763 protein-coding genes, 8 tRNA genes, 1 other RNA gene, 35 pseudogenes, 2 riboswitches and 2 other annotated features (2 of these 811 cut by a window edge) are annotated in these 922746 nt (G+C 51.3%); of the genes and pseudogenes, 366 read left to right on the forward strand and 441 right to left on the reverse strand.

Annotation, left to right across the window (positions count from 1 at the left end; all coding sequences use genetic code 11):
• Nucleotides 1-971, forward strand: partial view of a calcium-binding protein gene (locus tag LOZ86_RS11265; protein ID WP_039513620.1) — the 3' portion only. It extends 1150 nt beyond the left edge of the window; the window shows 971 of its 2121 coding nt (coding positions 1151-2121); its start codon lies off the left edge, out of view; its stop codon occupies nt 969-971.
• A 55-nt stretch (nt 972-1026) separates the two neighbouring features.
• Here the strand turns inward: LOZ86_RS11265 and tyrR are convergent, their stop codons facing one another.
• From tyrR to LOZ86_RS11290, 5 genes and pseudogenes are all read right to left on the reverse strand, one after another.
• Nucleotides 1027-2595: a transcriptional regulator TyrR gene (gene tyrR, locus LOZ86_RS11270; protein ID WP_039480758.1), complete on the reverse strand. Its 1569-nt coding sequence runs from the start codon at nt 2593-2595 to the stop codon at nt 1027-1029.
• 136 nt (nt 2596-2731) lie between these two features.
• Nucleotides 2732-2959, reverse strand: coding sequence for a hypothetical protein (locus LOZ86_RS11275; protein ID WP_225969821.1), 228 nt, complete (start codon nt 2957-2959; stop codon nt 2732-2734).
• A 565-nt stretch (nt 2960-3524) separates the two neighbouring features.
• The gene (locus LOZ86_RS11280) at nt 3525-4559 is read right to left on the reverse strand and encodes a protein NO VEIN domain-containing protein (RefSeq protein WP_052012011.1); all 1035 of its coding nucleotides are present in this window, start codon (nt 4557-4559) and stop codon (nt 3525-3527) included.
• A gap of 224 nt (nt 4560-4783) precedes the next feature.
• A pseudogene (locus LOZ86_RS11285) lies at nt 4784-5030 on the reverse strand (DDE-type integrase/transposase/recombinase); the annotation flags it as partial.
• Between the two features lie 93 nt (nt 5031-5123).
• The gene (locus LOZ86_RS11290; protein WP_039480764.1) at nt 5124-5669 is read right to left on the reverse strand and encodes a MarR family winged helix-turn-helix transcriptional regulator; all 546 of its coding nucleotides are present in this window, start codon (nt 5667-5669) and stop codon (nt 5124-5126) included.
• Between the two features lie 62 nt (nt 5670-5731).
• Here LOZ86_RS11290 and LOZ86_RS11295 point away from each other — a divergent pair, with 62 nt between their 5' ends.
• Nucleotides 5732-6604 (forward strand): EamA family transporter, encoded by an 873-nt coding sequence (locus LOZ86_RS11295; RefSeq protein ID WP_039480766.1) that lies wholly within the window; start codon nt 5732-5734, stop codon nt 6602-6604.
• Between the two features lie 215 nt (nt 6605-6819).
• Here LOZ86_RS11295 and LOZ86_RS11300 read toward each other — a convergent pair whose 3' ends face one another.
• The 6 genes from LOZ86_RS11300 to LOZ86_RS11325 all read right to left on the reverse strand — a co-directional run bounded on the left by LOZ86_RS11300 (nt 6820) and on the right by LOZ86_RS11325 (nt 16493).
• Nucleotides 6820-7617, reverse strand: a complete 798-nt coding sequence (locus LOZ86_RS11300; protein ID WP_131522953.1) for a hypothetical protein — start codon at nt 7615-7617, stop codon at nt 6820-6822.
• Nucleotides 7618-7896: 279 nt separating this feature from the next.
• Nucleotides 7897-8586, reverse strand: a complete 690-nt coding sequence (gene narI, locus LOZ86_RS11305; protein WP_010276906.1) for a respiratory nitrate reductase subunit gamma — start codon at nt 8584-8586, stop codon at nt 7897-7899.
• On the reverse strand, nt 8586-9305 hold the full coding sequence (narJ, locus tag LOZ86_RS11310; protein WP_039480771.1) for a nitrate reductase molybdenum cofactor assembly chaperone: 720 nt from the start codon (nt 9303-9305) through the stop codon (nt 8586-8588). Before narJ ends, narI begins: the two co-directional genes overlap by 1 nt.
• The gene (gene narH, locus LOZ86_RS11315; protein WP_039480773.1) at nt 9298-10878 is read right to left on the reverse strand and encodes a nitrate reductase subunit beta; all 1581 of its coding nucleotides are present in this window, start codon (nt 10876-10878) and stop codon (nt 9298-9300) included. Before narH ends, narJ begins: the two co-directional genes overlap by 8 nt.
• Nucleotides 10878-14639: a nitrate reductase subunit alpha gene (locus LOZ86_RS11320; RefSeq protein WP_039480776.1), complete on the reverse strand. Its 3762-nt coding sequence runs from the start codon at nt 14637-14639 to the stop codon at nt 10878-10880. The genes narH and LOZ86_RS11320 overlap by 1 nt, the downstream gene beginning before the upstream one ends.
• Nucleotides 14640-15104: 465 nt before the next feature.
• Nucleotides 15105-16493, reverse strand: coding sequence for a NarK family nitrate/nitrite MFS transporter (locus tag LOZ86_RS11325; protein ID WP_039480779.1), 1389 nt, complete (start codon nt 16491-16493; stop codon nt 15105-15107).
• Nucleotides 16494-16830: 337 nt separating this feature from the next.
• On the opposite strand from LOZ86_RS11325, the gene narX reads away from it, so the two are divergent.
• The 4 genes from narX to LOZ86_RS11345 all read left to right on the forward strand — a co-directional run bounded on the left by narX (nt 16831) and on the right by LOZ86_RS11345 (nt 22193).
• The gene (gene narX / locus LOZ86_RS11330; RefSeq protein WP_187354149.1) at nt 16831-18639 is read left to right on the forward strand and encodes a nitrate/nitrite two-component system sensor histidine kinase NarX; all 1809 of its coding nucleotides are present in this window, start codon (nt 16831-16833) and stop codon (nt 18637-18639) included.
• Nucleotides 18632-19282 carry a two-component system response regulator NarL gene (narL, locus tag LOZ86_RS11335; protein WP_011093590.1) on the forward strand — a complete coding sequence of 217 codons (651 nt, stop codon included), beginning with the start codon at nt 18632-18634 and terminating at the stop codon, nt 19280-19282. Before narX ends, narL begins: the two co-directional genes overlap by 8 nt.
• A 290-nt stretch (nt 19283-19572) precedes the next feature.
• Nucleotides 19573-20850 (forward strand): acyltransferase family protein, encoded by a 1278-nt coding sequence (locus LOZ86_RS11340; protein ID WP_230242017.1) that lies wholly within the window; start codon nt 19573-19575, stop codon nt 20848-20850.
• A gap of 302 nt (nt 20851-21152) precedes the next feature.
• On the forward strand, nt 21153-22193 hold the full coding sequence (locus tag LOZ86_RS11345) for a DUF481 domain-containing protein (protein WP_039480786.1): 1041 nt from the start codon (nt 21153-21155) through the stop codon (nt 22191-22193).
• An 80-nt stretch (nt 22194-22273) separates the two neighbouring features.
• On the opposite strand, the gene LOZ86_RS11350 is transcribed toward LOZ86_RS11345, so the two are convergent.
• On the reverse strand, nt 22274-22957 hold the full coding sequence (locus LOZ86_RS11350) for a gamma-glutamylcyclotransferase (RefSeq protein WP_039480790.1): 684 nt from the start codon (nt 22955-22957) through the stop codon (nt 22274-22276).
• 556 nt (nt 22958-23513) lie between these two features.
• Here LOZ86_RS11350 and LOZ86_RS11355 point away from each other — a divergent pair.
• From LOZ86_RS11355 to dauA, 3 genes are all read left to right on the forward strand, one after another.
• Nucleotides 23514-24317: a siderophore-interacting protein gene (locus LOZ86_RS11355; RefSeq protein ID WP_230242018.1), complete on the forward strand. Its 804-nt coding sequence runs from the start codon at nt 23514-23516 to the stop codon at nt 24315-24317.
• A 348-nt stretch (nt 24318-24665) separates the two neighbouring features.
• Nucleotides 24666-25766, forward strand: coding sequence for a sodium-potassium/proton antiporter ChaA (gene chaA, locus LOZ86_RS11360; protein ID WP_039480796.1), 1101 nt, complete (start codon nt 24666-24668; stop codon nt 25764-25766).
• A 163-nt stretch (nt 25767-25929) separates the two neighbouring features.
• Nucleotides 25930-27639, forward strand: a complete 1710-nt coding sequence (gene dauA / locus LOZ86_RS11365; RefSeq protein WP_039480798.1) for a C4-dicarboxylic acid transporter DauA — start codon at nt 25930-25932, stop codon at nt 27637-27639.
• Between the two features lie 72 nt (nt 27640-27711).
• On the opposite strand, the gene LOZ86_RS11370 is transcribed toward dauA, so the two are convergent.
• The 6 genes from LOZ86_RS11370 to LOZ86_RS11395 all read right to left on the reverse strand — a co-directional run bounded on the left by LOZ86_RS11370 (nt 27712) and on the right by LOZ86_RS11395 (nt 35147).
• Nucleotides 27712-28422, reverse strand: a complete 711-nt coding sequence (locus LOZ86_RS11370; protein WP_052012012.1) for a hypothetical protein — start codon at nt 28420-28422, stop codon at nt 27712-27714.
• Between the two features lie 4 nt (nt 28423-28426).
• A complete protein-coding gene (locus LOZ86_RS11375) occupies nt 28427-30613 on the reverse strand; it encodes an SAM-dependent methyltransferase (protein ID WP_052012013.1) in 2187 nt (728 codons plus the stop codon).
• 11 nt (nt 30614-30624) lie between these two features.
• Nucleotides 30625-32460: a hypothetical protein gene (locus tag LOZ86_RS11380; protein ID WP_052012014.1), complete on the reverse strand. Its 1836-nt coding sequence runs from the start codon at nt 32458-32460 to the stop codon at nt 30625-30627.
• 131 nt (nt 32461-32591) lie between these two features.
• On the reverse strand, nt 32592-34226 hold the full coding sequence (locus tag LOZ86_RS11385) for a hypothetical protein (protein WP_039513632.1): 1635 nt from the start codon (nt 34224-34226) through the stop codon (nt 32592-32594).
• A 123-nt stretch (nt 34227-34349) separates the two neighbouring features.
• The gene (locus tag LOZ86_RS11390; protein WP_039480804.1) at nt 34350-34610 is read right to left on the reverse strand and encodes a hypothetical protein; all 261 of its coding nucleotides are present in this window, start codon (nt 34608-34610) and stop codon (nt 34350-34352) included.
• 138 nt (nt 34611-34748) lie between these two features.
• Complete coding sequence (locus LOZ86_RS11395) at nt 34749-35147, reverse strand: glycoside hydrolase family 18 protein (RefSeq protein WP_039480808.1); 399 nt, start codon at nt 35145-35147, stop codon at nt 34749-34751.
• A 335-nt stretch (nt 35148-35482) separates the two neighbouring features.
• On the opposite strand from LOZ86_RS11395, the gene folM reads away from it, so the two are divergent.
• Nucleotides 35483-36193, forward strand: coding sequence for a dihydromonapterin reductase (gene folM, locus LOZ86_RS11400; protein WP_039480811.1), 711 nt, complete (start codon nt 35483-35485; stop codon nt 36191-36193).
• Between the two features lie 77 nt (nt 36194-36270).
• Here folM and LOZ86_RS11405 read toward each other — a convergent pair whose 3' ends face one another.
• Nucleotides 36271-37473 carry an immunity 26/phosphotriesterase HocA family protein gene (locus tag LOZ86_RS11405; RefSeq protein ID WP_080728029.1) on the reverse strand — a complete coding sequence of 401 codons (1203 nt, stop codon included), beginning with the start codon at nt 37471-37473 and terminating at the stop codon, nt 36271-36273.
• A gap of 220 nt (nt 37474-37693) precedes the next feature.
• Between LOZ86_RS11405 and rstA the strand changes: the two genes are divergently transcribed.
• From rstA to LOZ86_RS11440, 8 genes are all read left to right on the forward strand, one after another.
• On the forward strand, nt 37694-38431 hold the full coding sequence (rstA, locus tag LOZ86_RS11410) for a two-component system response regulator RstA (protein ID WP_039480814.1): 738 nt from the start codon (nt 37694-37696) through the stop codon (nt 38429-38431).
• Nucleotides 38428-39741, forward strand: a complete 1314-nt coding sequence (rstB, locus tag LOZ86_RS11415; protein WP_039480816.1) for a two-component system sensor histidine kinase RstB — start codon at nt 38428-38430, stop codon at nt 39739-39741. Before rstA ends, rstB begins: the two co-directional genes overlap by 4 nt.
• 178 nt (nt 39742-39919) lie before the next feature.
• Nucleotides 39920-40276: an acid resistance repetitive basic protein Asr gene (asr, locus tag LOZ86_RS11420; RefSeq protein ID WP_039275212.1), complete on the forward strand. Its 357-nt coding sequence runs from the start codon at nt 39920-39922 to the stop codon at nt 40274-40276.
• Between the two features lie 166 nt (nt 40277-40442).
• Complete coding sequence (locus LOZ86_RS21620; RefSeq protein ID WP_488656301.1) at nt 40443-40496, forward strand: hypothetical protein; 54 nt, start codon at nt 40443-40445, stop codon at nt 40494-40496.
• Nucleotides 40497-40701: 205 nt separating this feature from the next.
• Nucleotides 40702-41004 (forward strand): hypothetical protein, encoded by a 303-nt coding sequence (locus LOZ86_RS11425; protein ID WP_039480819.1) that lies wholly within the window; start codon nt 40702-40704, stop codon nt 41002-41004.
• 237 nt (nt 41005-41241) lie between these two features.
• Nucleotides 41242-42072: a trypsin-like serine peptidase gene (locus LOZ86_RS11430; RefSeq protein WP_039513633.1), complete on the forward strand. Its 831-nt coding sequence runs from the start codon at nt 41242-41244 to the stop codon at nt 42070-42072.
• Nucleotides 42073-42533: 461 nt separating this feature from the next.
• A complete protein-coding gene (locus tag LOZ86_RS11435) occupies nt 42534-44312 on the forward strand; it encodes a sensor domain-containing phosphodiesterase (protein ID WP_039480824.1) in 1779 nt (592 codons plus the stop codon).
• Between the two features lie 47 nt (nt 44313-44359).
• Nucleotides 44360-45199 carry an EcsC family protein gene (locus tag LOZ86_RS11440; RefSeq protein WP_230242020.1) on the forward strand — a complete coding sequence of 280 codons (840 nt, stop codon included), beginning with the start codon at nt 44360-44362 and terminating at the stop codon, nt 45197-45199.
• 16 nt (nt 45200-45215) lie between these two features.
• Here LOZ86_RS11440 and hrpA read toward each other — a convergent pair whose 3' ends face one another.
• Nucleotides 45216-49103, reverse strand: a complete 3888-nt coding sequence (gene hrpA, locus LOZ86_RS11445; protein ID WP_039480829.1) for an ATP-dependent RNA helicase HrpA — start codon at nt 49101-49103, stop codon at nt 45216-45218.
• A gap of 288 nt (nt 49104-49391) precedes the next feature.
• Between hrpA and LOZ86_RS11450 the strand changes: the two genes are divergently transcribed.
• On the forward strand, nt 49392-49997 hold the full coding sequence (locus LOZ86_RS11450) for an FMN-dependent NADH-azoreductase (RefSeq protein WP_039480832.1): 606 nt from the start codon (nt 49392-49394) through the stop codon (nt 49995-49997).
• Between the two features lie 59 nt (nt 49998-50056).
• Here the strand turns inward: LOZ86_RS11450 and LOZ86_RS11455 are convergent, their stop codons facing one another.
• Both LOZ86_RS11455 and LOZ86_RS11460 read right to left on the reverse strand, forming a co-directional pair.
• Nucleotides 50057-50290 carry a YnbE family lipoprotein gene (locus LOZ86_RS11455; protein ID WP_039480833.1) on the reverse strand — a complete coding sequence of 78 codons (234 nt, stop codon included), beginning with the start codon at nt 50288-50290 and terminating at the stop codon, nt 50057-50059.
• A 15-nt stretch (nt 50291-50305) separates the two neighbouring features.
• Nucleotides 50306-52897 (reverse strand): YdbH family protein, encoded by a 2592-nt coding sequence (locus LOZ86_RS11460; RefSeq protein ID WP_230242022.1) that lies wholly within the window; start codon nt 52895-52897, stop codon nt 50306-50308.
• Nucleotides 52898-53269: 372 nt separating this feature from the next.
• Between LOZ86_RS11460 and LOZ86_RS11465 the strand changes: the two genes are divergently transcribed.
• The 3 genes from LOZ86_RS11465 (at nt 53270) to LOZ86_RS11475 (ending at nt 57857) form a co-directional block, all read left to right on the forward strand.
• Entirely contained in the window at nt 53270-54823 is a 1554-nt protein-coding gene (locus LOZ86_RS11465) for a methyl-accepting chemotaxis protein (RefSeq protein ID WP_039480839.1), read from the forward strand.
• A gap of 368 nt (nt 54824-55191) precedes the next feature.
• Entirely contained in the window at nt 55192-56745 is a 1554-nt protein-coding gene (locus LOZ86_RS11470) for a methyl-accepting chemotaxis protein (protein WP_039480841.1), read from the forward strand.
• A 119-nt stretch (nt 56746-56864) separates the two neighbouring features.
• Nucleotides 56865-57857 carry a 2-hydroxyacid dehydrogenase gene (locus LOZ86_RS11475; protein WP_039480844.1) on the forward strand — a complete coding sequence of 331 codons (993 nt, stop codon included), beginning with the start codon at nt 56865-56867 and terminating at the stop codon, nt 57855-57857.
• Nucleotides 57858-58090: 233 nt separating this feature from the next.
• On the opposite strand, the gene LOZ86_RS11480 is transcribed toward LOZ86_RS11475, so the two are convergent.
• Nucleotides 58091-58381: a putative hemolysin gene (locus LOZ86_RS11480; RefSeq protein WP_039480846.1), complete on the reverse strand. Its 291-nt coding sequence runs from the start codon at nt 58379-58381 to the stop codon at nt 58091-58093.
• A 517-nt stretch (nt 58382-58898) separates the two neighbouring features.
• On the opposite strand from LOZ86_RS11480, the gene LOZ86_RS11485 reads away from it, so the two are divergent.
• Entirely contained in the window at nt 58899-62807 is a 3909-nt protein-coding gene (locus LOZ86_RS11485; RefSeq protein WP_230242024.1) for a hypothetical protein, read from the forward strand.
• 123 nt (nt 62808-62930) lie between these two features.
• Here LOZ86_RS11485 and cysB read toward each other — a convergent pair whose 3' ends face one another.
• Nucleotides 62931-63905 carry an HTH-type transcriptional regulator CysB gene (gene cysB / locus LOZ86_RS11490; protein WP_039480849.1) on the reverse strand — a complete coding sequence of 325 codons (975 nt, stop codon included), beginning with the start codon at nt 63903-63905 and terminating at the stop codon, nt 62931-62933.
• Between the two features lie 380 nt (nt 63906-64285).
• A complete protein-coding gene (topA, locus tag LOZ86_RS11495; RefSeq protein WP_039480851.1) occupies nt 64286-66886 on the reverse strand; it encodes a type I DNA topoisomerase in 2601 nt (866 codons plus the stop codon).
• A gap of 367 nt (nt 66887-67253) precedes the next feature.
• Here topA and LOZ86_RS11500 point away from each other — a divergent pair, with 367 nt between their 5' ends.
• Nucleotides 67254-67523: a YciN family protein gene (locus LOZ86_RS11500; protein WP_039276201.1), complete on the forward strand. Its 270-nt coding sequence runs from the start codon at nt 67254-67256 to the stop codon at nt 67521-67523.
• Nucleotides 67524-67581: 58 nt separating this feature from the next.
• Here the strand turns inward: LOZ86_RS11500 and sohB are convergent, their stop codons facing one another.
• The gene (sohB, locus tag LOZ86_RS11505; RefSeq protein ID WP_039480853.1) at nt 67582-68628 is read right to left on the reverse strand and encodes a protease SohB; all 1047 of its coding nucleotides are present in this window, start codon (nt 68626-68628) and stop codon (nt 67582-67584) included.
• A 356-nt stretch (nt 68629-68984) separates the two neighbouring features.
• Here sohB and LOZ86_RS11510 point away from each other — a divergent pair, with 356 nt between their 5' ends.
• The gene (locus tag LOZ86_RS11510) at nt 68985-69746 is read left to right on the forward strand and encodes a YciK family oxidoreductase (RefSeq protein ID WP_039480856.1); all 762 of its coding nucleotides are present in this window, start codon (nt 68985-68987) and stop codon (nt 69744-69746) included.
• Nucleotides 69747-69763: 17 nt separating this feature from the next.
• The gene (gene cobO, locus LOZ86_RS11515; RefSeq protein WP_039480859.1) at nt 69764-70354 is read left to right on the forward strand and encodes a cob(I)yrinic acid a,c-diamide adenosyltransferase; all 591 of its coding nucleotides are present in this window, start codon (nt 69764-69766) and stop codon (nt 70352-70354) included.
• Nucleotides 70355-70560: 206 nt separating this feature from the next.
• Here cobO and rluB read toward each other — a convergent pair whose 3' ends face one another.
• From rluB to rnm, 3 genes are all read right to left on the reverse strand, one after another.
• Nucleotides 70561-71445, reverse strand: coding sequence for a 23S rRNA pseudouridine(2605) synthase RluB (gene rluB, locus LOZ86_RS11520; RefSeq protein WP_039480862.1), 885 nt, complete (start codon nt 71443-71445; stop codon nt 70561-70563).
• 178 nt (nt 71446-71623) lie between these two features.
• Nucleotides 71624-72244: an L-threonylcarbamoyladenylate synthase gene (locus tag LOZ86_RS11525; protein WP_039480865.1), complete on the reverse strand. Its 621-nt coding sequence runs from the start codon at nt 72242-72244 to the stop codon at nt 71624-71626.
• 169 nt (nt 72245-72413) lie between these two features.
• Nucleotides 72414-73286, reverse strand: coding sequence for an RNase RNM (gene rnm, locus LOZ86_RS11530; RefSeq protein ID WP_039480868.1), 873 nt, complete (start codon nt 73284-73286; stop codon nt 72414-72416).
• Between the two features lie 213 nt (nt 73287-73499).
• Nucleotides 73500-73604 (forward strand) — a sequence feature (Trp leader region).
• 31 nt (nt 73605-73635) lie between these two features.
• On the opposite strand from rnm, the gene LOZ86_RS11535 reads away from it, so the two are divergent.
• From LOZ86_RS11535 to LOZ86_RS11560, 6 genes and pseudogenes are all read left to right on the forward strand, one after another.
• Nucleotides 73636-75198, forward strand: a complete 1563-nt coding sequence (locus LOZ86_RS11535; protein WP_039480870.1) for an anthranilate synthase component 1 — start codon at nt 73636-73638, stop codon at nt 75196-75198.
• Nucleotides 75198-76858 (forward strand): annotated as a pseudogene (gene trpD, locus LOZ86_RS11540) (bifunctional anthranilate synthase glutamate amidotransferase component TrpG/anthranilate phosphoribosyltransferase TrpD). Before LOZ86_RS11535 ends, trpD begins: the two are co-directional and overlap by 1 nt.
• 7 nt (nt 76859-76865) lie before the next feature.
• Nucleotides 76866-78233, forward strand: coding sequence for a bifunctional indole-3-glycerol-phosphate synthase TrpC/phosphoribosylanthranilate isomerase TrpF (trpCF, locus tag LOZ86_RS11545; protein WP_039513639.1), 1368 nt, complete (start codon nt 76866-76868; stop codon nt 78231-78233).
• Nucleotides 78234-78246: 13 nt separating this feature from the next.
• Nucleotides 78247-79440 (forward strand): tryptophan synthase subunit beta, encoded by a 1194-nt coding sequence (gene trpB, locus LOZ86_RS11550; protein ID WP_230243161.1) that lies wholly within the window; start codon nt 78247-78249, stop codon nt 79438-79440.
• Nucleotides 79440-80246 (forward strand): tryptophan synthase subunit alpha, encoded by an 807-nt coding sequence (gene trpA / locus LOZ86_RS11555; RefSeq protein ID WP_039514933.1) that lies wholly within the window; start codon nt 79440-79442, stop codon nt 80244-80246. The genes trpB and trpA overlap by 1 nt, the downstream gene beginning before the upstream one ends.
• 385 nt (nt 80247-80631) lie before the next feature.
• Complete coding sequence (locus LOZ86_RS11560) at nt 80632-81363, forward strand: oligogalacturonate-specific porin KdgM family protein (protein WP_230242031.1); 732 nt, start codon at nt 80632-80634, stop codon at nt 81361-81363.
• Nucleotides 81364-81574: 211 nt separating this feature from the next.
• On the opposite strand, the gene ompW is transcribed toward LOZ86_RS11560, so the two are convergent.
• Nucleotides 81575-82207, reverse strand: coding sequence for an outer membrane protein OmpW (ompW, locus tag LOZ86_RS11565; protein ID WP_230242033.1), 633 nt, complete (start codon nt 82205-82207; stop codon nt 81575-81577).
• Nucleotides 82208-82556: 349 nt separating this feature from the next.
• On the opposite strand from ompW, the gene LOZ86_RS11570 reads away from it, so the two are divergent.
• From LOZ86_RS11570 to yciA, 3 genes are all read left to right on the forward strand, one after another.
• The gene (locus LOZ86_RS11570; RefSeq protein WP_010275282.1) at nt 82557-83309 is read left to right on the forward strand and encodes a YciC family protein; all 753 of its coding nucleotides are present in this window, start codon (nt 82557-82559) and stop codon (nt 83307-83309) included.
• A gap of 199 nt (nt 83310-83508) precedes the next feature.
• A complete protein-coding gene (locus LOZ86_RS11575) occupies nt 83509-84078 on the forward strand; it encodes a septation protein A (RefSeq protein WP_010275285.1) in 570 nt (189 codons plus the stop codon).
• A 19-nt stretch (nt 84079-84097) separates the two neighbouring features.
• Nucleotides 84098-84520, forward strand: a complete 423-nt coding sequence (gene yciA / locus LOZ86_RS11580) for an acyl-CoA thioester hydrolase YciA (RefSeq protein WP_010275288.1) — start codon at nt 84098-84100, stop codon at nt 84518-84520.
• A gap of 102 nt (nt 84521-84622) precedes the next feature.
• Here the strand turns inward: yciA and tonB are convergent, their stop codons facing one another.
• A complete protein-coding gene (tonB, locus tag LOZ86_RS11585) occupies nt 84623-85381 on the reverse strand; it encodes a TonB system transport protein TonB (protein WP_174865638.1) in 759 nt (252 codons plus the stop codon).
• Between the two features lie 266 nt (nt 85382-85647).
• Between tonB and LOZ86_RS11590 the strand changes: the two genes are divergently transcribed.
• From LOZ86_RS11590 to LOZ86_RS11600, 3 genes are all read left to right on the forward strand, one after another.
• Nucleotides 85648-85944, forward strand: a complete 297-nt coding sequence (locus LOZ86_RS11590; RefSeq protein WP_014915341.1) for a YciI family protein — start codon at nt 85648-85650, stop codon at nt 85942-85944.
• Nucleotides 85945-86075: 131 nt separating this feature from the next.
• A complete protein-coding gene (locus LOZ86_RS11595) occupies nt 86076-87749 on the forward strand; it encodes a Tar ligand binding domain-containing protein (RefSeq protein ID WP_039480906.1) in 1674 nt (557 codons plus the stop codon).
• Nucleotides 87750-88123: 374 nt separating this feature from the next.
• Nucleotides 88124-89233: a 4Fe-4S binding protein gene (locus LOZ86_RS11600; RefSeq protein WP_039480909.1), complete on the forward strand. Its 1110-nt coding sequence runs from the start codon at nt 88124-88126 to the stop codon at nt 89231-89233.
• Nucleotides 89234-89498: 265 nt separating this feature from the next.
• Here the strand turns inward: LOZ86_RS11600 and LOZ86_RS21415 are convergent.
• Nucleotides 89499-89615 (reverse strand): annotated as a pseudogene (locus LOZ86_RS21415) (type II toxin-antitoxin system ParD family antitoxin); the annotation flags it as partial.
• A gap of 87 nt (nt 89616-89702) precedes the next feature.
• Nucleotides 89703-89834: pseudogene (locus LOZ86_RS21420) on the reverse strand (hypothetical protein); the annotation flags it as partial.
• A gap of 8 nt (nt 89835-89842) precedes the next feature.
• Here LOZ86_RS21420 and LOZ86_RS11610 point away from each other — a divergent pair.
• A pseudogene (locus LOZ86_RS11610) lies at nt 89843-90103 on the forward strand (helix-turn-helix domain-containing protein); the annotation flags it as partial.
• Here the strand turns inward: LOZ86_RS11610 and LOZ86_RS21545 are convergent.
• Both LOZ86_RS21545 and LOZ86_RS21550 read right to left on the reverse strand, forming a co-directional pair.
• Nucleotides 90032-90868 carry a hemagglutinin repeat-containing protein gene (locus LOZ86_RS21545; RefSeq protein ID WP_039480912.1) on the reverse strand — a complete coding sequence of 279 codons (837 nt, stop codon included), beginning with the start codon at nt 90866-90868 and terminating at the stop codon, nt 90032-90034. The pseudogene LOZ86_RS11610 and the gene LOZ86_RS21545 sit on opposite strands and share 72 nt — an antisense overlap.
• A gap of 68 nt (nt 90869-90936) precedes the next feature.
• A pseudogene (locus LOZ86_RS21550) lies at nt 90937-91873 on the reverse strand (hemagglutinin repeat-containing protein); the annotation flags it as partial.
• 526 nt (nt 91874-92399) lie between these two features.
• Between LOZ86_RS21550 and LOZ86_RS11625 the strand changes: the two are divergent.
• Nucleotides 92400-93980 carry an EAL domain-containing protein gene (locus tag LOZ86_RS11625; protein ID WP_039481586.1) on the forward strand — a complete coding sequence of 527 codons (1581 nt, stop codon included), beginning with the start codon at nt 92400-92402 and terminating at the stop codon, nt 93978-93980.
• Between the two features lie 206 nt (nt 93981-94186).
• Here the strand turns inward: LOZ86_RS11625 and LOZ86_RS11630 are convergent, their stop codons facing one another.
• Complete coding sequence (locus LOZ86_RS11630) at nt 94187-95230, reverse strand: YcjF family protein (RefSeq protein WP_039513644.1); 1044 nt, start codon at nt 95228-95230, stop codon at nt 94187-94189.
• Complete coding sequence (locus LOZ86_RS11635) at nt 95227-96624, reverse strand: YcjX family GTP-binding protein (protein ID WP_039480923.1); 1398 nt, start codon at nt 96622-96624, stop codon at nt 95227-95229. Before LOZ86_RS11635 ends, LOZ86_RS11630 begins: the two co-directional genes overlap by 4 nt.
• Nucleotides 96625-96978: 354 nt before the next feature.
• Here LOZ86_RS11635 and LOZ86_RS11640 point away from each other — a divergent pair, with 354 nt between their 5' ends.
• The 8 genes from LOZ86_RS11640 (at nt 96979) to LOZ86_RS11675 (ending at nt 109080) form a co-directional block, all read left to right on the forward strand.
• A complete protein-coding gene (locus LOZ86_RS11640) occupies nt 96979-98721 on the forward strand; it encodes a ShlB/FhaC/HecB family hemolysin secretion/activation protein (RefSeq protein ID WP_165708239.1) in 1743 nt (580 codons plus the stop codon).
• A gap of 11 nt (nt 98722-98732) precedes the next feature.
• Nucleotides 98733-99248, forward strand: coding sequence for a toxin-activating lysine-acyltransferase (locus tag LOZ86_RS11645; RefSeq protein WP_165708241.1), 516 nt, complete (start codon nt 98733-98735; stop codon nt 99246-99248).
• 27 nt (nt 99249-99275) lie between these two features.
• Complete coding sequence (locus tag LOZ86_RS11650) at nt 99276-106685, forward strand: hemagglutinin repeat-containing protein (RefSeq protein WP_230242042.1); 7410 nt, start codon at nt 99276-99278, stop codon at nt 106683-106685.
• 3 nt (nt 106686-106688) lie between these two features.
• Entirely contained in the window at nt 106689-106946 is a 258-nt protein-coding gene (locus LOZ86_RS11655; protein WP_039480929.1) for a hypothetical protein, read from the forward strand.
• Complete coding sequence (locus tag LOZ86_RS11660) at nt 106943-107491, forward strand: hypothetical protein (RefSeq protein WP_225969825.1); 549 nt, start codon at nt 106943-106945, stop codon at nt 107489-107491. The genes LOZ86_RS11655 and LOZ86_RS11660 overlap by 4 nt, the downstream gene beginning before the upstream one ends.
• A gap of 66 nt (nt 107492-107557) precedes the next feature.
• Nucleotides 107558-107851, forward strand: coding sequence for a hypothetical protein (locus LOZ86_RS11665; RefSeq protein ID WP_052012016.1), 294 nt, complete (start codon nt 107558-107560; stop codon nt 107849-107851).
• Nucleotides 107852-107899: 48 nt separating this feature from the next.
• The gene (locus LOZ86_RS11670; RefSeq protein WP_039480931.1) at nt 107900-108382 is read left to right on the forward strand and encodes a hypothetical protein; all 483 of its coding nucleotides are present in this window, start codon (nt 107900-107902) and stop codon (nt 108380-108382) included.
• Nucleotides 108383-108450: 68 nt separating this feature from the next.
• A complete protein-coding gene (locus tag LOZ86_RS11675; protein WP_230242049.1) occupies nt 108451-109080 on the forward strand; it encodes a hypothetical protein in 630 nt (209 codons plus the stop codon).
• 92 nt (nt 109081-109172) lie between these two features.
• Here LOZ86_RS11675 and pspC read toward each other — a convergent pair whose 3' ends face one another.
• The 3 genes from pspC to pspA form a co-directional block, all read right to left on the reverse strand.
• Entirely contained in the window at nt 109173-109538 is a 366-nt protein-coding gene (gene pspC / locus LOZ86_RS11680; RefSeq protein WP_039480935.1) for an envelope stress response membrane protein PspC, read from the reverse strand.
• On the reverse strand, nt 109538-109762 hold the full coding sequence (pspB, locus tag LOZ86_RS11685; protein ID WP_039471726.1) for an envelope stress response membrane protein PspB: 225 nt from the start codon (nt 109760-109762) through the stop codon (nt 109538-109540). The genes pspC and pspB overlap by 1 nt, the downstream gene beginning before the upstream one ends.
• A gap of 83 nt (nt 109763-109845) precedes the next feature.
• Nucleotides 109846-110511: a phage shock protein PspA gene (gene pspA, locus LOZ86_RS11690; protein ID WP_230242056.1), complete on the reverse strand. Its 666-nt coding sequence runs from the start codon at nt 110509-110511 to the stop codon at nt 109846-109848.
• A gap of 225 nt (nt 110512-110736) precedes the next feature.
• Here pspA and pspF point away from each other — a divergent pair, with 225 nt between their 5' ends.
• The gene (gene pspF, locus LOZ86_RS11695; RefSeq protein ID WP_039480937.1) at nt 110737-111726 is read left to right on the forward strand and encodes a phage shock protein operon transcriptional activator; all 990 of its coding nucleotides are present in this window, start codon (nt 110737-110739) and stop codon (nt 111724-111726) included.
• A 71-nt stretch (nt 111727-111797) separates the two neighbouring features.
• Here pspF and LOZ86_RS11700 read toward each other — a convergent pair whose 3' ends face one another.
• The 3 genes from LOZ86_RS11700 to parS all read right to left on the reverse strand — a co-directional run bounded on the left by LOZ86_RS11700 (nt 111798) and on the right by parS (nt 114635).
• Nucleotides 111798-113327 (reverse strand): cellulase family glycosylhydrolase, encoded by a 1530-nt coding sequence (locus tag LOZ86_RS11700; RefSeq protein ID WP_039480939.1) that lies wholly within the window; start codon nt 113325-113327, stop codon nt 111798-111800.
• Nucleotides 113328-113709: 382 nt separating this feature from the next.
• Complete coding sequence (locus tag LOZ86_RS11705; protein ID WP_039480942.1) at nt 113710-114198, reverse strand: RES family NAD+ phosphorylase; 489 nt, start codon at nt 114196-114198, stop codon at nt 113710-113712.
• Nucleotides 114195-114635 carry an Xre family toxin-antitoxin system antitoxin gene (parS, locus tag LOZ86_RS11710; protein ID WP_010276743.1) on the reverse strand — a complete coding sequence of 147 codons (441 nt, stop codon included), beginning with the start codon at nt 114633-114635 and terminating at the stop codon, nt 114195-114197. Before parS ends, LOZ86_RS11705 begins: the two co-directional genes overlap by 4 nt.
• Before the next feature lie 171 nt (nt 114636-114806).
• Here parS and sapA point away from each other — a divergent pair, with 171 nt between their 5' ends.
• The 8 genes from sapA to LOZ86_RS11750 all read left to right on the forward strand — a co-directional run bounded on the left by sapA (nt 114807) and on the right by LOZ86_RS11750 (nt 123918).
• A complete protein-coding gene (gene sapA / locus LOZ86_RS11715) occupies nt 114807-116495 on the forward strand; it encodes an ABC transporter substrate-binding protein SapA (protein ID WP_111778662.1) in 1689 nt (562 codons plus the stop codon).
• Complete coding sequence (gene sapB, locus LOZ86_RS11720; protein ID WP_014915699.1) at nt 116492-117457, forward strand: putrescine export ABC transporter permease SapB; 966 nt, start codon at nt 116492-116494, stop codon at nt 117455-117457. Before sapA ends, sapB begins: the two co-directional genes overlap by 4 nt.
• The gene (sapC, locus tag LOZ86_RS11725; RefSeq protein ID WP_039480947.1) at nt 117444-118334 is read left to right on the forward strand and encodes a putrescine export ABC transporter permease SapC; all 891 of its coding nucleotides are present in this window, start codon (nt 117444-117446) and stop codon (nt 118332-118334) included. Before sapB ends, sapC begins: the two co-directional genes overlap by 14 nt.
• Before the next feature lie 16 nt (nt 118335-118350).
• Entirely contained in the window at nt 118351-119343 is a 993-nt protein-coding gene (gene sapD / locus LOZ86_RS11730; protein ID WP_039480949.1) for a putrescine export ABC transporter ATP-binding protein SapD, read from the forward strand.
• A complete protein-coding gene (gene sapF / locus LOZ86_RS11735; protein ID WP_039480952.1) occupies nt 119343-120158 on the forward strand; it encodes a putrescine export ABC transporter ATP-binding protein SapF in 816 nt (271 codons plus the stop codon). Before sapD ends, sapF begins: the two co-directional genes overlap by 1 nt.
• Nucleotides 120159-120330: 172 nt before the next feature.
• On the forward strand, nt 120331-121119 hold the full coding sequence (gene fabI / locus LOZ86_RS11740; protein WP_230242058.1) for an enoyl-ACP reductase FabI: 789 nt from the start codon (nt 120331-120333) through the stop codon (nt 121117-121119).
• 301 nt (nt 121120-121420) lie between these two features.
• A complete protein-coding gene (locus LOZ86_RS11745) occupies nt 121421-121981 on the forward strand; it encodes an inclusion body family protein (RefSeq protein WP_207783188.1) in 561 nt (186 codons plus the stop codon).
• Between the two features lie 395 nt (nt 121982-122376).
• A complete protein-coding gene (locus tag LOZ86_RS11750; protein WP_039481601.1) occupies nt 122377-123918 on the forward strand; it encodes a SpoVR family protein in 1542 nt (513 codons plus the stop codon).
• A gap of 105 nt (nt 123919-124023) precedes the next feature.
• Here the strand turns inward: LOZ86_RS11750 and fadR are convergent, their stop codons facing one another.
• Nucleotides 124024-124743: a fatty acid metabolism transcriptional regulator FadR gene (gene fadR, locus LOZ86_RS11755; RefSeq protein WP_095699389.1), complete on the reverse strand. Its 720-nt coding sequence runs from the start codon at nt 124741-124743 to the stop codon at nt 124024-124026.
• Nucleotides 124744-124973: 230 nt separating this feature from the next.
• On the opposite strand from fadR, the gene nhaB reads away from it, so the two are divergent.
• Nucleotides 124974-126554 (forward strand): sodium/proton antiporter NhaB, encoded by a 1581-nt coding sequence (nhaB, locus tag LOZ86_RS11760; protein ID WP_039480960.1) that lies wholly within the window; start codon nt 124974-124976, stop codon nt 126552-126554.
• Between the two features lie 194 nt (nt 126555-126748).
• Nucleotides 126749-127279: a disulfide bond formation protein DsbB gene (gene dsbB / locus LOZ86_RS11765; protein ID WP_039480963.1), complete on the forward strand. Its 531-nt coding sequence runs from the start codon at nt 126749-126751 to the stop codon at nt 127277-127279.
• A gap of 130 nt (nt 127280-127409) precedes the next feature.
• Here dsbB and LOZ86_RS11770 read toward each other — a convergent pair whose 3' ends face one another.
• Nucleotides 127410-127571, reverse strand: coding sequence for a DNA polymerase III subunit theta (locus tag LOZ86_RS11770; protein WP_230242060.1), 162 nt, complete (start codon nt 127569-127571; stop codon nt 127410-127412).
• Between the two features lie 485 nt (nt 127572-128056).
• On the opposite strand from LOZ86_RS11770, the gene LOZ86_RS11775 reads away from it, so the two are divergent.
• Complete coding sequence (locus LOZ86_RS11775) at nt 128057-128713, forward strand: omptin family outer membrane protease (protein WP_230242062.1); 657 nt, start codon at nt 128057-128059, stop codon at nt 128711-128713.
• Between the two features lie 257 nt (nt 128714-128970).
• Here LOZ86_RS11775 and ycgN read toward each other — a convergent pair whose 3' ends face one another.
• Nucleotides 128971-129417 carry a cysteine cluster protein YcgN gene (gene ycgN, locus LOZ86_RS11780; protein WP_039480966.1) on the reverse strand — a complete coding sequence of 149 codons (447 nt, stop codon included), beginning with the start codon at nt 129415-129417 and terminating at the stop codon, nt 128971-128973.
• Between the two features lie 134 nt (nt 129418-129551).
• The gene (locus tag LOZ86_RS11785; protein ID WP_039480967.1) at nt 129552-130208 is read right to left on the reverse strand and encodes a fumarylacetoacetate hydrolase family protein; all 657 of its coding nucleotides are present in this window, start codon (nt 130206-130208) and stop codon (nt 129552-129554) included.
• A 573-nt stretch (nt 130209-130781) separates the two neighbouring features.
• Here LOZ86_RS11785 and LOZ86_RS11790 point away from each other — a divergent pair.
• Nucleotides 130782-131321 carry an AidA/PixA family protein gene (locus LOZ86_RS11790; protein WP_039480970.1) on the forward strand — a complete coding sequence of 180 codons (540 nt, stop codon included), beginning with the start codon at nt 130782-130784 and terminating at the stop codon, nt 131319-131321.
• Nucleotides 131322-131775: 454 nt separating this feature from the next.
• The gene (locus LOZ86_RS11795) at nt 131776-132333 is read left to right on the forward strand and encodes an inclusion body family protein (RefSeq protein ID WP_039480973.1); all 558 of its coding nucleotides are present in this window, start codon (nt 131776-131778) and stop codon (nt 132331-132333) included.
• Between the two features lie 162 nt (nt 132334-132495).
• Here LOZ86_RS11795 and LOZ86_RS11800 read toward each other — a convergent pair whose 3' ends face one another.
• The 4 genes from LOZ86_RS11800 to LOZ86_RS11815 form a co-directional block, all read right to left on the reverse strand.
• Nucleotides 132496-133467 carry an FAD:protein FMN transferase gene (locus LOZ86_RS11800; RefSeq protein ID WP_230242064.1) on the reverse strand — a complete coding sequence of 324 codons (972 nt, stop codon included), beginning with the start codon at nt 133465-133467 and terminating at the stop codon, nt 132496-132498.
• Between the two features lie 116 nt (nt 133468-133583).
• Nucleotides 133584-136460, reverse strand: coding sequence for a flavocytochrome c (locus LOZ86_RS11805; RefSeq protein ID WP_230242066.1), 2877 nt, complete (start codon nt 136458-136460; stop codon nt 133584-133586).
• 469 nt (nt 136461-136929) lie between these two features.
• The gene (locus tag LOZ86_RS11810) at nt 136930-139296 is read right to left on the reverse strand and encodes a glycoside hydrolase family 31 protein (protein WP_111778660.1); all 2367 of its coding nucleotides are present in this window, start codon (nt 139294-139296) and stop codon (nt 136930-136932) included.
• 34 nt (nt 139297-139330) lie between these two features.
• Nucleotides 139331-140641 (reverse strand): MFS transporter, encoded by a 1311-nt coding sequence (locus LOZ86_RS11815; protein WP_039480984.1) that lies wholly within the window; start codon nt 140639-140641, stop codon nt 139331-139333.
• Between the two features lie 320 nt (nt 140642-140961).
• On the opposite strand from LOZ86_RS11815, the gene LOZ86_RS11820 reads away from it, so the two are divergent.
• Nucleotides 140962-142032, forward strand: a complete 1071-nt coding sequence (locus tag LOZ86_RS11820) for a LacI family DNA-binding transcriptional regulator (RefSeq protein WP_039480987.1) — start codon at nt 140962-140964, stop codon at nt 142030-142032.
• On the opposite strand, the gene LOZ86_RS11825 is transcribed toward LOZ86_RS11820, so the two are convergent.
• Nucleotides 142023-142925 (reverse strand): LysR family transcriptional regulator, encoded by a 903-nt coding sequence (locus tag LOZ86_RS11825; protein ID WP_039480990.1) that lies wholly within the window; start codon nt 142923-142925, stop codon nt 142023-142025. The two genes, LOZ86_RS11820 and LOZ86_RS11825, sit on opposite strands and share 10 nt — an antisense overlap.
• A gap of 185 nt (nt 142926-143110) precedes the next feature.
• Here LOZ86_RS11825 and LOZ86_RS11830 point away from each other — a divergent pair, with 185 nt between their 5' ends.
• The 4 genes from LOZ86_RS11830 (at nt 143111) to LOZ86_RS11845 (ending at nt 151168) form a co-directional block, all read left to right on the forward strand.
• Nucleotides 143111-145423, forward strand: a complete 2313-nt coding sequence (locus tag LOZ86_RS11830; RefSeq protein WP_039480993.1) for an FdhF/YdeP family oxidoreductase — start codon at nt 143111-143113, stop codon at nt 145421-145423.
• 347 nt (nt 145424-145770) lie between these two features.
• Nucleotides 145771-147705, forward strand: coding sequence for an exoribonuclease II (locus LOZ86_RS11835; RefSeq protein WP_039480995.1), 1935 nt, complete (start codon nt 145771-145773; stop codon nt 147703-147705).
• Between the two features lie 59 nt (nt 147706-147764).
• Nucleotides 147765-148682 carry an aldo/keto reductase gene (locus tag LOZ86_RS11840; protein ID WP_039480999.1) on the forward strand — a complete coding sequence of 306 codons (918 nt, stop codon included), beginning with the start codon at nt 147765-147767 and terminating at the stop codon, nt 148680-148682.
• Nucleotides 148683-149104: 422 nt separating this feature from the next.
• Entirely contained in the window at nt 149105-151168 is a 2064-nt protein-coding gene (locus LOZ86_RS11845) for a carbon starvation CstA family protein (protein ID WP_039481002.1), read from the forward strand.
• 152 nt (nt 151169-151320) lie between these two features.
• Here LOZ86_RS11845 and araD read toward each other — a convergent pair whose 3' ends face one another.
• A complete protein-coding gene (gene araD, locus LOZ86_RS11850) occupies nt 151321-152016 on the reverse strand; it encodes an L-ribulose-5-phosphate 4-epimerase (RefSeq protein ID WP_165707562.1) in 696 nt (231 codons plus the stop codon).
• Between the two features lie 334 nt (nt 152017-152350).
• On the opposite strand from araD, the gene osmB reads away from it, so the two are divergent.
• The gene (gene osmB, locus LOZ86_RS11855) at nt 152351-152566 is read left to right on the forward strand and encodes an osmotically-inducible lipoprotein OsmB (protein ID WP_010276685.1); all 216 of its coding nucleotides are present in this window, start codon (nt 152351-152353) and stop codon (nt 152564-152566) included.
• Between the two features lie 78 nt (nt 152567-152644).
• Here osmB and yciH read toward each other — a convergent pair whose 3' ends face one another.
• From yciH to LOZ86_RS11875, 4 genes are all read right to left on the reverse strand, one after another.
• On the reverse strand, nt 152645-152980 hold the full coding sequence (yciH, locus tag LOZ86_RS11860; RefSeq protein ID WP_039481008.1) for a stress response translation initiation inhibitor YciH: 336 nt from the start codon (nt 152978-152980) through the stop codon (nt 152645-152647).
• Nucleotides 152977-153720, reverse strand: coding sequence for an orotidine-5'-phosphate decarboxylase (gene pyrF / locus LOZ86_RS11865; protein ID WP_111778483.1), 744 nt, complete (start codon nt 153718-153720; stop codon nt 152977-152979). The genes yciH and pyrF overlap by 4 nt, the downstream gene beginning before the upstream one ends.
• 182 nt (nt 153721-153902) lie before the next feature.
• Nucleotides 153903-155072, reverse strand: a complete 1170-nt coding sequence (gene lapB, locus LOZ86_RS11870) for a lipopolysaccharide assembly protein LapB (RefSeq protein ID WP_039481013.1) — start codon at nt 155070-155072, stop codon at nt 153903-153905.
• Nucleotides 155073-155084: 12 nt separating this feature from the next.
• The gene (locus LOZ86_RS11875) at nt 155085-155390 is read right to left on the reverse strand and encodes a LapA family protein (protein ID WP_010276674.1); all 306 of its coding nucleotides are present in this window, start codon (nt 155388-155390) and stop codon (nt 155085-155087) included.
• 184 nt (nt 155391-155574) lie between these two features.
• Here LOZ86_RS11875 and LOZ86_RS11880 point away from each other — a divergent pair, with 184 nt between their 5' ends.
• Nucleotides 155575-156519, forward strand: a complete 945-nt coding sequence (locus tag LOZ86_RS11880) for a sugar-binding transcriptional regulator (RefSeq protein ID WP_161546952.1) — start codon at nt 155575-155577, stop codon at nt 156517-156519.
• 87 nt (nt 156520-156606) lie between these two features.
• Here LOZ86_RS11880 and LOZ86_RS11885 read toward each other — a convergent pair whose 3' ends face one another.
• The 9 genes from LOZ86_RS11885 to pgpB form a co-directional block, all read right to left on the reverse strand.
• The gene (locus LOZ86_RS11885; protein WP_039481017.1) at nt 156607-157605 is read right to left on the reverse strand and encodes a sugar phosphate isomerase/epimerase family protein; all 999 of its coding nucleotides are present in this window, start codon (nt 157603-157605) and stop codon (nt 156607-156609) included.
• Nucleotides 157606-157688: 83 nt separating this feature from the next.
• The gene (locus tag LOZ86_RS11890; protein ID WP_161547168.1) at nt 157689-159179 is read right to left on the reverse strand and encodes an FGGY-family carbohydrate kinase; all 1491 of its coding nucleotides are present in this window, start codon (nt 159177-159179) and stop codon (nt 157689-157691) included.
• 2 nt (nt 159180-159181) lie between these two features.
• On the reverse strand, nt 159182-160126 hold the full coding sequence (locus LOZ86_RS11895) for a transketolase family protein (RefSeq protein WP_039481020.1): 945 nt from the start codon (nt 160124-160126) through the stop codon (nt 159182-159184).
• On the reverse strand, nt 160119-160949 hold the full coding sequence (locus LOZ86_RS11900; protein ID WP_039481023.1) for a transketolase: 831 nt from the start codon (nt 160947-160949) through the stop codon (nt 160119-160121). The genes LOZ86_RS11895 and LOZ86_RS11900 overlap by 8 nt, the downstream gene beginning before the upstream one ends.
• 198 nt (nt 160950-161147) lie before the next feature.
• Nucleotides 161148-162245, reverse strand: a complete 1098-nt coding sequence (locus LOZ86_RS11905) for an ABC transporter permease (protein WP_039481026.1) — start codon at nt 162243-162245, stop codon at nt 161148-161150.
• Between the two features lies 1 nt (nt 162246).
• Nucleotides 162247-163800 carry a sugar ABC transporter ATP-binding protein gene (locus LOZ86_RS11910; RefSeq protein ID WP_039481029.1) on the reverse strand — a complete coding sequence of 518 codons (1554 nt, stop codon included), beginning with the start codon at nt 163798-163800 and terminating at the stop codon, nt 162247-162249.
• A complete protein-coding gene (locus LOZ86_RS11915; RefSeq protein ID WP_230242068.1) occupies nt 163800-164432 on the reverse strand; it encodes a DUF2291 family protein in 633 nt (210 codons plus the stop codon). The genes LOZ86_RS11910 and LOZ86_RS11915 overlap by 1 nt, the downstream gene beginning before the upstream one ends.
• Before the next feature lie 44 nt (nt 164433-164476).
• The gene (locus LOZ86_RS11920) at nt 164477-165418 is read right to left on the reverse strand and encodes a D-ribose ABC transporter substrate-binding protein (protein WP_039481035.1); all 942 of its coding nucleotides are present in this window, start codon (nt 165416-165418) and stop codon (nt 164477-164479) included.
• Nucleotides 165419-165741: 323 nt separating this feature from the next.
• Nucleotides 165742-166518, reverse strand: a complete 777-nt coding sequence (gene pgpB, locus LOZ86_RS11925; RefSeq protein ID WP_010302322.1) for a phosphatidylglycerophosphatase B — start codon at nt 166516-166518, stop codon at nt 165742-165744.
• Between the two features lie 298 nt (nt 166519-166816).
• Here pgpB and ribA point away from each other — a divergent pair, with 298 nt between their 5' ends.
• Nucleotides 166817-167410, forward strand: coding sequence for a GTP cyclohydrolase II (ribA, locus tag LOZ86_RS11930; protein WP_039481038.1), 594 nt, complete (start codon nt 166817-166819; stop codon nt 167408-167410).
• Nucleotides 167411-167482: 72 nt separating this feature from the next.
• Here the strand turns inward: ribA and LOZ86_RS11935 are convergent.
• The 5 genes and pseudogenes from LOZ86_RS11935 to LOZ86_RS11955 form a co-directional block, all read right to left on the reverse strand.
• Nucleotides 167483-168256 (reverse strand): annotated as a pseudogene (locus LOZ86_RS11935) (ABC transporter substrate-binding protein); the annotation flags it as partial.
• A gap of 13 nt (nt 168257-168269) precedes the next feature.
• Nucleotides 168270-169598 (reverse strand): IS4 family transposase, encoded by a 1329-nt coding sequence (locus LOZ86_RS11940; protein ID WP_230242070.1) that lies wholly within the window; start codon nt 169596-169598, stop codon nt 168270-168272.
• Nucleotides 169599-169681: 83 nt separating this feature from the next.
• Nucleotides 169682-170328 (reverse strand): annotated as a pseudogene (locus LOZ86_RS11945) (ABC transporter substrate-binding protein); the annotation flags it as partial.
• A gap of 212 nt (nt 170329-170540) precedes the next feature.
• Nucleotides 170541-173213, reverse strand: coding sequence for an aconitate hydratase AcnA (acnA, locus tag LOZ86_RS11950; protein WP_039481041.1), 2673 nt, complete (start codon nt 173211-173213; stop codon nt 170541-170543).
• Between the two features lie 296 nt (nt 173214-173509).
• Complete coding sequence (locus LOZ86_RS11955; protein ID WP_039481043.1) at nt 173510-174808, reverse strand: dicarboxylate/amino acid:cation symporter; 1299 nt, start codon at nt 174806-174808, stop codon at nt 173510-173512.
• A gap of 928 nt (nt 174809-175736) precedes the next feature.
• Between LOZ86_RS11955 and gstA the strand changes: the two genes are divergently transcribed.
• Nucleotides 175737-176345 (forward strand): glutathione transferase GstA, encoded by a 609-nt coding sequence (gene gstA, locus LOZ86_RS11960; RefSeq protein ID WP_039481045.1) that lies wholly within the window; start codon nt 175737-175739, stop codon nt 176343-176345.
• Nucleotides 176346-176383: 38 nt separating this feature from the next.
• Here gstA and pdxY read toward each other — a convergent pair whose 3' ends face one another.
• The 5 genes from pdxY to anmK form a co-directional block, all read right to left on the reverse strand.
• Complete coding sequence (pdxY, locus tag LOZ86_RS11965; RefSeq protein WP_230242071.1) at nt 176384-177244, reverse strand: pyridoxal kinase PdxY; 861 nt, start codon at nt 177242-177244, stop codon at nt 176384-176386.
• Between the two features lie 84 nt (nt 177245-177328).
• The gene (tyrS, locus tag LOZ86_RS11970) at nt 177329-178606 is read right to left on the reverse strand and encodes a tyrosine--tRNA ligase (protein WP_039481051.1); all 1278 of its coding nucleotides are present in this window, start codon (nt 178604-178606) and stop codon (nt 177329-177331) included.
• Between the two features lie 234 nt (nt 178607-178840).
• A complete protein-coding gene (pdxH, locus tag LOZ86_RS11975; protein WP_039481611.1) occupies nt 178841-179524 on the reverse strand; it encodes a pyridoxamine 5'-phosphate oxidase in 684 nt (227 codons plus the stop codon).
• A 107-nt stretch (nt 179525-179631) separates the two neighbouring features.
• On the reverse strand, nt 179632-179949 hold the full coding sequence (locus LOZ86_RS11980) for an MliC family protein (RefSeq protein ID WP_039481058.1): 318 nt from the start codon (nt 179947-179949) through the stop codon (nt 179632-179634).
• A 97-nt stretch (nt 179950-180046) separates the two neighbouring features.
• Nucleotides 180047-181159 carry an anhydro-N-acetylmuramic acid kinase gene (gene anmK, locus LOZ86_RS11985; protein ID WP_039481060.1) on the reverse strand — a complete coding sequence of 371 codons (1113 nt, stop codon included), beginning with the start codon at nt 181157-181159 and terminating at the stop codon, nt 180047-180049.
• A 347-nt stretch (nt 181160-181506) separates the two neighbouring features.
• Between anmK and LOZ86_RS11990 the strand changes: the two genes are divergently transcribed.
• Entirely contained in the window at nt 181507-181974 is a 468-nt protein-coding gene (locus LOZ86_RS11990; protein WP_039481062.1) for an outer membrane lipoprotein, read from the forward strand.
• 155 nt (nt 181975-182129) lie between these two features.
• Here the strand turns inward: LOZ86_RS11990 and slyA are convergent, their stop codons facing one another.
• On the reverse strand, nt 182130-182567 hold the full coding sequence (gene slyA, locus LOZ86_RS11995) for a transcriptional regulator SlyA (RefSeq protein ID WP_039481064.1): 438 nt from the start codon (nt 182565-182567) through the stop codon (nt 182130-182132).
• 229 nt (nt 182568-182796) lie between these two features.
• Entirely contained in the window at nt 182797-183027 is a 231-nt protein-coding gene (locus LOZ86_RS12000; protein WP_072012338.1) for a DUF1289 domain-containing protein, read from the reverse strand.
• A 279-nt stretch (nt 183028-183306) separates the two neighbouring features.
• On the opposite strand from LOZ86_RS12000, the gene gloA reads away from it, so the two are divergent.
• A complete protein-coding gene (gloA, locus tag LOZ86_RS12005; RefSeq protein WP_039481066.1) occupies nt 183307-183714 on the forward strand; it encodes a lactoylglutathione lyase in 408 nt (135 codons plus the stop codon).
• A 150-nt stretch (nt 183715-183864) separates the two neighbouring features.
• Complete coding sequence (gene rnt / locus LOZ86_RS12010; RefSeq protein WP_039481068.1) at nt 183865-184536, forward strand: ribonuclease T; 672 nt, start codon at nt 183865-183867, stop codon at nt 184534-184536.
• A gap of 103 nt (nt 184537-184639) precedes the next feature.
• Here the strand turns inward: rnt and LOZ86_RS12015 are convergent, their stop codons facing one another.
• The gene (locus tag LOZ86_RS12015; protein ID WP_039481070.1) at nt 184640-184990 is read right to left on the reverse strand and encodes a Grx4 family monothiol glutaredoxin; all 351 of its coding nucleotides are present in this window, start codon (nt 184988-184990) and stop codon (nt 184640-184642) included.
• Between the two features lie 343 nt (nt 184991-185333).
• Here LOZ86_RS12015 and LOZ86_RS12020 point away from each other — a divergent pair, with 343 nt between their 5' ends.
• Nucleotides 185334-186185, forward strand: coding sequence for a C40 family peptidase (locus LOZ86_RS12020; protein WP_039481072.1), 852 nt, complete (start codon nt 185334-185336; stop codon nt 186183-186185).
• A gap of 109 nt (nt 186186-186294) precedes the next feature.
• Here the strand turns inward: LOZ86_RS12020 and cydH are convergent, their stop codons facing one another.
• Nucleotides 186295-186384: a cytochrome bd-I oxidase subunit CydH gene (gene cydH, locus LOZ86_RS12025; RefSeq protein WP_095699710.1), complete on the reverse strand. Its 90-nt coding sequence runs from the start codon at nt 186382-186384 to the stop codon at nt 186295-186297.
• A 389-nt stretch (nt 186385-186773) separates the two neighbouring features.
• On the opposite strand from cydH, the gene purR reads away from it, so the two are divergent.
• Together purR and cfa are read left to right on the forward strand one after the other, a co-directional pair.
• Entirely contained in the window at nt 186774-187799 is a 1026-nt protein-coding gene (gene purR, locus LOZ86_RS12030) for an HTH-type transcriptional repressor PurR (protein ID WP_039481075.1), read from the forward strand.
• A 205-nt stretch (nt 187800-188004) separates the two neighbouring features.
• Nucleotides 188005-189156, forward strand: a complete 1152-nt coding sequence (gene cfa / locus LOZ86_RS12035) for a cyclopropane fatty acyl phospholipid synthase (RefSeq protein WP_039481078.1) — start codon at nt 188005-188007, stop codon at nt 189154-189156.
• A 96-nt stretch (nt 189157-189252) separates the two neighbouring features.
• On the opposite strand, the gene LOZ86_RS12040 is transcribed toward cfa, so the two are convergent.
• Nucleotides 189253-189888 (reverse strand): riboflavin synthase, encoded by a 636-nt coding sequence (locus tag LOZ86_RS12040; protein ID WP_039481080.1) that lies wholly within the window; start codon nt 189886-189888, stop codon nt 189253-189255.
• A gap of 246 nt (nt 189889-190134) precedes the next feature.
• On the opposite strand from LOZ86_RS12040, the gene LOZ86_RS12045 reads away from it, so the two are divergent.
• Together LOZ86_RS12045 and LOZ86_RS12050 are read left to right on the forward strand one after the other, a co-directional pair.
• Entirely contained in the window at nt 190135-191508 is a 1374-nt protein-coding gene (locus LOZ86_RS12045; RefSeq protein WP_039481083.1) for an MATE family efflux transporter, read from the forward strand.
• A 357-nt stretch (nt 191509-191865) separates the two neighbouring features.
• A tRNA-Val gene (locus LOZ86_RS12050) sits at nt 191866-191942 on the forward strand.
• A 275-nt stretch (nt 191943-192217) separates the two neighbouring features.
• On the opposite strand, the pseudogene LOZ86_RS12055 reads toward LOZ86_RS12050, so the two are convergent.
• The 3 genes and pseudogenes from LOZ86_RS12055 to LOZ86_RS12065 form a co-directional block, all read right to left on the reverse strand.
• Nucleotides 192218-193548 (reverse strand): annotated as a pseudogene (locus LOZ86_RS12055) (IS4 family transposase).
• A 124-nt stretch (nt 193549-193672) separates the two neighbouring features.
• Nucleotides 193673-195847 carry a catalase/peroxidase HPI gene (katG, locus tag LOZ86_RS12060; protein ID WP_039481084.1) on the reverse strand — a complete coding sequence of 725 codons (2175 nt, stop codon included), beginning with the start codon at nt 195845-195847 and terminating at the stop codon, nt 193673-193675.
• A 439-nt stretch (nt 195848-196286) separates the two neighbouring features.
• Complete coding sequence (locus LOZ86_RS12065; RefSeq protein ID WP_039481087.1) at nt 196287-197552, reverse strand: metallophosphoesterase; 1266 nt, start codon at nt 197550-197552, stop codon at nt 196287-196289.
• Nucleotides 197553-197631: 79 nt separating this feature from the next.
• On the opposite strand from LOZ86_RS12065, the gene LOZ86_RS12070 reads away from it, so the two are divergent.
• Complete coding sequence (locus LOZ86_RS12070) at nt 197632-198405, forward strand: DeoR/GlpR family DNA-binding transcription regulator (RefSeq protein ID WP_039481090.1); 774 nt, start codon at nt 197632-197634, stop codon at nt 198403-198405.
• 47 nt (nt 198406-198452) lie between these two features.
• Here LOZ86_RS12070 and LOZ86_RS12075 read toward each other — a convergent pair whose 3' ends face one another.
• The gene (locus tag LOZ86_RS12075; RefSeq protein WP_039481092.1) at nt 198453-199244 is read right to left on the reverse strand and encodes an HAD-IIB family hydrolase; all 792 of its coding nucleotides are present in this window, start codon (nt 199242-199244) and stop codon (nt 198453-198455) included.
• Nucleotides 199245-199765: 521 nt separating this feature from the next.
• Entirely contained in the window at nt 199766-200080 is a 315-nt protein-coding gene (locus LOZ86_RS12080; RefSeq protein ID WP_039481093.1) for a DMT family transporter, read from the reverse strand.
• 366 nt (nt 200081-200446) lie between these two features.
• Between LOZ86_RS12080 and LOZ86_RS12085 the strand changes: the two genes are divergently transcribed.
• Nucleotides 200447-200523, forward strand: a tRNA-Val gene (locus LOZ86_RS12085).
• A 250-nt stretch (nt 200524-200773) separates the two neighbouring features.
• Complete coding sequence (locus tag LOZ86_RS12090) at nt 200774-201160, forward strand: hypothetical protein (RefSeq protein ID WP_039481096.1); 387 nt, start codon at nt 200774-200776, stop codon at nt 201158-201160.
• 77 nt (nt 201161-201237) lie between these two features.
• Here LOZ86_RS12090 and LOZ86_RS12095 read toward each other — a convergent pair whose 3' ends face one another.
• Nucleotides 201238-201918 carry a LysR substrate-binding domain-containing protein gene (locus LOZ86_RS12095; RefSeq protein WP_230242073.1) on the reverse strand — a complete coding sequence of 227 codons (681 nt, stop codon included), beginning with the start codon at nt 201916-201918 and terminating at the stop codon, nt 201238-201240.
• A gap of 42 nt (nt 201919-201960) precedes the next feature.
• Nucleotides 201961-202143, reverse strand: a pseudogene (locus LOZ86_RS21425) (helix-turn-helix domain-containing protein); the annotation flags it as partial.
• A gap of 107 nt (nt 202144-202250) precedes the next feature.
• Here LOZ86_RS21425 and LOZ86_RS12105 point away from each other — a divergent pair.
• Nucleotides 202251-203213 carry an AEC family transporter gene (locus tag LOZ86_RS12105; protein ID WP_111778489.1) on the forward strand — a complete coding sequence of 321 codons (963 nt, stop codon included), beginning with the start codon at nt 202251-202253 and terminating at the stop codon, nt 203211-203213.
• Between the two features lie 63 nt (nt 203214-203276).
• Here LOZ86_RS12105 and narP read toward each other — a convergent pair whose 3' ends face one another.
• Both narP and narQ read right to left on the reverse strand, forming a co-directional pair.
• The gene (gene narP, locus LOZ86_RS12110; RefSeq protein ID WP_039481103.1) at nt 203277-203909 is read right to left on the reverse strand and encodes a nitrate/nitrite response regulator protein NarP; all 633 of its coding nucleotides are present in this window, start codon (nt 203907-203909) and stop codon (nt 203277-203279) included.
• 98 nt (nt 203910-204007) lie between these two features.
• Complete coding sequence (gene narQ, locus LOZ86_RS12115) at nt 204008-205726, reverse strand: nitrate/nitrite two-component system sensor histidine kinase NarQ (protein ID WP_039481106.1); 1719 nt, start codon at nt 205724-205726, stop codon at nt 204008-204010.
• 250 nt (nt 205727-205976) lie between these two features.
• Here narQ and napF point away from each other — a divergent pair, with 250 nt between their 5' ends.
• Genes napF through napC form a run of 7 tightly spaced genes read left to right on the forward strand, consistent with a single transcriptional unit; the run spans nt 205977 to nt 211936 of the window.
• Nucleotides 205977-206513, forward strand: coding sequence for a ferredoxin-type protein NapF (gene napF / locus LOZ86_RS12120; RefSeq protein ID WP_039481109.1), 537 nt, complete (start codon nt 205977-205979; stop codon nt 206511-206513).
• Nucleotides 206510-206830 carry a chaperone NapD gene (gene napD / locus LOZ86_RS12125; RefSeq protein WP_039481112.1) on the forward strand — a complete coding sequence of 107 codons (321 nt, stop codon included), beginning with the start codon at nt 206510-206512 and terminating at the stop codon, nt 206828-206830. The genes napF and napD overlap by 4 nt, the downstream gene beginning before the upstream one ends.
• Nucleotides 206827-209313: a nitrate reductase catalytic subunit NapA gene (gene napA / locus LOZ86_RS12130; protein WP_039481114.1), complete on the forward strand. Its 2487-nt coding sequence runs from the start codon at nt 206827-206829 to the stop codon at nt 209311-209313. Before napD ends, napA begins: the two co-directional genes overlap by 4 nt.
• A gap of 5 nt (nt 209314-209318) precedes the next feature.
• The gene (gene napG, locus LOZ86_RS12135; protein WP_039481118.1) at nt 209319-210011 is read left to right on the forward strand and encodes a ferredoxin-type protein NapG; all 693 of its coding nucleotides are present in this window, start codon (nt 209319-209321) and stop codon (nt 210009-210011) included.
• Nucleotides 209998-210861 (forward strand): quinol dehydrogenase ferredoxin subunit NapH, encoded by an 864-nt coding sequence (napH, locus tag LOZ86_RS12140; protein WP_039481121.1) that lies wholly within the window; start codon nt 209998-210000, stop codon nt 210859-210861. The genes napG and napH overlap by 14 nt, the downstream gene beginning before the upstream one ends.
• Nucleotides 210858-211325: a nitrate reductase cytochrome c-type subunit gene (gene napB, locus LOZ86_RS12145; RefSeq protein WP_039481122.1), complete on the forward strand. Its 468-nt coding sequence runs from the start codon at nt 210858-210860 to the stop codon at nt 211323-211325. The genes napH and napB overlap by 4 nt, the downstream gene beginning before the upstream one ends.
• Before the next feature lie 8 nt (nt 211326-211333).
• Nucleotides 211334-211936, forward strand: coding sequence for a cytochrome c-type protein NapC (gene napC, locus LOZ86_RS12150; RefSeq protein WP_039481125.1), 603 nt, complete (start codon nt 211334-211336; stop codon nt 211934-211936).
• Between the two features lie 554 nt (nt 211937-212490).
• Here the strand turns inward: napC and ccmI are convergent.
• The 22 genes from ccmI to licT all read right to left on the reverse strand — a co-directional run bounded on the left by ccmI (nt 212491) and on the right by licT (nt 235377).
• Nucleotides 212491-213360: a c-type cytochrome biogenesis protein CcmI gene (ccmI, locus tag LOZ86_RS12155; protein WP_230242075.1), complete on the reverse strand. Its 870-nt coding sequence runs from the start codon at nt 213358-213360 to the stop codon at nt 212491-212493.
• Entirely contained in the window at nt 213357-213815 is a 459-nt protein-coding gene (locus LOZ86_RS12160; protein WP_039481132.1) for a cytochrome c-type biogenesis protein, read from the reverse strand. Before LOZ86_RS12160 ends, ccmI begins: the two co-directional genes overlap by 4 nt.
• Complete coding sequence (locus LOZ86_RS12165) at nt 213812-214369, reverse strand: DsbE family thiol:disulfide interchange protein (protein ID WP_039481135.1); 558 nt, start codon at nt 214367-214369, stop codon at nt 213812-213814. Before LOZ86_RS12165 ends, LOZ86_RS12160 begins: the two co-directional genes overlap by 4 nt.
• The gene (locus tag LOZ86_RS12170; RefSeq protein ID WP_039481138.1) at nt 214366-216321 is read right to left on the reverse strand and encodes a heme lyase CcmF/NrfE family subunit; all 1956 of its coding nucleotides are present in this window, start codon (nt 216319-216321) and stop codon (nt 214366-214368) included. Before LOZ86_RS12170 ends, LOZ86_RS12165 begins: the two co-directional genes overlap by 4 nt.
• A complete protein-coding gene (gene ccmE / locus LOZ86_RS12175) occupies nt 216318-216800 on the reverse strand; it encodes a cytochrome c maturation protein CcmE (RefSeq protein ID WP_039481140.1) in 483 nt (160 codons plus the stop codon). Before ccmE ends, LOZ86_RS12170 begins: the two co-directional genes overlap by 4 nt.
• A complete protein-coding gene (gene ccmD, locus LOZ86_RS12180; protein WP_039481143.1) occupies nt 216797-217018 on the reverse strand; it encodes a heme exporter protein CcmD in 222 nt (73 codons plus the stop codon). Before ccmD ends, ccmE begins: the two co-directional genes overlap by 4 nt.
• Nucleotides 217015-217755 carry a heme ABC transporter permease gene (locus LOZ86_RS12185; RefSeq protein WP_039481613.1) on the reverse strand — a complete coding sequence of 247 codons (741 nt, stop codon included), beginning with the start codon at nt 217753-217755 and terminating at the stop codon, nt 217015-217017. Before LOZ86_RS12185 ends, ccmD begins: the two co-directional genes overlap by 4 nt.
• 68 nt (nt 217756-217823) lie before the next feature.
• Nucleotides 217824-218480 carry a heme exporter protein CcmB gene (ccmB, locus tag LOZ86_RS12190; protein WP_010305762.1) on the reverse strand — a complete coding sequence of 219 codons (657 nt, stop codon included), beginning with the start codon at nt 218478-218480 and terminating at the stop codon, nt 217824-217826.
• On the reverse strand, nt 218468-219100 hold the full coding sequence (ccmA, locus tag LOZ86_RS12195) for a cytochrome c biogenesis heme-transporting ATPase CcmA (RefSeq protein WP_039481145.1): 633 nt from the start codon (nt 219098-219100) through the stop codon (nt 218468-218470). The genes ccmB and ccmA overlap by 13 nt, the downstream gene beginning before the upstream one ends.
• A gap of 189 nt (nt 219101-219289) precedes the next feature.
• Nucleotides 219290-220150 (reverse strand): heme lyase NrfEFG subunit NrfG, encoded by an 861-nt coding sequence (nrfG, locus tag LOZ86_RS12200; protein WP_039481148.1) that lies wholly within the window; start codon nt 220148-220150, stop codon nt 219290-219292.
• Nucleotides 220147-220548 (reverse strand): heme lyase NrfEFG subunit NrfF, encoded by a 402-nt coding sequence (nrfF, locus tag LOZ86_RS12205; RefSeq protein ID WP_039481152.1) that lies wholly within the window; start codon nt 220546-220548, stop codon nt 220147-220149. The genes nrfG and nrfF overlap by 4 nt, the downstream gene beginning before the upstream one ends.
• Entirely contained in the window at nt 220541-222415 is a 1875-nt protein-coding gene (locus LOZ86_RS12210; RefSeq protein ID WP_039481155.1) for a heme lyase CcmF/NrfE family subunit, read from the reverse strand. The genes nrfF and LOZ86_RS12210 overlap by 8 nt, the downstream gene beginning before the upstream one ends.
• 21 nt (nt 222416-222436) lie before the next feature.
• Nucleotides 222437-223399 carry a cytochrome c nitrite reductase subunit NrfD gene (nrfD, locus tag LOZ86_RS12215; protein ID WP_161546941.1) on the reverse strand — a complete coding sequence of 321 codons (963 nt, stop codon included), beginning with the start codon at nt 223397-223399 and terminating at the stop codon, nt 222437-222439.
• Entirely contained in the window at nt 223396-224067 is a 672-nt protein-coding gene (gene nrfC, locus LOZ86_RS12220; RefSeq protein WP_039481162.1) for a cytochrome c nitrite reductase Fe-S protein, read from the reverse strand. The genes nrfD and nrfC overlap by 4 nt, the downstream gene beginning before the upstream one ends.
• On the reverse strand, nt 224064-224633 hold the full coding sequence (nrfB, locus tag LOZ86_RS12225; RefSeq protein ID WP_039481165.1) for a cytochrome c nitrite reductase pentaheme subunit: 570 nt from the start codon (nt 224631-224633) through the stop codon (nt 224064-224066). Before nrfB ends, nrfC begins: the two co-directional genes overlap by 4 nt.
• A gap of 48 nt (nt 224634-224681) precedes the next feature.
• Nucleotides 224682-226055, reverse strand: a complete 1374-nt coding sequence (nrfA, locus tag LOZ86_RS12230; protein ID WP_230243163.1) for an ammonia-forming nitrite reductase cytochrome c552 subunit — start codon at nt 226053-226055, stop codon at nt 224682-224684.
• 501 nt (nt 226056-226556) lie between these two features.
• Nucleotides 226557-227570, reverse strand: coding sequence for a nucleoside hydrolase (locus LOZ86_RS12235; RefSeq protein WP_052012019.1), 1014 nt, complete (start codon nt 227568-227570; stop codon nt 226557-226559).
• 110 nt (nt 227571-227680) lie between these two features.
• A complete protein-coding gene (locus LOZ86_RS12240) occupies nt 227681-228871 on the reverse strand; it encodes an alpha/beta hydrolase (RefSeq protein ID WP_284145703.1) in 1191 nt (396 codons plus the stop codon).
• A 64-nt stretch (nt 228872-228935) separates the two neighbouring features.
• Nucleotides 228936-230594 carry a carbohydrate porin gene (locus LOZ86_RS12245; protein ID WP_039481170.1) on the reverse strand — a complete coding sequence of 553 codons (1659 nt, stop codon included), beginning with the start codon at nt 230592-230594 and terminating at the stop codon, nt 228936-228938.
• A 275-nt stretch (nt 230595-230869) separates the two neighbouring features.
• On the reverse strand, nt 230870-232264 hold the full coding sequence (locus LOZ86_RS12250) for a glycoside hydrolase family 1 protein (protein ID WP_039481172.1): 1395 nt from the start codon (nt 232262-232264) through the stop codon (nt 230870-230872).
• A gap of 35 nt (nt 232265-232299) precedes the next feature.
• Nucleotides 232300-234201: a PTS beta-glucoside transporter subunit IIABC gene (gene bglF / locus LOZ86_RS12255; RefSeq protein ID WP_039481174.1), complete on the reverse strand. Its 1902-nt coding sequence runs from the start codon at nt 234199-234201 to the stop codon at nt 232300-232302.
• A 312-nt stretch (nt 234202-234513) separates the two neighbouring features.
• On the reverse strand, nt 234514-235377 hold the full coding sequence (licT, locus tag LOZ86_RS12260) for a BglG family transcription antiterminator LicT (RefSeq protein WP_039481176.1): 864 nt from the start codon (nt 235375-235377) through the stop codon (nt 234514-234516).
• Between the two features lie 641 nt (nt 235378-236018).
• On the opposite strand from licT, the gene pykF reads away from it, so the two are divergent.
• Together pykF and LOZ86_RS12270 are read left to right on the forward strand one after the other, a co-directional pair.
• Nucleotides 236019-237431: a pyruvate kinase PykF gene (gene pykF, locus LOZ86_RS12265; RefSeq protein WP_039481178.1), complete on the forward strand. Its 1413-nt coding sequence runs from the start codon at nt 236019-236021 to the stop codon at nt 237429-237431.
• Nucleotides 237432-237744: 313 nt separating this feature from the next.
• On the forward strand, nt 237745-237981 hold the full coding sequence (locus LOZ86_RS12270; RefSeq protein ID WP_005970385.1) for a major outer membrane lipoprotein: 237 nt from the start codon (nt 237745-237747) through the stop codon (nt 237979-237981).
• A 179-nt stretch (nt 237982-238160) separates the two neighbouring features.
• Here LOZ86_RS12270 and LOZ86_RS12275 read toward each other — a convergent pair whose 3' ends face one another.
• The 7 genes from LOZ86_RS12275 to sufA all read right to left on the reverse strand — a co-directional run bounded on the left by LOZ86_RS12275 (nt 238161) and on the right by sufA (nt 245378).
• Nucleotides 238161-239183, reverse strand: a complete 1023-nt coding sequence (locus LOZ86_RS12275; RefSeq protein WP_039481180.1) for a L,D-transpeptidase family protein — start codon at nt 239181-239183, stop codon at nt 238161-238163.
• Between the two features lie 476 nt (nt 239184-239659).
• A complete protein-coding gene (sufE, locus tag LOZ86_RS12280) occupies nt 239660-240076 on the reverse strand; it encodes a cysteine desulfuration protein SufE (RefSeq protein WP_230242077.1) in 417 nt (138 codons plus the stop codon).
• Nucleotides 240077-240109: 33 nt separating this feature from the next.
• Nucleotides 240110-241333: a cysteine desulfurase SufS gene (gene sufS, locus LOZ86_RS12285; protein WP_039481186.1), complete on the reverse strand. Its 1224-nt coding sequence runs from the start codon at nt 241331-241333 to the stop codon at nt 240110-240112.
• Nucleotides 241333-242676: a Fe-S cluster assembly protein SufD gene (sufD, locus tag LOZ86_RS12290; RefSeq protein ID WP_230242085.1), complete on the reverse strand. Its 1344-nt coding sequence runs from the start codon at nt 242674-242676 to the stop codon at nt 241333-241335. Before sufD ends, sufS begins: the two co-directional genes overlap by 1 nt.
• The gene (sufC, locus tag LOZ86_RS12295; RefSeq protein WP_039481193.1) at nt 242651-243397 is read right to left on the reverse strand and encodes a Fe-S cluster assembly ATPase SufC; all 747 of its coding nucleotides are present in this window, start codon (nt 243395-243397) and stop codon (nt 242651-242653) included. Before sufC ends, sufD begins: the two co-directional genes overlap by 26 nt.
• A 96-nt stretch (nt 243398-243493) precedes the next feature.
• A complete protein-coding gene (gene sufB, locus LOZ86_RS12300) occupies nt 243494-244993 on the reverse strand; it encodes a Fe-S cluster assembly protein SufB (RefSeq protein WP_039481195.1) in 1500 nt (499 codons plus the stop codon).
• 13 nt (nt 244994-245006) lie between these two features.
• Nucleotides 245007-245378 carry a Fe-S cluster assembly scaffold SufA gene (gene sufA, locus LOZ86_RS12305; protein ID WP_039481198.1) on the reverse strand — a complete coding sequence of 124 codons (372 nt, stop codon included), beginning with the start codon at nt 245376-245378 and terminating at the stop codon, nt 245007-245009.
• 426 nt (nt 245379-245804) lie between these two features.
• Here sufA and LOZ86_RS12310 point away from each other — a divergent pair, with 426 nt between their 5' ends.
• Nucleotides 245805-246206 carry a hypothetical protein gene (locus tag LOZ86_RS12310; RefSeq protein WP_039481200.1) on the forward strand — a complete coding sequence of 134 codons (402 nt, stop codon included), beginning with the start codon at nt 245805-245807 and terminating at the stop codon, nt 246204-246206.
• An 81-nt stretch (nt 246207-246287) separates the two neighbouring features.
• Here the strand turns inward: LOZ86_RS12310 and LOZ86_RS12315 are convergent, their stop codons facing one another.
• On the reverse strand, nt 246288-246704 hold the full coding sequence (locus LOZ86_RS12315; protein WP_039481202.1) for a hotdog fold thioesterase: 417 nt from the start codon (nt 246702-246704) through the stop codon (nt 246288-246290).
• Nucleotides 246704-249757 carry a D-2-hydroxyglutarate dehydrogenase YdiJ gene (gene ydiJ / locus LOZ86_RS12320; protein WP_039481206.1) on the reverse strand — a complete coding sequence of 1018 codons (3054 nt, stop codon included), beginning with the start codon at nt 249755-249757 and terminating at the stop codon, nt 246704-246706. The genes LOZ86_RS12315 and ydiJ overlap by 1 nt, the downstream gene beginning before the upstream one ends.
• A 295-nt stretch (nt 249758-250052) precedes the next feature.
• Here ydiJ and ydiK point away from each other — a divergent pair, with 295 nt between their 5' ends.
• The 3 genes from ydiK to apbE all read left to right on the forward strand — a co-directional run bounded on the left by ydiK (nt 250053) and on the right by apbE (nt 252737).
• Nucleotides 250053-251162: an AI-2E family transporter YdiK gene (ydiK, locus tag LOZ86_RS12325; protein WP_111778493.1), complete on the forward strand. Its 1110-nt coding sequence runs from the start codon at nt 250053-250055 to the stop codon at nt 251160-251162.
• Nucleotides 251163-251487: 325 nt separating this feature from the next.
• Nucleotides 251488-251599, forward strand: an RNA gene (gene rprA / locus LOZ86_RS12330) — antisense sRNA RprA.
• 91 nt (nt 251600-251690) lie between these two features.
• Entirely contained in the window at nt 251691-252737 is a 1047-nt protein-coding gene (apbE, locus tag LOZ86_RS12335; protein WP_039481212.1) for an FAD:protein FMN transferase ApbE, read from the forward strand.
• Between the two features lie 172 nt (nt 252738-252909).
• On the opposite strand, the gene ppsA is transcribed toward apbE, so the two are convergent.
• Entirely contained in the window at nt 252910-255288 is a 2379-nt protein-coding gene (gene ppsA, locus LOZ86_RS12340) for a phosphoenolpyruvate synthase (RefSeq protein ID WP_039481215.1), read from the reverse strand.
• A gap of 300 nt (nt 255289-255588) precedes the next feature.
• Between ppsA and ppsR the strand changes: the two genes are divergently transcribed.
• From ppsR to LOZ86_RS12370, 6 genes are all read left to right on the forward strand, one after another.
• Nucleotides 255589-256410, forward strand: a complete 822-nt coding sequence (gene ppsR / locus LOZ86_RS12345; protein WP_010276338.1) for a posphoenolpyruvate synthetase regulatory kinase/phosphorylase PpsR — start codon at nt 255589-255591, stop codon at nt 256408-256410.
• Nucleotides 256411-256613: 203 nt separating this feature from the next.
• The gene (locus tag LOZ86_RS12350) at nt 256614-257660 is read left to right on the forward strand and encodes a 3-deoxy-7-phosphoheptulonate synthase (RefSeq protein ID WP_039481217.1); all 1047 of its coding nucleotides are present in this window, start codon (nt 256614-256616) and stop codon (nt 257658-257660) included.
• Nucleotides 257661-257895: 235 nt separating this feature from the next.
• Nucleotides 257896-258945 carry a hemin-degrading factor gene (locus LOZ86_RS12355; RefSeq protein WP_111778494.1) on the forward strand — a complete coding sequence of 350 codons (1050 nt, stop codon included), beginning with the start codon at nt 257896-257898 and terminating at the stop codon, nt 258943-258945.
• Complete coding sequence (locus tag LOZ86_RS12360; protein ID WP_040031678.1) at nt 258942-259760, forward strand: heme/hemin ABC transporter substrate-binding protein; 819 nt, start codon at nt 258942-258944, stop codon at nt 259758-259760. The genes LOZ86_RS12355 and LOZ86_RS12360 overlap by 4 nt, the downstream gene beginning before the upstream one ends.
• A complete protein-coding gene (locus LOZ86_RS12365) occupies nt 259757-260761 on the forward strand; it encodes a FecCD family ABC transporter permease (protein WP_095699838.1) in 1005 nt (334 codons plus the stop codon). Before LOZ86_RS12360 ends, LOZ86_RS12365 begins: the two co-directional genes overlap by 4 nt.
• Nucleotides 260754-261551 (forward strand): heme ABC transporter ATP-binding protein, encoded by a 798-nt coding sequence (locus LOZ86_RS12370; protein WP_111778495.1) that lies wholly within the window; start codon nt 260754-260756, stop codon nt 261549-261551. Before LOZ86_RS12365 ends, LOZ86_RS12370 begins: the two co-directional genes overlap by 8 nt.
• Before the next feature lie 19 nt (nt 261552-261570).
• On the opposite strand, the gene LOZ86_RS12375 is transcribed toward LOZ86_RS12370, so the two are convergent.
• A complete protein-coding gene (locus LOZ86_RS12375; protein ID WP_039481230.1) occupies nt 261571-263022 on the reverse strand; it encodes a protein adenylyltransferase SelO in 1452 nt (483 codons plus the stop codon).
• Nucleotides 263023-264712: 1690 nt separating this feature from the next.
• Between LOZ86_RS12375 and LOZ86_RS12380 the strand changes: the two genes are divergently transcribed.
• Nucleotides 264713-265372: a hypothetical protein gene (locus tag LOZ86_RS12380; protein WP_039481233.1), complete on the forward strand. Its 660-nt coding sequence runs from the start codon at nt 264713-264715 to the stop codon at nt 265370-265372.
• A 75-nt stretch (nt 265373-265447) separates the two neighbouring features.
• On the opposite strand, the gene LOZ86_RS12385 is transcribed toward LOZ86_RS12380, so the two are convergent.
• From LOZ86_RS12385 to rlmKL, 7 genes are all read right to left on the reverse strand, one after another.
• Complete coding sequence (locus LOZ86_RS12385; RefSeq protein ID WP_111778496.1) at nt 265448-267007, reverse strand: methyl-accepting chemotaxis protein; 1560 nt, start codon at nt 267005-267007, stop codon at nt 265448-265450.
• A 391-nt stretch (nt 267008-267398) separates the two neighbouring features.
• Nucleotides 267399-267566, reverse strand: coding sequence for a ribosome modulation factor (rmf, locus tag LOZ86_RS12390; RefSeq protein ID WP_010276992.1), 168 nt, complete (start codon nt 267564-267566; stop codon nt 267399-267401).
• Nucleotides 267567-267839: 273 nt separating this feature from the next.
• Nucleotides 267840-268406, reverse strand: a complete 567-nt coding sequence (gene pqiC / locus LOZ86_RS12395; RefSeq protein WP_039481239.1) for a membrane integrity-associated transporter subunit PqiC — start codon at nt 268404-268406, stop codon at nt 267840-267842.
• On the reverse strand, nt 268406-270073 hold the full coding sequence (gene pqiB / locus LOZ86_RS12400) for an intermembrane transport protein PqiB (protein ID WP_370828578.1): 1668 nt from the start codon (nt 270071-270073) through the stop codon (nt 268406-268408). Before pqiB ends, pqiC begins: the two co-directional genes overlap by 1 nt.
• Nucleotides 270033-271340 carry a membrane integrity-associated transporter subunit PqiA gene (pqiA, locus tag LOZ86_RS12405; protein ID WP_072012339.1) on the reverse strand — a complete coding sequence of 436 codons (1308 nt, stop codon included), beginning with the start codon at nt 271338-271340 and terminating at the stop codon, nt 270033-270035. The genes pqiB and pqiA overlap by 41 nt, the downstream gene beginning before the upstream one ends.
• 95 nt (nt 271341-271435) lie before the next feature.
• Nucleotides 271436-273346, reverse strand: coding sequence for an ABC transporter ATP-binding protein (locus tag LOZ86_RS12410; RefSeq protein WP_039481248.1), 1911 nt, complete (start codon nt 273344-273346; stop codon nt 271436-271438).
• Between the two features lie 3 nt (nt 273347-273349).
• Complete coding sequence (gene rlmKL / locus LOZ86_RS12415) at nt 273350-275467, reverse strand: bifunctional 23S rRNA (guanine(2069)-N(7))-methyltransferase RlmK/23S rRNA (guanine(2445)-N(2))-methyltransferase RlmL (protein ID WP_039481622.1); 2118 nt, start codon at nt 275465-275467, stop codon at nt 273350-273352.
• A gap of 110 nt (nt 275468-275577) precedes the next feature.
• Between rlmKL and LOZ86_RS12420 the strand changes: the two genes are divergently transcribed.
• Entirely contained in the window at nt 275578-276681 is a 1104-nt protein-coding gene (locus tag LOZ86_RS12420; RefSeq protein ID WP_039481251.1) for a YcbX family protein, read from the forward strand.
• A gap of 61 nt (nt 276682-276742) precedes the next feature.
• Here the strand turns inward: LOZ86_RS12420 and LOZ86_RS12425 are convergent, their stop codons facing one another.
• The 3 genes from LOZ86_RS12425 to pepN all read right to left on the reverse strand — a co-directional run bounded on the left by LOZ86_RS12425 (nt 276743) and on the right by pepN (nt 281361).
• Nucleotides 276743-277330, reverse strand: coding sequence for a cell division protein ZapC (locus tag LOZ86_RS12425; protein ID WP_010308830.1), 588 nt, complete (start codon nt 277328-277330; stop codon nt 276743-276745).
• Nucleotides 277331-277531: 201 nt separating this feature from the next.
• Nucleotides 277532-278542, reverse strand: coding sequence for a quinone-dependent dihydroorotate dehydrogenase (gene pyrD, locus LOZ86_RS12430; protein ID WP_039481254.1), 1011 nt, complete (start codon nt 278540-278542; stop codon nt 277532-277534).
• Between the two features lie 203 nt (nt 278543-278745).
• On the reverse strand, nt 278746-281361 hold the full coding sequence (gene pepN / locus LOZ86_RS12435; RefSeq protein WP_039481257.1) for an aminopeptidase N: 2616 nt from the start codon (nt 281359-281361) through the stop codon (nt 278746-278748).
• Between the two features lie 223 nt (nt 281362-281584).
• On the opposite strand from pepN, the gene pncB reads away from it, so the two are divergent.
• The 4 genes from pncB to LOZ86_RS12455 all read left to right on the forward strand — a co-directional run bounded on the left by pncB (nt 281585) and on the right by LOZ86_RS12455 (nt 287278).
• On the forward strand, nt 281585-282790 hold the full coding sequence (gene pncB / locus LOZ86_RS12440) for a nicotinate phosphoribosyltransferase (protein ID WP_039481260.1): 1206 nt from the start codon (nt 281585-281587) through the stop codon (nt 282788-282790).
• A gap of 195 nt (nt 282791-282985) precedes the next feature.
• On the forward strand, nt 282986-284386 hold the full coding sequence (asnS, locus tag LOZ86_RS12445) for an asparagine--tRNA ligase (protein WP_039481263.1): 1401 nt from the start codon (nt 282986-282988) through the stop codon (nt 284384-284386).
• Between the two features lie 294 nt (nt 284387-284680).
• Entirely contained in the window at nt 284681-285754 is a 1074-nt protein-coding gene (locus LOZ86_RS12450; RefSeq protein WP_111778498.1) for a porin, read from the forward strand.
• Nucleotides 285755-286087: 333 nt separating this feature from the next.
• Nucleotides 286088-287278 carry an amino acid aminotransferase gene (locus tag LOZ86_RS12455; protein WP_039481269.1) on the forward strand — a complete coding sequence of 397 codons (1191 nt, stop codon included), beginning with the start codon at nt 286088-286090 and terminating at the stop codon, nt 287276-287278.
• Between the two features lie 98 nt (nt 287279-287376).
• Here the strand turns inward: LOZ86_RS12455 and LOZ86_RS12460 are convergent, their stop codons facing one another.
• From LOZ86_RS12460 to cmoM, 7 genes are all read right to left on the reverse strand, one after another.
• A complete protein-coding gene (locus LOZ86_RS12460) occupies nt 287377-288024 on the reverse strand; it encodes an MBL fold metallo-hydrolase (protein ID WP_039481271.1) in 648 nt (215 codons plus the stop codon).
• A 204-nt stretch (nt 288025-288228) separates the two neighbouring features.
• Nucleotides 288229-288777: a peptidoglycan L,D-endopeptidase MepK gene (mepK, locus tag LOZ86_RS12465; protein ID WP_039481274.1), complete on the reverse strand. Its 549-nt coding sequence runs from the start codon at nt 288775-288777 to the stop codon at nt 288229-288231.
• A 179-nt stretch (nt 288778-288956) separates the two neighbouring features.
• Nucleotides 288957-290693, reverse strand: coding sequence for a L,D-transpeptidase (gene ldtD / locus LOZ86_RS12470; protein ID WP_039481278.1), 1737 nt, complete (start codon nt 290691-290693; stop codon nt 288957-288959).
• Nucleotides 290694-291129: 436 nt separating this feature from the next.
• Nucleotides 291130-295569 (reverse strand): chromosome partition protein MukB, encoded by a 4440-nt coding sequence (gene mukB / locus LOZ86_RS12475; protein WP_039481281.1) that lies wholly within the window; start codon nt 295567-295569, stop codon nt 291130-291132.
• Nucleotides 295570-295736: 167 nt separating this feature from the next.
• Nucleotides 295737-296459: a chromosome partition protein MukE gene (gene mukE, locus LOZ86_RS12480; protein ID WP_039481284.1), complete on the reverse strand. Its 723-nt coding sequence runs from the start codon at nt 296457-296459 to the stop codon at nt 295737-295739.
• Nucleotides 296440-297765: a chromosome partition protein MukF gene (gene mukF, locus LOZ86_RS12485; protein ID WP_039481286.1), complete on the reverse strand. Its 1326-nt coding sequence runs from the start codon at nt 297763-297765 to the stop codon at nt 296440-296442. Before mukF ends, mukE begins: the two co-directional genes overlap by 20 nt.
• Nucleotides 297762-298547 (reverse strand): tRNA uridine 5-oxyacetic acid(34) methyltransferase CmoM, encoded by a 786-nt coding sequence (cmoM, locus tag LOZ86_RS12490; protein ID WP_039481288.1) that lies wholly within the window; start codon nt 298545-298547, stop codon nt 297762-297764. The genes mukF and cmoM overlap by 4 nt, the downstream gene beginning before the upstream one ends.
• Nucleotides 298548-298714: 167 nt before the next feature.
• On the opposite strand from cmoM, the gene elyC reads away from it, so the two are divergent.
• Nucleotides 298715-299563, forward strand: coding sequence for an envelope biogenesis factor ElyC (gene elyC / locus LOZ86_RS12495; protein ID WP_039481291.1), 849 nt, complete (start codon nt 298715-298717; stop codon nt 299561-299563).
• Here elyC and LOZ86_RS12500 read toward each other — a convergent pair.
• The 12 genes from LOZ86_RS12500 to LOZ86_RS12555 all read right to left on the reverse strand — a co-directional run bounded on the left by LOZ86_RS12500 (nt 299515) and on the right by LOZ86_RS12555 (nt 313321).
• Nucleotides 299515-300408, reverse strand: coding sequence for a YcbJ family phosphotransferase (locus LOZ86_RS12500; RefSeq protein WP_039481293.1), 894 nt, complete (start codon nt 300406-300408; stop codon nt 299515-299517). The genes elyC and LOZ86_RS12500 overlap by 49 nt on opposite strands.
• Before the next feature lie 396 nt (nt 300409-300804).
• Nucleotides 300805-302118, reverse strand: coding sequence for a pectate lyase PelN (gene pelN / locus LOZ86_RS12505; RefSeq protein ID WP_039481296.1), 1314 nt, complete (start codon nt 302116-302118; stop codon nt 300805-300807).
• Between the two features lie 502 nt (nt 302119-302620).
• Entirely contained in the window at nt 302621-303373 is a 753-nt protein-coding gene (kdsB, locus tag LOZ86_RS12510; RefSeq protein WP_039481297.1) for a 3-deoxy-manno-octulosonate cytidylyltransferase, read from the reverse strand.
• Nucleotides 303370-303552 (reverse strand): Trm112 family protein, encoded by a 183-nt coding sequence (locus tag LOZ86_RS12515; protein ID WP_039481300.1) that lies wholly within the window; start codon nt 303550-303552, stop codon nt 303370-303372. The genes kdsB and LOZ86_RS12515 overlap by 4 nt, the downstream gene beginning before the upstream one ends.
• A 112-nt stretch (nt 303553-303664) precedes the next feature.
• Nucleotides 303665-304666: a tetraacyldisaccharide 4'-kinase gene (gene lpxK / locus LOZ86_RS12520; RefSeq protein ID WP_039481304.1), complete on the reverse strand. Its 1002-nt coding sequence runs from the start codon at nt 304664-304666 to the stop codon at nt 303665-303667.
• On the reverse strand, nt 304663-306411 hold the full coding sequence (msbA, locus tag LOZ86_RS12525) for a lipid A ABC transporter ATP-binding protein/permease MsbA (protein ID WP_230243164.1): 1749 nt from the start codon (nt 306409-306411) through the stop codon (nt 304663-304665). Before msbA ends, lpxK begins: the two co-directional genes overlap by 4 nt.
• A gap of 37 nt (nt 306412-306448) precedes the next feature.
• Nucleotides 306449-308722, reverse strand: a complete 2274-nt coding sequence (locus LOZ86_RS12530; protein ID WP_039481627.1) for a ComEC family protein — start codon at nt 308720-308722, stop codon at nt 306449-306451.
• A 346-nt stretch (nt 308723-309068) separates the two neighbouring features.
• Nucleotides 309069-309386 (reverse strand): PTS system regulator TmaR, encoded by a 318-nt coding sequence (gene tmaR, locus LOZ86_RS12535; protein ID WP_005967626.1) that lies wholly within the window; start codon nt 309384-309386, stop codon nt 309069-309071.
• A gap of 257 nt (nt 309387-309643) precedes the next feature.
• Nucleotides 309644-310402 (reverse strand): iron ABC transporter ATP-binding protein, encoded by a 759-nt coding sequence (locus LOZ86_RS12540; RefSeq protein WP_039481307.1) that lies wholly within the window; start codon nt 310400-310402, stop codon nt 309644-309646.
• A complete protein-coding gene (locus tag LOZ86_RS12545; protein WP_039481310.1) occupies nt 310399-311406 on the reverse strand; it encodes an iron chelate uptake ABC transporter family permease subunit in 1008 nt (335 codons plus the stop codon). The genes LOZ86_RS12540 and LOZ86_RS12545 overlap by 4 nt, the downstream gene beginning before the upstream one ends.
• Nucleotides 311393-312355 (reverse strand): ABC transporter permease, encoded by a 963-nt coding sequence (locus LOZ86_RS12550; protein ID WP_010277087.1) that lies wholly within the window; start codon nt 312353-312355, stop codon nt 311393-311395. Before LOZ86_RS12550 ends, LOZ86_RS12545 begins: the two co-directional genes overlap by 14 nt.
• 21 nt (nt 312356-312376) lie before the next feature.
• Nucleotides 312377-313321, reverse strand: a complete 945-nt coding sequence (locus LOZ86_RS12555) for a siderophore ABC transporter substrate-binding protein (protein ID WP_370762085.1) — start codon at nt 313319-313321, stop codon at nt 312377-312379.
• A 303-nt stretch (nt 313322-313624) separates the two neighbouring features.
• Here LOZ86_RS12555 and sbcB point away from each other — a divergent pair, with 303 nt between their 5' ends.
• Complete coding sequence (gene sbcB, locus LOZ86_RS12560) at nt 313625-315052, forward strand: exodeoxyribonuclease I (protein WP_111778499.1); 1428 nt, start codon at nt 313625-313627, stop codon at nt 315050-315052.
• Between the two features lie 76 nt (nt 315053-315128).
• Here the strand turns inward: sbcB and LOZ86_RS12565 are convergent, their stop codons facing one another.
• The 8 genes and pseudogenes from LOZ86_RS12565 to citD form a co-directional block, all read right to left on the reverse strand.
• Nucleotides 315129-316499, reverse strand: a complete 1371-nt coding sequence (locus LOZ86_RS12565; RefSeq protein WP_039481319.1) for an APC family permease — start codon at nt 316497-316499, stop codon at nt 315129-315131.
• Nucleotides 316489-316695, reverse strand: a complete 207-nt coding sequence (locus LOZ86_RS12570) for a hypothetical protein (RefSeq protein WP_039481322.1) — start codon at nt 316693-316695, stop codon at nt 316489-316491. Before LOZ86_RS12570 ends, LOZ86_RS12565 begins: the two co-directional genes overlap by 11 nt.
• Before the next feature lie 408 nt (nt 316696-317103).
• On the reverse strand, nt 317104-317859 hold the full coding sequence (locus tag LOZ86_RS12575) for a flagellar brake protein (RefSeq protein WP_039481324.1): 756 nt from the start codon (nt 317857-317859) through the stop codon (nt 317104-317106).
• Between the two features lie 469 nt (nt 317860-318328).
• Nucleotides 318329-319234, reverse strand: coding sequence for a triphosphoribosyl-dephospho-CoA synthase CitG (citG, locus tag LOZ86_RS12580; protein ID WP_230242092.1), 906 nt, complete (start codon nt 319232-319234; stop codon nt 318329-318331).
• Nucleotides 319212-319741, reverse strand: a pseudogene (citX, locus tag LOZ86_RS12585) (citrate lyase holo-[acyl-carrier protein] synthase). The gene citG and the pseudogene citX overlap by 23 nt, the downstream one beginning before the upstream one ends.
• A 26-nt stretch (nt 319742-319767) precedes the next feature.
• Nucleotides 319768-321297 (reverse strand): citrate lyase subunit alpha, encoded by a 1530-nt coding sequence (gene citF / locus LOZ86_RS12590; RefSeq protein ID WP_039481329.1) that lies wholly within the window; start codon nt 321295-321297, stop codon nt 319768-319770.
• A 53-nt stretch (nt 321298-321350) separates the two neighbouring features.
• Nucleotides 321351-322226: a citrate (pro-3S)-lyase subunit beta gene (citE, locus tag LOZ86_RS12595; protein WP_039481332.1), complete on the reverse strand. Its 876-nt coding sequence runs from the start codon at nt 322224-322226 to the stop codon at nt 321351-321353.
• On the reverse strand, nt 322223-322468 hold the full coding sequence (citD, locus tag LOZ86_RS12600) for a citrate lyase acyl carrier protein (protein ID WP_052012020.1): 246 nt from the start codon (nt 322466-322468) through the stop codon (nt 322223-322225). Before citD ends, citE begins: the two co-directional genes overlap by 4 nt.
• Here citD and LOZ86_RS12605 point away from each other — a divergent pair.
• From LOZ86_RS12605 to LOZ86_RS12620, 4 genes and pseudogenes are all read left to right on the forward strand, one after another.
• Nucleotides 322458-322604, forward strand: a pseudogene (locus tag LOZ86_RS12605) (hypothetical protein); the annotation flags it as partial. The gene citD and the pseudogene LOZ86_RS12605 sit on opposite strands and share 11 nt — an antisense overlap.
• 92 nt (nt 322605-322696) lie before the next feature.
• Nucleotides 322697-323398, forward strand: coding sequence for a response regulator (locus tag LOZ86_RS12610; protein ID WP_039481337.1), 702 nt, complete (start codon nt 322697-322699; stop codon nt 323396-323398).
• Nucleotides 323399-323869: 471 nt separating this feature from the next.
• Nucleotides 323870-325804, forward strand: coding sequence for a methyl-accepting chemotaxis protein (locus tag LOZ86_RS12615; RefSeq protein WP_039481340.1), 1935 nt, complete (start codon nt 323870-323872; stop codon nt 325802-325804).
• 340 nt (nt 325805-326144) lie between these two features.
• Nucleotides 326145-328097, forward strand: coding sequence for a methyl-accepting chemotaxis protein (locus tag LOZ86_RS12620; RefSeq protein WP_039481343.1), 1953 nt, complete (start codon nt 326145-326147; stop codon nt 328095-328097).
• Between the two features lie 113 nt (nt 328098-328210).
• On the opposite strand, the gene LOZ86_RS12625 is transcribed toward LOZ86_RS12620, so the two are convergent.
• A complete protein-coding gene (locus LOZ86_RS12625) occupies nt 328211-329047 on the reverse strand; it encodes an SDR family oxidoreductase (protein ID WP_039481345.1) in 837 nt (278 codons plus the stop codon).
• Between the two features lie 406 nt (nt 329048-329453).
• Here LOZ86_RS12625 and hisL point away from each other — a divergent pair, with 406 nt between their 5' ends.
• From hisL to hisIE, 9 genes are all read left to right on the forward strand, one after another.
• Nucleotides 329454-329501 carry a his operon leader peptide gene (gene hisL, locus LOZ86_RS12630; RefSeq protein WP_106389040.1) on the forward strand — a complete coding sequence of 16 codons (48 nt, stop codon included), beginning with the start codon at nt 329454-329456 and terminating at the stop codon, nt 329499-329501.
• Nucleotides 329477-329598: a sequence feature (His leader region), on the forward strand. It overlaps the preceding gene by 25 nt.
• A gap of 122 nt (nt 329599-329720) precedes the next feature.
• Nucleotides 329721-330620, forward strand: coding sequence for an ATP phosphoribosyltransferase (hisG, locus tag LOZ86_RS12635; protein WP_039481347.1), 900 nt, complete (start codon nt 329721-329723; stop codon nt 330618-330620).
• A 5-nt stretch (nt 330621-330625) separates the two neighbouring features.
• Nucleotides 330626-331954, forward strand: a complete 1329-nt coding sequence (gene hisD / locus LOZ86_RS12640; protein WP_039481630.1) for a histidinol dehydrogenase — start codon at nt 330626-330628, stop codon at nt 331952-331954.
• Nucleotides 331951-333024, forward strand: a complete 1074-nt coding sequence (gene hisC / locus LOZ86_RS12645; protein ID WP_039481350.1) for a histidinol-phosphate transaminase — start codon at nt 331951-331953, stop codon at nt 333022-333024. The genes hisD and hisC overlap by 4 nt, the downstream gene beginning before the upstream one ends.
• A gap of 15 nt (nt 333025-333039) precedes the next feature.
• Entirely contained in the window at nt 333040-334107 is a 1068-nt protein-coding gene (hisB, locus tag LOZ86_RS12650; protein ID WP_039481352.1) for a bifunctional histidinol-phosphatase/imidazoleglycerol-phosphate dehydratase HisB, read from the forward strand.
• Nucleotides 334107-334697 (forward strand): imidazole glycerol phosphate synthase subunit HisH, encoded by a 591-nt coding sequence (gene hisH / locus LOZ86_RS12655; RefSeq protein ID WP_039481355.1) that lies wholly within the window; start codon nt 334107-334109, stop codon nt 334695-334697. Before hisB ends, hisH begins: the two co-directional genes overlap by 1 nt.
• A 6-nt stretch (nt 334698-334703) precedes the next feature.
• Complete coding sequence (gene hisA / locus LOZ86_RS12660) at nt 334704-335441, forward strand: 1-(5-phosphoribosyl)-5-[(5-phosphoribosylamino)methylideneamino]imidazole-4-carboxamide isomerase (RefSeq protein WP_039481358.1); 738 nt, start codon at nt 334704-334706, stop codon at nt 335439-335441.
• Nucleotides 335423-336199 (forward strand): imidazole glycerol phosphate synthase subunit HisF, encoded by a 777-nt coding sequence (gene hisF / locus LOZ86_RS12665; protein ID WP_039481360.1) that lies wholly within the window; start codon nt 335423-335425, stop codon nt 336197-336199. The genes hisA and hisF overlap by 19 nt, the downstream gene beginning before the upstream one ends.
• A gap of 62 nt (nt 336200-336261) precedes the next feature.
• Nucleotides 336262-336825, forward strand: coding sequence for a bifunctional phosphoribosyl-AMP cyclohydrolase/phosphoribosyl-ATP diphosphatase HisIE (hisIE, locus tag LOZ86_RS12670; protein WP_052012022.1), 564 nt, complete (start codon nt 336262-336264; stop codon nt 336823-336825).
• 159 nt (nt 336826-336984) lie between these two features.
• On the opposite strand, the gene ihfB is transcribed toward hisIE, so the two are convergent.
• The 5 genes from ihfB to serC all read right to left on the reverse strand — a co-directional run bounded on the left by ihfB (nt 336985) and on the right by serC (nt 342504).
• Nucleotides 336985-337269 (reverse strand): integration host factor subunit beta, encoded by a 285-nt coding sequence (gene ihfB, locus LOZ86_RS12675; protein ID WP_005967571.1) that lies wholly within the window; start codon nt 337267-337269, stop codon nt 336985-336987.
• An 89-nt stretch (nt 337270-337358) separates the two neighbouring features.
• On the reverse strand, nt 337359-339032 hold the full coding sequence (rpsA, locus tag LOZ86_RS12680) for a 30S ribosomal protein S1 (RefSeq protein WP_039481631.1): 1674 nt from the start codon (nt 339030-339032) through the stop codon (nt 337359-337361).
• Between the two features lie 116 nt (nt 339033-339148).
• Complete coding sequence (gene cmk, locus LOZ86_RS12685; RefSeq protein ID WP_039481367.1) at nt 339149-339826, reverse strand: (d)CMP kinase; 678 nt, start codon at nt 339824-339826, stop codon at nt 339149-339151.
• Between the two features lie 221 nt (nt 339827-340047).
• On the reverse strand, nt 340048-341337 hold the full coding sequence (gene aroA, locus LOZ86_RS12690; RefSeq protein WP_039481369.1) for a 3-phosphoshikimate 1-carboxyvinyltransferase: 1290 nt from the start codon (nt 341335-341337) through the stop codon (nt 340048-340050).
• 81 nt (nt 341338-341418) lie between these two features.
• Nucleotides 341419-342504, reverse strand: a complete 1086-nt coding sequence (gene serC / locus LOZ86_RS12695) for a 3-phosphoserine/phosphohydroxythreonine transaminase (protein WP_039472681.1) — start codon at nt 342502-342504, stop codon at nt 341419-341421.
• A 329-nt stretch (nt 342505-342833) separates the two neighbouring features.
• Here serC and ycaO point away from each other — a divergent pair, with 329 nt between their 5' ends.
• From ycaO to pflA, 4 genes are all read left to right on the forward strand, one after another.
• Nucleotides 342834-344597, forward strand: a complete 1764-nt coding sequence (gene ycaO / locus LOZ86_RS12700) for a 30S ribosomal protein S12 methylthiotransferase accessory factor YcaO (protein ID WP_039481372.1) — start codon at nt 342834-342836, stop codon at nt 344595-344597.
• Between the two features lie 439 nt (nt 344598-345036).
• Nucleotides 345037-345897, forward strand: a complete 861-nt coding sequence (gene focA / locus LOZ86_RS12705; protein WP_039481374.1) for a formate transporter FocA — start codon at nt 345037-345039, stop codon at nt 345895-345897.
• A gap of 57 nt (nt 345898-345954) precedes the next feature.
• Nucleotides 345955-348237, forward strand: a complete 2283-nt coding sequence (pflB, locus tag LOZ86_RS12710; protein ID WP_039481377.1) for a formate C-acetyltransferase — start codon at nt 345955-345957, stop codon at nt 348235-348237.
• Nucleotides 348238-348506: 269 nt separating this feature from the next.
• Entirely contained in the window at nt 348507-349247 is a 741-nt protein-coding gene (pflA, locus tag LOZ86_RS12715) for a pyruvate formate lyase 1-activating protein (protein WP_039481380.1), read from the forward strand.
• Between the two features lie 89 nt (nt 349248-349336).
• On the opposite strand, the gene LOZ86_RS12720 is transcribed toward pflA, so the two are convergent.
• The 3 genes from LOZ86_RS12720 to LOZ86_RS12730 are packed head-to-tail and all read right to left on the reverse strand — an operon-like array spanning nt 349337 to nt 353383.
• Nucleotides 349337-350905 (reverse strand): hydantoinase/oxoprolinase N-terminal domain-containing protein, encoded by a 1569-nt coding sequence (locus tag LOZ86_RS12720; protein ID WP_039513920.1) that lies wholly within the window; start codon nt 350903-350905, stop codon nt 349337-349339.
• A 10-nt stretch (nt 350906-350915) separates the two neighbouring features.
• Nucleotides 350916-352025: an S-methyl thiohydantoin desulfurase family protein gene (locus tag LOZ86_RS12725; protein WP_039481388.1), complete on the reverse strand. Its 1110-nt coding sequence runs from the start codon at nt 352023-352025 to the stop codon at nt 350916-350918.
• A gap of 26 nt (nt 352026-352051) precedes the next feature.
• Nucleotides 352052-353383 (reverse strand): cytosine permease, encoded by a 1332-nt coding sequence (locus tag LOZ86_RS12730; protein WP_039481391.1) that lies wholly within the window; start codon nt 353381-353383, stop codon nt 352052-352054.
• 273 nt (nt 353384-353656) lie between these two features.
• Here LOZ86_RS12730 and LOZ86_RS12735 point away from each other — a divergent pair, with 273 nt between their 5' ends.
• Nucleotides 353657-354598: a LysR family transcriptional regulator gene (locus LOZ86_RS12735; protein WP_039513918.1), complete on the forward strand. Its 942-nt coding sequence runs from the start codon at nt 353657-353659 to the stop codon at nt 354596-354598.
• On the opposite strand, the gene LOZ86_RS12740 is transcribed toward LOZ86_RS12735, so the two are convergent.
• From LOZ86_RS12740 to lrp, 6 genes are all read right to left on the reverse strand, one after another.
• A complete protein-coding gene (locus LOZ86_RS12740) occupies nt 354584-355738 on the reverse strand; it encodes an MFS transporter (protein ID WP_039481395.1) in 1155 nt (384 codons plus the stop codon). The genes LOZ86_RS12735 and LOZ86_RS12740 overlap by 15 nt on opposite strands.
• 304 nt (nt 355739-356042) lie before the next feature.
• Nucleotides 356043-357338, reverse strand: coding sequence for a serine--tRNA ligase (gene serS, locus LOZ86_RS12745; protein WP_039481396.1), 1296 nt, complete (start codon nt 357336-357338; stop codon nt 356043-356045).
• Between the two features lie 103 nt (nt 357339-357441).
• Nucleotides 357442-358785, reverse strand: coding sequence for a replication-associated recombination protein A (locus tag LOZ86_RS12750; RefSeq protein WP_039513934.1), 1344 nt, complete (start codon nt 358783-358785; stop codon nt 357442-357444).
• 7 nt (nt 358786-358792) lie between these two features.
• Nucleotides 358793-359404, reverse strand: a complete 612-nt coding sequence (lolA, locus tag LOZ86_RS12755) for an outer membrane lipoprotein periplasmic chaperone LolA (RefSeq protein WP_039481399.1) — start codon at nt 359402-359404, stop codon at nt 358793-358795.
• Between the two features lie 247 nt (nt 359405-359651).
• Nucleotides 359652-363146 carry a DNA translocase FtsK 4TM domain-containing protein gene (locus LOZ86_RS12760; RefSeq protein ID WP_039481402.1) on the reverse strand — a complete coding sequence of 1165 codons (3495 nt, stop codon included), beginning with the start codon at nt 363144-363146 and terminating at the stop codon, nt 359652-359654.
• Between the two features lie 114 nt (nt 363147-363260).
• Complete coding sequence (gene lrp / locus LOZ86_RS12765; RefSeq protein ID WP_005967536.1) at nt 363261-363755, reverse strand: leucine-responsive transcriptional regulator Lrp; 495 nt, start codon at nt 363753-363755, stop codon at nt 363261-363263.
• 583 nt (nt 363756-364338) lie between these two features.
• Here lrp and trxB point away from each other — a divergent pair.
• The 5 genes from trxB to infA all read left to right on the forward strand — a co-directional run bounded on the left by trxB (nt 364339) and on the right by infA (nt 370113).
• A complete protein-coding gene (trxB, locus tag LOZ86_RS12770) occupies nt 364339-365301 on the forward strand; it encodes a thioredoxin-disulfide reductase (RefSeq protein ID WP_010277214.1) in 963 nt (320 codons plus the stop codon).
• 237 nt (nt 365302-365538) lie between these two features.
• Complete coding sequence (cydD, locus tag LOZ86_RS12775) at nt 365539-367305, forward strand: heme ABC transporter permease/ATP-binding protein CydD (RefSeq protein WP_039481405.1); 1767 nt, start codon at nt 365539-365541, stop codon at nt 367303-367305.
• Between the two features lie 17 nt (nt 367306-367322).
• Complete coding sequence (gene cydC, locus LOZ86_RS12780) at nt 367323-369044, forward strand: heme ABC transporter ATP-binding protein/permease CydC (protein WP_052012023.1); 1722 nt, start codon at nt 367323-367325, stop codon at nt 369042-369044.
• A 33-nt stretch (nt 369045-369077) separates the two neighbouring features.
• The gene (gene aat, locus LOZ86_RS12785) at nt 369078-369782 is read left to right on the forward strand and encodes a leucyl/phenylalanyl-tRNA--protein transferase (protein ID WP_039481412.1); all 705 of its coding nucleotides are present in this window, start codon (nt 369078-369080) and stop codon (nt 369780-369782) included.
• Nucleotides 369783-369894: 112 nt separating this feature from the next.
• On the forward strand, nt 369895-370113 hold the full coding sequence (infA, locus tag LOZ86_RS12790) for a translation initiation factor IF-1 (protein ID WP_002211347.1): 219 nt from the start codon (nt 369895-369897) through the stop codon (nt 370111-370113).
• Nucleotides 370114-370293: 180 nt separating this feature from the next.
• On the opposite strand, the gene clpA is transcribed toward infA, so the two are convergent.
• Nucleotides 370294-372567: an ATP-dependent Clp protease ATP-binding subunit ClpA gene (gene clpA / locus LOZ86_RS12795; protein WP_165708080.1), complete on the reverse strand. Its 2274-nt coding sequence runs from the start codon at nt 372565-372567 to the stop codon at nt 370294-370296.
• A gap of 29 nt (nt 372568-372596) precedes the next feature.
• Nucleotides 372597-372917 carry an ATP-dependent Clp protease adapter ClpS gene (gene clpS, locus LOZ86_RS12800; RefSeq protein WP_010306375.1) on the reverse strand — a complete coding sequence of 107 codons (321 nt, stop codon included), beginning with the start codon at nt 372915-372917 and terminating at the stop codon, nt 372597-372599.
• A gap of 422 nt (nt 372918-373339) precedes the next feature.
• On the opposite strand from clpS, the gene cspD reads away from it, so the two are divergent.
• Nucleotides 373340-373561 carry a cold shock-like protein CspD gene (gene cspD, locus LOZ86_RS12805; protein ID WP_039481420.1) on the forward strand — a complete coding sequence of 74 codons (222 nt, stop codon included), beginning with the start codon at nt 373340-373342 and terminating at the stop codon, nt 373559-373561.
• A gap of 116 nt (nt 373562-373677) precedes the next feature.
• On the opposite strand, the gene LOZ86_RS12810 is transcribed toward cspD, so the two are convergent.
• Complete coding sequence (locus LOZ86_RS12810; protein WP_039481423.1) at nt 373678-375342, reverse strand: ATP-dependent endonuclease; 1665 nt, start codon at nt 375340-375342, stop codon at nt 373678-373680.
• 338 nt (nt 375343-375680) lie between these two features.
• Here LOZ86_RS12810 and LOZ86_RS12815 point away from each other — a divergent pair, with 338 nt between their 5' ends.
• The 4 genes from LOZ86_RS12815 to LOZ86_RS12830 all read left to right on the forward strand — a co-directional run bounded on the left by LOZ86_RS12815 (nt 375681) and on the right by LOZ86_RS12830 (nt 381238).
• A complete protein-coding gene (locus tag LOZ86_RS12815; RefSeq protein WP_230243165.1) occupies nt 375681-376580 on the forward strand; it encodes a LysO family transporter in 900 nt (299 codons plus the stop codon).
• Nucleotides 376581-376768: 188 nt separating this feature from the next.
• Entirely contained in the window at nt 376769-378421 is a 1653-nt protein-coding gene (hcp, locus tag LOZ86_RS12820; protein ID WP_095699216.1) for a hydroxylamine reductase, read from the forward strand.
• Between the two features lie 138 nt (nt 378422-378559).
• Complete coding sequence (hcr, locus tag LOZ86_RS12825; protein ID WP_039481432.1) at nt 378560-379585, forward strand: NADH oxidoreductase; 1026 nt, start codon at nt 378560-378562, stop codon at nt 379583-379585.
• Nucleotides 379586-379801: 216 nt separating this feature from the next.
• The gene (locus LOZ86_RS12830; RefSeq protein WP_230242094.1) at nt 379802-381238 is read left to right on the forward strand and encodes a DUF2867 domain-containing protein; all 1437 of its coding nucleotides are present in this window, start codon (nt 379802-379804) and stop codon (nt 381236-381238) included.
• Here LOZ86_RS12830 and LOZ86_RS12835 read toward each other — a convergent pair.
• Entirely contained in the window at nt 381235-382062 is an 828-nt protein-coding gene (locus tag LOZ86_RS12835; RefSeq protein WP_039481437.1) for an N-acetylmuramoyl-L-alanine amidase, read from the reverse strand. The genes LOZ86_RS12830 and LOZ86_RS12835 overlap by 4 nt on opposite strands.
• 185 nt (nt 382063-382247) lie before the next feature.
• Complete coding sequence (locus LOZ86_RS12840) at nt 382248-382571, reverse strand: heavy metal-binding domain-containing protein (protein WP_039481440.1); 324 nt, start codon at nt 382569-382571, stop codon at nt 382248-382250.
• Between the two features lie 197 nt (nt 382572-382768).
• Here LOZ86_RS12840 and artP point away from each other — a divergent pair, with 197 nt between their 5' ends.
• From artP to artJ (LOZ86_RS12865), 5 genes are all read left to right on the forward strand, one after another.
• A complete protein-coding gene (gene artP, locus LOZ86_RS12845; protein WP_280927623.1) occupies nt 382769-383497 on the forward strand; it encodes an arginine ABC transporter ATP-binding protein ArtP in 729 nt (242 codons plus the stop codon).
• 20 nt (nt 383498-383517) lie between these two features.
• Nucleotides 383518-384249: an arginine ABC transporter substrate-binding protein gene (artJ, locus tag LOZ86_RS12850; RefSeq protein WP_039472655.1), complete on the forward strand. Its 732-nt coding sequence runs from the start codon at nt 383518-383520 to the stop codon at nt 384247-384249.
• A gap of 11 nt (nt 384250-384260) precedes the next feature.
• A complete protein-coding gene (gene artQ / locus LOZ86_RS12855; RefSeq protein WP_039481445.1) occupies nt 384261-384977 on the forward strand; it encodes an arginine ABC transporter permease ArtQ in 717 nt (238 codons plus the stop codon).
• On the forward strand, nt 384977-385645 hold the full coding sequence (gene artM / locus LOZ86_RS12860) for an arginine ABC transporter permease ArtM (protein ID WP_039481447.1): 669 nt from the start codon (nt 384977-384979) through the stop codon (nt 385643-385645). The genes artQ and artM overlap by 1 nt, the downstream gene beginning before the upstream one ends.
• Nucleotides 385646-386050: 405 nt before the next feature.
• The gene (gene artJ, locus LOZ86_RS12865; RefSeq protein ID WP_010306608.1) at nt 386051-386782 is read left to right on the forward strand and encodes an arginine ABC transporter substrate-binding protein; all 732 of its coding nucleotides are present in this window, start codon (nt 386051-386053) and stop codon (nt 386780-386782) included.
• Between the two features lie 388 nt (nt 386783-387170).
• Here artJ (LOZ86_RS12865) and rlmC read toward each other — a convergent pair whose 3' ends face one another.
• From rlmC to nfsA, 9 genes are all read right to left on the reverse strand, one after another.
• A complete protein-coding gene (gene rlmC, locus LOZ86_RS12870; protein ID WP_039481451.1) occupies nt 387171-388298 on the reverse strand; it encodes a 23S rRNA (uracil(747)-C(5))-methyltransferase RlmC in 1128 nt (375 codons plus the stop codon).
• 125 nt (nt 388299-388423) lie between these two features.
• Complete coding sequence (locus LOZ86_RS12875) at nt 388424-388876, reverse strand: YbjO family protein (protein WP_039481454.1); 453 nt, start codon at nt 388874-388876, stop codon at nt 388424-388426.
• 207 nt (nt 388877-389083) lie between these two features.
• Nucleotides 389084-389929, reverse strand: coding sequence for a putrescine ABC transporter permease PotI (potI, locus tag LOZ86_RS12880; RefSeq protein ID WP_039481457.1), 846 nt, complete (start codon nt 389927-389929; stop codon nt 389084-389086).
• Nucleotides 389926-390891 (reverse strand): putrescine ABC transporter permease PotH, encoded by a 966-nt coding sequence (gene potH, locus LOZ86_RS12885; RefSeq protein ID WP_039481460.1) that lies wholly within the window; start codon nt 390889-390891, stop codon nt 389926-389928. The genes potI and potH overlap by 4 nt, the downstream gene beginning before the upstream one ends.
• A gap of 14 nt (nt 390892-390905) precedes the next feature.
• Nucleotides 390906-392039 carry a putrescine ABC transporter ATP-binding subunit PotG gene (potG, locus tag LOZ86_RS12890; RefSeq protein WP_039481463.1) on the reverse strand — a complete coding sequence of 378 codons (1134 nt, stop codon included), beginning with the start codon at nt 392037-392039 and terminating at the stop codon, nt 390906-390908.
• Between the two features lie 202 nt (nt 392040-392241).
• A complete protein-coding gene (gene potF, locus LOZ86_RS12895; protein ID WP_039481466.1) occupies nt 392242-393351 on the reverse strand; it encodes a spermidine/putrescine ABC transporter substrate-binding protein PotF in 1110 nt (369 codons plus the stop codon).
• Between the two features lie 371 nt (nt 393352-393722).
• Nucleotides 393723-394202, reverse strand: a complete 480-nt coding sequence (locus tag LOZ86_RS12900; RefSeq protein ID WP_039481469.1) for a type III secretion system chaperone family protein — start codon at nt 394200-394202, stop codon at nt 393723-393725.
• 289 nt (nt 394203-394491) lie between these two features.
• A complete protein-coding gene (gene rimK, locus LOZ86_RS12905; protein ID WP_039481473.1) occupies nt 394492-395403 on the reverse strand; it encodes a 30S ribosomal protein S6--L-glutamate ligase in 912 nt (303 codons plus the stop codon).
• 16 nt (nt 395404-395419) lie between these two features.
• Nucleotides 395420-396139, reverse strand: a complete 720-nt coding sequence (gene nfsA / locus LOZ86_RS12910; protein WP_039481476.1) for an oxygen-insensitive NADPH nitroreductase — start codon at nt 396137-396139, stop codon at nt 395420-395422.
• Between the two features lie 308 nt (nt 396140-396447).
• Between nfsA and LOZ86_RS12915 the strand changes: the two genes are divergently transcribed.
• Nucleotides 396448-396714 carry a GrxA family glutaredoxin gene (locus LOZ86_RS12915; RefSeq protein WP_010277298.1) on the forward strand — a complete coding sequence of 89 codons (267 nt, stop codon included), beginning with the start codon at nt 396448-396450 and terminating at the stop codon, nt 396712-396714.
• A gap of 94 nt (nt 396715-396808) precedes the next feature.
• Here LOZ86_RS12915 and LOZ86_RS12920 read toward each other — a convergent pair whose 3' ends face one another.
• On the reverse strand, nt 396809-397180 hold the full coding sequence (locus tag LOZ86_RS12920) for an inner membrane protein YbjM (protein ID WP_039481478.1): 372 nt from the start codon (nt 397178-397180) through the stop codon (nt 396809-396811).
• 376 nt (nt 397181-397556) lie between these two features.
• Between LOZ86_RS12920 and LOZ86_RS12925 the strand changes: the two genes are divergently transcribed.
• From LOZ86_RS12925 to deoR, 3 genes are all read left to right on the forward strand, one after another.
• On the forward strand, nt 397557-399245 hold the full coding sequence (locus tag LOZ86_RS12925; protein WP_039288083.1) for an aspartate:alanine antiporter: 1689 nt from the start codon (nt 397557-397559) through the stop codon (nt 399243-399245).
• 463 nt (nt 399246-399708) lie between these two features.
• A complete protein-coding gene (gene deoC / locus LOZ86_RS12930) occupies nt 399709-400377 on the forward strand; it encodes a deoxyribose-phosphate aldolase (protein ID WP_039481480.1) in 669 nt (222 codons plus the stop codon).
• Nucleotides 400378-400410: 33 nt separating this feature from the next.
• Nucleotides 400411-401184, forward strand: a complete 774-nt coding sequence (gene deoR, locus LOZ86_RS12935) for a DNA-binding transcriptional repressor DeoR (RefSeq protein WP_039481481.1) — start codon at nt 400411-400413, stop codon at nt 401182-401184.
• Here deoR and LOZ86_RS12940 read toward each other — a convergent pair.
• The 4 genes from LOZ86_RS12940 to LOZ86_RS12955 form a co-directional block, all read right to left on the reverse strand.
• Nucleotides 401181-402386 carry a serine hydrolase gene (locus LOZ86_RS12940; protein ID WP_161546924.1) on the reverse strand — a complete coding sequence of 402 codons (1206 nt, stop codon included), beginning with the start codon at nt 402384-402386 and terminating at the stop codon, nt 401181-401183. The two genes, deoR and LOZ86_RS12940, sit on opposite strands and share 4 nt — an antisense overlap.
• A 288-nt stretch (nt 402387-402674) precedes the next feature.
• Entirely contained in the window at nt 402675-403334 is a 660-nt protein-coding gene (locus tag LOZ86_RS12945; protein WP_039481484.1) for a methionine ABC transporter permease, read from the reverse strand.
• Nucleotides 403327-404343, reverse strand: coding sequence for a methionine ABC transporter ATP-binding protein (locus LOZ86_RS12950; protein ID WP_039481487.1), 1017 nt, complete (start codon nt 404341-404343; stop codon nt 403327-403329). The genes LOZ86_RS12945 and LOZ86_RS12950 overlap by 8 nt, the downstream gene beginning before the upstream one ends.
• Nucleotides 404344-404424: 81 nt before the next feature.
• A complete protein-coding gene (locus tag LOZ86_RS12955; protein WP_161546923.1) occupies nt 404425-405270 on the reverse strand; it encodes a MetQ/NlpA family ABC transporter substrate-binding protein in 846 nt (281 codons plus the stop codon).
• A gap of 143 nt (nt 405271-405413) precedes the next feature.
• Here LOZ86_RS12955 and LOZ86_RS12960 point away from each other — a divergent pair, with 143 nt between their 5' ends.
• Nucleotides 405414-406031, forward strand: a complete 618-nt coding sequence (locus tag LOZ86_RS12960) for a glutathione S-transferase family protein (RefSeq protein WP_039275487.1) — start codon at nt 405414-405416, stop codon at nt 406029-406031.
• A gap of 195 nt (nt 406032-406226) precedes the next feature.
• On the opposite strand, the gene LOZ86_RS12965 is transcribed toward LOZ86_RS12960, so the two are convergent.
• Complete coding sequence (locus LOZ86_RS12965; RefSeq protein ID WP_039481637.1) at nt 406227-407393, reverse strand: PQQ-dependent sugar dehydrogenase; 1167 nt, start codon at nt 407391-407393, stop codon at nt 406227-406229.
• Nucleotides 407394-407615: 222 nt separating this feature from the next.
• On the opposite strand from LOZ86_RS12965, the gene rimO reads away from it, so the two are divergent.
• Together rimO and sanA are read left to right on the forward strand one after the other, a co-directional pair.
• Nucleotides 407616-408929, forward strand: a complete 1314-nt coding sequence (rimO, locus tag LOZ86_RS12970; protein ID WP_111778508.1) for a 30S ribosomal protein S12 methylthiotransferase RimO — start codon at nt 407616-407618, stop codon at nt 408927-408929.
• 305 nt (nt 408930-409234) lie between these two features.
• Nucleotides 409235-410014, forward strand: coding sequence for an outer membrane permeability protein SanA (gene sanA, locus LOZ86_RS12975; RefSeq protein ID WP_039485541.1), 780 nt, complete (start codon nt 409235-409237; stop codon nt 410012-410014).
• A gap of 9 nt (nt 410015-410023) precedes the next feature.
• Here the strand turns inward: sanA and yeiB are convergent, their stop codons facing one another.
• From yeiB to LOZ86_RS12990, 3 genes are all read right to left on the reverse strand, one after another.
• Entirely contained in the window at nt 410024-411199 is a 1176-nt protein-coding gene (yeiB, locus tag LOZ86_RS12980; RefSeq protein WP_039485545.1) for a DUF418 domain-containing protein YeiB, read from the reverse strand.
• A gap of 138 nt (nt 411200-411337) precedes the next feature.
• Nucleotides 411338-412000 (reverse strand): GTP cyclohydrolase I FolE, encoded by a 663-nt coding sequence (folE, locus tag LOZ86_RS12985; protein WP_039485549.1) that lies wholly within the window; start codon nt 411998-412000, stop codon nt 411338-411340.
• 324 nt (nt 412001-412324) lie between these two features.
• Nucleotides 412325-414007, reverse strand: a complete 1683-nt coding sequence (locus LOZ86_RS12990; RefSeq protein ID WP_039485551.1) for a methyl-accepting chemotaxis protein — start codon at nt 414005-414007, stop codon at nt 412325-412327.
• 703 nt (nt 414008-414710) lie between these two features.
• Here LOZ86_RS12990 and ptrR point away from each other — a divergent pair.
• The 5 genes from ptrR to LOZ86_RS13015 all read left to right on the forward strand — a co-directional run bounded on the left by ptrR (nt 414711) and on the right by LOZ86_RS13015 (nt 418993).
• Nucleotides 414711-415601 (forward strand): putrescine utilization regulator PtrR, encoded by an 891-nt coding sequence (gene ptrR, locus LOZ86_RS12995; RefSeq protein WP_039485556.1) that lies wholly within the window; start codon nt 414711-414713, stop codon nt 415599-415601.
• A gap of 112 nt (nt 415602-415713) precedes the next feature.
• Entirely contained in the window at nt 415714-416835 is a 1122-nt protein-coding gene (locus LOZ86_RS13000; protein WP_039485559.1) for an S-(hydroxymethyl)glutathione dehydrogenase/class III alcohol dehydrogenase, read from the forward strand.
• Nucleotides 416836-416877: 42 nt separating this feature from the next.
• On the forward strand, nt 416878-417723 hold the full coding sequence (gene fghA / locus LOZ86_RS13005) for an S-formylglutathione hydrolase (RefSeq protein ID WP_039485562.1): 846 nt from the start codon (nt 416878-416880) through the stop codon (nt 417721-417723).
• Nucleotides 417724-417922: 199 nt separating this feature from the next.
• On the forward strand, nt 417923-418567 hold the full coding sequence (locus LOZ86_RS13010; RefSeq protein WP_039485565.1) for a glutathione S-transferase: 645 nt from the start codon (nt 417923-417925) through the stop codon (nt 418565-418567).
• Nucleotides 418568-418780: 213 nt separating this feature from the next.
• Entirely contained in the window at nt 418781-418993 is a 213-nt protein-coding gene (locus LOZ86_RS13015; RefSeq protein ID WP_039275478.1) for a KTSC domain-containing protein, read from the forward strand.
• 67 nt (nt 418994-419060) lie between these two features.
• Here the strand turns inward: LOZ86_RS13015 and LOZ86_RS13020 are convergent, their stop codons facing one another.
• The gene (locus tag LOZ86_RS13020; protein ID WP_039485567.1) at nt 419061-420149 is read right to left on the reverse strand and encodes an oxidoreductase; all 1089 of its coding nucleotides are present in this window, start codon (nt 420147-420149) and stop codon (nt 419061-419063) included.
• Nucleotides 420150-420415: 266 nt separating this feature from the next.
• On the opposite strand from LOZ86_RS13020, the gene LOZ86_RS13025 reads away from it, so the two are divergent.
• Nucleotides 420416-421927: a sugar ABC transporter ATP-binding protein gene (locus tag LOZ86_RS13025; protein ID WP_039485570.1), complete on the forward strand. Its 1512-nt coding sequence runs from the start codon at nt 420416-420418 to the stop codon at nt 421925-421927.
• A gap of 71 nt (nt 421928-421998) precedes the next feature.
• On the forward strand, nt 421999-422919 hold the full coding sequence (locus LOZ86_RS13030) for an ABC transporter permease (protein ID WP_207193806.1): 921 nt from the start codon (nt 421999-422001) through the stop codon (nt 422917-422919).
• Nucleotides 422920-423325: 406 nt separating this feature from the next.
• Here LOZ86_RS13030 and LOZ86_RS13035 read toward each other — a convergent pair whose 3' ends face one another.
• The 4 genes from LOZ86_RS13035 to yieE form a co-directional block, all read right to left on the reverse strand.
• Nucleotides 423326-424315 carry a 2-hydroxyacid dehydrogenase gene (locus LOZ86_RS13035; RefSeq protein ID WP_039485573.1) on the reverse strand — a complete coding sequence of 330 codons (990 nt, stop codon included), beginning with the start codon at nt 424313-424315 and terminating at the stop codon, nt 423326-423328.
• A 463-nt stretch (nt 424316-424778) separates the two neighbouring features.
• The gene (locus LOZ86_RS13040) at nt 424779-426908 is read right to left on the reverse strand and encodes a TonB-dependent receptor (RefSeq protein ID WP_111778509.1); all 2130 of its coding nucleotides are present in this window, start codon (nt 426906-426908) and stop codon (nt 424779-424781) included.
• A gap of 313 nt (nt 426909-427221) precedes the next feature.
• Nucleotides 427222-428697: an amino acid permease gene (locus LOZ86_RS13045; RefSeq protein ID WP_039485579.1), complete on the reverse strand. Its 1476-nt coding sequence runs from the start codon at nt 428695-428697 to the stop codon at nt 427222-427224.
• A 135-nt stretch (nt 428698-428832) separates the two neighbouring features.
• Nucleotides 428833-429705: a DNA-binding transcriptional regulator YeiE gene (gene yieE, locus LOZ86_RS13050; RefSeq protein WP_039485583.1), complete on the reverse strand. Its 873-nt coding sequence runs from the start codon at nt 429703-429705 to the stop codon at nt 428833-428835.
• Nucleotides 429706-429825: 120 nt separating this feature from the next.
• Between yieE and LOZ86_RS13055 the strand changes: the two genes are divergently transcribed.
• Together LOZ86_RS13055 and nfo are read left to right on the forward strand one after the other, a co-directional pair.
• A complete protein-coding gene (locus LOZ86_RS13055) occupies nt 429826-430899 on the forward strand; it encodes a YeiH family protein (protein WP_039485585.1) in 1074 nt (357 codons plus the stop codon).
• 90 nt (nt 430900-430989) lie between these two features.
• Nucleotides 430990-431835 carry a deoxyribonuclease IV gene (nfo, locus tag LOZ86_RS13060; protein WP_039485587.1) on the forward strand — a complete coding sequence of 282 codons (846 nt, stop codon included), beginning with the start codon at nt 430990-430992 and terminating at the stop codon, nt 431833-431835.
• A gap of 225 nt (nt 431836-432060) precedes the next feature.
• Here the strand turns inward: nfo and fruA are convergent, their stop codons facing one another.
• Genes fruA through fruB form a run of 3 tightly spaced genes read right to left on the reverse strand, consistent with a single transcriptional unit; the run spans nt 432061 to nt 435839 of the window.
• Entirely contained in the window at nt 432061-433752 is a 1692-nt protein-coding gene (gene fruA / locus LOZ86_RS13065) for a PTS fructose transporter subunit IIBC (protein ID WP_039485590.1), read from the reverse strand.
• Between the two features lie 18 nt (nt 433753-433770).
• Complete coding sequence (gene fruK, locus LOZ86_RS13070) at nt 433771-434709, reverse strand: 1-phosphofructokinase (RefSeq protein ID WP_111778510.1); 939 nt, start codon at nt 434707-434709, stop codon at nt 433771-433773.
• Nucleotides 434706-435839, reverse strand: coding sequence for a fused PTS fructose transporter subunit IIA/HPr protein (fruB, locus tag LOZ86_RS13075; protein ID WP_039485596.1), 1134 nt, complete (start codon nt 435837-435839; stop codon nt 434706-434708). Before fruB ends, fruK begins: the two co-directional genes overlap by 4 nt.
• A 333-nt stretch (nt 435840-436172) precedes the next feature.
• On the opposite strand from fruB, the gene setB reads away from it, so the two are divergent.
• Nucleotides 436173-437351 carry a sugar efflux transporter SetB gene (gene setB, locus LOZ86_RS13080; protein ID WP_039485787.1) on the forward strand — a complete coding sequence of 393 codons (1179 nt, stop codon included), beginning with the start codon at nt 436173-436175 and terminating at the stop codon, nt 437349-437351.
• 10 nt (nt 437352-437361) lie between these two features.
• Here setB and LOZ86_RS13085 read toward each other — a convergent pair whose 3' ends face one another.
• The gene (locus LOZ86_RS13085; protein ID WP_039485599.1) at nt 437362-437616 is read right to left on the reverse strand and encodes a hypothetical protein; all 255 of its coding nucleotides are present in this window, start codon (nt 437614-437616) and stop codon (nt 437362-437364) included.
• Nucleotides 437617-437777: 161 nt separating this feature from the next.
• Between LOZ86_RS13085 and yeiP the strand changes: the two genes are divergently transcribed.
• The 8 genes from yeiP (at nt 437778) to yejF (ending at nt 447030) form a co-directional block, all read left to right on the forward strand.
• Entirely contained in the window at nt 437778-438350 is a 573-nt protein-coding gene (yeiP, locus tag LOZ86_RS13090) for an elongation factor P-like protein YeiP (protein ID WP_039485600.1), read from the forward strand.
• Nucleotides 438351-438437: 87 nt separating this feature from the next.
• The gene (locus LOZ86_RS13095) at nt 438438-439439 is read left to right on the forward strand and encodes a CobW family GTP-binding protein (protein ID WP_039485603.1); all 1002 of its coding nucleotides are present in this window, start codon (nt 438438-438440) and stop codon (nt 439437-439439) included.
• A gap of 37 nt (nt 439440-439476) precedes the next feature.
• Complete coding sequence (locus tag LOZ86_RS13100) at nt 439477-440178, forward strand: phosphatase PAP2 family protein (protein ID WP_039485606.1); 702 nt, start codon at nt 439477-439479, stop codon at nt 440176-440178.
• Between the two features lie 321 nt (nt 440179-440499).
• Complete coding sequence (gene mepS / locus LOZ86_RS13105) at nt 440500-441081, forward strand: bifunctional murein DD-endopeptidase/murein LD-carboxypeptidase (RefSeq protein ID WP_039485609.1); 582 nt, start codon at nt 440500-440502, stop codon at nt 441079-441081.
• A 393-nt stretch (nt 441082-441474) separates the two neighbouring features.
• Nucleotides 441475-443283: an extracellular solute-binding protein gene (locus LOZ86_RS13110; protein ID WP_230242096.1), complete on the forward strand. Its 1809-nt coding sequence runs from the start codon at nt 441475-441477 to the stop codon at nt 443281-443283.
• 9 nt (nt 443284-443292) lie between these two features.
• Nucleotides 443293-444390: a microcin C ABC transporter permease YejB gene (locus tag LOZ86_RS13115; RefSeq protein ID WP_039485616.1), complete on the forward strand. Its 1098-nt coding sequence runs from the start codon at nt 443293-443295 to the stop codon at nt 444388-444390.
• Nucleotides 444387-445412: an ABC transporter permease gene (locus LOZ86_RS13120; protein ID WP_230242098.1), complete on the forward strand. Its 1026-nt coding sequence runs from the start codon at nt 444387-444389 to the stop codon at nt 445410-445412. The genes LOZ86_RS13115 and LOZ86_RS13120 overlap by 4 nt, the downstream gene beginning before the upstream one ends.
• A gap of 1 nt (nt 445413) precedes the next feature.
• Nucleotides 445414-447030: a microcin C ABC transporter ATP-binding protein YejF gene (yejF, locus tag LOZ86_RS13125; protein WP_230242100.1), complete on the forward strand. Its 1617-nt coding sequence runs from the start codon at nt 445414-445416 to the stop codon at nt 447028-447030.
• 40 nt (nt 447031-447070) lie between these two features.
• Here the strand turns inward: yejF and LOZ86_RS13130 are convergent, their stop codons facing one another.
• From LOZ86_RS13130 to rsuA, 3 genes are all read right to left on the reverse strand, one after another.
• Nucleotides 447071-447415, reverse strand: coding sequence for a YejG family protein (locus LOZ86_RS13130; protein WP_039485625.1), 345 nt, complete (start codon nt 447413-447415; stop codon nt 447071-447073).
• 381 nt (nt 447416-447796) lie between these two features.
• Nucleotides 447797-448987, reverse strand: coding sequence for a Bcr/CflA family multidrug efflux MFS transporter (locus LOZ86_RS13135; protein WP_039485628.1), 1191 nt, complete (start codon nt 448985-448987; stop codon nt 447797-447799).
• 40 nt (nt 448988-449027) lie between these two features.
• The gene (gene rsuA, locus LOZ86_RS13140; protein WP_039485631.1) at nt 449028-449723 is read right to left on the reverse strand and encodes a 16S rRNA pseudouridine(516) synthase RsuA; all 696 of its coding nucleotides are present in this window, start codon (nt 449721-449723) and stop codon (nt 449028-449030) included.
• A gap of 224 nt (nt 449724-449947) precedes the next feature.
• On the opposite strand from rsuA, the gene LOZ86_RS13145 reads away from it, so the two are divergent.
• The 4 genes from LOZ86_RS13145 to LOZ86_RS13160 all read left to right on the forward strand — a co-directional run bounded on the left by LOZ86_RS13145 (nt 449948) and on the right by LOZ86_RS13160 (nt 453742).
• Entirely contained in the window at nt 449948-450187 is a 240-nt protein-coding gene (locus tag LOZ86_RS13145) for a YecH family metal-binding protein (RefSeq protein WP_039485634.1), read from the forward strand.
• A gap of 2 nt (nt 450188-450189) precedes the next feature.
• Nucleotides 450190-451950 carry a DNA repair helicase RadD gene (gene radD / locus LOZ86_RS13150; RefSeq protein WP_039485637.1) on the forward strand — a complete coding sequence of 587 codons (1761 nt, stop codon included), beginning with the start codon at nt 450190-450192 and terminating at the stop codon, nt 451948-451950.
• Between the two features lie 259 nt (nt 451951-452209).
• Complete coding sequence (rplY, locus tag LOZ86_RS13155; RefSeq protein WP_039485640.1) at nt 452210-452494, forward strand: 50S ribosomal protein L25; 285 nt, start codon at nt 452210-452212, stop codon at nt 452492-452494.
• A 99-nt stretch (nt 452495-452593) separates the two neighbouring features.
• Nucleotides 452594-453742 (forward strand): acetyltransferase domain-containing protein, encoded by a 1149-nt coding sequence (locus LOZ86_RS13160; protein ID WP_039485643.1) that lies wholly within the window; start codon nt 452594-452596, stop codon nt 453740-453742.
• 82 nt (nt 453743-453824) lie between these two features.
• Here the strand turns inward: LOZ86_RS13160 and yejK are convergent, their stop codons facing one another.
• A complete protein-coding gene (yejK, locus tag LOZ86_RS13165) occupies nt 453825-454835 on the reverse strand; it encodes a nucleoid-associated protein YejK (protein WP_039485645.1) in 1011 nt (336 codons plus the stop codon).
• Nucleotides 454836-455073: 238 nt separating this feature from the next.
• On the opposite strand from yejK, the gene LOZ86_RS13170 reads away from it, so the two are divergent.
• The 11 genes from LOZ86_RS13170 (at nt 455074) to LOZ86_RS13225 (ending at nt 468426) form a co-directional block, all read left to right on the forward strand.
• The gene (locus LOZ86_RS13170) at nt 455074-455304 is read left to right on the forward strand and encodes a YejL family protein (RefSeq protein WP_005967239.1); all 231 of its coding nucleotides are present in this window, start codon (nt 455074-455076) and stop codon (nt 455302-455304) included.
• Between the two features lie 14 nt (nt 455305-455318).
• Nucleotides 455319-457067 carry an LPS biosynthesis-modulating metalloenzyme YejM gene (gene yejM / locus LOZ86_RS13175; protein ID WP_039485647.1) on the forward strand — a complete coding sequence of 583 codons (1749 nt, stop codon included), beginning with the start codon at nt 455319-455321 and terminating at the stop codon, nt 457065-457067.
• Nucleotides 457068-457145: 78 nt separating this feature from the next.
• Nucleotides 457146-457222 (forward strand) — tRNA-Pro (locus LOZ86_RS13180).
• Between the two features lie 187 nt (nt 457223-457409).
• Nucleotides 457410-458660: an integrase domain-containing protein gene (locus LOZ86_RS13185; RefSeq protein ID WP_230242101.1), complete on the forward strand. Its 1251-nt coding sequence runs from the start codon at nt 457410-457412 to the stop codon at nt 458658-458660.
• Nucleotides 458661-458959: 299 nt separating this feature from the next.
• Entirely contained in the window at nt 458960-459175 is a 216-nt protein-coding gene (locus tag LOZ86_RS13190; protein ID WP_103162093.1) for a helix-turn-helix transcriptional regulator, read from the forward strand.
• Between the two features lie 53 nt (nt 459176-459228).
• Entirely contained in the window at nt 459229-459990 is a 762-nt protein-coding gene (locus LOZ86_RS21555) for a hypothetical protein (protein ID WP_422662171.1), read from the forward strand.
• 14 nt (nt 459991-460004) lie between these two features.
• Nucleotides 460005-462611 carry a TOPRIM and DUF927 domain-containing protein gene (locus LOZ86_RS13205; protein ID WP_230242103.1) on the forward strand — a complete coding sequence of 869 codons (2607 nt, stop codon included), beginning with the start codon at nt 460005-460007 and terminating at the stop codon, nt 462609-462611.
• A 956-nt stretch (nt 462612-463567) separates the two neighbouring features.
• Entirely contained in the window at nt 463568-467197 is a 3630-nt protein-coding gene (locus LOZ86_RS13210) for a YobI family P-loop NTPase (protein ID WP_230242105.1), read from the forward strand.
• 291 nt (nt 467198-467488) lie between these two features.
• On the forward strand, nt 467489-467734 hold the full coding sequence (gene relB, locus LOZ86_RS13215; protein ID WP_111778801.1) for a type II toxin-antitoxin system RelB family antitoxin: 246 nt from the start codon (nt 467489-467491) through the stop codon (nt 467732-467734).
• On the forward strand, nt 467724-468008 hold the full coding sequence (locus LOZ86_RS13220; RefSeq protein ID WP_111778800.1) for a type II toxin-antitoxin system RelE/ParE family toxin: 285 nt from the start codon (nt 467724-467726) through the stop codon (nt 468006-468008). The genes relB and LOZ86_RS13220 overlap by 11 nt, the downstream gene beginning before the upstream one ends.
• Nucleotides 468009-468066: 58 nt before the next feature.
• Nucleotides 468067-468426, forward strand: a complete 360-nt coding sequence (locus LOZ86_RS13225; protein WP_116362340.1) for a hypothetical protein — start codon at nt 468067-468069, stop codon at nt 468424-468426.
• A gap of 541 nt (nt 468427-468967) precedes the next feature.
• Here the strand turns inward: LOZ86_RS13225 and phoH are convergent.
• The 3 genes from phoH to LOZ86_RS13240 all read right to left on the reverse strand — a co-directional run bounded on the left by phoH (nt 468968) and on the right by LOZ86_RS13240 (nt 471726).
• Entirely contained in the window at nt 468968-469756 is a 789-nt protein-coding gene (phoH, locus tag LOZ86_RS13230; protein WP_039485652.1) for a phosphate starvation-inducible protein PhoH, read from the reverse strand.
• A gap of 530 nt (nt 469757-470286) precedes the next feature.
• Nucleotides 470287-470802, reverse strand: a complete 516-nt coding sequence (gene fliZ, locus LOZ86_RS13235) for a flagella biosynthesis regulatory protein FliZ (RefSeq protein ID WP_039485654.1) — start codon at nt 470800-470802, stop codon at nt 470287-470289.
• A gap of 201 nt (nt 470803-471003) precedes the next feature.
• Complete coding sequence (locus LOZ86_RS13240) at nt 471004-471726, reverse strand: RNA polymerase sigma factor FliA (RefSeq protein ID WP_039485657.1); 723 nt, start codon at nt 471724-471726, stop codon at nt 471004-471006.
• A 449-nt stretch (nt 471727-472175) separates the two neighbouring features.
• On the opposite strand from LOZ86_RS13240, the gene LOZ86_RS13245 reads away from it, so the two are divergent.
• Nucleotides 472176-473228 (forward strand): tetratricopeptide repeat-containing glycosyltransferase family 2 protein, encoded by a 1053-nt coding sequence (locus LOZ86_RS13245; protein ID WP_039485660.1) that lies wholly within the window; start codon nt 472176-472178, stop codon nt 473226-473228.
• 42 nt (nt 473229-473270) lie between these two features.
• On the opposite strand, the gene LOZ86_RS13250 is transcribed toward LOZ86_RS13245, so the two are convergent.
• From LOZ86_RS13250 to LOZ86_RS13270, 5 genes are all read right to left on the reverse strand, one after another.
• A complete protein-coding gene (locus LOZ86_RS13250) occupies nt 473271-474686 on the reverse strand; it encodes a hypothetical protein (RefSeq protein WP_039485663.1) in 1416 nt (471 codons plus the stop codon).
• A 41-nt stretch (nt 474687-474727) separates the two neighbouring features.
• Nucleotides 474728-475375, reverse strand: a complete 648-nt coding sequence (locus tag LOZ86_RS13255; protein ID WP_039485666.1) for an acetyltransferase — start codon at nt 475373-475375, stop codon at nt 474728-474730.
• Nucleotides 475376-475416: 41 nt separating this feature from the next.
• A complete protein-coding gene (locus tag LOZ86_RS13260) occupies nt 475417-476526 on the reverse strand; it encodes a DegT/DnrJ/EryC1/StrS family aminotransferase (protein WP_039485668.1) in 1110 nt (369 codons plus the stop codon).
• 100 nt (nt 476527-476626) lie between these two features.
• Nucleotides 476627-480064, reverse strand: coding sequence for an O-linked N-acetylglucosamine transferase family protein (locus tag LOZ86_RS13265; protein WP_165707516.1), 3438 nt, complete (start codon nt 480062-480064; stop codon nt 476627-476629).
• A gap of 183 nt (nt 480065-480247) precedes the next feature.
• Nucleotides 480248-481075 carry a flagellin N-terminal helical domain-containing protein gene (locus LOZ86_RS13270; RefSeq protein WP_039485673.1) on the reverse strand — a complete coding sequence of 276 codons (828 nt, stop codon included), beginning with the start codon at nt 481073-481075 and terminating at the stop codon, nt 480248-480250.
• Between the two features lie 325 nt (nt 481076-481400).
• Between LOZ86_RS13270 and fliD the strand changes: the two genes are divergently transcribed.
• The 3 genes from fliD to fliT are packed head-to-tail and all read left to right on the forward strand — an operon-like array spanning nt 481401 to nt 483609.
• On the forward strand, nt 481401-482789 hold the full coding sequence (gene fliD, locus LOZ86_RS13275) for a flagellar filament capping protein FliD (RefSeq protein ID WP_230242119.1): 1389 nt from the start codon (nt 481401-481403) through the stop codon (nt 482787-482789).
• 30 nt (nt 482790-482819) lie between these two features.
• Nucleotides 482820-483230, forward strand: a complete 411-nt coding sequence (gene fliS, locus LOZ86_RS13280) for a flagellar export chaperone FliS (RefSeq protein WP_039485679.1) — start codon at nt 482820-482822, stop codon at nt 483228-483230.
• Nucleotides 483178-483609 carry a flagella biosynthesis regulatory protein FliT gene (gene fliT / locus LOZ86_RS13285; protein ID WP_230242129.1) on the forward strand — a complete coding sequence of 144 codons (432 nt, stop codon included), beginning with the start codon at nt 483178-483180 and terminating at the stop codon, nt 483607-483609. Before fliS ends, fliT begins: the two co-directional genes overlap by 53 nt.
• A 276-nt stretch (nt 483610-483885) precedes the next feature.
• Here the strand turns inward: fliT and fliE are convergent, their stop codons facing one another.
• On the reverse strand, nt 483886-484200 hold the full coding sequence (fliE, locus tag LOZ86_RS13290) for a flagellar hook-basal body complex protein FliE (protein ID WP_010279635.1): 315 nt from the start codon (nt 484198-484200) through the stop codon (nt 483886-483888).
• Nucleotides 484201-484460: 260 nt separating this feature from the next.
• On the opposite strand from fliE, the gene fliF reads away from it, so the two are divergent.
• The 13 genes from fliF to fliR all read left to right on the forward strand — a co-directional run bounded on the left by fliF (nt 484461) and on the right by fliR (nt 495351).
• Complete coding sequence (gene fliF, locus LOZ86_RS13295; protein WP_165708096.1) at nt 484461-486179, forward strand: flagellar basal-body MS-ring/collar protein FliF; 1719 nt, start codon at nt 484461-484463, stop codon at nt 486177-486179.
• Nucleotides 486176-487168 (forward strand): flagellar motor switch protein FliG, encoded by a 993-nt coding sequence (fliG, locus tag LOZ86_RS13300; RefSeq protein ID WP_039485692.1) that lies wholly within the window; start codon nt 486176-486178, stop codon nt 487166-487168. The genes fliF and fliG overlap by 4 nt, the downstream gene beginning before the upstream one ends.
• Nucleotides 487161-487883: a flagellar assembly protein FliH gene (fliH, locus tag LOZ86_RS13305; RefSeq protein ID WP_111778790.1), complete on the forward strand. Its 723-nt coding sequence runs from the start codon at nt 487161-487163 to the stop codon at nt 487881-487883. Before fliG ends, fliH begins: the two co-directional genes overlap by 8 nt.
• Nucleotides 487883-489253 (forward strand): flagellar protein export ATPase FliI, encoded by a 1371-nt coding sequence (gene fliI, locus LOZ86_RS13310; protein WP_039485698.1) that lies wholly within the window; start codon nt 487883-487885, stop codon nt 489251-489253. Before fliH ends, fliI begins: the two co-directional genes overlap by 1 nt.
• Before the next feature lie 8 nt (nt 489254-489261).
• Nucleotides 489262-489708, forward strand: coding sequence for a flagellar export protein FliJ (gene fliJ, locus LOZ86_RS13315; RefSeq protein ID WP_039485700.1), 447 nt, complete (start codon nt 489262-489264; stop codon nt 489706-489708).
• Nucleotides 489705-491009, forward strand: a complete 1305-nt coding sequence (locus tag LOZ86_RS13320) for a flagellar hook-length control protein FliK (protein WP_039485702.1) — start codon at nt 489705-489707, stop codon at nt 491007-491009. The genes fliJ and LOZ86_RS13320 overlap by 4 nt, the downstream gene beginning before the upstream one ends.
• 155 nt (nt 491010-491164) lie before the next feature.
• The gene (gene fliL / locus LOZ86_RS13325) at nt 491165-491644 is read left to right on the forward strand and encodes a flagellar basal body-associated protein FliL (protein WP_039485704.1); all 480 of its coding nucleotides are present in this window, start codon (nt 491165-491167) and stop codon (nt 491642-491644) included.
• 5 nt (nt 491645-491649) lie between these two features.
• Nucleotides 491650-492663 (forward strand): flagellar motor switch protein FliM, encoded by a 1014-nt coding sequence (fliM, locus tag LOZ86_RS13330; RefSeq protein WP_039485706.1) that lies wholly within the window; start codon nt 491650-491652, stop codon nt 492661-492663.
• Complete coding sequence (fliN, locus tag LOZ86_RS13335; RefSeq protein WP_010279616.1) at nt 492656-493069, forward strand: flagellar motor switch protein FliN; 414 nt, start codon at nt 492656-492658, stop codon at nt 493067-493069. Before fliM ends, fliN begins: the two co-directional genes overlap by 8 nt.
• Entirely contained in the window at nt 493069-493491 is a 423-nt protein-coding gene (gene fliO / locus LOZ86_RS13340) for a flagellar biosynthetic protein FliO (RefSeq protein ID WP_039485708.1), read from the forward strand. Before fliN ends, fliO begins: the two co-directional genes overlap by 1 nt.
• Nucleotides 493488-494264, forward strand: a complete 777-nt coding sequence (gene fliP, locus LOZ86_RS13345) for a flagellar type III secretion system pore protein FliP (protein WP_039485711.1) — start codon at nt 493488-493490, stop codon at nt 494262-494264. Before fliO ends, fliP begins: the two co-directional genes overlap by 4 nt.
• 20 nt (nt 494265-494284) lie before the next feature.
• Nucleotides 494285-494554 (forward strand): flagellar biosynthesis protein FliQ, encoded by a 270-nt coding sequence (gene fliQ, locus LOZ86_RS13350; RefSeq protein WP_039485713.1) that lies wholly within the window; start codon nt 494285-494287, stop codon nt 494552-494554.
• 2 nt (nt 494555-494556) lie between these two features.
• On the forward strand, nt 494557-495351 hold the full coding sequence (gene fliR / locus LOZ86_RS13355) for a flagellar biosynthetic protein FliR (RefSeq protein WP_039485716.1): 795 nt from the start codon (nt 494557-494559) through the stop codon (nt 495349-495351).
• Nucleotides 495352-495724: 373 nt separating this feature from the next.
• Here the strand turns inward: fliR and flgL are convergent, their stop codons facing one another.
• The 11 genes from flgL to flgB all read right to left on the reverse strand — a co-directional run bounded on the left by flgL (nt 495725) and on the right by flgB (nt 505925).
• On the reverse strand, nt 495725-496678 hold the full coding sequence (gene flgL, locus LOZ86_RS13360) for a flagellar hook-associated protein FlgL (RefSeq protein ID WP_111778789.1): 954 nt from the start codon (nt 496676-496678) through the stop codon (nt 495725-495727).
• Nucleotides 496679-496709: 31 nt separating this feature from the next.
• The gene (flgK, locus tag LOZ86_RS13365) at nt 496710-498404 is read right to left on the reverse strand and encodes a flagellar hook-associated protein FlgK (protein WP_039485722.1); all 1695 of its coding nucleotides are present in this window, start codon (nt 498402-498404) and stop codon (nt 496710-496712) included.
• Between the two features lie 125 nt (nt 498405-498529).
• A complete protein-coding gene (gene flgJ, locus LOZ86_RS13370; protein WP_039538138.1) occupies nt 498530-499492 on the reverse strand; it encodes a flagellar assembly peptidoglycan hydrolase FlgJ in 963 nt (320 codons plus the stop codon).
• Nucleotides 499492-500601 carry a flagellar basal body P-ring protein FlgI gene (locus LOZ86_RS13375; protein ID WP_039485727.1) on the reverse strand — a complete coding sequence of 370 codons (1110 nt, stop codon included), beginning with the start codon at nt 500599-500601 and terminating at the stop codon, nt 499492-499494. The genes flgJ and LOZ86_RS13375 overlap by 1 nt, the downstream gene beginning before the upstream one ends.
• A gap of 16 nt (nt 500602-500617) precedes the next feature.
• Nucleotides 500618-501331, reverse strand: coding sequence for a flagellar basal body L-ring protein FlgH (flgH, locus tag LOZ86_RS13380; protein WP_014915904.1), 714 nt, complete (start codon nt 501329-501331; stop codon nt 500618-500620).
• Between the two features lie 181 nt (nt 501332-501512).
• Entirely contained in the window at nt 501513-502295 is a 783-nt protein-coding gene (flgG, locus tag LOZ86_RS13385) for a flagellar basal-body rod protein FlgG (protein ID WP_230242131.1), read from the reverse strand.
• Between the two features lie 27 nt (nt 502296-502322).
• A complete protein-coding gene (locus LOZ86_RS13390; RefSeq protein ID WP_039485730.1) occupies nt 502323-503078 on the reverse strand; it encodes a flagellar basal body rod protein FlgF in 756 nt (251 codons plus the stop codon).
• Nucleotides 503079-503099: 21 nt separating this feature from the next.
• Nucleotides 503100-504302 (reverse strand): flagellar hook protein FlgE, encoded by a 1203-nt coding sequence (gene flgE, locus LOZ86_RS13395; RefSeq protein ID WP_039485733.1) that lies wholly within the window; start codon nt 504300-504302, stop codon nt 503100-503102.
• Nucleotides 504303-504376: 74 nt separating this feature from the next.
• A complete protein-coding gene (gene flgD, locus LOZ86_RS13400; protein WP_039485736.1) occupies nt 504377-505060 on the reverse strand; it encodes a flagellar hook assembly protein FlgD in 684 nt (227 codons plus the stop codon).
• A 15-nt stretch (nt 505061-505075) separates the two neighbouring features.
• A complete protein-coding gene (gene flgC, locus LOZ86_RS13405) occupies nt 505076-505480 on the reverse strand; it encodes a flagellar basal body rod protein FlgC (RefSeq protein ID WP_010279553.1) in 405 nt (134 codons plus the stop codon).
• Nucleotides 505481-505508: 28 nt separating this feature from the next.
• Nucleotides 505509-505925, reverse strand: a complete 417-nt coding sequence (gene flgB / locus LOZ86_RS13410) for a flagellar basal body rod protein FlgB (RefSeq protein ID WP_010279550.1) — start codon at nt 505923-505925, stop codon at nt 505509-505511.
• Between the two features lie 165 nt (nt 505926-506090).
• On the opposite strand from flgB, the gene flgA reads away from it, so the two are divergent.
• The 3 genes from flgA to LOZ86_RS13425 all read left to right on the forward strand — a co-directional run bounded on the left by flgA (nt 506091) and on the right by LOZ86_RS13425 (nt 507640).
• The gene (flgA, locus tag LOZ86_RS13415) at nt 506091-506759 is read left to right on the forward strand and encodes a flagellar basal body P-ring formation chaperone FlgA (protein WP_103941490.1); all 669 of its coding nucleotides are present in this window, start codon (nt 506091-506093) and stop codon (nt 506757-506759) included.
• A 141-nt stretch (nt 506760-506900) separates the two neighbouring features.
• Complete coding sequence (flgM, locus tag LOZ86_RS13420; protein ID WP_010279542.1) at nt 506901-507197, forward strand: flagellar biosynthesis anti-sigma factor FlgM; 297 nt, start codon at nt 506901-506903, stop codon at nt 507195-507197.
• Between the two features lie 5 nt (nt 507198-507202).
• Nucleotides 507203-507640 (forward strand): flagella synthesis protein FlgN, encoded by a 438-nt coding sequence (locus tag LOZ86_RS13425; protein ID WP_039485743.1) that lies wholly within the window; start codon nt 507203-507205, stop codon nt 507638-507640.
• A gap of 72 nt (nt 507641-507712) precedes the next feature.
• Here LOZ86_RS13425 and LOZ86_RS13430 read toward each other — a convergent pair whose 3' ends face one another.
• The 15 genes and pseudogenes from LOZ86_RS13430 to LOZ86_RS13500 form a co-directional block, all read right to left on the reverse strand.
• Nucleotides 507713-508129 carry a flagellar protein FlhE gene (locus LOZ86_RS13430; protein WP_230242132.1) on the reverse strand — a complete coding sequence of 139 codons (417 nt, stop codon included), beginning with the start codon at nt 508127-508129 and terminating at the stop codon, nt 507713-507715.
• A gap of 5 nt (nt 508130-508134) precedes the next feature.
• Nucleotides 508135-510219 carry a flagellar biosynthesis protein FlhA gene (gene flhA, locus LOZ86_RS13435; RefSeq protein ID WP_111778785.1) on the reverse strand — a complete coding sequence of 695 codons (2085 nt, stop codon included), beginning with the start codon at nt 510217-510219 and terminating at the stop codon, nt 508135-508137.
• Nucleotides 510212-511361, reverse strand: a pseudogene (gene flhB / locus LOZ86_RS13440) (flagellar biosynthesis protein FlhB). The gene flhA and the pseudogene flhB overlap by 8 nt, the downstream one beginning before the upstream one ends.
• 242 nt (nt 511362-511603) lie before the next feature.
• Nucleotides 511604-512248, reverse strand: a complete 645-nt coding sequence (gene cheZ / locus LOZ86_RS13445) for a protein phosphatase CheZ (RefSeq protein ID WP_039485750.1) — start codon at nt 512246-512248, stop codon at nt 511604-511606.
• 9 nt (nt 512249-512257) lie between these two features.
• Nucleotides 512258-512647, reverse strand: a complete 390-nt coding sequence (gene cheY / locus LOZ86_RS13450; RefSeq protein ID WP_039485752.1) for a chemotaxis response regulator CheY — start codon at nt 512645-512647, stop codon at nt 512258-512260.
• A 38-nt stretch (nt 512648-512685) separates the two neighbouring features.
• A complete protein-coding gene (locus LOZ86_RS13455) occupies nt 512686-513738 on the reverse strand; it encodes a protein-glutamate methylesterase/protein-glutamine glutaminase (RefSeq protein ID WP_230242134.1) in 1053 nt (350 codons plus the stop codon).
• Nucleotides 513738-514610, reverse strand: a complete 873-nt coding sequence (gene cheR / locus LOZ86_RS13460) for a protein-glutamate O-methyltransferase CheR (RefSeq protein ID WP_039485757.1) — start codon at nt 514608-514610, stop codon at nt 513738-513740. Before cheR ends, LOZ86_RS13455 begins: the two co-directional genes overlap by 1 nt.
• Nucleotides 514611-515127: 517 nt before the next feature.
• Entirely contained in the window at nt 515128-516813 is a 1686-nt protein-coding gene (locus tag LOZ86_RS13465) for a methyl-accepting chemotaxis protein (protein WP_039485760.1), read from the reverse strand.
• A 135-nt stretch (nt 516814-516948) separates the two neighbouring features.
• A complete protein-coding gene (gene cheW / locus LOZ86_RS13470) occupies nt 516949-517446 on the reverse strand; it encodes a chemotaxis protein CheW (RefSeq protein WP_039359892.1) in 498 nt (165 codons plus the stop codon).
• 31 nt (nt 517447-517477) lie between these two features.
• Nucleotides 517478-519478, reverse strand: a complete 2001-nt coding sequence (cheA, locus tag LOZ86_RS13475; protein WP_181892554.1) for a chemotaxis protein CheA — start codon at nt 519476-519478, stop codon at nt 517478-517480.
• 39 nt (nt 519479-519517) lie between these two features.
• A complete protein-coding gene (gene motB, locus LOZ86_RS13480) occupies nt 519518-520573 on the reverse strand; it encodes a flagellar motor protein MotB (RefSeq protein ID WP_039485767.1) in 1056 nt (351 codons plus the stop codon).
• Nucleotides 520570-521457, reverse strand: a complete 888-nt coding sequence (motA, locus tag LOZ86_RS13485) for a flagellar motor stator protein MotA (RefSeq protein ID WP_039485770.1) — start codon at nt 521455-521457, stop codon at nt 520570-520572. The genes motB and motA overlap by 4 nt, the downstream gene beginning before the upstream one ends.
• A gap of 134 nt (nt 521458-521591) precedes the next feature.
• A complete protein-coding gene (gene flhC / locus LOZ86_RS13490; protein ID WP_005970730.1) occupies nt 521592-522170 on the reverse strand; it encodes a flagellar transcriptional regulator FlhC in 579 nt (192 codons plus the stop codon).
• 3 nt (nt 522171-522173) lie between these two features.
• Nucleotides 522174-522524: a flagellar transcriptional regulator FlhD gene (gene flhD, locus LOZ86_RS13495; RefSeq protein WP_010279486.1), complete on the reverse strand. Its 351-nt coding sequence runs from the start codon at nt 522522-522524 to the stop codon at nt 522174-522176.
• Between the two features lie 805 nt (nt 522525-523329).
• Entirely contained in the window at nt 523330-524304 is a 975-nt protein-coding gene (locus LOZ86_RS13500; protein ID WP_370828657.1) for a DMT family transporter, read from the reverse strand.
• 279 nt (nt 524305-524583) lie between these two features.
• On the opposite strand from LOZ86_RS13500, the gene LOZ86_RS13505 reads away from it, so the two are divergent.
• The gene (locus tag LOZ86_RS13505) at nt 524584-526299 is read left to right on the forward strand and encodes a methyl-accepting chemotaxis protein (protein ID WP_039485776.1); all 1716 of its coding nucleotides are present in this window, start codon (nt 524584-524586) and stop codon (nt 526297-526299) included.
• A gap of 67 nt (nt 526300-526366) precedes the next feature.
• Here LOZ86_RS13505 and dsrB read toward each other — a convergent pair whose 3' ends face one another.
• A complete protein-coding gene (gene dsrB / locus LOZ86_RS13510) occupies nt 526367-526570 on the reverse strand; it encodes a protein DsrB (protein ID WP_039485779.1) in 204 nt (67 codons plus the stop codon).
• 210 nt (nt 526571-526780) lie between these two features.
• Here dsrB and LOZ86_RS13515 point away from each other — a divergent pair, with 210 nt between their 5' ends.
• The 4 genes and pseudogenes from LOZ86_RS13515 to LOZ86_RS13530 form a co-directional block, all read left to right on the forward strand.
• Complete coding sequence (locus LOZ86_RS13515; RefSeq protein WP_039485782.1) at nt 526781-528196, forward strand: diguanylate cyclase; 1416 nt, start codon at nt 526781-526783, stop codon at nt 528194-528196.
• A 276-nt stretch (nt 528197-528472) separates the two neighbouring features.
• Entirely contained in the window at nt 528473-528691 is a 219-nt protein-coding gene (locus LOZ86_RS13520) for a KTSC domain-containing protein (protein ID WP_072012404.1), read from the forward strand.
• Nucleotides 528692-528884: 193 nt separating this feature from the next.
• Nucleotides 528885-529187, forward strand: a complete 303-nt coding sequence (locus LOZ86_RS13525; RefSeq protein ID WP_039485784.1) for a hypothetical protein — start codon at nt 528885-528887, stop codon at nt 529185-529187.
• 256 nt (nt 529188-529443) lie between these two features.
• Nucleotides 529444-529614, forward strand: a pseudogene (locus LOZ86_RS13530) (IS630 family transposase); the annotation flags it as partial.
• Nucleotides 529615-529648: 34 nt separating this feature from the next.
• Here LOZ86_RS13530 and LOZ86_RS13535 read toward each other — a convergent pair.
• A protein-coding gene (locus tag LOZ86_RS13535) for an IS3 family transposase (RefSeq protein WP_181892755.1) occupies nt 529649-530736 on the reverse strand; the annotation gives its coding sequence in 2 pieces (ribosomal slippage) (nt 529649-530484 and nt 530484-530736; 1089 coding nt in all).
• Nucleotides 530737-530809: 73 nt separating this feature from the next.
• Between LOZ86_RS13535 and LOZ86_RS13540 the strand changes: the two are divergent.
• The 11 genes and pseudogenes from LOZ86_RS13540 to LOZ86_RS13590 all read left to right on the forward strand — a co-directional run.
• Nucleotides 530810-531685, forward strand: a pseudogene (locus tag LOZ86_RS13540) (IS630 family transposase); the annotation flags it as partial.
• A 431-nt stretch (nt 531686-532116) separates the two neighbouring features.
• Entirely contained in the window at nt 532117-532746 is a 630-nt protein-coding gene (locus LOZ86_RS13545) for a response regulator transcription factor (protein WP_010285873.1), read from the forward strand.
• A gap of 3 nt (nt 532747-532749) precedes the next feature.
• Nucleotides 532750-534327 (forward strand): MASE1 domain-containing sensor histidine kinase, encoded by a 1578-nt coding sequence (locus LOZ86_RS13550; protein ID WP_039487754.1) that lies wholly within the window; start codon nt 532750-532752, stop codon nt 534325-534327.
• Between the two features lie 89 nt (nt 534328-534416).
• On the forward strand, nt 534417-535742 hold the full coding sequence (gene uhpC, locus LOZ86_RS13555) for an MFS transporter family glucose-6-phosphate receptor UhpC (RefSeq protein ID WP_039487753.1): 1326 nt from the start codon (nt 534417-534419) through the stop codon (nt 535740-535742).
• Nucleotides 535743-535778: 36 nt separating this feature from the next.
• Nucleotides 535779-536813, forward strand: a complete 1035-nt coding sequence (locus LOZ86_RS13560; protein ID WP_014914786.1) for an ABC transporter substrate-binding protein — start codon at nt 535779-535781, stop codon at nt 536811-536813.
• 398 nt (nt 536814-537211) lie between these two features.
• On the forward strand, nt 537212-539290 hold the full coding sequence (locus tag LOZ86_RS13565; RefSeq protein ID WP_230242141.1) for an ABC transporter permease: 2079 nt from the start codon (nt 537212-537214) through the stop codon (nt 539288-539290).
• 5 nt (nt 539291-539295) lie between these two features.
• Entirely contained in the window at nt 539296-540354 is a 1059-nt protein-coding gene (gene fbpC, locus LOZ86_RS13570; RefSeq protein WP_039487749.1) for a ferric ABC transporter ATP-binding protein, read from the forward strand.
• A 200-nt stretch (nt 540355-540554) separates the two neighbouring features.
• Entirely contained in the window at nt 540555-541631 is a 1077-nt protein-coding gene (locus LOZ86_RS13575) for a LacI family DNA-binding transcriptional regulator (RefSeq protein WP_039487748.1), read from the forward strand.
• Between the two features lie 329 nt (nt 541632-541960).
• Nucleotides 541961-545092, forward strand: a complete 3132-nt coding sequence (locus LOZ86_RS13580) for a beta-galactosidase (RefSeq protein ID WP_039487745.1) — start codon at nt 541961-541963, stop codon at nt 545090-545092.
• Between the two features lie 260 nt (nt 545093-545352).
• Nucleotides 545353-546615: an MFS transporter gene (locus LOZ86_RS13585; RefSeq protein ID WP_039473900.1), complete on the forward strand. Its 1263-nt coding sequence runs from the start codon at nt 545353-545355 to the stop codon at nt 546613-546615.
• Between the two features lie 142 nt (nt 546616-546757).
• Nucleotides 546758-546833, forward strand: a tRNA-Asn gene (locus tag LOZ86_RS13590).
• 201 nt (nt 546834-547034) lie between these two features.
• Here LOZ86_RS13590 and LOZ86_RS13595 read toward each other — a convergent pair.
• The 6 genes and pseudogenes from LOZ86_RS13595 to LOZ86_RS13615 all read right to left on the reverse strand — a co-directional run bounded on the left by LOZ86_RS13595 (nt 547035) and on the right by LOZ86_RS13615 (nt 551659).
• On the reverse strand, nt 547035-548159 hold the full coding sequence (locus LOZ86_RS13595) for an MBL fold metallo-hydrolase (protein WP_225969946.1): 1125 nt from the start codon (nt 548157-548159) through the stop codon (nt 547035-547037).
• Nucleotides 548156-548542: pseudogene (locus tag LOZ86_RS13600) on the reverse strand (SMP-30/gluconolactonase/LRE family protein); the annotation flags it as partial. The gene LOZ86_RS13595 and the pseudogene LOZ86_RS13600, both read right to left, overlap by 4 nt.
• A 39-nt stretch (nt 548543-548581) precedes the next feature.
• Nucleotides 548582-549163 carry an SDR family oxidoreductase gene (locus tag LOZ86_RS13605; protein ID WP_308706228.1) on the reverse strand — a complete coding sequence of 194 codons (582 nt, stop codon included), beginning with the start codon at nt 549161-549163 and terminating at the stop codon, nt 548582-548584.
• Entirely contained in the window at nt 549160-549348 is a 189-nt protein-coding gene (locus tag LOZ86_RS21360) for an SDR family NAD(P)-dependent oxidoreductase (RefSeq protein ID WP_306440224.1), read from the reverse strand. Before LOZ86_RS21360 ends, LOZ86_RS13605 begins: the two co-directional genes overlap by 4 nt.
• 24 nt (nt 549349-549372) lie before the next feature.
• A complete protein-coding gene (locus LOZ86_RS13610) occupies nt 549373-550449 on the reverse strand; it encodes an alpha/beta hydrolase (protein ID WP_039487972.1) in 1077 nt (358 codons plus the stop codon).
• A gap of 67 nt (nt 550450-550516) precedes the next feature.
• Nucleotides 550517-551659, reverse strand: a pseudogene (locus LOZ86_RS13615) (MFS transporter).
• Between the two features lie 448 nt (nt 551660-552107).
• Here LOZ86_RS13615 and LOZ86_RS13620 point away from each other — a divergent pair.
• Nucleotides 552108-553091 carry an AraC family transcriptional regulator gene (locus LOZ86_RS13620; RefSeq protein WP_052012124.1) on the forward strand — a complete coding sequence of 328 codons (984 nt, stop codon included), beginning with the start codon at nt 552108-552110 and terminating at the stop codon, nt 553089-553091.
• A 149-nt stretch (nt 553092-553240) separates the two neighbouring features.
• Here the strand turns inward: LOZ86_RS13620 and LOZ86_RS13625 are convergent.
• Nucleotides 553241-554328, reverse strand: a protein-coding gene (locus LOZ86_RS13625; RefSeq protein ID WP_161546915.1) for an IS3 family transposase whose coding sequence is annotated in 2 segments (ribosomal slippage) — nt 553241-554076 and nt 554076-554328 — 1089 coding nt in all. Because the reading frame shifts where the segments join, the coding sequence is not laid out codon by codon here.
• 80 nt (nt 554329-554408) lie between these two features.
• Here LOZ86_RS13625 and LOZ86_RS13630 point away from each other — a divergent pair.
• A pseudogene (locus LOZ86_RS13630) lies at nt 554409-554537 on the forward strand (IS3 family transposase); the annotation flags it as partial.
• Nucleotides 554538-554762: 225 nt separating this feature from the next.
• Here the strand turns inward: LOZ86_RS13630 and LOZ86_RS13635 are convergent.
• From LOZ86_RS13635 to LOZ86_RS13705, 15 genes are all read right to left on the reverse strand, one after another.
• Complete coding sequence (locus LOZ86_RS13635; RefSeq protein WP_039488023.1) at nt 554763-555254, reverse strand: DUF2165 family protein; 492 nt, start codon at nt 555252-555254, stop codon at nt 554763-554765.
• Complete coding sequence (locus LOZ86_RS13640) at nt 555248-556324, reverse strand: 3-oxoacyl-[acyl-carrier-protein] synthase III C-terminal domain-containing protein (RefSeq protein ID WP_052012127.1); 1077 nt, start codon at nt 556322-556324, stop codon at nt 555248-555250. Before LOZ86_RS13640 ends, LOZ86_RS13635 begins: the two co-directional genes overlap by 7 nt.
• The gene (locus LOZ86_RS13645) at nt 556325-556552 is read right to left on the reverse strand and encodes an acyl carrier protein (RefSeq protein ID WP_039488024.1); all 228 of its coding nucleotides are present in this window, start codon (nt 556550-556552) and stop codon (nt 556325-556327) included.
• The gene (locus LOZ86_RS13650; protein WP_052012128.1) at nt 556542-558023 is read right to left on the reverse strand and encodes an AMP-binding protein; all 1482 of its coding nucleotides are present in this window, start codon (nt 558021-558023) and stop codon (nt 556542-556544) included. Before LOZ86_RS13650 ends, LOZ86_RS13645 begins: the two co-directional genes overlap by 11 nt.
• Nucleotides 558024-558095: 72 nt before the next feature.
• Nucleotides 558096-559250: an acyl-CoA dehydrogenase family protein gene (locus LOZ86_RS13655; protein WP_039488025.1), complete on the reverse strand. Its 1155-nt coding sequence runs from the start codon at nt 559248-559250 to the stop codon at nt 558096-558098.
• A complete protein-coding gene (locus tag LOZ86_RS13660) occupies nt 559243-560034 on the reverse strand; it encodes an SDR family oxidoreductase (protein ID WP_039488027.1) in 792 nt (263 codons plus the stop codon). The genes LOZ86_RS13655 and LOZ86_RS13660 overlap by 8 nt, the downstream gene beginning before the upstream one ends.
• Nucleotides 560034-561467 carry an MFS transporter gene (locus tag LOZ86_RS13665; protein ID WP_230242150.1) on the reverse strand — a complete coding sequence of 478 codons (1434 nt, stop codon included), beginning with the start codon at nt 561465-561467 and terminating at the stop codon, nt 560034-560036. Before LOZ86_RS13665 ends, LOZ86_RS13660 begins: the two co-directional genes overlap by 1 nt.
• A 27-nt stretch (nt 561468-561494) precedes the next feature.
• Nucleotides 561495-562178 (reverse strand): SAM-dependent methyltransferase, encoded by a 684-nt coding sequence (locus LOZ86_RS13670; RefSeq protein WP_230242151.1) that lies wholly within the window; start codon nt 562176-562178, stop codon nt 561495-561497.
• Nucleotides 562179-562222: 44 nt separating this feature from the next.
• Nucleotides 562223-563644, reverse strand: coding sequence for an aldehyde dehydrogenase family protein (locus LOZ86_RS13675; protein WP_039488030.1), 1422 nt, complete (start codon nt 563642-563644; stop codon nt 562223-562225).
• Nucleotides 563644-564744, reverse strand: coding sequence for an acyl-CoA synthetase family protein (locus LOZ86_RS13680; RefSeq protein WP_052012130.1), 1101 nt, complete (start codon nt 564742-564744; stop codon nt 563644-563646). Before LOZ86_RS13680 ends, LOZ86_RS13675 begins: the two co-directional genes overlap by 1 nt.
• The gene (locus LOZ86_RS13685) at nt 564725-565351 is read right to left on the reverse strand and encodes a pyridoxine 5'-phosphate oxidase C-terminal domain-containing protein (RefSeq protein ID WP_131522969.1); all 627 of its coding nucleotides are present in this window, start codon (nt 565349-565351) and stop codon (nt 564725-564727) included. The genes LOZ86_RS13680 and LOZ86_RS13685 overlap by 20 nt, the downstream gene beginning before the upstream one ends.
• 37 nt (nt 565352-565388) lie before the next feature.
• Nucleotides 565389-566252, reverse strand: a complete 864-nt coding sequence (locus LOZ86_RS13690; RefSeq protein WP_039488033.1) for a PhzF family phenazine biosynthesis protein — start codon at nt 566250-566252, stop codon at nt 565389-565391.
• A complete protein-coding gene (locus tag LOZ86_RS13695) occupies nt 566252-568156 on the reverse strand; it encodes an anthranilate synthase family protein (protein WP_039488035.1) in 1905 nt (634 codons plus the stop codon). The genes LOZ86_RS13690 and LOZ86_RS13695 overlap by 1 nt, the downstream gene beginning before the upstream one ends.
• The gene (locus LOZ86_RS13700) at nt 568149-568778 is read right to left on the reverse strand and encodes an isochorismatase family protein (protein ID WP_052012131.1); all 630 of its coding nucleotides are present in this window, start codon (nt 568776-568778) and stop codon (nt 568149-568151) included. The genes LOZ86_RS13695 and LOZ86_RS13700 overlap by 8 nt, the downstream gene beginning before the upstream one ends.
• A gap of 66 nt (nt 568779-568844) precedes the next feature.
• Nucleotides 568845-569321: a PhzA/PhzB family protein gene (locus tag LOZ86_RS13705; protein ID WP_039488037.1), complete on the reverse strand. Its 477-nt coding sequence runs from the start codon at nt 569319-569321 to the stop codon at nt 568845-568847.
• Between the two features lie 429 nt (nt 569322-569750).
• Between LOZ86_RS13705 and LOZ86_RS13710 the strand changes: the two genes are divergently transcribed.
• Entirely contained in the window at nt 569751-570140 is a 390-nt protein-coding gene (locus tag LOZ86_RS13710) for a VOC family protein (RefSeq protein WP_039488039.1), read from the forward strand.
• 389 nt (nt 570141-570529) lie between these two features.
• Nucleotides 570530-570733, forward strand: a pseudogene (locus tag LOZ86_RS13715) (transposase); the annotation flags it as partial.
• Between the two features lie 69 nt (nt 570734-570802).
• Here the strand turns inward: LOZ86_RS13715 and LOZ86_RS13720 are convergent.
• The 4 genes and pseudogenes from LOZ86_RS13720 to LOZ86_RS13735 all read right to left on the reverse strand — a co-directional run bounded on the left by LOZ86_RS13720 (nt 570803) and on the right by LOZ86_RS13735 (nt 575636).
• Nucleotides 570803-572133, reverse strand: a pseudogene (locus LOZ86_RS13720) (IS4 family transposase).
• A gap of 215 nt (nt 572134-572348) precedes the next feature.
• Nucleotides 572349-573389, reverse strand: a complete 1041-nt coding sequence (locus tag LOZ86_RS13725) for an IS630 family transposase (RefSeq protein WP_230242160.1) — start codon at nt 573387-573389, stop codon at nt 572349-572351.
• A gap of 456 nt (nt 573390-573845) precedes the next feature.
• Nucleotides 573846-574895 carry an NAD(P)-dependent alcohol dehydrogenase gene (locus LOZ86_RS13730; protein ID WP_039512556.1) on the reverse strand — a complete coding sequence of 350 codons (1050 nt, stop codon included), beginning with the start codon at nt 574893-574895 and terminating at the stop codon, nt 573846-573848.
• Nucleotides 574896-575018: 123 nt separating this feature from the next.
• Complete coding sequence (locus LOZ86_RS13735) at nt 575019-575636, reverse strand: LysE family translocator (RefSeq protein WP_039484486.1); 618 nt, start codon at nt 575634-575636, stop codon at nt 575019-575021.
• 249 nt (nt 575637-575885) lie between these two features.
• Here LOZ86_RS13735 and LOZ86_RS13740 point away from each other — a divergent pair, with 249 nt between their 5' ends.
• Nucleotides 575886-576770: a LysR substrate-binding domain-containing protein gene (locus tag LOZ86_RS13740; RefSeq protein ID WP_039484483.1), complete on the forward strand. Its 885-nt coding sequence runs from the start codon at nt 575886-575888 to the stop codon at nt 576768-576770.
• An 18-nt stretch (nt 576771-576788) separates the two neighbouring features.
• Nucleotides 576789-577955: an MFS transporter gene (locus tag LOZ86_RS13745; protein WP_039484480.1), complete on the forward strand. Its 1167-nt coding sequence runs from the start codon at nt 576789-576791 to the stop codon at nt 577953-577955.
• Between the two features lie 280 nt (nt 577956-578235).
• Here LOZ86_RS13745 and bioD read toward each other — a convergent pair whose 3' ends face one another.
• The 4 genes from bioD to bioB are packed head-to-tail and all read right to left on the reverse strand — an operon-like array spanning nt 578236 to nt 581885.
• Entirely contained in the window at nt 578236-578916 is a 681-nt protein-coding gene (gene bioD / locus LOZ86_RS13750) for a dethiobiotin synthase (protein ID WP_039484477.1), read from the reverse strand.
• Nucleotides 578909-579670, reverse strand: a complete 762-nt coding sequence (gene bioC, locus LOZ86_RS13755) for a malonyl-ACP O-methyltransferase BioC (RefSeq protein WP_039484519.1) — start codon at nt 579668-579670, stop codon at nt 578909-578911. Before bioC ends, bioD begins: the two co-directional genes overlap by 8 nt.
• Complete coding sequence (gene bioF, locus LOZ86_RS13760; RefSeq protein ID WP_039484475.1) at nt 579651-580808, reverse strand: 8-amino-7-oxononanoate synthase; 1158 nt, start codon at nt 580806-580808, stop codon at nt 579651-579653. The genes bioC and bioF overlap by 20 nt, the downstream gene beginning before the upstream one ends.
• Nucleotides 580809-580847: 39 nt before the next feature.
• Nucleotides 580848-581885: a biotin synthase BioB gene (gene bioB / locus LOZ86_RS13765; protein WP_230242161.1), complete on the reverse strand. Its 1038-nt coding sequence runs from the start codon at nt 581883-581885 to the stop codon at nt 580848-580850.
• Between the two features lie 95 nt (nt 581886-581980).
• Here bioB and bioA point away from each other — a divergent pair, with 95 nt between their 5' ends.
• From bioA to LOZ86_RS13790, 5 genes are all read left to right on the forward strand, one after another.
• The gene (bioA, locus tag LOZ86_RS13770) at nt 581981-583285 is read left to right on the forward strand and encodes an adenosylmethionine--8-amino-7-oxononanoate transaminase (protein ID WP_039484470.1); all 1305 of its coding nucleotides are present in this window, start codon (nt 581981-581983) and stop codon (nt 583283-583285) included.
• Nucleotides 583286-583471: 186 nt separating this feature from the next.
• Nucleotides 583472-583879: a CidA/LrgA family protein gene (locus LOZ86_RS13775; RefSeq protein ID WP_039512549.1), complete on the forward strand. Its 408-nt coding sequence runs from the start codon at nt 583472-583474 to the stop codon at nt 583877-583879.
• Nucleotides 583879-584574, forward strand: a complete 696-nt coding sequence (locus tag LOZ86_RS13780; RefSeq protein WP_039484467.1) for a CidB/LrgB family autolysis modulator — start codon at nt 583879-583881, stop codon at nt 584572-584574. Before LOZ86_RS13775 ends, LOZ86_RS13780 begins: the two co-directional genes overlap by 1 nt.
• 173 nt (nt 584575-584747) lie before the next feature.
• The gene (cdd, locus tag LOZ86_RS13785; RefSeq protein ID WP_039512547.1) at nt 584748-585638 is read left to right on the forward strand and encodes a cytidine deaminase; all 891 of its coding nucleotides are present in this window, start codon (nt 584748-584750) and stop codon (nt 585636-585638) included.
• Nucleotides 585639-585843: 205 nt separating this feature from the next.
• Entirely contained in the window at nt 585844-587541 is a 1698-nt protein-coding gene (locus tag LOZ86_RS13790) for an NAD-dependent malic enzyme (RefSeq protein ID WP_039484460.1), read from the forward strand.
• A 205-nt stretch (nt 587542-587746) separates the two neighbouring features.
• Here LOZ86_RS13790 and LOZ86_RS13795 read toward each other — a convergent pair.
• The 9 genes and pseudogenes from LOZ86_RS13795 to LOZ86_RS13835 all read right to left on the reverse strand — a co-directional run bounded on the left by LOZ86_RS13795 (nt 587747) and on the right by LOZ86_RS13835 (nt 597983).
• Nucleotides 587747-589108, reverse strand: a pseudogene (locus LOZ86_RS13795) (IS3 family transposase).
• A gap of 113 nt (nt 589109-589221) precedes the next feature.
• Complete coding sequence (rhlE, locus tag LOZ86_RS13800; protein WP_039512545.1) at nt 589222-590655, reverse strand: ATP-dependent RNA helicase RhlE; 1434 nt, start codon at nt 590653-590655, stop codon at nt 589222-589224.
• A gap of 287 nt (nt 590656-590942) precedes the next feature.
• Entirely contained in the window at nt 590943-591752 is an 810-nt protein-coding gene (locus LOZ86_RS13805) for an IucA/IucC family C-terminal-domain containing protein (RefSeq protein WP_039512543.1), read from the reverse strand.
• On the reverse strand, nt 591742-592593 hold the full coding sequence (locus LOZ86_RS13810) for an ABC transporter ATP-binding protein (RefSeq protein ID WP_039512578.1): 852 nt from the start codon (nt 592591-592593) through the stop codon (nt 591742-591744). Before LOZ86_RS13810 ends, LOZ86_RS13805 begins: the two co-directional genes overlap by 11 nt.
• A 12-nt stretch (nt 592594-592605) precedes the next feature.
• A complete protein-coding gene (locus LOZ86_RS13815; protein WP_039512541.1) occupies nt 592606-593637 on the reverse strand; it encodes a FecCD family ABC transporter permease in 1032 nt (343 codons plus the stop codon).
• Entirely contained in the window at nt 593630-594619 is a 990-nt protein-coding gene (locus LOZ86_RS13820) for a FecCD family ABC transporter permease (RefSeq protein ID WP_039512539.1), read from the reverse strand. The genes LOZ86_RS13815 and LOZ86_RS13820 overlap by 8 nt, the downstream gene beginning before the upstream one ends.
• Entirely contained in the window at nt 594616-595635 is a 1020-nt protein-coding gene (locus LOZ86_RS13825) for an ABC transporter substrate-binding protein (RefSeq protein WP_039512537.1), read from the reverse strand. The genes LOZ86_RS13820 and LOZ86_RS13825 overlap by 4 nt, the downstream gene beginning before the upstream one ends.
• Nucleotides 595625-597748, reverse strand: a complete 2124-nt coding sequence (locus LOZ86_RS13830) for a TonB-dependent receptor (protein ID WP_230242162.1) — start codon at nt 597746-597748, stop codon at nt 595625-595627. The genes LOZ86_RS13825 and LOZ86_RS13830 overlap by 11 nt, the downstream gene beginning before the upstream one ends.
• A 25-nt stretch (nt 597749-597773) precedes the next feature.
• Entirely contained in the window at nt 597774-597983 is a 210-nt protein-coding gene (locus LOZ86_RS13835; protein ID WP_156890153.1) for a hypothetical protein, read from the reverse strand.
• Between the two features lie 299 nt (nt 597984-598282).
• On the opposite strand from LOZ86_RS13835, the gene hlyD reads away from it, so the two are divergent.
• From hlyD to LOZ86_RS13855, 4 genes are read left to right on the forward strand one after another with little or no spacing between them, the layout of a single operon-like run.
• On the forward strand, nt 598283-599311 hold the full coding sequence (hlyD, locus tag LOZ86_RS13840; RefSeq protein ID WP_039512536.1) for a secretion protein HlyD: 1029 nt from the start codon (nt 598283-598285) through the stop codon (nt 599309-599311).
• Nucleotides 599304-601046 carry an ATP-binding cassette domain-containing protein gene (locus LOZ86_RS13845; protein WP_039484445.1) on the forward strand — a complete coding sequence of 581 codons (1743 nt, stop codon included), beginning with the start codon at nt 599304-599306 and terminating at the stop codon, nt 601044-601046. Before hlyD ends, LOZ86_RS13845 begins: the two co-directional genes overlap by 8 nt.
• The gene (locus tag LOZ86_RS13850) at nt 601039-602214 is read left to right on the forward strand and encodes an ABC transporter permease (protein WP_039484444.1); all 1176 of its coding nucleotides are present in this window, start codon (nt 601039-601041) and stop codon (nt 602212-602214) included. The genes LOZ86_RS13845 and LOZ86_RS13850 overlap by 8 nt, the downstream gene beginning before the upstream one ends.
• Before the next feature lie 9 nt (nt 602215-602223).
• Nucleotides 602224-603345 (forward strand): ABC transporter permease, encoded by a 1122-nt coding sequence (locus LOZ86_RS13855; RefSeq protein WP_039484441.1) that lies wholly within the window; start codon nt 602224-602226, stop codon nt 603343-603345.
• A 71-nt stretch (nt 603346-603416) separates the two neighbouring features.
• Here LOZ86_RS13855 and LOZ86_RS13860 read toward each other — a convergent pair whose 3' ends face one another.
• From LOZ86_RS13860 to moaA, 6 genes are all read right to left on the reverse strand, one after another.
• Entirely contained in the window at nt 603417-604124 is a 708-nt protein-coding gene (locus LOZ86_RS13860; RefSeq protein ID WP_039484438.1) for a Bax inhibitor-1/YccA family protein, read from the reverse strand.
• A gap of 111 nt (nt 604125-604235) precedes the next feature.
• Nucleotides 604236-604688, reverse strand: coding sequence for a molybdopterin synthase catalytic subunit MoaE (moaE, locus tag LOZ86_RS13865; RefSeq protein ID WP_039287286.1), 453 nt, complete (start codon nt 604686-604688; stop codon nt 604236-604238).
• 2 nt (nt 604689-604690) lie between these two features.
• Entirely contained in the window at nt 604691-604936 is a 246-nt protein-coding gene (gene moaD, locus LOZ86_RS13870; RefSeq protein WP_039484434.1) for a molybdopterin synthase sulfur carrier subunit, read from the reverse strand.
• A complete protein-coding gene (moaC, locus tag LOZ86_RS13875; RefSeq protein WP_039512529.1) occupies nt 604933-605427 on the reverse strand; it encodes a cyclic pyranopterin monophosphate synthase MoaC in 495 nt (164 codons plus the stop codon). The genes moaD and moaC overlap by 4 nt, the downstream gene beginning before the upstream one ends.
• Nucleotides 605428-605445: 18 nt before the next feature.
• The gene (gene moaB / locus LOZ86_RS13880) at nt 605446-605964 is read right to left on the reverse strand and encodes a molybdenum cofactor biosynthesis protein B (protein ID WP_039512527.1); all 519 of its coding nucleotides are present in this window, start codon (nt 605962-605964) and stop codon (nt 605446-605448) included.
• Between the two features lie 34 nt (nt 605965-605998).
• Nucleotides 605999-606988, reverse strand: a complete 990-nt coding sequence (gene moaA / locus LOZ86_RS13885; RefSeq protein WP_039512526.1) for a GTP 3',8-cyclase MoaA — start codon at nt 606986-606988, stop codon at nt 605999-606001.
• Nucleotides 606976-607124: riboswitch (molybdenum cofactor riboswitch) on the reverse strand. (Overlaps the previous gene by 13 nt.)
• Nucleotides 607125-607613: 489 nt before the next feature.
• Here moaA and yvcK point away from each other — a divergent pair.
• Entirely contained in the window at nt 607614-608546 is a 933-nt protein-coding gene (gene yvcK, locus LOZ86_RS13890) for a uridine diphosphate-N-acetylglucosamine-binding protein YvcK (protein ID WP_039484424.1), read from the forward strand.
• Here yvcK and LOZ86_RS13895 read toward each other — a convergent pair.
• The 3 genes and pseudogenes from LOZ86_RS13895 to LOZ86_RS21430 all read right to left on the reverse strand — a co-directional run.
• Nucleotides 608522-608953: a VOC family protein gene (locus LOZ86_RS13895; protein ID WP_039484421.1), complete on the reverse strand. Its 432-nt coding sequence runs from the start codon at nt 608951-608953 to the stop codon at nt 608522-608524. The two genes, yvcK and LOZ86_RS13895, sit on opposite strands and share 25 nt — an antisense overlap.
• 28 nt (nt 608954-608981) lie before the next feature.
• Nucleotides 608982-610994, reverse strand: a complete 2013-nt coding sequence (uvrB, locus tag LOZ86_RS13900) for an excinuclease ABC subunit UvrB (RefSeq protein WP_039484419.1) — start codon at nt 610992-610994, stop codon at nt 608982-608984.
• A gap of 731 nt (nt 610995-611725) precedes the next feature.
• Nucleotides 611726-611867, reverse strand: a pseudogene (locus LOZ86_RS21430) (DUF262 domain-containing protein); the annotation flags it as partial.
• Between the two features lie 244 nt (nt 611868-612111).
• Between LOZ86_RS21430 and LOZ86_RS13910 the strand changes: the two are divergent.
• From LOZ86_RS13910 to LOZ86_RS13925, 4 genes are read left to right on the forward strand one after another with little or no spacing between them, the layout of a single operon-like run.
• Nucleotides 612112-612375, forward strand: a complete 264-nt coding sequence (locus tag LOZ86_RS13910; protein ID WP_230242164.1) for a type I restriction-modification system subunit M N-terminal domain-containing protein — start codon at nt 612112-612114, stop codon at nt 612373-612375.
• Between the two features lie 33 nt (nt 612376-612408).
• Entirely contained in the window at nt 612409-614697 is a 2289-nt protein-coding gene (locus LOZ86_RS13915) for a type I restriction-modification system subunit M (protein ID WP_230242166.1), read from the forward strand.
• A 1-nt stretch (nt 614698) separates the two neighbouring features.
• Nucleotides 614699-615898: a restriction endonuclease subunit S gene (locus LOZ86_RS13920; protein ID WP_161547101.1), complete on the forward strand. Its 1200-nt coding sequence runs from the start codon at nt 614699-614701 to the stop codon at nt 615896-615898.
• Between the two features lie 36 nt (nt 615899-615934).
• Nucleotides 615935-619084, forward strand: a complete 3150-nt coding sequence (locus LOZ86_RS13925; RefSeq protein WP_039484410.1) for a type I restriction endonuclease subunit R — start codon at nt 615935-615937, stop codon at nt 619082-619084.
• Between the two features lie 221 nt (nt 619085-619305).
• On the opposite strand, the gene LOZ86_RS13930 is transcribed toward LOZ86_RS13925, so the two are convergent.
• From LOZ86_RS13930 to uvrY, 6 genes are all read right to left on the reverse strand, one after another.
• Nucleotides 619306-619392, reverse strand: a tRNA-Leu gene (locus tag LOZ86_RS13930).
• 8 nt (nt 619393-619400) lie between these two features.
• Nucleotides 619401-619474, reverse strand: a tRNA-Cys gene (locus tag LOZ86_RS13935).
• A gap of 51 nt (nt 619475-619525) precedes the next feature.
• Nucleotides 619526-619601: transfer RNA gene (locus tag LOZ86_RS13940), tRNA-Gly, on the reverse strand.
• Between the two features lie 139 nt (nt 619602-619740).
• Nucleotides 619741-620289, reverse strand: coding sequence for a CDP-diacylglycerol--glycerol-3-phosphate 3-phosphatidyltransferase (gene pgsA / locus LOZ86_RS13945; RefSeq protein WP_039484408.1), 549 nt, complete (start codon nt 620287-620289; stop codon nt 619741-619743).
• Nucleotides 620290-620347: 58 nt separating this feature from the next.
• The gene (gene uvrC, locus LOZ86_RS13950; protein ID WP_039484406.1) at nt 620348-622180 is read right to left on the reverse strand and encodes an excinuclease ABC subunit UvrC; all 1833 of its coding nucleotides are present in this window, start codon (nt 622178-622180) and stop codon (nt 620348-620350) included.
• A complete protein-coding gene (gene uvrY, locus LOZ86_RS13955) occupies nt 622173-622829 on the reverse strand; it encodes a UvrY/SirA/GacA family response regulator transcription factor (RefSeq protein WP_111779164.1) in 657 nt (218 codons plus the stop codon). Before uvrY ends, uvrC begins: the two co-directional genes overlap by 8 nt.
• Nucleotides 622830-623473: 644 nt before the next feature.
• Here uvrY and LOZ86_RS13960 point away from each other — a divergent pair.
• Entirely contained in the window at nt 623474-623698 is a 225-nt protein-coding gene (locus tag LOZ86_RS13960) for a DUF2594 family protein (RefSeq protein WP_010279363.1), read from the forward strand.
• A 93-nt stretch (nt 623699-623791) separates the two neighbouring features.
• On the opposite strand, the gene LOZ86_RS13965 is transcribed toward LOZ86_RS13960, so the two are convergent.
• Together LOZ86_RS13965 and LOZ86_RS13970 are read right to left on the reverse strand one after the other, a co-directional pair.
• Entirely contained in the window at nt 623792-624079 is a 288-nt protein-coding gene (locus tag LOZ86_RS13965; protein WP_014915937.1) for a basic helix-loop-helix domain-containing protein, read from the reverse strand.
• A gap of 519 nt (nt 624080-624598) precedes the next feature.
• Nucleotides 624599-624844, reverse strand: a complete 246-nt coding sequence (locus tag LOZ86_RS13970) for a YmjA family protein (protein ID WP_039484399.1) — start codon at nt 624842-624844, stop codon at nt 624599-624601.
• Between the two features lie 452 nt (nt 624845-625296).
• Here LOZ86_RS13970 and LOZ86_RS13975 point away from each other — a divergent pair, with 452 nt between their 5' ends.
• Both LOZ86_RS13975 and LOZ86_RS13980 read left to right on the forward strand, forming a co-directional pair.
• Nucleotides 625297-626274 carry a DUF1852 domain-containing protein gene (locus LOZ86_RS13975; RefSeq protein ID WP_039484397.1) on the forward strand — a complete coding sequence of 326 codons (978 nt, stop codon included), beginning with the start codon at nt 625297-625299 and terminating at the stop codon, nt 626272-626274.
• A gap of 30 nt (nt 626275-626304) precedes the next feature.
• The gene (locus LOZ86_RS13980) at nt 626305-627336 is read left to right on the forward strand and encodes a methionine synthase (RefSeq protein WP_039484394.1); all 1032 of its coding nucleotides are present in this window, start codon (nt 626305-626307) and stop codon (nt 627334-627336) included.
• A gap of 114 nt (nt 627337-627450) precedes the next feature.
• On the opposite strand, the gene LOZ86_RS13985 is transcribed toward LOZ86_RS13980, so the two are convergent.
• The 4 genes from LOZ86_RS13985 to LOZ86_RS14000 form a co-directional block, all read right to left on the reverse strand.
• On the reverse strand, nt 627451-627990 hold the full coding sequence (locus tag LOZ86_RS13985; protein ID WP_039484391.1) for a DUF2058 domain-containing protein: 540 nt from the start codon (nt 627988-627990) through the stop codon (nt 627451-627453).
• Between the two features lie 447 nt (nt 627991-628437).
• The gene (locus LOZ86_RS13990) at nt 628438-628920 is read right to left on the reverse strand and encodes a cold-shock protein (protein ID WP_039484390.1); all 483 of its coding nucleotides are present in this window, start codon (nt 628918-628920) and stop codon (nt 628438-628440) included.
• A 161-nt stretch (nt 628921-629081) separates the two neighbouring features.
• A complete protein-coding gene (locus LOZ86_RS13995; RefSeq protein WP_039512463.1) occupies nt 629082-630518 on the reverse strand; it encodes a glycoside hydrolase family 1 protein in 1437 nt (478 codons plus the stop codon).
• Nucleotides 630519-630713: 195 nt separating this feature from the next.
• Nucleotides 630714-631169: a helix-turn-helix domain-containing protein gene (locus tag LOZ86_RS14000; RefSeq protein ID WP_230242168.1), complete on the reverse strand. Its 456-nt coding sequence runs from the start codon at nt 631167-631169 to the stop codon at nt 630714-630716.
• A gap of 66 nt (nt 631170-631235) precedes the next feature.
• Here LOZ86_RS14000 and LOZ86_RS14005 point away from each other — a divergent pair, with 66 nt between their 5' ends.
• Entirely contained in the window at nt 631236-632471 is a 1236-nt protein-coding gene (locus tag LOZ86_RS14005) for an MFS transporter (RefSeq protein WP_039512461.1), read from the forward strand.
• Nucleotides 632472-632535: 64 nt separating this feature from the next.
• Here the strand turns inward: LOZ86_RS14005 and LOZ86_RS14010 are convergent, their stop codons facing one another.
• Complete coding sequence (locus LOZ86_RS14010) at nt 632536-632874, reverse strand: ArsR/SmtB family transcription factor (RefSeq protein WP_039484386.1); 339 nt, start codon at nt 632872-632874, stop codon at nt 632536-632538.
• A gap of 52 nt (nt 632875-632926) precedes the next feature.
• Between LOZ86_RS14010 and LOZ86_RS14015 the strand changes: the two genes are divergently transcribed.
• Both LOZ86_RS14015 and yghU read left to right on the forward strand, forming a co-directional pair.
• A complete protein-coding gene (locus LOZ86_RS14015) occupies nt 632927-633925 on the forward strand; it encodes a threonine ammonia-lyase (protein ID WP_072012384.1) in 999 nt (332 codons plus the stop codon).
• 172 nt (nt 633926-634097) lie between these two features.
• Nucleotides 634098-634937, forward strand: a complete 840-nt coding sequence (gene yghU / locus LOZ86_RS14020) for a glutathione-dependent disulfide-bond oxidoreductase (protein WP_039484385.1) — start codon at nt 634098-634100, stop codon at nt 634935-634937.
• A 115-nt stretch (nt 634938-635052) separates the two neighbouring features.
• Here yghU and LOZ86_RS14025 read toward each other — a convergent pair whose 3' ends face one another.
• From LOZ86_RS14025 to LOZ86_RS14035, 3 genes are all read right to left on the reverse strand, one after another.
• Nucleotides 635053-636021: a chemotaxis protein gene (locus LOZ86_RS14025; RefSeq protein ID WP_039512460.1), complete on the reverse strand. Its 969-nt coding sequence runs from the start codon at nt 636019-636021 to the stop codon at nt 635053-635055.
• Nucleotides 636022-636853: 832 nt separating this feature from the next.
• Nucleotides 636854-637642 carry a DUF3472 domain-containing protein gene (locus LOZ86_RS14030; protein WP_207783009.1) on the reverse strand — a complete coding sequence of 263 codons (789 nt, stop codon included), beginning with the start codon at nt 637640-637642 and terminating at the stop codon, nt 636854-636856.
• Between the two features lie 337 nt (nt 637643-637979).
• Nucleotides 637980-638882 carry a chitinase gene (locus LOZ86_RS14035; RefSeq protein WP_039484380.1) on the reverse strand — a complete coding sequence of 301 codons (903 nt, stop codon included), beginning with the start codon at nt 638880-638882 and terminating at the stop codon, nt 637980-637982.
• A gap of 669 nt (nt 638883-639551) precedes the next feature.
• Here LOZ86_RS14035 and LOZ86_RS14040 point away from each other — a divergent pair.
• Together LOZ86_RS14040 and LOZ86_RS14045 are read left to right on the forward strand one after the other, a co-directional pair.
• A pseudogene (locus LOZ86_RS14040) lies at nt 639552-640734 on the forward strand (IS4 family transposase).
• A gap of 252 nt (nt 640735-640986) precedes the next feature.
• Nucleotides 640987-641724, forward strand: a complete 738-nt coding sequence (locus LOZ86_RS14045) for a LuxR family transcriptional regulator (protein ID WP_111779143.1) — start codon at nt 640987-640989, stop codon at nt 641722-641724.
• A 14-nt stretch (nt 641725-641738) separates the two neighbouring features.
• Here the strand turns inward: LOZ86_RS14045 and LOZ86_RS14050 are convergent.
• Nucleotides 641739-642287: pseudogene (locus LOZ86_RS14050) on the reverse strand (ATP-binding cassette domain-containing protein); the annotation flags it as partial.
• On the opposite strand from LOZ86_RS14050, the pseudogene LOZ86_RS21560 reads away from it, so the two are divergent.
• The 3 genes and pseudogenes from LOZ86_RS21560 to LOZ86_RS14060 all read left to right on the forward strand — a co-directional run.
• Nucleotides 642284-642385, forward strand: a pseudogene (locus LOZ86_RS21560) (hypothetical protein); the annotation flags it as partial. The pseudogenes LOZ86_RS14050 and LOZ86_RS21560 sit on opposite strands and share 4 nt — an antisense overlap.
• Nucleotides 642386-642677: 292 nt before the next feature.
• Nucleotides 642678-643430 (forward strand): CDP-diacylglycerol diphosphatase, encoded by a 753-nt coding sequence (locus LOZ86_RS14055; RefSeq protein WP_039484369.1) that lies wholly within the window; start codon nt 642678-642680, stop codon nt 643428-643430.
• A 327-nt stretch (nt 643431-643757) separates the two neighbouring features.
• On the forward strand, nt 643758-644696 hold the full coding sequence (locus tag LOZ86_RS14060; RefSeq protein ID WP_039484367.1) for a LysR family transcriptional regulator: 939 nt from the start codon (nt 643758-643760) through the stop codon (nt 644694-644696).
• A gap of 12 nt (nt 644697-644708) precedes the next feature.
• Here LOZ86_RS14060 and LOZ86_RS14065 read toward each other — a convergent pair whose 3' ends face one another.
• Entirely contained in the window at nt 644709-645845 is a 1137-nt protein-coding gene (locus LOZ86_RS14065; RefSeq protein WP_039484365.1) for an ABC transporter substrate-binding protein, read from the reverse strand.
• A 237-nt stretch (nt 645846-646082) separates the two neighbouring features.
• Between LOZ86_RS14065 and LOZ86_RS14070 the strand changes: the two genes are divergently transcribed.
• The 12 genes and pseudogenes from LOZ86_RS14070 (at nt 646083) to LOZ86_RS14125 (ending at nt 659522) form a co-directional block, all read left to right on the forward strand.
• Entirely contained in the window at nt 646083-647672 is a 1590-nt protein-coding gene (locus LOZ86_RS14070; protein WP_230242170.1) for an ABC transporter permease, read from the forward strand.
• Complete coding sequence (locus LOZ86_RS14075; RefSeq protein WP_039484364.1) at nt 647669-648469, forward strand: ABC transporter ATP-binding protein; 801 nt, start codon at nt 647669-647671, stop codon at nt 648467-648469. The genes LOZ86_RS14070 and LOZ86_RS14075 overlap by 4 nt, the downstream gene beginning before the upstream one ends.
• Nucleotides 648470-648493: 24 nt before the next feature.
• A complete protein-coding gene (locus LOZ86_RS14080) occupies nt 648494-650287 on the forward strand; it encodes an aryl-sulfate sulfotransferase (RefSeq protein ID WP_039484362.1) in 1794 nt (597 codons plus the stop codon).
• A gap of 109 nt (nt 650288-650396) precedes the next feature.
• Entirely contained in the window at nt 650397-650564 is a 168-nt protein-coding gene (locus LOZ86_RS14085) for a hypothetical protein (RefSeq protein ID WP_156890150.1), read from the forward strand.
• A gap of 110 nt (nt 650565-650674) precedes the next feature.
• A pseudogene (locus tag LOZ86_RS14090) lies at nt 650675-651034 on the forward strand (RpnC/YadD family protein); the annotation flags it as partial.
• 174 nt (nt 651035-651208) lie between these two features.
• Nucleotides 651209-652051, forward strand: coding sequence for an ATP-binding cassette domain-containing protein (locus LOZ86_RS14095; RefSeq protein ID WP_181892569.1), 843 nt, complete (start codon nt 651209-651211; stop codon nt 652049-652051).
• Nucleotides 652048-652884, forward strand: a complete 837-nt coding sequence (locus LOZ86_RS14100) for an ABC transporter ATP-binding protein (protein WP_039484359.1) — start codon at nt 652048-652050, stop codon at nt 652882-652884. Before LOZ86_RS14095 ends, LOZ86_RS14100 begins: the two co-directional genes overlap by 4 nt.
• Before the next feature lie 83 nt (nt 652885-652967).
• Nucleotides 652968-654215 (forward strand): MDR family MFS transporter, encoded by a 1248-nt coding sequence (locus LOZ86_RS14105; protein ID WP_039484355.1) that lies wholly within the window; start codon nt 652968-652970, stop codon nt 654213-654215.
• 10 nt (nt 654216-654225) lie between these two features.
• Nucleotides 654226-655737 (forward strand): ABC transporter substrate-binding protein, encoded by a 1512-nt coding sequence (locus LOZ86_RS14110; protein WP_039484352.1) that lies wholly within the window; start codon nt 654226-654228, stop codon nt 655735-655737.
• 37 nt (nt 655738-655774) lie between these two features.
• Nucleotides 655775-657553, forward strand: a complete 1779-nt coding sequence (locus tag LOZ86_RS14115) for an ABC transporter permease subunit (RefSeq protein ID WP_230242172.1) — start codon at nt 655775-655777, stop codon at nt 657551-657553.
• 172 nt (nt 657554-657725) lie between these two features.
• On the forward strand, nt 657726-659186 hold the full coding sequence (locus LOZ86_RS14120; RefSeq protein ID WP_230242173.1) for an AMP nucleosidase: 1461 nt from the start codon (nt 657726-657728) through the stop codon (nt 659184-659186).
• Nucleotides 659187-659294: 108 nt separating this feature from the next.
• The gene (locus LOZ86_RS14125) at nt 659295-659522 is read left to right on the forward strand and encodes a hypothetical protein (protein WP_039484344.1); all 228 of its coding nucleotides are present in this window, start codon (nt 659295-659297) and stop codon (nt 659520-659522) included.
• A gap of 62 nt (nt 659523-659584) precedes the next feature.
• Here LOZ86_RS14125 and proP read toward each other — a convergent pair whose 3' ends face one another.
• Both proP and LOZ86_RS14135 read right to left on the reverse strand, forming a co-directional pair.
• Nucleotides 659585-661087: a glycine betaine/L-proline transporter ProP gene (gene proP / locus LOZ86_RS14130; protein WP_230242175.1), complete on the reverse strand. Its 1503-nt coding sequence runs from the start codon at nt 661085-661087 to the stop codon at nt 659585-659587.
• Between the two features lie 274 nt (nt 661088-661361).
• Nucleotides 661362-662354, reverse strand: coding sequence for an AraC family transcriptional regulator (locus LOZ86_RS14135; RefSeq protein ID WP_306440215.1), 993 nt, complete (start codon nt 662352-662354; stop codon nt 661362-661364).
• Nucleotides 662355-662420: 66 nt separating this feature from the next.
• On the opposite strand from LOZ86_RS14135, the gene LOZ86_RS14140 reads away from it, so the two are divergent.
• Entirely contained in the window at nt 662421-663407 is a 987-nt protein-coding gene (locus LOZ86_RS14140) for a class I SAM-dependent methyltransferase (RefSeq protein WP_039484338.1), read from the forward strand.
• Between the two features lie 109 nt (nt 663408-663516).
• Here the strand turns inward: LOZ86_RS14140 and ygjG are convergent, their stop codons facing one another.
• The 3 genes and pseudogenes from ygjG to LOZ86_RS14155 all read right to left on the reverse strand — a co-directional run bounded on the left by ygjG (nt 663517) and on the right by LOZ86_RS14155 (nt 665802).
• Nucleotides 663517-664872, reverse strand: a complete 1356-nt coding sequence (gene ygjG / locus LOZ86_RS14145) for a putrescine aminotransferase (protein ID WP_392391707.1) — start codon at nt 664870-664872, stop codon at nt 663517-663519.
• A 378-nt stretch (nt 664873-665250) separates the two neighbouring features.
• Nucleotides 665251-665586, reverse strand: a pseudogene (locus LOZ86_RS14150) (aldehyde dehydrogenase family protein); the annotation flags it as partial.
• A 45-nt stretch (nt 665587-665631) separates the two neighbouring features.
• The gene (locus LOZ86_RS14155; RefSeq protein WP_165707367.1) at nt 665632-665802 is read right to left on the reverse strand and encodes a hypothetical protein; all 171 of its coding nucleotides are present in this window, start codon (nt 665800-665802) and stop codon (nt 665632-665634) included.
• A 451-nt stretch (nt 665803-666253) separates the two neighbouring features.
• On the opposite strand from LOZ86_RS14155, the gene LOZ86_RS14160 reads away from it, so the two are divergent.
• The 4 genes from LOZ86_RS14160 (at nt 666254) to LOZ86_RS14175 (ending at nt 671488) form a co-directional block, all read left to right on the forward strand.
• Entirely contained in the window at nt 666254-666763 is a 510-nt protein-coding gene (locus tag LOZ86_RS14160) for an RNA polymerase sigma factor (RefSeq protein WP_039484331.1), read from the forward strand.
• A 99-nt stretch (nt 666764-666862) separates the two neighbouring features.
• Entirely contained in the window at nt 666863-667816 is a 954-nt protein-coding gene (locus LOZ86_RS14165) for a FecR family protein (protein ID WP_039512446.1), read from the forward strand.
• Between the two features lie 258 nt (nt 667817-668074).
• Nucleotides 668075-670753 (forward strand): TonB-dependent receptor, encoded by a 2679-nt coding sequence (locus LOZ86_RS14170; RefSeq protein ID WP_111778650.1) that lies wholly within the window; start codon nt 668075-668077, stop codon nt 670751-670753.
• Between the two features lie 117 nt (nt 670754-670870).
• Nucleotides 670871-671488, forward strand: coding sequence for a heme acquisition protein HasA (locus LOZ86_RS14175; protein WP_039484324.1), 618 nt, complete (start codon nt 670871-670873; stop codon nt 671486-671488).
• Nucleotides 671489-671496: 8 nt separating this feature from the next.
• Here LOZ86_RS14175 and LOZ86_RS14180 read toward each other — a convergent pair whose 3' ends face one another.
• On the reverse strand, nt 671497-671748 hold the full coding sequence (locus tag LOZ86_RS14180; RefSeq protein WP_039484321.1) for a hypothetical protein: 252 nt from the start codon (nt 671746-671748) through the stop codon (nt 671497-671499).
• Between LOZ86_RS14180 and LOZ86_RS14185 the strand changes: the two genes are divergently transcribed.
• From LOZ86_RS14185 to LOZ86_RS14205, 5 genes are all read left to right on the forward strand, one after another.
• Nucleotides 671747-673606: a type I secretion system permease/ATPase gene (locus LOZ86_RS14185; RefSeq protein WP_039484318.1), complete on the forward strand. Its 1860-nt coding sequence runs from the start codon at nt 671747-671749 to the stop codon at nt 673604-673606. The two genes, LOZ86_RS14180 and LOZ86_RS14185, sit on opposite strands and share 2 nt — an antisense overlap.
• 64 nt (nt 673607-673670) lie before the next feature.
• Complete coding sequence (locus LOZ86_RS14190; protein WP_039484315.1) at nt 673671-675029, forward strand: HlyD family type I secretion periplasmic adaptor subunit; 1359 nt, start codon at nt 673671-673673, stop codon at nt 675027-675029.
• Between the two features lie 2 nt (nt 675030-675031).
• Nucleotides 675032-676387, forward strand: coding sequence for a TolC family outer membrane protein (locus LOZ86_RS14195; protein ID WP_039512443.1), 1356 nt, complete (start codon nt 675032-675034; stop codon nt 676385-676387).
• 989 nt (nt 676388-677376) lie between these two features.
• Complete coding sequence (locus LOZ86_RS14200; protein WP_039484309.1) at nt 677377-678717, forward strand: anaerobic C4-dicarboxylate transporter; 1341 nt, start codon at nt 677377-677379, stop codon at nt 678715-678717.
• A gap of 231 nt (nt 678718-678948) precedes the next feature.
• Nucleotides 678949-680052, forward strand: a complete 1104-nt coding sequence (locus LOZ86_RS14205) for an iron-containing alcohol dehydrogenase family protein (RefSeq protein ID WP_165708258.1) — start codon at nt 678949-678951, stop codon at nt 680050-680052.
• Nucleotides 680053-680132: 80 nt separating this feature from the next.
• Here LOZ86_RS14205 and gltP read toward each other — a convergent pair whose 3' ends face one another.
• On the reverse strand, nt 680133-681449 hold the full coding sequence (gltP, locus tag LOZ86_RS14210) for a glutamate/aspartate:proton symporter GltP (RefSeq protein WP_039484304.1): 1317 nt from the start codon (nt 681447-681449) through the stop codon (nt 680133-680135).
• Nucleotides 681450-681816: 367 nt separating this feature from the next.
• Here gltP and LOZ86_RS14215 point away from each other — a divergent pair, with 367 nt between their 5' ends.
• Nucleotides 681817-681957: a hypothetical protein gene (locus tag LOZ86_RS14215; RefSeq protein WP_156890149.1), complete on the forward strand. Its 141-nt coding sequence runs from the start codon at nt 681817-681819 to the stop codon at nt 681955-681957.
• Here the strand turns inward: LOZ86_RS14215 and cbl are convergent.
• Nucleotides 681945-682898, reverse strand: coding sequence for an HTH-type transcriptional regulator Cbl (gene cbl, locus LOZ86_RS14220; protein ID WP_039512441.1), 954 nt, complete (start codon nt 682896-682898; stop codon nt 681945-681947). The genes LOZ86_RS14215 and cbl overlap by 13 nt on opposite strands.
• A 704-nt stretch (nt 682899-683602) precedes the next feature.
• Here cbl and LOZ86_RS14225 point away from each other — a divergent pair.
• Complete coding sequence (locus LOZ86_RS14225) at nt 683603-684436, forward strand: AraC family transcriptional regulator (RefSeq protein ID WP_039484497.1); 834 nt, start codon at nt 683603-683605, stop codon at nt 684434-684436.
• Nucleotides 684437-684826: 390 nt separating this feature from the next.
• Entirely contained in the window at nt 684827-685822 is a 996-nt protein-coding gene (locus LOZ86_RS14230; protein WP_039484300.1) for a DMT family transporter, read from the forward strand.
• A gap of 38 nt (nt 685823-685860) precedes the next feature.
• On the opposite strand, the gene LOZ86_RS14235 is transcribed toward LOZ86_RS14230, so the two are convergent.
• The 9 genes from LOZ86_RS14235 to LOZ86_RS14275 form a co-directional block, all read right to left on the reverse strand.
• Nucleotides 685861-686358 carry a TlpA family protein disulfide reductase gene (locus LOZ86_RS14235; RefSeq protein WP_230242177.1) on the reverse strand — a complete coding sequence of 166 codons (498 nt, stop codon included), beginning with the start codon at nt 686356-686358 and terminating at the stop codon, nt 685861-685863.
• Nucleotides 686345-687061: an ABC transporter ATP-binding protein gene (locus tag LOZ86_RS14240; RefSeq protein ID WP_039484295.1), complete on the reverse strand. Its 717-nt coding sequence runs from the start codon at nt 687059-687061 to the stop codon at nt 686345-686347. The genes LOZ86_RS14235 and LOZ86_RS14240 overlap by 14 nt, the downstream gene beginning before the upstream one ends.
• Nucleotides 687062-687065: 4 nt before the next feature.
• Nucleotides 687066-688205, reverse strand: a complete 1140-nt coding sequence (locus LOZ86_RS14245; protein WP_039484292.1) for an ABC transporter permease — start codon at nt 688203-688205, stop codon at nt 687066-687068.
• Nucleotides 688195-689484 carry an ABC transporter permease gene (locus LOZ86_RS14250; RefSeq protein WP_230242178.1) on the reverse strand — a complete coding sequence of 430 codons (1290 nt, stop codon included), beginning with the start codon at nt 689482-689484 and terminating at the stop codon, nt 688195-688197. Before LOZ86_RS14250 ends, LOZ86_RS14245 begins: the two co-directional genes overlap by 11 nt.
• 2 nt (nt 689485-689486) lie before the next feature.
• On the reverse strand, nt 689487-690884 hold the full coding sequence (locus LOZ86_RS14255) for a Fe-S-containing protein (RefSeq protein WP_039484495.1): 1398 nt from the start codon (nt 690882-690884) through the stop codon (nt 689487-689489).
• A 154-nt stretch (nt 690885-691038) separates the two neighbouring features.
• Nucleotides 691039-691566: an iron transporter gene (locus LOZ86_RS14260; RefSeq protein WP_010285198.1), complete on the reverse strand. Its 528-nt coding sequence runs from the start codon at nt 691564-691566 to the stop codon at nt 691039-691041.
• 120 nt (nt 691567-691686) lie between these two features.
• Entirely contained in the window at nt 691687-693591 is a 1905-nt protein-coding gene (locus LOZ86_RS14265; protein WP_039484287.1) for an FTR1 family iron permease, read from the reverse strand.
• A gap of 540 nt (nt 693592-694131) precedes the next feature.
• Nucleotides 694132-695811, reverse strand: coding sequence for a methyl-accepting chemotaxis protein (locus LOZ86_RS14270; protein ID WP_039484284.1), 1680 nt, complete (start codon nt 695809-695811; stop codon nt 694132-694134).
• 57 nt (nt 695812-695868) lie between these two features.
• Nucleotides 695869-696132 carry a hypothetical protein gene (locus LOZ86_RS14275; RefSeq protein WP_131522960.1) on the reverse strand — a complete coding sequence of 88 codons (264 nt, stop codon included), beginning with the start codon at nt 696130-696132 and terminating at the stop codon, nt 695869-695871.
• Between the two features lie 196 nt (nt 696133-696328).
• Between LOZ86_RS14275 and fdhF the strand changes: the two genes are divergently transcribed.
• The 4 genes from fdhF (at nt 696329) to LOZ86_RS14295 (ending at nt 703727) form a co-directional block, all read left to right on the forward strand.
• Nucleotides 696329-698479 (forward strand): formate dehydrogenase subunit alpha, encoded by a 2151-nt coding sequence (gene fdhF / locus LOZ86_RS14280; protein WP_039484283.1) that lies wholly within the window; start codon nt 696329-696331, stop codon nt 698477-698479.
• Between the two features lie 962 nt (nt 698480-699441).
• Nucleotides 699442-700755, forward strand: a complete 1314-nt coding sequence (locus tag LOZ86_RS14285) for a CitMHS family transporter (RefSeq protein WP_039484281.1) — start codon at nt 699442-699444, stop codon at nt 700753-700755.
• 108 nt (nt 700756-700863) lie between these two features.
• The gene (locus LOZ86_RS14290; protein WP_039512438.1) at nt 700864-701757 is read left to right on the forward strand and encodes a GntR family transcriptional regulator; all 894 of its coding nucleotides are present in this window, start codon (nt 700864-700866) and stop codon (nt 701755-701757) included.
• Nucleotides 701758-702422: 665 nt separating this feature from the next.
• Nucleotides 702423-703727 carry a dicarboxylate/amino acid:cation symporter gene (locus LOZ86_RS14295; protein ID WP_039484279.1) on the forward strand — a complete coding sequence of 435 codons (1305 nt, stop codon included), beginning with the start codon at nt 702423-702425 and terminating at the stop codon, nt 703725-703727.
• 107 nt (nt 703728-703834) lie between these two features.
• Here LOZ86_RS14295 and hypT read toward each other — a convergent pair whose 3' ends face one another.
• Complete coding sequence (hypT, locus tag LOZ86_RS14300; protein WP_010285882.1) at nt 703835-704734, reverse strand: hypochlorite stress DNA-binding transcriptional regulator HypT; 900 nt, start codon at nt 704732-704734, stop codon at nt 703835-703837.
• A gap of 239 nt (nt 704735-704973) precedes the next feature.
• On the opposite strand from hypT, the gene cuyB reads away from it, so the two are divergent.
• Entirely contained in the window at nt 704974-705690 is a 717-nt protein-coding gene (cuyB, locus tag LOZ86_RS14305) for a cysteate racemase (protein WP_039484276.1), read from the forward strand.
• Between the two features lie 491 nt (nt 705691-706181).
• On the opposite strand, the gene LOZ86_RS14310 is transcribed toward cuyB, so the two are convergent.
• The 4 genes and pseudogenes from LOZ86_RS14310 to LOZ86_RS14325 form a co-directional block, all read right to left on the reverse strand.
• Nucleotides 706182-706973 (reverse strand): NPP1 family protein, encoded by a 792-nt coding sequence (locus LOZ86_RS14310; protein ID WP_039484274.1) that lies wholly within the window; start codon nt 706971-706973, stop codon nt 706182-706184.
• Nucleotides 706974-707203: 230 nt separating this feature from the next.
• Nucleotides 707204-707659: a hypothetical protein gene (locus tag LOZ86_RS14315; RefSeq protein ID WP_230242180.1), complete on the reverse strand. Its 456-nt coding sequence runs from the start codon at nt 707657-707659 to the stop codon at nt 707204-707206.
• 160 nt (nt 707660-707819) lie between these two features.
• Nucleotides 707820-709148 (reverse strand): annotated as a pseudogene (locus LOZ86_RS14320) (IS4 family transposase).
• Between the two features lie 377 nt (nt 709149-709525).
• On the reverse strand, nt 709526-709792 hold the full coding sequence (locus tag LOZ86_RS14325) for a hypothetical protein (protein ID WP_039484270.1): 267 nt from the start codon (nt 709790-709792) through the stop codon (nt 709526-709528).
• A 526-nt stretch (nt 709793-710318) separates the two neighbouring features.
• Between LOZ86_RS14325 and LOZ86_RS14330 the strand changes: the two genes are divergently transcribed.
• The gene (locus LOZ86_RS14330) at nt 710319-710858 is read left to right on the forward strand and encodes a hypothetical protein (RefSeq protein WP_039484267.1); all 540 of its coding nucleotides are present in this window, start codon (nt 710319-710321) and stop codon (nt 710856-710858) included.
• A gap of 104 nt (nt 710859-710962) precedes the next feature.
• Here LOZ86_RS14330 and LOZ86_RS14335 read toward each other — a convergent pair.
• The 6 genes and pseudogenes from LOZ86_RS14335 to LOZ86_RS14360 all read right to left on the reverse strand — a co-directional run bounded on the left by LOZ86_RS14335 (nt 710963) and on the right by LOZ86_RS14360 (nt 716680).
• A pseudogene (locus tag LOZ86_RS14335) lies at nt 710963-711533 on the reverse strand (alpha/beta hydrolase).
• A gap of 60 nt (nt 711534-711593) precedes the next feature.
• Nucleotides 711594-712976 carry an ATP-dependent RNA helicase DbpA gene (gene dbpA, locus LOZ86_RS14340; RefSeq protein ID WP_039484264.1) on the reverse strand — a complete coding sequence of 461 codons (1383 nt, stop codon included), beginning with the start codon at nt 712974-712976 and terminating at the stop codon, nt 711594-711596.
• A 120-nt stretch (nt 712977-713096) separates the two neighbouring features.
• Nucleotides 713097-713831, reverse strand: coding sequence for a molybdate ABC transporter substrate-binding protein (locus LOZ86_RS14345; RefSeq protein WP_039512437.1), 735 nt, complete (start codon nt 713829-713831; stop codon nt 713097-713099).
• Nucleotides 713828-714598, reverse strand: a complete 771-nt coding sequence (locus LOZ86_RS14350; protein WP_039484258.1) for an ABC transporter ATP-binding protein — start codon at nt 714596-714598, stop codon at nt 713828-713830. The genes LOZ86_RS14345 and LOZ86_RS14350 overlap by 4 nt, the downstream gene beginning before the upstream one ends.
• A 1-nt stretch (nt 714599) precedes the next feature.
• Nucleotides 714600-715619, reverse strand: a complete 1020-nt coding sequence (locus tag LOZ86_RS14355) for a FecCD family ABC transporter permease (RefSeq protein WP_080728062.1) — start codon at nt 715617-715619, stop codon at nt 714600-714602.
• Nucleotides 715616-716680: an ABC transporter substrate-binding protein gene (locus tag LOZ86_RS14360; protein WP_039512435.1), complete on the reverse strand. Its 1065-nt coding sequence runs from the start codon at nt 716678-716680 to the stop codon at nt 715616-715618. Before LOZ86_RS14360 ends, LOZ86_RS14355 begins: the two co-directional genes overlap by 4 nt.
• Nucleotides 716681-717156: 476 nt before the next feature.
• On the opposite strand from LOZ86_RS14360, the gene LOZ86_RS14365 reads away from it, so the two are divergent.
• The gene (locus LOZ86_RS14365; RefSeq protein WP_039512434.1) at nt 717157-718182 is read left to right on the forward strand and encodes an LLM class flavin-dependent oxidoreductase; all 1026 of its coding nucleotides are present in this window, start codon (nt 717157-717159) and stop codon (nt 718180-718182) included.
• Between the two features lie 357 nt (nt 718183-718539).
• Nucleotides 718540-718614, forward strand: a complete 75-nt coding sequence (gene ypdK / locus LOZ86_RS14370; RefSeq protein ID WP_099606229.1) for a membrane protein YpdK — start codon at nt 718540-718542, stop codon at nt 718612-718614.
• Between the two features lie 145 nt (nt 718615-718759).
• Here ypdK and LOZ86_RS14375 read toward each other — a convergent pair whose 3' ends face one another.
• The 15 genes from LOZ86_RS14375 to LOZ86_RS14445 all read right to left on the reverse strand — a co-directional run bounded on the left by LOZ86_RS14375 (nt 718760) and on the right by LOZ86_RS14445 (nt 734892).
• Nucleotides 718760-719605, reverse strand: coding sequence for a prepilin peptidase (locus tag LOZ86_RS14375; RefSeq protein ID WP_230242182.1), 846 nt, complete (start codon nt 719603-719605; stop codon nt 718760-718762).
• Between the two features lie 93 nt (nt 719606-719698).
• The gene (locus LOZ86_RS14380) at nt 719699-720445 is read right to left on the reverse strand and encodes a type II secretion system protein N (RefSeq protein WP_165708253.1); all 747 of its coding nucleotides are present in this window, start codon (nt 720443-720445) and stop codon (nt 719699-719701) included.
• Nucleotides 720435-720929, reverse strand: coding sequence for a type II secretion system protein M (locus LOZ86_RS14385; protein ID WP_165708251.1), 495 nt, complete (start codon nt 720927-720929; stop codon nt 720435-720437). The genes LOZ86_RS14380 and LOZ86_RS14385 overlap by 11 nt, the downstream gene beginning before the upstream one ends.
• Nucleotides 720926-722203, reverse strand: a complete 1278-nt coding sequence (gspL, locus tag LOZ86_RS14390) for a type II secretion system protein GspL (protein WP_230242183.1) — start codon at nt 722201-722203, stop codon at nt 720926-720928. The genes LOZ86_RS14385 and gspL overlap by 4 nt, the downstream gene beginning before the upstream one ends.
• A complete protein-coding gene (gspK, locus tag LOZ86_RS14395; RefSeq protein ID WP_039484239.1) occupies nt 722200-723186 on the reverse strand; it encodes a type II secretion system minor pseudopilin GspK in 987 nt (328 codons plus the stop codon). The genes gspL and gspK overlap by 4 nt, the downstream gene beginning before the upstream one ends.
• Nucleotides 723183-723833: a type II secretion system minor pseudopilin GspJ gene (gene gspJ / locus LOZ86_RS14400; RefSeq protein ID WP_072012381.1), complete on the reverse strand. Its 651-nt coding sequence runs from the start codon at nt 723831-723833 to the stop codon at nt 723183-723185. Before gspJ ends, gspK begins: the two co-directional genes overlap by 4 nt.
• Nucleotides 723834-723835: 2 nt before the next feature.
• Nucleotides 723836-724198, reverse strand: coding sequence for a type II secretion system minor pseudopilin GspI (gspI, locus tag LOZ86_RS14405; protein ID WP_039484234.1), 363 nt, complete (start codon nt 724196-724198; stop codon nt 723836-723838).
• Nucleotides 724195-724761, reverse strand: a complete 567-nt coding sequence (gene gspH, locus LOZ86_RS14410; protein WP_039484233.1) for a type II secretion system minor pseudopilin GspH — start codon at nt 724759-724761, stop codon at nt 724195-724197. Before gspH ends, gspI begins: the two co-directional genes overlap by 4 nt.
• Nucleotides 724762-725028: 267 nt before the next feature.
• Nucleotides 725029-725499, reverse strand: a complete 471-nt coding sequence (gspG, locus tag LOZ86_RS14415; protein ID WP_048329249.1) for a type II secretion system major pseudopilin GspG — start codon at nt 725497-725499, stop codon at nt 725029-725031.
• Between the two features lie 32 nt (nt 725500-725531).
• Nucleotides 725532-726758, reverse strand: coding sequence for a type II secretion system inner membrane protein GspF (gspF, locus tag LOZ86_RS14420; protein ID WP_039512429.1), 1227 nt, complete (start codon nt 726756-726758; stop codon nt 725532-725534).
• A gap of 1 nt (nt 726759) precedes the next feature.
• On the reverse strand, nt 726760-728256 hold the full coding sequence (gene gspE / locus LOZ86_RS14425; protein ID WP_039484230.1) for a type II secretion system ATPase GspE: 1497 nt from the start codon (nt 728254-728256) through the stop codon (nt 726760-726762).
• Entirely contained in the window at nt 728253-730175 is a 1923-nt protein-coding gene (gene gspD / locus LOZ86_RS14430; protein ID WP_052012069.1) for a type II secretion system secretin GspD, read from the reverse strand. Before gspD ends, gspE begins: the two co-directional genes overlap by 4 nt.
• A 118-nt stretch (nt 730176-730293) precedes the next feature.
• Nucleotides 730294-731154, reverse strand: a complete 861-nt coding sequence (gene gspC / locus LOZ86_RS14435) for a type II secretion system protein GspC (protein WP_039484226.1) — start codon at nt 731152-731154, stop codon at nt 730294-730296.
• 50 nt (nt 731155-731204) lie between these two features.
• Nucleotides 731205-733184 (reverse strand): glycosyl hydrolase family 28 protein, encoded by a 1980-nt coding sequence (locus tag LOZ86_RS14440; RefSeq protein ID WP_230242185.1) that lies wholly within the window; start codon nt 733182-733184, stop codon nt 731205-731207.
• A gap of 139 nt (nt 733185-733323) precedes the next feature.
• Nucleotides 733324-734892 (reverse strand): pectate lyase family protein, encoded by a 1569-nt coding sequence (locus LOZ86_RS14445; protein ID WP_111778645.1) that lies wholly within the window; start codon nt 734890-734892, stop codon nt 733324-733326.
• 528 nt (nt 734893-735420) lie between these two features.
• Here LOZ86_RS14445 and gspB point away from each other — a divergent pair.
• Entirely contained in the window at nt 735421-735990 is a 570-nt protein-coding gene (gspB, locus tag LOZ86_RS14450; RefSeq protein WP_111778644.1) for a type II secretion system assembly factor GspB, read from the forward strand.
• Here gspB and gspS read toward each other — a convergent pair.
• Both gspS and alaC read right to left on the reverse strand, forming a co-directional pair.
• Entirely contained in the window at nt 735987-736400 is a 414-nt protein-coding gene (gene gspS, locus LOZ86_RS14455; RefSeq protein WP_103862244.1) for a type II secretion system pilot lipoprotein GspS, read from the reverse strand. The two genes, gspB and gspS, sit on opposite strands and share 4 nt — an antisense overlap.
• A 107-nt stretch (nt 736401-736507) precedes the next feature.
• On the reverse strand, nt 736508-737749 hold the full coding sequence (gene alaC / locus LOZ86_RS14460; RefSeq protein WP_230242187.1) for an alanine transaminase: 1242 nt from the start codon (nt 737747-737749) through the stop codon (nt 736508-736510).
• A 383-nt stretch (nt 737750-738132) separates the two neighbouring features.
• Between alaC and dgcA the strand changes: the two genes are divergently transcribed.
• Together dgcA and LOZ86_RS14470 are read left to right on the forward strand one after the other, a co-directional pair.
• Complete coding sequence (gene dgcA, locus LOZ86_RS14465) at nt 738133-739113, forward strand: N-acetyl-D-Glu racemase DgcA (protein ID WP_039484208.1); 981 nt, start codon at nt 738133-738135, stop codon at nt 739111-739113.
• Between the two features lie 42 nt (nt 739114-739155).
• Nucleotides 739156-740016: a D-amino-acid transaminase gene (locus LOZ86_RS14470; RefSeq protein WP_039484207.1), complete on the forward strand. Its 861-nt coding sequence runs from the start codon at nt 739156-739158 to the stop codon at nt 740014-740016.
• Between the two features lie 79 nt (nt 740017-740095).
• Here LOZ86_RS14470 and LOZ86_RS14475 read toward each other — a convergent pair whose 3' ends face one another.
• Complete coding sequence (locus tag LOZ86_RS14475) at nt 740096-742549, reverse strand: DUF3772 domain-containing protein (protein ID WP_230242194.1); 2454 nt, start codon at nt 742547-742549, stop codon at nt 740096-740098.
• Between the two features lie 398 nt (nt 742550-742947).
• Between LOZ86_RS14475 and LOZ86_RS14480 the strand changes: the two genes are divergently transcribed.
• From LOZ86_RS14480 to LOZ86_RS14490, 3 genes and pseudogenes are all read left to right on the forward strand, one after another.
• Nucleotides 742948-743024: transfer RNA gene (locus tag LOZ86_RS14480), tRNA-Arg, on the forward strand.
• Nucleotides 743025-743190: 166 nt separating this feature from the next.
• A pseudogene (locus LOZ86_RS14485) lies at nt 743191-743877 on the forward strand (tyrosine-type recombinase/integrase); the annotation flags it as partial.
• Nucleotides 743878-743898: 21 nt separating this feature from the next.
• Nucleotides 743899-744282: pseudogene (locus LOZ86_RS14490) on the forward strand (DUF4942 domain-containing protein); the annotation flags it as partial.
• 60 nt (nt 744283-744342) lie between these two features.
• On the opposite strand, the gene LOZ86_RS14495 reads toward LOZ86_RS14490, so the two are convergent.
• From LOZ86_RS14495 to LOZ86_RS14505, 3 genes are read right to left on the reverse strand one after another with little or no spacing between them, the layout of a single operon-like run.
• Nucleotides 744343-747060 (reverse strand): DEAD/DEAH box helicase, encoded by a 2718-nt coding sequence (locus tag LOZ86_RS14495; RefSeq protein WP_165708245.1) that lies wholly within the window; start codon nt 747058-747060, stop codon nt 744343-744345.
• The gene (locus LOZ86_RS14500; protein ID WP_165707585.1) at nt 747050-748942 is read right to left on the reverse strand and encodes a phospholipase D-like domain-containing protein; all 1893 of its coding nucleotides are present in this window, start codon (nt 748940-748942) and stop codon (nt 747050-747052) included. The genes LOZ86_RS14495 and LOZ86_RS14500 overlap by 11 nt, the downstream gene beginning before the upstream one ends.
• On the reverse strand, nt 748939-750342 hold the full coding sequence (locus LOZ86_RS14505) for a hypothetical protein (RefSeq protein WP_230242202.1): 1404 nt from the start codon (nt 750340-750342) through the stop codon (nt 748939-748941). The genes LOZ86_RS14500 and LOZ86_RS14505 overlap by 4 nt, the downstream gene beginning before the upstream one ends.
• Nucleotides 750343-750566: 224 nt before the next feature.
• On the opposite strand from LOZ86_RS14505, the gene vapB reads away from it, so the two are divergent.
• The 5 genes and pseudogenes from vapB to LOZ86_RS14530 all read left to right on the forward strand — a co-directional run bounded on the left by vapB (nt 750567) and on the right by LOZ86_RS14530 (nt 753721).
• On the forward strand, nt 750567-750797 hold the full coding sequence (gene vapB / locus LOZ86_RS14510) for a type II toxin-antitoxin system VapB family antitoxin (RefSeq protein ID WP_165708243.1): 231 nt from the start codon (nt 750567-750569) through the stop codon (nt 750795-750797).
• Nucleotides 750797-751201: a type II toxin-antitoxin system tRNA(fMet)-specific endonuclease VapC gene (gene vapC, locus LOZ86_RS14515; protein WP_111778566.1), complete on the forward strand. Its 405-nt coding sequence runs from the start codon at nt 750797-750799 to the stop codon at nt 751199-751201. Before vapB ends, vapC begins: the two co-directional genes overlap by 1 nt.
• A 608-nt stretch (nt 751202-751809) precedes the next feature.
• On the forward strand, nt 751810-752031 hold the full coding sequence (locus tag LOZ86_RS14520; protein ID WP_181892626.1) for a hypothetical protein: 222 nt from the start codon (nt 751810-751812) through the stop codon (nt 752029-752031).
• 65 nt (nt 752032-752096) lie between these two features.
• Nucleotides 752097-753426: pseudogene (locus LOZ86_RS14525) on the forward strand (IS4 family transposase).
• 25 nt (nt 753427-753451) lie between these two features.
• Nucleotides 753452-753721, forward strand: coding sequence for a hypothetical protein (locus LOZ86_RS14530; protein ID WP_222850894.1), 270 nt, complete (start codon nt 753452-753454; stop codon nt 753719-753721).
• Nucleotides 753722-753905: 184 nt separating this feature from the next.
• Here the strand turns inward: LOZ86_RS14530 and cml are convergent.
• A pseudogene (gene cml, locus LOZ86_RS14535) lies at nt 753906-755076 on the reverse strand (CmlA/FloR family chloramphenicol efflux MFS transporter); the annotation flags it as partial.
• Between the two features lie 441 nt (nt 755077-755517).
• On the opposite strand from cml, the pseudogene LOZ86_RS14545 reads away from it, so the two are divergent.
• The 7 genes and pseudogenes from LOZ86_RS14545 to LOZ86_RS14575 form a co-directional block, all read left to right on the forward strand.
• Nucleotides 755518-755682: pseudogene (locus LOZ86_RS14545) on the forward strand (PIN domain-containing protein); the annotation flags it as partial.
• 404 nt (nt 755683-756086) lie between these two features.
• The gene (locus LOZ86_RS14550) at nt 756087-756446 is read left to right on the forward strand and encodes a hypothetical protein (RefSeq protein WP_039486331.1); all 360 of its coding nucleotides are present in this window, start codon (nt 756087-756089) and stop codon (nt 756444-756446) included.
• Nucleotides 756447-756470: 24 nt separating this feature from the next.
• Complete coding sequence (locus tag LOZ86_RS14555) at nt 756471-756866, forward strand: 2OG-Fe dioxygenase family protein (protein WP_039486334.1); 396 nt, start codon at nt 756471-756473, stop codon at nt 756864-756866.
• A gap of 71 nt (nt 756867-756937) precedes the next feature.
• Nucleotides 756938-758077 (forward strand): trans-sulfuration enzyme family protein, encoded by a 1140-nt coding sequence (locus LOZ86_RS14560; RefSeq protein ID WP_230242203.1) that lies wholly within the window; start codon nt 756938-756940, stop codon nt 758075-758077.
• Nucleotides 758074-759060, forward strand: coding sequence for a phosphotransferase (locus LOZ86_RS14565; protein ID WP_039486339.1), 987 nt, complete (start codon nt 758074-758076; stop codon nt 759058-759060). Before LOZ86_RS14560 ends, LOZ86_RS14565 begins: the two co-directional genes overlap by 4 nt.
• Before the next feature lie 54 nt (nt 759061-759114).
• Entirely contained in the window at nt 759115-760377 is a 1263-nt protein-coding gene (locus tag LOZ86_RS14570) for an ATP-grasp domain-containing protein (protein ID WP_039512880.1), read from the forward strand.
• Entirely contained in the window at nt 760367-761314 is a 948-nt protein-coding gene (locus tag LOZ86_RS14575; protein WP_039512882.1) for a hypothetical protein, read from the forward strand. Before LOZ86_RS14570 ends, LOZ86_RS14575 begins: the two co-directional genes overlap by 11 nt.
• Nucleotides 761315-761449: 135 nt before the next feature.
• On the opposite strand, the gene LOZ86_RS14580 is transcribed toward LOZ86_RS14575, so the two are convergent.
• The 8 genes from LOZ86_RS14580 to LOZ86_RS14615 all read right to left on the reverse strand — a co-directional run bounded on the left by LOZ86_RS14580 (nt 761450) and on the right by LOZ86_RS14615 (nt 769866).
• Nucleotides 761450-762883, reverse strand: a complete 1434-nt coding sequence (locus LOZ86_RS14580) for an FAD-binding protein (protein WP_039486347.1) — start codon at nt 762881-762883, stop codon at nt 761450-761452.
• The gene (locus LOZ86_RS14585; protein ID WP_039512884.1) at nt 762880-763758 is read right to left on the reverse strand and encodes a TauD/TfdA family dioxygenase; all 879 of its coding nucleotides are present in this window, start codon (nt 763756-763758) and stop codon (nt 762880-762882) included. Before LOZ86_RS14585 ends, LOZ86_RS14580 begins: the two co-directional genes overlap by 4 nt.
• A 238-nt stretch (nt 763759-763996) precedes the next feature.
• Nucleotides 763997-764218 (reverse strand): acyl carrier protein, encoded by a 222-nt coding sequence (locus LOZ86_RS14590; protein WP_010300175.1) that lies wholly within the window; start codon nt 764216-764218, stop codon nt 763997-763999.
• Nucleotides 764219-764235: 17 nt separating this feature from the next.
• Nucleotides 764236-765669 carry an AMP-binding protein gene (locus tag LOZ86_RS14595; RefSeq protein WP_039486351.1) on the reverse strand — a complete coding sequence of 478 codons (1434 nt, stop codon included), beginning with the start codon at nt 765667-765669 and terminating at the stop codon, nt 764236-764238.
• Complete coding sequence (locus LOZ86_RS14600; RefSeq protein WP_039486353.1) at nt 765666-766784, reverse strand: membrane-bound O-acyltransferase family protein; 1119 nt, start codon at nt 766782-766784, stop codon at nt 765666-765668. Before LOZ86_RS14600 ends, LOZ86_RS14595 begins: the two co-directional genes overlap by 4 nt.
• Before the next feature lie 129 nt (nt 766785-766913).
• Nucleotides 766914-768050 (reverse strand): D-alanyl-lipoteichoic acid biosynthesis protein DltD, encoded by a 1137-nt coding sequence (locus LOZ86_RS14605; protein WP_230242205.1) that lies wholly within the window; start codon nt 768048-768050, stop codon nt 766914-766916.
• A 453-nt stretch (nt 768051-768503) separates the two neighbouring features.
• On the reverse strand, nt 768504-768890 hold the full coding sequence (locus LOZ86_RS14610) for a hypothetical protein (protein WP_039486357.1): 387 nt from the start codon (nt 768888-768890) through the stop codon (nt 768504-768506).
• 82 nt (nt 768891-768972) lie between these two features.
• Entirely contained in the window at nt 768973-769866 is an 894-nt protein-coding gene (locus LOZ86_RS14615; RefSeq protein ID WP_039486359.1) for a LysR family transcriptional regulator, read from the reverse strand.
• A gap of 322 nt (nt 769867-770188) precedes the next feature.
• Between LOZ86_RS14615 and LOZ86_RS14620 the strand changes: the two genes are divergently transcribed.
• From LOZ86_RS14620 to LOZ86_RS14635, 4 genes are all read left to right on the forward strand, one after another.
• The gene (locus LOZ86_RS14620) at nt 770189-770629 is read left to right on the forward strand and encodes a (R)-mandelonitrile lyase (protein ID WP_039486361.1); all 441 of its coding nucleotides are present in this window, start codon (nt 770189-770191) and stop codon (nt 770627-770629) included.
• A gap of 541 nt (nt 770630-771170) precedes the next feature.
• Complete coding sequence (locus LOZ86_RS14625) at nt 771171-772187, forward strand: iron ABC transporter substrate-binding protein (RefSeq protein WP_039486363.1); 1017 nt, start codon at nt 771171-771173, stop codon at nt 772185-772187.
• Between the two features lie 166 nt (nt 772188-772353).
• Complete coding sequence (locus LOZ86_RS14630; RefSeq protein ID WP_039486493.1) at nt 772354-773931, forward strand: ABC transporter permease; 1578 nt, start codon at nt 772354-772356, stop codon at nt 773929-773931.
• Between the two features lie 2 nt (nt 773932-773933).
• On the forward strand, nt 773934-774989 hold the full coding sequence (locus LOZ86_RS14635; RefSeq protein ID WP_039486365.1) for an ABC transporter ATP-binding protein: 1056 nt from the start codon (nt 773934-773936) through the stop codon (nt 774987-774989).
• A 30-nt stretch (nt 774990-775019) separates the two neighbouring features.
• On the opposite strand, the gene arnF is transcribed toward LOZ86_RS14635, so the two are convergent.
• The 8 genes from arnF to LOZ86_RS14675 all read right to left on the reverse strand — a co-directional run bounded on the left by arnF (nt 775020) and on the right by LOZ86_RS14675 (nt 783870).
• The gene (gene arnF, locus LOZ86_RS14640) at nt 775020-775412 is read right to left on the reverse strand and encodes a 4-amino-4-deoxy-L-arabinose-phosphoundecaprenol flippase subunit ArnF (RefSeq protein WP_039486368.1); all 393 of its coding nucleotides are present in this window, start codon (nt 775410-775412) and stop codon (nt 775020-775022) included.
• Nucleotides 775412-775753: a 4-amino-4-deoxy-L-arabinose-phosphoundecaprenol flippase subunit ArnE gene (gene arnE / locus LOZ86_RS14645; RefSeq protein ID WP_039486371.1), complete on the reverse strand. Its 342-nt coding sequence runs from the start codon at nt 775751-775753 to the stop codon at nt 775412-775414. Before arnE ends, arnF begins: the two co-directional genes overlap by 1 nt.
• Nucleotides 775750-777420 (reverse strand): lipid IV(A) 4-amino-4-deoxy-L-arabinosyltransferase, encoded by a 1671-nt coding sequence (gene arnT, locus LOZ86_RS14650; RefSeq protein WP_039486373.1) that lies wholly within the window; start codon nt 777418-777420, stop codon nt 775750-775752. Before arnT ends, arnE begins: the two co-directional genes overlap by 4 nt.
• A gap of 17 nt (nt 777421-777437) precedes the next feature.
• The gene (gene arnD, locus LOZ86_RS14655) at nt 777438-778331 is read right to left on the reverse strand and encodes a 4-deoxy-4-formamido-L-arabinose-phosphoundecaprenol deformylase (RefSeq protein ID WP_039486376.1); all 894 of its coding nucleotides are present in this window, start codon (nt 778329-778331) and stop codon (nt 777438-777440) included.
• Entirely contained in the window at nt 778328-780361 is a 2034-nt protein-coding gene (gene arnA, locus LOZ86_RS14660; protein WP_039512888.1) for a bifunctional UDP-4-amino-4-deoxy-L-arabinose formyltransferase/UDP-glucuronic acid oxidase ArnA, read from the reverse strand. Before arnA ends, arnD begins: the two co-directional genes overlap by 4 nt.
• A complete protein-coding gene (arnC, locus tag LOZ86_RS14665; protein WP_230242207.1) occupies nt 780358-781341 on the reverse strand; it encodes an undecaprenyl-phosphate 4-deoxy-4-formamido-L-arabinose transferase in 984 nt (327 codons plus the stop codon). Before arnC ends, arnA begins: the two co-directional genes overlap by 4 nt.
• On the reverse strand, nt 781334-782482 hold the full coding sequence (gene arnB, locus LOZ86_RS14670) for a UDP-4-amino-4-deoxy-L-arabinose aminotransferase (RefSeq protein ID WP_161546875.1): 1149 nt from the start codon (nt 782480-782482) through the stop codon (nt 781334-781336). The genes arnC and arnB overlap by 8 nt, the downstream gene beginning before the upstream one ends.
• 221 nt (nt 782483-782703) lie before the next feature.
• Nucleotides 782704-783870, reverse strand: coding sequence for a nucleotide sugar dehydrogenase (locus LOZ86_RS14675; protein WP_039486386.1), 1167 nt, complete (start codon nt 783868-783870; stop codon nt 782704-782706).
• 557 nt (nt 783871-784427) lie between these two features.
• Between LOZ86_RS14675 and LOZ86_RS14680 the strand changes: the two genes are divergently transcribed.
• The 3 genes from LOZ86_RS14680 (at nt 784428) to ybcJ (ending at nt 787472) form a co-directional block, all read left to right on the forward strand.
• On the forward strand, nt 784428-785975 hold the full coding sequence (locus LOZ86_RS14680) for a sensor domain-containing diguanylate cyclase (RefSeq protein ID WP_039486387.1): 1548 nt from the start codon (nt 784428-784430) through the stop codon (nt 785973-785975).
• Nucleotides 785976-786363: 388 nt separating this feature from the next.
• Nucleotides 786364-787227 (forward strand): bifunctional methylenetetrahydrofolate dehydrogenase/methenyltetrahydrofolate cyclohydrolase FolD, encoded by an 864-nt coding sequence (gene folD, locus LOZ86_RS14685; RefSeq protein ID WP_230242209.1) that lies wholly within the window; start codon nt 786364-786366, stop codon nt 787225-787227.
• A gap of 32 nt (nt 787228-787259) precedes the next feature.
• Entirely contained in the window at nt 787260-787472 is a 213-nt protein-coding gene (gene ybcJ, locus LOZ86_RS14690) for a ribosome-associated protein YbcJ (protein WP_039486392.1), read from the forward strand.
• A 92-nt stretch (nt 787473-787564) separates the two neighbouring features.
• Here the strand turns inward: ybcJ and cysS are convergent, their stop codons facing one another.
• Both cysS and LOZ86_RS14700 read right to left on the reverse strand, forming a co-directional pair.
• Entirely contained in the window at nt 787565-788950 is a 1386-nt protein-coding gene (gene cysS / locus LOZ86_RS14695; protein WP_039486394.1) for a cysteine--tRNA ligase, read from the reverse strand.
• Nucleotides 788951-789235: 285 nt separating this feature from the next.
• Nucleotides 789236-789667: a DoxX family protein gene (locus LOZ86_RS14700; protein ID WP_039486396.1), complete on the reverse strand. Its 432-nt coding sequence runs from the start codon at nt 789665-789667 to the stop codon at nt 789236-789238.
• A gap of 388 nt (nt 789668-790055) precedes the next feature.
• On the opposite strand from LOZ86_RS14700, the gene ppiB reads away from it, so the two are divergent.
• The 6 genes from ppiB to LOZ86_RS14730 all read left to right on the forward strand — a co-directional run bounded on the left by ppiB (nt 790056) and on the right by LOZ86_RS14730 (nt 796592).
• Complete coding sequence (gene ppiB / locus LOZ86_RS14705; RefSeq protein WP_039486398.1) at nt 790056-790550, forward strand: peptidylprolyl isomerase B; 495 nt, start codon at nt 790056-790058, stop codon at nt 790548-790550.
• A 10-nt stretch (nt 790551-790560) separates the two neighbouring features.
• A complete protein-coding gene (lpxH, locus tag LOZ86_RS14710) occupies nt 790561-791283 on the forward strand; it encodes a UDP-2,3-diacylglucosamine diphosphatase (protein ID WP_039486400.1) in 723 nt (240 codons plus the stop codon).
• A gap of 190 nt (nt 791284-791473) precedes the next feature.
• A complete protein-coding gene (gene purE, locus LOZ86_RS14715) occupies nt 791474-791983 on the forward strand; it encodes a 5-(carboxyamino)imidazole ribonucleotide mutase (protein WP_014916138.1) in 510 nt (169 codons plus the stop codon).
• On the forward strand, nt 791980-793050 hold the full coding sequence (gene purK / locus LOZ86_RS14720; RefSeq protein ID WP_039486402.1) for a 5-(carboxyamino)imidazole ribonucleotide synthase: 1071 nt from the start codon (nt 791980-791982) through the stop codon (nt 793048-793050). Before purE ends, purK begins: the two co-directional genes overlap by 4 nt.
• Before the next feature lie 548 nt (nt 793051-793598).
• Complete coding sequence (locus LOZ86_RS14725; protein WP_039486405.1) at nt 793599-794888, forward strand: HAAAP family serine/threonine permease; 1290 nt, start codon at nt 793599-793601, stop codon at nt 794886-794888.
• A gap of 336 nt (nt 794889-795224) precedes the next feature.
• Complete coding sequence (locus LOZ86_RS14730) at nt 795225-796592, forward strand: L-serine ammonia-lyase (RefSeq protein ID WP_039486407.1); 1368 nt, start codon at nt 795225-795227, stop codon at nt 796590-796592.
• Between the two features lie 321 nt (nt 796593-796913).
• On the opposite strand, the gene LOZ86_RS14735 is transcribed toward LOZ86_RS14730, so the two are convergent.
• Nucleotides 796914-797351, reverse strand: a complete 438-nt coding sequence (locus LOZ86_RS14735) for a helix-turn-helix domain-containing protein (protein WP_039486409.1) — start codon at nt 797349-797351, stop codon at nt 796914-796916.
• 388 nt (nt 797352-797739) lie between these two features.
• Between LOZ86_RS14735 and LOZ86_RS14740 the strand changes: the two genes are divergently transcribed.
• Nucleotides 797740-798204, forward strand: a complete 465-nt coding sequence (locus LOZ86_RS14740) for a hypothetical protein (protein WP_039486411.1) — start codon at nt 797740-797742, stop codon at nt 798202-798204.
• Nucleotides 798205-798249: 45 nt separating this feature from the next.
• Here LOZ86_RS14740 and LOZ86_RS14745 read toward each other — a convergent pair whose 3' ends face one another.
• From LOZ86_RS14745 to LOZ86_RS14760, 4 genes are all read right to left on the reverse strand, one after another.
• Nucleotides 798250-798813, reverse strand: coding sequence for a YolA family protein (locus LOZ86_RS14745; protein ID WP_039486414.1), 564 nt, complete (start codon nt 798811-798813; stop codon nt 798250-798252).
• Between the two features lie 219 nt (nt 798814-799032).
• On the reverse strand, nt 799033-799848 hold the full coding sequence (gene pstB, locus LOZ86_RS14750; protein ID WP_039486418.1) for a phosphate ABC transporter ATP-binding protein PstB: 816 nt from the start codon (nt 799846-799848) through the stop codon (nt 799033-799035).
• Between the two features lie 15 nt (nt 799849-799863).
• Nucleotides 799864-801510 carry a phosphate ABC transporter permease PstA gene (pstA, locus tag LOZ86_RS14755; protein ID WP_039512892.1) on the reverse strand — a complete coding sequence of 549 codons (1647 nt, stop codon included), beginning with the start codon at nt 801508-801510 and terminating at the stop codon, nt 799864-799866.
• Complete coding sequence (locus tag LOZ86_RS14760) at nt 801507-803675, reverse strand: ABC transporter permease subunit (RefSeq protein ID WP_039486423.1); 2169 nt, start codon at nt 803673-803675, stop codon at nt 801507-801509. Before LOZ86_RS14760 ends, pstA begins: the two co-directional genes overlap by 4 nt.
• Before the next feature lie 340 nt (nt 803676-804015).
• Between LOZ86_RS14760 and ppk1 the strand changes: the two genes are divergently transcribed.
• From ppk1 to LOZ86_RS14780, 4 genes are all read left to right on the forward strand, one after another.
• Nucleotides 804016-806088 carry a polyphosphate kinase 1 gene (gene ppk1, locus LOZ86_RS14765; RefSeq protein WP_039486426.1) on the forward strand — a complete coding sequence of 691 codons (2073 nt, stop codon included), beginning with the start codon at nt 804016-804018 and terminating at the stop codon, nt 806086-806088.
• A complete protein-coding gene (gene ppx, locus LOZ86_RS14770; protein WP_039486428.1) occupies nt 806088-807623 on the forward strand; it encodes an exopolyphosphatase in 1536 nt (511 codons plus the stop codon). Before ppk1 ends, ppx begins: the two co-directional genes overlap by 1 nt.
• A gap of 231 nt (nt 807624-807854) precedes the next feature.
• Nucleotides 807855-808043 (forward strand): YjfB family protein, encoded by a 189-nt coding sequence (locus tag LOZ86_RS14775; protein WP_039486430.1) that lies wholly within the window; start codon nt 807855-807857, stop codon nt 808041-808043.
• 223 nt (nt 808044-808266) lie between these two features.
• Nucleotides 808267-808482, forward strand: coding sequence for a YfgG family protein (locus LOZ86_RS14780; protein ID WP_039486431.1), 216 nt, complete (start codon nt 808267-808269; stop codon nt 808480-808482).
• Nucleotides 808483-808676: 194 nt separating this feature from the next.
• On the opposite strand, the gene LOZ86_RS14785 is transcribed toward LOZ86_RS14780, so the two are convergent.
• Together LOZ86_RS14785 and LOZ86_RS14790 are read right to left on the reverse strand one after the other, a co-directional pair.
• On the reverse strand, nt 808677-809102 hold the full coding sequence (locus LOZ86_RS14785) for an organic hydroperoxide resistance protein (RefSeq protein WP_039486432.1): 426 nt from the start codon (nt 809100-809102) through the stop codon (nt 808677-808679).
• A gap of 187 nt (nt 809103-809289) precedes the next feature.
• Nucleotides 809290-809739, reverse strand: coding sequence for a MarR family winged helix-turn-helix transcriptional regulator (locus LOZ86_RS14790; protein WP_039486433.1), 450 nt, complete (start codon nt 809737-809739; stop codon nt 809290-809292).
• 234 nt (nt 809740-809973) lie between these two features.
• Between LOZ86_RS14790 and mgtE the strand changes: the two genes are divergently transcribed.
• Nucleotides 809974-811452: a magnesium transporter gene (gene mgtE, locus LOZ86_RS14795; protein WP_230242211.1), complete on the forward strand. Its 1479-nt coding sequence runs from the start codon at nt 809974-809976 to the stop codon at nt 811450-811452.
• 63 nt (nt 811453-811515) lie between these two features.
• On the opposite strand, the gene galK is transcribed toward mgtE, so the two are convergent.
• Both galK and galT read right to left on the reverse strand, forming a co-directional pair.
• Nucleotides 811516-812679 (reverse strand): galactokinase, encoded by a 1164-nt coding sequence (galK, locus tag LOZ86_RS14800; RefSeq protein ID WP_039486435.1) that lies wholly within the window; start codon nt 812677-812679, stop codon nt 811516-811518.
• A 9-nt stretch (nt 812680-812688) separates the two neighbouring features.
• The gene (gene galT, locus LOZ86_RS14805) at nt 812689-813729 is read right to left on the reverse strand and encodes a galactose-1-phosphate uridylyltransferase (RefSeq protein WP_230242213.1); all 1041 of its coding nucleotides are present in this window, start codon (nt 813727-813729) and stop codon (nt 812689-812691) included.
• 464 nt (nt 813730-814193) lie between these two features.
• Between galT and galR the strand changes: the two genes are divergently transcribed.
• Both galR and LOZ86_RS14815 read left to right on the forward strand, forming a co-directional pair.
• Nucleotides 814194-815204, forward strand: a complete 1011-nt coding sequence (galR, locus tag LOZ86_RS14810) for an HTH-type transcriptional regulator GalR (RefSeq protein WP_230242214.1) — start codon at nt 814194-814196, stop codon at nt 815202-815204.
• A gap of 484 nt (nt 815205-815688) precedes the next feature.
• Nucleotides 815689-816996 (forward strand): maltoporin, encoded by a 1308-nt coding sequence (locus tag LOZ86_RS14815; protein WP_165708569.1) that lies wholly within the window; start codon nt 815689-815691, stop codon nt 816994-816996.
• Between the two features lie 510 nt (nt 816997-817506).
• Here LOZ86_RS14815 and LOZ86_RS14820 read toward each other — a convergent pair.
• Entirely contained in the window at nt 817507-818589 is a 1083-nt protein-coding gene (locus tag LOZ86_RS14820) for an ABC transporter ATP-binding protein (RefSeq protein ID WP_039486442.1), read from the reverse strand.
• A gap of 483 nt (nt 818590-819072) precedes the next feature.
• Here LOZ86_RS14820 and LOZ86_RS14825 point away from each other — a divergent pair, with 483 nt between their 5' ends.
• From LOZ86_RS14825 to LOZ86_RS14850, 6 genes are all read left to right on the forward strand, one after another.
• A complete protein-coding gene (locus tag LOZ86_RS14825; protein WP_039486443.1) occupies nt 819073-820305 on the forward strand; it encodes an extracellular solute-binding protein in 1233 nt (410 codons plus the stop codon).
• Nucleotides 820306-820392: 87 nt separating this feature from the next.
• The gene (locus LOZ86_RS14830) at nt 820393-821709 is read left to right on the forward strand and encodes a carbohydrate ABC transporter permease (RefSeq protein ID WP_052237766.1); all 1317 of its coding nucleotides are present in this window, start codon (nt 820393-820395) and stop codon (nt 821707-821709) included.
• Nucleotides 821710-821721: 12 nt separating this feature from the next.
• The gene (locus LOZ86_RS14835; protein ID WP_039474975.1) at nt 821722-822570 is read left to right on the forward strand and encodes a sugar ABC transporter permease; all 849 of its coding nucleotides are present in this window, start codon (nt 821722-821724) and stop codon (nt 822568-822570) included.
• Nucleotides 822571-822605: 35 nt separating this feature from the next.
• The gene (locus LOZ86_RS14840; RefSeq protein WP_039486446.1) at nt 822606-823820 is read left to right on the forward strand and encodes a glycoside hydrolase family 53 protein; all 1215 of its coding nucleotides are present in this window, start codon (nt 822606-822608) and stop codon (nt 823818-823820) included.
• Nucleotides 823821-823867: 47 nt separating this feature from the next.
• The gene (locus LOZ86_RS14845; RefSeq protein WP_230242216.1) at nt 823868-825928 is read left to right on the forward strand and encodes a beta-galactosidase; all 2061 of its coding nucleotides are present in this window, start codon (nt 823868-823870) and stop codon (nt 825926-825928) included.
• A gap of 151 nt (nt 825929-826079) precedes the next feature.
• A complete protein-coding gene (locus LOZ86_RS14850) occupies nt 826080-826421 on the forward strand; it encodes a glucose PTS transporter subunit EIIB (protein WP_010301002.1) in 342 nt (113 codons plus the stop codon).
• Nucleotides 826422-826826: 405 nt separating this feature from the next.
• On the opposite strand, the gene LOZ86_RS14855 is transcribed toward LOZ86_RS14850, so the two are convergent.
• Nucleotides 826827-827792 (reverse strand): aldo/keto reductase, encoded by a 966-nt coding sequence (locus LOZ86_RS14855; RefSeq protein ID WP_161546871.1) that lies wholly within the window; start codon nt 827790-827792, stop codon nt 826827-826829.
• Nucleotides 827793-828181: 389 nt separating this feature from the next.
• Between LOZ86_RS14855 and LOZ86_RS14860 the strand changes: the two genes are divergently transcribed.
• The 12 genes from LOZ86_RS14860 (at nt 828182) to yegS (ending at nt 846601) form a co-directional block, all read left to right on the forward strand.
• Nucleotides 828182-829372: a NupC/NupG family nucleoside CNT transporter gene (locus LOZ86_RS14860; protein WP_039486498.1), complete on the forward strand. Its 1191-nt coding sequence runs from the start codon at nt 828182-828184 to the stop codon at nt 829370-829372.
• A gap of 245 nt (nt 829373-829617) precedes the next feature.
• Complete coding sequence (locus LOZ86_RS14865; protein ID WP_039486455.1) at nt 829618-830853, forward strand: MdtA/MuxA family multidrug efflux RND transporter periplasmic adaptor subunit; 1236 nt, start codon at nt 829618-829620, stop codon at nt 830851-830853.
• A complete protein-coding gene (locus LOZ86_RS14870) occupies nt 830853-833975 on the forward strand; it encodes an MdtB/MuxB family multidrug efflux RND transporter permease subunit (RefSeq protein ID WP_161546870.1) in 3123 nt (1040 codons plus the stop codon). The genes LOZ86_RS14865 and LOZ86_RS14870 overlap by 1 nt, the downstream gene beginning before the upstream one ends.
• On the forward strand, nt 833972-837052 hold the full coding sequence (gene mdtC / locus LOZ86_RS14875; RefSeq protein WP_039486461.1) for a multidrug efflux RND transporter permease subunit MdtC: 3081 nt from the start codon (nt 833972-833974) through the stop codon (nt 837050-837052). The genes LOZ86_RS14870 and mdtC overlap by 4 nt, the downstream gene beginning before the upstream one ends.
• A 713-nt stretch (nt 837053-837765) precedes the next feature.
• Entirely contained in the window at nt 837766-839166 is a 1401-nt protein-coding gene (gene mdtD, locus LOZ86_RS14880) for an MFS transporter (protein WP_039512897.1), read from the forward strand.
• A 7-nt stretch (nt 839167-839173) separates the two neighbouring features.
• Nucleotides 839174-840541 carry an envelope stress sensor histidine kinase BaeS gene (baeS, locus tag LOZ86_RS14885; protein WP_039486466.1) on the forward strand — a complete coding sequence of 456 codons (1368 nt, stop codon included), beginning with the start codon at nt 839174-839176 and terminating at the stop codon, nt 840539-840541.
• A 33-nt stretch (nt 840542-840574) separates the two neighbouring features.
• Nucleotides 840575-841303, forward strand: a complete 729-nt coding sequence (gene baeR, locus LOZ86_RS14890) for an envelope stress response regulator BaeR (protein ID WP_039486468.1) — start codon at nt 840575-840577, stop codon at nt 841301-841303.
• A 30-nt stretch (nt 841304-841333) separates the two neighbouring features.
• Nucleotides 841334-841978 (forward strand): Vat family streptogramin A O-acetyltransferase, encoded by a 645-nt coding sequence (locus LOZ86_RS14895; protein WP_072012418.1) that lies wholly within the window; start codon nt 841334-841336, stop codon nt 841976-841978.
• Nucleotides 841979-842032: 54 nt separating this feature from the next.
• A complete protein-coding gene (locus tag LOZ86_RS14900) occupies nt 842033-842584 on the forward strand; it encodes a GNAT family N-acetyltransferase (RefSeq protein ID WP_039486470.1) in 552 nt (183 codons plus the stop codon).
• Between the two features lie 170 nt (nt 842585-842754).
• Nucleotides 842755-843714: a glutathione S-transferase family protein gene (locus LOZ86_RS14905; protein WP_039486471.1), complete on the forward strand. Its 960-nt coding sequence runs from the start codon at nt 842755-842757 to the stop codon at nt 843712-843714.
• A 212-nt stretch (nt 843715-843926) separates the two neighbouring features.
• On the forward strand, nt 843927-845288 hold the full coding sequence (gene trhP / locus LOZ86_RS14910) for a prephenate-dependent tRNA uridine(34) hydroxylase TrhP (RefSeq protein WP_039486474.1): 1362 nt from the start codon (nt 843927-843929) through the stop codon (nt 845286-845288).
• 413 nt (nt 845289-845701) lie between these two features.
• Nucleotides 845702-846601 (forward strand): lipid kinase YegS, encoded by a 900-nt coding sequence (gene yegS, locus LOZ86_RS14915; RefSeq protein ID WP_039512901.1) that lies wholly within the window; start codon nt 845702-845704, stop codon nt 846599-846601.
• Nucleotides 846602-846629: 28 nt separating this feature from the next.
• Here the strand turns inward: yegS and psiE are convergent, their stop codons facing one another.
• The 3 genes from psiE to thiM all read right to left on the reverse strand — a co-directional run bounded on the left by psiE (nt 846630) and on the right by thiM (nt 848785).
• Entirely contained in the window at nt 846630-847037 is a 408-nt protein-coding gene (gene psiE, locus LOZ86_RS14920; RefSeq protein ID WP_039512906.1) for a phosphate-starvation-inducible protein PsiE, read from the reverse strand.
• A gap of 153 nt (nt 847038-847190) precedes the next feature.
• Nucleotides 847191-847994 carry a bifunctional hydroxymethylpyrimidine kinase/phosphomethylpyrimidine kinase gene (gene thiD, locus LOZ86_RS14925; protein ID WP_161546868.1) on the reverse strand — a complete coding sequence of 268 codons (804 nt, stop codon included), beginning with the start codon at nt 847992-847994 and terminating at the stop codon, nt 847191-847193.
• Nucleotides 847991-848785, reverse strand: a complete 795-nt coding sequence (gene thiM / locus LOZ86_RS14930; protein WP_161546867.1) for a hydroxyethylthiazole kinase — start codon at nt 848783-848785, stop codon at nt 847991-847993. Before thiM ends, thiD begins: the two co-directional genes overlap by 4 nt.
• A 37-nt stretch (nt 848786-848822) precedes the next feature.
• Nucleotides 848823-848919: riboswitch (TPP riboswitch) on the reverse strand.
• Nucleotides 848920-849515: 596 nt separating this feature from the next.
• On the opposite strand from thiM, the gene LOZ86_RS14935 reads away from it, so the two are divergent.
• The gene (locus tag LOZ86_RS14935) at nt 849516-849782 is read left to right on the forward strand and encodes a hypothetical protein (RefSeq protein WP_039486486.1); all 267 of its coding nucleotides are present in this window, start codon (nt 849516-849518) and stop codon (nt 849780-849782) included.
• 47 nt (nt 849783-849829) lie between these two features.
• Entirely contained in the window at nt 849830-850672 is an 843-nt protein-coding gene (locus tag LOZ86_RS14940) for a DUF4062 domain-containing protein (protein WP_111778480.1), read from the forward strand.
• Here LOZ86_RS14940 and LOZ86_RS14945 read toward each other — a convergent pair.
• Nucleotides 850669-852000, reverse strand: a pseudogene (locus LOZ86_RS14945) (IS4 family transposase). The gene LOZ86_RS14940 and the pseudogene LOZ86_RS14945 overlap by 4 nt on opposite strands.
• Nucleotides 852001-852601: 601 nt before the next feature.
• Here LOZ86_RS14945 and ahr point away from each other — a divergent pair.
• Together ahr and LOZ86_RS14955 are read left to right on the forward strand one after the other, a co-directional pair.
• Entirely contained in the window at nt 852602-853621 is a 1020-nt protein-coding gene (gene ahr, locus LOZ86_RS14950) for an NADPH-dependent aldehyde reductase Ahr (RefSeq protein ID WP_230242218.1), read from the forward strand.
• Between the two features lie 153 nt (nt 853622-853774).
• Nucleotides 853775-854698 (forward strand): GGDEF domain-containing protein, encoded by a 924-nt coding sequence (locus LOZ86_RS14955; RefSeq protein ID WP_039486162.1) that lies wholly within the window; start codon nt 853775-853777, stop codon nt 854696-854698.
• 184 nt (nt 854699-854882) lie between these two features.
• Here the strand turns inward: LOZ86_RS14955 and LOZ86_RS14960 are convergent, their stop codons facing one another.
• The 3 genes from LOZ86_RS14960 to LOZ86_RS14970 all read right to left on the reverse strand — a co-directional run bounded on the left by LOZ86_RS14960 (nt 854883) and on the right by LOZ86_RS14970 (nt 857124).
• Nucleotides 854883-855701: a hypothetical protein gene (locus tag LOZ86_RS14960; RefSeq protein WP_039512926.1), complete on the reverse strand. Its 819-nt coding sequence runs from the start codon at nt 855699-855701 to the stop codon at nt 854883-854885.
• A 195-nt stretch (nt 855702-855896) separates the two neighbouring features.
• The gene (locus tag LOZ86_RS14965; protein ID WP_039512928.1) at nt 855897-856664 is read right to left on the reverse strand and encodes a sulfite exporter TauE/SafE family protein; all 768 of its coding nucleotides are present in this window, start codon (nt 856662-856664) and stop codon (nt 855897-855899) included.
• A gap of 73 nt (nt 856665-856737) precedes the next feature.
• The gene (locus LOZ86_RS14970) at nt 856738-857124 is read right to left on the reverse strand and encodes a VOC family protein (RefSeq protein ID WP_039486156.1); all 387 of its coding nucleotides are present in this window, start codon (nt 857122-857124) and stop codon (nt 856738-856740) included.
• 212 nt (nt 857125-857336) lie between these two features.
• Here LOZ86_RS14970 and LOZ86_RS14975 point away from each other — a divergent pair, with 212 nt between their 5' ends.
• Nucleotides 857337-858239, forward strand: a complete 903-nt coding sequence (locus tag LOZ86_RS14975) for a LysR family transcriptional regulator (RefSeq protein WP_039486154.1) — start codon at nt 857337-857339, stop codon at nt 858237-858239.
• Between the two features lie 10 nt (nt 858240-858249).
• On the opposite strand, the gene LOZ86_RS14980 is transcribed toward LOZ86_RS14975, so the two are convergent.
• Nucleotides 858250-859029 carry a DUF3750 domain-containing protein gene (locus tag LOZ86_RS14980; RefSeq protein ID WP_039486152.1) on the reverse strand — a complete coding sequence of 260 codons (780 nt, stop codon included), beginning with the start codon at nt 859027-859029 and terminating at the stop codon, nt 858250-858252.
• Nucleotides 859030-859436: 407 nt separating this feature from the next.
• On the opposite strand from LOZ86_RS14980, the gene LOZ86_RS14985 reads away from it, so the two are divergent.
• A complete protein-coding gene (locus LOZ86_RS14985) occupies nt 859437-860567 on the forward strand; it encodes a linear amide C-N hydrolase (RefSeq protein WP_039486150.1) in 1131 nt (376 codons plus the stop codon).
• 109 nt (nt 860568-860676) lie between these two features.
• Here LOZ86_RS14985 and LOZ86_RS14990 read toward each other — a convergent pair whose 3' ends face one another.
• From LOZ86_RS14990 to LOZ86_RS15000, 3 genes are all read right to left on the reverse strand, one after another.
• The gene (locus tag LOZ86_RS14990) at nt 860677-860985 is read right to left on the reverse strand and encodes a YciI family protein (RefSeq protein ID WP_111778989.1); all 309 of its coding nucleotides are present in this window, start codon (nt 860983-860985) and stop codon (nt 860677-860679) included.
• Nucleotides 860986-861148: 163 nt separating this feature from the next.
• Nucleotides 861149-861769 (reverse strand): FMN-dependent NADH-azoreductase, encoded by a 621-nt coding sequence (locus LOZ86_RS14995; RefSeq protein WP_039486147.1) that lies wholly within the window; start codon nt 861767-861769, stop codon nt 861149-861151.
• 34 nt (nt 861770-861803) lie between these two features.
• Nucleotides 861804-862577, reverse strand: a complete 774-nt coding sequence (locus LOZ86_RS15000; protein WP_039486145.1) for an alpha/beta hydrolase — start codon at nt 862575-862577, stop codon at nt 861804-861806.
• 164 nt (nt 862578-862741) lie between these two features.
• Here LOZ86_RS15000 and LOZ86_RS15005 point away from each other — a divergent pair, with 164 nt between their 5' ends.
• Nucleotides 862742-863770: a GlxA family transcriptional regulator gene (locus LOZ86_RS15005; protein WP_039486143.1), complete on the forward strand. Its 1029-nt coding sequence runs from the start codon at nt 862742-862744 to the stop codon at nt 863768-863770.
• 104 nt (nt 863771-863874) lie between these two features.
• Nucleotides 863875-865344, forward strand: a complete 1470-nt coding sequence (locus tag LOZ86_RS15010) for an SEL1-like repeat protein (protein WP_230242220.1) — start codon at nt 863875-863877, stop codon at nt 865342-865344.
• A 198-nt stretch (nt 865345-865542) separates the two neighbouring features.
• On the opposite strand, the gene LOZ86_RS15015 is transcribed toward LOZ86_RS15010, so the two are convergent.
• The 4 genes from LOZ86_RS15015 to guaB all read right to left on the reverse strand — a co-directional run bounded on the left by LOZ86_RS15015 (nt 865543) and on the right by guaB (nt 870413).
• On the reverse strand, nt 865543-865758 hold the full coding sequence (locus LOZ86_RS15015) for a helix-turn-helix domain-containing protein (protein ID WP_165708397.1): 216 nt from the start codon (nt 865756-865758) through the stop codon (nt 865543-865545).
• A 402-nt stretch (nt 865759-866160) separates the two neighbouring features.
• Entirely contained in the window at nt 866161-867096 is a 936-nt protein-coding gene (locus LOZ86_RS15020; RefSeq protein ID WP_165708395.1) for a 5'-nucleotidase, read from the reverse strand.
• Between the two features lie 154 nt (nt 867097-867250).
• Entirely contained in the window at nt 867251-868828 is a 1578-nt protein-coding gene (gene guaA / locus LOZ86_RS15025; protein ID WP_039486129.1) for a glutamine-hydrolyzing GMP synthase, read from the reverse strand.
• Between the two features lie 118 nt (nt 868829-868946).
• Nucleotides 868947-870413, reverse strand: coding sequence for an IMP dehydrogenase (guaB, locus tag LOZ86_RS15030; RefSeq protein ID WP_005970134.1), 1467 nt, complete (start codon nt 870411-870413; stop codon nt 868947-868949).
• Nucleotides 870414-870584: 171 nt separating this feature from the next.
• Between guaB and xseA the strand changes: the two genes are divergently transcribed.
• The 3 genes from xseA (at nt 870585) to LOZ86_RS15045 (ending at nt 873594) form a co-directional block, all read left to right on the forward strand.
• Nucleotides 870585-871979 (forward strand): exodeoxyribonuclease VII large subunit, encoded by a 1395-nt coding sequence (gene xseA / locus LOZ86_RS15035; protein WP_039486127.1) that lies wholly within the window; start codon nt 870585-870587, stop codon nt 871977-871979.
• Nucleotides 871980-872209: 230 nt separating this feature from the next.
• On the forward strand, nt 872210-873253 hold the full coding sequence (locus LOZ86_RS15040) for a M4 family metallopeptidase (protein WP_039486125.1): 1044 nt from the start codon (nt 872210-872212) through the stop codon (nt 873251-873253).
• A complete protein-coding gene (locus tag LOZ86_RS15045; protein ID WP_039486123.1) occupies nt 873250-873594 on the forward strand; it encodes a protealysin inhibitor emfourin in 345 nt (114 codons plus the stop codon). Before LOZ86_RS15040 ends, LOZ86_RS15045 begins: the two co-directional genes overlap by 4 nt.
• Before the next feature lie 23 nt (nt 873595-873617).
• Here LOZ86_RS15045 and LOZ86_RS15050 read toward each other — a convergent pair whose 3' ends face one another.
• The 12 genes from LOZ86_RS15050 to ndk all read right to left on the reverse strand — a co-directional run bounded on the left by LOZ86_RS15050 (nt 873618) and on the right by ndk (nt 885394).
• A complete protein-coding gene (locus LOZ86_RS15050; protein ID WP_039486120.1) occupies nt 873618-873842 on the reverse strand; it encodes a zinc ribbon domain-containing protein in 225 nt (74 codons plus the stop codon).
• Between the two features lie 2 nt (nt 873843-873844).
• Nucleotides 873845-874288 carry a cupin domain-containing protein gene (locus tag LOZ86_RS15055; RefSeq protein WP_039486119.1) on the reverse strand — a complete coding sequence of 148 codons (444 nt, stop codon included), beginning with the start codon at nt 874286-874288 and terminating at the stop codon, nt 873845-873847.
• A 112-nt stretch (nt 874289-874400) separates the two neighbouring features.
• Nucleotides 874401-875360 carry an AEC family transporter gene (locus LOZ86_RS15060; RefSeq protein ID WP_039512935.1) on the reverse strand — a complete coding sequence of 320 codons (960 nt, stop codon included), beginning with the start codon at nt 875358-875360 and terminating at the stop codon, nt 874401-874403.
• 74 nt (nt 875361-875434) lie between these two features.
• The gene (der, locus tag LOZ86_RS15065; protein ID WP_039486115.1) at nt 875435-876922 is read right to left on the reverse strand and encodes a ribosome biogenesis GTPase Der; all 1488 of its coding nucleotides are present in this window, start codon (nt 876920-876922) and stop codon (nt 875435-875437) included.
• 143 nt (nt 876923-877065) lie between these two features.
• Entirely contained in the window at nt 877066-878247 is a 1182-nt protein-coding gene (bamB, locus tag LOZ86_RS15070) for an outer membrane protein assembly factor BamB (RefSeq protein WP_039486113.1), read from the reverse strand.
• A 10-nt stretch (nt 878248-878257) separates the two neighbouring features.
• Entirely contained in the window at nt 878258-878878 is a 621-nt protein-coding gene (locus LOZ86_RS15075) for a YfgM family protein (RefSeq protein ID WP_039486112.1), read from the reverse strand.
• Nucleotides 878879-878891: 13 nt separating this feature from the next.
• A complete protein-coding gene (gene hisS / locus LOZ86_RS15080) occupies nt 878892-880166 on the reverse strand; it encodes a histidine--tRNA ligase (protein WP_039512938.1) in 1275 nt (424 codons plus the stop codon).
• Between the two features lie 137 nt (nt 880167-880303).
• The gene (ispG, locus tag LOZ86_RS15085) at nt 880304-881425 is read right to left on the reverse strand and encodes a flavodoxin-dependent (E)-4-hydroxy-3-methylbut-2-enyl-diphosphate synthase (protein ID WP_039486108.1); all 1122 of its coding nucleotides are present in this window, start codon (nt 881423-881425) and stop codon (nt 880304-880306) included.
• Between the two features lie 40 nt (nt 881426-881465).
• Nucleotides 881466-882467, reverse strand: coding sequence for a cytoskeleton protein RodZ (gene rodZ / locus LOZ86_RS15090; RefSeq protein WP_039486106.1), 1002 nt, complete (start codon nt 882465-882467; stop codon nt 881466-881468).
• The gene (gene pilW, locus LOZ86_RS15095) at nt 882457-883254 is read right to left on the reverse strand and encodes a type IV pilus biogenesis/stability protein PilW (protein WP_181892632.1); all 798 of its coding nucleotides are present in this window, start codon (nt 883252-883254) and stop codon (nt 882457-882459) included. The genes rodZ and pilW overlap by 11 nt, the downstream gene beginning before the upstream one ends.
• Nucleotides 883255-883443: 189 nt before the next feature.
• Nucleotides 883444-884670: a dual-specificity RNA methyltransferase RlmN gene (gene rlmN / locus LOZ86_RS15100; protein ID WP_230243166.1), complete on the reverse strand. Its 1227-nt coding sequence runs from the start codon at nt 884668-884670 to the stop codon at nt 883444-883446.
• Between the two features lie 295 nt (nt 884671-884965).
• Nucleotides 884966-885394, reverse strand: a complete 429-nt coding sequence (gene ndk / locus LOZ86_RS15105) for a nucleoside-diphosphate kinase (protein WP_039486102.1) — start codon at nt 885392-885394, stop codon at nt 884966-884968.
• Between the two features lie 484 nt (nt 885395-885878).
• Between ndk and LOZ86_RS15110 the strand changes: the two genes are divergently transcribed.
• The 4 genes from LOZ86_RS15110 (at nt 885879) to LOZ86_RS15125 (ending at nt 890637) form a co-directional block, all read left to right on the forward strand.
• Nucleotides 885879-887459 (forward strand): PTS transporter subunit EIIC, encoded by a 1581-nt coding sequence (locus LOZ86_RS15110; RefSeq protein WP_039512941.1) that lies wholly within the window; start codon nt 885879-885881, stop codon nt 887457-887459.
• 13 nt (nt 887460-887472) lie between these two features.
• Nucleotides 887473-888834 carry a 6-phospho-alpha-glucosidase gene (locus LOZ86_RS15115; RefSeq protein WP_039486096.1) on the forward strand — a complete coding sequence of 454 codons (1362 nt, stop codon included), beginning with the start codon at nt 887473-887475 and terminating at the stop codon, nt 888832-888834.
• 103 nt (nt 888835-888937) lie between these two features.
• Nucleotides 888938-889807 carry a 3-mercaptopyruvate sulfurtransferase gene (sseA, locus tag LOZ86_RS15120; RefSeq protein ID WP_039486094.1) on the forward strand — a complete coding sequence of 290 codons (870 nt, stop codon included), beginning with the start codon at nt 888938-888940 and terminating at the stop codon, nt 889805-889807.
• 41 nt (nt 889808-889848) lie between these two features.
• Complete coding sequence (locus LOZ86_RS15125) at nt 889849-890637, forward strand: MurR/RpiR family transcriptional regulator (protein ID WP_230242222.1); 789 nt, start codon at nt 889849-889851, stop codon at nt 890635-890637.
• A gap of 34 nt (nt 890638-890671) precedes the next feature.
• On the opposite strand, the gene sseB is transcribed toward LOZ86_RS15125, so the two are convergent.
• The 11 genes from sseB to trmJ form a co-directional block, all read right to left on the reverse strand.
• Complete coding sequence (sseB, locus tag LOZ86_RS15130; RefSeq protein ID WP_039486090.1) at nt 890672-891466, reverse strand: enhanced serine sensitivity protein SseB; 795 nt, start codon at nt 891464-891466, stop codon at nt 890672-890674.
• Between the two features lie 52 nt (nt 891467-891518).
• Nucleotides 891519-892826 carry an aminopeptidase PepB gene (gene pepB / locus LOZ86_RS15135; protein ID WP_010307847.1) on the reverse strand — a complete coding sequence of 436 codons (1308 nt, stop codon included), beginning with the start codon at nt 892824-892826 and terminating at the stop codon, nt 891519-891521.
• Nucleotides 892827-893040: 214 nt separating this feature from the next.
• On the reverse strand, nt 893041-893241 hold the full coding sequence (gene iscX / locus LOZ86_RS15140; protein WP_010280073.1) for a Fe-S cluster assembly protein IscX: 201 nt from the start codon (nt 893239-893241) through the stop codon (nt 893041-893043).
• 21 nt (nt 893242-893262) lie between these two features.
• Nucleotides 893263-893598: an ISC system 2Fe-2S type ferredoxin gene (gene fdx / locus LOZ86_RS15145; protein ID WP_039486088.1), complete on the reverse strand. Its 336-nt coding sequence runs from the start codon at nt 893596-893598 to the stop codon at nt 893263-893265.
• 1 nt (nt 893599) lies between these two features.
• Complete coding sequence (gene hscA, locus LOZ86_RS15150; protein WP_230242224.1) at nt 893600-895447, reverse strand: Fe-S protein assembly chaperone HscA; 1848 nt, start codon at nt 895445-895447, stop codon at nt 893600-893602.
• Between the two features lie 75 nt (nt 895448-895522).
• Complete coding sequence (gene hscB, locus LOZ86_RS15155; protein WP_039486085.1) at nt 895523-896041, reverse strand: co-chaperone HscB; 519 nt, start codon at nt 896039-896041, stop codon at nt 895523-895525.
• A gap of 70 nt (nt 896042-896111) precedes the next feature.
• On the reverse strand, nt 896112-896435 hold the full coding sequence (gene iscA, locus LOZ86_RS15160) for an iron-sulfur cluster assembly protein IscA (RefSeq protein WP_014916217.1): 324 nt from the start codon (nt 896433-896435) through the stop codon (nt 896112-896114).
• An 80-nt stretch (nt 896436-896515) separates the two neighbouring features.
• Nucleotides 896516-896902 carry a Fe-S cluster assembly scaffold IscU gene (gene iscU, locus LOZ86_RS15165; protein ID WP_005970177.1) on the reverse strand — a complete coding sequence of 129 codons (387 nt, stop codon included), beginning with the start codon at nt 896900-896902 and terminating at the stop codon, nt 896516-896518.
• Between the two features lie 24 nt (nt 896903-896926).
• Nucleotides 896927-898141 carry an IscS subfamily cysteine desulfurase gene (locus tag LOZ86_RS15170; protein WP_039486081.1) on the reverse strand — a complete coding sequence of 405 codons (1215 nt, stop codon included), beginning with the start codon at nt 898139-898141 and terminating at the stop codon, nt 896927-896929.
• 253 nt (nt 898142-898394) lie between these two features.
• Entirely contained in the window at nt 898395-898889 is a 495-nt protein-coding gene (gene iscR / locus LOZ86_RS15175) for a Fe-S cluster assembly transcriptional regulator IscR (RefSeq protein WP_039306127.1), read from the reverse strand.
• A gap of 104 nt (nt 898890-898993) precedes the next feature.
• The gene (gene trmJ, locus LOZ86_RS15180; protein ID WP_039486079.1) at nt 898994-899719 is read right to left on the reverse strand and encodes a tRNA (cytosine(32)/uridine(32)-2'-O)-methyltransferase TrmJ; all 726 of its coding nucleotides are present in this window, start codon (nt 899717-899719) and stop codon (nt 898994-898996) included.
• A 260-nt stretch (nt 899720-899979) separates the two neighbouring features.
• On the opposite strand from trmJ, the gene suhB reads away from it, so the two are divergent.
• The 4 genes from suhB to LOZ86_RS15200 all read left to right on the forward strand — a co-directional run bounded on the left by suhB (nt 899980) and on the right by LOZ86_RS15200 (nt 903944).
• Nucleotides 899980-900783: an inositol-1-monophosphatase gene (gene suhB / locus LOZ86_RS15185; RefSeq protein WP_230242226.1), complete on the forward strand. Its 804-nt coding sequence runs from the start codon at nt 899980-899982 to the stop codon at nt 900781-900783.
• Nucleotides 900784-900939: 156 nt separating this feature from the next.
• Nucleotides 900940-902058: an ABC transporter substrate-binding protein gene (locus tag LOZ86_RS15190; RefSeq protein ID WP_230242227.1), complete on the forward strand. Its 1119-nt coding sequence runs from the start codon at nt 900940-900942 to the stop codon at nt 902056-902058.
• 6 nt (nt 902059-902064) lie between these two features.
• On the forward strand, nt 902065-903147 hold the full coding sequence (locus LOZ86_RS15195) for a FecCD family ABC transporter permease (RefSeq protein ID WP_230242229.1): 1083 nt from the start codon (nt 902065-902067) through the stop codon (nt 903145-903147).
• Nucleotides 903144-903944, forward strand: a complete 801-nt coding sequence (locus LOZ86_RS15200; protein ID WP_230242231.1) for an ABC transporter ATP-binding protein — start codon at nt 903144-903146, stop codon at nt 903942-903944. The genes LOZ86_RS15195 and LOZ86_RS15200 overlap by 4 nt, the downstream gene beginning before the upstream one ends.
• Nucleotides 903945-904086: 142 nt before the next feature.
• Here LOZ86_RS15200 and ybbP read toward each other — a convergent pair whose 3' ends face one another.
• Together ybbP and ybbA are read right to left on the reverse strand one after the other, a co-directional pair.
• Entirely contained in the window at nt 904087-906516 is a 2430-nt protein-coding gene (gene ybbP, locus LOZ86_RS15205; protein WP_230242232.1) for a putative ABC transporter permease subunit YbbP, read from the reverse strand.
• A complete protein-coding gene (gene ybbA / locus LOZ86_RS15210; protein WP_010307452.1) occupies nt 906513-907244 on the reverse strand; it encodes a putative ABC transporter ATP-binding protein YbbA in 732 nt (243 codons plus the stop codon). Before ybbA ends, ybbP begins: the two co-directional genes overlap by 4 nt.
• Here ybbA and tesA point away from each other — a divergent pair.
• The 3 genes from tesA to LOZ86_RS15225 all read left to right on the forward strand — a co-directional run bounded on the left by tesA (nt 907167) and on the right by LOZ86_RS15225 (nt 909620).
• The gene (gene tesA, locus LOZ86_RS15215) at nt 907167-907850 is read left to right on the forward strand and encodes a multifunctional acyl-CoA thioesterase I/protease I/lysophospholipase L1 (protein ID WP_431191634.1); all 684 of its coding nucleotides are present in this window, start codon (nt 907167-907169) and stop codon (nt 907848-907850) included. The two genes, ybbA and tesA, sit on opposite strands and share 78 nt — an antisense overlap.
• Before the next feature lie 28 nt (nt 907851-907878).
• Nucleotides 907879-908649 carry an SDR family oxidoreductase gene (locus tag LOZ86_RS15220; protein ID WP_230242234.1) on the forward strand — a complete coding sequence of 257 codons (771 nt, stop codon included), beginning with the start codon at nt 907879-907881 and terminating at the stop codon, nt 908647-908649.
• Between the two features lie 110 nt (nt 908650-908759).
• Nucleotides 908760-909620 (forward strand): co-chaperone YbbN, encoded by an 861-nt coding sequence (locus LOZ86_RS15225; RefSeq protein WP_230242236.1) that lies wholly within the window; start codon nt 908760-908762, stop codon nt 909618-909620.
• Between the two features lie 418 nt (nt 909621-910038).
• Here the strand turns inward: LOZ86_RS15225 and LOZ86_RS15230 are convergent, their stop codons facing one another.
• The gene (locus tag LOZ86_RS15230; RefSeq protein WP_230242237.1) at nt 910039-911232 is read right to left on the reverse strand and encodes a nicotinamide mononucleotide deamidase-related protein YfaY; all 1194 of its coding nucleotides are present in this window, start codon (nt 911230-911232) and stop codon (nt 910039-910041) included.
• 221 nt (nt 911233-911453) lie between these two features.
• Here LOZ86_RS15230 and tyrP point away from each other — a divergent pair, with 221 nt between their 5' ends.
• On the forward strand, nt 911454-912662 hold the full coding sequence (tyrP, locus tag LOZ86_RS15235) for a tyrosine transporter TyrP (RefSeq protein ID WP_230242245.1): 1209 nt from the start codon (nt 911454-911456) through the stop codon (nt 912660-912662).
• A 179-nt stretch (nt 912663-912841) separates the two neighbouring features.
• Here the strand turns inward: tyrP and LOZ86_RS15240 are convergent, their stop codons facing one another.
• Entirely contained in the window at nt 912842-913381 is a 540-nt protein-coding gene (locus LOZ86_RS15240; RefSeq protein WP_010301323.1) for a YfaZ family outer membrane protein, read from the reverse strand.
• Between the two features lie 248 nt (nt 913382-913629).
• On the opposite strand from LOZ86_RS15240, the gene LOZ86_RS15245 reads away from it, so the two are divergent.
• Entirely contained in the window at nt 913630-913842 is a 213-nt protein-coding gene (locus LOZ86_RS15245) for a catalase (protein ID WP_225969795.1), read from the forward strand.
• 1 nt (nt 913843) lies between these two features.
• Here LOZ86_RS15245 and menE read toward each other — a convergent pair whose 3' ends face one another.
• The 6 genes from menE to menF all read right to left on the reverse strand — a co-directional run bounded on the left by menE (nt 913844) and on the right by menF (nt 921157).
• Nucleotides 913844-915310 carry an o-succinylbenzoate--CoA ligase gene (gene menE, locus LOZ86_RS15250; RefSeq protein WP_039486048.1) on the reverse strand — a complete coding sequence of 489 codons (1467 nt, stop codon included), beginning with the start codon at nt 915308-915310 and terminating at the stop codon, nt 913844-913846.
• Nucleotides 915298-916269 carry an o-succinylbenzoate synthase gene (menC, locus tag LOZ86_RS15255; protein WP_230242247.1) on the reverse strand — a complete coding sequence of 324 codons (972 nt, stop codon included), beginning with the start codon at nt 916267-916269 and terminating at the stop codon, nt 915298-915300. Before menC ends, menE begins: the two co-directional genes overlap by 13 nt.
• On the reverse strand, nt 916269-917126 hold the full coding sequence (gene menB, locus LOZ86_RS15260; RefSeq protein WP_039486044.1) for a 1,4-dihydroxy-2-naphthoyl-CoA synthase: 858 nt from the start codon (nt 917124-917126) through the stop codon (nt 916269-916271). The genes menC and menB overlap by 1 nt, the downstream gene beginning before the upstream one ends.
• 5 nt (nt 917127-917131) lie before the next feature.
• Nucleotides 917132-917893, reverse strand: coding sequence for a 2-succinyl-6-hydroxy-2,4-cyclohexadiene-1-carboxylate synthase (gene menH / locus LOZ86_RS15265; protein WP_039486042.1), 762 nt, complete (start codon nt 917891-917893; stop codon nt 917132-917134).
• 41 nt (nt 917894-917934) lie between these two features.
• Nucleotides 917935-919617, reverse strand: a complete 1683-nt coding sequence (menD, locus tag LOZ86_RS15270; RefSeq protein ID WP_039486040.1) for a 2-succinyl-5-enolpyruvyl-6-hydroxy-3-cyclohexene-1-carboxylic-acid synthase — start codon at nt 919615-919617, stop codon at nt 917935-917937.
• Between the two features lie 217 nt (nt 919618-919834).
• Nucleotides 919835-921157 (reverse strand): isochorismate synthase MenF, encoded by a 1323-nt coding sequence (gene menF, locus LOZ86_RS15275; protein WP_039486037.1) that lies wholly within the window; start codon nt 921155-921157, stop codon nt 919835-919837.
• A 343-nt stretch (nt 921158-921500) separates the two neighbouring features.
• Here menF and LOZ86_RS15280 point away from each other — a divergent pair, with 343 nt between their 5' ends.
• Together LOZ86_RS15280 and rcsD are read left to right on the forward strand one after the other, a co-directional pair.
• Nucleotides 921501-922670, forward strand: coding sequence for an MFS transporter (locus LOZ86_RS15280; RefSeq protein ID WP_039486034.1), 1170 nt, complete (start codon nt 921501-921503; stop codon nt 922668-922670).
• 16 nt (nt 922671-922686) lie between these two features.
• A protein-coding gene (gene rcsD / locus LOZ86_RS15285) for a phosphotransferase RcsD (protein ID WP_039486031.1) crosses the window boundary here: on the forward strand, nt 922687-922746 show its 5' portion. Its footprint extends 2628 nt past the window's final position; only the first 60 of its 2688 coding nucleotides appear in the window; its start codon is at nt 922687-922689; the stop codon falls past the right edge of the window.

The raw sequence follows: 922746 nt of genomic DNA on the forward strand, positions 1-922746 counted from the left end.
TATACAACTGGAGATTCTCTATCGATAAATCACCCTCTGAAGGGTATAGTATTTATAAAGGGCATGATTATGCTTATAGTATAGAGAAATTCGAAGGGACAAATAACTCTGACACTATCATTATAAAAGAACTCCCTATATTTAATGAAAACATCATCGTGGACTTATTAGGTTCTAAGACTGGATATGGCGATACGATTGACCTTTCCCATATTAACCATGGCGTGGAAGTTTCATTAGTCGGTAATGAAGTGGTCTTTCCCTTTGAAGGTGAAGATAATAGCTCACTGATAATAAGAAATATGGAAAATATCATTGGCACATCATTTGATGATATATTATACGGCAATGACGACAGTAATATTATTGTTGGTGGAAGAGGTGATAATATTATTTACGGAAATGGGGGTGCAGATAAATTTGTTATCACTCAAGGCGTAAATACCATAAAAGATGCCGATAGTAATGATAAATTGTACATTAATCTCTCTTCTGTAAATCAGTTAACTAACCAAAGAGACCTCGGTATAGAATTAAAAGGTGGATTTATTATTCGTAGTAGTTCATCCAATCCAGGAGGAGACGTCGTGCTTCAAGATGGTGATACCGCCGTATTTTATCCTACGATCCCTAATCCGATGAATTTTTCGCCTGCGCTTGGAGGAAGCAGAAATATGATTGATGACACGCTGGGCGATCAATTCATTGTCCGTTACACCTTGTCAGGGTCGACACTATTCGTATCGGCTTCTTTTGCTAATCTGGATCCCGCAGAAGCCATTATTGAAAACTACAATGCTGGCGATCTCGGACTGAAATTTAAATCGCTTGTTGTTCCTAACTATTCCAATGCCGCAGCTTCACATGCCAGTAATATGGATCAGTTAGTTGACCAATACGTTCAATTACACTCAGAGATGATTACAGATCGTTTCACTCTCCCTACCTCTTCTGATTTATGGTACGCCTGAGACTGATATCCTTCTAATCATAACAAAACGGCTGCGCAAGCAGCCGTTTTGTTATTTACTCCTCGTCATCCCCCGCGGGTTTGCGTTGGCTGAGTCCATATTCCCGGAGCTTGTTGGCTATCGCCGTGTGCGATACGCCTAACCGCTTCGCCAGTTTGCGAGTGCTTGGATAAGATTGATAAAGGCGGGTCAGCACAGAACGCTCGAAGCGTTTGTTGATGTCATCCAGCGAGCCATCAAGCAGGGTTTCATCTTGCGGTGCATCAATCGAAAACGCTGGGAGATCGATGTCCTGCATATGCAGTTCGTTACCGTCCAACTGCGTCAGTGCCCGATAAATGGTGTTTCTCAACTGCCGAACGTTACCCGGCCAGCCGTACTGCGGCAGGAAATGTTCCACATCTGCGGCCAATTTGGGACGCGGAATCCCCTGTTCGTCGGCAAAGCGCGCCACGAAAAGCTCGGCCAGCGGCATAATATCCGCCGGCCGCTCGCGCAGAGGCGGTAACATCAGCGAGAGCACATTGAGACGATAGTAAAGATCCTCTCGGAACTCGCCGCGCTGCACCAGCTCCAACAGGTTTTTCTTGGTCGCGCAAATCACCCGCACGTCCACATGGACTTCGTGATCTTCACCGACGCGACGGAATGTCCCGTCATTCAGGAAACGCAGCAGTTTAGTCTGCATCTGTGCCGACATTTCACCGACTTCATCCAGCAGAACCGAACCGCCGTTCGCCTGTTCGAAGAAACCTTTCTTGCCTTCCTGCGCATTGAGATACGCGCCGGGCGCATGGCCGAATAGCTCGCTTTCCATCACGTCATCGGGTAACGCCGCGCAGTTCAGTGCCAGGAAAGGATTCTTGCCGCGCGGCCCGCGCAGGTGGCAGGCTCGCGCCAGCATATCCTTGCCCGTCCCCGTGTCGCCAACGATCAGCAGCGGCGCGTCCAGCATCGCTAATTTGCGCGCCTGCTCAACCACCTGACGCATTTTCGGGCTAACGGCCACGATGTGATCGAACTCATTTTCATCATTCACGGCGAGATTCTGCAACTGGCGGCCCATGCGAGCGGCCGATTTCAGCATCACCAATGCGCCCGCCGTTGCCACTTTACCGGCATCATCTTCCAGACGGACGGGCGTCATTTCCAGCAAGAAATCCTGACCGCGAATCACCACACGCTCCGCGACGACAGCGCTGTTCTTTTCCAGCCAATTGGCGAAATTGAAACCGGGGATCATGCTGCCAATCGTCAATTCGCTGATGGTCTCTGACGATTGTTCAAACAACGCCAGCGCGGCGGGGTTAAACAGCTCCAGCTTGCCTTTCATATCCAGCGAGAATACGGGTTCAGGCATCGATTCCAGCAGCGCATTCAATGCCCGATGCTCGCGCTCAGACGGCATGAACGCCACGGTACGCACATCGCTGACGCTTTCAATACGGCGGATTTCCGTCATCAGCAGACGGAAATCATCAAAATCGAGGGTGGCAAAGTTGAGGTAGATACGACCAATAGACGCAATTTCAATGCCGCGTAAATCAATATTGCGTGACGCAAGTAGATCTAACAGTTCACGGACCATACCAATGCGGTCTTCACAAATCACTTCCAGATGCATCAACGGCTACCTTCTTCAAGAGACACGACATGGCTATTGCTACTGATAATACCCTTTCGTTTGCACCGGATGAAGTAAGGTGGCAGCAAAAGTTGACACATCTGTACGTTTTTTCCACGTCAATGACGAAACGGGGTTAAGACAGTGGCGTCGTTGCCATCGCCACAATGGTTCGAATGCCTTCCAGATAGTTACCGAGGCGTAAATTCTCATCAAAACTATGCTGATTATTATCGGAATTCACCAAAGGGATGATGACGTAAGGCACTTTCAATACGCTGACCGCACCGCTCATCGGCAGCGTCCCACCCATCATACGATTCTTCTCCGGTGCGATGCCGCGTGGTGCGGTTGTAGTCGCCACTGCCCAGTGACCCAGCGGGGAATCGATCTCGGTTCTGGCCGCATAGGCGCTGCTCGGATAGGCCGTCAGGCTAAGGGATATCAGATGCGGATACTGCTCACGTTCGGCCTGCGTAGGCGCTTCTCCGGCAATGATATGAAAGCCTTTGCTGGCGATATACTGACGTAACAGCGTTCCGCATCGGTGGGTACCAGTATCAGCTGTACGCTAGTAGGTAAGCAGAGAATGGCTGCCGACAGCGCCGCAAGCGTCAATTTTTTACCGAGGATCATAAAAATGTCCTGTTATACAGAAATGAGGTGTTTTTATCCTACACACGATTCTATAACAACGGTACTGTCTGCAATAATGACGATGCTTAGCTAGCTTAATCAAGCCCTACTAATTTTTCATTATTAACTCATCCTTCTTCTTCCTATATATATATTATAAATACTGTTATACTAATGAAAAAAATGAGTACCCTATACATAGAAACCATATCTATAATTTAAAATGTTGTAAGAACCACCTCCCCTATATTTAGTCTATTAAACACTTTGCATACAAAGGAGGTTCTTCATACTTAACTTAAATTAACTATTGCAGATTTCAGTTCCTTCCAACTAACTCTCATATCGCTCTTGCTTTCAACCAACCACTTTTCTTCATCTTTATCATAATAACAAATAGATAAATCAGGGCATTCATCAGATAAAGCATCATTAACTATGCATAAACGATAGTTAGCTTCTTTTTTCAAGAAATGATTATATTCATTTGGTGATAATTGAACCTGTTTACCTAAACCATGTAATCCTTTAACTTCTATTCTTATCAACTCATCGTTTTTTACTGCCTCTAAATCCCAACCTAAATTATCCTTTTCAACACTTTTTAATGAATATCCTAAATTAGAGTAATACCCCCAAACAAACTCAATAGCGGCCTTTTCAGTTTTTAAACGTTGTTCAACGTTACTATTGCGAAATGAACCACTATTTTTTAAAATTTCCTTTAGATTATTGACAGAAGGATGATTTGAATTTATATATTTTATCACCTTTTTAATATAGTCTTTAGACTCTTCTGAATTACCATACCAGAAAGGCGTTTGCCCCATAAACCCTTTACCGCTTGGGTATTCAAAATGGCGTTTTTCAACTGGCAATAAAACGCAGTCTTCCTGTTTAGCAACAAATCGATAATATCCTTGTTCATCATGTTCATCTGAAGAAGAAGGTGTCTGTTCTTTCTTTAAAATCTCTCCAACCACAGGTAATTTTAAATTTTCTTTTATTATCTGTCGTTGCTTATAAACTCTTGCATTTTTATACCAGCCTACGATTACTCGACCTTTTTCACCTTTTGCGACCCATACAATATCTACACCATCAACATGCCCTTTTTTTATAACGTCTCTATCTGATGTGAGTTTTTTAAGATTAAAATCACCTTTATTTCTAACATAACCATAATACATTTCATTGCTTGGATAAAAGTTAATTATTTCCCCACCAATCTTATTTTTATTAACATATTCTCCTCCGTTTTTTATCTCATCACCTATGATGCCCGCATACTTCTCCATCCATCCAATATTACAAAATAAAATAGCCATATTCCCTCATTATTTCCTTAAAGCCCATGCTTCATAAAAAAAACATATCTAGACAGATAACAATAAATGTAAAAAATTATAACCCCAATTGAATTAGGCTATTTTCCTCTAGCAATAATATCATCGTTCTTTTCAGTTTTTTACGAAAAAAATTCAATGTCGTTACACTTTCATTTGCCGTTATACGTCATCTCAACTTCCTTTTTCAACAACAATTGTTCTGGGCTAAGCCCGCCGCAAGCGCTATGTCGCCCCAGCAACGCCTGATAATCCCCTGAACAGTACTGGCTACCACGGTCAGTATGCACAATTACCTATTTTGGCCGTTTTCTCCTCTACAGGGGCATTATAGCTCAGCTCTGCCGTCATCCGCGATGACATCGACCAGCCGATAACCGCCCGCGACCATAAGTCGATGACTACCGCCAGATACAGCCAGCCTTCTCCGGTTCGTAACGACTTTAGACCCCCGAAACCTAGAACAGGCACGTGCGGTGACCGATTTTGCACTTGCCAATAACGTGACGTTTTTGGTCTTTATGTCGCGTTCAACCGTCCGGCGAATTAACGCTTCTCTTTAGGCACAGTACGCCCAGCGTGACTCTCCAGCCCACACAGTAGCGCTGCAAGGTTAACATCAAGAGAAGCCAATACATCGGCAGGCAGTACAGAGAGCACCTGACGTTCATTCTCGATGTGTGCCTCAACGGCACGATTAATCAGTTCAAGCCCTGTGCCAGTGAGTTGCACAAGCGTACTGCGCGCATCCTGTTCGTTCTGCACGCGTTCGATAAAGCCGCGGGTTTCAAGGCGTTTGAGTCGGTGAGTCATGGTGCCTGACGTCACCATCAGCGCGGAGAACAGCTCCGTCGGGCTAAGGCAATGCGGCGCACCTGCACGCCGCAGCGTAGCCAGCATATCAAACTCCCAACTGCTCAGTTCAAATCTGGAGAAACAGGCTTCCAGCCGCAGTTCGATGAACGCGGCACATCGTCTGAGGCGTCCAATCGGCCCCATGGGGCTGGCATCCAGATCGGGTCGCTCGCGCTGCCACTGTTCAAGGATGGCATCTACCGCATCATATTCGCGTTCGCTGGTTTGATTTTTCATTTATCTTGACTTCAAGGTAATTAATCAACACTATCATGATATCTTGAATTGAAGGTAAAGTCATGAACACTACATCCTCACCACACTATTGGCGTGACGTTATACTCACGGCGCTGGCTCCCGCAATTTGGGGATCGACCTACATCGTGACATCAGAAATCCTGCCACCGGATCGCCCCTTCACGGCAGCGTTGATTCGTGTGCTGCCTGCCGGCCTGCTGTTACTTTTATTCACCCGCCGCTTTCCCGCCCGGCAAGACTGGTGGCGAGTGGTCGTACTCAGCGCCCTGAATATCGGCGTTTTTCAGGCTCTGCTGTTCGTCGCCGCTTACCGTTTACCTGGCGGGCTGGCTGCGGTACTTGGCGCGATCCAGCCGCTGTTGGTCATGGTGTTAGTCTGGGTAGTGGATCATCGTGCGCCCAGACTGGCTACGCTGTGGTCAGCGATCATCGGTGTGGGCGGCATGGCTATTTTACTGCTGTCGCCGCAGACGACATTTGAACCCGTGGGCGTCGCGGCCGCTCTGCTGGGTGCGGTCTGTATGGCGACGGGAGTCTGGTTAACGCGTCGCTGGCAACTTGATTTGCCCGTACTGCCGCTGACCGGCTGGCAACTCTTTATCGGTGGGTTGATGCTGGCCCCCGTCGCGTGGGTAGTCGATGCGCCTCTACCTGCGTTAACGCTGTCGCAATACGTCGCCTATACCTATCTCTGCTTGGCTGGTGCCGTAATCTCTTATGGGCTGTGGTTTCGTGGTATAGCCCGCCTTCCGACGGTTGCCGTTGCCTCATTGGGATTACTGAGTCCGTTAACTGCCGTCGTGCTGGGTTGGGTGTTACTTTCACAGTCGATGACCGGTACGGCGTGTCTGGGTTTGGCGATCGTATTAGCTAGCGTCTTCGCCGTGCAATGGACGACGGCACGAGGTAAATAATCAGTAAAATAACCGACGATAATTGCTATCGTCGGCTACCTTAAACATCCGGTGCTAATATCTTACTGCAACCGATTTTCTTATACCGGAAATTTATGCTCATGATAGCTGACCGAGCAATATTCAGTATTTTCGGACGCTGCGCGTTAAGTTCATTTTTTGAGCGATTGTAATGTGCAGGGCCGAAAAACATCTGAGTCTACCGATTGATGTTGTTAGTCTATTCCCAAATTTTCTTTTATTTCCTCTGGGAGAAAAACTAACATGCCATTAGCCAGAATCATTCCATCAAGTTTGATTTGATCGTCTGATGCAGGATTTTCACATGCTATATAATCATCATAAAATTTATTAAGGGTTTTTATAGTGATGAATAATGGATCGTTTTTTGCCTCCTCCTCAATTCCAAAAGAAGACTTACATAATTTTTGGGCTATTTTTGTGTTTGCGGCAGCAACAGCAACATTTTCAGGAATATTATCTTTATTAAACTCATCAAAATATCTGGAAAATTCCTCCTGCCTTTGATAATCAGGGGCTGACATTCCATCATAAATAATGTTGTATGCAAAATTGTATCGGCAACAGTTCCAATGGAATTCTCTTTCTTCTGTTGTTATTTTTTGTATTCTCTGCTCGTCAACCGTCAATAAAAAGGCGTTTGATTTTGAAAAATTTTCATTATTTTCAAAAACTTCCCCAGACAACCCAAAACTCTCCCAGTCAGCATCTCCCGTTTTCATTGCTGCCATACCAAATTTAATTTGCAATATCTGAAGCTCTTTTTTGGATGTACTATCCAAATTTTTATCTTTATTTAATATTTTTTCCACTTTATTGAGATATTCAAACACTTCATTATTTAGCTCATCCTTTCTTTTTTTATCTATTTCACGGTCACTAAATATTTCTTTTTCTATTTTTAATAATGTATTATTAATTCCTTTTATAACATCTGAAGTATTATAATTGCTTGTATAACTAGACATTGAACTGGTTGCGTTAATTTTCAAAATACGCTCCTTAATAAATACCCACTAATGAAGTGGAACGGGTATAGAGTCGCACTGTCAGGGCGCCCGCATGAACGCACTCTAAACAACTTGCTCAGCTGAACAAAAAGAATACAAACTAAGCCATCCAGCCGACAAAAAATTGAACGTCAACAGTACATTGGTGTTGGCCAGAGGTCGTCTGAGGTTCACGAGTATTGAAACGACCCTTGGATAGCGAATGCACAGGTATGATGAGTATACGGCGGCATTATGATAACGCCGCCGTTTTTATCATATCTAGCGACGGTTACGCACAAGCTGGTAGCGACGCGTCAGATACTCGACCGGTGCGCTCCAGATGTGAACCAGACGGCAGAACGGGAATAGAACGAACAGCGTCAGACCCAACACGATGTGCAGCTTAAAGATCAGCGCAACACCCGCCAGATGCTCAGATGCTCCCCCCTGGAAGAACGCCACGCTCTGCGCCCAGCCGACCAGTTTCAGCATTTCACTGCCGTCCATATGCTGTGCAGAGAACGGGATGGTCAGTAGACCCAAACCAGCCTGAATCACCAGCAGAGACAGAATGAGAATGTCGCCAACGCTGGACGTGGCACGAATGCGTGGGTTGGTCAGACGGCGTTTTAACAGCAGCACGCCACCGACAAACGTTAGCAGACCTGCAGCACCACCGCCGAACATCGCCATTTTCTGTTTTACATCCATTGGCAGGAAGGCTTCGTACATCCAGTGCGGCGTCAGCATACCGAGGAAGTGCCCGGCAAAGACGCCCAGAATCCCCAGATGGAACAGGTTAGACGCGAGACGCATCCCTTTCTTATCCAGCATTTGGCTCGAACCGGCACGCCAGCTGTACTGGCCGTAGTCATAGCGCAACCAGCTGCCAATCAGGAAAATAGCCATCGCCAGATAGGGATAGATGTCAAAAAAGAACACATTGAAATAATTCGTGATTGCACTCATTAGCGTTGCCCTCCCGCCGATGTCGCGTCAAGATTCAGATATTGCGGCACCACCGCGCCAGCGAAGCGGCGTTGGTGTTGCGTTTGTTGGGCTGATGCGCAGCCTTCTTCGCCGAGGAACTTAACCTGTTCCTCTTCCCACACGGCATCCAGCGCCTGCGGCGTATCGTCGCGCGCTTCGTCAGCGACCTGATGTGTGACATCGTCACTTTTCAGATCGCTGCCGGACAGCGCCAACAGCAGATCAAACAGCGCGGCATAGCTGCTGTCACGCTGCTGCAAACGCGCACCAATCAACGCCAGAATCGGCGCGATGTCGAGCAAACCCGCGCGACTCTGCGCGGGCTCCAGACGAGAAAGGTACTCAAGATACAGCGGCAGGTAGTCCGGCAACTCACGGCAATCCAGTGCCAGACCGGCATCCTGATATTGCTGCATGAGATCGACCATCGCCTGACCACGGTCACGAGACTCACCGTGAACGTGTTCGAATAGCAGCAGCGAGGTCGCCCGACCGCGGTCAAACAGGCCGCTATACTCCGCCTGTTTGTCCAACAGATCCTGCGCGCACAACGTGTTGATGAACTGCATGAGCTGATTGCTCTCACGCAGCGGTAAAGCATCAGTTTGCTCTACCGCTTCGATCAACTCAGCCCGGTTTTCCCACAGCTCGCTATCGGGATAGTCCAGCAGGCGGGCAATAATCCGCAGGCTAATCATGATTCGTCTCCCGCATGATTTTGCTGTTCATGTCGCGCGTTTTGTTGCTGACATCAATGGCATCAATACGCTTGCTGTTGAACAGGTTGAATTTGGTATCGCTACCGTGGCAACCATCGCCAAAGCTGAAACCACAGCCCTTGCTTTCTGGGAAGGCTTCACGCGCCAGTTCACGATGACTTGATGGAATCACGAAACGGTCTTCGTAGTTCGCAATCGCCAAGTAGCGGTACATTTCCTGCGCCTGCGCTTCCGTCAGCCCAACCTGCTCCAGCGCGCTGGTATCGATTTTGCCTTCTACGGTTTCTGCACGTTTGTAGTGACGCATCGCCAGCATACGTTTCAGCGCCAGCAATACAGGCTCGGTATCCCCTGCAGTCAGCAGGTTCGCCAGATATTGCACTGGAATACGCAGGCTTTCGACGTCCGGCAGTACGCCGGTGTGCGCCAATTGACCTGCATCCGCGGCAGACTGAATCGGTGACAACGGCGGCACGTACCACACCATCGGCAGTGTGCGGTATTCTGGGTGCAACGGCAGCGCCAGCTTCCAGTCCATTGCCATTTTGTACACCGGTGACTGCTGTGCCGCTTCAATGACGCTGTTTGGAATGCCATCTTTCAGTGCTTGTTCAATGACCTTCGGATCGTGCGGGTCAAGGAACACATCCAATTGGCTCTGGTACAGATCTTTCTCGTTTTCCACAGAGGCTGCTTGCTCGATGCGGTCGGCATCATAGAGCAGCACGCCCAGATAGCGGATACGTCCGACGCAGGTTTCTGAGCAGAGCGTCGGTTGACCACTTTCGATGCGCGGGTAGCAGAAAATACATTTTTCTGATTTGCCGCTCTTCCAGTTGAAGTAGATTTTCTTGTACGGGCAACCAGTCAAGCACATACGCCAGCCGCGGCATTTATCCTGATCGATCAGGACAATACCGTCTTCGCCGCGTTTGTAGATCGCGCCGCTCGGACAGGTCGCCACACACGCCGGGTTCAGGCAGTGTTCGCACAGACGCGGCAGATACATCATGAACGTGTTTTCGAACTGGCCGTACATCTCTTTCTGCATATCATTGAAATGGACAGGATCGAAGTTCTTATCCTTGGAGCGTTTGCTGAATTCGCCGCCCAGATCGTCTTCCCAGTTCGGGCCGTTCTCGATTTTCTTCATTCGCTGACCGGTAATCAGCGAGCGTGGACGGGCGACAGGCTGATGCTTGCCTTCCGGCGCTTTACGCAGGTTCTGGTAGTCGTAGTCGAACGGCTCATAGTAGTCGTCGATTTCCGGCACATCCGGGTTAGCAAAGATTTTGGACAACACGCTGATGCGGTTACCCATACGCGGTTCGAGCTTGCCGCTGATTTTACGGATCCAGCCGCCCTTCCACTTTTCCTGATCTTCCCAGGCATGGGGATAGCCCACGCCCGGTTTGGTTTCGACGTTGTTGAACCAGGCGTATTCCATCCCTTCACGGCTGGTCCAGACGTTTTTACAGCTGACGGAGCAGGTGTGACAGCCGATGCATTTGTCCAGATTCAGCACCATGCCCACTTGTGAACGAATTTTCATCAGGCTTTCTCCTGCTGTACCGCTTTTTGTACATAGTCCTGACCTTCATCATCCAGCCAGTCGATGCGTTTCATTTTACGAACTACGACGAACTCATCGCGGTTTGACCCAACGGTGCCGTAGTAGTTAAAGCCATAAGCCAGTTGGGCATAGCCGCCGATCATATGGGTCGGTTTCGGCGTGATACGGGTGACCGAGTTATGAATACCGCCGCGCTGCTGGGTAATTTCCGATCCCGGCAGGTTAATAATGCGTTCCTGCGCGTGGTACATCATGGTCATTCCCGCCGGCACACGCTGGCTGACAACCGCACGCGCCGTCAGCGCACCGTTGGCGTTGAACGCTTCTATCCAGTCGTTATCCTCAATACCCAAATCGCGTGCATCGTCTTCGCTCAGCCAGATAATTGGGCCACCGCGACCCAGCGTCAGCATCAACAGGTTGTCGCTGTACGTGGAGTGAATGCCCCATTTCTGGTGCGGCGTCAGGAAGTTCAACGCTTTTTCCGGGTTGCCGTTAGGTTTCTGATTCATCACCGGTGCAGCAGCACGGGTATCGACTGGCGGACGGTATACCAGCAGGCTTTCACCGAAGGCGCGCATCCACTCATGGTCTTGATACAGCTGTTGGCGACCGGACAGTGTGCGCCACGGAATCAGCTCATGAACGTTGGTATAACAGGCGTTATAGGAAACGTGTTCGTCTTCCAAACCAGACCAGGTCGGGCTGGAGATAATCTTGCGCGGCTGCGCCTGAATATCGCGGAAGCGAATTTTCTCGTCTTCTTTATTCAGTGCCAGATGCGCGTGGTCACGACCGGTGAATTTGCTCAGTGCTTCCCACGCCTTCACCGCTACCTGACCATTGGTTTCCGGGGCCAGAGACAGAATCACTTCTGCCGCATCGATCGCCGTTTCAATCTTCGGACGACCTGCCGCCGCACCTTCAGTCTTGGTGTAGTTCAGCTTTTTCAGGAAATCGACTTCGGTTTGCGTGTTCCAGCCGATGCCTTTACCACCGTTGCCCAGCTTGTCCATCAACGGACCGAGCGAGGTGAAACGTTCGTACAGGTTCGGGTAGTCGCGCTCCACCATCATCAGGTGCGGTGCAGTTTTGCCCGGAATCAGATCACATTCGCCTTTTTTCCAGTCATCCACGCCGAACGGCTGCGCCATTTCTGCCGGAGAGTCGTGTTGAATTGGCAAGGTAACCAGATCGGTTTCCTGACCAAGGTGTCCCTGACAGACGCGGGAGAAGGCTTTCGCGATGCCTTTGTAGATTTCCCAGTCGCTTTTGGAATCCCATGCCGGATCGACGGCCGCAGACAGCGGGTGAATAAACGGATGCATATCCGAGGTATTCATGTCGTCTTTTTCGTACCAGGTTGCCGTTGGCAGGACGATGTCGGAGTACAGGCAGGTGCTGGACATACGGAAATCAAGCGTCACCACCAGATCCAGTTTGCCTTCAACGCCTTGATCGTGCCATTCCACTTCTTCCGGCTTCACGCTGCCCGCCGTGCCCAGATCTTGTCCTTGAATACCGTGCTCCGTACCCAGCAGGTACTTCAGCATGTATTCGTGGCCTTTACCGGAGGAACCCAGCAGGTTAGAACGCCAGATGAACAGGTTGCGCGGGTAGTTTTGCGGACTATCCGGCTGTTCAGCGGCAAATTTGATGTCGCCTGATTTCAACGCGGCAACGGTATATTCCTGCGGCGTCACGCCAGCGGCACGCGCTTTCTCTGCAATATCCAGCGGGTTAACGTTCAGCTGTGGTGCAGATGGCAGCCAGCCCATACGCTCGGCGCGCACGTTGAAGTCAATCATGCTGCCGGTAAAGCGGGATTTATCTGCCAGTGGTGACAGCAGTTCCTGCGGCGCGACGGTTTCATAACGCCACTGGCTAGAGTGGTTATAGAAGAACGACGTACTGTTCATGTGACGAGGCGGACGCTGCCAGTCCAGACCAAACGCCAGCGGCGTCCAACCGGTTTGCGGACGCAGTTTTTCTTGTCCGACGTAGTGCGCCCAACCGCCACCGCTCTGACCGACACAGCCGCAGAAAATCAGCATGTTGATGATGCCGCGGTAGTTCATGTCCATGTGATACCAGTGGTTGATACCAGCGCCGACGATGATCATAGAACGACCGTGCGTTTTATCAGCGTTATCCGCGAATTCACGCGCAATACGGATGATGTTCTGGCGAGAAACGCCAGTAATCTCTTCGGCCCAGGCTGGGCTGTACGCTTTCACATCGTCGTAATCACGTGCACAGTTGTCGTCGCCCAGGCCACGATCCAAGCCGTAGTTCGCCATTGTCAGGTCATACACGCAGGCAACCAGCGCTTCGCTACCGTCAGCCAGCATCAGGCGCTTAACTGGCAGTTTGTGCAGCAGGATTTCTTCTAGCGCAACGTTGTTGAAATGTTCGCTGACCGCGCCGCCAAAATACGGGAAGCCGACATCAACTACATCGTCGTGCGACCCCAGCAGGCTCAAGCGCAGCTTCACTTCTTCGCCGCTCACGCCGTCGCGCTGTTCCAGGTTCCATTTGCCCTGATCGCCCCAACGGTAGCCGATCGACCCTTGTGGAGCCGTCAGGTTGCCGCTTTCATCGTCAATCGCGATGGTTTTCCACTGCGGATTATTGTCTTGGCCGAGGTTATCCACCAGATCGGAGGCACGCAGCATACGACCCGCTGCGTAGTAACCGTCTTCACGTGGTTCCAGCAGCACCAGCATCGGTAAGTCCGTGTATTGACGAACGTACTCGCTGAAATACTGGCTCGGTTTGTCGAGGTGGAACTCTTTCAGAATAACGTGGCCCATTGCCAGCGCCATCGCGCTGTCGGTACCTTGTTTCGGGTTCAGCCAGTGGTCGCACAGTTTGGCGATTTCAGCGTAGTCCGGTGTGACCGCAACGGTTTTAGTGCCTTTGTAGCGAACTTCCGTAAAGAAGTGGGCATCCGGCGTACGGGTTTGCGGAACGTTAGAGCCCCAGGCAATGATGTAAGAGGAGTTATACCAGTCAGCAGACTCCGGTACGTCAGTCTGCTCACCCCAGGTCATCGGTGACGCCGGTGGCAAGTCACAGTACCAGTCGTAGAAGCTCAGGCACACGCCGCCGAGCAGAGAAAGGTAACGTGCACCCGCGGCGTAGGACACCATCGACATCGCAGGAATCGGTGAGAAACCGATCACGCGGTCTGGGCCGAAGGTCTTGGTGGTGTAAACGTTAGAGGCAGCGATCAGCTCGTTAACTTCATTCCAGTCAGAACGAACGAAACCACCGCGGCCACGAATTTGCTTGTAGTATTTGGTTTTTTCGGGGTCATTAACGATGGACGCCCAGGCATCAACTGGATCGCTGTGCGTCAGTTTCGCTTCACGCCACAGTTTCAGCAGGCGCTTACGCATCATCGGGTATTTCAGGCGGTTAGCGCTGTAGAGATACCAGGAATAGCTGGCACCGCGCGGGCAGCCGCGAGGTTCATGGTTAGGCAGGTCCGGGCGGGTACGCGGATAGTCAGTCTGCTGCGTTTCCCACGTCACCAGACCGTTTTTCACATAAATCTTCCAGCTACATGAACCGGTACAGTTTACCCCGTGGGTAGAACGTACGATTTTGTCATGCTGCCAGCGACTGCGATAGCCGTCTTCCCAGTCACGATTGGTATTGAGGGTCTGGCCATGACCATCAGAAAACGGTTCGGCCAGTTGTTTGAAGTAACGTAACCGGTCAAGGAATTTGCTCATCCGGACTCTCCTGCTGCGAAGCCTGCTGGCCCCTGTCGTTATGAAATGCTCGTAGCAGACATCTGTTTTTGCTTACGACACATCGCTCAAGTTGGCGCTAGGGTATCCAGCAACCGCGTTGTCAAACTTGATAACGATCAAGAGTGTCACCCTGTGAAAAACGGAGTATATCGCTAACTACCACCAAAGAATTATTACAATATAAACACATAATTAATTGATTTTAAAAGATAAAAATAAAACCATTCGTTTTGTGCTTATACTGAATTCATACACACGACTATTTAGAGGTAGTAGTCGGAAGACGACGAAAAATCGTACAGATTCAGGAAAGGGGGGTAGCTGAATGCGGCGCAAAAAAAACGCCTCCCCGAAAAGGAGGAGGCGCTGAGAAAGGGACACCGATCTTTCTGACCGTGAGTCCCCGATCGTTATCGAGAGGAACCAGCTTTTCTTTCTGGCGAATCAGTTTTTCTTTCTGGCATAGAACAGCCAGGTCACCAATACGCAGACGACGTAGCACACCACAAACACCTTCATCGCTCCAGTGGGTGAACCAGTTAACTCAAGCGACATACCGAAGGCCTGAGGAATGAAGAAGCCGCCGATAGCGCCAATGGCCGAAATAAAACCCAGCGCCGCTGCAGTATCCGTGGCTGCCGCGCGCTGTGCGTCGGAATCATTTCCGCCTTCCAATTTAACGCGATCTGCCGTTAATTTACGGAAAATCACGGCGATCATCTGGAAGGTTGACCCACTACCCAGACCGGCCGTCAGGAACAGCATCATGAAGATGCCAAAGAACATCCCGAATGAACCCGCAGAGTTCGCACTCGGCAGGGACAGGAACAGTAATACCGAGAGAATCACCATCAAGATGAAGTTAATCAACGTGACTTTCACACCACCAAAGCGGTCAGACAGCATGCCACCAACCGGACGCGCCAACGCGCCCAGCAGCGGTCCGAAGAACGCGTAGTACAGAATCACGATGTCTGGGAACTGCGTTCTGGACAGCATACCGAAGCCTGCAGAGAAACCGATAAATGAGCCAAACGTGGACAGATACAGGAAGCTGAGTATCCACAGGTGCATTTGCTTCAAAACCGGCAGTTGCTTACGTATCGACGCATTAACCATAGGCAGATCGTTCATGCCAAACCAGGCAGCGGTTGCAGCAATCACCAGCAACGGCACCCACATCCAGGCAGCATGATGCAGCCAGATCTGTGTGCCGTCAGGTTGCACCACGCCGTTGTCAGAAAATCCCAGCATCGGCAGGAAAATCACCACCGGCACCAGCAGTTGCATTACACTCACGCCGAGGTTGCCCAATCCACCGTTAATGCCGAGCGCACTACCCTGACGTGATTTGGGGAAGAAGAAACTGATGTTCGCCATGCTGGACGCAAAGTTAGCACCGGCGAAGCCGCACAGCAGAGAAATCGTAACGAAGACGCTGTAAGGCGTTTGCGGATTCTGTACGACAAACCCAAGCCAGATGCATGGGATGACCAGAATAATGGTACTCAGCGTCGTCCAGCGGCGACCGCCAACCAGCGGGATGACGAAGGAGTAAGGAACGCGCAACAGCGCGCCGGAGACGGAAGGCAGCGCGGCAAGTAAAAATAACTGGTCTGTGCTAAAACTAAATCCGACCTTGTTTAGGTTAACGGCTACGGTGCTGAAAATCATCCAGACACAAAACGACAACAGCAGACAAGGTACAGAGATCCAAAGATTACGCTGTGCTATCCGTTGTCCGCCAGATTGCCAGAATTTTGTATCTTCAGGATTCCATTCCCTTATCAGCGTGCTTTGCGATACTTTTTCGGGTGATGAAGGCTGCGTCATAAAAAACCTCGATAAATAAAAACGCGGTAGAATTAAGGCGCAACATTAGGGATTACACCGCAGGTAAAGTTGATGCAAATCAACGCGCTGTCAGGTAAAAAAATCGTGTAAAAATAACCACACTCCTTAATGAGTAATAAAAATAGAAAAATAAGCAACGATAATTCAAGCTGTTATATCTCTATTTTTTCTTACTGTCATATCCCCTTTCAAGGCATGGATATTCGGTGGTACTCACTAGTGGGTATAGGGTTATCATGTAGGATCGGGAAAAATGCCAAAAGGGTTATCCTTCTCGGTACTGGTTTTCTACTCCTCCAGCAGAGGCTGCTTTATTATGTTGAAACGTTTCCTGCTGCCGCTGTCGCTCGTCAATCAGGTTGCCTTATTGATGCTGCTACTCGGTTTGCTGGGTATTGCAGGTATGTCGGTTTCCAGTTGGATGTCTCAAAGCATCCAAGGGAACGCGCACGCCATTAATAAAGCGGGCTCGTTGCGTATGCAAAGTTACCGTCTGCTCTCGATGGTGCCGCTCTCTGCCAAAAATGAAATTTATCTGCGAGAACTCGAAGAAGACGAAATCAGCAGTGACCTACAGCAGGCAGTACGTCGGGAAGGGCTTAGTAAGCAATTCACTGCACTGCGCGTTTTCTGGTTGGAGAACCTGCAACCGCATCTGCGGCAGGCAACGAATTCTGCTGATGCCTCGGCGGATGTCGCCCGCTTCGTGAAACAGCTGGACGATCTGGTTTCCGCTATCGATCATAAAACCGAACAGCGGTTGAGAATGGTCACGCTGGTACAGCGCATCTTCATCGGCATCATGTTTATTCTGCTGGTTACCACGTTCTTTTACCTGCGTCGCCGCCTGTTGAGACCGTGGCGACGTCTGGTCTCGATGGGGCAAGCTATCGGGCAAGGTGATTTCACCCAACGCGTCGCCATCAGCGGCCATGACGAAATGAGCACGCTGGGACAGGTACTGAACAGCATGTCGGATGAACTTTCCGCCATGTACCACAGTCTGGAACTGCGTGTCGCCGAGAAAACGGCCGACCTGCAACAGAAAAATGATCTACTTTCTTTCCTCTATCGCGCCAGTCGACGCCTGCATACCGGTGCACCGCTGTGTAGCCGACTGATGCCGATCCTGAACGAACTACCGTCGTTGACACCGCTGCGCAATGTTCAACTGCGGCTGTATGAAGATAATAATCAGGAACAGTTTCACCAGTTTAGCGATTGCAGCCAGTCGCAGCCGGATCACTGCCCGGATAACAGCTGTCAGAGCTGCGGTATGCAGGTAAAGCGAGAAGAACTGCCGGGTGAACCTAACTGTTGGGATCTGCATGATAAACACGGGCAATATGGCGTCGTGTTAGCTACGCTGCCGGGCAATACCGTGCTGACCCGCGATCAAAATCAGTTACTGAATACCTTATTGGAACAGTTAACCAGCACGCTGGCGCTGGAACGTCAATCCAACCATCAACAGCAGTTGATGCTGATGGAAGAGCGCGCCACCATTGCCCGCGAGCTGCACGACTCTATCGCCCAGTCCCTTTCCTGCCTGAAAATTCAGGTGAGCTGTCTGCAAATGCAGGGCGGCGATTTACCCCCTGCTTCACAGCAGTTGCTGACGGAAATGCGGGAAGAGTTGAACACCGCCTATCGTCAACTGCGTGAGCTGCTGACGACGTTCCGGTTGAAGCTGTCGGAATCCGGCTTACTTGCCGCGCTGCGGGCGTCGGTCGATGAATTTGGCAAGCGACTGGGTTATCCCATCGAATTACATTACCGCCTGCCGCCGCAGTCGGTTTCCGCACATCAAGGCATTCACGTCCTGCAAATTGTGCGTGAAGCGCTGAGCAATATTTATAAACACGCGCAGGCCACACAGGTCGATATTACGCTGCAACTACGTCAGGGTTACATCGAACTCAGCGTAGCCGACAACGGTATCGGTATTCCTGATGATGCCAGCCGCGCCAACCACTATGGACTTATTATCATGCGCGACCGTGCACGGGGTTTGCACGGCGAATGCATTGTTCGACGCCGGCCGTCGGGGGGCACTGAAGTCAATGTCAACTTCCTCTCCGAATACCGTCACCGGCTGCCATTAACAGGAGAAACTCATGATTAACGAAGATGCCGCCACCCTACTGCTGATTGACGACCATCCCATGTTGCGGAATGGTGTTAAGCAACTCATCAGCATGGATCCAGAATTACAGGTGGCAGGTGAAGCCAGTCACGGCGAACAGGGTGTCGAGCTAGCGGAACAGCTGGACCCGGATTTGATTCTGCTCGATTTGAACATGCCCGGCATGAATGGCCTAGAAACGTTGAATCGTCTGCGGGAAAAATCGCTGTCTGGCCGCATTGTCGTCTTTAGCGTATCCAACCATGAAGACGATGTTGTCAATGCCCTGAAAAATGGTGCCGATGGTTACCTGCTGAAAGATATGGAGCCGGAAGATTTACTGGCTGCGCTGCATCAGGCGGCGTCAGGGAAAATGGTGCTAAGTGAAACGTTGACGCCGATTCTGGCCGCCAGCCTGCGCGAAAGCCGTCATAGCAGCGATCGAGACATTCAACTGCTCACGCCACGCGAACGCGATATTCTGAAGCTGCTAGCCCAAGGATTGTCCAATAAAGTGATCGCCCGCAAGCTCACGATTACCGAAAGTACCGTTAAGGTTCACGTCAAACACCTGTTGAAAAAAATGAAGCTAAAATCACGGGTTGAAGCGGCTGTCTGGGTATTACAAGAAAAAGTGATTTAATCACATCGTCACAAGATACCGCGATTGTCAGCGGTACGGATAAGGCGCTCCGGCGCCCTTCCGCCCGAGATTATCCTCGCGTGAGCGAGGATGCCGCCGTGGTTCATGAAAACAAAGTTGATGAAAATAATTGTTGGAAATACTACCAACGCCCCGCCAAACCTAAACGATTACTAAACGGCATCGGCATTTATAGCCGTTATCCTAATTAATGTGACGTCGCTCTCGTCTAAACTAGTTCGTAATCGCATTTTTCGGCTTTTACACCGAGTTTAACGTTGAGGAACAACATGAAAAAGGTTAGTAAGGAGCGGTTTATCGGCCTGGAATGGTTACGATTTCTGCTCGGCTGCTATGTGATGATTTATCACACGGTACACGTTTATCCCCAGCGTGAGCGCATTCCCTTCCTGAGCGAGCTCACCAGCATGGGATTCTTCGCGACCAGCACGTTCTTTGTCCTGTCTGGCTTCTTGCTAGCCCATGTCTACATTAAGGACGGACGTCTGCGTGAACCGGTTCGCCAGTTCTGGGCCAAACGCTTCTTTAATCTTTATCCCATCCATATCATTGCCCTGCTATCTTCGATTGCCGTTGTCACGCTGATGCAGTGGCTGGCCGTGCCGCCGGAAGGACAAGTCGCCAGCGCACGCTTCGTTATTTATGACACCAACGACCCCGCGGCCGACCCCGAAACGCTGCGCCATTACATGACGAATGCACAGTTGGCGTTCAACGGGTTATTGCAGGTACTGATGTTGCAGGCATGGAATCCTTACTTCCTGACCTTCAATGCCCCGTTATGGTCGCTTTCCACGCTGTTCTTTTTCTATCTGGCGTTCCCGCTATTGGCACCGCGTCTGTTGAACAGCCGCCATCCGTGGCTGTGGCTGGGGATCGTCTGCCTGCTGTATCTGCTGCCGCCGATTTGGGTAATTTGGCAACAGCAGTTCGGTATGCCGTACACCGGGCTGTTGCAGCGTGGGCCGATCTTCCGTCTGCCGGAATTCCTGGCCGGGATATTGGGCTATGCGCTGTTCCGCCATTATCGCCAGAAAGATCGCTTACCGTCGACCAAAGGCCAGTGCTACGCACTCGCCTTCTTCATCGGTGTGAATTTCCTTGTCGCTACCTGGCTGTTCACAAAAGGCGAAGCCTATTGGTACTTCTTGCTGCACAACGGATTGCTTCTGCCGGCTCAGGTCGGTCTGGTTTGTCTCAGTGCGCTGGCGCGTGAACCTAACAGTGAATGGCTGCGGCATTGGTCGCCCCGACTGGGAGCAGCCTCGCTGTCTATCTTTGCGCTACACGTTCCGCTCTTCAATCTGTTCCGTACGCTGGAACAGCTGGTGCGCGGTAACCCGATGGCTTGCTTCAACGATTGGGACCAGTGCATTACCGCGGCAGGTCAGGTGCAGCTGTCCATGACGGGCTATGTCATTTTCCTGCTCAGCACCGTGACGCTCTGTGTTCTCTTCCAGGAACGGATCGTGTTCCGCGTAAGGACGTTCCTGACCTCGCGTTTCCTGAACAACAACAGTGCATCCCGCACGCAGCGCACCGCATAGCGTCATCTATCGCACACGCTCTCTGGCCTGAAACAGGCTGGGCCAGAGAGCATCATCTCCGCACGACTCATCCCCTTTCCGCCAGTCAAAAATGTGACAACCGTCGCGTTATAGCGGTTAATCATCAATAGCCACTTTTATAACTATTTACATTCTAATCAATTTTCGTTTTCGGGTAGAGCATCACTACGATTCCTGTTAATGTTTGCCGTTCCGGACTAAACCGGTTCGTTATCATCGGCTGTACGTCTTTGTCTTTGACGGACATCTCACTACCTGTCACCACTGTTTACTTGGCAATAATGACACTATCCAAACACGCACTCTCTTCCCTCAGCCTGGTTATCGCCCTCTCTGCTGGCATTACACAGAGCCGCGCTGACACCATTTGGCTGACCAATGGCGACCAGCTCACAGGGAAAATCACGCTGCTTGACGGCGGAAAACTCTTTATCAACACCGACTATGCAGGCTCTATTTCTGTTGCCTGGGACAAGGTGAAAACCTTCGAATCCGATCATGGTCTGGTGATTCAAGGCGAACGCTACGAAAAAGGCGTACTGTATCCGACGATCAAAGCAGGCGAAAACCGCGCCATCGTCGCGAACCCGTCGCTGGCTAACGAAGCCGCTGGCCCGCAAACATTGCCGCTTTCCGAAATCACGTCCATCGTCGCACAGAAGCCGCTGGTGACCGATTTAGCCTGGAAAGGCAACATTGACGCCGGTATGTCGCACAAGAAAAGCTCGACAGAAACCGACAACTACGATGTGACGCTGAACACCAAAGCGCGTCACGATACGTGGCGACACAACCTTGATGCCAGCTACCATTTGGCAAAAGAGGATAAAGTCGAGAGCACCAAGAATGCGGCTGGCGAATATGCACTGGATAAGTTCGTGGATGAGAACTGGTTCTGGCAGGGTCGTTATCAGTACAAACGCGACTGGATTGAAAGCATTAAAATCAACCGCTCTTTCGGTCTCGGTCCCGGTTATCAGTTCTGGGATAACGATTTAGGCGCGTTCTCACTGACGTCGCTGGTCAACTCCCAAACCTTCGTCTACCGCGATCAGGGCGATGATGACTTCTACTCCGGTGCGATTAAGTGGGCGTACAACCGCTACCTGTTCAGCAAATCGGTTGAAGCCTTCACCAACGGTGAATTGGGTCGTTCATTTGATGGCACTGCGCCAATCTATCTGAAAGCAGATGCAGGCCTGCGCTTCAAGCTGACCGACTGGTCTTCTATGAGCATGAAAGTGTCACGTACCCGTATCGAAAGTAATCAGGGGAATGTTGACGACACGCTTTACACCATGGGTGTTGGCGTCGGCTGGTAAGTCAGTTGCTTCACATTGTCTCAAGGTGAACGGCGATCTCGTCGTTCACCTCAATGCTTCCACTCATCGCGATTTCGTTATTAACCGTTCCCTGCTGCCGCAGAACACGACTGTTGCAGGATTCTCACCCGCTGCGCCAGTTCACTCACGCTTTCGTCTTCCGTTCCGTGATTCTTCAGCTCTTGCTCGAGTGCAAACAGATATTGCGCATTGGTGCCGAGCGGACCACTCGCGCGCGCAATCAGCGGGGCAACGCTCTGAATGCAGGTATCATTTTCGTTGAGGGGATGCTCAGGCTCGGAGACAAACACCAGCGCCGTCAGCGGTGCGCCGTTCTTGCGATGCAGTTCGCACCAGAGTGGACGATAGCAGCCCGTCAGCATTTCACGCTTCCACAGCAGCTCCAGATCTTCACGCAATGAGGTTTCCGGCAGTCGGAAAGCCAACCCCGTCGTTTGCCCGCCGGGTTTCAGCGCCAGCATCCGCCCTGGCTGCGTTAGCGTGCCGCGACCGATGGTGAGGCGCAGGCAAAAGGCACGCTGCCACCCTGCCAACGTGGCGAGACAGGTTTCTTCGGCGTCAAAAACCGGATTCCACATGAGTGAACCGTAGCCAAATACCCAGATAGGACAACTATTCGGCCGTAACGCCAACGTTCTGTCCAATGAATCAGCCCGCTGTTGCGGGGTGAGCAGTAAGGTTTCTTCAATACACCCAAAAGACGTTCTACAATCTGCTTTCTGCAAAAAATCGCGTGTTAACACTACTTACTACCCCCCAACCTTACTCTTTTGCTGCTCGTCAGATCGGCTCTCGCCCTGCGTGTAAAAACCTAACTGCTTCATCTGCTTAATTTTACAACACTATCTATATTGAGGTTATTCATTTATGGCTTTGCGATCAAGTTTGATACTGGTCACAAAGACTGAAAAAGTTCGTGATAATGTTTCACTCACGCAAGATTCCGATTTTGTACCCTAAATAATTCGAGTTTCAGGAAGGCGGCAAGAGAAGGCATCCCGATGAGCTTACTTAGGTAAGTGATTCGGGTGACTGAATGCAGCCAACGCACATGCAACTTGAAGTATGACGGGTATATCAACTAATCGGCAACTCACCGCCAGACTTGACGCATTCTTGATACAAACCTCATTTTTGTGAGGCCAGGAGCCTGCCGTACGCTTGGCATGAAAGCCATCGACTTCAATAAAAAGTATCGGCGGCGACAAGAATAATAACGGCAGGCATCAAATGATAATAATTATCATCTCGTGTTATTATCATCCTTAATTTGGAATCGACTATCCACGGAGACACTGAATGGCAACGCCGCGTCAGCCTGTTTTAGTTCAGGTTAAACACATCCACGATATTTCCCCTCATTTACGCTGCATTACTTTCCATCACGACGCGCTGCGCGATTATCCGGTCGAGCGATACGGTGCACACATCAAGCTCTTTTTGCCTCAGGCTGGGCAGCAAAAACCGGCTCTGCCAGCGATTAGCGAACGCGGCCCGCTCTGGCCAGAAGGCGAAGCCCGCCCTATCGTCCGCACCTATAGCGTCCGTGCGGTGCGCCCGGAGGATGCGGAGCTGGATATGGTTTTCGCGCTGCATGAGCACGCCGGCCCTGCCGTCACCTTTGCCCGTCAGGCCAAGCCCGGCGACTGGGTCGGCATTTCACAACCCGGTGGCCCGCTCCCGATGCTGCCGCCAGCAGCCGCTTATTATCTGGCTGCTGACCCAACATCGTTCCCCGCGCTCATGGCGCTGTTGGAGAACCTGCCTGATGACGCAACGGGGCATGCGGTAATCCGTGTCGACAGCGAGGCTGATAAACTTGATATCGCTAAACCAGCACAGCTTCAGCTGCACTGGATTATCGGTGGAACGGACGTGACCGACGCATTGTTGCAGCAGTTTCAGGCACTTCCGTCGACTGAAAATGCGTTTTACTGGTTAGCCGGTGAGGATCGCATCGTGGTTCAGCTTCGCCGCCACGTGCGTCGCGAACGCAGGTGTGAGCGAAATCAGATGTATGCCGTGCCTTATTGGCGAGAAGGGTTAAATGAAGAGGATTATCATCATAAACGTCACGATATTATGGACAATCCTGACGCATAACCACAAAAAATACATTTGATATTATCATGATAGGGAGAAGACACGCAGATTCTCCCTTTTCATTTAAATTTCATCTCAAAGCGTAAAAATCCGTAAAAAAAACCGCATCAACATGACAATCTGTTATCATATTGTTCGTTTTATTACGTTATAACTACTTTTTAGTAACCTTTTGCTGTTTATTGTTGTTCTACCCCCTTAATAAAGGGCTTACGACCTGAATAAAGGATTTTACGACCACAATAAATGGCTTTATGCCCTAAATAGTTTGAGTTGCCAGTAGGCTGACTTGAAATATGACGGGGATATTTTGCCGTATCATTCCTCTGGATAAGGAGAACTCCCGCAATGAAGTCTCATGCTGAGGTGGTCAAAACTCGCCATCATGAATACTCACTCATTTTTCCTGTTATCGCGCTGGCTGTGCTCTACATGTGGGGCACGTCACAAGATTTTATCGCCATTCTCGGCATCAACGCCATCGCGCTAGCCGGGATACTGTTTAGCGCCTTCAGCGTAGTGCGTCACGCCGACGTGCTCGCACACCGTCTGGGTGAACCCTACGGTTCATTGATCCTCAGTCTATCCGTCGTCATTCTTGAAGTCAGCCTGATTTCAGCACTGATGGCAACCGGTGACGCTGGCCCGGATCTGATGCGTGACACCCTCTATTCCATTATCGTGATTGTCACCGGTGGTCTGGTCGGTTTCGCTCTCTTACTCGGCGGCCGTAAATTCGCCACACAGTACGTCAACCTGAGCGGCATCAAGCAGTACCTGATGGCGATCTTCCCATTGGCTGTGATCGTGTTGGTTTTCCCCAGCGCCTTGCCCGGTGGTAATTTCAGCGTAGCGCAATCGTTGATTGTTGCCGCTATTTCTGCGGCGATGTACGGCGTTTTCCTGCTGATTCAAACGCGTACGCACCAAAGCCTGTTTGTGTATGAGCACGAAGACGAAGGCGACGGTGACGATCCGCACCATGGTAAACCGTCCGCGCACAGTTCCCTGTGGCACACCGCCTGGCTGCTGGTTCATCTGGTTGCTGTTATCGCGGTCACCAAGACGAACTCCATGCCGCTGGAAACGCTGCTGACCGAAATGAACGCACCGACGCAGTTTACGGGCTTCCTGGTCGCACTGTTAATCCTCTCTCCTGAAGGGCTGGGAGCGATCCGCGCCGTCCTGAAAAATCAGGTGCAGCGTGCCATGAACCTGTTTTTCGGTTCCGTGCTGGCAACCATTTCACTGACGGTCCCTACCGTCACGATCATCGCCATGCTGACCGGCCGCACGCTGAACTTCGGTCTGGATATGCCGCACATTGTCGTGATGCTGTCGGTACTGGTGCTGTGCCACATTACGTTCTCCACCGGTAGAACCAACGTGTTGAGCGGCAGCGCGCATCTGGCGCTCTTTGCCGCCTATCTGATCACCATCACGCTGTAATTCCCCTGCCGACGCGGTTTTCGCCGCGTCGGCCTCGCCAAAAACCATTTCTCTTGATGTATATCTGGATCTTCTGAGCGCGTCCGGCGTATCGTAAGGCTGTCGTCGACGGACCGGCAGGCCCGCCATATTGATTTACTTCCTTACTTTGGTTTCTGCTTAGATGAAAACGCACGGAATTAACGGCGTCAGGCCGTTCAGCGCACTGATCGATGCGTGCTGGCGCGAAAAATATACGCTACAACGTTTTACCCACGACATTATCGCTGGCGTGACCGTCGGCATCATCGCCATACCGCTAGCGATGGCACTGGCGATTGCCAGCGGCGTTCCTCCACAGTACGGACTGTATACGTCAGCCATTGCCGGGATTGTCATCGCCATCAGCGGCGGCTCACGCTACAGCGTCTCAGGCCCGACGGCCGCCTTCGTCGTCATTTTGTATCCGGTGTCGCAACAGTTCGGGCTATCCGGCCTGCTGGTTGCCACCTTGCTGTCCGGTGTCTTTCTGCTGCTGATGGGGCTCTGCCGCTTTGGCCGCCTGATTGAATACATTCCGCTTTCCGTAACGCTGGGATTCACCTCCGGGATAGCTATCACCATCGGCACCATGCAAATCAAGGATTTCTTCGGCTTGCAGATGGCGGTAGTCCCCGAGCATTACGTCGAAAAAGTGGCGGCGCTGGCGCAATCGCTGCCGACCCTGCATCTTGCTGATACGCTGATTGGCGCAACGACGCTTTTGGTGCTCATCGTCTGGCCCAGACTCGGTATTCGCCTGCCCGGCCATTTGCCTGCGCTGCTGGCAGGCGTCGCGGTGATGGGAATCATGTCGCTGCTCGGTGAAAATGTGGCCACCATCGGTTCCCGATTCAGCTATATGTTGGCGGACGGTTCGCAGGGGCAAGGGATTCCGCCTATCCTGCCGCAGCTCATTCTGCCGTGGGATATTCCGTCGCCGGATGGGAAGACGATGACGCTGGATTGGCAAAGTATTTCCGCACTGCTGCCTGCGGCGTTCTCTATGGCGATGCTGGGGGCGATTGAGTCGCTGCTGTGCGCCGTCGTGCTGGACGGGATGACGGGCAAAAAACACAATTCTAATGCGGAGCTGATGGGGCAGGGCTTCGGTAACATCATCGCGCCTTTCTTTGGCGGCATTACCGCGACCGCCGCGATTGCCCGCTCCGCCGCCAACGTGCGCGCGGGCGCAAACTCGCCGATCTCCGCCGTGATCCATGCGCTGCTGGTGTTACTGGCGTTGCTGATCCTTGCGCCGTGGCTGTCTTATCTGCCGCTAGCGGCAATGGCATCGCTGCTGCTGATCGTCGCTTGGAACATGAGCGAAGCACATAAAGTGGTGGATTTGCTACGCCACGGGCCGAAAGACGACATTATCGTGATGCTGCTCTGTATGTCGCTGACTGTGCTGTTCGATATGGTGATCGCGATTACCGTCGGTATCGTACTGGCATCCCTGCTCTTCATGCGTCGCATCGCGCAGATGACCCGCCTGAGCGAACTGCCGGAGACCAAAATCCCAGATCATCTGGTGCTGCGCGTTAACGGCCCGCTGTTCTTCGCGGCGGCCGAACGCATCTTCAACGATCTGACTGTGCGCAGCGAAGGCTATCAAAATATCATCTTGCAGTGGGATGCGGTGCCGGTGCTGGATGCTGGCGGACTCAATGCGTTCCTGCGCTTTAGTGAAACGCTATCCGAAGGTAAACAGCTCATCATCACCGATCTTCCCTTCCAGCCGTTAAAAACGCTGGCGCGGGCAAAGGTTCATCCGATTGAAGGACGGCTCAGCTTCTACGGTTCACTCGCACAGGCGATTGAGGCAACAATGGCACAACGCGGTATAAAATGAACCAAGGTGATGTTATGGGCAGAACGACATTTGCCCATGACATGTACCAATAAACAATGACCGAACTTAAAGCTAACCCGTGGCGGAGTAGAATGAAGGAGTCCATGCGGATAGTTCTAAGGGACGGTCGGCAACCAATTGTTTAAAAAGCGCAGGGAGTGGGCGGGTTTTAACGGTAAACCGGAAATCCAGACTCACTCGTGTAACATTACTATCATTTTTTACCGTACCATGGTTTAGACAGCTTCCATCAAAAATTAACGCTTCACCATAACGAACAGGAATCGGCCGAAAATCTTTGCGGCCATAATCGGTTTCAATCCACAGGCAGCAGCTTTCATTAGTATCGACAAACGGCATCCAAACATTGACCTGATCATAGCGACCAGTTACCTGTGCATCCGTATGCCATGCGCTACAGGCAGGTAATCCAGCCAGATGAACACGCATTTCTGGATGTTCGGTATAGACTATTTTTTCACCGAAATGAGAAGAAATAAGGTTTTTTATAAAACGATGATATAACGAGTAGAATAGTCCATTCTCAGGAACAGCACGCATCCGATTGCGTAAATAGGTCATATCCTCCGTAGAAAGGCGCGTAGCACGCCCCTTTTTTTCATGAGCTCTAATGCAGTGCTCATGCAGTCGCGAAAGCGATAAACCAAAAAATGCTTCTTTCTTAAAGGCCCAAGCAAACGGAAACTCTCGCGTGTCGTAACGAAGAATCATCAGCTTTTTATCACCCTGATAGCCTTGCGAGTCAAGCACACCATTTATCATAGCCTCACTCCTGTTCTAACAGCACGGTCAACTTTGCAGTTGCCAAATTACTCTGTACAATTTTCTGCCAGTTTGCCCAGAACAGAATGCCACCGCTATCCGCCCCAAGACGAGCAAACTGAGTAATGTATCGAGCCTCCGCCTCAGGCACACCCAACTCAAACCAAGGAACAGGTCGTAATACAACACCATCTTCCAACTTTTTCATTCCGGTGAGTCCACTGCCGCTTTCATCAACGCCAAAGCAATGATGCGTACCCGATAAGGGATCAAAAACAAATGATAACCGTCCAGTCTCGTTCTTACCCTGCCATACAATACTATTCCCCTCACGACGGCAAAGTGGTACAGGTTTACCATTCAAAAACAGCGTGCACCCCTCTACATAGGCTTCAAGTATTTGAGAGATACCATACTGTTTTCTTCTTAACAAATATGAGCCACTGAATAGATCAGCTATTTGCTCAGCCATGATAGCCTCTCGCTCGGCTAGCTTTGCTGTCGATGCCGTGAATGGCATAAGAGCGACGGCGTCAATCCGCCCTTCTGCGTACCCTGCTCTTCCGTTTGCTGAAATGCTCCCGACAGCGACAGTGCGATACCGATTGGTCCGCGCAAAACGAAACATGCCTTCCGTCTGATTGCCTCCTTCTGTTTTCCAGCTCAAACAGCCATTATGAAAATCGGCACGATGTATCGCTTCCCCATTAATATATAAAGCAATTTTGTTATGACCAGAAAACGGCGCCAGCATACATATCACCGTTCGGGTATTCGCATCGTAATAGATCCCACTCCAAACATATGCCGTTCGCTGCCCAGCACGTGCCGCATCATGAGGTAATTCGTTATAAGACACGCCATAGTGTTCAAATAAATCATGGAGTTGAGAAATTTTTTTTGTTTTTATAATACGACGCGCAATGCGTGGGTGACGGACAATATCGTCCAGTAGCGCTCTGTTCCCTGCCGAACGTTTATGGAGACCTTTTGCTGCAATCTGCACCATGCCAGGGTCTTTGCTCGCCATCAACTTCATTTCTCGCTCCCCCATTCCTTGAAAAGGGGGGGTGCTGAGCGCATCAAATGAGTTTGCCTCATAACGCTTGAGCAAATCGGGGTTTTGCAACAATTCAACAATAAAGCGCGCCGCTAAGGTATCTTCCTGCCATTTGTAACCTGCAGGGACTTTGAAATCGACAAGTGCGTCAAGTGCACGTTTCTCTTTTTTAGAATATTCGGCAATTTTGCGCAGCGGGCTGGAAGGATTGAGCGGCTTATGACCTGGTTTCAGAAGGCCCAGCTGGATAGCACGTTCAGGATTAATCGGACGAATATCTTTTGGCGGCAGGTAAAAGGTCGAAATGCCAGTGACTTTCTGCTGAATACTTGGGTCGTACAAATCACGAATACAGTATTGTTCAATCGTGGGTGGAATTCCCGGATAGCGCGATGCCACATAATTAATGACGGTATGATCTTCGCTATAAAATGCTTTCAGGTAGTCAACGAGTAAAATGAAGTTATTATTGAGATAGCCGAGCCGCCGATAGCCGAGTTCACCGATCAAACCAACCTGCCACAGCACAACATGCGCTGCGGTATCAGGCTGCTTATCCCGGATCATCATATCACTCGCTTCATAGGTCTGGAGACCCGGAGAACTGGGGTCGACACCCAGATCGGCACACAAGCAGTCAAGCGCACTAATACCTGGGCGCATTAACGCGGTATGCCCCTCTTTGCGCGCAATTTCTATAGCACGGTGCGTAGACAAAACAAAAATGCCAGGGTGTCCATAATAAACACCAACAACATGCTTACCACGGCGAACATGATGCAGCATGGCCTCGGTCATTTGCATGTAAGTTGCATAGCGGGGCTTGCTGTCATCGTAGAAGACATAAAGGTCAAACGCATCAGGCCGCTGCTCTTTAATCCAAACCACAGTGGCAGGATCGGCGACGCAATAAAAAACATAGTCCGCCGTGTTAATAAAGTTCTCATCCTGACGACTAAAACTCACTGCCTCGATCCCAGAGCCAATGATAGTCAGCTTTCCAGGGGCGCCTCCCGCCACTACGCCACCATTATGCACATTTGCTTTCGCGATATCCCGAGCTAGATCTTCCCATGCCTGTGTCCGTTCTTTTTTTTGGGGATAACATTTTGAGTGATGAATATCGAGCATAGACATGTTCCTCAGGAAATTTTATTCAAATAACGAATGGCGACACCACATGCGACCTTGATAGGCAGGCATTGATCGTCATATGTCGCTTTAGATAATATGATGTAACCTTGATATTGTTCGCTTCCCGAACCCGCATTGACCATTTGGTTGACTACATCATCGATGCCGGATTCCGGCCATGTCCAATTTTTGAGAGCTGAATCTTCCGCAGCGTTCTTCGTCATTAGAATGTTGGCGACGAGCATATTTTGCTCATCTACCGTTGGATTTCCTTGCTGAACCCAATCTGCAAATGTTTTCCAGCGTGTTTCTACTGAGTTGTTGCCATTGAACATATAGTTAACCAACATGCCCGTTGATGAGGCTTGTTGGGGCGCCTGGTTATAGAGGTTTTCTTCACCTGCTTTACGCCAAACACCAAGTAACTTACTTGCACTCTGAAAAGCGAACATAATGGCCAGATTTTTTGCCAGCGCTTGGAAACCTTTATTGATTATCCAATTGCCAATTTTGGTAAGCGAAGAATCGACAGTACCGGAAGGCACATCAACATCGGTATCAACGCTGGTATCCGTATCAACATCAATATTCGTATCCTGATCGGTATCCACATCCACATCCACGTCAACATCCACATCAATATCCACATCTATATCGACATCGACAAATACCACATCAACATCAATATCCACATCGATATCCACGTCAATATCCGTGTCCTGCACCACATCAATATCCGTGTCCACGTCAATGTCCGTGTCAACATCGATATCGATATCGACATCGACATTAATCGGGTCGATATCTTCTACGTCATCCGGCTCAAAACTGGCGGATTCATTACTATTTTGAAACCGATCGGCAATTTTGTTGTAGAGAGACTGAGACTGATTCGCCAGAGATTTCATACCGCCGGGTATCGCTTTCATAATAGTAGCAGCCATATCAGCCATCATATAAACCTGGAGGCCAAGATAAGCGGTATAGGTTAGGTCATAGGAGATAACCCACCAAGGAACCGTTGGCCCGGTATAAGTTTGAGCGATAGTTTTATTCCCGTTATTCGTGCCTAACCAGCACATGCCAAACGTATCCGGCTTCCCTTCCCACGCCATCTCACGATAGATACCTCGAAGATCAATGCCAGAGGTTTTCGTTGCACCGCTCGTTGTTAAGTTACCATTTGCATAGGATAATACTTGTGCGGATGAGCCATCGGTCGGTTGATATGTCGCCTGACCATCAGCCACAATAATCGTCGCACTAAGCTCATCAGGGAACACAAATCCATAATCATTATTGCTTTGATAAAGGTAATATTTACCTGGCCAGGCATAAAGAGAATTTAATGCCCAGTAAGTCACCATTGAAAAGGCATTGTAGGTACAACCTTTATAGGATGTACTATCGAAAAAATTTTCTATTTGTGTATTAAGCGTTAGTACATTATCCGGATTAAGCAGAATTTCATTAAATTGTAACGCAGTTGGAGAGTACGGTTGTGCGGTATATTGCTTATAAAAAGCAAAAGCCTGGTTAGAAGCATTCTGCATATCCGTTGTGACGGTAAATGTCTGCGTTCCACTAGGTGCAAAGATACCAGGCACCCACAGAGCAACGGGAAACTGGTCTTCTGCTCTGACAATGACCAAGCGAGCAACTAAAGCCTCGATATTAATATTGGCAGAGCCATTCCCTGGAACCGTGCCAACTTGAGTATAAACCTGGTCTAAATCCTCAGGAGAAAGATTATCCGAATTAGACGCCGAACCATCCACTGTTGAATAGATAACAACATTTGACGAAAGCGTGTTTTTTATATTAACAAAATTATCATATGCCATTCAAATACCTCATGCTTTATGAAAATTAAATATAAAAATAAAAAATACAATATAAAACCCAACATTAATAAAACCCAAAAATATCAGGGTAATAAAAAAAGAGAAATCCATTTCTCTCCAATAAGGTTAAATTAAAAGTCCCCAGCATCCATATCTGGGTCATCAGGGGACTCTCCATTTTCTTCCGTAGCCTGCCTCTCATCCATGCCATCTTGTTGTACTTTCAAATCATCTATATTACTATTAGATTGATTAATTTCAGCTTTTACATCTGCACTCATTTGATCGCCTAACGCATTAATATGGGAATTAATACTTGAATTGACTTCATTTAAAACAGGTTCAGCATTTGAACTTACTTTTTTTATGTCAGCAAGCGTTGATGCGTTATTTACGTCATTTGATATATTTTTCAACTGTACAATGGTTGATTCTAATTGTTTATCTACATCAAACTGAGCTATTTTTTCAATCTGACTACCATACTCATCAATTTCACCATTCAGAACAGTTTTTTGCTGCTGAAGTGACAAATTATCAGAAGCGGCCTTCACACTATCACTAGCCGTATTAATATCGCCATCAGTATTAACATCCAATTTTAATCGATCAGCGACAGCTTGTTCATCTTTAGCCACTTGTTCAGAAAGTTTATCTAATTTATCATTAATATCTTGATTCTGCTTATCCGTTAACTCCTTTTCTGCATTCTTTTGTTTTTCTGCATTCCTTTCTTTCCATTTTACCCAGGTGTGTTTATAAATAAGATCAGCCCCTCCCATCAAACCAAAAACAGATGTTACATATCCTAGAACGGTTTTAAAACTAACTGAACTTTTCGTACTAAGGTCTTTCTTGTTTTTTGTACCACAAGATTGATTTCCATTTACCGTCCCTGCAATGATAGGAATAACACTATCCGTTGAATTATTTTCATTATTTATCCGATTGTTTGATATCCAACTAACGGCTAAACAAACAGATGGAAAAGCTGCATTTATATCGGAAACAAACTGGCCGTTATTGTAAGTCAGATTCGTATTAGCACCACTTCCATCAGTATAAACTATGCTGTAGCCACCATTGCTATCAGTCAAATCAAACGGCGGATTTTTATTATTTAAAGTAAATTTAACCTGACCATTGGCAACTACTTTATCAGATGCTGACTGATACAGATAGAATGTATAAGAAGGATTAAACCCAACTGAAGCGCCAGCAAAAGTTTTTATATAACTCATAACACTTGCATACGTCACTGAAGTACAATTGTTGAATTGATTTATCCCCTTGAAGAAGGTATCAATAGCATTCTCTGTAGGAGGCTGGGTCTGCATGCCATTATTTTTCTGGGCTTGCACCGCACTAATGAACTTGGTTGCAGTATTGGAAGTAGGATATGCTTGAATATATTGGTAGAATTTATAAGTATTTTGCATTGCATCTAACGCACCACTCGCTATGCTGTAAGGAGGGTAGATATCCGAATTCGGATCGAATGGTAGACTCGCGCTTGTATCCGCTACCGGAAAGCCATTCGATGGCAAAGAAAACACCACATCATAAATGGAATTATCGGTATCAAGTATAACATCGGACGTACTATTCGCTGCTATTTGATTATCACTCCCAGACGTATCCAAATAGTTTAATGATGCTTGATAAATAATTTCCATCGACGTAGAATCGCTTTTATCAAAAGAGCTAATCGCCTTAACCGATTTATTACCTTTATTGCTTACCGACCAGTTGCTATTGGTACCCATATCTATTTCCTCACGTCAATTTATGTTAGAAAAAATCTACAAAAATATTTTTGGTTTAGCTGTCAAGAATAAAAAACCAATTACATTGAATATCACCCATCTCATAACAGAGAATAAAAACATTCAATTAAAAACAACACTATCATTATCTACTGCTGACGCTATAGCGCTGTAATACTGGCAAGCCTGATCGATATTAAGCGAGCTGTTAGGCGCCCAGATAGCCATACCCCCATAACCATTATCTGCACATTTTAAGGCAGTTTCTGAAGCTAACGACTGACTATCATCATAATGCGGAGAAAGACAAAGATAGAGACTATCTGGACTCATTCCGATATTTATAAACGTTTGTAAATCTTCGATGTCATCTCCGTAATCCATCCAATAGCCTTCTGTCAGCAAATGAACAACACTAGTCGAACCAGATAAGTACAGCGTGTTATATAATGCCTTTGACAATATCTTACCCCGAAATAATTCATTTCCTTTTATTGCACTTAGCACATCAAAAAAAGGCTGCTAATTTCCTGATTGAGCTGAATATCCATCATCAATAAAAATCCCATCTAAATTGTACTTTGTAACATCAGCAACCATCATCGTGGCAAGATTAACGCAGGTATCAAAATCCATATTTGCTGACCAACCTGCAGTTTGATGATTACCTAAATAGGCAATTTGAACCTTAATGCTACTGCTCTGAAGCGCTCTGACAATAGAAATATTGTCATTAAGAATTGCAGAAAGTTGTTCGTTATAAAACAACTGTGGTTGTTGAGCATTATCACCATTAATATTAGCAGCAAACAACACCACTTCGGAGAAAAAGGGTTGGCCATTTGAACGAAAAACATATTGGCCAATATTACTCACATCATCTACAGACGGATTGTTAAGAATGGCAATATATTTTTGCATTATAGCATTTACCCTTATTTATATTTGGCAAGCATAAAAAGCATCATCTATATAGAAGAGTGTCGTAACTGTATGAATAAAGATCAACGTGACAAATGGCCGACGGCTAAATATCAATAGTGTGTTAGACGCCATTAACCGGCAGATATGTGTCGATGAAACGCCAATATTTCTTGCTCAGAATCGCTAAATAATCCGTGTCGTTCAAACAGCGTGGCTCACATGAAACATGTAGAGCCAGCGGATTTTTCCATATACCCTTTTATCCTTAGTGGTTAATTCAGGTATATTGTCATGGTTCCCACTTTTGACTAACGTGTTGAGGAGATCTAATTGTGGCAACTTTTTCTTCTGCTCCCGTGTTAATTACAGGCGGCGCGCGGCGTATTGGGCTGGCACTGGCGCGTTCGTTTATGGCTCAGTCGATCCCTGTTATCATCAGCTATCGCACACCTTATCCCGAACTAGAGACGCTACAGCAAAACGGTGCTATTTGCCTGATAGCCGATTTTTACACCACGGAAAACCTCTATGCGTTTGCGGAGCAAATCCAGTCGCTTACGCCGCAGTTACGCGCCATCATTCACAATGCTAGCCGCTGGGAGCCAGAAAGCCCCGCGACACCACCAGAACAAACGCTGGCCGATATGCTACAAATTCACGTCTATACGCCCTATTTACTCAATCAACTGTTGGAATCTTGCCTGCGTGGGCAAGGCATCGCAGGTGCCGACATTATTCATCTGACGGATTACGTAGTAGAAAAAGGCAGCGAGAAACACATCGCCTATGCTGCCAATAAGGCGGCACTGGATAACATGACGCGTTCCTTTGCCCGCAAACTGGCACCGGAAGTAAAGGTAAACGCCATTGCCCCCAGTTTAAAGCAGGATGACGAAGGATATCGTCAACAGGCGCGGGACAAATCCTTGATGAAAATTGCCCCCGGTGAAGAGGAAATCGTCCGACTGGTGGATTATCTATTCAGCAGTAACTACGTCACTGGAAAAACGTTGGGAGTTGATGGCGGTCGGGCTTTGCGCTAAAGCCCCACACCACAGAAATGGCGGGGTACTTACACCATTTCTTTTTCCCCATATATTTAATGAGTAGATGGTGGGAATTATTTCGTCTCTTTTTTCTTCACTCGCGCCTTACGCTGGTACGCTTTATTGTCGGCGACATACGCCAGATAAGCCGCACGCGTCAGGCCGCCAGTACGCTGGGCAAAGGCATCGTAGGTCGTATCCGATGGAAAACCAAACTCGGCCAGTGCCTGTTCCCATACTTCACGATGCTCCGGGTTGTGCAGCGTTTTATCGTAGCCAGGGAAGCCTTTATCAGCGAAGCATTCGGCTGATACGCTGCTATAAGCCCCATTGTTCATATAGCTGCGCCCGGCTTTAAAAGCGGTATCCTGACTAGCTTTATTGATCGAGCAAGGTCCCCACGACAGACGATAGTCGCTTTTCTGTGCGCTAATGCTTGGGCCATAGCCAACGGGAAACAGAATGTCATCTTCCGACAACGTTTTCGATCCCACATACTCATAGTTACCGCGCAGAAACGAGTTATCCATAACAATCCAGCACTTCTCAGACAAGGACGATGCCACAATCTCCGACAGAGGGAGATTACGCTCGGTTGTGCGAAGAAGATAAGGTCGGACAAACAGCGGCATCGTCATCACATCATTCCAGATGCTGTGTTCCGCAAATAGCTCGTCCTTTTGCATCTGACGCAGGTTACCAATAACCAAAACATACCCATCGGTATGTAAGTCTATTTCGACCCGGAAGATGTCGCCCGGAACCGTTTTATGCTGCTGGTTTTTCATACTCATCAGCCGTTCCAGCTTGTGCGCATAATCAGCCGGTAATTGTTCGCGATAAGATCGCAGCCACTCGACAATCTCTGCTTTGCTGGTCAAATGACGGCATTCCGGCAACGGTAGTCCGATGGAGTTGCGGTAATTGCTGGCGCTGATATAACCGTAGCTTCCCGAATTCAGCGTTCTGACGCCCGCAGAAAACACAATGCCATCGGCCATCACGCTGGAAACGCTAGTGTACGTCAGCTTTTTTTCTTTACCGCGCGCGGTTCTCGGCAGAATAACGTCACGTCCGCGCGTGTGAATAATGACATCTTCTTCCTGATAATCTAGCTCGGTGGCGGTAATCCGTTTGCGGATCGTGTCGCCATCAAAGCAGATAAAATAGCCGTCACGTACGGTTAAAATATCCCATTCAGACGAGAGCAGTTCTAGCCCAAAATAAGGACGTAAGGCTTCCTGCATCCAGCTATTTATCTGGTCAATCGGTTTCATCTTCAGCGCGGTTCCCAGTGGAATAATCGGTCATTATGTCGTGACTGCTCTCGTTAAATGCCGAGAGTCAGGTGCGATATCGCCTAAAAAAGCACGCTCCGGAGCTTATCTAATTTGGGCAAGCAAACAAACACTTAACACCCATTTACGCTTCATTTCTCGTTTATCGCCTATCATCAGGCTATGCTATCAACAGTGAGTTGGGGATAACGTAGATACCATGCATAAGATTGTTTTTATAGAAGATGATACCGAGGTGGGAAAATTGATCGCCGCTTACCTCGGCAAGCATGACATTGATGTTCAGGTTGAAGCGCGGGGCGATCAGGCATTGGCCTTTATTGAACAGCAGCAGCCCGACCTTGTGCTGTTGGACATCATGCTGCCCGGCAAAGACGGCATGACAATCTGTCGGGAACTGCGGCCACAGTACAGCGGCCCGATTGTGCTGCTGACCTCGCTGGACAGCGATATGAATCATATTCTGGCGCTGGAAATGGGTGCCGATGATTACATTCTGAAAACTACACCGCCCGCCGTGTTGCTCGCCCGCCTGCGTCTGCATTTGCGGCAATACGCTGCGACGACACAGGCCGTGACGGAAAATGCTGCGCCCGCCGCGTTACAGGTGCACAAATCCCTGCACTTCGGCCTGCTCTGTATCGATCCGGTCAATCGGGAAGTGACATTAGGGCAAGAACACATTGTGTTATCCACCGCGGATTTCGATCTGCTCTGGCAGTTGGCGACCCATGCGGGTCACATCATGGATCGGGATGCGCTGCTGAAAAATCTGCGCGGCGTGACCTACGACGGCATGGATCGCAGCATTGACGTTGCGATCTCCCGCCTGCGTAAGAAACTGTACGACAACCCGCTGGAGCCGTTCCGCATTAAAACGGTGCGCAACAAAGGTTATCTGTTTGCCCCCAACACCTGGGAGAGCGTCACGCTATGAGAAAGCTGTTCGTCCAGTTTTTTCTATTGCTGTTCGCCTGCTTTGTCGTCATGACACTTTTAGTCGGGCTGGTCTATAAAGTCACGGCCGAACGCGCCGGACGTCAGTCGATGGATGACCTGATGAAAAGCTCGCTGTATCTCATTCGTAATGAGCTGCGCGCGATTCCGCCTCGCGACTGGCATAAAACCATCAGCCAGCTTGATTTAAACCTGTCATTCAAATTGCACATCGAACCGGTGAGCAAATATGCGCTGAGCCCCAAGAATCGGCAGCGTCTGAATCAGGGAGAGATTATCGCGCTGGATGACGAATACACATTTATCCAACGCATTCCCCGCAGCCACTATGTTCTTGCCGTCGGCCCTATTCCTTATTTGTTCTTCCTGCATGAAATGCGGCTGCTGGATTTACTGCTGGTGATGCTCATCGGACTATCGCTGGCGCTGCCAGTTTTCCTCTGGATGCGGCCACATTGGCAGGCCATGCTAAAACTGGAGAATGCCGCGCAGCGCCTCGGGGATGGTCATCTGGAGGAGCGCATTCATTTCGATAGCACCTCAAGCCTGTACCGGCTTGGTGTCGCCTTCAACCGCATGGCGGATAACCTGAACCAGCTCATCAACAGCAAAAAGCAGCTGATTGACAATATTGCGCACGAACTGCGTACGCCGCTAGTCAGGCTGCGCTATCGGCTGGCCATGAGCGACAACCTGACAGAAGACGAGCAGCAGGCGTTAAACCGGGATATTGGTCAACTCGAAGCGCTGATTGACGAGCTGCTGACGTATGCCAGACTCGACCGACCGCAGGTGACGTTGCATCTTGCCGATATTGATATTCCTTCGTGGCTACAGGCAAAAGTTGACGATTTCCGCCTGATCCACCCTGACAAACACATCTCGTTGGACATGCCCCATTCGGCACGGATTGGGGCGCTCGATTTACGCCTGATGGAACGAGTGCTGAATAACCTGATCGGCAATGGGTTGCGCTTCTGCCACAGCCGATTGCATATCAGCCTGACATCCGACGCCGGGCACATCGCGTGTCTGCAAGTCGAAGATGACGGCCCCGGTATTCCGCCCGACAGACGGGAAAGCGTGTTTGAACCGTTTGTCCGTCTGGAAGCGGGTATCGAGAACAGCAGCGGCGGATGTGGGCTGGGGCTGGCGATTGTTCATGCTATCGCCCGGGCTTACGACGGCAGCATTACCGTGGATGACAGCCCGCTCGGCGGCGCCCGTTTCCGTTTTTGCTGGCCGGTAAAAACCGCAACAACGCAGGCCGCAATCGCCGTTCAGCACTAGCACTGAGACGGCGGTAATCCCGCCGTTTTTCCCTGTCTTTCCCACTTTTTCTGGCTTGTACATTAGGTTACACGCCGAAACCAATCACTCACTGAAGCCGTCCGCTGTTTCTCCTATTCTCTCTCTACCAGCCCAACTGAGGGCTACGAAACGTGAATGAGACAACGAGGAAATGAAGATGAATAAAGTATTAGTTATGATCGCAGGTGCGGCACTGGGTCTGTCCTCTGTAGCGTTTGCCGCGGATACCGTAACCAGCGCACCAGCTCAGCCTACGGCGACCACGTCTGCTCCGGCTAAAGCCGCTCACCATAAAAAACAGGTGAAGAAAGCTCAACCAGCTCCTGCCCAGAAAGCGCAGGCCGCTAAAAAACACGTGAAGAAAGCCAAGCCAGCCCCTGCTCAGAAAGCACAGGCTGCCAAGAAACACGTGAAGAAAGCCAAACCTGCTCCTGCCCAGAAAGCGCAGGCTGCCAAGAAACACGTGAAGAAAGCCAAAACGGCAAAACCAGCGACCACTACGCCAGCAGCGTAATCGGTAAGCACCACGCCTTCCCTACAGGGAAGGAGTCACTTTCGGTTAGCCCTATTTGAAATCTATCGCTAAGAGCTTGCCGTAGAACAATCATTAAACACCCGGTTTACCGGGTGTTTATTTCATGGGGGACGAGAGAATGATGCGGCGTTACTCATTTGAAATTATGTTATCCCTCGTTCTGCTCTGTGGCATTGTCACCCTGAGTTTTTTCCTCTAGTTGCAGGGACTGCATCACGCCGTGATTAATCGCACCGCTATTAATCATGAGGTTATTGAACGTCCAAAACATTACACGTCAAAAATAAAAACATTAAACGTCAAAAATGTAGACAACTCGCTAAATAAAGAGTGTGGAGCAGTAAAGTTTTATCACTCATCGCCGTTTATATCATTACACTCCGGGCAATACCGAGAACTGTATAATGAAAAGAACCCTGCAAATATCTGCCCTATTGCTGAGCACGCTGGCTGCAACATCGTATACCTTCGCCTCTTCCTCTTCATCGTCCGGTATCATCCGCTTTTCGGGTGCCGTCGTCGAACCGGTCTGTGATGTGACAACACGCTCAAATAATGTGACCGTCAGCTGTGAACGACAAGGTGAAATACAAACGCTACACATGAAAAACAGCTCGCAACACGCTGTTTTGCCGCAAGGCATCGGCTCGGTGAGTTCGAAAACGTTAAGTTCAGATGCGCGTGTCGTGATCGTCAGCTACGAATAAAACAGGTGTCATTCGCTGTACTGTTGATGTAAAAACGCGACGCCACTTCAGATCGTGGCGTCGCGTTTTGAGCATTGGGGTATTATGATGAAATAAGCGCAATGATGTTATCCGACGCCTTTTACACTCGATAACATTTTAATTTTCAGTCCCTCACCAACAAATACATCTATAGTTAATTCAACGCGCTATATTTAGCGCCTCAAGATGGCTTCTCTCATAAGGTTTATTCACTGCATGCGCATATCAGCCTGGTTGTTATGTTCGTTATCATTTATCGCCCCGCTCAGTTGGGCAGAATCCTCACCAACGGATACCGCCGCGCAGAAGCAGCAACAAATCTTATTCTTTAACCATGACGATCGAGATATCGTTCCCGACACGGCGATTTGGCCGTGGCAAGCGATTGGGCAATTGGAAACCGCCAGCGGCAACCTCTGTACCGCAACGCTGATTTCCCCGCATCTGGCGCTGACTGCCGGGCACTGCGTAGTCACGCCACCGAAAGGTGAGATAGATAAACCCGTCGCGCTGCGCTTTCTGGCGACAGAAAATGGCTGGCGGTATGAAACAACGGAAATTGAAGCGCTGGCGAATAAAACGCTCGCCAAAAGACTGAAAGCCGACGGCGAGGGATGGATTGTTCCCCCGTCAGCTGCCCCGCTGGATTACGCTCTGATTCGGTTAAAACAAACTCCACCTGACATTCGCCCACTCCCGCTCTGGCAAGGCAGCCGCCAGGAATTGATGCAGGCCTTGAAGGATAACGGTCAGCGCGTTACGCAGGCGGGCTACCCCGAGGATCATCAGGAAACGCTTTATCGCCATCAAAACTGTTTGATCACTGGTTGGGTTCACGCCGCCGTTATGGCGCACCAGTGCGACACGCTACCTGGCGATAGCGGCTCTCCGCTGATGCTGAATTCAGCCACAGGTTGGGTACTCATGGGCATCCAAAGCTCAGCCCCCGACGCCAGCGAACGCGACCAGGCCGATAATCATGCGGTTTCCGTTACCGCCATTCGCCAGCAGTTAGAAACATTGACAAAACTACGATCGCCAAAATAACGCTGATGTCCCCACAGAAACCCACCATCAGGCGGAAACCGTTATTCAGGATACCGCCTGACGCCATCGTTTCATGGTATAAATAAATATCTGTTCTATTCTTATCAGAGATATAGGTTATATCATCCATATTGTCACCCCATAGCAACGTGACAATTATCAGAATGTTATTTCTATCTTATGAGAGAGGCCGGTTTTTATAATTAGACCCCCATTTATTTTCAGAGCACTTTCTCAAAAAAACTGTCTATCTCTGCTCGCAAGCGATGTGAAAATAACATAAATTCATACAATACACTGAAAAGCGAAAACACGATTTAAGACAAGAAAGTCTCAGATCCGTCACGGAAAGATAAAGGTGATATAATAAGTTACCTCAATTTTTAGCCTCTATGTTATTGTGTCGCCGTTAAATTAAATTGATGTTGTCGCGATTATTATTGCGGAAAGGAAGAGTCTACATGTTAAAACATTTGAGCCATGACGAAAAAAAACGCATGCAGACTCTCGACGAATTACAGAAAACCGATACATCTCAAGACGATATTCTTCACAAACTCACGAATATGGCCTGCCAACTGCTCGAAACCCCCACGGCACTCGTCACATTAACCGGCTCTAAATCTCTGCATGTTAAAGCGAAAACCCATTTTCCTTTGGATGATATGGATAAAATCGGTTCCTTCGACCATTTTACCGTACAAACGGGTCAATCCTTTATCTGCCCCGATGCCACTCAGGACGACCGTTTTAAAGACAGCCCTTACGTAACCGGCGAACCTTTTATCCGTTTTTACGCGGGTGTACCGCTGAAAACCAAAGGCGGCTATTCCATCGGTACGTTCAGCGTCATCGATTGTATTCCACGCACCTTCAGCAAGATCCAACTGCGGCTACTGCATGATTTAGCAACGATTGCGATGGTGCTAATGGAATACCGCAACGCGATTGGGCTGATTGATGCCGTCACACTGTTGCCCAATCGCCAGCGTCTGATTGACGACATTAGTCACATTACCGACATTCACGAGCCCTACCTGCTTATTCTGATTGATACCATCGACATTTCTTACGCCTATGAAATGGGATGTGCGCTGGGTATGCCAACCGTAGAAGGCTTGCTGAAAGATATCGGAGTCTTTTTACGTCTTAGCTTAAATTCATCAGACAATCTGTACTCTGCCGCCGTAGGCCGTTTCGCCCTGCTGGTGAAGGCAGATAGGAAGGAGCAAGTTCTGGCGGAACTCGACGCCTGTGCTGAGCGGATTCATGAAAGTATCACCAGCCATATTCCGCTCAAGCTGGAGTTCTTCGTTGGTTACACCGAATTCCAGATTCCGGCCAAAGAGCCGCAGCAAATCTTGCGTGAATCAATGAGTGCACTGCACACTGCCATCACCAAGAATATTCGCCAGTTTGCCTACGACCCAGAGGCCGATAAAGCGCAACAAATCGCCTTTACCTTGCTCAATGAGCTGGCCGATGTGCTACAGAACAAGAAGCAAGGCCTCTATTTGGTTTATCAGCCGAAATTAAACATCAAGACCAACACTGTGATTGGTGCCGAAGCGCTGATTCGCTGGCGCCACCCCGAGTTAGGTGAAATTTATCCTGACCAGTTTATTCCGCTCGCGGAAGGTACGACGCTGATGCGTCCGTTAACGGACTGGGTCACCCGAGAAGCGGCATGTCAGGTGAAGCAGTGGCGTCAGGAGGGGCTAACGTTCCCCGTGTCGATTAACGTTTCTGCCAAAAATTTTTCCGAGAATGACTTTATCCCACGCCTCATCACCATTCTGGAGAACCACGGCCTCACACCTCAGGACATTGACATTGAGTGTGTCGAGACGCAGAAAATCATCGAAAGCACTGAGACGCTCGCGACAATCCAAACGCTGCAACAGCTCGGATTTACTATCGCGCTTGATGATTTCGGTACGGGATATAGCAACTTGAGCTATCTGCGCAATATTCCCTCTACGGTGATAAAGCTGGATAAATCGCTGATTAAAGATATAAAAACTGACCGCAAAAGCCGCGTCATTGTGCAATCCGTTATCAGCATGCTGCACAAATTGAATTACATTGTGCTAGCGGAAGGCGTAGAAAATAAGGAAACACTCGAATACCTGGCTCATTTTGGGTGTGATGAAGTCCAGGGCTACTATTTCTCCCGGCCTATCCCTCCTGATGCGTTCACCACTTGGTTAACGACGCGCTCGTCACAAACGTCTGCATAACATCCCCCGTCAGGCGGGCTATTCAACCAACGGTACGGAGAACGCCTATGACTCTTCTTACTCAGCAGGATGCGCTCGCCATCAGACAGGCCATGGCGCTGCTGGAAGCCCCCTCTTTTACCATACAGGCAGCAAATCTGGTTGGAAAACCGATTGAATGGAGTCTGTCGAAGCTACCCGCCATGGTGAGAAATAAAATACAGGATGTGGTTCATTCCGCACTCTACAAAGCGGTAGACGCCGCACTCTATACGCTGGACGATGCGCCTGACCGCGTGGCATCACCAAAGACACACAAGCTGGTCGTTGCCGCTTCCGGTGCAGTCAGCGGTTTTTTTGGCGCGGCGGGCCTGCTGGTTGAACTGCCTATCAGCACCACAATCATGATGCGTTCCGTGGCGGATATTGCCCGCAGCGAAGGTTTCTCCCTCACTAATCTTTCCGTCAAAGCCGCCTGTGTGGAGGTTTTCGCGCTCGGTGGGACACAAGACAGCGACGACGCTGCCGATTCTGCTTATTACACGTCACGCGCCGTTCTGGCCGATATCACCCGACATGCCAGCCGCGAATTAATCGGCATTGCTGGCAAGAAAAGCGCAGGGAAAGCGTCTACTCGAATGAGCACCTCACAGGCAGGAAAAACGCTGGCAAAATTGATTGATGCAGTCGCCACCAGACTGGGCGTAACCATGACGGAAAAAATGGCCGCGCAGATTGCTCCGGTGATTGGGGCTGCCAGTGGTGCAGCCATTAATACGCTGTTTATTCACCACTACCAAAACATGGCGAAAGGTCATTTCATCATAAAACGTCTGGAACAGCAGTATGGTGAAGAAGCCATCAGGTCGGCTTACCTTGAGATCAAAAAGCAGCCCTTGCCGACCTGATGTGATACCGAGAAAATTACCCTTCTACCTGCTCCATCGCCTGCAAAACGCGCTTATCCGAGATCGGGAACGGCGTTCCTAGCTGCTGAGCAAAGTAGCTGACGCGCAGCTCCTCAAGCATCCAGCGCACCGCTTTCACATCGTCGTCGTCACGTAGCTCCGCAGGCAGTTTATTCCACCACTGCTGCCACGCCTGTTGAACGTGCTCCACTTTCAGCATCTGCGCTCGATCACGGTGGACATCCTGCGCCAGTTTCTCCAGACGGCGCTCTATCGCTTGCAGATAACGCAGCACGTCCGGCAGGCGCTGCCAGCCGTTTGCGGTCACAAAGCCACGGAACACCAGACCGGTCATCTGGCTCTTGATATCGCTTAACGCCAGCGCCATCGCCATGTCTACACGCCCTTTCAGACGCTTGTTAATGGTGAAGACCGCCGTCAGGATTTGCTCAACCTGTTTGGCGATATCCACCACCGTATCGTTCAGCTCCGCCCGCACTTTTTCATGCAACTGCTGGAAGGCCTCTTCCTGCCAGACCGGGCCACCGGATGATTCAATCAGCTTATCCACCGCGCAAGCGATGCAGTCGTCGATGAGATCCAACACTTTGCCGTACGGGTTGAAATAGAGGCCGAGTTTCGCCTTGTTTGGCAGCTTTTCATGTAGATATTTGATCGGCGACGGAATGTTTAGCAGTAACAGGCGGCGCAGCCCTTGCCGCATGACCTGCTGCTGCTGATGCGGCGTGTCAAACAGACGAATAGCCACGCTATCCTTTTCATCCACCAATGCCGGATAGGCTTTAACCGAGTAGCCGCCACGCTTCTGCTCATAGCAATCCGGCAGCGAACCGAAGCTCCAGACGTGCAGACCGCGCTGCTCCAGCCCGTCATCCACGACAGATGACAGCGTTTGCTGCACTTTATCCTTGAGTTGATCTTTCAGCGCATTCAGATCTTTGCCTTCTCGCTGCGTCCGATTCTTCTCATCGATAACGCGGAACGTAATTTTCAGATGATCGGGCACCTGATCCCACTGCCATGCCTCGCGTGGCACCGTGACGCCCGTCATCAGCCGCAGTTCACGCTCCAGCGCATCCAAGAGTCCTTTCTCTAATGGCGTGGTACGGGCCAGAAACGCTTCGGCATAGTTCGGCGCGGGCACGAAGTTACGACGTAACGGCTTAGGCAATGATTTAATCAGCGCGATCGTCAGTTCGCGGCGCACGCCGGGAATCTGCCACTCAAAGCCCTCTTCACGCACCTGATTGAGAATAGGCAAAGGAATGTGTACCGTGACGCCATCGGCGTCCGCGCCCGGTTCAAACTGATAGGACAAGCGCAATTTCAGGCTGCCCTGATGCCAGAAGTTCGGATAATCCAGCGCGCTCACCTTCTCCGCGCCATCTTTAATCAACATGCTCTTTTCAAAATTAAGCAGGTCAGCGTTGTCCCGGCTGGCGGCTTTCCACCATGTATCAAAATGGCGTGACGACACCACATCGTGTGGCAACCGCTGGTCATAGAAAGCAAACAGGGTTTCGTCATCCACCAGAATGTCGCGGCGGCGCGATTTATGCTCGAGATCTTCCACTTCCGCAAGCAACTTGAGGTTGGCGCGGAAAAAAGCGTGATGCGTTTGCCAGTCACCTTCCACCAGCGCGTGGCGGATGAACATTTCACGCGACAGCGTCGGATCAATTTGGCTGTAGTTCACCTTGCGCGCCGCGACAATCGGCAGCCCGAAGAGTGTCACCTTCTCCTGCGCCATCACCGTGCCCTGCGCTTTCTCCCAGTGAGGATCGCTGTAGCTCCGTTTAATCAGATGCTGAGCCAGCGGCTCGATCCACTCGGGTTCAATACGCGCGGCAATGCGTCCCCACAGACGACTGGTTTCCACCAGTTCCGCCACCATCGTCCACTTAGGCGGCTTTTTGAATAACCCCGAGCCTGGGAAAATCGCAAACCGCGCGTTACGCGCACCGCTGAACTCCTGTTTCTCAATATCTTTCTGCCCGACATGCGACAACAAGCCGGTGAGCAGCGCACAGTGAATACTCAGATAATCGGCCGGTTCGCTATTGACTGGCAGCCCCAGTTCTTTCACGACCTGACGCAGTTGCGTGTAGATATCCTGCCATTCGCGCACGCGCAGGTAGTTAAGGAAATCTGTGCGGCACTGGCGGCGGAACTGGCCGGATGAGAGCGCTTTTTGCTGATCGCGCAGGTAATCCCACAGATTGACGAAAGCCAGAAAATCGGAGTCTTTATCGGCAAAACGGCGGTGTTTCTCATCCGATGCCTGCTTCTTATCCATCGGTCTTTCGCGCGGGTCCTGAATCGACAGTGCAGCGGTGATGATCATCACTTCACGCACACAGCCGGTTTTACGCGCTTCCAGCACCATTCGCGCCAAACGCGGATCGATCGGCAATTGCGCCAGCTGTTGCCCCTGCGGCGTCAGGCGGTAATGCCCGTTCTCTGCCAGATTAATCGCGCCTAATTCCTCCAGCAGCCGCACACCGTCCTGAATATTGCGTTTATCCGGCGCTTCAACAAACGGGAACGCGGCGATATCACCTAGTCCCAGCGACGTCATTTGCAGAATAACGGAAGCCAGATTGGTACGCAGAATTTCAGGATCGGTAAATTCAGGCCGCGACAGGAAATCCTGCTCGGAATAGAGACGGATACACACCCCAGCGGCGACACGGCCACAGCGTCCTTTACGCTGATTCGCCGACGCCTGCGAGACAGGTTCAATCGGCAGGCGCTGGACCTTGGTACGGAAACTGTAGCGGCTGATGCGCGCGGTGCCCGGATCGATGACATAGCGAATCCCCGGCACGGTAAGCGAGGTTTCCGCCACGTTGGTTGCCAGTACGATGCGGCGGCCGTGATGTGACTGAAAGACGCGGTTCTGTTCCTGATTCGACAGGCGCGCGTACAGCGGGAGGATCTCGGTATGCGGCAAGTCCAGACGGGTCAGCGCCTCTGCCGTATCACGAATTTCTCGTTCACCGCTCATGAAGACCAGAATATCCCCCGGCCCTTCGCGCGTCAGTTCATCGACCGCATCAAAAATCGCCTGTAGCTGATCGCGCTCGCTGTCATCAGCGTCTTCCACCACGGGACGATAGCGCACGTCCACCGGATAGGTCCGGCCGGATACTTCAATGATCGGTGCGTTATTAAAGTGGCGAGAGAAGCGCTGCGGATCGATGGTCGCCGACGTAATAATCACTTTTAAATCAGGGCGCTTTGGCAACAGCTGGCGCAAATAGCCCATGATAAAATCGATATTCAGGCTGCGTTCGTGCGCTTCATCGATAATCAGCGTGTCGTACTGCATCAGCAGGCGATCCTGCTGAATTTCCGCCAGCAGAATACCGTCGGTCATCAGTTTGACCAGCGTATTGTCACCCACCTGATCGTTAAAACGAACTTTATAACCGACGCTGCCACCCAGCGGCGTTTCCAGCTCGGCAGCAATGCGGTCAGCAACGGTTCTGGCTGCCAGACGACGCGGCTGCGTGTGGCCGATCAGACCGTGTACCCCTCGCCCCAGTTCGAGACAGATTTTCGGCAGCTGCGTGGTTTTACCCGATCCCGTTTCACCCGCGACGATAATCACCTGATGATGACGCAGCGCATCCAGTATCTCGTCTTTTTTCTGGCTAACGGGCAACTGTTCAGGATAGTGAATCGTCGGACAGCTTGCCCGACGGTTCTCGACTTTCTGGCGCGCGGCAGCGATTTCCCCCTCAATTTCCTGAGCGATCGCCGCCTGAGCCTGCGGGCTGCTGACCTTCGCCGCGCCCTGTAAACGGCGGCGCAGACGTTGCCGATCGCGAAGCATTAGCTCACTTAACTGCGTAGATAATGCACTGAGAGGTGATTTCACGTTGCTCTTCCTTAATCGTTTTCTCTAATTCTTGTCTCTGCCGGGGCGATGCTCGCCGCCGAATCTGGCTCGATGGAGCCTAATCTACTTTCAAGGCACGAAATTTTTAAGCCGTGGATAGTAGCACATTGTCATAAATCGCTCTAATAGCACCATTTTGTCTTATTCAAGAAAATCGAATAAAGACCTCGAATATTTGCACTTTTCTCTTTGCAGATCACCGCATAAGATGTGACGCATCAAGGGGCGTTATGTTGTCGCCCACTTCAATCACTAAAGGAATTGGCAATGAGCAAAGTATTGGTTCTGAAATCAAGCATTCTGGCAGGTTATTCTCAGTCAAACCAACTGGCCGACCACTTCACCGCCGAGTGGCAGTCTGCACATCCAAGCGACAGTATCACCGTCCGCGACCTGGCAGCTCAACCGATTCCGGTTCTTGATGGCGAATTAGTCGGCGCTCTGCGTCCTTCCGATGCTGCCCTGACCCCACGTCAACAAGAAGCACTGACACTGTCCGACGAACTGATCGCCGAACTGCAGGCGCATGACATTATTGTGATCGCTGCACCAATGTATAACTTCAACATTCCGACTCAGTTGAAGAACTACTTCGACCTGGTTGCCCGTGCTGGTGTGACGTTCCGCTACACCGAGCAAGGCCCAGAAGGTCTGGTGAAAGGTAAACGCGCTATCGTCTTAACCAGCCGTGGTGGCATCCATAAAGGCACACCAACCGATCTGCTGGAACCGTACCTGCGCGTCTTCCTGGGCTTCCTCGGCCTGACCGACCTTGAGTTTGTGTTCGCTGAAGGCTACGGCTACGGCCCGGATGTGGCACAGAAAGCCACCGACGCGGCAAAAACTCAGCTGTCTCAGCTGGTCACCGCATAAAGAATCCTTGTTCATACGAATAAGTGTTACCGACCTTGCCATTGATTGACTTGGTTTAATTATTGCGCGCCTTCCGGCGCGCTTTTCTTTATCTCATCGCCAGCCGCATTGTCCGACCTTTGCAACAATTGCGTCGCCTCTTTATCCGCTTTGATGTGAATCTCATGCTCGATCTTCACGTTCATATTGATGGTGATCGGCTCTTTGGGCGCAGCCACTTCGATGCGCGGCACACATCCCGTCAGGAACGCGACCATGCAACCTACCGCCAGCAATGTCTCGCACTTGTTCATTGTTCTACCTTGAATTTATTCATTGGCCTGCTGCTCCAGCGTATCCCGCAAGTTATCGCCAAAACGCAAGCTGCGCCATAGCTGGAAGATATTCTCCTGATGGCGATAGTTAAGAATCACCTGGCGTTTCGCACTGAGCTGCGGGTTTTTCCCCTGCACCTGCGACGTTAATGTCAACTCGCCCTGATTAGTCAGGTCAAGCGTGGCATAGGAACGCCCAATTTCCAGATAGCGCAGCCAGCCAATCGCCGCCCCGCCGGCCAGATTTTTACTCGCTAACTCATCGGCCAGTTGGTTATCCAGCCGCAGCGTCAGAAAACCATCATTGGTAATCCGTCCGCCTTCAATCAGCGTGGTCGGGTGATTAAAATTCAGCGGAAGCGTGCCGCTCACGCGCCCGGACAGGGCAAGCTGCTTTTGCTTCAGCACCGTCATGAGTTCGCTAAGATCCACACTCTTAACGGTGAATAGCGCGGGTTCCCGCTGTGGCCAGCGTAGCGTAGACAGACCAATATGCCCATCTAATACGTCCATATCGGCTTGAGACATAACCAGCGGCTGTCGTTCACTGTACGGGTAAAAACCCTGGAGATCGACGCGGATATTGCTCATCCGAAACAGGTTGTCCAGCACGTCAATTCGCAGCGCAACAGGCTGCTTGACGCCCAGTTGCCAGCGCTGATCTTTCAGACGATAAGGCAAGACAAAGTTGACGCCGCTCACCTCACCATCCTGTAGCCACAGTCCGCCATTTTTCACCACCCAGTGTCCGCCTGCGATGAATCCTTCTTTACGTGCGGCAGAGAATGCCGCCTGCGCGTAAAATTGTCCGGCGCGGATGTTCATTTTCAACAGCGGAGAAAGCAGAGGTTGAAACACCTTAAGCGGCTGTGTCGGCCACCACGCCCCCCCGCGCAGTCGCTCCCCCTCCCAGCGGCCACGCAGCCTGACCGGCCCGATATCTTCAGCCTGTAGCTGCCCCTGTAGCTGGAAATCATCCGGGCTACGCCCCTGCATCGCCAGCGTTAGCAACGAAGGCGGCAAGTAGCCCCCGTAGCTGAAGTGTGCCCGTTCGGAAGCCAGTTGCAGCGCGCCTTGAAAGTGTTCGCCGGAACGAGCACGCTGCCACCGGATCGGCTCAGTGATCGTCAGGCGGGGCTGGTGTACCGTCACAATGCCATAGCCCAACTGATCCAAGCCGCTCAACAGCTGGGTGACTTCTATCAGGGTATCCTGCCACTGGCCTCGACCGGCTACGTCCCACTGACCTTTCAGCGGCGGTAGCTGACCATTGCCCCAATAACGCCATTGCCACTGCCCTTGATCCGGCCAGAAATCCTGTGCCTGACCGTCAAGGTGCAAGCTAAAACGCCCCCAATACGCTTCCCGCGCCTTCACAATCGCCTGTAATCGTCCATTCACGCCCGTTGCACTGACTCGGACGCCCGCCAGCGGCCAGCGCGCTTCTTCAAGATAAATTTGCGGCGCAGGCGTTCCCCAGGCACGCAGCAGCGCTCCGGGTAAAAGAGAAAGTTCGGGATTGAGAATCGAGCCCTGCAACACCCCCGGCAGCGTCGCCGTCAGGGAGAGTGCGGGTAAGTTTGCTTGCCCAGTAAGCTGAAAGCGCAATTCGCTGTTGAGCAGACCGATATTGCCCGGCCCCAGCACTAACACGGCGTTCGCCTTGCCATTATGCCCTTGCGTCAGCATGTTCAACCGCGCGTTAATCGTGGTGGCATCCAGCCCTTGTCGCCAGTGCTGTAATGTCATGGCTATCTGTCCGGAGAGGGGCTGATCGGCATAAGGCCAGCGCCAGACACCGTTAGTCACCTGAATCACTTCATCCGTCAGTTGCCACGGCAGCGATATCAGCGGCGTCTCATCATTCGCCGCATTCAGTACCAATTCACCCGCTTGATGATGCCAATCCAGCAGAAGCGAAAGCGGATCCGGCGTTTGCCCTGAATCCAGTTTTCCGGTGAGCCGCCCCTTCACCGGTGCGGCATCCAGCGTATCGGCCAGTTCCATATCACCACTGACTAGCAGGCGCGCGAACCCCGCTGGCGTTGCGATCATGCTCTCATGCAGGGTCAGACGTTTATCGTTCAGTTCTGCCTTAAACGCCAGTTGATCGCCCTGATAATCCAGCGTTTGTTGCCGCTTGCCGTCGCTGCTGAGTCGCACCTGTCCGGCGTAATCCTGCCAAGGCTGTAACGTAAACGTCTTCACCTGAATATCGGCCGCAGGCAATCGCTGCTGCCATTGCGCCAACTGCGCCGCTGGCTCAGTGCTGCTGCTTGCTGGCACATACTGTAGGCAGTCGCTGTTTAACGTCACGGCATCAATGTCGACATGCCATCTCCAGCTATCCCAACGCAGCGTCATATTCCGTACGTCAACAAGCATGCACTCCCCAGCCATAAGACTGACCCCTGCGCTATCCAGCCCACCGCCCTGCCAGCCAGGCGTCCCATTCACGACCAAAGACATCTCCGTCGGGAGCCAGAGGTTAGCAAGGCGCGGTAGCCACTGTGGCAGTGCTCGCCAGGAAATAAACAGCAGTGCGGCGAGCAGGAAAGTAACTGAAAGTGCACGTTTTTTAATCATTGGCGCGAGTTAAGCATCCTGTTCAATAGCGGTAAAATTCGTCCTGTATAACCCTGCCGGTTATTCATTCACAAATCGCTCCATTTGTTAACAAATAAACCTATCTAACGCACATTTATCATTATTGTGCGTACATACTCATTACCCTTTCGTGGTAAAATGTTTAATTGAGGTTATATTTTGTAATGAATCACGTTATCTCATCATGAACAAAGCGTTTACGGGTGGATATCAGGATTATCTCCTTTTGCCCGCATCGCCTTAAAAAAAGCAATGAGCAACCTGAATCATTACCGCTATCCGCTGATTCATTTTCGTGGGTATGCCTCATGTTAAATCAGTATTCGGACACAGCATATCAAGGACTGCTTTATGCGTAATAACACCCCTGTAACTGACCGCCAACTCCCTCTTTCTGAAAAAACCAGACTCATGTCGGTCACCACGCCAGAAAGTTATATTACCTACGCGAACAAAGATTTTATTGATGTCAGTGGCTATACCACTGATGAGCTGATGGGGCAGCCCCATAATCTTATCCGACACCCGGATATGCCACCAGCCGCCTTCGCGGATATGTGGAAAACGCTGCGCGCGGGCAATATCTGGACGGGAATTGTGAAAAATCGGTGCAAAAATGGCGACCATTACTGGGTAAAATCCAGCACCACGCCGCTGAGAAAAGGCGGTGAAATTGCGGGTTATATGTCTGTGCGGACCGTTGCCTCACCCGAAGAAATTCGTCAAGCCGAGGCGCTCTATGCCAGTGCAAACGAAGGTAAACTGAAGTATCGTACCTTCCATCATGGCCTACTGATTTATACTGGGCCATTGCGCATCCTGAGTCTTTTTAAAACCATGCCGTTACGCTGGCGCATCCGCAGCTATTTTCTGCTCTTTAGCCTGCTTCCGCTCATCGCCGCCTATTCCCTGCTGCCGGGAACCGCATTGGCTTCCATCCTCTTCCCGCTACTTATCGCCTGCTGTTTTGTCAGTGGTGAGCTTCTGGTACACCATGTTGCCCGTCCTATCGAGCAAATTCTGGCTCAGGCCATGCGTTCCGCCGCCGGACAGGCAGACAACCTGACGCAGCTTAATCGCGTGGATGAAATTGGCATGTTAATGCGCGCGGTAAACCAGTCCGGTATGAATTTCCGTACCTTCGTGGACGATGTGAACACCAATCTGAGCGAGCTGAAAAACGCCTGTAATGAAATCGCGCAAGGCAACCATACATTGGCACAGTGCTGCGAGGAAACGGAAGAAAGCCTGCAACAAACCGCCGCCTCCGTGGAACAGCTCACTGCAACAATAAAAAGTAATGCGGAAGCCTCACTTCAGGCCTCACTCTATACGCAGGATGTGAATCAGGCGGTGAACTCTGGTGAGCAGGCTGTCAGCCAGGTCTCCGATACGATGGAGACGATCACCCGTTCCAGCGAACGGATTACGGATATCGTCAGCGTGATGGATAATCTCGCGTTCCAGACCAATATTCTGGCCGTGAACGCTGCTGTTGAAGCTGCCCATGCCGGAGAACAGGGCAAGAGCTTTGCGGTGGTCGCCAGTGAAGTGCGTTCGTTGGCACAGCGTAGCGCCTCTTCTTCCAGCGATATCTCGACCATTATTGACGAAACACTGAATAGTATTCGTACCGGCGAACAGCAGGTCTCACACACGCATAAATCCATGAGCAATATTCTGCTGCAGGTTCAACACGTCACCAATTTGATGAATGAGATCAGCCTCGCAACGCAGGAACAATCTCAGGGGCTAGATCAAATTAATGAAGCGGTAAACCGCATCGATGAACTCACGCATCAGAATACCGCGTTAGCCAGTCAGTCGCATTCGGCCACCGATCACCTGCAACAGCAGATATCAAGCATGGTGCAGGCCGCCTCTGTCTTCAGCCTTTCCCGCTAGCTAATCTTATTCTCACGGGCGCTCCTATCAGGGCGTCCGTCGCCCTGTTTCCTCATCATTTTTCCCTTTCTTTAACATGCGTTGGCCACAGTGCAAATTCGCAGAGTCATAATATACTTAACAAATGAATGCTTTTGGTCATCGGCGCGTGCTCTGGTAGCGAGTTGGGTTAGGCAACGACTTTTCTAAACAAAAATAACGATTTCCTAAAGAAAAAATAACGGGCGAAACTAGTAAGAATATATAAGTCTCCTCGCTAAGTATTTCGTGAAGATTGCCGTTAATTAAATAGCATTAACCGCTTTTCCGTTCGCTAATGGATCTAAAAACATTACGTTTATGCTTGCTTATACTAAAAGGATCAATAAATGCGTAAGAATTTTCCGGTCAGTGATATTCAGTATTTATTAGATGAAAAAGCCAAGCTGATGTCGGTTACCACCACCGATAGCCATATTACTTATGCCAATGACGATTTTATTGATGCCAGTGGTTACGACTTTGAGGAAATCCTCCACCAACCTCACAATATCGTGCGCCACCCGGACATGCCCCCGCAGGCGTTTGCCGACATGTGGGCAACGCTGAAGGCAGGTAAAATCTGGACGGCCGTCGTCAAGAACCGCCGCAAGAGTGGCGACTATTATTGGGTAAAAGCCAGTACGACGCCGCTGATGAAGGAAGGGAAAATCACAGGATATATGTCGGTGAGAACCCGCGTTTCACAGGAAGAGATTCGGCAAGCAGAAGCGCTTTACCACCAAATGAACGAGAATAAATTAAAAAACCGCCAGCTCTTTCAGGGACTATTGATTTATAAAGGGCCGCTAAAACTTCTTAGCTTATTTACCGTCATCCCCATACGGTGGCGGATAAGAAGCTACGTTTTCCTTTTCATGCTATTTGCGCTTCTTTTCTTATTGGCGACCCTTCCACTCACCACACCGCTATTAACTTTTGTTCTGGCACTACTCGCTGGCGCGACAATAACCAGTGAATTATTAGTTCAACATCTGGCAAAACCACTGGAAAAGATTCTACGCCAGGCTATTAATTCCGCATCCGGGCAGGCGGACAACTCGTTTCAACTTAATCGCGTGGATGAAGTTGGCATGTTATTACGCGCCGTCAACCAATCCGGCATGAATTTCCGCACGTTTGTCGATGATGTCAACGGCAAGCTGGCCGAACTGCGCCACGCCTGCGGCGAGATTGCTTCCGGGAATTACACGCTAAGCCAGCGCTGTGAGGATACCGCGCAAAGCTTGCAATCCACCGCATCATCAATGGAAGAACTGACGGCGACGATTCAAAGTAATGCTTCTGCCTCTCAACTGGCGACACGCTGTGCGAACGATGCCAATCAGGCCGTTGATGCAGGAGAGAAGGCAGTCAATCAGGTCACGGACACCATGGCGGTCATGACCCGTTCCAGTAAAGAGATCACCGACATCATCAGCGTGTTGGATAATCTGGCGTTCCAGACCAATATTCTGGCACTTAATGCAGCAGTAGAAGCCGCTCACGCCGGAGAACAGGGCAAGAGTTTCGCCGTGGTTGCGGGGGAAGTCCGTATTCTGGCACAGCGTAGCGCCGCCGCCGCCAAAGACATCGCGGCGATTATCGACACCACGATCGCCAACATCCACACCAGCGATAAACTGGTCAGCCACACAAGTCAGTCGATGAACCATATATTGACTCAGGTGCAGCAGGTCACGCAGCTTGTGAATCAAATCAGCCTGGCCACACAAGAGCAATCACAAGGGCTGGGGCAGATTAATTCTGCGGTGAACAACATTGATGAATTGACGCGCCAGAACACCATTTTGGCCACGCACTCCAGTTCTGCCATTAACAGTCTGGAACAGCAGATCTCCACAATGTCCGAAGCCGTGTCGGTTTTCAGTACGTCTCGCTAAAATCGGTCTTACGCTATTATTGCCTCTCAATTTCAAACCGTTACTGTCAGTCAGGTAACGGTTTGTCACCGCCCAATTTTCTGATAGCTTAACCTAAGGATTTTTCGGAGAAACTATCAATGAAACTGGCAATTTACAGCACTAAGCAGTATGACCGTAAATATCTGGAGCAGGTCAATCAGCAGTTTGGCTATGAGCTGGAGTTTTTTGATTTCATGCTGACATCGCGCACCGCGAAAACCGCCGCGGGCTGTCAGGCCGTCTGCATCTTTGTGAACGATGACGGTAGCCGCGAGGTGTTGACTGAACTGGCTGCGTTGGGCATTAAAACGCTGGCGCTGCGCTGTGCGGGCTTTAACAATGTCGATTTGGAAGCCGCTAAGGAACTGGGTATTAGCGTGGTGCGCGTTCCCGCGTATTCCCCTGAAGCTGTCGCCGAACATGCGGTCGGCCTGATGCTGACGCTTAACCGCCGCATTCACCGCGCCTATCAGCGTACTCGCGACGCGAACTTCTCTCTGGAGGGGCTGATTGGCTTCAATATGCACAACCGGACGGCGGGCATTATCGGCACAGGAAAAATCGGTATCGCCACGATGCGCATCCTGAAAGGCTTTGGCATGCGGTTGCTGGCTTTCGATCCCTATCCGAACCCGCAGGCCTTGGAATTAGGGGCGGAGTACGTCGATCTCAAAACGCTGTACGCCAACGCGGACGTCATCTCCCTGCACTGTCCGCTGACGCCGGAGAATCATCATCTGCTGAATCAGGCGGCCTTTGCGCAAATGAAAAACGGCGTCATGATCGTCAATACCAGCCGTGGTGGACTGATCGACTCACAGGCTGCTATCGACGCGTTGAAGCAGCAGAAAATTGGCGCGCTGGGTATGGACGTTTATGAAAACGAGCGCGATCTCTTCTTTGCCGATAAATCCAACGATGTGATTCAGGACGATATTTTCCGCCGCTTATCCGCGTGCCACAACGTACTGTTTACCGGACATCAGGCGTTCCTGACAGAAGAGGCACTAATCAGCATTTCCCAAACCACGCTACAGAATTTGAAAGACATCAGCCAGAACGTGCCTTGCGAAAATCTGGTTACATCTTGACCTTCTATACCCTAAATAATTAGGGTTTCAGGAAGGCGGCAAGAAAAGGAATCCCGATGAGCTTACTCAGGTAAGTGATTCGGGTGACGAATCTGCCGGGAGCAGATTTGAACGCTGCTAGCAGCGGCCCTTCAGGCCGAGGCCCACGACGGGCCGAGTATTTGAGCGCAGCCAACGCACATGAGACTTGAAGTATGACGGGTATATTGCGGCAGTGCTGACTGCCGCAATCCTCACCCTGCCGGGCAACTTCCATTCATCAGCGATTGTTCGCTACAGCGTTTACCGTTGGCTAACTGACAGGCCCCCACGCTCGCACCATCAAGCTGCCGGGAAATCGCCATCGTTCCACCAATCAACGTACAGTTAACGTCAACCGGCGAACTGCTTTTCAGCAACACCACGGTGCTTGTGTCATCATTTTGCGTGGCGTTTTGCTGGGTAGCGACAGTGTTATCAGTATGATTACTGCATCCTGCCAGCAGGAGCGCAGCGGCAGTACATAGCCATGGCAATAATTTCATGTTTTGGCCTCGGATCGGGTGGAGCAAAAGTTCTGATACCACGTTTGGCATCAACACCTATCGAACAGACTTTTAAGACAAGGACTATATCCACCATAACACTCTTCGGCAACACATTGATAAATGCTATAAGGGGTTCTACGTCGGAACTGACGAAAATCGTTCGTCAAAAAGAACCAAATTCACCAGCTATTGGGGTCGCACTGTAGTCATGGCAAATGATTTTATGCCCGTTGAGCCAGATAATCAGCTAAATGGCAACAAAACCAAGGGCCACGTCACGGAGAATAAAAAAATAAAACTGGCATCTGAGCGGACGAATATTTTAATACATTTTTTAGATAAAACCATAACATAACACCATTAGATATTAACGTCGAAATATAGAAAAACATTTAATTTTTTCTGACAGAAGCTATTTCTGTACAAAAAAACAATCAAAATAGTTGTTAGTCTATACCAATGTAGGTGTAAAAATTGTATTAAATCTTTTTATTAAAAAGTGAATTAGTTAATCATGCCAGTATCTCCATCACAACACAGATCTTCAATCGGTTCTCACCAAAATAAAATTCACAAAACTTTCAGGGAAAATAGGGAGAAAAAATCAAACCCCTCAGCTATCCCAGATACCATACTCTATTTTTGGGAATATATTTACCAGAGTATACATTCCCATGAAGAGCTTAATAGGTCATCAAGCTCAAGGAATTTCCATCAGCCGAGCATAATTGCTCCTTTGATCATGCTGCTCAGTCAAATTAGGCTTACCGATTTCCCACTTTCATCACGGCCTTACAGCCCTGTCTCCATACTCAGAGATACTGTGATACCTTCAAGCTCTGAATACTCCATCCTTACTGACAGAAATAATGCTGATCTCAGCACACCCCTAACCCCAATAATAAATGCAATATATAAGGTTGGTGATTTTATATCTCAACATGATCCATTGAAATTTCCTGGGGCAGATGCTCATCCTGTTAGCGAAAATAAAAACAGCGGCACTCATAGAAATATTGAAAAGATCAGACATAGTCAGAGATATATACCATCTCCCTCAATGAAGAGGGAAAACAATAAAATCACAAAACTACTTCGTAAAGAAAATATTATCGAAAAAGGTAAATTAACCAAAGAAGAGCTAATTTCCGCCGTCGCGGATTATTTATTTAGTGGTGACAATGGCATTACAGGTAATAAAAAAGAAGTAAAAAAACTAGCCAGAAATATTTTAGCTGCTAATGGACTGTGGGGTGGTGAAAAACATGAGAAAATATCCATTTCTCAGGCAGAATCAGCAATTCGTCAATGGACATTCAATAATATACTAGGCATGTTTCCTGTAGACTACATTCTTAATAAAATAGCAGAGAATGACTACCCGGGATATTATACTGTCAGCGGCGTTTATTATTTATTATCTATAAACAAATTACTTGAAGATAAGTATTTACATCTTAACAGAATCCCTTCATCAAAATTGGGGGTATTGAATACCATGTGGTATCATTTCTTGACAGAAGAAATGCCCTTCCTAAAATTCAGTGATAGATCTTTAGAAGGTATGCCATTAAATGATTATAATTTTGCTCACCTCTATTCAGGATCACGTTTTTTTCAAGAAACCTCAATTAAGGAATATACATCTGAAGAAGCAATGAATGCTGGTGAAAAAATGTGGGATTTAGCTGCTCGAGAAGGGGTTAAGGAAGATGACCTTCCTTATTACAGCGTACCAGCTTTATTTTTCAAAAATTCAATTTCATTAAAGAAAGAAAAAAACATTAACCACCTTAATGCTGTCAACGATTATATTCAGTACAGAGAAAAAACAAGTGAAATAAAAAAAGATATAGAAAAGAAATATGATGAGTATATATCATCAACTAAAAAATGGGTTAGAAAAGGAAAATTAGCAGATAATATTATAGAAAAATGCCCCACCCACTCTCTTAAGTCAGGCATCACTAATATAGCCGATGCTATCCTCACTCCGGAAAAAAGAAGAGAAAAAGCTGTAAATTTTTCAAAACAAAGCTATTTAAATGGTATGAGTCTTTCCTGTAAAAGTGCGCCAAAGAATTTAGATACTGAATACCAAAAAATCACGTCAGACGTTGCTAACCGTTTTGGGGAGATTGATAAATATCTTATTTTATCAGCGTTCAGTACACTACCAGAAGAAGAATGTGAATTTATTTCCTCACCAAATTCTAGCATACAGCCAGCAAATGCCTATGTTCAACTGTTGCAGCCCGGTCATATTTCCCCATCCCAAAAACACTATGTAGAAAATACAGATTTATTTGTAGTTTCACAAGGAGAAGAAGAAAGGACATATGCCTTAAAGGGAGATAAGACTTTTGATAATGGATATCGAATTATAAGAGTAGACTCTGACATCAGAAAGTATATAAAGAATGGGATTTTTGGCGAAATTTTTAGTGAGTATAAATTCACATGGGATAATATCGAAGATAGTCGGGATATTAACTGTTTTAACGTAGCGAAAACTGACTCCGTCATTACTGGTGATGTTAATCATATAGTATTAATCACAGACTACCTAAGGAATAAACATCGAGATATTTTATATAATACGCTTTATGAAGCAGGCAATGATAAATCTGACATCCAAAAAATATGGAGTGTCGTTAAGCATATCATTCCTTTTTATGACTGTGTTGAAGGAATTATAAACAAAGACATTGAGCATGCTGTTCCTGCATGTCTTATCGATGCGATTTCATTTATCTCTGTTTTTGGATCAGTCGCAAGCCTGAATGGAAAATTTGGGATGGGACTTGTCAGGGGGGGGGTTAGTGGCGCATTTACAGTAGGCAAGAACGGTATGAACGTTGCGGGTAAAAATCTGTTGCGGGAAATTAACTTGCCAGCAACTGAAGAACTAGCCCAGCTAGGGAAAAACTCACTCAACGCTATTGATCCCGGTATTGGGCTGGTCACAGGTATCAGTAAAAAATTAGGTAACAGCGTGATAGACCTACTCTCCAGCGATAAAAAAACGGCTGAATTTGCAAAAAATATTATCTCGGCGGGTGTTTTAGATAAGCTGCCGCATAATCCACCAAGTAACGTTATCATGGCTTCATTACCACAAACACAATTACAGCATCCCGTAACTATTGTTGGAAAGCAGGGAGAGAAAAATATTTATGCACGCGTAAATATTGAAACAGGGGAAAATTTTGGGGGGAAATATTTTCTTGATAGTATGGGAAACCTCGAACCTGTTCCTATTCCTATTCCAGTAAGTACACAGATTAAAAATATACAAAGAGAAGTCCTTGTGGGAAGAGGCTCGATACTTTCATCTCAAAATTCTAGGATTTCTCCGGTTAACATTGAGATGACTGAGAGTAAAAGATATCTGGAACAGAAAATTACACCTGATATGTTTGCTAAAAATGTGGATGCGAACACTTTATCGGCTCCAGACCACATGGGAGTGAGAACAGGTACTAACGGAAATAAATATATTAATTATAACCTTGAACTTATCAAGATTGAACAACGTAAAGGTCATCCCTTCATCAAATTAGATAATGGCGATAAAGTGTATGTAAAATATCAAAATTATGAATTTAATGTGGTTAATGTTGTAAGTAAAAATGGTTTATTATCATCACATATCTCCGAAGTGAATGCAGATAGTCTATTGATGACTCAATCTGGTCTTGAGTTATCAGGCATAAAGCAATTAAACGCAGCATGGTCTATTGAAAAAGTAAATATTAAAAACCCTGGTTTTTCTAAAAACGATAGTATAGGTTCTCGTATTGATGTCACACTAACAATGAAATATAAAAAACAACATGATAATAAATATATAGAAATTCCTGCAATTGAGTGGAATGAAAAAATAAATTCCAAAGAAGAAAAATCAATTTGGCAATTCCATGTGGATATGTACAAACACAACCCTACCAGTGTAACATTTTTCCCCTGGCGTAACAGATATGTGGCGGCATATGATTTCGCGAAGGAAAAGAATAAATCATCTTTTAATGGTTCGGTTAAGATTTATAAAGAAAACATGGAACCATTAGGAATAAAAGATATAAAAAAATCAGACTCTCCAATTGAAAAAACAGAAAGCATTCAGAAATACCTTTCTAAGAATGGAGGTGTTATAGAAATAACTATAACCGACTATCCTCAATTATTAAAAAGGAGAGGGAATGTGAATAGGGAAAGGAAAATTGCATTCAATATAGGTTTTAACAATGAAGTCGTAGCACATTTTTCTCAAGGGATCATTCTGCGCCCTAATGGTTATACCGATGCCTTTGTTACCACGAGCGATAAAGTTAAAATAGCTCACGGAAAAATTAATTCTCAGCCTCCTGAAATAGTAACAAAACCTCGAGAACATCATTTTTTACAGGGAGAGGTACATTGATACGAAATGAATCAGTATCTGCAATTCATATTGTATTAATTAAGCCCTACCAACAAAGGTAAAAATAGGGCTGCCCTCATGGGTGACCCTATTCCATACATATGGCAAGTATTTCACGTCCTACTATTTCACTGGCAGCGTGACGTCCTTGAACATCGCTTCTATTTCATCATTTGAACGCAGCGCAACAGCAGTATCGACGACATCACGCGTTAAATGCGGCGCAAAACGCTGGATGAAATCGTACATGTAACTACGCAGGAATGTGCTGCGGCGGAAACCAATTTTCGTCGTGCTGTAGCTGAAGATACTGTTCGCGTTGATGGTCACCAGATCGGTTTCCGTTTGTAGATCGACCGCCATATTCGCAATCACCCCTACACCCAACCCTAAACGCACGTAGGTCTTAATGACATCGGCATCCGTTGCGGTAAAGACGATACGCGGCGTAAGGCCGGCGCGGTTAAACGCGGTATCCAGCTCGGAGCGCCCCGTAAAACCAAAGGTATAGGTGACGATAGGATAAGCTGCTAGATCTTCGATGGTGATATCTGTCTTAGACGCCAACGGGTGATCTGGTTTGACTACCACCGCGCGATTCCAGTGGTAGCACGGCAGCATGATCAGGTCGTCGTACAAATGCAGCGCTTCGGTCGCAATAGCAAAATCCGCAGAGCCTTTCGCAACGGCCTCAGCAATCTGCGTCGGCGAGCCCTGATGCATGTGTAGCGACACGCGAGGATAGCGATCGATGAAGCCTTTAATGACACTTGGCAACGCGTAGCGCGCCTGCGTATGCGTGGTCGCTACATACAGCGACCCTTTATCAGGATAAGTATGTTCTCCAGCAACCGCTTTGATGGCATCGACTTTCGACAACACTTCACGTGCAATGCGGATGACTTCCTGTCCGGCGGGTGTCACCTGTGTCAGGTGCTTTCCACTACGGGCAAAAATCTGAATGCCCAACTCATCCTCCAGCATGCGGACCTGTTTACTGATCCCCGGCTGGGAGGTGTACAACCCTTCTGCGGTAGAAGATACATTCAGGTTGTGATTAACAACTTCAACAATATAACGAAGCTGTTGTAGTTTCATAATTTATCCCATTCCCAATTGAAGTGTGCACGTGGCATCTCACGACGTTCTGACGACGTTCCGTTTTATTGATTTTGATTGCGCCTTAACCACCTGGCGCATATTTCCATCAATTAATGTCATTAAATCATAAAAACTATTTTTATATAACCATTTTTGCATGGCGGCAGCGATAAAGAACGCGGTGCAGGCGATTATCACCGAGGTAAACCGCATTATTCTCTATCACGGATCAACAATCCTTATGCTACCGCAGCACAATCTTCATATATCTGTTTTATCTGGATATTTTCTGCGATCAAAAAAGCCAGCCTTGCGGCTGGCTTGATGTAGCGATGTCTTACACATAACCCAGTTATGCGCAGGGTAACTGAAAGAAGTTACTTCTTCCCTTCAACCCATTTGCCATCAATGTAAAACGCTGACCAGCCCGTTGCCTTGCCGTCTTTCTCTGACGAGACATATTGCTGTTTGGTCTTACGGCTGAAACGCACCTGCGTTTTGTTGCCGTCTTTATCAGCCACAGGAGCATCGGCCAGATAGCGCAGTTTTTCCGATAAACGATCCTTGAAGCGCACCAGTTCTTCTACCAGCGGTGCCCGCGTTTCGCGAGATTTCGGGAACGTATTAGCGGCAAGGAAGACCCCTGCTGCGCCATCACGTAATACGAAATAGGCATCTGACTTCTCGCAAGGCAGCTCAGGTAACGGCACCGGATCTTCTTTCGGTGGCGCAACATCGCCATTACGCAGGATTTTACGCGTGTTACTACACGTCTCGCCAGTGCACGCCATGTATTTACCGAAGCGACCCATTTTGAGGTGCATCTCGGAGCCACATTTCTCGCACTCAACAATCGGACCATCGTAGCCTTTGATGCGGAATTCACCGGCTTCGATCTCATATCCGTCACAAGCTGGGTTATTTCCGCAAACGTGTAGCTTGCGCTGATTATCAATCAGGTAGCTGTCCATCGCCGTACCGCATTTTTCGCAGCGACGACGAGCACGCAGCGCGTTGGTTTCGGCATCATCACCTTCCAACACGTTCAGCACTTCCGTTTCCGGTATCAGGTTGATCGTGGTCTTACAGCGCTCTTTCGGCGGCAGTGCATAGCCGGAACAGCCCAGGAACACCCCGGTACTGGCAGTACGGATACCCATTTGACGAGAGCAAGTTGGGCAGTCAATGCTGGTTAATACCATCGCATTGGGACGCATGCCGCCTTCTTCAGGATCCTGCTCTGCTTTTTCCAACTGCTGGCTAAATTCGTTGAAGAACTCATCCAGTACCGCTTTCCATTCCGCCTGATTATTGGCGACCTGATCGAGACGGCTTTCCATCCGGGCGGTGAAATCGTAATTCATCAGTTCGCGGAAGTTTTCTTCCAGTCGATCGGTAACGATTTCACCCATTTTCTCGGCGTAGAAACGGCGATTCTCCGCTCGGACATAGCCGCGATCCTGGATGGTTGAAATAATAGACGCGTAGGTAGACGGACGACCAATCCCGCGTTTTTCCAGCTCTTTAACCAGAGAGGCATCGCTGTAACGTGCAGGTGGTTTAGTGAAGTGTTGCCCTGGCAGCAGTTTCTGCAGCGACAGCGCTTCGCCCACCGCCACGGTCGGCAACGTGCGGTCTTCATCATTTTTACGCAGCGCAGGCATGACTTTCGTCCAGCCATCGAAGCGTAGCGTACGGCCTTTGGCACGCAGCTGATAATCGGCAGCTTTCACGATTAACGTGGTGGAATCGTATTGCGCTGGTGTCATTTGGCAGGCGACGAACTGACGCCAAATCAGCTGATACAGTTTCTGCGCATCGGCTTCCATATCTTTCAGGTTGTCAGCTAACACGCCAACATCGGAAGGACGAATCGCTTCGTGCGCTTCCTGCGAGTTTTCTTTGCTGCTGTAAAGGTTCGCAGACTCGGGCAGATAACGCTTGCCGAACTCTTCGCCAATATAGCCACGTACCATCGTCAAGGCATCCTGACTGAGGTTCGTTGAGTCGGTACGCATGTAGGTAATGTAGCCCGCTTCGTACAGACGCTGCGCCATCATCATGGTCTTTTTCACGCCGAAGCCAAGGCGTGTACTGGCAGCCTGTTGCAGCGTGGAGGTGATGAACGGTGCGCCTGGCTTGCTGCTGGTCGGCTTATCTTCACGATCGGCAACCACATAGCGCGCGTTCTCAAGCAGGCTGACCGCTGCATGTGTTTGTTCTTTATTAATCGGTTTAAACAGCTTGCCGTTGTGATGCGTCACCTGCATTTGCAGTTGAATATCGCTGCCTGCCAGTAAATCAGCGTGCAGTTCCCAATATTCTTCCGGCACGAACGCTTTGATTTCACGCTCGCGATCGACAATCAGGCGTACCGCAACCGACTGTACGCGCCCAGCGGACAGGCCACGGGCGATTTTTTTCCACAGCAGCGGAGAAACCATGTAACCCACCACGCGATCCATAAATCGACGTGCCTGCTGGGCATTCACGCGGTCAATATTCAACGTGTCTGGTTTTTCAAACGCCTGTTTAATGGCATTTTTCGTGATTTCGTTAAACACCACGCGGCTGAAACGCTGATCGTCACCACCAATGATTTCCCGCAGGTGCCAGGCAATGGCTTCCCCTTCGCGGTCAAGGTCGGTTGCGAGATAGATGTGGTCAGCATTTTCCGCCAGTGTTTTTAATTCGGAGACAACCTTCTCCTTACCCGGCAGTATCTCGTAGTTGGCTTTCCAGCCATGATAAGGGTCGACGCCCATACGATTAACTAGCGCGGATTTCTCATCCTTTTTGACTTTCTTTTTCGTTTTATCTTTAGTCGTTGAGTCCGCGCTCTTTTTACTGACTGAGCCACTCGTCGGCAAATCGCGCACATGACCGACGCTGGATTTAACCACGTAGTCATTGCCTAAATACTTATTGATCGTTTTGGCTTTTGCCGGGGACTCGACGATAACGAGAGCTTTACCCATATGTACTATTACCTGCTGAATTCTTCTGAAAATCAGATATTTTTCGGAGCATCAGAGCGGATTCTACTGAATGCGCAAAATCCCACACTCTACCTGATAAATACTGCCACGCAACCTAATTAGCATGGAAATCCTATTTTACCCGCTTCCTGCCATACTGAATATCGGCAGGTAAGCCCCTAAAATGTAGTCCCTTTGCATCATAATCTACCTTTACGCTGAAACCGTATCGCAGTACCCTTTCTCTTGGTGCGACTTTTGAAATAACCGCATTGCGTTTTGAAATCGCGGTGTTGATTTTAGAAATAGCCTTGTTGATATAGTACAATCCCCCCCTTTTTCAAGGGTGAGTACAGGAGTAACAATCATGTCACCTGAACATCAGGTTAACGAAGAAAAGCGTCCTATTGACCGCCAGAGCTTATTAATTGAAGCCAATGACATCATTAAACATCACGATGATTATTTGCATGGCATGGTCGCTGATAGCGTAGAACAAAAAAACGGCGTGCTGGTTTTTCGCGGTGAGTTTTTTCTCGATGAGAACGGAATACCGACCTTAAAAAGCACCGCGGTATTTAACATGTTCAAGCATCTTGCGCATGTTTTATCCGAAAAATACGACTTGATCGATTAAAAACGAATACCCGCAAATTCGCGGGCATTTGATTGTGTACGGTTTAATGTTTTAGCAATTACAGCAGCGGTTTTGAACCACGTTGCCACCAGCGTAGCATCAGACGTTCTGCGGTCTCGCCTGCGCTGCCCGTCAGACGATCCAGCAGGCGTTTACGCCGCGTATAGCGAACGCTTAAGACTTCATGGCTGGCCATTTCAGCAATCAGTAGATCGTCACTGGTACCGATAGAATCGACCAACCCCAACTCTTTCGCCTGTGAACCAAACCAGTGCTCTCCTGTCGCGACCGAATCAATATCCAGCGAAGGACGCATCTGCTGCACAAAGTCCTTAAACAGCGTGTGCGTGACATTCAGATCTTCGCGGAACTTCTCACGGCCTTGTTCAGTATTCTCACCAAACAGCGTCAGCGTACGCTTGAATTCACCCGCAGTGTGCAGCTCAACATCAATGTCTTTGTTTTTCAGCAAACGGTGGAAGTTGGGGATTTGTGCCACAACACCAATAGACCCGACAATCGCAAACGGTGCCGCTACGATACGGTCAGCCACACAGGCCATCATATAGCCGCCACTGGCAGCCACTTTATCCACAGAGACCGTCAAGCGTACGCCGCCCTGACGTAAACGTTGCAATTGCGAGGCCGCCAACCCATAACCGTGCACGACACCGCCAGGGCTTTCCAGACGCAGCAATACCTCATCTTTTGGTTTCGCCACAGCGAGCACGGCGGAGATCTCTTCACGCAGCGAACTGACTTCGCCCGCATCCATACTGCCGTTGAAATCGAGCACGTACAGGCACGGCTTAACACTCTTTTCTTCGCCACGTTTGGCGCGCTGTTTATCTTGCTTCGCGGTTTCTTTTTCTTTCTTCTTTTCTTGTTTCGATAACAGCTTACGCTCGGTGTCGCTCATACAGGCAGTCTGCATTTCGCGCTGCATTTCCTGATATTGTTCACCCAGATTCGTGACCTGCAACTCACCTTTATGTGGGCGTTTACGCTGCGTCATCCCGAATGCCAGAACGACTAACGCACCAATAGCCACCACGATGGTGAGTACCTTAGCCAGGAATAAACCGTACAGAGAAAGTAATTCCACAAACACCGTCCTCATTGACTGCGTATTAATTAATGTTGGTTTACTCACCAACCATGGCGTTGACGTCGTGCGCCATTCCCTTCCTATAACCTAACTGATGGCACGCAATATGGCGATGTTATTCCTGCGGTTTTTACGCCTGTTGCTGCTTTTTACAACAGCACGGGGATAAATAGAGGCAGTCTCATTGAAAACAGTCGATATTTGAGGCATAACACCCCCATTCACCCTGCCCGGATGCGCCGTTATCTGACGTTCCGAGCGGCACGACTGACGCATATCGTCGTGCCGACACGCGATGGCAGGTCTATTATCTGAAGCGTGGCTGTTTTGCGCCACGGCAAGAGGAATTCATTGTGCATTACCAACCTAAAATCGATTTACTGCAAAACCGCATCATTCTGGTCACCGGTGCGGGCGACGGCATTGGTCGGGAAGCTGCGCTGACCTACGCCCGCTACGGCGCGCACGTCATCTTATTAGGGCGGACAGAAAGTAAACTTCAGTCGGTTAAACAGCAGATCGAGCAGGATCACGGTACGCCAGCGCATGTTGTTGTTTGCGATATGCTGGCTTTATCCTCCGCGCAGTGCTTTCAACTGGCTGACGAACTGGCGCAGGTTGTGCCGCATCTGGATGGGGTTCTCCACAACGCCGGATTACTCGGGGAAATTGCCCCTATCACACAGCAAACGCCGGAGATCTGGCATCAGGTTATGCAGGTCAACGTCAACGCAACCTTTATGCTGACGCAGGCGCTGCTACCTCTGTTATTGAAATCACTGTGCTCTTCTCTGGTTTTCACCAGTTCCAGCGTGGGCCGCGAAGGTCGCGCCGGCTGGGGAGCCTATTCCGTATCCAAGTTCGCGACAGAAGGCTTGATGCAAGTGCTGGCCGAAGAATACCATTCACAAAATCTACGCGTGAACTGTATTAATCCCGGTGGAACACGTACGGGAATGCGTGCATCGGCCTTCCCCAATGAAGATCCGATGAGACTGAAAACGCCAGCAGATATTATGCCGCTGTATCTCTACCTGATGGGCGATGACAGCCGCCGCAAGACGGGGATGAGTTTTGACGCACAGCCGGGCAGAAAAGCCGGTCCAGCCGAATAATAGAGAAGAGCCGCACGATGAGCGATGAACGCCACCAGCAACGCCAACAACGCCTGAAAGAAAAGGTCGACGCCCGCATTGCCGCCGCGAATGAAACGCGCGGTATCTTGATCGTTTTCACCGGGAACGGGAAAGGAAAAACCACCGCGGCGTTTGGTACCGTCACGCGAGCGATAGGCCACGGATTACGGGCAGGCGTGATCCAGTTTATTAAAGGCGAATGGCCTAACGGTGAGAAGAATCTGCTGCAACAACACGGCGTGGAATTTCAGGTCATGGCGACGGGCTTTACCTGGGATACACAGAATCGCCAGACGGATACCGAAGCGGCACAGCACGTCTGGCAACATGGCAAACGCATGTTGGCCGATCCACAGCTCGACCTCGTCGTGTTGGATGAACTGACGTATATGATTAGCTATGATTATCTGGATTTAAGTGACGTTGTCACTGCATTAAAACAGCGCCCTGCCGGTCAGACGGTCATTATTACCGGACGAGGTTGCCATCGAGACTTGCTAGAAATGGCCGATACCGTGACGGAAATGCGTCCGGTAAAACATGCGTTTGATAACGGGATTCAGGCACAGCAAGGCATTGACTGGTAGTCGTTAGCCTTATTGCTGACAAAGGCCGGTGCGCGGGAGTAACGGATAGATCGTAAAGACGCTGCAAGTACGTCCATGTAAGCTCGGATTGCGCCATCCCTGGCGCAAACGCTTTACTCTTCTATTCCGTTACGCCCGTTTTCATTCGGTAAATAACAACCTATTCGGGCAGCGAAGGCTGCCCGTAAAGCGTAGGAATAACGATATTAACCGTTGCGCTTCGACTTTGGCGAGGTACGGCGCGCCGGAGCACTGTTGAGCTGGCTGTGACGTTTTACCGCACGACGGATCTGGTTCGCTTTCACCCGACGGCGCTCACGCTCAACCGGTAGTTTCGATACCGTTTCTGCCGGAAGCTGCACTAATTCACGCAGATAGTTCAATTGTTCCAACGGCATTTCTGTCCAGCCACCGCGAGGAATACCTTTCGGCAACGAAATGTCGCCGTAGCGCACGCGAATCAGGCGGCTAACCTGCACGCCAACCGCTTCCCACAGACGGCGAACTTCACGGTTGCGCCCTTCGGTCAGCGTCACGTTATACCACTGGTTCAGACCTTCACCGCCCTGATAGCGGATAGTGCGGAATGATGCAGGGCCGTCTTCCAGCTGTACACCTTTACTCAGCTGTTTGATTTTTTCGTCGTCAACAACACCGAAGACACGCACAGCATATTCACGCTCAACTTCACGGCTTGGGTGCATCAGGCGATTGGCTAACTCACCGTCGGTCGTGAACAGCAGCAGACCGGAAGTGTTCACATCCAGACGCCCTACTGCAACCCAGCGAGAGCCCTGAATTTTTGGCAAACGGTCAAATACCGTCGGGCGGCCATCAGGATCGTTACGGGTGCACAACTCACCTTCCGGTTTATAGTACATCAGTACGCGGCACACGGACTCTTCGGTTTCCTTAACGGTAACCACATGACCATCGATACGGATTTTGGTGGCTTTCGTCACTTCAACGCGATCGCCCAGAGTGGCAATCTTACCGTCAACGCTGACGCGTCCAGCCTGAATGATAACTTCAACTTCGCGGCGTGAGCCATGTCCGGCACGCGCCAGAACTTTTTGTAACTTTTCGCTCATTGAGCAACCTCTAGTGTCGCCTTCCCAGGCGTCGGGGGGAGTCATAACTGCTGATAAAATTCAGCACGTTACGTAAAAATAGTGTGTACGTAAAAATCGTTCGTCGTATTAAAAACTTGCGTGATTATACCGATCTTCGCGCCATTTGTATTCCCATTGTTACCGCTCGTCGTTGCGCTTATAGGAACGGCGTGACATCACCGGTACCTTCACGGGCGACGCGCGGCACGGATTCGGTCAAGTCGATAACCGTCGTCGGCTGTTGACCCAATGAGCCACCGTGAATAATCAAATCCACCAGTTTTCCCAATCTGTCCTGAATTTCTTCTGGATCGGATTCAGCAAAATCATTTCCTGGTAGCATCAGCGTGGTCGACATCAACGGCTCATTCAGCGCGGCAAGCAGCTCCAGTGCGATAGGATTGGACGGAACGCGCAGGCCGATGGTTTTACGCTTTTCATTCATTAAGCGGCGAGGCACCTCTTTCGTCGCTTTCAGAATAAACGTGTAATTACCCGGCGTATTATTTTTAATCAACCGGAAAGCAGAGTTATCAACATGGGCATATGTCGACAGTTCAGACAGATCGCGACACATCAACGTGAAGTTATGATCGCTACCCAGATCGCGAATCCGGCAGATGCGTTCCAGCGCGTTCTTTTCGCCCAACATACAGCCCAACGCGTAACCGGAATCCGTTGGATAAACAATCACCCCACCTTTATGCAAAAATTCCACCGACTGATTGATCAATCGCGGCTGCGGATTCTGCGGGTGAATATAGAAAAACTGGCTCATGACCCTACCTCGTACGTCTGACATTTCGCGGCGTTGTGCATTCCAACCCGCTTCATCGTGCAAATAGTGTAATAGGATTATTATAGAACGTGTTGATAGTAAAAGATTGTTATTCCATGAATTTGTTATTTCAAAAAGAACGACATGGCATCAACACGGCTATGCACCGCTAGTCTACCAACACGGGATGATGCCAAACGGGTTCGACATCGGCAGGCAGCCACAGCTTGCGGCCCAGCTCAATCCAGGCGCATGGCAGGTGGAAATCCGATCCTTGCGACGCCATTAGGTTGAAGTCGCGCGCATAGCGCCCCAGTTGCGTACGCTCATCCGGTGCCTGTTGGCATTGCGCCACTTCCATCGCGATCCCGCCGCTTTCTGCGAAGGTAGCTAACAGACGCTTTAACCATTTGGCAGTCAAATCGTAGCGCCCCGGATGCGCCAACACCGACACACCGCCGGATTGATGAATCGCCTCAATCGCTTGCGGAATGGTGCACCACTGCGGTGGCACGTAACCGATTTTGCCTTTCGCCAGATATTTTTTGAACACCTGATTCATATTCGCCGCGATACCCAGTTCGATCAGATAACGGGCAAAATGCGCACGTGTAATCTGCCCTCCGGTCGCCAGACGCTGTGCGCCCGCCAGCGCATCGGGAATACGATTTTTTTCCAATCGAGCCGCAATCTGTTCCGCCCGACTCTGCCGACACGCTGCCTGCTGTTGCAGCAACCCCGTTAACGCTGGATGTGCAATATCCATCCCCAACCCGACAATATGGATCTCATGATTTTCCCACAGCGTGGAGATCTCCACGCCAGGAATCAACCTCAGCGGCAACCCCTGCTGTGCAATCGCATTCTGCGCTTCGTCAAGTCCAGCCGTCGTGTCGTGATCGGTAATGGCCAGCACGCTCACCCGCATGTCTACCGCCCGACTGACCAGCGCCGTCGGCGTTAAAAGGCCATCAGATGCCGTGGTATGGCTATGCAAATCATAAAGTGGAAATGACGATATCGGTTGAGAATCTTCTGGCACAAGCCTATCCATTAACAAGAATAATGCGAAGGCCGCATGATGCCATTAATAGGAAGCAAATGGTAATGCCCGCCGTTTCCCTGAGTAATAAAATAATCATATTGAAGGTGTTGACATTTTATCGCCGAACCAGTTAACTAGTACGCAAGTTCGGTACGCAGACAGTATACAAACAGTGAGATGATGATAATGGCAACGCAGAAAATGATGAAACATGGTTGGTGGCGCGCTTCCCTATCGCGGGTGGACTAATCACGCATCGCTGTTATCACACATGCAGATATTCCCAGGCCCGCTTAACTAAGCGGGCTTTTTATTTGATGGGCACAACATTAAACGGGTAGCAAGAATGCAAACAACACAACCTAAACTGGAACTGCTGCGTATCGAGGCCGTTTATCGTAACGACCCCAGCGCCATCTTCCATCAGCTCTGCGGTGCCAGACCGGCAACGTTGCTGTTAGAGTCGGCTGAAATCGACAGCAAGCAAAACCTGAAAAGCCTGTTGATCGTCGATAGCGCACTGCGCATCACTGCACTGGGTCAGCAGGTTTCCATTCAAGCATTAACCGCAAACGGCGCCAGCCTCCTGCCGCTTCTGGATGCCGCGCTGCCAGCGGAGATTATCAATCAACCGCGTCCAAACGGTCGTGAACTCACGTTCCCACTGGCAGACGCCATGCAGGACGAAGATGCTCGCCTGCGTTCGCTGTCCGTGTTTGATGCCTTACGCCAGATTCTGACGCTGGTCGCCTGCCCGACAGACGAGCGTGAAGCCATGTTTCTCGGCGGCCTGTTCGCCTACGATCTGGTCGCAGGATTTGAAGAATTACCTGCGCTGAGCCAGCAGCAGCGTTGCCCGGACTTTTGCTTCTATCTGGCAGAAACGCTGCTGGTGCTTGACCACCAAAAACGTGTGACCGCACTGCAAGCCAGCCTGTTTACACCGGACCATAGCGAAAAGCAGCGTCTGCAACAGCGTCTGGAACAGCTGCAACTTCAGCTCACCCAGCCAGCACCTGCGCTGCCACGTCAGTCCATCGAAGACATGACGCTGAGCTGCAACCAGAGCGATGAAGCCTTCGGTGAAGTCGTCAGTCAGATGCAAGCAGCCATCCGCATCGGTGAAATTTTCCAGGTCGTGCCATCACGTCGTTTCTCTCTGCCGTGTCCTTCACCGCTGGCCGCCTACCAAACGCTGAAGGATAGCAATCCCAGCCCTTACATGTTTTACATGCAGGATCAGGATTTCACGCTGTTCGGTGCCTCGCCGGAAAGCTCGCTGAAATACGATGCCGACAGCCGTCAAATCGAAATCTATCCCATTGCCGGTACCCGCCCACGCGGTCGCCGTGCCGATGGCTCGCTAGATCGCGATCTCGATAGCCGTATTGAGTTGGAAATGCGTACCGACCATAAAGAGCTGGCTGAACATTTGATGCTGGTCGATTTAGCCCGTAACGATCTGGCGCGCATCTGTCAGCCGGGCAGCCGTTACGTTGCTGATTTGACCAAAGTTGACCGCTATTCCTTTGTGATGCATCTGGTCTCCCGCGTAGTGGGCACATTGCGTGAAGATTTAGATGTGCTGCACGCCTACCGCGCCTGCATGAACATGGGCACGCTGAGCGGCGCACCGAAAGTCCGGGCCATGCAGCTGATTGCCGAAAGTGAGAAAACCCGACGCGGCAGCTACGGCGGCGCGGTGGGCTACTTCACGGCTCACGGCGACCTGGACACCTGCATCGTCATTCGCTCCGCCTATGTCGAAGACGGTATTGCCACCGTTCAGGCTGGTGCGGGCGTGGTGCTGGATTCTAACCCTCAGGCCGAAGCCGACGAAACGCGTAATAAAGCCCGGGCCGTACTGCGAGCCATTGCCAGTGCGCACCATGCAAAGGAGATTTTCTGATGGCCGACATCCTGCTGCTCGATAATATCGATTCATTCACCTACAACCTGGTGGATCAACTGCGTTCCAGCGGTCATCAGGTCGTGATTTACCGTAACCATCTGCCTGCCGATGTCATCATCACACGGTTACAGCAAATGGAAAGACCGATTCTGATGCTCTCCCCCGGCCCTGGCACGCCAGCCGAAGCGGGTTGTATGCCAGAACTCCTACAACGTTTGCGCGGTCAGTTGCCGATCATCGGCATTTGCCTCGGCCATCAGGCCATCGTGGAAGCCTACGGCGGCCATGTCGGTCAGGCGGGTGAAATTCTGCATGGCAAAGCGTCTGCCATCGATCACGATGCCAGTGGCATGTTTAGCGGTTTGCCGCATCCGTTGCCCGTCGCTCGCTACCACTCGCTGGTCGGTAGCAACATTCCTTCGACGCTGACCGTCAATGCACACTTCAACACGATGGTCATGGCCGTGCGAAACGATGCGGATCGCGTCTGCGGTTTTCAATTCCACCCTGAGTCGATCCTGACCACGCACGGCGCTCGACTGCTGGAACAAACGCTGGACTGGGCGCTGGCTTAACGAGGGATACGATTATGCAACTGTCTTCTACACAACAGTCTTCTAAGACCCAGGAACCGTCTACTGCTCAGGATGTCATGACCATGCAACACATATTGGAAAAATTATACGGCGCGAACCCTATCAGCCGTCAGGAAAGTCAGGCGCTGTTTGGCGCCATTATTCGCGGTGAACTGGAAGCCAGCCAGCTGGCAGCGGCATTGATTAGCATGAAAGTGCGCGGCGAGCATCCCGATGAGATCGCCGGTGCCGCCACGGCCTTGCTAGCCGATGCGCAGCCGTTCCCGCGCCCTGACTATTTATTTGCCGATATCGTCGGCACAGGCGGTGACGGCACCAACAGCATCAACATTTCGACGGCCAGTGCCTTCGTTGCTGCCAGCTGTGGCCTGAAAATCACCAAGCACGGCAACCGCAGCGTCTCCAGCCGTTCCGGCTCCTCAGACTTGCTCTCCGCTTTCGGTATTAAGCTGGATATGAGCGCGCAGGACTCCCGTCAGGCGCTGGACGATCTGGGTGTATGTTTCCTGTTTGCTCCGCAATACCATCTGGGCTTCCGTCATGCCATGCCGGTTCGTCAGCAGCTCAAAACGCGCACCGTCTTCAACGTGCTGGGGCCGTTGGTTAACCCCGCTCGCCCACCGCTGGCGCTGATTGGCGTGTATAGCCCCGAATTAGTTCGCCCTATCGCCGAAACGCTGAAGGTGCTGGGCTACCAGCGTGCCGCGGTTGTACACGGTGGAGGAATGGATGAAGTCGCAATTCATGCACCGACGCAGGTTGCCGAGTTGAACAATGGCGAGATCGAAACCTACGAACTGACGCACCGCGATTTCGGTCTCGATGCGTATCCGCTGTCGGCATTACAAGGCGGTACGCCAGAAGAAAATCGTGACATTCTCGCGTCACTGCTACAAGGTAAAGGTGAACGCGCGCACGCCGCGGCGGTTGCCGCCAACGTTGCGCTGCTCCTGAGATTATTCGGACAAGAAGATCTGCGCCAAAATGCGCAACAGGCGCTTGAAGTCATTCATAGTGGACAGGCTTATCAGCGCGTTATCGCCCTGTCCGCCAGAGGATAATGGAACCATGCAGGAAACCGTATTACATAAAATTGTGCGTGATAAAGCGCTCTGGGTTGCGGAACGAGAAAAAGCACAGCCGCTGACCTCTTTTCAGCATGAGATCGTTCCCAGCCAGCGCGACTTTTATCAGGCGCTGAAACAAGATAAACCCGCCTTTATTCTTGAATGCAAAAAGGCTTCACCATCGAAGGGATTGATTCGCGATGATTTCGACCCAGTAGCAATAGCTCGGGTCTATAAAGATTACGCGTCCGCCATTTCCGTTTTAACCGACGAGAAGTATTTTCAGGGCGATTTTGCTTTCCTGCCGCAGGTTAGCGCGGCAGTACATCAGCCGGTGTTGTGCAAAGACTTTATTATTTCGCCCTACCAGATCTATCTGGCTCGCTACTATCAGGCCGATGCCATTCTGCTGATGCTGTCCGTGCTGGACGACGAGCAGTATCAGCAACTGGCTGAAGTGGCGCACAGCCTGAAGCTGGGCGTGTTGACAGAAGTCAGTAATGAAGAAGAGCTGCTGCGTGCCATTCAGCTCGAAGCACGCGTCGTCGGGATCAACAACCGCGACCTGCGCGATCTCTCGATTGACCTCAACCGCACCCAGACGCTTGCACCGCGTCTGCCCGCAGGCGTCACCGTGATCAGTGAATCCGGTATCAATTGTCAGGCACAGATTCGTGAACTCAGCGCGTTTGCCCAGGGCTTCCTGATCGGCAGTTCACTGATGTCTGAACCGGATCAGAACGGCGCGGTACGTCGCGTTATTTTGGGTGAAAACAAGGTCTGTGGCCTAATGCGTGCAGCAGATGCACAGGCCGCCTATCACGCGGGTGCGCTCTATGGTGGTTTAATCTTTGTCGCCAGTTCCCCACGCTACGTTGACGCCAAACAAGCCGCCGACGTTATGACGGGTGCCCCACTGCGCTATGTCGGTGTTTTCCGCAATGCGCCTGTCGAACACATCGTTGCTATCACGACGCAGTTGGGATTAGCGGCCGTTCAACTCCACGGCGATGAAGATCAACAGATCATCAGCCAGCTACGTCAGCAATTACCGGCGGCTTGCCAAATTTGGAAAGCGCTGAGCATCGCGGATGTCCTGCCTGAGCGCAATCTCGCCCACGTCGATCGCTACGTGTTTGACAACGGTCAGGGCGGTAGCGGTAAAACCTTCAACTGGTCGCTGCTGGCGAATCAGTCATTGGATAACGTGCTGTTGGCCGGTGGCCTGAATAGCGATAACTGCGCACTGGCAGCACAGCAAGGTTGCGCAGGACTGGATTTCAATTCCGGGGTAGAAAGCGAACCGGGAAAAAAAGACTCACATAAAATTGCTGCGGTTTTTGCGACATTACGTCAACCGCAGCACTAAAACAGACGGGAAAATTATGACATTACTCAACCCTTACTTCGGTGAATTCGGCGGACAGTTTGTTCCGCAGATCCTCATCCCGGCGTTACGCCAGCTGGAAGAGGCTTTCGTCAGTGCACAAAAAGATCCTGAATTTCAGGCCGAATTTATCGATCTGCTAAAAAACTACGCGGGTCGCCCGACAGCGTTAACCCTGTGTAAAAACCTGACCGCTGGGACGAAAACCAAGCTGTACCTGAAACGTGAAGATCTGCTGCACGGCGGTGCACACAAAACCAATCAGGTACTCGGACAGGCTCTGCTGGCTAAGCGCATGGGTAAAAGCGAAATCATCGCCGAAACCGGTGCGGGCCAACATGGTGTCGCTACGGCACTGGCTTGCGCCCTGCTCGGCCTGAAATGCCGCGTCTATAGGGGTGCCAAAGACGTTGAGCGCCAGTCGCCGAACGTCTTCCACATGCGTCTGATGGGGGCAGAAGTGATTCCGGTTCATAGCGGCTCCTCCACGCTGAAAGATGCCTGTAACGAAGCGCTACGTGACTGGTCCGGCAGCTATGAAACGGCACACTATCTGCTGGGAACGGCCGCTGGCCCGCATCCTTATCCGACTATCGTGCGCGAGTTTCAACGCATGATTGGCGAAGAGACCAAAGCACAGATCCTGGAAAAAGAAGGTCGCTTGCCGGATGCGGTACTAGCCTGTGTCGGCGGTGGATCTAACGCGATTGGGATGTTCGCTGATTTCATCGACGATACCGATGTCCGTCTGATCGGCATTGAGCCAGGCGGCTTGGGCATTGAATCTGGGCAGCACGGTGCACCGTTAAAACACGGCCGCGTAGGCATCTATTTCGGCATGAAGTCTCCGATGATGCAAACGTCTGACGGGCAAATTGAAGAGTCCTATTCTATTTCTGCCGGGCTGGATTTCCCCTCCGTAGGGCCGCAGCACGCCTATCTGAACAGCATTGGCCGTGCCGACTATGTCTCGATTACCGATGATGAAGCGTTGGATGCTTTCAAAGCGCTCTGCCGCGGCGAAGGGATTATTCCCGCGCTGGAATCCTCCCACGCGCTGGCGCACGCCTTGAAGATGATCAAAGCGGAACCGGAAAAAGAGCAACTGCTGGTGGTCAACCTGTCCGGCCGTGGTGATAAAGACATCTTTACCGTGCACGATATTTTGAAAGATCGGGGAGAAATCTAATGGAGCGCTATCAACAGTTATTTAACCGCCTGTCAGAGAAAAAGGAAGGCGCGTTCGTTCCGTTTGTGACGCTGGGCGATCCCTCTCCCGAGCAGTCCCTGAAAATTATCGACACGCTGATTGCCGCCGGTGCCGATGCGTTGGAGCTGGGCGTGCCCTTCTCTGACCCGTTGGCAGATGGCCCAACCATTCAGGATGCCAACCTGCGCGCCTTTGCGGCAGGTGTCACTCCAGACCAATGCTTCGAAATGCTGGCGGCTATACGTCAGAAATACCCAGAAATTCCGATTGGCCTGCTGATGTATGCCAATCTGGTCTTCAGCAACGGTATTGATGAATTTTATCAGCGCTGCGCGCAGGTTGGCGTCGATTCGGTGTTAGTGGCGGATGTCCCGGTAGTAGAATCTGCGCCTTTCCGTGCGGCTGCGCTGCGACACGGCATCGCCCCCATTTTTATCTGTCCGCCTAATGCTGATGATGAACTGCTGCGCGAGATCGCCTCTTATGGTCGCGGCTATACCTATTTAGTGTCACGTGCGGGCGTGACCGGGGCAGAAAAGCGCGCACAACTGCCGCTGCATCATCTGGTTGCCAAACTGAACGCGTATCATGCTGCCCCGCCGTTACAAGGATTTGGCATTTCCGATCCCGCTCAAGTACGGGAAACGTTAGCCTCAGGCGCAGCGGGTGCCATTTCTGGCTCCGCGATCGTACGGATTATCGAAAAAAATCTGAACCAGCCTGACGTTATGCTGTCCGAGTTACACGCCTTTGTGAGTGAAATGAAAGCCGCTACGCGTTCATAACACTTTTCAGGCGCGCGATTTGTGTTTCACACAAGCCCTATCGCGCGCCGAGTAATGTTTCAAATTATTTCTTATTCAATTAATGCGAAACACATCCAATTAGTATTTAGTTTCCACTTTATTATAATTGTAAGAAATGTTTTCAAATTGAAATAATTACTTAATTCCACACCAACAAAATAAGTTAATTACCTCTTAATTTTGAAACCGCATAAATTCCACGAATAAAATACGAAGAAAATCACAGAATTGAGATCATTTAAAATTATCTCTTTTTAACGATCTTGTTCACATTACTGTAAGAAATAATAAATAGAATGGAACTGCTGAACAAAAGTGGCAGCGCGTTTTTAAATAATAATTCTCTTTGACTTGGGATAATAAAATGAAAGTTAAAATATTGACGATGGTGGTAACCTCCTTAATCAGCTTAAGCTCCATGGCAGTGACGATTGACTACCGTCATGAAATGAATGATTCGGCAAAGAACGATCATAAAGATCGCCTGCTGATGTCCCACCGTTTTGACAACGGTTTTGGCCTGTCACTGGAAGGCAAATGGGGCCAATCAAAAAATGATACCACCCCAAATAAACCGTATAACGAAACGGTCAGCAACGGTACTGAAGTGACCGCCAGCTACCTGTACAAATTCGATAAAACTTTTGGACTGGAAACCGGCCTAAACATGGTTACCACTTCAGACGATAACAACTACCGTCCTTACATCAAAGGTACGGCCAACATTACCGATTCCTTATACTATGGTCTGCGCTACCGTGCATCTTACCTGCGTAAAAGTAACAACATCGGTAATACCAGCACAGCTGCGAACCCTACCGATATTAAAGGCTACACCATCACCAGTACGCTGGGTTATAAACTGCCTGCGAACTTTGTGGTTGAATACGAATTTGAATACGATAAGAAAACTAAAGCAGGTGCTCCTGGTTACATCGCCGACAACGACAACTATGGCCTGACTCACAACGTTAAATTAGCGTATAAATATGACAAAAACTGGACGCCTTACGCTGAAGTCGGCAACGTTGTTGGCAGCAAAAACACTGACGAGCGTCAAACTCGCTACCGTGTTGGCGTACAATACAATTTCTAATGGCTAACGCCATCTAGATAATTGCTGTAATAAAAATAGCGTTCTCTTTATTGGTTTGTTATTTCCTGTCTATAAAAACGGCGACGTTATTTACGTCGCCGTTTTTTATGGCGAGCCATCCCTGGTCGCCACCCTTACGGGCCATTGCTGACGCAACGTTAAAAATTTTTCCCGGAAATTTTTTATTCTTCAAGAAAAATTACGTTAACAATCAGAAGCGATAGCCTACACCAAACATAAAGGCCCACGGGTCAATCTTCGTATGGATACTTTGCTGATCGTTACCGGCTTTAAACTTCACATCGGTATCAATATCCATCCACCACACGGACATATTTACCAACCAGTTTTTATCCAGGTTGTAATCCAACCCTGCCTGCGCAGCAAGGCCCCAGGAATTCTTCAGGCTCAGATCGCTCAACCCAGCCCCTTTCCCCGTATCATTAAATTTCTCATCGAAGAACAAGGTATAGTTCAGGCCAACGCCTAAGTAAGGACGTAATTTATCTTGAGCATCACCAAAATAGTACTGTGCGACCAGTGAAGGCGGCAGATGTTTCACTTCCGCAATGGTCCCTGTTCCCGGTGTTCCGACTTTATGTTTGAACGGCGTGGCGGCGAGTAATTCAACCCCAATATTGTCCGTCACCATGTAGCTAAAAGTCAGACCCAGTTGCGTATTGTTACTAACCTGAAACTCGCCTAAACCCAGTACGTTGTCCGAACTTTCAGCAGGCCGCACGGTTGCTGAACCGGCCCGAACAATGAAATCACCCGCTTGATGAGCCTGTGCCAATGCAGGCATGAGCGCCGCTGCCAACAATAAGAAAGATGTCTTTTTCATTACCCACTCCATTTATAGGGTTTAAATTTCGAGCGAATATACCCCTAAGTAGGTATTCTTGTTTTAAGCCAGATCACATCTTTTAAAGATTTTACGCCCAAATTGAACTGAATCATTTATCGCTAACTCATTAAAATTCATGAAATTGATCCAGATCAATAATGATGCAAGGATATCAAATGCACCGCAGGTGACGATAAGCGCCACGATGAGTAGCCATACCACACTAACCTCATAGTGAGGCGAAAAGCAGCATTGCGTCGTTGACGGGGTGCCACAGCGCGAATTAACAGGTTACAATTGGGAGTTAAGTTCTCTCTGTCGATTTATCTTTTTTCAAGGAGCCTGCATGCCTATCACGGCTAACACGTTGTACCGTGACACGATGAATTTCACCCGCAACCAGTTCATCAGCATCTTAATGATGTCACTGTTGACGGCATTCATTACTGTCATACTGAATCATGCGCTATCGCCTTCTGGAGACGAGTTACAGATTCTGAGCAGTTCCAGCAGCGATCTGTCATCTTCTGTCGAAGCTGGCTTGATGGATATGATTCAGCAGATGACGCCGGAACAACAAACCGTGTTACTGAAAATGTCGGCAGCAGGCACCTTTGCTGCGTTAGTGGGCAATGCGCTGCTGACGGGCGGAGTTCTGATGCTGATCCAGCTGGTTTCTGACGGACAGCGCACCAGCGCACTGCGCGCGATTGGCGCTTCTGCACCTTTTTTACTGCGTCTGCTTATCCTGATCCTGCTGTGCACTCTGCTCATCCAGCTTGGCATGATGCTTCTGGTCATTCCTGGCGTACTGCTCGCTATTGCGCTGAGTTTGTCACCCGTGATTGTCGTCACGGAAAAAAGCGGGATTTTCAACGCCATTAAAGTGAGCACCAAACTGGCTTACGGCAACCTGCGTGCAACCGCGCCTGCCATCGTGATGTGGCTACTGGCTAAAATCGCTATTTTGCTGATCGTGTCAAAGTTACCGATTTCCTCACCGACCGTGCTCGGTGTGGTTCTGAATGGCTTGGGCAACCTGATCTCCGCGATCCTGCTCATTTATCTGTTCCGCCTTTATATGCTGCTGCGCGCTTAACTGCCGCTCTCTGCCTATGCCATCGCTCTGGTGGCATAGGTTCTGCTAAATCTCCGTTCGCTATCTACCCAATCGTAATTTTCTGCAAATTATTACAATATCTCGGGAATGGTGTTCCACAATAAAGGATAATGGCATGAGCTATCGGATAACTCTCGCGGGTTATGATTACGACACTGTTGAGTGATGGATTGACATAATGAAGCAACTTCTTGATTTTATACCGTTGGTCGTTTTTTTTGCGGCCTATAAACTTTATGACATCTATATCGCATCGGGTGCACTGATTGCCGCAACGGCGCTGTCACTCGTGGTCACCTGGGTGATGTATCGTAAAATAGAGAAAATGACGCTGGTCACTTTTGCGATGGTCGTCGTTTTCGGTTCGCTTACTCTGGTGTTCCATAACGATCTGTTTATCAAGTGGAAAGTCACCATCATCTATGCGTTATTTGCCGCCGCTCTGCTGGTTAGCCAGTTCGTGATGAAACAGACCCTGATTCAAAAAATGCTGGGTAAAGAGTTAACCCTTCCGCAGCCCGTCTGGGGGAAACTGAATTTCGCCTGGGCCATGTTCTTTCTGGTGTGTGGGCTGGTTAACATCTATATTGCTTTCTGGTTACCGCAAAACGTTTGGGTTAATTTCAAAGTCTTTGGTCTGACCGGTGTGACGCTGCTGTTTACGCTGATTTGTGGCGTTTATATCTATCGTCACTTGCCTAACGATCAGGAAAAGTCAGAAGAAGAAAAAAGCGAGCAACAGCAATAGCCAAAGCGAGATAGACACAATGAGCACACAAAACGTGTTACCACAGGGCGAACTGGTTCTCCGCACGCTGGCAATGCCAGCCGATACCAATGCGAACGGCGATATTTTTGGCGGTTGGTTGATGTCGCAAATGGACATCGGCGGCGCGATTCTGGCGAAAGAAATTGCCGAAGGACGTGTCGTTACCGTACGGGTTGATGGGATGTCATTCTTAAAACCTGTCGCCGTCGGCGATGTGGTTTGCTGCTATGCACGTTGTTTACGTACTGGCCGTAGCTCTATCAACGTCAACGTTGAAGTGTGGGTGAAGAAAGTCTCCTCTGAGCCGATTGGTCAGCGCTATCGGGCGACCGAAGCGTTATTCACCTACGTTGCAGTAGATGAAGAAGGCCATCCGCGCGAACTGCCTGCGGGTAAAAGCAACTTCACGCCAAGCGAGTAACGTTTAGCGCTCATCGGCGTAAGCTGCTTTGAATAGCGATCGATACGAAAACGGGGCGTCATCTGCTAAAGATGACGTCCCGTTTCTTTGTACTGGCGTGAATTATTCGACTGCCGCCCCGCCGTCAATTTTAAAGACGATGGTCACAACCAAATCTTTGCCCGGTTTACCCGCTTCATAACGCCATTTACGCATGGCCTGTTTGATATCACGTTCGAACATATTACGTGGCTCAGCAGAAAGCACGCGCACGTTGTCAACACGTCCGGACTCGTCCACATCAAACTGCATCTTCACCCGCCCTTCAACGCGCAGAGAAAACGCGCGAGCCGGATACTGAGGCTGTGCGCGGCTCAACGGACGTGGCCCGCTTGACTGCGTGCTTGCTGCAGGTGCCGGTGCCTGCTTCACTGGCGCATTAGTTACATTGCGCGTTGGCTCTGTGCTGGTAAACGGTGAAGGCGGCTGTTTTTCAACCGTCGGTTCACGTTTAACCGGCTTCGGTTGCTCAACCTTCTTCACCGGCTTAGGCTCCGGTTTAGGTTTCGGCGGCTTGGGCTTTGGCTCAGGTAATGGCATAGGAACCGGCTGCGGCACTGGCTCCGGTTCAGGAATGGGTTCCGGCTCTGGTTCAGGCTGCTTAACCGGCTCTGGCTCCGGGGCAGATTTCGCAGCAGGTGCCGCTTCATAGGCCGCAGGGTTCACCATCACCACGCTGATGGGCTTAGATTCCTGCGGTAATTCGATTGAATTATTAAATGATGCGTACAGCAAACCTGCAATCAGTGAACCGTGAAAACCGACTGAAAGTATGAATGGCCATGAGTAACGGCGGGTCAAAAAAAACTTTTTTTGCGGCATAGTCTGTCTTTATCCTCTTATGCCGCCCAAGTTTAAATGCAAATAGCAATCATATTCAATAACAACCCGTGGAATTGTTAAAAAAACCGAAATCGCGGGGGGATTACTCTGGCAAATCAACCTATTGTCCTCGCACTATTGTCTTCAAACAACATCACGTATGATGATAGAAACTCGTTTCTCTTACCCAATAGCGTTTGACCGCTGGGGGTCTCAAACCCGGCACCCCAAACGATGAAGGGTACCTTCCCACCTGTGAGGTCGCTATGCTCTACGTCATTTATGCTGAAGATAATGTTGATTCATTAGCAAAACGCCTGTCGGTCAGACCGGACCATCTTGCCCGTTTACAGGCATTGCGCGATCAAGGGCGACTGATTACCGCTGGCCCTTTGCCTGCAATCGACAGCGAGGATCCCGGCCAGGCTGGCTTTAGCGGCTCCGTGATTATCGCCGAATTCACATCGCTGGATGAGGCAACAGCATGGGCCAACGCCGACCCTTACCTCGCAGCAGGCGTCTATAAACACGTCAGCGTGAAGCCATTCAAAAAAGTGTTTTAAACATCCAATTGATACAGGTCATGGTTGCATGAAAAAGCCATGGCCCTTTTCGCTCCCGTCAAAAGCTGAAATATTTTAGTCATTTAACAGTGATAGTTTGACCGCTATTCATCTATAGAGGGTCAGCAATCATGTTAATGCCTGCGATTTTGCGAAACGGAGTTGCTACTATCCACCGCCGTCATCGCCTCAGTATTCTCTCCGGATTGTTATTGATCATTGGGTTATTTTCTTTACTGCAATTGGTTTCCGTCGGCGTCATTTCGCAAACGATGACGCAGGTTCGGCAGGATATTTCCGCTAACGAGAGCCTTCGCCAGCAACAAGCCTTAATGGATAAAGCGCGGATGGAAGTGATGAGTGCCAGCGATAAACTCAACCGCGCGGGCATTTATCTGTTAGTAGACAAAGAAACGGGGTCTGAAGGCAGTTGGCACAGCCTGATGGATGAGGCGGAAGTGTCTCTAAAACAGGCACAGGAGCACTACCAATTACTGGGAACGGTCACAACAGCTGAAGCGGACACCGCGGCTTTTATCGATTTGAAAAAGAGCTACAGCCAGCTCTATTCCGGGCTCGTCGAGCTGGCCGAGGGAATAAAGACCACGAATCAGATCGATATTTTCTTTGCCGTTCCGGTACAGGCTTACCAAAGCGACTTTACCCAGAAGTATTCACACTATCTGCAAGATACCGATGCGCTGCAAAAGCAGCATGGCCAACAATTTTTATCCTCTCTCGATAACGCAAAAACGATTTTCATTATGGTTCTTGGCCTCTTGCTGGCGATCGCCATCGCCGTGTGGATTGGCGTAAGTCGGATCATTATTCGTCCGCTGACGCACATTATTGCCCATTTAAAATTGATCGCTGCGGGCGACCTTTCGCATGCGGTCAATACAAAAACGCGCGGTACACGCGAAGTTGAACAGCTTAATGCTAGCGTCATTCAAATGCAGGAAGGTCTGGTGACCTTGGTCAATCAGGTTCGCCAGGGCGTTGACCATATGGTGACGCAGGTCGATCGGGTCGCGGCAGATAACCATCGGCTTTCCGAACAGGCAAACCGCCAATCTCACGAGCTCAAAGTCACCACAGAACATATTATTCAGCTTAGCCAACATCTGGAACAAAATACCCAGCATACCCAACAGGCCAATTTGCATGCGGAAGACACCAGCAAGATCGCCGCGCAGGGTGAGACAATGATGAATGACGTCAAGGTGGCGATGTCAGACATTGCAGGCAGAACGCGTGAGATGACGGAAGCGATTGGGATGATTGAGAACGTGGCGTTCCAGACGCACATTCTGTCGTTGAACGCCGCCATTGAAGCCGCACGAGCTGGGACGATGGGACGCGGCTTTGCCGTTGTCGCGCGGGAAGTTGGCACGCTGGCGTCGCAAAGCAGCCATTCTGCACAAAATATTAATGTGCTGATTCGTGATTCTGATAACAGCGTCACCGCCGGAACGCGACTGGTGAACAAACTGAATGACAGCCTGCAACACATCATTCAGACCGCGAAAGGCACGGGCACGTTTCTGAGCGAGATTTCGGAGATATCACACCAGCAGAACGTGAGCATTCATGAAGTCACCGCTCGGCTCAGTACGCTGAACGACACCGTCAGAGAAAATGCGGGACAGGTTGAAGCCTCCGCACACACCTTCGCTTCACTGCTGGAGCAAACAGAACGCTTAAATACGTCGGTATCGCTGTTCATCCTGCCCTCAACGAAGGGTGACATTAACCCGACTCTCGATCAGAGAGAAATAACCCAGCGCATTCCGATGATGGGATGAGAAATACCCACACCGGCAGGCCAGAATATATTAATACGTTCTTTGGCTACCTGATGGGCTTCGCAGGACTGAGTAGTCGAAATATTCAAAGATAGTGCTGTCTAGCAATTAATAGAATGGGTACACTTTTGTACCCATTCTTTTTCACATCACTAACGAAAGCATTCCTTCTCGTACACTATCCCCTCATGCAATGAATACCACGTTATTTCCTCCTTATCTTATTTAAATCAACCAGCTAAAAAATCATAAACTTGCATTTATAATACACAAATCAATTTTTAACCGTTAAGAACGTGATAACGTTGCCCCACGATCTCTTCGGTGTATTGAAAGCGCCGAGTGAAAGAAATAAATGGGGGCAATTGAGAGCCATGAGTGAGAAAGCAAGAAAGCGGTGGCAACGCCGTCTTGGCACGACCGGAGGTAAACTTCCCTGGAACAACTGGCGCAATGCTCTAAGCTGGCGCAGAGCAACACAAATTCTTCTACTGGCACTCAACGTTTATATCGGCATCACCTTCTATTTTTGGGTTCGCTACTTTGAAACTGGTGGCGTAAGTCTTTATATGTCAAGACCGGGCGGTATTGAGGGCTGGCTGCCGATTGCCGGATTGATGAACGTGAAGTTCACGTGGGAAACGGGTAATTTCCCCCCTATCCACCTTGCGTCAATGTTATTACTTCTCGCATTTATTCTTATTAGCCTGTTGCTGAAGAAATCGTTCTGTTCCTGGCTGTGCCCTATCGGCACGATTTCCGAGTGGGTAGGTGCATTGGGGAAAAAAATATTTGGCCGCCATTTCATTCTTCCGAAGTGGCTGGATATTCCGCTGCGCAGTCTGAAATATCTGTTATTAGGCTTTTTTCTCTACATCGCCTTATCAATGCCGGCACAAGGTATTTATATGTTCCTAATGTCGCCCTACGGCCTAATCGCCGACGTTAAAATGCTCGGCTTCTTTCGCAATATCGGCACCATCACGCTGGTCTGCGTTTTTCTCTTCACGTTTGCCAGTCTGTTTATCCGTCATTTCTGGTGTCGTTACTTCTGCCCTTACGGTGCACTCATGGGGTTATTTTCACTACTGTCCCCCTTCAAAGTCCGTCGTAACGCCAGCAGCTGTATCGACTGCGGCAAGTGCGCTAGAGCCTGTCCGTCTAACATCCCAGTAGATAAACTGATTCAGGTGAGAACGGCGGAGTGCACGGCCTGCATGACCTGCGTCGAATCTTGCCCAGTGGACTCAACGCTCCATTTTTCGCTTACCGCCCCTTCAGGTTTGCAGACAAAAGACAGTAAAACACTCAAACCATTATGCCGACAAACTGCGCTGTCCGGCATTGTGATGGCGGGGCTGGTACTCGGTATTCTTTTCGGCATGATCGGCTTTGCAATGTACATCGGCGGCTGGGACAGCCCGATTCCCGAACACATGTATTTCCGGCTCATCCCCGGCTCACAAAGTATTGGCCATCCATAAAGCAAAGGGTCGGCTAACGCCGATCGTTTAAGGAGCACTTGAACGATCCAGCTATTCGTGTAAACAAGTACCCTTTCCAGTATTATTTCCAGACTTGCCTGCTCCACCAATAATACCAGCCGCACTTGTCGCCCCTGCTTGAGCAATCTTATTAATTACAAGCTGTGATGCCTCATCCGAACCGCCCACTGCCTGCGCGTTATGTATCGCCTGTAAACGTCCAGCTTCCAGTGTCGCCGATTACACAACACTGCCGGTACAAGTCTTCGGTAGAGCTCAGCGCCCGCAACCCTGCACGGATGACCTCGCTGACATTGTTGTAACGACCACTTTCGATTTGTTCACGGATAAATTGCTCGAAGTAAGGACTTAACGCAATAATGTCCTGACTGACCAGCAGTTGCGGCCTCACTTGATGTTGGTAGTGACTCAGCCAGCGCAGCGCCCGTCCGCCGATGGGAACGAGTCGATCTTTCCTTCCCTTGCCCTGTCTCACCGTTACCGTTTTACGGTTCCCGTCCACGCTGTAGATATCCAGCTTCGCCACCTCGCCCCAGCGCAGACCTTGCAGAGTTATTACGTAAAAAGCTCGGCCTGTCACAGCAGGCAATGGCTGATGCTGTCGGCCTGCATGTTAACAGTTGGAAGAAGTATGAGAGCGGGCAGGCCATGCCGTCGCTGGATGCATTCAAGAAGATTGTAACCACGCTGCATGTCAGTACCGATCACTTGCTGTTTGAAGAACATGAACGTGGCCCAAGTGACACGCTGACGCTTCAGTTTGAGGCCGTCAGTCAGCTACTCGAGAACGAGCAGACGATTGTCAGGGAAGTGCTGGAGAGCCTGATTATCAAGTACCAGTCCCGCCGCTGTGGTACCCCAGTAATCATAAGTTTTATTTTCATTACCCTTCTGGCTCAGGTCATACCATTGATAGGCGGCATTCGCACCACCACTCAATGCCGAACCAACCGCCACTTTACCTATTGACGCCGCCGGCCCCAGATACCACGCGCCAGCAATCAGTACCCCATTCGTATAACCATCCACTATCGCTTCGGAGATATCCTGCCCTTCCGGCATCGTCCCCGTGACTAGCTTATGCATCGCGTATTGCCGCTGTTCTTCCGTTATGGGGTTCAGCACATTACCGTTTTCATCCACCATGTTGGTATTAGTGTACAACGATGTCATCAATGCCCCTACATCCTGCAATCCCTTCGGCGCAATATTACTCAGATTGAAGTTGTTATTCTCAACCGCATTGTGCTCTTCATAGTTCTGGTAGTTCTCTACGCTGGCAGCGGTGTTGACGTCATGATTCGCCAGCAGCGTGACCTGTTTGTCGCCGACCACCGAGGAGCCCTGCAGGTTGATATCCTGATTGGCCGCCATCGTGACACTGTCACTCGACAATGAACTGCTTTTCTCATCGGTCTGCAACGTTTCCCGCAGGGTATGCGTCACCGTCTTCGAGAAGGCCTTTTTCTTGACCGTGGTTTCTTCAAAGAAGGTGTGCTGCGTTTCGGTGGCCGACAGTAGGTTGATGTTGTTGCCCGCCTGTGCCGTCACCGCGCCACTCGCCACGCCTTGAGCCGCCTGCAGGTTGAGATCGCGTCCGGCCGCCAGTGCCACATTACCTTTGGCGTTCAGGCTGGCCGCTTCGAACAGGACAGCACATCCCGCCCAGCCACCAGACTCAGATCGCCCCCACTCAGGAGCTGGCTGTTTGCCACGTCCTGCGTACGGCGCTGTGCGGTACTGCCGCCCGCGTTCAGCTCGACTTTATTCGCGACAATTGCGCTGCCCTGCAGGTTGCTTTATCCGCCTACGCCAGATATAGCTTCGGTGCCAGCACGGTCTGGCCGTTGACCTCGATATTTTCCCACCAGACCAGGCTCTGGCTAAGATTCGCGACCTGATCCGGCGTCAGGCTGATGTCCAGTTGCAGGTTCATGCCTTTCTGTGCCGCCGCGGCGTTATCCAGCAGCATTTGCATCTGTGCCAGATCGGAGCCGGTGCCATTCAGGTGACGCTGCCCCTTCTGTTTCAGCACCGCCTGACTGATGTAGCGGGTATCAAACTCCGCATCCCCGAGGAAGCGGTAATCATGGTCTGCATCCAGATTCAGCTTATCCAGCAGATAGGATGAGCCCAGTACCCTGTCGGCCTGCGTCCACTGAGAGCGCGTTTCAACCGGCACCACCGTTGACGGCTGTTGCCCCAGCAGTAGTTGCAGGTCGCTGAACTGCGCGTTACCCAGCTGTTCCAGTTTCGGGTTGGTGTGGATCAGGTAACGGCTGTCAGCATTCGGATCGACAACCAGCAGCCCGTTATTGCCCGTCGGCAGCGGGTACTCGGCAAGCGGGTTGGTGCTCAGGTTTTGCAGCCCGATGGCGCTCAGCAGCAGAGAGAGGTGGTGGCGCAGCAGGCGTCGGGTGTCTGCACTGACCGCCTGCTTTGGTGCCTCAACCGCGGCCATATCCGGTGTGGTCAGTGTGGCGGGGTGCCCACCGTACCCGCTATCGTGACGCCCGTTGCGGTATTGTCCACGTTAACCGCCGTCAGGCTTGTACCAGTATCAGGTCGTTGACCCGTCGACGTCAGCGCGACCGCATCGGGATTGCTGATGTGACCAGAAGTAGGGTAGGCAGCAACGCGGTAAAGCGTTTTGTCCACCTGTTTCTCCGCGCCGATCTGATAGCGGCCGAGCATCGAAATCGCTTTGTTGGCATCGTCCTCCGACAGCCAGCGATTCAGAAGACCGGCCATCGCGGTACCCAGAGTCTGAGAAGCCACCTGGTAAAACCCTAAATACATGATATATATACAAATATTATAACTGTTTACGGTGGTGAACTGTCATGCTGTACATACAGTCATCTTGTTCATTCATTAAGTGGGAGAGCGGGTCAGTGAGTTTCAACGGAAAGGAAATTCTTTCGGCAATAACGATGTGAGGGGAAGAACTAGCCTAGTTTTATTCGTGTTTCCGGCCGTTAGGCATCATGGATTTTCTTTTAGAATAATAGAAAACGTTATTACCTTACCGAAAGGCCGTACGTTGTTTCTGATTTGCAGGAACGTTTTTATGCTGTGCAACTGGCAAGGATGCGATATTTGAACCCATGCCGTACTATTCCCGTCACGCTACCAAATGGTCGCTATGCTCACCTTAACTACCAATACCGGATTGTGGTTCAGACTTATTTTGATTTCATTTGCCAGCGCATTGCTGGCGCTGTTTATTGGTCAGGGAATTTTAGCCAGACTGGAACAAACGCAGTTGCAGCACTATAGCCAAGACGTACTCGAACAAGGCACCGCCGTCGCCCGTGAAAGCCGGGAAACCATTGACCGCGTGCTGACACTAAATAACACGCCTTGCTCCAGCGCCGATCTGAAAGAATTACGCCTGCTCTCCTTTTACTCCGTCTATCTGCGTGATATTGGGCGAATCAAGAACAACTATCTCATCTGTTCCGCGGGCTGGGGCATCCTCAACCCACCGATTTATCTGCTGCCGCCGAACCTGACGACCGATGAGGGCGTGCAACTGTGGACCGCGATGAAAGATGTGGTGGATCCGCGTATTACCGCAGATATGGCGAGCCTCAACGGTGTCGTCACTGTCACCGCAGCCGCCGCATTTCGTCATTTCACTCAACCACCCGCCGAATACAGCGCGATGCTGCTCACGCGCAATCTGGGGCATATCTACCAGACCTTTGGCAACATCGACCTCTCAATGTTCAAAGAGACGCGACATGAGAGTAACGGGTGGCTGACCATGGGTAAACGCCAGACGTTTTTCTGCGCGGCGACCCTGAATGTCTGCGTGCTGGCTCAGTTGGATTCTGCCGGCATCCTGTATCGCCCGTGGTATATCATCGCTGCGCTGTTTTTTGTCGGGGCGCTCCTCGGGACCAGTTTTACCCTGTCCTACCAGCTCTATGACGATCGGCACCATACTTTACCCTCACAGCTAAAACGCGCGATCAAACACCAGCGGTTTCAGGTACATTACCAGCCGCTGATTAGCCTGCCGCAGCGCACCATTATTGGTGTAGAGGCGCTGGCGCGTTGGAAAAACGAGCGTGGCGACAACGTTTCTCCAGAGTTTTTTATCAGCGCGGCTGAAAAAATGGGCTACTCAGATGAGCTAACCCGCATCATTACGCGTCAGGCGCTGCGTGACATGCAGCCGTACCTCACGCATGACACGCCCTTTCTTCTGAGTATTAATCTGTCCGTCTCCGACATTATTTCGCCGGATTATCATCACTTCCTACAGCAAATGTGTGATGAATTGGCGATCGATAAAACCCGCGTCATGCTGGAACTCACCGAGCGGTCGAGCACGTCCCACAAGACGCTGGCTGATGGCCTTGAGGCGCTACGGCGCTCGGGCTATAAGATCGCGCTTGATGATTTCGGCACGGGTTATTCCAACCTCGATTATCTGAGCCATTTACCGTTCGATATGATCAAGATCGACAAGATTTTTGTCGACGCCATCGGCACGGATACGGTTAATGCCGCCATGGCCGATCTGTTATTTACTCTTATCAAAAAACTCGACGTCCCGGTGATCATCGAAGGGGTAGAAACGCGCGAGCAAGCCGCCTACATCCTGCAACAGTGCCCGTCGGCGATTATGCAAGGATGGTATTTCAGTAAGGCCGTGCCATTGCACGATCTACCGGATATCCATCACTATCCATGCCCGCCGATAGAAACGGTGTAACCTGACAGCAGGTCGGCTGGCAAGAGTCGGCCTACTGTCATTGGCTACCGTGTCCCGTTCCACTAGATATTAGCTTTATGGATAAGGGACGGGCGTATCAAAGTCTTTCCTTTCTGAAATTGATCTGACACCAATTGAAAAAGAAATAACATACGCGATAGTATTACACGCCTCATCGGTACTGGTGGCTACAAAACCCATATAATTTACCTCCCTTTTTGCAGCGTTTCTTTTACCTGACTAATCAGTTCGCGGCGGAAATCGCCGAGGCGCGGTTTGTCATCCAGCCACGGCAACGGACGGCACAGCTCCATCGCTTTGATACCCAAGCGCGCGGTCAGCAGCCCTGCGCCAATGCCCTGTGCAGCGCGAGTTGATAGCCGCGCGGCAAGATCCTGCGACATCCAGTCCATGCCAATTTCCCGCACCAGCTCCGATGCGCCGGCAAACGCGATATTGACCAGCACCAGCCGGAACAGGCGAATGCGGCTGAAATAGCCAAGCTCGATGCCGTACAGCGCGGCAATACGGTTAATCAGGCGCAGATTGCGCCATGCGATAAATGCCATATCCACCAGCGCCAGTGGGCTGACGGCGATCATCAAGGTGGATTCCGCCGCCGAGCGGCTGATTTCACGCCGCGCCTGCGTGTCCAGTACAGGCTGAACCAGACGCGCATACAGCTCCAGCACTTCACGGTCGTTGTGGGTTTCATGCAGCGAAGCCTGCCAACGTTGTATCGCCGGATGGCCGCTATCCAGTTCCGCCTGTCGCGCCAGCTTTTCACAGAATTCGCGCCCGCGCCCCACGCCGTGGCTATGTAACAGATCGCGGGCCACGTCGCGCTCTTCCGCACGTTCCCGCAGGCGATAGAGCCGCCGCCACTCGACGGCCAGCGAGCCGACGCCCGCCGCCACAATCAGGCTGCCTGCGGTAATGCCGCCCAGTGCGATCCAGTCCTGCTGTACCCAGGCGGTATGCAGCGACTGCACGCCCTGCGCCAGCGCGCTAACGCCAAACAGCCCGATTCCCGCCATCACCATACGCCGCCACAGACTGCGCTTTGGTCGCAGCGCCGCGCTGATCGCCTCTTCTGCCGCGCCTTCTTCCGGCACTTCTTCTTCGCGGCTGATAGGGGAAAACGGCGTGCCGCTCTGCTCGTCAAACGCCAACCCGGCACGCAGCTGCGGTTGTGGCTCTTGCGGTGAAACGTCATCGAACGTGACGCGAGGTTTCAGTGGTTCGCTCATCGCAATTTATCCTTTAACAGAAAGTCCATGACCGTATCCAACCGTATATGCGGCAACGGCGTGTCTACCGTCATTTCTCGCGGACGAAATTGATCGAAATGGAAGCCCTGCGTTTGCCAGAATGCCGCACCTGGTAAACGCGCAGGTACTTCACCGGGGTAGACCGTCAGCGGCTGGCCGTCGCTGAGCCGATGCCCTTTCAGCGCCGGAATTTTCTGTCCCTGATGATCGACGACACCGCTCTGCGTTGACTGGATCGACGCAATGCCTTCACAGCGCATATCAATGCCTTCAAACGCCGCGTTCTGCCACGCTTCCTGCACCAGTTGCTGAAGCAACGACACCAGATTGGCGTGCTGGTCGGCGGTAATGTGATCCGCTTTACTCGCCGCAAACATCAGTTTGTCGATGCAGGGCGAGAACAAACGCCGGAACAGCGTGCGCTTCCCGTAATGAAAACTTTGCATCAGTTGGGTCAACGCCAGTCGCATATCGTTAAACGCATGAATGCCGCTATTGAGCGGTTGTAGGCAATCGACCAGAACAATTTGCCGGTCGAAGCGTACAAAGTGATCCTTATAAAATCCTTTGACGACCGACTGACAGTAATAGTCAAAACGCTTGCGCAGCATGCCGATGTTGGTTTTCTCATCTGCCTGCGCCAGCTTAGCTTCACCGATCTGATTCACCTGCGGCCAAGGGAAGAATTGCAGCACTGGCGCACCCGCCAGATCGCCCGGCAGCACAAATCGACCCGGTTGGATAAAGTGCAGCCCTTCCTGTTTGCATCGGTGCAGATAGTCGGTGTAAGCCTGCGCCACCTCGGCAAGCTGGTTTTCATCCGCTGGGGCCAGCGGATCGATTTTCTCACACAGTGCCAACCAGGGTTTCGCCCACTCGGTGCGTCCGCCTTGCAGCAAGCCGCTCATCTGCTGTGACCAGCTCAAATAGGTCTGCTCCAGCAGCGGCAGATCCAGCAGCCATTCGCCGGGGTAATCGACAATTTCCAGATAGAGCGTCGAGGTGTCTTTGAAATGACGCAGCAGCGAATCCTTGGAACGATAGCGCAGCGCCAGACGAATCTCACTCACGCCGCGCGTCGGTGTCGGCCAAGCCGGCGGCGAGCCATACAGCGCGGCCATGCCTTCATCATAAGCGAAGCGCGGCACGCCCAAATCGCGCTGCGGCACACGTTTCACCCCCAGCAAACGCTCTTCGCGCACGGGGGAAAACATCGGCAGATGGGCACCGCTGTGGGTATTCAATAATTGATTAACGAACGCGGTGATAAACGCGGTTTTGCCACTGCGGCTCAACCCGGTGACGGCAATCCGCAGGTGGCGATCTACGCCGCGATTGACCAGAGAGTTAATTTCGTTCTGTAGTCGACTCATCGAATGAACTATCACTCCTTTGGTTGGGAGATATACTGTTGAGAGCTATATGTAGTTGAGAACTGTATGTCGTTGAGAACCATATATCGCTGAGAGAGATATCGTATCAATATAATAAAATCAGACAAACGCCTCACGCCGACATAAATTCAACCACGATCACCTATCTCATACCGTATTTTTGCCGCCAAAATGTAAAGAAACGATAATTTTAAGACAACTCTTAGCAAGCAATAAGACAACTCTTAGCAAACAAATTGCTAACGTATATAACCTGAAATTGTACCAAGTAACCAATTGTTTCTGGAAACGAATGGTGTCCCAATAACAATTAATAATTCAGGTTAATTCATTATGCTACGGAATGCGTCATTCACTGACGGGTATCAACCTGCGCGTCTCAGCCAACTTGCGCTCTTTATTTTATTGACCACCTCAGCAAGCAGCTGGGCGGCAGATAATAATCTGACGCCTCTTGCCGCACCGGACCGGGTGGATGAACAGCTGAATATCAACCAGCAGGATCGCCAGCGTGCGATTCAGCAACAATTAGCGCCACAAACGCCCGATGTACGTTTGCAGCCCCCCTCGTCATTCTTTACTAAACTGCAATTTCCTCAGGAACAACAGTGTTTTACGCTGTATCACATTATCCTGACCGGCAAAGAAGATTTTCCCTCCTGGCTGCGTATCCCGCTGCAACAGCTGGCCGATCAAGGTAAAGGTCAATGCCTGGGCGCTCAGGGTGTCAACCTGCTGATGAGCGCACTGCAAAACCGTCTGATCGACCATGGCTACGTCACCGCGCGCGTGATGGCGCCGCCGCAAAACCTGAAAACCGGCACCCTGCATATCACTCTGATTCCAGGCAAAACGCGCCAGATCGAATTGGCCAAAGAGAGCGATCGCTACGTGAGCCTCTGGAGCGCCATGCCAGCGCGTGAAGGCGAACTGCTAGATCTGCGTGATATCGAGCAGGGACTGGAAAACCTGCAGCGCGTGCCAACCGTACAGGCAGAAATGGCGATTGTTCCAGGCGAACAGCCAGGCGAAAGCGACATTGACGTGACCTGGAAACAGGAAAAAATGTGGCGTCTCGGTGCGACGCTCGATGACTCTGGCACCGAAACCACCGGTCGTTATCAAGGCGGCTTGACGCTGTATATCGATAATCCCTTCGCGCTCAGCGATCTGTTCTATATTTCCGGCAACCATGATCTGGAATCCGGCAGCGAAAAAGGCAGCAAGAACTACATGCTGCACTACTCTGTGCCGTTCGGTTACTGGATGGCGGGCGTCACCGCCAGCGGCTACGACTACAACCAGAATGTAGCGGGCGCGTATGAAGACTACAACTACAGCGGCAACAGCAAAAACCTTAACTTCCAGCTGAGCCGGGTGCTGTACCGCAGCGGCAGTCAGAAAACCTCGATGAGCTATGAAATTCTGACGCGCGAATCACAGAACTTCGTCAACGATACCGAAGTGGATGTGCAGCGGCGTAAAACCAGCGCCTGGCGTCTGGGCCTGCAGCACCGCCACTATTTCGGCGCCACCACGCTTGATGCCGCAGTGAGCTACCAGCGCGGCACTCGCTGGTTCGGCGCTATTCCGGCGCAGGAAGAGTATTTCGATGAAGGCACCGCACTGGCGAAAATTATCCAACTGAATGCACAACTCGATGTGCCGTTTACGCTGGGCAATCAGACCTTCCGCTACAACGTGCAGTATCTGCGCCAGATCAACCACACCAAACTAACGCCTCAAGATCAACTGTCGATTGGTAACCGCTGGACCGTGCGCGGCTTTGACGGTGAACGTACCCTGACGGCCGACAACGGCTGGTTCGTGCGCAACGATCTGGCCTGGCGCACGCCGCTGCCCAATCAGGAACTGTATCTCGGCGCTGACTACGGCGAAGTTGACGGCACGCGTGATTACCTCGTTGGAAAACATCTGGCGGGCGGCGTCCTTGGCCTGCGCGGCAACGCCTTTAACACGGGCTACGACCTGTTTGTCGGTGTGCCGTTCTCCAAACCGGAAGGTTTCCACACCAGCCCGGTCACCCTCGGTTTCAACCTCAGCTGGCAGTACTAAGGAGGCGCGTGATGAAGATTCCTGTTAATGGCTATCAGTTAACCGCCCCGCTGCTCGGCGGTCAGTTCAGCGAAGCGGAAGCACTTGGCGCGGCAGTCTGGCTGTGGATGCATTCGGCACAGCACCGCGATATTCCGCTCAGTGTGCTGCCAACGTTGCTGTTGCCCGCCATCAAACATCAGCAGTTTGTTATCGCCAGCCGCGATGATAAGCCCATGTTTTTCCTTAGCTGGGCGTGGATGGATGAAGAATCGGAACAACGCTACCTCACCGGCCCCGGCATTCTGGTGCAGCCGCAGGACTGGACCAGCGGCAACCGCCTGTGGTTCCGCGACTGGGTCGCGCCATTCGGCGACCAGCAGACGTTTCGCCGCATCGTCGGCGGCACGCTGTTTCCCCACTTATGTGGCCGGGCGCTGTACCACAAAGGGGCGGAACGCGGACAACGGGTACTGCAGTTCCGTGGCGATGACGTCACACAACAACAATTCAGACTCTGGCAGCAGAACACGCCGCTGGTTGCTTAACATCACTTTTAGCAGGGATAACTTTTCGTGAATAAGAACCTCTATCGCATCATTTTCAACAAAGCTCGCGGCCTGTTAATGGTGGTTTCCGAAATCAACCGCGGCCAGGGTAAAAGCGGTGCAAACGGCGTCGGCCATACGCTGAGCCAGCTGATTGGCCGCATGAAGCCCACCGCCTTCCTGACCATGACCGCACTCGGTCTGGTCACGCTCGCACCACAGGCGCTGGCGGCAGGGATTGTTGCCGACAAGAGCGCCCCGGGCGGCCAGCAGCCGAATATCATGCAGAGCGCCAACGGCACGCCGCAGGTCAATATCCAGACGCCGAGCGCGGGTGGTGTTTCGCATAACAAATACACCCAGTTTGACGTCGATAACAAAGGTGCCATCCTCAATAACTCGCATAAGCAAGTACAAACCCAGATGGGTGGATGGGTGGCGGGCAACCCATGGCTGGCGAAAGGCGAAGCCAAAATCATTCTTAACGAGGTCAACTCGCGCGACCCAAGCAAGCTGAATGGCTACGTCGAAGTCGCAGGCCGTAAGGCGCAGGTGGTCATTGCCAACCCGGCGGGCATCAGTTGCGACGGCTGTGGCTTCATTAACGCCAACCGCGCCACCCTGACCACCGGCACGCCGCAGATGACCAACGGCGAACTGCGCGGTTACCGCGTGGGCAATGGTGAGATCGTGGTTGAAGGCGCTGGCATGGACAGTAGCCGGCAAGACTACACCGACCTGATTGCCCGCACCGTGAAAGTGAATGCCGGTATCTGGGCGAAAGATGTGACCGTCACCACCGGTAAAAACGAAGTGGCCGCCGATAACAATAGGATTGTCGATAACAATAAGGTTGTCGATAACAACAGCGCCACCGCCAGCACTACAGCGGAGAGCGACAGCAGCGACGTCAAGCCGACGCTGGCGATCGACGTCGCCCAACTGGGCGGCATGTATGCCGGTAAAATCCGTCTGGTGGCGACCGAGCAAGGGGTCGGCGTCAGCAACAAAGGCACACTCGGCACGCAGGCGGGCGATATCACCATTAACGCTAATGGCGATATCGTTAACAGCGGCACCGTCAATGCCGGACAGGATCTGCTGCTGGGCGGTAAAAAAGTCGATAACAGCGGCACCCTGTTTGCCCAGCGCGACCATAGCACCACCGCCAGTGACGAGGTGACCAACAGCGGCCTGATCGCCGCCAAAGGCAACACCCGTGTGCGCGGCGCCACCATCCGCAACAGCAAAGGCGCGGCCATTGCCGCCGGGATGAAAACCGATGGCACGCTGGCCGACAGCGGCAATCTGACACTCGCCAGCGACGGCAAACTGACCAGTCAGGGTCAGGCGCTGGCCGGTGGCGATCTGAACGCCAGCGCCAGCCAGATTGATCTCAGCGGCAGCGATACCGCCGCGCATCACGCCACGCTGACCAGCAGCAGCGATATCATCACCGACGACGCGCAGTTGCTGGCAAGTGGCGACTTGAAACTCTCCGCTGCCGGTAAACTCAGCAACGATCGTGGCGTCATTAACGCCAATGCGCTACAGGTCAGTACGCCAGTTATCAGCAACCGTGGCGGACAGTTACTGCAAAGCGGCGACCGCGATCTGCAACTCAGCAGCAACAGCATTAATAACCAGAATGGCCGCATCGCGGCCAATGCCAAAAAATTCAGCGTACAGAGCGCCAGCCTGAATAACCAGAGCGGCACCATCATGGCGGCCGGTTCTGGCTCGCTGGATGTTGCGGCCAGCAATGAACTGAATAATCAGAACGGTACGCTGGCCGCCGCCAGCGATCTGGCCATCGCCACGCCGGTGTTGCACAACAATCTGGGGCAGATCTCCGCCAATAAACAGCTGACACTCGATGAGCAAAACACCAGCGCCCTCTCCCGCGCCGCAGCCACCAGCAGCGATCTGCGTATCAGCAATGAAGGGGGTCGTCTGGTGGCGGGTCAGCAGTTGATCTTCCGCGGTCGCGAGATTAATGGCAGCGGTGAAATTCTGTCGCTTGGTGATATGGATCTCAGCTTCGCGGACGGCTTCAGTAACAACAATAAAACGCTGGTGAACGGCGATCTGACGCTGAATGTAAACAATAGTCTGATCAATACAGCGCTGCTTGGCGCAGGCGGTAAGCTGAATGTGCAGGCCAGTAACATCGACAACCAGCTCACTGGCGAACTGAGCGCGCAGCAGACCACGCTGAACGCCAGCGATACGCTGAGCAACCGTGGCCTGATCGACGGCGTGTTGACCCGCATCAATGCCAGCACCGTGAACAATATCGGCACCGGCCGCATTTATGGCGACGGCCTGGCGATCGGCGCAGCGACGCTGAATAACCTGGCGGAAAATAACAGCACGGCCACCATTGCGGCGCGTCAGCGTCTCGATCTGGGCGTCGGCACGCTGAATAACCATACTCATTCACTGATCTACAGCGGTGGCGATCTGGCTATTGGTGGCAATCTCGATGAAAACGGTGTGGCCAGCGGCAAAGCGGGCGTCCTTAACAACCACAGTGCCACAATAGAGTCTGTCGGCAATATGGCGCTCAGCTTCACCGCGCTGAACAATATCAACGACAATTTTGTAACCCGCTTCGTACAACTGTCACAGAAGCAGAAAAATGAGTATATGGTGGTCGACCTGAATAATGGCGTTCACTATAGCCCTGACGACTACAACATCAGTTTCTACAAAAATGAAGTGCGTCATATCTGTATTGAAGGTGTGGTGTGTGGTCGTGACCACTATTATCAGTACAGCTACACCGAAACGGTGCGCGAAGAACAGATCGCCCAGAGCGATCCAGCGAAAATTATCGCGGGCGGCCAGATCTCACTCTCCGGCGATAAGCTCCTGAACGACAAGAGCCAGATTATTGCTGGCGGCAGCCTGCTGACCGCCGTCAAAGAACTGCTGAACACCGAAGTCACTGGTCAGAAACTGACGGAAAAAGTCGGACAGGTGATTGAGTGGGATCGTATTCATAAGAAAGGCACCGACAGCCAGAAAGCCAGAGCGTCCGCCTATACCCCGCCAACGGAAATTCAGTCTATCAGCCTCAGCCCGAGCGTGATGAAGGAAAATACCCAGGCGACCAACAACGTGCCATCGTTGGCGGATTATGCCGCGCAGCGTGTGGAAGTGGCCGGACAGAACACCGATGTCATTCGTTCCATGACACCGGACGCTTCTCTGCCAACCGGCAGCCTGTTCACCACCCTGCCGGATGCCACCAGCAGCTATCTGATTGAAACCGATCCGCGTTTCACCAATCAGAGAACCTGGCTGAGTTCCGACTATATGCTGAGCCAGTTGCGGACCGATCCGTCGATCACGCAAAAACGCCTCGGCGATGGTTTCTATGAACAGCGCCTGGTGCGCGAGCAGATCGTTGAGCTGGTCGGCCAGCGTTACCTGGCGGATTACACCAGCGATGAAGAACAGTACAAAGGTCTGATGGAAGCGGGCGTCAGCTTCGCGAAGAAATTCAACCTGGTACCGGGCGTGGCGCTGACCGCCGAGCAAATGAAGCAGATCACCCAGGATATGGTGTGGCTGGTGGCGCAGGATATGAAGATGCCAGATGGCACCACCCAGCGCGTGCTGGTCCCGCAGGTTTATGCTCAGGTGCAGCAAGGCGATATGGACGGCAGCGGCGCACTGCTAGCGGGTAAGAACGTCAGCATCGGTGTCAGCGGCGGCATGCTGAACAGCGGTCGCATCAACGCGACCCAACTGGTCAGCATTTCCGGTGACGAGATCGTGAATGTGGGCGGCATCATCGCCGGTAAATCCGTGTCCCTGCAGGCAACCAACGACATCACCAATACCGGTGGCACGGTACGTGCGACCGATACCCTGCTGGCACAGGCCGGACGTGATATCACCGTCGCCAGCGAGACCAATCACGCCGAGAGCCAGAACGGCAGCAACCGTTTCAGCCGTGACAATATCGACCGCGTGGCGGGCATGTATGTGCAGGGTGACGACGGCAAACTGCTGCTGCAGGCAGGCCGTGATGTCAATCTGCAGGCCGCGCAGGTGGTCAGTTCCGGTGAAAACAGCCAGACGCAGATCGCCGCTAACCGCGATATCAATATGACCACCATTACCACCGGCAGCAGCGACAAGGTGGTATGGGATAAAGATAACCACGTCACGCAGACGCTGACTCAGGTACAGGGCAGTGACGTCACCAGTGACGGTAATATCACGCTGAATGCTGGCAATAATATTAACGCTCAGGCGGCGAAACTGAATGCCGATCGGCAGCTTGCGCTGACGGCCACCAATGATATCAACCTCGGCAGCGCCAGCAGCCAGGAATATCTCGATATGAACTCGAAGGTGAAAGGTTCCGGCTTCCTGTCGAAACGCACCACGACCACCCGCGCCGGCTACGATGCCACGCTGGCGAACGGCAGCAGCCTCGGCGGGGAAAATATCGCCGTCAGCGCGGGTAACAACCTGAATATCACCGGCAGCGCTGTGGCGGCGGATCGGGATCTGGCGCTGCGTGCCGGTAACGACCTCAACGTCACGGCGGCAGAAGAGAGCCGCGACAGCTGGTCGATGAAGAAAACCACCAAGTCGGGCCTGATGAGCAGCGGCGGCATTGGCTTCTTTGTCGGTTCAATCAAAGAGGCCTCAACTTCTGATACTGACACACTGACCCATCACAACCGCACGCTGGGCAGCGTCGATGGCGATACCCGTCTGGTCGCAGGCAATAATATCGCCGTGCAGGGTTCTGATGTGATCGCTGGTAACGACATCAATATGGTGGCGAACAACATCACCATTGATGCCGCGAATAACCAAAGCACTACCGACACTACGTACGAACGCAAACAGACAGGGCTGACGTTGGCGCTGTCCGGCGCGATTGGCAGCGCGATCAACACCGCCTACACCAGCGCGAAAGCCGCCGATGAGCAGCAGGATGGCCGTATGGCATCGCTGCAGAAGCTGAAATCCGGTCTGGCAGGCGTACAGGCCGCTCAGGCGGCAGTACTGGCGTCGCAGAACACCACCGACCAGAACGCCATTGGTGTCAGCCTGTCGCTGAGTACCTCGAAGTCGAAGAGCGAGAGCCACAGCGAAGCGGTCAACGCCTCCGGCAGCACCGTGCAGGCGGGCAACAATATCAACCTAATGGCGACCGGTTCAGAGAATGGCGACGATGGCGATCTGACCATCGGCGGCAGTCAGCTGAAAGCGGGCAATGATGTGCTGCTGTCGGCAAACCGCGATATCAACCTGCTGTCAGCGCAGAATACTCAGTTGCAGACCGGCAAAAACAGCAACAGCGGTGGCGGCATCGGCATCAGCATCGGTGCGGGCCAGGGCGGTGCAGGAATCAGTGTGTTTGCCAATGCCAGTAAAGGTTCCGGTAACGAGAATGGCGATGGCCTGACACATACAGAAACCACCGTCGACGCCGGTAATAAGCTGACGGTCAACAGCGGGCGTGACACTACCCTGCGCGGCGCACAGCTGAGTGCCGATCAGGTTGTCGCCAATGTCGGCCGTAACCTGACGCTGCAGAGTGAGCAGGACGTTAATAACTACGACTCGAAGCAAAAAAACAGCTCAGCAGGCGCCAGTTTTACCTTTGGCAGCATGACTGGCAGCGTCAGCGCCAACGTGGCGAAGGACAAAATCCACAGCACCTATAACAGTGTGCAGGAACAAACCGGCATCTTCGCGGGTGACGGCGGCTTCGATATCACTGTCGGTAACCACACGCAGTTGGATGGCGCCGTGATTGGCAGCACCGCCAGCGAAGATAAAAACCGTCTCAGTACTGGCACGCTGGGCTTCAGCAATATCAACAACAGTGCAGAGTTTGAGGTGTCACACAGCAGCGTCGGTATCAGCACTGGCGGGCTGGGCGCGCAGGATCTGCTGAAAAACGCCGTGCAAAATCTGGCGGCCAATGGCCTGGGAGCGGGTGGCAGCGATGGGAATGCTTCCGGTACGACTTATGCTGCCGTTTCTCCGGGTTCGCTGATTATCCGTGACCAGGCGAACCAGCAGCAGGATGTCAGCGAGCTGAGCCGCGATGTCGAGCACGCTAACCAAAGTATCAGCCCAATCTTCGATAAAGCGAAGGAACAGCAGCGTCTAAGCCGATTGCGATTGATTGGTGATATCGCGAATCAGGCTGTCGATATTACCCTGACTCAAGGCCAGATTCAGGCGAACAATGCGGGAATTAAAGAAGCTGGGGAGTGGGATGGTAAAGAAAAGCGTGATGTTTACTGGAATCGAGTCAAAAACACAGAAGCTTATAAAAGCGTGAGTGACCAGTATAAGGCAGGGGGTGATCTTGACCGTGGAGTTCGAGCTGCTGCGGCTGCAATTACTGCTCTGGCTGGTGGAGACCCTGCGAAAGCGCTGGCCGCAGGAGCTGCGCCTTATATGGCTGGAGTAGTAAAAGGCATGACAGTAGGTTTTGATGAAGACCCTACTGCCGGTCAAATTGCGGCAAATGCCATTGGACATGCTGTATTAGGCGGTGTGGTTGCGGAATTGTCAGGAACAAATGCTGCTGCAGGCGCCATAGGCGCGGCGAGTGGAGAACTCGCTGCACGTGCTATTCGTGAATATTTATACCCTGGTATTAAAACGGAAGATCTCAAACCAGAAGAGCGCACTAAGATTAGCAATCTGGCATCACTGGCAGGAGCCCTTGCTGGCGGGCTCAGCACGGATACTTCTTCTGGTGTTATCACTGCACATGATTCCAGTAAAAATGCCGTGGACAACAATGATTTGTTAAGCCCTGGTATGATGTCCTGGGGTTCTGGTGCGGTGTCACTCGCCAAATATGAGATTGAGCAGGGTAAAACACCTGAGCAGGTCAGTGAATCACTACGCATCTACAACAGAGGCACCCTTTCCGAGAATCAGGATCCGGTAAGAGGATTATTGCAAGCCTGGGGCTTCTTTATGGTTAATGCCCTGACACTCGGTGGAGGTAGTACAGTGACGGGTGGAGCAATCACAGTCAATGGACTCATCGGTGGTGCAGCCAATATTAATAATCAGGTAATAACGATGAAACCGGGTGAAAAAATAAGTTACACCGATGCTTTAATTGCTACAGGCGTCAGCGCCGTCACCACTGGGAAGAGCTTTCTGGCAACCCAGGTTTGGGGGATGAGCGGAGCCTATGTTGGCAGTAAAATTAAGGGTGATCAAGATTCTACTGGGGCTGTTACTGGCGCTGGTGTCGGTAACGTTGCCGGTGCCACTACGTCGACCATTATCAGTGGCGCAGCGGGTACGAAATTGCCGAAACCTGCAGCGGATATGCTGGGAAGTACTTTTGGATCCGCTGTTTCTGAGGGGACCGGGACAGTAATCCAGAAAGCAATTGATAAGAAACCACAGGATCAACAAGGAAAATAAACCGTGAGTACAAAAAAACCTCGCTTTAGTACACTTTTCTTTCTGATGGGAGGCTGCTTCCTGGCGCTCTCCTGCACGGTGGCACTTGTCTATTTTGGGGTATGGCTCTACTACCAGTTTATCCTGCAAATGCCATCAGGTATGCAGTGGCAACCGTTACTGACTAAGGCTCTGCGAATTGGCATCGCTTCAGGGCCAGTCATTGGCCTGGGTGTCTGGATACATATGCGCATGGAATACAGTAAAGGAGATAAACGGTGAAACGGTTGCTGCGTTCTGCGAACGCAGCGGTCATTCTGACCGCTGCAGGCTGTGCCTTTATTCCAGACCATACTTTTTTCGTCCCCCCACCTCAAAGTGCTCATGCCCCATGGCTGAGGATTGTCGATAACACTGAGCAAACCAGCCTTTATCAAATGCTCAATGGTGAAAGCAAAGGTGGACTAATACGCTCCAGTGAGTGGGTATTACAGAATACAGTGGATCGGGGGATGCCAAAAGTTGCCGGAGAGAAATACAATATTGACTACTACGAAACGCAACTCATTGCAGGTGCAGAAACCGAAGTCGTCAATGTTTACGTTGAAGGTAAGCATACCTGCCTTGTGGATACTTATTTCACGCCGGAAGAAGGGAAGCTTTATCAGTTCCAACTGGAAACCGATACATTGCAGTTCCGCTGTCGCGTTCATGCCAGTGAAATCGTGAAAGACAGTAATGGTATGTGGCAGTTGAAGCCATTAAATACGGTACGCTACACAGCCAAAGCAGGCAGTGGCTGGCATCCGATGCACAGTGGCATTTAACAAAGCATAGTTGTACTAGATAAAAACTGAGTGCCTGAATTTGGCACCCTTTTAACTGGGTTTGCGATGGACAAACACGGCAGAATCGCCGTTATGGTAAATAACTGCTTTGGCAATTTACCTGATGCCCTTCTTGCAATCGCTGATGCTGAATCATTACTCGATCAACTACATGATTACTTATGGGAAGAATCACAGATGTTTTGTTTTTACCCGAAAAATAAGGAAGAAAACACAACACATTATCTCTATTCTGCATCAAAATTCAGCCATATTCAGAACAGACAACAGGTTGAACAGTGGATTGATAATTACAAAATCAACGACCTATTTCCCAGAATACATCGCGAACAACCATAGATTACAGTTCACTTCCCATTGCGCATAAAATCATAAAAAGGTTTCATCATGATATTACAACTGCGTGACCGCCCTGTTCTGATGAAGTCTGTTTATCTTCTTTCAACCGAGCTTAAATCTGACTCTGAGTATGTCATGCAGGTGCAACGATTAACGCTGGATCAATCGAAACCGTTTATGGGACTCAAAGGGACACAGGGTCTTTTTGGTTCCAAAGAGTGGTGGGAAAATATCACTCAGGGAAAAATGCGTTTACTGCACAGATCTGGCACGATCACAAGAACCTATGTGGCAGGACAAGATCCCTCTCCGGTAGATAACTGTTTCAGTTTGCGGCTGGATGATGGATCTGTCATTGAAGAAAGCATTTATAGCCATATCGATGATGAAGATAAGAAGCTGTTCCGCCCGGGAGCCAGGGTGGATATCGTTTATGCACTTGATGAACTTAAGAGAACATCAGCCAATGGCGATAAATGCTATTCTGATATCGTGCTGGAAATAGCGATTTCTTTACAACCAATTAAATGATAACGAAATACGCTAATTAAAATAATGACGCCTTTACAATATCGCACTCCCCCACCTCTGGTGGGGAGTTGTTAGTCTTAAAAACTGAGCGCAGCATTACTGTAAAATACTCATTGCTTTTCAAACCCCTTAGGAATGAAACAAGTGAAAAGTTACTGCGAAATAATCTGGCAATGATAACACTTCTCTCTTCAGGCTGTTCTATTATGCCAAACAACTCTTTTTTCATTCCGCCTCATGAAACCAATAATTCCCCGTGGGTACGTATCGTAGATAATACAGAACAGACAAGTATCTACCAGACGTTAAACGGCAAACGCACTGGCGGTCTTATTCGTTCCAGTGAATGGGTATTACAAAACAGCCAGGATCGTGGAATGCCAAAAGTATCCGGAGAGAAATACGATATTGACTACTACGAAACACCATTAGTGTCTGGTGTTGAAACAGCGATTATCAACGTTTATGTTGAAAGCAAATACTTATGCCTGATCACCACCCGCTTTATTCCGGAAAAAGGCAAAAAATATGAATTCCAGTTGGAGACCGATACGCTGCATTATCAATGTCGTGCGATTGCCAGCGAAATCGTGCAGAACAGCAATGGCCAGTGGCAGCGCATACCACTGCAAAACGTGCGCTACAGCGCGAAAGAAGGAAATGGCTGGCATCCGATGCACAGTGGGATCGGATCATAGAGATTGCAGCGAAAAAGCTGCGCGACATTATCCACTTTCGACCCCAGTCGTACGGTGGATAACGTCAGCGAAAGCGTATAACCGATGACAAATTACAGGTGACGAAAGCGGTTCTGAACGCCAAACGTCTCCGAGGTGACATAACGTTCAATGTTGCGCAAGCGCTGTTCGCTGGCCTGCAACGTCGCATCAGCTTCATTCAGCAATTGGCTAGGGGTACGAGCCGTCTTTTCATCCTCAAATTCCATTCCCGCTGGAGCCGGATCGAGCATAAAAGTCAGGATGATGTAAGCCACCACGGTGAAAAAGAACAGGCCGAAAAATATCGACAGCACCGTAATCAGCCGTACGAGCTTCACTGGCACGTCAAAATAACGTGCTAAACCAGCGCAAACCCCCTTCAGCATACCTTCTTCCGGTAAACGGTATAATTTTTTACCTGACCACGTATTTTTCATTACGATTTTCTCCAGTCCGGGTGTTCTGCATCCAGAATGTCTTCCAGTGCTCTGATACGCTCGCGCATACGGGTAGACTCTTCCGTTAAACGCGTCAGACGTTGTATATCGTTTTGTCCCAGTTGAGCACTGTTTTTACGCTGACTGTAATGTAGCCAAAGCCATATCGGTGCCACAAACAACATGAAAATGGTCAGCGGAATGGCAAGAAACAACGCACTCATTGTGTCTCCTTAGTTATTATTTACACGCCCTATGGCGGCTGCCGTTTTCTAACGACAGCCATCCGATGGCGTTTACGCTCTAATTACTCTGCTGGCTTAACTTTAGCTTTAAGTGCCGCCAGCTGCGCGCTGATTTCATCGTCCGCTTTCAGCTCGGCAAACTGCTGATCCAGCGATTTTTGTTTCCCCAGCCCGTGGCTTTCCGCTTCCGCCTCCATCGTGTCGATACGACGTTCGAACTGATCGAAACGCGCCATGGCTTCGTCCAGCTTACCGCTATCCAACTGGCGGCGCACATCACGTGACGATGCCGCAGCCTGATGGCGTAACGTCAGCGCCTGCTGGCGAGCGCGGGTTTCGCTCAATTTGTTTTCCAGCTCGCCGATTTCACGCTTCATACGCTCCAGCGTTTCATCCACACTTTCGGCTTCATGCTGCAACACCGCGATCAGGTCAGTCAGCTTCTGCTTTTCAATCAGCGCCGCACGAGCCAGATCGTCTTTATCTTTACGCAGCGCCAGCTCGGCTTTTTCCTGCCATTGATCTTGCTGACCGTGCGCTTGTTCAATACGGCGGGCAATCTGTTTCTTTTCTGCCAACGCCCGCGCCGAGGTTGAACGCACTTCAACCAGCGTATCTTCCATTTCCTGAATCATCAGCCGCACCAATTTCTGCGGATCTTCAGCTTTATCCAGCAATGAATTGATGTTGGCGTTCACGATGTCGGCAAAACGAGAAAAAATACACATAATTACATCCTCTTCATGATTTCCAGCGTCTGATTACGCCTGATTTATCACCGTGACCAGCCGATCCAGTCGCGATCTCCCTATAGGTATATCAATAAGCATGCCAATTTTTAATTTAATCTAACTAATTGAAAATAAAAGAATAGATAATTTTGACTATTTTTCCTTTTCCGTTAGATTAGTCAAATACGCTAATAGTTGGTAAAAATAACACGGTGAAACATCATGCTTCAGGAAAAAGAGAACCTGCTCGGCGAAGCCAACAGCTTTCTGGAGGTACTGGAACAGGTGTCGCAGTTGGCACAACTGAATAAGCCCGTGCTGGTGATTGGCGAACGCGGTACTGGTAAAGAGCTGATCGCCAGCCGTCTGCATTACCTTTCCCCGCGTTGGCAAGGGCCGTTCGTTTCCCTCAACTGCGCGGCGCTCAACGAGAATCTGCTCGACTCCGAGCTATTTGGTCATGAAGCCGGTGCCTTTACCGGGGCACAGAAACGCCATCTGGGGCGCTTCGAACGCGCCGACGGCGGAACGCTGTTTTTGGATGAGCTGGCTACCGCGCCGATGCTGGTGCAGGAAAAATTATTGCGGGTGATCGAATACGGCATGCTGGAACGTGTCGGCGGCCGAGATCAGCTACAGGTTGATGTGCGTCTGGTATGCGCGACCAATGACGATCTGCCTGCGCTTGCCGCCAGCGGTAAATTCCGCGCGGACCTGCTCGACCGTTTGGCCTTTGACGTTGTCCAGCTCCCGCCGCTGCGTGAACGCCAACAGGACATCATGTTGCTGGCAGATAACTTTGCGATTCAGATGTGCCGCGAATTGCATCTGCCGCTCTTTCCCGGTTTTACGCCAGCCGCACGCGAGACGCTGCTGAATTACGGCTGGCCGGGCAATATTCGTGAGCTGAAAAACGTGGTTGAACGTTCGGTGTACCGCCACGGCGACAGCGAGCAACCTCTCGATGCCATCATTCTGAACCCCTTCCGCCGAACTCCCGCTGTTCAGGAAACGCCATCGCGTACGGTAATCGGCCAGCCGGATTTACCGCTGGAGATGAAACCGTGGCTGTTGGAACAAGAGAAAGGCTTGATCGAACGGGCATTGAATCAGGCAAAGTTTAACCAGCGTAAGGCTGCTGAACTGCTGGGATTAACCTATCACCAACTGCGTGGATTGCTAAAGAAACACGATATTGTGGTGAATGAGTAAGAGGCGGGAAAGAAAATGCGGGCGAATTAACGCCCGCAGAGGAAATGGATTAATAGGTTAACAGCACGCGATTACGGCTCCGTTCCCCATACCAGCGTGCCTTTATCGTGCACGGTGATCTTATCCCAGTTAGCGTAGCTCGTGACGTTAGCGCCGTATGAATAGTCGTTGGTTTCATTCACATTGCTCCAGTCACCGGCGTGGATACGCACCTGCACTTCACCGGTTTCCGCGCCCGGCTGAAGGGAGCCAGCTCCGCTGCTGAAGGTCACCAGAACATAGCGATTAGCCTTATCGGTGCTGGCGGCTGGCGTCCCCGTGCTGGTCACAATGTTGTGAGGACCAACGTTCGCCCAGTCAACAAAGAGGTTCGCGCCAGGTTTGCCATCATCATGGAAGTAGTAACGCACTTGCAGATCGCTCAGTTTGATCGGCGTACTTCCGGTATTTTTGATGTTGACGGCCATACGAATCGCATCATCGGAAGGGTTGTTATCGACATTACGATATTGCAGCACGACGTCACCCGTTGTTCCGTTACCCGGGTTAGTCGGTTCCGTTGGCGGAGTCGGTGTATCGCCACCATTATCGCCATTGCTCAGATCCGCACCTGCACGAATCTGCTCTCTGACAAATTTGCCTGACGTCGACAGATTCTGCTCCGTCCAGCCACCTGATTTGCTCGCACCCGGAGCCAGCGCCGCAGACGCTTCTGACTTATCGGTAAGCGACCAGTTCACCCAGCTTACGCCACGGTTATTCAGGAAATCGATCCAAGTCTGTGATTCAGGCAGGAACGGTCCACCGTTGCCGGACGCATCGCTGGTGCCCCACTCGCTGACGAAAATCGCCGCGCCACGGCTTTGCGCATAGTCAATACGGTCGCGCAGGAACTGCCCGTGCGTACCTGCATAGAAATGCAACGCGTAAAGGATATTCGGATCGGGCAGCTGATTATCCGCTGCATCGTGGATATCCTGACTCCAGGTACCCGTACCGACGATAATCAGGTTATCGGGATCTTTGCTACGGATAGTGTCAGTCACTTCCAGCGCATAAGGCCGAATTTGCCCGTTCCATGTCACGCCGCCGTTTGGCTCATTAGCGATTTCATAAATCACGTTCGGCGAGTTGCCATACAGCCCCGCCATTTCGGCAAAGAAGGTTTTTGCCTGTGCTTTATAAATATTCGGATCGTTATCCGACAAGATATGCCAGTCGATGATGATGTAAACGCCGAGGCTTTGCGCCGCCGCAACGGCCTCTTTTACCTTATTGGCGAGGGAGGGATTGGAAATATAGCCATCCGCCGCCGTGTACATGGCGACGCGGAATACGTTAATCCCCCAGTCATCACGCAGCCACTTCATCGAATCTTTGTTGACATAGTCACCAAACCACTGCAAACCGTGCGAACTGACCCCTCTCAGTTGCACCCTTTTCCCCTGTTCATCCACCAGTCGTCCGTTTTCGATGGACAGCTGACCATGCGTTTCTACCGGCGTAGCGGATAATGCTGAAAAGCTGAGTGACATCCCCAGCACCGTTGTTACCACCCCTAACGTCAATTTCCTGACGATTTGATTCCTTCTCATCCACATATTCCTTATCTCCATTGTGTACACCCATGATCTTGGGTGTAGGCATGATAAGGGAGATTTTTGTTCCCGCAAACAATTTAGGAAATTTCCAAACCATATTGATTTTATTAATTATTTACAGGAAAATAGAAAGCAGGGTAAGCATCTGACGAAGTCATTTTTTAGGCAAAAAAAAGCCAGCACGTAGGCTGGCTAAAATAATACTGGAAGCAATGTGAGCAATGTCGTGCTCTCCTTCAGTGCCTGCGAGAAGCCACCGTCGAAGTGCGAAAATGATGATAATAGTTATCAGTATCATCTGTAAAGTACTTTGTTGAGAATTTTTCTCATTACCATACTGATTATGGGGTTCCTGCCAGCCTCATCGCTGTCGATTACAGGCTTAGTATCCGATCGGGTTAAACAGCCTATGGCTGTAAAAATCCGGGATCGCCTCAATCAGGCGTAGCTGGCTTAACGCAGGATGTAGCGGATTAATCAGTGCATTACGCATGCTGCCAAACGGCTTAACCGCGCTGGTCGGTACCCAAACCACCAGCGATTGCCCGGCGTTCAGGCAGCGCGACCCCAGTGCCTGCACGTCCGGCATAAAGGGATAGCGATGCCAGTCTTCAGGCAGCATGTCCAACGTGATGGATTCTTGCGGGACATCGTCCGGCAGTTCATACACGCCCAAACGATAGCTGGCGGGCAGCAACTGCGGTGAAGGGAGATAATTCCCCATTTCCAACATCGCGACGGCAGGCGTTTCACTGAAATATAGCACCGGCGTGTTGGGCTGATTGAAACGCGCACCGTGCTGGAAACTTACGCCCGTTTGTCCTGAAAACGCCTCCAACCAGACCGCTTTAGTAATGCGGTAAAGCCTCATATAAATTCGCCGTATTCAATACGATTCAGCGCATTATCAACCAACTGACGCCCTTTGTGCGTATCCAGCATTTCCGCCGGCGTTTTCCCGCCAAAGGCCGGAATGCCGCTCTCCATCCACAGCTGCGCCTTCGCTTCATCTTCAAACGTCGTCATGGCTTTCAGCCACAGGCGAAACGTCTCCAACGCAGCTTCCCCCTGCTCCAGCGTTAAATGCTTACGACGGAATAAACGGGAGATATTAGACGGATCGACGGACAGTGCCGAGCCAATCAACTTACGGCTTAGCCCGCTGGCATCCGCACCGCGCTTCAACATCGCGCCGGAGATCCCGCCGCGCACGACATTAACGAACATTAACGGGTCATGGAAAACGCCATCAGGCAACTCGGCTTCACGAGCAAAGTTTTCAACTTTAAGACTAATTTCTGCATTCATGGTTATTTCCTCGTCATTATGACTTAACTATAGCATTCACTATGACGTTTTCAATCATTCGTCTGGTGACTCAAACGGTTGGAAAGTCGCCAGACGCGCATAACAAGAGTGGGGAGGATGCCAAGAGTACGATACACTCTGTCTATAACCGTCTTGACTGAAAAATCCCGTATGTTCGGAAAAACCTGTTTCGCACTGGCACTCACCTGGCTAGCGTTGCCTGCACTGGCCGCACCACCGTCCGTGCTAACGCCGCCTGCTCCGCTGGAAAATATTCGCCAGAGCGGTTTTGTCTATTGCGTCAATGATGTCCTGAACACGTTTAACCCGCAGATGGCGCGCAGCGGCGTCACGATTGATACGCTGGCGGCGCAGCTTTACGACCGCCTGCTGGATGTCGATCCTTATACCTATCGTCTGATGCCAGAACTGGCTCAACGCTGGGAAGTCTTGGATAACGGTTCGACATACCGTTTCTACCTGCGCCGCGATGTGCCGTTTCAGCACACCGCCTGGTTCAGCCCAACCCGTAATATGAACGCTGACGACGTGATATTCAGCTTCCAGCGCATGCTGGACAAAAAGCACCCGTATCATGATGTCAACGGCGGCGAATACCCCTATTTCGACAGCCTGCAATTCGCCGATTCGGTGCAAAGTATCCGCAAGCTGGGCGAGTACAGTATTGAGATCCGGCTCAACAGCCCGGACGCCTCTTTCCTCTGGCATCTGGCCACACACTACGCTCCGGTTCTGTCCGCGGAATACGCGCAGCGTCTGGCAAACGAGGACAAAAAAGAGCTGTTGGATCGCGAACCGGTCGGCACCGGCCCTTATCTGCTCGATGAATACCGCAACGGGCAATATATCCGACTGACGCGCAACGGCGATTATTGGCGCGGCCTGCCACGTATGCGGCAGGTGGTTGTCGATCTCGGCGCCGGCGGGACAGGCCGCTTATCCAAGCTGCTGACCGGTGAATGTGATGTCCTTGCCTATCCGGCGGCCAGCCAGTTGACGATCCTGCGTAATGACCCGCGTCTGCGTCTCTCACTGCGTCCCGGCATGAACGTCGCCTATCTGGCCTTCAACGTGCGTAAAACGCCGTTGGACGACCGCCGCGTACGGGAAGCCATCGCGCTGGCGATCAATAACGACAGGCTGATGCAGTCGATCTATTACGGTACGGCGGAAACGGCGGCGTCGATTCTGCCCCGCGCCTCGTGGGCGTACGACAATGAATCGCAGATTACGGAATATAACCCGCAAAAAGCGCGACAAATCTTGCAGGAACTGGGGCTGACGAACCTCAACCTGCGCCTGTGGGTACCCAGCGCGTCGCAGTCCTACAACCCCAGTCCGCTGAAAACGGCAGAGCTGATACAGGCCGATCTGGCGCAAATTGGCGTCACCGTGACCATCGTTCCGGTGGAAGGTCGTTTTCAGGAAGCGCGACTGATGGAGCTTAGCCACGATTTAACGCTGGCAGGCTGGGCAACGGACAGTAACGATCCGGACAGTTTTTTCCGACCATTGCTAAGCTGCGCGGCGATTCGCTCCCAGAGCAACTACGCGCACTGGTGCGATCCCACTTTTGATGAAGTGCTGCAAAACGCGCTCTCGTCACAGCAGCTTTCTAAGCGGATTGACTATTATCAGCAGGCACAGCGCATTCTGGCGGAGCAGTTACCCGTTCTGCCGCTGGCGTCGTCATTACGACTGCTGGCCTACCGCTATGATATGAAAGGGCTGGTATTGAGTCCCTTCGGCAATGCCTCGTTCGCGGGCGTCTTCCGCGAGGATCAACAGGCGCAGCAGAAGCCTTCTGCACCGGAAACCGTGGAGGAAGCACAGCCGTGATTATCTTTACCTTGCGACGTCTGGTGCTACTGATAGTGACCTTGTCACTGCTGACGCTGGTTGGCTTTAGCCTCAGCTACTACACTCCCAACGCCCCGCTCAACGGCGCCGCGCTGTTTGATGCCTATCACTTTTACCTCACCAGCCTGCTTCAGGGGGATTTCGGTCGCTCCAGCATTAACGGACAGGCCATCAGCGAGCTGCTGAAAGAAGTGTTCCCGGCCACGATTGAGCTTTGTCTGCTGGCGTTTGCGCTCTCGCTGCTGGTCGGTATTCCGCTGGGCATTACCGCTGGCGTGATGCAGAACCGCGGCGCGGACATTGTAATCAGTACGCTGGCGCTCATTGGTTTTTCCCTGCCCGTGTTCTGGCTGGCGCTGCTGCTGACGCTCTTCTTCTCGCTGCACCTCGGCTGGCTACCGGTTTCAGGCCGTTTCGACCTGCTCTATCAGGTGAAAACCGTCACCGGATTTGCACTGATTGATGCGTGGCTGTCAGATTCACCCCATCGCGGTGAAATGATCGTCAGCGCCATCCGCCACCTGATTTTACCGATTACCGTGCTGGCCGTCGGGCCGACCACCGAAGTGATTCGCCTGATGCGCGTTAGCACTACGGAAATTATCAGCAAAAACTACATTAAAGCGGCAGCCACCCGCGGACTGTCGCGCTTTACGATCATTCGTCGTCACCTGATTCATAACGCGCTGCCGCCGATTATTCCCAAACTGGGATTACAATTTTCCACGATGCTGACGCTGACGATGATTACCGAAGTGGTCTTTAACTGGCCGGGTATCGGTCGCTGGCTGGTGAACGCCATTCGCCAGCAGGACTTCGCGGCCATTTCTGCGGGCGTGATGGTGGTTGGTGCAATGGTCATCACGGTCAACATCCTGTCCGATATTTGGGGCGCCATGGCAAATCCGTTGAAACACAAGGAATGGTATGCCCTACGATAACGTTTATAGCGAAAAGCGGCTGCCTAGCCGACTAGGCGATACCTGGCGGGCATTCCATCAGGACATGCTGGCGATGGTCGGGCTATACGGCTTTCTGATCCTGATCGGCCTGTGTTTGTTCGGCAAATTTCTCGTACCTTATGAAGTTGATCAGCAATTTTTGGGCTATCAGTTGCTGCCTCCTTCCTGGTCGCACTATGGTGAAGTGTCGTTCTTTCTTGGCACCGACGATTTAGGCCGCGATCAGCTAAGCCGTCTGTTGAGTGGTGCAGCGCCGACGGTCGGCGCGTCGCTCATCGTCACCTACGCGGCAGCGCTGTGCGGCATCGTGCTGGGCGTCTTTGCGGGCGTCACGCGCGGGCTACGCTCTGCGATGCTCAACCATATTCTGGATACGCTGCTGTCCATTCCGTCGCTGCTGCTGGCGATTGTCGTCATCGCCTTTATCGGCCCTAAGCTCGAGCACGCGATGCTCGCCGTCTGGCTAGCGCTGTTACCACGCATGGTGCGCACCATCTACAACGCTGTACACGATGAAATGGACAAAGAGTACGTGATCGCCGCCCGCCTCGACGGCGCTTCCACGCTTTATCTGGTCTGGTACGTTGTGCTGCCAAACATTGCCGCACTGCTGGTCTCCGAATTTACCCGCGCGCTGTCGATTGCCATTCTGGATATCGCTGCACTGGGCTTTCTCGATTTGGGCGCGCAGCTGCCGACGACCGAATGGGGTGCCCTGCTTGGCAACTCGCTGGAGCTGGTTTATGCCGCACCGTGGACCGTGATGCTGCCCGGTGCGGCTATTGCACTGAGCGTGTTAATCGTCAACCTGCTGGGCGACGGCATCCGCCGTGCGCTCGTCGCGGAAACGGAATAAGAGGCGACGACTCCCTATGCCATTACTTGATATCCGTAATCTGACGATTGAATTTCTGACCGCCGACGGCGCGGTAAAAGCTGTCGACCGCGTCAGTATGACGCTGAGTGAGGGTGAGATTCGCGGGCTGGTGGGCGAATCGGGCTCAGGTAAAAGCCTGATCGCCAAAGCCATCTGCGGGATCACCAAAGAAAACTGGCGCGTGACCGCCGATCGTTTCCGCTTCGATGATATCGACCTGCTACAACTGTCGTCGCGCGAGCGGCGTAAGCTGGTCGGCCATAACGTCTCCATGATTTTCCAGGAGCCGCAATCCTGTCTCGATCCGTCCGAAAGTGTGGGCCGTCAGCTGGTACAGGCGATTCCGAGCTGGACGTACAAAGGCCGCTGGTGGCAGCGGTTTAACTGGCGCAAGCGCCGCGCGATCGAACTGCTGCACCGCGTCGGGATTAAAGATCACAAAGATATTATGGGCAGCTACCCTTATGAGCTGAGCGACGGCGAGTGTCAGAAAGTGATGATTGCCATCGCGCTGGCAAACCAGCCGCGCCTGCTGATTGCCGATGAACCGACCAACGCGATGGAATCCACCACGCAGGCGCAGATTTTCCGCCTGCTGTCGCGCCTGAACCAGAACAATAACACCACGATTCTGCTCATCAGCCATGACCTGCAAACCATGAGCAAATGGGCTGACCGGATCAACGTGCTCTATTGTGGGCAAACGGTGGAGAGCGCCACCTGTGAAGATTTGATCACCGCGCCGCACCACCCCTATACGCAGGCGCTGATTCGCGCAATGCCCGATTTCGGTCGTTCTCTGCCGCACAAAAGCCGGCTAAACACTCTGAACGGGGCGATCCCCTCGTTAGAGCACCTGCCGATTGGCTGCCGGCTTGGTCCGCGCTGCCCGTATTCACAAAAACAGTGTATGCAAACGCCGCCGCTGCTTTCCGTTAAGAACCACTTATATGCGTGCCACTTTCCGCTCAACATGGAGGAACCGTGATGGTTGAGATGCTGTTTGAAGCCCGCAACCTGACCAAGACGTTCCGCTACCGGACCGGGCTGTTCCGTCGTCAACATGTTGAGGCGGTGAAATCCGTCAGCTTTACACTGCGTGAACGGCAAACGCTCGCCATCATCGGCGAGAACGGATCGGGGAAATCAACGCTGGCTAAAATGCTGTCGGGCATGATCGCGCCGACGTCCGGCGAGCTGGTTATCGATGACCATCCGCTGCACTACGGCGATTACCGCTACCGCAGCCAGCGCATCCGCATGATCTTTCAGGATGCGAGCAACGCGCTTAATCCGCGCCAGCGCATCGGGCAACTGCTGGATGTTCCGCTGCGACTGAATACCGATCTCAGCGCCGAAGCGCGTGAAAGAGCGATTAATCAGGCGCTGCATCAGGTCGGGCTACGTCCCGATCACGCCTATTACTATCCGCATGCGCTCGCGCCAGGGCAAAAACAGCGTGTCGGTCTGGCACGTGCGCTGATCCTGCAACCGAAAGTGATTGTCGCCGATGAGGCACTGGCGTCACTGGATATGTCTATGCGGTCACAGATTATCAATCTGATGCTGGAGTTACAGGAAAAGCACGGTATCTCTTATATTTACGTGACGCAGCATCTGGGCATGATGAAGCACATCAGCGACCAGATTCTGGTGATGCAGGCAGGCGAAGTGGTCGAACGCGGCAGTACCGCCGATGTGTTGTCCGCCCCGCTTCATGACCTGACGAAACGTTTGATTGCCAGCCACTTCGGCGAAGCGCTCAGCGCCGACGCCTGGCGACGCGACGGCGCACAACGTTAATCCCCGCGACAGCCACAGGGCTGTGGAAAAAGGCGGATACTGCTCGGAGTACCCCTGCCGTCCCCAACATGGTAGAATCGCGCGGTTTATTCATCTCGGTCGTCACTCGCCACGTATGTTTACAGGCGCAGAGGTGGCGATCGCAGCAACAATGATCACAAGGATTACTGCTATGGGTTTTCTTACCGGTAAGCGCATTCTGGTAACAGGTGTTGCCAGTACCCGTTCTATTGCCTACGGTATTGCACAAGCAATGCAGCGTGAGGGTGCCGAACTGGCCTTCACGTATCAGAACGAAAAATTGAAATCACGCGTTGAAGGCTTTGCCAGCGAACTGGGTTCCAGCATCGTTCTGCCGTGTGATGTCGCTGAAGATGCCAGCATCGAAGCACTGTTTACCGAACTGGCTAATGTATGGCCGAACTTTGATGGCTTCGTGCACTCCATTGCTTACGCACCGGGCGATCAACTGGACGGTGACTACGTTGATGCCGTTACCCGTGAAGGTTTCAGCATTTCTCACGATATCAGCTCTTACAGCTTCGTCGCGATGGCGAAAGCCTGCCGTAAGATGCTGAACCCGGACTCTGCGCTGGTTACCCTATCCTACCTGGGTGCTGAGCGTGCCATCCCTAACTACAACGTAATGGGTCTGGCAAAAGCGTCTCTGGAAGCAAACGTACGTTACATGGCGAACGCCATGGGTGCTCAGGGCGTGCGCGTCAACGCCATCTCTGCGGGCCCGATTCGTACACTGGCTGCATCCGGCATCAAAGACTTCAAGAAAATGCTGTCGCATTGCGAAGCCGTTACGCCAATCCGCCGTGTCGTTACCATTGAAGACGTGGGCAACTCTGCTGCGTTCCTGTGTTCCGATCTGGCTGCCGGTATCTCCGGTGAAGTTCTGCACGTTGACGGCGGCTTCAGCATCGCTGCAATGAACGAGTTGGAACTGAAGTAAGTCATCAAAAGTAGCCTATCAGGGATAGGCTACTTTTTTATTTAAAAGATATAATTGCTTAAATTAACATATAAAATAATAATCATTAATATTTAAATACACTAGATATAATAATTTAAGAAAGTAACCTCAATTAAATAATAACCAAAATAAGAAAAATAAAAAAATTTATTTTTGTAAAAACAAAATAACAAACTATGATAAAAATCGAGCGATTCATATATGCTCTCAAAAAAAAAACCATAGCATGCAATTATTATTGCATAAAATATTATTTAGCGTGAACAAGTGAGGTTATCCCATGAGTGAAATTAATCCTAATGATACTAGATCAAGCCATAATGTTATTAATGTTACTGTTGTTATAGATACTGACTTGATTATTAGTAAATTTATCGGAAGAAACGCCAGTCAGGATCAAAAGAAACCAACCCAAATTGGTCATGAATATTCTTACATGGTAGCAACCAATAAATCTGTCATTAAAGGTTCTGGTACGGCAGATCTTAATATAAAAGCCAATGTAGGGGATGTCATTCGTTGGACCGGAGTCTCAGAATCCAATAACTTTGATTCCAGTGTTTTAATTTATGATTTACCAAAATTTGGCGGCACACATGTGTTTACAGATGCAGCATTCAAAATGTATACGAAAAAATCCATGTTACCGAAACCAGGCTCAACTGGCCCTTTCCCTGTAAAATTCGAGGAACAATCTAATTGGTTTATTCAAGCTGATATTACTAAAGCAGGGACTGAAAAGTACCAAGTACAATTTGGGGTATATTACCGTCCTGAAGGTGGAGAACAGAAACTTTTTGGTTACTTCCAATGGGACCCGACTATTACTGTATCTAATTAAAAAATCACATCTAGTGGAATAAATGGCTAATGAATTTTAACCATTTATTCCTATACTTTAAATAGTCTCTTTTACCGAAAAATCATTATCAAGAAATTCAAGTGTATAATATTGCCAAGAAGAAAATAAATACGAATTAGTTTTGCATCTTAGTGATGCCAAGCAGGCTATCGTGATTAGCAGAAAGATGTCTGCAACCTAACGCCGCAAACTAACTATCATGAGAGGGCATAACCTCAGTGTTCTTTCTCCAGCAACACGCTCAATTCGTCAATTGCCGCGTTTCCAAAGCTCAGCTATAACTAAATGAACCACGATGATTTTTTGACAGGAGCCAGCGGGAAGGCAGTAAACGAGATCTCACGTACAGACTTGTTATGTTAGGGGGCGCGCTGATGGCTATATCGACGGATAATCAGGTAAAAAAAACACTTCGCCTGAGTGATGGACCGGACTGGACGTTTGAGTTATTGCAGGTTTACCTTGATGAGATTGATCGGGTGGCGAAGCTGTATCGTCTGGCAACCTACCCTCATCAGATTGAAGTCATCACTTCAGAACAAATGATGGACGCCTATTCTAGTATAGGCATGCCGATCAACTATGCCCACTGGTCGTTCGGGAAGAAATTTATCGAAACCGAACAGCGTTACAAACACGGGCAGCAGGGGCTGGCCTACGAAATCGTCATTAACTCCGATCCCTGTATCGCGTATTTGATGGAAGAGAACACGCTGCCGATGCAGGCGCTGGTGATGGCGCATGCCTGCTACGGGCATAACTCGTTTTTCAAAGGTAATTACCTATTCCGCAGTTGGACCGACGCCAGCTCCATTGTCGATTACCTGCTGTTTGCCCGGCAGTATATCGCGCAATGCGAAGAGCGTTATGGCGTGGACGAGGTAGAACGCCTGTTAGATTCCTGCCATGCGCTCATGAATTATGGCGTTGACCGCTATAAGCGCCCGCAGAAGATTTCGCTCGAAGAAGAAAAGTCCCGCCAAAAAAGCCGTGAGGCCTACCTGCAAAGCCAGGTTAACGATCTCTGGAAGACCTTACCGCGCCGCGAACAGGGTGCCGCACCAGAACAAGCCAGACGTTTTCCGCAAGAACCGCAGGAAAATCTGCTCTATTTTATGGAGAAAAACGCGCCGCTGCTGGAGCCTTGGCAGCGTGAGGTTCTGCGTATCGTGCGGAAAGTCAGCCAGTACTTCTATCCACAGAAGCAGACTCAGGTGATGAATGAAGGCTGGGCCACATTCTGGCACTACACCATTCTGAACCATCTCTACGATGAAGGCCGAGTTACCGAGCGTTTCATGCTGGAGTTCCTGCACAGCCATACCAACGTGATCTATCAGCCGCCGTACAATAGTCCGTACTACAACGGGATAAACCCTTATGCGTTGGGCTTCGCGATGTTTCAGGACATCAAGCGTATTTGTCAGTCGCCGACGGACGAAGACCGCTACTGGTTCCCGGATATCGCGGGTAAAGACTGGCTCGATACGCTGCATTTTGCGATGAAAAACTTCAAGGACGAGAGTTTCATCAGCCAGTTCCTGTCGCCTAAATTGATGCGTGATTTCCGGCTGTTTACGGTTCTGGACGACGATCGCAATAATTATCTGGAAATTGCCGCGATTCACGATGAAGAAGGCTATCGTTTGATCCGACAGGAACTCTCCGCGCAGTACAACCTGAGCCATCTGGAACCGAACATTCAGGTCTGGAACGTGGATTTACGCGGTAATCGCGCACTGACGCTGCGCTATGTTCCGCATAATCGTGCACCGCTGGATAAAAGTAGTCAGGAAGTGTTGAAGCACGTCCATCGCCTGTGGGGATTTGACGTTTATCTGGAACAGGCTAACACGGATGGCAGCATCGAGTTGATTGAGCGCTGCCCGCCACGTAACGGGACGGCAGCCACATAACGGAACTCGGTTCACAGATCAGCGACAAGACCAAAGAGAAAGGGGATTCAGGCAATAACCTGAATCCCCTTTTCATATTTTCACAATGACGCTGCGGTATGAGCCTTAGCGGCGTACTTCCGCAATATCCCGCGGGATCGCACTCTGCATACTGTGCCAGATCGCCCCACTTTCTTTACCGTAATGCCTGACGACATCCATCACCTGATCGTAGAGCTCTTCGCTGCGCAACGCGTCCAACCGACCGTAAAAATTCACCGCCAGTTTGCGGGCTTCCGGATTGGAAAAGTAGTAGCGCCCTACCCGAATATACAGCCCTTTCAGACCGTTCAGGATCAGACCATAAATCGGATTGCCAGAGGCAAAGGCCAAACCACGAAACACGTTGTAGTCAAGTTGTGCAAAGGCTTCTGCGCTATCGTCTACCGCGCTTGTCTGAGTTAATACATCACGCACTTTTTCCGGGTTATGGCGTAGCGCCGTCCGAATAAAAATGGCAGCGATGTTGGTTCGCACGGCCAGCAGGTTATCGATCAGTTGCGGCACGCTATCGTGATCGAGTCGCGCCAGCGTTTCCAGAATATTGAGCCCTGAGGTTTCCCAAAAGTTGTTAATTTTTGTGGGCTTCCCGTGCTGTATCGTCAGCCAACCATCGCGGGCTAGGCGCTGAAGCACTTCACGCAGCGTAGTACGGGTCACGCCGATCAGTTCGGAAAGCTCTCTTTCCGCGGGCAAAATAGAGCCAGGAGGAAAGCGGTTATTCCATATACTCTCGATAATGTATTCTTCCGCGAATCCAGCCGGACTTTGCGCCTTTATAACCATGTGTTTGATAATCCGTAGCGGTGATTGCCGAAAAAAGCTAAGTCATAATACCAGACGAAAGAATCATGATATAGCGCCGCACTCGGGCACCAGGCAATTTCAATGAAAAATTGTGACTGCAAACCGCTCTCTCAGGCCTTAGAACGGTAGACTTCTGCCCGTTTGTAAAGTTTTTACGATATGATAAAAACCATCAAACTATTCTAACGAATAAGGATTTCCCTTCCATTATGATCGCCATGCCCCTCCACCGCGCGCTGCTAAAAAATTTCCTGGGATATGCGCCAGACTGGTACAAACTGACTATTTTTTGCTTCTTGCTGATTAATCCGCTGCTGTTCTATTTTGTCAGCCCGTTTTGGGCCGGTTGGTTACTCGTCGTGGAGTTTATTTTTACGCTAGGCATGGCGCTGAAATGCTACCCATTACAGCCTGGCGGCCTGCTGGCACTACAGGCAATCTTCATCGGTATGACCAGCCCGCAGCAGGTGTGGCATGAAATAACGGGGAATATTGAAGTCCTCATGCTGCTGGTGTTTATGGTGGCAGGCATCTACTTCATGAAGCAACTGCTGCTCTTTGTGTTTACCAAACTACTGCTGCGCATTCATTCCAAGACGCTGCTTTCGCTTGCTTTTTGTATCGCCGCCGCCTTTCTTTCCGCATTCCTTGATGCGTTAACCGTGATTGCCGTTATTATCAGCGTCGCGATCGGGTTTTATGGTATTTACCACCGTTTCGTTTCCCAGCAAGGTGAGGACGAGGCCGATATCAGCGATGACAGCGCGTTAAACGGCGAGGAACATCATCGTACGCTGGAGCAATTCCGTGCATTTCTGCGTAGTCTGATGGTGCACGCAGGCGTCGGTACCGCGCTGGGCGGGGTGATGACGATGGTTGGCGAACCTCAGAACCTGATTATCGCGAAAAGCGCCGGTTGGGATTTCGTCAGCTTTTTCCTGCGCATGTCACCCGTGACTGTACCCGTCTTTATCTGCGGTGTTCTGACCTGCGTGCTGGTCGAACGCTTCAAGCTGTTCGGCTATGGGGTAAACCTGCCAGATAACGTGCGCCGCGTGCTTGAGGATTACGATCGGGACATGACAGAAAAGCGCACACCGCAGGATAACGTGCGTTTACTCGTGCAGGCAGTGATTGGCGTCTGGCTCATTATTGCACTAGCGTTTCATCTGGCCGAGGTTGGGTTAATTGGCCTCTCTGTGATTATTATGGCCACCACATTCTGCGGCGTGACCGAAGAACACGCTATTGGTAAAGCATTTCAGGATGCCATGCCGTTTACCGCACTGTTGACGGTCTTCTTTGCCATCGTCGCCGTCATTATCGACCAGCAGTTGTTTTCACCGATGATCCACTATGTCCTACAATCTTCTGCTAGTGCGCAACTGACGCAGTTTTATCTGTTCAATGGCCTGCTATCATCAATATCGGATAACGTCTTCGTTGGCTCGGTTTATATCAATGAAGCGCGTAACGCGTTTGAAAATGGCCAACTCTCGCGCTCCCAGTTCGAGTTACTCGCAGTGGCAATCAATACCGGAACCAACCTGCCTTCCGTTGCGACGCCGAATGGGCAAGCCGCATTTCTGTTCCTGCTAACGTCCTCGCTGGCACCGCTTATCCGTCTGTCTTACGGCCGCATGGTGATCATGGCACTGCCATACACTATTGTAATGACGCTGGTCGGGCTGTTTTGCGTTGAATTCACGCTCGTGCCGTTTACTGAGTTTTTGATGAATAATCATTGGATTTCTTTGCCAAATTTGACCCTATCGGGCAATCACTCATAATCACGATCGTGTATAGTAATCACGGTGGCGACAATTTCTGTCTTGATGACGTTATCAATACCGGTTTCGCCGCCATGAAATGATAGGAAAACATCAAATAAACATATCGTTACGTTTTGCACAGTGAAATGATGGCAGTGAAGCCAGAACGGTTTACACTGCTGCTTTAATCATGTTTAGCATGGAATATTTTTATGTTGCGATTTCTTAATAGTTGTTCACGCGGGCGTGGTGCGTGGCTGCTGCTGGCGTTTACTGCTTTAGCGTTGGAATTGGTCGCGCTCTATTTTCAGCACGTTATGTTATTAAAACCGTGCGTGCTGTGTATCTATCAGCGTTGTGCGCTGTGGGGCGTGTTCGCCGCAGGCATTGTTGGTGCCATCGCGCCATCAACGGCGTTGCGTTACCCGGCCATCGCGCTATGGATATACAGTTCTTATGAAGGGTTCCGACTGGCATGGAAACACACGGATATTTTGTTAAATCCGTCGCCGTTTACCACCTGTGATTTCTTTGTCAGCTTCCCGTCATGGCTACCTTTAGATAAATGGCTTCCAGCCATTTTCAATGCAACAGGTGATTGCTCAGTGCGTCAGTGGGAATTCCTTTCGATGGAAATGCCGCAGTGGCTGCTTGGCATCTTTGCCGCTTATCTGTTGATTGCCGTGCTGGTATTGATCGCTCAGCCTTTCCGCCCTAAGCGCCGCGACCTCTTCAGCCGTTAATCCATAATCGGATTAATACAGAAGGCGATTCACACAGAAACAGAAAAGCCCGACATCTTGTCGGGCTTTTCTGTTTCCACGCTGTATACCCACTCTCACTGCTGTGGTTGGTAAATATCGCGATAATGGCCTAAGCGTTCGTTAAAAAAAGCCTCTTTTCCTGCGGGATTCTTCGCGATATTTCATCAGCGTCGATCTTTTTTTCCTGATTTTCCATAAAAGCAATGGTGGAGGCAGCAAAGTCGGTGTACTGCTCGCTGTACTCAAGAATAATTTTCTCAAAGTTAATCACATGCTCTCCCTCCTTCTGATTTAACTGCTTTAAAATCATACAACACGTCACGATTTGTGCTGGAGGCAACATCATGATTCGCACAAGGAAAATGTGACGTAGTTGGCAAAAAAGATGAGCATTTCAGTTCCATCTCAACGATATGTAAACCACCTATCCCTTTCTGAGCATTTTTTCTTCATTAGGACGCCACTTATCCCTAGAGTTCATACCGCAGATCAACAACGGCTTTTCACCCAATAAGGTATCGCTATCGCAATAGATTTATTCAGGAGAAACAAAGATGTTAGGCAATATCAACCTTTTCATCGCCGTATTGGGCGGCATCCAAAAGCCCCCCTTCTGAGACATTCAGATTGAGGGGCTTCTTGTTTCAATTTGATGTTTTATAGACAAATAGGTTGCCTTTGTCGGCAACCTATTTGCTTTCAGGTCTGACTGACCTGAAAGCAAATCTTCATCTAGTGTCAAAGGAATAGTTAATAATGAATAACTACATGATAGCGTTGGGCATTCTAGGTTTGATGGCGACTAATGTCACCCTAGCTCAAAATGAAAAAGAACCTTCTGCCGATAGCATAACCGTCAGTACCTCGTTGGGTTGGCTTGCCGGTGAGTCCAAAGAGTATGTGTATGACACCAATACCAGCAGAAAGCTCAGCGAGCTCGACTGGAAGATCAACAATACGGCCATCATTAAAGGTGATATATCCTGGGATCCGCATTTTTGGTTGACGCTGAACGCAAGGGGCTGGACTACATTCGCCTCAAGTGGAGCGGGAATGGATGATTACGACTGGCTCGATGCCAGCCAGTCACATTGGACTCACTGGTCAAACAGCCCGAATACCCTCCTTAATTATGCTAATGAATTTGATGTCAATGCCAAAGCATGGCTGGTAAAACGCCCTAATTATAAAGTAGGCGCGGTAGTTGGTTACCAGCAGACACGCTTTAGCTGGACTGCTTTTGGCGGCCACTTCCAATACGATAATGGTAGTTATATCAGCGATTTTCCTCGCGGAAAGCCTTCCATTGGCTACCAGCAAAAATTCAGTATGCCGTACGTAGTAAGAAAGGCGCACAGTGCGGACGGTCAATGTTTACCTAACCTGCTCTTCTGGAATGTTGGATTGTGCTGAGAAAAGCGGTTACATCCAAAAACCCTCATTCTTAGGAATCACGCCGCTGAAAAGTCAAAGAACGAACCCGATCCTCTATCACGTGGCGAGTACCATCGCCTACTAAATGGGCATGCAGCTGCACAAATGGTTTATAGCGTTTATGGCAAATGGATGAGTGACAACGATGCTGATCAACCAAGTATTTTGACAGATATTGTCCCACCTATGCCCTAAGCATCAAATCAGTAGATACAATATCCATATTCATCATATAGTTACCTAGCCCAATCCGGTTTATTCAGTATATGATCCTGCCAGTCCACCACCTCACTCTCACGTACAGCGATATGCCGCACGGAGATACGTTCTCGGTGCATCGCCGTCTTAGTGCCGCTGACCAACGGATGCCACTGCGGTAAATCTTCACGTTCATGGATCAGGCGATATGCACAGGTCGCCGGCAGCCAGTTAAACGTCAGCAGGTTTTCGCGCGTTAGCTTGATACAGTCCGGTTCGTATTCGAAGCGTTTCTCATAGTTACGACACTGGCAGCTTTTAATATTCAGTTGATTACAGGCGACGTTGGTAAAATAGATTTCCTCCGTATCCTCATCAATCAGTTTATGCAAACAGCACTGACCGCAGCCATCGCACAGCGACTCCCATTCATCGTCAGACATCTCAGACAACGTTTTTTGCTGCCAAAAAGGGCGTTCAGTCATGTCTCTTCCAGTTAACTTAAGTTGATAAATCGATAACGTTGTAAATAAGAATACGTGATTCTGGCAGGCGCAGCGGTGTCGTTGCAAAAGCGGGAAGTGTTGCTGCCCGTCGTTCAACACGGGCAGCCAGAGCGTTAAATAACACGTGTACTCAACGTCCGGTCATTCACCGTAATCGTCAGCATATCGCCAGATAGAATCGGACCGACCCCTTTTGGGGTACCCGTCAAAATAATGTCGCCCGCGCGCAGCGTAAAGAAACGGCTCATGTAGGCAATCAGCGGCAGAATCGGCGTAATCATATCACGTGTGTTACCCTGCTGGCGCACTTCATCATTCACTTTTACACCCAGTTCGGTTAGCTGCGGATCGCCAAACTCGGCAACCGGAATAAAACCGGAGATCGGGCAGGAACCGTCAAACGCTTTAGCTTTTTCCCACGGCTGACCCGCTTTTTTGAAGTCGAACTGCAAATCACGCAGCGTCAGATCCAGCGCCACACCATAACCCGCAATCGCCCGGGCAACGCGCTCTTCATTAGCCTGCTTTAACGGCATACCGATGAGTACAGCTAGCTCGACCTCATGGTGAACCGATCCCAGATTTTTGGGGATGACAACGGGCTGGCATAAGTCACATAGTGCGGTTTCAGGCTTGATGAATAACACGGGCTCACTCGGGGCCGCACTACCCATTTCTTTAATGTGTTCTGAGTAGTTACTTCCGACGCAAACGACTTTATTTACTGGAAAATCAAGCAGCGCGCCCTGCCAGTCTCTGTGTTGATACATGGGTATTCTCCTGCCCTGTCTGTTGGATTCTCGCTGCCTTCGTGGCACAGAACACGTCCAAAAGGAAAACAGCTACAAAAACACGATGGTGTAAAACTATCGTTATATCATCGCAACAGAGGTTACCCCAACAGATTTCAGGAGAGCAAGACTAACGGACTTTACTGCCGACAACATAACATGTTTCATCGATAGGCCCCACTTCAGCATGAGCAACAGGCCAGAATATTAGGGGACTGATAACGTAGACAATTAACATTAATGCAGAACATGAGAGAACCTTAAGAAAGAAATTATATATAAGGATAAATCAACTGGAAACACCACACTATTTTTACCCACACTCGGAAATAATTATTGTTAGATGAAAAATAACTCTATACTTTAACTTATTGATATAACCCCCACACCTACCAAAGTCAAGACTCATATAATTTAAAAATACAATGCATTTGTTATGCAAAAATATAAAAACCATCTAATATTTAATTGCAGGTGTAGCAAAATCCATAAAAATGAAACAACCCACATCAAAAATAATTAGGTCTTTAATTAAAATAAAATGAGGTAAATATGATTACCACCCTAGACTCAAGCCATAAAATTATTAATATAATCACCATTTTCGATACAGACGCCATCTGTAGCGATAGCACAATAAAGCCCAGTACTGACATAGAAAAACCGACATTAATTAGCAATAATTTTGCTTATATGGTAACAACAAGCTCTTTAGTTATTGCTGGTTCTGGAACCGGAAATCTTAGTGTAAAAGCAAATATCGATGATATTATTCGCTGGTCTGCCATGTCCGAGTCATCTAACTCAGACTCGAGTGTTTTAATCCATCAGATAAGTAAAAAATCAGGCGTTGACGCATTCAAAGTTCCGGATTTTAACAAAAGAAAACGTTCTGCAATGGAGCCAGGCGCAACAAAACCGATCCCCCCCTCTTTTGTTGAACAACAACACTGGTATATGCAGTCAACAGTGCAGATGAAAGGAAAAGAAGAGTATTACATTCAATTCGCATTATACAATAGACCGACAAGTGGCGACCAAGTACTTTACTCTTATTTCCAAATGGCGACGTCAGTCAATGTCATCAGTTAAATAATAATTTTTTCTTTTCACTTTACTGTAAAAAAAACCTCCCAGACGTGAAGCCAGTTGGTTTTTAACCAACTGGTTTTTAACAATATTTTATATATTTTTAGTCTTCCCTTTACTTCTCTTGAGAGGCGAGACATCTCTCACCGAAAGCCAGCCGTTGGATGTTCAAACTCGTTCCCGACAAATCTGACCATCTTCTTTCATCTGTCTGAAATTCGAATTATTTAGAGTAAAAATAAATTACATTAAAAAAAACAACAAAGATAAAATAACCCAACTAATAATAAATACCTTAGCCGATAAATTAAAAAAATAATTCCACGTTGTTATTGCAAAAATAAAACAACGCAACTAGTATCAATAGCAGGGCAGATTGACCAGCCCTTAAATAAACTCACCTCCTATTGCGTAATATTCCCTTTCGCAATTATTAAAAATTAAAAAAGGATACTTCATGAGTAACATCACTCCAAGTAACTCAACTAATAATGTTATCAACATTATAGTCATTATTGATACAGATAGTGTTATTAATGATTTCCCACTTAATGCTGTTAGTCGAGATGAAAAACATCCAAAATCGATCGCTCACAAATACGCATACATGGTTGCACCTAGCCAGTCCACCCTATCAGGAAATGGAACCAGCGACCTCAATGTGCAAGCAAATCGCGATGATGTTATTCGCTGGACAGGTATATCAGAATCTGACAACTCAGACTCAGGCGTTTTGATTTATGGGTTGCCTAAATATGCAGGAAAAACTGTTTTTGCAGGCCTTGAATTCATTAATAGCGCTCGTGTAGAATCAGAACCAAGCCCAACAAATAGTAATTCATCTCTCCCTGTTACATTCGCTGAACGAAAACACTGGTATGCTCAGGCAATTGTAAATGACGTAGGAACAGAGCATTACCAAATACAATTTGCATTGTACTATAGACCACACGGCGGAGACCAAGAACTTTATGGTTACTTCCAGTGGGATCCAACAATTACAGTTAAAGAATAATAAGTAATCTCTTAGAAAGAAGATAATGGCTCAATAATTATATTAAGCCATTATCTATTAGTGCATTAGCCAAGTATATCAAAAAAACCTATGACTACAACAAACCCAATTGCCACTAATGATAAGCGAGTTATCGTCAAAACCGATACTGCTTGATATTTATTACCTGATATGGACGAAGTAACTGTCATCTCGCAAATTAAACACACAATGTTGTTGAGAAGAAAAGATGATCTCTTTATTTTTCGTCACAAAGATGGCTTCGATATCCGGCCGATTTTGTAGAAAGTGAATGCCTGCGCTGACGCCCAAACCATAAAGCAACGTGGTGTAGATATCGCCGTCGAGAGAGTCGTTCGAGATAACCGTTACGCTGTGCAACTCATTATCCAGCGGATACCCCGTCCGGGGATCGATAATATGATGATAAATACGGTCGTCCACGGTAAAAAAACGTTCATAGATGCCGGATGTCACCACAGATTTGTTCTTCACTTTAATAATGCCCAACAGGCTATCGCGATCCGCGAAAGGCTTCTGTAACCCGACGCTCCATAGCCCTTGTTCATCCGTCAACGCGCTGCCGATAGCGAGCACGTTTCCCCCCAGATTGATCAACGCATCCTGAATCGCATGTTGATGCAGGACGTCTCGGACGATATCGGCGATATAGCCTTTCGCAATCGCGCCCAGGTCGATCTCCATTCCCGCGCTTTCTAGCATCACGGCGCAGTCCTGCTCTCTGAGAATAATGCGCTCGGGATGCGTTAATGCCAGCGCCCGTTGTATCGATTCGCTGTCAGGCACCGTGCTGCCGCTAAAACCGATTTTCCATAGTTTCACGACGGGGCCAATCGCGACGTTAAAGCCGCTGTTTTCAATCAGACTCACCGCTTTGGCGCGCTTAATCAACTCAAAGACAACTGGACTGACCGAAACGTATCCTCTCCCCGCCGCATGGTTGATGCTCATCACTTCTGACTGCGCTCGATTAACGGTTAGCAAGTCTTCAAGCTGCTTGATGCGTTGGAAAACCTGCCTGACCGGGGTTTCATCATGGACAAACAGTTTGAGCAGAATGGGGCTGCCCATCAGGTGAACGGAATAGGCGTAAGCGTTATCGACAGAAGGCATACGGTGACTCCCATGATCGAATGGCGGTACAGAGAGGAAACGGTCGGAAAAATCGCGAGCGCCCTTTCAGACGCCCGCCATTAGCACTACTCTTTTATCACGTTCTTTTCTATCACTTACTCGGCTACCAGCATCGGCTGATTTTCAGCCGTTTTCGCCACAGCTTTCGCAAACTTTGCCTTGCGCGCCTTCGTCGGAAAAGCATCGGAACGACGCGGTGCCCGCGCATAGGCCGCTGCCTGAATCCCCGCCTGAATACCGAAGATAATGATATCCGCTACGGCGTTGCCGCCAATGCGGTTCGCCCCGTGGATCCCGCCAACCACTTCCCCTGCGGCATAAGCCCCAGAGATCGTCTCTTTATGGCGATTCAGCACTTCCGCTTTTTCGTTAATGGTCACGCCGCCCATCGTATGATGCACGCCCGGTGCCACTTTAATCGCGTAGTAAGGTGCCTGATTCAGCAGATCACGCATCCCCGTGGTACGACCAAAATCTTCATCGTGTTTACCGGCAATAAAGGCATTGTAACGTTCGAACGTGGCGTGCAGCGCCGCTGGCGGCATATTGAGCTTGTCAGCCAGTTCAGCAACGCTACCCGCACTGACGGTCAGCCCCTGTGCGACATACTCTTCGACCGCCCGATTGCGGTTTCTGACCTGCTCGTCGAACAGGATGTACGCGCATTCTTCCGGCAGGTTGACGATGGCGGACGAAACGTTATCCCGCGTCTCCATTTCGTTAAAGAAACGCTCCCCGCGCTGCGACACCAGAATAGCCCCGCCGCCGCGAATGGATTCGGAGATCAGATAAGAGGTTGTCTGTTCAACCGTCGGATGGGTTTGAATTTCCCCCATGTCCACCGTATCCGCGCCGATCTGTTCCAGCAGACGAATGCCGCCGCCCGTGGCGCCTTTGTGGTTGGTGGTGACGAAGCCTTTCAGGTCTGGGCGGTATGACTCCACCATCGCCTGATTGGCACTAAAACCGCCCGTGGCGACAATCACCGTTTTTGTCGCAATCAGGCTCGCTTCCTGCTCCTCATTGACGACTCTGACGGCACTAACCTTGCCTTTCTCCTGCACAATTTCAGTTACCGACGTTTCCAGCAGCACCTCAATATTGTATTTATTGAGGTTCTTAATCAGCCCGCTGACCAGATAGCCGCCCACCGCTGCGCCGTTAGCAGGGCGATGCGTTCTGTCAACGCTCATACCACCCGTCGTGGTGATGTCGCTCAGTTCAATCTCGTGCTGCACCAGCCAGTTGATCGCGTCAGGCGCATGATCGACGAAGTATTGCACCAGTGCGGGATTGTTCTTCTGTTTGCCGCTTTTCAGCGTTTCGTCATAGAACAGCGCCTGGCTATCTTCGATACCTTTATTTTGTTGGAAGACGGTTCCCGCCGCGTTCATACCGGCAGAGGCCTTGATGGTATTGCCGCCGATGACTGGCATCTTTTCAATGACGATAACGCGCGCGCCCTCTTCGCTGGCTTGAATCGCTGCCGCCAGCCCCGCGCCACCGCTGCCAATCACCACCACATCCGCTTCGCGACGCGCGTCTGGGTTACCGCCGTCGGCAATAATGGCGTCTTTGCTCGATTTCACCATCGCCTTGGTAACGGCTTTTTTAATGGCTTCACTCTGCGCCGTTGCGCCCGTTACGGCATCAACGTGGGGGCTATTGGTATCCAGAATGCGTTCGCGGATAATTTCAAAACTGATTTTCAGTGAATCATCAATCTCGCTATTCTCCAGCGCAATATCGGCGACCCGATTCTGCTCAAAATGGATAGCAATTCGCAGCTCGCCACATTCATCCTGAACATTTTCCTGATAAATCCCGGATTTAAATTTTTTACCGGTTAAATTCACGTCCCGAATCATGGCTTCAACCAATGAAAAGCGCCACAGCGGTTCAGGGATCGTTAATGCTTCACGTTTATCGCTGGCAATATAAAGATCGAGTTTTTCCTGCTCGGCAATGCGATCTGTCCAGTCTGGATAAGCAATACAGGCTCTGCCGACGGCAATCAGGTCATAACCATTTTCCAGCGCCGCATCCGCGTCTGCCTGATTGACAATATCCCCTACGCCAATCACCGGAACTGCCGCTAATGTCACGGAACGGCGGGCAACATATTTCTTAATCAGCGGGGTCGGGTCGTTTGTTTCGATAATGGACGAGCGCAGAATATTTACCATAGAGAAATGAACATAATCCAGCCCACGCGCCGCCAATTTTTCCAGCAGATAGAGAGAATCATCAAAATGAATACCCGGTTCTTCGATCTCTTCCGGCGAGAAACGATAACCGATGATGAACGAAGGATCGGCGTATTTACCCGCGACCTCGTGGGTGATATCCAACACTGCCAGCGGGAAGGCCGCGCGTTTGTCACGACTGCCGCCCCATTTATCTGAACGCTGATTAGAGTGAGGAGAATAGAATTGTTGGATCAGGTAGGTATTCGCGCCGTGAATTTCCACGCCATCGAAACCCGCCTGAATGGCACGATGAACGGCATCGCCAAACTTGCCGATCATGGCCTCAACCTCGTCGCCCGACAGTGCAACCGGAACGATAGCACCCGCGCGCGGCGCGGCAATGGCGCTCGGAGCAACCGGCGTCGCGCCACCGATGAAACGCGGTTCGACCATCCGCCCGCCGTGATAAATTTGCAGGATCGCCGTCGAACCTTTTTCTTTAATCGCCGTCGCAATTTTGGTCAGTCCGGCAATTTTTTCGTCGTTGTCGATTCCTATCGCACCGGGAAAAGCCAACCCTTTGTCATCAATAAAACAGCATTCCACAATCACGGTGCCGATGCTGCCTGCCCTAGCCTGATAATATTCCACCAGCTCTTTGGTCACACTCCCATCGTAAAACCCACTACAGGTGGTCATGGGAGCCATCAGTACCCGATTTTTCAGCGTTGCGCCGTTGGGGAGTGTAAAAGCGGCAAATAGATCATGGTGATTATTCTTCATAGCGAATACTCCACTTAAAATAAAAACTCTGTTCGCGAATGAATCAGAAGCCGCCATGTTTGTTTTTATTAATTTTTCTGGCTGATAATTTGCGAACTTATTACTTACCAAGTATCTATTTTTTTAACTGTTATAAAATCTTTTCTTACTATTTAAACTATTTTGTAGATCCACTTTTATTAAGGGTATTCGCACAACTCTTTTTTATATTTAATATCTCACTCACTTCATTAACATCTCATTATCCTGAAGATGACCAATCGGTTATTGTTTGTATTCTGCATAACAAAAAACGCCTCAGTAATAAAACCGAGGCGTTACAGGAAAAAATTAGGTATATACCCTAAATAATTCGAATTGCAGGAAGGCGGCGACACAGTGAATCCCCAGGAGCTTACATCAGTAAGTGACTGGGGTGAGCGAGGAAAGCCAACGCACATGCAGCTTGAAGTATGACGGGTAGAGCTGATTATTGGTGTTGATAGGTCTCCGTGCGGACGCCGTTAATGTACAGCTGACGTTGCTCGCCCACCGGCAGGCGCAGCGTCGCGTGCCGCCAGGCAAGCTGATACCGCCCTTCCGACGTGAACGTCACGTCAATCCGCTGGCTATCCGTGCGGATTTCCCAGCGCAGCCACAGCGCGTTACCTTCACGCCATTGCCACGTTTCACCATCGTCCTCAAACAGCAGCCCGCTATCTGTGCCGCCAGCAACAGGCGGGAAGAGCAGGAATTCACGCTGGTCATCTTCATGCGGGCTGACGTGCGCTGTTCGCGCCGACAGCGGGATCATCGCACCCGCTCTGACCAGTAGCGGGAGCCGTTCCAACGGCGCATCCAGCACGATCGTCTGTCCGCCGCTGAACCACTGGCCAGAATGGAAATCGTACCAGCCTGACGTATTCGCCGGCAGGTACACCGTGCGCTGGCGCTGCCCCTGCTCAACTACACTAGCGACCAGAATGTCTCGTCCCAGCATGAAATCATCGGTTTCTTCCAGCGTTCTGCTGTCCTGCTCGTGGTCGAGGAACATCGGGCGCAGCATCGGTTCGTCGTCCGCGCTGGCCTGCCATAGCAAGGTATAAAAATACGGCAGCAGACGGTAGCGCAGTTCGATAGCGCTGCGTATTGCGGGCGTTATCGCAGGATACATCCACGGTTCGTTTACCGTATGGTCGTCATTCCAGGAATGAATGGTGAAACGCGGGTGCATCACACCGTTTTGTACCCAGCGCACAAAAAGCTCGGCGTCCGGCTTGTCGCCTGAAAACCCGCCGACGTCATGCCCGACATTAAACAGGCCGGACAGGCTCATCCCGATTCCCATCCGCGTGTTGTAACGCAGCGTCTGCCAGTTGGTGCGGTTATCGCCGCTCCAGGTCTGCACGTAGCGCTGCATGCCCGCACAGCCAGAACGCGAGATCAGATAAGGGCGCAGCGTCGGAGCAAAGCGCTGCTGTGCCTCCAGCGAGGCGCGCATCATCAACAACGGCATCAGCGGGCGAATGTGTTTGATCGCCATCGTTTCACCGAATCCGTGACAGCGAGCTTCACCATCCCAGACTTCATATTCGTTATTGTCATTCCATGTCGAATCAATCCCTTTCTCCAACAGCTGTCGGGTGACGTTCTCCTGCCACCACGCCACCGTTGCCGGATTGGTGAAATCAAGGTGCGAGCCTTCATCGTCCCAAAAGCTGGAGCGCTCTGGCACATCGGATTCGGAATCGCGGATAAACAGCCCCTGCGCCGACACCTCGTCGTATTTCGGGTGATCTTGCAGTAAACAGGGTTTGATATTGGCAGCCAGCTTGAGGCCCGCATCGTGGAAGGCCTGCGACATCACCTCCGGCTGGGGGACTTTGTCGTCGTTCCAATTAAACACATAGCGCTTATTGTTGATCGACGTGTAGCCCGATGAGAGTTGGAACGAATCACACGGAATATGATGTTCCCGGCACAGCGCGATAAATTTCATCAGTTGCTGCTGCGCATCCGGTGCGTCGGTGTAATGCATGGTGGAACCGCTGTAGCCGAGGCTCCATTTTGGCCCAAAGAGCGTTTTCCCCGTCAGGCGCACAAATGCTTTCGTGACATCTAACACGCGCGGCCCGATGAACAGGTAATAGTCGAGATCGCCCGCCTCCGCCTGATAGCGCCGATAAGCCAGATGATAATTATCGATCTCATTGCCGAGATCGAGCCAGGTCGTGCTCAGGTTATCGTAAAACAGGCCGAAGCTGACATCGTCACGTCGGGTAATGGTAAACGGCACATGCTTATACAGCGGATCGGTGCTCGCCGCGTTGTAGCCCATCGCATCCAGATTGCGGAACTCAAACCGACGTCCGGTGCGTTCAAGGTCGCCAGCCTTCTCACCCAAGCCGTAATAGCGTTCTGTCGGGAAACGGCGCTGATAGTGCGCCACGCCTTCACCGTGTGGGTTGAGCAGATAGGCGCTGGTGGGTCGATCGGCGGCAAACGGCTGCCATTCGCCCTGTTCATCGTGGTACTCCCATGCCAGCCACAGCGGCTGATGAATCGTAATGCGCATCCGCGCGGTGCTGATACGCAGCGCATCGTCCAGCTGTTCCAGCGAGAATCCCGGCAGGCTGAAACCGTCGCTGCTTTCACGGCTGCGTCCCTGCCAGGGAACATCCTGCTGCGGCGCGATGCTCCAGGTGCGGTTCAGCTTCAGCTCGCCATGCTGTTTAACCAGCACGCGAGCCAACATCGGCTCCAGCACGTACAGGCGAAACACATGTTTGTCGTCCACCAACAGTTCAACATGGTCGGCGCTCTGATGACGGAACACCCAATTTTTCAACGTTTTCATACAGCGTCCTTTTCAGGAAAAAATAAATGAGCCGTTATGCCTGCGACCGCGTTTTCCCGCAACGTTCAGCAATAAATGCGATCAGGAAGATGGCACCGATCAAATCGAAGAATCCCATCGCGACAAACAGCGGGTTAAACCCAATTTTGTCGGCGGTGACGCCAATCAACAGCGAGAACAGGAAGCTGGCAATCCAGGCAAACGAACCGCGCATCCCGTTCACCGTGGCCATCTGTCCTTTATCAAACGACTCCACCACCAGTGCGCTCAACATGCAGGAAATCACCTGATGGCCGAATCCGCCGATGGAAATCAGCAGAATCGCCACCCACGGATCTTTACTGATGGCAACCAGCGCCAGCGACAGCATCAGAAACGCGCCCGTGACCGAACTCGCCACAATCGAGTTAACGCGCGAGCAGCCGAACCAGCGGGTATAAAGTCGGGTGAGATAGCCACTGGCGATACTGCCAAGATCGGCGGCAAGAAACGGCAGCCACGCGAACATCGCGATTTGTTTCAGATCCATACCGCGTTCATTCGCCAGATAGAGCGGTACCCAAAAACTGAGCACGGCCCACGCGGGCTCCGCCATAAATGCGGGAATGGCGATACCGTAAAAGCGTTTGTTTTTTGAGACGGTTTTCAATGCGGTGAAGAAAGGCAGTTTGACCGGCGGTGCCTCATTGTCCTGACGGATGAAATCCAGTTCCTCACGGCTTAAATTGGGGTGATTTTCGGGGTTGTGGTAGAACAGCCACCACAGAATCACCCACAGCAGCGCCAGCCCGCCGCTGAACATAAACGCGCCCTGCCAGCCCAGATAGGCATGCGCCACAACGATAATCGGCGGTGCCAGCATCGCACCGATAGAGAAACCGACACCGGCCCAACCTGCCGCAATCGGGCGTTCCTTTTTAGGGAACCACTCGCCCAGCGTTTTGGCATTCGCCGGCGTCGCCGCCGCTTCAGATGCCCCCATAAAGAAGCGCAAGATCGCCAGGTGCAGCCAGCTTCCCGCGCCCGCGTGGAAAATGCACATCATCGCCCAGATCACCGCGCAGACCATAAAGCCAATTTTCAGGCCGATGACATCGATCAGCCAGCCGCAAATCGGTTGGAAAATGGTATACGCCAGCTGGAATGCACCGACAATCCAGGAGTATTGCTCGGTGGTGATGCCCATACTGGTTTTCAGTTCTGGTGCCAGGATGCCCAGCGAATTACGGGTGATGTAATTCACGGTAACGCCGAGCAGGAACAGGCTCAGTACCCACCAGCGCAGGTTTCTGACTGTCCGTTTACCTTTGGTAGCGATGGAGGACGAATTGATGTCGAGACTCATGGTGACTCCTTTACAGGAAAATAGGGTGACATTGGTCTGATATCTCGACGGCATTTTTGTATTTATAGCCTGCCGAGTAATCAAACCATTTTCATATCGTTGTATTTATTGAGTTAAATCCCTTTTTATTGCATCTAATCACTGAAATTGGTTTACCAAAATGAGAGTAGAACAATTGAAAATCGTGAAACACTCACTTTTTTGAAAACATTTTCATGCTATGGTCAAAATGCAGACAAAATCCTGTCTATAGCGCCTAAAAACAGGTAACAGATAGCAATGAAAACTTTGTCATTTTCGAAGGTGAACGGGATCACAAAATGAAAGGAAACCTGAAAATACGCGAAATCGCGCAGCGGACGGGCTACTCGATCAGTACGGTCTCACGCGTGCTGTCTGGTCAGTCCAATACCAGCGAGCAGGCAAAAGCGGACATTCTCAACTGCGCCCGCCAGTGCGGCGTACTGGCCGATCTCGCCAACGGTCGCCTGCTGTTGAACGGACTCACGATTTTTGCCCCACCGCGCGCGTTTGATATTCGGTCCGACATCTTCTATCACAAGGTGGTACAGAGCATCATTGATGCCCTGAAGCCACACGATGTGCGAGTGCGCTACTGCGGGTTGGAGGAAAATGACAGCGATGCGGCGCTCTTTTTAGACAAAATGCGCGATCCGGCTACGGAGGCGGCGCTGCTGATCGGCATCGACGATCCCTATATTCACGCGCTGGCAGCGGACAGCGGTAAGCCCTGCATATTGATTAACTGCATCGACCGTAAGATGCGATTGCCGGGTGTGGCACCCGCACATCGCTTGATAGGCGAGTTCTCCGCCCACTATCTCTTTGAGCAAGGACACCATACCGTGTTGACGCTGCTGTGCCTGCGTCGCTACACGATGGAGCTGCGTCTGGACGGGATTCGGGATGCCTATCAGCACCATAATCTGCCGTTTTCCTCTGAGGATAATTTGCTGGCGTTAGATAATTTCAGCACGACGGATGCCGAACAGGCGATGACGGCCTTTTTAGCCCGCTGCCCGCCGGATAAGCGACCTACAGCGATCTTGGCAGGCGGTGATTTCATCGCGGTTGGGGTGGTCAATGCATTGACCAAAGCAGGATTGCGCGTGCCGCAAGATGTCTCGGTGATGAGCATGGATGGATTCAATCTCTCGGCCATTCACGACGTGCCGCTCACATCGGTGCATGTACCGCGTGAGGCGCTGGGCGAAGAGGCCGTCAGGCTATTGCAATATCGCCTGATTCGCCCCGAAGCCCCCGTCGGCAACCTGCTACTCAATGGCACGCTGGTGGTTCGCCAGTCCGTCAGGCGGCTGCGCGCCAGTAAATCCGTTGCGCCGATACAGGATGAAAGCCTCTACGACTGAGCCTGCAACCACGCCTGCGCCGCGTCAAAGAAGTTCTGCGCCAGCGGCGTCGCTCTACCTGCCTGGGCGACGACGACAGCCGCACGGCGGCGCATTGGCGGAAACAGCAGCGGTCGCAGCGTTAATGCGGGCGTCATGTCCGGGATCAGGCTGCCGTGGGGCACAATGCCGCACCCAAGCCCGACATAGGCGCTTTGGATCAGTTGCAGGACGGAAGCGCTTTCCACCTTAACCCACGGCGAAACGCCCATTTCGCGGAAATGGCTATCCAGATAGCGACGGAAGTAGCGGCTGGCCTCCGCCAAACAGAGCGGAACCTCAGAAAGCGCAGCGAGAGGCAGCGGCGTCTCCCCTACCAGCTGTGGGAAATGGTGCGGATGGAACAAGAGATCAACACCCTGCTCCGTCAACGGCGACGCCTGAAAGTGCAGCTCCTCTAGCGTCGAAAACTCAAAAAAGCCGATGCCGACATCCACCGAATGCGCATTCAGCGCTTCCAGCAGTTGATCCGCACTGAACAGCGAGATCTGAAAATCCAGCTGCGGGTAAACCTTGTTCACCGCTGCCAGCAGGCTCGACAGCGCGATACTGCTTTGCGGCACTGCGCCGATGCGCAATACGCCGCTCACACCGCGTTTCAGCGACGCGACTTCCAGCTTTAGCCCCTGATAAACCGAGACGATTTCCCGCGCCCAGGCCAGCACGCGTTCACCTTCGGCGGTAAAGCCTTCAAAATTGTTACCCCGATTGATTAACGCCAGATCCAGCTCTCGCTCCAGATTTTTCAACCGCATGGAGAGCGTGGGCTGACTGACAAAACTGGCTTCCGCTGCCCGGCCAAAATGGCGCTCTTTCTCCAGATTGCACAGGTATTGCAGTTGCTTAATATCCATCGTCAGGCTCGATCGTCAGACACAGTAGTGGGTAAGCCCGGAGTATATACCGATAAACCGCCTCTATCCCACCATAGCCGCATTTGATTAGACGCGATCGCCGACGACACCTAAACTTCATTTCAAGAGCAAACATTTAAAATTTTGCTCACATAAAAACAACATTATCACCTGCGGATTCGAACATGAAATTCAAACCATCCATCAAGCCATACCGCAATGCGGCTGGCGGCTGGGGCTCGTTGGAAGCCACCACGCGTTTTGTTCTCGACAGCAAGCAAGCGCTGAAAAATATCCGAAACTTGTTGCGGGTCAATAAATCGAAAGGATTTGACTGCCCCGGCTGTGCCTGGGGTGATGACAACAGCAGCACATTCAGCTTCTGTGAAAACGGCGCGAAAGCGGTCAGTTGGGAAGCGACACGCAAAGCGGTCGATCTGGATTTTTTCGCCGCCCACAGCGTCACGACGCTACGTCAGCAAAGTAACTATTTCCTGGAGTATCAGGGGCGCTTAACCCACCCGATGCGCTACGATCGTGCCAGCGATCGCTATGTCCCTATCAGTTGGGACGCGGCGTTTGCGCTGATCGCTCGCCACATCAGTAACATGGCACACCCTAATCAGGTGGAGCTTTATACGTCTGGCCGCGCCAGCAATGAAGCGTCTTATCTGTATCAGCTTTTTGGCCGCATGCTGGGTACCAACAATTTCCCTGACTGCTCGAATATGTGCCATGAGGCCAGCGGCATCGGTCTGAAACAGAGTATCGGCGTCGGTAAAGGCACGATTCGACTGGATGATTTCGAACACGCTGACGCAATTTTCGTCTTCGGGCAAAACCCTGGTACCAATCACCCACGCATGCTGCACAGCCTGCGCCACGCCGCCGACCGAGGCGCGCACGTCGTCTCGTTTAATACGCTACGCGAGCGCGGTCTGGAACGTTTTGCCAATCCGCAGAACCCGCTGGAGCTGCTCACGCCAATGTCTGGCACCATTAGCGAAACCTACCTGCAACCCAATCTGGGCGGCGATATGGCCGCCGTGCGCGGCATGGTAAAAGCGCTGCTGGAAACGCATCGCCAGCGTCTGTCCGCTGGGGAAGCCGGTTTATTCGATCAGGATTTCTTGTCCACGCATACTCAACAGATGAACGACTATCTGGCGGCTGTCGATGCCACAAGCTGGCAGAAAATCGAACAGCAGTCCGGCCTGAGCGAAGTGCAGCTGCGCTATGTGGCAGCGATTTATCAGCAGTCGCCGCGCGTGATTTGCACCTGGGCGATGGGGATTACCCAGCACAAGCATTCCGTCGCCACCGTGCGGGAAATCGTGAACCTGCAACTGCTGTTCGGGCAGCTAGGGAAGCCGGGCGCGGGACTGTGTCCGGTACGCGGCCATAGTAATGTGCAGGGCAACCGCACCATGGGGATCGACGAGAAACCGACGGCCGCGTTTCTCGATCGTCTGGCGGCACATTATAACTTCACACCGCCTTACGCCGCAGGCCACAATACGGTAGAAGCGCTGGAAGCGATGCTGCGCGACGAGATAAAAGTGCTGATCGCGCTGGGCGGTAACCTCGCTGCCGCCGCACCGGATTCGGCACGCACCGAAGAAGCGCTCAACCGCTGCGATCTCACCGTACATATCAGCACCAAGCTCAACCGCAGCCATCTGGTGACGGGCAAGGTCGATGCGTTGATTCTGCCGACGCTCGGCCGTACCGATCTCGATATGCAGGCCAGCGGCGCGCAGTTTATTACCGTCGAAGACTCTTTCAGCATGGTGCACGCGTCGCAGGGCGTCGGGCAGCCGCTTTCGCCGTTGCAGCGTTCGGAAACGGCGATTATTGCCGGGATTGCCAATGCGGTGTTCGGTCATGAAAAGCTCGACTGGCTGGCGCTGGCGGGCGATTACTCACGTATCCGTGACCATATCGCCGCGACTATTCCCAACTTTACCGATTTCAATGCCAATTGCGACCTGCCGGGTGGGTTCTATCTCGGTAACGCCGCCGCTGAACTGCACTTCAATACCCTCAACGGGAAAGCGCAATTCAGCCATGCCGCGCTGCCCGACACGCTGTTTCCGCAACTACAAGGCAGCGACGTGCCCTTTACGCTGCAAACCCTGCGCTCACACGATCAGTACAACACCACCATCTATGGACTGGATGACCGCTATCGCGGCGTGTACGGGCAGCGGGAAGTGCTATTCATGCACCCAGATGACATCAGTGCGTTAGGGCTGGAAGACGGCGATCTCGTCGATATCGAAACGCTGTGGAATGACGGCATTACCCGTATCGTCAACGGCTTTAAGCTGGTGAGCTACGCGATTCCGCGCGGCAATCTGGCGGCCTATTACCCAGAAACCAACCCGCTGGTGCCGCTGTCCAGCTTTGGGGATGAAACGCACACGCCGACCTCTAAGTCTGTGCCGGTTGTCGTTCGTCGTAGTACGCAAGAAGAGTCTCTGCTGCGTATCGCCTAAGCATCTGTCCACTAGGCTATTTTATTTGCCATTTTGAACCTAGGCAGTGCTCAAAATCCTCACGTACTACGTGTACGCTCCGGTTTTTCCGCGCTGTCCGTGTCCAAACTGGCTGCATCAATAACGCCTAGTGGAATAGATTCCATTTCATAACTCGTGCTTTGAAATCAGTCGCGTGCACGGCAGGTGGACACGTTCAAATCAGCGTTGACTTTACTCGGGTTTATCCGCGCTTCTGCTACCGATCTGCGACCACACTTTCCCCGATTATTCTTGCCGCCAGCACCCGATTCGAGTAAAACTGTGAATCGCTAATTGAGCTACTCACAACCGTATTTCTGGACGCTATGTTTCAAGATAATCCGCTGCTTGCACAGCTAAAACAGCAACTTCACTCTCAGACACCGCGTGTTGAAGGTGTCGTCAAAGGCACCGATAAAGGATTTGGCTTTCTTGAAGCTGACGGACAAAAAAGCTATTTCATTCCCCCTCCGCACATGAAAAAAGTGATGCACGGTGACCGGATTACCGCCACCCTGCATACGGAAAAAGAGCGGGAAATTGTCGAGCCAGAAACGCTGATCGAACCCTTCCTGACCCGATTTGTTGGGCGCATCCATAAAAAAGACGATCGCTTATCCATTACGCCTGACCACCCGCTGCTGAAAGATGCCATCCCTTGCCGCGCCGCGCGCGATGTCACGCACGATTTTCAGGAAGGTGATTGGGCCGTAGCCGAAATGCGCCGTCACCCGTTGAAGGGCGACCGTGGATTTCATGCTGAACTGACGCAGTACATCACCACGGGCAATGACCCGCTGGTGCCGTGGTGGGTGACATTGTCACGTCATAATCTGGAGCGCACAGCCCCAAAGGTTGAAACGACTGAGCGCCATGACGGCGAACTCGTCCGTGAAGATCTCACCGCGCTGAGCTTTGTCACTATCGACAGCGCCAGCACGGAAGATATGGACGATGCGCTGTACGTGCAGGACAACGGTGATGGTTCGCTGCAATTAACCATCGCTATCGCCGACCCGACTGCGTATGTCGCGGCGGGTAGCGAGCTGGACAACATTGCACGCCAGCGCGCCTTCACCAACTATCTGCCTGGCTTCAACATCCCGATGCTGCCGCGCCCGCTGTCGGACGATATCTGTTCCCTGCGCCCGGACGAACGTCGTCCTGTCCTCGCCTGCCGCGTGACGATTGCCACCGACGGTGCACTGGGTGACGACATTCACTTCTTTGCCGCCTGGATCGAATCCAAAGCCAAGTTAGCGTATGACAACGTCTCTGACTGGCTGGAAGATCAAGGTGAATGGCAGCCGCAAAATGACGCGATTGCCGAACAAATTCGTTTGCTGCAACGTCTCTGTCTGGCTCGTAGCGAATGGCGCACCACTCACGCGCTGGTGTTTAAAGATCGCCCGGATTACCGCTTCCTGCTGGGTGAGAAAGGCGACGTGTTGGATATCGTGGTTGAACATCGCCGCATCGCTAACCGTATCGTTGAAGAATCCATGATTACGGCCAACGTCTGTGCGGCCATTGTGCTGCGCGATAAGCTGGGCTTCGGCATCTATAACGTGCATAACGGCTTCGATCCTGCCTCGATCGAACAAGCGGTTGCCGTATTGGATACCCACGGTGTTCAAGCCGACGCGCAAGCATTGTTGACGCTGGGTGGCTTCTGTACGCTGCGCCGCGAGCTGGATGCCCAACCGACGCAGTTCCTGGACAGCCGCATTCGCCGCTTCCAGTCGTTCGCGGAAGTGAGCACCACGCCGGGGCCGCACTTTGGTCTGGGGCTCGAAGCCTACGCCACCTGGACATCGCCGATCCGTAAATACGGCGATATGGTGAACCACCGTTTGTTGAAAGCGGTTATCACCGGACAGGCCGCGGAAAAACCGCAGGACGACGTCACCGTACAACTGGCCGAACGCCGCCGCCTTAATCGTATGGCTGAGCGTGATGTCGGCGACTGGCTGTACGCCCGCTACCTCAAAGATAAAGCCGGTACGGATAGTCGCTTCAATGCGGAAATCATTGACGTCACGCGCGGTGGCCTGCGCGTTCGCCTGCTGGATAACGGCGCTGTCGCATTTATCCCGTCCTCCTTTATCCACGCTGTGCGCGATGAGCTGGTGTGCAGTCAGGAAATGGGCACCCTCTCAGTGAAAGGCGACGTGGTTTATCGTCAGGGGGATACGCTGGACGTGGTCATCGCTGAAGTTCGTCTGGAAACCCGCAGCATCGTGGCAAAACCTGCCGCCTAAGTGCCATGCCGCCGAGTCATCTCGGCGGACGTGCAACCCTCATCACAGGAGTGTTCCCGATGAAGAAAATGACAATCGGTACATCCGCGATACAGGCTTCCAACATTGCGTTGGGCTGTATGCGAATGGCAAAGAAAAGCACGAGTGAAGCGGCTGATATCCTCAATGCTTCCGTCGAGGCGGGCATCGATTTCTTCGATCACGCCGATATCTATGGCTCAGGTTTGTCGGAAGAGATTTTCGCCGCCGGCTTACAGAAGACCGCCATCCGCCGTGAATCAATTTTTCTGCAATCCAAATGCGGTATTCGTCAGGGCTTCTTTGACTTCTCTAAGGCGCACATCATCGCCTCCGTCGAAGGTAGCCTACAGCGTTTAAAAACGGACTATCTTGATACGCTGCTGCTGCACCGCCCGGACACGCTGTTTGAACCCGATGAAGTCGCAGCCGCTTTCGATGAGCTGGAGAGCAGCGGAAAAGTGCGCCATTTCGGCGTCAGCAATCAGAATCCGTTGCAGATTGAACTGCTGAAAAAATCCGTACGCCAGTCGCTGATCGCCAACCAGTTGCAGTTCAGCATCATGCATACAGGCATGATTGATGCCGGCCTTAACGTGAATATGACGAACCCGGCATCGGTGAATCACGATGGCGCGATTCTGGAATACAGCCGTCTGAATAACATGACGATTCAGGCTTGGTCACCCTTCCAGTACGGCTTTTTTGACGGCGTTTTCCTCGATAACGAGAAATTCCCCAAACTGAACACCACCCTTGATCGCATCGCCGAGCAACATCGCGTCACCAATACCGCGATCGCCACCGCGTGGATCTTGCGTCACCCTGCCGCGATGCAGGTGGTTATCGGCACCATGAGCCCGGAACGTATCCGTGACATCGCGGCGGCGTCTACCCTGTCGCTCAGCCGCGAAGAATGGTACGAAATTTACCGCGCCGCCGGGAATGTTCTGCCTTAAGACGCGTGTTGCACAGCCCCTGCGTCTCTGGCAACAGGGACGCGTTACAAACTGGGGGGCCGTTCTCGCACGTTAGCCATTGTTTACCCTTTAAGTTTCTTTACAAAAATTCACCTTCGCTCACATTTTCTCATCCATTCCCTTCTCTTCGCCATTAAACCCACTATGGTTAAATTGCATTAACACCCGCGCCATATACCTCAAATAATTCGAGTTGCAGGAAGGCGGCAACCGCATGAATCCCCGGGAGCTTACACAAGTAAGTGACTGGGGTGAGTAAGGACAAATCGGCTAAGCCGATTTGAACGCCGCTTGCGGCGGCCCTTCAGGGCGAGGCTCAGAAATGAGCCGAGTATTGCCAACGCACATGCAGCTTGAAGTATTACGGTATACCTTTTCTGAATAACGAAGGAGCCGTTGTTATGAGTAACGTAAAGAGCATTGTGATCTGGCTGCTAGTCGGCCTGGCGGGCGCCTTTTCGTTCGCCACGCTGGCGCTAAGCCGCGGTGAACACGTCAATGCCGTGTGGTTGGTTATCGCGGCAGTATCGTGTTACAGCATCGCCTATCGGTTTTACAGCCTGTTTATCGCCAAAAAAGTGTTTGAGCTCGACGATCGCCGACTGACACCGGCGGAGCGTCATAACGACGGTCTGGATTACGTTCCCACCAATAAATGGGTCCTATTCGGCCACCACTTCGCCGCCATCGCTGGGGCCGGTCCGCTGGTCGGGCCGATTCTCGCCGCACAGATGGGCTTCCTCCCCGGTACGATCTGGATCTTGGTCGGCGTCATGCTGGCGGGTGCGGTGCAGGATTTTCTGGTGCTGTTTATCTCAACCCGCCGGGACGGTCGTTCTCTGGGTGAGATGGCAAAACAGGAGCTGGGCACGTTCGCGGGTATTATCACCATGCTCGGTGCGCTGGGCGTGATGATCATCATTCTCTCGGCGCTGGCGCTGGTTGTCGTTAAAGCGCTGGCAGAAAGTCCGTGGGGATTGTTCACCATTGCCGCCACCATCCCTATCGCGCTCTTCATGGGCGTTTACATGCGCTTTTTACGTCCGGGCAAAATCGCTGAAGTCTCTATCATCGGCTTTGTGCTGATGATGCTGGCGATTGTCTACGGCGGTAACATCGCCGTACACCCTTACTGGGGACCGTTCTTCACATTGAAAGGGACGTCACTCACCTGGGTTCTGGTGATTTATGGCTTCGTGGCCTCAGTCCTGCCCGTCTGGCTGCTGCTGGCACCGCGTGATTATCTCTCTACGTTCCTGAAAATCGGGGTCATTGTCGGGCTGGCCTTCGGTATTGTGTTCGCCATGCCGGAAATGAAAATGCCTGCCGTTTCTCGTTTTATTGACGGCACCGGCCCAGTCTTCTCCGGTACGCTGTTCCCCTTCCTGTTTATCACCATCGCCTGCGGCGCGATTTCCGGCTTCCATGCGCTGGTTTCCAGCGGCACCACGCCGAAGCTGGTTGAACGTGAAAGCCATATCCGCTTCATCGGCTATGGTGCAATGTTGATGGAATCCTTCGTGGCGATCATGGCGCTGATTTGTGCCTCGGTTATTGAACCGGGTATCTACTTCGCCATGAACTCACCCGCCGCCTTGATCGGCACCACGGTTGAGAGTGCCTCGCTAGCCATCAATAACTGGGGATTTGTGATTACCCCGCAGGAATTGAGCGCCATTGCCAATGACGTTGGCGAAGCCTCTATTCTTTCCCGTGCGGGTGGCGCACCGACCTTCGCGGTCGGTATGGCTTACATCATCACCGAAATCTTTAACAGCCGGGCAATGATGGCATTCTGGTATCACTTCGCGATTCTGTTTGAAGCGCTGTTCATTCTGACCGCGGTTGACGCCGGAACGCGCGCCTGTCGCTTCATGGTGCAGGATCTGGTCGGTATTGCGATTCCCAGATTAGCGAACAGCCGTTCCTGGCTGGGGAATCTGGCCGGTACCACCGTCGCCGTTTCCGGCTGGGGATTCTTCGTCTATCAAGGCGTGATCGATCCGCTGGGCGGCATCAACACGCTCTGGCCGCTGTTCGGTATCGGTAACCAGATGCTGGCCTCGATGGCGTTGATTCTCGGCACCGTGGTGTTGTTTAAGATGAAGAAACAGCGCTATGCGTGGGTGACTATCGTGCCTACTGTCTGGCTGTTTATTACGTCGATGACGGCGGGTTGGCAGAAAATTTTCCATGAAAAACCGAGCATCGGCTTTCTGGCTCAGGCAAAACGCTTCGCGGCAGGTATTGAACAGAATACGCTGATTGCACCAGCCAAATCGATTAAAGACATGGAAACTATCGTCTTCAGTAATCAGATCAACGCCGCGCTGTGCGGGTTCTTCATGCTGGTGGCGGTGACAATGCTGGTTTCCGCCTTCTTCGTCATTCGTCGTGCGATGAATAGCGATGCCCCAACGGCAAAAGAGAGCCCGATTGTCTTACGAGACGGCGCTCAGCCTTAAGCATCATCGATACATCTTCTCCAATCCCTCCCTCGCGGAGGGATTTTTTATGGCGTGCCATCACTGGCCGACACCCAAGCCCCAAAAATAACAATAGCGCCGCATTTGCGGCGCTATGTGGCTTAAAGGGCATGAGGAAGGAACACTGCGGTTTATTGTCCGTAATACGCGTTCTTGCCGTGCTTGCGTAAGTAGTGTTTATACAACAGCGTTTGCTGCATCTCGCCCAACTGAGGCGTTAACTGGCGTGAGAAAATCCCCATGTAGGCAAGCTCTTCCAGAACAACGGCGTTGTGCACCGCGTTATCTGCATCTTTCCCCCACGCAAAGGGGCCATGTGAGTTAACCAAGACGGCAGGGACATCCACCGGAGAAATGCCACGCTGGCGGAAAGTTTCGACGATCACCCTTCCCGTTTCCCACTCATAGCGCCCGTTGATTTCCGCATCCGACATCAGACGCGTGCAGGGAATAGGCCCATAAAAGTAGTCCGCGTGCGTCGTTCCCCAGGCGGGGATATCTTTACCGGCTTGCGCCCAGATCGTGGCATGACGGGAATGGGTATGCACAATACCGCCGATATCGGCAAATTCCAGATACAGCACACGATGGGTATCGGTATCTGACGAGGGTTTCTTCGTCCCCTCCACCACCTTGCCACTTTCCAGCTCAACCACAACCATGTCCTCCAGCGTCATGGCCGAATACTCCACGCCGGAAGGTTTGATCACCATCAGGCCGCGCTGTCGATCGACCGCGCTGACATTTCCCCAGGTAAACGTCACCAGATTGTGCTGCGGCAAGGCCAGATTGGCTTCCAATACCTGTTTTTTTAGCGTTTCTAACATAGTCAGCCTCCATCGGCGCGATAACACCATTCTCGCGGCCTGACGAGTTCGTCGCTATGGGCTAAATCGCTAAAGACCTAGCGGTGTTCTGCTATGGGAAAAAGAAAGAGACACTCCACAGGATTGATTAAAAAACAGCCAAATTTATCAATTATTGCTATCGTTAACATAACGCAGGGGAATTAAGAGTTTTTACCTGTTGCCGTTTTTCCCGATGATTATACTTGTCATAAAGCGGTAAAAGGCTCGGTTTTTTTATTTAATACCGTAAAAAGCACATTGTTCGATATTTCCTCACAAGAAACGTGAGACCAAGAGCAGAAAGGGGAAAAAGATGAAATTAAACAAACGTTTTGCAACAGCCGCTCTGGCAATTACGCTTGCTGTAACGCTTGCAGGCTGTTCAAACATGTCCAAACGTGACCGTAATACCGCGATTGGTGCCGGTGCGGGTGCAGTAGGTGGGGCTATCTTAACGGATGGCGGAACATTAGGAACACTGGGCGGTGCAGCTATCGGCGGGCTGATTGGCCGTCAGGTCGATAAATAACGAATTTGTGGGCAGCAGGTTCACGGGAGTAAACCTGCTGCTTTTTTTATACTCGTCATACTTCAAGCTGCATGTGCTTTAGCCGCCAGCCAGCTTAACTTTCATTCCTTTCGCTTCCAGCAGCTGTTTTAGCAGGTCGCGCTTATCTCCCTGGATTTCGATCACGCCGTCTTTCACTGAACCGCCACAGCCACATTTTTTCTTTAATTCAGCCGCCAGCTTATCCAGCGCAGCATCATCAAGATCGAGACCGCTAATCAGGCATACGCCTTTTCCTTTGCGCCCGCTGGTCTGACGCTGGATGCGCACAATGCCGTCGCCTTTTGGCCGAGCTACTTGTTCTTCTTCCGGCTTAATACGCCCGGTTTCCGTGGAGTAAACCAACTGGCTATTTTCGTCACGACGCATGCTCATGATGACGCACCATTTAGCAGTGAGGCGCGAATCTCACGCAGCGTCTGCGCTGGGTCCGCTGATTGGGTGATCGGACGCCCAATCACCATATAATCGACGCCAGCCTGCTGTGCCTGAATCGGCGTCATAATACGGCGCTGATCGCCAACGTCACTGCCCGCCGGACGAATTCCTGGCGTGACTAATTTAAATGCCTGACCGCATACCTGCTTCAACCGCTGCGCTTCATGCGCGGAACACACCACGCCATCCAGCCCGCTGTTATGCGTTAGCACAGCCAGTCGTTCCGCCTGCTCTGCTGGGCTGACGGTAATACCAAGCCCGCGCAGGTCATCTTCGTCCATGCTGGTTAACACGGTTACGGCAATTAGCCGCGGCGCATCGTTACCAAACGGCACCAGCGCTTCTTTCGCCGCGGTCATCATGCGCGAACCACCGCTGGCGTGGACATTCACCATCCACACGCCAAGATCGGCCGCGGCCGCAACGGCGTGAGCGACAGTGTTTGGAATATCGTGGAATTTCAGATCGAGAAACACATCAAAGCCGCGCTGTTGCAATGTCTGCACGAACTGTGGGCCGAATAAGGTAAACATCTCTTTACCTACCTTCAAACGGCAATCCTGGGGATCGATACGATCAACAAACGACAGCGCCGCCTGCTGACTGGCATAGTCCAGCGCGACTACAATCGGGGATGATACCGTTTGATTCTTTTGCTGTAGATTTTCGTTTTTCATTCGTCACCCTGTTTCTTTCGAAGCCAAAATTCCCGCCGCATTCTACATGCCCCGCTCCTGAAATCCCAGCCGCCTGAAGACCAATGCGTTTAAAGACGCTGGCTGGCACCGAAATCGCGCGCAGTTATTAGTATGTTGTAACTAAATTGCGTTAAATAACACTAGATCGATATCGTGAAACGCTACTGGCCGTCGAGCCCACGGATCGGCTTGATGCTAGCCCAGGTGCGGCAGGAAGGACATTGCCAATAGAGCGATTGCGACGCGAAGCCACACTTGCGGCAGTTATAGCGCGGTTTGGTGCGAATCTGTTCGCCTACCATGTCGCGCAATCCCTGAAGATTCTCTTTTGTTCGTCCATCTTCCGCTTCATGCAGGTGAAAATCCATCAGGCGATGGAACACGCGCATCGTGGGGTGGCGTTGAAGCTGACGGTTAATATAAGCCTGTGCAACCTCGGCGCCCTCTTCTCTTTCGAGAATATCGGCCAGCATCAATTCCGCCGTCGCGCCGGTATTTTCTTCTACGCAGCGTTTGATGAAATTCGCCCAATCCAAGGGCTTATCTAAATGCTGATAGCACTCTTGCAGCATCGGCAGCGTTTCGCTAACCAGTTCTTTATCCTGATCGAGAACCTGTCGTAAGGCTTCCACGGCACGCGCATAATCCTGCTGCGCCATGTAGATGCGTCCCATCATGATAGACGCACGGGCACATTGACTATCCGCCGCCGCCCCTTTTTTCAGGAGTGTTAGCGCCTTATCCAGATCGTCGCTACCCATCGCCAACAGCGCCAATTCACAGTAAAAATGCGCGATGTCCACACGAAGCTGGTCTTTTCCCATTTTGACCAATTTTTCCGCCACATCGATTGCCGTCGGCCAATCGCTGGTCGCCTGATGGATCTGCAAAAGCTGCTGTAAGGCGCTGCGGCGAAAATCGTCTTCATCCACCAACTGGTTGAAACTTTCTTCGGCGCGGTCATACAGCCCTGCGGCCATGTAGTCACGACCCAGCTGTTGCACCGCCAGCAGGCGTTGTTCAAAGGTTAGCGATGCGCTTTCAGTTAAAGCCTGATGGATGCGAATCGCACGGTCAACTTCGCCGCGCGAACGGAACAGGTTACCGAGCGTGAGGTGGGCTTCAAAGGTGTTGCTGTCATCCTTGAGCATGTCGAGGAACAGCTCAACCGCCTTATCCTGCTGATTGGACAACAGGAAGTTAACCCCGGTGACATACTCACGGGACAGGCGGTTAGATTCCTGCTCTTTGTCCTGCTGCGCACTTCTGCGACCCATGTACCAACCGTACGCGGCGGCCACGGGCAGCAACAGAAACAGCAGTTCTAACATAGAGAGAATTCCTTAGTGGGTGACCGTCTGCACTGGCGCCACGTTCTCCTCGGTGGAGGTAGAAAGCTGTTGTTCCAGGCGCTTGATTTTACGTTGTGCACGGCCAAGCGCAATGCGCTGACGCAGATAAAACAGACCACAGATAACCCAGCCAAGAGCAAAACCCAAGGCAAACAGCGTGGCGAGCAGTGTGGAGATACGATACTCCCCCTGTGCCAGCAGGTAGTTAAATGTCACAACCTGATCGTTGTGCGCACCCAGTGTGACAGAAATGATGAATATCGCCAGCACGAGTAAAAAAATCAGCAAATATTTCACATTGTCCTTCCTGTGATATCCATTAACCGGATGAATTATGCCAAATTTTGGCGACAAACCCCATTAAATTACCATGTCCGATGCAGACAGGGAAATCAAGAACCGCACTCCACTGCCGTCTGCGCTTGTTATTTATTCTGTGCTGAATAAAAATGACAGCAGCAAGCTAGCAAGGGGAAAAGTCATGTCAAAGCAAGACGAACAGCGATTATTGGTCAAGATCGCTACGCTCTATTATAGCGAAGGGATGAAACAAGCAGAAATTGCCGCCTCACTCCATTTGTCACAGTCTTTTGTCTCCCGCGCGATCACGCGCAGTGTTAAAGAAGGTGTGGTCAAAATCAGCGTAATTCAACCCCCAAACATGTTCATGGGGCTGGAAGCAGCGATTCAGAAGCGCTACGGCATCGATCAGGCTATCGTGGTGGATGTCGCCGATAACGCCACGCTGGCGCAAATCAAGCAGGCGATTGGTTCTGCTGCCGCACACTATGTCCAAACCAGTATCCGCCCTGACGATCTGGTCGGTATTTCGTCTTGGAGCAGCACGCTGCGGGCGATGGTGGGCAGCCTGCATCCGCAAAGCGTCAAGGCACAGGGCGTCATCCAATTGTTAGGTGGCGTTGGGCCGAACGGCAACGTGCAGGCAACGATCCTGACGCAAACCTTAGCCAATCAGCTCAGTTGCCCCGCTTACCTCTTGCCCGCGCAGAGTATCGAACGGTCGGTGGAAGATCGCGCCCGTTTGGTGACCAGCGATGAGGTTTCCAGCGTGGTTGATAAATTCAGCGAGGTGAGTCTGGCACTAGTCGGTATTGGCGTGCTGGAGCCGTCGCAACTGCTGAAAAACTCCGGTAACTACTATCACGAAGCGATGCTGCAACAGTTAGCCGAGTGTGGTGCTGTGGGCGATTTATGCCTGCATTACTACAACGCGGAAGGCGAACCGGTGTTGCAGGACGATGAAGATCCCGTGATTGGTATGGCGCTGCCGCAGTTGCGTCAGTGTCCACGCGTGGTGGCGTTAGCGGGTGGTGTCGAGAAAAGTGCCGCGATTCGCGGAGCATTAACTGGGCACTACGTTGATGTGTTGATTACCGATCGATTAACCGCTGAGACGTTGATCTAAACACTCATCACCCAGCGGTTAGCAAATAATAGTCACGTCAGGCGCAGAATGATTCCCCTGCTCCGTGCCTAACGTAGCGTGACGTGATTACTCGTCAACGTTAATGGATGTCAGCAGCGCATCCTGCACAATTCGCTGCGCCTGTAACGGATTTTGTGCTTCCTGCGCCGCTTGAAGCGCCGGGATATCCAGCTTATCCAGCGCGCGATAGATGTGCTTCAGGAAACGGATAGACAGCTGCGCCGCCTCAACGTGGTTCTCACGGAACGGGAACTGATCGAGCTGCCAGACGCCCTGCCAGTTGTTGATTTTCAGCACGTAGAAGAATTCGAAGATCTCGGTCATATGCACCGTGCCGACCACCAGATCGTCATCCCAGCCGCGCAGGTTGTCGTTCACATCCATGCCGAACAGACGACCGCGATCGATAATCAACTGGGCAGAATCGGCTGGTGATTCGCCGCCATACAGCGCATGCCCAAAGTCCAGCAGCACGCCCACGTTATCCAGCCCGATATCTTCGATGCCCAGCAGCGTTCGCGCGGCAGAATCCCAGGTCATTTTCACGCGCGGCTCACGCGGTTTGTATTCGATAGCAAATTTCACATCGGGGTTAGCTCCGGCCAGATCGCGCATGCCGTCAACCGCCAGCTTCCACAGGTTTTTATGGCTGACCTGGAACGGATAATCCCAGCCATCCTGACCCGGCCAGACTTTGACGTAATTCGCGCCGAGTTCACGCACAATGCCCGCAGATTCGTGCATTAATTCAAACGCCGCCGCTCGGGCCGCGGGATCGGGGTTGGTAAAAGCACCACGCGACCACTTTTGCAGATAAATTTCCGGCGTGATGCCAATCGCTTTCAGCCCTGCATCTTTCAGCGCGTCTTTCACTTCGCTGAGCGTCACGCCCGGCGTGAAGGGATAAGGCAAGTCGACATAGGAAAGTTCGCCGACCTCTTTCGCCGCTTTGATCTGATCGATCGTGCTCAATGCCGGGCCGTAGCCATCTACGGCATAGCGGTCGATATAGTTCGCAAAATGCCACAAACCGGCACCAAATTCAGGGTAGTTATACGTTGCCATAAAAGTCACCTCATTGATTTCTGATGGTATTGAGCTGCTTGTCTTTTCTTTCGTATCGGATAGGTTTTTACTGTTAAAAATGGTTATGACTCGGGCCGCAGACGCGCACGCGCTACCGCCGTGCGCCACTGTTGATAGCTCTCCAAAATCCCGTAATTAGTCGTCGACGGTTCAATAACCTCGACTTCTCTTGGTAGTGCGGCAATCTGTTCGTGGTGTTCCCACCACCCCAGCATTTTTCCGCCCAGATAAGCCGCTCCCAGCGCCGACACTTCCGCGTTATGGTTGCGAATCAATGGGCGCTGCAAGAGGTCGGCCTGAAACTGCATCAGCCAGCGATTTTGTGTCGCGCCGCCGTCCACGCGCAGCGCGGGTAAGGCAGCCTGCGATGCCTGTTCCATCGCGAAAAAGACGTCGGCAATTTGGTACGCGATGGCTTCAAGCCCAGCGCGGGCGATGATGGCGGGCGTGGTGGCATCGCATAAGCCGCACAACAGGCCACGTGCTTGCACATCCCAATAGGGTGCGCCCAGCCCGGATAACGCAGGAACAAAGAAAACGCCCTCATTAGCGTCGGCGCTGAGCGCCAGCTCGGTAAGTTGTGTAACGGAAGGAATGCCCAGCATCTGACCAATCCAGGCAAATCCCGAACCGGTGTGGGTAATATTGCCTTCCAGCGCATAGCGCAGTTCGCCATCGTGCCAGGCAATGGTGGTGCTAAGCCCTACGGCCTGTTGATGCGGCGTGTTGATGGTGGTCATCAGCGACGAACCGGTGCCGTATGTCGCCTTGATTTCACCGCTTTGGGTAATGCCCTGACCGTACAAGGCTGCATGAGAATCACCAATCAGCGCCACAATCGGTACGCCAGCGGCAAGCCCCTTGATGCCCGTCACGCCAGTGTGACCATGTAACGCCGAGGACGGCGTAACGGCAGGCAGGCACACGCTGGGAATACCGAACAGCGCCAGCAGATCCTCATCCCAGCAGCCGCGGTGGATATTAAACAGCTGCGTTCTCGCCGCGTTGGAATAGTCGGTGGAATACGCTCGTCCGCCGCTAAACTGCCAGTTAAGCCAGCAGTCCACCGTTCCGATGCACAGTTCCCCCTGCATCGCCCGGACGACACCATCCGGCAGTTCTGCCAGCATGGCGTGCAGTTTGGCGGCGGGAAAAAGTGGATCGACCTGTAGACCGGTACGGGATTCGATCAGACGTGCTTCCGCACTGCCCTGCAATGCCTGACAAAATTTCTCGGCGCGGCGATCCTGCCAACTGACCAGCGGCGTCAGTGGCTTTCCGGTTCGCCTGTCCCAAATCAGCACCGACTCACGCTGATTGCTGATCGCAACGCCCACCACCTGAGCCCGATGTAATGACGACAGGCAGGCTTCTGCCGCCTGACAAACCGCATGCCAGATCGCCATCGCGTCCTGCTCGGCTCTGCCCGGTTGCGGGTGCGTCACCTGCAAAGCGACTGCCGCCTTAGCCAGAATGCGCCCCCGCTCATCGACGGCAATCGCCTTGGCGTTCGTCGTTCCTTCATCGATTGCCAAAATAACCGGCGTAAACATCATCAGCCTCCCGGGCAAAGACGCAGTGCTGCGTTGACAATGCCCGTCGCGTCCAGCCCGTGATGCGCTCGCATCGCGCTCCGATCGGCGGCAATCGCGTATTGACCATCAGGAATTCCCAACCGCACAAGAGGAATTCCGCTGCCCGCTTCCGCCAGCACTTCCGCTACCAGACTGCCTGCACCGCCGTTGACGTTATGTTCCTCGACTGTGATGACTCGAGGTGTTTCACTCAGAATTTCAAGCAATTGCTGAGTATTGCACGGGCGGATAGAGGAAAGATTAACCACCGTAGCGGAAAGTCCTTTTTCTGCTAATAATTCAGCGGCCGTCACAATTTCATGCACGGTCGACCCCAGCCCGACCAGCGTGATATCGCGACCTTTGCGCAGCACATCGATCTGCCCTGGCACAAAGCGATACTGCTTATCATGCAAGGCAGGCAGCGGTTTCCCATCGAGGCGGATATAGACCGGCCCCTGATGTTCAAACGCATAATCGATAATCTGACGGCACTCTTCCGGGCTGGATGGCGCGTAGATCTCAATATTACCAAACCCTCGCAGCACCGCGATGTCGTCAATACTGTGGTGCGTGCTGGCGAGCGGGCCGTAGCTACAGCCCGCATTCAGCCCAAACAGCTTAACGTTGCTGTTGTTGTAACAGACGTCGACTTTGAGCTGTTCATTCGCACGGGAGATCAAAAACGGGGCCGCGTTACAGGTCACCGCAATCTTTCCGCCGATGGACAGCCCTACCGCCGTCCCCACCATGGTTTGTTCTGCGATCCCCACGTTGACGATGCGGTCGGGGAAACGCTGTATAAACGGTGAAATCTTCGCCGTAGAGGTCGAATCCGCCAACACTGGAACGATATCAATCCCCTGTTCGACGGCCTTGATGAACTGCTCGATCATGACGGTTGCCAGATGCTCTGCGTTACTCATCTTTTAATTCCTCCAGCGCCAGTGCAATTTCCTCGCCTTTCGGCACGCGGTGATGCCACTCAGCCCGCCCCTGAATAAACGACACGCCTGCACCTTTCTCCGTATTCGCAATCACCACATTCGGTTTGCCGTTGCGCGGCAGATTCTCCAGCGTTTCCACCACCGAGCGCATATCATTACCCGCGCATTCCGTGACCTGGAGGCCAAAAGCCTGCCACTTTTCCGCCAGCGGATCGGTGTTCATAATGGAACAGGTCGTTCCCGCCAGTTGCAGCTTGTTCTTGTCGTTGATGATGATCAGGTTATCCAGTTGGTAATGTGCCGCTGCCAGCGCCGCTTCCCAGTTACTGCCTTCCGCCAGCTCACCATCCCCCGTCAGGACAAACACCCGACGCGGGCTGTTATCGCGCTTCGCTGCCAGCGCAATGCCGACAGCAACCGGCAGCCCGTGCCCGAGCGCGCCGGTGTTCAGTTCAATCCCCGGCGTTTTATGCTTGACCGGATGCCCCGGCAAATGCGAATCCGGGTGCTGATAGGTCGCCAGCCACGCTTCCGGGAAATAGCCCGCTTCCGCCAGACAGCAGTAATAGCCGCCGACCGCATGACCTTTTGACTGGATGTAAATATCCCGCTGCGGATCCTGAAGGCGATCCGGAGCACAGTTCAGAATGCGAAAGTACATCGCCGTCAGAATCTCGACCTGTGACAGGTCGGCACCCGTGTGCCCGCCAGCCGGGCTATTGGCATTCAGATGAATAATGCGGCGACGAATGGCGCGGGCTTTGTGCGTCAGCGCCTCCACCGACAATGCGTACGGATTCATACTTCACCTCACTTGAATTTTTACTCAAAAACGAATATTTATTCATATCAAATCAAAAAAAATTGCGCTCAAATCGGGCCTCGGTATGCCTACCGACATCGTTATCGCCACAACTCAACGCCCCGTGCTAGTTACGCTTAACGTACGATTTATGCTTAATGTGCGATCTATGCTTAATTAACTACGTCCCTTCATTAACTATGTTCCTTCCGCCGCGGCCTTCTGGGACACGATTGCGGCCTTGTGCTGCATACGGTTTTGCATCTGGTCGATAATCACCGCCACAATGATGACAATGCCTTTAATCACCATCTGCCAGAATTCACTCACGCCCATCATCACCAGCCCGTCAGCAAGAATCCCGATGACAAATGCGCCAATCAGCGTGCCCAGAATCGTGCCGCGTCCGCCTGCCAGCGACGTTCCGCCAAGCACCACAGCAGCAATCGCGTTCATTTCAAAAGCAGTACCAGTTGCCGGATGGCTGGCGACCAACTGAGAAGACACCACAATGCCCGCGATAGCCGCGCAGAAACCGGAAATGGTATAGACCCAGACTTTGACTTGACGCACTTTGACGCCGGAAAGTTCAGCAGCACGCTCGTTGTCACCAATCGCATAGACATGGCGGCCAAACGGCAGGCGGCGCGCCACGTAAGCAATCACCACGGCCAGCACCAGCATCAGCCAGATAGCCAGCGGTAATCCCAAGATCGTGGCGGAGCCAATCAGCTCAAAACCGGTGTTGCCCAACTGCGGATTACCGCCCAAACCGGGGAACGTCTCCCCGCCGGAAATCAGCATCGATGCTCCACGTACGATGTACATCGTTCCGAGCGTGCAGATAAAGGGCGCAACGTTATACCGCGTGATGATCCAGCCGTTGATGGCACCAATGAGCGCGCCAATCAGCAGCACGACAGGCACGATGACCCACACGCTGGGGAAAATTGCGACGCCGAACATCGGCAGCACAATTCCCTGAGTAATCATGTAGCCCGCTACCATGCCGCACAGCCCTAACGTGGCGCCGATGGACAGGTCAATCCCGGCGGTGATGATGACAAACGTGATCCCCAGCGCCAGAAACGCATTGATGGCAATGTGCTTCACCATGATGATCAGGCTGCCGGTTGCCAAAAATCCGGGTACCGTGAAGGCAAAGAACCCCAGAATCAGGAACAGCGCGATAAACGTGCGCAGCCTGAGAATCAACAGCAGGATGCTCTCTCGTGAGCGTACAAACTTACCCGGAGATAGCGCGCCTGACGCCGCCGGAAGGTGAGTCGTTTTCATGTCAGAACCCTTGTGCACTTGCCGAAACTAATGCCGACTCGCTGGCCGACTGACACACGATATTCGCCGTCAGCTTGCCATTCGACATCACCAAAATACGGTCCGATACCGCCATAATTTCTTTCAGATCCGAAGTGGAAAACAGCACGCCGATACCCTGTTCGGACAGCCCGACCATCATTTCAAAGACATCGGCCTTGGCACCCACATCGATACCCCGCGTTGGTTCATCCAGCAGCAGTACCTTCGGGCTGGTCAGCAACGAGCGGCCAATTACCACTTTTTGCTGATTGCCGCCGCTGAGCGCCTGAATTTCCACCTCGGGCGAAGAGACTTTGATCGCCAGTTGCCCAATCGTGCTGGCCACCACCTCCTGCTCCTGCCGCTGGAAAATCGCCATACCGTATTTCAGCCGTCGCCACAGGCTGGCAATCGTGAGATTGGAAGCCACCGACGAAAGCGGAAAGATACCGGTTTTTTTACGATCTTCCGGCACCAGACTCATGCCCATACGAATGCGCTGCGCGGTAGCAAGCCGCGGATTAACCGGTTTGCTATCGAGATAAATCTTGCCCAGATAGTCATTCTGAATACCCAGCAGACATTCGAAGAGTTCGGTACGTCCCGCGCCCATCAGCCCGTAAATGCCGACAATTTCCCCTTCACGCACCATCAGCGAGACATCATTGACCACCTGATGTCCGGCATCATTGAGGCAGGTAAGGTGCTCCGCTTCCAATAACGGCGCGCCAAACGTCCTGCCCGGATGCAGGAAACTGGTGACAGGGTCACCGCCGAGCATTTCCCGCACGATCCACGGCACGTCGATATCGCTAACGGCCGCTTCCGCCTGAAAACATCCGTCGCGCAGGATGGTGATGTAGTCGCCGATCGCCATCAGCTCTTCCAGCCGGTGTGAAATGTAGATAATCGACACATTCTGGCGGGTCAGCTCGCGGATCACGCGAAACAGAATCTCCACCTCAGTTTTGCTCAGCGCGGAGGTGGGTTCGTCCAGAATCAGAATGTCGGCCTGATCCGCTAGCGCCTTGGCAATTTCCACCAGCTGCTGTTGGCCTACTTTCAGGCTGGCAACCTCGGTACGCGGGGAAATATCCTGATCAAGACGCGCCATCAGCTCCGCCGCAATCCGCTCCTGCGCCAGATAATCGATAGGCGCAACGCCCTTTTGCAATTCTCGGCCCAGGAAGATGTTCTCCGCCACGCTCAGGTTCTCGGACAGGTTGAGTTCCTGATGCACCATGCCGATGCCTTTTGCCGCCGCATCTCGCGTATCCGCGATGCGCACCACTTCGCCATTCAGCAGAATCTGGCCGGATGTCGGCTGCTGCACGCCGGCCAGAATCTTCATCAGCGTCGATTTGCCCGCGCCGTTTTCACCGATAATCACGTTAACCTTGCCGCGATAAACGTTGTAATCGACGTTATCCAGCGCTTTGGTGCCGGGAAACAACATGGTGATGCCGCGGGTCGCCATCACGATATCGGGTCGGCTCACCGCATTTGATTGCAGAGAAGCGTCTGGTTTTTCCATCATTGCGCCCCTCCGCTGCTCGCTTCAGTCAGGTTTAACGTCATCGGCACCGCCTCGCTGATACCCTGTTTAGTCACCACCAATGCCGCCAGTACGTTAACAGACTTGCCCTGCACACCCGGATCCAGCGCCGGCAATGACGCGAGCGCGTTGTTATTCAACGCACGGGCCAGTTGGGCAAACTGCACCTGATTTTTGAAATCATCAAAGCGAATAAACCCAGCTGCATCGCGAATGGCATTGCCTTTGACGATGTGCCCTAATTGAAGCGTGACGGCGTCACCTTGCACATCAAGCGTCAATTTTCCTTCGCGACTTTCCCGGTCAATTCCGCTGACCGTGCCCTGAAGCCGTGCGTAGACGGCTTTACGCCCTGAATCCTCCAGTGCGGCCTGCGTTTTCTTCACCTCATCCCAGGACAGCGCCTGCTGCTGCGCAGCTGGGAGCAGCGTTGGCTGCCACAGCGCTGTCGCGATGTTCTCTGGCGTCATGGTGCTATAGCCCGGCGTAGCCGTGGGGTCGACCGGAATGATCGGCTTACCGTTTTCATCCAGATCGACCACCGTACAGGCCGACAGCAGCAAGGCACAGATCCCAATCCAACTGGCGCGGTATCGTTCATCGAACAGCATAACGACTCCTTTATCGGCAGGAGCTGACGCTCCTGCCGCCTCGATTACGGTTTCAACGCAAAGGTGTTGAGTTTGGTCGCGTTAGATTCGTCGATCAGAATGCAGTCCATCAGCTGTTTTTCTTCGTGCTGTGCCTTGCCGTTCTTCAGGTAGTAATCCGCCTGTTCGACCGCCATCTGCGCCTGTTGCCAGCCGGGTTGCAGCACCGTGGCCTTGATGTTGCTTTTATTGATGATGGAATCACGCACGTAGTCACTGCCGTCAAAACCCACCACAATCACGTCGTGACGCCCCGCCGCTTTCAACGCGGCTTCCGCTCCTAGTGCCATGGTGTCATTACCGGAAATCACACCGGTGATATCTGGGTTTGCCTGCAAGATGGCTTCCATGCGGGTAAAGGCTTCCGTCTGGCTCCAGTTCGCCGTTTGTCTGGCGACTCGCTTCATGTCGCTATATTGGTCGATCACATCGTGGTAGCCCTGCGAACGGACGTGCGCATTGGTGTCTGACTCACGGCCAATCAACTCGACGTATTTGCCTTTCTGCCCCATCAGTTCGACGAATTTCTCCGCACCGAGCTGCGCGCCCTGATAGTTATTGGAAACGATCTGCGCCACGGCCACGCCGGTTTCATTGATTTCACGGTCAATCAGGAAAGCGGGAATACCGGCGGCTTTCGCTTTTTTCAACGGGCCAATGGTGGCATCAGCCCCGGCATTATCCAGAATGATGGCTTTCGCCTTGCGGGCAATGGCGGTTTCAATCAGTTGGTTTTGTTTGCTGACGTCATCGTCATGCGATGCCACCAGCGTGGTGTAGCCCAGTTCAATGGCTTTGGTTCTGGCGCCTTCGGCTTCAGCTTTAAAGAACGGGTTGTCGTGCGAAGGGGTAATTATGGCGATCAACCCGTTATCTGCGGCAAACGCACCAGCAGAAAAGGAAAACATGATGGCCAGCAGGGAGGATTTCAGACGGTAAGGTTTCATTGTTATTCTCCTGTTTGAATATATATTCAATATTGAATTAACATTCAAATGGAGTTTTGCAACCAACCGAAAAATTGTCCAACAGCAAAAACAGGAATAGCGAAGCAGCTCACAAATTGTTTACATTTTGCGCGAGGCGATAACGCTGAGAGTCGGGCAGAAACAGCGACGAGAAATTTTTAACGTTACGTCAGCAACGGCCCGCAGGGTGACGGACAAAACGGCGTCATAAAAAATGCGGATGACGAATACCATCCGCAGATTACGTGCTACTGGTGATTAACTCTGGAGTACAACGTACAACAGGAACAACAACTCAAGCGCTACGAGGATTTATTCTCGGCGGCATCCTCCTCCGCCTGTTCTTTGATTTCTTCATACTGGAGCGAGAGCGGGCCACACCAGCGCTGCGCCAGCCAACTGGCGACCACCACCAGCAGCCAGCTAATTAACGTCGCCACCACCAAATCCTGCGGCCAATGCATGCCGAGTACCAAACGGCTGCCCATCACGCCGCTAGCCCACAGCATCAGGATCACCACCGTTTTATAATGCCGACGTGCCCACAGCAGCCCGACGCCCAGCAGCGCCCAGGTTGCAGCAAACATGGTGTGCCCAGAAGGGAAAGCAAAGCCGGTTTCAAACTGCCAATGACTGCGTAGCCATTGTGGAATCTGCGTTTGATCCTGCAACTGCGTTTTCACCAGTTCCGAACGCTCCTTGCGCGGCAGCGAGTAGAAATAGCTGTCGTCCACCTGATGATTTTTCTCCAGCCAGACCACATAGGGCCGTGATTCCTGCACCCACTCTTTAATTGCCGATTTGATTCCCTGCCCAATCAGCACCGTAATTGCCATGATGACCAACAGGCCAAGTGCAGGCTTCAGGCGAAAACGCAGGCACCAGAGAAACCAGAGGCTTAGCACGATGCTGGTCAGAATGCCCCACGGCGATGTCACCGTTTCGGTAATCCAGAAGAGTACGCGTAACCAAAGTCCGTCATACTCCGGTTGCCACTGCCAACCGCTCATCCAGATAATCATTGGCATAATCAGTAATAGCGCGGCGCCGATGGTGGTTCGTTTGGCAATTTCGTACATAGTCTCTTCCCATAATGCAGATAGTTTCTTCCCATAATTCAGTATGATGCTTTGCAACAAAACTTTCACAATTCTATCAGAAAATCCGACACGGACTGTCAGTATGGCGTAAAATAGCGCTCAGTTCTGTCAACGAACCTGAAACCAGACGGCAGTCAGGCCACGTTGTAATTCAATTTTTATGACGTTCTTAAACAGGCTTTTTTGCTGGTCAAGCACGATGGGCAGCAGTAGGATTCGCCTCAGCATTCTTGTTTTTGAACATGGTTTTTTAGACACAGCTTTTTTGGAGAAAAGTATGCAGCTAAAACGGGTGGCGGAAGCCAAGTTACCCACTCCGTGGGGCGATTTTCTGATGGTGGGTTTTGAAGAGATCGCCACGGGTCACGATCACCTTGCACTGGTTTATGGTGATATTTCCGGTCCAGTTCCCGTACTTGCCCGCGTGCACTCCGAGTGCCTGACAGGGGATGCTCTGTTTAGCCTGCGCTGCGACTGCGGTTTCCAGCTTGAAGCGGCACTGAACCACATCGCCGAAGAAGGTCGCGGCGTGCTGCTATACCACCGTCAGGAAGGCCGTAATATTGGGCTGCTCAATAAAATCCGCGCGTATGCGTTGCAGGATCTGGGAGCGGATACGGTGGAAGCGAATCACCAGCTTGGGTTCGCCGCCGACGAGCGCGATTTCACACTGTGCGCCGACATCTTCAAGCTGCTCGACGTTGATGAAGTTCGCCTGCTGACCAATAACCCTCAGAAAGTGAAAATACTCAACGAAGCAGGCATCAATATCGTTGAACGTGTGCCATTAATCGTCGGGCGCAACCCAAAAAACGAGAACTATCTGGCGACCAAAGCGGCCAAAATGGGTCACTTGCTGGATATGAAGTAACGATCCCGCTTCACATCAGGATCGTTTTTTTCAATGCTGACAGCCGGTTTTTAACCGGCTGTTTTATTGGGATCAATGCTTGAGGATATACATGTCTTGCGTGTAATAATCACCACGCACGTTGGGAGAAAAACCACCGATGTAGGTTTTAACCATCTGTGGCTGGACATAGTAGTAGATGGGCAACAAAGGAATATTGCTATCTAAAATATCCGAAGCTTGTTGATAAATCGCCTCCTTCTCCTGCTTATCCTTCGCCGTCAGCGCCTTTTTCAACAACGCATCATAGTGTGCATTACTGAATTTACCGTTGTTGTTGCTGTCATTCGTTTCCAGCGTATTCAGGAACGTACTGGCTTCGTTGTAATCCCCAGTCCAGGACTGTCTGACCACCTCAAAGTTACCGGTACGTACAGTATCCAGCATCGTTTTCCATTCCTGATTTTGCAACGTCACTTCCGACCCAAGATTCTTCTTCCACATTGAACTGGCGGCAATTGCCACGCGTAAATGCGACTCAGAGGTGTTGTAAAGCAGGTTGAATTTCAGCGGATGCTTGTCATCAAACCCGGCCTCTTTCAACAATTTCTTCGCTTCATCATTACGCTGCTGCTGCGTCCAGCTTGCCCACTCGGGATCCTTGCGCTGGAAACCGCCTACGTTTTTGGGAATCAAACTGTAAGCCGGCGTCTGCCCCATACCTAGCACATTGTTTGCGATAATATCTTTATCCAAACTGAGATCCAGTGCACGACGGACGCGTGGATCGTCAAAAGGCGCTTTTTGCGTATTGAAGCGATAAAAATAGGTTCCGATCTGTGGTGATACTTTCACCTCCTGCGGATATAATGCCAGTCAGTTAAGCAACTGACTGGCTGTTTTTCTTCGCTTTTCGATATTTATAAGGCCTTTCTTTCACCACTCTCGGGAAGGTTCTTTCTCTTCTTATCGGCAGCTTCACCATCTGTCCCATACTCTCCAGATCTCGCAGTAGTTCAGGGATACGACCCGGCGATGCACCCTGAAGCGTCATCAACATCCTCATGACCAGCCCGCAGGATTCTGAGAAGCTCAGCTGATTTGGCCAGTAACCTTTCAGTTGACTGGCCATTTTAATCATCTGATATCTCACGAGATTATACGCCAGCAGCACACCCCATAACTCCTGCTCCACAAGTTCCGGTTTTTTGCTTCTCAGTGTCAGTCTGCTCAGTTGCATTGTCTGTTTGATTTCACGGTAACCCAACTCGATTTCCCAACGGTGACTGTAAAGCTCAACCATTTCACCTCCGGGATAACGCATACCATCGGTCATCGAGGTCAGTAACTGATAGGTTTTGCCTTTACGGCTATAGGTCAGTAATCGGGCTGTCACTTCTGTACCCAGTCCCGGCCATTTTTTGCGGGATTGTGGCGTAGTTTTCAACTGTACCAGATGATCGCCTTTTCCCAGTTTCCGGACCTCCTCGTAACGGGTACCTTTCTTAAGCGGTATCATCCAGTGTCGGTGTTCTCCCGCACGCTTCCAGGCATTCAGCAACCCTAATGAGTAATACCCTTTATCGAGCAGCGTCAGCGTATTATCTGCGGTCTGGTCTATCAGTTGCTCAGCCAGGGTATATTCGCTGTCTTTCATCGTACCGAAGGCTGCTGCGGTTATCAGATGGCTGGTCAGCTCCATCTGACAGACCATTTTGACCTGCGGGTAGGGGCCAGGTTGGCCGCAGTAAGTCTGGCGCGGGAAGGCGGTATCATTTTCAGGTGTTTCCTGTGTGCGCCAGACGACGCCATCCATCGCCAGTAACGTCAATCCACACCAGTGGGGATGCGCCACAGCGTTGTGCCACAAGTGAGCAGTGTGTGCGAACACCCGTCGAACGGCGTCACTTCCGAGCCGCTGTCGGGCCTGGATAACCGCGCTGGGAGCAACAAAGGGACGGTTACCGGGCAGCATAATATCCAGCCGATTGACAATCTGATGAAGCGGCTCCTTACGTTCAAGCGCCATGCCGACAACGCACCAGACCATCATTTCGAGAGGAAGACGGCGTTTACGCAGGGTGACCACGCCGGACTCAGCAAGGCAACGGGCAATAAGTTCTGGGTCAAGAAAGTCGCCAAGAGAAGTCAAAGGGTTACGGGTCGAATCGTAACGTGAAACGAGGTCGATGGCCTGAGAAATACGCATAAAAAAATCCGGAAATGAAGAACATTTCCGGATTCTTACACAGCTATTGGATCGTTCAACTGATCCTTAACTGATCAGCATTACTCCTGCGGATACTCTTTTTTCAGCGATGCAAATTGAACGGGCGACAAAATGCCCGTGACATCAATTTCGCCGGATTTATAGCGGTTCAGCTCCGCCGCCTGAGAGCTGATCGGCAGGTACGTCACTTTGTTAATGACGGTGTGCGCGTTATCCCAATACTGACTATTGCGCTTGCCGACGATACGTTCGTTAACCACCCATTCGCTCAGCGTATAGGGGCCGCTGCTGACGAAATTCCCGACCTGCGTCCAGTTATCAGGATGTTTTTCGAGAACCGCTTTCGGCAGCGGGGCCAAAACATGGTACGCCGACATTTCCAGGAAATACGACAGCGGGTGTTCTAACGTGACTTCAACCGTGTGACTATCCAGCGCTCGGCCAGCCGCGGCTGGATAGTGCCGTCATCGCCCACGCGAACCAAATTATCGAAGAAGTCGTTAATAATGTGGCCTTCCACATCGCTTTCCACCTTATGCGGATCCAACGACGCAGGTTCTGAGCCATTACCTCGCACCAGCTCTTGTTTATCCGCCAGCACCGTCCCGGCAGGAACCTGAGCAGCAAAAGCCGATGTCATCGCGCCTGTTGCACACAGCGTGAGAAACAGCAGCGAATGTTTAAAGCGTTTTTTGATCAACTCATTCATATAACCTCCTGTTATATCCCCGTCATTCTCAAGCGGCATTGGCGTTGTATTCGGGGCGTGGCTGGGCAATAGTTTTTACTTATTCCCCATATAGTTAGCATCACGACAACATAACCACAATTCATCTAAGGATTCGAGTATTTAATGTGAAGAAACGTGTGCTGGTGCAGAGGAAGAAATGCACCAGCACGGTAGGAGTATGTGGGGTAGCGTTACAGCATATTGCGGATAACGTAGTGCAGGATGCCGTCGTTCTGGTAGTAGGTTAGTTCGTTGCGGGTGTCGATGCGGCAGCGGGTGCTGATGGTCTGCGTGTTACCGCGGGTATCCGTGATGTTGACCTCAACCGTCGCCCCCGGCGTCAGCTGATTTAGCCCCGTAATCGAAATTTGCTCGTCGCCGGTGAATTGCAGCGTTTTACGCGTCACACCGTCAGGAAACTCCAGCGGCAGAATCCCCATCCCGATCAGGTTAGAACGGTGAATACGTTCAAACGATTCAGCAATCACCACGCGGACGCCCAACAGACGTGGGCCTTTCGCGGCCCAGTCACGGCTGGAGCCGGAGCCGTACTCTTTACCCGCAAACAGTGCCAACGGGACATTTTCGTCCTTGTAGCGCATCGCCGCGTCATAGATCGTCATCTCATTCTGCGACGGGATATGGCGGGTATAACCGCCCTCTTTACCAGGCACCATTTCATTACGGATACGAATGTTGGCAAACGTCCCGCGCATCATCACTTCGTGGTTACCACGCCGTGAACCGTAAGAGTTGAACTCCGCAGTTTCGACGCCGCGCTCCAGCAAATATTTCCCTGCTGGGCTATCGCGCTTGATGTTGCCTGCCGGCGAGATATGGTCGGTGGTGACCGAATCACCCAACATCGCCAGAATGCGCGCGTTGTGGATATCCTGAACCGGCTCAGGCTCTTTTCCCATATCCAGGAAGAAAGGCGTCTGACGGATATAGGTCGATTCTTCCGGCCATTGATAGGTAGGATTGTTGTCGACTTCGATGTCTTGCCACTCCTGCGTACCTTCAAACACCGCAGCATACTGTTTGTGGAACATGCCTGCGCTGACGTTCAACACCGCATCCGCCACCGCTTTCGTCGACGGCCAGATATCTTTCAGGTAGACGGCTTTCCCGTCACGATCTTCACCCAGCGGTTCTTGCGTCAGATCGACGTTCATATTCCCCGCCAACGCATACGCGACCACCAACGGCGGCGATGCCAGCCAGTTCGTCTTCACCAGCGGATGGATGCGGCCTTCAAAGTTGCGGTTGCCTGACAGCACCGCGCCAACTGTCAGATCCCCTGCTTTTATCGCCGCTTCAATCGCATCCGGCAGCGGGCCGGAGTTACCGATACAGGTGGTACAGCCGTAGCCCACCAGATTGAATCCCAGCTCGTCGAGGAACGGCGTCAATCCCGCTTTAGCATAGTAATCCGTTACAACCCGCGAACCGGGTGCCAGCGAAGTCTTAACCCACGGCTTGGTTTTCAGACCGCGCTCTACGGCATTTTTTGCCAGCAGCCCGGCAGTCATTAGCACGCTCGGGTTAGAGGTGTTGGTACAGGAAGTAATCGCGGCGATCACGACGGCCCCCTGCTGTAAACGGTGCGTTTCGCCTTCCAGCGTGAATTCTTCATAGTCAGAATGGTTCTTCACCGTGCTGACTTCCAGCTCACGGCTGGCTTTAAAGGCTTCCGGCACGCCCGCTAACGGCACGCGATCCTGCGGGCGTTTCGGCCCTGCCAGACTGGTTTCTACCGTCGACAAATTCAGTGCAAGCTGGCTGGTAAAGACCGGTTCATCACCCGCATTACGCCACAGCCCCTGCTGCTTACTGTAGGCTTCCACCAGCGCGATCTGCTCTTCCGCACGGTTGGTCAACCGCATGTAATCGAGCGTAATTTGGTCGATGGGGAAAAAGCCACAGGTCGCACCATACTCCGGTGCCATGTTGGCGATGGTCGCGCGATCCGCCAATGGCAGCGAATCCAGTCCATCACCGTAAAATTCCACAAACTTACCGACTACGCCGTGTTTACGCAGCATCTGCGTGACCGTCAGGACCAGATCGGTTGCCGTGATCCCTTCGCGCATCTTGCCGCTTAGCTTGACGCCGACTACATCGGGGATCAGCATCGAAACAGGTTGTCCGAGCATCGCCGCTTCGGCTTCTATCCCGCCGACTCCCCAGCCGAGCACGCCCAAACCGTTAATCATCGTGGTATGCGAATCGGTTCCCACCAGCGTATCGGGATAGGCAAACTGTTTGTCGCCCTGCTTTTCGTACCAGATGGCCTTAGCGAGATACTCCAGATTCACCTGATGGCAAATCCCGGTTCCCGGCGGCACGACGCTGAAGTAACTAAAGGCATTCTGCCCCCAGCGCAAAAACTCATAACGCTCACGATTACGCGCCATTTCCAACTGCGTATTATCCGTGAGCGCCTGACGATCGCCGAAGTGGTCAACCGTCACCGAGTGGTCAATAACCAGATCGACCGGCGATAGCGGGTTAACCTTATTCACATCACCGCCCAGCCGTTTCACCGCCGCTCGCATCGCCGCCAGATCGACCACGGCGGGCACGCCGGTAAAATCCTGCATCAATACACGCGCGGGACGATAGGCGATTTCCCGGTCGACATGGCCCGTTTTCAGCCAGTCTACGACCGCCTGAAGATCGTCCTGCTCTACCGTGTCGCCATCCTGATGGCGCAATAAATTCTCCAACAGCACTTTGAGCGACTTCGGTAATTTATCGATGTTACCGAGCGTTTTCGCCGCCGCCGGCAGGCTGTAGTAATGGTAAATCTGCTTCTGTACCGTCAGTGTGTCCAGACAAGTGTCGCGAAGGTGTGATGACATGCTTCCTCCCAAATTAACTTGCTATTCGTTATTCTGCATCGGGCGATTAATCAATAACCAGCCTGAGCTTGCGGTCTTATTTAAAGATAACACAAACAAAAAATAACGTTTTTGCAACAATACGATATGAACGCAGCGATAGCCGTTAGCTATTGAAAAGAAGCAAATCAGAATAAACGCCAATGGGAACGTGAAGGGGATGAAAAACAGTCACGGCAGCGTACGGAGGCGAGTGACGAGAAAAGAGAAAAACGGCCCGAAGGCCGTCTGTCTCAATGCATTAACCTGACGTTAATTTAAGCATTCCCCGTTGCCATCACGGGTGCTTCTTCGTCGGCATGGTCTTGCTCTTCCAGGTCATGGTTTCGTTCCAGTTTGGCAACAACCGCGGTCGCCATGCCGTTACCAATCACATTGGTCGCCGTGCGGCCCATATCCAGGAACTGATCGATACCAATAATCAGCAAAATGCCCGCTTCCGGTAAGCTGAACATCGGCAAGGTGGCAGCGACTACCACGACCGCGGCACGTGCCACGCCAGCCATACCTTTACTAGTGATCATCAGCGTCAGCAGAATCAGGGTCTGCTCCGTCAAACTTAAGTGGATATTGTAAGCCTGTGCGATAAACAGAATGGCAAAAGCCTGATAGATCATGGAACCGACAAGGTTAAAGGAATACCCCAACGGGAGTACAAAGCTGGTGATTTTTTTGGGAACGCCAAATTCGCTAAGCGCTTCCATCGTTTTTGGATAGGCCGCTTCGCTACTGGCGGTGGCAAATGCCAGCATACTGGGTTCGCGCAGCAGTTTGATCAGGCCCCAGGTTGCTTTCTTACCGAGGAACATCGCCCCAGCACCAAACATGAGCCCCCATAACAGCGCCAGACCAAGGTAGAACTCACCAATAACTTTGCCAAAGTCGAGGAGAAGCCCCAGCCCTTCGGTCGTAATAGACGACGCCAACGAGGAAAATACGGCCAGAGGCGCTAACCGCATAACATAGTCTGTCACCCGGAACATCACTTTCGCCAGTTCCTCTATCATCGATTCCATCGTGACAGCATGTTTATTCTGGCCTTTCACAAAAGCCAGCGCGGAACCGAAGAACATGGAGAACACCAGAATCTGCAATATTTCGTTATTCGCCATCGCTTCGACGATGCTGCGTGGGAATATATGGGCAATGAAGCTTTTCAGTGTAAACCCACCGGTACTTACGCCCGTCTCTACCGCTATTGGCGTACTTGGAATAGCGAGATTCATTCCAACACCTGGCTCGAAGATGTTTGCTAACATCATGCCAATAAAAAGGGAAACCACGGAAGAACAAATAAACCACACCATCGCCTTCAGCCCTATTCGGCCGACGGAAGAAGAGTTTCCCATGCTAGCAAGGCCAGAGACCAACGTTGCGAATACCAATGGCGCAATAATCATTTTTATCAGGCGAAGAAAAACATCGGTCACTAAATTAAAATAGGATACGACCTCTTTGGCTTCCTGCTGCGTTAATAAAGAATGACAGGCACCGCCGACAATAATCCCGAGAAGAATAGCCAAGGCTATAAAAAATAATAACCTGTTCTTTTTCATAGTAACCTCATGATAATGAATAGAATCAGACAATACGCACTATTAGCCAACATGAGCCACCTAACGCCTAGGCGTAAGCAACCTACGGCTTATCCGATTTTTATCGGCGTATTCTCTGTGTCTTGATATAGTGATAATAGTTACTCGGGAAGCGTATTGACTTTTCCATCACTGATAGAAAAATCTTCGACGGTACGTAACGTATAATTGAAAACGTCGCTATTAATTAATATGGTGCGAGCGCGATGGAAATCGTTGGACATGACTACCCCTCATTTATTACATGCGATAAATAAAGGGGTAGCTTGATCAATTTCACTTTGAAATAATCCCCCTTCATACTTTTTCCTATTTTTATTTTCTAATATCCATTAGATACTAATCATGGGGAAATAACTTAAATCGACGGTATCATGAAAAATACGAAACCTGTCACTAATGAAATTTTTCTTATCAACAGATTTAGTAATGATTAATTAACCGCTATAAATCATGCGTCGAAAAACGTCCCCAACGTAGCTGATTTCACCGTATTAGCGTCAAAAACCAACAATACCATTTTATTTAACGCTTCCCCCTGACCTATCCTCCTTACCATCACCCTATCGCGATCTTGCCAGCCCATAAGTCGTCTTCAGCCCGTAACGCGGCTGTTTTCGCCCCAGTCAAAAGCGGCATGTGTCACACGCGATACAGCTTCACTTATCGCCGCCGTTAAAACCAACAAGCTCGCCCCAAAAGGCGGATGAAAATTTGGCTTTGCACCGCAAAAATCGCCCAAATTTCACGCAAAAATCATACATAAGGAGTATTTTGCAAGAGGCCTCACACTCTCACGTTACGTTTTGTTGTAAAAAAACGACATGTCGTTATTCAACAGTCATCAGCGCATGTGTTGATGGAAAAATAATAATAGGAAGGGGTTCCCATGAAACTGTTTTACAAAGCTGAAAGCAGTTCTCTTTTTACACACATTGTTTTGATCGAATCCAAACTGGAATTCAAGCTGGAGAAGGTCAATTTGCGCACGAAAAAGACAGAGCGTGGAACCGACTATACGTTCATCAACCCGAAAGGGATGGTGCCAGCGTTAGAGCTGGATGATGGGTCTGTCCTGACTGAAGGCGTCGCTATCGCCGAGTACATTGCCGATCTGGTTCCGCACTGTAACCTTATCGCCCCGACTGGCAGCATGGCGCGCTACCATACGCTCGAATGGCTGAATTACATTTCTGCTGAGCTGCACAAAACGTTTACGCCGCTCTTCCGTCCTGGTACGCCGGAAACGTATAAAGAGCTGCTGATGGAATATTTGCAGGCCAAATTCCGCTATATCAATCTGGTGTTGAGTGAACAGAACTATCTGGTCGCCAACCGCTTTAGTATCGCCGATGCGTACCTGTTTACCGTGATGCGCTGGGCGCAGTCGCTAAAACTGGATATGTTCCGCTACCCTGCGCTGGCGGCTTACCTCGACCATATTGCCGAGCGCCCTTCCGTCGTTACCGCGCTTAAGGTTGAAAGGTTGAAAGGCTAACATGCAATAACGCCCCAGCATTCGGGGCGTTATATGTATTACGACAGGCGAACCGCCTGGAAGTGATGACGCGGATTGGCAATTCCATCCTGAGCCGCCACCAACTGTAGCTCATACTCATTCATCTCTTTCGTCACCAGCATGACTTCATACACTGCTGCCGTCGTGTGCTCCAACGCTTTATCCAACGCCACGCCCTTCAGCAAGTTCACCAGCAGTAATCCACTGGTCAAATCGCCCACGCCGACAGGTTGACGTTCAAACTCTACCAACGGGCGGCTGATGTGCCAAGCATCCGTCTGCGTCACCAGCAGCATTTCAAAGCTGTCTTCACGTGTGGCGGCGCGACTCAGGTGTTTTACCAGAACGATTTTTGGCCCTTTTTCACACAGCATACGCGCCGTCTCTACGGCTTCCGCCACGTTATGTACGGTACGGCCACCCAGCAGCTCCAGTTCAGGCAGATTCGGCGCGATAATGTCGGCTGCGAGCAGCGACTGCTGGCAGTGGAAATCAGACACACCGGGCGCGACGATACAGCCTTTCTCCGGCGTACCCATCACCGGATCGCAGAAGTACAGCGCATCAGGATTAGCCGCTTTCACCTGACGAACAATATCCAGAATATGTTCCCCTTGCTCGGCGGAGCCGATATAGCCGCTCAACACCGCATTACAGGTCTTCAGTTTATCGATGTTCGCAATTCCCTGCACTACCTCGGTCAGGTGGCTGGCGGGCATCACACATCCCGTCCAGTGACCGTATTGGGTATGGTTCGAGAACTGCACCGTATTCAGCGGCCAAACGTTTGCGCCCATCCGACGCATCGTAAACTCTGCCGCGCTGTTACCGGCATGACCAAAAACGACATGTGATTGGATGGAAAGTATATTTTTCATTAGCTATGACTCAAATCCTTGCCAGCGCCTGTGCGCCTCAACTTACAAGAAGAAAGGGAGCTAACGCTCCCTTATCGGTAATGCTTATGCTTTCCAGCAGATCAGGCAGTAATGCTTTTTGCCGCGACGCAGCAAGGTGTAGCGATCAAACAGACGGTCGGCATCGCTGAAGGTGTATTCAGGATCGGCCTGTTTCTCGCCGTTAATGGTGACCGCATTTGAAGAGATCATCGTACGAGCCTGGCCACGTGACGGCACTAGTTCAGCGCTGACCAACGCCTGTTGCAAATCCGCACCGTTTTCCAGTTCGATAATCGGCATACCATCCTGCGCCAGCTGCGCAAAGTCGTCCTGCGTCATATCCTGCAATGCGCCAGAGAACAGGCTTTGTGTAATGCGACGAGCCGCTTCCAGACCTGCTTCGCCGTGAACCATACGGGTCACGTCTTCCGCCAGCACGTACTGCGCGCGTGGAGCCTTACCGCTGTTTTTGTCTTCTTCTTCCAGTGCATCGATATCTTCGAGGCTCATGAACGTGAAGAATTTCAGGAAGCGGTACACATCGGCATCCGCCGTGTTGATCCAGAACTGGTAGAATTTGTAAGGGCTGGTCTTGCTGGCATCCAGCCAGATTGCGCCGCCTTCCGTTTTGCCAAATTTCGTCCCATCAGATTTGGTGATCAGCGGCACAGTCAAACCGTAAACCTGTTTCTGGTTCATGCGGCGAGTCAAATCGATACCGGACGTGATGTTGCCCCACTGGTCGGAACCACCGATTTGCAGCTCGACATCATGCTGCTTGTTCAGCGAGGCAAAGTCGTATCCCTGCAACAGGTTGTAAGAAAACTCGGTGAACGAAATGCCGACGTCATCGCGGTTTAAACGCTGCTTCACGGCTTCTTTGCTAATCATCTGATTAACAGAGAAGTGTTTGCCGATATCACGCAGGAAATCCAGCACGTTCATATTGCCGAACCAATCATAGTTATTGGCGGCGATCGCGCTGTTGTTACCACAGTCAAAATCCAGGAATGGGGAAACCTGACGACGAATTTTCTCTACCCACTCACCCACAGTTTCAGCCGTGTTCAGCTTACGTTCTGTAGCTTTAAAGCTTGGGTCACCGATCAGCCCCGTGGCACCGCCAACCAGCGCAACCGGCTTGTGGCCAGATAGCTGGAAGCGTTTCAGGCAGAGCAGCGGCACCAGATGCCCCAAATGCAAGCTGTCGGCGGTGGGATCAAAACCGCAATACAGTGCAATTGGCCCTTGCGCCAGCCGCTCTGCTAACGCTTCCTCATCCGTCACCTGGGCAATCAAGCCCCGCTCTTGCAATTGTTTAATCAGGTTACTACTCGCCATCGATAACTCCATTTTTATAAAAATAGGCCGTTACGTTCCCGTTGGGTTTACGCACAACGCCGTGAGAGATGCACAGCATACCTGTCTGCTGTCGCATGATGATTTCGCTGCTGCATGACTTTATGCAACAGGCTATGAACGCCATATCGCCGCGCAATGCCCAGTCAACGCGAAACTTCATAGGATAAAGTGCTGATGATAGGAGCGCCAGCGTTTAACACGGATATTTCGCGATTAAGGCGCTAAACGATCAATCTGCCAGCCTTCGTCCTGCCGCTGGTAGAAAAAGCGGTCATGCAGGCGGTGTTCGCCGCCCTGCCAAAACTCGACAGAATCGATAACGACGCGGAAGCCCCCCCAAAAACTCGGCAAAGGCACCTCGCCATTCTGGAATTTTTGCTTCAATTCCAAAAATTTGCTTTCCAGCACGCCGCGCGCTGAAATCCGGCTGGACTGCTTTGATACCCACGCGCCAATCTGGCTGTCTTTCGGACGGCTGTGGAAATACTTCAGCACCTCAAGCGCTGGCAGCTTCTCTACGCGACCCAGCACCATGACCTGCCGCTCTAACATATGCCAAGGGAACAGCAGGCTGATGCGCGGATTGTTTTCCAGATGATGGGTTTTGCGGCTGCCCATGTTGGTATAAAACACCATGCCTTTCTCATCATAGTGTTTCAACAAAACGATACGCTGGTAAGGCTGCCCGTGCTCATCCACGGTCGCGACGGACATCGCGGTAGGATCGGCCAGTTTTGCATCGCAGGCCTGCTTCAGCCAGCGTTCAAATAAATCCAGCGGGTTCGCGGGAAGATCGCTACGGCGAAGCCCACCACGCGTGTATTCACGGCGGATGTCGGCAATATCGGCGGGTTGAATAAGAGGAGAACCGTCAGAAGGGGAGCGTTCCTGAGTCATAATATCCTGCTGTCGCAATGTCGGGCCAGAAGCGGGCGAAAATCCCATTTTGCTCCCGTACCCGAAAAATCGCAATCAGCAGCGACACCACTAGCATGCGGCGTCAGTTACATCGGAGCCAACACGCAGTCGTCTATGATAACTCGTTCACCCCGCTGGATAAATGCACGATCGCCTTTGCTCCAGAATGTGTAGGTGTCATTGCTGTATCTGACACCAGAAGCGGACACCACTTGGGGGAGCGTGAGACGTTCACCGTCCAGCAGGAAACTCACCTGTGGAGTCGCTTCACCGCCCTGCTGTAGCGTCACGGTTAGCGGCATTGTGCCGCATTGATAGTGCAGCGTTTCCACCGTCTGTTTATGACTAAAATAGCTGCATCCGCTCAGCAGAATCAACGCTGTCCCTGTCAGTAATCGTTTCATTTTTTTCCCCTGTCATTCTTGTCGATGGCGGCAACTGGCGCTGCCGCTCATTTAAGTTTAACAAGAGGATAACCATGAACCTCTCGGCAAAATCTGATTAATCCGCGTTAACCGGATAAATCGCGCCTAACACCGTTTCCTGACTCGCCCCCGTGACGGACGGCAGATTGCCCGGCAGCCCTGATAGCGTGCGAGAAGCCAGCCAAGCAAACGCCAGCGCTTCCATATCATCGCCACTCACGCCGCACTCATCCGTCGGGCTGACTTCGATACCCGGCAGCAGCGCCGAGAGACGCGCCATGATGAGCGGATTACGCGCGCCACCGCCACAAACCAGTAAGCGTTCGCATCCACCAACCAATAGCGCCTGTTCAGCAATGCTCACAACCGTTAACTCAGCCAGCGTCGCCTGAACATCCTGCGGCGCGATCGGCGGCAGGCCAGCCAGCATTCTTTCCAGCCAGCCCAGATTGAAATACTCACGCCCAGTGCTTTTCGGTGCCCGTAACGCAAAATAAGGATCGCTCAGCATTCGACGTAGCAATAGCGGATTCACCTGACCGCTCATCGCCCACACGGCATCTTTATCATACGGCTGCGCGCAGTGCCGCCAGATCCAAGCATCCAGCAGCATATTTCCGGGACCCGTGTCGTAACCACGCACGGGCGCACCCGGCACCAACAGCGACAGATTGGCGATGCCACCGATGTTGAGTACGATACGTCGTTCGACAGGATGCAATAGCAACGCATGGTGGAACGATGGCACCAGCGGCGCGCCCTGCCCGCCATAAGCCAAATCGCGGCGGCGAAAATCCCCTACGGTCGTGATGCCAGTCAAGGCAGCAACGCGGTTATTATCGCCGATCTGCAACGTACAAGGCGCATCGCCCGTGGGCTCATGCCAGACCGTCTGCCCGTGGCAACCAATCGCGGTAATATCCTGAGCCCTCAATTCCGTCTCTTTAAGCAGCGTCAGCACCGCTTCGGCAAACAAGATGCCCAGACGCGTATCCAACTGCCCCAGCGCCGACAGCGTCACCGCCTGCCCCTGACACATCCCCAGGATGGCCATCTTGATATCCTGCGGTATCGGGTGACAGTAGCTGGCCTGCTGAGCAACCGTATGTTCGTCAATCGCGGCTAGCACAACATCCACACCATCCAGGCTGGTGCCGGACATTACGCCAATATATCTGCCTGATCTCATTATGTAGCCTTTGCCCCTGTGGGATAAAAAGAGAACACCGATAACAACCGTTACGTCGAGAATAAAAATAGCACGTTAACACGCTGAATTATTAAATTTTTTGTATTTTTGCCACACGAGCTAGGTTTTAACCGGATGAGGTTTTTTGATAAAACTTGCTACAAAAAAAGCCCTTTCTCGTACTATTTACTCTTCTGTTTATGCGCAATTTAAGCACACTATTAATTCTGAAAAAAAGAGTAAAAAGAGTGGCATGCTACACTGAGCCAGACCATAATTTATGGGTATAACACTGCGTCGGCTCTGGCTGAGCCAGCCCGACATATTCGCTATTAAGGAGTTTATATATGATGAAGCGTTTACTTGTGGTTACCCTTGCAGGTATCACGCTGGCTGGTTGTGCTAATACCAGTACACTTTCAGGTGATGTTTACAGTGCGTCTGAAGCTAAACAAGTGCAGACCGTGACCTACGGTACGATTGTTTCTATGCGCCCAGTTCAAATTCAAGCGGGAGAAGATTCTAACGTGATCGGTGCGCTAGGCGGCGCCGTACTGGGAGGTTTCTTGGGCAATACGGTTGGCGGTGGTACTGGTCGTAGTCTGGCGACAGCAGCCGGTGCAGTAGCGGGTGGGGTAGCGGGTCAAAGCGCAACGAGCGCACTGAACCGCACACAGGGTGTAGAACTGGAAATCCGTCGCGATGACGGCAGTACCATTATGGTAGTACAAAAACAAGGCGACACTAAATTCAGCACGGGTCAACGCGTTGCTATAGCCAGCAATGGTCGCAGCATCACCGTTTCCCCACGCTGATGCTGTGTGACGATCGCCACTCTCTGCGGCGATCGTCACAACGAATAATCAACTCCCAGAATGAATGACCAATAATAGATATCGATATATTCGCCATAATTCAAATTACTGGAATCTAATTCTCTCTATGCGTCAAATAGCCCCATCCAATCCAGCTACGCTTGGCTTTCATGCAATGCCAATATATTTTTCTCAAGACGTGCAACCAACAGCGCTAATTCATCAACCTGCTCAGACGTAATTCCAAATAATACTTCATTACGTGTATGACTAATTACATCAGTGACAGCCTGTATGATCGGCTCGGCTGATTCAGTCAACATAATACGTTTTGCTCGGCGATCGTGCTCACAAACGTGGCGAGTAATTAACCCTTTTTCTTCAAGCTGATCCAGCGTTCGAACCAATGAAGGTTGTTCAATACCTATCGCTTTAGCCAGTTGAATTTGCGACTGTCCTGGTGGCAAATGGTATATATTATGCAACGTAACCCAATGCGTTTGGGTGAGTTCGAGCGGTTTTAAACGATGATCGACCAGTGCACGCCATACACGCACAAGACGAGCTAAATCAGATCCTAATGGCAGTTCCATCATCTTTCCTTATTGTTAGCACGCTAAATTATATCCCTGGATGGCAATCAACTCTGATTTATAAAAAATACAAAATGGTTTTATTATTGTATGAAATATATCCTTCGCGGAAGGCAGCTATTATCAAATAGATAACTTTTAAAAATGCTCTCCCGTTTATTTCATTTAAGCGAACATATCAGCATTTCTTAAGAGAATTCCCGCGTAAATAAAAAGCTTAAAAAAACATCTAAAAAAACGGTAGCTGACTAAATTCTGCAGGTATATCAGCTCTATCCGAATGCTGTAACCGTTTCATTCTCTGCTGGCACAGGCGCAGTATATTCTGTTTCTGCATATCACTCATTTTATCCCAGCTGAAACGTTCATTACGGTTACGAAAGCAACCTCCGCGTTCATCGGTCTGACAAATACCACGACATGGGTTAAGGATAGCAAAGAGTTCAAGTTGCTCTGGCACCCTTATCCCCCCGCTAAAATTCTCTTTATTGAAACCTCATTCTTTAGTGCTGGCAAGCCTAAATAGACAACCACGTAAATAATAATTGTAACCACTGGCTATTTTTTACACATAAGGCGCGTCTATATCAACCCAGTACACCATTAATCCTTTCTTACAATACGTTTTAACACAAACCTTATCGCAGTGCCGCATTTTTAGCATCATCCGAATGGCTTAGACTCGATAGCGCCACAACGCTATACTTTCTTATACGTTGCGCTTTTTAACGAGGATACTATGCGTTTACTTCATACCATGCTGCGTGTTGCCGATTTACAACGCTCTATTGATTTCTATACCCAAATTTTGGGAATGCGCGTGCTGCGTACCAGCGAGAATACCGAATACAAATACACGTTAGCTTTCGTCGGTTATACTGAAGAGAGCGAAGGTGCAGTTATCGAACTGACCTACAACTGGGGCGTCGACAGCTATGATTTGGGCAACGCCTACGGTCATATCGCGCTGGGCGTTGACGATGTTGCCGCAACTTGTGAGCGTATCCGCAAAGCGGGTGGCAATGTAACGCGCGAAGCGGGCCCGGTCAAAGGCGGTACTACCGTGATCGCGTTCATCGAAGATCCAGACGGTTATAAAATCGAATTGATCGAGAACGCCCACGCCGGTAACGGCATCGGTCACTAATCCCCCCGCATTCTACAGGTGCTGCATCGGCACCTGTTCTCCCTCCCTTTTTCTGCTATCTCCGCCTTTTGAAACAGCAACGGGCATGCTGCATCTCCGGCCAAAATTTGCAATAATGCGCGCTGCGTTTTGCTAACAATTAAGAGAAAAATGGCTGATAAAAGTGATCTGAACGCCCTGAGCGGCCGTTTTCGTGGGTTTTACCCGGTAGTGATCGATGTTGAAACCGCCGGATTTAATGCGAAAACCGATGCCTTGCTGGAAGTTGCGGCGGTAACATTAAAAATGGATCAAGACGGTTGGTTACAGCCAGATGAAACACTACATTTTCATGTCGAGCCATTTGAGGGTGCGATTCTGGAACCCGCTGCACTAGCGTTTAATGGCATTGACCCCACCAACCCACTGCGTGGCGCGGTGAGCGAATATGATGCGCTGCATGAAATTTTCAAAGTCGTGCGTAAAGGGATCAAAGATCAAGGCTGTAACCGCGCGATTATCGTGGCGCATAATGCCACATTCGATCATAGCTTTATGGCCGCAGCAGCCGAGCGCTGTAGCCTGAAACGTAATCCGTTCCATCCTTTCGCCACTTTCGATACCGCAGCACTTAGCGGGCTGGTGTTAGGCCAAACGGTTCTTGCTAAAGCTTGTATTACCGCCGGTATCGCGTTTGATTCCAGCCAGGCACACTCTGCGCTGTATGACACCAACCAGACCGCATTGCTGTTCTGTGAGTTGGTTAACCGCTGGAAACGTCTGGGCGGATGGCCGATTGCACTGGAAGAAAATTCGCTGGAAGACGCGTCAGCCAAAGACTGAAAAGGCTGAGATCAAAAAACGGGTGCCATAAAGGCACCCGTTGGAAGAATTTACGCTCGCCTCGTAACAACATTTGACATCGTCATTACGCCAGACGAAAGCATTACTCTTGATCGGCCTGCTGCGCTTTATATTTATCTGCCGTTTCTTTGATCAGCGGTTGCAGTTCACCGCGCTGAAACATTTCTACCACGATATCACAACCGCCAACCAGCTCACCGTCAACCCACAGCTGTGGGAATGTCGGCCAGTTTGCGTATTTCGGCAGTTCAGCACGAATGTCTGGGTTCTGCAAAATATCAACATACGCAAAACGTTCGCCACAGGCAGATAACGCCTGAACCGTCTGTGCAGAAAAGCCGCAGCTTGGCAATTTCGGGGAGCCTTTCATGTACAGCAGAATCGGGTTTTCAGCAATTTGGCGCTGAATTTTTTCAATTGTCGGTGTCGTCATCTTCTTGCTTCCTTAATTCTATAGGATGGCTAACGTCCAAAACGCTAGCCATGAGCCGCCGTCAGAGGTGCTACGACAGCGACATTGACTCAGTGATATTGTACCGATGCCACTAGCTACAAAAAAACGCCATTTTTTGTAGGGTTATTTTTTTTCCTGAAGGCCTTCGTCATTGATGAAATCAGCGCCAGAAAACGCTGATAAATCAATCGAAAAAATAACTATTAACGTTTTTTCACTATTCTGTATGAATAAAGCGACCGTGCCCACTTTTTTATGACGCCGTTTTCAGGAATACTGTGAGGATTGAGCGAGTTAAGGATTATGTTCGGTCACTGTTAATATGCGCTTATTTATTACTCTTTTTATATTATTTTTCAATAATCTATCCCTGAACATCGTTCAGGCTGCGCCGCATACCCCGCATTCTGCGCCGAAGAAAAGCGCCGTGGCAGAAACGAATAAGAAAAGCCGCCAAACAAAGGGTAATGCTAAATCCCCGACGCCGATCAAAAGCAAAAAACCAGAATCTACCGCCGTCAGCAATAAAACCAAATCCCGCACCGCGAGCAAAGTGACAGAGAAAAAGCCGTCACGAACGCAAAGCAGCACGCCCGCGCTAGTGAAAAAAAATCTTAAAAAGCTGAAGCCTGAAGAAGAGAAGCAAACAACCGCCCAAGCCAGAGTCAAAACCGGACTGAAGAAGACCGCACTCAAGGGGAAAGCGGATAAAAATCCAGCGCCGACAGAAAAAGGAATGGCGCTAAGCGCTGCGCATAAAAAACGCTATCAGCATGCCAAAACGACCGCAATGAATAAGTTGATGAGTCAGATAGGCAAACCTTACCACTGGGGCGGCTCCTCTCCTTTTACCGGATTCGACTGTAGCGGACTGGTTTATTACGCCTACAAAGATGTCGTTAAGATCCAAATTCCACGCACCGCAAACGAAATGTATCACCTGCGTGATGCTGCTCCGATTAAAAAGAGTGAGCTGGAAAGTGGCGATCTGGTCTTCTTCCGCATCAATAATCGTGGCGCAGCCGATCACGTCGGGGTTTATCTGGGTGAAGGGAAATTTATTCAGTCGCCGCGTACAGGCTCAGATATTCGTATCAGCAAGCTGAGTGAAGATTATTGGCAGGAGCACTACGTTGGCGCACGTCGCGTGGTGACGCCGCAGACGATTCGTTAAGAGACAGGTTGTACGTAGTAAAGAAAAGCAATGTGAAGAAAACGATCCAGACACGTTATGGCATCATCAACGTGTCTGAATATCTAACCCGCCCAGAGGCACCCTTCGGTTAGTTCATCACCGCAATAAAACTAAACGCGATGATCACAGCCAACGAGCCAACGGTTGTTAGCAAAGACATCTTCAGATCTGTATCCATAAATTACTCCTTATTAACGAACAAATTTTATCTGAAAGCTTCATCTGAAAAGACACCACCATTCACAGCCGAACCCGCTTAGGTAGTTAAAGCTACAAATAATAGGGTTATTACGATTCTTTCATAATTGTAGCGAAAAATCTCGGACGAATGCATCACTAATAGTATAAATTAGCCCTTTCACTTTCATGATAAATCGGACACAATCCGCTGTTTATGAAAGCGCTGCGTATCAGTCGAAAAACGTCAACCCAGATCCCTTCGGTATAACATTCGGCATTCTCCTTCTGAAATCCTGTTTTTTAGCTTAGAAGAAGAACATTAAACGTAGGCAAACGATTAACAATATACTTACGTCTGTAACAGGTAAGTTCAGGAGTCATTTTTAGATGGCAACGATTAAAGATGTGGCAAAACGTGCTGGCGTTTCCACCACAACCGTATCGCACGTGATCAATAAAACACGTTTCGTCGCCGAAGAGACTAAGGCAGCCGTCAGGGCAGCAATCAAAGAATTGCACTATTCACCCAGCGCCGTCGCCCGCAGCCTCAAAGTTAATCACACTAAATCTATCGGCTTGCTGGCCACTTCCAGCGAAGCCCCCTATTTCGCCGAGATCATTGAAGCCGTTGAAAACAGCTGCTACGCCAAAGGCTACACGCTGGTGCTGTGTAATTCGCATAACGACATCGGCAAGCAGCGCGCCTATCTTTCCATGTTGGCGCAAAAACGCGTCGACGGCCTGTTGGTGATGTGTGCCGAATATCCGCCCGAGTTATTAGGTATGCTGGAAGACTATCGCAGCATTCCGATGGTCGTGATGGACTGGGGACAGATGCACAGCGATTTTACCGATACGATTATCGATAACGCCTTTGAAGGCGGTTATATGGCAGGTCGTTACCTGATTGAACGTGGCCACCGAGATATCGGCGCCATCCCCGGTACTCAAGAACGCAACACCGGCAGCGGACGCTACCTCGGCTTTTTGAAAGCATTGAAGGAAGCCGACATCACCGTGCGTGACGAATGGGTGGTTCGGGGTGATTTTGAACCGGAATCCGGCTACAAAGCCATGCATCAGATCCTCGCACAGAAACAGCGACCTACAGCCGTATTCTGCGGTGGCGATATCATGGCGATGGGGGCTATCTGTGCGGCAGATGAACTGGGTCTGCGCGTACCGCAGGATATTTCGGTGATCGGTTATGACAACGTGCGCCACGCGCGTTTCTTTACGCCTGCGCTGACCACCATCCATCAGCCAAAGGAGCGTCTGGGTCAATCTGCGTTCGCTATGCTACTGGATCGCATTACTAGTAAGCGGGAAGATGCGCACGTCATTGAAGTGCATCCGACGCTGATTGAGCGCCGCTCGGTTGCAGACGGCCCCTACCTCGACTATCGCCGCTAGCCGTAGCCATTCTGTACAGACGATTTTCTTATTCCTGCTGCTTCCCCTCTCTGCTTCAGCCAATTCTCTTGTATGCTGGCTGAAGCAGTTCTAAATTTAATACCGTGTTTCATTTTCTCTGGTGACAGCCGATACCTCGGCTGCGATAAGTGTTGTCCTGGTGTGTTTTACGATACTTTTGCATGTGAAAAGTTAAGGAGACATGATGGGTTTACCTTATACAGAAGAATGGGATCCTGATACCGCGCCTTGGTTCCACATCGTGCAGGGCATGCTGGCCGCCGCGAATATCACCATCAACGGCACTCGCCCTTTTGACATCCGCGTGACCAACCCCAATTTCTTTAAGCGTATCCTGCGTGAGGGATCGCTGGGGCTGGGAGAAAGCTACATGGACGAATGGTGGGAGTGTGAACGGCTGGATATGTTTTCCCATCGCGTTCTGCGCGCAGGGCTGGATACTCAACTGCCCCGCCGCCTCCACAACCTGACGCGCGTTGCCCTCTCCCGCATCACGAATTTGCAATCCCGCCGACGCGCTCAGGTTGTCGGTAAAGCGCATTACGATTTAGGTAATGATCTCTTTACCCTGATGCTAGATCCTTACATGCAATACTCCTGCGCTTATTGGAAACAGGCGCAAACGCTGGAACAGGCGCAGGAAGATAAACTCACCATGATCTGCGAAAAGCTCCAGCTAAAATCAGGAATGACGCTGTTGGATATCGGCTGTGGTTGGGGCGGGCTTGCCGAGTTCGCGGCACGCCACTACGGCGTGTCAGTTTACGGCGTCACTATTTCCAGAGAACAGCAGATGTTGGCACAGCGACGTTGTCAGGATCTGAACGTCATCATTGAATTGCAGGATTATCGCGATCTCGAGCGGCAATTCGATCGCGTGGTGTCAGTTGGCATGTTTGAACACGTCGGGCCGCGCAACTATGACAACTACTTCCGCGTCGTTCTGCGTAATCTAAAACCCGACGGGCTGTTTCTGCTACATACCATCGGGGCCAATAAGACTAACCCGCACATCGATCCCTGGATTCATAAATACATATTCCCCAACGGCTGTATTCCCTCCATACAGCATATTGCACAGGCGAGTGAGCCTTATTTGGTAATGGAAGACTGGCACAATTTCGGTGCTGATTACGATCGTACATTAATGGCCTGGCACGCTCGCTTTCAGCAGAACTGGCCACCGCTTTCCACACGCTATACGGCCCGCTTCCGCCGGATGTTCAGCTACTATCTTAACTTTTGTGCAGGGGCTTTCAGAGCAAGAAACCTTCAGCTCTGGCAGGTCGTGTTCAGCACGGATGGGGTCGAAGGTGGATTGCGCGTTGCGCGCTAACAGCATTGTGTGTTGACAGAAAATCGTGTGCTGACAGAAAAGAGAAAACCGGACGGTAGAAACGCCGTCCGGTTTACCAGAATGTGCAACGTAGAATTACTCTTCCTTGCCGAGATCGCTCGCCTGCTTGCTAGCCAACACGCGCTCGACCGTATCGACCACGGCCTGTGTCTGCGGATCGATTTCGATATTAATGCGGTTTCCCAGACGCTTCTGTCCCAGCGTGGTGCGGTTCAGCGTTTCTGGAATTAAATGCACGCAGAAACGTCCACGGGTCACTTCTCCCACCGTCAGGCTGATACCGTCAATTCCAACGAAGCCTTTATGTAGCACGTATTTCATCAGCGCTTCATCTGCAAGGCGGAACCAAATCTGATGGTTATTCTCTGAAACCTGAATCTTAACCACTTCCGCGGTACACATGATGTGGCCCGACATGACGTGCCCACCGATCTCGTCACCGAATTTCGCGGCTCGCTCAATATTCACGACATCGCCTTCATGAATATCGCCCAGATTCGTTAACCGCAGCGTTTCCTTCATGAGATCAAAACTGACACGATCGCCGTCAACAGCGGTGACCGTCAGGCAGCAGCCATTATGCGCCACCGATGCGCCGGGCACGAGCCCTGGCAACAACTCAGGCGGGAGCTGGACAATGTGCGTGCGAAAGTTGGATTTTTCTTCAATCGACACCACCGGCGCGGTGCCCTGAACAATACCGGTAAACATGCGGTTTGCCTCTTAAAAACAAAGAAATGACTCTGTGCAGTGTGCCCGATATTTCGCGGAAAACCAAACCGGAATGCCGTATACCGCATAGCTATCGAAACCGTAGCGTAACAAATAGAATATATTCTCTTCCATGCTGGTTTACTTTCGTTAAGTCGTTACAATAATGCTCGCTTTACCCCGATCTGTTTTTCATATCTGAGTCATTTACCCTGCTATTACGTTAGTCATTCAAGGAAGGTATCCGTGCAACAGTATCTGACAGAAGCGCGTAAATTATCGGCGCTTGCTGTTCCTGTCATTATTGCGCAAGTGTCCCAAACGTCGATGGGTGTAGTTGACACCATCATGGCCGGTGCTTATAGCGCCACCGATATGGCCGCCGTCGCCGTGGGAACCTCTATCTGGCTACCCGCCATTCTTTTTGGTCATGGTCTGCTACTGGCGTTAACGCCCGTTGTCGCACAGCTCAACGGCTCAGGCCGACGCGATCGTATTTCTCATCAGGTGCGACAGTCTTTCTTTCTCGCCGCCATCATTTCTGTGCTTACGATGCTGGTGCTGTATCAGGGGGAATACGCCATCAACCTGATGAGCGACGATTCGCCTGAGCTGGCTGCGAAAGCCATCGGCTATCTGCATGCGCTGCTGTGGGGCGTTCCCGGCTATCTGTTCTATCAGGTTTTACGCTGCCAGTGTGAAGGGCTGTCCAAAACCTATCCCGGCATGATGATTGGGTTCATCGGGTTGTTAATCAACATCCCGATCAACTACATCTTTATCCTCGGTAAATTTGGCATGCCCGAACTAGGTGGCGTCGGCTGCGGCGTGGCTACCGCCTCGGTTTACTGGATCATGATGCTGTTGATGATGCTTTATACCCGACGCGCCTCCTGGCTACGCGATATCCGCTCGCACCGTCCCGCATTCCGTCCAGACGTTGCTGTGCTGAAGCGCCTCTTTGGCCTCGGTTTACCTATCGCGCTGGCACTGCTTTTTGAAGTGACACTATTTGCCGTGGTGGCGCTGTTGGTGTTGCCGCTGGGCGTCGTCGATGTGGCCGGTCACCAGATTGCCCTGAACTTCAGCTCGCTGATGTTCGTTCTTCCGCTCTCGGTTGGCGTCGCCACGACCATTCGCGTCGGGCATCGCTTAGGAGAAGGCTCGGTTGAGAACGCCCGCATTGCCGCGCACACGGGTATCATGGCGGGTGTGGCATTAGCCTGCTGCACAGCCATTTTCACCACGCTGCTGCGTGAGCCTATCGCCCTGCTCTACAATCAGGATCCGCTGGTTGTGGCGATGGCTTCTCAGCTCATGCTGCTGGCCGCCGTTTATCAAATTTCCGATGCCGTTCAAGTGATCGGCACTGGCGTTTTGCGTGGCTATAAAGATACCCGTTCAATTTTCTATATTACCTTTGTCGCCTATTGGGTATTGGGATTACCGAGCGGTTACCTGCTGGCCTTGACGGATACCATCGTACCGCGCATGGGGCCTGCGGGCTTCTGGTGTGGTTTCATCATTGGCCTGACGGCAGCGGCAGTGATGATGGTGACGCGGATTCGTTTTCTCCAGCGCCAACCCGCCGCACGGATTTTAGCGCGCGCCGCCCGCTAGATAACGTTTCACCCTGCTTTATACCCTAAATAATTCGAGTTGCGTGAAGGCGGCAACCGAGCGACAAATCGGTCTTACCGATTTGAACAGCGCTAGCGCTGGCCCGAAGGGTGAGCTTCATTTATGAGGCTCATTAATCCCCAGGAGCTTACTCAGGTAAGTAACTGGGGTGAGTAAGGACAACCAACGCACAAGCGGCTTGAAGTATGACGGGTATCGTCGAAAAAAACGACACAATGGATACAACCCCAGCAATCGCACTGGCAAGAGCACAAAATTGCATTTTTCCTCTTGCCAGCTTTCCCCTTGCTCGCTACTATGCGCCTCGCTGTCGGACAGGCAGCACGGTATCTCAATGCGTTCATAGCTCAGTTGGTTAGAGCACCACCTTGACATGGTGGGGGTCGTTGGTTCGAGTCCAATTGAACGCACCATTCCTTCTTCGCAGTACCTCACTCAGTTCGTTAATCCACTAAAATCTCTGTTGAATCTGCACTCATGCTTTTCAGCAACATCGCTCTCATTCCACCTGTGTTCGCACAATCTACGTCCATTTGACCTGAGTCAAAAGCAATACAATGAAGCGCCACAGGTTTGGTAAACATTGGCGGTTATGATAAAGGAAGCGGCACAGCGCCCCCGAAAATACCTCACAGTGGAAATACACCACAGCGGAAAATGATGCTCCCTGCGCAGTAATGCCAGTCAGTTAAGCAACTGACTGGCTGTTTTTCTTCGCTTTTCGATATTTATAAGGCCTTTCTTTCACCACTCTCGGGAAGGTTCTTTCTCTTCTTATCGGCAGCTTCACCATCTGTCCCATACTCTCCAGATCTCGCAGTAGTTCAGGGATACGACCCGGCGATGCACCCTGAAGCGTCATCAACATCCTCATGACCAGCCCGCAGGATTCTGAGAAGCTCAGCTGATTTGGCCAGTAACCTTTCAGTTGACTGGCCATTTTAATCATCTGATATCTCACGAGATTATACGCCAGCAGCACACCCCATAACTCCTGCTCCACAAGTTCCGGTTTTTTGCTTCTCAGTGTCAGTCTGCTCAGTTGCATTGTCTGTTTGATTTCACGGTAACCCAACTCGATTTCCCAACGGTGACTGTAAAGCTCAACCATTTCACCTCCCGGATAACGCATGCCATCAGTCATCGAAGTCAGTAACTGATAGATTTTTCCTTTACGGCTATAGGTCAGTAATCGGGCTGTCACTTCTGTACTCAGTCCCGGCCATTTTTTGCGGGATTGTGGCGTAGTTTTCAACTGTACCAGATGATCGCCTTTTCCCAGTTTCCGGGTACCTCCTCGTAACGGGTACCTTTCTTAAGCGGTATCATCCAGTGTCGGTGTTCTCCCGCACGCTTCCAGGCATTCAGCAACCCTAATGAGTAATACCCTTTATCGAGCAGCGTCAGCGTATTATCTGCGGTCTGGTCTATCAGTTGCTCAGCCAGGGTATATTCGCTGTCTTTCATCGTACCGAAGGCTGCTGCGGTTATCAGATGGCTGGTCAGCTCCATCTGACAGACCATTTTGACCTGCGGGTAGGGGCCAGGTTGGCCGCAGTAAGTCTGGCGCGGGAAGGCGGTATCATTTTCAGGTGTTTCCTGTGTGCGCCAGACGACGCCATCCATCGCCAGTAACGTCAATCCACACCAGTGGGGATGCGCCACAGCGTTGTGCCACAAGTGAGCGGTGTGCGTGAACACCCGTCGAACGGCGTCACTTCCGAGCCGCTGTCGAGCCTGGATAACCGCGCTGGGAGCAACAAAGGGACGGTTACCGGGCAGCATAATATCCAGCCGATTGACAATCTGATGAAGCGGCTCCTTACGTTCAAGCGCCATGCCGACAACGCACCAGACCATCATTTCGAGAGGAAGACGGCGTTTACGCAGGGTGACCACGCCGGACTCAGCAAGGCAACGGGCAATAAGTTCTGGGTCAAGAAAGTCGCCAAGAGAAGTCAAAGGATTACGGGTCGAATCGTAACGTGAAACGAGGTCGATGGCCTGAGAGATACGCATAAAAAATCCGGAAATGAAGAACACTTCCGGATTCTTACACAGCTATTGGATCGTTCAACTGATCCTTAACTGATCAGCATTACTCCCTGCGCAGCATGATCGCCAACGCGAGGAGCATAATCTCTTACTCCGCCAGATCGAAGCGATCCGCATTCATCACTTTCACCCAGGCAGCAACAAAGTCATTCACAAACTTCTCTTTGCTGTCGTCCTGTGCGTAAACCTCAGCGTAAGCGCGCAGAATGGAATTGGAGCCAAAGACCAGATCCAGACGCGTCGCAGTCCATTTGACTTCACCCGTTTTACGATCGCGGATTTCATACAGGTCTTTACGGTACGGTTTCCACGTGTATTTCATATCGGTCAGGTTGACGAAGAAATCATTCGTCAGCGCCCCTTCACGATTCGTAAACACGCCGTGTTTTGTGCCGCCGTAGTTGGTCCCCAGCACACGCAGGCCGCCAACCAGCACTGTCATCTCTTTCGCCGTCAGCCCCATCAGTTGGGTACGATCGAGCATCAGCTCTTCCACGCTCACGGCATAGTCTTTCTTCAGCCAGTTACGGTAGCCATCGTGGATAGGTTCAAGGACGTCAAAAGACTCTGCGTCGGTCAGGGCATCGGTGGTGTCGCCACGTCCCGGAGCAAAAGGCACGGTGATATTCACGCCAGCCGCTTTCGCCGCTTTCTCAATCCCCACATTACCCGCCAGCACAATGGTATCGGCCACGCTGGCCCCCGTTGCGGCGGCAATACTTTCCAGAACGACTAACACACGCGCCAGACGATCAGGTTCGTTCCCTACCCAGTCTTTCTGCGGAGCGAGGCGAATACGCGCGCCGTTGGCACCGCCGCGCATATCGGAACCACGGAATGTACGGGCGCTGTCCCAAGCGGTTGCGACCAGTTCACTGATGGAAAGGCTACTTTCTGCAATGCGTGCTTTGACCACATCAACATCATAGTCGGTACGGCCAGCCGGAACCGGATCCTGCCACAGCAACTCTTCCTGCGGCACATCTGGACCTACGTAGCGCGCTTTCGGCCCCATATCGCGGTGCGTCAGTTTGAACCATGCTCGGGCAAACACTTCGGAGAAGTACGCCTGATCCTGATAGAAACGCTCGGAAATTTTGCGATATTCCGAGTCAACTTTCAGCGCCATGTCGGCATCGGTCATCATCGGATTGTAGCGGATAGACGGATCTTCAACGTCAACCGGTTTGTCTTCTTCTTTAATACTGACGGGCTCCCACTGCGATGCACCTGCCGGGCTTTTTCTCAGTTCCCATTCGTGGTTCAACAGCATGTGGAAGAAGCCGTTATCCCATTGCGTCGGATGCGTCGTCCAGGCTCCTTCCAGCCCGCTGGTGACGGTGTAGCGCCCTTTGCCCGATCCCGTCGGGTTATGCCAGCCGAGACCTTGTTCCTCAACATCCGCACTTTCTGGTGCCGCACCCAGCAGACTGGCATCGCCATTACCGTGGGTTTTACCTACCGTGTGCCCACCCGCCGTCAGCGCAACGGTTTCTTCATCATTCATCGCCATACGGGAAAACGTCACGCGCATATCCTGTGCGGTACGCAGCGGGTCGGGATTGCCATCAACGCCTTCTGGGTTAACGTAAATCAGCCCCATTTGTACGGCCGCCAGCGGGTTTTCCAGCGTGGTACGATCGTCGCTGCCATAGCGCCCGGTGCTCTTCGCCAGCCACTCTTTTTCCGAGCCCCAGTAGGTGTCTTTTTCCGGGTGCCAGATGTCTTCACGACCAAAGGCGAAGCCAAATGTTTTCAGCCCCATGGATTCATACGCGATATTGCCCGCCAGAATAATCAAGTCCGCCCAGCTGAGTTTATTGCCGTATTTTCTTTTGATGGGCCACAGTAAGCGGCGCGCTTTATCAAGACTGACGTTATCTGGCCAGGAGTTAAGTGGTGCAAAGCGCTGGTTACCAGTTCCGCCGCCGCCGCGACCGTCGATCGTACGGTAGGAACCCGCCGAGTGCCAGGCCATACGAATCATCAGGCCGCCGTAGTGACCCCAGTCCGCTGGCCACCACTCCTGGCTGTCGGTCATCAGTGCATGCAAATCTTTTTTGAGGGCATCGACATCGAGGGTTTTGAGGGCATCGCGGTAGCTGAAATCGCTGCCGAGCGGGTTGGTCTTGGTATCATGCTGATGAAGAATGTCGAGATTGAGGGCATTTGGCCACCAGTCGGTGTTTGATGAGCCAGTAGAAGTGTTTCCGCCGTGCATAACCGGACACTTGCCGGCTGGTTTCGTTTTATTCTCGTCCATCGTTATCTCCCAGTATGTTGCATTGCCTTAATCGCTGTGCAAGAAGGTGGGTGTGTTCTCCGATAGCCTTGCCTTATGGCAACAGAGCGCTTCACCGATTCCTTCCTCTTGATGCAAGACAGTGCCAGAGTCTCCCTATAATTTATAATTGTATATGCTAACTTCTGCGATAGCTTAACCTGATGAAAAGTAGCTCAATCGCACATTTTTCCTATCTATACCCGTCATACTTCAAGTTGCATGTGCGTTGGCTGCGTTCAGTCACCCGAATCACTTACTTGAGTAAGCTCATCGGGACTCCCTCACTTTCCGCCTGCCTGAAACTCGAATTATTTAGGGTATGCATAATAATCTCGCTTATAGAACCATGCGTGACAATAAGCCTGCTTGTCATCGCGGCCTCTTTTAAGAGGCCGCAGATTCTTCTGCTATCCCAAAACTACAGCGACGGTGAACGGAGTATGAACTGGGTAATTTCGGCACGTTTCCCTAAGCGGATCGGAAAACCGTTCCACAGGCCCGCGCCATTGCTCACGTACAGATGCATGCCATCCACGTCATAGCTGCCGGACACATAGCCTTCATTCGCCAACTGCGTCACCCAATGCATGCCCAGCACCTGACCGCCGTGCGTATGGCCGGATAGCTGTAAATCCGCTCCGGCACGCGCATTCTCTTTCGCTCCCGTTGGCCGATGGCTGAGCAGAACGACGGCACTATCCGGCGCTATTCCGTTGAGCGCCGCGCCCGTATCTGGCAGCAATTGTTGAAAATCAGCGGCAGTGCGATCGGTGATCCCTGCCAGCACAAACGTGGCATTATCGCGGCCGATCGATACATTCTCATTGAGTAACATGCGTAAACCCAGTGCATTCAGTCGCTGCACCCATTGCGTATATTCCACGTAATACTCATGGTTGCCCACAATGGCAAACACGCCGTGTGGCGCGGTCAGATTACGCAGCGGTTCCATATCATCGTGACGGGCATTCACGGTACCGTCAGCCAGATCGCCGGTAATCACCGTCAGATCGGGGTTAAGCGCGTTGGTTTTTGCCACCACCGCTTCCATCCAGGGGCGCTGTAACAGGCGACTGGCATGTAAATCGGTTAGCTGTACCAGCCGGAAACCATCCAGCGCAGGCGGTAGCTGTTTCAACTCGACTTCTACCGTGCGCACTTCAGGAACGCGCACCGCCTCCCAAACGCCAATCGCCGCTAGCCCCATCGCCACCACGGCAATTCCGCCACGCAGCGCCATATTGTTCAGCAAAACCTGCCCAACTGAGCGGGATAACAGACGCCCCACGACGCCGAACAGATCGACGGCCAACAGCAGAAATGCGGATATCAGCAGCGCGCCAAACGCCCATCCCAGAAACATCAGGACAAACGCGGGCACTTCCGGCGACGCCATCGTGCCAAAAAAGGTGCGCGTAATCAGATGATGCTGCGAAGCCAGCAGCACTAACACCGCCAGTATGCGCTTTACAGGCACACCAACACGCAAGCGCCAGACCAGACGCCAGATAACATAGAGGGCGATAAGCCCAGTAATGACATGAAACACGGCTGTTTTTCTCTCTTTATCGGTGATGTCGGTATATTGACGCGTAAATTTTACACTATGACTCACGCATTGCAGATCAACGCGGTAGAGGTGTTGTGTTGCCAGAAGGTGCAGATTAACATGGCGCAATTCCATGCTGTACACATCATTGACCCGAATGAAGCCTGCTCGCTGGCGGCAGGTTGTGCATCATTTTGATTAACCAAGGACATGTATGTTCGATTACACCGACTTTCCCGAGCAACGGCAATCCAAAATCAGGCAGATCCTCAGCGAGGAAGGCAAAGTCGTCTGCGCCCAGCTCTCACGTGAATTGAACGTCTCCGAGCACACCATACGGCGTGACCTGAAAGAACTGGCGCAATCCGGTGCCTGCAAGCGCGTCTACGGCGGTGCGGTTAGCATGCCGCCAGAGGTGATTGATTTTGCCAGCCGAGCCACCATCGATGCCGCCCAGAAAGATCGCATCGCTCAGGCCGTCATCCCACTGATAAAACCCAACAGCTGCGTCTTCTTTGACACCGGCACCACCAATCTGGCCGTGGCGAAGCAGATCCCGGCGGGGTTAAAGTTTACCGCTGTGTGTAATTCGCCCATTATCGCGGCAGAACTGATGCAGAATCCTGATGTAGAAGTGATTTTTCTTGGCGGAAGGATCCAGAAAGAGGTCGGCGGCGCGATTGGTATCGATACGCTCAGGCAGCTAGAGAAAATGTTTTTCGATCAATGCCTGCTGGGAGGCTGTGCCTTTGATGCTAATGAAGGCCTGACCGTTTTTGAATATGACGATGCCGAATTCAAAAAATGTTTGGTGACCCGCAGCAGCGAAGTGATCGTTGCCCTGACCGCCAATAAAATCTCCGCCCTCACTCGCTATCGTGTGGCTGCATGTGATGAAATCACCACGCTGGTGACCGATGATGAAATCTCTCCTGCCTGCCAGAGCGTCTTAAGCGAAAAAAATCTGGATGTGATTATTGCCCGATAATGCAACGGTAGCCCCAGCGGTTGCCGGTTTGCTTCATGCAGTTCACTTTATGAAAGCAGCAGCTTTATCGTTTTCAGTACCCCATCGTCATCATTGCTACGGGCAATAAAATTCGCCGCAGCTTTGGTTTCCTCAAACGCATTGCGCATCGCAAAACTGTAAGCCCCGCGGCTCATTAGCTCAATATCATTGTAACCGTCGCCAAACACCATCGTTTCCTCTGGCGTAACCGCCAATTTCTCCTGAAGGATGTCTACGGTGTGCCCTTTGTGTACGCCGACATCCGCAATGTCGATCCAGGCCGCTTCAGAGACGACGATATAGACATGATCGTGAAACGCATCAAGATACTTCGCCGTCTCGTGGCAGTGCCCTTCTGGGTCATAAACCGTGATTTTTACAAAGTCATCGGTCACGGTAGCAAAGCTGGAGATCAACGTCACATTGGTGTACGACTTTTTCACCTTTTCCAGTAGAGCAGGATCGATCGTTTCCTTCACCATCGCACCGTGTGGGGTACAACCGATGACGACGTGCCGATCGTCTACGCTTTCCAGCACGCCAATCAGGCTCAAGGCAAGGCGGTTTTTGATGAGTGACTGGTAAACGTATTCTCCCTGATACTTGATGCGCGTCGCGCTGTCTCCCAGAATCCAGATGTCTTTCGCATCATCGCCAAAAAGCGCTTCGACCCGCTCGCACTGCTTGCCTGTGCAGACAGCAAACCGCACGTCCTTCTCTTTCATTAATGCATAAACATCGGCAAACAAGGCCCTGTTGTAATCGCCATCGCTGTGAAGAAACGTGCCGTCGAGATCGGTAATTACCAACTTGATCATTCCACTCCCCTTGCAGATTGTACGTACACAGATAGCCGCGAGTCAGGCCGTAACCTGCCTGGACCAAGAGATATCGTTTTTGTGCGGTTGTTAGATGACTGACGTGATAATTAATCGCCAGCGCTCGATTTAGCTCGATAAAGCAGTAAATACACTTGAAAGAGCATAAAGCACACTAATGAAAATCATTTTCGCCAGATTTATTGAGATATTACGCGAAAACCAGCATAGCACTTATTGATAATACGCAACAAGAAGCAAAAACAATCAACAGTGAGCAATAAGTGAGTGAGAGAAAGTGGCAGAGTCAGATGACAATGGCTCTGCCACACGCCAGATGCTCCCATGAAGACGAACCTGGCGTTCAGACGCAATACGTTATTCAAAAACTATACCCTAAATAATTCGAGTTGCGTGAAGGCGGCAACCGCGCGAGTCCCCAGGAGCTTACTCAGGTAAGTGACTGGGGTGAGTAAGGGCAGACAACGCACAAGCAGCTTGAAGTATGACGGGTATATACGTTATGAGGACAGCTTCATCATGACCAAACCGCTGACGATCAACAGCGCAGCGATAATCCTCATCGCATTTGCGGGTTCATTCAGGAAGACCAATCCCACCACAAACGCCCCGACCGCGCCAATTCCCGTCCAGATGGTGTAGGCCGTGCCCAGAGGAAGAGATTTCATCGCCATGGATAACAGCGCAAAGCTGACGATCATGGCGACAATCGTGACAACCGATGCGCCTACTTTCGTGAAGCCATCAGACAGCTTCATGCTGTAAGACCAGACAATTTCAAACAAACCGGCAAGCGCTAATAGAAACCAGGCCATACCCTGTTCTCCTTAAACATTGAATAGGGGTCGTCCCGTGAATCCTTTCCGTGTCAGAGGTCGTCCCCTGTCAGGATGCTATGCCGCGATACGATAACGTTGCGCTATCAGGGAGTAAAGCCTTTGCGCAACAGGCCGTCGTCAGCCGTCTGAATTGCATAAAAATTTCTGGGAGCAATTTTTAACGTTACGTCAGCAACGGCTTTATCCGACGAATTCGGCTAAACATTCAACACTTGAAAGAGGATGATAAACAAAGCGCTTGCCACCAACGTCAGAGCCGTCCATAATAGCGCCCATTCCAAACGCTGGAATGAAGAAAAGCATTCTAATCAAAACGTTACTGATTAAGATGTTATCTACTGTACGACCGTAGCTCAGTTGGTTAGAGCACCACCTTGACATGGTGGGGGTCGGTGGTTCGAGTCCACTCGGTCGTACCAATTCATGTTCTATAAATATTACCCTACGCCCGTAGGCTAATGAATGTGAATTGAAATTCTCTCTACTCGTATCTTGTTAATTTCATCAAACTCAATCCAATTTTTTCATCTGTTTTATCTGCTAATTGTTTTGGATTCAGGCTACTGCTATGAATCGCTCTTGATAAGAATCTGCCTTCCTTTAGGCTTGATTCGTGAAAAACCATTCGTCATTTATGATCCGTGTTAGTACTCGAAAGGAAACGAGAATATGGAACGTAGTGAAGCTAAAGATATCGTAACGGCATTGATAAACGGTATTGATCCTATAACAGGAGAAGTCTTGCCAGAGGAAAGTCCATACAACAACCCACAGGTCATTCGAGCCCTATTCACCGTGTTGGACACACTCAACGTCAAGAAACAACCTAAGAAGACACTCGAAGAAAAGCAGCAGGACAATATTAAAGCAGGCCGCCCGAAAAATGCAGGTATTTCATGGGATGATGAATTAAAGGCGTTGTTGGCCTCGACATTCCAAAATGGCGCGTCTATTGACGAACTGGCTACAAACTTTGAGAGAACAAAGGGCGCCATTGTGTCAGAGTTGACGAAGCAAGGGCTAATTGAGCCAAAGGTTGATAATAAAATTAGCTAACAAAGCGAAGCACGCGACACCGCGGCCCAACTAGCCGCGATAATCGATCTTACCGCGAACTAAAACCCAGCCTCAACCTATTGCGCCAATGCCCGATCGATATAGCGGGTAAACTGTTGATAGAGTTTCCCTGGTCGCGTCACGCTGAGCACAAGCTGAATCGCCGGAACGCTGGGAGCGCCATCTTCCGGGCCCAGAACATACAGCGCATCGGACAGTGCGCTTTTCGGCAGTAAACCAATCCCCAGCCCCTTTGCCGCCGCGCTGCGGATATTATCGAAAGACCCGCTCACATAAGAAAAGTAATACGGGCGTCCGACATGCTCCAGCGCAGAAACCGCGCATTTCCGAATCACACAGCCGTCAGGGAACGTGACGAGAGGGACTTCATCCATCTCACGGAAATTCACCGCGCCAGAGCTAACCCAGTGAAGGGATTCAACACGCAAAATTCTTTCTGTTTCAGAAATCAGCGGCTGCCCCGCCAGCCCCTTGAGGATCACGACATCCAGGCGTTGCTGGGCAACCATCGAAGACAGCACGGCCGATGACGCCGCCGTGATTTCCACCCTTAATTCAGGATTCTCTTCAAGACATAGCGAAATGATTTCATGCAGATTCTTAACCTCGAAGTCATCCGGGACGCCGAGCGCTACGCGTCCTGTCATCGGGGATTTCTGCAATGCGCCGATGGCCCGATGCGTACGTAGCAGGATGTCACGCGCGGCAGGCAGCAGCTGTCGCCCTTCTTCGGTCAACCCAAGAATGTGTCCCTGACGCCGTTCGATGAGGCGACAACCGACATCCTCTTCTAAGCGTTTCAGGCCAGCACTCAGCGTTGATTGCGTCCGTCCCAGCTCTTCACCTGCACGTCCGAAGCCACCGCACTCCGCGATGGAGACAAAGCCAGCGTGATACCACGCCCTTCTATCCGCTCGACCTGTGCTCGCACCGTTATCCTGACCTCTTGAGATTATCGTTATTGATTAAATCAATTATGAACACATCATAATTCATTTAGCGGTTTATGAAACACCCCGCAAAATCCACGGGTCGATATCTTCAAAAATATAAAGCAAGAGGCCCATTCATGTTCTTGATTGTCATTCCCTTATTTCTGGTGATTCTCGTTGGCTACGGTTATGGAAGAGCAAAACCCGACAGCGGCCAAGCAGATAAGTTAATCAACGACTATGTCCTGTATATCGCGCTGCCAGCCTTACTGTTTATTGCCGTGGCGCGTGCCGACACCAGCGATCTGAAACAGTGGGGCTTTATGCTGTCAACGCTGATCGGAATCGCAGCATCTTACATACTTGCCGCGTTGCTGGCGAAGCGCATGAGGATCGGATTACCCCACTCCTCCCTTCTTAGCATGGGCGCGTGTTATGGCACCACGGGATATATGGGCGTGCCGATGTTGATTTCAGTCTATGGCGAACAGGCGGCACTACCCGCAGCGATGGCAACCATTCTGCACAATATCCCCGCCATCATGGCCGTGATCGTCAGTTGGGATGTGTTCTCTACACGAGCGACAGACGCGAATACGCGACTGATTCACAGTGTGGGAAACTCGGCGCTGACGACCGTGAAGAATCCATTAACGCTCGCGGTGCTCGCTGGACTGATGTTCGTCCTGCTCGACATTCAGGTCCCCGTTGTCATCGAATCCTTTGCGCGCTTTCTGGGCAATGCTGCGGGCCCTACCGCGCTATTTGCTCTCGGACTGGGCCTTGCCAGACTGAAGGTAAAAGAGCACCTGAACGTCACGGTCAGCAAAACGGTGCTACCGATGGTTGTGCTAAAACTCGTGATACAGCCTGCCGTCACGTTCGCGATAGCCGTCTATGTATTCGGGATGGGTCAATCTCAGGGGGTCTGGCAGGCAACCGCCGTGGTGATGGCCGCGCAGCCAATTGGCGCTGGCGTGTATGTGTTTGCCAAGAAGTATAATTATCAACCGGATGTGATCGCGTTATCGATCATCGTCTCGTTACTGCTCGCACTCGTCACGATTCCCGCAGTATTGAGCCTTTTTCCGCCTTCGTGAATAACCGTTTGGGCTTCTGGTAATGATTCGGAAGCCCTATTCACACTGTCTATTTCAACGGCCCTACTGGCCGCGAGTTTCCAGATACAGCACCGTGGCGGCGACGCGGGAGCGCACGTTTAATTTGCGCAGCATGTTGCGGATATGCACTTTTACCGTCTCTTCCGAGATATACAGCACACTCGCAATTTGCTTGTTGGATAGTCCTGATGCGACTTCCTGAAGCACATCCAGTTCGCGCTCTGTCAACACGGTAAAGGGCGACGGCGTGTCCTGTATGGCGATACGGTGGCGCAGCACGTCCCGCACCTGTTCGCTGAAGGCATCACCGTTACGAATGGCCTCCAACAAGTGTTCCGGGGCGCTGTCTTTAAGCAGATAGCCATCGGCACCTGCATCCATCAGCGCATAAATATCGCTGGGCGCATCGGAGACCGTCAACACAATTACACGGGCGCAGATCCCATCGCGCCGCAGCGCGTGAAGCGTATCCAACCCGCTCAATCCTTTCATGTTGAGATCGAGCAAGATGATATCGGGTGAATCCCGATTCGCGAGGCTCAGCGCCTCCATGCCATTACTGGCTTCCCCGATCACATCAAAAATGGCATCGGTTGCCAGTAACTGACGGATTCCCCGGCGCATAAGCGGATGATCGTCGACGATCAAAACACGATAAGATGGTTTTTCTGACATGCCCAGCCCCAATGTAATATGGATCTTATTATTTTATTTATGATTATGGTCTATGATTTATCGCCGTCATACTTCAAGCGGCCTGCTTCCCACTCGACTTATTCAGGGTAGAGATTGTTCGTATTGTCGCGTTCACGCGCGGTCGTTGGCGTAGAAAAACAGACGCTCACCTGCGTTCCCCCTTCAGGGTGGAGGCCAATAGAGAGCTTTCCTCCTAACCGTTCGGCGCGCTCCTGCATAATATTTAAGCCGTAATGTCCCGCAGGTTCCTCCTGATTGATAATGCCGCAGCCGTCATCACGAATATCAACACAATGACGGCCATCAGGCTGCGTACGGCAGTTGACGGTAATCGTCGTCGCCTGCGCGTGTTTAATGGCGTTCAGCACCGCTTCACGGATGATTTGCAGCAAATGAACCTGCTGTGAGGCATCCAACGCCTGCGTAGGAATCCGGCAATCAATCGCGATGGTCGCTGGGGTCTGCGTGCGCAGCGGCTCAATCATTTCCTGCATTGCCGCCGGCAAATCGGCCTGTTGCAGCGTCAGTCGGAATGTGCCCAATAGTTCGCGCAGCTGGCGATAAGCATCGCTTAACGCCTGTTCGAAATCTGTGATGATCTGCCGGGCCTGCGCATTTTCTTCTGCTACCGAACGCTTTAATAACGCCATCTGGATATTCAGATAAGAAAGCACCTGAGCCAGTGAGTCATGCAATTCACGCGCAATCGTGGCACGCTCTTCCATCAGTAACAGCTGCTGATAGTGCTTCTGCGCCTGATTAAAATAGAGTCCGCGACCCAGCATAGTGGCGACGCTTTCCATCAGCTGCGCCGACGGCTGTTGCGTTGATGCCTGCCACCGTAGCTGTCCAAACTCGACGTCTTGCAAACGGATGGGCAAGGCCTGCCACGCCGTCTGCTCGTCCGGCTGACCTTCACATAACCGCCAGTTCTCCCCGACCCGCATTTCCAGACAGTCGACCGTTTCATAGCGACGAACAATTTGCAGAATCTGCTGAAAACAATGCCGGTCTATCGTGCTGACGTTCATCGCCTGAGAGCAGTTGTACAGCACCTTCAGCATGCGGTTCACTTCCTGCAAGCGCAGCGTTTTCTGCCGTACCTTATCTTCCAGAGAGCGGTAAAGTTTTTGCAGCTCGTCAGTCATATTACTGAAGGTTTGCGCCAGTAATCCCAGTTCGTTAGGCAGATTGACGTCCAGCCGCGAATGGGTAAAACGCCCCTTCTCAATGGACGTACAGGCCGCCATGAGCTTATTCAACGGCACGACGACCTGACGACGGATGCGGCGCAGCGTAAAGAAGATCAGTATATAGATAGTGATCGAGCCAATTATTGATGTCACAACGACTATCATCATCTTGCGTTCGGAATAGTGCTGCAACGCCAGCACAAAGAGATCGATCTGCGTGACATAGCCAACAATATTGTCCTGATACCACACCCGCTCCCCCGCGTTCAGGCGCTCATCCATCGTTTTCCAGCTCTGCAACAGCGCGGCATAGCGATCGCGCACATCACGCGGCACATACCAGCGATCCAGCAGGTGAAAAACCGGGGAGTCCAGCGTTTGCGCATAGAGGCGGCGATGCGGTTCTAACGCTGCGCGATCGCCCTGTAGGTCATACCCCATGCGATAGCTTTGCATGCGCATGGAACCGGCTACGTTGATCGCTTCCGCATCACGTAAACCGCTGGCTAACGTCAGCAGCGCAATGCCCGTCGTCAGGAATGAAAGCAACGCGATATAAAAAAACGCGCGAGCCAGGCTGGTAGAAACAGGACGTTTGACCATCACAGCGAGTAATCCTCTTTTACGTCATACCTACTCTAAATAAGTAGATCAACATTTCAGCGTACTATCACGATCCCCACACGCTCCCGCAAGCCAATGAGACGCGAATCCCACATAAGCTTGATCCGGCACCCCCATTTACCTCTAAAGGGTGATTATCGCATACACCCCAAGAGGAATAGTGTACCCCCTACAAAAACAGCGTGTTTTTTATTGGATATTTCATTGAGTACCAGAGCGACAAACTGCCATGACTAACCTCTCCCGGCGTTCCCTACTGACTGGTGGCCTACAGCGGGCAGACAACGCGTTGCGTCCGCCGTGGAGCGGCACAGAAAGCCAGTTCCTGAGCCAGTGCACGCGCTGCAACGTCTGCATTGATGCCTGCGGTTCCGGGATTATCCAGCGCGGTTCAGGCGGTTTCCCCACCATCGACTTTCAGCGCGGCGAATGCACGTTCTGCTACGACTGCGCTCGCGCGTGTCCACAAGCGCTGTTCGCGGAGAGCCACACTCCGCCGTGGGAATACCACCTGACGATTCAGGATGCCTGTTTATCGCTGCATCAGGTGGAATGCCGCAGCTGTCAGGATGCGTGTGAAACAGGCGCGATACGGTTTCGTCCCGCCCTAGGGCGCGTTGCCGCACTGTCCATCGATGACGACGCCTGTACCACCTGTGGCGCATGTATTTCTGGGTGCCCTGTCAGCGCCATCTCGATGAAAAAAATCACCGCGGGATATCACACCGCGCCAGCGCGTCTCCCGACGCAACAGGAAAACCGATGAGCACAGTCTGGCATGTTTGCAGTGTAGTGGTTCACGTCAACCCAGCGCAGTTGGCGGCCGTTGACGAGGCGTTAGCGACGCAACCCAATTTAGAAGTGGGTGCCAGCGATAGCGATACCGGAAAAATGGTCGTGGTGCTGGAGTCAGATTCAGAAGACACGCTGTTAAAACAAATAGCGTCAATACGCGAGCTTACAGGCGTACTGGCGGTTTCGCTGGTTTATCACCAGCTTGATGAACCATCTTTTGATGAACAATCTTTTGCTTTCGATGAACAACCTCTTGATCAACAAGCTCAGGGTGAGGAAATACTATGAAACTCAGTCGACGACACTTTATGAAGGCGAACGCGGTTGCAGCGGCAGCCGCGGTCGCAGGCATCACCATACCCACCGCGGTTCGTGCCGTGACCGAACAGTCGGATGCTATCCACTGGGATAAAGCCCCCTGCCGCTTCTGTGGCGTTGGGTGCGGTGTACTGGTCGGAACGCAAAACGGCCGCATCGTCGCTAGTCAGGGCGATCCCGAAGCGCCAGTTAACCGTGGATTAAACTGCATCAAAGGCTATTTCCTGCCAAAAATCATGTACGGACAGGATCGCGTGACCCAGCCTTTGCTGCGTATGCGTGACGGAAAATTCGATAAAGAAGGCGAATTTACGCCGATCTCCTGGGATCAGGCGTTTGACATCATGGCGGAGAAATTCAAAACCGCCCTGAAGGAGAAAGGCCCGAACGCGATAGGAATGTTTGGCTCTGGGCAATCAACCATTTGGGAAGGCTATGCGGCCGCCAAACTGTTCAAAGCGGGCTTCCGTTCCAACAACATTGACCCCAACGCGCGCCACTGTATGGCATCGGCGGTCGTCGGCTTTATGCGTACCTTCGGTATGGATGAACCGATGGGCTGCTACGACGACATCGAGCAGACCGATGCGTTTGTACTGTGGGGCTCTAATATGGCGGAGATGCACCCGATTCTCTGGTCGCGCATCACCGACCGTCGCCTGTCGAACAGCAATGTTACGGTCGCCGTGCTGTCCACCTATCAGCACCGCAGTTTTGAGCTGGCGGATAACGGCATGGTGTTTACGCCGCAAACCGATCTGGCCATTCTCAACTACATCGCCAATTACATTATCCAAAACAATGCGGTGAACGAGGCCTTCTTTACCCGCCACGTGAACCTGCGCCGAGGCGTGACCGATATCGGCTACGGGCTGCGTCCGACGCATCCGTTGGAAAAAGCGGCGAAAAATCCAGGTTCCGATGCGTCTGAGCCGATGAGTTTTGAAGAATACAAAGCCTTTGTCGCCGACTACACGCTGGAAAAAACGGTCGCGCTCAGCGGCGTTCCAGCCGATCAGTTAGAAGCGCTGGCAAAACTCTATGCCGATCCGAAGAAGAAAGTGATCTCCTACTGGACGATGGGCTTTAACCAGCACACGCGCGGCGTCTGGGCGAACAATCTGGTTTATAACATCCACCTGCTGACGGGAAAGATCTCTCAGCCGGGCTGCGGGCCGTTCTCGTTAACCGGTCAACCATCTGCCTGCGGCACCGCACGTGAAGTTGGCACCTTCGCCCACCGCCTGCCTGCGGACATGGTGGTGACCAACGAGAAACACCGCGCGATAGCGGAAAAGCTGTGGCAGTTACCGACAGGCACGATTCCTGAAAAGATCGGCTTGCACGCCGTCGCACAGGATCGAGCGCTGAAAGACGGCACGCTGAATGCCTATTGGGTGATGTGTAACAACAACATGCAGGCCGGCCCGAACATCAATCAGGAGCGTATGCCGGGCTGGCGCGATCCGCGTAACTTCATCGTCGTGTCCGACCCCTATCCGACGATCAGCGCATTGTCTGCTGACCTGATTTTACCGACTGCAATGTGGGTAGAAAAAGAAGGTGCCTATGGCAACGCCGAGCGTCGGACGCAGTTCTGGCGTCAGCAGGTTAAAGCACCGGGCGAGTCAAAATCGGACCTGTGGCAGGTCGTGAGCTTTGCCAAGCGCTTCGCCATCGAGGACGTGTGGCCGGAAGAACTCTTGGCGCAGAAACCAGCCTATCGCGGCAAGACGCTCTACGACGTGCTGTTTGCGAACGATGCCACCACGCGCTTCCCACTCAGCGAATTAGCGGAAAACCAGCTGAACGATGAATCTCGCGAGTTCGGTTTTTACCTGCAAAAAGGCCTGTTTGAAGAATACGCCGCGTTTGGTCGTGGGCACGGTCACGACCTGGCACCGTTCGATACCTACCACAAAGTGCGCGGACTGCGCTGGCCAGTAGTTGATGGCAAAGAAACGCAATGGCGTTACAGCGAAGGAAACGATCCTTACGTCAAAGCGGGAGAAGCCTACCGTTTCTACGGCAAACCGGATGGCAAGGCGGTGATTTTCGCGCTGCCGTACGAGCCTGCCGCCGAAGCGCCGGACGAAGAATACGATCTCTGGCTCTCCACCGGTCGCGTGCTGGAACACTGGCATACCGGCAGCATGACGCGCCGCGTACCGGAACTGCACCGCGCCTTCCCCGAAGCCGTGCTGTTTATGCACCCGCAGGATGCCAAAGCGCGCGATCTGCGTCGCGGTGAGAAAGTCCGCATTATCTCGCGCCGTGGTGAAGTCGTCTCGATTGTTGAGACGCGCGGCCGCAATAAACCGCCGCGCGGCCTGGTGTATATGCCGTTCTTCGATGCCGCACAGATGACCAACGTCCTGACGCTGGATGCGACCGATCCGCTGTCAAAAGAAGCGGACTTTAAGAAATGCGCCGTCAAGCTGGCTAAGGTATAGCGCACATGGCACGCCCGGAGAATTCATCACCCGCTCGCCGTCGCTTTCTGCGTGACGCCGTCCGCGCCGTTGCTGGCTTATCAGCAGCGGTGACGGTTCTCGGCATTCAGCAGCGACGCGCTCAGGCAGACGTACTCCGGTTGCGGCCGCCAGGTGCGCTGTCTGAGGCGGCATTTTCCGGTGCCTGCATACGCTGTGGCCAATGTGTTCAGGCCTGTCCGTACGACACGCTGAAGCTGGCAACGTTGGTTTCCGGTTCCGCCGCGGGTAGCCCTTACTTTGTCGCACGCGATATCCCGTGCGAGATGTGTGAGAACATTCCCTGTGTGGTCGCCTGCCCCAGCGGTGCGTTACAGCCGTTGGACACGATTGATGATGCCCGCATGGGATTAGCGGTGCTGTTAGATCAGGAAAACTGCCTGAACTATCAGGGGTTACGTTGCGATGTCTGCTATCGCGTCTGCCCCCTCATCGATAGCGCCATCACATTGGAGCCAGAGCGCAATCCCCGCACCGGAAAACATGCCCGTTTTCTGCCTACGGTGCATAGCGATGTCTGTACTGGCTGTGGCAAATGTGAAAAAGCCTGCGTGCTGGAACAGCCGGCGATCAAGGTCTTACCGCGCGCGCTGGCAAAAGGCGAACTCGGACATCACTACCGTTTCAGTTGGCTGGAGGCACGCGATGGCAAATCGTAAGCAGGACGCCGGACGAGAAGCTCGGGCGAAAAAAGGCTGGTGGCGCAGCCACCGCTGGCTGGTCTTACGCCGTCTAACCCAGTCTCTGGTGCTGCTCATGTTTCTCAGCGGCCCGCTGTTAGAGTTCTGGATCCTGCACGGTAACTACAGCGCCAGCCGCTTGCTCGACACCGTGCCGCTCAGCGATCCGCTGATGGTGCTGCAAAGTATGGCTAGCGGCCATCTGCCCGCCACCCTCGCGCTGGTCGGCGCGCTGATTATCGCGTTGAGCTATGCGCTGGCAGGCAAACGCCTGTTCTGTAGCTGGGTCTGCCCGGTTAATCCGCTCACCGATTTAGCCGCTTGGCTGCGTCGTCGTTTCGGCATCACTGCCTCGGCGACGATCCCCCGCAATCTACGCTATCTGCTGCTAATGCTTATTCTGGCAGGGAGTGCGCTGACGGGCGGGCTGCTGTGGGAGTGGGTCAACCCGGTTTCACTGATGGGTCGCGGGCTGATTTTCGGGTTTGGGGCAGGTATCTGGCTGCTGCCGGCGCTATTTCTGTTTGATTTGTGGGTCGTGGAACACGGCTGGTGCGGACACCTTTGTCCCACTGGCGCGCTGTATGGTGCGCTTGGCGGTAAAGGCGCGCTGGTTGTGGATGCCCCTGAACGTGAACGCTGTACGCGCTGTATGGACTGCTTTCATGTCTGTCCAGAGCCACAGGTGCTGCGCGCCCCCTTGCTTGATAAACACAGTCCGGCACAGGTTACTGACCGAGACTGCATAACATGCGGACGCTGTATTGATGTCTGCGCTGAAGACGTTTTTAAAATAACCCTTAGATGGAAATCGGGAGCAAAGTCATGAAAAGCCTGAGAATGGGATGGTTTCGCTGGATCACCGCCCTGGCGATAATGGGCAGTACCATAATAGGTAGTGCAATAATAGGCAGTGCAATCGCCACTGCACAGGTCGATTTAAGCCAATCGCCAGAAGTTGCCGCGACACAGCCGGGAAATAGCCGGATGCCGAAGCAGCAGGAGCGTATGGCGCTCAACTATGTCAACCAACCACCGATGATCCCGCATAGCGTGGATGGCTATCAGGTCACCCCGACCTTTAACCGTTGCCTACAGTGTCACGGCGTGGAGAGCTATCGTTCCACCAGCGCCCCCCGCGTCAGCCCGACCCATTTTGTCGACAGAGACGGCAAAGTGCTGAGCAATGTCGCCCCTGCGCGCCATTTCTGCCTGCAATGCCACGTGCCGCAAGCGGACAGTTCGCCGATTACCGGTAACACGTTCACCCCTTCTAAAGGCTTTGGTCAGTGAGGTTTGCTATGAAACAACCAGGAAAAGTGGGACGGTTGTTGCGCCAGCTGTGGCAATGGTGGCGCCGCCCGAGTCGGCTGGCGCTGGGAACATTGCTCATTATCGGCTTCGCGGGCGGTATTTTCTTTCTGGCAACATCCCAGAAAGGCATGGAAATGAGCAACAGCGAAGCGTTCTGCATCAGCTGTCATGAAATGCGCAATACGGTTTATCAGGAATATATGGAAACCGCACACTACAGTAACCGCAGTGGCGTGCGCGCCACCTGCCCGGATTGCCACGTTCCGCATGAATTTGTGCCGAAAATGGTGCGTAAGATTCAGGCCAGTAAAGAGCTGTACGGCAAAATAATGGGCACGATTGATACGCCACAAAAATTTGAAGCCCACCGGCTGACGATGGCGCAGAGCGAATGGCGGCGCATGAAAAATAACAATTCTCAGGAATGCCGCAACTGTCACAACGTTGACTACATGGACTTCTCAGGGCAAAAAACCGTCGCGGCGGAGAAACACAGCGAAGCGATAAAACTCGGTCAAACCTGTATCGATTGCCACAAAGGCATCGCCCACAAACTGCCGGACATGCACGGCGTCAAAAGCGGGTTATAACCTGCGCCTCGAAGTAACGGGACGGCGTCTGCCGTCCTCAACACATCTGGTTATCTTACTTTTGTGAATCCGTGAGGGTTTCGTGCGCAGTAAGTAGTGTGATCTTCTGCAACTCGCGTCGCATGCGCCCGACGCGGGTGTGGCTAAGGCCGCTCTCAGCACAGCCAGAAAAAGCCGTCCCAAAATAACAATGTACTCAGTCCAGCCTTGTGATTTTATGGGGTTGGCTCGCGTAAAAAAATCGCGCAGAGGTGTACATGACCGCCGGATGAGCGGCATGGACGCCGCGAAAGCCTGCGCCGCGTAAGGAACGCGTCGCAGACGGTCCGAACAGCGGGCATGAACACTGACGGCACCGCGAAGCGGCGCGATTTACCGCGAAAAGCCAGGGGTCACGGGGCGACGGCAACTGAGCCGCCCCGTGTCGGGCGCGTGCTGCAACGGTTGCAGAAATTCACGCAGCTTGTTGCGCACGAAACCTGCACCGTAACAACAGAAACAACAAAAGGGCGATATATCGCCCTTCTGCTATTGATGATGAAGATAAAAAAGGATTATTTCCCCGTGGTAGCCTGCACCGACATTGACGCTTTCGCCTGTGCCACGCTGCGTTCAATGACCGCTCGGCGCGTGTCGTTTTGCGGTAACAGCTTCAACATGGCTTCCCAGGCGTTAATCGCGTCCTGATAGCGCTGGGCTTCATAGGCATTGAAAGCCAATAGGCTCAGTACACGCACATTGGTCGAGCCGGAATTCATCAGTTCACGCAGCATGTCACCACCACGCTGGCTATCACGCGGGTTGGTGGATCGTGATAGCAGATCGGCATAGTCCAGCGCCAGATCCGTATTCTTCGGATCGAGTTGGAACGCCTTGGCAAACGCCTGCACGGACATGTCGTAGTTATTCAGCAAGCCCGCAATGCGCCCCAGCATCCACCAGTCTTGTGCATTGTCTGGCTGCGTTTCTAGCTGACTACGCAATCCTAGGCCGAGACGTGCGACCTCTTCGATGGTCAGCGGTTCAGCGTCAGGACCCAGCGCTCGCTTCATCAGATCCGGCGTTAACGCCATAACCTGCTGCAATTCCTGCACGCGATTAACCGCCGAGGTTTTCCAGAACACGCCGAGGCTGACAATGACCAGCAGCAGCACTCCCGGCAGTAAAACCCAGCGGTTTAACGGACGCTGTTGTGCCTTCGCACCGCCAGGAATATCCTGCAACAGCGTATGCTGAAGCTCTTCAACCAGTTGAGCACGTTCCTGTTCATTGGCAACATCCCCATTAAGCTCACGCAGACGATCGCGATACAGCGCCTGATTGATCGCATCGCGATCGTATTCGCCTCGTGACGACCACGGTGCAAGCAGCAGCGCGGAAAGCGCAATCAGCGATAGCACAATGACGGTTGTCAGTAACATCATTCCGATTTCTCCTCACGTCCCAACAACATCTGCAAGCGCTTTTTATCCTGTTCGCTCATGGGTTCTTTGGCACTTCTGATGCGGCGTGCACGCCGGATAATCATCCCTGCGCCCAACGCCAGAAACAGCGCTGGCAGCAGCCACAGCAGGATGGTAAACGGTGTGATCGGCGGTTCATACGTCACAAAGTAGCCGTAACGATCCACCATATAATCGACAACCTGCTCTTTCGTTTGCCCCTGCTGCATCAGCTCGTACACTTTCTGCCGCATATCCGAAGCAATCATCGAGTTGGAATCGGCGATGCTGTTGTTCTGACATTTTGGGCAGCGCAACTGCATCGTCAACTCACGAAACTGTTGCTCCTGCGTGTCGTTGTCAAAACGCAATACTTCGGATGACGCCAGCACGCTGAACGACAGCAGCAATGCACCAAGGAAGCTCAGCACTCTCATGCGCCGCCCTCCTTGCTGTATTTCTCCCACAGCGGTTGCAGCGTTTCTTGCCACACCTGCATGTTGAGATCGCCCGCATGGCGATAGCGAATGATGCCTTTCCCGTCGATCAGGAACGTTTCCGGCGCGCCGTACACGCCCAGATCTAGCCCCAGCATGCCGTCGCCATCAAACAGGCTCATCGCATAGGGGTTGCCTAGCGTCTTCAGCCACTCAATCGCTTTGGGGCGTTCATCTTTATAATTCATGCCAACGACGCGAATTCCCTGCGCCGCCAGCGTGTTGAGAAACTGGTGCTCCGCGCGGCACGTCGGGCACCAGGTCGCCCAGACGTTCAGCAGCAGCGGCTTGCCATCACTCAGCTCAGATTGGTTATAAACTTTCCCCGGCTGATCCAACGATTCAAGACGAAACGCGGGAGTCGGTTTACCAATCAGGGCGGACTCCAGCCGCATGGGATCGTCGCCATCGCTGTTGCGCACCAACTGCCACAGCAAGGCAACGGCCAGCAGTAAAAACAGGGCGAGCGGGATTAACAAAATCTTACGGCTCATGATGCTGTCTCCCGAACCGCGCGACGCAGGCGATAGCGCGGGTCAAACATGCACAGGATGCCCCCTAACGCCATCAGCCCTCCACCGTACCAAATCCAGCGAATAAACGGTTTGTAATACAGCCGCACCGCCCAGCTACCGTCATCCAGCTTTTCACCCAAGGCGGCATAGAGATCGCGCGTCACACCCGCATCAATGGCGGCTTCCGTCATGATCGCGCCGCTGGTGTTGTAGAAGCGTTTTTCCGCTTTCAGCGTCGCTTCCGGTTTACCGTTGCGCGTCACCTCAATCGTTCCTTTCGCACTTTGCCAGTTCGGCCCCACGACATCACGCACGCCTTGAAACGTAAAACGGTAATCGTGGATCGCGATGCTGTCGCCAGCCCGCATCCGTACATCCCGCTCAACGCTATAATTCTGGCTGAAGGCGATGCCTACCACCGTCACCGCCAGCCCAATATGACCGCACACCATGCCCCACTGGCTCAGTGAGAGCGTGGTCAAACCGCGCAGAAAACCATGACGACGGGTGGAACTGGTATGTAGCTCGTACACCGTTAAGAAGAACACCCACAGCGCCATCGATAGGCCGACCACCGTCATGGCAACAACGGAATCCTGGAACAGCCACGGCAGCAGCAGCGACAGCGCGGCGGTCACGGCCAGCGCAATCAGCAGCAGCTTACGCAGCTTTTGCGGCTCGTCGCGCCGCCAGCGCACCAGCGGCCCCACGCCCAGCAGTAAGGCAAACGGTGCCATTAACAGGGTGAACATGGTGTTGAAGAACGGTGCGCCAATCGAGATGCTGCCTAAGCCAAGCTGTTTATGCACCAGCGGCAGCAGCGTTCCCAGCAGCACCACAAGCGTGGCCGCCATCAGGATCAGGTTATTGCCGAGCAGGAACGTTTCGCGCGACCAGAGCGAGTTCGTGACCCGCGCCCGAACTCGATTGCCTTTGATGGCGAACAGCAGCAAAGAGCCGCCGATAACAATGACCAGAAACGCGAGAATAAACATGCCGCGTGCCGGATCGGAGGCAAACGCGTGCACCGATACCAGAACGCCGGAACGCACCAGAAACGTCCCCAACAGACAGAGTGAGAACGCGCCGATGGCCAGCAACACTGTCCAGGCCTTGAAGCTGCCGCGTTTTTCGGTGACCGACAGCGAGTGCAGCAGCGCCGTGCCCACCAGCCACGGCATCAATGACGCATTCTCCACCGGATCCCAGAACCACCAGCCGCCCCAGCCGAGCTCGTAATACGCCCAGCCCGAACCGAGCACGATACCTAGCGTCAGGAACGACCACGCCGCCTGCGTCCACGGCCGCGACCAGCGAGCCCACGCGCTGTCCAATCGCTCAGCCAGCAGCGAGGCGACCGCAAACGCAAACGCCACGGAAAACCCGACATAGCCCATGTAAAGCAGCGGAGGGTGAAAGATTAACCCGACATCCTGCAACAGCGGATTGAGATCGCGTCCGTCAATCGGATAGTCCGGCAACGTGCGCGTAAAGGGATTCGACGTCAGGATGATGAACAGCAAGAAGCCGACATTAATCATCCCCATGACGGCCAGCACGCGGGCGACCGCATCCAGCGACATCCCGCGACTGAATACCGCCACGGCGAAAGTCCAGCCGCTCATCAGCAGTACCCAGAGCAGCAGCGACCCTTCATGTGCGCCCCACGCTGCCGCCACGCGATACCATACCGGCAGCGCACGGTTCGAGTTGTTGGCTACGTAGAGAACGGTGAAATCATTGATCACCAGCGCATGCACCAATACGAGGAAAGACGCCAAAATGCATGCAAACAGCGCCCAGGCAAGCGGACGCGCCAACGCCATCAGACGAGTATCCTGACGCGATGCGCCCCACAGCGGGTACACGCTGAGCAACAGCGCAACCCCCAGCGCCAGACAGAGCAGATAATTGCCCACTTCAGGCATCATAACCGTTTACCCTCTGTGGCCGCGGCTGGTGCATGACCGTTTTGTTCTTCCATCGCCGCTTTGATTTCCGGTGGCGTGTAGTTTTCATCATGTCGGGCAAGCACTTCTTTCGCCATAATATGATCGTCGGTATCCAGAATGCCTTGTGCCACCACCCCTTGCCCCTCGCGGAACAGATCCGGCAGCATCCCGTTATAGGTCACATCGACTGAACCCTGCGCATCATAAACGGTGAAGCGGACTTCCAGACTTTGGCTGTCGCGACGTACGCTGCCCGGCATCACCATGCCGCCGACGCGCAAACGCTGTCCAATCGCCGGTTTTTCCTGCGTTTCATTCTTGCCGTAAAGAATTTCACTGGGCGTATAAAAGAGATCGATATTTGAGCTCAACGCATAGAGCGTCAGCGCTATCGTCAACACCGCGCCGCAGACGACGGCCAGAATGGCATAGAGGCGGGTTTTACGCGGTGCACTCATTGCGTCACCTCCATCGTTTTCGACTGACGAGCCGTATTCTTGCGCTGCTCACGCGCCTGCTGGCGACGGATATCACTCAGCAATGCGCGACGGTTCAAGAGGGTATGACTGACCAATGCACTCAGCGGTAACAGCGTGAGCACCACGGCCAGCCAGACATAAAAGGCATAGCCGCCCATCGCAAAGAAATCCTGCCAACTTGTGAAAGCGATGTTCATCGTGCTATCCCTCCTTTATTAAGCAGCGCAACCACCCAAGGCGCACGGCGCTGCTGCACCAGTATCAAGTTACGCAATCGCATCAGTGACAACGTCACGAATAAGCTCATAAACCCTAACATCATGATTCGCAGCGGGAGACGCATAGCGGGATCGATGGTTTTCTGCATTTTTGTCGACCCCTGATGCAGGGTATTCCACCACTCGACCGAGAAATGGATGATGGGTAAATTCACCACACCCACCAGCACCAGAATGGCCGCCGCGCGACCAGCAAGGCGGCGATCGTCAAACGCGTTGTAGAGCGCGATGATGCCCACATACAGAAACAGCAGAACGAGTTCCGACGTCAGACGCGCATCCCAGACCCACCAGGTTCCCCACATCGGTTTGCCCCAGGTGGCACCCGTCGTTAGCGCAATAAAGGTAAACACCGCGCCAACGGGTGCCATCGCCGCCACGGCAAGCTCCGCCGTTTTTGACTGCCGAATCATCCCGACAAGCGCACATATCGCCATCACGGCATAGACGCCCATCGACCACACGGCCGCCGGCACATGCACGTACATGATGCGATATCCTTGCCCTTGCTGATAATCCGCGGGCGCAAAGCCAAATCCCAGCAGGCAACCGCCGATCAACAGCGCCGCGCTAAGCAGGGAAAACCAGGGGATAAGCCTGCCGCAAAGGCCATAAAGGCGATCCGGCTGCGTAAGCTGATAGTTCTTTTTCAACATAATCGTGTGCTCACTCTGCGTAAAACTCATCCCAGCGGGACGATGAAGGCGATCCTGAGATCGGAAAATTACTGAATGCTCACCCGCAACGCCGCTGCCGTGGCAAACGGGCTCAGGGTAGCGCTGCCCGCCAGAAAGGCACCGAGGATCGCCAGATACCCGCCCACCGGCAGTTGCATCATGGCGGCCTCGACCGCCGCCGTTGCAAAAATCAACAGCGGTATGGTGAGCGGCAAGACCAGCAGACTTAACAGCACACCGCTGCGACGCAGCCCGACCGTTAATCCCGCGCCAATAGCCCCCAGAAAACTGAGCGTTGGCGTGCAGAGCAACAGCGTGAGCGCCATCACCCACCAGCCGTGGCTGTCCAGCCCAAACAGAAGCGCCGCCAGCGGAGAAAGCAGTAACAGCGGCAGCCCGCTGACCATCCAATGCACCACCACTTTCGCCAGCACCACTAACGGCAGCGGCAAAGGCAACAGCGTCAGCTGTTCCAGTGAACCGTCCTGATAGTCATCGCGGAAAAGCCGATCCATCCCCAGCAGCGAAGCGAGCAACGCCGCCACCCACACCACACCGGGAGCCACGCGCATCAACAGCTGCGGCTCTGGTCCAATAGCCAGAGGAAACAAAATGATGACGATCAGGAAGAACCACAGAGGGTTGAGAATTTCCGCGTTATTGCGCAACGCGACGCGCAGTTCTCGGGCAATCAGACGCCGCATGATGGGGTTCCTTCACTCGGTGTCAGTTGGATACAGCGAATGCCCTGAGCGAACGGACGCAGCGGCTGATGGGTGGTTAAAATGATGATGCCGCCGCGCGCAATATGGTGTTCCATACGCTGAGTCAGCATTTCGACGCCCGCCACATCAAGCGCGGTCAACGGTTCATCCAGAATCCACAGCGGAACATCGGTGAGCCACAAACGCGCCAGCGCGACGCGACGCTGTTGTCCCGCAGAAAGACGCGCCACTGGCACGTCTTCATAGCCGGCCAGCCCGACGGCGGCCAGCGCCTGCCAAAGTGCATCCTGCTGCTGTTGCGGATAGAAAAAGCGCAGGTTCTCTTCACCGGTCAGGGCGCTCTTGATGCCCGGCTGATGGCCTAGCCATAGAAGCTGCTGATTAAACTGCTCGCGCATACGGTTGATACGTTGCCCTTGCCAGCAGATTTCCCCCGATTCAGGCGTCGCCAGGCCACTTAAAATACGCAACAGCGACGTTTTTCCCACCCCGTTGGCGCCAGCAATCTGCACCATTTCTCCCGCGCTGGCCGTAAACGACAACGCGCTGAACAGCACATGCTCATCGCGTATGCAAACCACATCGCGCGCTTCTAACATCGGGGTGTACTCCTACTTTCTTAGTGGCTATAGAATAACATGGTGCCCGTACTCCCCCTCTCGGGGGCCGTAACCATAAAGAGTTAATCTTTTTTATTGAGATCAATAAAATCAGCGATTCTGGTTATCCCCCGCCATCATGGCGGTGCAAAAAGCCTCGCTTGTCCCTCTGATTCAAGGTATCTCACGTTATTTCTGACTGTTCTTCAGCAGCGTTGCCGTGTTGATCGCCTCGATTAACTGGACGCGGTTAACTCGCGGGCTGTACGTATCCAGCAAGCGCTGCCAAATCGTAATCGCACGCGCATAGTCCGCTTTCAGGAACGCGTCAGATGCCAGCAGCATCAGCGCCGTCACTTCATTGGCATCCAGTGCCAGCGCTTTATCGACCATCTCTTGCATCGGGGGCGTGACGGCCTGACCCGCCTGGTAATACAGCACCGTCGCCAGCGCCGAATACAGTTCCGCGCTGTCGCCCTTTAGCGCAATCGCCTGCCGATAAGCGCGCAGCGCGTTGTCGTACGCGTTACGGTAAAGATAATATTCACCCAACTCAGCCCAGAGGACGCTGTTGCCCGGCGTCTTACGAATGTTGTCCTGCAAGGTCGCGAGCTGTTTTTCCTGCTGTTGCGCGTCGCTAAAATCGTGTAGCGGATCGGCAAGCCGCTGGCGTTCCACCTGAACCAGCGCAACACGCGGACTTAGCATGTAGAACGTCGCACTACTCAACAGGATAGCGATGACCGCGGCCACAACCGCGATGGCGGGCAGAGGGCGCTGCGCGGACGAAGACGATGGGGCTAACGGCAGATCGTGGGACAGTTCTCGACCCAGCATCTTTGCCTCATGCTCGGACAGATGCTTTCCTGCCTGTTCACACTGGAAATGCCAGATGCGCTCCGCCAAACGCGGTAGCTTGCCATCCCCCTCCGACTGACGCAGGGGCAAGAGCGGCCATAACAGCCCGGCAGCCAGAACGACAACCGCGATGGCGACAAACACCATGCTTAATAAGTTCAGGTCTAGCAGGCTCACGCTTAACAGGCTCATAGACGCGCCCCTCGGTTCTGTCGCCGTATCACCCGCCACGCGATAACCGCAATCGCTAACAGCAAAAGCAGCGGCGTGAGCCAGAGGATGCCGGTTTGCATTTTCATCGGCGGGTTGTACTGAACAAAGTCACCATAGCGCTGGTTCATAAACGCCATAATTTCTGGCTTATCTTTGCCCTGCTCCACCATGGAGAAGACCTCATGGCGCATGCTGACCGCCACGGGCGAATTCGATTCCAGCAGGCTCTGGTTCTGACATTGTGGGCAGCGCAACTCGCCAGCAATCGCCATCGCAGTCTGACGCTGCACCTGACTGGAAAACGCCCAGGTATCGACCACCTGAGCCTGCGCAGAAAAAGTCAGCAGCATGAAAAAGAGCGCAATGTATTTAGTCATAGGCCCTTCTCCCTCTGAACCACCCCAGCAGTGCGCCTGCGACCATCAGCAGGCCGCCGCCCCACACCCAGCGAACGCCGGTTTGCACGTAGAAACGCATCGCATAGCGGTTTTCGCCGGTTTTCTCTCCCATCACGGCATACCATTCTCTGATCGGCCCCCAGGCAATGCCCGGCTCAACCATCTGCTGTTTACGTGCGTTGTAATAACGGCGTTCCGGCATGACCTGAGCAATTGGTGAATCACCACGATAAATCGCAATCACAGCCTGCTCCGCGGTGTAGTTCTGTGCCGCGACTAACTCCAGCTGTAAAAATCGGAAATGGTAGTCGCCCAGCGTGACCTGTTCTCCCTGACCCACATTGGCGCTGATTTCCTGCTTGCTGCCCGCAGAGAACGCAATCCCCAAGGCAAATAGCGCCACGCCCGTATGCGCCAGCAGTGCAGGAAGTTGATGACGTATCGCCGACAGCGGCTGTAACCACTGCGCAGCCATAGCCCAGCCGATCAAACCCGCAGCCAGTGCGACAGCGTACCCATACGGCCATAAGATCAGAGCGGTAATAATGCCGACGGCCAGCGTCATGCCTACACGCCGGACAGGCCATCGCGTGCTACGTTTCCAGTAGCCTCCCGCGGCGACCCCGATGAGCAACAGCATCAGGCCACCGAAGGGCAAGAGCACGCGGTTAAAATAGGGTGCGCCGACGGAGATTTTCCCCCAGCCCGCCAGCCCGTAGATCATTGGGTAAAGCGTGCCGAGCAGTACCACCAGTGCGACAGCGCTGAATAACAACAGCACCAGCAGTATCGCCATTTCCCGCGACCAACCGGAGAAACGGGCAGCAGAGCGGACAAGCTGAGCACGCCAGCCATAAACCGCCAGCGCCGCCATGCTCAAGCAGGCAAACAGGATAAATAGAGGTACCGCGCGATCGTGTTCGAGCGCGAAGGCATGGACAGATACCAGTATCCCGGAGCGCACAATCAGCGTGCCCAGCAGGCATAAAATGAACGTCAGCAGCGCCAACATCAGCGACCAATGGCGGAAGATGCCGCGCATGCGGGTGACAGACAAACTGTGCAGTAATGCGCTAGCCGTGAGCCACGGGAGCAGCGAGGCGTTCTCTACCGGATCCCAGAACCACCATCCTCCCCAGCCCAGTTCGTTATAGGCCCACCACGATCCGAGGATGATGCCCAGCGTTAACAGGCTCCAGGCGGGCAGCGTCCAACGCCAGCAAATCCAGGCGGCTGGCGCAGTAAACTCACCGTGAATCAGGGCGGCTAGCGCTAGCGCCGCACTCACGGTTAATCCGCCATAACCCAGATAGAGCAACGGTGGATGAAGGATAAGGCCAATGTGTTGCAGCATGGGATTGAGATCCCTACCCGCCACCGCGGGCGGGAAGAGACGCACAAAAGGATCGGAAAAGAACAGAATGAACACCAGCAGCGCGGTCGCGATCGCGGCCAGCATCGCCAGCGTCAGTGGGAATAGATCGCTCGTCTCCTTACGATAGCGGCAGGCAAACGCGGCGCTCCAGCCGGTTAAACATAACAGCCACAGCAGCAGCGATCCTTCATGCCCGCCCCAGACTGCCGCAATTTTTAGCCCTAGCGGTAAATCACGATGGCTATGCTGGGCGACGTAGTTAACAGAGAAATCATCCTGTACCACGCTCAGCGTCAGCGCGATAAACGCAAACAGCACAAGACCAAACAGTACTAACGTCCAGCACCGCGCCAGTCGGTAAGTGCCCGACCAGCGCAGGGAGTAGCCTGAAAATGTCAGCAACGCCGTTGCCACACCGACGCAAACCGCCAGCGACAGCGCGACATACCCAAATTCTGGCAATAACAACATCAACAGGCCTCTTGCTGGGAATTAGACAACGGTTAACTGCCCCGCATAGAGGATAAAAAAGCGCAGTAACAAGACGCCCACCAGACTCAGGCCGCACACCGCCAGCACGCCATAAGGTGAATGCTGTCGGCTGGCCCATGACTTGAGCAGCAAGGGAATGACTAATCCAATCCCTACCACGCCCAGCCAGAACCACACGGCCCAGAATCCTCCGCCCACAGCCGCCACCAGCGCCCGCTGCTTCCCATCGTCCCCTAAAGCAAGGCCGATAAAGAACGCGAACAGCAAGAAGATCTCTAACCACACGACGGGCGTTTCGACACGGTGTACAAAATGCGCTTCTTCGCTATGCGGATTGCGGCGATAGCGGCAGGCCATGGCGATCAGCGCCACGGCTGCACCGGAGGACACTCCCGAAAACAGGAATAAAGCCGGTAAGATCGGGTTATTCAGTAGCGGATAGGTCTTCAGCGCGGAGAGTAAAAATCCGGTGTAAGCGCCTAACATCACCGCCAGCAGCAACATCACGATATCCAGTGATTTCTGCATTGGTGCCAGCCAGCCGAGCACCTTGGGAAGTATGACCAGCTTCGGCAACCAGCGCTGTTGCAGCACGATAACCTGCTCGCTGAAAATGTTGACCAACCAGATCGCCAGCGCCGCCATATAGACCTGAAACAGCATGACCCCAACCGACATCACCGAGGTAAAGCTGTAATGGAACATCAACTTCCAGAACGTCCAGGGACGCGTCAGGTGGAAGATCAGAATCAGCAATCCCAAAATGATGGTGCACGGCGCAAGAATCAGCGTGGTGCGCATGAGCGTACTGTCTGCGGTTGCCTGTTCGGGGTGGTAGCGCCGCAGTAAGGCCGACAGCGTCACCAGCCCCGCAGAAATGCCCACCAAAAACAGGTAAATCGCAATCGGCCAGTCCCAGACTAACGAAGCAAAATGGAATGCGCTTGAAGACACGGGCGTCATTGATGAACCTCCCCGTATTTAAACGGTACGCGATAAACCTTAGGACGAGTGCCGAGCGCGATTTTGTAGCGATACGTCGGCTGTTGACGAAGCAATCGGGAAATCTCGCTGTCAGGATCGTCAAGGTTACCGAACGTCAGCGCGTTAGTCGGACAAGACAACACACAGGCGGGCAGTTTTCCGGCTTTCAGGTTGGTCTTGCGGCAAAAATCGCACTTATCCGCCGTTTTCGTCTTCGGATGAATAAAGCGCACCTGATAAGGACAGGCAGCAAGACAGTATTGGCACCCTACGCACAGATCGGGGTTCACATCCACAATGCCGCTTGCCGCATCGCGATACGACGCCCCTGTAGGACACACGTCAACACAAGGTGCATGGTCGCAGTGCTGGCAGGAGTGACGGAAAAAACGGTATTTCACGTCAGGGAAAGTCCCAATCGGCTCGCTGCGAACGATCGTCAAGCGCGATACGCCTTCCGGCACCTGATTAACCTCCCGGCAGGCATCCATGCACGCCGTACAGCCGATACAGAGCGATTCATCGTGGATCATGCCGTAGCGGACGCCGTTGATATTCAGCGTCTGTGCGACGACTTGCCCCGCCGTACTGGTGATGGCAATCAGCCCCCCCATCCGGGCAAGAAATTGACGACGAGAGCAACTCATGGCTGCCTCTTATTACCCAGATGAACTGAGGCTGGGTTGAAGTCTGGGTTATTACGCTGATCGCTATGGCAATCCACACACAGTTTGATGCGACCCTTGTCGTTCAGCGTCTGCATACTATCCTGCGTGGGGTGCAGTTGATGGCAGCTGGCACAGGCCACTTTAGCGACGTGCACATCGTGTGGCCAAAACGACTTCTGCAACTGCTCCGGCGTATGGCATGACATACAGACGCTGTTTTGCTCTTCCACCTTATACATCGGGAAGTTAAAGCGCATGACATCTTTAACGCCTTCGCGGTGCAGCAGAGACGGCTTACCGTGACAGTTTGTGCAGGTCAGCTGTTGCTGATTATGCGGGTTGACGGCGGAGGCATGCTTGCCCTGCATGCCATCCTCTTCCGGTTTATGGCACTGTAGACAAGCCTCATCGGGATTACGCTGCGGCATGACCTCCCAGCGCTCTCCTTTTTCCGCCTGAGGTGCGGGCTGCGTCAGCCCTGGCAATGCCCAAAGCAGGCCTGATACCAGCACCCCGGCAGTCAATAACGAACGTAATACGCTCATATCCACTCCATTTTATGATCGCCCGCGTCCACGGGCGATGAGGGGTTATTAGTTCAGTCGTCCCGCTTTACGCGCTTGCTCATCCCACTGCGGCACTACCGTGTTCAGGAAATCCTGTTTTTCGGCTTTGATTTGCTGCATGTTGAGCCCAATCGCCTGCTGCGCTTTTTCTTTCGTCGAGATATCCGGCAGCTTGATTTCTCCTGTTATCCCTTTCTGGGCCAACAGGCGCACTAGCTTGGTTCTCGCCTCGGCGGATTTACTCAGCGAGGTGCCAAGCATGCGTAAGCCTTCATCCGGCGCATGCATGTGAATACCGTGAGAGGCAACCGCCAGATCCCAGCGCCATTGCGCATGGCGAATATCCATCAGAATCGGCTGCATTTCTGCTTCGGTTGCACCGGCATCCCAGGCTGCTTTCGCCTCAAAGTGCGCGTGAACCAGTTGCTCTTCTGCTTTCAGTTTTAAGTCCTGAATGGCCGTTTTGCGTTCAGCAACCACCGCCTGCATCGCCGCTTTATCCTGCGTGTGGCAATTGGTACAGGTTTCGCCGTAATTATCGAAAGGGTTACCAATCTTGTGATCGGTATACAGTTTGCCGTCCGCGTTTTTCACTTTCGGCATATGGCAGTCGATGCAGGTCACGTTGTTTTTACCGTGAATACCAATGCTCCAGGTTTCATATTCTGGATGTTGGGCTTTCAGCATCGGTGCGCGGGAAAGGGTGTTGGTCCAGTCGGAGAAGGAAATGGCGTCATAGTATTTTTCCATGTCTTCGACTTTCGTGCCGTTATCCCATGGAAATTTCACCGCTTTGTCTTTACCGGAAAAATAATACTCAACGTGGCATTGCCCACAGACCATAGACTGCTGGCCGAATCGACTGGTTTGATCAAACGGTTTGCCAATCGCTTCCATTGCACGCTCGGCATAAGGGCGGGACAGCGTCAGCGCCGGTTTGCCCTGAGCAAAATCCGGGGACGCGGTATCATGACAGTCCGCACAGCCGAGATCGTTAGTAATCTCCGGCCCGCCTCGTGCCCATTTGCCTTTGAAGTAGCCGTCCTCGCCTTCCTGTTGAATCAAGCGGGCGACATCCGGGCTTTTACAACTCCAGCACGCCATCGGCAGAGGGCCATCTTCTGCCGTCTTGGGTGCACCGGTACGCAGCGTTTCACGCACATCCGTGATGGCGTAGGCGTGGCCGCGCGGCTTGTTATAGTCTCTGGAGAAGGGATAGCCCGCCCAGAGGACCACCATCATGGGGTCTTCTGCCAGCGCATCGTGACGCTCAGACTGTTCACTGGTCGCTTTCCACGAGTTGAACTGATCGGGGTGTTGATTGGTGAAGACGGAGTTTCTTGCTTCTATCGGGGCGGGAGGGGGTGACGCCGGAGCATCAGCGGAATAGGCTGGCATCATTAGAAAGAGACTGGCTACCATGCCCCACAGATAGGAGACTGACATGCTTATCCTGACCATGCGTTTGTGTCCAAATTAAGCCGCCTACTGGCGGTCGTTTTAGTTATCCATTTGACAGAAACCACAACAACTGTCGTGACATTACTCGCACTATGAATAACAAAAAGATGCATTCAAAATATTGTTTTTGATCAAAGGTAAAGAAAAGTAATGAATCGTATCGAAAGTTATATGAGGATTGTCTCAGTCACAGAGGGTGGACATAGCAGGATATGGCGAGGGAATTAAACGCTGAGGGCTTAAAAACTAAGCACTTAAAAAGCGGGGCTTAAGCATCAAGGTAGGTGGCACAAGTACTGGGATGACGTGTCCATGTCGGCCGTTCATCCCCGAGTATTTGCTGACAAAGCGCGGCGTTTTGCCTGATAGAGAAAGTTCAGACGCTCAATAAGTGGGGCTTAAGTGAAAAATGTTGCCCCAGAGTATGCCCTTCCGGGATGTTTATTTCCCTTGGCCATAGGCCAACGTCAGCTTGGCGTAGAAATCTTCCAACGTGAAGCGGGCATCAACGGCGTTATATACCCGAATCTGGCGCAAATTTTTCTGAGGCGCATAGGTCAGATCGTCATTTAACTTCGGTGCATTAACCAATGTGTAGTGATATTCGTGGTCATCCAACAGCAGAGAAACCGCGGGGTTATCGCCCAAGGCCCAGACTTCACTTTTCGGCCACGGAACATCCTTGATGGTTTCGGAAATCGCACGATTAAACTCGATCAGCTGTTGCCACAGGTACTCCCCGACCTTCCCCTGCGGCTTAACGCGCACGGCAAGCTCAGACAGCGAGACGCGCACGGACATATAGACATTATGCGGCACCTGCCACAAAGGCACCTGAGACTTGAATACGCTGTTCGCCGCGACCGGATCGTTAAACATATTGTATTCCCAGCCACCTTTCGGATAAGGCATGCCACCAATCCACACTACCGTCATTTTGCTGGCGATCTTTGGTTCAGCCTGCAATGCGGCAGCGATATCCGTAATCGGCCCCATGACTAACACAAACAGCGGGGGCGAATCCTCTTTTAACGCTTCCTTGATCAGCATTTGCGCCCCTTCACTCAACGCAGGCGCGCCACCGTCGGCTTTCAGCGCGTGCGTCGCACCGCGATACACGGGAATGTCCGTTTTTCCCATCACGTTCATCAGGCGCTGGAGCTCATGGTAGCTTTCCATCATGCTGTTTTCGCCATCACGTTTCATCAACGGCGCAGCACGGGAGTAATGGGCAGCAATCAGCCCTTTCACCTGCATCGTCGGCGTCAGCACCGCATGGGCAACGGCAAAATCATCGTCAGCCTCGTTTTTCGCATCAGCGCTGATAATGACGCGAATCTGCTTATGATCGGCCACGTCAAAAGGGGAATTTTGAGCCTGTGCGCTGAACGCACTGAGGAAAGGCAATGCCATGATCAACATGGCAAAACGGGAAAAGTAGCTGCGAATAGACATGATTATCCTTAACGCTAACGGTGCTTGGCCGTCGTTGATATGGCAGCCCAGCGATCCAACTGCCATCAGAGAAGCGGGCATGCGACGACGCTGCCCGCAGCATGAAGACGCTATTTAAAAAGCTTCTGAACAAACTCGCTGTAGGCCGGTCGCCAGACATCCATTTCATGACCAAGATCGGGATAATGGCGGTAATCAAACCGGATATTCTTCTGTTCTAGGATGGTTTTCAGGCCCGCAATATCCTTACCCGTAATGTTGTCGGTCTCGCCAATCACTACAGTAAAGTTCTTCAGTTGCTGGTTAATCTGCTCCGGTCGTTCAAGCTGTGCCGCAACGGCCGTGTTCGGCACCGTTTCTGTGGTCACGCCGCTAAACGTTGCCAGCCAGCCGAAATGATCCAAGTGGCTCATGCCGGATACCAACGCCTGATAGCCGCCCTGAGACAGCCCGGCCAGTGCCCTGCCGTTTGCATCCTGACGGACGTTAAAGCGTTTGCCGATCTCGGGGATAATGTCATGAATGAGTTCCCTGTCCGCCGCTAACGCATTGCGCGGATAGAACACCTTGCGGCGCTCCTGCGGGGGATAGTCTTCCGGAATGATGCCGGGAACGTCCGTTTCCGTATCAGGAATGACGACCAGCATTGGCTCAATCTTTTTCTCTGCCAGCAGGTTATCCATCATCTGCGGTATCCGTCCTTGCACCACGGCCGATGCGCCCGTGTCGCCAAAGCCATGATAGAAATAGAGTACCGGCAGCGGTTTTGACGATTCGCTATAGCCCGGCGGCGTCCAGACATGCACCTGACGCTCTGATTTCAAGGCTTTCGAATGGTAGGTCAGCGTTCTCAGCTCACCGTGTGGCACCTGACGCACGTCCAGAATGCTCCCCGGCACCAGAATCAGGCTGGTATTCACCTGACGCTGTGGCTTGGTCAACGCCGTGCCGGTATCAATGGTGCGAAAACCGTCCACGCTGAAGAAATATTCATACAGGTTCGGCGCCAGCGCTGACGTCTTGAACGACCATACGCCAGATTCATCTTTCGTCATCGCGTGGGAAGCGATTTTATCGGGCGTCGAACCGGTAAAAACACTGACCTGCTTCGCTGTTGGCGCAAACAGGCGGAAAGTAATACTGCTATCGGCATTCACCGCCGTGACGTATTGGCTCACAGGGACGGTTGCCGCAGGCATAACCGGGAAATCGGCAGGTAGTGCGAATGCATGCATGGAGGCACAGGCAAACAGACTGGTTGCCAGTATCGATACCGTTCGATGCTTTAAATTTATCAGCATATTGTTGCTCCATCTTGTAAGGATGGCAGGCGTTTCAGCCTGCCCTATTTGCGGCAATCCGTCGTTACCACCACACCTCAGCCTGAACACCGACAATAAACTGAGATTTATTCTTATCATCCGAGAATTTGTAACCCGAAATCTCATTATCCAGAATATTTAAGTACGTACCGTAGAGGCGAATTTCTGGTCTGGAATTCAGGATGCTGGTATCCACTTTCAGCGCATGATAAAGCGTGGTTTTATAACCAGACTCGCGGAAGTTTGCACCGGCTTGATTGGTATTTTTCTGCGTAAACCAACCTAGCTCCACACCAGTTTGGTTATAGGTATCCCAAATATAGGCGGGACGAATAACGGTACGGATACTTTCGAAATCGCTGTGCGCCCCCGTTTCATAGCTATAAATATCTTTACCCCAAGAGTACACCAACGCATTAGCCATGATGATGTTGTCATGCAAATACATTTCACCCTGTGATATTACGCGAAACGCATTACCGCCCGTGTGATCGCCATAATAATTTTCACCCTGTCCAATTGACGGATTACCGTCATTGTATCGGGCAAACCCACTGGCGATAGAATTATTCGCTGACTGCAACGTAAATTCGTTAAATCCACCACGCGCATCCAGTTTCTGCTTGACGATTGCCGTCGCCAGATAGCTGTCCTTCATTTTGAAGTATTCATTATTGCTTTCGTTATGTTTCTGGCTATCGTTCTTATTTGCCATCACATACTTACCAATCAGCGTTAGCGCACCGTCGTCCCACAATGGCAGATTTTTATACCGAATCTCCATCGTGTTGGTATTCATTTTGGTTTTATCCGCGTTTCTACCAATATTCGGGTTTTCGTATTCTCGAGCATAAACGTTAACGTCTTCACGCGTCAAAGCAAGATCTAATTTACCCGGCCCCGCGTTCATATTCTCTATACCGACCCCAGCACCGGCATAAACACGATCGCTTTTCCAGTCCAGCATTTGAATTTCATACACGGGGAGGACATGTTTACCGACCCAAAAATCTGCTTCTGGCACAAAAGGCAGGAATCCGTTGGTTGTCAGGTACAAATCGGAGAACTGAAGGACGTTCTCATTACCCGTATTATCACCAAACCAGCCCGCGCTGTATTGCTGTCCAACGTTTCCGTCGAGTTTAACCACGGCGTGTGCCGTCTTGCCATCTTTGTTATAAACGCGCTGGGTGAGAAGAAGATCGAACCAACCAGAATGTTCATTACCAAAACGACCTAAAGAACCAATGGCATAGGATTCCGGTGAACCATTTGTCCCAGTTGCCCAACCGGAACGTAAATAACCGGTATAGGAGAAACCAATGTCATCTTTAACGTATTTGCTAATTTCATCCAACGTGAGCGGTTTTTGCTGTGTATTTGCAGCCGTAGCAACATCAACCGAGCTTGTCGCAGAGGCCGCTACCGTATGGTTAGCCGGAGAACTGTCAATAGATACAACAGCTCGTGTTTTATCTTTCGCCGTTGAATTTGCGGCAACTTGGGTTTTGTTCTCTGCGATCGTCTTATATTCGCGCAGCTCTTTTTTCGTTGACTGCAATTCGGCTTTATTTGCCGCCAGTTCTTTCTCCAATAGTTCCAGCCTTTCTTCTACGGTCAATTTCGCGGCCATAGCACCATTAGACAAAAACACTGACGACATCAGTAATACCATCATCTTTACAGGGAATTTTTTACGCATATTTATTATCCGAGTAGGGTATATTTTAAAATATTAAACATCGATTTTAAATTGAAACAGTCCCCTCACGACGCTAGCCGTAAGTCCGCCTGTTTGTACACGTTGTGTAAATCCTAAATAACCGTTTATATGATTTAATGGCTAGCCCATTCCCTCCCGCTTCATCTTATTTCCTCGCCATCTTTCCCATGGGTAGTAAAAAAATAGAGTTCGCATTCATCCCAGAACTTATTTTTCTGAGAATGAATGCGCAAATGACTCATCGATGCGATGGTTTATTTCAACGTTTCACCATTAGAGGAAATGACCTCTTTATACCAGTAGAAACTTTTCTTACGCCGACGTTCTAACGTGCCGTTCCCTTCATCATCACGATCGACATAAATGAAGCCGTAGCGTTTCGACATTTCGGCTTTTGACGCGCTGACCAGATCGATAGGCCCCCAGCAGGTGTAACCCATCACCTCAACGCCATCTTCCAGCGCTTCACCCACTTGATACAGGTGATCGTTCAGGTATTGGATGCGATAGTCATCGTTAATGCTGCCATCGCTTTCAAGTTTGTCTTTGGCACCTAAACCGTTTTCCACAATGAACAGCGGCTTTTGGTAGCGGTCATACAGATAGTTCAGTAAATAACGCAGCCCTTCCGGGTCGATCTGCCAGCCCCATTCGGAGCTTTCCAGATGCGGATTCGGCACCATATTCAAAATATTGCCACGGGCTTTCAGGTTCACTTCTTCATCGGTGGTCACGCAGCCCGTCATGTAATAGCTGAAAGAAATGAAATCGATAGTTTCTTTCAGCGACTGACGATCGTCTTCCGTTACCGTTAGCGTAATACCGTGCTGTGCAAAGAAACGCTTCATGTACGCCGGGTAGTATCCTCGGGCTTGGACATCACCGAAGAACAGCCAATCGCGGTTTTGCTGCATGGTTTCCATGACATCCGCAGGCTTGCAGGTTAATGGATAGAACATGGAACCCAACATCATATTGCCGATTTTGGCATCAGGGATGATGTCATGACACGCCTTCACCGCTTTAGCACTCGCCACGAGCTGGTGATGAATCGCCTGATAAATATCCTGCTTACTACTCTCGGTAGGTAAACCAATTCCAGTAAATGGTGCATGTAATGCGCAGTTAATTTCGTTGAACGTCAGCCAGTATTTCACTTTGTCTTTATAGCGCTGGAATACCGTGCGGGCGTAACGCTCAAAGAACGTAATCGTTTCACGGCTGCCCCAGCCACCGTAATTCTTCACCAGACCGTACGGCATTTCATAGTGGGACAGCGTCACCAGCGGCTGAATGCCATACTTTGCCATTTCATCAAACAGGCGATCGTAAAATGCCAGCCCCGCCTCATTCGGCTGGGTTTCATCGCCCTGCGGGAAAATGCGCGTCCAGGCAATGGAGATTCTCAGGCATTTGAAGCCCATTTCAGCAAAGAGCGCGATATCTTCGGGATAGCGGTGATAAAAATCGATCGCAATGTCTTTGATTCCGCTGTCGCCCGGCGTACGCGTGACGATCTCGCCAAAAATACCCTGTGGCTGTAAATCGGACGTTGATAATCCTTTGCCGTCCGTTAAGTACGCGCCTTCAACCTGATTGGCTGCGATCGCGCCGCCCCACAAGAATTCTTTCGGAAACTGATGGCTCATCTTTTCTCCTCCCAATTGGGTCGTAAATGTCAATGTCAGCGGATTAACGTCAGCAAAGCGCCCTGTTCCTGCACGGCGTTTCCGGCGGTAGGCAGAACATCAACGTAATCTTCGCTATTGGTGATAATGACGGGCGTTGTCGTGTCATAGCCGGCTTTCTCAATCGCCTGATAATCAAACTCCACCAGAAGATCGCCCTGCTTCACGACATCGCCGGTCTTAATGTGTGCAGTGAAATACTGACCATCCAATTTCACCGTATCGATACCGACGTGAATGAGCACCTCGGCTCCCTCTTCCGATTCAAGTCCAATGGCATGGTTGGTCTTAAACAGCGAGGCAACCGTACCGTTCACCGGGGAAACCACGCGCCCGGCCAGCGGTTTAATCGCAATCCCTTTTCCCATTAAGCCACTGGCAAACGTTTCATCGCCGACCTGTTCAAGTGGCAGAACCGTACCTTCGATCGGGCTGTTTATCTCTTGTTTACGCGTTGCATCACTCTGATGCTGTGTGGCTTGTGGTGCCGCCTCAGTCGCATTTGCTTCTGTTGCTTTTTCTTGCGCGGGAATCCCGAACGCCCAGGTCGTCACAGCCGCGAAGGTAAAGGCAATGACCGTACCAATAATGGCAGCCCAGACCGTGTTATCGACACCGGTCGGCGGAATAACCTGAGTAAAGGTGAAGATGCTCGGGAAGCCGAAGGAGTAAATCGTGGTGTTGAAATATCCCAAAACACCCGCGCCGATGGCACCGCCTAAACAGCCAAAGATGAAAGGACGTTTCAGCGGCAGCGTGACGCCATACACCGCAGGTTCGGTAATACCAAAGATTGCTGCCGAGAACGCCGAACCAGAAATCCCTTTCAGCTTCATATCACGGGTACGCAGCAACACGCCGAGCACCGCGCCTGCCTGCCCTAATACCGCAGGCGTCAGCAACGGCAGCAGTGTGTCGTGTCCCAACACGCTGAGGTTGTTGATCATCAGCGGCGTTAAACCCCAGTGCAGACCAAAAATCACGAACACCTGCCACAGCGCGCCCATCAGTGCGCCCGCAATCGTGGAGTTCAGCCCGTAGATCAGCTGGTAGCCGCCGGCCAGCATATGCCCAAGCCAGGTTGCCGCCGGCCCAATCAGCAGGAACGTAACGGGGACCGTAATACAGAGGCACAGTAACGGCGTGAAGAAATTGCGGATGTTGATGTGCAATATCGCATTCAGTGGCTTTTCCAGACGTGAGGAGAGCCAGGCTGAGAAAATAATGGGAATAACGGAAGAGGCATAATTAATAAATGTGATCGGAATGCCGAGGAAATAAAGTTGCTGATAATTCGCATTTTGCATAGCGCCAAATTCAGCAATCATGGAAGGATGCACCAGCGTGGCACCAATCACCATGGTAACGAATGGATTACCACCAAATTTTTTCCCAGCGGTATAACCTAGCACCACGGGGAAGAAAAAGAATAATGCGTCGCTTGCTGCAAACAGAACTTTATAGGTTCCGCTGGTTTCAACCATCCAGCCGCACACTAAACTCAGTGCTAAGAATCCCTTTAAAATACCGGAAGCAACCATGACACCAATTAATGGCGTAAATATACCAGAAATAATATCGATGAAGCGGGAAAGAAGATTGCCTTTCTTCTCATCGCCTTCCTCATTATTTGAGGAATCAGCCTGATCGGTCAATCCAGCAATATTCTGTAAACTGCGATAGACGTCACTGACATGATTGCCGACGACGACCTGAAACTGTCCGCCACTTTCAACCACCATGATCACGCCTGAATTACTTTTCAGCGCAGCGGCATCCGCTTTTTTGTTGTCTCTTAATTTAAAGCGTAATCGGGTTGCGCAGTGCATCACGCTAATGATGTTGCCACGTCCGCCGACACCATCAAGTATCTCTGTTGCTAATGCTTTGTATTCCATCGTCTATCCTTAATACTAAACAGACTTAAATATCAATAATTTAAGATTGCCAGCTCTGTTTGAGACAAAAAAAAACCTAAATCGTTTTTCCCAATAAGCATTGAGAAAACGATTTAGGTTTTGCCTGCCCGCCTAGACTAGCCTGACAGTAACAATCCTGCTTGTTTATCAGTGTGATTACTGCACCGACAATAAAACCAACTTCATCTGATAATTTTCTTTCCACCTACTCTATGCTTTCACTTTCACCGTATGCAAGAGCATTTATCTTGTCATACTGTTATTTTGTGACGAAAAGCAAATTAGCAGAAATTATTCTCCATCACCGGGCTCTATTTTATCCTGACCTTCTGTCCGTACGCGTTCAATATGAATCGTTAAGAACATCAACTCTTCTTTCGTTAACGTATACTGATACTTTTGAATAATATGAACCTGTATTTTTTCCGCACAGCGATAAGACAATTGATACCTTTCCTTCACGACATCATGTAATGATTCGTCATCACTAAATACCGTACTCTTTCCTATTAACCGCTGCGCAAAAAATTTCAGATGCGTAACAAAACGATGATAGCTTAACGCCTGTTCGTTATAATCCAGACTCAGCTGATATTTTACAATATTCAGTATTTCCTGCATGATTTTAGTAATCTGCAAGACTTCCGGCATTTCGCTGTCAAGCTGCGCATTCACCAAATGCAGCGCAATAAATCCCGCCTCATCTTCCGGTAACCGCACGGCAAGACGCAGCTCAATAATATCCAGCGCCTCCAGGCCAACCGCGAATTCCTTTGGATACAGCCGTTTTATTTCCCATAATAGCACATTGCGGATGTCCACCCCTTGTTTGTGGCGCTCTATCGCAAAATGACAGTGATCCGTTAAGGAGATATAGACGCTGTTTTGCAGTTTCCCGGGCAAACGGTCTTTTGCCAGCAGAATGATTTTGTCTGCCGTCGTGATGACATCCATCGGAATCTCTGACAGCAGCTCCTGTAGACGCGATGTCAGCTCGCCGGATTTCATCACAAACACACGTTCAATCAGCGTTTCGTCCAGCAGATCGCCAGAGTGCTTTTTGAAGCCCAGCCCGCGTCCCATCACAACCGACTCATTATTGTTTTCGTCGATCACGGTGACGACATTATTGTTGAGTATTTTGGCAATCTTCATTTTTCAAACCCTGGAAACAAAAAAAACCAGACACCCGTAGCAAGAACGAGCATCTGGTTTTGCCTGCTTACGCAGTAACAATCCGAAATGGCAGGTAAACTACCATTTGCATTCATCTTCTCAAGAAGCATGACACAAAAACGTGATACGGATCGACAGAAAAACATGCCGCTTACACGTGTTTTCTTTATTTATTGTCGACTGTTACAAGAATCAACCACTTGCTGGTCGTTCGCCGTAATACCGTCTTTATACCGTGGGTTTCTTAGGCAGTTGCGCAACAAAGTTAGGTAAAAACACCAAATCGCTCAGTTTTTTGCGTAAACACGACAAAATATTCAATTTCATCCCTTTTACCACCTTGTTTCTCGTCGCTTAATAACTATAATACGAAACGTCGTTTCAATTGAATGGTTTCAGCTAAACAACGTGCCACTATCAATAACATTATTATCAACGGCATCACCAACGCGAATCCCACTCTCATGCGACGAGCGGCTGCGCACTTCATCACCCATTCACGACGACCATCTATACTTACCTCCTATACTGTTCCTTCACACATTCTTTCCAGCGGCCTGTCTCGCCTCGCCACTGGTTCACTCGTTTTTTTATCCATCACAACTTGTAGAAACTATCTTATGAAAAAGACAAAAATTGTTTGTACCATCGGGCCGAAAACTGAGTCGGAAGAAATGCTTGGCAACCTGCTGTCTGCCGGCATGAATGTTATGCGCCTGAATTTCTCTCACGGGGATTACGCAGAACACGGTCAACGCATCAAGAACCTGCGTGCCGTCATGGAAAAAACCGGTAAACAAGCCGCTATCCTCCTTGACACCAAAGGCCCAGAAATTCGTACCATGAAGCTGGAAAACGGCGCTGACGTCACGCTGACCGCAGGTCAAACGTTCACGTTCACCACCGATCAAAGCATCGTGGGTAACAAAGATCGCGTTGCAGTAACCTACGCTGGATTTACTGAAGACCTGAGCGTCGGTAACACCGTTCTGGTTGATGACGGCTTGATCGGTATGCAGGTTACCGCAGTCAACGGTAACGACGTCGTTTGTAAAGTGCTGAATAATGGCGATCTGGGCGAGAATAAAGGCGTTAACCTGCCTGGCGTTTCCATCCAACTGCCTGCGCTGGCCGAAAAAGACAAACGCGACCTGATTTTCGGTTGCGAACAAGGCGTCGATTTCGTTGCGGCATCCTTTATCCGTAAACGTTCTGACGTTGAAGAGATCCGCGCTCACCTGAAAGCACACGGTGGCGAGCACATCCAGATCATCTCCAAGATTGAAAACCAGGAAGGCCTGAACAATTTTGACGAAATCCTGGAAGCCTCTGACGGCATCATGGTTGCTCGTGGCGATCTGGGCGTTGAAATTCCAGTTGAAGAAGTCATCTTCGCGCAGAAGATGATGATTGAAAAATGTAACCTGGCACGCAAAGTGGTGATCACCGCAACGCAAATGCTGGATTCCATGATCAAAAACCCACGCCCTACCCGTGCTGAAGCTGGCGACGTGGCGAACGCCATCATCGACGGCACCGATGCCGTTATGCTGTCTGGCGAAAGTGCGAAAGGTAAATACCCGCTGGAATCCGTTACCATCATGGCGACAATCTGTCAGCGTACCGATTCCGTGATGAAAAGCCGTCTGGATACCATCAAGACTCCTCCGGTTCTGCGTATCACCGAGGCTGTCTGCCGTGGTGCGGTAGAAACTGCAGAGAAACTGGATGCGCCACTGATTGTGGTTGCGACCAGCGGCGGTAAGTCTGCCAAGTCTATCCGTAAATACTTCCCGAATGCCCGCATTCTGGCGCTGACGACTAACGAAGTCACTGCGCGTCAGCTTCTGCTGAGCAAAGGCATTGATACGCTGCTGGTGAAGGAAATTGCCTCTACTGATGATTTCTACCGCATCGGTAAAGAAGCTGCGCTGAACACCGGCCATGCGCAAGCTGGCGATGTTGTCGTTATGGTGTCCGGTGCACTGGTTTCCAGCGGCACAACCAACACCGCTTCCGTACACCGTCTCTGATCCCAACAATCAGATCGATAAAAAGCGCCTTAATGGCGCTTTTTTTATATTCTGAAATGACTTTCTACAGTGCGATAACCTAATTAATGCGTCTGTGTAACACGTCATTTAATAGCCGAAAACCTCAGAGTTATCCGATAAAAATAGCACTGTTTTCCTTACTTTTTTAATGAATATGTAAAACTCGCTGTTTCTTTGAGCGAACGATCAAAATTAAGCATGTTCTCATCAAAAATTTATTCTCATTAGAAAAAAGTTTGTGTAATACTTGTAACGCTACATGGAGATTAACTCAATCTAGAGGGTATTAATAATGAATCGTACTAAACTGGTACTGGGCGCGGTAATCCTGGGTTCTACTCTGCTTGCTGGTTGTTCAAGCAACGCTAAAATTGATCAGCTGTCTTCCGACGTTCAGACTCTGAACGCTAAAGTTGACCAACTGAGCAACGACGTGAACGCAATCCGCTCTGACGTACAAGCTGCTAAAGATGACGCAGCTCGTGCTAACCAGCGTCTGGACAACCAAGTTCGTACTTACAAAAAGTAATCGAACTGGTTAAGTAGTGAAAATGGCGCACACTGTGTGCCATTTTTTTTGCCTGCGTTTTACCTTTTTAGCGTTCTCTTTCAATCCTTTTTTCGCTTTGTCAGGCATCTTCATCCTTCTGCCCCATCCTTGGGTCAGCACAGATGCGCCTAAACGCATCTGGCCGATTTATTTCATTATTACCGAGCGGTGGTACTGATCGCCGAGATCGGCGCAACCTGATGCGTTTCAGGCGCTTCTGGAGCCGATTCTACTGGTGGCTGGTAGGTATTGATGTCTTGTCCTACGCTAACCACGATTGGCATGCCTGAACGACGCACAATGGCATCAGCAACGGCTTTACTGTCCGTCTCCGCATCTTTAACAAACTTCTGCGTCTTCGCCGTCAGCGCAATCGGCATGGTTTGTGGATCGTCCTTATCGGTTTTCGACAGAGGCTGATGCACTTCAACGTAGCGTTTGCCGTCGGGTTCAACGGACGTTTTAATCGCATCGTTAACAATCTGCACTCGCGTACCAACTGGTACGTTGTCGAACAACGCCTTGATGTCATCCGGGCGCAGACGGATACAGCCGGAACTTACGCGCATACCGATACCGAAGTCCGCGTTCGTACCGTGCAGCAGATAAACGCCACCGTGTGCTGACAGGCGCAGCGCATGTAACCCCATCGGGTTATCTGGGCCAGCTGGAACGACGGCAGGCAGTTTAATACCCTGCTCTTCAAGGTAATGCTTACGGATGTTCGCCGTTGGCGTCCAGGTCGGATTTTCACGCTTCTCGCTTACGCTGGTCGTCATCAGTGGCGTATTGCGCCCCAGTTGACCAATGCCGATCGGGTAAACGATGACGGTATTCTTCCCTTTCGGGTAGTAGTAAAGGCGCAGTTCCGCCAGATTGACCACAATGCCTTCGCGCGGGGTATCCGGCAGCAGCATTTGCGTCGGGATCGTGAGCGTGGAACCGGCTGTCGGCAAGTAAGGATCGACGCCTGAATTCGCTTCCATCATGCCCAACAGGCCAATTTTGAAATCCGCTGCGATAGCTTCCAGCGGACGACCATCATTGGGGACCGTATAAGCGATATTCTCACCGATAAGGCGGCTATTGGGTGGTGGTAGCGGGTATTCCGTCGCTGTAGCGGCGGTGCTGGTCAGGTATGCCGCGAAGGCCATACCAAGTAAAGTTAACGCGCGTTTCATATTAGGTTCCCTACATCACAACTAACATAAGTAATTTATCAACGACATCCGGTTCTGTACCCAGAATGCGGTATCCGGTTGGCTATATCCTGTTTACCCCGTCATACCTCAAGCTGCCTGTGCATTAGCGTTTTTGCAACCTGAATGGTTCGGGGATATCTGGTGTCAATGCGGCTATTGTTGCCCCTTTCCACCGAGCGTGGGTATATATTAGCATTGTTGTAACAAAAGAATATTTTATTTAAAAATCAAAGCATTGATATTCAATTCTTTACAAAGCAGAGCCAGCATAAAATTTAATGGGAAATAAATATACGGGACGAATTCTGAAATATCAGCGAGTTAATAAATCTGCCAAAAAACAATAACGTGCCGTTGGTAAATATCAGTAAATGAAAAAACAAAAAAAGCGCTGGACGTTTTTTCCGTCACAGCGCTTTTTTATACTTCAGGAAAGCAGAAAACAGGGAAGAAAATTAAAGCAGTGCCGCAGCATGCGCACGAATCGCGCGCAGCATCGCCTCAAGCCCCTGAGAACGGGATGGCGTCAGGTGTTGATTCAACGCCAGCGATTCAAAGAATGGCCGCACGTCCAGTTCAACAATCTCCTGCGCTGTCAGCCCCTGATACAGGCTGAACACCACCGCAATCAGCCCCTTCACAATCGCGGCATCACTGTCGCCGTGCAGAGTGATAACGCCCTGTTCATCAGGCTGTGTCACAATCCAAACCTGACTTTGGCACCCTGAAATCAGGTTATCTGGATTACGCCACTCGTCGGGCAGAGGGTCAAGACGCTCCCCTAACTCGATGACATAAAGATATTTTTCTTCCCAGTCATTACAGCGCGCAAAGTTGCGCGCCAGTTTCTTCGGTTCTGGCAGACTCGCCATGTTTTTCTCCCCGAACAGGTCCGCGCGCGGCGCTTAACTGCCCAGTAATCGATGGATACGTTGCAATCCGGCAACCAGCCGGTCAATTTCTTCGCGTGTAGTATAAACGGCCAGCGAGGCGCGGCACATACTAGGAACACCGTAGTGTTCCATCAGCGGCATCGCGCAATGGTGGCCGGTGCGAATCGCAATACCGTACCGATCGAGGAAACTTCCGACATCATAGGCGTGGTGCTGCCCAAGGTTAAATGCAATAACGCCGTGGCGTTCAGCAGGCCCGTACAATGTCAGATCGGGCACCTGCGTGAGCGCTTCCAGCGCATACTGCATCAGAGAGGATTCATAACGTTGAATCTCTTCACGCCCCAGCGCCGTCACATAATCCAGTGCGGCACCTAAGCCCATGATGCCGCCAGTATTAGGCGAACCAGCTTCAAAGCGCCACGGGGAATCGGCATAGGTGGTACCCGTACGTAGGCTCACCTGACGAATCATCGCCCCGCCGCCTTCCCACGGCGGCATGGCCTGAAGCAGGTCACGTTTGCCGTATAGCACGCCAATGCCCGAAGGGCCGTAGATTTTATGTCCTGAAAAGACAAAGAAATCGCAGTTCAGATCCTGTACATCGACAGGCTGATGCATAATCGACTGCGCGCCATCGACCAGCACGACCGCACCAACCGCTTTTGCCTGCGCGATCATGGCCTTCACCGGATTCAGCGCGCCGAGTACGTTAGAGATCTGCGTCACCGCCAGCAGGCGAGTACGTTCGTCCAGCAATACAGGAAGCTGTGCGATATCCAGCGAACCATCTTCAGCCAGCGGCAATACGCGAACCTCAACGCCACACGCTTCCGCCAGTATCTGCCAGGGAACGATATTCGCGTGGTGTTCCATCTCGGTGATGATCAGGTTGTCGCCCGGCTGAATGAAAGCGCGACCATAGCTGTTAGCCACCAGATTGATGGCCTCCGTCGTCCCGCGGACAAAAACAATCTCTTCCGCTGAGGCCGCATTGATAAAGGAGGCGACCTTCTCGCGCACCGCTTCCATCGCGCTGGTCGCCTGTGCGCTCAGCGTGTGAATACCGCGATGCACTGCGGCATATTCATGACGATAGAATTCGGCTTCGCGATCGATAACCGCGTGCGGTTTTTGCGCACTCGCGGCGCTATCAAGATAGGCTAACGGCTGGCCGTTAACCTCGCTTGCCAGCAACGGGAAATCGGCACGAACCCGTTCAATAGGATAACTCATCATACCGCCTTGCCGGCATTCGCCAGCGCGTTTGGCAAACGCTGCGCGATACGTTCCAGAACCACATCTCGCAGAGACTCGTTTTCAATCGCTTCTGTGACTTCCGCCGCAAAGGCGAAGATGATCATCTGTTGCGCATCCTGCTGCGTAATACCACGAGAACGCAGATAGAACAGTTGTTCTTCGTCCATACGGCCAATAGTGGCACCGTGACTGCATTTCACGTCGTCTGCGTAGATTTCTAACTGCGGCTTGGTATCAACCTCAGCCAGTCGCCCCAGCAGCAGGTTGTTGTTAGTCATCTGTCCGTCAGTTTTCAGCGCATGCGGCGCAACTTTGATCATGCCGTTAAACACCGCTCTGGCGCGATCGTTGACGATGACTTTATGCAACTGGCGGCTTTCGCCATAGCCCTGATTGTGCTCCAGATACGTGCGCGTATCGCACACTTCGCTGCCAACCGGCAGGATCAGGCTGTTCATGGACAGATTGGTGCCTTCGCCGTTCAACTGGGCGCTGGTGTGGTGACGCGTCAGCCCCGCCCCCAGCAGGAAGCTGTGGCTACGAACCCGAGCATCACGCGCCAGCACCAGATCGTTATGCGCGAAGTGGTAGCCCGCTGCCGCTTCAAACGCCAGCTTATAGTGGCTAACCTGGCTATTTTCCGCCGCATTCACCGTCAGGCGTGCGCCGGTAAAGTGCGCATGCTCATCCAGACTGACGTAGTGCTCGATAATTTCCGCACTCGCGCCACGTTCCACGTTCAGATGATGACGATGGTGAACCGTGTTCAACGCGGCTTCCTGGCTGCTACTAATGTGCAACAGGTAAAGCGGTTTTTCCGCCTGCTGTCCGGCAGCCAGACGAATCAGCGTACTGGTGCTAGCCAGACTTTCGGTCAGGTGCAGGAACACTTCAGGCTGGATGGCCGCAGGCAGCACGCCATGCGCATGCGCCGCCTGTACGTCCACCTGATAAGGGACCCAGGCGCTGTCGCTGAGTTCGGCGTTGAATACGCCATCGACAAACACCAAACGCCAGCTATCCACCGCTAATGCCAAGGCGTCTACCGCTGCACGATCGAGAGACGGTGCCTGTGGTGCGACAAATTCGTTGCTCAGCAAACCATCCAGCGGCGTGTATTTCCAGTGCTCATGCTTACGGTGCGGTAAGCCGAGGTGCACCACGTCCTGCCAGTGTTGGTTCGCTTCTTCAGAGCGGCGCGATGCATCACGTTCAAACAGGCCATGCCATTGCTGCAGCGCCTGCTCTTGTTTCTGTGCGATGCTGGTTTTACCCGTCGCGTTATCGCTCGTCTTATTGCTCGTCGGTAAGCCAGCCATAGCCTTGCTCCTCCAACTGTTTCACCAGCGAGAAATCACCGGACTTCACAATACGTCCCTGATACAGAACGTGGACATGATCCGGTTTAATGTAATCAAGAATACGCTGGTAGTGCGTGACGATGATAAACGAACGTTTGCCATCGCGCAGGGAGTTCACGCCGTTAGAGACGATTTTCAGTGCATCGATGTCCAGACCGGAGTCGGTTTCATCCAGAATGCACAGATCCGGCTCCAACGCCGCCATTTGCAGAATGTCGTTACGCTTCTTCTCACCGCCGGAGAAGCCTACGTTGACCGAACGGGTCAGCAAATCTTCTGGCATATTCAACAGCGCGATTTTTTCTTCGATAAAGTCGGCGAAATCAAAGCGATCCAGCGGTTCCTGCTCGCGGTATTTGCGTACCGCGTTAACGGAGGTTTGCAGGAAGAACTGGTTGCTGACGCCGGGGATCTCGACAGGGTACTGAAACGCCATGAAGACGCCTTCGCCCGCACGATCTTCTGGAGACAATTCCAGCAAATCTTTCCCTTTGAAGCTGACCGAACCGTCAGTCACTTCATATTCTTCGCGTCCAGCCAGCGTCGCGGAGAGCGTACTTTTTCCTGAGCCATTCGGGCCCATAATTGCGTGAACTTCACCTGGCTTAATAGTGAGATTAAGCCCTTTGATGATCTCTTTGCCTTCTACGCTGACTTTTAAATTTTCGATGCTTAACATGCTTATTCCTTCCAACGCCCAATGTGGCGGGCGCTTAATGAATTCTGGGACCGATGATTCTCATTATTCTCTGTGAAAATCCCGGTAACCGCCGAATTAACCCACGCTGTGTTCCAGGCTAATCGCCAGTAACTTTTGTGCTTCTACCGCGAATTCCAGCGGCAATTCAGAGAAGACGTCCTTACAGAATCCGTTCACGATCATCGAGATGGCGTCATCTTCGCTGATACCGCGTTGCAGACAGTAGAACAGCTGGTCTTCACCAATTTTCGAGGTCGTCGCTTCGTGCTCCAACTGCGCGGTATTGTTGCGCACTTCCACGTATGGGAAGGTGTGCGCGCCGCACTCGCTACCAATCAGCATGGAATCACACTGGGTGAAGTTACGGGCGTTGGTCGCGCTCGGCATGATCTTCACCAGACCACGGTAAGTGTTCTCACTGCGCCCAGCGGAAATCCCTTTAGAGATGATGGTCGAACGGGTGTTTTTACCGATGTGAATCATCTTGGTGCCGGTATCGGCCTGCTGACGACCGTTGGTCAACGCGACAGAGAAGAACTCGCCGACAGAGTAGTCACCGCGCAGAATAACGCTCGGGTATTTCCAGGTGATCGCGGAGCCAGTTTCTGACTGCGTCCATGACATTTTTGAATGCTCGCCTGCACACAGCGCGCGCTTGGTCACGAAGTTCAGAATCCCGCCTTCTGCGTCATCTTTACCGGAGAACCAGTTCTGCACCGTGGAGTATTTCACTTCGGCATTCTTGTTGATGATGACTTCCACCACGGCGGCGTGCAGCTGGTAGGTGTCACGAACAGGCGCGGAACAGCCTTCGATGTAGCTGACGTAGCTGTCGTCATCGGCGATCAGGATCGTACGCTCGAACTGACCGGTTTTCGCGGCGTTGATGCGGAAATACGTCGACAGTTCCATCGGGCAGCGTACGCCTTTCGGGATGTACACAAACGTGCCGTCGGAGGCAACCGCCGAGTTCAGCGCCGCAAAGAAGTTGTCGTTCGCCGGGACGACCGTACCGAGATACTGACGCACCAGATCGGGATGTTCCTGAATCGCTTCGCTGAATGAGCAGAAAATAATGCCTTTTTCAGCCAGCTCATGCCGATACGTGGTCGCAACAGAAACGGAGTCGAAAATCGCGTCGACCGCGACTTTTTTGCCTTCACGGACAGGAACACCCAGCTGATTAAACGCATTCTCTACTTCGCTGGTCAGGTAATTATTCACGTCCGTAATCCCGGATTGCTGCTTGGCACCGGGCTCAGAGCCGCAGCTGTCATCGCAGTTACCGCAGGAAGGCGCGGAATAATAGCTATAGTCCTGGTAGTCCAGTTTCTCGTAATGGGCTTTCAGCCAATGTGGTTCTTCCATCTCCAGCCACGCTTTGAAGGCATTGAGACGGAATTCCAGCATCCACTCAGGTTCGTTACGCTTCGCCGAGATCGCCCGTACGACATCTTCGTTGATGCCGTGCGCCAGCTCATCGGTTTCCAGCTGCGTGAAGAAACCTTCTTTATAGCGTCCATCACCCATCCAGATCTGGACATCATCAGGTACATCTACCGTGCTACGTGCCATAATTTTTCATCACTTAAATGCCAAAGCTTTCGCCACATCCACAAGCATGCTGCGCTCTGGGATTATTAAACTTGAATATCTGATTCAGCCCTTCACGGACGAAATCAAGTTCTGTGCCGTCAATGAAAGGCATCGCCTTCAAGGGGACATACAGTTTTGCGCCATCACGTTCGAACACCAAATCGTCGGTCTCGAACTCTTGTACCAGATCCAGCACATAGCCAAACCCTGCACAGCCTGACTGTTTAACGCCGAGCCGTAGTCCTTGCACGGCGTCATCCTGCTTCATCAGATTCTTAATCTGCTTCACGGCGCTGTCGGTCAGCGTCAATCCTTGCCAGACATTTTCATCCAGTGAAAACGTCCCTACATTTTCCGCTTGCATATGGAATACCTCATTGCGTGTGGTACCAGTTTTAGGCTGGTTTCCCCTAATGTTAGTGATAATGAAACTAGCTTCAACCTCTTGTTTCGCAGGGCTATTCGTAACATTTCGGTTTTTAACGAGCCAATAGCGCTATTTTACACGTCTCTGACGCGTCAAACAATGCGGCAAAAAATCAACTAACCAATTGATAATAAATGAATTAAATTCATCACCCCTGTCCCTTTCGGGAAGGTGAAAATTATCATCTCGTTATCATTATTATAACATTTATCGACGATACCTATTTGTAAAAGAGGGAAGGTATATGAAGATTTATGTGATTTCCGATCGGACTTTTAACGCTAAAGCACATTTTACCCATTGATCATGGCCTTTTTTATTAATATGATAATGATTATCATTTAATATTCAGGGTCGATAACCATGCTTTCCATGAATGCCTGGCTGCACCACCAAATTGACGAATATAAATTTCAGATTCGCGATGCTACCGTTGATTTCTATATGGCGGAAGCTCGCCTGAACCGTCCGGGAAGCAATATTGACCATTTACGTCGCTATCATAACGCCTGCATGGACATGGTTGAACTCTGTTTGAGAAATGGCGATGACGACAGCTATCTGCATGCGCTGGTCAAGCTGCACAATCGGTTGATTAAAGAGATTAATAATGAAGGGCGTTGCCAACTCTTTCGAGTGCAAAGCTACTACTTTGCCCGTAACACGCTGAAGTCGATTTGCCATCAGTTAAGCATGCAAGGCTCGTGGGATAAAGCAACCGCGTTTCAGACGGATTTCGTTAAGCGTGTGCTGTTTCTCCCCTGAAGAGCAATGTTTTCTTGAGAACAGTGTTTTCCCAGAACCACGAAACCAGACCGGCCAGCAATCTGGTTTCGTGCTTGATGTTTACGGCGTAATGACCGACGTCGTCAGACGTGAAATGCAGCACAGGCGATTCTGGTTATCAAAAATCTCAATCTGCCACACCTGACTACGGCGGCCAACGTGAAGCGCACGACACACGCCCCGCACTTCCCCTTCGCGCACGGCTCGCAGATGGTTGGCATTGATTTCAAGCCCCACCACCTGCTGATCGCCCTCAGAACACAGATAGCCCGCGACAGAGCCCAGCGATTCCGCCAGCACAACAGATGCACCGCCGTGCAATAAGCCAAATGGCTGACGCGTGCGAGAATCCACCGGCATCACCGCTTCCAGATAATCCTCCGCGATATAGGTATAACGAATACCGACATGACCCACCATACATGTTTGGCTCGGTTCGTTAAGTTGCTCAAGCGTAACCTGTCGTTTCCATAGCATTAAATAATCTCCAGCAAGGCCTGTAGCGGATGGCGCAATGCGCTACCTTCCATGCGTTTCACCTGACTACGGCATGAATAGCCCGTAGTCAGGCAGCGTTTCTGCGGTAACTTCTGCAACACCTGCTGCCAGGAAAGCGCATAGATTCCCTGCGAGTTAGCGAGGTTCTTGGTTTCATGCCCGTAGGTTCCCGCCATGCCGCAGCAGCCAACGCTGACATTCTCCAATTTGGCACCAAAGCGCGAGAAAATGTCGGACCACTGTTTCGTGCTGATCGGCAGCGCCGTGGTTTCCGTACAGTGCCCCAGCAGATACCAGGATTCGCCAGTGGCAGGCTGCGGCGTGCTGTCTGCCAATGCCGTCACTAGCCATTCATGCACCAGTTGCACCTGAAAATCGCCACGCTTCTCGCCCAAAATTTCACGGTATTCGTCGCGATAACACAACACCAGCGCCGGATCGACGCCCACCATCGGCATCCCTAATTTAGCGACGCGGTTCAGGAAATCTGCCGTCTTCGACGCCGTTTTGGCAAAGCGCTGCAGGAAACCTTTAATATGTTGTGCCTTCCCGTTCGGCGAGAACGGCAACAGGACTGGCTTCAGCTTCAGTTTTTCGATCAGATGGACGAAATCTGCCACCACTTGCGCATCGTAATAGCTGGTAAACGGATCCTGCACGATTAACACGTACTGCTGGCGTTCCGCTTCCGGCAACTGTTCCAACTGCTCAAGCGTGGTGTTGACGCCGCTGTGTCCTGCAAATTGCTGGCGCAGCGATGGCGATGACAGCAGGGGTAAATCGACCATGCCGATCTGGCTGCGGCTCAGGTTATTCAGCAGCGGCATTTTCAGGAAGAAGTTAAACGTCTTCGGGCTGCGTGCCATCAGCGGCGCATAGCTTTCGACACCGGCAACCAGATAGTCACGCACTGGTCGCAGATAGCGCGTGTGGTAAAGCTGCAGAAAGCGAGAACGGAAACCGGGCACGTCAATTTTGATTGGGCACTGCGTTGAGCAGGCTTTACACGCCAGACAGCCCGACATCGCGTCTTTAACTTCGTGCGAGAAATCGTAATCCCCTTGCTTCGCCTGCCAGGTATTGCGGGTCTTCTGGATAAAGGCGCGCAGGCTCAGTTTCTGCTGCGGCAACGCTTTCTCCAGCGCTACTGGATCGACGCCCTGCTCCGCCAGCAGGCGTAACCATTCACGCACCAGCGTCGCACGACCTTTCGGGGAATGAATCCGGTTACCGCTAATTTTCATCGACGGGCACATTGGGCTACGGGCATCAAAGTTAAAACACAACCCGTTACCATTACATTCCATCGCGCCACGGAACGCCGTGCGCACCGTCAGCGGGATCGTGCGATCGAACGTGCCACGCTTGACCGCATCGACTTTCATCATCGGCGCATCCACGTCTAGCGGCGCACAAATCTTACCGGGATTAAGTCGGTTATCAGGGTCGAACGCAGCCTTGATACGGCGCAGTTCGGCATACAGTTCCGGCCCAAAGAATTCAGGGCTGTACTCGGCGCGGAAGCCTTTACCGTGCTCACCCCACAGCAGACCGCCGTATTTGGCCGTCAGCGCAACAATCTGGTCAGAAAGCTGTTTCATCAGTATTTCCTGTTGTGGGTCGCACATATCCAGCGCCGGACGAACGTGCAGCACCCCAGCATCCACATGACCGAACATGCCGTACGTCAGGTTATGGCTGTCCAACAGCGCGCGGAACTCTTCGATGTAATCCGCCAGATGCTGTGGTGGCACGCAGGTATCTTCCGCAAACGGAATCGGCTTCGCCAATCCTTTGCTGTTGCCCAGCAGCCCGACGGCTTTTTTCCGCATGGCATAAATACGCTCGATTCCGGCCAGATCGTTACAGGTTTGGTAACCAATCACCCCGCCTTCTCCGCTTGCCAGCAGCGTATCCAGCCGTTGACAGAGCGAATCGACCTGCCCATTAATCAGTGCTTCATCATCACCTGCGAATTCAACGATATTCAGGCCAAGCATTTCCTGATTAGGCACATCGGTAATCAGTTCGCTAACGGAATGCCAGACAATATCTTCGCGAGCAAGGTTTAAGACTTTGGAATCCACGGTTTCAACGGATAACGCCTTCGCTTCCACCATGAACGGCGCATTGCGCAACGCGGAGTTGAAGGAGTCGTATTTGATATTGACCAGACGACGGCTCTTCGGCAGCGGCGTGATATCGAGCTTCGCTTCGGTGATAAACGCCAGCGTCCCTTCCGCCCCGGTCAGAATACGCGTCAGGTCAAAGGTGCGGAGATCGTCTCTGAACACATGACGCAGGTCATAACCCGTCAGAAAACGATTCAGCTTAGGGAATTTGTCGATAATCAACGCTCGCTGTTCGCGACAGCGGTGCAGCACCGTATGGTAAATACGGCCGATGGCGGAATCTTCTAACGCCAGCTTCTCTGCCAGTTCTATCGGCATCGCCTGCGTATCCAGCATTTCGCCGCCCAGTAGCACCGCACGCAGCCCCAGCACATGGTCTGAGGTTTTCCCGTACACCAGCGAACCCTGCCCTGAGGCATCGGTATTGATCATGCCGCCCAGCGTCGCCCGGTTACTGGTCGACAGCTCGGGTGCGAAGAAATAGCCATAAGGCTTCAGATACTGGTTAAGCTGATCTTTAATGACGCCAGCTTCGACGCGCACCCAGCCTTTCTCAGGATTGATCTCCAGAATGCGGTTCATATAACGCGACATATCGACCACGATGCCGCGATTCAGCGCCTGCCCGTTCGTTCCTGTCCCGCCACCGCGTGGAGTAAAGGTCAGCCCTGAAAAACGCGTATCGCCCGCCAGCCGTGAGAGGATCGCGACATCGGCGGTTGAACGGGGGAAAACCACCGCATCCGGCAAAAGTTGATAGATGCTGTTATCCGTTGCCATCGTCAGACGATCGGCATAATTGGTCGCCGTATCGCCTGTGAATCCATTTTTCTTTAATGCTTCCAGAAAATTAAGCACCGGCTGGACCAGCCCGGGAGATTGCGTGATCTGTGGGATCATTATTTTTTGACCCTGTCCGTACATGATGTGTTTGCCAATATGTCGTGATATGCCTGTGAAGAGCCCGATATAGCCGCTCTGTCATCGGGGACATCACGTTTTATCACATTTCGCAATCGTGTGCGCTCCCGGATCGGCAAAAACATACAGCGTATTGGCTAATGGCCGTTTCACCAACAAAATGTTCAACACGCTGTCAAAACCCTCGGAAATATCTCATGATGGCTCGTGACTACATGGCTTCACCCAAGCAACCTCGCCTAAGCCCTTTCTTTTGCTATTGAGGAACGATTCATTGAGCAAATATTCCCAGCCACCACGATTTGATCTGGCCAGAATCCTGTTCAGTCTGGTGTTTATTACCATCATGATTATTGCCTGTTTTTGGGTGGTACAGCCTTTTATTCTGGGATTCGCCTGGGCGTGTATGGTGGTTATTGCCACCTGGCCGATGCTGATTAAATTTCAGGCGCTATTATGGGGGAGACGTTCTCTCGCCGTGCTCGTTATGACGCTACTGCTCATCCTGCTATTTATTGTCCCGATTGCCGTGCTTGTGAGTAGCGTGGTGGAGAACAGTTCGGCGCTAATGAGCTGGGGAGCCAGACAGGAAAACTTTTCGCCGCCAACGTTGGAGTGGCTGACGTCCATTCCTTTAGTCGGTGAGAAATTATTCAACAGCTGGCAGACGCTGTTGCAAAGCGGCGGCAGCGGTTTGTTCGCCAAGGTGCAGCCCTATTTTGGTAAAACCGCGACCTGGCTGGTTGCACAGGCGGCGCATGTCGGGCGCTTTCTGATGCACTGTTCCCTGATGCTGATCTTCAGCGCCCTGCTGTATTACAAAGGTGAAGCCGTTGCGAAGGCCGTGCGACACTTCGCTATCCGGCTGGGACAGGAGCGCGGCGATGCCGCTGTGATTCTGGCAGCGCAATCAATTCGCGCCGTCGCACTGGGCGTCGTGGTAACAGCCATCGTGCAGTCGGTATTAGGCGGGATTGGTCTGGGGCTGTCTGGGATTCCTTACACCACGCTATTAACCGTGCTGATGTTTCTGTGTTGTCTGGCGCAGTTAGGGCCGCTTCCGGTATTGATTCCTGCCATTATCTGGCTGTATTGGACGGGCGATAACACCTGGGGCACCATCCTGCTGGTCTGGAGCTGCGTCGTTGGCACCATCGATAACGTTATCCGCCCGGTATTAATCAGAATGGGTGCCGATCTTCCTATGTTGTTGATTCTTTCCGGCGTGATTGGCGGCTTGCTGGCGTTTGGCATGATAGGGATATTTATTGGCCCGGTCGTCCTCGCCGTTTCCTACCGTCTGCTGTTTGCCTGGATGCGTGAAATCCCCGAACCGCAAAGCATCCTCTCCGTTAATACGTCTAACACCACAGATAAAGAGTAAGACCGACAGTCACCGTTTTCTCTTCCCGTGGGCGGTACGCCGCCCACACATTCCCTCTATCTGCATCGCTTCTTCGGCACTCTTTGCGTACACGGCTTTGGCACTATTTTTCGGCGCTATCATTCCCTTACTTTTCCAATAGGTAAAAATAGCTAATGATTAACCCTCTATTCCTGGGGATTAGTCCTAAAAATTTTGATATCATTTCTCTAATGCATCAATTTTATTGACAATAAAAAAACCCTGAGGTGCCAATCCTTAAAAGATAATTAACTATTAGGATGATTCTTAATGACTGAATCGGGCATAATCCATAGGATAAGTACCGGAGCTAGTATTAACCTACTGTTTGTCAATGAGGTTTCCTCCTCGTCAGAGTTAGTAACGAATTGCTGTGTGTAGTCTTTGCCCATCCCCTGAGATGGGCCTTTTTTTTCCTTTCATTTGTCTTCCATTCAATTACGCTTCATCCCTTTTTTGTTACTCTCCTGTCTGCCTACCCTTAGTTCAGTTTTTCAGGAGTTTTTCATGATGCCTCTTGCCGCGAAGAGAGTGCTACTCTGTGGCTTATTCAGCCTTCTGACAGCCTGCGATAATTCAACGCCTACGACACAGCGGCCTTTGTTGACCATTGAAGGCAAAACCATGGGGACGTTTTACAGCGTAAAAATTAGCGGCGACATCCCCGAAGACAAAACGCAGCTGCAACGGGAAATCGATGTCCTGCTGGAGCAGGCCAATGACGATATTTCCACCTACCGTGACGATTCAGTCCTGTCGCGTTTTAACCAGTACCGAGGAACGGATCCTCAGCCCATCAGCAATGGCATGGCGGATATCATTCTGGCCGCACTGCGTATCGGTAAAGCCACGCACGGTGCGATGGATATCACCGTCGGCCCGTTGGTTAATCTTTGGGGATTCGGCCCACAGAAGCAGCAGACACGGATCCCCAGCCAGCAGCAGATCGATGTAGCGCGACAAAATGTCGGGCTGCGTCACCTGAAGCTGATCGGTGACGAAAAAGGAGAATGGATTCAGAAAGATCTCCCGGATTTGTATGTGGACCTCTCCACGCTGGGCGAAGGATACGGTGCCGACGTTCTCGCGCAGTTAATGACGCGTAAAGGAATCACCAATTATCTGGTTTCCGTCGGTGGCGCGGTTTCCAGCCGTGGAGTGAACGCCGAGGGTACGCCGTGGCGCGTGGCGATACAGAAACCCACTGACCAGGAAAATGCAGCACAGGCGGCGGTGAATTTGCAGGGGTATGCGATCAGTACTTCCGGCAGCTATCGGAATTATTTTGAAGAGGACAGCAAGCGCTATTCTCACGTTATCGATCCCGAGACGGGCAGACCGATTACTCATCAGTTGGTTTCTGCAACCGTGATTGCACCAACCGCGCTGGAAGCCGATGGTTGGGATACCGGTTTGATGGTGTTAGGAACGGAGAAGGCGTTGAAACTGGCAGAACAACAGGGGCTAGCGGTTTATCTGATTACCAAAACGGATAAGGGCTTTAGCGCGGTGATGACGCCACAGTTTAAATCCTTCTTGATTGCGGCACCGTAAGAAATGCCAAGGCCAACGGCAACCCCATCGCGATAAGATCGAGATACACGGGGCGACCACGAAGTGAGGCATCCCTGCGGGAACCTCATCTCCGTGTTTCCCCTAAAATCTGACATCGTCGGTTACTATGACGCCCGGCAGTCACCGAGCGTCATAGCATTCACCGTACTGATTACTTGTGCTCAGCCAGATTCAGCCAGGTTTGCACCACGGTGTCCGGGTTAAGCGACAGGCTATCGATGCCCTGCTCCATCAGCCAGATCGCGAAATCTTCGTGATCTGACGGACCTTGACCGCAGATACCGACGTATTTGCCCTGTTTCTTGGCGGCCTTGATCGCCATCGACAGCAGCGCCTTCACCGCATCGTTACGTTCATCAAACAGTGACGATACCACGCCAGAATCGCGATCCAGACCCAGCGCAAGCTGTGTCATGTCGTTTGAGCCGATAGAGAAACCATCAAAGTGTTGCAGGAATTCATCGGCCAACAGCGCGTTGGACGGAATTTCGCACATCATGATGATTTTCAGACCGTCTTCGCCACGGCGCAAACCTTGATTCGCCAGTTCAGCCACCACCGCTTCCGCTTGTGCCACGGTACGTACGAACGGGATCATGATCTCGACGTTTTTCAAGCCCATCACGTTACGCACGCGTTTGACGGCTTCGCATTCCAGCGCAAAACAGGCTTTGAAGTCCGGCGACACGTAGCGACCCGCACCGCGGAAGCCCAGCATCGGGTTTTCTTCTTCCGGCTCATAGCGCTCACCACCGACCAGATTGGCGTATTCGTTCGATTTAAAATCGGACAGGCGGACGATAACGCGCTTCGGCGAGAATGCCGCTGCCAGCGTCGCGATTCCTTCCGTCAGGCGACCGACATAGAACTCCACCGGGTCGTCGAAGCCCTGCATCAGCGTTTTGATTTCACGTTGCACTTCAGGGGCTTGCTGATCGAATTCCAGCAGCGCACGCGGGTGCACGCCAATCATGCGGTTGATGATGAATTCCAGACGCGCCAGACCGACGCCATCGTTTGGCAGGCAGGCAAAATCAAATGCACGGTCAGGGTTACCCACGTTCATCATGATTTTCAGCGGCAGTGCTGGCATTTCATCAATCTGTGAACTCTTCACGGAGAAATCCAGCAGGTCCTGATACACGTAGCCCGTGTCGCCTTCCGCACAGGAAACCGTCACTTTCTGGCCTTTGCGCAAACGCTCGGTTGCATCGCCGCAGCCCACAACGGCCGGGATACCCAACTCGCGTGCGATAATCGCCGCATGACAGGTACGTCCACCGCGATTGGTGACAATCGCCGCCGCTTTCTTCATGATCGGTTCCCAATCTGGGTCGGTCATGTCGGTCACCAGCACATCGCCTGCGTTGATCAGGTGCATCTCGCTGATGTCCTGAATCACTTTCACTTCACCCGCACCAATGCGGTGGCCGATCGCACGGCCTTCCACCAGCACCGTACCGCTAGCTGGCAGGTGGTAACGTTCCATCACCTGACCATTGGAACGAACCGTTTCTGGGCGCGCCTGCACAATATAAAGCTTGCCGGTATGACCATCTTTCGCCCACTCGATGTCCATCGGACGGCCGTAGTGTTTTTCAATCAGCAGTGCCTGACGCGCCAGCGCCTGCACTTCATCATCCGTCAGGCTGAAACGCGTCGTTTGTTCTGTCGGCACATCTTCAATCCGCACCTGCTTGCCATGTTCCTGGCTCGCGGCATACACCATACGGATTTTTTTCGATCCCATGTTACGGCGCACAATCGCAGGTTTGTTGTTCTGCAACGTCGGCTTGTGAACATAGAACTCGTCTGGGTTCACTGCACCCTGCACCACCATTTCACCCAAACCGTAAGCCGACGTAATGAACACTACCTGATCAAAACCGGATTCGGTATCAATGGTAAACATCACGCCCGCAGAGGCCAGATCGGATCTCACCATGCGCTGCACACCCGCCGACAGCGCCACGCCACGGTGGTCATACCCCTGATGTACACGATAGGAGATCGCACGATCGTTAAACAGCGATGCAAATACGTGCTTCACAGCCACCATCACCGCATCAATGCCCTGCACGTTCAGGAAGGTTTCCTGTTGACCGGCAAAGGATGCATCCGGCATATCTTCTGCCGTGGCGGAAGAACGCACAGCAAACGAGGCGTCTTTCTCACCGTCGGCCAGTTGCTGATAGGCGTCACTGATTGCCTTTTCCAGCTCCGGCTGGAATGGCGTATCAATAATCCACTGGCGAATCTGCGTACCGGCGCTCGACAGCTGGCTCAGATCGTCAATGTCGGTGCGATCGAGCAGCGCATAAATGCGCTGGTTAATCCCGCTTTGATTAAGAAAATCATTAAACGCCTGCGCCGTTGTCGCAAAGCCGTTGGGAACGGCTACGCCCAATCCTGAAAGGTTGGTGATCATTTCACCCAGAGAGGCATTTTTGCCTCCCACCCTTTCAACGTCGTGCATACCGAGCTGGTTATACCAAAGGACATTACGCAAATCAGGGCCGTTATTGGACATCGAAAATAATCCTTTCTGCATACAATTAAGGTATGAAAGAGTTCGGTTGAGAATCGCCTCAACGCAATCAGGTTAGCATAGCGTTTTGATGAACATGGACAGGTGAATCGATCAACCTATGAAAAAAAACTGATTTCACGGCGAATGATTGCTTAACACGGTAAAAATCCAATATCGTAGAAGATTAGTATTCTTTATCATGAAGATAATGAAATAGCGTTTTAATAAAAGTATTCTTGAAACGCAATTTTTGACGAGGTTGACGTGTTCGAGTTGTCTGAAATATCAACAGGGGGTTATGTGGAAAGAAGCGTATTTTATGTCTCGGACGGTACGGCCATTACGGCAGAAGTACTGGGCCATGCGGTGCTGTCCCAGTTCCCTGTGAACACGGTTAGCTATACCTTACCTTTCGTGGAAAGTGAAGCGCGCGCCAAAGCCGTGTGTGAGCAAATCAATACGCTGTATCAGCAAACTGGTGTGCGCCCGCTGGTATTTTACTCCATCGTCACGCCGACCGTGCGTAACATTATTACCAGCAGCGAAGGGTTTTGCCAGGACATCGTACAGGCGCTGGTTGCCCCCTTGCAGGAAGAATTGAACACGCCACCTACGCCGATTGCCAACCGCACTCACGGTTTGACGGCCAATAACCTAAGCAAATACGACGCCCGTATTGCCGCCATCGATTATACGCTGGCGCACGATGACGGCATTTCGCTGCGCAACCTCGATCAGGCACAGGTTATTTTGCTGGGCGTGTCACGCTGCGGTAAAACGCCGACCAGCCTGTATCTGGCGATGCAGTTCGGCATTCGCGCTGCCAACTATCCTTTTATTGCCGATGATATGGATAACCTGCGCCTGCCCGACGCGTTAAAACCTTTCCAGCACAAGCTATTCGGGCTCACTATTGATGCCGAACGGCTGGCGGCCATTCGGGAAGAGCGCCGGGGCAACAGTCGCTATGCTTCGTTGCGCCAGTGCCGCATGGAACTCAGTGAAGTTGAAGCGCTATTTCGCAAACACCAGATTAAATATCTCAATACCACCAATTATTCCGTTGAGGAAATTTCCGCCAAAATCATCGACATTCTCGGCATGAGTCGAAGAATGTACTAGTACATGATAGATTTTTTATCCTGATGCGGTTGTAATGTGCGCCAGTTCGTTTATTGTGTGCACCATCACTTCCCGGCATTTCGCCGCTGCGAAGCAACCTTTTAGTCGGAAACATAGCCTGAAAACGCTGTCTGAAAACACCGCCATGTTTATTCATTTCGGTGACGGCAGGTTTTCGGCTTGACCGCATTCAGAGATAAAACATGCTGCAAACAGATGAACTGCGGAGCGCGCGCATCGAGAGTCTGGTTACGCCTCAAACGCTACTCGCCAGACTCCCGATTACCCCTGCCGTTGCCGAAAATGTCACCTCGTCACGCAAGAAAATCGAAGCCATTCTAACCGGTCAAGATTCCCACCTACTCGTCGTGATTGGCCCCTGTTCGATCCATGACACCGACAGCGCGTTAGATTATGCACGCCGTCTGGCCGCGCTGCGCACGCAATATCAGGATCGACTGGAAATCGTCATGCGCACCTATTTTGAAAAACCACGCACGGTGGTGGGCTGGAAAGGACTCATTTCCGATCCCGCGCTTAATGGAACGTTTCAGGTGAATGAAGGGCTGGAGATTGCGCGCCGCCTGCTGCTGGACGTCAACCAGCTTGGATTGCCGACCGCGACGGAATTCCTCGATATGGTCACCGGCCAATATATCGTTGACCTGATTAGCTGGGGCGCGATTGGTGCGAGAACCACCGAAAGCCAGATCCACCGCGAAATGGCTTCTGCGCTGTCCTGCCCTGTCGGCTTCAAGAACGGGACGGACGGTAATACACGTATCGCCGTTGATGCCATTCGTGCCGCTCGCGCCCAGCATATGTTTCTCTCGCCGGATAAGCAGGGATTCATGTCGGTCTACAAAACGCAGGGCAACCCGTTCGGCCACATTATTATGCGTGGCGGGAAAAAACCGAACTACCACGCGGAAGATATCGCTGCAGCCTGCACTCATCTGCGTGAATTCTCGCTGCCCGAGCATCTGGTGATCGATTTCAGTCATGCCAACTGTCAGAAACAGCATCGCCGCCAGCTCGACGTAGCCGATGATATCTGCCAGCAAATTCGTGCCGGTTCACACGCTATCGCGGGCATCATGGCGGAAAGTTTCTTAGTCGAAGGTAACCAGCCAGCGATCAATCCTCTGGCATTGACGTATGGGCAATCCATTACCGATCCGTGCCTGAGCTGGCAGGACACCGAAACGCTGCTGGCACGTCTGGCGGACGCCGTCGACAGTCGTTTTTAATCCGATATACTCTGGCACACTCACCTTCCCCCGGTAGTGTGCCAGCCGTTTTCCAGCTTTCCCGTCGCTTATCCCGCTATCTCGTCGTATGTAACCGCAGTACGTAAATACCTCTTACGATTCCTCTTATTCCACTTATTAAGAAAACTTCACTTGAGGTTGCGTTTTTGTTACATGAAAATGATTCTCATTCATTGCTATGATTAATACGACAACGATTAAGGGAACGAACGAGATGCAGACGTCCATTTACCAACAATACCTCCAGGCAAAAGTTGAACATCCACGTAAATACGCCCGCGATTTGGCTGCGCAACTCGGCATCAGCGAAGCGGAACTGACCCACGCCCGTGTCGGACACGATGCGCAGCGCTTACAGGGTGACGCCAAAGTTTGGTTAAGCGCGCTGGAGCAGGTTGGTAATACCAAGTCGATCACACGTAACGAATACGCCGTGCATGAGCATACTGGTTACTATCAGAACCAGACGCTTGATGGGCATGCCGGCCTTATCCTCAACCCGCGCGAGCTGGATCTGCGTTTGTTCCTTTCTCAATGGGCTTCCGCTTTTGCGATGCGTGAAAACACCGCACGCGGTGAGCGTCAGAGCATTCAATTTTTCGATCATCAGGGTGATGCCATCCTGAAGGTCTACACAACTGACACCACGGACATGGCCGCCTGGCAGCTATTTGTTGAGAAGTTTACCAGCAGCGAAAATCCCGCGTTGGCACTTCGTCCAGCAAACAGCGCAGCAGCCGAGCAGGTCGTTGCCCATAATCCTCAGCTTGAAGCGGAATGGCGTGCGATGACGGACGTGCATGATTTCTTCATTCTGCTCAAGCGCCATAACCTGACGCGCCAGCAGGCGTTTAACTCAGTCGCTGATGATTTGGCCTACCGTGTAGACAACGACGCGCTGTCACAGATTCTGTTTGCCGCGCGTGAAGATCAGAACGAGATCATGGTATTTGTCGGTAACCGTGGCTGTGTGCAAATCTTCACCGGTACGCTTGAGCGTGTAGAGCGTATGGAACAACATGCAGAGTGGATTAACATCTTTAATAAAGATTTCACCCTGCACCTGATCGAAGGCGCGATCGCTGAAAGCTGGATCACGCGTAAACCGACGGCCGACGGCATTGTGACCAGCCTCGAACTCTATGCCGCAGACGGTTCTCAAATTGCACAACTCTTTGGGCAACGTACCGAAGGCACGCCGGAACAACAGCAGTGGCGCGACCAGGTTGATGCTCTGAAACCATACAAGGATCTCGCCGCATGAAAAACTGGCTATTCCCCCTGCTATTGACACTCCCGCTGGGGGTGTCTGCTGCCGAGCGTATCGTTTCTATCGGCGGCGACGTCACAGAAATCATCTATGCGCTGGGCGCGGAGAAAGATCTGGTGGCGCGCGACAGCACCAGCCTACACCCGGAAGCCGTGAAGAAACTGCCTGACGTGGGCTACATGCGTCAGCTCAACACCGAAGGCATTCTGGCAATGAAACCGTCTCTGGTGGTCGCCAGCGATCTGTCTCAACCTTCGCTCATCTTGCAGCAGGTAGCGGACAGCGGTACCAAAGTGATTCACGTTCCTGCTCAGCCTTCGCTGGATGTGGTGCCGCAGAAAATCGGCGTCATCGCACAGGCGCTGGGCAAAGACACAGAAGGTAAAAAGCTGACGGAAACCTATCAGCAGCAGTTGGCGGCAGTCAAAACGTCACCGCTGCCGGTTAACGTGCTGTTCGTTCTCAGCCACGGCGGCATGACCGCAATGGCAGCAGGCAAAAACACCCCAGCGGACACGATTATCCGCCACGCCGGGTTGAAGAATGCCATGCAGAACGTTGAACGCTACCAGCCGTTGTCGCAGGAAGGCGTGATTGCCAGCGCACCGGATCTGATTCTGATCTCCAGTCAGGGACTGAAAACGCTGGGCGGTGAAGCGCAAGTCTGGAAATTACCCGGCCTGGAACTGACGCCTGCGGGCAAAAACAAGCGTCTGTTAGTGGTCGATGATATGGCGATGCTGGGCTTTACACTCGACACCCCAACGCTTATGGCGACGCTGCGTCAGACAGCTGAAGCGATAAAATGACATCACGGTTTCACCCACGCACGTGGTTGATCGCGCTGTTGTTATTGATGGTGGCACTGATGGTGGGTGCCGCCAACATGGGCGCACTAACCCTATCGCTCAAGATGTTATGGCAAACGCCGCTTGACGATCCGATCTGGCATATCTGGTTGAATATCCGCGTGCCCCGTGTGCTGCTGGCGATCCTCGTCGGCGGCGCGCTGGCCTGTTCGGGCGCGATTATGCAGGGGTTATTTCGCAATCCTCTCGCCGATCCCGGCCTGCTTGGGATCAGCAGCGGTGCCGCACTCTGCGTCGCGATAACTATCGTGCTGCCGCTCGGCCTTCCCCCTCTGCTAGCGCTTTATGGTCCGATGTTCGCCGCTTTCGCGGGCAGTCTGGCGATTACCGCGATCATTTTCATCCTCAGCCGCTCCGAACAAGGTGGGTTAACCCGGCTGCTGTTGGCAGGCATCGCGCTCAATGCACTGTGTATCGCACTGATCGGCGTGTTGACCTACATCAGCACTGACCAACAGCTGCGCCAGTTTTCGCTCTGGGGCATGGGCAGTCTCGGGCAGGCACAGTGGCCGATGCTGCTGGTTGCCAGTACGCTGACCATCCCTGCGATGATCGCGACGCTGTACTATGCACGTCGTCTGAACCTGTTGCAGTTAGGAGATGAGGAAGCGCATTACCTTGGCGTCAACGTGAAGCGCACCAAGCACATTCTGCTGCTGCTCAGCTCGCTGCTGGTAGGTGTCGCGGTAGCGGTGAGCGGCGTGATCGGTTTCGTCGGGCTTATTATCCCGCATCTGATACGTTTGCATCTGGGTGCCGATCATCGCTGGCTTATTCCCGGTTCTATCCTCGGCGGTGCCTGTCTGCTGCTGTTTGCCGACACGCTGGCACGCACGCTGCTTGCTCCGGCAGAAATGCCCGTTGGGTTGTTAAGTAGCCTGATCGGCGGGCCGTATTTCTTATGGCTGATCGTTCAGCATAAAGGACGGGGCAATGACTAACTCAGCACTTGATCGGACGTTAGTCGCACGCCATCTACGCTTTCAGGCCAACGGCCGTTATCTGACGGACGACGTTTCTCTGGAACTTCACAGCGGGGAAATCGTCGCGATTATCGGCCCTAACGGCGCGGGGAAATCGACCCTGCTCCGTTTACTGACAGGTTATTTGACGCCAGATGAAGGCGAGTGCCTGTTGGCCGGACAGCCTTTCTCACACTGGCAGCCCGGCGCACTGGCAAAAACGCGAGCGGTGATGCGCCAGCATAGCGGTATGGCGTTTGCGTTTAGCGTGCGGGATGTCGTTGCGATGGGTCGCTCCCCTCATGGTCGCTACCCGAAAAATGATGATGTGATTCAGCAGGTCATGGCGCAAACGGGCTGTCTGGAACTGGCTACGCGCGACTATCGCCAGCTTTCTGGCGGGGAACAGCAACGTGTACAGCTCGCTCGCGTGCTGGCACAGCTGTGGCATCCAGAACCGACGCCGGGTTGGTTGTTCCTCGATGAACCGACTTCGGCGCTGGATCTATACCATCAGCAGCACCTCTTGCGGCTGCTCAAGCAGCTTACGCGCGAACAGCCGTTATCCGTATGTTGCGTCCTGCACGACCTGAATCTGGCCGCGCTGTATGCCGACCGTATTCTGCTGTTGCATGAAGGGAAGCTGGTCGCACAAGGCACGCCCGCGCAGGTATTACAGGCGGACACGCTGACTCACTGGTATCGCGCCGATCTCAGCGTCGGTTCACACCCTGACTACACCATTCCGCAGGTTTATCTGCGGCAATAGCCAAGTCCCCTGCTCCGGCTCAGCTGGAGCAGGAAATCTCCAGATGCTTGCCCCACTCTGGCGGTAAGGCCGCTAAATCGTTATTCTCCGGCTGTTCATCAAACGGTTGGCACAGCGCCTGATGCAGACGCGCCAGCACGCTAATGTCATCACTTTCCGCCCGTTCAATCGCCATTTGCGCCAGATAATTACGCAGAATATATTTTGGGTTCGTTGCATTCATCAGCCGACGACGTTCTTCATCGCTCTGATCTTCCTGCATCAGCCTCTGGCGATAGGTCGCAAACCAGCTATCGAACGCGGCCCTGTCGATGAATTCATCACGGAGCGGCGAGTGCGATGCTTGCTTTTCGCTGTCTGCCAGCAGGCGGAACGTGCGGGTGTAATCGCTGCCTTCCTGCTGCATCAGACGCAACAGCCCGACCAGCACGTCATTATCCTCCGCGCTCGCGGTAAAGAGGCCCAGCTTGGCGCGCATCAGCGTGCCGTAGTGCTGCATCAGCGCCGGTTCATAACGGGCAAGCGCGCGCTCCAGCGTTTCAGTGTCCATCAGTCCCGACAGCGCCTGCGCCAGACGATGCAGATTCCACAGTCCCACGGCGGGCTGATTGTCAAACGCGTAGCGCCCGCGGTGGTCGGAGTGATTGCAAATGAAATCGGGTTGGTACGCATCTAAAAAGCCATAAGGGCCGTAGTCGATGGTCAGTCCCAGTATCGACATGTTGTCCGTATTCATTACGCCGTGCACAAATCCGACAGCCTGCCAATGCGTAATCAGCCGGGCGGTACGTTCTACCACATCGCCGAACCACAGTTCATAGCGACGCTCGTCGTTTTCCCACTGTGGCCAGTGACGGGCAATCACATACTCCGCCAATTGACGCACTTTTTCCGGTTCACGGCGATAGTAGAAGTGCTCAAAATGACCAAAACGCACATGACTTTCCGCCACACGCAACAGCATCGCACCCTTCTCTTCCTGCTCACGCTGCACCGGATTTGTGCTGGTGACAATCGTCAGCGCCCGCGTGGTGGGAATGCCCAAATGGTGCATCGCTTCCGAGGCCAGAAATTCGCGTATCGCCGAGCGCAGCACTGCACGACCGTCTCCCATACGCGAATACGGCGTTAGCCCGGCACCTTTGAGATGCCAGTCCATGCTGCGGCCATCCGCCAGCTGTTGTTCTCCCAGCAGGATGCCGCGTCCGTCACCCAGTTGGCCGGCCCACGCGCCAAACTGATGCCCGCTATAAACCTGCGCCAGCGGCTCCATTCCCGGCAGCAAACGCTCACCGCTCCAGACGGCATCCTGTTCTGGCGTAAACCAGTCGGAAGACAGCCCAAGCTCTGCGGCCAATCCCTCACTGTGATAAAGCAGGCGAGCGCCATGCAACGGCGTAGGCTGTAGCGCGGTGTAGAACCCCGGCAACTGGTGAAAATAGTGATTATTGAATAACGGTGTTTGTTGCATCCTGTCTCCCTAATACCACTCTGTTCAAGTGAAGAGAGCCACGCGCTCACCACACAACGACTTATGGGTAAACAGAAAGTGTAGAGGGATGGCAATCGAATTAACACGGAGGAAACGCAGGGATATTATTTTACAGCGGGTTCAAGAAACTCCTTATGCGAAAACTTTTTAAGCTATGCAACTTACATCACACTAAATAGGTAAGTATAGCGGCAGAAAAATACGGTAATAATGAATCCATCAATAGCTTCTAATGTCAGAGTAACACCGCATGCTTCCTACGATGAGGCTCACTATACTTCACAATCCAAACCATAACCCGCCCTCATATAATAAAAAAACCAATATCAATCATTCCAACAATCGCAATACGTGTTGCGATTCTCGTCATATGGGGGATCTTTCACGGATAGAAGATGAACGGGGCGTATCTCTTAATGGTAGGATTGATTTCATCAATCAGGTTGTTTCTAATGTTGTGAACGAGATGCCATCAAGAGACACACCAATAACATTTATATCATTAGAGTCAGGTGGGTTATTAACGGAGTTTTTTATACACGATCAACTCAAAAAATCTGGCTATGATAGTCTGAACTGGCGTGTTATAGATACAGGCTATCAAAATGATGGCTATCGCAAATAATTTAGAGAGCGAGTTAATAACTATTTTAGAGCTTTCACGACCGAACAAGCATATCTAAATAAAAATATTGGAAATAATTACTTAGCCAAAGATGATAGAAATCGATGGGCAATAGTTGTTTTATCCATTAATTCCCCAACTCTATTAGGAATCTCCGCTGATTATTTTTAAACAATAAGCCAAGCAGATATAATGGACATCACAGGCACTCCTATTGATGATACACACATTGAAAAAGCAAATGCTATTTATCTTCTCTCAATAGAAAATAGTGAATATGATTTTATTAAATCCCAACTGTATGATAGTTGGGTATGTTTATAAATAGTTCTAAAATGCACAGTTGGCAATGATGGAAATATACTATTAAACCCACCTCAGACACAGAGGAAAATATGCTACATGATGAAATAAAACTCTATATGGATACTCTCAAAAACATCCGAAAAAATGCAAAAAAATAATTTGATTAGCATAAATGAAACGTTTAGTAAGTATATAGCGAGCATGAAAGATAAGGGTGTTAGTATTTCTAAATTATGTATTACCAATTATGATGCTGACTTAGCTAATTTACAAAAAATATTTCCTTGAAATAATAACAGTTCGACACTTACCTCATTTTATAAAATATTATTTCTTTTGAGAAAAATAAAATATCTTGGGAATATTTAAAAGTTTATAAAATACAAGGATCTTTTAAGAAAAGGTCTTTTCCTAATTATTTTTACCTCTCTAATAAAAACTGACACCGTATGTTTCTACACATTGACATTTAATCACGTGGTACTTAAAAGCACATCAATTCTAAAATACGCCAAAGAAAATCTATTTTTCAATAAATATCAATATCTTACAAGATCTCCCACTAACAATTCAAAGTTGACAAAACAGCAGGGCTGATATGCTGGTTACCAAAACTAACCTTTGGGCAAGATGGTTCAAGTCCCACAGCATAAATAGTCTATTTTTAATCGGTAAGATAAGATATATAATTGCTGGTATGTTTTAAATAATAGCACACTAACTACTATCGAGATCATCATGGAAAACTCTCAAAAAATATATTCGAAAAATTTATTTTTTATTTTATTTATCTTCATTATCTCCTTATGCATTCCTTATGCTAAAAACAACTTATTTAAAATCACATTATTGTTAGGGACATTATCTTTATATGTGTATATGTTTATCATTCTACTCAGTGTAGCAAAGAGAGTCAGTGACCCAAAGATATCAATAAAAGAACTTAAATTTCTTTTTATCACCATCGCAGCCTTTTATTCTGGCTGCTATTTTTTTCTTGCCACAGTAGACCAAAATGAAATAATGATATCAGGAATAAGGGAGGTAAACTCTTCATTAGATTATGATTTTTATTCATTTACTGGTTTTTATGACTATGTAAAAGATATATTTAGCACTTATCTGAATTGCGTTTATTATTCAGTGATGATAATGGCTACATTAGGTGACTCAAATATAGAGGCGAGCGGCGGAATTGCTAAACTTTTAGTTGCATCGGAAGTCGGACTCACGTTGACGATAACAATATTTAAAGTTGGTGAATATTACAGTTTACGCTCATCTCAAGAAGCACTGGAAATGGAAAAAAACATCATCTGCCGAATCGATAGTATCAACCGCCCCTCACTGACCTTAAAAGAAAAGATATTCAGAGTGATTTTTAAACAATCACGATAAAAGTATATCAATGACATGAACAACGTGGTTTATAAAAACGTTAAACCACGTTGCTACAGCACGATTAAGCGTAGATTATCTTTCCCCTAGCGCCAGATAACTGCCCGCAGACTCATCGACGCGGAACTGTTCAACGGTGCGTGACAAATCCTGTGCCTGCTCATTCAGCGATCTCGCCGCAGCCAGTGCTTCTTCAACCAGTGCAGCATTCTGTTCGGTACTCTGATCCATCTGCGATATCGCGAGATTGACCTGTTCAATACCCGAACGCTGTTCTGCACTCGCCACGCTGATCTCGCCCATCATGGACGTGACGCGGTGCACGCTTTCAACCACTTCACTCATGGTATCGCCAGCCTGCTTCACGAAATCCGTGCCCTCACCCACCTTGGCAACAGAGTCATCAATCAAGCCTTTAATTTCCCGAGCGGCGGATGCAGAGCGCTGCGCTAGCGTGCGGACTTCACTCGCGACTACTGCGAAGCCGCGGCCTTGTTCTCCGGCACGTGCCGCTTCTACCGCCGCATTCAGCGCCAGAATATTCGTCTGGAAAGCGATGCTGTCAATAACGCCGATAATATCCACAATCTTACGCGATGATGTACTGATGGAGTCCATCGTCATCACGACCCGGCTGACAACATCCCCACCGCGCACCGCGACATCCGATGCCGACACCGCGAGTTCATTCGCATAGCGCGCGTTATCCGCATTCTGTGTCACTGTCGCGGTCAGCTGCTCCATCGCCGCAGCCGTCTGCTCTAATGCGCTGGCCTGCGATTCAGTACGAGCAGACAAATCGCCGTTACCCGATGCTATCTGCGTCGAGGCTGTGGCAATGGAGTTTGTGCTGCTGCGAACCTGATTAACCAGATGCGACAGGTTATCGCGCATCGCGCGGATAGCGTAAAGAATACTGGTTTGATCGCCCAGCTTCGTTTCAACATCGACGCGCAAATTGCCTTCCGCAATTTCGCGCACAACCTCCACCGCATATTGCGGCTCGCCGCCAAGCTGGCGCATCAACGTTCGCAACATATTCCATGCAAACGCGGAAATAATTAACAGTAGAACCAGCCCTAAAGACAGCAAGATCAGCGCATTGCGCCAGAACGTTTGTTGGATATCGTCAATATAGTCACCGTAGCCAATCGTCCAGTCCCAAGGTTCGAATTTAATGACGGCATAAAGCTTCTCAACTTTATTCTGCTGCCCCGGACGTGTCCCTTCCGCGATCACCGTGCCAATCGTATTGCCTTGAAGCGACGCGCGGTAGCGCTCCCCCGCTTCTTTACCACCATTGGCGTCGATGATGCCAATGCGTTTAGGGTTAGGGTGAACGTAGTTCACATCATTCGTATAACCGCGCACGAAGAAATAGCGATCGTCCTGATGGAAACTGCCAATCGCCCGTTTGGCCTCTTTCTCTGCTTCCTCGCGTGACAGCTGACCGCTTTTCTCAAGGTCATATGCCTTTTGAGCTGCCGCGTGAGCCAGTTGAACCAGCGTAGAAAGCTGACCGGTGCGTTCGCTCATCATCGTGTTATAGAGCGTATTCAGCGCCACCGCAGATAAAATTAACATCCCTAACAAGGTCGTACTGCACAGCAGTGCAATTCTGGTTCGTAATTTCACGATATTCTTCTCTCTAACCGCTTTTCAGAAAATTCCGAGCAAAAAACTACACTACATTGCCGCCTTGAGCCATACCATCCAGGTAGTAATGATAGATTTTTTAACAAAAAATAATGAATAATTACCTAAATCGCTCAATTTAAAATCAATATCGAGCAATAACGAATAAAGAAATGATCAAAATGATCGAAATCGAAATTAATAGGTAAATAACGTTACAGAAGTAACAACGCTCTGGATCGTTGTGAGAGGCCATATAGTTGTTGAGGACGTGTATCGATCGTATTGAACGCTGTATCGATTGAACAGAGAGAAGCAGAATCGGGCATTTAGCCCCTAAAAACAAAAGCCTCCGCAAAAGCGGAGGCGTTCCCTTTAATGACAAGGCGCGCTAAGCGGTAACAGCCCTGTCCTCCATGGCTTTTCGCCAACCTCCCAACCAGTAAGACCGAGCATTAATTGATTGATAAGGACAAAATTCCTTTGGTCTACCGACAATACCTGCTTGATAACCACGTGAATGAGCCCGTTCCAGGCGATCGCGTTTCTGTCTCTTCATGCCTTGTTTCCCTCATTACTTATCTGGTGGAAAGAAAACAATGATTACTTTATAAGCAACCACAGACTATCAATACCGATTCTGTCGCCAAAGATCAAGGCGCAAAATTCACGCCAGTGTCATATTTGTGATCCAAAATAGGAATTTTCCCCGCTAAAAAACAGAAAACCCTAACTAATTGAAAACAATAAAAAACCCATAAAAACGTAATGCAATCACAGCATTACATCTTTAGAGGCCTGATTTTTAGGGATTTGGTTTTTAGAACCATTGTTATTTCAGTGTCCCCGCCTGCTGAGCAATCGACTGGGAAACCTGCTGCCAGCCTTGCGCCAGCGTTGTTACCAGCGCGTCATAACCATCTTCTGTTTGTGGCAGCATCACGCTAAAAGGGCGTTTAACCACTTTCTCCTGATAGGTCAGCATCCATTCGCCACGGACGATAACCTTGCCATCATAACGGCCGTGAAAACCCGTAACCGCCACGTTCAGCACCGCCTGTTCGCTTCCCTGCGGCTGCGTGGTCACAACCCAGCCGGGCAATTTATTCCCCAGATTAGTCACCAGCGCCTGCTGTAATTGCTGATCCAACGGGCTGGCCCACAGGTTGTTACTGGCAATGACATACTGCACATCGTTAGTCTGATAAACCAAGCCTGCATTGACGAGATAATCCGCCACGCTGACATGTTCAACCCATAGCGGATAGCCCTGAGTCACCGCTGTCTGCGTCGTATTGGTCTCTGCGATTGTCGGCAACTGATAGTACGTTTTTTGCGTATTGCTACTGCTGCACGCGCTCAATACCAAAGCCAGAACCAGTGTCCATGTTTTCATCATTATTTTGCCCTCTTCGGCTGAGGATCCTGACTACCCGAGGCCTCAAAGACCAACGCATTACTTTTCTCGTTCAAGGTACGCAGCACAGGCTGTAGCTCCCTCAGCACCTGATCCAAGCGCTGCATGTCCGCCACCATCTTGTTATACGCCGGTGAACCGGGCTGGAAGCCTTTCATGCTGCGATTCAACTCAAGCAACGTTTTTTGCATATCTTCCGGCAGATCCTGCATCGCTTTGCTAGACGTCAGCTTGTTCAGCGTCGCCAGCGTTTTTTGCATTTCACGCAGCGTTGCCTGACTTTCCGTCAGCGTCTTCGTTGCTTCATTGACCATCGGGTTCAGCGGCAGGTTATTCACCTTATCCAGCACCGCCATCAGCTTCTGCTGAATCTGTGACAGGCCACCGTCAATGGTGGGCAGAACCGGGTAGCCATCCAGAACGAACAGCCGTTTATCCACTTTCTCTTTTGGATAAAAATCGAGATCGATATAGAGCGCGCCCGTCAGGAGGTTAGCCGACTTCATCGACGCGCGCAGCCCCAGAGACTGGGCTTGCTGCAGATGTTGTTCAAAGTCGAACGAGCCGCCAATCTTTTTCTCGAACCGATCGGGTTCAATACGAATCAGCACCGGAATGCGATAATCATCATCCAGTTCCTGCTTCATATTGCGTGGGAAAAACGGTGCTTCAGCAACCGTTCCCAGCCGAATACCCCGGAATTCAACCGGTGCCCCCGCCTGCAAACCACGGATCGATTCGCTAAAGAACAGCAGATACTCTTTATATTCGGTGTATAGCGAGTCCTGAATACTGCGTTGGTTATCAAACAGTCGGTACTGCGCCATTGTCTTGGCCGCATCGCCCAGCTCCCATCCAGCGGGAACATCAAAGCTGACGCCGCCGCTGAATAGCGTAGTCAGCGAGCCCATTTCGACACGCATGCCCTGCGCCGACATATCGAACGCAACACCGCTGTCTTTCCAGAAACGAACATTGCTGGTGACCAGACCGTCATACGGCGCAGAGATAAACAGCTGATAACGCATTTTGCGCGCTTTCGGATCGAATTCGCTGGTTTCCACCGATCCTACCCGATAACCGCGGAACAGGACCGGATCGCCCGCATTCAGCTGCCCGGATTGCTCACTGTCTAATATCACCCTGATGCCTTTCGCATCCGGTGAGGCCAGCGGCGGCGCATCCAGCAGAGTAAACTCACGTTTATCATCTTTACTGGCACCGGGCTGTAGCTCAATGTAAGCGCCGGATAAGAGCGTCCCCAAACCGGACACCCCTTCGCGGCCAATTTGCGGCTTCACCACCCAGAAAGCGGAGTCCTGCTTGAGCAATTTATCCATACCGTCATGCAGGCGTGCTTTGATCTCCACCCGATGGAGATCGTCACTCAGCACAACACTCTCTACGATCCCAACGTCTACGCTACGACTCTTGATGGCAGTTTTTCCCGCTTCAATGCCTTCTGCGTTGCTGGTAATCAGCGTAATTTGCGGCCCCTGATGGCTGAAATGGTAAAACAGTATCCAGGCACCGATCAGCACTGTGACAATCGGCACAATCCAGACCGGCGACCAGCGTTTAATCGTTTCTACATCCGCAATGGCATGGTTATCTTTCGCCAACGGCAGGCTCCTTATGAAGAACATCATCGCGACGATCCCACAACAAGCGGGGATCAAACATCATCGCGGCAAACATGGTCAGAATCACCACGGCCGCGAACAACACCGCCCCAACGGCGGGATAAATACTCATCAGGCGACCGATACGCACCATCGCAGACAGGACGGCAATAACGAACACATCAATCATCGACCAGCGTCCAACAAACTCAACCATCTCATAAATGACATGCATCCGCTCGCTGTCTTCCGTTTTCTTGGTTTTGCGATTGGCTTGCCAACAAAGCCAGCCTAACGCCAGCATTTTTAGCGATGGCACCATGACGCTGGCGATAAAAATCACCAGCGCGACGGGATAAGACCCCATTCCCCACAGCAGGATAACGCCCGACATAATCGTCGATCCCATGCGATCGCCGAGGGCTTCTGTCACCATGATCGGCATCAGATTCGAGGGGATATACAGCATGATGGAGGTAATCAGCAGGGCCAGCGTCCATTGCAGGCTGTGCTTCTTACGGGCATGTCCGCGTGAGTGGCAGCGCGGGCAGATTAACTGGTTGGCTGGCAGAATAGCGGTGCAACATGTGCATGAACGCAGGCCTTGCGATAGCCCGCTTTGTCCCAGAACCGGTGGCGCAGGCAGCGCGGGGGGCGGCACAATATCATTCCACAACCAGCGGCGGTCGAGGCTTTGGAAGGCCAGCAGCTGTAGCAGACAGAACAGAACAAAAGGCATAAAACTGGTGCCGATGCCGATATCACCATAGGCCATCAGTTTGACAAAGCTGACCAGCACGCCAGCCAGAAAAATCTCTGCCATACCCCAGCTTTTGAGGTGGAACAGCATTTTGCCCATGTTTTTTTTCAATGCCAGCGGCAGCGAAGCGTGTAGGCAAAGCAGAATGAGGGTCGCCATACTGAAAGCTGGAATCAGTTGAACAAACAGCATAAACAGCGTCGCGACGCTGGCGTAGTTTTCCGCCACCATCACTTTAGGAATTTGTATCAGGGTAATTTCGCTGGTGATTCCCGCTACACGCATAGAAACGAAGGGGAAGAGGTTTGCCAGCAATAGCATGACCAGCGCGCTCACCGCGTAGCCAACTGGCCGTTTACGCGGTTCCGTCTGGTGGTTGGTTAGCGTGGTTTTACAGCGTGGGCAGGCCGCTTTCTGGCCGCGTGACAGCTCAGGTAACTCCACCAGCAGGTCGCACTGCGGGCAAAGCATATAGTCATCATGGTGATGCTCGTGTTGAAGATTACAGTCATGCCGATCGTGATGGGAACACACACGTTCTCTCCTTCAAAATTCGTCAGCTTCTGACTGAAAACCCCATCAATACGGGATATTACACCCATATTGATGGCGTCATACAACCAAGTGGATTAGCCGTTTTTCTGGGCTTCCAGCTCTTCCCAACGTTCGAAACAAGTTTCCAGCGCACTTTCCGCTTCCGCCAGCGCGCTTAAGACCTGTTGCGTCTCTTCGCGTGGGCGGTTAAAGAAATTGGCGTCATTCATTTGCGCTTGCAGCGACGCAATTTCCTGCTCCAGTTGCTCAAGACGCTGCGGCAATTGGTCTAATTCGCGCTGCTGGTTATAACTTAATTTCCCCGTGCTTCGTTTAGCGGACGGTGCGGTGTTCGCCGCCGTCGTTGGCGCAGTTACCGCCGATGCAGCCGTCGTCCGTAGTGGTGTCGCCGTTGCACGCTGCTGTTGCGCATCAAAATACCCGCCGACAAAGCGAGAAATCTTGCCCTCGCCTTCAAAGATCCAGCATTCGGTAACCGAATTATCAACGAACTGACGATCGTGGCTAACCAGCAGAACCGTTCCCTGATAGCTTTCGATTAACTCTTCCAGCAATTCCAGCGTTTCCACATCCAGATCGTTGGTCGGTTCATCGAGAATCAACAGGTTACTGGGTTTGAGGAACAAACGCGCCAACAGCAGGCGGTTACGCTCCCCGCCCGACAACGCTTTTACTGGCGTCATGGCGCGTTTCGGATGGAACAGGAAGTCCTGCAAATAGCCCAGCACATGACGTGAACGGCCGTTGACCATCACTTCCTGTTTACCTTCTGCCAAGTTGTCCATCACCGTACGTTCTGGATCGAGTTCAGCACGGTGTTGATCGAAATAGGCAACTTCCAGCTTCGTGCCACAGTGTACGCGTCCGCTGATCGGCTCTAACCCACCCAGCATTAATTTTAGCAGCGTGGTTTTACCGCAGCCATTCGGCCCGACTAACGCAATCTTATCGCCACGTTGTACCTGAGCGGAGAAATTACTCGTCAGCACTTTATTGTCAACCTGATAGCTTACCTCTTCCAGCTCAAACACAATCTTGCCGGAGCGGGCAGCTTCTTCAACCTGCATTTTCGCCGAGCCCATCACTTCACGGCGCTGCGCGCGATCCTGACGCATGGCTTTCAGCGCTCGTACGCGGCCTTCATTACGGGTACGACGCGCTTTGATGCCCTGACGGATCCACACTTCTTCCTGCGCCAGCTTGCGATCGAACTCTGCATTTTGCAGATCTTCCACCCGCAGCGCTTCTTCTTTCCCTTCCAGATATTTTTCGTAGTTACCCGGCCAGGAAACCAGTTTTCCGCGATCGAGGTCGACAATGCGGGTCGCCATATTGCGAATAAACGAGCGGTCATGGGAGATAAACACAATGCTGCCTTGGAACGTTTTCAGGAAGGTTTCCAGCCAGTCAATCGTCTCAATATCCAGATGGTTAGTTGGTTCATCCAGCAGCAGCACGCGCGGCGAACTCACCAGCGCTCTGCCGAGTGCAGCTTTACGCAGCCAGCCACCGGAAAGCGAAGCCAGCGGTGCATCGGCGGACAGACCAAGCTGTTCCAGCACCTCGTGAATACGGCTTTCCAGTTGCCACAGGCCCTGATGCTCCAAAACGTCCTGCAACTTAGCCAGTTGATTCAGGTTCTTTTCACTCGGATCGCTTTCTACCAAACGCAGCATGGCATGATAGTTTTTCAGGTGATCCGCCTGTGCGGCGACCCCTTCAGCAACAAAATCAAAGACGCTACCAGCAACATCACGCGGGGGATCCTGTTGCAGGCGCGCGACAATCAAATCCTGTTCATAGGTGATACGGCCATCATCCAGCGGGATCTCTTTGGCCAGAATTTTCAGCAGGGTCGATTTGCCCGCGCCATTACGGCCAACCAGACAAACGCGCTCATTCTCTTCGATATGGAGTTCGGTGTTATCCAACAGCGGCGCATCGCTGAACGACAGCCACGCACCTGAAACACTGATTAAAGACATCGGTTACTTTTCCTCACCGGCATGCGTTAGCAGCCAGCAGTTATGAATTTGACGATTACGGGCAAAATCCTGCGATTGAGTCTGTGCGGTAATTTCTTTGGCGTTCAGCCCCAGCGCAGTCAGACCAGCGGTATCCATCTGGAAGCCGCGTTTATTGTTCGAGAACATGATGGTGCCGCCACGACGCAGCAGGCGTTTGAGATCTTTCATCAGCGCCAAATGATCGCGCTGAACATCAAACGACTCTTCCATCCGTTTTGAGTTAGAGAAGGTCGGCGGGTCAATGAAGATCACATCAAATTGCTCATGGCCGTTATGTAACCATGACAGGCAATCGGCTTGGATCAGACGGTGCTGACGCCCGGTCAGGCCATTTACCCGCAGGTTTTTCTCTGCCCATTCCAGATAGGTGCGTGACATATCAACGGTGGTCGTTGAACGTGCGCCGCCCAGTCCAGCATGCACACTCGCCGTGCCAGTGTAGGCAAACAGGTTAAGAAAATCTTTGCCACGGCTCATCTCACCCAGCATTTTGCGGGCGATACGGTGGTCGAGGAATAGACCGGTATCGAGGTAGTCAGTCAGGTTGACCCACAGTTTGGCACCAAACTCTTCCATCAGCAGGAAATCGCCTTTCTGCGCCAGCTTCTCGTACTGGTTTTTCCCTTTCTGACGTTCACGCGTTTTCAGCACCAAACGGTTCGACGGTAATTCCAGCACGCTCAGCGTCGCGTTGATCACATCAAACAGGCGCTGACGGGCTTTTTGCGCATCAATGGTTTTCGGCGGCGCATACTCTTGTACGACGACCCAACTGCCGTAGCGGTCAACCGCCACATTATATTCAGGCAAGTCAGCATCATAAATGCGATAGCACTCAATCCCCTGCTGCTTCGCCCACTTCTCCAGCTTGCGCAGGTTCTTGCGCAGACGGTTGGCAAAGTCTTCCGCGATTTGCCCCGCAGATTCACCCTGCGTTTCCGCCAGTTGATAGTTCTTCTGTACGCAGTCCAGTGGGCCATTTTTCGCTTTGAACTGGCGCTCAGCACGCAGTTGCAGACAGCTCAGCAGCTCCGGCGATGCGCTAAACAGCGAGAGCTGCCAGCCACCAAAGTCGCTTTTCATCTTACGACCCAGCATATTATGCAGGGCGATCAGCGCGGGTTCACTTTCCAAACGCTCACCGTAAGGCGGGTTGCTGACAACCGTGCCTTTCGGGCCTTCCGGCAGTGGATTTTTTAGCTGTGCGGCATCCCTCACGTCGAAAGAAATCAGTTCGGCCACGCCTGCGCGACGCGCATTCGCTTTGGCGATCTCGATCACTCGACGGTCGTTATCCGACCCGAAGAAACGCGACGTCGTCGTCTGCAAACCTTGGCTAGCCCGCTGCTGTGCTTCCGACGTCACTTCACGCCACAGTTCGGCATCGTGTTTTAACCAGGCGTTAAATCCCCAGTGCGTACGATGCAAACCCGGCGCGCGATCGGACGCGATCATTGCGGCTTCGATCAGCAAGGTACCGGAACCACACATTGGATCGACCAGCGGCGTGCCGCTCTGCCAGCCGGAGCGCAATACAATCGCCGCCGCCAAGTTCTCTTTTAGCGGCGCCAGTCCGGCCAGATCGCGGTAACCACGCTGATGTAAGCCATCACCGCTTAAATCCAACGACACGCTGGCCATATCACGCTGTAAAAAGACGTTAACACGAATATCCGGCTGCTGTTTCGCCACATCAGGCCGCTGCCCAGTTTTGCGCGTGAAGCTATCCACAATCGCATCTTTGACTTTTAACGCGCCGTACTGGCTGTTGCGGATATCTTCATTGGTACCGGTAAAATGCACGGCAAAGGTTTTATCGATACTGAAGATCGTTGACCAGTCAATCGCCTGCACGCCCAGATACAAATCCAGATCGCTGTGTACCTTGAATTCATTCAGCGGCAGCAGAATGCGCGATGCCAGACGGCTCCACAGCAGGCTCTGGTACAGCAGGCGATTGTCACCCTCAAAATGGACACCGCCCTGCACAACCGCACAGGACTGCGCACCCAATGATTCGAGTTCGCTTTTTAATAATTCTTCCAATCCCCGCGCCGTACTGGCAAACAAAGCATTCATGTCGTCACTATCACCAAAAAATAGATTCATAAAAGAAATTGAGGCGCATTATAGCTAATCCGAGACGCTTGTCATAAAGTTGCCGTTTTACTTTGGCAAGGAACAGGTCAGTGATTGGCGTAACGCGGCTTTATATTCATCCGGTAAAATCGATGCGGGGGCTACAGCTGTCCCACGCAATGGCGTCTGTCAGCGGTTTGGCGAACGATCGTGCCTTCATGATTACCGAATCGGATGGCACATTTATTACTGCCCGCCAGTATCCGCAGATGGTGCTATTTACCCCCGCCTTGTTACCCGATGGACTGTTTATTGCTGCGCCGGATGGTCAAACGGCCACGATACGTTTTGCCGACTTCACCGAAACACCTCAGCCGACAGAAGTCTGGGGGACACACTTTACGGCACTCGTCGCCCCTGAAGCCATCAATGTCTGGTTAAGCCACTATTTTCAGCGTGCCGTACAGCTTCGCTGGGTGGGCAATGAGCCATCGCGGCGAGTGAAGCATTATCCAGACGTTCCTTTAGCATTTGCCGACGGCTATCCGTTCCTGTTAATTAATGATGCCTCATTTCAGGCGCTACGCCAGCGCTGTTCCGCCGGCATTAAAATCGAACAATTCCGTCCCAATTTGGTCGTAACAGGCGCGGAAGCCTTTGCCGAAGACAGTTGGAAGACCATTCGGATTGGCGAGGTTATTTTTGACGTCGTCAAACCCTGTAGCCGCTGCATTTTCACCACCGTCAGCATCGAACGTGGCCGTAAGCATCCGTCAGGAGAACCACTGGCAACGCTGCAATCTTTCCGTACAGCCGAGAACGGCGACGTTGATTTTGGGCAAAATCTGGTCGCCAGAAATACGGGCATCATTCGCGTGGGCGACACATTGGAAGTGTTAGCAACCAAACCGCCGCGTCCTTATGGTTCCGGTCAGGTAGTCGAAAGCCTTGTCGTTCCCGAAAAAAGCGAACAGGCCGTCACCATCCACTATCAGGGAAAATCGTTACAAGGGAATAATCAGCAGATTTTACTGGAACAGTTGGAGCAACAGGGTATTCGAATCCCCTATTCTTGTCGGGCAGGACTGTGCGGTTGCTGTAAATTGACGTTAGTCAGCGGAGAGGTCTCCGCACTGAAGCAAAGTGCCATCAGGGAAAACGGCGAGATTCTTAGCTGTAGCTGTATTCCGCAGAGTGACCTGCATTTGCAATAGAAAAGCATCTGCAATAGTCGAAGAAAAGCCAGCACGTATGCAGCTTAAAGTATGACGGGGTTTAGACGACCTTGGCGTACTCAAATGCCGACGTGCCTTCACCCAACGCGGTTTCCCACTCAGCTCTATTCTGAACGACGGCAGGCATTAGCCTGTCGTGCATGATTTTTATGGCGTCGCCCAGCCCCATGGTCTTTCCACTTAATGACAGTTGTTCTTGCGCCAGCAGACAGAGACAGGCTTTATCCCCTGCTTCCGCCACCAGAAAACAGGCCGTTTCATGGGTTTCAGTGAGCTGTACCTGTACAACATCACCCGCCTGCGGCGAATACGTTACGGCATCCGGCTGTTGGATGAAGTGCCAGCTTTTTGGCATAAGCGGTTTTAAGAATCGGCTTGCGACCAACGCATTCAGAACTAATTCGCCTTGAAGGTCACGATGCAGCGCCGCTTTCTGACATTTGTCGTTATAGGTAAAAAATAGCGCAGCATCGTCAACACAGAATGCACATTCATTAAATGCATCCGGCGTTAGCATTTTAGATGGAAAACGAGAACGGAATAACATGCCGTTAGCCAAATCCAACATCAGGCGATCGTGTTCGGTATCAAAATACCAGCGCCAGTTATCGTCAGGTTTTAACTTCATATTATTTACCCTTCGCCTTCACAGTAGAAATATCAGAAATGGCTGATTGTGTTTTCTCACATTGCAATAATCGTTCATCGTCATAAACGTTGCGGTAAGACGATCAGACATCGGTTGATAGATTATTTACGCAAACGGATAAAATATAGACTAGCTGGGGGGATAAATAAACCCCCAGCTAAAAATGAAAGGCATTTCGGATTAAATATGTGTAACGATATCTTTAATCAAGCGAGGACCGTGGAAAATAAAGCCTGAATATATCTGTACCAGCGACGCACCAGCCGCCATTTTTTCGCGTGCGGCAACCAAAGAATCAATTCCGCCAACGCCAATAATTGGTAAACGCCCTGCTAATTCCTGTGACAAACGGCGGATAATTTCCGTGCTGCTTGTCTGCAAAGGACGCCCACTTAATCCTCCGGTTTGCCCGCAGTGGTTTAATCCCTGAATCAGTTTTCTGTCGAGCGTCGTATTGGTGGCAATCACCCCGTCGATGTTATGGCGAACCAAACTGTCGGCAATTTGGATCAATTCTTCTTCAGAAAGATCCGGCGCGATCTTCACCGCCACGGGAACATATTTCTGATGCTTATCTTTTAATTCCGTCTGCTTGTTCTTTATCGCCAGCAAAAGATCGTCCAGCGCTTCACCATATTGCAGGTTGCGTAATCCAGGCGTATTCGGTGACGAAATATTGATCGCAATATAGCCTGCGTGAGGATAGACCTTATTCATGCAGATCAAATAATCGTCTTTACCTTGCTCAACCGGCGTATCTTTATTCTTGCCGATGTTGATCCCTAATACGCCGCCAAAGCGTGTTTTCTTTACATTCTCGACCAGATAATCCACGCCTTTATTATTGAAACCCATCCGGTTGATCAATCCTTCCGCTTCCACTACACGGAATAATCTCGGTTTATCATTACCGGATTGTGGACGCGGCGTTACCGTCCCCACTTCAATAAAACCAAATCCCATTGCGCCTAACGCATCGATACATTCGCCGTCTTTATCTAATCCCGCCGCTAGACCAAGTGGGTTTTTAAAAGATAACCCCATGCAGGTAACCGGTTTAGTAGGAACAGATTGGCGGACGAGAAATTCAAAAGGCGTGTTGGTAATACGGCGTAATTGTTGGAAGGTCAGCTCATGTGCACGCTCTGGATCGAGCTGAAACAGGGCTTTTTTGATAACGGGATAGAACATATTGTCTCCTGAGATCCCTATCGCAAAGGTATCTTGCTTACGCTGGAAGTAAGCAATAGTGGATTACGGTTTAACTCACGGTCGGTGATGGTAGTGCCATCTCTGCGGAAAGTAAAACGTTTGCGGAAGTAAGAAATTAGCGCGAGGGAGAATGTCACACGCGGCAAGCTACCGCGTGTGACAGAAGAATTACTGTGGCAGGATTAGTCTTGCAGTGCCTTGCTGATTTTCTCGAACAGATCGCCAGACAGATTTTCCAACGTCTTCAGTTGCTCCAGCGCCTGACGCATTTGCGCCTGACGTTTAGCATCATAGCGTTTCAAACGGATCAATGGTTCGATCACCCGCGCCGCAACCTGCGGGTTACGGGTGTTCAAGTCGCTCAGGATCTCTGTCAGGAAGCGATAGCCGCTGCCGTCTTCGGCATGGAACGCCGACGGATTAGCGGCCGCAAACGCTCCCACCAGCGAACGCAAGCGGTTAGGGTTGTTCAGGCTGAATGAACGGTGTTGTAGCAGCTCGCGCACGCGGGTCAACACATCGGCTGCTGGGCTGGTGGCTTGCAGTACAAACCACTTATCCATGACCAAGCCATCCTGATGCCAGCGGTTATCAAACTGCGTCAGTAGTTCATCACGCACCGGCAACTGAGCCTCAACCGCCGCCGACAGCGCCGCCAGCAAATCTGTCATGTTATCCGCCTGACGGAACTGCGCTTGCACCAGTTTATCCGCCTGATCGGCATCGTTGAATGCCAGATAATGCAGGCAGACGTTGCGCAGCGCACGTTTGCCCATATCCGCGTGTTCGATACGATATTGCGGCGCGTGATTCGCGTGGTATACCGCCAGCCACTCATCCGCCATCTCTTTCGCCATCGTACGCGTCATGCTCTCACGCACGGCAGCGATCGCCGTCGGATCGATGATGTCAAACAGCTCGGCAATCTCATTTTCGCTCGGCAATGTCAGAATCTGAGAAGCCAGCATCGGATCCAGCTTTTCATCCAGCAACACGCCACGGAAAGCATCAACAACGTGCATCGGCACGGAAAGCGGCTGTTTCTGCTGATAGCGGGAAACGTTCAGACGGATATAGTTAGCCAGCAGGCTCTGTGCAGCATCCCAACGCGAGAACGCATTGCTGGCGTGGCGCATCAGGAATGTCAGTTGCTCATCGCTCCACGCATAGTTCAGTTTTACCGGTGCAGAGAACTCACGTAATAAAGAAGGAATCGGACGGCAAGGCACCTGATCGAAAATGAACGTCTGTTCAGATTCGGTCACATTAAGCACCGACGCCAACAGTTGGCCGTCTTTCTGTAGCGGAATAACCTGCCCTTGCGGATCGTACAGTTCGATATCCAACGGAATGTGCAGCGGCAGCTTCTGCTGTTTGTCGGCACCGACTGGGGTCATCTGGCTCACGCTCAGCAGATATTGTTGCGTCTGCGGATCGTAATCATCACGCACGGTCAGCACCGGCGTGCCCGACTGGCTATACCAGCGGCGGAACTGCGTGAGATCGACACCGGAAGCATCTTCCATCGCCAGCACAAAATCATCACAGGTCGCTGCGCTGCCATCGTGACGCTCAAAATACAGGCGAATACCGGCCTGGAAGCCTTCTTCACCTAATAAGGTGTGCATCATGCGGATCACTTCCGATCCCTTTTCATAGACCGTCAACGTGTAGAAGTTATTCATCTCGATCACCTGATCAGGACGAATCGGATGCGACATCGGGCTGGCATCTTCAGCAAACTGCGCACCGCGCATCACGCGCACGTTATCAATACGGTTCACCGGGCGCGAACCCAAATCGGAGCTGAACTCCTGATCGCGGAATACCGTCAGCCCTTCTTTCAGGCTAAGCTGGAACCAGTCGCGGCAGGTGACGCGGTTACCCGTCCAGTTGTGGAAATATTCATGGCCGATCACCGCTTCAATATTCAGATAGTCTTTATCCGTCGCGGTTTCTGCCTTGGCCAGCACGTATTTAGAGTTGAATACGTTTAGCCCTTTGTTTTCCATCGCCCCCATGTTGAAGAAATCAACGGCGACGATCATATAGATGTCGAGATCGTATTCCAGACCGAAACGCTCTTCATCCCACTTCATCGAATTCTTCAGCGAGGTCATCGCCCAGCCAGCACGATCGAGGTTGCCACGGTCAACGTACAGCTCCAGCGCCACATCGCGACCAGAACGTGTCGTGAAGCGATCCTGAAGCACATCAAAATCGCCAGCAACCAGCGCGAACAGATAAGCCGGTTTCGGGAACGGATCCTGCCATTCAATCCAGTGGCGACCGCCCTCCAGCTCTCCTTGTGCAATACGATTGCCGTTAGAGAGTAAATAAGGATAGCGAGCTTTATCCGCTGTGATGCGCGTCGTGAATTTCGCCAGCACATCTGGTCGGTCGAGATAATAGGTAATGTGGCGGAATCCTTCGGCCTCACACTGTGTACAGAGCGCGTCGCCAGAGAGGTATAGCCCTTCCAACGCGCTATTGGCGGCAGGATTGATTTCGGTTTCGATGCTGAGCGTGAAACGTGCGGGTAATTGTGTCAGAATCAGGCCATCGTCCTGCTGCTGGTAATGTGTCCACGGCTGGCCATCAACACTCAGGCTAATCAGTTTCAGCCCTTCGCCATTCAGCTTCAACGGCGCGCCAGCGTCCCCCTGCAACACCACCTGACTAACGGCTTTTACGTGCGTTTTTTCAGCATGGAGATCGAAATCCAGTGCAATGTCGGTAATGGTGTAATCCGGTGCACGGTAGTCATGGCGATATTTTATTTGCGGCTGTTGATTCATATAAATTTTCCACCTCGTCATAAGCATCAAAGATCAAGTCTAAGCCTGTTATCTTAATGTTACCACGACAAAATAATGAGGATAATCATCGTACCGCGGTTCATTCCCGCACGTCTCGCTATGTTGTCGTAATGTAATAAACGGATAATCAAGGTATACTGACCGAACATTGCTGATTGTCCCAATGGTGGATAGGCATCTTACAAGGATGCTGTAACGCATTATGACTTTGCACACTTCCCCGATTCTGCACTCATTGCTGGATACCGATGCCTACAAGCTGCACATGCAACAGGCGGTGTATCATCACTATTATGATGTCGACGTTGCGGCTGAATTTCGCTGTCGCGGTGATGAGTTATTAGGCGTTTACGCTGATGAGATAGCCCATCAGGTCGATCTGATGCGTTTCTTGTCATTGAGTGACGATGAGTTCACCTATCTTTCTTCTCTGCCGTTCTTTCAGCCCGATTATCTCCACTGGCTGCGGGACTTCCGTTTTAATCCACAGCAGGTTTCGATCAAGAATCATGCTGGCAAGCTGGATATCCGCATCACCGGGCCGTGGCGTGAAGTGATTTTGTGGGAAGTTCCCTTGCTGGCTGTGATCAGTGAAGTCGTGCATCGGGATCGCTCGCCCGACGTCACGGCCGAGCAGGCGTTCACCCAGCTGTCTGCCTCGCTGGAAAGCTTCCGCCAGAACAGCGCGAATGTGGATCTCAGCCAATTCAAGCTAATGGATTTCGGCACACGGCGGCGTTTCTCTCGTGATGTCCAGCAGACGATTGTTACGACGCTACGAGCCGATTTCCCTTATTTCATTGGCACCAGCAATTACGATCTGGCACGCCGTTTGGATATCACACCTGTCGGCACGCAGGCACATGAGTGGTTTCAGGCGCATCAGCAGATTAGTCCGACACTGGCAAACAGCCAGCGCGCCGCGCTACAAATGTGGCTACATGAATATCCCACGCATTTGGGCATTGCGTTGACCGATTGCATCACTATGGATGCCTTCCTGCGCGATTTCGATTTGTCGTTCGCCGAAGCCTATCAGGGGCTGCGTCACGACTCTGGCGATCCGGTCGATTGGGGCGAAAAAGCCATTGCGCATTATCAGCGCCTCATCATCGATCCGATGAGCAAAACATTGGTCTTCTCCGACAACCTGAATCTGGATAAAGCGCTGACGCTGTACCGTCATTTCGGGCAGCGCGTGAATCTGGTATTTGGTATCGGCACGCGCCTGACGTGTGATATCCCCGGCGTGAAACCGCTGAATATCGTCATCAAACTGGTGGAATGCAACGGCAAACCGGTGGCAAAGCTCTCCGATAGCCCCGGAAAAACCATCTGTCAGGATCAGAACTTCGTGTGTGAGTTACGCAAAGCGTTTGACTTACCCTGCGTGAAAAAGGCCAGTTAAGGCTTTCCCCTATAGATGTTGACCAACTTTGCAGCAGATTCACCCACATGAGCGAAAACTTCGCGCCATTCCGGTGATTTCTGCTTGTGTCCTGTTGCATCGCAAGTAACATAGCAAATGGCTCGGATTGGGCCATTTGACGTTTTAACCACGATATTATTTTTCTTAAACACGATTAATTAAAGAGAGAATTTTATGAGCGTAGTGCCTGTAGTCGATGTACTGCAAGGCCGTGTTGCCGTTGACAGCGAAGTCACCGTGCGCGGCTGGGTACGTACCCGGAGAGATTCTAAAGCCGGTATCTCCTTTATCGCCGTTTATGACGGCTCCTGCTTTAATCCATTACAGGCTGTCGTTAATAATAATCTCTCCAATTATCAGGATGACGTACTGCGCCTGACTACCGGCTGCTCCGTTGAAATAACCGGTAACGTCGTCGCGTCTCCGGGTGAAGGCCAGAGCTTCGAGCTGCAAGCCACCAACGTCAACGTCGTTGGCTGGGTTGACGATCCCGATACCTACCCGATGGCGGCAAAGCGTCACAGCATCGAATATCTGCGTGAAGTGGCGCACCTGCGTCCGCGTACCAATCTGATCGGTGCCGTTGCGCGCGTTCGTCATACGCTGGCGCAGGCGATTCACCGCTTCTTCCACGAGAACGGTTACTTCTGGGTATCAACCCCGCTGATTACCGCATCCGATACCGAAGGCGCGGGCGAAATGTTCCGTGTTTCTACTCTCGATCTGGAAAACCTGCCGCGTACCGAACAAGGTAAAGTGGATTTCAGCGAAGATTTCTTCGGTAAAGAAGCGTTCCTGACCGTATCCGGCCAGTTGAATGGCGAAACCTACGCCTGTGCGCTGTCTAATGTGTATACCTTTGGCCCAACGTTCCGTGCGGAAAACTCTAACACCAGCCGCCATCTGGCTGAGTTTTGGATGATCGAACCGGAAGTCGCTTTCGCCTCTTTGGATGACGTCGCGGCGTTGGCAGAAAATCTGCTGAAATATGTTTTTCAGGCCGTACTGAATGAGCGTGCCGATGATATGGCGTTCTTTGCTGAGCGCGTTGATAAAGAAGCCATCACTCGACTGGAAAAATTCGTTAGCTCTGATTTCGCACAGGTGGACTACACCGATGCTGTCGAGATCCTGCTGAACTGCGGGCAGCAGTTCGAGAACCCGGTTTACTGGGGCGTTGACCTCTCCTCCGAACATGAGCGTTATCTGGCGGAGCAGCACTTCAAAGCACCGGTTGTCGTTAAAAACTACCCGAAAGACATCAAAGCTTTCTATATGCGGATGAATGAAGACGGTAAGACCGTTGCTGCAATGGATGTTCTGGCACCAGGAATCGGTGAAATCATCGGTGGCTCTCAGCGTGAAGAGCGTCTGGCGCAGTTGGATAGCCGTCTGGAAGAGATGGGACTGAATAAAGAAGACTACTGGTGGTATCGTGATTTACGTCGTTACGGCACCATTCCCCATTCCGGTTTCGGTTTAGGTTTTGAACGATTGATTGCCTATGTTACCGGTGTACAAAATGTGCGCGATGTTATTCCTTTCCCACGCACACCACGGAACGCCAGTTTCTAAATAAAAATTTAATATAAGTAAAACAAATATGTAGAAAAGAAGAGTCGGGCTTCCCGGCTCTTTTTTTTATTTTTTATTCTGTCTCATAAAGTTCCCTATTTTTTACATTTTGAAACACATTATTTCCATTTGTTACCCGATTGCGAACTTTGTAGCACCTTTAGAGTGGATAAACGGGCGCATGAATGGAAAACTGCGTTCAGACACAGGAAGACACCAAACTTTCAGGAATAGTTCCGCAAAGAATTATTTATGGCAGTGGCAGGTGTCCAAATAACACCAATGAGGGTAATAATGATGAAACGCAACATTCTTGCAGTAGTAATCCCAGCTCTGTTAGTCGCAGGCGCAGCCAACGCTGCTGAAGTTTATAACAAAGACGGCAACAAGCTGAATCTGACTGGTCGCGTACATGCAGGTTATGCGTTCCAAAACCAAAGCGCTGAAAACGAAGACAACACCAATGCTCGTATTGGTTTTAAAGGTGAAACTCAGATCAACAACGATCTGACTGGTTATGGCCGTTTTGAATATCAATTTGATGGTAACAGTACTGAGGACTCTTTAAGTACTAGCGATAACAAAACCCGTTACGCTTTTGCTGGACTGAAATTTGCTGATTTCGGTTCTTTCGATTACGGTCGTAACATGGGTGTTGCTTACGACGTTCTGGCTTATACCGACGTTCTGCCAGAAAATGGCGGCGATAGCAGCATCACGGATACCCTGACTGGTCGTATCGGTAACGCAGCAACCTTCCGTACTACTAACCTGTTTGGTTTAGTTGAAAACTTGGGCTTCGGTCTGCAATACGTTGCTAAAGATGAAACATCTTCTCCAAACATCAGCCGTAGCCACGGTGATGCATGGGCAACCTCACTATCCTATGACACTGATTTTGGCGTAGGTGTGATTGCATCTTACGGTGCGTATGATCGTACTCAATTTCAGCAGCAGGCTGCTACTGGCGCTCGAGGTGATCGTGCTGACGTATGGTCAACGGGTCTGAAATATGACGCAAACAACATCTATGTTGCAGCAGTTTACGGCGAAGGTCGTAATTTCTTCCGCGCTAGCAGCACAGCTGGAATTGCTGATGAGAGCAAAATCTTTGAAGTTGTTGCACAGTACAACTTTGATTTTGGCCTAACACCTACCATTGCTTACGTATCTCGTAAAGACAAAATTAATAACGTTGCCAACGATTACGCTGTTAAATATGCAAGCGTTGGTGCAACTTACGCATTCAACAAAAACTTCTCTACCTATGTTGAATACGACATCAGCCTGCTTGACAAAGATCAGACTAAAACATTCAATCAAGAAAACAGCGACCGTGTAGACGTCGGTGTAATCTACCAGTTCTAAGTTGGCATCGCATAACGTAACGAGTTAATCGTTCGTATTGCATGAAAAGACAGAGCCTCGGCTCTGTCTTTTTTATTGCGTGCTGGGTCGCGTCGCGATAGCTCTCCACTTTTACGAGCAATCGCCTGCAACGTTGAAAAACGCTCTCCCGCATTTTCTGTTTCTGCTTTACGCCACGCTGCGCCAATTATTCTCGCCTAACCAGTCTTTTATTTCGTCTCTCTCCTTCTCCCTGTTATTTCCCTTTCTTTTTGACATCAACGGTTGGCAAAGCCTTTTACTGACGGTACTCTGAGAATTCTTATTTCATCTCAGTTATGGAACATTCTGGCAATGTTTGAAAATATCTCTGCCGCACCGGCCGATCCTATTCTCGGGCTGACCGATCTTTTCCGCGCCGATGACCGCGCGAATAAAATCAATCTGGGTATTGGTGTCTACAAAGATGAAACCGGTAAAACTCCGGTTCTGACCAGCGTAAAAAAAGCAGAACACTATCTGCTGGAAAATGAAACCACCAAAAATTATCTGGGCATTGACGGTTTGCCAGCATTCGGTCAGTGCACGCAGGAGCTGTTGTTTGGCAAGCAGAATGCCATCATTGCCGACAAACGTGCCCGCACGGCGCAAACGCCGGGCGGAACAGGTGCGTTGCGCGTAGCCGCTGATTTCATTGCAAATCAAACGTCTGCAAAACGCATTTGGATCAGCAATCCAACCTGGCCAAATCACAACAACGTCTTCTCTGCTGTCGGTTTGGAAATTTGCCAGTATGACTACTACGATGCCGCTAACCATGCGCTGGATTTTGATGGCCTGCTGAACAGCCTGAACGCCGCACAAGCCGGTGACGTGGTACTGTTCCACGGCTGTTGCCACAACCCAACCGGTATCGATCCTACCGCTGAGCAGTGGGCTACGTTGGCCGAACTGTCCGTAGCAAAAGGCTGGCTGCCGCTGTTTGACTTCGCCTATCAGGGCTTTGCTCGTGGGCTCGAAGAAGATGCGGAAGGCCTGCGTCTCTTCGCCGCGAAGCACGATGAACTGATCGTATGCAGCTCGTACTCTAAAAACTTCGGTTTGTACAATGAGCGCGTCGGTGCCTGCACACTGGTTGCCGCCGATGCCGCTACGGCAGACACAGCATTCAGCCAGGTGAAAGCGGCTATTCGCGCAAACTACTCCAACCCACCGTCACACGGCGCAACCGTTGTTGCGACCATTCTGGGCAACGATGCACTGAAAGCCGTCTGGGAACAGGAATTGACGGCGATGCGTGAGCGTATTCAACGCATGCGTCAGCTGTTCGTGAATACCTTGCAGGAAAAAGGGGCAAATCAGGATTTCTCCTTCATCATCAACCAGAATGGGATGTTCTCATTCAGTGGTTTGACCAAAGAGCAGGTCCTGCGTCTGCGTGATGAATTCGGCGTTTACGCGGTGAATTCTGGCCGTATCAACGTTGCAGGAATGACGCCGGAAAACATGGCTCCACTCTGCGAAGCGATTGTTGCCGTACTCTGATCGTTCTGCGATTAAAAAAGCCGACACACTGTGTCGGCTTTTTCATTTCTGTCCTTTATTGATAAATTTCTGCCCTTTACTGATAACAAGAACAGAAACTACCAAATCGCGGCATCTTCACGCAGGAAAGGGTTGGTCTTGCGTTCATGTCCTAAGGTCGACATCGGGCCATGTCCTGGAATAAACGTCACATCGTCACCCAGCGGCAGCAGCTTATTTTTGATAGACGCAATCAACGCTTGATGATCCCCCTGTGGGAAATCGGTACGCCCTACGCCACCGTTGAAAATAACATCGCCCACCTGTGCCAGCCGCGATTCTGCATCAAAGAAAACAATGTGTCCCGGTGTATGGCCTGGGCAATGGAAAACCGCCAGCGTTGTCTCGCCCACGCTAATCTCATCACCTTCCTGCAACCAGCGCGATGGCGTCAGCGGCGCGCATTCTTCCAGACCAAACATCCGGCTCTGTGCCGGCAGCCCTTCCAGCCAGAATGCATCTTCAATCTGCGGGCCAATAATTGCGACCTGATAGTGCTCGGCCAATTCCGCCGCTGCACCTACATGATCCAGATGGCCGTGCGTTAACAGAATCTGTTTAACTGAAACCCCTGCATCCGCGACGGCACGTTTGATTTTTTCCGCATCGCCACCGGGATCGACAATCGCCGCTTCATTCGTTTTTTCACACCATAACAACGTGCAGTTCTGGCTAAATGCCGTCACCGGGACAATTTGATATTTCATATCACTCCATGTTGAATAAACTGAGCGGTTCGCTCTGCATAACGAACCGTATCAGGAAAAAATATACCCGTCATACTTCAAGTTGCATGTGTGTTGGCTGCGTTCACTCACCCGAATCACTTACCTCAGTAAGCTCATCGGGATTCCTTCCCTTGCCGCCTGCCTGAAACTCGAATTATTTAGGGTATGCGCTGCGGTAGCGAATTACCAGGTGCGGACGGGGCCGGTATCGATGTGAACGAAATCACTGCGTGGGTAGTAGCCAACGCCGCCGGCACGCATCTTCATCGCCGCTTTACGAATGTTAGCGAGTTGAACACCTTCAATATGGAAATCCATCGCCTGCCCTTTCGTGTGGTAGCTCTGCTTTGCTACACCTCTGCTATGCGCACGTAATTCGTTATTCGTATCTATCGCGCGATAACCAGAAATCAGCTGTACGGGCTTGTTGGTGCCCAACATGACCTGTAAGCGATAGAGCTGATCGAAAAGTTGGGGATCAATCGTTTTGACTTTATTGGCGCGATAGTCGCGGAAAAAGTGATTCAGGCGGGAAAGTTCTGACTTGTTATACCGTTTGCCATCAAAGAATTCCGTTTTCAGCAGCTCTCCGGTATTCAGATTGTTCAGCGTCAAAATTCGTGGTCGGGGTGTAGATAACGTCGCAAATGCCTGACCGGGAAGCAGTGCGATACCCAACGCGGCACCACCCAGTGCAAGCCACTTACGGCGATGATTGTCAATGTGATCCATAGAACAAGTACCCTGGCTAAAGAACGGTATAAAAGGAAGCACAAAACGTGCCGCCTTGAACCTTAACTGCCAGAGAAAAGTGAGTCAACCCGCTTTGCTTACGGGTTTGCGGGAGATCGCATCGATCCCCCGCAAAAACGATAAAATACCGATACCGCTAATGCCCGTGTTTTCAATACTTACTGAAGCAACAGCCCTGCTCTGGACAGCACTTTCGTCCCAGCACGAGCGGTGTCATCATAATTGTAAATATCTGTTCGGAACTGTGCTCTACCATCTTCGGCCACCCACGCGGTCAGGTAATAGAGGTTGACCGGAATCCGATGTTTCATTGACACAAAGGTGGTATTTCCCTGATCCAGCGTGGAAGAAATACGGTTATTATTCCATCCCGCATCCTGCAATAGCATGCTAGCCAGTTCCGATGCCTTATTAACCCGCACACAGCCGGAGCTCAGCGCCCGGATATCACGCTGGAATAGATTGTGATTAGGCGTGTCGTGCAGATAAATCGCTTCTGAATTCGGCATATTAAATTTATAGCGTCCCAGCGAGTTATTCGCACCTGGGGCCTGACGCAGGCGATAGGGGAAGCGCTCTGCTGAGACCATCGGCCAATCGATCATGGAAGGATCGATCGCTTCAGCATCCTGACTCCAGCCGGACAACACCGTGTAGCCATGACGCTGTAGATAACCGGGATCGCGCACCACTTTAGGAATGATGTCCTGCCGAGTCAGCGTCGTAGGGACATTCCACGGCGGATTGACCACCACGTTATACAGCGAGCTGCTCATCAATGGCGTTTTGCGTTTAGGCTGCCCAACAATCACGCGCGATGATAAGCGTTCAGCGCCATCTTGATAATAGATCAGTGAATAATTGGGGATGTTCACCATGATGCCGGTGTGAACATTGTCCGGTAACAGACGCAGACGCTGGATATTCAGCGCCAGCAGCGTTGCGCGCATTTGCGGGGACACATTGAGCCAATCGCGCGTACGCTTACCAATAACGCCATCACCCTCCAGCCCTTGCCAATGCTGGAAGCGTTTAACCGCGTCAACCAGTTCGCCAGTATAACGATCGTCGATAGCAACGCCCTCGACCTGCGGAACCTGTCCTGTCGATACTGCCGTCGCTGCGGTATTTTCGTTAAATAGCGTAATGCTCTCCGTTGAAGACAGCATGCCAGTACGTTGCAGAATTTCACGCAGTACCGCCAGTTCTCGACTCTGCTGTTCCGGGCGCAAAGACTCCGCCAGATTCAGGCTCGGCCACGGGCGATTGTCCGTCAGCATGGTCTTCAGCGCTTCATGCATTTTGGCGTATTGCGAATGCTGGGGTACCAGCGAAACGACATAAGCCGCGCTGGTGCCGGATTTCACGGCCTGTTGCCATTGCGAAACGATATTGAGCGCCGGTGATTGCAGACGGTAAGGCACGCTGCTGTACAGCCAGTCGTTACCGCTGCGTTCTACACCCGAGACGAACTGCAAATAGCCCAGCATCGCATCCGAGAGCACGACATCACGCGCAAATCCGGTTAATTGCGGATCGGTCAGCCAGGTTACCCATGTGGTGAACTGCGGCTGTACGCCGGCTATCGCCAATTCGGCCAGCTGTTGTTGAAACTGTTGAACCGCACGGTTATCTGCCCACATAGGCTGCATCTGATGTTGGGCATAAAGCGATGATAAATCAGAGAGATAATGTAACGACATACCGTGCGGCAGCGCGGCCAGAAGCCCTGCACGGCTATTTTCTACAGACACCACGCCCGAGCTTTGCGATAAGCCGGATACCACCGTCGGAGATGCTGCCAGCACCGAAAACGAAGGAGACAGGCTTCCGACCCAAATACAACCCACGCGTAACAGCAGCCTGACCATTTTTCGTTTATGTAACAACAACATCCATTTATCCCCTGTACTCATTAATCACTATGCTTTCACGACAATCCACGTTGGATATGGAAATAACAAACCGAATTCGCTCGTATACGGTCATACTGGCGTAAGCACATTCTTTAGGTTTTCTTGTGTAGAAAATGAAAAAGAATGAAATATGATCATTTTTATATCGCGTCCGTTATTACGGTACGCCACCTTGCAACATAAAACCGCAAATCCTTCTACGGTCTGTAATCGTTTCATCGTCAGTATATAAAGAGAAAAATATTTTTGCTTCTTCTTCTGGTTATTATCTTACGCGTTTGATGAAGCTATTCGTATTCAACATTCCCTTTACGCAACGCTTTACGAAAAAAATAAAGCCGCTTAAAAAAGCGGCTTTATCATTATAGAGGAAAATAGCGGCAAGGTTTGCAACGATAAAATTTACCGCTCCCCACTACGAGGCTTGCTCTTGCGTCTCTGGCGCTTCCGTTCCGAAACCACGCAGCCCGACCACATGGACGTGCTCGTTGTTCTGGTAGACTTTACGCACCAGCTTATAGGTGGTTCCCTTCTCGGGGCTGATATTTTCCGGTGCCGCGATGACCAGCTGCATTTCCAGACGATCGCAGAGCTCGAACAGCGTCGCAATCGACTTGGCATCCAGACGCGCCGCCTCATCGAGGAAGAGCAGACGGCACGGAATAATATCTTTACCACGCAGGCGCTTCGACTCTTCTTCCCAGCTCTGTACCACCATAACCAGAATCGACATCCCGGTCCCGATGGCTTCCCCGGTCGACAGCGCCCCACTTTCCGCTCGCAGCCAGCCATCCGCGCCACGGTTAACCTCAACTTCCATTTCAAGGTAGTTCCGGTAATCCAGTAGCTCTTCACCGATCGTTTGCGGCGTGCGCTGTCCCATATCAATTTCAGGATTCAGACGCTGATACAGTTTTGCCAACGCTTCCGAGAAGGTCAGACGGTTGCTGTTAAACAGATCCTGATGCATTTCCTGCTGTTCGGACAACACGTTGAGCAGCGTGGTATGCGTTTCGCGCACGTTAACGTTGAGACGAACACTCTTCACCTGACCAAACGCGACCGCTTGCAGCCCCTGATTTAGCATCCGAATGCGGTTCTGCTCACGTTGGATCGTTTTACGAATGATGTTTGCCACGCTGCGAGAGCTGATGGCCAGCATCTGTTCACGCGCCGTTAGTTCTTCAGTCAGACGGTTAAGCTCGATTTCCATCTGCTCAATGGCTTCTACCGGATCATCGGTGCGAATAATATCCTGACGGATACGTTCGCGCAGATGCTGGTAAACGGCGATATAGAACTGAATTTTGCGTTCTGGCCGCTTCGGATCTTCGGAAAGCCGCAGCACATCGCGCAGATGTTCGTTATCCGCAACCGCCAGACGCAGCGCACCCAACGCCTTATCCGACATGGAACGCAGTTCATCGCCTTCCATATATGCCAATTCACGACGGTGCAGACGACGCTCGACGCCATTGTCTTTCACCAAACGCATCACTGCACACCAGCCTGCTTTCGCCGTAACAACCTGCTCACGCATCTGGTGATAATCACGTTCCAGTTTGCGCAGTTTCTTCTGCAAACTGTCCATTTCCGCTTCACAGAATGTAATCTGTTTTTCCAACTGATTCCGGCGCGAGCGGTTAGTGCTTAATGCCGCATGCAGCTCATCACGGCGCTGACGGGCGCGCGCTTCGGCATCAGCGTCCGCGCGTACACCGATATCCTGAAGCTCTTGCGTCAGTTCCTTAAGCATGTCCTGCTTGGCATCGTAAGAACTTTTCAGCGATGCCTGAACCTGACTGTACTGCGTCAGCTGTGCCTGATGCTGGCGTAGCTGCTCACGTGCTTTTGTCCGTTCTGCCTCAGCCAGTTCCAAACGATGGCGCAGTTTGTCATTCAAGCCAGCATTCTCACCCAGCATTCCAGCCGAATCGGCATAGCTGAAGTGCGCGCGACGCTGCACAACCTCAGTCAGTGCAAACGCCTGCTGTTTTGCCTGCCGTTGTGCGTTCTGCGCCTGCGTATAATCCTCCTGCAACTGCTCATGCTGCTGCGGATCGCTTTGCAGGACAGAAACCAGCGGTTCCAGCTTAGCCAGCGTTGTACCGTGCTGCTGAATGAAGCGAGCAGACTCTTCGGTTTCATCCAATTCCGCACGAATCTCTTCCACGCGATCCTGCAATGTCTCATCGCAAAGCAGGCTAATGCGCGGAATCAGTTTATTCAGCTGTGCGCTGGCTTCTTTCGCTTGTTCGTACTGCTGACGCTGCTGCTGATTTTCGCCATCAAAGCTGGCCATCGCACGATCCAGCTCGCCACGACGGGAACTGAGCGTACGAATCTCCACTTCGGGATCGTCATCAAAAACGACTGCCAGATGGGTACCGATAAAGCGACCAAAAGACTGGTGCAGGCGCTGCGTTTTCTGCACGTCAAACGACAGCGTTGCGTACTGTTCCGCCAGCGCTTCGCGCTCATCACGCAAGCTTTCCAGACGCATTTCCCGCGCAGCACGGCCAAACAGCGGCACCTCAGGGAAACGGGAATAACGCCACTGGCGCTCCGCGACTTTCACCACGACGGCACGTTCCAGCTCGTCAACGGCAAATACGCTGTCATCAAACGACTGCGGATCCCCCTCGATCAGATACAGATCTTCCGGGCAGTCTTCGAGACCCGCAAGCTGATCGCGCACCAGCGAGAGATCGGACACCACAATCGCATGGCGGGAGGGACCATAAAGCGCCGAGAAGTACGGCGCATCATCCAGTGTCACGTCATCATAAATTTCAGACAGCAGCACGCCGCCAAAACGTTCCGCCAGCGCGTTCAGACGCGGGTCTTCCGAACCTCCGGGCTGGCTGAGTCGCTCAACCTGCGCTTCAATCTGGCGTTTGCGGGCGGCGATGTCATCACGTTCAACCGTAGTTTCACGTTCGCGCTCCAGCAGTTGCTGCATGAATTCCGTCACCTGACGGCTATCTTCAAACGTTTCGCCGCTCTGCTCGCTCAACTGCGTCAGCATTTCCTGTGCGGCCAGCCAGACTGGCGCGCGCGCCGTCAGCTTCTGAATGCGCTGCTGGGTTTGCTCCAGCTCTTGGCGTAGTGCCATACGGCGCTCGCCCGCTTCTGCCACCAGCGATGACAGCGTTTCGATGCGGGCATCAAGTTCTTGCTGGAGGGATTCCAGCTCTTCCGGTTGATAATCTTGGCCGTTGCGTTTGCTGAAATCCTGCAATAACCGCTCGGCATCCTGCTGTTCGCGTAGGCGCTGTTCCAACTCAGACAGACGCATCCGCAGCGGCTGTACCCGCTCCGCCTGGTAGCGTTGTGAAGAGCTGTCACGCAGCAAATCGCGCGCAACCTGCCAGGCTTCGTTGCGATTCACCGCACCGGCAATCTTAGTCACCAGCTGATAGGCTTGTTCAAACTGCCCGTGCGCCGCATCGGCCACGCTCAGTTTCTGCTCCAGCATCAGCAGAATTTCTGTCGCTTCCTGCTCTTTCGCCTGATAGCTGTCCAGCCACTCATCCGCATTGTCTGCCGTTAAATCTGGCAACTGACACAGCGTGCGGGCGCGTTCCAACGCCTGTTGAGCTTGCTGGTACTGAATGGCACGTGTTTGCTGCACGTCCAGCGCCTGCTGATAATCGGCAAGCTGGCTTTTCAGCTCATCCACTTCCAGCTCGGTCGCATCGGCGCGTTCTTCATTTTCCGCCTGCTGCTCCCGCGCTTCTTCCACCACCTCGTTCTGTTCTTCGAGGCGATAGCTCAATTCTTCCAGGTCGGCGTTATAGCGCTCGATTTTTTCCTGCTGGCGCATGGCGGTCTGCACCAGATTCAGGTGATCGCTGGCCGCCTGATAATCCGTTTCCAGATCGCCTTCGGCACCGCTCTGTTCTGCCAGTTCTCGCGCCATTTCTACATGACGATATTGCTCACTGGACAGTTGCTTACGGCTGGAGAACAGGTCACGGCGCAGTTCCAACGCCCCATCCAAATGAATACGGCGCTCATTGGCGTGCCGCATATAGTCGGCGGCCACATAGGACGTTGCTTCAGAGATCAGGTGCTTAAACAGGTCGCGATCGGACTGGGTAACGCGAATCGCCTCCAGCGTCATGCGGTTTTCACGCAGCGCGGCTTCCATATCCTGAAACGCTTTACGCACGCCGCTATTTTCCGGCAGCAGGTAGTCACGCAGCGAGCGAGTAATCGCACTGGAAATACCGCCGTACAGCGAAGCTTCGATCAGACGATAGAACTTACTGCGATCGGAAGCAGAACGCAGGCGACGCGGCACCACGCCCAAATCAAACATCAGCGAGTGATAGTCGGTGATGGAGTTAAACTGCTTGAACTGAACGCCTTCCATCTCCTCGACGCGATCTTTCAGCTCCTGCAATGAGAGCACGCGCGCCTGACGATCGCCGACCACCTGCGTCAGAATTTGCGTCGGCTGTATCGCCGTCGGTAATCCCTGAATGGTGAAAGGTTTGATATCGACTTTACGGTCGCGCCCTGCAACCTGCTGGAGACGAACCCCAACCAGCACGCGCTGATGACGCGAGTTAACGACATCCAGCGTGGAGTAGCAGACGCCGGCGCGCAATTTACCGTGCAGGCCTTTATCGCGTGAACCGCTGGTGGCACCGGCTTCGGTGGTGTTCCTGAAGTGCAACAGCGTCAAGTCAGGGATCAGCGCCGTAATAAAGGCGGCCATCGTGGTGGATTTCCCAGCACCGTTACCGCCGGATAGCGTGGTAACCAGTTCATCCAGATCGAAGGTGCGGGCGAAAAAGCCGTTCCAGTTGACCAGCGTTAGTGAGCGAAATTTACCGCGTTCAATCATTCCTGTTCATCCTCAACACTGAGAGCCCATCCCAGTAGGCGTTATTGGTGCAGTCAGTTTGGACACGGACAGCGCGCAGAAACCGGAGCGTACACGTAGTACGTGAGGATTTCGAGCACTGCCCAGGTTCAAACTGGCAAATGAAATAGCTCTAATGGGATAAGCTCTTATTCATCCTCGCCCGTTTCTGGCGCGGTATCATCGGTGCGATCATTGTCGTCGCTGTCATCTTTCAGCGACAAACTACCTTCAACAGGCATCGCTTCACCATCGCGAATCATGCGTAGCTGTGCTTCGCGGGCATCATCGCCGCTGCGCACATCAGCTCCGAAGCGGAACACCGATTCAGTAATTCTGAATTTGCTGCTGTCATTGCCCATAAAGTAGATCATACCTAACCGACGTAAGCGGTTAAGCGACGTTCTGACTTTTTCCTGCAATTTTTGGCGATCCAGATCGGAACCGGTAGAACGCTGGTTAACCAGCTTCAGCAGTTTGCTTTCATCCGCCAGACTCAGCAGCTCTTCATACAGTTCCTGCTGGCTGAAAATGCCTTCGTGCGCCAAACGCTCCGGGCTCAGATAGAGATAGCAGAGAATTTTCCCTACCATCATATCCAGCTCAGACAGCACCGAGCGCGGGATCAGCGTGGTAGAACGCGGACGCAGATAGAAGAACCCTTCCGGCGCGCGAATCAGCTCTACGTTGTAACGGCTGTAGAACTCTTCCAGCACGTCCTGGAAATCCATCAAAAACACATGGTTTTCCAGCTCTTCAATGCCAACATGACGCCCGGCGCGCAATTGGCTGTCCAGCGCAGGAAAGAGGTTATTCGACAGCGCGGTTGCCAGCTTCACTGGCATAAATTGTTCAATATTTGTCGATGACATGGGCCTGTACCTTGGCTCCGTAATCATTGATCGCCTGCCACAATGCAGGCAATCCGGTGAAATCTGTTTCGGCTACGCCCAGACGTACTGCCTGGTCGACCACGATTCGGGCAACATCAAAATGCTGCGAGCGAGGATGCTGTGCGAGGTACTCACGCATTACTTCACTCAAATCCAGCGGAATCTGTTGCGCTTTATATTTATGCAACGCCTGCTCGACTAGCGCGATCAGCTGCTCTCGCATTTCACTAAACTCTTCGTATTCCAGCTCCGGCGGCAGTTCACCAGTGACTTCTTCACTACGCAGCGCCAGTTCTTCGTCGCGCATATCCAGCAGGCGATTCGCGTTGGCAAACGTCAGCGCCCAGGGGCTATCGAAATAGCTCTGCACCGACTGACGCAACCGCTGGGCAAAGACGCGGTTTTTATCCATATCAATCGCGGTACGGATAAACTTATGTACGTGGCGGTCGTAACCAATCCACAGATCTATCGTCTGCTGTCCCCAACTCACAATGCGATCGAGTTTGTTTTGCAGGTCAAACACCAGCTTGTCGACAAACTCCAGATTATGCGGATTATTCATAATCGCATCCTGAATGCTCAACAGGCTCGTCTGCAATTTGTCGCCTGCGGCTTCCAGCGTATCCTGTAGCTCACGCAGCGTCGATGACGTTTCCGTCAGCAGTTGTTCACAGCTACTGATCGCGGCTCGCCAGTCCTGATTTAACAGCGCGGCGATATCGTCTTTAACGCCCTGCTGCTGCTCATCCATCACCCGCTGTGACAGATCGATACTGTCAAAAATTTCTGCAACGGAATATTTCAGCGGCGCAAATACGTTGCGGTGCCAATGAAACTCATCACCGTCTTCCTCCGCCGCATCGGCTGCGCGACTGAGTTCTTGCGCCACGATAGAGAGCTGCATGGAAAGGCGCAGCGTCGAGAACTCACGCTGCCGAATGTAATAATCGGTAATGCCAATCCCCAGCGGCGTCAGACGATAAATCGCATTACCTTCGGCCTGCTCGCTGGTAAAGCGGTTAAGCAAGCGCTGGCGCACCAGATCGTTAATCGCGTTGTTGGCGCGAAGGGTAATGGTTTCGTTCGTCTGATCAAATCCCTGACTCACATGACGGAAGGCATCAATCAACTCACCTTCACTCATTTCACCATCCATGCGTTCGCCGTTAAGCGTGGCAATCGCCATCAAAAACGCCAAGCGTTCGGTGGGGAGGGAAATGGAGAAATCGTTTTTTCGTGCCCAGGCGACCAGTTCGGGTACAGTCTGGGAAAAATCACTCATAATGCATCCTTCAAATGGGGTTTATGCGCCATGACATGGATATAACGGCCCAAACTCACAAAAGGCTCTTGCCGACAATACCGCTGTTCAATCTCCAGAATGTCGTCAAATTTCTCAACTTGCTGCTGTTTGTTTTTCAAGTAGTCATGAAACACGCGCACGCCCGTTTTTCCGCTAATGGTCAGCCCCATCTCATCAAGCCAGCCGTACACGTCTTGCGGGTTCAGCGGGTGATCTGGCGAGAGCGAGCGCCGTTTGCCCTTAGGCATTCCGGCCTGAACATAATCAAAGTTGCCCACCACCATGTTACGCATCAACAGCCCATGATGGTTATAGAACATCAGGGACAATGCGCCACCCGGCGACAGGCTATCGCACAGTGTTTTCAGTACCTGCTGCGGTTGCGCGACCCATTCCAGCACCGCATGGAACAATATCAGATCGGCGGGGCTATCCATATATTGCGCGATATCCTGTGCGGCACACTGCACAAAACGCATATTATGGGTAACGCCCTGCTCCGCTGCCGCATTTTTGGCGCGCTGAATCATCTCACCGGAAACATCGCACAACAATACCTGATGTCCTAAAGCCGCCAAACGACAGGCCATCTGCCCTTCACCGCCTCCCGCATCAAGGATGCGTAAAGGCCGTGCCGGAAGTCGGGTCAAAAGATCGCTAAGATCCTGCCACAATACCGCCAGCCGAAGTCTCCCCTTCGTCGTGCCATAGATATTCTGAGCAAATTTTTCGGCGATATCGTTAAAATTGCGATCCTGCATCAGTCATTGTTCCGCATCATATAAACGGGGATCTCGTGCAGGACATGTCTGCGCGATGCGATTTTTTTCCAGCCTGCCATTTTGGCACAGGCTGGCTTAGAATAAATGGCCTTACCGCATGATATCTTCCCGGATGCGGTTTTTTCACTCAAAAGGAATGCAATTTTATGCTTTTCACACTCAAAAAGTTCGTCGGTGGCCTTCTTCAGCCCCTGCCATTGCTATTGCTTCTGATGGGTGTTGGTCTGTTGCTGCTTTGGTTTACCCAACGGCAACGCACGGGGAAAGCGATAATATTAGCCAGTTGGCTGATGCTTACTCTGCTCAGCCTACAGCCTGTTGCCGATCGACTGTTGTTACCACTGGAATCACACTACCCAACCTGGCGGCAAACGCCGGAGGCGAGCAAAGCAGAGCATATTGTCGTGCTAGGCGGGGGATATACCTATAACGCGGAATGGGCACCCAGTTCTAATCTCATCAGCAACAGTCTCCCGCGCGTCACGGAAGGTGTTCGCCTTTATCATGCCAACCCCGGCGCAAAGTTGATTTTTACCGGTGGAGCCGCACAGGGTAACCCTGTCAGCAGCGCGAAAACCGCGGCGCTGGTCGCCGAAAGTTTGGGTATTCCCCAGCAGGATATCATCATTCTGGATACGCCACGGGATACGGAAGAGGAAGCGGCTGCAACCGCTAAGATTGTTGGCGATCGCCCTTTCTTGCTGGTGACCTCAGCCAACCATTTGCCTCGCGCCATTCGATTCTTCCAGGCTCAGGGGTTAGCGCCGATTCCCGCGCCCGCAAATCAGATGGCGATCACCTCCGCGCTCAACCCGTGGGAAAAAGTGTTCCCTTCCGCTTACTATTTATCGCACAGCGAGCGAGCCTGGTACGAAACGCTCGGTCGCCTCTGGCAGGCACTGAAGGGAACCACAGCAGAACCGCACGACGCGGAACCACCGCAGGCTCACTCCAGCCAGGGAGATAACTCGCGGGAAGCGACATCAAATAGCTGACGGTCTAGCTGTCCCGTATGGATATAGCGGGAGACGGCTTCCCAAATGACGTATAGCCAGCGCCGGTAGACAAAGGATTCAGATACCGGCGCCTGTTTCAGATAGTGATAAAGCAACTGCTCCGGCATACCGGATTCACAAAGCCGGAAGAGTTCATACTCTCTGGGTGCCCACAGCATCATTCCCGGATTGATCATTGCCAATAGCTGATCGCTCCGCGCGTCCTTCAACATACTGCGCAGCGACAGATTACCGTGTACCAACACACAGCCATCCTCGAAATCGTCAAACAACATCTCTAAGCACTGGCGAGAACGATAAAGTACGCTCCGATCCTGCTGCGTAAGCTGTGGCGCATTGACATTGAGCAACGTGGACCACAGCACTTCCAGACGCTGTTGATACCAGCTGAACCAATCATTGTCCTGCGTGCTGTCCACGGAACCGACGCAACCATGGCTATCAATTCGATGCCAGGCCAATACGTTTTCAACAATTTGGTCCATCAGCAGCGTCCAGCGCTGCCCGTTTCTTGGCGGCGCTTCCACCGACACACCGCGCAAGCGCTCAATCAGCAGCAGTTCCCGATAAGGCTGCTGTTGCGTCAACACCAGCCCATAAACGGTTGGCAAACGCACGTCACCTTCACGCGCCAGCATCGAAAGTTTGTAGGCTTCCTGCTGCGCCACGCCCTGACAAACATAACTTTTAGCCAACAAAGGCATCGCGTTGCCTTCTTTATCATACAAGGCATACAGATCCGCATAGGGCTGTTCGCTTATGCGCTCAAGTCGGCTGAGGCTTTCCCCCAACACCGTACTGAGTTCCGATTTCAATTGTTCCATAAACGGCTATACCTGAGTTGAGCCAAATAGCTCCGCTCACAATGATGCGGCGAGCGGATGACAAATACTTCAACGCAGATCAAATATACTCGTCATACTTCAAGTTGCATGTGCGTTGGCATCGTTCAGTCACCCGAATCACTTACCTATGTAAGCTCATCGGGATGAAATGAGAGACATCCTGTCTCTCACCGAAGGCCAACCGCTGGCTGGACAAATTCGTTCCCGACGAATTTGTCCTTCGCTTGCCGTCTGCCTGAAACTCGAATTATTTAGAGTATAAGCGGGGATCAACTCCAGCAGGGAGAACTCCCTGCTGGAGTTGTTGCAGCGATATTCCCTACTCGTCAGCAGGGGATATCATGAGTGACAGGCTAGCGTGTTAACACGCTGCCATTATTCGCGTTCGAAAGCACCCAGGTCTGGGGCTGAACCTTTGTAAGGCAGTTTGACATCCCCACCCTTGTTGATCAGCGCACTGCCTGAAGCAAGACGCAGGCTTTTCAGTACGGGCAGGCTACCATCCGCCTGACGCGGTGCGTCCCATCCGGTCACGGAAACGCTCTCGAAATCAGAATCTGATACCGCAATTTTCAGATCCCACGAGTTGTAGCGCATGTTCGCGCCATCCGAGAACGACAGGTCTTTACCACCGTGAGAAACGTTATTGCGTAGCGTACCCAGCCCAATCGCTTTTCCGTTTGCATCGATGCCGCGGATATTAAAGTTCGGGTTATTTTTATAGCCCGTGTTGTTGAAGAAATCATTCGCTACCGGATGGTGATTGGCATAAAAACCAGCTGCTTTATTTAAAAATGCAACCGAGTTACGCACGGTATGTTTCACCGCATTCGCCACATAAACGCCGCCATAGCCACCGATTTTAAAACCATTGCCGTTACCCGCAGCCAGTGATTGTGTCGTCCCCGGTAAATAACCGTGTGACCAGGCCCAGGAATTTTCAATCAACACTGGAGAATAGGCATTAATTAAATCAAAGCCATCATCCGAGTTTGACCACGCCCGGCAACCGCGGAAAATATTACCCGGTTGGTTAGCAGGGATATGCGCACCAAAGCCATCTCCGCTTTGGCCAGCACCATTAGAGGTCAGTGGATCGTAATTATGGTGAGAGTCACTATTCAATACCAGGTTATTCCCCCCACGCTGGATGAACAGCCCCGTTCCCATAATATGGTGAATATTCAACTGCTCGAATATATTATTGCTGCCCCTTATCCACACGCCCCAGGACTCATGGTTAAGGTTATTGCGCTGTGGGACACCGGTTATTTCCAGTCCTTTTACGGAAACCCAATCTGCAACGACGTTGAACCCTTTAACCCGGCAATCATCCTGCATCTGGCTGAAATCAAAAATCGGCACTTCGCCGCTAGAGGCCCAATACTCAATGCGCTTACCTTCAGTGCCGCTCTTACTCAGCGTGATCGCATTCACCACATCGGTACGCGTCGTACAGACATTTAGCCCTTTGGTAAACACGTATTTACCGCCACGGATCCACAGGCGGTCGCCAGGGTTTAATGTTTTCTGTGCGCGGTCGATTGTTTTCCAGGGGGAATTTTTACTGCCGTTATTCGCGTCGTTGCCGTTGGGAGCCATGTAATAGACCGCCGCGCTGCTGCCCGCGGCAGCCCCCATTAACATACCGCCGAGAAGAATTTTTGCGATGTAACGTTTAGCATTCATATCATTACCGTCCTTAGTTGAAATAACAAAAACACCATGCAAAAACATGGCGAATTGATAGTAGCATTTAACTATGAAAATAAAAGTTCCACTCGCGACGATTTAATTCATCATGGGAATAAGCCATCTGCATAAATAAAGCGACGTAGCGTAATTTGAGAATTTTTAAGAATAGTTATCTAAATAAGTGCTACATAATTTAAAAGATAAAATATCGTATTAAGAGAGACGTTATACCCTAAATAATTCGAGTTGCGTGAAGGCGGCAACTGCGCGAATCCCCAGGAGCTTACACCAGTAAGTGACTGGAGTGAGTAAGGACAAATTGGCTTAGCCGATTTGAACGCCGCTTGCGGCGGCCCGCTAGGGCGAGGCTCAAAAATGAGCCGAGTATTGCCAACGCACAAGCAGCTTGAAGTATGACGGGTATATAGGGAAAATCTATTCCGGCAAGAATAGATTCCCCCCATGACGTATTCATCGCTGCATAGCGTGATAGATCTTACTGACCTGCTATGACCTGCCGCACACGGGCTAAATCTTCTGGGGTATCCACGCCGACGCTAGGAATAGCTTTGGCGACCGCAACGTGAATTTTCTCGCCGTACCACAGCACACGCAGTTGCTCCAGTAGCTCGATTTGCTCCAGCTGGCTCGGTGCCCAACTGACGTAACGACGCACAAAACCCGCACGGTAAGCATAGATACCGATATGACGCAGGAAGTGATCGCCAATGGTTTCCTTAGACTGAGCAAAACGCTCTCTGTCCCAGGGAATCGTCGCTCGGGAAAAATACAGCGCGTATCCCTCAGCGTCAGTAACGACTTTTACCGCATTCGGGTTAAATGCTTCTTCGCTGGTTTCAATCGGCACCGCCAGCGTTGCCATTCCTGCTTTACTGGCGGCAAGATTTTCTGCCACCTGACGAATGATAACGGAAGGAATAAGCGGCTCATCGCCCTGAACGTTCACGATAATGTCATCATCGGTAAAACCGTAACGCTCGATGACTTCAGCCAAACGCTCTGTACCAGAATTATGATCGGCGCGGGTCAGGCACACTTCGCCACCAGCTTGCTGCACGGCAGACTCGACGTCGGGATGATCGGTGGCCACAATAACGCGCTGCGCCCCCGATTCCAGCGCCCGCTCCATCACATGGACGACCATCGGTTTACCATTGATGTCCGCCAGCGGTTTACCTGGCAGTCGGCTTGACGCAAAACGCGCAGGAATGATCACAGTAAAGGTCATTGTGTTATCTCATCAGCCCCGAGTTTACGCGCTTCATTTTCCAGCAGCACAGGGATACCATCACGAACCGGATAGGCCAAACCATCGACCTTGCATATCAGTTCCAGTTTCTCTTTATTAAAGTACAGCCGACCACTACAAACAGGACAGGCAACAATCTCAAGTAAACGGTGATCCATGCTTCCTCCATCTTTGACCGATCGATGACCGATATTTTCTTTCTCGCTACAGCAGCGATCTAATAAGGTTGATATCCACAAGGGATATCTGAAACCGTGGTAGCAGACCAATTTATGCTCTGCTGCCCGCATTCCGATTAAGCACATTTTCCAGTTTGTCGAGCAATTGCGTGCCGTAGGGCTCAGCTAACACGGCATCGACGGGCAGATACCACCAGTTATCCTGAGCAAATGCCTTACATTTTACGGCATCTTTCTCCGTCATCAGCAGCGGCTGTGTCGCATCCTGAGTCAGCGAATCGAGCTGTTCTGACTGATACGATTGATGGTCAGCGAAGGTGACTTCACGTGCAATGCTAACACCTGCATCACGCAGCGTCGCAAAAAAACGCGGGGGATGTCCGATGCCCGCCATCGCAACGACATCATGCAGTTGGTTCAGCGGTCGTGACTCACCAGAAAGCAAGTTAACCGCCATACCCGCCGTCAATGTCATGCCTATCTCATTTGCACGCGGCGTGCCGCCGTTAACAATGACGGCATCCACCGACGCCAGACGGCTTTCTCTTTCCCGCATTGGGCCAGCAGGCAGCCACCATCCGTTGCCAAAACGCCGCATCCCGTCAATAACAACCAGTTCGATATCTCTTTCCAGCGCATAGTGCTGTAATCCATCGTCGGTGATCACCACATCTAGCGTGTGCTGTGCCAATAATGAGCTCACCGCATCCCGCCGACGCGGGGCAACCGCAACGGGTGCCCCGGTACGCTGGAAAATCAGCATCGGCTCATCACCGGCCTGCGCCGTCGTTACCGAGTCATCCAGCAGCAGCGGATAACGTTCAGCGTTCCCACCGTAACCGCGTGACACCACACCGACACGATAGCCTCTGCGTTGCAACTGTTCGACGAGCCAAATGACGACCGGTGTTTTCCCATTGCCACCTGCCGTCAGATTCCCCACAACCACGACGGGAACAGGAGATCGCCAGCTTTTCCGCCACCCCAGTCGATAGCTCTGGCGAATCAGAAACGTGATGAGTCCGTATAGCCACGCAAGCGGTAGCAGCAGCCAATAGAGCCGCGACCGCCCAGACCAGATGCGCTCAATCATTCGCCAAACTGCATTCTATGCAGTTGAGCATAGGCACCGTTCGCCGCCAGTAACGCAGTATGATCACCACGCTCAATGATTCTGCCATCTTCAACTACCAGAATCTCATCTGCTTTTTCAATCGTGGAAAGACGGTGTGCAATTACCAGCGCGGTACGATCTTTTTGCAGTTCGTCTAATGCAGCCTGAATGGCACGTTCAGATTCCGTGTCCAGCGCCGACGTAGCCTCGTCTAATATCAGGATCGGGCTATTACGTAGTAGGGCACGGGCAATTGCGATACGCTGCCGCTGTCCGCCGGAAAGCATTACGCCATTTTCACCAATAATCGTATCCAGGCCGTGCTCCATCTTATTGATGAAGTCCATCGCATACGCCATTGTCGCCGCACGCTCAATTTCCTCACGGCTATAGTGTTCATTACGGGCATAGGCGATGTTATTCGCTATCGTATCGTTAAACAGATGCACGTTTTGAGAAACCAGCGCCACCTGATTACGTAAGGAAGACAAACGATACTCACGTAGATCGTGACCATCGAGCAGAATCTCACCGGATTGAATATCGTAAAAACGCGTGATCAAACTGGCAATGGTTGATTTACCTGAACCAGAACGGCCTACCAACGCCACCGTTTTACCCACGGGAATATGCAGATTGATATTCTTCAGCGCCAGATTTTCTCTTCCCGGATAAGCGAAATTTACCTGACGGAATTCGAGTTCACCTTTCGCACGCTCGAGCTCGAGTTTGCCCGTGTCACGCTCCTGCTCCATGTCCAGAATGGCAAACAGCGTCTGGCACGCGGCCATTCCGCGCTGGAACTGCGCATTGACGTTAGTCAGTGATTTTAACGGGCGCATCAGTGCGATCATGGAAGAGAATACCACCGTGATCGTCCCAGCAGTCAACGTTTCCATCACGCTGGGGAAACTGGCAGCATACAGGACAAATGCCAACGCCAGCGACGCGATTAGCTGGATAATAGGATCGGAAATCGACGAAGCAGACACCATTTTCATGCCCTGTTGACGCATCCGGTTGCTGACCTGATCAAAACGCTTGGTTTCCGCTTCCTGACCGCCAAACATCAGCACTTCTTTGTGGCCTTTAAGCATTTGCTCCGTGCTGGTCGTGACATGCCCCATCGTATCCTGCATGTTTTTACTGATATTGCGGAAGCGTTTGGATACCACACGCATGGCAATCGATACGATCGGTGCAATCACAATCAGAATGATGGACAGTTGCCAGCTGTAGTAGAACATCAGAATAAACAGACCAATAATTGAGGCCCCTTCTCTGATAACCGTAATCAACGCGCCAGATGACGACGCCGCAACCTGCTCCGAATCGTAGGTGATACGGGATAACAATGTCCCCGTTGACTGCTGATCGAAGAACGACACGGGCATGTCCATAATGTGGGAGAACAGGCGGCGACGCATATTCATTACCACTTTGCCGGAAACCCAGGAAACGCAGTAGCTGGAGACAAAGCCTGACGCCCCCCGCACTAGCATTAATCCAATGACGACCAGCGGCATCCACAGCAATACAGAACGCTCTGCTTTGCCAAATCCCTCATCCAATAAGGGCTTGAGCAGAGAAAGCATTAACGTATCGCCAGCTGCGTTAATAATGAGTGCGATTGCAGCAGCAGCAAGCCCTGCCTTAAAAGGAGAGATCATCGGCCATAGGCGGCGAAAAGTCTGCCAAGTGGAGAGATCTTTATCATTCAGCATGTAGTGAACCTGAATCGGGAAGAAATAGCCGACCATTTTACTCATTATACCGCTCTACGCCAAACCACTGATGATACCAACGAGGCGATATGTGATCCCTGAACCGCAGAATGTGCCATGAATCGCTGAAAAAACGCGCACTTAACTGCCCGAATGACGCAGTATCAAGCCATGAATAGCCGTATTGACGATATCGCTCAACAATTTTTACAGAAGGCAGTCGCCACGGGTTATAGCGCGCCGCCGAAGCCATAACGAACTCGGCATTAACCGCACGAATAAAAGGAGGAGACGAGGAAGTCTTACTGCCATGATGAGGGATTTGTAACAAATTCGCACGTAGCGCACTGCGTTCTAGCCTCATCAGCGCTTTTTCCGCATTAGACTCCAGATCGCCCGTCAGTAAGACACTGTATTTTCCATCATCAACACGAATAACGCAGGAATCATTATTTTCTGCTCGTTCTACGAGCGCTAACGGCCACAGCACCGTAAACGTAAGATTCTGCCAGCGCCAAATCTCGCCGCGTTGACAAGGAAGATGATTCATAGATTTGATCGCGCTGTATATCATTGCTTCAGGGTAAGCATTCTGTAACGTTTCCAGCCCACCGATGTGATCCATATGGCTATGGCTCAGGATAATTTTTTCTACGTCGACGCCCTGCCATCGCAGGTAAGGTAAAATTTCTCGTGTCGCCATGTCGCCCCCTTCCCAGCGGTTTCCCGTATCGTATAATACCGCTTTCCCACGCTGTTCGATTACGATGGCCAGACCGTGGCCGACATCCAGCATGTCCACGCGCCAATCCGGCTCATCACTCTTTATGCGGAAAACCAGTAAAACCACAATCAGCGCGCCGACACTTGCGGGATAAATTCGCCACCAGCTAAAGCGCCATATCACAACCGCGCCCCATCCCGCGACGCTCCCTAGCAGCAGCGACGCATCCAGATACACCCATCCCGTCTGTAGATACGTCAGCGGCGCGAATACCACACGCAGCGAAATATCTGCCAGCCACCAGAGCATTTCACTCAGCGGCGCGAATGCCATCGTGCTCAATGCCAGCAAAATAAGTGGTGTAGTAACGAAGGAGACCAAAGGCACGGCCCAAAGGTTTGCGGGCAGCGAGGTGATACTGAAACCGTGAAAAATATGAAGCTGCAAGGGCATCAATAGCAAAGTGATTCCCGTTTGCAGGTGGATCCAGCGCAGCCAGAACCAACGCCGTCGGGTCTGTAGCCGATGAGGAAGCGGTGCCCATTGAAACCAAAAAATTAGCGACGCGACGGCAAGGCAAGATAGCCAAAAACTGTCTGACAGTACGCTCAATGGATCGCTGACCAAAATCAACGCGACACACCATAGCCAAACCTGCCAGGCTGAGCCGTTGGCACTCCACACTTTTAAGCAAACCCATACGCTAAGCGCCAGTGCAGATCGCACCGCAGGCGGATTTCCTCCTGCCAACCAGACATATCCCCAGGCAACCACGGCGCTCGTCAGTAATGGGAAGCGATAGCCAATCCACTGCACGGGGAAGCCATACTGTAACGCCCGCGCTATTCCCCAACCCACTAGCCCTGCAAGCACGATATGGAGACCGGAGATCGCCATCAAATGCATCGTTCCGGTATTCTGAAGTAGCGCCTTGAGTTCCGGGCTAACCGTTTTCATCTCGCCAAACGTCAGCGCCAGTAAAATAGAACGCCACGCTAATCCCTGCACCTGCTGCTCCGCCTGTACAATCGTGCGCTGGCGGAAATCACAGTGGCTATCAACCGCCTTTGCCGTTAGCACTCGACCCGACAACGATTGCCGTTTGGCTATCGCCCAGCGTTGACTATCAAAGCCACCTTCATTGAGTCGACTGTGAATAGGTCGCAAACTGGCGGTTATTGCCCAACGTTGACCACCACACCAGTTTTCCATAGCCGATGATAAGGTGAGTTGGGCATATAATGGAGGGAAGATCCGGCGTTGATTGATTTCTTCCAGTCGAACGGTGATCGAGGTGTCATCATGTTCACTAAATCGTATGCTGCTTATCGTTACGACAGCGTTAACCGAATCCTGCGTGAAGCGTTCAATTTGTAGCAGCAGGGTTTGGGCATTCAACGAAGCCCAGCAAAAACTCACGGCAACAAGCGCTACACATCGTATCCCTGCGTGACGATATCCGACTAGCATCATGCAGGTGGATAGCCCAATCCCCCACAACAGCAGCGTTTGCGCTGGGATCTGCGGTAAAAAAAGCAGCGGCAGAATACCCAGCACGCTCGCCCAAGCCAGACTATTTACTGACATCATCCCTTTTACGAACATCGTCCCTTGCAATGACACATCTTTCCCTCTTTCCCTGTGGTTCGTTCTGGCATGTTGCAGCAACTCAACCTGATGTAACAGAACGAAAAACTCAGGTAGGAAAACGCTTCGCAAGAAACTGATTAACTTGCAGATAATGACATTCAGCCTGCGAGCTGAATTCCAATTCAGCTGAGCGTTCGGCATTATTATCGGCGTCAGCGCCGTCGGTGCACCAACGCAGGTTAAGTAGCGAAAGGAAAGGTTATGGGATAAACACTAAAAGAAAAAGGACCGCAGAAGCGATCCTTTTACGGTAGCTATTTACAGTAAAACATGGCGCGTCAGGTTACTTAACTTCGCCCATCGCTTTCAGCTTTTTAGACAGCTCACGGCGTTCTTTCGACAGATCGGCATTTTTGATGATGTAGTCATCGACGCGGTCTTCATAATCACCGCGCATGTTGGCGATGATATTCTGTACGTCCTCAATGGACATGCCAGGTTTAAGATATTCGCTCAGGTTGTCCAGCAGCAGAACGCGCTTCTGGTTATCACGAATTTTCTTCTCGTTGTCGACGATTTCACGCTGAAGTTTGTTTTTACGACGAAACATGCGCACGAATTCCAGCACATCCTGGAAACACGGCTTAGTGTCCTTATCCATCTTTTACCCTTACCTTAAGTCATACATAAATTCTTTATGTATTCACCATACAGGTTATACCCAGCGTCTTTCAAGCAGTGCTTACTCCCTTTGCGCTAACACCACGCTGAGCGGATAATCTGTCATCAACCAATACCCTAAATAATTCGAGTTGCATGCAGGCGGCGACCGCACGAGTCCCCAAGAGTTTACTCAAGTAAGTGACTGGAGTGAGCAAGGGAAGCCAACGTACATGCGGCTTGAAGTATGACGGGTATTCAGCGGTAATATACCGCAATACGCTGGTTATGCACCTGCTCGATGGCCACTTCCGTATCAAAAATATCTTCCAACACCTCGGATACCATAATGTCTTCCGGTTTTCCCGTGTAGATGATCTGCCCTTTGCGCATCGCAATGATGTAATCCGAATAGGCGGAAGCAAAGTTGATATCGTGGATAACCAGCACGATGGTTTTACCTAGCTCATCGGCCGCACGGCGAATTTGCTTCATCATCGCCACTGCGTGCTTCATATCCAGATTATTCAGCGGTTCATCCAGTAGTACATATTCCGTGTCCTGACACAGTACCATCGCGACATAGGCTCGCTGGCGTTGGCCGCCGGAAAGCTCATCTAAAAATCGCTCTTTCAATTCGGTCAGGTTGAGGAATGCCAGCGCAGCGCTGATGCGTTCACGATCGTCAGCATTCAGCCGCCCTTTGGTATAAGGGTAGCGGCCGAAACCCACCAGCTCCGCTACCGTTAAGCGGCTGGTAAACTGGTTTTCCTGACGCAGCACGGACAAACACGTCGCCAGCTTATCGCTTGGCGTGGTCACCACGTCCATGCCGTTGACCTTTACCTGTCCGCGATCCGCGTCCAGCAGGCGGCTGATGATGGACAACAATGTCGACTTCCCTGCACCATTCGGGCCGATAATCGACGTGACGCCACCGCGGGGCACCGTCGCGGTGACATTATCTAATACCTTAACGTTATTATACGCTTTGGTTACATTGCCGATCTCAATCACACGGAAACCTTTTTCAGTAGCAACACAATAAACAGCGATCCACCCACAAATTCGATCACGACCGACAGCGCCCCAGACATATCCAGCAGATGTTCAAGCACCAACTGTCCACCAACCAGTGCAATGACGCCCAGCAGGAAAGCCGCGGGCAGCAACAGGCGATGCTGGCTGGAACCAATCACTAAATAGGCAAGGTTTGCGACCATAAAGCCCAAAAAGGTAAGCGGACCGACCAACGCCGTTGAAATGGCAACCAGCACGGAAACCAGCAGCAGAATGATCGTGACGCTGCGTTTGTAGTCGATACCCAGGTTAATCGCGTTATTACGCCCCAGTGCCAGTACATCAAACCGAAAGCGCATACGCCAGATCACCACGGCGACCACCAGCGTAATCACAACCGACAAAGCTACCAGTTCAGGCACGGTACGGGTGAAGGTGGCAAACATCCGCCCCTGTAAGATGGCAAACTCGCCGGGCGTCAGCAGACGCTGCATTAAGCCCGCCATGCTGCGAAACAGCGTGCCGCAGATAATCCCGACCAGTAAAACCAGATGCAGGTTATTGCGGCTGCCGGTAAACAACCAGCGGTACAGCAGCGCGGAGAAGAGAATGAGTAGCAGCGTCTCAAGAACGAATTTACCTTCAACGCCCAGACCCGGAATGCCGCTAACCCCGAAAACAAAGACCAGCGAGGTCTGAATCAGGATAAACAGGGCTTCAAATCCCATAATCGACGGCGTCAGCACCCGATTATTCGTCACCGTTTGGAACAGCACGGTCGACGCACTGGCGGCAAACGCCACCAGCAGCATCGTCGTTAGCATCAACCCGCGGTGCGTCAAAATGTAGCGCAGGTTGCTGCCTAGATTGATGGTCATAAACAGCACGATCACCACAGCAGCCGCAACAGCCAGCCACATCAACCGCTGCGTTGGCGATAACCCCGCACGTTTTTCGCTGACGGATTCGGTCAGCACCGTATTACGTTCATTGACTGACATGGCGTTTCTGGCTTAGCAATAAGAGAAGGAAAACGGCAGCGCCAATGACGCCAAGAATCACGCTCACCGGAATCTCGAAAGGATAGCGAATCACGCGGCTGATGATATCGCAGCACAGCACCAGACCGCCGCCGAGCAGGCACACCCACGGGATCGTTTTGCGCACATTGTCGCCCATCATCATGCTGATCAGGTTCGGCACGATCAGCCCGATAAACGGCAAGCTGCCGACCACCACGACGACCACACCGCTGACGATGGCGATAATGCTCAGCCCCATCATCATCACCTGCCGATAGTTAAGGCCGACATTAACGGAGAACTCGCGACCCATGCCCGCAACCGTGAAGCGGTCAGCGATCCAGCAAGCTACCAGCGTTAACGCGCCAACCAACCAGAGCAGCTCGTAACGTCCCTGCAAGACACCGGAGAAATCGCCGGATTCCCAACTGCCGAGCGCCTGTAGCAGATCAAAATACATCGCGCCAAACGTGGTGATTGAACTGATCACCGCGCCCAGCATAATGCCGACCAGCGGCACTACTAGTGCGGATTTCAGCACAATCCGCTGGAGCAGCATCATGAACAGGAAGGTACCCGCTAAAGCGAACAGGCTCGCCACCACCATCTTGGTGAAGATCGTCGCACCGGGCACAGCGATCATCACCACCAGCAAACCTAAGCTAGCCGACTGTGTGGTCCCCGCCAGAGACGGTTCAACAAAACGGTTTTGCGTCAGCAACTGCATGATGAGGCCAGCCACACTCATGGCGCTACCTGCCAGCAGCAAAGCTAGCGTACGGGGAACGCGGCTGATAAAGAAGATATCGCGCATTTCTGGGTCGTTCCACACAGCCTGCATATTCAGTTGCCCTGCCCCGACAAACAGGCTGACAACGATCATGCAGGCCAGAAAAACAAGACCCAGCGAATAGTAAAAAGACTTCATTGATTCTGCCGTAACCTGCCGTTATTGCTTATCTAACGCGTCACTGACGGTAGTCACGAGGTTTTTATAGCTTTGCAGCCCCCCAGCGATATACAGCGATGCAGAATCCAGATAGATCACGCGATTATTTTTCCAAGCGTTGGTTTTATGAATCAGCGGGTTATCCAGCACCTGCTGGGCCGATTCCCCACCTGGGCGACCAATCGCACTGTCACGATCGAGGATGAACAGCCATTCTGGGTTCACGCTCAACAAGAATTCAGAGGTCACTACGTTGCCATGACGCCCAGAATCAGGGAACTCGGTCGCCGGTTTAAAGCCCAGCTCATCAAACACGAAGCCAAAGCGCGATTTAGGACCGTAGGCAGACATTTTGCCGCCGCTGACCATCAGAACCAGCGCATTGCCTGCATTTTCCGTTTTAGCGCGCGTTTGGGCGATCTGCTGTTTGAAATCATCAATCTGTTTCTTCGCTTCATCTTCTTTACCGAAGATGGTGCCCAGTTGCTCGATGCGTTGGATAAAGCTCGTCATAAACTGGTGCTCATCCACGTCCATTGAGATCGTCGGTGCAATACCGCTCAACTTGTCGTAGGCATCACGCGTACGTCCACCGGCAATAATCAGATCGGGTTTCGCGCTGCTGAGCGCTTCATAGGCAGGTTCAAACAGCGTCCCGGCGTTCAGGTAAGTATCGCTGTTGTATTTTGATAAAAACGCAGGCAGCGGCGTGCTGCTTTTCGGTACACCGGCAATCCCTTCGACCTTCAACGCGTCCAGCGTATCCAATGAGGCAGGATCAAACACAATCACTTTCTTCGGCGGCTGTGGAACCTGAGTGGTGCCCTGCGCATGCTCAATGCTGACCGTGTGACTTCCTTCTGAAGACGATGCCTGCTGATCGCAGCCAGCCAGAACAAACATAGATGCCAATAACGTCGCCTTCACTGCAAACGTTGCATTCAATCGCACCGCATTTAACCGCATAAGTGTGTTCTCCATTTCGCTGTTTGTTGCCGAATGCTACCCCGCAGAGTGATCTACGAGGCAGTAAAGAATTTAATTATCATTCGCATTAGAACGAAAATTGTAACCGAATGGACACAGTCATGCCTAGCGATTATGTCTACCCTCCTATTGATGTAAGTCAGGGAAGTGATGCAAATCAGGAAAGCGCCACAGAAAAGTGGATTCAATGGTATCCTTGCCGTTTTCCAGATTGTTTTGCCTGACTTCAGGCTCAGCGCGCACACGTAGCTAACTGCATATATGGCCGAGAAAACACAACCCACTTTTTTCATTCATGACTACGAGACGTTCGGTAAACATCCAGCGCGCGATCGCCCCGCGCAGTTTGCGGGTGTCCGTACCGATATGGATTTCAATATTATCGGTGAGCCGCTCGTCATTTATTGTCGTCCGACGGATGATTACCTGCCGGAACCAGAAGCGGTGATGATCACCGGAATTACGCCACAGGTCGCGCTGGCAAAAGGCGTCAATGAAGCGGAGTTCGCTCGTCAAATCCATGACGCGTTCAGCGTGCCCGGCACCTGCATTATGGGCTACAACAACATTCGCTTTGATGATGAAGTCAGCCGCAATATTTTCTATCGTAACTTCTACGATCCTTACGCCTACAGCTGGCAAAACGGTAATTCCCGCTGGGATTTGCTGGATGCACTACGCGCCTGCTATGCCCTGCGACCGGAAGGCATCGTCTGGCCCGAAAACGATGACGGCTTACCTAGTTTCCGTCTTGAACATCTGACGAAAGCCAATGGTATTTCGCACGAGCAGGCGCATGATGCGATGTCCGACGTTTATGCCACTATCGCTATGGCGAAGCTGTTTAAGCAGGCGCAGCCTAAATTGTTTGAATATCTGTTCCCGCTGCGTAACAAAAACAAAATTTCCGCGCTGATTGATATCCCACAAATGAAGCCGCTCGTTCACGTGTCTGGTATGTTTGGCGCGGCGAGGAGTAACACCAGTTGGATTGTACCGCTCGCCTGGCACCCAGATAACCGTAATGCGGTCATCATGTGCGATCTGGCTGGCGATATGACGCCGCTGCTGGAGCTGGACAGCGCAGCATTACGCGAACGGTTATACACCCGCCGTGATGCGTTAGAAGCGGATCAGAGCGCAGTTCCACTCAAGCTGGTGCACATCAATAAATGTCCGGTCTTAGCACCGGCCAATACTTTACGGCCGGAAGATGCAGAAAGGCTGGGTATCGATCGTCAACGCTGTCTGGACAATTTATCGCTGCTGCGTAACAACGCGAGCGTCAGGGAAAAAGTGGTGGAGCTGTTTGCCGAAGCCCCCGCGTTCGCCGCCTCTGATGATGTCGATTTGCGGCTTTATGATGGCTTCTTTGGCGATGCTGACCGCATGGCGATGAAGATTATTCAGGAGACCGCGCCGCAGAATCTTCCCGCACTGGATCTCACATTTGCCGATAATCGTCTGGAACCGCTGCTCTTCCGCTATCGCGCCCGCAATTTCCCCGGCACGCTGGACGACCGCGAACAACAGCGTTGGTTACAGCATCGGCGTGCAGTATTTACGCCGGAGCGCTTGCAGTCCTATCTGTCAGAACTCAGCAACCTTTATCAACTGCATGAAGACGATAAAGAGAAAATGGCACAGCTAAAAGCGCTGTACGCCTATGCGCAGGAGCTGGTGGGCTAAGATAGCCGCCTAAAACCATAAAAAAAGCGGAGCTCATGGGCTCCGCTTTTCTCTTTTATGCGTGTCGTCGGTTTATTTAAACCGGCTCTTCACTACATTGCGGTACTGGCTGACGGAAACTGCGCGTCACAAAGGCCAGATAGAGCAATCCAATCGTTGCCCACACCAGACCCAGCGTCATCGAGCTCGCTTCCAGATTCACCCACAGCGCACCCACCGTCAACGCGCCCAGCACAGGCATCACGAGGAAGTTAATGGTGTCTTTCGCGGTGCGGTTACGGCGCTCACGAATATAGAACTGTGAAATGACCGACAGGTTCACGAACGTAAACGCCACCAGCGCACCGAAGTTGATCAGCGCAGTGGCCGTCACCAGATCGAACGACACCGCAGACAGTGCAATCACGCCAACCAGCAAGACGTTCAAAGACGGTGTACGCCATTTCGGGTGGATATAGCCGAAGAAGCGCTCTGGGAATACGCCATCACGCCCCATGACATACATCAGGCGAGACACGCCTGCATGTGCCGCCATACCGGATGCCAGTACCGTGACGCAGGAGAACACCAGAATAACGGACTGGAAGAATTTACCCGCGACGTACAGCATGATTTCCGGTTGAGACGCATCCGGCTCTTTAAAGCGCGAGATATCAGGGAAATACAGTTGCAGGAAGTACGCCACGGCAACAAAGATCACGCCGCCGATCAGCGCCGTCAGAAAGATGGCTTTTGGAATCACTCGACCGGCATCCTGCGTTTCTTCCGACAGCGAACTGATGCCGTCAAAACCCAGGAACGAGAAACAGAGAATGGTTGCTCCGGTAATCATCGGCACCACCTGAGCGCCCTCTGACCAGAACGGACGCGTACTGGTCAGTGTACCCGCACCTTCGCCCAGATAAACACCGTGAATCACCAGACCGAGGAATACCGCCATGATCGCAACCTGCACCACCACGATAATGGAGTTCAGATTAGCAACCAGACTGATGCCACGCAGGTTAAACAGCGTCATCAAGCCGACCAGCGCCGCGACAAAAATCCATGACGGTACGCCGGGGAAGATCGCTTCCAGATAGATTTTCGCCAGCAGAATGTTGATCATCGGCATGAACAGATAGTCCAGCAGTGACGACCAACCGACCATAAACCCGACGTGCGGGCTGATCGCTTTTTGCGCATAGGTATAAGCAGAACCGGCGGACGGAAAACGTTTTACCAATTTGCCATAGCTCAGCGCCGTAAACAGAATAGCGACCAGCGCAAACGCATAAGCGGTAGCCACATGGCCGTCGGTCAGGCCAGACACGATACCGAAGGTATCAAAAATGGTCATCGGCTGCATGTACGCCAGCCCCATCATAACGACAGGCCACAGCGTGAGCGTTCTTTTTAACTGAGCACGTTTTGCGCCAGCACTAGGCAGCTGAGAATCAAGCGACATGGCGCACACCTCCGTTCATCACGGCAGGCGCATACGCACCGAAAACAAATGAATGGATACAGGGCTCGCCTGAATCACGATGAGAAGAGGTGGCTGTAACAGCACCAGAGATAACTTGCGACTGCGTCGCGCCATAACCAATACCTTTGCAGCACAAACCGGCGGGCACCGGTGCGAAACGTGTTAATTGCCCCATCTTTCCTTTCCTCACTGTGCTCACAGGCACACACAAATTATCTATCCGGATCGTTGTCCGGCCTCTTTGGTTGAAGACCCTATACCCAGCAAACCTGAGTCACAGAGAAAGGCAAAAAACCACACCAATACCCCTGTAACCTGAAGGTTGACGAGCATAAATGTAAAAAAATAACCGACGCTATTAGACGTCGGTTATTTGCACGGCGCGTATTTTGCACCACTCGATCTCATCTGACAAGGCTCAGAGAACATTGGAAACCATTTATTTATCCCCACCCTTCTTCGAACAGCCTATACGTTGGCTTTTCGCATGAGTTATGGGTAATAAGTAGGATAAATAAGATAATACTCGTTATAAAAACGTTGCTGTTATGTGTGAAGCCCAAATAAAAGTTGTGCTTAAAAATTACAACTCCTGGAACCGCTTTTTCTTTTCGTTTTGTAATCTTTCCAACTCAAAAATCACCTGCTGAAGATCGCGTTCCTGCGCCGCGTTCAGTGAAGGGAATTTGAAGCTCAAACGCTGCGTCAACTTAAATTCACCTTTGTTGTCAACGATCTTCACCACTGCCTGACCGACGAACTGCAAATCAACGCAGAAGAAACCGTGGTCAGCCAGGTCCATCTCGACGCTCTTAATGATGTCACCGTCAGTCAACAGCCCTGTGGTATCACGGTCGGTATATAGGCTCAATCCACCCAGAGAGAGATCTTTGATGGTGAACAGGAAAACGCTCTCATCCGGCAGCTCGCCACGGCACGTCAACGGCGGCCACAGCGGCGTGTTGATGCGGAAATAGGTTCTACGTTGGATGAGATAAAGCAGTTCAGGAATCTGCGCGCTAAAGGCTGGCAGCCCGTCGTAAGTGACCGTCTTCGCAATTTCTGCATTAAATTCAACTTTTGCGCCGGCAGGCTCAGCAACAAAAGACAGCGCTCCCGCATACAGTGCGCGGTTGTTTTCACGCTCAATGCCTCCTAAATCGAAGACAAACAGGTTGTTATCGGGTACAACGTCAAGAATTTTACTCATGAACTGTCCGTGAGGATGATGAACCATCAGAGACGTATCATTCTTCTTTAACTCGCGCAGTGTTGCACAGATGGCCAGTTTGTTGCGCTTAACAAACTGCTCTTTCAAATTTTCATTCACCGCTTTCATCCCCACCATTGTTTACACCGAATATGTGTCAATGGCTTATATTGATGCACGCCTCTTCGTTATCTTTCAAGTCCCATATGTGCCAACACGATGTACTGCACTGGCTACATATTGAAAACGATTACTCGGAGTACCTGAAACAGCATGAAACCTACCTTAAATACCTCGAGTGACAGGACAAAACGCTATCGTTTTGAACAACGTAAACGTTGGCCCTTAGGGCGAGGCACACTTATACGCCTCGTCACGTGACAAGCGAAGAACAAACTCGTGGAAAGGAATTTGAGCAGCCAGCACGTACGTAACTTGAAGTATGACGGGTAGAAGTTGGTGAAAACGATATCGGCAATTTTCTCAATAACTTTAGTGGAACAAGAGGAAAAGTGTTAAGGCGCGGTCAAATAATGAAACGTACCGCCGCCAGCCATCGCAAGATCCGCTCGCTCCTTTTATCGCCCCCGTTCATTTGCTATTCGGCAGGATAGTGATACAGCAGCCAGGTTAAGGCCAGTAGATCGGCGCTACCGCCTGGGCTAAGGTTTCTGGCAATCAGCACGTCGCCCATCTCTCTCAGTGCCTGACGATCCAGCGGACCAATCAGCAATCTCCGCGCGTAATCTTGCACAAACTCCAGCCCGTCCATGCCGCCGCGTGAAACGACATTGGTATCAGGATTGTGAGCCATCAGCACCAACAGCGTCCGTAACAACGCGGTGTCGTCATCCGCTCCGGCAGCAATCGCCTGCTGCAAGGCAGGCAACGCGTACTGGCATACAGTACTGAAACCGCTGGCGGCTTCTCCCCTCGCCTCCGTCAGGCCATGGCGCTGATAGAGATGTTCACCCGCCGTCGCCGCACCAGAACACGTCTCCAGTTCATTTCGTACCAAATCGTGGCACATTGCGGCAACGCTTTCACACAGACTGCGCTGCGTCACACGCTCTCCCCGCCCTGCCAGCCAACCAGCGGCCGTACACAGCAGGCCAAACGCGAAAATCCCACCTTTATGGGTATTCACACCTTTCGTCGCTGACAGCATCGCCTGTTCACAGGCAATGCCGATAGGTCGAACCTGAAACAGCAGCTGCGCGAGTGGTGTGTTAGCGTGCTGATAACCGGCATCGGTAAAATGCCGGAACCAGGGTGAAATCGCCTGAATGCTGGTCTGAAACAGCGCAACATCCATATCACGGTGAGATCCGTTGTTGGCGCGATCCACCAGTCCGAGCTTCGGCGTCAACATCACTTCCATCGTCAACGCACTCGCCACCCGCTGGTCGATATCCGGTAACGCGTCGCGCTCCCGATAATCGCCGACTGCGGAATGGGATACCGCAGCCGACAGAACACCGTCAGGCTGCTGTAAAGTAGGCATTAACCTTTTCCTCAATGTGCTCAAGCAACTCAGGCAGCGAATGGCGGCGCGAACGGTTACAGGCGTGTGCCATCTGGTCGCACAATAGGCAAGTGCGCCCGCTGTGCGCCAGCATCGACCGGCCAATCGATCCGTCTTCCGGGCTAAAGATATCGAAATCCCAGAGCCGTCCCAGCTCATGGCTATCTTCCAGCGCAATAGTCACTGCCTTCACGGACAGCGCATCTTTGGTGATCGCCTACAGCCCTTCTGCCCCCCTTGCCAGCCAGCATGTCTGCTGCTCCAGCACCGTCCCCCCCCCCGCGCCTGACACAGCAAGGCAAAAGATTTGATAGCTTCGCCCATCACCTGCCGCTAGCCTTCGCTATCTTTTACCGGCCTCGGCATGACCAGAGTCAGCGACACCAGCGTCACACCGTGGCGGGCAAGCCATTCTTGTTGGCGAACTGCGCGGCGTTCCTTCGCCGCGAGTAAGGTTTCCAGCGAGATGGAAACAGTCTTTGTCATCGTCGATTCCCTCATGCGTTTACCGCTTATTCGTCGGTTTCTTTCACCTGACGAACGACGTCAATCACGCTGCCATCGCGATAGCGAATAACGCCGACGATGCGATCGTGAAACTCGATAGCACGTGGTTCACCCACCAGCGCAATCGCACGCTGATACAGCGCTTCAATCGTCGTCACCGTCAGCCCCGCCTGTTTCAGGCGTTCAGCAACCTCAGGTCGCGCTGGGTTGACCGCAATACCGTGATCGGTCACCAGTACATCAATACTTTCTCCCGGCGTAACGCGCGTCGTCACCTGACGTACCACGGTCGGGATGCGGCTACGAATCAGCGGCGCAACAACGATGGTCAGGTTCGCTGCCGTCGCGACGTCACAGTGTCCGCCGGACGCACCGCGCATCACACCATCTGAACCGATGATGACGTTGACATTAAAGTCGGTGTCAATTTCCAGCACGCTGAGAATTACCATATCCAGCTGATCGCAGCAGGCCGCTTTAGAGCTTGGGTTGGCGTAAACGTTAGTGGAAATCTCGACATGATTCGGGTTCTTCGCCAGCGATGCGGCCGCATTGGCATCGAAACATTGGGTATCGATCAGTTTTTCGATCAGCCCTTTTTCGTGCAGATCGACGATACCGCCCGTGATGCCGCCGAGGGCAAAGCGCGCCACGATGTTCTGCTGACGCATTTTATCTTCGAGGAAACGCGTACAGGCCGTCGAGGCCGCGCCTGAACCGGTCTGGATCGAGAAACCATTTTTAAAATAACCGGCATGTTCAATCACGTCTGCCGCAGAACGGGCAATCAACAGCTCGCGCGGGTTGCTGGTGACGCGCGCCGCGCCCACGCTGATTTTGGCCGGATCGCCCACTTCATCGACCTGAACGATGTAGTCCACCTGATCCTGCACAATGCTGGCTGGCATGTTCGGGAACGGCACCAGCGCTTCGGTTAGCAACACCACTTTACGGGCAAACTGCGCATCAACCATCGCATAGCCCAACGAGCCGCAGCTGGATTTCCCCGCGGTGCCGTTGGCATTACCAAATTCATCGCTGCACGGCACCCCCAAGAAAGCGACATCGATATTCAGTTCACCGCTTTGCAGCAGATGAACGCGACCACCGTGGGAATGAATCTGTACCGGTTCTTTCATTAATCCGTGAGAAATCGCATCGGCCAATTTTCCGCGCATCCCCGAGGTGTAAATCCGGCTGACCACGCCCGCTTTAATATGGTCGATCAGCGATGCGTTACAGCTCATCAGCGAGCTGGATGCCAGCGTCAGATCGCGAAAACCCATCCGTGCCAGCGTATCAATCACCCGATTAATGACTTTATCGCCTTCGCGGAAATGGTGGTGGAAAGAGATCGTCATCCCGTCTTTCAGCCCGCTGTGACGAATCGCCTCCTCCAGATCGGCGCACAGTTTGCGTTCATGCTTTTGTGCGACATCATTCAGCCACGGCGTATGTTGATTAGCGTTGACGAAGGGTTGCAGATGGCGTTTTTCCGGGTACTGCTTTTGCAGTGCTTCAATAAAATGACTCATTGTCTAATCCTGTGATTCCTGAGAGCGGCAATTGCGGTGCAATCACGCAATGGCTATTTGCGAACGCCGGAGGCCTGAGCACGTCCCAGCACGCTTCTGGCGTGGTCGATAATCGGCCCGTCGATCATTTTCCCGTTCAGGGAAATCACGCCCAGACCGGCACGTTCACCCTCCTCGGCGGCTTTGATCACCAGATGGGAATAGTCCACTTCATCCTGTGTAGGGGCATAGGCGTTGTGTAACAGCTCAATCTGGCGCGGGTTGATCAGGGATTTACCATTGAAGCCCAGTCTGCGGATCAGATCGACCTCTTTCAGGAAGCCCGCGTCATCATTAACGTTGGAATAGACCACGTCGAAGGCGTCGATACCGGCAGCGCGAGCCGCGTGCAGCACCGCGCAACGGGCATAAAACAGCTCCGTGCCATCACCGCGTTCTGTTTGCATATCCATCACATAGTCAAACGCCGCCAGCGCAATCCCAATCATGCGCTCGGAAGAGCGTGCAATCGCGACGGCGTTAATCACGCCCACCGCAGACTCAATCGCGGCCATAATGCGCGTGGAGCCGACTTCACGACCGCAGGCTTTTTCGATACGAACCAGATGGTGTTCCAGCTCATCGACATCATCGGTGGAGTCAGTTTTCGGCAGACGGATCACATCGGCACCACCGCGCACGGCCGCTTCCAGATCCAGCAGGCCAAACGGCGTACTGAGCTGGTTGATGCGTACCACGGTTTCAATATCACGGTACATCGGGTGCTGGAGCGCATGGAAAACCAGCAGGCGCGCGGTATCTTTCTCACGCAGGGAAACGGCATCTTCCAGATCGAACATGATGGAATCAGGCTTGTAGATAAACGCATTGGACAGCATGGCGGCGTTCGCGCCGGGGAGGAATAACATGCTGCGGCGAAGTTTATTCATGACAATTTCTCCCATTCAATCTGCTGTCCGTCTGCGGCGCGCAGCACCGCACTTTGCACGCGAGCACGGATGACACAATCCAGCGCGCCTTTGTCATCCACAATGATCGTCCCTTCCTGTACGCCCAGCGCTTTCAGCGTGTCATTCACGACCTGTTTGATTTGATGGCCGAACTGTTTCATCACTTCACTGTTGATGACCACGGTGAGTTTCCCGTCAGCCGGTGCCACTTTGACCAGCAAAACACAGGGCGATCACGGGCTGGGGCTGCATCTGGTCGCCAGCTACGTCAATCAGGCTCAGGGAATGATCGAAGTCTCGGCCAACCAGCCGAATGGCAGCATATTTTCCCTATTTATTCCGATGTCCCCCCAATAATTTGAGCGGCAGCGTATTGAATAACGCACAGACCGCTTGAGGTATAGCGGACACACTATTTTATAATTCAGAGACTAACAGGGATTTACACCATGCAGCACACTGAACATTTCGATGTTTTAATCGTTGAAGATGAAAGTAAGCTGGCAAATATTCATGCTGAATTTATTGAGAAACATTTCAATCTGCGTGTCGTAGGGATTGCCGCTACGCTTTTTGAAGCCAAAAAGCTCCTTCAGCAACACAGGCCGCGCCTGATCCTGCTGGATAACTATTTGCCTGACGGCGAAGGGGTTTCGCTGATTGAAAGCCAACTACTCAAAGGGATGGATTGTTCCGTCATCTTTATTACCGCCGCCAGCGATATGAATACCTGCGCTCAGGCGATTCGCTGCGGGGCTTTTGACTACATTATCAAACCGCTTTCCTACCCACGGCTGCGCTCTTCGCTGGAGCGATTTATTCAATTCGTGAAAACTCAGCACTCTTACAAAATTGTCGATCAGCAGAACGTCGATATTCTCTATCAGCTGCAATCGTCCGGCACAGCCACCTCCTCGTCAGCAAAAGGCATTGAAGAGAACACGCTGGGGCTGATCAAGCAGATTTTTGCCAACGATGGCGGCGATACACTCTTTTCTGTCGATGATATCGTCGAAAAAACCGGACTCAGTAAAACGACGGCGCGCCGCTATCTGGAGTTCTGCGTTGAAAATCAGTTCCTCGACATCGAAATGCGTTACGGCAAGATTGGTCATCCACGCCGGCTGTATCGCACAAAAAGCACCGGCTAGAGCTTGTAGTCCCTAGCCTATGGCGGCGAAGTTAGCCGTCATAGGGCATGCGGTACAGTCAGACGACGGTGTGCGATAAAAGTTGAGATAAAAGTCAGATAAAGTAATAACGTCATTCACTACTTGGGTACGCGTCAGCAATATTACGTCCAAACTTAACCATTCGTTATTTTCATCCTATTTATATTTTAATATATGTCTAAATTAACTCATTCCCTCTAAAATTTTTAAAAGTTAAAAAAACAATCATAATTTTCTGTGCTTATTCTTATAACGGTTAGCATAACGCAGATTGGTAATTCAACCGGCGCCTGCTGTGCAGTTGTCCAAAAATAAGAGAGAAGCCTCACAAATTATTATTAGCTTCTTCACTCACACTAAAAAAAACCACTATAAATCCGATAAGCATTATGGGTCATGCCTTGATTAATTTGTTACCTGACACCAGTAATTCATCCCCGGAGAGACGTCATGTTCTTAGCCAAAAAAATCAGAAATCTTAAAATATCCCAAAAGCTGTATCTTGGGTTTGGGGTGATCCTGCTACTGGTCATCATTGCATCGCTACTGAGCGCAGGTCGCTTCAGAGAAATTCGTGATATTTATGAGAAAACCAATCTTATTTACAACATCAACATCGAAGTCTTTCAGGCCAAAATAAACCGCCTGAAGTATTTTTATTCGTATGAAGAAAAGTCGCGTGAAACCATGGCAGGCTTTGTTAAACATGCTTCAGAGTTAACCACGGAAGCGAAAACGCTCTCATGGAGTCCAGAAGGCGCTCCCCTCGTCAACGATCTCGGCCAGAATCTGACCGAATTCCAGAACGCGATCACCGAGATGGGGAAAGCCACGCAGCGCGTGGTAGAAAATCGCGACAAAATCAGCGCCGCCAACGGGCAAAACATTACCACGGATTTTTACGCCAAACTGCGTCAGCAGCCTTCTGATAGCGCAACGCAATATCAGGCTGAAGATTTGGCAGCGCAGGTTTCAGATCTCAAGCAGTTATCTTATGAGTTACAGCTTAAGCAAAATGCCGATGCTGCGAAGAAGCTCGATGAGGCTTTTAGCCGCTTTGACAGCAGCTACCAGGCCGCCACTGCGGCACTGACACCTGAACAACAGGTCGCCGCAGAGGGTCTACGAAGCTATGTCACCAGCTATAAAAAGCTCAACGCTGATTACTTCCAGAGCATCAGCGGCCTGAAAAAAGCCGAAGACGGCGTGAAGGTCGGCGGGGATAAAAGCAGCGCCTCCATTAAAGCGCTTATCACTATCGTCAAAGAGAAGAATGACGCACTGGCATACGGTTCCGCAACTATCACGATGATCATTGGCCTCATCGCCGTCGTGATCGGCATTATCATCTCGCTGCTGATTACCCGCCAAATCACCCGCCCTGTGATTCACAACCTTTCTCTGGCGGAAAAAATCGCCGCAGGCGATCTAACCTCAACCATTGTGGCCGATCGCGATGATGAGCTGGGTCAGTTAACGGCCGCCATGGGGAGAATGAACGAAAAGCTGCGCCATATGATCAGCGATGTGCGTGACAGCGTGGACAGCGTGTCAACCTCTGCGGCCAAGATTGCTGCCGGTAATAGCGATCTCTCCTCGCGCACCGAGCAGCAGTCTGCCGCCGTAGTAGAAACCGCCGCCAGTATGGAAGAACTGACGTCGACCGTGAAAAACAACGCCGAAAACGCCAAACAGGCGAGCCAAATCAGTACCGAAGCCTCGCAAAATGCGCACAAAGGCGGCGAAGTGGTTCGGAATGTGGTGGATACCATGTCAGGCATTTCAGACAGCTCACGGAAGATTGCCGACATCACTGCCGTTATCAACAGCATTGCGTTCCAGACCAATATTCTGGCGCTGAACGCCGCGGTAGAGGCCGCGCGAGCCGGTGAGCAAGGCCGTGGATTTGCCGTGGTTGCCAGCGAGGTGCGGACACTTTCTCAACGCACATCGCAAGCCGCAAAAGAAATCGCCAGCCTGATATCTGAATCGGTGTCGCGTATCAATGTGGGCACACAACTGGTCGCCAATGCGGGAACGGCGATGGATCAGATCGTCTCCTCTGTCTCGCGGGTTAACGACATCATGGGGGAAATTGCCTCCGCCTCCGATGAGCAAAGCCGCGGCATTGAGCAAATCTCCCGTGCCATCAGCGAACTGGATACCACCACACAGCAGAATGCGGCGCTGGTGATGGAATCCTCGATCTCCGCTAACTCGCTGGAAGAACAGTCTGCGATACTGGAAAGCATGGTAGCGAACTTCCGCCTATCCGATCACGAGGGGCGTAAACCCAAAGCAAATCTCTCCGGCTTGCCGCCACAGCAGAAACGCCTGCCGCCTGCATCAAAACAGTCGCAGGACTCAGGCTGGACAACGTTCTAACTCCTAACGTCTAACGTTCGAGATCTCAGCCCTGATATAACGTCAGGGCTGAATTTATCAATAAAATATTATTTCAATGATAAATAAATCGTTAAATAATCAGTAAGCTACGTTATTTTGGCCGTATTCCCATAAAAGACTATGCATTTGCACAGCCCGCCTTGATATCCATCACAAAATGTTATTATCCCCTACTTTTGCTCTAACATCGTGATAAGAAAACCCGATAACTCATAGTAGTTACAGTAGTTAGAAACGACATTGTCGTTAACCGTGAAATAATCGTTAGCAATAAAACCGTAGTCATTATTACTAAAATCGTTATACATGGAGAGTTATAATGCAGAATCTTGCTAGTCGAATCCGTAACACAAAAATCGCACATAAACTGTATGCGGGATTTGGCATTATTTTATTACTCGTTATTGTTGCCTCATCGCTTAGTACAAAAAGATTTAAAGACATCAAAGATATCTATGAAAAAACCAATCTTATTTACAGCATCAACATTGAGGTATTTCAGGCAAAAATAAACCGCGTGAAATATTTCTACGCCCCCGATGAGAAGACAAAAGATATTCTGGCGAAATTTGTTAAAAGCGCGACAGACTTAACAGACAGCGCAAAAACTCTGGCCTGGAGCGCCGATGAGTTAGGCCACATCAATAGCTTAAAAGAAAACTTAGAGGGCTTTCAGACATCGGTATCCGGTATGTCTGTTGCAACACAAAAAGCGGTTGATATTCAGGGAAAAATGAATCAACTGCATGCACAAGCCACGCTGGAACCTGTTGCACAGACTATTCATAGCACCAGCTCATTCCCCGATAATGATGCTTATTACGCGATGAGCAGATTGGCTTTCTTGTTAAGTGAAGTGCAAAAGCTGAGTTATGAGCTGCAAATAACAAAAGATGAGAAAACAGTCACTGCGCTGAATAACCGTTATGCGGAAACGGAATCAGCCTATCAGGCCTTACCGATTTTACCTGCCGACCTGAAAGATCAGGCTGACGCGCTGCGAAATTACATCAAGCAATATCAACAGATTAACGCAGACTATTACACCGCTTTTGATGACGTGAAAAAAGCAGAATATCTGGTAATGAGGGCAGGAACAAAAAGCAGCGCGGACATCAATGCGCTGACGGCCATTATCAAAGCGAAAAACGATGAGCTGGCCTATAACTCCGCCACCATTACCATGATTATCGGTCTCATCGCCGTCATCATCGGTATCATTATTTCGATCTACATCACCCGGATTATCACCAGACCTATCATCCATAACCTGTCGCTGGCGGAACGTATTGCCAGTGGCGATCTAACCACCTCGATTCAGACCGATCGCCACGATGAACTGGGACGGCTTACCCACGCGATGGGGACGATGAACGAACAGCTGCGTCACGTTATCTCCGAAGTGCGGGACAGCGTCGGTAGCGTCAGTCAGTCGGCAAGCAAAATTGCCACAGGCAATAGCGATCTGTCTTCACGTACCGAGCAGCAGTCGGCAGCCGTCGTTGAAACCGCAGCTAGCATGGAAGAACTGACGTCAACGGTGAAAAACAACGCCGACAACGCCAAACATGCCAGCCAAATTGCCGCCGATGCTTCCAAAAATGCCCTTAAAGGTGGTGAGGTCGTGAAACAGGTTGTGACGACCATGGACAATATCGCCGCCAGTTCCAAAAAAATCGCTGACATCACCACCGTCATTAATAGCATTGCTTTCCAGACCAACATTCTGGCGCTGAACGCGGCGGTAGAAGCCGCGCGGGCGGGTGAACAAGGCCGTGGTTTTGCCGTGGTCGCAGGCGAAGTACGCAGTTTATCGCAGCGCAGTTCTCAGGCCGCCAAAGACATCGAATTCCTGATCGCAGAGTCCGTCGAACGTACCAATGCAGGGAGTCATCTTGTGGCGGTTGCGGGCGAAACCATGGAGCAAATCGTCGATTCCGTTTCCCGCGTGAACGACATCATGGGGGAAATTTCCTCCGCCTCTGAAGAACAGAGCCGGGGAATTGGGCAAATTGCACAGGCGATCAGTGAACTGGACACCACGACACAGCAGAACGCCTCGCTGGTAATGGAATCTTCCATTTCTGCCAACTCGCTGGAAGAACAGGCCGTGCTGTTAGAGAAGTTGCTTGAGCACTTCCGCGTGTCCCAATCTGACAACCGCGCGGGCTCACGCGCCTCATCCTCTACGTCACGACACGCGCTGCCAAAACGTGTGTCAACGACAGACAAAAAAGCCGCATCGTCAGAAGGCGACTGGACGTCGTTTTAACACCTCACGCCCGGATGCTTCACACACATCCGGGCCTATCAGAACCCCTGTTGCGGTATCAAAAATCGTGGCAAACATCGTGGCAAACAAAGCAGCACGCATTGCGGTTAGCGCTACAAACCCTCGTTCAGCGGCATCGTTGAGGGATTAGGGTACTGATACTCAAACCCGAGTTCATGGCAGATACGCTGCCCATCAACAATCTTCCCCTGATCGCTGTCGGTTACGGGTGCAAACTGCGGCGGAGACAGGTGCAATCTGCGCGCCTGCTCAGGGTAAAAATCCTGTTTGGCCGGATGTTCTGGCGCACACAGGTTATAGATATGCCCACCGTTCGGAAGCTTAAGCAACAACAGGATCGCCGCCAGCACATCTTCCTGATGCACCAGATTCACCCCCTGGTTACCGCGCGGCAGATTGGTTTTGCCCGCAAGGAAACGTCCAGGATGGCGTTCACCACCGACCAGCCCCGCAAGACGCAAGATATCCACGGAGGTGTCAGGTAGATGCTGCAACCATTGTTCGAGGGACACCAGCGTTTTCCCTGCGACCGTCGTCGGCTGTAGCGGCGAGTTTTCTTTTGCCGTGCCGCTGCTATCGCCATAAACCGAGGTTGAACTGGTGAAAATGATACGCGGGACATGAAACACACGCGCCATATTCACCAGTTGCTGTACCGCTTGCGCATACCCTTCGCCCCCTTCCGCCGTTCGGCTGGCGGGCAAGGTCACGATCAACACGTCAACCTGTAATAGCGCGCTAAGCTCGTCTGCGTCGCATTCCAGTTCCGGCGTCAGCGCCAGTTGATAGCACTCAATGCCGCTCATTCGTGCTGCTTCCACGCCATCCAGAGTGGTTTTCGTCCCTGTCACGTGGTAGCCGTGCCCATTCAACGCCAGAGCCAGTGGCATACCCAACCAGCCCAATCCAACAATCGATACTTTTTTCATCAGCCGTTCTCCCCTGCAAGGAGTCTGTTATTAACACTTAGTACTCTAAATAATTCGAGTTTCAGGCAGGCGGCAAAAGAAGGAATCCCGATGAGCTTACTCAAGTAAGTGATTCGGGTGACTGAATGCAGCCAACGCACATGCAACTTGAAGTATGACGAGTACATACACGCCTACAGAGTAAACGGCTTTTACGCCCATCGCTACAGAGCCTGTCCGATTTCAGCAGCGCGTTCTCTCTATCAAAGGCCGATATCCAGCGTGATTATGCTGGCGTATCACCCAAGCAAAATGAACTTCCCATATCTGCTAAAAAAATGTTGCACAACAACCCGAACATGGTTTAGGTTATTCGACAGAAATCATTATTGATTTAATACACATTGACACAACAAAGAGACATCTTATGACACGCGTTCTGTTTAACCACCATCATCACCATCATCCTGATTAGTCTTTCGGGCAGTTGGTGCTGGAAGACGTTAAGATCTTCCAGTGGCGCAGAACACAAAGAGAGCCCTCGGAAGATCAACTTCCGAGGGTTTTTTTATGCGCGCTATCCTTGCGAGCACCTTACAGGCCGTTGCTATGCAACGTTAAAAAACGTTCCCGACGTTTTTTTATGACCCAATGTTTCTAAAAATTTTAAATTTGACAGGTTAATGAGGTTTCCATGCTGGATAAAACACGTTTACGGATAGCAATGCAGAAGTCAGGCCGCCTGAGCGATGATTCACGCGAACTGCTGGCGCGCTGCGGGATCAAAATCAACTTACAGCAACAGCGTCTGATCGCGTTTGCAGAGAATATGCCGATTGATATCCTGCGCGTACGCGATGACGATATTCCCGGTCTGGTCATGGATGGCGTGGTCGATCTGGGCATCATCGGCGAAAACGTGCTGGAAGAAGAGCTGTTAAACCGTCGTGCTCAGGGTGAAGATCCGCGTTACTTCACGCTGCGTCGTCTGGATTTCGGCGGTTGCCGCCTGTCGCTGGCGATGCCGCTGGACGAAGCCTATACCGGTCCTGAATGTCTGCAAAACAAACGTATCGCCACCTCTTATCCTCACCTGCTCAAACAATATCTCGACAGACAATCTGTCAATTTCAAATCCTGTCTGCTCAACGGTTCCGTCGAAGTGGCTCCACGCGCTGGTCTGGCCGATGCCATCTGCGATCTGGTATCAACTGGTGCCACGCTGGAAGCCAACGGCCTGCGCGAAGTCGAAGTTATTTACCGTTCCAAGGCCAGCCTGATTCAGCGCGACGGCGACATGCCAGCAGAGAAACAGCAGTTGATCGATAAGCTACTGACCCGTATGCAAGGCGTAATTCAGGCACGTGAATCAAAATACATCATGCTGCACGCGCCTAGCGAACGTCTGGACGAAATCATTGCCCTGTTGCCTGGTGCCGAGCGCCCGACCATTCTGCCGCTGGCCGGCGATCAGCGTCGTGTTGCCATGCACATGGTCAGTAGCGAAACGCTGTTCTGGGAAACCATGGAGAAGCTGAAGTCATTAGGTGCCAGCTCCATTCTGGTCCTGCCTATTGAAAAAATGATGGAGTGATGACGATGGCTGACAACACCAAAAGCACTGGCAGCTTCAGCACGCTCGTTGACTGGCAGCGCTGTTCAGTAGAAGAGCAGCGTCAGCTACTGACTCGTCCGGCGATTTCCGCGTCAGATCGCATTACCGCTGTCGTGAGCGATATTCTGGCAAACGTGAAAAGTCGTGGTGATAACGCCTTACGCGACTACAGCGCGCAGTTCGATAAGGTTCAGGTGAATGCGATTCGCGTCACCGAGGCTGAGATCGCTGCCGCCTCCGCCCGTCTGGGCGATGAAGTAAAACAGGCGATGGCGATCGCCGTGCGTAATATCGAGACATTCCACAACGCGCAAAAGCTGCCAGTTGTCAATATCGAAACGCAGCCAGGCGTACGTTGCCAGCAGCTCACTCGCCCCATCGCAACCGTCGGACTGTATATTCCTGGGGGCTCTGCCCCGCTGCCATCAACCGTGCTGATGCTGGGAACGCCTTCACGCATCGCAGGCTGTGGTCGCGTGGTGCTGTGCTCACCGCCGCCGATTGCCGATGAAATTCTGTATGCCGCACAGCTGTGCGGCATTAAAGAAGTCTTTCAGCTCGGTGGCGCGCAAGCGATTGCCGCGATGGCTTTTGGCACCGAGAGCGTGCCAAAAGTGGATAAGATTTTTGGCCCCGGCAACGCATATGTGACGGAAGCCAAGCGTCAGGTTAGCCAGCAGCTTGATGGCGCAGCCATTGATATGCCCGCTGGGCCATCCGAAGTTCTGGTGATCGCTGACAGTGGTGCAACGCCTGCGTTTGTCGCTTCCGACCTGTTATCACAGGCAGAGCATGGCCCAGACTCACAGGTCATTCTGCTCACGCCTGACGCAGCAATAGCTAAGGCCGTGGCGGACGCTGTTGAAGAACAGCTCATGCAGCTGTCCCGTGCGGACATCGCGCGTCAGGCGCTTGCCAGCAGCCGCGTCATCGTCGCACGTGATTTGGCACAGTGCATTGAAATCAGCAATCAATATGGCCCAGAGCACCTGATCATACAGACGCGTGACGCCGAGTCACTGGTTGATAGCATCACCAGCGCGGGTTCCGTGTTCCTTGGCGACTGGTCACCGGAATCCGCTGGCGACTACGCCTCCGGCACCAACCATGTTCTGCCGACCTATGGCTACACCTCGACCTATTCAAGCCTGGGCCTGGCCGACTTCCAGAAGCGAATGACCGTACAGCAGCTCACGCCGCAGGGGTTACTGCAACTGGCGCCGACCATAGAAATATTGGCACAGGCCGAACAGCTGACCGCCCACAAAAACGCCGTTACCCTGCGTGTTGCAGCACTGAAGGAGCAAGCATGAGCAGCATTGAAGAACTGGCACGTGCCAACGTCCGTGCGTTGACCCCCTACCAATCTGCCCGTCGTCTGGGTGGGAACGGCGATGTCTGGCTAAATGCCAATGAATATCCTCAAGCACCGGAATTTCAGTTAACGCTGCAAACGCTGAACCGCTACCCGGAATGTCAGCCGGTCATGGTGATCAAACGTTACGCTGAATATGCTGGCGTAGCGCCGGAGCAGGTTCTGGTCAGCCGCGGTGCCGACGAAGGTATCGAGCTACTGATCCGCGCGTTCTGCGAACCGGGAAAAGATGCCATCCTGTTCTGTCCGCCAACCTACGGCATGTACGCCGTCAGCGCCGAGACATTTGGCGTGGAACGCCGCACCGTAGCCAGCAAATCAGACTGGCAGTTGGATCTCGACGCGATTGAAGCGCAGTTGGACGGCACCAAAGTCATTTACGTATGCAGCCCAAATAACCCAACCGGCAACCTGATTGCACGGGAGGATTTACGCCAGTTGCTCACGCTAGCACAGGGCAAAGCGCTGGTCGTTATCGATGAAGCCTATATTGAATTCTGTCCGCAGGCGACCACCTCAGTCTGGCTGGCCGAGTTTCCTCATTTGGTGATTCTGCGTACCTTGTCAAAAGCCTTTTCACTCGCCGGACTGCGCTGTGGCTTCACGCTGGCGAACCCTGACGTGATTCAGCTTCTGCTGAAGGTGATTGCCCCTTATCCGCTGTCCACCCCGGTGGCAGATATCGCCGCGCAGGCGCTGAGCCACGAAGGGATCGCTAAAATGAAGGCGAATGTTGAGGAAATTACCTCCGCTCGCCGCTGGCTAAGCTATGCCTTAAAAGACATTCCCTGCATTGAAGAAATCTTCCCCAGCGAGAGTAATTATCTGCTGGTGCGCTTTACCGCCTCCCCTTCTGTATTTAAAACGCTGTGGGATCAAGGCATTATTCTGCGTGACCAAAATAAGCAACCGAGCCTCGCAGGCTGTTTGCGCATTACTATCGGCAACCGCTACGAATGTGAACGCGTTGTTGCTGCATTACAATCATTGCCGGGCATCAACGCTTAATTTTAAGGAGCTCACGTGGGCCAGAAATACCTCTTTATCGACCGTGACGGAACACTGATTGCTGAACCGCCTGAGGATTTTCAGGTTGACCGTCTGGATAAACTGGCGCTGGAACCAGATGTCATCCCCTCGCTGCTGGCGCTGCAAAAAGCGGGCTATACGCTGGTGATGATCACCAATCAGGATGGTCTGGGAACCGATAGTTTTCCGCAGGAAACCTTCGATCCACCGCACAACCTGATGATGCAGATTCTGACATCGCAGGGTATCCATTTTGAGCACGTGCTGATTTGCCCGCATTTGCCAGCGGATAACTGCACCTGCCGCAAACCCAAAACCGAACTGGTGACCGCCTATTTGAATAATGGCCTAATGGATGTGGCGAATAGCTACGTCATCGGCGACCGCCAGACCGATATTCAACTGGCGCAGAATATGGGCATAACCGGCCTGCTCTACCAACGCGGTGGACTGAACTGGCAAGCCATTACCAACCAATTGACCAAGCGTGACCGTCATGCACACGTCAACCGTGTCACGCGTGAAACCGCGATTGATGTGAACGTCTGGCTGGATCAGGAAGGCGGCAGCAAAATCAACACCGGCGTCGGCTTCTTCGATCACATGCTGGATCAAATCGCCACCCACGGCGGGTTCCGCATGAACATTGAAGTGAAAGGCGACCTGTACATTGACGATCACCACACGGTGGAAGATACCGGTCTGGCACTGGGCGAAGCCCTGAATAAAGCGCTGGGCGACAAACGCGGCATTGGCCGTTTTGGCTTCGTTCTGCCGATGGATGAGTGTCTGGCACGCTGCGCACTGGATATTTCAGGGCGTCCGCATCTGGAATACAAAGCGGAATTCAGCTACCAGCGCGTCGGCGATCTGAGTACGGAAATGGTCGAACACTTCTTCCGCTCGCTGTCTTATTCCATGGCCTGTACGCTGCACCTGAAAACCAAGGGGCGTAACGATCATCACCGTGTGGAAAGCCTGTTTAAAGTCTTCGGACGCACGCTGCGTCAGGCCATTCGCGTCGAGGGTGATACGCTGCCGAGTTCGAAAGGAGTGCTCTGATGAAGGTCGTCATTCTTGATACCGGCTGCGCTAACCTCTCTTCGGTGACCTATGCCGTGCAGCGGTTGGGGTATACGCCCGTTGTGAGCCGTGAGGCCGAGATTGTCCTGCAAGCGGACAAGCTGTTTCTGCCGGGGGTTGGCACCGCGCAAGCCGCGATGAATCAACTGGAAGAACGCGACCTGATTGCGTTGATCAAGGCCTGTACCCAGCCCGTTCTCGGTATTTGCCTCGGCATGCAGTTGCTGGGCACAAACAGCGACGAAAACGGTGGCATCCCAACGTTGGGGATTGTCGATACGCCAGTGAAAAAGATGGTTGACCGCGGCTTACCGCTGCCACATATGGGCTGGAATCAGGTCATTCCGAAGGCCGGACATCGTTTGTTCCGCGATATCGATGACGGTGCCTATTTCTATTTCGTTCACAGCTATGCCATGCCGGTCTGCGAAAACACGATTGCACAAGCCAACTATGGCGAAGCCTTCACCGCCGCGCTGGAAAAAGATAACTTCTTTGGCGTGCAGTTCCACCCTGAGCGTTCGGGTGCTGCGGGCGCGCAGCTGCTGAAAAACTTTCTGGAGATGTAGAGCGTCATGATTATTCCCGCATTAGATCTGATTGATGGACAGGTTGTCCGTCTGCATCAGGGCGATTATGGCCAACAGCGCCAGTACGGCAGCGATCCGCTTCCTCGTTTACAGGATTACCAGCAGCAAGGCGCAGGCGTGCTGCATTTGGTGGATTTGACTGGTGCAAAAGATCCCTCTGCTCGCCAGATCCCCTTGTTAACCACGCTGTTGGCAGGCGTTAGCGTACCGGTTCAAATCGGCGGCGGTATCCGCACCGAACAGGACGTGGAAGCGTTATTAAAAGCCGGTGCCAGCCGTGTCGTTATCGGCTCCACCGCGGTTAAGCAGCCGGAACTCGTTCAGCAATGGTTCACCCGCTACGGCGCAGAAGCACTGGTGCTGGCACTGGACGTGCGTATCGACGCCAACGGCACAAAGTTCGTCGCCATCAGCGGCTGGCAGGAAAATTCAGACGCCACGCTTGAGCAGGTCGTCGAACAATATCTGCCGTTCGGCCTGAAACATGTACTGTGTACCGACATTTCTCGCGACGGTACGCTGAGCGGTTCCAACGTCGAGCTCTATCGTGAAATCAGCCAGCACTACCCGCAGATTGCCTTTCAGGCATCTGGCGGCATCGGTAATCTGACGGATATTGCCAATTTACGCGGCAGCGGTGTGCAGGGCGTGATCGTGGGTCGTGCGCTGCTAGAAGGTAAATTCAACGTCGCGGAGGCTATTTCATGCTGGCAAAACGGATAATCCCCTGTCTGGACGTGCGTAACGGTCAGGTCGTCAAAGGCGTACAGTTCCGCAATCACGAAATCATCGGTGACATCGTACCGCTGGCGCAGCGCTACGCGCAGGAAGGGGCCGATGAGTTAGTCTTTTATGATATCACCGCCTCTTCCGACGGCCGTGTGGTCGATAAAAGCTGGGTATCCCGTGTCGCGGAAGTGATTGATATTCCTTTCTGCGTAGCTGGCGGCATTAAAAGCGTGGAAGAAGCAGGTCAAATCCTCTCTTTCGGCGCGGATAAAATCTCCATTAACTCACCGGCGCTGGCCGATCCTGAGCTGATCACCCGCCTTGCCGATCGTTATGGCGTGCAGTGCATCGTCGTCGGGATTGATACCTGGCACGATGCTGCGACAGGTCGCTACCATGTCAATCAATACACGGGTGATGAAGCGCGAACCAAGGTCACCACCTGGGAAACGCTGGATTGGGTAGAAGAAGTGCAGAAGCGCGGTGCGGGTGAGATTGTCCTGAACATGATGAATCAGGACGGCGTGCGCAACGGCTACGATTTACACCAGTTAAATCTGGTGCGTGATGTCTGCAATGTTCCGCTTATTGCTTCCGGCGGCGCAGGCACCATGGAGCATTTTCTGGATGCGTTCCAAACCGCCCATGTTGATGGCGCGCTGGCCGCATCGGTGTTTCACAAGCAAATTATTAATATTGGCGAACTGAAACAATATCTTAAGCAACAAGGTGTGGAGATTCGAGTGTGTTAAGCGAAGCAGTTTTTCTAAACGACGAACAACGAAACCAACTCGATTGGGAAAAAACGGACGGTATGCTGCCAGCTGTCGTGCAACATGCGGTGTCCGGTGAAGTGTTGATGCTGGGCTACATGAATCAGGATGCCTTACAGGCCACGGAAGAGAGCGGAAAAGTTACGTTCTTTTCACGCACCAAGCAGCGTCTGTGGACGAAAGGCGAATCTTCCGGCCATTTTCTGAATGTCATCTCTATCACGCCAGACTGCGATAACGACACGCTGCTGATTCTGGTCAATCCTATCGGACCAACCTGTCACCTTGGCACAAGCAGCTGCTTCTCGCCTGCTGCCAGCGACTGGACGTTCCTCTATCAGTTAGAGCAACTGCTGGCCGAGCGTAAGCATGCTGACCCGGATAGTTCTTACACTGCACGTCTGTATGCCAGCGGCACCAAGCGCATTGCGCAGAAAGTCGGTGAGGAAGGATTGGAAGCTGCATTAGCAGCGACGGTGCATGACCGCGAAGAACTGACCAACGAAGCCGCGGATTTAATGTACCACCTGCTGGTGCTGTTGCAGGATCAGGATTTAGATCTGGCGACCATCATCAATCGCCTAAAAGAGCGTCACAATAAGTAAACCTGTCCCCGCGTTGTCAGTCGTTGATAACGCGGGATGATATATCCGATGTCAGATAACCACGTCATGACGATGGAAGTGTGGAGAAGATGATGGTTATAAATGTAAAAAAGCACCCGAGATGGGTGCTTTTATAAGGCTGGTATTTAAGACTAACGATTAGCCGTAAATATTAGCGCGGTCGCGGAGTTCCTTGCCCGGTTTAAAGTGAGGGACGTACTTACCTTCCAACTCAACTTTGTCACCCGTTTTCGGATTACGACCTACACGCGGTGCACGGTAGTGAAGTGAAAAACTGCCAAACCCACGGATTTCAATACGGTCGCCTTCGGCTAGCGTAGAAGCCATTTGTTCGAGCATTTCTTTCACTGCATCCTCAACCACTTTGGCTGGGATATGAGATTGCTGTCCAGCAAGCCTTTCAATAAGTTCAGACTTGGTCATAGCTCCTCCAAGTGCGGTTATCAATAACCAGGATAACTGACTACCGTTACAAGAATGAGCAACTTACGTTGCTCATTCCACCGTAGTGATTACTCGCCTTTAGCTGCTTTGAACGCTTCTGCCATCGCGCTGGAGAAATTGTTTTCTTCCGGCTTGTTGTTAACAGTTGCGATTGCATCTTTCTCGTCAGCTTCGTCTTTCGCACGAACAGACAGGCTAACAACGCGGTTTTTACGATCAACACCGGTGTATTTCGCTTCAACGCTGTCGCCAACGCTCAGTACCAGAGTTGCATCTTCAACACGGTCACGTGAAGCGTCAGAAGCACGCAGATAGCCTTCAACACCGTCTGCTAATTCAACTGTAGCACCTTTGGCGTCAACTGCTGTAACTTTACCAGTAACAATAGCACCTTTCTTGTTAACAGACAGGTAGTTATTGAACGGGTCTTCAGACAGTTGTTTCACACCCAGGGAGATACGCTCGCGCTCTGCGTCAACCTGCAGAACAACAGCGGCGATTTCATCACCTTTCTTGAAGTCGCGAACGGCTTCTTCGCCAGCCACGTTCCAGGAGATGTCGGACAGGTGAACCAGACCGTCGATGCCGCCGTCCAGACCGATGAAGATACCAAAGTCAGTGATAGACTTGATTTTACCTTCAACGCGGTCGCCCTTGTTGTGGGTTTCTGCGAACAGCTGCCATGGGTTAGATTTGCACTGTTTCAGGCCCAGAGAGATACGACGACGTTCTTCGTCGATGTCCAGAACCATGACTTCCACTACATCACCAACGTTAACAACTTTGGATGGGTGGATGTTTTTGTTGGTCCAATCCATTTCGGAAACGTGCACCAGACCTTCAACGCCTTCTTCGATTTCAACGAAGCAGCCGTAGTCAGTCAGGTTGGTTACGCGGCCAGTCAGACGCGTGCTTTCTGGGTAACGCTTAGCGATAGCGACCCATGGATCTTCGCCCAGCTGTTTCAGACCCAGAGACACACGGGTACGTTCGCGGTCGAATTTCAGCACTTTAACAGTGATTTCGTCGCCCACATTGACGATTTCGCTTGGATGTTTAACACGTTTCCAAGCCATATCAGTGATATGCAGCAGGCCATCAACGCCGCCCAGATCAACGAATGCACCGTAGTCAGTAAGGTTCTTAACGATACCTTTAACTTCCATGCCTTCCTGCAGGTTTTCCAGCAGTTGATCGCGCTCAGCACTGTTTTCAGATTCGATAACTGCACGGCGGGAAACAACAACGTTGTTGCGTTTCTGATCCAGCTTGATAACTTTGAACTCAAGCTCTTTGCCTTCCAGATGCAGCGTGTCGCGAACCGGACGAACGTCTACCAGAGAACCTGGCAGGAACGCGCGAATGCCGTTCAGCTCAACAGTGAAACCGCCTTTAACTTTACCGTTGATAATACCGGTAACAGTTGCAGCTTCTTCGTAAGCTTTTTCCAGCGTCAGCCATGCTTCATGACGTTTAGCTTTTTCGCGAGAAAGCAGCGTTTCACCGAAGCCATCTTCGATAGCGTCCAGAGCAACGTCAACTTCATCACCAACCTGAATTTCCAGTTCGCCTTGTGCGTTCTTGAATTGCTCGATCGGAATGGCAGATTCAGATTTCAGACCAGCGTCAACCAGTACGACATCTTTATCAATAGAAACAACAACGCCACGTACGATGGAACCAGGACGGGTTTCGATTTCTTTCAGGGATTCTTCAAAGAGTTGAGCAAAAGATTCAGTCATGTTTGATAATCTTAAGGGTTTCATTTTAACGTCCATCTGGCATCCTGCTCGATGGGGTTGTTTAACATGCCCCGCTGTGCATCCTTACAGCGAGGTAAAAATTCAGTTTTCTGTGATTACGCTAAAATTTCGCGGGCATAAACCAACGCGCGCGCTATCACTTCATCGATCGTCATTTCCGTTGAATCTAGCACCAACGCATCGGCAGCAGGCACTAACGGCGCAACGGGGCGGCTGCGATCGCGCTCATCCCGTTCTTTTATCTCAGACAAAAGACGTTCAAAGTTAACATTAAAGCCCTTCCCCTGCAACTGTAGCATGCGACGTTGTGCACGTTCTTCCGCACTGGCATCCAAAAAAATCTTCACTGGGGCATCAGGAAAGACTACCGTTCCCATGTCTCTGCCGTCAGCAATCAACCCTGGGGCCTCGCGAAATGCACGCTGCCGACGTAATAATGCTTCACGAACGCGAGGGAAAGCCGCAGCCTGAGACGCCGTGTTGCCGACCGCTTCGGTACGAATTTCATGGCTAACGTCTTCACCTTCCAGGATAACTTTCAGCTGCCCGTCTTCTGCAACAAAACGCACATCAAGATGAGAGGCCAGCGGAACCAGCGCGTCTTCCGAACTGATATCCACATGGTGGTGCAATGCCGCCAGAGCCAAAACACGATAGATAGCCCCCGAGTCCAGCAGGTTCCATTGTAAAGCCTCAGCCAATGCCTTACACAAGGTACCTTTGCCTACGCCGCTCGGTCCGTCAACCGTAATTACCGGTGCCATCACCGTCATCTCTCTCTCCTTTAATACTGGGAAGTTCCGCTTATGCCGTTTTATGGCATCACGGAGCATCATTATACGCATCAATACACAGAAAGGTTACCCCAATGCCGGAATGGCGGGAAAAATAAGGCATTCTCTGAACGCGGTACGCAATTTCAGAAGAAAAGCTGAGCGTAGCTCGGAGAAATCGATAGAGAAAAAAGGCACGGAAACCGTGCCTTAGAGAGAGATCAGGCAAACTCGCTGAGGCGTGCCAGCTGTTCGAAGTAGTCAGGGAAGGTTTTAGCCGTACATTTCGGATCCAGAATCGTAACTGGCGTATCCGATAGCGCCACCAGCGAGAAACACATCGCCATACGATGATCGTTGTACGTGCCGATTTCTGCCGCTTTCAGCTTGGTCGGCGGAGTAATGCGAATATAGTCATTACCCTCTTCCACTTCCGCGCCAACTTTACGCAGTTCAATCGCCATTGCCGCCAGACGATCGGTTTCTTTCACGCGCCAGTTGTAGATATTACGCAGCGTAGTGGTGCCACCTTGAGCGAAAAGCGCCGCCGTCGCGATGGTCATCGCAGCATCAGGAATGTGGTTCATATCCATGTCGATCGCGTGCAGCTCACCGCGTTCGCATTCGATATAATCCTCCCCCCAGCGCACGGTCGCGCCCATCTTTTCCAACACGTCAGCAAAGCGAATGTCGCCCTGTACGCTATTACGGCCTACGCCGGTCACACGTACAACACCGCCTTTAATCGCCGCGGCGGCTAGGAAGTAAGAAGCCGATGACGCATCACCTTCCACCAGATAGTCACCCGGTGAGCAATACTGCTGGCGACCCGCCACGAAGAATCGCTGATAGTTTTCATGACGCACTTCAATGCCAAACGCTTTCATCATATGCAGCGTGATATCGATATACGGTTTGGAAACCAAATCGCCCTGAATGCTGATTTGCGTATCCTGCACGGCCAGAGGCGCAGTCATCAGCAATGCGGTCAAGAACTGGCTTGATACGCTGCCATCTACGCTGATTTCGCCGCCCTGAAAACCACCGTGCAGACGAAGCGGTGGGTAGTTTTCCTGCTCCAGATAGTCAATTTTCGCCCCGCCCTGACGCAGTGCATCGACCAGATGCCCGATCGGGCGCTCTTTCATCCGCGGTTCGCCGGTCAGCACAATATCGCCATCTGTCAGACACAGCGCGGCAGCCAGTGGGCGCATCGCTGTACCTGCATTCCCTAAAAACAGTTCCAGCGGTTGCGATGCCGTAAACGCGCCACCCAGCCCCGTAATCTCACACACGGTCCGGTCAGACGACAGATGATATTCCACTCCCAACGCCGTTAGAGCGGTAAGCATATGGCGGACATCGTCACTGTCTAACAGGTTAGTCAGCCGGGTCTTTCCTTCAGCCAAGGCCGCCAGCAAAAGCGCACGGTTAGAGACGCTTTTTGAGCCAGGAAGGTTAAGGGTACCGTTAATCAGTTTGATGGGTTGTAGCGTCAGGGATTCCTGCATGTAAAGCCTATTCTTTCAACGTGGACATAAAAACCCCGGAAAGTCCGGGGCTGATCAAAATGTATCGAGGGGCGGTCTTAATCAACCGTGGCGACGAGCGAAGTCAGCCATAAATTCCGTCAGCGCTTTCACGCCTTCCAACGGCATCGCATTGTAGATAGAAGCACGCATGCCGCCCACTACGCGATGGCCTTTCAGCGCGTGCAGACCCGCAGCAACTGATTCTTCCAGGAAGACTTTATCCAGCGCAGAGTCCGCCAGCAGGAACGGCACATTCATGCGAGAACGGTTCGCTACCGCGACGTCATTACGATAGAAATCGTTACCGTCAATCGCGCTATACAGCAGGTCGGCTTTCTCTTGGTTACGTTTTTCCATTTCAGCCAGACCGCCGTACTCTTTCAGCCATTTGAAGACCATGCCGGACAGGTACCAGGCAAACGTTGGCGGCGTGTTAAACATCGAGTCATTGTCCGCCAGAACCTGATAATCCAGAATCGATGGCAGCTCACGGCGCGCTTTGCCCAGCAAATCTTCACGTACGATGACCAGCGTCAGACCGGCCGGGCCGATATTTTTCTGTGCGCCAGCATAGATCACGCCGTAACGGCTAACGTCAATACGGCGAGACAGGATGCTGGAAGAATAGTCGGCAACCACAATTTTATCGCCAAAATCTGGCTCTTCTTCGATCGCAATACCGTCAATGGTTTCATTTGGACAGTAATGTACAAACGCGGCGTCATCAGACAATTTCCATTCGCGCATCGGCTTAATGCCGCGCAGATCGCCTACGCGTGTTTTCACGTCAATCACGTTAGGTGTGCAGTACTTTTCTGCTTCATTGATTGCGCTGTGTGCCCAATATCCACCGTCGATGTAGTCGGCTGTTGAGCGTTCGCCCAGGAGATTTAACGGCACTGCGGCGAATTGCGCACGCGCACCACCGTGGCAAAAGAGCACTTTGTAGTTGGAGGGGATTTTCAGCAAATCACGCAGATCTTGTTCGGATTCAGCGGCAACCTGCATAAACTCTTTACTGCGGTGGCTGATTTCCATAACCGATGTGCCCAGGCCATTCCAATTACACAATTCCTGTTCAGCACGACGCAGTACTTCAACCGGCAGCATTGCTGGACCGGCGCTAAAATTAAAAATCTGAGTCATTTCCCCTCACCACACCTGAAAAATAGCGGCTCTTTTTATCACCGTTGTTACAAATACCATTTTTATAAACCTGACGGTTATAAAAATACCGCTGTTACAAGATAGTAGTTATAACGGAACGACCGCCATAACCACACTACTTTTACCCTGCTATCGGTTTTATCACTCGTCAATCGCGGCTGCAACGCTTATTGCGCTTTCATTATGCAAAACGGCACGTTACGCAGTCTGTTCTTTTTCACTGTTGCCGATCGGTTATGAATAAATAGAGTCTGAACAGAAAAATCCGTATCATGCCGCTTCCGCTAATCTCGATAAGAGTGAACACCATGACTCAAACGTTTATCCCAGGCAAAGACGCCGCCCTGGAAGATTCCATCGCCCGTTTTCAACAACAGCTCCAGGACCTGGGGTTTAACATCGAAGAAGCGTCATGGCTGAACCCAGTACCAAACGTCTGGTCTGTCCATATTCGAGACCGCGATTGCCCGCTTTGCTTCACTAACGGTAAAGGTGCCAGTAAGAAAGCGGCGCTGGCCTCTGCGTTAGGCGAGTATTTCGAGCGTCTGTCTACCAACTATTTCTTTGCTGACTTCTATCTCGGCAAAAACATCGCTAATGGCGATTTCGTTCACTACCCGAATGAAAAATGGTTCCCAATTCCAGAGGATGATGCGTTGCCGGAAGGCATTCTGGATGCCCGTCTGCACCAGTTTTACGATCCTGAGCAGGAATTGAGCGCCAGCGATCTGATCGATCTGCAATCTGGCAATGCCGACAGAGGCATTTGCGCGCTGCCATTTACACGTCAGTCCGATCAGCAAACCGTCTATATCCCGATGAACATCATCGGTAACCTATACGTTTCTAACGGGATGTCTGCAGGTAACACCGCCAACGAAGCTCGCGTTCAGGGGCTGTCTGAAGTGTTTGAGCGCAGCATCAAGAACCGCATAATTGCCGAGTCCATCAGCCTGCCAGAAATTCCGCAAGAGGTGCTGAACCGCTACCCTGGCGTGGTCGAAGCGATTGCAACGTTGGAAAAAGAAGGTTTCCCGATTTTCTCTTACGATGCCTCACTGGGCGGGAAATATCCGGTTATCTGCGTGGTGCTGTTTAACCCCGCTAACGGCACCTGTTTTGCCTCCTTCGGCGCACACCCTGACTTCGGCGTAGCGCTGGAGCGTACCGTTACCGAACTGCTGCAAGGTCGCGGCCTGAAAGATCTGGACGTGTTCACCCCGCCGACGTTCGATGATGAAGAAGTGGCCGAGCACGCCAATCTGGAAACCCACTTTATCGATTCCAGCGGTCTGATCTCCTGGGATACGTTCAAGAAAACAGCGGATTATGAATTTGCTGACTGGAGCTTTAAAGGATCAACGGAAGAAGAATTCGCTACATTGATGGCGATCTTCAAGCAGGAAGATAAAGAAGTCTACATTGCTGACTATGAGCATCTGGCCGTTTATGCCTGCCGCATCATCGTGCCGGGAATGTCGGACATCTACCCTGCCGACGATCTGTTGTTAGCCAATAACAGCATGGGTGCTCACCTGCGTGACACGCTGCTAGCGCTGCCTGACAGCAAGTGGGAACAAGAAGATTATCTTGCCCTGTTGCAGCAGTTGGACGACGAAGGGCTGGATGACTTCACCCGCATACGCGAGCTGCTTGGTATTGCCACTGGCAAAGATAATGGTTGGCTCACACTGCGCGTTGGCGAATTGAAAGCCATGCTGGCTCTGGCTGGCGGCGATCTGGATCAGGCGCTGACCTGGACAGAGTGGACGCAGGATTTCAACGACTCCGTCTTTACGGCACAGCGCAGCAACTACTACCGTTGCCTGCAAACGCTGTTGTTACTGGCGCAAGAGCCTGAACGCGATCCGGCAGAATACTACGATGCCTTTACCAAAATGTACGGCAGTGAGACGGTCGATGCCGCCAGTGCCGCCGTCGCTGGCGAAACGTGCTTCTATGGTCTGTTTGCCGTGGATGACACTTTTGCTTCTTTACCTGCGCACCAATCGCTGCTGGCCGCCTATGAAAAACTGCAACAGGCGAAACGTCGTTATTGGCAAGCAAAATAATGCCAGAGTGATGCCGTCAGCACGCGTCTTATATTGATGAGTGCGATCGAGTACAAATAGCAACCGACAAATAGCCCTTTATCTTAAAGGGCTATTTTATTGTCCAAAGGGCAATATTTATTATTCGTAATGCATAATCAGAACATTGTTATTGAATGGTGAATTTTTAATTAAATTACATCGACAAGGTGGTACTGAAATTCTACAAAACATGATTTTTATTAACGCTAAATCGGTAGGTTTAACGTATGCCATTCAACTCTTTTTGTAAAATTTAAAATATTTTTTTATTATAAAATTCAATAGATTAACTATAAAACCCCAGTATCCCACCCTCCCCACCAACCTGTTAATTTCTTGCAATATGATCCACGTCAAATTTTACCGTATACTGCTTTGTTAGTATCTCAACGCTGATAATTTTTAAGAGAGAGTTAGTGTGAAAGCTGACAACCCCTTTACTCTATTACTCCCGGCCGCGATGGCAAAAGTTGCTGAAGACGCCGGAGTCTATAAAGCTACCAAACAACCGTGTACGACGTTTTATTTAGCGATCACAGCGGGTGTGTTTATTTCGATCGCCTTCGTCTTTTATATTACGGCCACCACGGGAACCGCGACGATGCCTTTCGGTATCGCGAAATTGATCGGTGGTATCTGTTTCTCCCTTGGCCTCATGTTGGTGGTCGTTTGCGGTGCGGACTTGTTTACCTCAACCGTTCTCATCGTGATTGCCAAAGCCAGTGGACGTATTACCTGGAAGCAACTAGCCTGTAACTGGGCAAATGTCTATGTCGGCAACCTGATTGGCGCACTTTTCTTCGTTGGGCTTATCTGGTTCTCGGGAGAGCACATGGTCGCAAACGGTGCGTGGGGGCTTAACGTCCTGCAAACAGCTGAACACAAACTTGAACACACGTTTGTTGAAGCGCTGTGTCTGGGGATTCTAGCCAACCTGCTAGTTTGTCTGGCCGTGTGGATGAGCTATTCCGGCCGTACGCTTACCGACAAAATGTTTGCCATGATTCTGCCTGTCGCCATGTTCGTTTCCAGCGGCTTTGAGCACAGTATCGCCAACATGTTCATGATTCCTATGGGCATCGTTATCAAAAATTTTGCGGCCCCAGAATTCTGGAATGCCATTGGCATGGTGCCGTCTCAGTTTGAACATTTAACCGTTAGCCACTTCATTACCGATAACCTGATTCCCGTCACCCTAGGGAACATCATCGGCGGCGGCGTAATGGTCGGTTTGACATATTGGGTAATTTATTTGCGCGGTGGAGACAAGCACCACTAAGGTGCAATCGGCCGCAACGTCGGGTTTTAAGAAATCCATATCAAAGGTAGGTGTAAAATGACCGAGCTGAATGAAAAATTGGCCAATGCATGGCAAGGCTTTAGCAAAGGTGAATGGCAGGATAACGTCAATGTTCGTGACTTTATCCAGAAAAACTACACGCCGTATGAAGGTGATGAGTCTTTCCTGGCTGGCGCAACCAAAGCGACCTCAGCGCTGTGGGACAGCGTCATGGAAGGCATCAAACAGGAAAACCGTACTCACGCCCCTGTTGATTTTGATACCAATGTTGCTGCAACGATCACGTCTCACGACGCGGGATACATCAACAAAGGTCTGGAAAAAATCGTCGGTCTTCAGACCGACGCTCCGCTGAAACGTGCATTAATTCCGTTCGGCGGCATCAAAATGGTTGAAGGTTCATGCAAAGTTTACGGTCGTGAACTGGATCCTCAATTGAAAAAAATCTTCACTGAATACCGCAAAACGCACAACCAGGGCGTGTTCGATGTTTACACCCCAGACATCCTGCGTTGTCGTAAATCTGGTATTCTGACAGGTCTGCCAGATGCGTATGGCCGTGGCCGTATCATCGGTGACTACCGTCGCGTTGCGCTGTACGGTATCGACTACCTGATGAAAGACAAGTTTGCTCAATTCACGTCGCTGCAAAACAAACTGGAAAACGGCGAAGATCTGGAAGCAACGATCCGTCTGCGTGAAGAAATTGCCGATCAGCATCATGCGTTGAGCCAAATTAAAGAAATGGCAGCGAAGTACGGCTGTGATATCTCTGGCCCGGCGGTGACTTCTCAGGAAGCCGTTCAGTGGACTTACTTCGGCTATCTGGCTGCGGTGAAATCACAGAATGGGGCGGCAATGTCCTTCGGACGTGTCTCTACCTTCCTGGATATCTACCTTGAGCGCGACCTGAAAGCAGGCAAAATCACTGAAGAAGAAGCTCAGGAAATGATTGACCACCTGGTCATGAAACTGCGTATGGTGCGTTTCCTGCGTACACCTGAGTATGATGAGCTGTTCTCTGGTGACCCGATCTGGGCAACAGAATCTCTGGCTGGTATGGGTCTAGATGGTCGTACACTGGTGAGCAAAACCAGCTTCCGCTTCCTGAACACCCTGTACACCATGGGGCCGTCTCCAGAGCCGAACATGACCATTCTGTGGTCTGAAAAACTGCCACAAAGCTTTAAAAACTATGCGGCTAAAGTCTCCATCGATACCTCTTCTCTGCAATACGAGAATGACGATCTGATGCGTCCTGACTTTAACAACGATGACTACGCGATTGCTTGTTGCGTAAGCCCGATGATCGTTGGCAAACAAATGCAATTTTTCGGTGCTCGCGCAAACCTGGCGAAAACCATGCTGTATGCGATCAATGGCGGCGTGGACGAAAAACTGAAAATGCAGGTTGGTCCGAAATCAGAACCAATCAAAGGCGACGTTCTGAACTTCGACGAAGTGATGGAACGTATGGACCACTTCATGGATTGGCTGGCTAAGCAGTATGTCACCTCTCTGAACATCATCCACTACATGCATGACAAATACAGCTACGAAGCGGCGCTGATGGCACTGCACGATCGTGACGTGTTCCGTACCATGGCGTGTGGTATCGCGGGTCTGTCTGTTGCGGCTGACTCCCTGTCTGCCATCAAATATGCCAAAGTTAAACCAATTCGTGATGAAGATGGCCTAGCTATCGACTTTGATATCGAAGGCGAATATCCGCAATTCGGTAACAACGATGCTCGCGTAGATGAACTGGCTTGTGACTTGGTTGAACGTTTCATGAAGAAAATTCAGAAACTGAATACCTACCGTGGTGCAACACCAACACAGTCTGTTCTGACCATCACCTCTAACGTGGTATATGGTAAGAAAACGGGTAACACGCCAGATGGTCGCCGCGCAGGTGCTCCGTTCGGACCAGGTGCTAACCCAATGCACGGTCGTGACCAGAAAGGCGCGGTTGCTTCTCTGACTTCTGTTGCCAAACTACCGTTTGCTTACGCGAAAGATGGTATTTCTTATACCTTCTCCATCGTACCTAATGCGTTAGGTAAAGACGACAACGTACGTAAAGCTAACCTTGCCGGCCTGATGGATGGTTATTTCCACCACGAAGCCAGCATCGAAGGCGGTCAGCACCTGAACGTTAACGTCATGAACCGTGAAATGCTGCTTGATGCGATGGAAAATCCGGAGAAATATCCGCAGTTGACTATCCGTGTATCTGGCTACGCAGTGCGTTTCAACTCACTGACGAAAGAACAGCAACAAGACGTCATCACCCGTACGTTCACACAGTCAATCTAATTTCCATGACTGTCTGAAAAGGCGTAAAATAAAGGCTCCACATCAGTGGGGCCTTTTTCTCACCCTCGCTTGTCGTTCAGATTGTTAGCCTGTTTTGCCAGCCCGCTATATTGCCCTCATTATGTGGATGGCTCGCAAAACAGATTCGACGCAGCATCTGTCACACGGTGTTCTTCTGTCAGAAACTCTTGTCAGAGCAGCATCTGCCTTCTTATGACTGCGCTCATAAAGACCGCTATTGTTCGGTCAAATTTGGAGAAAACCTCGCAATGTCACTTATCGGTCGCATCCACTCCTTTGAATCCTGTGGCACCGTCGATGGCCCAGGCATCCGTTTCATCATCTTCTTTCAAGGCTGCCTGATGCGCTGCCTGTATTGCCATAACCGTGATACCTGGGATACGCACAGCGGTAAGGAAGTAACGGTTGAAGAACTCATGAAAGAAGTCGTGACCTATCGCCACTTTATGAATGCATCCGGCGGCGGCGTAACGGCATCCGGCGGCGAGGCTATTCTCCAGGCCGAATTTGTGCGCGACTGGTTCCGTGCCTGTAAGGCAGAAGGCATCAACACCTGTCTGGACACCAATGGGTTCGTGCGTCGTTACGACCCTGTCATTGACGAGCTATTGGACGTCAGCGATTTAGTGATGCTCGACCTGAAGCAAATGAATGACGACATACACCAGAATTTAGTGGGCGTATCCAACCACCGTACTCTCGATTTTGCTCGCTATTTGGCAAAGCGCAACCAGCGCACCTGGATACGTTACGTGGTCGTTCCCGGTTGGTCTGACGATGATGCGTCCGCACACAAGCTGGGCGAATTCACCAAAGATATGACGAACATCGAGAAAATTGAGCTTCTCCCCTACCATGAGCTTGGCAAACACAAATGGATTGCGATGGGTGAAGAGTACAAATTAGACGGCGTTAAACCGCCGAAGGCCGATACGATGGATCGCGTTAAATCGATTCTTGAAAGCTACGGTCACAAGGTCATGTACTAACTTCTGACATTTTCTAGAAAATAGCGCGCTCACGGCGCGCTATTTTCATTTTGGCGGGTAAACCATCCCTGCAATGTTAATACGCTGCGCTAAGCCAGATTTCCTGCTGCCTTAATTTTCACCTGTACCGCATTCCCCGGCAGATACGCCAACGGAATTTCCTGATAGTCGATGATTTCAACGCTGCCCGGCCTCGCTCCCATCTCTTCTGCAAGACAAATGGTTTGCTGCTGCAATTCGTTTTTTATCTTTTCACGATCGTTATCCGGCATTTTAACCACGCGTTCGATCTGTGCGCCCACCGCCCCTAACGCCACACCAACCGCATTAGCCGCATCAAAGTTCTGCGGACGCATGACCTGACTGACACCGGATAAAACGTCAGGCAGTAAAATGCTGCCACCGCCCACAAGCACGGCGGGGATTGCTGCGCTTGACGATTTAATTCGATCGATAGCGCTTTCTACTTTCTCAATCATCTGACGATAAGCCTGCTGGCAAAGTGCGTTATCCAGTTCTGGCAGTGGATGAGGAAGATCCGCAATCCATCGTTCACGATGAAGTTGCAGCATGATATCGCTGAGCGTTAACGTCTCCCCGCCGAAGCTGACACCCTGTTCAAGCAGGCGATAGCCGACACTATCCGGCCCAAGGGTAAGTTTTCCATCCTGAGACTGCCGAACGCAGGTTCCACCGCCAATGCCGATAGAAATAATGTCCGGCATTCTGAAATTCGTCCGTACATCACCGACTTCAACGGCAATGGCCGATTCACGCGGGAAGCCATTCACCAACACGCCAATATCGGTTGTCGTGCCGCCAACATCGATAATCAACGCATTATCCAGCCCGGAAAGGTGGCACGCTCCGCGAATCGAGTTCGTTGGTCCACAGGCCATCGTCAAAATGGGATACTGCTTCACCATGCTCTCGGACATCAATGTGCCATCGTTTTGCCCGAAGAATGGCGTAGCCTTGACACCGTGCCGAACTAGCGCTTGCGTAAAGCCGTTAACAAAACGGTTCGCGGTGCTTTGCAACGACGCATTCAGTATGGTCGCGTTTTCCCTTTCCAGTAATCCTGTGCTGCCTATCCAGTGGGATAACGACAGAGAGACATCCGGTAATGCCGCATTCACCCACTGGGCAACCAGCAGTTCCTGCTCATTATTTACGGGAGAAAACACGCCACAGATAGCCACGCTATCGACATGTCCGCGCATCTTGTCACAAACCGCGAGCACTTCATCCCGCAGTACAGCGTGAATTTCTCGGCCATCGAATTCATAGCCGCCATGAATCTGGTAGAAATGCTCGCCTAATGTCCTTTGCCACTCGTCATCCCAGCCACACAGCGGCGGGACGCTATCGCTACTTGGCAGGCTCAGGCGCAATAACCCAACGCGATCCAGCCCTTTCCGCTCAACAATCGCATTGGTACATTGGGTTGTACCCAGCATCGCATAGCGAATATGCTGCGGTGCGATGCCAGACTGCGCCAATACCTCAGCAATCACCCGGTCGATGCCGCTGTAGATATCCATACTGGTAGGAAATTTGGCCGTCGCAATGCAGCGCAGGTTAGCATCTAAAATTGCCGCATCCGTGTTGGTGCCACCGACATCAATCCCGAGTCGGTAATCATTTTTATGTAACATCGGGAAAGCCTCAGCGATTCGCAAGCAGTTCTATCGGTACATACTGCACCGGATAACCGAAATACTCCGGTCCCGCAACGTCAATCCCTTTTGGCGTACGCCACTTGTCATTGCACGGATAGGCAATCACATCAACTCGCTGCCCATAACGTAAATGTTCCGTGATGATCGGACGTCCGGTTTCACTATCTACTATGGAGATTAAATCAGGCACAACGGCCAGCAGATTATCCTGCGTAGGTTCAGCCGTCTGTGACGAACGATAAGCCAGCAGGAGCTCATTCTGGAAAAGCACCGTAAACGATTCGCCTTTGTCGTTTCCCATACCATCCAGCACTACTTTGCCCCGAGCAAAACCGCCCGTTGTGCGCCGAGCTACATCAACAATCTTGCCAGATGCCACGATATGACCATTCAGCACAGTAAGCAGGGACTGCACTGGATGACTGCCTGACTGGTGAGCCTGACGCAGCATTCTTCCGATATCCTGCGCCAGCGTCAGCGTGCCTTTGATAGCGCTACGCTTAAGTTGACTACCGCGTAAGGGGTAATCGCACATCGCGCAAGCTGCGCCCATTTGTTCAACAATCGCGCGGGCCAACCGTTCCGACCACATACCATCTATGGGATTCAGAATGACGGCATTGCCCTTCTCATCTGCCAATGTATTCGGTGCGGAGGTTAAATCATCGAGGAAAAAAGTCACCATTTGCGCTTCGGGGAAGGCTCTCCCCATCGCGTCACAGTCGATAACAGGTAGCCCTTTTGCAGCCGCAACAACTAAAGGTATTAGCGAATTGATGCCGCCGACTTCGATAGAAAAAGTCCCAGATGCTGATTCAGCGAGATAGTTCTCCATTGTTTCAAATGCCAAGAGAATTTGCCGCGGTGAAATGATTTTTTCTACGGAAACCGTCGGTGCACCCATCGTACTGCACGGGATAAAGAGCTCGTTATCCTTTACGTCGTCCAGATTGCACAACGTTACAGACTTTCCATGGCGCAAAGCATTTTTCGCAATTAGCGATCCTAAATAAGGATCCCCACCACCGCCGGTGCCAAGGATTGACGCTCCCAGAGCGATATCATCTATCATTTCAAAATCAATATAGCGGACCATTACCTATCCAATAACCACTGAGCAACCTAGGATTTAGAGAACGAATGGGCAGACTCTGCCAACTGCGGGAACATTTTCCGCATAGCGATATACATCACTAGGCTGATTATTATGCCATCCAATGTAGAAACGGATGTGATCGTAAACAAATCAAAGAAATCTGTAGCGGTTAATAAGCTTACAAAACTGCCGCATAACCATGCGATAGAGGCACAAATATTCAGTAAAGGTGGTTGTGATGCATCCTGCTTTAGGCGCGAGGAATCAAAAAAGTAATATTCAGCAAGGTAAACCCCTGCAATAGGGGAAATCAGAACACCGAGTAACGACAGAAACTGGGTGAAGTTATTAATCATCCCGTTATAGGCCAGAAAAAGACCCGCAAATGCCATCAACACAACGAGTATTGGCCGAGATATTACTCTGATAACAACAGATAAACCTAATGAGGCGGAAATTAGATTAGAGCTATTCGTCGTCCATTGCGCAAAAATTAAAATCACAATCGCTGAAACACCAAGCCCTATGGTGAAAAATATTTCAACCAAATCGTCACTACCAACCATATGAGTCAATATGAGTGCAACAAGAATCGTTGCGCTGTTTCCCAGTAAGAACCCTAAGCCTGAGCCTAATATGGCATCTTTACGCGTTCTGGAGTAACGAGCGATATCAGGTGATACGATACTGGCCGCCACTATCCAGATAGAAACAACGTAAGAAATAGCACTTCCTAAACTTATCGGATTTTTAATGACAACTTCAGCAGGAGAAGAATGGCCGTTAGCGGCGAGAGATATTCCTGAAACGATGAGTATAAGCATTAGCGGGACACTTAATACGCTTAATTTCCCTAACGCCCTAACGCCCCAAATGGCCGTCAGTGCCATTAATATCATGCCGAAAAGCAGGATAAAAAAACGTCCAGGTTCAAATTGATAATGTAACAGTGCTTTTTGCAGCATCACGCCAAAGAAATCGAGTTGAAAGGCAAACCATCCAACCAGTGAAACAGCGGAGAATACGCCGATCACTTTCCCACCTAGTCGCCCAAAAACAGAGATACTCAGTAGCGTTGTTGATAGCCCACAGCCATAACCAACATTCGCACATAATGCAGCAAGAATACCCAGTAAGGCGGAGCCAATAAGTGTGGCACTGACAGCCTGAGAAAACGGCAATCCACTACTTAGAAAAGATCCGAGAAACAAACCAGAAATGTCGATCCCTACGGCCAGCCATATTAAGGCAATGACATACCAACTTTTCCTTGCTTCGACAGGAACTTTTTCGTATTCGTAATCATAGATTTGCCGCTCCTGTAGTTCTTTTTCAGGCACAGCTTTCCCGTGAGACATATTTCCTCCATTAAATAAGCAGCAAATAATTATTGTATCGTTGTGATATTTTATAGAGGTTGCCTGGCGGCGTATAGAACAATGGTGCCGTCAGCAAGCTAACAACACCATTGTGCTTATGAGAGACCCTGATGTGACGCATAAAACCACACTTTTTGTGGTAACCACATCAGTGATGTGGCGTGACAACACGATAAATGGGTTTCATATCGATTAATACAGATATATTTTGATGTTAACATTCAGATATGTGATGTATGCGAAGGACATGCTATGCGCTTAGATAAACTGGAGATTCGCTGGTTAAAACTTTTCTGTAAAATTGTTGAAAAACAAGGGATTACTAATGCACAAGCCGCAACAGGCTTAAGCCAGCCCGTACTCAGTCACTACCTGTCTCGCCTTGAGGATACACTCGGGCTTGTCTTGTGTGAACGTGGACGTGGTGGTTTTGCCTTAACGACCGAAGGTGAGGTTGTCTATCAGGAAGCAAAATCTGTCATTTCCACACTTGATGACTTTGCTAACAGACTAGCCCGTATCAAGCATCAGTTGATAGGTAAAGTCAAATTAGGCTGTCTGGATAACATTGCAACCCACCCCAATAATGTTGTATCTCAGGCGATAACCCAGCTTTATGCCCAAAGCCCAGAAGTTAATGTCGAACTTGAAATTATGGAATACCTTCCACTCATGGAGCGGTTAAAAAACGGACATCTCGACATTGTTCTCAGTGCCCTGCCCGATGATATTCCCTCAGACATTTTTTATGAGCCTGTATTCGTTGAACACAGTTACTTTTATTCACTAGCAGAAAATGCTGAAATTATAGAGCGCGAATGGATCAATGGTGAATTAAATCCTCGTCGATTGCTAATCGGTGGACACGCCTTCAACGAAATATCTAAACAGTTAGGTCCTGTATCAAAGCAAGGTTTCCACCAAACGGCCTGGCATCTTGAGGGAAGCCTACTGCTTCTGCTGGCAGGAACCCATATTGGCTTTCTTCCCGATCATTATGCTAACGCCTGGGTTGAAAAAGGAAAGCTTGCTGCGGTCGCCCCAGATCGTTTAAAGCTAACCAGCATATTTTATCTGGTGCGAAACGCAAAACAGCGCCTTAGCCCAGTAGCGGAAGCGCTGTGGAATAACATGGTAGAAGCTGGACAAAGTTCGTTGGCCAGCCTTGATGCCGCTGGCTCAAGCAGCAGCTAATGGCGTTGGGTGGTGATCGGCCTTTCTGAGCAACAGCATCAGGTAGATCATGGCAACAACAGCGATCAGAACAAACAGCAATCGATCGGAGTAGCTCTGCATCAACACCGCAGCAACGCTTGGTCCGCAAAGACTGCCAAGCGTGTAGCTGAGGAGCAGCGCCTGATTCATCGCGACCAGTTCGTCAGGGCGCACTTTTTCACATGCCCACGACATAGCAACGGGATACAGCGTAAACCCTGCACATCCCAGCAGGAACAGCGATGGTGCCATCGCATAGTGGCTAATGCTTAACATTGCAATACAGCCAATAATCACCACAAAGACTAATACCCGCAGAACCAACAGCCGGCCATATCGATCGGCCATACGTCCAACAGGCCATTGACCGATAATCCCAGAACTGATCAACAGCGCCATCCAGTATCCAACCTGCGCATCATTCATTCCCTGATGAGAGAGGTACAGCGGCATCAGGCCATACAGCGATCCTAAAATTGCGCCGGAAATAATACAGCCGTGAACGCCTAAACGGGCACTGCGATACGTCAGCATTTTCCACATATTGATATGCTTTTCTTGCTGCTCTGGTGGCGTAGGGAGACGAGTAAACAGCAGTGGTAATACGGCCAAAGTCACTAGCGCAACCATCCACGGCAGCACGCCCAGCAACGCAGCTGGCAATACGCCAAGCAGAAGCTGTCCAATCACGCTACCGAGATAATAAGCGATCATATAAGCAGCCAGCAGTTGCCCTCTCTGCGTCGGCGTTCCGCTACATAACAAGGCGCTTTCAACCACGACCCAGATTAATGCACAGCCGATACCGGCAAGGAAGCGCCAGAACAGCCAGCTAGCGATATCCCCAGAAATACCGAGGCCAACGATCGCAATACCAAATAATAAAGCCGCGAAATAATAGCTACGGTTAAATCCATAAAGTTTGATTAACTTACCGGCTAATAACGTGCCAACCAAATTGCCGCCGAAGTAGGATGACCCAACAAGGCCAACCTGCCAGACAGGAAGAGATTGATAACTCAGCCACAGTGGTACCAGGGTATTTAATACCGCAATACAAACCGTCAGCAGCAAAAGTCCGCAGAGCAATAACAGCACTGGGCGGGAATAAGCAGACATAGCGAAGTGGATAACCAAGCAACCGGAGAAGAGTGAGCGCATCATGCCACTGCGTATATAAAAGTCAATCCGGGCAAAAAGTGCTAAAAGTCCTTTCTCAAATGATGGATTGAAAGTATTCATCAACGTCCATAGGAAGGCCGTCACGCTAAAAAAAGGATGCTGCTATTTTACTGATTTTAAATCAGTTTTAACTTAAAAATTAAGTGATGCAGGTTGATACGCTACTTTTACGATGAAAAAATATTACCGACGCTATGGCATAAAAAAAGCGCCCTTAGGCGCTTGATTCAGGTAACTGCGATTAGCCAATAAATTCCAAGCCGCCCATATACGGACGCAGCACTTCAGGAACTTCAATACGGCCATCAGCCTGCTGGTAGTTTTCCAGAACGGCCACTAGTGTACGTCCGACTGCCAGACCAGAACCGTTCAGCGTGTGAACCAGTCGAGTCTTTTTATCGGACTTACTACGGCAGCGAGCCTGCATACGGCGCGCCTGGAAATCCCACATGTTTGAGCAGGAAGAGATTTCACGGTACGTATCCTGCGCCGGCAACCAGACTTCCAGATCGTAAGTTTTAGTGGAGCCAAAGCCCATATCACCCGTACACAGCAAGACCTTACGATAAGGTAATTGCAGCAGTTGCAGTACAGTTTCAGCGTGAGTCGTCAATTCTTCCAACGCCTGCATGGAATCTTCAGGACGGACGATTTGTACCAGTTCAACCTTGTCAAACTGGTGCATACGAATCAACCCACGCGTATCACGACCATACGAGCCAGCTTCTGAACGGAAGCACGGCGTGTGTGCAGTCATTTTCAACGGTAAGGATTCTTCATCAAGAATCTCGTCACGCACCAGATTGGTCAACGGAACTTCAGCCGTCGGAATCAACGCATAGCTGCTGCTTTCTGCTTCTTCGCTCAGCGGAGTGGTATGAAACAGGTCTTCACCAAACTTAGGCAGCTGGCCTGTACCGTATAGCGTGGCGTGGTTGACCAGATAAGGGACATACGCTTCCTGATAGCCATGCTGCTGTGTGTGCAAATCTAGCATGAACTGGGCAAGCGCACGATGCAGACGGGCAATCTGTCCTTTCATCACGACAAAACGCGCACCGGTTAATTTCACCGCAGCGGCAAAATCCAGCCCGGCAGCCATCTCACCGAGTTCCACATGATCGCGTACCGGGAAATCGTACTTACGTGGCTCACCCCAGCGAGTCACTTCCTGGTTCTGCGTGTCATCCTTTCCAAGCGGCACAGAGTCGTCCGGCAGGTTCGGGATCGTTAACGCCAGATCGCGAATGTCATTCTGCAACTGATCCAGCTCGGCTTTCGCGGCATCCAGTTTTTCGCCTAATGTGTTAACTTCACGACGCAAAGGCTCGATATCTTCACCGCGTGCTTTCGCTGCACCAATCTCTTTCGATCGGGAGTTACGCTCTGCCTGCAGGTTTTCGGTTTCTACCTGCAATACTTTACGACGTTCTTCCTGCTTACGCAGGGTCTCAACATCCAGCTTAAAGCCTCTGCGAGCCAGTAACTTTTCGGCGACTGCGTCTAGCTCATTACGCAGTAAATTGGGATCGAGCATGCTAATCCTGTGCTTATGATTATCAGATGAAATAATGGCGTACACGGCGCGCTACGCGGCCGGTTTCAGAAAATACCGTAATAACCTTACCGCAACGCTTAGTTCAACGGTAGCGTTTTGTCGGGCTATTTTGATCCTGAGTGGCAAGCCAGGCGAGCTTTTCACCAATTTTGCCCTCAAGGCCGCGTGAGGTCGGCGCGTAATAGTGCGTATCGGCCATTTCCGGCGGAAAATAGCTCTCGCCAGCGGCATAGGCATTAGGTTCATTGTGTGCGTACCGATACTCTGCGCCGAGCCCCATTTCTTTCATTAACTTGGTAGGCGCATTACGCAAATGCTCGGGAACATCATAGTCTGGCTTCTCGCGCGCATCCTGCATCGCGGCTTTAAACGCGCTATAGACAGCGTTACTTTTAGGGGCACAGGCCAGATAAACAATCGCCTGAGCAATAGCACGCTCCCCTTCTGCCGGGCCGACGCGAGTGAAGCAATCCCAGGCGGAGATAGCCACCTGCATCGCACGCGGGTCAGCATTGCCGACATCTTCCGATGCAATCGCCAACAGTCGTCGGGCAACATACAGCGGATCGCCACCGGCGGTGATGATTCTGGCGTACCAATAAAGCGCCGCATCCGGCGAAGAACCTCTTACCGATTTATGCAACGCCGAAATCAGGTCGTAATATCGGTCACCTTTTTTATCAAAGCGGGCACTACGCTCGCCAGCGATTTCGTTGAGGAGTGCTGGCGTCAGAACACGTATGCCCTGCGCGTCGATTTCCGCCATATCCACCATCATTTCCAGACTATTCAGCGCACGTCTGGCATCGCCGTTGACCAATTCGGCCAGCATTCGCGCGGTGTCGGCAGGCAGGACAATATTCTGTCCGCCATATCCTCGCTCGCTGTCGCTCATGGCCTGCTGCAAGACCTGTTCGATATCTTCCGCCGTCAGCGCTTTTAGCAAATAGACGCGGGCACGAGATAACAATGCGGAATTGAGTTCGAAAGAGGGGTTTTCGGTTGTCGCACCAATGAAGGTGATCGTTCCATCTTCGATATGTGGCAGAAACGCATCCTGCTGACTTTTGTTGAAACGATGGACTTCATCGACAAACAAAATAGTGCGGCGCCCTGCATTGCGATTTTGACGGGCACGCTCAATCGCTTCACGAATCTCCTTGATACCGGACGTCACGGCAGAAATACGTTCAACATCAGCCTGCCCGTAATGACCAATCAGTTCTGCCAGCGTGGTTTTTCCCGTTCCTGGCGGCCCCCAGAGAATCATTGAGTGCAACTGCCCTGCCTCAATGGCTCGTGGCAGAGGCTTACCGGCCCCTAACAGGTGCTGTTGGCCGATATACTGTGCCAACGTCGCAGGCCGCATACGCGCGGCCAGCGGTTGGAATTCATTATGGGAAAAATCAAGTGACAGGTTGCTCACTCTGGCCTCACTGACGCTGGTCATCCAGCGTGACGCCTTTCGGCGGTGTGAACGTGAATTGCGCGGCATCAACAGCGCCGTTTTGCTGGTTTTTCAGCACATAAGTGCTTCGCTGCCCATCTTGTTCCGTTGCGGTAAACTGCTTGATTGTGCCGCTTGTCGTCACGTTAATCACGAACTGCTTCAGATTACCGCTCGCTGATTTCGGCGTAAGCTCAAAGTCATCACCTTTCTGGCGCACATCGTATTTATTCCAGTCGCTGGTGTCGTTACGCGTAATCAGAATAAACGGCGTATTGCCTGTTGCATCTTTCAGCCAGGTTGCCGTGACTTGTTCAACAAACGGATTGTAGAACCAAAGCGTTTTACCGTCAGAAATCAATGCACTTTCGTCAGGTGATGTGGTTTTCCAGTTAAATAGGTTAGGACGTTTCAACCACAGTTCGCCTTCCCCTTCCTGCACCGCTGCACCATCGGCGCTGGTGACTTTCTGGCTAAAATTGGCGTGGAAACTGTTTACTTTATTGAGGCGACCCTGCAAATCTTTTGCCGCGTCCGCATAGACAGCGGTTGAGGTAACACCTGCAATCAGGCAACTGATAGCTAACCACTTTTTCATACGCATAATCCTTTGAATTTCTTAATATAACAAATCTTCATCTATCGAAGCCAGACGCTTTTCATAGCGCCTATGTTCTTTACAGATCGGTGTTATTCGTCGAACTACGTTATCTATAGATCTATGTTATCTGAACCCACTCGGACGGTGATAGGTGAATTATCTGCTTATTGCCGCTTTTACGCTTCTTTGCATAAGGGCTGCTCGCGCAGCCCTTAGTGGGGTGACGTCAATAAGTACTGTATTCTCATTCCATCGATGGCGGTGCCAATACCTCGCGGTTACCGTTGTGTCCTGGAGAGCTGACAATACCCTGCGCCTCCATTTGCTCAACAATTCGCGCGGCGCGGTTATATCCGATTCGGAACTGACGCTGCACGCCAGAGATTGATGCACGACGCTTATCGACGACAAACGCTACCGCCTGATCGAACAGCGGATCGAGTTCTTCATCGCCATCAAGACCGAGACTTCCGCCTTCAGCATCGTCGCCACCGCTGACAATATTATCGACATATTGAGGGCGACCGCGCGCTTTCCAATCCTGAACAACAGCGTGAACTTCCTCATCGCGCACAAAAGCACCATGAACACGAACAGGTATTGAGGAGTTAGGTGCCATATACAGCATATCCCCCATTCCCAATAGCGACTCTGCCCCTGCTTGATCGAGGATAGTCCGTGAGTCGATTTTGCTGGAAACGGTAAACGCGATACGCGTCGGAATGTTTGCTTTGATCAATCCGGTGATGACATCAACCGAAGGACGCTGCGTCGCCAGCACCAAGTGAATCCCCGCAGCACGCGCTTTTTGCGCCAGTCGGGCAATCAGTTCTTCAACTTTCTTACCCACCGCCATCATCAGGTCAGCAAATTCATCGACCATCACGACAATATACGGTAGTTTTTCCAGCACCGGCGGCGTCATATCCATACTGTCACCTGGCTTCCAGAACGGATCGGGGATCGGACGCCCCATTGCATTTGCCGTCATCACCCGTTCGTTGTATCCCGCCAGATTACGTACGCCAAGCGCTGACATCAGCTTATAGCGACGTTCCATTTCACCGACACACCAGCGCAGCGCATTGGCCGCATCCTTCATGTCGGTCACGACTTCCGTCAACAAATGCGGAATACCTTCGTACACCGAGAGTTCCAGCATTTTCGGGTCGATCATGATAAAGCGTACATCTTCCGGCGTGGCTTTATACAACATACTGATGATCATGGCGTTGACGCCGACCGATTTACCCGACCCCGTTGTACCCGCAACCAACAGGTGTGGCATTTTCGCTAAATCGGCAACGACAGGTTCGCCCGCAATATCTTTACCCAGCACAATCGACAGCGGCGATGGATTATCCCGGAACTGATCGCAGTCCAGCACTTCTCGCAGGTAAACCGTCTGGCGATGCGCATTCGGCAACTCCAGTCCGACGTATGGTCGGCCGGGGATAACCTCAACAATACGCACCGCGACAACCGACAGTGAACGTGCCAAATCGCGCGATAAATTCGAGATACGAGCCGCTTTAACGCCCGGAGCCAGATCCAATTCAAACCGTGTGATCACCGGTCCAGGAGAGTGATCAACCACATCAGCTTTTACCCGGAAATCAGCCAGACGCGCTTCAATCAGCCGCGCCGTCTGTTCCAGTGCAAAATTATCAACAGGCGCTTCGCTAGCCGGCGGTGGCGTCAACAAATCTAACGTTGGCAGCGGCGTAGTTGGCTTCTGTAGCGGTTGTTCATTACGCATCAGGAACGGGTGAATCAAGCCATCCATTGCCGGATGATGCGTTGGTGTTGCCACAGTTTCCTGTTTCGCAGCCTCAACAGGCGCTGACGCCGGCTGCATTGGATGACTAAACGCCAACGGGTTGCGATCATCGTCGTCGTCCTCATCTTCACCAGCATGCATCGGCGGAAGCTCTGGCTCGGCGTTATAGGACGGCTGTGAATAGGTAGAGGTGGGTTCACTGAACGTATGCGGTTCAGGTTCGCGTTCATTCTCCGCACTAAACGGCGAGAATGAAAAAGCGTTGTGCGATGTGGCAGAGTTTGGCTGAACAGGCTCACTGATCGCAGGCGGTGCTATCGGAGCAGGGATTTCCTCATCGCGCTGCAACGCACTGTCGTCATAACGTGACTGCTGCTGTGCTGCGAAATCTCTGGCTAGCTGCGCTTGCAGAAGCGCGTCTTCATCGTCTTCTTGCAGTGGGTATTCATCACCATAACGCTGACGTTGCTGATCCAGATACGCTTGCTGCAATGCCGCTTCCTGCTGGGCGATGTCATCCGGTGTCTCTTCCTGATACACGTCATTCGCCAATTCCGTTTCTGCGCTACCGTTCTGCGCCTGCAGCCTTGCTTGTTCTTCAGCCAGCCGCTGCGACGGCAGTTTGATTCCGTATGACGCCAGCTCGCGGCGAGTAGGAATGCGTACCGGGTTAGGACGTGGCAGTTCAGGCCCTACGCCGCGTTTAATCTGCGGATTATCAGCGCCATCGGCACTGAACGCAGGCATAAACGTGCTGTTCGTATTGAAATCCGTATCGCGTGCAGGTTGTGGCGGCTCAGCAAAAGGTTGAACCACAGGTGCCGTGACAATCGGTGGTACGGCACTCTCTCCGTAACTATTTCCGTAAGGTGCATACACACTGCTATGGAGTTCAGGCGAGGTTGCGATCTCTGGCATTGTCGCTGGCGTTTCAGGGACTTCAAACGAATACAACGGCGGATTTAGCGACGGCGTCGAATCAATCGCAGATGGAGTAACGGGCGGCACCATGCCAGACGATGAAGCAGAGAAGACTGATTCTGATAATGCTGAATCAGGCACTGCCGCATCAGACAATGTTGACCCTGCCACTAGCGTTTCTGCGGAGAGTACTGGTTGTGTCGCTGTCGGTGCGTTCTCAGCTAACGGTGATGACACGTCTATCTTATTTTCTGCCGCCGTGTCGTTTACCGCATCAGCAACGGAAGACGCAGAAAACAGAACGTCATCGTCATCACGCTGTTGTGTTATTTCCTCGCCCGACGCTTCATCGTGGCGCAGATTAAGCACGTCGCTTTCATCCTCTTCACGATCGTTTTCTTCACGATAGTCCTCGTCGCGGCGCGAACGATTTGACATAAACGTCAGACAGCCCAACACACCTGCGCCAATTTTTTCAGCGATCGTTAACCATGACCAGCCGGTAAACAGCGTTAATCCTGCGCCCCACACACAGAGCAGAATCAGCGTTGCACCCATGCTGTTGAAACGCGGGATCATTGAGCTGCTCAACAAGCTTCCCAAAACACCACCGGAAGCAAAATAGTAGAGATCGTCAATATTCAACGCAGCCAAACCACAAGAGGTCAGGATCAGCGCCAATGTCCCAATCAGGCGAAGTGAAAAGGTAAAATATTCAATAGATTGTTGGTTATCACGCTGACGGAAAGCCGCCCAACACAGGGATAACATGATCGGTGGAATAGCATAGGCCAGAACGCCAAAAATGAAGAACAGCGTATCCGCCAGCCAGGCACCCGCCACACCACCAAAGTTGTGGATAGGTTCATGCCACGCAGTTTGTGACCAACTAGGATCGGAGGGGCTGAAACTGAGTAGTGCGACACCGAGATAAACAGCAAAAAGTGCCACAACGATTAAAATCGCTTCGAGCAAGCGACGCGTTCCGCTGAGTTTCTTCAGGGTAACGTCTTTGTCTTCTGTATATTCCTGGCTCAAGAGTCTCTCCAGGGGCCTGTAAGGTTTATGACAAAGCGCCGAGAAAACCCGGCGCTGGGACTGTATAAATTCACAGGAGTGTAGCTGAATTTATCGGGTTTTGCACCCACACGTTTACCGGGTCTTAATGACCAGACGGTTGCTTTGCTTCACTTCTTCCATCACCACGTAAGTACGTGTGTCGTTTACGCCCGGCAAACGCAGCAGCGTTTCGCCCAGGAGCTTACGATAAGCAGACATGTCCGGCACGCGTGTTTTCAACAGGTAGTCAAAATCACCGGAAACCAGATGACACTCCTGAATTTCTTCCAGCTTCTGCACCGCAGAGTTAAACTGTTCAAACACATCAGGCGCACCGCGGTTTAGCGTTATTTCAACAAAAACCAGCAGTGACGCATCCAGATAATGCGGGTTTAGCAGCGCTGTGTAGCCATTAATAAAACCCTGTCTCTCCAGACGACGCACACGTTCCAGACAAGGCGTTGGCGACAGCCCAACACGTTTGGAAAGCTCGACATTGGAAATACGCCCATCTTTTTGCAATTCGTTCAGGATGTTACGATCAATACGATCGAGATCTTTTCCTGGCCGTTTTTTAGTGTCTACCATTATTATTGTCTCTCTTCACTTTTCCCTGCACCCGCTTTACCCCGATAGACCTCATGTATCAGAGCTACCCTTAAAGAAGACACGCTGCCTATTTTGTATATCAACAGTCATTAACTTCTCGTTCTCGCCCCACGTATTGCTTACCCGCGAAGAAGACCATCACGTCATATCCGTGGCCCAAAGGCCTACCTGCGCAAAAACGAATAAAAAGCCGAGCTTTTAACTGTTCACATACAAAAAATTTCCTCTTACCCAGATGTTTTCGCAAATGCACAGCCGATTGTCAAAGCAAAACAACGAAAATCAGAAGAAACTGCCAGATTGGATAAGCCAGAGCCCTTCGCCGAGGTAACTTCAATCATTTTACTTATGAATGTGGCTGATTTTTCAGCGATTTGTCGTCACCATCGTCATTAACGATTAAACAAATAGCCAGCAACTTTTCTGCATACTTTTTTTACTCTTGTAATTTCCTTACAATCATTCGCATTGTCCGTGGTAGAGACGGTTCGTAGTAAAGAAACGTGTTTGTCGTAGAGACCGTTCATATGAACCTTATCCGCCGTCATGAAATGAGGAAAGCATGGGTACTGTTAAACATCACAAGTTATTGATTCTGGGTTCAGGCCCGGCTGGCTACACTGCCGCTGTTTATGCTGCACGGGCGAATTTACAGCCAGTATTAATCACGGGTATGGAAAAAGGCGGTCAGCTGACGACCACGACCGAAGTAGAAAATTGGCCGGGTGATGCCGATGATTTAACTGGCCCGCTGTTAATGGAGCGTATGCATGCACACGCGACCAAATTCAATACTGAAGTGATCTTCGATCATATTGAACGTGTTGATTTGCAGAACCGTCCCTTCCGTTTATTCGGTGATAGCGCCGAATACACCTGTGACGCACTAATCATCGCTACCGGGGCATCAGCGCGTTATCTTGGTCTGCCATCTGAAGACGCGTTTAAAGGCAAAGGGGTTTCTGCCTGCGCAACCTGTGACGGGTTCTTCTACCGTAACCAGAAAGTCGCCGTGGTTGGCGGCGGGAATACCGCAGTAGAAGAAGCCTTGTATTTGTCTAACATCGCGGCGGAAGTGCATTTAATTCACCGTCGCGAGACGTTCCGTTCAGAGAAGATTCTGATCGATCGCCTGATGGACAAAGTTAAAAACGGCAACATCATCCTGCATACCAATCGTACGCTGGACGAAGTACTGGGCGATGACATGGGCGTAACCGGTGTGCGTATCCGCGATACGCAGAGCGACGCCGCAGAAGAACTGGAGCTGGCTGGCGTGTTTATCGCTATCGGCCACAGTCCGAACACGGCCGTATTTGGCGGTCAGTTGGAACTGGAAAACGGTTATATCAAAGTGCAGTCCGGTATTCATGGCAACGCAACACAAACCAGCATTCCTGGCGTCTTTGCCGCAGGCGACGTCATGGATCACATCTACCGTCAGGCCATTACCTCCGCAGGTACCGGCTGTATGGCGGCACTGGATGCTGAACGTTATCTTGACGGGCTGACCGTCAACAAGTAATACGCTGCTGATAACGGAGCGGCGACGGCCGTTCCGTTTTCTTCACTTCTGGCTTACCTTCCGCAACACAAAATTGATCGCCTCACCCATTTCCCTTCTCCTTTTCGTTTGCAGCGCGCCCCTGTCGCGGTAACATGGCGTCATTCTGCGTGATAGAAGATAATTTTGTTAACTAACAGTTGCATGAGAGTTATTTTCTGTTAAGTCCATTTCTGCAATATAACGAACTGGTGCCTGATGAAAAAAACCAGACAGCAAGAACTGACCGCCTGGCTGAAACAGCAGAGTAAGCTGGCGCAACGTTGGCTACGGATTTCACTCCTGCTTGGATTCCTGAGCGGTGCGTTAATCGTGGCGCAAGCCTGGCTGTTAGCTACGCTGCTTCATGCCTTGATTATCGAGCATGCTACTCGCGAATCCCTGCTCTCCCCCTTCCTTCTGCTGATCGGCACATTTATTCTGCGCGCACTCAACAGTGTGTTACGCGAGCGTGTTGGCTTTCTTTGCGGACAAGCCGTTCGACAGCAAATTCGTAAGCTGGTACTGGACCGATTACAACAGCTTGGTCCTGCCTGGGTACAGGGCAAACCCGCTGGCAGTTGGGCAACGATGATTCTTGAGCAGGTTGATGACATGCAGGATTATTACGCCCGCTACCTGCCGCAGATGTATCTTGCTGCGCTGATTCCGCTGCTTATCTTAATCACGATTTTCCCGCTCAACTGGGCCGCAGGCCTGATTCTGTTTCTCACTGCCCCGCTTATCCCGCTTTTTATGGCACTGGTTGGCATGGGCGCGGCGGATGCCAACCGACGTAACTTTCTGGCGCTGGCACGCCTGAGCGGACACTTCCTCGATCGCCTGCGCGGGATGGAGACGTTACGCCTGTTCCATCGTGGCAAGGCTGAAATCGAACAAATCCGTCATGCTTCCGAAGATTTCCGTAGTCGCACGATGGAAGTGCTGCGCATGGCGTTTCTCTCCTCGGGCGTGCTGGAGTTTTTCGCCTCCATTTCAATCGCCGTAGTCGCCGTTTATTTCGGTTTCTCTTATCTCGGGGAACTGGATTTTGGTCATTACGGCATGGGTGTGACGCTCTTCGCTGGTTTTCTTGTATTGATTCTGGCACCGGAATTCTTTCAGCCTTTACGCGATTTGGGCACCTTCTATCATGCCAAGGCTCAGGCTATCGGTGCAGCGGAATCGCTGGTGACCTTTTTGTCAGAGGAAGGCGAGACGGTCGGCTTTGGCACACACGAATTCAGCAGTGATACCGCCATTGCTATCCGAGCGGAAGATCTGGTTGTCCTCGCGCCGAATGGCACACCGCTGACCCAACCGTTGACGTTCGATATTCGCGCAGGTGAACGTATCGCGCTGGTCGGCCTCAGCGGAGCAGGAAAAAGCTCACTGCTTAATGTGCTGCTGGGATTCCTGCCCTACCGCGGTTCACTCACCGTCAACGGTCAGGCATTGAACACGCTAACGCCTGAATCATGGCGTAAGCAGTTAAGCTGGGTCGGACAAAATCCCCACCTGCCGGAGCAGACGCTACGCAGCAATATTCTGCTGGGTAATCCGCAGGCCAGCCCTTTGGAATTGCAGTATGCGATTGAGCACGCGTATGTACAGGAATTTTTACCGCAGCTCCCGCAAGGTCTGGAAACGACAATCGGTGACGGTGCGGCACGCCTTTCTGTCGGACAAGCACAGCGTGTCGCCGTTGCCCGTGCGCTCATTCATCCTTGCAACTTACTGCTGCTGGATGAGCCGTCAGCGAGCCTGGATGCCCATAGCGAGGATCTGGTTATGACAGCGCTGAACGACGCGGCGCGTTCGCAGACCACGCTGCTGGTCACGCATCAACTCACCGAGATTGCCGAGTATGACACGATCTGGGTCATGGACGGCGGTCGGTTAGTTCAACAAGGTGATTATCAAACACTCCGAGCTGAAGCGGGTCCCTTCGCGACGCTGCTGGCACAAAGACAGGAGGCGCTGTAATGGCTCAGATGAAAACGATGCAGGTATTAAAACCGTTTCTGGCGCTTTATCGTCAGCACTTCTGGTATTTGAGTCTGGGCGTGGTATTGGCTATTGCTACGCTGCTCGCCAGTATTGGTCTACTCGCCCTATCTGGCTGGTTTCTGGCAGGTGCCGCGCTGGCAGGGATCGTCGGGTTGCTCACCTTTAACTATATGCTGCCCGCCGCTGGCGTACGGGGTGCAGCGATTGCACGTACGGCCGGACGCTACGGGGAAAGAGTCGTCAGCCACGATGCCACCTTCCGCGTTTTGCTACGCTTGCGTGTTTTCACCTTTTCTCGCATTCTGCCGCTCTCTCCGGGGGGATTAGCGCAATTTCGTCAGGCTGAACTGCTAAACCGGCTCGTGGCGGACGTAGATACGCTCGACCACCTTTATCTCCGCGTAATTTCACCCATCGTCAGCGCATTCGCCGTCATTCTTATCGTTTGCTACGGTCTGAGTTTCATTGATGCCTCACTCGCTCTGACGCTGGGTGCCATTATGCTGGCACTGCTGCTGTGCCTGCCGATTGTCTTTTATCGGGCAGGAAACGGCATCGGACAAGATTTGACCGCGCTGCGTGCGCAATACCGCCTTCAGTTAACGACCTGGCTGCAAGGTCAGGCGGAGCTCACCGTCTTCGGCGCACTCAGTCGCGTCCGTCAGCAGTTGGCTCTGGTGGAAATTAACTGGCTGCGCCGCCAGCGCCAGCAGGCCAACCTTACCGGCCTATCTCAGGCGGTGATGATTTTATGCAGCGGACTGACCGTTACGCTGATTCTGTGGCTGGCAGCAGATGGCGTTGGCGGTAATCCACAGCCCGGTGCGTTGATTGCCCTGTTCGTGTTCGCCTCACTTGCGGCTTTCGAAGCGCTGGCACCCGTCACGGTGGCCTTCCAGCATATGGGACAAGTGATTGCCTCCGCTGCTCGGGTCGATCAAATCATTCGCCAGCCCGTTGACGTCACGTTCCCAGAGAGTGGGCCAGAAACCTCACGCGAGGCGTCTCTCGATGTCTCACATGTCGGTTTCACCTATCCCGGTCAACCACTGCCCGTGCTGCAGAATATTACCCTTTCCATTCAACCGGGCGAGCATCTGGCGCTGCTGGGGCGTACCGGATGCGGGAAATCGACGCTATTGCAATTGCTGACCCGTGCATGGAATTGTGAATACGGCGAGATTACGCTGAATGGACATCCCCTTGCCGATTGGCGGGAAGACGATCTCCGCGCCATGATGAGCGTGGTGCCACAACGCGTGCACATTTTCAGCGCAACGCTGCGTGATAACCTGCTGCTGGCAGCACCGACCGCACGAGATGAAAAACTGGCCGAGGTATTACAGCAGGTTGGGTTAGAAAAACTGCTGGAAAACGAAGGGCTGAATGCCTGGTTGGGAGAAGGCGGTCGACAGCTGTCCGGTGGCGAACAGCGCCGTATCGCGTTGGCACGTGCCTTATTGCACGACGCACCGCTCGTTCTATTGGATGAACCGACTGAAGGGTTGGATGCAGAAACCGAAAAGCGTATTCTGCAACTGCTCCGCCAGCACTGTGCCAATAAGACGCTGATCGTCATCACTCATCGGCTATACGGCTTAGAATCGATGGATCGCATCTGCATTCTGGACGATGGTAAAGTGATCGAACAGGGCAGCCATCAGGCTTTAATGGCACAACAAGGTCGTTATTGGCAATTCCGCCAGCACGTTTAAGGCAATTTCCGTGAAACACAACGTTTGAAAAACATGCGCTTATACCAGCTTTCGTCTCAATCGCTTCAGTTCCCTGATCCGAACCATGCGCTAGATGACCCCAACGGCCTACTGGCCGTTGGCGGCGATCTCTCCGTCGCCCGGTTAAACGCAGCTTACCGACAGGGCATTTTCCCTTGGTTCTCTCCCAGTGAGCCGATCTTATGGTGGTCACCAAACCCACGCGCGGTCCTGTTTCCTGGTGAACTCCATCTCAGCCGCAGCATGAAAAAATTTCTGAAGCGCCATACGTTTCACGCGACGCTGAATCAGGCATTTGATGATGTCATTCACGCCTGCGCGCATGAGCACCATGACGGCACCTGGATTACGCCGGACATTATCTCGGCTTATCGCCAGCTTCATCAGGTCGGAAAAGCACATTCTGTCGAAGTGTGGCAGAATGGCGCACTGGTGGGTGGGCTCTATGGTATTGAGCAAGGACGATTATTTTGCGGCGAGTCGATGTTCAGCCGCACGGATAATGCGTCAAAATACGCGCTGCTGGCGTTTCAACAACATTTTATTCGCCATAGTGGTCATCTGATCGACTGTCAGGTGCTAAACTCCCATACCGCTTCTCTCGGCGTGAGTGAAATACCCCGAGATCGCTTTCTGCAACAGCTTTCTCAGTGGCAGGATATTGCGGTCGATGATGGCTGCTGGCAACCACAACAGCTCGCAGAACCCGCATTCTGACAGAGAAATCGGGCAAATAACGCCCCAAACGCGAACGCTTCTTTACATAGTGTCAGTTTTTCGGCATTATCTTGCGGTTAAAAAATAAAGGTAGTTAGACCTAGAGGATTCGATGGCCAAAGAAGACAATATTGAAATGCAAGGCACCGTGCTTGATACGCTGCCCAACACCATGTTCCGCGTTGAATTGGAAAACGGGCATGTGGTTACCGCTCATATCTCCGGTAAAATGCGTAAAAACTATATCCGCATCCTGACGGGTGACAAAGTCACTGTAGAGTTAACCCCGTACGACCTGAGTAAAGGCCGCATTGTCTTCCGCAGCCGCTAACCGGTTCGCCCATCGCTGATCACAGCGATATATGAGGATGTGACTCCCTCCCCAGCCCTTCCCTTCATGGCAAGGGCTTTTGTTTTTTAAAACAGTTTTTGGGGAGCCACACTATTCAGCACGGGCTAAGAACGTAAAAAGGGATGCCTCAGCATCCCTTTTAGATAACACACTATGTGATTAATTAACGCTTTCTGCTTTCCGCTTCTGCGCACTCTGGAAGCCGTACGTCAGCTGTTGCGTCTCTTTATCCAATTCCACCGTAACCGAACCACCGTCCACCAGCGAACCAAATAACAGCTCGTTGGCCAGCGGTTTCTTAAGGCTTTCCTGCATCACGCGCGCCATTGGTCGGGCACCCATTGCTTTGTCGTAGCCTTTCTCTGCCAGCCAGTCGCGCGCTTCATCGCTCACTTCCAGCGATACGCCTTTCGCATCCAGCTGCGCCTGAAGTTCTACGATAAACTTATCGACAACCTGCTGAATGACATCGGTCGACAGATGGTTGAACCAGATAATGCCGTCCAGACGGTTACGGAACTCTGGCGTAAACACCTTCTTAATTTCTTCCATCGCATCAGTACTGTTGTCCTGATGAATGATGCCGATGGATTTACGCTGTGTTTCCCGCACGCCCGCGTTGGTGGTCATGACGACAATGACATTGCGGAAATCCGCTTTACGGCCATTGTTGTCCGTCAGCGTACCGTTATCCATCACCTGCAACAGCAGGTTAAAGACGTCAGGATGCGCTTTTTCGATCTCATCCAACAGCAGCACCGCATGAGGATGCTTAATCACCGCATCCGTCAGCAGACCGCCCTGATCGTAACCCACATAGCCGGGAGGCGCGCCAATCAAGCGGCTAACCGTATGACGCTCCATGTATTCGGACATATCAAAGCGCAGCAGTTCAATATCCAGCGCTTTGGCCAGTTGTAACGTCACTTCCGTCTTACCGACACCGGTAGGACCCGCGAACAGGAAGGAACCGACCGGTTTACGCTCCTGACCCAGCCCTGCACGGCTCATCTTGATAGACTCAGACAGGGCTTCGATTGCTTTGTCCTGCCCAAACACCAGCATTTTCAGGCGGTCACTGAGGTTTTTCAGCACATCGCGATCGCTGGCGGAGACGGTTTTCTCTGGAATACGGGCGATACGAGCGACAACCGATTCGATGTCACTCACGTTGACCGTTTTCTTACGTTTGCTGACCGGCATCAGACGGCTGCGCGCACCAGCCTCATCGATCACATCAATCGCTTTATCCGGCAGATGACGATCGTTGATATATTTCACAGCCAGCTCTACTGCGGCACGAACCGCTTTCGACGTATAGCGAACATCATGGTGAGCCTCATATTTCGGCTTCAGACCATTAATGATTTGTACGGTTTCTTCCACGCTCGGTTCAGTGATATCGATTTTCTGGAAACGACGCGCCAACGCCCGATCCTTTTCAAAGATATTGCTGAATTCCTGATAGGTGGTAGAGCCAATAACGCGAATCTTGCCGCTGGAAAGCAGGGGCTTAATCAGATTAGCGGCATCGACCTGACCACCGGACGCCGCGCCAGCGCCGATAATCGTGTGGATTTCATCAATGAACAGAATACTGTTTTTATCCTGCTCCAACTGCTTCAACAGCGCCTTGAAGCGTTTTTCAAAATCACCACGGTATTTGGTGCCTGCCAGCAGCGCGCCGATGTCCAGCGAGTACAGGGTGCACTCCGCCATCACTTCCGGTACATCGCCCTGCACAATACGCCAGGCCAGCCCTTCAGCAATCGCGGTTTTACCGACGCCGGATTCGCCGACCAGCAGGGGGTTATTTTTACGGCGACGGCACAATACCTGAACCGTGCGCTCCAGTTCCTTATCCCGGCCAATGAGCGGATCGATACCGCCAACGCGAGCCAGTTGATTCAGATTGGTGGTGAAGTTTTCCATACGGTCTTCCCCTCCTGCCTGTTCTTCATTGACGGGACTTTCAGGGTTTGGCGCCTGATCGGATTCTTCTTTACGTGTGCCGTGAGAAATAAAGTTCACGACATCCAGGCGGCTGACGTCATGCTTGCGCAGCAGGTAGGCGGCCTGAGATTCCTGCTCGCTAAAAATTGCAACCAGAACGTTGGCGCCAGACACTTCGCTGCGGCCGGAGGACTGCACGTGGAAGACGGCGCGTTGGAGTACGCGCTGGAAGCTGAGCGTGGGTTGCGTTTCACGCTCGTCGTCACTCTGCGGTAATGTTGGTGTGGTTTGCTCAATGAACGCTTCCAGTTCCTGACGCAGCGCGGCTAAATCTACCGTGCAGGCTTCCAATGCTTCACGGGCGGCTGGGTTACTGAGCAGAGCCAACAGCAGGTGCTCCACGGTCATAAACTCGTGTCGGTGCTCACGCGCTCTGGCGAAAGCCATGTTGAGACTGAGTTCCAGTTCTTGATTGAGCATAGGCACCTCTCCCAATAAATCGCCTGATTTCAGGCTTTTTCCAGCGTACAGAGCAGCGGGTGCTCGTTTTCTCTGGCATAACGATTGACTTGTACAACCTTGGTCTCAGCCACTTCAGCGCTGAATACGCCACAAATCGCTTTACCCTGATAATGCACAGTTAACATAAGCTGTGTGGCACGTTCAATATCATAAGAAAAGAACTTTTGCAGAACGTCAATAACAAATTCCATCGGGGTATAATCATCGTTATTCAACACCACGTTATACATGGAAGGCGGCTGCAATTTTTCTTTCTGTTTATCGGTGGTCAGGTTCTCAGATTGTGACCACGTACTGTTGTTTCCCATTCTCTATCCACATCATGCAACGAATATCGCGACTCACGACATTGGTCTGTTTATTCCTAATAGATCCGAGAAGCAGGAAATGAGCGCCTGCGACTTGAAAGATGACGGGTATCGCTACATTTACAGTAGCACGTCTGCTTTTTATTTTACCACCTGAGGGATTAAATGGTTCCCGGAAAGCAAAATTCAAGGCCTGTAACCGATATCTTGATGACGCAACGCGATCGTGGATTCATCAATAGCGTTATCTGCATCAAATTTTGGCAAACTGCCCTCCTCACCGCGTGGTGGATCGCTTGACGCCGAGATCGATTTCACTAAAGTGTACGGATGAATTGATGGAGTTTTAATCAATTCGTATTCGTAGTAACCAAATAACCACACCTTACTGAAAAGAATACTCTTGCGAAGGATGTCAATGCATGGAGACAGGTACTGTTAAATGGTTCAATAATGCCAAAGGGTTTGGTTTTATCTGTCCAGAAGGGGGCGGTGACGATATCTTCGCGCACTACTCAACCATTCAAATGGATGGCTACCGGACTCTGAAAGCCGGGCAGGTTGTCAGGTTTGATGTTCATCAAGGGCTAAAAGGCAATCATGCCTGCCTGATCGTGCCGCAAATCGCCGAGGCCGTATCCTGACCGTTTCTACACCCTACACATCGACTCAGAACACACTACGCTAAACCGTAAAATGACTATAATGCGACAAATGCCGTTCGTTATATCGAGCGGCATTTTTTTATTTGTAGATACTGTTAATCTGCGCGCCCGCGGGCCAACCACAGCACGCGGGAGAACATGCTGCGAATAAGCGGTGGGATTGCCTCGCTGCCCATTGCCGCGGCCTCCATCGCCACTTCAATCGCCAAGTCGGGCTTGGATGAACGATGGATCGCCTTGATGATGATTTTATGCATCGAGAGCGGCACTTTCTCCGGCAACTGCGCGATGCGGTGATAAACGTGGCTGAATCCCTCACGATACATGTAGTGTTCCATGTCCGATGCAGGCAAGACGGTCAAGTGATCGCGCTCGCTTTCGCCCTGTGCGGTTAACATGCTTTTTGCCGTTGCGGCATATTTTTTCCCCGCGTCGTCACCATCAACCAGCACATGCCATTCAATCCCCATATGACGTGCGAACCTCAACAATGGCCGGAGCCCAGACTGGGCAAATTCAATCACTTTCACCCCTTCCGCCTCAAAATGATGTCCGCATTGGCGCGCCAGTTCATTCAGCATCCAGACTTCGGTTTCCCCTTCCACCAGCAGCCAGCAACGGGCAAAGAGTGATGCGGGTCGATTCATACGAATGTGAAACGCAATGCGTCGGCTGTCTTCCGCATTCATCCCCTGACGGCCAATGCGGTATGTCGCTACCCGTGAGGATTCACGCACCAGACGGCACACCTGCTCCATCGGCACCAGCGACAGCAGCTCGCCTGAATTCGTTGTGGTGAGCTTTTGGAGCGGCAACTGCACCAGAAGCCCCCAGGCGACGGATAGCATAATCGGGTGCAGCCGGGTTTCCGGGTCTTCAATCAGCAAAAGCGGACGCGCATGGGGATCCAACGCAACCGATCCTTTTGCCTGTAACAACGTAGAAAACAATTCCAGCAGGATAATCCGGCGACTGCGGCTATTGGGGTCGGCAATCAGGCGGTTGATATTATCCAGCGATCGCCATGATTTACCGTTATGCGTTCGCGCATGCCGATGATGGCGCCGGTCGTTACCCGTGGCGTTCTGCTCGGAAAAATAGTGCTCCAGCAGTTGCCGCATCGCCACCAGCCCCTGACGTAGTTCTTTATCCGTCAGCTTCTGCGGATTTTGCACCAGCTCACGCATCAGTTGCTCAAACTGCTGAGCCAGTTTTTCATTGCTGTTATCTAACGTCGCGGCCAACGTCCCGGAACGCAGGCGCCGCATAAAACGCGCATCACGCAGCCGTAGCACCGGATGCAGGCGGATAATCTCTCTAGCCAATTCATCAATATCATCCAACGGTATCGGGTGCCCGTCGGCGTCCAGAAAGCTGCGCCAGGTGAAGACCGACTGGCTTTCGTCCACCTCACCTTCCAACCGATAAAAAACGCGGTATAGCGACGCATCGCCTTCCACCCAAACGGGACTAAGCGAACGGTAGCGAGGAGATAAATGATGGCCGGGTGCCGTCTCGCAAAACGTGAAAATAACCTGAAGATGCTTTTCCCGGCTATTTTCATCTCCCGGCGTGAAGTGAAAATCCTGCATATCAAAATGATAAAGTGGTAGCGTCGGTGCCAGCAGCAGCGAGAGCGCATCCAGCAGGCTTGATTTCCCCCACGCGTTCTCACCAATCAGTACGTTGTTCTCGTCCAGCGTCAGCGACAGACGATTGATTCCCCGAAATCCCAGGATTTCAATACTTTCCAGATGCATCTTTCCCTCCTTTAGCAGCGGCCTGCGCGTTTCTGCTGCAAAAATGCTCACTGTATAGAATATCCTGCCAGACAGCGCTTTACTCATCCCGATAATTTGTTTAATTTTAATAGATTATCGTTTTTCTTCCCGCCAAGTGTAGCCGATGAATCCCACGATGCTGTTAATGACAATATTGTTAATGACGATGTTGCCAACGCACGGTTTGTGTTTCTGCCGTGTCGATACCTATCGGGGTAGAACTGAAGAAGAAAAGCCTCATGGTTTAACTACGGCCCCTGCCAATCCTAAAATACGGATTAGCGCCGTTTTTATCGCGCAAGGACATCAATTCTGTGATGTATTCAGGATTATTAATTATTTTATTACCGCTTATCATTGGCTATCTGGTACCGCTGCGCGGCAAAAAAGGATTACAGCTGATTAACCGACTGCTGAGTTGGATGGTGTACGTTATTCTGTTTTTGATGGGCATAAGCTTGGCTTTTCTGGAAAATCTCAGCAGCAATTTGTTACTGATCTTCCGTTATACCGCCGTCTTCGCCTTCTGTATTGTCGCGGCAAACGGCATTGCCCTGTGGCTGTGGGAAAAACGCAGCGCGTGGCGTAGCAAGTACAAAGACGCCGCTCCGCCGTCCAGACTGCGGATGATCCTTGAATCGTTCAAACTCTGTGGCGTGGTATTCGGTGGTTTTTTGCTGGGCTTAACGCAATGGCCAGGATTCACCTACGCCAGCAAAGGCAGCGAATATGCCCTGATCTTCCTGCTCTTTCTGGTCGGCGTTCAACTGCGTAACAGCGGGATGACGCTGCGCCAAATCGTATTAAACCGTCGCGGCCTGGTCATCGCGCTTATCGTCGGTATCAGTGCGCTCGGTGGTGGCCTGCTGGCCGCGTGGATTCTGGGCCTGCCGCTGAAAACCGGTCTGGCGATGGCGTCCGGCTCTGGGTGGTATTCGCTGTCAGGCATTTTGCTAACCGATGCCCTCGGGCCCGTCATCGGCAGCACCGCGTTTTTCAACGATCTGACTCGCGAGCTACTGGCGATTATGCTGGTTCCCGTGTTGGCACAGCGTAATCGCTCGGGTGCATTAGGCCTTTGTGGTGCAACCTCGATGGATTTCACGCTGCCCGTTTTGCAGCGCAGCGCGGGTATCGATGTCGTGCCTGCTGCCATCGTACACGGTTTCTTATTAAGCCTCGCGGCTCCCATATTGATGGCGTTATTTTCTTCATAAGCGCACACTGAACACCGTTTCTCCCCTCGTTTATGGGCTGTGATTGAGAGTGATTTTCATTGACCATCACCAAACTTGCGCTAAATCAAATTTACCTAAAGTTGCAGTAAAAAAGCCTTTTTACCTGCCTCGGCTAACACTATGCTTTAAACAAGCATTTAAAATGCAACTTAAAAAAGGAAGTCATTATGTTTTGTGTGCAATGTGAACAAACGATTCGTACCCCTGTTGGAAACGGCTGCTCTTACGCGCAGGGCATGTGCGGCAAAACCGCAGAAACCTCCGATCTGCAAGACCTGCTGGTCGCTGTGCTGCAAGGGCTTTCTGCCTGGGCGTTGAAAGCGCGCGAGTTGGATATCATCGATCACGATGTCGACAACTTTGCGCCACGCGCCTTCTTCTCTACGTTGACCAACGTTAACTTCGATTCCCAACGTATTATTGGCTACGCACAGGAAGCCATTACACTGCGTGAGTCATTGGCTGTTCGCTGCCGTCTGCATGACGCCACCGCGACCGTCGACCACCCAATGGCAGCCCTGCAACTGGCGGGCAACGATATTCCGACCTTACTGCAACAGGCAGCAGATTTTGCGCTGGACAGCGATAAAGCCAGCGTCGGTGACGACGTTCATGGCTTGCGCATGCTCAACCTTTACGGCCTGAAAGGTGCGGCAGCTTATATGGAGCACGCCCACGTTCTCGGTCAGTATGACAACGCGATCTATGCCGAATATCATGCTTTCATGGCATGGCTGGGCACCCAGCCATCCGATGTTGACACCCTGCTGAACAACGCAATGGGCATCGGTAAAATGAACTTCAACGTGATGGCGATCCTTGACCATGGCGAGACTAATGCTTACGGCCATCCACAGCCGACCTCCGTTAACGTCCGCCCAATTGCGGGTAAAGCGATTCTGATTTCGGGTCATGACCTGAAAGATCTGCGCATGCTGCTGGAGCAAACCGAAGGCACCGGCGTGAATATTTATACCCACGGTGAAATGCTGCCTGCACACGGTTATCCAGAGCTGAAAAAATTCACGCATCTGGCAGGCAACTACGGCAGCGGCTGGCAGAACCAGCAGACTGAGTTTGCCAAATTCCCTGGCGCAATCGTCATGACCTCCAACTGTATTATCGATCCAAACGTGGGCAACTACGGCGACCGCATCTGGACGCGCAGCATCGTTGGCTGGCCGGGCGTGAACCATCTGGAAGGCGACGATTTTAGCCAAGTGATCGAACAGGCACAGGGTCTGGCCGGTTTCCCATACAGCGAAATCGAGCACATGATCACCGTCGGTTTTGGTCGTGAAACACTGTTGAGCGCCGCGGATACCGTTATCGATCTGGTTGCACAGAAAAAACTGCGCCATGTCTTCCTGGTTGGTGGATGTGACGGTAGCCGTGAAGAACGTAGCTACTTCACGGACTTTACGCTGAACGTTCCGCAAGATTGCCTGATCATGACGCTAGCCTGTGGTAAATACCGTTTCAACAAACTGGACTTCGGTACGCTGGAAGGCCTGCCACGTCTGCTGGATGTCGGCCAATGTAATGACGCCTACGCGGCAATTATTCTGGCCGTTAAGCTGGCGGAGAAACTGGGCTGTGGCGTGAACGACCTGCCGCTGAGTCTGGTGCTGTCTTGGTTTGAACAGAAAGCCATTGTCATCCTGCTCACCCTGCTGTCCCTCGGCGTGAAGAATATCTACACCGGGCCAACGGCACCGGGCTTCCTGACGGACAACCTGCTTGCCATTCTGAACGACAAATTCGGTATGCGAGCAATTACCACCGTTGAACAGGACATGAACACCATTCTGGCCGCTTGATGAATCAATGCGGACGGAGGAGCGCGTTCCTCGTCACGCAGCGTGAGGTATCGGCATTGATGCCTCACGCTCAGCCCACTGCTTATGGGCCGCCATTTTTACACGCTTCACCGTACCCGTTTGTTATGGAGATTGATTATGACCATGCCCGCACTACAGATTGGGCCGACACCGCTTTGCTCTAACCGCATGCAGGTACACTCGATTACCCAGGAAACGCCTGATGTCTGGACGATTTCACTGGTTAATCATGATTTTTATCCGTATCAGCCGGGTCAGTATGCGTTAGTCAGCATTGCCAACAGCGCGGAGACGCTACGGGCTTATACGATTTCTTCTTCACCGGGCCTCAGCCGTTTTATTACCTTGACGGTAAGAAGACTGGACGACGGTGTCGGTTCCCGCTGGCTGACCCAAGCGCTAAAAGTCGGTGATTATCTGTGGCTGTCCGATGCACAGGGCGAGTTTACCTGCGCCAACGCGGTCAGCGATCGCTACCTGATGGCGGCGGCAGGCTGTGGCGTCACGCCGATTATGTCGATGTGCCGCTGGCTGCTGGCAAACAAACCGCAAACCGATATTCACGTTATTTTCAACGTGCGCAATCCGTTGCAGGTGATCTTCGCCAAAGAATGGCAGGATCTGGTGCAGCGTTATCCGCAGCAACTGCATCTGACGCTAATGGCAGAGTTTGACGCTGCGCCCGGTTTTCTCTCTGGACGCATCAGCGGCGACCTGCTGATCGAACACGTGCCGGATATCGCCAGCCGCACCGTGATGACCTGCGGCCCAGCCCCGTACATGAACCAGATTGAAACCCTGAGTCAGCAGCTTGGCGTTGCTTCAAACCGCATCTTCAAAGAACAGTTCCGCCCGGCAGATGAAATACTGGATGAAGATGCCGATCAGCTCACGCTGACCATCAGCCGTCCGCTGAAAAACCTGCGCGTTCCGGTAGGCATCAGTCTGCTGGCCGCACTTGAAGCCAATAAGGTGCCGGTTGTCGCCGCCTGCCGCGCCGGTGTTTGCGGGAGCTGTAAAACCCGCGTGCTATCCGGTAATTACACCACCAGCAGTACCATGACGCTAACACCAGCCGAGATCGAACAGGGCTATGTTTTGGCCTGTAGTTGCCAGCTGCAAGGCGACACCGTTCTGGCCTGATACGCCCGCGTTTTACCCCCTTCTGCCCGGTAGCCTCGGCTATCGGGCAGGTAGGCCATGTTAAATTACGCGTGGTTTCAGGCGAGTATTAATCCCCTATTTTTCATCGCTTTTTACCCTTTCCCTATTCATCTTTTACCGATTTGTCTTTTCCAGATTTGCCTTTTCCCGATTATAGTAAGCCATGGTTATATTTTGCTGTGGAGCCACTGGCACATGACATCCCCCTCAGCCCCGATCTTGATTCTGGGCGCAACTGGCTACATTGGCCGCCATTTAACCGAGCGGTTGAGCAAACAAGGCAATCGAGTCATCGCTGCCGGTCGGAATATCGAATCCCTCGCGTCACGAAATTGGCCGGGCGTCGACTGCCAACAGGTTGATCTCGCTAAGCCAGAAAGCCTGCCTGATGGTCTATGGGGCGCGGAGACGATCTATTATCTGGTGCACAGCATGGGCGACGGTGCGGACTTCGTCGCGAGAGAGCGGATGACGGCCATGAACCTGCTGCTGGCACTGGCCTCCAGCCGCGTAAAACAGATTATCTATCTGGGATCGCTTCAGGCGAAAGACGATACCTCACCGCACATGCAAGCACGCCAGATCACGGGAGATGTTTTACGCAGCAGCGGTATTCCCGTCACAGAGCTGCGTGCGGGCATTATTATCGGTACTGGTTCGGCGGCGTTCGAGATCATGCGCGATATGGTCTATAACCTGCCGATACTGACGCCACCGCGCTGGGTGCGTTCTAAATCGTCCCCCATTGCGCTGGAAAACCTGCTGGTATATCTGATCGGCATCGCGCAGCACCCCGCGACAGAAAACCGCATCATGGATGCCGCAGGCCCCGAATACATCAGTTACCAGACCATGTTCGAGCGTTTCATTCAGATCAGCGGCAAGCGCAGATTGCTAATTCCCGTTCCCATGCCGACGCATCTGGTGTCTGTCTGGTTCTTGCATCTGGTGACCTCGGTTCCTCCCTCGATTGCCCGCGCCCTCATTCAGGGGCTAAAACACGATTTACAGGCCGATGGCAGCGAATTGCAGGCATTAATCCCACAAACGCTGATGAGCTTTGATGACGCCGTGCGCCTCACGCTGCAAAGCGAAATGGAGAGCGTACAGCAGGCGGACTGGGGCGATGACACCGAGGTTCGCGCGCGCTGGAAACCAAATTACGGTTTTTACCCCAAACAGGCGGGCCATACGATGGAGACGACAGCCTCCAGTCAGGCGCTCTGGCAGGTCATCCAGCAGGTCGGCGGCAAGGAAGGCTATTTTTACGCCAATGCGCTGTGGAACATCCGCGCCCGGCTGGACGATCTGTGCGGCAACGGCGTCACTTACGGACGCCCCGAGCGCCCAACGCTAGAAGTGGGCGACAAGATTGACGGCTGGAAGGTTATCTCGATCAAGCCACAGCGTCAGCTAGTGCTGCTATTCGGCATGAAAGCACCGGGGCTGGGGAAACTCAACTTTACTATCACGGACAAAGGCACTCACCGAACCGTGGATGTGCGCGCCCGCTGGCACCCTTCTGGGTTCAACGGACTGGTCTACTGGTTTCTGATGATGCCTGCTCACCTGTTTATCTTCCGTGGTATGGCGGCGCGTATTGCGAAACTGGCAGAGAAGGAAACGGTTTAGCGGCTGCCGTATTTCTCCAGCAGCGCATCAACGATCGCTTCACTCTGCGCATCTGGCTTGCCTTGATAGTTCTCAGGTCGGAAATGCATCTGGAAGGCGGCAATCACCTGCCGCTTTTCACGCGACGTCATCGTGTCCTGCATCGAGTAGCCATAGCGCCCCAGCTTTTCCAGCAGAACCGCTTCATCCACTGGCTGCAACGGTAGCCGTCTGTTCAAATAGAACGCGACCCGCTGCGCGTCCGGCCAGGCACCTACGCCCGCTTGTGCCAGAGTCTGCCAGGGGAACAGCGGCCCAGGGTCTTGTTTGCGCAATGGGGCAATATCGCTGTGTGCCACCACATTCCGCGGCGCAATCCGATAGCGATCGACAATATCGCGGGCGATCGCAGTCACGAGCTGAATCTGCGAAGCGGTAAACGGCTCCCACGTATAGCCCGTTAGCGTGCGTTGATAGCCTGCGTTTTCAATCTCAATACCAATTGAGGAATTATTCAGGCGACTAAATCCACGCCAGCTACTGGCTCCCGCATGCCAGGCAGCCTGAGACTCCGGCACCAGTTGCCAGGCAAGCGGCTTGCCGCGCCGCAAAGGTGGGTGTGCTGGAATCAGATAATGGGCGCTGACGTGATCATCCGTCAGAATATTCAGTGAGGTGGCAAAATTTTCCGCCGTGTAGTGAATCACCAGAAAGCGGATACGGGACTCCTGCGCCCGCGACTGCAATGCGGTCTCCAGCACATAATTATTCTGTTCTTTCAGCGAGGAAGCTGATTGGCAACCCGCCAACAGCCCCAACGCTATGCAGACCATCCATTTCAACATCGTTATTCCACTCTATATGCTCTTCCACACCATCTCTTCGCCAACTCACTATATATACTCTAAATAATTCGAGTTTCAGGAAGGCGGCAAGAGAACGAATCCCGATGAGCTTACTTGAGTAAGTGATTCGGGTGAGTGAGCGCAGCCAACGCACATGCAACTTGAAGTATGACGAGTATAAGCTGCTAGCGGCGAACTTTTACTGCGGTACCGCTAACTGTCACCATCAGCATGCTGCCATCCTTCCCGACGGTTTCATAGTCAAGATCAATGCCCACAATGGCGTTCGCCCCTAAATCTGTGGCTTGCTCCTGTAACTCTTTGAACGCAATTTGCCGCGCCTTACGCAGCTCCTTCTCATAGGCACCAGACCGGCCGCCGACGACATCGCGAATACTGGCAAAAAAGTCACGGAAGATGTTCGCGCCCAGAATGGCTTCGCCAGTCACGACGCCACAATATTCAGTAATGGTGAAGCCTTCCAGATTCGGCGTAGTGGATAATTGCATGTCGTCTCCTTTTACTGCTTTTTAATGTCAATGCTCAGCGCTGCTGATGAGAAAGCGCGAGCTCAGCGGTAAGTCACTATTTTGTGCTATTATTTAACCAACAAATCGCTTATTGGCAAATTTTAACCCACGGTGATTGCATAACTATTCTGCCGACGTTAACATTCGCCGCATCAATGTCTATTCAATTCTTACGCATGAGTATTCAACTAAACGGCATTAACTGTTTCTACGGTACATACCAGGCGCTATTTGATATCACCCTCGATTGTCCTGCGGGTGAAACGCTGGTTCTTCTTGGTCCCAGCGGTGCGGGAAAGAGCTCGCTAATACGCGTTCTTAATCTGTTGGAAATGCCACGTTCTGGCAAGCTTTCCATCGCCGGTAATCAGTTTGATTTTCAGCGCACGCCATCTGACAGCGCGATCCGTGAATTGCGTCAGAACGTCGGGATGGTGTTCCAGCAATATAATTTGTGGCCGCATCTGACCGTGGTGCAGAACCTGATCGAAGCGCCCTGCCGCGTGCTGGGGCTGAGCAAGGAAGAAGCAAAAGCACGGGCAGACAAGCTGCTCACGCGCCTGCGCCTCAATGACTTTGCCGATCGCTTCCCTCTTCATCTTTCTGGCGGACAGCAACAGCGTGTCGCGATTGCCCGTGCGCTGATGATGGAACCTCAGGTTCTGTTATTTGATGAACCGACTGCCGCGCTGGATCCAGAAATTACCGCTCAGGTTGTCAACATCATCCGTGAATTGGCAGAAACCGGGATTACGCAGGTGATTGTGACCCACGAAGTTGAATTTGCCCGTAAAACGGCCAGCCGTGTGGTGTATATGGAAAACGGCCGCATCGTTGAACAAGGGGATGCGACGCACTTTACCCAGCCGCAGACGCCTGAATTCGCTGGCTATTTGTCACATTGATTACTATCAGGAAAATGATAATGAAAAAATTGATTGTTGCAGCCTTATTCGCCGTTGGTGCCGCCTCTGCTAATGCCGCAGATACCATCCGTTTCGCGACTGAAGCCTCCTACCCTCCGTTCGAATTTGTCGATGCCAATAACCAGATCCAGGGTTTTGATATCGATCTGGCGAATGCACTGTGCAAAGAAATGCAGGCGACCTGTACGTTCAGCAATCAGGCTTTCGACAGCCTGATCCCCGGCCTGAAATTCCGTCGCTTCGAAGCTGTCATCGCGGGAATGGATATTACCCCTGAGCGTCAACAGCAGGTGTCGTTCACTCAGCCTTACTATGACAACTCCGCGCAGTTTATTGCCCAGAAAGGGAAAGTGGCCGATATCGCCGCGCTGACAGGCAAACGCGTTGGCGTACAGAATGGCACCACCCACCAGAAATACCTGATGGAAAAGCATAGCGATATTAAAACTGTGCCTTACGACAGCTACCAGAATGCCGTGCTGGACCTGAAAAATGGTCGTCTGGATGCCGTGTTCGGTGACACCGCTGTGGTTAACGAATGGCTGAAACAGAACGATGCGCTGGCAACCGTGGGTCAGAAAGTGACGGATAAAGGTTACTTCGGTATCGGTCTGGGCATCGCCGTGCGCCAGAACAACGATGAGCTGCTGAAGAAATTCGACACTGCGCTCAACAAAATCAAGCAGGATGGCACTTACGAGACCATCTACAAAAAATGGTTCCAGCAGTAATCTGACGCTCAATGATTGAATTTCAACCTCTTGCAAGCGCCGCCGGGATGACCGTCGGCCTTGCCGTTTGTGCACTGGTGCTCGGCCTCGCGCTGGCGATGCTGTTTGCCATTTGGGAAACTGTCCGCTGGAAAGCCGTTAGCTGGACGGGAACCGCCGTAGTGACGCTGCTGCGCGGCTTGCCAGAAATTCTGGTCGTGCTGTTCATCTATTTCGGCTCTTCGCAGTTGCTGATGATGCTGGCAGACGGGTTTACCCTGAATCTCTTCATCGTACAGATTCCGGTAAAACTGGATATCGGCATGTTTGAAATCAGCCCCTTCCTGTGCGGTGTGATTGCGCTGGCGCTGCTGTATGCTGCCTACGCCTCCCAAACGCTGCGCGGTGCGCTGAAAGCTGTTCCGCAAGGGCAGTGGGAATCGGGTCAGGCGCTGGGGCTCAGTAAATCCGCGATCTTTTTCCGTCTGATTATGCCGCAGATGTGGCGTCACGCCCTGCCGGGATTAGGCAATCAGTGGCTGGTATTGCTGAAAGATACCGCGCTGGTGTCGCTGATCAGCGTGAACGATTTGATGCTGCAAACCAAAAGCATTGCGACACGGACGCAGGAGCCCTTCACTTGGTACGTTGTCGCGGCGGCGATCTATTTGATTATTACGCTGTTAAGTCAGTATGTGCTGAAACGCATTGAACTGCGCACCACGCGTTTTGAGCGGAGGCCTTCCTGATGCTCGCTTATTTGCCTGAGCTCGTAAAAGGCCTGCATACCAGCCTGACCTTAACCGCTGTCTCCATCGTCGTGGCGCTGGTGTTATCACTGCTGCTGACTGTGGTGCTGACGCTCAAAACGCCAGTCATATCGCTGTTGGCGAAAGGCTACATTACGCTGTTTACCGGTACGCCGCTGCTGGTGCAAATCTTTCTGATTTACTACGGCCCTGGGCAATTTACCTCTATCCAGCAAATCCCCTGGCTATGGAGCCTGCTTTCGCAGCCGTGGCTGTGTGCAATGGTGGCACTGGCGCTCAATAGCGCAGCTTATACTACGCAGCTGTTCTACGGTGCGGTAAAAGCGATTCCTGCCGGACAGTGGCAATCCTGTGCCGCGTTAGGCATGGATCAGAAGCAGACATTACGTATTTTGCTGCCGTTTGCATTTAAACGCGCGCTGTCTTCTTATTCAAATGAAGTAGTGCTGGTGTTTAAGAGTACCTCACTGGCTTACACCATCACGCTGATGGAAGTCATGGGCTACAGCCAACTGATGTACGGTCGGACGTATGATGTGACGGTGTTTGGTGCCGCTGGGATTATCTACCTGTGCGTCAACGGGTTACTGACACTACTGATGCGCTGGGTTGAGCGTCGTTCGCTGGCATTCGAACGTCGTAATTAACCCTTATCGCATTTATCCACTTAGAAAGCAGGCTTTGATAGCCTGCTTTTTTTATGGCGTGCCATCCCTAGCCGCCCCCCTTACGGGCCGTTGCTGACGCAACGTTAAAAATTTCTCCCGAAAGTCTTCTATTGCCTGCTGATGTAAAAACATGCAATAAACCGACTTATTAATCATTTTAATTGCATATAAATTCAATAAATGGCATGGTAATCGCTATGACGTCGGAACCCTTCCGCACATATATTCATACCCTAAATAATTCGAGTTTCAGGAAGGCGGCAAGAGAAGGCATCCCGATGAGCTTACTCAGGTAAGTGATTCGGGTGCGTGAACGCAGCCAACGCACATGCAACTTGAAGTATGACGGGTATGCACTATAAGAAAAACAGACAGGAGTAGGTAATGAAAAAATTAGTGCTCGCCACGTTACTGGCAGGAATCGCCTTCAGCGCCACCGCCGCAGACACCATCCGTTTTGCATCATCAGCTACCTACCCGCCATTCGAGTCACTGGATGCCAGCAACGAAATCGTCGGTTTCGATATGGATCTGGCGAAAGCGCTGTGTAAGCAAATGCAAGCGACCTGTACGTTCACCAATCAGGCGTTTGACAGCCTGATCCCTGCGCTGAAATTCCGTCGCTATGACGCCGTGATTTCCGGTATGGACATCACGCCAGAGCGCAGCAAGCAGGTCGCGTTCACGCAGCCTTACTATGCCAACTCAGCCGTGGTTATCGCACAAAAAGGGAAATTCAGTGATTTTGCTGCGATGAAAGGCAAACGTATCGGTATGGAAAACGGCACTACGCACCAGAAGTACATGCACGATAAGCACCCGGAAGTGCAAACCGTCTCTTATGACAGCTACCAGAACGCGGTACTGGATCTGAAGAATGGCCGTATCGACGGCGTATTCGGTGATACCGCCGTCGTCAACGAGTGGATTAAGACGAACCCTGAACTGGCAACGGTTGGCGAGCATGTGACTGACGCAGAATACTTCGGCACCGGATTAGGCATCGCCGTTCGCCCTGATGACAAAGCGCTGCTGGAGAAACTGAATAAAGCGCTGGACGCCATCAAAGCGGACGGCACTTACAAAACCATTAACGACAAATGGTTCCCGCAATAAGGTTCGATCTGCGCGGTGTGATATCGTATGAAATCATGCATATAACGCCGCTTTTTTGTCGTCAAGGCGTAAGAAATTGCGCTGAGGTGATCGTTACCGTCGAGTGAGCGGCAGGACGCCGCGAAAGACAGTGCCGCGTCGGGAACGCGTCACTGGCGGCTCGAAAAACGGGAACGCTCACCGAAGGCACCGCGCAGCGGCGCAATTCACGCCGAAAAGCCAGTGGTCAAGGAGCTGCGGCAACTGAGCGCTCCTTGTCGGGCGTGTGATGAAATCATAGAAAAGCACCAGAATTGGCACGCCCGAAACTTTCATACTGTCGAACATGGATACAACAACGTAGTAAGTTGCCATCAATATATTTTTTATTACATATAGTTATCGCTTATCAAGCACGTTTCAATAACGTCAGCACTTCGTAGTGTGCCGTGTGCGGGAACATGTCGAATAGCTGTACGCGCAGCGCGCGGTAGTTCGTCAGCTCTGTCATGTCTTTCGCCATGCTTTCGGCGTTACAGCTGGAATAGAGAATATAGTCCGGTGCCATGCGGCTCAGGTAGGCGCACAGTTCACTGCCGATACCACGACGTGGCGGGTTGACTAGCACCAGATCCGGGATTTCCGCTTTAGCGGTCGCAAACTGCGTTGAATCCAGCGCCTGAAACTCCACCTGCTTCAATCCTAACTGTTCCGCAGAGCGACGCGCACAGGCTATCGCCTCGGCGCTGATTTCAATGCCCGTCAGACGCATCTCCGATGATGCACAGTGCAGACCAAAACCCCCTACCCCGCAAAACAGATCCCACATGCTGGTAATATTCAGCTCTGCCACCCAGTCGTGAGCCGTCGCATACAGCGCGGCTGCCACCTGCGGGTTCGTCTGGAAAAAGCTTTGTGGACGGATATACAACGGCACCTGATTGAACTGTTCAGCCAGCGCGGCAGCATCACTCAGGATAATTTCCGTTTTCCCTTCCATAATTGCCTGATGTACTGGCTGGATATTGGCGGATATCACCTCAAGCTGAGGCAACTGCTGCTGTAGCCAGGGCAATGCGGTACGCAGCTGTGCCAGCTTGGTTTCCGAACGTAAGACAAAGCGCAGCATGAACGTACCGTGCTGCGTACTTTCCGTCAGCAGTAGGTATTTCAGCTCCCCACGGCGTCGGGCCACGTTATAAGGCGTCAGTCCCGCCCGAGCGATGAAGACTTTAAGCACGTCGAAAATCGGTGCGAAGCTGGACGGATAAAGCGGGCAATCGCAGAGATCCACCGCCGTTCCATCGCGATGCAGCATCCCCAGCAGCGGGCGTTCCACGCTACCGCTCACCACCATTTTGGCTTTATTACGAAATGCAGACTGCGCAGAAGGTTGCACGGGCAACCAGCACTGCACGGCGTGCGGTTGCAGCAAACCTTCAAGATGCTGCTGCTTATCAGACAATTGCTGCGGGTAGGCTTTTTCCAGCCATTGGCAGGAACGACAGGTTCCCGTGCTGTAGCGGGCACAATGCATAAAAATCTAACTATTAAAATAATACGGAATGCGAGGATTATATCACTCTGACGGCGTCACCCTGCGACCTTTTACCGATTTATGGGCGACGCCAGCAGCCAGAGTGGCTCATAAGAGAGAAATGTCTATTTCTGACGCATAAAGAAGCGCTTACTGCGTCGTGGCAGAAACAGTAAAACAATCACCAGAAGATCTGGGATCTTTTGCAGCAAGAGCTGATGCAGCACGGCAGCGTTGTTCTCTCCTGAGATATGGAATATCGCTGGCATAAATTCACTCAGTGATGCCAGTAGCAGGTAACACACCACGACGGCCTGACAGACCACATAGCCCCATCGTCCCCCGTTCACACCGGCCAAAACGGCAAAGCCACAGCGAATTTCAACACCGACGATAACCAGCGACAGCAGTAACACCAGCGTTGAATCCCAGGATTCTGCGTTGCTGCCGATCCAGCCGCTCAAATCGCTGAACCCTAGCTCCCAGACAAGCAGCAAAATCCCCAAAATGCGGGTAGCAATAATCGCAATCCCCGCCACCATCACAGGTACCGGGGCATAAACTTTGCGTTGCGTCATTTCCTTCTTCATATACAGAATTTCAACGCTCTCCCTTCATGCGGTATTTACCCGCCAAAAATACAGCATCAATATAAAGTCTGATGCCAATATAAAACTTGCTCGTCATACAAAACTTGATTGTCATACAAAACAGCAACGCCCCCATACTCTGGCGGCGTTGCTGGAAATCTTCGCTAGGCTAACAAATTACGATGAGAGATCGAATCAGCCGCGTCTCGCTTTTTGCATATCGCGATAGCGCTGCTTCTCTGCTCTCGCCATAAACCACCAGGCGATAAATCCAATAATACCAACGACTAACAATATCAGGGAAGCCAACGCGTTAATTTGTGGATTAACGCCCATTCTGACGCTGGAGAACACCAGCATTGGCAGCGTTGTCGAGCCGGGCCCTGCTACGAAGCTGGCGATAACCAGATCGTCTAGCGACAGCGTAAACGCCAGCAGCCAGCCGGAAAACAGCGCGGGAGCAATCATCGGCACCGTGATAATGAAGAACACCTTGAGCGGATTTGCGCCCAGATCCATCGCCGCTTCTTCAATCGAACGATCCAGTTCACGCAGTCGAGCACTGATCACCACGGTGACATACGCGGTACAAAACGTGACATGCGCCAGCCAGATGGTGAACATCCCTCGCTCTGCTGGCCACCCGATGGCATGCCCTAATGCCACAAAGAGCAACAGCAGCGACAGACCGGTAATCACATCTGGCATGACCAGCGGTGCCGTCAGCATAAAAGCAAACCCATTGGAGCCACGGAAACGGCCAAAACGCACCATGACCACGGCGGCGATCGTCCCAAGAATCACGGCCATCGTGGCCGAGGCGGCAGCAATCGTCAGGCTCAGGAGCACCGCGCTGATCATCGCCGTATTGTGGAACAGTTCGACGTACCAACGTGCCGACCAGCCAGCCCATACGGTCACCAGCTTGGAGCTGTTGAACGAGTAGATCACCAGCATCAGCATCGGCGCATAGAGGAACGTAAAGCACAGCACCAAAATCACAATACGCCACGGTGAGCGAACGACAGGTAAATTATTCACGCTTCACCCTCCGCCGTTTTACTCTGATGTTTGTGGAACCAGATAATCGGCATAATCAACAGCAGCAGCATGACGACGGCAACGGCAGAAGCTACCGGCCAATCGCGGTTATTGAAGAATTCCTGCCACAGAATACGGCCAATCATAATACTGTCCGGCCCGCCGAGCAGTTCTGGAATCACGTACTCCCCCACCGCAGGGATGAAGACCAGCATCGAGCCCGCAATGATTCCGCCTTTCGTTAAGGGGACGATCACGCTGAAGAAGGTTCTCAGCGGCCGCGCACCCAGATCCAACGACGCTTCCACTAACGAATAGTCCAGCCGCATCAGCGCGGTATAGATAGGCAACACCATAAACGGCAGATAGGAATACACAACGCCGATATACACCGCCAAATTGGTATGCAGAATAACCAACGGTTCATCGATCACGCCCAGCCACAGCAGGAAGTTATTCAGGATACCGTTATTTTTCAGAATCCCCATCCAGGCGTAGACGCGAATCAGGAATGACGTCCACGACGGAAGAATCACCAGCAACAACAGGATATTACGCGTTGACGGTTTACTGTGCGCCACCGCCCAGGCTAGCGGGTAGCCGATAAACAGACAGCACAGCGTCGACACAGCAGCAACCTGAAGCGATTGCATATAAGCATCGAAATACAGCGGATCGTCCAACAAATGCAGGTAGTTCCCAAGGTTCAGGGAAATATCCAGCTTGCCGTCCAGCCACGAGACCAAATCGGTATAAGGCGGGATCGCCCGCGCCATCTCTGCAAGACTGATTTTGAACACGATCAGGAATGGCAGCATGAACAGCAGCAGCAGCCATAGATATGGCAGTGCGATGACCAGCTTGCGCCCGTGTTTTTGACGCCAACGCGCCATCAGTACACGAAGCCAGAGTCTGGCCTTGCCTGGTGGTTCCGCCGTGTTATGTTCGGGAAATAAAGTCATGACATTCTTCCTCGCTACACCGTCAGAACCACACAGCTATCCGCATCCCAACATAACCGAACCTCATCTCCCCAGGTCGGCATGCCTTTGCGATAGCGGTAGGCATTTTGTAACTGCGCGCTGATGATTTGCCCGCTGTTGAGCCTGACGTGGTAAATCGACAGGTCGCCCAGGTAGGCGATATGGACCACTTCCCCTACCGCGAAGTTACAGCCATCAGCCGGCACCTCTTCGCACAGCATGATTTTCTCAGGACGCAACGCGATGTAGACAGGAACGCCATCGACCACCGAAACATCCGAATCCACCTTCAGCGGATGCACCAATCCGGGGCTTTTGATGATCAGCGCATCATCCTGACGTTCCTGTAAGATCCCTTCAAACATATTGACCGAGCCGATGAACTCCGCACTGAAACGCGTATTTGGGTGCTCATAAATCTCTTCCGGCTCGCCAATTTGTACGAACTTACCGCGATTCATAATGGCAATTCGACCCGCCATCGTCATCGCTTCTTCTTGATCGTGCGTCACCATTACGCAGGTCACGCCGACACGTTCCAGAATATCGACAACTTCAAGCTGCATGCGGTCGCGCAATTTTTTGTCCAGCGCACCCATCGGTTCGTCCAGCAGCAGCAATTTGGGACGCTTCGCCAGACTACGAGCCAGCGCAACACGCTGACGTTGACCGCCGGAAAGCTGATGCGGTTTACGATTGGCGAACTCTTGCATGTGCACCAGCGACAACATCTCTTCCACACGATCTTTGATTTCCGCACGCGGCAGTTTGTCCTGCTTCAGACCAAACGCAATATTCTTTTCCACCGTCATGTGTGGGAACAGCGCATAAGACTGGAACATCATATTGATGGGACGCTGGTAAGGCGGCACCAATGACAAATCCTGACCATCCAGAACAATCTGCCCCTGCGTGGGGAGCTCAAAACCTGCCAGCATACGCAGCAGCGTGGATTTCCCACAGCCGGATGCCCCCAGCAGCGCAAAAATTTCGCCTTTATAAATAGTCAGACTGACATCATCGACAGCGGCCTGGCCATCGAACGACTTTGTCAGGTTACGCACTTCCAGCAGCGGCGTGACCGCTTTGGGAGGTTTTGATTGAGGGCGGGGGATTGCGTCATTCACTTCGCATTGCTCTCCGGCAAAAGCAGAACAAGCCACACCGCAGATGCCGCCATTTGGCGCTTTTGCATTCAGCAGTGTGACACAATATAGAGCGCAAACAGGCGGGTTATCCGCCTGTTCGCCACATTTTATACCCCTCCATTCTCAGGTTGCCGAAATCAGCAACCGTCAAGCGAGTGGGTAACGATTCAGATCAAAGAGGCTATTTGCCGCTTTTAACCTTAGTCCATGCACGCGTACGCGTACGGTCAATCTGAGGAGATTGAACTTTGAGCGTAAACAGTTTGGCGCGGACATCCGCTGGCGGATAAACGCCCGGATTGTTACGAATCTCTGCGTTCACCAACGGCAAGGAGGCTAGGTTACCGCTCGCGTAATATACGTGGTTACTGATTCCCGCCATCACTTCCGGCTTCATCAGGTAATCCAGAAACGCATAGGCTTCATCCAGATTTTTAGCATCTTTTGGAATAGCGAGGACATCAAAGAATGCCAGCGCGCCCTCTTTTGGAATGCTGTATTGGATATTCACCCCGTTCTTCGCTTCTTTCGCACGGTTTCCTGCCTGCAGGATATCGCCCGCCCAGCCGACTGCGACGCAGATATCGCCGTTTGCCAGGTCGTTGATGTACTGAGACGAATGGAAGTAGCGAATGCTCGGACGCAGTTTCAGCAGCAGGTCGGTTGCAGACGTAGTGTAATCACCCGGTTTAGTGCTGTTCGGATCTTTACCCTGATAATTCAGCACGGTTGCAAAGATCTCTTCCGGTGCATCCAGGAAGGAGACGCCGCAGCTTTTCAGTTTTTCCAGGTTCTCTGGCTTCAGAACCAGATCCCAGCTGTCAACCGGTGCATCGGCACCTAGCGCAGCTTTCACTTTCTCAACGTTATAGCCGATGCCCGTGGTCGCCCACAGGTAAGGCAGGGCATATTTATTGTCTGGATCGTGCTGCGCAATCAGCTTCATCAGATCAGGATCCAGATTTTTGTAATTCGGTAACTTGCTCTTGTCTAATGGCTGAAACACTCCCGCAGAGAGCTGGCGCTCCAGGAAGCTGGCAGAAGGCACCACCAGATCAAAACCCGTGCTGCCCGCCATGAGCTTGCCTTCCAACACTTCGTTGGAGTCAAACACGTCATAGACGACTTTAATACCGGTTTCTTTCTGGAAATTGGCTAACGTGTCCGGCGCGATATAGTCGGACCAGTTATAAACATGCAGCGTTTTCTCTTCCGCAGATGCGGTGACGGACGCGGCCATCAGCAAGCCGGTAACAACACCCGATAGCCATTTTTTACGTTGGGTGAACATCCGTTCCTTCCTCCATTCAAGGGGGTGATTCATGGGGGTTAATCTGTATCGTTCCGATACAAAATAGAGCCTGTCGCGCTATCCAATCGATGAATGAGTATGCACCGATTTTTATTTGCTCAGACACAGACATAGCGCTGATTCCGCCGTCTGTGTCTTACAGGAATAAAGCATAACCCCACAACATCGTACGCACCATACTCGAACGTAAAAATGGGTTTTAACGATTATTTATTCACATTTTATCGATGTGATGAAGGCATTTAGCGGCAAACAAAGAGAAATATCTGGTAATAATGCGAAATAACCAGAATAAATGGCGGCGAAAGGAAAATAAGTAAAACCAATTGCTGCCGTTGGCAGCAACCGTATCAATGCAGATGAGTGGTGGTAACTCTGGCAGCAGAGCCCTCTTCTTCCTCGCCGATAAACAGCAGATTATTAGCGCCGGCCTCAAGGATCACCATTGAAATTTGTTCTTCGGACTGCTGCATGAAATGTCTGAATTGTTCCAGCGTCATGCCAGCGGCCACGCTGAATGACTGGCAAACAATCAACTTCGGCAGATTATCGTCCTGAACGTCGATAAATGCCTTGACGGTCAACGAGCTGGCATTGATTTGGCTCAGGTCACCGAACAGAGGAATCAACGCGCTGGGCTTCACTTCGGCAAGGGCAGAAAACAGAATCACGTTATCTACCAGATCAACTTTCGCATCGAACACGCCATCAAAATTTTGCATATGAGGAAGATGGAGCGCCTGACAGGAATCACATTCGAAATACAGAATGTTCAGTTGATCCAGCCATCGCCGTAGCATTGCCAAATCAGGGACGATGAGTGAATCCATCATGTTTGCCTCATACCTGTCGCTGTAAAAACAGCGTTGTTGAAAAGAAAGCACCACCCACGCCGGAGCGATGTTAAAACGTAAAACAGAAGCTACCGTAAAACAGAGGCAGCGTTAAAAATGACCCCACAGCTTACGGAATATTGCACGACGATGCCATGATAAAAGCGCGCTATCACCCGCTTTTATCATTCCACTGCGCGGCAGTATGCTGAATAGCGCAGCTGCACGATGCCCACATGCCAATCGGGAACGTCGTATTTTACGGCGCGATCCCTGTTTCAGAAAGCTAACTTTTGCTTATTGTTGCCGATATTGCGAGGCGCCTCTGGGTATTTTGCTCAATAAATTCAATCATCATGTCAGCAATATCGAGCCCGGTCGTCGTTTCAATCCCTTCCAACCCCGGCGAGGCGTTGACTTCCATCACCAGTGGCCCCCGATCGGCACGCAAAATATCGACGCCCGCGATATTCAGCCCCAGCGTTTTTGTCGCCTTGATGGCAATCGCACGCTCCTTCGCCGTAATTTTCACTTTATTCGCCGAGCCGCCGCGATGCAGGTTTGAACGAAACTCCCCCGCTTTCGCCTGCCGCTCAATCGCCGCAACAACGCGGTTGCCGATCACAAAACAGCGGATATCTTTGCCTTGCGCTTCATGCACGTATTCCTGCACCAGAATATGCGCATTCAGCCCACGAAAGGCATCAATCACGCTTTCCGCCGCCTGTCGCGTTTCTGCCAATACCACACCGATTCCCTGCGTGCCCTCCACCAGTTTTACAACCAGTGGCGCCCCACCCACCATCGCAATCAAATCACCAGTATCATCCGGCGAATGAGCAAATCCGGTGATCGGCAGGTCAATTCCCTCACGAGCAAGCAGTTGCAGAGAATGCAGTTTGTCGCGGGCGCGAATGATGGCGACAGAATTATTCAGCGGGTAGCTGCCCAGCATTTCAAACTGGCGCAATACCGCCGTACCATAGAACGTGATCTGTGAACCGATACGCGGAATAACCGCATCAAATTTATCCAGCCGACGCCCGCGATAATGCACCGACGGCGCTGCCGAATTGATATTCATGTAGCAGGAAAGCGGGTCAATAATCTCAATGCTGTGCTGGCCCGCCTCCGCCGCTTCACGCAGACGTTTGCAGGAATATAACGACCCATCACGAGACAGAATGGCTATCTTCATAAATATCCTACGGATACTAGCGTATCGCCCATCCTTGTTGATGTAAGTAGTCCAGCATAAATGGACGTAACTCTTTTTTCAGCGTCCGTTCAACGTGCTCACTCCAGCTTTCACGGCGGCTACCAGTACGTTCCAGATAATACTCCACCATTTGCTGGTCATATTGTGCCAGCACATCGCGGTCAAGCGGCTGATAGACATTCTCATGCAGCATCATCGCGGTTGGCATGCGCGGTTTCAGCATAGGTTCCGCGTCTGGGTGCCCCAGACACAGGCCAAACAACGGCAGAACTCGCGTTGGCAGTTGCAACAGCTGCGTCACGTCAGCGATGCGATTGCGGATCCCGCCGATAAATACCCCACCTAACCCCAGCGACTCGGCGGCAATTAGCGCATTCTGTGCCATGAGCGCGGTATCGACGCAGCCAATCAGCAATTGCTCAGCCAGCCCGGTTTCTGCCTGTGGGAAGATCTCTACATGCCGATGAAAGTCGGCGCAAAAGACCCAAAATTCTGCTGACTGCGCCACATAGCCTTGCTCACCGGTATAGTGAACAAGCGTTTCACGCACAGCAGGATCGGTAATACAGATAATTGAGCTGCATTGTAAAAAGCTAGAGCTGGACGCACTTTGTGCAGCGCTAATGATAGCGTGGCGTTGCTCATCCGTTATGGCCTGAGACGTAAACGCGCGAATAGAACGGTGGCGCTGTAGCAAATCAATCGTTGGTGTCACACTGGCATCCTTCAGTCGGTAAAGTACATCTCATAGGCAGCTTGAAGTATGACGGAATTATATCGTAGCTCAGGCGAAATCTGCATTACTCCACCACCTAATCGCTTCGGCAAATCGTTATAACAGGTAATGACTACTTTTTTTCATCAATGAATGCGGGCATAGTATTGATAAATTTCGGTATAGTAGCGCGATTCGCAGTAACCTCATTAAGCGTAACATTTTTAGCCGTGACCTTGTCTGTAACAGACATCACGCTATACGTTTCAAGAATGAGAACATTTTTCTAATTTTACAAAGGAGTTTACATGTTCGCTGTAATTTTCGGGCGCCCAGCTTGCCCTTATTGTGTACGTGCGAAAGAACTGGCAGAGAAACTGGCCGAGCAACGTGATGACTTCAGCTTCCGCTATGTAGATATTCACGCAGAAGGCATCTCGAAAGAAGATTTGTCCAAGACGGTAGGAAAGCCGGTTGAAACCGTACCGCAGATTTTTCTGGATGAAAAACACATCGGCGGTTGCACCGATTTTGAAGCCTATGCCAAAGAGCACTTGGCGCTGTTCCAGTCATAATCACCCGATTGGCAGAACACCTAGATCATCGAACTGACAAAACAATAGCGCGGCGACAGTCCGCGCTTTTTTATGAGTTCGGAATAGAACCCATTCAACGAAGATAACGTCGATAAAGGCTGCGTAAACACAGCACGCCCATTGCACCCAAAACACACCAAAAGACTGCACTCATCACGTAGGCCAGCTCTTGCCAGAAAGAGCGCATTGGGGTATTCCACAGGTGGAGCACCAACAAACACACGGGCATTGCCGCCAGCGCGCCAAACAGCGGGTAAAGCAGGCGACCGCGCGCAGAAAGAAAACAGGCCACCATACCGGGCAGCAAAAAAAGCAACATTCCCGGACTACCACGCAGCTCATCACTCACCGCAACTTCTGATGCCTCAATCTTTTGACTCAGAAACACGACGGTGAACAATAAAAAACAGCAGGTCGCACCGACCCAACCTTTATTTCTTGCCATAAATCGCCCCCACTCAATATGCCTCCCAACCTGCATCAACCAGATACCGAAAATATGCGGCATGGTAAAAATGATTGGTGTATCTATTCCCCGATATGAAAAACATGAGGCTTCGCTACGATTTATTCGACATGCAGGTTGTCCACAGAAAAAGACGATAACCCGACGCATTTCGTCAACAGCGACACCACAATCATTAAATTAAACAATAATTACACTGAACAATTTTTATCGGATAAATTATACTGAACGAGGCTGATTCCTTTCAGCTGACGCGTATTGATACCGTCACGGGAATTCATGCATTTCATGGCTAAATCTAGCCGCTATAATGAATAACATCAAGAACTTACTGGTAAACAACAAGTTACATTCCATGAATATAAACGTCGCTGATTTGTTAAATGGGAATTACATTCTACTTTTATTCGTGGTTCTTTCATTAGGACTCTGCCTGGGGAAATTACGCCTTGGGCCAGTACAACTCGGTAATTCTATTGGAGTTTTAGTTGTTTCTTTATTACTCGGCCAGCAGCATTTTTCGATTAATACCGAAGCACTGAGCCTCGGTTTTATGTTATTTATTTTTTGCGTGGGCGTGGAAGCAGGGCCGAATTTCTTTTCTATTTTTTTCCGCGACGGAAAGAATTATTTCATGCTAGCGCTGGTGATGGTCGGCAGTGCCATGTTACTCGCGTTAGGCTTAGGCAAATTCTTTGGTTGGGGTATTGGCCTGACGGCGGGGATGCTGGCCGGATCCATGACCTCAACGCCGGTGCTGGTCGGTGCGGGCGACACGCTGCGCAACACCGCCAGCTTGGGTAACCAGCTCGGTATTGAGCAAGATCATCTGAGTTTGGGCTATGCGCTGACGTATCTGGTCGGGCTGGTCAGCCTCATTTTTGGCGCACGCTACCTGCCCAAACTCCAGCATCAGGATTTGCCTACCAGCGCTCAACAGATTGCACGCGAGCGCGGATTAGACCCAGACAGCCAGAGAAAAGTGTATCTGCCAGTGATTCGCGCCTATCGCGTCGGGCCGGAATTGGTTGACTGGGCGGACGGCAAGAATCTGCGCGAGCTGGGGATCTATCGCCAGACCGGCTGCTACATCGAGCGCATCCGACGAAACGGGATTCTGGCCAGCCCCGATGGTGACGCCGTCTTGCAAATCGGCGATGAGATCGCGCTGGTCGGCTATCCCGACGCCCATTCTCGCCTGAACTCCAATTTCCGCGATGGCAAAGAGGTTTTCGACCGCGATTTGCTGGATATGCGCATCGTAACGGAAGAGATTGTCGTCAAGAACCACAATGCCGTCGGTAAACGCCTGAGCCAATTGAAGCTGACCGATCACGGCTGTTTCCTCAACCGTATTGTCCGTAGCCAGATTGAAATGCCGATTGACGATAACGTCGTGCTGAATAAAGGCGATGTCTTGCAGGTCAGCGGGGACGCCCGCCGGGTCAAAAGCATTGCTGACAGAATCGGGTTCATTTCTATTCATAGCCAGGTCACCGACCTGCTCGCCTTCTGCGCCTTTTTCGTCATCGGCGTGATGGTCGGGCTGATCACCATCCAATTCAGCAACTTCACCTTTGGCATCGGTAACGCGGCTGGGTTGCTGTTCGCCGGTATCATGCTGGGGTTCCTGCGCGCCAACCACCCGACCTTCGGTTATATTCCGCAAGGCGCGCTTAACATGGTCAAAGAATTCGGCCTGATGGTTTTTATGGCTGGCGTTGGCCTGAGCGCAGGTAGCACCATCAACAGTAGCCTGGGAGAAGTCGGTATTCAGATGCTGGCTTCAGGGCTAATTGTTAGCCTTCTGCCGGTGGTGATTTGCTTTCTGTTTGGTGCGTATGTGCTGAAAATGAACCGTGCGCTGCTGTTTGGCGCCATGATGGGTGCACGAACCTGCGCCCCTGCGATGGAAATTATCAGCGATACGGCGCGCAGTAACATCCCTGCGCTCGGCTATGCGGGTACCTATGCCATCGCTAACGTGCTACTCACCTTAGCAGGTTCACTTATCGTGGTTATCTGGCCTGAACTGCCCGGCTGAGAAAGTGTAAAAAATCGTCAATATTATTTTCTAAAAGCCAGAACTTTTTCTTTGCCCTACAGTCTGAATAAGTGCCACTGCTTTTCTTTGATTCCCCTTATTGAGGAGCCCATCGTTCCCGCCTTTCAGGTTCAAGAACGATGGGCGTTTTCTTTTCTGCCCTACGTTAGCCAAAACACCTCCTCTTCTCACTCATCATACACCCACTATCACATCCGCTTCATTTTTTGTTATTAAAATAACAAAAACTAATTTTATTGTTATCTTTATGACATTAAGGTTATTGAGTGTCATAATCACGCTATATGATTTCTTATCGCTACCCTAAATAATTCGAGTTGCGTGAAGGCAGCAACCGCGCGAATCCTTAGGAGCTTACACTAGTAAGTGACTGGGGTAAGTAAGGGCAGCCAACGCACAAGCAGCTTGAAGTATGACGGGTATACACCTCTAAGGATTTGCCATGACTGACTACGCACGCTATATCGACCACACACTGCTGGCAGCCAATGCCACCGAACAGCAAATCGCCACCCTGTGCGATGAAGCGATTGCTCACCGTTTTTATGCCGTCTGTGTTAACTCAGGTTACGTTCCCTTAGTGGCCGAAAAGCTGAAAGGCACTGGAGTACAGGTATGTTCTGTTATCGGTTTCCCTCTTGGTGCAGGCCTGACATCCAGCAAAGCTTTTGAAGCGAAAGCAGCGATTGATGCTGGTGCGCAAGAAATCGATATGGTGATTAACGTCGGCTGGCTGAAAAGTGGGAATATTGCCGCCGTCAAAGCGGATATTCAGGCCGTGCGTGAGGTTTGCGCCGCTATACCGTTGAAGGTAATATTGGAAACCTGTCTGCTTGATGACGAACAGATTGTCCTGGTGTGTGAAATGTGTCGTCAGTTGGATGTCGCGTTCGTCAAAACGTCTACCGGTTTCAGCACGGGCGGCGCGCGTGAAGAACACGTTCGACTGATGCGTAGCACCGTCGGCATCGAGATGGGTGTCAAAGCATCCGGCGCGGTTCGCGATCGCCAAACGGCACAGCGTATGATCGAAGCCGGCGCCACACGTATCGGCACCAGTTCAGGCGTCGCTATCGTTTCAGGTGAAACGGCCGCAGCAGGAAACTACTAACAACAAAAATATAGCTTACTAGCAGGGAATTTTATGGAAACGCGGCGCGACGAACGAATCGGCAGACTGGCTCAGGCATTAAAGAAAACCGATAAACTCCATCTTAAAGACGCCGCACAGCTACTCGGCGTGTCCGAGATGACCGTGCGCCGCGATCTGAATGCAGATTCCACCAGCGTCATGCTGCTCGGCGGCTACGTCGTAAGCGACCTGAAGAATAACGGCGTCACAAATTATTTTGTCTCCGACCAGCAGACCAAACACGTAAGAGAGAAGCAGGCTATCGGTACCGCTGCTGCCTATCTGGTGGAAGCAAACGATACCGTTTTTTTCGACTGTGGCACCACGATTCCCTTCATCATTGATGCCATTCCTGATGAGTTACCCTTTACTGCGATTTGCTATTCCCTGAACACCTTTTTAGCGCTACAGGAAAAAAAGGCGTGCAGAGTAATTTTGTGCGGCGGGGAATACCATCCTGATAACGCGATCTTTACCCCGCTCAACCAGCGAAGCGAGCTGGACAACATCTGTCCGAATAAAGCCTTTATCTCTGCGGCGGGTATCGAACTGACTGCGGGCGCCACCTGCTTTAACTTTGCCGAGCTGGGCATGAAGCAACGCGCGATGGCGACCGCACAGCGAATCATCATTGTGGCGGACAGCAGCAAGTTCGGTCAGATTAAACGCGCCTGCATTGGCCCGATGACGCTGTTTGATACGGTCATTTCCGACAGCGCCCCGAGCGAGTCCTACTTACGTTACTTTTCCAACAACGGCATTCAGTTAATCCACCCCGGAAATTAGCCGAATATCCCGCCGAACCACTGCTGCACCTTCATCACCACCGTATCCCAGAGGCGGCTAAAGAAACCAGCCTCAGGGATATCATCCATCGCGACCAGTTCGCGCTGTCCGATGCTTTTACCGTCCAGTTGGAAGTCGACAGTGCCGACAACCTGATTCTTGGTCAATGGTGCGGAAAGCTGCGGCTGGTTTAGCGTAAAGCTGGCTTTCAGGTTCTTCATTTGCCCTTTCGGGATGGTCAGCGCAGCATCCTGTGCGACGCCGAGTCGAGCCTCTTTCTCAGTACCAAACCAGACCCGCTGCGTGGTAAAAGGCGCATCCGTCTTGATAGGCGTTACCGTTTCGAAAAAGCGGAAGCCCCAGGTGAGCAGTTTTTCACTTTCGCGGAAGCGAATGGCATCCGTTTTCCCCCCCAGCACCACGGAAATCAGGCGCATATTGCCTTCGGTTGCTGAGGCCACCAGATTGTGCCCCGCGCCGTTGGTATGGCCCGTTTTCACACCGTCCACATTCAGATTGGTACTCCACAGCAGACGGTTACGGTTAGGCTGGCGAATGTTATTGAAGGTGAACTCTTTTTCCTTGTGCAACGCGTACTCTTCCGGCACATCGCGAATCAGCGCCTGCCCTAACAGCGCCATATCGCGCGCGGTGCTGTACTGCCCCAGCGCATCAAGCCCGTGCACGGTCAGAAAATGCGTATTCGTCAGATTAAGCGCCTTCGCATAATTGTTCATCAGGCTGACGAACGCGTCCTGACTGCCCGCGACGTAATCCGCCAGTGCGATACTGGCATCATTGCCTGACTGAATGACAATGCCTTTATTTAACTCAGAAACGGGGATGCGGTCGCCCGGTTTAAGGAACATCAGCGACGAGCCACGCAGCGCCGGATTACCCGTTGCCCAGGCATCTTTTCCGACGGTCACATCATCCGTCGGACGAATTTTACCGGATTTGATCGCCTGTCCAATCACATAGCTCGCCATAATTTTTGTCAGGCTGGCAGGGTCAAGGCGCTCATCGGCATTACTTTCTGCCAGCACTTTACCGCTGTGGTGATCGATCAGGATATAGGCTTTAGCATCAATCTGCGGCACCGCTGGCAACTGTTCCGCATAGGTGAATGGCACTAAACCAACAAGCAATACCGTACCTATAGAGAAAGACGTGAGTTTGGTCAGGAAAGGAGTTGTTTTCATGAGTTCGCCGCGATATCCATCAGTCGTTAAAAATTCTTAATTTTCAATATGTTTTGAAAACTTTAGTAACATACAAAGGTAACGCGTCATCTCTGGGATGAAAACCATTCATTCTGTAAAGATAGTCAAAGAAATGAAAGTTTCTAAAAAAACGCAGATAAAAAAATGACTTAGGGAAAAATGAGGAACATCTGAAAATACAGGCGGCAAGACCATCAGGAAAATAGCGGACAGCACGAGGGACATCGCAGCGCAGCCTCCCCCCGTGCTCAGTGGGTGGACACAACCTTAACGACGTTCGCGCTTATCGGCGCGTTTTGACAGCCAGTCACCCAGCGTCTGTACCACCTGCACCAGAATAACGAGCGCAATAACGGTAATCACCATCACCTCAGTTTCATAGCGGTAATAGCCGAAGCGGATCGCTAAATCACCGACCCCCCCGCCGCCAACAATGCCTGCCATCGCAGAATAGCCGATGAGGCTCACTAGCGTGATCGTCAGGCCGCGCAATAACCCCGCTTTGGCCTCCGGCAGCAGCACCGTGCCGATAATACGCATCGGGCTGGCTCCAAACGCTTCAGCAGTTTCCACGATACCGGGATCGATTTCACGAAGCGCGCTATCTACCAAACGCGCATAAAACGCAATCGCGGCGACCGACATTGGCACCGCCGCCGCTACAGGCCCAATCGTATTCCCCAACAGGATCTGCGTCAGCGGTAACAGCAAGACCAGCAGGATAACGAAGGGAATAGAACGGATGATATTCACCAGCACCGTGCCAAACAGATAAACAGCGCGGTTTTGCCAGAACAGGTTCCTGTCGGTGACGTAAATCAGCAGCCCCAGCGGTAAACCGCCGATCACGGCAAATAGCGTGGAAATCCCCACCATCTGGAATGTTTCGCCGAATGCTGCGACCAGATCGATCCATAAATCAGCCATGCAGTACCTCCACATTTGCCGTTCTTACCTGAATATGTTCTACCGCTTCCGTCACTTTTCCGGGATCGGAAGGATGAGTCAGTAGTGCGACAAGTATGCCTAGCGCACGGTTACCGATGTATTCGATCTTGCCGTGCAGGATATTGACGGACACGCCAAAGCGCGTCGCAACGTCCGACAGCACGGGTTGCTCCGCCGATTCACCAACGAACAGAATCTTCAGTAGTGTGCCCTGTAAATCCACCAGCAAGCGAGGCGGCAATGCAAGATCGAGCGTGTGGGAGACCAGTTGACGCGTAAAGGCGTGCTGCGGCGTCGCAAAAATATCGAAAACATCGCCCTCTTCCACAACCCGACCGCCCGTCATCACCGCCACCCGATCGCAGACCGCCTTAATCACGCTCATTTCATGAGAAATCAGTACGATGGTAATGCCCAGTTTCTCGTTAATCTCTTTCAGCAGCGCCAGAATAGCGGCAGAGGTTTCCAGATCGAGTGCCGAGGTCGGCTCATCACACAACAACACTTCGGGATCGTTGGCAATGGCTCTGGCGATACCTACACGCTGTTTCTGCCCGCCGCTGAGCTGCGCTGGATAAGCCGACGCTTTATCCGTCAGCCCCACCAGCGTCAGAATTTCCGGCACCCGGGCAGCAATGACCGCACTGGATTTCCCAGCGGCTTTCAGGCTGAACGCCACGTTTTCCGCCACGGTACGCGTCTGCATCAGGTTGAAATGCTGAAAGATCATACCGATTTTTTGCCGCTGTTCCCGCAGCGGTTGCCCGGCTAATTCGCTGATGAGCACGCCATTGACGAGCACACGGCCGGCAGTCGGTCGCTGCAAGAGATTGATGGTCCGCAACAGCGTGCTTTTCCCTGCGCCGCTGGTGCCGACAATCCCGTAAACCTCGCCACGTTGGATGTGCAACGACACGTTGTCTACCGCAAGATTTTTTGGTTGCTTCCCTTGTGAGAAGTCAACGCTTACCCCTTCTAGCTGAATCATTATCCGCAAACTCCTGGCCTGAGCGGAAAAGAAGAAAGCCGGTCATAGACCGGCCAAAAGATATTCTGTGTCGCCTGAAACTTACTGTGCGGGCGCTGGCGTTTTCGCCTGCATCCACTCTGGTTTCTGGAATTGGCTATACATCAACGCAGGATCGTTGATCACCGCGGCATACGCAGGTGATTCCACAATCGCTTTGGTATCTTTAACAAATGGCTTATCGAGATCGTCGGTACGCACGGCAATAATATTTTTCAGGTTTTCATCCAGCGTTTCCAGCTTGATAGCCGATGACAGTTTCATACCGGACGCCAGCGCAAAATTACCGTTCACCAGCGATGCCGTCACGCTATCCAGCGTACGGGGTAACTGCGCCGCTTCCATCGGTTTGAAGACCAAGCCGTGCGGGTTTTCAAGAATATCTTTCTCCGATGCTTTGGTCGGATCGATATCAGCTTTGATCGTAACCAACCCTATCGATTGCAGGAAACGCAGACCGCGCGCCAGATTGGTAGCGTCGTTAGAGAGCGTGACCACGTCTCCTTTTTTCAGCTCATCCAGCGATTTGATTTTCTTCGAGTAGAAGCCCATGCTGGCTGTCGGTACGGTAATCAGCGGGGAGATTTTTAACCCTTTATCGGCAGCGAATTTTTCCAGATACAGCGTATGCTGGAAGAGGTTGGCATCGATGCTGCCGTTGGCCAGCGCCAGATTAGGCTGAACGTAATCGCTGAATTCACGCACGACGACCTTGTAGCCTTTTTTCACCAACTCAGGTTTGATGGCCAGATTCACCATGTCGCCATACGGCCCGGGTGCTACGCCAAACGTGATCGTCTGTGGATCGCTGCTGGCCAGCGCCAGTTGCATACCGGCGGCAAGCAGTGTGATGCCCAGCGCGGCACGAACAGAATGCGTCAATGTCATTGTGTAACTTTCCTGTCTGAATGTAACTTGCTGTCATTATTAAGAATGACGAGTTAAATCATAAAGACTAAAAAGGCATATCATTATTTCTCATCAACTGTCGCGGATAACCGGGGCAGGCTTCACGAAGAAAGGGGACAGCTATGATAACGATTTGGGGTCGTGATAACTCGACCAACGTAAAGAAAGTCCTGTGGTGTGCGGAAGAACTTGCGCTGCCTTATCAGCATATTGTGGCAGGCGGACAATTCGGTCTTAACCATGAAGCCGACTATCTGGCGATGAATCCTAATGGCCTCATCCCCTGTTTACGTGACGACGATCTGGTGCTGTGGGAATCCAATACCATCGTACGTTATCTGGCGGCACAGTATGGTCAGGACTCGCTGTATCTTGCCGATCCGGGCAAGCGCGCCAGTGCCGAAAAATGGATGGACTGGGCAACCTCTCTCGCCTTCTCCTTCGGGCCAGTGTTCGTTAATATCGTGCGTACGCCACCGGAAAAACGCGATACTGCATTGGTACAGAAAGGCATCGCTGAATGTGAACGTTTGTTTGATATTGTGGATACCGTTCTGGCTAATCAGCCGTGGCTATCCGGCGATCAATTCGGCGTTGGCGATATTCCGCTAGGCTGTATTGCTTACGGCTGGCTAAATATGCCGATTGAACAACAGTCGCATCCTCATCTGGAACGCTGGTATCAGCAACTCACCGAGCGTCCGGCGTATCAGAAACACGTCATGATTCCACTGTCTTAAGGTTGAGAGGTTGCTGACAAAGACTGTCGAGCGGTAGTAACGGATAGATCGTAAAGACGCTGTGAACACCTCCCTGTGCGCTCGGCTTGCGCCATCCCTGGCGCAAACGCTTTACTCTTCTATTCCGTTACTACCGTCTTCGTTCCGCAAATAGATTTTTCACAGTCTGACAGGCACCGTAAGGTGCCTGATTTCTTACTCCAGCCCGACTTTCAGCAATTTGCCATTGTCGTGATCGGTCAACAAATAGAGGTAGCCGTCTGGCCCCAGCCTTACGTCGCGGATGCGTTCACCGCGATCGCTTAGCAAGCGCTCTTGGGACGCGACTTTGTCGCCATCAAGCGTCAACCGAATCAGGTTCTTCTCTGCCAGCGCGCCGATAAAGACTGAGTTTTTCCACTGCGGGAAACGGTCGCTGTTATAGAAAGCCATGCCGCTAATGCCCGGTGATTTCTCCCAGTAAAAATCAGGATTAGCCATATTCGCGATTTCTTTTCCTTTCGCTTCTGGAATCTTCAGTCCGGAATAGTTAATGCCATGCGTTGCAATCGGCCAGCCGTAATTTTCGCCCGCTTTGGGAATGTTGATTTCATCGCCGCCTTTCGGGCCATGCTCATTTTCCCACAGCACGCCAGACCACGGATTAATCGCCAATCCCTGCGGATTACGATGTCCGTAAGACCAGATTTCCGGTCGGGCGTTAGGCGTATTCACAAACGGGTTATCGGACGGCACTTTACCCTCCGCAGTCAGGCGAACAATTTTGCCCTGTAATTTATCCAGATCTTGTGCGGTCGGGCGTTCGTTGTTTTCGCCCAGTGCGATAAACAGATGCCCTTGTCGATCAAAGGCCAGCTTGCCGCCGAAATGGTTACCCGTCGACAGCTTCGGTTCCTGACGGAAGAAGACCGTGAAATTCTCTAACCGCTTATTATCCTCGGAGAGTTTACCGTAACCGACAGCGGTTCCCGCTTTACCCTCACTCCCCTCTTCGGCAAAGCTCAGGTAGATGCGTCGATTCTGCGCAAAATCCGGCGATAGCGCGACTTCCAGCAATCCGCCCTGAGATTTAGCGAAGACCTTCGGTACACCAGTTATCGGTGCAGATAGCGCACTGCCCGCTTTCCATAAGCGTAAATTCCCAGCGCGTTCTGTAATCAAAATCCCCTGATCTTCCGGCAAAAACGCTAATGACCACGGGTGATCCAGCTTATCCTGCAATTCCGTCACCTTCGGTTCCGCCGCCAATAACTGGCTGGAAAACAGCAGCGTCGCGCTAAGCAGCAGCCAATGCGGCGCAGCAGAAAATCGTCGTAACAGGGTGTGTGAAGCAGAATTGCGAGGCATCAGGCGATAGGGCATAGCGTTGTCTCCATCCAACAAAAGTCCTGTAAATTTAGGCGGCAGGCCGTGTTTGTGCAAAAAAACGATGCAAGGTTTACATTTATTGAAGAAATCAGCCACAAAAATCATCATCTCCACGGCGATAAAATGCTGAGTTTTACACCACTGACTATAAGGATAATCAACTATGGTGTAGAATCCTCCGGTTTTTATTTTCTGTTTATTTTGTGAGCGAATAATATGCAACAACCACGTATCGGCTTTGTTTCCCTCGGTTGCCCGAAAAACCTCGTCGACTCCGAGAGGATTCTGACCGAACTGCGTACTGAAGGTTATCAAGTCGTCCCACGTTATGACGACGCTGAACTGGTGATCGTCAATACCTGTGGTTTTATTGACAGCGCCGTACAAGAGTCGCTGGAAGCCATCGGCGAAGCGCTGAATGAGAACGGTAAAGTCATCGTAACAGGCTGTCTGGGTGCCAAAGAAAACCAAATACGCGAAGTGCACCCCAAGGTTCTGGAAATTACCGGTCCGCATAGCTACGAGCAGGTGCTGTCGCACGTACATCAATACGTCCCTAAACCGACACACAACCCGTTTACCAGTCTGGTTCCCGAGCAGGGAGTGAAGCTCACACCGCGCCATTACGCGTATCTGAAAATTTCAGAAGGCTGTAACCACCGCTGCACGTTCTGCATCATCCCTTCTATGCGTGGCGATTTGGACAGCCGTCCAATCGGTTCGGTGTTGGATGAAGCAAAACGCCTAGTGGATGCCGGGGTAAAAGAGCTGTTGGTGATTTCTCAGGATACCTCAGCGTACGGTGCAGATGTGAAGCAGCGTACTGGCTTTTGGAACGGGCAACCGGTCAAAACCAGCATGGTCAGCCTATGTGAACAACTGGCATCGCTGGGCGTGTGGGTGCGTCTGCACTATGTCTACCCTTACCCGCACGTAGACGATGTGATCCCCTTAATGGCCGAAGGCAAAATCCTGCCTTATCTGGATATTCCGCTCCAGCACGCCAGCCCGAAAATTCTCAAGCTGATGAAACGTCCGGGTGCAGTAGAAAGAACGTTAGAGCGCATTAAGCGCTGGCGCGAAATCTGCCCAGATTTAACGCTGCGTTCTACCTTTATTGTCGGCTTCCCCGGCGAGACGGAAGAAGATTTCCAGATGCTGCTCGACTTCCTGACAGAAGCCAAGCTCGACCGCGTGGGCTGCTTTAAATTCAGCCCAGTCGAAGGCGCGTCGGCAAATGAATTGCCAGATCAGGTGCCAGAAGAGATTAAAGAAGCGCGTTTCCACCGCTTCATGCAGCTTCAGCAGGCGATTTCCACCCAGCGTTTGCAGGATAAAATTGGCCGTGAAGTGCTGGTGCTGATCGATGAAATCGACGAAGAAGGTGCAATTGGTCGCAGCATGGCCGATGCCCCTGAAATTGACGGCGCAGTTTACCTGAACGGCGAAACCAACGTAAAAGTCGGTGATATCGTCAAAGTGAAAGTCGAACACGCGGACGAGTACGATCTGTGGGGTAGCCGGGTTTAACGCGCCCATTACGCCTAATACCGATCGTTTAAGGATCGAGATACACGGGGCGACCACAGGGGTGAGGCATCCCTGCGGGAACCTCCCCCTGTGTTTCCCCTAACAACGGGCTAAGTAACCAGTATTACCCATAATGCCAGCTTTTCCGCCCGAAAGGCTGGCGTTTTATTTTCACGCCATCTCACTCCGAACGCTGAAAATTCAACCAATAAACCACTTGTTTCTCGCCTTCATCTTGCGTCGCCCTGTCAGGTAAAGTAGCCTTGAGGCATGATTAATTTACTCGCCTTACCTGAGGCATAAGCATGTGGAAACGCCTGACATTCGGTTTGTTAGCTCTTATTGGCGTGCTGCTGCTCTCTGCTTTTGCCCTCGATCGTTGGATCAGTTGGAAAACCGCGCCATTTATTTACGATGAGCTTCAGACCTTGCCGAAGCGCCAGGTCGGCGTTGTATTGGGGACGGCGAAATACTACCGTACCGGCGTGATCAATCAGTATTACCTGTTCCGCATGCAAGGGACGATTAATGCTTACAACAGCGGCAAAGTCAGCTATCTGCTATTAAGCGGTGATAACGCGCTGCAAAGTTACAATGAACCGATGACGATGCGTCGTGATTTGATTACCGCAGGGGTTCCGCCTTCGGATATCGTGCTGGACTATGCGGGGTTCCGCACGCTGGATTCCATCATCAGGACGCGCAAGGTGTTTGATACCAACGATTTCACCATCATCACCCAGCGTTTCCACTGTGAACGAGCGCTATTTATCGCGCTGCACCTTGGCATTCAGGCACAGTGTTACGCCGTGCCCTCCCCCAAAAATATGATGACCGTGCGAATTCGTGAATTTGGCGCTCGTCTGGGTGCGCTGTTCGATCTGTATATTCTCAAACGCGAGCCGCGCTTTTTAGGGCCACAGGTGCCGATTCCCGCAGAACATACCATTCCAGAGGATGCCCCAGATTATCCTGCCGTCCTGCCGGAACAGATGCTTTCAGCGCCAGCGCATCAGGCTAAAACGGAGCAACCGGCAAAAGCCGAGCCCGAATCCGAACCGCACCACGAGCACGCTGCGCCGTAGCGTCTTTCTCTACGCCGTCTTCCCTATCGCATTGGTGAGTTTGCGCCATAGCCATTCGAGCGGTCCCTGACGGAAATAGCGCAGCCAGTAGTGAGAAAAGACCAGATTGGCGATCCAGATAGCGGGCACCAGTGCCAGCAGTTGCAGGCGGCTGAACGCCATAAACAGGCCAAGCTGATTAAACAACACCACACAAATCAGCGTTTGCAGCAAATAGTTGGTTAACGCCATGCGCCCGACATCCGTAATCCAATACGTGATGCGCCATTGGCACAGCGTGGCCCAAAAGCCATAACACAGCGCGAGATACCCTATCGCCTGCAAAGGTGAACTCAATTCACGCGGGATCTGCAATAACAGCCCGCTCCAGCGATACTCCCAGTCCACCAGCCACTGCCCCACCACGCCAACGCTGTTAATCGCCACACCCAGCGGAATCAGCCACAGCGCAACCTTACGGTAGTGTGCCGTACTGAACTCACCTTTCAGCCAGCCGCTGCGCATTAATCCTGCACCCAGCAGCATCGACCCTGCCAGCAGCCAGCCGTACTGCACGCCCAGCGATAACAGACTTTCCGTCAGCAGATCGACACGGTTCCCCCACGCTAGCGGTCCACCTAACGCCCGCCAGTAGGCCTCATAGGCGATATCTGCCATGCCCGGTAACCAAAATCGTCCCGGTTGCAGGCTCAAAATCTGGCTCAGCACAAACAGTACACCGATGCCCACCAGATACAGAACCGCTCCGGTTCGCATTAACAACCGGCTGCTTTCCGCATGACGAATCATGCCGTAACACACCAGTCCAATCAGCGCATAGTCGAGCAAAATATCGCCATCCCACAGGAAAATGGCATGAATCAGACCAATGATCATCAACCAGAACAGACGTGCATGTACCCAACGTTTCCCCCGCGACAGCAGCAGCTGTAACCCTGCACCAAACAGAAGCGAAAACAGCGTCAGAAATTTTGCCTGCGCCAGCAGATCCATCGCCGCCCAGGTTAAGACATCAGACAGCGTGGGTTCCCCTTGCCAGGCCGGATTCAGGTAGGCCGCATGTGGTAAACCAAACGCCGTAATATTCAGCAGTAAAATGCCCAAGATGGCGACGCCGCGCGCAAAATCCAGCGCAACGATCCGTGAGGGTGGCGAATGAGGTGACGGTATAGTGTGAGAAGGCATACAAATTACATTTTCAAATCATCGAAGTAGCGATTGTATGCACATACAGAGAAAAAGCGAAGATGCTTGCTAATTTGACCATGACCGATTTGACGATGACGAAGCGTATTTTCTTCATCATCGCCAATAAGAGAGGGCTTAATTGTGGTGACGCACCGCGCGCAAGAATTCCTGACGCGTATTTTGGCTGGATTTAAACAGCCCACCGAGCGATGTCGTGGTCGTGGCGCTGGTTGCATCACGAATGCCGCGTGCCTTCACGCAGTAGTGCACCGCATCAATCGAGACCGCAACGTTGTTGGTTCCCAACAGCGTTTGCAGCGCAACCAGTATCTGCTGTGTTAAGCGCTCCTGCACCTGAGGGCGCTGAGAGAAAAACTGGACAATTCGGTTGAGCTTCGACAAGCCGATGACACCATCTTTCGGAATATACGCCACCGTCGCTTTCCCATCGATCGTCACGAAATGGTGTTCACAGGTACTGGTCAGCGTGATGTCCCGTACGGTGACCATTTCATCGACCTTCATTTTGTTTTCAATGATGGTGATTTTGGGAAAATTGGCGTAGTCCAAGCCGGAGAATATTTCATCAACGTACATTTTAGCGATACGAGTCGGTGTTTCAACCAGGCTGTCATCGCTCAGATCGAGACTCAGCAAATTCATAATTTCCGTCATATGCTCGGCAATACGTTGCTTACGCGTATCCCGATCTAACAACGCCCCGCGCAGCGGCGTTTCCAGACCGCGTGCCAGCAGCGCTTCGTGCACCATAACGGCTTCTTTACTTAGTGATGACATTATTATTCTCCTGCAGGTGTAACTATGCCTATCGCACTATCACGGCCTTGGTCAGACCCTAGCGCCGTCAACACTCTAGTTGAGAGAGTCACGATTATCCAGCGATTGTATGTCATGATTGTTGAAATAGATTCAAGTTATCAAGCGTAGCGGATATGCCTGAACGCAGTAACAAGGTCGAATCATATGCACAAAAAAACGCCTGTTCAGACTTAACTATTCAGTGATAAACAAAAAGCACCGGGAGGCTATCCCAGTGCTTTTAACGATCAATCACCTGACTTTTGCGGCTGTCAGCGCCCTACGCCGCGTGTTGTCGGGTTATCAGAAGGTTTCCCAGTTATCGTTCGCGTTGCCTTTTTTACCGCCAGCGGCGGCTAATAACATCGGCTTCTGTACTGCTGATGCGCTCTCCGCCAGACGCTGCTGAGGACGACGAGGGGCATCTGCAGCCGACAGCTGGAATACCGATACGGCTTCAGTTAACTGACGGGCCTGATCTTCGAGCGATGCAGCAGCGGCAGCAGATTCCTGTACCAGTGCGGAGTTCTGCTGTGTGACGCCATCCATCTCGGTAACAGCCTGACCAATCTGGGTAATACCACGACTCTGTTCATCCGATGCAGAGGCGATTTCGCCCATCAGATCGTTCACTCGAGTAATGGCGGAAATGATGGAATCCATCGCTTCGCCGGTTTGTGTAACCTGATTCGAACCCACGTTGATACGTGCAACCGATTCGGTGATCAGGCTTTCAATTTCTTTCGCTGCCTGCGCGCTGCGCTGCGCCAGATTACGAACTTCACCCGCAACCACCGCAAAACCACGCCCTTGTTCACCGGCTCTGGCGGCTTCTACGGCTGCGTTCAACGCCAGAATATTGGTCTGGAAGGCAATACCGTTAATTACACTGGTGATATCGGCAATTTTCTTCGAGCTGGTCGTAATACTTGCCATCGTCGCCATCACATCTGCCGTGACGTCGCCGCCTTTCTTCGCCGCAACAGAAGCGTCCTGCGCCAGCTTGGTAGCCTGATGGACGTTATCGGCATTCTGTTTCACCGTCGCGCTTAACTCTTCCATACTGGCAGCAGTCTGCTCCAGTGCGGCGGCCTGCTGTTCGGTACGTGCGGACAGATCGTTGTTGCCGCTTTTAATTTCGCTTGAGCCCTGATGAATCGATGCCGAACTGTCGCGGATGATGGAAACGGTATTAACCAGACTGCCTTGCATCTCTTTCAGGTAAGGAATCAACTGTCCGGCACAGTTGCGGCCAAACTCTTCAAGCGGGCGACCAAGCTGCCCGGCAGACAGAACCTGGAAATAGCCTTTGATCATATTTAACGGCTTGACCAGATAGTGAACCAGATAGCGATCCGTCAACAGCAGGATAAGCAACCCAATAACCGCCGCACCCAGCAGAATACGATTACTCCAGTCAACCAGGCCGTAGACCTCGCTCATCGACGCCTCTGACGATGACATAATCGCGATCTGGTATTTATCCATGTTCGCGCCGAATGCCACGCTCAGCGGTGGGTAGGTTTTACGGAAAAGCTGACGAAAATCCTCTTGACGATTCTCACGCGCAGCGTTCAGCATCGGCGTCAACCCGTTATCCAATATCTGGGTCCACGCGGCGATCATATTGTCTGCCGTTTCTTTATCGACGCCGACATGCCCAACAGCTTTAAACGCAGCCAGTTGATCTGACGTGTTTTTAAATGCGGTGGTTGCTGCCGTAAATACTTTTTCTGCTTCCGCAGTTTCGCCTGTTTGCTGGAAATCCATAGAACGCAGCAAGCGAGTAACCGTACGAAAATACTGGTCATTGCCTTTTACCAACATCTCTACGTTTTTACGCTGAGTTTCGCCGGATTCCAATAGTTTGGTCATGCTGTTTAATGAGGTGGTGGTAAAGAAAGACGCTCCCCCCCATACAACCAGAAACAGACCCAATATTGTTAAAAGCATTGCCCTGATGGTGATATTTTTTAAAAAATTCACAGAAGACTCCTATAAATTATCTGGCGATTTTCCTCTGCGCTTTCTGCAAGACAGCCGCACATTTTTAATTGGAAATACGCCGGGTGTTACGTCATTTAATGAAGAGCAGAGGCTCTCATTAGTTAGAGTTATTTTCCTTTAATGACAAAAAGACACACTTCCTTACAATAAGGATAAAGCATTCCTACCATACATTAACATTATCGGCACTTTAGGCGGGCACTTTACGCCTTCCCATCAACAAATGCGATAAAAATGAAGAATTGCGATAGTTTCTGGCTATTGCTCCGATACAACAATTTATCTTCACATTTAACTGTTTATTTTAATTATCTATTTATTTCCACGCTTCCGCTATGCGTCAGGATAAAATACGGTTTTATTTTTCTGTGATTATTCTTATTTTTTCATTCTGCCCTATTCATTAGAAAATATGCCCCTATTCGAGGTAATAGTTGATTGTGGTGCTATTAATTCCGGCCGCGATCATTTTATCGCTTTCTTCTCTTTCTAATCTCCCCACTATTAATCCTGATGATAATTACGTCCGTCATTTTTATCATTCAGAGCACATCTCATCACGCTGGGTTTACGTTACGTTCACATCAGTGTGGCGTAAGCCAGTTGCGAAATGTGCTGCTTGCCGCTACACTTCACAAAAAGTGAATAATCAAACGCCAGTTCATTACGAAAAGAGAAAGATATGGATTTGACCCAGTTGCGCATGTTCTGCCTCGTTGCCGAAACGGGTTCCGTCGCGCGCGCCGCAGAGCAGCTTCATCGGGTACCCTCCAATCTGACCACGCGGTTGCGCCAGTTGGAACTGGAACTGGGCACCGATCTGTTTATCCGTGAGAAACAGCGCCTGCGCCTGTCCCCTATTGGGCACAATTTCTTATGTTATGCACAGCGTATTCTGGCTCTCAGTGAGGAAGCGATCAGCATGACGCGCACGGGGGAACCCGCTGGTAACTTCGCGCTCGGCTCGATGGAAAGCACCGCAGCAACCCGTTTGCCTACGCTATTAGCGGCTTACCATCAGCGTTACCCCAACGTTTCGCTGTCCCTGAATACCGGTACATCAGGGGAAATCATCGAACGCGTCCGGGCGGGAACGCTGGCTGCCGCGTTAGTTGATGGGCCCGTCGTCTACGATGAACTGAATGGGTGTTCGTGTTTTGCGGAACGGTTAGTGCTGATATCTGACCCTGCACACGCGCCGATTACCCATGCGCGGGATGCCAGTAACGATACCCTGTTTGCATTCCGCCCCAGCTGTTCTTATAGAAAACGCCTTGAGAACTGGTTCCGGCAGGATGGCGTGGTGCCGGGCACCATCATGGAAATCCACTCATACCATGCCATGCTTGCCTGTGTCGCCAGCGGCGCTGGGCTCGCCATGCTCCCGTATGCCGTCCTCGAATCACTGCCCGCAGGCACGCGCGTTCAGGTGCATGAATTACCGCCCGACATCGCCGCCGCGTCCACCTGGCTCGTCTGGCGACGCGACGCCTTCGGCCCGAATGTCGAGGCGCTTAAAAAACTCATTATTGAACAGGGCCGCACTATTGAACCACCCTCTCAGTCGGAATGAACCCTTACTGCCGATGAACGACCCTTTTCACGAGAGGACGACACAGCGATCAATACCACGTCCTATCATTTAATTTACAACCCATAACGGAATGCCATTAGGAGTCACCACCATGCAAATGATTAAAACCCGCGCCGCCATCGCCTGGGGTCCAAACCAGCCACTGTCGGTTGAAGAAGTGGACCTGATGCCACCGCAGAAAGGTGAAGTGTTGGTGCGCATCGTCGCAACTGGCGTATGCCACACTGACGCCTACACGCTGTCCGGTAAAGATCCTGAAGGCGTGTTCCCAGCGATTCTTGGCCATGAAGGCGGCGGGATTGTCGAAGCCATCGGGGAAGGCGTGACCAGCGTTGCCGTTGGCGATCATGTTATTCCGCTATACACCCCAGAATGTGGCGAATGTAAATTCTGCCGCTCCGGCAAAACCAACCTGTGTCAGGCTATTCGCTCCACGCAGGGTAAAGGTTTGATGCCAGACGGCACCACCCGTTTCTCCAAAAACGGCCAGCCGATTTTCCATTACATGGGCACATCCACCTTCGCAGAGCACACCGTTGTGCCTGAAATTTCACTGGCGAAAGTCAATAAAGCAGCGCCGCTGGAAGAAGTCTGCCTGCTGGGCTGTGGCGTCACCACCGGGATGGGTGCTGTGCTGAATACTGCAAAAGTGAAAGCGGGCGATACCGTTGCGATTTTCGGCCTCGGCGGCATTGGTCTATCGGCGATTATCGGTGCACAAATGGCAGGTGCCGGACGCATCATCGGTATCGATCTCAACACCAGCAAATTCGATCTGGCGCGTAAACTGGGTGCGACCGATCTGATCAATCCGAAAGATTACGATAAGCCGATTCAGGACGTCATCGTTGAACTGACCGATGGTGGCGTGGACTTCTCCTTCGAGTGTATCGGTAACGTCAATGTCATGCGTTCCGCGCTAGAGTGCTGTCATAAAGGCTGGGGTGAATCCATCATCATCGGCGTGGCAGGTGCTGGCGAAGAAATCGCAACCCGTCCGTTCCAACTGGTCACCGGTCGCGTCTGGCGCGGTTCTGCCTTCGGCGGCGTGAAAGGCCGTAGCGAGCTGCCAGGCATTGTCGATCGTTACCTGAAAGGTGAATTCCCGCTGAATGACTTCATCACCCACACCATGGGGCTGGACGACATCAACACCGCATTCGATTTAATGCACGAAGGCAAATCGATTCGCTCTGTGATTCATTTCGGTTAATTGCGCTACTGTCAGGAACAGAATAAAGGAGGCTGTACAGCGATGACTTCATCACTGGAACTGCTGGAAGAACACCGTATGTTTGGCGGCTGGCAACAGCGCTACCGCCATGTGTCAGAAACGCTGAACACATCGATGACGTTCAGCATTTATCTGCCACCAACACAGGATGACACGCCGCCGCCCGTGCTTTACTGGCTGTCTGGGCTAACCTGCAACGACGAAAACTTTACGACGAAAGCTGGTGCGCAGCGCGTTGCCTCCGAGCTGGGTCTGGTGCTGGTCATGCCGGACACCAGCCCGCGCGGCGATGGCGTCGCAGACGACGCAGGGTACGATCTGGGCCAGGGTGCAGGATTCTACGTGAATGCCACGCAGGCACCTTGGGCAGCACACTACCGGATGTATGACTACATCAGCAGCGAATTACCGGCACTGATCCAGCAGCATTTTAACGTGAACGGCCGTCAGTCCATCAGTGGACATTCGATGGGCGGGCACGGTGCGCTGATGCTGGCGCTACGCAACCCGGATCAATTTCTGTCTGCGTCAGCGTTCGCACCGATCGTTAACCCAAGTCAGGTTCCCTGGGGTCGCAAGGCGCTTACCGCCTACCTCGGCGAGGATGAAACGCAGTGGTTGCAGTATGATAGCTGCCATTTGCTGGCAAATAGCCAGAAGAAGCTGCCCATGTTGGTCGATCAGGGCGATTGCGATCAGTTCCTCCCCGATCAGCTGCAACCGGCGAAACTGGAAGCCCTGGCAAGCCAGTATGACTGGCCGTTGACGCTGCGGACACAGTCTGGCTATGACCATAGCTATTTCTTCATCGCCAGTTTCATCGAAGATCACCTGCGCTTCCACGCTCAGTATTTATTGGAAGAATAGGTGTTTACCGAATAGCGGTTGGCTTAAACAGCGCAACGAATAATGAGCTATGCTCATCTCGCTGATAACAGTACTCGGGGATGGATACCTACGGTTCCCGAGTGCTATTTCCCTTCTCTATTACAGCAAATCACAGTAAAAACGATCACACCTGCCCGTGCTGAATAACGGAACCAAGACAAACAAAAAGGAAACCTTGATGATACACGTTCATCACCTCGAGAAATCCCGTTCAACCCGCGCGACCTGGCTACTGGAAGAGCTGGGCGTTGACTATGAAATCATTCGCTACGCACGTGATCCAAAAACGTTTAGCGCCCCGGCATCACTTAAACAAATCCATCCGTTAGGGAAATCGCCAGTGATTACCGATGGCGAACTAACGATTGCCGAATCCGGGGCCATTGTGGAATACCTGATTGAGACTTACGGCAACGCCAGACTCCGCCCACAGAGCGGGCAAGCGCTGTTGGATTATCGCTTCTGGCTGCATTTCGCGGAAGGTTCCCTCATGCCGCTGCTGGTGATGCGTTTAGTCTTGGCGAAAACAGAATCCGCGCCGATGCCATTTTTCGTCCGCCCCATCGCACGCAAAATTGTGCAAAGCATCGAGCAGGCCTTTATTGTGCCGCGATTGACGACGCAACTTCAGTTCATCGAACAGCATTTGAGTAAACAAGACTGGTTTGCGGGAGAGTCGCTCAGCGGTGCCGATATCCAAATGGCCGTCCCGCTAGTTTTGGCGAAAACGCGTTTGGATTTCAGCCACTACCCGCACATCAAGCAATACATTGAGCGGATAGAAAGCCAGCCAGCGTTTCAGCGTGCTCTCGCTCAGGATTAACAATCCGATCGGGATATCACCTCATCATCAACAACAAACAAAGCGGGTCGATGGGCGACAGAGCAAGAATTCTGTGAGCGTTTACTGATTATTCATGAACTGATAACGATATGCTGCTGTTTACCCCCGATATATTTCGAGCTATAACACAATATAGCTAAAAAGGTGGTATACCGTCAGGATGCGGCATTGATACGTTGGGAGTGATTAATTTTGCAGAGAAAGCGAGTTTCATCAACAGAGTTGTTTTCAGTCGGATACGATGCAGAAAAAAGCCAGTTGGAAGTCGAACTGCTGAACGGGAGCATCTATCTCTACAGCGGCGTAGCACGCATGATTTATGAAGAGCTGATGGCAAGCAAAACGAAGTACCGTTACTACGCCAGCTTTATCAAAAATTCATTCCCCTACGAGAAAACGCAGTAGTTTTTGAAGATAAAGAATAGCCCTTAGGGCGGAGAATACTCTCCGCCCTTCTCTTTTTCCTACCCGCTTATTTTCCAGCAGATTCAACGGTGTTAAATGCCGCCAGCAAGACCTCTTCATTGAGCGTCAACGGCAGATAATGAATAGATTCTCCTGCCTGCAACGTGCGAGCAATAACTGCCTGAAGCGCGGCGCGATCGTGAATATCCACATCCAGCGCCGCCAGCGAGGTCGGCAAACCAAACGCCTTAAACGCTTCCTTCAACTGGAGCAACGTGTCGTTATCGCCCAGTAAAGCGCTTTGCACCAGAATGCCATAAGCCACCTTGGTGCCGTGCAGGAAGCGTTCAGTTTGTGGCAACACCGTTAAACCGTTATGCACCGCATGCGCTGCTGCCACGCGGGTATAGCGCTCACCCAACCCGCCAACCATGCCGCCACCGGCAATGATCGCATCGACGACATCCAGAAAATCCTGCGTCAATTCGCCACGCTCGACGGCTTCCAGCGCTGCCGCACTTTGTTGCAGCAACACATTGCGGATATCCAGCGCGGCCTGTAAGCCCAACCGAACAGAAAGCGGCAGCGTTTCCGGCTGAGGACTGAGAACGACGGCTTCATACCACTTCGCCAGCGTATCACCGACCCCAGCCAGCAGGTATTCCACCGGTGCCGCCAACATAATCCGCGGTTCAACCAGCAACAGATGGTTAGCATCAGTGAAAATCTCGAAGCGCAGCGCCTGCCCGGCATCGTTATACCACACGGACAGCGGCGTCCAGGCCGCACAGGTCGCTGCAATAGTCGGGATTGCCACCAGCGGCACGCCGATATGACGCGCGGCAACCTTCGCAGTATCCAGCACCGCCCCGCCACCGACACCGATGACGACCTGACATTCATCGCCCGCCTGCGCCACCAGTTTTGCGACTTCCCCTTCGCTACAATGCGCACCAAACTGCACGCGGCGGGCTGAAGGCGCATCGAATTCGGCCGGTAAATACGGTCGAGCCGCAGCAATCGCCCGCTCACCGTAGATCCACAGCGCGTTTTTCAGTACATCCGGTGGATAAAACTCCAGCAGCTTATCGATAGCGCTGGGGAAAGAGAAATAGTTAGCAGGGCCAACCTGTACGCGGACTGTCGTTGTGTGCATGTTTGAATCTTCCTCGCCGCGCCCTCTCTTGAGTACGGCTCTTATCTTATATTTGTCTGATAGATGAATCTGCTGCGCTACCCTATTGATAAACCCATCTTATTCACTTGCCTGCGCCAGCTTAAGAACTTTTTTATTTAATTTATGCCTTTTCGTTCATAGCCAATAACTCTCAAACACTTGAAGCTGTATTAAATTCTCTGGGATATGTGCTACCTTTCTTTTCCGTTATTTCATGACCCTGACCGCCAAGAGCGTTACCGACCATGATTCCTACCTCCCAAAGCCGACTGGAAATGCACAACATTTCCATCTCCTTTTCTGGTTTCCACGCCCTCAAGCAGGTTAATTTCACACTGGAAGGTGGTTCGATTCATGCCCTGACTGGCGCAAACGGCGCGGGTAAATCCACGCTAATGACGATCTTATCGGGCGCTTACGATCACTATCAGGGTGACATTCTGATTAATGGTAAGCAGGTCGATGTCCATTCACCGCGTGATGCCAAGCGATACGGCATTCATCTGGTGCAGCAGGAAGTCGATGTCGCGCTGGTCCCCACGTTGTCCGTGGCGGAAAACATTATGCTGGATACGCTGGCGCAGGACGGACATCTGCTGAGTTGGCCGCAGATTTATCGTCAGGCGCAGGCACTGCTTGACCAGCTTGGCGTCCATCTCAATGTTCGTCAACGGCTGGATACCTGCTCGCTCGCTGAGAAACAGCAAATTCTGCTCGCCCGCGCATTATCTCACGAATGTCGCTTCCTGATTCTGGATGAACCCACCGCCCCGCTGGATCAGGCCGAAAGCGCGCGCCTCTTCGAGGTGGTACGCCGTTTACAGGCCGATGGCATCGGGATTGTGTTTATTTCCCACCGTATTCATGAGCTGAGCGAAATCTGCGATACGTTGACTGTTCTGCGTGACGGCGAATTTGTCAGCAGCGGTGCGATGCAGGGGCTCAGTGGCGAAGAGATCGTAGAGAGAATGCTGGGGCACCGGCTTGACGATATCTTCCCACCGCGCCGAACGACGCCTGCCGCAGAGACGCTGCTTCAGGTCACCGGTTTGCACGACGAAACGCTGCTGCACAATATTTCGCTTACGCTGCGCAAAGGGGAAATTCTGGGTATTGCCGGGCTGGCTGGCGCGGGGAAAACCGAGCTGTGTAAAGCGCTGTTCGGCGCTGAACCCTGCCAGATCGCGCAGGGAGAATATCGCGGTAAACCCTGGCGACCGCATTCACCGCACCAGTCGGTTGAACAGGGGCTGGCGCTGGTTCCTGAAGAGCGGCGCAAAGAAGGCATTTTTATTGATGAGTCCGTCACCATGAATCTCAGTATCACTGCCACCGACAGCTTTTCCCGCTGGGGACTGTTCAGCCGTCGCAAGGCGTTGAACTGGGCAAAACAGATCGTTGAACGGCTGGCAGTTCGTACCACGGGTCCGGCGCAAAAGCTGGCGCGCCTGTCGGGCGGGAATCAGCAGAAAGTGGCTATCGGCAAGTGGCTACGCAGTGAAGCACAGGTTTTGATTTTTGACGAACCCACCAAAGGCGTTGATATCAAGGCCAAACAGGACTTGTTCACCCTGATTGATGGCCTCGCACGTCAGGGTAAAGGCATTATTTATGCGTCGGGCGAGTTCTCCGAACTTGTCGGGCTCTGCGATCGCATCTGCGTGCTATGGGACGGGCGCATTGTCGCAGAGTTAAATGCCGCTGAGATTGACGAAGAAACCCTACTTTTATATTCAACTGGAGGAACTCCCGCGTGAGTCACCCACTTTCATCTAACGGGGCGCTCCCCTTCCGTCACCACGTTTTCGAGTTTCTCTATAAGTGGGGCATGCTGATCACCGTCGTCGCGCTGATTGCCCTCTTCGGGCTGGCGTCGGAAAATTTTCTCGATCCATATAATATCATCAATATCCTGCGTTCTATCGCCATCGTTACGGTGATTGCCATTGGCGTCTCCATTTCGCTGTCTGTGGGCGGATTCGATCTTTCCGTAGGATCGACGGCCTCGCTGGCTAATGCGCTGGTTATCTCGCTTTTCGTCTGGCATGGATTCGGCACCACCGGAGCGATTGTCCTGACGCTGCTGCTGTGTACGCTGGTCGGGCTATTCAACGCCTTCCTCATCGTCGTGCTGAAGATTCCCGATATGCTGGCGACGCTCGCCAGCCTGTTCGTCATTCAGGGCGTAGCGATGACCTACAGCTATGGCGGTTCCATCACGCAGAACATGGTGCTGCCTAGCGGCGAAATGGCGGAAGGCGTCATTCCTGAATTCTTTGCCACGCTGGGTCAGGTGCCGGTCATTGTTGTCATCATGCTGGCGGTAACGGTACTGGTGCAGCTGTACCTATCCCTCACCAAGCACGGTCGACGGATGTATGCCATCGGCGGCAACCCAGAAGCCGCGCGGTTGGCGGGTATTCGCACGGCGCGTTATCGGGTGCAGGCATATGTGTTTTCTTCACTACTCGCAGCGCTGGGTGGGATCTTACTGGCATCGCGCATCGGCTCTTCGCAGGTCAATGCCGGGGGCGGCTATTTGATGGATGCCGTTGCCGCAGCCTACATCGGTTTCTCGCTGGCGGGATCCGGCAAGCCGAACGCGCTGGGTACGCTGCTCGGTGCCGTTATTCTTGGTGTCTTGCAGAATGGGCTGGTGATGCTCTCCGTGCCTTATTACGCGATGGATATCATCAAAGGTCTGGTTCTGGCACTCGCGCTGGCCATGACGTATATCCAGAAACGCTGATTTGCACTGACTTCCGCCCCGTTCACTCGAACTCGGGGCGGATTCACCATACAGCCCATCCCCCTTCCCTCATTGAATTGGTTTTTGCATCAACAAGTCGCACGGCATTCGTTCTATTATTTACTAACGTTATTATTAATAAATATTCCCTTATACAACAAAGAGGCGAATCAGCATAATCACAACGAATAACGTTTTCGCTTTAGGCCTGATGTGCGGCACTTTCATTCCCTCGTGGATATCTTTATTCCCTTGTGGATATAACGTACTTGACGCAGATAATCGATGACAAAAGGTTCAATCTGATAAAACGTTCAATTTTGATAATCAATTAAAATTGATGAATATCATCATTCCTCTGCCGGGCTATATTCCTTCATACTCGGCGAAATCAAATTACCTCTTATTATCGATGTCCGTTCTGCTGAGCATACTCATCAATATTTTCAATCGTCTTTTCCATCAACAGTTGCAGCGATGAGGCAGACGTCCAAGAGATATGCGGGGTAATCAGAAGATTAGGCAGGGTTTTCGCCGCAACCATTAATAGGTTGTCTTTTGCTGGCGGTTCCTGTGTCAGGCAGTCTAGCGCGGCACCGGCAATGGCGCGCTGCTGCAAGGCTTCTGCCAGTGCGTGCTCATCAATCAGCCCGCCTCTGGCGGTGTTAATAATAAACGCGGTGGGCTTACACAGGGCGAGCGTTTCCGCATTAATCAGATGCTGCGTGCTCTCATTCAGCGGGCAGTTGAGTGAAATCACATTCGCTAACCGCAGGACGTCTTCAAACGGCAGATACCCCGCGCGACACTGTGAGACACCTCTGCGCTCGGCAAAAATCACCTTCATTCCCAGCGCCTGCGCCAGCCGCGCGACTTCCCGCCCAATCGTACCCGCGCCGATGATACCCAGCGTCGCGCCTGCGATGTCCTTAACCGGATGATCAAAATAAGCAAATTGCGACTGGCTGGCCCAGCGGTCACTCAGTTGATCGCGATACCACGCCATCAGGCTGTGCTTTAGCGCAAAGATCATGGCGATCACGTGCTCGGATACGGCTTGCGTCGAGTAGCCCGGTACATTTTTGACCGTGATACCCCGTTCTTTAGCAGCAACAAGATCGATATTGTCGGTGCCTGTTGCCGTTACAGCAATCAGCTTCAACGCAGGCAACGCAGCCAAGGTGTCTCGCGTTAATAGGGCTTTATTCGTGATGATAACGTGGGTGTCTTTTGCTCGGGCGATAACGTGATCGGGCGAGGTATAGTTATATTCAACCCATTCATGGCGGCACTGTGGACGCCTAAAACTCGTCTTTTTCAGGAAAATGGTTTCAGGCAGTGAGCCTTTATCCAAAAAGGTAATTTTTAACATCATCGTGCCCTGGTTGCTATTCATACACTGATTTCCGCTTGCAGATATCAAAGGCTCCACAGTCGGCAATCACGACAGGTATTCTCATACAAAAATAATGAATTAAATTCTCTGTATGACACAAGACAACGAACGTATTAATAACGTTACACTTCCTGCCTCATTGGAAATCCATCACTCCGTAACGTGAAGCGTAGTCAGCATTAAAGCAATTAACAATACCTAATATAATGAATTTCATTCATCGACATTGTTAGCCACGATATTCAGAAATATCACAAAAACAATAAAATCTGCTGCTCACTGTTATCATGACACCGGCAAAGAGATAACCGTAATAGCAGGTCACAACGAAGCGTCGTTGTTAATCAGAAAGAATACATTCGTGAGAAAAACCGCAGAAGTGGTGCCATGTCGTTGGAGTGAGGAAGTAAGCGAGGGTCATAATGCCCCGGAACGAGCTGACCCATTCCGGGGAGGTGCTACATCAGAAGTTGACGTTTACCGATAGCCAGTAGTTACGACCTGGCATGACATAGCCCGTCGTAAAAGCACTGTTTCCAAAGTAATCACCAGCATAGTAAGTAGTGGAGCGACCATTTACGGTAGCGGTATAAGGATGCACATCTGAGAAGTCCTTATCCAGTAAATTGTTTACCGTACCATTCAATGTCACGTTTTTCGTGACTTTGTAAGACGCACCGAGATTCACAACAGTCCATGCTTTAAGATCGGTGCCACGATCGTTATATACCAGCTTTTGTGCATCATTCAGATTCGCATAATTGTCGGTAAAGCGAGGTGTTTTAGCGCGATATTCAGCGGCTAACCACGTATTCCACTGCTCATCGAGCTGCCAGTTCAAGCGGGCATTAGCCATATGCTTGGCCGTTGTCGTCAATGCCGCCCCCGGATTATTACCGCCAATCTGTTCGCTGTGCGTATAGGTGTAATTCAGGCCTAGAGTCAGTTCTGGTACAAATACCGGAAAGGATGTTGCAAGCTCAACGCCCTGTGTTCTGGCTTTACCAATGTTACGGAAACTTCCTACTGAAGGCGTAACCTCTACTGAGGAAATAGCATTCTTATAGTGGTTCACAAACCCCGTGATGTTGGCTTTTACGCTCGCATCATTCTCATAATACACACCGGTCTCAATGTTGGTACTTTCTTCCGGTTTCAGATTCGGATTACCAATGGTACTCGCTGCCCCATTCCTTCCCACACCACTGACGCCGTTATGCAACTGTGCAAGCGAAGGTACTTTGTATCCCGTGCTGACACCTCCTTTTACCGTCCAGTCATCCGCCACATTCCATACCAGATAAGCGCGTGGGCTGAGGTGTCCGCCAAAGCTATCGTGTTTTTCATAACGAGCACCCAGCGTCAGCGTTAGCGGATCGAGTAATTGCCAGTCATCTTCCGCATAGAGTGACCAGCTCTTCTGCTCAAATGTTTCACCCGTGTTAGCCAGCACAATGCCGTCTTTAACACGCGCATCCCAATATTGACCGCCAACAGTCAGCAGGTGGCTATCGCCAAGAGGGGAAACTAGGCTGGTATCGAATATCGTGTTGGTATTTTTCAGCTCGCGATCTTGGCCGGATAAACCCACGTTAGCGGGACTCAATACGCTAGGTGTTAGCACTCGACCTGTATTTTCAGTGACGGCATAAGACAGGTTGGAGCTCCACCGGCCAAACGACAAATCGGTATCATGCCCTATCGCCAGTTTATTACGCTCATAGCGAAGCTCATCACGATATCCGCCACCACCAACACCAACGGGCCCAAGCTGGCTGTTATAGTTATCGTAAGTCTGACGTGATACATCGCCGTCAACCCACAGGGTATTCGCATCACTGGTCTTCGCACTCAATTTAGCACCGACATTGTAGTTATCGGTTTTCGTCGGGAACGGTACTCGCGTATCACCACTATCGCTTAGTGACGTCACACTCGAGCCTTGACGGTGTTCAAGATTACCGCGCACCGCCAGACTTAATTTATCATTAGCCAATGGTCCGGAAGCATAGATCCCCAGCGTGGAGCCATCGCCCCATTTACGGTGTTCCTGCACAGAATGTGACAGGTTAACGTTGCCACGCCACTGTTTACTGTCTTTCTTGGTAATGATGTTAACCACACCACCGATCGCATCAGAACCATATAACGTCGACATTGGCCCGCGGATAACTTCAATACGCTCAATAGAGGCCAACGGCGGTATTACTGCTGTATTCATCGTCCCAAAGCCATTAGGCGTGATATCACCGCTGGCATTCTGACGCACACCATCAATCAGGATCAGGGTGTAACTGCTTGGCATACCACGAATGCTGATGTCCAATCCGCCAGTTTTTCCCGTGCCACTGCGCACATCTACGCCTTCTACCCCGCTCAGTGCTTCACCCAGATCGTGGTAACTTTTCTGAGAGAGCTCCTCCTCGCTGATGACAGAAATAGAGGCTGGCGCATTGGTCAGTTTCTTCTCATAACCACTGGCGGTGACCACCAGTACATCATTCTTATCTGCTGCTATCGCTGTGTTTGTTGCTGTTGCCACTAGAGCCAACGCCACTGCATTCTTGAGATTAATCAGAGAATTTCCTTTCATAATTCCTCGTTATTTTATTGATTTTTTTTGCAAGAAATAGTGTAAAGGAATGCATTTAAACGTAAATGATAAGTATTAGCATTTTGGTTTTCGTTTAACTACGGTTTATAAATGCCAGTTTTTCTCGGTATAAACAGACTCAACAGGAAGAGGAAGAAACAATCAGAAAGGTATGTACGGCAACAATAAAATTCAAAATATTTGATATAAAAATTAAGTTACTACGAATAAAAACGCCGCTGATAAAAATTTCATCAGCGGCGTGGAAATAAATGGCAAGGTAAAAAGCGGCTCTTAACCGCGTTCTTACGATTTAGTCTTTATGATCGGGGTACGTCATCTCTTGATACTTGATGAAGTGCGTTCCACGATACAGCTTGTAACCGAACCAAATCAGCAGGAACAGCGGAATACCGATGTACGTTGCCGTCACGCCATACCAGTCGATGTTATCTTCCAGAAACGCCTGATAGTTCTGCCCCAGCGTGATGATCAGACAGAGCACAAACGCGAAAATCGGCCCGAGCGGGAAGAAACGAGATTGATAAGGCAGACGATTCAGATCATGCCCTTGCATGACATAGCCACGACGGAAACGGTAATGGCTAATCGCGATCCCCAGCCAGGCAATAAAGCCAGTCATGCCGGAGGTATTCAACAGCCACAGATAAACCGTTTGGTTGCCATATAAAGAAGACAGGAAACACAGCGCCGCCACCACGGTGGTGGCGTACAGCGCATTACGCGGCACGCCGCCTTTTGACAGTCTGGCGAAAATGCGCGGCGCTTTACCTTCCGATGCCAGCGTAAACAGCATACGCGTAGAAGCATACATCCCGGAGTTACCCGCCGACAGCACCGCCGTCAGAATCACCGCATTCATGACCGCCGCAGCTGACAGCAGGCCCGCGTTCTCAAACACCAGCGTGAACGGGCTCACCGTAATGTCTTTGACATCATTACGCAGCAGGTTCGGATCGGTATACGGAATGATTAAGCTGATAATCAGAATCGCGAAGATGTAGAACAACAGAATGCGCCAGAAAACCTGACGGATGGCACGTGGAATGTTTTTGCTTGGCTCCTGCGATTCCCCAGCAGCGATACCGATCAGTTCCGTTCCCTGAAAAGAGAAGCCGACGATCATCGCCACACCAATCATGGCAGAGAAACCACCAGCAAAGGGCGCATCGCCAATTTCCCAATTGTGGAATCCCGCATTTTCCGCACCGCTCATGATGCCCGTAATCATCATCACGCCAACGGCAATGAAAACAACGACCGTGACCACTTTAATCAGTGAGAACCAGTACTCTGCTTCACCAAATCCTTTCACGGAAATGTAGTTAAGCAGGAACATCAGCGCCAGAAACAGCGCGCTCCAGATCCAGCCGGAGACGTCAGGGAACCAATATCCCATCACCAGTTGCGCCGCCACCAGATCAACCGCGATGGTCACCGCCCAGTTGTACCAGTAGTTCCAGCCCAGCGCGAAGCCGAACCCTTCTTCTACATAGCGGGAACCGTAGCTGGAGAACGAACCCGAAACCGGCATAAACGCCGCCAGCTCACCCAGACTGGTCATCAGGAAGTAAACCATCAGCCCAATCAGGGCATAAGACAGAAGTGCGCCACCCGGGCCTGCTTGTGAAACCGTCGCACCAGACGCGACAAATAACCCGGTGCCAATCGATCCGCCAATGGCGATCATCGTTAAATGCCGTGCTTTCAGTTCACGGCGCAGGGTCGGTGCGCCCTGTGTAGTTTGTTGAATATCGTGCTGAGCCATTGTTATCCTGCATGCTCGTGCTAAAAATCGAGGCGGGATTGTAGCAAATAGCGTTGTGCTGAATAGTTAAGATCGTCGAGTTATAAGAGAGGTTAATAACTCGAGCCCGATCATTAGCAGCAGAAAATATTTTCGCTATGCCGTTTCGCAGCAATAACTCAAGAAACGCTGTAGCACATTTGAAAGATGTTTCTGTCGGTGATGAACCAGATACAGCGTCCGCGTGAGTTTAGGCAACGGCACTTTCAACTCCACCAGCGAACCTGACGCTAACTGCTCGGCAATGACATGCCGCGACAGGCAGCTGATGCCAATCCCGTGGCGAACCGCATGCTTGATCGCCTCTGAATTACCTAACTCCATCACCAGATGGAAATGTGACAGGTGCGTCAGCAGCAGATGATCCAGCACTTCGCGCGTACCCGAGCCACGTTCACGCAGGATCCAGTGCGCATCCGCCAGCGCCGTTAATGAGGCAGAACCGCGGCTGAGCGGATGTTCGGGAGAACAAAACACCACCAGCTCATCTTCCAGCCAGGGCTGCGTAATCAAATCAGGGTGATGGCAAGGCCCTTCGATCAAGCCCAAATCGACACTGAATTCAGACACACGGGTGATCACATCTTTCGTATTACCAACATGCAGCTCCAGCGGAATGTCAGGGTAGTCATGACGATAGCGGGCAATCATCGCAGGCAATAAATAGTTGCCGATGGTGCTGCTGGCATACACACGTAGCGCCCCATTATCACGCCGGAACAGTTGCTCAATTTCCATCGACTGTTCAAGCAATGCTAACGCCTTGGGGTACAGCAGACGGCCGTGTTCATTAACCACCAGGCGTTTACCCACGCGGTCGAAAAGTTGAACCCCCAACTGCCCTTCTAAATCCGCCAGAGCCGCGCTGACAGCCGATTGAGACAAGGCAAGCACCACCGAGGCCTGTGTCGTTGAACCACTTTTCAGGACTTCGGCAAAGACTTCCAGTTGACGTAACGTGATATGCATAGTGCGCTCTTTATCTGAAATACTTATAGGTTATAAATATATAATCAATTTCTCTTTTAATCTCGTGGATTATAAGCTGGCTTCTCAATTTTCGGTACGGTCAGAATAGGCACCAAACCCATGGCTCTTCCTGCGACATTACACACGATAGACCCGCCCGATGGAGCAAAAGCGCGATTACCCGGTCTGCTGTTAATAAGTTTAATGACTTTTTCGCTCCTCTGGCTGGCAAATATTCCGAAAATCGCCCATTGGGGACCGGGCTCGCTGACATTGGCGATCCTAAGTGGGATCGTGCTGGGAAATAGCGTTTATCCGCGCCTTCATCCTCTGTGTGACCCGGGCGTGCAGTGGGCCAAACAGCATTTACTTCGCTGGGGCATCATACTTTATGGTTTTCGCCTCAGCTTTCAGCAGGTTGCATCCGTTGGCTTTACCGGTGTTGCGGTCGATCTTACCGTCGTCACGCTGACGTTTTTACTCGCCTGCTGGGTCGGCAAGCACTGGTTGAAACTCGACAATCAGACCGTGATTCTCATCGGTGCTGGCAGCAGCATCTGCGGTGCGGCGGCGATCATGGCAACCGCGCCCGTTGTCAAAGCGTCCAGCAATGCGATTGCCGTCTCCGTTTCCACCGTGGTGATTTTCGGTACGACGGCGATGTTTTTGTATCCGTGGCTCTATCAGCTCAATCTCGAACATCACTGGATTGACGTCACACCGCAGATCGTCGGTCTGTACTTCGGCTCGACGATACATGAAGTTGCTCAGGTCGTTGCCGCTGGGCATGCCGTAGATGGTGCGACGGAAAACATTGCCGTCATCAGCAAGATGCTGCGCGTGATGATGCTGGCCCCTTTCCTTCTCATTCTTGGGTTTTACCTGAAAAAAACGGCGCAAAAAAATGACGTTCAAGACGCGATTCTACTGATGTTCCCGTGGTTTGCGCTGGGGTTTATCGCCGTAGCCGCCTTCAATTCCTTCCAGCTACTTCCTCCTACGTTCGTCACGCAGTTGGTACAGCTCGATAATATGCTGTTGACCATGGCGATGGTGGCGCTGGGGCTCACAACCCGATTCAGTGCCATCCGTCAGGCCGGAGCAAAACCGCTGCTGCTGGCTCTCGTTCTGTTTCTCTGGCTGGTCGTTGGCGGTGCGGGCATCAATCTGTTCTTCGAGCATTTATTCGGCTAACGATAAATTATTTACCTGTTAACGTCTCATTAACGTGCCCGACGGCGCCATGTCGATGCCATAATGTCTCCGTTACCAAAGGAGACCAACATGAAATACATCGGGGCGCACGTTAGCGCATCTGGCGGGGTCGATCAGGCCGTGATTCGCGCACATGAGATAAAGGCGACGGCTTTCGCTTTATTTACCAAGAATCAGCGCCAATGGCAGGCCGCACCGCTCAGCGCCGAGGTCATCGACCGTTTTAAAGCCGCCTGTGAGCAGTACGCGTATACGTCAGCACAGATTCTGCCCCACGATAGCTATCTGATTAATCTGGGTCACCCCGACTCCGAGGCGCTGGAGAAGTCACGCATCGCGTTTATTGATGAAATGTCCCGCTGCCAGCAGCTTGGGCTAAGCCTGCTGAATTTTCACCCCGGCAGCCATCTAAAGCAGATAGAGGAAGCTGACTGTTTGGCACGTATCGCCGAGTCCATCAACATCGCGCTGGCGGAAACGGATGGCGTCACTGCCGTGATTGAAAACACCGCCGGCCAAGGCAGCAATTTGGGTTTCCGCTTTGAGCATCTGGCGGCCATCATCAATGGTGTTGAAGATAAAAGCCGCGTCGGCGTCTGTATCGATACCTGCCACGCCTTCGCTGGCGGCTACGATCTGCGGACAGAAGCCGATTGCGAAGCTACTTTCGCTGAATTCGATCGCATTGTTGGGTTTCGCTATCTGCGCGGAATGCATTTGAATGATGCCAAAAGCGCGTTCGCCAGTCGCGTTGACCGACACCATAGCTTGGGGGAAGGCAATATCGGCAAAACCGCTTTCAGCTATATCATGAAAGATGCTCGCTTTGATGGTATCCCGATGATTCTGGAAACGATCAACCCCGATATCTGGGCCGACGAAATCGCCTGGCTCAAGTCCGAAGCCCAGTGCTGATTATACTCTAAATAATTCAAGTTTCAGGAAGGCGGCAAGAGAGTGAATCCCGATGAGCTTACTCAAGTAAGTGATTCGGGTGAATGAACGTAGCCAACGCACATGCAACTTGAAGTATGACGAGTATATACATAAAAAAGCGCCAGATGGTGAATACCAACTGGCGCTATCTCATCCACATCCTTGTGTTATGGCATTACTTTTTATTCACGACGATGATCAAACTTACGCAACTTTCGCCAATTGTTCATCAGAGCGTTTCAGCAGCGCGTACAGCACGCCAGCAACCGCGGTTCCCGCAATGATCGCTAACAGATAGCCAATAACTGGGGTAATCGCACCAGGAATTAACAGCACGAACAGACCACCGTGTGGTGCCATCAGCTTAGCGCCCACTGCCATTGACAGCGCACCAGTCAGTGCCCCACCAATGATGCAGCAAGGCAGAACGCGCATCGGATCACGCGCCGCGTAAGGAATCGCCCCTTCGGAGATAAAGCACAGGCCCAGTACAAACGCCGCTTTACCGCCTTCACGCTCGGTCGGGTTGAATTTCTTACTTGCCAGCACGGTCGCCAGGCCCATTGCCAACGGTGGCACCATACCGGCTGCCATAACGGCGGCCATCGGAGCGTAAATCTGGCTACTGAGCAAGGTCGTACCGAAGACGTAAGCCACTTTGTTAACCGGCCCGCCCATATCCGTACACATCATCGCGCCCAGGATTGCACCCAGAATCACCGCATTCGCCGTGCCCATGGATTGCAACCAGCCTGTCAGGCCAGTCAGGATTTTCGCCACTGGCGTACCAACGACGTAAATCATGATAAGACCCGTCGCCAACGTGGCGAACAGCGGGATGATCAGAATCGGTTTTAGCGCAGTCAAACTTTGCGGCAGAATCAGTTTATTGTTGATCGCTCTGGCAATATAACCCGCTAGGAAACCAGCAATGATCCCACCAAGGAAGCCTGCACCCGTACTCACCGCCAACATCCCGCCAACCAGACCCGGCGTTAAGCCCGGACGATCCGCAATGGAGAACGCGATATAGCCCGCCAGCACCGGCACCATCAGTGCAAAGGCAGAACCGCCGCCGATCTTCATCAGCGCCGCTGCCAGCGTACCTTCTTGTTTAAAGGCTTCGATACCAAAGACAAACGACAGTGCGATACACAAACCACCCGCGACAACCATCGGCAGCATGTAAGACACGCCGGTCAACAGGTGACGATACGGGCCTGCTCCGCCTTTCTGACCAGACTCGCTAGCGCTTGACGCACTGGCTTGCCCAGATGGCTGATACACTTTAGCTTCAGCCTGCGCTTTATCTAACTCCTGCGCCGTCTTCTTCAGCGCCAACCCGGTCGACGTGCGATACATTTTCTTACCGGCAAACTTAGCCAGATCGACTTCAATATCCGCAGCGACGATCACCAGATCGGCCTGTTCAACTTCTTCAGGAGTAATCGCGTTGCCCGCGCCAACAGAGCCACGCGTTTCCACTTTGACCCACCAGCCGCGTTTTTTCGCTTCGCTTTCAATCGCTTCTGCCGCCATAAACGTGTGCGCGACGCCCGTCGGGCACGCCGTTATCGCCACAATACGCTTGGCAGCTGCGGGTTGCTGAACAGGTGCTGACGCAGCGGCCTGATAGACCGAGGCTTCAGCCTGTGCTTTCGCCAAGAAGGCTTCCGGCTGCGAAACGGCCAGTTCGATGTCACCGACATAAACCCGCTTGCCATTCAGTGCGCTGTCCGCCGCAGCGGATGCACCCAGAACGATCGCCAGTTCAGCGTCGTTAGCCTGTTCTGTAAACGTCACCCCTGCTTTCGCAGCGGCAGCGCCGAGTAGGTTCTTCACCAGTTGGCTTCTCGCCAGGCCCAGTGATTTATCCAAAATCAGCAGCGTTTTCATTGTTTATCTCCTGCTGTATCAGTTAAAGGGTTTGAGGTCGACACGCGCCATCATTGCGGCCAACTGAGGACGATCGGTAATACCAACATTGCTTTGGCTGACGGCCAGTGCTGAAACCGCCGTAGCTAAACGCAGAGTGTGCTCACTGGACTCACGCATTAATAAGCCATAAATCAACCCCCCAACCATGGAGTCGCCCGCACCTACCGTACTTACCACATCACAGGCCGGTGGTTTTGCCAGCCACGCGCCGGATGCATTCACCCACAGCGCGCCTTCCGCACCCAGTGAGATCACAACATGCGCGATACCCTGCTCACGCAGTGCGTGGGCGGCATCCACCACATCAGCCAGCGTAGGTAATTTACGCCCAGCCCATATCTCCAGCTCCCGGCGGTTTGGTTTCACCAACCAAGGAGAGGCTTTCAGTCCCGCCACCAGCGCTTCACGGCTGCTGTCGAAAATAATGCAAGGACACTGCGTGCGCAGACGCGACATCCAGCCGGTAAACGCATCCGGATCGACGCCAGCAGGCAGACTGCCGCTCACCGCGACCATGTCGAACTGCCCCAGCCAGCTCAGCGAGTCATTGACGAAACGCTGCCAATCCTGCTGTGTCACTTCAAAACCGGAAAAGTTGAAGTCGGTTACGTCACCATCTTTTTCGGTTAACTTGACATTAATACGCGTACGTCCTGGCACAACCTGGAAACGGTTGGCAATGCCCAGCTCGCTGAACAATTGCTGAAAACCATCCTGATTGTCTTTACCCAGAAAGCCACCTACCGTGACATCAATCCCGAGATCTTTCAGCACCTTGGCAACGTTGATACCTTTGCCTGCGGCGTGCAGACCCGCTGTCTGAACCAGATTGACTTCGCCTTTCTCAACTTCTGGGCAATAGCCAACCAGGTCATAAGCTGGATTCAGGGTGATTGTGGCTACTCTCCTGCTCATGCTGCCCCCTCGCCCAAACCGGACGTAATCGCTTCGCCAATAGCGGCCAGTGCTTGTTCTGCATCGCTACCGCTCGCGGTGAAACGCAATTTGTGACCTTTCTTCACGCCCAGCGCGACGACTTTCATCAGGCTGCGGCCATTTGCCGGTTTGCCTGTGCCGTCCAGATTGGTGACGGTGATGTCACTGCTGAACTGCTTGATCACGTTCACCAGCATGGTGCCCGGACGCGCGTGCAGGCCGTGTTCGTTGCGAATGCTAAATTCTGCCGTCAGCACTTCACTTTCTTCCGGTACGTCGCTGGTCAAAAGGGCCAGCAGCGTCGGTGCGTCAGCCGTCAGCAGGCGTTCCGCTTTTTGCGCAACCAGCAGGTTGCTCAGGTAATCGATCGGCGCAAAAGCCTGATCGTCAGCCGCAGCTACCGTCACCAGTAAGGCGACGTTTTCGCCGTCAACGCTGAAAGGCGTAGCCGGACGTGCCACCGCAGCCGCGCTGCTGAGGTTACCGACAGCGCTATCGCTGAACCACACGCCTTGCCCCAAATTCAGCGGTTTATTGCTGACTGCGGTGCTGACGAAGCTGGCGTCTGCTGCACCAACCTGCTGAAGACGACCGGCGTTCAGTGCCTGAAGCGTCAACAGATTATCGGTCGCCACATCCAGCGCAATCAGTGAGGTATCAAAGCGGAACTCCGCCAGTTGCTGCTCGCCCATCAGCAGGCTACGCAATTCTTCTGCTGACGTTGTGCTTGCCAAACGTGCCGCTACGCGATCGTCGCTCAGGACGTGGGTAAGTTGACGCAGCAACGCAAGGTGTTCATCAGAACGGGCTGCAATCCCCAACACCACGTAGGCGGTTTGATCTTCACCCCAGGAAATACCCTGAGGAAACTGAAATACTTGAACCCCGGTCTTCAATACCAGATCGCGGGTATCGGTTGTGCCGTGAGGGATAGCAATGCCGCTTCCCAAATAGGTGGATGTTTGCTGTTCGCGCTGTAGCATGCCGTCGACATACCCTGCGTTAACGCACCCGGCCTCGGTCAGTGCTGAAGCAACAAGCTGGATAGCTTCCTGCTTAGTACTGGCCGCTGCGCCCAAATGAATATCTTGCTGTGACAACTGGAACATGGCACTCCTCTCTTGCTGAAAGTTGAATCGTTTCAGCTTTTATGAGAAAAAAATGTGTCGATTGTTAGGGCGTTTCAAAAAAATTCCGCTGAAACGTTTCAAAAGTCTCATTCTATTACGTCATTTATGCAAGCTTTCTACGCTGCTGACGTAACAGAATTTTGACATCACGCACATTTTAACGTGGATAACGCGCTGCCCGCCAACAAAAATCACCGAATAGCTGAAACAGTGCTGACGAAAAATAATGAAACAAGATTTCTGTTTCATTATAAACCCGAGTACTATGTCGCGCTCGACAGACTCTGCCTATTTTCCAAGCGCTATCAATTTATGTTCACTCCTGCAAACACAACGCGACGTCCGCTCGACCTGACATCGTCAGCATTTTTAGTTATTGCCTTCCTGACCGGAACGGCCGGTGCCCTGCAACTTCCTACGCTCAGTCTCTTTCTTTCCAGCGAAGTACAGGTTCGTCCTTTCTTAGTTGGGATGTTTTATACCGGCAGCGCGGTTATCGGTATTGTCGTCAGCCAAATGCTGGCCACGCGTTCGGACCGTCAAGGCGATCGCAAATCGCTGATTTTCGTCTGCTGCCTGCTGGGCGCACTCGCCTGCATGCTGTTTGCCTGGAACCGTAACTACTTTATTCTGCTCTTTATCGGTGTGTTGCTGAGCAGCTTTGGCTCGACCGCGAACCCGCAGCTTTTTGCGCTGGCGCGAGAGCATGCGGATAAAACCGGTCGTGAAGCAGCGATGTTCAGCTCCATACTCCGTGCGCAAATCTCTCTCGCCTGGGTTGTCGGCCCACCGATCGCCTTTGCGCTGGCACTGGGATTCGGTTTCACGACGATGTATCTGACCGCCGCGGTCGTCTTTATCTTGTGCGGCATTCTGGTCAAACTCTTTCTGCCTTCCATGCCCAAAGCCGTGGAAAAGACCACCTCTACGCTGGAATCACCGCGCCGTAACCGCCGTGACACGCTCTTGCTGTTCGTGGCGTGTACCTTGATGTGGACCTGCAACGGCATTTACCTCATTAATATGCCGCTGTATCTGGTGCATGAACTGCATCTGCCGGAAAAACTGGCGGGTATCATGATGGGCGTTGCGGCTGGATTAGAAATTCCGGTGATGCTGATTGCTGGCTACGTTGCCAAACGCTTCGGTAAACGCTTCCTGATGCGGCTTGCCGTTGCCTCCGGTTTACTGTTCTTCGGCGGCTTGCTGGTTCTTGATGGCGAAATAGCACTGCTGGCGTTACAAGCGTTGAACGCCGTTTTCATCGGTATTCTGGCGGGAATCGGCATGCTTTACTTTCAGGACTTGATGCCCGGACAGGCAGGCGCGGCAACCACGCTGTTTACCAATACGACGCGCGTTGGCTGGATCATCTCTGGCTCACTGGCTGGGATTGTTGCTGAAATCTGGAACTATCACGCCGTCTTCTTCTTCGCGCTGCTGATGATCACCGGTTCCATCTATTGTATGTGGCGCATCAAAGACGCCTGATCGCTGCACATTAAGGGGCGGTGTCGGTTTCCAGTTTCAGCAGGTAAATCATCGCCTCATCACGATGGCTGAAACACATATCCGCGCGCGGTTTTAGCCCCGCGCAAACCGCGGGCCGCAGTGGAGAATGGAACAGCCCGCAGCGCATCGCGTCATCAAGATGAATACAGGGCGTGTTTGCAGGCTTGCCGTGCGGCAGACCCGGCATCGGCGTTGAAATCGATGCCGCGATGCAGCAGGCACCGCAATGGGGGCGACAGTCCATCAGCAAGCTCTCCGGTGGGCTGACAAGAAGTAGAGCGCGCCACCATAACAGCCCTTCTACCAAAAACCAATATAAGACCACGTATCTTATGCTTGCCTGAACTCTTCGGCGCGAGTAACGTGTCGCCACAAAAATCACACTCCTTATAGCAGGTAATTTTTATGGCAAGAGCGAACGAAGTTAAACGCGGAATGGTCGTTAACTATAACGACAAGTTATTGCTGGTAAAGGACATCGACGTCCAAAGCCCCAGCGCCCGCGGTGCCAGCACGCTGTACAAAATGCGTTTTTCCGATGTCCGTACGGGTTTGAAAGTGGAAGAGCGTTTTAAAGGCGATGACATTATCGATACCATCACGCTGACACGCCGCACGGTCACTTTCTCTTATATTGACGGCGACGAATACGTCTTTATGGATGATGAGGATTACGCGCCTTACCTCTTCAAAAAAGATCAAATAGAAGAAGAGCTGCTGTTTATCCCTGAAGGCGGCATGCCGGGAATTCAGGTATTGAGCTGGGACGGCCAAATCATCGCGCTGGAACTGCCACAAACGGTCGATCTGGAAATTGTTGAGACGGCACCGGGCATTAAAGGCGCTTCCGCCAGTTCACGCAACAAACCTGCAACCATGAGCACCGGTCTGGTTATTCCCGTTCCAGAATATCTGAGCGCGGGTGAAAAGATCCGTATTCATATTCCAGAACGTCGCTACATGGGTCGCGCAGACTAACATTCTACCTTGTGCTTCGCGCACAATACTTGTCGCCGGATGATCTATCCGGCACACGTCAACCCTCCCCTGCATTAGGAGCCTGCCATGCTAACGAAAGTCAATTTGATTACAGGGTTTCTGGGTAGTGGAAAAACCACCACGATTCGTCATCTTCTGTCGCAAAAACCTGAAGACGAAGTCTGGGCAGTGCTGGTCAATGAATTCGGCGAAGTGGGCATTGACGGTGCGCTACTGGCGGACAGCGGCGCGGTGTTGAAAGAGATTCCCGGCGGCTGCATGTGCTGCGTAAACGGCTTGCCGATGCAGGTTGGCCTGAATATGTTGCTGCAACAAAAGAAGCCCCATCGGTTGCTCATCGAGCCTACGGGACTCGGCCACCCGAAACAAATTCTCTCCTTGCTGACAAGTGATATCTATCAGCCCTGGCTGACATTACAGTCTACGCTGTGTCTGCTGGATGCGCGTCAGCTAAGCGACGCACGTTACACAGAAAATGAGAATTTCCGCGATCAGCTTGCCGCCGCTGACATGATTATCGCCAACAAGCGCGATACTTATACCGCCGACGATCTCGCTGCCTTACAGCAGTGGCAGCAGGCGAACGGCGATGGTCGGCAAATTATCGAGGCCAGTCAGGGAAATGTTGACCTGCTGCTGCTCGACCAACCTCGCCCCCCTTCATCGCAAGAGCGTATGCGCGAACTTCCAGATGGCGCCCACCACCACGCGCATAAGCCAAAAAATAACTTGGCCGCGCTGCAATTACCGAGTGGGCAGTCCTGGCGACGTTCTCTTAATCAGGGACAGGGATACCACGCCTGTGGCTGGATATTCGCCCCTGAGATCGCTTTTGATACCGCCGCCCTGCTGGACTGGGTCCGCCTTTCTCCCGTGAATCGGGTTAAAGGGGTGATGCATATAAAAGAAGGGACGCTCGTCGTGAACCGTCAAGGACACGATCTGCATATAGAAACTCGGTCGACGGCACCGATTGATAGCCGTATCGAAATCATTAATGAAACACCAGCAGAATGGAATACGTTACAAGCCTCATTGTTAAAGGCTCGTTTAGCCAACGTGGACTAAACTGGAGTTTTTCGTCTTTGTTTGGATGCTTTGCCTTATGTCATTTGCTCGTCTTTCTTCTATTTTAGTGCTCAATGTGTTGGGCATTGGTCTGTTTTTATCCTGGTATCTACCGGAAAATCATGGTTTTTGGCTCACGCTCGACAGCCATATCTTTTTCTATTTCAACCGCCTCTTGGTTGATAGCCCGACGTTTTTACATCTGGTTGCCCTTACCAATAACCGCGCTTTTGACGGTTTTGCGCTCGTTGCGATGGGATTGCTATATCTGTCGTTTTATCTAAAAGCGACCTCCACAGAGCGCCGCCGTTTGTTGATCCTCGGTTTTATCATGCTGTTAACTGCCGTCGTGCTGAATCAGGCAGGACATTTATTACCGGTGCAGCACGCGAGCCCGACGCTCTATTTTAGTGACGTCAACCGCGTTTCAGACTTAACAGGTATTCCGACCAAAGATGCGTCATCGGACAGCTTCCCCGGCGACCACGGCATGATGCTGATGATCTTTGCGGCTTTTATACTGCGCTATTTTACCCGCACCGCTTTCGCTATCGGTCTGGTCATCATGGTGATTTTCTCATTGCCTCGCATCATGATTGGTGCACATTGGTTTACCGATATTGCCGTCGGTTCGCTCTCGGTTGTTCTGGTCGGACTGAGTTGGTGGTTATTAACGCCAGCAAGCGATGCCGCGATTACCCTGTTAAATCGGCTATTACCTAAAAAATGGACACGATAAATCCACATAATTCCAAATTTTTACATCGATATTTTTTAGCTGAACACATCATTAAATCTTATAAATAAAACAGTTAAAACTTCTCGCAATCCTGCTGCTGTTACGGTAGTCTCGGTGTTGCTTGATTTTTAGTACACACTGAGCTACCAGCGGCAAGAGAAATAATGTGCATTCCGGCACACTTTCGCTGATGAGTGTTTGGCTAAGAAGAAACTCTGATTTAGTCTGAGTCTCGTTTTCGTTTGGCATTTATACCCCAGTGAAATGGGGATACTACATAACGGTATTTATCGTTAAGGACAGCAAGGGAACATAACAATAATGGTCAAGTCTCAACCGATTCTGAGATATATCTGGCGGGTAGTGCCTGCCGTTGCGGTAGCAATAGTGCTCTCCGCATGTGGAAGTAACAACGCATACAACCACAAACCTCAGACTGATATGCGTGCAGTTAATGATAAAGATGGTCTTTTACTGCAAGCCTCTCAGGATGAATTTGAAGCATTAGTTCGTAATGTAGACATCAAGTCCAAATTACTGAACCAATATGCCAGTTGGAAAGGCGTTCGCTACCGTTTAGGTGGTGATAGTCGCGGTGGCATTGACTGCTCCGCTTTCGTTCAGCGCACTTTCCGCGAACAGTTTGGTATGGATTTACCGCGTTCAACCTATGAACAGCAAGAGATGGGCCAGCAAATTCAGCGCAACAAACTGCGCGTTGGCGATCTTGTTCTGTTCCGCGCAGGTTCAACCGGTCGCCACGTTGGCATTTATCTCGGCAACGATCAATTCGTCCACGCATCAACCAGCAGTGGCGTCATCATTTCCAAAATGACGGAAGACTACTGGAATAAGCGTTATCAAGAAGGACGTCGTGTCCTGAGTAAAGGAAAAACCAGCTAAACACTATCGCTCCCTTGCTGTGATATTGTTTTGTTAGTAAAAGAACTTTGCTGTTAGCCAACGAAACCAGACGACATCAACGCCGCTTATCATCATAAGCGGCGTTTTTTATGCCTGCTTTTCACCCGAATATCACCGTGTTCCTCCCCTTCTGCGGCGCACTGCGCAAAATATGACTGACTCAACAACCTGAAACATTAACAGGCCGTGATTAAGGTAGGTTTATCACCTGATTTCATGATAAAAAGAAAATACGCAACTTCCCGATGGGAATGTTAATTATTTCAAGAACTTTATGCCGAGGAAATCGGCATTGTTGACGTTACGATATGGCGTGTCTACATCAGACGATGCCTAGCCAGATAACGTCTACTCGCAGGAGATTACCGTCAGATGTTAAAGCGCGTTATCGCTGCCGTATTGCTTTGCACGGCCCATCTTGGGGCGTATGCCGAGACGACTGAAAACAGCACCCGCTTTGCACTTTTGGGTGAACCCAAATATGCCGAGAACTTCAGCCATTTTGATTACGTCAATCCTGATGCTCCCAAAGGCGGTAGCATCACTCTCAGTTCACTGGGTACCTTTGACAATTTCAACCGTTACGCACTACGCGGCGTGGCAGCGGCACGTACTGAACGCCTCTACGATTCGCTCTTTGTCTCCTCTGATGACGAACCCGGCAGCTATTATCCGCTGGTCGCCCTGACGACACGCCATTCGGCGGATTTCCGCTGGATTGAGATCGAGATGAATCCCAAAGCCCGCTTTCATGACGGTTCGCCAATCACGGCCGCTGACGTCGCGTTTACCTACAATATGTTTATGACGCAGGGCGTGCCGCAGTTTCGCATCTATTTTAAAGATGTCACCGCCAAAGCCGTTGCACCGCTGACCGTACGCTTTGGTTTTCCCGTATCCGACAAAAACCGCATGTTCAGTCTGATGACATTGCCCATCATGCCGGAGAAATTCTGGAAGAATCATAAATTCAACGAACCGTTACCATATCCGCCGCCGGCTAGCGGGCCTTACCGCATCACCGCCTATCGTACCGGACAATATGTCACCTACTCCCGCGTGAAAGACTATTGGGGTGCCGATCTGCCGGTCAATAAAGGTCAGTACAATTTCGATAAAATCCGCTACGACTACTATATGGATGACAGCGTCGCCCTGGAGGCCTTTAAGGCCGGCGCTTTCGATCTGCGTGAGGAAGGATCGCCAAAACATTGGGCAACCCAATATCAAGGCGGCAACTTTGCGCGCGGCTACATCATCAAACAGGATCAGGTCAACCAATCCGCTCAGTCTACGCGCTGGCTGGTCTTCAATATCCAGCGACCGCTGTTTCAGGATCGCCGGGTGCGTCAGGCGCTAGCGCTGGCATTTGACTTCAACTGGATGAACAAGGCGCTGTATTACAACGCTTATCAACGTACCGACAGCTATTTCCAAAACACCGAGTATGCCGCTAAAGGCGAGCCCAGCGCAGAAGAATTGGTCTGGCTGACGCCGCTGAAGGACAACGTGCCCGCCGAGGTCTTTGGCTCCAGCTATCAACCGCCCTCCTCCGACGGCAGCGGCTATGACCGACAAAACTGGCTTAAAGCACTCAAACTGCTGGAAGAGGCAGGTTGGGAATTGAAAGATCAGAAGCTGGTCAATAGCAAAACCGGGCAGCCATTTACGTTTGAACTGCTGCTGCCAAGCGCCGGCAACTCGCAGTATGTCCTGCCCTTTCAACAGAGCCTGAAAAAACTCGGTATCACGATGAACGTGCGTAACATCGACAGCACGCAGTTCAACAGTCGCCTGCGCAAACGCGATTTAGATATGACGGCAACAGTGTACCCTGCATACATCTACCCCGATGACAGCCTGCAAATGCGCTGGAGCTCGCAGTATATCGACTCAACCTACAATACGTCCGGCGTCAGCGATCCCGCGATTGATTCGCTCATCGCGGACATCGTTAAGCACCAAGGGCAGAAAGTCCCCCTGCTGTCATTAGGCCGCGCGCTGGACAGGGTATTGACCTGGAATCAGCTCATGATCCCCATGTGGTATTCCAATCATGACCGTTTCGCCTATTGGAACAAGTTTGCCATGCCCGCTGTACGCCCAGCCTATTCGCTTGGTTTTGATGGCTGGTGGTTCGATACCAAACAGGCAGCCACGCTGCCCGCAGAGCGACGTTAAGGAATAAAAATGGGAACGTATCTGTTACGCCGCCTCTTGCTGGTCATTCCAACCCTGTGGGCAATCATCACGATTAATTTCTTCATTGTACAAATTGCACCCGGCGGCCCGGTGGATCAGGCCATCGCGGCAATTGAAATGGGGCACGGCAGCGGTTATACCGCCAGTAACGGAATGGATGCCGGTATGGCTCGGACTGGCACCAGCGGCGCACCGAATATCGAGAACGCTTACCGCGGTTCACGCGGCCTCGACCCGGAAGTCATCGAAGAAATCACCAAACGCTATGGCTTCGATAAGCCGATTCATGAACGTTATTTTAAGCTGCTGTGGGATTATGTGCGCTTTGACTTCGGCGACAGCCTGTTCCGTGGTTCTTCGGTGATGCAGCTCATTAAGGAGAGCATGCCGGTTTCGATTACGTTGGGGCTCTGGAGTACGCTGATTGTCTACCTGATTTCCATTCCACTTGGCATCAAAAAAGCCGTGAAGAACGGCACACCGTTCGATACCTGGAGCAGCACGTTAATCATTATCGGCTATGCCATTCCGGCGTTTTTGTTTGCGATCATTTTGATTGTGCTATTCGCGGGCGGCAGTTACCTAGACTGGTTCCCACTTCGAGGGCTGGTTTCCAGCAATTTTGATACCCTGCCGTGGTACAGCAAGATTACCGACTATTTGTGGCATATCGTGCTACCGGTTCTGGCTTCCGTCATTGGCGGTTTCGCTACGCTAACGATGCTCACCAAGAACTCTTTTATGGATGAAATTCGTAAGCAGTACGTTGTTACCGCGCGCGCTAAAGGGCTGGATGAAAAGAGTATTCTCTACCGCCACGTGTTCCGTAATGCCATGTTGCTGGTGATTGCCGGCTTCCCCGCCACGTTTATCAGTATGTTTTTCACTGGTTCACTGCTGATTGAGGTGATGTTCTCGCTCAACGGGCTGGGCCTGTTGGGCTATGACGCCACGCTGCAACGTGACTATCCCGTCATGTTCGGTACGCTGTACATCTTCACACTGATCGGCTTATTGCTGAATATCGTCAGTGACATCACCTATACGCTGGTGGATCCGCGTATCGATTTTGAGGGACGCCAATGAGCCGCTTAAGCCCGATTAATCAGGCGCGCTGGGCGCGTTTTAAAAGTAATCGTCGCGGTTACTGGTCGCTGTGGATTTTCATGGTGCTGTTTATCGTCAGCCTGTTTTCCGAGTTGATCGCCAACGACAAACCGCTGCTGGTGAAGTATGACGGTCAGCTCTATACGCCGGTGCTTATTGACCACAGCGAGAGGACGTTTGGCGGACAGTTGGATACCACCGCTGACTTCCGCGATCCTTATATCGCCGAACGCATCAGCAGCCACGGCTGGGCGATCTGGCCGCTAATTCACTACAGTTACGACACCATAAACTATGCCACTACCGCATCCTTCCCCTCGGCACCAAACTGGCAGAACTGGTTGGGCACGGATAGTCAGGGGAAAGATGTGGTTGCGCAGGTGCTCTATGGCTTCCGTATCTCACTGCTGTTCGGTCTGGCGCTCACGATCCTGTCCAGCGTGAGGGGTATTGCCGTCGGTGCCACACAGGGCTATTACGGCGGGCGTTTCGACCTCTGGGGTCAACGCTTTATCGAAGTCTGGTCCGGCATGCCGACGCTGTTTCTGATTATCCTACTGTCCAGCGTGATTCAACCGGACTTCTGGTGGCTATTGGGTATTACTGTCCTTTTCGGCTGGATGAGTCTGGTTGGCGTGGTACGGGCGGAATTTCTGCGTACTCGCAACTTTGACTACATTCGTGCCGCGCAGGCGATGGGCGTCAGTGACCGCGCCATTATGTTCCGCTGCATGCTGCCAAACGCGATGGTCGCTACGCTGACCTATCTGCCCTTTATTCTTTGCGGCTCGATTACCACGTTGACATCGCTGGATTTTCTCGGCTTTGGTCTGCCGATGGGCTCGCCATCATTAGGCACTTTATTGCTGGAAGGGAAAAATAACCTTCAGGCACCGTGGCTGGGCATTACCGTGTTTATGGTGCTTTCCATCGTGCTTTCCTTACTCATTTTTATCGGCGAAGCGGTGCGCGACGCCTTTGACCCCAGCAAGGCGCATTAATATGTCCAGTTCACCTTTATTGCAGATAGATAATCTCAGCATTGCCTTCCGCAAAGGCGGTCAGGAACAGCGCGTTGTCGACCAGCTTTCCCTGGCGGTGAACGCGGGTGAGACGCTGGCGCTGGTCGGTGAATCAGGTTCGGGGAAAAGCGTCACCGCGCTGTCGGTTTTGCGTTTGCTCCCCTCCCCGCCCGTGGTTTATCCGCAAGGGGATATCCGCTTCGCAGGGCAGTCGCTGCTGCATGCTGATGAAAAAACACTGCGTCAGATACGTGGCAATCGGATCGCGATGATCTTTCAGGAACCGATGGTGTCGCTTAATCCTTTGCAAAGCATCGAGAAACAACTGATTGAAGTGCTTTCGCTCCACCGTGGCATGCGCACCGAGGCAGCCCGCAGCGAAGTCATCACCTGTCTGGATCGCGTGGGTATTCGGCAGGCTAAAAGCCGGTTGAATGATTTCCCGCACCAGCTTTCCGGCGGGGAACGCCAGCGTGTCATGATTGCGATGGCGCTGCTAACACAGCCGGATTTACTGATTGCCGATGAACCCACAACGGCGCTGGACGTGACCGTTCAAGCGCAAATATTAAAATTGCTGAACGAGCTGAAGCAGGAGCTGGGGATGAGTTTACTATTCATCACCCATAACCTGAATATTGTCCACAAGTTGGCAGATAACGTCTCGGTCATGAAAGCCGGTCAGGCCGTGGAACATAATAGCTGTCAGCAGCTTTTCAGCGCGCCTCAGCATCCCTACACGCGCCAGTTGCTGGATGCAGAACCGTCGGGCGAGCCACTTCCGGTAACCGATGACGGTGAACCAATTCTGCGGGTAGAAAAACTGCACGTTTCGTTTCCCATCAAACGCGGCCTTTTGCGCCGTACCGTTGACGAAAAGCAGGTAGTGAACAATATCAATTTCACCTTGCGACGCGGCGAAAGTCTGGGTCTGGTGGGGGAATCCGGCTCAGGTAAAAGCACGACTGGATTAGCGCTGCTGCGCCTGATTCAATCACGCGGCGATATCTGGTTTGATGGCCAGCCCTTACAAGGGCTGACCCGTAAGCAAATGCTGCCTTTCCGCCACCGAATTCAGGTTGTCTTTCAGGATCCGAACTCCGCGCTGAACCCACGACTGAATGTGGAACAAATTATTGCTGAGGGATTGACCGTCCATCATAAGTTGAGCAAAGAGGCGCTCGACCAGCGCGTGATTGAGGCGATGCAGGAAGTGGGACTGGATCCCACGACCCGCTACCGCTATCCCTCCGAGTTTTCCGGCGGTCAGCGTCAGCGTATCGCTATCGCTCGCGCCCTGATACTGCAACCGGAGCTGCTGATCCTTGATGAACCGACATCCTCGCTGGACAGAACGGTTCAGGCGCAAATTCTGGCGCTGCTGAAGTCATTACAGGAAAAGCACAAAATAGCCTACCTGTTTATCAGCCATGACTTACAGGTTATCCGTTCGCTGTGCCATCAGGTTATTGTATTGCGACAAGGCGAAGTGGTCGAACAAGGGGAATGCAAACAGGTATTCGCGCACCCTGCCGAACATTACACGCGGGAACTACTACAGTTTTCATCCTACACGGCGGAAACGCAGTCAGCATAAATGAGGGAATACCGCAGCGTCAGTCTGCTGACGCTGCGGTTTAAAAAGGGTATTGTGCTGATACGGACTCAGCGATAGCGACACCGACATTCTTCAGACGGCACATTGCTGTGCTTTCATCATTGCGATGCAAAAACAGACACGGCTCGCCTTCCCACTCCAGAACGGCGCATTCAACCTGTATTTCAGACAGGGATTGATTCAGCTGACGCATGATATTCCATGCGATATCACCATCGTGGCTCAACAGTTTGAGACCAATCAGGTTGTTGTCTTCTTCTCTGCCGCTCAGCGGAATCGGTTCAACATTGATACCTGCAAAACCCGATAACCAGCGATAACTTTGCGGCAAACGATGAACTACCGAAAGTTGGAAACTGTCCACTACTGTTTTCCTCAGGTAATAATTCACAAAATAGTAACATATTTATCATAGTAGCGTGTTCACACCATTTCTTGCCACTTTTAGCGAACAAAAAAACAACAAACACGCTTTTCATATCGTGATAGTGGCTAACAGTTCTGATTGCAAGGACTATTAATGCCAAATTGATCACGAATTTTTCTTCTTTTCTGGCTATATGTAACCTTTTCCATTTAATATCTCAACCCTTTTCAGCCCACTTGTTCACTTTTGGGTCAACTATTTTACATTAACAAAACAAAAAGCCATGCCTAGGTATCGCCTTAAGAAGGAAAATGAGGAATAAAAGAGAACAGACTCAGATGCAGGAACATCTTTCCTGCATCTGAGAGGAAGGGAAAATCAGGATGCGGGAGAACGGTTCGCGTACAGATATAGCAGAAAAGCAGCTACCGAACAGATTGCCATCGATAGCACCATCGGCCAGGCGCTATTGAATGAGGCCAGCGATAGGATAACGCCTACGATCGCACCCAGACCGAAGCGTAGCGTGCCAGCCAACGACGATGCCGTCCCTGCCATATGCGGGAAACCATCGAGAATCACCGCCATCGCATTCGACGCCACCATCGCAATACAGCCGACAAACAGTGCCACGCCAAATACCAGCGGTAAGAATCCGAGATCGAACAGGCAGACAATCACCAACCATATTCCCATCGCAAACTGGATCACCAGTCCTGCGCGGAACATCGCCAGCGCACCCAACCGCCGTACATTGCGGCTGTTAAACAACGTCACAACAAAGAGAAAAACGACGTTCAGGGCAAAGTAGTAGCCAAAATTCTGAGGAGAAACGCCATACAGATTGATATACACAAACGGCCCGGCGCTCAGGAAGGAGAACATGCCGCAAAACGACAGCCCGCTTGCCACCATATAGCTGAACACCCGCTTGTGGCGGAACAGGATAGCGAAATTCCCGATGGTGGTGCGCAGATGAAATTTCTGCCGCTTAGCGGGCGGTAGGGTTTCTTTGATAAAAAAGAAAATCAGCGCTGACGCCAGAAAAGCTGCACCAGAGATCGTCCAAAAAATGGAATGCCAGCTAAACCACAGCAGCAGCCAGCCACCAGCAATAGGCGCAATGAGCGGCGCGACAGTCATCACCAACACGACAAACGACATCATGCGAGAAAAATCATCCCGCGAGAACATATCGCGCATCAGAGCATTGATCACCACTGCAGCCGCAGCCGCGGAGACACCGTGCAGAAAACGCATGTAGATCAGCTGCTCTACCGTTTGTGCCAGCGCACAGGCCACACCTGCAAACGCAAAAATCAGCGTACCGCCGAGAATCACAGGCTTACGTCCCAGACTGTCCGCCATCGGCCCGTAGAACATCTGGCCAATCGCAAAGCCCAGTACATAGGTGCTGAGCGTCATTTGGACATGCCCGTCCCCCACGCCAAATTCGTTAGCAATGGTCGGCAACGCAGGTAAATACATATCGATAGCTAACGGCATTAGCATCGAAATCAGGCCGAGAATAAAAATCAGCCCGAAATGAGAAGAGCGGCGTAATTGCACTAATAACTCCAGATTAGAAAAAAGGTCATGCTATGCAGCATTATTTTACGCTGGCGATCTCCTCAGCACTTAACTCCCGGTATTCCCCCGGTTCCAGTTCGCTATCCAGACAGATGCCACCGATACGTTCGCGATGCAGCTCAACGACCCGATTCCCGACCGCCGCAAACATCCTTTTCACCTGATGGTAGCGACCTTCGCTAATCGTCAGTCGAACGACATAATCCGTTATTTTCTCAAGCGTAGCGGGTTTGGTGAGGTTCTTCTCGTTATGCAGTTGCACACCTGCCGTAAATTGCGCGGCGGTGTCCTCGGCCAGCGGCTGTTCCAGCGTCACCAGATAGGTTTTTTCACACTGGTGCTTAGGCGAGGTAATGCGATGCGACCATTGCCCATCGTCAGTTAACAGCACCAGTCCGGTGGTATCGATATCCAGACGCCCTGCCGCGTGCAGTTTGTACGCCACTGGGACATCCATGAAATACAGAATAGTGGGATGATCGGGATCGTCCGTTGAACAGACGTAACCCTGAGGCTTATTCAACATGAAATAGCGCGGGCCATTCTGTTGTTTCAGCGGTTCGCCATCAAACTCAACCTGATGCTCAGGGGATAACTTGAACGCGCCGCTTTTTACCACTTCACCATCAACGGTAACACGCTCTGCATGGAGTTCACGCGCTACCAGTGAGCGGCTAATTTCCAACTGCTGGGATAAAAATTTGTCCAATCGCATTAACACTCACTACCTATCTCAAATAACTGCCAATCTCAAATCGTGAGACCCTAAATTGTGAGAGGGTAGTATAACGGGGCTTTGCTCACTCGTCCTGCAATTCACTGCCCCTACGTTGCTCTTTTTAGCCCACTTTCAGGCTACACGCCCTCTGTTTATCCCTCGCGCTGGGTATTATCAACAGGCATAATAGGGGTAATTTTTTATCTCTTGAGGGCAACCGCATGTCATCTATCCACGGTCATGAAGTTTTGCAAATGATGCTTGCGTCCGGTGAGTCGTTTACCACTGAACAGCTGATTACCACCATAGAAGATCGCTTCGGCAGCGCGGCGCGCTTTCATACCTGCTCCGCCGAAAATATGACGGCCTCAATGCTGGTGCAATTTCTGTCTGAACGAGGAAAATTCATCCCGCACGATGCAGGCTTTACCACCAGCGCCAGTAAAATCTGCCAGCACTAGTTATGTCGTTCACGCTGCGGCCTTACCAGCGTGAGGCTGTTTCCGCCACACTCGACTATTTTCGCCGTCACACCCAACCGGCCGTCATCGTTTTGCCTACCGGTGCGGGGAAAAGCCTGGTTATCGCCGAACTGGCGCGGCTTGCTCGTGGTCGTGTACTGGTGCTTGCACACGTCAAGGAACTGGTCGCGCAAAACCATGCCAAATACCGCGCCCTGGATTTGGAAGCGGATATCTTCGCGGCAGGACTGCAGCAGCGCGAGAGTCAGGGAAAGGTGGTCTTTGGCAGCGTGCAGTCCGTCGCGCGTAATCTCGACCAGTTCGATAGCGCCTTCTCCCTGCTGATTATTGATGAATGCCACCGCATTAGTGACGACGATAACAGCCAATATCAACAAATCATCCAGCATCTGCAAAAGACTAACCCCCAGCTGCGGCTGCTCGGTTTAACGGCGACGCCCTATCGGCTTGGCAAAGGCTGGATATATCAGTATCACTATCACGGCATGATCCGTGGCGATGAACGCAGTTTGTTTCGCGACTGCATCTATGAGCTGCCGCTGCGTTACATGATCAAGCATGGCTTTCTGGTACCGCCTGACAGACTGGATATGCCGGTGGTGCAATATGATTTCAGTAAGCTCGTCGCCCGCCGCAACGGGCTATTCAGCGAAGCCGACCTGAACCTCGAACTCAAGCGTCAGCAGCGCGTCACGCCGCATATCATCAGCCAGGTCATCGATTATGCGCAAACGCGGCGCGGCGTGATGATTTTTGCGTCCACCGTCGAGCATGCCAAAGAAATTACGGCCTTATTACCAAGCGGTCAGGCTGCGCTGGTCAGCGCCGATACACCAGCAGCGGAACGTGATGCGCTGATTGAGGCTTTTAAACAGCAGTCGCTACGCTATCTGGTCAACGTGGCGGTGCTGACAACCGGGTTTGATGCCCCGCATGTCGACCTTATTGCTATCCTTCGCCCAACAGAATCCGTCAGCTTGTATCAGCAAATCGTCGGACGCGGCTTACGTTTATATCCGGGGAAAACGGACTGTCTGATTCTGGATTACGCGGGTAATCCGCACGATCTCTATACGCCAGAGGTTGGCAACAGCAAACCGCATGCTGGCAGCCAGCCAGTACAGGTCTTCTGCCCCGAATGTGGCTTTGCCAATCTATTCTGGGGAAAAACCACCCCAGACGGCGACATCATCGAACACTATGGCCGCCGCTGTCAGGGCTGGGAAATGACGGAAAGCAGCCAACGCCAACAGTGTGATTTCCGGTTTAGGTTTAAAGTCTGTCCGCACTGCGGCGCGGAAAACGACATTGCCGCGCGGCGCTGCCATCAGTGTGACGAAGTATTGGTCGATCCTGACGATATGCTGAAAGCGGCGCTGAAGCTAAAAGATGCATTGGTTTTACGCTGTAGCGGCATGAGTTTCGAGCAGGGGCAGGATGCGAAGGGAGAATGGCTGAAGATTACCTACCATGATGAAGAAGGTGCCGAAGTTAGCGAACGTTTTCGCCTGCACACTACCGCTCAGCGCCACGTTTTCCTGCAACAGTTCTTACGTGTTCACCAACGCGCACCGGGAACCCCGTTTAACTGGCAAAATGCCGCTGACGTCATCTCACAGCAACCTTTATTACGCGCGCCTGATTTTGTCGTCGCCCGCAAACACGGAAAATTCTGGCAAATACGCGAAAAGCTCTTTGATTATCAGGGACGCTTTCGCCGCGCCAACGAGTTCCGCGGCTAAGGTATACTCTAAATAATTCGAGTTTCAGGCAGGCGGCAAGTGAGGGAATCCCGATGAGCTTACTCAGGTAAGTGATTCGGGTGACTGAACGTAGCCAACGCACATACAACTTGAAGTATGACGAGTAATTTTGGGATTCATTTGCCCGCAGAGCCATATTCCGCTAGAATTCAGCCCGCTTTTGTTCGCAAAAGCTGAATAGTCCCACCTGTTGCTGGGTCGCCTGTAGCAGGAATACTTTATATAAGTAGAGAAGAAAATGATTATTATCAAAGCAGAAGCACGTCAAGGTCAGGGTAAGGGTGCGAGCCGCCGCCTGCGTTCAGCTGGTAAATTCCCAGCCATCGTTTACGGTGGTTCAGAAGCACCAGTATCTATCGAACTGGATCACGATTCAGTAAAAAACCAAGAAGTGAAAGATGGCTTCTACGGTGAAACACTGATCCTGTCTATCGATGGCAAAGAAGTTCAAGTTAAAGTTCAGGCTGTACAACGTCACGTTTACAAGCCAAAACTGACTCACATCGACTTCGTTCGCGTTTAGTTTGCGCTGAAGTTGTTTTCCGGGACGCCGGAAAAGAAGAACGCCGCTTATGCGGCGTTTTTTTTATAAAAATTTATTCATTCACAAAGGAATGTGAACATGTCTCGTGATATCTCACAGCGACTTATCGCTATCGATGCACTGCGCGGTCTGGTTATGGTACTGATGCTACTGGACCATGTGCGGGAAACCTTTTATCTGCACCTGCAACTCGCCGATCCGATTGATGTAACCAGTACCGACCCCATGCTATTCATCAACCGTACGCTGGCGCATCTGTGTGCTCCCGTATTTGTCTTTTTAACCGGGCTTTCTGCGGCGCTTTATCATCAGAAAGTGCAAGATCGTCGACAAACCGCCCTCTTCCTGTTCCAGCGCGGCTTAATTCTCATTCTTCTTGAGCTCACGCTAATCAACTTCGCGTGGACGTTCCAATTCCCGCCGCAGGTCATCTATTTACAGGTCATCTGGGCAATCGGTATGAGCATGCTCGCCCTCAGCGCGCTGATCTGGCTCCCTGCCGGGCTGGTTTTCATACTAGGCATCGTTATTGTGGGTGGACATAACCTGCTGGACCCTCTGCATGCTTCCGCAGGCTCCATCTGGTCTATTCCCTGGGCAATTCTGCACGATCGCGGTTGGATAGACATCGGCGACACATTCCGTATGCGTACTTCATACCCGGTATTGCCTTGGATTGGCGTCATTTCGCTTGGCTATGTGGCTGGGGCGCTATACCGAAAAGAGGTATTTCCGCTTCAGCGCCAGAAAGCCCTGCTCACTCTGGCAGGGATCACGCTAGCGCTGTTCTTCGTTCTGCGTAGCATCAATCTGTATGGCGAAAAGCCCTGGCAGCAAGGTGATGTCATCACGCAGACGCTCATGAGTTATTTCAACATCACGAAATACCCGCCATCGCTGCTGTTCCTCTGTCTGACGCTGAGCATCGGGCTTTGCCTGCTTGCCGTATTCGAGCGTCAGCAACAAAAGCGCTGGCTCGTTATACTGGCAAGCTTCGGCGCCGCACCGATGTTTTTCTACCTACTGCATCTGTATGTTTTAAAAGGGATGTATTTAACCGCTGTCGCGATCTGGGGGAAGAATCAGGGAGAATGGTTCGGCTTTTCCGCCGTCTGGCAATTGTGGGTGTGCACTCTGGTGCTGATGGTCGTGTTATTTTCACCAGTTCGTGCGTTTGCCCGCTTAAAAGCACGCCGCAGAGACATCAGCTGGCTTAAATACTTCTAATCACTATCATTTCAAACCATTATCAGCTACGGCCCTTTTCCTGAAGTCAGAAAAAGGGCCGTGTCGTCTTCTGGCGCGATGTCTACTGCTTACCGCTGCTCGTCCGACGTTGTAACTGATCGCGCAGATTCGGTGGCGTGCCTTTAATCGTTAACGTATCCGTCGCGGGATCCCAGAAAATTCGCTCGCCGAGCAATAGCGCATCAAAATTCAGGCTAATACCGCCGCCGCTGCCAGCAAATTTGGTCAACTGGCGCAGTGTTCCACGATCGGCAGGGAAACTCTCTTCCAGCTCATAGCCCTGATCGGCTGAAAACTGCTGAAAGGTTTTCTCGCCCAGCGGCGGCAGTTCTTGCGACAGCGATGCCAGTTCGATTTCCTCACCGGACTGCAACTGCTCATTACAGTAGCTATACACCTGCTGACGATAATTCTGGCGCTCGTTTTTATCTAGCTGTGCCTCATCACAATACTCATCGACTGCTTTCAGCAAGCCACGGTTTTGTGCTTTGGTGTCCAGCCCTTCTGACGCTGCCAGAAAATCCATAAAGAAGTCAGATACTTTGCGCCCGACGCGGCCTTTGAGGAACGTCAGATAGCGAGTGGATTCCGGATTAACTTCCCATTCCGTCAAATCGATACGCGCAACGATATCGGCATGATTGATATCCAGATAGTGCGTGGTGCTGATATCCAGCTGTTCATTCACTCGCATGCTGTTGCAGCTATTGAGCACCGATATCAGTAAATACTCGACCGCTAAATAGCGATACTGGCAGAACAACACGATACCGCCTTCAGCAAACGGGTACTTCGCCAGCTCCTCACGCAAGCGTCCGGTCGCGGCGCGTGAGAAACTGAGAAAATCCTCATCCCCTTTGCGACAAGCCCGCAGTGCATCCGCCAGCTCGCTTTGCTCATTAAACAGCCCATAGGCCTTACTCTTGGCGCTGTAGACGCGATGCAGTTCAGCCATCATCTCTTCTACTGCCGCATTGGTTGGCAATAGGGAATCACGCAACACCATTTCCAGCGTTTGCTCGTCACGTTTAATTAGCTGATGCAGGGCAATCTGGGCGATATCCAGACTCATGATAAACTCTCCTTTTGGCAAGGCGCGTATTCAAACACTGATACGAACGCCCCGCAACACATTAAAGCTGGCCCTTTACATCTGTACGCGCGCTAAGCGTCTACACTACTTATTGATAAAATTCCGTTTATTGATAAAAGTACGCCAGCGATAAAAGTACGTTAATGATAAAAGTGCAGAAAAGCATAAGCCTATACGGTAAGATAAGCGACTTTACCAGCTTGAGATACGCCATTTTATGCCACAATCATCCCGTTATAGTGACGAACACGTTGAACAACTGCTTTCTGAGATGGTCAATGTTCTGGAAAAGCACCACGCCCCAACCGATCTTGCTTTGATGGTGCTCGGTAACATGGTGACGAACCTGATTAACACCAGCATCGCGCCTGCACAACGTCAGGTTCTGGCACGTTCTTTCGCTGAAGCCTTACAGGCTTCGATTAAAAAAGCCGATAAAGCTCACTAAGTTTTGACCAACGTATGGTAACCAACCGTCAGCGCTACCGCGAAAAAGTCTCCCAGATGATCAGTTGGGGACACTGGTTCGCCTTATTCAACATTTTGCTCACTTTGGGGCTGGGTAGCCGCTACCTGTTTGTTGCCGATTGGCCGACGTCCCTGTTCGGTCGACTTTACGCACTGGTTAGCTGGCTGGGTCATTTTAGCTTTATCGTCTTTGCTGCCTATCTGCTGGTCATCTTCCCGCTCACGTTTATTGTGATGTCGCAGCGCCTGTTGCGGTTCCTGTCTGCGGCGCTGGCAACGGCCGGGCTGACGATACTGCTAGTGGATGTTGAAGTCTTTACACGCTTTCACTTGCACCTCAACAGCACCGTTTGGGAACTCGTCGTCAACCCGGGACAGGGTGAGATTGCCCGCGACTGGCAGTGGATGTTTATCGGCATTCCGTTGATTTTCATGGCAGAAATGCTGTTCGGCACCTGGTGCTGGCAGAAACTCCGCAGCCTGAACCGTCGCCATTTTGGCAAACCGTTAGCGGGCGTTTTCATCTCAGCGTTCTTTGCGTCACATCTGATGTATATCTGGGCCGATGCGAATTTCTATCGCCCAATTACCATGCAGCGCGCCAACCTGCCGCTGTCTTATCCGATGACGGCACGTCGTTTTCTGGAAAAACATGGCCTGCTGGATGCACAGGTATATCAGCGTCGGCTGACTCAGCAGGGCAATCCTGAAGCCATGACGGTGGAGTATCCGCTCAGTAACATCTCCTTCCGCGATAGCGGCAGCGGCTACAACCTGCTGATGGTGATGATCGACGATACGCAACCCGACGCCATACAAAACCGGATGCCGAAGCTATCGCGCTTCGCCGAGGAAAACGTGCGGTTTAGCGATCATTACGATTCAGGATCTCAGCCAGACGCCGCCTTGTTTAACCTGTTTTACGGCCTCTCGACGACCTATATGGACGGCATCCTGAGCGCGCGCAAACCTTCCGCCTTGATCACCGCGTTAAGCCAGCAGGGCTATCAGTTTGGGCTATTTTCGGCGAACGGCTTCAACAGCCCGCTTTATCGTCAAGCGCTGCTTTCTGATTTCTCTTTGCCTGCGCCGCAGCAGCAAGGCGGCGATGCCATCATTACGCAATGGCAGGAATGGCTCAACCGCGATAATAATCCAGCGCCTTGGTTCTCTTACGTTGAACTGAGCAGCGCACCGAAAACCGCAGATGGCAAAGGTGCGGAGCCTAACGGCCGCATGAATATTCAGGACGTTGACCGCCAGATTGGGCAAATCATTAGTACCCTGCAGGAAAAAAACATTCTGAATAACACGGTCGTCATCGTGACAACGGCACAAAACCAGAATGCCAATACCAGCAACGCGACACGTTTTGCCCGTACCCAATGGCAAACGCCACTCATTGTTCACTGGCCGAACACGCCTGCGCAGACCATTACGAAAATGACGGATAACAAAGACGTCATGACCACGCTAATGCAGCGCCTGCTCCACGTTAAAAACAGCACGGATGATTATTCACAGGGTGAAGACCTGTTCTCTGCCCAACGACGCTACCCGTGGTTGATTAACGGCAACGGCGGCACGCTGCTCATCACGACGCAGGATCAGCTCATCGTCTTGGAAAGCAACGGCAACTACCGGGCTTACGACATGGCGGGAAATCGGTTGAATGATGAAAAACCGCAGCTTGCCCTACTCTTGCAGGTACTAACGAATGAAAGGCGCTTCATTGCCAACTAACTGCCTAAATCTAAAGCAGTCATTCCATCCGGCTATTGCAATAAAGTCAGGAAAAGGTAGTATAAATGCCCATAGCATCGGCACGTAGCGCAGCCTGGTAGCGCACCGTCATGGGGTGTCGGGGGTCGGAGGTTCAAATCCTCTCGTGCCGACCAAATACATATTCGGTTAGTATCGTTTACTACCGGAAACCCCACAAGAACCCGCATTCTCACTGAGTTTGCGGGTTTTTTGTTGCCTGTTATCTATCGGCATACCCCGTTTACAGCCGGAAAGTTTGGGACTACATTTGGGACTAAATCAACGTAGTCCCATAAAACCGTAGTCCCAAAGGTAACGATCATGGCAATTCAGGCAAAGCCCCTCACAAACACGGAAGTCAAAGCTGCTAAAGCAATAGACAAAGAATTGTCGCTACATGATGGTGGCGGGCTGCTATTGTTCGTCAAACCTTCCGGCACAAAGACATGGCGTTTTCGCTATTACCACCCACAAGCTAAAAAGCGCACTACGCTGACGTTTGGTAGCTATCCGGCAATTTCTTTGGCTGATGCAAGGCAAATGCGGGAAGCCGCAAAAGCGCTCTTAGAAAAAAATATCGATCCACAATTCCACCAGCAACAGCAGCGCGAACAAGAGCAAGCCATCAACCTGAACACGTTCGCCAAAGTTTCCGCCGACTGGTACGAAGTGAAAAAGTCTCAACCGCTGGCCGAGAACACCATTAAAGATATCTGGCGCTCGCTGGAAAAATACGTGTTCCCGTTCATCGGAACCTTACCGATCACCCAGCTTACCGCTCGTCACTTCATCACCGCGTTGGAACCGATACAGGCCAGCGGCAAACTGGAAACCGTCAAGCGGGTAAGCCAGCGAATTAACGAGGTAATGGATTATGCGGTTAACTCTGGGCTGATTCCTGCTAACCCCGCAGCCAAGATCCGCAAAGCCTTTCAGACGCCAGTGAAAACCCATATGCCGACCATTCGGCCAGAGGCATTACCTGGCTTGATGAAAACGCTATCGGTCGCCAGCATTGAGTTACAGACCCGCTTATTGATTGAATGGCAGCTACTGACCGTTACCCGCCCTGCCGAAGCCGCTGAGACCCGCTGGAGCGAAATAAACCTTACAGATAACACCTGGACGATCCCCGCTGGCCGCATGAAGATGCGCCGCGAGCACGTTATTCCCCTACCCCCGCAGGCATTAGCCATTTTGGACGCCATGAAGCCCATCAGCGGCCATCGAGAATACCTGTTTCCTTCCAGTAAAGATCCCAAACAGCCGATGAACAGCCAGACCGCTAATGCCGCATTGCGTCGTATGTGTTACAAAGGTGTGCTGGTGTCTCATGGCCTACGCGCCATATTCAGTACAGCGGCCAATGAAGAAGGCTTCCCGCCAGATGTGATTGAAGCCGCCCTCGCCCACGTAGACACCAACGAAGTGCGCCGCGCCTATAACCGATCCACTTATCTGGAACAGCGCAAAATATTGATGTGCTGGTGGGGTGAATTTGTAGAAACAGCCGCAACGGGAAAAGTCATGGCGTCGGAAGGAGCCAGAGGATTGCGCGCAGTTAATGGCTGACACTGTATTTACATATGGGGCAATAAACGGAACCAGAAAAACACGCGGAATAAGAATGAATTTTTTCATAAACTGATTGCAAAACAGCGTTCAATCACCAGAATCATTTATTTGAGTAAGTGATTCTGGATTTTTTCACTTTCTCTATCCCTGAAACTCGAATTATTTAGCTCATATCATTATTCCAAAAATTTACTTACCTTCCAATTTTAAACCTTAATTATCATACACCTCCCTCTAGAACCGTTTAACTATCTGCACTGACCGGACAACGCCGGTTTCATTGGAGATAAACACGTATGAACCTGTTAGACAGAAAAATCCTGTTAAAGAAAGAAGTGAAAGCCATTCTGCGCGTTAATTCAGACAGCAGCTTTCAGGAAATGATCAATGCCGGAGAATTCCCCAAAGGGTTTCGGGTTGGTTTACGGCGCGTAGGCTGGTTCGAGGATGAAGTTAGCGATTGGTTAAGGCAACGCATTGCCGAACGTGACCAGCAAACCGAAACCGCATAAGTCGACACATCCATTCTTATTGCCGCGATAGCGGCATATCGGAATCAAAAAATATGATGATCCAAAAATCTGGCACTGGCTGGAACGGGCATTGCTACGCCGAAAGTCAGGAAACAGCCTTTTTTATACACAATAGCGAGTCCATTTTTCTCACTCTGAAAAATGCGCAACGCTTAGCAAACCCAATACAAAACGTATTGACGCTGGCGGGGCATCTGGCTTATCGTTTCACCGTTGCCGCAAAATCGGCGACCAGGTTTGACAGCCTGAATGTACAAGCGGACGACCGCTTTAGTTTCATGCGGTTTTTTTACGTCCGTAAACCAAGTTATGCCCAAATTATGGTGGGGCGTAATGGGGGAGCCTTCGGGCTCGCCGGTTTCTTGTACGCCGGTCTGTCAACCCTGTTACGTCTCACCACCCCGATTGACAGCGGAGTGGTGGGGTTTTCAATCCCGTACAAGAGGCCGCCGCTATGGTTGCTACCCCTACCCCGTTTCACCCTCATTTCACCTTTCTCTTTCTGGCGGTCTACCGCACAGCACCGCACGAAAAACCGCAACGTAAAACCATCATTGCGCCGAACGAGCGATCCGCTCATCAGCATTTTGAGCCTGATTTTATTCTGTTCTTTGCTGGCCGCCTTCCCGTTCAGGAGGTGCGCCATGTTTGATAACACGCCGCTGGAACAGGAAGAACTGATCGATCAGTGCCGTGCATTGGCTTATGCCATCGTGGAGTTAAGGGAGCCGCAGGCAAAAGAGATCCTGATGTTCATTCTTGCCGAACGGCTTGATGCGCTCCACCGTGCGTAGGAGGACGAGGCCGCATGAGCAACACGTTTATTCAAGACGTGCGGACAAAAGCCAACGGCCATTGGGAGGGAATTTTGCAGCGGTTAGGCATCCCGACCAATCGGCAGGAAAGTGAATGTCCCAACTGTGGCGGGAATACCCGCTACCGTTTTGACGATAAAGAAGGTCGTGGCACCTATTTTTGTTCTCACTGCGGCGCAGGAACCGGACTGGATCTGGTGATGAAAGTGAATAAGTGCGATGCGTGGCAAGCAGCGGAACGGGTCGCCGAGGTGCTGGCGCTTCCGTTGCCAGTCGTTCCCCCCTCCAGTGAAAAGCCTGATCATCGTCTGATTGCCGAGCGGGTAAATTCGCTAGTGGCGAAAGCGGTATCGGGTCAATCTGACTATCTGCTGAATAAGGGGCTGCAACGCCCCTCACTACTGCTGGATGATGGTTCCCTGTTGCTGGCACTGCAAAACATGAACGGCACCACCACTGGCGCACAGCTAATCAAACCTAATGGCGAGAAAAAGTTAATTGCTGGTAGTCGCAAGAAAGGCGCATTGATTCCCGTTAATATTCTGCCTGAACATACGGATACGGTGATTATTGCCGAAGGTTACGCCACGGCAATTACGGCATCGTTACTGATGCAATGTGTCGCTATCAGCGCGTTAGATAGCGGGAATCTGATTCACGTTGCACGATCTTGCCGTGCTGTCTGGCCGGACGCCAAAATCATCCTTGCAGCGGACAATGACAACAAACCTGATGGTAGTAACACTGGAAAAATCGCGGCTGAAAAAGCGGCACAGGCGGTAAACGGTTGGGTGGCACTCCCGCCGACAACTGAAAAAGCTGACTGGAATGATTACTATCAGCAGCATGGCGCGACGGTATCCATATCGACCTTTGCCGCTTCACTTTATCAGCCAGGACAAAAACCGCTGCCGTCTTCCGATTCCCCCTTAAAACCTTACGCAGACATTCGTCATGGCGGGCTGTATTGGGTAGAGCCGAAGACTGACCATGACAGCAGCGACATTATCGAGCGTGAAAGCTGGCTGTCTGATCCTATTACGGTAGCGGGTATCGGATCGGATGAGTCAGAGCGTTATCTGGTTCTAAGCTGGACGCCAAGCGGTGAAAATCAGCTCCGCACCGAAGCCATTCCAATGCGCGATATTGGCGAACGTGAAGGCTGGGCGCGATTACGTGCGGGTGGGCTGGCAGTCACGGCCAAAGGTGGGTTACGAGCAATACTAGCCGATCACTTATGTCGCAGTCATGCGGGTTGCCGCTGGGCAATCGCCAGCGCGACCGGCTGGCAACATGGAGCGTACCTAATGCCGGACGGTTCTGTTATCGGCACACCGAGCATTCCTGTCTTGTTCAACGGTAAATCGGGTGCTGCCAAAGGTTATGCTACCAGAGGAACAGCGCAAAGCTGGCGCGAAAACGTCGCAGCGCTGGCACAGGGTAATCCCTCCATGATGTTGGGGGTCGCTTGTGCCTTTGCTGCCCCGCTTATCGGGCTGGTAAACGCGGACGGATTCGGCGTCCATCTATTTGGCGGTTCCTCTGCGGGTAAAACCACCACTGGCAATATCGCATCTTCTGTCTATGGCGATCCTAATGCGCTTAAACTAACGTGGTATTCCACTGCGCCAGGACTGGTGAACGAAGCCGCCGCCCACAATGACGGTTTTATGCCGCTGGATGAAATCGGGCAAGGCAGCAATCGCAAAGCCGTGGCCGATGCCGCCTATGCACTGTTTAACGGCGTGGGTAAAATTCAGGGAGCCAGAGAAGGCGGCAACCGAGAGCTAAAACGCTGGCGGGCAATGGCGTTCAGTACCGGCGAGATAGACCTGGAAAGCTATATCCGCGCTGACGGTGGACGGGTAAATGCTGGTCAATTGGTGCGCCTGCTGAATGTCCCGATCACCAAAGCGACGGTATTTCATGGTTATCAGGATGGCAAAGCTCATGCCGACGCGATCCGTGATGCCAGCAACGCGCATTATGGTGCAGTCGGTCGAGCGTGGATCACCGGCCTTACCAGCCAGAAAGAAAACGCGCTGGCAACCTACCGCGAAACAGAACGGCGCTGGTTATCACTGTTACCCGATGATGCCAGCGAACAAGTGCGGCGTGTGGCGTCACGTTTTGCCGTGCTGGAAGCCGCTTTATTAGTCTCAGCCTCTTTAACTGGCTGGACAGCGCAAGAATGCCACGATGCGCTACAACATAGCTTCTATGCCTGGGTAAATGAATTTGGCATGGGCAACCGTGAGGCCAAAGCCTGGGTAGAACAGGCTGATGCCTTTTTGCACCAGTTTGGCTACAGCCGTTATTTACCGCATCCCAATCCAGATCCACGCGATTTACCCATCAAGGATCTGGCAGGCTATCGGGTGAAAAAGCCAGGAGCCGATACGCTGGTGTTTCACACCTTCCCCGCAGTGTTCAATAACGAGATTGCCGCTGGTGCCAATGCCGCTGCGTTTGCGCAGGTGCTGGCCGACGCCGGAATGCTGGACAAACCTGCCAAAGGCATTACACGTAAATCACTGCGCATTGACGGCAAACAGCCGCGCTTTGTGGTGCTCATGACGCTCGACGACGAGGAAGAGTAAATCACGTGTAAGGTAAAATAAGGTCGGTTCGGTAGGTTCAGTCGGTTCATTATTTTAATACATTGATTTATCGTTATTTTTATTTGAATAGTGAACCGACCCTGAACCGACTTTAGCCATTTTGAACCGACCTGACCAAACGCCCCTTTTCTGGCTGGCTTGATGAACCGACCTACACACCGCGTGAACCTACCCATAAGTCGGTTCAATTCTGAAAATAATTACCCTATCTATCAATCAGTTGACTACGTGAACCGACTGAACCTACCGAACCGACCCACTTTTGCTTATCTATAAGAATTTGGCACACAAAAATCATGCCGTGTTAATCCATTGCCAGCGAGCAAGTACGCAAAATGAAACGGAGCTGCTACGATAAAATTCGCAATGTGGTTCGCAGTTGTGCGCATTACTGTGCGAACTGCGTACCGCGCTGTAACCCGCACCACGCCTCATTTCATTCAATTTGAAATCAATTTTTTGGTCGGTACGCATGTATCGAAATGCTATGGTTTTTTGCGAAGTCGGCGCGGCGGGAAACGTGCTTAAAATGGTAGATTGAGGGGGGACAGCCTCGATCTGTGGTCGGGTCAAACACTACTGGAGATCGGCTAAACTCGACGGTCTGCAATGTGCCAGGAGCGGAAGTTAGAGATTATCTGCCAATCGATAAGATGGCTGCCTAAGTCGTAGCGATTCAGCACTGTTTTTAGCGGCGCTAGATTGCGAAGTCATGCTTTGCTGACTTGCCATTGTGCTCTTTACGAGCAAGGTTTTCAGGCATTGCCAGTGCTAACAGTAGCGTGAAATCAGAGGGATAGGTGAAGAAAAACAAAGGGGCTTTGGCTAATCTTTAGCATTGTTTCTGCTATAGTAGGGCGAAATTTTATCTGTATGATTTTGTTTGATTAACTCTGAGAAGTAGCTCTCTCGGTGAAGATGGGGAAAGGATATCAATGAGTGATGACAGCTATAAATTTCAAAAGCTAACGCCGATCAGCGATGTTGAGCTGGGTATATATAAAAATGCGATTGATTTTGTTTTTGCCAATGACGATCTAAAAAACATTGCAATATCAGGGCAATATAGCGCAGGGAAAAGTAGTCTTGTCGAATCCTATAAGAAAAGTCATTCGAATATAAAATTTGTTCATATCTCACTTGCTCATTTCAGAACGATGGAGGAAACTGAAACTAATGAACCAGGTAAAGATATAAATGAAACCGCATTAGAAGGTAAAATTCTTAACCAGTTAATTCACCAGATTAATGCTGATGATATTCCCCAGACGCATTTTAAAGTAAAGAAAAAAATAAGAACGAGCAGCGTTGTGATAAATACCATCTTCACGGTGTTATTGATCGCCACGGTACTACATATCACTCTATTTAATAAGTGGGAGAAATATGTTTCACTTTTATCTGATGGTAATTTAAAGACACCACTTACATTATCAACTAAATACGATACGCTTTTAATTAGTGGATTTATATGCACTATCCTATCTTGTGTTTTTATTTACAAGTTAATAAAAACCCAAAAGAATCGTAATGTTCTTAAGAAAATAAATTTACAGGGCAATGAAATAGAGATTTTTGAAGAAAGTAAAGAGTCTTATTTTGATAGGTATTTGAATGAAGTATTGTACCTTTTCGAGAACGTTGATGCTGATGCTATTATTTTTGAAGACATGGACCGTTTTAATAGTAATAACATCTTTGAACGTCTTCATGAGGTGAATAGACTGGTTAATATTCAACGGAGCATAGCAGGGCACAAGAAATCGAAGTTACGTTTTATTTACTTACTTCGTGATGACATCTTCATTTCGAAGGATAGAACGAAATTCTTTGATTATATCATTCCAGTTATTCCTGTTGTTGATAGTTCTAACTCTTACGATCAGTTTATCTCACATTTTGATGATGGGGGTATTCTCAAGTTGTTCAATGAAAGATTTCTACAAGAGATGTCGCTATATATTGATGACATGAGAATATTGAAGAATATTTATAATGAATTTCAAATTTATTATAACAAATTAAATACGACAGAACTTGACTGTAATAAAATGTTGGCCGTTATTGCCTATAAAAATATTTTTCCACGAGATTTTAGTGAGTTGCAACTTAATCAAGGTATGGTTTTTGCCTTATTTAGTGAAAAGGATAATTTTATTATAAGAGAAATAAAAGAAATAGAAAAATATATTAGCGATAGAAAAAAAGAAATTGAGGTAATCAATGGTGAAATACTCAATTCTAGTCAGGAGGTTGATGCTATATATGATAAGGAACTGTCTAAATACAGTAACTCTTACTATCATCAGGCTGAGAAAGCTGATATAGAAAAGAGAAGAGCGGCTAGAAAAGAAAGTGTTGAAAATAAAACCAATGGGAAAATAGAAGAAATCAATGAGCTTATATCAAGATCAAGAGAGAGTTTGGTTTATTCTAGGAATAAAAAACTTAAAGAAATAATAACAAGAGAAAACATTGATGAAATATTTAAGCTCACCTATATCAATGAAATTGGAGAAAAAAGAGATTTTAATGAAATAAAAAGCAGTGAGTATTTTGACTTGCTTAAATACCTTATTCGTGATGGCTATATTGATGAAACCTATGCCGACTATATGACCTATTTTTATGAAAATAGCCTGAGTCGAATTGATAAGATGTTTTTACGCAGCATTACCGATCAAAAAGGCAAAGAGTTCACTTATCAACTCAAGAACCCCAAGCTGGTCCTTGCCCGCCTTCGAGAAGTGGATTTTGAACAGGAAGAGGCGCTTAATTTTGATCTATTAGCTTATCTGCTTCAAACGCCAGCCCAAGTAAACTTAATAAAACGTTTATTCAAACAACTAAGAAAAGATAGAAGAGTTGAGTTTATTCGCGGCTACTTTGAAACTGAGAGGGCTCAGCCAGGCTTCATTAATCGATTAAATACACAGTGGCCTGAGTTCTTTTCTTATGCGCTGACAGAGAGTGAATTTTCTGCTGATTGGGTTAGACGCTACTCTATAGGCACATTTTATTATTCTGCCAGTAACGACATTGAGGCCATTAACATTGATGATTGTCTGACTGATTACATCTCCGATTCGGCGGATTATTTAGCAATATCAGAACCGAAGGTTGACAAGTTAATTAGTGGTTTTAAGTTGCTTAACGTCTCTTTTATCAGTATCAAATTTGAAAACGCAAATAAAATACTCTTTGATGAGGTTTATCAGCATTCACTTTATGATATTAATTTTGCCAACCTGACCTTAATGCTGAATAAGGTTTACACGCTTAACAGTGAAGATGATATTCGCCATAAGAACTATACACTAGTGATGTCACAGCCTGATTCTCCCTTGGCTAGTTATGTTAATAACCATATTAATGACTATCTGGATATGGTTTTATCGAGTTGTGAGGGTTCAATCGTGGATGATGAAGCCATTGTTTTATCCGTTCTTAATAATGAGAAAATATCTGATGAACAAAAAGGGCAGTATATAAACTCTTTGCAAACTTTCGTGACCTCTTTGAGTGAGGTTGAGAGCGAATCCTTATGGTCATCTTTGTTGGATAAAGATAGAGCTGTTTTCTCTGAGGAAAATATAGTCTTTTATTTTGAACATGTTGATGGACTGGATGACTCACTCATCGAATTTATCAATAGAACTCATGTAGAGCTGAATTTTCAAAAAATCAACATTGACGATGAGCTTAAAGGTAAATTATTTAAGTCGATTGTAATTTGTAATGATTTATCAAATAATAAATATGAGAAATTAATTTGTTCACTAAATCTTATTTATAAAACCTCCTTTAGCGTTAGTAATATCGCGCGTGATAAGTTCAAAATATTAGTGGATAAAAATATTATTCGTATGAGTATTGCCCCGCTTAATTTCATACGAGATAACTATCCGGAGCAACTTTCCTATTATATTCATAAGAATATCAGCACATACGTTGAACTAATGACGATTGATAACTTTATTTTGGATGAGGCTATATCAATACTTTCTTGGAAAGTTGATGATGATTTGAAAGTTAAGCTACTCGAGTTTGTTAAAACACCGTTGGCTATTCATGGTAAGAATTACTCTCAGGTCGTTAATGACTATATTTTAGAAAATAATTTTAAACCAGATGAACTTCTATTCTTAACGTCATCGTATAAAACTTGGGGAACCTCTACTCAGTCGCTCATCTTGAGTCGAGCAATACAGAATATATCAGCATTGATAGCAAGCCCTAATGATGTTTCTGAACCTTTACAAAAAAACCTGTTTGTGGCAGAGGGACTGAATATGCAGAATAAAATAGCACTGCTAATCGCTTTGTTACTGGGTAAGGATTTGAGTAAGACGGCTTGCAAAGAGTATCTTGATCTGCTTGGTTTATCGGAGTTCAGTAAAATTTTGGGGCGAGGCAAACCTAAAATTGAAGTTGATTCAACTAATCAAAATTTATTAACAGCATTAAGAGATAACCACTTCTTCTCTGATTTTGAGGTGGATGATGAAAATCCCACTTATTATAAAATAACAAGGCGGCGCTCTATGTCTGGCTCAGATACATAGCATTATATATTTTTCTACAGTTTGGGCACTTTTATAGTGCCCAATTTTTACGCTGAAACTTACGTAGCTAATCTGACTTTTTCCCAGTTGACGAATACACCTAGGTGTTCGTAAAGCCCTCAGTGTGTTGGGACAGATGCGAGCGTCCGCTGTTCGTTCTTAACAAACACCAGCAGCTAATTCACACCTGCATAGAGAACAACATCCCAAATACCATTAAGTAGCCACTTGCCTCTCTCTTCTCACCTCACTACAATGTATACAAAACGCACAATGTAGTGGAGTAGCAGTATGGGTGTCATGTCCGTTCGATTAAATGATGAAACCACTGCGCAGCTTGATGCGCTGGCTAAAGCCACGGGGCGTACCCGCTCATTTCTGGCTGGACAAGCCATTGAAGACTATCTTGCGCGGGAAGCCTGGCAGATAGCAGAGATCGAGCAAGCTATTAAAGAAGCCGATGTGGGTGATTTTGTCTCATCAGATGATATGAACAATCTCTTTAAAAAATTAGGTACGGCAAGACATGGAAATTAAATGGCTGCGTAAAGCTGCGGCCAATTTGGAAGCCGAGTACCTCTATATCGCGCAGGACGATCCACAAGCCGCCAGCCAATTCGTAGATGAAGTCCAAAGGTTGACGGAATTACTACCGCAACAGCCAGCAATGGGAAGACCTGGCCGTGTACCTGGAACGCGTGAACTGGTGTTAACGCATTATCCCTACATAATCCCCTACCGCGTAAAAGATAATATGATCCAGATTCTGCGCGTCTTTCATACGCACAGGCGTTTACCCGCAAAATGGTGAACAACTGCCTTTCTGAGTTTTAACGAACGTACATCCACCAACTAACCGTCACTCAGCCATGAAAGACAATAAAAAACATAACCAACAATCAAGATCATCAGGCTGGGGCGGGAAACGTGCCGGTGCAGGTGCACCAATTGGTAACACCAACGCAGTGAAACATGGGGAACGCAGCCGTCAGGCATTCTTTCCTTTGGCGGGTGATGAGGGGCAATTTACGCCGTTGCAATTGCTACGAGCAAGAAACCTACTCCTTGCTGAACGTGTCGGAGAGTTGATGCACAGATCTCTTTCTTTGGGTACAGCCGAGTGGCGCGAGTTTATGTTGCTAGATGGGATTCTATGGCAACACACCCGAAAAATGATGGTATTAGAACGTCGTAAAGCAAAGTTAAATTTGCAGCACAGCCAACACTAAAAGCCAGCGTATACAACGGGCGAGATATAGCCATTTTAACCTGACTTTTCTCTATGGGACTACGATTGGGACTATCAAGTAAAAATAAAAAATACAAATCATAATATTGAATAACAAATTCAATTTCTCTCGTGCCAACGTTTTGTCTAGTGAAGTCCAGAAAAGACTATAAAAAAAATATAAACAGTAGGTTGCATAGATTTATTGTTTTTCTGTTGTCTACTGAATTCCATATTGATACATTGAAATCCACATTTTTTAGGCATACGACGCAATATGTAGCCTAACCCCTATGACTAAACAGCTTTGCGGATTTTGTTGATGGATATGAATCCTACATATATCAGCTCCACCAGTCCAATGTTGTGGAGAATATCGTCTTCGATCACTTTCACATGGTAAATTCTCATGATGGCTTTTCTTTATAGTTAAAATAAAAACATAGCCTTATGAATTCGATTTATCTGATACCCCTGATTTACATCAGGGGTATTTTTGATGGTGATAGCTTAGAAATTTTCATTCCCGCGCCACACAGACATCAGCCATAGGCATGGAGCGTACGCTGGCACAGCGCCGAGCGCACGCAGTCCTCTTTACCGAAAGAGACCACGCCAATCATGTCATCCTCAACAAAACGCTCCAGTGCATCGCGCAGGCCGGATTTAACCCCAGATGGCAAATCGCACTGCGTGATATCACCATTGACGATAACCGTGACATTTTCACCTAAACGCGTCAGGAACATTTTCATTTGGTTCACTGTCACGTTTTGCGCCTCATCCAGAATCACAACCGCATTTTCAAATGTCCGTCCGCGCATATACGCAAATGGCGCAATTTCGACTTTGGCGATTTCCGGCCGCAAACAGTACTGCATGAAAGAGGCCCCCAGCCGACGCAAAAGTATGTCGTAAACCGGGCGGAAATAAGGCGCAAATTTTGCTGTAATATCTCCGGGTAAAAAGCCAAGATCCTCGTCGGCCTGTAATACTGGCCGCGTAACAATAATACGCTCAACCTCTTTATGGATTAGTGCCTCCGCCGCTTTCGCAGCGCTCAGATACGTTTTACCGCAGCCAGCTTCACCTGTGGCAAAAATCAACTGTTTTTTTTCTATCGCAGACAAGTAATGTTCCTGGGCAACGGTACGAGCTTGAATAACGGAATTATCACGACTTTCGCGCGCCATTCCGATTGCTTCAATCCCACCCATCTGTACCAGAGAAGTGACCGATTCTTCCTCACGCTGACGATGGCTACGCGAGTCACGACGGATAACGCGTTTGGCTTCACGACGAGCTTTGATCACTGCTTTTTGTCTTCCCATAGTGGCACCTTACAGTTTGTTTCACTTACCGCGCTGTTCTACAGCGCGTGACGTTTAACTCACTAACGAGGTTAGGCTTCCTTATTAAGCCAATAGCGGACAGAGAATACGCATGATTCATCCACAAACGGAGTGAAAAACGAGCCGAGCATTCATGGATAGAAAAAGAAAATAAACGGAGAGTTTGGGTAAAGAGAGAATGGCGCAGTGTTGAAAATAAGTGGGAGGAACATCCCTCGCACCGGCGAGTCAGCGGCGTAGAATCTTGGCATCGACTACAAAGTCCAGAAAAGGACATTACCATTCGCGTTCCTCACTGTGACAACGACTATTCCACTGAATAATGATTGATCGCATCGTAGAACTACTGCTAACCATTGCCTAAAACTAGTGCCGAATGATTTCAGTAGTATGACAGTGCAATAATTTGCCTCTGCAATGCAAGCATTTTTTACACTGTCATAACATTTATCTATAGTCAGTATCTCATGGTTTGGCAATGTCAGCCTGAAAACAACGCATGATGCACGTCAGAAATGCCGCTGCCAGTCCAGATATTGATCGTATTTTCGTAAGGCACTACGGTAAATATTTTGCTCAATATCGGGAAGGTAATCACATACGCGCTGCTGTACCCCATCGCGGTGCCGAGAAAAGGTTTCTGTGGGATAGTTATTGGCAGCCAGCAGTTCGTCCAACCGCCGCAGACGAATGACATACTCACGCATCGTGCTATGGCGGACTTCAGTCTGCTCGATCAGATACTGTGTGAAAGCTTTAATATCGAAATAGCTAGCAGTCGTATTGCATAATATTTCGCTACAAAAGCGGCAAAGTGGGATTAATTCCTGTTGCAGACCGGACCATATTTCGTCATCGATCAGCCTGTCGATGCTGCCAATCGATTTTTTATTGATAAGCTGATTGCGAAATACCAGTGAAACGCGGTCAAGCTCTTTATCACACTGGGAACAGTTGGCCTGCCTGTGTTTGAAGTCTTTCAGATAACGGCTTAGCAGCTGTTTCTTCCGAATTGATGGGTGCATGAATCCATTCCATAACGATATATAACTTCAATGTGAAGCAATAGCACCTTCATTACGTCAGAAATGCTGGAGTGCTAAAAACAGGTAGCATTAATCATTTAAATACTGATGAAAAACACTCATCAATATTCAAACGTTGCCATGATCCCGTGCTTCAGAGACTAAAGATATATTTGATAACAGTATTCCTACGCAGCGTAATTAAACATCGTTCATTAATTTCACGCGCAGGCGCTTTATCGCCTGGCTATGCAACTGACTGACTCTCGACTCCCCGACTTCAAGAACGGCACCAATCTCTTTCAGGTTCAACTCTTCCTGATAGTAAAGCGTCAACACCAACTTCTCGCGCTCTGGCAGATTTTCAATCGCATCCATTACACGATGGCGCAAATTGCCTTCCATCAGTTGATGCAATGGGTTCGCATCTTCATTACCTTCCAGTAACGCTTCTGCGCTGTCACCATGTTCTTCACGCCATTCATCGTAAGAGAAAAGCTGGCTATTGTTCGTATCCAGCAGTATCTGACGATAATCCTCAAGCGTGATATTCAAGGTCTGCGCAACTTCCTGCTCCGTTGGAGTACGACCGAGCTGCTGTTCAGCCTGCTGCATTGCTTGTGCCACTTCCCGCGCATTACGCCGTACACTGCGTGGAGCCCAATCACGACTGCGTAATTCATCCAGCATCGAACCTCGAATTCGTTGGACGGCATAGGTGGTAAACGCCGTACCTTGTAACGAATCATAACGTTCAACTGCGCTTAACAAGCCGATACCGCCAGCCTGTAGCAGATCGTCAAGTTCAACACTCGCGGGGAGACGAACCTGTAAACGCAAGGCTTCATGGCGCACTAGTGGTACATAGCGCTTCCAAAGGGAATTTTTATCCATTGTGCCTTCGGCGGTATACAAATCGCTCACAGTGACAAATACCTACGATGATAATGTTATCGACACTATTATGCTTTTAGGTAGGGTAGCCAATCGCCTGAATAGCGTCAAAAAATGAGGGTTATTCATGCCATGTATGACAGGATTGAGTAAGGAGCCTGCGGAGAGAAACACAAATGGCACGTACAGATGGTGCAGTGCGACAGCAAATCTGTGATGTATATCTCTTTCAAAGGGAGATGATGCTGGCGCAACCATTCTTACTCCTTATGGGCTCATAAGACCCTATGAAATTTTTAGTGCCAATAATATAAACATTAATGATACTGAAAGCATTATAGCCGATAATATAACGTCCTACAGCCACGTATTCATCTCCTTTCTCAACTGCCGATGGCAAGCAAGCATCAAATTGTTATTACTGACAAATTGATATAGTATTGATTAATATCAAGCCTTTAAAATGCGGTACATAATAAATGATATCAGTCTGCATGATCGTGAAAAACGAAGCTTTGCACTTAGGCAACACGCTGAAAGCAATAAATAAATATTTTGACGACATTGTTGTCGTTGACACTGGCTCAACCGATGACTCCAAAAATATTGCCAGAAAATTTACTGATAAAGTTTATGACTTTGAATGGATATCAGATTTTTCTGCTGCGCGAAATTATTCACTGAAATTTGCCAAATATGATTGGGTTTTAGTTGTCGATGCTGATGAAGAAATTCAATCAGTTGATATAACAATGTTGTCTAAGCTCATACACCAATATACAACCCATATCGGCAACATAGAAAGATTGGATTATTTAGACGAAGATGGTGAAGAGAGTGTTGTTAAAGAGTGCTTTAATCGACTTTTTAGAAAAGAAATATATCACTATGAAGGGATTATTCACGAACAAATTATCCCCAGGAAAATTAAATCGCATACAGTAAAACGATTTATGGCTCCCATAGTATTAAATCACGTCGGTTATCAACAAGAGATTCTGCGCCAAACAAATAAAATAGAAAGAAATATTAGCATGTTAGAAAAAGCGATTAGCGACGCACCAAAAGAACCGTACCTTCATTATCAGTTAGGAAAAAGCCATTACCTGAATAAAGATTATTTAGCTGCTATAAAAAGCTTCTCCATCGCACTAGAAATCCAAGAAAGTGTCTTCCCTACCTATAATGAAAATTTAATTGAATGCTATGGATATAGCCTTATAAATATTGGTGAATATGTAAAATCATTAGATATATTAAAATATGAAAAATACTGTTCATCTACTGATTTTGTTTTTTTAAAAGCTTTAGTGCTTATGAACAACTCCGACTTTCAGGGGGCATTGGATCACTTCCACAAATGTATTAACATGCCTTCCGGAAGAAAAAGCGGTGTCAACTCTTACAAAGCCAATCACAATATTGCAGTCATTCTAGAATGCCATAACATGCTAAATGAAGCGGTTACATTTTATAGAAAATGTGGGGATTATGCACCAGCGCAAGCTGGGATCTCTCGAATATTAAAATAAAAATAAGCAAGGCATATTGGCCTTGCTTATTCATAAGAAATATTAAATGCTATGGTATTTCTCAATCAGCTGTTTTTTATAATCGGAATATTTCCCATTTGCATTTTTCACCGTCGTTACCATCCATAGTAGTGAATAACCTACATGGTTGACATCATAAATGATAGCAGAATCTATTCTAGAAATATCACCTGGCATACCGACAGCGTCAATGGCAGCAGAAAGCGCAACCTGATCTAAAAACCAGACACTGTTATCATTTAGCAGATTACTGTGGATAAAAGATGCAACCTTATCGATAAATATCTTTGAGGTTAGCCCTCCGCCCAGATAAACAAATCCTCCAAGAGCTTTTTCCCAGAACGGCGCACTTTCACTTTCTGTTAGGACAAGATCTGATGAACGCCATTGTTTAATTGTTTCTGATAAATTTTTCCTAAATAAACAATCGGCATCAAGTATTAAAATTGGTGAATTAAAAATCGATAGCGCATGGCGAGCAAAAATAAAACGCCTTGACGCGTAGTGAACATTCATGCCCTTCATTCCAGAGAAATACTCGGTGGTACACGATATATTTAACTCAGGGAAAGAGGATTTTTTCTTTAATACATCACTATAAGTTTCATCATCTATATTATAAACATGAAAATGCACATTAAAATTATCTTTATTAGTCTCATATATTGAGAACAAGGCTGATATCGCATGCTCATAATAATATTTTATATCACACGAGATAATTACCGTTACTTTTTCATTATTTTCTTCTTGCTTAATTAACCATTTATAATCATCATCAGAAGGAAATTCATTGCCTTTTAAAAGTGGTCGAAAATCTATATAAGAATCAGGGTGGCCGCCTAGTTTATAAATGGCGCAAGTCACCATTAATAACGTAAACCAGTGATCACCAATGAGGTGTTGCTTGGTTGTCATTTCTTGCACTAATGGAAGTGCCAGATCGTAATCCTCTTCAATCATACAAATCATGAGCAGTATTCTAAATGCAGCGGGAGAGTCACTCAAGACGGAAAAATTATTATTTATTAGTGTGACTGCCGCTTCTACAGCACCGATTCTAAATAGTAATTGAATAGCAACAACAAGATATTCCACGCAAGGTTTAAGGTTTATTATCTCCACCAATGAATTTTGTATATTCGCAATATAATCCACTGGTAACCTTACGTTTCTCCCTTCAAATTTCCCATCAAGTGCTATATTTGCCAGTGATATAGTAAGTAACAACTGCTTTAAAGCTTCATCATGACTTGTTTCTAACCCACTATCATAGCCATAAATTTTTTTATTAATTAACAGAGTATCTGTATTTCCCTCAATGATAGAGGCAACAAGTTCTTGGGGTAAACTCCCAATATCCCCTAGATCCAACTCACGGGAAAAAACATCACGATAAAACTGAGGCATCGATTTTGCATATTTATACTCAGTCATACATCATACTCCTAGATGAAGATCCTTCATTAAAAAGAAAACTACCTAAACACTCTATTGCTATCATTTTCTCTTACTATTTTCGCAGGGTTCCCTAAAACTACCATTTTATCAGGTACTGATGAAACCACGTTAGCCGCCATCCCGACAATAACATCATTACCGATACGAATTTTTTCCTTAATCAACGCTCCCATGCCAATAAATGTTCTAGTGCCAACATAAACAGCCCCGGCCATAGCAGAATAAGTAGACGTTATTGAATGAGCGGCAATATGGCAGTCATGACTAATACTAGAAAAAGCCTGCATAACCACGTTATCTTCGACACAGGTATCACATGAAACATTCACCCCCTGATAAATAATAACGCCGTTCCCTATCTTACTACACGGTGAAATATAAGCAGATGGATCAATCAGTGTAGCTAAATTAACTCCGCTACCCCTAATTTTTTCAGCCATCGAAGCTCTAATTGCAGGTTCGCCAATTGCAATAACTACTTCTAGAAATTTTATGTTTTTTGCCTGAGCGAACGATTTAACCGAGATGTTTTTCAATACACGTTCAGGATTGATATCATCGATAAAGATAATCTCTTCCCATCGTTTTTCTTTCGCGTTGATAAGTTGAGCTAGCATTAGTGTTTCACGCCCCAACCCTCCAGCTCCATAAATACCTAATATCATTCATGTCACCTCAGAAATTCAGAAAACCGATTATTATAACGTTATAGAAAAGATAGAATTTCATTAATAATCTGATCTTGCTCATCCCCTGCCAAGTCAGGGTATATTGGCAAGCATAAAACCATATTAGAAATATAGTTAGCAACAGAAAGATCATTTTTTATCACACTTTCTAAACCCCGGTACATAGGAAATGAACTAATTAATGGATAAAAATAACGACGAGTATAAATATTCTTCTCTTTCAATTTTTCATATAGCACTTCACGATCGACGGGAAACGACGAATCGACGAATATTGGGCAATATGCATAATTCCATGTGATATTTTCAGGGACATTAATCAGTCGGATACCCGGAATATCGTTCAATCGCTCACAGTAACGATTGTATATTTTCTCACGATTTAGCAAAGCGCTATCAATATAATTTAACTGTAATAAGCCAAAAGCAGCCTGTACTTCATTCATTTTACCATTGATACCAGGAGCAACGACTGTTAACTCATCTGCAAAACCAAAATTCTTTAAATAATCGATACGTTTTTTGGTTTTAGCATCAGGACAAATAATCGCTCCGCCCTCAATGGTATTAAATACTTTAGTTGCATGAAAACTGAGAATAGACAAATCACCATGATTCAAAACACTGGCACCATCCTTTTTAACACCGAAAGCATGCGCAGCATCATAAATTACACGTAAACCATAGTTATCAGCGAGTTGCTGAATTCTTTCGACGTTAGCGGGGATACCGTAACAATGTACAGGCAAAATAGCAGAAGTGGCGGGGGTAATGGCTTCTTCTATTTTATCTGGATCAAGGTTACAGGTAACAGGGTCGATATCGACAAATACTGGTTTTAGTCCATTCCACAACAAGCTATGCGATGTTGCTACAAAAGAATAAGGTGTTGTAATGACTTCACCAGTAATTCGTAGTGTTTGAAGCGCAGTAAGCAGTGCCAATGTGCCATTACTAAATAAGCTCAGATACTCGACCCCAAGATATTGGGCCAATTCATTTTCCAAGCGTTGATGGAATGCGCCGTTATTTGTCAAATATTTATTTTTCCAAATTTCTTCCAAATACGGCGTAAACTCCTCCAACGGTGGAAGTAATGGGCTTGTTACATATATCGGATTTTTCATTATCGTTCTCGCAGAAATTAACATCCGTAGTTACAACACAAAGGTATATAACCGACCAAGTAACGAGCAAAGAGCACAGCAAGGCTGTGCTCAATATATTTTAATCGTACGAATCGCGCTCAATAGAAAAACTTATCGTCGCCTCTCCTGCACAATAACGCTGCCAGGCTATCTGCAAAGCACGCTCAAAATAGGTTGCAGGGGTTACTTCTTCATTATAATCATTAGCTAACCGAGCACGTAAGTTAGCACGAACTAACGCTAACTCGTCCAGACGCAGACTCCAGTTGATTGAACGTTGGATATAATCCTCTTCAGAGGTTGCGATAAACTCTGATAATCCTGCAGCATTCAATGTCGCTACACCTTGACGGGTAGCAAGTGTATCACCTGCTATCGTCAGCGTAGGAACCCCCATCCACAAAGCATAGTTTGTCGTCGTTCCGCCAGTATAAGGGAAGGTGTCCAATAGGAGATCGATTTCATTATGCATGGCTAAATATCCCGTTATGTTGGTTCTTTCACGGAATATTAATTGTTCAGCTAACACCCCCATAGACACCATCTTATTGCGAATATTATCAATAACCTGTTGCCCTGAAAGTGCGCCAATAATCATCTTACTAGTAGGAAGCGCCATCAGAATCTTTGACCATGCTGTTAAAACCTGATCGTTGATTTTTTTGGGACGATTAAAACTGGCAAACGTAAAGTAGCCCTTATCAAGAGCGGGTAACTTCCCGACATCAGGACTGTCTGTAATCACTTGAAACTGTTGGGTAAATGGTACATAAAGTATTTTTTCAATAAACTGATGGTCGAAAATTTCAGGCTGCGGGGCATGGTTAATATTCATAAAATAATCCATTGCCTGTAACCCCGTTGTCCCCGGATAGCCGATCCAGCTAATCTGTATTGGCGCCGGCTTCAATGCAAACATGGGTAAACGGTTATACGCAGTATGACCCGAAAGATCGAATAAGATATCTATCTTGTCTTCACCAATCAGCTTTGCCAGATCAACATCGCTTTTATCTCTTACAAAATGCCAAGCAGCTGTTTTTTCTTTTAAACGCTGGGTTACTTCATCATTCAATGTTGATGTTGCATAGACATATAATGAAAAACAATCGAGATTAATTGAATTCCAAACCGGTTCAAGAAAATTAGTCACTGGGTGCAGCCCTAAATCCCCAGAGACAAAACCGATACGTAAAACCCGATTAGGATTTTTATCATACTGGCGCTCAGGGAGTTGTAGCTTCAATTTCGCTACTTTAGCCTCAGTACGCAGACCAAACTCGCGGTGTTCCTGGAAAAGGGTTTCTGGTGAAATCGTACTACTATGCGTTAAGCCAAAGAGAAAATTACTATGCAGATTCGAAGCGTTAGGAGAAAGCTCCATAATACGCCGATAATAATTATTTGCTTCGTCCTGTTGAGAATTTGATTCATAAATAGCAGCCATGCTATTCAATATAGACACATCGCTTTCATTCAGGCCAATAGCTTTTTTTCCGCAAAATTCCGCTTGTTCTAAGTTATAGTAACTTAAATGCACAACAGCTAAAAGATTCCAGGCCTGCGCATTTGCTGGGTCACATCGGATAATTTTTCGTACCAGATTTAATGTTTCACGCTTTAGCCCGGCGTCCTGGCTTTGGGTTGCCAGATCGTAATAGACACTCCAACTGAACAAATGTCTGGAGATAATTTGTACTAATGCTAAGGAAGCGCCTTCTGCGTCCCCTGTTTTTCTTAATGTGTCGGCCAGTAGGTTCCAGTTTTCAATATTCTCAGGATCTTTTTGTGTCAATCTCTCTGCAATATTCCTTGCCTGAGTGAAGTCACCATTGGAAATTAACCAAGCGATCTCCTTCACCGTTTTTTCAGCAATCTTAACCGCTTTTACCGCATATCCACTTGTGAGTAAGGGTGATTTGTACACACCGCCTGTTTTAGGATCGCTGACATAAAACACTAATGCACCGATATACGACATAATCTCCTTTATGTCAGAACTTGCCAGTAATGCATTCTGGAAGTAGCGATGCCATGCACGTACCCTTCCCTGTAAAACACCGTGCTGATGCAAACGCCGCATAACAGGGAAGTAATTTTCATTTTGCTGATTACCCCACAAATCCCAGGAAGCCAGAGATATTTTTTCAGCATCCGACAGCTTTAGCGATACGGGCTCATGCCAGAAGTTAAAGTTATCTTTTACCTTTAGGACACCAGGTAACAGGCAAAGCACAGGCGATGAGCTCTTCTGATAAACGCACTCACCAAGCCTAAAATGCAACTCGCCTAATCCTTTGATAAACAAAGCTTTCAATGCATTTTGCAAGCTAACTCGTTCATCTGTTTCAGGCTTTTCTGGTTCACGAGTATTAAATAAAAGTTGTTCAAAAGACTGAGCTAATGGCCAAGACTCACCTAACGTAGTTAACACACGCTGCGTCAGAGGATGGCTGGTTGTAACCATGACGCCAGAGGCAGAACGCCACCCATTGGTGCTTGTACCCTGCTCTGTATAAAACGGAAGGAAACTGCCAGCCCAGTGAAAATCGGCTAGCCGCGACCAATCCGGTTCAGGTAAGACTTCTTCTGAACGTTCTTGTGCCACAAGTAAAGTAAACCGACTTTCTCTTCCAACAGCAAAATCAAGATATTGTTGCTTCAACACTTTATGCATCGACGCACAAATGACCTGATGCATGCTGGAAACATTTTCACCATAATGTTCAGCTAATTCTGTATGTGGCTGAATATCGCCGACATAAGTCAGGCCTGCCCCGGTAGCTAATGTGTTAAAATCCAACAGATAGCATGGTTCATTCAGGCCTTGCAGATAATTCAGGGCAAGTTGAACATCATTCTGCTGCTCAGCCTGTTCAACCCATTTGTGTAACGCCTTTTCCTGAGCATTATTGGGTGACAACCCGAGCGACAGATAAGTCAGCATAGCTCTGGCACTTTCTTGCTGTTGTTCCACGGTTTCGGCCAGGCTGCTATGAAGGCTTAATGCATCCTTCAATACATCAGCCATTTTCCCACCGGGATAAGTAGCGTATTTGAAGCTTACCGTGCCAACAGGAGAAAGATGCTTCTGGCAAAATTGCAGTAATGCAGTTCGAGCTTCACCGCTCACCAGGCCAAAAATGCCATGTACTATGATATAATCGAACTGTCCTAGCTCACTTTCCAGCAGGGTGTTTAAATCCATTGCTGCAAGTTGAAGATTTTCAACGCCGAGTTCAATCAGCAGTTGTTGCCCTTCCTCAACCTTTTCCACGTCCAAATCGATGCCAATAGATGAGCTCTGAGGATAGGCCAGTGCAAAAGGAAAAAGATTCTCTCCAGCCATACACCCAAGCTCTAGCACCCTTGCGTTTTCAGGTGCAGCGCATTTTACGCCATGCAACCATGCAACGGCTTGTAGATGTACCGGCGAGGTATAAGGAAGGATAGTAGAAGCAGCAGTACTATTGGCAGATGGAGGAATACCAACAGACGAGGGCGTATTACGAACCATTAGGAAGCAGACCTATCTCTATTCACAATAACCCATAAACCTAACAAAAATCAGGAATAACAATCGAAAGAACAGCGCTGCCTTAGCAGGGCAATTATCAGTATTGCTGCATACATATAAAAAAACCAGCCCGAAGGCTGGTTCAACATTATCATTGTATTGATAAAGATGTGCGTCGAAAAATTAACGCAGCAGAGACAATACGTTTTGTGGAACCTGGTTAGCCTGAGACAATACAGAAGTACCAGCCTGTTGCAGGATGTTAGCCTTGCTCATGTTGGAAACTTCAGTTGCATAGTCAGCATCTTCGATACGGCCACGAGCAGCAGACAGGTTGTTAACTGTGTTGTTCAGGTTAGTAATGGTAGATTCAAAACGGTTCTGAATCGCACCCAGGTTACTACGCGCAGTGTCAACTTGTTTCAGAGCGGCATCAATCGCGCTGATTGATGCTGTTGCAGCAGCAGCGGTTGAAACATCAAGGCCAGTAACACCCAGGTCGCCAGAAGAAGAACCAATCAGCGCGCTTGAACCGATAGTGATAGCATCGTCAGCTTCGGTATTTGCACCAACCTGAATAGAGAGGTTAGCGTCACCTTTCAGCAGATCGATACCGTTGAATTTAGCGGTATTGGTGATACGGTCGATTTCAGAAACACGCTGAGAGATTTCAAGTGCGATTGATTCACGGTTTTCAGTGGTGTTGGTGTCACTTGCAGCCTGAACTGACAGTTCACGAATACGTTGCAGGTTGTTGTTGATTTCGTTCAGGTTAGTTTCAGCAGTCTGAACCAGAGAAATACCGTCATTGGCGTTACGAGAAGCCTGAGTCAGACCTTTGATCTGTGCAGTCATACCGTTTGCAATCGCCTGACCAGCAGCATCGTCTTTAGCGCTGTTGATACGCAGACCAGAAGACAGACGCTCGATAGCAGTACCCAGAGAAGACTGAGATTTGCTCAGGTTGTTCTGAGTCAGCAGAGACATTACGTTAGTGTTAATACCGGCCATAATAGATTTCCTTAATCGATGAGGTGTAAGTTTCGGGTTAGACCCACGGGTTCATCCCCGTCGCTAACATTTATCGGAACGCTTTTCAGAAGCTTTAATTTTTTTTGCCAAATTTATTTTTAAACAGGTTCTCATCTTTTGCTAAGTGTCCAAGCCATCTTGTGATTTTGCTTCACCCACAATGAGAACTACGGCATGATGAGGATGCCCCACCAAGGGAAGGTATGGCACAGTAAAGCTACGTAATCTTACCTGCTAAACTTATTACTGATACTGCCGATAACTCTTACATAGATAGCTAAACTCGGAATAAAAGGATTCGATCATGGCAAGCATTTCCTCATTAGGTGTAGGCTCAGGTCTGGATTTATCAACATTGTTAACTAATTTAAGGACTGCTGAAAACCAGCGCCTAACGCCAATTACCAGTCAGCAAAGTAGTTACAAAGCTCAACTTACAGGTGTTAGCGCACTCAAAAGTGCCCTCGACAAATTCAATACCGCTAACAACACCTTAGCCAAGTCCGAGTCTTTTGGTATAGTGACGGGTTCTATTGATGGCATTACTAATACCAAGGTCTCCAGCACTAATAAGGCTTTCACTGCAACAACAGCCAGCAAGTCAGTTGCGGGCAGCTATAGCGTAGAAGTAAAACAATTAGCGCAAGCACATTCGATTACGTCTTCGGTTCAAGCCAGTGCAACAGCCGCATTAAGCGCAACGGATACTACGCTTAAGATTGCTCAAGCTGACGGAAAATCACTGACCATTGACATTAAAGGAGGAGAAACCTCACTCAATGGTGTCCGTGATGCGATTAACAAAGCGAATGGTGGAGTGACCGCAAGCGTAGTGAAGGCGAAAGATAACGAGTACTATTTGATGTTAACCGCTAAAAATAGCGGTGAAAAAGGTGAGATTACATTAACTGATAGCGGCAATGTTTTGGGTTCAACAACCGAGAAAGTCGCGGCACAAAACTCAGTAATTATTGCAAACGGTATCGAAATTGAACGCCAAAGTAATACGATCGATGATGCATTCGAAGGTGTCACACTAACGTTGCAAGCAAAAACAGAAACAGGCAAACCTGAAACCTTGACCATCGATCAAGATATTACTGGGATGAAAGACGCGGTTAAGGCATGGGTTGATGCCTATAATGCTCTACAAGACACCATTATTTCACAAACCAAATACACCGCCGTTGACGCAGGGGAAGCTCAGTCCACTAGCAACGGAGCCCTGATAGGCGACTCAACCGTCCGTGGTATCCAGGATAAACTCAAATCCCAGTTGACGACCGTTCAGAGCTCAAGCGGCGAATTTCGCATTCTTGCTGATTTAGGCATTACGCAAAACTTTAAGACAGGCAAGCTTGAAATAAACAATACGGTTCTCGACAAGGCGCTGAAAGAAGAGCCAGGAAAAGTTCAAGAATTTTTCGTAGGGAACAATGATAAAACCGGTTTTGCAACACAGACCCGTAGTTATTTGAAAGAAGTTCTCGATACGAAAGAGGGAACGATTAAGACTAAAGAAGATAGTATAAACAGTACATTGAAATCGTTAGATACTCAGTACAAACGAGTCAGTGACGGTATCGAACAGACAATTGCTCGCTACCAGAAGCAGTTTACTGACTTGGATAAAGCCATGTCTAATATGAGCAGCACCGTCAACCAGTTGACCAGCATGTTCTCTAAACTCTAAATTCTCGATGAAAGACATATAGGTAATCTGATGTACAACATGAAAGGCAGCCAGGCCTACGCTCAGGTAGGCCTTGAAAGCAGTGTGATGAGCGCAAGCCCGCACCAGCTTATCGTCATGCTGTTTGATGGTGCGCGTAGTGCAATGGTGCGCGCACGCATCCTCATGGAGCAAGGTGATATACCAGGTAAAGGCATGGCGTTATCTAAAGCAATTAATATTATCAATAACGGACTAAAAGCGGGATTAGACATGGAAAGAGGGGGGGAACTCGTTGAAAATCTGTCCGCCCTGTATGACTACATGTCTCAACGTTTGTTGATTGCTAATCTACATAACGATCCCAAAGCGATAGAAGAAGTCGAAGTGTTACTGGAAAATATCGCTGATGCCTGGCGACAAATCGGTCCTAACTATAAACCAGAGCAGGAAGTACGTTAATGGCCTCCCCCATCGGCTTCTAAAAGATTACCAACAGCTTTTGTCTCTGAGTCAAAAAATTCTTCATTTGGCCGTCAGCGGCCAATGGGATACGTTGGTTGAGCAAGAGATTGTTTATGTTCAGTCCGTTGAAGGCTTAGTTAACACGCCAATTCCTGACGAAATTGACAGTGTGATGCGTTTGCATCTGCGACAGATTTTGCAGGAAGTGATGGATAATGAAGCGAAAGTAAAACAACTTCTGCAGAAGCGGATGGACGAGTTAAGTTCGTTAATGGGACAATCACTGAAGCAAAAGTCAATTAATACGACTTATAGCGAATTTGCTGGGCAGCGACTGCTTCCAGGTGAACCCGCTCCAGGTGAGCCAAGCTCATAATTTCATACTCGTTATATACGACACTCGCGCCCTTACTCTTGCCTGATACGGGCGCGTTTTTTTACCCACAAACGCGGCTTTTACTCTGGATGCTCAGACTATCAGCATAACGAAATCAGTACGCGTTAAGAATTTAGAGATGAGAGGACGTGAAAACAGGGAATAGACACAGGTGGGAAGCCGGCATAAATAAAGATTGTGCGTAATTTCATTGCATTAGCAGTGAGATTACGCACAATGACTTTGCTAGTTGCAGGTTGATGTCATTAGACGACATCAAACAGACATATTCATCACTTCCTGATACGCAGATACCAGTTTATTACGTACCTGAATGCCCATCTGCATTGAAATGGATGATTTCTGCAAATCCACCATCACATCATTCAATGCTACGCCTGGCACACCCAAGGTAAATTTTTCAGCCTGCGTACGAGCCGTCTGCTGTGTGTCGCTGATCTTATCGATCGCGGCCTTCAGCTCACTGGCAAAACCAGGTTCTACCGATGGTCTGGCTATTGGCGTGTCAGCAGCCTGCAGAGCTTTGACCTGCATTTGCTGTAAAACGCCATCTATACCTTGAACTGACATAACACCTCACTACATCATACAGAGTAGACTGCTTATGCATTTTCTATGACAGCATTACCCTATCACACAGCTTTTCAGATAAATCGCACAATTAGCGCGAAAAATGCCACCTTATCGACCCATCGATTTTTCTTTTACGGAAAATAATGACATGCCGATAAATGTAGGCGAAATGTTTTATTGATTGCGCAATCAGGGAGTTCTGTTTTGTCACGTCACAACGTTAAGTATATCGTTCAACAACCAAGCAGAGATAGAGTATGAACGCCTCATTCACCGGAACCGCTACCGGTAAAAATAGCTTTGGCGAAATACTCAACCGGTTACGCGCCAATCCGAAAATTCCGCTATTGATCGCAGCCGCTGCGACCATAGCGATCGTCGTTGCGTTGACGCTATGGGCCAAAGGTCCAGACTATCGAGTGCTTTATAGCAATATAAATGACCGTGACGGTGGTGCGATTGTCAGCGAATTAACGAAGCTGAATATCCCTTATCGCTTTGCGGAAAATGGCGGGGCGATCATGATTCCCGCCGCAAATGTCTATGAGACCCGTCTCCGACTTGCTCAATTGGGGCTGCCAAAAGGCGGCGCGGTTGGCTTTGAATTGCTCGATCAGGAAAAGTTTGGCATCAGCCAATTCAGCGAGCAGATTAATTACCAGCGTGCACTCGAAGGTGAGTTGTCCAGAACGATAGAAACGCTCGGCCCCGTTCAGAATGCGCGAGTTCACCTTGCTATACCGAAGCCTTCACTGTTCGTTCGTGAGCAAAAAGCCCCCTCTTCGTCCGTCACCCTGACATTACAACCGGGTCGTGCATTAGATGAAGGGCAAATCAATTCCATCGTTTATATGGTTTCCAGCAGTGTTGCTGGTCTGCCACCAGATAATGTTACGGTCGTCGATCAGACTGGGCGCCTGTTAACTCAGGCTGGCGGCAGCGGCCGCGATCTGAATGCTGCGCAACTGAAGTACAGCAACGAAGTCGAGGCGATGTACCAACGCCGCATAGAGTCAATTATCGCGCCGATGGTTGGCATGGGTAACGTACATGCCCAGGTCACCGCACAAATCGATTTCTCTGCTCGTGAACAAACTGATGAGCAGTATCAACCCAACCAACCGCCAGATAAAGCGGCTGTTCGCTCTCAGCAAACCAGCCAGAGTGAGCAAAAAGGCGGCCCGAACGTCGGTGGCGTTCCAGGTGCATTAACCAATCAGCCCGCACCGGCGCCTACAGCCCCTATCGCGACACCGCCAAGTAATGCCAATGCGAACAATCAGGCTGGCCAGCAGAACCAAAACAATGCGGCAGGTGCGCAAGCTAATGCGGCAAATGCAAATACCGTTATTCAGACATCAAATGTTCGTAATGATGCAACAACCAACTATGAAGTCGACAAGACGATTTTACATACCAAACACAGTTCGGGTGGTGTGAAGCGCTTGTCTGCGGCCGTTATTGTTAACTACCAGCCTCCTGGTGAGGATGGCAAACCGGTTGCACTGACGGAAGAACAGATCAAACAGATTGAAACAGTAGCACGCGAAGCAATGGGCTTCTCCACTGAACGTGGCGATACATTAAATGTCGTGAATACGCCATTTATGGATAGCACTGACGGTTCTGGCGAACTCCCCTTCTGGCAAAAACAGGCATTTTTCGATCTCCTAATGGAAGCTGGCCGCTGGCTGCTGGTTCTGATCGTTGCTTGGATTCTGTGGCGTAAACTGGTTCGTCCACAATTGCAGAGAAAAGCACAGCAACAAGAAGCGGCGCTGGCGGCGGCGGCCCTGTCTCAAGGTACAGACAGCGATGTTATGGTCAACTTGAGTAGCTCGGAAGTTGAACAGCAACGGAAATCGCAGCAACGCGTCAATGCAGAAATGCAAAGTAACCGCATACGTGAAATGGCAGAGAACGATCCACGCGTTGTCGCTCTGGTAATCCGTCAATGGATGAGTACTGAACTATGACCCTCACAGGAACAGAAAAAAGCGCCATCTTATTGATGACCATCGGTGAAGACCGCGCAGCGGAAGTGTTTACTCATCTTTCGACCAAAGAAGTGCAGCACCTGAGTTCTGCAATGGCGAACCTGAGACAGGTATCACAACAGCAGTTGCTCGAAATCCTGAGGGAGTTTGAGGCTGACTCAGAGCAATATGCCGCTCTCAGTGTGAATGCCAGCGATTACCTCCGCTCAGTGCTTATCAAAGCCCTTGGTGAAGAACGAGCGTCTAGCCTGCTGGAAGATATTCTGGAGAGCCGTGACTCTACGAGTGGAATGGAAACACTCAACTTTATGGAGCCGCAGATTGCCGCAGACCTTATTCGCGACGAACACCCGCAGATTATCGCAACAATCTTGGTGCACCTGAAGCGTGCTCAGGCTGCCGATATCTTAGCCCTGTTTGACGAACGTCTTCGTCATGACGTTATGCTACGTATCGCGACCTTCGGCGGCGTTCAACCTTCCGCACTGGCAGAATTGACAGACGTTCTGAATGGCTTGCTGGATGGTCAGAATCTCAAACGCAGCAAAATGGGTGGTGTTCGTACTGCGGCTGAGATTATCAACCTGATGAAAACCCAGCAGGAAGAAGCGGTTATCGATGCTGTACGCGAATTCGATGGCGAACTGGCACAGAAAATCATCGACGAAATGTTCCTGTTCGAAAATCTGGTGGACGTGGACGACCGCAGTATCCAGCGCCTTCTGCAAGAAGTCGAGTCCGAGTCTCTGCTGTTGGCATTGAAAGGTGCCGAAGAGCCTTTACGCGAGAAATTCCTGCGCAATATGTCTCAGCGTGCTGCAGAAATTCTTCGCGACGACCTTTCAACTCGCGGTCCAGTACGTATGTCGCAGGTTGAAAACGAACAGAAAGCCATTCTGCTTATCGTCCGTCGACTGGCAGACAGCGGCGAGATGATTATCGGTGGCGGCGAGGATGCTTATGTCTAACGCCCCCAAAAACCTGGCCTGGCAGCCTTGGAAGCCTAACGATTTGGCTGAATCCGTTTCAAAGTCCGTTCCAACATATCAGGTAAGTGATGAACCTGAATTGTCGGACATCGAGAATTTCTCTGAAGAAAACGTCCTTTCTACCGCAGAGGACGAACTCGCCTCTCTGCGTGAAAGTACGATGCAACAGGCACGAGAAACGGGTTTTGCGCAAGGCCACCAACAAGGTTATGACGCCGGTTATCAGGAGGGTTTAGCCAAAGGGCAACAGCAGGGCTTACAAAACGCCTTGCAGCAGCAGCAGCCGATCATCGAACAAATGCAGCACATGGTCACCGAATTCCAACAGACGCTGGATACACTCGACAGTGTGATCCCCGCTCGTTTGATGCAGTTGGCGTTGACCGCAGCCAAGCAGATTCTGGGGCAACCTCCGGTATGCGACGGTAATGCGCTGCTCGGTCAGATACAGCAATTGATTCAGCAAGAGCCTATGTTTTCAGGTAGAACGCAGTTACGCGTTCACCCTTCAGATCTGGAACGTGTTGAACAGTTTTTGGGCCCAACGCTCAGCTTACATGGTTGGAGATTGCTTGCCGATAGCCAACTTCATCCTGGTGGTTGTAAAGTCAGCGCGGAAGAAGGCGATTTGGATGCCAGTCTGGCAACACGCTGGCACGAACTTTGCCGTTTAGCCGCACCAGGAGAACTATGATGACTTCGCGCCTCGGACGCTGGCTTTCTTCTCTCGATTCATTTGAGAAGCGCATTGATGACACGCCTTCGGTGCGTCGTTACGGCCGCTTAACCCGGGCGACAGGTTTGGTATTGGAAGCGACAGGGTTACATATGCCACTGGGTGCCACCTGCCTCATTGAACGGCAGAATGGCTCACAGGTTGAAGAAATCGAAAGTGAAGTTGTCGGTTTCAACGGGCAAAAACTCTTTCTTATGCCGCTGGAAGAAGTTGAAGGTATTACCCCTGGAGCACGCGTCTACGCCCGCGTCGGCCAAGACAGCAGCAGCCAGGGGAAGCAATTACCATTAGGCCCTGAATTACTGGGTCGAGTACTGGATGGTAGCGCGAAACCGCTGGATGGTTTACCAGCACCGGATACAGGCTATCGCGCAGCGCTGATTACGCCACCGTTCAACCCATTACAAAGAACGGCTATCGACAGTGTTCTGGATGTAGGTGTTCGAGCCATCAACGCATTGCTTACCGTGGGCCGGGGGCAGCGAATGGGTCTGTTTGCGGGTTCCGGGGTAGGTAAAAGTGTGCTGTTGGGTATGATGGCGCGCTATACTCAGGCTGACGTCATCGTTGTTGGCCTTATCGGTGAACGTGGCCGAGAAGTGAAAGACTTTATCGAGAATATCCTAGGTACGGAAGGACGAGCGCGTTCCGTCGTTATTGCCGCACCGGCTGATGTTTCTCCATTATTAAGAATGCAGGGCGCCGCGTATGCCACGCGTATTGCTGAAGATTTTCGCGATCGCGGGCATCACGTTCTGCTCATCATGGATTCGCTCACGCGTTATGCCATGGCACAGCGTGAAATTGCTTTAGCGATTGGCGAACCGCCAGCGACCAAGGGTTATCCCCCTTCTGTCTTCGCTAAATTACCTGCGCTAGTAGAGCGCGCAGGAAATGGTATTCATGGAGGTGGTTCAGTCACCGCCTTCTATACTGTTCTAACAGAAGGTGACGATCAGCAGGATCCTATCGCTGACTCCGCTCGCGCCATCCTTGACGGGCATATCGTATTGTCACGTCAATTAGCTGAGTCTGGCCATTATCCGGCAATTGATATTGAAGCATCGATTAGTCGTGCGATGACAGCGCTGATCGATGAAGGTCATTATGCTTCTGTCAGGCAGTTTAAACAGTTACTATCCAGCTACCAACGTAACCGTGATTTAGTCAGTGTTGGTGCCTACGCCGCAGGCAGCGACCCTATGCTTGATAAAGCAATTCGGCTTTACCCGCACCTGGAAGCTTTCTTGCAGCAGGGTATGTTTGAACAAAGTAACTATGAAGAGTCCTGCCAGGCGTTGCACACTATTTTCCCTCGTAGCGAGTAGGAGAGCAGATGAAAACCCAGTCACCGCTGGTTACACTACGCGAACTGGCGCAGAAGGACGTTGAGAAAGCAGCAGGCCAGTTGGGTCAAGTGCGTCAGGCACATCAGCAGGCCGAGCAGCAGCTCAATATGCTGTTAAACTATCAGGATGACTATCGTCAAAAATTGAACTCGACGATGACCTCTGGTATGGCAAATAATAGCTGGCAAAATTATCAGCAGTTCATCCGGACGTTGGACGGTGCAATTGAGCAACACAGGCAACAGCTCTCGCAGTGGACATCACGTTTAGATTTAGCAATGAAGACCTGGCAAGAAAAACAGCAACGCTTGAACGCATTTGAAAAACTGCAGGATCGTGAACTGACAAGACAGCTTGCCAAAGAGAACAAAATAGAACAAAAACAAATGGATGAATTTGCCCAACGGGCCTCACAGAGGAAAGCAGAATCATGAATCTGTCCGCGTTACCTATAGCTACCACTGCCAGTGATACAAGCGGTTCTTCCGCTTCGTTACTGACACAGGGTGAGCTGCCAAAAGATTTTGTTGATCTGTTGAGCAAACGCATATCACAAGTAGCCGATACTTCGGGTAAAAAAACGCTCGATAAAGTAGACGAAGAAGCCCTGCTAAGCGCGTTAGGGAAAGATAATGCTTCGCTGAGCCGTGACGATTTAAATGCCCTGCTTTCTTCCTTCAGTTCTCTCACGGGAGCAACGATTACAGCGGGTAAGCAAAATCCAGAAATTGTAGGGCAGGCGAAGTTTAAGAATCTGGACAAAAAAGAAAGTGACAGCACGGCAAATGACACTATCGCCATGCAGGCACTGCTTGCCATGTTGCAGACAGCGCCACTTCCTATACAACCTGCCGCTGATAGTATTGCAGCAACTGCCGTAAATGCAGGGTTAATGATTCCAGGTCTTATTGACGCTAAACGCCAGAATGAGGCGTCCGCATCGGTACTAAACAATACGGGTGAAAGTGCTAAAGGCACGCTGGCAAAATTACTCGACACGTCAGTGATGCCAGATAAAGATGCAGGCATATCACGCGATTTGCATCATGCCGCTAAGCAAACCTCATCAGCAACAACCGAATCTGCGGATGAGGCTGCAAAGTTTGCGCTAACGACGCCAAACTCCCTTACAGGCGATCGCAATGTGTCTGAATCAGTCTCTACGTTAGGCAACGGCGCGTCTCAAACAACACCGCCTGTCGCACAGGCTATGCATATTCAGCCGGCATCGGTGGGAACAACCACCCCAGCCCCTCAGGCAGCTAGCGCACAAAGCGCACAACTGAATGCACCATTTGGCTCACCGCAATGGCAAGATGCATTGGGCCAGCAAATCATTATGTTCAGCCGTAATGGTCAACAGACCGTAGAGTTACGTTTGAACCCACAGGAATTGGGCGCCCTGCACATCAGTCTAAAAATTGATGATAATCAGGCTCAAATTCATCTGGCTTCAGCAAGCGGTCAGGTTCGTTCAGCGCTGGAAGCTGCACTGCCTCACCTGCGTAATGCGATGGCAGAGAGCGGAATTAACCTTGGCCAGAGCAGCGTAGGCAGTGATTCCTCTGCCTGGCAGCAGCAAATGGCGGGTAATAACAACGATGGCAACAACCGTGGCCCGTCTTACCAACAACAATTTGGCCATTCATCAGACAGCACAAATGAATTATTAGACGTACCAGAACAGTTAAGATCAATGGCATCATCGGTCAACGGCGTTGATATCTTTGCCTGAAAGTGAAGTAAACGAATAAGTTAGCACGATTTTCCCTGCCTATTCTCTGTATTGAACATTGCAATAGGCAGGATAATCATCAACATTACGCATTTATTTATTGTTGGTTTCATCCAGCAATAAATATCGATAAGTAACGGGAACTATCTTTGGCTATGTCTGATATGCAAGTTCGACCAGGACGTAAACGGTCTATTTGGCTAATACTACTGATTATCGTTGCTCTCGCTGCAACTGGTGCTGCGGGTGCCGCTTGGTGGCTATTAAGTCAGAAAAATACGGCAACGGCTGAGCAGGAAGCACCGCCACCGCCAGAGCCTGTTTTCATGCCACTGGATACCTTTACCGTTAATCTCGTCAATGCAGATAATGACCCTGATCGCGTGTTATATGTTGGATTCACGCTGCGTTTACCAGATGAAGCAACGCGTACACGGTTTACGAATTATCTGCCAGAAGTTCGCAGCAGACTGTTATTACTGCTTTCTCGTCAGGACGCGATTGCGCTTGCCAATGAGCAAGGTAAACAAAAGCTGATAGAGCAAATTAAGCAAGTGCTAAGCCCACCATTAGTTCCTGGTCAACCTAACCAGGTCGTTACTGATGTTCTGTTCACGGCCTTTATACTGCGGTAACCATTATGGGCGATAGTATTCTTTCACAAGCAGAAATTGACGCATTATTAAACGGCGACAGCGGCGATAGTGACACTGAAGCAAATGCGGCATCAAAAACGGATGGCGGCGTTAAGCCCTATGATCCGAATACTCAGCGACGCGTTATCCGTGAGCGTTTACAGGCGTTAGAGATCATTAATGAACGTTTTGCTCGCCAGTTCAGAATGTCATTATTTAACCTGTTACGCCGTAGCCCTGATATCACCGTAGGTGGAATCAAGATCCAGCCTTACCATGAGTTCGCCAGAAACCTTCCGGTACCGACGAACCTGAATCTGATTCACTTAAAACCGCTACGTGGTACTGCATTATTTGTATTTTCACCAAGCCTGGTATTTATCGCCGTAGATAACCTTTTTGGCGGTGATGGGCGCTTCCCGACGAAAGTTGAAGGACGTGAATTTACCCACACAGAGCAGCGCGTAGTTAAGCGTATGTTGCGCTTGGCTCTGGAAGCCTATGGCGAAGCCTGGAATGCGATTTACAAACTTGACATCGAATACGTACGTTCAGAAATGCAGGTCAAGTTTACCAACATCACAACGTCGCCTAACGATATCGTCGTAACGACACCGTTCCATGTTGAAATCGGCTCACTGACTGGCGAATTTAACATCTGTATTCCTTTTTCAATGATCGAACCGCTACGCGAACTGCTCGCGAATCCGCCATTGGAAAACTCTCGTCAGGAAGACCAGAGCTGGCGTGACACTCTAGCCAAGCAGGTACAGCATTCCGAATTGGAACTCGTTGCAAGCTTTGTTGATATTCCGCTGCGATTGTCCAAGATTCTGAAGCTGCAGCCCGGCGATGTTTTACCGATCGACAAACCTGACAAAATCGTTGCTCATGTTGACGGCGTGCCTGTGCTGACCAGCCAATATGGCACATTAAACGGGCAATATGCCCTACGTGTTGAACATTTGATTAACCCTATATTGAATTCTCTGGATAACGAGGAACAGCCCCATGAGTGACACCAAGAAACCGTCCGACGATAAGGAATCAGTGGACGATCTGTGGGCTGATGCATTTAACGAGCAGCAGGCTGCAGAAAAACCGGCCGCGACAACGGAAGGCATTTTTAAGTCTCTAGACGGTCATGATCCGCTGGGTGCCCTACAAGATATCGATCTGATATTGGATATTCCTGTCAAACTCACCGTTGAGCTTGGCCGAACCAAAATGACGATAAAAGAACTGCTGCGTCTGACCCAGGGGTCTGTTGTTGCACTTGATGGTTTAGCGGGTGAACCGTTGGATATCCTGATTAACGGCTATCTGATCGCTCAGGGTGAGGTTGTTGTTGTATCTGACAAGTACGGTGTTCGTATTACAGATATCATCACGCCATCCGAACGTATGCGCCGCCTGAGTCGTTAATGGCAACAGCCTCGATATCATCCCCGGCCCCAGTAGCAAGTCAGCAGTCAACACTTGTTACTGAGCCACCACTTACCGGCAGCATGTTACTGACACAGGTTGGTAGCGTGCTCGCTGGTATTTTATTATTTATTCTGCTGATTGCCTGGCTGGCTCGCAAACTCGGCTTTGCTCCCCAAGCCAAGCAAAACAAGTTGCTGAAAGTGGTATCCAGTTGCCCTATCGGGCAGCGTGAACGTGTCGTCATTGTAGAGGTTGATAATACCTGGCTGGTGTTAGGTGTTACGGCTCAGCAAATCACACCGCTGCATACACTTCCGGCACAACCAACCAACGACAGTTCCTCCACTGGCGATACCAAGCCGGTAGATTTCAATCAACTGTTAAAGAAAGTTTTAAAGCGTCCGGAAAAATCGGAATGAGTGTCTTGCCTAATTATTTTCGTATCACCGCCCTGCTTCGCACACTGCGCTATGGTTTAGCTATCGGTTTATTATTCATGGCACCATCCGTATGGGCACAGCTTCCCGGAATTGTGACGCAGCCGCTACCTAACGGTGGACAGAGTTGGACGCTATCAGTACAAACACTGGTTTTCCTCACGTCATTAACATTTCTTCCTGCCGCATTGCTAATGATGACCAGCTTCACCCGCATCATTATTGTACTGAGTTTGTTACGTAATGCGCTGGGTACACCAACCGCACCACCGAATCAGGTATTGCTCGGGTTGACGCTTTTCCTGACATTTTTTGTCATGTCGCCAGTATTCAACCGCGTTTATGACGAAGCCTATCTTCCCTTCAGTCAGGATCAAATCAGCATGGAAGTCGCCATAGAACGTGGTGCGGAACCCGTGCGTGAGTTCATGCTGCGGCAGACTAGGGAAACCGATCTAGCGTTATTTACCCGGCTGGCAGCAATTCCAGAGATTCAGGGACCTGAAGCGGTACCCATGCGTGTACTTCTCCCTGCATTTGTGACCAGTGAGCTAAAGACAGCTTTCCAGATTGGTTTCACTGTATTTATTCCTTTCCTCATCATCGACCTCGTTGTTGCCAGTGTATTAATGGCATTGGGGATGATGATGGTTCCTCCAGCAACAATTTCTTTGCCTTTTAAACTCATGCTTTTCGTATTAGTCGATGGCTGGCAGCTGCTACTCGGTTCATTAGCACAAAGTTTTTATAGTTAGACGAATAGAGGAATGCGGCTATGACACCAGAATCGGTGATGGCACTTGGCTATGAAGCAATGAAAGTAGCATTGGCACTGGCGGCGCCTCCCCTGATGGCGGCACTGCTCAGCGGGCTGACCATTAGCCTCTTGCAGGCTGCCACCCAAATAAACGAAATGACACTGTCATTTATCCCTAAAATCCTAACGGTGTTCCTTACATTAGTGATCGCAGGTCCTTGGATGTTAAACCTCATGCTGGACTATATGCGTACGCTATTCGGCCAGTTACCTAATATTATTGGGTAAGCATGCTGACGTTTAACAGTTGGGACATGGTGAATTGGGTTAGCCAGTTTTTTTGGCCTTTTGTCAGAATTCTTGCACTGATCAGTACCGCACCTGTCTTTAACGAAAGAGCGATTGGTAATCGGGTGAAGATCGGTCTGGGTGTACTAATCACCCTGCTCGTTGCGCCCTATTTACCGTTAAACACCACGCCTATTTTTTCCGTCGCAGGTGTGTGGCTCTTAATACAGCAAATACTCATCGGCGTTACGCTAGGCCTGTCAATGCAGTTAGCATTTGCTGCTATTCGCCATGCTGGCGAACTTATTGGCTTACAAATGGGGCTCGCTTTTGCGACCTTCTTTGATCCCACCGGTGGCCCGAATATGCAGGTAATCGCTCGTTTCCTGAATATTCTCGCGATTTTATTGTTCTTAACCTTCGATGGACACCTCTGGCTGATTTCGCTGTTAGCTGATAGCTTCTATACCCTGCCTATCAGTGCTAATCCTATCAACAGCTATGCATTTCTCGCTCTTGCACGTGCCGGTGGGCTGATTTTTATTAATGGATTGATGTTAGCGTTGCCAATCATAACCTTATTACTGACCATTAACCTGGCATTAGGTATGCTTAACCGTATGGCACCTCAACTCTCGATATTTGTCGTTGGTTTCCCGATTACACTCACCGTGGGAATTATGACGCTGGGTTTATTACTCCCACTCGTTCCCCCCTTTGCAGAGCATTTATTCAGCGAAGTATTCGACTTACTCGCTGATATTCTCACTCAGCTATCAAGTCCTAGCTCCCAATAGTAAAATTAAGAAATCCGTAGTGGTCGACGTTAGACCAATACGGATATCGTGCGCGTATATTTATTCCTCACTTCAACATCCTATCGCGACTTGTCATATGGCTATGCAAAGCTGTAATTTTGCCAAATCACGCGTAGGAAGTTGCGCCAGACATCGATGCACTAGAACAATCGATATACTAAAACAATCTATGCGCTAAAGAAACAGGTGTTATATAAACGAGATGCCAGAGAGAAGTGGGGGACGATCGGAGGAATAAAAAATGGCATGTCATCCATTCAATATAATGAAAGAAGTGACACGCCTAAAAAATACGCCCGGTTTAAGCGTATTCAAATCGTAAAGTAGAATAGATGAATATCCTCTATTACTACTATTTCATCTGGAACAACGACATTCCCTGCATGTTCTGAAACGTTGTGTAAGAAGCTTGCAAAGAAGACATCTGCATCATGTAAGAAGAAATCGCCTCAACCCAGTCAGTATCCTGCAATTGCGACAATGTCGTTTTGTTTGCTACATCGCGATCTTTACCAATAGCGTCAAGATTATCAATTTCATTGAGCTGAATGCCCAGTTCAGCACGGGCAGACGAAATATTACTCAATGAATTATTTAAACCGCGATTTGCCGTATTCATTGCAGCAGCAACACTTTCCTTTGTTGCATCATCTTCACCATCGAGCGGAGTTTCTAGCGCTTTGATAGCAATATCGAGGCTTTCAAACAAATCAGCCTGTACGCTACCATCAGGTTCAGTTTTTGCACCACCAGTTGCGCGCATAAATACGTCAGAACCAATATGGCTCACCGTCATAGAACGAGAAGAGTCCACTTGTTGTGAAATAGCCTGATATCCACCTTGATATTCGATACCAGATGCACCTTCGACAAAGGGAGTTTTATCAGTTTCATAACCGGCGAAAATATAATTACCATTACCATCGGTACTATTAGCCATATTAAGCAATTCAGCTTTCATGCCACGTAACGATGCTGCAATTGAGCTGCGGTTATCATCATTATTAGTTCCACCAGACTTAATTACTTCACTTAATGCGCTAGTGATCGTAATAGTACTTTTGCTTAAAATAGACTCTTCCAGAGACATACTTTGCTTAGCAAACGTACGCGCTAGCGTATATTGGCTGTTCTCCGACTGAGCCTGGTCAAGCATAATAACATTCGCTGCTGCAATCGGATCGTCTGATGGGTTTACGACACGTTTGCCCGTTGCTAACTGCTCACCTGTTTTTTGCCACGTTGCCTGACCATTAATAATGCCTTGCATATTTTGCTGATATATCATGCTGGTACTTAAACGCATGGTATTAATTCCTCTCAATCAAATGGTCAAACTAGTTACGGGCAGCTAAAAGCGCATCGAATATAGATTGTGCTGTTTTGATGACTTGAGCATTTGCCATATAATATTGCTGATAACGCATCAGATCGCCGTACTCTTCATCCAGGTTTACACCGGATACGGATTGCTGTTCTGCTGTCAGCTGCTTAACAACGTTTTGCTGCGATGTATTATTTATCTTCAACGTGCTAGTTTGGTTACCAATTGTACCTACCAGACTAGCATAGGCTCCGGAAACGCTCGCTTTCCCGCCTACAATTTTCTCATTTTGTAGAGCAAGCAGTGCCTTAGCATTGGTATTATCACCTACCCCACCAAAGACAGGATTACCGCTTGCGTCCAAAACCGGAGCACCATTTTCGTCAAGCTTAACGGATGCCGCCGCAATTTTATTAGGATCTGAAACAGCTACTGCCATATCGATAATGACGTCATTAACCGGCTTAAGCAGGAAGCTGTCATTCGTTGCTGGCGTCCCTGTGATAACCATTTTGACGCCATCAAAGTTCAGGCTGTTATCAGAGGTATCCACCGCCGCCGTGAATTTTGAATTATCAGACAAACGGGTTACTTGCCAATTAGCGCCATCGTATTTAATCGCATAATTAGTTGCCTGCACATCTTTGGTTTCGGTGTAAGACGGAGTTAACGCCGCGTTACCCCCGTTCTTACTGTCGTTCAGAACGACAGCCTTACCAAAAGAGAAGAAATCGCCGCCCTTAACACCATCACGATCGTAACCTTGCTGATGTTGGGTATTGAACGCATCGGCAAATGCCAGCGCTAACTGCCCTAATTGGCCACGTGCTTCATCTAGCGTTTCAGTGCGGAAAGAAAGTAAGCCGCCTAATGAACCACCAGTTAACGTACTCTCATTTAATGAGACAACATCGTTTGTCTGGTCTTTATATCCAATAGTCAGACGCGTTGGATCATTGCTTGAACCGATGGCTACCAGCTCATTGCTTATTCCAGCCTGAACCAGATTGGTACCATTTTTCAATGCTACGTTATAGACGATTCCATCCTGAACGGTAACGTCAACGCCTACTAATTTGTTAAGCTGATCGACAAGAAGATCGCGCTGATCGAGCAAATCATTAGGCATCGTGCCGCTATTCGCGCCCATTAGCTTCGTGATTTCATTATTTAAAGACGCAATCTGATCGGTATACGTATTAACTTGGCCAACAGTACTTTGAATCTGTGTATTCAGCCCACTGTCCATGTCACGCAAATATTTATCTGTAACTTTAAATTGGTTTACCAGCCCTTCAGCCTTGCCCAGTACGGTTTGGCGAGTCGACGAGTCGCCCGGATTACTGGTGAGGTTTTGCAGGTTAGAAAAGAACCCCTGAATCGTTGATGAAAGGCTCGTTGTGCTGCTAGCCAGAAGATTATCGATCTTGGAGATTTGCTCATAGTAAGCAGAAACCGAGCTGCTTGTCGTTTGTGCCGCACGCAGCTGATTAGTGATGAACTCATTGTATTGACGATTAATGCTAACAACATTGACACCGTTACCAATATACCCAGCCGATGTGGTGCTGCTAATAGCTTGCTCAAGTATCGCATTCTGCCGACTGTAGCCAGTAACAGCCTGATTACTAATGTTGTTACTCACTGTACTCAGCGCAACCTGTGCACCTTTTAAGCCACTCATCGCGGTGTTAATTAAATTGGACATAGGGTGTTGTTCCTTTTACACAGGCTTTTGTCGCCCTGCGCGATTAACCAAATGCTGAAAGCAGCAAATACGCTACATAAGTTAATTACTTTATCGGTCAGGAAGCGCAAATCTTGAATAAAAAATTAAAATAGCCGACTCAAATCGTGAGTGTAAGCTTTCGCCACTTTCTCGCCAGAACTCTTCATTTGCTGGATCATGCTAACCAGCTTCTGGGCATATTGTGGGTCGGTCGCATAACCCGCCTTTTGTAACGCATGAGCGGCTTGCTCAGCCGTTCCGGCGCTCATCACAGCAGAATAGCGTGGGTTATTGGTCAACAATTTCACATAGTCGCCAATAGCCTCAATATAGGAATCGTATACTCGGAAGCTGGCTTTTACTTTTTTGGCCACGCCTTGCTCATACTCTGTCGTCGTTATTTCTGTTGTCGGCCCATTCCAGCTACTGCCTGCTTTGATACCGAACAGGTTATGACTTGGTCGCCCGTCTTCGGTAGGGATTTCACGCTGCCCCCAGCCAGACTCAAGCGCAGCCTGAGCGATGATGAGGTGGTGAGGTATACCGCTATGCTGGCTGGCAATCTGAGCAGGTAAGGAAATCTGAGACACAAAATTACTATTGGATAGCGGCAACGCTGAACCCGTAGTGGGCAATTTGGGCAGCGCTTTACGTACCATCTGTTCCACGGCCGCGGTTGGCATGCTTTTAAGCACATCACCATCAAATGTTAATGGAACAGATGGAACAGCGGCTTTAGCCGCCGTAGCATCTGGCGATTGTCGGGTCAATTGCTCAACCATAACATCCGCGAGCCCAAGCCCCTTGCCCTTAGTCGAGATCTCTTGAGCAATTTGCTGGTCATACATTGAGGTATACAGACGCGTCTGATCGCTGTTGAAAAGCCCATCCTGCGGAATCGCAGAACGCATGCTTTTCATCATCAATTGTACAAACACGCCTTCCATTTGTTGCGCAACTGCCCTGATGCCCTCTTTGCTTTGAGGATTGCCTGAAACTTCACGCTTCAGCGTATTCAGGGACTGCGCATCATAGGCTGCGTTATTCAGCGTCTGCATATCACTCATCAGATAATTTCCAGTTTGGCACGCAAGCAGCCAGCACTTTGCATCGCCTGCAGAATAGACATCAGCTCCATCGGAGTCGCACCCAAAGAGTTCAATGCACGCACGACATTGTTGAGGTTGGCGCTGGAATTGACACGCTGTAAAGCCCCACCCGCTTGCTGAACCGAAATCTCTGTTTGCGGCGTAACCACCGTCTGACCACCGCCAAATGGGGTATTAGGTTGGCTAACGTTGGCCTGCTGATTGATCGTCACAGAGAGGTTACCCTGAGCGATAGCACAGCTATCCAGCGTGACATCGCGGTTCATCACGACAGATCCAGTACGAGAATTAATAATCACCTTGGCATCCTGAATACCGACGTTGATTTCAATATTCTGGACATCGGCCAAAAAGCGAACCTGAGAACTGTTGCCATGCGGAGCAAGTACCTGAATGGTACGAGAATCCAGCGGGGTCGCAGTACCACCGTATCCAGAGCGATTAATTGCATCGCTGACTTTCTGCGCCATCGAGAAGTCGTCGTTCTTCAGTTGCAGCATTATTGTATTTGACGTGCCAAACGTGCTTGGCAACTCTCTCTCGATGACGGCACCATTGCTGATTCGACCGCCAGCAAGTTGGTTAACCTGAACACTGCTTCCACCGGCAGAAGCACCAGCACCGCCAACCAAAACATTCCCCTGAGCGAGGGCATATACCTGGTTATCGACCCCTTTCAATGGGGTCATCAACAGCGTCCCGCCACGCAAGCTCTTCGCGTTACCGAGTGAAGACACCACGATATCAATATTTTGGCCTGTTCTGCCAAAAGGCGGAAGTTCCGCCGTTACCATAACCGCCGCCACATTCTTCAACTGCATGTTGGTACCGGCAGGAACAGTAATCCCTAACTGGGAAAGCATGTTAGTCAAGCTTTGCGTGGTAAACGGCGTCTGCATGGTCTGGTCACCAGAGCCGTCCAGACCAACAACTAAACCGTAACCAATTAACGCATTACCGCGTACGCCCTGGATATTCACCAGATCGCGAATTCTCTCTGCCGACGCAGGGGCAATATTCAGCGTCAGTAACGTCAGCAGTACAGTGAAAAATGATGCAATCCGCATGGCAGGCCTCTTAAGCTTAGAACGGAGAAACATTGAGGAAGAACCGCTGTAACCAGCCCATGTTTTGCGCTTCGTTAATATAGCCATTACCGACATATTCAATGCGCGCATCCGCAACCTGGGTTGATGGTACCGAGTTGTTACCACTAATGGTTCTCGGATTAACTACCCCAGAGAAACGGATAAACTCTGTTCCCTGATTAATTGCAATTTGTTTTTCGCCAACGACCTGCAGATTGCCATTAGCTAATACTTGACCAACCGTGACCGTAATCGTGCCACTGAAGGTGTTGTTCGCATTCGCACCGCCCTGCCCAGTGAAGTCATTCGTTCCTGTCGCATTCAGAGACGCACGATTATTACCCAACGGCCCGTCAAGATAACGCGGTACCACCGTTGCACCGAACGTTGACGAACCATTACGAGCAGCATTGGCTGACGAGCTTTTACTGGCGCTCACATTTTCCTGCAACACGATCGTCAATGTGTCACCAATATTACGTGGGCGACGATCTTCAAACATTGGCTGATAGCCATAATTCATCGGCTGCACGGTTTGGAAGATAGAACCATTAGGACCCGCTAATACAGGCGATCCAGGCTGAGCAGTCGTAGGCCCAGTGACAACTTTATCATGCGGAATATAGGCGCAACCGTTAAGTGCTAACATCGCGATCAATGCCAACAGACGGTGTCGGCGGAGTGGTTTGATAACCGACTTTGCATTCATTATCACTGCGGATATCGCCTTAAATTAATCTATTTCACATATTCACGGGGTAAATCAAAACCATATCTGCAGCACCTATCTGGTGCCAATGGCCATCATTACCCCGTTAAACACTGTCTACATTGCTACTATCAGGCAGCCAGAGCACCCGCTCTCGCTCCTGAAATTAGCGGGTCACCCATTACAGCTGAGTCAATTTCTGCAACATTTGGTCAGAAGAAGAAATTGCTTTACTGTTGATCTCATAGGCTCGCTGAGTCTGAATCATCGATACCAATTCCTCTGCCACATTGACGTTGGAGGTTTCGACATATTTCTGATACAGCAGGCCCGCGCCATTCAAACCTGGGTTTGTTTCATTCGGCGCACCTGAACTCGCGGTTTCCAGATACAGGTTCTCACCCATGCTCTCAAGGCCGCTATCATTAATAAAGGTCGTCAGTGTCAGCTGGCCAATCTGGTTTGTTGCCGCCTGTCCCTGCACTTTAACGCTGACAATACCGTCACGACCAATATTCAGTTCGGTCGCATTCGCCGGAACAGTAATCGCGGGCTGAACATGATAACCGCTGGACGTCACTAACTGGCCGTTACCATCAAGCTGGAAGGCGCCGTCACGCGTATAAGCCGTTGTCCCATCAGGCAGCTGAACCTGAAAGAATCCCTGACCTTTAATCGCAACGTCTTTAGAGTTACCCGTTTCGGAAAAGGTCCCTTGAGTATGAATACGCTCTGTTGATACCGGACGAACACCTGTACCCAGCTGCAAGCCGGACGGTAGCATGGTTTGCTCTGAAGATTGAGCCCCAGGCTGACGAATTGTTTGGTACATCAAGTCTTCAAATACCGCACGCTGACGCTTGAAACCATTAGTGCTGACGTTTGCCAAGTTATTGGAAATAACGTCCATATTGGTTTGCTGAGCATTCAAGCCGGTTTTTGCAATCCACAAAGAACGGATCATTTATTCACTCCTGTGCGCACTCGGCGCTTAACCCATTGCTAATATCTGATTAGCGCGTTGTGCATTATCGTCGACGCTGCTAATGATTTTCATCTGCATTTCAAAGCGACGAGCATTGGCAATCATATCGACCATCGTATCGACCGTGTTCACATTACTGCCCTCGATCACACCCGGCATAATACGCACAGTAGGATCGTTTTGCAGAACATTACCACGTTGTTGCTGAGCCTGCTGCGTCAAGCGGAATAACCCGTCATCAGACCGCTCAACTTCTTGTCCGGTAGCCTTAACAAGCTTCAAACGCCCCAGCTGGGCAATCGTATTCGGCGGATCCCCAGCGTTAAGAGCAGAAATTGTACCATCAGCAGAAATGCTGATCTGAGCCTGCGGAGGAATGTCAATCGGTCCACCGTCGCCCATCACAACACGCCCCTGAATAGTCAACTGCCCATCAGCGCTGATCTCCATATTACCATTACGGGTGTACGCTTCACCGCCATCAGCCGTTTGCACTGCCAGCCAACTCTCTTTCGGTAAAGCGACATCCATTGCACGGCCAGTATAATTCATCACGCCTTCAGTCATATCAGCGCCAGGCGTTGAAGCGACAACCAGCGTTCGGGTGGGCAGTGTCAACCCATTTACCGGTACAGCACGCAGTGCGGAAAGCTGTGCCCGGAAACCCGGCGTTGAGGCGTTAGCCAAGTTGTTCGCAGTAATTGCCTGCTTTTCCAATGACTGGCTTGCGCCCCCCATTGCCGTATAAATCGCGTGATCCATGCAATGTCCCCGTTAGGATAATTAACGCAGGCTAACCAGCGTTTGCAGAATGGAATCCTGCGTTTTGATAGTTTGCGCGTTTGACTGGTAGTTACGCTGCGCAACAATCATACTGACCAGCTCTTTACTCAGGTCAACGTTTGAACTTTCGGTAGATTTGCCGATCAGTTTACCCAGACTTCCGGTACCTGCCAGACCAACGACAGCCTGACCAGAACTCGCCGTTTCAGACCAGGCGTTATCGCCTTCAGGCGATAAACCTTCTGGGTTGGCAAAGCTAGCCAGCAGGATCTGACCCAGCGCCTGCTTCTGACCGTTGCTGTAGCTGCCTTCGATCGTGCCATCGTCATTGATAGCAAAACCGGTCAGCGACCCCGGAGCGAAACCGTTCTGAGTTGGGCTCTTATAGCTATATTCGGTATTTTGCTGCACGCTGCCAGTCAAATTGAGAGTGAATTTACCTGTAGCAGCACCATTCGTACCAACAAGGTCGATGTCGAAAGGCGTATGCCCCGTTAATGCACCATTAGAAGCAAAGTTCAATGCTCCTGCATTTTGATACACGGCGGGAGTAATGGAGTCATCCTTAGCATACGTTTGCCATGTATTGTCTGCCGTTTTAACAAAATACAGGGTGAAGTTATGCACATTACCCTGACTGTCATAGGTTGTTAGTGCCGTTTTGCTGTTGTAGGTGCCTTCCGCACCTGGCGTTGTAGCCCAGGCATTTGTGGGGACTGCGTCTGAAGATTTCAGGTTAGCCTTAATTGATGCGATTGTCGTTGCGCTCGCCAACATGTCCCCATCAGGAACCGTCAACGGTACTGGATCGGCACCCGTTTGCACCGTTGGCGGCGTACCGGCGACCGGATAGCCCGTCAGTTGCATACCTTGCGCGTTGACGATATTACGACCGTTCAGCATGAACTGACCATTACGGCTGTAATAAGTCGAACCGTTGGTGTCTTGCAGACGGTAAAAACCACCGCCGCTAATCGCAACATCCAGGTCTCGTGAGGACGACGTCACAGTACCGTTACCAAAATCCTGCAATACCGATGCGACCTTCACACCCATACCGACTTTAGAACCCGCAAACATATCAGCGAATGTGACGGTCCCGGATTTAAAACCCACTGTCGCTGAGTTAGCGATGTTATTACCGATAACATCCAGGTTATTAGATGCCGCGTTTAAACCACTGACCGCCTGAGAAAAACCCATGTCGCTCTCCAGAGAATTGATTAAGTCATATTCCAGATAGTGAATTTCACTGGAATAACATGAAATTTACACCGTTACAGAATCTGCCGGACATCGTCCATGGTGGCTCTGCCGCGTAGTCCTAAATCCAGTAATGCACCGCCATCAGCGCGAATAACACTATTTACCACCGCATAACTCAATGGTTGAACAACCTGCTGCGCGCCGCCAGTACTGGCAGCAACAGTGAAGGTATAAGCCCCATCAGGCGCAACCGTGCCATCAGAAAGTTTACTATCCCAGTTGAATGAGTGAACGCCAGCAGAAAGCGTACCCAGTTCGATCGTACGAACAGCTTTACCTGTCGCATCATTAACGGTGACGGTAACAACCTCTGCGGCTTTTTCCAGTTCCACGCCAAAGGGGGTACTGGTTTCTTTACCAACAAGAATGTCTTTTCCAGGGATCATGACACTGTGGCCAATCAGCGTTGTTGCCTGCATGGATTGGTTGTTATTAATCTGACCAGAGATAGAACCCAATGTGGTATTCAACTTCTCAATACCGCTGACCGTATTAAGCTGAGCAAGTTGGCTTACCAACTGATCGTTGCTCATCGGATTCGTCGGGTCCTGATTCTTCAGCTGTGCAACAAGAAGTGTCAGGAACTGATTCTGTAGGTCAGCACCGCTGTTTTTCTCTACCGGTGTAGATATCGAAGTATTCGATGTGCTCTGTGTTCTCGTTGCCGAGGACGTATCATTCGTTGTTATAGACATTATTTCGCCTCCCGATTATTGCCCGATCGTTAACGTCTTCAGCATCATCGATTTTGTCGTATTCAAGACTTCGACGTTTGCCTGATAACTGCGCGATGCAGAAATGGTGTTTACCATCTCAGCCACTGGGTCAACATTCGGCATGCGAACGTATCCCTGCCCATCAGCCAGCGGATTACCCGGTTCGTAAACCAGACGAGCAGGTGATGGATCTTCAATAACATTGGAAACGCGTACGCCACCCGTAGACTGCCCCGGAGCGGCATTCACTTCGAATACAACCTGCTTGGCGCGATAAGGCTCGCCATCAGGGCCCGTCACACTGTCTGCGTTAGCCAGGTTACTGGCGCTCACATTCAGACGCTGAGATTGCGCAGAAAGCGCTGAGCCTGAAATTTCGAATATATTTAATAACGACATGAATCTTTACCTTCCTATCGCGCTACGATCACGAACCTGACTGCAGGACTGACATCATGCCTTTAATCTGTCCGCCCAGAACGGTCAGGCTGGATTGATATTTCAGGCTATTATCGGCAAAATTAGTGCGTTCGCGGTCCATATCGACCGTATTGCCATCCAACGCAGGCTGATCGGGTACGCGATAAAGCAAATCAAGTTCCGGCGGCTGAAAATTCTGTGCCGGTATATGCCGTACAGACGTGGTTTTCAGCGCGATACCCGTACCGTTCACCCGCCCTTGCTCCATCGTTTTACTGAGCTGGCTGGCAAAATCGATATCCCTGGCCTGATAGCCTGGCGTATCCGCATTAGCAATATTCGCGGCCAAGATTTCCTGCCGCTGGGCACGCAAGTTCAACGCTTCCTGCTGAAACCGCAACGAGGCGTCTAATTTATCAAGCATGCTCCCTCCGCAAGTTAGAATTTGGAGTGAGTAGGATAATTCTCATGGTGGCTATGCCATCGAACGAATAGACACCAAATGCAGCGCTATTTATTGCCTTAACCTCACGCTGACATTGTTACACTTAATGCCCGATATAATCTGAATCAGGAGAGCCGAACAGGAATGAAAACAATACATTATTACCTCTATCTGGCGGCGTCCTGTTTTTTCATCCTGTGTGCCCCTGTCAATGCGAACGACCTTCCTGCACAGATCAACCAATTTTTCGCCTCACGCTTTCAGGGAAGCACGAATACCGTAAACGTTGTGGTAAAATCGCCAGAATCGCAATGGCCACAGTGCGAAGCGCCCCAAATCACGCTGCCCGGGAATACGAAAATGTGGGGTAATGTGAGCCTGTCCATACGCTGCGGGCAACAGCGTCGCTTCATTCAAACCGAAGTTCAGGTAACAGGGAATTATGTCACCAGTGCTCGGCTTATAAATCGTGGAACCACGTTGACGGAAAAAGACATTCGTTTGACAAAAGGCCGGCTCGATTTATTACCGTTGCGCCCTATACTGACGTTACCTGGCGCACAGGGCGCAGTCCTTTTGCGCGATCTCACGCCTGGCCAGGTTATTACCGCCTCCATGATCAGACGCGCCTGGGTCGTAAAGGCAGGTCAGTCAGTGCAGATTATCGCCCAAGGGGAAGGCTTCACAATTAATGGCGAAGGAAAGGCCATGAACAACGCGGCAGCCGGACAAGCGGTCAGAGTCAGAACGGCAAATGGACAAATAGTCAGCGGAATCACAAACGAAGATGGGATTATTCTGATCTCACAGTAATTAATTAAAGATTTGCTCATGTTTGCCGATGATAGGTACAGAGTCATTACTGATGACGTTTTAAAATTGAACACCAATGTGATGAGAATTCTGTAAAACATTGATGATTAACCATTTATCCTCAAATCAGAGGGATGTATTATGAGTATTGATCGCACCCAGTCACTGAAGCCGGTCAGTCAAGTTCAGCAACGCGAATCTGGCGATGTCGCTAAAGCTAAACGTAAACAGGCTGAAGCTCAGTCTGAAGTTAGCGCAACTCAGGTAAAACTGAGCGACGCGCAGGCAAAATTGATGCAACCGGGTACGCAGGACATAGACATGAACCGCGTTGAAACCTTAAAGCAGGCAATTCGTGATGGCTCACTTAAAATTGATGCCGGAAAAATCGCGGATGCGTTGCTTAAAGAGACTCAGGATTTTTTAGCAGGTAATTAATATTTATGGAAAATCTGCAATCGATTTTGGATCAACTGCTGAGCAGCCTACGTGAGCTCAATGTTGTTATGTCCGAAGAGCAAACGCTGCTTTGCGCTGGCCACATTAACAGCATTGCTCTGCAACAGGTGACAGAGAAGAAAACTTCTCTGCTGGCGACAATGCAGCATTTGGAAACACGGCGCCATGAGACTGAGTCGACTCTTAAGCTGCAAGCGCCTTATGACGGTATTGAAAAACTATCGGCTTACTGGCAGCAAGTACAAAAGTTAACCAGACGTTTGAATGACCAGAATCAGCACAATGGTCTTCTGCTTAGCCGACATATTGCCTACACGAATGAAGCCATCAATATATTGAAGCCTCGCCATGGCCAGGGTCTGTATGGTCCGGATGGTCAGTCGAAAGGCGTGACAGTTGGTGGTAGAAAAATTACATTCTAAAAGTCTCTGCATTTCTGGCAGAGACTTTTCATCTTTTAAAACAGCCAGTTATTTAAATTACCGCTTAAAAACCTACTTGTAATTTACCGCAATATCGATCGTACGCACGCTGAACGTATGATTAATACGTCCATTCCCTTCAATGTAGTATACGAAACGAAACTCATTATTAGCCGCTAATCCGTCAAATGCTCGAGTTTGCCCGTCACCACTTCCGTCTAAGTCAACACAGCGCTGCGGCGATTGTGAACACAGTTTCACAACAAGCCCCACAGGTATCGCAGAATCAATCATGTGCCGCCAATATATTGTCGTAATCGTTTCATCTGGATTAACCGCTATGTTAGGAACAAAAGCTGACGTCGTAACCATTTCGCCACGATGATCAAGTTTTATTCCTGACATACTTCCGTTCCAACTACCTGGCATCGCGATGGCACTGAACGAGAGTGCCAGTGGCAGCAAGGCTGCTGCCAGAGCGCGCATCATCTTCCTCACTTCTGAGCTTCCCCAATAACTGATGTCATGCGAATCTGGCGATGATCGCTGATTTCTAAATTAGACAGTACGGCCATGTTTGGCAGACTACGATGCAGGAATCGAGCAAGTAAAGCGCGTAAAGCATGGTTCACAAGCAGCACCGGCGGAGCACCCAACATTTCCTGCCGCTGTAGCGCTTGTTTCGCCTGTTCAAGCAGACGATCGGCAAGTCCCGGTTCGAGGCCACCACCGCCTTGAAGCGCCTGTAACAGAAGCCGCTCCAACGATCCTTCCAGACCGATAACCTGAAGTTCGCTGTCTCCTGGGAACCACTGCTGGGTAATCGCACGCCCCAGAGCAACCCTCACCACTGTGGTGAGCTCATAAGGGTCTGGCTGCACTGGCGCATGTTCAGCCAATGTCTCCATAATGGTGCGCATATCCCTAATCGAAACTCTCTCACTAAGTAGATTTTGCAAAACCTTATGCAAGGTCGTTAACGTCACTACGCCCGGAATGAAATCTTCTGTCAGCTTTGGCATTTCCTGTGCAACGCGATCCATCAGTTGCTGAGCTTCCTGTCGTCCAAACAGTTCACTGGCATGTAATGCAATTAAGTGGTTCAGGTGCGTTGCTACTACGGTACTTGCCTCTACGACCGTGAATCCCTGAGCTTGAGCCTGATCTTTCAGGGCATTATCAATCCAGACTGCTGGCAGCCCAAACGCAGGATCCTGCGTGATATCGCCAGATAAAGAGCCAACCGCATTGCCCGGATTGATCGCCATCCAACGACCGGGATGAGCCTCACCGCTACCCACCTCGACACCTTTCATCAGTATGCGATAGCTGGCAGGCTGAAGTTCCAAATTATCCCGGATATGAACCACCGGCGGTAAGTATCCCATTTCCTGGGCAAACTTCTTCCTGATACTACGAATCCTGCCCAGTAACTCGCCATCTTGCTGTGCGTCAACCATTGGGATCAATCGATAGCCAACTTCCATACCCAGCGGATCTTCAAGCTGTACATCAGACCAACTGGCTTCAATAATCTGATGTTTCTCCATTGATGCTGGTATAGGCTGCATAACAGGTTCTTTTTGCTGTTCACCACGCATCCACCAGGCAAGCCCTAACAAAGATGCGGTAAATAACAGAAAGACAAAGTTGGGCATTCCAGGAACCAGCCCAATAAGCCCAATAACCGCCGCACTCAGTACCATCACTCGTGGGTTATTGAACAACTGAGTGACCATCTGCTGGCCAACGTCCTGATCGGTACTCACGCGAGTAACAATCACACCCGCTGCGGTAGAGATAATCAGAGCAGGAATCTGGGCAACCAAGCCATCACCGATGGTAAGCAGCGTATAGCTTTCAGCGGCCTGCCCTACCGGCATGTTGTGCTGTACAACACCGACGATCAATCCACCAACAATGTTGATGATCATGATAATCAGTCCCGCGACAGCGTCACCGCGCACGAACTTACTGGCACCGTCCATTGAGCCGTAGAAATCTGACTCCTGAGTAACTTCAGCACGGCGCTTTTTCGCTTCTTCTTCACCAATGATCCCAGCATTAAGATCGGCATCGATCGCCATCTGTTTACCGGGCATACCATCCAACACAAAGCGGGCACCAACTTCAGCGATACGTCCGGCACCTTTGGTGATAACCATGAAGTTGATTAAGACAAGAATGATAAAGACCACAATACCAATGGCGAAATTTCCACCTACCAGAAAGTGTCCGAATGCTTCAACGACCTTCCCTGCTGCTGCAGTCCCTGTGTGCCCTTCGAGCAAAATAATACGGGTTGATGCAACGTTGAGTGACAAGCGCAGTAATGTAGAAAACAGAAGGATCGTAGGAAACGCAGCAAACTCGAGCGTTCGCTGCGTAAACATCGCAACCAGCAGTACCATGATTGATAACGCGATGTTAAAGGTAAATAGCAGATCCAGAATGAATGGCGGCAGCGGCAATACCATCATGGAAAGTATCAGCAGGATCAGTATTGGCCCAGCTAATATTTGCCATTGGGCACCCTTCATATTACTCGGTAAACGAAGCAAAGAGGCCAAATTAGCCATCAGTAGTATTCTCTTTAGCAAAATCCAGTGCATCCGGCACTGGTAGATGTTTCGGTTTTCTAGGAATTAATCCACCTTCTCGCTTCCAGCGTTTCAGTTGATAAACCCAGGCTAAGACTTCTGCAACGGCAGCATACAGCGCGGCCGGAATGTGCTGTCCGACCTCTGAATGACGAAATAACGCTCGCGCCAACGGTGGTGCTTCTAAAATAGGAACACGGTGTTCTGTCCCCAATTCACGAATACGCAAAGCGACGTCGCCAGCCCCTTTAGCCAACACCTTCGGCGCATTCATTTTTTTCTCATCATAACGTAATGCTACCGCATAATGCGTCGGGTTAGTGACTATAACATCAGCTTTAGGCACATCAGCCATCATCCTACGTTGGGCCATTGCCCTTTGTTGCTGACGAATACGTCCTTTAACGTGGGGATCGCCTTCACTCTGTTTATGCTCATCACGAATTTCCTGTTTCGTCATCCGTAATTTTTTGATGTGACTCCACACTTGCCAAAACACATCAAAAGCGACCATGGGAATACCCCATAATAATAAGGAAACCACACATCACGGCAAGTTCCAGCGCATCCCCCATCGCCGCAATCGGCGCTTCGGATACCAGATGCAATATCTTCGGCCAGTTATGAATCAAGAACAAGGTACTAATGATCCCGACCATGACTGATTTCAATATCGCTTTGAAAAGCTCAGCCAATGATTGGGAAGAAAATAACCGTTTCAGCCCAGAAATAGGATCTAATTTTTTGAAATCAACTTTTAATGACTTAGTACTAAATAGTATCCCACCCAGCAGCATCGGCGCAGACAGTGCAACCAATACGGCCCCGAGCATAATCGGTACCAACGCAGATGCTGCTTGTCGCAGTAGTGAACCAACGTGACGTAGCATTTGGGTATCATCGCCAATCGTTGCGTAATCAAAATTTAACGACTGTGAGACAATTCTGGCCAATCGGCCAGCCATGACATCACCTCCTATCCACAAAATAGCCAATCCTGCGACCATCATCACAACAGAAGTCAGCTCTCGAGATCGCGGGATTTGCCCTTCTTCTCGTGCCTTTTCCTCTTTTTGGGGAGTGGGGGCTTCTGTTTTTTCTAGATCGCTATCTTCAGCCACGATGTGTTCCTGTTACGACTTTCAGGATAGGAATTTGCTGCCTAGCATGACAAATACGAGAAAGTTTTATGGCTGGAACAAAGAGAAAAACCGACGCTTCTTTAACGAATAGTAAGGATACACAGGCGGGAAAGTCGAGTTTAGCTATTTATGGCCATAAATACTGGCCATAAATAACCGAGCGATGGTGTTCATCATTCTTTCAAAAAAGGGAATAGTCCCCTTTTCTGAAGCAAGATTCATTAGAACCCAAGGCTATCCAGAAGGTCATCAACCTGATCCTGATTGGCGACGATACCTGCTGCACCTTTATCCATCTGAGGTCCGTTCAGCAGACCATCATTTGCACGCTTAGGCGCGTCTGGTTTTTCTGGGATATTTTCCAGCAATACCATCAGCAGTTGTTTTTCAATCTCCTGGACAACATCCATCATACGCTTGATTACCTGACCAGTAAGGTCCTGGAAATCCTGCGCCATCATAATTTCCAACAGTTGGGCGTTGGTAAACGAGGTATGCTGTGGTACATCTTCAAGATAGCTACGCGTATCCGTCACTAATTCGCGCGCATCAGCCAGTTCGATTGGATTTTCAAACCATTCATCCCAACGAGTTTTCAGAGATTTGGCATCAGCTTCTAGTTGGTTTTGACGTGGCTGTGCAGCTTCTACGCAGTTAAGAGCACGCTCTGCCGCTTGCGCAGTCATCTGGACAACATAGTCAAGACGATCGCGGGCATCAGGAATAGCCTCTGCTGCTTCTGCTATCGCATTATCCAGACCCAGCTCTTTCAAACTGTCACGCAGCATACGAGTCAATTGGCCGATACGCGAAATGATCTCGGTTGCTGAAGCTGTGTCGTTCACGGACGGCATATGTGGCGTCATAAGATCCCCTTACATACCCAATTTTTCGAAAATCTTACTCAGTTTTTCTTCAAGGGTAGCTGCAGTAAATGGTTTAACTACATAGCCGCTAGCACCTGCTTGTGCCGCAGCGATAATGTTCTCTTTCTTCGCTTCTGCCGTTACCATCAGCACGGGAAGGCTGGAAAGCGCGCCGTCAGCACGAATAGTCTGTAATAGCTCCAGTCCATCCATGTTGGGCATATTCCAGTCAGAAATGACGAAATCAAAAGTACTGGAGCGAAGCTTGTTCAGTGCATCAGCACCATCTTCTGCCTCTTCTACATTATTAAAGCCCAGTTCCTTCAGCAGGTTACGGACAATTCGGCGCATCGTCGAAAAATCATCCACTACCAAAAATCTGAGTTCTTTATCGGCCATACCTACTCCTAAAATATTTATTGCTCACCGAGAGCTGCTTATATACGTAATGCCTGTCCGGCAGAGATTTGTGCCAACATACGCTGGCTCACCTGGTGCAAATCCACCACTTCATCGACGCCACTCATCGCAATCGCTTCGCGCGGCATCCCGAAAACCACACAACTTGCTTCATTCTGGGCCAGAGTATAAGCACCAGCCTGATGGAGTTCCAACATGCCAGCCGCCCCATCATTCCCCAGTCCAGTAAGGATTACCCCTACAGCATTTCGCCCGGCGTATTGCGCAACCGAACGGAATAACACATCAACTGATGGACGATGCCGATTGACGGGAGGCCCATCATTTAAACGTACTTGATAGTTTGCCCCACTACGCGCCAGTTCAAGATGGCGTGCTCCTGGAGCAATATAGGCGTGACCAGGAAGAACACGTTCACCATCCTCTGCTTCTTTCACCGTAATCTGGCATAACTTGTTCAAACGCTCGGCAAAAGACTTCGTAAAGCCCGGTGGCATATGCTGTGTGATCAGTAATGCAGGGCTTGTCGGCGGCAGGGGCTGTAATACATGCCGTATCGCTTCCGTTCCCCCTGTCGATGCACCAATCGCGATCAATTTCTCACTACTGAGCAATGGCATATGCTGAATAATTCTTGTCGGTTCTGCCGCTGCACTACGTTGCGGAAGTCGCGCCTTCGCTGCCATGCGAATTTTTTCCGCAATCAGTTCGCTGTATGCCAGCATTCCCTCACGGATACCTAACTGCGGTTTGGTGACAAAATCAATCGCACCAAGTTCCAGCGCGCGAAGCGTAATCTCTGAGCCTTTTCCTGTCAGGGACGACACCATGACAACAGGCATCGGACGCAAGCGCATAAGTTTTTCAAGAAAATCCAATCCATCCATGCGAGGCATTTCAACATCCAGCGTTAGTACCTGGGGATTGAATTTTTTAATCAAATCACGAGCAACTAATGGATCTGGCGCAGTTGCAACAACTTCCATATCAGGATGGCTATTGATTATTTCAGTCATGATCTGGCGCATTAGGGCAGAATCATCAACGCATAATACTCTTATCTTGCTCATTATCTTTCCTTAGCCAGCCCATATACAGTTTGCCCACGCAAATAGAATTCACGACTAATCTGGCTGAAATTCTCTGAATGTCCGGCAAATAACAATCCACCCGGTTTAAGCATCGGGACGAATCGACGAAGAATACGCTCTTGAGTTTCTTTATCGAAGTAAATCATTATATTACGACAAAAAATGGCATCGAATGGTGCAGGAACGGACCAATCGGGTGCAAGCAGATTTAGTTGTTGGAAATGCACCATTGATGCAAGCTCAGGACGTACACGAACCAAACCACTATGTGGCCCGGTGCCACGCAAAAAAAACCGCTGTAGTTGTTGTGGAGAAAGAGAGCGCAATTCTTCTTGCCGATAGATGCCAGCCGTTGCCTTTTCTAACACCTGAGTATCAATATCACTGGCCCATACCTGACACCCACTCGCCTTATTACCTAAAACCTCAGCAAGTGTCATTGCCAACGAATAAGGTTCTTCCCCTGTAGAAGCCGCCGTACTCCAGATGGTGTAGCCATTTGGACGTTTTCTGACATGCTCGGCCAATATAGGAAAATGGTGGGCTTCGCGGAAAAATGCCGTCAGGTTAGTGGTTAATGCATTAACAAAGGCTTGCCACTCGGCGCTGTTAAGATCTGACTCCAGTAATGCTAAATACTGGCCGAAATCATTGATTCCGAGCAAACGGAGACGTCTAACCAAACGGTTATAAACCATTTCACGTTTGTGGTCGGCCAGAACAATGCCGGCACGCTGGTATATTAATTGACTGATTCGACGGAAATGGGTATCCGACAACGGCAACCTGTCAACCATCTGCGTCAGGATAGAGGCAGATTCAGGGCGATTTTGCGACGGTGTGCTTTTCATATCAAATCGCTCGAATAGTGTTTTTTGCTATGGTTTTTTTCAATCTGAACTTTCCTTTACAGCTAACGCAGGTTTTTATTGTCATTCGTCAATTACTCATCGCATTACGATTAAAACTGACACTGTATTGGTAATACACACTGCAAGTTCTGCAAACTGAACCGGTCAGCATGTTCGTTCTACCAAAGCCACATGCTGTCGGGTGGCGTTGTCCCTCTCATCACAGCTGCGCTACCTGCTTTATTCTTTGGCTTTAATACCAAAGCCAACCTCACCCCATCATATCCATAACATACGTTACAGATTGAACAATATCATGAATTACCCTACTTCAAAGCACCAGGTGCTGTATCACTTACAACCCCCAAGAGTGCACTGATCGATTACTCGCATGTTCATTTTTTAAATTATGGCGAGTAAACCATCACCCAGCCACCTACATGTAAGCGGCTGGGGATTAGCTCAGTAACAATATCCCTACAGCTTGGATTATTTATAGCTTATACGACGGTTCTGATCAGAACGTTTCCCAATTATCATTTGGTGAACCTTCTTTCGCTTTCTTACCACCATTCGCTGATGAAGCCAACAATGCCGGTTTTTGACCCGCTGTCGCCGGTGTCGTCCTTCTAAACGAACCAGTATCTTCAGACAGACGGAATACAGCAACCGCCTGATTCAGCACTTTCACTTGTTCTTCCAAAGCAACCGCTGCGGTCGCAGACTCTTCAACCAAGGAGGCGTTTTGCTGCGTCACACGATCCATCTCAGTAACAGCCTGACCAACCTGATCGATACCTTTGCTCTGCTCATCAGAAGCAGAGGCAATTTCGCCCATGATATCCGTTACACGAGTGACTGCACTGACGATTTCTCCCATCGTCTCGCCCGCACTTTCAACCAGTACAGAACCTTCATCAACTCGGCTTACAGAATCTTCAATCAAACTTTTAATTTCTTTCGCAGCTTGAGCACTACGCTGTGCCAAATTACGAACTTCACCAGCAACAACCGCAAACCCGCGGCCTTGCTCACCGGCTCTGGCTGCTTCAACCGCCGCATTCAGTGCAAGAATGTTGGTTTGGAAAGCAATACCATCAATCACACTAGTTATATCGGCAATCTTTTGCGAACTTCCAGCAATATTGTGCATGGTTTTGACGACATTATCGACGACCTTGCCGCCCTTCTGCGCTGTCTCTGATGCACTCAGTGCCAACTGACTGGCCTGACGAGCATTTTCCGCATTCTGTTTAACTGTTGCGGTCAACTGTTCCATACTTGCTGCCGTTTCTTCTAGTGAAGCAGCCTGTTGCTCAGTACGTGAAGAAAGATCGTTATTTCCAGCGCTAATTTCTGTAGCACCGGTATAAATGGCATCAGCACCTTGTCGAACCGCACTAACCGTTGAAACAAACTCACTTTGCATATGGCGAATACTGTCAGCCAGAATGCCCATTTCATTACTGCTGTGAAAGTGAGTGGTTTTTGTCAGATCGCCTTTCGCAATATGACGAATGTGTTCAACAATACTATTTAGCGGCCTTATTAATAGCTGTTGAATACCAATCCAGGAAATCAGCGCTAACGCAAAAACCAACACGATAATGAAGCCAAGGATCCAGAGCGCCGAATCGTAAGCTGCATCATTCTTAGCTATACCAGCCTGATAAAGTTTATCGCTTTCAGCTTTATAGGCGTAATACGCTTTTTCAAAGTTGTCCTGAAAACTCTGTGTTGGCTGCTCAACAAACTTCTTAAATTCCCCTGCATTCAAAAACTGAATTAATTCAGTTAATGCGCCATTCAGAGCCACATAATTCTCTTTTACGCCCCGAGTAACATTTTCATCCTGATGCGCATCCTGCGGTACTTTCTCATAACGGGAGAAAAAATCGTTTGCGACAGACAGTTGCCTTTGAGCAGAAACCAGAAGCTCTTTACCGCCAGCACCGGCGCCCGTACCGCTTGCATCAAGTGCAAAACGCGTACCCGCACGGTTAAGTGTATTACGGGTCTGTAATAAATATGACCATGCTGAATCCAGTTCGGAACGCTTTTGGTTAATAACCTGCGTTGAACTGAAGATATCCTTATCATTTTTTAATGCACTAAAGAATAAACCACCAGAAATAAGCTGAAGTGCCCCAAACAACACGAGTACAAGCATCAAACCTGTAACAACTTTTATACGGTTAAACATATAACGCCTTTTGAGTAGACCAACCACCGATGATATCGGCACTATTCTGGATATCTTTACAAATTTCTGAACTGACAAGGATATAGCTAAGGAAGGTTTTCGGGGCCACTTTCGTAGCCCCTGAAGGCCGATGTATTAGGCTTTCAAAACGCTATCAACCAGCGCCATTTCTTCGCTGCTCAACAGTTTTTCGATATCAACCAAAATCAGCATTCTCTCGCCCAGAGAGCCTAAACCAGTCAGGTACTCTGTTGACAGTGTTACAGCAAACTCCGGCGCAGGACGAATTTGGTCTGTAGTCAGTGACAACACATCAGACACGCCATCTACGACAATACCGACAACACGCTGGCCAAGGTTCAGAACAATAACAACCGTGTTGTCATCGTATTCAACATCCTGCTTGGCAAATTTAATGCGCAAGTCAACGATCGGTACAATGACACCGCGTAGGTTGGTGACACCTTTAATGAAGGAAGGTGTGTTGGCAATACGCGTTACCTGGTCATAACCGCGAATTTCTTGTACTTTTAAAATATCAACGCCGTACTCTTCGTCACCCAGCGTAAAAATCAGGAATTCCTGTCCTACTGTTTCGCCAGTTAATTTCGTGACGCTTGCAAGTCCAGTCATGTTTTCCACCCTTTATTAACAATCTGTTTTATTAAGCAGCAGTTTCAACCGCACGCTTTTCACGATTAAGCGCTTGTAACGCTGAAACATCCACAATCAGCGCAACGCTGCCATCACCAAGGATGGTAGCGGCTGAAACGCCTGGTACCTTGCGATAATTACTTTCCAGGTTTTTGACGACGACCTGATGTTGGCCAATCAACTGATCGACCAACAAGGCATAACGTCGACCCGCACTTTGCAGGATAACGACAATACCCTGAGTAGCATCCGTCTTAGCGCCATCCACATCAAAGATATGGAACAGTTCAACGAGAGGTAAATATTCACCACGAACCTGCAATACTCGCTCTCCGCCGGCTAACGGGTACAGGTCTTCGGACTGCGGCTGCAAGGATTCCATCACGGCGTTAAGCGGGAGAATAAAGACTTCTTTGTTAACTTTAACGGACATGCCATCGAGGATAGCAAGTGTTAATGGCAACAGGATTCTGATCGTCGTGCCTTTTCCAGCCTGGAAGTGGATTTCAACATGACCACCCATTTCCTGGATATTCCGCTTCACCACGTCCATCCCGACGCCACGGCCAGAGACGTCCGTGACTTTCTCAGCGGTTGAGAAGCCAGGAGCAAAGATCAGCATGCCCACTTCTTCATCAGACATCGAGTCACTTACTGCTAGCCCTTGAGACAAGGCTTTGGCCAGAATTCTCTCGCGGTTGAGCCCAGCTCCATCGTCGATAACTTCAATACAGATGTTACCACCCTGATGTTCCGCAGAAAGCGTCAAGTTACCTACAGCAGCTTTACCTGCAGCAACGCGTTTATCTGGAGATTCGATACCGTGATCGAGGCTGTTACGCACCAAGTGTGTCAGAGGATCGATAATACGTTCGATCAAACTCTTATCCAGCTCAGTCGAACTCCCCATCAGCGTTAGTTCGACCTGCTTATCCAATTTCGCAGCCAGGTCACGAACCAATCGAGGGAAACGACTAAATACATATTCCATCGGCATCATACGGATGGACATAACCGATTCTTGCAGGTCACGGGCGTTGCGTTCCAACTGACCCATACTATTGAGCAGGTCGCCGTGCGCCACAGGATCGAGTTCGCTTGAGCGTTGTGCCAGCATGGATTGCGTAATCACTAACTCACCGACGAGGTTGATAAGCTGGTCAACCTTCTCAACCGCTACACGAATACTGGTATCACCGGTTTTTGCTTTATTTTTTCCATTTTCCGGTGCAACTTGCGGTTTTGCAGCCACTGGTGCAGACGGCGCAACTGGAGCAGCGGCGGCGACAGGTGCTTCAACAACAGCTAATGTTTCTACGACTTCAGCGACGGCAGGTTGGCTGGCGACGGCAGACTTGAAGCTGATTTGCTCAGGCTCAAGAACAAAACACAGTACCGCACTAATATCGTCTTCGCTTTCAGACGTGACTAATGTCACTTCTACGCTAGTGTCAGTCTGGTGCGGATCTTTAACCGTCCCCAGATTACCAAGCTCTTCCAGCATCTGAGGTATTTCCTGAGACTTCAGGCCGGTTAATGCGATACGCATTTCACCTTTACCATTAGATGCTGGGCTAGCAGAGTGCTGTGTTACAGCCGACGCATCAGATTGGGCTGCGTCACCATCGGCTTTAGACTCCAGAGCAAGCTGGCGCAAGGCCTGACAGATATACTCAAAGCTTTCAGCATTGGGTTCCTGTGCGGTTTTATAAGCGTCCAACTGATCCTGCATAATGTCTTTTGTTTCCAGAAACAGGTTGATGATATCAGTGCTAAGACGCATTTCGCCACGTCTTGCCCCATCGAGTAAGTTTTCTAACAGGTGCGTAGTTTCCTGCAATGCTTTAAAGCCGAATGTGCCAGCCCCTCCTTTTATGGAGTGCGCAGCACGGAAAATCGCATTCAATTGCTCGGTGTCGGGTTCTGACGGATCCAACAACAATAAGTGTTGTTCCATATCTGCCAGTAATTCATCTGCTTCATCAAAGAACGTTTGATAGAAAGCACTCATGTCCATGCTCACGTGGTCACCTCTGCTGTGAATCGCGGCTTATTGAGAAGGCGTCGCCTGGCTATCGGGCGCAGCAGGCAACGCGGTGGTTGGCTGTTGACGCTCTGGAGCAGGAACTCCATTAGTTGGTTGTGGCGATGCCCCACCACTTCCACTCGTATTGTTGTTATCACTATTTTCGGCAGCCGGAGTGGTAGGTTTAGGCTTATCCAACTCCATATTTTGTAAATTTTCCACCTTGTCTATATTTACAGCAGAGCTTTCTGCATTTTCTTCTTCAATATCCTTTTGAGCTTGTCTGCTCAATACCAGCAAACTGATACGTCGGTTAATCGCATCACTTCCACCTGCCGCCTGTTTGAGGCTCATTGTCGCAGCCATGCCCACAACGCGCAAAACTTTTCCATCAGACAAGCCCCCAAAAATAAGCTCTCGACGTGATGCATTGGCACGATCTGCGGACAATTCCCAGTTACTATAACCACGCTCCCCTGTCGTATACTGAACATCATCGGTATGGCCGGAGATACTCAGCTTATTGGGGAAATCGTTCATGATAGGCGCTATCGCACGCAGGATATCTCGCATATAGGGCTCAACCTGCGCGCTCCCAGTTTTAAACATGGGGCGATTTTGACTATCGATGATTTGGATACGTAACCCTTCCTCAATCATTTCAATTAACAGATGGGGACGGAGTGCACGTAAGCGAGGATCGGCTTCAATTAACTGATCAAGGCGTTCACGCAATCTATTGAGTCGAACCTGATCCAGCTTCTTTTCTACGTTATCTGTCTTGATGGCCTTTTTCACTTCACCATCTTGCTGGGTGGGATCATTCCCCCCACCTGGAATCGGGCTGGAACTGTCGCTTGATTTAGAGCCAGAAGTTAATGCAACTTTTAGCGGGGTACGAAAATACTCTGCGATTTGGGCGAGTTGCATTGGCGTAGAAATTGCGATAAGCCACATTACAAGAAACAATGCCATCATTGCTGTCATAAAGTCAGCGTAGGCAATCTTCCAGGAGCCACCATGGTGGCCCCCATGTCCAGACTTACGCTTTTTGCGAATAATGGGATGCTGATGTTTCATGCGTTACTGTCCGACGCTTGCTGAGTCGGCGATTTCACACGACGAATATGTTCTTCCAATTCGGTAAAGGAAGGACGCTCCGTTGAGTACAACGTTTTACGACCGAATTCAACGGCAATTTGTGGAGCGTAGCCATTAAGGCTCGACAATAACGTGATTTTAATGCACTGCAGTACTTTGATTTTTTCTGCATTTTTCTGACGCAGTAACGCGGCTAATGGGGAGACAAAGCCGTAAGCAAGTAGAATACCCAGGAAGGTACCCACCATCGCGTGAGCGATCATCATACCCAACTCAGCAGCAGGTCGGTCAACATAGGCCAGTGAGTGAACAACCCCCATAACCGCAGCGACGATACCAAATGCAGGGAGACCGTCACCCATCATCGTCAAGCTGGACGCGGGTACTTCGCTTTCATGTTCAATTGTCTCGATCTCTTCATCCATCAGCGTTTCAATCTCAAACGCATTCATGTTACCGCTGACCATCAAACGCAAATAATCGGTAATAAACTCAACGACGGTATTGTCAGCAAGAATATTCGGATAGCTCGAGAAGATTTCACTCTCCCGAGGATTATCAATATCAAATTCCAGGGAAAGCATGCCTTGCTGGCGGGATTTGGCCATCACTCGAAAGAGTAAGGCCATGAGGTCCATATACAATGCTTTATTGTACTTGGAACTTTTGACCAAAAGAGGTAGTGCACGTAATGTTGCTTTTATCGCCTTTCCATTGTTACCAACGATGAAAGCACCTACCGCCGCACCACCGATGATCAGTAGCTCCGAAGGTTGATAAAGCGCACCCAAGGCCCCACCGACCATGAGATAACCGCCGAGTATCGAGGCCACAATTACGATATAACCCAATATAACCAGCACAAGAAATCCTTATAATAAAAAAGGTGGGCGGAAAGAGAGATAAAACTGCGGAGCCGTAGCCAGGACGTTCTAGAGGAAGAAATCTATCACCGCCTTCACAACACACAGTGATAGATTCACAAATCGCTACAGGCTCAGACTGCGTGTTTTACCTGTTCATCCAGCAGTTGAGGTATTATATCGGCAAGATTTTGCGAAAGTTTACGCCTTTTTACCGCTCTGGAAGGGGGTTGGCACAAACTACAAACAAAACTGTTTTTAGGTTGATGAGCGTGGGTAATGAACATCCCTTTGCAGCAATTACATGACGATAGTTGCAGCATACCGCTGTCAACAAACCGGACTAATGTCCAGGCACGCGTCAATGCCAACAGTGGAGAATCGCTCTGCGGCGCACACTGTTCCAAGTAAAGTCGATAAGATTTAATAACCGCTTCAACACCGCTGCACTGCCCATTCTTGATTAAAAAGCTGTAAGCGTTGTAGAACATTGATGAATGAATATTCTGTTCCCAGGTCATAAACCAATCCGTTGAAAAAGGTAGCATTCCCTTTGGCGGCGGACTTCCTCTAAGTTCTTTGTACAGTTTAATCAAACGTCCGCGACTTAACTGAGTTTCACTTTCCAGCATCTGTAAACGAGCACCGAGCGAAATGAGCTCCATCGCCAATTGGATGTCTTTCGCCTCCTGAACAATACTTTTCTCCGCCATTACTTATGCCCTTTTCTTAGGCAGGTTTTCTTCTTTCGAAGTTAACTGTTGTAATAAGTTACTCGACAACAAAATCCCCGTATGGATTTGCTGTAAATCATCCACACGTGATTCCTGAGTCAAGACTTTGATTGTATTGTGATCGTTAAAGCGGAAATGGCATATCAGTTGGTTAGTTTCTGCCAATTTCACCATCTGCGGTAAAGTCAGTTGCATCAAGATATCTGCCATCTCGTCATTGATTCCCAGACGAAACATTGCAGAAGCTTTTTCATCATTAATTAAGCGTTGCGCCAGTAACAAATAAGACAGATTAATGTCATAAATGTGTTTGAGTAATTCAGAGGTACCCATATTTCCCATCCCGACAGGCTATGTTTAAAACATAAGTTAGGTGATAGACCATATCGCCCAGTTCGAAAATCACTCTCCATTGATGGCATAAAAAACTATCGGTGCCAGATACTGCGAGTTACTACTTTATCATTTCTTATTCGGGCAATCGTTACTTGCCAACTTTACGCATCACGCTGCGAATCCGTTCATCCGTTGCTTTCTAGTTCCACCCTGAAGATTTGCTTCAACCAAAGCATAGGATTAATCCTAAAACAGCGCAACTGTACCGCCTAATCCGTAGCACATACAACGCGACTGAAGAATGATTTTGGCCATTATGTGACACGGATCACACAAATGAAAGCATTATGAGCTAAACCCTGTCTGGTCTGATCACTTTTATGCCTATTTTCCCGCCAAAATCGCACACTAAACGTTACAAAAAAGAGCATTGAAAATAATAAAAAAGAAACAATTTTCTTGCTATATAAATGATAGATATACAAAAAATCCCTTGAGCCCAGAACACACTCCTTTATGTAAGTTTATACCTTTCACGAAAAACTTACACTTTTTACCCAAAAAACTCTTAACCTCATGTTATGAAGCAATATTTATCTATCCCTATCAGAATACAAACCAATGGCAACAAAGCAATCGAACTACTAGCAAGAGGTAGGTAAAGAGTTAGCTCATTGATATTAAATAAATTAGTGATTTTCTGGGATTGAGTGCAGGCACTGCAGCATGAAGTGGTTCGCGGCTTCAACGAGCTCAAAAATCACGCTACAAACAGTGCCTTCAGGACAATAGATGCGTTGGATCACAGAGGCGTTTTCCGATCGCTTTTCACCATTCGGTTAACCAGCCAAATACCTGAACATACCAGGACAAGTGCAAAGAAATATTTCCACTCCAGAATGCTTTCATTAAGAAACAATGCTGACAACAGCGTACCAGAGACAGGGATAAGGAAATTAAATGGTGCGACCATACCGACCCGATTATATTTCAGCAATTGGCTCCATAATGAAAAAGCGACTGAAGAAAGCAAAATAAGGTAGCCTAGCATCAGCACCGCTTTCCAATCAGGTATGATGAGTGTCCCGCCGGTACAGTATCCTGATATGGTTAAAATAATCCCGCCAATAGCCAGTTGATAACCGGTCATAACGGTTGGATCCATCGTTTGTGATATTCGCTTACCATATATAGTCGATGCAGACAAAATAAATGCGGCAATAACAACGAATCCATCACCCAATAGCGTAAAACCGATGCTCATTCCATTACTGTTGATATTAACGACCATCACACCGACAAAGCCTAATATACAACCAGTTAGCTTGCTGATATTTAATTTATCATTTTGGTATAAATAATGAGCAAGCAGCACGCTGAAAAAAGTGCTGGTTGCATTCATGATCGAACCTTTAACACCCGTGGTATAAGCCAGACCGATATAGAAAAAAACGTACTGTAGTGATGTCTGAAATATTCCCAAGATGCTTAGCTGGACTAACTGCATACGCTGAAAGCGTCCGATAGACCGCCCACTTAGCACGGCAAGCGCTAGCAGCAACAGCCCGGCGAGCGCGAATCTGTAGCCTGCAAAAACGAGTTTTCCAGGAATATCATTATCTGCAATGTGAAACAGCTCATAGCCATTTTTAATTGCCGGATAAGCACTTCCCCAGAGCAAACAGCATAATGTGGCGATAAAAAAAACAACTTTTTTATCAGAAAAAAAATGCGGGCGCTTTTCCAAGAAAAATCCCTCCGAAGATAGACTCGCCATAATAGCGTTGAACCTCCGATAAATAAAGTTAGGAGGCAGACTCTTTATTTTTTATTATCAATCTGTATGATTTCGCATCACGTATTTCTCTTTTCTTTTTAAAGAGTTAAAAACGTGATCGGGATCGCACCGAATTTGATTAAGGTTTCTCAATATATGCCGATTATCTTTTACATTGGTTGTTTAGCTAATGGATTGTCATTAATGTAGACACTAAAATCTAAATGCCAATGCCACCACTAGTGGCATGGTAAATCATAAATTCCTGAGAATGAGCGAATGGATATGAAAATAACGTCAAGGTCTGAGCAGCACGCCGAGGCCGGCATGCTGAGCAATTTACGGCTAGTTCCCTTATTCATCATTATTCTGGGTGGTATCATGCTGTTATTTGCAGCATCTATCGGCACATCCAGCTATTTTCTACAAAGCAGCAATCAGTCATTAGACGACGTCACACAAGAAATCGATACCCGCATGGGGATCTCAAACAGTTCCAATCACCTTCGTACCGCGCGTCTTTTACTAATCCAGGCAGCTGCAGCTGCGCGTATTGGTGATTCTCAGGTCTTCAATGACAACCTGAAGCAAGCTGAACAGCGGCTGGAACAGTCAAAAAAAGCATTCATGGTCTATGAAGAGCGTCCGGTTAAAACACCGCAGGATATGGCGTTGGACGGCGATCTGCGTAAGTCCTATGACGCGTACGTCAACCAAGGTCTTATGCTGATGCTCACCGCGGCAAAACAAGGCTTGTTTGAAGAGGTTATCACTCTCGAATCCGAAGAAACTCGGGTTTTAGATTTGGCCTATAACAAATTTTTGCTAGAGGCTGTCGCTTACCGCACACAAAGAGCGAAAGACTTAAACGAAACCGCGCATAAAAATGCACTGCTTGGATATTCGTTAATGGGCGGCAGCTTTGCGCTGGCCACCATTTTAACGCTTCTGACATTCTTCCTGCTGCGCGGGATCCTCATCAAACCAATAAATCAATTGGTTCTGAGAATTCAGCGCATTGCGCAGGGTGACTTGACTCAAATGTCGGACCGTTATGGCAGGAATGAAATTGGCACGCTAGCCAGCAACGTTCAACAAATGCAGTCTTCTCTGGTCACGACCGTCACTACCGTTCGGGAAAGTGCAGACTCTATTTACCAAGGTTCGACCGAGATCTCATCCGGTAACACTGACCTTTCCTCACGAACCGAACAGCAAGCCGCAGCGCTTGAACAGACCGCGGCAAGCATGGAGCAATTAACCGCAACCGTGAAGCAAAACTCAGAAAATGCGCACCATGCCAGCCAGCTCGCGGCAAATGCTTCAGGAAAAGCCAAGCAAGGCGGTGAGATCGTTGCAAACGTTGTGAACACGATGAACAGTATTTCAGGTAGCTCAAAGAAAATATCTGAGATTACCAGCGTTATTAACAGCATTGCTTTCCAAACGAATATTCTCGCACTCAATGCGGCAGTTGAAGCAGCCAGAGCGGGAGAGCAAGGTCGCGGTTTTGCCGTCGTAGCAAGTGAAGTTCGCAGCCTCGCACAGCGCAGTGCACAAGCCGCAAAAGAGATAGAAACGCTGATTTCTGAATCGGTAAATCTGGTCAGCAGTGGTTCTGTTCTGGTTGATAACGCGGGTCAAACCATGAAAGAGATCGTCGATGCCGTCACTAACGTCACCGACATCATGGGTGAGATTGCTTCTGCTTCTGACGAACAAAGCCGGGGAATTACTCAGGTCGGTCAGGCGATATCTGAAATGGACAGCGTGACGCAGCAGAATGCTTCGCTCGTTCAGGAAGCCAGTGCTGCTGCGGCATCGCTAGAGGAGCAAGCTGCATTACTTACCCGTGCAGTTGCAACATTTAAGTTATCCAGCCATTTATCAAATTCAGCGCCTGCTCGGCCGAACGCTCTCGCCGCCAAGGGCCGTTCATCACTCGCCCTACCCCGCCAAGCTAATACAGAAAACGGTAACTGGGAAACGTTCTAATACTGATACCAAAGCCACTGCGAGCATTGTTCACTCGGACAATGCTCGTATACTGCGGCGTTCCCCTTTACTCTTTTTCTGGCAAGATCTTTGGCTCAACAAACGTACCGTCTCTGCTATCAACCTCATTGAAAAACCAGATACCAGCTGGGTAATCTTTTAATGCAACTAAATACATTATCCCTTCCTGAAACGTTTCTACAGCAAGAATCGTCCCTTCCCGGCGCGTCTTCCCGTCGGTTTTAACCGTAACCAGATCATTAACTTTCATAAATTTATCTCAAAATAGCTTCTAACATCAAAAAAACAGCATTATCATTTACAACTACGGTAGGAATAGTACCTATATGAAATGATTAATTTTATTTGTTTTTAACAACGCTATATTGACCCTCTCTGTCATTACATATCAATTATTCAGGCAAAAAATTGATCGTTTCTATCCTAGTACATCCGACATATTCGCAAAAGAGATTAAAAGTTGAACGAACTATTGAACGTTAATGAACAGAGAGATAACGGTGAGTCAGACTACAATCAAGTCATAACATCAGAATGGATGCAACTGATAGTTACAACCTCACAGAAATCTTTTACTCTACTGCGAGCCCTCGCCGATCAGAAAGCCTCCGACTTTGCTGACGCGTTCTACTCCTACATGCTCAAAGATCAAGAAGCCTCCCTATTTCTTTCCAGTCAGCAAGTCCACGATCGACTCCATGGATCGATGAGCAAATGGATAGCGGACATTTTAACGAATACGGGAGATCGTCTGGCTGACCTGATTAACCACCAAAAGAAAATTGGTCAGATTCATGCACGTATTGGTATTCCCGTCGATCTCGTTGAGCGCGGAGCTCGGCGTCTAAAATGGCACCTTTATGAAGACATCGCACAGGTGGCAGAGGATAAAACGCTATGCTTTGATGCCATGCGTTTTGCCTCTATCTCTATGGATATCGCCATAGAGATAATGAGCAAAACCTATTCACAATCGCACGATCTGGCTGCTAAAAATGAAGAATCCTATCGGCTATTTTCTATTCTGGAAAATGCCAGCATGGAGAGAGAGCGCCAAAATGCATCACTGCTAAATTGGGAAAATGCTTTTATTTTTAGTGTTGCCACTGGTACGCCTCTTTCCAGCATCCAGGACCTGAGTGATTCGGAGTTTGGCCTGTGGTTTAACCATAAGGGGAAATCCAGTTTCAGCAACATTCAGGGAATACGCACTATCGCCTCAATCATGACGGAAACGGATGACTACATTCGCGGCCATAGTACTACCGCACTACTGACACAACAGGATTACGCCCCGCTACTTAAAACGGTCAGAAGCAAAATTTATAAAATAAATATGCTGCTGGGATCGCTATTTGACGAAGTCCAAAAACTGGAAAGCGGCAAGGATACGTTGACTCTTCTGTTAAACCGTCGCTTCCTACCAACCATCCTTAGACATGAAATATCGCTGGCAATGCACTCAAGCACCTCGCTCAGCATCGCCATGATTGATATTGACCATTTTAAAACCGTGAATGACACCTATGGCCATGCCGCTGGTGATAGCATCCTGAAAAGGATTGCAGAAGTGCTATATGAGAGCACGAGGAACAGCGACTATGTTTTCCGCTACGGCGGGGAAGAATTTATGATCGTACTTATTGAAACGCCTAAAGTCGCCGCCTACACCATCATCGAGCGGCTGAGAAAGAAAATCCAGGATCACCCTATTTATCTTCAAAACGGTGAAAGTGTTACAATGACCATCAGTGCAGGCATCGCCGTCTATAGCGGTCATCCCGATTATGAATGCTTGATAAAAGCAGCAGACGATGCGCTCTATCAAGCCAAGGACAACGGCAGAAACAGGATTGAATACGCGCCGGAAGAATAATCATTCTAGCTTGTTGCAAGCCTGCACTTCAGCTCACAGCCGAAAAGAATAGCTCGCTATTCATCATCGCAGGTTTGCATCATTCCCCTAGCCAAACAGATGAATTCCCCTCCATTGAACAAATTCACAGCATGAAAATGATAAACCAACGATTTTACTAACCAATCCGCCAAAAATTTGATACATATTCAATAAATAAGCATGATCGTCGACAATATGTCATGCAGTGAATCTTTTTATAGTTTGATCTTATTTTGCACAAGGGAGGAACGAACATTGCAGCGACAGCAGGTATCATCGTCACGAATTTATTCCATTGGGTACGATCCAAAGACGCACAACCTTGAGATAGAATTTAATAATAAAGATATCTATCAATATGTTAGCGTGCCTGAATCTATCTATAAAAAATTTATTTCTGACGCTGTCGTCTCTAAAGGTCGTTTCTTTGATGGCGTGATAAAAGATAAGTTTTTATGCCGAAAAATCAGATAGATAAAAATTCACCGATAGTGATATCGGTATTTGTCGCCGTTCCTTAACGGCGATGAAAACATCCCTTTATGCCACATCAACTTGCCACTTAATACTCCAGCCGCCTCCCAAAATCACAGCTAATCATATGAATTAAACATATATCCAGATGGTATCTCCTCGATAGCTCCCTTCAGACGGTGTGAGTATCTATATGTTCGTATCGGATATTCTGGAGGCTAATCTGTTATTTGCCCAGACCAGTAAGCATGCTATTGCGACAAGTGAAGATACTTTCAAAATGGCACTAGAGAAGGCAAAGGATAGCGGGCAGATCTCTAGGCACGAACCCAGCGCTAAAATTGAGCCTCAACGCTCGAAGGCAGCACAGGAGTTTATGGACTGGATATCCAAAGAGCAATACGAGGCAACGCCAGCAGAAGAACACATGGCGTTAGATCTCAAAGTACAAGAACGTATAAAAGAAATGGCGGAACAAGGTCAACAGCTCGCGTAATTTCTAATATTGGATATAAAAAATGTCGGTATAACTTAGGGAGTCCCTATTTTAACACCATATATTAGACCATCAGTGATGATGGTACAGCCACCCCCTTAATACCATTCCGTTGTTCTAAATAATTTTTGCATATTACCACTCTGCTTTAGCTAAATAGCTGCGCGGAATAGTAGATCACTTTAAGGGAACTCAGCCCGGATTGTGCGATCTGATCAATCGCCAAATCAAAACAAATCACCAACCGGACTGAGCAATGCCGATCATAGCACCCATTCCTCGCGACGAGCGACGCCTGATGCAGAAAGCTATCCATAAAACGCGCGATAAAAATCATGCCCGCAGACTCACCGCCATACTGATGTTGCACCGAGGAGACCGTGTCAGCGATGTCGCCAAAACGCTCTGTTGCGCCCGTTCATCGGTAATCCCCCCATTTTTAGCGGAGGTGATAAGTAGAATCAGGTTATGCGTTGAATATGCTGCATCGGTGTGTAGCCATTCAACGCCATATTCGGACGTTCGTTATTATAAAACCATTGCCACTGAGTGGCATAATTCTGCAATTCATCCAGTGATGTAAATAGGTATTGCCCCAGCCAGTCATAACGCACCGTCCGGTTATATCGTTCAATATAGGCATTCTGCTGAGGTTTGCCGGGCTGAATAAAACGAAGGGTTATATTCTGATGAACCGCCCACGACATCAGCATCTTCCCCGTATATTCTGGCCCGTTATCACACCGTATTGCCGTCAGTTTTCCTTTCCACTCAATACGTTGTTCTAGCGTTCTGATTACCCGACTGGCGGGCAGGGAAAAATCCACCTCAATTGCCAGTGCTTCACGATTAAAGTCATCAATAACATTCAGCAAACGGACTGAACGACCATCCGATAGCTGATCATGCATGACGTCCATCGACCAGCATTCGTTTCTGTTTTCAGGCACCGCCAGCGGTTCAGGTTTATCCCGTTTCAGTCGTTTTTTCGGCTTGATTCGCATGTTCAGCGACAACTCGCAATAAATCCGGTACACCCTTTTGTGGTTGAACCTGAAGCCTTTGACATTACGCAGGTACAAAAAACACAGACCAAATCCCCAGTTGCGCTGACTGTCAGTGATGCGGAGCAGCCAGTCAGCAATGAGGTCATTTTCTTCATTCAGATGAGGCTGATAGCGATAACAGCTTTCGCTGACAACAAACAACTGGCAGGCAAAACGCACACTGACGTTTCGGTTTCTGACCGCGTCCTGTGCCATCTGCTTTCGACACGATGGCATCACCACTTTTTTGCCATGGCCTCCTGAATGATTTCGGCTTTGAGCCGTTCTTCAGCATACATTTTTTTGAGGCGACGGTTTTCGTCTTCCAGTTCTTTCAGACGGGTCATCATGGAGGCGTCCATACCGCCAAAGCGAGAACGCCACTTATAGAAACTGGCATTGCTCATACCATGCTCGCGGCACAGTTCGGCCACAGGTGTTCCGGCCTCGGCTTGCTTCAGGATGGACATGATCTGGCTGTCAGTAAAACGTGATTTTTTCATAGAGATCTCCCCAGTTCAGATTACGAGAAAATTCTACTTATAAACACACCGCTTTTTCGGGGGGGATTACCCATCCGTCGGACGCTGGATTAACTGGTTTACGTTGTCGGGTGTTGAAGGCCTGACATCCTTACCCGCAGGGCGCTCCCGTCGCTGGCCTTTTGAGCACATCTGTACCTTATTACGGGAACTGATAAAGCACTCTCCCGCTGATTTTGGCTATCAGCGTTCACGCTGGAGCACCGAACTTCTGGCAATAAAAATCAATGAGATAACCGGGTGCCGGTTACACGCCGGAACCGTCCGTCGCTGGCTTCCGTCAGCGGGGCTTGTGTGGCGCAGAGCCGCGCCTACATTGTGCATCCGTGACCCGCATAAAGATGAAAAAATGGCGGTAATCCGTAAGGCTCTGGATGAATGTAGCATTGAACATCCGGTGTTTTACGAAGATAAGGTGGATATCCACCTTAATCCAAAAATCGGTGCAGACTGGCAGTTGCGTGGTCACCAAAAGCGTGTAGTTACGCCGGGGCAGAATGAAAAATACTACCTGGCCGGAGCGTTGCACAGTGGTACGGGTAAAGTCAGTTACGTTGGCGGCAACAGCAAGAGTTCGGTACTGTTCATCGGCCTGCTGAAGCACCTGAAATCCACTTATCGACGGGCAAAAACCGTCACGCTTATAGTGGATAACTACATCATCCACAAGAGCCGTGAAACACAGCGCTGGCTGAAAGGTAACCCGAAGTTCAGTGTAATTTATCAGCCGGTCTACTCGCCGTGGGTGAACCACGTTGAGCGTCTATGGCAGGCGCTTCACGACACGATAACCCGCAACCATCAGTGCCGTTCGATGTGGCAGTTACTGAGAAAGGTTCACCATTTTATGAAAACTGTCAGTCCATTCCCGGGAGGTAAACATGGGTTGGCAAAAGTGGAGCGGTATTAGGCGCAGCTATTTAGACCATAGTAATTGACGAGAAACGGTGAGGTTGCTTTCATAAATTGTTTTACCTGTTCCAGCAACTCCCTCATATACCAACACCGATGAAAGTGGGCAATGCCCATCCTCAAGCACAGCATAAAAAAGCGGCATTACAGCACGTTGCATGTATGTTGGCTGCACTCGCTTACCTGAGTAAGCTCATCGGAATTCCTTCCCCTACCACACGACAAGTCGGTTTAACCAATTTGAACGCTGCTTGCGGCTGCCCCTCAGGGCGAGGCTCAGAGATGAGCCAAGTATTACCAACCCCCAAGCAGCTTGAAGTATGGCGAGTATTCTGTTAAGCCGATTCCATTTTACTTATCTGCTATTGCTCGCCTCTTGATTCCCCCGCATTATGACGTTTTGATGACTTGAATTCACACGGCGAAACCATGATTAATGTGGCTTTGGTTGACGATCACATCGTTGTACGGTCTGGCTTTGCACAGCTTCTGACATTAGAAAATGACATTCAGGTTGTTGGACAATATGCTTCGGCGGCGCAGGCGTGGCCCCATCTACTCAAACAGCCGATTGACGTTGCTGTGATTGATATTGCCATGCCGGATGAAAGCGGCCTGTCGCTATTAACCCGCCTGCGTCAGCAGCGCCCCAATTTTCGCGCCATTATTCTAAGCATCTATGACACCACCGCATTTGTACAAAGCGCGCTGGATGCAGGTGCAGGCGGCTATCTCACGAAGCGCTGTGGCCCGGAAGAGTTAGTGCAGGCGGTTCGCGTGGTCAGCAGCGGTGGCCTTTACCTGTGTGCCGATGCACTGCACGCCATTCGCCATCAGCAGCAGCCACCGAAAGAGCTGCTGGCGCTAACCCCACGAGAGCGGGAAATATTCAGCCTGCTGATTAACGGGATTAGTGTGAAAAGCATCGCTGAACAGCTCGAGCTCAGCCATAAGACCGTTCACGTTCACCGCGCCAATATTCTCAGTAAATTACAGTGTGAATCCACGGTAGAGCTGGTGCACTTTGCACTGCAACACCAACTGCTGGCTGGGAAATAAATCATGCGCCGCCTGCACGTCATCGGCATGACGCTGTTTCTGACCTTTTTTTATAGCTTGATTTGGCTGGCGCTGTGGACCATCAGTTTCTATTTGAGCAACAACGGCCAACAGGCGGCGCTGCTGTTACCGCAAGGGCTGCGGCTGGCGTTGATGATTTTGCTGCCGCGCAAATACTGGCCAACCTTGCTGCTTGCGGAAATCGCCATCCAGAGCTGGCTTATCAGCGAGCAGCTTATCACGCGTTCGCTGCTGCTACTTTCCCCGTTCCTCAGCCTGATTCCGGCCATCATCACGCATAAAATCTGGCATCGCTATACGCTTTATTGGCAACGACTTCTGCTGTTGCTGGCGGCGCTGACGCTCAATACCGTTCTGCACGGTATCGCTATCGGCCCTTGGTTACACTCGCAGCTGACACAAACGCTGCTGGCGACGTTTACCGGCGGCGTCCTGCTGATTCCGTTCATCTATCTGCTGTACGAATACATCAAACAGCAGCACTTGCAGACGCTGCTGGCACAGGAAATCCCCGATCCGCCGCTGCGCACCTCGCTGCTGATTTGGTGTTCGCTGTTTTTTTCTATCGGCGTTTGCCTGCAAATGACGTTCACACCCGAGATGGAACGCCTGCTGCTGATCTTCGTTTTTCTGCCTAACGTGGTCATGGCGTATAAATTCGGCTGGCAAGGCGGCGTGCTCTCCGCCGTACTCGGCAGCCTGATGATTACCGTCACGCGTCAGGTGAGCGGTGCCTTCGACGATCTGCGCGAACTGGAACTCTTTCTCTCTACGCAGGCACTGCTCGGCATTGGGCTGGGTATCGCGATAAGCCGTCAGCAACAGCTGGCACAGCGGCTCCAGCGCTATCGTCATCAGTTGGAGCAGGAGTTGAAAACCCGGCGGCAGCTCATGGAGCGCATCATCCATACCGAAGAGGCCGTGCGCAAAGACATCGCGCGCGAACTGCACGATGACATCGGCCAAAACATCACTGCCATTCAGATTCAGGCCATGCTGGTGAAACACAGCGCGCCAGCCGATGCAGCTCAGCATGCCGCCGGACAAATCAGCGAGCTGTCGCGGCGTATCCACCACACCACGCGCCAACTTCTGCGCCAGCTGCGCCCACCAGTGCTGGATGAAATGGTGTTGGATAAAGCGCTGCATCATCTGGCGGACGAATTTGCCTTCTCGGCTCGCGGCATCCAGTTTCAGCTGGATTATCAGCTCCCCACGCCTCCGCATGATGACGTGGTGGTTTTCACCCTTTATCGGTTGGTGCAGGAGCTGCTGAACAACATCAACAAACACGCCAGCGCCACGCAGATTACGGTTCGGCTTTCCCAACAGGATGACCTGATTACGCTCGATGTTATTGATAACGGCGTGGGCATCGCACAAAAAGACAGCTCGCATCCGACAGGCGGCGGTTTCGGTCTGCGGGGTATCGAGGAGCGCGTACAGGCGTTAGGCGGTAACTGGCTGGTAAAAGCAGCCACCATTGGCGACTCCGCCACGCCGCGCGGTACGCACATAATTGTTAACCTGCCCACAAAATTTAAACAAAAAGACGATTAGCTAGGAATTATTCCTAGTCATCTAAAACCTTGTCTCATCCTTTTTAATTCACATCCTCCTACTCTTCTCTCAACGCGACGGAGAATCCCATGCAGGCACCCATGTTTCCAGCGGGACAGCTTTCACCCACACAAATCAGCCAGCGTTATCGCTACTGGCGACCACGGTTGCTGATTTCCATGGTCATCGGGTATGCCACGTTTTACCTGACGCGTAAAAGCATCAACTTCGTCATGCCGGTGATGCAGTTGGAATTAGGGTTAAGCAAAGGCGATATCGGTCTGCTGGGGACGCTGTTTTATCTCTGTTATGGCGCGTCCAAGTTTATTTCCGGCATCGTGTGCGATCGCAGTCAGGTGCGCTGGTTTATGGGTGTCGGACTAATGATTACCGGCGTGCTGAACATTCTGTTCATGTACTGCCAGTCGCTCACGGGGTTATTGATTGTCTGGGCGCTGAACGGGTTCTTTCAGGGCTGGGGGTGGCCGCCTTGCGCCAGACTGCTGAGCAGTTGGTATTCGCGCAATGAGCGCGGCCTCTGGTGGGGATGCTGGAATACGTCGATCAATATCGGCGGTGCGGCGGTTCCCCTGCTGGCGGGCTACCTGGCCTCCGAATGGGGATGGCAGGCGGCGCTGCTGGTGCCGGGCATCATCGGCATTGTGATTGGTCTGTGGCTGTGCTGGCAGTTGTGCGACAAACCGCAGCAACAGGGATTACCCAGCGTCGGCCAGTGGCGGCGTGATGCGCTGGAGCTTCGTCAGGAGCAACAAAGCCCGCCGATGCCGATGCGCCAGATTCTGCGCGATGCGATTTTGCGTAACCGTACCATCTGGCTGCTCGGGTTTTCCTACATTCTGGTGTACCTGATTCGTATCGCACTGAATGACTGGGGGAACATCTGGCTGTCGGAGAGCCACGGTTTCAACTTGCTCAGCGCGAACGCCACGCTGTCGCTGTTTGAACTGGGCGGATTAATGGGGGCACTGTTTGCCGGTTGGGGTTCGGACCTGCTGTTTCGTGGTCAACGCGCACCGATGATTTTGCTGTTTGCACTAGGGTTGTTTTTAACCATGACCGCGCTGTGGCTGGCACCGATCCACCACTATTCACTGCTCGCGGCCTGTTTCTTCAGTATCGGTTTTTTTGTTTTTGGACCACAGATGTTGATTGGTCTGGCTGCGACGGAATACAGCCATAAGGATGCCGCAGGCACGGTGACAGGTTTTCTGGCGTTGTTTGCCTATCTGGGGGCAGCGCTGGCGGGCTGGCCGCTAGCACAGGTGCTGCAACACTACGGATGGTCGGGATTTTTTACTCTGCTGGCGTTGGCTTCAGCCTGTATCGGATTGTTACTGATGCCGCTGCTGATGGCAGGTGTCAGCCGCCGGGAACGTTTGATGACATCAAAATAGCAATAACAACAGATAGACACCTATAAGGAAAACATCATGAAACTGAGTACCTTAACTACCCTCATCGCCGCTGGACTGACCGTTGCTGCTGTTACCACCACCACTGCTCGGGCGGAAGGACGCCTGGTCATTTACTGTAGCGCCACTAACGCCTTCTGCGAGGAAGAAGCCAAGGCCTTCGGTGAGAAACACAACGTTAAAACCTCCTTTATCCGCAACGGCTCTGGCAGCACGCTGGCGAAAGTCGATGCAGAGAAGAAAAATCCACAGGCTGACGTCTGGTACGGCGGCACGCTGGATCCGCAATCTCAAGCGGGCGAAATGGATCTGTTGGAACCTTATCAGTCTAAAAACCTTGAGCAGATCATGCCGCAGTTCCGCGATCCCGCCAAACGTAAAGGCAACTACTCGTCTGCCGTTTACGTCGGTATCCTCGGCTTCGGCGTCAACACCGACCGCCTGAAAGAGAAAAACCTGCCCGTTCCACAGTGCTGGAAAGATCTGACCAATCCGATCTACAAAGGCGAGATCCAGATTGCCGATCCACAAAGTTCTGGTACGGCCTATACCGCACTGGCGACCTTCTCCCAGCTGTGGGGTCAGGATCAGGCCTTTGATTACCTGAAAAAACTGAATACCAACGTGTCACAGTACACCAAATCCGGTATTGCCCCAGCACGTAACGCCGCACGTGGTGAAACCGCTATCGGTATCGGCTTCCTGCATGACTACTCGCTGGAAAAAGAGAAAGGCGCACCGCTGACGCTGATCTCCCCGTGTGAAGGTACCGGTTATGAAATTGGCGGCGTCAGCATCCTGAAAGGCGCGCGCAATATGGATAACGCCAAGCTGTTCGTTGACTGGGCGCTGTCAAAAGAAGCACAGGAACTCTCCTGGAAGAAAGGCCAGTCCTACCAGATTCTGACCAACACCACCGCAGAAGCCTCTCCGCTGTCGCTGAAGTTGCAGGATCTGAAACTGATCAACTACGACATGGACAAATACGGCGCAGCAGACGTGCGTAAAGAGCTGATTTCCAAGTGGGTTAACGAAGTCAAAATGGGCCAATAATCTCGATTCATTGCCCTTAATTTATTGACCTTTATTGATTAAAAAATAACGGGAACACGGCGGCAAAGCTTGCTCGCATTTCGCTGAACGCCGCGTTCTCAGCATCGCTAATTAACCATTACTCAATATTATTCAACACCTAATACCTGTGACGATTCAATCTCATAAAACAACTCAATATCCCTAAATAATTCGAGTTGAGTGACAAAACGTTAGCGTTTTGAACAACGCTATGCGTTGGCCCGTTAGGGCAAGGCTCATTTATAGCCTTGTAAGGCGGCAACCGAGCGAATCCCCAGGAGCTTACTCAGGTAAGTGACTGGGGTGAGTAAGGGCAGCCAACGCACAGGCAGCTTGAAGTATGACGGGTATAAAACTTGCACGCACCAGGGAACCATATGTCACACACACTAACTCTTTCACCGACGCCTAAGCGGGATCCCGTTTTCCTGTGGCTGGCGCTGATTGCAGCAACATTTTTGCTGCTGCCAGCGTGGAGCCTGGATTACGGCCTGCTGGATGCCTCACTCGATGAACTACTGGCGGCTTACAGCTGGTCGAGCCTCAATATCAGCCTGCTGTGGTTCCTGCTCCCAGTAGGATTGCTGGCACGTCCACTGCTTACGCCCGGTCGGGAACAGCGTGGCCGCCACCGTTTTGATGCGGCTTACGCGTTGTTCTGTGCTCTTTTCGTGGTCATCAGTGCCACGGTTGAAGGACGCGGAATGGGCTATGGCACTATTGCGCTGTTTGTCGCGCTGAGTGCGATTATTACGCTGGCGCTCTCTAGGCTGGACTGGCTGGGTGGCGATCGCTTCGTCATCGGCTCGCTCATCAGCATCATCGCGCTGATTGGCGTCTTTATCCTTTACCCCAGCATCGCTATCTTCATCCCGATGTTCACCAACGACAGCGGTGAATTCGCGCCGCTGTCGTTTATGCAGGTTTTGGGTCAGGCGCACATCTTACGGGTGATCTGGAACTCATTCCTGCTGTCGGTTGCCGTCGGTATCGGCTGTACTTTCTTCGGTATGGTGCTAGCGATTTATACCTCGCGCATCGCCCGCCGCTCCGCCATTATTGGCCGTATTTTCTCCATTCTGCCTATCGTTACGCCACCATTTGTCGTCGGGTTAGGCGTGACGCTGATGATGGGCCGCTCCGGTTACATGACGGAGCTGATGGTGGATTGGTTCGGACTGACGAACACCAACTGGCTGTACGGTTTTACCGGCATCTGGCTGGCGCAGGTTCTCGCCTTCACGCCAATGTCATTTATGATTCTGGAAGGCGCGATGAAGACCATTCATCCATCGCTGGAAGAAGCGTCATACACCCTGCGTGCTAACCGTTATCAAACCTTTCAGCGGGTTTTCCTGCCCTTGCTGAAACCGGCGCTCGCCAACTCGTTCCTGATCGTGATCGTCCAGTCGCTGGCCGACTTCAGTAACCCACTGGTACTGGGCGGCAACTTCGACGTACTCGCCACCCAGATTTACTTCTATATCACCGGCGCACAGCTGGATTACCAGTCAGCCAGTACGCTCGGCGTTGTTCTGCTGGTGTTCTCACTGGCCGTGTTCTGCGTGCAATATCTGTGGATCGGTAAACGCTCCTACGTGACGATTTCTGGTAAATCCTCTCGGGGTGATGTACAGCCGCTACCCGTTTCGCTGGTGTGGATCGTCAGCATCCTGCTCTATGTCTGGATTGCCTTTAACGTCCTGCTGTACGGCAGCATTTTCTACGGCAGCTTTACCGTTAACTGGGGCGTGGATTACACCCTGACGCTGGATAACTTCAGCAAGCTGTTCGGGCAAGGCTTTAGCGACGGCGCCTGGCCTTCCCTGCTGGATACGCTGTTGTTCGCAGGCATCGCAGCACCGATTACGGCACTGTTCGGGCTACTTATCGCCTACATCGTGGTGCGCCAGCAGTTCTACGGCAAGAAGGCTATCGAGTTCACCACCATGCTGTGCTTTGCGGTGCCGGGCACGGTTGCCGGTGTGTCTTACATCCTGGCCTTTAACAGCGCGCCGGTTTACTTAACGGGAACTGCGGTGATCGTCATCATGTCGATGGTGATGCGTAACGTGCCGGTTGGTATCCGTGCGGGTATCGCCGGACTGGGACAGTTGGATAAATCGCTCGATGAGGCGTCGCTCAGCCTACGTGCGGGTTCGATGCGCACGGTGTTCTATATTCTGCTCCCGCTGCTGCGTCCGGCCATTTTGTCTGCGCTGATATACAGCTTCGTACGTGCGATTACCACCGTCAGCGCCATTATCTTTCTGGTTACACCGGATACTCGCGTCGCCACGTCTTACATTCTTAACCGCGTGGAAGACGGTGAATACGGTATGGCAATTGCCTACGGTTCCATCCTGATTGTGGTCATGCTGGCCATTATTTTCCTGTTCGATTATCTGGTCGGTGAAGCGCGGATTTCCCGCACGAAAGCCAAGAATAATGCCTAAGCGGAGTGATTACCTTGAATACTGAAAAAAGCTTTGTCGAACTGAAGCACATCACTAAACGTTTCGGCAACAACACCGTCATTGATGATTTGAATCTGGCGATCCCACAGGGAAAAATGGTCACGCTGCTGGGGCCGTCTGGCTGCGGTAAAACCACGGTACTGCGGGCCGTTGCCGGTCTGGAAAAGCCGACAGAAGGCCAGATTTTCATCGATGGCGAAGACGTCACCGAGCGCTCCATTCAGCAGCGTGATATCTGCATGGTGTTCCAGTCTTACGCCCTCTTCCCGCACATGTCTCTGGGGGAAAACATCGGCTACGGGCTGAAAATGCTCGGTCGCCCGAAGGCAGAAATCAATAAGCGGGTAAAAGAAGCGCTGGCGCTGGTCGATCTGGAAGGGTTTGAAGATCGTTACGTCGACCAAATTTCTGGTGGACAGCAGCAGCGTGTCGCTCTGGCGCGTGCGCTGATCCTCAAACCTAAAGTGCTGCTGTTCGATGAGCCGCTGAGTAACCTTGATGCCAACCTGCGCCGCAGCATGCGTGAGAAAATCCGTGAGCTTCAGCAGCAGTTCAACATCACCTCGCTGTATGTTACGCACGATCAGAGCGAAGCCTTTGCGGTGTCCGACATGGTTCTGGTGATGAACAAAGGCAAAATCATGCAGTTGGGCGCACCGCAGGAGCTCTACCGCCAGCCAGCTTCCCGCTTCATGGCCAGCTTTATGGGGGATGCCAATATCTTCCCTGCCACCTTTACGGCAGACAGTGTGAATATCTACGGCTATCTCATTCCGCGTCCGCAGGGCTTTGCCGCCGGATTAAGCGAATCCGTCGTCGGTATTCGTCCGGAAGCCATTACGCTCAGCCATCAGGGTGACGAAAGCCAGCGCTGCACCATCACACAGGTCGCCTACATGGGGCCACAGTACGAAGTGCAGGTGGACTGGCACGGTCAGTCTATGCTGTTGCAGGTTAACGCAACCCAGCTTCAGCCGAATCCGGGCGACAGCTACTATCTGCAAATCCACCCTTACGGCATGTTTGTGTTGTCCGAGCAGTAAACATCGGGTAACCATCCCCTCAAACCGGGAGCACTTGCTCCCGGTTTTACTTTTTACAACCATCTAAAAACGCCTATAAACGTCCGCTTCTCTTCGTCTACCTTGATTGCGCCGGAATACATACGCCTGTTACGGATTCCCCGCGCGATTTGTTATGATGATGCTCTTTTACGCATAGAATCACGCACGGAATAGCCGCTATGAAACAGAAACCCATAACCTTAAACGATGTCGCCGAGTACGCTGGGGTTTCCTATCAGACGGTTTCCCGCGTGCTGAACCAAGCGCCTCATGTTTCATCCCGTACTCGCAGTAAAGTGGAACAGGCGATGGCGGCGCTTAACTACACGCCAAATCGCGTTGCACAGCAACTGGCAGGGAAAACCATCACCACGCTGGGGCTGGTCACTACCGATCTTTCACTGCACGCACCTTCACAAATTGCTGCAGCGATTAAGACCACCGCCGGCCAGCTAGGTATTAACATCGTGATGTCTATGCTAAGCAGCTCGGATGTCAATACCTGCAATAACGCCGTGAACGACCTGCTTTCTCAGCGTGTCAGTGGCGTTATCGTGAATGTTCCGCTATCCACGGATGAAGTCGCTCACATTAGCCAGACCTGTGCCGACACGCCTGTCCTGTTTATGGATGCCGATCCGCATACCGACATACTCAACGTCATGTTCGACCCCGATCACGGCGCACGTTTAGCCATCACGCATCTGGTACAGCTGGGGCATCAACACATCGCCCTGTTGACCGGACCAATGACGTCGATCTCCGCCCGCCTACGTTATGAAGGCTGGCTCGCCGAGCTGGAAAAACAGCAGCTTTCCCCTGCTTCGGTGCTACACGGTGACTGGAGCGCCGCATCCGGTTACCACCAGACGCTGGCCCTGTTGGGAGAATCTCTGCGCGTCTCTGCCATTGTTGTCGCGAACGATCAAATGGCGCTTGGCGTCCTGCGTGCACTGCACGAGTATGGCCTGCGCGTACCAGAGCAGATGTCAGTGATCGGTTTTGACGATACTCAGGACAGCGCGTATTACACCCCACCACTGACAACCATTCGCCAGAATTTCAGGCTATTAGGTAAAGAAGGCGTCACTCGTTTGCTCGAGACGCTGCGCGATCCTACCCAGAGCACATCGCTGCTGTTACCCACCGAACTGATCGTACGCCATAGCACCGCCGAACATTCATCAACCCATGCCTCCCTGCAAGAACTCACCAAAAACCTGTTGGACATTACACGCCAGCTACAAAGGCTGTAACCCTCTATGTTTGTAACCCTTTACACTATTTGTAATCCTTTACACAACAGCACCTTTTTCACCATCGATGCCAAACCCTAACAAAATAAGATGATAAACAATAAGTTATTTATCATCTCTCGTTAATTTACTGCGTAGCGCTTTCCAAATCCGATGTATCACCACTCATTTTACAAACGATCTTTGTGATCGCTTCCACTTTATTGTCACGTTCCACTTTACTCGCCCTGACGAGTCGATATGTTATGAACAACATAAATTGTGAGCGGATGACAATTTTAATATCCAATCACAAAAATAGACTCAAGACGTTCAGGAGCCAAGCCATCATGAGCGATACCGTTTTACCGTATCCAGCACGCCATCGCGCCACACTGCAAGAGATCCTTGCCCGACGTGATTGGGAAAACCCAGCCTGTACTCACTATCAGCGGCTCCCAGCTCACCCACCGTTCAACAGCTGGCGCAGCGTAGCTGCCGCACAGCAAGATGAGCCTTCTCAGCGGCTTCGTCGCCTGAATGGTGAATGGACGTTTAGCTATTTCACCCGCCCTGAAGCCGTACCGGAAAGCTGGTTACAGCAAGATCTGCCTGATTCAGACACCATTCCAGTGCCTGCCAATTGGCAGCTACAGGGCTATGACACGCCGATTTACACCAACGTAAAATACCCGATCCCCGTCAACCCACCCTATGTGCCAGAAGACAATCCTACAGGTTGTTACTCGCTCACTTTTAAGGTCAATCAAGACTGGATCAATAGCGGACAAACCCGGATTATTTTTGATGGCGTTAACTCCGCGTTTTATCTCTGGTGTAACGGCCACTGGGTGGGATATTCGCAGGATAGTCGCCTGCCTGCGGAGTTTGATATCGGTCGCTATCTGACGACCGGAGAGAATCGGCTGGCGGTGATGGTGCTACGCTGGTCTGACGGCAGCTATCTGGAGGATCAGGACATGTGGCGTATGAGCGGTATTTTCCGCGACGTCACACTTCTGCACAAACCGACGGTTCACCTTAGTGATATCCAACTCACTACACCGCTCAGCGCTGATTTCCGCCACGGCACGCTGGATATTCAGGTGGAGGCAACGCTCTCTGAAGATGAGGCCAAGAACCATCGCGTCCACGCACAGCTCTGGCGTGGTAGTAAGCTCATCGGTGGTACGCGGCAGGCATTCGGCAGCAACATTGTCGATGAGCGCGGTGCCTATCACGATAAATCTTTTCTCCGCATCGACGTGCCACAGCCCGACCTGTGGAGCGCCGAACTGCCTCACCTGTATCGCGTTGTTGTCGCACTGGAAACGGCGGAAGGCGAGCTAGTCGAAGCGGAAGCCTATGATGTCGGCTTCAGAAAAGTTGAAATCCGCAGCGGCCTGCTGCTGCTGAACGGTCAACCGCTGCTGATTCGCGGGGTTAACCGTCACGAACACCATCCGCAGCACGGTCAGGTCATGGATGAAGACACCATGCGGCACGATATTATGCTAATGAAGCAGCATAACTTTAACGCCGTACGCTGCTCACATTATCCCAACCATCCGCTGTGGTATCGGCTGTGCGATCGCTACGGCCTGTATGTTGTGGATGAAGCAAACATTGAGACGCACGGCATGCAGCCGATGAATCGTCTGTCGGACGATCCGGTCTGGCTGCCAGCCTATAGCGAACGCGTATCAAGGATGGTGCAGCGCGACCGCAATCATCCTTGCATCATTATCTGGTCATTGGGGAATGAATCCGGCTACGGCGCAAACCATGATGCACTCTATCAGTGGATCAAACGCCACGATCCGACTCGCCCAGTGCATTACGAAGGCGGCGGCGCGAATAGCCGAGCGACCGACATTGTGTGCCCAATGTACGCTCGCGTTGATGAAGATCAGCCCTTCCCCAGCGTCCCCAAATGGTCGATCACCAAATGGGTCAGCATGCCAGACGAGCATCGGCCCCTCATCCTCTGCGAGTATGCACACGCGATGGGCAACAGTCTGGGAGGATTCGCGCGCTACTGGCAGGCATTCCGCCACTATCCTCGGCTACAAGGCGGATTTATTTGGGACTGGGTCGATCAGGCACTGACCCGCCATGATGAACAAGGTAATGCTTACTGGGCGTACGGCGGAGATTTTGGCGACATGCCTAACGATCGCCAGTTCTGTCTGGACGGCCTGCTTTTTCCCGATCGCACTCCGCATCCCAGCCTGTATGAAGCCCAGCGGGCACAGCAGCACATTCAATTCGCCTGGCAGGCTGAATCGCCGTGTGAACTGCACGTCACCAGCGGGTACCTGTTTCGCCATACGGACAATGAACAGTTGAACTGGTGCATTATGCTGAATGATAAGACGCTCGCAGAAGGTTCGCTGCCGCTGACGCTAGCTCCGCAGGCCACCCAGACTCTGACGCTGCTGGAAGCCCTCCCCACTGTCGACTACGCAGGGGAACTTTGGCTCAATGTTGAAGTTGTACAGCCGAAAGCCACCGCTTGGTCAGAAGCCAATCACCGCTGCGCCTGGGATCAGTGGCAACTTCCTGCACCGCTTCATTTTCCCGAGGCATCGTGTTCTGGACAGAAGAATCCCCCCGTTTTGCGATCGTCCGATGCGTACTTTGACATCGTTCAGGGCGAACAGCATTGGCGCTTTAACCGCCAGAGCGGCTGGCTGGAACAGTGGTGGACGGCGGATGCACCAACGCTGCTAACTCCCTTGCAGGATCAGTTTGTTCGGGCACCGCTGGATAACGACATCGGCATCAGCGAAATCGATCGCATCGATCCACGCGCCTGGGCCGAACGTTGGAAATCGGCCGGACTTTATCAACTGCAGACGCAGTGTGTTGCGATTCAGGCTGACCAACTCGCCGATGCCGTGCACATTGTCACCGAGCACGTATTCCGCCATGCCGGACAGATCCTGCTACGGAGTAAAAAGCGCTGGCAGATTGATGCGCATGGCGTGATGACCGTGGATGTCGATGTTGATGTCGCCACCGTGCTGCCGTCACTGGCCAGAGTGGGCTTGAGTTGCCAGCTAGCCGACGTCGCGCCTCAGGTCAGTTGGGTCGGACTTGGGCCACATGAAAATTACCCAGACCGACAGCTCGCAGCACAGCATGGGCACTGGAATCTGCCGTTGGATGACCTTCACACACCTTACATTTTCCCGACGGAAAACGGGCTGCGCTGTAATACGCGCACGCTGACGTATGGCAAATGGACGATCGCCGGCAACTTCCATTTTGGGTTAAGCCGCTACGGGCTAGCGCAATTGATGACGTGTACTCACCATCATTTATTAGAAAAGGAAAAAGGCGTTTGGCTCAATCTGGATGGCTTTCACATGGGAATTGGCGGCGATGACTCCTGGAGCCCTAGCGTTCATCGCGATGACTTACTCACGGCCACGCATTATCACTATCGCGTCGCCATGCAACATCACCAGCCATATTGATATGAAAAAACAGTATTAAAAAAACAACGAAAGAGAGCGGGTATCTACCCTAAATAATTCGAGTTGCAGGCAGGCGGCAAGAGAAGGTATCCCGATGAGCTTACTCAAGTAAGTGATTCGGGTAACTGAGCGTAGCCAACACACCTGCGGCTTGAAGCATGACGGGTATACCGCCTCTTTCCATCCTGATTGTATCCAGCAAGTGTATATCCGCCATCAAAATAAAGGTTGCGGATATTATGCATATCGGAGAACGCAACATGTACTACCTACATAATAAGAATTTTTGGATATTCGGCCTGTTTTTCTTTTTCTATTTCTTCATCATGGGGGCTTACTTCCCCTTCTTCCCTATTTGGCTTCATGATATTAACCAAATAAGTAAAAGCGACACGGGAATTATCTTCGCCTGTATTTCCTTTTTCGCCCTGCTATTTCAACCGATATTTGGCTTGCTCTCCGATAAATTGGGATTGAGAAAACACCTGCTATGGATTATTACCATTATGTTAGTGTTTTTTGCTCCGTTCTTTATTTATGTTTTCGGCCCATTACTAAAATACAACATTGTTTTAGGTTCTATCGTCGGCGGGATTTACCTGGGATTCATCAACAACGGTGGTGCACCAGCTATTGAGGCCTATATCGAGAAAGTCAGCCGCCGTAGCCAGTTTGAATTTGGCCGTGCACGTCTATTCGGCTGTCTCGGCTGGGCGCTCTGTGCGTCTATCGTCGGTATTATGTTTACCATCAATAACCAGTTTGTTTTCTGGCTGGGTTCCGGTTGTGCCGTCATCCTCGCCATCCTGTTGCTGCTGGCGAAACCAGAGGCCTCATCCAGCGCTCTCGTTGCCGATCAAGTAGGTTCCAACCAGAAACCGTTCAACCTGAAAATGGCGGCTGAACTGTTAAAAGAACGCAAAATCTGGTTCCTGACTCTCTATGTCGTCGGCGTTTCTTGCACCTATGATGTGTTCGATCAGCAGTTTGCCAACTTCTTCACCTCGTTTTTCGAGACCCGACAAGAAGGGACACGAGTATTTGGCTACGTCACCACGCTGGGTGAATTGCTTAATGCCAGCATCATGTTTTTCGCACCGCTGATTGTGAACCGTATCGGTGGTAAAAACGCCCTGCTCATTGCTGGAACAATTATGTCCGTGCGCATTATTGGCTCGGCCTTTGCCAGTTCCGTACTGGAAGTGATTGTGCTGAAAACGCTGCACATGTTTGAAGTGCCGTTCCTGATTGTCGGCTGCTTCAAATACATTACTACAGTCTTTGAAGTCCGCTTTTCCGCAACGATTTATCTGGTGTGCTTCTGCTTCTTTAAACAGGTATCCATCATCTTCATGTCGATCTTTGCTGGCAATATGTATGACAGCATCGGTTTTCATGGCACTTACCTGATTTTAGGCGGCATCGCCCTCTCCTTTACCGCGATCTCCCTATTTACGCTGTCAGGAAAAGGGCCGCTGTATGCATTTTCCGATAAACAAAAAGCGCCGCTGAATACACTCTAGCGATGGCAGGACGCGATAAAATACCGATATTTGTCAAAAATATCGGCAAATTGAACATTCTCTCACCGAACAGTGCAATTTTGTGGTTTACGCCTTTGACATGCGCGGCACACGCCGTTATTATGCGCCCCGTTCACACGATTCCTCTGTAGTTCAGTCGGTAGAACGGCGGACTGTTAATCCGTATGTCACTGGTTCGAGTCCAGTCAGAGGAGCCAAATTTAGAAAATCCCGCTTAAGGAAACTTAAGCGGGATTTTTGTTTTATCACTTTATTCAATACCTTCACGTGCAAGAGTCTTTCCGGTGTACATTCCGCTTTTCCTCTGCATCGAAAGAATTTGGTGGTCAGATTCGGGGTCACGTTGGTTCGATAACGGAGTGACCCCCAAATGCCTCTTAACAACTCAAAAATAAGCGCTATCGCACTTGCTCCCACCACCGGGTAAACGTCTGTGCTTGGTCGTCTAAATAAATCGTGCGGCCAATTTCTGGCGTCCATAGCGCATACCCACGCCCAGCACTTGCCGTTGTGATTCGCTTGAACGGGTCATCCCAGTCGTGAGGCGAGATTGAGAAGCGGCCTGCATGGCCTGGTGTAAACGTGCGTGCCCTCAAATCTTCAGCAGCCTGAGCAGCCTCTTCGGGATTCATATGCACATAAGCCCAGCGCGGGTCATACTGCCCTGTATCGACCGTTGCCCAATCAAAGGGTCCTAGTTGCTGGCCGATTGCGGCGAAATGCGGGCCGTACCCTGAGTCGCCACTAAAGAAGATACGACGTTGCGGCGATAATAGCGCAAAACCAACCCAGAGTGACTGGTCCCGCGTCAGCGTACGACCGGAAAAATGTCGGGCCGGAACGACGTGGATATCCAGCTCAGGAGATTCCTTGACGATGTCATTCCAGTCAGCTTCCTGAATCTGGTCAGCAGAGTAGCCCCAACGTTTGAAGTGCGCCCCAACGCCAAGGCCAACGACCACTCGTTTGACCTTGTCTCGAAGCGCCAGAACGGTGGGATAGTCCAGATGGTCGTAGTGATCGTGGCTGATCAGCAATACATCAATGTCAGGCATGTCCTGTGCGCTATACAGATTTGTGCCCTCAAATGCCTCGTTGGCCCACGGGATTGGCGCGGCGTTGGCACTGAACACTGGGTCAATCAGGATGCGTTTCCCAGCCATTTGTACAAAGTATGACGAATGCCCCAGCCAGACTACCAAATCCCGTTTTACATCAAGGGCTTTGAGATCTGTTTTCATCGCAGGGAGCGCGCCCGGAGGCCGCGGATTGCCATTGTTGCCGAAACTGTTACTTAACATGATTGAGAACTGTGATTCATCGGTTGTCAGTAACGGCGTTTCGAGTTGGTTTCGGAATTCTCCCTGAAGGTAGTTCCGCGACTGCGTGATGCGTGCCAATTGCTCCTCAGTTGGAAGCTGACCAAACAAGGGATGCTGCAGATAAGCAACCACGGCCAGTACAGACACAAGAGCAATAATCAGCCCCACTTTGATCACAAACCAGATATTGAAAACTTTCACTGATGAACTACCTCGGGTGTAAGACCTAAGCCAAAAACCTTTGAGTGGAAAATAGCGGCCTGCTGTCCGCCAGGGCCATCGCTGGAAACGACATAAAGATCATTTGTACCAGGCCGTATAGCCAGACTGGTTGAATGCAAGTTCTGCCCGTTATCCCTCTCAGGCAACAAAATTTGTCCGATGGGAATGCCGTTACGGTTGAAGACCATAATCCGGCCTTGCCCATAAATCGCCACGTAGACATTGCCATCTGCATCCACGCGCATCGAGTCCGGTGCTGGCCCTGTAAATCGGTAGGGAATGGCAGAGCCGATTGGGGCGATTGTCGTCGCATCGGTCAATTCGACACGATGCAAGAGGTTGTGACCGATATAGGCAGCCCACCAACACTATTGATGGGCTGCCATTCCATATCAGCGCATTCAATGGGCAGTGAAGCCACCGTCCACAGGCAGGCTGACGCCGATCACGAAGCTCGCTGCGGAGCTGCACAGCCACAGGACCGCGGCGGCGATCTCATCGTCCCGCCCCACTCGCCCAATCGGGTGTTCCTTCAGGATCGCAGCCATCGCCTCTGGTTGTCCGCTGAGCATATCCTGCACCATCGGTGTGTCGATGGTGCCTGGACATATCGCGTTGATGCGTATGCCAAGAGCAGCATACTCCACTGCCGCGCTCTTGGTCATGCCCAGAACGGCATGCTTGCTACCATGATAGGACGCTCGACCGGGCAGTCCAACCAGACCGCCTAGCGATGAGTTGTTAACAATTGCTCCAGTTCCTCGGGAACGCATTACCCGAAGCTCATGCTTCATGCTTGCCCAAACGCCAAACTGGTTGACGGCCACGACCCGCTGGAATGCCTCTCCCGGCTCTTCGGCTGCATTACATGGCGGCACCTGGATGCCAGCGTTGTTGAAGGCCATGTCCAACTGCCCATATTCAGCGATGATTCGATCCACAGTCGAAGCGATCTGAGCTTCGTCTGTCACATCACAAGTCACCCCAAGGCGCTAGCCCCCTCAGCCACGAGGGCGCTAGCATGCTGAACAGCAAGTTCGCCATTGCGATCTGCCAACACCACGTGCGCGCCGCTTCGTGCGAACGCGCGTGCGGTGGCTAGCCCCATTCCCATCGCTGCGCCAGTGACCAGGGCAACTTTTCCTTTGAAGTTGTAGGTGATATCCATATGTTCCCCCCAAATTTATCGGTTTTACAGGTATTTATTGAAGAACGTCGCCATCGCGTCGAAGGGAATCTTGTCCATGCGATCATACAGATCAACGTGGCTGGCGCCTTTAACGATCAAGAGCTCTTTCGGCTGCGCCGCAGCTTCATAGGCAGTTTCCGCAAAGTAACGTGAGTGAGCCTTTTCACCGTGGACAAACAGGATAGGACGTGGCGAAATTTCCTTGATGTAAGTCAGGATCGGCATATTCATGAACGACAGCGGCGTGGTGACCGTCCAAGAGTTACCAGAATTGACAGCCCTCTGGTGATAACCACGTGGCGTCATATAGTAGTCAGCGTAATCAACAAGGAACTGCGCTTCGCCGCCCTTCAAGTGGTTATAGGCCGGTTGGTAAGCCGGTGTTTTGTTTGCTGCATCTTCCCAGCGCTGCCGACTCAGTTTCTCCAGCGTCTGCTCCCGTTGTTCAGGCGTCACGCTGTCGTTATACCCTTTAGACATAACACGGCTCATGTCATACATGGTACTGGCGACAACGGCTTTAACACGCTTATCGGCAGCCACGGCATTTAATGCCATGCCGCCCATACCGCAGATGCCGATCACACCGATACGCTCACGATTGACGTAGGGTTGCAGCCCGATGAAATCCACCGCCGCCATGAAATCCTCAGTGTTAATATCCGGTGACGCTACGTTACGTGGCTCGCCGCTACTCTCCCCTGTATAGGAAGCATCGAAGGCCAGCGTGACAAAGCCGCGCTCGGCAAGCGTTTGCGCGTACAAGCCTGATGCTTGTTCCTTCACTGCACCGAACGGACCGCCAACCACCAGCGCAGGCAGGCTCTGATTCTCACGGTTCTTCGGTAAATACAGGTCAGCGGCAAGGGTGATGCCGTAGCGATTTTTGAAGGTGACCTTCTGGTGATCAACTTTCTTGCTCTGGGGGAAGGTCTTGTCCCAAGTTTGGACCAATTGCAACGGTGTGTCTGCTGTAGACGCCTGAGTCTGAGCCGTAGCTGACTGTACGCCGACCATTGATATAGCACTTGTGATGAGTGCAACTTTGAAGAAAATCGTTGGAGAAAATAAACGGGTCATGGCTTTACTCCTTCAGGATTAGGTAAATAGTGCTCGCCTCACAGCGCGCGTTTGAGAATGTCTGTCACTACATGGGGGAGATAGGCATCTGCGATGCTGACCGGCCCGCGAGGTAAGAGAGAACGGCAGTAGCAGCAAGCAGAAGTGCACTGACTTCGAACGTCGCCCGGTAGCCGAGCGTGTCAAAAAGGATTCCGCCGACGGTGCCTCCGAGAGCAATCGCGAGTTGGCAAATGGCAACGAAAAGGCCACCACCTGCCTCGACGTCATTCGGGACCGAGCGTGCAATCCAGGTGAACCACGCCACCGGCGTCGCCGTCGCGATTAGCCCCCAAATGACCAGAAGTACTGCGGTCGTTAACATGGCATCACCATATTCCACCAGCGCCAGTGCGATTATCGCCATCATGATCGGCACGCTGACCAGTGTTTTGTACAGGCCGCCGTCTTTCAGGAAGGCTCCGATCAGAAACGTACCGATAAGGCCACCGACGCCGATCAGCAGCAACACGAAAGACACCATCGAGATATCGAGTCGGGTTACCGTTTCAAGGAATGGTCGCAGGTACGTGAACAACATAAACTGGCCCATGAAGAAACCCGCGACCGCTAACATCCCCAATGCGATGGGCGGCTTCTTGAGAAGCAGGAGAACATTGCCCGAGCCTGACGATGTGGGACGAGGTGCCAGTCTGGGCATGCTGAGCATGATCCACGCAAGTGCTATCATGGCAACCGGAACCACGGTAAAGAATGCCCATCGCCAGCCGATAAAAGCGCCGAGTTAACTGCCCACTGGCGCTGCAATAACCGTGGCGAGTGCATTGCCACCGTTGACTAATGCAAGGGCTTTCGGCACTTGATGGGCTGGAACAAGACGAATGGATGTGGCAGCGCTAAGTGACCAGAAACCGCCAATTGCCACGCCGATGAGCGCTCGTCCAGCCATGAACATTTCGTAGTTGGCAGCGAACGCAACTATTGTTCCAGAAATGACCATAAGCAGGATCATAGATAACAGTAGGCGCTTGCGTTCCACCTTGGCGGCGATGGGTGTAATCAAAAGCGCGGTGAACAAGGCGAACAGTCCGGATACCGAGATACCCATACCTGCCTGACCCTCGGTGATCAGTAAGTCAGTTGCCAGAGGTGTTAACAGGCTGACAGGCATAAATTCCGAGGCGACTAAAGCGAAGGCGGCCAAAGACATCGCAACTACGGCGCCCCATGCTTTTCGTTCTTCGCCATGAAAATGTCGGCTGCTGCGATCTAATAACACGTAAGTATTTCCTCATTACTCATAACACAGGAGATGCTGGCATGCCGTTGACATACCCGTTTTGTTCATTGATTTGGTACTTTGCCGATGAGCGTTCCAGCGCAACCTACAAACGGTTCTGGTAACACGACCACTGTTCTGTTTTATCTAGTCCAGACCCAACCGCTATCACAGCTCGGCCTGTTGGCGTGTCTACTAATTCCAAGCGCCAAGACATGCTCGTTCTTGGTGTGAGGATTGTAGAATCTTTGACCTGAGCGCCATTAGCATATTTCTATGGTTTACATGCCTAATCCTATGAACCTTTGCAGGCCCTATAGGCTTACGCGTCTCAGATAGGCTACAGTGAGAAGTGAAATTCGTAGAGGAGCGAGCCAAGATGATTTCTGCACAATCCCCCAAGAAGCAACGAGATGACTACCTGAGTACGCTGATTAGCGACATCGGTGAGCGCACACCTGGCACAGGCGATTTCGGCACTGCGATTCCGGGTTTGGATCTCTTTCGCCGCAATGCACCCGCTCCACCAGTCAGTTGTATGGTTCCCCCCAGCATCGTTCTGGTTGTGGATGGAGCCAAGAAGATGTGGGTCGGTGGTGAGGGTTACGAATATGATTCATCGCGATTTCTGGTCACATCGCTTGACCTGCCCGCGAACTCAGAAGTCACAGAGGCAAGCAGTGATCAGCCGTGCTTAGGGCTAGCATTCAAACTGGATCAGCGAGTTTTGGCTGAGTTGATCGCCCACGGCAATTTGTCACCGCGAAGGGATAGATCAGTAAGTACTGGCGTAGGTATTGGTACCGTCACGGAGGCGATCTTAGCGCCGTTCAGCCGTCTAGTGGCATTGTTGGATGAACCAGAGGCCATCCCCATTCTTGAGCCAATGATTCAACGTGAGATTCACTACAGGTTGTTGATGAGCGATCAGGCTGCCAGGCTGCGACAAGTTGCAGCCGTCGATGGCCATGGGCACCGGATTGGAAAGGCGATAGATTGGCTCAAGGTGAACTTTGCATTGCCCTTGCGGGTTGAAGAGTTGGCTCACCATTCTCAGATGAGTACGCCATCATTCCATCAGCACTTTCGGCAACTGACGGCGATGAGTCCAATTCAGTATCAAAAATGGTTGCGCCTGAATGAGGCGAAACGACTGATGCTGAACGAACACCGTGACGTTTCAACGGCGGCTTTCGAGGTTGGATATGAAAGCCCATCACAATTCAGTCGCGAATACAGTCGTATGTTTGGCGTCGCCCCAAAGCGGGATATAGCAACGCTGCGAGAGAAAGCGAGAGAAAACGTCGGCATAAATGTAACGGCCTATGCCCAAATCTCTAAGCCTAATACCGCGACGCTTTAGCCACCCTACGCTTATTTCCGGAAATGTGCTGTTCGAGGTCATACCGTGTTCAACAACTGCCACATCGAGTTGCTCTGGTGATAGCGTGTTATTATTTCATACAAGGCCTACGGTAATCCCCCCATTTTTAGCGGAGGTGATAAGTAGAATCAGGTTATGCGTTGAATATGCTGCATCGGTGTGTAGCCATTCAACGCCATATTCGGACGTTCGTTATTATAAAACCATTGCCACTGAGTGGCATAATTCTGCAATTCATCCAGTGATGTAAATAGGTATTGCCCCAGCCAGTCATAACGCACCGTCCGGTTATATCGTTCAATATAGGCATTCTGCTGAGGTTTGCCGGGCTGAATAAAACGAAGGGTTATATTCTGATGAACCGCCCACGACATCAGCATCTTCCCCGTATATTCTGGCCCGTTATCACACCGTATTGCCGTCAGTTTTCCTTTCCACTCAATACGTTGTTCTAGCGTTCTGATTACCCGACTGGCGGGCAGGGAAAAATCCACCTCAATTGCCAGTGCTTCACGATTAAAGTCATCAATAACATTCAGCAAACGGACTGAACGACCATCCGATAGCTGATCATGCATGACGTCCATCGACCAGCATTCGTTTCTGTTTTCAGGCACCGCCAGCGGTTCAGGTTTATCCCGTTTCAGTCGTTTTTTCGGCTTGATTCGCATGTTCAGCGACAACTCGCAATAAATCCGGTACACCCTTTTGTGGTTGAACCTGAAGCCTTTGACATTACGCAGGTACAAAAAATACAGACCAAATCCCCAGTTGCGCTGACTGTCAGTGATGCGGAGCAGCCAGTCAGCAATGAGGTCATTTTCTTCATTCAGATGAGGCTGATAGCGATAACAGCTTTCGCTGACAACAAACAACTGGCAGGCAAAACGCACACTGACGTTTCGGTTTCTGACCGCTTCCTGTGCCATCTGCTTTCGACACGATGGCATCACCACTTTTTTGCCATGGCCTCCTGAATGATTTCGGCTTTGAGCCGTTCTTCAGCATACATTTTTTTGAGGCGACGGTTTTCGTCTTCTAGTTCTTTCAGACGGGTCATCATGGAGGTGTCCATACCGCCAAAGCGAGAACGCCACTTATAGAAACTGGCATTGCTCATACCATGCTCGCGGCACAGTTCGGCCACAGGTGTTCCGGCCTCGGCTTGCTTCAGGATGGACATGATCTGGCTGTCAGTAAAACGTGATTTTTTCATAGAGATCTCCCCAGTTCAGATTACGAGAAAATTCTACTTATAAACACACCGCTTTTTCGGGGGGATTACCCGTCGCTCATGCAATGACGGACTATATCGCTGGGGATTACAGCACACTCAGGCCGCACGAATATAACGGTGGGTTGCCACCAAACGAGTCAGAAAATAGATACTGGAAAAACTCTAACGCAGTGCCCAGTTTTAGTTGACCACTACACTTTGAGTACGCCAATATGGCGATGCAGAATCGGCTGGTAAGGAGGTTAAACGGCTGCGATAATTAGTGGCGCCCGCCCCTGCAAAGTAATATCGTCAGCCGTTTGTACAAACCCATCGCGTTGTGCCCTCATTCCGCATGTCTGCATTTCACAATTAGAAAAGAAAGCAGTCTAGACATTAGCGCAGGGGTACAGCAACAAACATCTAATGAAATTTTACGAAAAATTAATAAATCCGGCCGCTACTATTCCCAGAATAATCAATAAAAAGTGGGTAATCATTAGCTCACTCTGCTTTATGTAGTAGGCGAACCATAGACCAACGAAACTTAACGAAAAACCCATTATTATAAATACAGCCAGACCATAGTTGCTCCATTCAAGGAATAATTTAACTCCGGTAGGGGTGGGCGCCTCACGAATCACACTAGACACGGCAATAAACAGGAGTAATGCACACGTAAAATTAAATACTATTAGTATTACTGCACCTAGTTTATGTAAGAAAGGATAATTAATGCGGCGGCTCATCAGATTTGTAGGCACGGCAGGTGGTGCTTCTATCATTTCCATATTCATGATCCTGCCTACCATTTTTTGTGCGCCAGTGAAATCTTTAACCAGCCCTATACCTTCCAGTAAATTCCATAAAGCCAAGCCTGAAACAATAATTACTTTGATAACATTGACTCCACTTAGTGCTAGCATAAGTTTTTATTCCTTTCCAGCTCATAGCTTAAATCCTTTTTGCTGGCAGCGGCATCATACCTGAAAAGTGATGCGCCCCATTTCATACCTGTAGAAATAGTACTCATTACAACCTCTTCTCCAAGCTTAATTTCTTCTCTCTGCATCATCAAATGAAGTGATAATAACGGATCGGCGCAACCTACATGCCCTAATTCTGATAATAGGCTAAGATTGCTTTTCTCAATGGGAATGCCAATTCGTTGACAAAGGCTTTCTATGCTCTGTTTTCCTTCAAGGGTATGTAGTAGAAAAGGAGGAGTATCTCGGCACACAGAATTTTCCAATACACGGCGAATGACATTGACGCTGTTATCTGCTCGTAAAGCTAAGAAATCCATTAAATCTTGAGCGGAAAAATGATAATTTTCCATAATCCGTTCCCGCCCTAATTTATCGTTTCTGCTATCACGCCCTTCAGGTAGAAAAGGTAATTGTCCACCACCGCATTCTATGCGCATCATGTCTACATAACGGCAATCAGAGATATCTTCTGTAGATATGAAGCGCAATCCGGGCTGATCTGCATATCTCGTTGCCTTTCCTATTACACAAGCAACTGCACCATCACTTAAAGCAGCATTCATAAGTCCAAACCTATCCTGATGCGTATCGCTGATGCGTTGCGCCAGAACTACCAGTCCTAATTTACCTTCTGGCATCTCAGCACAAAGTGAAGCTGCGTGCTTCCATACGCTTACAGCAGTGGCACAGCCCTCAACTAAGTTGAGCGTTCTAATCTGATGACAATTTAGCTCTGCTCCAACCTGACAGGCTAAGTCGATACCAATAAAATCGGGAACTCCCGAAAACCCAGCGACAATGAACCCTACTTTCTCGGATGCAATATTGAACTGATCCAGTGCATTTCGTGCAGCTGAGGCAACCATTAGCCGCACGCTCCGAGATTCAGTCCAGAATTGCTTATAACCCGCACGGCCTATTGCATCTAACTGTAGCTGATTAGGATGGACAATTTCCTCCAGACGGGTAGCTTGCGATAACGCGTGCCCTGTACTTAGTATTTTCATTTATTTGTCCAGCGGTATTAGTTCAATCTCGCCAATCTGGCCGCCCAACAATTGAGCTAACTCTATTTTAATAGAATAATTTTTTTGCAAATTATTTGCTATTATTATGGCCATGATTGAATTCCCTCCTAGCTCAGTGAAATTATCATCCAACCTGACGTCTGTTTCATTTAGCATAGATTTAATCTCATTAATAATAATTTTATGGCTATTACTTTTAAATTCCATAAAACTTCCTTTTTATCTCTGCGCGATCTGACTTTCCACGTGAATTTATAGGCCATTCGTTTTGGGTTACAATCAAATAATGTGCAGGTCTTAACCATGGAGACATTCTGACACAGGCACGCCTGAGATCACGAGTACTTAAATTAACACCTACCGAAATATTTACACAAGCCTTTAATATTGGCGACGCAGTTACGGATTCTTCCAGCCAGACTACAGCCTCACATACACCAGGTATAGATTGAAGGAACTCCTCAACTTCCAGAGGATCAACTCGAAATCCATTTATCTTATAATAACCTTCATTACGGCCAATATAATGCCAAACCCCTTCGTTATCACAGCGGCAAATATCACCGGTTAAATAACCCGCAAGTATAGGATCGCGGCCTTCATAACCAGAAAAAACCTGCCCCCCGCGTAATACTAAATTCCCCCCCCCCTCTTCCCTGCATTCCTCCAGAGAAAAATTCATATCCGGAAATGGTTTACCAATTGGAATAATATCGGATTTAAAATCGTCCGCATTCACCCTCCAGGCTGAACAAAAAACAGTTGCTTCCGAGGGACCGTAAGTATTCAGCAATTGTACTTTGAGTTCATCAAAAGCGGGGAAAAACACACGCAGGGTTTCAGCTGTCAGCTTCTCACCACAAAATACTATCAACCTAAGACATAGGTGATTTAAAATCGCCGGTGACTGCCCACCAAACAGGTAGCGAAATTCTGACGGCGTGACGGATAGTAAGTGCACATTGGCCTTTTGCAATATCTCACGGGTTTGGGCAGGATCACTTTTCATCTGTTCGCTGATGACTACCAAGCAACCACCATAACTCAGTGCGCCAAACAACTCCCAAATAGAAAAGTCGAACGAGAGATCGTGAATCCACGACCAGTTAAATCCTTGCCGAACAGAGATTTCGCTATAGGTATTTTGCAAAAATGAATTAATCTGAGCGATGTGGATTGGCACAAGTTTAGGCTCTCCAGTGGTACCAGAGGTCCTTACGCAGTACACCTCGTTACTATATCCGGACCGACTTTCACCAAGTGTTACACCAAGATACCACTCTCCAGCGTGAGTGTTATGTAGCTCTTCAAATTTGCATGATGACGAGCAAATTCCTGCACACCCCGTGCTTGCAGTAAACTGGTACTTTTGTTCTTTACTCATATTTCTTGGTACTGAAATAAATGAAATACCGGATAGCAGGCATGCTAAAACCATCAGATAAAGTTCTACTGACCGTGGGCCATCAAGAGCAAGCCGTTGTCCTGACACCATACCCGCTTTATTGAAATGTACGGCGATTTGAACTGCACGTTCATACATTTGCTTCCACGTTAAGTGAGTTTCACCATCACTTACTGCCATAGCTTCTGGATTTTCCATAAGCATGCGGTTTAGCGAGATATTGAGCATTTTTAATTTTGTACTGACTTGCATGGGAGTTAATTTCTGCATCATTTTCTTGCTCGCCTCTAATTGATTACGTAGTGGCGCTGTCGCAGTAACAACGCATCTACAGATGCCAATATGTCAGTACATTTGTGTCAGTGATGAAAGATCTCCCTTCAAGGCGCTTATTCCTTCCAGCTCCTCAGGGACAAGTTTGGCGAAACCACCATGCCGAGCCCCGACATTTACGTCACGCCAGATTTTTTCCAAGGGGCTATTTTTCTCTAAGGCAGAAGAACCTCGCAGCCACAACAAAGCCTGAACAATATCAACGCAACCTCGCATTATCTGAGTAGCCCGACCGCGAATCGCTACGCGCTCTTCACTTTCCAGCGCCCTGCCTTCTTGCGCAGCACTATCAATAACTGAAGCGTTGTACTCTGCTGCCCGCACAAGCAGATCGAAGGTTGAACAGAGCCGTCCAATCTCGTAACGTGCTGCACCAGAATTACTCATTGCAGTATAAGAACTGCCAGCGACAGGGGCGTTAAACTCAGAAAGTACTAACTCAATGCCACTCTCTGTTGCCCCCAATAGTGTGGCGGGAAGACAGTTCATCAATACGCCAGTAAAGTAACGGGCGTAAGAACCCTTTCCTCGTTCTGAAAGTGCATTACCAGAAAGAACTGGTGCGTATGCAATAGTGAAAGTCTCAGGAATAGCGATATCCCTTGCTTCCACGGTCACGCTCTGCGTTCCAACCAAGCCAGTTGACTGCCAATCAGCTACAACGATCATTTGATTTGACGGAACGAGTACAACGCGCACTTCTCCGGAGGGAGCTGCCGCGAGGCAAAAGAAATGTGAGGAACAGGGGTAACCTGACGCATATTTCCAGCTACCGTTCAAACACCACCCTTGACCATCGGTGGCAGGCTTAAGCTTTCCGGGGCGACCCAGTACCATTGACAGCATGGCGTTTTCACGCATATCCGCACTTACCTCATCAGGCAGAGGGAAATTGGCGCGCATCGACCATGCAGAATTTGCAACACCCACAAGCCAGCCAAGAGAAGCATCTGTTTTACCGAGTTCACGACATACAGCGACCACCTCACGCAGTGTGCCAGTTTCTCGAAGATCGCTTTCGTCAAGTATGCGCAATAATGGGGAACCCTTTAACTCATCCTCAGCCCCTTGCTTCAGCGAATCCTGCTGTGCTTTTTCTGACCAGGAAGACTGCAAAATATCGACAGGGTTTAACCAGCGTCTTAGTAAATCATTATTCTTAAGCAAGAGAAGCCCTCCATTTTTTAATTTTCTCTTCTGCCTGCGCGCAAATCAGGTCAACAAACTCTGCTGACGTCGCAAGCATTTCCGGCATCTCTGGTGTGTTAAACATCTTCCAGAAGAAAGGTAGACTGGCCTCAGGGTCTTCAATGTTAAAGCCACAAGTGGCTCGCTTTTTTAATGCCTCACCATCATATTCAGGACCAATAGCCTGGCGTTGTGCGGAAGTGGTTGCCCAGCCAGTACGATAAGGTCCTGGCTGAATTACGCCGACCTGTATAGACGTCCCCTCAAGTTCATGACGCAGGGTTTGCCCCATAGCTTCAATCGCATGCTTGCTCATCTGATAAGCCCCCAGAAGAGGCCAGCACGCCACACCACTCATACTGGACACCAGTAGGATGCGAGCCTCATCTAGCTGACGCATCAGCGGTAGCAGTGGTTTAATAACATTGAGTGTTCCCTCAACATTGGTTGCGAACTGCTGTCTTAGTTGTGCTGTAGAAAGGTCCTCAAGCGTGCCAAATTGGGCATAGCCAGCGGACGTTACTATCCGACTTGGTATACCGATATCCTGAACCAGTTGCGGTAGTATTTGGGCCAGATACTCTTCATCTCGTACATCAGCGACACAAGGAATAAAATGCTCTGGGTAAAGAGCTGTCATCTTTTGTGCAGCGTCTGCCGAACGGGTAATTCCAATGACTCGATCCCCATGCTCACGAATAACAGATTCCGTCCAGCATCGACCCAGTCCGTTGGAACATCCACTGATAAGCCAGGTATTCATTATTTTGATTCCTTAATAACAGATTGAACAATAGGGTAAGTCCGTGATAACCAGGCACCCACGCCCAGCAATCCGGCAATAATCAGGAAGCAGCCGAATGCAGCAAGAGCAATGGATGGAGAGCCAGAGGAAAATAACGAATTTTCATTCGTCATAATTGTCGTTTCAGATTTATGAAGCAGATGATCAAAAAATATGGCTATTGCCACACTACCCAACGCGCTCATCATTTGGCGCACCACGTTAAAAAAAGCGGCTGCCCGTCCAAAAGTGTTAAACGTTGCCCGGCTGAAAGCCTGATTAGCAAGGGGGGCAAAGGCCAATCCCGTCCCTACGCCTGCCAGTGCCATAGCGGCAATAATAATGATAAAAGCTACAAATCCACCGTAAGTCATCAATCCGGTAACACCAATTATCATGGTGGCAACTGCGAAGCAGGACATTCCCCAGCGAATCAGTGTTTCTGGAGCTGTCTTATCCGAAAAGTGTCCAGCAAATGGACCCACCAGTGCGTTTGCCAGAGCAATTGTCACCATGATGGCGCTAATCGCTACAGGCCCAAAACCCATACGCAGCTCAATTAAAAAAGCCAGCGGCAGGTAGAACGCTGTCAGGCCAAAGCCGAGCAAACCGGAAATCAGACATGTGCGCAGGAAGGATCGATCCTGCCAGAGCTCAGATGGCAAAAGATACTGCTTATGATTTTTCAATTCACCGCGCAGCATGAAAGCGACGAGCAAAATACCGGGTAATAATAAAAGCAGGCCTGCTGTTATTCCCTGCAAACCACCGTTAAGAAGCTCTAAACCAAGAAGTATTGCAGCCAGCGCAATGCCTGCTGCGGCGCTACTTAGCAATTCTTTACTTTTAGCGCCGTTACCCTGTGTGGCTGGAAGACAGATAACAGCAACTATCAGAGCAAGCAAAGCAACTGGGATGTTAATCCACATAATCCATCGCCAGCCAGCTGTTTGCAGGAATGCCTGAGTCACAACGGGTCCGGTTGCTGTTGCTATACCAGCAACAGCGCCCCAGATACCCAGTGCAGTACCGCGCCCTCCTTGTGTAAAAATGATTGAAATAAAGGCCATGCTTTGCGGAGTTAAAAGTCCGGCCCCTACCCCCCTCAGCGCCCGCCCCAGAATGACCTGTATCAGCGTTTGCCCAGAACCACTGATTAATGCACCAATTGCAAGAATAATGAGGGCGTAATAAAGCACCGCTTTGCGATTGATTGCATCACCAAGTCGACCGCCAAACAACAGGAAACCGGCATAGGTAATTAAATAACTATTATTCACCCACGCAGCCATGGCTGGCGTCACCTGGTATTCATTTATTAGCGAGGTATAAACCAAGGGCACTGTCGTAGTATCCATCATAATAATAAAGAAACCGAGACAGAGACCGAAGAAGGCCATTTTGTTTCTCAAAATCAATCCACCTGAATAAAGAGGCTATTATCGAACGTTAAACACCACATGCCAGCAAGGTAAACGAGTGAATCCCGTCTCATCCGTCAATATGATCAAATTTTTCTTTTTACAGAAATCAGCAATTGCCTGAGCGTTCCCTTTATATTCGACACGATTAACAAAAATAATATCCCATCCAGCATTTTCGGCATTGTGGCAAATTTCAGAGAGATGTATGGCCAACGGCAATGGCATACCATTTTTGGCGGGTGCAAATGTTATGATATGCATTCTGGTATCTTCATGCGCTAAGCGACGCATCTCCTGCAAATACGTCAACCGTTCATCAGAAGGGAGTGCGTGATAAAGTGCAGAATCAAGTATGATATCGAATTTTTCATCCAGTCCTGTATTACAGGCACTGGCAATTAGAAATCGAACTTCATTCATACCTTTTTGTTTGCATTTTTCAATCGCCGCAGATGAACTGTCTAGGGCCGTAACCTGAAAACCTCTTTGCGCAGCTGCATGAGCATTAAGTCCCAGACCACAACCAACATCAAGAAGCCTGCCAGCATTTTCATTATCGAAAATATCACAAACTGCAGGTTGCGCCTGACCAATATCCCAAGGTACAACGTTTATCTCAGCACTATCAATTAATGTCTTACCCTGATATACGCCCTGGAAATCAGCTTTATCATATTCACTATGATGACTATTTTTCATAATTAGCACCTGAATAAAATTAGAAATAAATTTAAATGTAAAAATTAATTCACTCTGCTATGTTCACCCTCAGAATTCTTTACGCAGTATCCCCGAGTTTTCATCAGAAACTCGGCCAAGTAGCCATCGTGGGGAACATCGGGATGCATCCACACAGTTGGCACCTGTCCGATGTAAAAATTTTTAACACTAGGCACGTTTGCGACCGCATCAATTAAAAGTTTATTGCTCGATGCCACTGTGACCACTAGCGCAGGCGCAAGAGAATTTAAATCATCTCCTTTTTTAAAGGAGGAGAAAGTCACTGCGGCCACGGGCAACTCCAGTTGGACCAGAGGATCATTAAATGCGGATGCCTGCATAACAAGCGGCATCACTTGATATGTATTTCGGGCAGATTTAAAAACCTGTGGCGTTTCAACTAATACCGAAGAATAAAGATCTACTTGGTCGCACCACCAGCTATATCTCTGTGGCGATAAATGAGTAAGCCACTCTGCACGCTGATTTGGATCTTTCATTTTCTTGGACAGAAAATCGCAGAATGCCCGAGCTAAAGCTTCGGCATCCCCTTCTACAAGAACACTGCTCGCACAAACACAGGCTGCGCCACCCAATCCTGCTACAGAAGCAAATATCAGTTCTAGTCCCTTTTCTTGAGGATAATCAGCACCAATAACAATTTTCGAACGTCCAGGCCCCTGCACCAAAATATCTTTGCGATCAGCAAAACGGGCAGTTATCGTATCACCGCCGTAAATAAGACTTAAATCAGCAGCATCAATTAGTGTTTCTACCACCTCATATTCACAGGGTAATAGGATCACATAATCCTGTAATCCCGCTGCCACCATTGCCGCTACCACACGCTGTGCAGTCAACGGTTCACGTTCCGACGGTCGAAGCACAACTCGATAGCCCAGCGCTATCGCCTGTGGCCATAGAGCATGAACACCAGTTCCGTTACCGGGGGCTATTACAGCAAGCACGTCACCACGCCTGGCGCTTTGTGCGCAGAAGTAACTGTCCGTGGCCTGACTTTCCAGCAGGGGCACGCCATAAGGAATCCCCTTTAAAGCAAATGCCAGCGCATGAGAAATAGACTGTGCAATTTTATCGCTGGCACTATCCACAACTGTTCGCGGTAAACCCGTAAGAGCGCAAACTTCCTTGTTATATTCCGTAAGACTCATGCCACAGAGCACCGACCCTGCAAATAATTTTCCGGCCTGTTGCAGTGCTTTTTGTCGGTTGGCGCGATCCAGTACAGGACTTGTTCTCAGATGTGCAATTACGTAGTTTGCAAATACGCTAGGGGACTGTTCCAGTAAAGCTATGGGCTGCTCATATATGTTTACTACCTCTCGCTGACGCAAAAAATGCGGTGAGCGTAACGACGTCATAGCAGAAATAACCGGCAGTTCATCGGCATTAACATGAGAACAGGTTTGCGCAATGTGTAGCATCAGTAGACCCCTTCAATAACCTTACGTCCTTCGCTGGTTTTCAGTGGTGCGATATCAGCCAACCTGTCCCCCGCAAAACCGGACACCCCAGGTAGTCTGACGGCAGTGTCCCGTTCTGCCACACGTGGGTAAAAAGCCCAAGGTGAAAGGTGGGTAACAATCACGTTTCCACGTTCGCCATAATCGACAGTTTGAGCATTGATACTGTCGACAACGTCATAGGTAATAAAAGGAGAGAAACTGTCATAAATAACTTGTTTGCTTTCAGGCGTAATCAGTAAAGAGCGAGATACGCCCAATGCTGAAGTACTGCCATAGCTGGCACTGAATTCACAGTCAGGCAGAATTTCACTCGCGATGAATTTAATTTCATCCAAGTTGAGTTCAGTACCTCCAAGTGTGATCTGCGCGAGAGACTGTTTCATTTGCAACACAACTTCTGGACGTTTAAGCAACTCACGAAGCACAGGTGGAGTGGTAACCAGAAACCGAATATCCTGATTGATCAGAGTGTTTCGGACCTGGTCAACAAGATGATGTGTATACCTGTGAACAGTTGCCGTATCGCCTTCACTCAGAGAACGTTTTACCCAGCGAGGATCTATATCGATTGAAAAAAACATCCCCCCCAAACGCACTGCTCGTTCTTTATTTATGGCACCGACAATGTGGGGTCCAGTGGGGATAGCTGCAAGCGTATTACCTGCCGGACGGCCCGGTCGATGCTGATAACCTGACATTCGCCAGGAAATGAGCGCCTCTATCCAATCATCGTAAGCCACAACATATTTCGGAGCCCCTGTTGTGCCCCCGCTTTCATAAACCTGAGGGTGCAAATCCAGAGGTAGGCCTCGCGGCACTAAATTAGCTACAGGCTCCTGGCGCAGGCAGTGAGAGATATCACTAAACTGCCTCAGGTCGTTAAGCGTTTTAACCGAGTTGATTGGGTCAAAGTTCAGCTGCTCACGCATCCGCAACCAAAAAGGACTGCCAGTTCTCTCTGAGAAGTGCCAACGCATTAATGCCTGAACAAAGCTATCAGCGTCATTTATCTGGGCTGCCTTCATGACAGCATCTATTTCATGGCTGTAATCTTTCATTTTTCCACCCCAGCTCACTGCGTGTGTATAACAGGCGTTTATGGATTCGAGTGGACGATGCTGACCAGAACTCATAGGTGTCAAAAACCAGCGCCCATACTACAAAACGTTCAGGACGTGGCAGCTTTCCACAACCCATTTCAGCTATCGTCGCTTGCAGAGCAGGAAGGTCGTTTAATGGCTCACTTTGATGAGATGCAACGGAGACTGGATCATATGCAGAAGCCCGGCTGTGCCAGATTTGATCGGCGATATCATCTGGCAATAGTTTTGCGCTACCCGTTAAGTTCACCTGCCGCCCCAGCTCACGCCAGTAAATATGGCAGGAGACCGCTTTGTTGGCGCACATATCGAGACTCTTACGACTGCCGAGATGAGTAGCGCACCACAGAACTTCGCCATTCATCCGGACTGGAAAGATGGTGCGCATTGAAATAATACCCGCGTCACTTCGGGTCGCGAGGGTCCATGCATCAGGCTCACGTACATTTTCCTGATGTGCCAGTTGCACCCAGTTGTGTAAAAGTTCATAAGGCGCCGCAGGCGCCGCGTCATATTGCGGAAAAGGAAGATCCATTATTCCGGTTAGCGATTCAAGTTTTTTCACTTTTCATACCTAAAGCAGCACATTCAAATTAAGCGAATCATTTTCCGCTGTTGCTCAGCCAAGCCCTGCAATCGGAAAACAAGGTAACCTGCCCAGAAAGTTCGATATGAGAAACACTTTCATTTTCTTGTCTGATTTCGCCATACATAACGCAGCGGCGATTAAGCAAAATTCCCTGCTCAATCATGAGTTGCTCGTTAGCTTTTAACTGTCCGTGCTTCATTAGGTGAAGTGCTATTGGCCCGACAGCTGAGCCGGTACCAGCATCTTCTTTTACTCCATAAGCTGGTGAGAACATGCGGTTTTCCGCCTGAAATCCGCACCACGCAAAACAGTTCACTGCAAGATTTTCAAATTCGGCCAGCGCCTGATGGTCTGGCCGTATCGCGCGTAAGGTTTCAACACTGTCGACGGAAATCAGTACATGCCTGGCTCCTGCATCGTACATTTCCACAGGAAGCACACTCTGTTTCAGCCCCAGCGCCTTAAGCAGACGCTTTTCTTCATTAAAAGGAACCGTTCTTGCTGGAGGAACGTTGATTTTCACTGTGCTGAGTGTTTCGGTATGGTGCTTAACCGAAATTCTGACGGCGCCAAGAGCAGTATGAAATACAAATTGATCCAGACCATGGCGCCGTGAAAATGCACTGGCGGTTCCCATCAACGGATGGCCAGCAAAGGGCAATTCATTAACAGGCGTAAAAATTCGCACGCGAGCCTGACCACCAGCAGTCTTTTCGCTGATAAAAGTACTTTCAGAAAGCTGGAGCTGACGCGCAATCGCCTGCATGACTGCATCAGAAAGCTTTTCTGTATCATGAAAAACACCCACCGGATTTCCTTCGAGAGGAGAATGAGTGAAGGCATTTAGAACCGTGTAATCAACCTGACATCCTTCCATTAAGAAGCAATCCCTGAATAATTTTTTTGGAAAAGAGGAGCGACAAAGCTTTCGAGCAGTGCTTGTCCATTTAAAGTGAGTACCGATTCGAGGTGAAACTGTACTGACGAAAATGAGGGGGATCGAAGCGCATGAACTTCCCCATTTTCTATATCGCTGTAAACCTCTATACCCCTTTGGCGCATTTGAGATTGCGTAACAGCATTAACGCGGGCACAGAACGTGTTATAAAAACCGGTTGTTTCAAAGTTACTGTCCAGACAGATTTTTTTCTGTACTCCTTGGTTGGGCGGAGAGAGAGGTGCAACTGGTAAGCCAAGTTGCAGACAAAGCAATTGATGGCTCAGGCAAACAGCAAAGAAAGGCTGGCCGGACACTCTCATTTTTGTAATGGCTTCGCGCATTGCATTAACTCTGAAGTCATTAACATCGAGTGGATTTCCTGGGCCCGGCCCAGCTACGATTAAATCCCAACCCTGTAGATCAATACTGCTACAGACTTTTTCCACATGAGCAAGTGCGCCCAGTGATGAAAAAAGTGTTTTAAACATGGAAGTAAAAGCATCATTACCATCGAGAATAAGTATTTTCTTGTCAGCGAAGCAATATTGTCGACGGTAGCGCTGCTCAGGTTCACTCAACCAGAACTGCGAGATCCTGTTATTACGCTCCTTCATCAAAGAGCGAACTATCAGATTATCACTCAGCTCTAATCCTGCGAGGCTGGCAGGTGTCACTTTCTGTTTGGCGGGCAGACTGTCCTGCGTCAATGCAGCATAAAGTGACTGCACTTTACTTCGAGTTTCTTCCGCTTCATCCAAAGGGACGGAATCGCGGACTATCGTTGCCCCAACACCAATCTCCACTTTTCCATCAGCAGTAACTTCAGCCGTACGAATACAAATAGCCGAGTCCAGACGGGGGCTATCATGTGTACCGTCAACCAAGGCGACCACGCCGCTATAATATCTGCGCCCCTCTGGCTCATATCGGGCAATAACCTGACAGGCATTTTGCACTGGGCTGCCAATGACCGTTGGTGCTGGTAACGTTTCAATCAGAATATCTGCAACACTGGCCTGCGTTTTCCCTTTCAGAACATATTCAGTGTGAATAACCTGACTTAGCTGTTTGAGACGCAAATCACTAACCTGCGCTCCACGCTCACACAGCCCGGACATTACCTTCAGTTCCTCATCCACCACCATATAAAGCTCGTTGGTTTCTTTCTGATTATTGAGAAATTCAATCAGAGCTTCGATTGTTTCGCCCTGCTCGGGATAACGGAAAGTCCCGCTGATAGGGTTCATGTACATCTCACCGTTATTCAGTGATGCATGTAATTCTGGAGATACACCGATAAAAGCTTCATCGCCAGTATTTATCAAAAAACACCAATAGGCGGAGGATTCAGTCTGTAAAAGGCGGCGATAAAGGCTCAGAAGTTGTTCAGGATGATAATCTACAAGCGAAGTACGTAGTTTACGATGAAGCACGAAATTTGAACCTGCTCCCTGCCCTATTTCCTGTTCGATTAACTGACTGATACGTTGTCCAAACTGAGTATCATCAAGATTAAAGTGAGTGTTCGTGACCGAAATAGGCAAATCTGGCAGCCTATTAATTGCTTCCGACAATGGCAACCATTGTCGGGAAGTAATTGGCATGCTAAGAATCGGTGTTTCATCATTGATAGCATGGTAGCCACGTTTCGCCACCTGACAAAACGGAACAACTAAAAGTTTTCCATGATGACTATCTGCGCTAAGAGCTTTGTCAAGAAAATGAGTCTTTTCGCAAGTAAGCTGTAAAATTTCAATTTTGTCCAACGAGACTGCGGGCCGATAAAGTAAAGCATACGGTTTTTGTGGCTGTGACAGAATCTGCGTTAGAAAATCAGACATTATTTATCACCCCATCCGTTGAGATTATTTGGGCGCAATTATCAGCAAGATAGTTGATTGCCTGCTGATGCCCTGCTAGTGAAAAATCCGCAACTGCATCGGCTACAACAAAGGGTTTAATATCTTGCGTAAAAGCTTCAATAGCGGTCGCAGATATTCCTACTGATGCATAAACACCTGTAATGATCAGGGAGTCACGTTGGTCCTTTTTTAGCATTTCGGCCAGAGGAGAACGATAAAAAGCACTGTATCGCCATTTAGTTAAAACTGTATCATCCGAGGAAGGAGTCAGCTCAGTAATAATCCTCCGCTCATCTTCAGTCGTCCTCATTCCAGGGCCCCATAAATCATTCAGCAAGCCGCGTTGATCCAGAGTCATTCCACCTGGCTGCGCACTATAAAATACCGGTATATGATTTATCCTTGCCCACTTTAGTACCAGTGAAATTGAATGAATAACCTTGTCGATAGGCTCGCTCGGCAGGGCGTTAACAAAATAGCGCTGCATATCGTGAACTAGTAACGCACAACGCTGCGGTTCTATATTCCACGTCAGAGGCTGATCATCAGGTATGATGAGATCAAGTGAACTATAAGGCTCAGACTTTAATGTTCTGTACATCAGATAACTCTGCCATTTTAGAAAAAAGACTCAGCATCAATGTAGGCATTGAAATGCTTACAATAATTAGCAGGGAATACCCTCACGCTTGATACGTGGAACCTCTACACCTAAAGATTTCAATTGAGTGACAGGGTTCATAAATTCGCGATTCCTGACAATCAGGCCATCACGTAGCTCAAATGAATGAATGAAGTGGTTTTCATAATAACTTTCAGGATATCCGGGGAAGCGAATCAAACCTCGACCGTCACACTCAACCCAAACATGGTCAGGATTGTTGGTAGTGAATATCTTAATATTATACCACTCCCAGTCAGGGAAACATTCAAGAGACCATTTTGCGTGTTTTTCTAAATTTTTAATACCACGTATAATTATAGGTTCGCCGGTCTCAGTGGTCCACAGACCACCTTCACCATCTTCAATAAATAACTTATGCCTTTTAAGGCGAGCATTTCCGCGAGTTGATGACAAATACTGCGAGACTGTTTTACGGTTAATTTCACGAGCACGATTCGCATCTTCATCAGACAGATACATAAATAAAACCTCATTTTATTAAACCAACGCAAAACCCCATAATTTAAGATGTTTAAATTAAGTTAACGGGAGGTTAAAAACGCTAATTTTTTAACCTCCAAATTTAAAACAGTCAACTTCAGTAATATATTTTTTATTGAAAAATAAGTTACCATCCAATAGATGAATAATCATTAGGTGAATAATAATAAATTTAAAAATTTAATCACCGAAAATAATGCATGCAAAAAAAATAGCGAAAACACACTATTTAAGAAACATCAATGATTATTATTACCCAATGATTGTCAGTTATATTTAGAAAAACCTCAATCAAAGAACAATTACTGCAAAAGCATTGCGTAAATACTGTTAAACGATTAAGGTAAAGTAATGAATTAAAATTTGAATGGAAAAGCCTGTTTCGCTTAGTATACAAAAGGAGGAATCATGACTGATTTAGCCAGCCCTGCAATAACCCCAAACTTGCAATTGGTTTACGTCTCAGATGTTGAGCGCTCAACTGATTTTTACAGATTTATCTTTAAGAAAGAACCGGTATTCGTAACCCCCCGCTATGTTGCCTTCCCGTCGTCTGGCGATGCGCTTTTTGCTATCTGGTCAGGCGGAGAAGAACCCATAGCAGACATTCCACGCTTTTCTGAAATCGGCATTATGCTGCCAACAGGAGAAGATGTAGATAAGCTCTTCACTGAATGGAAAATGCAAAAAGATTTTAAAATCAATATCATAAAAGAACCTTACACTGATGTATTCGGCCGTACTTTTTTAATCAATGATCCAGATGGTCATATTATTCGAGTTTGTCCACTGGACTAAGATTACTATCAATCTTAAAAGATAGAATATTCATCTTCTTTTGGTGAGTGTTTACTGTTAAGCATGACCGCTATCATAGATAAATGATGGTGGTCATATTCAAAATGTAAAAATTAGATATCAAATCAGTGCCACTGATAGTATAGAAAAAGATCACTTTTTTTATGCAAAAAATTTACTTACTACCCCGTAAAAAAATGCTGTATGTTTATGTGGAACACATAGCCAAGCAGGGCCACACGCAATTGTCTGTTTAATCTCGCAGTAATAAACATTACTCTATTCTATTCGTTAAGCGGTCTTCACAGGAGGGCTTGTAAGCATCCCGATAAACTGAACCATTCACTTTTATAGATCTTCCGACATACTGATTATATCCTGTTGAGGAGATTGCTGCCCGATTTACCGAACACCAGATCATCGCCGTTTTGAAGTCCGTTGAAGCCGGACGTACCGTCAAAGACGTTTGCCACGAAGCAGGAATATCCAAGGCTTCGTATTACAACTGAAAAGCGAAGTTTGGCGGTATAGAGGCTTCTTATATCAAAAAGATGAAAGATCTGGAGGAAGAAAAACGTCGGCTGAAACGTCTTCTCATTATTTCACCTGTATTGTTATGAGATGAAAAATATAACCTCCTATCAGGTGGTAATGCCAGTCAGTTAAGCAACTGACTGGCTGTTTTTCTTCGCTTTTCGATATTTATAAGGCCTTTCTTTCACCACTCTCGGGAAGGTTCTTTCTCTTCTTATCGGCAGCTTCACCATCTGTCCCATACTCTCCAGATCTCGCAGTAGTTCAGGGATACGACCCGGCGATGCACCCTGAAGCGTCATCAACATCCTCATGACCAGCCCGCAGGATTCTGAGAAGCTCAGCTGATTTGGCCAGTAACCTTTCAGTTGACTGGCCATTTTAATCATCTGATATCTCACGAGATTATACGCCAGCAGCACACCCCATAACTCCTGCTCCACAAGTTCCGGTTTTTTGCTTCTCAGTGTCAGTCTGCTCAGTTGCATTGTCTGTTTGATTTCACGGTAACCCAACTCGATTTCCCAACGGTGACTGTAAAGCTCAACCATTTCACCTCCCGGATAACGCATGCCATCAGTCATCGAAGTCAGTAACTGATAGATTTTTCCTTTACGGCTATAGGTCAGTAATCGGGCTGTCACTTCTGTACTCAGTCCCGGCCATTTTTTGCGGGATTGTGGCGTAGTTTTCAACTGTACCAGATGATCGCCTTTTCCCAGTTTCCGGGCCTCCTCGTAACGGGTACCTTTCTTAAGCGGTATCATCCAGTGTCGGTGTTCTCCCGCACGCTTCCACGCTTAAGCATTCAGCAACCCTAATGAGTAATACCCTTTATCGAGCAGCGTCAGCGTATTATCTGCGGTCTGGTCTATCAGTTGCTCAGCCAGGTATATTCGCTGTCTTTCATCGTACCGAAGGCTGCTGCGGTTATCAGATGGCTGGTCAGCTCCATCTGACAGACCATTTTGACCTGCGGGTAGGGGTAAGGTTGGCGCAGTAAGTCTGGCGCGGGAAGGCGGTATCATTTTCAGGTGTTTCCTGTGTGCGCCAGACGACGCCATCCATCGCCAGTAACGTCAATCCACACCAGTGGGGATGCGCCACAGCGTTGTGCCACAAGTGAGCGGTGTGCGTGAACACCCGTCGAACGGCGTCACTTCCGAGCCGCTGTCGCCCGGATAACCGCGCTGGGAGCAACAAAGGGACGGTTACCGGGCAGCATAATATCCAGCCGATTGACAATCTGATGAAGCGGCTCCTTACGTTCAAGCGCCATGCCGACAACGCACCAGACCATCATTTCGAGAGGAAGACGGCGTTTACGCAGGGTGACCACGCCGGACTCAGCAAGGCAACGGGCAATAAGTTCTGGGTCAAGAAAGTCGCCAAGAGAAGTCAAAGGATTACGGGTCGAATCGTAACGTGAAACGAGGTCGATGGCCTGAGAGATACGCATAAAAAATCCGGAAATGAAGAACACTTCCGGATTCTTACACAGCTATTGGATCGTTCAACTGATCCTTAACTGATCAGCATTACTCCTATCAGGTGGCCAAATTCAGTGTGCCACTACAAACAGACAGTTAGACCTCTTTGGACACAGTTCCCTAAGAATAGACTTATCGATCCTCGCTCTAGCTACATTTTCTTTTCAGGGCTAAATAGCTGCGCCTAATACCGCTCCACTTTTGCCAACCCATGTTTACCTCCCGGGAATGGACTGACAGTTTTCATAAAATGGTGAACCTTTCTCAGTAACTGCCACATCGAACGGCACTGATGGTTGCGGGTTATCGTGTCGTGAAGCGCCTGCCATAGACGCTCAACATGGTTCACCCACGGCGAGTAGACCGGCTGATAAATTACGCTGAACTTCGGGTTACCTTTCAGCCAGCGCTGTGTTTCACGGCTCTTGTGGATGATGTAGTTATCCACTATAAGCGTGACGGTTTTTGCCCGTCGATAAGTGGATTTCAGGTGCTTCAGCAGGCCGATGAACAGTACCGAACTCTTGCTGTTGCCGCCAACGTAACTGACTTTACCCGTACCACTGTGCAACGCTCCGGTCAGGTAGTATTTTTCATTCTGCCCCAGCGTAACTACACGCTTTTGGTGACCACGCAACTGCCAGTCTGCACCGATTTTTGGATTAAGGTGGATATCCACCTTATCTTCGTAAAACACCGGATGTTCAATGCTACATTCATCCAGAGCCTTACGGATTGCCGCCATTTTTTCATCTTTATGCGGGTCACGGATGCGCAATGTAAGCGCGGCTCTGCGCCACACAAGCCCCGCTGACGGAAGCCAGCGACGGACGGTTCCGGCGTGTAACCGGCACCCCGTTATCTCATTGATTTTTATTGCCAGAAGTTCGGTGCTCCAGCGTGAACGCTGATAGCCAAAATCAGCGGGAGAGTGCTTTATCAGTTCCCGTAATAAGGTACAGATGTGCTCAAAAGGCCAGCGACGGGAGCGCCCTGCGGGTAAGGATGTCAGGCCTTCAACACCCGACAACGTAAACCAGTTAATCCAGCGTCCGACGGATGAACGGGCGCAACAGAGCGTTTTGGCGACATCGCTGACACGGTCTCCTCGGTGCAACATCAGTATGGCGGTGAGTCTGCGGGCATGATTTTTATCGCGCGTTTTATGGATAGCTTTCTGCATCAGGCGTCGCTCGTCGCGAGGAATGGGTGCTATGATCGGCATTGCTCAGTCCGGTTGGTGATTTGTTTTGATTTGGCGATTGATCAGATCGCACAATTCGGGCTGAGTTCCCTCAAAGTGATCTACTATTCCGCGCAGCTATTTAGCGTTGAAAGGAGGGAATTATTGGATTTGTCGTCTATTCCTGATATTGGCTGTGACGCTACTGATTAAACTACTCTGGGAAACGCTACAGCATTAGCATTCTTTGACTGGTCAGGTCAGTGAAATTGAGGGGAATTTCCGGGGGAAAATATCAATTACCCGCAGCCCCTTCAAACATAGAAAAATTGCGGGTGCCTGTACGCCACAAAGCAATATAACCTCATGTATTTGTTAACTTTAAACTCTTAAATGAAATTCAAAGAAGGTATTTTAGAGAAAATAAAGCATGATAAATCACTTGATGGTAGTCCCGCAGCTTCGGGAAGAAGTCAGTGCTGTGGGACTCCAGGCCAATCAGGCGTTCAGCGTGGCGTTATCAATGACGAAGCGGTACTTCACATCGCCTTTGAGCATCCGCTCGTAGGCTTCATTGATTTCGTCGGCTCGGATAAGCTCGATATCGGAAACAATCCCGTGCTCGGCACAGAAATCCAGCATTTCCTGCGTTTCAGGAATGCCACCGATCATCGATCCCGCCACCGTACGGCGTTTCATGATCAGGTTGAACACGTTCGGAGAAGGATGCGGTGACGCAGGCGCACCGACCAGCGTTAGCGCGCCATCGCGCTTCAGCAGAACCAGAAACGCATCCAGATCGTGCGGCGCAGCAACGGTATTGAGGATTAAATCGAAGCTGCCCGCGTGCGCTGCCATTTCTTCCGCGTTACGAGACACCACGACTTCATTTGCGCCCAGCGCCTTGGCATCTTCACGCTTAGATTCAGACGTGGTGAACGCCACAACATAAGCCCCCATGGCATGCGCCAGTTTGATCCCCATGTGACCAAGCCCACCGATACCCACAACGCCGACCTTCTTACCCGGCCCGGCATTCCAGTGGCGCAGCGGCGAATAGGTAGTAATCCCCGCGCACAGCAGAGGCGCGACCGCAGCCAGTTCCGCCTCGGAATGACGGACGCGCAGCACATAGCGTTCATGCACAACGATCTGCTGAGAATAGCCACCAAGCGTCCAGCCGGGCTCATCCGCAGTCGGGCCGTTATACGTGCCGACCATCCCGTCACAGTAGTTTTCTAAACCATCGTCGCATTCTTCACAGTGCCGACAGCTGTCCACGATGCAGCCAATACCGACCAGATCGCCCGCCTTGAAGGCGGAGACATGTGCCCCTACCGCAGACACTCGCCCGACGATTTCATGGCCAGGAACGCAAGGAAACTGTGTTCCTGCCCATTCAGCACGCACCTGATGCAAGTCAGAGTGGCAGATGCCACAGTACGCAATCTCAATCTGGACATCGTGGGCTCCCGGCACACGACGGACGATCTGCAACGGTTCAAGAGCTTTATCGCCCGCATGAGCCCCATACGCATGTACAAGCATGGCTATTTCCTTTTCTGGTGAGAAATCAATCATGTTAAGAGATCGACTATTTTCCTAAATCCCTCAGTAGACAGGTATAGCATTCCGATGGTTTTCTTGCCTGATCCGGTAAATTTCCCTTTATCAGAGGGTAATTTTGGTAAACGCCAGAGACGCGCCTAGCGCAATCAGGGCAACACCGATACCTTTATCGACCCAATGTTGACGATCGATCAGCCGGCGGCGCATAGCTGGCGCGGCAAAAAACAGTGCAACAATACTGAACCAGACCCAGTGCGCGACCGACATAAATAACCCGTAGCCAACGTTATGGCTTATTAGGCTACCAGGCTGCACAACCTGAGTATAGGTGGCGACGACAAACAGCATAGTTTTTGGGTTAAGCGCATTGGTGAGAAAGCCCATGCGAAACGCAGCAAGCGATGACGGCGCATGACCGGACGCCTCTTCTAATTTTATTTTTGTCGTATTGGTTAATGATTTATATCCCAGATAAATCAGATAGGACGCTCCCAAAATCTTCATCGCCATAAATATCATTGGAGAGTTCACAATGAATACCGCGATGCCAAAAACGGTATACATCACGTGGATCTGGACACCGCAGGCAATGCCAAACGCACTGAGTAAACCGGCGCGCGAGCCAAAGGCATAGCTGTTGCGGGTCACCATAGCAAAATCAGGCCCCGGGCTGATCACCGCCAAAATGGTGATCGTCGCAACAGCAATTAACTCATTCATTAACGTTTTCCTTGTTCGGCAAGCCATCACTTTCACGATGATTTTGCACAGATGGGTAACAGACGGCTAAAGGAGGAATGCAAAAATCACTGACGCAATACGGCTAGCAAAGGTGCGAATCCTACGACATTTCCTCATTATTTAGGCTATTAGGCCTTTTAAACCTGAAGGCAGTGTAATTATTCAGCGTTTGCATGTGGCAAAAAAGCGATTTATCTTGGTATAAATCTGTTAAATTTCATCGTGTATATGAAAATCCCCTCGTTAGCCTCCTTTCGCTTCTTTGAAGCGGCCGCACAAACAGGTAGCTTTGTTAAAGCCGCCGAGTCCCTGCATGTCACACATGGTGCCGTCAGCAGGCAGATCAGATTGCTGGAAGAGGCGCTGGGGGTTGAGCTATTTGAACGACGCAACCGCGCGATCTTTTTAAACGCGGCGGGCCGTTCTTTGCATACGGTCACGCAGTCCGTTTTTGAACAGCTCGAAGGTGCGGTCTATCGGCTACAGCAAGGTGCGCAGGATGACGTGCTGACGCTGTCATGCGAACCCACGATTGCCATGAAATGGCTGATTCCGCGGCTACCGGCTTTTAATCAGGCGAATCCCGATATCAAACTTCATCTGGTAGCTGCGGGCGGGCCGATTGATTTTGTGCGTAGCGGCGTTGACCTCGCGCTGCGGCGTGACGATTTTCACTGGGACCCACAAACGCATGGGGTAAAGGTGTGTGACGAATGGATGGGGCCAGTAAGTCGCGACAAAACCGAGCAAAAAAACAGTCTGGAGGGAACGCGTTTGCTCTATACCGGAACGCGACCAAAAGCGTGGGCAACCTGGCAACGACAGACGCATGTGTCACTCAAAGGCAGCATCAGAGCGGACTATGAGCACTTTTATCTGTGTATTCAGGCGGCCGTATCGGGATTAGGCATGGCAATGGCGTCTTTCCTGATGGTGCAGGACGAGATTGCAAACGGGCAACTGCATGCCCCGTATGGATTTGCGCGGGAGGGTTCTGCTTATTATCTGTTATCGCCTATCCCCCTTGAGCAAAATGAAAAGTATGTACGATTTCATACCTGGCTAATGCAGGAAGTGTCCACCTGCCTTTCTGGGGTTGAAAATGCTTGTTAAACCCGCACTGGAAAGGCAATGACAGCACATTCCCGTGAAGCCAATTTCACGACAATCAACATGATTATCGCCGCCTCACTCGTGGGGTTGGTCACAGGGTACACGCTGCCGCTAATCAGCCTGAAGCTGGCCGAGCTCGGGCACAGCACGGCAACGCTCGGTATTCTGGCAGCCCTTCCAGCGGCGGGGATGATGCTATCCTCTTTCGTTACGCCGTGGCTCAGCCGCCGCCTGCACGCGAGCTATCTGTTATCCGGCAGCCTGATCATTCTGGCGGCATCAACCGTTGCTTCGTGCCTGCTGTCACACCCTGTTGCGCTCATTTTCCCTCGTCTGTTAACTGGGCTCGCCTCGGGGGTTTTGGTGGTGCTGGGAGAAACCTGGGTCACCAGTCGGGCGTCAGACAAACACAAAGCGACGCTGACGGGGCTGTATGCCGCTGTTTTCACAGGATGTCAGCTGATAGGGCCGCTGCTCATTGCCGCTGGCGAGCCGATGCAAACCTATGCGCTATGGCTGATTTGCGCGATATCCGTCGTGTGTGGATTCATGCTGAGGAACTGCGCCACGATGGTTCAGGCAGATGAATCGTCTTCATCGTCTTATCGAGATCTTGTCCCTTTTCTCCCAGCAATCGCCTCTGGCGTGCTCTGCTTCTCCTTCTTCGATGCCAGTATCCTTTCGCTCTTTCCGCTTTACGGCATGGAGCAGGGCTTAGACGAAAAATCCGCGATCTTACTGGTCACACTCATTTTTCTGGGCGATGCCGTATTTCAGACGCCGATTGGCTGGCTGGCAGACAAATGCGGCATCATCAAAATCCACATCAGCTGCGGAATCCTTTTCTGTGTGATGCTGGTCTTGATCACCTTCTCGTTCTCCTCCCCTTCACTTCTGGTCCCCGTCTGTATCGTACTGGGCGCAGCGGCAGGCGGGCTTTACACGCTGTCTCTGGTTCGGGCGGGTCAGAAATTTGCCGGTCAGCGGCTGATTGTGATGAATTCACTTCTGGGGCTGGTGTGGTCGGCTGGCAGTATCAGCGGGCCACTCTTCTCTGGTGCCGCCATCACGTTTTACGGCTACGACGGCCTCATCGCCATCTTGCTGCTAACCGGCGTGCTGTTTGTCGGCATACAGGGCGCATTAAGAAAAGAACGCGTATTGCACTCGTTGGGTGAAGAGTGAATAACAAACACGTTCTCATTCTATCGAGTACCCCAGAACATTGAAAGCTATCCAAACAGGAATAGTTATCTCAATCATACACAGAAGAATCAGTCTATATCTCCATAGTTGTATGATACTGTCCAATTGAGTCGGGTTGAGTATCCTGAAACAAGATTAAGGAAAAGACATAGCAGTACGTTTATTGAAAAATAGATGTCCGACTCATTAGCGTCATAGCCAGTCATCGCTTTCCAGCTAACGGTAGACTGCAGCAAACAAAATAGTCTGGCGGAATTAATTATTTCACTAATGGTTCTATATCAATATACTGCCCAAAATCATGCTGCTGAAGATCCGATACATAAGGAATTTCACCCAGCATCGGTGCGGGCAGGCGCTGTTGCAGCGTGTGCAGATACGGCTGATGCCATTTTCCGGGTGGTGTGATGTCGTTAGCAATCCAGCCGCCAAGGCGCAGGCCCGCGTGTTGAATCGCGTGGGCCGTTAGCATCGCGTGGTTGATACACCCCAGCTTGATGCCAACCACCAAAATCACGGGAAGCTGTTCCTGTACCACCCAGTCGGCAAACGTATCCTGCGCCGACAGCGGCGTAAACCACCCGCCAGCACCTTCAACCAGCAACCAGTCCGCCTGTGTTTCTAATGCCCGTAGCCCTGCGGACAGCGCCGAGAGATGGATAGGCCGCTGCTCCACCGCACTGATAATATGCGGTGACGTCGGTTCCATAAACGCCAGCGGGTTCACCGCCTGATAATCCAGCAGGACGCTGCTGTTGGCCTGAAGCGCCAGCGCATCGCTGTTGCGAATGCCGTCGGCTGTCATTTCACAGCCAGATGCCACAGGTTTATAGCCTGCGGTACGGTATCCAGCCTGATTGGCAGCCTGAAGCAGCGCCGTACTCGCGACCGTTTTCCCAACCTCGGTATCCGTGCCCGTCACAAACCAGCGCTCAATCACGATAAATCACTCCATAAACCAGTTGATAGCTGAGCGGGTAGCCGCCCTGCTCTTGCGGATAGTGGGCAGACAATGCCGCCAGACGTGCCCGGCTCAGTAGTCCCGGCGTACGCCCTTCGTGCAGCCAGGTCGCGCCAATCCCCTTCAGCGATTTCATCAACGTCAATACATCGGGAAAAAAGCAGACCTCACATTCTTGTACTAAATGATGTCGGTAAGGCTGACAGGCCGCGTCGATAGCGGAGAGCGGCAGAAAGCGATTCGTCCGCTGCGTGCCGTCTAGACGCTGCCACGCCTGCGACAGTTCGCTTAAGGAGCCGTCCGCCAGCGTCGCAAACGCAATCACGCCCCCCGGCCGCGTAACCCGATACAGCTCGGCCAGCGCACGCGGTAACGAATCACACCACTGCACGGCCAGATTGCTATAGCTGATGTCTACACAGCCATCCGCCAGCGGCAGGTTTTCGATATCCCCTTCCTGATAGCAGTCTGCTGCATCCAGTCCACGGGCATACGCCAGCATGTCTACCGACAAATCCAGCGCGGTTACATAGTTACCAGCCTGACGCCAGTGGCGGCTAAAATGCCCAGTTCCGCACCCCGCATCCAGCACCTGTAGACCGCTGTGCGGCGGCATCAATGCCAGCAGGCGTTCTCCGCTGGCGCGTTGCAGCTCGGCAAAGCGGTCGTAACACCCCGCCGCCCGCCCAAACGCCTGCGCAATCGCCTGCTTGTTATAGTTGTCTGTCAGCATGGTGCAATACCGTAAGCAAGCGACTGATATCTTCCGGCTGGTGCTCCGCCGTCAGCGTAATCCGCAGACGCGCGCTGCCGACAGGCACTGTCGGCGGGCGCATCGCACTGACCCACACGCTCTGTTCACGCAGTTGGCTCATCAGCGCCATTGCCCGCGCGTTCTCACCGACAATCAGCGGCTGAATCGCGCTCTGTGAATCCATCAGTTGATAGGAGGAGTTGGAAAAACCCGCGCGGAATTGGGCGATGTTGCGTCGTAGCGCATCACGCCGCGCGTCGCCCTGTCGGACACCGTTGACCGCCGCGCTCAGCGCACAGGCCTGTGCGGCAGGCATCGAAGTGCTGTAAATCAAATGACGAGCAAATTGCAGGAAATACTCGGCCAGCGGTTCGGCGCATAGTACCGCCGCGCCGCTCACACCGAACGCCTTGCCAAACGTGATAATCAGCAGTTCAGGCTTGACGCCCTGCTGCCAACAGCTGCCGCGACCTTCATCACCCAGCACGCCAATCCCGTGTGCATCGTCCACCATCAGCCAGGCATCGTGCGATCGGCACTGGGCTTGTAGCGCCGACAGCGGCGCGGTATCGCCATCCATGCTGAAAACGCCTTCGGTCACCACCAGCGTCTGGCCATCCGTCGGTTTTTCCAACAGCGCTTGCAGGCTATCGACCTGATTGTGTTTAAAACGGCGCAGCGTCGCGGGCGACTGTGCAGCTGCTTCCAGCAGCGAAGCATGGCTGAGTTTATCGGCGAAAATACGGTCTTCCGCCTGTGCCAGCGCGGCCACCACCGCCTGATTCGCGGCATAGCCGGAAATAAACAGCAGCGCACGCGGATAGCCCAGCCAGTCGGCAAGTTGATCTTCCAGCGCGGCATGGGCATCGGTATACCCCGTCACATGCCCGGAACCGCCGCTGCCAATACCGTATTGCTCAGCGCCCTGTTGCCAGGCACGTACAATCTCAGGGTGGTGGCTCAGTCCCAAATAATCGTTGCTGGAAAAATTCAGGTAGCAGCGATCGCCCTGCATCAGCCAGCGCCCGCTACCGCCTTGATTCACCCGCCGCACACGGTAGGCATCATCGCGCTGGCGTTGTACCAGCGCGGCGTCAATACGTTGCTGCCAGCTCATGATTCAGTACGCCTTGCCTGACGGTTTGCAGGCTGGACGTTATACCGCAGCATTATAAAACTGCTCGCTATCGGCGTTAATCAACTGTTCCGCCAACCGCTGCTGCTGTTGGTTATCCCCGAATTCAGTCCCCGTCTGCTGCGGATTCAGACCTAATTTGAGGAACAGCGCCAGATCTTTGTCTTCTTTCGGGTTTGGCGTGGTAAGCAGTTTGCAGCCGTAGAAAATGGAGTTCGCCCCCGCCATAAAGCACATTGCCTGCGTTTGCTCGCTCATCTGCTCGCGTCCGGCGGACAGACGCACATAGGAGGCTGGCATCATGATGCGCGCAACGGCAATAGTCCGAATAAAATCAAATGGATCAACATCATCGTTATCCGCTAGCGGCGTGCCTTTCACCTTCACCAGCATATTGATCGGCACGCTTTCCGGTGGCGTCGGCAGGTTAGCCAATTGCACCAGCAGCCCGGCGCGGTCACGCACGGTTTCACCCAATCCAACGATGCCACCCGAGCAGACTTTAATGCCCGCACCGCGCACTTTATCCAGCGTATCCAGACGTTCCTGATAGGTACGAGTGGTAATGATGCTGCCGTAAAATTCCGGCGAGGTATCGAGGTTATGGTTATAGAAATCCAGTCCGGCAGAGGCCAGACGCGCGGCCTGATCGTTGTGCAGCGTTCCCAGCGTCATACAGGTTTCCATCCCCATCGCTTTCTCGCCTTGCACCATCTGTTCCAGATACGGCATGTCACGCTCGTGCGGGTTTTTCCATGCCGCACCCATACAAAAGCGTGTCGACCCTGTGGCTTTCGCCTGACGAGCCGACTCCAGCACCTGTTCAACCTGCATCAGGCGTTCGGTATCAATACCGGTACGATAGCGGGAGCTCTGCGGGCAATATTTACAGTCCTCAGGGCAAGAACCGGTTTTTATCGACAGTAACGTGCTGACCTGCACCTGACGGGGATCAAAATGCTGGCGGTGGATCTGCTGTGCTTCAAACATCAGTTCCAGAAATGGTTTATTAAATAAGTCTTGCGCTTGCTCAAGCGTCCAGTACATGCGGTCAGCCATCTCGGCATCTCCAAACTAAAAACGTTCCGCCAGTGTAAATTAACCCGATATACTGTCAACCAAATAGAGTCCACTTTGGTTTACGAAAGATCACCATGAATCCAGAAGACCTTGCTTTTGACCAGCGCCACATCTGGCACCCCTACACGTCAATGACCGAACCGCTGCCCTGCTATCCGGTCATATCAGCCAGCGGCGTCGAGCTTCAGTTGAACGACGGACGTCGCCTGATTGACGGTATGTCGTCGTGGTGGGCAGCGATTCACGGTTACAACCATCCGGTAATCAATCAGGCGGTACAGGCTCAGCTCGGCCAGATGTCGCACGTGATGTTCGGCGGGATCACCCATCCGGCGGCGGTGGCGCTATGCCGCCAACTGGTGGACATCACGCCAGAAGCGTTGGAATGCGTATTTCTGGCCGATTCCGGTTCGGTAGCCGTTGAAGTGGCGATGAAAATGGCGCTGCAATATTGGCAGGCACGCGGTGAAATCCGTCAGCGCTTTCTCACCCTGCGTCATGGCTATCACGGTGACACCTTCGGTGCCATGTCCGTGTGCGATCCGCAAAATTCAATGCACAGTCTGTATCAGGGCTATCTGCCAACCCACCTGTTTGTCGATGCACCGCCCTGCATCGCGATCAACGAAGGCGGTTTTACCGACGACTGGCAGGAAGCCGAGATCGCGCCGCTACAGGCGATGCTGTCAGCGCATGCTCATGAGATCGCAGCCGTCATTCTGGAACCCATCGTACAGGGTGCAGGCGGCATGCGCTTTTATCATCCAGCCTATCTGCGTCGGGTTCGGGAACTGTGCGATCAATGGGGGATCTTGCTGATTGCCGATGAGATCGCCACCGGATTTGGCCGCACCGGCAAATTGTTTGCCTGCGAACATGCGGGAATTTCACCCGACATTATGTGTCTAGGGAAAGCGCTGACCGGCGGCTATATGACGCTCTCCGCCACGCTGACCACCCGGACAGTTGCGGAAACCATCAGCAACGGCGCGGCAGGCTGTTTTATGCACGGCCCGACATTTATGGGCAATCCACTCGCCTGCGCGGCAGCCAACGCCAGTTTGTCGCTGCTGGCGGAAAACCGCTGGCAGGAGCAAGTCAAACAGATTGAACGGCAGCTGCGGGAAGCGCTGCGACCCTGCGCGGATTCGCCGCTGGTGGCGAACGTTCGCGTGCTGGGCGCTATCGGCGTGGTGGAAACACAGCGTCCGGTTAATATGGCGCGGCTACAACGCTTCTTCGTCGAGCGCGGCGTGTGGATTCGCCCCTTTGGTCAACTCATTTATTTGATGCCGCCGTTTATCATTCAGTCTGATGAACTGCGTAAGCTGACCGACGCGGTCTGTGCCGCGATTCGTGACGAACGGCTATTTGACTAACGACTATTTGGATCAATAAAGTATTTGGAACAACAAAAGCCTGGGTGCGACACGTTTGCTGTCGCACCCAAGCCATTCACCACCTATCCCCTGCCATGCGTTGCCGCATAACGTTAGCAATGTGCGCTGTAGCACGTAAATTCCATTAGCGTTATGATAATCCCCTCAGCTAATCAGGAATGTCCCATGCGTAATACGTTCATCGTGTGCTGGCAGTATTTACGCGCTTTCGCATTGATTTATCTCTGCCTGCTGGCAGGCAATGCGGTATCCGCGTTACTTCCGTTCACTATCCCCGGCAGTACCATCGGCATGCTGGTCTTGTTCATCCTTCTCGCCTCGCAAATTCTGCCCGCGCAGTGGGTGAAACCGGGTTGCCACCTTCTTATTCGCCACATGGCGCTGCTGTTCGTCCCAATCGGCGTCGGCGTGATGAATTATTACGATCTGGTCAGCCAACAGTTTGGCCCTATCGTGGTTTCCTGCCTGATCAGTACCTTTATTGTGATGTTGGTTGTGGGTTTCAGTACCCAGATAATGCAGCGTGAACGAGCCGTGGCTGGCGATCGCACGCCGCCGAAGGATAATGAATAATGTTCAGCTATTTGTGGTGGTCGCTGCCCCTCACTCTGATTGTCTTTTTCGCCGCACGTAAACTGGCCGTGCTGACCCGAATTTCCCTGTTGAACCCACTAATGGTGTCGATGGCGATTATTATTCCGCTGCTGCTGGTGTTGAAGATTCCCTACGAGCACTATTTTCAGGGCAGCAAAGTCCTTAACGATCTGCTGCAACCAGCGGTGGTTGCACTGGCGTTCCCGCTTTATGAACAGCTGCACCAAATTCGCGCACGTTGGAAGTCGATCATCAGCGTGTGCTTCATTGGTAGCCTGACGGCGATTATCTCCGGCACGCTAGTGGCGCTGTGGATGGGGGCGTCACCGGAAATTGCCGCGTCGATACTGCCGAAATCCGTCACCACGCCGATTGCGATGGCCGTCGCCAGCTCGATTGGCGGGATCCCGGCTATCAGCGCCGTCTGCGTGATTTTTGTCGGTGTTCTCGGCGCAGTCTTAGGCCATAGTGTGTTCAACCGCATCGGTATTAAAACCAAAGCCGCGCGTGGGCTGTCGATGGGCACCGCTTCACACGCACTCGGTACGGCGCGCTGCGCGGAAGTTGACTATCAGGAAGGTGCATTCAGTTCGCTGGCGCTGGTCATCTGCGGGATCATCACATCGCTGATTGCTCCGTTCATCTTCCCTCTGCTCTTACACGTCGCTGGCTGAATCTAGCGGGGGACGCTGCGTACTTCGCATCGCCCCACCATAAAATTGAGACACCTCTCGCATTTAGCAGTTAATTTGCAGCCCTTTCATTCAACAAAGAGATTTTGATCACAATTTATTGCTACTCTGCTCCCTAACATGACGTCATTGACGGGTAAAAAGAGTACGCCAATATGCATCCACGATTTGCAAACGCCTTCCAGCAATTGCCTGCCAGTCTGCAAGCCACAATCCGCCCATTGCTCGATAAACCGGATTTCGCCGCCATGCTAACCGCGAACGAGGTGAATGCCGTCTGTGAAGCCAGACAGCTAGACGCCGATGCGTTGGCCTTTGCGCTATTACCTCTGGCAGCCGCCTGCGCGCAAGCACCTGTCTCGAATTTTCAGGTTGGCGCAATTGCGCAAGGGCTCAGCGGCAATTTCTACTTTGGTGCCAACATGGAATTCAGCGCGGTTCAGTTACAGCAAACGGTGCATGCCGAGCAAAGCGCCGTCAGCCACGCCTGGATACGCAATGAGCGTGGGTTGCGGGCCGTGACCGTGAACTACACGCCATGCGGCCACTGTCGTCAGTTTATGAATGAATTACGCAATGCTGCGTCGCTGCGCATTCAATTGCCGGGTCGCCAGCCTGCCGTGCTCAGCCACTATCTGCCGGATTCCTTTGGCCCCGTCGATCTGCACATCGATACCTTGCTGATGGATGACGTCAACCACGGCGCAACCTTGCAGAATGTGAACGCGCTTGCGCGTCGGGCGCTGGATGCCGCCAACCGTAGCCACGCGCCCTATAGCAAAGCCATCAGTGGTATTGCGCTGGAAACCTCAAGTGGCAACATTTATACCGGACGCTACGCAGAAAATGCGGCATTCAACCCTAGCCTGCCGCCTTTGCAAGTCGCGTTGAATCTGATGAACCTTGCTGGCGAAGATCAGTGCACCATTAAACACGCGGCTGTCGTTGAGCGTCGTAATGCGGTTGTCAGCCACTGGGCCATTTCGCAAATTATGTTGGCCGAATTAGGCTGCACGGACATTGAACACCACTTTATTGAGGAATAACGGCAGAGGTCAGCACAGGATTTCAGCAAAAGGAAGTGTGAGAAACGAGAGGTGAATCGATAAAGCCTGCATTTTGACTAAGATGCAAGCCATCTGTAACTATTTAAATTAACAATTCCTGTACATATTTTCTGGGTAATTTAAGATCCGCAACAGTTTTGATCGACAACACCTGAGTTTTTTCTGTTATCCGAGAGTAAAAGTCATGGAATTAGAATACGAAAGCAAACGTCCTCTCCATATTCCCTACGCTGGTCCAATATTGCTTGAATTTCCTCTGCTGAATAAAGGCAGTGCGTTTACTGAAGAAGAACGCGCTAACTTTAACCTGCATGGTCTGCTGCCTGAAGCCGTCGAAACCATCGAAGAACAGGCAGAACGCGCCTGGCGTCAGTACCAGGAATTCAAACACGATATTGAAAAACATGTGTACCTGCGCAACATTCAGGACACTAACGAGACGCTGTTCTACCGCCTGCTGGACGGTCACCTCAGTGAGATGATGCCAATCATCTACACCCCGACCGTTGGCGAAGCCTGTGAACACTTCTCCGATATCTATCGTCGCGCACGCGGCCTGTTTATCTCCTACCCTAACCGCGCACATATCGACGATATGCTGCAAAACGCCACCAAGCAGAACGTGAAAGTCATCGTTGTGACCGACGGTGAGCGTATTCTGGGTCTGGGCGACCAGGGTATCGGCGGCATGGGGATTCCAATCGGTAAGCTGTCGCTGTACACCGCCTGTGGCGGCATCAGCCCGGCCTACACTCTGCCCGTCGTTCTGGATGTCGGCACCAACAACCCGCAGCGCCTGAACGATCCGCTGTACATGGGCTGGCGCCACCCGCGTATCACCGACGACGAATACTATTCCTTCGTTGACGAATTCATTCAGGCCGTTAAGCGCCGCTGGCCAAACGTGCTGTTGCAGTTTGAAGACTTCGCACAGAAAAACGCCACACCGCTGCTGAACCGCTATCGTGATGAAATCTGTAGCTTTAACGATGATATTCAAGGCACCGCCGCCGTTGCCATCGGCAGCCTGATTGCCGCCAGCCGTGCAGCAGGGACTCAGCTACGCGATCAGACCGTTACCTTCCTGGGTGCGGGCTCCGCAGGCTGTGGTATTGCTGAGCAAATCGTCGCACAGATGAAGTCTGAAGGGCTGAGCGAAGAAGAAGCACGCGCACGCGTCTTCATGGTTGACCGCTTCGGTCTGCTGACGGACAAACTGCCGAACCTGCTCGATTTCCAGAGCAAGCTGGTGCAGAAAAGTGAACTGCTGGCTGACTGGGATTGCAACAGCGATGCGATTTCACTGCTGGAAGTGGTACGCAATGCCAAGCCGACCATCCTGATCGGTGTATCCGGCCAGCCGGGTCTGTTCACGGAAGAAATCATCCGTGAAATGCACAAGCACTGCGCGCGTCCTATCGTGATGCCGCTGTCTAACCCGACATCCCGCGTGGAAGCCCGTCCAGAAGATATCATTCGCTGGACAGAAGGCTCAGCGCTGGTCGCCACCGGCAGCCCGTTTGCTCCGGTTAACTATCAGGGCAAAGTCTTCCCTATCGCACAGTGCAACAACTCCTACATTTTCCCAGGTATCGGGTTAGGTGTACTGGCATCGGGAGCCAAGCGTATCACTGACGGTATGTTGATGGCCGCCAGCCGCGCACTGGCTGACTGCTCGCCGCTGGCGAATAACGGTGAAGGCGCTCTGCTGCCAGATCTGTCCGATATCCAGCAGGTCTCCAAGCGTATTGCACTGGATGTGGGTAAAGCCGCACAGCTACAAGGTGTAGCAGTCGTAACCTCTGCCGATGCATTGCAGAAGGCGATTGACCATAACTTCTGGCAGCCACAGTACCGCAGCTACAAGCGTACCTCTTTCTAACTAAAAGCGCGGCATTTGCCGCGCTCAGATTGCTTCTGGCATTGCATCTGTACTTTCATCATCCCACAGAGCCGCGCGTAGCGATACCCAAGACACTATGCGAGCTCTCCGAGCATGGCATTCAGCCTATTATGTAGTAGGCTGACCTAATTAGATCAAAGCCCAGCCAAAAGTGAACTGTACCCCAAGTGTTGGACGGTTCATGTTACGCGGCTTTTAAGGCCTGTGCCCGGTATTCAACCGGACTCAGGCCTTTCAACTTCAGGCTTATCCGCTCGTTATTGTAGTAATCGATATATTCCTCTATCGCCTGCTTCAACTCTTCAATGCTGCCGAACCGGCCAGGATAAAAGCACTCCGTTTTCAGCGTACCAAAGAAGTTCTCTATCACCGCATTATCCAGGCAGTTTCCTTTGCGCGACATGCTTTGCACGACGCCCTTTGCTTTTAACTTTTCCTGATAACCTGCCATTCGGTATTGCCATCCCTGATCCGAGTGCAGCAGCGGAGTGTCTTCCGGACTGAGCACCGATAAAGTCTCTCTCAGCATCGTATTCACCATATCCATGACCGGCTTTTCGGACAGGTTGTAGGAGATGATTTCCCTGTTAAACAGATCGAGAACTGGCGACAGATACAACTTCTTACCCTGCAATCAAAACTCGGTAACATCCGTTACCCATTTTTCATTGAGCTTTGACGCCCAGAAGTTTCTCTTCAGGATGTTAGGTGCTGCTTTACCTGTTTCTTCCTTCCACGAGCGATATTTCTTCACTCTAATCACAGAGCGGAGTGACAGTTCCGCCATCAGGCGTTGTACTGTCTTGTGATTCACCGCTATTCCCTCTTTTCTCAGAGAGAGTGTGATTAGGCGATAGCCGTAACGTCCTTTGTGATAGCGGCATATGTCGCTGATTCTGGCCTTGAGTCCGGCGTGTTTATCCGTTCGATTCATCGCACTGATGTTGTGATACCACTAGCTCCGAGACATACCTGCGGCACGCAGGAGCGTCATTAAGGGCATACTCTTGCCTGAGTTCGCTGATGATTTGGGCTTTTTGCCGTTTTTTCGCTTTGAACCAAGGCTTTCAGCTTTTTTAAATAAGCATTCTCCACCCGCAGATAGCGAAGCTCAGTCCAGAGTTCTTCAGAAAACAGCTGTTCCATATCGGTATCAGTAGAAAGAGGTGTTGTTTTCCTGGTCATTTCCCGAGGCCTGCCGCGTTTCATATTCTGGAGTACTTCCGGTACGGCATGGTTGTACACGGAGGCCCAACGACGAACAACCGTTTCATTGGAAATATTAAAGCGGGCTGCAGCTTCACGCATTGAAAGCGCTTCGTTGAGCACAGCGTGGACAACCACCAGTCTGACCTCTGCAGAGTGGATATCGTTTTTCCAAGTAATGCCATCAATGCCGTGAAGCTGAAAGGCTCTGACCCAGCGTCGAACTGAGGTTCTTTCGGCGGCAAAAATTTCGGCAGTACGATGGGTTCTGTAGCTGCCCGAGAGAATAGTGGTTTACGACTACGAGTCTGAGTTCAAGGGAATACTTAGGTTTTGCCATAAAAAACTGCACCTTAACTATGTTGGGTATCCAACATTTGGGGTGCAGCTCAAAACGACTAGGGCTTTGTCTACAGTCTGAAGAGTGCCAATCGACTCCGACTTCCTATCTATTTACTTGTCCGCTGGCTTACTGCGATTTTGCGGACGCGGTGCACGGCGTTGGCCTTCGCCACTGCCTTTCCCGCTACTACCTTTATTACCACCCCACGGGCTATCGCTATTACCGCCCGCTTTACGCGGCTGGCGATTGCCATCGGCTGGACGGCGTTCGCCTTGACCCTGGCTGCGCTCGGACTGACCGCGTGCCACGCCAGACGGTGCGCGAGGAGATGCACTACGTGCACCGCCGCCGCCACGGTTGCTCTGACGGCCATTCACAATCGGCTCGGCCTTGATGGACGGATCCGGCTCGTAGCCTTCGATAGCGATACGTGGAATCTCACGCTTCAACAGACGCTCGATGTCGCGCAGCAGTTTGTGTTCATCCACACAGACCAGCGACAGTGCTTCGCCCGTTGCTTCCGCACGACCAGTACGACCGATACGGTGAACGTAATCTTCCGGCACGTTTGGCAGCTCATAGTTCACCACGTGCGGCAACTGGTCGATATCCAGACCACGCGCGGCGATATCCGTTGCGACCAGCACGCGAATGCCGCCGTCTTTGAAGTTCGCCAACGCACGAGTACGCGCACCCTGACTTTTATTACCGTGGATAGCGGCGGCAGTAATACCGTCTTTTTCCAACAGCTCAGCTAAGTGGTTCGCGCCGTGCTTGGTGCGGGTAAACACCAGCACCTGCCGCCAGTTATTTTCACCAATCAGTTGCGACAGCAGTTCACGCTTGCGGCGCTTATCAACAAAATGCACGTGCTGCGTAACCAGTTCAGACGGCGAATTACGACGCACGACTTCAACCGAGGCGGGATGAGTCAGCAGCTTGTTCGCCAGCGCTTTGATCTCATCAGAGAAGGTCGCGGAGAACAGCAGGTTTTGACGCTTAGCAGGCAGCTTCGCCAGTACACGGCGAATATCGTGAATGAAGCCCATATCTAGCATACGGTCCGCTTCATCCAGCACCAGAATTTCAATCTGTGACAGGTCAACGGCGCGCTGATGCTCCAGATCGAGCAGACGCCCCGGTGTCGCCACCAGAATATCTACGCCACCGCGCAATTTCATCATCTGTGGGTTAATGCTCACCCCACCGAATACGACCAGTGAACGCAGGCTCAGATACTTGCTGTATGCCTTCACATTTTCATCAATCTGCGCGGCCAGCTCACGGGTTGGCGTCAGGATCAGTGCGCGTACCGGACGGCGACCTTTCCCTTTATTCTGCGCTTCACGGCTGGTCAGCAATTGCAATAACGGCAACGTAAAGCCCGCCGTTTTGCCCGTACCGGTTTGTGCGCTGGCCATTAAATCGCGCCCTTCCAGCACGACAGGAATTGCCTGACGCTGAACAGGAGTAGGATCGCGATAACCCTGCTCGTCAATCGCGCGCAGAATATCGGCACTCAGGCCGAGAGAATCAAATGACATAAAAAGAACAACTCCAGATCCGCTCTGACCGGACAGTAGCCGGTGTAGTTTTCAGAGGGTCAGTAAGACGGGTTTGCTGAGCCGCTATATACGTAACAACTCACGTAACAATCTACGTAAACAACGACATACGCAACAACCACGGTGAACGAGCACAACTACGGTGCATGACTGCCGACGATTGTAGCAGAGATTCTATCCCCGTCATACTTCAAGCTACATGTGCGTTGGCTTCTCTTAAATACTCGGCCTAAAGGGCCGTCGCAAGCGACGTTGAAAAACGTTCCCTACGTTTTTTTAGCGGGGCGCAGTAGCGGGCAGTTTTGGCAGTATTCCTGCGGCTGCGACGCCTTGTAATAAAAACAGCAGGTGCGGCGAAAGCGCACGTCACGAAAGCTCATCGAACGCCCGGCTACGGGAACCCGCGTTTTCGCACGGAAGAACGGTTTCAGCGGGTTGTCATCACAGCCAAAACGTTCGCCGGGCGCCGCCAGCAAGGCGTCGAAATCCTGCTGCACCTGTTGTGCCAGCGTCATTCCCGGCGAACAGGCCGCCGCCGGATCGTCCCACTCAATGCGCTGTTCGTATAACGAAAACACCCGCACCGCGACATTTTCCCACAGAATGCGCAGCGGCGCGCCCGACACCGTCGACAGCGTATGCAGGATCGGTGACAGGTGTTGAGCAAACAGCGTGTCGAATAGACTATCGCGCCATACATCGCGTTGCCCCAGCTCCGGCTGAGATACGGTGAGATCGTAAAGCGGCATGGTCGATGTCCACAGGCGGGCGTGTCCGAATTCCAGCACACTGTTATCCAGCGTCATGTTCAGCCCTTTGTTATACACCGACATAGCGTACAGGCTGGCGGCCGTGGTTAAGAACCCTATCCGCTTTGCCAGCAGCGAAGCGGTAATCTTGATCGATGGCGACAGCAACGGCGGCGTCAGCGTTTCCAGCAGCCAGCGGCAATACTCAGGATCCAGCACCCTACGGCTCGGGCAACTCTCCTGCCCTGCCCGCTGTGAGGCATCCGTTAATTGCAACGTGCCGGAGAGCATCGCCCACTGCGGTGCCGTCAGGCGGTTAGCCAACATCGGCCACGTGCTCCGCTGCGTCACGTCCAAACGGAATGCACAGCGGCGTGCCGAAGAACGGATCGTCAATGATGCGGCAGTTCAGGTTAAACACCGTTTTTACCGTGGCTTCCGTGAGAATGTCGCGCGGGTTGCCCTGCGCAAATACCGTCCGGTTATGTACGGCCACCATGTGATGCGCGTAGCGACACGCCAGATTCAGATCATGCAGCACCATAACGATGGTTTTGTGCTGCTGCGCGTTCAGCTCCCGCAACAAATCCAGCACTTCCATCTGATGCGCCAGATCGAGATAGGTCGTCGGTTCATCCAGCAGAACGATATCGGTATCCTGCGCCAGCGTCATCGCGATCCAGACGCGCTGGCGCTGCCCGCCGGACAGCGAATCCACCGCACGATCCTTTAATGCCAGCACGCCAGTGCTGCGCAACGCCTGAAGCACTTTTTCTTCATCCGTTGCCGACCACTGTTTCAACCATGACTGATGCGGGTAGCGCCCCATTTTCACCAGTTGATAGACCGTCAGGCCTTCCGGCGCGGTCGGCGTTTGCGGAAGAATCGCCAGCGACTTCGCCACCTCAACGGTCGATTGCCGATGAATATCCGCCCCGTTAACAATAATCGTCCCGCTCGTGGGTTTCAGCAGACGGGCAAACGACTTCAATAGCGTGCTCTTGCCGCAGCCATTACTGCCCACCAGCACCGAAATTTTCTGAGCGGGCAGCGTGATATCCAGCGCATCAATCACGACCTGTTTTTCGTAACTCAGCGTCAGCGACTGGCTGGCAATCGCTTCTCGGTCAGTTGGGGGGACATGTGTTGGCAACATATTCTCTAGCATCATCTTGCGATCTCAGTAACGTTGCCGAAGCAGTAAATAGATAAAGAAAGGCGTCCCAAGCACGGAGATAAAAATACCGGCAGGCAGATCCAGCGGTAAGAACGCCGTGCGGCCAATCAAATCAGCCACCATCACCAATAAGCCGCCCGTCAGCGCCGACACCAGCGCCAGTCCGGGGAATGAGCGGCTCGCCAGCTTTTTCGCAATGTGCGGGGCCAGCAGGCCAACAAAGGCCATCGCGCCCGCATAGGCAATCGCCGCCCCTGCCAGCGCGACGCTCAGCGTCAACAGAGCGAGCCGGATGCGCCCGACAGATTGCCCGACACCGCAGGCCAGCGCGTCATCCAGCTCATGCACGTTAACGTGTCGCGCCAGCCCCACCAGAAACGGCGCACCGAGCAGCAGCCAACCAACCAGATCAGACACATGCTGCCACTGTGCGCCGTAAATACTGCCCGTCAGCCAGACATAGGCCGTCAGCGTAGTGCCTATCGGGCTAAACACCAGCATCATAGTCACCGCCGCGCCCATAATGGCAGACAGACCAACGCCGACCAGCACCAGCCGCAGCGGCGATGCGCCTTGTTTCCAGGCCAGCAGATAAATGGCGACGGCGGTGATCCACGCCCCGCCCATCGCTGCCACCGGAAGCCAGCGCTGGCTTATCGCCGTCGCCAGAAACGAGAGGAAGAACACTGCCGCTGCCGATGCGCCGCTGGTAATCCCCAGAATATCCGGCGAGGCCAGCGGATTACGTACAATGCTTTGCAGAATCAAGCCGGATATCGCCAGCGCGCCACCCACCAACAGCGCTAGCAGCGCACGCGGCAACCGCAGGTCGTTGACGATAAAGTGCACGCCGCTGTTTGCTTTTCCCAGCAACGCCGACATCACCTGCACAGGCGACAGCACCACCTCACCCAGCGACAGCGAGAGGAACACGACGGCTAACAGCACCAGCAGGAGCGACAACGCCACCGCAGACGTGCGGCGATCAATCTGGCGCGACACTATCCCTACGCGCACGGTATATACCTTACCCATGCCGTATTCCTCTTCTCGCCAGATAAATGAAGAATGGCGCCCCCAGCAGCGCAGTCATTGCCCCGACCGGCACTTCCTGCGGCACGATCAGCAAACGCGAGGCGACATCAGCCAGCAGCAACAGCGTGGCACCGAAAATAGCGCAGCCGGGCAGCAGCCAGCGATGATCGGCAGACAGCACGCGGCGCACAATATGCGGCACGATCAGCCCGACAAAACCGATATTTCCGGCTATCGCCACCGCGCCGCCCGCCAGCCCGATCACGCACAGCCCGGACAGCGCACGCACCAGCGCGGTTCGCTGCCCCAGCCCTTTGGCGATCTCGTCGCCCGCCACCAGAATATTCAGATGACGCGCCAGCAGCAGCGCGAGGAAAAGTGCGATAACAAAGTACGGCAGGAGCGGTAACAGCATCGACAGGCTGCGACCGGACACCGACCCGGCCAGCCAGAACAGCATGCTGTCCAGCCCGTCCTGATTGACCACCAGCAGCGCCTGCGTAAACGAAATAAACAGCGCGCTAATCGCGGCACCGGCCAGCACAATGCGTAAGTGGCTGGAACGGGCGTTGCCCAGCGTTCCCAACACATACACCATGACGCCAGCCACAGCGGCACCCAGATAGGCCGTCCACGCCAGCGCGATCTGTGAGGAAAAGGTAAACAGGGAAGACAGCAGGACGATGGCAAACATGGCTCCCGCGTTAATACCAAATATCCCCGGCGACGCCAGCGGGTTACGCGTCAACGCCTGCATTAACGCACCGGCAACCGCAAGACTGGCACCAACGACGATAGCAATCACCGTCCGCGACAGGCGGGTCGTTAGCACCAGTATGTGATCGATCTGCTGCGGATCGTAATGGAACAGTGAATTGAACACGGCTCCCAACGGAATAGTGGTTTGCCCCAGCATCAGGCTGGCGACGATACTCAGCAGCAGCAATACGACACCCGCTGCCGTCACGATGCCCTGTCTCATCGTGTAGGAATCTCCTCTGCGGCATCGCGCTTTTTACCGGCAAATTCGGCCTTGCCAGCAAACTGCCGTTCGATATCGTCCAGCATATTATTCGCCCCCAAGATACCGCCAGACAGACTCCAGGCCACGTTATCCACCGGATAAACCTGTTGCTGCTGGGGCGCATGCAGTCGTTGCCAGAGCGGATGCGCCTGCCAGTCGCGATAGTTCTGCGCCACCGCGGGCTTGTCCGAACGCAGCAAAACAAAGAACAGATCGGCATCCACCACCGGAATGCTCTCTTTGCTGGTGAGTTTTTGCATCACGCCTGACGTATAGCTTTCTGGCCGCGACCAGACAAAACCAATTTCCGACAGCACCGATCCAGCAAAGCTGGCAGGCAGATAGCTGCGCATGTGATCTTCACGGAATTCGAGAATAGACACGCTGAGCGGCCAGCGTTCGCTGAACTGGGATTTTAGCCGATCGCGCAGCGCATCCACGCGCCGATCCCAGTGGGATAAAATTTCGTTCGCTTTCTCTTCCCTGTTCAGCGCTACGCCCATCATCTGCACCGTTTCTTTAAATTCAGACACCCTGTCGAGCGCAATCGTCGGCGCAATCTGCGACAGCAGACCGTAGATTTTCTCATGCCGAAACGTAGACGCCACGATAAGGTCAGGCTTGAGTAGCGCGATGGTTTCCAGACTAGGCTGCGTTTCCAGCCCGACCAGCGTTACGCCCTGCAAAGCGGGACGCAAGTAGCGATAAATCGGCTTCTCCGTCCACGATTCCACCACACCAATCGGTTGGATTCCCAGCGCCACGGCGGAATCCGTCGCCCCTTGAAACAACGTCACGATACGCAGCGGCGTCCCCGTCACCGTGGTTACGCCCAGCGCATGCCGAATCTGACGCGGCACTTCTGCCGCCTGCACTAACGTCACCAGCAGAAAAGACAACAACACGGCCAGCGTAAAACGCTGCCGTGTTGCTGAACTGAAGATGGTATTAAATCGGTTAAGCTTAGAAATCAATCGAATAACCCAGCGTCACCGTACGACCACGCCCGGAGAAATAGCGCGTGTTGTTAACAAGCCCCGCCTGTGAATAGTAGGTGATGTACTGTTTATCCAGCAGGTTCGCCACCGCCATATTGAGGCGACCATACGGCAGCTTGTACCCCACGGCAGCATCCATCAACAGGTAACCGTCAAACGCCATACCTGCATCGTCAAAACTGCGGCCAAAGGCATAATTCGCCTGCACGAATGAGCTCCATTGGTCGTTCCAGTTCGCGGACCAGCTTGTGATAAGGCGATCCGGTGCGATATTCAAGCCGTTGAATTTCTTATCCACCTTACCATCGCCATTGCTGTCGTAATTCCCCTCGCTATGGGCATAAGAAGCATTAATTTTATGCTGCTCGTTAATTTGGTAGCCAGCACTGACTTCTACCCCACGGATCTGGGTACGCTGACGTTGGGACACAAAGACATCACCTTGTGCCAGAACGCGTTCGCCCAGTTTTGATTTGGACTCATAGTAGCTGGCTTCAAAGTCAAACTTATCACGCTTAAAGCGGAAACCTGTCTCTACGTTATCCGTCACAATCGGCTTAAAGCCGTCAAAATTTTTCAGGCTAATACCGGGTTGATCAATGGCACGCAACGCACGACCCACATCCGGCATGCCGAATCCTTCCGAGTAGTTGGCAAACAGGCTGAGTGAATCCGTCGCGGCATAGACGATACCGGCGTTATACAGTGTCTCATTAAATTTCGGACTCCCCCCTGCTACGGATACACTATTATCTGCCTGAGAGGCCGTACTGGAGGCCAGCGTTCGATAATCATTAACCTGAAGCTTGGCAATTTCATGGCGTACGCCCGCGTGCAATGTAACGTTATCCAGCAGTTGATATTCAGCCTGAACAAACGGTGAATAGTTGGTGTATTCCATCTCCGGCACATAGGTACGCTTGGTCAGATAGAGATCCTGCTTGCCCTTATCGTACAGCGTATCGAAACCCACCGTGACTTTCAGCGTGTCATCCAGCAAATCGTCTTTAGTCAGCGCCAGCTTGGTGCCGTACTTATTGGCAACGGAGCGGGACTGATCGTACAGCGTACTTAGAGGAGCAATGGAGGTATCCTGAAAGGTATCCGACAAGGTTGCACCAAACAGTGCCTCATAGCGCTGATTAAACACCAGCGCGGACAGTTTCATCCCTGCCAGATCGTGGTGTTCGTAGGTTAATCCCGTTGTCCAGATACTGTTATTCGGCGCTTCACCCGGTGGCGTACCGCGTACCGACGTGGTAGGAATACCGAGCCTGCGCACGCCGTCAACGCTAAGGTAGTCATTGTCACCTTTGATATGATAGCGGTTCACGCTCAGTTGAACGCGCTGATAGTCATCCAGCCAGTAGCCGACTTTCGCTAACAGGTCGTAAGAGCGGGAGTCCATGGTGTCACCCTGCGTGTTATCCACGCCGACAGGGCGATTGTTACCGTCCAGATACAGCCCCTGATTCTCATAGCCAATCGCGAACAGGTAGTCGAGATAATCTTCACGTCCGTCGACCCGATAGGTGGTTTTATAGCTGGCAGTTTCACCGCGAATTTTCTCCGTCGGGATCGTGGTTTGCACATTGACGTGCTGGTTAAATGAGCCGTTTTCCGGTCGACGGGTGATGATGTTAATCACGCCCCCCGTCGCGCCCATGCCGTTGGTCGCGTTGGCACCGTGGATGACTTCAATACGCTCGACCATCGAGTAGTCTATCGTGTGCATTTCACGCCCGGTCGGACGCAACGGGTTGGATTGCGGAATGCCGTCGATCATCACCAGCGCCGCACGACCGCGGAAGGTTTCACCGCTGCCGCTCATTTTCTGCCGGCTGGGGGAGAACGAAGGCAGCAGATTGCTCAGAATTTGCGACGAGTCGGAAGTGACCTGCATCTGTTGCTCAATTTGCTCTTTGGTAATCACGGTGACCACCTGCGGCGCTTTCTGCTGCTGGATATTCGAGCGTGAGGCGGTAATTACCATCTCATCGCCGCTCGCCTCATCCTTTTTGGTCGTGTCATCCTGTGCATACGCCGGAGCAATCAGCACGCATGGCATCAGTGCGAGTAAAGTACGCATCTGGTTCACTGTCCTTCCCCTTTGGTTATGTATCCAACCGTGAATAAAAGTCATTACCGGTGACGAGGTGCTTATCTGGGAACAGGCACGTCGTGGCAGGCAAAAAAATACCAAAATGCTTCACTTCACGCGAAACATCTTGGCGGGTATTACCGGCTAAGGCATTGAACAGCGGGGTTTCCACCCAATGCATTGCATCAATGCCGTCAGCTCGCCATGTAATTGCTAATAACAATTATTATCATTCAACGGGATAAATTACAATTCTTTCGAATTCCTTCCATTTTTTTAACAAAATAAAGGCGTTACGCCAGATAACGTCGGTATTGCGCAAAAACCTCGACCGGATGTAACGCATTTTTGTGATCTCGATCACTCTAAATCATCATAAACCCCTGTAACCCGTCATATGATTAATAACCTTCAGAAATAAGAGACGACCTGCCCTCTTAACGGCCTGCGGGATTGCTACCGCCGACAAGCACACCGCTGATAAACAAGGAACTATGCTTGATAAACAAGGAACTATGCGTGATGAACAAGAGAAAACTGGCGTTCGCCGCCCTCGTCCTTATCCTGCTCGGCGTGGGTTACGGCTTTTATCACCATCAGAAGCAGCAGGAAAAACCGCTCACGCTCTACGGCAATATCGATATCCGCACCGTCAATCTGGCCTTTCGCGTCGGCGGCAGAGTGGCAGAGTTGAACGTAGATGAAGGCGATGCCGTACAGGCAGGCCAGCCGCTGGCAACGCTCGATGCCGCGCCTTATCGGAATGCACAAAACCAGGCACAGGCGAATCTCGCCAGCGCGCAAGCACAGCTTCAGCTTGCACAGGAAGGCTACCGGCAGGAAGAGATCGCGCAGGTGCGATCTCAGGTTGTCCAGAGTCAGGCGGCCTATGATTACGCCAACAGCTTCTACCAGCGTCAGCAAGGGCTGTGGGACAAACGCGCCATTTCCGCCAACATGCTGGACGATGCCAGAACGACGCGCAATCAAGCGCTTGCGACGCTACAGGCGGCGAAAGACAAGCTGAGCCAGTTCGAAAGCGGTAACCGACCGCAGGAAATTGCCGCTGCGCAGGCAGCGGTGGCACAGGCCGAAGCCGGACTGGCTCAGGCGGAACTGAATAAGCAGGATACCGAACTGCTGGCTCCTTCCCCCGGCGTCATCCTCACTCGCGCCGCCGAAAAAGGCAGTATGTTGGCATCCGGCAGTACCGTTTTCACCCTTTCCCTCACTCGCCCGGTTTGGGTTCGCGCCTACGTGAGCGAGAAAGATCTCGGGCGCGTCGTGCCCGGTAGCCACATGCTAATTTACACCGATGGCCGCCCCAATCAGCCCTATCGTGGCAAAGTCGGTTTTGTCTCACCTAGCGCCGAATTCACACCGAAAAGCGTCGAAACGGAAGATCTCCGCACCGATTTAGTTTATCGCCTGCGCATCGTCGTTAACGATCCCGACGACGGCTTACGGCAAGGGATGCCGGTCACGCTGCGTTTTGAAGACGCACGCACGGAGGATGCCAATCGCGCTCACGAGCCCGTTCGCCATGACTAATTTTCCCGCGCAGATCGCGCTGGACGGGCTGGAAAAACGCTTTGCAGGACAGGAGAAACCCGCGCTCGCCAGCCTCACCGCCGAGATCCACAGCGGTGCGGTTACCGGGCTGGTTGGCCCCGACGGTGCGGGTAAAACCACTCTGCTGCGCATGCTGGCCGGATTATTAACGCCCAGCCACGGAACTCTGCGCGTGGCGAATCTGGATCCCATCAAAGAGGATCGTCAGCTCCATGCCATTTTGGGCTATATGCCGCAAAAATTCGGCCTGTATGAAGATCTGACGGTGATGGAAAACCTGACGCTGTATGCCGATTTGCGCGGTATCACCGGCGATGTACGCAAAGAAACCTTTGACCGCTTGCTGTCATTTACCGATCTGACCCGCTTTACCGACAGGCTGGCAGGCAAACTGTCTGGCGGTATGAAACAAAAGTTGGGGCTAGCCTGTACGCTGCTGGGGCAGCCTAAGGTGCTTCTGCTGGATGAACCGGGCGTGGGTGTCGACCCGATCTCTCGTCGTGAACTATGGCACATGGTGCACGAACTGGCCGACGACGGCATGTTGATCCTGTGGAGCACGTCATACCTTGATGAAGCGGAGCAGTGTCGGGATGTGCTGCTGCTAAACGAGGGCGAACTGTTGTATCGCGGTGCGCCGCGCGATCTGACCGCCCGCATGGCCGGACGCTGTATTTTGATTGATACCGGCGATCGCCGACATCGGGATGTATTGCAGGAAGCGCTGCGCCTACCACAGGTCAGCGACGGCGTGATTCAGGGGCAGTACGTCAGGCTGATGCTAAAACCTGATGCGGATCGGGCATCCCTGCTCTCCGCCTTGCATCTGGAAGCTGGCAGCCTGCACGATACCGATCCGCGCTTTGAAGATGCCTTTATCGACCTGTTGGGCGGCGGCCCGACCAGTGATTCATCGCTGGCGAGCATCATGCCGCAGATTGACGTCAGTCGTGGCGAAACGGTGATTGAAGCTCAGGCGCTGACGAAAAAATTTGGTGATTTTGCTGCAACCGACCACGTCAGTTTTCAGGTGAAGCGAGGAGAAATCTTCGGCCTGCTCGGCCCAAACGGCGCGGGAAAATCGACCACCTTCAAGATGATGTGCGGCCTGCTGGTGCCGACTGACGGCAAAGCGCTGGTGCTCGATATGGATCTGAAAACCAGCTCCGGTAAAGCCCGTCAGCATTTGGGTTATATGGCGCAAAAATTCTCGCTCTACGGCAATCTGACCGTCGAACAGAACCTGCGCTTTTTCTCCGGCGTCTATGGGCTCAAGGGCAAGGCGCAGCGTGATAAAATGGCCGGAATGACCGACGCCTTCAACTTCCAGCCGATTTATCGCCAAACGCCAGATGCCTTGCCGTTGGGATTCAAGCAGCGGCTGGCGCTGGCCTGCGCGCTGATGCACGAACCCGACATTTTGTTTCTCGACGAACCGACCTCCGGCGTCGATCCGCTCACCCGACGCGAGTTCTGGATACACATCAACGGCATGGTCAATCGCGGCGTCACGGTGATGGTCACCACCCACTTCATGGACGAAGCCGAATACTGCGACCGCATCGGGCTGGTGTATCGCGGCAAGCTGATCGCCAGCGGTACGCCGGACGAATTGAAGCATCAGGCAGCCAGCGCACAGATGCCATCGCCGACGATGGAGGAAGCCTTTATCGCGCTGATTCAAGCGTACGACGGGGAGGCGGAACATGGTTGAACAGAATAGATCCGAGCAGGATAAAACGAGCCAGCGCGGCAGCACGCACTTCTCCACGCGTCGCCTGCGGGCGCTGTGCCTGAAAGAGACGCGCCAAATCTTGCGCGATCCCAGCAGCGGGCTGATTGCATTCGTCATTCCGCTGCTGTTGCTGTTTATCTTTGGCTACGGCATCAATCTGGATTCCAGCCGCCTGCACGTCGGTATCCTGATGGAGCAACAGAGCGAAGACGCACGCGATCTGGCGAATACCTTCGCAGCCTCGTCGTTTATCGCGCCGACCATCAGCAATAATCGTCAGCATCTGATTCAACAGATGCAGGCCGGCAGTATTCGCGGACTGATCGTCATCCCCACGGACTTTGCCGAACGGCTGGCGCGGCCGGGCGATCGCGCGCCGATCCAGGTCATTACCGACGGCAGCGAACCCAACACGGCGAATTTTGTGCAGGGGTACGCGGAAGGTATCTGGCTACTTTGGCAACAGCAGCGGGCGGAAGATCGCGGTGATACCTTCGAGCAGCTTATCGAGGTGCAATCGCGCTACTGGTTTAATCCAGCCGCCATCAGCCAGCATTTCATCATTCCCGGCGCGATTACCATCATCATGACGGTGATTGGCGCGATTCTCACCTCGCTGGTGATCGCCCGCGAATGGGAGCGTGGGACGATGGAGGCGCTGCTCTCTACGCAGGTCACCCGTGCCGAGCTGCTGCTGTCCAAACTTATCCCTTATTACTTCCTTGGGATGATCGCTATGACGCTGTGTATTCTGGTGTCAACCTTCATCATGCAGGTGCCCTATCGCGGTTCGCTGATTTTGCTGTTTGTTATCAGCAGCCTGTTTCTTGCCAGCACGCTGGGCATGGGGCTGCTGATCTCCACCCTCACCCGCAACCAGTTTAACGCCGCAATGGTGGCGCTAAATGCCGCATTTCTGCCTGCCATCATGCTGTCTGGCTTTATTTTTGAAATCGACAGCATGCCGGAATTTGTCCGCGGTGTGTCATACCTCATCCCGGCGCGCTATTTTGTCAGCACGCTGCAAACGCTGTTTCTCGCGGGGAATATCGGTACGGTACTGATGACTAACCTGCTGTTTCTGATTCTCTCCGCGATGGTCTTTATTGGCCTGACAGCCTGGCAAACCCGGCGCAGGCTGGATTAAGGAGCGACTATGCTGCATCGTCTGTGGACGTTGATTATTAAGGAATTGCAATCGCTGCTGCGCGATCCGCAAACGCGCTCCATTCTGGTGCTGCCCATTATCCTTCAGGTTTCGCTGTTTCCTTTCGCCGCGACGCTCGACGTGACCAACGCGACCATTGCGATTTACAGCGAAGACAGCGGCCCCCACGCGATAGAACTGACGCAGCGCTTTGCCAAGGCCAAGTCCTTTTCTCACGTGCTGATGCTACATAACTCACAGGATATTGCACCGACGCTGGATAATCAGCACGCGCTTCTCATTCTGCGTTTCCCGCCACAGTTCTCGCGCGATATCGCCAGCGGGAACAGCGCATCACTCCAGCTTATTCTGGACGGCAGACGCTCTAACAGCGCACAGATCGCCGCCAACGCCGTGCAGCACATCGTGCAGGATTATCAGTTGGCATTGCTGGCAGCCAGACCCGCTCAAAACGCCCTCAATCAGAACAATAGCGAGCTGGTGGTACGCCACTGGTATAACCCAAATCTGGACTACAAATGGTTTGTCGTCCCGTCGCTGATTGCCATGATCGCCACTATCGGCGTGCTGATTGTCACGGCGCTTTCTGTGGCACGTGAGCGGGAACAGGGCACGCTGGAACAACTGCTGGTTTCGCCGCTGTCCACCAGCCAGATATTTATTGGCAAAGCCGTGCCCGCGCTGATTGTCGCCACGTTTCAGGCTACGATCGTGCTGCTGGCGGGCATATTGATTTTCCACATACCCTTCGCCGGATCGCTGCTGCTGTTTTACACCACGATGCTGATCTATGGCCTGTCGCTGGTGGGCTTCGGCCTGCTGATTTCCTCACTCTGCTCAACGCAGCAGCAGGCGTTTATCGGCGTGTTCGTCTTCCTGATGCCCGCGATTCTGCTTTCAGGCTATGTGTCACCGGTTGAGAACATGCCGATCTGGTTGCAGCACATCACCTGGGTTAACCCAATTCGTCACTTCACCGACATCACTAAGCAGATTTACCTCAAGGATGCGGATTTCAGCATTATCTGGGGCAGTCTATGGCCGCTGTTTATCATCACGCTGACCACCGGCTCGGCAGCCTACGCCATTTTCAGGCGGAATATTGCGTAATAGCGGATAAGGGAAAAAGATAGGTAGGAAGCTGTCTGGCGCGGGGAACCGCACCAGACAGGAGAGATAAATTAACGACGATTACCGAAAATACGCAGCAGCATCAGGAACAGGTTGATGAAGTCAAGATACAACGTCAACGCGCCCACGATGGAGTATTTACGGAAGCTGTCTTTGTCATCAACGGACAGCTGCTCGCCGATATTTTTCAGCTTCTGGGTGTCATACGCGGTCAGGCCGACAAACACCACCACACCGATATAGGTTACTGCCCACATCAGCGCTTCGCTTTTCAGCCACAGGTTCACCAGCGAAGCCAGAACAATCCCGATCAGCGCCATGAACAGCATGCTGCCAAAGCCGCTCAAATCACGCTTCGTGGTATAGCCGTACAGGCTCATCGCCCCGAACATCCCTGCCGTAATCACAAAGGTGCTAGCGATGGATTCACCGGAGTACATGATAAAAATGCTGGAGAGCGTCAGCCCCGTCAGCGCGGAATAGAGCATAAACAGCGACGTGGCAACCGTGCCGCTCAGGCGCTGCACCATGCCGGAAATCACAAAGACCAGCCCCAGTTGGGCAATGATCAGACCGAAGAACGTGATCTGGCTGGAGAAAACAAAATTCAGTACGGCAGGCGTATTCGCCGCATACCAGGAGACGAACGCCGTCAGCAGCAGGCCGCAGGTCATCCAGCCATAAACTTGTGCCATATAGGTCTGGAGACCAGACTGCGAGCGCTCAACGATTGAACCCGAGCGTGGATATCTGTCCATGATGTTACCTTTGCATAAAGTTATCTGATTAACGCGGCGCGAACCGCCCGTTTGAGGATCGAGATTAAATATTCTCTCCCCACCATCCTTTTATCCTAACACAGAAATGGACTACCAGCGCTGCGCGGCCTGCTTATCACTGTCGCGTGATTCCACCCAGCGTTCACCTTCCGGCGTCGCTTCGCGCTTCCAGAATGGCGCGCGGGTTTTCAGGTAATCCATAATAAACTGGGCGGCATCAAACGCCGCGCTGCGGTGAGCGGCACTCACGCCAACGAACACAATTTCATCGCCCGGATAGAGTGCGCCCACCCGATGAATCACGCTTACACGAGGCAGTTCCCAGCGCTCACGTGCCAGTTCGACAATCTCCGCCAGCGCCTTTTCCGTCATGCCGGGGTAATGTTCCAGCGTCAACGCGCTGACGTCTTTCGCCAGATTGTGATTACGCACCTTACCGGTGAACGTCACCACCGCGCCGTCTTCATCACACTGCGCCAGCCACTGATATTCATCGCCTACATTGAAGTTCTCTTCGCCGACCAGAATACGCGTCTCTGCCACGATCAACCTCCCGTTACCGGTGGGAAAAACGCCACTTCATCGCCATCCTGTAACGGGTGCGAGAGCTCAACCAGCGACTGGTTCACCGCGGCCAACAGCTTGCCCGACTCCAGCGCCAGCGCCCAGCGTGCGCCGCGTTGGCATAGCGCCTGTCGGACGTCTTCTACGGTGGCATATTCGGCAGACAGCGACAGGCTGTCTGTCTCGATCAGTTCACGAACTTGCGCAAAAAACAGAATCGTAATCATGCTCCCTCCGCCGTAAAGTCGCCGGATTTGCCGCCGCTTTTCGCCAGCAGGCGCACCGGACCAATCACCATGTCTTTCTGCACGGCCTTGCACATGTCATAGATGGTCAGCGCAGCAACAGAAGCCGCCGTCAGCGCTTCCATCTCCACGCCGGTTTTCCCCGTCAGACGACACACGGATTCGATACGAACGCGATTGTGCTCCGGCTGCGCTTCCAGCTCGACAGCGACTTTACTCAGCAGCAGCGGATGGCAAAGCGGAATCAGTTCCCAGGTGCGTTTCGCTGCCTGAATCCCGGCGATGCGCGCGGTGGCGAACACGTCGCCCTTGTGGTGGCTGCCAGCAATAATCATCGCCAGCGTCTGCGGTGCCATTTCAACGAAAGCTTCCGCGCGGGCTTCACGCACGGTTTCAACTTTGGCGGAAACATCTACCATCGCGGCTTCGCCAGCGGCGTTAATGTGGGTCAATTGTGGCTTAAGTGATGACATAGTGAATAAGGCTTACCGTTAAGAGGATTTTTTCAAGTGCGGGTAAAAATTGCACGGCTTCTGGCGCGCATCCAGCTGTTCCTGAATGATACGTTCCCATGCGGTTTGACAGGCGCGAGTCGAACCCGGCATGGCGAAAATCACCGTCTGGTTAGCCAGACCGGCAAGCGCGCGGGATTGCAGCGTCGCCGTGCCAATATCTTCATACGACACCATGCGAAACAGCTCGCCGAAGCCTTCAATTTCCCGATCGAACAAGACGCCAATGGCTTCCGGCACCACATCCCCTGCGGTAAAGCCCGTCCCGCCATTAATCAAAATGCCCTGCACCTCGTCGCTGGCAATCCACGCCGAAATCTGTGCCCGGATCTGGTACAGATTCTCTTTCACGATGGCGCTGTCGACAATGCGATGCCCTGAGGACTGCGCCGCTTCGCGCAGATAGTCACCGGAGGTGTCATCTTCCGCCGTACGGCGTTCGGACACGGTTAGAACCGCAAGATTGAGAGAAACGAATTCGCTGCTGACTTTGCTCATGTCAGGCTCCTTTAAGAATCAGTGATGTCGCGGATTAACCGCCGATAAATGACAGGTTTTGCGTGATGCCGCTATTCCCTTCGTGCAGGAAATGGGTCTGCTTTTTCGCCGACAGCCCGCCCGAGATACGCATTTTCAAATCATCGAGGTGACGATCGTCGGCCAGCAAATCACGCAGCGGAATGCCCTGTTCGCCAAAGAGACACAGATGAAGATTACCCACAGCGGATACGCGCAGACGGTTGCAGCTCAGGCAGAAATCTTTCTCATACGGCATAATCAGCCCGATTTCGCCCTGATAGTCAGGATGGCAGAATACCTGTGCTGGGCCGTCGCTGCGTGCGCGTTGTTGCTGCTGCCAGCCTTGTTGCAACAGTTGCTGGCGGATCACCTCGCCAGAAACGTGATGACGGCGGAACATATCGCCCCCTTCCCCTGTTTCCATCAACTCAATAAAGCGTAGTTGAATCGGGCGGTGTTTAATCCAGTCGAGAAAGGTTTGTAGGCTGCCCGCGTTCACATCACGCATCAGCACCGTGTTAACTTTGACCTTGGCAAAGCCACAGTCAAAGGCCGCATCAATGCCGTCCATCACCTGCCGGAATTTGTCCTGCCCAGTAATCGCATGAAACTGGCGTGCATCCAGACTGTCCACGCTCACGTTCAGCGCCGTTAGCCCCGCATCACGCCACTGTGCAGCATCTCGCGCAAGGCGATAGCCGTTAGTCGTGACCGCCAGCGTACGAATCGCGGGGTTTTCACGAATGGCTGCGATGATATCGACAAAGTCCCGGCGCAGAGACGGTTCACCACCGGTGAGGCGGACTTTTTCCGTCCCTAATTCGGCAAAAGCGCGGCTGACGCGACGAATTTCATCGAGTGATAAAAAGCGATGTGGATTCGTGCCATTGGCCTGATAACCATCCGGCAGACAATAGGTACAGCGAAAATTGCAGACGTCTGTGATAGACAGACGCAAATAGTAGAACTTGCGCGCAAACGCATCAGTCAGTTGACTCACCATAAACACCTTTCCAAATACGGGAGATGCAGGCATTTCTGCCTCGCACCCTGGTGACCACGAAGGCCACGGCCAGGGCACCGTATCACACGCACTACGCGCATCACTTAGGCACCAAGGCTAGGAGTTTGATTCCTATCAGTTATCCGTTAAAGCGCAGCGAGATAACCAGTCAAGAATCGTGATTTCATTAAGCAGTCTACTGCGAAAAAGCACAATCAACCACTCTCAAAACACGCTATATAATTAAATATATAGCGTGTTTTCAATATCTTATGATGTACAGCATACGGAAAAATACGCGGCAAAAATTGTCTCAGGTCATGCCCAGGTGAGGATTTTTCGCGTTTTAAGGTTAAATCAGCTACCTTAGCGACAATTCTTATACCCTAAATAATTCGAGTTTCAGGCAGGCGGCAAGAGAAGGAATCCCGATGAGCTTACTTGAGTAAGTGATTCGGGTGACTGACAAACTTGCCTTTGGCAGGTTTGAACGCTGCTTGCAGCGGCCCTAACGGGGCGAGGCACACGCCAGTAGGCCGAGTAGCGCTGCCAACGCACAGGCAACTTGAAGTATGACGGGTATACACGTTATTCATATTCCTCTGGCTCACTCATAAGGTTTTCTATGCGCAATCGCACGTTGGCCGACCTCGACAGGGTTGTCGCACTCGGAGGCGGGCACGGTTTAGGTCGTGTGATGTCTTCGCTCTCTTCCCTGGGTTCACGGCTAACCGGCATTGTCACGACGACAGATAACGGCGGTTCGACTGGCCGCATCCGTCGCTCTGAAGGCGGCATTGCTTGGGGCGATACCCGCAATTGCCTGAATCAACTGATTACGACGCCCAGCGTGGCATCCGCGATGTTTGAGTATCGGTTTAACGGTAACGGTGAACTTGCCGGGCACAATCTGGGTAACCTGATGCTAAAAGCGCTCGATCACCTGAGCGTGCGGCCGCTGGAAGCCATTAACCTGCTCCGTAACCTGCTCAAAGTGGATGCCTTTTTAATTCCGATGTCCGAGCATCCTGTAGATTTGATGGCAATTGATGAACAGGGCAACCCCGTTTATGGTGAAGTCGAGATCGATCAGCTGGCAGCTTTACCACAGGATTTGATGCTGTACCCGACTGTGCCGGCCACGCGCGAGGCGATTGATGCCATCGCCAAAGCCGACCTGATTTTGATTGGTCCCGGCAGCTTTCTGACCAGCCTGATGCCGCTGCTACTGCTGGAGGATCTGACTCAGGCACTTCGCCGCACGCCCGCCCCTATGGTATACATCGGCAATCTGGGCAATGAACAGAGCAACCCTGCTGCCCGTCTGACGCTGGTGGAGAAGCTATCCTGGATTGAACACAAGGTAGGGAAACCTGTGGTTGATGCCGCGATCGTCGGTCCAAAAGTCGATATCAGCCAGATTGGCGACCGGCTGGTCGTACAGCAGGCGCTGGCCGCAGAAGATGTTCCTCACCATCACGACCGTGAGTTACTGCGCCAGGCCATCGATCGTGCGCTACAGCTGTTGGGCTCTCAATCCCGCAGCCACGGCGTATAAGTCACGCCAACCAGAATGCCTTCGGGACTCAGGAAACGCGTGACCTGCTGTCCCCAAGGCTCAAGACGGTTTTCCACCAGTAACACATAGCCTTGCGCTTTCAGCGTGCTGGTGGCTTCCACCATGTCAGCCACTTCGAACTCCAGCCAGCTTTGCGGTTCAGGAAGATCCGCAGGCCAACTGTCGTGCCCGAAACAGGACTCGCTAGCCTGTGACAGCGGCCAAAGCGCGAAATGCTTCACGCCCTCCATCTCATCGCTCACCAGATAGTCGCTTCCTTCCGCAACGGGCTTCAGCGGCAACTTCAGCGTATCAACATAGAGCGCATGGCTGGCAGAAAGGGATTTCACGATCGGCCCGAAACCTGCCACAAACAGCACTTCTACACCCGATATAGTCTGATCCATCATTGATCCTCAGTGAACGCTTGTATCCTTAGGATACAGCAATAAATTGCGCGCGCAGTGCGTGTACTTCATCGCGCAGAGCGGCCGCCTCTTCAAATTCAAGATTCTGCGCGTGCGTCAGCATCTTGCTTTCCAACTCGCGGATTTTCAGCTCCAGCGCCTTCGGCGTCATGAGTTCATAACCTGCTGCTGGCTCTGCCGCTTTACGGCTGCCACGCCCTTTGCCTTTGTTCGTCGGCTTACCGAGTTGCAGGATATCGGAGATCTTCTTATTGATTCCCTGCGGCACAATCCCGTGTTCGGTGTTGTAGGCTTCCTGCTTCTCGCGGCGGCGCTCCGTTTCACCAATCGCTTTCGCCATCGACGCAGTAATCCTGTCGCCGTAGAGAATGGCTTTGCCACGCAGGTTGCGTGCCGCACGGCCAATCGTCTGGATCAGGGAACGTTCAGAGCGCAGGAAACCCTCTTTATCGGCATCCAGAATCGCCACCAGCGACACTTCCGGCATATCCAGCCCTTCACGCAGCAGGTTGATGCCCACCAGCACGTCGAACTCGCCAAGACGTAAATCACGGATGATTTCCACACGTTCGACGGTATCGATATCCGAGTGCAGATAACGTACCCGCTCGCCGTGTTCTTCCAGATATTCAGTGAGGTCTTCCGCCATTCGCTTGGTCAGCGTGGTTACCAGCACCCGTTCATTAATTGCGGCACGCAGGCGAATTTCGGAAAGCAGGTCGTCCACCTGGGTTGCGACAGGTCGCACTTCGATGATCGGATCGAGCAGCCCGGTGGGACGCACTACCTGATCAATCACGTCACCGCCCGATTTTTCCAGTTCATAGTTACCCGGCGTCGCAGACACGTAGATCGTCTGTGGAGCCAGTGCTTCAAATTCTTCAAATTTCATCGGTCGGTTATCCAACGCCGAAGGCAGCCGGAAACCGTATTCGACCAGCGTCTCTTTACGCGCGCGGTCGCCGCGATACATACCGCCGATCTGGGGCACGGTGACGTGGGATTCATCAATGACCAGCAGCCCGTCCGCAGGCAGATAGTCAAACAGCGTCGGTGGTGGCTCGCCGGGACCGCGACCGGAAAGATAGCGTGAGTAGTTTTCGATACCGGAGCAGTAGCCCAGCTCGTTCATCATTTCCAGATCAAACTGCGTGCGCTGGCTCAATCGCTGCTCTTCCACCAGTTTGTCATTGGCCAGCAGCACCCTTTTACGGTCGACCAGCTCAACCTTGATCTCTTCCATCGCCTGCAAAATACGCTCACGCGGCGTGACGTAGTGCGTTTTTGGATAGATGGTATAGCGCGGCACCGTCTGGAGGACGTAGCCCGTCAGCGGGTCAAACAGCGACAACCGCTCGACTTCTTCATCGAACAGTTCAACACGCAGCGCGATTTCGTCAGATTCCGCAGGGAAGATATCAATCACCTCACCGCGCACGCGGAACGTGCCGCGCTGAAACGCCTGATCGTTGCGGGCATACTGCAACTCAGCCAGACGCCGCAAAATAGCACGTTGGTCAATCAGCATCCCCTGCGTCAAGTGCAGCATCATTTTCAGATAGAGATCGGGATCGCCCAGACCATAGATTGCGGACACCGAAGCCACGACGATCACATCGCGCCGCTCCAGCAGCGCTTTTGTCGCAGAAAGACGCATTTGTTCGATATGTTCGTTAACCGACGCATCTTTTTCGATGAAGGTGTCTGAACTTGGAACGTAGGCTTCTGGCTGATAATAATCGTAGTACGAGACGAAGTACTCGACGGCATTATCCGGGAAAAATTCTTTCATTTCGCCGTACAGCTGGGCTGCTAGCGTTTTATTTGGCGCCAGCATCATCGTCGGCCGATTAAGGTCGGCAATCACGTTGGCGATCGTGAACGTTTTACCTGAGCCAGTTACCCCGAGCAGCGTTTGGTGCGCTAACCCATCTTCCAGGCCCTCTTTTAAACGACGAATGGCCTTCGGCTGATCGCCTGCTGGTTTAAAGTCAGAATTCAGTGTAAATACTTTACTCATCGTCAAGCACGCTACTCATTCGTTATTACGCATCGCTCAAGACGATGGCCGTGGGTGGATGTTCGGAACTTTAATTCTGGATGCCAATGGCGAGATTCGCTACCGCAATGATACTGGATAGAAAAACAGCATCAAGCAAATTGTCGCCGGATTGGAGGACTAATTAACAAATGAATTTGCTAGCACATTCATATTCAATCTACCAGATAAACTCATCATGATTTATCCCCAGTGTTGGTAGACCTGTAACATGCTGGGATGGCCGGTGATGCTAATTTATGCAACTACGCCCCATTGATGTTCAAGGCGCTTGATTTTACTTAACGATATGATAATAAATAGATTAAAAAAACCGAGGAGAATAACGTCAACCTGGCGACAACCCGCGCCAGCTCTCGGTTAGCATACGTTGTCTTTCCATAATGCACATAGTTATCCACAGAAATGGTGGATAACTCCCACAATCCCGCGTCAGTACTGAGTTAGAGAAATACCCGCTTCATTCGCGATTCCCTCTGATATGGATTTTCTTAACACTCTTTCTGTGATTTATCGCATAAGTATTAGACGGAAAAAGACTAAAAACAGCAGAGAGCTAAATCGCAATCATTCAGGCATTTCGGGGAGTTCGGGGAAATTCAAGAAGATTTTATCTATTAATTGACATGAAAATATTGATATTACACGAATGAAGCCATCTACGATAAAAATGAGTTGGGGGTTAATGGTTTCATCACGGCCAGCCCGTAGCAAGTCAGACCAAAGCTGTTGGCACTGTGCTTCGGTCCATGAATAGTTTCTCTGGTAGATGGGAATAACAAACTGTGGCGATTTACGCAAAAATTTAAGCAGATGAGTTTCTGTAGCTTTCACTTCTTATTTCTTAGTCCATTTAAAAAAGAGCGAACCGACAAATCCGCTCGCGAATCCGCGCCGATGTCCTTCGTCCATTGGCGTGTTTTCGCCAGCGTGGATTCAGCGTTGCAACCCGCGAAAAACTCTCGCCATATGTCAATGGGCGTTAAGTCAGCCCAAACTGGCAAGACGCGCTTATCACACGTACAATCGAAAACCTAAAATAGCCCTTACCGAAAAATGACGCTTAACAGGACTGAGAGTGAATAAACAGCAGCTTGCAGCAAAAATCTGGGAATCCGCCAACCAGATGCGGTCTAAAATTGATGCCAATGAATACAAAGATTACATTCTCGGCTTCATCTTTTATAAATACCTTTCGGATAAGCTTGAGCGCTTCGCCATCAGCGAAGAATTTAGCAAAGAGGATATCCAAAATCTTTCAGAGCGCGACGAGCAAACGGTAAACTTTTTCAAGGACAATCTTGGTTACTTTATCATTCATGATCACTTATTTTCTACCTAGTTAGATTTAGGTACCGACTTTCAGGTCTCTGACGTGCGAGAGGCGCTATCTGCTTTCAGCCGCCTTATTCATCCCGATCATAAAAGCCTCTTTGACGGCATTTTTAAAACCCTTGAAACAGGCTTGAGCAAGCTCGGTGACACGGCACAGAAACAGACGAAAGCCATCAGTGAACTCATTCAGCTCATCAAAGATATCCCTATGGATGGGCGTCAGGATTATGATGTCCTCGGCTTTATCTATGAGTATCTCATCAGCATGTTCGCCGCTAACGCCGGAAAAAAAGCGGGCGAGTTTTACACCCCCCACGAAGTCTCTGTACTGATGTCTGAGATCATTGCAGATCACGTGAAGGGAAAAGACAAAATTGATATTTATGACTCGACCAGCGGCTCCGGTTCGCTGCTGCTCAACATCGGTAAGTCCATCGCCAAGCACATGGGTAATAATGAAGGCAATATCAAATACTTCGCCCAGGAGCTAAAAGAAAACACTTACAACCTTACCCGTATGAACCTCATCATGCGCGGCATTCTCCCTTCTAATATTGTCACCCGAAATGGAGACACGCTGGAGGACGGCTGGCCGTTTTTCGATGACAACGATCCTATCAACTCTTACATCCCGCTTTACCTCGACGCTGTCGTTTCAAATCCGCCTTATTCGCAAAAGTGGGATCCCGAACATAAAGACACCGATCCGCGCTATTCTCGTTTTGGCTTAGCGCCAAAATCCAAGGCTGACTACGCTTTTCTTCTGCACGATCTCTATCACCTGAAGCCCGATGGCATCATGGCTATCGTCCTGCCCCACGGCGTACTCTTCCGAGGCGGGGAAGAGGGGGAGATCCGCAAGAACCTTATCGAAAATGACCACCTTGATACTGTCATTGGTTTGCCGGCGAATATTTTCTTTGGCACCGGCATTCCCACCATCATTCTGGTGCTCAAACAAACGCGTAAAAACAGTGACGTGCTGATCGTTGATGCCTCCAAAGGCTTTGCCAAAGAAGGCAAGAGTAACAAGCTGCGCTCATGTGACATCAAAAAAATCTGCGACACGGTTATCGGTCGTCAGAATGTGCCGGGCTTCAGCCAGATAGTGACTAAAGAAAAAATCCGCGAAAATGGCTACAACCTGAATATCCCACGCTATGTTGACTCCTCAGAACCCACTGAAAACTGGGATCTCTATGCCTCCATGTTCGGCGGCATCCCGCAAGCTGAACTTGATGATTTAGATGACTATTGGCAGGTTTTCCCCCGCCTTCGTGCCGAACTCTTTACGGACAACGGGACGCCCTATGTTGCTCCACAGGTTGATAACCTGACACAAGCGATCCGCAGCCATTCTCAGGTACAACAATTTGAAGCCCGCTTTATCGCCGCTTTTGCTGATTTCCCCGATTACCTGAAAAGCGAGCTGATTGAGAACGTGTTGACGCTCCGCATACCACAGCAAAAACCCATTATTGGTGAGGACATTTTCACGCGCCTCTCGCCGCCGACGCTGATTGATAAATACCAGGCCTATCAATTGCTGGCAGACCAATGGCAGCACATTGCTATCGACCTCGAAATCATTCAGACCGAAGGTTTTGAAGCGACTCGCCAGGTCGATCCGCACTTTGTCATCAAAAAGAAAAACGGCAAAGACGTTGAAGTACAGGATGGCTGGAAAGGCCACATCATGCCCTTTGAGCTGGTGCAAACGACCTACCTTGATGAGCCGTTGGCTGCGCTGCGTAAAAAAGAAGCCAGAATGAGCGAAATCAGCGCTGCGATGAATGAAATTCTGGAAAGCTTCAGTGAAGAGGAAAAAGACAGCGAAGTTGTGCATGAATCGGGTGATAAATTTGTCAATGCCATCGTGACCAAAGAGGCAAAGCAATTTAAGGCCGATATGAAGAAAGCCGGCAGTTTCGATGCCGATGCTTATGAAGCAAAAATCATTCAAGCCGCAGATTTAATCACGGAAGAAAGTGCGCTCAAGGCTGAGATTAAAAAAGAGGCAGCCGAACTTCACCAATTGACCAAAGAGACGATTGAAAGCCTGAGCGATGTACAGGTAAACGAACTGCTGGAACGCAAGTGGGTTACGCCACTTAGTGACGCACTCCATCAGCTACCCACGAAACAAATCGATACTCTGGCGAGCAAGCTGCAAGCCTTAGCCGAAAAATATCAAATCACCTATGCCGATAATGCCCGTGATATTCAGCAGGCTGAGAATGAGTTGGCTGACATGCTTGACGAACTGGATGGCAATGAGTTTGATCTTAAGGGCCTTGCTGAACTGAAAATTTTGCTGGCGGGTAACTGAAATGACCCAACTTAAACATAGCAAAACTCCCAAAATAAGATTTCATGGTTTTTCCGAAGATTGGATAAAGAAGCAATTTAATCTTATCACTTCAAGAACTTCATTGTATTGTTGTGAGGAAAATCTTCCTCGCCTTGAATACGAAGATATTATCCCTGAGTCAGGCCAATTAAATAAAGATTTATCGAAAAAAAAATCGAATAAAAAAGGAATTAAGTTTGAAAAAGAAGATGTGCTTTTTGGTAAGTTAAGGCCATATCTTAAAAATTGGTTATTAGCCCCGTTTGATGGGATCGCTGTTGGTGATTTTTGGGTTTTGAAACCTTCAGAAACAGTTCCATCATTTCTGTTTAGATTGATACAAACAAATATGTTTGAAGTAATTGCAAATCAATCTGCCGGTTCGAAAATTCCTCGCTCAGATTGGAACCTTGTTTCAAATTCTTTCTTTTATATTTCAGCTAGTTTACTTGAACAAAGAAAAGTTGGCGTTTATTTCAATCGGCTGGATGAAATCATTACCCAGTATCAGCGTAGGCATAAAAAACTAGTCACACTAAAACAGGCAATGCTGCAAAAGATGTTCCCTCAAGGCGGGGCTAACATCCCTGAGATCCGCTTTAAGGGTTTCTCTGGGGATTGGGAAGAAAAAAAACTGGGTGATATTTGTGAAATTGTTGGGGGTGGTACTCCAAGCACATCAATTCCAGAATATTGGGGGGGTAATATTGACTGGTATTCTCCAACTGAAATTGGCTCAAACGTCTATGCTCGTGAAAGCGTGAAAAAAATAACTCAACTAGGTTTAGATAAGTGTTCTGCAAAAATTCTTCCAGCACGAAAAACCGTATTGTTTACCAGCCGTGCGGGAATTGGCGATATGGCAATTTTGAAAAAACCGGGATGTACAAACCAAGGTTTTCAATCATTGGTTTTAAATGATGATATTGATACCTACTTCATTTATTCCATGGGATATATGTTGAAAAATTATGCACTAAAACATGCTTCTGGCTCTACCTTTCTGGAAATTTCAAGTAAGCAACTCAAAAAGATGGAAATACGTCTTCCCAAACACAGCGAACAACAAAAAATCGGCGCCTATTTCCGCAAACTGGACGAGCTGATATCCCAACACGCCACTCAGCTTGAAAAGCTCAAACAGATCAAATCCGCTTGTCTGGCGAAAATGTTTGTTTAACTCGAGACCGATCAAAGCAATCTAAGGACAGCAGCCATGACAACATTTTCCACAGAAGCCGACTTTGAGCGCGCCGTAATCCGTGAACTCACCCAGCGCGGTTGGGAATCAACCGTACTTAAGAACCCGAGTGAGAAGGATTTGCTGGCCAACTGGGCCAGTGTTCTCTTTGAAAATAATCGTGGCATTGATCGGCTTAACGATATCCCCCTCACCGAGGGGGAAATGCAACAAATCATCGAGCAGATCACCGAGTTGCGCACCCCGCTCAAGTTAAATGGCTTTATCAATGGTAAAACCGTCGCTATCACCCGTGACAACCCAGAAGATAAGCTGCACTTCGGTAGGGAAGTGAGCCTTAAAATTTACGACCGCCACGAAATCGCCGCAGGCCAGAGCCGCTACCAGATTGTGCAACAACCCCGATTTGCTCGTGGTTCATCCGTTCTTAATGACCGGCGTGGCGATCTGCTATTACTGATCAATGGCATGCCTGTCATCCATCTGGAAATGAAGAAAAGCGGCGTAGCGGCAAGCCAGGCCTATAACCAGATTCAAAAGTATTCCCGCGAAGGTATTTTTACAGGCATCCTTTCCCTGGTTCAGATTTTTGTGGCGATGGAGCCAAAAGAGGCGCTGTTTTTTGCCAACCCGGGGCCAGACGGCACGTTTAACAAAGACTACGCGTTCCACTGGGCTGACTTTAATAACGAGCCGATTAATGAGTGGAAAACCTTCATCTCTGGCCTGATCTCCATTCCCATGGCGCACCAGTTGATCGGCTTTTATACCGTCGCTGACGAATCCGATGGCGTACTCAAAGTGATGCGAAGCTATCAATACTACGCCGCCCATGCCATTTCCGACAAAGTCGCAAAAACCGATTGGAAGAACCCCAATCGCCTTGGCGGCTTTATCTGGCATACCACCGGAGCGGGCAAAACCATGACTAGCTTCAAATCTGCCCAGTTAATCGCCAACTCTAAGGATGCGGACAAAGTGGTCTTCCTCCTCGACCGTATCGAGCTTAGCAACCAGACGCTACTGGCTTACCGAGACTTCGCGGGGGATGGGAATACGGTACAGGCCACAGAAGACTCTGGCGTCCTTATCAATAAACTTAAAAGCAACGATCCGGCGGACACGCTAATCGTGACGTCCATTCAGAAGATGAGCCGCCTCAAGGATGAAGAAGGTGGACTCAAAGCGCACGATCTGGAAAAAATACGAGCCAAGCGCATCGTTTTTATCATCGACGAATGCCACCGCTCGACGTTTGGCGATATGCTTATTTATATTAAGGAGAGCTTTAAAGGTGCCGTGTTCTTTGGCTTTAGCGGTACTCCTATCCATAAAGAGAATACGCGTAAGGACAATACCACCACGGATGTTTTTGGCTCCGAGTTACACCGCTACAGCATCGCTGATGGCATCCGTGATAAAAACGTTCTTGGCTTTGATCCGTATCAGATAAAAACATACCGCGATCGGGAATTACGCCAGGCTGTTGCACTGGAAAAAGCTAAAGCCGCCACACCTTCAGAGGCTTTTTCCGATCCTAAGAAGAAGAAAGTCTTCAACCGCTACATGAATGATGTGCCGATGGCGGGTAATCGGGATGATTCAGGCGTTTATCAATATGGTATCGAAGATTATTTGCCCACTAGCCAATACAGCCGTGAAGCACATCAACATGCCGTCGTTCAGGATATGGCAAACAGCTGGGTTACCCTCAGCCAAAATGGGAAATTCCATGCAATATTTGCCACCCATAATATCCGAGAGGCAATCACCTACTACCGATTGATTAAGAAGCAACTGCCAGCATTAAAGATCACCGCTCTTTTTGATCCGAATATCGATAACGATGATGACAGCGCCGGTGACGTTACGTTTAAAACCAACGGCCTCGTCGAGCTACTGGAAGATTACAACCTGACGTATGGGCAAAACTTCAACCTTGGTAGTCACGGGAAATTCAAGAAAGACATCGCCGCCAGATTGGCTCACAAAAAACCCTATGCTCGGCTTGCGGCTGAACCCGATAAGCAACTTGATCTGCTCATTGTCGTGGATCAGATGCTGACTGGCTACGACTCTAAATGGGTGAACACGCTTTACCTCGACAAAGTGCTGCAATACGAGAACATCATTCAGGCATTTTCTCGCACCAACCGTTTATTTGGGCCAGATAAACCGTTTGGCACCATCCGCTACTATCGCAAGCCGCACACGATGAAGAGAAATATTGATGCCGCAGTGAAACTGTATTCTGGGGATAAACCCATCGGTCTCTTCGCTAACCGACTGCCAAGTAATATCGAGAGGATGAACGCAAGCTTCGCCGAAATCACTGCCATTTTTAACAACGCAGGGATCGATGATTTCAAAAAATTGCCGGATGATTTAAGTGAGCGAGCCACTTTTGCTAAATATTTTCAAGAATTCAGCGGCATTCTTGAGGCGGCCAGAATACAAAGCTTCACTTGGGAACAAACCGAATATAAGGACGAAGATGACCCAAGCCACACGGTCACCGTCGATATTTCTCACCAACACTATCTCACGCTACTACAGCGATACAAAGAGTTGGGCAAAAGTGATGGTGACGCTGGCAATGATGCCATTCCTTTCGATATCGACAGCCATATTTCAGAGATAGATACCGGTAAGATTGATGCTGACTACATGAACTCGCGCTTTAAAAAGTACCTCAAAGTCTTGCAGGGCAGTGACCATGAGATACGGGAAGCAACACTCAGCGAATTACAACGATCTTTTTCTTCACTTTCTCAAGATGAACAAAAAATCGCCGAGATATTTTTGCGGGATATGCAGCGCGGCGATGTAGAGATCGACCCCACTCGTAGCTTTCGCGATTACCTCACAGACTATCAGGCCCAGGCAAAGAGTGCAGAAATCGACACCATCGTCAAATACCTGGGTATTGATGCTAACAAACTGGTTGCGTTGATGGCCACAAGAACTACCGAAGCAAACTTAAATGAATATGGTCGCTTCGATAAGTTGAAAACAACGATCGATAAGCAAAAAGCTAAGGCCTACTTTGAAGCCCTCGAAGGGCAAGCCATTCCCCCTTTTAAGGTGAATATCAAGACGGCTGAATTGCTTCGCGACTTTATCATTCAGGGAGGCTTTGAGTTGGAGATACCTGCTCAGGGATAGTATCGCCGATATCGATGCTCGTCAGGTAAATAGGCGACGCTATCGTCACTGTGGATACTAACTCCATAGATATATGGATAACAAAAGCGGCTAAATCCTTGGCCGCTTTTTTCATGCATAAAATCCGTGCTGCCACTTGCCTTTTTTCAGGCACAAAAAAACCACCTTTCGGTGGTTGAATTTTATTTTATAACTTATTGTTTTTATTAAAGTTAAATCAATGGTGCCCGGGGCGGGACTTGAACCCGCACAGCGCGAACGCCGAGGGATTTTAAATCCCTTGTGTCTACCGATTTCACCACCCGGGCATAAATATTGGAGGCGCGTTCCGGAGTCGAACCGGACTAGACGGATTTGCAATCCGCTACATAACCGCTTTGTTAACGCGCCAAAATATTCAGGTCTTAGTGACCAACATCCGCAATTGCCGATGTTTTAAATTGGAGCGGGAAACGAGACTCGAACTCGCGACCCCGACCTTGGCAAGGTCGTGCTCTACCAACTGAGCTATTCCCGCAATACAGAACTCACTGATTATCTTAACTTCTTACAAACCAGCGTTGCTGTTGATGCGGTGCATTCTACTGACCTGACGCAGTGAGTCAATAAAATTATCAAGCAGCCGTGTTCGTTTGCTGGTTTTTACGGCGCTTCGATCAAGGTTCAAGCAGATCGTGTCGCGCAGCATTCAAATATTGAAACATGGACCAGAAAGTAAGTACAGCGGCGATGTACAACGCCACAACACCAACGCCTTCAACAATGCTTTCTGGGCGCCATAGCAAAGCAAAAAGCGCCATCATCTGAGCCGTGGTTTTAACCTTCCCTATCCACGACACGGCAACGCTACTTCTCTTACCAATTTCAGCCATCCACTCGCGCAATGCTGAAATGATGATTTCCCGCGCGATCATTGTCGCGGCAGGCAGCGTAATCCACCAAGAGTGATAGTATTCCGCAACTAGCACCAACGCGACAGCCACCATCACTTTATCCGCAACAGGATCGAGGAAGGCACCAAAACGCGTGGTCTGTTTCCAGCGGCGGGCGAGGAAACCATCAAACCAATCCGTTACGGCAGCAAACACGAAAATCAACGCGCAGAGCAGCGGTGCCCAGACGAATGGAAGATAAAACGCCAGCACGAAAAACGGAATAAGAGCAACACGAAACAGGGTAAGCAACGTCGGTATATTAAATTGCATAGCGCTTAGGTAACTATCTGGCTGGAGTGGATACTAAGAGTATGTTGCAACATTGTCCCTAGTGTTTCAATGCATGGAAGATTTTTTCTGCCAATGCATGCGAAATTCCTGGAACATTTGCAATCTCCTCAATACTGGCATTCATCAAAGGTTGCAGCCCTCCCATGTATTTCAACAGGGTTTGACGCCGTTTAGGGCCGACACCTTCGATAAGCTCCAGCGTACTGGTATTTCTTACTTTTGCTCTCTTCTTACGATGTCCGCCAATGGCATGATCATGCGAATCATCGCGAATATGCTGGATAACGTGCAACGCGGGAGAATCAGGCGGTAGTGCCATACCCTCGCCCGTCGACTCAAAAAACAGCGTTTCCAGTCCGGCTTTACGATCGCTGCCTTTCGCGACACCAAGTAACAGAGGCTTGTTTTTATCCCATGATACTTGCAACGAGTCAAACACGGCCTGAGCCTGACCGAGCTGCCCTTTCCCGCCATCGATAACAATGACATCCGGTATTTTGCTGTCATCCAGCGCTTTACCATACCGACGTCGGAGGACTTGCGCCATGGCGGCATAATCATCGCCTGGCGTAATGCCACTGATATTATAGCGGCGATATTCCGAACGTAACGGACCGTTGGCATCAAATACTACGCAGGATGCCACAGTCTGTTCCCCCATAGTATGACTGATGTCAAAACACTCCATTCGGTGGATTTCTGGCAACTGCAAGACGTTAGCTAACGCAGCCAGACGCTGGTGAATGGTGGACTGCTGAGACAGTTTTGTGACCAGTGCCGTGGCAGCATTTGTCCGCGCCAGTTTTAAATAACGAGCACGATCGCCACGGGGTTTGGTTTGAATCTGTACTTTTCTTCCCGCGACCGTTGTCAGAGATTCCGTCAGCAAATCTTTATCGGGCAGAGTGAAATCAAGCAGAATTTCTGTAGGAAGCGTTCGGCCTAAGCTTCCTTGCAAATAGAATTGCCCGACAAACGTCTGCACGACTTCCCCCAATTCCGTACCGCCAGGTACTTTGGGGAAATAGCTGCGGCTGCCAAGCACTTTTCCCTGCCGGATGAAAAGAACATAGACGCAGGCCATGCCAGCATCAAAAGCAACGCTGATCACATCCAGATCGTCGCCGTCGCCGGAAACAAATTGTTTTTCCGTCACCCGCCGAACCGCCTGGATCTGATCGCGAATCCGGGCTGCATCTTCAAAATGCAGATCGCGACTGGCCGCTTCCATCCGGGAAATAAGTTGATTCAGCACTTGCTGATCTTTGCCAGACAAAAACAGGCGAACATAATCAACCTGCTGTTGGTAATCCTCTTCGCTCACCAAACCGCTAACGCAAGGCCCAAGGCAGCGACCAATTTGATATTGCAGGCAGGGGCGAGAGCGATTGCGATAGACGCTGTTTTCACACTGGCGCACCGGAAACAGTTTTTGCAGCAATATCAGCGTTTCACGTACGGCATTGCCGTTAGGAAACGGGCCGAAGTATTCGCCTTTTGTATGCTTAGCGCCGCGGTGAACAGCCAGACGTGGATGAGCATCACCGCTCAGGAAAATCATGGGATAGGATTTATCGTCGCGCAACAAGACGTTATAACGCGGCTGATAAAGCTTGATGTAGTTGTGTTCCAGCAGTAAAGCTTCAGTTTCTGTGTGCGTGATCGTGACATCAATATGCTTGATGCTTTTGACTAATGCCTCGGTTTTACGGCTGGCGACATGGCTGCGGAAATAACTGGCAAGTCGTTTTTTTAAGTCTTTTGCCTTACCGACATAAATGACCGTATTACCGGCGTCATACATCCGGTAGACACCAGGCTGGCTCGTTACCGTTTTTAAAAATGCCGAAGCATCGAAACTCTCACTCACTACTTAACAATGTCTCCGCGGTAAAAAGCCCATGCTTGATAGCCAGATGGGTCAGCTCTACGTCGCCGTTGATATTCAGCTTACTGAACATACGGTAGCGATAGCTGTTCACTGTTTTAGGGCTAAGATTGAGCTGATCTGAAATTTCAGTCACTTTCTGTCCCTTCGTGATCATTAGCATAATCTGTAATTCGCGTTCAGACAAACATTCCAGCGGTGAGTCCGTCTGCGGCTCCAACTGACTTAATGCCATCTGTTGAGCAATATCAGAAGCAATATACCGTTTACCTGCATGTACTGCGCGAATGGCGGAGATCACTTCCTGAGGGGCGGCAGCTTTACTCACATATCCCGCGGCACCGGCCTGCATCACTTTAGCGGGCAACGGATTTTCAGTATAAATAGTGAGCATAATGACTTTTATATCTGGCGTAAAACGGAGGATCTTGCGCGTTGCTTCAAGCCCGCCGATGCCCGGCATGCTCATGTCCATCAGGACAACATCCACATCGTTGCTTCGACACCATTTGACGGCATCTTCACCGCAACATGCCTCACCAACCACTTTTAGACCTTTGATATCATCAAGAATGCGTCGTATCCCTGCCCGCACCAATTCATGGTCATCAACAAGAAAAACGCTAATCAAAGAATAATTCTCCAAAAAATAGAGTAACACTTACATAAAAGATTGCTTGCAGGTGATACTACGTTGGTTTCAAAAAAATAATGAACACAGACTTATATGAATATGTATTTTAAAATATGCCGAGAAGGAATAATGCGCATTTCCCAATCATAACAATATATCGTTAGCCTGAAGGTATGTGTTGATCACAATCTTAACATTTCAAATATGCCGCGCAGTATAAACTGTTTTATAGCACAAAATGTATAAAAAACAACGCCATTAAATGGCATGCAATTGGATTTACATCCTAAATGTCAATAAAAAGTCACTATTGTAATCAGCGTATCATTAAAAATGATATCATCCCCAACAACTGTATTATACAAATAATATATTCAGGGAAAAACATCCATAGTGAACATCATATGTATTAAACAAAATACATCTATAGCCTTTACTACCAAAAACAGCCCAGAATATAGACGCTATTTTAATAATTTAAACGCATAAAAAACAGTCACTAAAATGGTGTTATCTACGAATAACATCAATACACTATATGCTTTATGTTATACTCCAGCTCATCTGGTTCTGCCTGTCGCATTAGCGGTAACACTCGCAGCAGGCAAAGGAATACATCTTTTTCTTGTTGAGGAGAAAACATGAGCAACGCAGATTTTTCTACTGCTGCATCCGCTGAAACACTGGCCCACGAGGTTACCTGCCTGAAGGCTATGGTTACGCTGTTATTAAAAGCAATCGGCCAGGCAGATGCCGGTAAAGTTATCATCAATATGGAAAGATATATTGCTCAATTGGAAGATGCCGAGCAAGCCGCTGTTTTTGATAACACGATTAAACAAATCAAAACCAGCTACCGTAAATAGCACTATTTGCTACACCGCCATCTTAATAATTTGATCTGGCGGTGTAGTAGTATTTAGCATTGCCTTCCTGATGTAAAAAATAGAGACGCTGGTCTATTTATTTCCGATACTGATAAGTTTCAAAAGCAGCGCCTCTTCTTTCTTTTTATAAAGCGTTAATTCCATCACCAACGCTTTATCCAGGAACTGTTTTCTGGAGAGTGCTTTCCTTTCATCAACCAGTTCCCTCAGCTCGGTGAAGCATTCATTTATTTTGTACTCTTTTGAACTTTCCGTACAAATTATCTCATGGATTGCCTGGCTCAGTTCAGACAATGAGATAACCGATTTTGGATCCTGGTGGCTTTTTTCTATGACAGCCAGTAACTTTTCGAACCCCAAATGAACCTCCGGAATCAAGTAGAAACTTGCTTATGTCTGGCTTGGAACCTCCAGCTCCCCTAGCAGATGTAGACACAATCATGTGTCTACGCGTTATATACTTCAAAGTGGAATGCCCCGTTCCGATAAACGTTTTCTATCACTTACAGTGAAATCTTTTCTGAAGCCTCAGGACTTACATCGCTGACTGCAGTGCAATGAACGCAATGAGTTTATCCCGTGGCATCATCTTATTCATTACACACCTGCCCTGAAACAGGAGCCGATTGAGAAAAGATGTTCGTTTTATTATTGCATAATAATAGATCATTTGAAGGGAACACCGTCCGAATTGTGCGCGGGATAGATAAACGAGGTTCCCTGCCCTAACCTGCCCCAGTAAGGGACTACATTTAAAAATCCCGCTTCAGGAAACCAAGGCGGGATTTTTGTTTTTAGCATCTTATGACGGCCGGCCAAGATGGGAAGCGCACACCGCGACACTCGCTTTGCATCCTTTCAATATGACCTAAACAAGCGTTATTCATTGCCCCATTGGTTCAGGAACGTCGCGATCTCATCAATACGAAACTCGTCGATACCCGCTTCACTAGCCATCTCTTTCTGCGCTTCTTCACTGATCTCTTCGTTATTCATTAAACGGGTGAGCAGCAGTTGGAAATAGTGCGCCAGAGCGTCACGTTCTGACTCGCTCACCGGCTTTGCCGATTCCGTCGAATACTCATCCGTGATGTCATAAAATTTAAGCGGTATTTCATTGTTCATCAGTCGTTCCCAAGGGTTAAGGTCTATGTCCGTTGATGCTTGTATCATCTGGTCTGAATAATACCATTTTATGTCGTTTTTCTGTCATCCGTGTGGGACAAGGGGTCAGACGAGAACAGTGTAGCCTCTTAAGAGCGAAAGGCAGGGTGAGCTTTTCTGTTTTAGCCTTACCATGAGGCTATGCAGCCAGCCAAACCTAATTAATTGAATTTAAAACGTAAATTCTATGTAGCAGAGACCACTACAACAACGCTACTCCAGACCATACATCAAGTCATGAAGATGGCTCATGTCTATTGAAATTAAATCACTTTTACTCACGCAGTGACTCTGGCATAAATTGTGCACTACTATAGACAAGATGAAACCTGCAAAATTATAAGACCTGAAAACCTTGGAAAAACAAGCAATAAATTCAGATTTTATATCAAGAATTAGGATGCTAGATCGCGATGAATAAGAATTTTACCTTTACGATTAAGAACACGTGTTTCGATGAAAATTATAATCCCTCCGAAAACACGCGTATCACGACCAACTTTGCGAACCTGGCGAGAGGAAAAAACCGCCAGGATAACTTGCGCAACACCTTAACGATGATTGACAATCGTTTCAATTCTCTGGCGAATTGGGATAATTTCAAAGGGGATCGCTATTCTGTCGAACTTGATATCATTTCCGTTGAGGTTGATATAGAAGGAAATGGCGATAGCTTCCCCGTCATTGAAATACTGAAAACCAATATTGTTGATAAAAAAACTAACGAGCGCATTGAAGGCATAGTAGGAAATAATTTCTCCTCCTACGTGCGAGATTATGATTTTAGCGTATTGCTGTCAGATCATAATAAGAATCACCCTGGATTTAGCACCCCCGATAGCTTTGGCGTCCTGCATGGCAATCTATTTAAATGCTTCGTAAATTCAGATTGTTACAAAGAGAGCTTTAGTAAAGCGCCGGTTATATGCCTGAGTGTTTCAAGTAAAAACACCTATCATCGGACTGGAAATCAGCATCCTGTGTTAGGCGTCGAATACCAGCAAGATGAATATTCATTGACCGATCAATACTTCCATAAAATGGGATTGCAGGCTCGCTATTTTATGCCGCCAAATAGTGTCGCACCTTTAGCTTTCTATTTTTCTGGTGACTTATTGAGTGATTATACGAATCTTGAGCTGATCAGTACCATCGCGACGATGGAGACTTTTCAAAAGATTTACCGACCTGAGATTTACAATGCGAACTCCGCAGCAGGCCAATGCTATTGGCCAAGCCTGAATCATCAGGATCATTCATTCACTCAAATTGTTTACGATAGAGAAGAACGTAGCCTGTTGGCTATCGAGCAGGGAAAGTTTACTGAGAAAAACTTCATCAAACCATACCAAGCTATTCTTGAGCAATGGTCTGCTAATTACGTTCTTTGATTAACCAAACACATAAGGTCATCGATTATTATGAAAATATTATTACCCACCTCCACGGCTGGCAGCTTACCGAAACCTTCTTGGCTGGCGCAGCCTGAAACACTTTGGTCCCCTTGGAAATTGCAAGGCGAGGAACTGATTGAGGGCAAACAAGATGCGCTGCGTTTGAGCCTGGCAGATCAGCAACAGGCAGGGATTGATATTGTCAGCGACGGCGAGCAAACGCGCCAACATTTTGTCACGACGTTTATTGAGCACCTCAGCGGTGTTGATTTCGAGAAACGTGAGATCGTTAAAATTCGTAATCGCTATGACGCGAGTGTACCGACAGTCATTGGTGCGGTGGTTCGCCAAAAGCCCGTTTTTGTTGAAGACGCCAAATTTTTACGTCAGCAAACCACGAAACCCATTAAATGGGCCCTGCCTGGTCCCATGACGATGATCGATACGCTCTATGATAGCCACTATAAAAGTCGCGAAAAACTCGCCTGGGAATTCGCCAAAATTCTTAATCAAGAAGCCAAAGAATTAGAGGCTGCGGGTGTCGACATTATCCAATTTGATGAGCCCGCCTTTAATGTCTTTTTTGATGAGGTGAATGATTGGGGAATTGCCGCTTTAGAAAGAGCCGTTGAAGGGCTGAAATGTGAAACTGCGGTGCATATTTGCTATGGCTATGGCATCAAAGCCAATACCGATTGGAAAAAGACGCTAGGGTCAGAGTGGCGGCAATATGAAGAAATTTTTCCTAAACTGCAAAAATCGGCTATCGATATCATTTCACTGGAATGTCAGAACTCTCGTGTTCCCATGGATCTGATTGAACTCATTCGCGGTAAAAAAGTGATGGTCGGTGCCATTGACGTGGCAACCAATACCATTGAGACGCCAGAGGAAGTCGCCGATACACTACGTAAAGCGCTTCAGTTTGTGGATGCCGACAAGCTCTATCCGTCTACCAACTGTGGCATGACCCCCTTATCTCGTCGCGTCGCAAGAGGCAAGCTCAATGCGTTAAGTGCGGGCGCGGAAATCGTCCGCAGAGAACTCTTGGCTAAATAACGTCGCCAAATAGTCAATCACTTGAAGCGAACTCAGTCCGAGTTGAGTGATACATCGCCTTAATGAAAAGCCCGTAAGGGCTTTTCATCTATATACGCACCGGAAAAACGTTAATTACCACATCAAATCATCAGGCACTTTAAAATCAGCGTACGGATCGTCTTCGTCTTGCTCTTCCTGACTCAGCACACTATTTAATACAATACTGCTCGCATCTCGCTGCGCAATTTTATCGGCTACGATTGCGGGGATAATCGCATATTCACTCTCGCCGTTGCCATCAACCACCAAACGAGCAATAGCAAGACGACCACTAATCAGCTGAGCCTGAGTCAGCTTATCCACCGTTATTTTTTTAATTAAATTATTATCTGTGAAGTTAAAACCAATATCGCCTTTTGAAATATTGATTCTATTCATTTCAATAAGCTGCTTCACCTGAGCTTTATACTCTTTAGATAAAGCTGCTTGTTTTTGTTGTTCGCTTAACTGTTTATCACGCTCAAGCTGTGCTTTTTTATTTTCTTCCACAGCCTCTCTTGCTTCACGAGCCTGAACGCGTGATTTTTTCGCCGTTCTTTGAACTTTGGCCATTTTTTTGCTGGACACTAATCCCGCTTTTAGCATCTGCTCTTGTAAAGTGAGCTTTGTCATCTTCGTTCCTAAACCCGTTGAATAATATGTGGGATTATACCCTAAATAATTCGAGTTGCGTGAAGGCGGCAACCGAGCGACAAATCGGTCTTACCGATTTGAACAGCGCTAGCGCTGGCCCGAAGGGTGAGCTTCATTTATGAGGCTCATTAATCCCCAGAAGCTTACTCAGGTAAGTAACTGGGGTGAGTAAGGACAAATCGGCTTAGCCGATTTGAACGCCGCTTGCGGCGGCCCTTTAGGGCGAGGCTCAATGATGAGCCGAGTATTGCCAACGCACAAGCAGCTTGAAGTATGACGGATATATACCTGTAATTTTTGAGGCTGCACTAGGTTGCAGGGGCCGATCGCTGTGTGAAGTGAGTTTGGAGGGGTCTGGCAGAAACAATGCCGAAATTCTGCTTATGAATGACGCAGAATTTCGGCACAGGGTCAGTCCGAATGATTTCAGACCTTGAGCATTTTCACCGTGGCATCCACGTCGATCTCATCTTCCGAGAAGATTAACGTCGTTCCCTGGAAGGTAGTGATTGCCAGTTTTTTCAGGGAGCGCATGTCACCAGGTTGAGTGGCTGACTTCGGCCTGATGCTACCCATCAGTGCCCCCACAGACAGCACCGTATTTTCTTTATCAATGCGGATATCAGCAGGCACTTCTTCACTGTAAACCAGATAAGATTTGATCGACGTGAGCTTAATGCGCTCGCCCGCGATATAGATGTATTTGCTTTCCGGTACCACTTTCACAGCATAAGCTGACAACCCCTTGTTATTCGTCGTGGGTTCAAAAGTGACCGCCGCATCTTTCTTAATCAGATCAGGGTTGGCGACCTTAATCACATGAAAATAACGGTTATCGCCGTTTTCATCTTTGATAAATCCAAAGCCTTTATCTTTAAACCAGGTTGTGATCGTTCCGTTCATCGCTATTGTCGCCTACTTAATCGTTTATCTGCTCAGTTTTTGCAGCGCGCAGTGTAAAGCACAATGCCTGCGCAAACTACGTCTTTGGGTTAAGTCTGGACGATAAATTTCTGGTCTGCGAAAAAACATTCCCGATGCCCATCCCCCCAGCATCGGGAAATATTTATTTAACTGATATCACCACCATTAGTAGCAATCACTTTCTGATACCAGTGGAACGATTTTTTCTTATAGCGGTTGCCACTGCCGGAAATCGTGTCATCCAGTTCGACGTAGATAAAGCCGTAGCGTTTGCTCATCTCGCCGGTAGACATGCTGACCAGATCGATACAGCCCCACGGTGTATATCCCATCAGCTCAACGCCGTCGGCAATCGCATCTGCCATTGCTTCGATGTGCTGACGCAGATAATTGATACGATAGTCATCAGCGATGTAGCGATCTTCATTCGGCTTATCCACCGCGCCCAGACCGTTTTCGACAATAAACAGCGGTTTTTCGTAGCGGTCATACAGTTGGTTGAGCGCAATACGCAGCCCCACCGGATCAATTTCCCAGCCCCACTCACTGGCTTCCAGAAACGGATTACGCGCTCCGCCCAGCAGGTTGCCGTGGGCTGCTGCCGCATCCGGATCAGTTTTATAGGTGGTGGAGGACATGTAGTAGCTGAAGCCGATATAGTCGACGGTGTGCTGTTTAATCAGCTCCAGATCTCCCGGTTGAATATCCAGCGTAACGCCCAGCGACTGCCACAGGCTTTTCGCGTAGTAGGGATATTTCCCGCCCGCCTGCACATCCGCACAGTAAAAGTTAAATGACTGAGTCTCTTTCAGCGCCGCCAACTGATTGATGGGGTTACAGTCATAGGCGTAATTCGTGGCAAACAGGATCATGCAGCCGATCTGGATCTGCGGATTGGTCTCATGCGCAATTTTCACTGCCAGACTGCTGGCGACAAACTGGTTATGCCACGCCTGAAATTTGGCCTGTGGCTCCAGCGCGCCAGTTTGCACCGTCAGCCCCTGACTCATGATCGGGAAGTGGGCAGCACTATTGATCTCGTTAAAGGTCATCCAGTACTTCACTTTATGGCCGAAGCGCTCCAGCACCGTGCGGGCAAAACGCTCGAAGTGGCCGATTAACTCACGGTTTTTCCAGCCTCCAAAAACAGTGGCAAGATGCAGCGGCATCTCATAGTGAGAGATCGTAATCACGGGCTCGATGCCGTGGGCGATGCAGGTATCAATCACCTGTTCGTAATGACTCAGCCCCGCTTCGTTGGGCTGCTGCTCAACGCCGTTCGGATAGATACGCGTCCAGGCAATGGAGAAGCGATAGCATTTGAAGCCCATCTCGGCAAACAGCGCAATATCTTCACGGAAGCGATGATAGTGATCGATGCCTTTATGGTTAGGATAAGTGTAGCGCTGCTCATCCAGCGTGAAGTCAAACGCGTCGGAAGCTACGATGTTTAAACGCGCTTTGCCGCCGGGAATGGCGTCAACAATCGACAACCCTTTGCCGTCGATATTGTAGGCCCCTTCGACCTGATTCGCTGCGGTGGCCCCGCCCCACATAAAGCCGTGCGGAAATCTTTCACTCATGGCACTTATCCTTTATTGATGATGATTATTTAATGTCGAGGGTCTGCCTGACGTTGACTTGATTCAGCGCGGCCCGAATGGCAGAAATTCTAGAGGAAAAGCGAGGGCATGAACAGCAATAAGAAACCGGTTGCACATCCGGTGTATGCGGGTCTACCAACATAGGGACATTCACCACGGCCAGCGGATTACACGTTATTTTTTCGTCTTCTGAGGTACTTTTCGAGTGGCTGAATGGCTGGTTTTCTCACGGTTCTGGCCTCTTCGGTGCGTGGTCTCAACGAGCTTCCTGAACGTCGGACACTCCATATGCGATGGCGCAGAACAGTCGGCAACGTGCCGCAGCGTGTCGCGCAATATCTTTAATTCATGGATTTGCCGATCGATTTCGTCAGCCTTCTTATGCAGCGCAGTGCGGGGCAAATCCGGCATCCCATCCTTTTTAAACATGCCAGCGATTTCTTGCAGTGAGAACCCCGCCGATTTCCCCATCGTAATCAACCTGAGTTGCAGCAGCACGTCGGCAGGAAACTGCCGACGAAGCCCATGTCGGGACGCCGAAGCAATCAGCCCAATTTCCTCGTAATAACGCAGCGCCGAAGGCTTGATTCCACTCTTCTCCGCGATTTCGCCTATATCCAGAAACTTCATACTTGACCTCAAGTCGACTTTAATTTGTAGCATGCTCTGGAACCCACATTCTGACAAGGATAAAAAATGACAATTAACCAACCGGGCGAACCAGAGCAGGCTAAATCTGGGGTCACCATTACACTGGCACTCGCAATACTGTCGGCCTCGCTGGGAACAAGTATTTCCAATATTGCCCTTCCGACGCTGACAGCGGTATTTTCTGCGCCCTTCGCGCAGGTGCAGGCCGTTGTTATCGCCTATCTTGCGGCCATGGCGCTTTCGGTTGTGATCGCGGGTCGCCTTGGCGATCGCTATGGACTGAAGCCCGTTTTCATTGCAGGTCTTGGGCTTTTCGCCCTCGCTTCACTGCTGTGCGCCATTGCCCCCCAGCTGTGGCAACTTATCGCGGCAAGAGCACTTCAGGGGATCGGTGCAGCGTTCCTGATGACGCTCGGCATGGCACTGCTGAGGCAGACGGCTGGGGAGAAGCATGTCGGGCGAGCGATGGGGATACTGGGAACGGTGTCCGCACTGGGTACCGCGCTTGGCCCTTCTGTCGGCGGCTTCCTGCTTGCGATAGCAGGATGGCGTAGCCTGTTCTGGATACAGCTCCCGCTGGTCACGATCGTTTTGTTTATGGCTTTTACTCTACTGCCAACCACGCCGGTGAAGGAAAAAACCGCGCAATCAGGGGGATCGCCGTTGCGGAACACCACACTGTGGCCGAATCTCACGATTAATGCGGCCGTCACCGCCATTATTATGACGACGTTAATCGTCGGCCCCTACTACCTTGGCCTGGGTCTTGGACTGAAGGAAACACTGGTGGGACTGGTGATGGCGATTGGCCCTGCCGTTGCGACCTTTAGCGGGATTCCGTCAGGGCGACTGGTCGATACCTGGGGATTTAAACGGGCTCTTACCGCCGGGCTCTCTCTTGTGGTGACGGGCACCTTCATGCTGGCGATCTTGCCCAATCTGCTCGGCGTCACGGGTTATATCCTTGCCATTGTTGTCCTGACGCCCGGCTATCAGCTCTTTCAGGCGGCAAACAACACCGCCACCCTTGCCGAGGTTCCGGGGAACCAGCGCGGTACGGTCTCCGGTCTGCTTAACCTGTCGCGCAATATTGGGTTGATCGCCGGTGCTTCAATCATGGGACAGGTTTTCGCCTTGGGGGTCGGCACGGAAGATTTTACCCATGCCGCCCCCGCTTCCCTCGCGAATGGCATGCAGCTGACCTTCTTTCTGGCTGGCGGTATGGCGCTTGTTGCCATCGCATTCGCTTACCTGCCACGGTGGAAGCGGGTTACCCAATAATCTGTGTGTCTGTTTTCAGGTTACATGCATCACACTAAGGGAAAGTAATTAACGTGAATGCCCCTTACTGCTGGCGAGAGGCGGTCTTGACCAGTTCAGATAATACGGCAGTCGCCTCATCTAAACGCTCAGGGACGAGCTTGTAGAACACCCAATTTTTGATGCGTTTCGATGTGACAATCCCAGCTTTCGAAAGATATTGAAGATGACCGGTGACGGTTGGCTGGCTCAAGCCAATTTTCTCAGTGATAAAACCGACACAGACCCCATCGTTAACCAGATCCCCGTCCTGCTGTTCCGGGAAGTGTGCCCGGGGATCGGCCAGCCATTCCAGAATGATGAGCCGTTGCTCATTGCCGAGCGCCCGTAATAGATCGGCCGTTGTCGTTGCCTGCTTGTTCATATAGCCAAATACCTATATAGTCATTTCCATATACAGCTGATAGAGAAATACTATGACAGACCACTATGAAAGGGCAACCGACTCTGTAACGTTGAAGGATATTTACGCCGCGTCTCAGCAGATCAAAGCAACGATATGCAGAACACCGCTAGACCACTCGCAGGAATTATCCGCTCTTGTTGGTGCAGAAATTCGACTCAAAATGGAAAACCTCCAGCAGACCGGTAGCTTTAAGCTGCGTGGTGCGGCAAACGTGCTTGCCAATCTGAATGCAGAACAGCGCCGCGCTGGCGTTATTGCCCCCACGGCAGGAAATCATGGATTAGGGCTCGCCTATGCCGGGCAGGTCGCGGGCATCCCCGTAACCATCTTTTTGCCACGCGCGGCAGACCCCATGAAGGTCGCAGTCATGAAAGGTTGTGGCGCGCGTATTGCGTTCTTTGATGACATCGAAGAAGCGAGGCAGGCGGCTATCGCAGCGCAGCAGCAGTCAGGTGCCACCTTCGTTTCTGCCTACGACAACCCGCATATGATTGCAGGCGGTGGCACTGTCGGCCTTGAAATCATGGAAGACTGGATGGATGCAGAGATTATTCTGGTGAACATCGGCGGTGGCGGACTCATCTCAGGGATCGCAACAGCGGTCAAAGCAATCAACCCCGCTATCGAAGTGTGGGGCATACAAAGTGAAGCGAGCCCGACATTCGCTCGCTGGAAAGAAGCGGGTGAAGCAATTCCCGTCGATCTGGCCCCCTCCATCGCCGAGGGCGTGAGTGGTTATATAGAGCCCAGTGCGATGACCTGGCCGCTGGTTCGTGATCGCGTTGATCGCGTACTCACGGTATCAGAAGCTGAAATCAAAGCCGCGATGCTGTCAATGCTCGATCTGCATCGCCATGTTGTCGAGCCTTCAGGGGTGCCTGCTGTCGCGGGAGCCATTCGCTACGCGAAGGAGATTGGCGGACGCAAAACCGTCTGTGTCATCACCGGCAGAAACATTTCGAGTTCACGCTATCTCACGCTGCTTAATGATGCGGTAACCTTACGGTAGGCGAGTAAATTCTGAACATGACCCGCATATTGATCAGACCACTCAGCAATGTGCGGATCTCGCGTTATATCAATGTGCAATAGAGATAGAACAGAACGGTATCAGCGAGCCGCATGAGTTTGTTATGGTATTGACTTAACTCGCTCACTTTTCATGCATAAGGAGTTTTTGAATGGCTACCTCCCCAACGTATGTGCCGCCAAAAGTCTGGCAGCCCGCTTCTTCCGGCGGTGCTTTTGCCAATATCAACCGCCCGATCGCTGGCCCAACGCACGAGAAAGCGCTGCCCGTTGGCAAACATCCGCTTCAGCTTTACTCGCTGGCGACGCCAAACGGCGTGAAAGTGACAATCATGCTGGAAGAGTTGCTGGCGCTGGGCCATTCAGGTGCAGAGTACGACGCTTGGCTGATTAAAATTGGCGATGGAGATCAGTTCTCCAGCGGGTTTGTCGACGTCAATCCAAACTCCAAGATTCCCGCGTTGCTTGACCAAAGCGGCGAAAAGCCGGTTCGCGTGTTTGAGTCAGGCTCCATTCTGGTGTATCTGGCCGAGAAGTTTGGTGCGCTGCTGTCGAACGACCTCGCAACGCGTACGGAAACCCTGAACTGGCTCTTCTGGCAGATGGGTTCCGCTCCTTACGTTGGCGGTGGATTCGGCCATTTCTACGCTTACGCGCCGGAAAAATTTGAATACCCGATCAACCGCTTCACGATGGAAACCAAGCGTCAGTTGGATGTGCTCAACCTCCAACTGGCAGAGAACCGCTATCTGGCCGGCGACAGCTATACGATTGCCGATATTGCGGTTTGGCCGTGGTACGGGGGGCTGGTACAAAATGCGCTTTACTCAGCCGGAGAGTTCCTGTCCGTACACGAATATACGCATGTGATTCGTTGGGCTGACGAGATTGCCGCCCGTCCGGCGGTGATCCGTGGCCGCAAGGTCAACCGCACCTGGGGTGAAGAGTCTGAGCAGGTCGCCGAGCGCCATCAGGCATCCGATCTGGATTAACCTTCTGCCGCCAGATCAATACTGGCCGTATTCAACGACTAAAAAAATCGGCCTCTGCCCTCTCCCGTCAAGGAGGAGGCAAAGGCCGAATAGGGTAATACGCGCGCTTGACTAATTAGCAGCGTTTCACTTTATTCAGTACCGTCTGAATCGCCGTCGACAGCTCATTGATCTCGAATTTCGCGACGTAAGCATCTGCGCCAACATTGCGTACGTGATCTTCGTTTGCGCTACCAGACAGTGAAGAGTGGATCACCACCGGGATATTCTTCAGGAACTCTTCACGCTTGATGTTTCTTGTCAACGTAAAGCCGTCCATTTCCGGCATTTCCAAATCGGTCAGGACCAGAGAGATCTTATCCGAGATAGGTCGGCCTTCTGACTGTGCTTCTTGTGCAATTTGTCGAATCTTGTTCCAAGCATCCTGTCCAGTAATATGCATACTAAACGGAATGCCCATCTGGGTTAGCCCCTGCTCAAGCAGCGAACGAGCGACTTTGGAATCTTCCGCCACAATCGCAATCGCACCTGGCGTATAAGGGTAAATTTTCTCTTCTGTGCTCTTGAGCTTAGTTTCTCGATCGCCGGGAATGATATCAAACAGGATCTGTTCAACATCTAGCACCAGTGCCAGACGGTTACTGTCTTTGTCGGTATCAAGACGTGCGATACTTGTGATATAGGAACTGCTCACGCCCGCCTCAGCTGTCAGAACCTGACTCCATTCCAGACGAACGATATCGTCGACTGACTCCACGGCGAATGCCTGCGTACTACGCGCATACTCCGTGATAAGAAGAATGTTCAGGCCGGTTTCTGATGAACTGCCGACCACAGCAGGAAGATCGATAACGGGAATGATTTGCCCACGAATGTTGACCATACCCAGCATCGGCGATTTCATGCCAGCCGCTTTGGTCAGCGTAGGCATCGGCACTATTTCACGCAGTTTAAACACGTTAATGCCAAACAGCTCAGATTTGCCACCTTCAGGTGATTTGCCCAGCTGGAATAATAAGAGTTCAAATTTATTAGCAGAGGTGAGGTTTGTTCTCTCATCAATTTCTTTTTGAAAATTATCCATGCTTTCCTCAGTGCGAGTCATTGTCATTATAGGTATAGCGTAACAAGGCAACATTCGAGATGTGAGCAAACAGGAACCAACATCCGACCGCTCCACTGTACGTGATAGTCGTGTTCTTCAATCTTATCCAGCGTCAAACGTAAAATACTCGTTAAGTGTGTCAACTTCATCGCCCAACAATGGCAATCATCGGACCAGTAGACGGATATCAGCCCTCTTTAGTATACAGTCGGCTCGCATCCTTTAGGTGCAGATAATATTCCCTGAATCATTAATATCGGCAGAGTTTGCCAACACCTTATCCCAAATCATGACAGAAATGTTGCCTGAGAAGAAAATCTTGCGTAGATCTAGACGCAACCGTCAGAAAACACGCATGCTGTTTACTTATGAGCAATACCTCATCATCTCGGTCGAAAATTGATGCTTGAAGTGCAGAATAAAGAATGGCGTAAAACCGAACTAAAGCAGCCAAGGAAACTACAGGGGTTTTCTGACAAAGAACATCACCACATAGCGAGCATTTACGATCCACATGAAGAAGGTAAAATAGCCACGATCGCAAAAGCGCTAAATAGGTGTAACGATACGATTAAGTTGATATAATCTTAGGTAGGATCAATCACCTCCCAACGGCTACTACCAGACATATACATCAGGTGCTGACCCTTGCTTATCCCCACAGCACTGCCGTTTACATGAATTGATATACTGTAACCAGCTTGATAGCTCACAAATATTGATTTTCATTTAAGCGCGTCTGGCTGTGGGAAATAAATATTTGATGCCCAACGGCCATCTTGAGAACGAATAGCGACTAAATCGACTTTTTCTAATGCACCCGAAATGGTTGCCGCAGCCAACTGGCATTAACAATCGATACTTCTGGTGCATCGGGAGAGGCTATCGCTCCAAGATTTTTTATAGTATTGGTACAAGCATTATCGGTACCCGAAGCTTGTACCACATAAGGATTATTACAGTTCCCGTAAGTATAAGTGCTCTGTTCTGCCTCCGTTTTGTCATCGCCTAGTGGAGCCTGAAAGATAGAGCGTTGAGCCCTCATCACATAACAGGAAGAAAGTGGTCCATTCCCTTGTGAAAACTCTTCAAAAAAACCAGAAGACGCATATAACTTACCGTATGTGTCAGGAATCTCAATAACGCCAACCGTTGTGGTTGACCCATCCGTCAGGTTTGTCACAACACCTGTAACCAGATTTCCATTCATGGAAACATCTAATTTGTACTGGTGCCCCATTTTCCACGGCACAACAATCTCACAGTGCACTCCTGAACCTTCGTTGTCGAAGTGACCACACTCACCGCTCTTCCATCCTTTTGCACTCCAGATAGCGTAATTAAAGGCATGGGTGTTATCACCCTTATTTTGTAAGCCAATATACCCGCCATCCCCTTGTTTAAAGTGAAATTGGTTTTCCCAATAGTAGTGGGAATCTATTCCTCCATCGTTAACTATCTTCTGAAAAAAAGATAATTTATTAAACTCTGAGTTTTCAGGCCATGAGTGTTCTATCGCAACAATCCCTCCAACTACAACGGCATGGACTGATGGGCTAAAAAACAGAACAAAAAAAATAATTACGCGTTTTAATTTCATAATCACCTCTTAATTAAACATAAAATCGCGGTAAAATATCGACATGATTGAATAATATTAAACCAAATCATTTAAAAAATATTTCATAAAAAACAACATATAAAAACCATCAATTAACTTAATTAATAAGTTGAGGCATCCTTGCCTGCCATCTTTTTCATTCATTATTATCGCACCCTATCCACACAATCGTCCCTGATAAATATTTCCTCTTCGCAAGGATATTCAGGTGGGTAATTCGGGTAACTAAGCGCAGTCAACGCACATACATTTTTAACACATTTATTAATAACACAAATGGATTATCAATCATGCCACATTAACTTCATTAACTTCATTAACCTTCACTGACAAAACGCTGGCAATACTCACCAGAAATTTTTTGTTCAGGATTACTACTGGTGGTCAAATCTACATAAGTGTATGACGAAGGATTGTCACGATTGAAGCACCATATACCAAGGAAGCCAAGTGATTGCTCTTTAGCGAAAGTTGCCAACATGGTGGCATCAGCCAATTTAAATATGCTCAAGTCGTCATTTAGCCCAACCATTGGCGTAATAGCAACCTTGCTGTATCCTCCATTGATAGAGATATTTTTCAGTTGAGCGCAGATACTTTTCGCAGCATCGATTGCCGCTTGCCCCATATTATGGGCATATTGAGGATCGTAATAATCCATTGCCATGGCATTTACTATGAAATCCAACTTAGCATTGGCGGCCTGTTGAACAATCGCCAACCCTTCAGTGGTGAGACCAGTCGGCATGGTTGGTAATGTAAAAGAAAGTTTGATCTTCGGATTATTCTTTTGAACCGTGCCAAGTGCTTCAAGAATATTATTAATATTATAAAGTCCGTTCTCTAAATCAAAATCCAAACCAACAGCATGGTATTCATCAATAGCCTGCTGATAGGTGCTAATGAGTTCCTGTACACTGAATACTGTTGATATATCTGAGTTAGTGGCTCCCCCAAATGAGATGACAACATCTTGATTTGAAGCATTTAACTCATTTGCTAAAGGTACCGCCCAATTTAAAGGCATCCTATCGTTTGCAGCCCAACAGGCTTGACGTGAAGGGGATAACGTAATAAATCCAAATATTAATCCACTAACTCCCCACTCAACTGCTTGTTTAGAATACAGTGGATTAGGACGCCCATCTGGGTAATTTTGCCAATCAGACCATAGCGCATTAATAGTAACATCAATATAAGGGGTGAATAATGTAGTCATAGCATAACCTCTATCTTTTGATAAAATCTCAGGGAGATAACCACTTTCATTATCATATAATTATCTTAGCTATCATATTTTTAGTTAAACTAAAAACACAAAATTAATTCTATCCTGAATTTTTCATTTGTCACGACGCACTGAACATTTCATTATAAAAAATATTAGTAATAAAATAATAATTTTTACAATAGTTAGAGTTATAAAATAAAAACTATGATAATATTAATTCCTGAGAGAAATAATTAATATTATCACTTATCCTCTTTTGTGTAACCATTTCTGACTATCATATCTTTAAAGGGTATACCAGAAAGGTGAAAACATTCAAAAGCGAAGCAAATGAACCTGCTTGTAAACGGGTTTATCATGTATCGACGTTTCCTCCGGTTGATTGGAATAGCTAGTTGGGAAGGGAATCACAGCCACCTGATGAGAAAATGGGCACTATGCGGAGCATCAACACAGTCGCAGTTATTTCATGCCACACGATATTAACATCGAAATGACAAGCCATCGCGGTCGGAAACTTACGGTGAAGTATCGAATAGTGATTCAGACCAGGAAAAACTAAAACTTCTCATTTACCATCCGAACCAAAATAATAGAACTCCCTAAGCAGTAATGTCGATCAGTTGAACGATCCAATAGCAGTGTAAAAATCCGGAAATGTTCTTCATTTCCGGATTTTTTATGCGTATTTCTCAGGCCCTTGGTCTCGTTTCCCGTTACGATCCCATTCGTAACCCGTTGACTTATCTTGCCGATTTTCTTGACCCAGAACTGACTGCACGTTGCCTTGCTGAGTCCTGCACGGCCACCCTGCGCAAACGCCGTCTTCCTCTGTAAATGATGGTCTGGTGCGTTGCCGGCATGGCGCTTGAACGTAAAGAACCGCGTCCCCACAGGGGTGGGCTGACGTTACTGGCGATGGATGGCGTCGTCTGACGCACACAGGAAACACCCGAAAACGATGTAGCTTTCCCGCGGCAGACTTACTGCGGACAACTTGCCCCCTATCCGCAGGTCAAAATGGTCTGTCAGATGGAACTGACAAGTCATCTGATAACCACAGCAGCCTTCGTACGATGAAAGACAGCGAATATACTCTGGCTGAGCAACTGATAGACCAGACTGCACGCTGCTTGATAAAGGTTATTACTCATTAGGGTTGCTGAATACCTAGGAGCGTGCGGGAGAACACAGACACTGGATGATACCGCTTAAGAAAGGTACCCGTTACGAGGAGGTCCGGAAATTGGGGAAAGGCGATCATCTGATACGACTGAAAACCACGTCGCAATTCCGCAAAAAATGGCCGGAACTGGCTCCAGAAATAACAACCCGGCTGCTGACATATACCCGTAAAGGCAAAAGCTACCAGCTACTAACCTCAATGACCGATGGTATGCGTTATCTAGGGGATTAGATGGTCGATCTTTACAGCCATCGGTGGGAAATCGAGTTGTGTTACCGTGGAATTAAACAGACAATGCAGTTGAGTAGACTGACACTGAGAAGCAAAAAACCGGAGCTTGTGGAGCAGGAGTTATGGGATGTGTTACTGGCATATAATCTAGTGAGATATCAGATGATTAAAATGGAAAATCACCTGAAAGGTTACTGGCCAAATCAACTGAACTTCTCAGGGTCCTGCGGGTTGGTCATGAGAATGTTGATGACGCTTCAGGATGCATCGCAGGGTCGGCACCCAGAGTTAAGGCAAGATCTGGAGAGTATGGGACAAATGGTGAAGTTGCCGATAAGAAGGGAAAGAGCCTTCCCAAGAGTAGTGAAAGAAAGGCTTTATAAATATCGAAAAGCGAAGAAAAACAGCCAGTCAGTTGCTTAACACCACACACCCTAAATTCAGTAGACAGAACAGGAACAAAATTATGGGTAATTCCCTGGGTTGGCAAATCAATTTGTAACAATTTTTTTAAAATTTACTTTCTTGAATTTTTTTATAAATTGTCCTGTTCATGAAAAAATTATAAGTGATATCATGGGGTAACAGTAGTTAGACTTAGGTATAGGTCAGCACTATACTTTTAGGATGCCATCTATATCATGGGTACTTTCTTGCTTTTATTGAGGCCGTTACATGTCTGTATTTTGCTCTGACAATGAAATTATCAATAACACGATAAAAAGCTATCTCGGCCGAAAGTTAAAGCAGTATGGCGACCTGAAATACGCCTACATGATCATGAACAAGAAGAACCCTTCTCAGGTTGTGATCATCTCAAATTACCCGCAGGAATGGGTTAATACCTATAAAGAAAATAACTATCAGCATATCGATCCGGTTATTTTGACGGCGATAAATAAAGTCTCGCCGTTTTCCTGGGAAGACAACATCGTTATTAACTCTAAGCTGAAGTTTTCCAAGATTTTTAATCTGTCAAAAGAGTACGATATTGTTAATGGCTACACCTTTGTCTTGCATGACAACAATAATCATCTGGCAGCGCTATCAATTATGTTTGAAGAACACGCGCCAACAGATATGGAAAATATTGTTGAGGAAAACAAAGACAAACTGCAAATGCTGCTCATTGCTGTTCATGAGAAAATCACCACACTTTACAAAGAGATGACGCAAAGCCCTCAGAGTAAAAAGCAAGGTGACAAAGAGATTTTCTCCCAGCGCGAAAACGAAATTCTGTACTGGGCCAGCATGGGAAAAACTTACCCGGAAATTGCGCTGATTCTGGATATCAAAATCAGCACCGTGAAATTCCACATTGGTAATGTGGTGAAAAAACTGGGCGTGCTGAATGCCAAACACGCCATCAGGCTGGGCGTAGAATTACAGCTCATCAAGCCGGTACCGTTATAATCCTCCAGTCTATTTCAATTTAGTGAGATAGACTGCTGCGCGTTCCACAACGCGCGATAACGGCCTTCAGCATGAAGTAATTCGTTATGCGTTCCCTGCTGGGAAATCCCCCCATTCTCCACAATCAGAATTCAATGTGCGCCCACAATTGTCGATAGCCGATGTGCGATGACAATCACCGTCTTGTCCTGAACCAGTCGGTCAATCGCCCGCTGTACGGCGAGTTCGCTTTCGGTATCCAACGCCGCCGTCGGTTCGTCCAAAATCACAATCGACGCGTCCTTCAATAAGGCTCGCGCAATCGAAATACGCTGCCGTTCACCGCCGGATAATCTGCCGCCGATATCGCCCAGTCGCGTTTGCCATCCCTGTGGCAGTCGCTGAATAAAGTCCAGACACTGTGCGTCGGCGGCAGCCCGCTCGATCTCTGCGTCGCTGGCATCCGGGCGTGCCATCCGAATGTTTGCCAGCACTGAATCATCAAACAGATAGACATCCTGAAACACCACGGAAATCAGCCGATTTACTTCACGCGTTGGTATGCAGCGGATATCTACGCCGCCGCTACCGCACCTTTGGCTTTATGAGCGGAACATCGGGCTATGCGCAGGTCAACGAAGGCCGAACCGTTGGCGTAGACATGCGGGTCGACTTGTTCTGATTTTTATTCTGATTTCTGTCGTTGTACATCCGTAGGACAACGGATGACCTATGGATGTACAACGACAACGGCCTGCTGGGACAATTTTCTGTCATCCCGGCAGGCCGTTTCTTCTTACCGCACATGCCTCTTGCCACTTATTTCCCTTACAATCCGTTACCGATTAGGCTTTCGCCTTTGCCGCCGGGTCATATTAATGACATCGCTCCTGCACCATACTGACCCTCGCCACTTTCTCATGATCCGTTTACCCTGATGTTTTGCGCCAGCCGCATTCTGCCGGAGATCCATCATGACGCGTAATAAGCTCCTTCTCCTTCTGATTCCCGTTGTCATCTTGCTGATTGCCGTGCTGTGGTGGTCATTCGGACGGGGAAACAGCAATGCACTATGGGAGATCGTCAGCGAACAATGCGTGCCCAATCAGCAGCGCAACGGCAAGCCGGCCCCCTGTCTGGAAGTGAATCTGGCAGAGGGCTACGTGCTCTTCGATGACAGAAACGGCCCCTATCACGATCTGCTGCTCCCAACGGATAAAATCAGCGGCATCGAAAGCCCCGAACTCTTGCAGCCAGGTATACCCAATTTCTTCGAGCAGGCCTGGGCACGCCGCGCTCGCCTCTCCAGCGAGGCAGGTAAACCGATCAGAGATGACTATCTGTCGCTGGCGATTAATTCACACTATGGCCGCACGCAAAACCAGCTGCATATCCACATTGCCTGCCTGCGCCCAGAAATTTATCAAACGTTGAATCAGCAGTTCCCGACGCTTTCTGGTGACTGGAAAATGCTGCCAGCGAAAATCAACGGGCACGTCTATCTGGCAAAAATACTCACGGCGAACGAACTGACGCAAAGCGATCCGTTCAAAACGCTCGATCGCTACGCCCAGCAGCGGGATAAATCTATCGGCAAATACGGGCTCGCGATGGTCTCCACGCCAGCAGGAGAAAAGGTACTCCTCGCCAGCGGTCTTGACGTGTTCAATATGAGTCTCGGGTCCGTGGAAGAAATTCAGGATTTTTCCTGTGCGCTGGCAAAATAGCCGCTGACCGCGCCAGACAGCGGCCTGAAGGTCGATATACCCTAAAGAATTCAAGTTTCAGGACAAAACGTCAGCGTTTTGAACAACGCAAAGCGTTGGTCCTTTAGGGCAAGGTACATTTATGTGCCTCGTAACGCGGCAAGTGAGGGAGTCCCGATGAGCTTACCCAAGTAAGTGATGTGACCGAGTGAAGCCAACGCACATGCAGCTTGAAGTATGACGGGTATAGCAATCAATTCGCTATAAGTTATAACGTTTTATTCATTGCGTTGCCAGCCGACCTCCGCCTAAAAAGTGGGGAAAATCGATACGGTAGGTAGCTGCAACATGCATCTGGATTTACGGCAATTACGCAATTTTCTTGCACTGGCCGAACATGGGAGTTTTGTACAGGCCGCCGAGGCCGTCTGCCTGTCGCAATCGGCATTCAGCCGCAGCATTCAGGCGCTGGAACAAACGATGGGGCATCCGCTCATCGACCGTCAGAGCCGCCGTTTTTCGCTGACGTGGCAGGGCAATACGCTGCTGCCGTTTGCGCGGCGTATGCAGGAGCTGTCCTGGGAATTGATGACCGACATGCGGCAAATCAGCGAGGCGCAGGAAGGCGAGCTGACGTTTGGCTGCGGCCCTGCACCGTCAACCACGCTTATCCCTAAAGCTGTCGCGCATTTCCATGCCCTTCGTCCGCGCGCCAGAGTCACCTACAGCGTGGATAACTGGCAGTCCCTGCGTGAGCGATTGCTGGCCGACGAGTGGCCTTTTATCGTTGCCGATACCTGGCAGGCCGAAATGGAAACCAACCTCCACGTACAGCCATTAAGCCAGCAGCGCTGCTTCTTTATCTGCCATTCCTCGCATCCGCTGGCGCAGCAGGCAAACGTGACGCCGGACGATCTCCTACGCTTCCCGCTCGCCTCCCCTTTTATGCCCGTTGGCATGCGCAAGGTGCTCGCGGCGTTAACGCGTCAGCCCGATTATCGGCCACAGATTCAGTGTGATCATATCTACTCCGTCTTCAGCATCCTGCGGCACACGCAGGCCATCAGCTTTGCCAGCGAGGATGGCTTTGCGCTGGGGCGATTAAGCCATCAACTGGTAGAAATTCCGCTGACGGGCACGCCAGCAGAATGGGGAAATATGCAAACCCGCTTCGGTATTGTCACCTGTTTGCAAAGAACGCTGCCGCCGCTAGCCGAGCTGATGATCGAAAGCATACTGGCGCAGGACAGGCTGCGCTCACCGGCTCCGGCACTGCCGACCCTGTGAGCACATTCGTGATTATTTCGCCGGATTACCGCTGGCGTCATACACCGCCCAGTTCGATTCCAGCCCTTTGGCTTTCAGCGCCCGGTCAACAAACTGGCCGGCAAACCAGTCACTGGCCGAGAACGTGTTGCGAATCAGCCCAGCGGCTTTAGCCCGTTCAATACTGTCCTGCAAGCTGCTGAGCAGGAACGGATCGAGACGCGGCGAACTTTGAAAAGGGAGATCTTCCGCTTTCAGCTCTTCCTGAAAAATCGCCTGCGGAATCTGACTCTGCTCAGCCATCAACGCGGTGTATTCCGGCAGGTGCTGTGCATCGCCGATCCACTGCGCATTGTCCACCAGCACATTCACCAGTTGCTGCGTCGTGCCCGGATAACGGTCGATAAAGTCCTGCGTCGCCAGCACGGCCGCCTGCGTGGTGTTCGGCCAGCCCAGCGCCCGGCTGGTAGTCACAATATTGATGCCCTGCTTACGTAACGCCAGCAGAGAGACGCCGCCCCACACCGCGTCCACACGTCTGGCCGCCAGCGCCGCTTTGCCCGCCGTCCAGTCCAAATTGATCACCCGCACGTCCCGCTCGTTTAGCCCGACGCTTTTAATCGCACGCTCAAACGACAGCTGATCGGCCGTTCCCTTGTAGACTGCAATCCGCTTGCCGCGTAGGTCTTCAATGCGCTGAATACCCGATTCCGGTGTCGCCGCCAGATAAGAATTAGAGCCGCGTGACCCGACCAACACCCGCGTTGGCAGGCTCCCCGAACGACCGATAATAGCCGCCAGATCGCCCAGATACACCACATCCAGCTGCTTGTTTGCCAGCGCCTCATTCACCGCTGGGCCCGCGCCTTTAAAGAACGACCAGTGAATTTTAATACCCTGCGGCTCAAATTCCTTCTCCAACTGCTGGCGAATATGCGCCAGCCCCAGCGGCCCGCGAATAAAGGGTTTGCTGCCTGCGCTCTGATCCGGCAAACCAATGCGAATCTCCGTCGGCTTCTGTGCATCCTGCGGGGCGGCGTCGTTTGCCTGAACGGTGGAAACGAGCGCAGCCCCCATCAACAAGGCGGTACTTAATACCTTCATCCCCCAGCGCCAGCGGGAAGACGCCGCTATCGGCGAGGCAGTGATCAACTGGGTGGCTTGTTGCATACGGTTTTCCTTAATAATTCGTTTCATCTGTCATGAAACTAGCGAACCGTCGGCGTCAGGCTTAAATAACATTTACAGGTTTGTTCTGCGGAAAAAAGCATAAATCAGGGCTGGCGGGCTCGGGCTACGCATATGCATTTATTGCACGGCGACCATCGCTTTATTGCATTGGCGTTCAACGCTGAAACCTGTTTTTTATTCCCTACTCATCCAACTGCGATGGTTTTCGGGAATAAAATGAATAAGTCGATACCGCTGAAAAAAACCACGATCGTCTGGCCTTCTCTGCCAACAACGCGGATCCATTCTCTTGTCGTGCAACTAGTCGTGCCACTGGCAGTGCTGGCCCTGTGGTATATCAGCACCCACTACGGTTGGATGCCGGCACAAATTCTCCCAACTCCCGATGTCGTCGCTAAAACTGCCGTCGAACTCTGGCACAACGATCTCCTGCCGCAGCTCTTTATCAGCCTGCAACGATTGGCTAGCGGCCTGCTGGCAGGCGTTCTTGCAGGGACGCTGCTTGGGGCACTGATGGGAGCCTCGCGTCGTGCCGAACACCTGCTGCACCCGACGGTATACGCGCTGGCACAAATTCCAACGCTGGGCTGGATCCCGCTGTTTATGGTGCTGTTCGGCATTGATGACGCTCTGAAGCTCGCGGTCATCATCAAGGCCGTAATTATCCCAGTGACGCTGCATACGCAAACGGGCGTGCGCAACGTGCCGCATGCGCTACAGGAAGTCGCTCGCACACTGCGCCTGCCATGGCATCAGCGCCTCATCAAATTAACGCTGCCCGCCGCGCTACCCACCTGGTTAACCGGCTTACGACTGGCGCTCTCGCAAGCGTGGGTGTCGCTGATCGTGGTCGAACTGCTGGCGTCGTCTCAGGGCATTGGCTACCTGTTGGTGTGGGGACGTCAGCTGTTTCAGCTGGATATTGTGTTTGTCTGCATCACCGTCATCGGGCTGGCGGGGCTGGCTATGGAGTGGGTAATCAATCAACTGGAACGCCGTCTGGTCTTTTGGCCACACCCGCCGCTCAGTCGCTTAACCGTTACGCCGTCTCGCCGTTTATCCGCATTGGTTTTACCGTTCCTGCTTCTGCTGCTCTGGCAACAGGCCAGCCGTTTTGGCTGGATCGACCCGCTGCTGCTGCCACCGCCCGCTGATGTGTGGCACATGTTACTGCAAGGCGTGCGTGACGGTTCGCTCATCGAGGCGATGCAGGCCAGCCTAACCCGCGCGCTCGCCGGTGCAGTATGCGGCATTGTCGCGGGGCTCGTGTGCGGTGTACTGCTGGGGCTGAATGCCACCAGCGATGCCCTCTTTACCCCTACGGTCGCGACGCTGCGCCAGATCGCGCTATTTGCCTGGCTGCCGCTACTAACCGCTTGGGTTGGCAACGATGAAGTCGGGAAAATCACGTTTGTCGCACTGGCCTCATTCTTCCCCATGCTGGTGGCTAGCCATCGCGGCATTCGCCAGCGTTCTCAGGCGTTACAGGAAGTCGCACAGGTACTGCGACTCCGTCTCTGGACCCGCCTGCGGGTGCTGATTCTGCCGGGTGCCGCACCTGCGATCTTCGCCGGTTTACGTCTGTCGCTGATTTACGCCTGGCTTGGCACCATCGGCGCGGAATATTTCATGTCATCCGGCACCGGGATTGGCAGCCTGATGATCAACGCCCAGCAGCTGCTGGATATGCCCTTGATTATCAGCGGCATGCTGTTGATTGGATTAACGGGCGCGTTGCTCGACCGCGTCGGATTAGGTCTGGAACAGCGGATGACGCGCTGGCGTTCCGCAGGAGAAATCGCATGACATCCACAACCCTTGACGTATCACCGCCGGTGGTGCAGTTCGATCGACTTCGTAAACAGTTTCGCGTACAAGGCGAGGCGTTAACGGTGATTGAGGATTTTTCCCTGTCGATTCACAGCGGTGAACTGGTGGCGATTGTTGGCAGCAGCGGTTGCGGCAAATCCACGCTGCTGCGCATGCTGGTCGGCCTGGACAACGACTATCAGGGACGCGTGCTGGTCGAAGGAAAAACCGTGCGTGGTATCGGACGTGAGCGCGGCATGGTGTTTCAGGAACCGCGCCTGTTTCCGTGGCTGACAGTACGACAAAACATCGCGCTCGGGCTGGCGAATGAAGCCATCGACGACAAAAAGCGGAAGCGCCTGATCGACCACTTTATTCAGCTCGTCCATTTGCAGGATTTTGCCGATGCCCTGCCCGCCCAGCTTTCCGGCGGCATGGCACAGCGTGTGGCTATCGCGCGAGGTCTGGTCGCTAATCCACGCATCCTGATGCTGGATGAACCTTTTGGCGCGCTGGATGCGTTGACCCGCCAGCAGATGCAGCAGGAACTGCGCCGCATTCATCAGGCGGAGGGCACTACCACGCTGCTGGTCACCCACGACGTCGAGGAAGCGGTCTATCTCGCCGATCGTGTTGTCGTACTGGCCCCGCGACCGGGCCGTATCCGCCAGATTGCAACGATTTCGCTGCCGCATCCGCGCCAGCGTGACAGTCAGGCCTTTCACCAGCAGTGCAGCGACTTGCTCGCACTGCTGACGCAGCCTGCCGATACGGCTGCCCCTTCTCTTCTCTGAACACGTAAATACTGGAGCACAACTATGGGACACCCTTCCGTCTACCCGACCGGCACAACGATTTACAATCCGGAAAAAGCCTGGGGCGGCTACACCGTCTTTCAGGCACTGGAACGTGGCGCGGTACTGGTGGATATGAATGGCACCGAACTACGCCTGTGGGAAGGTCTGCATGGCTTCCCCAACAAGATCCTGCCCGGCGGTTACATCCTCGGGCACAGCGGCGAACGCGACTCGCGCTACGGCATGCAGGACATGGTCGATCTGATTCAGGTGGACTGGGACGGCAACGTCGTGTGGAAATTCAACGGCTATGAGCACATTACCGATCCCGATCTTCCGCCAGAATGGATGGCACGCGTCCATCATGACTATCAGCGCAGCGGCAATCCGGTAGGCTATTACGCACCGGGGCAGGAACCGCAGTCGATTGGCGGCAACACGCTGCTGTTGGCGCATACCAACCTGCACAATGAACGCATTAGCGACAAACTGCTGCTCGACGACACCATCATCGAAGTGGACTGGCAGGGCAATATTTTGTGGGAATGGCGTTGCAGCGACCATTTCGATGAGCTGGGCTTTGACGACGACGCGAAAACCGCGCTGTACCACAACCCTAACCTGCGCAAAAGCGGCGGCGGGATGGGCGACTGGATGCACATCAACTCCATGTCAGCACTTGGCCCCAATCCGTGGTTCGATCAGGGCGATACCCGTTTCCACCCGGATAACATCATCTGGGACGCGCGCGAATCCAACATCATCGCCATCATCGACAAGCAGAGCGGCAATATCGTCTGGCAGCTTGGTCCGAATTACAACACACCGGAACTCAAACACATTGGCTGGATTATCGGCCAGCATCACGCGCATATGATCCCCGCCGGCTTGCCGGGCGCGGGCAATATTCTGGTGTTTGATAACGGCGGCTGGGCAGGCTACGGCGCGCCCAATCCGGCATCAGCTGACGGCGTGAAAAACGCCTGGCGTGACTATTCCCGCGTGCTGGAAATCAACCCGATAACGCTGGATATTGTCTGGCGTTATTCGCCATACGAAGCGGGCATCCCGCACCCAACCGACGCTTTCCGTTTTTACAGCCCGTATATCAGCAATATTCAACGTCTGCCGAACGGCAATACGCTGATTAACGAAGGGGCCAACGGCCGGCTATTTGAAGTCACCGTCGATCACGAAATTGTCTGGGAGTTTATTTCCCCTTACTGGGGCAAGACGGTGAACACCAATATGCTGTACCGCGCCTACCGCGTACCTTACGAGTGGGTGCCGCAGCTACCGCGCCCACAGGAAACTCCGGTGATTGCCCCCGACAACACCCAACTACGTCAACCCGGTGCCGCCGCCCCCGGCTTCGCCAGTGTGATTCGTATCGACGGCACGCGCCCCTACAAAAAGGGCGGCGATGCCCTGTGCGTCGCGACCGACAGCGAAGACCTCAAGCGCAGTCCGAAGCTCTTTGCCGTCAACCGTGAGCGTTTTGCTCCAGTGACCGCCGACGACTGGCCTGAGCTGGCAGCCCAACGTGGTCCACAGCTGTTATTGGTCGGCGCTGAACGCTGCGTCCACTGCAAAAGCCTCTATCGCCAGTTAGAAGCGACTCTGGGTAACGAGGAGTACCGACAATTACCCAGTCATTATCTGGACGCCGATCATCACATTACCCTGGCGGAGCAATTGGCGGTCAGGACGCTACCGACCCTGGTATGGCTCGTCAATGGTGAAGAACAGGCTCGCCTGAACGGCGCACAGCAGCCCGAACGCCTGCGCCAGTGGCTAACCGCACAGCAGATCTAAACCTCCCCCCTTAACGTGATCTCGCTCCCGGTGAGATCGCGTCTATCTGTACACTGCCTCTTACACAAATGCCTCAACTTGCGGTGGTTTATATCCGGCTTAAAAAATTATGCAGCGGTGGACGTGGCCGCCGAGTGAGCGGCATGGACGCCGCGAAAGCCTGTGCCGCGCAGGGAGCGCGTCACTGGCGGCTCGACTAGCGGTCATGTACACCGATGGCACCGCGCAGCGGCATAATTTAGCCGGAAGTCAGAGTTCTCAGGGCGACGGCAACTGAGCGCCCTGAGTCGGGCGCGTGTTCGAGTATCACAGATGAATAACGACAGTGCAGCGCACGAAACGACCTCTGAATCTTCATGGGAATGTAGCTAAGAGGTAGCCATACGACGCAATATGCTGGAACTGGCGCAGGATATCGGGCTATTATTTGAGCGCTGGCAGGTACCGCTGCCACAAAAAAGAGCGATACTATTTTACATCGCCCGGAGCGGCAACACCTCAAGACCAGCAGAGTTTATTGAGGCCGTCGCGCAGTCTCTGTCAACGGATCGGGAGGTGATCATGACTATCGCACAGCAGCTTGAGAAAATCGGGTTTGAAAAAGGTATCAAACAAGGTATGAAAGCCAGTGCTCGAAACATTGCTCGTCAGCTTCTGCTTAGCGGCATGGAACCTGCTCAGGTTTGTCAGATTACTCAGTTGAGTGCGGCGGAACTGGCGCAGCTGGTTGACTCACCGAATGACTAGGCTCTAAAGATAGTCTGCGATTATTCTCCCCTCCCTGTCTCACCATCGACGCGGTCGACTAAGAGCGCGTCGATGCGCCAATTTATACGCTCTGGATCACATTTCCTTTGCATCACCTTGTTGTATTTTGTTATGTTATTACATATCTATTTACACTAACCCTATACGTTATCCATGATCAACTGGAACAGACACACAGACGCCATTCTTCAGGTAGAGAACCTGAGCCTGTCTATTGGTGGTGAAACCAAAGTCAGTGATATCAGCTTTACGCTGTTCGCGGGTGAACGTGTCTGTTTACTCGGTGCATCCGGTTCCGGTAAATCCCTCACCGCCAAAGCGGTAATCGGCACACCGCCGTCGGGCTGCCAGGTTAGCGGCAGTATTCGAGTGAATGGCGAAGAGGTCGGCCAGTTGAAAGCGCTGGCACGCCCACCGGTTAGCCGCGTCTCTGCCGTATTCCAGGACTCCGCAACGGCGCTCAATCCCCTCATGTCGTTGGGAAAACAGCTGTCTCTGGCATTGAAAACCACCTCTTCCAGTGAGCTTTCTGCGCTTTTGGCTGCTATGAAGCTGGATGATATTCCCAACCTGCTGCAACGCTATCCTGCCGAACTGTCCGGCGGTCAGCGCCAGCGCATTTGTATTACCCTCGCTCTACTCGGCAAGACGCGCCTGCTGGTGGCGGACGAACCCACAACCGCGCTCGATGTCATGACCCAGCAGCAGGTATTGCAGGTCTTACAGGAACGTAGCACGCAGCCGGATGCTCCCGCCCTGCTGTTTATTACGCATGATATCGCCGTTGCCGCCCAGCTCTGCCAACGTGGTCTGGTGATGGAAAACGGTCAGATCGTTGAATCTGGCAGTATGCAGCAGCTACTGAATGCACCACAGCAGCCCTATACCCGCAGTCTGGTTGCTGCTGCTCGTCGCGCTGACACGCTTTTATCTGACAGTGTGTTACTGACGACGAAGGAACTGCCTTCACGCGTTGCCGGAGCACTCGCCGGATGAACCATCACCTGCATGCGGTTCCCTCACCGTTTTTAAGTCTTGAGCACGTCAGCCGTTATCGCCAGACGTCACGTTTGCCGTGGCAAAAGGCCGATCCCACCAGTGCGATTTTTCACGACCTGTCGCTGAGCCTGCAACAGCACGAACGCGTCGGGCTGGTTGGTGCGTCAGGCTGTGGTAAATCCACGCTGCTAAAAACCCTGCTCGCGCTTGAAGCGCCGGAGAGTGGCGCGGTGTACTGCGACGGCAACCTGATTACGCCCGGTTCGGTGCGTTCACTGCTCTGGTATCGCCGCCGCGTTCAATATATTCCGCAGGATCCAGCAGGCTCGCTCGCGCCGCGTCAGCGCATCGCCGATCTCCTCATCGAGCCGCTGAAGCGACTCCGCCCCGATGAGATCCGTCACGCTAATGGAAATCATTCTGCCCGACTGGGCGAAGTCATGGATCAGGTAGGACTGAGCGTCACGCTTCTGGATAAGGTCGCCGGACAGCTTTCCGGAGGACAGGCACAGCGCGTTGCGCTGGCGCGAGCGCTGATTGTTCGACCCGAGTTTTTACTGGCGGACGAGCCCGTCAGCGGTCTGGATTTGCCGCTGCGCGAACAGGTTAAAACGCAGCTTCAACGGATCACCGAACAAAACAAGATGGGCTTGCTGATGGTCTCGCACGACATTTCCATGCTCGCCGGGCTGTGCGACAGAATGCTGGTCATGGACGGCGGGCGCATTATTGAAGATCGCCCCACCGCAGAGGTGCTGGCTTCGCCGCAGCAGGCACACACAGCCCATCTGTTGCAGGCCGTACCCGCGCTATCGACGTCAGGCTATTAGCTCGCTGAAAACGTGCTTTTTACCATAAAATATCGCATCAATAACACATTCCCCGTAACGGGCTTTTTATAACGGATCATGACATGTCAGACCTTACCGCCAACCACGCCCCACGGCCTTATCCCCCGTTGCTTCTGGGTAGCCAGCTTGTTTTCAACATTGGCTTTTATGCCGTCGTGCCGTTTCTGGCGATTTTCCTGCGCGACGACATGCTGCTTTCCGGCTGGGCCATCGGGCTGGTGATTGGTTTACGCACCTTTTCTCAGCAGGGCATGTTTTTAGTCGGCGGTGCGCTGGCTGACCGCTTCGGTGCACGCATGACCATCCTGTGCGGCTGCGTCGTGCGTATCAGCGGCTATCTCCTACTGGCGTTAGGCGACTCGCTGTGGCCGATCATCCTCGGTGCCTGTCTGACCGGTGTCGGCGGTGCCCTGTTCTCCCCCGCCATTGAGGCGTTGATGGCACAGGCCGGTACGCAAAGTGAAAAAGAGGGAAAACGCAGCCGCTCCGAATGGTTCGCCCTGTTTGCGATTTGCGGCGAGTTAGGCGCAGTGCTGGGGCCGTTGCTCGGTTCGGTGCTGGCAGGATACGGATTCCAGCGCGTGGCGCTAGCCGGTGCGGGCGTGTTTGTGATTGCACTCATCATCCTGTTTTTCAGCCTGCCGCCAACGCAGCGCAATCGGGGCGAATTACAGATTGCTCCGTGGTGGGAAACTTTCCGCCAGCGCCGCTTTGTCGCGTTCATCATCGCCTACAGCGCTTACCTGTTCAGCTACAACCAGCTCTATCTGGCGCTGCCGGTTGAACTGCATCGCTCCGGCAGCAGCGAGAAAGATCTCGGTCCGCTGTTTGTCCTCGCTTCTCTGCTGGTGATTGGATTACAGCTCCCGCTGGCGCGTTTTGCTCGCCGAGTTGGCGCGGCACGCATGCTGCCACTGGGCTTTGCGCTGCTGGCTGCCTCGTTCTTTAGCGTCGCGTTGTTTGCCTCCAGTACGCCGCCTGAAGGCTGGCAGCGTCTGCTTCCTGCCATCTCGCTGATTACGCTGCTCACGCTGGGGCAGATGCTGATCGTGCCGGTCGGGATGGACCTTATCCCGCGCTTTGCCAACAACCAGAATCTGGGTGCGCACTATGGCGCGCTGGCGTCGATGGGCGGTATCGCTGTTCTCGTCGGCAACTTTGTACTCGGCAGCCAGCTTGACCGCGCGCTGACACCATCGCCACAGGCCGCCATTCCGTGGGTGCTGCTCGCCGCCGTGCCGTTGTGCAGTTCGCTGGCGATGATTGTCATCTGCCGCCCGTTTAAATCCGCTTCAACCGTGAATGAATAAGGACAGATTGATGAATATGCGTAATCGCCTGTGGTCCGTTTCCGGCTTGCTATCTACCACGCTGCTGCTTTCAGGCTGCTTCAACGAGCCGGAGGAAAATCACACCTCGCATCATGACGGTCGAATCAAACTGGCGATGCTTCAGCCGCCGCGCTCCGGCCTGACGCCGCTGAGCGATGATGCCTTTAAGCTGTCGCGTTGGAGCACGGCAGAAACGCTGGTGGTACTCGACAAACTCGGCGAAGCCCAACCTGCGCTAGCGACAAAATGGCAGCAGATCGATGATAAATCCTGGCGTTTTGAACTACGCCCGAACGTCCATTTTCACGATAACACCGCCTTAAACGCCGCCACGGTAGTGAATGCGCTCACCGTGGCCTCCACCGCCGCCCCCAAACCGCGCATTCTGGACGGCGTGCAATTAACGGTAAAAGCCGATGGCGATAACGCCGTCGTTGTCTCCACCGCTAAACCGGATCCGCTGTTGCCACAGCGTTTATCCAGCCCGCAGTTGGCGATTCTCTCTACCGCGGCATACGGTAAAAATGGCGTCGTGAATCCGATCAACGCCGGAAGCGGCCCATTCGTTCTGCGTACTGTCACTGGCACCAGCAGCGCGGTATTGGATCGATTCGACGGTTATTGGGGTGAGAAAGCACAGGCCAGCGGTATCGACGTCAGCTTTGTCTCCGACGGCACCGCGCGTGCCGCCGCCTTACGTACCGGCACGGCAGACATCGTCGAAGCCATTCCGGTTTCTCAGGCACCGCTGCTGGATCAATCGCTGGTGCATGAAGTGCCAATGCCGCGCACCAATACACTGTATCTGAATACGCGCCATGGCGTGATGCAAGATCCCGCGATGCGTGCAGCCGTGCGCGATGCGATCAATCGCCAACAGCTGGTGGATAACGTGTATGAGAAGCGCGCCGATATCGCGCAGGGTCTGTTAGGTCCCGCGCTGCCGTGGGCCGCGCAACTGCGCCAACCGGTAGCGAATCCGGTCAAAGCAGGTACGCCTGCGGGAGCGACCATCACGCTGGCCACCTTCAGCGATCGCGCCGAACTGCCTGAAGTGGCGGTCTATCTGGCACAGCAGCTCACTGCCGCTGGATTTACGGTGAAACAGGTGGTGCGTGAATACTCGCAGATCGAATCCGACGCGCTGGCAGGCAAGTTTGATGCCTTTATCTTATCGCGCGCGACGGTGCTGGATTCCGGCGATCCAGTCGCTTACCTGTACAGCGACTTCGCCTGTGAAGGGTCATTCAATATCGCCCAACTGTGCCGTCCAGAGATCGATCAGGCGCTGCAAAAAGCCGCTGCGATTCCTGCTGGTGAAGCACGCCGTCAGGCCATCATGCAGGCAGAGAACCTGATTCTTGCCAGCGATGCCGCGATCCCAATGCTGCATGAGCGTGTGATTCAAGGTGAAAACGCACAGATAAAAGACGCACTGCGCGACCCACGTGAACGCACGCTGATTAATGCCGCCACGCATATTGTTACTGGCGCAAAGTAACGGATAGCGCCCCCGCAACCAGAAAGATGACGAGTTTATGAGCGAATCGCTGTATTGCCGCACCTGTGCGACCATCAACCAGACGCAACGCCCGCGATACGGCGTGCTGATCCCGCTGTTTTCGCGGCTGCTGACGCTGGCGGGGATTGTGGTGCTGATTGGCATGTTGCCGTGGTTATCCGGTCAGGATCCGGCGCTGGCGCTGCTACGTGCCCGTTCCGGCGAGCAGGAAGCGACGGCGGAAACGCTAAACGCGATTCGTCACTCTCTTGGGCTGGATCAAGGCCCGCTGCAATTGCTGTTGAACTGGCTGACTGGCCTGTTGCACGGCGATGCAGGTAATTCCTGGGTTTCTGGTCGGCCGGTTCTTCCGGGGATGTTGCAAGCGGCGGGCGTCTCGCTCACGCTAATGGCGTCCTCGGCGCTGGTAGCCTTCACGCTGGCTGCCGTGCTGTGCGCCTCTACCTTTCGGCAGGGGTTGCGCGGTCAGATTCATCGTTCGGGCGGTTTTTTTGCCGCCTTGTTTACCGCGCTACCCGAATTCCTGCTGGCGTCGTTTCTGCTGATCGTCGGTGCCGTCTGGCTACAGTGGTTTCCCCCTTATGGCTGGCTAGGCCTGCACTACGCGGTGCTGCCGTCACTGGCGCTCGGTATTCCGGCAGGCGGTTACCTTGGCCGGATTATTGCCGACGCGCTCTCCGCCACCTTCAGCGAAAACTGGCTCACCACCTGGAGCGTAGCGGGCGTGAGCCGTCGTCATATTGCGCTGGCCGTGCTGAAACGCACGTTACCCAGCGTGATGCCGTTGGTCGGGCTGGTGCTGGTCTCGCTAACCGGCGGTGCCATCGCCGTCGAAAAAGTGTTCGCGATTCCCGGTTTGGGACGTGCAACGCTGGGGGCAGCGGCTGCGCAGGATCTGCCCGCCTTGCAGATCGGCGTGCTGATTCTCTTACTCATCGCCTCGCTGGCTGGCATCGCCGCCAGCGGCGTACGACTGCTGATTCTCGGACGTGCGCTGCGGAGCGGCGCGATGCCCGTACCGGAAGAGCGCGGTAGCCCCGCGTCTCGTCATGCTATCTGGTTGCCGATTATCTGCGTGCTGCTGCTGGCGCTTCTGTTGCTCGCTGGCCTGCCCCGCGATCCCTATACGTCGGCCTTTCTGCGCCTGCAATCGCCGTCGTTCCTGCTGCCTTTTTGCGCAGACGCGATGGGGCGTGATTTGCTGGCACGCGTCGCACACGGTACGTTAAATACCTGTCTGCTGGCGCTGGCGGTCTCGCTGGCCTGTCTGGCGATTGGCCTGTTGGTTGGGCTCTTTCCGCGCCTGCTCATCGGCCCGATTGAAGTGACTAACGCCCTGCCACCCGTGATTGCCGGGCTGCTGGTCGCTGCGGTCAATGGCCCGACGGCAACGGGCGCGGCGATTGCCGTGATTGCCGTCAGTTGGGCACCGCTCGCGGCCCACACGGCGGCGCTGGTTGCCGAAATCAATGCGCGCCCTTATATTCGGATGCTGCCGATTCTCGGCGTCGGCCCGATACGGCGCAGCCTGTTCTATATTCTGCCCGCGCTGATTGGCCCGCTTTTCCGTCACGCCATGCTGAAACTGCCTGGCATCGCGCTGGCGCTGGCCTCGCTCGGCTTTTTAGGTCTGGGCGCGTCACCGCCGACGCCGGAATGGGGACGCGTGCTGGCGGAAGGGATGCCGTATATCGAACGCGCCTTTTGGGGCGTGCTGGCACCGGCGGCTGCACTCGGCGTGCTGTCGATACTCGCGGTGAGTGCAGCGAACCTCTCCGGTCGCCACAAGCACTAGTCTATTTCAGGACACAGCTTAAGCGCCCGCTTCTCTCCACGTTCACAGCCCTGCCAGATTTCACGATGGCGGGGCTGTGCATCTTCAGTTACGCTGTGAGCTAACCTCTGCCGAAGTACAAAATTGAATATGTGTAGAGCGTGATTAGTAGAACGTGATTAAAGGAGAGAGTATGCACAACAGCGGATCCCACGTCAGTCTTACCGTCACTCAGACTCTGGATAAACTGGAAGCGCTGTATGATGATGCTGTATCGGCGCTGCGCGACGCCATCGGGGACTTCATCAATGATGGCACGCTGCCTGATGCCAACGCACGCGCGGCAGGGCTATTTGCCTACCCTGCCCTGCGCGTTAGCTGGAGTGGCAATTCGACCGGCCATCCCCGCCATCGCGCCTCTGGGCGTTTTACCCACCCCGGCAGCTACTCCACTACCGTTACCCGTCCGGCATTTTTGCATGCTTATCTGGCGGAACAGCTGGCGCTGCTGGAAGGGGATTATGACGTCACCATCGAGGTTAGCCCGTCGCAGCAGGAAATCCCGTTTCCGTACGTGCTCGACGGTTCCGACCTGATTCTTGACCGTTCGATGAGTGCCGGTATCGCCAAGCATTTCCCCACGACAGAGCTGTCGCAGATTGGGGACGAAACGGCTGATGGGCTGTTTCATGCCACCACCACGTCACCGCTGTCGCACTTCGACGCGCTGCGTACCGATTTCTCGCTGGCGCGGCTTCGCCACTACACTGGCACGCCGGTGGAACATATTCAGCCGTTCATTCTCTTCACCAACTACACGCGCTATGTCGATGAGTTTGTGCGCTGGGCCTGTGCGCAGATTGCCGATCCCGATAGTCCCTATAAGGCGCTGTCCTGCGCGGGCGGTATTTATATCACTGCCGATACGCCCAATCCCGAGCAGACGGTGTCCGATCTGGCATGGAAGAACCACCAGATGCCCGCCTATCATCTGATTCCTCGTAAGGGGAAAGGGATTACGATGGTCAACATTGGCGTCGGGCCATCCAACGCGAAAACCATCTGCGATCACCTCGCGGTGATGCGCCCACATGCCTGGCTGATGATCGGCCACTGCGGCGGCCTGCGCGAAAGCCAGTCCATCGGTGATTATGTGCTGGCGCATGCTTACCTGCGTGACGATCACGTACTGGACGCCGTACTGCCGCCGGATATCCCGATTCCCAGCATCGCCGAGGTGCAGCGCGCGCTGTATGACGCCACCAAGATGGTCAGTGGTATGCCGGGGGAAGAAGTTAAGCAGCGCCTGCGCACCGGCACGGTTGTCACCACCGATGATCGCAACTGGGAGCTACGCTATGCGGCCTCTGCTCTGCGCTTTAACCTCAGCCGCGCCGTCGCGGTAGATATGGAAAGTGCGACGATTGCCGCGCAGGGGTATCGCTTCCGTGTCCCTTACGGCACGCTGCTGTGCGTTTCGGATAAGCCGTTGCACGGTGAAATCAAGCTGCCGGGACAGGCGAACCGTTTCTATGAAGGAGCGATTTCGGAGCATTTGCAGATTGGCATCTGCGCTATCGATCTGCTGCGGGCGGAAAGCGACAAGCTGCACTCGCGTAAGCTGCGCACCTTTAACGAGCCACCGTTCCGTTAATCGAACGACGTTGTTCAGAGCAGCCGATCCCATTCAGGGGGTCAGCTGCTCTAGTGCGACTAAATACGTTATATTATAACAGACCAAATTCCATAGCGGATAAGCCCGATGAAAAAAGGTCTGTCAGTTCTGTTTCTTTCCCTCGTCGCGACACAAGCCTCAGCGTTTCAGGCTAAGATAGCTCAGTCTACTGAGACTGGATTGCGCAATATCGATGAGGCTAAGCACACCTTTTCTGGCTTTACGCCAATGGGACTCCCTGGCCAGTGCGATGCAACCGCCATTAACGGCTGCGGTTGCCCGTTTTGCACCCAACTTCGGCTCATTGGTCGCTAGGTTGTAGGTGGCATAGCAAAAGCGCCACATTCGTGGTGCTTTTCTAACGCAGGAAGATGAGACTAATTAATCTCAGGGTGCTGTTCAGACAGCTGCTTTCTTTTCTTCTCCAGTTCGGCAATTTGCTCATCAACCTCTTCTATTTTCAGCTCAATATTGTCGTACTGTTCCTGCAACAGCTCTTTGGCTTCCGTCCGATCCGATGCCGCTGGCGTTGCGCCTTTCAGCGGCTGGTTAGCGGTTTCACGCATCGACATCCCGGTAATCAGGCCGATCAGCCCAATCACCATCAGGTAATACGCCGGCATATATAAGTTGCCAGTCGATTCCACCAGCCACGCTGCCGCCGTTGGCGTAAAGCCCGCAATCAGCACGGAAACGTTAAATGAGGTCGCCAGCGCGCTATAGCGAATATGCGTAGGGAACAAGGCAGGAAGCGTTGAAGCCATCACGCCCGTGAAAGAGTTCAGCAGTACGGCCAGCATCAGTAATCCGCAGAAAATCAGCCCAATCACATCGCTGTTAATCAAGATGAAGCTGGGCACCGACAGCAGCAGCAGCCCAATACTGCCGCAAATAATAAACGGCTTACGCCCATAGCGGTCGCTCATCAGCCCCATCACCGGCTGATCGAATAGCATCCCGATCATGACAGCAATAATAATCATCACCCCATGATCTTCCGAGTAATTCAGGCTATGTGAAAGGTAGCTCGGCATATAGGTCAACAGCATGTAATAGGTGACATTGGTGGTAATCACCATCCCAATACACACCAGCAGACCTCTCCATTGCTTAGTCACAATTTCACGCAGAGAAATCTTCGGTGGAGATTGGATGCTGTCTTTTGATTCTTTATCAATCTTGTCAACGTGCTGTTGGAATGTCGGCGTTTCTTCCAGCGCATGGCGCAAATAAATCCCGATTAATCCGAGCGGTGCGGCAATAAAGAACGGAATACGCCATCCCCATTCCAGAAAACTCTCTTCTCCCACGATGGAAGAAATTAACACCACGACGCCTGCCCCCATTACGAACCCGGCAATAGAGCCGAAATCCAGCCAGCTTCCTAAAAAACCGCGTCGTCTGTCCGGGGAATATTCGGCAACGAAAATCGCCGCGCCGGTATATTCTCCCCCGACGGAGAATCCCTGAGCCAGTTTCGCCAACAGCAGTAATATCGGTGCCCAAATACCAATCGATTCATAGGACGGAATCAAGCCGATACAGAATGTGCTCACTGACATGATAATAATGGTGATCGACAGGACTTTCTGGCGACCAAATTTATCCCCCATCGCGCCAAAAAATATCCCGCCGAGTGGCCGAACCAAAAAGGGAACCGAGAACGTTGCCAGCGCGGCAATCATTTGTACGCCGGGATCGGCTCCGGGGAAAAAGACCTGTCCGAGTGCATACGCCACAAAGCCATATACGCCAAAATCAAACCATTCCATCGCATTACCCAATGCGGCAGCGGTAATGGCTTTTTTGAGCCTGCCATTATCAATAATGGTAATGTCCTGAATTTTCATCGGTTCAATTTTTTTCTTTTTTAATCTCATCCTTTTTTCCTTTGCTTAAAAAACGACCCTTTATTAAAAATACAACGCTCTCTTTCATACACAGGGAACCACCCGACTGCGCGCTGAAAAATGAACAACTTATTAGTCGCAATATTCATTACACGTTGATACTGCTGGATGAAGTATAGAAGAATTTGGACAAAAGCTCGGATTCAGACACCGCATGCCGAAATAACGCACGGGAATATAATAAAAGGAAAATAACGGTAAATAGTTATGACAAAATCATCATATTAATGTCAGTGGGGTATTTTTACTTACGTGAAGTAATCATTTTTGGGTTGCGGTTAAAATAACGTGTAAATGCCAGACTGAAATTAGCGGGATATCGATAGCCAACTTGCCAGGCAGTCTGCGCCACCTGAAATCCCTGTTCCAGTAGCTGATGCGCTTGCTCCATCCGCATCCGCAATAGCATCTGACCCGGCGTGGTCGCAAAGCAGCGGTGAAACCCAAGTTTGAGTCTGGATTCACTCATTCCCGCCTGAGCCGCAATGCAGGCCAGCGTCAGCGGTTCGGCCAAATGCTCACGCATCCAGCGACATACTTGATCCAATTGCTGCCGTTCCTGTGGGTGAATACCGCCGCGTCTTTCTTCCGGTTGTAGGACGTGCCGATACTGCGCCAGCAGGCTTAAGGCATGGATATGGCGATTTAGCAGTTCGCTATCACCGCACAGCGCATTGACGTGAACCTGACTGGCCGCAGAGATGGGCGTAAACATACGCTGCTGTACGCCGTCGTCACTGAACAACTGCTCCGTACAGCCATCGCCAAAATAGCGCGCCGCCACCGTTTTCCCCACCAGCAGCCGTAGCTGATCGACCTGCTGCTGAGCCTGATAATGGCGCTCGCCTGTGCTGGCACCAAACGTCGTAATCGTGACATGCTGCTGGCGAAACCAGATCGATGAACCGCCGCAATCGTAATAAGCAGACTCCCCTGCCAACGCAAACGTCATAACCAGCATCGGCTGCGAATGCAGGTTCTGCGTTTCTTCCACCAAGGCACGACGCGGGCGATATTGTGAACGAGCCAGCGACAGGTCTGCATCAATACAGCTGAAATCCGACCAGCATTCGCCAATGCCGTCCGGCAGTATTCGACGCGAATCAGAACGATTCACCTCACTCATCCGGCACCGATCGCCTGACGGTAGTCCCTCTCGCATCTGCCGCTGTCTTTGCGCCATCTTCCCCCCGCCGTTTGGCATATGAAAAACGCCGTCTCGCATAACAATGAACATAATAACGATTCTCATTTATATATAGCATATTCCCTATCGACTGACCATCAATGGGAAAAACCACGTATGAATCCATTAGAGACGTTATGGCAACTTGCCGCCAGCAGCGTGAAGGCTGACGCCTTACATCTGGCGTTGGAACAGCAGATTTTCGACAGGCTGGAAGAAGTCACTACGCCGCAACAGCTGGCGGAAGCGCTGGGCTGGCAGCAGGAGAAAACCGGATTCCTGCTTGAGATCCTGTGGAGCATGCAGTTATTGACCCGTCATCACGACGGCTATCGCATCGCTCCAACCTGTGCCACCGTGCTCTGTCGCAGCAGTTCGCGTTTTCTGGGCGACGCCTGGCGTTTTCGCCTCACCAGTCTGCGCCAATTTGGTCAGGGGCTCGGCGACGGTATGTGTCAGCCGCTGCTGACGCAGTTGAGCGAGTTGCCACGCGATGCGGCGTGGGCCAGCGCGGCGGAACAGCAGATCGCTCAGGAACAGCGGGCGGTAACGGCTGACCATGCCGAGCAGTTGATCGCCAATCTGCCGGATTTCTCGCAAATCAAACACGTTCTCGATCTGGGCGGCGGCCCCGGCTGGGTGGCGATTACGCTGGCGCTGCGTCACGCTCAGATCTCCGGTACGGTGTATGACCTGCCGCAGACCGCCACCGTGGCACAGCGCAATATCGACTCAGCCGGATTATCCGCACGACTGTCGGCACAAAGCGGCACATTGCCCAGCGAGAAATACAATCTGATCTGGAGTTCTTCGTTCCTGCATTTTGTCGAAGATATCCCCGCCATGCTGACCACGCTCCACGATACGCTGACACCGGAGGGCACGCTGATTCTGGCACAGGCAGAAATTGCCGAAGCGCCGGAGGATGCCGCACCGGTTCTGCCGTTCTACCTGCCGATGCAAATGAGTGGACGCCACGTCACGCGGGAAGGTCAACTGACGCAGTGGCTACTCGCTGCGGGCTTCGCCTCTGTCGAAACTCGTCGTCATCAGCCATTTCCCATGGTACCGCTGAATGTGCTGATCGCCCGTAAAGGCAATTGAGTCATGTCGAAAAATCGTATCGGGAACCGGATAAAAAAAGCCAGTCAGTAAGGGCTGACTGGCTTTCGGAGTGAACCTAATAGGGGGCTGCGTGTTTCCGTCTCGTTTTTCACTCTACCGCATATTCCTTCATTTTATTTTCGTCAGGCATGGTGCCATTGAGTTTTTTGATCACTTCCTTCGCTTCTTTCAGCACTCGGGCACATTGCTCGCGCGTGATGGTAAGCGGCGGCTCAATCCTGACCGATTTGGCATTATTCAAGGTGCCCGCAACCAGAACATTACATTGAAACAGCTCTTTCGCGAAGGCATAGCCGATCTCGTTTTTCCTGAACTCGATAGCCTGTAACAGCCCCATTCCTCGTGCTTCGATAATCAATTGAGGATACTCAGCCGCCAGTTGCCGTAAGCCCTGCAATAAATATTCCCCCTGTACGGTCGCCTGTTCCGGCAGATTCTTCGTCAGCAACTCATTGACCGTCGCCAGCGCCGCCGCGCAGGCCAGCGGATTGCCGCCAAACGTGGTGGTATGCAGGAACGGATTTTCAAACAGCACGGAGAATACCTCTTCCGTCGCCACCGTGGCACCGATCGGCATCACGCCGCCGCCCAGCGCCTTCGCCAGACACAGAATGTCAGGCTGCACGCCATAATGCTCACAGGCGAACATCTTGCCCGTGCGCCCCATGCCGGTTTGCACCTCATCCAGAATCAGCAATGCCCCGACCTCATCGCATAATGCTCTGACCGCAGGCAAGTAATTTTCCGGTGGCACAATCACGCCGCCTTCTCCCTGAATCGGCTCAAGGATGATGGCAGCCACGTCATCGCCGGTCTTCTGGCATTGCTCAACCTGCTTGCGCATCGCGCTGATGTCACCAAAAGCAACATGATGGAAGCCGGGCAACAGCGGCATGAAAGGACGACGAAACGCGGGTTTGGCGGTGGCGGAAAGTGCGCCCAGCGATTTCCCGTGGAAAGCGCCTGTCGCGGCGATAAAGGTATATTTACCGCGCGGTGACTGGTAGGCCTTCGCCAGCTTTAAAGCCGCCTCAACCGATTCCGTTCCGCTATTGCAGAAGAAGCTGTATTTCAGATCGCCTGGCGTCAGCGCCGCCAGCGTTTTTGCCAGTAATCCCCGCAGCGGGTCGAGCAGTTCCTGACTGTGCAGCGGTTGTCTGGCGAGCTGGCGCTCAACGGCAGCAATGACGTTAGGGTTACGATGCCCAACGTTAAAAATGCCGTAACCGCCGAGGCAGTCCAGATATTCATTCCCTTGGGTATCAATCAGCGTATTCGGGCCGCTGGCGCGCCATTCGACTGCGCCGTAATCGCCGCCGGTGGTGACAGATTTTCGGTACTCCAGAAAACCTGGGTTGACGTATTCACGAAAACAACTCAAAACTTCTCGATTCAGTGCCGCCATGTCATCGTGGGATAGCGTGTCACTATGAATCCAATGCAGCGCCTGCTGAGTACACTCTAGCGGGTTAAGGTGGGCGTTTGATCTGGACAAAATGCGCTCCTTGAAAACGGACATCACGCGATGCCACTTTAATTAATGCACATAACACGCCAGTCGCCCGCCCCAAATCAGAATAAAATACAAAAACGCGATCTAATCCAAAAATTCAGTAGATGATTTGAACTAAATACGAAGATATGGAATTAATAACCAACAAGAATGGCAAATGCCAGTATGAAGAAAATCAAAGTAACGTGTGATGCCCTGCTTTTGCCCAGCGCGCCCTTTTTTGGGGCACGCCGGGGCTGGACAAACGCGCTATATCATTACCCGCTTCTCGTGCAGGACAAACAGAATCCCTAAGCAGGCAGAAGATCCTCAGTGCCGGATCATGATATGACGCACGATGGTGTAATCCTCCAGACCGTACATCAACATATCCTTGACATAGCCGGACAGCTTCTGCCCGCCGTGTGGCATTTCGCTCACCAACATGAAGTGGGTGTTCACCCAGGTACAGCCGTACTGAAGGCACGCAGCCAGACGGTGCGCCCGCCCGATATCGCGCGTCCAGACCGACGAGGCCAGCCCATAGTGCGAGGCATTCGCCCAGCCAATCACCTGCGCTTCATCGTCAAATGGCGTGATGGAGATAACCGGTCCAAACACCTCTTTCTGGACGATTTCATCTTCCTGCTTTGCCGCAGCCAGCACGGCTGCATCAACCTGTCGTTCCGTTCTGCAACTCGCGGCATTCCACTAGGGCGCGTTGCCCGATGTTTTCTGCGTCTGCGTAGCGGCCTGTCTGGCTTCTTCCGCCAGCGCTTCAATCTCTTCTTCCGTCAACTGCTCTGATGCCTCATGCACCTTTGCCAGCCCTTCGCTGACCGTCACGGCTTTAGGATCCTGCGTTGAGTCCTTCGTGGTCATCTCTGTATCTCCTGATTAAATAATAAGCCAGCAAGATAAGTGTAGTCGATGGCGAGAATCCGCCAATCTGAAGAAGATTTAACTCTGCTTTCCGGTTCGTCATATGTGATAATAATTATCAATTACATTAAATTTATACCCTAAATAATTCGAGTTGCAGGACAAAACGTTAGCGTTTTGAACAACGCAAGGCGTTGGCCCACAGGGCGAGGCTCATTTATGTGCCTCGTAACGCGGCAAGAGAAGGAATCCCGATGAGCTTACATAAGTAATTGATTCGGTTGACTAAACGCAGCCAACGCACAAGCAACTTGAAGTATGACGGGTATATTATTCAGGGCCTTACCCCGTCGACATCAACGGACAGGATCGCTATGGAGAGCGCCGTGGCAAGGGAAAAGGGTTCTATTGCCGCAGAGTCGGCGGGAAGGTCACCTGACGGGACGTTGGCATGTCAGAGTCTGAACTCAGAATGCTGTTCAACCACTATGCAGAGCGGTTAGAACGCTATATCAATCATAAACTGCGCGACCCTCAGGCAGCGGCAGATCTGGTGCAAGAGAGTTTTTTACGGTTGGCGCAACGGCTGGAACAGCAAGATGATGTAGACGACAAGAAGGCGTATCTCTATAAGACAGCAAATAATTTGCTGCTTGATCATGTCCGCCACCAGCAGCGCTGGCAGATGGCGACATCCGTTGACGACGCGGAGGCGACGCTGGAATATCTGCCGGATGCTGCGCCCCAGCTCGATCAAACGGCCATCGCCCAGCAGGAGCTGGAACGTCTGGCAAACGTACTGGCGACGCTGCCTGAACGCACGCAGCTGATTTTTCATCTGCATCGGTTTGAACACATGACGCAGGCGCAAATTGCTCAGCAGTTGGAGATTTCCCTCAGCACTGTTGAGAAGCATCTTGCCTTGACGCTGAGTGCAATGATGACGATCCGCGCCTCGTGAAACGCATCGCCCATCGTGAAATAATCACAAATTATTTACGGGTTTATTGCCGCCAGACGTCTACGTATTTAGAGACCCTACACACTCCAGGCCTACAACATGAACGATTATCCCCCTGAAATCCAACAGCAGGCAGCACGCTGGGCCATCCGTTTGGCCGAAGCGCCGCTGGACGATGAACAGGAACTGACATTCCAACACTGGCTGGCACAGGATCCGCGCCATCGCCACGCGTTGGAACAGGCAGGGAGGCTCTGGCACGGGCTCGGATCACTCAGCAGCGAGCAGCGCCAGGTGCTGCAACCACAACCGCCAGCAACCTTTCTCATCAGGCGCGTTAATCGTGCAACGCAGTGGAAAATCGCCGCCTTGCTGCTACTGGGTTTCAGTCTCGGCGCGACGTGGATTTCCGACGGCATCCTCATACTGCGCTCGGATTATCATGCAGCGCATCAGGTCAAACACGTTACGCTGCCGGACGGCAGTGAAGTCGATATGGATGCGGGCAGCGCCATTTCGCTCGCCTACACATCGCAAGAACGGCGCATCACGCTGCTGCAAGGTTCCGCCTGGTTCACCGTCGCCCCAACGACCGCACAGGAAAAACGCCCTTTCCTAGTTGATGCCGCATCAGGCACCACACAGGCGCTGGGCACGCAGTTCATCGTGCAGAATTCACCACAGACCACGACCGTCGGCGTGGTGGAACACAGCGTTCAGATAACGGCAAACGGGCAAACGCTGCGGCTTGATGAACAACAGGCGGCACGCTATACCGAACAAGGGATGACTCAGCTCCCCGGCTGGAATAGCCGCGAACGCGGCGACTGGCGACGCGGCCTGCTGATCTTCGATCAACAACCGCTGGCTATTGTGATCGCACGTATCAATCAGTATCGATCGGGTACGATCGTTATCCCTATATCAGCACTGCGCCAGCGTCAGGTTAGCGGCATCTTTTCGCTGAACGAGCTGGATGGCGCGCTGCAAACCATCGCCACCGAGCTAGGTGCCAAAACGGTTTCACTCCCCGGCGTCACGGTGCTGTACTAATCCTTTCTTCCATCTGTCTTACCCACTCCTACCACGCCGCTCAGGCGTGGTAATCACGCATAAATTCCCTTTACGTTCACAAGGCCGCAACGCGCCGGAGAAAAAATTTAAATATTTTTTACGGGTTCTGTCATCTCAGCCGTCTTCATATTTAGGTAATGATTTTTATTATCATTTTCATTAATAAAAAGAGGGCTGATTATCCCTTTGTTTATTAATGCTTATTGATGATTTAACCGATGGCAGACCAGACGAAAAATGTTTAAAAGAACACAACAGCAAGACAGCCGCTTGTTACAACGTAATCCACTTTCTCTTGCCGTCGGCATCGCACTGTCGTTGTCTGGCTCGCTCCACTATGCACAAGCAGAAACGCAGGCCGCCAGCGTTCAGGAGGCGGCTCGTCAAAGCTCCGCCTTTTCCATTGGCGCGCAGCCGTTGAGCAGCGCGTTGCTGCGTTTCGCCGAACAGGCGGGGTTACAGGTCTTTTTTGCCGACGTTAAACTGGAAAATATGCAGGCCGTTGCGCTTCAAGGGCGCTTCACGCCAGAACAAGGGCTGCGCAGGCTGATCGGTGCTAATCCAGTTGATTTCCAGATCGGCAGCAATGGCGTCATTACCCTTCGCCTTCGTTCAGTCAACGTCGATACAGCAAAAATAGACGACGTGATGACGGTTCGCGCATTTACCGTCGCCAATCCCAGCGACTGGATCTACGAACAGCCGCGCGCCATTAGCGTTATTTCACGCGAGCAGATGGATAACCGCCCTTCCCGCCACGCCGCTGACCTGCTGGAGCAGTCCGCTGGCGTTTACTCCAGCGTCAGCCAGCAGGACCCGTCGCTGTCGGTCAACATCCGCGGCATACAGGACTTCGGTCGCGTGAATATGAACATCGACGGCGTGCGGCAGAATTTTCAAAAAACTGGCTACGGCCAGCGCAATGGACAGATGTATATCGATTCGGAGCTGCTCTCCGGCGCAACGATTGAAAAAGGCGCGACAAACGTGATGGGCAGCGCGGGTACATTGGGCGGTGTCGCTACATTTAACACCGTCAGCGCTCAAGATTTTCTGGCTCCGGGTAAAGAGCTGGGCGGAAAACTGCATGCCAGCACGGGCGATAACGGAACGCATTTTATCGGCAGCGGCGTGCTCGCACTGGGTAACGAAACTGGCGACATTCTGGTCGGTGCCAGCGAGCGTCATTTGGGCGACTACTGGCCGGGCAATGATGGCAATCTCGGTAATATCCGTATCCCTGGAAATTCAAGTAACTACGAAGCGTGGGCGAATAACTTAAAGCATCAGAAAGTGGCCAGTGCGGCCTACACCATGCGCTCGCGGCTGGCGAAAATCGGCTGGAATCTGCCAGCTAATCAGCGCTTCCAGCTCAGCTATATGCAAACGCAAACCTCTTCTGAAAATGCCGGGACGTTGTCTAACCTGTCCAATACCGAACTAGGTTGGAAGGCCAGCGGGCACAGCGAGATTATGGCACGCAGTACCGCGCTGGATTATAGCCTGAAACCGGACAACCAGCGCTGGCTGGATTTTAAGGCCAAGATTTATTACGCCGATACCAATAACGACACCGAGAATTATGCTGTTTCCAATACCAGCGCGTATCACGAGAGCACGCGGTTACGCACCTACGGGGTACAAGCGCAGAATACCTCGACGCTATGGCAGCAGGGCCCTCACGATCTGAAAGCCGACTACGGGCTGGACTTCTATTACGACAAGATCACCACGGACAGCGCCAATAGCACCGCCAGTAACGCGACCCCAGAAGGGACGCGTGCAATGGCCAGCCTGTTCGCGAATCTGAATTACGCGTATGACGAGTGGGTAACACTGCAAGGTGGCCTGCGGTACGATCGCTATCGGTTACGCGGCACCACCAGCATCAGCTATCGGGAAATCCCCTATACCGTTACGAATCCCTGCACTACACGGTCGATCGCACTCTGCCCGTCGTTCGTGACCACCACGCAGGATTGGAATATCGATGACGAACACGGCAAGCTGTCCCCCACGCTGTTTGCTGGTGTCCGCCCTGGCGTCGAATGGCTACAGCTGTACACCAGCTACGGCATGTCGTGGCGTCCGCCGTCCGTCAGCGAAACCTTTGCCAACGGCACCTACAGTGCGGGCAACTATTATCTCTATCCGAACCCCAATCTTAAGCCGGAGCGTTCCCGCGCCTGGGAGGTCGGGTTCAATATTCAGCAGCCCGATCTGCTCGTCGATGGCGACAGGCTGGTCAGCAAGGTGTCCTATTTCGACACCCGAATCAACAACTACATCAGCCTGAACGGTGCACGTAATAAGCCGGGCTATAACGGCTATTCCCTTAGCAACTCCGTGTTCCAGAACAATCTGGCGAAGAGCCGCTTCCGCGGCATGGAATACCAGCTCAATTACGACGCAGGCTTTCTGTATGTCGATGCCACCTACACTCACATGATCGGCAATAACGATTTCTGTGCACCGGTGGCCTGGATGGGTGGCGTCACCACCGTCGGCGGTTCCCGAGGCAATTATTACTCCACACCTGTCGATACCACGGCCAGCGATGCCTCTTGCCAGAAAACGCTGCTATTCAGCAACGCCGCCTACCTGCCGGGCGACCGCGGTTCCGTCACGCTCGGGACGCGCATCTTCGATCGCAAGCTGGATATGGGCGTCACGATGCGTTTTGCTCCCGGCTATCAGGATGCTGCCGCACCGGCCAACTCCGCCTATTTAGCCGACTGGCCAAAGTATGAAGTTTACGATCTGTACGCCAGCTATCGTCTGACTGACAGCCTGACGGTGCGCGGTTCCGTCGAGAATATCGCTAACCGTACTTACATCGTGAGCTATGGCGAATCACTGGGTTACACGCCAAGCCGGGGAAGAACGGTGCAGGCTGGCGTGGAGTACCGATTCTAATTTCTCTGCTTCCCTGCGCGGGAGGCAGGAAAACAAAGGGGATGGGATGGCTCATCCTCTTTTACGACAGACACGAATGACCGTGCCTGTCGATCGTTAGTTAATGAGGAATCTATTATGAGTTTTGCAATTACCTACGATGCCTACTATGCCAATTACAGCATTGCCAGCTACCTGACTGAATGGTCTGCAGCATTTGGCGACGTTAATCATACCGCGGGTAATACACAAGTCGGTGGCAATAATACCGGGGGCTTTTACGGCGGCGACACCTTTATAGACGGTACTCAATATGCGATCACGAGTACGCAGAACGACTTTTCTGCACTTATTGCAGGCGGCGATCTGACCTATAGCCTCTTCACCCCGCCGGCCCACACGCTGTACGGCGATCTGGACACCCTGTCCTTCGGCAATGTCCTGCAAGGCGGCACCACTGCGGGCACCACGTATTCTCTCGTTGAGCCGGAAGTGACCTTCAGCGGACTGGACCTCTCCACGGACATTGCCAACCAGACCGTTAGCGATCGCGGCGTGGTGCATGACGTGATTTACGGTCTGATGGGCGGTCAGGTTCAGCCGCTGCTGACTGCGCTGAGCAATGCGGGTATCGATATTAACGCGAGCCTGGACAGCCTGAACTTCGCCACAGCGACCGCCGATGCTGCGCTTTCTACCGATACCGTGGTTGACGTCGTTGGCGTCGCCGAAACCGCCGATCTGTTGGCGGCATAAGAAAACGGCTAAAAGATGACGCTTTTAGCCGTTTGAGTGAACACCGTCGCGGTACGGAGAGAGTATTTATACCCTACATAATTCGCGTTGCAGGGATGCAGCATGAAGTATGTGGGTACGGCACCGCGACGGTCTACTGAGTGTAATAACCGTTGGCAAACCGCGTCAATAGCGGTACGGCTAACCGCTTTCCCCTCTTCCACCTTGTGGGACACCACGGTGAGAACGATGGCGACTTTATAGAAGAAGGAACATCCCATGCCCGCATCCCATCCGGCTTCATCAGGCCGCGAGATTATTGACGCGCTGGCCGCCTATCGTCAGGGATTCTGGGGAATTGGCCTGTTCAGCGCGGTTATTAACCTGCTGATGCTGGCACCGGCGATTTATATGCTTCAAGTCTATGACCGCGTATTGCCTTCCAGTAGCACCATGACGCTGGCGATGCTGACGATCATTATGCTGGGCCTGTTTTTATTGATGGGATTACTGGAATGGATACGCAGCGCCGTGGTGATCCGCCTCGGTACGCAAATGGATATGCGACTGAATCAGCGTATCTACAATGCGGCGTTTGAAAGCAATCTCAAGAACGGCACGGCAGGAGCCGGGCAAGCCTTAAACGATCTGACCGCCTTGCGCCAGTTCGCCACCGGAAACGCGCTGTTCGCCTTCTTTGATGCGCCGTGGTTTCCGGTTTATCTGCTGGTGATCTTCTTACTTCATCCCTGGCTGGGCGTGATGGCGCTGGCGGGGGCTGTCATACTGATTGTGCTGGCCTGGCTGAATCAAAAACTCACACGCGAGCCCTTGGCCTTAGCCGCACAAAACACCGTTCAGGCAACGCAGCAGGCTAACGCCAACCTGCGTAACGCTGATGCCATTGAAGCGATGGGGATGCTGCCCGCCATGCGTGAACGCTGGCTGACGCAGCATAACGCGTTTCTCTATTATCAGAACGTTGCCAGCGAAAAAAGCGCCAACATTACCTCGCTGACGAAAAGTACCCGATTGGCGCTTCAGTCGCTGATGCTGGGGCTGGGCGCATTGCTGGCCGTCAAGGGCGATATCACGCCCGGCATGATGATTGCGGGCTCCATTCTAGTGGGTCGCGTACTCAGCCCAATCGATCAGATCATTGGCGTCTGGAAACAGTGGATGCAGGCGCGTCTCGCCTGGCAGCGTGTCAATATCTTGCTCGACAACCATCCGGCGCGCCCTGCTGGCATGGCGTTGCCCGCCCCCGAGGGTAAACTTCAGGTGGAACAGCTCAGCGCTAACGCGCCCAACACGCGCACGCCCATACTCGCGAATATCACGTTTGAACTGGCTCCCGGCGATGTGCTCGGCGTTTTAGGCCCGTCGGGTTCCGGTAAATCTACCCTCGCCCGCCTGCTGGTTGCCGCCATACCCGCTCTTGGTGGCAAAGTCAGGCTGGACGGCGCAGACATGCACCAGTGGGACAAAAGCGATTTAGGTCGCTTCGTCGGCTATCTGCCGCAGGACGTCCAGCTTTTCAGCGGGACGATTGCCGAAAATATCGCTCGTTTCACTCAGCCAGATGCAGAAAAGATCGTTGCCGCCGCCATCACGGCAGGCGTTCACGAAATGATTCTGCGGCTGCCGCAGGGCTACGATACGCCACTGGGCGAAGGCGGTGCCGGGCTGTCCGGCGGTCAGAAACAACGCGTCGCCCTTACCAGAGCCATTTACAACCAGCCGCGCCTGATTGTGATGGATGAACCGAATGCCAGTCTGGATGACGACGGCGAGAAAGCCTTATTGGCCGCGATTGCCGCGCAGCAGGAAGCCCAAAGCACGCAGGTGCTGATCACGCATAAACCCGCCCTGTTGTCCTGCGCCAATAAGCTGTTAGTCCTACGCGCCGGACAGATCCAGTATTTCGGCGCAACCGAGCAGGTGTTGAAGGAGTTGCAGCGCGCCAAGCCTGCCAATCCCTCAATTACCAAACCGATGGCAAAACCCGCCAGCGCCAAACCCGCACCGATTAAAACAGCCGACACCGCCAATGCCTTTACCCCAAAAGAACCCGGTTCATCTGGGCTGAGCATGGTGTACAGCGCACCGACGCCACGCCGAGCCGCACCAGATAAATGAGGATCAGCGCATTGATAACGCATGCCGACCGTCAGAACAGCATCATGGAAAGAAGAGGATAACCATGTCCGCGTTACGCGAAGTCACATCACAGCCAACGCCCATTCTCCCTCAGGTGGCAGATAACGTCGCGGCGATGCCGTTACACACCGACTCCGGACGCTATTTGAAGTACGGCCTCTGGCTGGTTCTGGCAGGCTTTGGTGGCCTGCTGCTGTGGGCAGGATTGGCACCGTTAAATAAAGGGGTCGCCGTATCCGGTCGAGTCATCGTCGCGGATAACCGCAAAGCGGTGCAACCCGTCAGTAGCGGACGCATCGCCTCGCTCAGCGTACGGGATGGCGACCCTGTGCTGGCTGGGCAAATCCTTGCCACACTGGACCAAACGCCCGCTCAGGCACAGCGCGATAATCTCGTCACCCAGCTTCAGGAGGCGCATGCGGGCGAAGCACGTCTGCTAGCGGAGCGCGACGATCTCAGTTCCATCGCCTTCCCTGCCTCCACTGAACAACACAGCACCGTCATACAACAAATCCAGATCGCCCAGCAGCAGCTTTTCATTAGCCGTCGCGCAGCACTGCAACAGGAACGCACCGCGATGCAGGCCGCCATCATCGGGGCAAAAGCCCAATCACAGGGTTCGCAGGCGCTGCTTGCCAGCAGCCAAACACAATTCCAGATCATCAGCGAGCAGTTACGAGGATTACGTCCGTTGGCACAGGAAGGTTATATCGCCCGCAATCGCCTGCTAGATGTCGAGCGGCAAGCTGCGCAATTGGCTGGCGCGATAGCGCAGGAACGGAATAATCAGGTACAGCTCCAGCAGCAGGTCGTCGAGTTGGAGCAAAAAATCCAGCAGCGCCAGAATGAATACCAGAAAGAGGTGCGCGCCCAGCTCGCCGATACCCAACGCGCCATTCAGGATCTTATCCAGAGGCTGAAAACAGCAGAGTATGAGCTTCAACACACGCACATTCGCGCTCCCGCCAGCGGTACGGTGGTTGGGCTGGCGCTGCACACCGAAGGCGGCGTAGTGAATAGCGGGCAAATGTTGATGGAGATTGTACCCGAGGGACAACCGCTATTGATTGACGCGCAGTTGCCTATCGAACTGGTGGACAGAGTCAGCAACGGACTACCGGTCGAACTGCTGTTTTCTGCCTTTAATCAAAGCACGACCCCTCGTATTTCCGGCGTTGTTGCGCTGATCGGTGCCGACCAGCTCGTCGAGCAGCAGACCGGAAAACCCTATTACGCACTGCGTATTCACGTTGATGAACAAGGTAAACAGCAGCTCGCTGGGCTGGACGTGCGTCCCGGCATGCCGGTGCAAGCCTTTATTCGTACCGGAGAGCGCTCCCTGCTCAACTACCTGTTCAAACCGCTTTCCGACCGCCTGCATCTGGCGCTGACCGAGGAGTAATCATGCTGCGCCTTTCATCCGTTTATCGCGCGGCGATCCGCTCCAGCTATGCCGTCCCGTTTTTTCTCTCGCTGATCTACAGCGCACCGAGTCAGGCATTGGGATTAATGGAAGCCTGGCAGCAGGCGCTAACACACGATCCAGCCTTTCAGGCCGCCGTGCACGCGCGCAATGCCGACAGCGAAGAGAAGAACATCGGCCGCGCTGGGCTGCTGCCAAAAGTCACCTATGACTACAGCCAGTTCCGTAACGACTCTACGGTGACGGCGGGTGGACAACAGTCGGAGCGGGATTACACCAGCCGCGCTTCCAGTTTTTCCCTGCAACAGCCGCTGATCGACTACGCAGCATGGTCGCGCTATCAACAGGGCGAAGCCAGCGCCGTGCTGGCCGACGAACAGCTGCGCGATGCCAGCCAGCAGCTATTGGTACGTCTGTTTCAGGCCTACACTAACGTGCTGTTTAGCCGCGAGCAGATTGCGCTGGTTCAGGCACAGCAGCGCGCTTATCGCGAGCAATATCAGTTGAATCAACGCCTCTTCCAGCAGGGAGAAGGCACCCGCACCGATATGCTGGAAACCGAAGCACGCGTTAACCTGACGGAGGCGCAGCTCATCGAAGCGCAGGACAATCTGGATATCAGCCTGCGTGAACTGGAAACGCTGTTGGGGATGCCTGTTGGTGTGGATCAGCTTGCGGCGCTAACACCACGCTTCACGCCAAAGCCGCTTCAGCCGGCGGGCTATCAACACTGGCAATCGCTGGCGCTGCGCCACAACGCCCAGCTACTGGCACTAAATCAATCGCTGGCCGTGGCGAAATACGGCATTGAGCGTAATCGGGCGGGTGACCTGCCGCAGGTCACGCTGGTTGCCAGCACGCGTAACACGCAGTCAGATACCGAAAACAGCTACAACCAGAAATACGATACGCGGTCGATTGGTATCCGCGTCAGCGTACCGATTTTTGCTGGCGGCGGCGTCTCTGCCGCGACGCGTCAGGCAAAAGAGCGCTATCAGCAAACCGCGCGAGAAAAGGACGAACAGACGGCGACAATCCAGACGGAACTGCGTCGTCAGTTTAATCTGGTCACCAGCAGTCAGGCGAAAATCCGTGCCTATGAGTTGACGGAAAAGTCGGCGCTGGCGCTGGTCACCGCTACACAGAAGAGCGTTCAGGGCGGAGAACGCGTGAACCTTGACGTGCTGAATGCCGAACAGCAGCTCTATGGCGCACGACGCGATCTGACCGAAGCGCGTTATACTTGGCTGACGGCCTGGCTACAGCTGCGTTACTACGCCGGTACACTGGACGAGCAGACGCTGCGTCAGTTAGCGACCTATTTCGTACATACTTAGCGGCATAAGTTCGGAAAACGATAGAGAATATTACGCCGTGGCCGGTATTCGGCCACGTTCAGCTTAGGAAGGAAAATAAGCCGCATCCAGATATTCTAAAATATTTATAAAAAAATAATATTAATAACCAATCACACTATAAAGAGTCTCCCTCTTCGCATTCAATGTAAAAATAGCAGAAAATCCGTCAGCTATATTCCTGATGTGAATATACCCGTCATACTTCAAGCCGCATGTACGTTGGCTACGTTCACTCACCCGAATCACTTACCTAAGTAAGCTCATCGGGATTCTCTCTCTTGCCGCCTTCCTGCAACTCGAATTATTTAGGGTATAGCGGTTTCACGACAGCCCTTTTTATTTCTCGACAATTCAATGGTGGCCTGATGTTGACTTAGTAATTAAAAAGGGATTCATTTTATCATTTTTAAAGTAATCATTTAAAAACAACACAATAAGCAAGAATACCTCATTGGAGGTATCTGAAGTGACATTAAGATAGGATTTTTTATGGCAATCATTAACGAAAATAAAAAATAGAACAACATTGAACACAACAAAATAAGAACGAAAATTTAATCACTTTTAAAAATCCCCACCCAATCATTAACAAACACACCAACTGGCGCTCAACCCAACCATTAATAAATTAAGATTACACTTAAATAACTAAATAAATCAGAGGGGCGCAATTATTGCGAGCGAGATCTTTTATTTTCAGGAAATAGCGCAAAGGTAAAAATTAATAGATTTAGATCAAGAAAATAAATAACAACCCGTCCATATAGTACCCGCAGTAAAAACTCACTTATTTTAATTCTAACTAATCAGTTCATCTTATTACCCTAAATAACTCGAGTTGCGTGAAGGCAGCAACTGAGCGAATCCTCAGGAGCTTACTCAGGTAAGTGACTGAGGTGAGTAAAGGCAGATAACGCACAAGCAGCTTGAAGTATGACGGGTATATTGAGCAATGTAATGGGGCTACTATGGACTTCATCATTCAATTAGTCATTGTCTTGATCTGCCTTTTTTACGGGGCAAGAAAAGGCGGGATCGCGCTGGGTTTATTAGGCGGGATTGGACTTGTTATTCTGGTCTTTATTTTTAAACTACAACCGGGTAAACCTCCCGTTGACGTCATGCTGGTCATCATTGCCGTGGTGGCCGCATCGGCAACGCTTCAGGCATCGGGCGGGCTGGATGTGATGCTGCAGATCGCAGAGCGTATGCTGCGGCGTAATCCGAAATACGTTTCGATTATCGCGCCGTTCGTCACCTGTATTCTGACTATCCTGTGCGGTACTGGCCACGTGGTGTATACCATTCTGCCGATTATTTATGATGTCGCCATCAAGAATAATATCCGTCCTGAAAGACCAATGGCCGCCAGTTCTATCGGCGCTCAGATGGGGATCATCGCCAGCCCGGTGTCTGTTGCGGTGGTGTCGTTGGTTGCCATGCTGGCTAATTTCACCTTCCAGGGTAAACATCTGGGCTTCCTCGATCTGCTGTCGATTACTATTCCCTCTACCCTGCTAGGTATTCTGGCGATTGGGATTTTCAGCTGGTTCCGCGGCAAGGATCTGGACAAAGATGAAGACTTTCAGAAATTCATCGCTGACCCAGAAAACAAACAGTATGTGTATGGCGATACCGCCACGCTGCTCGACAGAAAACTGCCGCGCAGTAACTGGGTCGCCATGTGGATCTTTCTGGCAACCATCGCTGCGGTAGCGATTCTGGGTGCCGTTGAAGAACTGCGTCCGGTCTTTGCTGGTAAGCCGCTGTCGATGGTGCTGGTCATTCAGATGTTTATGCTACTGTCTGGCGCCATCATCATTATTGCGACCAAAACCAATCCGTCATCGATCTCGAAGAATGAAGTGTTCCGCTCGGGGATGATTGCCATCGTCGCGGTATACGGTATCGCCTGGATGGCGGAAACCATGTTTGGCGCGCATCTGGAAGAAATCAAAGGCACACTCGGTTCACTGGTGAAAGTCTACCCTTGGGCTTACGCCATTATCCTGCTGATTGTGTCCAAGTTCGTGAACTCGCAGGCGGCGGCGCTGGCGGCCATTGTCCCCGTTGCGCTGGCAATCGGGGTGGATCCGGCGTATATCGTAGCGTCTGCGCCAGCCTGTTATGGTTACTACATTCTGCCGACCTACCCAAGTGATCTGGCGGCTATCCAGTTTGACCGTTCCGGTACCACCAAAATCGGCCGTTTCGTTATCAACCACAGCTTCATTCTGCCGGGCCTGATCGGTGTGAGCACATCCTGCGTCTTTGGGTGGGTGTTTGCCGCGATGTACGGTTTCCTGTAATTCGATTCTCTGTACCTAAAGCCGTCCAGCAATGGGCGGCGAAGTGACTGACAAACCCGATCGAGCCAATCCCTCTCCGCTTTTTTCCAAATAAACCCGCCAGACCGTATTTCGCCGCCATTCTGGTTATGCGAAATCTGCCCATTAATAGCTAGAATTGTTCTTTTGCGGCGTTCAGCATCGCTGCTACAACTGATTTATCTTTTCCCACAGAGATGAGAGATCGCAAACATGATTGCAATACAAGCGCCACAAACCTATCTAAATCGTGATGGCGTCATCCGTTCTGTCGGCGAATATGCAGCGCCCTACGCCAACACCGTATTGATTATTACCAGCCCACAGGCATGGAAAACGACGTCGGATGCCGTCGAACACAGCTTCCGTGAATATGACTTACGGTATCAGGTCGAATTTTTACCGGGTGATTGCACCAAACCCGCGATAGAAGCGCTGACCGCACAGGCGCGCGCCTTCAACGCGGAACTGATTTTAGGCATTGGCGGCGGGCGCGTGCTGGATGTCGCCAAAGCCGTCGGCGACATTCTGGGGCAGATCCCCGTCATTGTCGTCCCCACCATTGCGGCCACCTGCGCCGCCTGGTCACCGAGCAGCGTGATTTACAGCGACAGCGGTGCACACAATGGGCCATTCCCATTAACACGTTTACCGGTGTGGGTACTGGTGGACAGCGAGATCATCGCCCGCAGCCCTTCACGCTATCTCAAAGCCGGTATCGTGGATGCACTGGCAAAATGGTACGAATTTCAACCCTATCTGCGTCACGGCGATAGCGGGCTGGCATTAGCACTCAAAGCGCAGGCCGCACGGCTGGCCGTAGAGACATTCAATACGCATGGTGAGCAGGCCATTGCGGATAATGAGCAAGGTCTGGTCACGCCTGCCCTACGCAGCGTGATCGATGCCGTTATCGCCTTAGCGGGTCTGGCGAACAGCATGAAAGATGAAGTGCCACGCATTGGCGTCGCCCATGCTATTCATAACGGCATGACGCGCCAGCCGGAACTGCATGACTGGCTGCACGGCGAGAAAGTGGGCTTTGGGCTGGCCGTGCAGGCGTTTCTGGAACACGATAACGACGCCGACCGCGAAGAGCTGTTCGCCCAGCTGCGCCGCTACGGTAGCCCAATGACGCTGAACGCCCTAGGCCTGAGCGAACGCCCACAGCTGGTTGAAAGCATTGCACCGAACGTGAAAATCGCGCCGAAAATTGCCGCCCGTCTTCCTTTTGCAACGGATGCCGAGAGTATTGAACGGGCGCTGTGGCGCACGCAAACATTAGAAACCCGCGTGATAGATAGCCACGCGGCATAGTCAGCATTAGAGCAAGAAAAGAAACGGGCGCGTCGATCACTCGATGCGCCCGTTGCATAGGCTATTTGAAATAGCCCGGATTATCCCTGCTGGGCAGGCTGCGTACTTATCCCTTTAAGCTCACGCTCATAGGCCCGCGCTTTCTGCTCATCGAACTGGTTTTCCCACTTGGCAATGACCAGCACCGCCAGTGCATTCCCCACCACGTTCAGCGCGGTACGCGCCATGTCGAGGATACGGTCGACGCCCGCAATAAACGCCAGACCTTCCAACGGAATACCGACGCTGCCCAGCGTCGCCAGCAGTACGACAAACGACACGCCGGGTACGCCGGCAATGCCTTTAGACGTCAGCATCAGTGTCAGTACCAGCACAATTTCCTGCCCAATCGACAGTTCGATACCGTACAGCTGCGCGATGAAGATTGCTGCAATACTCTGGTACAGCGTAGATCCGTCGAGGTTAAAGGAGTAACCGGTCGGCACCACAAAGCTGGTAATCGACTTCGGCGCGCCATAGGCTTCCATTTTTTCGATGATGCGCGGCAGCACGGTTTCGGAACTGGCAGTGGAATACGCGAGGATCAGCTCATCTTTGAGGATGCGGATCAAGATGGTGATACGCAGCTTACACAGCCGTGCGACGATACCGAGCACCACCAGCGCGAAGAAGAAAATCGCGGCATAAACCAGCATAACCAGCTTGGCTAACGGCCACAGCGACGCAAAACCGAAGTTGGCCACCGTGACGGAAATCAGCGCAAACACCCCAACAGGCGCGTAACGCATAATCATGTGCGTCACCTTGAACATGGTTTCCGACACGCCGCGGAAGACGTTCAGCAGCGGTTCGCGGTGATCTTTCGGCAACGAAGATAGCCCCAGACCAAACAACACCGAGAAGAAGATAATCGGCAGCATTTCACCGTGTGCCATCGCGGCGAAGATATTCGGCGGAATCAGCGACAGCACCGTCCCCACCAGACTGTGCGAACCGCTCTGCACCTGCTCGGTGGTCTTTTGGTACTGCGAGATATCCACGGCGGTCAGCGTCGACATGTCGATGCCGTGACCCGGCTGGAAGACATTCGCCAGCGTGATGCCAAGGATAATCGCTACCGTCGTGATGATTTCAAAATAGAGGATGGTTTTGAAGCCGATACGCCCGAGCTTTTTGGCATCCCCTACGCCCGCAATCCCGACAATCAACGTGGCGATAACAATCGGGACAACAATCATTTTAATCAGGCGGATAAAGATGTCGCCCGCGGGGCTAAGAATATTGCTGATAAGCCACTGGCGGCTTTCTTGCTGTTCATGCAGCACAGCACCGAGTGCAATACCCAGAACCAATGCGATAAGGATTTGCCAGGCAAGGCTGATTTTTTGTGTTTTCATCGTCATTTTCCGTTTTAAACTCCCCGCCATCACAAACATGGCGCTAGCGCGACTCCGGCGCAATGCGAACCGAAAAAATCAACGTGGAGGTGACTGACTAGTGAGAAGGATGTCTGATGGATTACCCCGTCATACTTCAAGCTGCATGTGCGCGATTCAAAACGCACACGTTTTGCCCTGCCACTCGAATTATTTAGAGTAAATGTTCTAGTGCGATACCAAAATCATTAACATAATTATTCAATAAAAACGCACAAGTATTTGTATCGCTTAACAAAAACTCAGACATAAGTTATTGTTATGGCGGGAATGCTACTATTGCAGCACGCTCAGATCAAGCAGATTATCGGCACGATAAACCATATTTATGCTGAATCGAGCACAGAAAACGGCGGGTATCGCGATACAAAAAATCGCGACAAAATCGAAAGGAAAACACCTGCCCAGTCAGAAAAAATGCTGGCTGGGCATCGGGTTAGGAAACCGCACTATCAGTCAGATTTGGTAATCAATCACCGCTTCATCGTTATCCGAGAACACCTTATCTTTAATGTCATCCAGCGACAGTTCTGTATTACACAGCTGAATAAATTTCCAGGCATAGTTACGTTGTAACTGACCCTTTTTTAACCCCAGCCAGACCGTATTCGCTTCAAACAAATGCTCGGCATTCAACCGTACCAGCCCTTTGTCTCGCACCGGATCGAATGACATGTCGGCCACAATCCCCACCCCAAGCCCCAGCTCGACATAGGTTTTAATCACATCCGAATCCTGCGCGCTCAGCGTAATATCCGGCGACATACCCACCGCCTGAAACGCGCGATCCAGACGCGAACGGCCGGTAATCCCCTGACGATAGGTAATCAACGGCTCCGCATTAAGCATTTCCAGCGTAATCACTGGTTCCTGCGTCAGCGGATGGTGCTCCGGCACAATCACCGAATGGTGCCAGCGATAGTAGGAGAACGCCGCCAGCGAGGGATCGTTAATCAACTGCTCACTGGCAATACCGATATCGGCCTCACCGGAATGGAGCATCGTCACGATTTCATCCGGCGTGCCCTGATTCAGCACCAGACGCACCTGCGGATACAGAGAGCGGAAGGCTTTAATCACCGGCGGCAGGCTGTAACGCGCCTGCGTATGCGTGGTCGCGATCACCAACTGGCCGGTGTCGTTATTGGTGAAGACATTCGCCAGCCGCCGGATATTGCTGGCGTCATTCAGAATGCGTTCTGCCACCACCAGCAGCTCTTTTCCCGGTTCGGTCATGCCTAACAGGCGTTTGCCGCGCCGGATGAAGATTTCAATCCCCAACTCTTCTTCCAGCTCGCGGATGTGGCGGCTCACGCCGGATTGAGAGGTAAACAGCGTATTCGCCACCTCGGTCAGGTTGTAATTGCACCGTGCTGATTCACGAATAATCTTCAGTTGCTGAAAGTTCACCTTTCACTCCCTTGTCCTTTATTACAGATAGCAATATTGATGCAAGTAATGAGAGCCAGAACAAATAAGCAAATGGAGTTGATTATATTTTTTTATACTAACGGTATGTCTGTCGCGCTATCTTATCTAACAAGGAATAGACATAAACATTAAAATCAAAAATTTAGATAAACTCATTTTTGTGACGTGCACGCCATCAATCAACCATTTTGCTATGATTTATGCCTTTCTGGTCTATTTATCTCAGCGCTTTTATTCTCTTTTTCGCGTATTTCTTCTCAAGCTAAATAGGACACACGACTTCAAGCTGATGTGCTATACCCCAAATAATTCAAGTTTCAGGACAAAAACGGCAAGGCGTTTTTGAACAGCGCTTGCGCTGACCCCGAAGGGGTGAGGCCATAAGGCCGAATAACGCGGCAAGAGAGGGACAAATTCGTCGGGAACGAATTTGACCAGCCAACGGCTGGCCTTCGGTGAGAGACAGGACGTCTCTCATTTCATCCCGATGAGCTTACACAAGTAAGTGATTCGGGTGAGTGACAAATCTGCCTTTGGCAGGTTTGAACGCTGCTTGCAGCGGCCCCAACGGGGCGAGGCACACGCTAGTGTGCCGAGTAGCGTAGCCAACGCACATGCAACTTGAAGTATTACGGGTATATCACTGCTATGATGGCGGTCAGAATCAGCGACAAGGTGGCAGCATGCAGGGCGTACCGGAACATTTTACCGATGAACGAGACTATGCCCAGTTCCGGCATTTGCCGACGCTGCCCGGCATTGAGCTTTACCACGCGCATATCTGCCGTTATGCCTTTGAGCCGCACACGCATGAGGCGTTTGGTATCGGCACCATCGACGACGGTGCGGAGCGATTCCGCTATCGTGGAGCCAAGCACATTGCGCCTGTTGATTCGTTAGTGTTGATGAACCCAGATGAACTACATACGGGGGAATCCGCGACGGAAGACGGCTGGCGCTATCGCATGATCTACATCCCACCCGATGTGCTGGAGAACGTCTCCGGCGAGAAAGGCTGGTGGTTTACCGACGTCGTGCGCCACGATCCTGCAACCGCACGCCAGCTGGCGATGACGTTGGCCGCGCTGTGGCAGACGACCGATCCCTTGGCGAGTGAAAGCCTGCTGCTGTCGCTGATTGCGCTTTTCCGGCCTCACGCGCACATTGCCCAGCGCCAGAGGATTGAGCCGCTGCACCGCTTTGATGTGGTGAAAGCCTATCTGCGCGAGAATTTCGCCCACACGATTACCTTAAAAGAGCTGGCGGCGCTGGTTTCCCTGAGTCCATATCATTTCCTGCGCCAGTTCAAAGCTCAGTTTCACGTCACGCCGCACCAGATGCTGATGGCAATTCGGCTGTATGAGGCTAAACAGATGCTGACGCGCGGTATGGCAGCCGCACATATCGCCGTCGCTGTCGGCCTGACCGATCAGGCACATCTGACCCGCACCTTCGCCCAACGCTATGGCGTCACGCCCATTCGCTACCAAAAACAGGTGTATCCACTTCAGCGCTAACGCTTTCAGCACGCATGCTTTCACCGTTACCCCACAGATGATATACCCTAAATAATTCGAGTTGCGTGACAAAACGTGTGCGTTTTGAACAACGCTATGCGTTGACCCTTTAGGGCAAGGCTCATTTATGGGCCTTGTAACGCAGCAACCGCGCGAATCCCCAGGAGCTTACACAAGTAAGTGACTGTGGTGAGTAAGGACAAATTGGCTTTGCCGATTTGAACGCCGCTTGCGGCGGCCCTTCAGGGCGAGGCTCAGAAATGAGCCGAGTATTGCCAACGCACAAGCAGCTTGAAGTATGACGGGAATAAACAGCAATATCCTACAATCATTTAACACCAACTCTCCCTAGACTGGCGCGATGCACTCTTGTGAACAAACGGGTTTATCATGCTGATAGGGGTTTTATTTGCGCTTGCCGCCGGATTGATGTGGGGGCTGATTTTCGTTGGGCCGTTGATCGTACCGGACTACTCTGCGGCTTTGCAGTCCACCGGACGCTATCTGGCTTTTGGCCTGATTGCCTTACCGCTGGCATGGCTCGATCGCCGTCGTCTACGCCAGCTGACCCGCAGCGACTGGCTGGAGGCCACGAAACTCACCATCATCGGTAATCTGCTGTACTACTTTCTGCTCGCCAGCGCCATCCAGCGCACGGGCGCACCGATCTCGACGATGATTATCGGCACCCTGCCCGTGGTGATTTCCGTTACCGCCAATGTGTTGTACAGCAAACACGATGGCCGCGTGGCCTGGCGTCGGTTGTTGCCTTCGCTGCTGCTGATTGCGGCTGGGTTGGTTTGCGTCAATATTGCGGAACTGAGAGGAACCACCGTCGAATTCGATTTATGGCGTTATTCCAGCGGTATTGCGATGGCGTTTCTCGCCGTGGTTTGCTGGACATGGTATCCGCTGCGCAATGCCCGCTGGCTGCGCGACCACAAAGGCAATACGCCGACCACCTGGGCCACAGCGCAGGGGCTAGTGACGCTACCGCTGGCGCTGTTGGGTTATCTGCTGGTGTGCGGCCATCTGGCGCTAACGGACAGCACCTTTACGCAGCCGTTCGGCCCACGGCCTGAGGTTTTCATCCCGCTGATGCTGGCGATTGGGCTGTTTTGTTCGTGGATCGGTACGCTGTTCTGGAACGAAGCCAGCCAGCGTCTGCCGACGGTGCTGGTAGGGCCGTTGATTGTGTTTGAAACGCTGGCGGGGCTGACCTACGCCTTCATCATCCGGCAATCCTGGCCGCCGCTGTTGACGCTCTGTGGCATCACCTGTCTGATTGTCGGGGTGATTTACGCCATGCGCGTGAAACCGGAACCTGTCGTTGTGAAAAAATCAACGGTGGTAGAAGTCCCGATGCCGGTTTCACGGACAGAGTAAACGCACACCTGACAGGCTGTGGAAATATAAGCCGGTCTTTATGTCCGGCTTGCCAGCTTCTGGAACAACTCGGTCAGTTGCGCTTCATCCCTTGCGCCCTGATGCTGATCGATCACCTTGCCATTCGCATCAATAATAAATGAAGTCGGCGTACCGCTGACCTGATAGCGTTCTTTGGTAATGCCTAACTGATCGCGCACCACCGGATAGGTCACCTTGTGGTGCGCCAGCATTGAGGTGACATCTACGCCGTCAGGATCGGTGTTAACCGCCACCACCACCACTTTATCGCCATACTCCTGACTCAGTTTCTCCAGCGCGCCCATCTCCATCCTGCAGCCACCACAGCCAGACGACCAGAAATTCAGGTACACGCTTTTCCCCTGCCAGCGCGACAGATCCACCTGCTGCCCCGCCAGATCATAGGCCGCCAGCGCCGGTGCCTGCGCCCCGACGCTAACCTGTTCTTCCTTACAGCCGCTTAGCGCCACTACTCCCAGCAGGCACAGTGCAGTAATCCCGTTACGCCATTTCATGATGATTCACCTCTTCACCGAAATACTTGCCGTGTTGCAGGCGGATAATGCGGTCAGCAAACCGACCTAACTCAGGATTGTGCGTCACCATCACAATGGTGCGCCCCTGCCGATGCAGATCTTTCAGCAGATCCAGCACCCGCCGTTCATTCTCTTCATCCAGATTCCCCGTCGGTTCATCGGCGAAAATCACCGGAGGCTCATTCACTAGCGCACGAGCGATACACACGCGCTGCTGCTCACCGCCGGAAAGCTGGCTCGGTAAGTGATCGACGCGATGCGCCAGCCCGACCTGTTCCAGCACACGCTGCGCCGCCGCTTCATCCACCACGCTATGGTAGTGCTGCGCCAGCATCACGTTTTCCAGCGCGGTCAAAAACGGAATCAGGTGGAACTGCTGAAATACCAGCCCAATCTTATCGGCCCGGAACTGGCGTCGCCCTTCTTCATCCAGCCCAGCGGCATCGACGCCGTCCAGCAATACCTGCCCTTCACTCACCGTATCCAGACAGGTGAGAATATTCATCAGCGTGGTTTTACCCGAACCGGACGCGCCCATGATGGCGACAAACTCGCCGCGCGCGATGCGGATATTGATGTTCTCCAGCGCGGTAACCTGACCAAAGCGTTTATAGAGCTGGCGAGTTTCAATCACCGCCTCCGCTGCCTGCGCCCCTTCCTGCGCGTTCACCTCTACAGACATCGAGCTACTCTCCTTTCAAGACTTTGGCTGGTTCGACGTAGATCGCCCGCCGAGTGGGAACCACCGCCGCAACGGCAGCAACCAATAACGATAGCACCAGCGTGAGCGGGAACACCGGTAACCGCAGCGAGATCGTCGCGTTGAATACGGCTATCCCCAGCACCTGAGCCAGCAGATAGCCCAATAGCGAACCGCATAACACGGCCGCCAGCGCGATGATGCCGGTTTCCGCCAGCATCTGCCGAATGATGTCTCGTCCGCTCGCACCCAGCGCTTTCTGTAGCGCAAATTCGCGGGCGCGTTCGCCGACAATCGCCATCAGCGTCGTGTTCACACACAGGGAAGACAGCACGAGGATCACCGCCGATACCAGCCCCATCAGCCCTTTGATTTTATTCAGCACCTGACCCTCCGATGCCGACACCTTCAGGATCGGGCGGATCGCCAACTGCGGATACTGCTGCTGGAGCTGTGCCGCAAAGCGATCGACCTGCCCCAGATCGTTGCTGACGCTCAGCAGGGCATTACTGATCGCGCCTTCTTTATCCAGCCACTTTTGCGCTAGATCCAGATTCACGATCAGCATGTTGTCCGTCGCATCGCCGGATTCTACGATGCCTTTGATCTGCAACCGCTGCTTCCCGCCGTCGCCTACCAGTGTGATACTGTCGCCGACTTTGACGTTCAGCCGCTCCGCCAGCTTCACCCCGATCATGGCATTACGGTCATCAAAACTGACGCCAATCCAGTTACCCGTGACCTGCCAGTACGGTGCCAGCTGTCGCAGCGATTCGAACCACACGCCCATCAGCACCACTTTTTCCAGCTCCGTCCGCGCCATGCCGTACAGATAAGGGCTGGACGCATTGATTAATCCAGCCGGTGCGTTGTCGATAATCGGTTGAAACGTGCTCTGTGGGATCGTATTGCCCCGCGCCGGACCGATATAAAAATTCGCGCCGAAGGTGCGCAGTTCCTGGCTCATCTTGGCGTTGATATCGAAGTAGACAGCGGACATCGCCGTCACAATCGCCGCTCCCACCGTCAGCGCCGCGAACACCACGCTAACGCGCTGCATACGCAACCGCAGTGCGCGGAACACCAGACGCCAGAACATACTGTTCATCCAGCCATTAGCGCCCATACAGCACCTCTACCGGATACAGTTTGGCAATCCGGCGCGCCGGGAACCATGTTCCGATGATGGCGATCAGCATCGAGATCACTAGCACACAAGGGATAACAATCCACGCGAAACTTAGCGGTACGCCGAACAACATCAGGCCGATGGCTTTCGCCAACCCCCAACCTGCAACACAGCCCGCAATACCGCCGATCAAACCGCTCAGCGCCGCTTCGAGATAAAACAGCAGCATGATCTGCCACTGACGGGCCCCTAGCGCTTTCATCAGCCCGATCTCTTTGGCCCGTTCCATAATGGTGCTGGTCATCAGCGAGGCGATCCCCCTCGCTGCCGCCACCAGCGCGGCGAAGGTCACCACCGCCAGAAGCAGTTGGATCTTGTCGATCACCACGCCTTCCGACGCGGCGACCTGCCAGATAGGACGGACCACCGAGCCAGAAATCGCTTCTTCCAACTGGTGCGCAATCGAAGAGACATACGCGGTGCAGTACCAGAGGTCATACTCTTCGGCATTCAGCGCTTCCAGATTTTCCCGCGCCCGCCGCGACAATTCGTTTTCCGGCACGGTCAGCGCTGACACGCGGATGGCCTGAATTTTACCAGCCAGCCCCAGCAGCGATTGCACCGTTGCCAGCGGCATCACCAGACGGCTTTCTTCATCACCGCCGCTGCTCAGAATGCCGCTCACCTCTACCGTTGCGTCTCCTTTTGCGCCGTGCAAGGCGAGTTTATCCCCGACTTTCCAGCCCGTTTGCACCGCCAGCTGTTTTCCTACCAGCGTCTGCGCCACATTTTCCGTCGTCACCGGTTCCTGCGGCCACTGCCCCGCCACCTGCCAGTAGGGGCTAACGGTCATTTGTCCCGAGCGATAGTCTTCTTCATCCGGCACCGCAACAGGCTGAGAAAAGAAGGAGCCCAGCACGGCAACTGGCTGACCCTTGATCTCGACATCGCCGCTCAGCAGCGGCGCAAAACCGACAATGTTATTGCGCCAGAAGATATCTTTAATGTTCGGCAGCTCGGCCTCATCGAGGAAATCCTGTCCTTCCAGCGGATTACTGCGTTCGCCAAACAGCGCGGGTAGCGCCGCTTGCCCTGCTGGCTCAATCAAAATATTCGCGCCGTAGGACTTCAGCTCACGCGCCATTTTGTCGCCGATGTCGATGGACACCGCCAGCAGCGCAGAGATCAACCCCGCCGCCAAAAACACGGTCAGCACCGCCAGCGATTTACGCCGAATATTTCTGCGCCAGGACTGACGTAACAGTCGCCACAGCATGATTATTCCTCCTCAGCCTGCTCGCCAGCCGCCGCTTTGGCAGTGACAAATTTCGCGGGACTTTCGCGGAAGCGGTTGTAGTTGGCCTCCGACGAAAAGAAGTACGTTTTACCGCCGTAGCGATATTTATGTTCCGCACTCACGTTAGTCAGTTTGGAGCCATCAACCGGGTCGATAACTTCCATCGACACCACCGTCGAGAAGTAGTTAGTGCCTGCCGCCAGTGACGCTCGTCCAATCACCAGTTCGTTATCGTCGTTGCTCCACCCTTCGATCGGCACCGGATTACAGCCGCCCGCTTTCCCGATAGACGGAATGAAAATATGCACCCCGCAGGCGACACAAATCACCTGATTACCTTCCATCACATAACCTTGATCGCCGCACAGCAGACAGGCATCAAACACCACGCCAAGGCGCAGGCGATCGGGGTAGCGGTTAATAATGAAGAAGCGCACGGCCTTGCCGTCATCGGCAATCCACACGAAGCGATGCAGCTTGCCATCACGCACTTGCTCAATTGGAATATGCACTTTGCCATCGGCCGCCAGCGTCACTGGCTGTGCTTCCGACAGACGAGGCGGCTGCGACGCGACCTTGTCCCAATAGAGCTGGGCCAATACCACCACCAACAGCGCCGTGACCGTCGACAACAGCGTGCGGCGCAGCGTGCGATAACCTGCCGTGGCTTTACGCTTTTCAATCGCCTCATGCGTGGCCAGCATCTGGCGACGCGCATGCCGCAGCGGCCAAACCAGCCCGGCAGCCAACGCCGCCATGAACAATGTACTGAGGTAATTTAATAAATATGCGCTGTTGGTGACGTGTGCCACATAGCTCAAGCGCGGCTTGGTAAGCCCCAGCGCCTGTAATTTCATCAACAGCAGTAGCAGGTTGCCGCTTATCGGCAACAGCAGAAGTGCGACCAGCAGCGCCAGCAGTGGCCAGCGCAGTATACGAATGCGGCGCACGATCATGCCGCACAGCGCAGCACAGAACACCAGCCAGCCAAACGCCAGCAGCACAGCGCTGAAATTCAGCAACAGATCGGTATTCACCACATGAGTGGTCGTCAGCGCGGTCAGATTGGGATCGTTGCCCCAATGCACCGCCGCTCCCGCCACCAGCAGCGCCTGCCACAGATAACCAATACGCGGGTGGGAAAAACACTGACAGGCAAGAAACAGGATCAAGGCCAGCGCCTGAAGCGCCGTAAAGCCCAGCAGAAACGCCTGCCCGTTAGGAAAATGCACGCCAATAAACGTACCGGCGAACAGCGCCAGCAGCGTGGTCCAACCCAGCGATCTGACTGTCGGCGTGGAACGATGGCTCCAGTTCAGCCCCAGCAATAGCGCTATCGGCAGGAAGGATTGGAGGGTCGTGATAAAGAAATAACTCATATTCTCGTCACTTTTCACGTTGCAGGTGCGTTGGTTGAGCGTGATACCGGGTGGCATCAGTACACAAACCGAAAAATCGCCGCCTCTGCGAGCCGCGATAACGACACACAGAGGCGTGAACATGACCGCGACAGAACATCGCGGACAGAAGACCTTATTCTAAGCCGACGTATTTGAAGTCAAAGCTGACATCAAATGGTTTCCACCAGCGGCCTACGCCCGTTTCACCATCGGTGTGGCGGTGCATACCGGCTTTTGATGGTGGATCGATGTGGTAAGTCACTTTGTAGTTACCCACGCCCATCATTTTGATGTTTGCGCCGTAGTGCGGGCCATCGCTGGCCACCATCGGCATGAAGGTGCCTTCCTGCTTCGCACCAGTATCGGTGTTAGTCAGGGTGTACGCGATGGTCAGGAACGGCATCCACTCACCCGCACCGAAGCCATTCTTGTTGCCTTCAGCGGCGTGAATATCGGCTTCCAGATGGATGTCCGCTTTCGCAGCTGGCAGGCCCATGCCACGCGGTTCCATGTCGATAGGTTGCAGATAAACAGCGGCAATTTCCATTTCGTTCATGGAAACCGGTTCACCCGCTGGGTATTCTTTAAACGCCAGCGCGGCAGGCGCAGTGAAAATACCGGCAATAACGGCACCCGCAATCAGACTTTTTTGCATATTCATCAAACCCATCCTCATCTCAGTCGTCCCTCCTCGCTTATTTTGCTAAGCGATTGGGGTTGTTATGGTTATTTGCTGCTCTTATTGCTTTCAGTATTAAATTAACGTCGGATGCCTGCTTTATCAGACGGCAGACGCCCTGCGCCGCATCACCCACAGAGCGATTAACGCCGCGCCCACCAACACACCCTGTGGAATCAGCGTTTCCACATAAGGATAAATCCCCAACCCGCTGATTTCCGGCACGCCGGTCAGCAACGTCGGTTCAAACAGTTTGCCTTCGATCAGTTCCAACACGCCTTTACCCGCGAACACAAACGCCATCAGGTACATAAAGCAGCCGGTAAACATGAAGAACGGCTTCAGCGGCAGTTTGACGATGGTGTAGCGCATCACGAAATAGGCGATCAGCAGAATCACACAGCCGATGGCAAACCCGGCCAGAATAGAGAGGTGTCCCGCCATATTGCTGGCATCACCGACCAGCGCGTAATAGAACAGCACCGTCTCCGCGCCTTCGCGGTACACGGCCAGAAAGCTGGTGAGCCATAGGCCAATCATGGAGCCGCTACTTAACGAATGGGACAGCTTACCTTCCAGATAAGCCTTCCAGTGCCGCGCTTCCACTTTGGACAACAGCCAGTAGCTCATGAAGAACAGCATCACGACGGCAATCAGCATCGTAATGCCTTCAAGCAGCTCACGGCTGGCGCCGGAATTGGTGAACACGAGTTGGAAAATGACGGCGGTAATCACGCTACACAGCAGCGCGACGTAAACCGACTGGCGAATCAGCGGCAGCTTGTCCTGCTGATTGTTTTTCACCAGATAGGCCACGATCGCCGCCACAATCAGCAAGGCTTCCAGACCTTCGCGCACAATAATCAGCAGGCTGTAGATCAACAGGCTCCAGTGGGTTTCGCCGCCGTCGCCCAGCATGGTCACGGCCTTCGCCAGTTCCTGCTGCAACGCATCTGCCTGCCCTTGCAGCTGCTCGGCAGGCTGCTTGGCGTTCATCAGGCTCACCAGACGGGTGAAATAGCCTTCCAGCGTCGATTTAAACGCTGCATCGCGAGAACCAATTTTGTTCTCCATGCCGGTCGCTTCAAACAGATCGAAATAGGTGTCCTGCACCGCCATGATGGCGGGTTTGACCTGACCCTGACGGTACTGCGCGATCGCAGCGGCAATAGCCTGATTGATATCGTCGGCGACTTTCGCCCAGTTCGCATCCGGCACGGCACCGCTATCAGCGTTCACGGCAGGTGTTGCCGTCGCCTGCTGGCTATCGCGCGTTGTCGGCAATCCCGGCAAGACATCTTCGATATCCTGCAACAGCGTGGTAACCCGATAGGCGACATCCGTCAGTTGATCGGGTTGGCTGGCTAGGGTAATCAGCGCGGAGAATTGTTGATTAATGGAAGCTGCCTGCTGCGCCGAGCGATTCTGCCTGACCGACATCTCCATTTCAGTGTTTTTAAAGCCCTGATAGTGCGCCTGTTGCACGCTCTGGCTGGCCTTTTTGTAATCGCCAGCCTGATATTCAGTCACGGCCTGCGCGAGCTGGTCATCAATGATTTTGAAACTCTGCTGCCAGTACGGCGCGATCTCAGCATTGTCATAGGCACCGTGCTGCTCCTGTGCGACCAGCCTGTGCCCTTCCGACAGCACCGGCAGAACGGCATCCAGTTCGCCCTTCAGCCAAGAGATTTTCGCCTGCACCTCGGCCTGCGGCTTTCCTTCGCCAATCATGCGGCGAATTTCACCGAAGGTCGCTTCCAACTGATAGCTTTTTTGCGCGGAAATGTTGATACGAATGGGGCCTTCAAGGTTTTCAAACACCTCGAAATAGGCCATCTGAACTTCGGTGCGGGCATCATCCGGCTTTTGCTGCTCATAGAGCTGAGCCGTTTTATCCAGCCGAGTTTCGATATCTTGAATAAATGAGGCGTAATCGGTCGCAGCAACTGCCACTGAACAACTCAACAGCCAACACAACACGAGAAGCGTTTTTTGCCAGATAGACATAAGAGAGTAATGAAGCACAAATGATATTTATTCTTATTATCACTTTGAAGCCGCCATCTGTCTTGATTTACGTCACGAAAATATAAGCAATAAATACTTTAGTATGTAACAAATAATTTCAAACGTATTTAACATCCCAAAAAGTCACTTTTTTTCTCAAACCCTCAGAAAAAAACGGTTTTTTGATCGTAAAAGTGGCAAAAAATCGCCATTATTCCCGCGCAATAAATATGCCAATATATTTAACTAATCATATTTACACTAGATTAAATTGCACTGAAATGGCTTTCCTTTACATTAATACGATAAAATTTACAGAGTGGATCAATTTTATCTCTGTAAATCAATGTATTACATACGTTGATAGTAGTGCTTTTCACTGACATTTTGGGGGACTCTCCTGGCATTCATGCGGCAACCAGAAACCAAGGGAAACCAGCAGGCTCTTTTCCGCTCGGTTTATCGCTCACCCCCATTGGCGCTCTTGTGTTCGATGTCTGCTTACACTCAATTTCTGTCGCACAGTCAACCCACTGTGGATCAGAATTTTTTCCATCCCTCACCATTGCGACTCTGTGTCGATAACAGCGGTGTAGTACTCTGCTCAGCAGCACAACGGAGGGGATCGGCGATCGCTGGGCACGAAAAAGTCGTTGTCGGCTCGTAATCGGAGTCCAGATCGAACACATCCACTACGGCGGACAGTTCGCTGGTTTGTTCATCCAGACGAGCGGCGGCTTCAGCCGATTGCATTACCAACGCCGCGTTCTGCTGCGTGACGCTGTCCATTTCGTGCACCGCTTGGCTAATCTGCGTAATACCACGCGTTTGTTCATCCGTTGCCGCCGCAATTTCACCAATCAAATTATTCACATGCGAAATGGAGGCGATAATGCCCGTCATCGCTTCGCCAGATTGTCGAACCTGTCCAGCACCGATTTCCACCCGCGAAACCGATTCGGCAATCAGCGCCTCAATCTCTTTCGCCGCCTGCGCACTACGCTGCGCCAATGTGCGAACTTCACCGGCCACCACAGCAAACCCTCGACCTTGCTCCCCCGCTCGCGCGGCTTCAACCGCCGCATTCAGCGCCAGAATGTTGGTCTGGAACGCGATACTGTTAATCACAGAGGTGATATCAGAAATTTGTCGGGAGCTGGCGCTAATCCCCTCCATCGTCGTCATCACGTTGCTGCTGATATTTCCGCCTTTTTGCGCCATATCCGCTGCATCCTTCGCCAACTTACGCACCTGATGTACATGATCGGTCGTTTGCCGCACCGTGGAGCTAATCTCCTCCATACTGGCAGCCGTCTGCTGCAGCGCCGCAGCCTGCTGCTCCGTACGGCTGGAAAGATCATCGTTACCATCCTTAATGCTCGACGTTCCATTGTTAATTTCAGTCGTACTCTGCCGGATAACAGTTACCGTATCGCGTAAACTCTTCTGCAACCGCTTAATGTCAGGGATCAGCCGTCCTGCACAGTTCCTGCCAAACTCCGCCAATTCACAGCCTAAGCGACCCGCTGTGAGTTGTGCCAAGTGTGATTTAAGCACTGAAATCGGAATAACCAAGTAGTTTCTTAAATAGTATTCAGTGAAAATCAATACCATGATGCCAAGCACCATCACGCTAATCAGCGCGTTACGACTTTGAGTATTGTGTTCATTCACGCTTGAAATCAATGAAGAAGTGGTGATGCCATCCGAATAGCGTTTGATATTTTCCCCAAACGTCAGACTGATAGGAGGATAAGCTGAGCGTAAAATTTGTCGGAATGCTTCAGGGTCGCTGCGTTGCAGCGCCGCATTCATGGGATCGATAGAGGAAGATATCAGTGTATTCCAAATATTTTTCACTGCATCAACAGTTTCCTGATCGACACCAACGTGTTCGGCCGTCTGGAATTTATCTAACGAATCCTTGGTGTTTTTGATCGCACTCTGAGCCATTTCCAACGTCTGCCTGGCATTTTCTGGCTCATTTCGCTGCAAGTAATCCATAGTTCTTTCCATACGTGTTACCGCTCGAAAATATTGATCGGCACCATGAATCAAATAAGAGTACGTTTTTTGCTGAGTCTCACTTTTATCAAGCAAATTCGTAGCCTGATGAAGTGAGTAAAGACTAAATCCTGATCCCACTCCCCATATCACTAATAGGGAAGTCACTATGATCAGAACCATTATTTTTATGCTGATATTTCTTAGAAATTCCATAATGTACTCCGCGAAGTTAACAAATATTTCCCGCTCATATATTCAGCCGGAAATTATTTACTTTCTACCCATGACGGTGTCGTCCGTTATACTGCGTCTTTGTTTCTCACGCTCTAACAGACGTTTTGGAATTCCCTGATCATTATTCATAAAATATAAAATGACAAAAAAACAAAATGTTATCTTCCTTAAAATACTCATCACCATCGTTTTAAACTGCCGATAAGCATCGCTGCCACGGTCAAATCGGTGGCATGTAGAGTTAATATCGTCAAAAACAGTATAGGCATTAAAAGATAAAGAAGGTAAATACGTTGCCACGTTATTTTCCAAACAAATTTTCTATGCAAAAAAACTGCATCACTCAACACCTTAAGATGCTTTATCTCACACTGCGTATGACCACGATCAGTAAATTAATTTAATTTATCGGCGATTATTAAAATTAAACTACTGCATCAGTGTCCTAACAGGAATGCAGTTCTTACGATCCAAGACTCAGCTTTGGAGGATAATCATGCAGAAAGTGCTTACCGTCTGTCCGTATTGCGGGTCAGGCTGCAAAATTAACCTGCTGGTAGAGAACGGCAAAGTGGTTGGTGCGGAAGGGGCAAACGGCGTCACCAATGAAGGTGAGCTGTGCCTGAAGGGCTATTACGGCTGGGATTTTCTCAACGACACGAAACTTCTGACACCGCGTTTAAAGCAGCCGCTGATTCGACGCCAGAAAGGTGCGCCCTTTGAGGCCGTATCCTGGGATGAAGCGATCGACTTCGCTAGTTCTCGTCTGAAAGCGATTAAAGAGAAGTACGGTGCCGAGTCGATTATGCACACCGGCTCGTCACGCGGTCCCGGTAATGAAACCAACTATGTGATGCAGAAATTTGCCCGCGCGGTCACCGGGAATAATAACGTCGATTGCTGCGCCCGACTCTGCCACGGCCCTTCGGTTGCTGGGCTACAGGTTACGCTGGGCAACGGCGCAATGAGCAACTCTATCTGCGAAATCGAAAAAACCGACTGCATCCTGATTTTTGGCTACAACGCCGCAGACTCACACCCCATCGTGGCACGTCGGATCCTGAAAGCCAAAGCACGCGGGGCAAAAATCATCGTGTGCGATCCGCGCCATATTGAAACCGCCCGCATCGCCGATCTGTGGCTGCCGTTGAAAAATGGCTCCAACATGGCATTGGTCAACGCGTTCGCTAACGTGCTGATTAACGAAGGCCACTACGATAAAGCGTACGTCGCCCGCCATACCGAAGGCTTCGAGGAATTCAGCCAGACCGTCGCGAAATACACGCCGGAGTACGTCGCTGACATCACCGGACTGCCGCCGAAATTGATTCGCGACGCGATGCGGATCTATGCCGCCGCACCGTCCGCCACCATTCTCTGGGGAATGGGCGTGACGCAGTGGGGCCAAGGCGTTGATGTAGTCAAAGGGCTGTCTGGCTTAGCACTGCTGACTGGGAACCTGGGCCGTCCAAACGTTGGCGTCGGGCCGGTGCGTGGGCAAAACAATGTGCAGGGCGCCTGCGATATGGGTGCGCTGCCCAATATGTTCACCGGTTATCAAAACGTCACGGATAAAACGGTGCTGGCGAAATTTGCCGATGCCTGGGGCGTGCCTGCACTCTCCGACAAAATTGGCTACTCGCTGACGGATCTCCCGCACAAGATAAAAGAAGGGAAAATTCGCGCCAACTATGTGATGGGCGAAGATCCGCTGCAAACTGAACCGGACCTGTCGATGCTGCGCGATGCGTTCAACGAGCTGGACTTGCTGATCGTGCAGGACATCTTCATGACCAAGACCGCCGCGATTGCCGATGTGATTTTACCCGCCACCTCCTGGGGCGAGCACGAAGGGGTCTATACCGCCGCTGATCGGGGCTTCCAGCGCTTTTATAAAGCCGTGGAACCACAGGGCGATGTCAAACCCGACTGGGAAATCATCAGCCTGATGGCAACGGCGCTCGGCTATCCGATGCACTATAACAACACACAGGAGATCTGGGACGAGCTGCGAGAACTCTGCCCGCTGTATTACGGCGCGACCTACGAGAAAATGGCGGGGCTGGGCTACGTGCCGTGGCCGTGCCCGACGGAGGACAGCCCCGGCACACCGTGGTTGTACGCAGGCAACCACTTCGATCGTCCCGGCGGGAAAGGCTTACTACTCACGGCCGAATGGCGACCGCCGATGGAGCTGGTGGATGAGGATTACCCGCTGGTCTTATGCACCGTGCGCGAAGTTGGCCATTACTCCTGCCGTTCCATGACGGGCAACTGCACCGCATTACAAACGCTGGCGGATGAACCGGGCTACGTGCAGGTTAGCCCACACGACGCAGAACGTTTAGGCATCCACGATCAGCAGCTCGCTTGGATCTCGTCACGACGCGGCAAAGTGATCTCTCGCGTTGCCGTCAGCGAACGCATCAATAAAGGTGCCGTCTACATGACCTACCAGTGGTGGATCGGTGCCTGCAATGAACTGACGCTGGATCATCTCGATCCGGTATCCAAAACGCCGGAGTACAAACACTGCGCCGTGAAGCTGGAAGCCATCGACGATCAGCAAGCAGCGGAAACCTATGTACAACAGGAATACAGCCAGCTGAAAGATCGGCTGCGCAGCACCGCAGAAAACGTCAGTTAATCTCCCTGACCTAAGCCGCTGCGAACCTAAGCCATTAGATAAAAGCCGTGGCGGCTTAGGAAAATACATACTCTAAATAATTCGAGTTTCAGGAAGGCGGCAAGCAAAGGACAAATTCGTCGGGAACGAATTTGACCAGCCAATGGCTGGCCTTCGGTGAGAGACAGGATGTCTCTCATTTCATCCCGATGAGCTTACTCAGGTAAGTGATTCGGGTGACTGACAAATCTGCCAGAGGCAGATTTGAACGCTGCTTGCAGCGGCCCCAAGGGGGCGAGGCACACGTGAGTGCGCCGAGTAGCGTAGCCAACGCACATGCAACTTGAAGTATGACGAGTATAGATGGTTTAGACACCGTTTAACTGTCCTCACCGATAATGCCTTTATTCCCTGCCTCATCTTGTAAAATTTCATTAATGAAAACGAATAAATTTCCGTTAATCGATAATAAACTTCTACACAGCAATTAAATTTTCACACCTCTGTTTATCTTTTAAAATTATGTTGCTATCACCGCCCTTCCCTTCGCCCAATTGTTTTTTATTCCAATTTAGCGCAATTTGCGTTTCATTTTACAATGCTTTAATTTGTTTTTAACAAAAAGAGCCCCCTTGTAGCGGCAGTCATCAAGTCGATTAAAACAATTATTAAACAATCGGTTAGATGAACGCCAATGGGGATAAAAGGAATATTATTATTGCTCGCATAGAGGTCTTTTATGTTACCGATTACCGTTACCTTATCGCTCCCTCATTATCTGTCCTTTATTATTCGTCTCGACCCTGGAAGCTAACCCCCGCTTTTCATTCGTATTTTCCTGAACGTCGCTGACGTCGGGAATAAGCTAATTTCATCCCTTTCGATATGCAGTTATAAAAAACTGTACGGCTTTTTGCACCCCAAATTCGCCGAAAGAAAGGCAGTAAGTTATTCAGAATATAATAAAAAACAGGAGATTCACTGTGCTCACTATTCTCGGTTTCTCTATGGTCATTTGCTTTATGTACCTGATCATGACCAAGCGGATGTCTGCGCTGATCGCGCTGATTCTTGTCCCTACGCTGTTCGCACTGGCCGCAGGTTTCTATCAGGGGCTGGGAGCGATGATGCTGGACGGCATCAAAACGCTGGCACCAACTGGCGTGATGCTGACGTTTTCTATTCTCTACTTCGGCATCATGATCGATGCTGGGCTGTTCGATCCGCTGGTGCGCTTCATTCTCCGTCTGGTTAAAGGCGATCCGCTAAAAGTGTTGGTCGGCACCTCCGTGTTAACCTTGATGGTCGCGCTGGACGGCGACAGTACGACGACCTATATGATCGCTATTGCTGCATTCCTGCCGCTCTACCAGCGGTTGGGGATGAGCGTGCTCGGGTTGACCTGTCTGGTTAACATCGCCAGCGGCGTAATGAACCTTTCCCCTTGGGGCGGTCCGACGGCGCGTGCCGCCGCCGCATTACGCGTTGATGCACTGGACGTTTTCCTTCCCATGCTCCCGGCAATTGTTTTAGCTAGCCTGACGCTGGTCGGCGTGGCCGTGTTTCTGGGTCTACAGGAGCGCAAACGACTGGGGATCATTGATGTCAGCAGCTTCCAGAATGCTTCGATCAATCTGGGCAACGGCAGTGACGAAGAAAGCGACGCCAACCGCCGCCCTAAAATGTTCTGGCCTAACTTTATTCTGACCACCCTGCTTCTGGTGTTTCTGGTGATCGGCATTCTGCCTATTCAGGTGCTGTTTATGGTCGGCTTCGCTATCGCCGTCATGCTCAACTATCCCAAGCTGGAAGAGCAAAAAGCGCGGATCGGCTCACACGCCGCTAACGTGCTCGCGGTGACATCACTTATTTTCGCCGCTGGGATTTTCACCGGGATTTTATCCGGTACGGGCATGGTGGATGCCATGGCGAAGAGCCTGTTGCAGGTGATACCAGAAAGTTTCGGCCCGTATCTTGCGGTGTTCACCGCGCTCATTAGCCTGCCGTTTACTTTCTTGATGTCCAACGATGCGTTCTATTTCGGAATCTTACCGGTTATCGCCCAGACGGCGGTCAACTATGGTATTACCCCAGAGGAGATCGCCCGTGCGTCGATTGTCGGCCAGCCGTTCCACCTACTCAGCCCGCTGGTGCCGTCACTCTACCTGCTGGTCAGTCTGGCAAAAGTGGATATCGGCGATCACCAACGCTTTGCAATCAAATGGGCGATTTTTGTCAGCCTGTCGCTGCTGGTCGGTGGTATTGTCTTCGGCGCATTTCCGTTCTATCACCAGTAAAACAGGGTTGCTCCGGCCTGGCCGGAGCGTTCTCTGCTGGCAGGCGAGCCGTACTGACAAGAACATAAAGATTCCTCGTAACACCCTAAACGACATAGCAGGATAGCCATGGCTTTAACTCCCCTACAGACAAGGATTGTCAGACAGATTGTCGCCTACATTCGCCGCGAGCAGCTACCGCCCGGCGCGCATCTGATCGAATCGTCGCTGGCGCAGGTATTGAACGCCTCACGCACACCGGTCAAGGTCGCGCTGCTGTATCTGACGGAAAAAGGCATGCTGCATTACCACCGCAATCGGGGGTTTTATCTCGACCGCCATGCCCATGAATTAGGGCATCTGGTCACCGAATTAGCCGCCAGCAGTGAAGAGCCGCTCTACCGGAAGATTGTCGATATGCGCCTCTCCCGTCGGTTGCCGGAGCAGTTTTCAGAAGTGGATTTGATGCGAGAATGTCAGGTGTCCCGCTCCGTACTGCGTAACGTTCTGACGCGTATTCAACAGGAAGGTTGGCTGGAGTTCCGCACCGGGCAAGGTTGGCGAACCACGCCGATTATCGATTCCGTCACGGCCTATGAGGAAAGTTTTACGTTCCGCCTGCTGGTCGAGCCGCTCAGTCTGCTGTCACCGCAGTTTCGCATCGATCAGCACACGCTCAATGCCTGTCGTAAACAGCAGGAAGACATTCTTAATGGGGGTTACCTGACGCTCACACCGCATGAAATGTTCGATGCCAATACGCACTTTCATGAAACGCTGCTTGCCTGTAGCGGCAACCGCTTCGCCCACCATAGTTTGCAACGAATCAATCAGTTACGGCGTTTGGTGGAGTATCGACAAGGGAGTCCAGTCTTCAATCCCAAGCGGTTGGAACAGATTGCAGAGCACCTGGCGATTCTGGATTTCCTGCAACGGGGAGAGATCGAAACAGCGGCAGACTGGATGAAAAAGCATCTGGAAAAAGCGTGCCACGATAAAGTCAGCATCGATCTTTTTCGGTGAAATAACCAACAGCGAGGTCTCAAATCATCAGTAACATATGTTTAAAAAATAAAAAACACCATTTTAAACACCCTAAATGCTCAATTAGTTACAAACAGAAACACATAGAACAATAATTAAACGTCAACTCAACAACGAAAAAATAAAACATAGAACCAAAAAACAAAGTCACGATTTAAATAATTAAAAAATTAATTTTTTTATAAAAAATCATGTATATAAACTTTTCGTTAATTGTTCTTTTATTTTTACTTAATCTTTAAGTAATTTACCATCTGTTTTATTGATGTATCGCCACATATCATTAGCAACACTACTTCAACACCTTGACTCATCTGAGTTTACCTGCAATAAACCAACGTAAACCATTGTTTAATAAAAACTTAATAGAAACATCACGATTTACGCGATCTGCGCACCACATCCCTATTTATCATTACAAGAGACATGGACATGCATTTTTCGCATGACAAAGATCACAATTACATAACAATCCGCAGAAAAAAAATGTAAAAAACAAGAATCGTTGTAATATCGGCGGGCAGACACAACACCCCAATAACAGGTTCGGGTGAGGAATTGGTGTATTCAGGGAAAGCACCAACCATCCATCACGCGGCAATAATATTGTGTTGTCTGAATCAATTCATCAACATGAGGTTTATATGCAAAGGCAGAAGTTACTTGTACAGATAGTCTTGGCTATCGTCCTGGGAATATTAATCGGCTGGGCTTGCCATCAATATCTTGACGGCAGTCGAGCAAAAGAAGTTGCATCTTATTTCAACATGGTTACCGATATCTTCCTGCGCCTGATTAAAATGATCATCGCGCCACTGGTCTTCGCTACGCTGGTTTCCGGCTTGGCAAGCATGGGAGGAAACTCTTCTGCCGTTGGTCGTATCGGTATGAAAGCGATGATCTGGTTTGTCAGCGCCTCGTTCATTTCCCTGCTCATCGGTATGGTCTTCGCCAACCTGTTCCAACCTGGCGGCGGCATGAATCTCGAAATCCCCGCACAGCATATTGCAACAGGCCTGAACACCGACAGCTTTACGCTTAAGAGCTTCATCAGCCATATCTTCCCGAAAAGTATCGTCGAAGCGATGGCGAACAATGAGATCCTGCAAATTCTGGTGTTCTCTCTGTTCTTCGGCTCCGCGCTTGCCTATGTTAAAGGCAAAAACAAGCACGCGACCACGATCATCTCCCTGATCGAAGAACTGACCAAAGTGATGTTCCGCGTGACCGACTACGTGATGGCGCTGGCCCCTATTGCTGTCTTTGCCGCAATCGCTTCCGCGATTACTACGCAAGGTCTGGGCCTGCTTTACGACTTCGGTAAACTGATCGGTGAGTTCTACCTCGGTCTGGCCGTACTGTGGGGCGTTCTGTTCCTGGTTGGTTACCTGTTCCTAGGTAAAGGCATCGTTAGACTGGCGAAGCTGATTCGTGAACCTACCATGCTGGCTTTCGCCACGGCGAGCAGTGAATCTGCTTATCCGAAAACCATGGAAGCGCTGACCAAATTCGGCGTGCCGAAAAAAGTCACCAGCTTTGTGCTGCCACTCGGTTACTCGTTCAACCTCGACGGTTCTATGATGTACCAGTCCTTCGCGATTCTGTTTATCGCACAGGCTTACAACATCGACCTGAGCGTTACTGAACAAATCCTGATTCTGCTGACACTGATGATCACCAGTAAAGGGATGGCGGGCGTAGCGCGTGCTTCTATCGTGGTGGTTGCCGCAACGCTGCCGATGTTCAGCCTGCCGGAAGCTGGTATCCTGCTGATTATCGGTATCGATCAGTTCCTGGATATGGGCCGTACTGCAACTAACGTCATCGGTAACAGTATCTCTACTGCCGTTGTGGCCAGTCTGGAAAAAGACATCCACGATGATGAGGAAGAGGCTACCGACGAAGTCGTCGCCTATAAGGAACCTCAGCAGGCTACGCAAAATAGCTAATGCTGAGTGAGTGAATTCGTTATCTATAGCGGCCTTCGGGCCGCTATTTTTTATCTCTCGTTACCAGTCCACGTTTCGTTTAATCATCATCTGCATGGTCACGACGTTTAGAGTCCAGACGCCGATGACAGCCCTTTCATGTAGCGCCAGAATTTCTCAGAAGCCACGTTCAACCGCGCATCGAGGCGATAGAGATAAACGCCCATGCGGATCACTGCATTTTCCATGCTCAGGATCGTCAGCTCTTTGTTTTTCAGCTCTTCCTGAATGGAATAGTCCGGCAGCCAGGCAATACCATAACCTTTCTTCGTCATACGTTTGAGCAAGTCACTCATGGAAGAGACGAAATTGACCGTAAACTTATCGCTGTCGACGCTAGATAAGTAGCGGCTGACCTGACGCCCCATGTAGCTCGTCTCGGTATAGTTGAGTAGCGGCACCGATGAGGCGCTGACATCAAACAGCGGTTTCCCTGCACTATCACACGCGCAGACCGGATAAAGCCGAGATTCCAGTATCTTCTCATGCATGAAGGGCTCCCCCATCAGATCCTCATTGTAGAATGAGAAAATGAAGTCACTGCGCCCTTCCTTGAGATTCAGCACCGCCTCATCGACATCGATCGATTCGACATAGAAGATTTTTTCCTGCGGATCCGGCACATCTTTTAACAGCTCCGGCATGATGAATACCGACAGCGAATGTGCCGCGGCGATGGTGATCTTATTCTTGTAATTGTCCCCGCCGTGCAGCTTATTGAGCTGATACTCCAAATCATCCAGCGTATTGCGGATATAGGCGTGGAACACGCGCCCCTGCTCGGTTAACTGTAGCGGCAACGCGCTACGGTCGAAAATATCAAAGCCAACCGCCGCTTCCAGCGCCTGAATTCGCCGACTGAATGAGGACTGAGAGATATTCCGCTTCTCGGCAGCCAGCGTAAAACTCCGGTGCTCTTCCAGCACGATAAAATCATACAGCCACTTGGTTTCGATATTATTCAGCATCGTCCCTCACTCAAAACGCTCAGCGCCATGTTTTCGCTCCCTATGCCAACGTTCTATATTTGCCAACGTCCTGCATCGCCAATAAAGAGGCTTCCCACCGAACGCGGTTAAAATCAATAAAAGCATAGGGATGCCAATAGTTATGCAAATCATACATAGCAGATGGGAATTTAGCAATTCACATTGCCCGGCAGTGTGCGATTATCCTTTTAATTTCATAATGCTACAGGGTTAACAGCATGAACAGTCTCGTGGGAATTCTTGGTGGTATGGGGCCGGGTGCGACCGTCGATGCGATGCAAAAACTGATCAAAAACACGCCAGCGTATCGGGATCAAGACCATATTCCGATGATTGCGGTTTCTATTCCTGATATCCCTGACAGAACGAAATGCATTCTCCAGCACAGCGCGTCACCGCTGGATAAAATGCTGCAATATATGAAAATTCTCGAAAACGCGGGCGCTGAATGCATCATTATCCCGTGCAACACCGCGCACTATTGGTTTAATGACTTAAAAAAGCAGTGCCGTGCAGAAATGATCAGCATTATTGATGTGACCTGTCAGGCGATTAAGCATGCCAACACCACACGCGTCGGCCTGTTAGCGACGACGGCGACGGTCAAAGCGGGAATTTATCAGGACAATCTGACTACCGATAATATTGAGTGCTACACGCCGGATGATGCAGACCAACACCAGGTAATGGAAAGCATCTACGCATATAAATCCGGTGATATCGCCGGCGCCTATAGCATGCTGTCGCCGGTAAAAGATCGCCTGTTACAGGCTGGCGTTGAGAAAATTATTCTGGGTTGTACCGAGCTTCCCCTGATTCTGGAACAGGAAGTCAAAACATCACCGCAACACTATGTCGATGCAACGGAAGAGTTAATTAAGAAAACGGTCGAGTGGTATTTTTCCCACAGCCCGAGAAACAATATTGCTGCCTGATTCAATTTTACGTTTTTCAATATTACGCTATTTAATACAATATACAGGCTTCGATAATTATGCCACTCGGCGAATACATTCATGCCGAGTGGCATAGTGTTATATACTCACTATATAATGAGTATCAATTTACAATACGGCCTATACGGACACGAGAATAAATAAACGTTCCGCAATTATGATGGAAATTTCAGGGAGCTATTCTGCGCACGGGAATTAGAAACCACCCAGAATTTCGCCGCTGAAGTGGTCATCAAACTGTATGAATAGTTAGATGACGCTGTCCATTTATCCGTGGCGATTTACTCGCCACGGCAGCCAGTGAACTGCCATTATTCGTACCATTGCCTTTATCGTCAACCATCCCTTTCTTTTCCGCACCGGTGCTAAATACCGCGTTCGTCATCGCGGATTTGCCGAGTAGCGCAGCCAACGCATATACAGCTTGAAGTATGATGGATATATGAAAGGGACAGGCTCTCTTATCATGATTATTTCGACGCCGTTAGACTCGCCGCCGTAAATTCTGGATAACCAGCAGGTCGGCCATTATTCAGGTTAGTCAGGAAGTTACTGTCTTTAAGCGGAATCGAAGCGGAACCGTAGTCAAACGCATTTAATCGGTTACGCAGCTCTTCGTTACTGATACCGTCACCCGACATCGCATACCAGCTGACAATATCCGGCGTCACAAAGTTGCCGTAAGGGTTTTCTGCTTGTTCATTCGCTTTGGCAAATCGGAAAGCATGCGTTAACACACCGTCTTTGTGGTACACGAATTTCAGGCGACCGCCTTGCTTATCGATATTCGCTGCGGCTTCCGTCGTCAGTTTGCCGTGCGCACTGAAGCTCCCGTGTGTTACCGCGCCGTTTTTAGTCCAGATGGCAACATGCTCCCAGTCATGTCGATGACCCGTGTTCAAACCGCCCAACACCTGATCTTTTAAGAAATAGAGCGCATAGAAGCTACCACAATAGCGAGCACCACCGGAATCAACACAGGCATATCGGTGCAATGTATTTGACGATTCGAGAAAATTACCCCATCGGCACCCACCCGTCAGACTTCCTGTTGGTTTCAAGCCCCCGTTTTGTACCCCGCCTCGGCTAAACCCGGCACTGGGCAAACAGCCATCACTGTCGAAATCAAATACCGGCGCAATCGCAAGCGCATTAATACCTGACGGTAGCGCTTGATCCAACTTAGAGAAATTATCCGCATGCGCAGAAAAAGCGACACATAATATGGATATCGCCATGATCGTTTTCTTTCCTGAAAGCATTTTCACTCCTTTAGCAGAAAATAGCCCTTTTATGGACTCGTACCCTTGCAGTTACAATGAAGATAAAACGTAATATTGATAAAAAATTAAGGCGGGATTATTTTTAACAAGAAAGGAGTGGAAATAAAAATCATTTATTTCCAACAATGAACACCAATATATTTAGCCTGCAAAATAATGCAGAAAATTATATATTAAAAATCGCTAACGTTCCTGATCCGTTAGCATTTTTACTCACCAATCACACCATAACGCTGGCTTGCCGCATCAAAACGGTATTCCAGCAGAATATCGCCTCCGCCGTGGGAATAGCAGTTCAGCAGGATACTGCGATTATCTCCGCCATTTTCAATATTCATATAAACCGGAGTCATGAAAAAGCCGAACTGGCATTGTTGAAAATCAGGCTGGAGAAGCTGGTCGACATTGCCGCTCTTCTTGTTAATCGCCTTGATTCCCTCAACAACCATCCCTGTATCACTGTTTTGATACACGCCGACAAAACTGTGAGTCGCCGTTTGCCCCCAGAATGGAATATCGACCTGCCCTTCGACTTTGGCGGGCTGATCGCTATCGTCAAAGTATGCCACACGCCGTAGGCTAACATCATAACGCGCCTTTCCGTTTGACCACTCGCCGCGGAGCTCTTCCCCCACCTCGGTCAATTTAAACGGGCAGTGGGTCATATCGATGCCAGACTTAACGCCCTGAACGATATATTTATCATAGTCCTGCGGGGTATGGATTTCGCAGATTTCAAGCGACGTTTCCGAGAGCCGTCCATACAGAGGGATCGGCGCTCTGTATTTATCGTAAAAATAGCTCCCAAGCAGTAATGCCAGTCAGTTAAGCAACTGACTGGCTGTTTTTCTTCGCTTTTCGATATTTATAAGGCCTTTCTTTCACCACTCTCGGGAAGGTTCTTTCTCTTCTTATCGGCAGCTTCACCATCTGTCCCATACTCTCCAGATCTCGCAGTAGTTCAGGGATACGACCCGGCGATGCACCCTGAAGCGTCATCAACATCCTCATGACCAGCCCGCAGGATTCTGAGAAGCTCAGCTGATTTGGCCAGTAACCTTTCAGTTGACTGGCCATTTTAATCATCTGATATCTCACGAGATTATACGCCAGCAGCACACCCCATAACTCCTGCTCCACAAGTTCCGGTTTTTTGCTTCTCAGTGTCAGTCTGCTCAGTTGCATTGTCTGTTTGATTTCACGGTAACCCAACTCGATTTCCCAACGGTGACTGTAAAGCTCAACCATTTCACCTCCCGGATAACGCATGCCATCAGTCATCGAAGTCAGTAACTGATAGATTTTTCCTTTACGGCTATAGGTCAGTAATCGGGCTGTCACTTCTGTACTCAGTCCCGGCCATTTTTTGCGGGATTGTGGCGTAGTTTTCAACTGTACCAGATGATCGCCTTTTCCCAGTTTCCGGACCTCCTCGTAACGGGTACCTTTCTTAAGCGGTATCATCCAGTGTCGGTGTTCTCCCGCACGCTTCCATAAGATTCAGCAACCCTAATGAGTAATACCCTTTATCGAGCAGCGTCAGCGTATTATCTGCGGTCTGGTCTATCAGTTGCTCAGCCAGGGGTATATTCGCTGTCTTTCATCGTACCGAAGGCTGCTGCGGTTATCAGATGGCTGGTCAGCTCCATCTGACAGACCATTTTGACCTGCGGGTAGGGTAAGGTTGGCCGCAGTAAGTCTGGCGCGGGAAGGCGGTATCATTTTCAGGTGTTTCCTGTGTGCGCCAGACGACGCCATCCATCGCCAGTAACGTCAATCCACACCAGTGGGGATGCGCCACAGCGTTGTGCCACAAGTGAGCGGTGTGCGTGAACACCCGTCGAACGGCGTCACTTCCGAGCCGCTGTCGGTATGGATAACCGCGCTGGGAGCAACAAAGGGACGGTTACCGGGCAGCATAATATCCAGCCGATTGACAATCTGATGAAGCGGCTCCTTACGTTCAAGCGCCATGCCGACAACGCACCAGACCATCATTTCGAGAGGAAGACGGCGTTTACGCAGGGTGACCACGCCGGACTCAGCAAGGCAACGGGCAATAAGTTCTGGGTCAAGAAAGTCGCCAAGAGAAGTCAAAGGATTACGGGTCGAATCGTAACGTGAAACGAGGTCGATGGCCTGAGAGATACGCATAAAAAATCCGGAAATGAAGAACACTTCCGGATTCTTACACAGCTATTGGATCGTTCAACTGATCCTTAACTGATCAGCATTACTCCCAAGCAGATTCTTATCCTGGTCAATACTGTATTTCTGCAATGAAAAATGCACCGGATAAGGCCCAATGTGGCCTTCGTAATTGCTCACGACATACCAGCCGGCTTGTGCTCCCCATGCAGCCGTCCATAGTCCACAGGCTATTAAGGTTGATACCGCTGCTCTCATACATTCACCTTGTCTACCCGTCATACTTCAAGCTGCCTATACGGTGGTTTGTCTGCCACTCGCATTGTGTTTTTAGCGTGTCAATCATGAAGCCGAACCGTTCAAAAACGGCTTAGCGTATCAGGCTAATCATGGTGGCAGCAGGGACAGATTTCCACCTCAGACACCGTCATGGCGGTTGTGCCTTCGCAATCCCATTCGACACGTACGGACTGTGCTTCTCGCCCTGAGTGGTGCAAATACTTCTCGACTGGGCTTTCCGTCATCCCGGTAATCACCTCGGTGGCGACGAGCTCATCACCAACAAAAACGCGAGCTGTTGCCTGTGAGGCTTCACGCGTTTCACCGGATTGCCGATACAAATAGTTAACCTTCAGTTTAATGCTAGGCATAGCGCCTCTTAACAGAGGAAAAGACAGAGAAAACAGTGTATCGCGTTCCCCCGCGCTTGTAGAGCACATATGGGGTAAGAGTTATCACTACATCACGCTAATACCCTGATAGCTTTCTATTTTTTAAAAATAGAGAAGTTTGGCCACATAAGCTCGCACGATTGGTAATCAAAAAGTTAAATCTTATGCCTTTTGGATATTAATGAAGCAGAAAAAATAGCCGATACCTTTTACGATAGGGTGTTTTTTAATGCAATTGCATTTTGCATAAATAGTGTTTGGCATAAATACTGTTTTACATTAACTGTGTTCTCACTGAACCATTTCGTTAATGCCATAGTGTTGAATGATAGAAAATTATCCCCAGCAGACTGATCCCTCTTCCAAGGAAGATAATTATTCTGCTTGTGCTGGTGACCTCAAATTCAACGGTTGTGGTATTAACGTATGTGGTTTTAACACACTGAAGTAACTCACTGGTAAAAACCATTACCAGCATTAAATAGATATAAGAAGGAGTTATACTGTGGTGATTCCAGATATTCAACTCGTGAATGCGACTACCCCGGCAACCATGCCTCCGATTGGCGCGGCTGCTAACCCGACTGTCGTTGCAGCTATCAGCCCGGGGAATAAAACCGACACATCAACAAACTCCGACTCGCAAAATATGCCGGGCTCGAACGAGAGCACCAAAGTCACGCTGTCTTCTCAAAAGAAGCGTGCCGCTGAAGAGAAAGATGCTCCTCCACCTGAACAGTTTAAAGCACAGCAGAAAGCCGCTACCGAATACTCGCTGGCAATGACGGGTATTCCTTTATACAACGGCAAGCTCATTTCCGTGGTTAAGTACCCAGATGGTAATTCTGAAATGTTCGATGCTTTTACCGGACAGCGCATCACACAAGAAGACCTGGCACTCATGGGCGCACTTCATAGTTCCGGTGGCGAACAGGTATTACATTTTGAGAGCAAAACATCCTACAGCAATTTGTCTGCTGCCGAAGTTTATCAGCAGATTCAGGAAATGCTGCATGGTTCAGGCGATCAAGAAGAACTGGCTTAATAAAAAATAGATGCCAAGACAACTATATTCATTGCCCTGGCATTAAAGAAAGTTATAACGCTATCTTAATACTGTAAGATTGTTATTTGATGGAAATTGGCCGATTAACGATTAGCAACGAGTGCTTCCGAAAACTCAGCTAATCTTGTCAGACCATATTCCCTGGGACCAAATCCTGCTTCTGCATTAATGTGCCCCGCCTCACCGACATCAACCAGTTCGCTGTTCCACGCATGCGCCCAATATTGGGCGCGAGTGAAACTCATCAGCGGATCGTTATGACTGGCAAATGTCAGCGTCGGAACCGACAGCGGTGCAGCCTGAATACGATCGTCAATTTCAAAACGCATCGGCTCAGCAGGGGCTACCAGCATCACACCAACAATCCCCTCCTGACCCTGCTGCACCACATGACAGGAAGCCAGTGCGCCAAAGCTGTGGCCAATCAGAATCACGGGCTGTGTACAGACGCTAAGCTCACGACGGATCGCCAACACCCAGCGATCCAGATCGGCCTGATACCATTCCCGCTGGCGTATACGATGCCAGTGGAAAACGCCGTTCCCAATGGCTTTGCCGGTGTTCATCATCGCTGTCGCGCAATCCCGGCACTAGCACCATCGTTAGCTGCTGGCTCACTTCCGTTAGCCGCCGATCGATTTCTGTTGTCTGCATCCGCCCTTAACACTCCTGTCAGTTACCCGTGCCCCTTCTGTCTGGTATATCAGCCACCGGTTACTTTAACAATCTGGCCTTGCAGCTTTTTCCTTTGATTTTGCCTTTCTGGAGCTGCTGCAACGCGCGCTTAGCGCTGGCTTTACGGATTGCCACATAGGCATGCATTGGAAACATATCAATTTTCCCCACTTCCTCTGCCGTTAACCCTGCATCGCCGGTTAACGCACCGAGGATATCGCCGGGACGGATTTTGGCTTTTCTGCCACCATCAATGCACAGCGTCATCATCTCAGGTTCGAGCGCAACCTCGCCACTGCGGCTAATTTCATCCGCCGGTGTCCATTTAATGCGCATACCGAGATAGTCTTCAATCAGATTAGCGCGGTTCATTTCCTGTGGTGTACACAGGCTCACCGCCAGACCTTTCGTACCCGCGCGGCCCGTTCTACCAATGCGGTGAACGTGGACTTCAGGGTCGAAAGCCAGCTCAAAATTCACCACCAGCGCCAGCTCTTTAATATCGAGACCGCGGGCCGCAACGTCGGTTGCCACCAGCACACGGCAGCTGCGATTAGCAAAACGTACCAGAACCTGATCGCGATCGCGCTGTTCCAGATCACCATGCAGCGCGGATACGCTAATCCCACGCATGTCCAGCGCGTCAAATACGCTCTGGCAATCACGCTTCGTATTACAGAACACCACGCAGGACGCAGGCTGATAATGGCCCAAAATGGCAATCAAAAGCGGCAGGCGCTGATCTTTCGTCGTCTCATAGAAACGTTGTTCAATGGCCGACTCTTCCACACCATCTGCAATCTCAAAGCGTTGCGGCTGACGCTGAACGCGTGCGCTGATCTGTTCAATCTCTTCTGGGTACGTAGCGGAAAATAACAGGGTTTGACGATCGGACGGCGTGTAGGAAATCACATCATCAATCGCATCAGTAAAGCCCATGTCCAGCATGCGATCCGCTTCATCCAGTACCAGCACTTTCAGGCTATCCAGAGACAGCGACTGCTTGCGTAAATGGTCCTGAATACGTCCCGGTGTCCCGACAACAATATGCGGAGCGTGAACCAGCGAATCGAGCTGCTGGCCCATCGGCTGACCGCCGCACAGTGTCAGAATCTTAATGTTTTGTGCAAAACGAGCCAGACGACGCAGCTCTTTGCTGACCTGATCGGCCAGCTCACGCGTCGGGCACAGCACCAACGCCTGCGTGGTAAAGTCGCTCACGACAATACGATCCAGCAGCCCAATGCCGAATGCCGCCGTTTTACCGCTACCGGTTTTCGCCTTGGCCCGCACGTCTGCGCCGCTCAGAACGGCTGGCAGCGTCGCCGCCTGGACGGGCGTCATGTCGGTATAGCCAAGTTCATTAAGATTGGATAACTGCTCTGCGGGCAGCGCGAGGGAAGAAAAAGAGGTTGTACTCACAGTGATTACTCTACCAAGGACGAGATAACGAAAGGTGACGCCGCGCTAAAAAGCGGCGCAGATATGCCGCAATCATAGCAGAGTTCGTCATCATTGACCGATTTACCTCCCGTTCTGCGACTAAAACAGTGAGGCAAATCCTTTGTTCACCAGAAAGCCTTGTCCTTCAGGAGATAAAAGATAGTTCGCCAGCAGCCGCGCCTCACGTCGGGCAGGCTTCATGACAGCCAGCATGTACTCGGCATCAATACGATAGGGATCGGGTAAATGAACCACATGCAGATCTGGTTGATTGAGCAATAACGGCAGATAGCTGGCATAGCCAATGTGCATATCGCTCTGCCCAGTCCGAATCAGGTAACTTCCCGCCGTCATACCCGCCGGAATGGCATGAGCGAGCCCGCCGCCCACCAGCAGTTTCGCTTTATCGCGCAGTTGATTTCCCCAGCCTCGATGCAGACGTTCGATGCGATCAAAGAGCTCAAACGCATAATCCCCACCGGGATCGCTGCCGGGCGTTGAGGTTGAAAGCACAAAACGCGGGTCACGCAGCGCCATCAGCCAGGATTGCGTGGTGAGTTCCGGCACGTTACGCATCACAATACAAAGGTGGTTGCGCGTAAACACGTTGGTTTCTTCCGCCAGCCCCAGCGCTTTCAAGCGTAAAGGGTGCGCGCAGTTTGCCGAGGCGAAAATGTCCACCGTGTCACCGTGCATCACTTTTTCACTCAGCAGCCCCGCCGGACCGAAGGTCGGTATCACGTCCACCGCATAGCGTTCGCTGAACGTTGCCAACAGCGGAGCAAATGCAAGGCGCAGGCTGCCCGCTGCATACAGGCGAAGGGGATCGGTCATGGTAACTCCGTCATGGTCAATATCGGTATCAGCGCATAATACGGCTGTGGCGCGATGTCCACGCACACCTGCCGCATCGGAATACCATACAGCTGCGACAGGTTATCCTCCGTCACAACCTCATCACAGCGACCATAAAGATAGTGTTGATTGCCCATCAGCAGCAGCGCCCGATCGGCAATGGCCAGCGCATGCGAGGGATCGTGCGTGGTTAGCAGGATGCTCAAGCGCTGCGTTTTAGCCAGATGCGTCAATAACCGCAGCACCTGCGCCTGATTTTGCACATCAAGCGCCGCTGTCGGCTCGTCCAGAATCAGCGTCTGACACTCAGAAGCTAACGCTCGCGCGATTAATACCAGCTGCCGCTGCCCGCCGGACAACGCGCTAAACTCACAATCGGCAAGGGATGCGATTCCCAGCATCCCCAGCGCATTCTGCGCTACGGTGATGTCATGCGCAGAAGGCATGGCAAACAGCCGAACACGCGCCGCACGCCCCATCAGCACCATATCCAGAACGCTATAAGAAAACGGCGGTGTGAATATCTGCGGCACAAAGCCAATGTGTCCATCACGCTGGATCGTCCCGGAAAGCGGCGATAAATGACCCATCAACGTATTCAGCAGAGTCGTTTTTCCTCTGCCATTCGCGCCCAGAATCGCCGTAATTTCCCCTTCCTGACAGCACAGATTCAGCGGTGAAAAAAAGCCCTGCCCCCGTTGGTAGCCATATACCAGTTCTTCTGTCGATAACCTGATGGCTGGCATGCTAACGTCCTCTACTCTGCCGCTGTGTTTTATACAGCAGCACGGCAAAAAGTGGCGCACCAAGTAGCGCCGTCAGAATACCCAACGGGATTTCCGCTTCACTGAGATTGCGCGCCAGATCGTCCACCAGCACCATGAAGCCTCCACCCAGCCACAGTGACACTGGCAGCAGGCGACGATGATCGGCCCCTACCAGCATGCGTGCGACATGAGGAATCACCAGCCCAATCCAGCCAATACTCCCGCTGACCGCCACCTGCGCGGCGACTATCGCGGCACACAAGCTCAAAATTAGCCAGCGTAAGGGCTGTACGGCAACACCCAGCGCACGCGCATCCTGCTCACCCATCGACAGCACATTGATGTGCCAACGCAGCCGCAGCAGCAATCCGCCAGCAATGATTAACGGCACCACCATGGTCATCAGCGAGTTCCAGTGTGCGGTGGCAAAGCTGCCTAACAGCCAGAAAACGATGCTCGGCAACTTCTCTTCGGTGTCCGCCAGATATTGCATCAGACTGACCAACGCACCGAAGAAGCCGCTGAGGATGATGCCGGCCAGAATCAGGATCAGCACGTTCTGTTTGCCGAATGCGGCGGCCATCATGAAAATTAGCAAGAGCGCCAGCATGCCGAACGTAAACGCAGACAGCAGCAAAAGCAGCGGCGTCCAGCTTAATAGAATCGCCAGCGTGCCGCCGAAGGCCGCGCCGGCAGACACGCCGATGATATGCGGATCGACCAGCGGATTACGGAAAACGCCTTGCAACGTGGCCCCGCTCAGCGCCAGCGCCGCGCCTGCACACCAGGCTAATAACACGCGAGGTAAGCGCACGCTCCACACCACTTGTCGTTCGATATCGCCAAGCAAAGGATTATTGCCAGACAGCGGTTCGGCAAGTATCTGGACGATGCGCCACGGGGATAAGCTAAAACGCCCTATCCCCAGTGAGCACACGGCAATCAACAGTGTGGACACCACCACCGTGAGCAGCGTGATCCGGTAGGTGCGATAACTCATTGCGCCGCGGAGGCGTCCGCACGGTAGTCCATACGATAGAAGCGTTGGTAATACGCATCGGCGGCTTTTTGCATATCAATATCAGCAAAGCGCTCAGGGTATAGCTTTTTCGCCATCCACAGTTCGCCAATCGTTAACGCTTCCGGCATCGGGTAACCCCAGGCTTTGGCGTATTCCGGCATCAAATACACGCGATGTTGTTTCACCGCCTCAATCGCCTGCCAGGCCGGATCGTTGACGATCTGCTTCACCACATCTGGGTAGCGATCCTGCACGAAAATTACCTCGGGATTCCAGGCCAGCACATTTTCAATCGACACCTGCTTGAAGCCTTTTATCGATGCCGCTGCCACATTCAGCGCCCCTGCATGCGACATCATCAAACCGGTATATTTTCCTGAACCGTAGGTTGTCAGGTCTGGATTAGCCATATACACGCGGATTCGCTTTTCTTCTGGGATAGACTCCAGACGCACACTCACGTTTTGCCGCTGTGTAAACGTATAGTCGATCAGTGCTTCCGCCTGTTTCTGACGCTCAACGACGTCACCAATCAGCCGAATCCCTGCCTTAAGCCCTTCGTTATACGCTGTGTTTTCATCACCCATAGTAGGATTGATTTTGTCGGCTTCTCCCGGCTGATCCTGACGCAGCGAGATCGCCACCACCGGAATACCCGTCCGCTCAATCTGCGCAATCATTTCCGGCGGCGCATAGTTAGCGACAAAAACCACCTGCGGCGACAGCTTTAGCAGGCTTTCAATATTGACCTGCGTGAGATCGCCCGGCATTGGTAAATCCGCCAGACGCGGAGCCAGCCGCACATAATGCTCGCCCAGCTGTTTCTTCCAACTGGACAGCACACCCACGACGCTCTCTTGTGCATCCAACTGCACCAGAAGATTTAAGGTTTGATGCTGCAACACCACCACGCGATTAACGTGGTCGGGAATCGTGACATTGCGCCCGAGTTGGTCGGTCACCTGACGCGCCGCCCAAGCGTTAGAAAACACCAAAAACAGCCCAGCAACCCACAGCGTGTAGCCAAATTTCTTTATCATGTTGGTATCCTGATTTTCGCTATATATAAAATGATACAGCGATAGCGGCAAAGAAAATACTGATCTCGCTCATAATAATATTTGGATACCAACTTGGAGGTAGAGGAGCCCGAGTTGCGTTTTCCGCTAAATAACAACAGGATTATTTACCCGCGCAAATCAGAAAGTGCCCGTTCAATAGACTATTTATTCTGCGAACGATTAGTCAGATAAACTGAATTATTACGTTAAAAAAATGATATTTATTCTCACTATTAATCGCGTAGAGTGCTTCTATTACTGATCTATACCCTAAATAATTCGAGTGGCGTGAAGGCGGCAACCGCGTGAATCCCCAGGAGCTTACTCAGGTAAGTGACTGGGGGTGAGCAAGGGCAGCCAACGCACAAGCAGCTTGAAGTATGACGGGGATATAGAACCTTGCTGTGCAGGACGAACATGCTAAATATTTGTCTGAATATAAGGATAAATACCCTATGAAGAAGATTGGCTTTTTATCATTCGGCCACTGGGCCCCGTCGCCGCAGTCTGGTACACGTTCCGCCGCTGATGCATTACTGCAATCTATCGACCTTGCCGTTGCCGCTGAAGAGCTGGGTGCTGACGGCGCCTATTTCAGGGTGCACCACTTTGCCCGCCAGTTGGGGTCACCTTTCCCGCTGCTAGCCGCGATTGGGGCAAAAACCAAAAGCATTGAGATTGGCACCGGCGTCATCGACATGCGCTATGAAAATCCGCTGTACATGGCTGAAAACGCCGGCGCTGCCGATCTGATCGCTGGCGGACGCTTGCAGCTCGGCATCAGCCGTGGCTCGCCAGAACAGGTGATCGATGGCTGGCGCTACTTTGGCTACCAGCCGACAGAAGGGGAATCGGAAGCAGACATGGCAAGGCGTCATACCGAAGTGCTGTTGGATGTGTTGCGTGGCGAGGGGTTTGCAAAACCAAATCCACAACCTATGTTCCCAAACCCACCAGGCCTTTTGCGTCTGGAACCTCATTCTGATGGGTTACGTGAACGAATCTGGTGGGGTGCCGGATCGAATGCCACGGCAGTATGGGCAGCGAAGCTGGGTATGAACCTGCAAAGTTCCACGCTAAAAGATGATGAAACAGGCGAGCCTTTTCATATCCAGCAGGCACAGCAAATTCGTGCCTATCGGGCCGCCTGGACTGAGGCTGGACATACGCGCACGCCACGTGTCTCCGTCAGCCGTAGTATTTTTGCCTTGATGGATCACCGCGATCGTGCCTATTTCGGCGGAAGCAGTAACGATAGCGACAAGGTGGGTTTTCTGGATGAAAACACACGCGCGATTTTCGGCCGCAGCTATGCCGCCGAGCCGGACGCACTCATCCAACAGTTAAAACAGGATGAAGCGATTGCCGAAGCGGATACGCTATTACTCACGGTGCCGAACCAACTGGGCGTGGATTACAATGCGCATGTGATCGAATCAATCCTGAAACATGTCGCACCCGCGATGGGGTGGCGAGCGTAGTCCAGCAGACTAACGCATTCAAGCCTATCCAATAGGTGCCAAACCAACGATAACACCATCAAAAATCGGGAAGATTGAGGAGCTATTTTCACTCGAATCCTCCCGGTTTTCCCAGTCCCTGAAACGGTTCAACGCTTTTTAATGCTATTTTGAAAATATAGTTTCTGGACCTCTTGAATTCCCCCCCTCACTCGGCGTAGATTTAGCGCCGATCCCGTCATAACTGGTGTGACTCTGGTGATGACAACGGGAAAGATTACCCTTCGGTGACATCACCGACAGCGTAATTATTTCCTTCCATAATAAAACGCACAATCGGGATCGTTGCTGGCGTGGTTTCTGCTGGAGAATAAATCGGTGAAGTATTTTTTTATGGGTATCTCATTCTGTTTAGTCGTTTGGGTGAGTACCTTTATGCTGATGGTAGAATAACCTGTCATTTGCCCGGCAAAGATTTATTCATTGAAGGGCACACACAGATAAAGATAAAAAAGGCTGATGGTATTTATACCCTCAGCCTATTTTTATGCCTGCCGATCGGCATTCAGCCGATGACTCGTATTGCCTTTGTCATTCTCTACAGATTGAATCCGTTCATTATCACGCTGAACACGCCGCCCATTGCCAGCCAGGGGCCAAATGCCAGCGGTTTAGCCGTATCCTCTTTACGCAACCCGCGCCAGACGAGAGTAACGACCAACCCGCTCAGCGCCGCCACCAAAACCAGATTCGGCAACGCCTGCCAACCCAGCCAGGCACCCAGCGCAGCCAGCAACTTAAAATCACCGTACCCCAGCGCCTCTTTGCCCGTCGCGTATTTGAATACCCAATAAAGTAGCCACAGAGATAAATAACCGGCCATCGCGCCAACGACAGCATCATTCAATGGGACAAATGTCTCCGACAGATTAAACAGCAGCCCAATCCACAGAAGCGACAGCGTAAGCACATCCGGCAGCAGCAGCGTTTTGATATCAATCACGGTCAGCACCAGCAGGAAGGACAGCAGAATCAACGCCCCCCACAGCGCCATACCGGGCAACCAGAGCAAACCCGACGTCAGAAAAGCCAGCATAGTGATGACTTCCACTAGCGGGTATTGCACAGACACCGATTGATGACAGCAGCGGGAGCGGCCTCGCAACCACAACCAGCTGAATAGCGGGATATTATCTTTTACTGCAATAGCCTGCTGGCAGTGCGGGCAAGACGAAGGCGGCCAACACAGGTTGTAGCGCGTATCAGGATCGGAATCGGCCATGCCCGCTTCAAGCTCGATGTCCTGCCGCCAGCGACGCTCCAACATAATCGGCAAGCGGTAAATCACCACGTTCAGAAAGCTGCCAACAATCAACCCCAACACGCCCAGCGCCCCAAACCACCACGCCGGAAACAGCTGTGCGAATTCCCTGAAATCGTCCACGTTAGTCCCTGATTGTTGATAAAGAAACAGTATGAATGAGCAGTTTATTTCTGCGCACGACGGCACAAAAATAACAACGCTTACCTCTATTAATTACAGCAAGCGCCCTTGAAAATTCAGCGTTCTGGCACCCTGTTCGTCAGCTTTACCGGTGGTTGCCAGCAGCTTTTTCATCGTCGCGGGTAAGTCATTTCCGCTGCTCAGACGCCCCGTAAAACGATATTCGCCTTTCGGGGTGACGCAGCCTTTGCCAGACAATTGCAGATGTGAGGAGGTCTGCCGCAGGTTCGCTTCTAGCACGCCTTGCTGGCAGCGTAACGTGGCCTGAGGCGTAGCGAGTACCAGTCCACCCAGCGGCGTTTTCACCCGCGCGCCCGGCCAGGTTATGTTGGCATCCAGCGACTGGCAGCCTGAACGATCTACCGTCGCCTCTTGCAGATTGAGCTGCACGTTGCCTTCTGCGCCGATGGGCACGATAAAACGCAGATGGCTGAATAAATAGCCCGCAGGTACAGAAAGCTGCCATTGATAAAACTGCGGCTGCTGCCAGCCGCGAATGATCCCGCGGCCTGCAATGCCTTCTGGGTTTTTAAACGCAATTTCCAGCGCGGGCATAAAACCCGAGAAGGTAATGTTCCAGTGCACATCGTCCAGCGTTAACGTGCGCCAGCTAAACCGTTGTAGATTCCCCTGCCACAGCGTTCCGGCAGCCTCTGCAACCACCATTCCGGCTGGCAGCGGCACGGCGGTGAGCAAACGGGCAGGCGCATAGCTCGCCAGGAACAGCCCATAGGCCAGAACCAGAGCGATACCTGCGCTGATGCCGGACTTAAGCTTCATCCACCCGTTCCAGCATCAGTCTGGTGACATCCACCATTCCGGGGCTTTGCTCGACAGCATTCACATCCAGCGATAACACTTTTACGCCATTTTTCTGTTCCAGTTCGCCAAGCCAACGCAGCAGACTATTAAAGTCACTCTGCCCCAGCGTCACCGATGCCTGACTGCCCTGCGGCTGCAAACGTACGACGCTTAGTCCGTAACGCTTGGTACTTTGCGAAATCAAAATCGGCAGACTGACGTCGCGCTGACTATTGTCTCCCTCCGCCTGATTTCCCTGCGGAATCAATGAAGCCTGTTTCTGCATCCAGCTGACGGTCTGCTGCTCGCGGGAAATTGTGCGCTCCCACAGATCTTCCCGCTCCTGCCACGGCTGGAGGATAGCGTAATACACCAGACAGAGCAGAAGCACCGCCGCGCACACGACCATAAGCTGACGCTCACGCGGGCTCATCGTCTGCCAGCGTTGCCGTAATTCATTCATTGCTGGCTCCTTAAAGTTAAGCGGCCTTCAACCCGATCGTTTTCCTGCCGCATCTCTCCCGCCTGTACCTGATAATAAGCGGCAGCCTGCTGCTGAAACTGCTCGAGTTCCTGATATGACGTGCCCTGCAACGCCAGCCGGAATTCGCCCGCAGCGCCGTCGTAAGACAGCGACTGAATTTTGATCACGCTATTCTGTGTCATGAGCTGCTGTAAGGGGTTCAATTGATCCAGCAGCGCTTTCCCTGCGCCTCCGGCTGCCGTACGTTGCAGGTGCTGCTGCATCTGCGCGCGCGGGTTAACGACATTCGTTTCGGAAGGGAAAATCTGCCGATAGGTGCGCACGCTTTCCTGTCGCCAATGTTCAGACTGTTGATAAAGCTGGTAGTGCGCCCAGCCAGTATCTGCCACAACCAACAAGAGGTAACAGGCAAACGCGATCCCGACGCCGCGCCACGGCAGCAGGGTGTTTTGCCAGGCTTTCTCCGGCGCATAGTCGCCTTGTCGCAGATCGACCGAGGCAGGTAAGTGTACCGTTGCCGCCAGCGTGAAGAGATCCGTTTCCGGCTGCGCCTTCCATTCCCCCTCTTCCTGCCATTCGTACTGCGACAACTCACCGCAGACCGATGCCGCGCTGTAGCTGTATATCGCAGGCAGCGGCATAGCGGCTTTCAGCAGATCACCGCACCAGGAGGACTCCGCCGCCATGGCATGGCCCGTCGGCTGGCGAAACAGCCACATGTCATCATGCTGCAACGCGCTCCAGCCATCCTGATGTTTCGGCAATACGCGGGCGTCAGGCAATAACGTATCGACGCTGAGCCCCAGCGCATCACACTGTGCCAGCCAACGCTGCATCCGGTTTTTTTCCACCACGGCAACCGTGCCGTCATCGCCATGAATTTCCAGCACAGCAAAATGCAGCTTTTCAATTTCCGTCGCCAGCTGGTCTTCCAGCATAAACGGCACGACTTGCGTCAACTGACGCCGGGCCTGTCGGGGCAACGTCAGGGTATAAAACGTTACGTCAGTGGCCGGAACCAGAACGCGGGTAAAGGTCACGGACGGATAGGCTGCCAGCGCCTGACGAACCTGCTCTACGCTACCGCGCCCCTGACTCAGTAAACTTTCCCCATTGGATGAGCGCACCTGCCATTCGATCTCTCCCTGTTCTTCTACCGGAAGACGAACAATGAGGCACGGATGCCGAGCGATCGTTCCTCGATTTAATGGGATTTTTGCGGCTTTTCGCTTCCATTTTCCCGCTATTTTCATGGATTCACCGTCCTATATCCTCCATATTGCCGCTGCACGACCTCTATCTTTTGTCCACTCAGATGAAGCAAGCTACGTTGATGGAAATCACTGTCGCCGACACGCACCTGGAGTTTTACAAAGAACCATTCACTTTTTACTGCCAGCACTCGCTGCGCGGTATTTTTACTATTCGGGGGCAATAGCCCCGTTTGTTGCAGAACTTCAATACTTGCCCACCCCATACGTGGCCGCTGCTGCACCAGCGCTTTTGCCTGCGACATCGTCATTTCGTTCAAGAACACGGCGGATAACAACGGGGCATCAAATTCGGTTAGCGTGTTGATATTAATGGACATCGCATCCACCGGCAGCGCACAGACATAGGGCAATAGCCGACGGTAGAGATCGCTGTCGATGCCATACACTGAACGTAATTCGCTAATTTCACTCATTCTTTGATTGGCAGTACGATAAGGCACTGGCAGCGTGGCATAGACGTCGTCTTCCGCGCCGTTCGCCGACGGATAGTTATCTGCATCAATCCAGTCACGCACCGCCGCGGTAATTTTTTCTGCACGATCCGTTTCCTCGCCCAGATTTTTCAATAGCAAACGGAAAACCTGCGCCGGATAAGGCGTCTTCACCAGCGTGCTTTCGTTATCTACACCTTGATTGATCGCATTCACATTAAAGCAGGTACGCGCATCGCTAATCTGGCCAGTGATTTCACCACCGTCCACGGGGAAACGCTGCCCCGGCTGCGACCAGTTCTGTCCGGCAAACGTGCGCCCCGGCATATTCCGTGCATCGCGCTGTAATATCTGCCCGCTTAGCGTTTCCGCGCCTAATGCGTACCATTTCGCCTGCTGACGGCTCAAGTGACTTTCGGTGCGCAAAAATGCTTTGCCTGTGCGTTCCGTAATCACTGCGGCAATTGTCACCATTAATGCCAGGATCAGGAGCACTACCAGCAGCGCCGCGCCGCGCTGACGCGGCCTCATTTAACCGGTCCGGTGGTAATCAAAAATATACGCGACATCTCGCCGTAATCCCTTAAGGTCAGCACCACTTCAATCCCTTGTGGCAATTGCGTACTGTTGTCCCAGCGATCGCGCCAGGTTTTATTGCTGAAAAAGCGCAGGCGGAAACCATCAACCTGTGTGAGAAGCGGTTTTACGCCGGGATCGAGCCCTTCAATCGGGTCAGGCGTCACATGCGTTAACCGTTCCAGCGTGTGTTCCCGCAGCCGATAGGCCACAGGCTGAAGTTCAGAGCGCGGCAGAATACCAAACGGGTTCTGCCAGCCATTGCGCATAAAACTGACGCCCCAGTCATCACTTTTTAACTGATCGCGACCGGCGTAAAACATCGAGGTACTTCCTCTGCTGCCGCGTGCGATCATCTGGGAGAAATCGTTGTCCATTTGTGAAAATGCGCGCTGTATTTCGGCCAGACGCTCGGCTTTACGCTGCGAAATTTCATCATTACGCATCACGCCGTTCAGCACCTGAAACGCACTGAGGCTCAGCGCCGCAAAAATAGCGATCGCCAGAATCATTTCCAGCAGCGTAAACCCCTGCTGGCGCTTCTGTCGCGCGGGCTCTCGCCCCCTTCTTGTTTGGCTACACATCCTTGTTTTACTAACCATTATTACTTCACCACATAGGTGCGCAGGGAAGCATCAGCGGCAAAGGCATCTTTATTACGTCGCACTTCCACATCCAGCGCTTTGGTCTGAGGATCACCAGTCTCTACGCCCTGCCAGCGCCAATGCCAGCGCAGGCCAGCGAACTGCGTTTCGCCTCTCACCCACGATGCTTCCGGCCAGCGCTGTTCCAGCCGCAGTTGAACCTGCTGGTTTTCCGCCACCCAGCCTGCAAACGTCTTCTCTTCCAACCGACTCAGGCTGCTTGCCTGTCTGGCTGTCGTCTGCAAAACGGCAATGCCTGCCAGCGCAAAAACACTCAGCGCGACCAGCACCTCCACCAGCGTCATCCCTTTCTGTCGTTTCATCGTTTCTTACCCTGACTCATCGACGTCACAAATCGTCCGGTGTTATCCACCTGGAGCCAATTCGAGAGCGCTTTGTCTTTAGACTTAACGAACAGACGGAAAGGCGTGATTTCGCCACCGGGCAAAATCAGGATATCGGGGTCGTCACCGCTCTGCGTTTTATCCACTTTTTTCCCATCGGCTTGCAGTAACTCAAGCCGTAATGCCTCGGGCAACGACGCCGATGCGCTCACCCGATGCGGTTGCCACGGCTGCCACTTGTAGCCCTGCCAGCGATCGCCGCTTGGAATCAGCGTCCCTTCCGATGCAGCGGGTCGCTGAAGTTGATAAAACTGCCAGCGATCGGGATGGATACGCACACCCAGCATGTATTCATTAATCTGACTGCTTTCAGCGGCAAATTCTAACTGCGCCTGAAAACGAGCCAGCTGCCAGGCGCTGTCATTCTGGCGCTCGGGAGGAAACGCCATGACGACCATGCTAGCCGCGATGCCTGCCAGTAACACGACCAGCATCATTTCCAGCAGGGTGAATCCCTGCTGCTTCCTCGTTGACCGCTTCATTGCGCTTTTGCCATCCCTTTCCCGCCGCCATCGATAGCAACTACCCATTTGCAACAGTCACCAATAAACACTGGCATAGTTATTTGAGGTTGCCGACAAAGTCCGTATGGCGGTAGTAACGGATAGATCGTAAAGACGCTGTAAATACGTCCCTGTACGCTCGGCTTGCGCCATCCATGGCGCAAACGCTTTACTCTTCTATTCCGTTACTACCGTTCTCGTTCAATAAATAGGTTTGTCAACAATCTGCAACAAAGACCGACGTCTTTATTTCTTATCAAGATTCCAGTTGCCGATGTCATCTTCCGTTCCCGGCATGCCATCTGGCCCCAGAGAGAAGATATCCAGTTTGCCGTGCTGTCCTGGGTTCAGCAGCTGATAGTCCGTGCCCCACGGATCCTGTGGCAGGCGGCGAATATAGCCATCGGCTGGGTAGTTACGCGGTTCCGGCTGTACCGTCGGCTTCGTTACCAGCGCCTTCAGCCCCTGCTCTGTGGACGGATAGCGGTTGTTATCCAGCTTGTACATGTCGAGTGCGCTTTCCAGAGAGACAATATCGCTGACGGCTTTTTGCCGATCCGCTTTTTCCTTATTCCCCATCAGATTAGGCACCACCAGGCTCGCCAGTACGCCGAGAATGACGATGACCACCATAATTTCCAACAGGGTAAACCCACGCTGACGATAACCGCTCTGACCATAACTATTTTGTCCACAACCACGCTGAGACTGTTGCATCCTTACTTTTCCTCATTCAATTGTTGGTTCTCTTACGAACTCATTAACGTATTCAGTTGCAGAATCGGTTGTAAAATCGCGAGTACGATAAACAACACCACCGCCGCCATGCTGACCACCAGCAGCGGCTCAAATAGCCCCAGCGCCAGCGTCATCTGCGAACTGAATTCCCGATCCTGATTATCCGCCGCCCGCTCTAGCATGCTGTCCAGCTCGCCGCTGCGTTCACCGCTAGCGATCATATGGCGCATCATTGGGGGGAAGAGCGCCGTCTGTTCCAGCGCTTTGTGCAGGCTGACGCCCTCTCGTACCGCATCCGTCGCCAGAGAGAGCCGATGACGGGCATAGTCATTGCTCATGACATCGCCGCTAATGCGCATCGCCTGTAACAGCGGCACCGCACTGGCGTTAAGAATGCTGAGCGTCCGCGCGTAACGTGCCGTATTTAAGCCACGCGCGATGCGGCCGATCAGCGGTAAATGCAGCATGCGTCGATGAAAGCTGACGCGCCGCTTTTCCTGTCGCAGCATCACGCGAAACGCCATAAATCCAGCCAACAATGCCAGCAGCATCCACGGCCCAAACGTGCGCACGGCATCGCTCATCCCCATCAACACGCGGGTTGAAAGCGGTAGCGCTTGCTTCATATGAATAAATTGCTCGACGACTTTCGGCACCACAACGGACAGCAAAATGCTGACTACCGCAATCGCGACCACGGTTAATACGCACGGGTAAATCATCGCCTGCTGAATGCGGCTGCGCATCTGCTGGCGCTGCTCGGTGTAGTCCGCTAATCGGTTCAACACGGCATCAAGGTGACCGGACGTCTCGCCTGCGGCGACCATCGCGCAATACAGCCGTTCAAAGCTGCCGGGGAAGCATTTCATGGCATCGGCCAACGAGTGGCCTTCCATGACCTTGCTGCGCACCGCCGCCATCAGTTGGCTCAGCTGTGGTTTTTCGCTCTGTTTCGCCACCGCATCCAGCGCCTCTTCCAGCGGTAACGACGCCGCTACCAGCGTGGCCAACTGGCGAGTTAATAGCGCCAAATCTGAGGTGCTGATCCGAATTTTGCGACGTAGGGATAATCCGGTAGAACCAGATTTTTGCTGTGCGCCTCGGTTTTCATCAACCGACAGCGGCACCAGCCCGCGCTCCCGTAATAGCTGACGCGCCTGTCTGGCAGAGTCGGCCTCCTGAACGCCACGGCATTTTTTTCCCTGCGCATCCAGCGCTTGATAGTGGTACTGTGCCATATCATTCCTCTTTGGTTACGCGAACCACTTCTTCCCAGGTCGTAAGCCCCGCCAGTACCTTATCCAACCCGTCCTGACGAATGGTGGTGCGCTTCTCTCCCAGAATCTGCGCAATCGCCATTTCACCGTCACTGCGGTGGATCGCCGCGCGGACGTCGTCATTAATCAGCACCAGCTCATGAATACCGATACGTCCCCGGTAGCCGGTAAAGCTACACTGCGGGCAGCCAATCGGGTTATGCAGCAGCGTACCGGGCGCGATCCCCATCAGTTCAGCCTGAACCGGATCGACTGGTTGTGGCTGGCTACAGTCAGAACACAGCGTCCTGACCAGACGCTGCGCGAGTACGCCCAGCAGAGAAGTTGACAACAGGAAAGGCTCAACGCCCATATCCTGCAAGCGGGACAGCGCGCCCAGCGCACTATTGGTATGCAGCGTGGATAACACAAGGTGACCGGTCAGCGAGGCCTGCACGGCAATCTGCGCCGTTTCACCATCACGAATTTCCCCCACCAGCACGACGTCCGGGTCCTGACGCAGGATGGCACGCAGCCCGCGGGCAAACGTCATATCGACCTTGGTATTGACCTGCGTTTGCCCGATGCCTTCCAGCTCATACTCGATGGGATCTTCCACCGTCATGATGTTACGTTCCGAGGCATTCAGGCGGCTGAGCGCGGCGTAAAGCGTGGTACTTTTCCCCGATCCTGTCGGACCCGTGACCAGAATAATGCCATGAGGACGATGGATCAGGCTGTCCAGCAGTTGCCGATTGCGTTCCGACATGCCCAGCAGTTCAAGATCGAGCTTAACGCTGTTTTTATCCAGCAAACGCAGCACAACGCGCTCACCGTAGTTCGACGGCAGCGTGGAGACACGAACGTCAATCGCCCGCCCCCCCACTCGCAGCGCCATGCGTCCATCCTGCGGGACACGCTTTTCCGCAATATCCAGCTTTGCCATGACCTTAATACGCGACACCAGCAGCGAAGCCAGCTTACGCTGTGGACGCAAAATCTCACGGAGCACGCCGTCAACGCGGAAACGGATCAGTAAATAGCGCTCGTACGTTTCGATATGAATATCTGACGCTTTATTCTTAATCGCTTCGGTCAACATGGCGTTGATGAGGCGGATAATCGGCGCGTCGTCATCGGCATCGAGCAAATCATCGCTGTCTGGCAGCTCTTCCACCAGCGTATAGAAGTCCATCTCATTACCGATATCCTCCATCATACGGCGCGCTTCTTCCGAGTCGCGCTGATAGCTAATGACTAATTGCCGTTCAAACTCTTCGTCTGTAACGCGTTCAACCCTGAGCGAACAGCCTGCAACACGACGCGCTTCCAGCAAAGCGGCTGGCAGCGTCTGTGAGACACAAATAGTCTGAAGGTTCGCCTCATTTTCCCCCTGCAACAGCAAAATTTGCTGCGATCGCGCATAGGCGAAAGGCAATATGGGGCGTAGTTCTATCATCTGGGAGGCAATGTCGCTCATTTCCCGTCCGCCGGATAGAACGCTACAATAGAGGACTGCACCTGACGGAACGTATAGGCGTTCCCACCTTCCGGCAAGCGCAGCAAGTCATTATCCAGAAGACCTCCCTCACCGTTACTCACGTTTCGCTGCTTCTCTTCTTCAGCGTTAAATGAGTGATACTTACTGGCAGAGGCACTCTGGTATTGGCTACGATCGCGGATAATAGAAGGACGGATAAACAGCATCAGGTTACGCTTTGACGTTTCTTGACTATTAGAACGGAACAAGTATCCCAAAATGGGAATATCGCCCAACAGGGGGACTTTACTTGAGGACTCACGCGTACTTTTATCCAATAACCCACCCACCACGACGGTTTCACCACTACTGACCAGAACTGCGTTATTGACAGTACGTGTATTGAATGTTGCGCCTAATTCGGCGCTGCTGCTGGAGGCAGAATCTGCCACGCTGGAGACTTCCTGCTCGATTTCCAGCAAGACGGAGTCACCTTCGTTGATTTGCGGCTTCACCTTCAGCTTGATACCGACCGTTTTACGCTCTACCGTTTGGAAAACGTTGTCACCGGATGTCGTCTGCGAACCCGCCAATACGGGCACTTCCTGACCGACATTAAACGTCGCTTCCATATTATCCAGCGTCACAATACTGGGCGTCGCCAGAATATCGTTCTTGCTATTGCTGGACAGCGCCGTCATCAGCATGCCCCAATTGCCCTGATAGAAGCCCGCGGCAATGCCGTTGAAGCTGCCAAGTGCACTCGTCGCTGCCGTGCCAAGCGTTCCATCACGCCGAAACTGGTCCGCTCCCGCCATCATTGTCGTGATCGGTAATCCTGTATTGGTGAACTGTGTTACCCCTGCATTTTTATTGGCCCACTGTACGCCGAGATTCATCCCATCGGCATCTTGTACTTCCGCGATGATCGCTTCGACCAATACCTGCGGACGACGGATATCCAGTTGTGCAATCACCTGTTCCAGATCGCGCATGATGTCCGGTGCGGCATTCACAATCAGCGAGTTGGTTTGTTCGTGTGCTTTAATCGAGATGTCTTTGCGCAGCGCGGGCAGCGCGTTTTGTTGGTCGGTTTGGATACTGTCGCCTACGCCCGTGAGCACTTCGACCAGATCGGTAGCCTTGGCGTATTTGAGATAGATGACTTTGGTATTGCCCTGCACTGCCTGCTGGCGATCGAGCTGCTTGATCATATCAATCACGCGCTGGCGTGAATTCGGCTCTCCGCGCACTAGCACCGAGTTGGTTCGTTCGTCCGCCACCACATTGGCGGTCAGCATACCTGGCAAGGCAGATTTTTCATCCATCTTGTTCAGTTCATTCACCATCTTCACCACTTCCGTGGAAGAAGCGTAAGACAGCGGCACGCTGGTCACATTCCGGTCACCGGTCTGATCAACCCGTTCGACAATCGTCATCAGCCGCTTGATCACACCCGCGCGCCCAGTCATCAGCAGCACGTTCGATGGTTCGTAATGTACCACGCTCCCAGCTCCGGCGTTGTCATTCAACTGACGCAGCAGCGGTGCCAAATCACGGGCAGCGACGTTGTTGACTGGCACGACGCGCGTCACCACCTCATCGCCAATGCCCGGCTGTTCATCCGTCGCCAGCGGCATCGACGTCGATTTCGCATCCTTCGAGCGAATAATTTTCAGGACGTTGTTATCCATCGGAATCACGGTGAATCCATAAACATCCAGCACGCTTAGGAAGAACTGGTAATACTGTTCTTCATTCATCATGTCATAGCTGCGTACGGTAATCGTTCCGCTGACCGACGGATCGATAATGACCGTCTTATTCAAATTCTTGCTGACGGTATTAATAAATTCCTGAATATCCGTGCCCTTAAAACTGGCGGAAAATTCGGCGCTCCACGCCAATGATGACGCCATCAACAAAACGCTCCCGCTGAGCAACAACATACTCTTGCGGCGTAGTTGACCAAGCCATTGGTTTTTGTTCTTCGAAAAAACCTGACGCTTAAAAAATCCCTGTCCTTTGCTAAACAAATTAGTGGTCTCCATCCAGTGCCAGATATATATCCTGCTGTTGACCATCACGCTCGACGGTCAAATTAAATTTGCTCATCCCGGCTAGCTGCGCCATCGCCTGCTGTGCCTGATCCGCATCGCGTAAATCCATGCCGTTTAATGACACCGCGAGATCGTTATCCTGCAAGCCTGCGCGGTAAAAAAGATCGGGATTTTTGCCGGGGTTTAACTGATATCCTTTCAGTACTTCTTCTTCCGTGACGGGAGAAATGGTCAAGTAGTCCTGCGCCGAGAAGGGATCTTTTTGTATCTCGTCTTTCACCTGGCTAAATGTGCCAGCCGCCTTTCCTTCCTGAGATAAGTCTTCCTGATACAAATGCAGCGCCTCGTAGCGCCCCTGATACTGGAGCACGACACGATCGGTAGAGATAGTCACAATTTTGGCTTCATAGCCCGGAATGGCATCGCCGACGTTGCGACTGTATTGCTGACTATCTTTAGCGATAATGGCAATCGAACGCTTGGCGTCTCCACTCGCCAACACCCCAGTCAGGCTGATATTCAACGAGGTTAGCGGAATATCGCCGGATAATGCGGCGTCGTTAACCGCAGACGCATCGGCATCGGGGGCATGGCCGAATAAGGTAAAATCACCCAGCGTAGCGGTTTTTTCTTTCGCCTGGGCAGGCGCGACCGACACGCCAGCAATGCGTGAGTCTTCAGGGAGGAGAAAGCGCCAGGTCAATACGGCTAACTGCTGACAAATCAGCAGCAAAATCAGCCCCAACGCGATACGTCGGATCAGTGGGGCTGGCAGTGACCGAAAAGTGGCAACCAACGAATGAAAAGACGGATCTTTGAAAGCTTGCAATCGTGCCATAGGTAATCATCCATAATACTCCCCACGCCGATTAGCGTGGGGAAAATGCCTTATTCCGTTGCGGCTTCCCGGGTGATGGTCTCATCACCGCTGGTCGTCAGCGCGGCATCATTATTTACACGGTCTTCGAGTCTGATATTTTCAATATGGCCGAAATTCCAGGCTCCCAGTACATTCTCAAAAATGACATTTTTAAATTCACTGTTCTTTAAGAACGTAATGTCCGTCGCTTTTACATTTTTGAATTTTACATTCTCAAAATGCAAGCCTTGGTGATAGGCATCACGTCCAAAAGAGAACTTATACGCATCAGCCATTTCAGCGATGGTCATCCCATCGACCAAGATGCTGTTTTTCTTCGCGGTCCCATCAACCGTGACGTTGGATACCGTCACATCACGGAACTGTGCGGGCTCAGCGGCAGGCTGGGTATCGTTCACGTCCGCTTTATATTTAATCGTGAACACAAACGGCTCGTTGACAATATCACGCATCGCGTTATTACGGAATACCACGTCACGCGAGCCACCACCATAATAAGGTCGGCTCTTCATGCGCAGGCCAACATCCGTCTTATTCATTACGTTATCTTCAGCAACAATTTTTTCAATCCAGGCACCGGTATGGCTACCCGTGACCACCGCACCATGCCCACGGCGGAAGTAGTTATTGAAGATCCAGGCACCGCTCTGCGCTTTTTGCCCCAGCGTTGCCACTTCGGCACCGTATCCCGCCGCAAAGTTTACGCTGTCATCACCCGTATCAAAAAAGTTATTAAATACCATGACGCTCTGGCTATTGCCGAATTCAATGCCATCCGCATTATTGGCATCATACGTCGTGTGTACCAGCGCATTCATCGCCACATTTTCGGATTCCAGCACCATCACACCGTGGAAAGCTGGGTTCAGAATCGTCAGCCCTTCCAGGTACATGTTGCTCACGCCGCGCAGCGTCATCAGGCTAGAGCGTCGGTTTTTGTACGCCTCATCCAGTAGCATTCCTTCAGCAACGGCTTTTGCCGTTTGGTCTTTTGCCAGAATACCGTCACTGCCAACGTTGGCGGCTTTACTCGCACGGTAGAGCGGCAATTCATTCTTTAACTCATCAAGTTCAGTAATGTTTGTATCGGTGGCTTTAATGCCACGCGTCCAGCCGTTGCCATCAATGGTGCCCTGCCCGACGATACGAATATTTTTAAAGGTGCCTGCATGGCTGCTTCCCTGATCGTCTGCTTCCAGTACGTTAATCAGAGAAGGCGGACGCTTCGGCAATTTAGGTGAGCTGTAAGGGTAGAGATAGTAGCCACGGGCGAGCGGATAATCGTCACCGTTTGCCGACCCCAGCAATGTGGCGCCCTTCCCGACTTCAAACGTCATATCGCTGTGCAGGAACAGCGCCCCCGTTTTAAACGTTCCCCCTTCAACCACGACTTTACATCCTTTCGGATAAGCAGTTGGCGTACAGTCATCAATCGCCTTCTGAATCGCCACCGTGTCGTTGGTTAAGCCATCGCCTTTCGCACCATAGTTGGTCACATTCAGTGAAGCTGGTGTCGCCGTCGTTTTCTGCACGACGGTTTCACTATCAACGGATTCTTTGCCGTCGTCATAAAGCGCACGCACCGTGAAGCGGTATTCCGTTTCCGGTGACAGATTAGCCACCTTGAAATTATGGAAGCTGACGCGGACATGCCAGTTATCGGTATCGATCGAATTGTAGAAATTATCGATATAGGGCTTGGCCGGTGAATGGGTGTTCTGGTTATCAATGGTTCCGCCCAGCAAGGTTCCATTCATGTAGACACGGTAATCCTTAATACCAGCGGCAGGTTTGGTCGGTTTTTCCCAGGCAAGTACCACGCTGCGGTCATCATAAGCCAACGTCGGCACTTTAAGATTTTGTGGTGCGGCGGAACGATCAACACCGACATCCGGCGTTGAGTCGCTATCGCTGCATCCAGCAATCAGGCCGCTCAGGACTAATGTCGTGCAGAGCGTAAGACGGGTACGAGGTAAAAAATCAGTCATAGTATTTCCTGTATTTTTACTATTATTTTGCCCGATATATTTCACCCTATGGCAGGATCGTTGCCACAGAGCGAAACCTATCGGCAGAGGGTTTACAGATAAAAATCGAATAAAAAAATAACGGGTTGAATCAGACGATCTACGGCAGAGCAATATCCAGTTTCCCCGCACCGGCATTCTCCAGGACGTATTTCTCAACGGCGGCAATGGATTTCCCTGCGCTATACGTATAAGGCGGGCTCCATTCCAGTTCATTGGTGCAGGTTTCCAGCGCCCATGCAGGTACAGCTTTCCCAGAATTTGTGGCAGCTGCCTTCTCGGCTTCTTGCAATGTGCTGCATTTGTCTAATGCGATTTGATTCAAATTGCTTGCCGGATTGCCATTGAACCAGGAGCCGTTGTCTTTAAATTTGCTTCCCTTGTAGGCACCGATAATCAGCTTTTCATCCGCCCCGCCGCCCTGGAAATTAAACACGTTACTTTCGGAAAGAATGGATGAATCGAAGCCCATCCCAATGGCGTACAGAATGGGGTAATTCGTATCCGTTGCCCCACGATGGTAGTTATTCAGCAAATGCACCTGACCAAAACGCACGCGCGGTGAACGCTGCACGCTGTTGTCCCATAAATTGCCTTCAAACGTGATTCGGTATTCCCCTTTATCACCATCGCCGGAGCCAATTAATACCGTTTTGTCATGTTGGCCGAAGATGTTGTAGGAAATCGTCAGGTAATCGGCACCGTCTTCTATATCCAGCAAGCCGTCGTGGCGCTGGATAGGCTTACCAAATAGCACCGGTTCTAAATGATCTGGATATTCACCGTCCGTAAACGTGCAGTGATCGATCCAGACATTTTTGCTGGCATTAATCGATACGGAATCATAACGCGCATTCCAGTTGCCTTTATCGCCGTCGCCCGCATCCCAAGCGGGAGCAAAGTCACGCGGTGCCTGAAACGTAATATTACGGATAATGATGTTGCTGTTATCCGTTTTGCCGAACGTGTTGCTCAGAGTATTGAGGGATAAATAGCCTTCCACCAGTTTGGCTTCGCTACCCACGCCTAAAATCGTGGTATTGGGTGGTACCTGAAATTGAATCTGCGCCTTCTGGTTGTTGGCATACTGCGAACGTTGACCATTCTGCTTTTTCAACAGGCTAAGCTGTGTACTGGCCGCCTCCGCGTCGCCTCCACCGGCATCCGCCGTCGCTTTCAACTGCGCCATATAATTTTGATCGAACGCTTTGACGTATAAATCAAAATCAAACGTTGTTTTATTCGGTTTAGTTTTATAATCCTCAGCATTGGCATAGCGTCCATTGCCTAAGTCATCACCACGGATAGTACCTTGCCAGTAGATAATTTTGGGTTCTAATTTTGCCTTCAATTCCGCATCGGCATCACCGACGATATAACGGGGGCTGCGGATATTATTTAATGCATCTTTTAATTCCTGACGGCTGGTGACGACATAAATGCTATTTTCATGCGCACCCTCGCCCCCCGTCGTCGCATAAAATTTACCATCCGTATTATGATATTGCGCAGCCCAACCAAACGGTGCCGTTTTCACCTGCAAATCTGGCGGAGCCGCTTCTGCTACGGGTTTCTGACTATTATCACACCCAGAAAGCACGATCCCGGAAAGGGCAATAGCTACCGCACAGGTGCGTAAACGACCAGTCCCAATAACCGTTCTAAACATTTTATCCCTCAGTATTTTTTAATTATTAAAATAGAAAAATAAATCCGCACAAAACCCTGCGATGTTAATCGCATACTTTAAAAGTACTTTTATTCTTAATGTCGTGGCAGATTGGCACGTCCCTTATTGATAAAAAAGCAGCACACTATCTGTAGTAAAAAACCACATAATAATACTGCCCATTTAACACTCGGGACTGTTAATTAAATGATGATGGCACCACCCCACGCTGATTGATTATCGAACACAAAAAGAAACGTTATACCTACAATGGTAAAACATGGTTTCATTAAAGCAAATTCACACGTTTTTTTTGCGACCCGCATCAAGATTCCATCTGTGATTATTATGACTGTAATAGTTTTTAATCAAATTGGAGGAACTGTCACATAACCGAGAGATTCAGTTTTCTGGCTCTTTCTATTTTTTGCAAAATAAGGCAGACGGCACCATCCTACTCGCCCGACTTTGGTTTATGATGTGATGCTACACGACCTAAGTACCCCCTAAACACTTAAGGATGAGCGCGTGGATAACGCACCGGACGCAACGACACACTCACAGCCAGCGCGGCTTGCCAGATACCCAATGCCCGGTTATCTGATGATTATTTATGCTCTGCTTTTTATCGCACTCGGCTGGTTCAGCCATCAGCGCTGGGGGAGCCCCGCTTCTCCGACGACCACGTTAGCGGCTCAAGCAGCCACCTTGCCTGCGGCAGAGGAGCAAACACCAGCGACTCCTGCGGTGACACCTCATCAAGAAGCCCCCCATACCCATACGCCAGCCTCCTCAGAGAAGAGGACCACGCTGCCGCTACCCGCCATCAGCAATGGTGAGATTCCGCCGCTGGCCTACAGCGCGCATGTTTATACATCGGATGAAGCCAAGCGCAGCATCACGCTCAACGGTCTGCAATTCCGTGAAGGGGATTCACCAATAGAAGGGCTGACCATAGAGCAGATCCAGCAGGATATGACCATTTTCAGCGTAGAAGGCGAGGTGTTTATTCTGGAAGCGCTGGAAGATTGGCCGGGCGGAAAATTCAACGAGAATGAACGTTCCGCCGACGATGAAAGTGGAAACGCTACGCCTTAGCCTCGGCTGCGAATGGCATCAATAAACGGCGTCAGCGTACGGTTAAATTCCGAACACTGCGCCTCTTTTGGCGTACTGTCTTTCAATAACCCTTGGTACAGGCTTTCACTGCGCTGCGGTAAAGCCTGATAGCTCGCGACATTCCAGCCTCGTTGTTTTGCTACAGCCAACGCGACATTAGCAACCGTCGCATCATCGGGCAGATCGCTGCGGTTACACTTCGATTTGAGATAGCGGGTAGCCGCCACCAGCGACGCCAGTTGATTCATTTGATCGTTAGGAGAAACCGTTACCGCAGAAGACTGACCTGCCACCGTTCCTTTTTGGGCAGACGTTCCTGTTTGTTGGCACCCGGCCAGCGTGACGCAAAGCAGCGTTAACGCAGAAATTTTAGACAGTGATAATGACATGACAAACTCATCCTGATTGAGATTAACGGTAGGCATTCTAGCAAATGATAAGCCGCTGTCACGGCATGTTTATGTGCTCCCGGTCAGACAACCGGGAGCGGTGGACATCAGGCAGCCGTGCCCTTGCTGGGTAAGGATTTGGTGGTCGGTAAGAGACCGTCAGCACGGAACATGGCCTTAATACCGCGCACCGCTTGCCGAATACGATCCTGGTTCTCAATTAAGGCGAACCGCACATGGGTATCGCCATAATCGCCAAAGCCAATACCGGGGGAGACGCAAACCTTCGCTTCCGACAGCAGTCGCTTGGCAAACTCCAGCGACCCCAGATGCGCATAGGCTTCAGGAATTTTCGCCCAGACGTACATTGACGCTTTTGGCTCATCAACCATCCAGCCTGCCTCGTGCAGACCACGCACCAAAACGTTACGGCGCTGGCGATACTGCTCGGCGATGTCCCGTACACATTGCTGATCGCCTTCCAATGCAGCAATCGCCGCCACCTGCAACGGCGTAAACGTGCCGTAATCGTGGTAGCTCTTAATTCGCGCCAGCGCGTTGACCAGCTCCGGGTTGCCGACCATAAAGCCGATACGCCAGCCCGCCATGTTGTAGCTTTTTGACAACGTGAAGAACTCTACCGCGATGTCCTTCGCGCCGGGAACCTGCATGATCGACGGCGCTTTCCAGCCGTCATACACGATGTCGGCATAAGCCAGATCGTGGATCACCAGCACGCCGTACTGTTTCGCCAACGCCACAACGCGTTCAAAGAAATCCAGCTCGACACACTGCGCTGTCGGGTTCGACGGGAAACCGAGAATCATCATTTTCGGCTTCGGAATACTTTCGCGGATCGCGCGTTCTAATTCATTAAAGAAATCGACGCCTTCCACCAGCGGCACAGAACGCACCTGCGCCCCGGCAATCACCGCACCATAAATGTGAATCGGATAACTGGGGTTAGGTACCAGCACGGTATCACCATGATCCAACGTTGCCAGCATCAGGTGCGCCAGCCCCTCTTTGGAACCAATCGTGACGATCGCTTCGCTTTCAGGATCGATATCAACCTCATAGCGATCGGCGTACCAGCGGGAGATCGCACGACGTAAGCGCGGAATGCCTCGGGATGTCGAATATCCGTGAGTATCTTCGCGTTGTGCGACCGTACAGAGTTTTTCCACGATATGAGGAGGGGTCGGGCCGTCAGGATTACCCATGCTGAAATCAATAATATCTTCGCCGCGACGACGCGCAGCCATTTTTAATTCAGCAGTAATATTAAATACATACGGGGGAAGACGATCGATGCGCGTAAAACGGCGCGGAGAAGTAGAATCAGCCATAACATCCTCAGATTAACGTGAGCGCCCGGACCGTCCGAGCGACGCAGTGCCTGTAAAGGCACTCTACTCAGCATCATTCAAATCGCAGTAAACCCGTTTTCGTTGACGACAGCTTTCGTTAACTACAATTTCGTTAACTACAAGGGTACAGGCGACCTGAAGTGTGATGAGCTTATTCAAGCTATCTCAGATAATTCGCCCTGTCGATACCGTGCTCATAAATTTTTCCAGCTCGGAATTAAGCCTCATCGATTTCTGGCTACGATCGCGAAAAATGGAGAATACGCACCGGAAGAAGCATTACACTTGATGACCCGTTCAGGCCTTGCAAATAAGGCACTGATGCCAGTGAGGCACAGGATGGTTAATCCGAGAGTAAGCTTATGACTGAGATGCGATATTTCACCGAGAGTTGGCCAATAGAAGGCGCATTTACCATTTCACGTGGCAGCAAGCGTCAGGCGGATGTCGTTGTGGTGGCGCTCCAGTCCGGCAACGTGACAGGCTACGGCGAATGCGTTCCTTATTCACGCTACAGCGAATCCCTCGACAGCGTAATGGCACAGGTTGCTTCACTGCACAGCGACGTCCGTAACGGTTTAGATCGAGAGACGCTGCAAACCATCCTGCCCGCAGGCGCGGCGCGCAATGCGCTCGATTGTGCATTCTGGGATCTGGAATGCAAACAGTATCAGCAGCGCATTTGGCAGCGTTTGGATCTCCCTTCGCCTACGCCGTTGGAGACAGCCTATACCCTATCGCTGGATACGCCAGACCGTATGCGCCACGCCGCAATGCATCATGCTAGTCGCCCTCTTCTCAAACTAAAACTGGCCGATGCAGACGATCTGGCCAGAGTCGCTGCCGTGCGCGAAGGTGCGCCATCGACTCGCCTGATTGTGGATGCCAATGAAGGATGGGACGCCGAACGCTATCTGACGCTGGTTCCTGAACTCGCGGCGCTTAGCGTAACGATGATCGAGCAACCTTTCCCGGCAGGCAAAGACGATGTGCTGGCAGACTTGCCCCGCCCGATTCCCGTCTGTGCCGATGAATCCTGTCATGACAGTCAATCGCTGACCGCTCTGGTCGGCCGCTATGACATGATCAATATCAAACTGGATAAAACCGGTGGACTCACCGAAGCCCTGCGTCTGCGAAAACACGCGCTGGAGCAAGGCTTAAAAATTATGGTCGGCTGCATGGTGAGTACATCACTCTCGATGGCACCCGCATTTATCGTGGCACAAGGTGCCGCCGTGGTCGATTTGGATGGCCCGCTGCTCTTGCAGCGCGATCGCACTAACGGACTGTACTATAACGGTAGCGAAATATTACCGCCCAACGCATTATTGTGGGGATAACGCGCGTTAACCTGCATTGAGCAACTATTAAGGAGTGTTGTGATGCAACGTCTTGTTTATGTTGATGGACAGTATTTAGAAGAAAATGAAGCAAAAATTTCTGTATTTGACCGTGGTTTCCTATTTGCCGATGCTGTCTATGAAGTGACGGCGGTCATCGATGGCAAGCTGGTTGATTTCGCCGATCATATCACTCGCCTGCAACGTTCCTGCCGCGAGCTATCGCTCACGTTGCCTGTCACACCTGAGGCGCTCAAAGAGATTCACGATGCACTGATCAATAAAAACGATCTGAAAGAAGGCGCGATCTATTTACAGCTGAGCCGCGGTAATGCCAGCGATCGTGATTTCTATTTCCCTTCTGCTGACGTCAAATCCACACTGGTGTTATTCACTCAGGCACGTTCGCTGGTCGGTAACCCGAAAGCCACAACGGGCCTGCACGTTGTCACCACTGAGGATATTCGCTGGCATCGTCGGGACATCAAAACCGTCAGCCTACTCGCTGCCAGCCTGGCAAAAGAGTATGCCCATGCTAATCAGGCCGACGACGCTTTCTTTGTTGAAGACGGTTTCATTACCGAAGGCAGTTCCTGCAACTGCTACATCGTCCTGCATGACAACACGATTGTAACCCGCCCACTCAGCAACGCGATTCTGCACGGTATTACGCGTCAGTCGCTGCTCAAGCTGGCAGAAAAAGAGGGCATTGCGCTGGAAGAACGCTTTTTTACGCCGGAAGAGGCGTATCACGCCAAAGAGATTTTTGTCAGTTCAGCCACCATGCTGGTTCTCCCCGTCGTGATGCTGGATGGAAAAACAATCGGCGACGGCAAGCCTGGAAAAATTACTCAGCGGTTGCGTGAAATCTATCTCGACATGATTAAACAGCAGGAAAAATAGCCGCGTTTTACGTCCTGTAAGCACGGCTCGATGTTCATCCGTTACCCGTTCACTGCCGGATAACGGATGGCTGAGAAAATTATTTCTCCTCACCCGACATGCCGTCAGGCAGCGCAAGCCCTGAGTTTTCCAGCACCATCTTCTGCGGTACGGCCAGCGGAATATTTGAGGCCCGTAGCCGCTTGATAATCTCAAACAGCAGGTCGCTCTTCGCTTCCGATACCATTCTCGGGCTGCTGACATAGCCCGTGACGCTCAGTACCATGCCCGTTGGGTTTAACTGACTGAACTTCACTGACGGTGCGGGTGTTTCCAGAATCGCCTCATGGCTGATGTAAGCATCCAGCAAAAGCGTCCGAACTTCTTCAGGGTCGATATCCAGCGGGAACGTCAGCGCCAGCGTGGCAACCCCAAATGGGTTCCCCATCGTAATATTGCGCACATTCTGCGAAATAAATTGGGAGTTAGGAACGATCACCGTCGAACGATCGCCCAGCTGAATTTCCGTTGCACGCACATTAATCCGTCGGATATCCCCTTCAACCCCGCTGATACTGACCGAGTCGCCTACTTTCACCGGGCGCTCCGTCAACAAAATCAGGCCAGAGATAAAGTTCTTCACGATCTCCTGTAAACCAAAACCGATACCCACCGACAATGCGCTGACAATCCATGCCAGCTTGTTCCATTCAATCCCTAATGTCGCCAACGTCAGCAGGATAATCAGGATGTAGCCGATGTTGCTGAACAGCGTCACCAGCGACGCTCGGATTCCGCGTTCTAACGTCGTTTTAGGAAGGAATTCGTCTTCCAGCCAGCGTTTTGATGAGCGTAAAACATAAACCCCCACCACCAGAAAGAGAATAGCATTGACCAGATGCGCCGGCACGATGCTCAGCGTTTCCAGCCCTTTTCCGCCCCAGATTTCAACGGCTTTTTGCACGAGTTCCAGAGGGGTCGTCGTACCAAACGTTCCGTTAAGTAAGGCGACGGCTGCCATTAAAATTAACAGGACTTTACCACCGGCCGACAGAATCAATGTGGCCTGAGCCAAATGCCGATCGTCCAGATTAAGCGAATTTTTCATTCGCTTGCCGCAGGCATTGTTGGGAGAAAAGAGGCTTTCGCAGATATCGGTAATAAACGTTGAGAACAAATACAGGCAGGAGAACACCATGCCGATCCACACCAGTTCGAACGCCAGGAAGCGAGCCAGTGAGATATAACCGATGACCAGCGACACCAAAATAGCAAACGCCGTCGCCAATACGGCAAGATGAATAATGCCAGATAATGTCGAACGCGCTTCCGGCTGTTCCCCTGAATGCACCATTTGCCGACGAATCTGATCGCTTTTCAGCGTGATCGTCCCCGCAGTAAAGGCCAGGAACAGGGCAGATAAGCCGTTCACCATAATGGTTGCCGCGACCGATGTTCCCACCGTCGCTGTCACTTGTTCAATAAAACCGAAGATCAGAATAATGCCCGCGGCAACGACAGGAAACGGCTTCATGGCTTTTGCGACGGGGTTAGCAATCGCAGGTAAACGCCATGAAGGACGCTGATTCGAAAGAAACGCGCGCCCCAATCCAGCGATCATCGAACAGAAGATTGCCTGTCTCACCAACGCATCAAGGAACGACACAACGCGTTCTGAAGCCTCACCGTGGCGCGTAAACGTAAAGTCGATCAGATTTACCGCAATACCGATCGTGACCACCGTTGAAATAACCGACGCAGTGGCTAAAAAACTCCGCCGCAGACGCCCTTCCGGTAGCCAGTTAATTCCCGCCCAGGCCAGACATTTCTCCAGATACCGGCGCCCCGTGGAACTCATAGCCATAGCGATCAAAATCAGGAGTGCGGAACCGTAACGCCAGTCTGGCTCCCAGGCCACTGTAAAGGCGTCACTTAATTGATCCTGAAAGGTGCTCAGGCGGCGTGCATCTTCAGCCTGCGGGGCCACAATCGGCGCCCAGAAGCGTCCGCCCAGAATGCTACCGGAATTCAATGCCAGCTGCGTTTTCAGCGCATTACGGCGCAGAGTCACAATTTGCGCGGACAGATTCGCCGCACCAGTGCGTAAAGCCTGAATCTGCTCGACCTGCGCATCCATTTTTGCTTTTTGCGCATTCAGACTGTTTCGCTTACGCGTCACTTCATTGGTTTCATTAATACTGGAGCCAGACTCTGGCGCTGGCCCTAAGACATCCAACTGAGCCTGAATTTGAGCCCGCTGCGGTGTCACAGCATTAGCAAGCTCATTGGCGCTATTCACCAGTTCCTGCGTTGTGTCATTCAACGCGCCAAACTTGCTGTCGCTATTGGTGCCTGAAACCTGCTGCTTGATGTTATCTAACTGTTTTTGCAGCTTGATCAACTCAGCATCAACATTAATTTTTACGGGCGCCTCGGTCTGCGCGGGCTGTGGGTCAGGATCAGAATCCGCACTCGCCGCCGATGCATAGCCAACAGACAGCATCAATATTGCCAGCAGACAAACGCGCAAGAATGCGGATGAAAGAATGTTCATAAATCAAAAGGTTCCAAAGTTCGACAAAATAGCGGTTCCACAAATGACCAGGCGACAAACCCGGCACGTGAAAGCAGCCCACACTCATCCAAAACCCACGAATGCGGGCATAGTGTACCAACAGCACAGGGGGCAGAATACGTCCGTTCATAACTTGAAAAGAATTACTGAACGCATCTAGCAGATAAAACTGAAATTTTCATTGCTATGTGTAGTTCATGTGGACGAGGCTCGCAATTGTGCAAAAAAATCACACCTGAGAAAGCGACATTACACCAAAGTTGTACAGGGATTCACCGTATAGCGTAAATCTAGCGCCAACCCGTTGACTCACTGAGACGTGTGGGTATAATCCAGCCCACTGTTGTGACAAGCAACAGCCATTTCTTTTTTGAAATGCGCCCTTAGCTCAGTTGGATAGAGCAACGGCCTTCTAAGCCGTAGGTCACAGGTTCGAATCCTGTAGGGCGTACCATTTTCAAGTTCTCGAAACGTCCACTCAAGTCTACAAAACCCAAATAAATCAAGCAATATAGCCATATCTTAGTATTTCTACGTCTACAGCCGTCTATTGAAATCTACAATCATGTGGGGGTATATTTGGGGGTATTCGCAGGTTCAATGAAATGAGATACCCCCAAGTGAAGTTAAATGCCCGTCAGATCGGTACTGCCAAAGGTAAAGATAAACCCTACAAGCTCGCTGATGGTGGCGGGTTATACCTGTTAGTAAATCCGAACGGTGCAAAATACTGGCGTTTAAAATATCGCATAGCCGGTAAAGAAAAATTATTGGCTGTGGGGGTATACCCAGATGTTTCACTTGCCGATGCTAGGGCGAAGCGTGATGAAGCAAAGCGTCTTTTAGCTGGTGGCGGAGATCCAAGTGACGATAAGAAATCAGAGAAACAAGCCAAGAAGCTAAGTGTAGATAATACTTTCGAGGCTCTGGCCAGAGAATAGCACGCATACAAGCATCCGAACTGGTCAAAGGGATATTCTGAAGACCTAATGGAATCTTTCGAGAAAGATATTTTCCCCTACATTGGCAAGCGACCGATTACCGATATTAAGCCACTCGACATTCTGGAAGCCCTACGCAAACTGGAAAAGCGAGGCGTATTGGACAAAATGCGTAAAATCCGCCAAGCCTGTAATCAGGTGTTCCGCTACGCCATTGTCACTGGCAGAGCGGAAAACAATCCAGCATCAGAATTGGCAAGCGCCCTTCCCCCACCAAAGGCTACGCACTACCCTCACCTGCTACCTGATGAACTGCCGGATTTTCTACGTGCTTTATCAACTTATTCGGGGAGTAAGATCACACGGTAATCCCCCCGAAAAAGCGGTGTGTTTAAAGGGTTATCATGGGATTACAAGACCAATCACCCTTGCTACTTTGGCAAGAAAATCATCATCAGCAATCTGGTGACGTACAACCGTTGGGGCTTTGGCCTGAACTGGGGCTGGCGACGCGATCAACTAGCTGATATGGAGAGAATGCTGTATCTGCTGGATGGTAAATCGATCCCCGACAATCGAGGCGATGTCACCATCCGGCTGATGGACCATATCCGTGATAATCCCCATCAGCAGGAATACGAGGATGAGTTCTTTAGCGTGCGTTACTTTCAGAAAGGCACCGAGCATCTCACCTTTAAACGTCCTGACCTGATCGATCAGATGAACGATATTATCGCCAAACATTATCCGAGGATGTTGGCGAAAAAGTAATTAACACCATAAATCAACAAATAAAAATTAATATAACAAATTAATTTTTATTAAAAATACCTAACCCCTATTATGATCCTTACTGGATGCTCGTTTTCTCCCTAGAGAAACTGGATAAGGATCAACAGGTTTAAGATCAACTTGTGGTTTACGTAATGCGTCTTCCCAGCCTCCAACATTATCCTTAAGGTTTATATCCCGGCTGAACTGCTCAAAATCGCAGGCATCCAGTTTTGCTTCAAAATTACGTTTGTGCAGGATGAACGCAGCAAGTTGATCCTGATCCAAAGACTGTGCCAAATAGGGGTAGTGAATACCTAGCTCAGTACTCCCCTGCTCTTTTAGCAGGTGGTTCACGCGACCGAATAAACGATCGATACGACCTACGCGTTGCTCGTTATCACCCGGCGTCCACGCAATCCCATAATGATGGACCTGATTGCATTGCAAATGCAGGTTTACGCCTTCCTGAAACACCGATGTCGCGACCAATACATTGGGATAGAAGGGGCTGTTAAACCCAAGGATCAAACGCTGCCGATTATCCGTTTCACCACTGGCATACCATGCAGGACTAGAGAGGCTGGTTAGCTCGCGCCACGGCATTGTCCAATCATCCAGCTTATGATCGGTAATCTTTTCACACATTGCTTCGAAAGTTTCGATACCATTAATGAAATAGCGCAACAATAAAGATCCAGGCAATTTGTCAGCAATACTGTCCGTGAAATGTCGGTAGCGTTCTTGCACATCTTGGAGGGTATTATTGCGACTAAAGCGTGTATACCAGCAGTACAACTCAATCATGACTGGACTGGCAAACACATACCCAGCCTTAAGATAGCTGCCTAAATTCTCTACAATTGCCGGATTAGTACGGTGCCATTTTTGGATCTGCTGCTGGCAGTGTTCAGGAAGAAGAGGAAACATCATTCCCCAGACAGTTTTCAATGGCTGGTTATATTGACGCTTGCTTGTATTAGCTGAATTTAACGGGGTCTGCTGCTCGATCCACTGGCTTCTCCGATAATCCCGTGCCGCATCGCTAAAACTATCTCGCTGTTGCTCAGCCACTCGATAATAAGTGTGATACTCGGCAGTGAAATAATCAGCCGCAGGCTCGAGAAACAGAGAAAACAAGTTTTCCGGTCGGCGAAAACGTTGGCTAACGTTAGTGCAATCGGTTCGCTTTATACCACTTGTTTTCGCCACAAACAGATCGGCTATTTTCGATGAAAGCTTCAGTTCGTTGAGTTGCCGATCGTCATTTTCATCACTTTCGAGCTTGTCGACGGCATCGTCTATCTCATCTTGTTGTACTTGCGCAGCCAATACCTGAGTTAATCGGTTGAGATACTTCCGCGACCAGCCGCTTTTTCGCCATGCTTTTAGCGTTTTGTCCGGTGATTCTACGCCCCATGCCGAGATAATCTCTTTCGCCATCACCTCATCGTATTCGGCATTTATACGCTGGGTGATTTCACGCACAGAGGGAATTCGGCGCACGAAAACCAGATGCTTGTAGGAATAAAGTGAGGCTCGCGAATAAAATAGCTTCTCAGGGATACACTGTTTCGCCAGTGTGTCATATTTCGGGTGATCCGGAAAACGATCATAAATATGCTGAAATTCTTTCGTCAATGCAGTGAGCAAATCGGAGTCAGGTGCCCTATGAAAAGCATCCTTTGCCATCTCATCTGCATTTTCCATTTCAGTATCATTGTCCTCTCTGGCAACAATACCTGTTGATTCAAATCCTTCGAGGTAGCCATACTGGAATTGACGATTTTCCCCTTTCTCACCTAACGCGTTTACCAGCTCTTTCTGATACAACGCAAAAAACAGTTCTGCATCTGGATTATTAACAAAACTCGCGGCCGTCACTCGCTCATTACGATAGTTATATTTGTTATTTGTAATACCTTGTCCCTGCATTTTACGTAAACGTCGAATAGCAAAGGTCTTTAATAGCGTTTTGACGTCACTGTCTGGGCTGACAGATTCAGGATGGATAAAGTAACTGAAAATATCCGCTACATTACGCGATGAGGAGTGGTTTGGCGTTGCGCTCAATAAAAGGGTCCTTTGCCCAAGTCGCTCATCATCCTCACCAAAGAAAGATTTGGCCGCCGCCGCACGCTGAGATTGACCATCACGATTACGGAAATAGTGCGCTTCATCGATCACAATCAGATCAAAACCTTGCTCACCAAGCGATGCTTTAATATTGGCATGTAATTGTGCAGCGTAACGCTCGGCGTTTACCAACGCATTGTCTTTTTCATCCAACGGAACCAAGCCGCTCAGCGAGTGGATTGTCGTCAGATATAAATTCCCCGCCGATTCACGGATATCTTTTTCCAACTCATACAGTCTGGTAAACATCCGCGCTTCATGCACAGGATCTTTATTGGCGTTACAAATATTAGCGTTCTTACCCCGATAATGATACTTCAAAAAGATTTTGTACTCGCGAATCCAATGCAGACAAATGTCCTTATTAGGGACCATTATCAGGATCTTTGCATCGGGTTTTATATGCCACAAATGCAGTATCACACCTATCGCCTGATAGGTTTTACCCATCCCGACTTCATCCGCCAACAACGCCAAAGCGTGTTTTGCCAGAATATTCCATAACCCTGCGACACCTTCTGTCTGGCGAGCCGCCATGGATGGATCTTGCGCATCATAGTGCCAATCATCTTGATAAGCATCAAAACGCATTTTCTTTGCGACAGTGTATGGTGTTATGGTTTTCCAGTTATCAAGCTTCATATTTACACCTCTTTTTAATCACTGTGAGGTATTTCTTCCGTGATTCTTCCTCCGCCGGAATGGCCGGAATGTCGATGGACAACTTCGGCCAGAGAGAGGTGGCTAGGCTCTTTTTGCGGTAGCGTTTCTTTGCCAGTTGACAGAGACTTTGCACCTCTTGTGCTAGAAACCAACCAAATATCATGCCAGGCTGCTGTACCAGCGTTTCACGAGCCTTTTCAACCAGCTCCAACAAACAACCTGGGCAGGTAAATAACCAGTAATGCAGTTGCTCATCATCTTGCAGCGTTAATAAATATTGCCGGCGTTTATCAAGCGCATAGAACAGGCGAAAATAGCTGGTGGCGTTAGCGTGTACGAATGAGTGGTTAATCGGCAGTTCATCTTCCGCTGAATGACCTTCTCGAAGCGATTCCCGAAGATGTACGCTGTCGTTTTCCTGTGGGTCCACATCATCAATATAACTATTCAAGAGATCGTGCAACGTGTCAAAGCCATTGACACGGCGAAACATCTGCTCCTCTTCATGAATAATTCCCTGCCAATCAGCCTTACCTTGTGTACTCACAGTGTAGAAGCGCTGCGTTAACAGATCATCTGGTTGTTCAGTTGCTAACGTGCGAAGACCAACCAGCGACCTCCCCCGCCAACACAGGGATATAGGGTGTAAAATACCGGGCAATCTCAGTTGATAATCCTTTGCGGGTTTGCCTTCAAACCACGTTCCACAAACCTCATATTGGCTGGATCGCCAATAAAACCGCACTTGCAAATCAAAGGGCAACTGGACAGGAAGCACTAATCCTTCCTCCTCAAGCAATTCCACGCTGGCAAAGGCATAATCCGTTTCCTCAAGCTTTTTTCCGGCGATCTTGGTTCGAACTGAAACAGGACGAACAATGCCTGCTTCAATGTTCCAGTGTGTCTCTTCTTTACTGTCCACTTTCACACTGCAACAGCCAGGATTGGTAAAGTTCCATGATCCAATCGCCAATCGGGCTGACGTTTCACCAGTGGCCAACCATACTTTGGCATGCGTGAGCTCTGAACGATCATCCCGCTCAATTGGGTTATGACAGAAGAGCAGCCGTCCAGATGCACGCAATGCTTGCACACCTTCGCTGTCAGATGTGCGCAAAAAACATCCTTGCATCAGATCGGGAATCAAGCTGATCTTGAGCGCGGGGTTACCCAACGCATGGGACACCGTATCAGTAAACCCAGCCAGATCCGCCGCCAGATAGGGTGACCAAACAGAGAGCGTTTTAATGCTTTCGTCCTCTGCTAACGCTTTCAGCAACGTTTTTTTGGAAAATGAGTGAATAAACTCCCAGCAGTGATCGTCATGCGAGAATTTACGTCGAACGCGAAAGTTGGGTTCGGTCAAGGGATCCACTGCAGTAAAAAATGACTTAATTTGCTGATACTGTTTGTAGTTACTGACACAGCGGAAGTCCATCGCTTCCTGATTACGCCCCCAACCACTGAGTGTCAGGTTCGCGCTTCCTGCGCCAAGGATCATGTTGCCACTCACATCCTCTAGATAAATCACTTTAGGATGAAAAAGACTGTTTTTTGCATCAAGATGCGGTGCAATCTGCCGCACAGAGACAGGCAAGATATTAATTGAGGTGCGCTTATGCTGTTCTTGCGTTATCAAACGTTGATCACAATAGACTCGGAAATCAATCCCTTGACGGGTGAGTTCAAACTGTAAATGCTCAAATTCACTGCGATTCTTTGGCGGTTCATCTATCCCCAATACAGCAGGCAGAAGATACGTTTCAATAAAACTGATATTTATATTAAAACTGGTCAGCCACACACATTTGAGTTCACCTAACGTTGCTAACCGCGCTTTAAACTCATTGATTAACTTCACTGATCTTTCCCCCATAATCCTTGCAGCATATGGCGGAACTGAGAGATGTAATAGTCGTTGACCCAATCCTCATTGCGGCGATCTGCGCGTAAGGCACGAACAGGCACTTGTAACGTCAGAGTCTCCCCAGATAGCGTCAGCCATGGTAACTGACCTCTGCCTTGCATTACACTCTCGTGGTATTTCAGCAATGCTTTAATTTGTTCGGTCACTGAAGAGGCCTTTGCAACTTTTATTAGCTGTTCTAACCGTGTGTATGCGGTGCCAGAGAGTACAGATAACAGCGTTTTATCGTTAATAACCGGATCAGCACACTTCGGCAACGTGTCCTTATCCAATCCACGCGCTGCCCAGAATTGGCACATATTTTCCAGCGTCTGTTTTTTATGCTGCAACAGACCTGAAAAGAGCAACGTAATACCCGCTAATAAGGGTTCAACATGAACAATGTGTTGTAATCGCGCCCTGTCATCTGCGTCGTGGCAACGACTTAGCGCTTGTTGATAAATATCTTCAACCGCCATTTTTTGATTTGATGATTCCAGCTCAAGCACATCGTACAGTACGCCAGAAGCGCCCTCTTGTAAGCGAGTCATCTTGAGCCAGAAATCTTTGGCATAGCGCCCTACGAACGCTACGGAACGGAATGACTGCACATAGGATTGCGTGAGTTTGCTATCAATATCGAAAAAGCGGATCGTTAATTCAGATTGGCGCAGCACGCTTAACTGAGCACGCAAATAGGTGCACAATGCATAAAAGAGCTTTTTCAAATGTGGCGTATTCAGAATAAAATCCCCAGCTAACTTCCACGCAGAAATACCATCAGATAGGTGATAATTATATTTATTATCGAAGAAATGCATATTCATCATTGGTGTTTTATAACGACCATTGGTACCGAGGAATAATTGCTGGGTCAGGAGTTGGGAATCTGCATCATTTCCGAAAATAAGCTGAGGGTTATTATCCGATTTAGCAAACTTGTCTCGAGCTTTAACAATACCCAACACACCCGTAGTGACCACTCCTGATTTTCCCTGACTATAACACATCGATAGTGTGTAGATATTTTCCAAAAAAATCAAACAAGCATGTTTCAGTTTTAAGTCACTTTTACCATCATATTTTTTCTGCAATGCCGCCCCAAGTTTGGTGTTCTCACCATAGAGAACACTGCGAATAACATAATGGTGTAACAGGTTGAGTGTGTAGTGGCGAACATCATTGGCAACAGAACTAATGCGGTTGCAAAAAATCTGCTGCCCAAAAGAAGACCAAATAATCAGTTGTCCCAGCGGATCAATACTCAATTCACTACTTAGTGATTCATCATATTCCGTGATAAAGTGCTTTAGGTTCATCATGATACCATTAAAGATGTTATATATATCAATCATTTATATTATTATTGATAATATACTCCTTTATTTGTGACTATTCACCATATTTAGTTTTTAAAAAGAGTATCACTGTACAAATCCGGAATTAAAAATGCTCAACAGACTAAATTTCTTTTAACCTAATAACAACGAATACTGCAATATCGATGTATATCCCATTGACATATCCCAACAACACTTTATGCTAGGGATAGAACAAAAATTTATCCACAGAGGTTCCCATGGAGAAAACTACAGTATTTAAAAGCAATCGCAGCCAGGCGGTACGGCTCCCCAAAGCCGTTGCGCTGCCCGATGATGTCAAGCAGGTTGATATCGTTGCGATTGGTCGCACACGTATCATTAGTCCGGCAGGGGAAAGCTGGGACAGTTGGTTCGAAGAACAAGGAGTAACACCTGACTTTATAATCACCAGAGAGCAACCCGATGATCAGATCAGGGAAGATTTCTGATGCTGAAATATCTGCTCGATACCAATATCTGTATTTACACCATCAAGAACAAACCGCAGGAAGTCAGGGACGCTTTCTACCGCCATTACGGGCAGTTTGCTATCAGTTCTATCACGTTGATGGAACTGATCTATGGTGCGGAGAAATCGGTAAACCCAGAAAAGAATCTCGCCGTGATTGAAGGGTTTTCTGCGCGTCTGGAAGTTCAAAACTACGGTTTTGACGCTGCCGTACATACCGGACAAATTCGTGCGGAACTGGCAAAACAAGGAACACCCATCGGCCCGTATGATGCCATGCTCGCGGGTCATGCTCGGTCAGCAGGTTTGATACTGGTAACGAACAATGTGCGTGAATTTGAGCGTGTGCCTGGGTTACGAGTGGAAAACTGGATAAGCCGATAAGCTATATTCTGCCCTACCCTAAAACAGGATATAATCCACCGCCTACTGCGGATAACCCGTAAAAAATCCAGCCAGAAAGGTTTGGGGGCCCATTTGGGGGCCACTACGTTTTTCGAACTGGTGAAAATCCTTTTATTTCAATATAGATACGCGGTCAATTCGAATCCTGTAGGGTTCAAAATAAACAGACGTCAACCGACGTCTTTTTTTATGCCTAAAATTCAGTAAACCAGAAGGCAATTAACCGGAGCCGTTCCGACTTTCACACAGTGTGTATGTCATTCACTGATTTAATCGGGCTCACCTTAGAGAGATTCAGTGGAACTGGAATATCTAAATACATATCAGAAGATAACAACGCAATATCAGATGGGTTAGCTATTGCTCAACAGAACACCAAACAGGCAGTTTATTTAGCTAAAAGTTGTTAACACGGGGGTGACTAACCAGTTAACATGAACCTGTGAAAAGACTCTGGAGGAATGTCCGTCAGCTGCGCTGATTAATAATCTAACTGCATATACCAGATGGATGTAAGGCTTAATACGCCCTTAACAGACCGATTTTGAAACCTGCCTCTTTTCATATGCACAATGGAAAATATAAATATGCTAATCAAAGCAGCGGTTCTTACTGACGCTAAAGAACTCGAAGAAATTTATTCCTCATCTTTTGAATCAAATGCCACCTTTTTCCCTGATGATATGGAAGAAGAAGACGATGGTGAAGAGGATTTCTCATTTGAGTCCGCAATAACCATGTCGAACAAAACCATCCTGGGATTTTGGGAAAATACTCGTCTGATAGGAGGAGTAATGCTGATCAGTTAAGGATCAGTTGAACGATCCAATAGCTGTGTAAGAATCCGGAAGTGTTCTTCATTTCCGGATTTTTTATGCGTATCTCTCAGGCCATCGACCTCGTTTCACGTTACGATTCGACCCGTAATCCTTTGACTTCTCTTGGCGACTTTCTTGACCCAGAACTTATTGCCCGTTGCCTTGCTGAGTCCGGCGTGGTCACCCTGCGTAAACGCCGTCTTCCTCTCGAAATGATGGTCTGGTGCGTTGTCGGCATGGCGCTTGAACGTAAGGAGCCGCTTCATCAGATTGTCAATCGGCTGGATATTATGCTGCCCGGTAACCGTCCCTTTGTTGCTCCCAGCGCGGTTATCCATACTGACAGCGGCTCGGAAGTGACGCCGTTCGACGGGTGTTCACGCACACCGCTCACTTGTGGCACAACGCTGTGGCGCATCCCCACTGGTGTGGATTGACGTTACTGGCGATGGATGGCGTCGTCTGGCGCACACAGGAAACACCTGAAAATGATACCGCCTTCCCGCGCCAGACTTACTGCGGCCAACCTGACCCCTACCCGCAGGTCAAAATGGTCTGTCAGATGGAGCTGACCAGCCATCTGATAACCGCAGCAGCCTTCGGTACGATGAAAGACAGCGAATATACCCTGGCTGAGCAACTGATAGACCAGACCGCAGATAATACGCTGACGCTGCTCGATAAAGGGTATTACTCATTAGGGTTGCTGAATGCTTATGGAAGCGTGCGGGAGAACACCGACACTGGATGATACCGCTTAAGAAAGGTACCCGTTACGAGGAGGTCCGGAAACTGGGAAAAGGCGATCATCTGGTACAGTTGAAAACTACGCCACAATCCCGCAAAAAATGGCCGGGACTGAGTACAGAAGTGACAGCCCGATTACTGACCTATAGCCGTAAAGGAAAAATCTATCAGTTACTGACTTCGATGACTGATGGCATGCGTTATCCGGGAGGTGAAATGGTTGAGCTTTACAGTCACCGTTGGGAAATCGAGTTGGGTTACCGTGAAATCAAACAGACAATGCAACTGAGCAGACTGACACTGAGAAGCAAAAAACCGGAACTTGTGGAGCAGGAGTTATGGGGTGTGCTGCTGGCGTATAATCTCGTGAGATATCAGATGATTAAAATGGCCAGTCAACTGAAAGGTTACTGGCCAAATCAGCTGAGCTTCTCAGAATCCTGCGGGCTGGTCATGAGGATGTTGATGACGCTTCAGGGTGCATCGCCGGGTCGTATCCCTGAACTACTGCGAGATCTGGAGAGTATGGGACAGATGGTGAAGCTGCCGATAAGAAGAGAAAGAACCTTCCCGAGAGTGGTGAAAGAAAGGCCTTATAAATATCGAAAAGCGAAGAAAAACAGCCAGTCAGTTGCTTAACTGACTGGCATTACTGATAGGAGGAGTGGTTATTTCACAAGATATTTGCGAAACGAACCTACTTGAAAGGTTGTTTATTCTGCCTGAAAAACAGGGAAAAGGTTATGGTTACCGTGCATGGCTAGAAATTGAAAAGATGTATCCATACGTTAAAGAATGGAAACTGAGAACGCCGACATGTCTTATTAATAATGTCTGTTTCTACGTCAACAAGTGCGGTTTTTCAATCGTTCGTGTAGAAGATATGGGTAATGATGGCGTTGGTATGTATGTCTTCTCAAAACCAGTGCGCTAAAACGTCAGCTTATCAGCAGTAATCCTTCTTTGGGCTGCACTATCATAGATGTTAAGCAGCCTATCTCTTTTGTCATTTACAACGGTCAATAACGCCTTGTACGCCATGATATTTCCATTGCGTACAAGGATAAAATCAAATAGCTAACAGGGCCTTAACTGCCAATACGATTAGCCGACGCAAGTATGCTGGACAACACGATGACGATCGCCGCGAGTATGAAGCAAAAAGCAACGATCGGCCAACTAGTGCCAATAGGGAAAATAGAGATGATGACCGTCCCAATACTCCCTAATATTATTCCACCTAAACAGAAATAAACCGCAGTAACCGTTCCTGCAATCTCATCAAATCCCTGTAAAGCCCCATTAGGTGCAATGGAAACCGACATAGCAATGCCAATTCCTATTATCCACATTGGCGCAATAAAGCCAGGAACCCAAGACGGAAGAAATATTTCACTTATTATCAGCATCATTCCGCCTAAAATAAGACACCCTATCGCTATTCGCATGACTTTAACGCTTCCCCAGGCAGGAATTAATTTCCCCATCATTCGAACTGCGATCATCATTGCGATAGCGACAGTAGCAAAAACTATGCTGAATAAAATCGGTGACAGGCTTTGTCTGCCCATCATTATTTGTGGTGCGGTTGAGAAAAAAACAAAAAAGCTCCCTATCCCTGCGCTGTAACAAAAGGTATAAAGCCAGAAGTTCATTTTTTCAGCGGGAGTAAAAGCTGTGGCCAGCGTAAATCAGTGGTTCGCTGATGCCGAGTTTCAGGCCAAAACCGCCATGCAGATACATAAGCGATTGCCATCAAAATGCCGAGGACGGCAAAAATTAGCCGCCATCCCATCCACATATCGATTAACGCCCCAATAATAGGTCCAACCGCCGGTACGATGGCGAGCATGGATCCCAGAATTCCATAGATAACATGACTTTCCTCACGGCTTGCATAGATGTCGCGAACAGTTGCAAACATCGCCACCAAGCAAGCTGAGGCTCCACATGCATGCGCGAAACGGCATACCAGAAATAGATTTATTGAAGACGAGACCGCAAGTCCAAAGGAGGCAAGCAGGTAAACAAAACTGCCCCACAGCAATATTGGGCGACGGCCAAAACGGTCAGACAGCGGACCGAATAACAGCTGTCCGGCACCGATCATGACGAGATAAATCGATAATGTTAACTGAATGACTTCTGGGGTCGTACCTATAGCATCCGGCATATAGGGTACAACGGGCAGATACATATCCATGCCCAGTGAAGCCAGCAAATCAAAGGGGATAACAGTAATAACGTTGCGGTAAGCGAGTAAGGCCAGAGAGTGTAATTTGAGCGCACGAGATTATCTCCTGAATAAAGGATTTAGCGGCGCTCTAAGAGCAAAGGGAGCTTTGAAAGCGCCGCAACAACGTAAATGGGAGTTGTTGCGGCTTAGTTATCTGCTTTTTTGGTCATGCTCTTGGTTTTCATCACTCGGGGATAATGTCGCATAGTAACGGATTGGGGGATTATTGGCGACGATAGGCGCAAATACTTCTTGGACGGAAATAGCTAGCGAGAGGGGTAAACTCAACGACACAACCATGTATATCCCATTGATATATCCCAACAACGTTCCATGCTACTCATAGCACAAAATTTATCCAAGGAGAGCACGATGGAGAAAACGACAGTATTCAAAAGCAATCGCAGCCAGCATGGGAAAGCTGGGATAGCTGGTTTGAAGGATCTGGGGTAACGCCTGATTTCATGAACACGAGAGAGTAACCTGATGAACAGATCAGGGACGCTTTCTACCGCCATTACGGGCAGTTTGCAATCAGCTCTATCACACTGCTGGAACTGATCTATGGCGCGGAAAAATCGGTGAATCCAGAAAAGAATCTGGCAGTCATTGAAGGCTTTTCTACGCGTTTGGAAGTTCAGAATTATGGCTTTAATGCCGACGCCTCAATACCCAAAAGGGTCACACTTGATCGCCAGAACCACCCAGCAAAGTCTTAAAAATCGTACCCGTTGCTACCGGCTAAACCCAACGCTGAATACGCATTGTGCGTATCGGATAGATAAAAAACTCATATTTTGAAATATTTGTCCCTTAAGAAAATATGTAGATTATCTGTACAAATAAAAAAAATTTATGTAATTCTATGCGCAGATTCTCAACGGATAACGGCAGATAAGCATCCAATCGTTATATCTACTGGGGTATAAAACACTACAGAAGTACATTGATAAGGCAGCAAGCAACGTAACGATAAGTAATCATAAACATTTCGACACTGAACCCTATCAATCAGCCCGATGGTGAAGGAACAACAATCTCTCTTTAAAAAGGAATTTTTACAATGACTAATGGAATCCATAGTGAGTTGGAAAATAGACTAATTTGTCGCGTGAATGCCTATAAAACCATGATGAGCCAAGGTTATTGTCAGTTAGGCTCGGATGATTTTAGCCTTACCGATGACCAGAAATCCGATTTAAGCATTATTCAAAGACATTTTGACTCACTGGCGCAGGATCCATACGACCAAAAATCGGGTCGTTATCGTCAGCACAGTAAGTATGTACTGCTACCTTGTCTAGACCTCTTGGTTCCCCAATCATCCGAGCATGCCTATTCTTATAAGCAAGACATTAACTTCAACGATGAAGTGGTCGATAAGCCGAGAAAGTTTCAGCAGGTGCCGGACAAGATACTATAGAATAAGCTTATTACTGCACTAATTATGCATGACTTTAAAAACTCGCCGTTATATCAGTACTCCGATACCATCCCGATGGAAGTAGGAATCCACTTTATCCGTATGAAGGCAACGTTTGGTTCACCAAGCATCTCCGTTCCCAATCGACTGCATAAAGACGGCGAGCCTTGTACCTGGATACATTTGGTCAATCGCGACGGCGTATCCGGCGGTGAAAATATCATCACTGATAATACTCAGGTCAATGTCCTCTGTAATCAAATCATGTTCAAGCCATTGGATTCTATCGATATCGTTGATGATTTAGTCTGGCATCAGGTGAAACCTATTCACGTGGAGGAGCAAGGAAAGGTTGGTTATCGCGACGTTATACTCATTGACTTTACCCCGATGGTCGCCATACCAAATAGCCCAGAATAATTAAGAATCTATATCATCGGCTTAATGCCATAGATAGGCATTCTTTTAATACGTAAAATCAGGTAGTCATCGTGCTAGCAAAAGAAACTCTGGCAGTTCACAGCGGAACAATTGTTGATGAAATGAACGGTGGAATACTTTCTCCGCTATTTCCAGCAAGTTCCCACAAACATCTGGATATGGAAGAAGATGTATATCCAAGACACGGTAACTTAGCCAACCAACGCGCTGTCGCTAAGAAAATGTGCGCGCTCGAAAGCGGCGGCGAGGCCGCTTTGGTATTTAGTTCCGGAATGGCGGCTTTCTCAACCGCCATGCTGTCTCATTTAAAGGCCGGCGACCATATTGTTTTGCAAAACGGCGTTTACTCCGGCGCGTTTAAATTTATTCAGAATCACTTTGCCAAGTTAGGCATCGGCTACAGCGTCTCCGCGAGTTGTGAAGTCGAGAGCATCATCCAGTCAGTACAGGCAAATACTAAAGCGATATATATCGAAACGCCGACTAACCCACTGCTCAAAATTCTCGACATTGAGTTATTGACTCGCTTTGCCAAAAGCAAGGGGTTGTTCACAATCATAGATAACACCATCGCGACCCCTATTAATCAGAACCCGTTGGAATACGGCGTCGATTTAGTGTTACACAGCGCAACCAAATTTTTGGGCGGCCACGGCGATGTGTCAGGAGGCATTGCGGTAGGCAGTGAAGAGTCAATCGCTTTAATGACCAATTATATGAACGACTTTGGCGGCTGTTTAAATGCCCAGTCATGCCACTTGCTGGAGCGAAGCCTTCGCACCCTGGCAATACGCATGAATACAATTAATCGCAACGCCATGGAGTTGGCCTTGCGCTTGAATGAGCATCCCAACGTGATCAACGTTTATTATCCGGGGCTTTCGGATCATCACAACCATAGCATTGCACGTGAGCAGATGCGCGGCTTTGGCGGTATGGTCAGCTTTGAGATTGCCCAACGGTTTGACACGACAATTTTCCAGAAGAAGTTAAACCTTATCGTTCCGTCAAACAGTTTGGGTGACCTGGAGACAACATTAAACTCGCCTTACCAAGCCTCGTCATCATTCAGAAGTCTTAGCGAAGCTGAACAGAAAAAATCTGGAATCACCAGGCAATTAATTCGTATGTCAGTTGGCATCGAAAACATTAACGACTTGTATGAAGATTTGCATCAGGCGCTCAAGTGAATGATAAGGATTTGGAAACGAACGTGGTAACGAATTTAACGTTAAATAGTGATGAAGTGCGACGCATAGAGTGTCTTTATGACATAAACGTAAACAACAGCACCTTTTTGGGCATGGGCTCAGGCAATACCAATTACTGTCTTGAAACCGATATCGGTCGCTGTGTATTTAGCATTATCGAAGAGCAGAACCGTGACGACGTTGAGATTATGGCTAAGACGCTGGTATGGCTAGAAGAGCATAATCACAAGACATCGTTGCTGATCAGACCCAAACAGCAAGGAAGCTATTCGATTAACTTAAGAGGGAAGTACTCTCTACTGCGCTCCTATATGCCCGGAGCAGTGTGCCAGGATTTAAGCGCTTCCATGCTTAGGCAGCTTGGCGCCGAAACAGCGAAGTTGCACAGCATACCTTTGCCCAACTTTTTAAGCGATTCTGTTTTCTACGAACAGCAGAAGTTTATGGATGCTCTTGACGCCAATATCGATAGAGATTACGAGTGTTGGGCCAAGGGCAGACTGAGGGAGCTTGCAGTGGGAACGTTCGGTGACCTACCAACCTCGATCATTCACTCCGATCTCTTTTATGACAATATGCTTTTTGACGGCGATCAGCTCGTCGGTATGATTGATTTTGAGTTGACCTGTATTTATCACTCGGTGTTTGACATTGGCATGGCAATCGTCGGCACCTGCAGTACTGATGGAAAATTATCCGCGGAAAAAGCACACCACCTCATCGCCGGCTATCAATCGACCCGAACGTTGAAAAACAGCGAGCTCGACGTTCTGCAAAGATATACGGAATACGCTGCTATCCTGACTTCTCTTTGGCGCTATTGGCGCTATCGAATATATCAGCCAGACGACGACAGGGCAGATAAATTCCGCGAAATGGTTGCTCTAGCAAATAGCATAGAATCCACCAACTTCAAAACAATTACCGATGCTCTTCCATTAACAATTAACAGCAAGCCGTAATTAAAAGCGTAGTGCTGGCATTCCCCCTTTTTATCGCATGGAGTTACTCGCTGCATGGACATTACAGAAACAAACAAGATCGTAATTCTCGTTGACGCTTACTCATCGGGCAATGGATTAGCCCCTGAATTTAATCGGCAAGGCTACCGCTGTGCACATATACAAAGTCGCAGTAATCTTCCTCAGAAACTGCTGGACAGCTATCAGACCGATGATTTTTTTATCAACCTGCCATACGCTGGTAGTGAGACCATCAAGCAGCTCGAGAACTATGACATAATCGCGGTGGTTGCTGGCAGTGAAACAGGGATTGAACTTGCCGACCGTTTGGCTGAGATGCTTGGACTTCCTGGTAATAAGACACCGAGCAGCCCTTCCCGGCGCAACAAATATTTGATGCAGGAGAGCCTGAGAAACAACAACCTGAGCCATATCCCCACACATCGCCTGACCGACCCAACTGAGGCGGTTCAGCATGCCGCCGACTTGTTGAAGACATACAACAAGTTGGTCTTAAAGCCCGCTGACAGTGCAGGCACGGACTCCGTATTTGTGTGTAAAACCATTGAAGAGGTTATGACACACGCCACTAGTCTGTTCAAAAAAAGCAATCAGCTTAATTTGAAAAATGAAATCCTTATTTTACAGCCCTTTATCGAGGGTGAAGAGTATGTTGTGGATACCGTTAGTTACAATGGGCATCACAAGATTTGTGCTGTATGGAAAATGGGCAAAGGCAGCTACAACGGCTTCGATTCTATCTGTGAGTTCACAGAGCTGACCTCACTTGACGAGCGGCAACATACAATACTCAAAAACTATGTCTTTAACTGCCTAAATGCCCTCGGAATCGACTTTGGAGCCGGCCATTCCGAACTATTCTTGACCAAAGATGGCTGGAAATTAATCGAAACCGGAGCCAGACCTCATGGTGCCGGCTTCCCTGCACTGTCATCCCTAGCACTTAAGCGGACACAAATTGACGAGCTGGTCCTGAGCATCTGTTCAAGCGACAGCTTCCTGTCATCTGTTGATGAGCACTATCAGCCGTTAAACCACCTAAAAATTAAAGAGCTGATCTCTTTTAGCGCAGGCAAGGTAAAATCGCTGAGGCATATTGATACCATCGTCAACCTGCCATCCTATAAAAAGGCGAACATGCCGGGTGTTGATCAGGAAATAAAACGCACGACCGATGTGTTCAGCTCCCCAGGCTGGATTGCTTTAAGTCATCCCAATGCCGATCAGTTGGATGCAGATTATCAGCGCATCGTTGACCTCGAAAGAAAGGGCATGTTTGATCTCTATGACAACTAAAATCAAGATGTCTGGCCCAGCCTATATACTTGGATATTGTATTTTGGGCGCGGCAATAGATGTATTGCTCTCTGGCCTGTTGCAGAGCATCGACCTGTTTGTTTTGTTGTTTTTGACCTTCACCTTAACTTGGCTGGGATTTTTCCTGGCCTCTGTTTTATTCTTTCCAGTAAGGCTGAAAACGGTTATTGGCTCTTATCAGATCATTATCTTATTGAACATATCAACGCTGGGTTCATGGCTAGGGCTTTTCATTGGCTTAAAATGGACCGAGCCCTCAATTATGGTAGCCATCATCTTTGGCCTCAGCCCGATAATCTCTGTTCTCATCGAAATTTATAACAGAAACGCCATTGGCGTAAAAAACATCGTCATATCCGTATTACTCGCTTTTATTGTGACCCTGTTGATGATCCTGGCGGTAAAAGGCCAGAGGTTTAACCCGTTCGACTCAGACATGACGTTTGTCTTGGCACTTGGCTTGGTCTGTATTATTACCTCAGCCTGCCTGACCACCGGCACCTACATCGCCAAATCACTTTCCAGTAAGGGATTTAATGCCGTAAACGTGCAATCGTTCAGGTTTCCACTGCTGATTTTAGTATGCTTTGCCATGTTACCGAGCGAGCACGCCCTGCCCAGGATACAGTCCGACTTTTGGATGTATCTGCCAGTCATTGTGATTTTGGGCAATATACTGCCGCTATGGATGCTCCAAAAGGGCATTGAAGTCACCAGCGCATTGACGACGAATATAATTATTAATATTTCCCCCTGTATTACGCTGCTACTGGAAATGTTTGATCCTTCGATCGCTTACAGCAATATGAAGCTATTGGTGTTACTCATGCTGATGCTAGTTATGCTTATCGCCAATGACGGTACCAGCAAATTTACCATCGACAAGCTTAGAGGCAGGTTTGGGAAGACCCGTTAAACCATTCCCCTTATAAATCAGCATGATAAACTATAAAAAGACTATTACTGTTTAGCGTGGTCTATTCTACTTTCGCTCTGCTTAAACAGAAGAAAATCGGCTCAGTGCAATCTCACTGAGCCGGCAACGTTTATGCTATTGAACTCGCCAGTCACTGAAGTAATGACCGATCGCGGAAGGGTCATCGAGAGGAGCGGTGGCGGCTATATAGCCATCTGGCCGAACTAGCAGGTATTGATCGGAATAGGGGCTACTTCCCGTTTCAACGTGCAGGACATTGACAATATCAAGCAGTGATGCCGGTACCGTCGCCGTGCCAACGATGAGCAGACTGTAATTACGATAATTTAAATGTGAGTAAATTCTGTCTGGCTGACTAGAGTGAGAATCACGCCACATAAAATCATGCAGCCTTTCGCCAACACGCCCGTCTGTTCCATAGCGAACGCCCATACCCGTGATGTAACCCGCACGTTTTTCGACAATCTTGACGTAATCATCGGCATGGGTGCCTGTCTCTGAGGTTTTGGTTGAACGCACGAGTTCCGCTGACGTTTTGACGACTTCTAGCGCGACCGCTTTTCGTTCCGTTTCGTAAGTCTGTAGCAGCGTTTGGGGCGCATGATGATGGGTAATCATCGCCATTTTCCAGATGAGGTTAAATGCATCGGCCAACCCCGTATTTAACCCTTGTCCACCATTCACTGAGTGAATATGGCTCGCATCACCAGCGATAAATAATTTATTTTCAAGGCTATAGCGCTCTGCTACAGATTCTTTAACCGAGAATTTTGAGTACCACTCAATCGACTTGAAACACAGACGGTGTGGTTGCAGAGCATGATTAATTTTATCTATAGCCTGCTGTTGCGTGAAGTCCTCACTGTCCATCTGGATATAGAAACGATCAATCTTACCTTCACGTGGTATCCAGGCGACATCGGCGGTTTCTGCCTGGAAAACAATAATTTCCGGTACTTTTTGGAAATCAGTTTCTATTTCGCCATCAATCACTGCCCAGGTAATTTGTGGTCGAGTGATCTCAAACGGGATAGCAAAGTGTTGGCGCACAAACGACCGTGAGCCATCTGCACCAATCAAATACCGGGAACGGACGGTCTCACCGCTGGTGAGCGTGGTGAGGCAGCCGTCTTCCTCCAGCACAATATCTTCCACAGAGGTATTGCGGCGCACGGCACTCTTTAGCTCGGTGAGCTTATTATCGAGCGCTTGTTCTACATAAGCCTGACCAATCATTAAAAAATGCTTGTGAAAACAGCCTTCTAAAGCATCCCACCAGGTAGACTGGCGTGAAATAAATTTACCTTTTGACCAGACTGAGCTGGTATTACAGGCTTTGCCCAAGGGATAAAGCTCGTCGAATAAACCGATAATTTCAAACAACTGCAAGCTACGAGCGTTTAACGCATCAGCACGGCCTACCGTCAGTGGCCCTTGTGATTTATCGATAATGACGGTGCTTAAACCTGACAGCTGAGCAAGATAGGCACAGGCTAGACCGACAGGCCCTGCACCGATAATCATGAGATCAACATGCTGTGGTTTCATGACGGTTGCACCAAATGCGGGTTATTCAGTGGCTGTTTAGCATGGATATGCACGCGGCGTAGATGACGGCCACTCTGGCTAGCATAAGATTCACGGCCGTGTAGTAACGAGTAGTTATCTGCAATCGCAATATCGCCGCTTTGCCACTGATGAGCATACTGAACCCGTGGATCATATAAAGCATGTTGCAAGCTGCTGAGTAATTGCTCTTGTTCTTCAGGTTCAATACCTGAGAAGTGATACGTTGATGGGTTTAAGAATTCTTTATCGCCAGCAATTGGCGGTTCACAAAAACGAATGACGGGATGAGTGCGGTAAGGGTGTTGTTCTATAATAGGAGCCTGCGCGGTACTGCTGTATAACTCGACTGCGCGCTGATACTGGCCTGTTGCACGCTGCCACAGCGCTTTGGTTTCGGGTGATGCCAGACGTAACGCCGTGGTGGTACTCGAAAACGTGGTGCGCCCTCCTTGCCCTTCGCCAATAGCTGATACGCATTGAAAGACTTGTAGTTCCGGCACCGTTTTAAGGTACATGCCGTCCCAATGTAAGGGGACATAGTTGTTAGCAAAGATATGGTCGGTAGCATCGGGTTGTTCAACCAGTTCCAACACGGCGCCAAACGGCCATTGCATAATGTCGCCAATGGCTTCGCAGTATGTTGTTAAATTTTCTGCACTCGTAAAGCTATCAAAGCCCCGTAGTATCACTAACTGTTGGTTTTCTACCAATGTACGCAGCCAGGTAGGTGATAACTCGCCAATGTGTACGCCTGACTGTTTAGGCTCAATACGTACACCAAAATGACAGGTTTCACCTTGAGAATTGGTTAGAGGCTGATAATCAAATCGATCTTCTAAAGTGAATGCGTCCATTTTACGTCTCCGTGTATTATCCATTGTTGAAAGATCTTTCAGATAATATCGGCAACAAATATTCAACACCACGGATACAATTATAATAATTAGGGTAATTTGAATATAGAATCACTGCCCTCCTATTCTTCACCAATATCTGATGATGTAATCGACCTTAATAAAAACCCATAAAAAAACCCCAGATAAACCTATCCAGGGTCTTTAAACAGCTGCAGAAACCATCGCCGTTTCAGGCTTAGCCGCGGTTCTCTTCAATGTAGCGGGCCAGATCCGCCGGGGTCTTCAGAACGGTAGCAACTTCGGTTGGTGGGATCACGCAGCCGTAAACATCCTGCACTTCCAACACCAAGTCGACCGCCAGAATAGAGTCGAGAATATCGGACTCAATCAGCTCATCGTTAAAGCCCACTTTACGGGATAAGATCTTTTCAAACAGCGCGAGTATTTCTTGTTCCATCATGTTTTCCTGAGTCATTAGATCGTGCGGGCATGGCTGTCCAGCAGTTTACGGTCAATTTTGCCGTTAGGATTAAGCGGCAACGCATCTTTGATAATAATTTGGGAAGGCACCATGTAAGGCGGAATGACCTTCGAGAGCGACGTTTTAATCGCTTCTGGCGCTAAGTTCGTCACGCAGAACGCCGCGATGCGCAGAACGCCACCGCCCGATTTCATCAACGGTAGAACAACCGCTTCGCTGATGTCGGATATCGCCAACAGACGATTTTCAATCTCATTGATTTCAATGCGATAGCCATTCAGTTTGATCTGGCTATCATTGCGACCCTGACAGTACAGCAGCCCGTCTTCATATCCCAGGTCGCCAGTTCTGTAGCCCCGGAACGCCTCGCTCTCCCGATGCAGCAATTTCTCCGCATTCTCTTTCGCCAGCCCAAGGTAGCCGCGCATCACGTTTTTTCCCCAAATGATCAGTTCGCCCTCAGACGTAATTTCCATTCTGGAGTCCGGCATCATCGCGCCGACCGGCAGCAGATCGTTTTCACTGTGCAGGATCTCATCGGTGATTTCGATGACGGTGGTCGCGATAGTCGCTTCCGTTGGGCCATAGGAATTGAGAATTTTGGCATGCGGGAAGCGGCGGCGTAACTGTTTTACCAGCGCTTTGTTGAGCACTTCGCCAATGAACACGAAGACGTTAAGTTCAGGTAAATATTCACTATTGAACTGGGGAGACAGCAACCTCTGGTAGGCGAAGGATGGCGTTGAAACCCAGACGGAAACACCGTTGTCTTTCAGGCGATCGAGCCAGTTTTCTGCCACGATATCCTCTTTTGCATTCAGAACGATATGCCCCCCAGTCGCCAGATTCGCCAGCAGCGGGATCAGAGAGAGATCGAAGCTGAACACTGCATGGTTCATCAGCACCGGCACGTCTGGCAGCGAAAAGTCCTGGCGCACCCACTTCATGAAGTGCCACAGGCTTTCACGCCCGATCTGCACCCCTTTAGGCTTTCCAGTGCTGCCGGAGGTGAACATGATATAGGCAAGATCTTGCTCGACTAACGCCTGCCCTGCTTCACCGGTAGCAATGAACTGTCTGGTCGCCACATCGTAATAGTAAGGCGCACTCGCCAGGTGGCAAATCTCGTTAAGCCGCTCCTGAGGATAGATGCAATCCACCGGAATATACGGGATGTTATGCAGCAAACAGCTATAGATAGCCACGGCGAATTCCGCCTGCTGATGGCCATATAACACGACCGGCGCGCCATCTGGCTGCTGGCAGTGCTGATAACGACGCGACCAGTCTGTCACGGCAGCGGAGAGCTGTTGCCAGGTCATCGCGTCATCGCTGCCACTAATCGCCAACTGCTGTGGGTTCGCGGGGTCGAGTAATGCCGCCCGGAGGAAATCTTGTAGTTCCTGAAGCTCTGAGTGACGTTTCATAGTGGGGACATTCCGCTAAAGATGTAGAGGGAGGCCGCGGCGCTTGCCAGCGTCAGAATTCGACCGATGAACACAATAACCGGATGGTGTAGACAATTGCTCAGTGCCGGACTGCGTTTGGCTGACCATTGCAGCATATTGTGAGCAACGGAAATGGCGCCAAACAGCGCGCCGCTGATAACATAGTGTCGTTCAAGCCCGTTCCATGCCCCCATACAAAACAGGGTGCAGAAGATGCCAATATTCTGTGCCAACGTTTTGTTCTGTCGGAAAAAGTCGAGCTTCATCAGATTCATATAAATCGGCATAAAGACCACGTCCCTCAGCCATTCAGACAGGCTGATGTGGAAGCGTCGCCAGAAGTCCTGCGGGTTCTTCGCCAGAATAGGCAGATTGAAGTTCGCCGGGATATTCAGACCGAATAAGCGCCCTGCCCCGATAGCCATATTGCTATAGCCAGCAAAATCAAAATAAAGGTAGGCGCTGTAAGCCAGCGACATCACGACCCCCACGCTTAACGTAAACGGGCGATGGCTCCACGACTCAATCACCAGATTATTGATCAGCATGGCGAATAAAAATTTCTGAATAATGCCGGTAAAAATCTGCTCCATCGCCACTAAAAACTGCTCACGGGTCATCGTGAAGACGGGTTTATTAATGTCATTAAGCCATGTCCGCCAGCGATACATGGGGCCAGCCAGAATAATAAAAGGCATAAAGAGGTAGCAGAAATAGTGCAGGAAATTCCGACCATCTTTTTTGCTGCGATAGAGCAGGACATCAATGGCGCGGAAGGTCATAAAGGACAGGCCTATCATGCCCCAGTGGTTGTTAAGGTGTAATTTCACCAAAAACAGCGGGAGCAACGTCAGGCTGACCGCCTGCCAGGTTTTTAACCACCCTTTCTCTTTTAAGGTGACGAGAATATAAAAGCTCAGGAACACCGCCACGGGAACAACGTAATCTCCCTGGAAAATATATCCCCAGCCGAACACCGCCAATACGGAGAAGGCGGATAAATACGTCAGCCGATAACTGAATACGCGATTAACCAGCGCAAACAATAATGCTGATGAAAACAGAAGGAAAAAAAACATTCCGGAGCTGTACATCATTCATCCTTCAGAATTTTTGATATTCAAAATGCACTTTTAAACTCATGCTTTCATCAACAGAGGTCCACGCGACGAGGGTGACTGCCAGAAAGAGATAAAGGAAAAAAAGGCGAATGGCGGATTTCATCATTTAAAACTCTCAGCAATAAATTGATCCATGGCGACCCATGCGGGTTCGGTTGGATGCAGGCGGTCCCAATTCCAACCGTTCTGATAAGGCTGCGCATACATATCAAAATAGCGCACCTGATTTTCCTCCAGCATCGCTCGGATTTGGCTATCGACGGGCTGGAATTTCTGGGAGTTATTAATTGCCCACGGGTTAATCGGGTCGACGATGACGACAAACTGGACGTTGCGCGCTTTCAGCAGTTTGATCGTCGCCCGTAATGCCTCCATTTGCGCCGGAACAATCGGTGCGTCGTCCCACTCCTCAGGCGTTTTATCATCGGCAAACACCGACTTATCCATCCACAATGTGTCTGCACTTTGCTGACGAGACTGATTCAACACATGAGCCTGCGCCAACTCGTGATTCCAATCGGGAGTTATATTGGCTGTTGGTTGCTGAGGCCACGGTTGTGCAGGCTGAAGAACAATACCTAACATCGCCAGCCAGTCGTTTTTTATCAGCTCGCAGAAATTAGCAAATTGATAACTCACTTCCTGCCAGATAATTTGCGGGTGCCAGCCATAGACTTTCATTTGGCCGAACGTTAAATGGCTTATATCTTCTTTATCGATATGTTGTAAGTAATTGACCAGAAAGGGACGCGTCTGGTCATCTTTCATCAGCGAATCAAAAATAGACGCCGGGAAATTGTTGGCGAAAATAGCCGGGGGAATCCCGTCTGAATAAAAGCTATCGGGTGCCAGCAGCAAAACGACCTTACTGTTAGCATTAAGCTCGTTTTTAAAACGCGAGAGCAGTAAGAAATGTGTGACGCTATCAACATAGCTATCGCCATAGGCCACTACCGGACGATGTAACTGGTTATTAAAGTAATTATATACCGCGTAATGTTCGTCCTCAGAGGTCGAGACCTCAGAAGCTCCGAGAAAGAAAACCGCATTCCCCTGTAACGCATGGGAAATGGTGGCTATTTTTTCCTTTTGTTCCTTTGTCGTGCCTTCCATTGTGTTAATCAGTGGCTGGAACGTTAGCGCCGGATCAATGCTCTTCACCAGCGGGGGAACGCTAAGAAACAGGACGGCAAGGGTTGCCATCAGGATATGTAGGCAGAGAGTATTTTTGATTTTCATTATAAAGTGAGACTACATAATATTTATTGTTTGAAATTTGTGAATTTTTATCTTCACAGTAAATCGACCCTGTATTTTTGGATTATATACCAGGCTTATCCTGGATGATGAGCGTTGCTGTGTAACGGTATGTACAGTGTTTATGTCCGTCACAGAATAAGGCTGACTAGCCCCACAAGATCGAGACAGGAGAAGGGTTCTCCGGTATCCGTCCTTGCTTACGCGACCAGAATATGAGGTGGTAAAGTTCGGTAGCAGCAACGCTGTGAGGCTCAGTTTGCTGGTGATTGCGGGGATGATGGGGCTCAAGCGATTTAGACGTTATGTGAATAAGGATCAGTACCGTCCAGCTCAGTCTCTGACTACTTCTTGTACAGTCTATTTGATTCAGAAAAATGTAGAATGGCAGGATGGAAAAATAGCGGTCATTATTGAAAACAACCGCTATTTACTTCAGTTCACTACTCGTTCTAAATCGCCATAAAATGAATATGGATAGCCATTTTCCAGCCATTCAGCATCGTCAATAACGCAAATACCGTCTTCTATATAAATATCTGACGCCATGATTTTTATTGCGAAACTATTGGTTTTATATTCCGAGCGATAATTATCATAGGTAATTTCACCTCTGCCGAAATAGTCACCGAGTTCTTCTCGCCATAATAGCTCGATCTCTGCATTAAACGGGCCGCTCCCCATTTTCCCTTTCAAGCTGGCAATAATCTTTTTCTTCTCAACAAAACCCCACCGCACGGCATCCAACGTCCAGGCATCGTCGCTAACGCTAAACTCACCGGAGAAAACCGCTAAAAGCGCATCATTATTATCAGAACACATTTCATTTCCTTGAATATTAAAAATTTGTCGGTGGAATCGATTATCTCAAACGCTTTTTTATCGCCTGACTCACATCCAACCGCTAACGCGGGTAGCGCAGCGCCTCCACAAACAGTGAGAAGGCGGTGGTATGCTGTTTGCGGCTGGGATAATACAGGTAGTAGCCTGGGAACGGCGGGCACCATTCCGTTAGCACCCGAATCAGACGCCCACTGGCAATGTCATCCCGCACCGAGTCTTCTGGTACATAGGCCAGACCAAGCCCGATGAGTGCCGCGTCAATCCGCTGGCGCAGGCTATTCATAGTCAGCTGTCCCTCAACGCGGACCTTGATTTCACGACCGTTTTTTTCAAATTCCCATGCATAAATGCCGCCCATCGTCGGCAAGCGCATGTTAATACAGCGGTGATGCTGCAAATCCTGTGGCGTTGCGGGGGCAGGATTGCGGGCGAAATAGTTCGGGGAGCCGACCACCGCCATGCTCATTTCCGGTGCGACACGCACGGCAATCATGTCTTTTTCCACCTGTTCACCCAAGCGAATACCCGCATCAAAGCGGCCGAGAACAATATCGGCTAAGGCGTTATCCACCGTAATTTCGACGTTAATATCGGGATAATTCGCCAAAAATGGCTTTAACACTGGCCATAATATTGAATCAACCGCATGCTCCCCCGCCGTGATACGAATATTTCCCGCAGGCCGCTCGCGCATGTCACCCAGCGCCACCAGCTCGCTTTCAATATCCGCAAAGTGTGGGCCGAGGCTATGCGCCAGCTTCTCTCCCGCTTCCGTCGGTGCGACGCTACGCGTGGTTCGGGTCAGCAAACGCACGCCAAGCCGTTCTTCAAGGCCGCGAATCGAATGGCTTAGCGCCGACTGGGAAAGCCCAAGCTTCGCCGCCGCTTTGGTAAAACTACGTTCTCTTGCCACCACAAGGAACGAAATGAGGTCATTAAAATTTTCTTTTAACATCAGAGTATCCGAAGAGTGGTGCCATGAATGACATCCATGTGAAACGGTCAATTGCTCATTAAGCCACGCTGAAAATCAGCAGCGGGACATAGCATCCCCGCATTGCATGGCGTAATTAATGAATATAATTCATAGCCGCTTGCGGGTTTTGTCCTCTGGTGCTTCTCCGTAAATCGCAGTAACGTTTTTCACAGCCGCTGTCTTTCATCTTTCACCAACCCTGAATAGTTCAATCACAGCGAATCTTTCAATAACTACAAATTTTTCAACAACAGCTACGCTTTCCATGAGATGACTTACCGCCTCTGCCGTGATGTTATCCATGTTAGCCCCGGCTGCGATTGCCGGAACGGAGGAAAAATTGAAAATTATCCGCAGTGGTTCACACCCGTCCCAACCTGGCCCGGAAAGCTATTTTTCCGGCAACGTACGTCTCGATGCGCCCTTTCAGGGCACCGCCCCGGCTCGGGTTGGTGGCGCGACGGTCACCTTTGAACCCGGTGCCCGCACGGCATGGCATACCCATCCGCTCGGTCAGACGCTGATCGTCACGCAGGGTCGGGGCTGGCTTCAGGAATGGGGCGGCGAGATTCAGGAGATCAATCAGGGCGATATCGTCTGGATACCTGAAGGCGTAAAACACTGGCACGGCGCGACAGCACAAACTGCCATGACGCACATTGCCATTGCCGAATCGCTTAACGGCAGCCCGGTCGAATGGCTGGAGAAAGTCAGCGACGAGCAGTACGGAAACGGGAAATAACCTAAGGAAAGCGTCGCGATAAGAAAAATAGCGACGGGTAGAAACAGCAAAGCCACTCAGCGTGAGACTGAATGGCTTTTTCCTTTGCTCCGCGATGCGGCTAGCGCATGTGGAGATTGACGTCAGAGACCTCTTTTCTGAGTTCAATAATCTCTTCAGCCAGCTCACAGCCTGCAGAGTAAATATAGATGATAAATCATGATTTGTTTTTGTAAATCATGACGTTATGTCTCATTTCCGATGAAATTAATTTCACAGATACGTCAGCCTGTTTTTTAGACGATAGATTTATACAAATTCATACCGCGACACGCCTTGAAATAAAGTGATGACCGAAAGATCACACTCACCAGAACCTTAATTTAACCTTAAGAAAGCGAAATAATAATAACTATAATTATCAATATGTAGAATCCATCGTCGACTGCCGCTACCTATCGGCCTGTGTCGCTAAAATAGCGTAGCTATCGTGAGTGACGCAGGGCTTCCCATGTAAGCCAGCCATACGCAAACACGACAGGTATTGATAAGGGTAAATAATATGAAGCTTAGTTTTGGATTACTGAGTTCTGCCGTTTTATTCGCTTCCGGTTTGGCTCTCAGCGCATCGGCAACCGCAGCAGAAAACGATGAAGGGATTGTGATTTACAATGCCCAACATGAAAACCTCGTGAAATCCTGGGTTGACGGTTTTACCAAAGAAACCGGCATCAAGGTGACGTTGCGCAATGGCAGCGACACCGAATTGGGCAACCAACTGGTGCAGGAAGGGAAATCCTCCCCTGCCGATGTGTTCCTGACTGAGAATTCACCGTCGATGGTGCTGGTCGATAACGCCAATCTCTTTGCTCCGCTGGATAACGCGACCCTTGCTCAGGTGCCGTCTGACTATCGTCCATCCCACGGCCGCTGGATCGGGATTGCCGCACGCTCCACCGTATTTGTTTACAATCCGGCCAAATTTACCGACGCTCAATTGCCGAAATCCTTAGCCGATCTGGCGAAACCAGAATGGAAAGGCCGCTGGGCCGCGTCTCCGTCCGGTGCAGATTTTCAGGCCATCGTCAGCGCCTATCTGGAGCTGAAGGGTGAGCAAGCCACACAGGCGTGGCTGAAAGGCATGAAAGAGAACTTCACCGCCTACAAAGGCAACAGCACGGTGATGAAAGCCGTGAACGCAGGCCAGATTGATAGCGGCGTGATCTATCACTATTACCGTTTTGTCGATCAGGCTAAAACCGGCGAAAACAGTAACAACACGAAGTTGTACTACTTCAAGCATAAAGATCCGGGCGCGTTCGTCAGCATTTCCGGCGGCGGCGTACTGGCATCCAGCAAACATGCGAAAGACGCACAGGCCTTCATTAAGTGGATTACTGGCAAATCCGGTCAGGAAATCTTGCGCACCAACGATGCGTTTGAATATGCCGTTGGCGTCAACGCGGCCTCAAATGACAAACTGGTTCCGCTGAAAGATCTGGATGCGCCGAAAGTTGATGCCGCCAAGCTCAACAGCAAAAAAGTCGTGGATCTGATGACGCAAGCTGGCCTGCTGTAACGCGTAGCTTTTAACGCATAGATTGTCGCGCATGGGTTATAGCGCATAGATGTCATAACCCCCTTTCGTCAGGGCGTCCGCGCCCTGACGAATCCTCACTCGAATGTCCGCTCAGCGCGGCTTCATCGTCTCAAAATATCGACCTAACGAGGCAGCCACAGGCCGTATGACAAACGTTAGCTACAGCGAAACCACCCCGTTCACCGCCCCTTCTACGCCATTACGCAAGCCAGCTGCGTTGCTGACGATCGTCGCTCTGACGTTATCCCTGCTGGGGTTTATTCCGCTGGGCTTTGTGATTGGCGTGAGCATTGATACCGGTTGGGAAACGGCGCGCGCGCTGCTCTTGCGCCCTCGCGTCGGCGAACTGCTAACCAACACGGTGCTGCTGGTTGTCCTGACGCTGCCGATTTGCACGGTGCTCGGCGTACTGCTGGCCTGGCTGACGGAACGTACCACCCTGCCCGCCCGACGCCTGTGGTCACTGCTGCTCACCGCGCCGCTGGCAATACCCGCATTTGTACAAAGCTATGCCTGGATCAGTACCGCGCCCGGCCTGCATGGTCTGCCAGCTGGCGTGTTTTTATCCGTTGTCGCTTATTTACCGTTTCTGTATTTGCCCTGCGCCGCCACGCTGCGACGGCTTAATCCCGTTCTGGAAGATGTCGCGGCTACGCTGGGCGTGCCTCCCATTACTGTGTTTTTCCGCGTGGTGCTGCCGCAGCTAAAGCTGGCTATCGGCGGCGGGCTGCTGTTGATTGCGCTGCATCTGCTGGCGGAGTATGGCCTGTTCGCTATGATCCGCTTCGATACCTTTACCACCGCAATCTTCGATCAGTTTCAGTCAACGTTTAATGGTCCGGCGGCTAACATGCTGGCTGGCGTGCTGGCGTTGCTGTGCCTGTTTCTGCTGTGTGCGGATGCCCGCGTGCGCGGCGTCACGCGCTATGCCCATGTCGGTTCCGGCGCGCCGCAGGTTGTCACACCGGTACGTCTGTCGCGGCTTCCGCTATTACTGGCTCTGCTGCTACTGGCGACGCTGGTGCTGCTAACGCTCGGCGTACCTTTTATTACGCTGTCCCGCTGGCTGTGGTTTGGCGGCTGGGAAGTGTGGCAGCGCCGCGAACTGCTTGATGCCTTTCGCCAGACCATGATGCTGGCGCTGAGCGGTGCCGCACTGACGACGCTGGCGGCGATCCCGATGGCCTGGCTGACGATTCGCCACCCCAGCCGCCTGTATCGGTTTCTGGAAGGATGCAATTACATCACCAGCTCTCTGCCGGGTATCGTCGTCGCGCTGGCGCTGGTGACCACCACGATTCACATTATCAGGCCGCTCTATCAGACCGAATTCACCGTGCTGCTGGCTTACCTGCTGATGTTTATGCCACGGGCGCTGGTTAATCTGCGCGCCGGTATCGCACAGGCACCAGTAGAACTGGAGCAGGTCGCCGCCAGTCTGGGGCGTTCGCCGTTGCAGACGTTAATGACCGTGACCGTTCGGCTGGCCGCGCCCGGCGTTGCCACCGGGGCAACGCTCGTCTTTCTGGCGATCATTAACGAGCTGACCGCCACGCTGCTGCTGGCTCCCAACGGCACCCGCACGCTGGCGACTGGCTTTTGGGCGCTCACCAGTGAGATCGATTATCCGGCGGCGGCACCCTACGCGCTTACTCTGGTCCTACTGTCGCTGCCGTGGACCTGGTTTCTCTACACGCAATCACAAAAAATGGCGGGGCTGTAATCATGTTGGAACTCCATCGCGTCAGCAAAAGTTTTAACGGGCGAACCGTGCTGTCTGACATTCATCTGACGCTAGAAAACAGCCGCCGCACGGCGATTGTCGGCCCGTCCGGTTCGGGGAAAACCACGCTGCTGCGCCTGATTGCCGGGTTTGAAAAACCGGATAGCGGCGTCATCACGCTGAACGGACAAACGCTCTGCGAGAGCGGGCTTTCCGTTCCTGCCCATCAGCGCGGAATCGGCTACGTACCGCAGGACGGCGCGCTGTTCCCGCATCTTTGTATCGCGGACAACATCGCATTTGGGCTCAAAGGGGCGAAGGCGGAAAAACAAAAGCGCGTGGATGAGTTGATGGCACTGGTTTCTCTTCCGGCACATTTGCGGAAACACTCGCCGCATGAGATTTCCGGCGGTCAGCAGCAGCGTGTCGCACTAGCTCGCGCGCTGGCGCAGCGCCCTACGTTGATGTTGCTGGATGAACCCTTTTCCGCGCTGGACACCGGCCTGCGAGCCGCCACCCGTAAAGCCGTGATAGACGTATTGCAGCAGGCTAACGTGGCATCGGTTCTGGTGACCCACGATCAGGGAGAAGCGCTGTCCTTTGCTGACCACGTTGTCGTCATGCGCGACGGCAAGTTGTCGCAATCCGGCTCACCGTGGGCGCTTTACCACCAGCCCGCCAGCGAAGATATCGCGACCTTCCTCGGCGAAACGCTGATTCTCGATGCGCAGATCGACGGCAATCAGGCTGACTGTTTGCTTGGACGTATCGCGGTGGATCGCCCAACCGCAAGCGGGAAAGTAAGAATCATGCTCAGACCAGAGCAGATCGCGATTCAGGATGCTGGGGAAAATAGCGTTGAGGGGAATAGCGCAGCAACGATTAGCGCAACCATCCGCAAAGTCGATTTTTCCGGCTTCGTCTCGACGCTGACGCTGCACGTCCACCACGCAGAAGCCGATATCATTGAACTGAAAACCGTCAGCCACGCCGCTTTTGCCGTCGGCCAGCAGGTCAGCCTAAGCGTGAACGGTGCGGCACACGTTTTCAGTCAATAATGATCATCGTGAGTAGCATGCGCAGGCGGCTTATCGCGCCGTCTGCGCGTTGCGACTCACCAGCCAGACACCCAGCAGAATAATCAGGACGCCGAGGTTTTTGCGCAGGCTCATCGGTTCGTTCAGCCACGGCAGGAAAACCGCCGCCAGATAAACCACCGCGTAGCTCAGACTAATCAGCGGATAGGCACGGCTTAGCGGCAGATAGCGCAACACCATGAACCAACACACCATCGACAGGCCGTAGCAGAGCATCCCGAACAGCACCGCAACCGCAGGCCAGCCGGCCAGTAACGTGCTGAGCGACGGCCAGTGTGCAATGGAAATGCTCGGCAGCGCCAGCATCCCGCTTTTCATTAACACCTGCGCGGTGCTGGCGAGCACAATACTGCCAAGCGCCCAGACATAGCCTTTTTTCGCCATCATCCCCCCTGCATCAGATAGATACCGGTGACAATCAGCGCAATGCCCCACCAGTGGTGCCTGTCCACACGCTCGCCAAACCCGTAGTGCGCCAGCAGCGTGACCAACACAAAATTGATGCTCAGCAGCGGGTACGCCACGCCGAGCGGGATCTGCTGCAACACCACAAGCCACAGCAGCAGCCCGATGCCAAGCAGCAGAGCCGCCAGTATCAGCCATCCCAACGTCACGCGTTGACGACGATCCGTGGGTAAACGCCGCCAGCACTCCGCTGCCTGTTTCTGGCACAGTTGCCCCAGACTGGTGAGCAGGCAAACGATAGCCACCAAAAGATAACTCATGGTGCTATCTGCTTATAAAACAGCAGCACGTAGCGGTGCGATTTTTTCAACTGATCGGGAGCAGGCAGGTTGCGGTATTCTTCATCGGTATCCCTATCGACCTTCAGCACCAGCGCGACATTTCCGCTATGCCGCTTCTCCGAAAGCCAGGCCGGGAAAGCACCCTCATCCACAAAGCGGTCAGCGGCATCCGCATAATTCAGCCCGTAGTTCAGCTCGCCCCGCGCCTTGAATAAGGTGATATCGCTGCGCTTCAGCTCCCACGCCAGTCCGGCCGCCAGCCCAACCTCGTCGCTCAGCACATAGCGGCTCTCCTCCAGCAACGGCTGATGGCTACGAATGAAGGTTTGAGGGTTCTTTGAATCGACCACGCTCGCCGGAATACTTCCACCGAAGAGCAGCGCCAGAAATAGCGGACAGCCCGCCACCAGATAGCCCCACGCTCGCGGCTTTTTCAGGCTGACAGCGGCAAAGGTAATCCAGCCGATAAAGCAGATGACACCCGAGACGATGGTCAGCCCTTCTCCCGATTGATAGAAATGCGGCACAATAATGCCAAAGCCAAGCGCGGCAACCGCAAGTGCCAGCACACTGCCAAAGGTGATGTTGAGCCAGCTATTGATGCGCAGTACACGTTCGCGTACCGCAGGTGCCAACCCAGAAATCCACGCCGCCATCAGCAGCGCTAGCGGCGCAAAGCACGGCAGAATGTAGGTCAGCAGCTTGCCTTTAGCGATGCTGAAAAACAGCAGCGGCATCACCATCCAGCACAGTAGGAGGAACCGTTCTGGGTTCGCTTTTCGTTCTGTCCAGCCGCTGCGCAACGCGCCCGGCAGCAGCGCCAGCCAGGGGAAGGCGCCGACAATCAGCACCGGCAGGTAATACCAGAACGGTGCTTTATGCTGCGCATCGTCTTCTGCAAAACGCTGGATATGCTCAATCCAAAAGAAGTAGTGCCAGTAATCGGCTTCTCGCGCATGCACCGCCAGCGCCCACGGCGCACTCAGCAATACCGCGACGACAATCGCCAGCGGCCCGAACAGCAGCAATTTCTTAATTCGCTTTTGCGCCAGCGCCACCGGCAGCACGCTGATGACTGGCAAGGCCAGCGCCAAAAAGCCTTTGGTCATGAACCCCATGCCGCAAGCCAACCCCATCAGCCCCCAGGCCATAAGCCGTTCGCGCGTCAGCGTGGCGCGCTGAATCAGCACGTGGCTGAACAGCGCCGCCGTCATCCAGAGCGTCACCATCGGATCGAGCACGCTGTAAGTGCCGATGCCATACACCAGCAGCGATGTCAGATAGATCGTCGCTGCCAGCAGTGCGGTACGCTGGTTTTTCCACAACAGCATCGCCAGCCAAAACACCAGCAGCGCGCTCAGCCCAGTAGAAAATACCGAGGCAAAGCGCACGGAAAAATTGGTATGACCCAATAGCCACTGGCTGATGTTATTCAGCCAGTAGCCCGCAACAGGTTTCTCAAAGTAGCGAACGTCCAGCAAATGCGGCACGATCCAATCGCCGCGCTGAAGCATCTCGCGGCTGATTTCGGCATAGCGCGTTTCGTCCGGCGACCACAGCCAGCGGCCGTTAAGCGGCAACAGGTAGAGCAAAGCAAATAGCACCAGTATCACGGTACTTTTCAGCTTTATCATGCCTTTTTCCATACTATCTCCTGCTTTATTTATTCTTCCGTTTGCACACCAAGCCAGCCTTCCCGACCGGGAAACGGCGCACGTTCAATCCGCCCAACGGGCAGCATGGCGGGGTCATCAGGCAGTAATGCGGAAAGCGGACAAAATTCGATGTGCTGCTGGCGGGCACGAAGCAGCAACTGACGGAACTGCGCCAGCTTCGCGCCACCTTCAACTTCCGCATGGATGGTGTAGACCGGCACGCCGCGATCCTGCTGGATCGCCTCAAGAATAAAGTCGTTAAATTCACCGTCACTCACGCGCTCGCCGATGACTTCATCGTAGGTCGGCAATGTGACCGGGATCTGCACGGTGCCCAACTCACCATTTTCCAGGCGCGGTCGAAAAGGTCGGGTGCCGCGGCAGTCGCTGTTATAGTCCAGATTCCAGCGCTGTTTCATCTCTACAACACGCGAATCGGCTCGCCAGCCTGCCACGGCGGAACAGCGCACTGGCGATGGCAGCATCGACGTCAGCGCGTCCATTCCTTCACAGAACTGCGCGGCTAATTGCGCATCCGACCAGCGGGCGACATTCGCCTGCCAGCCGTGATGATCCCAGGCATGTAGCCCGACTTCATGGCCTGCGTCGTGCGTCTGGCGGATTAGCGAGCCAAACCGCGCACCGATATGACGCCCCGGCCACGCCGTACCGGCCAGCAAGATATCCCAGCCGTAGAGCGAGGCCGCGTTGGAGCGCAGCATCTTCCATAAGAAGCGTGGACGCAGCAGACGCCACAGGTGACGCCCCATGTTGTCCGGCCCGACGCTAAAAAAGAAGCTCGCCTGAATATCGAACTCTGCCAGCGCATTCAGCAGCGCGGGCACGCCGTCCCGAGTACCGCGCCAGGTATCAACATCTATCCGCAGGCCAACACGCGTCATCCCTGCGCATCCTTGGCGTCAGCAGTGTGCTGGGGGTCAACAGTACGCAGAAAATAGTCCAGCGTTTCCGCGACGGTTTGATCCATCTTCACCGTCGGTTCCCATGCCAGCAGGCGTTTGGCGTTGCGAATGCTCGGCGTGCGGTGCTCGACATCCTGATAGCCCTTGCCGTAATAGCTGCTGCTTTCCACGTCAATAAACCCGGCGAACGGCGGGAAGCGATCACGCAGCGGGTGCGCATTAAAGCTGGTTAGCAGCATTTCACCCAGTTCGCGGATACTGGCTTCATTGTGCGGATTACCAATGTTGATGATCTGTCCGTCACACTGGCCGTTGCGGTTTTCAATAATGCGGAACAGCGCTTCAATGCCGTCGTGAATGTCGGTAAAACAGCGCTTCTGCGCCCCGCCGTCCACCAGCTTGATCGGCGATCCTTCCACCAGATTGAGGATCAGCTGGGTAATCGCACGGGAGCTGCCAATGCGTGCCGCATCCAGCGTATCCAGCCGCGGCCCCATCCAGTTAAACGGACGGAACAGCGTAAAGCGCAGGCCACTTTTCGCGCCGTACGCCCAGATCACCCGATCCAGCAGTTGCTTGGACACGGAGTAGATCCAGCGCTGCTTGTTGATCGGCCCGACAATCAGGCGTGAGGTATCTTCATCAAACTCTTTGTCATCACACATGCCGTACACTTCCGAGGTGGACGGGAAGACAATGCGTTTGTTATAGCGCACGCAGTCGCGCACAATTTTCAGGTTTTCTTCAAAATCCAGCTCAAACACGCGCAGCGGGTTACGGGTGTATTCGATAGGCGTGGCAATCGCCACCAGCGGCAGAATGACATCGCATTTCTTGATGTGGTATTCGATCCATTCGTTATGAATGCTGATATCGCCTTCCACAAAATGGAAACGCGGATCGCCAAGAAAACGCGCGATGGCATCCGAGCTGATATCCAGCCCGTAGATTTCATAGCGATCGTCGCGCAGCAGGCGTTCGGTCAGGTGGTTACCGATAAAACCATTCACGCCGAGAATTAGAACGCGCGTGCGGCGTCGTTGCACACGGCTAGCGAGGTTACCCAGTTTCGCCTGTGCCACCATGCCCATTTCCGCCGCCAGTCGGCTGCCCGACATATACAGTCCGGCTTCACTCTGTCCGCTGACGATCTCAAGTGCATCTTCACCGCAGGACACCACCAGCGGCGACGTCGAGAGAATCGAACCTGGTTCATACTTCACACCATTGGCTTTCACATCACTGTTTTTAACGCGATTAACCTTCACTACACGGGCGCGCCAGATAATCACTTTGCGCTCACCGAGGAACGTAAACGCGCCCGGATACGGCTCCGTCACCGCACGGATCAGGTTGTTGATCTCACGGGCACTTTTTTGCCAATCGATCAGCCCGTCTGCCGCCGAGCGACGTCCGAAATAGCTGGCCTGGCTGTCATCCTGCGGCGTCAGCGTAATCTCACGCGAGCGGATCAGCGGCAGTTGCTGCGCCAGCAAAGCGGCAGCGGCGGTACGGCATTTGCCATGTAGCGTCAGCGCGGTATCTTCCTCATCAATCGCCACCACAGATTGCGCGACGATATCACCGGCATCGGCGCGGGACACCATCTTGTGCAGCGTCACGCCCGTCTGCGTCTCGCCGTTCACCAGCACCCAATTCACCGGTGCACGTCCTCGGTAGCGCGGCAGCAAAGAACCGTGCAGATTGAAAGCGCCAAACGATGGCAGTTGGAGAATGTCATCGCTTAATAACGTGCGGTAGTAGAAGGAAAAAATAACATCCGGTGCCAGTTCACGAATGCGATTCACCCAGAGCGGATGGTTAACGTCTTCCGGGGCAAATACCGGCACGTCCATCTCTGCTGCCATTTTCGCCACTGAGGCGTAGAAGTGGTTCTCGCCCGGCGCATCGTTGTGCGTGAACACGGCCTGAATCTCATAACCCGCTTGCTTTAACGCCTCAAGACCGACACAGCCGATATCATGGTAGGCAAATACGATCGCTTTCATTCTTCTTCATCCCGTAAAGTGGTAGCCAGTGGTGTTGCCGCACTCACTGTTTTTTGCACAAAATAGCGTGGTCGGGCACGGACATCGGTATAGATACGGCCGATGTATTCCCCTAATAGCCCCATCCCGACGAACTGCGCACCGATAAACATGAACAGCACGGCAAACAGCGTAAACACGCCTTCTGCTGCCCATTCAGCACCGAGAAACATACGCAGGCCGATCAACAACAGCGCCAGCAGGAATCCCGACAGCGCAACGACGCTGCCAATCAGGCTGAGTATGCGCAGCGGCGTCGTCGTCAGGCAGGTCAGCAGGTCGTACATCAGGTTAATCAGCTTCAGAAAGCTGTATTTGGACGTGCCGAATTCACGCTGGGCGTGCAGCACATCGATCTCGATGGTTTTCCGGGCGAATGTGTTGGCAAGGATGGGAATAAAGGTGCTGCGTTCGTGGCAGCGCAGCATCGCGCTGACAATGTGGCGACGATACGCGCGCAGCATGCAGCCGTAATCCGCCATGGATTTCCCAGTTGAACGCCGGATCATCATGTTGATGGTTTTCGAGGCCAGTTTGCGAAACAGCGAATCCTTCCGGTTTGCCCGCACGGTGCCGACCACGTCATACCCTTGCGCAGCGTACTCCACCAGCCGAGGAATTTCTTCCGGCGGGTTCTGCAAATCGGCATCCAGCGTGATAATCACATCGCCCACCGCCTGCTGGAATCCAGCCATGATAGCCGAGTGCTGACCATAGTTGCGGTTCAACAGCACGGCGATAATGTGATTTCCAGGGTCGCTCGCTGCGTCGGTCAGCAATTCCGCCGAGCGATCGCTGCTGCCGTCATCAACCAGAATAATTTCCCAGGGTTTACCGATCTTCTGACAGGCCGCCAGCGTGCGTTCGATCAGCACCGGCAAGCTCTCTTCTTCGTTATAAACGGGAATCACAACAGAAACATTTTTGATGTCATCAATCACGAACAGACTCCAGAATCGAGGTTAGCGCCGCGACGACGCGATCGACATCGCTGTCCTGCATATCGGGGAACAGCGGCAGCGTCATCAGCGACGCCGAATTCCATTCCGTTGCTGGCAGGTGCAAGTGGGGATAGCGCTCACGGTAATATCTTTGCGTATGCACTGCTCTGAAATGCAGCCCAGTGCCAATGCCACGCGTTTGCAGTGCCGCCATCAAATCATCGCGTGATATGCCGCACTGTGTTTCATCCACACGCACCATAAACAGATGCCAAGCGTGCAGATGGGGATAGTCAGGCACCGCTAGCGGCTGGAGCGGCAATGAGCGCAGTTGAGTAAGATAGCGCGCGGCAAGCTGCTGACGGCGGGCGTTGATCGCCGGGAGTTTATCCAACTGAACCAGCGCAATGGCGGCATTGATATCTGCCAGATTGTATTTAAATCCCGGTGTCACCACTTCAGCCTGCGGCTTGCGCCCCTGCAACTGCCTGTCGAATGCATCCACACCCAGCCCGTGAAACTTCAGGCTGCGTATGCGTTCGGCGAGCGCTTCGTCGTCCGTCACCACCATGCCGCCTTCCGCACAAGTGATGTTTTTAATGGCATGAAACGAGAAAATGGCGGTTCCACACGCGCCGATCCATTCACCGCGATACTGCGTACCGACGGCGTGCGCCGCATCCTCAATCAGCGGAATACCGTAGCGCTCGCTGAGAGCACGCAGCGCCATAAGATCGGCCGGAGCGCCAGCATAATGCACAGGAATAATCGCTTTGGTCTTCGGTGTGATAGCTTCCTCAATATCCTGCGGTCGCACCATCAACGTATGTCGATCTACGTCCACCATCACCGGTTCCGCGCCCAATAGCGTGATGATATTGACGGTTGAAACCCAGGTCTGAGACGGCGTAATCACCTCGTCGCCGGGGCCAATACCGAGCGCCATCAGCGTGACGTGCATGCCGCCCGTCGCCGAACTGACCGCAATCGCCTGTCGGCAGCCAATTCGCTGGCAAAACGCCTGCTCTAATTGCTGACATTTCGGCCCCGTGGTTATCCAACCGGATCGTAATACTTCCGCCACGGCAGCAATTTCTTCTTCACCCATGTTCGGGCGGGAAAAAGGCAAAAAATCTGTCATAACATATTCCCAAAATAAATAATGGCGACAAACCATCATTGAGAAATTATAAATAATGAAGCCTTAAGCCAACCTTAATTTATTGCGACAATATTAAAATCACAAATAAACGACACAACGTGAAAAAGCAACAATAAGACATAATTAATTACAATGAAAAAGTTAACTTTTCTCGAATAGCGAAAAGTCGATTTATTGATCTATTAATTTACGACAAGAAATCAATCTTCACCAAATAAATCCCTTGTATAAACTTTCCCTATCACATCTTTTAATTCATCGGCATAACGATTGGTAATAATAATGTCACACTGTTGTTTGAAACTGCCGAGTTGGTGAATAACAGGGAAATCCAGGAAATCATCATCATCAATCCCAGGTTCATAAACCACGACATTGATTCCTTTCGCTTTTATCCTTTTCATAATGCCCTGAATGGAAGAAAAGCGAAAATTATCCGACCCCGCCTTCATGATAAGACGATGAACGCCGACGGTTTTCGGATGGCGACGGATAATCGTGTCGGCAATGAAGTCTTTTCGCGTATGGTTAGCGTCCACGATAGCCTTGATCAGGTTATTCGGCACGGTACAATAATTCGCCAAAAGCTGCCGGGTATCCTTCGGTAAACAGTAGCCGCCATAGCCGAAAGAAGGATTGTTGTAATAATCGCCAATACGCGGATCGAGGCATACTCCTTCAATAATCTGCCGGGTATTCAGCCCCAGCGATTCAGCATAGCTGTCCAACTCGTTAAAGTAGGCCACGCGCATCGCCAGAAAGGTATTCGCAAACAACTTTATCGCTTCAGCTTCGGTTGGGTCGGTAAACAGCACGCGAATATCTTTTTTTAATGCGCATCCCATCAATAGGTTAGCGAAGAATCGTGCCCTTTCCGACCGTTCCCCCACCACAATCCGTGACGGGTAAAGATTGTCATACAGCGCCTTGCCTTCACGCAAAAACTCAGGCGAAAAAATGATGTTATCCGTATCCAACTGCTGGCTGATTTTCTCAGTGAAGCCAACGGGCACCGTCGATTTAATCACCATAATGGCCTGCGAATTAATCGCCAGCACGTCGCGAATGACCGCCTCTACCGACGACGTGTTGAAATAGTTGGTTTGCGGATCGTAATCCGTCGGCGTAGCAATAATCACGAACTGCGCATCGGTATACGCTTCATACTTATCCAGCGTAGCGGAAAAATTCAGCGATTCATGTTGTAAAAAACGCTCAATCTCGGCGTCATTAATCGGCGATTTCCTTTGATTCAACAGCGCCACTTTTTCAGCCGCAATATCTAACGCTACAACCTGATGCTGTTGTGCCAATAATAATCCATTCGATAAACCGACATATCCCGTTCCGCTAATCGCTATTTTCATGAAGGACTCTTTATTTCGTCACTGGCTGAAAACCATATTCCGCCAAAGTATCTTTATTATTTTTCAATCTGAATAATAGAGGTGTTACATTTCAATTTATTTCCTGTCCCTTTTTCGTAAGTAAGTACACCACATTCACGCAGGCACGTTACTCTCATCAGCTGAAACGTAAAAAATACAATAGCCTTATTGTTGGCAACTCCAGTTAAACGCCAATTAAACATAGCGTACTTAATGGTAAATAAAATATTTATTTACAACTTGTGACATTCCTTAATAGTTAGCATGGGAACGAATTTTCATGATGTTATGTAACATAACATTATTTATATTAGATGATTATAGTGAATAAATACGATGGTATCAGATTATTTTAGCGTTTTTATCAACGCTACATGGAGATAGTGTGTAGATATGTTATTTTAATTATTAAAGCGGCTTATTATTCGATAAAAACCGACAAAAAAGCATAAGCAATATTCATCAACAACATCGCAAACAGCAGAAACATCTACACTTATCATCAGTCATCTCTCTGGCTAAGGATGGGAAGGAAAATGAAGGTCAGCACGCGCGACAAGGTCAGCTACTATCAAATGCCGCTCCAAAAATTGATGATTGTTTTTATGCTCTTCATCATCACCACGGTACTGGCGCTGAACGGATGGGCCGTCTTCAATTCTCACCAACAGCTTATCGATTCCACCGAGCGAAACGCCAAAAACCTGTCGCTGTCGCTGGCACGCCATGCCGAAGATACGTTTTTACAAGTCGACATCCTGCTACAGGATTTACAAGAGCGTATCGATAAAGATGGTTTATCATCAGCACAAATAATCAGGCTCGGTGATATTTTAAAAAGCAGAAAAGCCACGCTGCCACAGCTGCACGGCATCTTTATCTATGATGAGAAAGGCGAGTGGCTGGTCAATTCCGGAGTCGCTAAACCAGCACAGGCTAACAATGCTGACAGAGAATACTTCAAATATCATAAGAACAGCGTCAACAAAGACCTGCACATTGGCAGCGCGATTCAAAGCCGATCCACCGGTGATTTGATCATTCCGGTCTCGATGCGTATCAATAAGCCGGACGGCAGCTTTAACGGCGTGCTGCTCGCCACCCTCTCGCTGAACTATTTCAAACAGTATTATGGCTACTACGCCATGGGAAATATGGACGTACTCGCCATTCTGCTTTCCGATGGTCGAATTTTGTATGGCCGCCCTTACGACGATTCGTACGTCAACCGTAATGTGTCAAACGGCCCGCTGTTTGCAGAACACCTGAAGCAGTCCGAAAGCGGTACAGTCACGTTTGTCTCCACGCTCGATCATATCGAACGCATCTACGGCTATACGCGCCTGAAGCGCTACCCTATCGTCATTGCCGCAGGTTACGAGCTCAATCTGGTACTCGATAAATGGAGAACGGATAGTCTGGTCTACGGTGCCATTACCTTAATTCTGCTGTTCACGATTATCCTGCTCGGCCTGATCGTGCTGAGACAGATTCGTATAAATTTGAAAAATCAGATCGATTTAACCATCGTGCGCGATGAACTGACGTCGGTTAACCACACGCTGCAAACGCTGGCGCTGTTCGATGGCCTGACGGGCTTAGCCAACCGCCGCCAGTTCGATATTTTCCTGCAACAAACCCTATTGCAGGCGGCGGAGAAGCGGCAGTGTATCGCGCTGATCATGATCGACGTCGACGCTTTCAAGAAATATAACGACCACTATGGGCATGTGGCAGGCGATGACTGTCTGCGTAAGATTGGTAACCTCCTGAGCAATATGCTGCGGCGTAACGAGGATTTGGTCGCACGCTATGGCGGTGAGGAGTTCGCTATCATCATCACCGAGACGGATAAACAAAGCGCCGCCGCGTTGGCTCAGCGTGCGCTGGATTTGGTACGCGCGGAAAAAATTCCTCATGAAATGACGCTGTTCCCAGAAAAAATCGTCACCATTAGCGCTGGTGTCTACGTGTTCTGCGCCGGTAGCCCGCCACCCGCGGCGTCGTCCGTTATCGATATCGCCGATGCCGCGCTGTATCGCGCCAAACATGGCGGTAAAAACCGTATCAAGGTGAGTGAATAGCGAGAGTAATCGGATCATATACCCTAAATAATTCGAGTTTCAGGCAGGCGGCAAGCGAGGGACAAATTCGTCGGGAACGAATTTGACCAGCCAACGGCTGGCCTCCGGTGAGAGACAGGATGTCTCTCATTTCATCCCGATGAGCTTACTCAAGTAAGTGATTCGGGTGACAAATCTGCCGGGAGCAGATTTGAACGCTGCTTGCAGCGGCCCTTTAGGGCGAGGCCCACGACGGGCCGAGTATTTAAGCGAAGCCAACGCACATGCAACTTGAAGTATGACGGGTATAGAAACAATTAATGTTGATGCAATACCTGACAGCACGCGCAGCTTCTGACAAAATAGCGGCCATCTCCCCCCTATTTCAAATTGATGGGTCTCTTCTCAGATGGCAGCAAAGATTATTGATGGTAAAACGATTGCGCAGCAGGTCAAAGACGAAGTTGCCGCACGAGTCACGCAGCGTTTGGCAGAAGGAAAACGCGCACCTGGCCTAGCTGTTGTGCTGGTCGGCGAGAATCCGGCGTCACAGATTTATGTCACCAGCAAGCGCAAGGTGTGTGAAGAAGTCGGCTTTATTTCCCGCTCTTATGATTTGCCCATCACCACACCGGAATCTGAGCTGTTGGCACTTATCGACGAGCTCAACGCCGACCAGACGATTGACGGTATTCTGGTTCAGCTTCCGCTGCCGGAAGGCATCGATAACACCAAGGTGATTGAACGCATCGCGCCAAGTAAAGATGTCGATGGCTTCCATCCTTACAACGTGGGTCGTCTGTGCCAGCGTGCCCCCATGCTGCGTGCCTGTACGCCACGCGGCATCATCACGCTGTTGGAGCGTTATAATATCGACACCTTCGGGCTGAATGCCGTTGTCGTCGGCGCATCCAATATTGTTGGCCGCCCGATGAGTCTGGAACTGCTGCTGGCTGGCTGCACCACGACCGTCACACACCGCTTCACCAAAAATCTGCGTCACCATATTGAAAACGCCGATCTACTGGTTGTCGCCGTGGGTAAACCAGGCTTCATCCCCGGCGAATGGATTAAACCGGGCGCGATTGTGCTGGACGTGGGTATCAACCGTCTGGAAAGCGGTAAAGTGGTCGGCGATGTGGAATTTGAAACGGCGCAGGAAAGAGCGTCTTACATCAGCCCCGTACCGGGCGGCGTCGGCCCAATGACCGTTGCCACACTGATTCAAAACACGCTACAGGCGTGCGAAGAGTATCATGACCACGCCGAATAATTGGCGAGTCAAACACGAATAAGCAGGAATTTATGGCAACCTTTAATCTTGAAAAGCATCCGCACGTTGAACTGTGCGATCTCTTGAAACTGCTGGGCTGGAGTGAAAGTGGCGCAGCAGCCAAACTGTCTATCGCCGCAGGCGACGTGACCGTTGACGGCCAGACGGAAACACGCAAGCGCTGCAAAATCGTTGCTGGGCAAACCGTTCAGTTCAACGGCGAGACAGTAAAAGTCGCCGAGTAACCTTTACTGCATTGATCACAGCGAAAAAAAAGCCCGCAATGTTATTCTTGCGGGCTTTTTATTTACTGAAAGCGTGTTACAGGAAGAAAGCGTTACTTACGGCGCCAGATCGTTCCCTGCGGGCCATCCTCCAGCACGATCCCCATTTCATTCAAACGATCGCGAGCCTGATCCGCCAGCGCCCAGTCTTTCGCCGCACGCGCATCTTTACGCTGCTGGATTAACGCTTCGATTTCTTTCACTTCCTCGTCATCCACCTGCGCGCCATTTTGCAGGAACTGTTCAGGATCCTGCTCCAACAGACCCAGCACGCCGGACAGTTTACGCAGTGCCGATGCCAGTTGGTTCGCCGCCTGCACGTCTTCCGTTTTCAGGCGGTTAACTTCACGCGCCATATCAAACAGCACCGAGTAGGCTTCCGGCGTGTTGAAATCGTCGTCCATCGCTTCGCGGAAACGGGCTTCAAACTCGTCACCGCCGTGCGCCGCAACGCTAGCATCCATTCCGCGCAACGCGATATACAAACGTTCCAATGCCGATCGCGCCTGTTTCAGGTTGTCTTCGCTGTAGTTCAACTGGCTACGGTAGTGGCCTGACATCAGGAAGTAACGCACGGTTTCTGGGTCGTAATACGCCAGCACGTCGCGTACGGTGAAAAAGTTATTTAGCGACTTTGACATCTTTTCGCGGTCAACCATCACCATGCCGGAGTGCATCCAGTAATTCACATACGAGCCGTCATGTGCACAACTGGACTGCGCGATCTCGTTTTCGTGGTGCGGGAACATCAAATCTGAGCCGCCGCCGTGAATATCAAAATGCGTGCCCAGCTGTTTGCAGTTCATGGCAGAACATTCGATATGCCAGCCAGGGCGCCCTTCTCCCCACGGAGAGGACCAGTGTGGTTCACCCGGCTTGGACATTTTCCACAGCACGAAATCCATCGGGTTACGCTTCACTTCGGTAATTTCAACGCGCGCGCCAGCCTGCAACTGATCCAGATCCTGACGAGACAGCACGCCGTAGCCCGGTGCGGTATCAACGGAGAACATCACATCACCATTACTCGCGACATAGGCGTGGCGACGGGCGATCAGCGCTTCCACCATTTCGATGATGTCGGCAATATGGTGTGTCGCACGCGGTTCGGCATCCGGGCGCAGAATATTCAACGCATCAAAATCGGCGTGCATCTCTGCGATCATACGGGTCGTCAGTTGGTCGCTGGTTTCCCCATTTTCGATCGCACGTTTAATAATTTTGTCGTCAATATCGGTGACATTACGCACATATTTCAGTGAATATCCCAGATACCGCAAATACCGCGCCACCACATCAAACGCCACGAAAGTACGCCCGTGACCGATATGACACAGGTCATAAACGGTGATGCCACACACATACATTCCCACCTGACCGGCGTGGATAGGTTTAAATTCCTCTTTTTGGCGACTCAGCGTATTAAAAATCTTTAGCATCAGGACGTTCCAGTGTTTTTATAAAAAATGGTTTTCACAAAAAAATGGTTTTCACAAAGCATTGCGTTCACACGATAGGTCAATCACCGTCGCAGGTAGCGCCAGTAACATCAATGCATTCAGGGTTTACACCCCAACGGCGTATTGAAACCTGAACCCTATTGTATTGCAAGGTTAAGAAGAGGGAATAAGCGAGAAAGGATAAAAATGAAATGGCCCGGATTTCCGGGCCATTTCATACAATCGACGTTGCTGACGAAAAAACGTTCAGCTAACAAAAAACAATTAGCGCCAGCGCGGATTCGACATCACAGAATATTTTCCGCTACCAAGCAGGGCAATCGCGATACCCGCGAAGAAGAACACCGCCGTACCTTCAACACCCCAAGCGCCGGTTTTGGCCAGCGTAACGAAACCACCAGCGTTAACCAGTAACGTCGCTACCACCATCGTGAAGGAGAAAATCAGCGCAGAAGGACGTGTGAAAATGCCGAGAATCATCAGGATCGGAGTGATGACTTCTCCGACATAGACACCGTAGCCAACAAAAGCAGGGAGCCCTGCGGAGGTCAGCATGCCTTCAATGGCACCGATTCCACCGTGCACCTTGTGCCAACCATGAAACAGCATCAGAACGCTGAAAGATACGCGCAAAAACAGTTTGCCAAAATCCGGTTTGTCTAATAAACGATTAACACTATCCAGAATACCCAGCATAGTTCACCTATCTCTTTAGAGTTATTTATGAAGAATAAGAATTACTCTCAGATTAATCTGAGCTGTAAGAAAAGAACACGTTGATTACGCAAAACATTGATCTGGGGCAACAAAAATATCATTCAAATTAATTAACTGTCATTTGATATTTTGATCAATTTATTTGTTTTTAAAAGTCCCTATTGCCTGATTAACACCTTATTGCGCACTATTCTTAAGCGCACATATTATTTGATGCCTACCAAAATCAGAGTAGTAAACCTTTTTATACGATTTTCTCATCTATCCAACCGCCAACAGCGGTGCGGTAAGCGCGAAGTACTGACTCAATCGACCAGTTATGCTATAACAGCGCTCTTATCACTAAGGCTATCTAGGGTTCATTATTATGATTACGCTTCATACCAACCACGGCGATATCGTTATTAATACGTTTGCAGACAAGGCGCCGGTTACCGTAGAAAATTTCCTGAACTACTGCCGCGGCGGTTTTTATGACAACACGATTTTTCACCGCGTGATTAATGGTTTTATGATTCAGGGCGGCGGTTTCGCTCCCGGCATGGATCAGAAAGAAACCAATGCGACAATCAAAAATGAAGCCAATAACGGTCTGAAAAATACCCGTGGCACGCTGGCGATGGCGCGTACCAACGATCCGCACTCGGCAACTGCCCAGTTCTTTATCAACCTCGTTGATAACGATTTCCTGAACTTCCGTTCAGAGCGTGCCGATGGTTGGGGCTACTGTGTATTCGCTGAAGTCACCGAAGGCATGGACGTTGTTGATAAAATCAAAGGCGTTGCTACCGGCCGCAGCGGCATGCATCAGGACGTACCGAAAGAAGACGTGGTGATTACCCACGTAACGATCAGCGAATAATTCGACCTGCATGGCAACGCTGTTCATTGCCGATCTGCATTTAAGTGTTCATGAACCGGCGATTACCGCCGGTTTTCTGCGTTTTTTACGCCATGACGCGATCCATGCCGATGCGCTGTACATACTTGGCGACCTGTTCGACGCCTGGATAGGTGACGACGATCCTCAGCCGCTGCATGCGACTGTCGCCACGGAACTGTATGCCTTACATCAGCGCGGCATTCCCTGCTATTTCGTGCACGGTAACCGTGATTTCCTGATCGGTAAGCGTTTCGCCAAACAAAGCGGAATGACGCTGCTGCCGACGGAAACGGTGCTCGACCTCTACGGTCAGAAGATCCTCATTCTGCATGGCGATACCCTGTGCACTGACGATCGGCATTACCAGCAATTCCGCCGTCGGGTACACAACCCGTTCATTCAGCGACTCTTCCTGCTATTGCCGCTGTCATTACGGATGAAAATTGCGGCGAAGATGCGGGCAACCAGCCAGCATGAAAACCAGAAAAAGTCGCAGCAGATTATGGATGTCAATCACGACGCCGTACTGGAACGCTTGCGGCATTATCAGGTGGAGACGATGATCCACGGCCACACGCATCGCCCAGCCATTCATCAGGTCGATCTCGGCGAATCTTCTGGTCGTCGCGCCGTTCTCGGCGCCTGGCATGAAGAAGGGTCGATGATTAAGGTCACGCCACAAAATATCGAACTGATTTCCTTCCCATTTTAATGCGTTTCCTGACATTGACTTAACGGTCTCTCGCCTTACTCCCCCAGCATTTCCGCATACGCAACCGTTTTCCTCGCCATAATGGCGTGATATGCTCTACGCCCTCAACGCCAGACCCTCCCTGTCTGGCCGACGCGAACGCGTCACGAACACGTACAATTACAGGTACAACTACAGGAGCGTTACAGGCATGTCATCCAACGTTGCCCCGGCTAAAATTGCCATCGTCATGGGTTCAAAGAGTGACTGGGCCACCATGCAGTTTGCTGCGGAAATCCTCACCACGCTGAACATTCCTTTTCACACCGAAGTCGTTTCGGCACACCGGACGCCGGATAAGCTGTTCAGCTTTGCTGAGCAAGCGGCACAGAACGGTTTTGATGTGATTATCGCGGGCGCAGGCGGCGCAGCACACCTGCCGGGTATGCTGGCAGCAAAAACGCTGGTTCCCGTGCTTGGCGTGCCGGTACAAAGCTCAACGCTGAGCGGTGTAGACAGCCTGTATTCCATCGTCCAAATGCCTCGCGGTATTCCGGTTGGCACGTTGGCCATTGGCAAAGCGGGCGCAGCGAATGCCGCTCTGCTGGCCGCACAAATTCTCGCCCTGCATGACAATGGCATCGCCACCCGCCTGGCAGACTGGCGTCAGGCGCAAACCGATGATGTGCTCTCTCATCCCGATCCGCGGGAGGAGGCATGAAACCGGTCTGCGTATTAGGCAATGGTCAGTTAGGCAGAATGCTGCGTCAGGCTGGCGAACCGCTAGGCATTGCGGTTTACCCAGTGGGACTGGATGCAGAACCGGAGTCGGTTCCATTTCATAACAGTGTCATTACCGCCGAGATCGAACGCTGGCCGGAAACCGCCCTCACCCGCGAGTTGGCCGAGCACACGGCGTTTGCAAACCGTGATATTTTCCCGCGTCTGGCCGATCGCCTGACGCAAAAGCAGCTGCTGGATTCGCTGAATCTGGCAACCGCCCCGTGGCAACTGCTGGCTAGCGCCGATGAATGGCCACACGTCTTCACTTCATTGGGTGAATTAGCGATCGTTAAACGTCGCGTCGGCGGTTACGACGGTCGTGGACAGTGGCGCTTGCGCGATGGCGAACAGCACACGCTGCCCGCTGACTGCTACGGCGAATGCATCGTTGAGCAAGGCATTAACTTTTCTGGCGAAGTCTCGCTGGTGGGTGCCCGCAATACGCACGGCAAATGTGTGTTCTACCCGCTCACTCATAACCTGCATCAGGACGGCATTCTGCGCACCAGCGTGGCCTTCCCTCAACCCGATCCGCAGTTGCAGCAGCAGGCCGAACAGATGCTGTCCGCAATAATGAATGCGCTGGGTTATGTGGGCGTGATGGCGATGGAATGCTTTATTGTCGGCGACCACCTGCTCATTAACGAACTGGCTCCGCGCGTACACAATAGCGGACACTGGACGCAAAATGGCGCGTCAATCAGCCAATTTGAGCTGCACCTGCGCGCAATTCTGGATCTGCCACTGCCGGTACCGGTTGTCGAAACACCGTCGGTGATGGTCAACCTGATCGGCACTGATGTGAATATCGACTGGCTGGCGCTGCCGCTGGTCCATCTGCACTGGTATGAGAAAGAGGTTCGTCCCGGCCGAAAAGTTGGACACCTCAACCTACCGTCCTCGGATACCGCACAGTTGCAACGCACACTGCAATCGCTAGTGCCTCTATTACCAGAGGAATACCACAGCGGCCTAGCGTGGGCAGAAGAGAAACTCACCGCCTGACAGATTGCAACCGTCACCTGACAGATCGCTGTCCTGCTAGGTGACGCTGCGATGCCATACGAAAAAATGAGGTGTCACACTCAGCATTCATTTTTAAAGGCTACTATATTTCTTCAAAAAACTAACCTATCTTTTCTTCTCAGTTTATTTAGATAGTAAACATGACATAAACGAAATTGAATTTAATATTTATATAATCGTTTTTTGTTTATTCTCTATCCCTGACAGAGAAAAAAAGCATCAATAAAGATGCCGTTAAAAAAATTAAAATTAAAGTATCAAATTTGATATTTTAATTTACAGTAAAATTTATTAAAATATTCCTCGTCAATTCATTTATGTGATCGCCTCAATATTATTCGCTGACCACCACGATATAGAATGCCGTCACAAAACAGTGTTGACCTACTGACATAATTAGCAACATGTCTCGTTCATTTTTTAAACTCCGTAACGGCAGCTTGCCGATACTGTATTTTTTATAATCCACACCATGTGGCAATACTCTTGTAACGGGGTATTACTGTATTAACCGAGGAGAGCAGTATATGAGCACCATTCAAGATAGCAGCCAAGTGTTAGAACAGGCTTCAGGATGGCGTAAAAGCGATACCGTCTGGATGCTGGGCCTCTATGGCACGGCCATCGGCGCTGGCGTGTTATTCTTACCTATCAATGCCGGTATTGGTGGATTAATTCCTTTAATTATCATGGCACTGATTGCCTTCCCAATGACATATTATTCTCACCGTGCATTATGCCGATTTGTATTATCCGGCAAGAACGGTGGCGAAGATATTACCGAAGTTGTTGAAGAACATTTCGGCGTTGGTGCGGGTAAATTAATCACTTTACTTTATTTTTTCGCTATTTATCCAATCCTGTTAGTTTATAGCGTCGCCATCACCAATACGGTAGATAGCTTTATTACTCACCAATTGCATTTACCTTCTCCGCCACGTGCCCTGCTGTCATTAATATTGATTATTGGGCTAATGTTTATTGTTCGCTTCGGTGAAGCAATGATCGTTAAGGCAATGAGCATTCTGGTTTATCCTTTTGTTTTCGTACTGATGTTGCTGGCGCTTTATTTAATTCCGAACTGGAACACCTCTGTTTTTGAAAACATTTCTCTGAGTTCCAGCGTCACGGGCAACGGTCTGTTGACGACATTATGGCTGGCTATTCCGGTGATGGTTTTCTCCTTCAACCACTCGCCGATCATCTCCTCCTTTGCCGTTGCCAAACGTAAAGAGTATGGCGATGACGCAGAGAAAAAATGCTCACGCATTCTATCCTACAGCACCATCATGATGGTGCTGACCGTGATGTTCTTCGTCTTCAGCTGCGTACTGAGCCTTTCTCCAGTTGAGCTGATGGAAGCGAAAACACAGAACATTTCTATTCTGTCCTATCTGGCGAACCACTTTAACAACCCGGTCATTGGCTACATAGCTCCGATTATTGCCACCATCGCGATCTCTAAATCGTTCCTGGGTCATTATCTGGGTGCAGGCGAAGGTTTTAACGGCATGATCGTGAAATCCCTGCGCAGCAGAGGCAAAACCATTTCTCACACCAAATTGAACCGCTTCACTGCGTTGTTCATGCTGATCACCACCTGGATTGTTGCAACGCTGAACCCAAGCATTCTCGGCATGATCGAAACGTTGGGCGGCCCGATTATCGCGTGCCTGCTGTTCCTGATGCCGATGTACGCTATCCAGAAAGTCCCAGCGATGAAGAAATACAGCGGCCACATCAGCAACGTCTTTGTCACCCTGATGGGACTGATCTCTATTTCCGCCATTGTTTACAGCCTGCGCGATCTGCTGTAAGCCCCACCCTAATTTAACGCCAGCACGTTGTTTTCTAGTCATACCCTAAATAATTCGAGTTGCAGGCAGGCGGCAACCGCACCACAAATTCGTCGGAAACGAATTGTGACCAGCCGCTGGCGGGCCTCCGGTGAGAGACAGGATGTCTCTCATTTCATCCCCAGGAGCTTACACAAGTAAGTGACTGGGGTGAGTGAGGACAAATCGGCTTAGCTGATTTGAACGCCGCTTTCGGCGGCCCTTCAGGGCAAGGCTCAGAGATGAGCCGAGTATTGCCAACGCATACGCGGCTTGAAGTATGACGGGTATCCGGCGTTTTTTTTCAAGGAAATCGCTATGGTCAGCGTATTTGATATCTTCAAAATCGGCATCGGTCCGTCTAGTTCTCATACCGTCGGCCCAATGAAAGCGGGCAAAATGTTCACCGATGATCTGGTGAACCGCACGCTTATTTCATCGGTGACATCCATCGTCGTTGATATTTACGGCTCACTCTCCCTGACAGGAAAAGGGCACCATACCGATATCGCCATCATTATGGGGCTCGCAGGTAACCTGCCAGATAGCGTAAACATCAATAGTATTCCGGCGTTTATTCAACAGGTGAAAGACACTCAGCGCCTGCCGATGCTCAACGGTCAGTATGAGGTCAACTTCCCGCTAGAATCCTCCTTGCGTTTCCAGCAGGAAAACCTGCCGCTGCATGAAAACGGCATGACCATTCGCGCCTATAACCAGCAAGAGTTGGTCTATAGCAAAACGTATTACTCCATCGGGGGCGGATTCGTCGTCGATCAGGAAAACTTCGGCAAACCCAATCTGGCTGAGGAAAGCGCGCCCTACCCGTTCTTTTCTGCCCAGAAATTACTCCAACACTGTCACGATCACTGCCTGTCTTTATCTGCCATCGTCCTGAAAAACGAGATTGCGATGCATGGTCGGGAAGCGCTTGAGCACTATTTTGCCGACGTATGGAAAACCATGCAGGACTGCATGCATCGCGGCATGAATACGGAAGGCGTGTTGCCCGGCCCATTACGCGTTCCCCGCCGGGCATCAGCACTGCATCGCCTGCTGTTTATCAACGATCGTTTTTCTAACGACCCGATGGATGCGATGGACTGGGTGAACATGTTCGCGATGGCCGTGTCGGAAGAAAATGCGGCTGGCGGACGCGTCGTCACCGCACCAACTAACGGCGCATGCGGCATTATTCCTGCCGTGCTGGCTTATTACGATCGCTACGTTCAACCCGTCACCCCAGAATCTTACCTGCGTTACTTCCTGGCATCCGGCGCTATCGGCGCGCTCTACAAAATGAACGCCTCTATTTCCGGTGCCGAAGTGGGCTGTCAGGGAGAAGTCGGCGTGGCCTGTTCGATGGCGGCAGCCGGTCTGGCTGAACTACTCGGCGCTAGTCCTGAACAGGTATGCATAGCGGCGGAAATCGGCATGGAGCATAATCTGGGACTGACATGCGACCCAGTAGCGGGTCAGGTTCAGGTGCCGTGCATTGAACGCAACGCCATTGCCTCTGTGAAGGCGATCAACGCCGCCAGAATGGCAATGCGCCGCACCAGCGAACCACGCGTATCGCTGGATAAGGTCGTTGAAACCATGTACGAAACAGGCAAAGACATGAACGCCAAGTACCGTGAAACGTCTCGCGGCGGTTTGGCAATTAAAGTCGTGCTGTGCGAATAATATCCCCATCATACCTCAAGCTACTTGTGCGTTGGCCGCCTTTACTCACCCCAGTCACTTACTTGTGTAAGCTCCTGGGGATGACATGAGAGGCATCCTGCCTCTCACCGAAGGCCAGCCAGCGGCTGGTCACAATTCGTTTCCGACGAGTTTGTCGTGCGGTTGACCCTTTAGGACAAGGCTTTGGCGTTTTGTCACGCAACTCGAATTATTTAGGGGATCATGGATAAGGATAAACGTGCTTTGTCGCGTTAACTACTAGGCGACTTAACGCGACAATCAAGATTCATACATAAGGGTTAATGCATTGGCATTAGCCCTTTATTTTTTATCGCTTTCAGGCAGCGACCAGACAATGTTGTTTTCGGCCGCCGCGATGTACCAGTCCACGGTGCTGTTAACTGTCTTCTTGATATTTTCATGCTTCGCAAGTGCATTGGCGGGAAAGGCCGCAGCTTTCTTTCTGATACGCCGCGGCGTCTGTTTTTTCTCACCGCTGATCTGTGCATGGAAAGACTCCACTTCGGCGTCGAAGAGCACGCCTTCAATCTGGTGCAAACGATTCAACCCACGCAGGATGGAAAGCAGGCTGCTGAGCGTAATGGATTCGCCCATCTCCGCTCGCTTGATCGTTGCGATACCCAGCCCCGCCCGTTCGGCAAGATCGACCTGCGATAAACGCTGCTGAATTCTGGCATTTTTTATTCTCCGGCACAGCTCGGTAATAATTTCACCTTCGTTCATGGTACTGAATTTCATCTTACTCGCCACTTACCAGAGTCAAAAAATTTACGCGCATTTTATCATCAATTTTTCAAATGGCACGGACAATTGATGAACGGTAGCCATAATTTTTTATGGCTTGATGGGCCTACGCACATCCCATCAAGCTGACCGTCGATACGGGTTATATTTAATGAAAACAATTAAATAATGTAATAATTAAAACCACTAACAAACAATGAAAAAGACAGTTTTTTTAAAATAACCAAATAAAAACAACAAACTAAAAAAAATCGATAACTAATAGAATAAAAAGAAGACAAATACATTAACTTAGGTAAACTTTTTTCTATATTCACACGATTGCGCTGCATAACAACGCTCTACTATTGAATCTCACTCTCACAGGAAAGGAACCTCCATAATGAGCATTACAAGTCTTAATGGTATCACTAACTACTCAGCCCCCTTGGTGACCCGTAAAGAACCGGCGGAAAACGCATTTTCACTCGCTGGCAACACGTCAAAGTCAACTCTCCATTCTGTTTCTGCCAATACCCCCTCAACGATTCAGCCAAGCAAACGTTATGACTTTTCCAATATGACGCCACAGGAAGCGATTGATGCGACAAAAGAACTCACAGCCTCCGGTGAGATATCATTTGAAGAAAGCTTGGAAATCGGTATGGCGGCACTGCTCATTTTGCACCCTCCCGGTGACGATGTCGCCCCCGCCGACCACAACCAGAAAATTAATTTTATCCAAATGCTCAAAAACGGGATAAGTGGTTCACTGTCACGCAGTGAGCACTTGCATGCAGAACAGCAAAAATCGGTATTAGATAAACTAGCACAACTTAGTTACACGCCGATTAGCGTGAAGGCATAATAAAAAGCAGGTTCTCTTTTAAGAGAACCTGCTGAGAATACGGTGTTATCGAATATTCAGTGAAGTGCTGAGCGTTCTAAAAGGGGCGTTAGTCGAAGTAGATTGATAGCGGAAAGGGCCTGACTGCATTCCATCGCCATTGAAGTAAGCCATCCATCCCACATAAGTTGAGCCTACAGGGCATGACTCAGTATAATTGCCGCCAACGACACAAACGCCGTTAACCTGATATGGGCTCTTTTGCGTACCATTCACCCAGCCAAAGCGATTATTACCATAGCCAACTTCCAGCACCGCAATTCTCAGTTGCGCTCCACCATGATCCTGAGTTGTCGCAAGTTTATTTGGGCCAATATATTCCCAAGCTCCACCATTCTGTGTTGATGCAACAGCATAGACATAGACAGAACTCAATGCAGGCGCTGGCGCACGAAGAGGTTTATAGTCCTGAGAAGAGGGTTCATTTGCAGATGTTGGGTTCTCTAGAAGGGGGGAATCGAATGCTGTAATTACCTCCGCCACTGGCTCTTCCTGAGTCTGAGAATAAGCCGGAAACGTCATACTAGCCAACATACTGAGTACAACTCCAATATATATTTTCTTTCTCATCCTGAGTAATTCCATTTAAATACAGCCAATCGCTGCATGTAAATCATGAATCAAAATGTTATTTTTTTCAGTAAAAATTTACAAAAAAATAAAATTAAAAACAAAATAATTACTCAGTAATTTATTTTATAGAACTTTTAAAATTTGCAATATCATTATTATTTTCAATGAAACTATAAATATGGAAATGATATTGCATTCTACTATTTAATTACGGTTCTAACCAAATCGCCCGGTAATATAATCCTCTGTGCGGCGCTGCGTCGGAGAAGTAAACAGATCGTCCGTACGGTTGTACTCGATCAGTTTTCCCTGATTGATAAACGCGGTGTAATCAGACACGCGCGCGGCCTGCTGCATGTTGTGTGTCACCAGCACCAGCGTGAAATGCTGCTTTAGCGTTCCCATCAGTTCCTCGACAACCAGCGTCGAAATCGGATCGAGTGCAGAGGTCGGTTCGTCCAGCAATAATACTTCCGGCTCAATGGCTATCGCCCGGGCGATCACCAAACGCTGCTGCTGCCCACTGGATAGCGTCAACGCGTTGTCGCTCAGACGATCCTTTACCTCATGCCAAAGCGCCGCCGCCCGCAGCGCCCGCTCAACGGCATCATCCAGAAAGCGGCGATCGCGTAACCCCTGCAATCTCAGGCCATAAATCACGTTTTCATAGATCGATTTGGGAAACGGATTCGGTCGTTGAAAAACCATCCCCACCCGACGGCGCAACGTGGCAACATCCAGCTGCGGGTCGTTAATAGGCATACCGTTCAGCCGGATATCGCCCTCGGTGCGGCAGTCATCCACCAGATCGTTCATGCGATTAAAGCAGCGTAACAGCGTGGATTTACCGCAACCCGACGGCCCAATCAGCGCTGTCACCTGATTCTTCGGAATCCGAATCGAAATATCGTTCAGTGCCTGCTTGTCGCCATAGTAAAGATTCAGATGTTCCACGGTTAATGTCGTCTGCTCATCACTCAGTTGATGAACATCAGGCAGCGGTGCCATCTCCTTTTGTGTCATAAATCCCATAACTTCATCCTACTTTCAGAGTGATAACGAACGATATTTCTCACGCAGAACATGGCGAATCCCAATCGCCGCAAGGTTCAACCCAACGACGATCAACACCAGCAGCAGTGCGGTGATGTACACCAGCGGCCTTGCCGCTTCTACATCCGAGCTTTGGAACGCCAGATCGTAGATTTGGAATCCCAGATGCATAAATTTTCGCTCAAGATGCAAATAAGGGAAAATGTCATCAACCGGCAACACCGGCACCGACTTCACTACGCCGACCAACATCAGCGGCGCGGTTTCCCCTGCGGCACGCGCCACAGCGAGGATCAAGCCCGTCATCATCGCGGGAACCGCCATCGGCAGCACGACGTGCCACAGCGTTTCAGCTTTGGTGGCCCCCAACGCCAGTGAACCGTGGCGCACAGACATTGGAATGCGCGACAGCCCTTCCTCCGTCGCCACAATCACCACCGGCAGCGTCAGCAGTGCCAGCGTCAGCGACGCCCACAGCAGCCCCGGCGTACCAAACGTCGGATTCGGCAGCGCCTCAGAATAGAACAGCTGATCCAACGTGCCACCGATGAGATAAACAAAAAAGCCTAACCCGAACACGCCGTAGACAATGGAAGGCACCCCAGCCAGATTGACCACGGCAATCCGCACCCAGCGCGTTAAGCTGTTTTTCCCCGCGTACTCATGCAGATAAACCGCGGCAATCACCCCCAACGGCATCACCACGACGGACATCAACACCACCATCAGCACGGTGCCAAAAATGGCGGGGAAAAGGTGGCCCGCACTGTTGCTGTCCGGCGAATAGTGCACCAGCATGTATTTAGCCTGAGCGCCCCAGTGGCTGGCTTTTTCCCACAGACTCATCGCGTTAGGGTACCAGGCCTGTTCGATGTCCCTGAGCGGAATAAGATGGACGCTGCCATTCGCATCTCGCAATTGCACGGTATCGCGATTAATGTCCAGATTGAGTGAGGTTAGCTGGCGCGACAGCTCATCAAAGCGGCGTTGCAGTTCAATACGTTCAGCCTGAAGACGGGCTAACGCCTGATTATCCAGCGTCTTGGCCTGTTGCCGCTTTTTCTCTTCTAGCCGCAGCGTCTCAAACTGCTGGTTGATCTTCGCCATCTCCCCCATACGGATGGCCTGCGTCTTCGCAAGCAATCCCTGCACCTGCTCGACACGATGCTGTAAGGTGGCGGGGAGATCCGTTGCCACCAGCGGCTGCTCGCCCTCCAGCATGCCAGCCAGATAACCATAGGCAGTGCCATTGTTCGTCCGCTTCAACACCAGAATGTCGGCGGGTTTATCAAAGCGGACAATGTCGCGCGACAGCAGCGTGCGAAAGCTCTGCCCATGAATTTCACGCTGGCCAATTTTGATCAAATAACGAGTTTCAGCGTCCTCGGGAGAAGAGGACAAACCGGCCTGTTCCAATTGCTGGGGCGAAAGCGTCTGCTTGGCATAAATTTCCCCCATCAGCGCACGCTGCACACCCTGTTCAGGCTGCAACGTCAGCAGCCAGACGGGCTGCGGCCACAGATAGCGCATGCCCTGCCCGGCCAGCAACACAATGATTGCCAACATCGCCAGCAGGCTAATGGAAATTGACGATGCGGTCAGCCACACCCAGGGCCTTCCCGAACGGAACCAGCGCTTCACGCGTTCTCTCCTTCATCACGGTAGCGTTGGCGTAAGCGCTGCCGGATAGTTTCAGCCAGCGTATTCACGATAAACGTGAAAACAAACAGCGTTAATGCCGTTAGGAACAGCACCCGATAGTGACCGCTGTTCGTCACCGCTTCCGGCATTTCAATGGCGATATTCGCCGCCAGAGAACGCAGCCCCTGAAGCAGGCCTTCATCCATAATCGGCGTATTGCCTGTCGCCATGAGCACAATCATGGTTTCCCCCACGGCGCGACCAAAACTCAGCATCAGCGCGGCGAAAATCCCGGCACTGGCGGACGGCAGCACAACGCGCCACAGGGTTTGCCACGCCGTCGCCCCCAGCGCCAGCGATCCCTGACTTAAGCGAGCCGGTACGCTGAACAGCGCATCTTCCGCTAGCGAAAAAATCAGTGGGATCAGCGCGAAGCCGAGAGCAACGCCCGCCACCAGCGTATTACGTTGCACAAAATCATCACCCAGCCACTGGTACAGCGGCTGCCCCAGCACCCAGATTTCCATTCGCGGCGCAAGCCAGCAGCCGAGCACAAATGTCAGCAAGATCGTGGGGATGAGGAATAGCACGTCCCAGCCCGCAGGGAAACGGACACGCCAGCGCGTCGGCAGGCACTCAATCAGCCAGCCGCAACCGAGCACAGCCAGCATCCATAAAATCGGCATGACCAGAATCGCGGACAGATAAGTCGCAAAATGCGGGGCCAGCCAGATGGCCGCAATCAGGCCGACGACGACCGTAGGCAGTGCGCCCATGATTTCCAGCGTGGGTTTAATCCAGCGTCGCAGCGTCGGCGACATAAAGCAGGCGGTATAAATCGCGGCAGACAACGCCAGCGGCGTAGCAAATAGCATGGCGTAAATCGCCGCTTTCATCGTGCCCAGCATCAGCGGCATCATGCTGAATTTGGCCTGATAGCTGTCATCCGCTGACGTGGATTGCCAGATATAGGCAGGCTCTGGGTAGTTTTCGTACCACAGTTTTTGCCACAGCCCGCGCCAGCCAATATCGGGATACGGATTATCAACCCGATAGCGATGCCAGCCCTCCGCCGTTTCAACCAGCATGGCAGAACCGCGTGGCGAAAACGCCAGCTTTTGTGCGTGTGCCAGTAGCATCTGCGTCAGCAGCGCATGCGACTGTTTACTGGCAAACAGCGACAGCTCACCCTGTGCATTCAATGTGGCAAAGACTCGCCGCTGCGCCTCCGTTGCCAACAACACCGATTCGCCCACAACGTGCGGAAACTGACGCGTCTCTGTCAGCGTCGCGCCCTTTTCGCCCGGAACCTCAAACCATTGACTAATCCGCCCGTCAGCAGACTGCACCAGCAGCGATCGTCCACCGGACAACAGCGCCAGATGCAGCGGTTCCGCCAGCTGTAACTGTCGCTCTTCCCGCAGCGTCAGCGCGTTCGCGCCCACCTGCCACAGCGTTAATGTACTGCCGCTGAGCAAATACACCTGCTGTCCGTCTGGCGTCAGCAGCAGTTGGCTAATCGTACCCGCCGGAAGCGTAATCTGTGCCCGTTGCCGCACGCCATTTTCATCAACATCAGCGATGATCAAGGCATTTTCCTGCCCAATCACCGCCACAACAACATGCTTTTCACTCACAGCAGCGACTGCCAGATAACGCAGAGGCTGCGCAGGGAACCCAAGCGAATATGCCTGCTCACCCAGCGGATAATCCCAGACAGGAGAACGGTTTTCCGTACGCGATAAAACAGGCTGCACGAAAATTAGACGGCCATCAGGCTGGCTCAGGGCATAAACCTGTCGCTCACCCTGACTCTGCGCCAATAAACTCAGCGCGGGAATCAGTTGAATACGCGACATGGGCTGGTTTTCCGCAAACGGAATAAACTCGCCATAGCCCTGACTGTCGATGCGAAACCCGATTTGCCCGTTGTCGCTAAGCCCCAGCGCCAGCGACGGCTCCGCACTGTGGCGTTGCACCGTTTTTTGCCCGTTAACGGTGGGGGAAAGGAACAGTGGCGTCACCACATACAGTAGATAGAAGAAGATTAACAACAGCATAGCCAGCACCAGCAGCCCACTGCCCGCAACAATGCGGTGAACCAAACGATCGATCCACGCTCGCCGACGATCCCGATACTGTGATGTGTTACCTGTGTTTACCATTATTCTCGCCGTTAGAGTGAAGCCGCCAGAGTCGTGTTGCTAACGTATTGCGGGTAGCATATGTTGCCTTTACGCCCATAATATGACAATGGTAAGTCTGTCTATGAATTAGATTTTATACCCTAAATAGTTCCAGCCGTATGAAGGCGGCAACCGAGGGAGTCCTCAGGAGCTTACTTTAGTAAGTGACTGGGGTGAGTAAGGGTAGCCAACGTACAGACGGCTCGAAATATGACGGGTATCGTCATCAACACGCCATAATGTTGTTGTACCCTATCCCCACAGAGGAAGGGTATGAATATTGGATGAACCTTCAGTACATGAGTTGAGCGGAGTGACAATGGGTCAGGACAAACTCTACATAGAGAAAGAATTAAGTTGGTTATCCTTTAATGAACGAGTACTTCAGGAAGCAGCAGATAAAAGCAATCCGTTAATCGAACGCATGCGCTTTCTTGGCATTTACTCCAGCAACCTTGATGAATTTTATAAAGTCCGTTTTGCCGATTTGAAAAGACGCATTCTGATTAACGAAGAACAAGGTCTGGACGGCAATCTGCGACACCTTTTAGGCAAAATTCAGGCGCGCGTACTAAAAACCGATCAAATTTTCGATAGCTTGTACAATGAGCTGCTGCTGGAGATGGCACGTAACCAGATTTTTCTGGTCAATGAGCGTCAGGTTTCCCCTAATCAGCAAGAGTGGCTGAGGGATTACTTCCGGCAATATCTGCGCCCGCATATCACGCCAATACTCATCTTTAACGAAACCAATCTGGTGGAGTTCCTGAAGGATAACTATACCTATCTTGCCGTCGAAATTATTCGTGGCGATGAGATCAGTTACGCCCTGCTGGAAATTCCTTCGGATAAAATACCGCGCTTCGTCAACCTGCCAGCAGAAGCGCCGCGCCGTCGTAAGACCATGATCCTCATTGATAACATTTTGCGTTATTGTCTGGATGATATCTTCAAGGGCTTCTTTGACTATGATGCACTGAACGCGTACTCCATGAAGATGACGCGCGATGCGGAATACGATCTGGTAACGGAAATGGAATCCAGCCTGCTGGAATTGATGTCTTCCAGCCTGAAGCAGCGCTTAACCGCCGAGCCGGTGAGATTCGTGTATCAGCGCGACATGCCGGACGCCATGGTCGCGATGCTACAAGAGAAACTGGGGATCTCGTCCGTTGACTCCGTTATCCCCGGCGGGCGTTATCATAATTTCAAAGACTTTATTTCTTTCCCGAACGTCGGGCGCGCCAATCTGGTCAACAAACCCTTGCCCCGCCTGCGGCACTCCGGGTTCAACAATTTTCGCAATGGGTTTGATGCGATCCGTGAGCGCGACGTTCTGCTCTACTACCCGTACCACACCTTCGAGCACGTGTTGGAACTGCTGCGACAAGCCTCTTTCGATCCCAACGTGCTGTCGATCAAAATCAATATTTACCGCGTCGCTAAAGACTCGCGCATCATTACCTCGATGATCCATGCGGCGCACAACGGTAAGAAAGTAACGGTAGTGGTCGAGCTACAGGCACGTTTTGACGAAGAGGCGAACATCCACTGGGCCAAGCGCCTGACCGAAGCGGGCGTACACGTGATTTTCTCGGTGCCAGGGCTGAAGATTCACGCCAAACTGTTCCTGATTTCCCGCCGCGAAGGGGAAAACATCGTGCGTTACGCACACATTGGCACTGGTAACTTCAACGAGAAAACCGCCCGTCTGTATACGGATTACTCGCTGTTGACCGCCGACGAACGCATTACTAACGAAGTCCGTCGCGTCTTCAACTTCATTGAAAACCCCTACCGCCCGGTTAGCTTCGAGCACCTGCTGGTGTCACCGCAAAACTCCCGCGATAAGCTTTACCAATTGATCGATACCGAGATTGAAAATGCGCTGGCGAATCGTGATGCAGGCATTACGCTTAAGGTAAATAATCTGGTGGATAAAGGGCTGGCAGAAAAGCTGTATCAGGCTTCCTCTGCGGGCGTAAAAATCAATCTACTGGTACGTGGCATGTGTTCGCTGATCCCTAATTTACCGGGGATCAGCGAAAATATTCAGGTCATCAGTATTCTTGACCGCTATCTGGAACACGATCGGGTGTATGTCTTCAACAACGGCGGGGACAAGAAAGTCTACCTCTCTTCCGCAGACTGGATGACACGCAACATTGATTATCGCATTGAAGTCGCAGTGGAAATCCTGGATCCCATTTTGAAAAACCGCGTGCTGGAAACGCTGGATATTCTGTTCAGCGATACGGTGAAAGCCCGTGTCATTGATAAAGAATCGAGCAACCGCTATGTCTCACGCGGCAACAAGCGTAAAGTACGCGCGCAAAATGCCATTTACGACTACATCAAGGCGTTGGAGCAACCTGGAGATAAGCCTGAATAATGCCGTTAACGAACAATGAAAAAACCGAGATAAAGCCGCAAGAGTTCGCGGCTATCGACTTGGGCTCCAATAGTTTTCACATGGTGATCGCACGCGTGGTAAACGGTGCGCTTCAGGTATTGGGACGTTTAAAACAGCGGGTACATCTGGCCGACGGGCTGGACAGCAAAAACATGCTCAGCGAAGAAGCCATTCAGCGCGGCCTGAGCTGTCTGGCGCTGTTTGCTGAACGTCTGCAAGGCTTCCCGGCCATGAACGTTTCTATCGTCGGCACGCACGCGCTGCGTCAGGCGGCCAACGCGCAGGAATTTCTGCGCCGCGCGGCGGACATCATTCCCTATCCGATAGAGATCATTTCCGGCCATGAAGAGGCTCGCCTGATTTTTATGGGCGTGGAACATACGCAGCCGGAAAAAGGCCGCAAGCTGGTCATCGATATCGGCGGCGGTTCTACAGAGCTGGTTATCGGTGAAGATTTCGAACCGATGCTGGTGGAAAGCCGTCGTATGGGGTGCGTCAGCTTCGCACAGCAGTTTTTCCCGAATGGCGAAATTAGCGAAGCCAACTTCAAGCGCGCCCGGCTGGCCGCAGCGCAAAAGCTGGAGACGCTGTCCTGGGAATACCGCATATACGGCTGGAAATTCGCCCTCGGTGCGTCTGGAACGATCAAAGCCACGCATGAAATTCTGGTGGAGATGGGAGAGAAAGACGGCCTGATTACTCCCGAGCGGCTGGAAATGCTACGCATGCAGATCTTGCAGTTTAAGCACTTCAAAGCGCTGAGTCTGCCGGGTCTGTCCGAAGATCGTCAGTCGGTGCTGGTGCCCGGTCTGGCTATTCTGTGTGGTATTTTCGACGCGCTGGCGATCAAAGAACTGCGCCTATCCGATGGCGCGTTGCGCGAAGGCGTGCTGTACGAAATGGAAGGTCGATTCCGCCATCAGGATATTCGTATCCGTACCGCGCAGAGCCTGGCAACCCATTACAATATCGACCGCGAGCAGGCGCGACGCGTGCGGGAAACCACGCAGCAGCTTTATGCGCAATGGGCAGAGCAAAATCCTAATCTGGTGCACCCACAGCTTGAGGCTATTTTGAACTGGGCTTCCATGCTGCATGAGGTTGGATTGGGCATTAACCATAGCGGCATGCATCGCCATTCCGCCTACATTTTGCAAAACACCAACCTGCCCGGTTTCAATCAGGAACAGCAGCTTGTGCTGTCCATGATCGTGCGGTTGCACCGTAAAGCGATCAAGCTGGAAGAGTTGCCGCGGTTGAACCTGTTCAAAAAGAAACAGTATTTGCCCATGATGCAGCTCTTGCGCCTTGCCACGCTGTTGAATAATCAGCGTCAGGCAACGACAACGCCGGAATCGTTACGGCTGCATACCGATGACAACTACTGGACGCTGACGTTCCCACGTGACTTCTTTACCAACAACACGCTGGTACAGCTGGATTTGGAACGGGAACAAGAATATTGGCAGGACGTCACCGGCTGGAAGCTGATGATTGAGGAAGAAAAAGCCTGATTGATGAAAACGTTACGTGGAAAACCGAGCCTACATCGAACAGTAAAGTGGCACAAAATCGTGCAACCAGACTGGCCGGTGAAGTCCAGTTAACGTAAAGTTTACAGAGATGGGGCCGATACCCAAATGATGGCTGGCGAGAATTTTCGCCAACATCATGCAACCTCGGCGGAAAGGTGCGCTTCCTTTCCCTACCGGATATCAATCCAACTCAGTGTTAAGGAGAGTGAAATGGATGTATCACAGATTGCATCACTCGCTACCGACCTCAGCAACATGCGTACCAGCAGCGAGGCCAGTGCGCTTGTGCTGAAAAAAGCGCTCGATAGCCAAGAAGCTGTCGTCTCCGGTATTTTGCAGGCATTACCCCCTCTGCCAGCAAATCCGGCGATTGGGCGTAACGTCAATACCACGGCGTAATCCCTTGCACCACACAACCCGCTTATTCGTTTTTGTTTGAGCGGGTTTTTTGGTGGTTCTCCCTATCCCTTATTCCTCCCTTCACGCTTCCTTTATCCTTATACCGAACGTGCGCAAACCGGATCGGTCATCATCTTTTTCACTCAGGCAGATTGACCTCGCCTACTGCTTGTGCATAAATAAACAACAGCGAATGTTCGCTTTCACAGAGGATTAACTGGTAATGTCCACGCTTACCCACAAACGACGATTATCGATACGCCCGCGACGAAGTGGCTCTCGGATCGCCCGTGCCGTTTTATTCATCAGCTTCATTATTCTTTTAGGCCGCTTTGCTTACTCCACCGTCACCGCGTTTGGTCATCATCAAGACAAACAGCAGCAGCGTGCTGAACAATTACTGCTTCCTGCCAACGTACTCGTCAATCAGAAAGAGTAGCGCTTAACCAACCCGTTCCTTATATTCTATTTTTTCTATCAGGCTTGTTGCCTTCGTATTCCCGTGCCGTCATTCACGTCCGTTGCTCATTCAGACATCCCATACCAATAAAAACACGGCAGTGCGAATCTTCGCAGCCACCGTTTTTATCAATCAGTTGTGTTAATTAATAATGAACTTGCTTCAAACCGGACTTAGACGATCGTCAGGGTCACGTCGATGTTGCCGCGCGTTGCATTGGAGTATGGGCAAACGATGTGGGCTTTCTGCACCAAATCTTCAGCCACAGCGCGATCCAGACCCGGCAGGGAAATTTTCAGTTCGACTTCGATACCAAATCCTGTCGGGATGGCACCGATGCCTACGCTACCGTTTACCGTGGTATCAGCAGGGACAGCGATTTTGTCACGTGCACCAACAAACTTCATCGCGCCAAGGAAACAGGCAGAATAGCCCGCAGCGAACAGCTGCTCTGGGTTCGTCCCTTCAGCGCCTGCACCGCCCAGCTCACGTGGGGTCGTCAATTTAATATCAACCGCTTTATCGGAAGACACCGCACGCCCATCACGACCACCGGTAGCTTGAGCATGAGCAACGTATAATACTTTTTCAATAGACATAATGTGACTCCAGATAGTTAGGGAATAGCCTAAGGCAGTATAGATGCTGCTCAGACCTTAATTACATAGTGAAAAATTAAATCGTGAACTACTTATTTGCGTAAAGAAAATCACGTAAAAGTATACTACTTAACAACTATAACGCTGTCTGACAGGCTGCGGATGCGCAAGGCAACCGCCAGTATTTTCAAAGATGCCCAATCAGATTCTTACGCAGCGTCTCTAAATCTTTTTTGATTGTCTGTAGCTGGTCAAGATGGCATTCCGTCGCGCAAAACACGCTTTCAGGAATCGCCAGCGCCTGTTGCTGAAGTGCTCGCCCTGCTTCGGTTAACCCGACCAGCACCTGACGCTCATCTTCTGTTCCCCGGTTACGTACCACTAAGCCTGCGCTTTGTAACCGCTTGAGTAACGGCGTTAGCGTAGCGGAATCGAGATACAGACGCTCGCCCAGTTCAGACACCGTCAAACCGTCACGTTCCCACAACACCAGCATCACCAGATATTGGGGATAGGTCAGATTCAGCTCAGACAGCAAACGACGATACAGTTTATTCATCGCCAGATTGGCTGAATACAGTGCAAAGCACAGCTGTCCATCCAGTTTGTAAGCGTTGTCGTTCATCGTCTCTGCCATCGGTATCGGTTACGTTTCTGGAACTGACTATATATCGAACTGACTATATATCGCCAAAAACTAAGTAGCAAGCGATTTAATAATTCGTTAGATAAAATGCCTCATAAAAAACACGTCTGGGCACTATTGCACACCTTTAAGACTGCGATTCGCCAGTAATCCTATTCTTAATCTACTGATTTTGCGCTACGTTTAATAAAACACGGATAAAAAACAGATCGAGCATAAAACATTATGTCGAGTGTAAAAAAACTTACCGACCTCCGTCGCCGCATCTCCCTTCTGCTGTTGGAAAACAAAGAACTGGTTGAAGACATTATCAACCGGCAACCGCGCGTTACGGAACGTGATGAAGCGGCGTTAGGCGACAACGCGGCATTAAATAACAACATCAGGCTGCGTGAAAAAAGCATCCTGCTCGATCAAACCGCAGAGATCAGCGAGCTCATCATCGGGCTACATGCCGCTGACCTTGCCGACTTGCTGGAATCTTTACCGCAGGATGAACGGCTGGCGCTCTGGCGACTGATCCCCCTAAAGAAGCGCGGCCGCGTGTTGATTGAGGCCTCTGACAGTATTTCTGACGATCTGATCGGCGATATGCAGGACAAGGAAATCCTGAGAGCGGTTCGGATACTGGACGTTGATGAGCAGGCTCAGCTGTCTCGCCTCGTCCCCCGCCACCTGCTGGGCAGGATACTGACCTCGCTTGAGCCAAAGCAGCGCGCGCAGCTACGCGCCGCCATCAATTATGATGAAGACTGCCTCGGCCACATGATGGATTTCAAACTCATCACCGTGCGCGCCGATGTCACGCTCGCGACCGTACAACGCTATTTGCGCTACCGTAGAACCATCCCCAATTCCACCGACAAACTGTTCGTCACCGATCGCAAAAATACGCTGGTCGGCGAGCTGTCGCTGGCCAACATTCTGCTCCACTCGCCCCAAGCTCTGGTTAATGACGTCATGGACGATCAGCCGCTGAGGTTCCAGCCTGAAGATAAAGTCGAAGAAGCCGCAGGGGCTTTTGAGCGTTACGACTTAATTTCCAGCGCCGTGGTCGATAGCAAAGGGAAACTCATGGGACGCCTGACGATTGAGGATATCCTCGACGTCGTGAACCGAGAAAGCGACAGCAGTCTGCGGCGTTCGGGGGGCTTAACGCCTTCTGAAGACGTCTACGCGCCCGTGTATAAATCGTTTCGCAATCGCTGGGCCTGGCTGGCCATCAATCTTTGTACCGCGCTCATTGCCTCGCGGGTCATCGGTCTGTTTGAGCACACGTTATCTCACTTGGTGGCGCTGGCGACGCTCATGCCGATTGTCGCCGGAATTGGCGGAAATACGGGTAACCAGACGATCACCATGATCGTACGTGCACTGGCGTTGCATCAGCTTGAGCACGGCAAAAAGTCGTACCTGCTGCTCAAAGAATTAGGCGTTGCGCTAGTAAATGGGGTGATATGGGGCACGATTATGGGCGTGGTGACCTTCCTGCTCTATGGTAACGCCGCGATGGGTGGCGTGATGATGCTGGCGATTCTGCTGAACCTGCTGCTCGCCGCGCTGATGGGCGTCGCTATTCCGTTGGTCATGATGAAACTCGGCCGCGACCCGGCCATCGGCTCCAGCGTAATGATTACGGCGATCACCGATACCGGCGGCTTCTTTATCTTCCTCGGGTTGGCAACGCTGTTCCTGCTGCCTTAAACATATGCAATGTAAAAAGGGCTTTAATCAAAGCCCTTTTCGCTCACCTTTTCCAGCCTGAACTTAACTCACGCGACCTGCACCGCCGGATGCCTGACACAGATAGATGGACGGCTGAAGACCGGTACGCGCCGGATATTCCCGTTCAATCACCTGTTTAACTTCATCCGTCAGCGCCGAAGGGATAAGGGCGACAATGCAGCCACCGAAACCGCCGCCAGTCATACGTACACCGCCCCGCTCACCGACATACTCCTGAATCAGATCCACAAGCGCATCGATCGGCGGCACGGTAATTTCAAAATCGTCGCGCATGGAAACATGTGATTCCGCCATCAGCGTAAACAAACGGTGCGCATCCTGACGCGCCAGCGCATCGGCTGCTTCCAGCGTACGGCGGTTCTCGGTAATAACGTGTCGCGCACGGCGTACCGCGACCGGATCCAGCCCCTCGATTCCCGCTTCAAACTGTGCGAGGGAAACATCACGCAGCGCCTTGACGTTAAAGTGACGCGCCGCCGATTCACACTGCTGACGGCGCGTGTTGTATTCGCTGTCCACCAGCCCACGGCGCACATTAGAATTCACGATCAGAACGTCAACGCCGTCAAGCATACGCACAGAGCGCCCTTCCAGAGAGCGGCAGTCGATCAACAGCGCCTGACCGACACGCCCTTGAGCGGAAATAAACTGATCCATAATGCCGCAGCTACAGCCGACAAAATCGTTTTCTGCCTGCTGACCGTTTAGCGCCACATCCAACTGGCTGATGTCCAGATTATTCAGCTCTTTGAACGTCTGCCCGATAGCCACTTCCAGCGAGGCTGATGAACTTAGCCCTGCGCCAGAAGGCACATTGCCGGAAACCACCATATCCATGCCGGTGATCGGCAGGCCACGCGCCTGCAAAAACTTCACCGTTCCACGGATATAGTTCGCCCAAGTGTAATCCGGGTGAGGCACGATCTCTTTGGCGAGATCGAATTCATCCTGCTGATTGTCAAAATCCACCGCGACCACCCGCACGATGCCATCCTGACGTACCGCCGCACTGACCACCGTCTGGTAATCGATAGCACAAGGCAAGACAAAACCATCGTTATAGTCGGTGTGCTCGCCAATCAGGTTGACCCGACCGGGAGCCTGAATAGCCGCATGCGGCGCATAGCTAAATAATCGGACAAAAACAGACTCGGTTAACTGACGTAGAGAATCAATACGGCTCATAAAATGACCTCAAATTTGCTCACGAAAATGGATATCACTCACGCTGCGTAAACGTTCAGCGGCCTGCTCTGCCGTCAGATCACGCTGCGCCTCAGCCAGCATTTCATAGCCGACCATAAATTTGCGCACGCTGGCGGAACGTAATAACGGGGGATAAAAATGGGCATGCAGTTGCCAGTGTGCGATGTCATCACCCTTAAATGGCGCGCCATGCCACCCCATCGAATAGGCAAATGAACACTGGAACAGATTGTCATAACGGCTGGTCAGCTTTTTCAGGATCAGCGCCAGATCGTCACGCTGAATGTCATTGAGCTGCGGCAACCGCTGTACGGCAAACTTGGGCAGGACCAGCGTTTCAAACGGCCACGACGCCCAGTAAGGGACAACTGCCAACCAGTGCTCCGTTTCCACCACGATGCGCGATCCGTCAGCCTGCTCGCGGCGAACATAGTCCAGCAGTAGCGGCGAACAGTGACGGGAGAAATAGTCCCGCTGCTGCTCATCCTCACGCTGTACTTCGTTCGGCAGAAAATCGTTAGCCCAAACCTGCCCGTGCGGATGGGGATTGGAGCACCCCATCATCGTCCCTTTATTCTCAAAAACCTGAACCCACGGATACCGCTTGCCCAGTTCCTCGGTTTGATCGCTCCATGTATCAATCACTGCTTTCAGCGCTGGCAGCGAAAGCTGTGGCAGACTTTTACTGTGATCGGGAGAAAAACAGATGACACGACTGACGCCACGGGCTTGCTGCACGCGGAAAAGCTCGTCGTCGCCCGACGGTGCATCCGGCGTGTCCTCCATCAGTGCCGAGAAATCATTCGTAAAAACAAAGGTGCCCTGATAGTGCGGGTTGATATCGCCAGTAATGCGTTTATTACCCGCGCACAGATAGCAGGTCGGATCGTAAGGCGGTGGCGTAGCGCGATCCGGTTCATCCTGCTGCCCTTGCCAAGGGCGCTTGGCGCGATGCGGAGAAACCAGAATCCACTCGCCTTTCAGCGGGTTAAAACGGCGATGCGGATGTTCAGTCGGCTCAAACTGCATAAGCTATTCCTCAATACAAAACACAAATTCGGTACAACCGCGGCACCATCCGCAACCCATTGTATGGCGCTAACAGTCCGTCAGAGATCTGGAAGAGGCATCTGGTCAGTCTGTAAACTCAGCCAGAAAAACCTCTAAATGTAATCAGTTTCACTCTATGGCATGGATAAAATAGCTGTAATAATGCTGAACAACGATAGCAAGCTATCGTTTAGCTACCACATAAGTGTAATCGGTTACCCTAAATTTAAACCTCGGAATGGTATTTTGGAAGAGAGAAATGACCGATGATTGTTGATAGCGATCACATAAGTACGGTCTGGATCAAAAAGGAAAGGTGGTCGGATAGGTAACATCACCCAAAAACCTGTACATTTATGAATATAAGTAATCGATTTTTTCTTTTAACGTGTGCGTTAGGCTACGATCCGCCTCATCACGCATTTGACCGTTCAGGAATACCAATGGCCACAATAAAGGATGTTGCTCGTCTATCAGGTGTATCAGTTGCTACGGTTTCACGTGTAATCAATAACTCGCCCAAAGCCAGTACCGCCTCAAGGGAAGCCGTACGCAAGGCCATGGCGGAGCTGCAATATCATCCGAATGCCAATGCCAGAGCGCTCGCGCACCAAAGTGCAGAGACCATGGGGCTGGTTGTCGCAGATGTATCCGATCCCTTTTTTGGGACGATGGTCAAATCTGTTGAGCAAATTGCCCAGGCAACCGGCAACTTTCTGCTGATTGGTAACGGCTATCACAATGCCGAGCAGGAAAAGAAAGCCATTGAGCAGCTAATTCGCCACCGCTGTGCTGGGCTGGTCGTGCATGCAAAGATGCTTTCAGATGAGGAACTGGCGGCACTGATGAGCCACATTCCTGACATGGTGCTCATCAACCGTACATTACCCGGTTATGAAAACCGCTGCGTTGCGCTCGACGATCGCTATGGTTCCTGGCTGGCAACGCGTCATTTGATTCAGGAAGGGCATCAGAGGAGCGGTTTTCTCTGTTCTAATCACCAAATTTCTGACTCCGCCGACCGCCTGCAAGGTTATGTGGATGCGCTGCAAGAGCACGGCATCGCACGGGATGAACGCCTCATTGCCCGCGCTTCACCGGACGAAGTGGGCGGCGAGTCCGCCATGATGGAACTGCTGAGTCGGGGCGGCAATATGACGGCGGTGGTGTGCTACAACGACTCCATGGCCGCTGGCGCCCTTTCCGTTCTGAGTGATAACAGCATTAACGTACCGCAGGACATGTCAGTGATAGGGTTTGATGACGTATTGATCGCCCGCTACCTTCGTCCTCGTCTGACGACCGTACACTATCCGGTTTCCGCCATGGCAATTCAGGCCGCAGAATTAGCCATCGCGTTATCCCACGGTAAACAGCTGAGTGAAACCACGAACATGTTTAGCCCGACGCTGGTACGCCGCCATTCTGTCAGTCCCCCAACCCGTAAGAAATAACCGCCTTTTATCATTCAGCTTGCCCGATGCGGTACGCCTTCGCATCAGGCAAGCCAGACATCATTGCCTTTCTGAACTTACACGCCCTGTGCTTTATTCTATTCCGCAGACACCCTTTCACTGTTTTCCTAAAACGTTTTCTACTCGGCATCGCCTCACGCCTTTTATGTAACGCCACCGATTCTGACATAAAAAAATTTTATGCTGCATTTGAGCTACACGGGCAAAACGTGTAACCAGTTACACACTATTACACAGTGAATAACACCGCGACAGTGCTGGCAATCAATCAAATAACGACATGTAACCTCTTTACATTAGTGTAAATATCAGTGTAACTCTTTTGCATTTTGTGAGAACAATCATGTCATGCGTCATTTTATTCCCCCATAATCCCTCGCCATGAGTGGAAACGCTTTACCTCCGTTCACGTCATGTTATTTGGAACATCCACATTCTTACCCGAATAAGCGAAAGGTATATTATGAAAAGAAAACTGCTGACAACATCCATTGCGCTGAGTCTGGCAATGCTGGCAACCCCTTCTTATTCTGTTAATTTTTCAGGATACTTCCGTTCTGGCGTGGGTGCATCAAACCACGGAAAACAACAGGCAGCCGATAAAAGTTATGTGGGAAGATTAGGTAACGAAGATGACACCTACGGCGAAATCCAATTAGGGCAGCAGCTGTATAACGAAAATGGGAAAACGTTTTACTTCGATAGCATGATTTCCATGTTCTCCAACGGCTCGAACGATAATGAAACGACAAAAAATGACGATGCCGAATTTGGTTTGCGCCAGTTAAACCTTCAGGCAAAAGGGTTTGTACCTGGCCTGCCGGATGCCACGGTATGGGCGGGGAAACGCTACTATCAGCGTCATGACTTGCACATCATCGATACCAAATACTGGAATATCTCCGGTGCGGGTGCCGGGATCGAAAATGTCAAAGCGGGTGAAGGCGCGTTCTCTTTTGCCTGGATCCGTGCCGATGCTGAAAACATGAACGTCGACTGTAGCAACAGCATTAACAGTCAAGAATGTCAAAATAGAACAGATACCTACGACGATCTGAATATCAACTATCTGGATGCACGCTATGCGGGCTGGAAACCGTGGGACGGTGCATGGACGGAGTTCGGTATCTCCTACGCGATGCCAAATGAAGCGGACACGCAGAAAAATATCTTCCTTGCGGAAGGGCAAAAATTCGATCCTAAAAATTCTATGATGATCACGGGCGAGCTCAGCCACTACTTCTCCGGCCTCAAATCCAACCAGAAACTGGTGCTGCAATATGCCGACAAAGGGCTGGCGCACAACATGGTCGATCAGGGCGGCGGCTGGTATGATGTCTGGAGCATCAATGACGGCGCTAAAGGCTACCGCGTCATTCAGACCGGTGACCTACCAATCACTGATAATATTTCGCTTAGCCATGTTCTGACCTACGGTAAAGCTGATGAAATCAGCCGCTGGCGCGACAGCACAGAATTATTGTCTGCGGTAGGTCGCGGCCAATATGTCTGGACCAAGAACCAAAAAACCTATCTGGAAGCTGGCGCATATCAGAAAAAAGACAGCTGGAAAGCGGGTACAGAAACCAAATACAGTGGTGAGAAATACACGCTGGCACATGCCTTCACCGCCGATATTCCCATGATGACACGCCCGGAACTACGCTTCTTCGTGTCTTACCAAAACCGTGGAAATGAAAACCGCAACACCTTCAACGACGCTCGCAGCAATGCAGTGAACTTCGGTATTCAGGCAGAAGCCTGGTGGTAATACCGCACTAACCCTCAGCTCGGTGGGTCCATCATTCCCATCGGGTGTTTCCCAAAAGGCTTTCTACGGAAAGTCTTTTTCTGTTGCGGCTAGTATCCGCTGTAAAATTTTCACTGTTTTTTATACCGGCGTAAAAAATCGCGCTGAGGTGTGCATGACTGCCGGATGAGCGGCATGGACGCCGCGAAAGCCTGCGCCGCGTCTGGAACGCGTCGCAGGTGATCCGATCAGCAGGCATGCATACCGAAGGAACCGCGCAGCGGCGCGAATCACGCCGAAAAGCCAGTGGTCAAGGCGCTGCGGCGATTGAGCGCGCCTTGTCGGGCGTGTAACGATGTTACAGAGAAATAGATGCCTAACACGCACGAAACACTTACACCGCATCAGCATAAAGAAAAACAGTTTCTACAATAGGCCGTAGACAGCGGCAGCAAAGCCAGCGCCCGCTAAGGGCGCTGTTTATGTTTAGAAGGGATTTTGGCTATTGAGATTCAGCGATGCAGTCGCTTACTACGCGCTGATACGTAAACCATCGGCGTTGAACACCAGACAGTTATTCGGCGAGAAGAAAACCTCAATGTGTTCGTACGGCTTGAAGGCGCTGTCGCCCGCCAGCAGAAGCTTGAAGTTATCAATGCCGCAGCATTGGCCGAACAGGTAGGTGCTATTACCTAAGCGTTCGACAACCTCGCAGCCGAATGACAGGCGAATCCCCTCACCTTCTGGTGACACATGTTCCGGCCGCAGCCCCAGTGTTACCGTGCTGCCAACGCTCAGTTCACCGGTACGGATCGGCAGCTCAAGCTGTAGCTGGTCGGCAACATTCACCGTCAGGCTATCCGGCGTCCAATCGATGACCTGCGCAGGCAGGAAATTCATTTTTGGCGAGCCGATAAAGCCCGCGACAAACTGGTTAACCGGATGATAATAAAGCTCCATCGGCGATCCTACCTGCTCGACTTTGCCGTAATTCATGACCACGATTTTATCAGCCAGCGTCATGGCTTCGACCTGATCGTGCGTCACGTAGATCATCGTCGTTTTCAATTCCTGATGCAGTTTGGCGATGTGCAACCGCATATCTACGCGCAGTTCCGCATCCAGGTTCGACAGCGGCTCATCAAACAGGAATACCTTCGGGTTACGCACGATGGCGCGCCCTATCGCCACACGCTGGCGCTGACCACCCGATAGCTCTTTCGGTTTGCGCTCCAGCAGGTGAGACAGTTGCAGCGTCTTCGCTACCATCTCGATCTGATGCTTAATCTGGTCTTTCGGGACACCATTCACGCGCAGACCGTATCCCATATTCTCAGCGACGGTCATGTGCGGGTACAGCGCATAAGACTGGAACACCATCGCCACGCCACGGTGAGCGGGTGCAACATCATTCACCACTACCTCATCAATCATGATTTCACCGCCTGTGACATCTTCCAGCCCGGCAATCATTCTCAGCAACGTCGACTTACCACAGCCAGACGGCCCAACAAAAACGGTGAACTCGCCATCCGCAATCGTCAGATTCACATCGTGAAGCGTAATCGTTTTGCCAAAATGCTTACTCACTCTATCCAACTGGATCGACGCCATAACGGTAACCTCTTGATAATTTTGCTTTTCAGGATATAAGCGCTGAGTCACAACGGCCCAGTGGTCGTCTACTCAAAATGGCTCGGTAGCCCCTCCAGACGTATTAGCATCCGGCCAGGTTTACCTGCACGCTGATCATAATTGCAATATAACAGCATGGTGTAACCGTTTGCACAAACAGGGGGTTACTTTTGTGCATAAGATCACAGCCTTTACATGTTTCGCTGGCAGACGTGGCGCACTCTGCTTAATGTAATCGCCATTGGTGTAACCGTTATCCTAGTTTGTGGAAAACGCGCAACAAAGCGTCAAGCGCCACACAGCGACGATCGCCAAACAACGTGTACTGTTAAATGCCTCATTCCCTGCCGTGTGATGTAACGTTACACCCACATCGCACAGGGACAGCAAAAACGGTGAAAACGGGAAAGTACGCGACAATTTCCGACCATGATTGGCCCACCAGGGCTTTGAGGACTAATGATGAAAATGAAAACACTGACCACCGTCATTATGATTTCACTGGGTATCACCGGCGTACTCAGCAAATCAGCACTGGCAGCCGACAAAGAACTTCTGGTATGGGAAGATATCAAGAAATCCGACGGCATCGCCGACGCGATAAAAGCCTTTGAAAAACAGAATAATGTCAAAATCAAAGTGCTGGAAACGCCCTACGCGCAGCAGATTGAGAAACTCCGTCTGGATGGCCCAGCAGGAATCGGCCCAGATGTGATCGTGATGCCACACGATCAGGTGGGTACCGCCGTAGTTCAGGGGTTGATTAGCGAACTGAAGCTGGATCAGACATTCCTGTCGAGTTTCACCAAGCCGGCACTAGAAGCACAAACCTATAACGGTAAGCTGTATGGCGTGCCGAAAGCCGTTGAAACCACCGTGCTGGTGTACAACAAAGACCTGATGCCACAGCCGCCGGAAAAATTCGACGACCTGTTCACCTTCTCCAAACAGCAACGCGCAGAAGGCCGTTACGGCCTGCTGGCGAAATTTGACGAAATTTATTACGCCTATGGCGTCATCGCTGGGATGGGCGGCTACATTTTCGGGCAGAACAGCAACGGTTCACCGAACGTAAAAGACATCGGTCTGGATAAACAAGCCACCATCGATGCCGTCAACTACATCAAGAAATTCTACGCCGATGGCCTGTTCCCGCCGGGCATCGTCGGTGAAACCGGCGCTAACGCCATCGACTCCCTGTTTACCGAGAAAAAAGCCGCTGCCGTGATTACCGGCCCGTGGGCGTTCCAGCCGTACAAAAACGCGGGCGTAAACTATGGCGTCGCCCCACTGCCACTGCTGCCAAACGGCGAGCATCCGCGTTCGCTGCTGGGCGTGAAAGGCTACAGCATCTCCACCTACTCTAAAAACAAAGAGCTAGCGCAGAAATTCATTGAGTTCATCAATCAGCCTGAGTACGCCAAAATTCGCTTCCAGTTAACTGGCGAAATCCCACCGATTGCGGCGCTGGTTGACGATCCGCTGATTAAGGATGACGAAAAATCCCGTGCTGTCGCAATCCAGTCTGGCTATGCCGTTCCTATGCCGAGCGTACCAGAAATGCAGGAAGTCTGGACGCCAGCGAACAGCGCGCTGCAACTGAGCGTAACTGGCAAGCAGGACACCAAAGCGGCGCTGGAATCTGCCGTGAAGATTATCAAAATGCAGATCGAAGCTAACCACAGTAACCAGTAATCCCCCACACCATCGTGGGTCAACATGGGATCCCTTATTTATCCCCAATTGGTTTCGGGATGTGGGGATACCCATGTTTTTAAGAAAATGGAGGTAGATGTGACCGTCAACGCCAGCGGCCTTACGCCACAAGAGAGAGGATGTCGCCACGCCAGAACGGCTGTATTGCTGGCGCTCATCCCCGGACTCGGACAGATTTATAATCGCCAGTTCGTCAAAGGCGCGCTTTTCTTTATCGTCATGGTCTGCTTCATCGGCATATTCCATGATTTCCTGCGAAACGGCGCCTGGGGGCTCATCACGCTGGGCACTGAGCTGCCGCGCGATCACTCTATTTTTCTGCTGGCAAAAGGCATTATCAGCGTGATCGTCGCCGCCTTTGGCGTCGGCGTTTACTATTTGAGCCTGCGCGATGCCTACGCGTGCGGCGCCAGACGCGATAAAGGCCTGCCGTTGAACAGCGTGAAGAAGCAATATCAGATGCTGCTGAGCGAAGGCTTCCCTTATCTGATGATCACCCCCGGCTTCATCTTGCTGGTCTTTGTCGTGGTTTTCCCGATTATTTTCGGTTTTTCCATCGCCTTTACCAATTACAACCTCTACCACACGCCGCCCGCCAAGCTGGTCGACTGGGTAGGGATGACGAACTTTATCAACATCTTCCGGCTCGATCTCTGGCGTTCGACATTCTTTGACGTGCTGCAATGGACGGTGATTTGGACGCTGATTGCGACCACACTCCAGTGCGCCGTGGGCATCCTGCTGGCAATTTTGGTGAACCAGAAAGGCCTGCGTTTCAAACCGCTGATCCGCACCATTCTGATACTGCCGTGGGCGGTGCCGGGTTTCGTCACTATTCTGGTTTTCGCAGGGATGTTTAACGAAACGTTTGGCGTGATTAATAACGGCATTCTGGCCGCATTGGGGATTGAGCCTAAAGCGTGGATGACCGATCCGTTCTGGACCAAGACCGCGCTGATCTTGATGCAAACCTGGTTAGGTTTCCCATTTGTGTTCGCTATGACCACCGGCGTATTGCAGGCGATTCCTGATGATTTGTACGAAGCCGCAACCATTGACGGCGCCAGCAGTTGGTACAAGCTGACCACCATCACGCTGCCGCTGGTGCTCTACTCCATTGCACCGATCATCATCACGCAGTACACGTTCAACTTTAATAATTTCAACATCATCTATCTGTTCAACAACGGCGGACCGGCGGTGATCGGCTCCAACGCAGGCGGGACGGATATTCTGGTGTCCTGGATTTATAAGCTGACCATGTCTTCTTCCCAATATGCGATCGCAGCCAGCATCACCATTCTGCTGTCGATTTTTGTCGTGGGCGTCGCGCTGTGGCAGTTCCGCGCCACCAATTCCTTCAAACAAGACAACATGGCATAGGAAAGCGCGCAGATGAAAAAGCACAGCGTTAAACGCCAGAATTTTATCAAACTCGGCCTGACCTACCTGCTGCTGACGATCGTGGCCGTCATCATTATTTATCCGCTGATCTGGACGGTAGGCGCGTCGCTGAACCCCGGCAACAGTCTGCTCAACACCTCGATCATCCCAGATAACTTCTCCTTCATTCACTACGAGGAGCTGTTTAACGGCCAGATTGACTACGCCGCGTGGTACTGGAACTCGATGAAAATCAGCTTCCTGACCATGATTTTGACGCTCGTCAGCGTCAGTTTTACCGCGTATTCCTTCTCTCGCTTCCGCTTTCGCGGCCGCCAGAACGGGCTGATGCTGTTTCTGCTGTTGCAGATGATTCCGCAGTTCTCTGCCCTGATCGCCATCTTCGTGCTAGCACAGATGTTGGGGCTGGTGAACAGCCATATCGCGCTGGTGCTGGTTTACGTCGGCGGCATGATCCCGATGAATACCTATCTGATGAAAGGCTATCTGGATGCCATTCCGAAAGATCTAGATGAGTCCGCGCGTATGGACGGCGCAGGTAACTTCCGCATCTTTATCGAGATCATTATGCCGCTCTCCAAGCCGATCATTGCGGTGATCGCCCTGTTCTCGTTTACCGGTCCGCTGGGCGATTTCATTCTCTCCAGCACCATCCTGCGCACACCGGATCAGTACACGCTGCCCATCGGGCTGTACAACCTGGTCTCGCAGAAGATGGGCGCCAGCTACACCACCTACGCCGCGGGTGCCGTGCTGATCGCGGTGCCGGTCGCCATTCTTTATCTTTCATTGCAAAAGTACTTTGTCTCCGGCCTGACCTCCGGCGGAACCAAAGGGTAATTACTCAACATCTGTACAAATTCCAGGAACGTAAAATGAAAATGAAAAAACGCGTACTGATGGCCGCCATGCTCGCAACTGGCCTGCTGACTGTCTCCCTGCCGCAAACCCTGTATGCCGCAGAAAATGTGACGATCAACACATTGACGAACGTCCCTGCCGACTTCATTAAAGGCGCGGATATTTCCATGCTGAACGAGGTGGAAAAGCACGGCGGAAAATTTTATGACGAGCATGGCAAGCAGAAAGACGCCATGCTGATCCTGAAAGAAAACGGCATTAACTACATCCGTCTCCGCATCTGGAACGATCCGAAAGATGCGGCAGGCAACGGCTACGGCGGTGGCAATAACGATCTGGCGACCACGCTGGCGCTGGCTAAACGCGCCAAAGCAAACGGTATGAAAGTGCTGCTGGATTTCCACTACAGCGATTTCTGGACCGATCCAGCCCACCAAAACAAGCCCAAAGCCTGGTCTGGCCTCAACGTGGCACAGCTCACGACTGCCGTACATGACTACACCAAAGCCACGATTAGCGAATTTCAGAAAGCGGGCGTCATGCCGGATATGGTGCAGATCGGTAACGAACTGAACGGCGGAATGCTGTGGCCGGAAGGAAAAAGCTGGGGTCAGGGTGGCGGTGAATTCGATCGCCTCGCGGCGCTGCTGAAAGCCGGTATTCAGGGCGTGAAGGACGTACAGGGCGCGAATAACGTCAAGATCATGCTGCATCTGGCGGAAGGCACCAAAAACGACACCTTTATCTGGTGGTTCGATGAAATCGTCAAACGTAATGTCCCGTTTGATGTGATTGGTGCCTCGTTCTACACCTACTGGAACGGCCCCATCAGCGCGTTGCAGTACAATATGAACGACGTCACCAAACGCTACAATAAAGACATCATCGTGGTTGAAGCTGCCTATGCTTACACGCTGGAAAACTGCGATAACGCAGAAAACAGCTTCCAGCAGAAAGAGCTGGATGCGGGCGGCTACCCGGCTTCCGTTCAGGGTCAGGCCAATTACCTGCACGATCTAATGCAAAGCGTCATCAACGTCCCCAACCAGCGCGGCAAAGGCGTCTTCTATTGGGAGCCAATCTGGCTGCCGACTCCCGGCGCAACCTGGGCTACGAAAGCTGGCATGAAATACAACAACGACGAATGGAAGGAAGGCAACGCGCGGGAAAATCAGGCGCTGTTCGACTGCAAAGGCAATGTCCTACCTTCCATCAAAGCGTTTAAGTAAGTCGCAAACCGTATTCAACGCGTTGACAACCCGTTTAGGAGAGAACGATGTTCAAATTCCCCCCATTAAGCAGCAAAGTGCCTGTTCTGCTGCACGGCGCAGACTATAACCCTGACCAATGGCTGGACGATCCCGAGGTTCTGGAAAAAGACATTGAGATGATGAAGCAGACCCAGTGCAACGTCATGTCCGTGGGCATTTTCAGTTGGTCTGGGATTGAGCCGGAAGAAGGCCGCTACGAATTTGGCTGGTTGGATGGCATCCTCGATACGCTGTATGCCAACGGTATCTTCGTTTTTCTGGCAACACCAAGCGGGGCGCGTCCAGCCTGGCTATCGCAGAAATATCCCGACGTGTTGCGCGTAGGCAGCAACCGCGTGCGGGCGCTGCACGGCGGTCGCCATAACCACTGCCTGAGCTCGCCGAACTATCGTGAGAAAGTAAAACAAATCAACACCCAGCTGGCAAAACGTTACTCGCACCATCCCGCGGTGATCGGCTGGCATATTTCCAACGAATACGGCGGTGAGTGCCACTGCGATACCTGCCGCAGCACCTTCCAGAACTGGCTGAAAGCGCGCTACGGCACGATAGACGCGCTGAATAAAGCATGGTGGAGCACCTTCTGGAGCCACACCTACACCGACTGGTCACAGTTTGAACCCCCGTCGCACATCGGTGAAGTATCCATCCACGGCCTGAATCTGGACTGGAAACGCTTTAACACCTCACAGGTCAGCGATTTCTGTGCCGCCGAAATTGCACCGCTAAAAGCCGAAAACCCGTCTCTGCCAACGACGACGAACTTCATGGAATATTTCTATGATTACGACTACTGGCAGTTGGCGAAGGTGATCGACTTCGTATCCTGGGACAGCTACCCGCTGTGGCATAACTCGGAAGATGACTGCACGCTGGGCGCCTACACCGCGATGTATCACGACCTGATGCGTACGCTAAAAGGCGGCAAACCTTTCTATCTGATGGAGTCAACGCCGAGCCTGACCAACTGGCAGCCGATCAGCAAACTGAAAAAGCCGGGCATGCATATCCTGTCTTCGCTTCAGGCCGTCGCGCACGGGTCAGACTCCGTGCAGTATTTCCAGTGGCGTAAGAGCCGTGGTTCCGTCGAGAAATTCCACGGTGCCGTCGTCGATCATGTCGGACATATCGACACCCGCGTCGGGCGTGAAGTGCAGGAATTGGGTGACATACTCAACAAACTCGCGCCAGTGGCAGGCAGTCGAGTTGACGCCAACGTCGCCATCATTTTCGACTGGGAAAGCCGCTGGGCGATGGACAACGCCCAAGGGCCGCGCAACGCGGGGCTGTTCTACGAAAAAACCGTCACCGAACATTATCGTACGTTCTGGGAACAGGGCGTGGCGGTAGATATCATCAACGCCGATGTCGATCTCAGCGGCTATCAGCTTGTCATCGCCCCGATGCTCTACATGGTGCGCGATGGCTTTGCCGAACGCGTCGATGCCTTCGTCAAGCAGGGCGGCCGCTTCGTCACCACCTACTGGTCTGGCGTCGTCAACGAAACCGATCTGTGCCACCAAAACGGCTTCCCCGGTCCATTGCGCCCTATCATGGGGATCTGGGCGGAAGAAATCGACGGGCTGTACGATCATGAAAGCAACAGCATCAGCGGTCTGGACGGTAACGAGCAACGTCTGGTTGGCCCGTATCAGGTCACGCACCTGTGCGAGCTGATTCACCTCGAAGGCGCGCGGGCGCTGGCGACCTATGACAGCGATTTCTACGCCGGACGTCCGGCCGTTACGGTCAATGATTACGGCAAGGGTCAAGCCTATTACATCGCGTCGCGCAACGATCTCGCCTTCCAGCGTGATTTCTTCACTACGCTGATACAGACGCTGGATCTACCGCGTGCGCTGCCGACCGATTTGCCTTACGGCATTGTCGCTCATCGCCGTGATGACGGGGAAAGTGAGTTTATCTTCGTACAGAATTACACGGCAACGCCGCAGTACATTACGCTGCCTGCCGTCTACGAAGAAATGACCACTGGCAGCACGCTTTCAGGGGTGCTCGACCTGTCAGGCTACGGCTGCCGGATCCTACGTCGCGCATTGCAGTAAGATTCATACTTGTTAGTTAAGCATTACGATACCGGGCGGGCACGGTGCAAAGGTTCCTACGGAACGTCATCACCGTGTTTCGCCTAACAGTAATGTTACGTGAACGGCATTATCATACGCATGCTGATAAACAAACGAAGAGATGACTACGATGGGCAAGATTCACAATTTTCGGAAATTGTTCGCGTCAATGTTGGGTAAGCAAATTACCGAAATTGAAATCGCTTCACCGCTAGACAAAGAAAACTTGCAGCAGTTGGTAACCGCCTTTGGTGGCAAAGAAAATATCGTCAGTCTGGATGCCTGCATCACCCGCCTGCGGGTCGAGGTTCACAGCCTACGGCTAGTTAACAGCGACAGCCTGCAAAAACTGGGCGCTATCGGCGTAATCATCGTCGGCCATCAGGTACAGGCCATCTTCGGCACCCAGTCAGATAACCTCCGCCGCGAACTGGCCGCATGGTTTGAGGATGATGGAGCAGAAGCGCGGTAGTGGTTTTAGGTAGTCACTTTTATGCCACTATTAGGGCAGTTTCGTGCGCGATAAATGTTGTGAATGTATGAGCACCTTGCCGTTATCCGGCGTAAAAATTATGCAGCGGTGAGCTTGACCGCCGAGTGAGCGACAGGACGTCGCGAAAACCAGTGCCGCGTCGGGAACGCGTCACTGGTGGCTCGATTAGCGGTCATGAACACCGATGGGACCGCGTCAGCGGCATAATTCCCGCCAAAAGCCGGGGTTCATAGGGGGCTGGCGTAGCCCCCTATGTCGGGCGCGTGCTACGAAGCAGCATGAAAATGACGGAATTATAGCGCACGAAACCATTTCCACATCTGCATGTCATTTCCACACCCGCATAAAGTGTAATGAAGAAACACCTGCGAAGAAGGCAGTTTCCTAATAACGACTCGCACGATCCAGCAACTCGATATCTTCTGCCGGCAGCACCAGCCGGGTCGCGCCCGCGAGTTCAGCGACCTGCTCCAGCGATGTCGCACTGGCGATCGGGGCGGTAATACTCGGACGGGCGATCAACCACGCCAGCGCAACCTGCGACGGCGTCGTCTGATGTGCATTCGCCACGCTATCCAATGCTTCCAAAATGGTGCGGCCGCGCTCGTTCAGGTATTTCTCCACCACGCCCTGTCCGCGTGCGCTTTTAGAGGCATCCTTCGGCTGACGATACTTGCCCGACAGAAACCCGCTAGCCAGCGAATAGTAGCTAATAACGCCAATCCCCTGCTCACGCACCAGCGGTTCTAGCGCAGCTTCATAGCCCTGCCGATCGTACAAATTGTATTCCGGTTGCAGCGTTTCATACCGCGCCAAATGGTTGGCTTTACTGACTTTCAGCGCCTCAGCCAGACGTGCTGCGTTGTAGTTGGACGCACCAATCGCGCGCACTTTGCCTTCTTTAATCAGTGCATCAAACGTCGCCAGCGTTTCTTCCAGCGGCGTTTCTTTGTCGTCAGCATGAGCCTGATAAAGATCGATATAATCAGTTTGCAAACGCTGCAATGAAGCCTCGACCGCCTGACGAATATAGCGGGGAGACAGCCCTTTCTTGCCATCGCCTAAATCCATACCCACTTTGGTGGCAAGAATGACCTTGTCACGCTGGCCGCTTTTTTTCAGCCAGTTACCAATGATGGTTTCAGATTCACCGCCCTGATTACCGGGAGCCCAGCGCGAATAAACATCGGCGGTATCAATGAAATTCAGCCCGTGCGCCAGCAGTGCATCCAGCAGGCTAAACGATGTCGACTGATCGACCGTCCAGCCAAAGACGTTGCCGCCGAACGAGAAAGGCGGCACCACGATTCCTGAACGTCCAAGCTCACGTGTGGTATTTGATACTGACATAATCACTCTCCTTTTGAATCATGCAGAAAACATCATGAAAAAACCCCGCCAGCCTGCAACGCAGAACATGGCGGTTCGTTTTCTATACCCTAAATAATTCAAGTTTCAGGCAGGCGGCAAGCGAGGGAGTCCCGATGAGCTTACTCAAGTAAGTGACTCGGGTGACTGAACGCAGCCAACGCACATGCAACTTGAAGGATGACGAGTATGTGTGGAATAAGAATAATGAATGAGTAGAAAAGTGCGAATAACGAGACATAGCATTTAGTTTAGGTAAAATCCCAAGGTATAATTGTTTTTTTTGCGTTCTTCCTCTCATTTTTAATGCACGCGTTACATAAAATGACGTGGAAAATTAGGCCTGCCTCATATTTGGAGCACACATGTCCCTGTCCCATATCGCGCAATTTATTCTGGCGCTGGTTGTTGTTGCGGCGCTGGCGCTACTCGTCTGCCGCGATCGTAAAAGCATTCGGATTCGTTTTATTATTCAGCTACTCGTCATCGAAATTCTGCTCGCTTACTTCTTCCTGTACTCGGACATTGGGTTAGGTGTCGTCAAATGGTTCGCAGCGGTATTCGACAAATTACTCGGATTTGCAGGTCAAGGGACGGACTTCGTATTCGGTGACATGGTTAACAGTGAGAAGAACCTGATTTCCTTCTTCTTTAAAGTACTCTGCCCTATCGTCTTCATTTCAGCGCTGATCGGTATCCTGCAACACATTAGAGTGCTGCCCATCATCATCCGCGCGATTGGTACGGTCCTGTCCAAAGTGAACGGCATGGGTAAACTGGAATCTTTTAACGCAGTCAGTTCACTGATTCTCGGCCAGTCCGAAAACTTCATTGCCTACAAAGACATTCTGGGCAAGATGTCTGAAAAACGCATGTACACCATGTCCGCGACCGCCATGTCGACTGTTTCGATGTCTATCGTCGGCGCGTACCTGTCCATGCTGGATGCCAAATTCGTGGTTGCTGCGTTGATTCTGAACATGTTCAGTACCTTCATCGTGCTGTCGCTGATTAACCCCTACAAAGTCGGTGAAGAGCCGGAATTGCAGTTGGGTACTCTGCATGAAAATCAGAGCTTCTTTGAAATGCTGGGCGAATACATTCTGGCAGGCTTCAAAGTGGCCGTTATCGTTGCCGCGATGCTGATCGGCTTCATTGCACTGATTGCCGCGGTCAACGCAGTTTTCAGCGCCATTTTTGGCATCAGCTTCCAGGAAGTCCTCGGCTACGCGTTCTATCCGTTCGCCTGGATCATGGGTATTCCGTCTCACGAAGCCCTTCAGGTTGGTAGCATCATGGCAACCAAACTGGTTTCTAACGAATTTGTGGCGATGCTGGAACTGCAAAAAGTGGCTGGCGAACTGTCTCCACGCAGCGTGGGTATCCTGTCTGTGTTCCTGGTGTCCTTCGCCAACTTCTCGTCCATCGGTATTATTGCCGGCGCGATTAAAGGCCTGAACGAACAACAGGGCAACGTGGTTTCCCGTTTCGGCCTGAAGCTGGTTTACGGTTCTACGCTGGTGAGCATCCTTTCCGCCGCTATCGCGGGTCTGGTGCTGTAATCCTTCATCACGTTATAACATTTTCATCTCTATCCGGCGGCCTTGTGCTGCCGGGTTCTTTTTCCTACAAACCCTGACATATCTTCCATAATTCCTTCATTTTTGTCCGGCATCCCTTGTTTAAACTAGTAAAATAAGGCCATTGGTCTACTAACGTGCTGGGTATGACAGCCAACGCACATGCTGCCTGAAGTATGCGGCTACGCCGTGCTTCCCGCGCAACCTGGAGAGAGTAATCCATCACTATGAATGCCAAACGTATCCGAGGCCTGCTGGTACTTGCCGCCGTTGTCGCTATTGCCGTACTGATCTGGCGCCATTTTACCCAGACGCCACCTGCCACCTCCGGTACGGGTGAGCAGCACGCCGCCCGTACGTCACATTCGGGAAGCAACAGCAGTGGCGGTGGACGCCGTGCTGCCATGCGCACGCTGGCCCCCGTGCAGGCTGCGCTGACGCAATCCGCTTCCGTGCCCTATTATCTGTCCGGTTTAGGCACCGTGACGGCGGCCAATACCGTGACGCTGCGCAGCCGGGTGAACGGTCAGTTGATGGCGTTGCATTTTCAGGAAGGGCAACAGGTTAAGGCTGGCGACTTATTGGCAGAAATCGACCCCCGTCCTTTTCAGGTTGAGCTGACGCAGGCACAGGGACAGTTGGCAAAAGATCAGGCCGCACTGGCTAACGCCCGACAGGATTTAGCGCGCTATCAGCAGTTGGTGAAAACCAACCTGATCTCCCGTCAGGAGCTGGATGCGCAGACCGCCGCCGTTCGTCAGGCGGAAGGGACGCTAAAAGCCGATGAAGGTGCCGTAGCCAGCGCACAGCTCCAGTTGGATTACAGCAAAATCACCGCCCCGATTGGTGGTCGAATCGGGTTAAAGCAGGTCGATGTGGGGAATTACATCACTAGCGGCGACACCAACGGCATTGTCGTGATTACGCAAACGTACCCTATCGATGTCGTCTTTACCGTGCCGGAAGCGGAAATCGCCACAATCCTGAGCGCGCAGAAATCAGGTCAGCCGCCCGTGGTAGAAGCCTGGGATCGCGCCAATCAGAAGATACTTTCGCAGGGCATCCTGCTGAGCATGGATAACCAGATCGACACCACCACAGGCACGATCAAGCTCAAGGCGCGTTTTGACAATCTGGATGATGCCCTGTTCCCGAACCAGTTCGTGAATATCCGTATGAAGGTCGACACGCTGAAAAACGCCGTCGTTGCGCCGTCTGCCGCCGTACAGATGGGCAATGAAGGCCGCTTCGTCTGGATTCTGAATGATAAAAATGAAGTGAGTAAGCGTCAGGTGACCACCAGTATTCAGTACGGCCAGTTGGTTGTAGTGACTGCCGGGCTGGACGCCAATGTTCAGGTCGTGACTGATGGTATCGACCGCCTGACCGAAGGGGCGAAAGTGGAAGTCGTGCCCTCAGCGCTGACGGAGAAAACGCCTGCCATCACTGGGGAGAAATCCTGATGCAGGATACCGTTCCAGCCAGCGGCGGTGGGCCGTCACGCCTGTTTATTCTGCGTCCGGTCGCCACGACGCTGCTGATGATCGCTATTTTGCTGGCCGGTATTATCGGCTATCGGGCGCTGCCAGTTTCCGCCCTGCCCGAAGTCGATTACCCGACGATTCAGGTTATTACCCTGTATCCCGGTGCCAGCCCCGACGTGGTAACGTCGGCGATTACCGCGCCGCTGGAGCGGCAGTTCGGCCAGATGTCCGGGCTGAAACAGATGTCGACGCAGAGCGCAGGCGGCGCATCCGTTATCACGCTTCAATTCCAGCTTGAGCTGTCGCTGGACGTCGCCGAACAGGATGTGCAGGCCGCCATCAATGCGGCCAGCAACCTGCTGCCTAACGATCTGCCCTACCCACCAACCTACAGCAAAGTGAATCCGGCAGATCCGCCGATTATGACGCTGGCCGTCACCTCCAGCGCCATGTCGATGACACAAGTTCAGGACATGGTAGACAACCGCATCGCACAGAAAATTTCGCAGGTAGCGGGCGTCGGACTGGTGTCGTTAGCCGGTGGGCAGCGTCCTGCCGTGCGGGTAAGGCTGAACGCGCCAGCACTGGCGGCGTACGGCTTGACCAGCGAAACGATCCGCACCGCGATTACTGCCGCCAACGTGAATTCCGCCAAGGGGAGTCTGGACGGTCCGACGCGCTCGGTCACGCTCTCCGCCAACGATCAGATGAAGTCCGTTGATGATTACCGCAAGCTGATTGTCGCGTGGAAGAATGGCGCACCAGTGCGGCTTCAGGATGTCGCGACGATTGAGCAGGCTGCCGAGAATATTCATCTCGGTGCCTGGGCGAATCGGCAGCAGGCGATCATTATCAACGTTCAGCGCCAGCCGGGTGCCAACGTCATCACAACGACAGACAGCATTAGTAAGATGCTGCCCGCGTTGAAAGCCAGCCTGCCGAATTCCGTCGAGGTCACCACGCTGACTGACCGTACCACCAGCATTCGCGCCTCGGTGAAAGACGTCCAGTTCGAGCTGCTGTTAGCTATCGCGCTGGTCGTGATGGTTATTTACCTGTTCTTGCGTAACGCCGTCGCCACGCTGATCCCCAGTATCGCCGTGCCGCTGTCGCTGATTGGCACCTTTGCCGCGATGTATTTCCTCGGTTTCTCCATCAACAACCTGACGCTCATGGCGCTGACCATCGCCACCGGTTTTGTGGTGGATGATGCCATCGTGGTGATTGAAAACATCGCCCGCTATATCGAAAAAGGGGAAAAGCCGCTTAACGCGGCGCTGAAAGGCGCGGGTGAAATCGGCTTCACCATTATCTCTCTGACCTTCTCGCTCATCGCCGTGCTGATCCCGCTGCTGTTTATGGGCGATATCGTTGGACGCCTCTTCCGCGAATTTGCCGTCACGCTGGCGGTGTCTATCCTGATTTCCGCCGTCGTGTCGCTCACGCTAACGCCCATGATGTGCGCGCGAATGCTGAGCCATCAGTCGCTGCGTAAACAGAATCGTTTTACCCGCGCCAGCGAACGTTTCTTCACTCGCCTGATTGATGCCTACGGCGTCTGGCTGCGCAAAGTGCTGAACCATCCGTGGCTGACGCTCAGCGTCGCGCTCGGTACGCTGCTGCTAACGGTTCTGCTCTATATCTGGATCCCGAAAGGCTTCTTCCCGATACAGGATAACGGCATCATTCAGGGCACAGTACAGGCACCGCAGACGGTCTCGTTCAGTAATATGGCCGACCGCCAGCAGCGCGTCGCCTCCATCATCATGAAAGATCCGGCGGTGGAGAGCGTGTCCTCGTTTATCGGCGTTGACGGCACGAATGCCGCGCTAAACAGCGGTCGACTGCAAATCAACCTGAAACCACTTAGTGAACGCAGCGAACGTATTCCAGAGATCATCAGTCGTTTGCAACAGCAAACGGCACAGATCCCCGGCATCCAGCTGTATCTGCAACCGGTGCAGGATCTCACCATCGACACCCAAATCAGCCGCACGCAGTACCAGTTTACGTTGCAGGCGATGTCGCTGGACGAGCTGAGCCAGTGGGTGCCCAAGCTGATGACCGAGCTGCAAAAGCTGCCGCAGTTAGAGGATGTCAGCAGCGATTGGCAAGACGGCGCGGCGGTCGCTTATGTCAACGTGAACCGCGACAGCGCCAGCCGTCTGGGCATCACGATGTCACAGGTCGACAGCGCGCTGTACAACGCCTTTGGTCAGCGTCTGGTTTCCACCATCTATACGCAGGCCAGCCAGTATCGCGTGGTGCTGGAGCACGATACGACGAACAACACCGGTCTGGACGCGCTGAACGACGTGCGCCTCATCAGCAGCGACGGCGGGACCATTCCGCTCAGCAGCATTGCCACCGTTGAAGAGCGTCAGGGGCCGCTGGCGATCAACCATATCGACCAGTTCCCATCGACGACGATCTCCTTCAACGTCGCGAAAGGCTATGCGCTAGGCGAAGCGGTTGATGCCATCACGCAAGCCGAGCAACAAATGAATCTGCCGGCGGATATCACCACCCGCTTTCAGGGCAGTACGCTGGCGTTCCAGTCGGCGCTGAGCAGCACCGTCTGGTTGATCGTGGCGGCAATTGTCGCGATGTACATTGTGCTCGGCGTGCTGTACGAAAGCTTTATTCATCCGATCACCATCTTGTCTACGCTGCCCACGGCGGGGGTCGGCGCGCTGCTGGCGCTAATGATGGCGGGGAATGAGCTGGATGTGATCGCCATTATTGGGATCATATTGCTCATCGGGATCGTGAAGAAAAACGCCATCATGATGATCGACTTCGCGCTGGCGGCGGAGCGAGAACAGGGCATGAAACCGTATGACGCGATTTATCAGGCCTGTCTGCTGCGTTTCCGGCCGATTCTGATGACCACGATGGCGGCGCTGCTGAGTGCGCTGCCGCTGATGCTGAGCACCGGCGTCGGCGCGGAGCTGCGCCAGCCGCTGGGGGTCTGTATGGTCGGCGGCCTGATCATGAGCCAAATCCTGACGCTGTTTACGACACCGGTGATCTACCTGCTGTTTGACCGTCTGGCGACGCGTTTCCGCCGTGCGCCGCGTCAGGAGGAAGAAACCGAGTGAAGTTCTTCGCCCTGTTCATCCACCGCCCCGTCGCCACCCTGCTGCTGACGCTGGCCATCGCGCTCTGTGGCGTACTGGGTTTCCGCCTGTTGCCAGTGTCACCGCTGCCGCAGGTGGATTTCCCGGTGATCTCGGTCAGCGCCTCGCTGCCCGGTGCCTCGCCGGAAACGATGGCTTCTGCCGTCGCCACGCCGCTGGAACGCGCACTCGGCAGGATCGCAGGCGTTAGCGAAATGACCTCCACCAGCTCGCTCGGCAGCACGCGCGTCATTCTGGTGTTTAACCTCGATCGCGATATCAACGGTGCCGCGCGTGATGTGCAGGCGGCCATTAACGCGGCACAAAACCTGTTACCGTCCGGTATGTCCAGCCGCCCGACCTACCGCAAAGTCAATCCGTCCGACGCCCCCGTCATGATTCTGACGCTGACCTCGGATACCTACAGTCAGGGGCAGCTATACGACTTTGCCTCGACCCAGCTGTCACAGAAAATCTCTCAAATGGAAGGCGTCGGCGATGTCTCCATCGGCGGGAGTTCGCTCCCTGCCGTACGCGTCGCGCTGAATCCGGTGGCGCTGTTTAATCAGGGCATTTCTCTTGATGAGGTACGGCAGGCTATTGCGCAGGCAAACGTGCGTCAGCCGCTGGGGAATGTGGAAAACAGCCAGAAAAGCTGGCAGATACAAACCAACGATGAGCTCAAAACCGCCGATGCCTACGCGCCGCTGATTATCCACTACAACAACGGCGCTGCCGTCCGCCTGAGCGACGTCGCCACCGTGGAAGATTCGGTGCAGAATTCCCGTAACGCGGGGATGGCGAACTCGAAGCCTGCGATTCTGGTGATGATTCGCCGCGCGCCGGATGCCAACATTATTACCACGGTAGACAATATCCGCGCCGCGATGCCGGAACTGCGTGCCAGCCTGCCTGCTGAAATACAGCTGGATGTCGCGCAGGATCGTTCGCCCACCATTCGCGCCTCGTTGGCGGAAGTCGAGCAGTCGCTGATTATCGCCGTCGCGCTGGTTATTCTGGTCGTCTTCCTGTTCCTGCGTTCCGGCCGAGCCACCGCTATTCCGGCACTGGCCGTACCGGTATCGCTGATCGGCACCTTTGCAGCGATGTACCTGTGCGGCTTTAGCCTGAATAACCTGTCGTTGATGGCGCTTACCATTGCCACTGGCTTCGTGGTGGATGACGCCATCGTGGTGCTGGAGAATATTTCCCGCCACATCGAAGCGGGCATGAAGCCGCTACAGGCGTCGCTTCAGGGCGTGCGCGAAGTGGGTTTCACCGTCTTATCCATGAGCCTGTCGCTGGTTGCGGTGTTCATCCCGCTGCTACTGATGGACGGCTTGCCGGGGCGGCTATTCCGTGAATTCGCCGTCACGCTGTCAGCGGCGATCATGATTTCACTACTGATCTCGCTCACGCTCACGCCGATGCTGTGCGCACGACTGCTGCGTGCCGTGCCCAAACGCAGCCAGCCGCGCACCCGTGGTTTTAATCGTGTATTGCTGGCGATGCAACAAGGCTATGGACGCTCGCTGAAGTGGGTGCTCAACCATGCACGCTGGGTGTTGCTGCTCCTGCTGGGCACCATCGCGCTCAACGTCTGGCTGTATATCAGCATTCCGAAGACCTTCTTCCCGGAACAGGATACGGGCCGGCTGATGGGCTTCATTCAGGCCGACCAGAGCATTTCTTTTCAGGCAATGACGGTGAAACTCCAGAACTTCATGACCATTGTCAGCAGCGACCCGGCGGTGGATAACGTGAACGGGTTTACCGGCGGATCGCGTACCAACAGCGGGTCGATGTTTATCTCGCTGAAGCCGTTGTCCGAGCGCGATGTGTCGGCACAGCAGGTGATCAGCCGCCTGCGCGTCAAGCTGGCAAAAGAACCCGGTGCCAACCTGTTTTTAATGCCGGTGCAGGATATCCGTATCGGCGGGCGGGAAGCGAGCGCCGGATACCAGTACACGCTGCTGTCTGACGATCTGAGCGAGCTGCGTACCTGGGAACCCAAGATTCGTGCTGCTTTCAGCAAACTGCCCGAGCTAGCCGACGTGAACTCCGATCAGCAGGATAAAGGCGCGGAAATGGCGCTCACCTACGATCGCGATGCGATGGCGCAGCTCGGCATCAGCGTCTCTGCCGCCAACGCGCTGCTCAATAACGCCTTCGGACAGCGTCAGATTTCGACCATTTACCAGCCGCTAAACCAATATAAGGTGGTGATGGAAGTGGACGACGCCTACACGCAGGACGTCAGTTCACTGGACAAGATGTTCGTGATCAATAACGAAGGTAAGCCCATTCCGCTCTCTTACTTCGCCAGTTGGAAGCCGATCAACGCCCCGCTGTCAGTGAATCATCAGGGGCTGTCGGCCGCCTCGACGATCTCTTTTAACCTGCCAGAGGGCACCGATCTTTCCAGCGCGACGGCAGCGATAGAAAGAGCCATGACGTCGCTGGGCGTGCCGTCAGCGGTACGCGGTCAGTTCTCCGGTACGGCACGGGCGTTCCAGCAGTCGCAGTCTTCCCAACTGTTACTGATTCTGGCAGCGATTATCACCGTGTATATCGTGCTGGGCGTGCTGTATGAGAGCTATGTGCACCCGCTGACGATTCTGTCTACCCTGCCCTCGGCGGGCGTGGGCGCGCTGCTGGCACTGGAGTGGTTCGGCGCACCGTTTAGTCTGGTCGCGCTGATTGGCATCATGCTGCTGATTGGGATCGTGAAGAAGAACGCGATCATGATGGTGGATTTCGCGCTGGTAGCACAGCGCAGCGGCGGGTTGAGTGCGCAGGACGCGATTTTCCAGGCCTGCCTGCTGCGTTTCCGCCCGATTATGATGACCACGCTGGCTGCGCTGTTTGGCGCACTGCCGCTGGTGCTGACCAGCGGCGACGGTGCGGAGTTGAGACAGCCGCTCGGCATCACGATTGTCGGCGGGCTGGTGATGAGCCAAATCCTCACGCTGTATACCACCCCGGTGGTGTATCTGTTTTTCGACAAGCTGAGGAATATTCGGCGCAAAGCCCCGGAGAAGGATTTGTCACTGTCGTGACTGAACATGAGTAACGGTAAAGATCTAATAACATGCTATTTCTGGGGAGGTTTCGTGCGCTTAACGTTCGCTGTTTTTCTAGTAGCGCCCCGAACGCGCCCGACCAAGGGCAGCTCAATTCCCGTCGCCCTTGGAACCCTGGCTTGTGGCGCTAAATTGTACCGCTACGCGGTGCCTTCACCGAAAGCCGTCTCTTTACGGGCCGCCAGTGACGCGCTCTCGGCGCGGCACTGTCTTTCGTGGCGTCCATGCCACTCACCCGTGAGCCAGCTTCCGTCTCAGTACAATTTTTTACGCCAGGAAAAAATGTTAAGCACACGAAGTGACAGAAAAGGAATATATAGCTCGCAACGTACTCCCACCTTGGCGTAAATGATGCTGAGGAGAAGATGATCTCTCGGATGAGCGGCAGGACGCCGCGAAAGCCGCTGCCGCGTCGGGAACGCGTCAGCGGCGGTCCGAACAAGAGAGCATTGACGACGAAGGAATCGCGAAGCGGCATCATTTCACGCCAAACAGCCTGGGTTCACAGGGCGGCGGCGACTGAGCGCCCCTGTGTCGTGCGCATACAGAAAGCATGCAGAGAAAAACAAATGTTAAGCGCACGAAACCTCTCCGAGATAATAATATTCGTGCTTTGAGAGCACCATGCGAAATGTGAGGACACCACCGACTATGCCCAATGTATTCAACAGTTCAGAGGGTCAAGGAATATGACCCAACCGGCTTCCATCCGCTGGCAGCTCTGGATTGTTGCCTTTGGCTTCTTTATGCAGACGCTGGATACCACCATCGTGAATACCGCGCTGCCTTCAATGGCCGCGAGTCTGAATGAAAGCCCGCTGCATATGCATTCGGTGATTGTTTCCTATGTGCTGACCGTTGCGGTGATGCTGCCTGCCAGCGGGTGGCTGGCGGATCGTATCGGCGTGAAGAACATCTTTTTCACTGCGATTCTGCTGTTTACGCTCGGGTCGCTGCTGTGCGCCCGTTCAGAAACGCTGAATGAACTACTGATTTCACGCGTCATTCAGGGTATTGGCGGCGCGATGATGGTGCCGGTTGGCAGGCTAACGGTGATGAAAATCGTCCCGCGCGATCAGTATATGGCGGCGATGACATTCGTGACGTTGCCCGGCCAGATTGGTCCATTAATGGGGCCAGCCCTCGGCGGCTTTCTGGTGGAATACGCCAGCTGGCACTGGATCTTCCTCATCAACCTGCCCGTTGGCCTTATCGGCGCGCTGGCCACCTGGTTCCTGATGCCCAATTACACCATGCGAACGCAGCGCTTTGACATCAGCGGCTTCCTCTGGCTTGCCGTCGGTATGGCTACGCTGACATTGGCGCTGGACGGTAACCGCAGTCTGGGCATTCCGCCGATTGCCATTTTTGCGTTAATAGCTGTCGGGCTGATCGCGCTATTAAGCTATTGGCTGCACGCTCGTCACAACAAACGGGCGCTGTTTAATCTGCATCTATTCGACACGCCGACCTTCTCCATCGGCCTGAGCGGTGGGCTATTGGCGCGTATCGGCAGCGGTATGTTACCGTTTATGACGCCACTGTTTTTACAGTTGGGAATGGGATTCTCTCCGTTCCACGCCGGGCTGATGATGGTGCCAATGGTGCTAGGCAGCATGGGAATGAAGCGGATCGTGGTGCAGGTCGTTAACCGACTCGGCTACCGCCGCGTGCTGATTGTCTCCACGCTGCTGCTGGCGCTGGTCACGGCGCTATTTGCTCTGGTCGCGCTGATGAAATGGATCTGGATGATCCCGATTGTGCTGTTCTTCCTCGGTACGGTAAACGCCGTTCGCTTCTCCACCATGAACACGCTGACACTGAAGGATCTGCCGGATACGCTCGCCAGCGGCGGCAATAGCCTGCTGTCGATGACGATGCAGCTGTCCACCAGCCTCGGCGTCAGCATCGCAGGCATTCTACTGGGCATGTTTTCCCAGCCGCACATAGCGACGGGCAACGGAGAAACTCACATGGTGTTTATTTACACCTATCTCAGCATGATCGTCATCATCGCCCTGCCCGTGTTGATTTTTAACCGCGTCCCGACGGACGGCGTCAAGCAGTCCACGCTGCCGCGCAAATCGTGAGGTTGTCATGAAATTTGGAATCACCGCCAAGCTGTTCCTCGCGATCTTCGCCACCTGTATGCTGGTGCTGATTACTATGCACTGGGGCGTGCGCGCCAGCTTCGAGCGCGGCTTTATCGACTACATTAAGCGCGGCAACGAACAGCGGGTCACGCAGCTGCGCGATGCGCTGGCAGAGCAATATCAGCTGCATGGCGACTGGTCATTCCTGCGCAACAATGAGCGTCTGGTGTTCAAGATGCTGCACTCGCTGGACCAGAACAACGACACCGACAACAGCATGCAGGGGCTGCGGGTGCGCCTCTGGGTGCTGGATACCAGTAAACGCAAGCTGTTCGGTTCTCCGGCACCGATCCCGAATGAAGGCACCTGGCAGCCGATTCAGGTACAAAACCAGACGGTCGGCTGGATTGTTGCCTCGCCTGTTGAACGCCTGACCCGCAACGCCGACATCAGTTTCGATCAGCAGCAGCAGCGCACCAGTTGGCTGATTGTCGCACTCTCGACGCTGCTCGCGATCATCGCCACCTGGCTGACCGCGCGCGGCCTGCTCGCCCCTGTCAAGCGGCTGGTCAGCGGCATGCACAGTTTGGCCTCGGGCGATTTCAGTACCCGCGTGACGGCAAGTTCGCACGATGAACTGGGCAGGCTGGCGCAGGATTTTAATCAGCTCGCCATCACGCTGGAAAAAAACGAGCAGTCTCGCCGCGCGTTTATGGCTGACGTCTCTCATGAACTGCGCACGCCGCTGGCGGTGCTGCGCGGCGAGCTGGAAGCCTTGCAGGACGGCGTGCGCAAGCCCGACTCGCATTCTCTGCATTCGCTCCAGTCTGAGGTCACGACGCTCACCAAACTGGTGGACGACCTGCATCAACTAACCCTGTCCGATCGTGGGGCGCTGGCCTACCGCAAGGCGTCTGTAGACGTGGTGCAAATTCTGCATATTACTATCGCCGCGTTTCATGAACGTTTCCAGAAAAAGCAGATTACGCTCACCACCGATTTACCCGCGCAGGCGGGCGTCTTTGGCGATCCCGACCGGCTAAGCCAGCTGTTTAACAATTTGCTGGAAAACAGCCTGCGCTACACTGATGAGCAAGGTCAGTTGACCATTACGGTTATTCAACAACATAAACGCTGGGCGATTATCTGGCAGGACAGCGCCCCCGGCGTGACCGACAAGCAGCTCACGCTGATTTTCGAGCGTTTTTACCGTGCGGAAAGTTCGCGCAACCGCGCCAGCGGCGGCGCTGGGCTGGGGTTGGCTATCTGCAATAATATCGTTGAGGCACATAGCGGACGGCTGTATGCTGAACATTCGCCATTAGGGGGAGTGATGATTACTATTGAGCTTCCCTTGCACGTACCTGATTAAGATCGACTCACAACACCGAAAATAAGCAGAGCTATGACAACCGCACCCGATTTCGCTATGGCATCACCGATTCTGATCGTCGAAGATGAGCCCAAATTGGGACAACTGCTGGTGGATTACCTTCAGGCAGCGGACTATGCCACGCACTGGCTGCCCAACGGCAATGAGGTCGTCGAGTGGGTGCGGCAGCATTCCCCTTCCCTCATTTTACTAGATTTAATGCTGCCGGGCTGCGATGGCCTGACGCTCTGCCGCACCATCCGCCAGTTTTCCAACGTGCCGATTATTATGGTCACCGCCCGCAGCGAAGAGATCGATCGCCTGCTGGGGCTGGAAATTGGTGCCGATGACTATATTTGTAAGCCCTTCAGCCCGCGCGAAGTGGTCGTGCGTGTCAGAACGCTGCTGCGCCGCTGCGGCTGGCAGAATGACGGGCTGAAAGCCGTCGAGAAAACCGAAACGGCCCTGTTGATTGATAAAAGCGGCTTTCAGGCCAGCTATCTGGGGCAGAATCTCGATCTCACGCCAGCGGAATTTCGCCTGCTCAAGACGCTTTCCACCGAGCCGGGCAAGGTATTTTCCCGCGAAGCGCTGCTGGATAAGCTCTACGACGATTACCGCGTCGTGACCGACCGCACCATCGATAGCCACATCAAAAATCTGCGTCGCAAGCTGGAACAGCTGGACGAAGAGACCTCATTTATCCGCACGGTATACGGCATCGGCTATCGCTGGGAAGCCGCGCCCTGTAATGAGGTGTAACGCCCACCGCCTTATGACGTTATGGAGACCATGTTGAACGGACCAGACCCTGATAACCGCTACCCCATGGCCGGTTTCCCCCAAGTGTGTTTCATCAAGAACATTGTCACCAACCCGAATATTGAAATTGGCGACTACACCTATTATGACGATCCCGATGGCGCGGAAAATTTCGAGCAAAATGTGCTCTACCACTATCCGTTTCTCGGCGATAAATTAATCATCGGTAAGTTTTGCGCCATCGCGCGTGGCGCAAAATTTATCATGAACGGGGCCAATCATCGGCTTTCCGGCCTGTCGACTTACCCGTTTCAGATTTTTGGCAACGGCTGGGAAAAAGTGACACCCAAGCCCGGCGATCTGCCTTACAAAGGCGACACGCTCATCGGCAATGATGTCTGGATTGGCTATGACGCGCTGATCATGCCCGGCATCCGCATTGGAAATGGCGCCATCATTGCTTCACGCGCCGTGGTCACCGCCGATGTGCCCGCTTATACGGTCGTTGGCGGCAATCCGGCCAAAATCCTGAAGCCACGTTTTGCGCCGGACGTCATCGAGACACTGGAAACGCTGTGTTGGTGGGACTGGCCGATAGAAAAAATCACGCGTCATCTGGACATCATCGCAGCTGGCGATATTGCCGCACTGCAAGCGGGCCAACTGTCCGAATAACCGTCTTCCATTCCACACCCATTCATTACACACGAAAAAGAGGCTTTCACGATAATGACTGCGCTATTTTCCGAAACCACCAAAATCGAAACTCCTCGCCTGCTGCTGCGCCCGCTCTATCGTGATGATGCACCAGCGCTGTTCGTCTTTATGTCCGACCCGGTTGTGATGCGTTTCTGGAACCACCCGCCCTGGCAACACATCGAGCAGGCGCACGACGCGATTGACGAACACTGGAGCGCGCTGTGTGCCGGGCAGCACATGAAACTGGGTCTGGAAGTCAAAGAGAGCGGCGAGCTGATCGGCACCTGCGTGCTGTTCAACCTTGAGATTGAGTCTAAACGCGCCGAAATCGGCTACTGTCTGGCGGCGAGTGCGCAAGGCAAAGGCTATATGGCGGAGGCGCTCTCTGCGCTGCGGGATTTTGCCTTTGAAACGGCGGGTCTAAGCCGACTGGAAGCCGAAATCGATCCCCGCAACGTGGCCTCAGCCCGCTCACTGGAACGACTAGGATTCACGCAGGAAGGGCTGTTAAAGCAGCGGTGGATTGTAGACGGCGAGGTGTCCGACTCTGCGCTATACGGCCTGCTGGCGGCTAAACGTTAGCCAACGCTTTCCCAGTCTGGTCAAAAATACTGTCTGACTTAATGAAAATTTTGTCATTTTCTCTTTTCACAAGGCTGTTACTCTTTTAAGCCTACAATAATAACGGGTATCACCCCGCACGACGTGCGGGACTTGGGTCACCTGCAACAGAACGGATAAGGGGAAAAACGATGTCAGGCTTAGTGAATGGCAAATGGGTTAACGGCGATGTCGCAGCGGAAGAGATCAAAAATGGGGCATTCCACCGCGAAGAAACTAAATTTCGGCAAACCGAACTGGTGCCAGAAGCCGGTCGTTACCAGCTTTTTGTCTCCTATCTCTGCCCGTGGGCATCGCGCACGCTGATTTTCCGCAAGCTGAAAGGGCTGGAGAACATTATTTCTCTCTCCGTTGCCAACCCGCGCATCGCCGATGACGGCTGGGAATTTGCCACCCCGCAGGATGCCGGCGAGCATGTCGGTGAGATTCACTACCTGCACCAGCTCTACACCGCCAGCGTGCCCGACTATACCGGAAAGGTATCGGTGCCTGTGCTGTGGGATCGGGTAGAGGGACGCATCGTGAATAACGAATCGGCGGACATTATCCGCATGCTGAACAGCGAATTTAACGATCTGACCGGCAACCACCTCGATTTCTATCCATCGGAACTGCGCAGCGAGATCGACCGTTGGAACGAAACCGTGTACCACAACGTCAACAACGGCGTGTATAAGACCGGATTCGCCAAAACGCAGGAACATTACAACGACGCTGTCACCACGCTCTTCGCCACGTTGGACGAACTGGACGAACATCTGGGCAGCCATCGTTATATCATCGGCGACACGCTGACCGAGGCCGACTGGCGTCTGTTTGTGACGCTGGTGCGTTTTGACGTGGCCTACCACGGCGCGTTCAAATGTAATCTGAAACGCATTGCCGATTACCCGAACCTGTCGAACTACCTGCGTGAACTGTACCAGTGGCCGGGCGTCGCGGAGACGGTCAATATCGACCATATCAAAGCAGGCTATTACGGTATTGCCTGGCTGAACCCGACACAGATTATACCGGCTGGCCCACAGGTCGATTTATATCAGCTCCACAACCGCGAAACGTTCGGAAAATCCCGTATCGCGACGCGTTAATCCTGCTTTATCTGGCCTGCTCTATTAATGGCAGGCCATTCTTTATTTAGGTCAAAAAATTGATTTACATCAAACGATTGATTTATGTCAAACAAAGGCCCCACGTTTCGTGTGTCGTCTACTGCAATTTTCCCCTATTAGCGCTAGAATCCTCCGCCTTTACTGCTCCCGCCGTGGAGCAGCCTGACTTGTGATCAGAATCGAGAGATACCATGTTTAAACCGGAACTGCTTTCTCCGGCCGGTACGCTGAAAAATATGCGCTACGCCTTTGCCTATGGCGCGGACGCGATTTATGCCGGTCAACCTCGCTACAGCCTGCGCGTGCGCAATAACGAATTCAACCATCAGACGCTGGCGCAAGCCATTAACGAAGCGCATGAGCTGGGCAAGAAATTCTACGTCGTCGTTAACATCGCGCCGCACAATGCCAAACTGAAAACCTTCCTGCGTGACCTGCAACCCGTGATCGAAATGGGGCCGGATGCGTTGATCATGTCCGATCCGGGCCTGATTATGCTGGTGCGCGAAAACTTCCCACAGATAGATATTCACCTTTCCGTTCAGGCCAACGCGGTCAACTGGGCGACGGTGAAATTCTGGCAGCAAATGGGGCTGACGCGTGTCATTCTGTCCCGCGAACTGTCGCTGGAAGAGATTGCAGAAATCCGCCAGAACGTCCCGGATATGGAACTGGAGATCTTCGTTCACGGCGCGCTGTGCATGGCGTATTCCGGTCGCTGCCTGCTGTCCGGCTACATCAACAAACGCGATCCGAATCAAGGCACCTGCACCAATGCCTGCCGCTGGGAATATAAAGTTCAGGAAGGTAAAGAGGACGAGGTCGGAAATATCGTTCATCAGCACGAGCCTATCGCGGTGAAAAACGTTGAGCCTGCGCTGGGCATCGGCGAACCGACCGACAAAGTCTTTATGCTGGAAGAAAATCTGCGCCCCGGCGAGTACATGAGCGCATTTGAAGACGAGCACGGCACTTACATCATGAACTCCCGCGATCTGCGTGCCATTCAGCACGTTGAACGCCTGACGCAAATGCAGGTTCATTCGCTGAAAATCGAAGGCCGCACCAAGTCATTCTATTATTGCGCCCGTACCGCACAGGTTTATCGTCGCGCCATTGACGACGCTGTCGCAGGGAAACCATTCGATTCAACGCTGCTAGAAACGCTGGAAGGTCTGGCACACCGTGGTTATACCGAGGGCTTCCTGCGTCGCCACGTGCATGAAGATTACCAGAACTACGACTACGGCTATTCCGTTTCCGATCGTCAGCAGTTTGTCGGTGAATTCACCGGCGTGCGCCGCGATGGGCTGGCGGAAGTCAATGTGAAGAACAAATTTTCCTGCGGCGACAGCGTGGAGATGATGACGCCAAACGGCAATATTCAATTCACCATCGACACCATGCAGAATGCCAAAGGGCAACCGACCGATGTCGCGCCGGGTAACGGCCATATCGTCTATCTGCCTGTGCCGGACGATGTCTCGCTGGATTATGCGCTACTGCTGCGCAATCTGCCGGGCACTACCACGCGTAATCCTAACGCGGAATAAACCGGTAATATCGCCGGATGTCTCGTACATCCGGCTACCCCGTTCGTCAGCCCCTCTTTCCTTTACGGTATGCCCCCTATCACCGCACCTTCCCTGCTACGAACAAGAGCGTAAACCAGCCAAAGGTATCGTTACAAAGCTCAGGGTTTTTTAACGAATATTAGAAACAGATCACATCAATTCGCTAGCCTTGTGGTTAATATTGCGTCGCTGAGAAAACATAGAACGAAAAATAAGCGTAGTGATACTACTAGGAACCACCTCCTTGGCCAGCTCAATCTCCCTTGAGCTGGCTTTTCTTTTTCTCACGCCCCCCATTTCCCTACCGCAAACATTCCCTGACTCTTCTGATTTCTACCTACCGATTTAGTGACTATTATTAATTCCACTATCCTGCTTAGGAGAAATAGGCCATGGAAAAAAATCCAATCACACTGCTGATTTTGAATGGAAAAAGTGCGGGTAATGAAGAACTTCGCGAAGCCATTGATGCGCTACGCAAGGACGGCTATACGCTGCATGTCCGCGTGACCTGGGAATACGGCGATGCTAAACGCTATGTGGAAGAGGCAATTCAGCTCAACGCAGATAACGTGATCGCCGCCGGTGGCGACGGCACCGTCAATGAAGTCGCCGCCGCCTTAGCGGTGCAGCCGGAAGCGGTGCGTCCGTGTCTGGGAATTGTACCGCTGGGCACCGCCAACGATTTTGCCACCAGCTGTCAGATTCCAATGGAGATGCACAACGCGCTAACGCTGGCGATCAAAGGCCGCGCCACCGCGATTGATATCGCCAAGGTGAACGACAGCCATTACTTCATCAACATGGCGACGGGCGGATTTGCTACGCGCATCACCACCGAGACACCGGCCAAGATGAAGGCCGCGCTCGGGAGCGCCTCATACGTGCTGCACGCACTCTTTCGCATGGACATGCTGCAAGCCGAGCGCTGTGAGATTCGCGGGCCGGATTTTCACTGGTCGGGGGATACGCTGGTTGTCGCGGTAGGAAATGGTCGTCAGGCAGGTGGTGGGCAGCAGCTTTGCCCAGAGGCCCTGGTCAACGACGGGTTGCTGGAACTGAGCGTGCTGTCGGCAACCGAGCTGCTGCCGAATATGCTGCAAGCCTGGTTCACTGGCAGCGAAAACCAGAACATGATTTCCGCTACCCTGCCGTGGCTGGAGATCACCGCCCCAGACGATATGACGTTTAATCTGGACGGCGAGCCGCTCAGTGCCAAACGCTTCCATATCGAGGTGCTTCCCGCGGCGATTCACTGTCGGCTGCCACCCCAGTGCTCGCTGCTGGAATAGCGGCGCGTTTCAACTATTCCTGTTTCTACTACTCCCGTTTCAGGCGATTACTGTTTGCCAGATACAACGTAAACACCAGCAGCAGGATCGCCGCGGAATACACCAGCGTATCCGACGGGCTTTTGTGATCGACAATAATCAGGCGAATGATGGCCGTGATGCCGATATAGATAAAGTAACGCAGCGGGAAGTGATAGCCGGACTGGAAATACTTCACGATCAGCGCAATGAACTCAAAATACAGGAAATAGATCACAATGCCTTCTATCAGCTGATAGGAGGAATCTTTCTCGCTGGAGATCAGCAGCACTTTCGCCAGATGGAACGTTTCCTTGACTAAAAAAATCACCAGAATGATCGCCAGCACCAGCAGGCCGATATTGAGTATCGTCTGAAGCGCCTTGGCAGCCATCGCACTGCGAGCAGAACCTGCCATATGTTATCCCCACACCCTATTTCACATTAACGCCAATAATTCACAGCAAAGTAACCGGACGAACCGCGTGCTGTCTATGCCGAGCACGCTTAATTTAGTTTGAAATTACTGACAAATATGTCACGCAAAGTACAAGTCAATTTACTTATGGTGTTACCACCAGCGATGGAAGTGATGAACGGGGCCGATGCCGTGCCCGACTTCAAGCGTGTCCGCCTGCTGTAATGCCTGCTGTAAATAATCCTTCGCTGCCTTGACCGTCTCGCCCCAGCTATCGTGACGTGGTCGCAGTGCCGCCAGCGCAGCAGACAGCGTGCAGCCGGTGCCGTGCGTATGGCGCGTATTCACGCGTGGGGAACTAAGACGCAGTGGCTCGGCCTGCCGGCTGAACAGCCAGTCTGGGCTTTCCGCTTCACTAAGATGGCCGCCTTTCATCAGCACCGCCTGACAGCCCATCGCCAGCAGTGCTTCCCCCTGCTCACGCATTTCCCGCTCGTTGGCGGCAGGCGACGTATTCAGCAACGCGGCGGCCTCCGGCAGATTGGGCGTAATCAGGGACACCCGCGGCAGCAGCTCACGACGGATCGATTCCACCGCCTCCGGCGCGAGCAGCGGATCACCGCTTTTCGCCAGCATCACGGTGTCCAGCACCACGAAAGGCACCGCGTAATGACGCAGGCGTTCGGCAACGGTTTCAACGATATCGGTCTGCGCCAGCATCCCAATCTTGGCGCTGTCGATACGCACATCGCTCAGCACGGAATCCAGCTGTGCCGCGACAAAATCCGGTTCAATCCGGTAGATGGACTGCACGCCGCATGTGTTTTGCGCCACCAGCGCGGTAATGACCGAGGTGCCGTAAGCCCCCAGCGCAGAAAAGGCTTTTAAATCCGCCTGAATACCCGCACCGCCGCTCGGATCGGTGCCCGCAATCGTCAACGCATTGATACGCTTCATGCCAGATCCTCCGCGCGCAGGGTATAAAGTCTATCGAGGAAGTTGGGTATAAAACTCCCCGTCCCCTGCGCCACCGAAGCCGCCTGCTGCCCTGCTAACGCCATGACATAGCACGCTGCCGCTACATGCGATAAGCGATCCCCCTCCAAAGAGCAGAAACCCGCGACGACCGCCGACAGCGCACAGCCCGTCCCGACCACGCGCGTCATCATGCTATCGCCGCCAGCTACCGCGATATCTCGCTCGCCGTCCGTGACATAATCCACCACGCCGGTCACTGCAACCATCGTCCCCACTTGCCGCGCCAGTTCGCGCGCAGCAGGGAGCGCCGCCAGCGAATCATCGGCGCTATCCACGCCACGCCCCTGTGCAGCTAACCCCGCCAATGCCATGATTTCAGATGCATTGCCGCGAATCGCCGTCGGCTTCCACGCCAGCAATTCCCGACAAAATTCACTCCGAAAGGTCAACCCACCAACTGCAACCGGATCGAGCACCCACGGCGTACCCGCCTGATGTGCGCTGTTTACCGCCGCCCGCATCGCCTCAGTTCGCGTGCGCTCCAGCGTCCCGACATTAATCAGCAGCGCATCGGCCACCGCGCTGAACTGCGCGGCTTCTTCGGGATCGACCACCATTGCAGGCGACGCATTCAGCGCCAGCAGCACATTAGCAGTAAAAGATTGCACCACATCATTGGTCAGACAGTGCACCAGCGGCGAAGCAGAACGGAATTGAGTGAGTGATGTTGCTGCCTGAGCGGCAGAAAAGTCGGCGGGTCGCGTGTTCATAAGTCTCCCAACCGGCGTGGAAGAAGGCGGCAACCGGTGGGGCATACCGTGACTTCCCTACGCTGGCATTATCCAGATCAGGTGGTACGGGTATTTCTCAGCCTTCACAAAGAAGGGCACCCCGAGTCATTTAAAATCAAAATGTTGCGATTAATGTTTTATTAATCTTCGATCAGGATAATGCCAGTGGGAGGTATTGTAAATGGACATCCAATCCCGCTTGTGTGCCAGAAGTATTGCGATGACCCGCAGTCAGTGGGCTAAACGAGGTTCTAGTTTTCAAGCTTCCCAAACCAGATATCACTACAGGCGCTCTAAAAATTCAGCGAGTTATATTTTTCCGTAAAAGAAATCTACATTCGATCAAATTTTCATTTTTTTTGCGCGTTATTGACATTTCTGTAAGCCTTCTCAGACAAGGGTTGCGCGTTTCTTAACCTGTCGAAATCTAAATTCAACCTCAAAATCAAGCTTTGCACTCAAAAGAATCTCAACTAAAATACCCAGCATGTAGTATTTTAATGAAATTAATACACTACATATAGATATCGCGTTAATGACAGGCATAAAAAAACCGGATTCATAAATTGTGAATCCGGCTTATGAAGCATGACCACCATGAGTTTGCAGACTCATAACGTTTGTTAGCCTCACTTTCATTTCTACGGTTTGATTGTGCCGAGCTTGGATGGTCATGTAAATACCAATTAGTGCTCATAAGGAGCTACACATGACAATCTGTAATAAGTCTCATCGATACAATACGGCTTTCATTAACCTGCCAGATGACCAAGGTGGTGAGGGGCGGCATAAATGTTGTGGCTGCGCCTACGATCAAGGCTACCAATCAGGCTTATCTCGAACGGAACAAGTCTGGGTAAATTTGCATGTTTTACCTGATAGCCAAGCGGGCACTGTACGCCATAAAAGCCCACAAGCAGCATTTGCTGAAGGCTATCGTGATGGTATGCGTGATTCCTACCGCCACGCGGGTTAATGTTGAATGAAGGGGCTTCATGCCCCTTCCTCTTTTAAGGGATAGAAATGGATAAACGTTACCAGGTTTTCGTAAGTTCAACGTTTACGGATTTGGAAGAGGAACGGAAACACGTTATACAGACGCTAATAGAAATGGATTGCATCCCAGCAGGAATGGAGTTATTCCCAGCAATCGATGAAGGTCAATGGGAATTCATAAAAAAAGTAATTGATGACTGTGATTACTATCTGCTGATCATTGGTGGCCGTTATGGCTCTGTCGCAGAAGATGGTTTGAGTTACACTGAAAAGGAATTTGATTATGCGGTCTCAAAAGGTTTACGTGTTGTTGTTTTAGTGCATGAGAATCCGGAAAGTCTACCTTTAGCCAAATCTGAAAAAGATTCTGAACTCAGAGAGAAGCTCGCTGCATTCATCGAGAAGGCATCAACCAATCGCCTCAGGAAAACATGGGCAACAGCTAAAGATTTACCTGGATTGGTTGCGTTAAGCATGAATAAAACGATGAAAACTTATCCGGCAATCGGATGGGTAAGGGCTAATTTAACGTCTTCTGAAAATGATTTACGTGCAATAGTCGATTTACAAAAAGAAAACGAACGATTAAAAAGTGAACTAGCAAAAGCAACATCTCCCTATAACCAAACTCTTGAGTTAAATCTAGCGGATTTCGATGATGTTTTCGATTTTAATTGCCAATCTACTTTTCCTAGAGGGCCATACACAACTGGCGGGATTAAAGTTTGGTCTGTGAGCATGAAATGGAAGGACATATTTCATACAATATCGCCCTACCTCACTAGACATTATCCCGAATCAAGTGTCTCATCCACAATTGCCGAAACAGCGAAAAAAATCGCAGACAAAGGAGTAATGCCAGTCAGTTAAGCAACTGACTGGCTGTTTTTCTTCGCTTTTCGATATTTATAAGGCCTTTCTTTCACCACTCTCGGGAAGGTTCTTTCTCTTCTTATCGGCAGCTTCACCATCTGTCCCATACTCTCCAGATCTCGCAGTAGTTCAGGGATACGACCCGGCGATGCACCCTGAAGCGTCATCAACATCCTCATGACCAGCCCGCAGGATTCTGAGAAGCTCAGCTGATTTGGCCAGTAACCTTTCAGTTGACTGGCCATTTTAATCATCTGATATCTCACGAGATTATACGCCAGCAGCACACCCCATAACTCCTGCTCCACAAGTTCCGGTTTTTTGCTTCTCAGTGTCAGTCTGCTCAGTTGCATTGTCTGTTTGATTTCACGGTAACCCAACTCGATTTCCCAACGGTGACTGTAAAGCTCAACCATTTCACCTCCCGGATAACGCATGCCATCAGTCATCGAAGTCAGTAACTGATAGATTTTTCCTTTACGGCTATAGGTCAGTAATCGGGCTGTCACTTCTGTACTCAGTCCCGGCCATTTTTTGCGGGATTGTGGCGTAGTTTTCAACTGTACCAGATGATCGCCTTTTCCCAGTTTCCGGGACCTCCTCGTAACGGGTACCTTTCTTAAGCGGTATCATCCAGTGTCGGTGTTCTCCCGCACGCTTCCATAAGCATTCAGCAACCCTAATGAGTAATACCCTTTATCGAGCAGCGTCAGCGTATTATCTGCGGTCTGGTCTATCAGTTGCTCAGCCAGGGTATATTCGCTGTCTTTCATCGTACCGAAGGCTGCTGCGGTTATCAGATGGCTGGTCAGCTCCATCTGACAGACCATTTTGACCTGCGGGTAGGGGCTAGGTTGGCCGCAGTAAGTCTGGCGCGGGAAGGCGGTATCATTTTCAGGTGTTTCCTGTGTGCGCCAGACGACGCCATCCATCGCCAGTAACGTCAATCCACACCAGTGGGGATGCGCCACAGCGTTGTGCCACAAGTGAGCGGTGTGCGTGAACACCCGTCGAACGGCGTCACTTCCGAGCCGCTGTCGGGCCTGGATAACCGCGCTGGGAGCAACAAAGGGACGGTTACCGGGCAGCATAATATCCAGCCGATTGACAATCTGATGAAGCGGCTCCTTACGTTCAAGCGCCATGCCGACAACGCACCAGACCATCATTTCGAGAGGAAGACGGCGTTTACGCAGGGTGACCACGCCGGACTCAGCAAGGCAACGGGCAATAAGTTCTGGGTCAAGAAAGTCGCCAAGAGAAGTCAAAGGATTACGGGTCGAATCGTAACGTGAAACGAGGTCGATGGCCTGAGAGATACGCATAAAAAATCCGGAAATGAAGAACACTTCCGGATTCTTACACAGCTATTGGATCGTTCAACTGATCCTTAACTGATCAGCATTACAGACAAAGGAGGCTCATCCGCTAAAGTTTCCTCTCAGGATCTCAAGACGATAGGCATACAATTGCGCGCATATGATTTCATTAAAATTGAATATTTAAAAACGATTGATGGCAGCATGAATACATTCTGGTCATTAACAGAATCAGGACAGGTTGAGATGCTGAAAACCAGAACGATCAAAAAGCAAAGTCAAATTACAACAGAATAAATTATCTCCATTTCGCCCCAAAGATCTGGGGCGAACTTTGTACCTCAAATGGATATTTACAATATTTTTTTTCCCCTCAGGTTAAGTAAACACCAGCTATCTCCAACCCAGGCCATCAATTACATAGCAAATTGTGGATAACGGGAACGTATGCAGCTAACGCCGAGCTATTCCTGATCCACTTCAGCCAACCGTCAGGCTGCTTGAACGCCCCCGACACAAAATGAAAAACCACAGGCACGTTGTGACATAGAGAAAAACGCCATAACCCTTTAGACTGGTTAATCAAACCCATACTGAGGAAATTGTGATGACGATGATAAAGAGTTATGCCGCACCGGAAGCAGGCGCAGCGCTGGAGTTGTATGAGTTTGATGCGGGTGAACTGCAAGCGGAAGACGTCGAAGTCGTAGTTGATTACTGCGGCGTGTGCCATTCCGATCTATCAATGATCGATAACGAATGGGGCATGTCGAGCTATCCGCTGGTTGCCGGGCATGAAATCATTGGTCGTGTACACGCGCTGGGTGATGCGGCGAAGAGCAAAGGATTGAAGGTTGGTCAGCGTGTCGGCATTGGCTGGACAGCACGCAGCTGCGGGCACTGCGATGCCTGTATCAGCGGTAGTCAAACCAACTGTCAGCAAGGCAGCGTGCCGACGATTCTGAATAAAGGCGGTTTTGCCGATAAGATCCGCGCGAACTGGCAGTGGGCTATCCCGCTTCCTGATTCCATTGATATCGAATCGGCGGGTCCGTTGCTGTGCGGCGGTATCACCGTGTTCAAACCGCTGTTAATGCACCATATCACCGCGACCAGCCGCGTCGGTGTGATCGGTATCGGCGGCCTGGGACATATCGCAATTAAGCTCCTGCACGCGAGGGGCTGTGAAGTCACGGCGTTCAGCTCGAACCCAGCCAAAGAGCAAGAAGTGCTGGCGATGGGTGCCGATAAGGTCGTCAACAGCCGCGATCCGCAGGCGCTGACCGCACTGGCAGGCCAATTCGATCTCATCATCAATACCGTGAGTGTTGATCTGGAATGGCAACCCTACTTCAATGCACTCGCCTATAACGGGAAGTTCCATACCGTCGGCGCGGTGATGAAGCCATTCAGCGTGCCGGCTTTCACGCTTATCGCGGGCGACCGCAGCGTTTCCGGTTCTTCTACCGGCTCACCGCATGAGCTGCGTTCCTTGATGAAGCTCGCCGCGCGTGCCAACGTGAAGCCGCAGACAGAGCTGTTCCCGATGTCGAAAATCAATGATGCCATCCAGCATGTACGTGACGGTAAAGCCCGCTACCGCGTGGTACTGAAAGCCGATTTTTAATCGGTAAAGACGCCTGAGCAATCAGGCGTCTGCTTTTGCAGAATCAGTCCGCCCTACACCATCCTCTGGAGTACACCAGCGGTTAACATAATACTGAATCTATTCAATCTATTTCATGATAGGATTAAAAGGTGATACAAGAGGAGGTGAGTGATGCCTTTCAAACAATATGATCATGATTTCATTGATAAAAACAAGAAGGCGTCTTATTCCATAAGGCTCGCCCTGTTATCGTCAGCGCTGATCGTTATATTTAATGTCCTGTTCTTAGAGCATCGAGATTTTCAGGAGCAGTTGCACAACAATCCTGGGTCTTATACCGATGCGATCGCACTGGTTTTTCTTTTTTTTATCCTATCGTGTACCAGTAAAATATCACTTAACCATACTTCGGCTTTATCCATTCGCCTCGGTCTACACATCTGGATATGCTCCGCCACGTTTGATTTTATGGATGAATTTGTTTATCAGACTAAATTCATTGGATATTACGTTGAGGATTTACTGAGAATTTTTGGGATGTTTGGCGTCGGATTTGGCGTGTATAATCTGATCTATAAAATCAACGATAAGTACATCGAAGCCAAAATACAGTCATTCAGCGATGAACTCACCCAGCTCCCTAATCGCCGATTTTTTATTAATGAATTAAAAAAACTCGAAGCGAAATCACCCTATTTATTTATTATCGATATCGACAATTTCAAAGTCATCAATGATAAATATGGACACATAAAAGGCGACGAAGTATTAAGTAAATTCGGCCATATCCTTTCCCGCTTCGATAACAGTGAGGTGGTGGCGACCCGAATCGGGGGCGAAGAGTTCGCGATTATTCTGTATGCCGGAACACAGGATCGGGCAGAGGCGCTGGCGAGAGAAGTATTAAAAAACGCGAGCAAAATCATTATTAAAAACAGGCATCACCTTTCCGTCAGTATTGGTGCCGGCCAAAAACAGCCTCAGGAACCCACCGAACACTTTATGAAACGCGTGGATGTCGCCCTCTACCAAGCCAAAAGCACGGGTAAAGGCAAGGTTGAATGGGCTCTGGAACCGACAGAAAAAACGCTGTAGACCAACGCCACTTATATAAACGGGATAGCACAGCGCTATCCCGTTTATACCCGTCATACTTCAAGTTGCATGTGCGTTGGCTGCGGTCACTCACCCGAATCACTTACTTGAGTAAGCTCATCGGGATTCCTTCGCTTGCCGCCTGCCTGAAACTCGAATTATTTAGGGTATATATTTTTATATTTTAGCTAAGCGTTTGAGTATTTCCGGGGCACACGAGCTGTTTACTTTTAATATGGTAAACCTCGACGTCAGGACGAGTGAAGAAGGCAATTTCCCACGGGTTCTTAGCGACGAATTCATGCCGCACTTTTTCATAGAGCGGATTGTCGCGCTCAATAATGAACGCTTCCCCTTCAATAATGGTGTAGTTCCATTCAATGGTCCGCTCGAAGGTATAATGACTGCGTTCATCCATCGCAAAAAAGCAGTGTGGATTACGTTTGAGCAGCTGAGATTTAAAGGTCTCGGGGAATGTAATCAGGAAGATATCGTTATCCACAGACGACAGGAACGCCAGCACCGTGGTATGCGGCTGTTCGGCGGCCATCGTAATTAATACGCCGACCTTATTGGAGAAATCCTGCTTTTCCATCTGCGGAAAATCGACCATCGGCGTCAGGGGCACCGGCAGTGACGGACGGTCATCTTGCGGAAACTGATAGCCCGGTTCGCGAATATCCAGCACAGGCGTGAAACCATGCAGGAGCTGGCACTCTCTCGGTTCCAGCACGACCCAATCTCCGTCGCTGACGACGACGCGCCCTTTGTAAGAGGCACGATAGACCTGAATATTGGCATCAAATTCATCAACCCCGGAGCGGTTATCAAGGTGAATGGTTGCCAGATCGCCAACGGAAAATTCATGCCCGTGTGGGAAAAAAACGCGCAGGCTATTATCCGCATTGGGATAGACGCCGCAAATATGGATGACCACGCCATCCTGCTTATAACCCGCCAGTACACCGAGAGTTTGCTTTCCTAGATAGCTCACGAGACTCATACATCACGCCTTATTCAGATTGGGCTTCAGAGAGGATGCGGCCCTGCTTCACTCGGGCCGCTCCAGCAGCGGTCAGGAAACGGAGAAATCATTCACGCTAACCGCATCACTTCCTACCTATCAACGGAGAAAGCGCTGAAAACTTTAGGCTGAATAGGTAGGAATTAAAAGCGATAAGTAGGACGTACCACCCAGTTATTTCAGCACCAGCATAGTGATTCCCACGCCGATCAGCATCAGACAAAACGCCCCACGCAGGTAAACAACGGGCAGCTTGTGTGCTAAAGCCACGCCCCAGGACACGCTGACGATCCCGCCCAGTGCCAGCGGCAGGCCAATGCTCCAGTCAACGTTCCCCGCCTGCGAGTAGGAAAGCAGCGCCGCCAGTGCGCCCGGCACCACGAGTATCAGCGCCATGCCCTGTGCCTGCGTTTGAGCAAAGGCAAACAGCGTGACCAACACCGGCACCACCACCAACCCACCACCGACGGTAAAAATGCCCGACATAAACCCGCTCGCCACGCCGAGTAACGGCAGGTATTTGGTCGACAACACAATGTCTGAGGCATGGTTACGCTGTTTGTTGTACCACTGAAACATGTAGTACGCCGCCAGCACCAGCAGGAAGATGGCAAAGGCATTCTGGAGATGATGAACATCAATCGATGAGGCAATGTGTGCAGCAAAATAGGCAGATATCGATGCAAACACGCACATGGTCAGCGCAATCCGCGTATCGATGCGGTTACGCTGGCGATAACGCAAAAAACCGATCAGCACATTGGGCGTAATCATCACCAGCGCCGTTCCCTGCGCCAGATGCTGATCCATACCAAAGAGTATTCCCAACACCGGAATGGCGATCAATCCGCCGCCAATCCCCAGCATTCCTCCACAAAATCCCAGTCCAATCCCCAAAAGCAAACACAACAAGATATCGCTGAACATCATTAAGCTAAACATAAAAAATGCATGACCTATATATCACAAGACTATCTGGAGAACCGCGTTTCAGGCCGGTAGACAGACAATGGCTTTAGGGTAAATATTCCGCGATTTCGATCAAATTCAGATCGGGATCGCGCAGATAGAGAGAACGGATTGGCTGCGTTGCGCCGGTTCGCCTCACCGGTCCTTCGCTAATTGGCCAGCGGCAGCGCGCCAGATGATCCATAACCTGCTCCAGCGGCACCGACGCAATAAAGCACAGGTCGAGCGATCCCGGAACGGGCAGATGCGCTTTCGGTTCATGTTCGGCACCGCGCAGGTGCACATTGATTTTTTGATGACCAAAATGAAAAGCAACGCGCCCATTTGCAAACGTTTCCTCCCGCATTTGCAACACATCAACATAGAAATGTCGGGTCGCCGCAAAATCAACGCAGGTCAATACAAGGTGATCGACATGATCGATAAATGACATTGATAAGTCCTATCCTGAACGATATTTCTCACATCCTAGGAGTAACGCGGTCTTTTGATAATCCCTGAATACTCAATGACCCTTTCCTGTCAGGAAAACCATCCGCCGTGCTACATTACAGCGTGACATAAGAAATGTGCCCGCATGCTGCGCGGTATCAATACGCCAGCCATTGGCTCACTTTCTGCCCTGTTGAGGACGCTCGATACACCATGATTAACCCGACACACTTTGATCTTCAGTCGCTCCGCATCTTTTTGCAGGTTGCTCAAACTGGCAGCCTGACCAAAGCCGCAGAAAAGTTCCACATCACGCTTTCTGCCCTGAGCAAGCGTATCGCTGAACTGGAGCGTACCGTGGACTGTGCGTTATTCATCCGAATGCCGCGCGGCCTGACGTTAACCCCAGCAGGCAAGGAATTGGTGAATCACGCGCGTAATGTGTTGAGCAACGTGGAACGTATGGCGAGTGAGATGAATGACTACGCCGTTGGCGTGCGCGGCCACGTACACATGTGGGCGAACACCTCGGCGATTATTCAGTTTCTTCCGCAGGATTTGGCGTCATTCCTTCTGGCCCGACCGCTCATTCGTATTAACCTGGAGGAAAAGCTCAGTAAGACCGTAGTAACGGCGCTGGCGATGGGAGAAGCGGATATCGGCATCTTCGCTGACAATGTCGGCTCGCAGGGGGTCGAGAAGATTCCTTATCGTCAGGATAAGCTTGTCGTACTCGTTCCGCCCCAGCACCCGCTTTCCGCAAGGCCAGAAGTCAGCTTTAACGACACACTGGGCTACGACTACGTCGGCCTCAATAACGGCAGCTCGTTGCTGAAACAGCTAAAAGATGCCTCGGATGAGCTGGGGAGAGTGCTGCGCCTGCGGGTGCAGGTCAGCAGCTTTGACGGCATTTGTCGCATGATCGAAGCAGGGCTGGGGATCAGCGTCTTGCCGGAAGGGGCCATTCGCCCTGGAGTGCTCGGCACTGGGTTACGCGCCATCAGCCTCACCGACGAGTGGGCTTCACGCCAGCTCTGGCTGGGCGTGAAATCCGGCGCGACGTTGCAACCCGAAGTCGCCAATCTGCTGACACACCTGCGGCAATGCGGCGCGTAAAGGTGAAGCGCTACCCTCGGCCCTCTTCACTGCCCGTTTTTTCATAGCCGAGGCGGCCAACAAAGGGTAAACGCAGCGCAGGCGGGTTCATATCCACGCCCATGTTCAGCCCCAGAATGTTGGCCTCGATCCCCTCTTCCAGGCCCATCGTGATACCCAGCACGCCTAGCAGCGAAATCTGCACACCGCTTCCCGATGGCGACAGCCCTACCGGTCGTGTGATCGGGCGGTAATCCTTGCCAATGGCATTAGCGGGCATATCCAACTTGAGCGCAGGCACTTCGCGGCCAATGTGCGCCAGAAACGTATTGCTGTTCGGCCCCGGCCAGGCATGGTAAGTATTCGGCCACGGATAGCTTTTAATCGCGGCCTCAATCTGCGGGATCATGGCTTCCGCCTTGTCGCCACGGTGTTCCACCAACAGCTTCGGTTTCGCGCCATACCAATACGCATCCGCCACCGAACGGTTAAGACGGACGACGTTATCGCTCCCCCAGCTCACGACTTCATAGCGGCGATATTGCGTTTCCCCCGCGTTCTTGAAAATGATCCACGGATGTACCGCCACCAGCCCGCGCCAGCCGTAAGTCGGCGCAGCATAAACCTGGACGATAGCAGTCTGGCGAAGTTGCACAGGGTTCGGCGCTAAGCCGGAAGAATCACGTTTGGCAGACCACCAACTTTGCCCATTAAACGTTTCGCCGTTACGCGTTGACTGCGCCCAGCTTTGCCAAAAAGACAACAACAGCACACAAATAAACCCAATCCCCAAGAATTTGAGGTACGTCATAGGCCAGATAGCTCACTGAAAAAGAGGGAACGGAATCGATACGCCTGCAGGCGAGAGCCCACAGTGAAAATCGGTCAAAAAATCACGCCACCAGTGTACTGCCAGTTGGCGGTTAGGTTAAGCGCTGGGTGAAATATTGACCTATTTTTACGTTATGCGGGTACGACGACAGCCGTCTCAACGCGTTTTATGCAACACTCGTTTTAATGCGAGGCTTGGTTGAAAATAAACCTAAAATAAACAAACCATCAAAAAATATATTCTCATTGAATAATGAGAAATAAACTAATCAGCATGCATCGTTATATTTATTTTTATAGCCACCACCTCCCATAAATAAATAAATGACTATAATAAGCGGTAATATTAGTGAACTACCCCTCTGAGAATAAACGTGGAGAAATTAAATGATAAGAAATAATAAGCGCCTTAAGTCTACGGTATGCGCACTGTCATTAGCAGCATTAACGCTAGGCTCAGCGGTTTCACTCGCCTGTACGCGGTTCGTTTATAAGGATCCAAATAACCTTGATTACCCTATTACCGCCCGCTCAATGGACTGGGCCGATGATACCGAGACCAACCTCTGGATTTTCCCCCGAGAATTAAAGCGTTCTGGTGCCGCTGGCCAGCATTCTCTGGAGTGGACATCAAAATACGGCAGTGTCATTGCCTCTGCTTTCGACAGTAACGCCAATATGGCCTCCACAACCGATGGCGTGAATGAAAAAGGGTTGGCGGCTAACGTACTCTGGCTGGCGGAATCTGAATATCCTAAAACCGCACCGACAGCAAAAAAACCGGGTTTAAGCGTCGCTGGTTGGGCACAATACGCGTTGGATAATTTTGCTACCGTCGATGAAGCCGTAAAGTGGCTGCAAGAGGAAAAATTTACACTGGTAACCAAAAAGGTAGAGGGACAAGATAGAATGGCGACGCTTCATCTTTCCTTGTCAGATTCCTCTGGCGACAGCGCAATTATTGAATATACCGACGGCAAGCAGGTCATTCACCATGATAAAAAATATCAGGTGATGACTAACTCTCCGACATTCGATCAGCAGCTAGCGCTGAATGCCTATTGGGATCAGATAGGTGGCAATGTGATGCTAGCGGGAACGAACCGCGCCGCCGATCGCTTTGTCCGCGCCTCGTTCTATGTGAAAAATGTTGCCCCCAATAAACTCATTCCAGGGGTAGCAGAGAAAAGTAAAATAGAAAAAGATAAAGCGGACTTAGCTACCGCATTCAGTATCATACGTAATGTTTCGGTCCCTTATGGTTATTCCTTGCCAAATATGCCGAACATCGCCTCAACGCGCTGGCGCACGGTTGTAGACCATAAATCGCTACAATACTTTTTCGAGTCTGCCGTATCGCCTAATATCTTTTTGGTAGATTTGAAAAAAATTGACTTTGCGCCGAGTGTAAATAACACGAAAAAATTAGATTTAGGACCAAACCAAAGCACCATTTATTCTGGTGAGGCTTCCAATCACTTTAAACCCGCTACGCCGTTTGAATTCGCTGGGCTATAAATCGAGAGGTTATTTTTCGATACGCTGTTTATTCCACGATGATGTTAAAGCGCCATAATTCTATGGCGCTTTAACACAGAAATAATAAATAAGGACATCGATAGACTATTTACAACGCCTTCGCATGCCCTGCCCATTCTCTATAGAAATGGCTCGAACAGATTACAGGCTCGATTGTCTTTACCTCTGTTTTGACTAATCCCAGATTAACAAACGGATCGTCGGCAAGAATGTCTTCCATGTCAGAGCTATCTAACCCGTAGGCTAAAATAAACCCACCCATTCCATCTTCCAGCGGGCCGGAAAAAATAACATTTCCCTTTTTAATATTATCAGCCAGCCATTTTTTGTGTGCGTCAATACGCTTTTCAAGTTCATCTTTCTGGCTGGTGTAATACAGCGTAATGGCATAGAGCATGATTGCTACCTCAATGATTATTGATCGGCTATATACCCGTCATACTTCAATTTGCATGTGCGTTGGCTGCGTTCAGTCACCCGAATCACTTACTCAAGTAAGCTCATCGGGACTCCTTCGCTTGCCGCCTGCCTGAAACTCGAATTATTTAGGGTATATATTTTTAGTCTATGGATGTAATCACAGAATGGATAGAGGACTTCGCATTCTGGATTTCACGATGCTTGATTTCATCTCCTTTTGAAGCGCCTTCGACACGGACGAAATGAATATCGGTAATACCAAGAAACCGGAAAAAGCCCTGGAGATAGCGTTCCTGAAAATCCATATCTAAAAAAGGCGGTGTGGTATAGAAACCACCACGGGAGGAAACCACAATAACCGTTCTTCCCCCAGATAAACCTATCGGGCCTTTTTCCGTATATTTAAACGTCTTGCCGGCCTGCGCCAGCCGATCCAGCCACGATTTCAGCTGGCTAGAGACGGAAAAGTTATACATCGGCGCGCCAATGACAATTACGTCATTCGCCAGAAACTCCGTCACCAACGCTTCAGATAATTGGTGTTCCCGCAGCGTTGCCTCATCTGCTGAAGAAGAGGCTATTTGGCGGAAACCTGCGGCAATCGGCCCGGTTAAGTGGCGAATTTCATCTTTAACCACGTCCCGATAAGAGACGACAGCATCGGGATGTTGTTTGACTAATTGCTCCACAACGTCAGCAGAAATCTGTCGGGAAACGGAACCGTTCTCAAGAATACTGGAGTCTATATGTAAAATATTCACAATAACTTCTCCTACATTGAGTTTTAACGCTCACTTATTTAACTGCTTTAGCCGCACTATCAATAAAATCCGCGACAGCTTCCGGGTGTGACACCAGAGACATATAGCTGGACGCAATAGCTCGCGTCTTTGCACCGATATGGCTCGCGATGGCTTTCTGAATCGATGAATTTAATGCCTTGTCCTTCTCCGTCAACAAATACCAGGTTGGTTTATTTTTCCACGCCGCCTGCTGAACGCGATCGCCAAAGGCTTTTGCGGCAATCGGCTGTTGCACCGCAGCCAGCGCCAGTGCTTTCTTCAAGGGGACATCACCCGCCATCACCTCACGGTACTGTTCAGGGTTATCCAGCCAAATCAAGCCATTAGAATCGGGTGCCATGCCTGCCATCGGCGCTTTCAGGCGCTGCAATAAATCAGAGACCGATTCCCCGCTGTCTGGTACCAGCGCCGACAAATAGACGATACCGCGAACCTTGGGATCATTGCCGGCCTGCGTCACAACGGCCCCGCCCCATGAGTGCCCAACCAGCAACACATCACCCTGCTGCCTTTGCAGCACGCGAACCGTCGCTTCAACGTCATCCGCTAAAGAAGTGAGCGGGTTTTGCACCGCGGTTACGTGGTATCCCATTTCCTGTAGTCGGGCCGTGACGGCAGACCAACTAGAGCCATCGGCAAAGGCACCGTGGACTAAGACGATATTGTTAATTTTTGCCGCCTCCGCAACATTGTGAACGCCAGCAGACAGCACCAGCCCTAACGCGATAGCCAGATGGCCGAGCCATTTAATGCGGTAATGCGCCATATGTTTTCCTCTGAAAGAGTGATTCGGCTGACGGTTTCCCCGATGCGTTTCATCAGGGGTAGCGAATGGTTGAATTCTAATCGTGGTTGATGCTTGCGGTAAGATGGCAAACTTGACATAGTTCATGCAAAATTCGCCAAATGCTATCCGACAGGAAAATCACTATGCACATTTCCATTCTGGCGCTGCCGGGCAGTATGCAATCAGCCATTTCTGGGCTTTCTGATATTTTCTGGATGGTGAATCAAACGCTGATTACACAGCCTGACAGCGCTTCTTCCCCAGCCTCAGCGCTGTCTTTTGAAACATCGATTGTCAGTGCAGACGGCAAACCCGTGCGTGATGCTCAGGGCAGGCTGATTCACGTAGACAGCTCATTTGAGGCGGTGGGCAAATCGGATGTCGTGCTGGCGACCGGAATGATACTCGGGCCCGATAAATTACCGATGTCGATGTCATCCGTTAATGAATCCGCGCTGTGGCTCAGGGAGCAATATCGACAGGGCTCGCTGATAGGCGGTGCCTGTGCGGGGGGCTTTATTCTGGCCGAAGCCGGGTTGCTGGATGGCCGGTTTTGCACCACGACATGGTGGCTCTACCACACGTTTAAGCAGAAATACCCGAAGGCAAAACCGGTGTGGGGCAAAGCGCTGGAAGAGCAAGATGGCATCATTACCACCGGCGGGCCGCTGTCCTGGGTCGAGCTTGCTCTGCATATTATCCGCCGCAGTGGCGGACCTAAGATCGCGAAATTGGCGGCAGATATCGCCGTGGCGGATAGCCAACCGCTTTCTCAACGTATTTACGCTCCACAGGGGTTCATTAACACCGTACATCCCCTGCTGCTGCGCGCCGAACAACTCATCCGCTACGAGAACCCGTCAATCACCGCAGAAGAATTAGCGAGCGCCCTGAATTTCAGCGACCGAACGCTGCACCGCAAGCTCAAAGAACTCACGGCAGAAAGCCCGAAAAGCTTTATTACCCGCGTCAGGATCGAAATGGCCTGCCTGCTGCTTGAAAACCCAGTGACCAATATCAAGCAAGTCGCCGCCGAATGTGGTTACAGTGAAGATACCGCGTTTAGACGTGCCTTTTCCCAGCAGATGGAGATGACGCCGACCCAGTTCAGAAAATGGGCGCTGTTGAGGAATAATAAACCGCGCGCGTTGGATAATGAGGAGAGTGATTAAGGCGATGGCTCTGAAAAACACGACTTACGCTAAACCCCCGCCTTGATCGACACCTTTGCTACACATTGCTATTCACTCAGGGAATGCATAAGGACATAAAAGTGATGATAAGGAAAACCGTTATTGCCACGCTGATCGGCCTGTCGGCGGCATCCATCAGTCAGGCAAATGGCAAGGTAGATACGCTCTACGAACGCCTCACGCAGCAGGATGCTACTGCATTAACCGCATTGACGACATTAGCGAAAGACAACGACCCGCAGGCATTGAGCACGCTGGGGTTTATCTATGAATACGGCATCACCGTCCCGCAAAATACGACGCAAGCACTCCAGTATTATCAGCAGGCCTGTGAAATAGACGGCAATTTTGGCTGCTACAACGTCTGGTATTTTTATCAATACGGCAAAGGTGTGGCGCAGGATAAAGCTCGCGCCAAACAGTTCTCAGAAAAAATGAACCGAGCCGACATAAAAATACCCGTTGATGTGATGGATAAGGTTGTCGATTACATTTATTCCGCGAAAGCCGCTGCCGATAGTGATATATCCTATCGACCTAAACTAATTCGAGCAGTAAGACGATATTTGACGAGCGGCGATGCCGATACTCAACGCTTCTTCACCCATATTGGTTTTAGCAAACAGGATATTCTGCGACTCGCGACATTCTGGGCAAAGGATGGCGATCCAGAAATTAATTTCCACGTCGGTCATTTTTATAATTTTGGCTATGCCGATATCAAAAATGAGAACATTGAGGCGTTGAAGTGGTTCCGTGTCGCCGCTGAAGGTGGCCATCGAGAAGCACAAAATATACTTGGGTTCGTCTACGAAAAAGGGCGTTGGGGCGTTTTCCCAGATGGGGTAGAAGCTGAAAAATGGTATGAGCGTGCAGCAAAGCAAGGCGATGATGATGCATTAATGAATCTGGGGAAAATGTATTATAACGGTGTGCTTATCAAGGCCAATTACAGTAAGGCCTATACCTTGTTTGAACAAGCCTATAAACGTGACTTGACTGGTGCCAGCCGCTATTTATCCCAGATGTATTACAACGGGCAGTATGTTGAAGCAGATTGCCATCAAGCCAAAAAATATTACGAAGAAACGGCCAGAACACCAGACAATAATTATTTTCGTCAGTGTGAGAAGGATAAACAAGAGAGAAAGGCAACGCGCAGTGAATTACCGATCTTAACGTTAAAGCATGAATCAATCTTCCTCGGCGGAAAGGACACCCCGTATCAATGCGAGCTTAATTTCTCTATCAATACGAATAAATTAGGTGAAGTCGCCAACTTTCGCGCCACGCTGCAACTCAGAAACAGTGAGGGCGCATCTACCGAACAAACGCTCGCTTTCCCTGTGTTTGGGGCAAATAGCCTTGATGCCGAAACGATTGGAGAGCAATACATCGTGTCCCGCAAATCTACACTCATACCGATGTACCAATCCGGTTTTTGCCAGTTCAGCGATCTGAAATTTCAGGTCATCTCCGCGACCGCCACGATTAGCGGCGCGGAAGTGGATGTGCTTAAGGCGGGGATTTTGAAGCAACAGGAAAAGCGTTAACACTCATGATGACTGCTTGATTATTCATACTGATAGCCCAGAGCGCCGGGCTATTTGAGCCTTTCAGCGCATTCTCCGACGTGGCTACTGTTAGTTCTCATACTCAATAACGATGCTCTCTGCATGACTCTGTCATCTGGCAGAGTCATATAAACAAAGCGCCAGCGCTTTCTTGTTTATCTCCCCTATTCCCTGCCCTCATTTCACGCCTGAATAACGCGACGGCCAAATCTCTTCCGGCGTTTTCCCCATAGCTTCGGCAATCAGTCGTTCGCCTTTCGGCCAATGTCTGGTGAGCGTATTCGCCAGCGTGGATGACGCCAGCCCCGCCGCTCTGGAAACCGCCGCCAGCGTCGTCCCTTTCTTCCGTAATCCCGCGATGATATCCGCCGGGTGCCAATCAGTGTGATTCATTCCATTCCCTCCACCTATCAAAAACCATTTTGATTTCCGTGCAGGTAGGATCGCCTTTTGTGATGAGTAAGACCACGGACGATGAGTCACATCTTTAACGTGTTAGCTTATGACTAGCTAAATCTCTGTTGCATGTTAGGGGAAACCTAGGGCGAGGTTCCCGCAGGGATACCTCTCCTCACTGTAGACCGTGTATCCTAAATAGCTTTGCATAATATCGCTACACTTGTTGAAGGAGGCACACCGCCAGCTCTGGCCTCGTCAGATGAGAAGTGAAGCATCAATGCGCGAAGTTATTTAGGATTGAGAGCGATATGGAGAATTATGTATCGTGGGATACAGTTAGCATAAAAAAAACCTCTATAAATTTTAACTAGAAATATAAATTTTCTTTTATTAAAATTAATTTTTAGGCCTATTAGTAACACCAAATGGGATATGAACAGATGGTAGAATCGATGATGAAGGTTCTAAATGCAACTTTTGGTCATCAAAGAATATATGTGGTTTCATAACTTCAAGAATTTTTCTTTTTTCCACCCCCCCCATGAAAAAAGCCTCATTAACATTAATATCCCATTCCCTCATAGTATTAATTACCCTTTTATGAGATGGAGCATTTCTCGCCGTTACTATTGATATTCTTAAAATTCTTTTGTACGAAGGATCACTATTTTCAATTTCTTGCTCTAACTTTTGGATATCCGATACTTTCTGCAAAAAATTTTTAAGAGGACCTGGATTATGAGCTATATTTACATTCATTTCCTCATGAGAATGAAAATCAGAAATTTGATTATTTTTTTGGTATATTGCTTCGGCTTCATCATCTGCAATTACCCCATCAAAATCAAAAGCTATCCTCAACTCATGGTCTTGTACATCATCCTTAATATTCCCCTTCAATATTAAACCAGCAGGATACCCCGCAATAACAGCTTGGTTAACATCCTGAGAATTTGCTGATAAAAAAAGTTCGATATCTAAAGCAGGGATATATTTATGGGGTGATCTACCTTGCAGAAAAACAGCCCGCGTTATACCTAAACCATAATTTTCTATTGAATTCATTACCCTTAAACCAGTATCAGGATCATTCCTCGATAACAAAATAACCTCTACAGGAGGATTATTTGGGCTTATTTTATTTAAAGACAATAAACGCCTAATAAATGGAAACGCAACTCCTTTATCCAAAAGTATATCTTGGTTACTTCTTTGGAAGTTACGGTACTCTTCTTCACCCTTATCTCTAAATATATTATCTGATTCTTCCAAATCAAATAATGCGCTTGATGCTAAACCAATAACTAACTTATCTGAAAGATTATAAGGCATAGAATCCCTTAGCAAGATCAGTAAAACTTACAATGATTTTATAAAAATTAACCTGACTAAACGCACTTAACAACCTTTTTATTTATAAAAAAAACCAGCCTCACAAGAGGCTGGTTTTTTTAAGTAACGCTCAATAGTTCAATGCAGCTGTCGCCTACTCCCACTCAATCGTCGCAGGTGGCTTGCCCGATACGTCATAAACGACGCGGGAGATGCCGTCGACTTCATTGATGATGCGGTTGGATACACGGCCGAGGAAGTCGTATGGCAGGTGTGCCCAGTGCGCGGTCATAAAGTCGATGGTTTCTACCGCGCGCAGCGCGACAACCCAATCGTATTTACGGCCATCGCCCATCACGCCCACGGAACGAACCGGCAGGAAGACGGTGAATGCCTGACTAACCTTGTTGTACAGGTCGGCTTTGTGCAGTTCTTCGATGAAGATCGCATCCGCACGACGCAGCAGGTCACAGTATTCTTTCTTCACTTCACCCAGCACGCGCACGCCCAGACCCGGGCCTGGGAACGGATGGCGGTACAGCATGTTGTACGGCAGACCCAGTTCCAGACCAATCTTGCGCACTTCGTCTTTGAACAGCTCTTTCAGCGGCTCAACCAGACCCAGCTTCATCTCTTTCGGCAGGCCACCCACGTTGTGGTGTGACTTGATCACGTGCGCTTTGCCCGTCGCAGAAGCCGCAGATTCGATCACATCTGGGTAGATGGTGCCTTGCGCCAGCCATTTCACTTCTTCTTGCTTGCTGGCTTCTTCATCGAACACTTCAACAAACACGCGACCAATGATTTTACGCTTGGCTTCCGGCTCATCTTCACCCGCCAGCTCGCTCAGGAAGCGATCTTCCGCCGCCACGTGAACAATGTTCAGACCGAAATGATCGCCGAACATTTCCAGAACCTGATCGGCTTCGTTCAGGCGCAGCAGGCCGTTATCGACAAACACACAGGTCAGACGCTCGCCGATCGCACGGTGCAGCAGCATCGCAGTAACGGAAGAATCCACGCCGCCTGACAGACCCAAAATCACGTGATCGTTGCCTACCTGCTCACGAATACGGTTCACCGCATCATCGATGATCTTGGCTGGCGTCCACAACGCTTCACACTGGCAAATATCAAGAACAAAACACTCCAGCATGCGCTGGCCCTGACGGGTGTGCGTCACTTCCGGGTGGAACTGCACGCCGTAAAAACGCTTCTCTTCGTTAGCCATGATGGCAAACGGACAGGTATCGGTACTGGCAACGGTCTCAAACCCTTCAGGGATGGCCGTCACTTTGTCGCCGTGGCTCATCCAGACATCCAGCAACGGTGCGCCATCGGCGCTCAACGCATCCTGAATATCACGCACCAGCGCGCTATCCGTTTTCACTTCTACCTGCGCATAACCAAACTCACGCTCGTTGGAACCTTCAACGTGGCCACCCAACTGCATCGCCATCGTCTGCATGCCATAGCACACGCCTAATACCGGTACGCCAGCATTGAAAACGTATTCTGGCGCACGTGGGCTGCCAAACTCAGTGGTACTTTCCGGGCCGCCGGACAGGATGATCCCGTTCGGATTAAACCCACGAATCTGTGCTTCCGTGACATCCCATGCCCACAGTTCACAGTAAACGCCCAGTTCACGCACGCGACGTGCAACCAGCTGCGTGTACTGCGAGCCGAAATCCAGAATAAGAATGCGGTGTTGATGAATGTTTTGAGTCATGAGGAGCATGTTCCAAAAAGCAAAAGACAAAAGCGAAAAGTAAACCCAGCTAACCGCTCTGCCTTATGCAAAGGCGGAGCGGCGCAAAATAGTACAGGGTTTATTGCGTTAAATCACCTTATGAACCCATACGGTAGTTCGGTGACTCTTTAGTAATGGTAACGTCGTGAACGTGGCTTTCCTGAATGCCCGCGCCGCTGATGCGTACAAACTCAGCCTGCGTGCGCAGTGCGTCGATAGTGGCGCAACCGGTCAGGCCCATGCAGGAGCGCAAGCCGCCCATCTGCTGGTGAACGATCTCTTTCAGGCGGCCTTTATAGGCTACGCGGCCTTCGATACCTTCCGGCACCAGTTTGTCGGCGGCGTTATCGGTCTGGAAGTAACGGTCTGATGAGCCTTTGGACATTGCGCCCAGTGAACCCATGCCGCGATAAGATTTGAATGAACGGCCTTGATACAGTTCGATTTCACCTGGGGATTCTTCCGTACCCGCCAGCATGGAGCCGACCATGACACACGCAGCGCCTGCTGCGATGGCTTTAGCGATGTCGCCGGAGAAGCGGATACCGCCATCGGCGATGACTGGAATACCTGTGCCTTCCAGCGCTTCAACCGCATCAGAGATAGCCGTAATCTGCGGAACGCCCACGCCAGTCACGATACGGGTCGTACAGATAGAGCCAGGGCCGATACCGACTTTCACGGCGCTAACGCCTGCTTCAACCAGCGCTTTCGCACCTGAGCCCGTCGCGACGTTGCCGCCGATGATTTCGAGGTTCGGGTATTTAGCACGTGTTTCGCGAATACGCTGTAATACGCCTTCGGAATGACCGTGTGAGGAGTCGATCAGCAGGACGTCAACGCCTGCGGCAACCAGCGCATCAACACGCTCTTCGTTACCCGCACCTGCGCCAACCGCTGCACCTACGCGCAGACGACCGTGCTCGTCTTTACACGCGTTCGGTTTACGTTCTGCTTTCTGGAAATCTTTTACCGTGATCATGCCGATCAGGTGGAATTGGTCGTCAATCACCAGCGCTTTTTCAACGCGTTTTTCGTGCATTTTTTGCAGCACGACATCACGCGCTTCGCCTTCTTTGACCGTGACCAGACGCTCTTTCGGCGTCATGAACGCGCTAACCGGTTTTTCCAAATCGGTAACAAAACGCACGTCACGACCGGTGATGATACCGACCAGTTCGTTGTCTTTTGCCACCACTGGGTAGCCAGCGAAGCCGTTGCGCTCAGTCAACTCTTTCATTTCACGCAGCGTCGTTTCTGGCGTTACCGTTTGTGGATCAACCACAACGCCACTTTCGTGTTTTTTCACGCGGCTAACTTCTTCAGCCTGACGCTCAATGGACATATTTTTGTGAATAAAGCCCAGACCGCCTTCCTGCGCCAGCGCAATGGCCAGGCCGGATTCGGTAACGGTATCCATCGCTGCGGACAGCATAGGGATATTCAGGCGAATGTTTTTCGTCAACTGCGTGGACAGATCGGCAGTATTAGGCAGAACAGTAGAATGAGCGGGAACCAGGAGGACGTCGTCAAACGTCAGTGCTTCTTTAGCGATACGTAGCATGGGCAATATCTCACCAAGGTGGATGTAAGAATAGATAAAATATTGCCGTGGCATTCTACAGGGCGTAATCGGTTGCCTCCAGCATTATTTTACTAAAATGCTTGATTACCTTTTTCAGGTAGGTAGTATCGATCAATTAAGTGACTGTTTTAAAATTTGATCTGGCTCACAATGTCTCAATTTCCCTCCTCTGCAATTTTTACCGTTAGCCGCCTGAATCAGACGGTCAGACAACTGTTGGAAATGGAAATGGGCCAGATTTGGCTCTCCGGCGAAATCTCCAACCTCTCTCAGCCCTCATCCGGCCACTGGTATTTCACGCTAAAAGACGAACGTGCACAGGTACGCTGCGCGATGTTCCGTACCAGCAACCGCAAAGTGACGTTCCGCCCGCAAAACGGTCAGCAAGTGCTGATTCGGGCGAGCATTACGTTGTATGAACCCCGTGGCGACTATCAGCTACTGGCGGAAAGCATGCAGCCCGCTGGTGATGGCCTGCTACAGCAGCAGTTTGAACAGCTCAAGCACCGCCTCGCTGCCGAAGGGCTGTTCGACCAACAGTTTAAGCAGGTTCTGCCCTCTCCCGCCAAACAGGTCGGCGTGATTACGTCAGCCAGCGGTGCCGCCCTGCACGATATCTTGCAAGTGTTGCAGCGCCGTGATCCGTCACTACCAGTGATTGTGTATCCCACGTCGGTGCAAGGTGCGGAAGCGCCGCTACAGATCGTTCGCGCTATTGAGCTGGCTAACCAGCGGGATGAGTGTGATGTGTTAATCGTCGGGCGCGGCGGCGGTTCGCTGGAAGATCTCTGGAGCTTTAATGACGAACGGGTCGCCCGCGCGATTTTCGCCAGCCGCATTCCTATCGTCAGCGCCGTCGGCCATGAAACCGATGTCACCATCGCCGATTTCGTCGGTGACCTGCGCGCACCCACGCCGTCCGCCGCTGCCGAGTTAGTGAGTCGTAACCAACTTGAGCTATTGCGTCAGATACAGTCCCAGCGCCAGCGCCTGGAAATGGCGATGGATTATTACCTTGCCCAGCGCAATCGGGAATTTACCCGCCTGCACCACCGATTACAGCAGCAGCATCCGCAGCTGCGACTGGCGCGTCAGCAGGCACAGCTGGTTAAACTGCGTCAGCGGTTGGATGACGCCATGCAGCAGCAGCTCCGGCAGACCTCGCGCCGGAGTGAACGCTTACAACAGCGTCTGATGCAACAGCAGCCGCAGACTCGTATTCATCGAGCGCAGCAGCGTTTGCAGCAGCTTAGCTATCAGATGCAAAGTGCAGTAGAACGTCAGTTGAATCAGAACAAGCAAAAGCTAGGCATCGCCTGTTCGCGATTGGAAGGCGTTAGCCCGCTGGCGACGCTGGCGCGTGGCTATAACGTCACCACCGCCCCGGACGGTAAGGTGCTGAAAAACGTCGCGCAAATTTCCCCCGGCGAAACACTGAAAACCCGCTTGCAGGACGGCTGGGTAGAAAGCCAGGTCACGACGCTGGCTCCGAATCCAAATTCCGCGAAAAAGCGGCGAAAACCCTCATCTCCGACGCCAAAATAACGCGAACGGCATAAAATGCGCGAATGGGGATTTGTCCTAAAACAACGGCGATCCTCCATTCTTGTCCCCGCCATCTGAACTATACTTATTCCCAGCTCACTAACTTATATTCACCGTTTTCACCGCACGGGTTATCAGCCTCTGCGCGGTGACGCGGATAGGATAAAAAGACAGTGAGCTTTGTTAATCGTCTGTGTTACCCCTGATGAGCGTTTTCAAGGAGATGAGGTATGAAGTCCAGACCGATTTGTAGCGTGATCCCCCCTTACATTTTGCATCGCATTATCGCAAACGGCACAGACGAGCAGCGCCACTGTGCGCAACAAACGCTGATGCATGTTCAGTCATTGATGGTTAGCCACCATCCGCGCCCGGAACCCCATGAGAAATTACCCGCCGGGCAGGCAAATCGCAGTATTCACGATGCCGAACAGCAACAACAGTTGCCCGGCAAGCTGGTTCGCGCTGAAGGCCAACCCAGCAACGGTGATGTTGCCGTCGATGAGGCCTACAACTATCTGGGCGTAACCTATGATTTCTTCTGGAAGATTTTCCAACGTAACTCGCTGGATGCCGAGGGGCTATCGCTGGCTGGCACAGTGCATTACGGTCAGGATTATCAGAACGCCTTCTGGAACGGGCAGCAGATGGTGTTCGGAGATGGCGACGGCAAAATCTTTAATCGCTTCACGATTGCGCTTGATGTGGTCGCACATGAACTCACTCACGGCATCACCGAAAATGAAGCAGGGCTAATTTATTTCCGCCAGTCCGGTGCGCTCAATGAATCGCTGTCCGATGTCTTTGGCTCCATGGTCAAGCAGTATCATTTGGGGCAAACCGCTGAGCAGGCCGATTGGCTTATCGGTGACAAGCTTCTGGCCGAGGGTATTCACGGCATGGGGCTGCGGTCAATGTCTCATCCGGGCACGGCGTATGATGATGAGCTGCTCGGTATCGACCCCCAGCCCTCTCACATGAACGAGTATGTGAACACGCGTGAAGACAACGGCGGCGTACACTTGAATTCAGGCATTCCCAACCGGGCATTCTATCTTACAGCCATCGCGCTGGGCGGCCATTCATGGGAAAAAGCCGGCCGCATCTGGTACGACACGCTGTGTGATAAAACGCTGCCGCAAAATGCGGATTTCGAAATTTTCGCGCGCCACACCATTCAACATGCCACTCAACGTTTTAACCACACCGTTGCCGATATCGTCATGCAGTCGTGGGAAACAGTCGGGGTGGAGGTACGGCAGGAGTTCTTATGAAAACGCTGCCGGAGCTCAACGACGATGCCATCATTGAGCTAGCGCGTGAAGGGGGATTCGCCTTTATCCCCAAGCTGGCGGGGCCACGACGTTTCGCGCTCGCCAGCGTACCGCCATCCGAACGGGAGCGGATTTGTAACGCGATCCGTAATGCCGCGCCTCAGGCTCGCGAACCCGGTGAACCTGATGGCCCAGGACGTGGCGACCAGTTCTATTACCGCATCCACATCAGCTACTGCCAACCGCAGCAGAATCAATATACCGATATCATTCTGCTGATCCCCGAAGACCGCGCGCCACCGGAGCTGACCGAGCTGTGGCGCAACGGCGTACAGGAGTAACCATTGATTAAGTAATAATGAATTTAATCGGCAGGCGCGTAGCTGAATGCGACTCGCCGTTTGGAAATCATCCCGTGCTGCTGACAAAAATAATCCACCGCACCACAGGCTTTCAGTTCCTGAAGCGAGTGCTTACATTCAGGGCACGCAGCCTCACGCAGATAATCCTGCTGGCAGGCCGTACACTGAAACCGCGCACCACTTTTCCAAGCTAGAGGATGACCACAGCTCGGGCAATTTGCTTCCATATTTATCCTCTCGTTTCACCACGTTCAGGCAGCACATTTCTGTCCAATTCCGGCAGCATAACCACACTTTCCTGCTCGTTGGCGTCAGTGCGGGAAATGACCAGCACGGCGACGTCGTCACTGGGATTATAGGGCAAATGCGGGACGTTCTCAGGGATATAGAGGAAATTGCCTTCGGGTAATTCAATCATGTTTTCAAGCTGTTCCCCGTAATACACACAGGAAATACCGCTCAGCGCGTAAATCGCCGTTTCATGATGTTCGTGCTTATGCGCCTTGCCTTGCGAACGCGGCGGAATCCACGCCAACTGCATATGAAGATGTTGGGCACCCACCGTCTCGCGTGAAATTCCAACCGAGTAAACCAAGCCTTGCTTGCCCTGATACTGGGTCTGCGGGGCAATCCGCTGACAATATACGCCCCGCTCAGAATGATTTTTTTTCATCACTGCGCCTCTGGAAGAAGACTGTCCAAGAGTACGCTATCAAATTCCTGTTCTGTCAGCCAAAAGGCAAGACGTAAGACTCTGTCACTTACTGCAACAGAAGCCAACAGCGCTAAATCACGCCCAGTGAACGTAAAAAGTAGAGCCCGAACGCAATCACAAAGAAGGCTCCCGCCGTCGTCAACCCGATGATATTGGCCGCCAGCGTAGCATTTCCGCCCATCGCACGTGTCATCACGTAGCTGCCTGATGCCGTCGGCGTTGAGGAAAACAGGAAGATAATACCGAGTTCAACGCCCCGGAACCCCACCAGCCATCCCCCGAACGTCAACCCCCCTGGAACGACAAATAGTTTCGCCACAGAAGCAAGCATGGCGACGTTAGATGAACGAAACATGCTGCGCCACTCCAGACTAGCTCCAGCACAGAGTAACGCCAGCGGCAACGCCATTGATGAGATAAAACCGCCCGTTTGCTTTATCACCGCAGGCATCGGCAGTTGGCTCTGCGCATACGCGGCACCACAGAGTAAACCGATAATCAGCGGGTTGGTGGCGATTCCTCGCAATAACATGAGAACGCTGATGCGTTGATCGGGTGACTTACGCTGCAAACTGCGCGTGAGGGTAATCACCGACAGCGCGTTGAACATGATCACCGTGACAACTAAATACAGCGACCCCACCGCCACGCCCTCTTCACCATAGGCGCTCACGGCAAATGCAAGCCCCATAATGCCCGTATTGGAACGAAAACCGCCTTGTACGAAGATGCCACGTTCGGTGGGTTCTTTAATGAGGCGGACGGCAGCAATTTCCAGCAGCAGGAATGTCGCCAGCGTGCCTAACGTGCCATACAGCACCAGCGGCCACTGTTCCGAAAACGATTGATGATTGCTTGCCACGCTGAAAAACAGCAGGCAAGGCAAAGAAAGATTGAACACCAGACGCATCGCTGCATCGCAAAAGGCGTCATTTAGCAGGCCGATTTTGCGCAACGCAACGCCCATAAACAACATCAACAAATTGGGCATCGTGACGTTGAACGCAAAACTCCAGGTTTCCCAGGACATGGCTTTCCTTTGATTATTATTGGTTTCGTCTCTAACAAAACGGGGCGAATATCGCTATTCGCCCCGTAAATAAATCACTTACTTTTTTTAAGATGCGACATCAACCGCTTACGCTTGCGGAGCTGGTTTGGCGTCAGTGTATTGCGCTTGTCTGCAAAGGGGTTTTCCCCTTCTTTAAACTGAATACGAATCGGCGTGCCCATCACTTCCAGCGAACGACGATAGTAGTTCATCAGGTAGCGCTTGTAGGAATCCGGCAGGTCTTTCACCTGGTTACCGTGGATCACCACAATCGGCGGGTTATAACCGCCGGCGTGCGCATATTTCAGCTTCACGCGACGACCGCGCACTAGCGGCGGCTGATGATCGTCTGCCGCCATTTGCATAACGCGGGTTAACATGGCCGTACTGACGCGACGAGTCGCGCAAGAATAGGCTTCGGTTACCGACTCAAACAGATTACCCACACCGCTGCCGTGTAGCGCAGAAATGAAGTGAATGCGGGCAAAATCGATAAAGCCGAGGCGCAAATCGAGCATATCTTTCACCTGATCGCGCACTTCCTGTGACAGGCCATCCCACTTGTTCACTACGATCACCAGTGAGCGCCCACTATTGAGGATAAAGCCCAACAGCGAGAGATCCTGATCGGAAATACCTTCACGCGCATCGATAACCAGCAGAACTACGTTGGCATCTTCAATCGCCTGCAACGTCTTGATCACGGAGAATTTCTCTACCGTCTCCGTCACTTTGCCGCGCTTACGTACCCCTGCGGTATCAATCAGAACGTATTCACGTTCGTCACGCACCATAGGGATGTAGATACTGTCACGCGTCGTGCCCGGCATGTCGTACACCACCACGCGCTCTTCACCCAGAATACGGTTAGTCAGCGTGGATTTACCCACGTTCGGACGCCCGACAATCGCCAGTTTGATCGGCAAATCTTCAGGGTTGAAATCGTCTTCTGCTTCTTCTTCGCTGGCCTTATCTTCCGCTTCTAACGCAGCCCAGTAAGCCGCGTTCTCTTCTTCTTCGGTTAACTCGACCGGCTCTTCTATTTCATCCTGCACGAACGGCAGCAAAACCGTTTCCAGCAGTGACGTCACGCCACGGCCATGAGACGCTGCGATCGCGTACACTTCGCCCATACCGAGCGAGTAGAAATCCGCCGTGACCGTATCTGGGTCGAGGCCATCGGTCTTATTGGCGACCAGCACCGTGGTTTTTTTACGGCTGCGCAAATGTTTGGCAATGCCTTCATCCGCAGGCATCAGCCCCGCGCGAGCATCCACCATGAACAGCACGATATCCGCCTCTTCAATCGCGACCAGCGATTGGCCCGCCATGCGCGTTTCTACACCGTCTTCTGTGCCGTCGATGCCACCGGTATCGACGATAATAAATTCATGCCCTTCCACTTCTGCACGACCATACTTGCGGTCACGAGTCAGCCCAGGAAAATCCGCCACTAATGCATCACGAGTGCGCGTTAAGCGGTTAAATAGCGTGGATTTCCCCACATTCGGGCGCCCGACCAGCGCGACGACAGGTATCATTGTTACAACCTCATTACTTATATTTCAATACGTTACAGCGAAATACTCGCTGACGATAAAAAGACGAAACGGCCCCTGATAATGTCAGGAGCCGTTATACGAGCACACCCAAAAACGCTGTGCTCCAAATCAATACGGGTTACTTAGCGAGTGAACGCGTAGACATCACCGTTTTTCGCCTGAATCAGCAGCTTATCGCTGGCAACCACAGGCTTGCTCAGGAAGCCAGAGCTATCCACTTTTTGCTGCGCTACGAAGCGACCATCCGCCGTATTCAGCCAGTGCAGATACCCTTCGGTATCGCCGACAACCAGATAACCATTATACAGCGCCGGAGCCGTTAAGTTACGGTGCAGCAGATCGCTTTGACGCCACAGGCTCACGCCGCCGTTGGTGTTCAACGCCACGACACGATCGTCCTGATCGACCAGATAGATGCGGTCACCATCAATGATGAAATCATGCACTGACCCCAGTTCACGCTTCCACAGAACCTGACCAGAACGCAGATCCAGCGCGGTCATGTTGCCATTATAACCCAACGCATAAACCACTTCGCCCGCGACCACTGGCGTGGTGTCGACATCATTCAGACGATCGATTTCGGTTGCGCCACTCGGCTGTGAAATACGCTGTTGCCAAATGAGCTGGCCCTGATTGATCATCACGGCGTTCACACGACCGTTATCACCACCCACAATCGCCGCACCAAATGCGGTTGTCGGGGCAGATTCGCCGCGCAGAGACAGCGTCGGCATATCTAAATTGACGCTCCACTTGATTGCGCCATCGGCTTCATTCAATGCCTGCAACATGCCGTTGCTGGTGTGAATCAGCACGACACCGTCGCTGACGACAGGGCGAGACAGCGCTTCACCAGCCACTTTGGTCTGCCATACTGGCGTACCATCTTCCGCGTTCAGCGCATAAACCTGCGCTCTTTCGCTGCCGACATAGACATGGTTACCAGCAACCGTTACGCCGCCGGACAGCAGCGCTGGATTATTGCGGGAGAAGAAATTGGTCTTCTCTGACAGATCCGCGCGCCAAATCTCTTTGCCATCACTCAGATCCATCGCTTTCACGGTGCCACGACGATCGGCAGCAAAAACGCGATTATCCTGCCATGCGGGGTGAAGATTGGAATAAAACTCACCAATCCCGCTCCCAACCGAGCTGTTCCACACCTTGGTTGGCGTGAACTGATTTTCCACCTGCGGCAGTGGAGACATAGTGACAACATCTTCTTCGCTGTTAAACAGCGAACATCCGCTCAGCAGGGCAACAGAAACCAGTCCTACCAAAAGTGTTTTACGCAATTGCATGGAATTCCTCTTAGCTGGACAGGTTATTCAGTTTCATACGCAGTAACGCTTGCTGTGCCTGCGATGGATTAGAAGACAACCCTTTGTTGTAGGCATCGCGCGCAGCCTGATTATCCCCTTTGCTCACCAGGATATCACCACGCACTTCCGCAGCCTGTGACGCCCAACCTTCCAGTTTGATGGCATCCAATGTTTTCAGCGCGTCATCCGCTTTGTTTTCCTGTAGCTGAACCCGCGCCAGACGCAGATTCACCACAGCCAGCAGGTCGGCATCTTTAGTCTGCGACTGCGCCTGTACTAGCTGCTGTGCGGCTTTAGCATAATCTTTCTGATCAACGTAATGACGAGCCAGTTCCAGAGAAGCCAGCGCACCATAGGTATTCTTATTCTCAGCCGTAAATTTCTCAGTTGAAGCAATCGCTTCAGCTTTGCCTTCGGCCAATTGCTCCGTCACCTGCTGATAAGATGCCGATGCCGCCTGCACGCTGTCATTTTGATGGCTTTGCCAGAAACGCCAGCCAACCAGTGCGCCAACACCCAGCACAACACCGACAACTAACGCCTTTCCGTTCTCCGCGAGGAAACGACGTAGTGCATCAACCTGTTCATTCTCTGTGGTATAGACTTCCACGGTGTCTCTCTCCTCAATCCAGTAACGTTGCCAGCCGCGATGCGACGTCGGCCTGTGCCAATGTATCCTGCTCGCCATTGCTCAGGTTTTTAACCACAACCTGACCGGCCGCCACTTCATTTTCGCCTAATACCAATGCGACGCGTGCGCCCCATTTATCAGCACGAGCAAATTGCTTCTTAAAGTTGCCACCACCGTAGTTGGTCATCAGTTTCAACTGCGGCAGCGCGTCACGTAATTTCTCCGCCAGTTGCATTGCCGCAACCTGCGTTCCCGCACCAGAAGAAATCAGATAAGCATCTACGCCTGACTGTGCTTTGAAATCTGGATTGACAGACTGCACCAGCAGAACCAGACGCTCCAGACCCATCGCAAAACCGACCGCTGGCGTCGCGTGCCCGCCCAGCTGTTCCACCATACCATCATAACGCCCACCGGCACAGACCGTGCCCTGCGCGCCCAGACTGGTCGTCACCCACTCAAATACGGTGCGGTTATAGTAATCCAAACCACGAACCAGGCGCGGATTAACGGTATATGGGATGCCGGACTGCGTTAAAAGTTCACCCAGCGCTTCAAAGTGTGCACGTGATTCATCATCCAGATAGTCCGTCAGCACTGGCGCGTCATTCAGCAACACCTGAATCTGCGGATTTTTCGTATCCAGAACGCGCAGCGGGTTGGTGTACATCCGGCGCAAGCAGTCTTCATCCAGCTGATCTTTATGCTGTTCGAGGAACGCCACCAGCGCTTCGCGATAGCGCGAGCGTGCATCTAACGAACCAATCGAGTTCAGTTCCAGCTTCACGTGGTCGGCGATGCCCAGCACACGCCACCAGCGAGCCGTCATCAGGATCAGTTCGGCATCAATGTCCGGCCCTTGCAGACCAAACACTTCACAGCCCAACTGATGGAACTGGCGATAGCGCCCTTTCTGCGGACGCTCGTAGCGGAACATCGGGCCGACATACCACAGCCGCTGTTCCTGATTATAGAGAATACCGTGCTCAATACCGGCGCGGACGCAGCCTGCCGTCCCTTCCGGGCGCAGAGTCAGGCTATCGCCATTGCGATCATCAAAGGTATACATCTCTTTTTCGACGACATCGGTCACTTCACCGATAGCGCGCTTAAACAGCGGCGTTTGCTCGACAATCGGCAAACGAATTTCATTATAGCCGTAGCCGCTGAGCACCTGTTTCAGGCTGTTTTCAATACGCTGCCACAATGCCGTTTCGGCTGGCAGGTAATCGTTCATGCCACGGATGGCTTGAATATTTTTTGCCACGTCAGTTCTCTATGCGTTTTTCAAAAAATAAACCCGATTATAGAGGGATTGCAGTCGCATCTTCAATGCAGGGCATCCCCATCGGGTTCAGGAATCGTTAATTATGCAGGTGACGGCATACCGTCACGCTGTCAGAGTTACTTATCCACCAGATTGACGGTAATACGCTGATTTTCGTCCATCATGGAGGCTTTCGCGCGGATCTTGGCTTCTAACTGATCGATCATCTGTTCGTTATCGAAGCGCTCTCTCTGCCGCACGCCGTCTTCATAGAAGCCGCTCTTGTTGTGTCCACCGGTGACACCAATTGTCGACACCAGCGCTTCACCGGGACCATTCACCACGCAGCCGATAATCGACACATCCATCGGCGTGATGAGATCTTCCAGCCGTTGTTCCAACGCATTCACCGTACCGATCACGTCAAATTCCTGACGAGAACAGGTTGGGCAAGCAATGAAGTTGATCCCTCGAGCACGAATGCGCAGCGATTTCAGGATATCAAAGCCGACTTTCACTTCTTCAACCGGATCGGCCGCCAGCGAGATACGCAGCGTGTCACCAATGCCTTCAGACAGCAGCAGACCGAGGCCGATAGCTGATTTCACCGCACCGCTACGTGCGCCACCCGCTTCGGTAATACCGAGGTGCAGTGGCTGATCGATACGTGAAGCCAGCAAACGATAGGATTGCACGGCAAGGAATACGTCCGAAGCTTTGACGCTAACTTTAAACTGATCGAAGTTCAGACGGTCGAGAATATCGACATGGCGCATCGCCGATTCCAGCAGCGCTTCCGGCGTTGGCTCACCGTATTTTTCCTGCAAATCTTTTTCCAGCGAACCGCCGTTAACACCAATGCGGATCGGGATATTGTTGTAACGCGCGCAATCGACAACCGAGCGAATACGCTCTTCATTACCGATATTACCGGGGTTGATACGCAGACAGTCGACACCGTATTCCGCAACTTTCAGCGCGATGCGGTAGTCAAAATGGATGTCAGCAACAAGCGGAACATTCACCTGCTGTTTGATAAGCTTAAAGGCTTCCGCCGCGTCCATAGTTGGCACGGAGACGCGGACGATATCGACGCCAACACGTTCCAACGCTCTGATTTGGTTAACGGTAGCTTCAACGTCGGTGGTTCGCGTGTTGGTCATGGATTGCACCGCAATCGGCGCACCATCACCAACAGGCACCTTGCCGACGTAAATCCGTGTTGATTTTCGACGGGTTATGGGTGCAGCGTTATGCATTACTTCATCTCCAACATTGCAGTCTTACCTGAACAACACGTTATTCTGCGGTCAGCGTCAGACGTGCAACCTGACTGCTACGCACAAATTGGCTTAAATCGACCGGCTTACCTTGAAATTGAATCTGTACCGCAGCAGGCGCACCAATTTTAAGTTTATAGGGTGACTGACCATCCAGATTCAGTGTGCCGCCATTACGCTGCATACCGCTGAACAGTTTCTTACCGCTGGCATCCGTCACTTCCAGCCAGCAATCGGCCGTGAAAGTCATCACCAAGGCATGAGCCGCAGAGACCGGATTGCTCTCCGCTACCGTACCCGCAGCGGGAGCCACTGCTCCAGCACCCAACAGAACATTGCCCGCAGCCTGTGGCTGTGCGGCGTTCGCGTGTGAAGGTGATTGGCTGGATGGTGCAGCAGATGGTGCGGTTGTAGAAGAAGCAGGCGTTGAAGGTGTCGCCGCGACAGTAGCAGAAAGATCAACTGGCGTAGAAGCCGGTGCCGTAGCAGAATCCGGCGTCGCCGTTTCCTGCGCTGCGCTGTTGTCCATCAGTGGAACGGACTGCCCTTCCGTCTGTGCCTGCATCGAACTGGTATGATCGACCATGCTGTTGATTTCCGCCTGCTGAGCCTGATGGTTTTGCCACCACCATGCGCCCGTTAGCCCCAGAACAACCAGCACGACCATCCAGGTGATGGTCATCAACCAGCCATCACGCTTTTTGCGGCTTTTTTTCAGCGAAAAACTCTGCATCGGCGAGACTGAGATCGTTTTAGGTATGGCCTGCTTATCCACGATGGGAAGCAGTTCATCTTCGGGTAAATGAACCAGCTTGGCATAAGAACGGATATAGCCGCGCAGAAAGGTCGGCGCTAAATCGGCAGGCGTCGTACCGTCTTCAATATCGCGAACGGTGGTGATTTTAAGGCACAAACGCTCAGCAATAGTTTGCTGAGTCAGCCCAAGGCGTTCACGCGCCTCACGCAGACGTTCGCCGGGTAGTTTTGCTTCTGTTTTATCTTGGGTGGCTTCAGTATTCATTAGCTAAGAAATGCTGGTACTGTTTAGATTGTGGAAAACTTCGCGCCAGCACGTTGCCATAACGTTCTTTATCGCCATCATGGCCCGCTAACGCGGCGAAACGAATCTGTAACCATAAGCTTTCGGCGCTGGCCGGAAGAATATGCTGGTAAATATCAAGCAGCAGCTGCGTTTGCTCATTTTTCCCAGCAGCAAACTGTTGGTTTGCTTCCATCAGCAAAGCACTGCCTTTCGTCGGGTCATACTTCAGCGCCCGACTCAATAAATTGCGCGCGTCTTCAGTCTGTCCGGCATTGAAAAAGCAGTATCCCGCATTTTCCAACGCATCAGCAACCTGACTGTAATCAGGAAGTTGTGCAGCCGCACTAAACTGTCGCTGAGCCGCTACATACTGCCCTAAACTACACAGAAACGCACCGTAATTATTCATGACGCTGCCATTTTCCGGCGCCATGTCCAACACATGCTGATAACGCTGTTCAGCCAGACGATTTTCACCTATCCGCTGCTCGTAAAGCGCCATCCCCAATTGTGTTCGATAATCCCGCGGAGCAATCGCTACCGCCTTCTCAAGATTCTGCCGTGCCGAATCCAGATTATTGTGCGCCAGATAGGTCAACCCCAGCTGCAAGCGCGTTTGGGCGACCGCGGGATTTGTCGTCTCCTGAGGCGATTTCACACACCCCACTAGCAACAGCACCGCGACCAGGCCACTCAGCCAATACATTCCCTGTGATAAAGACATTCCTTGTAATAAAGAAAGTCTCTGTGATAGTGGCTTTGCCATCCCTATTCCCCCGCCTTGTCGTCTTTGTCAGACATCCTGACCTGCGAGGTTACCTGAATATGAACAGGGTGACAGTCAGACCTAACAACAACGCGGCGTGCCTCGCAATTTGCTCACTTTTACCCTGCAAATTACCTCAGCGGACGACATCGGGTTGATGCTTCCGCATTAACCCGCGCCCATTTGACATCAGACCGCTTTCACCGCGATAGGTTCACCGGCCATTTTCTTCTTCAACGTACGTTTGGTTCTGTCTACGACTTCACCCGCCAGCTGACCGCAGGCAGCATCAATGTCATCCCCACGGGTCTTACGTACGATCGTCGTGAAGCCATATTCCATCAGTACCTTGGAGAAACGGTCAACGCGGCTATTTGAGCTGCGGCCATACGGCGCGCCTGGGAACGGGTTCCACGGAATCAGGTTGATCTTGCACGGCGTATCTTTCAGGCATTTCGCCAGTTGATGCGCGTGCTCGGTGCCGTCATTGATATGATCCAACATTACATACTCAACCGTAACACGTCCCTGATTCGCATTGGATTTTTCCAGATAGCGACGTACCGCGCTCAGGAACATCTCAATATTGTACTTTTTGTTGATCGGCATGATTTCGTTGCGGATGTCGTCGGTCGGCGCATGTAGAGAAATCGCCAGCGCAACATCGATCATATCGCCCAGTTTATCCAACGCAGGCACTACGCCTGACGTAGACAGCGTCACACGACGCTTGGACAAACCAAAGCCGAAGTCATCCAGCATGATTTCCATCGCCGGCACCACGTTAGTCAGGTTCAGCAACGGTTCGCCCAGACCCATCATCACAACGTTGGTGATTGGACGTTGGCCGGTGACTTTAAACGCACCGATAATCTTCGCCGCACGCCACACCTGTCCGATGATTTCCGATACGCGCAGGTTACGGTTAAAGCCCTGCTGCGCCGTTGAACAGAATTTGCACTCCAGCGCACAGCCTACCTGAGACGACACACACAGCGTGGCGCGATCTTCTTCTGGAATATAAACCGTTTCAACCCGTTGACCGCCCACCAGAATCGCCCACTTGATGGTGCCGTCGGAAGAACGCTGTTCGTCCACCACTTCAGGGGCGCGAATTTCAGCGATCTCCTGCAATTTGGTGCGGAAGACTTTGTTTATATCCGTCATCTGGTTGAAGTCATCACAGCAGTAGTGATACATCCACTTCATGACCTGATCGGCACGGAACGGTTTCTCTCCCATCGACATGAAGAGGTCACGCATTTGCTGGCGGTTAAGATCCAACAGGTTGATTTTTTCCGCACTGGCTTTGACGGATTGAGAGGCATCAGCGGACGCCGGAGTGAATTCGGACACGGTTTGCTCGGATACGGTAGTTGTAGATGCGGTAGTGTGAGATGCCGTCGTTTCAGACATGACGGTTTCAGACGCGATTTGCTTAGACATTGTCAATCCTGGCCTCGTTATTACACGTTATGGCGCTAAAAAGAAGGTTGAATTCGATGGTTATGACCAAAGAAACGCCCCGAATAAGTGCAGGCTCATCCGGGGCGCAGCATTGTACAAATTTTAAAACAGGTAAGCTACCATCACCGCTTTTTTTCTGTGTCATTACTTCGCTGTCGCGCACTAGCGCAACAAAAAAGAAGCAACATCACAGGCTGACCTGTTATCACGCACAACAATTCATCGTGCGTAACCGTTGTTCCATTTACGCGTGCGCGCAGATTTCGTCATCGCTGAAGAAATAAGCAATTTCACGCTGAGCGGATTCGATAGAATCAGAGCCGTGCACCGCGTTCGCCGTGAAGCTGTCCGCGTAATCAGCACGCAGCGTTCCCGCCAGTGCGTTTGCTGGGTTGGTGGCACCCATGATGTCACGGTTACGTTGAACGGCGTTTTCACTTTCCAGCACTTGCACCATGATCGGGCCAGACATCATGAATTCAACCAGGCCATCAAAGAACGGCTTGCCTTTATGCTCAGCGTAAAAACCTTCCGCTTGCTCACGGCTCAGACGCAGCATTTTAGCCGCAACAATGGTAAAACCTGCGCTTTCAAAGCGTGCGTAAATCGCACCGATGGCATTTTTAGCAACCGCGTTAGGTTTTACGATGGAGAAGGTACGTTCTATCGTCATATTGACCTCATTAACTAAACTGTCAGATTACAGCCGGATTATAAGAATTGTATCAACCCTAAATAATTCGAGTTGCAGGCAGGCGGCAACCGCACGAATCCCCGGGAGCTTACACCAGTAAGTGACTGGGGTGAGTAAGGGAAGCCAACGCACATGCAGCTTGAAGTATGACGGGTATACCCAGCCAGTGAAAGTGGCGCAGATTATAAGGGTAGCGGCCTGTGTTGCCTACCAAGTAGATAACATTTTATTAAAAAAATATTACCTCTCATTTTCTCTTCATTAACGATTGCGTATCACGCTTTTTTGTTTCTCACCGCCCCAATGCTGAATGTAACAAATCATCGGCGATCACAGTTCTGAAGGTTACTTGTAACGTTATAGGTTATTTGTTTTTAAAACAATAAGATAACTGGAATCTCTTTGTCATTCACTGCTAGCCTTGCTGCTGTACCCACCATAATGGCCAGTAAGAGGGCTGATAATGAAAAGCGCGGTCAATGCATTGCAAAATTTCGGCAAGTCCCTGTATGGGCCGGTGCTGATACTCCCGATTGTCGGGTTATTCATCGCATTTGGGAATGTGTTCGGTAACGGCAATTTAGCGGGCTACGTCCCTTTACTTAATCACCCCTTGATTCAGGATTTTGGTCAACTGGTTTCCAAATCTGCCGTGGCAATTCTGGCTAATTTGGCGCTGGTGTTCGCCGTCGGGATCCCGATCGGGCTGGCGAAACGCGATAAAGGCTACGCTGCGCTGATTGGTCTGGTGATGTTTATCATCTTCATTAATGCCATGAACATCACGCTGCAATTACAGGGCAAGCTCGTACCCGCCGCAGAAATGCGCCCCGCTGGGCAAGGCATGGTGCTGGGCGTTCAGGTGCTGGAAATGGGCGTGTTCGCTGGCATCCTGATCGGCGGACTCGCAGGTTATCTGTATAACCGCTATTCCAGTAAACAGTTTAACGGTGTCATGGCGATCTATTCCGGCCACTGCTTCGTCGCCATTCTGGTGATTCCGCTGGCGATTGCGCTGGGCTTTGCGATGAGCGCCCTGTGGCCGTTTGCTCAGCACGGCATTACCTGGCTGGCCTTCGCTATCAAAGGTGCGGGCCCTGTTGGCATCGCGATTTATGGCTTTCTCGAACGCGTACTGATCCCCACTGGGCTGCATCACCTGGTCTATACCCCGTTCCTGTACACCGAATTGGGCGGCACCGCAGAAGTGTGCGGCAAGCTGTATCAGGGCGCACGTAACATCTATTTTGCTGAAATGGCCTGTCAGGACGTCAAACAGCTGAGTTCCACCGTGGTCTGGGATGCTCGCGGTATCAGTAAAATGTTTGGTCTGACGGCCGCTGCGCTGGCGATGTATGTGACAGCGAAGCCAGAAAAACGGCTGGCCGCCAAAGCCATTCTGATTCCGGCCGCGTTTACCTCTTTCTTACTGGGCGTCACCGAGCCGCTGGAGTTCTCCTTCCTGTTCGTCGCGCCGATGCTGTTTGCCGTCCACGCCGTACTGACTGGCATAGGCATGATGCTGTTCTCCATCATGGGCGTGCATGCGATTGGTGCCAACGGCGTCATCGACTTCCTGCTTTATAACCTGCCGCTGGGCACAGAGAAATCCAACTGGCCGATGTACATCGCGGTCGGGCTGACCATGTCGGTGATTTACTTCTTCGTCTTCCGCTTCCTGATTCTGTACTTCGACATGCCAACACCAGGGCGTGAAACCGATGAGGAAGAGACACGACTTTATTCTAAAACCGAATATCAGGCCAAGACCGAGAATCCGGCAAAAACGCAGGACGCGGTGAAAGGCGATGCCCAACTTCTGGGTGCCACCATCATCGCCGGACTGGGTGGCAAACCCAATATCGAGGTGGTGGATAACTGCTACACCCGCCTGCGGGTCACGCTCATCGATCCCGCTTTGGTAGACGAACAACAGCTTAAGAGCACCGGTGCGAAAGCCGTTATCCGACAGGGTAACAACGTACAGGTGGTTTACGGACTTCACGTCAAAACGATACGCGAAGCAGTTGAAAACGCGCTTTAACAGGAGACTGACCATGACGAACCCCCCATTTATTCTGACCATCGCCGGCGGCGGCAGCACCTATACCCCAGGCATCGTAAAGAGTCTGATGGTACGTCTCGCGGATTTCCCGCTGGCGGAGATTCGTTTGTATGACATTGACGGCCCACGGCAGGACATCATCGCGCCAGTGGTGGAAAAGGTCATTCGCGACCACAGTGACAGCATCGTATTTACCGTGACGACCGACGCAGAGACCGCCTTTACCGGAGCTCACTTTGTCTTTGCCCAGATGCGTGTCGGCCAGTACAAGATGCGCGAACAGGACGAGAAAATCCCACTACGTCACGGCGTCGTCGGGCAGGAAACCTGTGGCCCCGGCGGGCTGGCCTACGGCCTGCGTACGATTCTGCCGATGGCTGAGCTGATCGATCTGGTTGAGCGCTATGCGCATAAAGAAGCGTGGATCGTCAATTACTCCAACCCCGCCGCAATTGTTGCTGAAGGCGTGCGTCGTCTGCGACCTAACGCCCGCGTGCTGAATATCTGCGACATGCCGGTTGCCGCGATGCGTAATATTGCGGCCGTGCTGGGCGTCGATCGTCACGACATCACGGTCGACTATTTCGGGCTGAATCACTTTGGCTGGTTTACCCGCGTGCTGGTCGACGGTGTCGATCGTATGCCAGAACTGCGCGAACACATCGCCCGCTACGGCCTGTTGACCGCCGATGCCGCCGATACGGATCCGCAGCACGCCGATCCGTCATGGGTGAAAACCTGGCGTAACATCAAACCGATCATGGATCATTTCCCGGAATTCGTACCGAATCCGTATTTGCAGTACTACCTGATGCCGAACCAGATCGTTGAGCATCAGGATCCTGACTACACGCGCGCCAATGAAGTGATGGACGGGCGTGAGAAGAAGCTGTTTGCGGCAGCGGCCAGCTACAAGGAAACTGGTATTCTGTCGGATGCGTTCCACGTTGGCGTGCACGGTTCGTTCATCGTTGATGTCGCCTGCTCGCTGGCGTTCGATCTGCGTCAGCGCCATCTGGTCATCGTCGAAAACCAAGGCGCTATCGCCAATCTGCCTTACGATGCGATGGTGGAAGTCCCGGCTTATATCACCGCCCAAGGGCCAGAGCCCGTGCGGATGGGGAATGTTCCGCAGTTCCATCGCGCCTTGCTGGAGCAGCAGTTAGCGTCTGAGCAATTACTGGTTGAAGCCACGCTGGAAGGCAGCTACGAGAAGGCCTTGCAGGCATTTACCCTGAACCGCACCGTGCCAACGATGCAGCACGCCAAAGCGATTCTGGACGAGATGATTGAAGCCAATCAGGATTACTGGCCGCAATTAAAACAAGCATATAGAGACGGTATCGCCCAATAATCCGCTACTTGTCGGATTAGGGAAAATCGCTGACAATGAATCTATCATTGCACATCAATGATAGATTCGGGGTCGAATTCGTCGGCCCCAACGTGGAGGATCTATGTCAGCATCGTCTTCTGATTTGCCCGTTTCTCATGAACGGTTTGTCTCCGCAGACTGGCTTGCCAGCCACCTAAATGACAGCAGCATCACGCTCATCGATGCCCGCATGTTGCCTCCGGGCAACGCCACCCGTGATATTCATGCTGAATACCGCGCAGGTCATCTGCCTGGCGCGGTTTTTTTTGATATTGAAACGCTATCCGATCACAGCACCGACCTGCCACATATGATGCCAACGCGCGAAGACTTCGCACGCGCAATGGGCAAATTGGGGATCGATAACCAGCAGCATCTGGTGATTTACGATGAAGGCAACCTCTTCTCCGCGCCGCGTGCGTGGTGGATGCTGCACACCTTCGGCGCGACATCCCTTTCAATCCTGAGCGGCGGGCTCGCTGGTTGGACAGCGCAAAATCTACCGCTGGAACAGGGCGATGTGACGCCGACGCCAACCACATTCCACGCCACGCTGGATGAAAATGCGATTCGCTCACGCGACGACGTGCTTTCCATCTGCCGGGATAAATCAGAACAGATTGTCGATGCTCGCCCCGCTCCGCGTTTTAATGCTGAAGTGGATGAGCCGCGCCCCGGCCTGCATCGCGGCCATATTCCCAACAGCCTGAACGTGCCGTGGACCGATTTAGTGAGTCATGGTGCGCTAAAACCCAATGCCGAACTGGCAACCATTCTTCATAAGCACGGTGTGGATTTCACTCGTCCTATCGTCGCCAGCTGTGGCTCCGGCGTAACGGCATCTGTCGTCGTGCTGGCGCTGACGCAGTTAAATGTCCCGAATGTGACGCTGTACGATGGTTCGTGGAGCGATTGGGGTAGCCGCGATGACGTTCCCATTGCGCGTGATTAATCTCGCTCGGTGTTTTAGCGCCTGTTGGTCAGGAGTAGTAGGTGGATAATCGGCTGGCATCCTTAATGCAGCACGGTCAGGCGCTGACGCGCGCGGAATATCGCGTGCTAGCTTTTATCGCCGAACATTCATCACTGATAGGCAAAATCACGGTGCGGGAGCTGGCGCAGAAAACCTATGTTTCCACGGCAACGATCATGCGGCTATGCCAGAAAATCGGCTTTAGCGGCTACAGTGAATTCATTTATCACTGCAAAACGCTGCTCACGGACAACCCACGTCTTGCCCCCTCGCCTGTCGTTACGCCCAATGACGCTTCGCTTCCTGATGCTTTCCAGCATTTTATCGACAATTATCAGCGTACGTTTGCCTACATTAGCCATCAGGATAGGGCCGCTTTCAGCGCTATCCTGCGGCAGGAAAGCCACTTTTTCCTCTACGGCGCGGGGTTTTACCATCTGTTTGCCGAATATTTGGCGAAGAAACTACAGGTGCTGGGGAAAGATGCCTTCTCCTCTGGGTTAGGAGACAGCCGAGGCATTTTTCTCAATAACGCGCCGAAATATCAGGTGTTTATCGCCATCTCTCGCAGTGGGGAAACCGAGCAGGTATTGGATAAGGCGCGTATCGCCAAAAACATTGGCATGAAGGTGATCGCGTTTACCCGCGCGTCGTTGAATTCGTTAGGCGAGTTAGCCGATTTACACTTCCGGCTCTACGATGATGCGGTTCACTATGCGGCGGAAGCCGGTGAGATTAGCTCATTTGAATCAAATCTGGTGATGCTAATTGATTTACTGCTATTGCAGGCAACGGCGGAAAAATCGTAATCCGCCGTTGCCTGTATCAAATTGACACCCAGTATCAGGCGTTGCCGGTGGCCTTAAATTCCCTCAGGAAACTCCCCCACTTGCGCTCGTAGAACGGCGTGGAGTGCTTAATCATGTAGTGGCTGATGCCCGGCTCGCCTTCTTTCACCAGACACAGGTCGACAGGACGCTCATCTGGCAACGTATCGCTGGCGACGCTGCCCGCTTCACGGATGATGGTTTCTTCATCCTGATCGGCATCAATACCAATCAGCAGGTGCGGTTGCTCTTCACCCGGTTCCTGAATCTGCGCCAAAAACGCGCGTTTTACATGGCGATGTTTGGTAAATAGCTGCGTCAGGGAATCAATCATCTGTGCTGGCATCTCGGCTGGCTGGCTCAGTATGACCTGCATCTCTTCTTCAACAACGCGTTGCTGAACAAAGCCGTTACTTTCACCAGACAGAATATGTTCAACTTCCTGTGGCAAAAACTCTTTGCCATACGGCAGCTTAGGATTGAGGAACAGCGTGACGCCCTGCGTCATTTCAAACAGCGAACGCGTCGGTAGCGCCAGAAAAGGCGCTTCTTCCGTAATCACGCTCTGTAATGCTTCCAGAGAAGAGAAGAAAGGAATGGCGGATGAACCATCGTCTTTTTCCCAGTGTTGGATGTTCACATTACTGCCCGCGTGCAACACCACCTCACCGGATTCATCCCCGTCATCGGTAGTGCCCAGCACAAACACCGTGGCTTCCATCAGTTCACTGAAAAACTCAGGACGATGCGCGGGTTCCGTTGCAGCCAGAATCAACACTTCTTCGAGTTTATTACGTGGCGAAAACTCCATACTTTCCTCAACATGATTACGTTAAAAACCGACGCTTTAAGGCCTGAACCGACTATTTGGCGTTGCTCAGCAGGAGGTTAGCCAGCGTACGTACGCCGAGCCCTGTTGCACCCGTCGCCCACTGCTCTACCGCGCCTTTACGGTACGTCGCGGAACAGTCAATGTGCAGCCAGCCCTGCTGATAATTTTTCACAAAGTGCGACAGGAAAGCCGCTGCCGTGCTGGCACCAGCAGTGTGTGCACCACTGGCAATGTTGTTCAGATCCGCAAAGCTGGACGGCAGATGGCTGCGATGGAACTCTTCCAACGGCAGACGCCAGAACGGTTCGTTTTCTTCTTTCGCACTTTCCTGCAATGCTGCCACCAGCTCATCATCGAAGCTGAACAGCGCGTGATAGTCATTGCCCAGCGCCGTTTTTGCTGCGCCCGTCAGCGTTGCGCAGTCGATAATCCACTGTGGATTCTGCTCAGAAGCATCAATCAGGCCATCCGCTAGCACCAAACGCCCTTCCGCATCGGTGTTCATTACCTCAACCGTTTTACCGTTGCGGTAGCGAATGATGTCGCCCAGTCGGAATGCATTGCCGCTCACCATGTTGTCCGCGCAGCACAGGTACAGCTTCACGCGCTGTTGCAAACCACGCGCCGCCGCCAGCGCCAGTGCGCCCGTCAGGGTGGCCGCGCCGCCCATGTCCGATTTCATGGAATCCATAGAACTGCTGGGTTTCAAGCTGTAGCCGCCGGTATCAAACGTAATACCTTTACCGACCAGACAAGCGAATACTGGCGCATCCGGATTGCCCGTTGGGTTATAGTCCAGCGCCAGCAGCACCGGCTGACGTTCAGAACCGCGACCCACCGTGTGCAGACCAGCATAATTCTGCTCACGCAGATCTTCACCTTTGGTGATGCGGTAGCTGACGGCATCACAGGCTACGTCACACAGCAGATCGACTGCGCGGGTCGCCAGTTGCTCTGGCCCCAAATCTTCAGCAGGCAGGTTGATGGTGTCACGCACCCAGTCCACAATCTTCAGGCGAGCGTTCAGCTCTTGCTTATCGGCGTCGTTCAGTTCCGCCCATTCAACCGTTCTTTGCCCTTTCGGCCCGCGATATCCCTGCCAGAATGCCCAGCTGTTTGCCAGATCCCAGCCTTCACCCGCTAACTTAACGTGTTTAATCCCCTGCCCATCAATTTTGCGTGCAGCACGTTGGATCACCGCCAGTGCAGCTTTGCCATTCAGGGACGCCCCTGCATGAATGGTAAAACCCTGCTCATTCACACTCAGCGTCGCTTTTTCTCCCCAGCGCGCGTCAGCAGGTTGAGTGGAGAGTGAAATCAGCATGGTATTGTTCGTCATAGTGCTTCTCCGATAATAGGTATTCCTGCCACTTTTCATGTTTGCAGGTGATGTTCATAGTTGCAGACGTTCTGCTTATCAATGCGTGTTTATAAACGCTTTCGCTTATAAATACTCGGTTTGCAGACAAATAAACGGAGCATCATGACATGCAAATGTTACGAATGTTGGCACGAGAATAAAACGGGCCACCAAAGGCAGCCCCGTCATCGTGTTATTCAGCTTCATCTAACCAGACCAACAGGATCGCTTCCAGAATTTTTTCGTTGGAGGCGTCCGGCCGATCGTCAAACTCATCCAACTCGCAGATCCACTGGTGCATATCCGTGAAACGTACAGTTTTCGGATCGAGATCGGGAAACTGATCGTAAAGCGCTTCGCCGATAGCCCGGCTGTCTGTCCATTTTAATCCCATAACGGTTACTCCCTATGCAGATTAATGCTCGCGCGCGTGGTTGATCGTGTAGCGCGGGATCTCGACAACCAGATCGTCCTCGGCGATACGCGCCTGACAGCCCAGACGGCTTTCCGGCTCCAGCCCCCAGGCCTTATCCAGCATGTCGTCTTCTTCTTCTGTACTTTCTGCCAGCGAGTCAAAGCCTTCGCGCACGATACAGTGGCAGGTGGTGCAGGCACAGGATTTCTCGCAGGCGTGCTCAACGTCAATACCGTTACGCAGGGCGACTTCCAAAATGCTTTCACCGCGTTCCGCTTCCAAAACCGCCCCTTCAGGACACAGATCCTGATGCGGTAAAAAGACTATCTTAGGCATGTTACACCTCATCCACAGAATGGCCTGCCAGCGCGCGACGGATAGAGGCATCCATGCGACGGGCGGCGAATTCCTGGGTTTGTTGATCGACTGTTTTAATCGCGGCTTCAATCGCCACGGGATCGCTTCCCTGCATCATCGTATGCAAGTGTTCGGATGCCGCGACAATGATGCCTTTTTCGTCATTACTCAATAACTCTGCGTCAGCCACCAGCGCGCTTTGCAAGCTTTCCAGCACGCGTGAAGCCTCCACTTTTTGCTCTGCCAGACGACGCGCACCGACATCTTCTTTCGCATTCAGCATCGAATCGGTGATCATCGTGGCAATTTCCGTATCGCTCAAACCGTATGACGGTTTAACCTGAATGGATGCCTCGACGCCCGTCGATTTCTCCATCGCCGTGACGCTCAGCAGGCCATCTGCATCAACCTGAAAGGTCACGCGAATGTGAGCTCCACCGGCAGGCAGCGGCGGCAAGCCGCGCAGTGAAAAGCGCGCAAGCGAGCGGCAATCCGCTACCATTTCGCGTTCACCTTGCAAGACGTGAATCATCATGCCGCTCTGGCCGTCTTTGAAGGTGGTGAATTCCTGTGCACGGGCAACTGGGATCGTAGTATTGCGCGGAATGATTTTTTCCACCAGCCCGCCAATCGTCTCCAGCCCCAGCGACAACGGGATCACGTCCAGCAGCAACATGTCACTGTCTGGCTTGTTGCCCACCAGAATATCAGCCTGAATCGCCGCACCGATAGCCACGACCTTGTCTGGATCGATCGACGTCAGCGGCGTACGGCCAAAAAACGTTCCGACGTGAGCGCGTACCAGCGGAACGCGAGTCGATCCACCTACCATCACGACTTCCAGTACATCTTCCGGCGTCAACCCCGCATCTTTCAGCGTGCGACGGCAGGACAGCAGCGTGCGTTTCACCAGCGAAGCAATCAGCGAATCAAACTGCTCGCGGGTGATATCACCCTGCCAGCCAGCAACATCCACACGCACCGACTCGGCGCTGCTGAGTGCAACTTTAGCCTTCACCGCCGCGTGGCGAAAGGCATGATCTAACTGACGATCGTCACGATCGTGAATACCCGCCTGCTCACGCAGCCACTCCGCCAGCAAATGATCGAAATCATCACCGCCCAACGCAGAATCGCCGCCCGTCGCCAGCACTTCAAAGACGCCACGGCTCAGGCGCAGAATGGAAATATCAAAGGTGCCGCCGCCCAGATCGTAAATGGCGATCACGCCCTCTTTACCGGAATCCAGCCCGTAGGCAATGGCAGCAGCAGTCGGTTCGTTCAGCAGGCGCAATACGTGCAGCCCAGCAAGACGTGCCGCGTCTTTAGTGCCCTGACGCTGTGCGTCATCGAAATAGGCAGGAACGGTAATCACCACGCCATCCGGCACGCCTAACGCCGCTTCCGCACGCGCAGCCAGCGCGGACAAAATATCCGCCGATACCTGTACAGGATTAAGATTGCCAGCCGACGTCTGAATCAGCGGCAGGCCGTTATCGCTGGCATGAAAGTGATACGGTAAATGCGGGTAGCGTTGCTGAATATCGTCCAGAGAACGCCCCATCAGGCGTTTGACTGAGCTGACGGTATTTTCCAGATCGTGGGCTGCATTGTTGCGTGCATCCCAACCGACGCTGTGACCATCGTGACGATAGTGGACAACCGAGGGCAGCAAGTCGCGCCCGTCGCTATCTGCCAGCGTCTGAGCTTCACCGCTGCGTACGGTGGCAACAAGAGAATGGGTGGTGCCTAAATCAATACCGACAGCCAGACGACGCTGGTGCGGTGCGGCGCTAAGGCCAGGCTCACTAATTTGTAATAAGGCCATATTGAGCTTCCATCAATTGGCTGGCGAGAAACCCGGTATGGCAATCACCATCGGGTTACCCGCCGGATTAACCAGTTATCTGTCCAGCAATTGTTCTTCGAGTTCTTCAACCTGTTGCTGGAGCTTGTCTAAAAAGCGTAGCTTGCGCACGGTATCTGCGGCGTCTGTCCACGTCTCATCATCGAGTTCATCACGCATATGCGAACGGCGCTTAACGATCGTTGCCTGCAACCGCTCGGCGAAGGCTGTCAGTGCCTCATCGGCATCCGATCGCTGTGAGATCGCGTCCAGCTCTTCGCGCAGTTCCAGCTGTTCCATCAGGAATGCCGTGTCCTTCATCGTATGCTGTTCGTTGTTCACATCAAAACCGTGCAGCGACAGCATATATTCCGCGCGTTTCAGCGGATGCTTGAGCGCCTGATAGGCGTTATTGATCGTCGCCGCCTGCTGCACCGCCAGCATGCGCTCGCGCTCTGGGCTGGCGGCATAACGGTCAGGATGGAACTGCCGCTGCAAATCCTGAAAACGGGATGCAAGCAGGCCGCCATCCACATCATAGCGAATCGGCAGCCCGAATAACGTAAAGTAATCCATAGTGGTACTCTGGGAGTTCTGGGTAGCAACGCAGGCTATTAACCGATCGCACGCTCACTACCCAAGAGGGTCAGACGTTGAAACTTTCGCCGCAACCACATTCGCCGGAAATGTTCGGATTATTGAACTTAAAGCCTTCGTTCAGCCCTTCTTTGACGAAATCCAACTCGGTTCCGTCAAGATAGACCAGACTTTTGCCGTCCACGATGACCTTTACGCCTTTGTCTTCAAAGACCGTATCACCGTCGTTCAAATCATCAACAAACTCCAGCACGTACGCCATACCGGAACAGCCGGATGTCCGTACGCCAAGACGCAGCCCAAGGCCTTTGCCCCGGTTTGCGATGAAAGCGTTCACGCGTTGTGCCGCACTTTCGCTCAGAGAAATCGACATACTGTTACCTCGATCGTTCGCCACCTCGACGGAATCAGGCACCGCAAGAAACGGTGCCCCGACGAGTTCAGCCGCAGAGATTACTGCGCGTCGCGTTTACTTTTGTAATCCGCAATCGCTGCCTTGATAGCGTCTTCCGCCAGAATGGAGCAGTGAATCTTCACTGGCGGTAGCTCAAGCTCTTCGGCAATCTGCGTGTTCTTAATCGCTTCAGCTTCATTCAGTGATTTGCCTTTTACCCACTCTGTAACCAGCGAGCTGGAGGCAATGGCAGAACCACAACCGTATGTCTTGAAGCGGGCATCTTCGATGATACCCTCATTGTTGACTTTTATCTGCAACTTCATCACATCGCCGCACGCTGGCGCGCCGACCATGCCGCTGCCGATAGAAGGATCGGCGTTGTCAAATGAACCCACGTTGCGTGGATTTTCATAGTGATCAATTACTTTTTCGCTGTAAGCCATGATAGTCGTCCCCGATCTGGTGAATTAATGATGCGCCCACTCGATGCTGCTGATATCCACGCCCTGCTTGAACATTTCCCACAGCGGAGAAAGATCGCGCAGACGGCCGATGGATTTACGCACCAGCTCGATGGTGTAGTCGATCTCTTCTTCGGTGGTAAAACGTCCCAGAGAGAAGCGGATCGAGCTATGTGCCAGCTCATCATTCATGCCCAGCGCACGTAACACGTAGGAGGGCTCCAGACTGGCCGACGTACAGGCAGAACCGGACGAGACCGCCAGATCCTTGAGCGCCATAATCAGCGATTCACCTTCAACATAGTTGAAGCTGACATTCAGGATATTGGGCACACCCTGCTCGATATCACCATTCAGGTAGACTTCTTCAATATCATTAATGCCGTTCCACAGACGATCGCGCAGCGCATGCAAGCGATCCATTTCTGCGGTCATCTCTTCTTTCGCAATGCGGTAGGCTTCACCCATGCCAACAATCTGGTGCACAGGTAAGGTACCAGAACGCATGCCGCGCTCATGGCCGCCACCGTGCATCTGCGCTTCGAGACGAATACGGGGTTTACGACGAACATACAGTGCCCCGATCCCTTTCGGCCCATAGATTTTATGGCCAGAGAAAGACACCAGATCCACTTTTAACTGGTTCAGATCGATAGGCAGTTTGCCTACGCTCTGCGTGGCATCAACATGGAACACGATACCGCGGCTACGGCACATGTCACCGATGGCAGCGATATCCTGCACAACACCGATTTCATTATTGACGTGCATGATGGAAACCAGAATGGTGTCCTCACGCATTGCTGCTTCGAGTTCAGCCAGATCGATAATACCGTTACGCTGCGGGGCCAGATAAGTGACCTCGAAGCCTTCGCGTTCAAGCTGACGACAGGTATCCAGCACGGCTTTGTGCTCGGTCTTGCTGGTGATGATGTGCTTACCCTTCTTCTGATAGAAGTTAGCAACACCTTTAATCGCGAGGTTATCGGCTTCGGTCGCGCCTGACGTGAAGACGATCTCACGTGGGTCGGCACCGACCAGTTCAGCAATTTGGTTACGGGCGATATCAACCGCCTCTTCCGCCTGCCAGCCAAAACGGTGGGAACGGGAAGCCGGGTTACCGAACGTACCGTCCAACGTCAAACACTGCATCATTTTCTCAGCGACGCGCGGGTCAACCGGCGTGGTAGCTGAATAATCGAGATAGATAGGTAACTTCATTGCTCATAAACTCCGTGCATCACTTCAAAACGTACAATGCGTTTTGTTTTATTGACAGGCTGTTTATACCCGCAACCTCTCGGGCCAATGCAAAAAAAATCTGACGATGCTATCGTTGGAACAATTTATCGTCAGAACACGCCGTGACAGTCGGACTAACGCCAATGCCACATTGGGCAATGTGGTCAGGATTATGCGGCTATCAGAAAGGCAAAACGTGACGAGTAAAGGTACTCGTCACGTTGAAGGTATATTAGGCGCGCAGGTTAACGTTGATCGTTTCCTGGATACGTCCGTTGGCGGTGCGACGCGTGTCAGCATCCTGACGATCCGCAACGTTCAGTACTTCCTTATTGTTCACCAGCTCATCCAGCGTGATGTTATTCAGGAAGTCAGTAATACGGTCGCTCAGATCGCGCCACAGTGTATGCGTCAAGCAGCGATCGCCACCCTGGCAGCCTTCGCGGCCCTGGCAACGCGTTGCATCAACAGATTCATCGACGGCCGAAATGACCATACCAACAGCGATTTCATTCGCGTTTTTACCTAGCAGGTAACCGCCACCTGGGCCACGAACACTGGCAACCAGTCCGTTCTTACGCAAGCGTGAAAACAGCTGCTCCAGATAAGACAGTGAAATACCCTGGCGTTCAGAAATATCCGCCAATGGAACCGGTCCTTCCTGGGAGTGCAGAGCCACATCGAGCATGGCGGTAACGGCGTAACGGCCTTTGGATGTCAGTCTCATGATAGTGGTACCTGTAGATAAAACATGTATTGGCAGAACATAACGTGAGTCTGACATTCCCGAGTATTTTAGTCAACTATTTAACCGAGTAAATTACTCAAGTATTATTCGCCGTGTGTTTTTTGTACCGAACTGAGTATCCCACGTAAGATGTTAAGTTCCTGACTTTCAGGTCTGGCGCGGGTAAACAGGCGACGCAGCTTGTTCATTACCTGCCCTTGATGTGCTGGCCGGATAAATCCGGTTTGCAGCAGCGTCTGTTCAAGATGCTGATAAAACCGCTCCAGATCGTCGACCAGCGGGTATGGCGACGCTTCATGTTCCAGCTGCCCAGCCTGTAAGCGATCCAAATGCGCGATGCGCACTTCATAAGCAATGATCTGTACCGCCATCGCCAGATTGAGCGAGCTGTATTCTGGGTTCGCAGGAATCGCCACGTGGTAATGGCATTTCTGCAGTTCCTCGTTCGTCAGCCCCACGCGTTCACGTCCAAACACCAGCGCTACTGGCGCATGTTCCGCTTCCTGCGCGCTGCGCACGCCGCACTCGCGCGGTTCCAGCATCGGCCAAGGTAAGGTTCGAGAACGTGCGCTGGTGCCAACGACCAGACCACAGCCTTCGAGCGCCTGATCGAACGAATCCACAATGGTGGCATTGCCGATAACATCGCTGGCGCCTGCCGCCAACGCAATTGCCTGCGAATCAGGCTTCACCAATGGATTGACCAAATAAAGTTTGCTTAATCCCATGGTTTTCATCGCCCTGGCCACTGATCCCATATTGCCAGTGTGCGACGTTTCAACCAGAACAATGCGAATATTGTCTAACATATGTACTCTATTGTGCGAAAGGAAGTCGTGCGAAAAGGAAACCGGCATACCTTAACACAAACTTATACACTAAATAATTCGAGTTGCAGGAAGGCGGTAAATGAAGGAATCCCGATGAGCTTACTCCAGTAAGTGATTCGGGTGAGTGAGTGTAGCCAACGCACATGCAACTTGAAGAATGACGTGTATAGATATTTTACTTTTCTGCTGCTATAATTTGCGCCGCTTTCCGTTCTTTAACATTCCAGTGGACCGATACCATGCATCCTATGCTCAACATCGCTATACGCGCTGCGCGTAAAGCCGGTAATTTAATTGCCAAGAATTATGAAACGCCAGACGCCGTCGAAGCTAGCCAGAAAGGCAGCAACGATTTTGTGACCAACGTTGATCGGGATGCAGAACGTCTGATCGTTGAAGTCATCCGTAAGTCTTACCCACAGCACACCATTATTGGTGAAGAATGTGGCGAGCTGGTTGGCGAAGATCCAGCAGTACAATGGGTTATCGATCCTCTGGATGGCACCACCAACTTCATCAAACGTTTACCCCACTTCGCTGTTTCTATCGCGGTTCGCATTAAAGGCCGTACCGAAGTTGCTGTCGTTTACGATCCTATGCGCAATGAGCTGTTTACCGCGACCCGTGGTCAAGGCGCACAGCTGAACGGCTACCGTCTGCGCAGCAGCACTGCCCGCGATCTGGAAGGTACCGTACTGGCAACAGGTTTCCCTTTCAAATTAAAACAACACAGCAAAAGTTATATTAATGCCATCGGTGCACTGTTCGTCCACTGTGCAGATTTCCGCCGTACGGGTTCTGCCGCACTGGATCTGGCCTATGTTGCCGCAGGTCGCGTCGACGGCTTCTTTGAGATCGGCCTGAAACCTTGGGACTTTGCTGGCGGTGAGCTGCTGGTTCGTGAAGCTGGCGGGATCGTAACAGACTTCGTTGGCGGCCATAACTATATAGCATCTGGCAATCTGGTCGCAGGCAACCCGCGTGTGGTGAAAGCCATGCTGGGCACCATCCGTGAAGAACTGAGCGACGCGCTGAAACGCTAATCTCGGCCAACTCCGCCCCATCCTCAAAAAATGAAACCAGGGTCGGAGTTGTTATTTTTCTTTACATATGAATCCTGTATACGCATTGCTTATCCTTATACGATAATAGTTATCAAACGCATTACACTGATAAAATTGTAAATTAGGATCGCTATTATGTTAAGAAAATCAGTAAATTCGCTCTTTCTTACTGCACTACTCTCCGCTCCACTTTTCAGCTACGCCACCCAATATCCTCTTACCGTCACCGATTTCGACAGCAGAAGTGTCACCATTAAACAAGAGCCGCAGCGCATCATTTTGCAAGATGGGCGCGATATCATGACGATGGCATTGCTCGACCGTGATAATCCTTTTCAGCGTTTGGTCGCTTGGAACAATCTGGCGAAAAAGCAAGACACGGCAACCTGGGACATGCTGAAAGGAAAATGGCCTCAGTCCGTCGATATTTTGGATATGGGGTTCAGTGACAAAGGCAACGTCGATCTGGAAAGCGTACTGTCGAAACAGCCGGATCTGATGATTGCTCAGCTGCGCGCCAAAGCCGCGCTGAAAGAAAGCGGTGTGATCGACAAGCTCAGCGCGCTCAATATTCCCGTACTGTTTGTCGATTATGAAGTCAATCCGGCTAAGGATACCGCCCCAAGTATCGACCTGCTGGGTAAGGTGCTGAACCGTGAGGCCAATGCCAAAGCGTATACCGATTTCTACCGTCAACATTTCGATGCCATTCAGCAGAAAACTGCCGCAATAACCCCGAAACCCAGCGTCTTTGTTGAACCGATTGCTGGCAACTCTGACTCCTGCTGCTTCACACACAGCAACAGCGGCTGGGGCGGGTTAGTTGAAGCGGTCGGCGCGAAAAATATTGGTTCCGATTTGCTGCCGGGCGCATCAGGCTTTGTCTCGCTGGAAAAAGTCATCAGCATGAAACCAGATGCCTACATTATGACGGGATCTAAACGCGGCAACAGCCAGGTACTGCCGTTAGGCTATGGCGCCAGCACCGAAAACGTTCGCACACAGGCTAATGTGCTGCTAAGCCGCACTGGTATTAGCCAGATTCCGGCGGTTGAGGCGAAACACGTCTATGGCGTTTATCACCATTTCTACAACCATCCCTACAACATTGTCGGTATGGAATATCTGGCAAAAGATATTTATCCTCAGTCGTTTACCGACCTGAATCCTGATGACACGTATCGCCATATCATTCAAAATTTTACCTCGCTGCCTGACAGTGACTTTATCTTTGCCTGGAAACAAGGTGAGTAATTTTTCATGAGTACAACCACTGAACCGGGTATCCGCAATACAGCCGCGGATACCAACACCGTTATGGACAACTATCGCGGCATCATTCGACGCCGCGTAGGTGTTATGGCGATACTGCTGTTGATCATCATCGGCTCGTTGTTGCTAGATTTCACGAGGGGGCCTTCAGGGCTGACGCTTGATGTACTTTGGCAAACGCTGACCGATCCGGCCAGTGCGGATGCGGGTACGCGCGTGATCGTCTGGGATATTCGTCTGCCTTACGCGCTGATGGCAATTGTTGTCGGGCTGGCGCTTGGTCTGGCTGGTGCAGAAATGCAAACCATCCTCAACAACCCGCTGGCCAGCCCGTTTACGCTCGGCGTTTCTTCCGCCGCCGCATTCGGTGCTGCGCTGGCTATCGTCCTCGGTATCGGCATCCCCGGTATTCCGGCTCAGTGGTTTATCTCTGCAAACGCCTTTATCTTTGCGCTGCTGGCAGCGTTGCTGCTTGATGGCATTACGCGCTGGACGCAGGTAGCGACCTCCGGTGTCGTGCTGTTCGGTATCGCGCTGGTGTTCACCTTCAACGCGCTGGTATCCATGCTCCAGTTCATCGCCAACGAAGACACGCTGCAAGGTCTAGTATTCTGGACGATGGGCAGCCTGGCCCGTGCCTCGTGGGAAAAATTGGGCATCCTGCTGTTGGTGCTGGCTATCGTGATGCCAATTTCACTGATGAGCTCATGGAAGCTGACCGCGCTGCGGTTGGGCGAAGATCGCGCCGTTAGTTTTGGCATTAACGTCCGCCGCCTGCGTCTGGCGACGCTGCTGCGCATCAGTATTTTGTCCGCCATTTCGGTCGCGTTTGTTGGCCCCATCGGCTTTATCGGTCTGGTTGCTCCGCATATCGCACGTATGATTTTCGGTGAAGACCACCGCTTCTATCTGCCTGCCAGTGCGTTAACTGGCGCGCTGGTGCTGTCGATGGCATCCGTTGCCTCGAAAAACCTCATCCCCGGCGTCATTATCCCGGTCGGGATCGTCACATCACTGGTTGGCGTCCCCTTCTTCCTGAGTATCATCCTGCGCCACAGAGGAAACGTATGAACCAGCAACCCCCTTCTGGATTACGCCTTTCCCACTTTCGCGCCGGTTACCCCAAGCGTCAGGTGATTCGCGATCTGTCCGTCCCGCAGCTGCCGCGCGGGAAAATTACCGTGCTGCTCGGTCCCAACGGCAGCGGCAAATCAACGCTGTTACGTGCAATGGCAGGTCTGAATGCTTCCGAAGGCGAACTGTGGTTGGATGACACCAATCTGATGACATTGCCTTTTGCTCAGCGGGCGGAAAAAGTCGTTTATTTACCGCAATCCCTGCCTGCCGGCGTTCACCTGCACGTGTTGGAATCGATTATCGTCGCACAGCGCGCGTCCGGTGGCATGCACAACGCCGAAAAGCAGGATGAAGTGATGAGCCTGCTGCGTCAGTTAGGCATTGAACATCTGGCGTTGAGCTATCTCGATCAGCTCTCAGGCGGACAGAAACAGCTGGTGGGGTTAGCACAATCGCTGATCCGTCAACCTTCGCTGCTCCTGCTGGATGAACCACTCAGTGCACTGGATCTGAACTATCAGTTCCACGTGATGGATTTGGTACGTAAGGAAACGCGTAAGCGCAACATCATCACCGTCGTGGTGGTGCATGACATCAATATCGCGCTGCGTCATGGCGACCATGTATTGATGCTGCAAAACGGTAATTTGATTGCCAATGGCGCACCGGCCGAGGTGATTAGCCCTGAAAGCCTGTCGGCGGTCTATGGCGTACGCGGACGCATCGAGCGCTGTTCGCAGGGCGTGCCGCAGGTGATTATCGATGGGCTGGTTAGCGAGCCAACCATCTAAGCCTGACGGACAAGTCGACGATGCCCCTCACCGTCGACTTGTCCGTACTAGGCATCTCTTATGACAACGGAAGGTGGCTCGCCGAGCAAGAACAGCATCAGCAACCACCTCATCAGGGGACTGATTTTCTCAACGAAATTTGTTACCCCGCGAATTGCCGGAATAGCGCTTTACCGCGTAAGAGTCGTAGCCCCAGCCAGCCGCCGCAGAGCGACAGGAGGAACGCCGCGATTAACGGCAGTGCTATCCACATCCCGATATTCGGTTCCCAGGCAAAGTTAAAGACTTTACGCTGCAACAGCCACAGGGCAGATTCTGCGCCAATCGCCGCAGCCGTTCCCGCCACCAAGCCCAGCACCGCGAATTCACACCACAGCGTGGTGCGCAGCAGGCGTAAACCAGCTCCCAGCGTGCGGTATACCATCAGTTCCTGACGTCGTTGACGCATCCCGACCTGAATCTGAGCCAGCAACAGCAGCACGCCGCAGAACAGCACCAGTATGACCATAATCTCCAGCGCGCGGCTTACCTGCTGCAAAACCTGCCCAACCTGACGCAGAATACTGCCGATATCCAACACGCTTACCGTTGGGAACTGGCGATTCAACTGCGTAATCATCTTCTCATCGCCATCGTAGCGGAAGCTCGTCAGCCAAGACTGCGGCTGGTTATCCAACGCCCCCACGGGGAAAATAAAGAAGAAATTCGGACGCAGGCTCTCCCAATCCACCTGACGGAAGCTGGTCACCGTCGCGCTAAACGGCTGCGTGTCGCCAGTGAAGGTCAGCGTATCGCCAATCTTGATGCCCATCTCTTTGGCTTCTTTCTCTTCCATCGAGACTTCGCCCGTCTTCGGCGCTTCGCCTTCCACCAATACGTTGTGCTGTGGAATCCCGTTCATCCAGGTCAGGCTCAGCTCACGGTTCACCGTGTTGCCACCCGGATCGTCTTCATGAATCACTTCCGTAGCAACCTGCTGATTAATCTCCGTCAGGCGCGCACGAATAATCGGGAAGAACTGCTCTGGCGTCACGTCATGCTGAGAAAGGAACTCCCTCACCTGCGGCACCTGTTCCGCTGTGATATTCAGTAGGAAATAGTTCGGGCTGCCCGGCGGCAACTGCTGCTGCCAGCGATCCAGCAAATCACCGCGCATCACTAACAGCAACGCCAATAGCATGAACGACAACGAAAACGCCGCCAGTTGGCTGAGCGTCGACCACGGTTGACGCAGCAGACGGTTAATCGCCAGACGCAACGCCAGTCGTTTAACCGTCAAGCGCCGTAACAGCAGCAGACCGCCCCAGCCAATAACACCCAGCAGTAGCGACAACACCGCCACGCCGCCGAGCAGCGACCACAGCAGCACCCCGCCACCGGACAACACCGCCAGCAGCCCGACAACAATAACCAGAACAATCGGCAGGTAATAGCGCAGCGGCCACACGTTCGCCACCACATCCTGACGCAAAACGCGCAGCGGCTGTGTCGCCAGCAGCAGCCGATACGGACGCAGCCCAACCAGCAGCGAGATCAGCACCAGCGATCCCAGCGCCCAGACCCACGGCCACAGCCCGGATGCAGGCAATGCAGCGGGCAGCACCGGAGCCAGCATTTTCATCAGCAGCGCCTCAAACCCAAGGCCGAACACGCTACCGCAAACTGCCGCCAGACCCAGTACGGAAAGCCACTGCCCGATAATTAATCGCCTCAGCGCTTGTTTGCCGGCTCCCAGCGTTTTCAGAATGGCGACCAAATCATAGCGGCTGCGGCAGTAGTGCCCCATCGCCACCGCGACCGCAGCAATAGACAGCAACAGCGTCAGCAGCGCCGACAGTAACAGGAACTGCTGCGACCGCTTTAACGACTGGCTCAGCGCACCTTCGGAATCTTCCATGCCATACCAGCGCTGATCGGGCTTGAGCTGTGGCTTGATGAAGTTGCTAAATTCGCTAATTTGCTTCTCATTGCCAGAAAACATGTAGCGCCAGGTAATACGGCCCCCCGGCTGAATCGCCCCCGTTTTCTCGACATCATCCAGATTCATCAAAATACGCGGCGCGGTCTCAAACGGATTAAAGCCGGAATCTGGTTCCTGAATCAGTTCGCCGCTGATACGCAGTGAGGTATCGCCGACATCCAGCATGTCACCGACTTTCAGCCCAAGCAACGCCAGAAGGCGCGGGGCCACCAGCACCGTTCCCGCTTCCGCATGCAGCCCTTCAGGGCGCGTCTGCAAATTGCCGTACAGCGGATAACGCTGGTCAGTCGCTTTAACCTGCGCCAGCTGCGGCGTATCGCCCGCGAACGTCATGGTCATGAAAGAAATCTGGCGGCTAAGCGTCAGTCCGCGCTGCTGCGCGTCCAAAAGCCAGTCTTCCGCGACGGGCCGCGACGCACGCAGCACGCGGTCGCCCGCCAGAAAATCACGGCTCTGCTGGCTGAGCCCTTTTTCCATGCGGTCGCTAATCGTACCCAGCGCCAGCACGCAGGCCACGGCCAGCGTTAGCGCCAGCCAGACAATCAATAAGGAAGGAGAGCGCCATTCGCGCCAGAACCATCGCCAGATCATGCGTCCTCCCGCAGCTTGCCGTCGACTAACCGCAGACGTCGCTCGCAGCGTGCCGCCAGTTGTTCATCGTGCGTCACCAGAATCAGCGTGGTGGCATAATCGCGATTGAGGGAAAACAGCAGATCAACAATGCGCTCACCGGTTTTACGATCCAGATTCCCGGTAGGTTCATCGGCGAACAACACGTTAGGGCGACCGCTGAACGCACGAGCCAATGCCACACGCTGCTGTTCACCACCGGAAAGCTGAGCGGGAAGATGATGTAGGCGTTCACCTAGCCCGAGCTGCTGTAAAAGCTGCTCGGCCTGTCCACGACTGTGGCTGTCGCTTTCGCCACGCAACAACGCGGGTAATTGTACGTTCTCCAACGCATTCAGCGTCGGCACCAGCATGAAAGACTGGAAGACGAAACCGACATGTTGTGCACGCAGCGCCGCACGGCCTTCTTCATCCAGTGCGCTCAGCGATTTGCCCATCAGGCTAACATCGCCTTCTGTACCATCATCCAGCCCGGCCAGGATCCCCAGCAACGTCGATTTTCCCGAACCGGATTCACCAATCAGGGCAATTGTCTGCGCAGGTTTGACAATGAGCTCAACTCCGGTAAGGATGGAAAGCCGATTTTCTCCTTGACCAACGTGCTTACTAAGATGATGAACTTCAAGAATGTTTTCTACGTGCGCAGTTTTGCTTGGCGTAGCACTCGCTGGGCTGGTCTTCGCAAACATGTTTTCGTCCTTTTGCTTCTGGGATTATGCAGCGTACGCGCTTTCGCCGCTGACACATTATTAATTCTGGGCGATAGCCTCAGTGCGGGCTATCAGATGCCGATCGCTAACGCGTGGCCAACGCTATTGAACACGCAGTGGCAGACGCAGAAAAAAGGCGTCGCGGTGGTTAACGCCAGCATTAGTGGAGACACCACCGCACAAGCGCTAGCGCGTCTTCCTGCCCTGCTGAAACAACATCAGCCGCGTTGGGTGTTGATTGAACTGGGCGGCAATGACGGGCTTCGAGGGTTTCCAGCACAAAATATTGAGCAGGATCTGGCGACAATCATCACGCTGGTCAAACAGGCTAACGCTAAGCCACTGCTCATGCAGGTTCGCTTACCAACCAACTATGGCCGTCGCTACACTGAATCATTCAGCAATATCTACCCCAAACTAGCGGAGCAGTTTGCACTTCCGCTGCTGCCTTTCTTTATGGAGCAGGTGTATCTTAAACCGGAGTGGATGATGGAAGATGGCATCCATCCAACCCGGGATGCCCAACCGTTTATCGCAGACTGGATGGCGAAGCAGCTGGAACCCTTAGTTAACCATGAGTCTTAATAAATAGGCTTTTGAATTAGGTAAAGTTATGCAAAAAACGGTCTTCATTACGGGTTGCTCCAGCGGTATTGGCCTGATTGCCGCTCAGGATCTGCAAAAACGCGGCTATCACGTGATTGCAGCCTGCCGTCGCGCAGAGGATATGGCGCGTCTGACCACGCTGGGTCTGGAGGCGATTACGCTCGATCTGGATGACAGCACCAGCGTGGAACAGGCCGCGGCGGAGGTGATCAGACTGACCGATAACCGTCTGTACGGTTTGTTTAATAACGCTGGATATGGTCTGTATGGCCCGTTGAATACCATTTCGCGCCAGCAGCTTGAACAGCAGTTTTCCAGCAACCTGTTCGGCACGCATCAGCTCACACAGCTATTATTACCCGCGATGCTGCCGCATGGTGAAGGCCGTATCATCCAGACCAGTTCCGTGCTGGGGTTGGTGTCAACGCCGGGTCGCGGTGCGTATGCCGCCAGCAAATATGCGCTGGAAGCCTGGTCAGATGCGTTGCGTATGGAACTTCACGGCAGCGGCCTGCACGTCAGCCTGATTGAGCCCGGTCCGATCAGCACGCGCTTTACCACTAACGTGGCACAGACGCAGACAGACAAACCAGTCACCAACCCCGGCATCGCCAAACGTTTCACGCTACCGCCGGAAGCGATATTACCGAAGCTCCACCATGCGCTGGAAAGTTCACGGCCAAAATTACGCTACCCAGTGACGCTGGTGGCGCACGCCTTAACCTGGCTGCGCCGTCTGCTCCCGGGGTGCCTGCTGGATAAAGTAGTACGAGGATAAGGCAGCAGAGGATGACGAATTGTGCACTCATCTCTGCACGAGGCTTGTAAGTGACACTGGCAGGCCCCATTTAAAGGTAAAACGAATTCAAGAAGTAAGAGAGACTACTCATGTTAGAACAACAAGCGACTATCGTTGACGTCAACGAATCCAACCTGCATCAGGTGTTGGAACACTCCACGACACTGCCAGTCCTGTTTTACTTCTGGTCCGCGCGTAGCCAACACTGTCTGGAGTTGGAGCCTGTGCTGGACAAACTGGCGCAGGAATACGCAGGGCAGTTTGTTCTGGCGAAGGTTGACTGTGATGCCGAACAGCGCGTAGCGGCTCAGTTTGGCCTGCGCTCAATCCCAACCGTTTATCTGTTTAAAGACGGGCAGCCGCTGGATGGTTTTCAAGGGCCACAGCCGGAAGAAGCCATTCGTGAATTGCTGAAACGCGCGCTGCCGAAAGAAGAAGAGCTGAAAGTGGCACAGGCACAGCAGCTGATTCAGGAAGACAAACTGCCGGAAGCGATGCAACTGCTGAAAGACGCCTGGCAACTCAGCCAGCAGCGCAGTGACATCGGTCTGATGCTGGCGGAAGTGCAGATTCAAATTAAACGCAGTGAAGATGCTGAGGCCGTACTGGCTACTATTCCTTTGCAAGATCGAGACACGCGTTACCATAGCCTCGTGGCTCAAATTGAATTGCTGAAACAGGCGGCAGACACGCCGGAAATTCAGCATCTACAGCAGCAGTTGGACGCCGATCCGCAAAATGCGGATCTCGCGGTACAGCTGGCTCTGCAACTGCATCAGGTCGGCCGTAACGAAGAAGCGCTTGAACTGCTGATGGGATTCCTGAAGAAAGATCTGGCCGTTGCTAACGGCAGCGCACGTAAAACGCTGATGGACATCATGGCCGCCCTCGGCACCAGCGACGCCCTCGCCGCCCGCTACCGCCGACAGCTCTATTCGTTATTATATTGATTTATCTTGTGAAAAAGGCCAGAACGTTGATTCTGGCCTTTTTATTTGCAGGCATTAGCAGTGTTGTTTTTTCATCACCTTATGCTGAATTACTGTGATAGTTTCGGGCGTGCTAACCACCCTACTTTTCTGTCATTTCATCACTCGCCCGACAAGGAGCGCTCAGTCGCCGCAGCTCCTTGGCCTCTGGCTATTTGGCGGACGCTGCGCCGCTTCGCGGTACCTTCGGCGTTCGTTACCGTTATTCGGGCCGTCAGTGACGCGTTCCCGACGCGGCACTGACTTTCGCCGCATCCATGCGGCTCACCCGACGGTCACGCCCACCTCAGCACAGCGTTTGACGCCGGAAAATAAAAAACAACAAAATCAGAACGCATACAAATTATTGTCTGTCTTTCATATGAGAATGTTTTTTACTCTAAAGCGTTCTTAGCACCGTTATCCAACCATGTCCGCCGTAGACAGACCACCCATTTAGCCAGCGGCGCAGCATGTTCATCGCCAACATTGCGATAACGTCCTGATGGGTCTTCAGGCTGTAACGCTGTACGTTGAACTGTATCGTTTGGGCGAAAGATCCTTCCGGCGTATGCAACGCTAATGACAGTTCAGCATCATCCCGACGCCCCACGACCAGCGCTAACGATGCCCCCTGACGCTCCGCCAGATGGCGAGCATAGTCCACTAACCCAGACAGGCTGCTATCGTCAGCATTTGCCAGCAGTTCTCCACCCACCAGCGGAACGTTCGCCGACTGGAGCTGCCAGTTGAGCAATCCTGCCGTAAAGTGTTCACTCACTGCCAGCGTCATATCACGCTCGACCAGACGTCGTGCCAGCTGTGCCGGTAACCCCTCGGTTCCTTCAAAGAGGGTATTTTCCCCTGCCACGGTGCGCACTGTTTCCCACAGTTGCTCCATATTTTCCTGCTGGGCAGCAGGGCCAGTCAGCTTCAGCTCGATAATCGGCATAGAAGAGCGGTAGCCCAGCACCACACCCGGCGGTAACGCCATGCCATCCAACTGACTTGCCAGATCGCTTTCAGAACGGCCAAAGGTCGTCAGGCGCAAGCACAACGGGGCATCAGTGACGGCAAAACGCTCGCGCAGGCGCGGCATAATTTGCTGATCGACCATGACCTTAAACTCAGACGGCACGCCCGGCGTAAAAAACATCAGGCACTTGTTCAGTTGCAGCGCAAAACCACAGGCGGTGCCCACTGGGTTATCCACCATTTCCGCGCTAGCGGGGATTTGCGCCTGTTTGCGGTTGCTCGGTGCCATCACTCTGCCGCGCTCGGCAAAGAACGCCTCCATACGCGCCAGCCATTCCGCGTGCTCAACTAGCCCTTCTCCTGCTGCGGTGGCCGCTGCCAACGCGCTGAGATCGTCGCTGGTCGGCCCCAGGCCGCCGTTCACAATCAGGATATCGGCTATCTGGCTACGCTGCGTTATCGCAGTCACCAGCGCATCGAGATCGTCCCCCACCGTCATCCGGCTGGTCATCGGTAATCCCTGCTGAAACAGATAATCCGCCAGCCAGGCCGCATTGGTATCAATAATCTGACCATGCAGCACTTCATCGCCGGTACATAACATCTCGACCCTAAGCATTTTTTTATTCCTCGTGACGATCCTGAAACCACTTTAAAAAGTCGGATGAACAAACACAATATTTCTTTCAGCCCGCCGAAAAATACGCCACCGCCAGTGAGCCTCACTCCAGTGTAAATATAAAATTACACCTCTCGTAACGGCGTTTTGACAGAAATCACTGAATACTCTACCCTGCTGCCAAAAATATCTGGATAGCCACGCTATTTATAGAGGAATAGGTGAAAAATCGTACTCTTGGCAGCATTTTTATCGTTGCAGGCACCACTATAGGAGCTGGAATGTTGGCGATGCCGTTAGCCACCGCTGGCGTCGGGTTTGGTACTACATTGATGATATTAATCGGTTTGTGGGCACTGATGTGTTACAGCGCCTTATTGCTGGTTGAAGTGTATCAACATCAGCCGTCGCACACCGGACTGGGCACGTTGGCAAAAATCTACCTCGGCCGCTGGGGACAGTGGATCACCGGTTTCAGTATGCTATTTCTGATGTATGCGCTAACGGCAGCCTATATCAGCGGCGCAGGCGAGCTGCTCGCCAGCAGTATCAGCCAGTGGAGTGGCTACTCACTTCCGTTGTCCGCAGGCATTCTGCTCTTTACGCTGGTTGCCGGCGGCGTCGTTTGTATCGGCACATCCTCCGTCGATTTGTTTAACCGCATCCTGTTTAGCGGCAAAGTACTGATGCTCGTCATCATGCTGGCCGTCATGGTGCCGCATATTCAGCGCGTCAACCTGCTAACGCTACCGCTGCAACAAGGTCTGACACTCTCGGCATTACCCGTCATTCTGACATCCTTCGGCTTTCACGGCAGTATCCCCAGTATCGTGCACTACATGGGGGGCGACAGCCGTAAGCTGCGCCGGATATTCCTTATCGGTAGCGTGATACCGCTGATTGCGTATATTTTCTGGCAGCTCGTAATGCTGGGCAGTCTCAGCTCTTCAACATTCAACGCTATTTTGGCCGATCAGGCGGGATTGAATGGGTTGATGCAGGCTATTCGCACGCTGGTTGCCTCACCGCATGTTGAACTGGCCGTCCACCTGTTTGCCGATCTGGCACTGGCGACCTCTTTCCTCGGCGTGGCGCTTGGATTGTTCGATTATTTAGCCGATCTGTTTAAACGTAAAAATAGCATCATCGGGCGCGCGCAAACGGGCTTACTGACCTTTATTCCCCCGCTGGTGTTTGCCCTCTTTTATCCGCAAGGGTTTGTGATGGCGCTAGGCTATGCGGCGATTGCGCTGGCTGTACTGGCACTGCTTATTCCCGCCTTACTGAGCTGGCAGGTACGCAAACAGCGTCCTGAAATATGCGCAACGCGCGGTGGCGCGCCGGTCCTGGCACTGGTCTTCACCAGCGGCGTAGCAATTATCCTGATCCAACTGGCGATGGTCGCGGGCTGGCTACCGTCAATCAGTTAACCTTACGTGCATAAAAAAACGCTGGGAGCGTTTTTCAACGTCGCTTGCGACGGCCCGAAGGGTGGCGGACAAGGATGTCCGTCATAAAAAAAGAGCGTGAACTAAGCATTCACGCTCTTTTTTGTTTCCACTCACAGCATCAAGCCAACACACCTGCGGCTTGAAGTATGACGGGTATATTAGAAGTTCAGACCAACGCCAATATAGGCAGAATCCGCCAATCTGTTATCTGGGCCGTTTTCACGCGCCATATTGATGTAGCGGTAGCCGACATCAACGCTCAACGGTGCAAACACCTGCCAGCGTACGCCTGCTTTCCCTTCAACATAGTGGTCGACATGGCTGGAGAAGGAATCCGGTGAATAGTAACCTTCACCATACAGCGAGAACTGACGGCTCAGCGGCCACTGCACGCCACCGCCCAGTGCGACGCCATAGCCATCATTGCCGTGATCCTGATTCAGGTACAGCGCTTTGCCCCCCAAAGTCAGTTTGAGTGGGCCAACAGGAATGGTGTATCCCAAGCCGAAGCCGTATACATCATTGTTGTTGTCGCCGTGGGCATAGCTCACATTGCCCGCAAGCCCAGGAATGCCCAGACCGAAGCCCGCACTGGCACCAGCGTAATCGCGACCTGCTTCCCCGGAAAGGCTAATGGCATGTACAGAAGCGCTTGCAAGTAACAAGCTTCCCGCACAGGCAATCACAAACTTTTTCATTTTCAATATCCTTAAAAACCGTCGTTAAACGCGCGTGTAAAGGTGTTATCGGTGCCGATTCTACCCGAAACGCCCCCTCACTCCAGCATGAAATTGCCCTGAGCAGCGATTTATTCTTTTAATAATCATGAAAGTTTGCCTTCAGCGCTGCTGACAATAGCAGCAATAAGCGCCGCCTATTTGCTCAAAAAAGACAAAGTGAACAATAGTAATCATCACGGATGACGACAAACAGGCAGAAGGAAACGATGATGAGAGAAGGAAAATTAGCCACAGAAAAGCGCGCTACGACGATCGATCCCCCTCACACGGTGAGTTCCGACAAGCACAGCCCGATGCGGTTTCAGGACATGTGGTTCCTGGAGAAACTGGCGCTGTTTGATCGTGAAAACCGCGCCAATAATCAGACCAATCATCCGCGAAAGGTAGCGAAATCCGGCACCAGCGTACCGGACAACTAACCTACGACCGCGCTGCGCCGCCTGTTGTGTTGGACGAATGGTGCACTACATTGACCCAGCTTTTCACCTGCTGGCGAGAAAGCTTAATCCCACCATTTTTCAGTTCAGCGGGCAGCGCATAATAGGCGACCGGACGCTGAAATCCGGCAAGCTGCGGCTGTAGCCAATCGCGTACCGCATCAAGCGTCGTGGCTTGTGCCACCTCCAATACCGCAACAGGACGGTGGCCGAACTCCGCATCGTCAACAGGCACAATGCAGGCCTGTTGAACGTCAGGATGTGCCAACAGCACGGCTTCGATATTCTCGGGTTGAATCCCTTCTCCACCGCTGAAGAATTGGTTATCCAGACGCCCCAGAATGTGCCACTCACCCTCGGTAAATAGCCCGCGATCCCGCGTGTGGAACCAGCCGTCATCATCGACCAGTGGAATCAGTTTTCCATCACGCCAATAGCCAGCAGCCAACGTGCTGCCACGCAGCAGAATTTCCTCATCCACCAGCCGGATCTCTCGCCCGAGCAGCGGTATGCCGACGCCCGAACGCCCGTCAGCACGTTTCGCGCAAACCGTGGACGCCAACTCCGTCAGACCATAGCCACACCAGCAGCTAACGCCTCGCGCTTCTGCCTGTTGCGTCAGCGCCTGCGGGATCATCGCGCCGCCGAGCAATACGGCTTTCAATGCCGAAGGGAATGTCCCCTCTGACAGCAGTCGCCACAGTTGCGTTGGCACCAGAGAAGCATGGGTGCAATCGCGCAGTGCACTATCCAGAGGCTGATGTGCGCGGACAACAATGGTTGCCCCTGTTGCAAGCCAGCGCCAGACGATGCCCTGCCCGGAAACGTGAAAAAGTGGAAGTGACAGCAGCCAGCTGTCGCTGGAGGAAAATGCTATCATCTGCACCACACCTTCCGCGCTGGAGATATGGGCAGCAAATGAATGCACCGCGGCTTTTGGCATCCCGCTGGAGCCGGATGTCAGCGTCAGCGTCGCCAGCCGATCGGCCTGCCAGCGTACTTGGTCGATGCTGTGACTTTCTTCGGTATCGCCTGATGGCGAAGCGTCTGATGACAAAGAAATAGGGGGCAAAGAAAGCGTACGTATCGCATTCGGCCACGGTTTATCATTCAGGCACAGACCATACGCCACATTCAGCGTAGGCAGCAGCGCCTCGGTGAGTGCATCAGGTAACTGTGGATTCAGCGGCAGCACGCGCACGCCGCACTGTAACAGCGCCAGATAGCTGAACAGCATCTGGACACTATTTTTCCCGCGTAGCGCGACCATACTGTCGGCCGCCACGCCCTGCTGTGTGAAATGCTCTGCCAGATGATCCACCTGCAGGGCAAGCGACTGCCAGCTCCAGCGGGTTTCGTCGTCAATCAGCGCGATTGACTCATTCAACGAGACGGGCTGGGGCGTCTGGTTAGCCCAGTGTCGCCACGGCCAGTCAGTCAGGATTGCCATACCACGTCCAGTTGCTCAGCAGCCAGCAGCGGCAACGCGCTCTCCGGCCAGCATTGAATCACCTGAGCATGCATCAGATCCAACGTGTCCAGCCCTGGGATCGTGTCCGGTGTCAGCCAGTGCGCCAGACGTGCCAGCTGCGTTAAGCCCAGACTGGATTCGATGCTGGAGCTGATCACCGCCGTTAATCCAGCTTGATGCGTTTCCTGCACCAGTTGCTGGCAGCGTGCGAGGCTACCGACCAGCGTCGGTTTGATCACAATCGCGCTCACGCCCGGCTCGGCTTCCACCCGAAAATCCGCATCGCGCACGCTTTCATCCCAGGCAATGCTGATGCCCGTTTCCCGCGCAAACTCGCGAGATTCCTCACGGGTTTTGCAAGGCTCTTCGAGAAAGGCAATGCGCGAACGCAATGACGGCGAGACATAACGAGCGAAGCCGTCGGCTTTGGCTCGCGTCCAACTGCGATTGGCATCCAGACGAAGTTTCAGATCCGGCAAGGCTTCCAGCAGCACGTTAACGATCATACCGTCACGCACCGCTTCATACAGACCGACTTTGATCTTCGCCACTTTCTCGCCCGGCATCGCCTGTAGCATGTCAAACAGCTCGTCAGGATCGCCGCTGCACAATGGCGCTTTGCGACAGTCCGCCGCCTGCGGCAGACGCTGATCCAGTTCGGCCTGCGCACAGCTCAAGCCAAAGGCAACAGAAGGCGGAAGATCGTCAGAAAATGCCGCCCCTGCAGCCCACGATTTTAGCTGTTCAAGCGCGGCTGATTCCGCCTCTGCCAGCGTTTCCATGCTGAATTCCGGCAGCGGCGCGATCTCGCCCCAGCCCAATCGATCGCCGTCTTGCAGGCGAACAATAAGCCCAGAGCGGGTTTTCAGACGCTGATTACGCAGCACCACTCCGGCTTCCATCGGCACGCTGTAACGATAGAGAGTGACCTGACGCATTACGGATTCCGTTTGAATTTGCTGAAGTCAGGCTGACGTTTTTCGTTGAACGCGTTACGGCCTTCCTGCCCTTCGTCCGTCATGTAGAACAGCATGGTGGCGTTACCCGCCAGTTCCTGCAAGCCAGCCTGACCGTCGCAGTCTGCATTCAGCGCCGCTTTCAGGCAGCGCAGCGCCATCGGGCTGTTTTGCAGCATTTCACGGCACCAGCGCACCGTCTCTTTTTCCAGCTCTGCCAACGGAACCACGGTGTTAACCAGTCCCATATCCAGCGCCTCCGCCGCATCGTACTGGCGGCACAGGAACCAGATTTCACGCGCTTTCTTCTGACCCACGATGCGCGCCATATAAGAAGCGCCCCAGCCGCCGTCGAAGGAACCGACGCGTGGACCCGTTTGACCGAAGATGGCGTTCTCTGCCGCAATCGTCAGGTCACACATCATGTGCAGAACGTGTCCGCCACCAATGGAATATCCCGCAACCATCGCGACAACCGGCTTCGGACAGGTACGGATCTGACGCTGGAAATCCAACACGTTCAGGTGATGCACACCGCTGTCATCCTGATAACCGCCGTAGTCGCCGCGTACTTTCTGATCGCCGCCGGAGCAGAATGCCTTATCGCCCGCGCCAGTCAGAATGATTGTCCCGATACCGTCATCGTGACGGGCATTATCGAGCGCCTGAATCATCTCTTTTACCGTTTGCGGACGGAATGCGTTGCGAACCTGAGGACGGTTAATGGTGATTTTGGCAATGCCATCGATGGATTTATGGTAGAGGATATCGGCGAAGTCGCCGCTGCAATCGTGCCATTCAATCGGTGCGTAAAGCAGGTCTTCACTCGGATAAAGCATAGTTATCAATCCTTAACGTGATGCAAAAGAAAAGAGCGAACCCGCTCGGCATAGGCCGTTGGATTCGCCTGATGAGCATTATGACCCGCCTGAGCCACGCTCAGTAACGGCAGGCCGTATTGCGCCGCCAGCGTTTGAAACTTCACGTCACTGGCACCGCATAAGTAAACAAAAGGTATCGACAGCTGCCGGAGGCGTTCCGCTAAAAAAGGCTGTCGCCCCAGAGAGGTGGCTTCCAGCATTGCCGCAACGGATGCACCGTGATTCGCGCTGCGACGCGCGATCAGCTGTTCACGCTGCGCTGAATCCACATCGGCAAACACCGCCTGCTGATACCAGTCCTGCAAGACCGCTGGCAGCGGCTCCTGACGAAAGCGCTGCGCCCAGCGTGCATCATGGTGGATACGATCCGTACGCAGCTCCGGCGTTGCCAGACCGGGATGACCGCCTTCGACCAACAGACCCAGCATGCCGTCATGCTGTCCGTTGCAGGCGTGATACATCGCGATACGCCCACCGAGCGAATAGCCTAGCAGCCAGTAATTCTCAATGCCTTGATCCAACAGCGTCTTACTTAACTGGCGGCTGATACCTGCAAAATCTGTTGTGGAAATCGTTCGCGACGCACCGTGTCCGGGTAAATCCACCAGCAGCACTGGCCAGTCACGACAAAACGGCAAAACAGGCAGCCAGTCTTCTCCGCTGCCTAATAAACCATGCAGACACACCAGCCACGGCTGCCTCGGCGCCACCGCGCCATGCGTCACTTTCCGGCAGCTTAGCCTCTGAAAGCTTGGCCTCTGAAACTCTAGTGCGCCCACGTCGCCACCTGAGCGACCAGTTCATTGAGCGTTTCCGCGCCGTCTTTAGGCTCAACCACCACTTCCAGCAGCGTGACGCCGCCCTGAGTCCAGCAATCCGCCACCGTGTCTGCCAGCTGTTCCCAGCTCTCGGCACGCACGTAATTCAGGCCAAACATCGCGGCCGCGTGGCCGAACTCCACATTTTGCGGCATGCAGTAAAACGTTTCACGCTGCGCAACCGGCGTCGGCAGCAGGGAAAATATCTGGCCGCCGTTATTGTTCACCACGATCAACACCAGCGGTGCGGGAGCCTGACGCAGCAGCGTCAACGCATTCAAATCGTATAACGCGGAAAGATCGCCGACGATGCCCAGCGTGGCTTTTGACGTAGCACGCTGTACACCAGCCAGCGTGGAGATCAGGCCATCAATGCCGCTGGCACCGCGATTACCATACACCGGATATCCCTGCGGGAGCTGCGCCAACGCATCGATCAGGCGAACCACAAGGCTGTTGCCGACAAATAGCTGTCCATCCGGCGGCAACAGCGCCGGTATGCGCTGCGCCAGCTGCGCCTCACCAAAACGGGAAGCCAGATGCGCGTCGATCTGCCGCTGCGTTTTGTCGGCAATATCCGCCAACAAATCCGCCCATGGCGCTTGTTTATGTGCCGGATGCGCAGACAGCCATTCGCCCACGTCCGCCACCAGACGGCGTCCGCGATGGTGAGCCGGATCCAACCGTCCCGGCAGGTCATCGATTAACCAGAATTCTTGCGGCTGGCACTGTTCCTGCCATTGCAGCAGGCGCTTACCCGTCAGGCTGCCGCCGAACTGCAGGACAATGTCCGCCTGCCGTAAGCGATCCGCTGCGTCAGGATGCGCCAACCAAATATCCGCACAGGGTAACGGCTGCCCGCTTTGCGACAGGACGTCGCCAATCAGCGGCCAGCCCAGTTCGTTCGCCCACGCAGCGAGTCGTGCACCTTGTTCAGGCGTCACGCGACCAGCGAGGACAACGCCCCGCTTCTGTCGCCACTGCGGCCAGTCCGACTGCACCGCCAGCGTACTCTGGCGCATTTCACGCAGCCAGGGTTCACGACTGTTCCACCAGTCGCCCAGCGTCATCAGCCAGTCCTGATACACCGTGCCGTCATCGGTACCGTACAGCGGTTCAGCAAAGGGGCAATTAATGTGCAACGCGCCGTGCGTCAATCGCGCCATTGCGCTATCCACAGAGGAAACCAGCCAGCTAGCCGGAATGTCGGGCGTGGGGCGCGGCAAATCCAGCGCCAGCGTGGGGTGTGAAGCATACAATGCATGTTGGCGAATCGCCTGATTTGCACCGCAGTCAATCAGCTCTGGTGGGCGGTCGGCCGTCAGAACCACCAGACGTTCACCGGTCAGCCCAGCTTCGATGATGGCTGGATAAAGGTTCGCGGCAGCGGTGCCTGACGTCACGATAATCGCAACCGGCTCACGCGAGGCTTTTGCCAGCCCCAGCGCCAGATGCCCGAGCCCCCGCTCATCGAAATGCGTGTGGCAAATCAGTGCGTGATTGTCCGCCGCAGACAGCGTCAACGGCGTAGAGCGCGAACCAGGCGCGATGCAGACATGCCGGACACCGTGGCGGGTCAGCGATTCCAGCAGTAATGTAGCCCAGCGGCGATTAAATACACTTGTTGACATGTTGTACTCAACAACTCAGGTTGCAGGTTATATCCGTTATGCTTCAAGCCGCCTTCACGCAACTCGAATTATTTAGGGTATTAAGCAAATAATAATGATCAAACTGTTGGCGGTCTGGTGCCCTTCAGCAAACATCGAGATCAGCCTTATTATATTTTTTTTTCTCACGCTGACTTTGATATAAACCAGTACCTCGCACAACAACCATAAAACAAAACTATGACATATCACCGTCTAACAGGGATCTTAGCCCTGCTGCTTTGTTTTCTAACTCCTGCCATTCTTGTTCTGGATCAGAAGCCGCCACAATTCCGGCACCGGCATAAAGCGTTAAAACATGATCCCGCACTTCGGCCGAACGTAGCGCCACGCTGAATTCAGACTGCTGACGCGAAAGGTAACCTGCGGAACCGGCATACCAGCCGCGTTCAAACGGTTCATGTTCAGCAATAAAACGGCGAGCCTCTTGCCTCGGCAGGCCCGCGACGGCTGCCGTGGGCTGTAACGCATTCAGGCACGCGCTATCGGATGCAGTGCGCAGCGTGGCGTGAATGGTACGGCGCAGATGCTGTACTTTACGCAGGCGCACAATTTCCGGCGGCATCACATCCAGCGACAGCGCGGACTGCTGTAACCGCTGACAAATATCATCCACCACCAGCATGTTCTCACACTGATTTTTGGTGTCATTCATCAACCAGTCGGCCAGTTCAGCGGCTTTGCGCGCATCGCGATCGCTTGCCACCGTCCCCGCCAGCGCCTCAGTTTCCAGTTCACTACCCCGACGGCGATAAAGCCGCTCCGGGCTGGAGCCGAGAAACGCATGGCGCGCATCGTGCGCCAGCATGAAATGGAAACAGTGGTGATTTGCCGCTCGGCTGGCGGCCATAAAGGTGGTGGCCTGTAGCGGCCGCGTAAGCGTTAGCGTGGTCGCGCGCGCCAGAACCACTTTTTCCATCAGCCCAGCATTGATGTCATGCAGCGCACGGTGGAGCAAATCAATCCACCCCTGACGCTCCGGCTGATGCCCGACGGATTGGACTTCCGCATGCAAAAGAGGCTGCGACGCGGGTGGCAGAAGCAGGTTAATAAATGCCGAAGCTTCAACGGCATCCTGCTGCAACGAGGTGTCACTGAACAGGTTAATACTCAGGCTGAGCATCTCATCCTGACGCCGCAGTTCCGCACGGGGCAAAAACAGGTAGCCGGGTGAAGAAGCACCGTCCTCTTTCGTTTGATTAAACGCGTTCAGTCCCCAGATGCGCACATCGGGATCGCACTGCTGCTGAACGAGGAATGCCTCAGCATCCTGAAGGTGGCGAAACCCGCACACGTTGCCGCACACGGCGGCTTCTTCACGATCCTGACGATGCTGCCAATAGAACTGGGGGTACACTGGCTGGGTCGCCAGCCACGGCAATAGCTCAGACGTTTCGCTGAGACGTAATGAACGCGTTATTTGTCTGAAACCTGCGCGTTCAGGCTGTGGCTCGCGCAAATCCTGCTGCAGATGCCGCAGCAAGTCGGAAAGTTGTTTCACCGTTACCCCGGAGACCTAACACAAAGTAGGGGATTATACGGGAAAAAAACACGCCGTGGGTGAGAGGTTACGCAAGACCATAATGCCGAGGACGGACTGAAATCGCACCAAACGGCAAAACGGGTCACGCACATCGCTCTAAAATCCTCTTCCATCATCATTATTGCTTCAATTGACCAATTCTTTTGCCGATTATCTAATCGGCATTTTTTTGCCCGCTCCACGGCCCCAAGCCTTCCTTCTTCCCTCGCGCCAAAACCGCACACCAGGATTCTTTCCATTCAGACCGCTAATTATGGTAAAAATAGGCCCTTGTTACGTCGACCGGATAGCCTCATTCAGGATGAGTACAACACTGAATTCCAACCCGTTATGCATTAATCAGAATCTGCCAGGCAAGAAAGCACAGGCAGCCACGCGCCTCGTTTTCTTTGTTGCGGGCTTTGCTATGGCTGCTTGGGCGCCGCTGGTGCCCTTTGTCAAAATGCGGCTGGCTATCAGTGATGCCTCTCTGGGGATGTTGCTGCTTTCTCTCGGTATTGGCTCGCTCTTAGCCATGCCGTTGACCGGTTTTCTCACCAGTAAACTGGGGTGCCGCAGCGTTATTTTGCTGGCAAGCGCGCTGCTTTGTCTGGTATTGCCCGCGCTGACGCAGGCGGAAACGCTGCCTCTGATGGCGATAACGCTGCTCTTTTTCGGCGCGTCCATGGGCATGATTGATGTCGCGATGAATATTCAGGCCGTCATCGTGGAACGGGCGAGCGGCCGGGCGATGATGTCAGGTTTTCATGGTTTCTTTAGCATCGGGGGGATTGTCGGCGCAGGCGGTGTTAGCGCCCTGCTGTGGCTTGGCCTGTCTCCGCTAATGGCAATTCTGGCGATTGTCGCACTCATGCTGATAGTGATGGCAACAGCACACAAACACCTGCTGCGCACCACAAATCAAGATGATGACGGCCCTCTGTTTGTCATCCCGCGCGGCTGGGTGATGTTCATTGGCTCACTGTGCTTCATCATGTTCTTAGCCGAAGGTTCCATACTGGACTGGAGCGCCCTCTTCTTAACGGTTGAACGCAACCTGAGCGGCGCGCAGGCGGGCATGGGCTATGCGGCGTTTTCCGTTGCGATGACGCTAGGCAGGCTGAACGGCGATCGTATTGTTAATGCGCTCGGCCGCTACGCGATTCTGACCGGCGGCAGCCTCTGCGCCGCACTCGGTCTGGTGTTAACGATCAGCATTGATAATGCAATCACCGCCATTCTTGGCTTTGTGATGGTGGGTATCGGCGCATCGAATGTGGTGCCGATCCTTTTCAGCGCCGCGGGGAATCAAAAGATCATGCCGCCGAATCTGGCCATCGCCTCCATTACCACGGTAGGCTATGCAGGTATTCTGATCGGCCCGACTATTCTTGGCTTTATTGCACAGTTCAGCAATTTGGCTACCGCATTCGGGTTTGTCGCACTGCTATTGCTGGGCGTTAGCGCCAGCGCGCGTGCCGTTATCCGCTAATCAGGAGCGTTAATTGATGCCAGCCATTATCCTGCGTTATTTTTCACTCCTTACGGTGCTCTCGCTCCTGATTACC

Origin of the sequence: Pectobacterium parvum (assembly GCF_020971565.1) — a bacterium.
GTDB classification, from domain to species: domain Bacteria; phylum Pseudomonadota; class Gammaproteobacteria; order Enterobacterales; family Enterobacteriaceae; genus Pectobacterium; species Pectobacterium polare.

Excerpts from the sequence above, each read along its gene's own strand:
- tyrR (WP_039480758.1), bottom strand. The coding sequence starts at position 2,595 with ATGCATCTGGAAGTGATTTGTGAAGACCGCATTGGTATGGTCCGTGAA.
- LOZ86_RS11280 (WP_052012011.1), bottom strand. The coding sequence starts at position 4,559 with ATGGCTATTTTATTTTGTAATATTGGATGGATGGAGAAGTATGCGGGC.
- LOZ86_RS11290 (WP_039480764.1), bottom strand. The coding sequence starts at position 5,669 with ATGAAAAATCAAACCAGCGAACGCGAATATGATGCGGTAGATGCCATC.
- LOZ86_RS11295 (WP_039480766.1), top strand. The coding sequence starts at position 5,732 with ATGAACACTACATCCTCACCACACTATTGGCGTGACGTTATACTCACG.
- narI (WP_010276906.1), bottom strand. The coding sequence starts at position 8,586 with ATGAGTGCAATCACGAATTATTTCAATGTGTTCTTTTTTGACATCTAT.
- narJ (WP_039480771.1), bottom strand. The coding sequence starts at position 9,305 with ATGATTAGCCTGCGGATTATTGCCCGCCTGCTGGACTATCCCGATAGC.
- narH (WP_039480773.1), bottom strand. The coding sequence starts at position 10,878 with ATGAAAATTCGTTCACAAGTGGGCATGGTGCTGAATCTGGACAAATGC.
- LOZ86_RS11320 (WP_039480776.1), bottom strand. The coding sequence starts at position 14,639 with ATGAGCAAATTCCTTGACCGGTTACGTTACTTCAAACAACTGGCCGAA.
- LOZ86_RS11325 (WP_039480779.1), bottom strand. The coding sequence starts at position 16,493 with ATGACGCAGCCTTCATCACCCGAAAAAGTATCGCAAAGCACGCTGATA.
- narX (WP_187354149.1), top strand. The coding sequence starts at position 16,831 with ATGTTGAAACGTTTCCTGCTGCCGCTGTCGCTCGTCAATCAGGTTGCC.
- narL (WP_011093590.1), top strand. The coding sequence starts at position 18,632 with ATGATTAACGAAGATGCCGCCACCCTACTGCTGATTGACGACCATCCC.
- LOZ86_RS11340 (WP_230242017.1), top strand. The coding sequence starts at position 19,573 with ATGAAAAAGGTTAGTAAGGAGCGGTTTATCGGCCTGGAATGGTTACGA.
- LOZ86_RS11345 (WP_039480786.1), top strand. The coding sequence starts at position 21,153 with ATGACACTATCCAAACACGCACTCTCTTCCCTCAGCCTGGTTATCGCC.
- LOZ86_RS11355 (WP_230242018.1), top strand. The coding sequence starts at position 23,514 with ATGGCAACGCCGCGTCAGCCTGTTTTAGTTCAGGTTAAACACATCCAC.
- chaA (WP_039480796.1), top strand. The coding sequence starts at position 24,666 with ATGAAGTCTCATGCTGAGGTGGTCAAAACTCGCCATCATGAATACTCA.
- dauA (WP_039480798.1), top strand. The coding sequence starts at position 25,930 with ATGAAAACGCACGGAATTAACGGCGTCAGGCCGTTCAGCGCACTGATC.
- LOZ86_RS11370 (WP_052012012.1), bottom strand. The coding sequence starts at position 28,422 with ATGATAAATGGTGTGCTTGACTCGCAAGGCTATCAGGGTGATAAAAAG.
- LOZ86_RS11375 (WP_052012013.1), bottom strand. The coding sequence starts at position 30,613 with ATGCTCGATATTCATCACTCAAAATGTTATCCCCAAAAAAAAGAACGG.
- LOZ86_RS11380 (WP_052012014.1), bottom strand. The coding sequence starts at position 32,460 with ATGGCATATGATAATTTTGTTAATATAAAAAACACGCTTTCGTCAAAT.
- LOZ86_RS11385 (WP_039513632.1), bottom strand. The coding sequence starts at position 34,226 with ATGGGTACCAATAGCAACTGGTCGGTAAGCAATAAAGGTAATAAATCG.
- LOZ86_RS11390 (WP_039480804.1), bottom strand. The coding sequence starts at position 34,610 with ATGGATTACGGAGATGACATCGAAGATTTACAAACGTTTATAAATATC.
- LOZ86_RS11395 (WP_039480808.1), bottom strand. The coding sequence starts at position 35,147 with ATGCAAAAATATATTGCCATTCTTAACAATCCGTCTGTAGATGATGTG.
- LOZ86_RS11405 (WP_080728029.1), bottom strand. The coding sequence starts at position 37,473 with ATGAAACCGATTGACCAGATAAATAGCTGGATGCAGGAAGCCTTACGT.
- rstA (WP_039480814.1), top strand. The coding sequence starts at position 37,694 with ATGCATAAGATTGTTTTTATAGAAGATGATACCGAGGTGGGAAAATTG.
- rstB (WP_039480816.1), top strand. The coding sequence starts at position 38,428 with ATGAGAAAGCTGTTCGTCCAGTTTTTTCTATTGCTGTTCGCCTGCTTT.
- asr (WP_039275212.1), top strand. The coding sequence starts at position 39,920 with ATGAATAAAGTATTAGTTATGATCGCAGGTGCGGCACTGGGTCTGTCC.
- LOZ86_RS11425 (WP_039480819.1), top strand. The coding sequence starts at position 40,702 with ATGAAAAGAACCCTGCAAATATCTGCCCTATTGCTGAGCACGCTGGCT.
- LOZ86_RS11430 (WP_039513633.1), top strand. The coding sequence starts at position 41,242 with ATGCGCATATCAGCCTGGTTGTTATGTTCGTTATCATTTATCGCCCCG.
- LOZ86_RS11435 (WP_039480824.1), top strand. The coding sequence starts at position 42,534 with ATGTTAAAACATTTGAGCCATGACGAAAAAAAACGCATGCAGACTCTC.
- LOZ86_RS11440 (WP_230242020.1), top strand. The coding sequence starts at position 44,360 with ATGACTCTTCTTACTCAGCAGGATGCGCTCGCCATCAGACAGGCCATG.
- LOZ86_RS11450 (WP_039480832.1), top strand. The coding sequence starts at position 49,392 with ATGAGCAAAGTATTGGTTCTGAAATCAAGCATTCTGGCAGGTTATTCT.
- LOZ86_RS11455 (WP_039480833.1), bottom strand. The coding sequence starts at position 50,290 with ATGAACAAGTGCGAGACATTGCTGGCGGTAGGTTGCATGGTCGCGTTC.
- LOZ86_RS11460 (WP_230242022.1), bottom strand. The coding sequence starts at position 52,897 with ATGATTAAAAAACGTGCACTTTCAGTTACTTTCCTGCTCGCCGCACTG.
- LOZ86_RS11465 (WP_039480839.1), top strand. The coding sequence starts at position 53,270 with ATGCGTAATAACACCCCTGTAACTGACCGCCAACTCCCTCTTTCTGAA.
- LOZ86_RS11470 (WP_039480841.1), top strand. The coding sequence starts at position 55,192 with ATGCGTAAGAATTTTCCGGTCAGTGATATTCAGTATTTATTAGATGAA.
- LOZ86_RS11475 (WP_039480844.1), top strand. The coding sequence starts at position 56,865 with ATGAAACTGGCAATTTACAGCACTAAGCAGTATGACCGTAAATATCTG.
- LOZ86_RS11480 (WP_039480846.1), bottom strand. The coding sequence starts at position 58,381 with ATGAAATTATTGCCATGGCTATGTACTGCCGCTGCGCTCCTGCTGGCA.
- LOZ86_RS11485 (WP_230242024.1), top strand. The coding sequence starts at position 58,899 with ATGCCAGTATCTCCATCACAACACAGATCTTCAATCGGTTCTCACCAA.
- cysB (WP_039480849.1), bottom strand. The coding sequence starts at position 63,905 with ATGAAACTACAACAGCTTCGTTATATTGTTGAAGTTGTTAATCACAAC.
- topA (WP_039480851.1), bottom strand. The coding sequence starts at position 66,886 with ATGGGTAAAGCTCTCGTTATCGTCGAGTCCCCGGCAAAAGCCAAAACG.
- LOZ86_RS11500 (WP_039276201.1), top strand. The coding sequence starts at position 67,254 with ATGTCACCTGAACATCAGGTTAACGAAGAAAAGCGTCCTATTGACCGC.
- cobO (WP_039480859.1), top strand. The coding sequence starts at position 69,764 with ATGAGCGATGAACGCCACCAGCAACGCCAACAACGCCTGAAAGAAAAG.
- rluB (WP_039480862.1), bottom strand. The coding sequence starts at position 71,445 with ATGAGCGAAAAGTTACAAAAAGTTCTGGCGCGTGCCGGACATGGCTCA.
- LOZ86_RS11525 (WP_039480865.1), bottom strand. The coding sequence starts at position 72,244 with ATGAGCCAGTTTTTCTATATTCACCCGCAGAATCCGCAGCCGCGATTG.
- LOZ86_RS11535 (WP_039480870.1), top strand. The coding sequence starts at position 73,636 with ATGCAAACAACACAACCTAAACTGGAACTGCTGCGTATCGAGGCCGTT.
- trpCF (WP_039513639.1), top strand. The coding sequence starts at position 76,866 with ATGCAGGAAACCGTATTACATAAAATTGTGCGTGATAAAGCGCTCTGG.
- trpA (WP_039514933.1), top strand. The coding sequence starts at position 79,440 with ATGGAGCGCTATCAACAGTTATTTAACCGCCTGTCAGAGAAAAAGGAA.
- LOZ86_RS11560 (WP_230242031.1), top strand. The coding sequence starts at position 80,632 with ATGAAAGTTAAAATATTGACGATGGTGGTAACCTCCTTAATCAGCTTA.
- ompW (WP_230242033.1), bottom strand. The coding sequence starts at position 82,207 with ATGAAAAAGACATCTTTCTTATTGTTGGCAGCGGCGCTCATGCCTGCA.
- LOZ86_RS11570 (WP_010275282.1), top strand. The coding sequence starts at position 82,557 with ATGCCTATCACGGCTAACACGTTGTACCGTGACACGATGAATTTCACC.
- LOZ86_RS11575 (WP_010275285.1), top strand. The coding sequence starts at position 83,509 with ATGAAGCAACTTCTTGATTTTATACCGTTGGTCGTTTTTTTTGCGGCC.
- yciA (WP_010275288.1), top strand. The coding sequence starts at position 84,098 with ATGAGCACACAAAACGTGTTACCACAGGGCGAACTGGTTCTCCGCACG.
- tonB (WP_174865638.1), bottom strand. The coding sequence starts at position 85,381 with ATGCCGCAAAAAAAGTTTTTTTTGACCCGCCGTTACTCATGGCCATTC.
- LOZ86_RS11590 (WP_014915341.1), top strand. The coding sequence starts at position 85,648 with ATGCTCTACGTCATTTATGCTGAAGATAATGTTGATTCATTAGCAAAA.
- LOZ86_RS11595 (WP_039480906.1), top strand. The coding sequence starts at position 86,076 with ATGTTAATGCCTGCGATTTTGCGAAACGGAGTTGCTACTATCCACCGC.
- LOZ86_RS11600 (WP_039480909.1), top strand. The coding sequence starts at position 88,124 with ATGAGTGAGAAAGCAAGAAAGCGGTGGCAACGCCGTCTTGGCACGACC.
- LOZ86_RS11625 (WP_039481586.1), top strand. The coding sequence starts at position 92,400 with ATGCTCACCTTAACTACCAATACCGGATTGTGGTTCAGACTTATTTTG.
- LOZ86_RS11630 (WP_039513644.1), bottom strand. The coding sequence starts at position 95,230 with ATGAGCGAACCACTGAAACCTCGCGTCACGTTCGATGACGTTTCACCG.
- LOZ86_RS11635 (WP_039480923.1), bottom strand. The coding sequence starts at position 96,624 with ATGAGTCGACTACAGAACGAAATTAACTCTCTGGTCAATCGCGGCGTA.
- LOZ86_RS11640 (WP_165708239.1), top strand. The coding sequence starts at position 96,979 with ATGCTACGGAATGCGTCATTCACTGACGGGTATCAACCTGCGCGTCTC.
- LOZ86_RS11645 (WP_165708241.1), top strand. The coding sequence starts at position 98,733 with ATGAAGATTCCTGTTAATGGCTATCAGTTAACCGCCCCGCTGCTCGGC.
- LOZ86_RS11665 (WP_052012016.1), top strand. The coding sequence starts at position 107,558 with ATGGACAAACACGGCAGAATCGCCGTTATGGTAAATAACTGCTTTGGC.
- LOZ86_RS11670 (WP_039480931.1), top strand. The coding sequence starts at position 107,900 with ATGATATTACAACTGCGTGACCGCCCTGTTCTGATGAAGTCTGTTTAT.
- pspC (WP_039480935.1), bottom strand. The coding sequence starts at position 109,538 with ATGAAAAATACGTGGTCAGGTAAAAAATTATACCGTTTACCGGAAGAA.
- pspB (WP_039471726.1), bottom strand. The coding sequence starts at position 109,762 with ATGAGTGCGTTGTTTCTTGCCATTCCGCTGACCATTTTCATGTTGTTT.
- pspA (WP_230242056.1), bottom strand. The coding sequence starts at position 110,511 with ATGTGTATTTTTTCTCGTTTTGCCGACATCGTGAACGCCAACATCAAT.
- pspF (WP_039480937.1), top strand. The coding sequence starts at position 110,737 with ATGCTTCAGGAAAAAGAGAACCTGCTCGGCGAAGCCAACAGCTTTCTG.
- LOZ86_RS11700 (WP_039480939.1), bottom strand. The coding sequence starts at position 113,327 with ATGTGGATGAGAAGGAATCAAATCGTCAGGAAATTGACGTTAGGGGTG.
- LOZ86_RS11705 (WP_039480942.1), bottom strand. The coding sequence starts at position 114,198 with ATGAGGCTTTACCGCATTACTAAAGCGGTCTGGTTGGAGGCGTTTTCA.
- parS (WP_010276743.1), bottom strand. The coding sequence starts at position 114,635 with ATGAATGCAGAAATTAGTCTTAAAGTTGAAAACTTTGCTCGTGAAGCC.
- sapA (WP_111778662.1), top strand. The coding sequence starts at position 114,807 with ATGTTCGGAAAAACCTGTTTCGCACTGGCACTCACCTGGCTAGCGTTG.
- sapC (WP_039480947.1), top strand. The coding sequence starts at position 117,444 with ATGCCCTACGATAACGTTTATAGCGAAAAGCGGCTGCCTAGCCGACTA.
- sapD (WP_039480949.1), top strand. The coding sequence starts at position 118,351 with ATGCCATTACTTGATATCCGTAATCTGACGATTGAATTTCTGACCGCC.
- sapF (WP_039480952.1), top strand. The coding sequence starts at position 119,343 with ATGGTTGAGATGCTGTTTGAAGCCCGCAACCTGACCAAGACGTTCCGC.
- fabI (WP_230242058.1), top strand. The coding sequence starts at position 120,331 with ATGGGTTTTCTTACCGGTAAGCGCATTCTGGTAACAGGTGTTGCCAGT.
- LOZ86_RS11745 (WP_207783188.1), top strand. The coding sequence starts at position 121,421 with ATGAGTGAAATTAATCCTAATGATACTAGATCAAGCCATAATGTTATT.
- LOZ86_RS11750 (WP_039481601.1), top strand. The coding sequence starts at position 122,377 with ATGGCTATATCGACGGATAATCAGGTAAAAAAAACACTTCGCCTGAGT.
- fadR (WP_095699389.1), bottom strand. The coding sequence starts at position 124,743 with ATGGTTATAAAGGCGCAAAGTCCGGCTGGATTCGCGGAAGAATACATT.
- nhaB (WP_039480960.1), top strand. The coding sequence starts at position 124,974 with ATGATCGCCATGCCCCTCCACCGCGCGCTGCTAAAAAATTTCCTGGGA.
- dsbB (WP_039480963.1), top strand. The coding sequence starts at position 126,749 with ATGTTGCGATTTCTTAATAGTTGTTCACGCGGGCGTGGTGCGTGGCTG.
- LOZ86_RS11775 (WP_230242062.1), top strand. The coding sequence starts at position 128,057 with ATGAATAACTACATGATAGCGTTGGGCATTCTAGGTTTGATGGCGACT.
- ycgN (WP_039480966.1), bottom strand. The coding sequence starts at position 129,417 with ATGACTGAACGCCCTTTTTGGCAGCAAAAAACGTTGTCTGAGATGTCT.
- LOZ86_RS11785 (WP_039480967.1), bottom strand. The coding sequence starts at position 130,208 with ATGTATCAACACAGAGACTGGCAGGGCGCGCTGCTTGATTTTCCAGTA.
- LOZ86_RS11790 (WP_039480970.1), top strand. The coding sequence starts at position 130,782 with ATGATTACCACCCTAGACTCAAGCCATAAAATTATTAATATAATCACC.
- LOZ86_RS11795 (WP_039480973.1), top strand. The coding sequence starts at position 131,776 with ATGAGTAACATCACTCCAAGTAACTCAACTAATAATGTTATCAACATT.
- LOZ86_RS11800 (WP_230242064.1), bottom strand. The coding sequence starts at position 133,467 with ATGCCTTCTGTCGATAACGCTTACGCCTATTCCGTTCACCTGATGGGC.
- LOZ86_RS11805 (WP_230242066.1), bottom strand. The coding sequence starts at position 136,460 with ATGAAGAATAATCACCATGATCTATTTGCCGCTTTTACACTCCCCAAC.
- LOZ86_RS11810 (WP_111778660.1), bottom strand. The coding sequence starts at position 139,296 with ATGAAAACGTTGAAAAATTGGGTGTTCCGTCATCAGAGCGCCGACCAT.
- LOZ86_RS11815 (WP_039480984.1), bottom strand. The coding sequence starts at position 140,641 with ATGAGTCTCGACATCAATTCGTCCTCCATCGCTACCAAAGGTAAACGG.
- LOZ86_RS11820 (WP_039480987.1), top strand. The coding sequence starts at position 140,962 with ATGAAAGGAAACCTGAAAATACGCGAAATCGCGCAGCGGACGGGCTAC.
- LOZ86_RS11825 (WP_039480990.1), bottom strand. The coding sequence starts at position 142,925 with ATGGATATTAAGCAACTGCAATACCTGTGCAATCTGGAGAAAGAGCGC.
- LOZ86_RS11830 (WP_039480993.1), top strand. The coding sequence starts at position 143,111 with ATGAAATTCAAACCATCCATCAAGCCATACCGCAATGCGGCTGGCGGC.
- LOZ86_RS11835 (WP_039480995.1), top strand. The coding sequence starts at position 145,771 with ATGTTTCAAGATAATCCGCTGCTTGCACAGCTAAAACAGCAACTTCAC.
- LOZ86_RS11840 (WP_039480999.1), top strand. The coding sequence starts at position 147,765 with ATGAAGAAAATGACAATCGGTACATCCGCGATACAGGCTTCCAACATT.
- LOZ86_RS11845 (WP_039481002.1), top strand. The coding sequence starts at position 149,105 with ATGAGTAACGTAAAGAGCATTGTGATCTGGCTGCTAGTCGGCCTGGCG.
- araD (WP_165707562.1), bottom strand. The coding sequence starts at position 152,016 with ATGTTAGAAACGCTAAAAAAACAGGTATTGGAAGCCAATCTGGCCTTG.
- osmB (WP_010276685.1), top strand. The coding sequence starts at position 152,351 with ATGAAATTAAACAAACGTTTTGCAACAGCCGCTCTGGCAATTACGCTT.
- yciH (WP_039481008.1), bottom strand. The coding sequence starts at position 152,980 with ATGAGCATGCGTCGTGACGAAAATAGCCAGTTGGTTTACTCCACGGAA.
- pyrF (WP_111778483.1), bottom strand. The coding sequence starts at position 153,720 with ATGAAAAACGAAAATCTACAGCAAAAGAATCAAACGGTATCATCCCCG.
- lapB (WP_039481013.1), bottom strand. The coding sequence starts at position 155,072 with ATGTTAGAACTGCTGTTTCTGTTGCTGCCCGTGGCCGCCGCGTACGGT.
- LOZ86_RS11880 (WP_161546952.1), top strand. The coding sequence starts at position 155,575 with ATGTCAAAGCAAGACGAACAGCGATTATTGGTCAAGATCGCTACGCTC.
- LOZ86_RS11885 (WP_039481017.1), bottom strand. The coding sequence starts at position 157,605 with ATGGCAACGTATAACTACCCTGAATTTGGTGCCGGTTTGTGGCATTTT.
- LOZ86_RS11890 (WP_161547168.1), bottom strand. The coding sequence starts at position 159,179 with ATGTTTACGCCGGTTATTTTGGCAATCGATGAAGGAACGACGAACGCC.
- LOZ86_RS11895 (WP_039481020.1), bottom strand. The coding sequence starts at position 160,126 with ATGAGTAACGCAGAGCATCTGGCAACCGTCATGATCGAGCAGTTCATC.
- LOZ86_RS11900 (WP_039481023.1), bottom strand. The coding sequence starts at position 160,949 with ATGAATCCGTACGCATTGTCGGTGGAGGCGCTGACGCACAAAGCCCGC.
- LOZ86_RS11905 (WP_039481026.1), bottom strand. The coding sequence starts at position 162,245 with ATGAAAACGACTCACCTTCCGGCGGCGTCAGGCGCGCTATCTCCGGGT.
- LOZ86_RS11910 (WP_039481029.1), bottom strand. The coding sequence starts at position 163,800 with ATGGAAAAACCAGACGCTTCTCTGCAATCAAATGCGGTGAGCCGACCC.
- LOZ86_RS11915 (WP_230242068.1), bottom strand. The coding sequence starts at position 164,432 with ATGCTGTTCGATGAACGATACCGCGCCAGTTGGATTGGGATCTGTGCC.
- LOZ86_RS11920 (WP_039481035.1), bottom strand. The coding sequence starts at position 165,418 with ATGAAACCTTACCGTCTGAAATCCTCCCTGCTGGCCATCATGTTTTCC.
- pgpB (WP_010302322.1), bottom strand. The coding sequence starts at position 166,518 with ATGTACGAAATTGCCAAACGAACCACCATCGGCGCCGCGCTATTACTG.
- ribA (WP_039481038.1), top strand. The coding sequence starts at position 166,817 with ATGCAGCTAAAACGGGTGGCGGAAGCCAAGTTACCCACTCCGTGGGGC.
- LOZ86_RS11940 (WP_230242070.1), bottom strand. The coding sequence starts at position 169,598 with ATGCGTATTTCTCAGGCCATCGACCTCGTTTCACGTTACGATTCGACC.
- acnA (WP_039481041.1), bottom strand. The coding sequence starts at position 173,213 with ATGTCATCACACCTTCGCGACACTTGTCTGGACACACTGACGGTACAG.
- LOZ86_RS11955 (WP_039481043.1), bottom strand. The coding sequence starts at position 174,808 with ATGAAAAAGAACAGGTTATTATTTTTTATAGCCTTGGCTATTCTTCTC.
- gstA (WP_039481045.1), top strand. The coding sequence starts at position 175,737 with ATGAAACTGTTTTACAAAGCTGAAAGCAGTTCTCTTTTTACACACATT.
- pdxY (WP_230242071.1), bottom strand. The coding sequence starts at position 177,244 with ATGAAAAATATACTTTCCATCCAATCACATGTCGTTTTTGGTCATGCC.
- tyrS (WP_039481051.1), bottom strand. The coding sequence starts at position 178,606 with ATGGCGAGTAGTAACCTGATTAAACAATTGCAAGAGCGGGGCTTGATT.
- pdxH (WP_039481611.1), bottom strand. The coding sequence starts at position 179,524 with ATGACTCAGGAACGCTCCCCTTCTGACGGTTCTCCTCTTATTCAACCC.
- LOZ86_RS11980 (WP_039481058.1), bottom strand. The coding sequence starts at position 179,949 with ATGAAACGATTACTGACAGGGACAGCGTTGATTCTGCTGAGCGGATGC.
- anmK (WP_039481060.1), bottom strand. The coding sequence starts at position 181,159 with ATGAGATCAGGCAGATATATTGGCGTAATGTCCGGCACCAGCCTGGAT.
- LOZ86_RS11990 (WP_039481062.1), top strand. The coding sequence starts at position 181,507 with ATGATGAAGCGTTTACTTGTGGTTACCCTTGCAGGTATCACGCTGGCT.
- slyA (WP_039481064.1), bottom strand. The coding sequence starts at position 182,567 with ATGGAACTGCCATTAGGATCTGATTTAGCTCGTCTTGTGCGTGTATGG.
- gloA (WP_039481066.1), top strand. The coding sequence starts at position 183,307 with ATGCGTTTACTTCATACCATGCTGCGTGTTGCCGATTTACAACGCTCT.
- rnt (WP_039481068.1), top strand. The coding sequence starts at position 183,865 with ATGGCTGATAAAAGTGATCTGAACGCCCTGAGCGGCCGTTTTCGTGGG.
- LOZ86_RS12015 (WP_039481070.1), bottom strand. The coding sequence starts at position 184,990 with ATGACGACACCGACAATTGAAAAAATTCAGCGCCAAATTGCTGAAAAC.
- LOZ86_RS12020 (WP_039481072.1), top strand. The coding sequence starts at position 185,334 with ATGCGCTTATTTATTACTCTTTTTATATTATTTTTCAATAATCTATCC.
- cydH (WP_095699710.1), bottom strand. The coding sequence starts at position 186,384 with ATGGATACAGATCTGAAGATGTCTTTGCTAACAACCGTTGGCTCGTTG.
- purR (WP_039481075.1), top strand. The coding sequence starts at position 186,774 with ATGGCAACGATTAAAGATGTGGCAAAACGTGCTGGCGTTTCCACCACA.
- cfa (WP_039481078.1), top strand. The coding sequence starts at position 188,005 with ATGGGTTTACCTTATACAGAAGAATGGGATCCTGATACCGCGCCTTGG.
- LOZ86_RS12040 (WP_039481080.1), bottom strand. The coding sequence starts at position 189,888 with ATGTTTACCGGTATTGTTCAGGGCACCGCGCCGGTGGTGTCGATTGAA.
- katG (WP_039481084.1), bottom strand. The coding sequence starts at position 195,847 with ATGGACGAGAATAAAACGAAACCAGCCGGCAAGTGTCCGGTTATGCAC.
- LOZ86_RS12065 (WP_039481087.1), bottom strand. The coding sequence starts at position 197,552 with ATGGAATTGCGCCATGTTAATCTGCACCTTCTGGCAACACAACACCTC.
- LOZ86_RS12070 (WP_039481090.1), top strand. The coding sequence starts at position 197,632 with ATGTTCGATTACACCGACTTTCCCGAGCAACGGCAATCCAAAATCAGG.
- LOZ86_RS12075 (WP_039481092.1), bottom strand. The coding sequence starts at position 199,244 with ATGATCAAGTTGGTAATTACCGATCTCGACGGCACGTTTCTTCACAGC.
- LOZ86_RS12080 (WP_039481093.1), bottom strand. The coding sequence starts at position 200,080 with ATGGCCTGGTTTCTATTAGCGCTTGCCGGTTTGTTTGAAATTGTCTGG.
- LOZ86_RS12090 (WP_039481096.1), top strand. The coding sequence starts at position 200,774 with ATGGAACGTAGTGAAGCTAAAGATATCGTAACGGCATTGATAAACGGT.
- LOZ86_RS12105 (WP_111778489.1), top strand. The coding sequence starts at position 202,251 with ATGTTCTTGATTGTCATTCCCTTATTTCTGGTGATTCTCGTTGGCTAC.
- narP (WP_039481103.1), bottom strand. The coding sequence starts at position 203,909 with ATGTCAGAAAAACCATCTTATCGTGTTTTGATCGTCGACGATCATCCG.
- narQ (WP_039481106.1), bottom strand. The coding sequence starts at position 205,726 with ATGGTCAAACGTCCTGTTTCTACCAGCCTGGCTCGCGCGTTTTTTTAT.
- napF (WP_039481109.1), top strand. The coding sequence starts at position 205,977 with ATGACTAACCTCTCCCGGCGTTCCCTACTGACTGGTGGCCTACAGCGG.
- napD (WP_039481112.1), top strand. The coding sequence starts at position 206,510 with ATGAGCACAGTCTGGCATGTTTGCAGTGTAGTGGTTCACGTCAACCCA.
- napA (WP_039481114.1), top strand. The coding sequence starts at position 206,827 with ATGAAACTCAGTCGACGACACTTTATGAAGGCGAACGCGGTTGCAGCG.
- napG (WP_039481118.1), top strand. The coding sequence starts at position 209,319 with ATGGCACGCCCGGAGAATTCATCACCCGCTCGCCGTCGCTTTCTGCGT.
- napH (WP_039481121.1), top strand. The coding sequence starts at position 209,998 with ATGGCAAATCGTAAGCAGGACGCCGGACGAGAAGCTCGGGCGAAAAAA.
- napB (WP_039481122.1), top strand. The coding sequence starts at position 210,858 with ATGAAAAGCCTGAGAATGGGATGGTTTCGCTGGATCACCGCCCTGGCG.
- napC (WP_039481125.1), top strand. The coding sequence starts at position 211,334 with ATGAAACAACCAGGAAAAGTGGGACGGTTGTTGCGCCAGCTGTGGCAA.
- ccmI (WP_230242075.1), bottom strand. The coding sequence starts at position 213,360 with ATGATGTTACTGACAACCGTCATTGTGCTATCGCTGATTGCGCTTTCC.
- LOZ86_RS12160 (WP_039481132.1), bottom strand. The coding sequence starts at position 213,815 with ATGAGAGTGCTGAGCTTCCTTGGTGCATTGCTGCTGTCGTTCAGCGTG.
- LOZ86_RS12165 (WP_039481135.1), bottom strand. The coding sequence starts at position 214,369 with ATGAGCCGTAAGATTTTGTTAATCCCGCTCGCCCTGTTTTTACTGCTG.
- LOZ86_RS12170 (WP_039481138.1), bottom strand. The coding sequence starts at position 216,321 with ATGATGCCTGAAGTGGGCAATTATCTGCTCTGTCTGGCGCTGGGGGTT.
- ccmE (WP_039481140.1), bottom strand. The coding sequence starts at position 216,800 with ATGAGTGCACCGCGTAAAACCCGCCTCTATGCCATTCTGGCCGTCGTC.
- ccmD (WP_039481143.1), bottom strand. The coding sequence starts at position 217,018 with ATGAACATCGCTTTCACAAGTTGGCAGGATTTCTTTGCGATGGGCGGC.
- LOZ86_RS12185 (WP_039481613.1), bottom strand. The coding sequence starts at position 217,755 with ATGTTGAAAAAGAACTATCAGCTTACGCAGCCGGATCGCCTTTATGGC.
- ccmB (WP_010305762.1), bottom strand. The coding sequence starts at position 218,480 with ATGCGGCGTCTGATTGCCCGAGAACTGCGCGTCGCGTTGCGCAATAAC.
- ccmA (WP_039481145.1), bottom strand. The coding sequence starts at position 219,100 with ATGTTAGAAGCGCGCGATGTGGTTTGCATACGCGATGAGCATGTGCTG.
- nrfG (WP_039481148.1), bottom strand. The coding sequence starts at position 220,150 with ATGAGCCTGTTAAGCGTGAGCCTGCTAGACCTGAACTTATTAAGCATG.
- nrfF (WP_039481152.1), bottom strand. The coding sequence starts at position 220,548 with ATGACTAAATACATTGCGCTCTTTTTCATGCTGCTGACTTTTTCTGCG.
- LOZ86_RS12210 (WP_039481155.1), bottom strand. The coding sequence starts at position 222,415 with ATGTTGTTATTGCCAGAATTTGGGTATGTCGCGCTGTCGCTGGCGGTT.
- nrfD (WP_161546941.1), bottom strand. The coding sequence starts at position 223,399 with ATGACGCCCGTGTCTTCAAGCGCATTCCATTTTGCTTCGTTAGTCTGG.
- nrfC (WP_039481162.1), bottom strand. The coding sequence starts at position 224,067 with ATGAGTTGCTCTCGTCGTCAATTTCTTGCCCGGATGGGGGGGCTGATT.
- nrfB (WP_039481165.1), bottom strand. The coding sequence starts at position 224,633 with ATGAGCGTATTACGTTCGTTATTGACTGCCGGGGTGCTGGTATCAGGC.
- nrfA (WP_230243163.1), bottom strand. The coding sequence starts at position 226,055 with ATGATGCCAGCCTATTCCGCTGATGCTCCGGCGTCACCCCCTCCCGCC.
- LOZ86_RS12235 (WP_052012019.1), bottom strand. The coding sequence starts at position 227,570 with ATGTCTATTCGCAGCTACTTTTCCCGTTTTGCCATGTTGATCATGGCA.
- LOZ86_RS12240 (WP_284145703.1), bottom strand. The coding sequence starts at position 228,871 with ATGCTGATAAATTTAAAGCATCGAACGGTATCGATACTGGCAACCAGT.
- LOZ86_RS12245 (WP_039481170.1), bottom strand. The coding sequence starts at position 230,594 with ATGCGTAAAAAATTCCCTGTAAAGATGATGGTATTACTGATGTCGTCA.
- LOZ86_RS12250 (WP_039481172.1), bottom strand. The coding sequence starts at position 232,264 with ATGAGCCATCAGTTTCCGAAAGAATTCTTGTGGGGCGGCGCGATCGCA.
- bglF (WP_039481174.1), bottom strand. The coding sequence starts at position 234,201 with ATGGAATACAAAGCATTAGCAACAGAGATACTTGATGGTGTCGGCGGA.
- licT (WP_039481176.1), bottom strand. The coding sequence starts at position 235,377 with ATGAAGATTGCCAAAATACTCAACAATAATGTCGTCACCGTGATCGAC.
- pykF (WP_039481178.1), top strand. The coding sequence starts at position 236,019 with ATGAAAAAGACAAAAATTGTTTGTACCATCGGGCCGAAAACTGAGTCG.
- LOZ86_RS12270 (WP_005970385.1), top strand. The coding sequence starts at position 237,745 with ATGAATCGTACTAAACTGGTACTGGGCGCGGTAATCCTGGGTTCTACT.
- LOZ86_RS12275 (WP_039481180.1), bottom strand. The coding sequence starts at position 239,183 with ATGAAACGCGCGTTAACTTTACTTGGTATGGCCTTCGCGGCATACCTG.
- sufE (WP_230242077.1), bottom strand. The coding sequence starts at position 240,076 with ATGGCGAGTCTGCCAGAACCGAAGAAACTGGCGCGCAACTTTGCGCGC.
- sufS (WP_039481186.1), bottom strand. The coding sequence starts at position 241,333 with ATGAGTTATCCTATTGAACGGGTTCGTGCCGATTTCCCGTTGCTGGCA.
- sufD (WP_230242085.1), bottom strand. The coding sequence starts at position 242,676 with ATGGCTGGCTTACCGACGAGCAATAAGACGAGCGATAACGCGACGGGT.
- sufC (WP_039481193.1), bottom strand. The coding sequence starts at position 243,397 with ATGTTAAGCATCGAAAATTTAAAAGTCAGCGTAGAAGGCAAAGAGATC.
- sufB (WP_039481195.1), bottom strand. The coding sequence starts at position 244,993 with ATGGCACGTAGCACGGTAGATGTACCTGATGATGTCCAGATCTGGATG.
- sufA (WP_039481198.1), bottom strand. The coding sequence starts at position 245,378 with ATGCAAGCGGAAAATGTAGGGACGTTTTCACTGGATGAAAATGTCTGG.
- LOZ86_RS12310 (WP_039481200.1), top strand. The coding sequence starts at position 245,805 with ATGCTTTCCATGAATGCCTGGCTGCACCACCAAATTGACGAATATAAA.
- LOZ86_RS12315 (WP_039481202.1), bottom strand. The coding sequence starts at position 246,704 with ATGCTATGGAAACGACAGGTTACGCTTGAGCAACTTAACGAACCGAGC.
- ydiJ (WP_039481206.1), bottom strand. The coding sequence starts at position 249,757 with ATGATCCCACAGATCACGCAATCTCCCGGGCTGGTCCAGCCGGTGCTT.
- apbE (WP_039481212.1), top strand. The coding sequence starts at position 251,691 with ATGATGCCTCTTGCCGCGAAGAGAGTGCTACTCTGTGGCTTATTCAGC.
- ppsA (WP_039481215.1), bottom strand. The coding sequence starts at position 255,288 with ATGTCCAATAACGGCCCTGATTTGCGTAATGTCCTTTGGTATAACCAG.
- LOZ86_RS12350 (WP_039481217.1), top strand. The coding sequence starts at position 256,614 with ATGCTGCAAACAGATGAACTGCGGAGCGCGCGCATCGAGAGTCTGGTT.
- LOZ86_RS12355 (WP_111778494.1), top strand. The coding sequence starts at position 257,896 with ATGCAGACGTCCATTTACCAACAATACCTCCAGGCAAAAGTTGAACAT.
- LOZ86_RS12360 (WP_040031678.1), top strand. The coding sequence starts at position 258,942 with ATGAAAAACTGGCTATTCCCCCTGCTATTGACACTCCCGCTGGGGGTG.
- LOZ86_RS12365 (WP_095699838.1), top strand. The coding sequence starts at position 259,757 with ATGACATCACGGTTTCACCCACGCACGTGGTTGATCGCGCTGTTGTTA.
- LOZ86_RS12370 (WP_111778495.1), top strand. The coding sequence starts at position 260,754 with ATGACTAACTCAGCACTTGATCGGACGTTAGTCGCACGCCATCTACGC.
- LOZ86_RS12375 (WP_039481230.1), bottom strand. The coding sequence starts at position 263,022 with ATGCAACAAACACCGTTATTCAATAATCACTATTTTCACCAGTTGCCG.
- LOZ86_RS12380 (WP_039481233.1), top strand. The coding sequence starts at position 264,713 with ATGGAAAACTCTCAAAAAATATATTCGAAAAATTTATTTTTTATTTTA.
- rmf (WP_010276992.1), bottom strand. The coding sequence starts at position 267,566 with ATGAAGAGACAGAAACGCGATCGCCTGGAACGGGCTCATTCACGTGGT.
- pqiC (WP_039481239.1), bottom strand. The coding sequence starts at position 268,406 with ATGATGAAAACATGGACACTGGTTCTGGCTTTGGTATTGAGCGCGTGC.
- pqiB (WP_370828578.1), bottom strand. The coding sequence starts at position 270,073 with ATGATGTTCTTCATAAGGAGCCTGCCGTTGGCGAAAGATAACCATGCC.
- LOZ86_RS12410 (WP_039481248.1), bottom strand. The coding sequence starts at position 273,346 with ATGTCTTTAATCAGTGTTTCAGGTGCGTGGCTGTCGTTCAGCGATGCG.
- rlmKL (WP_039481622.1), bottom strand. The coding sequence starts at position 275,467 with ATGAATGCTTTGTTTGCCAGTACGGCGCGGGGATTGGAAGAATTATTA.
- LOZ86_RS12425 (WP_010308830.1), bottom strand. The coding sequence starts at position 277,330 with ATGAAGTTAAAACCTGACGATAACTGGCGCTGGTATTTTGATACCGAA.
- pyrD (WP_039481254.1), bottom strand. The coding sequence starts at position 278,542 with ATGTTCTATCCCGTTATCAAAAAAGCCCTGTTTCAGCTCGATCCAGAG.
- pepN (WP_039481257.1), bottom strand. The coding sequence starts at position 281,361 with ATGAATCAACAGCCGCAAATAAAATATCGCCATGACTACCGTGCACCG.
- pncB (WP_039481260.1), top strand. The coding sequence starts at position 281,585 with ATGACTTTGCACACTTCCCCGATTCTGCACTCATTGCTGGATACCGAT.
- asnS (WP_039481263.1), top strand. The coding sequence starts at position 282,986 with ATGAGCGTAGTGCCTGTAGTCGATGTACTGCAAGGCCGTGTTGCCGTT.
- LOZ86_RS12450 (WP_111778498.1), top strand. The coding sequence starts at position 284,681 with ATGATGAAACGCAACATTCTTGCAGTAGTAATCCCAGCTCTGTTAGTC.
- LOZ86_RS12455 (WP_039481269.1), top strand. The coding sequence starts at position 286,088 with ATGTTTGAAAATATCTCTGCCGCACCGGCCGATCCTATTCTCGGGCTG.
- LOZ86_RS12460 (WP_039481271.1), bottom strand. The coding sequence starts at position 288,024 with ATGAAATATCAAATTGTCCCGGTGACGGCATTTAGCCAGAACTGCACG.
- mepK (WP_039481274.1), bottom strand. The coding sequence starts at position 288,777 with ATGGATCACATTGACAATCATCGCCGTAAGTGGCTTGCACTGGGTGGT.
- ldtD (WP_039481278.1), bottom strand. The coding sequence starts at position 290,693 with ATGTTGTTGTTACATAAACGAAAAATGGTCAGGCTGCTGTTACGCGTG.
- mukB (WP_039481281.1), bottom strand. The coding sequence starts at position 295,569 with ATGATTGAACGCGGTAAATTTCGCTCACTAACGCTGGTCAACTGGAAC.
- mukE (WP_039481284.1), bottom strand. The coding sequence starts at position 296,459 with ATGTCATCGACAAATATTGAACAATTTATGCCAGTGAAGCTGGCAACC.
- mukF (WP_039481286.1), bottom strand. The coding sequence starts at position 297,765 with ATGAGTGATTTTTCCCAGACTGTACCCGAACTGGTCGCCTGGGCACGA.
- cmoM (WP_039481288.1), bottom strand. The coding sequence starts at position 298,547 with ATGCAGGATCGCAATTTTAACGATATCGCCGAAAAATTTGCTCAGAAT.
- elyC (WP_039481291.1), top strand. The coding sequence starts at position 298,715 with ATGCTTTTCACACTCAAAAAGTTCGTCGGTGGCCTTCTTCAGCCCCTG.
- LOZ86_RS12500 (WP_039481293.1), bottom strand. The coding sequence starts at position 300,408 with ATGGAACAATTGAAATCGGAACTCAGTACGGTGTTGGGGGAAAGCCTC.
- pelN (WP_039481296.1), bottom strand. The coding sequence starts at position 302,118 with ATGAATGCTAAACGTTACATCGCAAAAATTCTTCTCGGCGGTATGTTA.
- kdsB (WP_039481297.1), bottom strand. The coding sequence starts at position 303,373 with ATGACCTTTACTGTGATCATTCCTGCGCGTTTTGCGTCAAGCCGACTG.
- LOZ86_RS12515 (WP_039481300.1), bottom strand. The coding sequence starts at position 303,552 with ATGGATCACCGTTTACTTGAGATTGTTGCCTGTCCTGTTTGTAGTGGT.
- lpxK (WP_039481304.1), bottom strand. The coding sequence starts at position 304,666 with ATGATTGAGCGCATCTGGTCTGGGCGGTCGCGGCTCTATTGGCTGCTG.
- msbA (WP_230243164.1), bottom strand. The coding sequence starts at position 306,411 with ATGCTGAATGATAAAGATCTCTCCACTTGGCAGACTTTTCGCCGCCTA.
- LOZ86_RS12530 (WP_039481627.1), bottom strand. The coding sequence starts at position 308,722 with ATGTCAGTAAATAGTCTGGCTTGGGCGAGCGTGCTGGGTATTCTGCCG.
- tmaR (WP_005967626.1), bottom strand. The coding sequence starts at position 309,386 with ATGGATAAGGACACTAAGCCGTGTTTCCAGGATGTGCTGGAATTCGTG.
- LOZ86_RS12545 (WP_039481310.1), bottom strand. The coding sequence starts at position 311,406 with ATGTCAGTCAATGAACGTAATACGGTGCTGACCGAATCCGTCAGCGAA.
- LOZ86_RS12550 (WP_010277087.1), bottom strand. The coding sequence starts at position 312,355 with ATGAAGTCTTTTTACTATTCGCTGGGTCTTGTTTTTCTGGCCTGCATG.
- sbcB (WP_111778499.1), top strand. The coding sequence starts at position 313,625 with ATGGCCGAGAAAACACAACCCACTTTTTTCATTCATGACTACGAGACG.
- LOZ86_RS12565 (WP_039481319.1), bottom strand. The coding sequence starts at position 316,499 with ATGTCGCTTGATTCTCAGCTGCCTAGTGCTGGCGCAAAACGTGCTCAG.
- LOZ86_RS12570 (WP_039481322.1), bottom strand. The coding sequence starts at position 316,695 with ATGGGGCAATTAACACGTTTCGCACCGGTGCCCGCCGGTTTGTGCTGC.
- LOZ86_RS12575 (WP_039481324.1), bottom strand. The coding sequence starts at position 317,859 with ATGAAAGCGGTGAATGAAAATTTGAAAGAGCAGTTTGTTAAGCGCAAC.
- citG (WP_230242092.1), bottom strand. The coding sequence starts at position 319,234 with ATGCCTACTTTACAGCAGCCTGACGGTGTTCTGTCGGCTGCGGTATCC.
- citF (WP_039481329.1), bottom strand. The coding sequence starts at position 321,297 with ATGAGTCATTTTATTGAAGCACTGCAAAAGCAGTACCCGGAAAAACGC.
- citE (WP_039481332.1), bottom strand. The coding sequence starts at position 322,226 with ATGAATAAACTTCGCCGCAGCATGTTATTCCTCCCCGGCGCGAACGCC.
- LOZ86_RS12610 (WP_039481337.1), top strand. The coding sequence starts at position 322,697 with ATGCAGCACACTGAACATTTCGATGTTTTAATCGTTGAAGATGAAAGT.
- LOZ86_RS12615 (WP_039481340.1), top strand. The coding sequence starts at position 323,870 with ATGTTCTTAGCCAAAAAAATCAGAAATCTTAAAATATCCCAAAAGCTG.
- LOZ86_RS12620 (WP_039481343.1), top strand. The coding sequence starts at position 326,145 with ATGCAGAATCTTGCTAGTCGAATCCGTAACACAAAAATCGCACATAAA.
- LOZ86_RS12625 (WP_039481345.1), bottom strand. The coding sequence starts at position 329,047 with ATGAAAAAAGTATCGATTGTTGGATTGGGCTGGTTGGGTATGCCACTG.
- hisG (WP_039481347.1), top strand. The coding sequence starts at position 329,721 with ATGCTGGATAAAACACGTTTACGGATAGCAATGCAGAAGTCAGGCCGC.
- hisD (WP_039481630.1), top strand. The coding sequence starts at position 330,626 with ATGGCTGACAACACCAAAAGCACTGGCAGCTTCAGCACGCTCGTTGAC.
- hisC (WP_039481350.1), top strand. The coding sequence starts at position 331,951 with ATGAGCAGCATTGAAGAACTGGCACGTGCCAACGTCCGTGCGTTGACC.
- hisH (WP_039481355.1), top strand. The coding sequence starts at position 334,107 with ATGAAGGTCGTCATTCTTGATACCGGCTGCGCTAACCTCTCTTCGGTG.
- hisA (WP_039481358.1), top strand. The coding sequence starts at position 334,704 with ATGATTATTCCCGCATTAGATCTGATTGATGGACAGGTTGTCCGTCTG.
- hisF (WP_039481360.1), top strand. The coding sequence starts at position 335,423 with ATGCTGGCAAAACGGATAATCCCCTGTCTGGACGTGCGTAACGGTCAG.
- hisIE (WP_052012022.1), top strand. The coding sequence starts at position 336,262 with ATGCTGCCAGCTGTCGTGCAACATGCGGTGTCCGGTGAAGTGTTGATG.
- ihfB (WP_005967571.1), bottom strand. The coding sequence starts at position 337,269 with ATGACCAAGTCTGAACTTATTGAAAGGCTTGCTGGACAGCAATCTCAT.
- rpsA (WP_039481631.1), bottom strand. The coding sequence starts at position 339,032 with ATGACTGAATCTTTTGCTCAACTCTTTGAAGAATCCCTGAAAGAAATC.
- cmk (WP_039481367.1), bottom strand. The coding sequence starts at position 339,826 with ATGACGGTGATGGCACCGGTAATTACGGTTGACGGACCGAGCGGCGTA.
- aroA (WP_039481369.1), bottom strand. The coding sequence starts at position 341,337 with ATGCAGGAATCCCTGACGCTACAACCCATCAAACTGATTAACGGTACC.
- serC (WP_039472681.1), bottom strand. The coding sequence starts at position 342,504 with ATGACTCAGATTTTTAATTTTAGCGCCGGTCCAGCAATGCTGCCGGTT.
- ycaO (WP_039481372.1), top strand. The coding sequence starts at position 342,834 with ATGACTCAAACGTTTATCCCAGGCAAAGACGCCGCCCTGGAAGATTCC.
- pflB (WP_039481377.1), top strand. The coding sequence starts at position 345,955 with ATGACCGAGCTGAATGAAAAATTGGCCAATGCATGGCAAGGCTTTAGC.
- pflA (WP_039481380.1), top strand. The coding sequence starts at position 348,507 with ATGTCACTTATCGGTCGCATCCACTCCTTTGAATCCTGTGGCACCGTC.
- LOZ86_RS12720 (WP_039513920.1), bottom strand. The coding sequence starts at position 350,905 with ATGTTACATAAAAATGATTACCGACTCGGGATTGATGTCGGTGGCACC.
- LOZ86_RS12725 (WP_039481388.1), bottom strand. The coding sequence starts at position 352,025 with ATGGTCCGCTATATTGATTTTGAAATGATAGATGATATCGCTCTGGGA.
- LOZ86_RS12730 (WP_039481391.1), bottom strand. The coding sequence starts at position 353,383 with ATGTCTCACGGGAAAGCTGTGCCTGAAAAAGAACTACAGGAGCGGCAA.
- LOZ86_RS12735 (WP_039513918.1), top strand. The coding sequence starts at position 353,657 with ATGCGCTTAGATAAACTGGAGATTCGCTGGTTAAAACTTTTCTGTAAA.
- LOZ86_RS12740 (WP_039481395.1), bottom strand. The coding sequence starts at position 355,738 with ATGTCTGCTTATTCCCGCCCAGTGCTGTTATTGCTCTGCGGACTTTTG.
- serS (WP_039481396.1), bottom strand. The coding sequence starts at position 357,338 with ATGCTCGATCCCAATTTACTGCGTAATGAGCTAGACGCAGTCGCCGAA.
- lolA (WP_039481399.1), bottom strand. The coding sequence starts at position 359,404 with ATGAAAAAGTGGTTAGCTATCAGTTGCCTGATTGCAGGTGTTACCTCA.
- lrp (WP_005967536.1), bottom strand. The coding sequence starts at position 363,755 with ATGGTAGACACTAAAAAACGGCCAGGAAAAGATCTCGATCGTATTGAT.
- trxB (WP_010277214.1), top strand. The coding sequence starts at position 364,339 with ATGGGTACTGTTAAACATCACAAGTTATTGATTCTGGGTTCAGGCCCG.
- cydD (WP_039481405.1), top strand. The coding sequence starts at position 365,539 with ATGAAAAAAACCAGACAGCAAGAACTGACCGCCTGGCTGAAACAGCAG.
- cydC (WP_052012023.1), top strand. The coding sequence starts at position 367,323 with ATGCAGGTATTAAAACCGTTTCTGGCGCTTTATCGTCAGCACTTCTGG.
- aat (WP_039481412.1), top strand. The coding sequence starts at position 369,078 with ATGCGCTTATACCAGCTTTCGTCTCAATCGCTTCAGTTCCCTGATCCG.
- infA (WP_002211347.1), top strand. The coding sequence starts at position 369,895 with ATGGCCAAAGAAGACAATATTGAAATGCAAGGCACCGTGCTTGATACG.
- clpA (WP_165708080.1), bottom strand. The coding sequence starts at position 372,567 with ATGCTCAATCAAGAACTGGAACTCAGTCTCAACATGGCTTTCGCCAGA.
- clpS (WP_010306375.1), bottom strand. The coding sequence starts at position 372,917 with ATGGGAAACAACAGTACGTGGTCACAATCTGAGAACCTGACCACCGAT.
- cspD (WP_039481420.1), top strand. The coding sequence starts at position 373,340 with ATGGAGACAGGTACTGTTAAATGGTTCAATAATGCCAAAGGGTTTGGT.
- LOZ86_RS12810 (WP_039481423.1), bottom strand. The coding sequence starts at position 375,342 with ATGCATCTGGAAAGTATTGAAATCCTGGGATTTCGGGGAATCAATCGT.
- LOZ86_RS12815 (WP_230243165.1), top strand. The coding sequence starts at position 375,681 with ATGTATTCAGGATTATTAATTATTTTATTACCGCTTATCATTGGCTAT.
- hcp (WP_095699216.1), top strand. The coding sequence starts at position 376,769 with ATGTTTTGTGTGCAATGTGAACAAACGATTCGTACCCCTGTTGGAAAC.
- hcr (WP_039481432.1), top strand. The coding sequence starts at position 378,560 with ATGACCATGCCCGCACTACAGATTGGGCCGACACCGCTTTGCTCTAAC.
- LOZ86_RS12830 (WP_230242094.1), top strand. The coding sequence starts at position 379,802 with ATGACATCCCCCTCAGCCCCGATCTTGATTCTGGGCGCAACTGGCTAC.
- LOZ86_RS12835 (WP_039481437.1), bottom strand. The coding sequence starts at position 382,062 with ATGTTGAAATGGATGGTCTGCATAGCGTTGGGGCTGTTGGCGGGTTGC.
- LOZ86_RS12840 (WP_039481440.1), bottom strand. The coding sequence starts at position 382,571 with ATGCAATTATCCACTACGCCGAATCTGGAAGGCTTCACCATTACTGAA.
- artP (WP_280927623.1), top strand. The coding sequence starts at position 382,769 with ATGAGTATTCAACTAAACGGCATTAACTGTTTCTACGGTACATACCAG.
- artJ (WP_039472655.1), top strand. The coding sequence starts at position 383,518 with ATGAAAAAATTGATTGTTGCAGCCTTATTCGCCGTTGGTGCCGCCTCT.
- artQ (WP_039481445.1), top strand. The coding sequence starts at position 384,261 with ATGATTGAATTTCAACCTCTTGCAAGCGCCGCCGGGATGACCGTCGGC.
- artM (WP_039481447.1), top strand. The coding sequence starts at position 384,977 with ATGCTCGCTTATTTGCCTGAGCTCGTAAAAGGCCTGCATACCAGCCTG.
- artJ (WP_010306608.1), top strand. The coding sequence starts at position 386,051 with ATGAAAAAATTAGTGCTCGCCACGTTACTGGCAGGAATCGCCTTCAGC.
- rlmC (WP_039481451.1), bottom strand. The coding sequence starts at position 388,298 with ATGCATTGTGCCCGCTACAGCACGGGAACCTGTCGTTCCTGCCAATGG.
- LOZ86_RS12875 (WP_039481454.1), bottom strand. The coding sequence starts at position 388,876 with ATGACGCAACGCAAAGTTTATGCCCCGGTACCTGTGATGGTGGCGGGG.
- potH (WP_039481460.1), bottom strand. The coding sequence starts at position 390,891 with ATGACTTTATTTCCCGAACATAACACGGCGGAACCACCAGGCAAGGCC.
- potF (WP_039481466.1), bottom strand. The coding sequence starts at position 393,351 with ATGTTCACCCAACGTAAAAAATGGCTATCGGGTGTTGTTACCGGCTTG.
- LOZ86_RS12900 (WP_039481469.1), bottom strand. The coding sequence starts at position 394,202 with ATGGATTCACTCATCGTCCCTGATTTGGCAATGCTACGGCGATGGCTG.
- rimK (WP_039481473.1), bottom strand. The coding sequence starts at position 395,403 with ATGAAGATAGCCATTCTGTCTCGTGATGGGTCGTTATATTCCTGCAAA.
- LOZ86_RS12915 (WP_010277298.1), top strand. The coding sequence starts at position 396,448 with ATGTTCGCTGTAATTTTCGGGCGCCCAGCTTGCCCTTATTGTGTACGT.
- LOZ86_RS12920 (WP_039481478.1), bottom strand. The coding sequence starts at position 397,180 with ATGGCAAGAAATAAAGGTTGGGTCGGTGCGACCTGCTGTTTTTTATTG.
- LOZ86_RS12925 (WP_039288083.1), top strand. The coding sequence starts at position 397,557 with ATGAATATAAACGTCGCTGATTTGTTAAATGGGAATTACATTCTACTT.
- deoC (WP_039481480.1), top strand. The coding sequence starts at position 399,709 with ATGACTGACTACGCACGCTATATCGACCACACACTGCTGGCAGCCAAT.
- deoR (WP_039481481.1), top strand. The coding sequence starts at position 400,411 with ATGGAAACGCGGCGCGACGAACGAATCGGCAGACTGGCTCAGGCATTA.
- LOZ86_RS12940 (WP_161546924.1), bottom strand. The coding sequence starts at position 402,386 with ATGAAAACAACTCCTTTCCTGACCAAACTCACGTCTTTCTCTATAGGT.
- LOZ86_RS12945 (WP_039481484.1), bottom strand. The coding sequence starts at position 403,334 with ATGGCTGATTTATGGATCGATCTGGTCGCAGCATTCGGCGAAACATTC.
- LOZ86_RS12950 (WP_039481487.1), bottom strand. The coding sequence starts at position 404,343 with ATGATTCAGCTAGAAGGGGTAAGCGTTGACTTCTCACAAGGGAAGCAA.
- LOZ86_RS12955 (WP_161546923.1), bottom strand. The coding sequence starts at position 405,270 with ATGACATTGACGCATTCTGTTCGTGCCGCGCTGGGCATCACACTGCTT.
- LOZ86_RS12960 (WP_039275487.1), top strand. The coding sequence starts at position 405,414 with ATGATAACGATTTGGGGTCGTGATAACTCGACCAACGTAAAGAAAGTC.
- LOZ86_RS12965 (WP_039481637.1), bottom strand. The coding sequence starts at position 407,393 with ATGCCCTATCGCCTGATGCCTCGCAATTCTGCTTCACACACCCTGTTA.
- rimO (WP_111778508.1), top strand. The coding sequence starts at position 407,616 with ATGCAACAACCACGTATCGGCTTTGTTTCCCTCGGTTGCCCGAAAAAC.
- sanA (WP_039485541.1), top strand. The coding sequence starts at position 409,235 with ATGTGGAAACGCCTGACATTCGGTTTGTTAGCTCTTATTGGCGTGCTG.
- yeiB (WP_039485545.1), bottom strand. The coding sequence starts at position 411,199 with ATGCCTTCTCACACTATACCGTCACCTCATTCGCCACCCTCACGGATC.
- folE (WP_039485549.1), bottom strand. The coding sequence starts at position 412,000 with ATGTCATCACTAAGTAAAGAAGCCGTTATGGTGCACGAAGCGCTGCTG.
- ptrR (WP_039485556.1), top strand. The coding sequence starts at position 414,711 with ATGGATTTGACCCAGTTGCGCATGTTCTGCCTCGTTGCCGAAACGGGT.
- LOZ86_RS13000 (WP_039485559.1), top strand. The coding sequence starts at position 415,714 with ATGCAAATGATTAAAACCCGCGCCGCCATCGCCTGGGGTCCAAACCAG.
- fghA (WP_039485562.1), top strand. The coding sequence starts at position 416,878 with ATGACTTCATCACTGGAACTGCTGGAAGAACACCGTATGTTTGGCGGC.
- LOZ86_RS13010 (WP_039485565.1), top strand. The coding sequence starts at position 417,923 with ATGATACACGTTCATCACCTCGAGAAATCCCGTTCAACCCGCGCGACC.
- LOZ86_RS13020 (WP_039485567.1), bottom strand. The coding sequence starts at position 420,149 with ATGCACACAACGACAGTCCGCGTACAGGTTGGCCCTGCTAACTATTTC.
- LOZ86_RS13025 (WP_039485570.1), top strand. The coding sequence starts at position 420,416 with ATGATTCCTACCTCCCAAAGCCGACTGGAAATGCACAACATTTCCATC.
- LOZ86_RS13030 (WP_207193806.1), top strand. The coding sequence starts at position 421,999 with ATGCTGATCACCGTCGTCGCGCTGATTGCCCTCTTCGGGCTGGCGTCG.
- LOZ86_RS13035 (WP_039485573.1), bottom strand. The coding sequence starts at position 424,315 with ATGAATAGCAACCAGGGCACGATGATGTTAAAAATTACCTTTTTGGAT.
- LOZ86_RS13040 (WP_111778509.1), bottom strand. The coding sequence starts at position 426,908 with ATGAAAGGAAATTCTCTGATTAATCTCAAGAATGCAGTGGCGTTGGCT.
- LOZ86_RS13045 (WP_039485579.1), bottom strand. The coding sequence starts at position 428,697 with ATGGCTCAGCACGATATTCAACAAACTACACAGGGCGCACCGACCCTG.
- yieE (WP_039485583.1), bottom strand. The coding sequence starts at position 429,705 with ATGCATATCACGTTACGTCAACTGGAAGTCTTTGCCGAAGTCCTGAAA.
- LOZ86_RS13055 (WP_039485585.1), top strand. The coding sequence starts at position 429,826 with ATGGCTCTTCCTGCGACATTACACACGATAGACCCGCCCGATGGAGCA.
- nfo (WP_039485587.1), top strand. The coding sequence starts at position 430,990 with ATGAAATACATCGGGGCGCACGTTAGCGCATCTGGCGGGGTCGATCAG.
- fruA (WP_039485590.1), bottom strand. The coding sequence starts at position 433,752 with ATGAAAACGCTGCTGATTTTGGATAAATCACTGGGCCTGGCGAGAAGC.
- fruK (WP_111778510.1), bottom strand. The coding sequence starts at position 434,709 with ATGAGCAGGAGAGTAGCCACAATCACCCTGAATCCAGCTTATGACCTG.
- fruB (WP_039485596.1), bottom strand. The coding sequence starts at position 435,839 with ATGTTCCAGTTGTCACAGCAAGATATTCATTTGGGCGCAGCGGCCAGT.
- setB (WP_039485787.1), top strand. The coding sequence starts at position 436,173 with ATGTTCACTCCTGCAAACACAACGCGACGTCCGCTCGACCTGACATCG.
- LOZ86_RS13085 (WP_039485599.1), bottom strand. The coding sequence starts at position 437,616 with ATGGACTGTCGCCCCCATTGCGGTGCCTGCTGCATCGCGGCATCGATT.
- yeiP (WP_039485600.1), top strand. The coding sequence starts at position 437,778 with ATGGCAAGAGCGAACGAAGTTAAACGCGGAATGGTCGTTAACTATAAC.
- LOZ86_RS13095 (WP_039485603.1), top strand. The coding sequence starts at position 438,438 with ATGCTAACGAAAGTCAATTTGATTACAGGGTTTCTGGGTAGTGGAAAA.
- LOZ86_RS13100 (WP_039485606.1), top strand. The coding sequence starts at position 439,477 with ATGTCATTTGCTCGTCTTTCTTCTATTTTAGTGCTCAATGTGTTGGGC.
- mepS (WP_039485609.1), top strand. The coding sequence starts at position 440,500 with ATGGTCAAGTCTCAACCGATTCTGAGATATATCTGGCGGGTAGTGCCT.
- LOZ86_RS13110 (WP_230242096.1), top strand. The coding sequence starts at position 441,475 with ATGTTAAAGCGCGTTATCGCTGCCGTATTGCTTTGCACGGCCCATCTT.
- LOZ86_RS13115 (WP_039485616.1), top strand. The coding sequence starts at position 443,293 with ATGGGAACGTATCTGTTACGCCGCCTCTTGCTGGTCATTCCAACCCTG.
- LOZ86_RS13120 (WP_230242098.1), top strand. The coding sequence starts at position 444,387 with ATGAGCCGCTTAAGCCCGATTAATCAGGCGCGCTGGGCGCGTTTTAAA.
- yejF (WP_230242100.1), top strand. The coding sequence starts at position 445,414 with ATGTCCAGTTCACCTTTATTGCAGATAGATAATCTCAGCATTGCCTTC.
- rsuA (WP_039485631.1), bottom strand. The coding sequence starts at position 449,723 with ATGCGATTGGACAAATTTTTATCCCAGCAGTTGGAAATTAGCCGCTCA.
- LOZ86_RS13145 (WP_039485634.1), top strand. The coding sequence starts at position 449,948 with ATGTCATCTATCCACGGTCATGAAGTTTTGCAAATGATGCTTGCGTCC.
- radD (WP_039485637.1), top strand. The coding sequence starts at position 450,190 with ATGTCGTTCACGCTGCGGCCTTACCAGCGTGAGGCTGTTTCCGCCACA.
- rplY (WP_039485640.1), top strand. The coding sequence starts at position 452,210 with ATGATTATTATCAAAGCAGAAGCACGTCAAGGTCAGGGTAAGGGTGCG.
- LOZ86_RS13160 (WP_039485643.1), top strand. The coding sequence starts at position 452,594 with ATGTCTCGTGATATCTCACAGCGACTTATCGCTATCGATGCACTGCGC.
- yejK (WP_039485645.1), bottom strand. The coding sequence starts at position 454,835 with ATGAGTCTGGATATCGCCCAGATTGCCCTGCATCAGCTAATTAAACGT.
- LOZ86_RS13170 (WP_005967239.1), top strand. The coding sequence starts at position 455,074 with ATGCCACAATCATCCCGTTATAGTGACGAACACGTTGAACAACTGCTT.
- yejM (WP_039485647.1), top strand. The coding sequence starts at position 455,319 with ATGGTAACCAACCGTCAGCGCTACCGCGAAAAAGTCTCCCAGATGATC.
- LOZ86_RS13185 (WP_230242101.1), top strand. The coding sequence starts at position 457,410 with ATGGCAATTCAGGCAAAGCCCCTCACAAACACGGAAGTCAAAGCTGCT.
- LOZ86_RS13190 (WP_103162093.1), top strand. The coding sequence starts at position 458,960 with ATGAACCTGTTAGACAGAAAAATCCTGTTAAAGAAAGAAGTGAAAGCC.
- LOZ86_RS21555 (WP_422662171.1), top strand. The coding sequence starts at position 459,229 with ATGATGATCCAAAAATCTGGCACTGGCTGGAACGGGCATTGCTACGCC.
- LOZ86_RS13205 (WP_230242103.1), top strand. The coding sequence starts at position 460,005 with ATGAGCAACACGTTTATTCAAGACGTGCGGACAAAAGCCAACGGCCAT.
- LOZ86_RS13210 (WP_230242105.1), top strand. The coding sequence starts at position 463,568 with ATGAGTGATGACAGCTATAAATTTCAAAAGCTAACGCCGATCAGCGAT.
- relB (WP_111778801.1), top strand. The coding sequence starts at position 467,489 with ATGGGTGTCATGTCCGTTCGATTAAATGATGAAACCACTGCGCAGCTT.
- LOZ86_RS13220 (WP_111778800.1), top strand. The coding sequence starts at position 467,724 with ATGGAAATTAAATGGCTGCGTAAAGCTGCGGCCAATTTGGAAGCCGAG.
- LOZ86_RS13225 (WP_116362340.1), top strand. The coding sequence starts at position 468,067 with ATGAAAGACAATAAAAAACATAACCAACAATCAAGATCATCAGGCTGG.
- phoH (WP_039485652.1), bottom strand. The coding sequence starts at position 469,756 with ATGGGAAGACAAAAAGCAGTGATCAAAGCTCGTCGTGAAGCCAAACGC.
- fliZ (WP_039485654.1), bottom strand. The coding sequence starts at position 470,802 with ATGCACCCATCAATTCGGAAGAAACAGCTGCTAAGCCGTTATCTGAAA.
- LOZ86_RS13245 (WP_039485660.1), top strand. The coding sequence starts at position 472,176 with ATGATATCAGTCTGCATGATCGTGAAAAACGAAGCTTTGCACTTAGGC.
- LOZ86_RS13250 (WP_039485663.1), bottom strand. The coding sequence starts at position 474,686 with ATGACTGAGTATAAATATGCAAAATCGATGCCTCAGTTTTATCGTGAT.
- LOZ86_RS13255 (WP_039485666.1), bottom strand. The coding sequence starts at position 475,375 with ATGATATTAGGTATTTATGGAGCTGGAGGGTTGGGGCGTGAAACACTA.
- LOZ86_RS13260 (WP_039485668.1), bottom strand. The coding sequence starts at position 476,526 with ATGAAAAATCCGATATATGTAACAAGCCCATTACTTCCACCGTTGGAG.
- LOZ86_RS13265 (WP_165707516.1), bottom strand. The coding sequence starts at position 480,064 with ATGGTTCGTAATACGCCCTCGTCTGTTGGTATTCCTCCATCTGCCAAT.
- LOZ86_RS13270 (WP_039485673.1), bottom strand. The coding sequence starts at position 481,075 with ATGGCCGGTATTAACACTAACGTAATGTCTCTGCTGACTCAGAACAAC.
- fliD (WP_230242119.1), top strand. The coding sequence starts at position 481,401 with ATGGCAAGCATTTCCTCATTAGGTGTAGGCTCAGGTCTGGATTTATCA.
- fliS (WP_039485679.1), top strand. The coding sequence starts at position 482,820 with ATGTACAACATGAAAGGCAGCCAGGCCTACGCTCAGGTAGGCCTTGAA.
- fliT (WP_230242129.1), top strand. The coding sequence starts at position 483,178 with ATGCCTGGCGACAAATCGGTCCTAACTATAAACCAGAGCAGGAAGTAC.
- fliE (WP_010279635.1), bottom strand. The coding sequence starts at position 484,200 with ATGTCAGTTCAAGGTATAGATGGCGTTTTACAGCAAATGCAGGTCAAA.
- fliF (WP_165708096.1), top strand. The coding sequence starts at position 484,461 with ATGAACGCCTCATTCACCGGAACCGCTACCGGTAAAAATAGCTTTGGC.
- fliG (WP_039485692.1), top strand. The coding sequence starts at position 486,176 with ATGACCCTCACAGGAACAGAAAAAAGCGCCATCTTATTGATGACCATC.
- fliH (WP_111778790.1), top strand. The coding sequence starts at position 487,161 with ATGTCTAACGCCCCCAAAAACCTGGCCTGGCAGCCTTGGAAGCCTAAC.
- fliI (WP_039485698.1), top strand. The coding sequence starts at position 487,883 with ATGACTTCGCGCCTCGGACGCTGGCTTTCTTCTCTCGATTCATTTGAG.
- fliJ (WP_039485700.1), top strand. The coding sequence starts at position 489,262 with ATGAAAACCCAGTCACCGCTGGTTACACTACGCGAACTGGCGCAGAAG.
- LOZ86_RS13320 (WP_039485702.1), top strand. The coding sequence starts at position 489,705 with ATGAATCTGTCCGCGTTACCTATAGCTACCACTGCCAGTGATACAAGC.
- fliL (WP_039485704.1), top strand. The coding sequence starts at position 491,165 with ATGTCTGATATGCAAGTTCGACCAGGACGTAAACGGTCTATTTGGCTA.
- fliM (WP_039485706.1), top strand. The coding sequence starts at position 491,650 with ATGGGCGATAGTATTCTTTCACAAGCAGAAATTGACGCATTATTAAAC.
- fliN (WP_010279616.1), top strand. The coding sequence starts at position 492,656 with ATGAGTGACACCAAGAAACCGTCCGACGATAAGGAATCAGTGGACGAT.
- fliO (WP_039485708.1), top strand. The coding sequence starts at position 493,069 with ATGGCAACAGCCTCGATATCATCCCCGGCCCCAGTAGCAAGTCAGCAG.
- fliP (WP_039485711.1), top strand. The coding sequence starts at position 493,488 with ATGAGTGTCTTGCCTAATTATTTTCGTATCACCGCCCTGCTTCGCACA.
- fliQ (WP_039485713.1), top strand. The coding sequence starts at position 494,285 with ATGACACCAGAATCGGTGATGGCACTTGGCTATGAAGCAATGAAAGTA.
- fliR (WP_039485716.1), top strand. The coding sequence starts at position 494,557 with ATGCTGACGTTTAACAGTTGGGACATGGTGAATTGGGTTAGCCAGTTT.
- flgL (WP_111778789.1), bottom strand. The coding sequence starts at position 496,678 with ATGCGTTTAAGTACCAGCATGATATATCAGCAAAATATGCAAGGCATT.
- flgK (WP_039485722.1), bottom strand. The coding sequence starts at position 498,404 with ATGTCCAATTTAATTAACACCGCGATGAGTGGCTTAAAAGGTGCACAG.
- flgJ (WP_039538138.1), bottom strand. The coding sequence starts at position 499,492 with ATGAGTGATATGCAGACGCTGAATAACGCAGCCTATGATGCGCAGTCC.
- LOZ86_RS13375 (WP_039485727.1), bottom strand. The coding sequence starts at position 500,601 with ATGCGGATTGCATCATTTTTCACTGTACTGCTGACGTTACTGACGCTG.
- flgH (WP_014915904.1), bottom strand. The coding sequence starts at position 501,331 with ATGAATGCAAAGTCGGTTATCAAACCACTCCGCCGACACCGTCTGTTG.
- flgG (WP_230242131.1), bottom strand. The coding sequence starts at position 502,295 with ATGATCCGTTCTTTGTGGATTGCAAAAACCGGCTTGAATGCTCAGCAA.
- LOZ86_RS13390 (WP_039485730.1), bottom strand. The coding sequence starts at position 503,078 with ATGGATCACGCGATTTATACGGCAATGGGGGGCGCAAGCCAGTCATTG.
- flgE (WP_039485733.1), bottom strand. The coding sequence starts at position 504,302 with ATGGGTTTTTCTCAGGCGGTCAGTGGTTTAAACGCGGCATCTAATAAC.
- flgD (WP_039485736.1), bottom strand. The coding sequence starts at position 505,060 with ATGTCTATAACAACGAATGATACGTCCTCGGCAACGAGAACACAGAGC.
- flgC (WP_010279553.1), bottom strand. The coding sequence starts at position 505,480 with ATGTCGTTATTAAATATATTCGAAATTTCAGGCTCAGCGCTTTCTGCG.
- flgB (WP_010279550.1), bottom strand. The coding sequence starts at position 505,925 with ATGCTTGATAAATTAGACGCCTCGTTGCGGTTTCAGCAGGAAGCGTTG.
- flgA (WP_103941490.1), top strand. The coding sequence starts at position 506,091 with ATGAAAACAATACATTATTACCTCTATCTGGCGGCGTCCTGTTTTTTC.
- flgM (WP_010279542.1), top strand. The coding sequence starts at position 506,901 with ATGAGTATTGATCGCACCCAGTCACTGAAGCCGGTCAGTCAAGTTCAG.
- LOZ86_RS13425 (WP_039485743.1), top strand. The coding sequence starts at position 507,203 with ATGGAAAATCTGCAATCGATTTTGGATCAACTGCTGAGCAGCCTACGT.
- LOZ86_RS13430 (WP_230242132.1), bottom strand. The coding sequence starts at position 508,129 with ATGATGCGCGCTCTGGCAGCAGCCTTGCTGCCACTGGCACTCTCGTTC.
- flhA (WP_111778785.1), bottom strand. The coding sequence starts at position 510,219 with ATGGCTAATTTGGCCTCTTTGCTTCGTTTACCGAGTAATATGAAGGGT.
- cheZ (WP_039485750.1), bottom strand. The coding sequence starts at position 512,248 with ATGACGCCACATATGCCGTCCGTGAACGACACAGCTTCAGCAACCGAG.
- cheY (WP_039485752.1), bottom strand. The coding sequence starts at position 512,647 with ATGGCCGATAAAGAACTCAGATTTTTGGTAGTGGATGATTTTTCGACG.
- LOZ86_RS13455 (WP_230242134.1), bottom strand. The coding sequence starts at position 513,738 with ATGAGCAAGATAAGAGTATTATGCGTTGATGATTCTGCCCTAATGCGC.
- cheR (WP_039485757.1), bottom strand. The coding sequence starts at position 514,610 with ATGAAAAGCACACCGTCGCAAAATCGCCCTGAATCTGCCTCTATCCTG.
- LOZ86_RS13465 (WP_039485760.1), bottom strand. The coding sequence starts at position 516,813 with ATGTTTAACCGTATAAAAGTTGTTACAGGTTTGATGCTTGTACTCGTG.
- cheW (WP_039359892.1), bottom strand. The coding sequence starts at position 517,446 with ATGACTGGACTTGCAAGCGTCACGAAATTAACTGGCGAAACAGTAGGA.
- cheA (WP_181892554.1), bottom strand. The coding sequence starts at position 519,478 with ATGAGTGCTTTCTATCAAACGTTCTTTGATGAAGCAGATGAATTACTG.
- motB (WP_039485767.1), bottom strand. The coding sequence starts at position 520,573 with ATGAAACATCAGCATCCCATTATTCGCAAAAAGCGTAAGTCTGGACAT.
- flhC (WP_005970730.1), bottom strand. The coding sequence starts at position 522,170 with ATGGCGGAGAAAAGTATTGTTCAGGAGGCGAAAGACATCCAATTGGCG.
- flhD (WP_010279486.1), bottom strand. The coding sequence starts at position 522,524 with ATGGGTACCTCTGAATTACTCAAACACATTTATGACATTAATCTGTCT.
- LOZ86_RS13500 (WP_370828657.1), bottom strand. The coding sequence starts at position 524,304 with ATGGCGAGTCTATCTTCGGAGGGATTTTTCTTGGAAAAGCGCCCGCAT.
- LOZ86_RS13505 (WP_039485776.1), top strand. The coding sequence starts at position 524,584 with ATGGATATGAAAATAACGTCAAGGTCTGAGCAGCACGCCGAGGCCGGC.
- dsrB (WP_039485779.1), bottom strand. The coding sequence starts at position 526,570 with ATGAAAGTTAATGATCTGGTTACGGTTAAAACCGACGGGAAGACGCGC.
- LOZ86_RS13525 (WP_039485784.1), top strand. The coding sequence starts at position 528,885 with ATGTTCGTATCGGATATTCTGGAGGCTAATCTGTTATTTGCCCAGACC.
- LOZ86_RS13545 (WP_010285873.1), top strand. The coding sequence starts at position 532,117 with ATGATTAATGTGGCTTTGGTTGACGATCACATCGTTGTACGGTCTGGC.
- LOZ86_RS13550 (WP_039487754.1), top strand. The coding sequence starts at position 532,750 with ATGCGCCGCCTGCACGTCATCGGCATGACGCTGTTTCTGACCTTTTTT.
- uhpC (WP_039487753.1), top strand. The coding sequence starts at position 534,417 with ATGCAGGCACCCATGTTTCCAGCGGGACAGCTTTCACCCACACAAATC.
- LOZ86_RS13560 (WP_014914786.1), top strand. The coding sequence starts at position 535,779 with ATGAAACTGAGTACCTTAACTACCCTCATCGCCGCTGGACTGACCGTT.
- LOZ86_RS13565 (WP_230242141.1), top strand. The coding sequence starts at position 537,212 with ATGTCACACACACTAACTCTTTCACCGACGCCTAAGCGGGATCCCGTT.
- LOZ86_RS13575 (WP_039487748.1), top strand. The coding sequence starts at position 540,555 with ATGAAACAGAAACCCATAACCTTAAACGATGTCGCCGAGTACGCTGGG.
- LOZ86_RS13580 (WP_039487745.1), top strand. The coding sequence starts at position 541,961 with ATGAGCGATACCGTTTTACCGTATCCAGCACGCCATCGCGCCACACTG.
- LOZ86_RS13585 (WP_039473900.1), top strand. The coding sequence starts at position 545,353 with ATGTACTACCTACATAATAAGAATTTTTGGATATTCGGCCTGTTTTTC.
- LOZ86_RS21360 (WP_306440224.1), bottom strand. The coding sequence starts at position 549,348 with ATGGATATCACCTACAACTTCAAAGGAAAAGTTGCCCTGGTCACTGGC.
- LOZ86_RS13610 (WP_039487972.1), bottom strand. The coding sequence starts at position 550,449 with ATGACCCGTTTATTTTCTCCAACGATTTTCTTCAAAGTTGCACTCATC.
- LOZ86_RS13620 (WP_052012124.1), top strand. The coding sequence starts at position 552,108 with ATGATTTCTGCACAATCCCCCAAGAAGCAACGAGATGACTACCTGAGT.
- LOZ86_RS13635 (WP_039488023.1), bottom strand. The coding sequence starts at position 555,254 with ATGCTAGCACTAAGTGGAGTCAATGTTATCAAAGTAATTATTGTTTCA.
- LOZ86_RS13640 (WP_052012127.1), bottom strand. The coding sequence starts at position 556,324 with ATGAAAATACTAAGTACAGGGCACGCGTTATCGCAAGCTACCCGTCTG.
- LOZ86_RS13645 (WP_039488024.1), bottom strand. The coding sequence starts at position 556,552 with ATGGAATTTAAAAGTAATAGCCATAAAATTATTATTAATGAGATTAAA.
- LOZ86_RS13650 (WP_052012128.1), bottom strand. The coding sequence starts at position 558,023 with ATGATGCAGAAATTAACTCCCATGCAAGTCAGTACAAAATTAAAAATG.
- LOZ86_RS13660 (WP_039488027.1), bottom strand. The coding sequence starts at position 560,034 with ATGAATACCTGGCTTATCAGTGGATGTTCCAACGGACTGGGTCGATGC.
- LOZ86_RS13670 (WP_230242151.1), bottom strand. The coding sequence starts at position 562,178 with ATGAAAAATAGTCATCATAGTGAATATGATAAAGCTGATTTCCAGGGC.
- LOZ86_RS13675 (WP_039488030.1), bottom strand. The coding sequence starts at position 563,644 with ATGCTACACATTGCGCAAACCTGTTCTCATGTTAATGCCGATGAACTG.
- LOZ86_RS13680 (WP_052012130.1), bottom strand. The coding sequence starts at position 564,744 with ATGAAAGATTACAGCCATGAAATAGATGCTGTCATGAAGGCAGCCCAG.
- LOZ86_RS13690 (WP_039488033.1), bottom strand. The coding sequence starts at position 566,252 with ATGGAAGGATGTCAGGTTGATTACACGGTTCTAAATGCCTTCACTCAT.
- LOZ86_RS13695 (WP_039488035.1), bottom strand. The coding sequence starts at position 568,156 with ATGTCTGATTTTCTAACGCAGATTCTGTCACAGCCACAAAAACCGTAT.
- LOZ86_RS13700 (WP_052012131.1), bottom strand. The coding sequence starts at position 568,778 with ATGTACAGAACATTAAAGTCTGAGCCTTATAGTTCACTTGATCTCATC.
- LOZ86_RS13705 (WP_039488037.1), bottom strand. The coding sequence starts at position 569,321 with ATGTATCTGTCTGATGAAGATGCGAATCGTGCTCGTGAAATTAACCGT.
- LOZ86_RS13710 (WP_039488039.1), top strand. The coding sequence starts at position 569,751 with ATGACTGATTTAGCCAGCCCTGCAATAACCCCAAACTTGCAATTGGTT.
- LOZ86_RS13725 (WP_230242160.1), bottom strand. The coding sequence starts at position 573,389 with ATGCCGATCATAGCACCCATTCCTCGCGACGAGCGACGCCTGATGCAG.
- LOZ86_RS13730 (WP_039512556.1), bottom strand. The coding sequence starts at position 574,895 with ATGCTTGTACATGCGTATGGGGCTCATGCGGGCGATAAAGCTCTTGAA.
- LOZ86_RS13735 (WP_039484486.1), bottom strand. The coding sequence starts at position 575,636 with ATGAATGAGTTAATTGCTGTTGCGACGATCACCATTTTGGCGGTGATC.
- LOZ86_RS13740 (WP_039484483.1), top strand. The coding sequence starts at position 575,886 with ATGAAAATCCCCTCGTTAGCCTCCTTTCGCTTCTTTGAAGCGGCCGCA.
- LOZ86_RS13745 (WP_039484480.1), top strand. The coding sequence starts at position 576,789 with ATGACAGCACATTCCCGTGAAGCCAATTTCACGACAATCAACATGATT.
- bioC (WP_039484519.1), bottom strand. The coding sequence starts at position 579,670 with ATGCTGACAGACAACTATAACAAGCAGGCGATTGCGCAGGCGTTTGGG.
- bioF (WP_039484475.1), bottom strand. The coding sequence starts at position 580,808 with ATGAGCTGGCAGCAACGTATTGACGCCGCGCTGGTACAACGCCAGCGC.
- bioB (WP_230242161.1), bottom strand. The coding sequence starts at position 581,885 with ATGGCTGACCGCATGTACTGGACGCTTGAGCAAGCGCAAGACTTATTT.
- bioA (WP_039484470.1), top strand. The coding sequence starts at position 581,981 with ATGAATCCAGAAGACCTTGCTTTTGACCAGCGCCACATCTGGCACCCC.
- LOZ86_RS13775 (WP_039512549.1), top strand. The coding sequence starts at position 583,472 with ATGCGTAATACGTTCATCGTGTGCTGGCAGTATTTACGCGCTTTCGCA.
- LOZ86_RS13780 (WP_039484467.1), top strand. The coding sequence starts at position 583,879 with ATGTTCAGCTATTTGTGGTGGTCGCTGCCCCTCACTCTGATTGTCTTT.
- cdd (WP_039512547.1), top strand. The coding sequence starts at position 584,748 with ATGCATCCACGATTTGCAAACGCCTTCCAGCAATTGCCTGCCAGTCTG.
- LOZ86_RS13790 (WP_039484460.1), top strand. The coding sequence starts at position 585,844 with ATGGAATTAGAATACGAAAGCAAACGTCCTCTCCATATTCCCTACGCT.
- rhlE (WP_039512545.1), bottom strand. The coding sequence starts at position 590,655 with ATGTCATTTGATTCTCTCGGCCTGAGTGCCGATATTCTGCGCGCGATT.
- LOZ86_RS13805 (WP_039512543.1), bottom strand. The coding sequence starts at position 591,752 with ATGTTGGCTAACCGCCTGACGGCACCGCAGTGGGCGATGCTCTCCGGC.
- LOZ86_RS13810 (WP_039512578.1), bottom strand. The coding sequence starts at position 592,593 with ATGCTAGAGAATATGTTGCCAACACATGTCCCCCCAACTGACCGAGAA.
- LOZ86_RS13815 (WP_039512541.1), bottom strand. The coding sequence starts at position 593,637 with ATGGGTAAGGTATATACCGTGCGCGTAGGGATAGTGTCGCGCCAGATT.
- LOZ86_RS13820 (WP_039512539.1), bottom strand. The coding sequence starts at position 594,619 with ATGAGACAGGGCATCGTGACGGCAGCGGGTGTCGTATTGCTGCTGCTG.
- LOZ86_RS13830 (WP_230242162.1), bottom strand. The coding sequence starts at position 597,748 with ATGCGTACTTTACTCGCACTGATGCCATGCGTGCTGATTGCTCCGGCG.
- hlyD (WP_039512536.1), top strand. The coding sequence starts at position 598,283 with ATGAACAAGAGAAAACTGGCGTTCGCCGCCCTCGTCCTTATCCTGCTC.
- LOZ86_RS13845 (WP_039484445.1), top strand. The coding sequence starts at position 599,304 with ATGACTAATTTTCCCGCGCAGATCGCGCTGGACGGGCTGGAAAAACGC.
- LOZ86_RS13850 (WP_039484444.1), top strand. The coding sequence starts at position 601,039 with ATGGTTGAACAGAATAGATCCGAGCAGGATAAAACGAGCCAGCGCGGC.
- LOZ86_RS13855 (WP_039484441.1), top strand. The coding sequence starts at position 602,224 with ATGCTGCATCGTCTGTGGACGTTGATTATTAAGGAATTGCAATCGCTG.
- LOZ86_RS13860 (WP_039484438.1), bottom strand. The coding sequence starts at position 604,124 with ATGGACAGATATCCACGCTCGGGTTCAATCGTTGAGCGCTCGCAGTCT.
- moaD (WP_039484434.1), bottom strand. The coding sequence starts at position 604,936 with ATGATTACGATTCTGTTTTTTGCGCAAGTTCGTGAACTGATCGAGACA.
- moaC (WP_039512529.1), bottom strand. The coding sequence starts at position 605,427 with ATGTCATCACTTAAGCCACAATTGACCCACATTAACGCCGCTGGCGAA.
- moaB (WP_039512527.1), bottom strand. The coding sequence starts at position 605,964 with ATGAGCAAAGTCAGCAGCGAATTCGTTTCTCTCAATCTTGCGGTTCTA.
- moaA (WP_039512526.1), bottom strand. The coding sequence starts at position 606,988 with ATGGTGAGTCAACTGACTGATGCGTTTGCGCGCAAGTTCTACTATTTG.
- yvcK (WP_039484424.1), top strand. The coding sequence starts at position 607,614 with ATGCGCAATCGCACGTTGGCCGACCTCGACAGGGTTGTCGCACTCGGA.
- LOZ86_RS13895 (WP_039484421.1), bottom strand. The coding sequence starts at position 608,953 with ATGGATCAGACTATATCGGGTGTAGAAGTGCTGTTTGTGGCAGGTTTC.
- uvrB (WP_039484419.1), bottom strand. The coding sequence starts at position 610,994 with ATGAGTAAAGTATTTACACTGAATTCTGACTTTAAACCAGCAGGCGAT.
- LOZ86_RS13920 (WP_161547101.1), top strand. The coding sequence starts at position 614,699 with ATGACCCAACTTAAACATAGCAAAACTCCCAAAATAAGATTTCATGGT.
- LOZ86_RS13925 (WP_039484410.1), top strand. The coding sequence starts at position 615,935 with ATGACAACATTTTCCACAGAAGCCGACTTTGAGCGCGCCGTAATCCGT.
- pgsA (WP_039484408.1), bottom strand. The coding sequence starts at position 620,289 with ATGCAATTTAATATACCGACGTTGCTTACCCTGTTTCGTGTTGCTCTT.
- LOZ86_RS13960 (WP_010279363.1), top strand. The coding sequence starts at position 623,474 with ATGAGCAACGCAGATTTTTCTACTGCTGCATCCGCTGAAACACTGGCC.
- LOZ86_RS13970 (WP_039484399.1), bottom strand. The coding sequence starts at position 624,844 with ATGAACAATGAAATACCGCTTAAATTTTATGACATCACGGATGAGTAT.
- LOZ86_RS13975 (WP_039484397.1), top strand. The coding sequence starts at position 625,297 with ATGAATAAGAATTTTACCTTTACGATTAAGAACACGTGTTTCGATGAA.
- LOZ86_RS13980 (WP_039484394.1), top strand. The coding sequence starts at position 626,305 with ATGAAAATATTATTACCCACCTCCACGGCTGGCAGCTTACCGAAACCT.
- LOZ86_RS13985 (WP_039484391.1), bottom strand. The coding sequence starts at position 627,990 with ATGACAAAGCTCACTTTACAAGAGCAGATGCTAAAAGCGGGATTAGTG.
- LOZ86_RS13995 (WP_039512463.1), bottom strand. The coding sequence starts at position 630,518 with ATGAGTGAAAGATTTCCGCACGGCTTTATGTGGGGCGGGGCCACCGCA.
- LOZ86_RS14000 (WP_230242168.1), bottom strand. The coding sequence starts at position 631,169 with ATGAAGTTTCTGGATATAGGCGAAATCGCGGAGAAGAGTGGAATCAAG.
- LOZ86_RS14005 (WP_039512461.1), top strand. The coding sequence starts at position 631,236 with ATGACAATTAACCAACCGGGCGAACCAGAGCAGGCTAAATCTGGGGTC.
- LOZ86_RS14010 (WP_039484386.1), bottom strand. The coding sequence starts at position 632,874 with ATGAACAAGCAGGCAACGACAACGGCCGATCTATTACGGGCGCTCGGC.
- LOZ86_RS14015 (WP_072012384.1), top strand. The coding sequence starts at position 632,927 with ATGACAGACCACTATGAAAGGGCAACCGACTCTGTAACGTTGAAGGAT.
- yghU (WP_039484385.1), top strand. The coding sequence starts at position 634,098 with ATGGCTACCTCCCCAACGTATGTGCCGCCAAAAGTCTGGCAGCCCGCT.
- LOZ86_RS14025 (WP_039512460.1), bottom strand. The coding sequence starts at position 636,021 with ATGGATAATTTTCAAAAAGAAATTGATGAGAGAACAAACCTCACCTCT.
- LOZ86_RS14030 (WP_207783009.1), bottom strand. The coding sequence starts at position 637,642 with ATGAAATTAAAACGCGTAATTATTTTTTTTGTTCTGTTTTTTAGCCCA.
- LOZ86_RS14035 (WP_039484380.1), bottom strand. The coding sequence starts at position 638,882 with ATGACTACATTATTCACCCCTTATATTGATGTTACTATTAATGCGCTA.
- LOZ86_RS14045 (WP_111779143.1), top strand. The coding sequence starts at position 640,987 with ATGTCTGTATTTTGCTCTGACAATGAAATTATCAATAACACGATAAAA.
- LOZ86_RS14055 (WP_039484369.1), top strand. The coding sequence starts at position 642,678 with ATGACGCGTAATAAGCTCCTTCTCCTTCTGATTCCCGTTGTCATCTTG.
- LOZ86_RS14060 (WP_039484367.1), top strand. The coding sequence starts at position 643,758 with ATGCATCTGGATTTACGGCAATTACGCAATTTTCTTGCACTGGCCGAA.
- LOZ86_RS14065 (WP_039484365.1), bottom strand. The coding sequence starts at position 645,845 with ATGCAACAAGCCACCCAGTTGATCACTGCCTCGCCGATAGCGGCGTCT.
- LOZ86_RS14070 (WP_230242170.1), top strand. The coding sequence starts at position 646,083 with ATGAATAAGTCGATACCGCTGAAAAAAACCACGATCGTCTGGCCTTCT.
- LOZ86_RS14075 (WP_039484364.1), top strand. The coding sequence starts at position 647,669 with ATGACATCCACAACCCTTGACGTATCACCGCCGGTGGTGCAGTTCGAT.
- LOZ86_RS14080 (WP_039484362.1), top strand. The coding sequence starts at position 648,494 with ATGGGACACCCTTCCGTCTACCCGACCGGCACAACGATTTACAATCCG.
- LOZ86_RS14085 (WP_156890150.1), top strand. The coding sequence starts at position 650,397 with ATGCAGCGGTGGACGTGGCCGCCGAGTGAGCGGCATGGACGCCGCGAA.
- LOZ86_RS14095 (WP_181892569.1), top strand. The coding sequence starts at position 651,209 with ATGATCAACTGGAACAGACACACAGACGCCATTCTTCAGGTAGAGAAC.
- LOZ86_RS14100 (WP_039484359.1), top strand. The coding sequence starts at position 652,048 with ATGAACCATCACCTGCATGCGGTTCCCTCACCGTTTTTAAGTCTTGAG.
- LOZ86_RS14105 (WP_039484355.1), top strand. The coding sequence starts at position 652,968 with ATGTCAGACCTTACCGCCAACCACGCCCCACGGCCTTATCCCCCGTTG.
- LOZ86_RS14110 (WP_039484352.1), top strand. The coding sequence starts at position 654,226 with ATGAATATGCGTAATCGCCTGTGGTCCGTTTCCGGCTTGCTATCTACC.
- LOZ86_RS14115 (WP_230242172.1), top strand. The coding sequence starts at position 655,775 with ATGAGCGAATCGCTGTATTGCCGCACCTGTGCGACCATCAACCAGACG.
- LOZ86_RS14120 (WP_230242173.1), top strand. The coding sequence starts at position 657,726 with ATGCACAACAGCGGATCCCACGTCAGTCTTACCGTCACTCAGACTCTG.
- LOZ86_RS14125 (WP_039484344.1), top strand. The coding sequence starts at position 659,295 with ATGAAAAAAGGTCTGTCAGTTCTGTTTCTTTCCCTCGTCGCGACACAA.
- proP (WP_230242175.1), bottom strand. The coding sequence starts at position 661,087 with ATGAGATTAAAAAAGAAAAAAATTGAACCGATGAAAATTCAGGACATT.
- LOZ86_RS14135 (WP_306440215.1), bottom strand. The coding sequence starts at position 662,354 with ATGTTCATTGTTATGCGAGACGGCGTTTTTCATATGCCAAACGGCGGG.
- LOZ86_RS14140 (WP_039484338.1), top strand. The coding sequence starts at position 662,421 with ATGAATCCATTAGAGACGTTATGGCAACTTGCCGCCAGCAGCGTGAAG.
- LOZ86_RS14155 (WP_165707367.1), bottom strand. The coding sequence starts at position 665,802 with ATGACCACGAAGGACTCAACGCAGGATCCTAAAGCCGTGACGGTCAGC.
- LOZ86_RS14160 (WP_039484331.1), top strand. The coding sequence starts at position 666,254 with ATGTCAGAGTCTGAACTCAGAATGCTGTTCAACCACTATGCAGAGCGG.
- LOZ86_RS14165 (WP_039512446.1), top strand. The coding sequence starts at position 666,863 with ATGAACGATTATCCCCCTGAAATCCAACAGCAGGCAGCACGCTGGGCC.
- LOZ86_RS14170 (WP_111778650.1), top strand. The coding sequence starts at position 668,075 with ATGTTTAAAAGAACACAACAGCAAGACAGCCGCTTGTTACAACGTAAT.
- LOZ86_RS14175 (WP_039484324.1), top strand. The coding sequence starts at position 670,871 with ATGAGTTTTGCAATTACCTACGATGCCTACTATGCCAATTACAGCATT.
- LOZ86_RS14185 (WP_039484318.1), top strand. The coding sequence starts at position 671,747 with ATGCCCGCATCCCATCCGGCTTCATCAGGCCGCGAGATTATTGACGCG.
- LOZ86_RS14180 (WP_039484321.1), bottom strand. The coding sequence starts at position 671,748 with ATGGGATGTTCCTTCTTCTATAAAGTCGCCATCGTTCTCACCGTGGTG.
- LOZ86_RS14190 (WP_039484315.1), top strand. The coding sequence starts at position 673,671 with ATGTCCGCGTTACGCGAAGTCACATCACAGCCAACGCCCATTCTCCCT.
- LOZ86_RS14195 (WP_039512443.1), top strand. The coding sequence starts at position 675,032 with ATGCTGCGCCTTTCATCCGTTTATCGCGCGGCGATCCGCTCCAGCTAT.
- LOZ86_RS14200 (WP_039484309.1), top strand. The coding sequence starts at position 677,377 with ATGGACTTCATCATTCAATTAGTCATTGTCTTGATCTGCCTTTTTTAC.
- LOZ86_RS14205 (WP_165708258.1), top strand. The coding sequence starts at position 678,949 with ATGATTGCAATACAAGCGCCACAAACCTATCTAAATCGTGATGGCGTC.
- gltP (WP_039484304.1), bottom strand. The coding sequence starts at position 681,449 with ATGAAAACACAAAAAATCAGCCTTGCCTGGCAAATCCTTATCGCATTG.
- LOZ86_RS14215 (WP_156890149.1), top strand. The coding sequence starts at position 681,817 with ATGCTGAATCGAGCACAGAAAACGGCGGGTATCGCGATACAAAAAATC.
- LOZ86_RS14225 (WP_039484497.1), top strand. The coding sequence starts at position 683,603 with ATGCAGGGCGTACCGGAACATTTTACCGATGAACGAGACTATGCCCAG.
- LOZ86_RS14230 (WP_039484300.1), top strand. The coding sequence starts at position 684,827 with ATGCTGATAGGGGTTTTATTTGCGCTTGCCGCCGGATTGATGTGGGGG.
- LOZ86_RS14235 (WP_230242177.1), bottom strand. The coding sequence starts at position 686,358 with ATGAAATGGCGTAACGGGATTACTGCACTGTGCCTGCTGGGAGTAGTG.
- LOZ86_RS14240 (WP_039484295.1), bottom strand. The coding sequence starts at position 687,061 with ATGTCTGTAGAGGTGAACGCGCAGGAAGGGGCGCAGGCAGCGGAGGCG.
- LOZ86_RS14245 (WP_039484292.1), bottom strand. The coding sequence starts at position 688,205 with ATGGGCGCTAATGGCTGGATGAACAGTATGTTCTGGCGTCTGGTGTTC.
- LOZ86_RS14250 (WP_230242178.1), bottom strand. The coding sequence starts at position 689,484 with ATGCTGTGGCGACTGTTACGTCAGTCCTGGCGCAGAAATATTCGGCGT.
- LOZ86_RS14255 (WP_039484495.1), bottom strand. The coding sequence starts at position 690,884 with ATGAGTTATTTCTTTATCACGACCCTCCAATCCTTCCTGCCGATAGCG.
- LOZ86_RS14260 (WP_010285198.1), bottom strand. The coding sequence starts at position 691,566 with ATGAATATGCAAAAAAGTCTGATTGCGGGTGCCGTTATTGCCGGTATT.
- LOZ86_RS14265 (WP_039484287.1), bottom strand. The coding sequence starts at position 693,591 with ATGTCTATCTGGCAAAAAACGCTTCTCGTGTTGTGTTGGCTGTTGAGT.
- LOZ86_RS14270 (WP_039484284.1), bottom strand. The coding sequence starts at position 695,811 with ATGGAATTTCTAAGAAATATCAGCATAAAAATAATGGTTCTGATCATA.
- fdhF (WP_039484283.1), top strand. The coding sequence starts at position 696,329 with ATGCAGAAAGTGCTTACCGTCTGTCCGTATTGCGGGTCAGGCTGCAAA.
- LOZ86_RS14290 (WP_039512438.1), top strand. The coding sequence starts at position 700,864 with ATGGCTTTAACTCCCCTACAGACAAGGATTGTCAGACAGATTGTCGCC.
- LOZ86_RS14295 (WP_039484279.1), top strand. The coding sequence starts at position 702,423 with ATGCAAAGGCAGAAGTTACTTGTACAGATAGTCTTGGCTATCGTCCTG.
- hypT (WP_010285882.1), bottom strand. The coding sequence starts at position 704,734 with ATGCTGAATAATATCGAAACCAAGTGGCTGTATGATTTTATCGTGCTG.
- cuyB (WP_039484276.1), top strand. The coding sequence starts at position 704,974 with ATGAACAGTCTCGTGGGAATTCTTGGTGGTATGGGGCCGGGTGCGACC.
- LOZ86_RS14310 (WP_039484274.1), bottom strand. The coding sequence starts at position 706,973 with ATGCTTTCAGGAAAGAAAACGATCATGGCGATATCCATATTATGTGTC.
- LOZ86_RS14315 (WP_230242180.1), bottom strand. The coding sequence starts at position 707,659 with ATGACCCACTGCCCGTTTAAATTGACCGAGGTGGGGGAAGAGCTCCGC.
- LOZ86_RS14325 (WP_039484270.1), bottom strand. The coding sequence starts at position 709,792 with ATGCCTAGCATTAAACTGAAGGTTAACTATTTGTATCGGCAATCCGGT.
- LOZ86_RS14345 (WP_039512437.1), bottom strand. The coding sequence starts at position 713,831 with ATGACCGATCCCCTTCGCCTGTATGCAGCGGGCAGCCTGCGCCTTGCA.
- LOZ86_RS14350 (WP_039484258.1), bottom strand. The coding sequence starts at position 714,598 with ATGCCAGCCATCAGGTTATCGACAGAAGAACTGGTATATGGCTACCAA.
- LOZ86_RS14355 (WP_080728062.1), bottom strand. The coding sequence starts at position 715,619 with ATGAGTTATCGCACCTACCGGATCACGCTGCTCACGGTGGTGGTGTCC.
- LOZ86_RS14360 (WP_039512435.1), bottom strand. The coding sequence starts at position 716,680 with ATGATAAAGAAATTTGGCTACACGCTGTGGGTTGCTGGGCTGTTTTTG.
- LOZ86_RS14365 (WP_039512434.1), top strand. The coding sequence starts at position 717,157 with ATGAAGAAGATTGGCTTTTTATCATTCGGCCACTGGGCCCCGTCGCCG.
- LOZ86_RS14380 (WP_165708253.1), bottom strand. The coding sequence starts at position 720,445 with ATGAAGCTTAAGTCCGGCATCAGCGCAGGTATCGCTCTGGTTCTGGCC.
- LOZ86_RS14385 (WP_165708251.1), bottom strand. The coding sequence starts at position 720,929 with ATGAATGAATTACGGCAACGCTGGCAGACGATGAGCCCGCGTGAGCGT.
- gspL (WP_230242183.1), bottom strand. The coding sequence starts at position 722,203 with ATGAAAATAGCGGGAAAATGGAAGCGAAAAGCCGCAAAAATCCCATTA.
- gspK (WP_039484239.1), bottom strand. The coding sequence starts at position 723,186 with ATGAGGCCGCGTCAGCGCGGCGCGGCGCTGCTGGTAGTGCTCCTGATC.
- gspJ (WP_072012381.1), bottom strand. The coding sequence starts at position 723,833 with ATGGTTAGTAAAACAAGGATGTGTAGCCAAACAAGAAGGGGGCGAGAG.
- gspI (WP_039484234.1), bottom strand. The coding sequence starts at position 724,198 with ATGAAACGACAGAAAGGGATGACGCTGGTGGAGGTGCTGGTCGCGCTG.
- gspH (WP_039484233.1), bottom strand. The coding sequence starts at position 724,761 with ATGAAGCGGTCAACGAGGAAGCAGCAGGGATTCACCCTGCTGGAAATG.
- gspG (WP_048329249.1), bottom strand. The coding sequence starts at position 725,499 with ATGCAACAGTCTCAGCGTGGTTGTGGACAAAATAGTTATGGTCAGAGC.
- gspF (WP_039512429.1), bottom strand. The coding sequence starts at position 726,758 with ATGGCACAGTACCACTATCAAGCGCTGGATGCGCAGGGAAAAAAATGC.
- gspE (WP_039484230.1), bottom strand. The coding sequence starts at position 728,256 with ATGAGCGACATTGCCTCCCAGATGATAGAACTACGCCCCATATTGCCT.
- gspD (WP_052012069.1), bottom strand. The coding sequence starts at position 730,175 with ATGGCGTCATCATTGGCGTGGAGCGCCGAATTTTCCGCCAGTTTTAAG.
- gspC (WP_039484226.1), bottom strand. The coding sequence starts at position 731,154 with ATGGCACGATTGCAAGCTTTCAAAGATCCGTCTTTTCATTCGTTGGTT.
- LOZ86_RS14440 (WP_230242185.1), bottom strand. The coding sequence starts at position 733,184 with ATGACTGATTTTTTACCTCGTACCCGTCTTACGCTCTGCACGACATTA.
- LOZ86_RS14445 (WP_111778645.1), bottom strand. The coding sequence starts at position 734,892 with ATGTTTAGAACGGTTATTGGGACTGGTCGTTTACGCACCTGTGCGGTA.
- gspS (WP_103862244.1), bottom strand. The coding sequence starts at position 736,400 with ATGTCATTATCACTGTCTAAAATTTCTGCGTTAACGCTGCTTTGCGTC.
- alaC (WP_230242187.1), bottom strand. The coding sequence starts at position 737,749 with ATGGCTGATTCTACTTCTCCGCGCCGTTTTACGCGCATCGATCGTCTT.
- dgcA (WP_039484208.1), top strand. The coding sequence starts at position 738,133 with ATGACTGAGATGCGATATTTCACCGAGAGTTGGCCAATAGAAGGCGCA.
- LOZ86_RS14470 (WP_039484207.1), top strand. The coding sequence starts at position 739,156 with ATGCAACGTCTTGTTTATGTTGATGGACAGTATTTAGAAGAAAATGAA.
- LOZ86_RS14475 (WP_230242194.1), bottom strand. The coding sequence starts at position 742,549 with ATGAACATTCTTTCATCCGCATTCTTGCGCGTTTGTCTGCTGGCAATA.
- LOZ86_RS14495 (WP_165708245.1), bottom strand. The coding sequence starts at position 747,060 with ATGAAGCTTGATAACTGGAAAACCATAACACCATACACTGTCGCAAAG.
- LOZ86_RS14505 (WP_230242202.1), bottom strand. The coding sequence starts at position 750,342 with ATGATTGATATATATAACATCTTTAATGGTATCATGATGAACCTAAAG.
- vapB (WP_165708243.1), top strand. The coding sequence starts at position 750,567 with ATGGAGAAAACTACAGTATTTAAAAGCAATCGCAGCCAGGCGGTACGG.
- vapC (WP_111778566.1), top strand. The coding sequence starts at position 750,797 with ATGCTGAAATATCTGCTCGATACCAATATCTGTATTTACACCATCAAG.
- LOZ86_RS14520 (WP_181892626.1), top strand. The coding sequence starts at position 751,810 with ATGCTAATCAAAGCAGCGGTTCTTACTGACGCTAAAGAACTCGAAGAA.
- LOZ86_RS14550 (WP_039486331.1), top strand. The coding sequence starts at position 756,087 with ATGACTAATGGAATCCATAGTGAGTTGGAAAATAGACTAATTTGTCGC.
- LOZ86_RS14555 (WP_039486334.1), top strand. The coding sequence starts at position 756,471 with ATGCATGACTTTAAAAACTCGCCGTTATATCAGTACTCCGATACCATC.
- LOZ86_RS14570 (WP_039512880.1), top strand. The coding sequence starts at position 759,115 with ATGGACATTACAGAAACAAACAAGATCGTAATTCTCGTTGACGCTTAC.
- LOZ86_RS14575 (WP_039512882.1), top strand. The coding sequence starts at position 760,367 with ATGACAACTAAAATCAAGATGTCTGGCCCAGCCTATATACTTGGATAT.
- LOZ86_RS14580 (WP_039486347.1), bottom strand. The coding sequence starts at position 762,883 with ATGAAACCACAGCATGTTGATCTCATGATTATCGGTGCAGGGCCTGTC.
- LOZ86_RS14585 (WP_039512884.1), bottom strand. The coding sequence starts at position 763,758 with ATGGACGCATTCACTTTAGAAGATCGATTTGATTATCAGCCTCTAACC.
- LOZ86_RS14590 (WP_010300175.1), bottom strand. The coding sequence starts at position 764,218 with ATGGAACAAGAAATACTCGCGCTGTTTGAAAAGATCTTATCCCGTAAA.
- LOZ86_RS14595 (WP_039486351.1), bottom strand. The coding sequence starts at position 765,669 with ATGAAACGTCACTCAGAGCTTCAGGAACTACAAGATTTCCTCCGGGCG.
- LOZ86_RS14600 (WP_039486353.1), bottom strand. The coding sequence starts at position 766,784 with ATGTACAGCTCCGGAATGTTTTTTTTCCTTCTGTTTTCATCAGCATTA.
- LOZ86_RS14605 (WP_230242205.1), bottom strand. The coding sequence starts at position 768,050 with ATGAAAATCAAAAATACTCTCTGCCTACATATCCTGATGGCAACCCTT.
- LOZ86_RS14610 (WP_039486357.1), bottom strand. The coding sequence starts at position 768,890 with ATGTGTTCTGATAATAATGATGCGCTTTTAGCGGTTTTCTCCGGTGAG.
- LOZ86_RS14615 (WP_039486359.1), bottom strand. The coding sequence starts at position 769,866 with ATGTTAAAAGAAAATTTTAATGACCTCATTTCGTTCCTTGTGGTGGCA.
- LOZ86_RS14620 (WP_039486361.1), top strand. The coding sequence starts at position 770,189 with ATGTTAGCCCCGGCTGCGATTGCCGGAACGGAGGAAAAATTGAAAATT.
- LOZ86_RS14625 (WP_039486363.1), top strand. The coding sequence starts at position 771,171 with ATGAAGCTTAGTTTTGGATTACTGAGTTCTGCCGTTTTATTCGCTTCC.
- LOZ86_RS14630 (WP_039486493.1), top strand. The coding sequence starts at position 772,354 with ATGACAAACGTTAGCTACAGCGAAACCACCCCGTTCACCGCCCCTTCT.
- LOZ86_RS14635 (WP_039486365.1), top strand. The coding sequence starts at position 773,934 with ATGTTGGAACTCCATCGCGTCAGCAAAAGTTTTAACGGGCGAACCGTG.
- arnF (WP_039486368.1), bottom strand. The coding sequence starts at position 775,412 with ATGGCGAAAAAAGGCTATGTCTGGGCGCTTGGCAGTATTGTGCTCGCC.
- arnE (WP_039486371.1), bottom strand. The coding sequence starts at position 775,753 with ATGAGTTATCTTTTGGTGGCTATCGTTTGCCTGCTCACCAGTCTGGGG.
- arnT (WP_039486373.1), bottom strand. The coding sequence starts at position 777,420 with ATGGAAAAAGGCATGATAAAGCTGAAAAGTACCGTGATACTGGTGCTA.
- arnD (WP_039486376.1), bottom strand. The coding sequence starts at position 778,331 with ATGACGCGTGTTGGCCTGCGGATAGATGTTGATACCTGGCGCGGTACT.
- arnA (WP_039512888.1), bottom strand. The coding sequence starts at position 780,361 with ATGAAAGCGATCGTATTTGCCTACCATGATATCGGCTGTGTCGGTCTT.
- arnB (WP_161546875.1), bottom strand. The coding sequence starts at position 782,482 with ATGACAGATTTTTTGCCTTTTTCCCGCCCGAACATGGGTGAAGAAGAA.
- LOZ86_RS14675 (WP_039486386.1), bottom strand. The coding sequence starts at position 783,870 with ATGAAAATAGCGATTAGCGGAACGGGATATGTCGGTTTATCGAATGGA.
- LOZ86_RS14680 (WP_039486387.1), top strand. The coding sequence starts at position 784,428 with ATGAAGGTCAGCACGCGCGACAAGGTCAGCTACTATCAAATGCCGCTC.
- folD (WP_230242209.1), top strand. The coding sequence starts at position 786,364 with ATGGCAGCAAAGATTATTGATGGTAAAACGATTGCGCAGCAGGTCAAA.
- ybcJ (WP_039486392.1), top strand. The coding sequence starts at position 787,260 with ATGGCAACCTTTAATCTTGAAAAGCATCCGCACGTTGAACTGTGCGAT.
- cysS (WP_039486394.1), bottom strand. The coding sequence starts at position 788,950 with ATGCTAAAGATTTTTAATACGCTGAGTCGCCAAAAAGAGGAATTTAAA.
- LOZ86_RS14700 (WP_039486396.1), bottom strand. The coding sequence starts at position 789,667 with ATGCTGGGTATTCTGGATAGTGTTAATCGTTTATTAGACAAACCGGAT.
- ppiB (WP_039486398.1), top strand. The coding sequence starts at position 790,056 with ATGATTACGCTTCATACCAACCACGGCGATATCGTTATTAATACGTTT.
- lpxH (WP_039486400.1), top strand. The coding sequence starts at position 790,561 with ATGGCAACGCTGTTCATTGCCGATCTGCATTTAAGTGTTCATGAACCG.
- purE (WP_014916138.1), top strand. The coding sequence starts at position 791,474 with ATGTCATCCAACGTTGCCCCGGCTAAAATTGCCATCGTCATGGGTTCA.
- purK (WP_039486402.1), top strand. The coding sequence starts at position 791,980 with ATGAAACCGGTCTGCGTATTAGGCAATGGTCAGTTAGGCAGAATGCTG.
- LOZ86_RS14725 (WP_039486405.1), top strand. The coding sequence starts at position 793,599 with ATGAGCACCATTCAAGATAGCAGCCAAGTGTTAGAACAGGCTTCAGGA.
- LOZ86_RS14730 (WP_039486407.1), top strand. The coding sequence starts at position 795,225 with ATGGTCAGCGTATTTGATATCTTCAAAATCGGCATCGGTCCGTCTAGT.
- LOZ86_RS14735 (WP_039486409.1), bottom strand. The coding sequence starts at position 797,351 with ATGAAATTCAGTACCATGAACGAAGGTGAAATTATTACCGAGCTGTGC.
- LOZ86_RS14740 (WP_039486411.1), top strand. The coding sequence starts at position 797,740 with ATGAGCATTACAAGTCTTAATGGTATCACTAACTACTCAGCCCCCTTG.
- LOZ86_RS14745 (WP_039486414.1), bottom strand. The coding sequence starts at position 798,813 with ATGAGAAAGAAAATATATATTGGAGTTGTACTCAGTATGTTGGCTAGT.
- pstB (WP_039486418.1), bottom strand. The coding sequence starts at position 799,848 with ATGGGATTTATGACACAAAAGGAGATGGCACCGCTGCCTGATGTTCAT.
- LOZ86_RS14760 (WP_039486423.1), bottom strand. The coding sequence starts at position 803,675 with ATGGTAAACACAGGTAACACATCACAGTATCGGGATCGTCGGCGAGCG.
- ppk1 (WP_039486426.1), top strand. The coding sequence starts at position 804,016 with ATGGGTCAGGACAAACTCTACATAGAGAAAGAATTAAGTTGGTTATCC.
- ppx (WP_039486428.1), top strand. The coding sequence starts at position 806,088 with ATGCCGTTAACGAACAATGAAAAAACCGAGATAAAGCCGCAAGAGTTC.
- LOZ86_RS14775 (WP_039486430.1), top strand. The coding sequence starts at position 807,855 with ATGGATGTATCACAGATTGCATCACTCGCTACCGACCTCAGCAACATG.
- LOZ86_RS14780 (WP_039486431.1), top strand. The coding sequence starts at position 808,267 with ATGTCCACGCTTACCCACAAACGACGATTATCGATACGCCCGCGACGA.
- LOZ86_RS14785 (WP_039486432.1), bottom strand. The coding sequence starts at position 809,102 with ATGTCTATTGAAAAAGTATTATACGTTGCTCATGCTCAAGCTACCGGT.
- LOZ86_RS14790 (WP_039486433.1), bottom strand. The coding sequence starts at position 809,739 with ATGGCAGAGACGATGAACGACAACGCTTACAAACTGGATGGACAGCTG.
- mgtE (WP_230242211.1), top strand. The coding sequence starts at position 809,974 with ATGTCGAGTGTAAAAAAACTTACCGACCTCCGTCGCCGCATCTCCCTT.
- galK (WP_039486435.1), bottom strand. The coding sequence starts at position 812,679 with ATGAGCCGTATTGATTCTCTACGTCAGTTAACCGAGTCTGTTTTTGTC.
- galT (WP_230242213.1), bottom strand. The coding sequence starts at position 813,729 with ATGCAGTTTGAGCCGACTGAACATCCGCATCGCCGTTTTAACCCGCTG.
- galR (WP_230242214.1), top strand. The coding sequence starts at position 814,194 with ATGGCCACAATAAAGGATGTTGCTCGTCTATCAGGTGTATCAGTTGCT.
- LOZ86_RS14815 (WP_165708569.1), top strand. The coding sequence starts at position 815,689 with ATGAAAAGAAAACTGCTGACAACATCCATTGCGCTGAGTCTGGCAATG.
- LOZ86_RS14820 (WP_039486442.1), bottom strand. The coding sequence starts at position 818,589 with ATGGCGTCGATCCAGTTGGATAGAGTGAGTAAGCATTTTGGCAAAACG.
- LOZ86_RS14825 (WP_039486443.1), top strand. The coding sequence starts at position 819,073 with ATGAAAATGAAAACACTGACCACCGTCATTATGATTTCACTGGGTATC.
- LOZ86_RS14830 (WP_052237766.1), top strand. The coding sequence starts at position 820,393 with ATGGAGGTAGATGTGACCGTCAACGCCAGCGGCCTTACGCCACAAGAG.
- LOZ86_RS14835 (WP_039474975.1), top strand. The coding sequence starts at position 821,722 with ATGAAAAAGCACAGCGTTAAACGCCAGAATTTTATCAAACTCGGCCTG.
- LOZ86_RS14840 (WP_039486446.1), top strand. The coding sequence starts at position 822,606 with ATGAAAATGAAAAAACGCGTACTGATGGCCGCCATGCTCGCAACTGGC.
- LOZ86_RS14845 (WP_230242216.1), top strand. The coding sequence starts at position 823,868 with ATGTTCAAATTCCCCCCATTAAGCAGCAAAGTGCCTGTTCTGCTGCAC.
- LOZ86_RS14850 (WP_010301002.1), top strand. The coding sequence starts at position 826,080 with ATGGGCAAGATTCACAATTTTCGGAAATTGTTCGCGTCAATGTTGGGT.
- LOZ86_RS14855 (WP_161546871.1), bottom strand. The coding sequence starts at position 827,792 with ATGTCAGTATCAAATACCACACGTGAGCTTGGACGTTCAGGAATCGTG.
- LOZ86_RS14865 (WP_039486455.1), top strand. The coding sequence starts at position 829,618 with ATGAATGCCAAACGTATCCGAGGCCTGCTGGTACTTGCCGCCGTTGTC.
- LOZ86_RS14870 (WP_161546870.1), top strand. The coding sequence starts at position 830,853 with ATGCAGGATACCGTTCCAGCCAGCGGCGGTGGGCCGTCACGCCTGTTT.
- mdtD (WP_039512897.1), top strand. The coding sequence starts at position 837,766 with ATGACCCAACCGGCTTCCATCCGCTGGCAGCTCTGGATTGTTGCCTTT.
- baeS (WP_039486466.1), top strand. The coding sequence starts at position 839,174 with ATGAAATTTGGAATCACCGCCAAGCTGTTCCTCGCGATCTTCGCCACC.
- baeR (WP_039486468.1), top strand. The coding sequence starts at position 840,575 with ATGACAACCGCACCCGATTTCGCTATGGCATCACCGATTCTGATCGTC.
- LOZ86_RS14895 (WP_072012418.1), top strand. The coding sequence starts at position 841,334 with ATGTTGAACGGACCAGACCCTGATAACCGCTACCCCATGGCCGGTTTC.
- LOZ86_RS14900 (WP_039486470.1), top strand. The coding sequence starts at position 842,033 with ATGACTGCGCTATTTTCCGAAACCACCAAAATCGAAACTCCTCGCCTG.
- LOZ86_RS14905 (WP_039486471.1), top strand. The coding sequence starts at position 842,755 with ATGTCAGGCTTAGTGAATGGCAAATGGGTTAACGGCGATGTCGCAGCG.
- trhP (WP_039486474.1), top strand. The coding sequence starts at position 843,927 with ATGTTTAAACCGGAACTGCTTTCTCCGGCCGGTACGCTGAAAAATATG.
- yegS (WP_039512901.1), top strand. The coding sequence starts at position 845,702 with ATGGAAAAAAATCCAATCACACTGCTGATTTTGAATGGAAAAAGTGCG.
- psiE (WP_039512906.1), bottom strand. The coding sequence starts at position 847,037 with ATGGCAGGTTCTGCTCGCAGTGCGATGGCTGCCAAGGCGCTTCAGACG.
- thiD (WP_161546868.1), bottom strand. The coding sequence starts at position 847,994 with ATGAAGCGTATCAATGCGTTGACGATTGCGGGCACCGATCCGAGCGGC.
- thiM (WP_161546867.1), bottom strand. The coding sequence starts at position 848,785 with ATGAACACGCGACCCGCCGACTTTTCTGCCGCTCAGGCAGCAACATCA.
- LOZ86_RS14935 (WP_039486486.1), top strand. The coding sequence starts at position 849,516 with ATGACAATCTGTAATAAGTCTCATCGATACAATACGGCTTTCATTAAC.
- LOZ86_RS14940 (WP_111778480.1), top strand. The coding sequence starts at position 849,830 with ATGGATAAACGTTACCAGGTTTTCGTAAGTTCAACGTTTACGGATTTG.
- ahr (WP_230242218.1), top strand. The coding sequence starts at position 852,602 with ATGACGATGATAAAGAGTTATGCCGCACCGGAAGCAGGCGCAGCGCTG.
- LOZ86_RS14955 (WP_039486162.1), top strand. The coding sequence starts at position 853,775 with ATGCCTTTCAAACAATATGATCATGATTTCATTGATAAAAACAAGAAG.
- LOZ86_RS14960 (WP_039512926.1), bottom strand. The coding sequence starts at position 855,701 with ATGAGTCTCGTGAGCTATCTAGGAAAGCAAACTCTCGGTGTACTGGCG.
- LOZ86_RS14965 (WP_039512928.1), bottom strand. The coding sequence starts at position 856,664 with ATGTTTAGCTTAATGATGTTCAGCGATATCTTGTTGTGTTTGCTTTTG.
- LOZ86_RS14970 (WP_039486156.1), bottom strand. The coding sequence starts at position 857,124 with ATGTCATTTATCGATCATGTCGATCACCTTGTATTGACCTGCGTTGAT.
- LOZ86_RS14975 (WP_039486154.1), top strand. The coding sequence starts at position 857,337 with ATGATTAACCCGACACACTTTGATCTTCAGTCGCTCCGCATCTTTTTG.
- LOZ86_RS14980 (WP_039486152.1), bottom strand. The coding sequence starts at position 859,029 with ATGACGTACCTCAAATTCTTGGGGATTGGGTTTATTTGTGTGCTGTTG.
- LOZ86_RS14985 (WP_039486150.1), top strand. The coding sequence starts at position 859,437 with ATGATAAGAAATAATAAGCGCCTTAAGTCTACGGTATGCGCACTGTCA.
- LOZ86_RS14990 (WP_111778989.1), bottom strand. The coding sequence starts at position 860,985 with ATGCTCTATGCCATTACGCTGTATTACACCAGCCAGAAAGATGAACTT.
- LOZ86_RS15000 (WP_039486145.1), bottom strand. The coding sequence starts at position 862,577 with ATGGCGCATTACCGCATTAAATGGCTCGGCCATCTGGCTATCGCGTTA.
- LOZ86_RS15005 (WP_039486143.1), top strand. The coding sequence starts at position 862,742 with ATGCACATTTCCATTCTGGCGCTGCCGGGCAGTATGCAATCAGCCATT.
- LOZ86_RS15010 (WP_230242220.1), top strand. The coding sequence starts at position 863,875 with ATGATAAGGAAAACCGTTATTGCCACGCTGATCGGCCTGTCGGCGGCA.
- LOZ86_RS15015 (WP_165708397.1), bottom strand. The coding sequence starts at position 865,758 with ATGAATCACACTGATTGGCACCCGGCGGATATCATCGCGGGATTACGG.
- LOZ86_RS15020 (WP_165708395.1), bottom strand. The coding sequence starts at position 867,096 with ATGCCTTATAATCTTTCAGATAAGTTAGTTATTGGTTTAGCATCAAGC.
- guaA (WP_039486129.1), bottom strand. The coding sequence starts at position 868,828 with ATGACTCAAAACATTCATCAACACCGCATTCTTATTCTGGATTTCGGC.
- guaB (WP_005970134.1), bottom strand. The coding sequence starts at position 870,413 with ATGCTACGTATCGCTAAAGAAGCACTGACGTTTGACGACGTCCTCCTG.
- xseA (WP_039486127.1), top strand. The coding sequence starts at position 870,585 with ATGTCTCAATTTCCCTCCTCTGCAATTTTTACCGTTAGCCGCCTGAAT.
- LOZ86_RS15040 (WP_039486125.1), top strand. The coding sequence starts at position 872,210 with ATGAAGTCCAGACCGATTTGTAGCGTGATCCCCCCTTACATTTTGCAT.
- LOZ86_RS15045 (WP_039486123.1), top strand. The coding sequence starts at position 873,250 with ATGAAAACGCTGCCGGAGCTCAACGACGATGCCATCATTGAGCTAGCG.
- LOZ86_RS15050 (WP_039486120.1), bottom strand. The coding sequence starts at position 873,842 with ATGGAAGCAAATTGCCCGAGCTGTGGTCATCCTCTAGCTTGGAAAAGT.
- LOZ86_RS15055 (WP_039486119.1), bottom strand. The coding sequence starts at position 874,288 with ATGAAAAAAAATCATTCTGAGCGGGGCGTATATTGTCAGCGGATTGCC.
- LOZ86_RS15060 (WP_039512935.1), bottom strand. The coding sequence starts at position 875,360 with ATGTCCTGGGAAACCTGGAGTTTTGCGTTCAACGTCACGATGCCCAAT.
- der (WP_039486115.1), bottom strand. The coding sequence starts at position 876,922 with ATGATACCTGTCGTCGCGCTGGTCGGGCGCCCGAATGTGGGGAAATCC.
- bamB (WP_039486113.1), bottom strand. The coding sequence starts at position 878,247 with ATGCAATTGCGTAAAACACTTTTGGTAGGACTGGTTTCTGTTGCCCTG.
- ispG (WP_039486108.1), bottom strand. The coding sequence starts at position 881,425 with ATGCATAACGCTGCACCCATAACCCGTCGAAAATCAACACGGATTTAC.
- rodZ (WP_039486106.1), bottom strand. The coding sequence starts at position 882,467 with ATGAATACTGAAGCCACCCAAGATAAAACAGAAGCAAAACTACCCGGC.
- pilW (WP_181892632.1), bottom strand. The coding sequence starts at position 883,254 with ATGGCAAAGCCACTATCACAGAGACTTTCTTTATTACAAGGAATGTCT.
- rlmN (WP_230243166.1), bottom strand. The coding sequence starts at position 884,670 with ATGTCTGAAACGACGGCATCTCACACTACCGCATCTACAACTACCGTA.
- ndk (WP_039486102.1), bottom strand. The coding sequence starts at position 885,394 with ATGACGATAGAACGTACCTTCTCCATCGTAAAACCTAACGCGGTTGCT.
- LOZ86_RS15110 (WP_039512941.1), top strand. The coding sequence starts at position 885,879 with ATGAAAAGCGCGGTCAATGCATTGCAAAATTTCGGCAAGTCCCTGTAT.
- LOZ86_RS15115 (WP_039486096.1), top strand. The coding sequence starts at position 887,473 with ATGACGAACCCCCCATTTATTCTGACCATCGCCGGCGGCGGCAGCACC.
- sseA (WP_039486094.1), top strand. The coding sequence starts at position 888,938 with ATGTCAGCATCGTCTTCTGATTTGCCCGTTTCTCATGAACGGTTTGTC.
- sseB (WP_039486090.1), bottom strand. The coding sequence starts at position 891,466 with ATGGAGTTTTCGCCACGTAATAAACTCGAAGAAGTGTTGATTCTGGCT.
- pepB (WP_010307847.1), bottom strand. The coding sequence starts at position 892,826 with ATGACGAACAATACCATGCTGATTTCACTCTCCACTCAACCTGCTGAC.
- iscX (WP_010280073.1), bottom strand. The coding sequence starts at position 893,241 with ATGGGATTAAAATGGACAGACAGCCGGGCTATCGGCGAAGCGCTTTAC.
- fdx (WP_039486088.1), bottom strand. The coding sequence starts at position 893,598 with ATGCCTAAGATAGTCTTTTTACCGCATCAGGATCTGTGTCCTGAAGGG.
- hscA (WP_230242224.1), bottom strand. The coding sequence starts at position 895,447 with ATGGCCTTATTACAAATTAGTGAGCCTGGCCTTAGCGCCGCACCGCAC.
- hscB (WP_039486085.1), bottom strand. The coding sequence starts at position 896,041 with ATGGATTACTTTACGTTATTCGGGCTGCCGATTCGCTATGATGTGGAT.
- iscA (WP_014916217.1), bottom strand. The coding sequence starts at position 896,435 with ATGTCGATTTCTCTGAGCGAAAGTGCGGCACAACGCGTGAACGCTTTC.
- iscU (WP_005970177.1), bottom strand. The coding sequence starts at position 896,902 with ATGGCTTACAGCGAAAAAGTAATTGATCACTATGAAAATCCACGCAAC.
- LOZ86_RS15170 (WP_039486081.1), bottom strand. The coding sequence starts at position 898,141 with ATGAAGTTACCTATCTATCTCGATTATTCAGCTACCACGCCGGTTGAC.
- iscR (WP_039306127.1), bottom strand. The coding sequence starts at position 898,889 with ATGAGACTGACATCCAAAGGCCGTTACGCCGTTACCGCCATGCTCGAT.
- trmJ (WP_039486079.1), bottom strand. The coding sequence starts at position 899,719 with ATGTTAGACAATATTCGCATTGTTCTGGTTGAAACGTCGCACACTGGC.
- suhB (WP_230242226.1), top strand. The coding sequence starts at position 899,980 with ATGCATCCTATGCTCAACATCGCTATACGCGCTGCGCGTAAAGCCGGT.
- LOZ86_RS15190 (WP_230242227.1), top strand. The coding sequence starts at position 900,940 with ATGTTAAGAAAATCAGTAAATTCGCTCTTTCTTACTGCACTACTCTCC.
- LOZ86_RS15195 (WP_230242229.1), top strand. The coding sequence starts at position 902,065 with ATGAGTACAACCACTGAACCGGGTATCCGCAATACAGCCGCGGATACC.
- LOZ86_RS15200 (WP_230242231.1), top strand. The coding sequence starts at position 903,144 with ATGAACCAGCAACCCCCTTCTGGATTACGCCTTTCCCACTTTCGCGCC.
- ybbP (WP_230242232.1), bottom strand. The coding sequence starts at position 906,516 with ATGATCTGGCGATGGTTCTGGCGCGAATGGCGCTCTCCTTCCTTATTG.
- tesA (WP_431191634.1), top strand. The coding sequence starts at position 907,167 with ATGATGAACTTCAAGAATGTTTTCTACGTGCGCAGTTTTGCTTGGCGT.
- ybbA (WP_010307452.1), bottom strand. The coding sequence starts at position 907,244 with ATGTTTGCGAAGACCAGCCCAGCGAGTGCTACGCCAAGCAAAACTGCG.
- LOZ86_RS15220 (WP_230242234.1), top strand. The coding sequence starts at position 907,879 with ATGCAAAAAACGGTCTTCATTACGGGTTGCTCCAGCGGTATTGGCCTG.
- LOZ86_RS15225 (WP_230242236.1), top strand. The coding sequence starts at position 908,760 with ATGTTAGAACAACAAGCGACTATCGTTGACGTCAACGAATCCAACCTG.
- LOZ86_RS15230 (WP_230242237.1), bottom strand. The coding sequence starts at position 911,232 with ATGCTTAGGGTCGAGATGTTATGTACCGGCGATGAAGTGCTGCATGGT.
- LOZ86_RS15240 (WP_010301323.1), bottom strand. The coding sequence starts at position 913,381 with ATGAAAAAGTTTGTGATTGCCTGTGCGGGAAGCTTGTTACTTGCAAGC.
- LOZ86_RS15245 (WP_225969795.1), top strand. The coding sequence starts at position 913,630 with ATGATGAGAGAAGGAAAATTAGCCACAGAAAAGCGCGCTACGACGATC.
- menE (WP_039486048.1), bottom strand. The coding sequence starts at position 915,310 with ATGGCAATCCTGACTGACTGGCCGTGGCGACACTGGGCTAACCAGACG.
- menC (WP_230242247.1), bottom strand. The coding sequence starts at position 916,269 with ATGCGTCAGGTCACTCTCTATCGTTACAGCGTGCCGATGGAAGCCGGA.
- menB (WP_039486044.1), bottom strand. The coding sequence starts at position 917,126 with ATGCTTTATCCGAGTGAAGACCTGCTTTACGCACCGATTGAATGGCAC.
- menD (WP_039486040.1), bottom strand. The coding sequence starts at position 919,617 with ATGTCAACAAGTGTATTTAATCGCCGCTGGGCTACATTACTGCTGGAA.
- LOZ86_RS15280 (WP_039486034.1), top strand. The coding sequence starts at position 921,501 with ATGAGTACAACACTGAATTCCAACCCGTTATGCATTAATCAGAATCTG.